Genomic DNA, 908,692 nt, shown 5'->3' on the forward strand with positions numbered 1-908,692 from the left:
TTGAGCCAGTTGGCGTACCAGCCCCGGGCGCCACCGTCCGGAATCACGGTGATCATCTGATCCGAGGCGGTCAGCGCCGGATAGTTCTGCTGGATCGGGTCGTCGGGCGAACCGTGCAGGAAGTACAGCACGGGGTAGCGCCTGGCCGGGTCGTCGTAGTAGCCGTTCGGCAGGATGATCTTGATGTGGTGTGTGCCCGCGACCTCGGGTGTGGTCACGGTGAGGTAGAAGTTGGTGGGTCCGCCGGTCGCGGTGTCCACCTGGGTCAGGCCGAACCCGTCCGCCATCGGCGGGGGCGCGGTGCGCTCGGCGGCCTGCGCCGGACCCGTCGGCGTGGTCATGGCGACGATGGCGGCCATCAGGGCCACCGCTGCCATGCGCCACCGACTCGATTTCCTCGTCACTGCGTTGCTCCTCGGTGTCGTCGTTGTGCGTCGTCGTACGTCGTCGTACGTCGTCGTGGACAGCGCGGCCGAACAGCCGCCTCAGGAAAGGACCTTGATCTCCAGGGCCGGTGAGGCCGCGATCTGCTCCTCGGTGAACCGTTCCGTCACCCACTGGCCGGAGGAGAACAGCCGGGTCTGATCCGCGTAGTGCGGCGAGTTCGGGTCGGCCGACTGCGAGTAGGCCAGGAGCGAAGAGGCCTGGGGCGGTCCGGCGGTGGTGAACTTCACCTGCTGGACGAAGCTGGTCCCGAAGGTGATGTCCAGCTTGCCGTCGACCAGGCCGGGGGTGACCACGTTCAGCACGCCCAGTTCACTGATCGAGCCGTGGATCGGGATCTGCTCGCCGCCCCGGGTGATCTTCTGTACGTCCGACAGCGGCGCGTTCAGCGCGACGCCCGCCCTGCGCAGGGCGAGGACCGCCCGGCCGAACGCGTCGCGGACGGCGGAATTCCCCGGGTCCAGCGAATTGGGCGTGTGCACCGGGTCCTTGGGGTCGAAGGGCACCCGCCACGGCAGTTTCTCGATCGCCTGCCCGCCGAGCAGGAAGGCCCAGTAGTTCTCGAACAGCCACGACCCGCGGCTGTCCGCCGTGAAGTCGTGGTCCCGCCACGCGGCCAGGATCGGGCACGCCTCGCTCACGTTGACCAGGTTGCCGTCCACCAGGATCAGCCCGAAGGGGAGGCTCCGGCACATCGACACCGTGGCGTCCAGAGCCAGATCGGCCGCCCTGCTGTTGTCGGCGAACAGCAGCTGCCGCATGTTCTCCGGTGTGAAACCACGGCCCGGCAGACCGTCGGTGCCGTTGATGCGGTTCTGTGCGGTCAGGATCAGCTCCTGGGTGCGCAGGGACCGGGGCGCCGCCGTATCGCCCATCACCCTCGGGAAGGACAGGGGCTGCTCGGGATGGGCCAGCCAGGCGCTGTCGTTGGCGTTGCCCACGAAATCCTTGCGGATCAGGCGGGGCTGCTGGTGCGGATCCATCAGTCCCGGTGCGACCGCCTTCGGGTCGTCGGGCCAGTCGCAGGCGCTGCGCTTGCCATCGAATACGGAGACCGGCGGGACGTTCGGCAGCCGCAGCTCCTGGTTGAACAGCAGCCGTCCGGTCAGCGTGAGGCAGGACTGCGCGTGCTCGTCGGTGATGTTCGGCGTGGCCTGGATGTCCGCGTACAGGGCGTTGCCCTCGCGGTCGGAGGCGACCGTGTTGAAGAAGGGGACGCCCTCCGTGGTCTCCAGCGTGTCGACCACCTCGTGGACGTCCTTGGCCTGGTCGAGGTGGAACCAGGTGTTGAGCGCCCGCAGGTTGTCCATGTTCACGTCCCGTACCGCGTGGGCGCTGACCACCCACGGCAGCGGTACGCCCAGTACGGAGGTGGCGATCGGGCCGTACCGGGTGGACCACAGCGTCCTGATGACCTTGCCGAGGGAGCCGTCCGCGTTGCGTACGTCGACGGCGACCTGCTGCGAGGTCATCGGCTGCCAGACCCCGTCGACCAGGTAGTTGGTCGGATTCAGCGGATCGACCTGTACGTCGAACAGCCCGAACGGGGCCACCGTGGCGACCGTGTGGCTCCAGGCGACGTCGTCGTTGTGGCCGATGTTCACCGCCGGGAACCCGAGCAGACTCGCCCCGGAGACGTTCACCTTCCCCGGGATCGTCAACTGGCTCTGCCACATCCGGTTCTTGCCCTGCCACGGGAAGTGCGGGTTGGCCAGCAGCATGCCGGTGCCCCCGGACACGCCCTGCGAACCGACGGCGAGCGCGTTGCTGCCCATGCTGTGGCGACGGCTGACCGCCATCGCGTCGCGGATCTTCTTCGCGGTCTCCTCGGGTGAGGACGCCGGCGGTGCGGCGGCGGCCGCCGCCCCCGGAGGCGCCGCGGTCACCTGACCGTCCAGCAGCGGCTCGGCGCTGCCCATGATGATCTCGGCGTGGGCGTGCCGGTAGACGTCCAGCTCCGTGATCGGCCGCACCCATGCCGCGCCGCGGCAGGCGGGGTCCCCGATGCCGTTCACGCCCGTCTCGGCCAGGTACCGGTTGTATCCCCGGACGTAGCCGCGAATGGCCTCTTTGACCTCCGGCTCCGGCCCGTTGGGGGCGGGCTGGTCGAGCAGCCGCTCCACCACCCGGTCGTCCTTGATCCGCTGGAAGTACAGGTCGCTGTTGAGGTTGCTGGTGGTGTCCTGCTTCTCGCCGGGGCTCGCCTTGCCCTCGGGCCCCAGATAGCGGGACCTCTGGGCGTTGACCATCAGATACGTGTCGGCGAGCGTGCAGATGTTGTCCTTGGCCGAGGCGTATCCGTACCCCGTACCCAGCCCCTCCCAGTCGGAGGCGATGATGTGCGGGATCCCGTACTCGGTGTACCTGATCGTCGGCCTGTCCGGCCCCGGTACGGCCGCCGGCGGTCCGGCGGCCGCCATCGTGCTCATCACCGCCGCCACGGCCACGGCCGCGGCCGGCAGCCTCGCGATCAATCTCCTCCGCGCCATCGAGCGGTCCCTCCCCTGTGGTCCGGGCCCCTCGCCCGAACGCGCCCACGCTAGGGAGGGGCGATGAAATCCCGATGGAGCCGCCGAGCCGCCGCGGGTTTCATCGGGATGTCATCGCCCGCTGCCACTGTCGTCCGGTGACCTCGGCCGACTGCGTTCCGCACCGGAAGGCGACCGTGTGGGCCGACTACTTGGGGAGGATCGTCATGCGAGCCAGAAGGATCGCGTCCGTGGCAGCCGGGTTCCTGCTGACCGTCGGGCTTTCGGCGGTGCAGGGGGCCGGCGCACAGGCGGCGCCGGCCAAGGCGACGGCTTCGTGCGAGGGCACGTACACGATCGTCGTCGGGGGCACCGGCAGTTCGTGGAACAACGACGGCTTCTACGGCAACATCCAGCAGCACGTCGGGTATCCCACGCAGATCCCCAACGGCGCGAGCGCCCGGGCGGGCGTGAACGAGCTGAACCGGCTGGTCCGCGACCAGCGTGCCGCCTGTCCGTGGCAGCACGTGAAGATGGGCGGGTACTCCCTGGGCGCCGCGGTGGTGCACACCTGGGTCACCGAGAACTGGCAGACGTTCGACAACGTCAACGCCGTTCTCATCGCAGACCCCAAGCGGCAGGGCCCTCCCGGCGCCAACGGCGGATCCGTGCCGTTCGGCGGCATCGTCGGCGCCCCGCTCGCCGGCGCCGACCGGTTCTTCGGCAACGTCCCCGTCAAGACCATCTGCCACTGGGACTACGTCTGCGACGAGTCCGCCGGCATCTGGACCTACCCGAACAACCACGTCCGCAACTATCCCGAAGACTTCAACATGGACCACCACAACGACAGCGCGAGCGAGCAGTGGTACAACGGCGCCTGGTACGCCTGGTAGCCACGCCGCGGATCCCTCACCGGCTGCCGGCGGCCCGGAGACCGGGCGCCGGCGGCCGGTCGCCGCGCAGGACCGTCTCGTACGTCCGCCGCAGCATCGGGCCCGGCGGTACGCCGAGGTCCTCGGCCAGGCGGCGGCGGGTGTGGTCGAAGACGGCCAAGGCCTCGCTCTGCCGGCCGCCCCGGCAGAGCGCGCGCATCAGCAGCGCGGCCACCGGCTCGTCCAGCGGGTGCGCCGCGGCGAGGGCGAACAGCTCGGCGATCGCCTCGAAGTGCCGGCCCAGGCGCAGCTGCCACTGCGCCTTCCGCCGCACGAGGGCGATCCTGCGCTCGGTGAGCCGCAGCCGCTCCGCATCGGCCAGCGGCCCGGGAAGCCCGGCCAGGGGCTCGCCGCGGAACAGCTCCAGCGCCCGCTCGCACAGGCGGATCACCTCGGCCGCGTCGCCCGCCCGGTCGGCCCTCGCGACATCGGCGAGCAGTCGCTCCACGCGGGCCACGTCCACGTCGACCGCGCCGGGGGCGAGCCGGTAGCCGCAGCGGTCGTGCTCGATCACCGCGCCCGGGCCGTCCCCGGTGCCCAGGGTTTTGCGCAGTCGGTAGACGTACACCGGCACCACGTTGGTGAGGGGCGGCTCCGTCCCCCACACCCCGTCGAGCAGTTCCTGCCGGCTGACGGTACGTCCGGCGCCCAGCGCGAGCGCAGCCAGTACTGCTTGCTGGCGCAGATGTCCCAGGTTCATCGGCCGCCCGTCCTGCCAGGCCTGGAGCGGTCCGAGCAAGGAGAGCCGTACCACGGGTCCGGCGGTCCGGGCGGATCCGGCCCCCCGCGCCCGGCCCGGTTCGCGGGTCCGGGGGCCGCTGCCGGGGACGACCAGACCGCAGTCGAAGGCGTGGACGATGGCTGCGGCCCGGTCGCGCAGCCCCAGCTCCGCGAGGATGCGCGCGACGTGTCCGGCCACCGCGTCCTCGGGGATGGCGAGGTCGGCGGCGATCTCGTCGTCCCGCAACCCGCAGCCGACCGCCTGGAGCACCCTGCGCTCTTGCTGCCTGAGCACGGCGGCAGTCGTCTGCATCACTGCTCCCTGGGCCGGTCGTACGGTTCGGACGCGCTCGCCACGGTAGGGCCGGCGGCCACAGCCGGAACATCCGGAACGTTCCGGAGTGACAGCGCCCGCGCGAAACGATCTCCGTGGGTCGGTGGAGAACGGCTCAGCCGACGCCGGGCAGACGCCGCCGGTACGGGCGCGCCTGCGCCGGCCCACGGATTCGTAGCCGCCGCGCGCTCCCCGGGAGAGGGCCCCCGGCGGAGGGGGCCCTGTGCACGGTCCCGGCGTCAGCGGGAGCCGGGGCGGGAGGTGCCGGGGTGGACGGCCTCGAAGCGGTGGAACGCCGCTTCCTGCCGCCACTCGACCTGTGCCTTCGGGCTGGAGGCCAGGAGGGCGGCGCACCGCTCGCCCGGGTGCTCGCCGCCCTGGCGCTCGTCCGCACACGGCCCGGCGGGCCGGTAGCCGCTGCTCAGGTCACGGTTCCACAGGCTGCGGCCGGGCAGGAAGGAGAACTCCAGCGAGGCCCGGGCCAGGTCCTTCAGCTCGCGGTAGCCGAGCCCGTACGTCTGCGCGGCCCAGCGGTACTCGTCGGTGATCTCGATCCGGGACACGCCGGGGTCATCGGTGGCGAGGACCACCGGCACGCCGTGGCTGCGGTAGGTGGCGAAGGGGTGCGCGTCGCCCGAGACGCGCAGGATCTGCGCGTTGCTGTGGAAGGGGACCTCGACGGCGATCCGCCGGTCGGCCATGTACCGCATCAGCGACTCCCAACGGTCCTCGTGGAGCACGGACACACCGTGTCCGATCCGCTCGGCGCGGCCGGTCTGGGCGGCGTCCCTGATGTGGAAGGTCAGGTCCTCCGGCTTGACCAGCCCGGGCACCAGCTCGCCCGCGTGCAGGGTGACGTGCGCCTTGGGGTACTGGGTCTTGAGGTAGTTCACCATCCGCATGTGCAGGCGGTAGTCGCGCAGAGCGACCGCACCGTCCTCCGGCTGGACCAGGTTGACGGCGACGAAGCGCGGATCGCGCTCGGCCAGCCGCATGCCGAGCGCCAGCTGGGTGAACACCCGCTCCGGGGTGCCGAGGCGGCCCACCTGGGAGATCCAGCGGTACGGGAGGGAGCACGCGGCGTCGGGCCGCGGGGTGTCGCAGTGGGCGGCGGTGCGGAACTCGGCGTCGGTGGTGTCGGCGTCGGCGCGTGCCTGGCCGACGACCGCGTCCAGGCCGCCGTCGGCGAGGAGCTTGTCGTGCATGGCGTCGAGGTCGGCGTCGTAGCCGACCCGGTCGGCGAGGGCACGGGCCGCCCCGGAGGCCGGCGTGATCATGGTCTCCAGGTAGAACTGGTTCTGCCGGGCGGCCGTGCCCGCGACCTCGGCCAGAATCCGTCCGGGGTGGCGCCAGGGCACCTCGCCGAACTTGTCGAAGGTCGCGAAGAAGTGGTCGTGGCCGTTGCCGTCGGCCGGGAAGTCCTGCATCGACCAGGCCTGGATGACCTGGCGGCGGAACGCGGCGTCGGTGACGGCGTCGGCGGCGGGGCGGGTTCCCGAGCCGCACGGCGGGGGCACCGCGGTGGTCGTGTCCGTGGTGATGCAGAGTCCGTCCTCGGCGGCGAGTTCGATCAGGAACTCGGTGGTGACCGCACCGGAGAGGTGGTTGTGCAGGTCACCGCCCTTGGGGAGGTCGGCGAAGAAGTCCCGCGGCCGGGCGGGGCCGGGGACGGGGGCCGCCGGGGCGGCGGAGGCGTCGTACGCGGAGGCGTCGTACGCGGAGGCGGGTACGAGCAGGGCGAGGGCGGAGAGCGCACCGATCAAGTGGGATGGGATCACGGGGCACATGGTGGTCAGGCGAGCAGCCGTACGACACCACGCCGGGCCGGGCGCGGCTCGCCGTCACCCGTGAGGCCCCCGGAGGATCGTTCCTCCCGACCGGTACACCCTGGGGTGTACCGGACGCCACCCCAGGTGTGAGGAAGCGGTCACCCCCTGGTGGTAGGGGAAATCCACTCCTGATGGGCCGACACGGGCGGCGGGCGGCGGCTACGTTGGGGGCGTCGCACAACGCCGCCCACGACGGAGGACCGCCGGTGCAGACCCGTTCGGCCGATGACTCACGCAAACGAGCGGTGTGGGGGATATCCCTCGTCCTGGTGGCGGTCACCGCGCTCCTCGGGGGCGCGCCCGGAGCCGCCACGGCGACGCCCCTCGCCGCCCCGCCCGTACCCGTCCTGTCCTGGGGCCCCTGCGACGGAGCGGACGCCGGCGACCCGGGCGACGGCTTCGAGTGCGCGACCGCCCGGGTGCCCCTGGACTACCGCCGGCCCACCGGGCGCACGATCCCGCTCGCGGTCACCCGGCGGCTCGCGGCCGACAGGCCGCACCGCACCGGTGTCCTGGTGCTGCACCCCGGCGGACCCGGAAACTCCGGCGTGGACTTCGCCCGTGACAGCTACGAGGCGCTCCCCGCCTCCCTGCGCGAGGCCTTCGACGTCGTCGGGTACGACATGCGCGGCGTGGGGCGCAGCGGGCAGGTGGAGTGCTGGAACGACAAGGAGTACTCGGCCGCCGTCGACGCCGCGCGCGGCGTCCCCGCCCCCGGAGCCCTGCGGACCGCGGTCCGGCAGGGCCTCGACTTCGCCCATGCCTGCACGGAACGCTCCGCGGACCTCGTGCCGTTCATCGGCACCGGGTCCAACGCCAAGGACCTCGACCTGCTGCGCCAGGCCCTCGGCGAGGAGACCCTCTCCTTCTACGGGCGTTCCTTCGGCAGTTACGTCGGCACCGTCTACGCCGCGCAGTTCCCCCGGCGGGTCCGCGCCATGGTCCTGGACGGGGCCTACGATCCGCGCCGCTACGCCGACGTTCCGTACGCGTACGACGCCGGGCAGTTCGTCGCCCTGGACGCGGCGGTCGGCCGCTTCCTGGACTGGTGCGCGCAGAACGCCGAGGCCTGTGGATTCGGCGAGGGCCGGCCGCGGCAGGCCTTCGAGGAACTCAAGCGGTCGCTGGACGCCGATCCCGTCATCACCGCGAGCGGACGCCCGGCCACCGGGTACACCCTGGCCTACCGCCTGATGTTCAACATCAACTCGGGCCAGGAGGTCTGGCCCTACCTGGGCGAGGCGCTGCGGGCGGCCCAGGCCCACCAGGGTTCGTTCCTGCTGTCACCCCCCTCCCCCGCATCCTTCGACTTCCTCAACGTCAACATGGCCGTCGAGTGCGCCGATCGCGTCTACCCGGCCGGCCGCGCACTCCTGGGCGCGGCCGTCAGCGCCCATGTCGCCGCCGCTCCGCTGCTGGGACCGCCGATCGGCCTCGGGCCGCCCACGTACGACCACAACCACGCGCCCACCTGCTCCCAGTGGCCGGCCGAGCGCCCCAGCCGCTACGAGGGCTCCTACCGGGCGGCCGGCTCCGCCCCGATCCTGGTACTCGGCACGACCGGGGACCCCGACACCCCGTACCAGGACGCGGTGGCCCTCGCCGGGACCCTGGACGGCGGCCGGCTGCTGACGTTCGCCGGCGAAGGGCACACCGCGTACAACCGGAGCGCCTGCGTCAGCGCCTTGGCCACGGCCTACCTCGCCACCCTGGCACTGCCCGCGCGGGGCACCGTCTGCGCGGACGAGACGCCCCCGGAGCCGCTGTCCCACCGCACCACGGGCATCGGGGTGGACGAGACCCGCGACGTGATCCCCACCCTGCACTGACCTGACCCGTCGCCCGAGCTGAGCCGCGCGCCGCCCTCAGGGGCGGCGCGCGGTGACGGTCCAGGCCCGGGAATCGAAGCGGACGCCGTCGTCACCGAGGTGCGCGGCGAGCGCCTCGCGCAGGTTCCCGACGGCGCGTGCCGCGGCCGCCGGATCCAGCCGCTCCAGGATGTCGCCCGTGCAGGTGAAGCCGCACACCCAGTCGAGGGCCGTGGCCACATCCGGACCGTAGTACACCTCCTCGTGCACATCGGTGAACGAGACGTCCGTGAAACCCGCACCCCGCAGGAGGTCCTCGACGGCCGGCGGATCGGCGAGCGAGAACGGGTCCGGTCCCCCGGACGCGTCGGCCGCGGCCCCTGCGGCCACGCCGAGGGACCGGCGGATGGTGAGGTCCCATGCGTTGAGCTCGCGGGCCCGCCAGACCATCATCACCAGGCGCCCGGCCGGACGCAGCGCCCGCCCGATGTTGGCGAAGGCGGAGCCGGGATCCGCGAAGAACATCGTGCCGAACCTGCTGATCACCAGGTCGAAGCGCTCCCGCGGGAAGGGGTGGGCCTGTGCGTCGGCGTGCTCGAACGCGATGTTGCCGATCCCCTCGGCCCGCGCCAGCTCGCGGGCGCGCGTGATCGCGGACGCCGAGACGTCGACCCCGAGCGCGCTGCCCGCTCGCGCCGTACGGGCGGCCTGGCGGGTGGTCTGCCCGGTGCCGCAGCCGATGTCGAGGACGTGGTCGTGGGGCCGGACGGCGGCCGCGCGGCGCAACACCTCGTTGTGCCGCCGCAGTTCGGCGTCGTAGCCGCTGGTGGCGGGCGGGTGGTCGCCCGTGGCGCCTGGCATCGGAGTCCCTTCGCGGCGGCCCGGAGCCGCTCCGGGCGCTGTCCGTGCCATTCCATCGCGGCCCGCCGGCCGGCGGCCGCAGAACCACCGGACAACGCGAAGCGGATACATCATCCATATCCATGCTACGGTCGACCCATCAAACGGATGAGCTATCCGAATCCTTCCGGGAGTGGTCACCATGAAGAAAACCGCTGTCGTCACGGCCGGGACCGCCGGCATCGGCCTGGAGACGGCGCTGGGACTGTCCGCCGCCGGGTACGCGGTCACCGTGGTCGGACGCGACCCCGGCCGGGGCGCCCGCGCGGTCGAACGCGTCAACGCGACGGGCCCCGCACACCCGGCCCGGTTCCTGTCCGCGGACCTGGCCTCGCTCGACGACGTACGCGCGCTCGCCGACCGCCTCGCCGCCGAGCACGCCGCCTCCGGGGAACCGCTGAACGTACTGGTCAACAACGTCGGAGCGATGTTCGCCGACCGGCAGGACCGGGCCGGTGTCGAGGCCTCGTTCGTCGTCAACCACCTCTCGCCCTACCTGCTGACCGAGCTGCTGCTGCCCACCCTCACGGCCTCCGTACCGAGCAGGGTCGTCAACGTCACCTCGGGCGCGGTCGGCGTCGCCAAGCGGGTCTTCGATGCCGTCGAGCCGCCCGGCGGCTACTACGGCTTCCACTGGTACGGCCGCGCCAAGCTCGCCAACCTCGCCTACACCTTCGACCTGGCCAGGCGGCTGGACGGCACGGGCGTAGCGGTCTTCGCCGCCGATCCCGGTGGCGCGGCCACCGACATGACCAACGGCACCCTGGCCGACCCCAAGATCGTCTCCCCCGCCCTGCGGCTCATGTGGCCCCTGGTGCGCCGGAAGTTCGAACGCTCGACCTCCGGCCCCGCCTCCGTCGCCGCCAGGCCCTCCGTCGTGGCCGCCACCGACGCGTCCCTGAGCGGGCGGACCGGGATCGTCATCGGCGCCCGGGCGACCCCGGTCGACCCCTTCCGCGCGGCGACCGACCCCCGCCTCGCCGAGGCCGTGCGCCGGCTCAGCGAACGGTACGCACCGCTCGCCGCCGTCTGACCGCACCGAGCGAGCCGGCCCGCAGGCCGGCCATCGGGGCCCACGGACGGCGTCGCCCGCGACGCGCACCGGGCAGCGATCCGTAAATCACGCGGCTGATCAGGGAAAAGCGGACCGACACCCTCGATGTGCCCTCCGCGCGGCCTTCGCGTACGCCACCATGGTCGAGGCGATCCGGCCAGCCGCACGGCCGGAACGCGGGTTCAGAGGGAGCCCCGGCGAGGAACTGTGGTGAGAGGAGCGCGCGATGTCCCTCCTCGTTTCAGCGCTCACCGCCTCCCTGGTCGCCGTCCTGTCCCTGGGCGTGGTCGCCGGCCAGGACGTGACGATCGAGGCTTCCTTCCGGGCGGCCGGCGGCCCGCCCGCCCAGCAGGCGGTCACCTTCGACACCAAGGCGGTGCCGGTGGGCAGCCAAGTGACCGTCACCGAGCGGTTCGGCGACGACACCCACGTGGAGCTGCGGCTGCGCGGCGTGGAGGCGAACCGTACCTTCGGCGCCCACGTGCACCAGGGGCCCTGCGGAAACAAGCCGAACGACTCCGGGCCCCACTACCAGGACTCCCAGGACCCCGAACAGCCCTCGACGAACCCGGCGTACGCCGATCCCCGCAACGAGGTGTGGCTCGACATCCGCACCGACCGGCACGGCGACGGCGGCTCGGCGGCCACCCAGGCCTGGCGGTTCCGCGCCGGTCAGGCCCGGTCCGTGGTCATCCACGAGCACGCCACCCACACGGAGCCCGGCGCCGCGGGCACGGCCGGGGCGCGCCTCGCCTGTGTCAACGTGCCGTTCGCCTAGGGACATCCGCCCGCGCCGGCTCCGGCTAGCGGCGCGGAGACCGCCCTGCCATGTCCCTGACCAGCTGGGATATGTTGTGCGTCCTGTTGGGGGACGACGTACGGAGCACGGGCATGACGCAGAACAGCTGGCCGGGAGCGCACGGGGGCGGTTGGGGTGGCGCCCCCCAGTGGGGAGGCCCGCCACCGGCGGCGCCCCGGCCGGGGGTGATACCCCTGCGCCCGCTGGCGCTCGGTGACATCATCACCGGGTCGTTCGCGACCGTCCGCGCCCACTGGAAGACGCTCGCCGGTGTGGTGCTGGCCGTACAGGCCGTCGTATTGCCGGTCATGGCCCTCGTGGTGGGCATCGCCTTCGCCTCGGTCCACCAGCACTTCGATCCCGTCTTCGATCCGCCGTTCGGCGAGGATCCGGCGGCCGAGCACCTCGTGCCCCTGGTGGTCGCGGCCGTCGTGGTGTTCGTACTCCTCATGGTCATCGGCGTACTGGGCGTGTCGGTCACCGCCGCGCTCTGTCCTGCGGTGCTCAGGGAAGCCGTGATGGGCCGCCCCACCAGCTTCCGCGCGCTGTGGCGGAGCTCGGTCCGGCGGGCGCCGGCGGTGGCCGGCGCCATGTTCCTCAGCGGACTGATCGCCGGCGCCCCGGTGTTCCTCGTCCTGGCGGCGTGGCTGCCGCTGGTGTTCTCCGCAGGCTCCGGAGAGGGCGCCGTCGCGCTGCTCGGCTTCCTGCCGCTGCTGATGCTGGCCGCCGCGCCGCTGGCCGTCTGGCTCGGCATCCGGTTCGGCCTGGCCCCGGCCGTCGTGGTCCTGGAAGGCGCGGGTCCGGTGACCGGACTGCGGCGCTCGGCGGCCTTGGTCCGGGGCGACTGGTGGCGGATCTTCGGCTACACCCTCGTCGCCGGAATGCTGGCGGGGGCGATCGCGTACGCGATCCAGATACCGTTCAACCTCATCGGCACGTTCGCGATGATGCCCGTCCTCCAGGGGATACCCGAACACGGAACCCCCTCCGCCGGGGCCGTCGCCGCCGCGGTGTTCGCCGTCGTCCTCCTGCTGCTCGGCGGCGCGGCCGGCCAGGTCTTCCAGATCGGGTTCAGCCACCTGGCGAGCGCCATGCTGTACGTGGACCAGCGGATGCGGCGCGAGGGCCTCGCCGAGGCGATCCTGGCCGACCTCGCCGCCCCGGCACCCGCCACACCCCCGGCTGCGGCCACCGACCCCGCCGCGCCGCGCCGGCCCGCAGGTGACGGGGGGTCCTGAGGGCCGCTCAGGCCGCGTCCGCCGCGTTGATCAGCACGTCGAGGAGGGCGAGGAGCGCGTCGCGCACATCGGTGCGGGCCCGGGCGTCGAGGAGGAGGACGGGGGTGGCCGGGTCGCGCAGGTGCAGCGCGGCGGCGATCTCCTCGGCCGTGTAGGGCTGTTCGCCGTGGAAGCAGTTCGCACCCACCACGAACGGCAGCCCGCGGCTCTCGAAGAAGTCGATGGCGGGGAAACTGCGGTCCAGGCGCCGTGTGTCGACCAGGACGAGCGCGCCGAGGGCGCCGGCCAGCAGGTCGTCCCACATGAACCAGAAGCGCTCCTGGCCCGGTGTGCCGAAGAGGTAGAGGACGACCCCCGCATCGGTGAGGGTGAGCCGGCCGAAGTCCATCGCCACGGTGGTGACCGCTTTGGACTCGATGCCGTCGAGGTCGTCGACACCCACGCCGGCCGCCGTCAGCCGCTCCTCCGTACGCAGCGGTTCGATCTCGGAGACCGTCTCGACCAGGGTCGTCTTGCCGACGCCGAAGCCTCCCGCTATGAGGATCTTGACAGGCGACACCTGTCCGGCGGGGGCGGCAGAGGGGTCGTATCCATCATATCCGGGCAAGGTTGTCCCTGATTCTCATGAGCATGTGGACGTTGGTGGTCTCCGCCCCCTGCAGGGGCGGCCGGTGGTGGATCAGGCCGCGGTCCGCGAGTTCGCCGAGCAGCAGCGTCATCGGGGTGAGCCGGATCCGCATCCGCGCCGCGACCTCGGCGACCGCCAGCCCGCCCGGCCGGGCGCACATGGAGAGGACGGCCCGCCATTCGGTGGGCAGGCCGCCTTGGGCCTCCGCGCCGGCGGCCGCCGTGATCGTGGTGTCCATGGTGAGCACCGTCTGCGGGGCGGCGGTCCGGCCGTCCGTCAGCGCGTAGAGCCGGGTACGGCGGCCGCCGCCCCGCTGCGGTGCGTCGGGCTCGGACGCCTCGGGCCGTACGGGCTCGGACGCCTCGGGCCGTACGGGCTCGGACGCCTCGGGCCGTACGGGCTCGGACGCCTCGGGCCGTACGGGCCCGGGCGTCTCGGCTCCGGAGCCTTCTTCGGGCTCCGACATCTGCGGCTCCGGCATTACGGCTTCGGCGCCTGGGGACGCTCGGGCGTGCCCAGCCATTCGCCGAGCGCCTGGGCGGTCCGTACCGCCTCGCCGCCCAGCTCGCCGAGCCGGGCCTTGCGGGAGGTGACCACGAGGAGCGTGCTGCCCTCCCCGCACCCGACGACGCACAGGTAGCGGTCGTCCATCTCCACCAGCTGGCGGATCACGCGCCCGCCGTCGACCTCACGGGATATCGCCTTCATCGTGGCGGCGATCCCGGAGGCCGCGGCCGCCATGCGCTCCGACTGGTCCCGGTCCAGGAGGTAGGCGCTGAGCGGGATCCCGTCGTTGGACAGGAGTACGGCTCCCTGGATGCCGGCGATCCGGCTGAGATGGTTGTCCAGGACGCTGAAGATCATCTCGCTGGAGGTCGCGGAGTTGGGGGTCGTCGTCATCGCTGATCCTGTTCCTGTCTGAGCTCGGCTTCCACCTTCTGCGTCCCCTCTTCGTAGTCCGCCCAGGCATCGGCGACCTCTTCGGGGGTGTCCGGGCCGGGGCCCGGCTCCGGCTCCGGCGCTCGCGGTGCGCGCAGTTGGCTGGTCATGTGCGTCTGCGGGACGCGCTCCGGGAGGGCCGGGCGGCCGGCGGCGTCGCCGGTGACGGGCCGGAGCGCGGGCGTACGCTGCGCGAGTGCCGGCGCGGGCCGCCCGGTCGTGGCCCGGTGTGCCACCGCCTCGGGCACCGCCCGTCGTACGGGGACGGGCGCTGGGGCGGGCGCGGGCACGGATGCGGGGGCAGACTCGGGTGCCGCGGACCCGGGGGTGCGGGACGGCGGGGTCACGGGCGCGGCCGGGGCGGGCGTCCGCGCCAGCAGCTCGCTCGGCAGTACGACGACCGCCGAGGTCCCCCGTACACCGAACGCCTCAGCGTGACCGTGGCCCCCAGCTGCTCGGCCAGGTGGCCGACCACGAACAGGCCCAGCCGGTGCGCGTTCTCGGCGAGTTCGGCGTAGGGCGGGGCCGAGTGCAGGCGCCGGTTCATCTCCTCGTAGCCGGACTCGCCCACGCGGGGCCCGCGGTCCTCGATCTCCACCGACAGGCCGTCCGCGACCAGTTCGGCCCGGATGACCACCTTCGACCGCGGCGGGGAGAAGCGGGTGGCGTTGTCGAGCAGTTCCGCCAGCAGGTGGCTGATCTGGCTGATGACGCTCGGTTCGACGCTCGCCTCGTCCAGCGCGTGCCGTTCGATCCGGCGGAAGTCCTCGACCTCCGCCGCGGCCTCGCGCAGCAGGTCGGCGACGCGCATCGGCTCGGTGTGCGGGTCGGGGACCTCGCCGCCGGACAGGATGAGCAGGTTCTCGATCTGCCGCCGCATGCCGACCGTGAGCTGGTCGGACCGCATCAACTCGGCGAGCAGCGCTTCGTCGTGCCCGAAGGTGTCCTGGATGTCCTCGGTGAGGCTCAGCTGGCGGCTGACCAGGTTCCCGGTGCGCGAGGCGATGCCGGAGGCGAACATGCCGAAGCCGTGCCGCTCCGCCGCGAGCTGCCGGTGGCCGTCCACGGACACCGCGACGACCCGGGCGAACGCGTCGCTGATCTGCCCCACCTCGTCCTGGTCCCCGCGTACCGCGGGCAGGGCGCCGTCGTCGACGGGCTGGCCGCGGTGCAGCCGGGCCACGACGTCCGGCAGCGTCTCCTCGGCGATGGCCACGGTGCGCTCGTGCAGCCGCCGCAACCGGCGCAGCACCGAGCGGGTGGTCACCACGACGACGGCGACGACCAGCAGCAGCGCTCCGGCGCTGCCGCCGACCAGCCAGTAGACGTCGCCCTCCAGCTCGGCGGCCTTCTCGTCGGCGTGGGCCAGCAGGTCGCGCGAGCGCTGGTTGCCCAACTCGGACAGTTGCGCCGAGAACACCGGGTACGCCGTGGACCAGTCGTTGACCTCGGCCGGCAGCTTCATCCCGGAATCGGTGATCTTGTGCTGCGCGATGACGGCGGTCTCGACGCGGAGCTTCGTCTTCCAGGCGTCCGAGGCAGTGATCCCCTCGTACGTCTGCTTCGCCGCGGGCGGCAGGTACGGCACCACCCAGGTGTCGTACAGGTGCTGGTGCGCCCCGGCGTCGTTGAGGAACTCGCCGAAGGCGGTGGGCGTCAGCTCCCGGGAAGGTCCGGCCAGCGTGAGGATCGTGTCCTGGCGGGCCAGCATCTCGGATGCGGAGAGCATGGCGATGACCGGGCGGCTCTCCTGGAGGAGGCCGGCGTCCTCGGCGTGGGAGAAGGCCCCCTGGTAGAGACCGGTGATCCCGTCGATGACGCCGTCGTAGTAGGCCATCGTCTGCGCGGCGACACCGCTGCGGGCGTCCGCGCGCGAGCGGAAGGCGCCCAGCTGTTCGAGGCGGGTCTTGACCTCCTGTACGTGCTCGGCGGCCTGTCCGGGCTCCGGCGTGGCGTCGGAGTCGGCCGACAGGCGCCGGAATTCGGCCACGGCCTTGTCGGTGGCCGCCCTGCGGTCGCGCAGGTCCCCGTCGCGGGCCGGGGCGCCCGCCCACCGTGCGGCGGTCAGCTTCCGTTCGGCCTGGAGCTCGACCATGAGCCGGAACAGCGGCTCGCCGATCCGCTTGCTGGCCGCCAGGTCTCCCCGCAGGTGGTCGGCCTGTGTGAGCAGCCGTTCGGCCGTCACCGCCACCTGTGCGCCCATGGCCACGGTGGGCACGACCGCGAGCCATATGAGCATCGTACGGAGGCGCACGGTGCGCCGTCTTCGGGCCTTCGGCGGCCCTGGGGTGCCTTCGGGTATGAGAGACATCGGTCCTCGGTATGCGGCGGGGCGGGATTGCGCGAGCGAGTGGCGCCGATCATATCCAGCCACAAAGAACACATACAGCCGCACCCGACGGAAGAGATGTCGACACAGCCCTTCACGCCGGAAGCGGATGTCACACCTTACGGGCCGTCAACGGGATCCGTCACTCATTGTTCAGGTCTGAGATGTTGTGGAGCTCGGCCTCGACCTGCTCCCGTTCGGTCTCGGTCAGCGCGATGCCCTCCAGTTCCGCGGTCCAGACGGGGACTTCGTCGCCGTGCTCGCCCAGAGCGGCCGAGGTCGAGATGAGCACCGCCAGGGCCCGCGCCCGGTCGGCCGCCGGGGCGTCCTCGCCGTACTTGCGCAGTGCGGACTTCACGGCGCGGAACGCGGCGCGGTCGTCGTCCTTGAACTCCCGCAGGACACGGGCGTTGTCGAGCGCCCTGGCCAGCCCCACCAGTTGCTTCGAGCCGCCGTATTCCAGTTCCATCGGTTCGTCGCGCTGGACGAAGACGATCGAGTTGCCGGACGGGTCGACCAGGGTGAAACGGCTGGCGCCGGGACGGTAGCGCGTGATCCGCGGCCTTCCGGTGGCGAGGACCTTGCCGTGGGTGCTGCGCATGGCCCGGACGAAGGCCGCGTGGTACGGGGCGGCCGAGTCGACCATGACCAGGCAGGCGCCGCCGTCCTCGCGGGCGGGGTCCAGTCCCTCGGGCGCCTTGCCGAAGTGCAGTTCGAAGCCGCTCCAGCGCAGTGCCAGATACACGTAGGGCCTGGTCTGCTTGTACGTGACCTCGAAGCCCAGCGATTCGTAGAACTCCAGGGTGTCCTCCACGGACAGGCACGGCAGTATCGGCACCGTGGTCTCGTTCGCCGGGGTCGTCTGCTCGGTCATGGGTGTGTACCCCCTCCGCTCGCGGCCTTCTGCGTCAGGCGGGCATTGTCGCCGCTTTCCCGGATCCGCGCCTATGAGCGCCGTTCGTCCCGCGACGCGGCGATCCCGGCCAGGATGAGGTCGATTCCGGCGAGGAACTCGGCCCGGTCGTCGTGGTCGCGCAGTTGCTCCGCGACGTCGCGGGTGAAGGCGTACTCCTCCGGATCGAGGCTCGCCCATGTGGCCGCGACGGTGTCGAGGAACTCCGTCCGGTTCTTCTCCGATTCCTGTCCGTGGGCGTTGGCCGCGTTCTGTCCGCCGACTCCGAGGATGTAGTTCAGCAGCGCGGACGCGGCGGTGAACCGGGCGGGGCGGGGTACGCCGAGCGCCTGGACCTGGCGCCCGAGCTGTTCGAAGACCTGGAGCATCGGCGACTGCCCGGGCGAGCGGGCGAGCTGGGTGCCGATCCACGGGTGCGCGTCGATCGCGTCGAACAGCCGGAGCGCGAGGGCCCGGGTCGCCTCCTGCGGGCTCGCCCCCGCATCGCCGCCGAGGACGGTGCCGGCGACGACGACCTCGGTGGCGGCGCCGAGGAGCTCGTCCTTGCCCGAGACGTGCCAGTAGATGGCGCCCGGCCCGGTGGCGAGGCGCTCGGCCAGCACGCGGAACGTGAGGCCCGCCTCGCCCACCGTGTCGAGGATCCCGATCGCCGCCTCGACGATCCGCTCCCGGGAGAGCGGCTCCTCCCGTCGCTCCGCGCGACGCGCCCTGGTTGCCATGGCGCCATCCTGACACAGGCCTGGAACCATGTTCCAGCTTGACATCTCTGGAACGCCGCTCCAGTCTGAGTCGTGGAACGGCATTCCAGAGATACGGCGGGCAGGAATCACCATGACCACTGACATCACGATCATCGGCGCCGGACTCGGCGGGCTGGCCCTCGCCCGTGTCCTGCACGTCCACGGCATCCCGGCGACGATCTACGAGGCGGAGCCCTCGCCGACCGCCCGTACGCAGGGCGGCATGCTCGACATCCACGACTACAACGGACAGCCGGCCCTGAAGGCCGCCGGCCTGTTCGACGCCTTCCTCGGCCTCGTGCACGAGGGCGGCCAGGCCTCGCGCGTGCTCGACAAGGACGCGACCGTGCTCCGCGACGAGCCGGACGACGGCACCGGCGGGCGGCCGGAGGTCCACCGCGGCGAGCTGCGCCGCATCCTGCTCGACTCGCTTCCGGCCGGCACGATCCAGTGGGGACGCAAGGCCACGGGGATCCGCCCGCTCGGCGGGGGCCGGCACGAGGTGACGTTCGCGGACGGCACGACGGTGACGACCGGCCTCCTGGTCGGCGCGGACGGGGCCTGGTCGCGGGTCCGGCCGCTGCTGTCCGACGCGCAGCCCGAGTACGTCGGCATCTCGTTCATCGAGACCTACCTGTCCGACGCCGACACCCGTCACCCGGCGAGCGCGCGGGCGGTCGGCGACGGGGCGCTCTTCGCGCTCGCGCCCGGCAAGGGGATCCTCGCCCACCGGGAGCCCGGTGCGGTCCTGCACACCTACGTGGCGCTCGCCAAGCCGCAGGAATGGCTCGCCGGCATCGACTTCGGCCGCGCGGACGAGGCCACGGCCCGCGTCGCCGCGGAGTTCGACGGCTGGGCCCCGGAGCTCACCGCGCTCATCACCGACGGCGATACCGCTCCCGTTCCGCGCGCCGTCAACGCCCTCCCGATCGGGCACCGGTGGGACCGCGTGCCCGGCGTCACCCTGCTCGGCGACGCCGCCCACCTCATGTCACCGTTCGCCGGCGAGGGCGCCAACCTCGCCCTGTACGACGGCGCCGAGCTCGGCAACGCCATCGCCGCGCACCCGGACGACATCGAGGCCGCGCTCACCGCGTACGAGGAGGCCCTCTTCCCCCGGAGTGCCGATGCCGCGGCCGAGGCGGCCCGCAACCACGAGCTGTGCTTCGACGACGACGCCCCGCACAGCTTCATCGCCCTCTTCACCGCGCATGAGCAGGCCGGCTGAGGCTAAGAGCCGCTGCCGGCGGCCCCTCGGCCCGACCGGCTCCCCGGCCGGGCGGAGTTGTCGGTGCGCCGTGCGACGATGCGAAGCATGATCGCCTCGTTGGAAACCCTGCTGCCGACCGCCGGTGCGCACACCTCGACCACGTACGCGGACTGGGTCGCCGCCCATGATCCGGGCGCGGCCGGGAGCGCGCGCGATCTGATGGAGGACATGCGCACCGAGCTCGGGCGGTCCTGGTCCAAGCCCGGCCGGTTCGTGGACACGATGACGGCGCGGGCGCGGCGGCTGCCGGCGGCGCATCTGCCCTGGTTCTGGGACACCGTGGGCCATCGGCTGATCGGTCACGGGAGCCGGCCGGGCGGGCGGGCCTACGCGGCGGCGCGGGCGGCCGAGGCCCGGCACGGGCTCCCGGTCGACGCCGGGTACCGCAGGGCCAACGCGCTGTTGTTCGCGGCCGGCGGGGCCATGCCGGCCAAGGAGTTCGGGGCGCACCAGCGGTTCCTCGCCCAGACGCTGGAGCCGTCCGCCGCGCACACCGCCCTGGAGGCGTTCCTGACCGCGTGGGCCGGTTCGGCGGCGGACCTGCCGGCGGACCTGGTGCGCCGGGTGCGGGCCTCCGCCAAGGCGGCCGGGCACGGGGAGGAGGAGGTGGCGCGGCTGGTGGGCGCGATCCTGTCGGTCACGCGGAAGAAGTCCGTGCCGGACGCGCTGCTCGACGCCGCCCGGACGGTCCTGACGGTCCATCCGCCGGCGGACGCGATCGCGGCGGGGCTGGTGGAGGTGTTCCCCGACGGGGTCACGGACGGCGGGGCCTGGCTGCGGATGCTCATCGGCTCCGGAGCGGCCGGGGCCATGGCCGCCGGGCGGGTGGTGCCCGAGGGCGGGCTGCACCACTGGGTGGGGAACTACGTACGGATGTACCAGTACGCGGCGCAGTCCGGGGGCGGGGTGGCCCGGCAGCCGCTGCCGGCGGAATTCCTCGACCTGGTGGGCCTGTTGGGGCCGCGGCTGCGGGCCGAGGGCGCCGCGGTGGAGGTGCACCACACCCGGTACCACTGCCAGGGCTTCGACGCGGACGTGCTGGACGCGTGCCTGGCGGCCGGGGCGGCGGTCGTCGACCCGGGGCCGCAGACGCGGATGCGGTTCTGGGGCGAGCGCTCCCGGCGGGACCTGTCGGCGCTGGCCGCCGACGCGGTGTTCGGCCCCCGGCTGGAGGGGACCGTGCACGCGGGCCTGCTCCCGCGGTGGGGGTCGGCGCCCGGGCGACGGGCCGGGTCGGCGGTGACGCTGCTGCCGGGCAACGAGGGCATCGCCCAGGAGGTCGCCGTACGGGTCGGCAAGCTGGTCGACACCGTGGCCGGCGGCGGCATGGCCGGCGCCGAGGAGGCCCTGGCCGAGCTGGAGAGCGTACTGGACCGGCCGACGGTGTCGGCGCTCGGCGGCATCGCCGACGCGCTCGCCGGCGCGGGAGCGGCCGGGGCGCTGCGGCGCTCCCTGGCGGCGGGGCTGCCCGAGGAACTGGCCTGGCCCGCCCTGGAGTCGGTGTACGCGGAGTTCGCGGCCGGCGCCGCCGGCGAGGAGGCGGACGCGCTGCTGCCGGGCGTGGCCGGGGTGACCACCACCTGGCCGGTGCTGACCGTCTTCGGGCGGGACCGGGCGGTGGCCGTCGGGCCGGACGGGGTGCGAGGCTCCTGCCGTTTCACGGTGCCCGACGGGGCGACGATGTACGCGGTGCACTACGTGGGCGGCTCCTTCCTGGTGAGCTGGACGCTCAAGCCGAACCCGTACTTCTGCGACACCGCCGTGTGGGCGGACCGCCCCGCGGAGGTGTTCGCTCCGGTCAAGGTCAGCGGGCTGGTGCCGTTCGGCGGCAGTCTGGACGGGGCGTACGGCTTCCAGTTCGAGAGCGCCGACGGGGGCGGGCGCCACGACGGCGGACGGGTGCTGCGCCCGGGTGGCACGGAGGGCATCGACGGGGACGAGCTCCAGCTGGGCGACGGCTCGCGGATCTGGACGAACGCCGTGTTCGGGCGCAGGCCGTGGGAGGTGGTGGACCCGGTCACCGGGGAGCCGCAGGGGGCGCTCGCGCTGCCGGAGTTCCCGGGCCGCGCGGCGAGTGGCGATCCGGCCGCGGAGCCGTCCGAGGCCGGGATGTCGTTGGCCTCGGAGGCCCTTCAACTGGCACCGCTGCCCGCCTGTCTGGACGGCTCCCCGCTGGGCAGCCGGGACGGGCTGGTCGGTACCCGGGTGCTGTTCCGCACCCGGCACCGGGACCACGCGCCGGATCACTACCTGGTGGAGAGCGTGGACGGGCGCGCGGCCCGGTTCGACATCGACCGGCCGGGACAGGAGCCCTGGGGCCTGTGGGCGCCGCCGGAGGGCGCGTCGGTGCGGGACGCGGTGCAGGACGTGGTCCTCGCCGAGGCGCAGACCCGTACGGGCGTGCGCGCGTACGCCGCCGACGGGGCCCTGCTGTGGGAGCTCGACGGGCACGCCTCGCCGCGCGATCCGCGGGTGGCTCCGGTCCGCCGGGTCACGGCGTCGCGGGGCGTGGCCCTGCCGCCCGCCTTCTGGTACCTGCTGCGGACCCGCGATGCGGCCGGGTCCAGGGCGCTGAGAGGGGTGGGCCGTCAGACCGCTGAGGTGTTGCTGGAGGCCGCCCGCTCGGACGACGCGCGGGGGCTGCGTGCCGCCGTGGCCCGGGAGTTGCCGGAGGTCGGCGACCAGGTGCTGGTCGATGCCGTGGTGGCGGTGGCCGAGCGGGCCGCCCGGGTGGAGGCGCGCAGGCGGGCGCTGCACCGGCGGGTGACCCTGCTCGCTCAGGCGCCGCCGGCCCTGCCGCGCCGGTCCGCGCCGGACACGGAGCTGATGCCGGCCCTGTTCGGTCTGGTCTCGGAGGGGGACGAAGGCCTGCGGCGGCGCAGCCGCGCCGTGAACCTGCCCGCGACGCTGGGCGCGCTGGCCTCGGACGGGGCCTGCCTGACGGGGACCGTCGTGGAGGAGGTGCGCCGGCTCGCGCCGCCGGCGCCGCCGCACGACTGGTCGCAGCTGATGGGTGCGATCGACGCCGCCGCATGGCGGGCGGTGGTGGAGCCGACACCGGACGGGGAGCGGGCCGCGCTGCTGGCGCTGCTGGACACGTGGGCCGACCAGCCGTTCGCCCGCCCGGGGGGCCGCTGGTGGGTGGGCCGCGCCCGCGCCGAGGTCCTGGACGGGCTGCGCGGGGGCGGGATCGCGGTGGCCTCGTGGCCGCGGTGTCCCGGCGGCTCGGAGCACTGGTTCGTGGCGGCCGCCGCGGAGACGGGCCGGGACCCGGTGCCGGAGGCGGTCGCGCAGGCGAGGCCGGTCCGGGTGGAGCGGGACGACGCCGCCCGGCTGCGGGCCCTGGTCGCGGCGGTCGAGGAGCACGGGCCGGTCCCGCTGCCGGAGTCGGCGGCCGCGCGCTTCGCCGAGCTGACGGGCGTGCGCCGGGCGGTGGCCCGCCTCGTGGTCGCCGGTCTGGTGGGCCGCCCCGACCGTGACGAGGACCGCGCCCTGGCGCGCAAGGCCCCGTACAAGGCGACGCCGATGACCGCCGATGCCTACGACCGGCTGCGCACCCGGCTCGGCGGCGCGGGCCGGCGCGCGGTCCTGGCGGCCGGCCTGCCCGAGGATCCGGCCGAACTGTGGCGGCCCGGCGGGATCGAGGCGGCCGCGGAGCGCATGGCCGAGGTCTGGCGGGAGCGCCTCGGGACGCTGCCCGCCCTGGACGACGACGCGGTCGACGCCCTGGAGGCCGAGCTGGGGCTGCCCGAGGTGTGGGCCCGGCGGCTCGCGGGCGGGTACGGAGCGGCCGCGGACGCGACGGTCGAGGCGGTGCGCTGGGAGCTGGCGGCTTCCGCGTACGGGTCGGGTGTGGAGGTCCGGGCCGTACCGCCGGCCGGGCCCGAGCTGCCGTACCGCACACCGGTGGGGCTCCCGCTCTGGCAGATGGCGAGCGCGCTGGTCTGGGCGTGGACCGACCGGCCCGTCGGTGATCCGGCGGTGGCGGGCGCGATGGACCTCTACGAGCGGCTGCGGGCGGAGCTGGACCGTCCGGAACTGCTGGTGGCGCTGGCCGGCGGGCAGGTCCAGGACACCCCGGAGCGGATCGCGGAGCGGTTCGGGCCCAGGCGGCTGCCGGTGTCGATGGACCGCCGCAAGGAGGCGGAGCCGGCTCCGGTGACCGCCTACGACGGGGGGCCGCTGGTCGTGTGCGTGCCCGGCGGCGCCGCGTTCCTGCGTCCCGCGGCGGTGTCCGACCCGCAGGTGTGGCGACAGGTGCGGGAGGTCACCGACCTGGCCGGGGAGCTGGACCGGGTGGCGCCGCTGCGGGCCGGCGGCGGCCTGGAGCGGATGATGCTGCGGGCCCGGTCGACAGCGGTACCGGCCGGTGCGTACGAGGCGGACCCGCGGCAGTCCTGCCCCGAGCTGCTGTCGCGGGTGGCGGAGCGGCTCGGAACGGGTGCGGACGCGGCGGCCCTGTACCTCCAGCTGGCCACGCTGGCCGCGCCCACGGACCGCAACGTGCGGCGCTGGAACTGCTGGTCCGCCAAGCAGCACGCGGCCGCCCGCGGGGAACTGCTGGCCACGGGCAGGGTGGTGGAGGCGAAACGGGCCCGGGCGGGCCGCACCCTGTTCCTGCCCGGGGAGTGGACCGAGATCAAATCGCCCCACCTGCCCCTGGAGACGGCGAAGCTGGCCGCGTACGCGGTGCTCCCGCTGTGGCGGGGCGAGATCCGCAGCCCGTTCGGCCGCGTCCTGCCGACGGCGCCGCTGCACGAGATGTTCGCCGCGGCCTGGGAGCGGGAGTCCGGCGAGGCGAGCGGGGAGGCGGACCGGACCGGCTAACCGGACACCCCTTAAACAGGGCAGGGCTTGTATTCGAGGCTGAGTTCGCGGTCGACCGCGTAGCTCGTCCGCATCGACGCGTCGATGACCTGCTGCCAGGTGCCGTACTTGGCGTACAGCTGGTCCGCGGTGGGGCCGAGCGGATTGCCGTACTTGGCGACGTTGCGCTCTTCGAGGATGCGGACCTCCTCCGGGGTCATGCCCGCACGGGTGATCGCCTTGGCCTGGTTGCGCATGTCCACCAGTTCCCTGGCGATCTCCTCGTCGGTGGCCCCGGCCGCCCGCATGTCGGCCGCGGTCCGGTGCATGTCCTCCAGCAGGTCGTGGTACTGGATGCGCGTCCTCTGGGCCTCGACCTTCTCGTCCAAGGGGAGCACGCGGATCCGGCACACGACCGGGTCCGTGCTCGGACAGGGGTCGTCGGCGGAAACGGGTGGGGCGAGGGGCGCGGTGATGATCGAACCGCACGCCTCCGCCGCGGTGGCCGAGGCGGACACGACGGTGGCCGACAGCGCGAGGGCGGCCGCGAACGGAACGAGCGCACGGCGAAGTGACGAAGATCGAAGAGACATGCCGCCATCCTCGGCAGTCGCGCCCCGTCCTCCGCGCACCGACACCGATGATCACTCGGACGGGGAAGGGACCGGGGGTGCCGCGGGGCGGGAATGCATCGTCCCCGGTCCCTGTTATGCACCCCGGATGGCATGCGCGAGTCAAACATCGCGCGAGGGCCGCCGAGAGGAGCACCACATGGCACGCAGCACCACGCGCCCCGTCGTCCGGCTGAAGTCGACGGCCGGGACGGGCACCACGTACACGACCCGCAAGAACACCCGGAACGACCCCGACCGGCTCGTCTTGCGCAAGTACGACGCCGTGGCCGGAAAGCACGTCGCGTTCCGAGAGGAACGCTGAGGCGCGCCGGGCAGCGCCCGGACCGCGCGCGAACCCGCACCCCGGACCCCGCACCCCGCACCCCACGCATGAGGCACGAGGCATGAGGAAGGACACCGCATGAAGCCCCGTATCCACCCCGAAACCCGTTCCGTCGTCTTCCGCGACCGTGCGGCCGGCACCGCGTTCCTGACCCGGTCGACCGCGCACGCGTCCAGCACCATCACGTGGGAAGACGGCAGGACCTACCCGCTGGTCGACGTCGAGATCTCGTCCGCGAGCCACCCGTTCTACACCGGGGCCGCGCGGATCGTGGACGCCGAGGGCCGGGTCGAGCGCTTCCACCGGCGCTACGACCGCTGACGCGGGAGCACCTCGGAGCCGGCCCGCCCGCGCCACGGCGCCGTCCCGCCAACAGGGAGCGATAGGCTCGCCGTTCGGACTGCCTCGGATGCCGGGTGGGCCGCCTGGTGCACATCACTGCCGATGACTCCGAGGGGAGCCGTTCATGAGCACGGCGAAAGACCTGTTCATCATCGCCATGGATCCTCAGCCGGACCGTCCCGTGGGGCAGGGCGACCTGTCGCTCGCGCTCGCCGGGGCCGAGCTGATCGATCTCCTCGGCGCGCAGATCGTCACCCTGGACGGTGACAGCATCGTTCCGGGCGGTCAGTCGGCGCCGGACGACCGCCAGTTGGAGGAGGCCTCGCAGGCGCTCACCCGGCAGGTGCCGTACGAGCGGGTCGAGGACTGGCTGTGGCGCCGGGGCCGCGATCTGGCCTCCGCGTACCAGAGCGCCCTCGAAGCCGAAGGCCAGCTAGCGCGGGGACGCAGCGGCCGCTCGCTCTTCGGGGCCGAGCGCGTGGAACTGGTGGACTCCCCCGCCCGCCGCCAGGCCCTGCACCGCTGGGAGGCGGACGAGCCCGTGCTCGCCGCCCTCGCGGCGGTGGTGGGCATCGAGAGCGCGCCTTCCGAGGAGGAGCCCGAGTTCGACGACGAGGCGGTCACGACCGTCCTCGCCATCGTCAACGACGCGGTCATGGAGCTGGAGGCGGTACGCCAGCGGCGCTCGATCGAGAAGGCCGCGTTCGCCAACGTCTGGCGAGCCCCGTGACGGTGCACGGGTGACGAGCGGAGGACGGCAAGGGAGTCCCGGCGGCGCAAAGATCCCGGCCCTGTAGTTGCTTCTGGCACAAAACTGCAGGTCAGGGGCATCATTGGATCTGAATCCACTGCGCGCCCTGGACGCCCTGCTTCAGGAGCGAGCGGATCCACACGGAGGCCCCGCACGTGGACGTGGTCTTCCTGCCGGAGGCGATGGAGGGCGGCCCGGCGCTGCGGCAGGGCGCGATCGAGAGGAAATGCAGCAGATCGCCGGACCGCCTCCCGGACGGGGGCATGAGCTTTTAGGCTGGTCACATGCGCCACACGCTCACCAGCCTCGCCAGTGCCTACGAGCTGGAGCACGTCAAGCGTGCCCCGGCCGGCGGCCGCGACTTCATGGCCCGGGCCGCCGCCTATCAGGAACGACTGGCACAGCGCCCCGACCTGCGCCACTGGTCCCTCATCGACGACGCCGATCCCGGCGACGACGGCCCCACACGGGTACTCGACGGCGACCTGGACGCGTGGACACGCCTGGGTGAGGGCCCGAACCGCGGCGCCTGGCGGATGGCGCGGTTCAACCGCCCCGGGCAGGAGGAGCAGCCCGGCGGCGCGCTGACCTGGCGGGAGCTCGCGTACCACTACGGGCCCCTCACCGAAGACGACCAGTGAGGACGCGGCATGGCGGATGAGCGGGCCCCGGTGGATGAGCCGGCCCCGGTGCGGATCGAGCGCGACGGGCCGGTGTTCACGGTGGTCCTGAGCCGCCCCGAGGTCCGTAACGCCGTGGACGGTCCCACGGCGGCGCAGCTCGCCGACGCATTCCGGCGGTTCGAGGCCGACGAGGACGCCGCCGTCGCCGTGCTCTGGGGCGAGGGCGGGACCTTCTGCGCCGGCGCCGACCTCAAGGCGATCGGTACCGAGCACGGCAATCAGGTGCTCGCCTCGGGGGACGGACCCATGGGGCCGACCCGGATGCGGCTGGGCAAACCGGTGATCGCGGCCATCGCCGGGCACGCGGTCGCCGGGGGCCTGGAGCTGGCGCTCTGGTGCGATCTGCGGGTGGCGGAGGAGGACGCGGTCTTCGGTGTGTTCTGCCGGCGCTGGGGCGTGCCCCTGATCGACGGCGGCACGGTACGGCTGCCCCGGCTCATCGGCGAGAGCCGGGCCATGGACCTGATCCTGACGGGCCGTCCGGTCGGTGCCGCCGAGGCCCACGGAATGGGGCTCGCGAACCGCGTCGTGCCGACGGGGCACTCCCGGCAGGCGGCGGAGACACTGGCGCGCGAGATCGCCGCGTTCCCCCAGCTGTGCATGCGCCACGATCGGCTGTCCGTCCTGGAACAGCACGGACTGGAGGAGGCCGAGGCGCTGGCCGGGGAGTACCGCCACGGTCTGGTCCCACTGACCGGGGGAGAGACGGCGGCCGGCGCGGGCCGCTTCGCCTCGGGAGCGGGGCGGCACGGCGCGTTCGGGGAGTGAGCACCGCGTCGGCGGCGGACGCCGCGCGTCATCCGCCCTCCGCGGGCTCCGCACCCGGCCGTGCGCCATGACCCGAGTCCCCGACGCGGACCGCGATCTTGCCGCGTACCCGGCCGTCGCGCAGGCGGCGTATCGCGTCCGGGACTTCGGCGAGCGGGTACGTACGGTCCAGGGCCGGGGTGAGGGCACCCGACTCGATGAGTTCGCCGAGGGTGCGCAGGTCGTCCGGGCGCGCAGCCGGCGGAGCGTGCGGTTGCCGCCGATGTCGAGGACGAGGTCGTACGGGTGCACCCCGTCCGTGGGGTCTTCGCGCAGGTAGTCCACGACCTCGTCGGCGCCCAGGGAGCGGACCAGGTCCGTCTTGGTGGTGCTGCACGCACCGGTGACGGACGCAGGACCTCGGGCGGTCCGTACACGTCCTGCACGATGGCCTTCACCGTTTCTCCCCTTCCTCGTCGTTCGTGCTGCCCGCCCCGCACGTGCCGTTGGCGCTGCCGCCCGCCGAGTACTGGAAGACGCTGTCCAGGGGCACCCCGAAGACCTGGGCGATCTGGAAGGCCATCTCCAGCGAGGGCGAGTAGCGGCCCTGCTCGATGGCGATGACCGTCTGACGGCTGACGCCGATGCGGCGGGCGAGCTCGGCGTGGGTCATCTCGTCGTGCGCGAAGCGCTGGGCCCGGATGGTGTTGGTGACCCTCGTCGGTTTCACCACGGGTGGAAGCCGAACCGGTACGAGATGACCTTGACCACCGAGCTGAGCACCCCCGACAGGACGAAGGCCAGGTAGATGGCGTTGGCGATCCAGAACGGCGGCGCATCGGCCATCGCGAGCAGCAGGCCCGACACGGCGCCGATGACCACGAACGACCGGCCCACGTACTCGCCGAAGCGGTGGATCTCGCGGTCGCGCTGGTCCCTGATGTTCGCCTCCTCCGGCGAGAACGCGGCGATCCCTATGTGCGCGGCGATGGACACGACGATCGACAGGCCGACCGCCGCCAGCAGGGCTCCGGCGTAGGGCGCGTGGGCCAGCCCCACTCCCGCCGAGCGCTCCAGCCAAGCAGCCGCAACACGATGTCAAGAATCCTTGACCTCGCAATGCCGGTGCCCGGAATGCCGACGCCCTGGCGCCGTGCCACGCTGAGATGGAGATCGCGACGGTCCGGCACGCGTCACCGACCGGACGGCCGCGCCTAGCAAGGAGGCCGACATGGCCAGTGACTCCACCCGGACCAGAGCGGCGGGCGCCGACCCGAGCCCGTGGCACGGGCCCACCTCCGGAACCACCGTGCTCGCGGCAGCGCTGATGATCTTCGGTGGTGCGATGGCCGTCTTCGAGGGGATCGCGGCCATCGCCAAGGACGACCTGTTCCTCACCACCCGCCACTACGTGTTCGAATTCAGCCTCACGGGCTGGGGCTGGGTCCACCTCATCCTGGGCATCGTGATCGTCCTGGCCGGGTGCTGCGTCCTCACCGGCGCCCTGTGGGCACGCTTCTTCGGCGTGTTCGTCGCGGGACTGGGCGCGATCGCCAACTTCCTCTGGATCCCGTACTACCCCGTCTGGGCAACGGTGCTCGTCGCCGTCAACCTCTTCATCGTCTGGGCCCTGTGCCACGGCATGCACCACGAGGCCGGCCCCGCCCGGGCGGTGTGACACTCCCTGCCGGCCGGGGCTGCTCCCGGCGGGACAAGGTCAGGGGAGGGCCTTCCTCAGCTCCGTGTCGAGGTCCTTGGCGAGGTCGGCATCGGAGGGGGGTGCGTCACCCTGAAGCCGGGCCAGTTGGCCGGTGAAGGTCTGGCTGAAGGCGCCGTAGAGGGGGGTGCGCGGTCGCTGGACCGCGTTCTCCAGGGCGGGCAGCAGGGTGGCGCGCGCGTAGGCCGGGCGGCCGTGCGCGTCCCGCGGCATCCGGTCGGTGCGCTCTCCCGTCGGGGACGCGGTGGCCTGCCCGGCCGGCTTCGCCACATCGCAGGTCAGGCCGTTGTCCTCGTACGCGGAGAGCCTGGTGGCCGCGAACCCCGCATCCAGCAGACAGCGTTCGCTCTCCTTCCGGGTGAGGAACCGGACGAGCTCCAGCGCGGCGCCCGTCCGCTGCGAGCCCCTGGCCACGGCCAGGTTCTGGCCGCCGAGCACGGCTTTGCCGGGCAGGGGCGCCACGCCGAGCTGCTGCTCGGACAGGGACTGGTGGAGCGTGCGGTACGCGTACGGCCAGTGGCGCAGGAAGGCGGTGCGACCGCCGGCGAAGTCGGTGAGCGTGTCCGCCTCGTCGGAGTGCGCCGCGTCCGCAAGGGTGTACGCGGCCTGGGTTCGGTTGCGCAGCTCGTCCAGCCCCGCCTGCAACTGGGCCGCGGAACCGGCGTAGCGGCCTTCCTCGTCGGTGAGGGCGAATCCTTGCGCGGCGGAGGCGAAGGCCTCGATGCCGTTGACGGTGAGGCCTTCGTACGAGGCGTCGAGCTGCGAGGTCCAGCCCTTCGCATAGGCGGCGGGCAGCTTGTTGCGGGCGGAGTCGAGCACGCCGATCAGCTGCTGGACGACGGGCCAGCCGGCGCCCTTGCCGAGATCCGGGTTGGTGACGCCGGCGCTCGTCAGGTAGTCGCGGCGGTAGAAGAGCAGCCCGACGTCGCTGTTGAAGGGGACGGCGTACACCTTGCCTCCCCAGCGGGCCGTGGCCGCCACGGACTTGATCACGTCGGAGTCCACCAGCTGGTCGGGGAGCGGCTGGACCAGACCCGCCGCCGCGAACTCCGGTACCCAGGTGACGTCGAGGTTGACCACGTCGTACTCCGCGCTGCCGGACTGCAGCGCGCCGAGCAGCTGGCTGCGCTGCTGGTCCGCCGAGCCGGGCAGTTCGACGAGACGGGCCCGGAAGGAGGCGCCCTTGGCCTCCTGCTGCCGGTTCCACTCCGCGATGAGCTGCTGGCGGATGCCGCCCTTGCCGGTCACGTCGCGGCCGCTGGCCAGCACGATCTCCCCCGGGACGTCCGCCGGGCCCGAGGCCGCCGGCGGCCCGCCGCCGTCGGCCCCGCCCGCGTCGCATCCCGCGGTGAGGAGCAGCGCCAGGAGCAGGGTCACGGTCGCCGCGCCGCGCCGTACGGGCCCGGGGGCGCGGCTCATCCCTCGCCCCCCGTTCCGGTCCTGGCCACCTCGTCGCGCAGCCGGGCGACGAGGTCACCCTTGGTGTCCAGACAGCGGCCGCCGCTCGCCTCGGACACGGCCGCGTCCGGTTTGCCCTTGTCGCACCCGCCGCTGTCCAGGGAGGCCATGACCACCGGTATCCTCCTCGCCCGCGCGGTGGCGAGCAGATCCCCGAGCCGACCGCCCTCGGTCAGCCGGTCGTTGTCCTCGTCGTCCGTGATGTAGACGATCAGCTGCGGGCGGTGGTCGTCGGTGCCGCGCTGCGCCATGTAGTCCAGCGCCGCGGCCAGAGCCCGGTAGGGGTCGGCCTCCAGGTCCTTGACCTGCGCCGAAGCGGTGATCGCATGCTGTGCCTCCTCGCGCTGGTGCTTGCCGAAGCCCAGCACCTCGCCGTACGGGCGCGGGCCGCCCGGCTCGGAGGCCACGCCCCACACCCCGTATTCGTCCTGAGGTCCCAGCCCGGCGAGGGACTGGGTGATGATGCCGGGTGCACCGCCGGGACCCTCCCACAGGCCGCCCATGGATCCGGAGGAGTCGAGCAGGAAGAGCACCCGGCCCGGCCCGTTGGCCTCCCGGTAGCGTTTGAGCGCGTCGGTCATCGCGGACGGGAAGGCGGGACCGGGGAGCTGTCCGGGGTCGGCCAGGGCCCCGAAGTCGCCGCCGCCGAGGGGCCGGTGGCCGCCCGAACCGCTGCGGAAGCCGTCCTGCCCGAACACGGCGAGTCCGCCGGGGGCGCCGGATCCGGCCTCCGTCGTGCCCCCCTTGCCGGTCAGCCACGTACGGAACCCCGCCACGGCGGTGTCCCGCGCCCCTTTGTCCCGGTCGGCGCCCTGCCAGCGCACCCGTACGAACGTCGGGCTCAGGCCGGGGACGTCGACGGGGTACTCGGCCGTCCGGCCGGTCCGCGTCGCGCTGTCGCAGCCCACCGCGGTCTTCAGCAGGAACTCCGGGACCAGGGCGGAGGTGCGCTCGTCGGCCGCGTCGTCGTCGGGCAGGGTGCACAGCAGTTCCGTGCCGGTGCGCGAGGGCGGTCCCGGCTGGGCCACGCGGCGCTCGGCGGAGGCCGGGTCCGTCTCCCCCGGTCCGCCGCCGTACAGGCCGATCGTGGCGAGGAGGCCCGCGTCGGTGTTCTCCGGGTCCGTGCGCCGCAGTTCGGCCCGCGCCTCGCGCTTCCTGACCGCCTCCGTCAGGGCGGCGAGGCTGCCGACCCGCGCGGTGGCCGGCTCCGCGAGGCTCTGCGGTACGGCGAGCACCACCGGCGAGTACGCGAACGGCTCCGGATCGGCCTCCAGGGTGACGTACGTCCGCTCGGGCGACGAGAGGCGGGCCCGGTCGGCGCTCGCGAACGAGGCCGGGATCCAGATGTCCGGCTGGGGGCCGATGTCACGCTGCGGGTTGGTCTCGTCGCCCGTCGGGCGCTGCCACGGATCGGACTGCCGGCTGAACGCGCTGACGGTGGCGGCGGCCCCGGCGCTGTAGACGGTGATGCCGCTGCGCCGGCAGCCGCCCCCGGTCCGGTTCGCGTTCGATGTCAGGTACGCCTCCGCCGCCTTGCGGAGGGTGGGTTCGAGATCGGGGTCGGTGAGCAGCCGCAGTTCGAGCGGGGGCTTGCAGGGTGCACCGCCCCCGCCGTCGAGGACGGCCAGGCCGGTGGCGACGAGACCGGCGATCGCCGCGGGCACGCCGATGACGGCCGCGAGCCTGCGGCGGCCGGTGAGGGGGACGAGCCCGCCGCGACCGACCGGTCTTCGGGCGGGGGCCCGTGATCCGTCGCGCGCCCGCGCCGGCTGCGCGGGCGGACGGCGGCCGCCGTTCCCGTACGACTCGGCGAAGAGCGCCGGCGGGGGCGTGCCCGGCGGGCGGGAGGGAGGGGCCGCGAGGAGTACGTCGGAACCCGAGGTGGCCGAGCGGCTCTGCGGTTCCCACGGCTCGGGGGGCTCGCGCAGCGTGGTGTGGTGGGCGGACATGTGGGCCCTGAGCCGGTCGGCCAGCTCCTCGAAGCCGATCTCTCCGTTCTGGAGGAGGCGTACGAGCTCGGCGGTGAACGGCGTGGGGGTGTCTGCGTCGCCCGCGTCGATGCGGTTGTTGGCCTGGACGCTCATCAGCAGCGAGGTCCGCTGCCGTTGGGCGGTGCCGAGCACGTCCCACGCCGCCGACGCGTTGCCCGCGTAGCAGCAGTCGAGGATGACGACCACCCGCTCCGCCCTCGCGCGGGACAGTACGGTGAGGACGCTCTTCCAGGGCACGGCGCCGCGGAAGACGGACTCGGTGCCGGGGACGATCGTCGCCCGCCGCATCAGCAGCCACAGTTCGTCCCCCGTGCTGGGCACGGCTCCGTGGCCGGAGAAGTACAGCAGGAGCAGCCCTTCGGCCGCCTCGACGGCGGCGTCCAGGTGCCGGTCGAACTCGTCCACGGTCCGCGGGCGGGCGACGGTGATCCCCGCCTCGGTGAAGACCCCTCCGGCGCGGAGTGCCTGTCGCAGTCCGTCGAGGTTGTGCTCCACCGCCGGGAGGTCGCCCGATACGCCGAAGGGGTGCTCGGGTCGGGTGAAGTCGTAGTCGGGGACCCCGAAGAGCAGCGCCCGGTTCGCCTTCCCGCGCGGGTCGAAGCGCGCCACGGGGCTATCTCCCGTCGCCGCCCGGCTCCACGTCGACCTCTGGCGGTTCGCCCCGTTCCACGGACCGGCGGTTCTCGCGCCACGCGCGGACCCCGCTCTTCACCTGCTCGAACACCTCGTCGAACAGTCGGGGGGCGGCCGCTCCGATCAGCACCAGCACGATGTCCATGCCGGCCCCCATCGGGCTGCCGGGCCCGTCCTGCTCCCCCGGGCGTTCCTGGATCTCCAGCCTGCCGCTGTTGCGGAGCGCTTCGAGCTTCTGCTCCCGTTCGAGCCAGGCCTTCAGTGCCCCGATGTCGCTCTCGCTCGCCCCCTGCGTGAGGCGCACGCGGATCGCGGTATTCGCCATAGCCTCCCCCTCAGCCACAACTGGACATGATGGCATGTGAGTTGGCTCGGGGGCAGCCGTTGGTCACGAACGGGGCGACTGGTGCGGCACGGCCAGCACGTGGTCGCGCGAGGCGTGCACCTCGCGGCGCAGCGCCGGCAGGTCGACGTCAAGGACCTGCCCGTTCCACTTGCGGGGTTCGCCGTTGACGAGGACGGCGCTGATGTTGCGTGCGTCGGTTCCCAGGACGACGGTCCCGATCGGGTCGTTGAGCGGCATGTTGTTGAGGTCCTCCGCCCGGATGACCAGCAGGTCGGCCTTCTTGCCGGGGGTGAGGGAGCCGGTGACGCCGGCGAGCCCGCTGGTACGGGCACCCTGGAGGGTGGCGAAGTCGAGGACGTCGTGCGTGGTGATGCGGGAGGGCTCCCGGTCCGTGCCGTACGCGGCGTTGACCGCGCGCATCCGCTGGATGGCGTGGAGGGTCCGCATCTGCGTGAACATGTCTCCGGCCAGGGCGACTTCCACATCGATGCTCAGGCCCGGGCGGATGCCGGCGGAGAGGGCCTCGTCGACGGCCGGGATCGCGGTCTCCAGACCGATCTGGGCGTCGGAGGTGGGCGCGAGCGCCACGGTGGTGCCGGTCTCCCCCATGGCCTTCCAAGCCTCGGGGGTCAGGCCGGTGGCATGGATGAGGGTGACCTCGGGGTGCAGGATCCCCTGCCCGGCCCAGCGCAGGACCGCCTCGGAGGAGGCCGTGCCGAACACCGCGTCGACGCTCACGCCGATGCCCAGGTCCTGGGCGGTGCGGGCGAGTTCCGGGCCGTAGGCCAGCGCGGGGCCGGCGATCTCGTCGGTGGCCAGGGCCGCCAGGCGCAGGGTCAGGAGCTGGTCGTCGCTGCTGAAGTAGGTGTCCTTGAGGCGGGTCAGGTCCCCCGGCCACTGCCGGTCCCAGGCGCCGAAGTGCGGCCCCATGGAGGCGTGCACGCCGCGGATCCCGGTGTCGAGGAGGGCCCGGATCGCGGCGTCGGAGTGTTCGCGGGTGCGGGAGTTGTGGGAGAAGTCCAGCATCGTGGTGATGCCGCTGTCGATCGCCGTGAGGGCGGCCAGCCGGGTGCCGACGTACATGTCCTCGGGCCGGTAGGCGGTGGCGTGCCCGGCCAGGGTGGACATGACGTAGCCGCCCAGGTCGTCGACGTCCGGCATGATCCGGCGCAGCTGGGCCTGCCAGGCGTGCCGGTGGGTGTCGACGAAGCCGGGCGTGAGGATCGTGCCGGTGGCGTCGACGACGACGGCGTCCCCGGCGGGGAGGTGGTGGCCGACGGCGGTGATCGTGTCGCCCGCGACCAGGAGGTCGCCGCGGTCGATGACGCCGAGGGCGGGATCCATGGTGACGAGGGTCGCGCCGGTGAACAGGATGCGCCGCCGGTCGGCGGGCCGGCGCCGGATCCGGGCGAGGAGGCCGTCGCCGGTGGTCGGGGGGAGGGTCATGGGAGCTCTTCTTTCCGTACGCCGCGGCGTCGGTGGTCGCCGCTGCCGGGTCATCAGCGTCGTCGCGGGGCGGAAGGGGAACCAGGCCGCCGTCCTCCCGGGCGTCGCACACCCACCCTGGTGCGGGGCCTCGTGCACGGTGAAGGCCGGGAAGTGGAACTCCAGGGCGCCGGCCTCGGGGTGCATGAGCGCCTTGGCCTGCCGGGTCTTGCCCTCCACCTCGTGGCGGGACCCCAGTCCGGCGAATCCCGGGCTCCCGGGCTCCTCGCGCAGAGCGTGTCGACCGCCTCGTTCGAGGGCGGGCACGCCCCCGCGCGGACGGGGACAACCTCCGGCCACAGGGCCTGTTTTCGGTCGTCTGGACCCGGCCGTTAGGGTGAGTTGATCAATCGTTTCAAGAAAGGCCACGCGGCTCCCAGTGTCCGAATCACGCCCCCACGCCCTCTTCTCCTTCGGCACACTGAGGGACGAACAGGTGCAGACCACCCTCTTCGGCCGAGCCGTGCCCATGTCCCCGGCGTCGCTCGCCGGCCATAGCCTTCGCCCCCTGCAGATCACCGATCCCGCCGTGATCGCCGCCAGCGGTCTCGACGTGCACCCGGTCCTGGAGCGCGAGCGGGGCTCGGCGGTCGAGGGCGCCGTCCTGCACCTCACCGACCGGGAGCTGGCCGCGGCCGACGCGTACGAGGTGGACGACTACGCCCGCCGGCGGGTCGTCCTCACCTCCGGCGAGAGCGCCTGGGCCTACCTGGACGCCGATCCGCTGCGCCCTGCCCGGCGGATCGTCGTCGTGGGCGACAGCATCGCCTACGGGCGCTGCGACCCGCGCGGAGGGTGGACGAGCCGCCTGGCGGCCGACCACATCGCGGGGAACGAGGCGGCCCACCGCGTCTTCAACCTGGCCGTGCCGGGCAGCCTCCTGTCCGATGTCAGCGAGCAGACGCCCGCCCTGCTGGCTCCCCGCCTGCCCGACACCCTCCTCGTCGCCGCCGGCGTCAACGACTGCGCCGTACGCCTCGACGCCCCGGACGCTCCCTACGACGGACCGGCGCACATCGCGCGGCACCTCGGCTCGCTCGCCGCCACGGCCCTGAGCCACCACGCGCGTCTCGTCGTGGTGGGACCGACGTGGATCGACGAGTCGCGCACCGGCGACTACGAGGGCCTTCGCTTCACCGAAGCGCGCGTGCTGGCCCTGCGGACGTCCCTGCGGGACTGGTGCGACGCGCACCACGTCGACTTCCTCGACCTGTGGGAGCCGCTGCGCGGCAGGCCCGAACTCCTCGTCGACGGTGTCCACCCCACCGCCGAAGGGCATGAGGCGCTGTACAGGCACCTCAGCGTCCGCAGCCGCTGAACCGCCTCACCATGCACGAGAACCACCACCGGCACCGACACGAACACCAGCACCGACCACAGGGCACGGCGTGAACGACTCGAACGGACTGGGCTTCTACCTGCCCGGAGCCCTGCTCCTCCTGGCAGCATGCCTCAAACTCCCCGCCCTCTGGCGCAATCCCCGCGACGAACTCCTGCGGTCCGTGCTGGCGCTCCTCCTCCTGGCCACCGCCGTGTTCGGGACCACGGCGATCCCCACGCTCGTCGCGGTCAACCGGTTCACGGGGATCCCGAACGCCGCCGCGCCGCTGGTGTTCTCGCTGATCACGGCATTCTCGGGGGCCAACATCGTGCTCATCTTCCGCTGGAGCAGCGGCCCGCAGGACGCGGAGCGCACCCGCCGCCGGTCCCGCGTGTGCAACATGGCCACCCTCTCGGTGATCGTGGCCATCAACGTGCTCTTCGCGCTCGGCGAGGCCCCCGTCGAGCGCCTGCGCGATCTCGACACGTACTACGCGGGCACGCCGTACATCCGGGAGATGATCCTCCTCTACCTCGCGGCGCACACCACGGCGGCGGTCACCATGACGCTCCTGTGCCGGCGCTGGGCGGCCGAGGTCCACGGCGCGCTGCGCGCCGGGCTGGGGCTGATCGCTTTCGGGTACGTACTGAACCTCCTCTACGACATCGCCAAGTTCACCGCGATCGGTGCCCGCTGGGCGGGCGCCGACTGGGACGTCCTCGGCACGGAGGTCGCGCCGTCCCTCGCCTCCGTGTCCGCGCTGCTGGTCGCGACCGGGTTCGTCCTGCCGCTCGTCTCCCAGCACGTCACGAGCCAGTGGGGCATGTGGCGCCAGTACGCGCAGCTGCGCCCGTTGTCCCGGGAGCTGCGGGGGGCGACGCGGCACAGCATCGCCCTGGGCGGCGGGCCCTGGACCCCCATCGAGATCCGGCTGACACAGCGCGAGTCCGACATCCACGACGGGATCCTCACGGTCAGCCCGTACCTGCGCCCGGACACGCGGGACCGGGTGCTCCGGGAGGAGCTGGAGGCGGGCCGTCCGGCCGACGAGGCCGCGGCCGTGGCCGACGCGGTCGCGCTGGTCACGGCCATCGTCCACTGGGGCCGGGCGCGGGACACGCCGCAAGGCCTGGGGTCGGAGGCCGCGAGTCCGGTGCTGACCTCGCCGAACAGCCCTTCGGGGCTGGTCCGGATGTCCCGGGCGCTGGCCAAGTCGCCCACCGTGCGTTCCTTCCGCCAGACCGTCTGACGCGTGCCGGAGGGGAACGAAGCCAGTTCCCTGCGCTGTTCGGCGCGTAGCCGTTCTGCCCGGGAGGAAGGTTTCAGGAGAAGCGGTCAGGGCGTGTCCTCTTCTCGCGGCAGCATGGAGGACATGCCGAAGACCTCAGCGCGACTGCTCTCCCTGCTCTCCCTGCTCCAGACGCGCCGGGACTGGCCCGGGCAGGTGCTGGCGGAGCGGCTGGAGGTCAGTGCGCGTACGGTGCGCCGTGACGTGGACCGCCTCCGGGAGCTCGGCTACCCCATCGCGGCGGCGAAAGGGCCCGACGGGGGCTACCGGCTGGATGCCGGTACGGAGCTCCCTCCGCTCCTGTTCGACGACGAGCAGGCCGTCGCCCTCGCCGTCGCCCTCCAGGCCGCGGCCACCACCGGCGTCGGCATCGAGGAGGACGCGGCCCGGGCGCTGGCCACGGTCCGGCAGGTGATGCCCGCGCGACTGCGCCACCGCATCGACATGCTCCGGTTCACGGCGGTCGAGCGGCCCGCCGTCCGGCCCGGGCCGCCGGTCGACGGCAAGGTGCTGATGCAGGTCAGCGCCGCCGTCCGCGCGGGCGAGGTGCTGCGCTTCGACTACGCGTCCGGGCCTCGGGCGGCGGCTTCCGGGGCCGGGCCGGCCGCCGAGCCCGTGCCCCGCCGGGTGGAGCCCCACCATCTCGTCACCTGGTGCGGCCGGTGGTACCTCGTCGCCTGGGACCTCGACCGCGGGGACTGGCGTACGTTCCGCGCCGACCGGATGACACCGCGCTCGCCGACGGGACCCCGCTTCGCGCCGCGCGACGTACCGGGAGGCGAGGTGGCCGCCTTCGTGACCCGCAGGTTCCAGGGCTACGACGAGTCCGGCGGCCGGCCCTGCCGCGGCGAGGTCATCCTCGACCTGCCGGCGTCCACGGTGTCCCCCTACACCCACGACGGGCTGGTCGAGGAGCTCGGCCCGGACCGCTGCCGGCTCGTCCTGGGCTCCTGGTCGTGGACCGGCCTGGCCACGGCCATCGGGCGGTTCGACGCCGACGTCGAGGTCGTCGGGCCGCCCGAGCTGAAGGAGGCCTTCGCGCACCTGGCCCGCCGCTACACCCGCGCCGCAGGGCCCCGCCTCCGAGCAGCGGACGAGCGGTCCGCATCGCCCACTGGAGGAACGCGTACCGAAGGCTGATCTCCTGCGAGGTCTTCCGGACCGGCGTCCTCAACCTGTTCTGCGCCCCCGCCGCGTCCGCCGGCGAGGGCTCCTACGAGGAAGCCAGAGCTCATCTGCCCCCGCACGAGTAGCGGGACCGGACCCGCCTCAGGCCCCCTGGCCGGCGCACGAGGGGCACAGCCCCCGGTAGGTGACTTCGACCTTCGACACCGTGAAGCCGAACCGCTCCTCTGCCGCGAGCCCCGTCATCAGGTCGCCCGTCGGGTGGACGTCGCGGATGGTCCCGCAGCGCGAGCACACCAGGTGGTGGTGCGGGTGGCGGGCGTTGGGGTCGTAGCGCTTGGCCCGCCCGTCCGTCGACAGCTCGACGACCTCACCGAGCGTGACCAACTCCCCCAGGGCGTTGTAGACGGTGGCCCGCGAGATCTCGGGCAGCCGCTCCACGGCACGGGCGTGCACCTCGTCGGCCGTGAGGTGCACGTGCTCCCCGTCCAGCACCTCCGCGACGACGCGCCGCTGGGAGGTCAGGCGCCAGCCGCGCTCTCGCAGTCGTCCCAGCAGGTCGCTCATAGCGGTTCACCCCATCAGGTCAGGTGGGACGCCCGGAGTTCAGGAGAGTGTCCGGATCCCTATCAGATATGCAACTGGTGCTCTTCTTGACTTGGATTGCGTCCATCGTAGGATCGGTTCGGTCGGTAGCCAACCCTCACCGCAGCCACGCCCGTACAACGCTTCCGCCGCCCCCTTTCCTTAGCAGCGTGATCCGCCCGGTTTGGAAGGATTCCCATGTCTGAGAACCATGATGCAATCGTCGTAGACGCGAAGACGGAGGCCGGAGGCGGTTGTCCCGTCGCGCACGGGCGCGCCGCGCACCCGACGCAGGGCGGCGGAAACCGCCAATGGTGGCCCGAGCGGCTCAACCTCAAGATCCTCGCGAAGAACCCGGCCGTGGCCAACCCCATGGGCGAGGAGTTCGACTACGCCGAGGCGTTCAGGTCCCTCGACCTCCCCGCGGTGAAGCGGGACATAGCCGAGGTGCTGACGACCTCGCAGGACTGGTGGCCGGCCGACTTCGGCCACTACGGCCCGTTCATGATCCGTATGGCCTGGCACAGCGCCGGCACGTACCGGATCAGCGACGGCCGCGGCGGCGCCGGCGCCGGACAGCAGCGCTTCGCCCCCCTCAACAGCTGGCCGGACAACGGGAACCTCGACAAGGCCCGCCGACTTCTGTGGCCCGTCAAGAAGAAGTACGGCCGGAGCATCTCGTGGGCCGACCTGATGATCCTCACCGGCAACGTCGCCCTGGAGTCGATGGGCTTCGAGACGTTCGGCTTCGCCGGCGGCCGCGCGGACGTCTGGGAGCCCGACGAGGACGTGTACTGGGGTCCCGAGACCACCTGGCTCGGCGATGAGCGCTACACCGGCGACCGTGAGCTGGAGAGCCCCCTCGGCGCGGTCCAGATGGGCCTCATCTACGTCAACCCGGAAGGCCCGAACGGCAACCCCGACCCGCTCTCCGCCGCCCGCGACATCCGCGAGACGTTCCGCCGGATGGCGATGAACGACGAGGAGACCGTCGCCCTCATCGCAGGCGGTCACACCTTCGGCAAGACCCACGGCGCGGGCCCGGCGGACAACGTCGGCGCCGACCCCGAGGCCGCCCCGATCGAGTCCCAGGGTCTCGGCTGGAGCAACAGCTTCGGCACCGGCAAGGGCGCCGACGCGATCACCAGCGGTCTTGAGGGCATCTGGACCGACACCCCGACCGCCTGGGACAACAGCTTCTTCCAGATCCTCTTCGGGTACGAGTGGGAGCTCTTCAAGAGCCCCGCCGGCGCCCACCAGTGGCGGCCGAAGGAGGGCGCCGGCGCGGGCACCGTCCCCGACGCCCACGACCCGTCGAAGACCCACGCCCCGACGATGCTGACGACCGACCTCTCGCTGCGCGTGGACCCCGCCTACGAGCAGATCTCGCGGCGCTTCCTGGAGAACCCCGCCGAGTTCGCGGACGCCTTCGCCCGCGCGTGGTTCAAGCTGACCCACCGCGACATGGGTCCGATCGCGCGCTACCTCGGCCCCGAGGTCCCGTCCGAGACCCTGCTGTGGCAGGACCCGCTCCCGGCCGTGACGCACGCGCTCGTCGACGCCGACGACGTCGCCTCGCTGAAGGACCAGGTCCTCGCCTCGGACCTGTCGGTCTCCGAGCTCGTCTCCGTCGCGTGGGCCTCGGCCTCCTCCTTCCGCGGCAGCGACAAGCGCGGCGGTGCCAACGGCGCGCGCATCCGCCTCCAGCCGCAGGCCGGCTGGGAGGTCAACGACCCCGACCAGCTCGCTACGGTCCTCCGTACGCTGGAGGGCATCCGGCAGACCTTCAACGCGGCGCAGAGCGACGGCAAGCAGATCTCGATCGCCGACCTGATCGTCCTCGCCGGCGCCGCTGCCGTCGAACAGGCCGCCAAGAACGCCGGCTTCGACATCGAGGTCCCCTTCACCCCGGGCCGCGCCGACGCCACGCAGGAGCAGACGGACGTGGAGTCGTTCGCCGCGCTGGAGCCGGTCGCGGACGGCTTCCGCAACTACCTCGGCAAGGGCAACCGGCTGCCGGCCGAGTACCTGCTGATCGACCGGGCGAACCTGCTGACGCTGAGCGCCCCCGAGATGACGGTCCTCGTCGGCGGGCTCCGCGTCCTGGGCGCGAACCACCAGCGCTCCTCGTACGGCGTGTTCACCACGACCCCCGAGTCGCTGACGAACGACTTCTTCGCCAACCTGCTCGACCTCGGTACGACCTGGAAGGCCACGTCCGAGGACGCGAACGTCTTCGAGGGCCGTGACGTCGCCACCGGCGAGGTGAAGTGGACCGGGACCCGGGCCGACCTCGTCTTCGGCTCGAACTCCGAGCTGCGTGCGCTGGCTGAGGTCTACGCGAGCGACGACGCGAAGGAGAAGTTCGTGAAGGACTTCGTCGCCGCGTGGGGCAAGGTCATGGACCTCGACCGGTTCGACCTCGTCTGACCCGCTCCCGTCCCGACGTCCGGGCCGTTCGGCAGCCGTCTCCGCGGCTGACCGGACGGCCCGGCCGTCTTGTGCGCGGGTACCGCGGCGGGTACGGGGACGGCTACCGGTCCCGGCGCCGTTCGTGGCGTGCACGCGCCAGGCCGTGGGCGTGACGCAGCAGTTCGCGGAGGGCGTCATCCGTCCGCGCGCCGGGGTTCACCACGGCGAGCCAGCCGGCGGAGCCGTAGACCGGGTGCGGCATGACCGTGTCGGCGAGGCCGTGGTCCTCTTCGGCGGCGGCCGCGTCCTGCGGTGCACGGCCGGTCCGGCGGACGAACTCCTCCCTCCCGGCCGCGACGTTGACGCGGAACGCGCCCGGCCGGTCGAGCCGGGAGGACGGCTCGCCCGGGTAGTCCTTCGTCACGATGGTCGCGAAGGGCTGGGCGGCGGGGGGAACGGCGCCGTCGGGCGAGTGGTAGAAGAACGTGTCCCCCAGCTGATCTCGGGCGATCCGTCGCCGGGACCCGGTCTGAGGGTCAGTACCCCGTCGAGGCCGCCCGTGAAGTCGATGATGTCGTCGATGGTCATGTCTGCAAGCGTTTCATTAAAGTGGTTGTGGAGACTTCCGGCCGCACGTCGCGCCAGACCCAGGGGGGAAACGGGTGCCAACCCTCGAATCGGCCTCGATGCGGACGGTCGATGTCGCCCGGCGCTCCGGGTACTCGGTCCAGCAGATCCGCAACCTCGAACGCGACGGCGTGCTGCCGCCCGCGGCGCGCACCGCATCGGGCTACCGGGTCTACGCACAGGTCCACCTGGACTCCGCGCGGGCCTACCGGGCCCTGGCGGCCGGTACGGGTCCGGTGGAGGCCAAGGACATCCTCCGCGCGGCCCACGAGGGCGCCGGCGCCCGGCTGCTGGCTCGGCTCGACGCGGTACACGCCCGGCTCGACCGGGAGCGTGCGGAGCTGGCGCTCGCCCGGGAGGCCGCGGCGGCGATCTCCGCCGAGCCCATCGCGGACGTACGCCCTGCCGACGCGATGGGCGTCTCCGAGCTCGCCGCGGCGCTCGGCGTCCGCGCCTCGGCCCTGCGGCACTGGGACGCGGAGGGCCTCGTGGTCCCCGACCGGCGGGGCGGAATCCGGCGCTACTCGCCCGCGCAGGTCCGGGACGCCCGGATCGTCCACCAGCTGCGCGGCGCCGGGTACCGGATCGCACCGCTGCGCGCCCTGCTGCCCGAGCTGCGGCGGGGGCACCGGTGGGACGCCGTCGAGACGGCGCTGGCCGCCCGGGAGGCGGGCATCGCGGCGCGCTCCCGGGCCCTGCTGGAGGCCTCCCCCGCCCTCCTCGCCCTCCTCGCCCCGACCGGCGCGCATGGCTGACGGTTCGTCCGCCGCCCGCAGGTCGCGCCCGGGGTGGAGGCCGGGTGGGGTCAAGATGTCGGTGTACGGCCGTGAGGCGTGGCGCAACGAGCTGGGGGATGCCCGGTGGACCTGTTCCCGGCGATGCCGCTGTCGCAGTGGCGGGACTCCAAGGAGACGCTGCACCGGTTCGCGCAGATCGTCGGCAAGATCCGGCTGGCGAGCAGCGTGCGGCGCAACCACTGGTGGAACGTGGCGTTCCATGTCACGGGGCGGGGGATCACGACCCGTCCGATGGGCGGGAGCGGGGGCGATCCGGTCTTCACGATCGACTTCGACTTCGTCGACCACTGGCTGACCGTGTCCTGTCTCGACGGCTCGACCACCTCGTTCCCGCTCCTCGGGCAGTCGGTGGCCTCGTTCTACCGCGAGACGCTCGCCGCCCTGAGCCGGATCGGCGTGTCGGTCGCCCTCCCGCACCCCCACCCGTACAAGCTGGCCGACGCCCACCGGCCGTTCGCCGAGGACACCGAGCACGCCTCCTACGACCCGGAATGGGTCAACCGGCACTGGCAGGTGCTCAGCCAGGTCAACCTGGTGCTGGAGGAGTTCGCTTCCGGTTTCTCCGGGAAGGTCAGCCCGGTGCACCTGTTCTGGCACTCGTACGACATCGCCGTCACCCGGTTCTCCGACCGCGCCGTCGCGCTCGGGCCGCAGGTCGACCCGGTGACCCGGGAGGCCTATTCGCGCGAGGTCATCAGCTGCGGCTTCTGGTTCGGCGACGAGGAGTACCCGCGGCCCGCCTTCTACGCGTACGCCGCGCCGGAGCCGGCGGCCCTCGCCCGTGAGCCGCTGCGGCCGGCGGCCGCGCACTGGGCCGAGCGGGGCACCGGCCGCCTGGCCACGCTGGACTACGACGACGTCCGCGCGGCCGCGGATCCCCGGCGGACCGTCCTCGATTTCCTCGGGTCCCTCTACCGTTCCGCGGCCGCCCTCGACGGCTGGGACGTCGAGGGCCTCGCCTGCCCGGGCGGCATCACCGATCCGCTGGCCCGGCCGGACGCGCCGGCCGGAGGCAGGTGACGTTAATTCCTTGATTTTCCGGGTGATCGCGGCGAGCATCTCAAGGCGCTCTTCCAGCGGCGGACGGCGGGTGGCGATCCAAGGGGGGACCTGCTCGTCAGCACTCCGCGGCTGTGTACTCTGAGCACTCTTTCGAACTTGTTCAAGCGTTAACCGACAATGGGGGGGCCGGTGCGCAACCGCCGACTCGTAATGTCCGCTGCCGTCGTGGCAGCCAGTGTGGGTCTCATACCGGGCGTGGCCCAGGCGGATCCGGGCAAGTCCGGCGCCGCCGGCCCGCACGGGGTCTCCGCGCCCGACGTGGACCTGAACAAGGTCGCGGCGTCGAACTTCACCACCGTGAAGAGCCCTGCCGAGCGTACGGTCCACACCGCGTCCGCGGCCAAGGGCAACGGCAAGGCCGGCGCCTCCGCGCAGGCCGAAGGCAGCGCCGCCGCGGAGCCGACGGTCTCCCTGACGGCCAAGGGCACCAGCGCCCGCGGCATCAGCCTGGACCTCGGCGTCGTGAGCGACGCGGGCACGGCGCTGTCGGTCAACGTCGACTGGGGCGACGGCACCAGCGTCACCTTCGGCGCCAACGGCCCGACCAACGCGACCCAGACGCACTCCTACGCGGAGATCGGCGCGTACACGATCAAGGTCACCCTGTCCGACGGCTCGGGCGTGCGCGGCACCAACGAGCTCAACGTCGTGACCCCGGGCTCCGACTTCACCCCGTACGCGCCCACCCGTCTGCTGGACACCCGCAACGGCACGGGCGCCCCGCAGGGCAAGGTCGCCCCGTACGCCTCCACCCGCGTCAAGATCTCCGGCAACGGTTCGATCCCCGCCGGTGTCACGGCCGTGGTCCTCAACGTCACCGCCACCAACACCACCAGCGGCGGCCACGTCACCGTCTTCCCCGAGGGCAGCGACCGCCCGACCACCTCGAACGTCAACTTCACGGCCGGCCAGACCGTCCCGAACCTGGTGATCGTCCCGGTCAACAAGAACGGCTACGTCGACCTCTACAACGGCGGCTGGGAGCCGGTCGACCTCATCGCCGACATCACCGGCTACTTCACCCACGCCTCCTCCAGCGGCTACACCCCGCTGGAGCCCAGCCGCTTCCTCGACACCCGCCAGGGCCAGGGGCAGGTCGCCGGCCAGGGCACGACCGGGGTCCAGATCACCGGCCGGAACGGCATTCCGTACAACGCCACCGCGGTCGCGCTGAACGTGACGGTCACCAACCCGCGCGAGGACGGCCACCTGACCGTCTACCCGAGCGGCGGTTCGGCTCCGACCACCTCCAACCTGAACTTCCGCGGTGGCCAGACCGTCGCCAACTCGGTCATCGTGCCGGTCGGCGCGGACGGCTCGATCAAGATCCGCAACGGCGCCTGGAAGGGCACCGACGTCATCGTCGACGTGGTCGGCTACTACAGCAAGGACAGCCAGGGCGCCTACCTGCCGTTCCTGCCGGAGCGGCTGCTCGACACCCGTGACCCGGCGGACTGGCCGTACGGCCAGCTGGAGGGCCAGGGCTACATCTACATGCCGCTGTCCAGCTCGCGCCCGCAGAACACGGCGTACGTGCTGAACACGACGGTCACCAACACGCGCGGCGACGGATACCTCACGGTGTCCCCGGACCCGAACTCGCTGAGCGCCTACGACAACGACTGGGCGACCTGGCCGACCCCGCCCAACTCCTCCAACCTGAACTGGAAGCGGGGCGACACCGTCCCCAACCTGGTCCCGGCCGGCATGGGCAACAACGGCATCGTCGACTTCTGGAACCGCGGCTGGGACAACATCGACCTGGTCGTCGACATCTTCGGCGTCTACCAGACGAACTGATCCGCCGGCAGGCGTGACCGACAGCTGCCCCGGGAAGGGCCTCTCAGCAGGCGCCCTTCCCGGGGCAGGCGCCTTCCCGGGGCAGCCGCACACCCGCCCCGGACCGCGCCGGCCGGCGCGCGGCGAGGTGGAGGACGCGGCCCGCTCGGCGACGGGCTGACGGGGCCCCGGACAGACCACGCGCCTCGCGCGCCGGCGCCGGGTGCCTGACGATGCGTACATGGCCCAGGACAGTGCCGACGGCGCGGCGGATACGGAGATCCCCGATGCGGAGCTCAAACACAACGCGATCGGGTTCCTCGACGCGCTCGTCATCGGTCTGAACTCCACCTCGCCCGCCTATTCGCTGGCCGCGGCCATCGGGCCGATCGTGGCACTGGCCGGGATCTACGCGCCGGGCGTGATGCTGGCGTCGTTCGTCCCGATGCTGCTGATCGCCGCCGCGTTCTACTACCTCAACAAGGTCGACCAGGACTGCGGGACGACGTTCTCGTGGGTGACGCGGGCCATGGGCCCGTGGGCCGGCTGGCTCGGCGGCTGGGCGATCACGATGACCGGCGTCCTGGTCATCGGCTCGCTGGCCGACGTCGCCGTGAACTTCGGCCTGCTCGCCGTCGGCCTCGACGACTGGGCCGCCCACCCCGTGATCCGGCAGACGCTCACCGTCGTGGTGATCCTGGCCATGACCGCCATCTGCGTCATCGGCACCGAGCTGTCGGCCCACCTCCAGGACGTCCTCATCCTCGCCCAGGTCCTCTTCCTGCTGCTGTTCGCGGTGGTCGCGGTCTACCGCGTCTACGCCGGCACCAGCACCCTCGACTCCGTCGAACCCTCCCTCAGCTGGCTCAACCCCTTCGGAGCCGGCGGCGCCGCCCTCACGGGCGGCCTGCTGCTCGGCGTGTTCATCTACTGGGGGTGGGAGTCCGCGGTGAACCTCACCGAGGAGATGAGGGATTCCGCCACCGCGCCCGGCAAGGCCGGCATCTGGTCGACCGTGGTGCTGCTGGTGACGTACCTGTCCGTCGGATTCGCCGTCGTCGCGTACGCCGGAACCGAGTACCTCGCCGTCCACGCGGACGACGAGGAGGCCGTGTTCGCCGCGCTCGCGCACGAGGTGATGGGCGGCTGGGACTGGATGGTTCTCCTCGCCGTCTCCACGTCCGCCCTCGCCTCCACGCAGACCACGATCATCCCCGCCTCCCGTACCGCCCTGTCCATGGCCCGCCGGCACGCGCTGCCGCATACGTTCGCCCACATCCAGCCGCGGTTCCTGACCCCGGACGTCAGTACGTGGTGGGTCGCCGGGATCGCCATCGCGTGGTACCTCGTCGTCAACCAGATCAGCGAGAACGCGCTGCTGGACTCGGTGACGGCGCTCTCCCTGCTCATCGCCTTCTACTACGCGCTCACGGGTGTGGCCTGCGCCGTGTACTACCGTCGCCACCTGCTGGAGAACCCGCACAACTTCCTGCTCATCGGCGTCGGGCCGCTGGTCGGGGCGGGGCTGCTCGGCTGGCTGCTGGTGGAGTCGATCGGCGACATGTCGCATCCGGAGAAGTCCTACAGCGGGGTCTCCTGGTTCGGTCTCGGGCCGCCGTTGGTGATCGGGATCGGGATCGCCGTGGTCGGCGTGCTGATCATGTGCTTCTGGCGGGTACAGGACGGCAGGTTCTGGCGCGAGCGGCGGACCGTGGTGGACCCGGCGCTCGTCCACGGCAGGAAGCCCGAACCCTAGGTGTCGTCGTCCCGAAGGAGTCCTGATGTCCGTGGTTCTGGGGTACGACGAGTCGCCCGGCGCGGAACGCGCCCTGCGCGTGGCGCTGGAGGTCGCCGCCGCCTTCGGCGAACCGCTCGTCCTCGTCTACGGGGCCGCCGCGCCGGGGCCCACCGGGGAGGAGTACCGGGCCCACCGGGAAGCCGTCCGCCAGGCCGGGCGCAGCGCCCTGGCCCGAGCCGTCGAGGCCGCCGACGAGGCCGGTGTCCCGTCGACGGTCGAGGTGGTCGACGAGAAACCGGCGCAGGCCCTGCTCGATGCCGCGGAGCGCCACCGTGCGCGGGTCATCATCGTCGGCAGCTGGGGCGACAGTCCGATCCGTGGCGCCCTGCTGGGCTCGACCCCGCACAAGCTGCTGCACCTGTCGCCGGTTCCGGTGCTGTGCGTACCGACGGCCGGCGCCTCCGGGCCGTAGCGCCCGGACCGGACGCCTCCTCGGCTCACTCGTACGCGGTGAGGGGCTCCAGGCCGGGTACCACGAGGTGCGGGGTGAACTCGATGACGGTGTGGTCGGCGACGCCGTTGACGACGTACGGATCGGTGGCGAGAAGGCGGCCGAGGTCCTCGACGGGCATCTGCGGCGCGAGGTACACGCCACCGGTCGGTGACTTCTGCCGCCCTGCCACCAGGAGCGTCTGGCGTGAGATCTGCTCCTTCAGCCAGTCGCCGTGGTCCGGCCGCCAGGGTTCCACGTCTTCCAGGGGTGCCGTGTAGGTAACGGTGACTACGAACATGCCCCGGACGGTACTGGATGACCGAGGACTCACGCCGCGGCTTTGAGCAGGCCCGCGTCCATCAGGCGCTCGGCCCAGGCGTGCATCGCCGTACGAACCTTGACCTCGTCGGTCTGCCAGGCGTCGGCGAGGGAGGACGCGGCCAGCTCCAGGAACCCGTCGTTGACCCGCAGGGCCACCCACATCGCCGAGCCGACCGGGCTGCAGCGGAACTCGCCGCGCTCTGCCGTCCGTACCTTCATCCGGCCGTCCGCCAGGGCCGTTCCGGTCACGCCGTCCGCTGCCACGATCCGCATGTCGTCTCCTCGTTCGAGTCGGCCTCAAGTGCTTCAAGCATCGCGGCGCGACGAGGACTCGACCATGGGGCTAGCCACCCCCTCCGGGCTGCTGCCACCCACCGTCGGCCGGTCGGGCGGCCCGGCCCCGGGGTCGGCGGACGCCCCCTGCCGCGGCTACGTCCCGGGGGGCTGGAGGACGGAGATGATGTTCCCGGCCGGGTCCTTGAACCAGGCGATCGCCGGGCCGGGCGCCTCGCGGGCGATCCCCTTGGCGTCCTGGTCGAACGCCTCGTAGCGTTCGAAGGTCACACCGCGCGCGGACAGTTCGTCGACGGCCCGGTCGATGTCGTCCACCGGGAAGTTCAGCACCGTGAAGGTGGCGGCCCGGTGGTTCTCCTTCGGGTACAGCATCACGTCGGTGTCCCCCGCCAGGTGCAGGGTCAACAGGCCGTTGTCCTCGGACACCCGCAGTCCGAGCGTCTCACCGTAGAAACCCTTGGCGCCCTCGATGTCGTCCACCGAGTAGCCACTGAATCCCTTGCTGTCTCCCAGCATGGCGGCTGGCCTCCGTTCGCGCGGCACATCCGGCATCGGCCCCCGGGTCCAGTGTCCCTCCGAACACCCCCCGTCGCCCGACGGCCGGGTCACTCCCGCGCCGCGCGCGCGGCGTCGCGCGCCCGGTCCGTGGCGCCGGCAAGGGCCCGCCGTGCCTCGGTCCGCGCGGTCCGGGCCTCGCGCAGTCGCCGCTCCAGTCCGCCGACGCGCGCGTCGGCTTCGGCCAGCTCCTGCTCGGCCGCCCGCAGCTCCGCCTCCCGTGCCGCGGCCTCGGCCCGGGCCCGCTCGGCCCGGGCCCGGCGCTGCTCCGCCTCGCGGGACGGCTTCGGCTTCGGCTTCGGTCTCTGTTCCGGCTCCGGCTCCGGCTCCGGCTGCTGCTTCGGCTTCTGCTTCTGCTTCCGCTCCTGCTTCTGCTTCGCCGGACGATCGGACTGCGGCCGTACGGGGGCCTTCTCGGGGAGGCCGGTGAAGCCGACCGGCGGACTCAGCCCGGCGGAAAGCCGTCCGCCCGACCACTGCTCGGCGGCGCCGGGATCGGCCAACGCGGCCCGGAGGGTCTGCTCCACCTCGTGCGCGACGCCCTCGCTGACCGCCCGGCCCTCCTCCTCGGCCAGCTGCCGGGCGGTACGGGCCAGGGCGGCGACCACGGCGTGCCGCTGATGGGAAAGGGCCTGGAGCCGGCTGCCGTCCAGCGACCGCTGCGCCCGGCGCAGCGCTTCGCCCAGTTCGAGGAAGGCGGCGACCTCCTCCGGGCGCCGCCGCACCAGCAGGTTCGAGGCGTACGCCGCCCGTGTCGGCCGCCGCAGCGCGGCGATGGCCTTGGCCGCACCGGACTGCCCGGCCTTCCGGGCCCGCGCCGCCCGCTCGTCCCTGGCCTCGGTGAACCGCTCCGGCGCCAGCCCGTACAGCTCGTCGGCCACCACATCCACATCGACGTCCACGCCATCCACCATGACGCGCGGTGCGCCGCCGGGCGCGGTGAGCCCGGCGGCGCGCCGACCGGACTCAGGCGAGGGTGATCTTGTCCCCCTCGACGGCTATCTTCGCCGCCGCCAGCGGGCGCGTGGCGGGTCCGCCGGCGACCGTCCCGTCCGAGATCTTGAACAGGCTCTGGTGACACGGGCAGACGATGTTCCCGTCCTTCACGGACGCCACCGAGCAGCCCTGATGGGTGCAGGTGGCCGAGAAGGCCTTGAACTGGCCCGCCATCGGCTGGGTGACCACCACCTTCTGGTCCTTGAACACCTTCCCGCCGCCGACCGGGATGTCCGCCGTCTGCGCGAGCGCCTGTCCCGTACCGGCGCCCCCGCCGGCCGCGGCGCCCGCCGAGGGTTCGCCCTGTGCGCTGCCGGGAGCGTTGCCGGGAGCGTTGTCTCCTGCCGCCTCGGTGCCGCCGTCGTTGCCGCAGCCGCTCAGGACCGTGCCCGCCAGCGTGGCGGCGCCCGCCGCGAGAACCGTGCGCCGACGCGTGGTGTCGCCCATGGCCGTATCTCCTTCTCGTACCGGAAGCGGACCGGAGCATCCCTTGCCACCCCGGTCTCAGCAGGAACACGCGGGGAGTGGGCGGGTGGTTCACGCATCCGTCACCGAAATACGGCCGAACCGCGAAGCGGGTTCCCGCGTGTGCAGGGTGTGACTACGACATCCTCCGACCTGCGCGCGCGGGCGGCCGAGTTCGCCCTCCTGCCGCTGCGCCTCTTCCTCGGCGCCACGTTCGTCTACGCCGGGCTGGACAAATTGACGGACGCCGCGTTCCTGTCGGCCGCCGGCGACGGATCGATCGGTCAGCAGATGGAGGCCGTACGGGACTCCGCCGCGCTCCCGGGCCTGGTCGAGCTCTCCTCGCAGAGTCCGGTGGCCTTCGGCATCGCGATCGCCCTCGGGGAACTGGCCGTCGGCCTGGGAGCCCTGGCCGGGCTGCTGACCCGGGTGGCCGCACTCGGCGGCGCGCTGATCTCGCTGAGCCTGTGGCTGACCGTCAGCTGGCCGACCACCCCGTACTACTACGGAAACGACCTCGTGTACCTGATGGCCTGGATCCCGCTGATCCTGGCCGGCGCCCCCGCCCTCTCCCTCGACGCGCTGCTGCACCGCCGCCGCGGGCGGCGCGCGTCCGGTGCGAGGCGGGCGGGCTCCGTCCGCCCGAACCCGGCCACGGCGACGCCGTCCTGAGCCTCCCTCACCTGTCGGCGTCGGCGCCCGCGGCCGGCGGGGACGGCCGCTCCCGCGGCGCGCGCGGCGCGGCGTCCAGCAGGGCCCACACCCGCCGCCCGTCGGGCGCGAGGTCGCTGCCGCAGCTCACCACCGTCCGCAGGGCGGCGATTTCGGTGAGTACGGCGTCCTCGCCGGGGGCGGCGTCGCCGACGTGGCTGAGCGCGACGGCGAGGATGCGCTGGTCCTGGTCGGCGAGGTGGACGCTGATCCGCTTCCCGCCGTCGGCGACCGCCGCCTGCACGAGACGCCGTACGGCGGTGTCGAGGTCCGGCTCGTCGAGCTCGGCGTACCCCCAGGCCCGCACCGTTGCCGTCGCCCGGGCGCCGGCCTTCTTCGCGGCCCACTGGTCCGCGCGGAACGTCAGCCCCGCGGTCTGCCGGTTGCGGATCTCCATCCGCGGCCGGGTCCGGTCCACGGCGTGGCCGGCTTCCACGGGCCTGCTCGGCGGGAGGGACGGCGCCGCCTCCGGCCCGCCCGCTTCAGCCGGTGTCGTAGTCATGCGACCACGCTACGCGCACGGGCCGGCCCGGCGAAAGCCCGCAGGTCCGCGGTGGCCGGTAACCGGCGGGCGCCGCCGCCCGTCCGAACTCCCCGGGCAGCCCGAGGCCGGCGTCGGCCGTCCACCCGGTCCTCAGCCCAGCGCCACGGTGACGAGCGCCGCGGTGACGGTGATCGCCGCGCAGGTCACCAGGAGGGGCCGTCCCGTGGTCAGCGCCCAGCCGATGCCGGCGCACCGGGGGGCCTCCCCCGCCGTGCCCTCCCCCGAGGCCGGGGTCTCGCCGTCCGCCTCGCGCAGGAGGACGCACTGGGCGCACTCCCCCGTGCCGTGGAGGGAGGAATCGGAGTCGATCCAGTACGCGCCGTTGAGCTCCGCGAAAGAAACGTCAGGGGACACGACTGGACGCGTAGAAGCTGCTTCCATGACCGCCAAACGCACCGTCGGCGGCGGAGGCAACGGTGATCGCCGCATCCGAGACCGGATCGTCACTTGCGCGACGCGCCGCGCCGGGCGCCGACCGGCGCGGCGGCGAGCAGGAGCGCCCACCACCCTGCTAAGACACCCTGCGACGGATACCCGCGCTGCGAGGAGTCAGGACATGGCACAGGTGCGCGCCGACGGTGTGGACCTCTTCTGCGAAAGCACCGGTACGGGCGATCCGCTCGTACTGGTCCACGGCTCGTGGACCGACCACACCGTCTGGCGGCCCGCGATCCAGGCCGATCTGAAGGCCGGCTTCACCGTGGTGGCCTACGACCGGCGGGGGCACGGCGCGAGCGGCTCCCCGCCCGGCCAGGGGACGCGCCGGCAGGACGAGGACGACCTGGCGGCCCTGATCGGGTCGCTGGGGGACGCCCCGGTGCACGTGGCCGGCAACTCGTTCGGCGCCTCAGCCGTGCTCGGCCTGGCCGCGCGCCGGCCCGAGCTGTTCCGGACCATCGCCGTCCACGAGCCGCCGCTCATCGACGTCGTCGCGAGCGATCCGGCGGTGCTGGCCAGGCTCCAGCCGACGATGACCTCCGTCGACGCCGTGCTGGACCACCTGCGCAAGGGCGAGGACGGGCCGGGCGCCCGCCTGTTCGTGGAGGAGGTAGCCCTCGGTCCCGGGATGTGGGACGCGCTGCCGCAGGAGACGCGGGAGTCGTTCACGGCGCATGCCCAGACCTGGCTGGACGAGCAGTCGGATCCGCAATGGGCCTCGCTGGACCTCGACGGACTCTCCCGGTGCACCGTGCCGGTGCTGCTCAGCCGGGGGACGCAGAGCCCGCCCTGGTTCGCGGCCGTGCTCGACCGGTTGGCCGAGGTGCTGCCGCGGACACGGCGTACCGCCTTCGACGGCGCGGGTCACATGCCGCATGTGACGCACCCCCAGGAGTACGTGGCCGCGCTGACCGGCTTCATCCGGGAGGCCTGACACCGGCTCGGGGGGCGCGTCGGGCGGACGAGCGGCGTCAGGCGGCCCGGAGGGCCGCCGCGCCGAAGGACACGTCGAAGCGGTCGCACCAGATGGTGACGCTGGAGTAGTCCGCGAGGATCACGTCGGCCGGGATCTCGTAATTCTGGTCGCCCTTGTTGCCCTTGAGCTTGCCCAGGCTGACGTACTTGCCGTCGTCGAAGACGAACCAGCCGTCCGCGCCCTCCTTCACCGGCGCGTCGGTCAGCCACACGCGCAGGTCGGGACCGCTGCTGGTGTCGAGGTTCTCCAGACGCAGGGTGCGCGAGCCGTCCGGCAGCCTGATGAGCTTGACCGTGCCGGTGGTGCTGTGCTCGTGGCTGATCAGCGAGCCCTGGGCGATGGTCTGCGGCCCCGGCGCCGGGGCGGCTCCCGGCCGCGAGGTTCCCGGGGCCGCGGGGGCGGTGGGCAGTGCCTCGTTGACCGTGGAGTTCTGCCAGAGCTTCCACGGCTCGGCCCAGTACAGCCCCACGCCCAGCACCAGCGCCGCCGCGATCAGTACCCCGGTCAGCAGCCGGCGGCGCCGGCGCCTGCCCGTCCCCGACACCGCGCCCGTGGTCGTGGTCGTGGTCGTGGTCGTGGTCGTGCCCGTCATGACTGCCCCTCTTCGTCGCTCCGTTCTGCTCCATTCAATGCGGACGGGGGATCCGGGCACCACGGTCCGCGGATGACGAAAGTCTTACGTCGCACGATCACGGGCCCGGGAATCGATGCAGGTGTACGTAGGTACACCCCATCGGGCAGCTACGTACAGCGGCGCCGGCCCGCGCGCCCGGCATCGTCGACGGCGTAACGGTTCCACCCCCGACGACGGAGGCTGACGACATGAGCAACGGCTACGGACAGGCGTCTGCGATACCGAGGCCGAGGATCGGCGCGAAGGCGGCGGTCTTCGTCGGCGTCGCCTTCGTGGCGGCCGGCGCGCTGGGCGCGGTCCAGACGGGGACGCCGGTCCCGGCCGAAGTCCTCCAACTGACCCAGTTCGGACCGGCGCTCGGCGTCGCGGCGGTCGCGCTGCTCTGGCCGCGCGCCACCCGGCACCTGCTGGGCACCACCCTGAGCACACCGGAACGCCCGCGTGGCCGGGGGGTGTTGCTGCTGGCCACCGCGCCGCTGATCGTCGCCCTCTGCGCGCTGTCGTACGCGCTCCTCACCGGGGGCGTGCGCTCCCTTCGCCCCGATGCGCCGGACAACCCCTTCGCCGTGATCGTCGTGGCGCAGTTCATCGGCGCCTGCGGCGAGGAGATCGGCTGGCGCTGCCTGTTCCAGCCCCTGCTCCGTACGCGGTGCGGCCCGCTCGCGTCGTCGGTCGTGGTGGGGCTGGTCTGGGGCGTCTGGCATGTCCCGGTCCTCGCCCAAATCCCCGCCTACGCGGCGGCGTTCCTGCTGGCGACGGTGTCCCTGTCGGTGGTGCTGGGGTCGGCCCTGGAACGGATGCGCGGGGGGTCACGGCTGCTGTTCGCCGGAGGATTTCATACACTGATCAACTTGGGTCTGTTGCTGTTCATGGACGAGGAATCAGGAGCCGTACTCCCGATGGTGTTGTTCTCGCTGGCCTGCCTGGCGGCCGCCGCCGTATGGGCTCTGGGGACCAAACCGCCCGCAGGCAGCGTGCGTTGACGGATCACGGAGTACGGACGCGCCCCTGGACCGCCCTCGTGCGGTGCCAGTTGCTCAGCCTGTACGCCTTCGCCGTGACCGCCGTCGGCGGCCTCGTGGTGCTCGCCCTGCTGCTCCTGCCCGTCGGGGCCGGCTTCCCCCTGCTCGCGCCCTCCGCCCGCGCACTGCGCTCGCTGTCCGACCGTGCCCGCCGGCGCGCCGCCGACTGGAGCGGCATCCGTATCAGCCCGCCCGAGCCGTTGGCCGTCGACGGCGCCGCGAGCCGCCGCGCGCGGGCCGCCGCGGTCCTCGGGAACGAGGGGTTCTGGCGCGACCTCGCCTGGGCCTGGCTGGAGCCGGCGACCGGCGGGCTGCTCGTGGCCGTACCCCTCGCGCTCGTCGAGTACGGGGCCTTCGGCGCGCTGGTGCAGCCGCTGGTGTGGCGCCGGCTCGGCGACGGCAACTGGTACGCGTTCGTCCTGGTGGACAGCGCCCCGGCGATGCTCGCCGCACTCGTGCTGGGGCTCGCCTTCATCGCCGCAGGAGCCTACGGGGCGCCCGCCGTACTCCGGCTCCACGCGCGCTGGGGCCGGCGCCTGCTGTCCGCGCCCGCCACCACCGAACTCAGGCGGCGCGTCTCGCGCTTGACCGAGACGCGGGCCGAGGCCCTCGACATCCAGTCGGCGGAGCTGCGCCGCATCGAGCGGGACCTGCACGACGGCGCGCAGGCCCGGCTCGTCGCCCTCGGCATGGCGCTGGACCGGGCCGCCCGGCTCGTCGACACCGATCCGGCCGCTGCCCGCGACCTGCTGTCGGAGGGCCGGGAGACCTCCGCCAGGGCGCTGCGGGACCTGCGGGAGCTGGTCCGCGGCATTCACCCGCCGGTCCTGGCCGATCGCGGTCTGGGCGACGCCGTCCGGTCGTTGGCACTCGACGCCTTCCTCGACGTCGACGTCGTGGACCGGCTGGCGGGCCGGCTCCCGGCGCCGGTGGAGTCCGCCGCGTACTTCGCCGTCAACGAGCTGCTGGCCAATGCGGCGAAGCACTCCGGCGCCCACGGCGTGAGCGTGCTCCTGGAACACGTCGGGGGCGCGCTGCTGCGGATCACGGTCGCCGACGACGGCCGCGGCGGCGCGGACGAGTCGGCGGGCGGCACCGGACTGCGTGGGGTCCGCCGCCGGTTGAGTACCTTCGACGGCATCCTCGTCCTGCGCAGTCCGCGGGGCGGCCCGACCACCGTGACGCTGGAGATCCCATGCGCGTTGTCCTCGCCGAAGACCTCTTCCTGCTGAGGGACGGGCTGGTCCGCACCCTCCAGGACCACGGCTGCGAGGTGGTCGCTGCCGTGGACAACGGACCCGCCCTGCTGCGGGCGCTGCTGGACGAGGCGCCCGACGTCGCGGTGGTCGACGTACGGCTGCCGCCGACGTTCTCCGACGAGGGCCTGCAGGCGGCGCTGGAGGCCCGGCGCAGACGCCCCGGCCTTCCCGTCCTGGTGCTGTCCCAGTACGTCGAGCAGCTCTACGCCAACGAACTGCTGGCGGACGGCGCGGGAGCCGTCGGCTATCTGCTCAAGGACCGGGTGACCGACACCGGCCAGTTCGTCGACGCCGTACGCCGTGTGGCCGGCGGCGGTACGGTCATGGATCCGCAGGTCATCGCTAGGCTGCTGGCCCGTGGTGACGCCCGGGGGCTGACGGACGGGCTGACCGCGCGGGAGCACGACGTCCTGGAGCTGATGGCCGAGGGCCGGTCGAACGCGGCGATAGCCGGCGGGCTGCACGTCAGCGAGAGCGCGGTGGCCAAGCACACCGCGAGCATCTTCGCGAAGCTCCGCATCGGCCCGTCCCCGGACGACAACCGCCGGGTCCTGGCCGTGCTCGCCTACCTGAAGCGCTGACGCGGTCGCCCTGCGTTCCGTGGTCATTAACCCTCCCCGATCCGTTCCTTAAGGCCGCCTCAAGAACTTGGGCGCGGGGCCCGAACCGCACATTCGTCCGTTTTGGCCTCGCTAGCGTGCTGCTCGATCCTCATCCCCCGAGCACGGAGGCAGGTCCTCATGGCTGGCCATTCCCATCGCCGTACGACGAGCGCCAAGACGAAGGCGGCCGCGGCCCTGGCCGTCGCGACGGCCGTCGGGGGCACCGCCCTGGCACTGACCGGTACCGCGCAGGCGGCGTCGGTCGGCGCGACCTTCACCAAGGCGAGCAGCTGGACCACCGGTTACACCGGGCAGTACGTCGTCACCAACCACAGCGGCGCGGCCCTCAAGGACTGGACCCTCGAATTCGACCTGCCCGCCGGGACCTCCCTGGCCTCCCTCTGGAACGGCGAACACACCGTCAACGGGCAGCACGTGACGGTCAAGCCCCCGAAGTGGGACACCGCGGGGCTCGCGGCCGGCTCCTCCGTCACCGTCGGGTTCGTGACGAGCGCGAGCGGCAACGCGGGCAGTCCCACGGGGTGCCTCATCAACAAGGAGAAGTGCTCCCCGGCGACCGGGCCGACGCCCAGCCCGAGCGGCCGGCCCACCACCGCCCCGACGGCCCCGGCCTCCCCCACCGCCCAGCCGACGGGCGCCCCCACGGCGACGGCCACCGCCACGCCCACGGCGAAGCCGACTCCGACTCCGACGGTTCCCCCGGGCGGCGCCACCGGTTCGGCCGGGTTCGCCCCGTACGTGGACACCTCGCTCTACCCGGCCTTCGACCTGCTGGACACGGCGGCCAAGACCGGGGTGAAGGAGTTCAACCTGGCCTTCATCACCTCCGGCGGCGGCTGCTCCCCCCTCTGGGGCGGGGTCACGGCCCTCGGGGACGACCGGGTCGCCTCGCAGATCTCCGCCCTGCGGGCCAAGGGCGGTGACGTGCGGGTGTCGTTCGGCGGCGCCGCCGGCTCCGAGCTGGGGCTGGCCTGCGGCTCCGCCGCCGACCTCGCCGCCGCGTACGGCAAGGTGGTGGACACGTACCGGCTGACCAAGGTGGACTTCGACATCGAGGGCGCGGCCCTGCCCGACACGGCCGCGAACACCCGGCGCGCGCAGGCGATCGCTCAGCTCCAGAAGTCGCACCCCGGGCTCGACGTCTCGTTCACCCTGCCCGTGATGCCGGAGGGGTTGACGCAGCCCGGAGTCGACCTGATCGCCAACGCCAAGCGCAACGGGGTGGCGGTGTCCGCCGTCAACATCATGGCGATGGACTACGGTCCGGCGTACGGCGCTGACATGGGCGGCTACGCCATCCAGGCGGCCACCGCGACGCAGGCGCAGATCAAGGGCGTACTGGGCCTGAGCGACGCGGCGGCGTGGAAGGCGGTGGCCGTGACCCCGATGATCGGCGTCAACGACGTCGCCGTCGAGGTCTTCACCCCGGAGGACGCCAAGCAGCTCGTGGACTTCGCCCGCGCGAAGGGCCTCGGCTGGCTCGCGATGTGGTCGGGCGCCCGTGACAAGCAGTGCCCGGGCGGTGCGAAGAACTCCGCGGACGCCACGTGTTCGTCCGTCGTCCAGGAGCCGCTGGCCTTCACGAAGGCCTTCGCCGCCCGCGGCTAGGGGGCGGCCACGATCGTGAAGAGGGCGCCGTCCGGATCGGCCAGGGTGATCCGGCGGCTCGCGGACGTGGTGTGGACGGGGGAGACGGTGCGGCCGCCGAGCCGCGTGGCGGTCTCGACCGCGGCTTCGAGGTCCGGCACGTCGAAGTGGACGTGCCAGCGCGGCCGGACCTGCGGGTCCGGCGCCTCCTCGACGGCTCCGCCGCTGATCACGGCGACGGTGTCGCGGCCGCGCCGGACGACCACGTGGTCCTGCTCGTACGAGACGTCGCAGCACCCGGAGCGTTCACAGGCCCAGTCGAGGACCTCGCCGTAGAACACGGCCGCGGCGAACGCGTCGCGGGTGCGCAGTTCGAGCCAGGCGGCGGCGCCGCCGGGATGGGCCGTCCAGTCCGGGATCACCTCGCCCTGCCAGAACCCGAAGACCGCCCCGTCGGGGTCGGCCGCGAGCGCCGCCCGGCCGGTCCCGAAGGCCAGCGGTCCCACCGCCATCGTGGCCCCGCGCTCGCGCACCCGGGCGGCCGTCACGTCCGCGTCGTCGACGGCGAAGTACGGGGTCCACGCCACCGGCACCCCCAGCCGCCTCGCGAGCCCGCCGATCCCGGCGACCGGAGCCCCGTCACGCATCGCGACGGAGAACCCCTCGCCGAGGCGGGTGGGGCGGAACCCCCAGCCCAGTACCGCGCCGTAGAACCGCTGGGCGGCATCGAGGTCGCCGGTCATCAGGCTGACCCAGCACGGCGCCCCGAACACCTCATGGCTTGACGTGGACACCCGCTCCGACCTCCCTCGACCTCCCCCCGACCCACCCTAAGCCGACTCCCACGGATCTCGCCTGACCCCGGCCGCCCGGGTCGCAGGACGGCGTAGGCCGTACGGGGTATCCGCCCCGGGCGAGCAGGAGCCGATGGGGACCACCTCGCGTACCGTGGTGCCGAAGTGATCAGTGTGACGCGTGGTGCCGCCGACTCCGGGAAGGCTCGCACGTATGCCCGAAGTCATCGTCACCGTACGTACCCTCGTCAGCCGCCGCCGGGAGCCCGTCGTCGTACAGGCCGTCCGGTCGACGGCGGCGGCCGTGGTGTCCTATGTCGTCGCGCTCTGGCTGAGCAGCGAGCCGGCGCCCCTCACCGCGCCCCTGACGGCGTTGCTCGTCGTCCAGGTCACCCTCTACACCACCCTCACCACCGGCATCCGGCGGGTGAACTCGGTGGTCGCGGGCGTCCTCGTCGCCATCGGGTTCAGCACCCTCGTGGGGCTCACCTGGTGGAGCCTGGGGCTGGTCATCCTCACCTCGCTCGTCGTGGGCCACCTCGTACGGGTCGACGAGTTCGTCCCCGAGGTCGCGATCAGCGCCATGCTGGTGCTCGGCGTGACGCAGGTGGCGTCCACCGCCTGGGACCGGGTCCTGGAGACGCTGATCGGCGCGGTCGTGGGGCTCCTGTTCAACGTCTTCCTCGCACCGCCCGTATGGGTGGCACCGGCGAGCGAGGCGATCACCTCGCTCGCCGGGCGCATGCGCGACCTGCTGGGCCACCTCGGTGACGAGCTGGCGGAGCACACTCCCGTGGAGAAGGCGGCGGCCCGGCTGCACGAGGCACGGCGGCTGGACAACGACATCGCGGGCGTGGACGCGGCGCTGCGGCAGGCCGAGGACAGCCTGCGGCTCAATCCCCGGGTCAAGGAGGGGCTCCTCTTCCGCCTGGTGCTCCGCACCGGACTGGACACCCTGGAGATCTGCGCCGTGGTCCTGCGCGTCTGCTGCCGCACCCTGACCGACCTGGCCAAGACGCGTACGGACGGCCCGCTGTTCCACGACCACCTCGCGGACGCGCTGCGCGAGCTGTTCACCCACATGGCGAGCGCCGTCGACAACTTCGCCGTACTCATCACGGCTCAGATCAGCGCGAGCGCCGAGGAGGCGGAGGTCCGGCTGACGCAGGAACTCGCGGCGGCCAGGGTCAGCCGCGAGCGGGCCGCGCGACTCCTGCAGGAAGAGGCGCGAGCCAGGCCCGGCACGTGGCAGCTGTACGGGGCCCTGCTCGCGGAAGCCGACCGGGTGCTGGACGAACTGGGCGTGGAGAAGCGCTCCGAACGGCTCGTGGAGGAACTCGACCGGCACTCCCGCGCACAGCGCGTCCGGCGCCCGTGGCTCAGCCGGCTGTGGCGGGAGCGCCCGCCCGCCGACCGGTAGGGCGCGGCGGTACGCCGCCCGTCAGCACCACCGGACCGGCGTGTAGTTGTGCACGAACCGGGCCGAGACCCAGCCGGGCTCCCCGTGCAGCCGGTACCAGATGTTGTTGCCCTCCACCGAGGAGCCCTTGGCCTGGCAGGACAGTTTCACCTTCTCGGACGGCTCCAGCGAGCCGAGCACCTGGGCAGAGGTCGTCGCCCTGGCCCGTACGTGGAGGGTGACGCGGCTGACCACGACGCCCTGCACGTACGAGGACCCGGCGGCCTCGGCGGAGGCCTCCTCCGGCGCTGCGGCCGAGGCCTCGCCCGGCACCGGCTGCGCCATGGCCGCGGGGGCGCCTTGGAGCAGCAGCGCCACCCCCATGGCGGCCGTCGCCCACACCGTCCGAGCCTGCTTGTTGCGCTGCCCCATGTGTTTCTCCCGTCCGTGGCCCATGCCTCGGCCCGCCGGTTCCCGGCCGGCCCGCGTTCGACATTGCCTCGGGAGACGCCGCCCGGTCCGGCGACGTGCCGCCCACTCGCCCGAATGGCGCAGCGGTTCCCCGAAAGGGTGCGGGCGCCGGCGGCCGTCAGGCGGACGCGTCGCCGGCGCCGCGGACCGACAGGGGGGTCGCGATCTGTTCCAGCGGCTTGCCCTCCGCGGCCACCGCGAAGAAGACGGCCACGATGCCCGCGGCCACCATCAGCGAGGCGCCGATGCAGAAGGCCAGCACGGTGTCGGAGACCACGCCGCTCGACGTGAGACCGGCGAAGACCAGGGGGCCCGAGATGCCGCCGGCCGCCGTTCCGATCGCGTAGAAGAAGGCGATGGCCATCGCCCGCGTCTCCATCGGGAAGATCTCGCTGACCGTGAGGTACGCCGAACTCGCCCCGGCCGAGGCGAAGAAGAGGACCACGCACCAGCACGCCGTCATCGTGACGGCGTTCAGCAGGCCGGCGCCGAACAGCCAGGCCGTACCGAAGAGCAGCAGCCCCGAGAGCACGTAGGTGCCCGCGATCATCGGGCGCCGTCCCCAGCTGTCGAACAGCCGGCCGAGGAAGAGCGGGCCGAAGAAGTTCCCGACGGCGATGACGGCGAAGTAGTAGCCCGTGACCGTGCTGGAGACGTCGAAGAAGCGGATCAGGATGCTGCCGAACCCGAAGGTGATGGCGTTGTAGAGGAAGGCCTGGCCGATGAACAGGGAAAGCCCCAGGACGGCGCGGCGGGGGTAGGAGCGGAAGACGGTCTTGGCGATCAGGCCGAATCCGATGCTGTGGCGCTGGGTGACCGTGATGGACTCCCCGGCCTCGGGGAGCGGTTCGCCCTTCTCCTCCTCCACCCGTCGTTCGATCTCGGTGACTAGCCGCTCGGCCTCCTCGGCCCTTCCGTGGATGAACATCCAGCGCGGGCTCTCCGGTACGTGGCGCCGTACGAGGAGGATCACCAGGCCCAGGACCACACCGAGGGCGAAGGTGAGCCGCCATCCGACCGAGGGCGGGAAGACGTTCACGTTCAGCGCGAGGACCGAGAGCAGCGCGCCGGCCACCGCACCGAGCCAGAAGCTGCCGTTGATGATCAGGTCGACCCGGCCGCGGTACTTGCCGGGGATGAGTTCGTCGATGGCGGAGTTGATGGCCGCGTACTCGCCTCCGATACCGAATCCGGTGAGGAAGCGGAAGAGGAAGAACCACCAGGCGGAGAACGAGACCGCGGTGAGGGCCGTCGCCGCCAGGTAGACGCCGAGCGTGACCAGGAAGAGTTTCTTGCGGCCGTACAGATCCGTCAGCCGCCCGAACACCAGCGCGCCCGAGCAGGCCCCCGCCACGTACAGCGCGGCGGCCATGCCGGTGACCTGGGCGTCGGTGATGTCGAGGCCGCTGCCCTCCTCGGACAGCCGCCCCGCGATGCTTCCGACGACCGTGACTTCGAGGCCGTCCAGGATCCATACGGTCCCCAGGCCGATCACGATCATCCAGTGCCACCGTGACCAGGGCAGCCGGTCCAGTCGTGCCGGGATCTTGGTGGTGACCGTCCGCGTGTCCCGTTCGTCCAGCTCAGACATGTCTGTGCGGCTGCCCTGGCGGCGCCGGCCCAAACGGGGCCGTTGGAGTGGGATTTACGGTTCGGAGTAGCTGAAGTCGCCCATCGTCCAGGCGCTGACGTCCTTGATGGCGATCCGGTACATCCCTCCGGTCTCGGGGATGCCCACGGTGCCCTGGAGGATGCGGGCGACGTGGAAGTGCAGGTAGGAGGGGGTCGGCGGGGCACTGGGCGCTGGATCGCCGTCGTCGGCGTCCATGAACAGGCTCGCGAACGTACCGAGCCGGTCCGAGTCCGCGAGGACCTCGGCCACCCGCCGGCGCCACGCGCTCTCGGGGGCCAGGCGGCCGGTGATGACGGCGCCGTCCACCAGGACGGTCAAGGACATCTGATTGGTCTGCTGCGCCTCCACGGCGGTGGCGATGGCAACGAGCAGGTCGTCAGGCTTCGACATGGGCAGGAATGCTACAAGCATCCGGCCCCGGCCCGGGCGTGTTCACCCGTGCGCCGGTGCGGGGAGGCCGGTTTCAGGCGGCGAAACCGACGTGTACGTGGTCGTGGTGCGTGGCGTCGGAGAAGAACTGGTTCGGCCGGGTGCCGCCCGAAAGCCGTACGGGGCCGCCGACGTTGTACGAGCCTGCGGCCGCCGCCGCGCGCATGAAGGCGGTGATGAGGCTCCGGGGAGTCGCGGGGTCGACGACGGGACGGCCGTCCACGGCCCAGACGTCGAAGGCGCGGCCGAGGGGGTGGTCGCTCGGCCGGCTGGTGCCGAACACGTCGACGGGGTGACCCGAGCGGACCACGCTCACCGAGAACCGGAAGGTGTCCGCGAGCCGGAGCATCGCGCGCAGGACGCTCTCGTGCACGGCGCCGCTGCGGATGTCCGCGGCCGAGCCGGGCGGGAGCTCGATCCGGGGCTGGGCCAGCACGGCCCGTGCCGGGGCGCCCGGCGCGGCCGCGGGCCGTCCCGGGCGGCCGGGGTGCAGCGCGGTGACGGCCCAGCCGGCGGCGGTGCGCTCCAGGCGTACGTCGATCGTGGTTCCGCCCTCGCGGACGGTGGAGCCGGTCCGGGTGGACTGGGCGCAGGGGATCAGGACGCTCGCCGTGTCGGGCAGCAGGCCGCCGTACTGGGCGTCGATCACGCGGACGACCGCCTGGTCCGCCGCGGGGGTCAGCGGGCCCGCTTCGGCCGCGAACCTGGCGGCCAGGGGCGCGGGGATGCCGAGCGCCGCCGCCCGGGCCGTCGCGTTGCGCGGGCCGCCCCGGCCCGCCGGCCAGGTCCCGAGCGCCTCGACGAGCCGTACGGCGGCGAGTTTGACCGCGGGCTCGATCTCGCCGGGCCCCGGGCGCCACGGAACCGCGGCCGGAAGCGCCCCCGAGGGCGCGGGCGCCGGTGCGGTGGCGTGCGCGGCCTCGGCCTGCGTACGTACCCCTGCGGCGGTCGGGGTCCCCGTGCTCTTCGCGCAGCCGGCCGCGGCGGCACACCAGGCAGCGGCCCCCATCAGCAGGGCACGGCGCCCCGCTCCGCCGGGCGGGCTCGGCTGCGGCGCGGGACGCGGGACCATGGCCGGCCTCCTCGGACTTCCGGGGACGTGACGCGACGACCGTCCACCGACCGCCGGTGGCAACTTCGCACCCCCGCACCGGTCTCCGGCCCCATCGCCCCGGCCGGTGACCGCCTTCTCCCCCGTACGGGTGTCCCCCGTCCGGCATCTGCGCGTTTGCCGGGGGCCATCCGGGTCAAACGCCGGGCGTCCGCAGTTCCCTTCCCCGTGGAGGACCCACCATGTCCGGTGAACAGAAGGCCAACGCCAAGCGGGAGCAGGCCAAGGGCAAGCTCAAGGAGACGGCGGGCCGGGCTGTCGGCAACGAACGGCTGACCGCCGAAGGCCGCGCCGAGAAGGCGAAGGGCGACGCCCGTCAGGCCAAGGAGAAGATCAAGGACACCTTCAAGGACTGACGCGCTCGGTCACGAGACGGGCCTCCCTCGCACCTTCACGGTGCCGGGGAGGCCGACGTGTGCGCTACCGCCCCGCCGGGGACACGTCCTCGGCGAGGAGGGCGAGCAGACCGGCAACTTCGTGGCCGGCCTCCGCCGGGTGCCGGAACATCGCCCCCTCGGCGATCTCGTAGCGGTTGCGCCTGCCGTCGCGCGAGCGGCTCAGATAGCCGTCCGCTTCGAGGTCGGCGACGATCGCCTGGACCGTGCGCTCGGTGAGTCCGCAGGTGACCGCGACATCGCGCAGGCGCACCCCGGGATCCCGGGAGATCGCCACGAGGACCCGGGCGTGATTCGTCAGGAAGGTCCAGGAGGGTCGGCTCTCTGAGCTGCTTGCCATGCCTCCATCATGCGCCGCGACATTCGTGTGAGACAAGTCGTGCAAGACGGTTCGCGCGACGCGACTCGCGTAACCCAAGACGTGTAAGGGAAAACGCGAAATACTTTTCCAGTAATTCTTGACGTATGATCTCGCACGGCGGACGATCGAGATGGCAGCGATCCGACTGGGTCAAGGGAGTCGGGAGATGTCTCCAGCTCAGGACAGCGCGGTGACGACGCGGGGGGACGACGCAGGGTCGACGGTCCGCGTGGAAGCCGATGGCACGGGCGGCGCACTCGTCGTCCTCGCCGGGGAAGTCGATCAGGACTGCGCCTCGGAGCTCTGGGACGTTCTGGCCTCCGCCCTGCGCGCGTACCCCCGCGGGCTGGTGGTCGATCTGGCCGAGGTCACCTTCTGCGACTGCGCCTGCCTGAACGTGCTGCTGCGGGCCCGCCTGGAGGCGGGCGTCGACCCCAGCCGCCGGGCCGCGCGCTTCAGGGTGGTCAACATCAGCCCCCGAGTGGCCCGGCTGCTGGAGTTGACGGGGACCGGCCACTACTTCCGGAACGGCTCCGGCCCCGGTGCGCATCCGGCCGGGGACGGCGAGGCTCTCGGCTGATACGTGGCGGGCATGTCGAACCAGACGGTCTTGCCGCCGTCGCGCGGCACCACTCCCCAGCGCCTGGCCAGCAGGTTCATCATGATCAGGCCGTAACCGCCGGGCAGCCCGCGCACCGTCGGGGTCCGCAGGCGCGGGAGCGCACGGCTGGCGTCGCTCACCTCGATCCGCAGGTCTCCCGCGCGGGTGACCGCGGCATCCGGGTCGCCCGGGCCGAGCCTCAGCACGAGTTCCGTCGGGCCTCCCCCGTGCCGGACCGCGTTGGTCACCGCCTCGGAGACCAACAGCAGAACGTCCTCGACGACTGCGTCGCGTTCCTCCTGCGCGAGCCCCCCGAGGTGTTCCGGTGCGGGCCAGGCCCAGTCCGCGAGCACGCCGCGGCAGAAGGCGCGGCACCGTCCGACCGCCGTGGCCGCGCCGTACAGGCCGAGCCTCCTCGTCCGGGCCCCTGATCCCATCAGCCCGCTCCTTTCCGGCTCCGCGTCGTCCCCGGCCCCGTGCGCCCGCCCCCGTCCCCGGCTCCCCTTGAGCCCCTACCCGCGATGCCGAGGTGAACACCGACCACTGCCCCGCGCTCCCGCGGGGCAGTGGTCCCGAACAAGAGGGAAGCCCAAAGGCGCAACCGCTACGGTTAGTGATCCGTTAGCCGCAGCGCGGTAGGGTGGCCCGCATGACCGGGACGACGGGGCGCCGCGAGCGCAAGAAGGCACAGACGCGCAAGGCGCTGGCGGACGCCGCCCTGCGGCTCTTCACCGAGCGCGGCTTCGACCACGTGGGCGTCAGGGAGGTGGCCGAGGCTGCCGACGTGGCGGTGACGACCCTGTTCAAGCACTTCCCGAGCAAGGAAGCACTGGTCTTCGACGAGGACGAGGGCAATGAGGCCGCCCTCATCGCGGCCGTGCACGACCGCGCTCCGGGCCGGCCGGTCCTGCACGCTCTGCGCGATCACCTGGCGCACACCCTCACGGCGACCCAACAGGACTCCCCCGGTTTCACCGCGTTCACGGCTCTGGTGGAGTCGACCCCGGCCCTCCAGGAGTACAGGGACCGGATGTGGCTCCGGCACGAGAAGGCTCTGGCCGCCGCCCTCACGGAGGCCACCGGCGCCCCCGAGGGCGATGTCCGCACCGCCGCGCTGGCCCGCTTCGTCATGGAGAGCCCGAGGCTGGCCCGCGGCCGGGCGGACCCGCGGAAGGCCTTGTACGAGGTGTTCGGCCTGCTGGAGGAGGGTTGGGGAAACCCCGCGTCCTGACTCCGGGGCAGGCGGCGGGCAGCCGGTGCGGGCCCCTCAGGCGAAGGGGCTCCCGTCGAGCCGGGCAAGGAGGTCGGCGGGGTCCCGGTAGACCGCGCGCGCCCCGGCCTCTTCGAGGTCGAGGCGCGGGATCCCTCCGCACAGCAGGCCCACGGCCGCGACTCCGGCCCGGGCGGCGGCCTTCATGTCCCAGACGGTGTCTCCGACGAACACGGAGGCGTGCGCGGACGCGTCGACGAGATCGAGGGCGTGGTGGACGGGGTCCGGCGACGGCTTGCCCTCCTCCACGTCGTCGGAGCTCGCGGTGGCGGCGATGGCGTCGTCGGCGTCGACGGCCCGCCTGAGCGCGTCGAGTTCAGCGCTGCCGGCAGAGGTGACGAGCACGACCCGCCAGCCGCGCCGGTCGAGCGCGCGCAGCAGCTCGTCCGCGGCCTCGATCCGGGGCAGCCGGTCGAAGAACGTGGCGTAGAGCGTGTCGTGCGCCGCGCTGAGGGCCTCGTCCTCGTCCGTGTCCCGGTCCTGTCCGTCGCCCAGCAGATGGGCGAGCAGGTCCTCGCCGGGCAGGCCGATGGCCCGGTGGACGGCGTGCATGGACACGTCGTACCCCGCCTGCCGGAGCGCCTCCCACCAGCACACGACGTGCAGGTGATTGGTGTCGGCGAGCGTTCCGTCGACGTCGAACAGCGCCGCCCGGTTCTCCCGGTCCCTGCGGTTCACGCGATGCATACGTGCTCTCCTTCGCGCCGGTCCCGCCCGCGTTCCGCCTACCCTGCGCGCTCCCCGGCATGCCCGACCCACCGGGGCGGGCCCGGAACGCGCGACCCGCCGAGCGAGGTGTGGAGCGCGGCGCGCTGGGCAGGCGCCGTTGGAGCGATCGAGCAGGACGGAGGAGCGGAACGTCATGGTCAACGTGTGGATCTACCGGGAGACATCGAAACGCCTGGCGGGGACCGACCTCACGGGCTACAAGGTCGAGGCGCTGGACGGCTCCGTCGGCAAGGTCGACAAGCATTCCGACGAGGTCGACGCCTCCTACCTGGTCGTCGACACCGGCCCGTGGATCTTCGGCAAGCAGGTGCTGCTGCCCGCGGGCACCGTCAGCCTCATCGACATGGACGAACAGAGGATCAACGTCGACCTCACCAAGGAGCAGATCAAGTCCGCGCCCGAGTTCGACAAGGAGAAGCACCTCGGGGACGCGCAGTACCAGAGTGTCCTCGGCGGCTACTACGGGGGCACGGCCCACCGGGCCTGATCCCCCCGCGGGGCGCCCCTGCGAGCCCGGCAGCGCCTACGAGCCGGTGCCGGGCTCGGCCGCGTGCCAGACCGTGGTCACGTTGCAGAACTCGCGGATGCCGTGGCCCGAGAGCTCGCGACCGTACCCCGAGCGCTTCACGCCGCCGAAGGGCAGCGCCGGGTGGGAGGCGGTCATGCCGTTGAAGAAGACGCCGCCGGCCTCGATGTCCCGTACGAAGCGCTCCTGTTCGGCCTCGTCACGGGTCCACACGTTGGAACTCAGGCCGAAGGGCGTGTCGTTGGCGAGCTCGACGGCGTGGTCGAGGTCCCGCACCCGGTACACGGTGGCCACCGGGCCGAACGCCTCCTCGCGGTGGATGCGCATCTCGGGGGTGATGCCGGTGAGGACGGTCGGCTCGTAGAACCAGCCCCGCGCCAGGCCCTGCGGCAGCCCCTTCGGCCGCTGCCCGCCGCACAGGGCCGTCGCCCCCCGGCCCAGGGCGTCCTCGACGAGACCCTCGACGTCGGCGCGCCCCTGCTCGGTGGCGAGCGGGCCGACGTCCGTGGACTCCGACAGGGGGTCGCCGACGGTCAGGGCGGCCATCCGGGCCGTGAAGGCGCGGGTGAACTCCTCGTGGACGTCGGCGTGTACGAGGAACCGCTTGGCGGCGATGCAGGACTGGCCGTTGTTCTGCACCCGGGCGGTGACGGCGACCTCGGCGGCCCGTTCGACGTCGGCCGAAGGCATCACCACGAACGGATCGCTGCCGCCCAGCTCCAGGACGGTCTTCTTCACCTCGTCGCCGGCGACCGCGGCGACGGCCCGCCCCGCGGGCTCGCTGCCGGTGAGGGTCGCCGCCGCGACCCTGGGGTCGCGCAGGATGGACTCGACGGCGCGGGAGGCCACCAGCAGCGTCTGGAACACCGCGTCGGGGAATCCGGCCCGCCGGAAGAGGTCGCCCAGGTAGAGGGCGGTCTGCGGCACGTTCGACGCGTGCTTGAGCAGCCCCGCGTTGCCCGCCATGAGAGCGGGCGCGGCGAAGCGGACCACCTGCCACAGGGGGAAGTTCCACGGCATCACGGCGAGGACCACGCCCAGCGGCCGGTAGTGCACCCGGGCGCGGGAGGCTCCGGAGTCCGCCACCTCGGCCTGCGCGGGGTGCTCGTCGGCGAGCAGTTCCTCGGCGTTGCGCGCGTACCAGCGCATGGCCTTCGCGCACTTCGCCGCCTCCGCCCGGGCGGCGGCGAGCGGCTTGCCCATCTCGATCGTCATCGTGCGGGCGATGTCGTCGCGCTCCTGGTCCAGCAGCTCGGCCGCGCGGTCGAGGAGGCGGGCGCGCTCGGCGAAGCCCGTCGTGCGGTAGTCGCGGAAGGCCGCGTGGGCCGCCGCCAGGCGCTGTTCGATCTGCCCGGCGTCCAGCTCGTCGAAGGTCTTGAGCGTCTCGCCGCTGGCGGGGTTGACGGTTGCGATGGGCACGTCCGGCCCTCCTCGTCCTCGATACGTCCAACCGGACCGAACCGGACCGTACCGGCCCCGCGCCGTCCGCCCGGCGGACCGCGGTGGCGTGTCAGCGCGGGAAACGGATTCACTCGATCGCCGCAGGACGCGGGGCTTGGGCCGCGGCCGCTATCTAAGCCGTTGCTTATATAAGCAACGGGTGGCATAGTGGGGGTGTGCACGCCTTTGACGTACTCGGAGACCCCGTACGGCGCCGGATATTGGAGCTGCTCGCAGCCGGCGAGCAGCCGTCCGGGGCCGTCAGCGAGGTCATCCGGGAGGAGTTCGGGATCTCCCAGCCCGCCGTGTCGCAGCACCTGCGGGTGTTGCGGGAGAGCGGCTTCGCCGTGGTACGGGCCGAAGGGACCCGGCGGTTGTACGCGGTCCGGGCCGACCCGTTGCGTGAGGTCGACGCCTGGCTGGACAGGTTCCGCGGCTTCTGGGAGCAGCGGTTGGACGCGTTGGGCACGGAGCTCGCGCGGGGCCGCCGCGAGCGGCGGGAACAGGAACGAGGAGAGGCGCCATGACCGACATCGTCCGGCAGATCAACGACGTCCACCGCGAGGTGGGCCGCCGCGAGGTGGGCGGCGAGGAGGCGCGAACCGTACTGCTGCGCCGTACCTACCCGGCCGGGGCCGAGGACGTGTGGGACGCCTGTACGGACCCGGACCGGATCGGGCGGTGGTTCCTCCCGGTCAGCGGCGACCTGCGGGAAGGCGGGCACTACCAGACGGAGGGGAACGCGGGCGGGAAGATCCTACGGTGCGAGCCGCCGAAGCTGCTCCGGGTGAGCTGGGTGATGGGCCAGGCGCCCGGGTTCAGCGAGGTGGAGGTACGGCTGACGCCCGAGGGGCCGGAGCGGACCGTCTTCGAGCTCGAACACGTGGCGGTGGTGGAGCCGGAGTTCTGGGACCAGTACGGGCCGGGCGCGGTCGGTGTCGGCTGGGACCTCACCGTGCTGGGGCTCGGGATGCATCTTGAGGGCAACTCCGTGCACCCCTCGGAGGCCGTCGCGTGGATGGCCTCCGACGAGGCCCGGGCCTTCATGACGGGCAGCAGCGAGGCCTGGGGCGAGGCGCACACCGCCTCCGGGGAAACTCCGGCGGCCGTGGCCCAGGCGGTGCGCGCGACGACCGGGTTCTACGTGCCCCCGAAGCCGCAGTAGCGGGGCCACTCGTCCCGGGGCTACTCGTCCCGGAAGGGGCCGGCCGCGGCCACAAGCGTGCTCAGGACGAGCAGGACCACGGCGCCCAGAGCGGCCGTCCAGGACGGACCCGTGCCCTCCGGCGCCGGTGATACCCGGTGCCGGGGGTCGTAGGCGATGCGGACCTCCCCGCCCTGCGCCGCGAGGCGTCGCTCCTCCGTGAGCTCGTCGGGGTATCCGCCGGGGCAGTTCAGCAGGTGGCGGTAAGTGGTCCGCTCCGCCGGGAGCCCCTCGCCCCCCAGGTTCACCTGCTCCTTGACCTCGCGGACCACGCACGCGGCGACCTCCGCTCGTGAGGCCGCCCGGTCCGTGGCCGTCACGGTGAGCAGCAGCCCCAGGGCCAGCAAGAGCGCCCCGAACAGGCTCCGGCTGCCCCGTACGCAGACGAAGTAGACCACCGGGGCGCCGACCACCAGGGCCGCGCCGACCACCAGCGCGACCGTGGCGGACGGTGGCGAGGCCGCGGCGTAGCACCAGCGGGCCCACCCGTAGACGGCCGCGGCCGCCACGACGGGCACCAGTGCGGCGAGCCTCCACACCTTCGGTTCGACCTCTGACATGAACACCACCCCCTCCCCCACGGGGACGCCGCGGGCTACGGGGATGGTTTCCCCGGACGCGAGGAGGATCGTCCGCCGGATCTGTCAGGGGCGGTTCAAAGCGGCGTCCAGCGCGGTCAGCAGCTGTTCGATGTCGGCGCCGGTGGTGTGCAGATGGGGGCTGATGCGGATGGCCGAACCACGGGCCCCGACGAACACGTTCGCCTCCTCCAGCGCCGTGACCACGCTCCGCTGGAGGCCGTCGGGGACCGTGATGCCGAGCATGTGCGGGCCGCGCGGCGCCGGGACGGGCAGGCCGCGTTCCCGCGCCGCCGAGGCGATACGGGCCGTGGTGGCCGCCAGGGTGACGGCGATCCGCGGGACGGTCCAGGCCGACAACTGCTCCAGGGCGGCCAGCGCCATGGGGGTGAGCTCGAAGGCGGTGCGCGCGCCCACGTCGAAGCGGCGGGCTCCGCTCTGGTACTCGGTGCGGTACTCGACGAGCCGCCCGAAGTCGTCGGAGTCCTTGCGCACGATCCAGTTCTCCTCCAGCGGCCGCCCCTCCTGACGGGCCGGGGCCACGTACAGGTAGCCGAGTCCGAAGGGGCCGAGCAGCCACTTGTAGCCGACGCTGACGAGGAAGTCGGGCTTCAGCGTGCGCACGTCGATCGGGATGGCCCCCACGGACTGGCTGGCGTCGATGACGAGGGCGGCGCCGGCGTCCCGGGCGGCCCCGGCGATCCGGTCCAGGTCGAGCAGGGCCCCGTCGGTCCAGTGGACCCGGGGCACCGACACCACGGCCACGCTCTCGTCGAGCGCGTCGAGGACGGCCTCGGTCCAGGTCTGGCCGGGCTCGCGCCGTACGGTCAGCATCGAGGCCCCCGTACGCTCGGCCAACCGCCACCAGGTGTAGATCCCGGACGGGTACTCGCCGTCGAGGACCAGGATCCGCTCGCCGGCCCGCGCCGTCAGGTTGGCCGCGGCCACCGCGAACCCGTAGCTGGTCGCGGGTACGAGGGCGATGTCACCGGCGCCGGCCCCGATGAGCTCCCCGAAGAGCTCCCGGCGCCGCTCGGCGCCACTGAACCAGTCGGGACCCAGGAGCCGCCAGGGCTGGGCGCGCTTGAGCAGGGCGGCCTCGCCCGCGACGAGGCCGGTGCGCAGGGTCGGCGCCACGCTGGCGGTGTTGAAGTAGGCGATGCCGTCGGGGATGTCGAACAGCTCGCGGGCGTTGGGGAGCGGCTCGCTGCCGACAGGCGAGGTCATCGGGTGCCTTTCGCGACGTACGGGGCCGGAGGCCACCACCCTGCCCGGCGTGCGGGGCCGCGCACGTCAGCCGCCCCGGTGGACCGGCGCACTCGCCCCGCTTGGCCGACCGTCACTGTCGGGGTACGGGACGGGCGCGCCGCGAGCGCCGTCCGGCCCGCCGGGCCGATAGTGGGGAGCTGTGAACAACGGGTCAGCGGGACATGAGGAAGAGGGCGGGGCCTGGTCCGGGCCCGCCGGGGCAGAGGCCTTCGCGGCGGTGGAAGCGGCCACGGACTGGCTGCTCGGCTATCCGTTCGTGTTCGAGGCGCTGTCCCGCCGGATCGGCGCGGACGACCTGCTCGTGGACTACGGCTGCGGCCCCGGGCGGGTGGCCGACCGGGCGGCGCGGGTCCTGGGCGCGCGCGTCGTGGGCGTGGACACCTCCGCCGAGATGCTGGCGCTGGCCCGCAGCACGGCGCCGGCGGTCGCGGAGTTCCACCTGGTCCGGGATGGGCGGGTGACGGGCCTGCCCGACGGCTGCGCGGACGCGGTGATGTGCAACCACGTGCTGGCCTCGCTGCCGACCGAGGAGGCCCTGCTCGGGGTGTTCGCCGAGGTCCGGCGCCTGCTGCGGCCCGGGGCCCCGTTCGTCGTGCTGTCGACCGACCCCGCCTGCACGGAGCGGGAATACGTCTCGCTGCGCGTGGGCGCTCCCGGGGCCTCGTACCGGCCGGGCGAGGAGATGCCGCTGCGGCTGCTGCGCACCGACGGGAGCTGGCAGGAGGTACGCAACCACGCCTGGCCCGTCGACCGGCTGCCGGCGCTCCTCGAAAGCGCCCGCTTCCGCGACGTCGGTCAGCGCAGGCCCACCGTGGAGGAGGCGCGGGCCCTCGCCGCCCCGGGTCTCGTGGAGCGCTACCCGTGGACCGCGGAGCGGGCCGCGCCGCCGCTCGTGATCACCTCCGCCTTCGCCGCCTGAGCCTCCCGGAGACCGCCGTGTTCCCCTCTCGTGTCCGTTCCGTCCGCCGGGAGGCCCGGGTCCTGGCCGTGCTCGGCCTCCTGGGCGCCCTCGTCGCCGGTGCTCCCGCCGCGGCCCCCTCCCCCCGGGCGGCGCACGTACGGGCGGTGACCGACGTCCCCGCGACGCCGGGAAGCACCACGCCCCTGTCCGCGTACGCCATCCGCTCGACGGCCGAGGTCCCGGACGCGGCGGCCCTCGTCTCCGCACCGGACTACCGGACGGCCGGCTGGCACCCGGCGGGGTCCCGCTCCACCGTGCTCGCCGCCCTGGTCGCGGACGGCACCCATCCCGACCCGTTCCACTCCACCGATCAGCAGCGCATCCCGGCCGCCGCATTCACCGTGCCGTGGTGGTTCCGCGCCGAGTTCACCGTGGCCGACACCTCCGCGCGCACGTACCTGGACTTCAGCGGGGTCGTCTCCGCGGCGGACGTGTTCGTCAACGGGGAGCAGGTCGCCACGGCGTCCACGGTCGCCGGCGCGTACACCCACCACGAGCTCGACGTCACCGCTCTGGTGCGGGCCGGTGCCAACGCGGTGGCCTTCCGGATCAAGCCCAACGACCCCCGCAAGAACCTCACCATGGGCTGGCTCGACTGGTTGCAGCCGCCGCCGGACGCGAACATGGGCATCGTCCGCGATGTCCTCGTACGGCGCGGCGGTCCCGTCGCCCTGCGCGACGCGCACGTCGTGACCGGCCTGGCGCTGCCCTCCCTCGCCTCCGCCGACCTGACCGTCAAGGCCAAGGTCCGCAACGAGACGGCCGGAGCCGTCACCGCCGCCGTCTCCGGCACCATCGGGCCGGGGATCGCCTTCCACCGGGACGTGCCCCTGGGCCCCCACGAGACGAAGACGGTGGTCTTCGCCCCGGCCGACACCCCGCAACTGCGCCTCGACCGGCCGCGGGTGTGGTGGCCCGCCGGCATGGGTGCGCAGGAGCTGTACGAGCTCGACCTGTCCGTCGCGGTCTCCGGTGCCGGCGTCTGCGACCGGGTCCGCCACGGCTTCGGGGTCCGCAGCGTGCGGGCACCTCTGAACAAGGACGGCGCCCGTCAGTACTCGGTCAACGGCCGGCCGCTGCTCGTCCGGGGCGCCGGCTGGTCCCCCGACGAGCTGCTGCGCTGGGACGCCACCTACACGGAGGACCGGCTCGCCTACGCACGGGACCTCGGTCTCAACACCCTGCGCCTGGAAGGGCACCTCGAACACGACGAGTTCTTCGACCTCGCCGACCGGTACGGGATCCTCACCCTGCCCGGCTGGCAGTGCTGCACCAAATGGGAGGGCGAGGTCAACGGCACGGAGGCCGGGGAGAGCTGGACGGCGGCCGACCACCCCGTCGCCAGGGCCTCCATGGCGGCCGAGGCCGCGCGCCTGCGCGATCACCCCAGCGTCATCTCCTTCCTCATCGGCAGCGATTTCGCCCCCGACGCGGAGATCGAGAAGGGCTACGTCGACGCCCTGGAGGCCGCCGACTGGCCGACCCCGGTGATCGCCGCCGCCTCCGCCAAGTCGGCGCCGCTGACCGGGGCCTCGGGGATGCGGATGCCCGGCCCCTACGAGTGGGTGCCGCCGGGCTACTGGTACGACAAGCGGGAGGGCGGGGCGACCGGCTTCAACTCCGAGACCAGCGCGGGCCCCGACGTCCCCACCCTCGACACGCTGCGCCGCATGATGTCGCCGGCCGAGCTGACCTCCCTCTGGAAGGACCCGGCCGCGCCGCAGTACCACCGCTCGCCGTCGCGTACGTACGCCACCCTCAAGGTGTACGACGACGCGCTGAGCGGCCGGTACGGGGCGCCCGCCGGCCTGGAGGACTACGTCGCCAAGGCACAGCTCGCCCAGTACGAGAACGTCCGCGCGCAGTTCGAGGCGTACGGACGCAACGCCACCGACGCGTCGAAGCCCTCGACGGGGCTGATCTACTGGATGTTCAACAGCGGCTGGACCTCGCTGCACTGGCAGCTCGTGGACCGCTACCTCGACCAGAACGGCGCCTACTTCGGCGCGAAGAAGGCGAACGAGCCCCTGCACATCCAGTACTCGTACGACGACCGGACGGTGGCCGTCGTCAACCGCCGTACGGCGGCGGCCTCGGGACTGACCGCGCGGGTCTCCCTCTTCAACACCGACGGGACGCGGAAGTACGACCGGACCGTGACGGGCCTCGGGGTCGGCGGGGACGGCGCGAGGACGATCGCGCTGACCGTCCCGGCGTCGGTGGAAGGCCTGTCGACCACCTACCTCGCGCGGCTGCTCCTGACGGACGCCGACGGGCGGGAGGTGAGCCGCAACGTGTACTGGCTCTCCACGCGCCCCGACGTCCTCGACTACACCGAGAGCAACTGGTACATCACGCCCACCACGGCCTACGCCGATCTCACCGGACTGCGCTCCATGGCGCAGGCTTCCGTCTCCGCCACGGCGACGACGCGCGCCGGCGACGACGCGCCGGCGACCTCCACGACGGTCGTCACCGTACGCAACACCGGTACCGGAAACACCCCGGCCCTGCTCACCGACCTCCACCTGGTCGACGGGAAGGACACCCCGGTCCTGCCCGTCCGGTGGTCCGACAACCAGATCAGCCTGTGGCCCGGCGAGTCGGCCACCCTGACGGCGACCTACCGCACCGCGGACCTGCACGGCTCCGCGCCCAGGATCCGGATCTCCGGCTGGAACACCCCGAAGGCCACGGTCCCGGCCGCCTGACACCCGCCCGCCTGCACGGGGGGCCCGGGCGATGGGGCAGGATGGCAACCCGTTCCGGAATGCGTACACGCGCCCGAACGCGGCTCCACGCACGACAAACTGACAGGTGACAAGGTGACGACACACCTCATACGACGGTCCGCGCGGCCCGTCGCCGCTCCCCCGGTCCGGCGCCGAGCGGAGGGCGTCCGTTGAACCGGGAACTCCTCGTGCACGACTGGCTAGTGGCCGGGATCGCGCTGGCCGCGGGCGCCCTGGCCGGACTGCTGCTGCGGGCCCTGATGCGCTGGCTCGGCCGGCACGCCGAGCGGACGCGGTGGACCGGGGACGACGTCATCGTCGACGCGCTGCGCACCCTGGCCCCCTGGGCGGCCGTCATCGCCGGCGTCGCGGTGGCCGCCTCCACCCTGCCGCTCACCGCGCGGGTGCTGGGGTTCGTCAACCAGTCCCTGACCGCCGTGCTCATCCTCATCGCCACGATCAGCGCGGCCCGGGTCGTCGCGGGGCTCGTGCAGTCGGTGGCGGGCGCGCGGACCGGCGTGGCCGGATCGGCGTCCATCTTCGTCAACATCACGCGGATCGTGGTCCTCGTGATGGGGGTGCTCGTCGCGCTCGAAACGGTGGGCGTGTCCATCGCGCCGCTGGTCACAGCCCTCGGCGTCGGCGGTCTGGCGGTGGCCCTGGCCTTGCAGGACACCCTCGCCAACCTCTTCGCGGGCGTCCACATCCTCGCCTCGAAGACCGTGCAGCCCGGTGACTACATCCGCCTCACCAGTGGGGAGGAGGGGTACGTCGTCGACATCAACTGGCGCAACACCGTGGTCCGCAACCTGTCGAACAACCTGGTGATCATCCCCAACAACCGGCTCGCGCGGACCAACATGACCAACTTCACCCAGCCCGAGCAGCAGTTGTCGATCCTGGTCCAGGTGGGCGTGGGCTACGAGAGCGATCTGGAACACGTGGAGCGGGTGACCCTCGACGTGGTCGACAGCGTGATGGCCGACATCAACGGCGCGGTCCCCGACCACGAGGGCAAGGTCCGCTTCCACACGTTCGCGGATTCCAGGATCAACTTCACGGTGATCCTGGGGGTCGGCGAGTTCAGCGACCAGTACCGGATCAAGCACGAGTTCATCAAGCGCCTGCACCGGCGGTTCCGGGCGGAGGGCATCTCCATCCCCGCGCCCACCCGGACCGTCGCGCTCCACCACGAGGGCGCCGACGCTCCGGTGCTCCCCCCGGTTCCGCACCAGCGCGAGGCCCCGCCGCGTTCGCCCGCCACCACCACGCACTGACCCGGTCCCTTACGGGTGGTACAGCTCCTCGGCGCGGGCCAGGTCGACGGCGCCGTCCCGCGGCAGGTGGAGGAAGTGCTCCACCTGCCACGCCTGGGCGCGGTCGGCCTGGCGGTTGGCGGTGGCCACCCAGGGCGGGTAGACACGGAAGCCCCGCTTCCCCCCGGCGCCCTCCACCGATACGACTCCGTGCCGGCGCAGGGCGTCCACCGGGAGGACGAACTGGCCGAAGCCGTGGTCGTCGTGGCAGCTGATCACGACCAGGTCGACGCCGTCCGCGGTGTCGAAGGGCCGGATCGGTCCCTGCTCCGACCGGATCCACACCGTGACGAACTGGCCGGCCTTGGTGGGCGTCGTCTTGCCCGAGCGGAAGCGCACGGCACGCCCGTCCACGGTGAACGCGTGCGCGGCGTACGCGCCGCCCTCGGCCTCGGGAACCGGTTGCGAGCAGACGAACCCGCACGGGTCGTAGACGCGTGACTTCGCCGCGAGGAGGTCGCCGGGCAGGCGGACGGCGTCCGGCCAGGGTTCGGGGCCGACGGGGCCGGGGCGGGTGTCGGCGGAGCGCTCGCGGTGGTTCTGCATACGGCAACCCTGTCACGGGTCGGTGACCTCTTACGGATCCGTGACGTGCGGCCGGGAGAGCGCCTGTCGGGGCGGCCCCGGGCATAGCGTCGGATCATGCGCGTACTTGTGACTGGAGGAGCGGGCTTCATCGGCTCGCACGTCGTCGCCGAGCTGGCCCGCCGCGGCCACGACCCGGTGGTCTTCGATCTCGCGGAGGACGGAAGGGACGTACGGGATCCCGGCCAGGTGCGGGACGCCCTGGCCGGGATCGACGCGGTCTGCCACCAGGCGGCCAAGGTCGGCCTGGGCAAGGACTTCGGCGACGCGCCGGCGTACGTGTCGGCCAACGGCCTCGGCACGGCGGTCCTGCTGGCCGAGATGGCCGGGGCGGGGGTGCGCAGGCTGCTCCTCGCCGGATCGATGGTCGTCTACGGCGAGGGGCGGTACGCGTGCGCCGCGCACGGCGTGGTCCGGCCCGGCCCGCGCGCCGAGGCCGATCTGGCGGCGGGCCGGTTCGAGCCGCGCTGCCCGCGCTGCGGCGCCGAGCTGGCGCCCGGCCTGGTCGGGGAGGACGCCCCGATGGATCCGCGGAACGTCTACGCCACCACCAAACTGGAACAGGAGCACCTCGCGGCCTCGTGGGCGCGGGCCACCGGCGGCTCCGCGATCTCGCTGCGCTACCACAACGTGTACGGGCCGGGGATGCCGCGCGACACCCCGTACGCGGGGGTCGCCGCGCTGTTCCGTTCCGCGCTGGCGCGGGGCGAGGCGCCGCGCGTCTTCGAGGACGGCGGCCAGCGGCGGGACTTCGTCCACGTACGGGACGTGGCCGTGGCCAACGCCGTGGCACTGGAGTCCCTGGCCGGCTCGCCCGACGGGTTCACCGCGTACAACGTCGGCAGCGGCGATCCGCGGACCGTCGGCGACATGGCCAAGGCGCTGGCCGCCGCCTGCGGGGGCCCGGACCCGGTGGTCACCGGCGAGTACCGGCTGGGCGACGTCCGGCACATCACCGCCGACTCCGCGCGACTGCGCCGGGACCTGGACTGGCGGCCCGCGGTGCCGTTCACCGCCGGCATGGCGGAGCTGGCCACGGGGGCGGAAGCCCGTTAGCGGGTCTCCGCCCCCGTGGCCCCGGCCGCCCGAGGCCGCGGTGACCTGCCGTCAGGCGGGCGCCGGGAGGGTCAGTTCGAAGCGGCAGCCGCCGGTGACGTTGCGGACGTGCGCGTGCCCGTCGTGCGCCTCGACGATGCCCCGGACGATCGCCAGGCCCAGGCCCGCGCCCCCCGGAGGCGTCCGGGCCTGGGTGCCGCGCCAGCCGGTGTCGAACACGCGCGTCAGGTCCTCCTCGGGGATCCCGCCGCAGGCGTCGGTGACGGACAGCACCACCGTGCCCTCGCGGGCTTCGGCGGCGATCGCGACCGTACCGTCGGCCGGAGTGTGGCGGATGGCGTTGACCAGCAGGTTCGACAGGACGCGGGTCATTTCCTTGCCGTCCACCTCGACCGGGAGGGACGCGGTCCCGTCGCCGACCAGCCGTACGCCGTGCTCGCGGGCGAGGGCGTCGGTGCCGGCCAGGGCGTCGCCGACGAGGTCGTAGAGGTTCAGCCGGGTGGGGCTGAGGCTGAGGGCGCCCGCGTGGATGCGCGAGAGCTCGAAGAGGTCCCCGACCATGGAGTTGAGGCGGTCGACCTCGGTGCGCATCTGCCGGTGGTAGCGGGCGGGGTCGGCGGCCACGCCGTCCTCCAGCGCCTCCGACATGGCGCGCAGCCCGGCGAGCGGTGTGCGCAGGTCGTGCGAGATCCAGGCGACGAGCTCGCGCCGCGAGGTCTCCAGAGCCCGCTCGCGCTCCCGGGAGGCGGTCAGGCGTTCGCCGGTCAGGGCCAGTTCCCGGCTGAGCGCGGCGAGTTCGGCGGGCGCGGGGACGCTCGGCGTGGTGAAGGTGCCCTCCTCGCCGAAGGCGCGGGCGGCCTCGACGAGCTCGCGGCAGCGCATCACGACCTGCCGGCCGAGCAGCAGGGCGGTGCCCAGCGAGACGACGGCGGCCACCGCGACGACCACCGTCACCGCCGTGAGGTCGTGGGAGGACAGGAACATCGCCCAGGCCACGGCGAGCGTCCCGGCGAGCATCGCGAGCACGGCGACGGCGGTCACGACGGCGAGGGAGACGGCGACGCTGCGCCGCCGCACCATCCGCAGGGCGACCGCGCCGAGCGCTCCGGCGCCGCCCGCGCCGAGCAGCGCGTACAGGGCGATCAGCAGCAGGTCCTGTTCAGGCATGTCCATGGCCGTCCGCCGTTCTCGTCTCCGTGGCGGGAACCGCCGGGCCGGGGTGGGTGTCGAAGCGGTAGCCGGCGCCCCAGACGGTCTGGATCAGGCGGGGGTTCGCCGCATCGTCCTCGATCTTGCCGCGGAGCCTGCGGACGTGGACGGTGACGGTGGAGAGGTCGCCGAAGTCCCAGCCCCAGACCTCGCGCATGAGCCGCTCCCGGTCGCAGACCTGCCCGGGGTGGCGCAGGAAGAACGCGAGGAGGTCGAACTCCCTGAGGGTGAGTGCGAGTTCCCTGCCGTCCTTGCTCACCCGGCGCGCGGCCGGGTCCAGGCTCAGGCCCGCCGCGGTGAGCCGGGGGCCGGCGGCCGGTGCGGCCGGCACGGCCCGGCGCAGGACCGACTGCACGCGCAGGACGAGCTCCCGCGGGCTGAAGGGCTTGGTCACGTAGTCGTCCGCGCCGACTTCCAGGCCCAGGATCCGGTCGTCCTCGTCACCGCGCGCGGTGAGCATGATGACCGGGACGGGTGCGGTGGCGCCCTGGCCGACGTACTGTCCGGCAGCGCGCTCGCGCGCCCGCAGCCTGCGGCAGACCTCCAGCCCGTCCATGCCGGGCAGCATGAGGTCGAGGACGACCAGGTCCGGGCGGCGCTCCTCGGCGGCGCGCAGGGCGGCCGGTCCGTCGGCGGCGAGGCGGACGGCGAAACCGGCCCGGTCGAGGTACTGGGCCACGACCTCCGAGACGGTCGGGTCGTCGTCCACGACCAGGATGTCGCCGCCCCCGACGGGGCCGGGCGTCCCCGTCCCGTCCGTACTGTGCGTATTGCTGACTGCCATGGCCACAGCCTGACATCCGCGCCGGCCCTCGTGTACGCCACCTCCCCCGATCAGGCACGACGTCCGCGTTTCGTAAGGAGTGAAAGGCCCTGCCGTCGGCGCCCGCTTCCTACGGTGGGGAGGTGACTGATTCTGCTGGTGTGCCGCCCCGGGCGGACCTCGTACTGCCGTGCCTCGACGAGGCGGAGGCGCTGCCCTGGGTGCTGGCGCGGGTGCCGGCCGGGTGGCGGGCCATCGTCGTGGACAACGGCTCCACCGACGGCTCCGCCGACCTCGCGCGCGGCCTGGGCGCGACCGTGGTGCGCGAACCCGTACGCGGCTTCGGCGCGGCCTGCCATGCCGGGCTGCTGGCCGCGCGCGCCGACCTCGTCTGCTTCTGCGACTGCGACGCCTCCATGGACCCCTCCCTGCTCGCCCCCATGGCGGCGCGGGTCGAGGCCGGCGAGGCCGACCTGCTGCTCGGCCGGCGCCGCCCGCAGGGACGCGGCGCCTGGCCCGCCCACGCCCGCGCCGGGAACCTCGCGCTGGCGCGCATGCTGCGCCGGCGTACGGGGCTGCGGCTGCACGACCTCGGCCCGATGCGGGTCGCGCGCCGCGAGGCACTGCTGGGCCTGGACCTGACCGACCGGCGCAGCGGCTACCCGCTGCAGATGGTCGTACGGGCCGCCGACGCGGGCTGGCGGGTGGCCGAGACGGACGTGCCGTACCTGCCGCGCGCCGGCAGGTCGAAGGTCACCGGAACGTGGCGGGGCACCTGGCAGGCGGTGCGGGACATGCGGCGGGTGCTGGCCGAGACCCCCGGCACCCGCACCGCCGCGGCGGGCGGGGTCCGCGCATGAGCACGTACCGCAGCGAGCACCCGGCCGTCCGCGGCGGTGACGCCGGCACGCTCGTCGTCGTAGCCAAGGCGCCGGTGCCGGGCCGGGTCAAGACCCGGCTGACCCCGCACTTCACCCCGCAGCAGGCCGCCGCGCTGGCCCGCGCCGCGCTCCAGGACACCCTGGACGCCGTCCTCGCCACACCGGCGGGGCGCCGCGTCCTCTATCTGGACGGGGCGCCGGGGCGCTGGCTGCCCGAGGGCGTCGAGGTGGTCCCGCAGTGCGCGGGCGGCCTCGACGTCCGGCTGGCGGCCGCGTTCACCCTGTACGAGGGTCCCGCGCTGCTGATCGGCATGGACACCCCGCAGGTCACCCCTGCACTCCTCGCCCAGGGACTCGACTTCGCCGGGACCGACTCCTGGTTCGGCCCGGCCCTCGACGGTGGCTTCTGGGCCCTGGGGCTCGCCGAGCCGGACCCCGCGCTCCTGCTGGGCGTGCCCATGTCCGTCCCGCACACCGGGGCGGTGCAGCGGCAGCGGCTGACCGCGTCGGGCCTGGCCGTACGGGACCTCCCGGCGCTGTGCGACGTCGACACCCCGGACGACGCGTCGCTGGTCGCCGGGTCGGCGCCCGGGACCCGGTTCGCCGCCCTGTACGCCGAGCTCCGCGCGGCCGTACGGTGACCGCGCGGACGACCGCGGCGCTCGCGGAACCCGCCGCCCGGGCCTGGCGGGCCGACCCGTACGCCGACGCCCTGCGCACCGGCCGGGGGCCGCTGTTCCTGCGCCGCAGCGACGGCTGGCTGCTGCCGCTGGAGGTGGAGCGCTGGTGCGCCGAGGCCGACGCGGCCGATGCCACCGTCCTGGCCCGCTGCGAGGGCCCGGTCCTGGACATAGGCTGCGGACCGGGCCGCCTCGTCGCCGCCCTCGCCCGCCTCGGGCACCCCGCGCTGGGCGTGGACGTGACCCCGGAGGCGGTGGCCCGTACGGTGCGCACCGGCGGCACTGCCCTGTGCCGGTCCGTGTTCGAACCGCTGCCCGGCGAGGGCCGCTGGGGCACGGTCCTGCTCATCGACGGGAACATCGGCATCGGCGGTGACCCCGGCGCGCTGCTGCGCCGGGCCGCCCGGCTCGCGGCCCCGGGCGGCACCCTGCTGGTCGAGGCGGTCCCGGTCGACGTCGACGAGCGGGTCGAGGTGCACGTCGAGGACGGCAGCGGGGGCCGTGGGGCCGCCTTCCCGTGGGCCCGGCTCGGTACCCGCGCGCTCCGTTCGCGGGCGGCGGACGCGGGCTGGACCCGGGCGGTGACCTGGTACGCGGCGGGCCGCGCCTTCGTACAACTGCGGCGCTGAGCGCGCGCCCCGGCACGCACGGCGAAGCGGCTGACGCGTTGCGCGTCAGCCGCTTCGCCGTACAACGACCCCGGACCCGGCCGTGATTCACGACCTAGTGCCGTATCAGGCAACGTTCGCCCCGGCGAGGCGCGAGTGATGATCTTTGTGATATTTTCGGCGTCGCCGTGCACCACTGCACATTCGAGGAGGTGAGACCGATCAACACTGTGACAGGTCGGGGCTCCCTCCTTTGCATGGTCTAGGGAGCGCCCGCACAAGGCATCCCGAAAGGCTTGAAACGCTAATGCGCTTCACCTCCCAGACGTCGTCGGACGGCGTCACCGAACAGTTCTTCACCCTTGACGAGATCCCCGGCGTGCTGTGGACGCCGGAAGGCGCCTGCGGTACTCGTCCCCTGATTCTGCTGGGCCACGGCGGCGGGCTGCACAAGACGGAGCCCGGCGCCGTGTCCCGCGCGCGCCGCTACGCCGCCGAGGGTTTCGCGGTCGTCGCGATCGACGCGCCCAACCACGGTGGTCGACCCAAGGACGAGGAGTTCGGCCGGATCGCGGCCGAGATGCGGGCCGGCATGGCCGCCGGTGAGAATCCGGGCGCGCTGGTCGCCAGCATGCACAGCTATCTGGCCCCTCAGGCTGTCGCGGACTGGCAGGCGGTCCTGACTGCGGTCCAGCGCCTCGACCGGGTCGGCGTCGGCCCGGTGGGTTATTGCGGGATGTCGATGGGGTGCGGGCTCGGCATTGCGCTCATCGCCGCAGAGCCCCGGATACGCGCTGCGGTGCTGGGCCTGCTCGGTGTGCACGGGCTGGCCGAGGACGCCGCGCGGATCACCGTGCCGGTGCAGTTCTTGGTCCAGTGGGACGACCAGATGGTTTCGCGGGTCCAGAGCCTGGCGTTGTTCGACGCCTTGGCCTCGGCTGAGAAGACGATGCATGCCAACCCCGGCAAGCACGGGGATGTGCCGTCGTTCGAAGTGGACAGCTCGCTGCGGTTCTTCGCCCGGCATCTGAACTGACACGAGATCGCAGTGCTCGGCGAGCTGGCCGGAACTCATTTCCGGCCAGCTCGTTCGGTCCAGACTGTTCGGCATGGCCGAGCGGGTGCAGGTGCGCGAGATCGATGACGAGGAAAGTGCCCGGCTGTTGCGGATCGTGCGGCGCGGCACCGGGTCGGTGGTGGCCTGGAGGCGTGCGCAGACCATACTGCTGTCCGCGCAGGGCATGCCCGTGACGAAGATCGCCGAGGTGACGTTCAACGCATAAAGACCTGGAAGACATCTCGCGACCCCGACTACGCGGCCAAGAAAGCCCGAGTCGAGCACCTCTACGCGATCGCCGACGGCGAGGTCATACCGAGGAAGGCGAGCCCGAAGTCGTCTTATGGCTCGACGAGTTCGGGCCGCTCAATCTCCAGCCCCACCCCGGCCGGCAGTGGGCCGAGCGCGACGGACGGCACAAGGATCCGGACAGGGAACCCAGACCCCGCCGACGGGCGATCTACACCCGCACGCACGGGGTCCGGCACCTGTTTGCCCCCTACGACCTCGCCAAGGATCGGCTCTACGGGCACATCAAGAAGACCAAGAACCGCTCCAAGTTCCTTGAATTCTGCCGCTACTTGCGCTCGCTGCACCCGATGGACGTGCGCATCGCGATCGTCTGCGACAACTACTCACCGCACCTGACGACGAAACGCGGCCAGCGGGTCGCAACCTGGGCGGCGGTGAACGACGTGGAGATCGCCTACACCCCGACCAACAGCTCCTGGCTCAACCGGGTCGAGGCCCAGTTCACCGCCCTGCGGTACTTCGCTCTCGACGGCACCGACCACGCCAGCCACAAAGAGCAGGGATGCATGATCCGCCGCTACATCATCTGGCGGAACAAGCACGCCCAGGACGAGCGCCTCCGTGCTGTCGTCGACAGGATGAACGTTGCCTGACACGGCGCTAGGACCTGTCGTCAAAGTGTGATCGCCTCTCGGTCCCATTCTGACGGGGCACGGTCATGATGGGCTGATGAGTCGATACACAGAGGTCATCGTCCTGGCGCGACGGGCCGAAGAGGTCATGGAACCCCTCACTCGCCCCAGCGACAGCCGGGATTGGCACCAGTGCTTCACACCGGTGGATGACCATATGTTCGCCGGGCTGCGCACGCCGTCCGAAGAGTGTTACGCGTGGGTTGTTCAGTTCATCCGCCACAACTGGCGTGGGTTGCTGAGCCACCTGGAGTCTCTGGCATGGCCGGATCCGCACTCCGTTCAAGTCCTCGTTCGTGACGAGGAGGACGACTGCTTCGGCCTATGGATGATCTATGACGGCAAACTGGTCGAAGTGCCGCTGCCGCGCACCGAACGAGAGCCGTTCTCAGCGTCCGTTACCGGAGTCCTTTCTCGGACTGACCGTCGCGCCGGAGAGCCCCTGTAAGAAGTGACTTCAACGTGTCACGCCCACATCAGGAGCGAGGCGAGGGAGACGGCTGCTTGGTGGGACTCGGCGGTCTTGTCGTATCGGGTGGCTATCCCGCGCCATTGCTTCAAGCGGTTGAAGCACCGTTCCACGACCTTGCGGTGCTTGTAGACCTCCTTGTCGAAGGCCGGAGGTGGGCCGCCGAGGCTTCCTTTCCGGGCCCGGTTGCGCACCTGGTCGGCACGCTCAGGGATGGTGTGCCTGATGCCGCGGCGCCGCAGCCAGGTGCGGATCGCCTTGGAGCTATAGCCCCTGTCGCCGATGACGCGATCGGGTCTGCTCCGGGGCCGGCCCGGTCCGAGGCGGGGCACCTGGATGGCGTCCATCACCGCGGTGAACCGGGTGCAGTCGTTGGTGTTCCCGCCCGTCAGGACGAATGCGAGCGGGCGGCCGGTCGCGTCGCAGGCGAGGTGGACCTTGCTGGTCAGGCCGCCCCGGGACCGGCCGAGGGCCGGGTTTTGGTGCCCCCTTTTCGGGCCCCGGCGGCGTGCTGGTGGGCGCGGACGATGGTGGAATCGACCGACACCAGCCAGTCGATGTCACCCGCCGCGTCCGCGTTCGCCTGCGCGGCCCGCAGCATCCGGTCGAACGTGCCGTCCGCCGCCCAGCGCCGGAAGCGGGTGTGGAGGCTGGCCCACGGGCCGTACCGCTCGGGCACGTCCCGCCAGGGGACACCGGTGCGGAACTTCCATACGATCCCGTTGAGGACCATCCGGTCGTCCTGCCGGGGCCGCCCCAGCGCAGGCCGGGGCAGCAAGGGACGTATGAGCTCCCACTCGGCATCGGACAGTTCATGGCGGCATATCATCACTCCATGATCCACAACCCAAGATCACTTTGACGACAGGCTCTAGGACCGGTGGCGTGTGCCGCGCAGCAGCGCCGCGCGCGTGGCGGCGTGCAGGGCGGTGGCCAGGGCGATGGCCGCCATCGTCAGCAGCCAGTTGCGCAGGTAGTCCAGCGGTACCACCGTCGGGTTGGCGGCCCCGCCGGGGCGCAGCAGCGGCGGGAGGGCGATCGCGGTCACGGAGCCCGCGACGATCAGGGCGGCGCGCGGGACCCCCCGCAGGCGCGGCCCGAGGGCGGCGGTGAGCGCGGCGACCGCGATCACGAGGGGCGCGATCACCCCGTCGTGCACCACGACCGCGCCCGCGAGCCACAGCGCGATCCGCCAGGGCGAGGGCTGCTGGACGAGCAGGGCGCCGCCGAGGCCCATCAGGACCAGGCCGAGTCCGGCCACCGCGTACCGGTACACCATCACGCCACCTCCAGTCGGGCGACCCACTTGGTCTGGAGTACGCCGGGCCGGTTGGGGGCGATGATCCGAGCCGGGTAGCCGTGGTCCGGGGAGAGTTCCTCGCCGCCCAGGCGCAGCGCGAGCAGGGTGAGCGGGTCCTGGGCGTACTCGCGGCCCATCTCCATCACCCGGTAGGCGCCGGCCGGCTCCAGGGATTCCACGCGGGCCCCGCCCCCCGGGCTGCCTCCCGCGCGTTCGAGCAGGTCGCGCACGCGGACCCCGGTCCACCGGGCGTTCTTGCTCCAGCCTTCGACGCAGGCGATGGGCAGCGTCACCTCGTGCTGCGGCAGCGCGCGCAGTTCGTCGAGGGTGAGGGTGTAGGGGCGCGGTCCGGCGACGCTCAGCCGCCAGTCCCGTACGGAGGCCGCGGTGATCCCGGCGGCCTTCGCCGTACGGTTCACCGGGAGCCCCTGCGGGCCGACGGCGGGATCGCGCGGGGCGAACAGGTCGAGCCGCCCGAGCGCCGTCACGGACTGCCCGGCGGTCGTCAGCGTCACCGCCCCCACCGCCGCGGCGACTCCCGCCAGCAGCGCGCGCCGGTCCGGGCCGTCGGCCTCGGGCAGCGCGAGCGTGCCCGGGGAACGGCGGGTCCAATGGCCTTGGATCTGCGGCCACTTCACGGCGACGTGCACCATGAGCGCGCCGATCAGCAGCCAGGACAGCGCGAAGTGCACGGGTACGAAGGAGAAGGGCCAGGGGTACCACTGGAAGGTGTTGAGCAGCCCGGTGAACAGTTCGAACAGGCCGGCCGCCACCAGGGCCGCCACGGAGGCCCGTTCGAGCGCGTGCCGTACGGACCGCAGCGGCGGCCATGCGAACAGCCGGGGGTAGACCGCCCACAGCTTCGCGAGCAGCAGCGGGATCGCCGCGATCCCGGAGATCACGTGGAGGCCCTGGGTGAACCGGTAGCCCCAGTACGGCCGGCTGGGCAGCAGGTCGGCGAGCCGGCCCGGCGGGTGCTGGAAGTAGTGGCTGAGCACGCCGGTCGCGAAGCAGACGGCGAAGGCGAGCCCGAGCCAGCGGCCGACGGCGGTCGCGGTGCGGGCGTCGTGCAGCCGCGCCTTGAAGGTGAGGGGCGGATCGGCGGGGAGGCGGATGGGGAAGCGCATGGACCCATGACACCCCCGGGAAGCCGCTCGGAGACGGTCCGGACACCTTACGAAACGCGGACATGGGCGGCGCGGGACCCCGTTGCGCGCCGTCGCCTGGAACGCTGCCCACGTGAACCTGCGTACCGCCACCGGCCCCCGCGTCCGCTCCGTCCCCGCCGTCCCCGTCCTCGTCGCCCCGGTCCTCGCTCTCTGCGCCCTCGTCGGCGCCCTGGTGTGGACCATCGGCTACGACGGCAATTTCACCGACCCCGCCGGACTGTCCTGGCGGTACGCGGCCTGCTGGGCGCTGTTCGCGCTCGCGCTGCTCGCGCTGCGCCGGGTCCCGGCCCGCCTGGTGGTGGCGCCGGTGCTGGCGGGGGCCTTCGCGGTGGCGGCGACGGGGCTGGTGGCGGAGCCGCGGACCAGCACCGATGCGTACCGCTACGCCTGGGACGGCCGGGTGCAGTCGGCCGGCGTCTCCCCGTACGACCACGCCCCGCAGGACCCGGCGCTGGCCCGGCTCCGCGATCCGTGGCTCTTCCCCGCGGGGGCCGCCGCCTGCTCCGGCCCGGACCGGGCCCGGATCCCGTACAGCGGGCCGGTCCCGCGCTGCACCCGGATCAACCGTCCCTCCGTGCACACCATCTACCCGCCGGTCGCCGAGGCGTACTTCCTGGCCGTGGACCGGCTCTCCCCCGGCGGCGCCCGGCACAAGCCGCTCCAGATCGGCGCCGGAGTGCTGTCCCTCGCGGTGACGGGCGCGCTGCTGCTGATCCTGCGCCGCCGGGGCGCGGACCCGCGCAGGGCCGCCTACTGGGCGTGGTGTCCCGCCGTGCCGATCGAGGCCGTGAACAACGCCCACGTCGACGTGCTGGGGGTGCTGCTGGCCGTGGCCGGTCTGGGGCTGGTGGCCGCGCGGAGCCTGCGGCGGCGGGCCTGCGGCGGGCTGGTCCTGGGCGCCGCCGTCGCCACCAAGCTGATGCCTGCCATCGTCCTCCCGGGAGCCCTGTCCGGCGTGCGCCGGGTGCGCGACGCGGTCGCCGTGCTGCTGCCGGCCGCCGCGTTCACGGCGCTCGCGTACCTGCCGTACGTCCTGCTCTCGCACGGCTCCGTCCTCGGATACCTCGGCGGCTACGTGGCGGAGGAAGGCTACGAGGATCCGTCGGCCGGTTCCCGCTACGCGCTGCTGAGGCTGGTGCTGCCGGGCGAGTGGGCGGTGCCGGTGCTGGCGGCCGCGATGGCGGGCGTGTGCGGGTACGTGCTGTGGCGCGGGGATCCCCGGCGGCCGTGGAGCGGGGCGCTCTTGGTGACGGGGTGGGCGTTCGCGCTGCTCACGCCCGGCTATTCGTGGTACGCCCTGCTGCTCGTGGGGCTCGTGGCGCTGGACGGGCGCTGGGAGTGGCTGGGGATCGCGGTCGCCGGCCCCGCGGTCTACGTCACGGGGCAAGCGTTCGGCTCGCGGGGGGCGGTGAGCGCGACGGCGTACGGGGCGGCGGTACTGCTGGTGCTCGTGGTCACGGTGGTGCGGTGGCGCCGGCGGCGCGGCGAGGGGCCCGGCGCGCGGTCGGCGTAGGCGGGCTCCCCCGGCGCCTGGGCTCAGGGCCGGTCGTACCAGGAGAAGGCGGCGATCCGCCAGCCTTCCGGGGTGCGGACGAACTGGATGGTCTTGGTCCCGCCGCCCTCGAAGGGCTCGCCGTCCAGGATCCCGGACTTGCGGTACTCGCCGAAGCGCGAGGCGATGTCGCCGGCGATGTCGGTCCGTTCGGAGGTCTCCCACTCGCGGAACCCGACCAGCCGGCCGTCGTTCAGCAGCTTCCGGCGGGGCTCGATGAACTCCTCCACGGTGTAGACCGTGAGCTCCGGGCCGGTCTTGACGATCACCCCTCCGGGCAGGACCAGCCGACGGATCCGGCCCACGTCGGCGGTCTTGCCGCCCCGGTTGTCGAACGCGCCGAAGAACTCTTCGGTCAGAGCGTCTATTTCAGCCTTGGACATGGCGCGACGGTAACACGCGGCGCGCGTCGCGGGCAGGTGCTCGATCCTGCTCGGTAGAGCTGTGTTTCGAGCAGGTATTGACATGCATCCGGCACTGCGCTGCACTTTGGCTGCACTTTGCCCGCACTGTGGCCGACCTCTGAACTCCCCTTCACCTCACACGACTTGGGGATTTGCCATGCGTCTGCTCAGATCGCTGATCGCCGCCGTCTGTACGGTGGCCGCACTTTCCTTACCCGGTGTCGCCGTGGCCGCACCCGCGCACGCGGCCGCCGGGCCGCCGCAGACCGTTCCGGCGCTGCGGCAGTGGACGGCCGCCGCCGGTGCCTACGCCTTCACCGGCTCCAGCCGGATCGTGGTCGACCCCGCCTACGCCGCCCAGCTCTCGGACGAGGCCGCCACCTTCGCCGAGGACCTGGGCGCGCTGGCCGGGCGTCCCGTCGCCGTCGTCACCGGCAGCGCCTCCCCCGGCGACATCGCGCTGAGCCTGGGCGACCCCGCGCTGCCCGCCGAGGGCTACCGGCTGACCGTCGGGCAGTCCCTCGCCGTGCGGGCCGCGACCGACACCGGCGCGTTCTACGCCACGCGTACCGTGCTCCAGCTCCTGCACCAGTCGTCCTCGGTGCCCGCCGGCACGGCCGTCGACTGGCCGGCCAAGGCGGAGCGCGGGCTCATGATCGACCAGGGCCGCAAGTTCTTCACCGTCGACTGGGTCGAGCAGCACATCAAGGAACTGGCCTACCTCAAGCTCAACTACTTCCACTTCCACCTGTCGGACACGTTCGGCTTCCGGCTGGAGAGCTCCACCCACCCGGAGATCGTCTCCGCCGACCACTACTCCAAGCAGGACATCGCCGACCTCGTCGCGCTCGGCCGGAAGTACCACGTCACGATCGTTCCGGAGATCGACACCCCGGGACACATGAACGCCGTCCTGGCGGCCCACCCGGAGCTCAGGCTCAAGAACAGCTCCGGCACGGCCAGTCCCGATTTCATCGACCTCTCGCTGCCCGCCTCGTACGCCCTGATCAAGGACCTGGTGAACGAGTACCTGCCCCTGTTCCCGGCCCCGTACTGGCACATCGGCGCGGACGAATACGTCACCGACTACGCCAAGTACCCGCAGTTGCTGAGCTACGCCCGCGCCCACTACGGGGCGGGCGCCACCGCCAAGGACACCTACTACGGGTTCGTGAACTGGGCCGACGACCTGGTCCGGGCGGCCGGCAAGACCACGCGGATGTGGAACGACGGCATCAAGGCCGGGGACGGGACCGTCAGCCCGCATGCCGGAATCCTGGTCGAGTACTGGTACAGCTACGGGCTCACCCCGCAGCAGCTGGCCGCGGCCGGCCACACCGTCGCCAACGAGTCCTGGACACCAACCTATTACGTGCTCGGGGGCGCCAAACCCGACACCAAGTGGATGTACGAGACCTGGACCCCCGACCGCTTCGAGGGCGGAGCCACCCTCTCCGACCCCTCGAAGAACCCCGGTTCGCTGCTCCACGTCTGGTGCGACAACCCCGGCGCCGAGACGCAGGACCAGATCGCCGCGGGCATCATGTACCCGCTGCGCGCCCTCGCCCAGCAGACCTGGGGCTCCCCGAAGCCGGTGGCCACGTACGACGCCTTCGTCCCGGTCGCGGCCGCGGTCGGGCACAACCCCGCCTGGCCGGGCCTCGCCCAGCCCGGCAACCTCGCCCGGAACCGGCCGACCACCGCTTCCAGCACCGAGACGGCGGCTTTCCCGGCCTCCCTGGCCACGGACGGCGACCCCGGCACCCGCTGGTCCAGCGCGTACGCGGACCCGCAGTGGCTCCAGGTCGACCTGGGATCCGGCCAGGCCGTGAGCCGTGTGGTGCTGCGCTGGGAGGCCGCGTACGGCAAGGCCTTCCAGATCCAGCTCTCCGACGACGCCACGACCTGGCGCACGGTGTACTCGACGACGACCGGCGCCGGCGGCGTCCAGGACCTCACCGGGCTGTCCGGATCGGGCCGCTACATCCGCGTGTACGGGACCAAGCGCGGCACCGCGTACGGGTATTCGCTGTACGAGTTCGAGGTGTACGGCGGCCGGCTGAGCGGAACCCGCACCCTCAGCTCGGCCGGCAAGGCCCTCGACGACCCCGGGAGTTCGAGCGCGTCCGGAACGCAGCTGATCACGTGGACCCCGCACGGCGGCCCCAACCAGCAGTGGCGCCTCGCGCTCAACGCCGACGGCTCCTACTCCATGGTCAACGGTGCGTCCGGGCTCTGTGCGGACGTCTCGGGCGGCTCGGCCGCGCCCGGCGCCGCCGTCGTCCAGGCCACCTGCACGGGCGGTGACAGCCAGCGCTGGCTGATCACCCCGCTCGGCGGGGGCGAGTACTCGGTGGCCAACAAGAAGAGCACGCTCCTGCTGACCACCGCGTCCGGGGCGGACGGGGCCCCGGCCACGCAGCAGCCGGATTCCGGTTCGACCTACCAGCGGTGGCAGATCGCCTGACCTTCCCGGCCGTCCGGCCGTCCGCGCGGGCTGCGCGCCCGTTCCGGTGCGCAGCCCGCCCCGAACTCACGGGTAACACCGTGCCGGTGAGTGGAACGCCGTGCCCACCACACGCGTTGTGCGGGAGATGGAGAACCGTTCGCACCGCCACGACCACCTCTTAGACCCCCTCTCACAGGAGTCCCGCGTGAACCAAGCATCCGCCGCCCCGCTGGTCCTCGACCCGGCCGGCGCCGACCGGCACGCGGAGCACCGGCTGCTGCGCGCCCAAGGGCCCGCGGCCCGCGTCGACGTACTCGGTGTGCACGCGTGGGCCGTCACCGACCCCGCCCTCCTCAAGGAGTTGCTCACCAGCCCGGAGGTCTCCAAGGACGCCCGGGCGCACTGGCCCGAGTTCGACGAGGTCGTCCAGACCTGGCCGCTCGCCCTCTGGGTGGCCGTGACCAACATGTTCACGGCGTACGGCGCCGACCACCGGCGGCTGCGGCGGATGGTCGCTCCCGCGTTCAGCGCCCGCCGCGTCGCCCTGCTCCGCGACACCGTCGAGGGCGTCGTCACCGACCTCCTCGACGAGCTCGCCGCCCTCCCCGAGGGCGAGGTGGCCGACCTGCGCGAGCGGCTCGCCTACCCGCTGCCCATCGCGATCATCGGACACCTCTTGGGCCTCCCCCAGGACCAGCGGGGTGAGTTCCGTTCTGTGGTGGACGGGGTCTTCGACACCACGCTCACCCCCGAGGAGGCCGCCGCGAACGGGGCACGGGCCTACGAGATGCTCGGCCGGCTCGTCGACGCCAAGCGCGCCCTGCCCGGCGACGACATGACCTCGCTCCTCATCGCCGCCCGCGACGAGGAGGGCGACGGCTCCGCCCTCTCCGACACCGAGCTGGCCGACACCCTGTTCCTGATGATCAGCGCCGGGTACGAGACGACGGTCAACGTCATCGACCAGGCGGTCACCGCACTGCTGACGCACCCCGAGCAGCTGGAGCACGTACGCGCCGGGCGCGGCAGCTGGGGTGACGTGGTCGAGGAGACCCTGCGGCACGAGTCGGCCGTCAAGCATCTGCCGATGCGTTACGCGCTGGCCGACATCCCGCTGCCCGACGGGCGGACCATCGCCAAGGGGGAGGCGATCCTCGCCTCGTACGCGGCCGCCAACCGGCACCCCGACTGGCACGGCCCGGACGCGGACGCCTTCGACGTCACGCGGGTCACGAAGGACCACCTCGCCTTCGGGCACGGGGTCCACTTCTGTCTCGGCGCCCCGCTGGCCCGGCTGGAGGTCGCGGTCGCGCTCGAAGCGCTCTTCGACCGCTTCCCGGCCGTCGAGCTGGCGGTGCCCGCGGACGAGCTGCTGCCCGTCACCTCCCTCATCAGCAACGGCCACCGGACCCTGCCCGTCCGGCTGGGCCCGTCGGCATAAGAAGTCGGCATAGGAAGTCGGCGTAGGAAGTCGGCATAGGAAGGACGCGCGAAATTCACTCTCCCGCCGCCTGACGCGGGCGGATCATCGGCCTCGGCCGCCTTAGGCTGCCGCCATGTCTGAGGTGGGGGTCACGGTCCGGGGTTGCCGGCTGTTCGGAACGCTCGGTTCGGTGCTGCTGGCCGCCGGGAGCTGGTCGGCCGGGGCCCTGCCCCTCGGGGTTCCGGACGGGGTGTGGGCGCAGCGCAGTCCCGCGCACACGGTGCTGGGGGCGGCTGCGGCGTACGCCGGGCTCGTGCTGCTCGTCGTCGCCTGGTGGCGGCTGGGCGGCCTGCTGCGGGCCGGGGAGCCCATCGGCGGCAGACGGCTGCGCTCCGTGCTCTGGTCCTGGGTCCTGCCGCTCGTACCTGCCCCGTTGATCTTCAGCAATGACGCGTACAGCTATGTCGCGCAGGGTGCGCTGGCGGTCCGGGGCTGGGATGTGTACCGGTGGGGGCCGTCGGTGCTCAGCGGCCCGATCGCGGACAACGTTCCGGAGGTGTGGCAGGACGCGCCGGCGCCGTACGGGCCGGTGGCCGTCGCGGCGACGCGGGCCGTGGTCGCCGTGACGGGCGAGCACCACACGGTGGTGGCGGTGCTGGGCATGCGGCTGCTGGCCCTGTGCGGGCTGGCGCTCATCGTCTGGGGTGTGGGGCGGCTCGCCTCCGAGTGGGGCTCCGCGCACGGCCGCGCCGGCGGTGGCGCGGAGGCAGGGGCGCTGTGGGCGGCCGTGCTCAACCCGCTGGCCCTGGTGCACCTGGTGGGCGGGGCCCACAACGAGGCGCTGATGATCGGTCTGATGGTGGCCGGACTGGTGGCGTTCCGCCGGGGGTACTGGGTGCCGGGCACCGTCGTGCTCGTCGCGGCGACGCTGGTCAAGGTCCCCGCCGCGGTGGCGCTGCTGTGCGCCGGCGCGTGGTCCGTGGGAGGGCGGCCGGACCGGCGTGCGGGATGGCTGCGGGCGGCCGGGATCACCCTGGTGGGCGGCGCCGCGCTGGTGCTCGGTGTGGCGGTGTGCGGTCAGGGCTGGGGGTGGCTGTCGACGCTTCGGGGGCCGGCGCAGGTGTACACGGTGCTCTCGCCCAGTACGGACGTGGGCCGGATCCTCGGGCTGCTGTCCGAGGGGCTCGGGCTGGGTACGGCCGCCGATGCGATCGCCGCGGCCCGGTCGGTGGGGATGGTGCTGGGCGTCTGCCTGGTGGGCTTCTGTGCCTGGCGTGCACCGCGAACGGGCCCCGAGTACGCCACCGGTACGGCCCTGCTGGCGCTGGTGGTGACCGCGCCGGTCGTACAGCCCTGGTACCTGCTGTGGGGGATGGTGCCGCTGGCGGCGGCCGCGTGGCGGCTGCTGGAGGGCACGGGGGCGCGGCTGGCGTCACTGGTACTGCTGTTCATGGTGCTGCCCTGCGGGACGTCGGCGACCTGGTCCTACGCGTTCGCCGCCCTCACGGGTGCGTCGGCGGCCATGGCGGCGCTCGTGGCATGGGGGCCGCCGGGGCTGGGGGCCGTGCCGCGTCTTCGCCTCCAGGAACGCGCCTGGGTGCGGGCGGCGGTCAGAACGCGCCGGTGATCCGGCGGGACATCCGTGTTGCGCCGGCCCGTCATGATCACTAAGGTCGGTCGTGTGACTGCCGGGTCGGCCTTGAGCCATACACGAGCAGGGTTCCCGGCCTCGGCGTGAACCCGAGGCGGGCCAGGAGCCCGCCCTTTCTCCGCGTTTCTTGCGACCGGCGCCCGCGTGCGGCGCCCTTCCACGGCAACCGAAACCGGAGACACCCCCCTGATGTCGAACACCCAGCAGTACCCGAACGCCGTCCAGCTGAACCACACCGTCGTCCATGCCCGGGACCGCCGACTGTCGGCCGAGTTCCTCGCCGCGGTCCTGGGGCTGGAGGTCGGCGCCCCCTTCGGGCCGTTCCTCCCCGTCGACCTGGGCAACGGCGTGACCCTCGACTACTACGCGATGACGGATGAGCCGATCCAGCCGCAGCACTACGCCTTCCTGGTGCCCGAGGAGCGCTTCGACGGCATGATCGCCCGCCTGGACGCGATCGGCGTCACCTACTACGCCGACCCCCACCACGGCGAACCCGGAAAGACCAACCGCCTGTTCGGCGGTCGCGGGGCGTACTTCGCAGACCCGGACGGCCACAACATGGAAATCATGACCCGCCCCTACATCCGCCCCTAGAGCGTGTCTTGTCGGGTGGCCAGATCGGATATGCCTGTCCGATGAGTGATCACTGATGCGACGTGGGACCGGATCGAGCCGCTGATGCCGGCCGATCCGGTCGACGATAGCCCGCTGGACCCGTCGTTCACCCGCCCACGACACCTGGCGGTCGCGGTGGTGGTTCACTTGCCGAACAGCTCGTGGACGGCCGGGGAGGGCGTGTGGAAGAGCCAGGATTCCGTGTGCTGCTGACAGACTCAGGAGACCGGCGAACGGAGGTAGTCCGTGCGATACGGACGGTCACCGGCCTCAGCCTCTGGAACAGCAAACTACTGCTCGCCGGCGCACCCGTAGAGATCGAGGCAGCCGGCTGGTTCGAAGACGCTGTCGAGGCGGCTCGCACTCTTGAGGACGCAGGCGCCCGCACCACGCTGCTCTGCGATTGCTGTGGCCGCACCATAAGGCGCGGAGCCTTCCCGCTCACCTCGCTGCCGTGCACGAAACCATCGCCCCTCGAAACCTGCTGGGCAAGTGGCCTGCCCTCAGCGACCTGAAGTCGCCCCAGTTCGGTCTGACAGACAGTCCCTAGCCCAGCAGGACTCGGGACACCCAGGCCCGCAGATCGTCGGCCGAGGCTTCGGGCCCGTCCCCACCGGGACCGGCCCAGGCGATGTACCCGTCGGGGCGGACCAGGTACAGACCGCGCCCGTAGGCCTCGTACGCACCCGTCCGCACGGTACGCAGGCCCGGAAGCTCCGGCAGGCGCTCCGGCAGCGGGGTGTCCACCGCGAGCAGGGTGAAGTGGGGGCCCCGGTAGAGGTCGAAGAGCCGCAGTCCCTCGCGCCTGCCGTCCGGGGCTCGGTCTCCGGCGGTGAGGGCGCCCTCCGCCAGCCCGGTGCGTATCTCACGGCTGAGCGAGGAGCCGCGCTGACCGAGGCCGAGCTGGCGCGTGGCCGCGCCGCGCTGCTCCTCGCCGCGGTGGATGCGGGTGGACAGCCCCAGCATGGCCGCTGCGTTGGGCAGGCGCTCCTCCTCGTACGTGTCCAACAGCGCCTCGGGGGCCCCGTCGCGCAGCACCGCGGCCAGCTTCCAGCCCAGGTTGTAGGCGTCCTGGACGCTGGTGTTCAGCCCCTGGCCGCCGGCCGGCGAGTGGATGTGGGCGGCGTCGCCCGCGAGGAACACCCTGCCGTCACGGAACCGGTCGGCGAGCGCGGCGTTGACGGTGAAGTCCGATGCCCACAGCACCTCGGTGACCTCGCCGGCCGGTATGTGGGTGGACTCGGCGACCAGTGCGCGCACGCCCTCGGCGGTGACCTCGGCGCCGGACGCCGCCGACCGCGCGATGAACTGGAACTCCCGCGTGTGCGGCAAGGGACAGAGGCTCGCGAAGCCCGTACCGCCCGGGGCGGGCGGGAAGATGTGCCAGTTGTCCCGGTCGAGCGTCGGTATGACCACATCGGCGACGAGCAGCGGGGCGGGGTCGACGCGCTCGCCGGTCATCTTGACGCCGAGGAGCCGGCGGACCGTGGACCGGCCGCCGTCGGCGGCGACGGCGTATCCCGCGCGGACGGCCACCGGGCTCCCGCCTCCTGCGGGTATGAGGGTGGCCGTGACGAACTCGGTATTCTGCGTGAGCCCGGTCAGCTCCGCCCCGAACACCACGTCACCGCCCAGTTCACGGAGGCGGTCGAGCAGGATCCGCTGGGTACGCCACTGGGGCAGCAGCCACGGCCCGGTGTAGGGCGCGTCCTCGGTCGGCCCGATGTCTTCGAACATGCGGTACTCCCCCGCGCGAGCGCCGTCCTGCCATGTCATGCCGACCGGCGCCGGGCCACCCCACCGCAAGACCTCCCCCACCACGCCGAGGTCGTCGAAGACCTCCAGGGTCCGCGGCTGGACACCTTTGCCGCGCGAACCGGGGAACAGCTCCGGCGCCCGCTCGACCACCAGCGCGCGCACACCGCGCCGGGCGAGGTCACAGGCCAGGACGAGGCCGGTGGGACCTGCGCCCACGATCAGGACGTCACTCGGCTCTTCTCGATACGTCCACTGGTTCATCGCTCTCCCCGTCCGATTGCTCCCACCCACTCCTTAACAACGTTAAGGAGCCTCGTCACACAAGGGTGCCCTTAACACCGTTAAGCTGTCAACGTCACGGAAGAGTGAACCGCCCCGGGAGACCGAGCAGCCGATGAACGCCAAGCCCCAGCAGACCCCGCCGCGTGTCCCGCCCCTGACGCGCCTGACCGTCGCCGAGACCGCGCTGCGGCTGCTGAACGAGGGCGGGCTCGACAAGCTCACCCTCCGCGCCATCGCGCAGGAACTGGACGTGAAGGCCCCGGCGCTGTACTGGCACTTCAAGAACAAGCAGGAACTGATCGACGAGATGGCCACGGAGATGTTCCGGCGCATGGTCGCGGACCCGGAGGCATCCGGACCCGACGCCCCCACCACGCCCTGGCGCGAGCAGATGTCCGTCGCCAACCGCGGCCTGCGCCGGGCCCTGCTCTCCTACCGCGACGGCGCCCGCGTGTTCACCGGCTCACGCTTCAACGGGACCGAGCACGCGGAACGGTCCGAGGCCCATCTGCGCGCCCTGCTGGCGCAGGGGTTCGAACTGCCGCAGGCCGTCAGGGCCATGGCGACCGCCTTCTCGTACACGCTCGGCTTCGTGATCGAGGAACAGGGCGTCCACCCCGTCCCGGGCGAGCGCCGGGAGGGCTACGACGTGACGGAACGCGGCGAGCGCCTGGCCGACTACCCGCTCGCCGCGGCCGCCGGTACGCACCTCTTCGAGGAGTACGACGAGCACTTCGAGGAGGGCCTGCAGATCGTCCTCGACGGCATCGCCGCCCACTACGGAATCCACTGACCGCCGCGGCCCGACCGGCGCCCGAAGACCGACGACCGACGACCGACGACCGAACGTCGCCGGTCGCCGATACGGATCAGAAATGGGTTACGGAAGTTACGGCACGTTCACCATCGTCTCGCAGCGGACCGCCACGTCGGCGCCGTCCGTCCCGTCACAAATGTCCTTCGCATCGTCGCCCCCGTCCAGGACGTCGTTGCCGCCCGCGACCGCGTCCGGCGCGATCGGCGTGCTCTGCGCGGGCCTGGCGGGCTGCGCGGGCTTGGCGGGCTTGGGCGCCGGGGTGGGGTTGCTCTGGCGGCCGGGGCGCGCGGGCTTGCCGGTCGCCTGGCCGTTCTCGCCCCTGCCGTGCGCGGCGTGGCCCGAGTTGCTGTCGCCGATGATGGCGTCGACACCGGGTCCGCCCAGCAGTACGTCCGCGCCGTGGCCGGTGGCGCTGCCCTCGGCGGAGGAGTCGCCGGTGATGCTGTCGTCCCCGGGGCCGCCGTCGATGAAGTCCCTGCCGCCGCCGGTCGCGTTGATGCCGCCGCGGCTGTCGCCGATCATGGCGTCGTTGCCCGCCTCGCCGAACAGGACGTCGTCGCCGCCGCCCGACGCGCTGGAGCCGAAGGCCATGCTGTCGCCGCCCATGCGGTCGTCACCCGGTCCGCCGAACAGGACGTCGTTGCCTCCGCCGTCCACGGGAGCCCGGGTGGAGAGCAGGTCTCCGCGCATGAGGTCGTCGCCCTCACCGCCGTCCAGCTGGTCGTCGCCCAGGCCGCCGGCGATCGTGTCGTTGCCGCCGAGACCGCAGATCAGGTCGTTGCCGCCGAGACCGTCGATGGTGTCCGCGGCCGCCGACCCGATGATGACGTCGTTGCCCTCCGTCCCGGTGAGGGTGCCGGATCCGGTGATGGTCGCGGGCTGCCCGAAACAGGTGGGGTCGGCCGCGTGGGCGAGGGTCGCCGGCGCCCCGAAGGAGAGCAGGGCGGCTGCGGTCAGCATCGTGAGTGACTTACGGCAAGGCATACAGACCCTCCGGTCGGAGTGTGCACGGCTGTTCCGGCTGTCCAAGGAACCAGGCTCGAATCCGTGGGGAACATATGAGGCAAATGACCTGAATGCAATGAACTGCATAGCATTTTGTATGCCTTACGCCCGATTAGCCCTGCCCCACCGGGTCACAGCACATGCGTACCGCGCGCGATCGCGTGAAGCTGGGGGTCAGGTGACACGCAACACCCCTCGGAAGGGTCTGGCCTCATGCCGCTCACGCATCGCAAGGATTTGGGTCTGCTCGCCCTGCGCCTGGGCACCGGCGGTGTTCTGCTCGCACACGGATCCCAGAAGCTCTTCGGATGGTTCGGCGGGGCCGGTATCGAGGGCACGGCCCGCGGCATGGAGCAGATGGGGTTCACCCCGGGCCGGGAGAGCGCGCTCGCGGCCGGGCTCGGCGAAGCGGGCGGCGGGCTGCTGCTCGCGCTGGGACTCGCGACTCCTGCGGCCGGCGCCGCGGCGGCCGGGGCCATGGCGGGGGCAGCTGCCGTGCACGCGCCCGCCGGGTTCTTCGCCCAGGGCGGCGGCCTGGAGTACCCCGCCTTCCTCGGGTTCGTGGCGGCCTGCCTCGGCCTGTCCGGGCCCGGCCGCTTCTCGCTCGACCACGCGAGCCGGCACCGGCTGGACCGGCCGGCCACGGTGGGAATGGCCTTCGCGCTCAGCGCGGCCGCCGCCACCGTCGTCCTCAACCGCCGGGCCGCTACGCTCGCCGCCGCCGAAGCAGAAGCCGAAGCAGAAGCCGAAGCAGAAGCCTGAGCCGAGGCCGCCGGCCCGGGCCGGGACCCCGACAGCCGGACGGCGTAGCCGCCGCCACCGGTTCGCGGGCAGGAGGCTCGGGCGCCGGCCGGGGCCGGAGGGCCGGGGCGGGTGGGGCTACCAGCCGAAGCGGCGGTCGACCTCCCGCGCGAACTCCTCGAACGTGAGCACGTTGTCGCCGTTCTTGTCCGCGGCGTCGAAGAGCGCGGACGAGGCGTCGACGTCCCCCAGGCCCCAGAACGGCAGGTCGCCGTTGGCGGCCAGGGTCGGGCCCTTCGTCCGCAGGGCGGTGATCACTTCCAGGCGGGTCAGGGTGCCGTCATGGTTGAGATCGAGCGCCTCGAACAGCTTGCGGGCCTTCGTACTCATCACGCACGTCCTTCCGGGAGGAATCGGCAGGCACTGCCTGCCGCCAGCCTACGGCGCACCCCACCAGCGCCGGCCGGGCGGGGCGCCGGGGCCGACCGGCGGGGCCACGGCGCCCTTTCGGCGGCTCCGAACCTCCCGGCCCACCAGGCCGTGCCCACCCCGAACCGGTAGCCGGAGGAACGAGGAAACAGGCGGATGAGCGAGACACCACCCCGGCACGCCACCGAGGAGCGGGCCGTCACGGTCCTGATGGCGGTGGTCCCGTGCGGCGCCGAGACGGCGCGGCGGATCCTGGCGGACGCGGCCAGGACCGCCGGCGCCGGACGGCGCGAGACGGCCGAGGCCGTACTCGTACGGGAAAGCGGCGGCAAGCCGCCCGCCCAGCTCGGCAAGGCCCTGGCGGAGGCGTTGGACGAGGCCCGCTGCGCCACCGAGCCCCTCACGCATCCGTACACGCGGCTGCTCCCCGACCCGCGGACGATCGCGGGCCTGCTGAAGCGGCACCGCGCCCTGCGCCGCCGCGCCTTGGCCGCACCCGGGGACACGGCCGTACGCGACGAGCTCGACGACGCCACGTACACCCTGTGCATCCTGATGGGCCGGCGCAACGCCTACGCGGCGCTCCGCGCGGCCGAACTCCTCACCGGCGCCGAGTGGCTCGGCACGACCACGTCCGGCGGGCCGGGTCGGCACCGAGACGGCCCGCCCCGCCTCCGCGGTGCCGGGCCGCGTCAACAGGGCGCCACGGGGCGCGACTTTCCGTAGCCGAGCTGCTACCTTTCGTGATCGCCGAGGAAGTGATCACGTGGAAAGGTGCGTCCCATGAAGACGTTCAGGAACACGACCCGCGCTCTGGCGCTCGCGGTGGTGAGCCTGGTGGCGGCCGCAGCCGTGCCGGCCGGGCAGGTCTCCGCCGCGACGGGGCGGGCGGCGCAGTGCCGCACCATCGGAACGTCGTTCACCGACAAGATGATCCCCGGGCAGTGCATCAGCAACGGTGCCAACCGCCTGGAGATGCAGTACGACGGCAACCTGGTCCTCTACTCCGGCAGCCGCGCGTGCTGGGCGAGCGGCACCGACGGAACCGACGGGGTGTGCGCCGAGTTCTCGGGCGACTGGCGGCCCGACTCCCCGTACCTGTCCCTGGAATCGCAGTTCGGACAGCTCAGGAAGTACCGCGGGAAGTACACCGGACTGCACAAGACCGGCAACGTCAGCATCAATGGCAAGGGCGAGGTCTGGATCGCGTACGGGAAGCTGGCGGGCTGCTGATCATGGCCGTCATCGGGAAGCCGGCGCGCGGTGCGGCCGCCTTCGTCCTCGCCTGCTCCGTCCTGTTCGGGGCGCCCGCGGTCGCCGGCGCCGTGCCGGCGCGGCCGGCGGACGCGTGCGTGGCGGGCGAGAACCTGGGCGAGGTCGCGAACAACTTCATCTCGCGGTGCCGCAAGGGGTCCATCCGCCAGGTGTTCCCCGGCGAGCACTTCGGGGACACGCTCGGATTCATCCGCGGCTGCGGGCTCAGGTCCTGCAACACGGCGTGGAAGCTGCTGAACGACAACCGGTTCAAGAAGTGAGGACGTACGTCGCCGTCCTCGTCCACGCGGCCGAGGTCGAGACCGGGGCCGAGGCAAAGGTCGAAACCGAGGGCGAGGCCGGAGCCCCGGCGGCGGCCGAGCGCCGAGCGCCCCTGTACCGGGAGAGCTTCGTCCTGCTGACCGCCCGGAGCGAGGACGAGGCCAGGTCCAGGGCGCGGGCCCACGGCGAGAGCCTGGAGACGAGCTACCGCAACGAGCGGGGCGAGCCGGTCACCTGGACGTTCCGGCAGCTCGTGGACGTCGCGGAGGTACCGGACGACCGCCTCGGGGACGGAGCGGAGCTCTACACGAGGCACTTCCGCGACTTCGCCGCGTACACGGCGTTCGAGCCCCTCCTCGCGGGCGAGGACCTCTGACGGGTGGGACCTCTCGAACTGCGCCCCGCGGACGTCCGCCGCCCGAGCTCGTCCCGGCGGGCGCTGCTCGCCGGGTCGGTCGGCAACCTCGTCGAGTGGTACGAGTTCGGCGTCTACGGGAGCCTGGCCACCGTCATCGCCGCGAACTTCTTCCGGTACGAGGGGAGCAGCGGCGCCGAGGCGCTGGTGGCCACGTACGCCTCCTTCGCGCTCGCGTTCTTCTTCCGGCCCGTGGGCGCCGTGGTGTTCGGGCGGCTGGGCGACCGGCTGGGGCGACGGCCCGCCCTCGTGGTGGTCGTCGGCCTCATGACGCTCGCCACCGTCCTGATCGGTCTGCTGCCGACCCGCGCCGCCATCGGCGCCGCCGCGCCCTGGCTGCTCACGCTTGCGCGGGCGCTGCAAGGGCTGTCCGCGGGCGGCGAGTTCGGCGGGGCGGTCTCCTTCATGACGGAGTACGCGCCCGTCGGCCGCCGCGGCCTCTACGGTGCCTGGCAGTCGTTCACCGTCGCGCTCGGCCTGCTCACCGGGGCCGGTACGGCGGCGGCGCTGGCGGGCGCACTGCCCGCGGGGGCCCTGTACGCGTGGGGGTGGCGGATCCCGTTCCTGCTGGCCCTTCCGCTGGGCGCGGTGGCCCTGTGGCTGCGGACCGCGCTCGACGAGCCGCCCCCGCCGTCGGCGGCCCCGGCGGCCGCCCCGGCGGGCGGCGTGCCGGTCGGCAGCGTGCCGGTCGGCCCCCGGGAGCTCGCCCGGGCCGTCGTCCTCGGTATCGGGCGGATCATGGGCTGGTCGGCGGCCGGGTACACCTTCCTCGTCGTCCTGCCGTCGTACCTCCAGACGACACCGGGGACCTCGCTGCGCGAGGCCCTGCTGGCCACCGCCCTCGCCAACGTCGGGTTCGCGGCCTCGATCCTGCCCGCCGGGGCGCTCAGCGACCGGATCGGCCGGCGTCCGGTGATGCTGGGCGGGGCCCTCGGCGTCACGCTGCTGGCCCTCCCCCTCCTCCACGTGCTCCAGTCCCCCGGCGCCTCGCCGTGGGCCAGGGCCGGGGCCGTCCTGCTCGCGGGTGCGCTGGTCGGTCTGATGGCCGGACCCGGGCCGGCCATGCTCGCCGAGATGTTCCCGCGCAGGGTGCGCTGCACCGGACTCGGACTCGCCTACGCCCTCGCGGGCGCGGTGTTCTCCGGCTGCGCCGGGCTCGTCATCACCGCCCTGATCGCCCGGACGGGAGACACCTCCGTGCCCGCGTACTACGCCGCCGGAGCCTGCGCGCTCAGCTGCTGCGCCCTGCTGGGGCTGCGCGGCCAAGGCCATCGGGAGCCGCTGGGATGAGGGTGATCGGGCTGATGTCGGGCACCTCGTACGACGCCGTCGACGCCGCGGCCGCCGACCTCGAACGCGGCGCCGAGGACGGCGTGCTGCGCCTCGTGCCGCTGGGCATGGTCAGCGAGCCCTACCCGGCCGATGTGCGCGAGGCCCTCGCCGCCGCCTTGCCGCCCGCCACGACCACCCTGGCCGAGGTCTGCCGGCTCGACACCCGGATCGGGCAGGCCTTCGCGGCGCTCGCGTCCCGGGCCGACCGGGAACTGTGCGCGGGGCGCGCCGAGTTGATCGCCTCCCACGGGCAGACGGTGTACCACTGGGCCGAGGAGGGCCGGGTCCACGGCACGCTCCAGCTCGGGGAGCCCGCGTGGATCGCCGAGCGCAGCGGCTGCCCGGTCGTCTCCGGCTTCCGCCCGCGTGACGTGGCGGCGGGCGGGCAGGGCGCTCCGCTGGTGAGTCTGATCGACCTCATGCTCCTGCGCGGGCGCCCCGGCGTCCCCGCCGCCCTGAACATCGGGGGGATCGCCAATGTCACGGTGCTGCCGGCGGGCGGCGATCCCCTGGCCTTCGACACGGGCCCCGGCAACGCCCTGATCGACGCCGCGGTCCGTGAGCTGAGCTCCGGGAAGCGGGCCTACGACGCGGAGGGTGCGCTCGCCGCCGCCGGGCGCGTGCACGAGGGGCTGCTGGAGCGGCTGCTGTCCGAGGAGCCGTACTACCGGATACCGCCTCCCCGGACCACGGGCAAGGAGCTGTTCCACGCGGGCTACCTGCGGGCTCGCCTCGCGGGCCTCGGTGAGCTCCGGCCGCAGGACCTCGTCGCGACGCTCACGCGGCTGACCGCCCGTACGGTGGCCGACGCGCTGCGCCCGCTCGCGGCCACGGAGGTGTTCGTGTCGGGTGGCGGCGTACGCAACCCCGCGCTGATGGCGATGCTCCGCGAGGAGCTGGGGAGCGCCGCCGTACGCGGTTCTCAGGAGCTCGGGCTGCCCGCCGGGGCGAAGGAGGCCTACGCCTTCGCGGTGCTCGGCTACCTCAGCCTCCACGGGCTCCCGGGCAACGACCCGGGGTGTACGGGCGCCGCGGGGCCCCGCGTACTGGGATCGCTCACTCCCGGGAGCCGCCCGCTGCGCCTTCCCGCGCCTGCGGGCCGCGCCCCGCACGCCCTGACCGTGGGCGCACCGCCCGGGGGCACACCGCCGGGCTGACCGCCGCCGCGTTCCACGGCTCCCCGACGGGGGTACGGCTCACCGGCCGGCCGGCGGGGCGAGCAGCTCGGGACCGTTGTTCCGCACGCTGTTGACCGCCGTGGACACCGCCCGTACGGCGAGGTGCCCGTCGGCCGGGGTGTGGAGCAGGGCGCGCAGGTCGTGGACGTCCTCGTGGGCCGGGTCCAGCCAGGCGTCGTGGTCCTGCGCGGCCACGGCCAGCGGCATCCGGGGGTGGATGCGGCCCGCCGCGTCGGTGGCCTCGGTCGTGATGATCGTCGTGGTGATGAGCCAGGCGGCCGGGTCGTCCTCGTCGGTCACGGCCGGGTCGCGCCAGAACTCGTACAGCCCGGCCATGGCCATCACCGAGGTGTCCTCCGGAGTGATGAAGTAGGGCTGCTTGTAGGCCTTCGCCGTGGCGGTGGCGGCCACGGACTGCCACTCGTAGAAGCCGTCCGCCGGCAGCAGGCAGCGGCGCCGGGTGAAGGCCCGGCGGTAGGCCGGCTTCTCGTGCACCGTCTCCACCCGCGCGTTGATCATCCGGGCGCCCCCGGTGGGGTCCTTCGCCCAGGAGGGGACCAAGCCCCAGCGCAGGGTGCGCAGCCTGCGCTCCACCTCCCCCGTCGTGCGGTCGGGGCGTTCCAGGACGGCCCACACCTCGTCGGTGGGGGCCACGTTCCAGCTCGGTGCCAGCGTCTCCCGGGGGTCCCAACGGGCCTCGAACAGGCCGGCCAGGTCCTCGGGGGCGCGGCTGGAGGCATATCGACCGCACATGGGTCCACTGTCCCACCGTGAGGGCCGCTGCGGCCTTCCGGCCGCCCGCCGCCGCGGCCGTGTCCACCGCGGCGCCGTGCCGGCGCCGCGGGCGCGGGATCAAGGAGGGGTACGTGCCCGCAGCCGCCGGGGCGGCCGCCCGGGCCGCTCACCGCGGACGGCCGCCGTCTCCAGCCTAGGCCGCACTGCCGCCACCCCGCTCGGCGACGGCCACCGGGCGCCTCCCCCGCTCGTACGGGCGGCCCCCGGTCGCCCGCCCCCGCTGCCCGCCGCCCCGGCGCCATGGTCCGCGACGGCAAGGTCGTGCTGCGGAGCTCGGGGTCCGGGACATCGGGCCGGCCTACTCCAACCGCACCGCCTGCTACGGGGCTACCGGCGATACGGGGCTCCCGGGCTCCCGGACTACGGCTTCATCGCCTGGCCGCCGATGTCGGCGGCTCCGTCGAGCAGTTCCCGCCACCACGACTCCACCTGGCGGTGGCCCATCGTGGCCCAGGCCGGGGTCCGCTCCACCTGGCCCCGGCCGAGGCGGCGGGCCAGGGCGACCATCTCCCGCCCGGCCGCGCCGCGCGTCGCGTGGTAGGCGTCCAGCAGCTCGGACCAGGTGCCGGCCCGGCGCCAGGCTTCCTCGAACGCGCTGGCGTCCTGGAGGGCCTTGGCCACCCCGCTCGTGTTGTGGGGGCGCACCACGGTCGCCGCGTCGCCCGCGAGCAGGAGGCGCCCGGCCGTCGTACGCGCCGCTTCGAGGTCGTAGATGGGCTGGACGTACGTGTCCGCGGCCGCGGTCAGCCCGAGCACCCGCGCCCAGTGGGGCGGGAACTCCCGCTCCAGCAACGTGCCCAGGTGCGCGGTGAGTTCCTCGGTCACCCGCCCCGGCGGGAAGCTGGTCGGGTCGTCGAACGGCAGCCGGCCGCCGCTCGGCGGCATGGCGTACAGGACCCAGTTCACCCGGGGGCCGTCCGGCCCGGGGGTCGGGTAGACCACGCAGCTCCCGCCGGGGAAGCAGACGGTGGTCACCGCGTCGGTGGGCACGCCTCCGTGGCCGAGCCCCTCCAGATGCCGGGCGTCCAGGTTCCCGCGCCAGCAGACGTACCCGGCGTACACGGGCCGGGACCCGGGGCAGACGGCCTCGCGCACCACCGAGCGGTACCCGTCGGCGCCGACGACCAGGTCGAACGGCTCGGCCCGCCCGCCGGCCGTCCGTACCTCGGCCCCCGCGCCGGTGTCGGCCACGCCCGTCACCGCCGCGCCCTGCCGGTAGACCACGGAGGCGGGCGTCGCCTCCCGCAGCCCGCGCCACAGCAGGCCCCAGTGGTACGAGTGGAACGGGAACGGCTGCTCCCAGAAGACCCGCCCGGCCGGCCCGGCCGCCGCGTCGTCCCGGACGATCCAGCGTCGCCGGGTCAGCCGGTGCGCGGCGATGCCGGCGGGCAGGGCGCCGGTGGCGGCGAGTTCGGCGGCCCGCCCGTCGTGGATGCAGAGGCCGAGGCCCCGGTCGGCCAGCCGTCCCTGGGTGCGCTCCAGCACCACCACCTCGTCGGCGCCCGCGCGGGCCGCCGCCGAGGCCAGCGCGCAACCGGCGACGCTCCCGCCCACCACCGCGACCGTACCGCCCCGCATGACTGCTCCCTCCAGACGAACTCCCGGAGCCCGTCAGCCTACTGAGGTCCGACGGGCTCGGGGGGCGGTTCGCCGGCGGCCGGGCGCCGGGGAGCGACGGACCGCGGGGAGATCAGCCGGCCAGTGCCGCCGAGACGACGGAGCGGGCCTCCTCCTGTACGCGGGCCAGGTGGTCCGCGCCGTGGAAGGACTCGGCGTAGATCTTGTAGACGTCCTCCGTGCCCGAGGGGCGGGCCGCGAACCAGGCGTGCTCCGTGGTGACCTTGATGCCGCCGATGGCGGCCCCGTTCCCGGGAGCCTCCGTCAGCACCGCCGTGACCGGCTCGCCCGCCAGGGTGTCGGCGGTGACCTGTTCGGGGGACAGCCGGCCGAGGACCGCCTTCTCCTCCCGGGTGGCCGGGGCGTCGATCCGGGCGTACGCCGGCTCGCCGAAGCGGCCCGTCAGGCCGGCGTACCGCTCGCTCGGGGTCTGCCCGGTCACGGCCAGGATCTCCGAGGCCAGCAGGGCCAGCAGGATGCCGTCCTTGTCGGTGGTCCACACGGAGCCGTCGCGGCGCAGGAAGGAGGCGCCGGCCGACTCCTCGCCGCCGAAGCCGATGGAGCCCGCGGAGAGCCCGTCCACGAACCACTTGAAACCGACGGGGACCTCGACCAGTTCGCGGCCCAGGTCCGCGGCCACCCGGTCGATCATCCCCGAGGAGACCAGGGTCTTGCCGACGCCCGCGTCCGCGGGCCACTGCTCGCGGTGGCTGTAGAGGTATTCGATCGCGGTGGCGAGGTAGTGGTTGGGGTTCATCAGCCCGCCGTCCGGCGTCACGATGCCGTGCCGGTCGGCGTCGGCGTCGTTGCCGGTGGCGATCTGGAACCGGTCCCGGCCCTCGATCAGCGAGGCCATCGCGTACGGGGAGGAGCAGTCCATCCGGATCTTGCCGTCCCAGTCCAGCGTCATGAACCGCCAGGTGGGGTCGGTGTACGGGTTGACCACGGTCAGGTCGAGCCGGTGCTCCTCGGCGATCCGGCCCCAGTACGCCACGGAGGCCCCGCCGAGCGGGTCGGCCCCGATGCGCACGCCCGCGGCGCGGACGGCGTCCAGGTCGAGCACGGACGGCAGATCGCGTACGTACGTGCCGAGGAAGTCGTAGGTACCCGTGGTCGCGGCGGCCGCGGCGCGCGCGAACGGGATGCGCCGGACCTCCTTCATCCCGCCGGTGATGATCTCGTTGGCGCGCTCCTGGATCCAGCCCGTCGCGTCCGATCCGGCGGGCCCGCCGTGCGGCGGGTTGTACTTGAAGCCGCCGTCCGCGGGCGGGTTGTGCGAGGGGGTGACCACCACGCCGTCGGCCAGGGCAGAGGTGCGGCCCCGGTTGTGGGTGAGGATCGCGTGCGAGACCGCGGGCGTGGGGGTGTACCCGTCGGCGCTGTCGACCAGGACGCTCACGCCGTTGGCGGCGAAGACCTCCAGGGCGGTCACCCGGGCGGGTTCGGACAGGGCATGGGTGTCCGCGCCGAGGAAGAGGGGGCCGTCGATGCCCTGCTGGGCCCGGTACTCGCAGATCGCCTGGCTGGTCGCGGCGATGTGGTCCTCGTTGAAGGCCGTGGCGAGGGAGGAGCCGCGGTGTCCCGAGGTGCCGAAGCTGACGCGCTGGCCGGGGTCGGCCGGATCGGGGTGCAGCGCGTAGTACGCGGTGACGAGGCGGGCCACGTCGACCAGGTCCTCCGGGCGCGCCTGCTGCCTCGCTCTGTCGTTGAGCATCCGCCCTATTCCTCCGTAAGAGATCAAAGAGAACAACCGCGCCCATTGTGTCGCCCCCTGAACGTGCCCGCACCGCCGCGTCCCCACTCGGCGCGCGCCTGTGCCCCGGGTCACGCCTCCGGGCCGGTGCTCGGCACGCCGGTGAAGGCGGTGGTGGCCGACAGGAGGAAGGCGTCGGTCCAGCCGGCAGTTCCGCGTGGTGGACGGCCACCCGGTCGCCCGGGAAGGCCTCGGCGAGCACGCGTGCCGCGGAGTCCGCACCGTGTGGTTCCGGTCCGACAACCCTTGTTGCCGTTTCCGGGACGGCCGGGGTGGAATGCCCCCATGGACACATCAGCCGGCACTCCGGCCGACCCGCCCTCGCCCGCCCCGTACCGGACCGTTCTCGACGAGGTCGGCCCCCGGCTCAAGCGGCTGCGCGCCCGGCGCGGGCTCACCCTCGCCGCGCTCTCCGAGACGACCGGCATCTCCAAGAGCACCCTGTCCCGTCTGGAGTCCGGGCAGCGCCGCCCCAGCCTGGAGCTGCTGCTGCCGCTGGCGAGTGCGTACCGCGTGCCGCTGGACGATCTGGTGGGAGCACCCGAAGTGGGCGACCCCCGGGTCCGGCTGACCCCGCAGGCGATGCCGAACGGCGACTCGTACGTCCCGCTGTCCCGGACCCCGGGCCCCCTCCAGGCGTACAAGATGATCATCACGGACCGGGGTACGGAGCCGGATCTCCGTACCCACGAGGGCTATGAGTGGATGTACGTGCTCCAGGGCCGGTTGCGGCTGGTGCTCCCGGAGCACGATCTGGTCCTCGGCCCCGGCGAGGTCGCCGAGTTCGACACCCGGCTCCCCCACTGGTTCAGCAGTGCCGACGGCCGGCCCGTCGAGGTCCTCAGCCTCTTCGGCCGCCAGGGCGAACGCATGCACGTCCGCGCGAAGCCCTCCCCGAAGCCCGCCCCGTAGGCGGCGGTGCGCCTCATGCCGGCAGGTTCAGGAGCATCAGCGGGCGGGTGGTGGGCCGGGCGGACCCGCCGGCGGGTTCGACGGTGAGCCCCACTCCGGAGGCGCCCTGGACACCTCCCTCCATGAGTGTGGCCCCGTCCCGCGTGAGGAGCCCGGCGGGCCGCATGGTGCCGTGGTCGTCGAACCAGAGCTGGTACGTCCGGTCCGCGCCGGGGTCGGGGAGCCCGGCGCCGATGAAGACCGCCCGGTCGCGCTGTTTGGAGCTGACCACGGAGGTGGTGGCTCCGCCGGTGGTGCGGCCCCGTACCGTCCGGGCGTCGGGGGCGGCCAGCACGGCGCCGACGTCCTGGAGGCGGCGTTCGGAGGCCTGTGCCTGCTGGCGGGCCTCCTCGGCGAGCCGGTTCTGCCGCACGGTGACCCCGCCGAGCACGGCCGCGGCGGCGATGCTCGCGGCGATGACCAGCGTGATGGCCTTGCGGCGCAGGATCGCGGTGAACGTCGTCGGCTGCCGTCCCACCGCCGGGAGCAGCGGGGGCAGTTGGCGGACCGAGTCGATGCCGTGGAGCACCGCGTCCTTCATGCGCGCGGGCGGCGGCGCGGTGGCGGCGCCGGCCAGGCGGGCGGCGGTGGCGGCGAACTCGGCCACTTCCTGCCGGCAGGAAGGGCAGCCGTCGAGGTGCCCGGTGAACACTTCGTGTTCCGCCGGTGTGAGTGCGTGGAGGGCGTACGCGCCGGTGAGGGTGTGCAGTTCCCCGTCGTGCTTCATGTGGTCACCCCCATGCAGTCGCGCAGCCGGATGAGTCCGTCGCGCATGCGTGTCTTGATCGTGGGCAGCGGAGCGCGCAGGGTCTCGGCGACCTCGCGGTAGGTCAGGCCCTGGTAGTAGGCCAGTGTGACGGCCTGGCGCTGGATCTCGGTCAGTCCGCGCATGCAGCGCCGTACCTGCTCGCTCTCCAGCCTGGTCTCGACCTGTTCCGCGACCTCGTCGAACGGGCGCGCCTGAAGGCGGGCCGCCTGGTCCTGTTCGCGGTTGATCGCGGCCTGCGCGGAGCGGACGCGGTCGACGGCCCTGCGATGGGCGAGGGTGGCGGCCCAGGTGTGCACGCTGCCCTGTTCGGGGCGGTAGCGGGCGGCCTGGCGCCATAGGTCGATCATCACCTCTTGTGTCACCTCTTCGGACTGGGCGCGGTCGCGTACGACGCGGACGACCAGTCCGAACACGGTCCCGGACAGGGCGTCGTACAGCGCGGAGAACGCGTCCTTGTCGCCGCGGGCCACCCGGGACATCAGGTCTTCGAGCCGGGGGCCGCGGTGTCGTGGACACCGAAGGGCAGGGGTTGCCCGGTGGTGGCGGAGGGTCCGCCGGGGTCCGTCCGTCGCATGACAGTCCTTCCGGTCGCATGGACCGGCCCGTTCACAAAGGGGGCCGACCGCTCCGGATGGTGCCAGGTTCGCGTTCTCGACCGGTCTTCGGAGCGGACATCTGTACGGATTGGTCAACCAGGTCGCCAATTCCGCGTCGATGTGCAGCAGGTACGGATGCCCTGCCCGCGCGGCCGGTTGCGCCCGCGGCAACTTCCACCAATCCGGGGGAACTCCGGCGGCGAAGCAAGGGGGAGACGCCGCCGCGACCCGGCGACGGCGCGGCGACCGGTGGGGAGTGGCGAATGGTGCGTACCCGGAGCGTGGCCGTGATCGGCGGCGGGGTGGCGGGGCTGACCGCCGCCTACGTCCTGCAGAAGGCGTGCGACGTCACGCTGTACGAGGCGGACCCCCGGCTGGGGGGTCACGCCCACACCCATGAACTGCCCGCCGGGGACGGCGGAACCGTGCGGGTGGACTCGGGGTTCATCGTCCACAACGAGCGCACCTACCCGCTGCTGACCCGGCTCTTGCGCGAACTCGCAGTGGCCACGCAGGACTCCGAGATGAGCATGTCCGTGCGGTGCGACGGATGCGGTCTGGAGTACGCCGGCGCCCGCGGGCCCGCGGGCCTGTTCACCGGGCGGGCGGCGCTGCGCGGCCGGTACCTGCGGCTGCTGGCCGAAGTGCCGCTCTTCCACCGCCGTGCCCGCCGCTTGCTGGCCGCGGGCGGCCCCGACCAGCGGCTCACCCTGCGCGCGTTCCTCGCCGAGGGCGGGTTCTCCCCGTACTTCGTCGGCCACTTCATCACGCCGTTGGTGTCGGCCGTGTGGTCCTGCCCCGGCGACACCGCGCTGGAGTACCCGGCCGCGTACCTGTTCCGCTTCCTCGACCACCACGGGCTGTTGTCCGTGACGGGGTCCCCGCGGTGGAAGACGGTCACCGGCGGCAGCGCCGCCTACGTGGAGAAGGCCGCCAAGGAGATCAGCAACGTCCGGACCGCCACCCGGGTCGACCGGGTGGACCGGATACCGAGCGGCGTGCTGGTCGGCACCGAGGACGGTACGACGGACCCCTACGACGCGGTCGTCATCGCCACCCACCCCGACCAGGCGCTGCGCCTGCTGGCCGACCCGACCCCGGACGAGCGGCGGGTCCTGGGCGCCTTCCGGTACGAGGAGAACCCGACGGTGCTGCACACCGACACCGGCCTGCTGCCCCGCTCGCCGAGGGCCCGCGCATCGTGGAACTACCACCTCCAGGACTGCCGCCCGGGGCCGGAGGGGGTCCGGGTCAGCTACGACATGACACGGCTCCAGCGGCTGCCGGGCCGTACCCGGTACGTCGTCACCCTGAACGCGGGCGGGCGGGTCGACCCCGAGCGCGTCCTGGCACGGATGGATTACGCGCACCCCGTCCACACGGCGGAGTCGGTGGCCGCGCAGCGGGCACTGCCCCGCCTCAACACGCGGGTGACCGCGTTCGCGGGGGCGTACCACGGGTGGGGGTTCCACGAGGACGGCTGCCACTCGGGAGTGCGAGCTGCCGCGGCGCTGGGGGTGCGGTGGTGAGCCGGGTGGACGCGCCCACGGTGGCGCGGCGGATGCGCCGAAGGTCCGCACCGGTTCGGGTGGCCCGGTCGGTTGCGGTGGCCCCGACTCCCCCCGCCCTGCCCTCCGTTGACGTGCCCGCCCTGTACGACTGCGTCGTCTCCCACGCGCGGACGGCCCCCGTACGGCTCTCGTTGCGGCACCTCACGTACATGTGGCTCGTGGACCTGGACGCGCTCCCCCGCCTCCCCCGGCCCCTGCGCCCGCTGGCCCGCTTCGACGCCCGGGACCACTTCGCCGCCGCGCCGACCATCCGGGCCGGCCTCGACGCGTACCTGGCCTCCCGGGGCGTGCACCTCGACGGCGGTCAGGTCCTGATGCTGGCCCACGCCCGGGTCCTGGGGTACGTGTCCAACCCGCTGACGCTGTACTGGTGCCACGACCGGGCCGGGACCCTGGTCTGCGTGGTGGCCGAGGTCCACCACCCGTACGGACAGCGCCACTGCCACCTGCTGCGGACCGACGGGGCCGGCCGGGCCGAGGCCCCGAAGGAGCTGTACGTCTCGCCGTTCTTCCCCGTCGACGGCCGCCACCTCATGCGCCTGCCGGAGCCCCGGGAGCGGCTGGGGATCACCGTCCAGCTCGTACGCGCCGGTCAGCGGCCCTTCACCGCGACCCTGCACGGCCGCCACCGCCCCGCCACCACCTTCGCCCTGCTGCGCGCGGTCGCGCGGCGGCCGTGGTCCACGGCCGCGGTCCGGGCCGGCATCCGCCGCCACGCCGTCCGCCTGCCGCTCCGGGGGCTGTCCGTACAGCCCCGCCCCGCTCGCGCACTCCAGGAAGGCAACCCCTCGTGACCCTTTCGCTGCCCCGCACCGCCGACACCGCCGAGTCCGCCTCCGGCGCCGCCGCCGACGCCGCCGCGCGGGCCTGGCCGGACGTGGCGCGGCCGCCGGCCGCCCCCTTCGGGCACGCGGCCGTCGCCCGCCGACTGGTCCGCCGCGCCGTGACCGCCCTGCCGCTACGCTGCCGCTTCGGCGCCGAACCGGCGATCGGCCTCGGCCCCTCGCTGACCGTCCACGACCCGGACGCCTTCTTCCGCCGGATCGGGGCGCAGGGCCTGATCGGCTTCGGCGAGTCCTACATGGCGGGCGAATGGGACAGCGACGACCTGCCCGGCCTGCTGACCGTCCTCGCCGCGCACGTGGACGACCTCATGCCCGTCCCGCTGCGCCGGCTGCGCGGGGCGTGGGTGCAGCGCAGGCCCGAGGCGCAGCTGAACTCGCGGGCCGGCGCCCGGGAGAACGTCCGCCGCCACTACGACCTGTCGAACGAGCTGTTCGCGCTCTTCCTCGACGAGACCATGTCGTACTCGTCCGCCGTCTTCACCTCGTTCCCCGCCCGCCACGAGAGCCTGCCCGCCGCGCAGCACCGCAAGACCGACCGGCTGCTGGACCTCTGCGGCGTCGGCGCGGGCACGCGCCTGCTGGAGATCGGCACGGGATGGGGCGAACTCGCGCTGCGCGCGGCCGCCCGCGGGGCCTACGTGACGACGGTCACCCTCTCCGCCGAGCAGCAGCGCCTCGCCCGCCGCCGGATCGCCGCCGCGGGGCTGGCCGACCGGGTGGACGTGGAACTGCGGGACTACCGTGATGTGGAGGGCCGGTACGACGCGGTGGTGAGCGTGGAGATGATCGAGGCGGTCGGCAGGGACTTCTGGCCCACGTACTTCGCCGCCCTGCGCGATGCGGTGGCGCCCGGGGGCCGGATAGCGCTCCAGTCCATCACCATGGGGCACGAGCGGATGCTGCGGACCGCCGCTACGCACACGTGGATCAGCAAGTACGTGTTCCCCGGCGGCCTGATCCCCTCGCGCGAGGCGATCGAGACGCACGCGGCCGGCGCGGGGCTGCGGATCGTCTCCGACCAGGGGTACGGGGACCACTACGCGCAGACCCTGTGCCTGTGGCGGGAGCGCTTCACGGAGCGGGCCGAGGAGGTGGCGGCGCTCGGCTTCGACGCGACGTTCCGGCGGATGTGGGAGTTCTACCTGGCCTACTCGGAAGCCGGGTTCCGCTCCCGCTACCTCGACGTCCGGCAGCTGCTCCTGACCGAGGACGCCCCGCACGGGGCGCGGCGATGACCCCCGCGCCCGGGCAGGCCCTCCCGCCCGACCCGGCCGGGGGCGCCGTCGGCGCGAAGGCCGTCCGGCGGGTGCGGCCGGCCGCTGACCCCTCCTCGTGGGGAGGCCGCTCGTGAGGGCGCCGGCGGGTGCGCTGGTGCTGCACCGGGTGCCGCGGGAGCCGGTGGCCGCGGTGCTCCTGCTGCACGGAGGGCGGGCGGAGGGGCTGGGCGCCCCGCCGCGGCCGAACCTGCCGGGGCTGCGGATGCGTCCGTTCGCCCGGGCGGTGGCGGGCAGCCGGGCGGCGCGGGACGTGGTCGTGGCGGAGGTCCGCTACGAGCACCGCGGCTGGAACGGGCACCGCGCGGACCCGGTCCACGACGTGTGGCAGGCGCTGCGCGAGCTGTGCTGCGTGGCCGGCCCGCTGCCCGTGGTGCTGGTCGGGCACTCCATGGGCGGGCGCGCCGCGCTGCGGGCCGCCGCCGATCCGCTGGTCCGCGCGGTGGTGGGGCTCGCACCGTGGTGCCCGCCGGGGGAACCGGTCCTGCACCTCGGGGACACGGCCGTGGTGCTGCTGCACGACGAGGCGGACCGGGTCACGGACGCGCAGGGGTCGTGGGACTACGTACGGCGGGCCCGCGCCCGGGGGGCCCGGGCGGCGGGCATCGCCATGCCGACCGGCGGGCACGCGATGGTCCGCGGGGCCCCGGCCTGGCATCGGATCGCGCGGGACACGGCGCTGGGTCTGCTGGAGCTGGCCCCGCTCCCGGACACCCTGTTCACCGACCCCGTCCCCACGCCGCCGGGCCCTGCGGCGCGGGGCCGGCAGCCGGTCAGCGGCCCGGGGCGGCCGTGGCGGTGAGCCGTCGGCGGTCCGCTTCTTCGACCTGGCGGCCCAGGGGCCCGAAGGCGAGGAGGAACAGCAGTCCGGCCAGCGGCAGCAGGTCCAGGCTGAGGCCCGTGGCCACGATGCCCGCGACCACCGCGAGGGGCCGCCAGGCGGCGGTCCGGCGCAGGGCGGCCAGCTGGGTCAGGAGCAGCAGCAGGCCGACGTAGAAGAGGAGGGGGCCGACAGTGTAGACGGCGGGCTCCACACCGGCGTGGCTCTTGACGCGCCGGAAGATCTCGCGCATGGCCTCGCGGTCCTCGCTGAGGAAACCGGCGACGAGGTCGATGACCGCCTGCGCGACCACGGTGGCCGCGCCGAGCAGCGCGGTCACCGCCCCGGCGGCGGCCAGCCCCCGGCCGCCCGGGCCGCGCTCCGCCGCGGCCGTCCGGCGCAGCCCCAGCACGACGGGGACGAAGCACAACACGGCGGTCAGGAAGAAGAGGTGGCCCGCGGACCAGGCCGCCCCGGGGCCGTGTTCCCCGTCGGTGAGCCGGATGAGCCCGTAGGCCGTCATGCAGAGCGGTCCGACGCTGAACGCCGCCCGCTGCCATGGTGAGTTCGACATGGATCGATCGTGTCCGCGCCGGACCCGCCGGCCCTCCGGGAAGGCCCTGACCCGCCCCTGACGGGGCGGGTCGCCGGCCCTAGGTGAGGGCCCGAGGGGGATTACTCGACGACCAGGGTGACGGGGATGTTGCCGCGGGTGGCCTTGGAGTAGGGGCAGACCTCGTGGGCCTGCTTGACCAGCAGCTCGCCCGTCTCCCCCGCGAGGGACTCCGGCAGCTCGACGCGGAGGGTGACGGCCAGGGCGAAGCCCGTGTCGTCCTTGCCGATCGAGGTCTCCGCGGTGACCGAGACCTCACCGGTGTCGACCTTCGCCTGCCGGCCGACCAGGCCGAGCGCGCTGGCGAAGCAGGCCGCGTAGCCCGCCGCGAAGAGCTGCTCGGGGTTGGTGCCCTGGCCGCTGCCGCCGAGCGCCGGGGGCATGGCGAGCGCGAGGTCGATCTGACCGTCGGAGCTGACCGTGCGGCCTTCGCGGCCGTTGGCGGTGGCGACAGCGGTGTACAGCGCGTCCATGGGGGTTCCTCTCGCGGTGGTGACCGTTCAGCCGGCGATCGGCTGACACCCAGAATTAGAGCACACAATTAAGTTGTGCACAACTAAATGCCTCGCAAGCGCTGCCCGGGTACACTGGCGTCCATGAGCGAGCAGCCGACCCGAACCCTCCGCGAGGAGGACTTCCTCCGCCTGGACGGCCAGATCTGCTTCGCGCTGAACTCGGCGAGCAGGGCCTTCAACGGCCTCTACCGCGTCGTCCTCAAGGACCTCGGCCTGACCTACCCGCAGTACCTGGTGATGCTGGTGCTGTGGGAGCACGGCACGACGCCTGTCAAGGAGATCGGAAAGCACCTCCGGCTCGACTCGGGCACCCTGTCGCCGCTGCTCAAGCGCCTTGAGGCGGCCGGACTGGTCCACCGCGAGCGCAGCACCGAGGACGAGCGGTCCGTGCGCGTCGGCCTCACCGGGGAGGGTGCGGCGCTGCGCGCACGCGCGGTGGAGGTGCCGCGCCGGATCGCGGCCGCGACCGGGTTCGAGCTCGCCGAGATCCGGGACCTCCAGATCCGCCTGCACCGCCTCACCGCGGCCCTCGACGCCGCCGTCCCCGAGGCCTGACCGGCTGCGGCTGACGCGCGCCCCGCCGGCGGGGCGTCCGCCGGGCAACGCGCTCCCTCCCGGTCTAGGTTGACCGGCATGGTCCACGTACTCGGAAGCCGCGTCCTGCTCACCCCCACCGACCCGGAGCGCTCGCGCGCGTTCTACGGAGGCACCCTGGGGCTCGCCGTCCACCGGGAGTTCGGCACCGGGCCGGACCGCGGCACGGTCTACTTCCTGGGCGGCGGCTTCCTGGAGGTCTCGGGGCGCGCCGACGGGCCGTCGGCCCCCGGGCTCCGGCTGTGGCTCCAGGTCGCCGACGCACAGGCGGCGTACGAGGAGTTGCTGGCGCGGGGCGCCGAGGTGCTGCGGCCGCCCCGGCGAGAGCCCTGGGGGCTGATCGAGATGTGGGTCGCCGACCCGGACGGGGTGCGCATCGCCGTGGTGGAGGTCCCGGAGGACCACCCCCTGCGCTACCGCCCCTGAGCCCCTGCGCCCCCGAGCCCGTCCACCCATCGGGGGGACATCGGGCCCGCTCCCTGGACACGCCGTCAACCCCTTCCGGCCCTGTGGCCAGTAGGGAAGCGGCTGCACGCCGCGCGCATACCAGAGATGAATATGCGGTGGAGGCCTTTTGTAAAGATCAACTCAGTGTGCTGGATTGATCACCGACAGTGCCCCCGGCTGCGCGGAAGGACACCGAATGCGCACGGTTCGCGAATCAGTCCTGGACGTTCTACGAGCACGTGGTATCACCACGGTCTTCGGCAACCCCGGCTCGACCGAACTCCCGATGCTCAAGCGGTTCCCCGAGGACTTCCGCTACGTACTCGGCCTCCAGGAGGCCGTGGTCGTCGGCATGGCCGACGGATTCGCCCTCGCCTCCAGAACCACCTCCCTGGTCAACCTGCACACCGGTCCCGGAACCGGCAACGCGATGGGCGCCGTCCTGAACGCCCGTGCGAACCGCACCCCGATGGTCGTCACCGCGGGCCAGCAGGTGCGCGCCATGCTCACCATGGAGGCCCTGCTCTCCAACCCGCAGGCCACGCTGCTCCCCCAGCCCGCCGTCAAGTGGGCGTACGAGCCCCCGCGCCCCGCCGACGTACCGGCCGCGCTGGCCCGCGCCGTGCAGATCGCCGAAACCCCGCCCCACGGGCCGGTGTTCCTCTCCCTGCCCATGGACGACTTCGACGCGGAGCTCAGCGAGGCCGAGGACCGGGCCGGCCGCGCCGGCGCCGCCCGCCGGATCACGCACGCCGCCGCGCCCGACGCCGCCACGGTCGGGGCGCTCGCCGACCGGATCTCCCGCGCCCGCTCCGCCGTCCTCGTCGTCGGCGACGACGTCGACGCCTCGGGCGCATGGGACGGCGTCCTCGCGCTCGCCGAGCGCACCGCACTGCCCGTCTGGGCGGCGCCCGTGTCGGCCCGCGTCTCCTTCCCCCGCAGCCACCCGCAGTTCCGCGGGGACCTGGCCCCGGCGATCGGGCCGCTCGGCCGGCAGCTCGCGGGACACGACCTGGTGGTCGTGATCGGCGCGCCCGTGTTCCGCTATTACCCCTACGTCCCCGGGGACCACCTGCCGGAGGGCGCCGAGCTGGTGCTCCTCACCCGTGACGCCGAGGAGGCCGCCCGGGCCCCCGTCGGGGACGCGGTCGTCGCGGACCTGGCCCTGACCGTACGGGCCCTCGCGGAGCGGCTCCCGGCCGCAGCCGCGCACGCGCCCGCCCCGCACGAGCCGGTGCGCTTCTCCGAGGCCGACGGGGTCCTCACCCCGCTCGCGGCCCTCACCGCCATCGCGCACGGCGCCCCCGAGAACACCCTCTGGGTCAACGAATCGCCCTCCAACGTCCCGCAGTTCCACGAGGCGACCCGCATCAGCTCCCCGGACTCCTACCTGTTCTCGGCGGGCGGCGGACTCGGCTTCGGGGCGGCGGCGGCCGTCGGCGCGCAGCTCGGCGCGCCCGCCCGGCCCGTGGTCTGCGTCATCGGCGACGGCTCGATCCACTACGCCGTGCAGGCCCTGTGGACCGCGGCCGCGTACAAGGTGCCGGTCACCTTCGTCGTCCTCAGCAACGCGAAGTACGCGATCCTCCACTGGTTCGCGCAGCTCGAACACGCCCAGGGCTCCCCCGGTCTCGACATCCCCGGTCTGGACATCACGGCCGTCGCCGACGGCTACGGGGTGCGCACCCACCGCGCCCAGGGCGCGGGTGAACTCACCAAGCTCGTACGGGACGCGGCGGCCCAGCAGGACGGCCCGGTGCTCATCGACGTGCCCGTGACCACCGAGCTCCCCTCCCTCTGAAGCCCGGCCGCCCAGCTCCCGGCCACCCGCCTCCTCCCCCCACCACCGTCAGAAGGCCGCCATGTCGCCCGACACCCCTCTCCTCTCACGCCTGCGCACCCTCCTCACCGATCACGCCGACGTCCTGCACACCGACCCGGAGACGCTCGCCGCGCACGCCCGCGACGCCGCGCCCTTCTCCGTGGCCGGGACCCCGGCCGTCGTCGCCTTCCCCCGCACCGCCGAGCAGGTCCGGCACATCATGCGGACCACGTACGAACTCGGCGTCCCCGTCGTCCCGCAGGGCGCCCGCACCGGCCTCGCGGGCGCCGCGAACGCGATCGACGGATGCGTCGTCCTCAGCACCGCCCGGATGAACCGCATCCTGGAGATCGACCCCGCCAACCGGCTCGTGCGCTGCGAGCCCGGCGTGGTCACCAAGCGGCTCAACGACGCCGTCGCCGAGCACGGCCTGTCCTACCCGCCCGACCCCGCCTCCTGGGAGCACTGCACCATCGGCGGGAACATCGCCACCGGCGCCGGCGGCATCTGCTGCGTCAAATACGGGGTCACCGCCGACTACGTCCGCGGGCTGGACCTCGTCCTCGCCGACGGCCGCCGGATGCGGACCGGCCGCGACACGGCGAAGGGGGTCGCCGGGTACGACCTGACCCGTCTGCTCGTCGGCTCCGAGGGCACGCTGGCCGTCATCGTCGGCGCCACGCTCGGGCTGTGCCCCGTACGGCCGCCCGCGCTGGCCATGCTGGCCCAGTTCCCGACCCTGACGGCGGCCGGGGACGCGGTCGCGTCGATCACCGCGGCCGGACACGTGCCCTCCGCCCTCGAACTCCTGGACCGCGCCACCTCCCAGGCCGTCGCCGACCACGGGCACCCGATGATGACCCCAGGCGCCGCGGCCACGCTGATCATCGAGAGCGATACCGCCGAGCCCGCCCGCGACCTCGCGTCGATGGCCCTGCTGTGCAAGGAGGCCGGGTCCCGGAACGTGGTCACGGCCTCCGGCGCCGAGGAGTCCCGGCAGGTCATCGAGGCCCGGCGGCTGGTGACCCCGGCCCTGGGCGCGTTCGCCGCGACCCTCGGGGGCCGGCCGACCGCCTTCATCGAGGACGTGGCCGTGCCGCGCTCCGAACTGGCCAAGTTCATGGGCACGATCGAGGAGATCGCCGTACGGAACCGGCTGCGGATCTTCACCCTCGGCCACGCCGGCGACGGCAACCTGCACCCGACCGTCGTCTTCGACGAATCGGACGCGGACGAGTTCCGCCGCGCCCAGACCGCGTACGACGACATCATGGCCGCGGGGCTCGCCCTCGGCGGCACCAGCACCGGCGAGCACGGCATCGGCACCCTCAAGCGCGAGTGGCTGACCCGCGAACTCGACCCGGTGAGCCTGGAACTCCAACGCGGGCTCAAGCGTCTGTTCGACCCGAAGAACCTGCTCAACCCCGGCAAGGTCGTGGAGGCATGACCGAGGGCGTCGCAGGTACCGAGAGCACCACCGAGGGCGCCGGGATCCCGCACCAGGACGCGGACTCCGCTCCCGGCGCCCTCCCCGTACCCCGGCCCGCCCGGGCCGGGCGCGCCGAGAGCGTGCGCTTCGCCGCCACGCACACCCTGCCCGCGTTCGTCCGCGGGGCCTTCCACCTGCGGCCCCGGGTGGTGGCGGCGCAGGCGGCCCTCGGCCAGCAGGGCTGGTCGGCGGCGACGCTGCGGGCCATGCGCGCCCGGCACGGCGGGGCGCCGGTGGAGGTGCGCGGGCTGTCCGGGACGCTGCTGGTCCTGCTCGACCAGTCCGACGTACGGCGGTTCTACGAACTGCCCGTGCGCACCCTCGCCATGGACGCGCCCGACAAGTACAAGGGGCTGTCCCTGCTGGAGCCCACGGGCGTCATCTGCTCCCACGGCGACACCCGCGAGGAGCGCCGGCGCGTCAACGACGAGGTGCTCGCGGCCGACCGGCCGGTGCACCCCTCCTGCGAGGAGTTCCGGGCGGTGATCGCCCAGGAGGTGCCCGCCCTGATCCAGGGCTCCGAGCTGGACTTCCCGCTGCTGCGCCGTACGGTGGCCAGGATCGGGCGCCGGATGGTGCTCGGTGACGCGGCCGCCGGGGACGAGGAGCTCGCGCGCTGGCTGCTCGTGCTCCGCGAGGAGGCCAACTGGATGCGGATGCGCAAGGGCCGGGCCGCGGCCGCCGAGGCGCTGTACCGCAGGGCCGCCGCCCGCGTCGAGGAGTACGCGGCCCGGGCGGAGCCCCACACCCTGACCGCGCTGGCCCGCAGCCACCCGGCGGCCTCGGGACCGCGGGCCGCGGAGCTGGACGCGGTGGGCCAGGCCCACCACTGGCTGCTCGCCCTCGACGCCGTCGCCCCCGTCCTGGCGCGCACCCTGCTGCTGCTCGCCGCACATCCGGCCGAGCAGGAGGCGCTGCGGGCCGAGGTGGACGGCGGTGGGGCTGAACTGCCGCGGCTGCGGGCCTGCGTGGAGGAGACCCTGCGGCTCTTCCCGGTCGTGCCGGACCTCGTACGGGTGACCCGGGCCGAGACGCAGTGGCGCGGGGTCCACTATCCGGCGGGGACGGCGGTGCTGGTGCCCGCCCTGTTCCACCAGCGGGACCCCGAACACGTCCCGGCGGCGCATCAGTTCGTGCCCGCCCGGTGGCTGCGGCCCGGGGCGGCCCAGGACATCCGGATGGCGCCGTTCAGCCACGGTGGCGGGCGCTGCCCGGGTGAGCACCTGGGCGTGCTGACGGCGGTCCTGCTGGCCGCGGCGGTGCTGCGGGGCCACCGGGTCACCGGCGGCAGGCCCGCGGTGGACCCCTGCCGTCCGCTGCCCGGCATCCTCTCCGCGGCCGGCATCCGGCTCACCCTCGCCGCGCGCTGAGCCCGTACGGCGGCGCGGGGGCGGCCGGCCGGCCGCCGGACCCCGCGCCGCCGTACGTACGGCCCGCGATCCGTACCCCGACCATGCCCCGGAGGGCACCTGCATGACCGATGCCACCACCACCGTCGCCGGCGCCGCCCACGAACCGGAGACCGCCTCCCTGCACCACGTGTGCCGCGAACTCGCGGAAGCCGCCGAGGCGGTGGGCGAAGCCTCCCGCCACGCCTCCGAACTGGCCCTCGGCACCCGGCTGCCGGGCGGCGCCCGCGGCGTCCGCGCCCGGCGCACCCTGCTGCGGACGATCACCGACCCGGAGGGGCTGGGCTGGGCCCCGCGCGGCCGCGGCCTCGCCCGGATCGGCTGGCTGGCCGGGGTGTTCACCAGCCGCGAGAGCCTCGCGGTCAGCCTGGCCGTGACGGGCCTGAAGGCCCGCGTCCGGGCCGCCGCCGTGCGCCACCCCGAGCTTCTCGCCGACCCCGACACCGCGCGGGTGCTGCGGGCCGTGCAGGAGGACCGGCAGCGGGAGGCGGTCCGCGTCTTCCGCTCGATCCTCGCCGCCAAGGGCGCCGAGCGCACCTTCGCCCTGCTGGCCCCCGTCTTCGCCGACCTGCTGGCGTGGAACGCCCTCACCGACGAGAACCCCTTCAACGACGGGGCGGGCTGGGAGATCGCCACCGGCCGCACCCTGACCGGCGCCGAGCCGGTCCTCGGCGTCAGCGCCCGGATCTGGGCCTTCCTGGACCGCGGGCCGGGCCGCGCCGAACCCCTCGTGCCCTCCCCCGCGCTCGCCGAACGCCTCGACACCTCCGGCACCATCGCCGGGTACGTCCGCAACATCGGCGCCGTGGGCACCGACGGAACGCTGCTGGTCCAGCAGGTCACGGGCCCCGACGGCGTCCAGCGGTACGTGGTCCAGCTCGCCGGCATGTCCGGTGTCAGCGACAAGAGCCCCCAGGACCTGCTGGGCGCCGTGCACGCCGTCGCGCGGCCGTCCACCCCGTACTCCAGGGCCGTCGCCAAGGCGCTGCGCCTGCTGGTCCCCTCGGGCTGCGAACTGGCCCTGGTGGGACACAGCCTGGGCGGGATCACCGCCATGAACCTGGCCGCCGACCGGGACTTCTGCGGGATCCACCAGGTCACGCACGTCGTCGCGATCGGCTCCCCGATCGACGGAAAACGCCCGGCGGATCCGCGGACCCGGGTGTACTCGCTCGTCAACGAGCACGACGTGGTGCCCGGCCTGGAGGGCCGCTCCTCGGTCTCGGCGTACCGGCTGCCCGAGCAGTTCACCGAGTTCACCTGGACCGACGCCACGCACGCCTTCCCGCTCTGCCATGCCGCGGAGCGCTACGCGCACAACCTCGAACACACGGTCCCCGAGGCGAGCGCGCGCGTGGACGCCGACCTCGCGCCCTTCCGGGGCCGGGTGACCGCCGCCCGCTTCTTCCGGCTCCACGACCGCTGACAGCACCACGACCCGCTGAGGAACACCATGACCGACACCACCTCCACCGGGCCGGGCGAGGCCCCGGCCCGGACGACCCCGGCCGCCCCGGAGCTTCCCGCCCAGGCCGCCGGCCCCGGCCCGGCCCCCGCGTACGGGCCGCCCGGGCTCCTCGAACGCCTCGGCTCGGCCGCTTTCGCCCGCGTCAACCGCACCCGCGAGTGGCACGAACTGCCGCTCCCGCTCGGGCTGCTGAACCTCCGGGTGCTCCGCGACGACCTGCGCCGCAAGAACCTGTACGACACCTTCGGCGCGGGCGGGGAGCGGCGCCGGCGTCCGACCCCGGCCCTCGCGCCCTTCCGCTCGTACGACGGCTCGGGCTACGACCCGTACGACGAGGACATGGGCCGCGTCGGCACCCGGCTCGACCGCAACGCCCCGCTGCACCTGGTCTTCCCGGACTCCGACGAGGAGCTGATGTCGCCGAGCCCGCGCGAGATCAGCAGGCAGCTGCTGGCCCGCAAGGGGTTCGTGCCCGCGCCCGCCCTCAACCTGCTGGCCGCCGCCTGGATCCAGTTCGAGAACCACGGCTGGGCCAACCACGGGGACAACGAGGAGGCCGAGCCCTTCACCGTCCCGCTCGCCGAGGACGACGACTGGGCCGAGCACGGCGGCACCTGCCCGATGCGCGTGAACCGCACCCGCCCCGACCCGGTCGCGCACACCGCGGCCGACGCGCCGCCCACGTACGAGAACACGGTCACCCACTGGTGGGACGGCTCGCAGATCTACGGCTCCGACGAGGCCCGCTGCCGGGCGCTGCGCACGGGCGAGCACGGACGGCTCATCGTGGAGGACGGCCGGCTGCCCGCGGACCCGCGGCCCGGCAGGTCCTGCCTGGACTGGACGGGCATGAACAGCGACTACTGGGCCGGTCTGTCGCTGCTGCACACGCTCTTCGCCAAGGAGCACAACGCGATCTGCGACTACCTGCGCGCCCACTACCCCACCTGGGACGACGAGCGCCTCTTCCACACGGCGCGGCTGGTCAACACGGCGCTGATGGCGAAGATCCACACGGTGGAGTGGACGCCGGGCATCCTCGACACCCCGGTCCTGCGGCACGCGATGGACGCCAACTGGTACGGGGTGCTGCCGCGCTGGGTCCGCCGGACGTACGGGCGCGTCGGCAAGGGCGAGATGCTCAGCGGCATCCTCGGCTCCCCCACCGATCACCACGCCGCGCCGTTCTCGATGACGGAGGAGTTCGTCTCCGCGTACCGCCTGCACCCGCTGATCCCCGACGAGCTGGCCGTACGGGACCACCGCGCGGGCGCGGTGCGCGCGACCATCGGCTTCGACGAGATGCAGGGCAGGGCCACCCGTTCGGCGGTCGACGCGTACGGCATGGTCGACCTCCTCTACAGCTTCGGCACGGCCCACCCCGGGGCCCTCGTCCTGCACAACCACCCCGACGCGCTGCGCAACCTGGCCCGGCTCACCGGCGAGCACGTCGACCTGGGCACGGTCGACATCCTGCGCGACCGCGAGCGCGGGATCCCGCGCTACAACGCGTACCGGCAGATGCTGCGCAAGCGCCCGGTCACCTCCTTCGAGGAGCTGACGGGCGGGCACCCGGGCGACACGCCGCTGCTGAAGGAGTTGTACGAGGGGCGGCTCGACCGGGTGGACACGCTGGTCGGCAATCTCGCCGAGCCGCGGCCGACCGGGTTCGGGTTCAGCGACTCCCTGTTCCGGATCTTCATCCTGATGGCGAGCAGGCGGCTGAAGAGCGACCGCTTCTTCACCACCGACTACCGGCCCGAGGTGTACACGGCGGAGGGCCTGGAGTGGGTGGACCGGGGCGGCATGGTGTCGGTGCTCCTGCGCCACCACCCCGAACTGGCCCCGGCGCTGGACGGCGTGACGAACGCCTTCGCCCCGTGGCGGGCCCTGTGACGGCCGTACCCGCGCCGCGCCCGGCGCGGGAGGAGCGGCGGTACGGGCCCGCGGAGGAGCTGCGGGCCCACTCGACGGCGCTGCTGCTGCACGCGCAGCGGCTGCGGGCCGGGGCCGCGGCGCTGGACTGGAAGGGTCCGCAGGCCGAGGCCTTCCGGTGGCGGATCGAGGCCCTGGCCGACCGCTGTGCGACGGCGGCGGCCGGCCTGGCCCGGTCCGCCGGACACGTGGACGCGGCCGTACGCCCGAGGTGACGGGCGGGGACACAATGGGCGGGTGGGCGCCGCGATCGCGCCCACCGTTCCACCCACCCGTTCCCCCCACCCGTTCCAGCACGTTCCCTTTCGTCCTCGTCGGAAGCGAGCACGCCGTGAGCCACCACCACGAGCACCACGACGGACCGCTGCGGGCGCGGCGGCGGCACCGGCTGGCGCACCGGCTGGGCCGTCTGGCGCACGCGTTCACCCCGCACGGACACGAGCCGGCGGCCAAGGTCGACGCGGCGATGGAGACCTCCCGGCAGGGCATGCGCACGCTGTGGCAGTCCCTGGGCGTCCTGGGCCTGACCACGGCCGTGCAGGCGGGCGTGGTCGCCCTGTCCGGGTCGGTGGCCCTGCTCGGCGACACCGTCCACAACGCGGCCGACGCACTGACGGCCGTGCCCCTGGGCATCGCGTTCGTCCTCGGCCGGCGCGCGGCGAACCGCCGCTACACGTACGGCTACGGCCGCGCCGAGGACCTGGCCGGCATCGTGGTCGTGCTCACCATCGCGGCCTCCTGCGCCTTCGCCGCGTACCAGGCCGTGGACCGGCTCCTGGACCCCCGCGAGATCGGGCAGCTCTGGGCGGTCGCGGGCGCCGCGGTGGCCGGCTTCCTCGGCAACGAGTGGGTGGCCCGGCAGCGGATCCGCACCGGCCGCCGGATCGGTTCCGCGGCGCTCGTCGCCGACGGACTGCACGCCCGTACGGACGGGTTCACCTCGCTGGCCGTCCTCCTCGGCGCGGGCGGCGCGGCGATCGGCTGGAGGAGCGCCGACCCGGTCGTCGGCCTGCTCATCACCGCGGCCATCCTGCTGGTGGTCCGCGACGCCGCGCGGGAGGTCTGCCGCCGGCTCATGGACTCGGTCGATCCTGCCCTCGTCGACACCGCGCACGAGGCACTGCTGGGGGTGCGGGGCGTACGGGGCACCGGGCAGGTCCGCATGCGGTGGATCGGGCACGCGCTGCGGGCGGAAGCGGACATCGTGGTCGATCCGCACCTGACGGTGGTCCAGGCGCACGCCCTCGCCGTCGAGGCCGAACACGCCCTGATCCACGCCGTCCCCCGGCTGACGGCGGCCACCGTGCACATCGACCACACCCCCGGCCACGAGGACCCGCACGCCGCCCTGGCCCACCACGGGGGCCGGGCGGGCCGACCCCTGGATCGGAGCGCGTCAGCGGCGCATATGGAGTGGGCCGTTTCCCGTCAAGGTGGCGTCAGGGACCGGCGCGAGGGTGCCGGGGACGGGGATAGCTTCTGAGTCGCGCCCCGGACTGCCTCCCCGCACTCGGGGCGCCACCAGTCGCCTCTTGCGGTTCCTCAGGGAGGGCCCCATGTGTCTGTTCCGGTACGAAGACGATCCCGAGCCCGAGGAACGGGTCCCGGCCGGGCTCCTGTACGTGCCCGTCCGGCCGGGAAGGGGAGCGGAGGCGGTGATCCGCCTGTTCCGCACTCCGCTGGGCGCCCGTACGGCCGTCGGTTTCACGCGCACGGACCTGCTGGCCGCCACCCTCGGCGAGGGCCAGGGGTACATCCGGCTGTCTCAGTCGGTGCTGCGGGAGCTGTGCGCACCGCTCGGCGCGGACCTGATCACCGTCGACCCGACCCTTTCGGCGCCGGCGGCCGCTCCGGCGGCTCCCGTCGCCGCGGCGCCGCTGCGGCCGGGCCGGCTCCCGGCCCAGGCCGCCTGAGGGAGGGGTCCCATGACCACCGTCACCGTGTCCGAGCTCACCGCGGGCGCCGCGGACGAGCTGTCCGTCTGGCCCGCTTCGACGACCCGGCTGCCGCGCGGCGGCCTCGCCGTCGGCGGGGTCCCGCTGACCGAGATCGCCGACCGCTTCGACACCCCGGCGTACGTACTGGACGAGGGCGAGGTACGGGCCCGCTGCCGCACCTACCGCGACGCCTTCCCCCACGCCGAAGTGCTCTACGCCGCCAAGGCCTTCCTCTCCCGCGCCATGGTCCACTGGGTCGCCGAGGAGGGCCTCGGGCTCGACGTCTGTTCGGCCGGCGAGCTCGAACTCGCCGTCACGGCCGGGTTCCCGCCGGAGCGCATCCTCCTGCACGGCAACGCCAAATCGCCCCGCGACATCGAAACCGCCCTGCGGCTCGGAGTCGGGCGGATCGTCATCGACGGTCCGTCCGAGATCGCCCGCCTGGCCGCGGCCGTCGGCCCGGGCGGACACCAGAAGGTCCTGGTCCGGGTCGTCCCCGGCATCTCGGCCGGCGGCCACGAGAAGATCCGTACCGGCACCGACGGACAGAAGTTCGGCCTGTCCCTCACCGACGGCTCCGCGCAGCACGCCGTCACCCGCGTCCTCGGCCAGCCGCAACTGGAACTCGTCGGCCTGCACTGCCACATCGGCTCGCAGATCACCGAAGTCAAGCCGTACCTGACGGCGGTGCGCCGCCTGGTCGGCCTGATGGCGCGGATCCGCGACGCCCACGGCGTCACGCTGCCCGAGCTCGACATGGGCGGCGGCCACGGCATCGCGTACTGCCCGGGCGAGCCCGCGCTCGACCTCACCGCCCTCGCCGGGCGGCTGCGCGCCGAGCTCGTCGAGAGCTGCGCGGCGGCGGGGCTGGCCGTGCCCCGGCTCGCCATCGAGCCGGGCCGGGCGATCGCGGGGCCCGCGGGCGTGGCCCTGTACCGGGTGCTCGCGGTGAAGCGCACCGGGGAGCGGGTGTTCGTGGCCGTGGACGGCGGTATGAGCGACAACCCCCGGCCCGCGCTGTACGGGGTGCGGTACGCGCCCCGCCTGATCGGCCGCACTTGCGCCGCCGCGCCCTGTACGGCCACGGTGGTGGGCCGGCACTGCGAGGCGGGCGACATCCTCGCCGCCGACGTCGAACTCCCGGGCGACGTCCACCCGGGAGACCTCCTGGCCGTGCCGGTGGCCGGGGCCTACCAGCTGTCCATGGCCTCCGGCTACAACCTGGTGGGCCGGCCCCCGGTCGTCGCCGTCGACCACGGCGCGGCCCGGCTCCTCGTGCGCCGGGAAACCCTGGACGACTTCCGCCGCCGCGACATCGGCGACTGAGGTCCGGCCGGGGGTAGCGACCGGCCCGCCGGCCGGCCGGTGCCCCCGGTCCGCGCGGCCGCGGCCCGGCCCGATCGCCGGGAGCGGGCGTCGGGGCCACCATGGAGGGTGATCCGATCCACGGGGATCCCGCCCGGGAGGCGCCGATGGTGCACAGCGCGGCAGCGGCCGCGGACGTCCTGGTGGCGGGCGCCGGCCCGGTGGGGCTGACCGCGGCCGCCGAACTCAGGCGGCGCGGGATCTCCTGCCGGATCGTCGACCGGCTCCCGGCGCGGCTGCCGTACGCCAAGGCCGTGGGGATCCAGCCGCGGACCCTGGAGATCTGGGACCGGATGGGCTTCGTCCGGGCCGCGCTGGAGGCGGCCGTCCCGATGCGCGGACAGCTGACGTACGTGAACGGGGTGGAACAGCCACGGCTGGACCTGGTGCTGCCGCCCGAGGTCCCGTACCGCTTCGCCGCGCTGCCCCAGTACGAGACCGAGCGGATCATCGAGGGGTTCCTGGAGGGGTTCGGGACGCAGGTCGAGCGGGGCAGCGAGCTGGTGTCGTTCGTGCAGGACGCCGACGGGGTGACCTGCCGGCTCACCACTCCCGCCGGGGACGAGGAGGTCCGTACCCGGTTCCTGGTGGGCTGCGACGGCGCGCACAGCGTGGTCCGCAAGGGGCTCGGCCTGGCTTTCGAGGGCGGCGCCTTCCCCGAGGAGTACATGCTCGCCGACGTGGAGCTCGACTGGGACCTGCCGTACGGGTACGCGGTGCGGGCCATGCACCACGATGCCGGGGGCGCCGTCGACGACGTGCTGGTCTGCATCCCGCTGCCGGGCGCCTGCCGCTACCGGGTGTCGACGGGGGTGCCTCCCGAGCTCTCCACCGCCGCCCCGACGGGCGCGGACGCGGTGGTGCACGGGCTGGAGGGCGGCCGGGCGCCGGAACTCCGTCACATCCAGGCCGTGGTGGACCGGATGTCCCCGCAGCCGGCCACGGCGTCGGCGCTGCGCTGGTCCTCCGTGTTCCGGATCAGCCACCGGCTGGTGGACCGGTACGGGCGGGGCCGGGTCTTCGTGGCCGGGGACGCGGCGCACATCCATCCGCCGACCGGGGCGCAGGGCATGAACACCGGGATCCAGGACGCCTGGAACCTGGCCTGGAAGCTGGCGCTGGCCGTGGAGGGCGCCGGCGCTCCCGGTCTGCTCGCGAGTTACGACGCCGAGCGGCGGCCGGTGGGCGAGGAGGTCGTCGGCCGTACGGTGCGGCAGGCCGCCGAGGGCGTCCAGGCCGATCCGGAGGACGCGGACACGCTGATGATGCGCCAGGCCCAGTTGCTCGTCGGCTACCGCGGCAGCCCCCTCGTCCAGGCGGCGGATCCGGAAGGCGGCGGGGCCGGGCCGCGGGCCGGGGACCGGGCGCCGGACTGCGGCGGCCTCTCCGGGCACATCGCCGCGTATCCGATGCGGCTGTACGACCTGCTGCGCGGGCGCGAGCACGTGCTGCTGCTGTACGGGCCGGGCCCGGAGCCGGACGGCCTCGCCGAGCTCGCCTCCGTCGTACGCGGCCACGCGCCGGGCCGGGTCGAGGTGTGCGCGATCCTCGCCGAGGCCGGTCCCGGGGCCGCGGCCGGCCGGGCGGCCCCGGTGCCCGTGTACCGGGACGGCCGGGGCGAGTTCGCCCGGATGTACGAGGTGCGGGAGCCGGCGGCGTTCGTGGTGCGGCCGGACGGCTACCTGGGGGCCAGGCTGTGCCCGCCGACCTTCTCGGGGCTCGCCTCCCACTTCTCCACGGTGTTCGGCTCCGGGAGCTGAGCGGGGCCGGTGAACCCCTTGGCGAGCAGCCACACCGCCAGGCCCACCTCCCAGGCGAACACCGGGAGGGCGGCGAGCGTTCCGGTGTCCGAGACCTGCTCGTAGAGGCCGAACAGCACGGCGGTCGCCGAGGCGCAGATCAGCGCGCCGCCGGCGAGGCCGAGCACGGCGAGGGGCCGCGGCACGAGCCGTGAGCGGTACATCAGGGCGGCCAGGACCAGGGTGTTCGCGCCGAGGACGAAGTTCGGCCCGAAGAGGAACGTCCAGTCGTGCACCGCCACCAGCGTGTCGGCGGCCGTGACCAGGGACGGGGTGTCTGCGCCCGGCGTCGCCGCGGAGTTCCTGCGCAGCGTCACCACCGACAGCACGCTGATGACGCCGACGAGGATGACGGCGGCCTCCAGCAGCCGCCCGCAGACGTAGCCGAGCGCCGCGCCCTCGTTCTGCCGTTTGACGACCGGGTACAGGGCGACCCCGGTGCCGATGACGGCCAGCGCGAGGACGAACTCGCACAGCGCCCCGAGGAACACCCGGGCGTCGGAGCCGGGGCCGAGGACGTATCCGGCGTCGTGCAGCACGGGGCCGTACAGCACGAGCCCGGCGATCGCGGCGACCTCGGTGACGAGGAACAACACCCCGGTGACGACCGCGGTCCTTCTGGTCGAACTCATGCGGAACCACTCCCTCTTGTGAGGTGTACGGCGTACACCTGAGCCATACGGTAGGTGTACGCCGTACACTCGTCAAGCCGGGAACCGACGACGAAGGAGCCGACCGACATGACCCGCCGACCGGAGGCGGCGCCCCGGGCGCCCCTGAGCAGGGACCGGGTGCTGCGCGCCGCCGTGGAGCTGGCCGACGGCATCGGGATCGAGGCGCTGAGCATGCGCCGGCTCGCCCAGGAGCTGGGCGTGGTGCCGATGGCGCTCTACAAGCACGTCGCCAACAAGGAGCAGCTCCTCGACGGCATGGTGGAGACCGTCGTGGGCGGCATCGGGCTCCCGGCCTCCGGGCCGGACTGGCGGGGCGCGGTCCGGCATCGGATCCTCTCCGCGCGCGCCGCGCTGCTGGGGCATCCCTGGGCGGCCCAGGTGATCCGCTCGCGCAGCGGTCCCACCCCGGCGATCCTCGCCCACCTGGACTCGGTGATCGGCCTGTTCCGCGCCGGGGGCTTCTCGGTCGACCTCACCCACCACGTGATGCACGCGCTGGGCGGGCGCGTCCTGGGGTTCACCCAGGAGGTGTTCGACGCCGCCCCGGACCCGGATCCGGCGGCGCGGCCGGCGATGCCGCCGGAGGCCGCGGCGGCCTATCCCCACGTCGCGGAGCTGGCCGGAGCCGCGGCGCACGACGGCGACTCCGTGGTGGGCGGCGGCTGCGACGACCAGTTCGAGTTCGAGTTCGCACTGGACCTGCTCCTCGACGGTTTCGAACGCCTGCGCCTGCAGGGCTGGACCTCGGGCGCCCGGCGAGCCGGGGGTGGCCTGATCGCGTAGGCTCGGCCAATGGCCAAGTACTTCGACGTGCACCCCGAGAACCCCCAGCAGCGCACCATCGGCAGTGTCGCTGAAAGCATCCGCTCCGGCGCGCTCGTCGCGTACCCGACGGACTCCTGCTACGCGTTGGGCTGCCAGCTCGGCAACCGTGACGGCCTCGCCCGGATCCGGTCCATCCGCAATCTCGACGACCGTCACCACTTCACCCTGGTGTGCCAGGACTTCGCCCAGCTGGGCCAGTTGGTGCAGGTCGACAATGACGTGTTCCGTGCGATCAAGGCGTCCACGCCCGGCAGTTACACCTTCATCCTCCCCGCGACGAAGGAAGTGCCGCGCCAGCTGCTGCACCCCAAGAAGAAGACGGTCGGCGTACGGATCCCCGACCACGCGGTGACGCAGGCCCTGCTCGCCGAGCTCGGCGAGCCGCTGCTGTCCAGCACCCTGCTCCTGCCGGACGAGCCGGAGCCGCTGACGCAGGGCTGGGAGATCAAGGAGCGCCTCGACTACCTCGTGGACATCGTGGTCGACTCGGGCGACTGCGGGACCGAGCCGACCACCGTCATCGACTTCTCCGGCGGCGAGGCCGAGATCGTGCGGCGCGGGGCCGGGGACACCACGCGGTTCGAGTGACGGGACCGCTACGGGTGCCGGCGACCGCCGGCCGCGCGGCCCGGATACGGATCCGTATCCGGGTCAGGCGGCGGGCGGGTCGGCCGGCCGGGACGGCTCGCCTCCGCGGCGGACCAGACCGTACGCCCGGCGCTCGTTCAGCCCGGCGAGGAAGCCGACGCCGCCCCGGAGGAACCAGGCCTTGATCAGGGCCTGGTGCCCGGGCTGCCGGCGGGGTGAGCAGGGTCAGGGAGTCCGCCTGGACGCGGGCCGGCTGACGCGGCTCCGCGTCCCTCGGCCGCTGCAGGCCCGGAGCTTCCTCGGCGAGGCCGAGGGCCTCGGCCAGACCCGTCCCGGCGGAACGGGCTGATCAGCAGCCGAAGTTGACCTTGCGGAACGAGGCGTAGTGGTCGGCGGTGTAGTAGTCCTCTTCCCACTGCTGTCCGGTGATGATCCGGCGCGCCCCTCGGGTGGGCGAACCCGGGGTGATGACCGTGTACTCGTGGTAGTAACCGGTGCCGTGGAGGGGCAGCAGCCGCTCGCGGTTCTGGAAGACGACGCCGTCCTGGGAGTAGGGGAACGGCCCGCCCTGGTCGATGAGGTCGAGGGTGTCGTGCGCCTGGGAGGGCAGTGCCGAGTAGCAGACGCTGCCGACCGCGGCCGCGGCGGCGGCCGCCGCGGGGACGGGCGCGGAGGCGGGCGCGGGGGTGGCCGAGGCGGCCGGTCCGCCGAGGAGGGCGCCGGCGACTGCGGCCGCGCCGACGAGGGTCAGGAAGCGTGGGGGGATTCTCATGCGGCCCATGATGACGCGCGTAGAGCGGCGGCCGTCAACGCCAACTCCGCTGTGTTTCCTGCCTGTTCACCGGCCATGGACGGCACGTGGCCCGGACGTCGGCCCCACGTAAGGCGGACGCAACCTCCGGGCCGCGCGGGGCCGGTGGCAGGATGACCGGCAGCCGATCGAGAGAGGTGCCGCACCATGGCAGTCGTCCACCGGACCACGATGACCCCCGGCAAGCTGGAGCTGCTCGCCGCCTGGCTTCCCGCCCAGCCCTGGTACCGGGCCCCCGGCGCGGGGACCTCCCCCCGGCCGGCCCGGGCCGGGGGTTTCCGGCTCGACGACCCGCAGGGCGAGGTCGGGATCGAGTTCATGGCGGTCTCCGACGGCGCGGGAGACCGGCAGGTCACGTACCTCGTGCCCCTCACGTACCGCGGCGCGCCGCTGGAGGGGGCGCAGGAGGCCCTCATCGGTACCTCCGAGCACGGGGTGCTCGGAAGCCGCTGGATCTACGACGGGACCCACGACCCGGTCCTCGTCGAGCGGTTGTACGCGCTCGTACGGGGCGAGGCGGTGCCGCAGGCGCAGAGCGAGAGCGACACCCCCGACCCGACCGTCACGGGGTGGTCCGCGGAGACGGCCCACCCGGGCCCGGCCTCGATCCTCGGCGTGTCCGGCGGGCCGGACTCGACCGACGTGCTCGTGCGGACCCCGGCCGGGAAGCTGACCCTCTCCGTACGGCGCGTCCTGCGGCCCGTACCGGACCGGGAGGACGGCGCCGAGCCGCTGCTGGGCCACGTCACGGCGGAGTGGACCCTGGCGGACGGCACCAGGGCGCGCGGCCGGTACGCGGTGGTCACGCCCTAGAGCCGCCCGGGCCGGGCGGCGGGGACCGGACGCTGCGCGCATCATGGTGGTGGGGAACGCTCCCCTACGCCCGGCAGAGGAGGGTGCGGATGAGTTCCGAGCGCTACGAGCTGGTGTTTTCCGAGGGCCCGGACACGGCCGAGGACGTGGTCGTGGTGACGGCCACCGGCCAGGCCGGGCCGGGCGGCCACCCCGTCTACGCGGACGCCTCCGGCATCGTCCGCGCGGAGATCAGCGACCAGGAAGAGGTGCGCGTCCTCGCCTCCGGCGGTGGCCAGGACCCGGCCCGCGTGGTACGCGTCCGGGCGCTGCCCTGAACCTTCCCTGAGCCCGCCTCGAACACGCCCCGCAACCCGCCCGGCACCCCCTGGGCGCTCGCCGTCCGAACGCACGGTTGCTCCGTACGAGTTCTCTTGCGTGCCCGTTCGGTCGCACGCACCGAGCGCATGATCATCATTTAGCCGCGCAATCGTTTTGATGCTCCCAACGGGCCGTGGGCGAGCTGGGAAGGCTGCGTGGCGATGTCATCGACGCACCGTGCACAAAAGGAACGACGGGCACGAAAGGCCCGGGGGGCGCCGGGGAGCAGGACGTGGAGCGTGGTGGCCGCCGTCACCGGCGCCGCCCTCGTCGTCGCCGCGGCGCCGGGCCGGGCGCCCGAGCAGGATCCCGCCGCCCGGCCGGCGGGCGGCCCGGACGCCGCCGTCACCCTGCTCGTCGGCCGCGCCCTGGACCAGGGCGACGGCGGGATCGCCGCGCGGTGCGCCCTGGAGGCATTCCGGGACGGCCTGTGCACCGGCTGGCGTCAGCAGCGCGTGCGGGCCACCTCGCGGGGAGCCGGGTCGGTCCTGCGCGGACCGGCGTCCCGCGCGGCCGGCGGGGAGGGCCGTACGGTCGTCCTCCCCACCAACTCCGGCGGTCCGCTCGACATCGCGCTGGCCGAGGCGGGTCAGCTCACCGACGTCACCGTCCACGACGGGCACGGGCGGTACGTGGGCGGCGAACTCGCCCCGCGGAGCCGCCACTGGACCAACACCGAGCCGCTGCGGGCCGGCGAGCTCTACACCGTGCGGGTCGGGGCGCAGGACGCCGGGGGCACCCCCGTCGGCGTCACCATGGCCTTCCGGACCGCGCCGCCCCCGGACGAGGGCCGGCTCACGGTGGAGTTCGGGCCGCGCCCGGGCACGTACGGCGCCGGGCAGATCGTGACGGCCGCCCTGAGCCGGCCGGTTCCCGCCGCCGACCGGACCGCCCGGGCCCGCGTGGAGCGGGCGTTGCAGGTCACCTCGGAGCCGGCCGTCGAGGGCGGCTGGCACTGGGTGGACGACTCGACGCTGCACTACCGGCCGCGCACGTACTGGCCGGCGCACGCCGAGGTGCACGTGACGAGCGGTCTCGACGGGGTGGAGGTCGGCGACCACGACTACGGCGGACCCTCCGACTCCACGCGGTTCACCATCGGGGACCGCATCGAGGCGGTCACCGACGCCGGGGCCCACGAGATGACCGTACGCCGCAACGGCAAGGTGATCCGGACGATCCCGGTCACCACCGGCAAGGCGGGGTTCCGCACCCGCAGCGGCATCAAGGTGGTGCTGCGCAAGGAGTACCAGGTCCGGATGCGCGGGGACTCCGTCGGCATCAAGCGCGGCACGAGCGAGTTCTACGACCTGCCCGTCTTCTACGCGACGCGGGTGACGTGGAGCGGCGAGTACGTGCACGCCGCGCCCTGGTCGGTCGCCTCGCAGGGCGAGGAGAACGTGAGCCACGGCTGTACCGGCATGAGCACGGCGGAGGCCGCCTGGTTCTTCGAGACCGTACGGGAGGGGGACATCGTGCAGGTGGTGAACAGCGAGGGGGAGCCGATGGCTCCGTTCGAGAACGGCTTCGGCGACTGGAACCTGGACTGGCGGGCCTGGCAGGCCGGCAGCGCCCTCGCGGGCGACGCCCCCGTACCGGCGGCCGTCCTTCCGGCGGTGTCCCGCCACGCCGCGTCCCGGCTGCGTCCTCTGACGTGACCGGCGCAGGGGGCGGTCCCGCGCCGTACCCGGCGGATCCGCCGGGTACGGCGCGGGGGCGTGGGGCGGCAGGGGCTATTTCGGGGCGGGGCAGACCTGCCAGGCGAGGTGGTAGAGCGTGCTCACGCTGGCGTCCGTGGAGTCCATGGCCATGAAGCTCGTGGCGGTCTGCGGATTGGACGTGCCCGCATTCACGCGCAGTTCCGTATTGATGTTGAAGTTGCGTTTCTCCCCGCAGGGCGCCCAGACCAGGTCGGCGTACTCGGTCTTGTCGCTCGCCTGCCAGTTGTCGTTGTGCGGCCCGTTGAACTGATGGGTGCGCTGCGTCGTCTGGGGCATTCCCTGGAAGTAGTAGTTCGCCCGTTCCTGGCCCCACGCACCGGGCTGGAGAAAAGCGAATCCGCGGTAATCCGCCTGGACGATGGCATAGGTGAATCCCGAAGGAACGTGGACGCGCAGATTGAGCTGGCAGTTCTTGCGGAATGCCGTGGGCGGCGCGCCGGGCCCCACTTGGGCGAGGTAGTCACTGTAGGTGACCGTGAAGGCGGTGTTGTCGGGGGCGACGGCCACTTCGGCGGTGCCCTCCCGGCAGCCGGACCCGTTCACGGTGGCGAGCTCGATCACGATCTTGTCGGGCGGAGCGGTGATCTGCGGGGTGTGGCCGGCCGCCCCGGCGGAGGTTGCCGCCGTGGCGATCAGCACGGCGGCCGCGCCACCGGTGAGCAGGGTACGAGACAGGGAATGAGGCATCGTTGTCACTCCTGATCATCGATCGGTGTTTCCTGCGCTCACGCCGCGTCAGGCCGCCGCCGGGCATTCCTTCCACTCGAAGTGGTAGACCGTGCTCACGCTGCCGTCCGTCGAGTCCATGCTCATGAAGCTCAGGGCCTGCGGGTTCGAGGTCCCCGCGTAGACGCGCAGTTCGCTGTTGACGTTGAGGTTGCGCTCCTCGCCGCAGGGCGCGAAGACCAGGTCCTGATAGTCGGTCTGGTCGCTCGCCTGCCAGTTGTCGGAGTACGGACCGCCGAACTGGTGGTTCGTACGGGCCGTCTGCGGCATGCCCTGGAAGTAGTAGTTCGCGCGCTGCTGGCCGTAGGCCCCGCGCTGGAGGTGGGCGAAGCCGCGGTAGTCGGCGCGGGCGATGGCGTACGTGAACCCCTGCGGAACGTGGACCTGGAGGGCGAGCTGGCAGTTCTTGCGGAACTCGGTGCCGCCCGAGCCGGCGCCGGCCTGGGCCAGGTAGTTGCTGTACGTGACGCTGAACGAGGTGTTGTCGGAGGCGGTGGTGACCCCGGCGGTCCCCTGCGGGCATCCCGATCCGTTGACGCCCACCACGTCGACGGTGATTCTGCCGGGCGGTGTCGACGGGGTGTCGGCTTGTGCGGGAACGGCCAGGGCGCATAACGCCGCGACCGCCGCGCCGACGGTGAATCTGCGGAGCAACATCGTCATTTCTCCATTCCTCGCTCGAATTTCGGCATGCACATGCCACCACAGCGCGTGGGTGCTGGGAAGGACGCGAAACGGCCAAGGCCTCCGGTTCGCACCCCCCTGGCCGAATTCGGGCCGCACGGGACCGGACGGGAAACGGCGGGTGTGCGACGGCCGCGGTGGGGCAGGCGCCGGGTATGGCACTCCAGCACCCGGCGGAACGCGCGAGCGAGGGGCGGACCGCCCGCTTCGAGAAACTGGCCGAGCTCGCCTCCAATTTCACGAGTTCCGCCGTCTTCTCCGTCCTGTGCGTGCTCCTCGTGGCCGGTTTCGTGGCCGTCCACCTGGCGGGGCTGTCCACGGAGTGGCAGCACCTCGCCGGTGACGCCATGGCCGCCGTGTCCCTGCTGCTGCTGGCCCTGCTGAAGAACTCCGAGCGCCGCGCCGAGCACGCCATCCAGCGCAAACTCGACGCGATCGCCGCCGCGCTGCTGGAGCGGCAGGAGGGCGACGAGGGCGGGCGTGACGCGGCGGCGGCCAAGGCCCGCGAGGACCTGGAATCCGCGATCCGGATGGAGGACCGTCTGTAGGGTCCACGCCCCTGGCTCTAGGTCTGGAGGGCCACCGCCAGCAGCAGGGCGGCCACGCCCACGGCCAGCCACGTCAGGTAGTCCCCGACCAACCCCGAATGCAGGCGGCGCAGCGGCAGGACCGCGGTGGCCGCCGCCCGGCGCAGCCCCGCGCCGCCCGGCCACCACAGCGCGGCACCGGCCAGCAGGCACGCCAGTGCCACCGATGCCAGGCCGAGCCCCGCGCCCACCGCGGTCCACTCCACGGGAACCTGGTGCGCGGCCTCGCCACCCGGTGTCCCGCCGCCCGCGGCAGCCGCGTATCCGGCCCGGTCGGTGAAGAGCGCCGCGCCGTGGCCGAGGCCCCGCGCGAGCGCCGGGACCACACCGACGAGCAGTCCCAGCAGGAGCAGTACGGCCGGAACCGCGACCATGGGCGGGTGCGGTGACTGCTGCGGCTCGCGTACCTCGGGCTCCTCCCCCTCCCCTGCGGTCTCGGCGTCGGCGGGCCCCGCACGCGGGGGCCGCCCGGCGCCCCTGAAGATCCGGGCGGCCGCTCGCAGCAGCGCGCCGCCGGTCACCGCCGAGGTCAGGAGGAACACCGGCAGCAGCGCGTGGCCCGCCGCCTCCTCGCCGAGGGCCTTGCCCAGCCCCGCGCCGAACGGCGGGAGTCCCGCGAGGACCAGCGCGCCGAGGGCGAAGAGCAGGCCCACCGCCCGCTGGGCGCGGGCCCTGCCGTGGAGGCCGTGCTCGTCCACCGATCCGTACTGGTCCAGGAGGACCCCGCACAGCCCGAAGAGGGCCGCCTTCGCGCAGCCGTGCCCGGCCACGTACACGGCCGTGGCTCCGGTGCCCGCCGGGGTCAGCAGGGCGATGCCGACGAGGAACAGCCCGACGTGGCTGACCGTGGAGAAGGCCAGCATCCGCTTCAGGTGCCGCTGCGGCCAGCACATGAGGGCGCCGAGCAGCGCCGTGACGACGCCCACGGCGACGAAGGTGGTCCGGAACGCGGTGTGCGGGATCCCGCCGGGCCCCGAGAACACCGTCCAGTACAGGCGGGCCGCCCCGTACACGCCCAGCTCGACCATGACCCCGGACATCAGCATGCACACCGGGGTCGGTGCGACGGTGTGGGCGTCGGGGAGCCAGAAGTGGAACGGCGCGGCCGCGGCCTTCACCAGGAAGGCCGTGGTGACGAGGACGAAGGCGACGACCGTCAGGGCGTCGGTGGGCTGCCCGGCGAGCCGTTCCCCGAGCCTGGCCATGTTGAGCTCGCCGGTACGGGCGTACAGCATGGCGATGCCGAGGAGGGAGCCGTAGGCGGCGAAAGACGTGACGATCCCGAAGGTGAGGGCGCCCTGGAGGGGCCTGGGGTCTTCGATGCGGTAGCCGGTCAGCGCGAACGCGGCGACGCTCATGAGCTCGAAGAAGACGAAGGCGTTGAACAGGTCCGCCGTGAGCGCGAAGCCGACCATGCCCGCCTCGAAGAGCAGGATCAGCGCGGGGAAGACCCCGGCCCGGTCCCCGGCCGGCTCGTCGAAGTAGCGCCAGGAGTAGACGATCACGGCGAGGACGAGGGTCGAGGCGAGCAGGGCCAGGCCCGTGCCGAGCGGGTCGGCGAGCAGCACGATCCCGATGTCGGCGGGCTGTCCGCCGATCCGTACACCCGCCCGGTCCGCGGTGTGCGGCCACAGGGCGGCCAGGCAGCCCAGGTCGGCCGCCGCCGTCGCGGTGGCGAGCAGGTCGCAGCCGAGCCGGGGCAGCCACCGGCCGGCCACGGCCAGCAGCACGGCCCCGATCAGCGGGATCGCCAGGGCCAGCGGCAGGAGCGCCTCGGCGTCCGTCATGGCCTCAGCCCTTGAGCGCGGTGAGCGCCTGGGGGTCGACGGTGCCGTGACGCTTGCGCAGTTGGATGGTGAGGGCGAGCAGGAGGGCGGTCACGGTCGCGCCGACCACGATGTCCGTGAGGGTCAGCGCCTGGACGACGGGGTCGACGACGGGCCGGCTGCCGGGTTCGAGGTCGCCGTACACGGGGGCGGTGGCCCCGCGCCGGTACCCCACGCCCAGCAGCATCAGGTACGTGGACGACTGGGCGACTGCCAGGCAGCCGATGGCGTGGATGAGGTTGCGGCTGGTCACCAGGCCGTACAGGGCGATCAGCAGCACCCATCCGGCGGCCAGGAAGGGCAGGGCGGCCGTCATGCCTCGTCCTCCGGGGTCTCGTCGTCCTCGTGGATCTCCACGGCCTGGTCGAGGAAGTGGGCCAGCAGCACGATCAGGCCCGAGCCGACCTCGACGCCGACGGCCGCGTTGAACAGCGGGACCATGCCGCCCGAGGTGATCTGGTTGAAGGCGCCGAAGGGCAGGACGTTCTCCAGGAACGCCCCGCCGGCCGCGAGGCCCACCAGGCCCAGCGCCGTGAACGACACCGCCCCGAGCGCGTCGGTGACGTCGAGGGCGGCGAGCGGCCGGACCCGCTCCAGGACCCGGTAGTCGGCGGCGAGGTAGGCGAGGTGGAGGGCGGTGGCGAGGATGACGCCCCCCTGGAAGCCGCCGCCGGGCGTGAGCTGCCCGTGGGCGATGACGTACACGCCCACGACGAGGGCGACGGGCAGCAGGACGGTCCCGAACAGCCGGGTGGTGGGCAGCGCCCGCTCGGTGCGGGGCGTGGCCTTGCGCTCGTCGCGGGCGAGGCGCAGCAGCAGGGTCGAGGCGAGGACGGTCACGAAGAGGATCGACTCCTCACCGAGGGTGTCGAGGGCCCGTAGGTCGAAGTTGATCGAGGACACCACGTTGGCGGTGTGGTGGGCCAGCGCCGCGGCCACCGCGCGGTCCCCGTACGGGTGGTGGGGGGTGCCGAAGCCGGGCAGCCGCGGGCAGGCGGCGGCGTAGAACCCGGCGATCACCGCCGCGGCGCCGGCCAGGAGGGCCAGCCGGGTCCGGTCCTTCACGGCCGCTCCCGCGGCCGGGCCCGCGGGGAGTCCGGCTCCTCGGCGGGCCTGCGGCGTACCTTGCGCGCGGTGAGCAGGATCAGCAGCGGTGTCAGCGCCGTACCGACCGCCAGCTGGGAAAGTGCCACGTCGGGCGCTTGGAGGACGAGGAACAGGAGGGTCAGCGCGAGCCCGAGCAGGGCGAGGGCCGCGGCCTGGCGTACGGGCTCCCGGCACAGGACGGCCAGGGTCGCGGCCGCCACGACGAGCAGCAGGGCGACGGCCGTCAGTGCGTCATCCATGGTGGCCCCGGTCCTCCTCGTCGGCGGTGGCCCTGGCGACGGCGATGGTGGTCACCGTCCCTCCGACGGCGAAGAGCAGCCCGATCAGCAGCGTCTTCACGGCGGCCCGCCCCGCGCCCTGTTCCAGCGCCACGGCGCAGGCGATCAGCGGTACGCCGAGCCCGTTGGCCGGGGCGAGCGCGTGCAGCCTGTCGAGGCCGCCGCGCCCGCTCAGGAGGACCATCGCCGCCGCGGCCACGAGCAGGCAGGCGACGCCCAGCCACAGCAGGACCGCCGCCGCCGTGTGCACGCCGGCCATCTCAGCCGTCCTCGCGGGACGGGCCGGCGCCGGCGCCGGCGAAGCGGGTGAAGACCAGCACGCCGGCCGGGGACAGCACCGCGAAGACGAGGGCGACGTCCTGGTAGGAAGGCCGGTCGTAGGCCATCGGCAGCAGCAGGAGGACGGCGCCGGTCACCGTGCCCGCCAGGCAGAGACCGGCCAGCCGCCGTACGACGCCGCCCCGGGAGGCCGCCCACAGTCCGACGGGCCATGCGGTGGCGAGCAGGACGAGGGCCGCCGCCGACCAGGCGTGCGCAGGGAGGGCGCTCACCGCGCCCCGCCCCGGCGGGCCACCGCGCGCTGCGGCCCGCCGCGCGGAGCGGCTCCGAAGCCGTGCAGGACGGCTTCGGCCCCCTCCTCGGGAAGGTCGGTGACGCAGGTGTCGGCGGACCACCCGAGCACGATCCCGGCCCAGCCGGGGTCGGCCCCGTCCCGCAAGCGGATCCGCCGGATCCGGCCCGCTTCCGCTTCCGGTGCCCTCACCCGTCCGGCCGCGGCGCCCGCCAGTACGGCGAGCCCCCGGAACGCGGCGAGCGGCAGCCCCGCCACCGCCCTCGGCGCCCCGGAGGCCCCGCTCACCCTCACGTCCGCCGCCCGACGCATCAGCCGTACGACCACGGCCGCACCGACCGCCGCGACCGCGGCCACCAGGAGTTCGACGGAGCCGAGCGAGCTGATGGACACCACCGTCACTGCCATCAGTACCGCCTACCACGCCAGGATCTCGACCATCGCGCCGCCCATGTGACGCCCCTTCCCGGGCCGCAGGCACATATTCTCGGCAGCCGCCCGCCGACCGGCCCCCAGGCGAGGGTCCGGCGCGGCGGACCGCACCCGTCCGGAGCAAGCACATCGCGGGTAGGCGCGTCAAGGCGCGAGGCAGCGCGAGCGCGGCCGCGATAGGCTCGTACGAGGCGCAGGAGAGGGATGATGCGGATGTGTCGCTGGCTCGCCTACTCCGGTTCGCCGATGCTGCTCGACGCGGTCCTCTACCAACCGGAACACTCGCTGATCGACCAGAGCCTCCACGCGCGGATGGGCGTGGAGTCGACGAACGGCGACGGTTTCGGAATCGGTTGGTACAGCGCCGACGGTGACGGCACACCGGCGATCTTCCGGGACATCGGACCGGCCTGGAACAACCGCAACCTGCGGGAACTGGCCGCCCACGTCCGCTCTCCGCTGTTCTTCGCGCACGTGCGCGCCTCCACCGGTTCGGCCATTCAGCAGACGAACTGCCACCCGTTCCGGCACGGCCGCTGGCTGTGGATGCACAACGGCGCCATCACCGACTTCCACCGCCTCCAGCGCGATCTGTGCATGGCCGTGGACCCCGCCCTCTTCCCGTGCATCGAGGGCTCGACGGATTCCGAGGTCATGTTCTACCTGGCCGTCACCTTCGGCCTGGACCAGGACCCGCCGGGCGCCGTCGCCCGGATGACGGGTCTGGTGGAGCGCGTCGGCAAGGAGCACGGCGTCGCCGACCCGATGCAGATGACGATCGCGGTCAGCGACGGCGAGCGGGTCTGGGCCTTCCGCTACTCCAGCGCGGGGCAGTCGCGTTCGCTGTTCTACAGCAGCAAGGCCGAGACGGTGCGCCAGCTGTACCCGGAACTGCCGTTCCTGCGGGCGGTCTCGGACGCGACGCGCCTGGTGGTCTCCGAGCCGCTCGGCGACCTCCCGGGGGTGTGGAACGAACTCCCCGAGGCCAGTTACGCGGTCCTTCCGTCGGCGGCCTCGGAGGACTACTTCCCGTTCATCCCCGAACTCCCCTGACAGCGCCGGCGCCGTCGGCGCCGCCTGGGGGCGGGGTCAGCAGATGCGGGGCAGCTGTTCCCCGATCGGGAGGTCGACCACGCGGGTGCCGCCGAGGCCGGTACGGGCCACCACGAGCCCGGGGTGGGCCTCGACCGCCTCGCCGATCACGGTCGCGCGGCGCCCCAGCGGGTGCGCGCGCATCGCGTCGAGGACGGCGTCGGCGTGTTCACGGGGTACGAAGGCGACCAGTTTGCCCTCGTTGGCCACGTAGAAGGGGTCGAGGCCGAGGATCGCGCACGCGTTGCCGACGGCCTCGGGGACCGGCACCCGGCCCTCGTGGATGACGACCCCGGCGCCCGAGGCGGCGGCGATCTCGTTGAGGGCGGCCGCCAGCCCGCCCCGCGTGGGGTCGCGCAGGACGTGCAGGTCGGGGGTGACCGCGAGCATGGCCTGGACGAGTCCGCCCAGGGGCGCGCAGTCGCTCGTGACGTCCACCCCGAATTCGAGGCCTTCGCGGACGCTCATGATGGCCACGCCGTGCAGGCCGATCTCCCCGCTGACGATGACGACGTCACCCGGCACCACCCGTTGCGGACGCAGGTCCACCCCGTCCGGGATGAGCCCGATGCCGGCGGTGTTGACGTAGATGCCGTCGCCGTGGCCCGCCTCCACGACCTTGGTGTCCCCGGTGGCCACCTCGACGCCCGCGGCGCGCGCGGCGGCACCGAGGTCCGCGGAGACCCGGGCCACCACGGAGAGCTCCACGCCCTCTTCGAGGATGAACCCGCAGGAGAGGTAGGCCGCCCGGGCTCCGCTCATGGCCAGGTCGTTGACCGTGCCGTTGACCGCGAGGTCGCCGATGCTGCCGCCGGGGAAGAACAGCGGGCGCACCACGTAGGAGTCGGTCGAGAAGGCGAGGCGGGCCCCGCCCAGCGTGACGGCGGCGGAGTCGCCGAGCTGGGCGAGCACCTCACCGCCGAACGCGGGTGCGAAGACGTGCTGGACGAGCTCGGCGGAGAGGGCGCCGCCGCCTCCGTGGCCCATGACCACCCGCGGGCGGTCGCGCAGCGGGGCCGGACAGGTCCAGCCCGTGACGTCGAGTACGGCGGCGTCGGACGGGGCTTCAGACAACGGGGCTCGCCTCCAGCGGTGCGGTCCGGGCGGCCGGCGCGAGGTCGAGGCGCCGGTAGAGGTAGTACGCCGCGCACGCGCCCTCGCTGGAGACCATGGTGGCGCCGAGCGGGGTGCGCGGGGTGCAGGTGGTGCCGAACGCCTCGCACTCGTGCGGCTTGATGAGCCCCTGGAGGACCTCGCCGCTGCGGCATTCGGCGGGCTCCTGCGTGGCGATGTCCGTCACGGAGAAGCGGTGTTCGGCGTCGTAGTCGCGGTAGCGGGCGGAGAGCCGCCAGCCGCTGTCCGGGATGACGCCGATGCCGCGCCAGGCCCGGTCGGTGACCTCGAAGACGTCCTCCAGCATGGCGAGGGCGGCCGGGTTGCCCTCGGGGCGGACGGCGCGCGCGTAGGCGTTGTCGACGGTGTGCTCGCCCCGCTCCAGCTGCCGTACGGCCCGTCGTACGCCTTCGAGGATGTCCAGCGGCTCGAAGCCGGTGACCACGATGGGGACCCGGTGGCGCGCGGCGAGCTCCGGGTACTCCGCCATGCCCATCACGCTGCACACGTGCCCGGCGGCGAGGAAGGCCTGGACCCGGCAGCTCGGGGAGGTCATGATCGCCTCGATGGCCGGGGGCACCCGGACGTGGGAGACGAGCAGGCTGAAGTTGGGGATGCCGAGCTTCTTCGCCTGATGGACCGTCATGGCGTTCGGCGGCGCGGTGGTTTCGAAGCCGATGCCGAAGAACACCACCTCGCGCGCGGGGTTCTGCCGCGCGATGCGCAGGGCGTCGAGCGGGGAGTACACCACCCGTACGTCACCGCCCTCACTGCGCACCTGGAACAGGTCGCGGCCGGACCCGGGGACGCGGAGCATGTCTCCGAAGGAGCAGAAGATGACGTCCGGGCGGGAGGCGATCTCCAGCGCCTTGTCGATGACCTCCAGCGGCGTCACGCACACCGGACAGCCCGGCCCGTGGATCAACTCGACCTGATCCGGAAGGAGTTGGTCGATCCCGTGCCGGATGATGGTGTGGGTCTGGCCTCCGCAGACCTCCATCAGCGCCCAGGGGCGGGTGACGGTGGCGTGGATGTCGTCGAGCAGGCGGCGGGCCAGCTCGGGGTCCTGGAACTCCTCGATGTACTTCACTGCTGCTGCGCCTCCTGTACGGCGTCCCCGGCGTCCCGGGCGTCCCCGGCGTGCTGCGGCTGCTCCGCGATGTCGTCGGCGAAGGGCCAGTCCGCCACTCCCGCCTCGGTCGCCGCCCGCTCCCAGGGGTCGCCGAACTCCTCCTGGAGCATGCCGAGCTGCGCGAAGAGTTCGAGGGTCTGCCGGGCCGACTCCTCGTCGAGGCGCTGGAGCGCGAAGCCGACGTGGACGATGGCGTACTCACCGACCTGGAGGTCCGGCAGGTACTCCAGGCACACCTCCTTGACCACACCGCCGAAATCGACGGTGGCCATGCGGGTGCCGTCCTTCTCCCCGATGTCAAGCACTCTGCCGGGTACCGCCAGGCACATGGCCCTCTCCTTGCTGTGGGTGTTGCGGGGCGCGGGCCGCCACCATGAGCTGGCCGAGGGCCAGGCCCCCGTCGTTCGGCGGGACGCGGTGGTGACGCAGGACGGTGAAGCCGCGCTCGCGCAGCAGGCGGGCGCAGGCGCAGGACAGCAGGGTGTTGGCGAAGACCCCGCCGGACAGGGCGACGGTGTCGAGTCCGTGGCGCTCGCGCGCGAGGACGGCCAAGGCGGCCACGAGCTCGGCTACGGCCGCGTGGAAGCGGGCGGCGATGCGCGCCCGCGGCGTACCGGCCCGTACGTCGGCCACGACGGCCGCCAGCAGGGGAGCCGGGTCGGCCGTGACCGGAACCCCGCCGCCGGGCTCTCCCGGGTGCAGGGCGAAGGCGTACCCGCCGTCCGGTCCGGCCGCGGGCACGGCGCCGGGCCCGGCCCCCGCGAGGGCCGCGCACTCCAGCTCGACGGCGGCCTGGGCCTCGTATCCGGCGTGGTGGCATACGCCCGCCAGGGAGGAGACGGCGTCGAAGAGGCGGCCCATGCTGGAGGTGGGGACGCAGTGCAGGTTCCGTTCCAACTGTCGGCGCAAAAGGCGCAGTTCCTCGGGCGGGCAGGCCTGCGTGCACGGCAGGTCCGGGTCCCAGTCGAGTCCGGCGGCGCGCAGGTGGGACAGGGCCATCCGGTAGGGCCGGTGCACGGCGGCGTCGCCGCCCGGCAGCGGGACGTAGGCGAGGTGCGCGAACCGGGTGTACCCGGCGTAGTCCGCCAACAGCACCTCCCCGCCCCACACCGCCCCGTCGTCGCCGTATCCGGTGCCGTCGAACGCGAAGCCGATCACCCGGCGCGCGCCGTCCTCGCCGTGTTCGGCCATCGCGGAGGCGATGTGGGCGTGGTGGTGCTGGACGCCGACGACCGGCCGGCCGGCGGCCCGGCCGCGGACCAGGCGGCCCGAGCGGTAGCCGGGGTGCCGGTCCACGGCGAGCAGTCCGGGGGTGACGCCGGTGATGGACTCCAGCTGCTGCTCGGCGCGTTCGAAGGCGTACTGCGTGGCCAGGTCGTCCATGTCGCCGATGTGCGCCGACAGCCAGGCCTTGCGGCCCTCGCCGAGACAGAAGGCGTTCTTGAGGTCGCCCCCGGCGGCCAGGGCGGCCGGTACGGGCAGCGGCAGGTCCAGGGGCAGCGGCGCGTGGCCGCGCGAGCGGCGCAGGGTCAGCGGCTCCCCGTCGCAGACGCGCACCACGGAGTCGTCGCAGGGGACGTGGATGGGCCGGTCGTGGGTGAGCCAGCCGTCGGCGAGCCGGGCCAGCCGGTCCAGGGCATCGGTGTCGTCGGTGACGATGGGCTCGCCGGAGAGGTTCCCGCTGGTCATGACGAGCAGCCGCGGACCGGGCGGGTCGCCGGGAAGTCCGAGCAGCAGATGGTGCACGGGGGTGTACGCCAGCATCACACCCAGGTCGGGGCTGCCGGGGGCGACCCCGTCGGCGACGAGCCCCCCGGCGGCGGCTCCGGATCGGCGGCGCAGCAGGACGATGGGCCGGACGGGCCCGCCGAGCAGATCGCGTTCGGCCGGCCCGAGGTGGACCAGCGGCTCGACGTCGGCGGGTTCGCGGGCCATCAGGGCGAACGGCTTGTCCCCGCGGGCCTTGCGGCGGCGCAGCTCGGCCACGGCTCGGGGGTGCGAGGCGTCGCACGCGAGGTGGTAGCCGCCGAGCCCCTTGACCGCGAGGATCGCCCCGTCGGCCAGCATCCGGCGGGCCTCGGCCACCGGGTCGGCGCCGGCCGTCTCGCGCGGCGGCGATCCGGTGAGCAGGCGCAGCCGGGGTCCGCAGTCGGGGCAGGCCACCGGCTGGGCGTGGAAGCGGCGGTCGGCGGGGTCGGCGTACTCGTGGGCGCAGGCGGGGCACAGGGGGAAGCGGGCCATGGTGGTGTGCGCCCGGTCGTACGGCAGCCCGGTGACGATGGTGAAGCGGGGGCCGCAGTGCGTGCAGGTGATGAAGGGGTGCCGGTGGCGCCGGTCGGCGGGATCGGCGAGCTCCGCGAGGCAGTCGGCGCAGGTGGCCACGTCCGGGGAGACGAGGGTGCGGGCGGGCCCGCCGGAGCGGGAGGCCACGATGGTGAAGCCGGCGCCGCCGGAGACGGGGACCTCGTGGTGGTCGACGGCGTCGACGACGGCCAGCGGCGGCGCGTCGGCCGCGAGGCGTTCGCAGAAGGCCGATACGGCGGCCGGTGCGCCCTCGACCTCGGCGACGACCCCTTCGGGGGTGTTGGTGACGTGCCCGGCGAGGCCGAGGCCGGTCGCGCGGGTGTAGACGTACGGGCGGAAGCCGACGCCCTGCACCACTCCGCGCACGGTGACCCGGCGGCGCTCCACGGATTCCATCAACGGGTCGGCACCACGCCGGAGTGCGGGTGCACGGCCCGCGTGGCGGAGCCGGGACCGGTGTGGCCGGGACCGCTCTCGGGACCGGGCCCGTGACCGTGCCCGGGGCCGTGACCGGCGCCCGGTGCGTGGTGGTGGCCGGGTACGTGGTCGTGGTCGTGCCCGGCGGCGTGGTCGTGGGCCGGGCCCTCGGCGTGGTGATGGTGGTGTGCGGGGGGCTGCTGGGCCATGACCGGGGCGTGTACCGCGCCGCCGGCGCCCACCGCCAGCGCCCGGTCGAGCAGGATGCCGAGGCCCTCGCCCCGGCGGGCCGAGGTCAGGACCACCTCCACCCCCGGGTTGACCTGCTGGACGTGGGCGCGGAAGGCGGCCTCGTCGAACTCCACGGCCTGCGCGATGTCCGTCTTGGTCACCACGACGAGCTGGGCCAGCCCGAACGCCGTCGGGTACTTGAGGGGCTTGTCCTCGCCCTCCGTCACCGAGGCCAGCACCACGCGCAGCGATTCCCCGAGGTCGTACGAGGCGGGGCAGACGAGGTTGCCCACGTTCTCCACGAACAGCAGCCGGGTGTCCTCGGGCATCCAGCCGTCGAGGTGGCGCCCCAGCATGCCGGCTTCGAGGTGGCAGAGCCCGTCCGTGAGCACCTGCTTCACCGGAGCGCCCGAACGCGCCAGCCGCAGCGCGTCGTTCTCGGTGGCGAGGTCGGCGGTGAGGGCGGCGACCGCCACCCCGCGCTCGCACGCCAGGCCGAGTTCGCGCTCCAGCAGGGCGGTCTTGCCGCTGCCCGGGCTGGACAGCAGGTTGACCACCGTCGTGCCGCGGGCGGTGAGTTCGGTGCGCAGGGTGTGCGCGGCCGAATCGTTCTTGGCGAGGACCGCCTGCCTCAGGTCGACCACACGGCACATGGTTCAGCGCTCCTCGGAGATCGGTTCGCGGGCGGGGGTGGGGGTGGGCGCCGGGGTGCGGACCCGGTCGCAGCCGGGGCCGGGGCCGTCCTCCCAGTGCACGCTGAGGATCTGCAGCTCGCGCCCGGCGAGGAGTTCGACGTCCGTCGCCTTCCCGCAGCCGGGGCAGACCAGCTGGGGAGGCATACCGACGGCCCAGTCGCCCGTACAGGAGCGGCACCGCGCGCGGGCGGGCACCGGCTCGGTCACGAGCTCGGCGCCCTCCAAGGCCGTTCCCGCGCAGGCCAGTTCGAAGCAGAAGGCGAGGGCGTCGGGCACCACCCCGGCCAGTTCTCCGACCTGGAGCCGGACCGAGGTGACGGCGTGCGCGCCACCGGCCCCGGCGGCTTCCTCCACCTGGGCCACCACGGCCATGGCGATCGACATCTCGTGCATGGGACTCCGTCCTGCCGGGCCTCATTAGACCGGCCGGCGCCGCGAGGGGCGGTCGGGCACGCCGACGCGCCGACGCCCCGTACGCCATTCGGGCGCCGGGGCGGTCGCACGTCAGGGATGACGGGGCGGGGACCGCCGGATCACATGCGGCGGATCTTCAGATAGCGCTGGAGGTCGGGCAGCACCATGCTCAGCGCGCAGGCGAGGACGGCGACGGCCGCGCCGCCGATGATGGCTCTCTTCATGGGTTCTCCTCGGTTCTCCTCAGTTGGCGGTGGCGTTGTGCTCGTGGTCGAGCGGTTCCCCGTCCGGGTGGCGGACCAGGTCCAGGACCATCCGTACGGCTTCCGGGACCGCCGCGGCCACCGGGGCGCTCAGGCCGATGCCCTCCTCCAGGCAGCCGGGTTCGCAGCCGACGACCCAGATCCGCCGGGGCGGCGAGGTGCCGGTACCGGCGCACAGGGTGTCCAGCAGGGCGAGCACCGCGTCGGGGGACATCTGGTGCCCGTCGAGTACGGGGCCCTGCGGGGCGAGGGAGCCGGGCTCCGCGGCCTCGATCAGGTACAGGGTGCCGGGCGCTGCGCCGCGGGCGGTGGCGTCGACGAGGACGAGGGTGTCGTAGCCGTCGAGGAGCTGGTAGGCGAGGTGGACGCCGCGCACGCCGATGTCCACCACCTCGACGTGCTCGGGCAGCCCGTGCCCGGGCCCGGTCAGCCGCCGGACGGTCTCGACGCCGAACCCGTCGTCGCCGAGGAAGACGTTGCCGATGCCGGCGACCAGGACGCGGCTGCTCACGCCTCCTCCAGGGGCGCGACCTCGTCGGGCTGGAAGTAGAGGAACCGGCCCTGTTCGCGGCGGATGTCGGCGCCCGGGTCCCCTTCGACGGTGACGGCGAGGTGCACTCCGCCGTCGACGTCGTGGAGGACGGCCTCGACCCTGGCGGCGGCGCCTTGGAGGAACAGGTCCTGGGCGTCGGTGCGCCGCAGGCCCGGGCGCAGGACCACGCGGCTGCCGGGGCCCACCGGGGTCCCGTCGATCAGGACCCGGTCGGGGGACGGACCGGCGGGGTCCGCGTGCGCCGGGTCCCACCAGGGGGTCTCCGGCCGGAACACGGGGTCCTCGTCGAAGAGTTCGGCGAACGACTCGGGGGTGGCCGCGGGTGATCCGGGGTCGGTGATCTCGCGCAGCGCGCGGACCGCGCCGTGCAGGCGTTCCAGTACCTCGGGCGGCATGCTCTCGGCCAGGTCGATGACGGCGGCCGCGCGGGAGTCGGTGCCGCGGGCCTCGCGCTTCTCCTGGTCGGTGAGGGCCGCCGTGCGCAGGGCGAGGATCTCGTCGATCTCGGTGGCGTCGTACATGGCCCCGATGCTCTCGGGGGCGATGCCGGGGTGGTCCTCCAGGATGATCGGCGAGGACAGCACCACGTCGCTGCTGCCCGGTTCTCCGGCCAGGACGGGCCAGGTGTGCCGGTTGGCGCAGGTGGCGACGGAGGCCTTGGCCCACTCGGGCGGGTCGGTCATCGAGAGGAAGGACCCGGCGCTCAGGCCCAGCAGGAGGTGGGCCGCGACCAGCGAGCGGGGCAGCGCCGCATCGCGCTCCGCTCCCCCGGCGGGGTCGGTGCCCGGGGCCCAGGCGCTCGTGTTCTCGACCACGGCGATGAGTTTGAACGCCCGGTAGGGTACGTCCAGTTGCTCGGCGCGCAGCCGCAGCACGCCGTCGGCACGCTCGGTGCGCCGGACCAGCCGGCCGACCTCCCGCCCGTCGGCGCCGAGGACGGGTTCGGTCTCCTCGCGGGCGGGCCGGGCGAAGGGCAGCGAGACCTCGCCCTCCTCCAACTCGGCCACGGCGACGGTCATTTCGACCCGCTCCTCGGTTCCCTCGTCCCACGGGACCAGCACCCGGTCGGGCCGGTGCAGCTCGGGAACGACCGCGAACGAGCCGTCCGGGCGGACCTCTTCGACCGTCCGGCGCTGCGCGTGCAGGAAGCGCAGCTCGACGGCGAGGGTGGCCGCGCCCCGGGGTTCCATGACCACTTCGGTGCGCTGGAAGGAATGCTCGCCGTGAGCGGGGCCCCACGCGGGCGGGACCAGGACGCCGAACTGCCAGCGCAGCCGGTTCTTCGCCGCGGAGGCCCGGTACGGGTAGAGGACGTACCCCTCGAAGAGGACCGCGTCGGCCACCTGCCGGGCGACGGCGAAGCGGGAGTCGGGCAGGGCCGTCGTGGTCATGGCGCGCTCCTCTCGGCGGCCCGCGGCAGTACGGCGCCCGCCCAGGCGGGGTCCGGGGGCGGCGGCTCGGCCGCCGACGCCGCGTCCAGCAGGGCCCGTACGGTCGCCTCCCAGGAGGCGAGCGCGTGGCGGGAGCGGTAGGCGAGCAGCTCCGCCATGGTGTCGCGGGGCAGCCGCAGCCAGCCGCAGCCGGGGAAGTGCTGCTCGACCATCTCCCGCCACACCTCGGCGGGCATCCGGAACGGGGCCTCGCGGTCCCAGGGGACCGGCTCGACCTGGAAGCCCCCGGCTCCGGTGAAGGCGGTTCCCGAGAACAGCATCAGCAGCGGCGCCTCACCCTCCTCCAGGGCGCTGAGGTAGCGGCCGGAGGCGATGTCCATGTCGTACGAGCACGGTACGACGACGTCGGTCTCGGTCTCCCCGGTGAAACTGGGGACCATCACCGAGACCTGGGCGAACTGGAGGGGCTGGAGGGTGTTCCCCCACCGGGCCCGCTCCCCGAACAGGTCGTGGAGCGCGGCCGCTTCGCCCGAGCCGTAGCCGCGCCGGGCCGGCTCGATGCGGATCTGGCAGCGCAGCGCCAGGGCGTGGACGCGTTTGTCCGGGGCGGTGGTGATGCGCAGCCGGAACACGAGGGTGGGGCCAGCCGCGTACGGGTCGGCGCGGACCCCGGTGCACGCGAAGGAGAAGTCGGTCACGGCCGCCCCTCCCCCGCCCCGGCCGGGACCTTGGCCCGGCGCTCCACCTGGGCGAAGAAGGCGTCGAGCGCGGCGCGGGCCTCGGCCCCGCCGTCGAAGCCCTGCCACAGCAGCCGCATCCGCCCCACCAGCTCGTAGCAGATGTCGATGGGCACGAGGTAGCACTCGGTGCGGCCGCCGGTCCGGCGCAGCAGCAGCGCCTCGACATCGGGTTCGAGCAGCGCGGCGAGCGCGCCGCCGCCGAGGACGTCCTGCCAGGTGGCCGGGTCCAGTTCGCTCTCGGTGGCTCCGGCCGGGCTGGGGTAGAGCGCGACCAGCCGGTCGAGGGCGGCGTTGCGGAAGAAGAAGGCGACGCCGACCGGGATCTGGAGCCGCTCCCAGGCGCCGTCGCCGAGCCGGTGGTCCGGGTCGGTGAGGTAGCGGTCGGGGACGGCGCGGAAGCGCCCGGTGGCGGCGCCGGGCCGGTCGAACAGGAGGGCGCAGGCGGTGCAGGCGCAGACCAGGGCCCTCTTCTCGACCTCCACCAGGTGGCGGTGGCCGTCCTCGGGGACCGCCACCGCGCACAGTTCGCAGCGCTCGACCCGGGGCGGCCGGGGCCCGGTGAACCGGCGCAGCCCGCGCGGGCCGGCCGGGGCTGCGGGCTCCGCCGCCGTCCAGGGGTGCGTCGCGCTCACCGGGCCCGCGCCGGGGCCTGCGGGCGGGTGCCGATCTGGAGCAGGGGCAGGGGCGGTTCGGCCGCTTCGAGCTCCACCGAGGTCACCTCGGGCGCGAAGCAGGCCAGCGCGTCCTCGACGCCCTGCGGTACGGCGTCCCCGCCGGAACCGCAGCCACAGCCGCCGCCCGGGGCGGAGCGCAGGCGCAGCACGCCGGTCGCCGCGTCGAAGCCGACGAGCTCCACGGGGTCCCGTACGGAGTCCAGGGCGCGGGCGATCCGGGCGTGGACGTCCTCGGGGTGCAGGTCGTGCAGGGCCAGCAGGCTCGCGACGAGCTCGTCGTCCAGCAGGCCGCCGAGGCGCTCCACGCCGAGCCGCTCCACGATGCGGGCGAGCCCGGCCCCGTAGAAGTCCATGAGCACGCGCACGAGTTCCTCGGCCGCGGCGCAGGCCGCGCGGTCGCCGGAGGCGGCCAGCCGGTCGAGGACCTCGTCCACCCGCCGGCCCGCCTCGCGGGCGTCGGTCACCGTCACGCTCATCCGCCCAGTCCGCTCAGGCCGGTGGGCACGTGCATCTGCTTGACCGTCTTGCCGCTGCCGACGTACATGTGGACGCCGCAGGGCAGGCAGGGGTCGAAGCTGCGCACGGCGCGCATGATGTCGATGCCCTTGAAGTTCTCCGGGGAGTTCTCCTCGAAGATCGGGGTGTTCTGGACGGCGTCCTCGTACGGTCCGGGGGTGCCGAAGGTGTCGCGGGTGCTGGCGTTCCACGGGGTGGGCGGGTACGGGTGGTAGTTGGCGATCTTGCCGTCCCGGATCACCATGTGGTGCGAGAGCACGCCGCGCACGGCCTCGGTGAAGCCGACTCCGATGGACTCGTCCGGAACCTCGAACTTCTCCCAGGTCTGGGTGCGTCCGGCGCGGACCTCGGCCAGGCCCTTCTCCGCGCAGTGCAGCGCGATGGCGGCCGCGTACGCCTGGAAGTACGTGCGGGCGCGGTTGCGTTCCAGCGCGTTGCTCCACTTCGGGATCTGCCACTCGAAGCGGGTCTCGGGCTTGGTCATGGTGCGGGGCAGGGTGATGACCACGCTGTGGCCGGTGGCCTGGACGTAGTCGGTGTGCACCAGCCCGGACAGGGCGGTGGACCACAGGCGGGCGATGGGGCCGCCGCCCGTGTCGAGGGCGAGGTGGTCCTTGCCGTCGAACCAGCGCGGGGACATCACCCAGCTGTACTTGTCGTCGAAGTTCCGCTTCTGCGGGGCCGGGATGGTGTGCTGGTTCCACGGGTGGCGGGCGTCGACCGGGTTGCCGAGCGGGTCGTGGGTGACGAACTTCTCCTGGCCCTGCCAGTCGTCGTAGTACGAGCTGCCGAGCAGGATGCGGATGCCGAGGTTGATCTCGGTGAGGTCGTTGGTGACCAGCTTCCCGTCCACCACCACGCCCGGGGTGACGAACATCTTCCGTCCCCAGTCGGTCATGTTGGCGTACGTGAAGTCGCAGTACTCGGGGTCGTTGAGCGCGCCCCAGCAGCCGAGCAGGACGCGCCTGCGGCCGACCTCCTCGTACCCGGGCAGGGCCTCGTAGAAGAAGTCGAAGAGGTCGTCGTGGAGCGGGACGACCTTCTTCATGAACTCGCAGTACCGCATGAGGCGGCTCATGTAGTCCGTGAAGAGCTGGACGGAGGCGATGGTGCCGACGCCGCCCGGGTAGAGGGTGGAGGGGTGCACATGGCGGCCCTCCATCAGGCAGAACATCTCGCGCGTGTACCGGCTGACCTGGAGGGCCTCGCGGTAGAACTCGCCCTCGATGGGGTTGAGCGAGCGCATGATGTCGGCGATGGTGCGGTAGCCGTGGTCCCCGGCGTGCGGGGCCTCGGTGCGCTCGGCGAGTTCGAGGACGCCGGGGTTGGTCTCGCGGACCATCTTCTCGCAGTAGTCGACCCCGACCAGGTTCTCCTGGAAGATGTTGTGGTCGAACATGTACTCCGCCGACTCGCCCAGGTTGATGATCCACTCGGCGAGGTGGGGCGGCTTCACCCCGTACGCCATGTTCTGGGCGTAGACGGAGCAGGTGGCGTGGTTGTCGCCGCAGATCCCGCAGATGCGGCTGGTGATGAAGTGCGCGTCGCGGGGGTCCTTGCCGCGCATGAAGACGCTGTAGCCGCGGAAGACGGACGAGGTGCTGTAGCACTCCGCGACCTTCTTCTGCTTGAAGTCGATCTTCGTGTGGATGCCGAGACTGCCCACGATCCGGGTGATCGGATCCCAGGCCATCTCCACCAGGCCGCTGCCGTCACCGGCCGCCTTCGTCTTCGGTGTCATCTTGTCTGCCGTGACCCTTCTTGGAGCCGGGAGCTGGAGGTACGTGGAGCCGGTGCGGTGGACGGGGTGGCGGGCGCAGCCGGGGCGGCGGGGGTCACCAGGGCTTGCGGTAGCCGGTGGTCAACTGCCGTCCGGGATGGCGCCACTTGGGCTCCTGGTCCACGGTGTGCTCGGTGATCGACCTGAGCTTGCGGATCAGCGTTCCGTACACCCCGCTCGCGGTGGCGGAGACCTTGGCGCCGGGGGGTTCGTCCATGAACGGCATGAACTTGTCGGGGAAGCCCGGCATGGTGCAGGCGATGCAGATGCCGCCGACGTTCGGGCAGCCGCCGATGCCGTTCATCCAGCCGCGCTTGGGCACGTTGCACTTGACGACGGGACCCCAGCAGCCGAGTTTGACCAGGCACTTGGGCGAGTCGTAGGTCTGCGCGAACTCACCCTGCTCGTAGTAGCCGGCCCGGTCGCAGCCCTCGTGCACGGTGGCGCCGAAGAGCCAGGTGGGACGCAGCTTGTCGTCCAGCGGGATCATCGGCGCGGAGCCGGCCGCCTGGTAGAGCAGGTAGGTGAGGGTCTCGGAGAAGTTGTCCGGCTGGATCGGGCAGCCGGGCACGCACACGATCGGGATGCCGGCCTTGGAGGTCCAGTCCCAGCCGAGGTAGTCGGGCACGCCCATGGCGCCGGTGGGGTTGCCCTCCATGGCATGGATGCCGCCGTACGTGGCGCAGGTGCCGATCGCCACCACGGCGAGGGCCTTGGGCGCGAGGCGGTCGATCCACTCGCTGGTGGTGATCGGCTGGCCGGTCTCGGGGTCGTCGCCGAAGCCGCACCAGTAGCCCTCGGGCTTGATCTTCTCGTTGGGGATCGAGCCTTCGACGACGAGCACGAAGGGGTCGATCTCCCCGCGCTCCCCCTTGAAGAACCACTCGATGAAGGTGTCGGCGCCGCCGACCGGTCCGCACTCGAAGTCGATCAGCGGCCAGTGCACGGCGATCTTGGGCAGTCCCGGGAGGACGCCCATGACGATCTCTTCGATGCTGGGCTGCATCGCTGCCGTCAGGGACACCGAGTCGCCGTCGCAGCTCAGTCCGGCGTTGATCCAGAGGATGTGGATCGGGGGGTCCTCTACCGCCGTGCTCGGCGTTGCTGCATCCATGAGGATCGCTCCTTGGAAGGGGATGCGGGGGGGGTGGGTGGGGCCGGGGGACGCGGACGGGAACGAGAACGGGGACGGCTGACGGGCAGGTGCTCCGCGCCGGCCTCACCCTTCTTGCTAGCAGTCGGCCGGGTCCGGCGCCCTGTCTTGTACGGCCGGTCCAGTGACCCGGGGCCGCCGGGAGGGCAGCGGGGCCGTACGCCGTCCGGGCACCGTGCGCACCAGGTGGGGCGGGGTGCGGTCGGCGGGTTCCTTGCGTACGAAGGCGCGGCGCAGGGCGTGGTACGGGGCCTGCGGGTCGAAGAAGGTCTCCCGCATCCGGGCCAGCTCGTCCTCCCGGTAGGCGGCCAGCGGGCGGACGCTCTCGTCGGCGTCGCGGCGGGCCTTCTTGCCGGCGATCCGGGACAGGACGGCGGGCGAGTCCGCCACGCGGACGGCGAGCCGGGACGTCTCGTCCGCGAACTCCTGCGGGGCGCAGTCGATCGTACGGTCGACCAGCCCGAGCCGGCGGGCGGCCTCGGCGCTGATCGGCAGGGCGTCGGCGGTGAGGCGCTGCGCGACGCCGGTGCCGGTCCGGCGGGGCAGGGTGTAGGTCCAGTACTCGGATCCGTACAGGCCCATCAAGCGGTAGTGCGGGTTGAGGACGACGCCGCTGCGGCACCAGACCTCGTCGGCCGCGAGGGCGAGCATGGCCCCGCCGGCGGCCGCGTTGCCGCCGAGGGCGGCCACGACGAACCGGTCGGTGGTGGTCAGGACGGCCTCGACCAGGTCGTCCATGGCGTTGATGTTGGCCCAGGACTCCTCGGCCGGGTCGGCGGCCGCCTCGATGACTCCGAGGTGGATGCCGTTGGAGAAGAAGTCGCGGCCACCGCCGAGGACGAGGACGGAGACGGGCCGGGTGCAGGCCTCCCGGTAGGCGGCGAGCAGGCGCCGGCACTGCGTGGTGCTCATCGCGCCGCCGGGGAAGGAGAACGTGAGGAAGCCGGCGCCGCCCCGTTCCCGGTAGGTGATGTCCGACCAGGTGCGCGGGGCGTCCGTGTCCGCGTCCGCGCGCGTGTCGGCGTCGTCGGCGTCGGCCCAGGTCGGCGCGGGGATCTCGGGGAGCGGCGGCAGGCGGTCGCCGAGGGCGAGGGTGGCGGGGAGCTTGACGGGGGCCGGCCCGCCCGGCTCCCCGGGCATGCGCCGCGCCCGCAGCTCGGGGATCCACACGGCTCCGTCGACGGTGGCCCGGCAGATCGCGCCCGCGCGGGTGGCGATCAGCTCGCCGGGGCGGCCGCGCAGCAGGTCCTCGGGGTGGCCGCCGTGCAGGAACCACTGGCCGCCGAGCAGCTCGTCGAGTACGCCGGGCTGGGAATCGGCGGCGCGCAGCGCGCGGACGACGCTCCGCGTGGAGTCGTTCGCCCAGTCGATGCGGCGCAGTTCCTGGCGCAGGTACGGCCGGGTGCGGCCGGAGAGCTGCCGCTGGGGGACGTAGGTACCGGAGGCGAAGCGGTCGACGGCCGTCAGGACGGCGGACAGGGCGGCGTCGGCGATCTCGCCGCGGTACGCGTCGCTCTTGCCGACGGGGGGCAGCGGGCAGTCCGCAGTGGCCCAGACGTCGCCCGCGTCCATCTCCTCGCAGGCCTGGAGGACGGTCACGCCCCAGCGGGTGGCGTCCTCGGTGACGGCCCAGTCGAGCGAGGAGGGTCCGCGGTCGCCCACGGGCCCCGGGTGGACGATCAGGCACGTGTGCGCGGACCAGACTTCCCTGGGGATGGGCGTCTTCAGCATCGGCGCGAGCACCAGGTCAGGCCGGTGGCGGTCGACGGCTTCGGCCAGGGAGACGCCGGGCAGGGCGAGCTCGACCGCCACGCTGTGCCCGCGGTCCCTCAGTTCCGCGTGCACGCGCTGGGTGAGACTGTTGAACGCGCTGGCGGCGAGCAGGATGTGCACGTGATCTCCCAAGCGTCCGGCCCCCGGCGATCTGCGGCCGCGGCAGGTACGGCCGCTGGCGATCGTCGGTCACGGGCGCCCGCGGGCCGCTGAGGCCTACGGGGGTGTCACCCGGAAGTGGCCACCCGGGACCGCCACCTGGTGGAGGGCGACGGGCACGGTCCCCCGCCGGCCGGAGCCCCGGGCGCCGCGAAGCGGTCCGGATCAGCCGAGGGGGCGCCCTCGCCGGCGCGTACGGGCAGGGCGGGGAAGGTGTTCGCGGCGTGCTCGCTGGGGTGCACCGGCATCGGCGGGGCAGCCGGCGGTGGTCTGCCGCGGGCGCGGGACCGGTCCACCGACGCCTGCCGTCAGTGGACCGGCCGGGGTCCCGGTGCCGTCAGCAGCCCGGGGCGCCCGTACCGCCGCGCTGCGGCAGGCTCAGGTTGGGGGCGGAGCCCGGCCAGGTGAGGGTGACGGTCTTCGTCGCCCCGTCCGGGCCCAGCTGGACGATGGGGGTGGGCTTGCCGACCGGGTTGCCGTCGGCGCCGAACGAGAGCCAGCCACTCGCCCCCGGGAGCATCTGCGCGCAGTAGAACTGGTGGAGGATGCCGGTCTCCAGCCCCGGGTTCCTCAGGCCCGCCTCGTCGTGCCGGGCCGCGCTGATCGCGGCGACGGCGGCGTCGTGCGAGAGCATGGCCTGGCCGCTGGCGAGGTCCGCGGGGTCGAAGGACAGCGGCTGCGCGCCGGACTGGGTGGTGGCCAGGGGCTGCTTCGTGCAGGGGTCCGGCCGGCCGGTGAACGCCGACCAGAACTGGTCGTAGTTGCGCTTGGCGTCCGATCCGGGGCATTCGGTCCCCCACTCGTCCGGACTGGCCAGGGCCGTGTACACCACCGTGACCCGGCCGGAGGCGACGCCCTTGAGGACCGCGTCGTCGCGGATGGCCTCGGACGCGTCGTCCCCGACCACGATGCGCAGCTGGGCGGTGCCGCAGGGGCTGCCCTGCACCCAGTTCTGCACGAAGGCTCCGAGGTCGCGGCCCCGACCGGCGAAGTAGACGACGGAGGGCGCGGCCTGGCACAGGTTGGCGTGCATCAGGTTGAACTGCTGGACCAGGTAGTCCTGGCGGCCGGCTCCGCTCGGCAGGCTGCGGGGCGAGGTGTACGGGAGCACCGTCACCGTGCGGTCCGGTGCCTGGAAACGGGTCTTGGCCTCCGCCGCCAGCGTGGCCGTGTAGTCGTCGCCGGCGACGCTGTCCGCCACCACCGCGAGCGAGGTCACGGCCGGGCGCAGTCCCGTCACGTACTGGGCGGCCGCGATGACGGAGTCGGAGTTGGTGGGCGAGACGCGGAACATGTCGGGGATCGGCCGCTTGCCCGCCGGGTCCGAGGGGTCCACGTTCATGGAGTTGCCGGTGACGGTCGATCCGATGACGGGGATGTGCAGTTGGGCGGAAATGGCCGCGGCGGCCTGCCGGGTCTGCTCGGTGCTCTGGCCGAGGCCCACGACCGCCGAGATGTGCTCGGCCTCCGCGTACTTGCCGATCCCGGCGACCGCCTGCTGCCAGGACCCGTACTGGCTCCCCATGTTGGCCAGGTACAGCTTGACCCCAGGTGTACTGCCGTACGCGGCCGTGTTGTTGGCGCGCCAGACCGCGGTCATGGCCCCCTCGATGTTGGGGTACAGCGACTCGTAGGTCAGCGTGTCCACGTCTTCCACGGGCGAGAAGTTCAGCATCAGCACGACGCTGGTGGTGTTTCCCTTCACCGCCTGGTTGGCGGTGCGGACCGCGTCCTCCAGCTTGCGCATGCGCTCCGGTTCGCCCTTGGTGAAGGGCGTGCTGTCGAGGTTCACGCCGACGCACGCCGCCGGTTTTCCGGCGGCGGTCATCCCGGCCCCGCACGATAGGTCCGGCGGGAACAGCACCCGGTAGCCCCATGCGCCGCCGAACACGGCACCGGCCAGGAGGAGGAGGGCTGCGGCCAGGGAGAGCACCGGGTGGCGGCGCAGCCGGCCGAGTCGGGGGTTGCGTACACCTGCGGGCATGAGGACTCCTTGCGGTGCGCCCGGCCACGCGGCGGCGTGGCGCGGAGGGGTCAGGCGAACAGCGCGCCCGCCTGCTGGAGGGCGCTGACGTCGAGCAGGCGGGAGTTGTGCGCGAGCCGTTCGAAGCCCTCTTCGATCTGGGCGTCCCAGCGCCGGCTGCGCTCGGTGAGCGGGTCGTTGTACAGCCACAGCAGGGCCAGGAGCTTGGCGGTGGCGACCGCCACGACGTCCCGGCCCGTCTCCTCGATCCCGGCGAGGAGGACCGCGTACGCCTCCTGCGCGGAGCGCTCGTGGACCAGGCGGCACGGCGCCGAAGCCAGGTAGTCGAGGAGGCGCACCCAGGCGCGGTGGTCCCGGTCGAACCGGCCCGCCAGTGCCTCGGCCACGGGGCCGAACGCGCCCAGGGCCAGGTCGTAGAAGAGCTGTTGTTCCTCGCGGGCGGCGCCGCGGCCCGAGCCGTTGCGGGTGGCGGCCAGGGAGGCGAGGGCCTGGCCCTGGCGGGTGAAGACCTCGTGCCACGGGTCGGCGGGGCGTTCCCCCTCTCCGCCGTCGGCGGCGCCTGCGGGCGCGGCGGCGGAGAGGGCGGTGAGCGCGCAGCGGCTCAGCCAGGGGTGCAGCACCGGGGGTCTGTCGGCGTCGCCCCAGCCGACCTCGCGGATCCGCGAGGGCCGGTGGAAGAAGGTGCTGACCCACAGGTTGCGGCGCAACAGCTCCAGGCTGCGCGGCAGGTCGGCTATGTCCGGCGGGACGCGGGGGTCGTCGGCGGTGCGCATGTCCGCCAGGTAGGCGGCCGCCAGGACCGCGGGCGGCGCGGTGGTGCGGCCCGGCGCGGGCGCGGCGAGCCCTTCGGGGAGACCGGCCTCCAGGGCGCGCGACCACAGGGGTCTGCCGTCGGCGTCGAGCGCGGCGGTCAGGGGTCTGTCCCGTACGGCGGCGTCCGCATCCGGCGGCGTGCTCTCGCGCTGCTCCTGGAGGGCCAGGGCCGCGCCCCAGTGGCCGCCGGTGAGGGCGTGGACGACGGACGCCGCGACGGGTGCGGCCAGGGAGGCGCTGTCGTCGGTGAGGTACGAGACCCGCTCCTCGGACATCGGGTCGAGCCACACCGGGTACCAGTAGTGCGCCGCGGAGGCGGGATCCGGTCCGGCGCCGGCCTCGTCCTGCCGGGTCCAGCCCGTACGGGTGGCACGGGTGAGGAGGGGTACGCGGCGCTGCGGGGTGTCCGGCAGCGGAGTGGTGCGCCAGGGCTCGCACCACCGGGTGGTCCACTCCGGCTGCCACTGGTCGCACGCGGCGAGGACGACGAGCGGGTCGGCCGCGGCGCCCGAGCCCGGCTCGTTCTGCTCGTTGCGTATGCGGGCGGCGACGAGCGCGGCGAGGAACCGCCGGCCGGCCGGGGTCTGCGCGCCGTCCACGAAGAGGACCCACGCGTGGTCGTGCCGGGCGGCCCGGCCGGCGTATTGCGGCGGCAGTTCGCAGGAACAGCCGGAGCGCAGCGCCGGATGCCGTTCCGCCTGGTCCTTGGCATCGGCGAGGAAAGCCGCCAGCAGGGGCCCGACCGCGGCCGACCGCGAGGCCGAGCTCAGCCTGATCAGCGCGTCCAGGGAGCCGGCGGCCTCCGCCTCCGGTATGCCGACGTGCCAGCGCAGCGCGTCGCGCAGGCCCCAGCGGGCGGTGCTCTGGAGCAGCGATCCGATCACCGGCCGGGCCCGGTCCCGTACGGCGGTGACCACTTCGCGCGCCTGGCCCTGCACCAGCGGGCTGAGCGCGCCGGTCGCCACGACGTCCATCGTGGCGTCCACCGCCTCTTCGAGCCGGGCGGCGAACCTGCCGCGGCGGGTGCCCCGCGTGTACTGCTGGATCAGCCCTTTGATCTGGTCCGTGGCGCGGGCGCGGTCCGGCTCCAGGTTCTCGTTGAGGGCCAGCAGCCCGAGGGCGAAGCGGTGGAAGACGGGGCTGCGGCGCAGCGTGTCCCAGCCCCGCATCATCTGGAAGGCCACGAGGGCGGCCGCGGACACCGGGTCCAGCGGCGTCTCGTGGAAGTCGAGGTGGGCGTGGACCACCGTGGAGCCGCATCCCTGGGACAGGGAGCGGAGCATGGTGGTCTTGCCCGACTGCCGGGGGCCGAGCAGGGCCACCACCGGCTGCCGCAGGTCCGGATACCGCCAGATCATGTGCCGTAGAAAAGCGTCGGTCCCTTCCGCATGGCCGAGCTCCGCCGTTGCGCTCACCATTCCCCCGCCCCCCAACCGAAAAGTGCGGCGCACGCGCCGACGACACGGAAGGTAACACCGCAAGGACACGCAGCAATGGGGAATGGGGCGGAAGCCTTCCACCCATTCCTGGGCCGCCGCCCGCCGGCACCGGATCTTGAACGGATATTCTTCATCCGCGCCGGCGAAGGAGCCGCCGCGCCCGGAAGCAGACGAGATGGAGCCCCGATGGACGTGCAGCACTTCGAGCGGATCACCGCATTCATCGAGGCGCGGCTGACCCCGCTGTTCGACGAGGCCACGGGCAGCGAGCGCGGTTTCTCGATGGACGACACCTCCCGGGCGCTGCGCGCCCTGCGCAATGCCGTGCTGGAGGCCTCGGCGGTCAAGGGGCTCATCGAGAAGCGGGCGGCGGCCGAGCCGGCGCTGCGCCGGGTCATCGACCAGTCGGTGGAGCACCACTGGGACGTGCTGCGCGGCATCGCCCGCCAGTGGGAGGACCACGGCGACTTCCTGCGCGAGTTCAAGCGCCACGCGTGGGAGCTCGACGAGGCCCTGGCCGCTCCGGCCGCCACGGAGGGCTGAGCCCCGCCCCGCCGGTCGCTCCGGTACGGGTCCGCCGTCCCGGAGCGACAATGGGGGTGGAAGCACACTGCCGAGCCGGCAGGAGACGAAGATGAACGGCTCGGTCCCCATCGGACGTGTCGTCGGAGTGCCGCTGCGCATGCACTGGAGCGTGCCGCTGCTCGTCGTGCTGTTCGCGTACGGCCTGGGCCGTCAGACCCTCCCCGTGTGGACTCCGGGGCGCTCGAACGCCGTGTACACCCTCGCCAGCGTCGTGGGGGCCCTGCTGCTGATGGGCAGCCTGCTCCTGCACGAGACCGCGCACGCCGCCACGGCCCGCCGCAGCAAGATCTCCGTCGAGGACGTCACCCTGTGGGCGCTGGGCGGCATGACCAGGATGGGCCGGCCCCAGACCGCGAGGGCGGCCTTCGCGGTCGCGGTGAGCGGCCCCCTCACCAGCCTGGTCATCGGCGGCGCCGCGGTCGGCGCGGGGATCGGCCTGCACGCCCTGCTCGGCTGGGCGGTGCCCGCCGCCGTCCTGGTCTGGCTGGGCTGGGCCAACCTGTTCCTCGGCGTCTTCAACCTGCTGCCGGCCTCTCCGCTGGACGGCGGCCGGGTGCTCCAGGCGCTGCTGTGGTGGCGTACGGGCGACCGGGACCGGGCCGACCGGGCGGCCTCGCGCAGCGGACAGGTCATGGGGGTGCTGCTGGCGGCCCTGGGCTGGGTCTCCTTCCTGCGCGGTTCCTCGGGCGGGCTGTGGCTCGTCGCCATCGGCCTCTTCATCACGCTCGTCGCGGGCGCGGAGCGCCAGCGCGCCGTCCTGCAGACCGGGCTGCGGGGTGTGCGCGTCACCGATGCCATGTCCAGCCCGGTGGCGACGGGCGCGGACTGGCTGAGCGTGCGCCGGTTCATCGAGGAGGTGGCCGTGCGCACGCGGCATTCCGCACTGCCGCTGCTCGATTTCGACGGCCGCCCGAGCGGGGTGGTGCACGTGCGCGGGCTGGCCCGGATCCCGCAGGCGCGGCGGGACGCGCTGCGCGTGCGGGAGGTGGCGACCCCGCTGGAGCGGTGCGCGGTGGCGGCCCCGGGCGATCTGCTGGGCGCCGCCCTGGACGCGCTGCGGCCGGGGACCGGTCTGCCGTTGCTGGTGGTGGACGCGGACCGGCTGGTGGGGATCGTCACCGCCAAGGACGTCACCCGGCTCATGGAGCGGCAGGCGCTGGGCGGGGGCCCGGATCCGCGGTGAGGCGGCCCTGCGCGCGCGGCGGGACAATGGGGGTGCGATGACGTACGTAGCCGTGAGCGCCCTGAGCCATGCCGGGCTCGTACGCGACCACAACGAGGACAGCCTCGTCGTCGGGCCGTGGACCCTGTGCGCCGGTGTGACCCGCAATCCGCAGACCTTCGTGTTCCCCCTCGGCGCGCCGCTCGTGGTGGCGGTGGCCGACGGGATCGGCGGACAGCCGGCCGGAGAGGTGGCCAGTGCGCTGGTCGTACGGCAACTGGCGGTGCTCGGGCCCTCCCTGGACAGCGAGGGGGCCGTCCGCGAGGCGCTCGCCCTGTGCAACCACGCGGTGTACGCGGCTGGTGACAGCGATCCGGAGCTGGCCACGATGGGCACCACGGTGGCGGGTGCCGTCGTGCTGGAGGATTCGCTGATCTCGTTCAACGTCGGCGACAGCAGGGTGCTCGACGCCACGGCGCAGGAGCTGCGGCAGGTCAGCGTGGACGACAACCCGCCGCTGGAACCGGGGCAGCGGACCACCTCGCTGCTGACCCAGGCGCTGGGCGGATCCCGCCGGCAAGGCGGGATCACCCCGCACGTCTCGACGCAGCCGCTGCCCGCCGGAGCCCGCTACCTGGTGTGCTCGGACGGGCTGACCGATCCGGTGCCGCCGGAGGAGCTCGACGAGCTGCTGCGGGTGCACGACGACGGCAAGGCGGCGTTCGAGCTGTGGAGGGCCGCCATCGAGGCCGGGGGCCCGGACAACATCACGCTGGCCCTGGTCAGGATCGGCTCCTGAGGGGGCCGCCGCGGCCCGCGGAGCGGTTCACCGGCCTCGCCGGGGCTTTCCGCCCTTGCCGCCCTTGGCTCCCTTGGCTCCGCCGGAGGCGCCGCGCGCGTTCTTGCCGCCGCCGGACTTCCCGGCCGCGGGCTTCCGCCCCCCGCCCGCCGCGTCGGGGCGCTTCCGCTGCTTCGGCTGCGGCGGGGTCGGGGCGCCCCGGCCGCGTGTGCTGTTGACGGTCCGGCCGCGCACGATCCCGATGAACTCCTCGACCAGGTCGGTGGGTTCACCGTCGAGTTCGGGGAAGGACAGGGCGACCCGGGACTGCGGGGCGTCCGTCACCGTGCGGTACGTGAGGTCCTTGCGGTGGTGCAGGCGGGCCAGGGACTGCGGTACGACGAGGACGCCGATCCCGGCCGCCACCAGCTCGATCGCGTCCGCCGTCGTGGCGGGTCGTTCGAACGCGGGCTTCCCGGGCAGGCTCTCCCATTCCAGGGTGTCGTCCAGCGGGTGCAGCACGATCTCGTCGGCGAGGTCCTCGGTGGAGACCTCCTCCGCGGCCGCCACGAGGTGGTCCTTGGGCACCACGACGACGGTGGTCTCGGTGTAGAGGGGGATCGCGGCCAGGCCCGTACGGTCGATCGGCAGCCGTACGAAGGCGGCGTCGGCGCCACCGTCCCGCAGCGCGCCGGGGGCTTCCGCGGCGGGCATCTGGAGGAGGGTCAGGGGGACGTCGGGCAGGCGCTCGTTCCAGATCCGCACCCACTTCCCGGGGGTCACTCCGGGCGCGTACGCGAGCCGGAACGAGGGAGCTGCCGTGGGTGATGCCGAGGGAGGTGCTTCCGAGCCTGTCACCCGCCCAGATTACCGGGCGTGGTCAGAAGTAGCGCACACGCTCGATACCCTTGACCCCATGACGTCGCACAAGACCGCCCAGACCATGAAGCCCGCCACCGCGGCGAAGAAGCTGGGTGTGTACCTCGAAGCCACCCCCGCTGAGTTCCAGGAGGGTGTCGTGACCCGCAGCGAGCTGAACGCGCTGCAGGCCGAGCCGCCCCAGTGGCTGCAGGAACTGCGACGCAACGGCCCGCACCCCCGTCCCGTGGTCGCGTCCAAGCTCGGCGTCTCGATCGCCGGCCTCGCCCGCGGCGGGGTCACCGAGGCCCTCACCACGGAGCAGATCGACGCGCTGAAGCAGGAGAACCCGGAGTGGCTCCAGAAGGAGCGCGCCACCCAGGCCGAGGTCCGCAAGGAAGCGGTCCGCATCAAGGAGAAGAACGCCGAGAAGGCGGAGCGCCTCCAGCAGTCCGGCTCCTGACCCGCGTGCGCCGCGGGGAGCCGGGGCGGCGCCCCTGACGCCTGAAGTGCCCTGAAGCGCCCCGCCCGTCCGTATTTCGACAAAGATCACCGGAATGCGGACGGCGTGTCGCGGGCAGACCTGCGGCGTGATCTCGCAACTCCTCGCCCCGTTCCGGCGCCCCCGCACCCTCGTCTTCTCCGCCGACTTCGGCTCGACCTCCCGGTGGGTGGCCGGCCGGACCTCCGCCTTTCCCGACGGCGGCCCGGTCAATCCGGGCGACAACAAACTCGACCACCTGGTCGAGGACCCCGAGTACAGCCGCAGCGGGACCTTCCGCGCGAGCCTGCGGCCCGACGGCAACTGGGACAGCGGACTGCTGACCACGGAGGGCAGCGAAGAGGGTTTCCTGCTGCGCGCGGAAGACGTCCTGGAGGCCCGGGTCCGGCTGCCCGAGGCGGTCGGCGCCTGGCCCGCGATCTGGACCTGGCGCGACGGCGGCCAGGAGGTCGACGTCTTCGAGTACCACCCCGACAACCCGGACCTGCTGGAGCTCTCCAACCACGTCCGGGGCGGTGGCTCGCACTACTTCCACGACCCCGCCATCCGCCCCGGCGCATGGGTGGACCTCAAGGTCAGGTTCGGTACGAACTCGGTGGTCTGGTGGGTCAACGGGACCCGTGCCTACGCCGATCACAGCGGGGTGGGCCGGCGCTGGCGGGCGTACCTCATCGTGAACCTCTCCGTGTGCGCGGGCCGCTACCACCCGGCGCCCGACCCCTCGGTCTCGGAGATGTCGTACGTGGTCTCGGACCTGCGGGTGTACCGCAGCTAGGGGGTGTCACCCGCCGGTGACGCGCGCGTCGGTGATCACCCCGCCGGAGACGGTGTACGTGCCTTCGTACGCCCGCACCGTGCCGTCCGTCTGCAACGCCCGGATCGTGACCCGGACCCGGCCGGCGTCCAGTGTGGCCGCCGAGTCGAGCGAGACGGCGGCCGTCGTGTCGTAGCCCGCCACCCACTTCGCGTAGGAGGTGTGGGCGATGTACTTGCCGCCGAGTTCCCAGGCGGCGGCGAAGTCCCGGTTCGCGAGGTACCGGTAGTACTCCTCCACCACGTCCCCCGGGCCCTCGGGCGGGTCCGGATCCGGCTCGACCGGAAGCTGCCCGGGCGGGGTGGCCGCCGCGGACGGGACGGCGGCGGAAGAGGATCCGCCCGGCGGCGGGGTGCTGGGCGGCTGGGTGCTGGGCGGCAGGATGGGGGACGGCGCCGCCGACGGTGGGGCCGGATCGGCGCCCGCGGTCGACGGCAGCCCGCTCACGGCCCGGTCCGCCGCCCGTTCCTCGGGGACGGGAGCCACGGCGAGGAGGACGCCCGTACTCACCCCGCCCGCCACGACCAGAGCCGCCACCAGCCACAACAGCCACCGCGGAAGCACGGTGGATCCCACGCGGACGTACCCGGGCCCGCCGGGGCGCGACGATGGCATGGTCATCTCCTCCGGGTCATCTCCTCCGGGATCCCGCCCTCACAGGCCTCGGACCGCCTCTTCGATCGGTTGCGCCAGGGACGCCAGTGCCGTGAATCCCGCCACCGCGCTCACGAGCGTGCGCGCGAGCATCCGCAGCTTGCCCATGCGCCGGTTCTCGGCGGCGAGTTCCTCGCGCGCGTCCTCCGCGATCTCGATCAGGTCGGCGCGGTCGGGGTGGTCGGAGCGGCCGAGTGCGTCGATCAGCCGGGCCACCAGCTCCCGGACCTCCTCGGGAGAGCGCTGCCGTCCGTCGCCGGCCTCGGTCGACCCGCTGCCGTGCACGGCGGCCCGGGCGTTCCTGCCGCTCGCCACCGCCGAGGAGACGACGTGCGAGCCCCCCGTGGCGATGATCCCGTCGTTGTTGTTGCGCATGCCTTTCCCGCCCCTCACCTGGTCAGTCCATCTTCACGCGCGGTATGGCACGGAGGATCTTCGACGAGACGCTGGAGTTCTCGCCGGAGGCGACGGAGCTGGCGTGGACACTCGCTCCGTGGCTCGCGATGATCCCGTGGTTGATGATCATTTCCTGCCGTTGCACCAACTCGTCCGTATGGATCCCATGGGCCTCCGCGAACTCCACGATCGCGCCCAGCACCCTCTTCTCGATCGCCTTGAGGACCATGCCGCTGTCCGCTTCCTGGAAGTAGCGCTGGTGGCTGTCGTCGGCCGCGTTGCGGCGCACCGCCTGCCGGGCCCCGTAGTCGAAACGGCGCAGCCGGGTGATCAGTTTGTCCTGGGCCCGGACCCGGAAGTACATCCAGGAATCGGGGGCGAACCCCGCGATCGCACGCCAGGGCGAGGCCATCAGCTCGAACACGGTGGGGACCAGGGTGTTCGCCGCCAGGAGGAGCACTTCGAGCGGGTGCGGTCCCGGCATCAGCGTGTCGACGACCCGGTAGCGGTCGCGCAGCGGGAAGAGCACCGTCGGGGCCGCCTCCACGACGAGGCTCGAATCCGAGCGTACGAAGCGGACGAAGAGGGAGGTCACCAGCTCGCCGCCCCAGCCGGTGGAGTGCACGCCGAGGTAGGGCCGGGCCTTCTCCTCCGGCGCCCGCTTCAGCGCGTCCATGGTCCCGGGGGTGATCGCGGTGACGGGCCGGCCCAGCGGATCGGGGAGGAAGCGCCGGTCCTCCCGGACGGCCGCGCCGTCCACGAAGACGCGCTCCTCGATTTCGAGGCAGGGCAGGCCCAGCGTGGCGAGGCGTCCGGCGACGTGGGAGTAGAGGTCCACCACGTCGAAGTCCTGCGGCTCGACGCCGGGCCGGCTCGGCGAGGTGACGTCGAAGGCCAGTGACCACGCGTCGCGATCGGTGCCGTATCCGGCGAACGGCGAATAGCCGCTGTAGGTGGTCACGTTCCCCTCGGCGTACTCGCCGATCTCGCGCAGGCGTACGGCGACGCCCAGGCTGATCGGCTCGGGTGCGGCCGCGGGGTCGAAGCGGTCCGGGCGCAGGCTCTGCATCGGGGCGCCGTACTTGGTGGCGAGCTCGAACGAGAAGACCGTCACCCAGGCCAGGACGAACAGCGACAGGGAGACGCCCGGCCTTCCCACCCACAGGTAGAAGACGAGCAGGAACAGCAGCAGGGAGGCCAGCACGATGTCGCGGCCGTGCCTGCGCATGTTCGCGTGGTACGCGTGCCTGAGCACCACCGGGACGTCGCACGCCGGGGCCGCGGCCACCCCCAGATGGGGCTCGGCCGCCACCTCCTTGACGAGGGAGCGACCGTACGCACGCTCCAGGTACGCGGCCGCGCACAGATACCTGGTCACGTCCCGGTTGCCGCCCCAGCCCGGCGCCGCGGTACGGCGCGCAGGATCCGGACCCTTCATGCCTTCCCCCGATTTCCAGCCATTGCGCCCTCGCTCGTGCACCTCGTGCGTTGCCAACCGTGGCCGGGGGCATTGCAATGCTGATGAAATTTCGATGATGTGGCCGAGGGGATACGCGTGGACGGGGAAACTCCGCAGCGGCTGAGGATCGAGCTGCTCGGGCCGGTGCTGGCCTGGCGGGGTACGGCTCCGCTGGCCCTGGGACCCGTCCGGCGCCAAGCCGTGCTGGCCGCGATGGCGCTGCGGCCGGGCAGCACCGTCAGCCACGAGGACCTCCTCGACGGGGTGTGGGGCTCCGCGCCGCCGGGCTCGGGCCACCGGGTCCTGCCGAGCTACGTCTACGCGCTGCGCAAGGCCCTCGACCCGCAGGGCACCGCGTACGAGGAATCGGTGATCCGCAGCAGCCAGGGCCGGTACGGCATGGCGGCGGACGGGATCCGCGTCGACGCGGCCGAGTTGACCGAGCGGGTCCGGGAGGCCCGCCGGGTGAAGGAGTCCGGCGACCTGGTGAGCGCGACGGCCCGGCTCGCCGATGCCCTCGCGCTGTTCCGGGGAGAGCCCCTGGCCGGGCTGCCCGGGCCGTTCGCGCAGGCCGAGCGGCGGCGCCTGTCGCAGACGCGAAGGACGCTCCGGTCAGAGCGGCTCGAATGCCTCCTGCTGCTGGGCCGGGCCACCGAGGCCCTGGAGGGGCTGTCCGCGCTGTCCGCCGCCGAGCCGTACGACGAGTCGCTGCTGGCCCTGCACATGCGCGCCCTGTACGCCAGTCAGCGCCAGGCCGAGGCGCTGAACGCCTATCAGGGCATGCGCGAGCGGCTGCGCGAGGAGCTCGGGGTCAGCCCCGGCGAGGCGCTGGGCCGCGTGTACGAGGCGGTGCTGCGCCGCGATGACGAGCTCCTCCTCGGCCCGGCGGCGGCCCGCCCTGCCGCCCAGGCCGCCGCCGCCCCGGCCACCGCTTCTCCCACCGCTGCCCTGTCGGCCGCCGGTCCGGCCGCCTTCGCCGACCCGCCGCGGCCCCGCCCCCCGGTCAACGAACTGCCGGGCGTCACCGGCGTCCTCATCGGGCGGGAGCGCGAACGGGCGCTGCTGACGGCCCCGTTCCCGCCCGATGCCGTGGGGGTCGCGGCCGTCGACGGCATCGCCGGGGTCGGCAAGAGCGCCCTCGTCGTCCGCGCGGCCCGGGAACTGCGCGACCACCATCCGGACGGTTGCCTCTTCGTCGACCTGCGCGCCCACAGTCCCGGGCGGCACAGGCTCTCGCCCCAGCGCGTACTGCGGCGGCTCCTGCGCACGATCGGCACGGCCGACAGCGAGGTACCGGCCGATCTGGACGCGCTCACCGCGGCCTGGCGTGCGGCGACCGGCTCGCTGCGGCTGCTCCTCGTACTGGACGACGCCCTGGCGAGCGCGCAGATCCGGCCACTGCTCCCGGCGGGGCCGGGCAGCATGGTGATCGTCACCAGCCGGCAGCGCCTGACCGGACTCGACGCCGACCGGCGCGTCACCCTGGAGCCCCTGGGGACGGGCGACGCACAGACGCTGCTCGGGCACCTCGTCGGGGAGGAGCGCACGGCGAAGGAGCGGGCGGCGACGCACGAGCTGGCGCGGCTCTGCGGCGGACTGCCGCTGGCCCTGCGCATCGCCGGGACGCGGCTGCAGACCCGGCCCGTCTGGACCCTCGCCCATCTGGTGGACCGCATGACGGACGACGACCACCGGCTCGGTGAGCTCCGTGCCGGGGACCGCAGCCTGGAGGCGGCCTTCCGCCTGTCGTACGACCAGCTCACCGAGGCGCAGCAGCGGGGGTTCCGCGCCCTGGGGCTGACGCCGACGAGCGAATTCGACGCCCTGGCGCCGGCGGTCATGCTGGGCCGGCCGGTCCGGGAGGCCGAACAGGTCCTGGAGGGTCTGGTCGACACGAGTCTGGTGCAGCAGCCGCGCCCCGGCCGCTACCGGCTGCACGACCTGGTACGGGTGCACGCGCGGCGGCTCGCGGAGGCCGCCCCGGCGGAGGCGCGGGCGGCGCGCACCGCCGTGCTCCGCCTCTACGTGGACGCGGGCCGGGCCGCCAGTGACTGGGGCTCCGGTGGCTTCCCCACCGGGCCGTCCGGGACGGGGGCCTTCGCCGACCGGGCTGAGGCGAGTGGCTGGCTGAACGCCGCCGACGGTGAGCTCGCCGACGTCGTCGGCCACGCGGCGGCCCTCGGCGAAGCCGATCACGCCTGCTGGATCGCGGAGGCGCTGACCGACCAGTTCGTGCGCCGGGGCCGCTACCACGAGGGCCGCACGGCCCTGGAAGTCGCGCTCCCCCTGGCGGACCGGGCCACCGACCGGCGGATGGCGCCGGCCCTGCGCAACTGTGTGGGGATCATCGACATCTACCGGGGCGACGCGGCAGGGGCGCGCGCGGCCTTCGACGAGGCGCTGCGCCTGAGCCGCCACCGCGCGGACCGGCGCGAGGAGGCCCGGGCCCTGAGCGGGATCGGGGCCGCCGAGCTCAACTCGGGCCGGCCCGAACAGGCCCTGGCTCCGCTCACCGCGGCGGTCGACCTGGCCCGGCTACTGGAGGACGAGTGGCTGGTGGCGATGGCGCTGTGCGTGCTGGGCACGGCCTACCGCGCGCTGGGGCGGCCACGGGAGGCGCTGGTGTGCCTGAACGAGTCCGCGGCGCGCGCCGAGGTGAACGGACGCCCGGCCATGATCAGCAGGGCGCTGAGCTGCGCGGCCGAGGTCCACCTCGGCCTCGGCCGGTTCACCGAGGCCAAGGAGCTGCTGAGCCGGGCGGCCCACCTGGTCCAGCGGGCCGGCGACATCCCCCTGACCGCGATCACGCTGAGCATGCTGGGCACGGCCGAGCTGGGCGGGGGGAACCTGGACGCGGCCGTGGCGCTCCACCACGAGGCGCTCTCCCGGCTCCAGTCGCTGCCCCCGCTCGACGAACCCCACCAGACGCGCATGGAGATGGACATCCGCAGCAGGCTGGGCCGCGCCTATTCGGCGGCGGGCCGGGTCCGCGAGGCGGGGCAGCAGTTCCGGACGGTCCTCGCCTTCCCGGGCGCCGGGGCCTACCCGGCCGAGCGCGCGCTCGCGATGGCCGGGCTCAGGGACTGCGGGATCGTGTAGGCGCGTTCCACGGCGCCCCGTCACGCCTCAGCCGTGGCCCACCGCCGCCTCCAGACGCTGTTCCAGGCGGTGGAAGTTGCGTTCGCCCACCGCCCGCCAGAGCACCCGGGGCGCCAGCGGCAGGTGGCCCATGATCAGGATCTGCTCGCCCGGGTCGGCGTCCTTGAGGATCATCCCGAGGACGGTGAACAGCCTGCTCTTCGGAACGGCCGCGCTCGCCGCCTCGCCGATCTCGTCCCATTCCGCCTGGGACACCACCGCCGCGACGAGCGGCAGCGCCTCGCGCTCCTCCTGGTCGAAGTGGTCCCCGGCCGCCTCCGCGACCCGGTCGAAGGCCTCGGCCAGCTCCTCCCGGTGGGTGATCCCTCCGGCCGCCGCCCATGCCGCAAGCAGGGCCCGCGCCCGGGCGACCCCGGCCGACAGGTCGTCGTGCTGACCCTGCATCCGCTTCCACAGCTCGCCCTGCGCGGGCAGGCGCGCGGCCAGCTTGGGCCACAGCAGCCGGTCCTCGCCCTCGTGGTGGTGGTGCAGGGTGTCCAGCAGCAGTTCCAGCCGGTCCGCGACCAGCCTGACCTGGGCGCGGCTGCCGTGGCGCACTCCGCGCACCCGGCCCGCCGCCTGCCCGAACTCGCGCCGGAACATCCGGTGGACCACCACCATGTCGTGCGTGGTGATCGGTTTGCCCTGGTTCTCCATCGAAGTCGACATCGACCGTGCCCCCCGCCCTGGTGGGTGTACCGGGCTCCAGCCTGGCGGGCGTCCGGCCGTCTCCGCCAGGGGCGCACGGCGGCGCTCCAGCGCCCCCCGGGGAGCCCGCTCCGCCGGACACCTAGGCCAGGGTGCGCACCCTCTGGTCGCGGAGTCCGTAGCGGGCGGCGACGACGGCCAGCCTGCCCTCGGCGATGCGCCGGGCGAGGTCGGGTTCGGCCGCGAGCAGGTCGCGGGTGCGCCGGGCGTGCGCGTCGATGGTGGCGTCGATCCGGGCCTCGCCCTGCTGGGTACGGTCGATGGACGGCCTGATCCCGTCGGCCAGGTACTGGATGTGCGCGGGCAGCGGCTCACCGGTCTCGTCGGCGTGGACGGCGGCCCCGACCGCGCCGCAGGACTGGTGGCCGAGCACCAGCACCAGCGGGATCTGCAGTTCCAGGACCCCGAACGCGACGCTGCCGAGGACGGCTTCGTCCAGTACCTCGCCGGCCGAGCGCACGGTCAGCAGATCGCCGAGGCCCTGGTCGAAGACGAGCTCCGGGGGCACCCGGGAGTCGACGCAGCCGAGGACGATCGCGAAGGGGTGCTGGCCCTTGGTCAGCCGCAGCCTCAGGAGCGCCGACTCGTGCGGGTGCTCCTGCCCGTACGTACGCCAGCGCCGGTTCCCGTCGGCCAGTCGGCGCAGCGCCTCTTCCGGGGAGACGGGGCCCGCGACGGCTTCCGCGGGCGGAGCCGGGGCCGGCGCGGCGGAGGCGGGAAAGGCGGAGGCGAAGGGGAGGACGGACCCCACGGCCGCCGTGCCGGCCGCGGCGGCGAGGAGCAGGCCGCGGCGGCTGGGCGAAGAGGTGTCCAGTGTCTGCGTGTTCGAATCCATCGCGGGAAAATATCCCCGCCGACTCGCGCCCCGCTCGGGCGCGGGGCGCAATCTCGGAAGTCGGAGATCAAGGGGTCGAGGGCCGGGGCCCGGGGCCCGGGGCCCGGGGTCAGCCGGCCCCGCCCTTGCCGTCGAGGGTCGTCCGGCCGAACTGCTCGTCCAGGACCGACAGCCGGCGCCAGTACTCGTCCTCGTCGATCTCACCGGTGGCGAACCGCCGGCCCAGGATCGCGATCGGCGAGTTCTCCCCGTACGAGCCCCGCACAGCCCACGGGCCGCGCGGGCCGCGGCCACCGCGCCACACCGTGCGGCGCAGCAGGGTGACGACGCCGAAGACGACGGCCGCCCAGACCAGCGGGACGAAGAGGATCCACGGGCCGGGCCCGTCGTACGCCAGGGTGTTCATCTCGGTTCAGCTCCTCGGAAGGGGTCCGCTTTCCTTGTCGTTTCCGAGACTCGCCCCGGGAGGGTGCCCGCGTCGTCGTACGGCCGGCGGCACCGTGCGTACGGCGGCGGGAGTACCCACGGGCAGCGGGCTTCAGCCGAGCCAGCCGGGCCTGACCAGGCCCGATTCGTACGCGATCACCACCAGCTGGGCCCGGTCCCGGGCGGCGAGTTTGATCATGGCCCGGCTGACGTGCGTCTTCGCGGTCAACGGGCTGACCACCAGCCTGCGGGCGATCTCCTCGTTGGACAGCCCGAGGCCGACCAGGGCCACCACCTCGCGCTCCCGCTCCGTCAGCCGCTCCAGCCCCGCCCCCGCCTGCGGGGCCTTGGACCGGGCCGCGAACTCCGCGATCAGGCGGCGCGTCACCCCGGGGGACAGCAGCGCGTCGCCCGCGACCACCGCCCGTACCGCGCGCAGCAGTTCCTCCGGCTCGGTGTCCTTGACCAGGAAACCGGAGGCGCCCGAGCGGAGCGCCTCGAAGACGTACTCGTCGAGCTCGAAGGTGGTCAGCATGACCACCTTCACCTCGGCCAGCGCGGGGTCCGAGGTGATCGTACGGGTGGCGGCCAGACCGTCGAGCGCCGGCATCCGGATGTCCATCAGGGCGACGTCCGGGCGCAGTTCGCGGGCCAGGCGCACCGCCTCGGCCCCGTCGGCCGCCTCCCCGGCCACCTCGATGTCGGGCTGCGCGTCGAGCAGCGCGCGGAAGCCCGCCCGTACCAGCGCCTGGTCGTCGGCGAGCAGTACGCGGATCACGAGTCCTCCACGGTTTCCAGCGGGATCCGGGCCCGGACCCGGAATCCGCCGTCCGGGCGGGGGCCGGCCTCGATGGTGCCGCCCTGCGCGGCGGCCCGCTCGCGCATCCCGATCAGGCCGGTGCCACTGCCTCCGGCTTCGCCGCCGGTGGCGGGCCCGTCGTCGTCCACCTGGAGTTCCAGCGCGCCGGGCGGGTGGCTGATACGGATCCGGGCGGTCCGCGAGCCCGAGTGGCGCACCACGTTGGTGAGCGCCTCCTGGAGGATCCGGAACGCGGCGAGGTCCGTGGCCGGTGACAGTCCCCGGGCCTCCCCCTCGCCCGTCACGGAGACGGTGAGCCCGGCCGCGGCCGCCTGGCCGACCAGTTCGGAGAGGCGGTCGAGGCCGGGGGCCGGGGCGCGGGGGGCCTCGCCGGGGGCGCGCAGGGTGTTCAGGACCTGCCGGACCTCGCCGAGCGCCTCCTTGCTGGCCGCCTTGATCGTGGTGAGCGCCGTACGGGCCTGTTCGGGGTCCGTGTCGAGCAGGGCCAGGCCGACGCCCGCCTGCACGTTGATGACGGAGATGCTGTGGGCCAGTACGTCGTGCAGCTCGCGGGCGATCCGCAGCCGTTCCTCGTCCGCCCGGCGCCGTTCGGCGGCCCGGCGCTCGGCCCGGTCCCGCGCCCACTGCTCCCGGCGTACGCGGACCACCTCGGAGGCGGCGAGCACGGCGATGGCCCAGGCGGTGGCGCCTCCCTCCGTCCCCCAGGACGCGGGGCCGTCGCCGGGCGGTGGCAGCCAGCGGTAGAGCCAGTGCGCGATGAGCAGGTGTCCGGCCCACAGGGCGCCCACCGCGCCCCAGGCGGCGTAGCGGTGGCCGGCGACGACGGCGGCGAGGCAGGCGACGGCGACGCTCAGGAAGACGGGGCCGTACGGGTATCCGCCGGCGAGGTATCCGAGCGTGAGCGCGCAGACCCCGTAGAGGACGGGCACCGGGTACCGGTGGCGCAGGAGCAGCAGGGCGGGCGCGAGGAGCAGCAGGATCCGGGCGACCGCGTCGACGGGCTCCCGTCCGGGCTGGGCGTGCTGCACCCAGCCGGTGGCCGCCTGCGTGAAGACGGCGACGAGGAGCGTTGAGCGCCACGGCAGCCGCCCGCCGCCGGTGCGCTCCGTCCAGTACTGCCACCGCCGCTGCGCCATGCGGCCACGCTAGACGGCCGGGCCCGCCGCCGTCGTCAGCCGGGCGGGCCGATCGGGCGTACTCCCCGGGGAGTACGCGCCGCGATCCGTCGGCTATCTCGCGCGCAGGGCGTCGACGGCGATGCGGGCGGCGGTGCCGATCACGGCGTCGGCGGCGGGCAGGGTGGCCGCCGGGCTGGCGGCGCGGGTGAAGACGGCGACGGCGTAGCGGCCGCCGTCGGGGTACTCGACGACTCCGACCTCGTTGCGCACCGTCGGCAGGCTGCCCGTCTTCCCGGCCACGTGCACGTCGTCGAAGGGAAATCCGGCGGCCATCCGGTGCGGCCACACCTGGAGTCCGAGCAGTCGGCGGATCGCGGCGCCGTGTTCGGGGGTGCAGGCGGCCTCGTCCCGCCAGACGGCGGTGAGCAGCCGGGTCATGTCGCGGGGTGTGCTGCGGTTGCCGCGGGCCGGGTCGAGGGCGCGGAGCCGGGCGAGGACCAGCGGATCGGCGAGGGCCCGGACGCCGGCGGGGCCCGCGTCCTCCCGGACGGTGGCGAACAGCGAGCGGAAGGTGTGGACGGCCCGGGTACGGGTCAGCCCGAGCCGGGCCGTGGCCTCGTTGACGGCGTCGAGGCCTACGCGCGCGAGGAGCAGGTCGGCGGCGGCGTTGTCGCTGACGGCCATCATCAGGTAGGCCGCGTCGCGCAGGGACATCCGTACGGGATCGAGCATGGCGGCGAGTCCGGTGGGGCCGGGGGTGCGCTCACCCGGCGGGCACTCGACCTGTTCGGTGAGGTCCAGGAGGCCTGCGGCGGCGTGCTGGTGGAGGGCGACGAGCAGGCAGAGCTTGTGCACGCTCGCGGTGACGACCGGGTGGTCGGCGCCGGCGTCGATCTCCGCGGCGGAGTCGATGTCCACGGCGTGCAGCCGGCCGCTGACGCCGGCTTCGGCGAAGGCTGCGGCGATGCGGCGGAGGGTGTCGTTCACAGCCAGTACTCCGCCGCCGGGCGCAGGTGGAGCGGCCGCTCGGGTGCGTCGGCGGTCACCGCCGCAGTGTTCCACAGGGCGCGTGCGGTCGCTTCGGCGAAGGCACCGACGGCGGCGTCCCCGCGGTCGCGCGGCCAGGCGACGCTGTGGCGCCAGGCCAGCGGGGCGCCGGCGAGGGGCCGCCAGACGATGTCCGCGTCCGGGCCCGCGTCACCGGCCGACGCGGTGTCGCGCGGGGCGAAGGCCACGGCGTTCGCGGAGAGGACCAGGCCGCGTACGAAGCCGGCGCCGCTGCCCTCGCGGACGGTCGCTGGGGTGTAGCCGCCGCGGGCGCAGGTGTTCAGGACGTCGTCGTGCAGGGCGGGCGCCTCGGCGCGCGGGAAGAGGACGAGGCCGTATCCGGTGAGGGCGGCGAGGGGTATCTCGTCGAGCGCGGCGGCCGGGGCCCCGACGGGCAGCAGCACGCCGAGCTCGCGGAGCAGGACCGGCCCGAGCTCCAGTCCGGCGATGTCGCAGGGGTGCCGGACGAGCCCGACGTCGAGCTCGCGGGAGGTGAAGCGGGCCAGCTGCTCGGCGGTGGACAGTTCGTGGAGTTCCAGTTCCACGCCGGGGTGGTGCCGGCGGAAGGCGGCCAGGATCGCGGCGATCGCCTCGGCGGCGAGGTCGGGCGGCAGCGCGGCGCGCAGGAGGCCGCTCTCGCCCTCGCGGATGCGGCGGGCCGTGGCCGTGAGGGCGTCCGCGCGGGCGAGCAGCAGGCGGGCGTCCTCCAGCAGCATCGCGCCGGCCGCGGTGATGGTCACCTGGCGGCTGGTGCGCTCGAAGAGGCGGACGCCGAGCTCGCGTTCGAGGCGCTGGATGCGCTGGGACAGGGGTGGCTGGGCCATGCCGAGCAGCTCGGCGGCGCGGCCGAAGTGTCTTTCTTCTGCAACGGCCACGAAGCACTGGAGATGCCGGATCAGGTCCACGATCAGCGACGATATCGGAAATTGATCGATTCGAGATCCATATCGGTCTTGGACTGAGGGTGGGCGGGGGTGCTCTGCTCCAGGCATGACCTCCCACCCTTCCTCCCCGTCCCCCCGCCGTGCGGCGGCCCGGCGCGCGGCGACCCGGTGCGCCTCGTACGCCGCCGCCCTGTCCCTCGGCCTCGCGCTGACCGCCGCCGGGCTCACCGGCTGCTCCACCGCGCCCCGCACGCCCGGCGCGGCCGGGGCCGGCCCCACCCCGAGCGCCTCCGCCCCCGCCGTCCCCGGGGTCGACAGCCGGGAGCGGCTGAGCGTGGACGGCGGCACGCGGGAGTACCTGATGCACCGTCCGGCCGCCGAGGGCGGCGGACCCCGGCCGCTCCTGATCGCCTTCCACGGGCGCGGGGCCGACGCCGCGCAGCTGCGCGAGCAGAGCGGCCTGGACAAGGGCGCCGAGGCGCGCGGCATGCTCCTCGTGTACCCGGAGGCCCTGGGCAAGGCCTGGGGCGCCGGCAGTGCGCCCTCCCCGCAGCGGCCGGATCCGGACGCCGACGTCCGCTTCACCGAGGCGCTGGTCGGCGAGCTCGTGCGCACCGGCCGGGCCGATGCGCACCGGGTCTACGTCGCCGGGTTCTCCAACGGCGGTTCCATGGCGCTGCGGATGGCCGCCCAGCGTCCGGACCTGGTCGCGGGCGCGGTGTCGGTCTCCGGTGAACTCCCCACCGGGGCCGCCGCGGTCAAGCCCACCGGCCCGGTTCCCGTCCTGACCGTCTACGGGGCCGAGGACCCCGTACGCCCCCTGGCCGGACTGCCCAGTCCGGGACCGGCCGCTCCCGGGGAGGAACCGGTCACGCCGACGATGTCCGCCCGGGCCGGCTCGGAGGCCTTCGCCGCGGCGGCCGGGGCCGGCGCTCCCGTCGAGGAGGGCCGGCCCGGCTACGACAGCACCACCTGGCCGCCCGGCCCGGCGGGGGCGAAGGTGCAGCTGCTCGTCATGCACGGGGCCGGTCACACCTGGCCCGGTTCGGCCATGGCACCGCCCGAGGGCTTCGGATCCGTCAGCAACGCGCTGGACGCGAGCACCGCCCTGCTCGACTTCCTCACCGCGCAGAAGCGCTGACGGCCCGCGAGGGGCGGCGGCCGCCGCACGCCGTCGCCCATGGCTCCGTGCACCACACCACCGCCCCGGAGTGTGGTGTGCGGGGCCATGGGCGCGGTCGTTCCCGCTCCCTAGGGTTCAGCCATGACGAGCCAACTTCCTTTTCTGCGGGAGCGCGTGGCGCTGGTGACCGGCGGCGGCAGCGGTATCGGCCGGGCCTGCGCGATCGCCCTGGCCGAGGCGGGCGCCGCCGTGCACGTGGTCGACATCGCGGAGGAGTCGGCCAGGTCCGTCGCCGCCCTCGTCGGCGGGCAGGCGCACTTCGTCGACCTCGCGGACCCGGCCTCGATCGAGGGGCTGCCGGCAGCGGTGGACATCCTGGTCAACAGTGCGGGCCTGCAACACGTCGCCCCCATCACCGAGTTCCCGGCCGAGCGGTTCACCCTGATCCAGCAGGTGATGGTCACCGCGCCGTTCCTGCTGCTGCGCCACGTGCTGCCGCACATGTACGCCGCAGGCTGGGGGCGGGTGGTGAACGTCTCCAGCGCCCACGGGCTGCGGGCCAGCGCCTACAAGTCCGCCTACGTGGCCGCCAAGCACGGGCTGGAGGGGCTGAGCAAGGTCGCCGCGGTCGAGGGCGCCCCGTACGGGGTGACGAGCAACTGCATCAGTCCCGGCTACGTCCGTACTCCCCTGGTCGAGGCGCAGATCGAGCAGCAGGCCGCCGCGCACGGGATCGGCCCCGGCGAGGTGGTGTCGCAGGTGCTGCTCGGTCGGTCCGCGATCAAGCGGCTGATCGAGCCGGAGGAGGTCGCGGCGGCGGCGGTGTGGCTGTGCGGGCCGCACGCCGGCTATCTCACGGGAGCCTCGCTCCCCCTCGATGGTGGCTGGACGGCCACCTGAATTTAACTACCGACCAGTAGACAAGGGGTTCGATCGTACGGATTCTGGCTCCGTACATGTCAATTTCAGCCCCTGAGGAGCGCCCCCACATGCGCAGCACCCGCGCCCGCGCCCGCCTGCTCGGCACCGCAACCGCCACGGCCGCGGCCACCGTCGTCCTGATGCTGGCCCCCGCCGCCTCCGCCGAGGCCGCACCCGCTCCCGTCCCCGCCCCGGCGGCGGCCCCGGCCGCGGCCACCGCCTCCGCTCCCGGCGGGAACGCGCTGCTGCGCGGTGTCGACTACGGCACGTGGAAGCGCGACGTGGCGGCGGTCATGGCCACGGCCCGCCCCTACGTCGAGCAGCGGATCGCCCAGTCGCCCGCGGGCGAGAAGCCCGCGATCGTCCTCGACATCGACAACTCCTCCCTGGAGACGGACTTCCACTGGTTCTGGACGTTCCCGACGCCGGCGATCTCCGAGGTCCGCGACCTGACCCGGTACGCGAACGAGCACGGCGTGGCCGTCTTCTTCGTCACCGCCCGCCCCGGGATCATCCAGTCCCTCACCGAGCACAACCTGAAGGCGGTCGGCTACCCGGTCACGGGCCTGTACGTCCGCGACCTGCCCGACCTCTTCGACGAGGTCAGCGCGTACAAGACGGGCAAGCGCGCCGAGATCGAGGGCCGCGGCTACACGATCATCGCCAACATCGGCAACAACGACAGCGACCTGGTCGGCGGCCACGCGGAGCGCACCTTCAAGCTGCCGGACTACGACGGCAAGCTCTCCTAGCCGGCTCCGGTGCCGGCCGCCCGCGCAGGACGCGGGTGCCCGGCACCGGACCATCCGCGGCCGTTCACGGGAGGACCCGGCCGCCCTCAGGCGGGGCGGACCCCGTCGCACGTGATGCGCAGATGGCGGGGGCCGCGCAGGACCGCGTTCTGCCGGTAGGGCGGCGGGTCCTCGACCAGGCGCGGGTTCTCCAGGCGCCGGACGAGCTCGGTCAGCGCGAGCTGCGCCTCCAGCCGGGCCAGCGGGGCGCCGAAGCAGCTGTGGATGCCGCTGCCGAGGCCCAGGTGCTGGATGTCCTTGCGGTACGGGTCGAAGCGGTCCGGGTTCTCGAAGCGGTGCGGGTCCCGGTTGCCGGAGGCGAGGATCAGCCACATCGAGGAGCCCTTGGGGATGGTGACCCCGCCGACCTCGATGTCCACGAGCGGGGTGCGCTGCGGCAGCAGCTGCACCGGCGGCTCGAACCGCAGCAGTTCCTCCACCAGGGGCACGGCGAGGTCGGGCGTCTCGCGCAGCTGCTGGAGGACGTCCGGGTTGCGCAGCAGGGTCAGCATCCCGTTGGTGATGAGGTTGACCGTCGTCTCGTGGCCCGCGATGAGCAGCAGGGCCGCGGTGCTCAGCAGCTCCATCGTGCTCATCGTCTCGTCCTGGCCGTGTCCGACGGCCAGTTGGGAGAGCATGTCCTCGCCGGGGTTCTTGCGGCGCTCCTCGATCAGCCCGGCCAGGTACATGCCGAGTTCCATGCGGGCGTCGTGGGTCTTCTTCTCCCGCTCCTTCGGATCGGCGTCGGGATCGGGGTCCAGGCTCGCGGCCAGGGTGTCCGCCCAGACGTGGAAGCGGGCCTCGTCCTCGCGCGGTACCCCGAGCAGCCGGCAGATCATGGTGACGGGGAACGGGTAGGCGAACTGGTCGACCAGGTCGATCCGTTCCGGGTCGCCGAGGTTGTCGATCAGTCCGGTGACGGTGGTGTGAAGGAAGCCGCGCATGTCGTCGACGCGGTGCGGGGAGTGCGGCGGCCCGAAGGGGCGGTTGGTCATCCGGCGCAGCCGGTCGTGCTCGGGCGGGTCCAGTTTGAGGAAGCTGGGCGGCAGGGCCGCGGCCCCCTCGTCCTCCGCCCCGGCCAGCGGGTCCCCTGCGTTCGCGGCGAGGTTGCGGGCGTCGGAGCTGAGCCGCGGGTCGTGCAGCAGGCTCTGGATGTGGTGGTACGTGCTGATGACGTACGGGCCGTCCCCGTCGTGGAAGACGGGGGTCTTGCGCAACTCCGCGTACAGGGGGTACGGGTTGGCGCGGTTCGCGTAGTCGAGGATGTCGCTCAGGATGCCTTGCTTCATGCCGGGTCCTCCGGGGGGCGGGCGGGTTGGGGGGGCCGGCGGATCACGGCCGGAGGCCCCCTAGTGCCCGGCGGGGGTGAACGTGAGGCGCCGGTCGGCCGGCGAGTATCCGCTGAGGGTGACGGTCGGTCCGTGCGTGGGCAGGGACGGGTCCGGGAAGTCCGCGGGGAGGGGCTTTTGACCTTCGGGGCGCCGGTCGACCGTGGGGAACGGCGGTGGGAAGGGCGCGGTGGTCTCGATCTGCTGCTGGTAGAACTGCAGCCAGCGCGAGTTGTCGAAGGTGACCGCCCCGATGACGCGGCCCTGGTAGCCGTACACGCCGGTGAAGCGGCGTTCGGCGCGCGAGCCCTGGGTGATCATGATCTCGGTGCCCATCGAGGGCACGCCGACCGATTTGATGCTCACCCCGAACTGCGAGGACCAGAAGGCCGGCACCCAGATGTGCGGGCGCCGCTCCGTGCTCTCGCTGAGCATGTTGTGGGCTGCGGTCTCCGCCTGGGAGACGGCGTTGCCCCAGTGCTCCAGCGACAGGAACTGGTAGCCGAAGAGCGGGTGCGGGGAGCGGGCGACGTCGCCCGCCACGAAGATGTCGTCGGTGACGATGCCGCGGATGTCGAAGGCCCGGCAGCCGGCGTCGCAGGCGATGCCGCGGGGTCCGGCGCCCAGCCCCGATCCGCTGAGCCAGTCCGTGTTGCGCTGGGCCCCGAGCGAGACGACCACGACGTCGCACTCCAGCGTGGTGCCGTCGGAGAAGTGCGCGGCGCGGACCCGGTTGGTGGAGTCGCCCTCCAGGGCCGTGACCATGATGCCGGTGCGCAGGTCGACGCCGTTCTCTCGGTGGAGTTCGGCGGCGACCGCGCCGATGACCCCGCCGAGGGCGCCGACGAGGGGGGCGTCGGCGCGTTCGGCGACGGTGACCTCCAGTCCGCGCTCGCGGCAGGCGGAGGCGATCTCGGAGCCGGTGAACCCGGCGCCGATGACCAGGACCCGGCGCGGGCCCTCGTCGAACCGCCGGGCCAGGGCCGCGCCGTCGTCGCGGGTCCGCAGGACGTACACCCCGTCGAGCTCCGCCTCGGCCGGGTTGGGCCAGGGCCGGGCGCGGACGCCGGTGGCGATCAGCAGCCGGTCGTAGGGCACTTCGTCCCCGTCGGCGAGCTTGACCCGCCGGGCCGCCATGTCGAGGCCGCTGGCCGCCACGCCGAGTCGCCATTCGGCCTCGATGTCGCGGCGGCGTGGCAGCTCGGTGCGCTCGGCCGTACCCATGCCCAGCAGCGCCTGCTTGGACAGGGGCGGGCGGTCGTACGGCTGGTACGGCTCGTCGCCGATCATGGTGAGCGAGCCCTTGAAACCCTTCTCGCGCAGGGTCTCGGCACCGCGCAGCCCGGCGAGGGAGGCGCCGACGACCACGATCCGGCCGTTCGCCTTGAGGTGCTCCAGGGCGGTGTCAGCCATCGGAGGCCTCCCCCGCCGAGCGCGCGGCTCCGGGCGCGGTCGCGGCCATGTCCAGCTCGTCCACGAGGATCGCCTGTACGGGGCAGGCGGCGACGGCCTGGGCCACGCGCTCGCGGTGGGCGTCCTGCGCCTGCGGATCGTAGAGCAGGCCCTCGTCTCCGTGCATCGCGAAGACGTCGGGTGCGAGGAAGGCGCACTGTGCGTACCCCTGGCACCGGTTGAGATCGACGACAAGCCTCAGCAAGGTCCGGTCCTTTCGTTGGCCCCCTCCGGCTCCCCGGCCAGCGTGCGGCCCGCGCGGCGGGTCGGCCCGTCCGGCGAGCCCATCGGAGTGACGGCCGCGGCGGAGGGTCACGCGGAGTGGCGGGCGGTGCGCAGGATGTACAGGCTGATGAGCAGCGCCCAGGCCGGGAAGACGAGCTCGCAGTACGGCACGGTGGAGCCCACGACCAGCAGGAGCAGCCCGGCCAGGGTCCCGATCACCACCAGGGGTCTGGGCAGGACCCCGAGTTTGCGCCCGAGGGTCGAGGTCGCGAGGACGAAGACGGCCGCCATCCGCATCCCGTACGTCGTGAGCAGCGTGTACGCGAAATGCCGGCCGAAGCCCGTGGGGTCCTCGGCGTCGAGCACGGTCCCGGCGGCGGCGACCGCGCCGAAGAGGCAGGCGACGAAGACCAGTCCGCTGCCCAGGAACACGGTGGCGATGAACCGGTCCTCGGCGTCCCCGGTGTGCTCGCGCAGTGCGCCCATGAACCACAGGAAGGCGATGCCCGCGAACGGGACGAGCTCGGTCGCGGTCTGCAGTGCCCCCCGCTTGCCCGGGACGATCTCCTCCTCGCCGCCGCCCCCCTCGGGCAGGGCGATCCGGGCGAGCACGATCGCCGCCGCGAGCAGGACGGCGAAGACGATCCCCGCCAGCCCCGCGGCCTTCGGGGTGCTCAGGGCCTGTTGCCGGGTCCGCCCCGGTGCTCCCTCTGTCATCCCTCCAGCAAGCCGTCCGCCGGCCCCTCGTGCCAGCGGGGCAGTGCGGCCGGGTGACGCCCGGGCCGGTCCGCGCGGGGGCCGGCCCGGGCGCCGGGGGCCCCTCAGGTGGCCGTGATCAGGACGCTGCCGGGCTCCCCCGCCCCCTCCTCCCGCTGCGGCGCCGTAGGGGAGCCGCCGGCGCCGGAACCGGTGCCGGCCACGATCAGGGCCAGCAGTACGGCCGCGGCCTCGCTCTGCAGGATCCGGGCGGCCTGCCCGAGCCGGTGCGGGTCCGGGGCCGGGATGGACAGGGCCAGGCATTCGGCGTTGGGGCCCGAGGTGATCGGGACGGCCGCGCACATCGTGCCCACGGCGTACTCCTGGAGGTCCAGCAGGGGCTCGCCCGGCCGGCGGGTGTCGAGCTGCCGGAAGAGGTCTTCCTGCCGGGTGAGGGTGTGGGCGGTGAACCGCGCCGCCCGGTGCCGGGACAGGTGGTCCTTGCGGCCTGCGGGTCCGAGCTGCGCCAGCAGGGCCTTGCCCACGGCCGAGGCGTGGGCGGCGGCCCGGAAGTCGACCCACTCGTCCACGAGCGGTGTCGCGGGGCCGTCGGCGTACTGGGTGATGCAGACCTCGCCGTCGGTGTAGCGGGCCACGTAGACGGCCGCGCCGACCGCGTCCCGGACCCAGGCGAGGGTCTCCTGCAGGTGTCCGCTCCCGTCGCCGGACGCCGCCCCGGTCAGTAAGAGCGCCCGGCCCGCGATGTACGCGCCGGGTCCGGCCGGGGCCGCCAGGTTCGCCCGTACGAGCTGCTCCATCACCCGGGCCAGCACCAGTTGGGGCAGCCGCGTCTCGCGGGCGATCTGGGCGAGGCTCACCCCGCCCGAGTACCGGCCCACGACCTCCAGGACGCGCAGCGCCCGGTGGACGGCCTCCATCGCGACCGGAGCAGGACGTCCCCCGGACGCGCCGCGCGCCCTTCCGGTCGGCTGCGGGTGCCTGAGGGCTTCGAGCGCCCAGGCGTTCGCCTCGTCCGTCAGGTGCAGGATGTCCAGCCGCGCGTGCTGGGCGATGGCCACGGCCACGTGCGGGCCGAGGAGGTACACCTCCCCCTGGTCCTGGTCCTCGCTCCAGCTCAGGGCCGTCACGGCCCGCCGGAGCCGGGCGGGCAGCCGGTACGGGGGCCGCCCGCCGTGCCCCCTCACCGCCGTGAGGGCGGTCAGGTCCTGGGTGCTGATGGGCGGCGAGGTCCAGATGACCGAGGCTCCGAGGGCCTCCTCCAGGTTCTCCGGGACCTCCGGCAGGTGCGCCAGCCCCTCGTCCGGGGGCAGGGCCTCGGCCATCGCCCTCCAGTGCCGGGCGGTGTCCACCTCGGCGCGCGCGAGGTGGTGGAGGTGCAGGAGGCGCGCGGCGGTCCGCGAACCGGCCCCGGCCGCGTACTGGAACCAGAACTGGGCGCCCTCCATCCGGTCGGCCAGGTGCAGGAGGGCGCCGAACAGCAGCGCCGGCTGCGCGCCGTGCGGCCAGTTGGAGGCGGCCAGGGCCAGCTCGGCGAAGGACCGGCTCTCGGCCAGCGACCAGGCCAGGTCGTCGAGCGCCCGCGCGGCCCGTACGTGGCAGGCCGCGTCGAGGACGAGGTCGTCGGCCGTGGTGGGCGCGAGCGCGGGCAGCTGCGCGCGGCCGGCGAGGGAGGCCGGCGCCGGGAAGCCGCGGCCGGGGGCGCCGCTCGCCGAGCGGGCCCGGTCCGCCGCGATGCGGCGGGCGATGCGACGCCGGGCGGCGTCCTCGTCGTAGCCCGCGTACTCCTCGACGAGCACCTCGGCCCCCTCCAGGGCCGCCGCCAGCTTCTCCCCCGGCACGGCGTCGGGTTCGGCCGTCATGTCGCTCACTGGCCCTTCTCCTCTCCAGGCGCCCAGTCCGCCCCGAGTTTCTGGGACAGGATTCGGCTCGCGCCTCGAATGTGCGAACGGACCGCCGCGGGCGAGATCCCCATCATCCGGCCGACGGTGCCGTTGTCGTACCCCAACAGGAAGGCCAGCAACACCACGTCGTAGTGGCGATCGGGCAGGCACGCGATCGCCGCGTACAGGCCCAGCTTGGCCTCCAGCAGTTCCATGCGGTGCCGGGAGGCGCGGCGCAGGGCGGCGAACCAGGCCGTCTCGACCATGGCGGCCGGCCGGCCGAGGAGCGCGAGGCGGCGCGCGACGTGTTCGCGCAGCACCGCCCAGGCGAAGCCGTGCAGGCTCGCTTCCTTCAGCGCCTGGCGCCACACCTTCAGCAGGAAGGTGAACACGTCGTCGACGACGTCCTCGGCGTCCTGCCGGGAGCCCAGTTGCAGGTGGGCGTAGCGCAGGTAGGCGCGGTGGTGCTGGGAGTGGAACGCGCAGAACTCGACCGGAAGCACGCCGGCCAGCTCGCTGGAGACCGCCCGGTCCCCGGACGGGTCGAACTCGCCCTCACTCATGCGCTCCTCCAGGGATGCCGGTCGTCGCCGGTACGGGCGGTCGCGGTCCGGGTCCTCGCACCCGGCAGGCGCGGGTGTCTGCGGACGGCGTCGATCGCGTCGAAAGCGCCGAGTATCGGCACGGGAGTGAAGGTCTGGACAGGTTTCACGTCGGCGGAAAGCCTTCCGGTGAAGTGAGCGGAACGGGCATGCCTGCCCCCCACATCCAGCGGCCGGTCGGACCGGCCGCTCCCCCAACACCACCCCATCGGAAAAGACGCCCGAATGTGCACGGCTGTCGACGGAAATCTTTCGGGAAATGGCGCATCTGATCCGCTGCGCGCCCCCCTGGCCGCCGCGTACGCCCCTCAGGACCCGCAGGGGACGGGGCCTACTCCACGATCAGGTCGGCCCGGCTGCGGCCGGCCGCGATCAGGCGGGCGTTCGCCTCGTCCGAGCGCGCCACCCACTCCTCGGCGTCGGCCGGCGCCTTCCCGTGCCGTACGTGGCGCTCGACCAGCCTCCGTACGCGCAGGGTGTCGTCGGGGGCGAGGAACCAGACCTCGTCGAGCAGCGCCCGCAGCCCCGCCCACTGCCCCGCCCCGTACAGCAGGTAGTTGCCCTCGGTGATCACCAGGCGTACGGCCGGGTCGACGGGGATGCTCCCGGCGATGGGCTCCTCCAGCGCCCGGTCGAACGCGGGGGCGTAGACGACGGCGGGCGCGGGCGCGCGCAGCCGGGCCAGCAGCGCCGCGTACCCGGCGACGTCGAAGGTGTCCGGGGCGCCCTTGCGGTCGGCCCGTCCCAGGCGCTCCAGTTCGGCCTGGGCCAGGTGGAACCCGTCCATCGGCACGACCACGGCCCGCTCCGGCCCGAGGGCCCTCGCAAGGCGGCCGGCGAGGGTGGACTTGCCTGCCCCGGGCGGCCCCGCGATGCCGAGGATCCGGCGGGTGTCCGTGGCCGCGAGCACCCGGGCCCGCGCCTCCAGTTCGCTGAACTCCATGCCCCCATCCTGCCCGTCAGGGAGGCGGGGGCGGGTGGGGGTCGGTGCCGACGCGGGCGATGAGCAGGGCGATGTCGTCGTCGGCCGAGGCCGGGACCAGCTGCGTGATCAGCGCGTCGCACAACTGGTCCAGCGAGCCGGAGGGTTCGGCGAGCAGCCGGGTCAGTTCGGCGAGGCGTACGTCGATGTCGCTGCCGCGCGCCTCGACCAGGCCGTCGGTGTACATGACGAGGAGGCTGCCCGGGGGCAGGTCCAGGTCGGTGGTGGAGTACGTGGTCCCCCCGACGCCCAGCGGGGTGCCGGGCGGCAGGTCGAGGAGGCGGACCGTGCCGTCGGGGCGGACGGTCGCGGGCGGCGGGTGCCCGGCGCGGGTGATGCGGCAGCGGCCGCTCGCCGGGTCGATGACGGCGTACAGGAAGGTGGCGATCATCGGATCGGCCAGGTCGTCCAGGGTCGCCTCCAGCTGGTGCATCAGCGCCTCGGGGGCCAGGTCGAGCCGGGCGAGGGCGCGCACGCTGGCGGAGAGCCGTCCCATGACCGCCGCGGCCGCGATGCCGTGGCCCATGACGTCGCCGATCAGCAGGGCGGCCTTGCCGCCCGGGAGCGGCAGGACGTCGTACCAGTCGCCGCCGATCTCGTTGACGTCGCTGGCCGGCAGGTAGCGGTGGGCGACCTCGATGCCGGGCGGCGGGGTGATGTGCTGGGGCAGCATGCTGCGCTGGAGGACGACGGCGGTCTCGTGTTCGCGGTGGTAGAGGCGCGCGTTGTCGATGCTGACGGCGGCGCGGGCGGCGAGCTCGCCGGCGAGCGTGACGTCCTCGGGCCCGAACGGGCCGACGGGGCTGGTGCGGTAGAAGGTCGCGACGCCGAGCACGAGGTCCCGCGCGATCAGCGGGGCCATCATGAACGAGTGCACGCCGACGGGCAGGAGCTGCGCCGGTTTGCTCGTGTGGCGTGCCGCGGAGGCGACGGTCTGCTCGTCCAGGTGCGCGATCAGGAAGGGCCTGCGGGCGCCCAGCGCCGTGGTGTAGGGGGCGGCCGCCGGGAAGACGAGGGTCCTGCCGAGCGGGGCGAGGATGCCGATGACGGCGGAGCCGGTCAGCGGGGCCTTGCCCAGGCGGCGCAGGGCAACGCCCCCGGCGAGCCCCGGGCCGGGCTCGTCACCGCGCGCGAGGGTGTCCAGTACGTCCACGGTGGCGGCGTCGGCGAGCTGCGGTACGGCGAGGTCGGCGAGCTCCTGCGCGGTGCGCTCCAGCTCCAGGCTGGCGCCGATGCGGGCGCTGGCCTCGCTGAGCAGCGCCAGCCTGCGGCGGCCGGCCTCGGCCTCGGTGTGGTCGCGCTGCTGCTCGGTGACGTCGAGCAGGGAGGCGATCACGCCGATCGGGCGGCCGCCGGGGTCCTCGACGCGGACGTACGAGCACGACCAGACCCGGTCCCGGGAGGGCTCGGCGGGGGTGCGCCCCGAGCGGCGGCGGTCCAGTACCGGTTCCCCGGTGAGCAGGACCTGGCGCATCGCGTCCTCCATGTCCTCCGCGTTGACCTCCGGCAGGAGCTGCGTGAGGCGCCGTCCGACGTGGGCGGACTCCGGGAGGCCGTTCATGGCTTCCAGGGCCGGGTTGACCTGGAGGAACCGCAGCTGGGTGTCGAGGATGGCGATGCCGACGGGTGAGCGGGCGAACAGCCCGTCCCACACCGCCGAGGAGCCCCGGATCCGGCGGGCCGCGTGGGCGTCGGCGGCGAAGACGAGGACCGAGGAGGAGCCGTGGCGCCGGCCGGGCACCGGACAGGCCCAGATCTCCAGCTCCAGCGGGTGCCCGTCCTGGTGCCAGGCCGTCACGGTGCCCATCACCCCGCGTCCGGTGACGGCGGTCTCCCACAGGGCGCGGCCGAGGCTGCGGTCGGCCCCCGGGTGGAGGAGCTCGGCGATGTGCCGGCCGACGATCTGCGGCGGGGCGTAGCCCAGCAGCTCCTGCGCCGCGCGGTTCCAGCGGACGATCGTCCCGTCGGCGCCGGTGGCCAGCTGCGCCACGGGCAGGGAGCCGAGCCAGCCTCCGGCGTCCTGGGCGGCCCCGCTGATCAGATCCTCGATGGGCGTCTGCTCGGTCATGGCGCACCTTCCACACCCCCATGGTCGCCCTGCCCGCCCGGGGCCGCTTCCCGGCGCGGCGAGGGGTGGGCGGGGGCGCGGGCGGACGGGCGGGGCCGACGCGGCGGTCAGGGGCGGGCGAGGACCGCCACGGCGTTGTGGCCGCCGAACCCGAAGGAATTGCTGACCGCGACCTGTCCGGCGTGCGGCCTGGCCTCCGCGCCGACCACGTCGATCTCCGTCCCGGGGTCGGCCTCGGCCAGCCCGGCCGTGGGCGGAACGATTCCCTCGGCCAGCGCCAGGACGGTCAGGGCCGCCTCGACGGCGCCCGCGGCCCCGAGGGTGTGGCCCAGGGCCCCCTTGGCGGAGGTGACCGGCGGCCGGTGGGGGAAGACGCGGCTCAGGACGGCGGCCTCGATGGCGTCGTTCTGCCGGGTCGAGGTGCCGTGCGCGTTGACGTGGCCGACCTCCGCGGGGCCGATCCCGGCGTCCGCGAGGGCGGCGCGGACGGCCTGCTCGGCTCCGCGGCCTCCGGGGTGCGGGGCCACCAGGTGGTGGGCGTCCGTGGAGGCGGCGTGGCCGATGAGACGGGCGAGGGGCCGGGCCGCCCGGGCGGCGGCGTGGGCGGGCCGCTCCAGGACCAGCGCGCCGGCGCCCTCGGCGACGACGAAGCCGTCCCGCGTGGCGTCGAAGGGACGCGATCCGGTGTCCGACACCGCTCCCAGCTGGGCGAAGCCCGTGACCATGAGCCGGGTGACGGAGGCGTCGGCGCCGCAGACGAGGGCGATGTCGCACCGGCCGGCCGCCAGCAGGTCGCGGGCGAGGCCGAGGGCGGTGGTGCCCGAGGCGCAGGCCGTGGAGGTGGCCAGGGTGGGACCGGTCACCCCGAAGCGCAGCGCGATGTTGGCACAGGTCATGTTGAGCAGGTAGCCGGGGAGGAAGTACGGGGAGACGAACTCCGGTCCCCGCTCCCCGAGGCGGGCGAGCGCCCTGTCCTGGGTGCGCAGGCCTCCGGTGCTGCCGCCCGTGACGACGGCGACCCGGTCGCCGTCCCATTCCCCCGGGTCCAGCCCGGCCTGGTCGAGCGCCTGGGCGACGGCCACCAGGCCGAACCGGTCGACGGGGTCCAGGTGGGCGGAGCCGCGCCGGCGCAGGACCGGGTGGTCCAGCTCCGGTACGCGGCAGCTGAGCGAGACGGGCAGACCGCGCAGCTCGGGGTCGGGGGCGGCGGTGGCGCGGCCGGCGCGGACCGCCGACCACGTCGTGTCCCGGTCGCACCCGGCCGCGGTGACCAGCCCGAGCCCGGTCACGACCGCCTCGGGGCGTCCGGTCAACGGTCCGTCAGCCGTGCGTCGACGGAGGCGGCGAACTCGTCGAGGGTGGCGGCGCGCAGCTCCTCCTCGTCGACCTTGACCCCGAGCGTTTCGTGAACGGCGATGGCCATTTCGACGATCATGAGCGAATCGATCAGCAGGTCGCTCATCGGCGCACTCCCCCGTACCTCTTCGGAGGGGACTTCGAACTTTTCGACGAGCAGTTCGCTGATCACGTCGAGGACGGATTCCGGTGCGGAAGTGGTCACGGCATCTCTCATTTGCGGTATCGGTGCGACGGAAGCACGGTGATGAGGACGGGCCTTCTCGTGCTCAAATAGGTACCACGGCAGGGTATTTACTCAAAACCCGTCCCTGTCCGGCTTGTTGATGATTCGGAATGCGAGAGTGGGGATCATTCGTGTCGGAAAGCATGACCGATGTGATCGAGGTGGCCGGAGCCGAGCTCAGGAATGTGAAGCGGCTGGTGGCAGATGCCGGTGAAGGCGCCTGGGACCGCTTCCTGGACTGGCTCGTGGACGACTACTTCCGGCTGGAAGTGGCCGGGTTGGAGAACATCCCGGCCGAGGGGCCCGCCGTCGTCGTCGCCAACCACTCGGGCGCATGGGGACTCGACGCCTTCGTCCTCCAGAAGGTTTTCGCCCGCGGCCTCGCACGGCCCCTGCGCGTTCCCGCGGCGCCCCTGGTCTTCCGATTCCCGGTCGTCGGCGCCTATGCCCGGAAGAAGGGCGCCATTCCGCTCGATCCGACGCTGGGAATGGAACACCTGACCGCCGGGGAACTCGTCGGAGTGTTTCCCGAGGGGATTTCCGGTCTGGAAAAGCCCTTCCGCAAGCGCTACCAACTCCGGCCGTTCAGCCCCGGGTTCGCCGTGACCGCCGTCCGTGCGGGCGCCCCCGTGGTCCCGGTGTCCGTCATCGGCGCCGAGGAGGCGTGCCCCCGGCTCGGCGAGATCCCGGCCCTGGCACGCCTCCTCGACCTCCCCTGTTTCCCGCTCACGACGGTCTTCCCGCTGCCCGCGAAGTGGCTCGTGACCGTCGGCGAGCCGATTCCCGCGCCGCCCCGGCCCGAGTCCTACACCGCCCGGGCGGCCGCGGCCCGCCGACTGTGCGCCGCCTCGCAGGCCGCCGTACAGGCCCTGGTGGACCGGGAACGGCGCAGGCGGGACACACCGTTCTGGTAGACCGCACGGAGCGCGCGGGCCGGGGCCACCTCACCCGCCCCGGCCGCACCCGGCGGCGGCCGCACCCACTCACCCGCCCTCGGCCACCGCCCGCACCTCGGGCCAGACCACGGTGGTCGAACCCCAGGCCAGGCCCGCCCCGTACGCGGTGAGCGCCACCCGCAGGCCCGGCGAGAGCGTCCCGGCGGCGGCCGCCTGGGCGAGCAGTACGGGCACCGAGGCGGCCGCCGTGTTCCCGTACTGCTCGATGTGCGACAGCACCCGCCCCGGCGCCAGGCCCAGTTCGGCGGTGAGCCCGTCCAGGATCCGCTGGTTGGCCTGATGGGCGACCACCATGTCGAGATCGCCGAGCAGCCACCCGGCCCGGTCCACGGCCCGCGTCACGGAGTCGCACATGCCGACGACGGCCTGCTTGCGCACGGCGGGCCCGTCCATCCGGAAGTACGGCGAGAACTCCTCTCCCGGAGAAGCCAGTTGGCGCTTGCGCGCCCGCGCACCTCCGCCGGGGACCTCCAGCAGGTCGGCCTGCGCCCCGTCGCTGCCCAGGTCGAAGGGGCCGAGGGAACCGGGGGCGCCGGCCTCGCCCGCGCACAGCACCACCGCTCCCGCCCCGTCGCCGAAGATGGCCGCCATCAGCCAGTCCTGGGGATCCAGGAACGCGCTGAACACGTCCGAGGCGACGAGCAGGACCCTCTCGAAGGCCCCGGAGGTGATCATCGAGGAGGCCAGGCCCAGCCCGTACAGGAACCCGCTGCAGCCCGATGCGATGTCGAACGCGGGCACCGTGCCCAGGCCGAGCCGCGCCGCCACCTCCGGGGCCCCGGCCGGGAGGAGCCGGTCCGGGGAGATGGTGGCCAGGACGACCGCGTCGACCGCGGACGCCCCGGCCGCGGTCAGCGCGTGCCGGCCGGCCCGTACCGCGAGGTCGACCGTGGCCTCCCCGTCCGCGACGCGCCGGTTCGCCACGCCGATGCGGGCCCGGATCCACTCGTCGCCGAGGGGCCGCCGCCCGCACAGTTCGGCGTTGGTCAGGACGCGCGGGGGCACGTACGCGCCGAGCCCCGCGAGGACCGCGCCGCGGCCGGACGCCGCCGCGGGCGCGGGCGGCAGTACGGGCGGGGATGCCGAGGTGTCCATGGATCCGTCCTCTCAGTCCGTCAGCCGCTTCGCCGCCCGACGTACGCCGTCGGCGGCCCTGGCACACCGTTCGGCGTGGTCCAGCAGGGCCGTGCGGTACCGCTCGCCCTCCTCGTCGGCGTTCCAGCCGCTGTTCCCGGCGCAGGCGGCGAGGCTCTGCGCGTGCCGCTCCAGCCGGTCGGCGCTGGCGTGCGCGAGGGCCCCGTACGCCGCCGGGGCGTAGCCGAACGCCGAGACGGGGACCGCCGTGGGCAGGGTGACGCCCACCCGTCCGTCGTCGGGCGGGGCGGCGCGGTCCTCCAGCGCCACCACCAGCGTGCGCGGATCGAGCGTGTCCGGGAGCCGGTCCGCGGTGAACAGCGGGGCGATCAGCAGCGGACGGACCGCCTCGGTGAGGGCGCTCACGACGTGCCCGGCGACGAGGGCGGCGAACCGCGTCGCCGCGCACCCGGTCGGCGCCCCGCACAGCGGCGGCATCCCGCAGGCCCCCTCGGCGGCGGAGGGTCCGGCCGGCGCCGGGTCCGGCAGGCCCTCGCCGTCCAGGCCGCGCAGCCAGCCGGGCACGCGCAGGATCTCGGTCCCGGCTTCGACCGCCAGGTCCTGCCAGACGAAGTCCGACCGTACGGGGTACACGGCCGCGGCCACCGGCGGCCACCGGCGCAGCGCCTCGGCCACGGCCGCCTCCGGGGAGGCGGCGGCGCCCACGGCGAGCAGGGCCAGCGCCTGGAGCACGGTGTCGGCACAGGCCTGGGAGACCAGCGCGAGCGCGTGCGCGACGGCCGGTGCGGCGGCGTCCGGATCCGCCGCCTCGCGCCCGGTCCCCCGTGCCAGGAGCCGGCCCGTCAGGGAGGCGGGGTCCGGGTCGGCCAGGTGCGGTGCCAGCCGGCGCCGCAGGGCCTCGGCGCGGCCCTCGTACGACCGGGTGCCGGCGGCCGCGGTGGCCGCGGCGAGCACCTCGCTGAGCAGCGTGTCCTGGGCGGCGGCGGAGCCCGCCACCACGCGCCGGCTCAGCCTCAGCATGCCGCGCTGCCAGTCGGACCGGTCCAGCGTGCCGTCCCCGCGCCGGGCCGCGATCACCCGGCCCACGTCCTCGGCCAGCAGGGCGCCGAGTTCGGCGGCCGGTACGGCCGCGTCGCGCGGCAGCGGTACGTGGGGCGACAGGCCGTACCGCTCCCCGCCGGCCGTGAGACCGACCGCGGGTGCGAGCGCCCCCGCCTCGTCGGACGCCGCGAGCAGGCCCGCGGCGTCGGCCGCGGCCAGCGGCAGGAGGAACGGTCCGAAGGGGGTGCGCAGTTGCACCGGGCGTCCGGACCGGGTACGTCGCAGGAAGCCCAGCAGCGCGCGCGTCGCCCCGTCCCGGGTCAGCAGGTCCAGCCCGAGGGCGCGGGCCGGGGCGTCCACCCAGGGCAGGCGCTGGGCGGCCATCGCCGCGCTGAACAGGGCGTTCTCCAGGGGCCAGGCCGTGGCGGGGCGTCGCGGCGCGGTGGCCGGGAGCGGGGCGTCGGCGGTGGTCATCGGTCGGGTCTCCCTCGTGGTCACTTGTCGCGCAGCATGTAGGGCTGGTTGCCGACGACTTCGCCGTCGTACGCGCCGATCAGCTTGTTCACCTGGTCGCGGTAGTGGGTGAACTCCCCGCGCAGCGCGTCGGAGTAGGCCTGCGGAGCGTGCGAGAGCGGGTAGTCGTACGACTCGTCCAGCCAGGCCAGTTCGACCCAGCTCTCGGGGATGTCGTGGGGCGAGGCCGGTCCGCGCCCGTCCAGTCCCGGGATCACGTCGTGCTTGTTGACGAGGCTGATGACCCGGGTGGTGTGGTCGGCGGGCCGCTTGCTGTCGATCGGGGATCCGATCGCGATCACGTGGGTGACCCGGTGGGTGGCGCACAGCTCCACGTCGGAGGCGAGGTTCATCGCGGTCATCCCGCCCAGGCTGTGCCCGACGATCATGAGCTCCGCGCCGGCGGGCACCCCGGCCCGCCGCAGCAGCTTCTTCGCGGCGCGCGTGTACGTCGTGTCGGTGCGCAGCAGTCCGTCGAACGCGCCGACCAGGTCCTGCGGGGTGCTGTTGCTGAGCAGTCCGAAGCTGGTGCCGGGCAGCAGCAGGACGTACCGTACGGCGCCGTCGGCGCACGCGACGCGGCGCAGCAGCACCAGGCCGTGGTTGCCGAGGGCCCCGATGTCGTTGACGTAGCTCACGATGTCGTTGCGGGAGGTGGCGAGCACCTTGGCGAGGATCGGGTCCGGCTCGGTGCGCTCGGCGCGGCCCGGCCCGGGGTTGAGGAACCTGAGGACGGAGCTGGGGAGTCCGAGGACGGGGTCGGTGGTCGGCACGCCGCCGGCGAGGGTCACCCAGGAGAAGTCGTCGTTGACCGGGTTCTCGTCGAGCAGGCCGAGCAGGGCCAGCAGCTCCATGATGACGGGACTGACCGTGGTCAGGGCGCGGGTCACCCCGAGCAGCTCGATCAGGGCCCGCATCGCCCGAGCCGCCTCCAGCCGGTTCCCGGCCACCATCGCCTCGGTGAGGCGGCGGGCCGCGGGAGCATCGAGGTTGGGGTGGTCGACGGCGGCCGCCTTGATCCGCAGGGCGAAGGCGTCGACGGCCATGGCCACCTTGGCGGGGCGGCGGTACGTCATGTTCCCGGCCATCCGCAGGAGTTCACCGGCCGCTCCGCCGTTGGCCCCGAACCCGAGGCCGGCGGAGTCGGTCAGCGCCCGGGCGCAGGAGACGGCGGCGGCGAGGGCCCAGCCGGGCCGCTTCAGTGCCTCCAGCCCGAACCGCCAGCTGAACATCGCGCCGGTCAGCTCCGCGCCCGACTGCTTGGCCGTGAGGGCCGCGTCGGCGAGCAGGACCGAGGCCGCGACGAGGAGTTCGGCGTCGGTCCGCTCGGGCGCCGCCGGTCCGGGGGCGGCCGGCGCGGGTACGCGCGCGGCGGCCGGGGCCGCACCCGGGGTGGCGGGGTCCGGACTCCTCCGCGCCGGCAGACGCTGAGTCGTTTCGTCGACCACCTGAGGCGCCACTTTCGTACCTCTCATCCCGGAGAACGGCTTCGCAGCCTTGCCTGCCCGTTGTGTGCGGGGGAATCGTGGCACCGAAAGTGATCCTTTCCGCGCGGCCGGGCCCCGTTCGCGCACCTCGCGCCGCGTACGGAGCCGGGTCCGGCCCCCTTCGCGGGCCCGTGCCCACGGGCCGGGGCGCGGCCGGAGGGCGCCCGGTTCACCCGCCGGGGTGGGACGGACTCCGGGAGGATGACCGGGACCGCTCGTGGTTGACACGCCCCGATCCGGCCGCCCGCTTGGCATGGACGCGGCGTAAAGTCGGCTGCCGACGCCGGGACCGGACCGAGAGCAGGGGCACATGACAGGCAGCGCACCGACTTCCACCCTCGCCGGCTGGAGCAGGGCCCCGTTCGCGGCCGGGGGGCTCACGTACGACTGCTTCGAGAAGGGCGAGGGGCCCGGCGTGGTACTCCTGCCGGAGCTGCCCGGGATCACGCCCGAGGTGCTCGGACTCGCCGAGCACCTGGTGGACGAGGGGTTCACCGTCGTGATGCCCTCGCTGTTCGGTACGCCGGGCAAGCCCCTGTCCGCCGCCCGGACGGCGGCCGTCCTGGCCCGCGTCTGCGTCTCCGCGGAGTTCCGCGCCTTCGCCACCGACGCGCGCCGGCCCGTCGCCGACTACCTCAGGGCCCTCGCCCGCGACCTCGCGGCCCGGACCCCTGCCGCGGGTGTGGGCGTCATCGGCCTCTGTTTCACGGGCGGTTTCGCCCTGGCCGCAGCGGTGGACGATGTCGTACTGGCTCCCGTGATGAGCCAGCCGTCGGCCCCGATCGCGCTCGGCGCCGCTCGGCGCGCGGACGCCGGTGTCTCCGAGGGCGAGTTGCGGCGGGTGGTCGAGCGCACGCGGAACAACGGCCTGTGCGTGATGGGGCTCCGCTTCAGCGAGGACTGGATGGCGCCGCAGGAGCGGTTCGAGACCCTGAGCTCCCGGCTCGGGGAGGCCTTCAAGGTCATCCAGCTCGGCTCGGCCCCGGGCAACGCCGACGGGTTCGGCCGGCAGGCCCACGCGGTGCTGACCCTGGAGGTCCGCGAAACCCCGGCGGACCACCCGGCCTTGAGGGCGCGCGCGGAGGTCACCACGTTCCTGCACGAGCGGCTCCGCGGCTGACCGGACAGCCTTTCGTCCAGAAAAGTGCTCCAGCCGGGTTGGCCCACCGGCAACACTTGCACCATGACCGGTCACGACCTCGACGAACTGCCCGACCCTGATGGGCAGCGGGCCGCGGAGCGGGCGGCGGGCCCTCCCCCGTCGCCCGCCGTGCAGCCCGGCTACGGCTCCGACTATCAGGCGCCGCCGCCCGGTTCCGGGCCCGTGCCCGGCAATCCGTACGCCCAGCCGCTGCCGCAGCCGCAGCCGCTGCCGCAGCCTCCGCCGCAGCAGCACGCGCCGCTGCCGCCCCCTCCGCCTCCTCCGCCGGCCGGCCCGTACGGGTATCCGGGACAACAGCAAGGGTTCGGGGGCCCGTTGCCCCCGTCGCCGGGCGAGAGGACCGGGGGTGCGTTCCGGGGCCGGACCGCCGTGCTGATCGCGGCCCTGGTCGCCGCGCTGCTGGTGATCGGCGGCGGGGTGTACGCCGTGACGGGCCCGAGCCGCGGCAAGCCCTCGGCCAAGGAGTCGGCCGCGGCCACGCCGTCCGGATCCCCCTCGGTCGACCAGGGCGACGGCAAGGGCGCGGGCGGCGGCCCGGACGAGTACGACCTCAACGCCGGGATCAAGCCGGGCGAGGCCCCGGTCTGGCTGAGCAGCAACCGGACCGAACTGCCCGGTTCGGGAGCCTCGCAGTACGGTCCGTGGCGGGTGGGCGACGTGGTGGTCAAGGCGGTGTTCAAGGAGATCACCGCCCAGGGGGTGGGCGACGGCCGGGAGAAGTGGAAGATCACGCTGGAGAGCGGGCTGTGCGGCGTACCCCGGGCACCGTCGGCCGACGGGAAGCTGGTCGTCGGCGTGAAGGCGAGCGACAGCGAGGGTGCCCACTGCACCCACCTCCAGCAGATCGACCTGGTCACGGGCAAGACGGGCTGGAAGACCGAGGTGCCGCAGGAGAACTCCTACGACAGCGCGTTCGAGTTCAACCTCGTGATCACCGGGGGTACCGTCGCGGTCGCCCGGTCGGCCGTCGTCAGCGGCTTCTCGGTCACCGACGGCAGGAAGCTCTACGGCACGTCGAAGACGGGCGGGTGCTATCCGGCGGCCGTCGGCGGGGCGGCGGCAGGCTGTTCAACGTACGCAACTGCCCCGATCCGAACGACGTGGCCGGCAAGTCCCAGGTCATGATCGAGGAGGCCGACCCGGCAACGGGCGCGCCCAAGTGGAACTACGTGTACGACAAGGGCTGGAACCTCGGCCGGATCTACTCGGTGGATCCCCTGGCCGTGGCCGCGTACCACTCCGACCGGAAGGTCTGGAACATCACGGCCTTCACCCCCGACGGCAAGGTCCGCTCGCAGACCGAGTCCACGTTCGGGGTCCAGAGCCGGTGCAACGGATGGGGCGACGGGAGCGGCGATCTGCACGGCTGCGTGGGCGCCGTCGTCGACGCCGACACGCTCTACATCGCCGCGGGCAAGCCGGGCAAGGACCTCGGCATCGACACGACGGACGAGGTCGTCGCGGTCGATCTGGGCACCGGCGCCGAGAAGTGGCACGCGGCCGCGCCCAAGGACCGCGCCATGTGGCCACTGGCGGTGGAGGACGGCAAGCTGCTCGTCTACATCCAGTCCGGCGCCGGGGCGGCGGGGGCGATCGCGGCCGTCCCCGCGGCGGGCGGAGGCGATCCCCAGGTGGTCCTGGCGAGCCCGGACGCCGCCAAGGGCGCCGAGTCCGTCTTCTACCCCGGTCTGGTGCGCATGGCCTGGGCGGGCGGGCGGTTCTTCCTGCTCAACGGCCGCGTGTACAGCCCGAAGCCGACGGAGGTGAGCCATGCCATCCTCTCCTTCGGCCGGTAGGCGTTTCGCTCTCGTGGCCGTGTGCGCGGCGACGGCCGTGACCGTCGCCGCCGCGGTCACCGCCGTCGTGGTCGTGAACGGCGACGGGGACGGCGCGGACCCGTCGGCGTCGGGCTCCGCCGGGTGGAAGACCGTGGTCAACCCCAGGCACGGGACCGCGTTCGAGGTCCCGCCCGACTGGGAGGTCAAGTCCTCCGACGTGTTCTACGGCTTCTCGGACCACGCCGACCCCGACAAGCCCGTCGTCGGGCACACCGCGCCCGCCTTCTACAAGTACAAGTGGTGCAGCGTCGACGCGGACGGGGACGGCCGGATCAGCGATTTCGCGCTCGCCGGCACCGGCACCAAGGGCGGGGACGGAGCCAAGAGCACCGACGAGGTGGCGCGGAAGACGGCGACGGCCTGGGTCTACGGCGCGTACACCCAGCCGGACAAGGACGCGGTCACCTGGGACGAGCCGGTGGAGTACACCACGAGGTCCGGGGTCAAGGGCAGCTACGTCAAGGCGCGGTCGAAGGGGGCCAAGCGGACCGGCAAGTGCGCCAGTGAGGGCCGGGCCGTCGCCTTCGGCTTCAAGAACGCCAAGGGCGATTTCGTCGCCTGGGACTTCTACGGCAAGACGGGCGTGCCCGGCGCGGTCAGCGACGAGCTGGTCATGAAGATCCTCAGCACGGTACGGCTGTCGGGAGAGCCAACAGGTTGAATTTGATCACCCGTCAGCCGCAAACGATCACCGAAGGCCACTCTCCGAGGTCATAAGTATGAAGAGATGGTCAAAGTGATCCGCGGTCGCTCTGCCCGCGAGTCTTCGTAGCAAAGGGAGACTGATGCGTCCGTGCACGCTGACGGTGTTCTGCTTCGGTGTCGCGAGCGGGCTCGTGGCTCTGGCACCCGCTGCGGCGATGGCACTCGGTGGCGCCGACGAGGGGCGCCCGCCCGAGCCGGCACCGGCCTCCGCACCGGTCTCCGCCTCGGCTTCCGCACCGGCCTCCGCGGCGCCGACGGCTCCGGAGAAGGCCTCCGAGGACGCCGGCGCGGAGTCCGCCGCCCCGGTGGGACCCTCGGTCGCCGCGGCGGAACCGGCCGCCCGGGAGGAGGGAGCCGACCTCTCCGTCTCCGGGACGCTGCGCCCGGCCGGTCCCTCGGCCCGGGGAAACGGCGAGGCCCCGGGGGCGGGCGCGGCCGTACGGGAGACCTTCGACTACGCCGTCACGGTCACCAACCACGGCCCGTCCGACGCCCGGCAGGTGACCGTCACCGACCATCTGCCGCCTTCCCTGGAGTTCGTGGCCTCCCGCGACGGGTGCACCGCCGCGGGCCGGACCGTGACCTGCGGGACGTTGGCCCTCCTACCGGTCAACCGGTCGCACACATGGGTGATCACCGTCCGGCTCGCGGCCGGCTACCGCGGTGACGGATCGGACATCGTCAACGAGGCGGTCGTGGGCGCGGAGACCTCCGACCCCGACCAGGCGAACAACAAGACCTCCCTGACGGGCCTGGACATCCCGCCCAGCGCGCGCGTCGCCGACCTGTCCCTGGAGAAGACCGCGCTGCTCGGAGCCGGCCGCACGACGGTCCGGCCGGGCGAGAAGTTCGTGTACCTGATCACCGTGCACAACCACGGACCGGCGACGGCGCGGACGGTCCGGGTCAGCGACCTGCTGCGGCCCTCGCTCACCCTGCTCTCCTCCCCCGACGACTGCGCGGTGCCCAGGGGCGAGGACCGGCTGGTGGTGTGCCCGCCGCAGGAGCGCCTGGAATCGGGTGCGAAGGCGGAGTTCCGGATCACCGTCAAAGTGAAGGACGGGGCGGCGGGCGAGGACGGAGCCGACCGGGGCGGCGGCAGCGGGCGCACGTGCCTCCCGATCGACAACGTCGCCCGCGTCACCTCGGCCACCTTCGATCCCGACCCGTCCGACAACGCCAACAGGCCCGGTACGACCGCCCCCGGCGGAGGCCCGCTGTGTGTGGAGACGGGCAAGGCGGACCACCACGGCGGCAGGCCCGACCACCGCCCGGACGGCCACGGAAACGGCGGGGACCGGGAGGAAGGCCGCGAAAGCGGTCACGGACGAGGCGACGGCCACGGCCACGGCCACGGCAGTGGAGACGGCCGCGAACACGGCTCCGAGCAGGAGCACGGCCGCGACGGCGAGGGCAGCGGCCATGGCCATGGCGGGCACCTCGCCGACTCCGGCAGCGCCGTTCCGGCCTGGCTGCTGCAGGCCCCAGGCGGCCTGGTCGCCGGCGGAGCCGCCCTGCGCGCGGCCGCCGCCCGCCGCCGCCGGCCGCGGAGCGACGGCGGTGCGGGCGAGGAGACGGAGAGCGCACCCGCATGAGAACGCACCGCACTGCCTGGTGGCGGCGGGCCGCCGTCGCGCTGTCGTGCACGGCGGGGCTGGTGCTGCCGCTCCCGTCGGCGGCGACGGCAGCGACGACGGGCACCGCCACCACCACCGCGACCGGTCCCGCGCGCGGCACCGGCATCGCGCCCCGGGCGCTCACCTTTCCCGTCGCCGAGACCTTCGACAACTCCACCACCCTCGGCACCACGATCGGCAGCGCCGCCTCCACCGGCGACGGCTGGATGCGGCTGACCTCGGCCACCTCCGGCCAGGCGGGGACCTGGAAGATGAACGACTCGTTCTCCTCCGGTCTCGGCTTCGTGGCCGAGTTCACGTACGCCACCTACGGCGGAACCGCCTTCGAGGGCAAGCGCGGCGACGGCATGTCCTTCTACCTCACCGACGGCGCCGCGGCGAACGGCGTCGGCGGCACCGGCGGCGCGCTCGGGTACGCGTGCTCGATGGTCGCGAACACCTTGTGCACCGCCAAGTCGGGCGTGCCCGGGGCCTACCTCGGCATCGGAGTGGACGAGTTCGGCAACTTCTCCTCAAGCAGCGTCGGCAACGGCGGTCCCGGCGCGGCACCGAACAAGATCGTGCTGCGCGGCGGCGGGAACGGTTCCACGGGGTACCGCTACGCCACCGCGGTCGACGGGCCGGGTTCGACCGTGGAGACGGGCAACCGGGCGAAGTTCCGCACCGTACGGGTCGCCCTGCTGCCCAGCGGGACCAAGATGCTGCTGTCGGTCTGGTCGGACAGCGGTCCCGGCACCGCCTTGACCAAGCTGATCACGGACTTCGACGTCACCACCATCACCGACCAGCCGAAACTGCCCGCGACGCTCAAGGTCGGTTTCGCCGCCGGCACCGGTGGTGCGACCAACATCCACGAGATCGGCGATCTGAAGATCAACGTGCCGGTGGACCTCGGCGTCGCCAAGACCGTGAACACCGCGAGCGTGCCGGCCGGCGGCGGCCCGGTCACGTACACCGTCACCGTCTCCAACGGAAGCGCCAACGACGTCACCGGCGCCGTCGTCCGCGACCCCGTCCCCGGCCTGACCGGCGTGACCTGGAAGTGCGCGGCCGGTACGGGCGGCACCTGCGGGCAGGCCTCGGGCAGCGGCGGCAGCCTGGACACGACGGCCGATCTGAAACGCGGCGGGTCCGTCACCTACACCCTCACCGGTACGGCCCCGGCACAGCCCACCACCCTGCGCAACACCGCGACGGTGACCGCCCCGTCCGACCGCACCGACACCAACCCGGCCGACAACAGCGCCACCTCCTCCGCGACCACGGTGACCGCCCGGGCCGACGTGGCCGCCACCAAGGAGGCGCTCGGGACCGGGCCGGTCTTCGCCGGCCGGGAGTTCTACTACCAGATCACCGCCGTCAACCGCGGCCCCTCCGACACGAGCGCGGTCGACGCCGTCGACGTACTGCCGGGGCCCCTGGAGTTCGTCTCCTCCCCCGCCGGCTGCACGGCGACCGGACAGACCGTCACCTGCCCGGCGCGGGCCGCTCTCGCCGCCGGCTCGGAGACGGCCTGGGCGATCCGGGTACGACTGGACCCCGCTTACCAGGGTGACGGGACCGACCTGCTGAACGCGGCCACCGTGCGCCATGCCGTGGCCGATCCGCAGCCCGCGAACAACACCAGCACCGGTGTCGGTCCGCCGGGCGGACTGGCGCCGCCCCAGGCCGACCTCGTCACGGTCAAGGCGCCCTCCGACACGGAGCCGGTCGCGCCCGGCGAGACGTACGGGTACACGGTGACGGTCACCAACAGGGGCCCCTCCGTCGCCCGCGAGGTCCGGGTCGCGGACCCCCTGGTCCCCGCCCTCGCCTTCGTCACCTCCCCCGACGGCTGCACCGCGAGCGCCACCGGCTCCGGCTCCGGCCGGACGGTGGGCTGCGGCCCGGTGGCCGAACTGGCTCCGGGCTCCAGCCGGACCTGGCGGTTCACCGTACGGCTGGACCCGGCCCACACCGGTGACGGCACGACCATCCGGAACACGGCGACCGCGACCGCGCTCACCTACGACCCGGACACGCGCAACAACAGTGGCACCGCCGGGGTTCCGGGCGGAACCGTCCGGCCCGCGGAGGCCGACGTGGAACTCGTCAAAGAGGCCATCGCCGGCTGACCGCTCCCCGTCTCCCACTGACCGACGACCCTCCGTACAGGGCTCTGTACGGCCGTCCCGCCGAGAAGGAAACGATGCAGGATGACAACGAGACCTGGGCGCCGGCCGGCGGCGTGGCTGCTGGCCGCGCTGCTCTGCGCGGCTCCGCTGTCCGGCGGCCCCGTGTCGGCCGCCGCCGCGGCCGCGGCCCGGCCCCCGGAGCCCGTCGAGGTGACCGTGCGCCACGTCAGGGCGCCGGGTGACCTGATCACCTACACCCTGACCGCGACCAACCGCGGCCCCTCGGTCGCCCGGAACGTCAGGGCCACGGACCGGCTGCCCGAGGGGATCACGTTCGTCGAATCGTCCGACGGCTGCACCGAGACCGACCGCACCGTCACCTGCGGACCCGAACCCCAGCTGACCGTGGGCCAGAGCAAGAGCTGGACTTTCCACGCCCGGCTCAGCGCGGCGTACGAGGGCGACGGCTCCGACCTCGGCAACAGCGCCACCGGGTCCTCCGACGCCACCGACCCCGCCCCCGACAACAACACGCCCGCTCCCGTCCTGCCGCCGGGCCCCTTCACGCCCGTCTCGGACCTGGCCACCGTGAAGACCCCCCTGGGCGCCGGACCCACCGTCCCCGGGCAGGAGTTCGAGTACGAGATCCGTACCACCAACAAGGGTCCGTCCGACGCGCGCAACGTCACGGTCACGGACACCCTGCCCGACGGGCTGAGCTACGTCGGCTCCGCCGACCCCTGCCAGGTGACCACCGGACGGACCGTCGGCTGCGGCCCGCGGGCCCGGCTGACCCCGGGCGCCTCCGTGGTGTGGACGTTCAAGGTGAAGCTCGACCCGGCGTACTCGGGCGACGGCGGCGACCTGCGCAACACCGCCACCTCGGCCTCCGCCTCCCGGGACCCCGAGCCCGCCGACAACACCTCACGGCCCGTACTGCCTCCCGGCGGGGTCACCGCGCCGCAGGCCGACGTGTGGATGGCCAAGCGCCCCGCCACCACCACCCCGATCGCGCCCGGCCAGACCTTCGACTACGTGCTGACGGCCACCAACGACGGCCCCTCCCGGGCCGTCGACACGACGGTGACCGACGCCCTGCCCGCGGCGCTCTCCTTCGTGAGCTCGGCCGACGGGTGCTCGGCCGACGGGTCCACCGTCACCTGCGGGCCGCTGGCCGTCCTCGACCAGGGCTCGCCGAAGAGCTGGCGCTTCACCGTCCGGCTGGACAGCGACTACACGGGCAACGGCTCCGACGTCCTCAACACGGCCACCGCCACGTCGAAGACGAAGGACCCCAAGCCGGAGAACAACACCAGCAGCCCGGCGGGACTGCCCGGCAGCAAGGTCAACAAGCCGACCGCCGACCTGGCCGTGACCAAGGAGGCCGTGGGCAGCAGGCCGCCGAGGCCCGGTGAGACCTTCGACTACCGCATCAAGGTCACCAACAACGGCCCCTCGGCCGACGCGTACAACGTCAAGCTCACCGACAACCTCCCCGAGGGGCTGTCGTACGTGTCCTCCTCGCCGGCGGGCTGCACCGTGTCGGGGCACATGGTCTCCTGCAAGCGCACCAGCCCCCTGAAGGTCGGCGACTTCACCGAGTACGTCCTGACGGTGCGGGTGGATCCCTCGTACAGCGGCGACGGCAGCGACCTGAAGAACACCGCGCGGGTGACCGCGGACAACATCGACCCCGCGAGCGAGAACGATTCGAGCACCGCCTCCGTCCCCGGCGGCAACGTGGCGGCCCCGTCCGCCGACCTCTCGATCACCAAGAAGCCGGTCCAGAGCGCGCCCGTGGCACCGGGCGAGACCTTCGAGTACGCCCTGACCGTCAGCAACGCCGGTCCCTCGACCGCCGAGCGGATCAACGTCAGTGACGCGCTGCCGACGGCGCTGAGCTACGTGGACGGCGACCCCTCCTGCTCCTCCGGCCGTACGGTGACCTGCGGTCCGCTGCCCACGCTCGCCCCCGGGGCGGACGTGACCTGGGTGTTCAGGGTGAAGCTGGACCCGAACTACACGGGCAACGGCTCCGACATCCGCAACACCGCGACCGTGAGCGCGCTGACGGCCGACCCGAACGGCGACAACAACACCAGCAGGGCGGCCGGCCCGCCCGGAGGCACGGTGAAGAAGCCCACCGCCGACCTGGAGGTGGGCAAGACCACCCCGTAATCCACCGCACACCGCGAAGCCCCCCGGCCCGTCGGGCCGGGGGGCTTCGGCGTCTCGTCAGGCTCTCGCGCCGCCGCCCCCGCCGCCCCCGCTGCCCTCTCCGCCCGGGCCGTCCGTGGCGCGGACGATGCCGTCGAGCTCCTTGGCGATCCACTCCCTCTCGGCCTCTTCGCACGGGCTCAGGGGTGCCGCCGCCGGCGCGGGCTCCTCGCCGGGGCGGGTGTTGTCCACGACCGCCCAGCCCTTGCCGCCGTCGGGGGCGGCGAGTTCGACGAGGCGGTGGTCGAGGTGGCCGGTGATCATCACGGCCATCAGGGACAGGTACTCGCAGTGCAGATCGGGCACGAGAGCGGCGTCGCCCGGGACTTCGAGAACGGCCTCACGGCCGTCGGCGAGCAGGGCGCAGGTGGTCTGGACGGCCCGGATGAGCACTTCGAACCGCTCGCCGGTCAGCCGCGCGCGCAGGACTTCCAGGTAGGACCCCAGAACATCGGCCTCCTGGCCCTCGCCCGAGTCCGCCGCATGGTGCTCGATCATGTCCCCGCCCTCCCCGGACGGCTGCGTCCCCCCGAAGTGTAGGGAGTGCCGCACACCTCCACGGCGCTCTTCGGCCACCGAGGGACGCACACCCCGTCCCACCGTCAACAGGCGTCACTGCCAGCCGAGTTCGCGGACGGCCGTCGCGACGGTCCCAGGAGTGGCCGGAAGACGCCCATGACGACCGATATATCCGGAGGATCCCCCTCCGAATACCGGCGACTATGCCGCCCGCATATCCGCAAGGGATATTCCCGGCGTAATAGCAGGGAGAATGCAGCATCTCCGCATTTTCTACATTGACAGTGCGCTGCGCCCTGAGGGTTAATTACTTCACGGGTGGCCTGATGTAGTCGTGCGCGGACGGGTTCTGGTCGGTTCCTGACCGGTTCTTTCCGATGGTTGCGGAGTGTGCGGCCGTGACGACGCCGTGACAGCGGGGCACTCGGAAATCGCACGTGTCATGACGATCGTACATTGAGCGGGTATTGGCGAATCCGACTCTTCCGTGGGGGGATCAATGGCCCGGCTCGACCCTTTCCCTGTTCCTGATTTCCACCTTCCGTTCGGGAACTCCAAGCACCCGCTGGCCGCGCGCGCCAACGCCGAGGCCACGTCATGGGCGTTGGGTCACGAGCTCGTCACCGACGCGGCCGAGCAGTTCACCGCGATCGGCTGCGGACACCTCGCCGGCCGCGTGAGCGGCGAGGTGCCGTACGAGACCATCGTGCTGCTCGCCGAGTGGATGGCCTGGTCGTTCGTCCTGGACGATCAGCACGACCACCTCATCAGGACGGGTGAACTTGCCGCCTGGCGGCCCGTCACCGATGCCATCACCGAGTATCTGGCCACGGGCAGGACCTCGCGGTCGTCATCGCGCCGCAATCCGCTGGTGAAGGGATTCATCGAGCTCTGCGACCGGATTCTGGACGGCATGTCCCCCGGGACGGCCGCCCGATACCGAACACATGTCCCCCAGATGCTCCACTCGCTGGACCAGGAAGCGGGCAATCGCGGTGCGACCAGGCGCCCTTCGGTCCAGGACTACGTCCTCATGCGCCGGCACAGTTCCCAACTGCTGCCGATGATGGACATGGTGGAGGCCGGACTGGGAATCGACCTGCCGCAGCGCATCCACGACCTTCCCGCTTTCCAGGCGGTGGTGGAGAGCGCCGTGGACATCATCTCGTGGGGCAACGACGTGTTCTCGCTGCCGAAGGAGCACGCCTGCGGGGACGGCAACAACCTCGTCTCGTTGATCGCCTCCTGGGAAGGACGTTCGCTTCCGGAGGCCGTCCGGTCCGTCGAGGAGCGGATCCAGGTCCGCATAGAGGACTACGTGGCGGCGGAGCGGCATCTGTTTCAAGTCATCGACGCACAAGGCGAGATGGAGCCCTCCCTGCGTGAGGCGATCACCCGCTGCGTGCGCAGTTACGAAGACTGGATGATCGGCGCCGATCTGTGGCAGCGTTACGAGTGCACACGGTACAGCGACGAACGGTTCGCGGCCGGGCTGGAGTCCGCGTACACCCGCCCGGACCTCGTTTCGGTGGCATGACTGCATGACAGGGAGTCGACCCATGGCCCATACGGAACAACTCGGCCCTGCGGTCCACGCCCCGGCGGCCCCGGGACGGATACCGCTCCTGGGGCACGCCGTCCCCCTCTGGCGCCGGCCGATCGCCTTCCTCGAATCCCTGCGCGAGCACGGCGACATCGTGCGCCTCGACATCGGCACCTGGCCCGTCCACGTGCTGACGAATCCGGAGCACGTCCACGCCGTACTGGTCCAGCAGGCGCAGAAGTTCGGGCGCGGCCGCATCTTCGACCGGCTCAAGCCGATGTTCGGCAACGGCATCGTGACCACGGACGGCGAGTTCCACCGCAAGCAGCGCCGGATGATCCAGCCGGCGTTCCACCGCAACCACATCGCCGAGTACGCCGGGGTGATGAGCCGGACGGCGCAGGAGATGACGGCGTCGTGGACGCCGGGCCGGGAGATCTCGATGGTCACCGAGGCCCGGCGGTACGCGCTGTCCTCGGTGGCGGAAATGATCTTCTCGGGGGACCTCAGCCGGCCCGCCATCGCCGAGGTCCACCGCTCGCTGCCGATCGTGCTGGAGGGCATGCTGCTGCGGGCGGTCATGCCCAAGTCCCTGGACCGGCTGCCCATCCCGCTGAACCGGCGCTTCGACGCTGCCGCCGCCCGCCTGCGGGGGATCATCGACCAGGTGATCGCCCAGTACGGCGCCGAGGACGCCGGCGAGGAGGAGCGCCACGACCTCCTGTCCCTTCTGCTGTCGAGCGTCGACCCGCAGACGGGGACGACGATGAGCCCCGAGCAGGTGCGGGACGAGGTCATCGCCATCCTGTTCTCCGGGACCGAGACCTCGGCGACGACCCTGTCCTGGGTCTTCCACGAGGTCGGCCGGCACCCGGAGGTGGAGGAGCGCCTGCACGCGGAGGTCGACGCGGTGGTGGGCACCCGTCCCGTCCGCCCGACCGACATCGCGCAACTCACTTACGCCAACCACGTGTTCCAGGAGGCACTGCGCCTGCATTCGCCGCTGCTCTTCACTCGGCGGGCGCTGGTCCCGCTCACCCTGGGGGGCGTCTCGATCCCGGCCGGCGCCGAGCTGGCCTACAGCCCGTACGCGTTGCACCGCGATCCCGCGCTGTTCCGCGATCCCACGGTGTTCGATCCGGACCGGTGGGAGGAGAAGGGGGACGAGCAGCCGCGCGCACACCGGTACATCCCCTTCAGCGCGGGCCAGCACAAGTGCATCGGGGACACGTTCGCGGTGGCGGAGATCCTGACCGCCGTCGCGACGGTCAGCGCGCGGTGGCGACTGGTGCCGGCTCCGGGGGTGACCGTACGGGAACTCCCGGCGGGGATGCCCCAGCCGAGCGAGCTTCCCATGATCCCCGTTTTGCGCCATTGACAGAATCTGATCGATTCCACTCGTTTCAAGCCGAGTTCAGCCATCGCGCGCCGTCACGACCCGCGTAAAGTCAGCCGAGGATACAGCGTTGTCCCCTTACGGGTGACGTGATCCCGCAATAATGTGCTTAAGCAGCAACTACTCGTCCCCGGGGTCGTACACTCGGCCGCACGCGCTGGTGGTGGTCCAGGTCGCCGCGTGCGGGCTGTGCGGGACCGATCTCCACATCCTCCAGGGCGGGTTCGCGCCCGGCCTGCCGATCGTGCCGGGCCACGAGTTCGCCGGCACCGTCGTGGCCTACGGGCCCGGGGTGACCGATCTGGCCATCGGCGACCGGGTCGCCGTCGACCCCTCGCTGTACTGCAACGCCTGCCACTACTGCCGCATCGGCCGCAACAACCTCTGCGAGCGCTACGCGGCGATCGGCGTCACCGCCCCGGGTGCCGCGGCCGAGTTCGCCGTCGCGCCCGCCGCCAACTGCGTCCGCCTCCCCGACCACGTACGCGTCGAGGACGCCGCCCTGATCGAGCCGCTCTCCTGCGCGGTACGGGGATACGACGTGCTGCGCGCCCAACTCGCCAGCAGCGTACTGATCTACGGGTCCGGCACGATGGGCCTGATGATGCTGGAGCTCGCCAAGCGCACCGGCGCCGTCGCCGTCGACATGGTCGACATCAACCCGGCGCGCCTGACGGCCGCCCGCACCCTCGGGTGCACCCACGCCGTCGGCTCCCCGGACGAGATCGACCGGCCACGCGGCTGGGACCTGGTCATCGACGCCACCGGCAGCGAACGGGCCATCCAGGACGCCATCGGCAGGGTGGGCCGGGGCGGTACGTACCTCCAGTTCGGAGTGGCCGACCACGCGGCCCGCGCCACGATCGAGCCGTACCGCATCTACCACCAGGAGATCACCATCACCGGGTCGATGGCGGTCCTGCACAGCTACGAGCGGGCCGCCGAGCTCTTCGCCGCGGGCGCCCTGGACCCGGACGTCTTCATCAGCGACCGGCTGCCCCTCACCGACTACGCGGCCGCGATGGACCGGTTCCGGGCGGGGCGGGGCCGCAAGATCCTGGTCACGCCGTGACGGCGGAACCAGGTCCGGGTCCGGGTCCGGGTCCGGGTCCGGTGTCCTCCGCCACCACCCCGACCCTGGTGATCGGCGAGGCGATCACCGACGTCCTGACCGGCGAGGACGGCGTACAGCGGGCCCGCCCCGGCGGCAGCCCGGCCAACGTGGCCCTCGGCCTGGCCCGGCTGGGCCACCCGGTACGGCTCGCCACCCGGATCGGCCGCGACGGCCCGGGCCGCGAACTCCACGCCCACCTGCGGAGCAGCGGCGTGGTCCTCACCCCGGATCACACACCGACGGCCCGACCTCCACGGCCACCGCCCGGCTGGACGCGGCGGGCACCGCGCACTACGGCTTCGACATCACCTGGGACCTGCCGCCCGGCGCGCTCGACGGCCCGGCGCCGGCCCACGTCCACACCGGATCGCTCGCGACGGTCCTCGCCCCGGGCGCGGAGCGGGTGTTCGCGGCCGTCGAGGCCGCCCGGGCCGGTGCCACGGTCTCGTACGACCCGAACATCCGGCCCGCACTGCTCGCCGATCCCGAGCGGGAGCGGCAGCGCGCCGAGCGCTTCGTCGCGCTGAGCGACGTGGTGAAGGCCAGCGAGGAGGACCTCGGCCTGCTCCGTCCCGGGCGCTCCCCCGACGAGACGGCCCGGCGCTGGGTGGAGGGCAGCCGGGAGGGCAGGGGCCCGGCGCTCGTCGTCGTGACCATGGGCGGGGCGGGGGCACGGGTCTTCTGGCCGGGCGGCCGGTGCGAGGTGCCGGCGACCGCGGTCGGGGTCGCCGACACCGTGGGGGCCGGTGACGCCTTCATGGCGGGCCTGCTCAGCGGGCTCCTGCGCACCGGGCTGCTGGCGTCCGCCGGGCCGCCCGGAGCCCCCGGAGCCCCCGGCGCGGCCCGGGCCCGTACGGCACTGCGCGAGGCCACGGCCCGCGCCCTGCTGGACCCCCGCGTGGGCTCCGCCCTCTCGCTGGCGGCCCGCGCGGCGGCGCTGACCTGCACCCGCGAGGGCGCCGACCCGCCGACGCACACCGAGCTCGCCCGCTGGGCGGCCGGCCGGTAGCCGTCCGGGCGTCCCCCGGCGCCGGGCGCCGCCGGGCCAGCCCCTCGATAATGGGACACATGGGTACAGATGCCGGGCCCGGGCGCTACGGCGAGGCGGCCTTCCGGCCCGAGCAGGCCGGCGAGGACGAGCGCATCGACCTCGGGGCGCTCGCGTACGACGACGTGACGAGGGACCGCCTACGGGCCCTGGGGGCCGGGCCGGGCTGGCACTGCCTGGACGTGGGGGCCGGGACCGGCACCATCGCGCGGTGGCTGATCGAGGAGGCCGGGGTGGCCAGCGTGCTCGCCGTCGACCGCGACGTCCGCTTCCTGGCCGCCCGTCCGCTGCCCGGGCTCGATCTCCTGGAGGCGGACGTCGGCGCGCCGGACTTCGACCCCGGCCGGCGGTTCCAGCTCGTCCACGCCCGGTTCGTCCTGATGCACCTGCCCTCGTGGCGGAGCATGATCCCCCGGCTCTGCGGCCTGCTGGCCGAGGGCGGGGTGCTGGTCCTCGGCGATGCCGTCGACCTGACCACCCGTACCGCGCCGCCGGATCCGTACACCCAGGTCATGCAGGCGATGTGGCAGGGGCTGCGGGACACCATCGGCACCGACGTCTCGTGGGTCGCCGGGTACCCGCGGCACCTGCGCGATGCGGGGCTCGTGTCGGTGGCCGCCGAGATCCGGGTGCCTCCGCTGATCCCGGGCAGCCCCATCAGCCGGTTCTGGGTCGACACCTGGGACCGGGCCCGCGAGTCGATCGTGGCCACCGGACTGGTGGACGACACCACGATCGAGGAGGCGGTCCGCTACCTCGACTCCCCCGGCTGCGCCGCGCTCTCACCGGGACTGATCACCGCCTGGGGACGACGGCCGCTGCCCTCGTGACGGAGGAGCGGCGCCGGTCGCTGCGACACCAGATGCGGTAGGCGCTGAAGCAGCAGGCCAGGGCGACCGAGACAGCACACCAGAGGCCGGCGACGACGAGGATCGTGGCGAGCAGGGACATGTGGCTCACTCCTGTCCGGCTGGGTGCTGTCCGGGCCGTCCGGGCCGGCCGAACTCCGCTCCCGGGCCCGGCTCTCGTCATCAACATACGGAGGAACGCGGGCCACGGGATCAGTGAGGGAGCCGATCGGGCGGACATGTCGAATACCTCGTCACGTACCCGCGCCGGGGCGTCCTACAACACGCGGCTTCCGGTCGGCCGTCGGATTCCGCACACGCCGCCGCCGCACGCCGGGCGGGACTGCGCTCGGGCGTGCGGCGGCGGCGAGACGGGGCGGGGGCGTGGTAGGCGGAGGGCCTGCGCGGGCGGTCAGCGCAGCAGCCGCTCCGGGAGGTACTCCGGGTAGGGGGAGAGGGCGTGGGCGGCGGCCTCGTCGATCAGGTCCTGGAACGGATCGGACGCGGGCTCCGTCAGCGAGGTGCCCAGGCGGGCGGCGACCTGCTTGCGCAGGGACGGGAGCAGCGCGTAGAGGCGGTCGCCCGGGCAGGACGTGGAGTTGAAGTCCCGGTGACCGTAGATCTCGGAGGCGGACAGGCCGTACTGGTCGCAGATGTACGCGCACAGGTCCGCCAGCTTCGCGAACTGCGCCGCCGGCGGCTCCTCCGTCATGTACGTGCCCTCGTTCTCGATGCCGATCGAGACGGTGTTCTGCCCGACGCAGTGCGCGGCGCGCACCTGGCGCTTGCCGGTGCGCAGTTCGGCGAGGCTGCTGTGCCGGCCTTCCATGACGTACGCCCCGCGGCTGACCGTGAAGTGCTGCCCGGTGTCGATCCACCCCTGGGCGTCCATGTGGTACGTCTGGATCGCCCGGGCCAGGGCGTACGCGCGCTGCTGCGAGTAGTCGGTCACGTTGAGGGTCGCCGTGTGGTGGACGATGATCCGCTCCGGGCGGTTGGAGAGGACCACGACGGACTCGGACGCGGCGCGCGCCCCCCAGCCGGCGCAGCTCACGATCTCCGGTCCGGCCGCGGCGGCCGGAGCGGCCGCGCGTGCCCGTCCCGCCGGGAGGAGGGAGAGCGCGGATCCGGCGGCCAGGGCGAACGCGCCCGTGACGACCGCTCGGCGGGTGTGCTGCGCGGGGGAGGTCATACCGTGCCCTTTCGGTCGGAGGCTGCCCATTGAAGGGGCCCCGTCCGCCGGAGCACGCAGGACACACCGGTGATCGGCTTCCAGGCGGCGCCACGGGGTGAGCGGGGGCCGCCATCCGGGTGCGGCCCGGGCCGCGTCCCGCGCCCCGGCCGGGCCGTCTCTCACATCCTGGGCCGGGAACACGCCTCCCGCCCAGCCAGCCAGTCCGCCGCCCAAGGAGTACGGGATGTCCTTCGACGCCGTCGACCGCTTTCTGACCGCCCTCGACCCGGACCACCGCGGGACCGTCGAAGGCCTGCCGCGCGACGAGCAGGAACGGCTCGCCGCGGCCTGGGAGGAGGAGCTGGAGCGGGACACCGACATCGACACCCTGGACGAGCTGTCGCCGCCGGCCGCCGAGAGCGAGGTGGCGCGGCGGGTGATGGAGCGCCGTTCCCGGTAGCCGGGCCCGCGGTCCGCGGGCCCCGCCACGCGCTCAGACGCGGTCGGCCGCGATCAGCACGTACTGGAACGAGCCGTCCTTGTACGAGTTGATGAACGCCTCCTCGATGCCGGTGACGAGGGAGGAGGTGGCCCGCAGCTCCCAGTACGGCAGGGTCGCGGGGGTCAGGTCGATGACGGCCTGCGGTACGAGGCGGTTGTCGGCCATGGCCCGCATGTACTCCCGGCGGGAGTGGATGTTGCATTCGAAGTGCGCGTTGATCTGGGAGACCCACTTCGAGGGCTGGCCGTAACGCGGGTTCCAGCAGCCGGTGATGGTCACGTACCGGCCGCCGACGGCCAGCACGCGGGCGTGCTCGGCGAACAGGTCGTGCAGGTCGACGTACATGCTCGACTCGTTGTTCCACGAGCCCGCGGCCTGTCCGGTCTCGAACGGCATGTCGAGCATGTTGCAGACGCGTGCGCGGACCGAGTCCTCGATGCCGAGTTCGCGGGCGCGCTGGTTCGCGAACTCGGCCTGCTTGGCCGACAGGGTGACGCCCTCGACCTTGCATCCGAACCGCTGGTGGGCCATGACGGAGGAGCCGCCTCGGCCGCAGCCGGCGTCCACGAGCGTGTCGCCGCGGCCGATGGCGCCCAGGTGGTCCAGGAGGACGTCGGTCTGCGCCGACTCCAGCCGGTGCAGCTCGGCGATCAGCTTCTTCTCGTAGGCGCTGTCATCGGTGCTCCCGAGGGCGGCGTGGTCGACGTCACCGATGCCGTAGTGGTGGTGGTACAGGCCGTCCACGTCGCCGAGGCGGAGGTTCACCGGCCGGGCCTCGTGATCCCAGTAGCGGGCGATGTCGCCCTGGTAGGGCGTCGCCGGGGCCGGGATGAACGCCGTGGTCGCGGAAGCGGCGGCGGGGGCAACGGTGAGATCGGTGTCGGTCACTTATAAATCCGTCCTTACCAGAAGTCGGGCAGGCTGTAGCGGTAGGTGTTGGTCATGTGCCAGTAGTGGTTGCCGTCGACCCACGCGGCCACGCCGCGCAGGAAGCGCGCCACGTTCGGGGCGGGGCAGGTGGCGGCCAGGTCGGCGGCCGCGGCCTCGAAGGCGTGCATGAGGTCGTTGTGGACCTCGACCGCCTTCAGGTAGGCCTCCTTGACGGAGACGCCCTCGCGTTCGGCGATCACCACGGGCAGGTTCAGGTGCCGGCCGGGGCTGGCGAGTTCCTTGGTGTACGAGTAAAGGTCGTTGACGATGGTCGTGGCGTTCCCGGCGAGCGCGATGACCCGTTGCATGGCGGGCTGGGCGTGCAAATCGGCGGGCAGTTCGTAGCCGCCGACGGTGTCCGTGATGGTGGGGCAGGGACGGAAGTTGTTGAACTGGCGCATCGCCAGGTACTCCCACACCTGCGGTACGTACTCCGTCTCGGCCCAGGCCGCCTCGGCGAGGTAGCCCATGTGCAGGCGGGCCATGTCGTGCCGGAACCGGTCGGCCTGGGAGGGGCTGGCTCCCTGGAGGAGGTGCTCCATGGCCGAGCGGTACGCGCGCCGCGGGGCGTCCGAACGGAGCGACTCCGTCCACTCCGGCTGGTACTCGGCCGTGGTGTGAAGGGGGTCGAGCGCGGTGTGGGCCAGCAGCAGGCGTCCGCCGAGGCCGACAGGCGAGCCCCCGTGGTCCTCGCAGTAGCAGTCGTCGACCACGTTCTCGGCGACCATCAGCCGCGTGGCGAGCATCAGGTGGTCGGTGCTGGGGGCGTCCGGGTGGCAGGCGACCATGTAGCGGCCCACGGAGAAGCCGTCGAACTGGTCCTCCCACTCCGGCGGGTAGAGGTCGACCTCGTCGGCCCACTCCTTGATCCGGCGGCTGACCTCCTCCACCCGTACGGGGTCGGGTTCCGGTACGGGGTGGTAGTAGAGGCCGGGGATCGGCCGGCCGGCCGCCGGCCCGGCCGGCTCCGGAGCCGCCGGCGGCGGCTCCTCGTGCCGGGCCAGGTGGAGCCCCACCGTGCCCAGGCCGCTCGGGCCGCGCAGCAGCCGCTTTAGGGCGGGGTGCGGCAGGCCGGCGGGGCCTGGCGGCTCGGCGGGGGCCGGCGGCTCGGCGGGAGCGGGGACGGCGAGCTGCTCGGGCCGGATGCAGCCGACGGCTTCGACGCCGCGGCCGTGACCGTACGTCCCGAAGGCGGCCGCGGCGGCCGGAAGGCTCGACCGCACGGGGGAAGGCCCGGGATCGGGCATCCGTAACTCCTTGGTGAGGTAATGGGGCCGTCCCGGTTCCCGGGCGCGGTCCCGGGCGGCCCGGCCTGTCAGTCGTGCCTGCGGGCGATCTGCACGTTCTCCAGCACGCCGAGCGCGTCGGGCACGAGGATGGCGGCGGAGTAGTAGGTGGACACCAGGTAGGAGATGATCGACCGCTCGTCGATGCCCATGAACCGCACCGAAAGGCCGGGCTGGTACTCCTCCGGCAGTCCGGTCTGGCGCAGGCCGATGACGCCCTGGTTGTCCTCGCCGGTACGCATGGCGAGGATCGAGCTGGTGTTCTCCTTGCTGATGGGGATCTTGTTGCAGGGCAGGATCGGGACCCCGCGCCAGGCCGGGACCTGCTGTCCGCCGAGGTCGACGTGGTCCGGGTAGAGACCGCGGGCGTTGAACTCGCGCCCGATCGCCGCGATCGTCTTGGGGTGGGCGAGGAAGAGCTTGGTGCCGCGGCGGCGGCAGAGCAGCTCGTCGAGGTCGTCCGGGGTGGGCGGGCCGGAGTGGGTCTGGATCCGCTGCTTGAAGGCGGCGTTGTGGAGGAGGCCGAACTCCCGGTTGTTGATGAGCTCGTGCTCCTGGCGCTCGCGCAGCGCCTCGATGGTGAGCCTGAGCTGCTCCTCGGTCTGGTTCATCGGCTCGTTGTAGAGGTCGGCGACCCTGGTGTGCACCCGCAGGACGGTCTGCGCGATGGAGAGCTCGTACTCGCGCGGGTTGAGCTCGTAGTCGACGAAGGTGCCGGGCAGTTCGGGCTCGCCGGTGTGGCCGGCGGACATGGCGATCTCGGCCTCGCCGTGCTTGTTCTGCCGCTGGTGCGGCAGCGAGCCGAACTGCTCGATGTGGAGCTGGAGATGCGGCGCCGAGGACAGTACGGCGGCGAAGTCGGAGCGGGAGAGGGTGAGCAGCGTGCCCGGGGTGGCGGCGGTCGCGGTGTAGTCCCAGCCGCCGGCGCCGTCGAGCAGGGCGTGCTCGCCGAAGCGGTCGCCGTCCGCCAGTACGGCGACCGCGACCTCGTCTCCGTATTTGCCGACGGAGGTCTGGTTGATCCGGCCGTGGGCGATCAGGTGGATGTCGGTGGCGGGGGTGCCCCGCTCGACGAGGACCTCTCCGGCGCGGAAGTCGCGCTGGACGCACCGGGCGGCGAGCGCGGTCAGCACCTCCAGGTCGTCGAAGCCGCGCAGCATGGCGAGTTCGCCGAGTTCACGGGGGATGACGCGGACGTGGGCGCCGTCCTGGACGAACTCGATGCGGCCGTCGCCGACGGTGTAGGTCAGGCGGCGGTTCACCCGGTAGGTGCCGCCCTTGGTCTCCACCCAGGGAAGCATCTTGAGCAGCCAGCGGGAGGTGATCTCCTGCATCTGCGGGGCGGACTTGGTGGTGGTGGCGAGGTTGCGGGCAGCCGCCGTACCCAGGCTGGTCTGCCGGGGAGGCTCAAGCTGCGCCTCCGGGCTGGTGTCCACGGTCATCGGGCAGGCGCTCCTTCGTCGGGGCGGTGACCGGCGACGCGCACGCGCCACCGGTGAAAGAAGAAGAAAGGGGGTCGGAATTCCGGGCATTCCGTCCAGATCCGGGAGCACACTAACCGTCAGCACGCCCCGTCAGTCCCCCCGGTCGATTCCATTACCTCATTACGGCGATCTTGTGCCGCGCGGCGTTTGCGAGCGGGTACGGCGACATTCAAGCCAGGTCGAACACCCGTCCACCCCAACGGACTTGCCGGGTTCCCTCACCGGTCGACGAGGAACATCGCCGCGTCGTCCGCGAGGCGGTGCCCGGTGTGGCGCAGGAGCAGGCGGTGCAGCCGGTCCAGGAACTCCTGCGCGCCGGGCGCCCCCTCCACGGCTTCCATCGCCTCGGGCAGGGCGAAGAACTCACCGTCGCCGTCGCGCGCCTCGATGACTCCGTCGGTGTACAGGAGCAGCCGGTCCCCGGGCGCGAAGGAGTAGCCGTCGGCGGCGCCGGGTGGCCCGGTGATGAACTCCGCCAGGCCGAGCGGGGGCAGCGGACGACCCGGCTCCAGGGCGCGGACCGCGCCGTCGCGGAGCAGCAGCGGAGGCGGATGGCCGCGGTTGACCACCTCGACCACGGGCCCGTCCGGCACCTGCGCCACCAGCACGGTGACGAATCCTTCGACGAGTGCCTCCGGGTCGATCACTCCCGGCACGGCGGCGTCCCGCAGCAGCGCCGCCTCGCAGCGGCCGACGACGCCCGCCAGTTCGTCCTCGTAGTACGCGGCCTCCCGGAACGCGCCCAGCACGGCCGCTGCGGCCCGGACGGCCGGCAGCCCCTTGCCCCGGACGTCCCCCACGATCACGCGGACCCCGTACCGCGTCTGCACGGCCTCGTACAGATCGCCGCCGATCTGCGCCCCCGTCTCGGCCGCCAGGTACATACCGGCCACCCGGAGGGGGCCCAGTCCGACCGGCACGGGCCGCAGCACGGCCTCCTGCGCCGCCACGGCGATCCGGCGGACCTGGTCGAGCTCGTCCTCCCGCCGCCTGCGGACGGTACTGCTCGTCGCGAGGCTCGCCAGCGACACCAGGAACAGGGCCAGGAAGTTGGTGTAGACCTGCTGGCTTCCCCAGGCCCCGTTGTAGGTGGCGGTGGTCACGCTCACGGCCACGGCCAGCGCCACCGCCACCAGGGTGCCCTTCGGGCCCATCGCCACCGCGGCCAGCGCGGGCGTGGCGACCAGCAGGGGGCCGGTGTAGACCACGTGCGCGGGCGTGAATTCGATGATCAGCACCGAGAGCGCGATCACGAAGGGCAGACACTCCGCGAGTACGAAGAGGACCTGGTGGTGGCCGCCGGCCCCCGGGCGGGCAGGCAAGCGGAAGGGCGTCCGCATGGGTCCAGCCTGCGCCGCCGAAGCCGTCCGCCGCCACCGTTCGCCCGTGCGGGGCCCCTCAGGCATGGCGCGCGCCGCCGAAGGGCATGTGACGCGGTGCGGGCGTCGGGGCGCCCGTTTCCCGGCCCCGTCCTCCTGCGGAGCCGGGCTCCTGCGAGCCTTGGAGCGGTGGATCCGGATGAGCAGCAGCCCCGAGCCGCGGGTCTCCCGCCGGGAGTTCGACGCGATCTTCGCCGAGGTCCGCACGTGGGGGCGCTGGACCCCGGCCGACCGGGGCGCCTGGAATCGGGTCACCCCGGAGCACGTACGGCGGGCCGCCTCCCTGGTCCGGTCGGGAACGGCGGTGGCGCTGGGCCTGCCCTGGGACACCCGCGGCGGACCGGACAACCGCAGGCCCGCCCTGCACCACATGACCGACCTCGGCGACGTGGAAGCGCCGGAGCCCGCCACGTACAAGGACTTCCTCGCGGTCGACTACCACGGCAAGGCCGTGAGCCATCTGGACGCGCTCTCCCACGTCGCGTACGGGGGACGGCTCTACGACGGCCGCCCGGCCCGCGAGGTCATCGGCGCCGGGGGCGCCCGGTTCGGCTCGGTGGCGGCGCTCGGCCCCCTCGTCACGAAGGGTGTGCTCCTCGACCTGCCGGCCGTCCTCGGGACGGACTGGCTGGAGCCCGGGCGGGCCGTCCACGCGCGGGACGTCCTCGCGGCGGAGCGGGCTCTGGGGGTGACGATCGACGAGGGCTGCGCGGTGCTGCTGCGCTCCGGCCGCTTCCGCCGCAGCCGGGAGCTCGGGCCCTGGGACTCCGGCGCCGCGAGCGCGGGCTTCCACGTGGACGCGCTGCCGCTGCTGGCCGAGCGGGGGGTCGCCCTGCTCGGCGCCGACGGGGACAGCGATCTGCGCCCCTCGCCGGTCGAGGGGGTCCACTCCCCCGTCCACGCCCTCGCCGTGGCCGCCATGGGGGTGCCGCTGCTGGACAACCTGGACCTGGAGTCGGTCTCGGCCGCTTGCGCGGAGGCGGGCCGCCACGAGTTCATGATCGTCGTGGCACCGCTGAACGTGCCGGGAGGGACCGGTTCCCCCGTGGATCCCGTCGCGGTCCTCTGATGCGGCCGCATGCGGATCCCGGCAGATCCACATGCGGACAAATGGGTGGGAATATACTCGGAAAGCACTTGCTCGGTGTCAGCGCTGCGCTGTGGCGCCCCGCCGCGACCGAGCGCTCGGTAAGGGGAAGTGATGCGTATGGGGGCCACGGGAGAGCAGATAGGCCCCGCACGCTCCCGTGAGCGGTTCCTGGTGGGCGACCCCGTCGCGGACGGGGTACGGAGCCCGATCCTGAACTCGTGGCAGCGCTGCCAGTCCCTCGGACTCTCGCCGGACCAGACGGACCTCCCCTACCGGGACGACTTCGACCCGGACAGCCGGCTCGTGCACGCGGCGCAGCCCGTGCTCGACCGCCTGGCGTCCCGCTTCGCGGGCAGCCAGATGAACGTCTCCCTCGCCGACGGGAACGGAACGGTGCTCCAGCGGCGCTTCGGCGAACCCGCGCTGGCCCGCACCCTGCCGCCCATCCAGACCGTCCCCGGCTTCGTCTTCGCCGAGCGGTTCGCGGGGACGAACGGCATCGGCCTCGCACTCGCCGAGCGCCATCTCGTGCAGGTCTACGGGGCCGAGCACTTCGCCGAGCGCTCCCAGTCGAACGCCTGTTCCGCGATCCCGATCCGCGACCGGCTGAGCGGGCACATCGTCGGCGTGCTCTGCTTCGGGTACCCGCACGGCTACGAGCACCCGCAGCTGCCCGCCCTGGTCCGCAGGGCCGCGGAATCCATCGAGCGGCGGCTGATGGAGGAGCGTTCGGAGCGGGAGCGCGCGCTGCTGCGCGCGTACCTGGACGCCGGCCATGCGGCCCGGCCCGGCGCGGGTCCGGGCGAGGGGCCGGCCATCGGGCTGGAGGAGCTCGGCGACAGCGGTCTGGACCTGAGCGATCAGATGATCCTCAAGGAGAAGGCCACCGAGCTCATGACCGGGACGCAGCGGGCCGCGGTGGAGGTGCTCCTGCCCCACGGACGGGGGGTCACGCTGCTGAGCAGTCCGGTCACGAGCCTGTCGGGGGTGGAGGGCGTCGTGGTCGAGGCCGTGTTCAGCGGCGAGCCGCCCCCGGCGCACCACTTCTCCCCCGCGACCGGCCGCGCAGCGCGGCCTTCGGCGCCTGCTCCCGGTCCCTCCGCCCCCGGCGGGGTCAGGGGCCTGGTGCTGGTGGGCGAGCCGGAGGTCGGGAAGTACGCCGTGGCCGCGCGACGCCGCCTGGAGCTGCTGGCCGAGGCCAGCACCCGGATCGGCACCACGCTGGACGTGACCCGCACCGCGCGGGAGCTGGCCGAGATGGCGGTCCCGCGCCTGGCCGACTACGTCACCGTGGACGTGCCGGAGGCCGTGCTCCGCGGCGAGGAGTCCGCCGATCCGCGGAGCGAGCTGCACCGCACGGTGGTCCACGGCATCACCGAGGACTGTCCCTTCTACCCCGCCGGCCGCCGGGTGGAGCTGCGCTCCGGCACCCCCCACATGCGCTGCCTGGACAGCGGGCAGGCGGTCCTGGAGGCCGACCTCCGCGAGGCGGTCGGCTGGATCGACCAGGAGCCCGAGCACGCGCGGCGGATCCTCGACCGCGACGTGCACTCCCTCATCTCCGTTCCCCTCCTCGCCCGCGGCGTCCTGCTGGGCATCGCCAGCTTCTACCGCTCGCAGGACCCCGCCCCCTTCGGGGAGGACGACAGCTGGCTGGCGCAGGAACTCGCGGCCCGCGCCGCCCTCTGCATCGACAACGCCCGCCGCTACACCCGCGAGCACACGCTCGCCCTCGCCCTGCAGGAGAGCCTCCTTCCGCGCGGCGTGCCCGAGCAGGGGGCCGTCGAGGTCGCCCACCACTACCTGCCCGCCGAGTCGGGGGTGGGCGGTGACTGGTTCGACGTCATCCCGCTCTCCGGCACCCGCGTCGCCCTCCTCGTGGGCGACGTCGTCGGCCACGGACTGCACGCCGCCGCCACCATGGGCCGCCTCAGGACGGCCGCCCGCAACTTCGCCGAGCTGGAGCTCGCCCCCGACGAGCTCCTCACCCACCTGGACAACCTCCTGGTTCGCCTGGATCGGGAGGAGGGCGGTGCCGAGGACTGCGGCAGCACCGGCATCGTCGGCGCCACGTGCCTCTACGCCGTCTACGACCCCACGTCGCGGGTGTGCACCATGGCGCGCGCCGGGCACCCCCCGCCCGCGCTCGTCCACCCCGGCGGCCGGGTCACCTTTCCCGAGCTGCCCGCCGGACCGCCGCTGGGCCTGGGCGGCCTGCCCTTCGAGACGGCGGAGATCGAGCTTCCCGAGGGCAGCACGCTCGTCCTCTACACCGACGGGCTCGTCGAGGACCGCGAACGCGACATCGACGTCGCCCTCGACCAGCTGAGCCACACCCTGGCCGAGCCGGACCGCTCTCCCGAGGAGACCTGCCGGGCGGTCATCGACGCCATGGCGCCCGAGCACCCCGAGGACGACATCGCGCTGCTCGTGGCCCGCACCCGTACCGTCCCCGCCGAGCGCATCGCGACGTGGAACGTGTCCGCGGACCCCTCCCTGGTGGCCGGGGTCCGTGCCGCCGCGACCCGCCAGCTCGCCGACTGGGGGCTCGACGAGCTCGCGTTCGCCGCCGAGCTGATGCTGAGCGAGCTGGTCACCAACGCGGTCCGCTACGGCACCGAGCCCATCCAGGTACGCCTGGTCCACGACAGCGCGCTGATCTGCGAGGTCTCCGACGGCAGCAGCACCGCCCCGCACCTGCGGCGGGCGGCCAGCACGGAGGAGGGCGGCCGCGGCCTCTTCCTCGTCGCACAGCTCGCCCGCGCCTGGGGCACCCGGTACACACCGCACGGCAAGGTCATCTGGGCCGAATGCGCCCTGGACGCGGCCTGACGGCCGACATGTCGCTCATATCCGTATAACCACCAGTAGCATCACCGGTGTCCTCACCGGCCTCGTCCCCACCTCTTCAGGCTGTACCTGCTGCACCTGCTGCACCTCCCCCCAGCACCACCTCCCCAGGCGGCCCCGGAGAAGTCCGTGCATGACACTCCCGCCACTCCCGACACCCCGACGCCACCACCCCCACCCCCGCGCCCGGGCGGAGCACCCCTGGTCCGGATCCGCGGCCTCGCGAAGCGCTTCGGCGGCACCGTCGCCCTGGACTCGGTCGGCCTCGACGTCCACGGAGGCAGCGTCCTGGCGCTCCTCGGTCCCAACGGCGCCGGGAAGTCCACCCTCATCAAGGTGCTCGCCGGGGTCCACCGCGCCGACGAGGGCGAGGTGACCGTCGCCGGGCACCCGCTCGGCTCCGACGCCGCCTCGCGCGCCATGTCCTTCATCCACCAGGACCTCGGCCTGGTCGCCTGGATGACCGTCGCCGAGAACATCGCCCTGGGCACCGGGTACGCGCGGCGCCGCGGCCTGATCTCCTGGCGCCGGACCCGGGAGCGCTGCGCCGAGGCCCTGGACGTGGTCGCCGGGCACCTGGACGCCGACGCGCCGGTGGCCGGCCTCGCGCCCGCCGAGCGCTCGCTGGTCGCGATCGCCCGCGGCCTGGCGAGGCGGGCGGAGCTCTTCGTCCTGGACGAGCCGACCGCCACCCTTCCGGCCGCGGACTGCGCGCGCCTCTTCGACGTGCTGCACGCCCTGCGCGACCGGGGGCACGGAATCCTCTACGTCAGCCACCGGCTCGACGAGGTGTACGAGGTCGCCGACGCGTTCGCCGTCCTGCGCGACGGCCGCGTCGTCAGTCAGGGACCGCTCGCGACCTACGGCCCGGCCCGGCTCGTGCGCGACATCGTGGGCCACGAACCGGCCGGCCGGCCGCCGCCGGCCGCCGTTCCCGCGCCCTCCGGGCACCCGCCGGTGCTGTGTCTCGACGGTGTGCGGACCGAACGCACCGGGCCCGTCAGTCTGGAGCTGCGCGAGGGCGAGATCCTCGGCATGGTCGGTCTGACCGGCGCCGGACACATGCACCTCGGCCGCGCCCTCGCCGGCGCGCTGCCGCTGCTCGGCGGGCGGGCGCTGCTCGACGGCCGTCCGTACCGCCCCCGTACGATCGCCGCCGCCCTCGGCGCCGGGGTCGGTTTCGTGGCCGGCGACCGGCAGGAGGAGGGCTGCGCCGCGGAACTGACGGTACGGGAGAACTTCCTGGCCAATCCGCGGGCCGCCGGGGCGCCGGCCCGGCACTGGCTCGCCCCGCGGCGCGAGCGCGCGGAGGCGGCCGCCCTCATCGAGCGGTTCTCCGTACTCCCGCGCGACAGCGAGGTCCCGATCGCCACCCTGTCGGGCGGCAACCAGCAGAAGGTCATGGTCGGGCGCCCGCTGCGGGGGCGGCCGCGCCTGCTGATCCTGGAAGAGCCGACGGCCGGCGTGGACGTGGGCGCCAAGGCCTCCATCCACCGGCTCCTCGACGAGGCGCTGGCCGGCGGGCTGGCGGTGCTGCTCATCTCCACCGATTTCGAGGAGGTCGCCGACGTGTGCCACCGCGCGCTGGTGTTCGGACGCGGGAGGGTGGTGGCCGAGCTCGCGGGCGGGGCCCTGAGCGTCTCCGAGCTCACCCGCACCGCCTCGGCGATGCCGGCGATCACCGGAAGCGCGGGCCGCCGGTGAGCCCCTGGTCGTCCCGACCCGCGCGGCCGGGCCATCGGCACGGGCACGGGTACGGGCCTGCGCACGGGCACGGGCACTTCGTCGGAACGTACGGCCTGCTGGCCCTCACCGCCTTGCTGTTCCTGCTCTTCTCCGTCCTCCTGCCGGACACCTTCCCCACGCTGGACAACGTCTCCTCGATCCTCTCCGGCCAGTCGATCCCGGCCATCATGGCGCTCGGCGTGACGATCCCCATCGCGAGCGGCAAGTTCGACCTGTCCATCGGCTACGCGCTGGGCCTCGCGCACGTCATGGTGCTGTTTCTCATCGTCGAGAAGGGCTGGCCCTGGCCGCTCGCCTGCCTGACGGTCGTCGCCGGAGGCACCCTGGTCGGCGCCGTGAACGGGGTCATCGTCGAGTTCGCCCGCATCGACGCGTTCATCGCCACGCTCGGCACCGGCAGCATGATGTACGCCGTCACCGGCTGGATCACCGACGGCGGCCGGATCGTCCCCGGCCCCGACGGCCTCCCGGCCGCCTTCACCGACCTGTACGACGCGCGGTTCCTCGGCCTGCCGCTCCCCGCGTTCTACGTCCTCGGGCTGGTCGTCCTCTTCTGGCTGGTGCTGGAGCGGCTGCCGTTCGGCCGTTACCTGTACGTCATCGGCTCCAACCCCCGCGCCGCCGAGATCCTCGGCATCCCCACCCGCCGGTACTGCGTCTACGCCTTCGCCTGCTCGGGCACCGTCGTCGGCTTCGCCGGGGTGCTGCTCGCCGCGCAGCAGCAGATCGGCAACCCGAGCGTCGGCCTGGACTACCTGCTTCCCGCGTTCGTCGGCGCCCTGCTCGGATCCACCGCGATCAGGCCGGGGCGGGCCAACGCCATCGGAACGCTGGTGGCCGTGACCGTACTGGCGGTCGGCCTGGCCGGGATCGGCCAGCTCGGCGCCCAGTTCTGGGCCACCCCGCTGTTCAACGGCGCCACCCTGCTCGTCGCGGTCGGGCTGGCCGGCTACGCGGCTCGGCGGCGGCTGCGCAGCGACGCCGGGGCGGCGACGGACGACGGCGCCGCCGGGACGGGCACCGGAACGCGCACCGGGCCGAGCACCGGGCAAGGCCACGGCACCGGCACCGGCACCGCCGACGGCACCCTCTGAAACAAGGTCAGGAGCACCGTGTACCCGAAGTACCCGCACCGCAGGACCGTCCTCGCGGCCATCGCCCTGCTGGCGGCGGCCGTGCCCGCCGTCGCCGGCTGCGGGGGCGGCGGTTCGCCGGACGCCGGCGGCACATCGGCCGCGGGCTGCCCGGCCGTCCTCCAGGAGGCCGAGGCCGCCGTGCGGCGGGCCGAGAGCACCGACACCTCGTGGAACGGCCCGACCACGGGTCCCCGGGCGGTTCCCGGCAAGACCCTCGTGTACGTGGCCCAGACCATGACCAACCCGGGGGTGGCCGCGGTCGCGAAGGGCGTGCGGGAGGCCGCGCGGACCATCGGGTGGAGCGTCCGGGTGATCGACGGGGAGGGCACCCCCGCCGGCATCCAGGCGGCCCTCGGCCAGGCCGTCACCCTCAAGCCCTCGGGCATCGTGATCGGCGGCTTCGATCCCCGGCCCACCTCCCAGCAGGTGGCGCGGGCCGAGGCCGCGGGCATCCCGCTCGTCGGCTGGCACGCGGTCAGCGCCCCCGGCCCGAGCACCAGCCCCCCGCTGTTCACCAACGTCACCACGAAGGTGGAGGAGGTGGCGAAGGCCAGCGCGGACTGGGTCATCGCGCGCTCCCACGGGGCCGCCGGGGTCGTCGTCTTCACCGACGACTCGATCCCCTTCGCCGGTACGAAGTCCGAGCTCATCGAGCGTCGGCTCGCCGCCTGCCCGGGGGTCGATCTCCTGGCGCACAAGAACATCCCGATCCCGGACGCGAGCCGGCGCACCCCCCAGGAGGTCGCCTCGCTGCTGCCCCGGCTCGGCAAGAAGTGGACGTACTCGGTCGCCATCAACGACCTCTACTTCGACGACGCCGCGCCCGCCTTCCGCGCCGCCGGCAGGCCCGGCGCCGGGCCGCCCTTCAACATCGGCGCCGGGGACGGGGATCCGTCCGCGTTCCGGCGCATCAACAGCGAGCAGTACCAGGCCGCCACCGTCCCGGAGCCGCTCTCCCAGCAGGGCTGGCAGATCGTCGACGAGTTCAACCGCGCCTTCGCCGGCCGGCCCGCCAGCGGCTACGTGGCCCCCGTCCACATCGCGACGGCAGAGAACAGCGCCGGGGCCACCTCCTGGGACCCCAAGGGCTACCGGGAGGCGTACGAGAAGATCTGGCACGGCTGACCCGGCCGTGGTTGCGTGGATGGGCGATGCGCGCCTCACGGCCGGTGGGCGCGCCCGCGCAGCCGCTTGTAACCCCGGGGCGGCGCCGCCCGTCACATGCGCGCAACAGGGGCTTTCTACGTTGGGTGCCACGGGATCGACCTGCACACGGCCGCGGCGCCCGGGTGCCCGGGGGTCGGCCGGTGTTCTCCCAGGAGGTCTCCAGTGTCCGAAGCGGAAGCATCGAGCCGACGCGGACGGGAAGCGTCGGCAGGCCCCGCAGGGGACTCGGCGACCGGATCCGTCCGGACGGTCTGCTCCTACTGCGGTGTCGGCTGCGGGATCGTGCTGGACGTCACCCGGGGCGCAGACGGCCGCCGTACGGTGGCCAAGGCGGTCGGTGACAAGCGGCACCCGGCCAACGCCGGGCGGCTGTGCACGAAGGGCGCCACGCACGCCGACCTGCTGGCCGCCCCCGGGCGGCTCGGGACCGCGCTGGTCCGCGAGGAGCGGGGCGCAGGGACCGCCGCCGTGGACGTCGACACGGCCATCACCCGGACGGCCCAGCGGCTGCGGGCCGTCCTGGACACCCACGGCCCTGACGCGCTGAGCCTCTACGTCTCCGGCCAGATGTCCCTGGAGGCCCAGTACCTGGCCAACAAGCTGGCCAAGGGGTTCCTGCGCACGAACCGGATCGAGTCGAACTCCCGGCTGTGCATGGCCAGCGCGGGCAGCGGCTACAAGCTCTCGCTGGGCGCCGACGGCCCGCCCGGATCGTACGAGGACTTCGACCGCGCCGACGCCTTCTTCGTCATCGGCGCCAACATGGCCGACTGCCACCCCGTCCTCTTCCTGCGGATGATGGACCGGGTCAAGGCCGCCGGCGCCAAGCTGATCGTCGTCGACCCGCGCCGCAACGCCACCGCCGACAAGGCGGACCTGTTCCTGCAGATACGGCCCGGCACCGACCTGGCCCTCCTCAACGGGCTGCTCCACCTGCTGGTCGAGGGCGGCTGGACCGACCCGGCCTTCATCGCCGAGCACACCGAGGGCTGGGAGGACATGCCCGCCTTCCTGCGCGACTACCCGCCCGCGAAGGTGGCCGAGACCACCGGCATACCGGAGGCCGACCTCCGGCTGGCCGCCCGCTGGATCGGCGAGGCGGGCGACTGGATGAGCTGCTGGACCATGGGGCTCAACCAGTCCACCCACGGAACCTGGAACACCAACGCCCTGGTCAACCTGCACCTGGCCACCGGGGCGATCTGCCGCCCCGGCAGCGGCCCCTTCTCCCTGACCGGCCAGCCCAACGCCATGGGCGGCCGCGAGATGGGCTACATGGGCCCGGGCCTGCCCGGACAGCGCTCGGTCCTCGTCGAGGAGGACCGGCGCTTCACCGAGGAGCTGTGGGGTCTGCCGGAGGGCACGCTGCGCACCGACGCCGGGCGCGGCACGGTCGAGATGTTCGAGCGGATGGCGGCCGGGGAGATACGGGCGTGCTGGATCATCTGCACGAACCCGGTCGCCTCCGTCGCCAACCGCAGTACGGTCATCAAGGCCCTGGAGACGGCCGAACTGGTCATCACCCAGGACGTGTTCGCCGAGACGGAGACCAACGCCTACGCCGACATCGTGCTCCCGGCCACGCTCTGGGCCGAGGCCGACGGCGTGATGGTCAACTCCGAGCGCGACCTCACGCTGGTGCAGGGGGTCCTCGACCCTCCCGGACAGGCCCTGCCCGACTGGCAGTTGATCGCCCGGGTCGCCTGCGAGATGGGATTCGCGCAGGCCTTCACGTACGGCAGCGCCGAGGAGGTCTTCGAGGAGCTGCGCCAGGCCTGGAACCCCACGACCGGCTGGGACCTGCGCGGCGTCACGTACGAGCGGCTGCGCGGCGGACCGGTGCAGTGGCCGGCCGCTCCGGGCGGACCGGACCGCAATCCGGTGCGGTACGTCAACGACGGCGTCAGCCAGACCCTGGCCGAGCGTCCGGACGGCAGCCGTCCGCGACTGCTCTTCCCCACCGCCTCCGGGCGGGCCCGCTTCTTCGCCCGGCCGCACCTTCCCGCCGCCGAACTCCCCGATGAAGACTATCCGTTCGTCCTGAACACCGGGCGCCTCCAGCACCAGTGGCACACCCTGACCAAGACGGGCAAGGTCGCCAAACTGAACAAGCTCGCCCCCGGCCCGTTCGTGGAGATCCACCCGCAGGACGCGGCGGCCCTCGCAATCGCGGAGGGCGACGGGGTGGAGGTGGCCTCGCGCCGCGGCCGGGCGGTGCTGCCGGCCGTGGTCACCGACCGGGTGCGGCCCGGTACCTGTTTCGCCCCGTTCCACTGGAACGACCTGTTCGGCGAGTACCTCAGTGTCAACGCCGTCACCAACGACGCCGTCGATCCGCTGTCGTTCCAGCCCGAGTTCAAGGTCTGCGCGGTGACCTTGGCCAGGAGGCGCGCGCCGGTCCCCGTCACCACCCCGGACGGCGACGCGGGCGTCCCGGGCGGCTCCGGTGGCGCGCGCGGCGGGGAGACCGGTCCGGGCCGCACCACGACGACGCTGATGCACCACGTCACCGTCCGGCCGACGACCGCCCTCCCCGCCCTCACCTCGCTGTTCGGGCTGGACGGGCATGCGCCGCCCGCCCTCTCGGACCGGGAACGCCAGTACCTCGCCGGGTTCCTGGCAGGGCTCGCCTCCTCCCCGCCCGGTACGGACGTACCGCGGCTTCCCCCCGGCGCCCCCTTCGAGGAGGGACACTCGCTCTGGGTGGACGGGGTGCTCGCCGGCACGTACTCCCGTACGGCCGGCACCCTCGCCGCGCTGCCCCCGGGTGCCCCCGCGGCCACACCGCCCTCCGCTCCCGCGCCGGACCCGGTGGCTCCCGGGACGCCGGCGCGCCGGACCGTGGTCCTGTGGGCCTCCCAGACGGGGAACGCCGAGGAACTCGCCGCCACCGTCGGCGCCGCCCTGGCCCGGTACGGCTTCCCGGCCGGGGTGCACGCCATGGCCGACCGGCTCCCCGCCTCGCTCACGCCCGGCACGGACCTGCTGGTCGTCACGAGCACCTTCGGCGACGGCGAGGCCCCGGACAACGGAGCCGCGTTCTGGGAGGCGCTGAGCGCGGCCGACGCGCCCCGGCTCGAAGGCGTCCGGTACGCGGTGCTCGCCCTCGGCGACTCCTCGTACGCCTCCTTCTGCGGGCACGGCCGCCGGCTCGATGGGCGCCTCCAAGAGCTCGGAGCCCGGCGTCTGGTGCCCCGCGTGGAGTGCGAGCCGGAGTACGAGGAGCCCGCCGGGAGCTGGCTGGAGCAGGTACGCGCGGCCCTGGCCGCCCCGGCACCGGGGGCGGTGGCCCCTGCGGCGCCGGCGGGCGCGGAGCCTGCGCGGACCGGTGCCGCTCAGGGCAGGGCGGCCGCCGCCCCCGCCGGTGCCGCCGCCCGGCACTCGGCACGCCACACCGCCCGGCTGACCGGCAACCGGCTGCTGAGCCTGGACGGGGCCGCCAAGGAGGTCCGGCGGTTCACCTTCGACCTCGGCGAGGAGGGCCCGTCCTACGAGGCGGGCGACGCCCTGGGCGTCCAGCCGGTCAACTGCCCGGAGCTGGTGGCGGAATGGCTGGCCGTCACCGGGCTGGCCGCGGACGCCGAGGTCGCCGTACCCGGACACGACCGGCCCGTGCCCTTCGCCCAGGCGCTGCACCGGCACCTGGACATCACCCGCGTCACGCCCGACCTGCTGCGCTTCGTCGCCGAGCACACCGGCGACCGCAAGCTGCGCCGGCTGACGCGCCCGGACAACAAGGACGGCCTCGCCCGCTGGATCTGGGGACGCCAGCCCGTGGACGTCCTGGCCGAGTTCCCGGTCCGGCTCAGCGCCCAGGAGTGGGCCGAGCGCCTCAAACGGCTCCAGCCTCGCCTGTACTCCATATCCTCCAGCCCCCTCGTCGACCCGCGCGAGGTGAGCCTCACCGTCTCGGTCCTGCGCTACGAGGGTCCGCGCCGCCACCCCCGCAAGGGCGTGGCCTCCGCCTTCCTCGCGGACGCCGGACCGGGCAGTCCCGTACCGCTGTTCGTCCAGCGTTCGGCCCACTTCCGGCCGCCCGCGGATCCCGGGACGGCCGCCGTGATGGTGGGCCCGGGCACCGGGATCGCCCCCTTCATGGGCTTCCTGGACCACCGCCGCGCGCTGGGCCACCACGGCGGGAACTGGCTGTTCTTCGGCGAACAGCGCCGGGCCACCGATTTCTACTACCGCGAGGAGCTGGAGGAACTGCACCGGCACGGCACGCTCAGCCGTCTGGACCTCGCCTTCTCCCGTGACCAGCGGTCCAAGGTCTACGTGCAGGACCGGATGCGCGAACAGGGCGCCCAGCTCTGGTCCTGGCTCCAGGACGGCGCCCACTTCTACGTGTGCGGCGACGCGAGCCGGATGGCCAGGGACGTGGACCGGGCGCTGCGGGACGTCGCCGTGGCCCACGGCGGCCTGACCGAGGACGAGGCCGCCGCGCACCTGAAGCAGCTCTCCGCCGAGAAGAGGTACGCCCGGGACGTGTACTGACGGGCGTCGGCTCCGGGCGGGACCGTCTCAGAACCAGTTGATGGTGAGGGGGAAGGTGGTGGTGGCGGTGGTGGGGGTGGTGTCGGTGGCGGTGGCGGTGATCTGGAGGGTTCCGGTGGCCCAGGGTTTGCCGGTGATGCGGCCGGTGTTGGTGTCGATGGTGAGTCCGAGGGGGAGTCCGGTGGCGGTGTAGCGGATGGCGGGTTTGCCTCCGGTGGTGGTGAGTTGGATGGTGCAGGTCTGGTTGAACTTACAGGTCCGGGGTCCGGGATCGGTGAGTTTCAGATCACCGGGTGTGGGTGTCTGGGTCGGGGTGGGAGTGGGTGTCGGGGTCGGGGTGGGGGTCGGGGTGGGGGTTCCTCCTCCGCAGCCCGGGGTGGCCTCCGGCGGCAGCGGGACCCGCCAGATCTGGGTGTCGTTCTCCGAGCCGACGAGCAGGCTCGTGCAGTCGAAGTAGGTCACCGTCTCGCCCTGCGACTGGGCCGGCAGCGCGACGTCCGCCAGCTTGGTCCCCGCGGAGTCGTACACGGAGGCCGTGTTCGCGCCCAGCGGCCCGCCGCTGCGCAGGGTGTACGAAGCCCCCGAGGGCGAGAACGCGCCGTCGGTGGTGAAGACCGGCCCGGGCCGGACCGCGGTGAGCGTGTTGACCTGTCCGGTCTGCGGGGGCAGCGGGGCCTTGTACAACTGCCCAGCCGCTCCGATCAGTTTGCTCGCGATGTACAGCTGACCGGTGCCGGGGTCGGCGAGCAGGGATTCGGCGTCGTGCCGGCCGTCTGCGTAGGCGAACTTGTAGGTCACGGGGGTCACCGTGGCGTTGGCGAGCTGGTCGGGCTCGGCGAAGGAGTGCACGAGGATCTCGGCGCGGCCGCCGAAGTTGTCCCCGATGTCGCCGACCAGGACCACGGGGAGCCCGGCCGCGTCCTTGCCGATCGCGAGCCCTTCCCAGTCGGTGTTGCCGACGCCGGACAGGGTGTAGGTGGCCTTGAGTTGGCCCGTTGCGCCCGTGCAGTCGACGGCGAAGACCTGGTTGGTGTTGCCGCTGTCGTTGACGGCGTAGAAGATTCCGGGGTGCTTGCGGCTCATGGCGAGCCCGCTGAGTTCGGCCATGCCGGCGGGCAGCGTGCACCTGCGCTCCGGGGTGGGCGCGGCGGCAGCGGCCCCGAATCCCGGCGCTCCGGGAACGGCGGCTCGGCCGGTCGCGGCGCCGGCGGGGCCGGCCGTGAGCCATGCGGCGGCCGGCAGCACCGTGGCGAGGACCGCGGTCGCGAGGGCGGCGGCCCTGGGGGGTGTGAGGAGTCGAGACATGCGCACCATGTGATGGCACATCAGATGGTGCACGCCAGGCCCGGCGACCCCCCGTTTGAGCATCGTTCAATGCCGGGGCGGCATGCCTGGCCGAAACGCGGTGGGTTCCGGGGGAGTTCCGGTGGCCCACGGGGCCCTCCGCCGGCTTCCGGTCAGCGCGCCGGCTCCCGGACGGGGGCGTTGTGCCGGGCGTGCGCGATGAACGCCCGGGCGGCGCGGGTCAGCGGCCGGCGGGCGTGGGCGATGCCCACCGGGCGCAGCAGGGGCGGGGTGAAGGAGCGGATCTCGGCGCGGCTGCCGAAGGCCCTCAGCACCACGTCCCGGTACCAGATGAGGGAGCCGCGGCCGTCGGTCACGCCGGTCACCCAGGCCAGCCTCTCGTCGACCTCGAACGCGGGCACGGGACGGACCCCGAGGCAGCTGAACATGGCCTCCATCTCGGTACGCCGCCCGGTGCCCGGGGTCGGCAGCACCATCGGCAGGCCGTCGAGCATCCGGAACGGCACCGGGTCGGGCAGCCGGGAGCCGGCGGGCGAGACCAGCACCACCTCGCGCTCCTGGATGTGGTGCGTGGACAGCTCCTTGTCGACGGGCAGGTCGACGAGGGCCAACTCCGACGTCCCGTCCAGGAGTTCCTGCACCAGCGACTCGCGCCCGTCGTGCTGGTGGAGCCGTACGTGCACGCCGGGGTGGCGCGCGGTGTACGCCGGGACCAGCTCGGAGGCCAGGTCGAGGGCCAGCGTAGGCGTGGTGACGAGGGTGAGGGTGGTGGCCCGTCCACCCTTGCCGTTCGGGGTCCCGATGTCGTCGATGGCGTCCACCGCGTCGAGGACGGTGCGGGCCAGCCGGACCACCCGGGTGCCTTCGGGGGTCAGGTCCACCCCTCTGCCCCGGCGGGCGAGGAGCTCGATGCCGAGGTCGCGCTCCATGGCCTGGACGGCCCGCGACAGGGCGGACTGGGCAACGAAGACCGAGGCGGCCGCGCCGGTGATGGAACCGCAGTCCGCGACGGCGACGAGATAACGAAGCTGCGCGAGTGTGGGGGTCATGACCGGACGGTAACCGCGCGAGGTCGACCCTGTAAGGGGCGTCATGGTGAACAACTGCCCGAATGTGACGGGGTGCGCATGCCCGGGGGGCGCCGAGGCATACCGGCCGGGCATGAGCCCCGGCTCCCGCCGCGCGCCGGCCCGCGCTCCGGCGGCGCCCGCCCGACCGGGGAACACCGCAGGTCGGCGGCCCGGAGAAGCCCCTCGCACGGTGCCGTCGAAGCGGCAGGGGAGCCTCCGATAACACTCCGGTACGTGAAGGACCTTACTCCGCATGGCCGTTGACAGTGCACGGCGACCACCGCACGATGCATCCCGGCGTCAGGGGAATTGACCAACGTTCAAGCCCGTCCCACCCAGACGGGTCGCCCGGCCACCTGTACCGGTGGGAACTGCCTGCGCGCGTTCCCCGCCGCCCCCGCACGGCCCGCTCGCCCCTGCGCCGCCGCTCCCCCCCTGCTCACCCTTGCGCCCCCGCTCACCCTCGCACCGCCGTCCGTCCCCCTCCGTCCCCCGCTCACCCTGTGCCCCGTGCAGCCCCGCACCCGCTCACCCCGGCGCCCCGGCCTGCCGGGGGTGCGCCGCCACGCCCTGCCCAGCGCTTGCGCATCCGGCGACATGTGACACAGCACTCGATGAGGAGCGCCCGTGACCCCCCAGCCCATGCCGTCCCCCCAGTCAGGCGAGCCGTCCCCGCGGCCCGCCGGCACCCGGCCCGCCGACGCCCGGCGCGCCCACCCGCAGCCGTCCGACCCGCTCTCCCCGGACCCGCGTGACACCGTGGTCGCGCTCAGCCCCTTCGAGGAGCCGCAGCCCCGGATCGTGATCGCCGCCGAGCGGGCGGGCAGCCTCGGGCTGCTCGACCTCGGCCGGGATCCCGATGCCGCGCGGGCCGCCCTCGCGGAGCTGGCCCGGCGGCTCGGCCCCGGGCGGCGCCACGGGGTGCGGGTGCCCGCCGGCTGCCCGCTCGGGCCGCAGGAGCTGCCCGCCGAGGTGGACACGGTGCTGCTCGCCGACCCGGCCGAGCACACGGCGGAGCGGGTGGCAGCCTGGGCCGCGGCGCCCGGGCGGCCGCGGATCTGGGCCGAGGCCACCGGCCTCGCGCAGGCGCGGGCAGCGGTGGCCGCCGGGGCGGGGGCGGTCGTCGCCAAGGGGCACGAGGGCGGCGGACGCGTGGGCGGGGCCACCACCTTCGTCCTGCTCCAGCAGCTGCTCGCCGGCCCCGGCCTCGGCGTGCCCGTCATCGCCTGCGGCGGGATCGGCCCGCATACGGCGGCCGCGGCCGTCGCGGGCGGAGCCGCGGGGGTGCTGGTCGACGTACAACTAGCCCTGACGTCCGAGGGCGTGGCGGGGCTGCCGGCGGAAGTGGCGGCGGCCGTACGGGCGATGGACGGGTCCGAGACCCGGCTGGTGGACGGGTACCGGGTGTACGCGCGGCCCGACCTTCCCTCGCCCGAGGGGCCGGTCGCCGCTCTGCTCGGGGCCCGGGACCTGCGTACGCAACTGCTGCCCGTCGGCCAGGACGCGGCCGCCGCGGCCCGGCTGGCCGCCCGCCACCGCACCACCGGTGGGGTGCTCCAGGCCCTCCGGGCGGCCGTCACCGGGCACCTGGCGGCCGTGGCGCGGTCCCGGCCGCTCATGGCGGCCCGGCCCGTCGCCCAGGGCCCGATGACCCGGGTCAGCGACCAGGCGGCGTTCGCGGAGGCGGTGGCCGCCGCGGGCGGGGTCCCTTACCTGGCGCTCGCGGTGATGGAGGGCCAGGACGTACGGCGCCTGCTGGCCGAGACCGCCGAGCGGCTCGGCGACCGGCCCTGGGGCGTGGGCCTGCTCGGTTTCGCCCCCGCCGAGCTGCGCCGGGAGCAGCTGGCGGCCGTGGCCGGGACCCGGCCCCCGTACGCGATCATCGCCGGCGGCACCCCCGCCCAGGCGGCCCCGCTGGAGGCCGCCGGGACCCTGACCCATCTGCACGTACCCTCGCCGGGCCTCCTGGAGCGGTATCTCGCCGAGGGGGCCCGGCGGTTCGTGTTCGAGGGGCTGGAGTGCGGCGGCCACGTGGGGCCGCGCGCCTCGTTCCCGCTGTGGGAGGAGCAGATCGAGCGGCTGCTCGCCTGCCCCGAACCCGAAGCCCTGGACGTGCTGTTCGCGGGCGGGATCCACGACGAGCGGTCCGCGGCGATGGCGGTCGCGGCCGCCGCGCCGCTGGCCGAGCGGGGCGCCCGGATCGGCGTGCTGATGGGCACGGCCTACCTGTTCACCGAGGAGGCCGTGGCGGCGGGCGCGGTCACGCCCCGGTTCCAGCGCGCGGCGCTGGAATGCACGGACACCGTGCTGCTGCACACCGCGCCCGGCCATGCCACGCGCTGCGCGGACACCCCGTACGCCCACACCTTCGAGGAGACCCGGCAGCGGCTCGCGCAGGGCGGGACCGAGCCGCGCGAGATGTGGGAGGAGCTGGAGCGGCTGAACCTGGGGCGGCTGCGGATCGCCAGCAAGGGGCTGCGCCGTGGCGAGAGGGACCGGCTGGAGCCCGTGGACGAGGAACGGCAGTACGCGGAGGGGCTGTTCATGCTGGGGCAGGCCGCCACGCTGCGCGGCGGGACCACCACGGTCGCCGCCCTGCACGCCCAGGTGACCGAGGGGGCGACGCGATTGCTGGAGCGGCGGGCCCGGGAACTCGCCGGCGCCGGGGAGCAGGCCGGCGGCGGGGCCGGCGACCCGCTCGACATCGCCATCGTCGGGATGGCCTGCGCCTATCCGGGCGCTCCCGATCTCGCCGGGTTCTGGGCGCAGGTCCTGAGCGGCCGGGACGCGGTGACCGAGGTGCCGGCCGAGCGCTGGGACCCGGCGCTCTACTACGACACCGACCCGGCGCGGGCCGGCGAGCGCACCCCCTCGCGCTGGGGCGGATTCCTGGACCCGGTGCCCTTCGACGCCCTCGCGCACGGGATACCGCCGTCCTCGCTGGCCGGGATCGAGCCGGTGCAGCTGCTGGCCCTGGAGATCTCGGGGCGGGCCCTCGTGGACGCCGGCTACGGCAAGGACCGGGCGTTCGACCGCTCGCGGACCTCGGTGGTCTTCGGCGCGGAGGCGGGGACCGAGCTGGCGGGCGCGTACGGACTGCGGGCGCTGCACCCCGCCTACCTCGGCGATCTCCCGCCCGCCCTGGACGAGCAGCTCCCCCGGCTGACCGAGGACTCCTTCCCCGGGATCCTCGCCAACGTGATCGCGGGCCGGGTGGCCAACCGGCTCGACCTCGGCGGCGCGAACTGCACGGTCGACGCCGCGTGCGCCTCCTCACTGGCCGCACTGGACCTGGCCTGCCGCCAACTGCGCGACGGGGACAGCGACATGGTGCTGTGCGGGGGCGCCGACGTCCACAACGGGATCAACGACTACCTGCTGTTCGCCTCGGTGCGCGCCCTGTCGCCGGGCGGGCGGTGCCGGCCCTTCGACTCCGCGGCCGACGGCATCGCGCTCGGCGAGGGCGTGGGCGCGCTGGTGCTGAAGCGGCTCGCGGACGCGGAACGGGACGGCGACCGGGTGTACGCGGTGATCAAGGCGGTCGGGGCGTCGAGCGACGGCCGCTCCCTCGGGCTGACCGCGCCCCGGCCGGAAGGGCAGCGGCGGGCCCTGGAGCGGGCCTACGCGCGGGCGGGCGTCTCACCGCGCGAGGTGGGGCTGGTCGAGGCGCACGGTACGGGCACGGTGGTCGGTGACAGCACCGAACTGGGTGTGCTGAGCGAGGTGTTCACCGCGGCCGGGGCCGGGGTGGGCACGTGTGCGCTGGGCTCGGTGAAATCGCAGCTCGGGCACACCAAGTGTGCGGCGGGCCTGGCCGGGCTGATCAAGGCGGCCCGGGCGGTGCACGCGGGGGTCCGGCCGCCGACCCTGCACATCGAGCGGCCGAATCCCGCCTGGCGGGCCGAGACCAGCCCCTTCGTCTTCGACACCGAGGCCCGGCCGTGGGCGGTGCCGGTGGAGCGGCGGATCGCGGGCGTGAGCGCGTTCGGGTTCGGCGGCACCAACTACCACGCCGTGCTGGCCGGTTACGCGGGCGCGCAGGAGCCGGAGCAGTGCCGGGAGGACTGGCCGGCCGAGCTGTTCTGCTTCCGCGGCGAGGACCGGCGGGCGGCGGGGCGGGCGATGGCCCGGCTGGCGGCGCGGCTGGAGGAGAACGACGCCGCCGGGCGGCCGTGGGCGCTGCGGGACCTGGCCTCGGAGGCCTGCGCCGCGGGCTCGGGGCCGGTGCGGGTGGCGGTCGTGGCCGCCGGCCTGGACGAGCTGGCGGCCCGGCTGGAGCGGGCCCGGGGATTCACGGCGGGCGAGGGGGTCCACGTACGGGAGGAGTCGGCCGAGCCGGGACAGGTGGCGTTCCTGTTCCCCGGGCAGGGCAGTCAACGGGTGGGCATGCTGGGCGATCTGTACATGGCGTTCCCGGGGCTGCGCGGCCTGCTGGACGAGGCCCCGGAGCCGGTCGTCTCGGCCATGTTCCCGCCGGCGGTGTTCACGGCCGAGGAGCGGACCGCGCAGCGGGAGGCGGTCACGGACACCCGCGTCGCTCAGCCGGCCCTCGGGCTGGCGGGCGCGGCGGCGCACCTGCTGCTGGGGCGGCTCGGCGTACGGCCGGACTGCGTGGCGGGGCATTCGTACGGGGAGCTCACCGCGCTGTGGGCGGCCGGGGCGTACGACACGGAGAGCCTGCTGCGGCTGAGCGCGCGCCGGGCCGAGGCGATCCGGGCGGCCGCCGGGGAGGACCCGGGGGCCATGGCGGCGGTATCGGCCGCGCCGGAGGAGGTACGGGAGGTCGCGGAGCGGGCCGGGTGCGTGGTGGCGAACCACAACGCGCCGCGGCAGTGCGCGATATCGGGTCCGGCGGCGGCGGTCGCCGCGGCGGTGGAGTCGCTGCGCGCGGCGGGCGTCCCGGCGCAGCTGCTTCCGGTGGCGTGTGCGTTCCACAGCCCGGTGGTCGCGGAGGCGGCCGCCGCTCTGACGGCCGAGCTGGCCGGGACGGTGGTCGCCGACGCCGCCGTCCCGGTCTGGTCGAACACGACAGCGTCGCCCTACCCGGCCGACGCGGAGGGGGTACGGGCCCTCCTCTCGCGGCAGGTCGCGGAGCCGGTCCGGTTCGTGGACGAGGTGGAGGCCATGTACGCGGCCGGGGTCCGGACGTTCGTGGAGGTGGGGCCGGGCCGGGTCCTGTCGGGCCTGGTGGGCCGGATCCTCGCCGACCGGCCGCATACGGTGGTCCCGCTGGACGTCCCGGGCGAGCACGGGCTGACCCGGCTGGTCACGGCCCTGGCCGAACTGGCCGCCGCCGGAGTCCCGATCACCCCGGAGCCCCTGTTCCGCGGCCGTACCAGCGCCCTCCCGGACCGTGCCCCGCGCCGCCCGGGCTGGCTGGTCGACGGCCATCTGACCCGCACGGCCGCGGGCGCCCCGGTCCCGGGGGGCCTGCGGCCCCCGCGCCGCGTGGACGCCCCCGCCCCGCCCGCGGCCCCTGCGGCGGCGGGAGCAGCCGTACCGGCGCCCGCGGCGGCGGCCGGCTTCACCTGGGAAACGGCGCCCGACGCCACACCGGCGCCGGACGCGGCCGCGGTCGGGACGCCCGGGCCGGCATGGCAGGCGGAACCCGCGCCCCATGCCGCTTCCGGTCCCGTACCGGGGCCGGCGGGCGACCGGGCACCGTACCCGGCGGCTCCGTCGCCCGCCGCACACGCGTGGCCTCCCGCTTCCGGCGCCGCGTCCGGGCCGTCGGCCGCGCCCGGCTCCGTACGGCACGGCGCGGCGGCGTCCGGGCAGGTGCCCGCTCCCGCTCCCGCCGGGTACGCGGCGCCCGACGCCCGCCATGAGGTGCTTCTGGAGTACCTGCGGGGGTCCCGTGAGCTGATCGAGGCCCAACGGGCCGTCCTGCTCGGCTATCTGGGGACCGCGCCGGCTCCGGGCGGAGGGCCGACCCACCCCGGTGGCCCGGCCGATACGGTCGGTGCACGGGCCCGGCCCGGTGCGCGGGCGGCCGGCGCCGACGGCCGCGGGCCGACGGGCTACCCGGACGCCCTGGCTCGGCCGGCGGATGCGCAGGCGTGGCCCGGGGACGACCCCGGTGGTGCACAGGCCTGGCCACCCGGCACCTGGGAACTCGCGAACGGACAGGTACCGACCGCCCCGGCGCACGCCCAGGCCTGGAGCGCCGGCGGGGAAACCGGCGTGAACGGGTACGGGGCGGCCCACCCGGCGGGCGCCGAGGCCGTCGGCGGCGCGGATTCGGCGGAGTACGCCGGGGCTCCGGCCAGTGCCGACGCCCCCGGTTCGGGGGAGCCGGTGGGTGCGGGGTCCGCCGAGGAGGTCATGGAGGCCGTTCTGGAGATCGTGCACACCCGGACCGGGTACCCGCGCGACATGCTCGACCCCGAGCTGGACCTGGAAGCCGACCTCTCCATCGACTCCATCAAGCGCGTCGAGATCATCGGCGCCCTCGCCGACCGGATCGGACTGCCCACCGACCCCGGCAGCGGCTCCGGCGAGTCGGCCGTGGAGGAGCTCTCCCGGATCAAGACCCTGCGCGGCGTCGTCGACTGGATCACCTCTCACACCCCCGCGCCGGCAGCTCCCGCGCGGGGAACCACCCCGGCCGCGAGCGCGGCGCCGAGCGGGGCAGCTCCTGCCGCGCCGGCACCCGCGCCCGCGGCTCCTGCCCCGGCGGCTTCCAGGGCGGCAGCCACACCGGCAGCCGTACCGGCATCCCCTCCGGCTCCGGCCCCGGCACCAGCCGGGCCCGCGGCGGCCACGGTGCTGCGGCGGATGCGGGTGGAGGAGGTGCCGGTCGCCGCGGCCGACGGGGATCCCGGCGTGCTGCGGGGGCTGCGGATCGCAGTCGTCGACGACGGGCAGGGCGTGGCGCTCGCGCTCTGCGGGGCCCTGGAAGCACACGGGGCCCGGGGGGAGGTGGTGGCCCGGGCCGACGCCGGATTCGACGCCCTCGTCGACCTGTCCGCGCTCCGGGCCGGCCAGGAGCCCGTGCTCCCGGCCGCCTTCGCGGGGTACAAGCGAGCCCTCACCGGCGGTGTCCGCCGGCTGCTCCTCGGCTCCACCCCCGGGAGCGGCCTGCACGGCTTCGCCCGCAGCGCCGCCCTGGAGTTCCCCGGCACCCTGGTCCGGGCCGTGGACCTCCACCCCAAGGAGGACCCGGCGCGCACGGCCGCCCAGTTGCTCGCCGAGCTGTGCGACCAGGGCGACGGGCTCACCTCGGTCGGATACACCGCCCAGGGGCTGCGGATCACCCAGCGCCCGGTCCCGGCGCCCCTCCGTTCCTCCGGCGAAGCTCCGGGCGTCACGCTCGGCGGAAGTGCGCTCGGGCCCGGGTCCGTCGTCTTGCTGACCGGTGGCGGCCGGGGGATCACGGCCCGGACCGCGGTCGCTCTGGCCCGGGCCACCGGCTGCCACGTCGAGCTGGTGGGGCGCACGCCCGAACCCGTCGGCCGGGACGACGAGTTCGTGCACGCCGGTGACCGGGTGGCGCTGCGAGCCGCCCTCATCGGGAGCGGGCTGCGCACCCCCGCCGAGATCGAGGCCGCGGCCTCGCGGATCCTGGCCGAGCGGGAGGTGCGGGCCACGCTGGCCGCCCTCGCCGGGGCCGCCGCGTCCGTCCGGTACCACTGCGCCGACGTCACCGACGCGCAGGCCGTACGGGCCGTCGTGGCCGACGTACGGGCCCGGCACGGCCGGCTCGACGGCATCGTCCACGGCGCCGGGACCCTGCGCGACGGACTGCTCGCCGACAAGGAACCGGCGGTGTTCGCGGAGGTGTTCACCACCAAGGTGGCCGGCGCCCGGAACCTGGCGGCCGCGGCGGCCGAGCACGGCGACGCCCCCGCCCCGGCCTTCCTGGCCCTCTTCGGCAGCGTCGCCGGGGTGTACGGGAACCGCGGCCAGAGCGACTACGCCGCCGCCAACGACGCCCTCGACGGGCTCGCGCTCACCTGGGCCGACTCCTTCCCGGGCCGGGTCCTCTCCGTCGACTGGGGCCCCTGGGCTGCCGAGGCGGGCGGGATGGTCACCCCGGAGCTGGAGCGGGCGTACGCCCGGCGCGGCATCCCCCTCATCTCCCCGAGGCCGGGACCGCCGCCTTCCTCGCGGAGCTCGCGTACGGAGGCGACGTACAGGTGGTCCTCATGGCGGAGGAGGGCGCCGGCCATGAGTGAGCGACAGCGGCGCGGCCCCCGACCGGGCGACGCGGCCATCGTCGGTATGGGCGCCGTCTTCCCCGGCGCCGCCGACCTCGCGGCCTACCGGCGCAATCTGCTCGCCGGTACGGACTCCATCTCCGAGGTGCCGCCGGGTCGTTGGGATCCGGAGGTCTACTACGCACCGGAGGGGGCCGCCGGGCCGGTGCGCGGGGACCGGTTCTACTGCCGGCGCGGCGGCTTCGTCGACGGGCTCGCGGCCTTCGACCCGACCCGGTTCGGGATCATGCCGGCCGCCGTGGAGGGGGCCGAGCCGGACCAGATGCTGGCCCTGCACGCGACGGCCGAGGCGATCGCGGACGCGGGCGGCGAGGACCGGCTGCCGGCCGACCGCTCCCGGATCGGGGTGGTGCTGGGGCGCGGCGGGTTCATGGGGGTGGCGACGGCCCGGCTCGACCAACGGGTGCGTACGGCGCACCAGTTGGCGCAGACCCTGCGCGAGCTCGCGCCCGAGCTCGGTGAGCGCAGGATCTCCGAGGTGCGGTCCGCCTTCCAGGAGGCGCTCGGCCCGGAGCGGCCGGACGCCTCGATCGGTCTGGTGCCGAGTTTCACCGCGGCCCGGACGGCCAACCGGCTGGACTTCCGCGGCCCCGCCTACACCCTCGACGCGGCCTGTGCCTCCTCCCTCCTGGCCGTGGACCAGGCGGTGGGGCTGCTGGCGGGCGGGCGGTGCGACGCGGTGGTCGCGGGAGCGGTCCACCACTGCCACATCGCCACGCTGTGGAGCGTGTTCACGCAGCTCCGGGCGCTGAGCCCGAGCGAGCTGATCCGGCCCTTCGACCGGCGGGCGGACGGAACCCTGCTCTCCGAGGGCACGGGCGTGGTGCTGCTGAAGCGGCTGGCCGACGCGGAACGCGACGGCGACCGGATCTACGCGGTGATCCGCGGCACCGGAGTGGCCGGGGACGGCCGGGCGGCCAGTCTGATGAGCCCACTGGTCGCCGGCCAGGTGCGGGCGCTGGAGCGGGCGTGGCGGGAGGCCGGCCTGGACCCGCGGGCCCCGGGCGCGCTGGGGCTGCTGGAGGCGCACGGCACCGGCACACCCGTGGGCGATGCGGCGGAACTGGACACGCTGGCCCAGGTGTTCGGCCCGTACGAGAGCGCGCGAGGCCCCCGAATCGGCTTCGGCTCGGTGAAGTCGATGGTGGGGCACACCATGCAGGCCTCGGGTATGGCCGGTCTGATCAAGGCGGCGCTCGCCGTGTACGAGGGGGTGCTGCCGCCGACGCTGCACCTGGAGGAACCGCACGCGGACCTGGCCCGGACGCGGATGCGGCCCGTGACGGCGGCGGAGCCGTGGGAGCGGGGGGCGCAGCCGCGCCGGGCGGGGGTCAACGCGTTCGGGTTCGGCGGGATCAACGCCCATGCGGTGCTGGAGGAGGCCCCGGGATCCACCGCGGCCGCGCCGCCCGTACGCCGCTTCCTGCCCCTGGGCTCCGCGGGCGGGCCGGTGGCGGGGGCCGGGGCGCGGGAGGACGTACTGCTGCTCGGCGCGGACGGGCCGGCGGAGCTGGCGGAGCTGCTGGCCGCCGGCTCGGGGTCGGCGGGCGACGGGCCGTGCCGGCTGGCCGTGCTCGGGCCGACCCCGCAGCGCCTCGCGCTCGCCGCCAAGGCGGTGGCGCGCGGCAGGGCCTGGCGCGGCCGGGGGGACGTGTGGTTCACCCCGGAGCCACTGGGCGGGGCCACGGCCTTCCTGTTCCCGGGTCTGGAGCCGGAGTTCGCGCCGGTTCTGGACGACGTCGCGGACCGGATGGGGCTGGAGCGGCCCCGCCTCGGCCGGGGCTCCGAGCTGATGGAACGGGCGCTGGACGCCCTCGCCACCGGCCGGTTCTACGCCCGGATCCTGCCCGGACTCGGCGTCACGGCCGATGTGCTGGCCGGGCACAGTCTCGGCGAGTGGGCGGCGATGGTGGCCGGCGGGATGTACCCGCAGGACGCGGCCGACTCCTTCCTGGACTCGCTGCGGCCGGGTTCGCTGAAGGTTCCGGACCTCGTGTACGCGGCGCTGGGCTGCGGGGCGCGCCGGGCGGAGGGTGCGCTGCACGGCGTGGACGGGGTGGTGGTCAGCCACGACAACTGCCCGCACCAGTCGGTGGTGTGCGGGGACCCCCAAGGGGTCGGGCAGGTCCTGGAGCGGCTGCGCCGGGAGAGGGTCCTGGGCCAGGAGCTGCCGTTCCGTTCGGGTTTCCACACGCCGATGTGGGAGCCGTACCTGGGGCAGGTCCGGGCGGCGTTCGCGCGGCTGCCGCTGCGCCGGGGTGATCTGCCGGTGTGGTCGGCGACGACGTGCGCGCCGTTCCCGGTGGAGCCTTCGGCGGTACGGGAGCTGGTGGTGCGGCACCTGCTGGAGCCGGTGCGCTTCCGGGAGTTGACGCTCCGCCTGTACGAGGAGGCGGGGGTCAGGACGTTCGTGACGATGGGTCCGGGCAGTCTGCCGGGGTTCGTGGAGGACACGCTGCGCGACCGCCCGCACCTTTCGGTGGCCACGTCCTCCCCGCGCCTGTCGGGGCTGGCCGCCCTGCGGCGCACCTGCGCCGCCCTGTGGGCCGAGGGCCACGCCCCGCGCTGGGACCGCCTCGGCGACCCGGCCCCCGCCGACGCCGCCGTCCTCGCCCCCGCCGCCCGCAAGGCCGTACGGGGGCGGCCCGTTCCCCTGGACCTCGGCTCCCCGCTGGTCCGTCTCGGCGCGGCGGCCCGCGCCCGGCTGGGCGGCCTGTCGGCCGGTCCCCGCCCGATGCCGCGGCAGGAGCCGGGCAGGCCGGTGCGGGCCGCCGCGCCGGAGGCGGACCGGGCCGCGGCCGCCGATCCGGCGTCGCGTCCCGCCCCGTCTCCCGCCCCGCGTACGGCCCCGACTGCCGCCCGGCGTCCGGGGCCGGTTCCCGGCGCCGGTGCGCCGGAGGGGGCCGGGGCGCTGCGGCTGAGGGTGTCGCTCGACGCGCTGCCCTACGTACGCGATCACTGCGTGTACCTGCAGCCCGACGGGTGGGCGGAGGACTCCGACCGGTTCCCGGTCGTGCCCATGACGACCATGCTGGAGCTGGCCGCCGACGCGGCGCGCCGGTACGCCCCGCCGGGCGCGGTCCTCCTCGGCTACGAGGACGTACGGGCCGTGCGGTGGCTGCCCGCCGCGCCCGCCCTCGACGTCGGGGTCGGTGTCCGCGCCGAGGGGCCCGGACGGATCCGGGTCGGGATCGGGCCGTACGCCTCCGTCGTCGTCCTGCTGGGCCCCGCCCACGGGCAGCCGCCCGCACCCGATCCCGCGCCGCTGCGCGATCCGGGCCCCGCGCCCGTCAGTGCCGAGGCCCTGTACCGGGACCGGTGGATGTTCCACGGGCCCCGCTTCGCCGGGGTCCACGAGGTCCGGGCCGTCGGATCGGACGGCATCCACGGGGTCCTGCGCGCCCTCCCCGACCCGGGCGCGCTGCTCGACGCCGCCGGGCAGCTCTTCGGGCACTGGATGCAACTACGGCTTCCCGTCGACCGGTTGGTGTTCCCCGCCACCGTCGACCGGATCCGGTTCTACGGACCCCCGCCCCCGCCGCACGCGCTGGTCACCGCCACCGCACGGATCCGGGAGGTCGGCGAGGTCACCGTCCGCGGCGACCTCGAACTCCTCGACTCCGCAGGCCGGTTGTGGTCCCGGATCGAGGGCTGGACGTACCGCCGCTTCGGGGCGGACGAGCGGGTGTGGCCCATGAAGTTCACCCCGGAGGTGTGCGGCATCGGCGAACCCCAGCCCGCCGGCTGGTGCCTGGCCCGCCGGCGGTGGACAGACCCCGCCTCGCAGGAGCTGGTGATGCGCCGCTACCTCGGCGCCGCCGAGCGGGCGGCGTACGAGCGGCTGGCGCCGCGCGCCCGCGCGCCGTGGCTGCTGGGCCGCATCGCCGCCAAGGACGCGCTGCGGCAACTGCTCTGGGACGGCGGCGCCGGTCCGGTGTTCCCCGTGGAGGTCCCGGTCGGCAACGATCCGGCCGGGCGGCCCGTCCCCGGGGGCGCCTTGGCCCGCGGGTTCCGGCTGTCGATCGCGCACAAGGACCGGGTGGCCGTGGCCCTCGCCCATCCCTCGCACCCCGTCGGCATCGACGTGGAGCCGGTGACCACCGATCCCGAGGCGCTGATCCGGATCGCGTTCACGCCGGCCGAGCTGCTCCTCGCCGAGGAGCGGGCCGCCCGCGAGGGGTCCGGGCTGGCGGCCGCCCTCACCGCCCTGTGGTGCGCGAAGGAGGCAGCCGCCAAGGCCGGCGGCGCCGGGATCGGCGGCCGGCCGCGGGACTGGCGGGTCGCCGAGGACCCCGGGTCCGGTGGGCTGCTGGTGTCCTCGCCCGAGGGGCTGCCGTATCCGGTTCGTATCGCCGCACTGCCCCCTGCCGGGACCGAGAGCGCGACCGGCTCCGGCTCCGGCGAGTACCTCGTCGCCTGGACCGCCCACCCCGCGGTCCCCTCCCCCGTCCCCTTCCACCTCACGGAGACCAGCCATGGCCACCACCACTGACGTCCTCGCCGAGATCACCGGCATGCTCGTGGAGATCCTCGGCGACGAGTTCCTCATCGCGGACGAGGTCACCATGAGTACGAGCTTCAACGAGGATCTCGCCCTGGAGAGCATCGAGTTCGTCGCCCTCGCCGAGCTGCTGTACGAGCGCTACGGCTCCGAGGTGGACCTGATGGGCTTCCTCGCAGAGAAGGACATGGACGCGATCCTGGCCATGTCGGTCGGTGACCTCGTCACCCACATCACCCTCGTCACCCACGCCTCCCTGGCCCGCACGTCCTCAGCGGCGGCCGGTTCCACGGCGAGGGCGACGGCGACGGCCTCCGCGACGCCCACGGCCGGCTGAGCCCCCCATGGCCTTCGTCCCCGCGAACTCCCTCCGCTTCCACGTCCAGCGGCTCCCGGCCACCGCCGGGGCCGCCGGCCCCGGCCGTCCCGTCGTCGTGTTCCTGCACGGGCTGGTCGTGGACAACCTGTCCTCCTTCTACTGCCCCCTGGCCGTCCCGGTGGCCAGGGCGGGCCACGAGGCCGTCCTCTACGACCTCCGCGGCCACGGCCGCACCGAGCGCCCGGCCACCGGCTACGACAGCCGGACCGCCGTCCGGGACCTGGTCTCCCTGCTCGGCGCGCTGGACCTCGGGCACCGCCCGGTGCACCTGGTCGGCAACAGCTACGGCGGCACCCTGGCCCTGCACGCCGCCCTCGACCGCCCGGACCTCGTCGCCGGGCTGACCCTGCTCGAACCACCCCTCGGCGGGGCCTGGGTGGAGAACATGGTGGACACCCTGTCGGCGGCGGCGCTCAGCCTGGAGGACAGTCCGGTCCCCGCGGAGCTGCTCACCCTGCGGCTGCGCAAGGCGGCCAACCTGACCTCCATCGCCGACGCCCTGCTGAACCGGACCAGCCTGATCGACGACATCGCGGCGAGCCGCACCTTCACGGCGGCCGACTTCGCCCGGCTGGACGTCCCCACCCAGATCGTCTGCGGCGAGCACTCCGAACTCGTGCCGGGCGCACTGGAACTGGTCCGCCACGCGCCCCGCGCCACGATCGAGATCCTGCCGGGCCTGGGCCACGACGTACTGAAGGAGAGCAGCGGGGTCCTACGGGAGACCGTGCTCGCCCATCTCGAAGCGACGGCGGCGGACGCGGCCCGGACGGCGCGCGCCCCGCGGGCGGGAGCTCTGGTCCGATGAGGGTGCTGTTCACGGTCCCGCCGCTGGCGGGGCACGTCAACCCGACGGTGGCGGTCGGCGCCGAACTGGCGGCGCGGGGGCACGAGGTGGCCTGGACGGGGCCGGCCGGGGCGCTGGCCCGGCTGCTGCCGGCGCACGCCCGCGTCCTGCCCGCCGGGGACGAGGCGGGCGGCGGGTACGCGGCCCTGCACGACCGCTGGCGCGATCTGCGCGGGGTCGGGGCGCTGCGCTTCCTGTGGGAGGAGGCGCTGGTCCCGCTCGGCCTGGCGATGGTGGCCGGGGTGACGGAGGCGGTGCGCTCCTTCGAGCCGGATCTGCTGGTCGCCGACCAGCAGGCCCTGGCGGGCCCGGTGGTCGCCCGGCGCCTCGGGATCCCCTGGGCCACCTCGGCCAGCACATCGGCCGAACTGACCCGGCCCTTCGCCGATTTCCCGAAGGTCGGGGAGTGGGTGTCCGGACAGATCTCCGGATTCCTGGCCGCGTGCGGGATGCCGGACGCGGACTGGGATCCGCGGTTCTCCGAGCGGCTGGTGATCGTCTTCTCGACTCCCGAACTCGTCGGCATCGGCGCGGAGTTCCCGGCCAGCCACGCCTTCGTCGGCCCCGCTTTCGGGGCCCGACCGGCCGCCGCCCACTTCCCGTGGCGGCGGCTGGATCCGGAGCGGCGGCGGGTGCTCGTCTCGCTGGGCACCCTCAACCAGGAGGCCGGCGGCCGGTTCTACGCCACCGTCCTCCAGGCGGCCGAACGACTGGCCGAGGACGTCCAGCTGGTGCTCGTCGCCCCCGCTTCGCTGGTCGGGCCGGTGCCGGGGAACGTACTCCTCCAGGAGCGGGTGCCGCAGCTGGAGCTGCTGCCGCACCTGGACGCCGTGGTCAGCCACGCCGGGCACAACACCGTCTGCGAGGCGCTCGCGTACGGGCTGCCGCTGGTGGTGGCGCCGATCCGCGACGACCAGCCGATCGTGGCCCGGCAGGTCGTCGAGGCGGGGGCGGGGGTGCGGGTGCGGTTCGGCCGGACCCGCACCGAGGAACTGTGTGACGCGCTCACGGCCGTGCTGGACGATCCCGGCCATCGCCGGGCCGCCCGGCGGATCCAGGCCTCCTTCGCCGCGGCCGGCGGAGCCGCCGCCGCAGCCGACCGGTTGGAGAAGCTGTCATGACGCCTCCCCCCTTCCACCGGGTCCGGTGGACCTCCGCGCTGACCGTGGCGGCGCTCGGCGCGGGAACGGTGCGCGCCCGCCGTCGGCTGCGGGCGGTCCCCGTCCTGCCCGCGCCGCCGACCGCGGCGGACGGGCTGCCGCGCGCCGCCGGGTGGCGACTGCTGACCTCGCGCGGGGTCGAGGTGGATCCGGCCACGTTCCTGGCCGCCTGCGCGCACGCCGACCGCGTCGGCCTGCGGGTGCTGGACCTGCTGCCCGCCGACCTCGGCGCCGAGCGGGCGCTCGGGCTCCTGCGGCTGGTCGACCCGGCCGGATACCTCCGGGACCGGCTCGCCGAGGGGCGCGGCGCCGGGTACGCGGTGCTCGTCGCCGAGGAGGTGCTGGCGAGGGCCGGGGCGGACCCGGGCGGGACGGGCCTGGAGGGCGCCGGTGGCCGCGAGCCCGCCGATCTGCTGGCTCTGGTGCGCCGGTTGAAGGAGTACGCCGCCGACTCCACGGGCCTGGCCATCGCCCCCGCGCTGTCCGTCGGGCGGGCGGGGGACCCGGCGGGCCCGGTCCGCGCGGCCGAATTGCGGGCCCAGGGGCTGCCGCCGGGGGTGCTCGCCGGTGCTCAGCTCGCCGGGCTGGCGCTGCTGGCCGGGCTCGCCGGACGCCAGGGCCGCTGGGGCGTCGCCGCGGCCGGGCTGTACTGGCTCCAGCCGTACCTGGTGCTCGGCGGGCCCGGCGCCCCGCTGCGCCCCGCCGACCTGCCCGCGGCCACCGCGGCCCGGCCGGCGCGCTCGCTGGCCGCCGCCGTACGCACGGCCGCCGCGGTCCTGCGTACGCCCGACGGCGCGGAGGCGGACACCGACGCCGACACCGCACGCGCGGCTGCGTACCGGGCCGAACTGACCTTCGGCACCGACCGGTTCCTGGAACCGCGGCGGACCGACTGCCCCTGGTGCGGCTCCCGGCAGCTCTTCGTGCGCGTCCGGGTGCCCGATCTCCTCCAGGGCAAGCCCGGCCGGTTCACCCTGGAGCAGTGCGCGGACTGCGGCCACGTCTTCCAGAACCCCCGGCTGACCCTGGACGGACTGGAGTTCTACTACCGGGACTTCTACGACGGACGCGGCGGGGAGGGCGCCGGGACGGTGTTCGGCCGGCTCGGCGACTCCTACCGGCGGCGCGCCGAGATGCTCCGCCCGCACACCGTGGACGCCCCGGCCTCGTGGCTCGACGTCGGCACCGGGCACGGCCACTTCTGCAACGCGGCGCGGGCGGTCTGGCCGGACACCCGCTTCGACGGCCTGGACATGGGCGACGGGGTCGGCGAGGCCGAGCGGCGCGGCTGGGTGGAGACCGGGTTCCAGGGCCAGTTCCCGGAGTTCGCGCAGAAGCTGGCGGGCCGGTACGAGGTGGTCAGCATGTACCACTACCTGGAGCACACCCGTGATCCGCTCACCGAGCTGGACACGGCGGCCGCCGTCCTGGCCCCCGGCGGGTTCCTGGCGATCGAGCTCCCCGACCCCGAATCGCGGATGGCCCGGCTGCTGGGACCGGCGTGGCTGCCCTGGTTCCAGCCGCAGCACCAGCACCTGATGCCGGCGTCGAACCTGCGCGAGGCTCTGGCCGACCGCGGGTTCACCGTCCTGGCCGAGGAGCACGGCCGCGCCCACCAGGGCAACGACTTCTTCGGCGCGGTGGCCCTGACCACCACCCGGCTGGCGCCGGACCCGGGCCGCCCGTGGGCTCCCCCGGCCACGCGCCGCGGGCGGGCGCTGGCCCATGCCGTACGGACGGCGGCACTGCCCTGCTTCGCCGGAGCGGCGGCGCTCGACGCGCTGCGGACGGCCGTGGCCCGGCGCACGGACGGCGGGAACGCCTACCGGCTGCTGGCCCGCCTGGACGAGCGGCGGCCGGCGGCGCCCGGGGAGGACTGGTGACGGCGGCCCGGGGCGGCGCCACGCCCGCCCGGCCCGGTCCCGACACCGCGCCGCGCGCCGCCGCCCCCACCACCCCTACCGCCGCTGCCGGCACGGCTGCTGCCCGCCGGGCTCCCGTCGGCATCCCGCCCGTCGGTCCCGTGCCGCCCGGGCTGGCCCGGCGGGCCACCGCCGACCCGCTGTTCCGGCTCGTCGCCTACGCGCTGGAGGCCGCGCACGGGCGGCCCCCGGCCGCGGTGTGGAGTGCCCCGTACGCCTTCCACCTCGACTCGCCCGGGCTCGTCGCCGCGGCCGGCTGGCCGGTGGCGGCCGCCGCCGCGCCCCGTACGGACGGGCTGGTGCGGCTGAGCTCGCTGGGGCACCCCGCCGACAGCTGCGATCTGCCGCTGACCCCGGACGGGCCGCCGCCCGACGCCCCCGCCTGGGCCGTGCGCCCGTACGCCCTGCTGCGGGCGCTGGCCCGCGCCGGGTACGGCCGGGGCGGGACCGACCTGCACCTCCAGGGCTCGCTCACGGAGTCCGCGGGGCTGGCCACGGCCGAGCCCGCCGACTGCGCGCTGGCGCTCGCGGTGGCCGACGTACACGGGCCGGCGGACGCGGAGCCGGACCGGGAGGAGCTGGCCCGGCTGCTGGCACGGGCGCTGCCGGACGGCGACGAGGCGCTGCGCCGGGCGGTGCTGTTCGCCCGGCCCGGCAAGGCCCTGCTGCCGGACGCCGGGGCCGGGCGGCGCCACGCCGGCTTCGACCCGGCCGCCTCGGGGAGGCGGCTGGTGCTGCTCGCGGTCCGCGGCGATCGAGCGGACCGGGCGGCCGAGCTGTCCCGGGCGGTGGCCTGCGCCCGCCGGGCGGGGGCGCTGAGCGCCTGGTCGCCCGGGCGGGGGCCGGGGCGGAGCGTACTGGCGCTGCTGCCCGCGTCGCGCCTGACGGAGGTGCGGGCCGCGGTGGCGGAGGACTTCCGCGGCCGGGGCCGGCCGGTGCCCCGCTTCCTGAACATCGCCGTGGCCGGTGCGGCCCGGCGGGAGGAATGACCCACCCGCGAGGAACGAACACCCACACCCACACCCACCCAGGAGGAACCGCTCATGCCCTCACCCATGGCCGCCACGAGACGCAGGGCCCGCCGGTCCGCGCTGGTGGCCGCGCTCGGCTCGCTCTGCCTGCTGGGCGCGTTCACCGTGGCCCGTTCGCAGGCGGCCGAGACGGATCCGGCGAGCGCGCGGACGGCCGCGGCCGCCGCGTTGCCCACGTACGACCACGTGGTGGTCGTCGTCTACGAGAACAAGCAGTACGGCGAGATCATCGGCAGCGCGAACGCCCCGTACGTCAACCAGCTCGCGAACGGCGGCGCGAGCCTGACCGGCATGAAGGCGCTGACCCACCCCAGCCAGCCGAACTACTTCAACCTCTTCTCCGGCGCCACCCAGGGCATCACCGGCGACGGCTGCTACACCCCGCAGTCGATGAGCGCGGCCAACCTCGGCCAGGAGCTGATCGCGGCCGGGAAGACCTTCGCGACGTACAACGAGGACCTGCCGGCCGAGGGGTCCACGGCCTGCACCAACGGCCAGTACGCGCAGAAGCACAACTCGTGGTTCGCCTTCAAGAACGTACCGCTGAACACCGGGAAGACCTGGGCCCAGTTCCCCCGGAACGACTTCGCGGCGCTGCCGAACCTGTCCTTCGTCGTACCGAACCAGTGCAACGACATGCACTCGTGCTCGGTGAACACGGGGGACACGTGGACGAAGAACAACCTGGACGCCTACGCGCAGTGGGCGAAGGCCAACAACAGCCTGCTGGTGCTCACCTGGGACGAGGACAACTACCTCGGCTCCAACCAGATCGCCACGGTGTTCTACGGGGCGAAGGTGAAGACCGGCAAGTACGCCACCGCCTTCAACCACCACCACCTGCTGCGCACCTTCGAGGACCTGTTCGGCACGGCGACGCACGCGGGCAACGCGGCGAACGTCCAGCCGATCACCGAGGTCTTCGACGGCTCCCCGACCCCGACACCTACCCCGACACCCACACCCACACCCACACCCACACCCGGTGATCTGAAACTCACCGACCCCGGACCCCGGACCTGCAAGTTCAACCAGACCTGCACCATCCAACTCACCACCACCGGAGGCAAACCCGCCATCCGCTACACCGCCACCGGACTCCCCCTCGGACTCACCATCGACACCAACACCGGCCGCATCACCGGCAAACCCTGGGCCACCGGAACCGTCCAGATCACCGCCACCGCCACCGACACCACCCCCACCACCGCCACCACCACCTTCCCCCTCACCATCAACTGGTTCTGATCGGCGGCAGGGGGCGGGCGCACACCGCCCGCCCCCACGGCCCCGCTTGGTTCCACGCGAAACAGTGACATGCATCACCACGCCACAACTGATCACGGAAGCATTACGTCCGCTCCCCTCTCGCCGACATGTCGATATTTGTCCCACTCGAATCGACATTCTCCTCTTCGCCCGACATGGGCGTGTCAAGGACGAGTGCCGTCTGCGGCAACTGGCCACGTCACAGCGGTGTCTGAGGGAGGGTCCCGATCTCACGCGGTCGGCCGACCACCCGGTCAGCACGACTGTCCGCCCTTTTCAAGCCCGGTGCCCGGCTCTGCCCCGCCGCCCGGCGGCGAGACTTGCCAGCCCGTTCCGGGGCTTCTAAGAATGGCGGCCCGGCCCCCGCGCTCCAGCAGCTCAGGCGCAGGACGCATCGCAGAAACCACGTGAGGTCACGCATGCACAAGCACCGCAAGAAGACGCGCTACAAGAAAATAACCATCGCCGCCGTCACCCTGGGCCTCGTGGGCATACCCACGGCCGCCATGGCATGCCTGCACACGAACGAGGCGGGCGGGGTGAAGGCCGGCGGCAGGCACGGCATGCGCCCCTCCCACACCGCACCCTCCCCCACCGAGTCGATCCAGACGGTGGCGGACCCGGCGCAGGTCCCGCTCCCCGCCGAGACCGCGACGGCCACGCCCGCCGCGCCGACCTCGCAGGCCCCGGAGCCGACCGAGCCGGCCGCCGAGCCGACGCGGCAGCCGACCGCGACGAAGCCGGTGCGCCCGGCCCCGGCCAAGCCGAAGGCTCCGCCCACCGCGCAGCAGCCGACCGCCCCGACCGGTGGGGCCTCCGGCCCCGCGGCCGAGGTCGTGGCCCTCGTGAACCAGGAGCGGGCCAAGGTCGGCTGCTCGGCGCTCACCGTCAATCCGAACCTGACGGCCGCCGCGCTGAACCACAGCCAGGACATGGCCGCCCACTCCACCATGTCGCACACCGGCTCCGACGGTTCGGACCCGGGCGAGCGCATCACCCGCAGCGGCTTCAGCTGGACGACGTACGGCGAGAACGTCGCGTACGGCTACAGCACGCCCGAGCAGGTCATGACGGGCTGGATGAACAGCCCCGGGCACCGCGAGAACATCCTCAACTGTGCCTTCAAGGAGATCGGCGTCGGCCTCGCGCAGCCGAACTCCTACTGGACCCAGGACTTCGGTACGGCCCGCTAGCGGGAGGTGTCGAACACCTCGTCCCGCGTCGTGGCCAGGGCACATTCCAGTGCACCGCGCAGGACGGGGTGTTCGTGGATGTCGCCGAGGACCAGCGGCGGCTGGCAGGCGGAGAGTTCGGCGAGCTCCGCCTCGACCAGGGCCCGCAGGGGCTCGCCGCCCGCGAGGAACACCCCGCCGGCGAGGACCACCAGCTCGGGGTCGAGGACGCCGGCGATCGAGGACAGGCCGGTGGCGACCCTGGTCGCGAACTCCCGCAGCACCTCGCGGTACGGGCCCTCGGCTTCGGTCGACGCCCGCCGGAGGATGGCCGTGGCCTCCTCCAGCACGGGATCGGCCGCACCGCGGCGTGCCGCGCCCGCGCGGGACCCGGCGCCGTCCGCGACGCGGTCGATCCCCAGCCTGCGCGCCATCTCGGGCACCGTCTGGCAGCCCGCGAGGTCCTGGTACCCGCCGGTCTGGGCCACTTCGGGGTTGCGTACCAGCGGTGTGCCGGGCACGGGCATGAACCCGACCTCGCCGGCCCCGCCCGTGCGCCCGCGGTACAGGCGGCCGCCGAACATCATGGCGCCGCCGATGCCCTCCTCGTTCCAGAGCAGGAAGAAGTCCTCGTACCCGCGGGCCGCTCCGGTGCGCCCCTCGGCGATGGCGACGAGGTTGACGTCGTTCTCGCAGTCGACGGGCATCGGGAGCCCGGCCGCGAGCTCCCGCAGCAGGGTCGGCGACTGCCAGCCCGGCAGATGGCTGGGATAGCGCAGCCGGCCCTCGCGGTGGTCGAAGGCCAGCGGGGCTCCGACGACGACCCGGTGGATGTCGTCGGAGGTGAGCCGGGCCGCCCGCGCGGCCCCGTCGACGGCCGCGATCACCTGGTCGGCCTCGTCGCCGCGCAGCTCGGGGTCGGTGAGTTCGTACGTGCCGATGGTCCGCCCGGAGAGGTCCGCGACCGCCGTCCGGATCAGCCCGGGTGTCACGTCGAGCCCGGCCACGTACGCGGCCGCCGGGTTGAGGGTGTACAGCAGACCGGCCGGTCCGGGGTGCCCGGCGGAGGTGCCCGCGGCCACGACGAGGCCGGACTCCTCCAGACGGGCCAGCATCTGGGAGGCCGTCGGCTTGGACAGGCCGGACAGCCGGGAGATCTGGGCGCGCGACAGCGGTCCCCGCTCCAGCAGGAGCTCCAGGGCGGCCCGGTCGTTCAAGGTGCGCAGGACCCGGGGTACGCCGGGCACTCGGTTGATCACACGTACCCCTGGTCGTATGTCAGAAGATCTTGCCGGCCATAGTACCGGGGGCGAGCTGCGTGAACGGGCGGTCGGCCGACCCGGCGGCCGTCCCGCGTCAGCGTGCGGCCCCCGTGCCGGCGGCCGGGACTGCGAGGTCGCGCCGGCGCAGCGGCATGGCGGCGCGCTCGATGCGCCGCGCCATCAGATAGTCGTACGGCGACTGCCCGTACGCGAGCCGGAACTGGCGGCTGAGCTGCCTGGCCGCCATGCCCGCGTCGCGCGCGAGCGCCTCGACGTCCAGCGGCTGCGCGTACTCCCGGTCGATCCGGTCGCGGACGCGGCGCAGCCGGGCGAAGTCCTTCAAGCGCTGCGCCTCGGTGCGTGCGCGGCCCCACGCGGGATTGCACATACGAGCCCCCCTCTGCTCGGCGTGACGTCTCAGCGGAGTTCTTGGATGCGGATCAGGTTGCCCGCGGGGTCGCGGAAGGCGCAGTCGCGGATGCCGTACGGCTGCTCGGTCGGCTCCTGGACGACCTCGGCGTCGCCGGCCCGGACCTTCTCGAAGGTGGCGTCGAGGTTCCGGGTGGCCAGCAGGATCCAGCCGTACGTGCCCTTGGCCATCATCTCGGCGATGGTGCGGCGCTCGTCCTCGGTGATGCCGGGATCGGCGGCGGGGGGCGCGAGGAGGATGGACGTGCCGGGCTGGCCGACGGGGCCGACCGTGATCCAGCGCATCTTGCCCTGGCCGACGTCGCTGCGGACCTCGAACCCGAGGACGTCGCGGTAGAAGGCCAGCGCGGCCTCCGGATCGTCATGCGGAAGGGAGGCCGTGTGAATGGTGATGTCCATGAACACACGGTAGTTGGGGTGGTTGCCCCGCGCTTCTCCATTCCTGATGGCGCGACGGTCACTGTCCGACGGTGTTCATCAGGATGATCGCCGCGAGGTCGGCCAGGATGACGAAGAGGATGCCGAAGATCATCATCCAGGCCCGGCGCGATTCGTCCACGCGTTCCAGTCAAGCCCCACGGCCCCGGAGCGGCAACCAGAGCGCCCGCGGAACGGGGTTTGTATCCGTCGCGTATCAGGGGGCGCTTGGTCTTCCATCGAAGCGGGCGGCCGGGCCGGCGGCGCCCCCGCCGCGCCCGCCACCTGCCGTATCGTTCCTTTTCGGATCCTTTCCGGTTCCTTTTCGGGCCGCCCGTCGCCCCTCTCCGTCCGCCCTCCAGGAGTCGTCCCCGTGTCCTCGTCCACCCCCGCCCCGGCCTCCGTGCGCCCCGTGCGCGTGCTGCTGGTGGAGGACGACGAGCTGATGCGCCGGTCCTTCACCGTGGCCCTCGAACGCTACGGCTACCGGGTGAAAGCCGCGGCCGACGGCCTCACCGGGCTGGAGCTCTTCCGTGACGGGGGCGGGAACGACGGGGGCGGGAACGGGGGCGGGATCGGGGACAGGAACGGGCACGGGGACGAGCACGCCCCGGGCGACGAGGGCTTCGACCTGCTGATCCTGGACGTGATGCTGCCCGGCCTGGACGGCATCGGCCTGTGCCGCAGGGTCCGGGAGACCAGCCTGGTCCCGATCCTGATGATGTCCGCCCGCGGTGACGGGCTCGACATCGTCGCCGGTCTGGAGGCGGGGGCCGACGACTACGTCGTCAAGCCCGTGGACACCTACGTCCTCGTCGCCCGCATCCGCTCGCTGCTGCGCCGCGCGACGTACGCGCCCTCGGCAGGGGGAGCCGGGCCCGCCGCCGAGGAGGGGCCGACCCCTTCCGGGGGCGACCTGCTGGTCTTCGGGGACCTGACCCTCGACACCGGCGGCCTGGAGGTCTTCGTCTCCGGAAGCCCGGTGGCTCTGACCCCGACCGAGCTGAAGCTGCTGCTGGAGTTCGCCGCCCACCCGGGCGTCGTACTGGAGCGGCACACCCTGTTGCGCAACGTCTGGGACTACGGCTGGGACGGCGACAGCCGGGTCGTCGACCTGTGCGTGCAGCGACTGCGCCGCAAGCTCGGCCGGGACCGGATCGAGACCGTCCGCGGCTTCGGCTACAAGCTCAGGCGCTGAGTCCGGTGCGCCCCTGCCACCGCCTGCCCTGGCCGGACCGCGTCTCCCTGCGCTGGAAGATCGCCGCGCTGGCCGCGGCCACCGCCTGCCTGGTCGCGGCGGCCGTCGGCGTGCTCGTCCACCTGTGGACCGCGAGCGACATCCGCAGCCGCGCCCAGATGCGCGCCTTCAACGGCGTCTACTCGGCCGTGGACACCTACCGGCGCACCGGGGCGCTGGCGGACGGCGCCGCACTCGATCCCGCCGGCCTGCCCGGCGTACTGCGCGAGCCGGCCGACGAGAAGCGGCACACGGCCTACGACGGGCGGATCGAGGACAACGTCGGACCGAGCGTCTGGGGTGTCCAGCGGGTCGCCGGGCCGGGCAGCCCGGTGCTCGCGGTCCAGATCAACATGAGCCCGGAGCTCCACGATCTGCGCCGGCTCGACATGAGCATGGCCGTCGCCTCGCTGGTCTCGCTCGCCGCGGCCGTACCGCTGGCGGCCTACGGGGCCGGGCTGCTGGGCCGCCGACTGCGGCGGGTCTCCGAGACCGCGGGCCGGATCTCCGCCGGCGACCTGGACGCCCGTACCGGGCCCACCAAGGGAGGCGACGAGGTGGCCGAGATCGCCGCCACCGTCGACCTCATGGCGGACAGCCTCGGCCGGCGGCTGCGGACCGAGCGCCGGTTCACCGCGGACGTGGCCCACGAGCTGCGCACCCCGGTCGGCGGGCTGCTGGCCGCCACCGATCTGCTGCCGGCCGGCGAGACGGAGGACCTGGTCCGCGCCCGCGTACGCGATCTGCGCGGCCTGGTGGAGGACCTGCTGGAGATCTCCCGGCTGGACGCGGGCGCGGAGCATCCGGTCCGGGCGCACGTGCCGCTCGGCGCGGTCGTCCGCGAGGCCGTGGCGCGCACCGGATTCGACGCGTCGGTCACCGTGGCCGGTGCCCGGGACACGGCGGCGGCCCGGCGGGCCGAAGCCGGCGAGAGCGCCGAACCCACCGAACCCGGCGAGACCGTCGAGACCGATCCGCGCCGCCTCGAACGGATCGTCGGCAACCTCGTGGTCAACGCCCACCGGCACGGGGACGCTCCCGTCGAGGTCACCGTCGAGGGCCGTACCGTCGTCGTACGCGACCACGGCCCCGGCTTCCCCCCGGACCTGCTGCTCGAAGGCCCGCGCCGCTTCCACACCGGCGCGGCGGAGCGCGGCTCGGGCCACGGCCTGGGCCTGACCATCGCCCTGGGCCAGGCCCGGGTCCTGGGCGCCGAGCTGCGCCTGGACAACGCCCCGGACGGCGGCGCGGTCGCCACCCTGCGCCTGCCCCCGTCCTGACGGGGCCGGCCCGCACGACCGATACGAAACGACGCGGCGGCCGATACACGGCGGCCCCGGACCCGATACACGTCCCGGACACCCTTCGAAGTGCATCCACCCGCACCCGAAGAGGAGTCCCCCGTGACCGCCGCCCCCTTTGACCCCCTCGCGCCGCGCCCCATGACCGGGTTCGCGGCCTCCACCAGCGAACTGTCGAAGGTCTACGGCAGCGGCGACACCCGCGTCGTCGCCCTGGACCGGGTCAGCGTCTCCTTCCGGGAGGGCGAGTTCACCGCGATCATGGGACCTTCCGGCTGCGGCAAGTCCACGCTGATGCACTGCGCCGCCGGGCTGGACCCGGTCAGCTCCGGTTCCGTACGGATCGGTACGACCGAACTCAGCACCCTCGACGACCGGCAGCTCACGGAACTGCGCCGCGACCGGATCGGCTTCATCTTCCAGGCGTTCAACCTGCTGCCGACGCTGACCGCGCTGGAGAACATCACGCTGCCGCTGAGCATCGCCGGCCGCTGGCCCGACCAGCAGTGGCTGGACCGCGTGGTCTCCATGGTCGGTCTCTCCCAGCGCCTCGGCCACCGGCCCGGACAGCTGTCCGGCGGGCAGCAGCAGCGCGTGGCGGTGGCCCGCGCCCTGGCCTCCCGGCCCGCGATCATCTTCGGCGACGAGCCCACCGGCAACCTCGACTCCCGCGCCGGGGCGGAGGTCCTCGGCTTCCTGCGCGACTCGGTGCGCGAGCTCGGTCAGACGGTGGTCATGGTGACCCACGACCCCGTCGCCGCGGGCTACGCGGACCGCGTGGTCTTCCTCTCCGACGGCCGGCTGGTCGACGAGATGTCCCGTCCCACCCCGGACCGGGTGCTGGACCGGATGAAGGCGTTCGACGCCCGCGCCCGCACCAGCTGACCCCGGCCGGCTTCCCCGGAACCCCGGGATCCCCCCGGGCTCCCCGGGCTCCCCGGGCTCCCGCCTCCCTCCCCCTCGTACGCCCACGTCCCCGAAAGCTGCCCATGCTGAGAACAGCCCTCCGCAACGTCCTGGCGAACAAGGCCCGTCTGGCCATGACCGTCCTCGCGGTCTGCCTGGGTGTCGCGTTCGTCTGCGGCACCCTCGTCTTCGCGGAGTCCTCCGCGGCGGCCTACCGCGCCGCCGCGTCGAAGGACTTCGCGGGCATCGCGGTCACCGTCACCCCGAAGTCCGCCCCGCCCGGTGCCCCCGGGGAGGAGGCCGCAGTCCTCGACGACGCGCTCGTACGGAAGCTGGCCGGGGTACCCGGCGTCGCCGCCGCGCGGCCCGCGGCCGACGGCTCGGCCACCTTGAACGGCGCGGACGGTCGTCCGCTGCGGGCCGGCAAGGCATGGGCGAACCTCGGCGCCGCCTACGTACCGGGCCAGGACGGCGCGGACGCCCGGTATCCGCTGGCCGAGGGCCGCGCCCCGCGCGGCGCCGACGAACTCGCCGTGGACAGCGGCACCGCCGCGGCCGGCCGGTTCAAGATCGGCGACACGGTCACGCTGGCCACCGACGGCCCCGTGCTGAAGAAGCGACTCGTGGGCATCGTCAGGACCGCGGACTCGCGGGTCACCGCCGGCGGCACCCTCGCCGTGTTCGACAGGGCGACCGCCCAGGCGCTGTACGCGTCACCCGGCCGGTACACGTCGATCGACGTGTCCGCCGAGCCCGGTACCGACGCGTTCGAGCTGGCCGGACGGATCACGGCCCTGCTCCCGGCCGACCGGGCCGAGGCCGTCACGGGCACCGCGCAGGCGACCCAGCAGGCCATTTACACCGACACGCTGACCCGCGGTTACCAGAAGATGCCGATGGTCTTCGCCGGGGTCTCGCTGTTCATCGGCTCCTTCCTCATCGTCAACACCTTCACCATGCTCGTCGCCCGGCGCACCCGGGAGATCGCGCTGCTGCGCGCCATCGGCGCCTCGCGCCGCCAGGTGGTCCGCTCCGTCCTCTGGGAGGCGGTCGTCATCGGACTGGTCTCGTCGGCGGCCGGCTTCGTGCTCGGCCTCGGCATCGCGTCCGTCCTGCCCGGCCTGCTGAGCACCGCTCAGGACCGACTGCCCGACGGTCCCCTGGTGATCGGCCCGGTCCCCGTCATGGCGGCGCTCGGCGTGGGCGTCGGCATCACGGTGCTCTCCGCCTGGCTGCCCTCCCGCAGGGCGGCGAAGGTCGCGCCCATCGAGGCGCTGCGCGCCTGCGAGCAGCCTCCCACCGCGACCGCTTCACGGGTGCGCGGGCTCGTGGGGCTGGTCCTGCTCGCCGCAGGCGGGGGGCTGCTGGTCTCGCTCACGGGGGCGAAGGACGCCTCGGAGGAGAACCTGCAGAACGCGATGTTCGGCTGCGCCCTCCTCGTCGTCGCCCTGATCGTGCTGGCGCCCCTGCTCGCCGTCCCCGTGATCCGGCTGACCGGCCGGCTGACCGGCCGCTTCGGGATCACCGGGCGCCTCGCCCGGGAGAACGCCCTGCGCGACCCGCGGCGCACCGCTGCCACCGCCTCCGCCCTGATCGTCAGTACAGCCCTGGTCGCCGGGCTCGCCGTCATCGGCAACTCCACCGGGCAGGCCCTGGACCGGCAGGCCGCGGCCGGTCTCGCCGCCGATTACGTGATCGGCAGCCGCAGCACCATGACCGCCCTCGACCCGGGCACGGAGAAGCGGGTGGCCGCCACGGTCGGGGTGCGGACGGCGGCCGGTGTGGCCGACTCCACCGTCTTCACCGGCGGCGGTGTCCGCGCGATCGCCGGCGTCGACCCCGCCACGGTCGGCGAGGTCATGAAGCTCGATTTCGTCAGCGGCTCCCTGAAGGACCTGGGGCCGGGCCGGATCGCCCTCTCCGCCGGCGCCGCGCGGGAGCAGGGCGTGAGGGCGGGCAGCCAGGTCAAGGCCCGCATCGGCCGGAACCAGGAGTTCACGCAGTACACCGTCGTCGGCGTCTACGCGGACAATCCCACCGCCGGGGACGTGCTGGGCTCGCGTGCCGACGTACAGCGGGACGCCTTCCTGCCCGGCTCCGTCCAGCGGATCCTCGTACGGGCCGACGGCGCCGCGGTCTCGAAGACCACCGAGGACCGGCTGCGCGCCGCCGCGGGCAACAGTCCGCTGGTGCGGGTGAAGGACCGGCAGGCCCTGGTCGACGAGGCCGCGGGCTCCCTGGCCGGCCTGCTGACCCTGATGTACGGTCTGCTCGCCATCGGTACGGTGATCTCGCTGCTCGGCATCGTCAACACCCTGGCCATGTCGGTCGCGGACCGCACCCGGGAGATCGGCGTCCTGCGCGCCGTCGGCATGGACCGGGCCGGGATCCGGCGGATGATCCGCCTGGAGTCGGTGACGGTCGCGGCCTTCGGCACGCTGCTGGGGCTGGTGGGCGGGCTGTCCGGTGCCTGGGGCGTCGGCTCGCTGACCAACGGCGCCATGAAGGAGTACTCCCTGTCGCCGCCCTGGGGGACGCTGCTCCTCGTGTGCCTGGTCTCCCTGACGATCGGCGTGCTCGCGGCCGCCGTACCCGCCCGCCGCGCGGCCGCCCTGAGCCCTTTGGAGGCCGTGGCGCAGAGGTGACGCAGGGACGCGGACGCCGCTGAGGGCCGGGTTGGTCGGACCCGGCCCTCAGCGTCTCGTACTCATTCCCCCTGCGGCCTCACCAGAGCACGGGCAGGCGCTCCGGGATCCGCTTCATGAACCCCGTGCGCCAGACGAGTTGCTCGATCGGCACGGCCAGGTCCAGGCCGGGCAGCCGTTCCAGGAGCACCTCGATGGCGATCTGTGCGTGCCGCTTGCCGAGGGCGGTGGCCGGGCAGTAGTGGCCGCCGCCGCCGAACGACAGGTGCGCGTTCGGGTTCGGCCGGTCGAGACGTACGGTGTGCGGGTCCTCGAACTCGGCGGGGTCGTGGTTCGCCGCCTCGACCAGGACGAGGACCAGCTCCCCCTTCTGCACGGTGACGTCGCCGAGCTGCATGGTCTCGGTGGCGATACGGGGCAGTCCGTCGGCGATCGACAGGTTGATGCGCAGCAACTCGTCGACGGCGGCGGGGATGAGCGCCGGGTCGGCGATCAACCGCGCCTTGAGCTCCGGGTGCTGGATCAGCGAGACGAGGGCCATGGTCAGGAACCCCATGACGCTGATGACGCCCGCGCCGAACATGGTGACGCCCACGGTGGCGAGCATCTCGTCGGTCAGGTGCGCGTAGTCGAAGTCCTCGCGCAGGGCGGCGAGTTCGGCCATGAGACCGGTGGTCTCCTGGTCGTTGAGCCGGTCGATCATGTGGGCCATGTCGCGGTCCCAGTTGATGCCCGCCGCGGGGATGGTGCGCGGGCTGTTCATGAACGCGACGTGCAGCGAGCGGTAGAGGTCGGGGCCGTCGCTCTGGGGGATGCCGAGGATGTGACAGTGGAGCCCGGTGGAGTACGGGACGGTGAACTCGCGGCGCAGGTCGCCCGGTATCCCGGTGGTGACGAGCTGGTCGACGAGGGCGTGTGCGTGGCCGGTCAGCCACGCCTCCAGCCCGGGGGCCTTCGGGTTGAGGGCCTTCATCACGGCCTTGCGGAGTCCTGCGCCCGTGATGTTCCCCATGTTGTTGACCACCTCCGGGGGGATGGTCAGCGCGTACTGACGGGGAGCGCCCTCGGCGGAGGTGTCCTTGAGGGAGAACCGGGGGTCGTCGAGCACCTGCCTGCACAGTGGATAGGAGGACACCAGCCAGGCCGGTGCCCCGGCAATGGTGCGGACCTTCTTGACCGGCTCGTGGGTGAGGAGGTGGGCGAGCTCGTCGGGCAGCCGCGTGCCGTTGGCGTCGAACGGGAACCGGGTGAGCTCGTCGGCCATGGCCGCCGTGGTGGGTTCGATGGTGCTGGTCATGCGCGGCGGTCCTGTTCTTCGCGTTCTTCGGCGGGGGTGATGACGGCGTGACCCTGATTGCGCGAGGCGCGCAGTCCCCAGCCCCGTGCGTACAGCAGCTCGGCCAACGGCAGTGCCTGGTGGTAGCAGTTGAGCGAGGAGGAGACCCCGAGGATGGCCGGGGTGTCGAGGAACAGCGGCACTTCGGCGCACACGTACTTGATGCACACCTCGCGCTGCAGCTCGGTCGGCGGTTGTCCGCCCAGCTTGTCGGTGAGGAACCGGGCCGCGAGCTGGTCGCAGACCTCGCGGAACTCGGGGTCGTCGGCCATGAGGACGTCGAGCCCGGAGCGGATGCGCTGGTAGGCGGGGAGCTCCAGGAGTGCGGACATGGGGCGGCCGCGCAGCCGCTCCCCCTCGGGGTCGAGGGCGGCGACGGCGGAGGTGACCTTGGCGCGGACGCCGCGGAGGTTCTTCACCGCCTTGCGCTGCGCTTCGACTTCGGGGTAGCCGAGTGCCACGAACATCTCGGCGACGTGCATGTCGGTCCAGATGAGGTCGACCTGCCGGAAGTGGTCGAGCCCCCACCGGGCCAGTTCGAGCACCCGGTCGTGGGTGAAGTAGGAGTTGCCGGACGAGATGCCGATGACGGCATGGTCTCCCTCGTCGTGGATGACCTGGCAGTGAGGCGTATAGGGACGGACGGCGAAGATGCCTTGAATGGCAGTCGTCAACGTGAGTAATTCCCCTGCGCCACGAGTCCCGCAGGGCCGTGTGCCCTGGGTGTGGCGGCGCGGAGCTGACGCTACCGAGAACGGAGCTGATGATCCAGAGCTACCGACCGGTTACTCTACGGATTTATGCCGCACAACCTGTGTGATCGTACGATCTAGACCCTCGGAAGAGTCGCCAAGGGCCCGGACCCACCCCGCGGCAAGGAGTACTCACCCGTGCTCCCGACACCCGGGCCTGCCCAAGATGTCCGCCGGCTGTCACGTACCGGGGATCTCGCGGACCGGTCCCGGGCCCTTCTTCGGCGCCCCTCCCACCCGGTCGAGGCGGCTGGCCTCGTCCGTGTCCGCCGCCCGGATCGCGTGCGGATCCTTGTCGGCCCCGGTCTTGTCGGCCCGGGTCCTGTCCGTCCTGCTCTTGTCGGCCCCGGTGCGTTCGGCGTGCGGGGCGCGACGCCGTTCCTTGTCGTCGTGACCGTGCAGGGGAACGCCTCCTGCGCCGCCTTGGTCTTCCATGGCGTGTCCCTCCTTGATGACGGGTGGGAAATGTGGTCCTTCCCCCACCCGCCGGGCGCCTGCCCGGCCGCGGACGGGGAAAACCCGCCTGCCCGGCACTTCAGCCGTCCTTGGCTTTCCCGCGCAGGAGCATGGTCGGCATGATCAGCCAGCAGACCACGAACCAGGCCGTGACGCATGCCGTCACCGGCCAGGCGATCCAGTGCGAGGTGGCGACCCTCAGCAGGAGCAGCACCGAGAAGGTGACCGTCAGTGCGAGCAGCACGATGCCGATGGAGACGAGGTGGCCCGCCGCCCGGACCAGTTGCGGTTTGAGGTGGTGCCCGGCCAGCAGCTGGTGGTAGGCCACCGGGGCGATCATGGTCCCGGTCGCCAGGGCGCCGAGCGCCACCGTCACGACGTACAGGCCCCGGTCGAAGGGGCCCAGCTGGGCGAAGCGGGGCGTGAAGGCGACGCTGAGCAGGAATCCGAAGAGGATCTGGGCACCCGTCTGGGCGACGCGGACCTCTTGGAGCGTCTCGTTCCAGCGGCGGTCGGCCCGTTCGTCCGGGGTCTCGTCCCGATCGTCCGGCATGGGCGCGGACCTCCTCCGCATGGGGACACGGTCCGGTGCGGATACCCGCGACCGGGTGGGTCAATCTCGGTTCCGTTCCGTCCGCCGCACGACGTCCGTTCCCCGACCCTACGGCGGCGCCGGGCCCACCGCGCGGCGGCGGCGGGGCCATTCGGCCCCGTCCCCGCCCGCCCGGGCAGGAGGGCGCGGCGCTGATTGAGACGCCCCCGTCCGGGCAGGCGCCGTTGGTACCCGAACCACCGACCCACACACCCGACCGAAGGAGGGGGCACCCGATGCGCATCGCCTTCCTCACGGCGTCCGAGGGCGTCGAGGAGATCGAACTGACCCGGCCCTGGCAGGCCGTGCTCGACGCCGGATGGAATCCGCGGCTCGTGTCCACCGAGCCCGGCCGCGTCCGCGCGTTCCGGCACTTCGACAAGGGTGACACCTTTGCCGTGGACCACGTCCTGGCGGGTGACACCGCGGAGGCCTTCGACGCGCTCGTACTGCCCGGCGGCGTCGCCAACCCCGACGCCCTGCGCATGAACGAGCTGGCCGTCGGCTTCGCCGGCGACTTCTTCGCGGCGGGCAAACCCGTCGCCGCGATCTGCCACGCCCCCTGGACGCTGGTCGAGGCGGACGTCGTGCGCGGCCGGACCCTCACCTCCTGGCCCAGCCTCAAGACCGACATCCGCAACGCGGGCGGCACGTGGGTGGACGAGGAGGTGCGGGTCTGCCACGCGGAGCCCGCCACGCTGATCACGAGCCGCAAGCCGGACGACCTCGACGCCTTCTGCGGCGCGTTCGTCCGGGAGTTCGCCGCCTCCGGCGCCCGAGCCGGCTCCGGTCGAGGCTGACGCACCCGCGAGTGGGCACCCGCCCACCACACCGACGAGCCCCCGGGCAGGAGGCCCACCATGTCAACAGGGACACTGATCGCCATCATCGTGCCCGTGGCGATCGTACTCATCGCACTCGCGGTCGGACTGGGGATGATGGCGCGACGGCGGCGCTTGCAGGACCGCTTCGGACCCGAGTACGACCGCGCCGTCGAGCAGGAGGGCGGCCGGCTGGCCGCCGAACGGGAGCTGCGCGCCCGCGAGGAGCACCACGCCGAGCTCGACATCAAGGAGCTCCCGGAGGATCGGCGCCGCGCGTACGCCCAGGACTGGAGCGAGGTGCAGGAGCGCTTCGTGGACCGCCCCGAAGGGTCGGTGACGCAGGCCGACGAGCTGGTGTCGCGGCTGATGAAGGAGCGGGGCTACCCCACAGCGGCGTTCGACGAGAACGTCCGCGACCTCTCGGTGAGCCACGCGGACACGCTCCAGCACTACCGCGCGGCGCACTCGGTGAAGGTGCGCAGTACCGACGGACAAGCGACGACGGAGGAGCTCCGGGGGGCGATGGTGCACTACCGCGCCCTGTTCGACGAACTGCTGAGCGACCGAGGAGGTCGATGACATGAGCGACGCCATGCGCCGCAACGGCGAATTCGATGACCGCGCCGGGGGCGAGGAGCGCCCGGGCGACAGCGCACTGAGCACGCAGGACCTGGCGGACCCGGGCCGGGGGCAGGACACGGCGGTCTACCCCGGCGAGGCCACGGCCGACATGACGGCGGCGGGGGACGGGGACCGCTCCGCCCGGGACGAGGGCGGGGGAGACGGCAAGGCCGCGGAGCGGGACGCACTCGACGAGGGCGGGGACCAGTCCCTGCTCGACAGCAAGGAGGCGGAGGAGTACCGCACGACGTGGCGCGAGATCCAGGGCCGGTTCGTGGACGACCCGCAGGAGGCGGTGCGCTCCGCGGACACCCTGGTCGCCGAGGTGATGCAGACGCTCGCCCGTTCGTTCGCCGACCACAAGCAGACGCTGGTGGACCAGTGGGGCCGCGGCGAGGAGGTGGCGACGGAGGATCTGAGGCTCGCGCTCCAGCGCTACCGCTCGTTCTTCAACCGTCTGCTGAAGACCTGACCCCGTCAGCTCTTGGCACGGCCCGGCCGGACGCCGCTTACCCGGCCGGGCCGTGGGCAGGCGTGTGAGTATGGCCGACTCCCGCACACGTTCCGCACGGAAACAGGACAGCGAGACCCGCCTCACGGTGTGGGTGGCCCTCGCGGCCAATCTCGTCATCTGCGTCGCCAAGGGCTTCGGCGGCATCATCGCCGGCTCCCCCGCGCTGCTGTCCGAGGCGGCCCACTCCGTGGCCGACAGCATGAACGAGGTGTTCCTGCTGGCCTCGGTCAAACGGAGCCGTCGTCCGGCCGACCGGCGCCACCCCTTCGGGTACGGCAAGGAGCGCTTCTTCTGGTCCCTGCTCGCAGCCGTCGGCATCTTCGTCACCGGAGGCTGCTTCTCGGTGTTCCAGGGCATCGAGGCGTTCCGTGAGGGCGGTTCCGAGTCCCACGAGGGGTACCTGATCGGCTTCGTCGTGCTCTTCGTGGCGCTGCTCGCCGAGGGCGCCTCGCTGCTCCGCGCCGTCCGCCAGGTCCGCGGGGCGGCCGCCGCCGCCGACCACGGCATGGCCGAGGAGATCCGGGCGGGCCGGGACCCGGCCCTGCGGACGGTCCTCGCGGAGGACGCCACGGCCTGCGCGGGCGTACTGCTGGCCATGGCGGGGATGGGCCTGCACCTGGCGACCGGGCAGGTGGCGTACGAGGCGTCCGCCTCCGTCCTGATCGGCGTCCTGCTCGTCTACGTGGCGTACACGCTGGGCAAGGGGGCGCGGGCGCAGCTGATCGGCGAGGCGGCAGATCCCGGGATGCAGCAGGCGGTGCGCGAGCTCCTGCGGCAGCAGCCGGAGATCGATTCGGTCACCTCGCTGCTGACGATGCGCCTGAGCCCGGACTCGTCGCTGCTGGCCGCGAGCATCGACCTGACGCCCGGGTACGACAGCGAGACCGTCGAGGACGCCATGGTCCGCATCAAGAAGGAGCTGCAGAGGCGCTGGCCCGAACTGGACCGGGTGTTCCTCGACGTCACGGACGCCGCGGCGGCGCGCCGCGCGAGCGCCCAGGGCCAGGGTGCGGCGGGCGCCTGACCGCCTGCAGACCTGAACCCGCTGCCGGCGGCCGGCCCGGTCCCGGCCCGCGGGCCCGTCACCCGATGCGGCGGGCCCGGGGCGGGGAGGTGTACGGAGGCGGGTTCAGGTCTGCAGGCGGCAGTTGGCGCCGTCGTGGCCGTCGGCGGCCTCGTCGTTGAACCAGTAGTCGCCCGCCGCGAGGTAGCGGAAGGAGTGGGTGACCTTCGCGGGGAGCGCGACCGTCACCGCGCGCGTGCCGTCGGGGCGGGGTTCGAGGACGTGGGAGCCGGGCTGCCAGTCGTTGAACGTCCCCACCACGCTGACCGGTCCGGGCGGGTCCCCGTCGGGCAGGACGAACGTGACCTCGGTGGCGTTCTTTCGACGCTGTCTTTCGAGCACGGACAACAGCTCCTTCTCAGGGTCGGGAGGGGGCCATCCTGGCGGTCCGGCCCGCCGCCGCACCGCGACCCGCCGCAGCGCGCGGAGCATCACCCGTCCGGGCCGATCGCGTTGATCCGAAAAACCGCCTTTTCCCGAATTCGGCAGAGGCCGGGAGAGTTCTGCGTGTTCTCGTGGCAGCGTGCTCCGCGGTGCGCGACCATACGGACGCCCCGCAGTCAGCCGAGGAATCCACACGAGACAGGAAGAAGGGCGCACGTGTCCGGAAGCGAAAGCGAGAACCCAGCAATCCCCTCCCCGACCCCCGCGCCGAATCGCCCCCGGACGAATCGGGACTGGTGGCCGAATCAGCTGGACCTCCAGGTCCTCCACCAGCACTCGCCCCTGGCGAATCCGATGGGTGAGGACTTCGACTACGCGAAGGAATTCGCGACCCTCGACGTGGAAGCCCTGAAGCGGGACGTCTTCGAGCTGATGACGGCCTCCCAGGACTGGTGGCCCGCCGACTACGGCCACTACGGGCCGCTCTTCATCCGGATGAGCTGGCACGCGGCGGGCACGTACCGCATCGCGGACGGCCGGGGTGGCGGCGGCGCCGGCGCCCAGCGCTTCGCCCCGCTCAACAGCTGGCCGGACAACGCGAGTCTGGACAAGGCGCGCCGTCTGCTCTGGCCGGTCAAGCAGAAGTACGGATCGAAGATCTCCTGGGCCGATCTGCTGATTTTCACGGGTAACTGCGCCATCGAATCCATGGGGCTCAAGACCTTCGGATTCGGTTTCGGCCGCCAGGACATCTGGGAACCGGAGGAGATCTTCTGGGGATCCGAGGACACCTGGCTCGGAGACGAGCGCTACAGCGGCGACCGGAACCTGGCCAATCCTCTGGGCGCCGTCCAGATGGGGCTCATCTACGTCAATCCGGAGGGCCCGAACGGAAATCCGGATCCGGTGGCGGCGGCCCGGGACATTCGCGACACGTTCGCGCGCATGGCGATGAACGACGAGGAGACGCTCGCACTCATCATCGGCGGCCACACCTTCGGGAAATGCCACGGCGCGGTCGATCCCTCCTACATCGGCCCGGAACCCGAGGCTGCCCCCATCGAGCAGCAGGGGCTCGGCTGGAAGAACGCGTACGGCAGCGGATCGGGCGTCCACGCGCTCACCAGCGGGCTCGAAGGCGCGTGGACCACCAAGCCGACGACGTGGGACAACGGGTACCTCGACAACCTGTTCGGGTACGAGTGGGAGCTGACGACGAGCCCCGCCGGGGCCAAGCAGTGGACCCCCACGGACCCCGCGGCCCGGGACACGGTGCCCGACGCCCACGACCCGTCCAAGCGGCACGCCCCGATGATGCTGACGACGGACCTCGCGCTGAAGATGGACCCGGTCTACGCCCCCATCGCGAAGAGCTTCCACGAGAACCCGGACAAGCTCGCGACGGCTTTCGCGAAGGCCTGGTACAAGCTGCTGCACCGCGATATGGGGCCCTTGTCGCGCTACCTCGGCCCGTGGGTCGCGGAACCGCAGCTGTGGCAGGACCCGGTTCCGGCGGTCGATCACCCCTTGGTCTCGGACGCGGACGTCGCCTCCCTCAAGGAACGGATCCTGGCCTCCGGGCTGTCCGTCCCCCAGCTGGTCACCACCGCCTGGGCCGCGGCGGCCAGCTTCCGCGGCACCGACAAGCGCGGTGGGGCGAACGGGGCGCGGATCCGGCTCGCGCCGCAGCGGGACTGGGAGAGCAACGCCCTGCCCGAGGTGACCGGGACGGTGGAGGCGCTCGACCGGATCCGGCAGGAGTTCAACGAATCGGCGGCCGGCGGCGCGAAGGTCTCGCTCGCCGACCTGATCGTCCTGGGCGGCTGCGCCGCCGTCGAGCGGGCCGCGAAGAACGCGGGGCGCGACATCACGGTCCCGTTCTCACCGGGTCGTACGGACGCCTCGCAGGAGCAGACCGACGCGGACTCGTTCGCCGTGCTCGAACCCCGGGCCGACGCGTTCCGCAACTACCTCCAGGAGGGCGAGAAGCTGGCCCCGGAGACCCTCATGCTGGACCGCGCCAACATGCTGACCCTCACCGCCCCCGAGATGACCGTCCTGATCGGCGGCATGCGGGCCCTGGGCACCGGATTCGGCGGATCCCGGCACGGTGAGTTCACGGACCGGCCCCAGACGCTGACGAACGACTTCTTCGTCAACCTGCTCGACATGGGCACGGAGTGGAAGGCCTCGGTCTCGGACGAGAACGTCTTCGAGGGCCGCGATCACTCCTCGGGTGAGGTCAAGTGGACGGCCACCGCCGTCGACCTCGTCTTCGGCTCGCACTCGCAGCTGCGCGCCCTCGCGGAGGTCTACGCGGCCCAGGACGCACAGGAGAAGTTCGTGCGCGACTTCGTCTCCGCGTGGGACAAGGTGATGAACCTGGACCGGTTCGACCTCCGCTGAGTCCGGGCCCGGCCCCGCCCCCGGCCGCCGGGGGCGGGGCCGTCAGCACTGCGGTACGCGGATGTCCAGGACGCACACGTCGTCCCGCCCGGCGGGCCGCAGTTCGGCCAGGAGCCGCGCGAGCGGCTCCTGGCTCCCCCCGCCCATGGCCTCGGCGGCGGCCTCGGCGAGCCGCCCGAGTCCGCGGTCCATGCTCTCCTCCGGCACCTCGATCAGCCCGTCCGTGTACAGGAGCAGGTGATCGCCGGGCTCCAGCTCCAGCGTCTCCTGCGCGTACCTGGAGTCGGCGGACGCTCCGAGCAGGATTCCCTCCGGCTGGGGCAGGAAGCGCGCCTCGCCGCCGCGGACCAGCAGGGGCGGCGGGTGTCCCGCCCGCACCCAGGCCAGACGCCGCTCCGCCGGCCAGTAGCGGGCCATGATCATGGTGGCCGTGGCGGCGGACGAGACGCCGGCGGCGGTGTGCAGGAGCAGCGTGTTGAGGCGGGCCATGGCGTCCGGCAGCGCCGAGCCGGTGATGATCATGCCCTTGGCGGTGAACCGCAGCTGGGCCATGGTCCCGACGGCGTCCAGCCCATGGCCCGCGACGTCTCCGACGACGAACAGGGCGCTGCCGTCGGGGAGTTCGATGGCGCTGTACCAGTCGCCTCCGACGTTCACCCCGCTGTCGGAGGGCATGTACGCGATGTCGACGCGCAGCCCCACCAGTTCGATCGACTGCTCGGGGACCGGCAGCAGCGCGTGCTGGAGCCGGGCGGCGATGGCCCGTTCGGCCTTGAGCACGCCCCGCTGGACGAGGACGGCCCGCTCGCTCTCCCGCAGGGCGAGCTCCGCGTCCCGCTGCTGCGAGAGGTCCTGGAAGAAGCCGTGCACCTCCACGGGGGTGCCGAAGGCGTCCGTCTCGGCTTCCGCGACGATGCGCAGGTGGCGCACGCCGCCGGCGGTGGTGATGCGGAAGGGCTGGTCGATCGGGGCCCCCTCGCCGAGCAGCCGCCGCACGGCCTCGGCGAGCGCCGGCAGGTCGTCCGGTACGAGGTGGCGCGGGAGCTCCTCCAGGGTCATGGGACCCTGCTCGGGCGGCCGGTCGAAGATCGCGTACACCTGTTCGGACCAGTTGATCGTGTCCGTGATCAGGTTCCAGTCCGCCCAGCCGAGGTTGCCCAGGCGCTGCACCGCGGCGAGGCGGCTCGCCTCGCGCACCCCGGCGTCGTGGCGGATCCAGGAGACGACCAGCCGCCCGGCCAGCCGTGTCGCCCGTACGGAGTAGCGGGAGGTCTCGGGGACGCCTGCCACCACTTCGCGGTACGAGAACGGCTCGCCCTCGTAGGCGCTCCCGGTCTCCAGGGCGTCGAGGTAGCCGTGCCACAGGGGCGTGCCCGCGACGGTGGGATAGGTCTCCAGGACGCGCCGGCCCACGAGTTCCTTGCCGCGGCGGCCCGCCACGTCCACCGACTCCGGAGCGGCGGCCTCGATCCGGTAGTCCTCCACCTCGCCCGTCGGCGAGCGCAGCGGCGAGAGGAGGATCGCCGCGCCGGACAGGACGTCGAAGATCTTCTGGACCGCGGCCACCTGCTCGTCCGCGGGACCGTCCGCGTGGCGCTCCAGGACGCGCAGGGACCCCCCGCACAGCCGTACGGCCTGGACCAGCAGCGCCCGGTGGGCCGCGTCGAAGGGGTCGGGGACGCTCCGGAGGAACCCGATGGCCCCGCTGACGCGTTCCTCGCCGGGGACGGGGAGCCAGGCGCGGGTGGGCCAGCGGTGGGGCGGTCCGATGAGCCGGTAGTCCTCCGCGTCCCGCTCCGGGTCCTGAAGCCAGCGCGGCTCGCCCGAGGCGATCACCTCCACGGCGGCGACGCCGCTCATCGGGGGGACGTCCTGCCACTGCGCGGCGAGCACCGCGTCGATCCCGGCGTGCCCGATGAGCCCCAGCCGCCCCGCCTCGTCCAGCCTGTAGATCATCACGCCTTCCACCCCGAGCGGGACGCGGAGCGCCGCGCGCAGGATCCCGGCGGTGTCCTGCGGGCTCCGGGCGCCCGCCAGGGAAGCCGCCAGGCCGGCCAGGAGCCCGTGCCAGGGGGCGTCACCGCGGGTGGCGGCAGGGCGGCCGGGTCCGGAGACCGGTCCGGCGCCCGGGGGCGGGTCGCCGCCCACCGTCGGGGGCGGGGCGGGCGCCGCCTTCGCGGGGCGGGGCCGGGACCGCATACCGCCCAGGACGATCCAGCACTCCTCCATGAGGGTCCGGCCCCGCAGGTCGGCCGCCGCGGCCAGGGCCTCGTGGGCCTCGTCCGCGGTCAGGCCGTCCCGCGCCATCAGCACGCCCTTGGCGCGCTCCACCACCGCGGTCGTCGCGGCGAGACCTTCCAGCTCCGCCAGCTCGGCCCGCAGCCGCGCCACGACCTTGGCCAGGGCCAGTACCTCGGGCGAGGCGTCGTCCGCGCCGGCCATTGGATCCGTCTTCACGCTTCGAGCATGGCATGGAGCGGCCACCCCGGGCTGCCCCGTGCACAGAACGCCCTCATCCCGGGCCCGGCCGGCACGGGCCGGCCGGCGCCGGGGCGCGGTTCCAGTGCATCCGGGACCACGGGAGGGCCAGCTCGCGCTGGTCGCGGACCTCACGGGGCCGCGAGGTCCGCGAGGTAGCCGGCGCCGGTGGAGAGCCCCGCGAAGACCGCGTGGCGGCGCAACAGGTCGACGCTGCCGGCCGGCGCCGCGTCGTGGTACTGCCGCATCCAGTGGTACTCGGGGTGTTCGGCGAGGACCTCGTGGACCCGCTCCACCCGGCGCCTCTGGTCCAGCTTGAGGTCGCTCCACGGCTCCATGTGCTCCATCGTCGCCCCGAGCACGGCGAGCCGGGTGCGCGGCGTGCGGGCCACCGTCGCCGAGCCGACGATGTGGCAGCGCGTCCCGTACCGGTGTGACAGGCCGGGGCCGGGACGTACGCGCAGACAGGCGCGTATGCGGTGGCGCAGGCCCGGTGCGGCCGGGTCGAAGAGCACGCCCGGCGGCGAGCAGCGGAGAGGCGACCGCCGCCGCGAGGGCGGACCGGAGCACGACGGCGCGGCGCGCGTGCCGGTCGGCCAGTACGCCTCCCACGGCGACGGCGGCGAGGAAGCCGAGGGTCCGGGCGGCGAGGACCAGGCCGAGGCCGGCCTGGCCCGCGTCTCCTCGCTGGACTTCCTGGTGTCGTACGGCCTGGCACCCGTCGGGCTCGCGCTGATCGCCCCCGCCATCGAGGCGTTCGGGGTCACGGCCGTGCTCGGGGCCTGCGCCGGGGCCTGCTTCCTCGTACCGGCAGCGGCGGCGCTGGTGCCGACCGGCCGCCACTTCGGGCGTACGCCCACGCCGGCGACCCACTGACCTACGCCGGTCACGCGCGCCCCGGCCGGCCGGTCCGTCCCCGCCCCGGCCGGGGGGCCGCGTCTGGCAAGCTGCGGTCCATGACCGCGCAACAGGCCCCCGATTTCACGCAGATCACCCGCCCCCGGGAACTCTCCCCCGAACTACGCGAGCAGCTCGTCGACTGCTGGGCACGAGTGATCAACAGCGGGGGCGCCGTCATCCCTCCGGGGCTCCCCCTGCCGCCGGTGGACACCGGTCACACCGACCCGGCCCTGGGGCGCCTCGTCGGTGCGCTCGATCCGCGGCGGACCCGGATCCTGATCGCCACCCTCGGGGGCGCTCTCGCGGGGTGGCTGGTTCTGCGCCGTGACCCCCATCCGCTCGTCGCGCACTGGGGAGCCGTCAACCACGTCATGACCCACCCCGACTTCCGCGGCCGGGGCATCGGCAGGGCGCTGATGAGCCGGGTCCGCGAGCTGGCCCGGCAGGAAATGGGGCTGGAGCAGCTGCACATCGCCGTCCGGTCCGGGCTGGGACTGGAAGAGTTCTACGGCCGCCTGGGCTGGCACGAGATCGGCCGCTGGCCCGGCAGCCTGCGGGTCGCGCCCGACGACGACCGCGACGAGATCCTCATGTACCTGGCCCTGTGAACGGCCACCGCCCACGCCATCGCATTTCGGCCATCTCCCCGCGCCATGCGTCCAAACCGTGCCAGCAGGGCATGAACAGGACCGCGAAGAATATCGTCGCACGATCGGCGCGCGGGAGGAGCAGCTGGTATGGACACCGGCCCCCTGTACCTGGAACCGCGACTGGCGCCGCGGCTCGCCTCGCTGCTCGGCTCGGCCGCCTTCCTGCACACGCTCGTGGACGCCCTCGGCTCGCCCCTCAACCTCCTCGTACCGGACCAGATGGCGCAGAACGCCGAGGACTTCCGAGCCGTCTACCGCCGCCACCGGCTCGGCGGGCAGGTCTTCTTCGCCCACAAGGCCAACCGTTCCCGCTCCCTCGTCCGACGGCTCACCACGGCGGACGCCGCCGTGGACGTGGCGTCCGTCGGCGAGCTCCAGCACGCCCTCGGCTCCGGCCTGACGGCCGACCGCGTCATGGCGACCGGCCCCAAGGACCCGGCGTTCCTCTGGCTCGCCGCGCGCTCGGGCGCCACCGTGAACGCCGACGGCCCCGGTGAGCTGGAGTCCTTGGCGCACCTCGTACGCCGCCACGACCTGCCCCGCCCCAAGGTCCTGGTCCGACTGTCCGAGTTCGAGACGTCGGGACCCCGCATGCTCTCCCGCAGGAGCCGGTTCGGTACGTCCGTGAAGGCCCTCGCACCCCTGCTGGACCTGCTCGAACGCCACCGCGAGTTCCTGGACCCGATCGGCGTCGCGTACCACCTCGACACCACGAGCCCGGACGAGAAGGCCATCGCCCTCGAAGGCTGCCTGCGCGCCATGGACGACCTGCGCCTGCGGGGATTCCTGCCCCGCGTGGTCGACATCGGCGGCGGCTTCGGCGTCAGCTACCTCGCGCACGCCGCCCAGTGGGACCGCTACACGAGCGAGCTCGCCGCCGCGGTGATGGGCCGGCGCCCGCCGCTGACCTGGGGCGGCCACGGGTACGGTCTGCACGCCGAAGGGGGTACGCTGCGCGGCGCCCTGAGCCTGTACCCGGCCCACCGGCCGGTGGCCGGCGCCGGTTACCTCGACGCCCTCCTCTCGCAGCCCGCCCCGACCCTGGGCCGGGCCCTCGGGACCTTGCTGCTGGAGAGCCTGTACGACCTGTACACGGAGCCGGGCAGGGCCCTGGCCGACCAGTGCGGGCTGTCCCTGGCCCGGGTGCTGGAGGTACGCCGTACGGACACCGGCCCCGCGCTCGTACGCCTCGCCATGAACGCGAACGACGTGGCCCTGGAGGACCACGGGATCCTGATGGACCCCGTGCTCGTCCCCCGCGGGGGCGAATCGGCAGGCCCCCGGGAGCCGGCCGGCGTCCACCTCATGGGGAACCTCTGCCTGGAGGCGGATCTGGTCACCCGCAGAACGGTGTTCCTGCCGCGGCTGCCGCGCCCGGGCGATCTGCTCGGCTTCGCCAACACCGCGGGCTACTGCATGGACTTCGGTGCCACGCACGCCCAACAGCATCCGGTGGCGCGGAAGGTGGCCGTCCGCCGGTCGCAGGACGGCGACTGGCGCTGGTGTCTGGACGAGGAGTACTGGCCGGTCGAGGAGTACGGGCCGGTCGAGGAGTACGGGCCGATCACCGATTCGGGGGGACGGGCATGAGGTACGACAGCATCACCGAGGTCATCGGCAACACCCCGCTGGTCCGCATCGATCCGGCCGTGCACGGCCTGCGCCACATCGACCTCTACGCGAAGCTGGAGATGCTCAACCCCTTCGGCTCGGTCAAGGACCGGGCCGCGTGGAACATGGCCCGCTCCCGCCTGCCCGGCGCGCGGGAGCGCGGCGAGACGGTCGTCGAACTCTCCAGCGGCAACACGGCCAAGGCCCTCGCCGTGATCGCGGGCATGCACGGGCTGTCGTTCAAGAGCGTCACCAACCGCATGCGCATCCCGGAAGTCAAGGACCTGCTCCTGCTGCTGGGCGCCGAGATCGAGGAGCTGCCGGGGCGCAGCGAGTGCCTGGACCCGACGGACACCGAGGACCCGCTGACCCTCTTCCACCAGCGGCTGAACGAGTCCGGCACCGCCCATCTGCACACCGACCAGTACTTCAACGCGCTCAACACCGCGGCGCACGAGGCGGGTACGGGCCCGGAGATCGTGGCGGACCTGGACGGCCGGGCCCCTGACTGGTTCCTCGCCTGCGTCGGCACCGCCGGTTCCTCCACGGGCGTGGCCCGGGCCCTGCGCGCGCACGACCCGGCCGTACGGGTGATCGGGCTGGTGGGAGAGAAGTCGGACTTCATCCCCGGCATCCGCAACATAGACGAGGTCCACGAGGTGGGCCTCTTCGACCCGGCCACGTACGACACGATCGAGTCGGTCGGCGCCGACGACGCGCTCGACGGCATGCTCACGCTGGTCCGGCGCTGCGGCATCCTCGCCGGCCCCACCGGCGGCGCCGCGTACCACGGCGCCGTACGCCATCTGCGGTCCTTCGACGCGGAGTTGCGCGAGCGCAGGACCGCGGTCTTCATCGTCTGCGACCGGGTCGAGAGCTACCTCGGCTACGTCAAGCAGCGCCGCCCCGAGCTGCTGGGCCGACCGCCCGCCCGCAACTCCGTGTCCGCGCTCTCCGGTGCCGAGGTCCGGGCGGCGCAGGTCATCGAGGTGGCCGACGCGCAGAAGTGGATCGCGGCGGAGCGGCCGCTGGTGATCGACCTGCGCAGCTCCTTCGCGTACGCGGCCCTGCACATCGACGGATCGGTCAACATCGTCGACGAGCTCTTCGACGAACTCGTGCGGGGAGGGCTGCCGTTCGGCAAGCGGCAGCCCGTGCTGCTGGCCTGCCCGGTCGGCGAGCAGTCGGCGCGCTACGCCGCGCTGCTCACCCGGATGGGGCATCCCGACGTACGCAGCCTCGCGGGCGGGATCATCGCGTGGCGGGACGCGGGTGCCCCGCTGGTGCGTGACTGACATGACCGAGACGGCCGATGTCCTGGAGGAGCTGGGCCCGTGGCAGCGTCCGCTGCGCGCCCAGTTCCCGATCATCGTGGCCCATCCGGAGCTGGCGTACCTGGACAGCGCGGCCACCGCGCAGAAGCCCCAGGCCGTACTGGACGCCGTACAGCACTACCTCGCCACCTCCAACGCCAACGCGGGCCGCGGGTCGTACCCCTGGGCCAACGCGACGACCGCGGCGGTGGAGCGGGCCGGCGACCGGGTGAAGGAGTTCCTGGGCGATCCGGCGCCGGACCGCTCGTCCGTGCACTTCACGAGCGGGACCTCCGAGGGGCTGCGGACCGTCGCCCGGGACTGGCTGGCGGATCTGCTCACCGACGGGGACGAGATCGTCGTCCCGTTCGCCGACCACGAGGCGAATCTGGCGCCGTGGCTGGAGGTGCGGGAGCTGCTGGAGCGGCAGGGCGTCAAGGTCCGCGTCCGCGAGCTGCCGTACCAGGACAGCTCCGGCGACTACGATCCGGCGGCGCTCGCGGCCTCGGTGGGCCCGCGTACCCGCTTCGTGGCGGCCACCCATGTGCACCACGTGTACGGCGTCGACATGAACGTGCACCGGATACGCCGGGTGGTCGGGCCGGACGTCCCGATCTGCCTCGACGCCGCGCAGAGCGTCGGGCACGTGCCGTTCTCCGTGGCCGGGCTCGACGTGGACTTCGTGGTGTTCTCCGGGCACAAGGCCATGGCGCTGCCCGGTACGGGCGCGGTCTGGGCCCGCGGCCGGCGGGGGCCGCGGCTGCGCCCGGGCGGGTGGGCCGGTACCCCGAACACCGTCGGCATCGTGAGCCTCGCGGCCGCCCTGGACTGGCTCGACGCGGCCGGTACGGACCGGATCGAGGCGTGGACGGTGGCGCTGGCGGCCCGGCTGACGGACGGCCTGAGCCGGCTGGGCGCGTACGAGGTGCTCGGCTGCCGCTCCAGTCTGGCGGCCGGCTCCGACGTGCAGCGGCGGCGGAGCATCGTGACGTTCCGCCATCGCGGGATCCCCTCGCGCGACCTCGGGTTCATCCTGTACAGCCACGGGTTCATGGTGCGCTCCGACGGTCACTGCCAGGCGGGAGCCGGGGATGCGGACGGCTCGGTGCGGGTCAGCCTGCACGTCCACAACACTTCGGAGGAGATCGAGAAGTTGGTCGCCACCCTCAGCAGTCTGCAATGATTTTCATGTGGGGTTCAGGGCCGTGAGAACGGCGGAGCACGAGCGGACAGCGACATGAACGTGGGCAGTGCGAGCGGCGTGGGCGGCGTGGGCACGGTGGCGGCGGCGAGTCGGTGGGTGGAGCGCTGGGAGCGGCAGCAGCAGCGCTACGCGATCGACCGCGAGGAGCGGTTCACCGTCATCTCGGACGTGGTCGAGCGCGTCACGGAGGGCGGCGGCCGGCCCGCCCCGCTCCTCCTGGACCTGGGCTGCGGGCCGGGGTCGCTGGCCGCGCGCCTGGCCGCCCGGATGCCCGCCGCCGAGGTCGTGGGCGTCGACGCCGATCCCCTCCTGCTGGAGCTGGGGCGGGCCCACCACGGAGCGGCCCTGCGCTTCGCGGAGGCCCGCATCGGGGAGCCGGGCTGGCTCGACGCCCTCCTGCTGGAGCGCCCGGTGGACGCCGCCGTCTCGACGACGGCCCTGCACTACCTCGGCGAGGCCACCCTGCGGCGCACGTACCGGGAGCTGGCCGAGCGGATCCGGCCCGGCGGGGTCCTCGTCAACGGAGACCACCTCGGCCCGGACTCCCCCAAGGTGCACGAGCTCGCCGTGGACATCGGCCGGCGGCGGGCCGAGCGCCAGCAGGCCCTGGCGCACGAGGACTGGGACGCGTGGTGGTCGGGCGTACGGGCCGACCCGGAGCTCTCGCCGCTCCTCGCCTCCCGCGACCGCCGCACCCACCCGCACTGCGAGGGCAACGAGCTGACCCTCACCGACCACCTCGCACTGCTGCGCGAGTCGGGCTTCGAGCACGTCGGCACGGTCTGGCAGTTCGGCAACAGCCACGTGGTGGTGGCGGTCCGCTGACCCGGGCATGAGCCCCTGCGGAGCACTCCGCGTTGACCGGGAGCGACCGGGTGGATACCCGCAGCGCACGATCACGGCGTTCCGGAGCGGTCCCGGGCCATCGAACATACGATGGGCGGGAAACCGGCGCGGGCGGCTCGCCATGCGGTCCGCCCAGAGCACTCGGGGTGGAGACGTATGGCACAGGCCGCCGAAACGGCGCGGACCGTCATCTTGACGGTGGACGACGACCCGGGAGTATCCCGTGCGATCGCCCGGGACCTGCGGCGCCACTACGGCGCCGACCACCGGATCGTGCGCGCCGAGTCCGGGGAGTCCGCCCTGGAGGCGCTGCGCGAGCTGAAGCTGCGGGGCGACCTCGTGGCGGTGATCCTCGCCGACTACCGGATGCCGCAGATGAACGGCATCGAGTTCCTGGAGCAGGCCCTCGGGATCTACCCGGGTGCACGGCGCATCCTCCTGACGGCGTACGCCGACACCAACGCCGCGATCGACGCGATCAACGTCGTCGACCTCGACCACTACCTGCTCAAGCCGTGGGACCCGCCGGAGGAGAAGCTCTATCCGGTGGTGGACGACCTGCTCTCGGCGTGGCGCTCCAGCGACTACCGGCCCGTACCCGCCACCAAGGTGGTCGGGCACCGCTGGTCGGCGGGCTCCTCGCGCGTACGGGAGTTCCTGGCCCGCAACCAGGTGCCGTACCGCTGGTACTCCTCCGACGAGCCGGAGGGGCGGCGGCTGCTGGAGGCCGCCGGGGCGCAGGGGCAGCGGCTGCCGCTGGTGGTGACGCCGGACGGCACCGCGCTGATCGAGCCCGAGCCGGCCGAGCTGGCCGCGCACGTGGGGCTCGCGACGACCCCGGCCGCCGACTTCTACGACCTCGTGGTCATCGGCGGCGGTCCGGCCGGGCTCGGCGCGGCGGTGTACGGGGCCTCCGAGGGGCTGCGTACCGTGCTGGTCGAGCGGTCGGCGACCGGCGGACAGGCCGGGCAGAGTTCCCGCATCGAGAACTACCTCGGCTTCCCCGACGGCGTCTCGGGCGCGCAGCTCACCGACCGCGCCCGCCGCCAGGCCGGCCGGTTCGGCGCCGAGATCCTGACGGCGCGCGAGGTCACGGGGCTGGAGGTCAACGGCGCGGCGCGCGTCGTGCGCTTCTCCGACGGCTCGGCGGTGGCCGCGCACAGCGTCATCCTGGCGACGGGCGTCTCCTACCGCCAGCTGCGCGCCCCGGGCTGCGACTCGCTGACCGGCTGCGGGGTGTACTACGGCTCCTCCCTGACCGAGGCCGCCGCCTGCCAGGGGCAGGACGTCTACATCGTGGGCGGCGCCAACTCCGCCGGGCAGGCGGCGATGTACCTGGCGCGCGGCGCGAAGTCGGTGACGCTGCTGGTGCGCGGGGAGTCCCTGCGGGCGTCGATGTCGTACTACCTGATCCAGCAGATCGAGGAGACGCCGAACATCTCGGTGCGGACCCGGACCGTCGTCGAGGAGGCCCACGGCGACGGGCACCTGGAGCAGCTGACGCTGAAGGGCGTGGACGGCGGGCCCACCGAACTCGTCGACTGCCAGTGGATGTTCGTGTTCATCGGCGCGGCCCCGCTGACCGACTGGCTGGACGGTACGGTGCTGCGCGACGAGCACGGTTTCATCCTGGCCGGACCCGACCTCACCGCGGACGGCCGGCCGCCGGCGGAGTGGGCACTGGACCGGCCGCCCTACCACCTGGAGACCAACGTGCCCGGCGTGTTCGTGGCGGGCGACGCGCGCGCCCAGTCGGCGAAGCGCGTGGCGTCCGCCGTCGGAGAGGGAGCCATGGCCGTCATGCTCGTACACCGGTACCTGGAGCAGTCATGAGCGAGCAGGCCATGCCGTGCAGCCCGCAGGAGATCGCCTCGCTGTTCCTGTTCGAGAAGCTCACGCCGGAGCAGCTCGGGCGGCTGTGCTCGGAGGGACGGGTGGAACGGTTCGAGCCCGGCCCGGTCTACACCGAGGGCGCTCCGGCCACCTGCTTCTACGTGATGATCGAGGGCACCGTCGTCCTGTCCCGCCGGGTCGGCGGCGACGACGTCGAGGTGAGCCGGACCTCGCAGCGCGGCGTGTACGCGGGCGCCATGCAGGCGTACCTGGGCGACCAGGTACCGCAGACGTACACCAACTCCATGCGGGTGACGGAGCCGACGCGGTTCTTCGTGCTGCCCGCCGAGTCGTTCGCGGCCGTCATGCGGGACTGGTTCCCGATGGCCGCACACCTGCTGGAAGGGCTGTTCTTCGGTTCCAGGAACACGCAGCGGGCCATCGGCCAGCGGGAACGGCTGCTGGCACTGGGATCGCTGTCGGCCGGTCTCACGCACGAGCTCAACAACCCGGCCGCGGCGGCCGTACGGGCCACCGCGACGCTGCGGGAACGGGTGGGCAAGATGCGGCACAAGCTGGCGGTCATCGCCCAGGGGCCCTACTCGCGCGAGGCGCTCGCCGAGCTCATCGAGATCCAGGAGCGCACCGCGGAACGGGTCGCCAAGGCGCCGGTGCTGAGCCCGCTGGAGGCGGCCGACCGGGAGGACGAGCTCGCAGACTGGCTCGACGACCACGGCATCCAGGAGGGGTGGCGGATCGCGCCGACCTTCGTACAGGCCGGGCTGGACACGGACTGGCTGGAGCAGGTCGCGGCGACCGTGGCCGAGGACATCCTCCCCGGGGCCATCGGCTGGCTCAACTACACGGTCGAGACCGAGCTGTTGATGGACGAGATCAACGACTCCACCACCCGCATCTCCCACCTCGTGGACGCGGCGAAGCAGTACTCGCAGCTCGACCGCGCCCCGCACCGGGTGGTCGACGTCCACGAACTCCTCGACAGCACCCTGCTGATGCTGTCCGGCAAGATGGGCCGGGGGGTGCGGGTGGTCAAGGACTACGACCGCTCGCTGCCGGAGGTGCCCGCGTACCCGGCGGAGCTCAACCAGGTGTGGACGAACATCATCGACAACGCCGTCTTCGCCATCGGGAGCACCGGCGGCGAGGGCACGCTGACGGTCCGCACGGCGCGCGAGGGCGACCGGCTGCTGGTGGAGTTCCGCGATACCGGTCCCGGCATCCCGGCGGACATCCGCACCCGTATCTTCGACCCCTTCTTCACCACCAAGCCGGTCGGCGAGGGGACGGGGCTCGGCCTCGACATCTCCTGGCGGATCGTCGTCAACAAGCACCACGGCAGCCTCCAGGTCGAGTCCGCTCCGGGCGACACCCGGTTCCAGGTGCTGCTGCCGCTGACCGACCCCGAATCCGAGAGTTCCGAGACGTCCGCGAGTTCCGAGGAGCCGGCATGACCGAAGACATCAAGGGAATCGACCCGAGCGTCCCGCCCGCCGGAACGGGCTGCGTCGACTGCGACGCCGTGGGCGGCTGGTGGTTCCACCTGCGCCGCTGCGCCCAGTGCGGCCACATCGGCTGCTGCGACTCCTCACCGGCGCAGCACGCCACCGCCCACTGGAAGTCCGCGGGCCATCCGCTCGTACAGAGCTTCGAGCCGGGCGAGGAGTGGTTCTGGAACTACGACAGCGACGTCCTGTACGAGTCCGGGCCCGTCCTCGCCCCGCCCTCCGCCCACCCGGCGGACCAGCCGGCCCCCGGCCCGGCCGGACGGGTCCCCGCGGACTGGACGAGGTACCTGCACTCCTGACCGTCCCATGGCGCACCCCGCAAGGGCGGCCACGACCCCGAGGTCCTGCTGGAAGCCCTGCACACACCATGCACCGCCATTGAGTCCCGGACCCGGACTGGGTCCTGCTTGGACTTTCCGCCGAGCCGACGCGGCGGCGATGGTGGGGACCGCGCATTGCCCGTGCGCGTGGCGGGGGATTGGCTTGCCAGGTCACGATCCGCTGGGCTCCGGTTGCGCAAACCGGTACTGAAGGAAACGAATTGGCACCCATGCTCGCCGGCTGCACGCCCTGGCCCGAGGAGTTCGTCGACCGCTACTGGGCGGCCGGGCACTGGAGGGGCAACACGCTGGACAACCTGCTGCGCGGCTGGGCCCTGCAGTACGGGCCGCGGACCGCGCTCGTGCACGGCGCCACCCGCGTCACCTACGCGAACCTCAACCGGCGCGTGGACCGTATGGCCGCCGGGTTCCGGCTGCGCGGCCTGCGGCCGGGACAGCGGGTCGTCGTCCAGCTGCCGAACGTCCCCGAGTTCGTCACCACCGTGTTCGCGCTGATGCGCATCGGCGCGGTCCCGGTGCTCTGCACGCTCTCCCTGGGCGCGGCCGAGGTGTCCCACATCGTGCGCGTCACGGAGTCCGTGGGCTACGTCGGCCCCTCGACGTACCGGGGCTTCGACCACACGGCGATGGCCGCGGACATCGCGGCCCAGGGGCCGTTCCTGCGCAGGGTGTTCACCTTCGAGGCGCCCGGCGAGTCCTCCCCGTACGGCGGCTTCTCGACCGACCCGGCGGGCTGCCACTACTTCCCGCTGGGCTCCCTGGACTCCCCGCCCGGCCCGACGCTCGCGCAGCGCGCCGACCAGGTGGCGTTCCTCCTGCTCTCCGGGGAGGCCACCGACGCACCCCTGCTCGTGCCGCGCACGCACAACGACTACGCCTACCAGGCGCGCGCCGCCGCCGAACTGGTGTCGCTCGGCGAGGACGACGTGTACCTGGCCGCGCTGCCCGCCGGGTCCCCCCTCGCCTTCGGCGGCCCCGGCATCATCGGCACCCTCTCCGTCGGCGCCACCGTCGTCCTGGTGGAGGACCCGGAACCCGCCGCATGCCTCGCGGCCATCGCACGGGAGCGGGTCACGATCACGTCGGTGGCGCCCGACACCGCCCGGCTGTGGCTCGACGCACTTCCCACGGCCGGGGCCGACGTGAGCGGTCTGCGTCTCGTGCAGGTCGGCGGAGCCCCGCTGGCCCCGGAGACCGCGGAGCGGCTGGGCGCCGAATGGGGCTGTCGCCTCCAGCAGTTCTTCGGCCTGGCCGAGGGGCTGCTCACGCTCACCCGGCCCGCCGATCCGGTCGATACCGTACTCACCACGCAGGGCCGCCCGCTCTCGCCCGACGACGAGATCCGCATCGTCGACGCGGAGGGCGAGGACGTGCCCGACGGGGAGCCCGGCGAACTCCTGGCCCGCGGCCCGTACACCCCGCGCGGCTACTACCGGGCCCCCGACCACAACGCCCGCTCCTTCACCGCCGACGGCTACTTCCGCACCGGTGCACGCGCCCGCCGCGCCCCGGACGGCAGCCTGGTCATGACCGGCCGCGCCCGGGACTGAGCCTTCTGCAACACCCTTCAGGGGAAGCGCGGCGGGTCCTGGCAGGTCACGTCCGCGGCGGGCAGCCGCCCCGTGCCGAGGTACGCGTTGACCGTGGCGTCGGCGCAGGAGGCCGGATCGGACAGGTACACGCCGTGCTTCTCGCCGTTCAGCGCGAGCACCATCCGCGAGCCCTTGAGCGCCTTGTGCAAGCCTTGGCCGCTGGCCAGCGGAGTGATCGGGTCCCACTCGTTCTGCACGGTCAGCACATCGGCCCGGGTCTTCATGGGCGTCGGCGCCTCCATCGGCCGCTGCCAGAAGGCGCACGGCTTTATGTTCGACGCGAAGTCCCCGTAGACCGGGTACTTCACCTTGTCCCGCGCCGCGTCCCGCGCGTACTGCTCGGGGTCGCGCGGCCAGGCGTCCGTGTCCCCGCACAGGACGGACCAGTAGACGGGGGTGGCTCCGCCCTCGGCGTCGGAGGGCTCTGCCGGGCCGGGCGCCCAGGCGCCCGGCGCCGCGGAGGCGTTCGCCCCGCCGGCCCGGGGGCCCGTCCGCAGCTGGTTCAGGGCCTGCGGTTCGCCGCCGGCCGGCGGCCGTCCGGTCTCGGCCAGGGACTTCAGGTACCTGATGGCGGCCGAGGCCCCGTACGGGGAGAAGAACAGCGAGGGGTCGGCCCTGAGATCGTCGCCCGTGTACTTCTGCCCGTTGCCGACGATGGGGTCCCGGTCGGCCCGCTCCACCAGACGCCAGAAGGTGGCGGACACCTCCTCGGGCGTGGCGCCGAGCCCGTAGTGCTCCGAGCGCTCCGCCGCCCACCGGGTCCACCGGGCGAACGCGGGCTCCGCCTCGGTGGCCCAGACCTGGATCATGCCCCGCCAGATGCGCTGCGGGTCCACCCCACTGTCCAGCACGAAGCGGTCGGCGCGCTGCGGGAACATCTGCGAGTACACCGCGCCGAGGTAGGTCCCGTACGAGTAGCCCAGGTACGAGATCTTCCGCTCGCCGAGCGCCGCGCGGATCACGTCCAGGTCACGGGCCGTGTTGCGGGTGGTGATGTACGGGATGACATCGCCGGACTTCTCCCGGCACTTGTCGGCGATGCCGCGCGCCCAGGCCACGTCCGAGGCGAAGGTCTCCGGCCGGTACGCGCCGCCGACGCCCTCTTCCGCCGGGCTCAGCGGGCCGCAGGTGATCGGGCTGCTCCGGCCGACCCCGCGCGGGTCGAAGCCGATGAGGTCGTACTGGTCCCGTACGTCCTTGGGCATCTGCTCGTCCAGCGCCAGCGGCCTGTGCAGCGCGGGGGTGCCGGGACCGCCCGGGTTGAAGAGCAGCACCCCGCGCCGCTTGGCCGGGTTCCCGCTCTTGATCCGGGAGATCGCGAGGTCGAGCGTGCGTCCTTCGGGGTGCTGGTAGTCGAGCGGCACTTTGAGGGTCGCGCACTCGTACGTGGCCGGCTGGTCCGGGCTGCACCGGTGCCAGTCCGGTTTCTGGCGCATGTGCGCGGGGGTCGGGGCGGCGGCCGCCTGGGGCGCCGTCAGAAGGGGCAGGGAGGTGGCGACGAGTCCGACGGTGGCGAGCAGCGGTGCGAGGCGTTTCATGGCGGGTGCCGTTCTTTCGTGCGGTGAAATCGCTGGTGTGGCCACTGTGTTGCATCGGGGGGTACGCGCGAATCCCCTGGAAGAGCCGTCCCCGGTCCCTCTCCCGTACCAGGTGGCATTCGGGCAGTTGGCTGGAATCCCGCCCCGGGGATCCCCCGTCTCCCCCGCGCCGGCCGCCACGGCGCCCCGTAGTCCCCTCCCTCTCAAGTACGACCCCGGAGCCGCGGGGAGGGTGCCCCGCGGCTCCGGCGGATCCTTGCTCCGTGGTCAGTCCGTGAGGCCGTCCAGGGCGCTGTCGGGCACCCAGGAGCCGTGGACTCCGGCCGTCACCCGGCGGGGCAGGTGGACGGTGGCGACCCGGTCGAGGCCGGAGGCGTCGAGGACCAGCAGCTGGGAAGAGTCCTGCTTCAGGTCGGAGACGACCGTCAGCAGATAGCCGTCGTCCTCGCTCGTGGCATGGTCCGCCGGGACGAAGACGGCTTCGCCGGGCATCCGCGCGTCGCCCACCTGGTGGATGCGGCGGGCGCCGGTGGTCCGGTCGTACTTGACGACGCCGTAACCGCCGAAACCCTTCTCGTCGGGGAAGCAGATGGCGTACTGGTAGCGGTTCTCGGCGCCCAGGTAGTCCTCGTTGAGCGTCGGGAACTCCACCGGCAGGTCGTCGATGATCTGCTCGCCGACCGTGCCGTCGGTCATGTCGACCACCCAGCGGCGGGTGTACGAGCGGGAGCCGGGCTCGCTGCCGCGGCCGGGCGCGCCGATCCACCAGTTCCAGGAGAGTTCGAAGCCCTCGCGGTCCACGGTGGGGCCTTCCAGGACGATGCGGCCCTGGCCGTCCTCGTAGGCGTTGGAGACGTGGAGCATGTTGCCCGGTTCGACGGAGAACCAGCGGATGTGCCGGGCGCCGTCCTCCCCCCGGGGCATGATCCCGATGCGGGCGGGCTGCTGGTCGCTCCAGCTGTAGGGGATGCCGGAGTGTTCGGTGGGGTCGAAGGTGACGTTGCCCTCGACGAACACCACGTGCCGGCGGGTGATGGTGAAGTCGTGCTTGAGCGAGGCGGTCGCCCCCGGGATCTCGGCGCTGTGGACGATCGCTCCCTTGGCGTCGCACACGTAGTAGGTCAGGAACGGCGGGAACGGCGAGGAGCCGAAGAAGTGGAGTTCCCCGGTCACCGGGTCCTCCTTGGGGTGCGCCGTCATCGCGCCGCGCAGCTTGCCGTCGAAGTCGTGGGCGCCGATCGTCTCCAGCTCCCGGGTGAGCTCGAAGGGGAGGTTCGACTCGCACAGCGCGAGGAGGCGTCCGGCGTGTTCGATGATGTGGGTGCCGGCGGTGCTGGCGGTGAAGTCGGGTCCGTGCTCGGTCATGTAGGGAGCGCCGTCGAGGGCGGGGGTGTGCACCCAGCGGTTGCGGTACCACTCGGCGCGGCCCTCGCGCAGGCGGATGCCGTGGACCATTCCGCTGCCCTTGAACCAGTGGGTGGGGGTGACGCCGGGCTTGGGGTTGTGTCCGTTGCGCAGCAGCCGGCCGCTCAGCTCGGGGGGCAGGGTGCCCTCGACCGTCAGGGCGGTGGCGGTGATCTCGTCGGCCACGGGGGTGTAGTGGCCGGTCAGGTACGGCTTGGCAGCGGTCATGGCTCATATCTCTTTCGTGGGAGTGACGGGTCATCAGACGGAGTGTGGGACGGGGGACTTAGGGGGGAGGGACGGGGTCGGCTCGGCCGGAACGGCCCGGTCGGTCGGGTCGGTCAGGTCGGTCAGGTCGGTCAGGTCGGTCAGGTCGGTCAGGGTGCGTGCCCTCGCGCAGCGGGCGAGGAGCAGCGCGAGGAGGGCCGTTGCGGCCAGGACCGCGGCCGAGACCGTGAAGGCGGCGCGGTAGCCGGCCGTGAGGGCCTCCGGCGCAGGCGTACCGGCGGAGGCGTGGGCGGTGACGGAGCCTGCCAGGGTGGCCAGGGCGGCGAGGCCGATCGCTCCGCCGACCTGCCGGGTGGTGTTGACCAGTCCGCCGGCGAGGCCCGCGTCCTGTCTCGGGACGCCCTCGACGGCGAGTGCGGTGAGCTGGACGAAGGCGATGCTGAGGCCCAGGCCGACCAGGATGCTCGGGCCCAGGACGTCCACGGCGTAGCTTCCGTCGGCGCTCATCCTCGACAGCCACAGCAGTCCGGCGGCCTCGGTCAGCAGGGCGGCCGTCACGGTCGCGGTGGCTCCCAGGCGCCGGGCGATCCGGGGGGCGAGGGAGGATCCGAGCATATGGGCGACGGCGAGGGGAAGTTGTCCGACGCCGGTGGCCAAGGGGCCAGAGCCGAGGACCTGCTGCTGGTAGAGGGGCAGGAAGAAGAACAGGGCGATCCACACGGACCCCAGCAGGGCCATCAGCACGTTGCCCGCGGCGACCCGGCCGGTGGCGAACAGGCGTGCCGGGACCAGGGCATCGGGCCGGCGGAACTCGATCACGGCGAAACCCGCGAGCAGCACGGTGGCGGCGCCGAGGGCGCCCAGTACCCGGGCGTCGGCCCAGCCCGCCCCGCGCGCGGTGGTCAGGGCCCAGACCAGGCCGGTCAGGGCGAGGGTCACGGTGGCGGTGCCCAGCAGATCGAACCGCCCGGCCCTGCGTCCGGCATCCGGCGGTACGAACACGGCCACCGCGGCCAGGACCAGCGCCGCTCCGAGCGCGACCGAGTGGAAGATCCAGGGCCAGCCCCATGCCTGGGTGAGCGCGCCTCCCAGCAGGACGCCGCCCGCCGCTCCCCCGCCGGAGACCGCACCCCACACGCCCAGCGCCCTGCCGCGCTCGGGGCCCGACCGGAACCGGTCCATCGCCAGGGCGAGGGCGGCCGGGGCGATGGCGGCGGCCCCGAGACCCTGCACCGTGCGCGCCGCGATCAGCACGCCGGCGGAGGTGGACAGCCCCGCCGCCAGTGAAGCCAGCGCGAACAGGGCCAACCCGGCGATCAGCATCCGGCGCCGGCCGAGGAGGTCGGCGACCCGGCCGCCCGCCAGGAGCAGCGCCCCGAACGCCAGGCCGTAGGCGTTGACCACCCAGGTGGTCCCGCTGTCCGTGAGCCCGGTGCCGGCTCTGATCTGTGGGAGCGCCACGTTCACGATCGAGGTGGCGAGCATGACCGTGAACTGGGCGGCGGCGAGCGCCGCGAGGACGGCGCCCGGGCCGTGGGGCCGACGTACTGCCTGGTCCGTCCGCGTGCGTGGGGGGTTCATGGCGCACAGACTCGGCGCGGACGGTGTCCACTATCCAGGCCCCGCGGGCCCGGGCGCTGTCCACTCCTGTCCGCGCCTGTCCACTCCCGTCGGCGCGGCGTCGCCGGGAGGGGGCGCGACAGCCGCTACCGGGGGTCGTGCAGCTCCTGCTGCCACAGGGACGCGCAGAGCAGGTCCAGGCCCTGCCGCAGGTGGCGGCGGTAGGTCCCGTACGGGAGGCCCAGGCGGCGGGCGGCGGCCTCCTGGGTGGGAGCACCGGAGAAGTAGCCCGCCGTCAGGGCCTCGCGGGCGCGTGCTCCGCGCGGGTCCTGGGCGAGGTCGTCGACGGCCTGGCGCAGCAGGGCGCGCAACTCCCCCACCGGGTTGCCGAGATCGGCGGCGAGACGGGCCCGCATCAGGGCGCAGGCCGCGAAGGCCCCCGTGTCACGCCAGTGCGCCAGTGCCTCGCGCACGGCCTGGTCGAACGCCGTGCGCGACACGGGCGAGGGTCCGGACCGCACCGGCTCCTCGCTGGGCGCGATGAAGCGCATGAGCCACGCCTCCACGGGCACCTGACGCCAGTCGACGCCGAAGACCCCGTACGTGTGCTCGCCGACGCGCGGGCGCGCCCCGATGTCGGCGAGCGTGCCCTTGACGCGTTCCGCCCAGCTCTCGGCGTCCCGGTAGACGGCGAACCCGTACGCCCGCCCGCGCGCCCGGGCCGCCTCCGCCTGGGCCCGGGAACTGCTCAAGTCGGTGACTCGGGAGGGAACCTGGTACTGGTCGGGGTAGATCGAGAAGCGGCTGACACCGATGTGCTCGCCGGGGCTCACCGCCTCGGTGGCCTCGGTGTACCGCCACACGGCGGCGATGACGGGGTCGGTCTCCAGATCCTGGGGATCGGCAGGCGCCGGCAGGACCAGCCGGGCCGTGAACGCCACGATCCGGCCCGTGCTCACGAGCCGGTAGACGCTGAAGGCCTGCGGCTGGCGCCCGGCCCAGTAGCGGACCAGCTCGGCGGAGGCGGCCCCTTCCGTCTCCTCGGTCATGCGCAGTACGGCGTCGAGGTCGTCGGGGTGCAGGGGCCGGTCGTGCACCTCGTCCTCCCGGGACCAGGACCGCAGCCGGGCCAGGGTCGCGCCCTCCCGGAAGAGGTAGAAGAGCTCGTCGGTGACGGTCCACACCCGTTCCTCGGGTGCTTCGCGCAGGAGGCGCAGGTATTCGTCCGCGAGGCGTCGGCGCATCGTCTCGAAGGCGTTGGGCGCCCGCCAGCGCAGGTCGGCGGCCAGGGTCTCACGGGCGGCGTCGTGCGGGTGGAGCCCCTGGTGGGTGGATTCCATGAAGGGGAGCTCCCGCAGCCAGGAGAAGAGCAGATGGGTGTCCTCCCCGGGCAGGACCGTGGTCAGCAGTTCCTCGGACGTGGAGTGGGCCTGCGCGGCCACCTCCAGGGCGCGGCGGTGGGCGGCCGTGGGCACCTCGCCGATCAGTCCCGCCAGCAGGGTGCGCAGGACGTCCGCCGTGGGGGACCAGATCTCCTCCCGGCCGCAGCCCGCCGATCCCGCCGCGGCGGCGAGGGAGAGGGCCAGCGGGTTGCCTCCGGCGAAGCGCAGTACGCGGTCGCGCAGTTCGGGCCGGATGTGAGCCGACACCAGTACGCTGCGGGCCTGTTCCTCGGAGAACGGCTCCAGTTCGGTGACGAGCAGGAGCCGCGACCAGGCGGGGTCGGCGGTCCACTGCGGCTGGGGGGCGCGCCGCCCGGCCAGTACCACGAGGGTGTCGTCCGCGGCGCGGGGCAGGAAGTGGTGCCACAGCCAGCTCTCCAGCCACTGGCAGTGCTCGAAGGAGTCCACGAACAGGACCGTTCCCGGAACGTCCAGGAAGGGACCGGCGGCGCGCTCGAAATCGGCCGGGTCCCGGCTGACGAAGCGGCCGTCGAGTTCGACGAGCAGCCGGCCGGCCGCGCGGGCGTGGTCCGCCATGCGCCGGAGCAGCGTGGACTTCCCGATGCCGCCCGGCCCGCACACGTAGAACGCGAACGGTGCCTGCGGTTCGCCGGCCAACGCCTCCTCGAAACGTGCGAGTTCCTCGTCGCGGCCGACGAAGGCACGGACCCGCGCCCTGCTCAGTCTTTCCCCCACGGACACCATGGCGGCTCCCTACTTCCTTGTGCACGACCCGGCTTCGGCGGGTCGACGGACATCCCGACAGAGGCGTCAGACGGCGGGCCCGGCGGGCCCGCCGTCGAGGTGGACGGGGGTGAAGACCAGCGGCATGGAGACGGGGCCCCGCGTGTAGAGGCCGGCCTCCCGGTAGCGGAAGCCGGGACTGAGGCGGACCTCGTCGAGCAGCGGCAGGAGCATCGCGGAGACGGTCTCGATCTCGGCGCGCGCGAAGGCCGCGCCGACGCACTGGTGGAGTCCGGTACCGAAGGACAGGTGCTGGGCGGCCGCCGTGAAGGAGCGCGCGGTACCGAGGTCGGCGCGGTGGATGTCGAAGGAGTCCGGGTCCGTGAAGGCGCCGGGGTCCCGGTTGGCCGCGCCGATCATGCAGTAGACGGTGGCGCCGGCCGGGACGGTGGTGCCCGCGAGCACGGTGTCCCGCTCCGCCTGGCGGGGAATGAGCTGGACCGGCGGCGTGAGGCGCAGGGTCTCGGCGATCGCCGCGCCCAGCAGGCCGGGGTCCCGGCGGACCTCCGCCAGCTGCCCGGGGTGGTCGATCAGGTGCTTGAAGAGCAGGGCCAGGGTCTTGTCCGCGGGTTCGGCGGCGGCGACCAGGACGTTGATGATCAGTGCGGTCACATCGCGGTCACTCATCCCGATGCCGTCGAACTCGGCGGTGCAGAGCTTCGATATGAGGTCCTCGCCGGGGTGGTGGCGGCGCCGTTCGATGACCGGGAGGAGGTACGCCTCCAGCTGCTCGGCGCAGTCCAGGCAGTGGCGGCGGCGCTCGGGGGTCAGGGTCATGCTGGTGATGAACTCGGCGATGCCGCCGTGCCAGGCGGCCACCTGCCGCCAGTCCCGTCTCTCCAGGCCGAGGACGTCGAGCGTCACGTGGATGGCGAGGGGTTTGCCGAAGTCGCCGACGAGGTCCATCCGGCCGCGGGCGAGGAAGGGGGCGAGGAGCGCGGCGGCGTTGGCCCGGACGGCGCCCATCTGCTCCTGAAGGGCCGGGCCGGTGAAGGCCCGTACGACGATCTTCCGCTTGGCGGTGTGCTCAGCCCCGGTCATCTGGGCGAGGACCGGCCCCCGCATCACGGGCTCGGCGCGCACCTGGAGCGTCTGCGTGGTGAACGCCTCGTGGTCGGTCAGCACCCGCTTCACGTCCTCGTGTCGCGAGAGGAAGTAGCTGTCGAGCGCCGGCTCGTAGTGCACCGGCGTCCGCTCCCGCAACTGCTCGAACCACGGGTAGGGGTCTGCTGCGAACTCCTCGGACAGGACGCTGAAACGGGTGGGGGCGACGGGCACGGTACGGACGACCTCTCGAAACACGCGGCGCGCGGAAACATCACAAGACGCGCTGCAAGACGAGGGATTGGTGGTACAGGTTGCGCCCGTCGGGGCACAACCGCAGCCGGTGCGGCGGTGCCCCGGCAGGCAGATCCGCCGGGACACCGCTGTGTCCGGAAATGACCCCTCAGGAGAGCGGGAGGGCTCGGGGGTCGGCCGGGCGGGGGACGAAGACCGGGGAGTCCGACTGGTAGAAGAGGTCGATGTCGGCCTCCTCGCCGCCGACGATCAGGGTGTCCCAGGCACCGCTCTCCCGCAGGGTGCGCAGGGTCAGGGGGGAGATCGGGGCGAGGTGGGAGCGGAGTTCCTCGTCCGTCGGCAGGCCGGGCAGTCGCGAGTCCAACCGGTCGCGGATTGCGGCCATCCGCTCCAGCAGCGCGTCCAGGTCGCTCCCGTCCGCGGCGCGGGACGCCTCTCCGGACACCGGAGCGGAGACGGCGGCCGCACCCGACCCCGGACCGGACACGGCCGCGCCGGCACCGAGGCCGGCACCCACGCCCGCGCCCACCCCCACGGCCGCGCCCACGCCCGCGCCCGCGTCCGTCTGCGCACTGCGCGCGATGATGTCCTTGATGGCCCGGGTCACGCCCTGCTCGTCCGTGGTCACCATCGCGTTCCAGGCCCGGCTCTTGTGCCGGTACTGGAGCATGGACATCGCCGCCTCGTGCCGGATGAAGTCGGCGTCCCGCAGCGGCTTCCCCCGCCAGGCGCGGCTGAGCGAGCGGGCCAGCGAAGTGGCGGAGGCGAGACCGCTGTTGAGTCCTCGGCCCGGCCAGAAGTGGATGGCGTTGGCCGCGTCGCCCAGCAGGAAGCCGTACGTACCGGGGCTGCTCGCGGTCGGGCGGCGCAGCTGCGCGGTGAACCGCGGGCGCTGGACCATGTCCAGCCGGAACGAGGTGATCGCGGACAGGTCGTCCTCGGCCACCCCGAACAGGCTCAGGCCCTGCCGGATCTCCTTCCACAGCGGGGAGCTGCGCAGCAGGGCGGGCAGGAAGAGGGTGCCGTGGGTGGGGCAGCGGAACTCGTTGTCCTCCTCCTGGCGGCTCATCAGGCAGGGGCGGGTGGCGATGCACTCCTCGAAGACCTGGCGCACCGGGTCGATGCCGATGACGTTCTTGGCCTCTTCCCGCGTGAGCCGCATGTTCAGGAAGCCCTCGCCGCGCAGCGAGTTGAGCAGGAACCGGTTCTGCGACACGGTGAGCAGCACGCTCATCGGGTCCGGCAGCTTCGACTTGACGCGCAGCCCCAGCACGACGTCCTGGAGGTGCTCGCCGTCGAGGGAGTAGATGGAGGCGTCGGCCGCGCCGAAGCGGTCGGCGTAGTGCTCGCGGGTGCGGGAGCGGCCGCCCTCGGCGACCACCAGGACGTGTTCCTGGGTGAGCCTGTTCTGCTGCTCCTCCACGTCGAAGCGCTTGGGGACGAGGCGGATCGCCGATCGCCGGTTCGCCAGGGCCAGCAGCCGGTCCTCGATGTGGGCGATGCGGATGTTGCGCGGCGGGCGGCCGTCGACGGAGTCCGGGCCGACGGGCCACATCTCGGAGTAGGCGCCGTCTTCGTCGAACAGCGCGGAGAGCACCTCCGCGGACAGGGCGAGGTACTGGCGGCTCTGTACGGTCACCACCTGCTGGCGGCGGAAGTTCCCCTGGGTCTCGTCCTTCCAGACGATCTCGGGGCCCTTCCTGGTCCAGCGGCCGTCGTAGAGGGTGATGGAGGTCCGGCCGGGCAGCATCTCGTCGAGCGCCAGGGCGAAGGCGAGGCCCACCGGTCCGCCGCCGGTGACGGTGACCCGCAGCGTGCCGGGGTCCGCCGCGCTCGGCCGGGGGACGTCCAGGAGGGACAGGTCGATGACCGTCTCCATGGCGTCCTGCGCCTCGTAGAGGAAGGTCTCGTCGCCGATGCGGATGCAGTCGTTCGGACGCAGGAGGTGGCGGGTGACGCGCTGTTCGTTGACGAACGTGCCGTTGCGGCTGTCCCGGTCGTGGAGGACGAACCCGGCGTCCTCCGCGACGATCTCGGCGTGCAGGCGGGAGGCGCTGGGGCTGACGATCACGACGCCGTTGTCGCTCTTGCGCCCGAAACTGAGGGGTTCACTGCTCAGAACCACGCTCTGTCCGGTGAAGGGACCCGTGCGCCCGACGATGACCGATGGCACTGCAACTCCTTGGGAGCGACGCTGCTACTGACTGTTCTTACGTCTGCAACACGCGATCGGTAACCCCTTCGGTTCGATCAACTTCGAAAATTTCCTCTCACTCCGCTGAACCCGGGGCACGGTCCGTACGTGATGCTCACGTCGGCCGCTTCACGAGGGAGAACCGCCCCCATGCACAACGAGGACACCGAGACCGAGACCGTGACGGGGACCGCGCTCGCGGCCGCCACCACGGCCGTGCCGGGTACGCCCGGCACGCCGGACGGGGAGCGGCTGGTCGCGGGCCGCTACCGGTTGCTGTCCCGGCTGGGCGAAGGCGGCATGGGCGTCGTGTGGCGGGCCCGCGACGAGACCCTCCAGCGCGAGGTCGCCGTCAAGGAGGTACGGGCCCCGGCAGGACTCCGGGCCGGCGACCTCGCGCGGATGTACAGCCGACTGGAGCGGGAGGCCTGGGCGGCGGCGCGGATCCCCGACCGCACCGTGGTGACCGTCCACGACGTGGTCACGGAGGACGACCGGCCCTGGATCGTGATGGAACTGATCCGCGGGCAGTCGCTGGCCGACCTGCTGCGTGCCGAGGGGCCGCTCACACCGCGACACGCCGCGCACATCGGCGCCGAGGTACTGACCGCGCTGCGCGCCGCGCACGCCGTCGGCGTGGAGCACCGGGACGTGAAACCGGCGAACGTGCTGCTCGCCGCGGACGGACGGGTGGTGCTCAGCGACTTCGGCATCGCGATGGTCGAGGGCAGCACGGCCCTGACCATGACCGGCGAGGTCGTCGGCTCCCCCGAGTACCTGCCGCCGGAGCGCGCGCTGGGCCGTCCCTCGGCCCCCGAGTCGGACCTGTGGTCGCTCGGGGTGATGCTGTACGCGGCCGTGGAGGGGATCTCCCCGTTCCGGCAGGAGAGCGCGCTCGGCACCCTGCGGGCCGTCGTGGACGAGCAACCGCCGGCGCCGACCCGGGCCGGACCGCTCGCCCCGGTCATCGCCGGTCTGCTCCGCAAGGAGCCTGCCGAGCGGACCCCCGCCGCCGAAGTCGCCGAGGCCTTGCGGAACATCGCCCACGGACCGGACGCCGCCACCACTTCCACCGCGGGCACCCTGCGGACACCGGCGCCGACACCCGTGCGCGTCTCCGAGCCGGAGCCCGCCCCCGCGCCGTCCGCCGCCCTCCCCCGCAAGCGCCGTACGGCGGCCTTCGTCGCGGCCGGCGCGGCTACCTGCGTGCTGGCCGCCGGCGGGCTGGCCTACGCCCTCACCGGGAACGGCGACGCAGGGGGCGCCGCTTCCGGTCCGGGCGTACGGATGTCGGTGGCGGGCGTGAACACCGTCTACACCGGCGGCTGCCCGATCCCCACCGACCGGGCCCCGGCGTTCACCGCGACGTTCACCGCCTCCGAGCCCACCCTGATCTCCTACCGCTGGGTGTCCGGGGACGGCTCGGTCGTGGACCCGCACTGGCGCACGATGTCCATCGGGAACAAGGCCGACCCCACAGGACACGACACCGTACGGCTGACCGCCTACGCGAAGGGCGGCACGCTGACCACCGGCATGGCCGTGGAACTCCAAAGCCCCATCCGCACCACGTCCAACCCTGTCCCCTTCTCGATCACCTGTACCGGCTGAGCCCGGCGGGTCAGGCGCCGTACAGGGCGGTGCGCAGGGTGCGGGCGGCCAGGCCGATCGCGGTCTCGGCGGCGTGGGTCTCGCGCAGGGCGTCGAGCATGACGAAGTCGTGGATGGCCCCCTGGAAGCGGACCGCGGTGACCGGGACGCCGGCCGCGCGCAGCTTGTTCGCGTACGCCTCGCCCTCGTCGCGCAGTACGTCGGCCTCGCCGGTGATGACGAGGGCGGGCGGCAGACCCGTGAGCTGCTCGGTGGTGGCGCGCAGCGGGGAGGCGGTGATCTGGGCGCGCTGGGCCTCGTCGGTCGTGTACTGGTCCCAGAACCATTGCATGCCGTCGCGGCGCAGGTAGTAGCCGGTCGCGAACTGGCGGTAGGAGCCGGTGTCGAAGGCGGCGTCGGTCACCGGGTAGAACAGGACCTGCTGGAGCAGCGGGACGCCGCCGCGCTCCTTGGCCATGAGGGTGAGTGCGGCAGTCATGTTCCCGCCGACGGAGTCTCCCGCCACGGCGATGCGGGTGGCGTCCAGGCCCTGGGTGGCGCCCTGCGCCACCACCCACTGCGCGACGGCGAAATTCTGTTCGATGGCGACCGGGTAGTGCACCTCGGGGGAGAGGTCGTACTCGGGGAAGACGATCGCGGCGTCGGCGCCGACGGCCAGTTCGCGCACCAGGCGGTCGTGGGTGTGGGCGTTGCCGAACACCCAGCCGGCGCCGTGGATGTAGACGACGACCGGGAGCGCGCCGGTGGCGCCGGCCGGCTTGACGATGCGGGCCCGTACGCTGCCCGTGGGGCCTCCCGGAACGGTGATCCACTCCTCGTCGACCGCGGGCTTCGCGATGTCTCCGGACTGCAGGTCGTCGACCGCCTTGCGGCCTTCGGCCGGGGGCAGCTCGAAGAGGTAGGGCGGCTTGTCGGTCGCTTTCGCGAGGGCCGCGGCCGCGGGCTCCAGTACCGGCGCGGCCGGCTCGGCGGCGTTGGACATGTGCGTCTCCTGACGTGCTGGGGGGCTGCTGTTGTCGTTCCTGCACAGTGCACGGCACGCCCGCGACGCGCCGGGACCGGCGCGGCACCCGGACCCGCGCACCGCGTCGCACCCCACTTTCGGGTGATGGGCGCGGCTGCGCCGGTCAGCCTTCCCCGCAGAGGTCGCTGAGCGTGGCCACGAGGGTCTCGCGCACCAGCGCAACCTTGTACGCGTTGGCGCGAAGGGGGCGGGCGGCCGCGAGCTCCTCCTGGGCGGCCGCCACGAACCGGTCGGCGGTGGCCGGGGCGCCGCGCAGGACGGCCTCCGCACGTCGCGCCCGCCACGGCGTGGTCGCGATGCCGCCGAGGGCGATGCGCGCGTCCCTGATCGTCTCGCCCTGATGGTCGACCGCCACGGCGACCGACACCAGCGCGAAGGAGAACGAGGCCCGATCCCCGATCTTGCGGTATCCCGAGCGGGCCGCCATCGCCGGCGCGGGCAGTTCCACCGCCGTGATGAGTTCACCGTGTTCGAGGACGGTGTCGAGCTCGGGCCGGTGCCCGGGCGGCCGGTACAGGGAGGTGACGGGAAGGCGGCGGGTGCCCCCGCCTCCCCGTACGCAGACCACCGCGTCCAGCGCGCACAGGGCGACCGCCAGGTCGGAGGGGTGCACGGCCGCGCAGCTCTCCGAGGAGCCGAGTACGGCGGTGTGCTCCCCGTCCGTCTCCATGGCCGAACAGCCGGATCCGGGCAGCCTCTTGTTGCACCGGGTCTCGGGATTCAGGAAGTACGGGCACCGCGTGCGCTGCATCAGGTTCCCCGCCAGGGTCGCCATGTTGCGCACCTGGGGCGAAGCACCGGCCAGCAGGGCCTGCGGAACGAGCGGACAGCGCTCACGCACCGCGGGATGGGCCGCGAGGTCGGCGTTGCGGACGGTGGCCCCGACGCGGACGCCGCCGTCGGGGAGCGCCTCGATCCCGTCCAGGGGCAGACCGGTGACGTCCACCAGCAGCCTCGGACGGATGATCCCCAGCTTGAGGTGGTCGACCAGGTTCGTGCCGCCCGCCACGAACACGGCCCCGGGGTCCCCCGCGACCAGCGCCACGGCCTCCCCCACGGTGTCGGGGCGCTCGTAGCGGAAGGGTTTCATGTCCCGTGGCCCGCCGCCGGCGTCTCCCGTACGCGGCGCACGTCGAGCGGCAGGCCGCGGATGCGGCGGCCGGTCGCGTGATGGACGGCGTTGGCGATGGCCGCCGCCGTCCCGACGATGCCGATCTCGCCGGCGCCCTTGGCCCCCATGGGGCTGGTGTGGAAGTCCTCCTCGTCGATGCAGACGGCCTCGATCTCGGGGGCGTCGGCGAAGGTCGCCACGTGGTAGGCGGACAGGTCGCGGCTCCGGAAGTGTCCGTACGTCCGGTCGATGACCCCCTCCTCGCACAGGGCCATGGACAGGCCCATGACCATGCCCCCGACCAGCTGCGACCGGACCGTGACGGGATTGACCACGCGGCCCACGGCGAAGACGCCGAGCATGCGCGGTACCCGGATCTCCCCGGTCGAGGTGTCCACGGTCACCCGGGCGAACTGGGCGCCGAACGCGTGCTGGGAGTGGGCGCGCGGTACGGAGAGTTCCTCCAGGGTGTCGGCGGTGGCTTCGAGGCCGCCTTCCGGCACCGGGCCGCCGCTCCGCCCGACGGCGGCCCGCAAGGCCTCGCAGGCCCGGACCACCGCCGTCCCCAGGAGGTCGTTCCGCTGGACCGGCCCGCCCAACTGGCCGACGGGTACGCGCTGTCGCCGATCTCGACCCCGACCTGGTCCACGCCGACGTGCAGGGCGTCGGCGGCGATCTGGGCCAGCGCCGTTCGGGCCCCGGTGCCGATGTCCACGGCCGCGATGCGCACGGTGTAGTGGCCGTGGCCATCGGTGCGCACGGCGGCCCGGGAGGGGAACCGGTACTGCGGAACGGTCGACGCGGCGACGCCCATGCCCACGCGCAGGCGCCCGCCCGCGTGCTGCGCGCGGACACGGTCGCGTTCGGCCCAGCCGAAGCGCTCCGCGCCCAGCCGCAGGCAGGTGGCGAGGTTCCGCGTGCTGAAGGGGCGGCCGCTGTGCGGGTCGTACGCGGTGTCGTTGCGCAGCCGCAGCTCGACCGGGTCGAGGGAACACGCGCAGGCGAGCTCGTCCATGGCCGATTCCAGCGCGAACATCCCGGGGCATTCACCGGGTGCGCGCATCCAGGTCGGCGACGGAACGTGCAGCCGTACCCTCCAGTGCCTGGTCTCGCGGTTCGGCGCCGCGTACATGATGCGCGTGGGGGCGGCGGGGTACTCGCAGTGATCGCTCGTCAGGGACGTCTGCTCGAAGGACACGTGGGACACGGCGAGCAGCCGGCCGTCGGCCCCGGCCCCGAGCCGGATCCGCTGGACGGTCGGCGTCCGGTATCCGGCGACGACGCTGAGCTGCTCCCGGGTGAGGACGGTCTTGACCGGCCGGCCGACGGCGAGGGCCGCCACGGCGGCGATGACCGACTGGGCTCGTGGCGCCGCCTTGGACCCGAAGCCTCCGCCCACGTGCCGGGCGATGACGCGCACCCGGGCGGGGTCGATGCCGAAGAGGTGGGCGAGGATGTCGCGCGTCCCCGACGGCCCTTGCGTGGTGTCGTAGACGGTCAGCGCGCCGTCGTGCCAGTACGCGATGGTCGCGTGGGGTTCGAGGGCGTGGTGGTGGTACGGAGGGGTCGTGTACATGGCCGCGATCCGTACCGGGGCGTGCGACAGCGCAGCCTCCACATCGCCGTGCGAGCAGTCGGTCGGGAAGAAGGGCCCGTGGTCCGGCGGCTGGTGGAATCCGTCGCAGGCGAGGTCGAGGCTGACCCGGTGCGGGTCAGCGGCGTACTCGACGCCGACCGTCCGCGCCGCCTCATGGGCGATCTGCGGGGACTCGGCGACGACCGCGGCCACGAACTGGCCCCGATAGCCGACCGAAGGGGACTGGAAGACGGCGAGGTCGGCAGTGCCGGTCCGGTTCAGGTGCGGGCAGTTGCCGCCGTGGATCACGGCCAGCACCCCGCTACGGGCGAGGGCCTCCTCGGGACGGACCGCCGTGACCCGCCCGCGGGCGATCTCCGCCGGTACCACCGCCGCGTAAGCGAGGCGGGGCAGGATCACGTCGCCGGTGTAGTGGGCGGCGCCCGTGACCTTCTCCCGGGCCTCGCGCCGGTGGAGGGCCGCCCCGACGGACGTGCGCGTCACCGCGCCACGTCCATGATCGCGGCCACGATGTTCTGGTACGCGCCGCAACGGCACAGGTTCCCGCTCATGCGTTCTCGGACGTCCGCCCGTGTCAGGGGCGCCGGCCCGCAGGGGGATCGTCCGCGGGAGACCTCGTCGAGCATCCCGATCGCGGAGCACAGCTGTCCGGGCGTGCAGAATCCGCACTGGAAGGCGTCCCGGGCGATGAACGCTTCCTGCAGGGGGTGGAGATCGGTGCCGCCCGGGGCGCCGCCCAGGCCCTCCACCGTCACGACGCGCACGCCGGCACAGGCCACCGCCAGTGTCAGACAGCTGTAGACGCGCCGGCCGTCGACGAGCACGGTGCAGCAACCGCAATGGCCCCGGTCGCAGCCGGCCTTCGCGCCGGTCAGGCCGAGGCGGTCACGCAGGAGGTCGAGGAGGGACATCCTGGTATCGATCGTCAGACGGCGCTCCTGCCCGTTGACGTCCAGTGCGATGTCGGCGCGGACGGCCGGGTCGTCCTCGACCACCTCGGGTGACGGTGCACCGCGCATGGGGCACGACCCCCGTTCTCGCCCGCTGCGGGGCCGGGCCCGCACCTGGGCGCATGCTGTCGTACGTCTCCGTCCTCAACCCTACGCCCGCGCCTCGACCCGCGCCCGCGGTGGCGCCGCAGAACTCCGCTTCGATGACGTCGAGGTAGAGCGAATCGCCCCGGAGCCAGTCGCCGTTGGCGTTGAACGTCAGCTGGTGGCGCCCGTCCCGCGTGCCGAACATCCCGGACAGCGAGCCGTTCGTACGTCCGCTCTTGCCCACCACCTGCACGCCGCAGGACAGCGCCGCGAACTCCACGCCGAGACCGTAGCCGAACCCGCCCCCGGCCGGCACCTCGTCGAGCATCTGCTTCATCTGAGCCGGGGGGAGGAGCTCCCCGCCCAGGAGGGCCCGGTGGAAGCGGTTCAGATCGTCGCCGGTGGAGATGACCTCACCGGCCGCGCCCAGCCAGGTCATGTTCTGCTGCGTGGCGTCGTGGATCTGGGCGTCGGGCTCGCTCCGGTGCAATCGGGAATAGCCGACGGGGTGCGGGGCCGGCAGCCGCGGTACGGCCCCGGGGAACGACGTGCCCCGCAGCTTCAGCGGCCGGATGACCCGGCGCGTGACCTCGTCGGCGTACGAACGCCCCGTCGCCCTCTCGATCACCATGCCCGCGATCACGAAGTTGGTGTTCGAGTACGAGGGCTGCCCCTGCGGGTCGGGCCGCGGGGGGTGGGTGAGGGCGATCGCGACGAGTTCCCGGGGCGTGTGGGAGTCGTAGCGGTGCTCCGGGAAGCCGGGGCCGACGGCGTCGTGCGCGAACGCGGGGTCGTCGGTGTAGTCGGCGATGCCGCTGGTGTGGTTCAGCAGTCGGCGCAGGGTGACGGCGGAGCCGTCGTAGCCGTTGCCGCGCAGCAGGCCGGGCAGCCACCTCTCGACCGTGTCGTCCATGCGCAGCCTTCCCTCGGCCTCCGGCTGGAGGAGGGTGGTGGCGATGAACGCCTTGGTGATGCTGGCCGCCCGGAAGTGCTCACCGGCCGAACGCCCGCGCCCCGTGGCCGTGTCGGCGTGGCCGGCCGAGGCGAACCACCGGGCGCTGCCGTCCTGGGTGTGTGCGACCGCTCCGGGCAGTCCGCCCGACGCGACGAGGGCCCGCACGGCCGCGCGCGTCGCGTCGTGCCCGCTTTCCCCCCGCCCGGTGTCCGCGGCGTTCGCGGCCTTCGGGGGCGGGGCGAGTACGGCCGCGCCGAGGACCGCGGCCGACACCAAAGCGAGCCGGGCGGTGCGCGAGGACCCCTGCTTCATGGACGGAACCTCCGGAGCGTCGTCGCGGGAGCACCGGTGTCGCCCCCGTCCCGGACGGACTCCGGACGGGCGGCGGAGGTTGTCGTAGGGCCGCATCGGGATCGAATTCGAGCCAAACCCGACCAGAGTGATCGTTTCCTTTGCGCAATCCTGTTCTGATCGTGGCCGAAGACAACCGCACAGGGTTGCAGATCGGTCGCGGTGGGAAGGGTTGGTGCGCCAAATGGCGGGAACTAGTCCACGTCCGTCCCCGTAGTGGATCGTCACACCCCGGCACCGAACCGGCCGGTCCGACCATTCCCGAGTGTGCAGCGCGTGCACGTCCTCACCTGACGCAGTGCGTCTCCGACAGATCGGTCACGCGCATGACCTGGGGCTTCCTTCCGAGGCGGCCCGCTCGTGCTCGTGGTCCGCACACCGATGTGCGCCAAAAGGGAGGCAGGGATCCCATGAAAGTGCAGGACATCGAACTTCCCGTACTGCGGATGCCGTACCAGGTACGGCTGAATCCGTACCTGCCGCTCCTGCGCAAGGAGACCGAGACGTGGGCGCGTGAGATGGGCATGCTGGCCGGCGACGACGCGCAGCAGGCCCGGCCGATCTGGACCCGGTCCCAGTTCCATGCGATGGCCGTCGACCAGCTGACCGCGTGGACCCTGCCCGACGCCTCGCTCGTCGGCCTCCGGCTCAACCACCGGTTCAACCTCTGGGCCCTGGCGTGGGACGACTACTTCGCCTCCGCGTTCAAGCAGACGGGCGACCTCGCGGGCGCCCAGGCCTTCACCGCCCGGCTCCACGCCTTCCTGCCCCCGGAGCCGGGCGTCCGCCTGCCGGAGCCGGCCAACGCGGTCGAGAAGGCGATGGCCGACCTCCAGCAGCGCCTGTTCCCGCCGGGCCTCGCGCACTGGCGGCAGGGGCTCAACCGGGCGCTGGCACGTTACGTCGACGCCGGGGTCCAGGAACTGGTCAACAGCCGTGCCGGGCGCGTGCCCGACCTCATCGAGTACGCCCAGTTCCGCCGCGAGAGCTTCGCCGCGTACACCGCGCCGTACTCCGTCGAACTCGCCACCGGCGCGCGGATCCCCGAGCGGATCCGGCACAGCCGCACCGTCGGCGCCCTTCTCGACGCGTTCATGGACTACATGGGCCTGGCGAACGACATAGCCTCCTACCAGCGGGAGGTCCACGACGAGTACGACGTCAACAACCTCGTCGTCGTCCTGGAGACGTCTTTGGGCCTCACCGTCGAAGAGGCCATGCACGCCGCAGCGGATCTGGTCACCGCACGGCTGAGCCACTTCGAACACCTCATACGGAACGAACTGCCCCCGCTCGTGAGCCGAGCCGGACTGGACCAGGACGAGCGGACCGAGCTGGAGGTCTGGCTCCGCGGCGCCCGGAGTTTCCTGTCCGGGCTCCACGCCTGGTACACCGGGGCTCCCCGCTACGCCGCGGGGAGCGGTACGCACTGAAGGGCTGCCGGACCGCGCCGGTCCGGCAGCCCCCCGACCCCGGCCCCGGCCCCGATGCGCCGGAGCCGGGCCCGTCACATGCCCAGGAAGCGCCTCAGCCGCGCCCGCCACGACAGACGGGGCACGGAATCAGGCATGCGCGGCGCCACGGGCACGCCCACGGCCGGCGGCGGCGGCGCCGGGAGCGGCGCGGTCAGCAGCTCACGGGATTCCCGGGGGCGGGCGGCGAACTTCACCGGGAGCGCCGTCAGATGGCGGGCCCAGGTGGAGGAACGCCAGGTGAGATCGGACGCCGGGACGGCCAGGCTGATGTCGGGCAGCCGCGTGAGCAGGATGTCGATGCCGGTGTCGGCGATGACCCGGCCGATGTCCTGGCCCGGGCATTCGTGGGCGCCTGCGCTGAAGGACAGGTGCGCGCGGTTGTGGTGCACCCGGGTCGAGGGGTCCTGGCGGACCGCCTGGTCGACGTTGCCGGCGGCGAGGCCGAGCAGCAGCATGTCCCCCGCCTTGATCTCCTTCCCGCCGAGCGTGGTGTCGCCGGTGGCCCAGCGGCCCGGGCACACCATCAACGGGGGCTCGTCCCACAGCACTTGCTCCACCGCCTCCGGCAGGGTCATCTGGCCGCCGGCCAGCGACCCGCGGAACCGCGGGTCGGTGACCGACATCCGCAGCACGTTGGCCATGAGGTTGGCGGTGGTCTCGTAGCCGGCGAGCAGGATGAGGCGCAAGTGGTGCTGCACCTCCTCGTCGCTGAGACCGGCCGGGTGGGACATGAGTACGGAGGCGATGTCCTGCCCGGGCCGCACCCGCTTGGCGGCGACGAGCTCCTTCAGGGTCTCCAGCACGTAGGCGTTGCTCGCGAGCGAGGTCTCGGTCGCCTTGAAGAGGTCCCGGGCGGCGTGGACCAGCTTGGGCGCGTCCTCGTCCGCCATGCCGAGCAGGCGGGTGAGGACGAGCATCGGCAGGGGCTCGGCGAACTCGCCCACCAGCTCCGTCCTGCCGTTCTCACAGAACTCGTCGATCAACTGGTGTGCGAAGCGGGTGATGTGACGGCGGATCCCCCGCTGGTCGAACTGGTTGAGTCCGGCGGTGACGGCCCCCCGCAGGCGCTGGTGCTCCTCGCCGTCCGCGCACACGCAGTCGGGACGCCAGCCGATCATCGGCACGAGCGGCGAGGTCTCGGGGTCGATCTCGCCGCTCCTCCAGCCGTGCCAGGTGCGGGGGTCACGGGAGAACTGGGTGGAGCGGGTGGCGACGTCGCGGTTTTCGAGGTACCCCAGGACGAGCCAGGCGCGTACGTCCCCTTCGAGCAGGACGGGCGCCACCGGCCCGTGTTCGGCTCTCAGCTTCTCGTACAGGCCCATGGGGTCGGTCTCGGCGGCGACGCCGTGGAGCCGGGTCGCTCCCCCTGGTCCCGTGGCGGAGTGACCGGCGTGGGCCGGGCAGCCCGGGGGCGGGACGAGCCCCGGTTCGGTCGTGGTGCGGTCGGCGGGCGGGACGGTCATACGGACTCCTGGGCGGCGGCGAGGGTGCACAGGTAGCCCATCAGCGAGAGCAGGGCGTCACGGCAGGACGACCGGTCGCGCGCGTCACAGGTGACGATGGGCACGGATTCGTTGAGGTCCAGAGCGGTCCGCAGGACGTCCAGCGGATGCTGCGGGGCCTCGGGGAAGGAGTTGACGGCCACGACGAAGGGGACGCGGCGGTCCTCCAGGCGGGTGATGATCTCGAAGCAGACTTCGATCCTGCGGGTGTCGACGAGGACCACGGCACCGAGCGCGCCTTCGAAGATGCCGTTCCACAGGAACCAGAAGCGCTCCTGGCCCGGCGTTCCGAAGAGGTAGAGGATCAGCTCCTCGTTGATGCTGATGCGGCCGAAGTCCATGGCGACGGTGGTGGTGTTCTTGCCCGCGGCACCGGGGTTCTGGTCGATGCCGACGCCGGCCTGCGTCATGGTCTCTTCGGTCGTCAGGGGCGAGATCTCGCTCACCGCCCCGACCATCGTCGTCTTGCCGACCCCGAAGCCGCCGACGATCACCACCTTGACCCCCCTGGCGCCGTACGGCAGCAGCATGTCGGTGCCGCGGGGGCCGACGGCGGGTACGTCAGAGATTGCGTAGTCCATGGATCACCGCCTCCAGAAGGCCGAGTTCGGGGACCGCGGAGACGGGAACCGGGGCGATCGCCTCGACCCTCCCGTCCTCGACGAGCTGCGAGAGCAGCGCCGTGAGCACGCTGAACGGCAGGGTGAGATACGCGGATATCTCGGCCACCGACAGCGGGTACTGGCACATGGCGAGGATCGCCGCCTGCTCGGGCTGCATCGCGGGTTCGGGTGCGGACCTCGATGTGATGAGGGTGACCAGGTCGAAGGCCTTGGCCGAGGAACCGGGACCACCGGAGATGACATAAAGCGGCACGGGGCTTCCTTCGTCCCATGCGCCGTGGTGCTCTGACGTCACATCGCCTGCCCGACGTCATCACGAGGGGGGCTGGTCAGGTGCTGGCCGATGCGGAACACGAGCGTGCGCATGCGGTCGCCGAGCAGCCCCGCGTCCACCTCCTCATCGGCCAGTACCGCGAGGTAGGCCCCGGGGCCGGCCGCCATCAGGGAGAAGTACCCCCCGTCGACCTCGATCCCGACCATGCGCGTCGAACCGTCGCCGTGCGGGAACTTCTGCGCGATGGCCCTCGCCAGGCTCTGCATCCCCGAGCAGGCTGCGGCGATCGCGTCGGCGGTGTCGGTCTCCGTGTTCGCTTGACCGATGCACAGACCGTCCGACGAGAGCGCGACGACGTGTCGCACGTAAGGGACGCTGGACGCCAGTTCCTTGAGCATCCAGTCCATGTTGGGCAGTGGCGTCACGGTTACTCATCCTCATCTGATGACTCGGGCTGGACGGAAGGGCCGGTACCCGATCTCTTCTCACCGTTGAACGCCTCCCACATCAGGCCCGGCTGCCGGGCCGCGCCGGCCCTTCCGGGGGAGACGGTCGGGACAACGGGGGACTGGGGGGCCGTGCGGACGACCGGCGTCGGGACGGGCGACTCCCGGCGGCGCTGGGGCAGTCCGTTCGTGGTCTGCTTGACCTCGGCGGGCTCCCGTACGGCCGCCGGCCTCGGGGCCACCGTCGGCCTCGGACCGAGGGGAGCGCCCGTGCGCCTCGGCACGAACGGCTGGACCTTCTGGGGCTGTTGCTCGACGGTGGTGATCAGGCGTCGCGGTACGAGCACGACGGCCCGTACTCCTCCGTAGGCGGACAGACGCAGATCGACTTCGAGGCCGTTCTCGCGGGCCAGCCTGCTGACGACGGGCAGGCCGAGCTGGGTCGCCTCACCGAGGTCGGCCAGGTCCAGGGTGGATCCCCCCTGGGCCATCACGCGGTCGATGCGCCGGCGGACCTCTTCGGTGAGCCCGACCCCGCGGTCCTCGATCTCGATCGCGATGCCGGACGGCACCTCGCTGGCGCTCACCTCGACCGGCGTGTGCGGCGGGGAGAAGGTCGTGGCGTTGTCGAGCAGTTCGGCGAGCAGGTGGATCAGGGGCTCGGCCCCCGGGCCGATGACGGCGACCTCCGTCACCGATTGGAGCTTCACGCGCGGATAGTCCACGATGCGTGACATGGCGCCCCGCAGGACGTCATAGAGCGGGATCGCCTTCGACCACTGGCGGCCGGGCCGGGCGTCGCCCAGGACGGCGACGCTGGCCGCGAGGCGCCCGATGAGGGCGTTGCGGTGGTCGATGGCCTGCAGGCCGTGCGAGACGACGATGTCCGTACCGTGCAGGATCTGCATGTCACGCAGGTCCTTGGCGAGCTGGTGCACGATCGCCTGGACCCGGCGCGCGATCGCCACCAGGGCCCGCTGGGAGGAGTCGCGCGTCTGCTCCTCGGCCTCCACCGCTTCCAGGAGCGTGCGGAGCGCGGCCCGGAGGGCTTCGGCGAATTCGCCGTCGAGGTGTTCCCCGAACCTGACGGCCTGCAGGATCTCCGTGGCGGGGTCGCCCTTCTGCATACGGGCGACGGCGGCGGGGAGCAGCTCCTCGGCGAGCCACACCACGGTGGCCCGCTGATCGGACAGCCGCCCGAACAGCGCCGCTTCACGGTGCGCGTAGTACTGCTGTACGTCGGCGGTCACCCGCGCGTGCCGGGACTGTTCCGCCGCGTGCGCCCGGCGCGCCGTCTCGGCCGAGGTGACGGCCGTCAGGACGACCGCGACGAGACCGCACCAGGCAACCGGTAGGCGTATGTGCGCGGGGACGAAGATCAGCGCTATGCCGCAGGCCCCGGCCAGCAGGCCGGGCGGGATGAGCCACGCCGGAGCCCATGCGCGTGGCAGGCCTCCAGGGGTTGAACCGGTACGAACCATCGAGGGGTCCCTAAACAGTCTGGAATGAGTGGACTGGGGGTGGTGCGGTACGGCGGCGGGAGCCGTCGGGGCGTCGCCCGGCCGAGCGCGAGTGATGTCATGGGGTCCCCCGACGGGTCGGTTCGAGATCGCATCGGTGGTCATGCCTCCCTGCGGCCAGGCTCCCGTCCGCGTGCGGCACGGCACTCGGTCACTCGCTGTGAGTGCAGTGCAACACGCAGGGGAGAATAGTCAGTTCGGGTACACCATGTGACCTGGCCGGAGCGGGAACCGCCGCGTTGTCCGACCTGGAACCGCAATTGATCGATACTTGTCACGACGTACGCCGCAGACGCATGGAATCGACCACATCTGGCGGCCTGACGGCCGTGGCACCCCGCCCCGAGGCCCGCCGCCCCTCACTGTGGACCGTCCGCTTCCGGGTCCGCCGGTACGGGGCCGGCCCGGGCATGTGCTCTCGTCACCGGGCGGTCGCGCGTGACCGGCCGCACCGGCCGGACGGCGCGACGCGCTGCGCGACACCGGCGGGAGCCGGGCGGCAGCGGTCAACGACCGGCCCGCCCGCTCCCCCCGTTCGAGCGACGGCCGGGAACTGCCGTTGACGGGCCGTCCCCGTCGAGGGCTGCGGGCCGGGGCGGGGAAGCGTTGGTAACGTACCCGCGAGGGCACGGGGTGACGGCGAGCGCCGTCCGTCGACCGCGCACCGGACAGGAAGGCGCGCCACCGGAGCATGACCGAGGACCCCCTGCGCGACCCGCACTTCTTCGCCGACCCCTACCCCACCTACGAACGGCTGCGCCAGGACTGCCCGGTGCGGCGGATCCCCACCGGCTCCGGCGGACACCCCGCGTACCTGATCACCGGCCATCCCGAGGCCCGCGAGGCGTTCACCGACCCGCGCCTGTCCAAGGACACGGCCCGGTTCTTCGCCGGCCGGCCCTCGAACCGCGACCTGCACCCGGCGATCGCCCGCAACATGCTGGCGAGCGACCCGCCGGCACACACCCGCCACCGGCGGGTGGCGACGCCCCTGTTCACCACCGGACGCGTCCGGGAGCTGCGCCCGTTCATCACCCGGGTCGTCGACGACCTCATGGCCGCGTGGCGACCGGGCTCGGAGGTCGACCTCGTGGCCGACCTGGCGGTACCCCTGCCGGTCACCGTCGTCTGCGAGCTGCTGGGGGTGCCGGAATCCGACCGCGCCGCGCTCGCCGGCTGGTCCCGCGACCTCTTCGACGCGACCGACACCGAGCGCGTCGACGCCGCCTCGCACCGGATCGGCGACCACCTGACCCACCTCGTCGACACGGCACGTGCCGCCCCCGGCGAGGGCCCCTTGCACTCCCTCGTGCGCGACTGCGACGAGGGCGGTCTCGACCGCGACGAGACCGTCTCCCTGGCCGCCCTCCTCCTGATCGCCGGGCACGAGACCACCACCCACTTCATCGGCAACGCCGTCCTGGCCCTGCTCCGGCACCCGGAGGCCTTCGACCGCCTGCGCCGGGACCCGGACCTGGTCCCCGGCGCCCTGGACGAACTGCTGCGCTTCGACTCCCCCGTGAGCGTGGCCACCTTCCGCCACAGCACGCAGGACCTGCGCGTCGGCGGGGTCGACATCCCGGCGGGCTTCCCGGTGCTCATCGCCCCCGGGGCCGCGAACCGCGACCCGGCGGCGTTCCCCGGCCCGGACCGCCTCGACCTCGACCGCGACGCCGGCGGCCACCTCTCCTTCGGCCACGGCATCCACCGCTGCCCGGGGGCGCCCCTGGCCCGCGCCGAGGCGGAAATCGCCCTCCGCGCCCTGGTGACCCGCTTCCCGGACGTCCGCGCGGCCGTCCCCCCGGATTCCCTGACCTGGCGGCGGACCCGCCTCACCCGCGGCCTCGCCGCCCTCCCCCTGGCCCTGTGACCGACGCCCCGTGACCCGCCCGCCGGCGCCGCCCGGACGCGGCGGCGCGGCTCCCGGTCGACACCCCGCGGTGATCGGGGCAGCATGGAATGGGCGGTACGGGCGATGCGCCCCGCCCTTCCTTCCCTCGACATCCGATGGGAGCACCCTCATGTACCGACGCACCCGACGCGCCGTGGTCACGTCCCTGCTCGTCTCCTCGGTCGTATGCGGTGGCGCCGTCGTCCTCGCACCCGCCGCCGGCGCGGCCGTACCGGCCGCCAGCTGTACGGTGACGCCCGGGCCGAACGACACGTACGTCACGATCTCGGGCGAGGGGTTCACGGGACCGCGCAAGCTCAACGACGGCGAGTCCACCGTGGACCTGGCGATAGGCCCGGACGGCACGTTCCTCGTGAAGCGGTTCCAGAAGAACGTCGATTACACCGTCCTCGCGGTGAACGAGGACCAGAACTTCATCTTCGTGAACTGCAAGAAGGTGGGCACGGCGGCGACCCCGAAGCCGGAGAACCCGCAGAACACCGCCCCGGCCCAGCCCGGTTCCCGGCGCGACATCGCCCAGGGCCGCGCGGCCGGCAACCAGGCGGGCACCGCCGCGGCCGCCAAGAGCTGCACGACCAAGCCGGTAGCGGACAAGAGCGGCCAGCAGCACAGCGACGCCTACTGGCAGGCGTGGACCCAGGCCGCCAACCGCTCCTTCAACAGGGCCTGCCACACCAACTGAGCACCCAGCACCCCCAACCGACCGGCGCCCCGCCGGCGAGCGGTACGGCACCGCTCGCCGGAGGGCGCCGGTCCGTCTGTGCATGCACCGAGGTCACGACATGTGGTTTCCTGTTCCCCGTCTCGCACCGTGACGGGACAACCACGTAACGTAAGGGGATGTGTCGTGAGCGTTCTGGACATCAAGCTGGAGCGGGCGTTCGACGTCTTCGACTCGGACCGCGACGGGCGGCTCCAGAAGTCGGACGTCATCGGTCTCTCGGACAGGCTCGCCGAGTCGCGCGGTTACGCCCCGGACGCCGTGGACGCGCTCCGGAACTCGCTCGCGGACCTGTGGGACACGGTCTTCCACCAGATGGACAAGAACGACGACGGAGCGGTCGACCGGCAGGAGTTCAGGGCGGCGTTCCGGGCGCGGATCGTCACGGACCAGAACCGCATCTGGGAGCGGATCAGGAACATGAGCAACGCCTGGACGGAGCTCGGTGACCGCGACGGCGACGGCATGCTCAGCCGCGAGGAGTACACCGACCTGCTCCACGGCATGTTCCGCCTGCCGCGGGAGACCTTCGACGAGGCGTTCAACCAGCTGGACCTCGACGGCGACGGGCAGTTGAGCCGCGACGAGATCAGCTCCGCCATGAAGGAGTACTACACGAGCGAGAACTACGCGGCGCGCGGGAACCAGTTCTTCGGCCGCCTCTGAGCGGCGCCGGGGCACGGGGAGGCAACCCCGCACCCCCGTGCCCCGCCCGCTCGCCCGTGCGTCCGCTCCCCCGCCGTGCCGCTTCTCGGAGCGGACCCGGCCGCCCACCGAACCGAATCGATGTGTCTCGCGTCCCCGCTCGCCGACCCGAGACGTACCTGGAGGACCCCTGATGGTCAATGCCGCACTGCCGGTGATCGTTCTCTCCGACCCCGACCCGCTCCGCCGGCACGAGACGGCGGGGCTGGTACAGGGCTGGTACCGGACCTCGTTCCGTGTGCTGCAGGTCGGAGGGCCGGCAGAAGTGGTCCGGGCGCTGACGGCGCTGGCCGACCGGAAGGTACCGGTCGCCGCCGTCCTCGCGGACGAGGCCCCCGACCCCGGTGCCGCGTATCCCGGCGTGCGCTGGCTGCCGCTGACCGCGCACTCCGGCGCCGTGCCCGGCTCCCGCACCGAAGGGGCACCGGGCGGCGAGAGCCCGGCCGAGCGCCTCCGGGGCGCGCTCGACGACTCCCTCTGCACGTGGAGCGCCGACTGCCAGGGCGGCCTGCCCACCGCCGAGGTGCGCGGCAGCCGCTTCTCCCCGGCGGCGTACGCGGTACGGGACTTCCTCGGGCGCAGCGGCGTCCTCTTCCGGTGGCTGCCCGAAGAGGACGTGCGCGAGGCCCCGGTGACCGTCCGGCTCGGCGACGGAACCGAGTTGGTGGATCCCTCGATCAGCGCGCTGGCCGAGCGGCTCGGGCTCATCAGGCCGGCCGAGCAGGACCACTACGACGTCGCGGTGATCGGCGGTGGTCCCGGCGGCCTGTCCGCGGCGGTGTACGCCGCCGCCGAGGGCATGAGCGTGGTGGTGATCGAGGACGACGCGCCCGGCGGGCAGGCGGGGACGACGTCGCGGATCGAGAACTACCTCGGGTTCCCCGTCGGGCTCACCGGCGGCGACCTGGCCCAGCGCGCCTTGCAGCAGGCGCAGCGGGCCCGTGTCGAGTGGCAGCCGACCCGGGTGGCCAGCAGGGTGACCCCGACCGGCACGGGCGCTCACGCCATCGATTTCGTCAAGGCCGGCACCGACGAGTCGGCCTCGGTGACCGCGGCCGCCGTGGTGGTGGCCACCGGCGTGGACTGGAACCGCCTGACGGCCCCCGGTGTCGACCGTCTCCTCAACTCCGGGGTGTACTACGGGTCGTGCCTGTCCGACGCGCCCGCGACCGTCGGAGAGGACGTGTACATGGTGGGGGCGGGCAACTCCGCCGGCCAGGCCGCCCTCTACTTCGCGCGGTACGCCCGGTCCGTCACCCTGCTCGTCCGCGGCGCCGGCCTCGGCGCTTCCATGTCGAACTACCTGGTACAGCGGATCGAGCGGACCCCGGGACTGAAGGTCCTGCTGGGCACCGAAGTGACCGAGTGCCTCGGCGAGTCGACGCTCACCGGACTCAAGCTGCGGGGCCCCGGGGGCGAGGAGCGCACCGTCGCCGCGCAGTGCCTGTACGTCCTGATCGGCGGCCGCCCGTCGACGGCGTGGCTCGGCGGCACGCTGAAGCTGGACGACCGCGGGTACGTGCTGACCGGCAGCGGCGGCGCCGCCCCGGACGCGCTGCCCATGGAGACCAGCCTGCCCGGCGTGTTCGCCGTGGGCGACGTACGCTCCGGTTCCGTCAAGCGGGTCGGCGCCGCGGTGGGCGAAGGTGCCGCGGTGGCCCAGTCGTTGGTCGAGTACCGGCGCCGGCACCCGGAGCGGTTCCAGGACGCACGCGTGTCCTGCGGCTTCTAGACCCGCACCCGCACGCCCGGCTCGTCCGCCACCGCCCCGGGTGGGCTCCGGCCCACCCGGGGCGGTCGCTCAGATGGTGGCGGTGTCGATGACGAAGCGGTAGCGGACGTCGCTGGCGAGGACCCGCTCGTAGGCCTCGTTGATCTGGTCCGCCCGGATCAGTTCGATCTCCGCCGCCACCCCGTGCTCGGCGCAGAAGTCCAGCATCTCCTGGGTCTCGGCGATGCCGCCGATGCCCGAACTGCTCATGCTGCGCCGGTTGCCGAACAGCGACTGGAGTTCGATCGCCACCGTCTCCTCCGGGAGGCCGAGGTTGACCATGGCCCCGTCCGTGCGCAGCAGCGAGAAGTACGCTCCGAAGTCGAGCGGCGCGGAGACGGTGTTGAGGATGAGGTCGAGGCTTCCGGCGAGGTCCGTGAACGTGGCCGGATCGCTGGTGGCGTGGTAGCGGTCGGCGCCCAGCCGCATGCCGTCGTCCTTCTTGCGCAGGCTCTGGGAGAGCACGGTGACCTCGGCACCCAGGGCGTGGGCGATCTTCACGCCCATGTGGCCGAGGCCGCCGAGGCCGACGACGGCTACCGACGTGCCGGGGCCGGCGTTCCAGTGCCGCAGCGGCGAGTAGGTGGTGATGCCCGCGCAGAGCAGCGGGGCGGCGGCGTCCAGCGGCAGCGCCTCGGGGACGCGGACCACGTAGTTCTCGTCGACGACGACCTTCTGCGAGTAACCGCCGTACGTGGGGAGGCCGTCCTTGCCGACGGCGCTGTACGTCCAGACCGGCCCGTCGGTGCAGTACTGCTCCAGACCTGCCCGGCAGTTCACGCACACGCGGCAGGAGTCGACCATGCAGCCGATGCCGACCCGGTCACCGACCGCGTACTTCGTCACGCCGGAACCGGTTTCGGCCACGACGCCCGCGATCTCGTGCCCGGGCACCATCGGGAAGATCGCCTTGCCCCAGCCCTCGCGGACCTGGTGGATGTCGGAGTGGCAGATGCCGACGAAGGCGATGTCGATCAGTACGTCGTTCTCGCCGACGGCGCGGCGATCGACGGTCGTGCGCTCCAGCGGGGCCTTGGCGGCGGGTGCGGCATAAGCGGCAACGGTGGTCATGGGCGTGCATCCCCTTCCCAGGGCTCTCCAGGGTCTGATCCAGGGTGTGGTCCAGGGCGATCCGCCCTCCTCCTCATTGTCGGCGCCCGGCCCGTCGATGTCGTCCGCACGGCCACCGCGGCGCATCCCGCCGCGGGCGTTCCCGCAGTTCAGACCCCACCCAGGCCGGGGGCGGGGGCCTGCGGCGGGTGGCGGGGAAGGAGTGCGGCGGCGGTGAGGCCGATGAGCCCCACCGCCGCCAAGGTGATCATGGCGGCGGCGTAGGCGTGGCTGGTGAGGCCGGCGACGAGGATGGTGCCGGCGACCGCGGTGCCCAGGGAGGAGCCGAGGTTGGAGACGCTGCGGGAGAGGCCGGAGATCTCGCCCTGCTGGTCCTCGGTGAAGCTGGACTGGACGATGTTGACGGAGGGGGTCAGCATGACGCCGAGGCCGAGGCCGATGAGGAGCAGTCCCGGTGCGAACGCCCAGGGGCTGGGCGAGCCGCCGACCACGAGCACGAGCACGACGATGCCGGCGATGGTGGTGACGAACCCCGTGATGATGAGGGTGCGTTGGGCTCGGCGCTTGGCGAGGCGTTCGGCCGCGAGGGAGGAGACGAGGATTCCGAGGGTGGCCGCGGTGAAGATCACGCCGGTCTGGATCGCGTCGTACCCGCGGACGACCTGGAGGTAGGAGGCGACGGTGAAGGACACTCCCATCAGGAGCAGCCACTGGGCGTTCTGGGTCACGAGCCCGAGGTTGGAGGTGCGGCTGCGGAACAGGCTGGTGGACAGCAGCGCCTCCTTGCCGGCCCGTTCCCTGGCGCGGACCCATGCGAAGAAGCCGGTCAGGAAGAGCGCACCGAGGACGAGCAGGGCCAGCATGAGCCAGAGGTTGTCGTCGGCGGCGAGGATGCCGGTGACGACGAGGATGAGCCCGGCGGCGGACAGCAGGGTGCCCACGGTGTCGAAGGGGCGGCTCGGGTCGGGCGGCAGGGGGTCCTCGATGCGCCGGCTGAGGAAGACGATCACGACGATGACCAGGGCCTGGAAGACGAACGCGGCGCGCCAGCTGAGGGCCGAGGTGATGAGCCCGCCGATCAGCGGGCCGGCCGCGGCTCCGATTCCTCCGAGCGCCATGATCGTCCCGAACGCGCGGGCGCGTGAGGCCGTGTCGGTGAAGAGCAGCGTCGTGAGGATGTAGACGGGCGGGATGAGCAGGGCGGTGCCGACGCCTTCGAGGATCGAGTTGCCGAGGATGAGAACGCCCAGGCCCGGGGCCACGGCGCTCAGCAGCGCGCCGACGCCGTACACGACGAGGCCGGCGAGCAGGCACCGCTTGCGGCCGTAGCGGTCGGTCAGCTTGCCGCCGGGGATCATCAGCGCGGCCATCACCAGCAGGAAGATGGTGATCGCGACCTGAACGCCCTGCACCGTGGTGTCGAGGTCCTCGCTGATGTCATTGATCATCACGTTCATGTTGGAGCCGGCGAAGCTGCAGATGAACTGGGCGAGGGCCAGCGGCGCGATGACCCGGCGCAGACCGCCGGGCGCCCGCGCGGGGGTCGCGTCACTCACCGGCGCCGCCGCGTGCGCGCGGGGATCGCCGGAGGTCTCCGGCCATCCCGTGACCGGTGATCGCCGGGTGGGCGCTCATGGGAATCTCCCCTCGTCCGTTGCAGCCGTGGCAGTGTCCGACGTCTGGACGGGAGCATCGAGATGGGACTCGGACTGCGTCCCGCACCAGGACGCGGCTCGTCATGCCCTCAGGCGCATTGTGCCGCGCGAGGTCCGGCGCGGTCGGACGGCGCGCGGGAGCGCCGGGGTGACGGCGGGCCCGGGTTCCCCCGCGGCAGGCGTCTGGAGGGCGATCTTGCCGGGTCGAGCAGAGAATGACCACGTGGGCCGTCGTCACGCGATGCGGCACCGTGCCCGGACCGGGACCGGAGAAGGGGTGAGGGGTGTTGTCGGACAAGCGAGCCGAGCGCATCGCGGACTTCATCGAGCCGCTGCGGGTACGACCGGGTGCGAAGGTACACCTGGAGCGCGACTTCGATCCCCGCTTCAAGGCCGGTCTGAAGAAGCGGGACGGGCCCGAGCTGTTGCGCACGGGCGTGTCCCTGCTCGCCGAGTACCAGGAGCGGCTGGCCGCGCAGGACACGTACGGCGTGGTGCTCTGCCTGCAGGCGCTCGACGCCGGGGGCAAGGACGGGACGATCCGCCACGTGATGAGCGGGGTCAACCCGCAGGGCGTACGCGTCAACAGCTTCAAGGTGCCGTCCGCCGAGGAACTCGATCACGACTACCTGTGGCGTTACGCCAAGCGCCTGCCCGCACGCGGCGAGATCGCCATCTTCAACCGCTCGCACTACGAGGAGGTCCTCGTCGTACGGGTCCACCCCGAGAACCTGATCCGGCAGAAGCTGCCGGAGGGCTCGTTCGGGCCGGACATCTGGGACCGTCGCTACCGGGAGATCAACCGCTGGGAGCGGTACCTCACGGACAACGGGTTCAAGGTGGTCAAGATCTTCCTGAACCTGTCCAAGGAGGAGCAGCGCACCCGCTTCCTGAAGCGGATCGACCTGCCCGAGAAGAACTGGAAGTTCTCCGCCGCCGACGTCCGGGAGCGGCGCCGGTGGGACGACTACCAGCAGGCGTTCTCCGAGATGCTGTCCGCCACGAGCACGCGCTGGGCGCCGTGGTACGTCGTACCGGCGGACCGGAAGTGGTTCGCTCGCATCTGCGCGGCGGCGGTGCTCGCGCACACCCTGATGGAGATCGACCCGCAGTACCCCGAGGTGGGGGAAGAGGCGCGCAAGGACCTCCTCGTCACCAGACGGGCGCTGGAACGCGAGGCCCCCGCCGGGGCCCACGCCGATCCGTACACCGCCCGGCACAGCCCTTAGCCGATGCTCCTCGGAGAGGAGGTCTGCCCGTGACCGGCCGGCACGACGGCCACCGGATCCTCTCCCTGTTCCGGTCGGTGCCCGGGATCCGCGCCGCCGCCTCCTACCGGCGCGCGTGGCTGGTCAAGGACCTGGTCGCGGGCGTCGTGCTGACCACCCTGCTCGTACCGCAGGGCATGGCCTACGCCGAGCTGGCGGGCCTGCCGGCCATCACCGGCCTGTACACGACGATCCTCTGCATGCTCGGGTACGCGGCGTTCGGCCCGTCCCGGATCCTCGTGCTGGGCCCCGATTCCTCGCTGGGGCCGATGATCGCCGCCACCGTGCTTCCGCTGGTCGCCGCGGGCGGGGAGCCCGCCCGGGCCGTCGCGCTCGCCTCGATGCTCGCGGTCATGGTGGCGGCGATCATGATCCTGGCCTCGGTGGCCAAGCTGGGCTTCATCGCCGACCTGATCTCCAAGCCGACGATGATCGGCTACATGAACGGCCTCGCCCTGACCATCCTGATCGGCCAGCTGCCCAAGCTGCTGGGCTTCAAGGTCGAGGCGGACAGCCTGGTCGGCGAGTGCGCGGGCCTCGTCCGGAAGATCGCCGAGGGGGCGACGGTGCCCGCGGCCGCCGCGGTGGGCCTCGGCGGAATCGCCCTGGTCCTGGTCCTGCAGCGCTTCCTGCCCAAGGTCCCCGCGGTGCTCGTGATGGTGGTCCTGGCGATCATCGCGGCCACCGCCTTCGACCTGGGCGGGCGCGGCGTCGGCCTGGTCGGGGTGCTGCCCGAGGGCTTCCCGCCCTTCACCGTCCCCGACGTACGGCTCGCGGACCTCGCGCCGCTGCTGGGCGGTGCGCTGGGCATCGCCCTGGTGTCCCTCGCCGACACGATCTCCAACGCCTCCGCCTTCGCGGCCCGCAGCGGGCAGGAGGTGCGCGGCAACCAGGAGATGGCGGGCGTCGGCGCCGCCAACCTGGCGGCCGCCCTCTTCCAGGGGTTCCCCGTCAGCACCAGCGGGTCCCGGACCGCGGTGGCGGAACGCGCCGGGGCCCGGAGCCAGCTCACCGGGGTGGTCGGGGCGGCGCTCATCATCCTCATGCTCGTGCTGGCCCCGGGCCTGTTCCGCAACCTCCCCCAGCCGGCCCTGGCCGCCGTCGTCATCACCGCGTCGCTGTCCCTGGCCGACGTACCGGGGGCCGTACGGCTGTGGCGGCAGGGCCGGGCGGAGTTCCTGCTGTGCTTCGCCGCATTCGCCGGCGTGGCCCTGCTCGGCGTGCTGCCCGGGATCGCCATCGCCGTGGGCCTGTCCGTCCTGAACGTCTTCCGGCGCGCCTGGTGGCCGTACGAGACCGTGCTCGGGCGGGTGCCGGGCCTGGAGGGCTACCACGACATCCGCTCGTACCCGCAGGCCGAGCAGTTGCCGGGCCTGGTGATCTACCGTTTCGACGCCCCGCTCTTCTTCGCCAACGCCAGGGCCTTCAGGGACGAGGTCAGACGGATGGCCGGGGCGGATCCGCGGCCGAGCTGGATCGTGGTCGCGGCCGAGCCCATGACCGATGTGGACACGACCGCCGCGGACGTCCTGGAAGAGCTCGACGAGGCGCTCAACGCGGAGGGGATCCACCTCGTGTTCGCCGAGATGAAGGACCCTGTGCGGCGGAAGGTCGAGCGGTACGAACTCACCCGGACGATCGACCCCGAGCACTTCTTCCCCACCGTGGAGTCCGCCGTCGCCGCCTTCCGCCTGCGCACCGGCGCGCGGTGGACGCCGCCGGACGCCGCGGGACCGCCCCTCGGCGGGGAGTGACCGGAAGGCTCCGACGGCCGCCGTTCAGGCGGCGCCGCGCCCCGTCGCGGCCCGTCCCATGGTCAGCGCCAGCTTCCGCACCCGGCGCCAGTCCATCGGAGCCGCCGCGCGCGGCACGCCGGGGCGGTGCCGTGGCACGCGCACGCGCAGGGCGCCCGGCGCGATACGGCAGCGCACCGGAGTGGACAGCACCAGGGCCTCGCCGTCGACACCGACCGGGATGGAGGGGGCGTCCGCGTCGACGACGACCTCACGGGCGGTGGCGGCGGTCAGGCCGCGGCCCTGCCTGCCGTGGAGCAGCAGCCCCGCTGCTTCGGCGGCGCTGGAGACCTCGACGCCGAGGATCCCCAGGGCACCGGAGTCCAGTCGCTCCCGGCGCCCGAGCCCCGCCGAATCGCCCTTCTGATAGGGGTTGTTGCTCACCAGCACGGCTTGGGGGCCGTCCAGGGCCAGCTCGTCCGCCTGGACCGTCAGCCGCGAGCCGGCGGCGTGGGTCAGCAGGGCCGGCAGCATCTCCAGGATGGTGCCGGCCTTGTCGTCCCGGTAGGCCGGACTCTGCACGACTTCCGCGTACACGCCGAACGAGGCGCTGTTGACGAAGACCCTCCCGGTATTCCCGGTGTTCCCCGTGTTCCCGTCGTTCTTCGTGTTCCCCTCCCCCGGTTCTCCCTCGTGGACGTAGCCGAGGTCGACGCGCAGTTCGACGGCGTCGGTCAGGGCCTCCAGACACCGGGAGGGGTCCTGCCGGTCCAGACCCAGATCCATGGCGAAGTGATTGCGCGTGCCGGCGCTGATCACCATGAACGGAATATCGTGCTCCACGGCCACGGCGGCGACCAGGGCCTGCGTACCGTCGCCGCCCGCCACGCCGAGCAGGTCGGCCCCGTCCGCGACGGCCCGCCGCGCCAGCTCGGCCACGTCCTGGGGCCGTTCCGGATCCAGGACCACGACCTCGGCGCCCAGCTCCCTGGCCCGCGCCGCCAGGCCGAACTTCTCGACCTTTCCGCCACCCGAGCGCGGATTCATGATCAGGAAGGGCTTCTCGATCCGTTCGGCGGAGCGCTCGGGCATGCCGGGGCCGTCCTCGGCGAGGGCGGCGCTGCCCGCGGCGACAGCCAGCGCCCACAGGGCGAGCGAGGCCAGCACGACCCACAGCAGCCCGGCGGCCGAGTACAGGAGCAGCACCGCGAGCGGTGCGAGGACCACCAGCATCCCGGCGAGCACCCTGATCCAGCCGGTGTGGGTGAGCATCCACCACACGCCCGCCGCCGTGAGGACCAGTCCCGCCCAGCCCACCGCCATCAGCAGGAGGCTCGCGAGGCCGCCGAACAGCACCAGCACCACGAGCGCCGCCAGGCCCGTCACCAGGGCCAGCCGCGCGGTCCAGCGTCTGCTCATGGGACCACCTCCCGCCGCTCCACCGGCCGCCGGACACACACCGGGGCCCCCACCCCAGGCTACGAGCGCCGACTCCGCGCGGCCTGCCGGCCGCGCCCCGTCCGCGCCGCGCGCGCTCTCGCGTGCGTCAGGTCAGGAAGCGTTCCACCGCCGTACGGGCACGGGCGTTCGAGGCGGCGGCCCGGGACAGTTCCTGTGCCAGGGCGGCGAGCCATTCGTCCAGACCCACCGGGCGCCGGGAGAGAACGACGTCCCGCACCTCGTGGCAGATCTCCGCCGTCAGCCGGCCCTCGTGCGTGAACAGCGTGAACCTCCTGTCCCCCAGCAGGACACCCACCTCGGCGACCGCCCCCGGGCGGCCGGCCAGCCGCTGCCCGAGAGAGCGCCGACGCGTGACCCGTACGGCGCCCGGCGGCAGCGCGTCCGTCAGTTTCGCCGTCAGCACGGCCCCGTAGAGGTCCAGGTCGGCGCTGTCGCGGCGCAGCGCCGCGGCGAGCAGTTCGACTTCCGGGTCAGCCATCGACGCCCAGCACCAGGGTCGGCCGTTCGATCACGTGGTCATCGCGCAGGGGGCGCACCGCCGTGCCGACGGCGAGGAACTCGGTGGTGTGGCCGCCCCACCGGTGCGCGTGCTGTCGCAGGTCGACCGCCACGATGCCCTCGGCGTCCAGGGCCTGCCCCTCCGCCTTCATGCGGCTCATGGCCAGTCCGCGCGCGTCGTACAGGGCCTGGGTGAACGGCTCGATCTCGATGTTGCGGCCGGCGTTGCCCAGCGCCTGCGTGAACCGCTGGTGCGCCACGTGGTAGACGCACGACCCCATGACGAGGTCCACGGGTGCGTACCCGGCGCGGACCAGCGTCCAGAAGTCCTGGCCGGAGAGGTTGGAGGTGAACGGCCGGCCCTTGTTGTTCAGCCAGGTCCCGGCGGGTCCCGGGTCCGCGCCGTCCGCCTTGACGGCCGTGCCGACGGCGACGAACTCGGCGACGTCCGAACCGAATTCCCTGAACTCGATGTCCAGTCGTACGCCGACGATCCCGTCCGCGCCCAGCGCGCTCGCCTCCGCCTCCATCCGGCTCATGGCGAGTTCGCGCGCGTGGTACATGGCCTGCGACAGCTTGGTCAGTTCCTGGTTCTTCGTCCAGCGGCCCAGTTGGATCCCCACGTGGTAGACGGAGGAGCCGAGGACCAGGCCCAGCGGCCGGAAGCCCGCCTCGCGCACGAGGAGGAACTCGTTCACCGTGAGGTCCGAGGTGAAGAAGGCGCCCTGCTCCGCGCCGGACGGGGGCCGCGCGAGCCGTCGCATCGCCTCCTGCGCGGCCTCTTCGGCGGCGGCCGGGTCCGGGCCTGATCGCTCGGTCATCTCAGTGCTCCCGATCCAGTCTCATGATGGTCAACGGCCCGGGCCCGGCCGGCCGCGCGGAGCGGCCGAACCGGGCGATGGCGGTGCCGACGAACGCCGCTTCCGCGCTGAAGTCGTACGCATAGCCGAGGGTGCCGTTGCGGCACTCCTCCTTTTCCACTTTCAGCTCCGTCTCGTCGACCACGACCCCCTCGCCGCCGGCCGCGGCCGCGTCGCGCTTCAGCCGGGTACGGGCCTCTTCGCGGACGCGGTTCACCAGCAGGGTGTAGCCCTCGACCTCCTCATTGGGGGCGGTCCAGCGGGTCCTGCGCGTGGTGCGCCAGTCGTCGTGGCGACCGGCGAAGGCGATGCCGAAGGCGAGTTGGGTGGGCACCCAGCCAGAGTGGATCAGCCGGGCGAAGTCCTGGCCGCCGAGGTGCGAAGTGAAGGGCTGGTGGGGCCGGATCCGCGAGCGGGCTCGGACTGCGGTGCCCCGTACGGTGCATTCCAGGCCCCCGAGCGGCGTGGGTTCGATGTCCACGCTCACCCCGACGACCCCGTCGCCGCCGAGGGCACGGCACTCGTCCACGGCACGGGTCAGCGCCCGTTTGCGGGCGGTGTGCAGCGCCTGCACCAGGGGCTCGTAGGAAGGGACCCAGCGGGAGGGCTTGGGGTAGCCGCCGGCGGACAGGGCCGACCAGGCACCCGGGCAGCCCCAGGCTCCGGTGTAGGGGGTGGTGAAGACGGTGATGCCGAGGACGTGCCCGAGCGGGTCGAACCCGGCGGAGGTGACGGCGGCGAGCTCCGGGGCCGACAGGAACGAGTCCCAGGTACGGGCACCGGTCTCCGACGGACCGGCGGTGCGCGGGTGTGTCATCGGCCCTTCCGCCATCGCCGTGCGTGCGCGTTCTGGCTGACGGCGCTGCGCGAACTGCGCTGCGCCGTCAGGGAGTTTATACGGACGATCACCCGAAAGGATGAAGATCGCGAACCTGGGCCGGGCGGACCGGGCCGCACCGTCGGCCCACTGAGGTGCGTGTGCGTGGGGCCCGGCCCGGTCGCTACGCGCGCCGCGGCGAGCCCTCGACCGGCGAGCCCGCGCGCAGTTCCAGCCGCGGGCCGGTGAAGGCCGAGCGGAAGCGGTGGTCGTGCGAGACGGCGACCACGGCGCCCGTGAACGCGGCCAGTGCTTCTTCCAGTTCCTCGACCAGCGCCGGCGACACGTGGTTGGTCGGCTCGTCCAGGACGAGCAGGCCCGCCGGCCGCGTCACGAGCCGGGCCAGCTCCAGCCGGCGGCGCTGGCCCACCGACAGGGCGGCGACGGGCACGTGCAGGTCCTGCGCGCGGAACAGACCGAGGGAGAGGAGTTCCTCCGCGTACTCCTCGGGGTCTCCGGGGCGGCCGGCCGCGAAGCCGTGCAGCAGCGGGTGCCGGGCCGGGTCGGAGGCGATCTCCTGAGGGAGGTAGCCCACCTCGGTGTGGCGCAGTACCGTGCCCCGGTCCGGCGCGATGTCGCCGGCCAGGACCCTCAACAGGGTCGATTTACCGGCCCCGTTCGGGCCCGACACCAGGAGCCGCGCACCCGGTCCGATGGCGAGTTCCGGCAGCGACAACCGTCCCTCGACCGCGACCTGGGCCAGTTCGGCCACGTACGGGGTGTCCTCGGGCAGGGCGGCGGTGTCCTCGTCGATCCGCGCGGCGAACCGCAGGGGCTCCGGCGGCGCCGCGACCGGCTCGCGCAGCAGCTGGTCCAGATGCCGCCGTGCCGCCCTGACCTGCCCGGACAGTTTGGCGTCGTGCGAGCGCCGGTGCTTGCCGAAGCCCTCGCGCGGGTCCTTGCCCGTGGCCGCCAGTCGTTGCCCGGCGGTCTCGACCAGGCGCTGGGTACGGGCGAGCGCGTCGAGGTACTCCTGGTGGCGCTGCTCCCGGCCCCGGCGGGCAGCGGCCCGGGCGGCGCGGTAGCCGGCCCAGCCGTCCCCGTACCGGGTGACCGTCCGCAGGTCGCGGTCCACTTCGAGCACCGTCGTGGCCACGGCCTCCAGGAACGCCCGGTCGTGGGTGACGACGACCAGCGTGCCCCGGTGCGCGCGCAGCCGCTCCGCCAGCCAGGTCACGGCGGGCTCGTCGAGGTGGTTGGTCGGCTCGTCCAGCAGCAGCAGTTCCGGGGCCGCGCCCAGGACGCAGGCGAGGGCGAGCCGGGACTGTTCTCCCCCGGAGAGCGATCCGAGGGGCCGCTCCATGCCGATGTGTCCGATGCCGAGGGCGTGCCGGGCCGCGTCCGTGCGGGCGTCGGCCGTGTAGCCGTCGCGGGCCTCGAAGGCGGTGAGCAGGTCGCCGTACGCGTCGAGTTCCGCGGGTCCGGCGCCCGCGAGCGCAACCTCGGCGGCCCGGATGCGGGCCTCCAGCGTGCGCAGCTCGTGCAGGGCGGCGTCGACGGCGTCCTGGACCGTACGCTCCGGCCCGAGGTCGAGGGTCTGCGCGAGGTGGCCGACGCCGCCGGGGAAGGAGAGGGTGACCTGGCCGTGGTCGGGCTGCTCGGCTCCGGCGATCAGGCGCAGCAGGGTCGACTTGCCGGAGCCGTTCTCGCCGATCACGGCGGCCTTCTCGCCCGGTCGCAGGGTGAGGGAGACCTGGTCGAGGACGACGCGGTCGCCGTAGGCCTTGCCGACGCCGCTGAGGGCCAGCTGGGAGACGGCGGAAACGATGGGGCGCATGGGGTTCCTAGGGGTACGTGGGCCTTCTTCCTGACGCAGGGCTGCGCGGACGGGCGGCGCGACGAGGGCCGCGTCCGTCCGGCGCACCGGGGGCCGTCAGAGGAAGAAGTAGTGCACGTACATGCGAACAGCCTACTGCGGACCGAACCGTCTCGTCTTCCGATTAAGCCGGGGCGGCGGGACGGCGACGGCGACGGCGAGACCGAACTCGCCGTCACCGAGGTGGCCGCGTCGGGGCGGTGGCCCTTCTTGCAAAACGGACCATCGGTCCGTATCTTCTCACCCATACGGACCGCCAGTCCGTTTCATCCGGCGCCCTCGCCGCGGGGACCGCCCGTACGGGCGACCCCGCAGAACGGAACCCTCGATCATGACAACGCCCACGACACCCGCCGAGCTGTACCGCCACGGTCTGCGGCTGCTGCTGCAGAAGGACATCCCCGCCTGGGTGGACCTGTGGGACGACAACGGCGTCCTGGAGTTCCCCTTCGCCCCCGACGGATGGCCCGAGCGCCTCGAAGGCAAGACCGCGGTCGCCGACTACATGCGCCATTACCCGGACCACATCGACCTCCACGACTTCCCCGACGTGAAGATCCACCAGACCACCGCCGCCGAAACGATCGTGGTGGAGATGCGGGGTGTCGGCCGCCTGGTGGAGACCGACACCCCCTACGACATGACCTACATCGCCGTCGTCACGGTCGAAGACGGGCTCATCACCTCGTACCGCGACTACTGGAACCCGCTCGCCGTTCAGCAGCCCGGTGCCGACTTCGCAGGAGCAAACCGATGAACGCCCCCGGCGCCACCCTCGTCATCGGGGCCACCGGCACCACCGGCCGCCGGGTCACCGCCCGGCTGGTCTCCGAGGGCCACCGCGCCAAAGCCGCCGGCCGGCGCGCCACCCCGGTGGCGGGCGCGGACGGCGTCCGCTTCGACTGGAACGAGCCCGCGACCTGGAGCGAGGCCGTCGAGGACGTCGACCGCGTCTACCTCGTCCCGCCCATCGGCTCTCCGGACCCGGCCGCGGTCATGCTGCCCTTCCTCCGCCAGGCCCGCGCGGCGGGCGTGCGCCGCGCCGTGCTGCTCAGCTCTTCCGCGATCCCGGCAGGTGGTCCCGCGGTGGGCCAGGTCCACCGGGCCCTGCCCGGAATGTTCGAACAGTGGGCGGTGCTGCGGCCTTCCTGGTTCATGCAGAACTTCGCCGGCTCCACCCCCCACGCGCGCAGCATCCGCGACGAGGGCGCCATCATGTCGGCCTCGGGGGACGGCCGCGTCGGGTTCGTCGATGCGGAGGACATCGCCGCCGTCGCCGTACGCGCCCTCACCGACGACCGGGCCCCCGACACCGACCTCATCCTGACCGGGCCCCAGACACTGAGCTACGCCGATGTCGCCGCGATCATCGCCGAGTCCACCGGGCGACCCGTGGTGCACCGGCAGCTGACCTTCGAGCAACTGCGCGACCGCTGGGCGGCCGAGATACCGCTGGAGTTCGCTTCCCTGCTGGCCGGCATGGACCGCGCCATCGCCGAGGGCGCGGAGGACCGTACGTCGGACACCGTCGAGCGCCTCACCGGACGCCCGCCGGGCACGTTCCGCGCCTTCGTCGAACGGGAGGTGGCGTGAGGTGGTGACGCGGCGGTCAGCCGGCGTGGACGTGCGGGCGGCGGTCCCGGTCGGGCTCGGCCGCGCGGATGACCTCGCGGGTGACGGGGGCGACCTCGCCCTGGCCGAAGAGGAAGAAGCGGAAGAAGTTGGCCATCGGGTTGCCCTCGGTCCACTCGAAGTAGATGTGGGGGCGTTGCCCGGTCTCGTCCCGTACGTGGAGCAGGAGGGCGGCCAGCGCGTTGGGGATGCTGGAGCTCTCCAGGGTCAGGACGCGGTAGCGGCCGTGCAGGACCTCGCCGCGCACCCGCATGCCGGATTCGAACTCCGACGCGTCCAGGACGGTGACCTCGACGAACATGACGTCGTCGCCGGCCGGGATGTCGTTGTCGGCGCGGATCTGCTGCACCTTGTCGCGGTACTCGGCCTTGTCGCGGCTGTCGGGCTCGTTGGCGATGAACCGGATCGTGCGGTTGGCGGTGTCGCGGACGAACCGCTGCGCCATGTCGTCGAACTCGATGTGCGTGACGCGCAGCTCGAAGACGCGGGCGAGGCGGGAGAGGAGGGAGAGGGCCATGATGCCGCCGATGAAACAGGCACCGATCTTCACGCCGTCCGGCCGTTCCACCACGTTGATGGCCGTCGTGTAGATGAAGACGGCCGAGATGATGCCGAAGCCGATCGTCCAGCCGCGCTCCCCGGCCCGGCGGGCCGCGATGGTCACGGCGACGGCCGCGGAGGTGATCAGGACGAGGACGCCGGTGGCGTACGCGCCGCCCTGCGCGTCCACGTCCGCGTCGAAGATCCAGGTCACCAGGAACGCGATCAGGGTGAACACGATGACCATCGGCCGCAGGGCCCGCGCCCAGTGCGGGGCCATGCCGTAGCGGGGCAGGTAGCGGGGCATCAGGTTCAGCAGACCCGCCATCGCGGAGGCCCCGGCGAACCACAGGATCAGGATCGTCGAGATGTCGTAGACCGTGCCGAACGCGGAGCCCAGGTACTCGTGCGCCAGGTACGCGAGGGCGCGGCCGTTCGCCTCGCCGCCGGGCTGGAAGGCGGCGGCGGGGATCAGCAGGGTCGTGATGAGGCTGGAGCAGATCAGGAAGACGCTCATGATCACGGCGGCCGTGGTCAGCAGCTTCTTGGCGCCGCGGATTCGGCCGGCAGGCCTGGCCTCGGTGTCGTCGGGCTCGCCTTGGACGTGCGGCATGACCGCGACACCGGTCTCGAAGCCGGACAGGCCGAGGGCGAGCTTCGGGAACACGACGAGCGCGATGGCGATCATCATGAACGGATTGCCGTGCTCGGCGGTCAACGCGGTCGTCCAGTCGGTGATGACCTGGGGTTCGGTGAACACGTTCCACAGCCCGACGGCCACGACGACGACGTTCAGGCTGAGATAGGTGGCCACCAGGACCACGGCGACGCCGATGGCCTCGCTGAACCCCTTCAGGAACACCCCGCCCAGGAGGGCGATCAGGACCAGGGTGATCAGTACTTCGTGGCCGTGCAGGGTGCTGGTGAGGTGCGGGTTCTCCACCATGTGCGCGGTCGCGTCGGCCGCGGAGAGCGTGATGGTGATGAGGAAGTCGGTCGCCGCGAACCCGAGCAGCGTCAGGACGAACAGTTTCCCCTTCCAGAAGGTGAGCAGCCGCTCCAGCATGGCGATGGAGCCCTCGCCGTGCGGGCTCTCCTCCGCCACTCTGCGGTAGACGGGGAGCGCACCGAACAGCGTCAGCAGCACGAGCACGATGGTCGCCAGCGGCGACAGCAGTCCGGCCGCGAGGAACGCGATGCCGGGCTGGTAGCCGAGGGTGGAGAAGTAGTCGAGACCGGTCAGGCACATGACGCGCCACCACGGCCGGCCGTGCGGCTGGGCCGCCGCCTCCTTGGCGGCGGGCGAACTCGTCTGGGCGGTCAGGCCTTCCAGCATCCATGCACGCAGGCGCGAGGAGCGGGCAGGGGTGGCCATCGTGGGGGTGCTCCTGTCGTACGCGAAGAACCAGCCGCCGACAGCGACGGCTGAGCCAGCGTACGCAGCCTGATCAGTCATGCACGGGAGCGAGCGATTCCTGACGCGTCCTTAGCGCGAACGGAGCCACCTGTGGCGTAGTGGCGGCCGCGTTCAGCCGAGGCCGGGGATGGTGGACACCAGCAGGTCGATGAGCTTGATGCCGACGAACGGCAGGATCAGGCCGCCGAGACCGTAGACGCCCAGGTTGCGGCGCAGCAGGTCGTGCGCGGAGGCGGGGCGGTACCGGACGCCGCGCAGGGCGAGCGGGATGAGGGCGACGATGATCATGGCGTTGAAGATGATCGCCGAGGTGATGGCGGAGGTCGGGCTGCTCAGGCCCATGATGTTGAGGGCTTCGAGTCCCGGATAGGCCGAGGCGAACATGGCCGGGATGATCGCGAAGTACTTGGCCACGTCGTTGGTGATCGAGAACGTGGTGAGCGCGCCTCGGGTGATGAGGAGTTGTTTGCCGATCTCGACGATGTCGATGAGTTTGGTGGGGTTGGAGTCCAGGTCCACCATGTTCCCGGCCTCCTTGGCGGCCGAGGTGCCCGTGTTCATCGCCACGCCGACGTCGGCCTGCGCGAGCGCCGGGGCGTCGTTCGTACCGTCGCCGGTCATGGCGACGAGCTTGCCGCCGGCCTGCTCCCGCTTGATGAGGGCCATCTTGTCCTCGGGGTCGCCTCCGCCAGGTATTCGTCGACGCCGGCCTCCTCCGCGATGGCGCGGGCCGTCAGCTCGTTGTCGCCGGTCACCATGACGGTACGGATCCCCATGCTGCGCAGCTCCGCGAAGCGCTCCCGGATCCCTTCCTTGACCACGTCCTTGAGGTGGATGATCCCCAGCACCCTCGGGCCGTCCCAGTCGTGGACCGCCACCAGGAGGGGTGTGCCCCCGGACTCGGACACGGTGGCCGACCACGCTGCCGCTTCCGACGGTACGGTCCCGCCGCGCGCCGCCACCCAGTCGCAGACCTGCGGCACCGCGCCCTTGCGGATGGCGCAGCCTGCGCCGTTGTCCCAGCTCAGGTTCACGCCGCTCATCCGGGTCCGGGCGCTGAACTCGGTGAAGCGGGGGTTGCTGAGGTCCTCGGGGGCGGCCGGCTGGAGTCCGTACTGCTGGGAGAGGGCGACGACGGAGCGGCCCTCGGGCGTCTGGTCGGCGAGCGAGGACAGCTGTGCGGCGTCCGCCAGCTTGATGTGGTCGCCGCCGGGCAGCGGGATGAAGGCCGCGGCCTCGCGGTTGCCGAGGGTGATGGTCCCGGTCTTGTCGAGGAGCAGGGTGTTCACGTCTCCGGCCGCCTCGACGGCGCGTCCGCTCATCGCGATGACGTTGCGCTGCACGAGGCGGTCCATGCCCGCGATGCCGATCGCCGACAGGAGGGCGCCGATCGTGGTGGGGATGAGGGTGACGAGGAGGGCGACCAGGACGGTCGTGGACTGCGCGGCGTGCGCGTAGGCCGCCATCGGCTGGATGGCGAGGACCACCAGGACGAAGATGACGGTGAGCGCGGCCAGCAGGATGTTCAGCGCGATCTCGTTCGGGGTCTTCTGCCGGGTGGCGCCCTCGACCAGGGCGATCATCCGGTCGATGAAGCTGTGTCCCGGGCGCGAGGTGACCCGTACGACGATCGAGTCGGACAGCACCGATGTGCCGCCGGTGACCCCGGACCGGTCGCCGCCCGACTCGCGCAGCACGGGCGCCGATTCGCCGGTGACGGCGGACTCGTCCACCATCGCGGCCCCGTCGACCACGTCGCCGTCGGCCGGGATCAGCTCGCCCGCTTCGACGAGCACGAAGTCGAAGGGCTGGAGCTCGGCGGGCGTGACCACCTCGGTCTCGGCCCGGTTCGGGTTCGCCCCGTACGTCCAGTGGTCCAGCCGTACCGCGACCGTGTCCGTACGCGCCTTGCGCAGCGATTCCGCCTGGGCCCGGCCCCGGCCTTCGGCGACGGCCTCGGCGAGGTTGGCGAACAGGACCGTCAGCCAGAGCCAGACGCTGATCACCCAGGTGAAGACGGACGGGTGGACGAGCGCCGAGAGCGTGGTCAGCACGGACCCGACGGCTACGACGAACAGCACCGGCTTCTTGACCAGTTCGCGCGGGTGGAGCTTGCCGACGGCCTCCCGTGCGGAGGCGGCGAGGAGCTCGGGGTCCACCACGCTCACCTGCCCGGAGCGTTTCCGGGACGGTCGGCCGGTCGGAGTCCGCGGCGGTGTCCCGAGACCCGGAGGAACGTGCTGCGCGGTGGCGGGAGGCATCAAGCGACCTTCTGGATGGGTTCGAGGCGTGGCAGCCCAGGCAGCTCGCGGCCAGGGCGCGGAAGAGGGCGTCGCCGCCGGGGACCGTCCCCCATGGACCCCCTCGGCCGTCATGTGAGTATGCGAGGCCCCGGCGGCGCAACAGGCAGGAAACTACTGCCTGCTCCGAGGTAAATACCCTTGTGTGCCCGTGAATTGGCGCCTTCTTGACGGCGGCGCACGCGTGTCAAGCCGCCGTCAGAGGTGCGTCAACGCACGTCGACGCACGTCAGCGCGCGTCTGCCGTGATGCGGAAGCGCAGTCGGCAGATCACGGCGTCGGTGTCGCGGCGGAGCGCGTGGGCCACGACGGAGCCGCGCTGGTTCTGGAGCAACCGCTGCCACAGGTGGGCCGGTTCGGTCTCCGGGATCAGGACGGTCACCTGGGCGTCCGGGTGGGACTGGGCGAGCTTGCGTACGTATGCCGCCAGGGGGCGGCCGAGCGAACGGGTTTCCGAGGAGAGCTCGATCAGCTCGACGCCGGGTTTCCACAACTCCCAGTCCCGCCTGAGGGCTTCAGCCGTCTCGCGGTCCTCGGGGGCCGGGTGGGTGACGGTCACGGCGAGGACGTCGTCGCCGAGTGAGCCGGCCGCGGTGAGGGCCTGGCTGGTCAGGCGGGACAGACCGGAGACGGGAACCACGACCACGGAGCGGGAGCGATGCGGGGCCTGGGGAATCCGGCCGAGCTCCAGACGTTCGCCGATCTCGGTGTACGCGCGGTGGACCTTCTCGAAGCCGAGAACGAGCAGCGGCAGCGCGACGACGATCAGCCAGGCACCCTCGGTGAACTTGGTGGCGGTGACGACGACGGCCGAGACCCCGGTCAGCAGGGCCCCGAAGCCGTTGAGCGCCGCCTTCGCCGGCCATCCCCGCGGCCTCTCCCCGTACCAGTGCCGGACCATGCCGATCTGGCAGATGGTGAAGCCGATGAAGACGCCGATCGCGAAGAGCGGGACGAGGGTGTTGGTGTCGCCGCCGGAGAAGACGAGCAGCAGGGCGGAGACGAGGGCCAGCCAGACCACGCCGTGGCGGTGGACCTGGCGGTCGGCCTTGAGCGCGAAGACGTGCGGCAGGTGGTTGTCGCGGGCCAGCAGGCTCATCAGGACCGGCAGACCACCGAAGGAGGTGTTCGCTGCCAGCGCGAGCAGCACCATCGTGGCGAACTGGACCACGTAGAAGGCCGCGTTGTGCCCGAAGGAGGCGTCCGCGAGCTGGGCGAGCACGGTCACGCCCTCGACCGGCTGGAGGTGGAAGCGCCCGATCAGGATCGACAGGCCGATCAGCATCACACCGAGCAGGGCGCCGAGGGCGACCTCGGTGCGCTGGGCCCGGCGGGCGGCCGGGGCGCGGAAGGACGGCACGGCGTTGGCGACGGCCTCGACGCCCGTCAGGGCGGAACAGCCGGCGGCGAAGGCCTTCAGCAGCAGGAGCGCGCCGACGGTGGTGGCGCCCTCGCCGAGCGCGGAGGCGTGCCCGGCGGCGGAGGCGGTGCTGACGGGACCGTCACGGAAGAGCCCCACGACGACCATCGCGAGGATCGACCCGACGAAGACGGCCGTGGGAACGAGGAAGGCCTTGGCGGATTCCACGACCCCCCGCAGGTTCACCGCGGTGACCAGCACCAGCACGCCCAGGCAGATCCACACCCGCTCCCCGTACAGCTCGGGGAAGGCCGAGGTCAGGGCGGCGACTCCGGCCGTGACCGAGACGGCGACGTTGAGTACGTAGTCCAGGATCAGCGAGGCGGCGGCCACCAGACTCGTACGCCGGCCGAGGTGCTTCTTGGCGACGGCGTACGAGCCGCCGCCGTCCGGGAAGGCGGCGATGACCTGCCGGTACGAGGCCACCAGCACCGCCAGCAGTGCGGCGATCGCCAGGGTGACGGGGAGGGTGAAGCCCATGCCGTACGCACCGGCCGCGGCCAGGACGAGCACGATCGACTCCGGCCCGTACGCCACGGACGCCATCGCGTCCAGCGACAGCGCGGCCAGGCCCTGGAGGGCGGTCAGCCGGTGGCGGTCGCCCGCCGCGGGCGCCCGTACGCCGGTATCAGGGGGCTCCTCCGTGCCCGGGGCCCGTCCTGCCGTGCTCGGCTTTCCCATGTCTATGGACATCTCTCGCTGTTCCTCCGTTGGACAAAGTGAGGACAGCGTCGGAATGCCGTGGCTTGATGACCAGTGTTCTTGGCGTCATCCATACGGCCGCCGCTCCAGTATTCACGCGCCTTTGATGCCGGGGCGGGGCGACCGTATGAGGTGCGTCAAGACCTGGCCGCGGTGTGTGGCTGTCCCTCCGGCAAGGGGCAGTGTTCTTACAGGCGGCTGCCCCGGCTGCCCCGGCTGCCTCTGTGAAATCGCGCTCGCGCTGCTGGGCTATCTCGTGGTCGCTCTGATCAGGCCCGAGAAGTTCTGATTCCCGAACCCCTCGCGTCCGGACAGGAGGCATCACATGTCCGGGTATCGACTTCACGACACGGCCGCCGCGCTCGCGGCCCTCGTGGTCCCCTTCCTCCTGGCGCTCGCGCTGGTGCCCTTCCGCACGGAACTCTCGGCGACGAACGCGGCGCTGATCCTCGTCGTCGCGGTGGTCGCGGTGGCCGCGCTCGGCACCCGGGCGGCCGGGGTTCTCGCCGCGCTGTCGGCGGCCTCCTGGTTCGACTTCTTCCTGACCGAGCCCTATCAACGGTTCTTGATCGCCGGCCGCGACGACGTCGAGACGGCGCTCCTGCTGCTCGTCGTCGGCCTCGTCGTCTCGCAGCTGGCGGTACGCGCACGGCGACTCCAAAGGACCGTGATCACTGACGCGGCCCATCTGTCGAGCCTCCAGGGAACGGCCCGGCTGACCGAGGACGGCCGCTCCCCCGAGGCCGTCGTCGAGTACGTGCGCCGGGAACTCGTCGGCCTGTTGGGATTGCGCGGCTGCCGCTTCGAGTACGGCAACCTGACGGGAAACCTGCCGCGCCTCGCACACGACGGCAGTCTGTGGCTGCACCGCCCGGGCAGGGTGACGGAGTACGCCGGCTGGCCGGACGGGGAGACCGAGCTGCGCGTCGTCGGCGGCGGGCACTACTACGGCCGCTTCCTGCTGGATCCCCTCCCCGGCCCGCTCCCCCCGGAACAGGACCGCCTGGTGGCCGTCGCCCTGGCCGCCCAGGCCGGCTCCGCCCTGGACACGGCCGGCCTGTCCCACCAGGGCTGACCAGGCCTTCTCCGGCGCTTCACGTCAGGGTGGCGTTAAGAGTTCCCGTGCGTCCGTATGGACCCCGTCAAGGTGTCTTAACGCCGGGATGAAGACACGGTTGTCTCGTCTTCGGCCATCTGGCCGATTCATTTCGTCCCTCTTCATCCAGGAGCTCGCGGTGTCAAGGGCGTTCAGCACAAACCGACCAGCGCCGACAAAATGCTCCGCCGCAACCTCGGCCTCTACGGACTGGGCGGCATCGACGTCATCAAGCGCGTCCGCGGCTGGAGCCGGGTCCCGGTCCACGGGGGCGAACGCACGGTGCGGCTGACCCCGACGGAATGGCACCTGCTGGAGATCCTCATCGCCCACCCGGGCCGGCTGATCACCCAGAGCAGGCTCCTGCTGGAAGTCTGGGTCCCGAGCTACGGGGAGAACACCAACTACCTGCGCGTATACATGGCCCAGCTCCGGCGCAAGCTGGAGGCGGACCCCTCGCACCCCCGGTACCTGATCACCGAACCGGGCAGGGGCTACCGCTTCGAACCGTGACCACCGACCCGCCCACCCGATCGTCACCAGAGAAGAAGAGTCTGCACATGGGACGCGGCAAGCTCCGCATCTACCTCGGCGCGGCACCGGGCGTCGGCAAGACGTACGCGATGCTCTCCGAGGCACACCGCCGCGTCGAGCGGGGCACCGACTGCGTCGTGGGCTTCGTCGAGCACCACAGCCGCCCGCGGACGGAGGTCATGCTGCACGGCCTCGAACTCATCGAGCGGCGCGAGATCGAGTACCGCGGCTCCACGTTCACCGAGATGGACGTCGACGCCGTCCTCGCCCGCCGCCCCGCCGTGGCCCTCGTGGACGAGCTCGCGCACACGAACGTGCCGGGCTCGCGCAACGCCAAGCGCTGGCAAGACGTGGAAGAGCTGCTCCAGGCCGGCATCGACGTCGTCTCGACCGTCAACATCCAGCATCTCGAATCACTGGGTGACGTGGTCGAGACGATCACCGGCGTCCGCCAGCGGGAGACGGTTCCGGACGAGGTCGCGCGCCGCGCCGACCAGATCGAGCTCGTCGACATGTCGCCGCAGGCGCTGCGCCGACGGATGGCGCACGGCAACGTCTACAAGCCCGACAAGGTGGACGCCGCCCTCTCCAACTACTTCCGCCCCGGGAACCTGACCGCGCTGCGCGAGCTGGCGCTGCTGTGGGTCGCCGACCGGGTCGACGAGTACCTCCAGGAGTACCGGGGCGAACACGACATCCGCTCCACCTGGCAGGCACGTGAGCGCATCGTCGTGGGTCTGACCGGCGGACCGGAGGGACGTACGCTCATCCGGCGCGCGGCCCGGCTCGCCGAGAAGGGCGCGGGCGGCGAGGTCCTGGCCGTCTACATCGCCGCCAGCGACGGGCTCACCTCCGCCTCCCCCAAGGAACTGGCCGTCCAGCGCACCCTGGTCGAGGACCTCGGCGGCACCTTCCACCACGTCATAGGCGACAGCGTCCCCGACGCGCTGCTGGAGTTCGCCCGCGGGTGCAACGCCACCCAGATCGTGCTGGGCGTCAGCCGACGGCGCTCCTGGCAGTCCGTGTTCCGCCCGGGTGTCAGCGCCACCGTCGCCCGCGAATCGGGCCCGGACCTCGACGTCCACATCGTCACCCACGACGAGGCCGCCAAGGGTCGCAGCGGCCTGCCCGTCGCACGCGGCGCGCGGCTGGGCCGCTCCCGCATCATCTGGGGCTGGCTCACCGGCATCGCCGGCCCCGCACTGCTCACCGTGCTGCTCAGCCGGCTCGTCCCCGAGCTCGGTCTCGCCAACGACATGCTGCTCTTCCTCACGTTCACGGTGGCGGCGGCCCTGCTCGGCGGGCTGCTGCCCGCGCTCGCCTCGGCGGCGTTCGGGTCGCTGCTGCTGAACTACTACTTCACACCGCCGCTGCACGAGTTCACGATCTCCGACCCGAAGAACATCGTCGCCATCGCGATCTTCGTCGGTGTCGCGGTGTCGGTGGCCTCCGTGGTCGACCTGGCGGCGCGGCGCACGCACCAGGCCGCCCGTCTGCGCGCCGAATCCGAGATCCTCTCCTTCCTCGCCGGCAGCGTCCTGCGCGGTGAGAACTCCCTCGACGCGCTGCTGGAGCGGCTTCGCGAGACCTTCGCCATGCAGTCGGTGGTCCTCCTGGAACGCAGCAGCGAGGTGGACCCCTGGACGACGGCGGCGTCCGTCGGCGCCAGTCCCGTCAGCCGGCCCGAGGACGCGGATGTCGACCTCCCCATGGGCGACACCATGGCCCTCGCCCTCACGGGCCGGGTCCTTCCCGCCGAGGACCGCCGCGTCCTGGGCGCCTTCGCCGCCCAGGCCGCCGTCGTACTCGACCGCCAGCGCCTCGTCGACGAGGCCGAGAGGTCCCGCGAACTCGCCGAGGCCAACCGCATCCGCACCGCGCTCCTGGCCGCCGTCAGCCACGACCTGCGCACCCCGCTCGCCGGGATCAAGGCCTCCGTCACCTCCCTGCGCTCCGACGACGTCGAATGGTCCGAGGACGACAAGGCCGAACTCCTCGAAGGCATCGAGGACGGCGCCGACCGCCTCGCCGCCCTGATCGGCAACCTCCTCGACATGTCCCGCCTCAACACCGGCACCGTCGTCCCGCTGATCCGCGAAACGGATCTCGACGAGGTCGTCCCCATGGCCCTGGGCGGCGTGCCCGAGCACAGCGTCGCGCTCGACATCCCCGAGACCCTGCCGATGGTCGCCGTCGACCGGGGCCTCCTGGAGCGGGCCGTCGCCAACATCGTCGAGAACGCCGTCAAGTACAGCCCCGACGGCCAGCCCGTCCACGTCTCCGCCAGCGCGCTCGCCAGCCGCGTCGAGCTGCGCGTCGTCGACCGGGGCCCCGGCGTCCCGGACGAGGCCAAGAACCGCATCTTCGAACCCTTCCAGCGCCACGGCGACGCCCCGCGCGGCGCCGGCGTCGGCCTCGGCCTGGCCGTGGCCCGCGGCTTCACCGAGGCCATCGGAGGCACCCTCACCGCCGAGGACACCCCGGGCGGCGGCCTCACCATGGTCATCACGCTCCCCATAGCAGGAGACGCCGCTCCGGTAGCGCCGGAGCTCCCGACGTCTGCGGTCACCTGACGACGGGGCGACCGGCAGACCGACTCAAGCCGATGATCGCGGCCAGTGGCACCAGGGCCCGAGCAGAGGCTGACGACGGGAACACGCGAGCCGTCCGGCTCTGGTGTCCCCACACCGGAGAGCCGGACGGCTCATGTGCTGTGCGACGGGTGACCGGCACGCGGTCGCATCGGCCCGTACCCCCACGGTGGGACCGTGCGCCCTCGGGCGGTGTTCAGGTCACCGCCCCCCGGCCGCGTGCCGCCGGTCCGTCGTCCGGCTCCATCGCCACACCAGTCTGCTCCGGGCGGACGACTCCGGCAGTACTCCTTGACGGGTTCCTTCCGCACGGAAGTCGATCTTTGATGCGGCTCTGACGAAGGTCATCAGAAGGCCGTCAAGAAGCCTTCGAGCGCTTGCCCCCGGGTCCCCGATGCGCTGGGATTGCGCCATGAACAGCGGTCCGCGCCACGACGATCGGCCACCGTCACGGCCGAGCCGTGCCGGGGTCACGTCGGTGCGGCCGACGGCGCCCGCTGTCCGCCCGGCCCTCTGACCTCGGCCGCGCGTCCTCCCCGTACCTGCCGTCAGCCCCTTGGGCGCTGACCGAGGCCGCGTACGCATCCTCACCTCCACCGCATGGACCGAGCCCACGCCCCGGCCTCTCGCCCGGGCGCCGGGCGCTTCGGCCATGCCCGCTTCCAGGGAATCGCCATGTCTTCATCTCTCTCCGGACGTACCGTCCTCGTCACCGGCGCCACCTCCGGCATCGGCTACGAGACCGCCCGCCGGCTCGCCGAGCGCGGCGCCACCGTCCTCCTCCACGGCCGTACGCCCGAGGAGGCCCAGGCCGCAACCGACCGGCTCGTGGCCACCGCCGGGGTGGACGGCGCCCGTCTCCGGCCGCTCGCGGCCGACTTCGTGCGCCTGGAGGAGGTCGAGAGCCTCGCCCACGCCGTCGTACGGGAGCACCCGCGCCTGGACGTACTCGTCAACAACGCGGCCATCGCCGCACCCGAACGACACACGCTCACGGCCGACGGCAACGAGATCTCCTTCCAGGTCAACTTCCTGGCCCACTACCTCCTCACGACGATGCTGGAGCCCGCGCTGACCAGCGACCCCGGCGGGCGCGTGGTCAACGTCTCCTCCGCGCTCCACCGAACGGGCGCCATCCAGTGGAACGACCCGCAGCGCGTGCGGCGTTACTCGCGGCTCGCCGCGTACGCCCAGTCGCAGCTCGCGCTGACCGTCTTCGCCGCCGACCCGCGCGTCACCGCCGTCTCCGTCGACCCCGGCGTGTGCGAGACCGGCCTTCTCCCGCTGTACGGGCACGAAGGTGCGCCGGCCGCCGAGGGTGCGGGGCACGTCGTACGGCTCTGCGACCCGGCCACCGAGATCGTCAACGGCGCCTACTACGACCGCTCCGCGCGCGTCGCCCCGGCGATCGCCGCCACCGAGGAGCGCACCGTCAAGCGCCTCAACAAGCTCGCCGACCTCCTCGTCGGCCACACCGCCTGAAGGGATCCACGGACATGTCCAAGCGCGCACGCAAGAAGAGGGCCCGCCGCAAGAAGGGCTCCCACCAAGGCAGCAAACCCAACTGCTAGACATCGACCCACCGCTACGGTCCGCGGGCCCGGTTCTGGACGAACGCCCAGGACGCGGCCTCGGACCCCGCTCGGGACTTCGTCCAGGCCGGCGTCGACGGGACGAGAGTCCACGGGTTCATCACGGGCGAGTACGTCAACGGCCTCGACCCGTTCGAAGAACTGCACCCGCCGGTCATGCGGTATCAGAGCCGTGTCAAGGACTGGCCGACTGCCTTGAGGCGTGCCCCGCAAGGCAGTTGGATGAGTGATGTGAACAGCGGTCTGCGCCACGACGACCGGCCACCGCATACGGTGCGCCTGGTCTCGCGCGCCGCTCACCTGCCGGTGCGCTGACGCACCGTTCCCGGACCGCGGCCGCCCGCCCCCGCCCGTATCGCGTGCGGCCGCCTCCACCCGGTGCCTGTCCCGTCGGGCAGGCACCGGGCCCCGAGGCGAACCCACCCCGGGACGACGGCCGCCCGTCAGCGGGCACCCCGCTCCCCCTGCATCACAGCCCGCGCACCACAAGGGAGAGTTGATGATCGAAATCTCGCCGCGGCGACTGCCCGCCCTGAGCCGGTGGTTTCCCACCGGCTCCCCCGGTCTCGGGGCACTCGCCGAGCACGTACTGACCACGGGCGCCGGCTGCTGGTGGGCCGATCGCCTCGACCGGCCCCGCGTCCTCGCCGTCACCTGCACGGACCACGTGTTGCTGCGCGGCGACCCGAGCGCGCTCGACCCGGATGCCCTGGCCCCGTTCGCGGACCGGTACGTCGAGGGGCCTCCACCCTTCTGGCCCGCCCTCGGGACCGCTTTCGAGCGCGTCATCTCCTGGGAACGGATGCTGTACGTCCACCAGGCTCGGGCAGCGGTGCCCCTCCCCCGTGTGCCGCGTGGCGTGACGGTACGGCGGCTGACACCCGAGGACGGTCCGGCACTGGCCGAGCTGCACTCCGATAACGCCTGGATCCACGCCAGTTGGGGTGGCCCCTCCCGGCTGGCCGCCTCGGGCCATGCCTGGGCCGCCTTCGCCAAGGGCCGGCTCCTCTCCGTCGCCTGCACCTACTTCCTCGGCAGCGCCTACGAGGACATCGCGGTCGTCACCGTGCCCGATCGCCGCCGTGAACGCCTCGCCCTGGCCTGCCTCGCCGGCTTGACCGCCGATGTCCAGGCACGCGGACGTACCGCGAGCTGGTGCTGCTCGCGCGACAACCGACCCAGTCGGCTGCTGGCCTGGACGGCCGGGTTCCGGCTCACCCGTGAGTACGTTCACCACGCCACCGGCCGCGCCCTGGCCCGCACGGTGACGGCGATCCCGGCGCACGCTTGAGCGAGGCGCCGGCGCCGCCTCACCGGTGTGCTGCGCACTCGTCACAGCCCGCCCCGACGGGCCACCGCCCACTCGGCCAGACCCGTCACCGCCGCCGCCCCCAGCGTCCCCGCGGCCCACAGGGTCACGGAGCCGGCCTGCCGCCAGTCCGCGTGGTCCAGGTTCGCCCTCACAACGGACGCCTGCGCGCCGACGAGGAGCACACCCCCGGAGATCAACCCCGGCACGGATCGCCCGCGCGTCTCCGGATCCGAGGTCACCCTCCCGCGCCAACGCCCCAGGGCGACGATCAGAAGCGCGAGGACCACCCAGATCAAGGCCGGGAAGAACGCCGCTGCCCACAGGGGCATCGAGCCGTCCGGTCCGCCGTCGCCGGCGGACCAGTGGGTCGCCAGCCGCTCCGGCAGCCGGCTGCTCGTGACCCACGGAAGTCCGACGAGAACGGCGGTGACCATCGCGCACCACACCGCGATGCCCCACCACGCCCCTCCGCGCTTCCGCTCCGTACCCTCACTCATGCCATCCCCTTGATCGTTTCCATGGAATCGGTCTTGTCGTAGAGCGCACGTGCGACACCTCACGAACCGGTCCGCGCACGGCGTACGGCGCACAGCGCGCGGCTCAGCTCGCCAGGCACAGCCGTGCCTCCTCCAGGTCCAGAGAGCGCTGGAGGTTCCTGCGGGTGGTGTCGCTGATGTGGTGTTCGTCGTAGAGCCGCTGGAGTTCGGCCTCCTCCAGGCGGTCGTGAGCGTGTTCGAGTCGGGGCCTGCAGACCGCGCCGAAGGCGGTCCGCCACCACGTCCGGCACCGCTTCGAGGTCGGACGAAGCCCTGGGCGACGAGGGTGAGGACCACCACGGACGTCGTGAGCCCGAGTACGAGCGGCCGCTGGTCCAGGGGGCTTCCGTCGTCCGCCAGGACCGGGATCGACAGCGCCGCGGCCAGCGGGACGACGGCCGAGAGCGGCTGGACCCACTGCAGGCGCGCGGTGACGAGGGTCGCGGCGACCGCCAGCACGCCCGAAGCGTGCACCGCCTCCGCCAGCACGTAGGTGGCGTACGGGGTCGCTAGGGCGATCACGGTCTCCAGTGCCGGGTCCTCGGTTCTGCGTCGGATCAGCGCCACCATTGCGGCGACGGCTCCCCCGATGAGGGTGCGGAGTGATCAGCGACGCGGTCACCCCGACCGCGGCAGCCGAGGCCAGCACCAGGCCGACGGCGAGCACGCTGACCGGCTTCCACACCAGGCGCAGCTCGCGCCAGGACAGTTCCTCCGCGCCGGCGTGGAGCAGGGGCGGCAGCACGACGAGTCCGATGACTTCGGGACTGACCCGGATCTCGGGGGTGCCCGGTGGCAGCGCGACGACGAGGCCGCCTACAACGAGCAGCGAGGGAGCGGGGATTCGCCAGCGACGGGCACCCGTGGCCACGAGCGTGGCCAGCACCACGAGGAACAAGACCGTACCGACGCTGCGCATGCCGCCCCCACCCGAGTCGACGCGGACCATGCGGTCACGCGACGCCGACCAGGCTTCCCGGCACACCGCCTTCACCCTATCGGTGTATCGGCCGTCAATGCACCGTCAAAGTCCCACTCCCGTGCCGTCAGGAGCGCATCAGGGACGGCACGGGAGTGGGACCGCTGGTGTTCGCTGGTGAGGTTGAGGGCGTCCGGAGGAGTCGGGTACGGGTGAGTACGGAGAATGTCGTCGGCGCCATCATCGCGGTCTGCCTGGTCGGGTATCTGATCCTGGCGTTCTTCTTTCCCGAGAAGTTCTGAGCATGACGACGACGGACCCGGCCGGCTCGACTGCGGGGGCGGCGCAGCCGGTCGTCCGGCCCGGAAGGCTCAAGGTCTTCCTGGGCGCGGCGCCCGGGGTCGGCAAGACGTACCGCATGCTCGACGAGGCCCACCGCCGGGTGGCGCGCGGGGCGGATGTGGTGGCCGGTCTCGTGGAATGCCACCGGCGCCCGCACACCGAGGCGAAGCTCGACGGCCTGGAGATACTGCCGGGAGCGAGTGACGGCCACCGTGGCGGCCGGTACGCGGAGTTGGACAGGGAAGCTCTGCTGTACCGACGTCCGCAGGTGGCGCTGATCGACGAACTCGCCCACACCAACGTCCCGGGAGGCGGCCGGTATCCGAAGCGCTGGCAGGACGTCGAGGACATCCTGGCCGCCGGGATCGACGTCGTCACCACCCTCGACATCCAGCACCTGGAGTCGCTGAGCGACGTGGTCGAGAAGATCACCGGAGTGCCGCAACGCGAGACGGTGCCCGACGAGTTCGTACGCCGGGCCGACGAGATCGAGCTGGTCGACATACCCCCCGAGGGACTCCGGCGCCGGATGGCCCACGGCGACATCTGTCCCCCCGAACGGATCAACGCCTCCCTCGCCAACCACTTCCGCCCGGGCAACCTCATTGCGCTGGGGGAGCCGGCCCTGCTGTGGCTGGCCGGGCGGGTGGACGAGGCCCTCCACACGTACCGCATCGAGCACGGCATCGGGGAGGTCTGGGAGACCCGGGAGCGGGTGGTGGTGGCGCTCACGGGCGGCCCCGAGGGCGAGACCCTGATCCGTCGCGCCGCCCGCATCGCCGGCCGCTCCGCGGGGGGCGAACTGCACGCCGTGCACATCGCACGCAGCGACGCGCTCACCGCCGGGGTCTCGCACGCGGCGCTCGCCGCGCAGCGGGCCCTCGTCGAGGACCTGGGCGGCAGCTACCACTCCGTCGTCGGCGACGAAGTACCCACCGCCCTGGTGGACTTCGCCATGGCGGAGAACGCCACCCAGCTCGTCCTGGGTACGAGCCGCCGCAGGCTGGAACGTTTCCTCACCGGCCGGGGAATCGGCGAGACCGTCGTCGGGCTCTCCGAGGACATCGATGTCCACATGGTCACGCACGAGCGGGCCGGCCACGGCCGGCTGCTGCCGTCCCGCCGCCGCACGCTGCCCACCTCCCGCCTCATCGCCGGGCCGGTGGCGGGGGTCGTCCTCCCGGTACTGCTCACCCTCGCCCTGGACCGGATGCGCGGCACGCTGAACCTGACCAGCGAGGCGCTGCTGTTCCTCGTGGCCGTCGTGGGGTGGCCTGCATCGGAGGCGTCGCGTCCGCCGTGATCGCGGCACTGACCGCCGCCCTGCTCCTCAACTACTGGTTCATGCCGCCCATAGGCGAGTTCACCATGAGCGACCCGGACAGCGTGCTGGCGCTCGTGGTCTTCGCCGTCGTCGCCGCCACCGTGGCCGCCGCCGCGGACAGGTCCCTGCGGCTCTCCCGACGCGCGGCCCGGGCCACGGCCGAGGCGGAGACGATGTCCTCCCTCGCGGGCAGCATCGTCCGCGGCGACCAGACGATACCGGCCCTGCTGGAACGCACCCGGGAGACCTTCGGCATGGACACCGTCGAGCTGGCTCCGGAGGCCCCCGACGCCGGTTCCGGTACGGAGGGCGGGCACCGCGTCCGTGGCGGCACGGGCCCCGACCTGGTGGTCGCGGCCGGGCCCGGGGACTTCCTCGTCCTGCGATCGGCTCGCTGCGCGCCCCGGACGTGGACTTCTCCGAGGAGGACCGGGCGGAGCTGCTCGAATCCGCCGAGATGTCGCTGAACCGGCTGAACCGCCTGGTGGAGAACCTGCTCGACCTCAGCCGTCTGCAGGCCGGCGCCCTCCACCTCGAACTGCGGGCCACCACCCTCGAAGAGGTCCTGCCCGCCGCTCTGGAGTCGCTGGACCTGCCCTCGGCGGACACGCCCGCCATCGACGTGCAGAACCTGGAGACCGTGCCGGCGCTGCGGGCCGACCCCCCGCTGCTCGAACGGGTGCTGGCGAACCTGGTCGGCAACGCGGTCCGCCATGCCCCGGGGGACCGTCCGGTGTTGGTGACGGCGAGCGCCCTGGCCGGCCGGGTCGAGGTGAGGATCGCCGACCGGGGCCCCGGAATCGCCGCCGACGACCGTGAGCGCGCCTTCGAGCCCTTCCAACGCCTCGGCGACCGCGACAACACCGCCGGACTCGGCCTCGGCCTCGCCCTGGCCCGGGGACTGACGGAGGCGATGAACGGCACCCTCACCCCCGAGGACACCCCCGGCGGCGGTCTGACCACGGTCCTGTCCCTGCCCGTCGCCCCCGCACCGTGGAGCCCGCCACCGGGTCCCGTCAAGAGGACGTAGCCATCACATCAGCGGTGCGTCAGGGGCCGCCTCCGTAGCCGCCACCAGCCTTAACGTGGCACTCATGGGACGACGTTTCACTCAGGCCCCGACCGGTGCGCAAGGCACTGGAGCGGCGCCGCCCGGACCCCTCGCACAGGACGTCCACTGGGTCGGGGAGATGCGCTCGGCGATCGGTGTCGCGTTGCTCCTGCTCACGGCACTGTTGGCCATGGACGCGGGCTTCGGAGAGCTCAGCGTGCCCCGCGGAGCCCTCTGGACGGGTCTGGCCGGCCTGCTCCTCGTGGTCCTGCACCCGCCCCGGATCTCCGTACGCCCCGGTCTGCTGATCGCCCGCGGGCTGCTGGTGACGAGCACCGTCCGAACCGACTCCCTCGTCTCGGTCCGGTGGTCCGACGGGGTGGCCCAGCGGCTGGTCCTCCGGGACACGGAGGGCAGCCGGGTCGAGATCGACCCGACCGTCATGATCCGCAACCCGGCGATGTGGCACCGCCTCGACACCGACACCCGCGCATCGGTGCGGAGCGGCACTCTGCTGCACGGCACGACCGCCCTGCGACGGCTGGCGCAGCGCATCGACCGCGAAACGGCCCACACGGTCTTCAAGGCCTCCGGCCTGCAATAACCTTGATGTGCCTGACGGCCCGGCCGGTGGAACCGACGAGCCGGTCGATGACCGACCCGGCGAACCCGATGGGGCACGTCGTGATCAGGCCTTTCGAGCAGTCCCCCCAGCCCCAGCGGAACCCCTGACGGAAACCGCGGAACCGGCAGACCCCATACTCGGTCATCGTTGCCGGCCCATTGAGCCGGTGGGCTTGGCGCGTGGGAAGGATTGATGGGGGACATGACGGACGTGAACGATCTGGCCGTGCCGGAAGTGGTGGAGAGTCCCGCTCTGCAGGCACCGCCGAGCGGCGGCCTGGCCCAGTGGTTGCTGCGCCATCGGGTGCAGCCCGTGGGGCCGGCATCCGGCGAGGGGCACAGCGAGCCGCACGCCTGGTGGAAGGTGATGTGCCTGACCGGGGTGGACTACTTCTCCAGCCTCGCCTACGTCCCGGCGATCGCCGCGCTCGCGGCCGGCGCCGTGTCGCCGCTGGCGACCCTGCTGATCGTGGCGCTGACGCTGCTGGGGATGCTGCCGATGTACCGGCGGGTCGCGCGCGAGAGTCCCCACGGAGCCGGTTCCGTCGCGATGCTGGAAGACCTGCTGCCGTTCTGGCGGGGCAAGCTGTTCGTCCTGGTCCTGCTCGGGTTCGTGGCCACCTCGTGGATCATCACCATCACCCTGTCCGCGGCGGACGCCTCCGTGCACGTGGTGGAGAACCCGTTCTTCCCCGAAGCCCTGCACGGCCACGAGGTCGCCATCACGGTGGCGCTCCTGCTGCTCCTCGGCGGGGTGTTCCTGCTCGGGTTCAGCGAAGCGGTCAGCGTCGCGATCCCTCTCGTCGCCGTCTTCCTGCTGCTCAACGCGGTGACCATCGCCTTCGGTGCGGTCGAGGTCGTCACCTCGCCGGGCGCCTGGTCTGCGTGGACCGACGCGCTCGTGGACGGCGGAGGCGGACTGGGCGGCCTGGCCGGGCCGGCCCTGCTGGCCTTCCCGCTGCTGGTGCTCGGGTTGTCCGGCTTCGAGACCGGGGTGAGCATGATGCCGCTCATCGCCGCCGAGGGCGAGGACACGGAGCAGCGGCTGCAGTCCCGCATCCGCAACTCCCGGAAGCTGCTGACCACCGCGGCGGCCGTCATGAGCGTCTACCTGCTCGCAGCCAGCTTCGTCACCACGATCCTGATTCCGCACAAAGAGTTCGAAGCAGGTGGTGCGGCCAACGGTCGCGCGCTGGCCTACCTGGCTCATGAACAGGTGGGGGAAGCCTTCGGCACCGTCTACGACATCAGCACCATCCTGATCCTGTGGTTCGCGGGCGCCTCCGCGATGGCGGGACTGGTCAACATCGTCCCGCGCTACCTGCCCGACTACGGCATGGCCCCCGAGTGGGGTCGCGCCGTTCGCCCGGTCGTCCTGGTGTACACGGCTCTCTGCGTCATCATCACCATCGCCTTCGACGCCGACGTCAACGCCCAGGCCGGCGCCTACGCCACCGGCATCCTCGCCATGATGGTCTCCGGCGCCTTCGCCGTCACCGTGTCGGCGCTGCGCCGCCGCCAGCGCGCGACGACCGCCGGCTTCACCGTGCTCACCGCGGTGCTGCTCTACGCGCTGGTGGCCAACATCATCGACAAGCCGGACGGCATCACCATCTCCGGCCTCTTCATCGCCGGAATCGTCGCCGTGTCCCTGATCTCCCGGGTGTCCCGCACCACCGAACTGCGTGCCGACCGCATCGTGTTCGACCCGGCGGCCCGGCAGTTCATCACGGACACCCTCGCCTACGACAACGCGATCAACATCATCGCCAACCGCCGCCAGGCGGGTGACGGCGCCGAGTACGCCGACAAGGAACGCGAGCAGCGCGGCGACAACCCGGTACCCGGTCCGGCCGATGTGATGTTCGTGGAGATCGACGTCGTCGACCCCTCGGACTTCAGCGAAACCCTCACCGTCCACGGGGTGGAGGTCGACGGATTCCGGATCCTGCGCGCCGAAGCTCCCGCCGCCCCGAACGCAATCGCCGCGATCCTCCTCGCCCTGCGCGACACCACCGGAGTCAAGCCGCACTGCTACTTCGCCTGGGCCGAGGGCAGTCCGCTGACCCACATGTTCCGCTACTTCCTCCTCGGCCGCGGCGACACCGCCCCCGTGACCCGCGAGATCATCCGCAAGCACGAACCCGACCCGGCCCGCCGCCCCGGCATCCACGTCGGAGGCTGACCCCTCCGCTCACACCACTTGGCACCGAGCGCCCCCGGGCAGCGGCAGTGGCGAGCCGCCGCCCGGGGGGCGAAAGCCGTTTTACGGGCCTCTACGGGCTTGGCGCAGCCGAATCCGGGCCCGGCCGCTCTGGTGAAGGCCGCGAACGCGTCGCGCGGAGCGGGCGCGCCGGCGCCCGGGGACTCGGTGTAGCGGGGGCCGGGCTCCGCCGACCACCATCACGCCCCCGGTGTACTCACTGCCGGCTGAGTCCACGGCCGCACCGGCGAATGATTCCGCGGTGCAGAAACCAACCGAAGCTGCCCATAAGGGACTTCTGAACTCGACCCCCCGCGTCGACGACTTCGTGACCTGCGCCGCTGTCCCGCCTGTCCGCGCGCCCCGCACTGCGACCACGCAACCGTTGAGGACAGGCGTGCGACGCGCCTGCCGCACTCACACTGCGTCACTCATGCGGCCCCTCTTTTCCGATTTATGGTCTATTACTCTGAAATATGCGTCAATACTGCCGGGTGACGTCGCATCACAACCTCTGGCGGGGAGTCGTCGCTCTGTGGCCCCCGCTCAAGGTGAGCCGCGTACCGGCGCACGCCGGATCGGATCGACGTAACAAGAAAGGTCCTGCTATGGCATCGGATGTCATCCTGTCCGCTCCACCCGGCACGAGCCCTCCACGCGGTCTACTCAAACGGGGAGCCTTCGTCCTGCTCCCCGCGGCGCTCTTGGCCTCGGCCGCCCTGGTCCCGACCCTCGCGCACGCCGCAGAGGCCCCCGTGTTGCTGGGGACCACCGCCAGTTACGGGGTCCTGGCCGGTTCGACGGTCACCAACACGAACCCCACCGTCATCAACGGCGACCTGGGCCTCTATCCGGGCACGTCGGTGACCGGCTTCCCGCCCGGCATCGTCAACGGAGTGACACGCGTAGCCCCCAACGCCGCCGCCGCTCAGGCGAAGTCCGATCTCGTCGTCGCCTACGACGACGCGGCAGGCCGGGGGCTCGGAACCATTCTCGCTTCGGACGAGATCGGCGGACTGACGCTGGCGCCCGGCGTCTACACGGCCCCGGCATCCCCTCCGTCCCTGCAACTCACCGGGACGGTCACCCTCGACGGCCAGAACGACCCCAACTCCGTCTTCATCTTCCGAATCCCCTCGACCCTGACCACGGCTTCGTCGAGTTCCGTGGCCTTCATCAACGGAGCAAATGCCTGCAATGTGTTCTGGCAGGTGGGCAGCTCTGCCACCCTCGGCACGACCACCCAGTTCAAGGGCACCATCCTGGCCATGCAGTCGATCACGCTGAACAACAGCGCCGTGATCGAAGGGCGCGCCCTGGCGCGTGAGGCCGCGGTCACGATGAACAACAACACCATTACGAGGCCGGCCTGCGCCGCCGGCCCGCCCGGGCCGCCCGGACCGAGCGGACCTCCCGGACCGAGCGGACCTCCCGGACCTACTGGTTCCCCCGGCCCGACCGGCAGCCCCGGCCCGACCGGTGCTCCTGGCCCGACCGGCAGCCCCGGCAGCCCCGGCAGCCCCGGCCCGACCGGTGCACCCGGACCGACCGGCAGCCCCGGCGCACCCGGCGCTCCCGGCTCCCCCGGTGCACCCGGACCGACCGGTCCCGCAGGCCCCGCAGGACCTGTCGGGCCCACCGGACCCGCCGGACCCGCCGGACCCAAGGGGCCTCGTGGCGACAAGGGCGGGAAGGACCACCACGGCAACGGCCACGACAAGGACAAGGACAAGGACAAGGGCGAGAACGGTCGCCACGACCACGACCACGACAAAGACGAGGACGACGACCACGACAAGGGCGAGAACGGTCGCCACGACAAGGGCGAGAACGGCCGCCACGACAAGGACGACGACGGCAACCACGACAAGGGCGAGAACGGTCAGGACGACCACGACTTCGGCAAGCCGCCGTGGGCCGACCTCAAGCCGAACGGCCAAGCCGACGACCTCGGCCACGAGGGTCCCGGCCACGCGGCCAGGAGCGTCAACTTCGCGCACGTGAGCGCCGCCACCGGTCAGCAGCCTGAGGGGACCGGCTCAAGCGGCGGGACCGGCATCATGGCCGCTTCTGCAGCAGTGCTGGCATTCGTCGGAGGTTCTGTCCTCTTCACCCGGAAGAAGATCCGGCGAGGTACAGCGACTCGACAGGACTAGCCCGTCCCAGGCGTGACCGCCTCGCGGCCCTGACCCTTCGGTGACGAGTACTCGGCCGGATCGCCCCACGCTCGTCCCTCCCGCCGCCGTCAAGCGGGCAGGAACACGCGTCCGCCGTTCGGCGGCTGAGCCCCTGGACAGGTCGTCCAGGGGCTCAGTGGTACTCGCGAGCGATCAGATCCGAGACCGGCCCTCACATCACCCCGGGTCGGCGTACGCCCCGATGACTTCGTTGACGAGATACCGGGTGTCGTCCGGGCTCAGCGCCTGAGCCTGCAAGTGCGCGTACATGTCGCGGTAAAGCCGTACGTCGGATCGTTTCTCCAAATAGAGGTCGCTGGTGAACCTTTCCAAATACACCACGCTCACATCGCCGGCTTCGGCGAACTCCAGCAGCGAGAACTGTCCCGAGACTCCCGGGTGCGCACCCACGTCGTGGGGGAGGACCTGCACGGTGATGTGCGGCTGGGCGCTGAGGTGCGTCAGATGGTCGAGCTGCTCGCGCATGACCTCGCGGCTACCCACGACGCGCCGCAATACCGACTCGTCCAATACGACCCACAACCGCAGCGGGTTTCCCGGGGTGCGCAACCGGTCCTGACGCCGTAGCCGAACCTGGAGGCGCGCGGCGGCCTTTTCGGGCGTGATAAGAGGGATCGTTCCTGCAATGACCGCCCTGGCATAGGCCGGGGTCTGCAGCAGGCCGGGGACCACAAGGGGCTCGTAGAGCCGGATTGCGGCCGCCTCGGCCTCCAGACCGATATAGGCGCCATAGGGAATGTCGCCGTAGGAGTTCCACCAGCCCTGCTGACCCGATTCCCCGGCCAGTTGCATCAGATGCTCGACCCGCCGCTGATCCTGGACTCCGTACAGCCCGCAGAGATCGCGCACGTCGCGCGGCTTGACGACGCGGCGGCCGTTCTCCAACAGGCTGATCTTGGGCTGGGAGATCAACAGGCGCTCCGCCACCTGCTGTGTCGTCATGCCGCTGATTTCCCTGAGCCGGCGCAGCTCCGACCCCAGCCGGCGCCTGCTGACGGTGGGATTGACATCGATGCCCACAGGGCGCGAACCTCCACTCGAAAATGTTGTACAGGCGAGCAGATTGCCACGCCCCGATCGGCTTGATCTGCTTTTTCGCCGTGTCGTGGACGGTGGTGGAACTCGGCTAGGAGCGGCCTCGGCTCGCATCGATTTCCGACCGGCCATATTTTCCGATTCGAAGAACAAGAAGCGAAAAACACTTATACCGATACCCCGTCCACGCAAGTGAAAGAATGCGCAGAAATAGTCCGGACCGACCACAATCCGATGCAGATTTCCGCGCAATATGCCGGGCGTCGCATGCCCGCGGCCCGGCGGGGCCTCAGTGGCTCCGGGATCAGCCTGCCGCGTCGGCGGGGCTCTCCCCGGGGTCGGGGGTGACGGCGACGAGGAGCTGGGCGGCCTGCGTGATGTTGTCGGCGCGTACGGCGCGGGCCATCGCCTGGCGGGCGGCGTCCGGGGTGGTGTCCGGGGGGACGACCAGCAGGGCGAAGTGGTCGTTGTGGCCGCGCGTGATGAGGACGGTGTCGTCTCCGATCGGGTCGGAGACGAGGTGTACGACCTGGCCGTCGATGACCAGTCGGGTCGGGAGCCCGTTCCAGGCGGACGCGTCCAGGCCCACCCGGGTGATCGGCCCGAGATGCCCGGTCAACACGCTGATCAGCGCCGGAAGTTCGATTTCGATGTCGCGGGTGCGCGGCCACCACGCGCCGTCCAGGAGCCCCTCCCTGGACTGCGTGGTCTCCAGGCGTAGCAGGGCCGTGCCCGGCTGGATCGCCTGGTGGATCGCATCCGGCAGGAGCAGTGGGGGCGTGGAGGGGGTGTCGGAGTCAGCCATTCGGGTTCGCCCATCTACGGGTGCGACCGTACGGCGTCGCAGGTGGGCACCGGTGCCGGTGCCGGGCGACGTGCGCGGGCCTGTCGTCCTTTCACAGTACTCCGGCCGCCCGCTCCACGGCCTGCCGGAGAAATACCTGGTCAGATCGGCCATGGCCGACCGCGTACAGTCGAAGCAGCGGGAGCACTTCGCGCACCGGCTGTCACGCAGGGTCATGTCCGGCGATCGCTTGGAAGCCGGGCTGGTCATCAGGTGACAGCCGATCGGACGGTGCCGGGGCACGCCGGCCACCGCGAGCCGGCCCCGCGCCGGCACCGGCTCGCCGAAACGGGCGCAAGACCGTCGAATTCCCAGACTGTCAGTCCAGGTGGAACACCTCCGTCAGCGGTGCCATCGCCTGGTCGGCCGGCTTGCCGTCCAGGTGCTGGAAGTAGCGGGACATCTCGGCCTGCCAGCGGGCGTTGACCTCGGTGGCGGACATCGCCTCGCGGGCGCGGTCGAAGTCCTCGGTCTCCACGTAGCCGACGAGCAGGCCGTCCGGGCGCAGGAACAGGGAGTAGTTCGTCCAGCCGGCGGCCCGGAGGGCATCGAGCATCTCCGGCCACACCTGGGCGTGGCGCTCGCGGTACTCCTCGCACAGTTCGGCCTTCACCTGGAGCAGGAAGCAGATCCGGCGCTTCGTCATGAGACACCGATCCCCGCCAGCTGCATGTAGTACACGCCGAACTGGTCGGCGGTGAGCGTGGTGCCGGTGACCTTCACGTACCGGGCGGTGGTGGCGGCGAAGGCGAAGGAAAGGCCACCGGCCCCGGGGCGCGGGTACGAGCTCCTCGACACCACCGTGGTCCAGTTCGTGCCGTCGGTCGAGAGCTGGACGGTGAAGGCCGACGGGAAGCCGCGCCCGGTGTTCGGGATGTCGTCGCGGGGGTACAACGTGACCTGGCTGACCCGTGACGGGCCGCCGAGGTCCACCCGCGCCCACTGCGTGGTGTTCGGGGATGCGGTCCCGGCGCTGCTCCAGCCCGAGGAGTTCCACAGGTCGGTGTGATGGGTCCCGTTGGTGAGGTTGGCGGTCAGCCAGCCCTCGCTGGGATACTCGACCGAGCTGGAGGTGGTCGCCGTGGCGCCCGCTGCCAGATCTCCGCCGACAGCCTCGATCTCCGCGAACTGCATCCGGAAATCACCGAACTGATCTGTGCTCAGGTTGGTCCCCGTCACCTTCACGTAGCGCGCGTCCACCGTCGCGAACGGGAAGGTCTGGGCCGTGGCGCCGGGCCTCGCGTACCCGGTCCGGGTGCTGACCGTGGTCCAGTTCGTGCCGTCGGTGGAGGTCTGGATGGTGAAGTCGACCGGGAAGCCCTGACCGGCGTTGGCCCCGTCGCTGCGCGGGTAGAGGTCCACCCGGCTCACCGGCCGGGTCGAGCCCAGGTCCAGCCGCACCCACTCGGTGTGGTTGGTGGCGGTACTGCCGGAACTGCTCCACCCCGCAGCGTTCGGCGCCGACGGCCGCTGCCCGTCGACCGCCGAGCGGATACCCCAGCCGTCGGCCTCGTACGAGCTGGAGGCGGCGGCGGCGGCACTCTCGGCCGGGGCGAGCGAGGTCGGCATGATCCGGGCGTTCCAGAAGTTCGCGCTGGCGCCGCCGGTGACCAGACCCACGTCGCCTGCGGTGAACGCCGCGTCGGTGACGGTCAGTACCGGCGCCTGCCCGGTCCCGGCGTACACCGTCAGTGCGTTCCCGCGCGCCACTACGCGCAGCCGGGTGCGCTGCCCCGACACGTAGCCGGGCACGGACGCCGAGCCGATCCTGGTGCCGCTGCGGTAGACGAACACCTCGCCGTTGTCCCGCTGGGCGATCAGGTAGCCGGAGTCCAGGTCCGTGCCGTTGGCCGAACGCACCATCACACCGGCCCAGTTGGTGCTTCCGCCGTACGAGCTCACTCCGGTGATCTGAAGGTCCACGCCGACCGAGACGTCGGTGTAGCCCCGGCCGCGCAGGTAGGAGACGTCCCCCCAGTTCGCCGACGCGTCGGACTGCGTGTACCGGGCGCCGCTGGTCGACCAGGTCCCCCGGGTGTGGGTCCAGAAGTGGTCGCCGCCGCTGAAGTCGTCCGTGAACGGCAGCGCCAGGTCATTGGAGGCCGCGGCCAGTTCGTCGAGGAGCTGCTTGTGCCGGCCCTCGACGTTCCACCCGGAGGTGTCGTACGCCGTCGGGTTGGTGATCAGCGTCTCGGCCAGGGTGCGCGCCGCCTGCGGCTTGACCGCGGCCAGCTGCTGAAGCAGTTCGAAGTCCTGCAGGCCCGCGGTCTGGGCTTCGCTGCGGAGGCTGTCGTAGATGCCGTAGGCGCTCTTGTTCGGATAGACCAGCCAATGGTCACCGTTCTGCGCGGTGTTGAAGGTGTCGGCGGCCGGGTACGGCTCGCTGAAGCCGTCGTGCCAGTAGTTCCAGCCCCAGTGCAGATAGCCGTCGCCACCGATCTTCCAGGTCAGCCACGGGAGGAGCCTGGTCCCGCTGAGGTAGTTGCTGGTGAAGCGGTTCATGTACGGGCCCTGCGGGACGATGCAGCTGTACAGCCACAGGTCCTTCCCGCTGATCCGGTAGCTCTGGTAGAGCGCGACGTTCGCGTCGTAGTTCGACGAGAGGGGGGTCTGCGTCGACAAATGGGCCGCGTCGCCGGTGAACGTGGTCAGCTGCGCCTCGTTGGTACGCGGGTTCGGGAAGTACTGCTCGTAGCGGGTGTAGAGCCAGTTGGCAGCGGTGGCCTGTTGCGTGGAGGTGGGCTCGTCCAGGGCGCTCATGTAGAAGTTGTTCGTCCAGCCCTTGGCATCGAGGTGCGCCTTCAGCGCCGGGAAGAACTGGTTCAACCAGTTGTTGGTGTCCGGGCAGCCATTGGCCGGAGCAGAGTCGGGCCGGCAGAGCGCGTGTTTGACGGCACCGCTGACGCCGTTGGCCGGCACCAGCGTGTCGAGGTACGGATCGGAGGCGGGGGGCTCCAGCAGGGTCGGGGTGTAGAGGTACTGCATGGCCCCGGCGCTGACGAAGAGGTTGACGAACCGGTCGAAGGTGGACCAGCCGAAGGTGAAGTGGCCGGCGGCGTCGACGGTGGTGTCCGGGATCAGCAGGGCCACCGGGTCGGCGTAGATCACGTTGTTCCGGTGCCGCGCCATGTTCGCCGCGATGTTGGCCTCGACGGTCCACCAGTTGGCGTCGTACATCCGCACGCCGTACTCGTTCGGGATCGACGCCTCCGTGCCCGCGTAGTCCCAGCCCGCCGAGGAGAACCAGTTGTTCATCTTGAACGTGGACTGCGAGGTCGGCGGGATCGTGGCGCCGTACACGGTCACCGACACCGGCACCGTGACGGCGCCCAGGCTGCTGTTCACCCTGGCGCTGCCGATGTAGACGCCCGGCGCCTGACCGGCCGGCACGTAGACCTGGTAGTAGGCGGCGTACGTGGTGTTCGCCGCCACCGACTGCGGACCGGTGTCCATCAGCGCGTCGTAGTAGGCGATCCCGCCGTCGGGCGGGTTCTGGACGTTGCCGACCTTCTGGATGTTCGGATGGTTGTACTCGTAGCGCGTGGTGATGTTCGCAGCGGGAATGAGCGCGCCGCCGGGGCCGGTCAGCGCCCCGGATGTGACGGACACCCCGGTCTGCGCCGAACCGGACCGCACCAGGATCTGCGCCCCCTCGTAGGCGTTGCGGGCCGCGTACAGCTCGATCCCGGTCGGCGCCCAGCCCGGCGGGGTGGTCGAGGTGAAGGGCCGGTCGGTGGCGTCCAGGACCCACACGCTCGGCCCCTCGGCAGCGCCGGCCTGAGGCGCGGCGAGGACGGCCAGCGGCACTGCGGACAGTGACAGTGCCAGGCACATCAGGAGGCGCAGGGATCTGCGGCGAGGCGTGCGCATGGAAACCCTCCGAACTCTGAGAAATGACTTCGAGAGCCGAACAGGCTTTATTTCCAAACCTGTTCGGGACGCCCGCAATTGTTTTGCGGCGCGACTTTCGGTCGACGCGGGGACCCGCCGTTCGGAGTCCTGGTGAGGGCGTGCGGGCAGCTCACAGCGATGACGGCGAGGTCGGGATGACACGGAGGGCAGCCGCTGGCCGTGCGATCACATCGGGAATATGCACACCCGGCCATCTGACGGCCAGCACGCAGCCCTTCGGTAAATGGAGTATTTCCAAAATGACGCTCCGCAACCATGCGAGCTTGAGCAACATTTGACCGACCGTCACGGAACGCACGCGGAGACGTGACACCGCGTCGGTGCCGTGCGACTCAGGTCAGGCGAGCCCCACACGGGCGGCGGCGGCGTCCCACGCGCGGATGTCTCCGGCGGGCTCGTAGCGCCGCAGGCACTGGGTGCGGGCGATCAGGCGACGCATGGCGCCGCGGTCTTCGACCAGGCCGTGGGCGCGGGCCTGGACGAGGATGTTGCCGATGGCGGTGGCCTCTGCGGGGCCGGCGATGACGGGCAGGCCGGTGGCGTCGGCGGTGAGCCGGCACAGCAGGGCGTTGCGGCTGCCGCCGCCGACGAGGTGCACGGCGCGGATCGCGCGGCCGGTCAGATGGGCGGCCTGAAACAGGGTGTGGCGGTGCGCCAGGGCCAGGCTCTCCAGGATGCAGCGGACGACGGCGCCCTGGTCCTCGGGTAGGTGCTGCCCGGTACGGGCGCAGTGCTCGGCGAGGCGGGCCGGCAGGTCGCCGGGGGCGAGGAACTCGGGGGCGCCGGGGTCGACGAGCGCCGCGAACGGGCGGGCGGCGGCCGCGCGTTCGAGCAGCTCGGGCAGGTGGTGCCGCTCGCCCCGGGCGCGCCAGGTGCGCTGGCTCTCGCTGAGCAGCCAGAGGCCCATGACGTTGCGCAGGTAGCGGACGGTGCCGTCGATGCCGAGTTCGTTGGTGAAGTTGGCGGCGCGCGAGGCGTCGGTGAGGACGGGCGCGTCGAGTTCGAGGCCGGCGAGCGACCAGGTGCCGCAGGAGATGTAGGCGAAGTCCTCGGTGTCGGCGGGGACGGCGGCGACCGCGGAGGCGGTGTCGTGGGAGGCGACCGCTACTACCGGCGTGTCGGGGCGCAGGCCGGTGGCGGCGGCGACGTGCGGGAGGACGGTGCCGGCGTGGTCGCCGGGGCGGCGCAGTGCGGGCAGGAGGGCCGGGTCCAGGTTGAGCGCGGCGAGGACCGGAGCGGACCAGGAGCCGGTGCGGGCGTCGTACAGGCCCGTGGTGGAGGCGTTGGTGACCTCTGCGCCGACGGTGCCGGTGAGCCAGTGGGTGATCAGGTCGGGCAGCAGGAGCAGGGTGCGGGCGCGGTCGAGGTGCTTCTCGGCGGCGAGCTGGAAGATCGTGTTGAACGGCAGGTGCTGAAGCCCGGTGATCCGGTACAGCTCACGGGCCGGCAGGCGGCGCCGGACCGCCTGGACGGCGGCGGCACCCCGCGGGTCGCGGTAGTGGAACGGATTGCCCAGGAGCGCGCCGTCGGCGTCGAGGAGCCCGTAGTCCACGGCCCAGCTGTCGATGCCGACGGAGGCGAGGTCCCAGCGCGCGGCGGCCTCGCGAAGGCCGTCCAGGACGCCTTGGTACAGGCCGAGGGCGTTCCAGTGCAACCCGTCCGGGAGTTGGACGGGAGTGTTGGCGAAGCGGTGGGTCTCGGTGAGGTCGAGGCGGTCACGGCCGACCCGGCCGACGAGCACCCGCCCGCTGGTGGCGCCGAGGTCCGCCGCGGCGAAGGCGGCCGGGGTGTGTGGGGTGCGGGGCGTCACGGCCGCCTCAGCGCAGGAAGGCCGCGGCGACGCCGGCGTCGACGGGGATGTGGAGGCCGGTGGTGTGGGTGAGGTCGCCGCCGGTGAGGGCGAAGACGGCGGCGGCGACGTGCTCGGGTAGCACCTCGCGCTTGAGGAGGGTGCGCTGGGCGTAGAACGCGCCGAGCTGCTCCTCCGCGATGCCGTAGGTGGCGGCGCGCTGGGCGCCCCAGCCGCCGGCGAAGATGCCCGAGCCGCGGACCACGCCGTCCGGGTTGACGCCGTTGACGCGGATTCCGTGTGCACCCAACTCGGCCGCGAGCAGCCGGACTTGATGGGCCTGGTCGGCCTTGGTGGCGGAGTACGCGATGTTGTTGGGGCCGGCGAAGACCGCGTTCTTCGAGGCGATGTAGACGAGGTCGCCGCCCAGGCCCTGCCGGATCATGGTGCGGGCCGCCTCCCGGGAGACGAGGAAGGAGCCGCGGGCCATGATGGCGTGCTGCCGGTCCCAGTCCTCGGCGGTGGTCTCCAGCAGCGGCTTGGAGATGGAGATGCCCGCGTTGTTGACCACCAGGTCGACTCCGCCGAAGGCGAGGACCGCGGTGCGGAACGCCTCGGCGATCTGCTCCTCGGAGGTGACGTCGACGGTGACGGCCACGGCCCGGTCCGGGCCGCCGAGTTCGTCGGCAACGGCCCGCGCGGTGGCGGTGTTGACGTCGGCCACGACGACGCAGGCGCCCTCGGCGGCCAGGCGGTGCGCGATGGCCTTGCCGATGCCGGAGCCGGCGCCGGTGACCAGGGCGACGCGGGCGTGCAGCGGTTTGGGTGCGGGCATCCGGCGCAGCTTCGCCTCTTCCAGTGCCCAGTACTCGATGGCGAACTTCTCGCTCTCCTCGATCGGGGCGTAGCCGGAGACCGCCTCCGCACCGCGCATCACGTTGATCGCATTGAGGTAGAACTCGCCGGCCACGCGGGCGGTCTGCTTGTCCCTGCCGAAGGAGAACATGCCGACGCCCGGGACCAGGACGATCGCCGGGTCGGCCCCGCGCATGGGGGGCGAGTCCGCGGTGGCGTACCGCTCGTAGTAGGCCCGGTAGCCGGCCCGGTAGTCGGTGTGCAGCTCCCGCAGGCGGGCGATCGTCTCGTCCAGGGGCGCGGTGGGGGGCAGGTCGAGGACCAGCGGGGCGACCTTGGTGCGCAGGAAGTGGTCGGGGCAGGAGGTGCCGAGGGCGGCCAGGCGGGGATGCTCGGCGCGGGCGAGGAAGTCCAACACGGGCGCGGCGTCGGTGAAGTGGCCGACCTGCGGGAGGTCGGTGGAGGCCAGACCGCGGATGACGGGGGCGAGCGCGGCGGCGCGCCGGCGGCGTTCGGCCTCCGGCAGGGCTTGGTGGCCCTCAAGCCGAGGACCGAACGGCTCGGCCTTGCCGTGCCGGGCCAGGAAGGCCTCGGCGGTGCGGATGATGTACAGGGCGTTGGCCTCGCACTCCTCGCTGGTGGCGCCCCAGGCGGTGATGCCGTGACCGCCGAGGACGCAGCCGACGGCCTGCGGCCGGGTCCGCTTGATCTCGGCGATGTCCAGGCCGAGTTGGAAGCCGGGACGGCGCCAGGGCAGCCACGCCACCGCGTCGCCGAAACAGGCGGCGGTGAGCCTTTCGCCGTCGGCGGCGGTGGCGAACGCGATGCCGGAGTCGGGGTGCAGGTGGTCGACGTGCGCGGCCTCGACCAGAGCGTGCATGGCGGTGTCGATGGACGGAGCCGCGCCGCCGTTGCCGTGCAGGCAGTACTCGAACGCGGTGACCATCTCGTCCTCCCGTGCCACGCCCGGGTAGGTGTCGGCGAGGGCGCGCAGGCGGTCCAGTCGCAGCACGGCCAGGCCCGCCTCGGCGAGGGTGCCGAGGTCGCCGCCGGAGCCCTTCACCCACATCAGCTCGACGGGCTGCCCGGTGACGGGGTCGGTGGCCACGCCCTTGGCGGAGGTGTTGCCGCCGGCGTAGTTGGTGTTGCGCGGGTCCGAGCCGAGCCGGTGGGAGCGGGCGAGGAGGGTGGCGACGACGGGGTGCTGGGCCATGGCGGGAGCAGCTTCCTGGTCGGGTGGCGGTGGCGGCGCTCTCGTAGGGATGCGCGAGGAGGGCGGGGGCCGGCCCGTGGGTACGAGGTGGTCCGGGCCGCCTCGCGTGCCGGGCGGGTCAGGCCCCCCATCCGGCCTGGGCGCCGCCGACCCGCTCCGCGACGATCTTCTCGGCCCAGCCGCCGGCCCGGTAGGCCGCGACCGGGTTCGGGTCCCGCCCGGTCTCGGCGCGGACCTCGGCCAGCAGCGGGCGGACGTCGGTGGCGTAGGCGTCCATCAGCACCTCGTTGGCGCCGAGTACGTCGCCCGCGTTCTGAGCGGCCGCCAGGGCCGAGCGGTCGACCAGCAGGGCCTTGGCCGTGGCCTCCTGGACGTTCATCACCGAGCGGATGATCGCGGGGATCTTCGCCTCGATGTTGTGACACTGGTCGAGCATGAACGCGACGCCGGCCTCGGGGGCGAAGCCGCCGTTCCCGTTGACCTCGTGCAGGATCCGGAACAGCTGGAACGGATCGGCGGCGCCGACCATCAGGTCGTCGTCCGCGTAGAAACGGGAGTTGAAGTCGAAGCCGCCGAGCTTCCCCTCGCGCAGCAGGAACGCGACGATGAACTCGATGTTGGTACCGGGGGCGTGGTGCCCGGTGTCGACGACGACCGCGGCCTTGGGCCCGAGCCGCAGGCAGTGCGCGTACGCGGTGCCCCAGTCCGGGACGTCCATGGTGTAGAACGCGGGCTCGAACAGCTTGTACTCCAGCAGGATCCGCTGGTCGTCGCCGAGCCGTCCGTACACCTCTGACAGGGCGTCGGACAGGCGTTGCTGGCGGCCCGAAATATCGTCCTGGCCGGGGTAGTTCGTGCCGTCCGAGAACCATAGCTTGAGGTCGCGCGAGCCGGTGGCGTCCATGATGTCGACGCATTCCAGCAGGTGGTCGAGAGCCTTGCGGCGCACCCGCGGGTCCGGATGGGTGACGGAGCCGAGCGTGTAGTCGTCGTCCTGGAAGACGTTCGCGTTGATCGCGCCGATCTCCAGCCCGAGCTCGCGGGCGTGCGCGGCCAGCGCGCCGTAGTCCTCGACCCGGTCCCAGGGAATGTGCAGGGAGACCTTCGGGGCGACGCCGGTGGCGGCGTGCACCTGGGCGGCGTCGGCGAGCTTCTCGAACGGGTCGCGCGGAACGCCGGGTTGGGCGAAGACTTTGAACCGGGTTCCCGAGTTCCCGTAGCCCCACGAGGGCGTCTCGATGCGCTGGGCCCGAAGGGCGTCCTTGACGGCGGATCGGTCGGCCACCGGAGCACCTCCCACGATTTGAATCGTTTCAACTCGACGGTAGGTGGGCCCGCAGGAAGCGTCAAGGCACCCGCGAGGAGCGGTTGGCGTGATGCCGTAACCTGCTCTCCGGGTCGGCCGTCGGGGCCGGTGAAACTTTTCAACGGTGGGACATGGGCGGCGCGGCGAGCATCAAGGACGTGGCACGGGCGGCAGGTGTGTCCGTCGGCACGGTCTCGAACGTGATCAACCGGCCGGAGAGGGTCGGCGAGGAGACCAGGGCCAGGGTCCGGGCCGCGATCGACCGGCTCGGCTACGTACGCAGCGAGTCGGCGCGCCAGCTGCGCTCCGGCAGCAGCCGGATCATCGGTCTGCTCGTCCTCGACCTGGGCAACCCGTTCTTCGTCTCCGTGGCGCGCGGGGCCGAACGGGCGGCGCGCGCGGCGGGCCTGGGCGTGATGGTCTGCAACAGCGCTCAACGGCTCGCCGACGAGGCGGACTACCTCGCCCTCTTCGCGCAGCAGCGGGTGCGCGGGGTGCTGCTGACCCCCGCCGACGCGGAGGGGTCGGGAGCGGCGGCGCTGCGTCGCGGCGGCGTGCCCTTCGTACTGGTGGACCGGCTCGCCCCGGGGCTGGACGCCTGCTCGGTGTCGGTGGACGACGTCGGGGGCGGCGCCCTTGCGGCCGGGCACCTGCTGGCGAGCGGCCACCGACGGATCGCGTTCGCGGGCGGCCGCCACCGGCTGCAGCAGGTCGCCGACCGTCGCAGCGGCGCGCTGCGGGCGCTGGCCGGCCGCGACGCCGTCCTGCTGGACCTGGAGGTGGACGGGCTGGACGTGGCCGCGGGCCGCGACGCCGGCGCCCGCCTGCTGGGGATGCTGCCGAGACCGACCGCGGTGTTCTGCGCGAACGATCTGCTGGCCCTCGGGATGCTGCAGGCCGCGTTCGCCGCGGGCCTGCGGGTACCCGAGGACCTCGCGATCGTCGGCTACGACGACATCGAGTTCGCCGCGGCGGCCGCGGTGCCGCTGACCTCGGTGCGCCAGCCCGCGGAGGCGATGGGGCGGACGGCGGCCGAGATGCTCGCCGAGGAGACCGGGCCGGGCGGCGCGGCCCACCGCCACCGACAAGTCGTGTTCGAGCCGGAGCTGGTGGTACGGCGTTCGACGCTGGCCGCGCCGCCGCCCGGCTGAGCCTGGCGTTGCCGTACCGGCGCGACTGTCTTGACGGTGGCTTCGGAGTGTGCCGAAAGGCCCGATCGTTCGACGGCTGCCGCGCGGCACTCGAAACAGGAGCAACTCTGCAATTCCGGCAGGGGCTTCCACCCGCTTCCGGAGGGGCCCGGGGGATCGGTTGCGGCCCTGTGGTGGCGGGGCACACTCGGGCAGGGTTGATTGTGACGACGCGCCACATATCCCGGCGACCCGCGGACTTCTACGTTGTGGCCACACCCGACGTCCCCGCAGACACCCTGGAAGTGGTGCACATGGCCTCCACCGCAGCCGACCCGCAGGCTCCATCCGGAATCCGGCGCATCGTTGCCGCCAGTCTCGTCGGGACCACCATCGAGTGGTACGACTTCTTCCTCTACGGCACCGCCGCCGCGCTGGTGTTCAACAAGCTGTTCTTTCCGACCGGCGATCCGCTCACCGGGACCCTGATCGCGTTCATCACCTACGCCATCGGATTTCTGGCGCGGCCGCTCGGCGGAGTGGTGTTCGGGCACTTCGGGGACAAGGTCGGGCGCAAGAAGCTCCTGGTGCTCAGCCTGCTCATGATGGGCGGAGCCACCTTCGCCATGGGGCTGCTGCCCACGTACGCGAGCATCGGCGCCGGGGCTCCCGTGCTGCTCACCGCCCTGCGCCTGGTGCAGGGCTTCGCGCTCGGCGGGGAGTGGGGCGGGGCCGTCCTGATCGTCTCCGAGCACGGCGGGGCCGAGCACCGGGGGTTCTGGGCGTCGTGGCCGCAGTCCGGTGCGCCGGGCGGGAACCTGCTGGCCACCGGGGTACTCGCCCTGCTCGCCGGGGTGCAGTCCGACGCGGCGTTCCTGGCCTGGGGCTGGCGCGTGCCCTTCCTCCTCTCCGGTGTCCTGGTGGTCGTCGGGCTGTGGATCCGGCTGTCCGTCTCCGAGTCCCCCGTGTTCCTCGCCGCGCAGGCCGCCCGGCAGGGGCGCGAGGAGGACGCCCCCGTGGTCCAGGTGTTCCGCCGCAGCTGGCGCCAGGTGCTGACCGCCATCGGCACCCGGTTCGGCGAGAACATCTCGTACTACGTGCTGACCTCCTTCCTCCTCGTGTACGTCACCGTGCACCTGGGGCTCGCCAAGAGCACGGCGCTGAACGCCGTCCTCATCGGCTCTGCCGTCCATTTCGTCACCATCCCCGCCTGGGGGGCGCTCTCCGACCGGATCGGGCGGCGGCCGGTCACGCTGATCGGGTCGGCCGGCATGGCCCTGTGGGCGTTCGCGTTCTTCGCCCTCGTCGACTCCAAGTCCTTCACCGTCATCACCCTCGCCGTCACCGCCGGACTGCTCCTGCACGGCGCGATGTACGGGCCCCAGGCCGCCTTCATCTCCGAGATGTTCGACACCGACGTCCGCTACTCCGGCGCCTCGATGGGTTCGCAGCTGGCCTCGATCGTCGCCGGAGCGCTGGCTCCGCTGCTCGCCGTCGAGCTCCTGAAGGACTACGGCTCCTCCGTACCCGTCTCCCTCTACCTGTGCGCGGCCGCCGTGGTGACCACCCTCACCGTCGCCTTCGCCCGCGAGACCCGCGGCCGGGACCTCGCACGGGCCCGCGTCGAGGCCCCCTCCGGCGGGCGGGCGGCCCCGCTCCCGGCCGCGGCCGACCACCCCGCCTGATCCGGGCCCGCCGGCCACGGGAGAATGCCGCCATGACCTCCTCGGGGCGATCCCCCCTGCTCGAACTGCTCGAACTGCTGCGCCGCGGCGCCCCGGTCGAGCAGTTCGACCGGCCCGCCGCCGACGCACGCCGCGCGGGAGCGGGTCCCGCCGAGCAGGCCCTCGTGGAGGAGGCCACGCGGGTGGCTCTGGACATCCGCCGTACGCTCGACCAGCACCGGCGGCGCGAGGCCGAGCTCACCGCCCTCTTCGACACGGCCGGCGACCTCGCCGCCCTCCGGGATCTCGACGCCGTACTGCGGGCCATCGTCCACCGCGCCCGCACGCTGCTCGGCACCGATGTCGCGTACCTGACCCTCAACGACCCGGCCGTCGGCGATACGTTCATGCGCGTCACCGACGGCTCCGTGTCGGCCGCCTTCCAGCAGCTGCGCCTCGGCATGGGCGAAGGGCTCGGCGGTCTGGTCGCCCAGACCGCCCGCCCGTACGCGAGCTGCGACTACCGCACCGACGACCGCTTCCGCCATACGGACACCATCGACAACGGGGTCCGCGAGGAAGGCCTGCGCGGCATCCTCGGCGTCCCGCTGCGCGTCGGCACCCGGGTGATCGGGGTCCTGTACGCCGCCGACCGGGCGGTCCGCGACTTCGCGCCCGAGGCGGTCGCGCTGCTCTCCTCCCTCGCCGACCATGCCGCCGTGGCCATCGACAGCGCCCGGCTGCTCGAAGAGACGCGTACCGCCCTCGTGGAACTCGGGGTCGCCACCGAGACCGCCCGCGCGCAGAGCGAAGCGGTGCGGCTCGCCGCGGAGACTCACGACCGGCTCACCCGCCTCGTCCTGCGCGGCGGCGACGTCGGCGACGTGGCCCGGGAGGTCGCCGCGCTGCTGGGCGGCAGCCTGGCCGTGCACGACGCGGACGGCGCCGAGCTCGCGCGGGTCGGTACGGATCCGGCGGGGCCCGCGTCGGGGCCGCCGGCCCACGCGCTCGCGGCCTCGCGCTCCGGCGGCCGGGCCGTCGCCGTGGACGGCGTGTGGGTCTGCGCGGTCCTCGCCGGGCCGGAGCTGCTGGGCAGCATCACCCTCGGCGGGCGCGGCGACCTGCCCGACACGGAGCGGCGGCTGTTCGAGCGGGCCGGGCTGGTCACGGCGCTGCTGCTCCTGCTGCGGCGCTCCATCGCCCACGCCGAGGACCGGGTCCGCGGCGAACTGCTCGGCGACCTGCTGGCTCCGGTGGCCCCCGGCCACGTCCGCGACACCGGCAGCCGGGCGATCCGGGCGCGCAAGCTCGGCGTCGACCTCGCCCGCCCGCACGCCCTGGTGGTGCTCCACTGCGACCCCGCGCTGCGCTCCCGGCTGGCGGCGGAGGCCGCGCGCCACGCACGTGCCCGCGACGGGCTGGCCGGGGTGCACGAGGGCCGCGTCGTCCTGCTCGCCCCCACGGACGCCCCGGGCCCGCTCGCCCGGTCGCTCGCCGCCGAGCTCGGCCAGGCCCTGGGCACCCCGGTCACCGCGGGCTCCGCCGGTCCGGCCGCCGGCCCCGAGGGCCTGCCGGGGGTGTACGCCGAGGCACTGCGCTGCCTGGAGGCCCTGCACGCCCTCGGCCACACCGGCGCGGGGGCCGGCCTGCCCGACCTCGGGTTCCTCGGGGTGCTCCTCGGTGACGGGGCGGACCTGGGCGCGTACGTGGACCGGGTGCTGGGGCCGGTCGTCGCGTACGACGCGCAGCGCGGGACGGAACTGGTCCGCACCCTGGAGGCGTACTTCGCGCACGGATCCAGCCTGGCCCGCACCAAGGACGCCCTCCACGTGCACGTGAACACGGTGGTGCAGCGCCTCGACCGGGTCAGGCAGATCCTGGGCGAGGACTGGAACGCACCGGCCGGGGCGCTGGAGATCCAACTCGCCCTGCGGATCCTGCGGGTGGCGCCGCAGCGGCCGCCGTCCGCCCCCGTACCGCCCTCCTGCGCTCCCGCTAGCCGGCGTCGCGGGGAGAGGCCCACGCCCCGAGGGTGAAGTCCTGCCCCTGACGACGGACTTCGACGGCTCCCGTGCCGCCGAAGTGCCCGGGGACGAGCAATTCGTTCCGGTCCGCGGCGCGTTCGAGGATGCGAAGGCGGCTGGCGGCCGCCTGCTCCTGGTCCAGGCAGAAGCAGCTGTTGCAGGCGGGGTGCAGGATCTGCACGGGGCTGTGCAGCAGGTCGCCGACGAAGACGGCCCGGTCGCTGCCGGAGGCCAGCCGCACCACGGAGGATCCGGGGGTGTGCCCGGGTGCGGACTCCAGGGTGAGGTACTCGTCGATGCGGTGGGAGCCCTCCCAGAGCACCACCTGACCGGCGCGGTGCACGGGCGCGATGCTGTCCTCGTAGATCAGCCGGTCGTCCTCCCGGACGCCGCCGCCGTAGGCGTTGCCCGGCCCGAAGTGGTGGTCGTCCGCGGCCGGGACGAGGTACTGGGCGTTCGGGAAGGCGGGCACCCAACCATCGCCCTCCGCGACGGTGTTCCAGCCGACGTGGTCACCGTGGACATGGGTGTTGACGACGATGTCCACGTCCTGCGGCCGGACTCCGGCCGCCCGTTCCAGCTCCCCGAGGAAATCGCCCTCCCGGTGGTGGAAGAGCGCAGAGCCCGGCCGCTCCCGCCCGTTGCCCACGCCCGTGTCGACCAGGACGACCTTCCCGGCACTGCGCAGGACCCAGGTCTGGAGGGCGAGCACCGCCCGGTCGCTGTCGGCCTCCCAGTGGTCCGGTGCCAGCCAGTCCTCGTTCTCCTTCCACACCTCCCCGCCGACCGCCGGTACGAGGTTGCGCGCGGGCCCGAGCGGCCCCTGCCACTCGACCGCCCGGGTGATCTCGACATCGCCCAGCACGATGCTCCGCCTGCCGCGGCCGTCCTGGCCGTTCTCACTGCTCTCGCTGTTCATGAAGCCGAGTCTATGAAGGCCGGTTGAGCGCCTCAATGCCCGTCCGGCTCATGTGGATACGCAGCCGTCTCACTCCTGGCGTTCGCGGGTACTGTGGCCCCATGGATGTGGTGAGCGACGCCATCGCGGCCGTACGGATCGGGCAGCCCTCCTCCAACCGGGTCAGGGTGAGCGGAAGCTGGTGCGCGCGCTTCGCGCCGTACGAGGGCGCCGGTTTCCACGTGGTCCTGGAGGGCGGCTGCTGGCTGCTGCCCGACGGCGGCGGCGCACCGGTCTCCCTCGGCGCCGGCGACGCGGTGTTGCTGCCGCACGGGACGGGGCACGTGATCGCCGACTCCCCCGCCGACGCGGCGACCGTGGCACGGGCCGTGCCGTTCGATCCGGCGCCCGGGGGACCGCTGTCGGGCCGGGCCGAGGACGCCTCCGGCGCCGCGGTGGAGATGCTGTGCGGCAAGTACCGGCTCGACCGCAGTCGTGTCCACCCGCTGATGCTGGACCTGCCCAAGGTGGTCCACCTGCCGAACCGGGTCGGCTCCCACCCCGAACTGCGCTCGGCCATCTCCCTCTTGGGCGGCGAGCTGGGCACGCAGCGGCCGGGGGCCTGTGTGGCGGTGCCGAGCCTGCTCGATCTCCTGCTCGTCTACATGATCCGCTCGTGGATGGCCGAGGGGCCGGGCGGGGCGTGGTCCGCCGTACTGGGCGATCCGGTCGCCTCGGCCGCCCTGCGGGCACTGCACTCGGATCCGGCCTCGCCCTGGACGAACGAGCGGCTCGCCGCCGAGGCGGGCGTCTCCCGGCCCACGCTGGCGCGCCGGTTCACCGCCCTGGTCGGCCGCCCGCCGATGGCGTACCTGACGTGGTGGCGGCTGACGTACGCGGCCACTCTGCTGCGGGACACCCAGGACCCGCTGGCCTCGATCGCGCGCCGGGTGGGCTACGGCACGCCGTACGCCTTCTCCCACGCCTTCAACCGGGAGTTCGGGACGACGCCGGGCCGCTACCGGGCCGGGGCCGCGAAGGCCTCGTGAGCGCAAGACCCCGGGAAACGGGCGGGCCGCCCGCGGGAGGCAGGGGCCGATCCGCACCCTCGCCACCCGGGGCGACCCGGGACCCGCCGCCGGCTCAGCGGCGGACCGGGCACTGCTTCCAGGAGAAGTGGTACACGGAGCTGATGCTGCCGTCCGTGGAGTCGACGGTCATGTAGCTCGTCTTGTTCTTGTCGGAGGTGCCGACCTCCGCGCGCAGCTCGGTGTTGATGTTGAAGTTGCGCTGTTCGCCGCAGGGGGCGAAGACGAGGGCTTCGATGCCGGTGGTGTCGGTCACCTGCCAGTTGTCGTCGAGCGCACCATGGAACTGGTGCGTCCGGTTGGCGGTCTGGCTCATGCCCTGGAAGTAGTAGCTGGCCTTCTGGGTGCCGATCGCCCCGGGCTCCAGCTTCCCGTAGCCCCGGTAGTCCACGTGGGACACCGCGTACGTGTACCCCTGCGGCACGTGCACGAGGAGGGAGAGCAGGCAGTTCTTGCGGCCTTCGGTGGCGGCGGCGCCTCCACCGGCCGAGGCCAGGTACTCGCTGTAGGTGACGGTGAAGGCCGAGTTGTCCGGGGCGACGGCGACGGTGGCGCTGCCGGGGCGGCAGCCCGAGCCGTTGACGGAGGCCACGTCGACGGCCACCCGCCCCGGGGGCGCGGCGGCGGCGGTGGCGGTGGCCCCGGCCGACGGGGAGAGCGTGACGAGGCATCCGGTCACGGCCGCGGCGGCCAGTGCGGCGCGAGCCTTGCGGGTGGTGCGAAGTGGCTTGATCACGTGGCCATGGATAGCCGCCACGGGAGCCCGTACGGCCGCTCCGGGTACGCCGTCTCACCCGGTCGGACGGGCCGGTTCACCGGAGAAACGATTCATCACACCGGACCCGGCGGCCGAATGGCCCATACCGCACTCCATCCAGCCATCCCACTCGCGTCATTCCGTAACAAAAGTCTCATTTTTCATATGATGGGCATCCCGTCGACGGAGGAGAGCCCATGCCCGGCCCGCCCGGTCTGCCCGGCCCGCCCGGCCCGCCCCGACCGCACGTTCCGCCCGTTCCGCCCGTTCCGCCCGTTCCGCCCGTTCCGCTCGTTCCGCTCGTTCCGCTCGTTCCGCTCGTACGGCGGTCCGCCGCGCTGTCCGTCTGCGTGGCCCTGGCCGTTTCCGCCGCCCTCGCGACGCTCACCGCGTCCGCCCCACCCGTCTTCGCGGCGGCAGCCCCCGCGCACGAATCCCCGCCCGGGCACCACCACACCGACGACAGCGCGATCGCCGCGGCGGCCGATCCCGGCGAAGCCGCCGTCATCGGCGAAGAGCACGCCCGCGCCCACGCCCAGCGGCGGAGTGCGGTCCAAGGCCCCAAGGCATACCCGCAGTCGAAGCGCACCGCGAGCCTCGCCGCCCTGGGGGCCTCGCAGAAGAAGACCAACGCCCCTTTCGACGCGGCCCGGTTCGGCCGCTTCACGGAGTTCTTCCCCTCCCCCGACTTCGGCGTCCACACCGCACTGCTGCCGACGGGCAAGGTGCTCCTCTTCTCCTTCGAACGCGTCGAGACCAACCCCACCAAGGAGACCGGGCCCACCGACCGGATCGGCCCGACGAACGCCGGCCGCGCGTTCCTGTGGGACCCGGCCCAGGGCACCGGGGCCCGGGCCTTCAAGAAGGTGGAGCCCCCGACCGTCCTGATGCCCGACGGTACGTACGCCCCTCGCCCCGCCCCCTTCTTCTGCGCGGGGCACGCCTTCCTGCCCAACGGCATGGTCGGGGTCTTCGGCGGGAACACCGGCGGCAAGGGCGGCAGCGGCGCCAAGCTGTCCTTCGTGTTCGATCCGTGGACCGAGACCTGGTTCCGCAACAAGGACATGGCCGTAGGCCGCTGGTACCCCTCGGTCGTGACGGGGGCGGACGGGCGCCAGATCATCATGTCCGGCCAGTCCGAGCGGGGTACGGGCACCCCCACCCCGGTCGTGGAACGCTTCCCCGCGCTGCGCCATCCCGTGCCCTGGCGGACGTACGACATCCCGGTCGGCCTCGCGGCGGAGCGGCTGCGCGCGGACGCCCCATTCCGCAACGACTACCCCCACCTGTTCTCGCTGCGCGACGGGATGGTCTACGGGCTCGGCCGCGACGCCGACCAGCAGTGGCTGTTCGACCCGGTCAAGGAGACCCGGACCGATCTGCCGCGCCGGCCGGCCGACTTCAGGGGCTACGGCTCGGCCGTACCGCTGCCGGCCGGGTTCCGCGGACCGGACTCCGTGCTCGTCCTCGGGGGAGATCCGCACGACCCGAACACCTACCGGCTGTCGGGTGGACGGTGGACCACCGAGGAGCCGCGGGCCTTCGGCCGTACGCAGGACGACACGCTGATCCTGCCGGACAGCACGCTGCTCACGGTCAACGGCGCCCTGGACACGCGGGATTACGGGCACGGACCGTTCAACCCGCAGGCCGACCTCTCGTACCGGCAGATCGAGCTGCGCGACGCCGAGGGCCACTGGACACTGGGGCCGGCGCAGCGGCTGCCGCGCGGCTACCACTCCAACGCCCTGGTACTGCCGGACGGCCGGGTGATGGTGACCGGCGACGAGCTCCAGCAGATCGCCAACGACCCGGACATCAACGACGCGATGGACGGAAGCATCGAGCTCTACGAGCCCGCGTACCTGCACCGGGGTGGTAGCCGGCCCGCCCTGGACCGGGTGCCCGGGGGCGAGTTGGGCTACGGGGCCGGGTTCGAGGTGCGCAGCTCCACCGCCTCCGAGGTCTCCCGGGCCGTGCTCCTCGCGCCGACCACCGTCACGCACGCCGTGAACACCAGCCAGCGCCACCTGGAGCTCCCCATCACCGGCGTACGCGGCTCTGCGATCGGACTCCGGACGCCGCCGGGCGCGGCGGACGCCCCGCCCGGGTACTACATGTTGTTCCTGCTCGACGCGGAGGGGGTGCCGAGCACGGCGAAGTGGGTCAAGCTCGGCGGCCGCCGGTAGCAGCCGCCATCGCGAGAGGCGCCGGCGGCGGGGGCGGCCTCCGGTCGAGGCGCCGCCGGCGGACCTCTCGTCCGTCAGGACGCGGGCGGCGGTTCGATCCGGGCCAGCCAGGCGGTGAGCAGCGCCTCCAGCTCGGCGGCCTGCTGCGCGGTGAGGCCTTCGAGCAGGCTCCGCTCGTTCTCCATGTGCTCTGCGAACGCCCGGTCGATCAGCTCGCGCCCCGCCGGGGTGAGGGCGACCACGCGCCCGCGGCCGTCGGTGGCCGCGCGGCGGCGCGCGACGAGGCCGTCCCGTTCGAGCCGGTCGATGCGCTTGGTCATCGCGCCCGTCGTGACCATCGTGTGCACCGCCAGTTCACCGGGGGCCCGTTCGTACGGAGCCCCCGCGCGGCGCAGGGCCGCCAGTACGTCGAACTCTCCCTCGCTCAGGCCGTAGCGGCGGTAGACGAGGCAGAGCCGGTCGGTCAGGAGCAGCCCGAGCCGATGCAGCCGCCCGATCACGCCCTGCGGGGACACGTCGAGGTCCGGGCGCTCGCGGGCCCACTCGGCCTGGATGCGGGCGACATGGTCGGCGGGCGCTGGCGAGGGCGCCCCCGCCTGCGTTGCGTATGGTTCCTGCTTCACCCGAACAGTATAGCTTCCGTGGAAGGTATTATGTCTTCCATGGAAGCCAATCTCCGGTGGTCGCTGGTCACGGCGATAGCGCCGATCGCGTGGGGTACGAACTACTACGTCACGCGGCAGTTCCTTCCCGCCGGCCACGCGCTCTACGGTGCGGCGCTGCGGGCGCTGCCCGCCGGCCTGCTGCTGCTGGCGGTATGCCGTCGGCTGCCCCGCGGCTCCTGGTGGTGGAAGTCGCTGGTGCTCGGCTTCCTCAACATGAGCGCGTTCTTCGCCCTGATCTACGTGGCCGCGCAGCGGCTGCCGACCAGCGCGGCCTCGACCGTCATGGCGACCGCGCCGCTCGTGATGATGCTGTTCGCCTGGGCGCTGATCGCCGAGCGGCCGGGGCCGCGGCAGCTGACCGGGGCCGTCCTCGGGGTGTCCGGGGTGTCACTGATGCTGCTCACCGGGGCCGTACCGGTGGACGCGGCCGGCGTGGTGGCCTCCGTGGCCGCGATGGCGATGTCCTCGTTCGGCTACGTCCTGGCCAAGCGGTGGAGCACGGAGGTCGACGTGCTCGCGTCGACGGCATGGCAGCTGCTGGGCGGAGGGATCCTGCTGGTGCCGTTCGCCGTCGCCGTGGAGGGATCACCGCCGGTCCTCGACGCTCCCGCGCTGCTCGGATTCGCCTATGTCGCGGTCGTCGCGACGGCTTTGGCGTTCGCCGCCTGGTTCACGGGGCTTCGGCGGCTGCCGGCCGCGACCGTCGGCCTGCTCGGGTTGCTGAACCCGGTCACGGGCGTACTGCTGGGCACGGCGATCGCCGGAGAAACGCTCACACTCCGACAGATCTGCGGCCTCCTACTGACCCTGACGGGCATCCTCCTGGGGCGGAGGGGAGGATTCCTCACCGCTCGTGACGGGAGGAATTCGGCAGGTAGTAATTAGGTGAATCCCCGACTGAATTACCGTCAATAAGGGTTGAGCTCATATCTCGATTTGATAACGAGATCCTTGAAATGGCCTGGACCAATAACGCCCTACGCGCGTAACTTACCTATTTTTAAAGCAAGTTGACGGTTCATCAAATCCGACCAGCAGGTAACAGTCTGATATCTCGGGCCCCATTCCCGTTTGTCCGAATTCTCCACCGCGCAGGTCTGGCAGGCTTCCGCGCACCCACTCCTCCGACCAAGGATTTGAGGTGCGCATGACTAGACATCGCAGGAAGCCGCGCGAACACCGGCGCAAACCGCGCCGGTTGATACTCATCACCGCCGCCATGGCCACGGCGGCGGTGATAGCGGGCGGCATCGCCTACTCCGGGCTGGGCGACAACGCCCAGGCGGGCACCGCCCTGGCCGACGCGGCCGCGGAGAACCTGACCCCGGCCGCCGCACCGGCCCGTGACGCGGAGCCGGCGCCCATCGTGGGCGAGCCCGCCAACGAGACCGCCAAGGGCATGGTCTTCGACGGCCTCAAGGCCGCCCCGAAGGGCGACCGTTGCGTCGGCGTGTACCGCACGGAGGCCGGGCTGTGCACGCACGGCCCCGACGCCCCGCCCAAGGACGTGAACATCAAGGCCGACGTGGCCCCCGTCGTCAAGACGAAGGCCCCGGCCGCCGACCCGGCCAAGCCCGATTCCGGCGAAGCCGCGGCGGCCGAAGGCAGCGGGCGTCCTCAGGACGCGCCCGCCGCCGACGCCGCCGGCGCCAAGTCCGCGCCCGCCGCGGCCCCCTCCCCCGCAGCGGCCGGTGGCAGCAGCCAGGCCGTCGCGGCCGGTCCCGCCGGCCAGACCGTCCAGTGCGACGGCGACGGCAGCACCGGCAACCGCGTCCAGGTCGTGTACGTCCACGGCTCCGACCGCGACCGGTACTCCGAGTACCTCGCCTCGTTCCGCAAGTGGGCCGCCGACGCCGACCTCATCTACTCGACGAGCGCCCAGGAGACCGGCGGCATCCGCCACATCCGCTTCGTCACGGCCGCGGACTGCACGCCGACCGTGCTCAACATCGAGCTCCCGGCCTCCGCGCTCTCCGAGTTCAGCGCGACCAACAACGCGCTCGCCGGCAAGGGCCTCGACCGCCGCGACCGCAAGTACATGATCTTCGCGGACACCCAGGTCTACTGCGGCATCGGCACCTTCGCGGGCGACGAGCGGCCCGGCCAGGACAACCAGAGCAACTTCGGCCCCTCGTACGGCCGTACGGACTCCGGCTGCTGGGGCGGCCACACCGCGGCCCACGAACTCGGCCACAACCTCGGCGCGGTCAACAACAGCGCCCCCAACACCAGCCGCGGTGCCCACTGCACGGACGAGTGGGACGTCATGTGCTACTCGGACACCCCGTACTACCCGCAGATGCGCAACGTGTGCACGAACCAGGCGGCCGAGAACATCCTGGACTGCAACCACGACGACTACTTCCACACCAATCCCAAGGCGGGCAGCTACCTCGCCACGCACTGGAACATCGCGAACAACCAGTTCCTGATGAAGGCCAACGGCGGCGGCGGTGGTACGAACCCCGATCCCGACCCGAAGCCCACGCCGAGCCCCACGAAGAAGCCCACCCCGACGCCGACCAAGAAGCCCACGGGCGGCCCGAAGGCGACGGCGGCCCAGATCCAGTCCAACTCCGTCGTGGTGAGCTGGCCGAAGGTCGACGGCGCCGCGTGGTACCAGGTCCTGCTGAACGGCAAGCACCTGACCTGGGTGCAGTCCCAGGCCCTGCGCATCTACAACCTCCAGCCCGGCACGGAGTACAAGGTCGCCGTATCGGTCCGCGACACCTCCGGCCGTGACAGCGGAGCCGGCCCCACCACGGTCTTCCGTACGACGGGTGCGGGCGGCGGCACCACCACCCCCGGTGCCCGCTACACCCTCGGCAACGGCAGCACCGGCATGAACGCCGAGCTCTGGGGCGGCCGCAGCGCCGACGGCACGGTGCTCGTCGGTGGCCGCGCCAACGGCTACGCCCAGCAGCAGTGGCTCTTCGAGGACGCGGGCGGCGGGCTCGTCCGCATCAAGTCCGCCGTCTCCGGCAAGTGCCTGCAAGCGGGCGGCGCCCCGGCCGCCGGGATGTGGATCGCCCAGCAGCCCTGCGGCGGCAACTCCGCGCAGCAGTGGAAGCTGTCCTCCCGCGGCGGCGGTGTGACCGTCACCGACGCGAGCGGCGGTTACGCCCTGACCGTCAGCAGCCGCCCGTACTACGGCGCCTGGCTGCTCGACCTCCAGCGCACGGACGGCCGCGCGTCCCAGGTGTGGACGGTCCAGAAGGCCGGCTGAGCCTGCGGAACCCGTTCCCGCCCGCCGCCGGTGGACGGCCGCCCCCACGCGGCCGTCCACCGGCCCCCTCATCTCCCGCACCGCGGCTCATCCCCGCAGCGCAGCACCTCGCATCCCACCGCACCAGGAGCACCCAACGATGCGTACACGTCCCGCTTTCCCGGTCCGCAGCGGACTCGGCTTCCTGTTCCTGTTCCTCGCACAGGCCCTGGCCGTGGCCGTCCCCATCGAGGCCCAGGCCCACGGCGACACCGTCAAGGTCGTGGTCACCGGGCAGCGGGAAGGCCACGTCACCACCGAGATCACCTGGGAGAACGACGGGGACGCCATCGACGAGGCGGTCGCCGCGACGGTGAACTCGACCAGCCCCGACGGCTCCCGCACCATGGGGCCCTGGCGGCTGGTGCGCGACGCCGGGTCGCGTACCGGCTGGAGCACCGCCGAGGTGCTGCCGCCCGGCACGTGGAAGGTGAGCGTCGACGTGGGTTTCCCGTCGCTCGGGCACGGTGAGAAGGAGATCGCCGTCCCGGTGGTCGACCCGGCGCCGTCCGCGGCCACGCCGAGCGCGGCTGCCCCGTCCGCCTCCGCCTCACCCGCCCCGTCCGGCGCTTCGGCCCCTCCGGTGTCCTCCGGGTCGCCGGGCCCTGCCGGTGAGAGCGGGGGCACGGACCGTACCGTCTGGTGGACCACGGCGGGTGTGGCCGTGATCGCGCTGGCCGGCGCCGGCGGCGGCGTACTGCTGCGCCGTGCCCGGGCGCGCAAGCGCTGAGCCCGCGGGCGGCGCGCGGGAGCGGTGGCCGAAGCCGGCGGTACGACCTGACAGCCGAACGGGTCCGCGTTGACAGCGGAATCGGCCGTGCCGTTCATTCGGCGCATGCACCTCACCACCGCCGCCGTACGCTCCACCCTCCGCGTCGTCCGCCCCTTCCACACCTTCGAGGGTGAAGGCTTCCCGGTCCGCCGGCCTTTCCCGCAGCCGGAACTGCCCCTGGTCGACCCGTTCCTGATGGTCGACCAGGTCGGCCCGCACGTACTGGGTCCGGGTGAGGCCAAGGGTGCGCCGCCGCACCCGCACCGCGGGTTCGAGACCATCCAGTACGTCATCGAAGGCGCGATGGAGGACATCGACTCGGCGGGGCACCGGCGCGTCATGCATCCCGGCGAGGTGCAGTGGCTGACGGCCGGGTCGGGGCTGGTCCACCTCGCCCGTCCCACCCCCGGACTGCTCGCCGACGGCGGCCCGCAGCACCTGCTCCAGATCTGGGTGAACCTGCCGGCCCGCCTCAAGTCGACGCCGCCGCGCGTCCAGTACGGCTCCGCCCCCGGTGACATCCCGCGGGTGGTCACCGAGGACGGCGGCGCCGAGCTCACCGTGATCGCCGGCAGCACCCACGGGGTGCGGGGCCCCTTCGAGACCCACACCCCGGTGCTCGTCGTACACGCCCGCCTCGCGGCCGGCGGGCGCGCCGGGTTCACCGTCCCGGCCGGGCACAGCGCCATGCTGTACGTACTGTCCGGGACGGCCGCCACTCCCGATGCCCGGCTCCCCGACGGGCACCTGGCCATCCTCGGCCGGGACGCGGAGCACTTCACGGTCGAGGCGCCTGACGACGCGGCGGAGGTGCTGGTGCTGGCCGGGGAGCCGCTGGGGGAACCCGTGGCGCGCACCGGCCCGTTCGTCATGAACACCGCAGCCGAGATCCGGCAGGCCCAGATGGACTACCAGCACGGCCTGATGGGCCACATCGACGTCTGAGCGGCGGCCCGCGCCCGGCGGGCGGTCCTCGGAAAACCCCGGTGCGCGGGGCCGCCCCGGCTGCCTACCCTGCCGGGATGAGTACTCGCACCTTCCGGATCACCGTCCGCGGCTCTTTCGACGCTCTCCGTGAGGAACAGCGCGCGGAACTCCTCGCGGCCGCGGCGGAGCACGACGTCATGCACTCGGCCTACACCGCCGAGGGCCACCTCTCGTACGACATCGCCGTCGGCCCGTTCTTCACGTTCCGCTTCCTCGACTCGGGCGAGGCCGAGGAGGACATCCTGGACGCGACGGCCCGCGCCGAGCTCGCCGCCGAGAGCTGGCTCACCGAGCGGGGCTACGGTTTCAAGCGCCTCACGTCCCGCGCGCAGGACCTCTCGCTGGCCCCGCTGAGCAAGCGCCAGCGCCAGGCGGCCGCGCGCGGCGAAGCCTGAGCCGCGGTCGGCCGGGACTCCGTCGCACCGCCTGGGGCCGATCCCGGTCGCCCGGCGCGCGCGGGCGTTAGTCCTTCATTCCCGGGAAGCCGTAGTTGTGCACCGGGAACACCTCGGGGCGGCCGCCCGTGCTCTGCCAGCCCTGGGCTTCCGCCACGGGCATCAGCTTCTCCGCGAACACGTTCGCGTGCAGCTCGCTCTCCCACACGTCGTAGATGTCCAGGCCCTCGGGGCTCACGACGCAGACGTGGGAGAGGCAGCCGTCGAACATCCCGGGGACCGACAGGAGCTCCGCGTGGAGGGCGTCGTACTGCTCCGCCGTGATGCCCGGGACAGTGGCGTGCATCAGGATCGCCATGGCAGGTCACTCCTCGCGTGCCGGGTCAGACCCCTCCCCGCCGCCCCGTGGCGGCCCCTGTCCACGGGGACAGGACAGCACGCAAACGAGGGGACGGCATCCGCGAACGGCGCCGTCCCCTCGAAGGGCCAGGTCAGACGGTATCGGCCGGCACCGGCTCGGCCACCTTCGCGGGGGCCTCGGCGGGGGTGCCCGACTCGACGGTGCGCGGTCCGTGCGCCCCGCGCAGGCCGATCCAGCTGATCACCGCGACCAGGGCGAAGGCGACGGCCCCGATCCAGAAGGTGAGGGTGAACCCGGACTCGGCGGGCAGGGCCGGGACGCCCGCGGGCAGGTGCTCGATGGTCTTCGACGCCAGGATCGTGGTGACGATGGCGCTGCCGATCGCGCTGCCGGTGGAGCGGGAGATCGAGTTGATGCCGTTGGCGATGCCGCTCTGGTGGTGCGGGACGCTCGCCATGATGACGGCGGGCATGGCCGCGTAGCCGAAGCTGACGGCCGCGCCGACGATCAGGCCGGCGCCGATCACGGAGAAGCTGTGGCCGTGGTCGAGCGCGAGCCAGCCGAAGCCGACGGCGCCGAGCCCGGCGGCGAGGCCGAGGGCCACGCGCGGTCCGCGGTGGCGGACCAGCTGGCCGCCGATGGGCGAGGCGAGCAGGGAAACGATCGCGCCGGGCAGCAGGAACTGGACGGAGGCGCGCAGGATGGAGGCGTCGAAGCCGTAGCCGGTGAGCTTCTCAGGCATCTGGACGAGGTACGAGACGCCCAGGAAGTTCGCGAACATGCCGAAGCCGACGAGGATGCCGGCCAGGTTGGCCATGAGCACCGGGCGGTGGACGAACATCCGCATGTCGACGAGCGGCTCGCTGACCTTGAGCTCCGTGAGGACCCAGACGGCGGTCATGACGGCGGCGCCGGCGAAGCTGCCCAGCGTGCGGCCGGAGGTCCAGCCCCACTCGTGGCCCTGCGAGATGGGCAGCAGGAGCAGCAGGAGGGTGATGCCGAGGGTCAGGGCGCCGAGGAAGTCGGTACGGCCGCCGGTCTTGTGCCGGGTGGCGGGGACCAGGAAGGCGACGGCGAGCAGGGCGAGGGTCGCGAAGCCGGTCGCCATCCAGAAGGCGTTGCGGTAGTCGGCGTCGGAACCCGAGGTGAGCAGGCCGGTGGCGACGAGCGCGAGGCCGCTGCCGAAGGCGAGGGTGCCGCTGACCAGGGCCATCGCGCCGGGCAGCTTCTGCGGGCGGACCTCCTCGCGCAGCACCGAGAGGGCCAGCGGGAAGATCGCGGTGGCGGCGCCCTGCAGGACGCGGCCCAGGATCAGCAGCGGGAGCGAGGTCGCGACGGCGGCGATGACGGAGCCGACGACCATGACGCCGAGGACCGCCACCAGCGTGGGCTTCTTGCCGTGCTGGTCGCCGAAGCGGCCGAGCAGGGGGGTGAAGACGGCGGCGGACAGCAGCGTGGCGGTGGTCACCCAGCTCACGTTGGCGGTCGAGGTGCCGAGGTCGGTGCGGATGAGGCCCAGGATCGGGACCGGCAGGGTCTGCATCATCGACACGACCATGGCGGCAAGGCTCAGGGCGAAGACGATGATCGTCTCGTTCCTGTTCTTGGCCTCGGCGGGGGCGGGGGCGGCGGTGCTCATGACTGGCAGGACCTTCTTAGTGCTTCAGATCGCAGATGTTTGATGTCATCAAGTAACTCGGTCGACGGTAGACGTCGATAGTTAAAGTGGTCAAGTAAACAATTGACAATGTCAACCACCTGAGTACGCTCGACGTCATGAGCGCCAGCACCCGACCCGCCCCCACCAAGCTCGAACTCCTTGAGCTGCTCGCCGCCATCGGAACCGCCCAGTGGCGCGATTTCGCGGCCGCAGCGGCCCACTACGGCCTCACCTCCACCCAGGCCCGGGTCCTCGCCCAGCTCAACGGCCCGCTGCCGATGCGCGGCCTGGCCACCCTCCTGGTGTGTGACGCATCGAACGTCACCGGCATCGTGGACCGCCTGGAGGCCAGGGAGCTGGTGCGCCGCGAGGCCGACCCCTCCGACCGCCGCGTCAAGAACGTCGTCGCCACGGACGCCGGCCGCGAGATCATCCGCCGCGTGCGCGAGGAGATGCAGGCGACGCACGGAGCGCTGGACACGCTCGACGAGACCGAGAGCGCGACGCTCTACGCCCTGCTGGAGCGGCTGCGCCCGACCATGGAGAAGGACACGCCGTAGGTCGTGTCGTCAGGACGGCGGTGGTGGCCGTTCACCCGTTGAACTCGGGCCGCCCATACGCGCGTTGGTGGTGCCAAGTCTTGACGGCAGTGGGAGCCGGGAGCACAGTGGCGAGCGGCGCCGCTTGAGAGCGCTCTCATACAGCGGGCCGCCTCCCCCCAAGAGAGGGCACACCCATGCGTCTTCCCACCGGCAGAAAAAGGCCGTCCGTCCGGCGCGCCGTCACCGCCGCGTTCGCCTCGATGGCCGTGGCCGCGGCGGCCGCGGCCGTGGTCACCCTGCCCGCCAGCGCCGCCGCTCCCCCGCCCCCCGCGGGCTGGACCCAGGTGTTCCTGGACGATTTCAACGGGGCCGCGGGCTCCGGCGTGAACACCGCCGACTGGCAGTACACCACCGGCACGAGCTACCCCGGCGGCCCCGCCAACTTCGGTACGGGCGAGGTCGAGACGATGACCGCGAGCACGTCCAACGTCTCCCTCGACGGCGCCGGGAACCTGCGGATCACCCCGCGCCGGGACGCCGCCGGCAACTGGACCTCCGGCCGCGTCGAGACCCGGCGCTCCGACTTCCAGCCTCCGGCCGGCGGCACCCTGCGCACCGAGGCCCGGATCCAGATGCCGGACGTCACGGGCACGGCGGCGAAGGGGTACTGGCCCGCGTTCTGGATGCTCGGCGCGCCGTACCGGGGCAACTGGTGGAACTGGCCGGGCATCGGCGAGATCGACATCATGGAGAACGTCCAGGGCATCAACAACGAGTGGGCCACCGTGCACTGCGGTACGAGCCCGGGCGGCCCGTGCAACGAGACCTCCGGCATCGGCGGCCAGCGCGTCTGCACCGGCACCACCTGCCAGGGCGGCTTCCACACCTACGCCGTCGAGTGGGACCGGTCCACGGCCGTGGAGGAGATGCGCTTCTACCTCGACGGGGTCAACTTCCACACCGTGCGCGCCAACCAGGTGGACGCCGCCACCTGGACCAACGCCACGAACCACGGCTACTTCATCATCCTGAACGTGGCCATGGGCGGCGGCTTCCCGGACGCCTTCGGCGGCGGACCCGACGCGGGCACCCAGCCCGGCCACTCGATGGTGGTCGACTACGTGTCCGTACTCCGCTCGACGGGCGGTACGACCCCGCCGACCACGCCCCCGACCACACCGCCGACGACCCCGCCCACCACCCCGCCGTCCGGCAACCGCGACGCGTACCGGGCCATCGAGGCCGAGTCGTACGACGGCCAGGCCGGGCTCGGCACCGAAACCACCACCGACTCCGGCGGCGGCCGGAACCTGAGCGCGATCGCGAACGGCGACTGGGCCCTGTACAGGGGGGTGAACTTCGGTTCCGCCCCGGCGACGCAGTTCCACGGGCGGGTCGCGAGCGGGGCGCCCGGCGGGGTCAGCGGACTGGTCGAGGTCCGGCTGGACAGCCGTACGAACCCGCCGATCGGCTCCTTCTCCGTCGCGAACACCGGGGGCTGGCAGAGCTGGCGGACCGTCCCGGCGAACATCGGCCCCGTCACCGGCACGCACGACGTGTACCTGACCTTCACGAGCGGACAGGGCGCCGACTACGTCAACGTCAACTGGTTCGACTTCGGCCACTGACCGCCCGGACCCAGGAGATGCCGATGAACCCGCGCAGAACGCTCCCGCCGACCGCATTACCGGCCCTGCTGGCCGCCCTGATCGCCCTGGTGCCGGCCCTGCTCTGGGCCCCGGCCCGGGCAGCTGCCGGTCCCGTACAGGCCCGTCCCGTACAGGCCGCGTCCGTACAGGCCGGCACCGTACAGGCCGCTCCCGGCGGCTTCCCCATCACCTTCCAGAACAACACCCGCGGGGCCTACGCCGACACCCGGGTCTTCGTCACGGTGCTCGGCCAGGTCACTCCCGGTCAGTGGTCGTACATGAAGCCCGACGGCTCCATGGCGCACATCGACCACCGCGACGCCGCCGCCCCCGGGCACCTGGTCAAGAACGGCGTGAACTACCCCAACATGTCCTTCACGCTCGCCCAGGTGGGCGGGACGATCCCCTCACCGGCGTCGATCCGCGGGGGCCGGATCTACGTCTCCCTCGGCTCCCCCGTCTACTTCCCGGTCTCCCCGGACGACCAGGGCTGGGGCGGTCCCGACCCGCGCAACCCCAACGACCCGAACAGGGACGTGTACTACGACTGGTACGAGTACACGTTCGTGCGGGGCCAGGTCGCCTTCGGCGGGAACACCACCCAGGTCGACCAGTTCGGCTTCCCCATGACCTCGCGACTGCGCCAGACCTCCAGCGGCTACGACACCACCCGGGGCATCACCCGGACCCGGGCCGAGGTGATGCAGCAGTACGCGGCCTCCGTCGGGGCGGCCTTCAGGCCGCTGCAGAGCACCTACCGGATCGTGGCACCGCGCTCCTCGGAGCTGTTCCTCGCGGGCGGCGCGCAGCAGAACCACCTCACGGCCGCCATCGACCAGGCCTGGGCGTTCTACGCCGCCCACCCGTTCACCCTGACCCGGCTCGGTGAGACCTTCTCGGGGCGGGTCTCCGGCTCCACCCTGACCTTCACCAAGAACGGCGCGGGCCCCTTCACCCTCCGCAAACCCACCTCCCCCGACGTCATGGCCTGTGCGGGAGCACTGGCTTCCGGCAACGACACCGAGAAGCAGCTGGGCGCCGAGTTCTGCGCCGCGTTCAACCGGGGCGTCGCCCTGGACACCACCGCCTGGCACACCCCTGCGGCGTACTACGGCGGGGCGGCCAAGAACGACTACGCCGGCTTCTTCCACACCGTCGCCCTCGACGAGCGGGCCTACGGCTTCCCCTACGACGACGTGGGCGACCAGTCCTCGGTCCAGATCCTCGGCAACCCCGAGCCGCCGACCGGGCTGACGCTCGGCATCGGCTGGTGAGCTCCGCCCGTTCGCCGGGAGCGCTCTCAGGCTCCCGGCGGTACGGGTTACCCTGCTGTTCGTCGCCCCAACGGCCCCCGGACACGCAGGAGGAGCGCCCGTGCCCGAACAGCTTCCCGGTCACCGCCCCACGCTGGAGGCCGTTGCGGAGCGCGCCGGGGTCTCCCGGGCGACCGCGTCCCGCGTCGTCAACGGCGGCGACGGCGTCCGCGCGCACCTGGTGGAGAAGGTCCGCGAGGCGGTACAGGAGCTCGGGTACGTGCCGAATCCGGCGGCGCGGACCCTGGTCACCCGGCGCACCGGGGCCGTCGCCGTGATCATCGCCGAGCCGGAGATCCGGATCTTCTCCGATCCCTTCTTCTCCCGCCAGATCCGCGGCATCAGCAAGGAACTCACTGCACACGACACGCAGTTGGTGCTGCTGCTGGTGGAGGACCGGGGGGACTACGACCGCATCGAGCGCTATCTGGCCGGCGGTCACGTCGACGGGGCGCTCGCCTTCTCGCTGCACACCGACGACCCGCTGCCCGCGATCACCCGCCGTGTGGGCATGCCCACGGTGTACGGCGGGCGGCCCGGCTGGACCGCCGGTTCCGGGGAGCACGGCGGGATCGCGTACGTGGACGCCGACAACCGCGGGGGTGCCCGCGAGGCCGTACGGCACCTGCTGGACCGGGGCCGGCGCCGGATCGCGCACATCGCCGGGCCCCTGGACCAGACCTCGGCGGTGGACCGGCTGGACGGCTACCGGGACGTACTGCTCGACGCCGATCCCGCGCTGATCGCGGAGGGGGACTTCACCGCGGCGGGCGGGGCCGAGGCGATGGCCGGGCTGCTGGAGCGCTGCCCGGACCTCGACGCGGTGTTCGCCGCGAACGACCTGATGGCGACGGGCGCCCTGCGGGTGCTGCGGGAGCGGGGGCTCGACGTGCCAGGCGACGTGGCGCTGGTGGGCTTCGACGACGCCGAGCTGGTGGCGGAGACCGCCGAACCGCCGCTGACGACCGTTCGCCAGGACATCGAGGGCATGGGGCGCCTGATGGCGCAGCTGCTGCTGCGCACCCTGAACAGGGCGCACGGCGACCCGGCCGTGCCCGCCTCGGTCGTGACCCCCACGTCGCTGGTGCGGCGCGACTCGGCCTGATGCCGGAGCGGTCGGCGGCAGCGGCGTGAACTCGCCGTGCCACAGGGGTGATTGTGGACGAATGGGCCTCGGCTCGGGTACGACTCTTGACGGGGCCCGGGCTGCGGGTGCACGCTCCAGTCGCGCTCTGAGAGCGCTCTCAATGCTGGCGCACTCCCACCCCCGCACCCTGCCCGTCCAGGCCAAGGAGGCCGCCCCATGCCGATCCCCCGAACCGTCGAGAGAGCCGTGGTCCGCCTCGGCGCCGTCGCGCTCACCGGAGTACTGCTGGCCGCCTGCGGATCAGGGTCGGGCGGCGGCTCCTCCGATTCCGCGGGCGGCGACGTCACGCTCACCGTCGACCTGTTCGGCTCCTTCGGCTACCAGGAGTCCGGCCTGTACGCCGAGTACGAACGGCTGCACCCCGGCACGAAGATCAAGCAGACCGACACCGAGGACGAGCAGGACTACTGGAAGTCGCTGCAGACCCGCCTCGCGGGCGGCGGCGGCCTGGCCGACGTCCAGGGCGTCGAGGTCGGCCGCATCGCCTCCGTCACCCAGCAGCAGGCCGCCAAGTTCGTGGACCTCAACCAGTACGGGGCCGGGGCGCTCAAGGAGGAGTTCGCCCCCGCCAAGTGGTCCGCCGCGACGACCAAGGACGGCAAGGTGCTGGGCCTGGGCACCGATGTCGGCCCCGAGGCCATGTGCTACCGCAGCGACCTGCTCCAGGCCGCCGGCCTGCCCACCGACCGCACCGAACTGGCCGCGCGGTGGGCCACGTGGGACGGCTACCTCGAACTCGGCCGCCAGTACAAGGCGAAGGCTCCGGCCGGCAGCGCCTGGCTCGACAGCGTGGGCAGCCTGAACGGGATCATGGTCGGGCAGGAGAAGGAGCGGTACTACGACGCGTCGGGCGCCCTGATCTACGAGAACAGCCCCGCCGTGAAGGCCGCCTGGGAGGCCTCGGTCAAGGCCGCGGGCGAAGGGCTCAGCGCCAAGCTGGACCAGTGGTCGCCGCCGTGGAACCAGGCGTTCTCCTCGGGCTCCTTCGCCACCCTGCCCTGCCCCGCCTGGATGCTCGGCTACATCAAGGGCCAGGCGGGCGACGCCGGCAAGGGCAAGTGGGACGTCGCGAAGCTGCCCGGCGGCGCGGGCAACTGGGGCGGCTCGTACCTGGCGGTGCCGGCCGCGGCCGCCCACAAGAAGGAGGCGTACGAGCTGATCAAGTGGCTCACCGCGCCCGAGCAGCAGACCAAGGTGTTCCGCGGGCAGGGCAACTTCCCCTCCGCCACCAAGTCGATCGGCGAGATCGCCGACGCCAAGGATCCCTACTTCTCGGACGCGCCGATCGGCAAGATCTTCGGCGAGGCCGCCGAACAGGCCCCCGTCCAGGTGCTCGGCCTGCACGACAAGGACATCGCCGACCAGATCAACAACGCGCTGAGCGAGGTGGAGCGCAAGGGCACGGCGCCCGAAACGGCCTGGTCGAACGCGAAGAAGGCCGTCAAGAATGCCCTCGGCTGAGCCCCTGGCACTGACGGCGCCGAAGGCTCCGGAGGCCCCGAAGGCACCCAAGGCACCGCTGTCCCCGTACGCCTTCCTCGCCCCCTTCTTCACCCTGTTCGCCGCGTTCGGGATCTTCCCGCTGCTCTACACGGCGTACGTCTCCCTCTACCGCGCCGAACTCCAGACCCCGGGCGAACTGGAGTGGCGCGGGCTCGGCAACTACACGGCCCTGTTCACCGATCCGTTCTTCTGGACGGCGCTGCGCAACACCTTCACCATCGGCGTGCTGTCCACGGTGCCCCAGCTCCTGATGGCGCTGGGCCTGGCCCACCTGCTCAACTACCGCCTGCGCGCCCGTACGTTCTTCCGTACCGCCCTGCTGCTGCCGTACGCGACCTCGGTCGCCGCCGCCTCGCTGATCTTCGCCCAGCTCTTCGGGCACGATTTCGGGCTGGTCAACCGTCTGCTGGACCTGGTGGGCATCCGCCCGGTCGACTGGCAGAACGGCACGGCCGCCTCCCAGATCGCCGTCTCGTCCATCGTCGTCTGGCGCTGGACGGGCTACAACGCGCTGATCTACCTGGCCGGCATGCAGACGATCCCGGCCGAGCTGTACGAGGCGGCCGAGGTCGACGGCGCCTCCCGGTGGCGGCAGTTCCTCCACGTCACCGTGCCCGGTCTGCGCCCCACGATCGTCTTCACCTCGGTCGTCTCGACGATCGGCGCCACCCAGCTGTTCGGCGAACCCCTGCTGTTCGAGGGCTCGGTGTCCGGGGGCATCTCGCACCAGTACCAGACCCTCGGGCTCTACATGTACGAGCAGGGCTGGGGCTTCTTGCACCTGGGCCGGGCCGCGGCGATCGCCTGGGTGATGTTCCTGCTGATCGTGGTGGTGGTTGGAGCCAACGCCTGGGCCGGGCGCCGCCGTTCCCTGAAGGAGGCCGGCCGATGAGCGCGACCGCCGGCGGCCGGCGGGGCGGTCGGATCACGTACGCGGTCCTGATCTGCGCGGTGCTGGTCTCCGCCTTCCCGCTGTACTGGACCCTCGTCGCCGCGAGCCGCTCCAACGCCGAACTGGCGCGCCCGCTCCCGGCCCTGCTGCCCGGTCCGCGGCTTCCCGACAACCTCCGGTCCGTCCTGGACGAGGCGGCGATCGGCAAGGCGCTGCTCAACTCCCTCATCGTCTCCGGGGCGATCACCGTCGGCACGGTGCTGTGCTCCACGCTGGCCGGGTTCGCCTTCGCCAAACTCCGCTTCCGCGGCCGCGGGGCGCTGCTCGGGGCCGTCGTCGCGTCGATGATGATCCCGCCGCAGCTCGGGGTGATCCCGCTCTTCATGCTGATCGTCGAACTGCACTGGGTGAACCAGCTCCAGGCCGTCATCCTGCCCGGACTCGTCTCCGCCTTCGGGGTGTTCTTCATGCGGCAGTTCCTGGTGCAGTCACTGCCCGACGAGCTGATCGAGGCCGCCCGCGTGGACGGGGCCTCGTACGCCCGGATCTTCCGGTCCATCGTCGTGCCGGTCGCCCGCCCCGCCATGGCGGTCCTGGGCCTGCTGACCTTCATGACCGCCTGGAACGACTTCTTCTGGCCGATCGTCGCGCTGTCCTCGCAGGAGCCGACCGTCCAGGTCGCGCTCCGTCAGCTGGGCGGCGGCTACGTCCACGACCAGTCCGTGATCATGGCGGGCACGCTCCTCGGCACCCTGCCCGTACTGCTGGTCTTCGGACTCCTCGGCCGCCAGATCGTCGGCGGCATCATGCAGGGCGCGGTCAAAGGCTGACGCAGCAGCTCCCGCCCCTCCCCTCACCCTCTTTGGAGCCTTTCCATGACCACGCTCGACTCGTCTCCCCTCACGAGGACGGGGCTCGCCTTCCCTGCCGGGTTCCGCTGGGGCACGGCCACCGCCGCGTACCAGATCGAGGGCGCTGCCGCCCTGTACGGCCGGACCCCCTCCATCTGGGACACCTTCAGCCACGCCCCCGGCAAGGTCCTGCACGGCGACACCGGGGACACCGCCGCCGACCACTACCACCGCATGGACGAGGACGTGGAGCTGCTCCGGCGCCTCGGCGTGAGCGACTACCGCTTCTCGGTGGCCTGGCCGCGGGTCCAGCCCACCGGCCGGGGACCCGCTTCCCGCAGCGGCCTGGACTTCTACCGGCGGCTCGTCGACGCGCTGCTGGCCGCCGGGATCCGGCCGGTGGCCACCCTCTACCACTGGGACCTGCCGCAGGAGCTCGAAGACCTGGGCGGCTGGCCCGTCCGGCAGACCGCCGAGCGGTTCGCCGAGTACGCGGGGCTCGTCGCCGGGGCGCTCGGCGACCGGGTGGCCAGCTGGACCACCTTCAACGAGCCCTGGTGCTCGGCCTTCCTCGGCTACGCCTCCGGGGTGCACGCCCCGGGCCGCACCGAGCCCGAGGCCGCGCTGCGGGCCGCGCACCACTTCAACCTGGCCCACGGCCTGGGCACCGCGGCCCTGCGCGCGGTCCTTCCCCCGTCGGCCGAGGTCTCCCTGACGCTGAACCTGCACGCGCTGCGGCCGCTGACGCACTCCGCCGCCGACCTGGACGCGGTGCGCCGGATCGACGCGGTGGGCAACAGGATCTTCCTCGACCCGGTCTTCCACGGGCGCCTGCCGCAGGACCTGGTCCGGGACACGGCCGGGGTGACGGACTGGTCCTTCGTCCGGGACGGCGACCTGGCGGCGGCCGGGGAGCCGATCGACTGGCTGGGCATCAACTACTACTCCCCGACGGTGGTCGCGGCCGCCGAGCCGGGGCTCGCCGTCGCGCCCGCCGGTCCCTCGCCGTGGGTGGGCGCCGAGGAGCACGTACGTTTCCTGCCCGCGCCCGGACCCCGGACGGCCATGGACTGGCCGGTGGACGCGGGCGGCCTGCACGAGCTGCTGGTCCGGCTGCGCGACGAACTGCCGGGCGTACCGCTGATGATCACGGAGAACGGGGCGGCGTACGGGGACTACGCCGACCCGGAGGGCGATGTGCACGATCCCGACCGGATCGGCTATCTGCACGGCCACCTGGCCTCGGTGCACCGGGCGATCGGGGACGGGGCGGACGTACGCGGGTACTTCGTGTGGTCGCTGCTGGACAACTTCGAGTGGGCGTACGGCTACAGCAAGCGGTTCGGCCTGGTCCACGTGGACTTCGCGACGCAGCGGCGCACGCCGAAGGACAGCGCCCGCTGGTACGCCGACGTCATCGCCCGGGGCGGGCTGCCAGCCTGACCACCGCGGCGCGGCCCCGGGTACGCAGGAGGCAGGTGGCGGGGCCGGAGATCCGGGCCGCGTCGTACGGGCCGAGGGCCACCGGGCCGGCGGCCGCGCCGGCCCGGGGGGCGGTCCCGGCTCGGGCTACCGCTCCAGCTCCGGCTCCGGTTTCGGCTCCGGTTTCGAGTTCCGCCGGGCCGCCGAGGGCGACGACCAGCAGGGTCTCCCCCTCGGCGGCGGCGAGCGCGAGGGTGCCCCGTACGACCGCGGTCTGCGCCCGCACCCGGTCCCTGCGGTACATCACGTTGAAGTTCACGACGGGGCCGCCGAGGAGCCGGCAGTCGGTGGGGGCGTCGCCGGGGAACTCCTGCGGGGCGTAGCGCTCGTCGACGAGGCGGCGCGCGCCGGCCACCGTGAGGTCCATGCCCGCGCCCTCGGCCAGGGTCAGCGTACGGTCGACCCCGGGGAAGGCCGAGAACGGCCCGTCGGCGGCGACCTCCGCGAGACTGGCCCGCCAGCCGAAATCGGCCATCGAGGCGCCCTCCGGCCAGGCCGCGATCTCCCGGGTCACCCCGCCGCCGTTCTTCCAGGCGACCGCCGCGCGGTCGCCCGCGGGCAGGATCCGGACCTCGTTGCCGCCGGTCATGGCGCTGTTCCTTCCGTCGGGTACGCACCGCCCCGTGCGGGCGGTGCGTACCCCGGCGGCCGTCGCCGAGCCTATCGACCCGGCGGGACCCCCCGACCGGGCTATCCGACCGAGAGGTCGTCCCCGTAGACCGCGCCCTGTCCGTACCAGCCGTGCAGGTAGACGGTGACCGTGCCGGAGGCGCCCGTCGTGAAGGGGACCGCCAGCCTCGACCAGCCGGCCGAGCTGGTCCAGGCGCTGGCGCTCGCGCCGCCGCGGACGCCCAGGTAGGCGTAGCTGCCCTGTACCCAGCCGGCCAGCGTGTACTTCGTGTTCGGGGCGAGGGTCAGGGTCTGGGCGCACTCCCCCGTCTGCGAGGAGGTGGGCGCGGTCTTCAGCGCGTACGAGCCCCCGTGCGCGGGGGTGCCCACCACCGAGCCGCCGCTCTCACAGGTCCAGGGTGCGAGGGCGCCGCTCTCGAAGCCGCCGTTGACCAGGGCGCCGCTTCCGCCGCCGGGGCCGGAGACCGTGAGGGTGAGGACGGCGGTGTGGGTGAGGCCGCCGGCGGTGCCGGTGACGGTGATCGGGTACGTCCCCGGGGCGGCCGAGGCGGAGGCGGTCACCGTGAGCCGGGCCGAGCCGCCGGCCGTCACCGTGGCCGGGTCGACGGAGGCCGTGACCCCGGCGGGTGCGCCGGAGGCGGTCAGGGCGACGGCGTGCGCGGCGCCGGAGACGACCGCCGTGTTCACCGCGGCGGAGGTGGAGCCGCCGGGTGCCACGGAGGCCGATCCGGGCGCGACGGCGAGCGAGAAGTCGTCGGCGACGGGACCGCCACCGCCGGTGAAGGGGGCGAAGGTGTGGCTGAAGTACCAGGGGTCCTGGACGATGCCCGAGCAGGAGTCGGAACCGCCGGTGCCGGGGCAGCCGCCGTTGTCGCGCTGGAGCGCCCAGAAGGACAGAGTGTTGATGCCCTTGCCGGAGGCCCAGTCGTAGACGGCGGTGGCATCGGCGGTGGTGAAGGTCTCGGCGGGGCCGTAGTCGTCGATGCCCGGCATCTCGGTGACGCCGATCATGCCCCAGAGCTGGGCGGGGGTCTTGGCCGGGTACAGGGCGGCGAGCTGGTCGTGCAGCCCGGTGGCGGCCGTCTGGGTGTCGGTCGCCATGTGGTGGGTGGCGCCGTCGTAGTAGTCGAAGGTCATCAGGTTCACGACGTCCACCTGGGCGCCCGCTGCCTTGGCGCTCTTGAGGACGGCGAGTCCGCTGCTCGCGAGGCCGCTCGTGGTGGTGGGCAGGGTGTACGAGACCTGGAGCGGGCGGCCGTTCGCCGCGGCCCAGTCCTGGACCTTCTTGATCGCCTGGTTGCGCCGGTCGATGCCCGCCTTGTTGGTCAGCGAGTTGTCCTCGATGTCCATGTCGAGCCGGGAGACCTCGTAGGTGGTGATCACCTTCTCGTAGGCGGCGGCGATCGCGTCCACGCTGGTGCAGCTGTCGGCGATCTCGGTGCCGCCGTTGTCGGCCGCGTAGCCGCCGAAGGAGGGGATCACGTCGCCGCCGCGCGAGCGGATCGTGGCGAAGTCGGCGCCGAAGACGGAGGCGGAGACGGGCTGTCCTTTGTCCCCGTTCCAGTACGGGGTGCAGGAGCCCTTCGCCTCGGTCTGTACGAACGCCATGGTCAGGTACTTGGCGCCGGATTTCTGGGCCAGGTCGGCGGGGCTGTCGCCGTTGTAGGCCTCGAAGTACGGGGCGAAGACGTGCGCGGGCAGTGGGGTCGCGGCGTGGGCCGCGCCGCCGGCCCCGAGGACGAGGCCGGCGGAGGCGAGGACCGTGGTCAGCGCCGCGGATAAGGCATGGGGGGGCCTGGGACGTCTCATCGATGCTCCCGGTGGGGCGCGAGCGAACGGGCGGACGCCTCATGATTGGTCTGGACCAGGTGTGGGTCAAGGGTCCGGACCCCTCCGATTGCCGCGGCGGGAGCGGGAGTTACAGGATGCGCCGCGTGGTGAGGGGCAGCGAGACGTGTCCGGGGTGCTCGAAGTCGGCCCGTGTGCCCTCCGCCGCGTCCGCGTCGATCGCGTACACCAGGAGCGGGCTGCTGCCGGTGGGGCCCGTTGCGGTGGCGCGCAGCCGGTAGCGCTCGGTGCGGACGGCGTCGCGAGCCAGGGCGGTGCCGCCCGTGTAGAGGTGGGCGGGCTTGGCATCGGTCGCGATGCGCAGGTCCGCGGCGCGCCAGGTGCCGGTGGCGGGGTCGCGGCGTTCCAGGACGAAGGGGGTGGCGGGTCCGGGGAGGTCGCCGGGTTCGCCGGTCAGGGGCTCCATCTGGAAGGCGATGAGCAGGTGCCCGTACGCCTGGGAGTTGCCGTTGTGAACGGTGACCGTGAACTCCTGGGCGGGGCCGCCGCGGACGAGTTTCAGCCCGCCGCCGCTCGCGGCGGCCGCGGTCAGGGACAGCCGGGTCACGACGGCCGGGGCCGCGGCCGGCGTCTTCCCGGGCGCCGCCGGGGAGGCGGGGGCGGAAGCGGAGGCCGGGGTGGGGGTGACGGCCGACGCGGAGGGGGTCGCCGTGGCCGGTGCGGTCGCGGACGGGGAGGCGGAGCCCGAGGGCGGGGCGCTCGCGGACCGGGCGGGCGCGGCCGGCCGGTCCGGGTGGCCGGAGCAGGCCGTCAGGGCGGCCGCGAGCGCCACCAGTACCGCCGGGGCGATCAGCGGACGGGGTCTGACGTGCATGGTGGGCCCTCCTACGGCTCCCGTGAGGGCAGGACCGTAACAAGCCCGGGGCATCGGTGCGGGGGCGCGGAGGATGACGCTTCGGTATCGGTTCCGGGCGGGGGCGAGCTCGGGGGGGGCGCGAGCTCCGGGGGGCGGGGGCGCGGCGCAGGCGCCGGGCCGGCGCGGGAGGCCCCGACTCCCGCGCCCGCCCCGGGCGGTCAGCCCTTGAAGGCGTCCTGGCGGACCGGCGAGGCCTCGGCGAGGGCCTTGACCACCGCGTCGGTGCCCGCCCGGAGTCCGTATACGGGAGTGCCGGGTTGCTGGCGCCAGGAGTCCTCGATTCCGCCCGCGTCGACGGTGTCGAAACCGAGCTCGTCGATGAGCGCCCGGACGGTCTCCTTGGCCGCGGCGTCGTCGCCGGCCACCGGGAGGGCCACCCGGTCCGGGGCCCCTGCCGGGCGGTGCAGGGCCAGGATGTCCTCGGCGTACGTCCCGTTGAAGGCCTTGACCACCGGGTGTCCGAGGCGGCGCTGGCTCCAGCCGCTCTCGGTCAGGCCCTCGTCCTCGATCTCGGCGATGCGGCCGTCGCGCTGCTGGGGGTAGTAGTTGCCGGTCTCGATCAGGACGAAGTCCTTCGCCGCTCCGTCGAGCAGGCCGGCGGGCAGGTCCGCCACGTTCTTCAACGGGACGGTGACCACGACGACCTCGGCGCCCCGCGCGGCCTCCGTGACGGCGACGGGCGTGGCGCCGGTCTCCTTCGCGAGGTCGGCCAGGGTCTCGGGGCCACGGGAGTTGGCCACGGACACCTCGTGCCCGAGGGCGGTGAGGCGACGTGTGAGGTTGCCGCCGATGTTGCCGGCGCCGATGATGCCGATCTTCATGAGCTCTCCAGTGCGTGCGGGGTGGTCGGGTGCTGCGTGGAGTCCGAACCACCGGCCGCCGCCGCGCATTCCGCGTACGGCCCTGCCGTCCGACGGATCCCCCGGACGAGTGGCCCGTCCCGGCCGTACGGAATCGGCCAGGGGAACTCCGGCGGCGCATGAGCGGAAATCGACTCCGGCCGTGCTGCCCGCCGACCACGCGCCGGATTTCGCGCCGGACGTGCGCACGGCGCTGCCGGCGGGGGTACGGGCGCTGCGGACGGCGGCGCCGAGCTGTCTGGGTTCGCCCCGATAGGCGGCTGTACGCCATCCGCGTCGCTTTCAGGCCATTTCACACGATCCGAGAACCGTCCCCCGGGGTGGCGGCGTCGGTGGGTTCAGTTACTCGGCTTCCGAACGGCGAAAGGTCCGAACGATGTCCCAGTCTCCGGCCAAGGCCAAGGTCAAGGCCCGGCCCATGCGCACCGCCTCCCTCGCCCTCGCGGCGACCGCCGCGACGGCCGCCCTGACCCTGGCCCTCGTCACCAGCGCCTCCGCCACCGCCGGCACGGACGCGCCGCAGGACGGCCGGGCGGCCGCCGCGGCCCCGTCCGCGTCCGGCAGCCCGGAGGGCGCGTTCTCGCGGATCACCGTCTTCTACGGCGCGTACATCGACGCGGTGTACGACGGCGACGGCACGCGCGCCAAGCAGCTGCGGGCCGCCTACCTCTCCGCACCGCTCCAGCGCGAGCTGGCGAAGTGGGAGGAGACCAACCACGCGGACGGCGTCCTGCGCGCGCAGAACGTACCGCTGGAATGGAAGGTCACCTACGTCGACAGCGGCATGGGCAAGACCAACGCCACCGTCACGCTGACGTGGAGCGGCTCCGACACCACCCAGCTCCACGTGCAGGCCGATCTGAAGACCCGGAAGATCCTGTCCATCACGGGCTGAGGACGCCGCGGACATGCGGCTGGGGGGCCACCGCCGGTGACCCCCCACCCGGTCGGGAGAGCGTGACGGTCAGGCCCCGCTCGCCTTCAGCATGTCCTCGCGCTCGACGATCTTCACGCGCTCGCGGCCCTGCGGCTCGCCCAGCGCCTTCTCGGCGGCGTCGAGCGCGTACCAGCCCTGCCACGTCGTGAAGCGGACGCCCCGCTCGCCCAGGAAGGCCTCGACGGCCTCGGGCTCAGGCGCGGCGGGCGTCCGCAGACGGCCGCCCGCGTGGTCCTCCAGCAGGTTCGCGACCGTCTCGTTCGCGTCGCCCTTGGTGTGGCCGATGAGGCCGATCGGGCCGCGCCGGATCCAGCCGGTGACGTACGTGGACTTCAGGTGCTCGCCGGCTTCGATGACGCGGCCGCCCTCGTCCGGGACCGTGCCGCTGTCGACGTCCCACGGCAGCTTGGGCAGTTCGTCGGAGAGGTAGCCCACGGCGCGGTAGACGGACTGGACGTCCCAGTCGGTGAAGCGGCCGGTGCCCTTGACGTTGCCCGTGCCGTCGAGCTCGGTGCGCTCGGTGCGCAGGCCGACGACCTTGCCGTCCTCGCCGAGGATCTCGGCGGGCGACTCGAAGAAGTGCAGGAAGAGCTTGTGCGGGCGCTCGCCGATGTCGCGGATCGCCCAGTTCTCCAGGGTCTTGGCGACCATGTCGGTCTGCTTGTTCTTGCGGCGCTCGGCGATCGAGCCCTCGTCGTAGTCGATGTCCTCGGGGTTGACGATGACCTCGATGGTGGGCGAGTGGTCGAGCTCGCGCAGCTCCATCGGGCTGAACTTGGCCTGGGCCGGGCCGCGGCGGCCGAAGACGTGGACTTCGAGCGCCTTGTTGGCCTTGAGGCCTTCGTGGACGTTCGCGGGGATCTCGGTGGGCAGCAGCTCCTCGGCGGTCTTCGCGAGGATGCGCGCCACGTCGAGGGCGACGTTGCCGACGCCGAGCACGGCGACCTTCTCGGCCTCCAGCGGCCAGGTGCGCGGGACGTCGGGGTGGCCGTCGTACCAGGAGACGAAGTCGGCGGCGCCGTAGGAGCCGTCGAGCTCGACGCCGGGTATGGCGAGCGCGCGGTCGGCGGTGGCACCGGTGGAGAAGATCACGGCGTCGTAGAACGAGTGGAGTTCGTCGAGGCTGATGTCGTTCGGGTAGTCCACGTTGCCGAACAGGCGGACCTGCGGCTTGTCCAGCACCTGGTGGAGGGCGGTGATGATGCCCTTGATCCGCGGGTGGTCGGGGGCGACCCCGTACCGGATCAGGCCGAAGGGGGCGGGCATCCGCTCGAACAGGTCGATGGAAACACCCGGCTCGACGGCCGCCTCGGACTTCAGCAGTGCGTCGGCGGCGTAGATTCCGGCGGGGCCGGCACCGACGATTGCTACCCGGAGGGGGCGAGGCATGACTGGTTCCCTTCGACCGAAAAACACTGGATCAAGGGGAACCCTAAACTAAGGACACCCTAACCCAGCACCCGCCCCCCGTTTATGGCCCTATAAACAGAGCTTATGACCTTCCCAAGACATCCTTGGGGGTGCCGGTCACACTGGAGTTCCGGAGGCACTCAGGAGGTACTCCATGGACCCGGTCGCGGCGCTGGAACGGATCGCCTTCCTGCTGGAGCGGGCACAGGCCCCGACCTACCGGGTGCAGGCCTTCCGGAAGGCGGCCGCCGCGCTGGTGCGCATGGGCGAGCCGGAGGTGCGCGAGCGCGTCGGGGCCGGGACCCTCGAAGCCGTCAAGGGCATCGGTCCGAAGACCGCCCAGGTGGTGCGGGAGGCGGTCGGCGGAGCGATCCCCGCGTACCTGCAGAAACTGGAGGACGAGATCGCGGCGCACCCCGAGGGCCCGCCGGCGAGCCCCGCCGCCCGCGCGCTGCGCGCGGCCCTGCGCGGGGACTGCCATCTGCACTCCGAGTGGTCCGACGGCGGCAGCCCGATCGAGGCCATGGGCCGGGCGGCGGCCGAGCTGGGCCACGAGTGGGCCGTGCTCACCGATCACTCCCCGAGCCTCACCGTCGCCCGGGGGCTCTCGCCGGAGCGGCTGCGCGAGCAGCTCGACGTGGTGGCGGAGCTGAACGAGGGGTGGGCCCCCTTCCGGCTGCTGACCGGCATCGAGTGCGACATCCTGCTCGACGGCTCCCTCGACCAGGAGCCGGAGCTGCTGGACCGGCTGGACCTCGTCGTCGGATCCGTCCATTCGAAGCTGCGGATGGAGTCGCCCGCGATGACGCGCCGGCTGCTGGCCGCCGTCCGCAATCCCCTGATGGACATCCTGGGCCACTGCACGGGACGGCTGGTGACGGGCCGGGGGCGGCCCGAGTCGCGGTTCGACGCGGAGGCGGTCTTCGCGGCCTGCGCGGAGTCCGGGACCGCCGTGGAGATCAACAGCCGGCCCGAGCGGCTGGACCCCCCGCGCCGGCTGCTGCGGCTGGCCGTGGAGTGCGGGGCGCTCTTCGCGATCGACACGGACGCGCACGCCCCGGGCCAGCTGGACTGGCAGCCGACCGGATGCGAACGGGCCGTGGAGTGCGGGGTGCCGGCCGAGCGGGTCGTGAACACCTGGCCGCGGGAACAGCTGCTGGAGTGGACCCGGACCCGCCGCCCTCCGGCGAAGGCGGCGGCCTGAGCCGACGGCCGCCTCAGGCCCGCCCCGCGAGCCCGGCCCCGCGCACCACCAGCAGCACGACATCGGCGCCGGCGACCGCCATCGTCGCCAGGAAGGGGATCCGGCTCCGGCCGGTCGGCCGCGCGGCCCCGAGGAGTACCGCCACGGCCGTCGCCGCGAGCAGCCCCCAGCCGTACGGCGGCACCCGCCCCGGCGCTCCCGCGACCAAGGCCACCGCCGAGCCGAGCACCAGGAGCCCGCCCACCGCCGCCGCACCGCGCGCGCCGATCCGGTGCGGCAGGCCCGAAACCCCCGTGGCCAGGTCCTCGTCGATGTCGGGAAGCACGTTGGCGAAGTGCGCGCCCGCGCCCAGCAGGGCCGCCGCGGCCGTCAGCCACCACGGCGGCCACGGCGCACCGGGCAGGCCGAGGGTGACGAAGGCGGGGAGCAGCCCGAAGGCGAGGGCGTACGGCAGCCAGGAGACGGCGGTGCTCTTCAGCCGCAGGTTGTACGCCCAGGCGGCGGCCACCCCGCACAGGTGCGCGGAGCCCGCGAGCAGGCCACCGGCCAGGGACAGCGGTACGCAGAGCGCCAGGGCCGTCAGCGCCGCGGCCGTCACCACGGCGGGCCGTACGGCGCCGGAGACCAGGGGTTTGTCACGGCGGCCGGTCGCCAGGTCCCGGGCGAGGTCCACCCGGTCGTTGCACCAGCCCACCGACAGCTGGCCCGTGCCCACGGCGGCCGCGACGAGCGCCGCGCCGGGCAGGCCGCGCCCCGCGGCCGCGGCCAGGGCGGCGGCCAGCAGCGTCACGGCGGCCGCGGGCACCGGATGACAGGACCTGAGCAGGCCCGGCAGCGGACCGGGCACCGGACCCGGTGCCGGGCCGACGGCGGCCGTCGCGGCGGGCATGGGCGGGATTCTGTCCGTGGCTTCGGCTCTGGCGCGGGGCACACGCCCACGCTAAGCCGCGCCGCGCCCGGTGTGCGGGATTCATCACGAAGTGTCAGTTGTTACCTATGTTGAGGCAATGACGCGTGTCCTGGCCGTGAGCAGTGTCTTCCCGCCCCACCGCTATCGACAGTCCGAGATCGCGACGGCGCTCGCCCGCTTCCTTCCCCCGGGGGCCGACACCGCCCTCCTCCACCGACTGCACCAGGCCGTGGGAGTCGACTCCCGCCACCTCGCGCTCCCGCTGGAACGCTACGGTCCGTCGAACGACTTCGGCGCCACGAACGCGCTCTTCGTGGAGTGCGCCGAGGAGCTCGGCGCCCGAGCCGTCGAAGCCGCCCTCGCCGCGGCCCACCTGACGGCGCGCGAGGTCGACCTGGTCATGTCGACCACGGTGACCGGGCTCGCGACGCCCTCGCTGGAAGCCCGTATCGCCAACCGGGCGGGCCTGCGACCCGACGTACGGCGACTGCCGCTCTTCGGCCTGGGCTGCGCGGCGGGCGCCGCCGGACTGGGCCACCTCCACGACCATCTGACGGGCCGCCCCGACCACGCGGCCCTGCTGCTGTCCACGGAGCTCTGCTCACTCACCCTCCAGCCCTCGGACACCTCGGTGGCGAACCTGGTGGCCGGGGCCCTCTTCGGCGACGGGGCCGGAGCCCTGCTCGCGGTGGGCCGCGGCCACCCGCTGCACGGCACGCGGCCGGGGCCGTCGGTGGTGGCCGCGTGCAGCCGCCTCTACCCCGGCACCGAGGGGCTCCTCGGCTGGGACATCGGCCACTGGGGCTTCCGGATGGTGCTGGGCCGGGAACTGCCCGCCCTGGTCCGGCTGCACGTGGCCGAGGAGGTCGAGTCCTTCCTCGCCCGGCACGACCTCAAGCCGCCGGACGTCGACGCGTGGATCGTCCACCCCGGCGGACCGAAGGTGCTCGACGCGCTCGCGGACGCGCTGGCGCTGCCCGACTCCGCCTTCGCGGCGAGCCGTCGCTCGCTCGCCCAGGCGGGCAACCTGTCCTCGGCCTCGGTCCTGCACATCCTGAACTCGATCCAGGCCGCGGGGCCGCCCCCGCCCGGCTCGGTCGGCCTGATGATCGCCTTCGGGCCGGGCTTCGCCTCCGAACTCGTCCTCCTGCGCTGGTGAACCCCATGACCGTGACCCCGCTGCCCTCCACGGACCCGTACGCGATGGGCCCCTACCTGCTCCTCATCGGCCTCGTCGCGGTTGAGCGGCTCGCCGAACTCGCCACGGCCCGCCGCAACACGCGCTGGAGCCTGTCCCGTGGCGCCGTCGAATACGGACGCGGCCACTACCCCGCCATGGTCGCCCTGCACACCGCGCTGCTCGTCGGCTGCGTGGCGGAACCGCTCCTGGCCGACCGGCCGTTCCTGCCCGCACTGGGCTGGACCGCCCTCGCCCTCGTGATCGCCGCCCAGGGCCTGCGCTGGTGGTGCATCGCCACCCTCGGCCGGCGCTGGAACACCCGCGTGCTGGTCGTCCCCGGGCTGCCGCTGGTGGCGGCCGGTCCGTACCGGCTGCTGCGCCACCCGAACTACGTCGCGGTCGTGGTCGAGGGCGCGGCGCTGCCGCTGGTGCACACCGCCTGGGTGACGGCGGCCGCCTTCACCCTGCTGAACCTCCTGCTGCTCGGCGTCCGCATCCGCTGCGAGGAGGACGCCCTGGCGCATGCCGCGCCGGTCTACCGCAGCGCCGTCCCGGCCGAGGGCCCGGCCCGGTGATCGACCTGCTCGTCGCGGGCGGTGGCCCGGCCGGGCTGGCCACCGCGATCCACGGGGCGCTGGCCGGGATGGAGGTCGTGGTCCTGGAGCCGCGCCCCACGCCGATCGACAAGGCCTGCGGCGAGGGCCTGATGCCGGGAGCCGTACGGGGCCTTCGGGAACTCGGCGTGTCCGTGCCGGGCCACCCCTTCCACGGGATCCGCTACCTGGACGGGGCGAGCGGTCTTCACGCGGAAGGGCGGTTCCGCGCGGGGCCGGGTCTCGGAGCCCGCCGTCCGGTCCTCCAAGCGGCGCTGGCCCAGCGGGCCGAGCAGCTGGGCGTACGGGTGCTCGCGCGGCGCGTCGGCGAGGTCCGCCAGGACGCCGACCGGGTCGGCGCGGCCGGTCTGACGGCGCGCCACCTCGTGGCGGCGGACGGGCTGCACTCCCCGGTCCGGCGGGGCCTGGGCCTGGCGGCGCCGCCCGCCCCCGGCCGCCAGCCGCGCTACGGGCTGCGCCGCCACTACGCCGTGGAGCCCTGGAGCGATCTGGTCGAGGTGCACTGGGCGGCGCACTGCGAGGCGTACGTGACCCCGCTGGGGCCCGGCCGGGTGGGCGTGGCCGTGCTCACCGCCGAGCGCGCCCCGTTCGACGTACAGCTGGCCCGGTTCCCGCTGCTGCGCGAGCGGCTGGCCGGGGCGGCCGGCTCCCCGGTGCTCGGCGCCGGTCCGCTGCGTCAGCGGGCGCGGGTGCGGGTCGCGGGGCGGGTGCTGTTCGTCGGGGACGCGGCGGGGTACGTGGACGCGCTGACCGGCGAGGGCCTGACCCTGGCCGTGACGGCGGCCGGCGAACTGGTGCGCTGCGTACGGGAGGGCCGGCCGCAGGCGTACGAGCGGGCCTGGCGGGAACTGTCGCGTAGCTACCGCGCGCTGACCGCGTCCTTGCTGTGGGCCCGCCAACAGCCCCGGCTCGCGGGGCGGATCGTCCCCTGCGCCGCCCGGCTGCCCCGGGTGTTCGCGCACGCGGTCAACCTGCTGGCGTAGAGGCGGCTCGGCGTGTCCGCGCGCCGGGCATGCCACGGGGGCGGGAGCGGTGGCACCTGCCACCGCTCCCGCCCCCGTCGCGGGGTCAGCCGCCGGCGCCCGCCCGGGCCCGCGGCGGCCGGTTCACCAGCGCCAGACCGGCCAGCAGGGCCGCGGCCGCGGCGCACAGCACCGCGGTGACGCCCGCCCAGGCCTGGGTGGCGCTCACCGCACCCTCCAGCGGGTCGAACTCCGCGAGTCCGCCGGCCACGTGCAGGGCGACGACGGCGACGGCGCCGACGGCACCGGCCCGCCATGCCCCGGCGGTGTCGCGCACCGCGATCAGCGTGCCGAGCCCGAGGCACAGCACGGTGGTGAGGAGCGCGGCGATCGCGGTCGGGGGCTGCGACGACAGGGCCGTCACATCGCTCGGCAGGTGCAGGGCACCGCAGAGCAGCAGCGCCGCGGCCACGGGCCAGCGCAGCAGGTGGCGCAGCGGGCCGGAGGGAGCGGGGGCCGCGCCCCGGCCGCCGTTCGGGCCGCGCCCGTACGTGCGGCGGTACTCCTCCGGGGACGGGTACCGCTCGTCCTCGTACGGGTCGTCGAACGGCTCCTCGTCCGGAGGCTCGGGCCTGCGCGCGGGCCGTGCCGAGGGCCGTCGGGCGTGCCAGGCCGGTGCTCCGTCGCGCTCCGCGCCGGGCCGGGCGGCCCGGTCGGTCCGTGGCGGCCCTGCCGGGTGCACGGACGGGACGGCCGGGACTGCCGCGCCTGACGGGATCTCGGGGGCCGCCGGGACGGCCGTGGCCGGGAGCCCGGGCTCGCCGGTCGGGACGGGCCGCGGGGACCGGAAGACCCGGCCGGGGGGCTCGGGATCGGGGCTGCCGGGGGCAGGCTCGGGATCCGAGGGTGCTGTGCGCTCCTCGTCCGTCCCGAGGATGCCGACCAGCAGGGCCACGTCCTGGACCGGGCGCCCGACGGCGGCCGCCCGCAGCGTCTGGTGGCCGTGGCCGGGGCTCTGGCCGGTCTCCTCCAGGAGGGTCACCAGTTCGGCCACTTCTTCCAGGGGCCGGCAGGTGCCCGCCGTCTCCAGCAGGGTGCGTATCGGCTCGGTGCTCGTCAGGGTCGCCGGGGTCGTCGTACCGGTGGGGTCGGGGTCGGGGAGCTCGCGGTGGCCGTCGTCCTGCGTCGCCGCGAGCGTGATGGGGTCGTTCATGGAAAGCTCCGTTCGCCGACGCGCGGGTCTACACATCGCACGCCGGTCAACGTGCGTCATGGGATGCGCACGCTCGGTCACCATTGACCGGCACCCGGCGCCGCTGCGCCATTCGGGGCGGGCAAACGGGGGAGCCGCCGCGCCGGCCGGTCACCGCGCGGGGCAGTTCGAGATGCGCACCCGCGGCCCTGCTGTTTCGCTGAATCGGGTCTCCTTACCCCCACACCCGAGGAGTGATCATGAGCGCAGGTGAATCCCGCGGCCGGGTCCGGCAGTTGCGCGACAAGGCGCAGGAACTGAACACGGCGGCCGAACGCTCCACCGACCCGGAGGAGCGCCGCCGCCTCCACGAGAAGGCCCGCCGGCTCCAGGAGCAGAGTGAGAAGGAAGACAAGATCGACGACCGGGGTATGGATCCCATGTAGCTCCGCGCCGGTCCACCCATCGGCCGGTCGCCCCGGGCACCGGCCGATGTCGTACGCCGGGCGGTACGACACCACGTCAGGAGGCGGCACATGAAGGCTACGGAGGCACTGGCCGATGCGTACGGGCGCATCCACGAGGTGGTGCACGAGGTGGTCGGGGGGCTCTCGGCCGAGGAGTTGAACGCGCGGATCGACCCGGAGGCGAACTCGATCGCCTGGCTGGTGTGGCACCTGACCCGGGTGCAGGACGACCACATGGCGGACGCCTCGGGCCTGGAGCAGGTCTGGACGGAGCAGGAATGGTTCGCCCGCTTCGCCCTGCCGCTGCCCGCCGAGGCCACCGGCTACGGGCACACGGCCAAACAGGTGGGCACGGTCCTGGTCGAGTCCGACGAGCTGCTGCTGGGGTACTTCGACGCCGTCCACGAGCGGACCACCGAGTTCGTCCGGGGGCTCTCCGCCACCGATCTGGACCGCGTGGTGGACACGGGCTGGGATCCGCCGGTCACCTTGGGGGTACGGCTGATCAGCATCCTCTCCGACGACCTCCAGCACGCCGGCCAGGCCGCGTACGTACGGGGCCTGGTACAGCGCCGCTAGCGACATCGCGGGTACGCCGAGCAGCGGGCGGGGAGGGGGCGGCGACGGAGGGGGAACAGACGACGAAAGGCGGTCGCCGGTGTCCCCTGAACGCTTCGCACGACACGGGAGCGCCCTGTGGTGCGTGCTCCTGCTGCTCGCCGCCGGGGCCGGACCCGCCTCTGCGACGGGCGCGGCTCCCGATGCGCGGCCCGTGGTGGACACCGACCGGGGACCGGTACGGGGCACGTCGCACGGCGATCACCGCACCTTCGAGGGGATCCCGTACGCGGCGCCGCCGACCGGCCCGCTGCGCTGGCGGCTTCCGCAGCCCGCCGCGCGCTGGACGGGCGTACGCGACGCCGGGGCGCCGGGCGCGCGCTGCGTCCAGCTGCCCGCGGTGGGGCCGGGCGGGCCGAGCGGCTCCGAGGACTGCCTGTACCTGAACGTCACCACGCCCCCGCCGGCCCCCGCCACGCGCAAACGCCCCGTCATGGTCTGGTTCCACGGGGGCGGCTTCGTCAACGGCGCCGGTGACCTCTACCGCCCGGACCGGCTGGCCGCGCGGGGCGGCGCCGTGGTCGTCACCGTCAACTACCGGCTGGGCGTCTTCGGCCTCTTCGGGCACCCCTCGCTCGGCGGGGCCCCCGACTTCGCGATCGCCGACCAGCAGGCGGCCCTGCGCTGGGTGCGGTCCAACGCCGCCCGCTTCGGCGGCGATCCCTCCGACGTGACCCTGTTCGGCGAATCGGCGGGCGGCCTCAGCATCTGCGCGCACCTGACCTCGCCCGCCTCGGCCGGCCTGTTCCAGCGGGCGGTCCTGCAGAGCGGCTCCTGCTCGACCACGATGCCGCCCCGCTCGGTCCTGCCCACGCTGGGCCGGTACGAGCCCTTCGTGCCCGAGCGGCGCACCGTCGCGGCCGGGGTCTCGGCGGCGGCCGGCCTGGGCTGCGACCGGCCGGAGCCGGACGCGGTACTGGACTGCCTGCGCGGGAAGGACGCGGCGACGCTCGCGACGCCGGAACTGATGACGGGGTTCTCGCTCGTCTCCTACGGCGACGGCAACCGCGTACTGCCCGAGGAGCCCCGGCGGGCCTTGGAGGGCGGCCGCTTCCACCGGGTGCCGGTGGTCGAGGGCGCCAACCGGGACGAGATGCGGATCTTCCTGGCGCAGAGCCTGACGGCGTTCCCGATCCCCGACGCGGGCGCCTACCGGGCCCGGGTGGAGCAGGCGTTCGGCGCCGGGGCCGTCCCGGCCGTCGAGGCGCGGTACCCGGTGGCGGCGTACCCGACCCCGGCGCTGGCCTTCGCCGCCGCGCTCTCCGACGCCTCGTTCATCTGCCCGGCGCTGCGGGACGGCCGGGCGATGGCCCGGTATACGCCGGTGTACGCGTACCGGTTCAGCGACCGGGACGCGCCGAACTTCACGGGCCTTCCCGAGGTGCCGGGCTTCCCGTACGGCGCCTCGCACGGCCTCGAACTGCCGTACCTGTTCACGATGGACGCCGCTCTGACGGCTCCGCAGCGGGCGCTGTCGCAGCGGATGACGGCCGACTGGACGGCGTTCGCCCGCACGGGGAGGCTTCCGGCGTGGCCGCGGTTCGGCACGGCCGGATCGGTGCTGTCGCTGGCTCCGGGCCCGGGCGGGGTCCACGCGGTGGACGGGGTGGCGGAACACCACTGTGCGTTCTGGGACGCGCAGTGGCCGTGAGGGCTGCGCCCGCGCCTCACCAGGCCGAGGTGGCGATGGCCTCCCCCGCGCCGGTGCGGACGGTGACGGTGCCGTGGTCCTGGTACACCTGGCGCCGCCACGACACGAACACGTCCGCGACCCGGCGGCCGTCCTCCGCCAGGCCCTTGCCGACGGCCCGGGTGGAGAAGGTGACGACCGCCTCCCCGGCGTCCCGGCCCTTGCGCACCCGGGCCTCCTGGACGGCCCGCTCGGGCAGGAACTGGTCGGCCCGGGTGCGCCGCTGGGCGTAGTAGGCGTTGAAGTCCCGGGTCATGTCGAACCACCCGGCCCCGCCGCAAGGTCCGGCGCCGTTGGTGATGTCCCCGTCGGTGGGCGGGCCTGGGTCCCCGCCGGTCTCCTGATCGGTGGGAGGCCCCGCGTACCCCCCGGTCTCCTCGTCGGTCGGCGGGCCGGCGTACCCGCTCCCGGTCTCCTCGTCGGTCGGCGGGCCGGCGTAGCCGCTCCCGGTCTCCTGGTCGGTCGGCGGGCCGGCGTAGGCGCCCGTCTCCTCCTCCGTGGGCGGATCGGGGAGGCCGGTACCGGCGCCGCCCGTCGTGCGGTCGAGGCCGCAGGTCTCCTTCGCAGGGGCAGCCTGTGCGGGCGCCGGCGCGGCGGCTTCCGCGCCGGCATGCCGCGTACCGCAGGCCGCCAGCACGGCGCACAGCAGCCCCACCCCCACCGCTCGCCCGGCCGCGACGGACACGGACGTCCTCGTCATGATCATGCTCATGCTCATCCCCCTCTTGCCGTGGAAGAGGGGATCGCAGGGCCCGCGGTTCCACGCGGGGGTTACGGTGCCGCCATGACCAGTCCGGCGCGGCGCCCCCAGCCCCTTCCCCGCCCCCGCCCCCTCCCCCTCCTCTTCCTCGACGTCGACGGACCGCTCCTCCCCTTCGGGGCCACCTCCGAGGAACTCCTCGACGGCTACCCGACGTACGGGACCCGCCCCGACGCGAATCCGCTCCTCGCGCGGCTCGATCCCGCCCTCGGACCCCGGCTCCTGGCGCTGCCGTGCGAACTGGTCTGGGCCACGACCTGGGTGGCCGACGCGAACGCGTGGGTCGCACCACGCATCGGGCTGCCGGAGCTGCCGGTGGTGACCTGGCCGGACCTCTCCGAGGAGGACGCCCTGTCGGGGACCCACTGGAAGACCCGTACCCTCGTCGCGTACGCCGCCGGGCGGCCCTTCGCCTGGGTGGACGACGAGATCGGGCCGACCGACCGCGCCTGGGTCCGCACACACCACCCCGGCCGGGCCCTCCTCCACCGCGTGGACCCCCGCTTCGGCCTCACCGCGGCGGACTTCACCGCGCTCGCCGCATGGCTGCGCGGCCTCAAGCTCCCGCAGGAGGTCACCCCGTGACGCCCGGGCCCCGCCCCCTCCCCGCCCTGCCCGCGAGGGCCACCTGGCACGACACGGGTACGAGCGTGTTCTGCTGGGCGGCCCGGGCCGACGGACGCTGGTGGGTCCTACGCCTCAACCACTTTCCCGAACACCCCCTCTACACCCTGTTCGTCGACGCCCGGGCCCTCGGTGACATCGATGACGTCCCGGACACCTGGCGCCTGTCGGACCGTGCCGCACACCCCGTACTGACCGCCTCGGAACGTGCCGAGGTGCTCGGCCTCATGGCCGGCCTCGGTCCGTACGGAGCCGAGGCCGGCGCCCCGTGCGACGGCGACTGGTGCACCTGCGACATGCTCACCGACGAGTACGCCGCGGCGCCGCGGCCGGCCGGGAACACGGACGGCGCGCCGGGGTGAGCGGGTCATCGGGTCCGGTCCTCTCCCGAGACCCGGGCCTCTCCCCAGGCCCAGGACGCCGCCACCAGGGAGCGTTCCGCCGCGGCCAGATGCGTAGAGGCGGCCAGCCAGGCCCGGGCGTAGCCATCGGGTGAGGGGTCCGTCAGGCGGCCGAAGACATCGCGGGGCCGGCGGTCCGCCTCCGCGGCGAGGGCCGTGGCGAGTTCCGCCGCCGTGCCGAAGCCGGCCCGGCGCAACGGGCCGAACGCGGTGCGGGGTTCGGCGGTGCGGGCCGCCTCCGCGACGGCGCGGCGGCCGCCCGCGACCCCGCTTTCGAGCAGTCGGCGTACCCGCCACAGCGGGGAGTCGGCCAGGACGTCCGGGCCTTCGGCCGCGGCGGGCGCGGCGGCCGTACCGGGCGGGAAGTGGCCGCCCTGGAGCACGTCGTACCCCAGGTCGGCGCGGCCCAGCCACTCCTCGGGCAGGCGCAGCGTGTGCTGCGCGCCGGGGACCGGGCCGACCGCCAGCGGGCGCAGGGTGGCGGCGCGGTCCAGGTCGGGGCGGCCCAGGACGCGGAGCAGCAGCCCGGGGTGGGCGGCGATGCGGCGCAGGTTGGCCGTGTGCGGCAGCTCGGGGTGGGGGTGGGCGGCGCGCAGCCGCAGCAGGGGCGCGTCCGCCCGTACCTCCCGGACCAGGAGGTCCTCCCCGGCCGCGCCGACGACGGTGACCTCGCAGCCCATCAGGGCGGGGTCGGCCCCCTCGGGATCGGCGTCCCGGTCGGCGAGCCGGGCGGCCACGGATTCGGCCGCCGGCCGGGCGAAGAGCGAGGCGGCCGGCTCTTCGGTCCACGGGACTCCGCGCAGCGGGGTCGCCTGGACCCCGCGTCCGGCGCCGAGGCGGCCGTCGGCGGAGACCGTGGCCCCGGCGATACGGAGTCCCCGCGCGCGAGGCCCGCGTGGTCCAGGGCGGCTCCGCCGAGCGCCACGGAGGCGGAACCGGCGCCGCGGGCGCGGGCCAGGCCGCCCGGGCGGACGTCGGAGACGGAGTAGCGGGCTCCGTCCGCCGCGAGCAGGTGGGTGACGACTCCCCCGTACCCGGTGGCGGACAGGACCGGCTCCCGGCACAGGCCGTACACCCGCAGGCTGCCGCCGGGCTGGTAGGCGCGGCGGACGGTGCCGGTGAGGGCCGGACCGGCGGCCGTGCCGGAGGCCAGCAGGCCGGCGGTGTGGAGCAGTTCGCGGAAGGCCGCGGTGAGGTCGGCGAGCCGGTGGCCGCCGCTGCGCTCCCGGGCGGCGCGCAGGCCGCGTACGACGCGCAGGGTGGCGGCCTCGGCGCGGGGCAGCCCGGCCAGGCGGGCGGTGTGGGCGGCCCGCAGCAACTCGGCCTGGACCACCGCCCCGCCGGCCGTGACCCCGGCGGCGAGGGCCTCGGCGGCGGCCCGCCAGAGCGCGGCGGCGGCCCGCAGCTGCGCAGCGGTGAGAACCTCGGCAGCAGGCCCGGGCACGGAACCGGCACCGAGCACGGAGACCGGTCCGGACGCGGACACGGTGCCGGACGCGGAGCCGGACGCCCCGGACCCGGACCGGGGGCCCGGCACGGTTCCCGACGCGGGACCGGCCGCGGCCCTCGTCCCGGAGCCTGACCCGGGAGCGGTCCCGGCTACGGCCCCGGACACCGGCCCGGGTACGGCCCCGACCGCCGTCCCCGACCCGAACCCGACCGCCGTCCCCGACCCGGCTGCCGCCGCCGTCCCCGACCCGGCGGCGGCCGAAACGCCAGCGCCCGAATCGTCGGCACCCGGCCCGCCGGCACCCGGCCCGGCGGCGGCCGGATCGGCGGCCCGGTCCGGTGCGGGCAGGTCCGCCCGATCCGGTGCGGGCACGTCCGCCCCGTCCGGCGCGGACAGGTCCGCCCGGTCGGCCAGGGGGGCCGCGCCCAGGACTGCCGCCCTGTGCAGGCAGCGCGGGGCCAACAGGCAGGTGCAGGTGGCCTGTTCGGCTGTGGCCACCGCCCCGCCCGGGCCCGGCCGCAGCGTGACGAGCGCGTCCTCGCCGAAGCGGACCGTCACACCCCCGTCCTCCCCCGGGCGCGCACCCGCCGCGCAGCCCTCGATGGCCGCGTCCAGCTTCTTGCGCAGCCGGGCCGTGAGGTTCTCGACGGCCTCGGCGAGGACCTCGGGGGCCACCGGCGGCAGGTTCGACTCGGTACTCGGTTCACTGCTCATCGGGGTTCTCCACAGAGGCGGTCGCCCACCCAGCGGGCGAGGGCGAGCGGACTGAGGGCGGCCACCGGCATGCCGGCCGCGACGAGCTGCCGGGCGACCGGGACGGAGTAGCGCGGCGCGCCCGCGTCGTCGAGCGCGGCGCAGCCCAGCAGATGGGCGCCGGACGCGGCCAGCGCGCGGACCTCCCCGAGGAGTCCGCCGATCGGCGCGCCCTCCTCGAAGTCGCTGACCACGACGACGAGCGTGCGACTGGGCACTGTGATCAGGGACCGGGCGTGGGCCAGGCCCGCGGCGATGTGCGTACCGCCTCCGACGCGGACCTCCAGCAGCAGCGACAGCGGGTCCTCCACCCGGTCGGTGAGGTCGACGACCTGCGTGGAGAAGGCCAGGAAGTGGGTGGACAGGGTCGGCACACCGCCCAAGACGGCGGCGGTGAGCGCCGACCAGATGACCGAGGCCTCCATGGAGCCGGAGACGTCGACGACCAGGATCAGCCGCCAGTCCGCTTCACGGCTGACGCGGGTGCTGAACACCGGCCGTTCCGGTACGACCACCACCCGGCCGTCGCCGAGGCGGCGGGTGTGCGCGAGGTTGGCGCGCAGGGTCCGGGCCAGGTCGAGCCTGCCGCCGGGGCGGCGGGTGGGGCGCGGGGTGGCGAGGCCGGAGAGCGCCGGGCGCAGCCGGGTGGCGAGCTCCTTGGCGAGCTCGTCGACAAGCCGCTTGACCAGGGGCCGCAGCCGGTCGAGCCGGGCCTCCGGCATACCGCCGGCCAGCGACAGCACGGAGCTCAGCAGTTCCACGGAGGGGCGTACGGCGGCCGGGTCGAGCTGGGCCAGCACGTCGGCCCGGCCCGTGTCCGCCGCGTCGGCGAGTACCTCCTCGCGCAGGTCGGCGCCGAAGAGCGCTTCGAGCTCCTGCGACCATTCGCGGGCCGTGGGGAAGGAGGCCTCCTGCCCGCCGCCGCTGCCCCGGCCGCCTTCGAGGTCGGCGGAGCCTTCGCCGCGGCCGTGGCCGTACAGCTCGTCGAGGGCGTGGGCGTAGCGCCGGGCGCCGGCGGGGAGCCGGTCGCGCTCGCGGCCGAGCAGCAGGCGCCAGCGGTCGGCGGGGGCCAGCCGGTGTTGCTCCCGTCGCAGGGGCGCGGGTACGGGCGCGGGTACGGGCGGTACGGGTGTCCCCGGCTCGGGGCCGGCCCCCGGCCCGGGAGCCGTGGCGCCGCCCGCCGGCAGCGCTTCCAGGGCCCTGAGCGCGGCGGCGCCCGCCGCGTCCGCCGCGGCCCACAGGGCGAGCAGCGCGGGCGGCGCGTCGAGGGACAGGTCCAAGCGGTCGCCGAGCCGCTCGGTGACGCTGTCCAGCAGCCGGTCGCGGGCGGCCGGGGCCAGTACGTCGAACCCCGCGCGCAGGGCCGGGAGCCGGTCCAGGAACTCCTGGTCGGCGAGGCCGTCGACGCGGTCCAGGACCGGGCCGAGGGCGGCGGCGGAGGACTGGAGGAGCGGTCCGGCGGCGGCCAGGACCCCGCCGAGGCGGCGGGCGAGGGAGCGCCGGCCGTCGGGGGTCGTCGCGCCGTCGATCCACCCGGCGGCCCGGTCGCCCAGGCCTGCGGCCGGATCGAGATCGAGCAGGACCCGTACGGCCAGTGCGGCGCCCTGCATCAACGGGGAGGCGGCGGCGGCCAGTTCCGCGAGGGCGGAGTCCATCCGCAGGCCCAGGTGGAGGCCGGCGGCCCGGTCGGCGAGGGCCACGAGGGCGCGCGCGTCGGCGGGGTCCTCGCTGCCGCCGAGCCCGGGCAGGGACCGTACGGCGGCTTCGACCAGCCGGGCGGTCAGCGCGGTGGCGGCGGCTCGCGAGTCCTCGGAGGCACTGGGGAAATGCCCCCGGGCGAGGCCCTCCAACAGGTCCAGTGACGCCAGGAGTTCGGGCAGGGTGGCGGTCTGCGGCAGGACCTCGGCGGCCTCCTCCAGCCGTACGTCCACCAGCTCGGGCAGATCGCACCGCGCGGCCGCGGCCAGACCGGTGAGGATCTGGGCCGGGGTCGGACCGCCTTCGGCGGCTGCCCGCCGGGCGGTCTCGCGCAGGGTCCCGGCGGCCGCCTGCGCGGCGGTCACCCCGCGGACCCCGGCCAGGTCGAGGCGGGCCGGGACGGAAGGTGTCCAGGTCAGCCGCCACTTGGTGCCGAGGGCGGTGCCGTCGCCGGTGGCGGCCACGTCGAGGGGCTCCCCGTACGCCGCCCCGCAGACGGCCAGCCGCTGGAGGAGGACCTCGCGGCGGCCGTCGAGCGGGGAGCGCAGCGGGTCGAGGCGGACCTCGCGGGAGGCGGGGTCCTCGGGGCCGGGCAGCCGCAGCTCCGCCAGCTCGGCCTCGACGGAGGGGCCGAGTCCGGAGCGCGGGGCGTGCGGGGTGATCCGGCCGCGGCCGGTGCCGACGAGCACGGCCTCCAGCGCCCGGGCCAACGCCCGGCCCCGACCCAGGGGTTCGCCCTGGCCGAGCACGGTGGTGACGGCTTCGAGGAGCTCGCCCCGGCCGGGCGCGGGCAGCCCGCGCAGCACGGCCAGGTCGCAGGCCAGCCGCAGCGTCTCGGCCGCCTCGCCGGTACCGGCGGTGTGGCCGGCCCGGCGCAGTTCGCGGCAGATGCCGGTGAGGGCGACGGAGGCGGCGTCCCGCACGCGCGTGGCGTCCCCGCCGGCCCGGAAGACGGCCTGCTGCCACAGGGGGTCCCGGATTCCGGCCGGGTAACCGGAGCGGGAGTCCAGCAGGTCGAAGGAGTAGGGCACGAGGGAGGTGACGGCCCCGCCGCCCCCACCCGTGGCCTTGGCCGCGGCGGCGGAGGCGAGCGCCCGCGCGGCCGGGACGGCGGCGCCGGATGCCGCCGGGACGGCCCCGGATCCCGCACGGGCCGCGGGCACTGCGGCCCGGGCCGCGGCCCCGGCGCGGACGCCGGGGGCCGCAGCGGCCGTCGGGTCCGCGGCGGCGGTCCCGGGCGCGGCCGCGGCGCGTACGACGGCACCCGCGGGGCGGTGGGCCGCCGGGTCCTGCGCGTCCGCCGCGGCCGACGTCTGCGGGGCGGCGGACTCTGACTCGCCGAGCAGGGCCGGGGCGTGGAAGGCGCCGATGAGGGCGGCGACCCTGCGGCCGCCCGAGGCGGCGGCGTGGAGGACCGCGCGCATGTGCGCCTCACGGGCCAGGTCGGTCGCGGGGACCGGGCCGTCCTGGCGCAGGGCCCAGCCCACGCCCAGCGCGGCCCGCCGGACGGCTTCCGGAGTGCAGCCGGGGGCCAGGACCTCCACGGCCCGGTCCCACAGGTCGTCGCCGTCGCGCCCGGTGCCGGACGCGGTCAGCGCGTCCGCGTACGCGCTGCCGCTGACCGGGGACGGGTCCCCGGAGCGGGCCGCGGCCCAGCCGGGGTCGGCCAGCGGGAGGTCGCAGCAACGGACCTCCACCCCGCGCGTCCGCGCCCAGCGGATCGCGGCCAGCTCCGGGGAGAAGTCCGCGAACGGGTAGAACGCGAGACCGCCCTCCCTGCCCGTGCCCGCCAGGGCGACCGGCGCGAGGGTCTCGGGGTCGGCCAAGTGCTCCAGCCACGGCTGGAAGTCGGCCGGCAGCTCCACGCACACCACCTCCGCCTCCGCGGCGTCGAGCAGCGCCGGCACCACCGCCGCGAGCGCGGGGCTGTGGTGCCGTACGCCCAGTAGGTAGGGCGCCCGCGAAGCGGCGAGCGCGTCCACGGCGCTCCGCGGCTCGGCCTGCGCCGTCGGCCGGGCGGGCACGGCCGCAGCCACGGCATCCGGTGCCCCGGCCGACGCGCTGCCCTCGGCGTGGTCGTCAGGAGCCTTCATCGGAGGTTCCCGCGCAGGTCCCACAGGCGGCGCCACATCGCCGAGCCGTCCTCGGCGCGGCGGCGGACCGGCCCGTCCCAGTAGCCCAGCAGACGGCCGTGGTCGGCCGGGTCGTCCTTGCGGACCACGCCCAGCAGGTGACCCGGCAGCAGGTCCAGTACGTCACCGCCCGGCAGGTACGCCGCGGCCACGCCCAGCGAGGCCGCCACCTGGACCGCCTCGGCGGTGGACATGACCGTGCCCGGCCGCTCCACGTCCCAGCCCTCCGCCGAACGCCCCGACCGCAGGTCCCGGAAGACCGTGACCAGCGCGTCGAGCACCGCGTCGTCCACCCCGAACGCCGCGCCCGCGCGCTGCACCGCCGCCACCGCCTGCCGGCGGATCAGCGTGGCCTCCGCGTCCGCGTCCGCGATCGGCGCGACCGTCTCGAAGTTGAAGCGCCGCTTGAGGGCGGCGGACATCTCGGAGACCCCGCGGTCGCGCAGGTTGGCGGTGGCGATGACCGTGAACCCGGGGGCCGCGGCGACCACCGCGTCCTCCGTGGCGGTCAGTTCCGGCACGCTCACCCGCCGGTCGGACAGGATCGACACCAGCGCGTCCTGCACCTCGGGGAGGCACCGGGTGATCTCCTCCACCCGGACCACCCGCCCGGTCCGCATGGCGGAGAGCACCGGGGAGTCGACGAGGGCCTGCGAGGTCGGGCCCTGGGCGAGCAGCAGGGCGTAGTTCCAGCCGTACCGGAAGGCGTCCTCCGTCGTACCGGCCGTGCCCTGCACGGTGAGCGCGCTGGTTCCGCAGACGGCCGCGGCCAGCAGCTCGGACAGCATCGACTTGGCGGTGCCGGGTTCGCCGGTGAGCAGCAGTCCGCGCTCCCCGGCGAGGGTGACGACGCAGCGTTCGACCAGCGCGCGTTCGCCGACGAACTTGGGGGCGATCGCCAGCTTGGCCGGGAGACCGGCGCGGCGCCGGCCCGGGAGGGTCAGTTCCGCGCCCTCGCTGCCGCACACGAAGGTGACGACGGCGCGCGGGGTGAGCGCCCAGCCGGGCGGGCGGGGGCCGGTGTCCTGGGCGGCGAGGAAGGCGAGTTCGTCGGCGTACCGCTCCTCGGCGGGCGACGACTGCCGGGCCGCGGCGGTCCGGGCGGGCTCGGTGGCGGGTGTGTCGGTCACGGTCATGACGTGGTGTTTCCTTCGCGGGATGCGGCGTACAGGGGTACGGGCGTGCGGGCGGACGGGGTGCGGAACCCCCGCGGCACCCCCCACAGGCAGGGGGCGCGCCGCGGGGTCCGGGCGTCAGCGGCGGCGGGGGCGCGTCCGCTTGACCTTCAGGGCTTCGAAGCGCGGTACGTCGCCCTGGCGGACCCGCTGCCAGGCCCGCCGGTAGAGGTCCGCGGCCGGCGCGTCCGGCACGAGCACCCCCAGCACCGGCCGGCCGCCCGGGGCCAGCCCGTACATCGGCAGCTTCCACAGCTCCACCGGCAGCACGGGCGAGGACATCTCGGCCCAGCCGCCCGGCAGGAACAGGGAGCGCCCGGCCCGGGTGCGCGAGGCGGTGACCACCAGCTCGGTGGCGGCCAGTTCGGCGCGGGCGGCCTTCAGCCGGGCCGGCTTCCAGCCCGTCCAGCGGGCCACGTTGCGGTCGGTGGGGTCGGGCATCGCGAGCAGCGCGAGGTACACGGCGGCCGCGTCCGCGCCCAACCCGCAGGCCTCGGACACCTCCGCCACCAGCTCGGGCACCGAGCGGCTCGGGTCCTGCGGCCACCACGTGCCGTCCTTGTCGACGGTGCCCGCCGCCGGCGCTCCCGGATCCGCCAGCAGCGCCGCGAACCGCGGGTCGTGCACGGCCCGCAGCGCCGTCTCCACCGACGAGGGCTGCTGGTCGTCACCGCGCAGCGCCGGCAGGTACGGGTCGGAGCCGGTCGAGTCGAGCAGGGCCGTCCGCAGGGCGGGCCTGGGCCGGTCGTCGTAGGTGGCCATGACCACCGCGCCGTACCGTTCGTACCCCTCGCCCGTCTCGGTCGGCGTGCCCGCCGCCTTGCGGAAATCGGGCAAATGGGTGAAGTGGCCGATGCTGAGCATCAGTTCGGGCGCGGCCAGCCGCTGCCGCACGGCCGTCAGAGCCGGCGGCAGCGCGGCGCGCAGCGGGTCCCCGGCGGGCAGCCGGTGCGCCATCCAGGCCGTCAGGGTGAGGGCGCCGGTCAGGACGGTCGAGGTGAACGGCTCGGTGGCCGGCTCAGCGGGCTCGACGTGGTCCCCCTTGACCTCCCAGGCGACGTCGGCGCTCAGCGCGGGCGACTGGGCCGGGTCGAGGACCGCGGCCAGGGCCCGGTGCGTGGACCAGCCGGTCTTCGCGGCGCGGGTGGCCTCGGCGAGCAGCCACTCGGGTACGGGCGTACGGCGGCCCACGCGGGCGTTCCACACCTGCGCGGCGGCGGCCACGTCCGGGCCTTCGGTCCACAGCCGTGCCGGGTCGGCGGGGAGCAGCGCGGCGACGACCTCGCGCCGCACCTCGATCTGGAGGCTCTTGAGTTCGGACCGGGCGTGCTTGGCGTCGGCCGCCTTGACGCCGAGGGCGGTGCGCAGCTCGGCCGGCAGGAAGTGGTGCTCGTAGCTGTCGATGTTGGGCAGGCCGGCCAGCAGCAGCCGCGCGAGGGTACTGGAGACGCCGGTGAGCCGGGCGAACTCCTCGGCGGCTTCGGGGAAGAACGGCGCCGGACCGCGCTCGGCGGCCTCGGTCAGGAAGAGCGCCAGCCAGCCGGGGTCGCGCTCCCGGTCGCCGAGCGGGGCCGCGCCGCGCACGGTGTAGGGGCCGGGCACGGTGAAGCGGCCGGCCGGGTCGTACAGCAGCGCCCCGAACTCGTGCCCGTCGGATACGGACACGTCGTGCTCGGTGAGGCCGAGGACGGCTCCGCCGCCCAGCGGGAGCAGGCTGCGGTGCGAGGTGTTGCGCTCGATGCCGTCGGGGCTGCGCAGGTGGCGCTGGTCGAGGTGGACCAGGACCCGGCGCCAGCGGTCCGCGGAGCCCTTCGCCGAGTCCAGCCCGAGCGCGTCCACCCGGCCGAGCAGGGTGGACAGGGCGGCCCGCTGCTCCTCGGTGGTGCCGACGGCGACGGCCCGGTAGGCGATCGCCGCGGGCTGGTCCAGCAGCGGCGTGAACGGCAGCGCGGAGTAGGGCAGGGCGGGCAGGTCGAAGTGGAGCCGGCCGGGCACGGCGGCGCTTGCGGTGTCGGCGGCCGCCCGGACCAGCCCGTCCAGGTAGCGGTGGGCGACGTCGCTCTGGGCGCCCCAGCGGTAGTACCCGGTGCCGACGAGGCCGTGCAGCGCCTCGGCGACCAGTTCGTCGGTGGGGCCTTCCGGCTCCCGGTCGCCGGCCGGGGAGTCGGGGTCCAGCCGGGCGGCGACCCCGTCCAGCGCCTCCTGCTGGGTGAGGGCGAAGCGCAGCACCTCGACGATGCCCCCGATCAGCTGGGGGGCGGTGACCTGGGGCAGGGCCGCGCGGACCAGGCCGGGCAGATCGGTGGCCGTCTCGGCGGCGGCCGCCGCCTTGAGCAGGACGCCGATGGAGGCGCCGTCGGCGGCGCGCAGGGCGGCCGAGGCCTCCGGGTCGCGCGGGCGCAGGGCGTACCAGAAGGGCAGCGGCGGGAGTTCGACGCTGCCGGTGGCGAAGGCGGCGGTGCGGTAGTCGCCGCGCGACTGGGTGGTGACCACGCCTTCCGGGTCGCTGATGCTGAGCTCGCGCCAGCGGTGGGTGAGCGCGCGCGGCCGCTCGTCGCCGGGGAAGGTGAGGGCGGCGACGGGCATTTCGGAGCCCTCGGGCACGGCGATCCTGCGGCCGCCGGTGTCGGAGGCCTCCCAGCCCTGCCCGGGGACGCGTACGGCCCGCCAGCCGAGCAGGCCCTCCGCGGGCGCGCCGAGCACCGAGCCCTCGACGGCGGGCGCGGGCCGCAGCCAGCAGGACTGGGCGGGCACCGTGTTGCCGTTGCCGGGGTGCGCGCTCAGCGCGTCCGCGAGGAAGGCGGGTGCCGAGTACCGGCCGAGGGCTCCGTCGGCGGGGTCGTACTCGCGCCAGCCGCCCTCGTGTTCCTGGTCGCGGCGCTGCCACACCCAGTACGAGGTCCCGTCGGACAGCAGTCGCCGCTCGGCCGGCACCTTGGTGTCCCCCGCGTGCAGGACCCCGCCGCCGGTGACGCGGCCGCCGCCCGGCAGGGGCAGGGTGATGTCGTCGGAGCGCAGGTTCCAGTAGCCGCCGTCGATGTCGACGGTGAAGACGTTGCCGGGGTCGGTGTGCCAGTAGCCCTCGACGCCGCCGTTGCCGTAGTGGGCCCAGAAGACGAGCAGTTCGCCGTCGACGTAGTGGAATCCGTAGCGGCGCGCGTTGCTGCTCGCGGCCCGCAGGTCGTGGGTGAGGACGGTGGATTCGGCGTCGATGACGCGGACCTGCTGGGAGTTGGCGACGATCAGGTGGGGCCAGGCCTCGACGACGGTCAGATCGTGCCCGCCCCGGCCGGCGGGGGTCATCTCGGCGACGGCGCTCTCCCAGGCGGGCCAGGAGAGTTCCTCGAAGAGCCCGGCGCGCAGGGTGCGGGCGAGGGTCTCGCCGAGGTCTGCGGCGGCGGCGAGGGCCACTTCCTCACGGGCGAGTTCGAGGGCCTCGGCGGGCAGCCAGGTCAGCCGGCGGATGGCGTCGGGCAGTCCGGGCAGACCGGCGGCGGTGGAAGCGGCGGCCACCTCGTGCATCCACTCGGTGAGCATCGGGCGGCCGCCGGGCGAGGCCGCCAGCAGCCGCATGACCTCCACCGCGTGGTCGTCGCCGCCCTGGCCGTAGGCGGCGCGCCGGAACGCGGGCCGGAAGCGCGGGTCGGCGGCGATGGCGAGGAGGTCGCGCCGCTCGTCGCGGCGCGCCCAGTCGGCCAGGTTCAGCTGGTCGTGGCGCCGGCGGGAGCCCGGGTCGGGCTCGGGGTCGGTGACCGGGACGTCCAGGGAGAGCAGCAGGTCGAGCAGGTCGGCGTCCTCGACGCCCACCTTCAGGCCCGTTTCGCGGCCGGGTCCGGCGAGTTCGGCCCGCTCGGCGAGTTCGGCGCGCAGCCGCCCGGCGGCGCGGGTGACGAGGTCGAGCAGGGCGGGCAGGGTGGGGCGCGAGCCCCAGCCGCTGTGGCGGGCGGCGTGGAAGCGTTCGAGCCAGCCGGCGGCGCCGTCGGAGCAGCGCTGGTCGGCGGGCAGGTCGGCGCTGACGAGCCCGGCGGTGGCGCCGGATTCCTCCAGCAGGCCCAGCCACAGCTCGGGGAGCTCTCCGTCGCCGCCGCCGGGCGGCATCAGGCCGAGCAGGGTGCCCCGTACGGAGGGCACCCGGCGGGCCAGCGCAACGAGCGCGCTGCGGTGGGTCTTCCACCAGCCGTACGCGGCGCGCAGCGTGGCGGGCAGCGGGAGCAGCTCGGCGAGGTAGTCCTGCTCGGCCTCGGTGCCGGTCAGGCCGGCCGCGCGGGCGAGGCGGCGCAGTTCGGTGGCGGCCTGCGCGGAGGGCGGCAGCCCGCCCGCGGTACGGCGCACGCACAGCCGGCGGAAACGCTCGTACGCCTCGGCGGGGCTGACGCGGGCCGACAGTTCCTTGGCATAGCCGGTGAGCACCTTCACGGGGAGGGCGCCGACGAGGGCGAATTCGAGGAACACCCCGTCGAGGCGGTCCTCGTCGACGGCCAGGCCGTGCTGTGCCTCGCTGGTGCGGGCGCGGCCGAACAGCTGGGCGGCGTACGTGGTGTTCTCGACGGCGAGGAAGACGCGGGCGGCCTGCTCGTAGAAGACGGGCAGGAAGTGCGGGACGGCGGCGCCGAGCCGGCCGGCCAGTTCGTGGCAGGCGTCGAGGGCGGCCTTGGGCTTGGTCTTGGCCGTACGGGCGAGCCGGTCGAGCTCGGGGACCACGGCGAGGGCGTGGTGTCCGTCCTCCGGGTGGTGGACGAGGACCCATTCGGGGAAGCCGAGGGCCTGGCGCTGACCGAGGCCGACCACGGGCGGCGGGCCCCCGGCCTCGTCGGGCACGAGCCCGAGGAACCCGGCGGCGAGGTCCTCCGCCGGGCCCAGTTCGGCGGCGGCGAGCCGGACGACGACGCGGTCGTCGGGCAGGGCGGGGTGGCGGTAGGTGCGTGCGGTCAGGTCGACCGCGGAGGGGCCGGCGCCCTCGGTGCCGCTGGGCAGCACGGCGCCGGCCTTGAGCAGCACCTCGGCGGTCTCCGCCGTGATGTCCTTCGTGTCGCTGGTGGTGCTCATCGCGCGTCCCCGCCCTCTTCGATCTTGCGCCCGGCGTACAGCGCCGCGGCCATCCGCATTCCCTCGGACCAGGCGACCGGTCCGACCTCCGTCAGCCGCACCGCCCGGCCGTTCTCGTCGTGCCAGCTCAGGGCGCCGGTGCTCGTCTCGTCCTCGTAGTACGGCTCCCCGATCCAGACGGCCGCCTCGGTGCCCCGGCCGGTGTCGCGGACCTTGCAGGTCGCGTAGCCGCCGGAGACCCGGTACCCGAGGCCGGTCGCCCGCGCGGCCAGGCCGAAGCGGCTGGCGAAGACCCCGCCCGCGTAGTCCCGTACCTCGGTGGCGGTGGCGGCGAGCCCCTCGGGCTTCTCCCAGGTCGGCCGGTGGATCTGCTCGACGCGCTGCACGATGCCGAGTTCGGCCGCGAAGTCCCGTACGTCGTCCAGGTCGGGCAGCAGCACCGGGTGCGGCAGGGTCACCGTGCGCGGGGAGAGCCGTACGGTCTCGCCGTCGAGGTTGACCACCTTCAGCTCACCGGAGGCGGTGGCGTCCCGCAGGAACCCCACCTCGTCCGGGTCCTCGCCGACCACGGCCATGTCGCGCAGCGCGCTCTGCCACGCCTCGTCCGGCCAGACCCGGGCGAGCAGCGCCGTCGGCACGGGCAGCGAGGACACCATCCAGGTGTCCACCTGGGCGATGCAGGCGGCCTCGTGCCGCTCCAGCCATTCGGCGAGCCGGCGCAGCCGGTCCACCTCGGGGTGGTCGCGCAGGGCCTTGGGCAGTGTCTTCAACTGCCGCCCCGCCGCGCGCCCGGTGGTGGAACGCGCCGCCACCCTGCCTTCCACCAGGGCGATCTCGTACCCCTCGCCCGCCGCCAGCCATGCCATCAGTACGTGCCCCTCCGCCTGCCCGAGTCCCGGATGCGCGCAGCGTCGACCAGGGGGCGAATCCCCCCTGAGCTGCGGTATGTCGGGAGACTAGCGAGGGCCTCTGACAACGCCCGTCGAGGGGCCCCGCTCGGCTGCCGCCCGGGCGTCCCGCGAAGGGCACGGCCGGGGGGTGGCGCGGGCGCACCGGGTGGGATGTCCGGTTGATTGTCCGGTTCTGGGTAGTCTTCCCGGGACAGTGTGCGGGGCGGAGCCGGCTCGGGGTGGGTTCATGGGACGTCAGATACGGGTACGGGGCGCGGCCTTGGCGGTGACGGTGCTGCTGGCCGTGGCCGGCTGCTCGGGCACCGGCGCCGCGCCGGGCAAGGACGCGAAGCCGTCGGCGGGCGGTGCGTCGTCCTCGGCGCCGGGCGGCTCGGACGCCAAACCGGCCTCGGGGGACGTGCTGCCGGGCATGGTCGGCGTGGAGGTCGCCCGTACGCAGCTGGCCGCGCTGAAGGTGGCACCGCCCGGGACCATGGCCGGCTACAGCCGGGCCAAGTTCACCCACTGGGCGGAGCAGGGCAACAAGTGCGACACCCGCGAGGTCGTCCTCAAGCGCGACGGCACGGACGTCAAGCAGGACTCCGAGTGCAAGGCCGTCTCCGGCACCTGGAAGAGCCTGTACGACGGGGCCGTGGTCACCGAGGCCTCGAAGATGGACATCGACCACATCGTGCCGCTCGCCGAGGGCTGGCGCTCGGGCGCGGCCGGCTGGGACGCGGCGCGGCGCAAGGCCTTCGCCAACGATCTCACCCACCCCCAGCTGCTGTCGGTGACGGCGGCCACGAACCGCTCGAAGGGCGACCAGAGCCCCGACCTGTGGCAGCCGCCGGACAAGTCGAGCTGGTGCCAGTACGGGCGGGCGTGGACCACCGTGAAGTCGACGTACGGCCTGACCGTGACGGAAGCGGAGAAGAAGATGCTCACCGCGATGCTGGACAGCTGCGCGGCCTGACAGGACGACGGGACGACAGGACGACAGGACATGACCGGACGACAGCAGTGGTGCGACGCGGTCCTGGCCGGACCGGGCGGGGCGATGACGGACGAGGTCGGGGTCATCACGGGCCCGCTGACCCTGAGGACGACGGTGCTCCCGGACGGCGGCCGGGTGCGGATCGAGGTCCAGTACGAGGACGCGGAGGAGTGGTACACCCTGACGGGCAGCCCGGTCCCCCACCGCGGCGACCCGGCGGCCGTCCACTCGGCCGCCCTCGCCGCGGTCCGCGCCGGCCACGCCGCCGAAGCCCCCCGCCAGGCCCGTTCCTGACCCGCCGCGGCACACCCGGCCGGGCCCCGGACCGACCCGGCGCGGCGGACCCGGGCCGTGTTCAGCATCATGATCCCCATGACACCGATATCCGCACCGACACCGATCACCGGCATGGACCTGACCGGCTTCACCGAGCGCGAGCAGGGGGTCTGGACCGACGAGACGGGCCTGGTCCTGTCGGTCCACTTCTTCCCCCTGGTCCCGGACCTGCCGGCGCCGCTGCACGAGGTCGACCGGCTCCGCCACGGCCTGGCGCGGTCCGCGGCCCGGGCCGGCGGAGGGCTGATCGAGGCCGTACCCGGCGCGGTGGACTCCGTCCCGGCCGTACGGCAACTGGTCAAGGTCCCGCGGCCGGGCACCGAGCACGGGCTGGCTTTCCTCGCCTCCTGGACCCTCCCGAAGGCGGCATGCAGCACGGTGGTCAAGGTGCAGGCGGCCGAGCGGGGCACGAGCGGGATGCGGGAGGCCCTCGTCGGCGCCCGGGTGGGCCACGAGAACTACTTCCGCCCGCATCCGTACGGGCCGGACGTATCGGGCGGCCTGCCGTACCACGTCGCCGACCTGGAGGAGTGGGACGCCCAGTTCCCCGAGCACCCGCTGACGCTGGTCCGCGGGGCGCTGCGGCGGATCGCCCCCACCGTGGTCCTGGAGGAGGGCTTCAAGTCCCTCCCGCCGTTCGGCCCGCCGGCCGCCCCGCGTCGCCCCTGGTTCCGCCGGGCCTGACCCAGCGGCCGGGCGGGCGCCTTCCGGGTCAGGCCTCGTACTCGGTCAGGTCGATGCTGTGGACCTGGAGGAGATGGCCGTGCTCCGGGTCCGTGGTGTCGAGGTCGGCCACCATGCCCAGCTTCCGGATCACGTTCTCGGACTCCTCGTGGCCCGACCGGTTGACCGCGATCACCTGGTCGAGGCCGCGGTCCTGGAGGGCGAACTCCAGCGTGGCCTGCGCGGCCTCCGAGGCGTAGCCCTGGCCCCAGTAGGGCCGGCCGAGCCGCCAGCTGATCGCCACGAAGTCGCGCACCTCGGCCGGGGAGTGCGCCACGGTCAGGCCGACCGCGCCGATCAGCTCGCCCGAGGCCAGCAGCTCGACGGCGAAGAGGCCGAAGCCCTCCTCGTCCCACTCCTCCTCCCAGCGCTCGATCTCCTCGGCGGTCTCGTCCAGGTCGAGGGTGGAGCCGTCGCCGATCCAGCGCATCACATCGGGGTCGGCGTTGATCTCCGACAGGGGGACGAGGTCGTCGTCGGTCCAGCGGCGCAGGAGCAGGCGGGGGGTGCGGATCTCGGTCATGCCCCCATCCTGCCGAACACCGCCGACCAGCGGTAATCGGGTCCGCCCGGGCGGCCCGCGCGGACCCGGCCGGCGCCCCCGGCCGCAGGTCACGGGGCGTGGAAGCGGACCTCCGCAGCCTGCGGGCCCGGGCCGTCGAGCAGGCCCACCAGGTGCAGGGTCTGCTGGCCGACCGTGAAGCTGCCGGTGGGGAAGGGAGGTTCGGGCCGCACCACGCGGACGTCCGAGGAGGCGGAAGCGGAAGCGGCCGGCGGCCCGGCCGCCACCGCCGTGCCCGCCGCCGAGAGGGGCAGCGGCAGCGGCAGCAGGAAGACGAGTAACGCGAGGGCTGCGGCGGTTCGGCGTCGATTCATGACGCCGAACCTATGCGGTGCCCGGTGCCCGATCGTCACCTCGCGGAAGGAGCGCGGCTCCCCCCTGCGGGGGAACGCCGGCTCCCCCTCCCGGAGGAGGCGTCAGGCCACCGTGATCGCGTCCAGCTTCGCCCGCAGGTACGTGTGGGAGTCCACGGGCTCGTGCACCACCCGGCCCACCGGCGGCGGCAGCGACTCGACCCGGGTGTGCGGATCGCACTCGTAGAAGTAGACCAGCGAAACCAGCTCTTCGGCCGGGGCGTCCGCGGGCGGTGGCAGCACCCGGTGGCGGCCGGCGCGCCAGCGGTCGCCCGTCCAGCGGGCCATCAGGTCGCCGATGTTCACGGTGAGCGCGGCCGGGTCGTACGGGGCGTCCTGCCAGCCGTCGGCGTCGGTGTGGATCTGGAGGCCGCCCGAGCCCGGCTCGCGGTCGAGGACCGTGACCGTCCCGAAGTCCGTGTGGGCCCCGATGCGGAACTGACCGGGCAGCGGATCGCCGAGCACCTCCGTGCCCGGGTACCAGTTGAGGTTGAACCCCCAGGTGGGGTGGCCGGTGTGGCGGGTGAAGCGGTCGGCTTCGAGGCCGAGTGCGGTGGCGAGGAGCTCCAGCAGCTCGTCGGACAGTGCACGCATCCGGGCGGTGTACTCGATGACCAGCGGCCGCAGCGCCGGCACCTCGGCCGGCCAGGCGTTCGGCCGGAACCACTCGGCGTCCACGGACGGGTCCCCGGTGGGCTCGTCGGCCGCGAAGGACCAGGACTCCTTGAGGTCGGGCGGCGAGGCGGCGCCCTCCGCGTAGCTGTTGGCCTCGGCGCCCGGGCCGAGCCAGCCGCGCCCGCCGACCGCGACCGCGTACGGCTCCTTCGCGGCGGCGGGCAGCCGGAAGAACTCCCTGGCCGCCTCCCGGATCCGCGCCGGCAGCCGCGGATCCACCCCGTGCCCGGTGATCAGCAGGAACCCGGCGGCCTGGAGGGCCTCGTCCACGCGGGCGGCAATCCGCTCCCGCGCCCCGGCCTCGCCGGACCGCCACGGCCCGAGGTCGATCACGGGAACCCGGGAACGAGCGTTGGCGGAGGAACCCGCGGAACTCGCCATCAGGACCTGCCTTCCGAACCGGAATCCGACGTCCGCCCCGAGGCTATCGCCCCGCTCAGCCGCCCGGATCCGAAAGACACCCCCCTAGGTCGTGTCGTCAAAGTCCCGTCTGGTCGGCGGGGTCTGGCACGCACGCTCGCCGCGTTGTCGTCGGTCACCGACGTCCCCCAGCTACCGCTGGGAGGTGCCCCCACCGCGTCGATTCCCTCCTCCGCCTTGCGATCGCACGCACCAGACCCCGCCGACCACCGCCCTGCCGGGGCGGCCGACGCCACTTTGACGACACTCCCTAGCGACGCTCCTCCAGCCCGCTGCAGGGCGGGGAGTAGTCGACGTACGGGAGGTGCGCGGACCACTGGGCGCGGGTGATGCGCGGTCCGGCGTGCGCGCACGCGCCGGCGATGACGCGCGCCTCGTCGGTCCCCGCGAGCCGGACGGTGGCGTCGAAGCCGCCGGAGGCCAGTACCGCGCCGTCGGGACTGAACGCGACCGAGCTGACGGCGGTGACGTGGCCGGTGAGCGTGCTCAGCAGTCCGGGGTGGGCGGGGCGGGCCACGCTCCACACGCGCACCGTGCGGTCGTCGCTCGCGCTGGCCAGGGTCCGCCCGTCGGGGCTGAACACCACCGAGCCGACGACGTCGGTGTGGCCCGCCAGCACGGCGAGCGGGGCAGGATGCCGCAGGTCGCTGAGGTTCCACAGGCGGATCGACGTACGTCCGCCGCTGGCGGCCGCCAGCGTGTGCCCGTCGGGGCCGAAGGCCACGGAGAACACGGCGCTGTCGTGGCCCTCCAGGACGGCCAGCGGCTCCGGCCGCCGCGGGTCGCTCACGTCGGTGAGCCGTACGGTGCGGTCCTCGCCCGCGCTGGCGAGCGTACGTCCGTCCGGGCCGAAGGCGACGGAGCGGACGGCGTCCCGGTGCCCGGCGAGCCGCGCGAGCAGGGTGGGGCGGGCGGTGTCGGCCACGTCCCAGAGCCCCACGCTGCCGTCGCTGCCGGAGGTGGCGAGCGTACGGCCGTCGGGGCTGTAGGCCAGGGAGCGTACGTCGCCCCCTTGGCCGGTGAACGAGGCCAGCAGGGCCGGCCGGGACGCGTCGGCCGTGTCCCACAGCCGGACGCTCCCGTCGGCGGACCCGGTGGCGAGCGCGCGGCCGTCCGGCCGGTACGACACGCAGCGCACGTCGTCGCCGTGACCGCTGAGCGTGGCCACGGCCACGGGGGCGTCGGTGCCGTGCATCCGCCACAGCCGGGCGGTGTGGTCGCCGCTCGCGGTCGCCAGCTGCTCGCCGTCGGGGCGGTAGGCGAGCCCGAGGACCTCCTTGGCGTGCACGGGCGTGGCGGTCATCAGGGTGCTGGCCAGGCCGTCGCGCGTCTTGGCGGTGGGCGCGAGGCGGTACGCGGTCAGGCCCAGCTGTACGGCCAGCCCCGGCTCGGTGTTGGCGAGGTCGGTGGCGCTGTCGGCGAGGTTCTGGGCGACGGCGTCGTTGCGCTGGCGGGTGACCTCGTCCTCGGCCCGTACGGCGTTGGCGGTGGCGACCCCGGCCACCACGACGAGGGCGGCGAGCAGTGCGACGAGGGTGCGCAGACGGCGGGCGCGGCGGCGGGCCGTGTTCCCCGCGGCGGCCTCGGCCGCCGTGCTCGCTTCGAGGAAGGCCCGCTCGCCGGCGGTGAGTCCGACGGCCGCGGTGTCGGCGAGGTCGCGGGCGAGGTCCAGCCGGGTGCCGCGATAGAGGGCGCCGGAGTCCCGGCCGAGCGCCTCCCAGGCGCCCGCGGCCTCGGTGAGGCGCCGGTGGAGGCGTAAGCGCTCGCGGTCGTCGGTGAGCCAGCCGCGCAGCCGGGGCCAGGCGCGGATGAGGGCCTCGTGGGTGAGTTCGACCCGGCCGTCGTCGAGGGTGAGCAGGCGCAGGCCCGCGGCGCGGGCGAGGACGGTCGCCGTGTCGGCGTCCTGGTTCAGCTCCTCGCGGGCCACGGGGCGTTTGGTGTCCTCCGTGCCCTCGCCGAGGGCGATGAGGTGGACGAAGATCTGCTGGGCCAGCCGCTGCTGGCGGGCGGAGAGGGAGGCGTGGAGGGTCTCCGCGGACTGGGCGAGCGCGCCTTCGAAGCCGCCCGCCGCGTGGAATCCGTCCAGGGTCAGGGCGGCGCCGCGGCGGCGCCGCCAGGTCTCCAGGAGCGCGTGGGAGAGCAGGGGCAGGACGCCGACCTGTCCGTGGGCGTGGGCGACGAGCGTGGCCTGGAGGGCGCCTTCCACGGTGAGTCCGGCCCGGCGGGCCGGTTCGACGACGGCGCGGCGCAGTTCGGCCGCGCTCATCGGTCCGACGAGGACCTGGGCGTCGCGCAGGACCTCGACGAGGGCGGCGTGCCGGGTGCAGTGGGCGTAGAAGTCGGCGCGTACGCCGAGGACGACACGGCAGCGCGATGCGGGGTGCCGGGCCGCCTCGACGAGGGCGTCGATGCAGTCGGCGCGCTCGTCGGGGTCGGCGCAGACCGTGAACACCTCCTCGAACTGGTCGACGACCACCACGAGTTCGCCGCCGTCGGCCGCGTGTGCGTCCAGGGCCCGCCGTACGCGCCGGAGGGGGTGCGGCCCGGGGGTGAGGACGTGGACCGCGGCGGGCGGGGTCTGCGCGCTCAGCCGGGGCAGCAGTCCGGCGTGCAGGAGGGAGGACTTGCCGGCGCCCGAGGCGCCGACGAGGGCCACCACGCGTTGCCGGGCGAGGCCGGCGAGGAGGTCCTCGACCAGCCGCTCGCGGCCGAAGAACAGGTCGGCGTCCTCGGTGCGGAAGGCGGCGAGACCGACGTAGGGGCTCCCGTGCGCCCTGCTCCCGCCCGGTTCCTCCCCGGGCTCCGGCGGTTCGGCCTCCGACAGTTGCGCGGCGACGGCGTGCCAGCGGCGCTCCCACTCCCGCGCGTCGCCACCGCAGGCGCGGACGTACGACAGCGTCACGTCGAGGCTCGGCAGCCGCCGGCCGGACGCGGCGCCGGACAAGGTGGCCACGGAGTAGTGCGCGCGGGACGCCAGGTCCCGGTACGGCGGGGATCCGGCCTCGTGGCGCAGACGGCGCAGGGCTGCGGCGAACCGCCTCAGCGGTCCGTCCTCCCCCTCCAGCGGACGCTCCTTGCGGGCCATGTCCTCCCCTTTCCCACCTGGTGAGTTTTCTGCCCTCTGGGGTGGATTGTTCAGCAATTGTTTGTTCACTGCCACCACGCCGACGCCGAACAACGGATCGCCGCTAGACCTGAGTTCGCCGCACCACCGGCGCCCCGCCACCCGGCCGTCGCAGCGAGAGGAAGGAGCACACCGATGCGAGGACAGCACCCCGCCCGGGCCGCGGCCGCGGCCGTGGCGGCCTTCCTGTTCCTGGGAGGCTGCGGTCCGCTCGCCCGGACCGCGGCCGAACCGTCGCCCGAGGCCGCGGCCGGCCGGGCCGGGCGGGCCGCCCCGCTCGCCCCCGCCCGCGAGCCGAGCGCCGCCGAGACCCGGCTGCTGGAGCGGGCCGAGCAGATCCTGATCAGCCGGTGCATGGACGGGCGGGGCTTCCCGTACGCGGTCACCGAGGCCCCGGAGGCCGCGCGGTCCTTCCCGTACGGGGTGGACGACGTCGAGTGGGCGCGGGCCCACGGCTACGGCGGCCGGGACGAGCGCGCCGCGGCGCGGGCCCGGGAGGCCGACCCCAACCAGCGGTACTTCCGCGGGCTGTCGGCGTCCGGGCGCGCGGCCGCCCGTACCGCGCTCATGGGTTCCGCCCCCGTGGGGCTCTCCGCCACCGCGCCCACCGGGATGACCATCACCGCCTCCCCCGAGGGCTGCATCGCGGACGCCGAACGCACCTTGTACGGGGACCTGGCGACCTGGTTCCGCGTCAAGGTCGTCACGATGAACCTGCGGCCGGTGCGCGAGACGCGCGTGCACGAGGACCGGCAGTACGCGCAGGCCGTCGGGGAGTGGGCCGCGTGCATGCGGGCGGCCGGCCGCCCGTACGCGAGCCCCGACGCCTCCCGCCAGGCCGCGGCGCACTTCGGCGAGAGCATGCCGCCGGCCGAGGCCGACGCGGCGGAGGCCGAACTGGCCGTCATCGAGGCGACCTGCGCGTCCGGCACCGCGCTGGCCCGGGTCTCCAAAGCTCTGGACCACACCTACGGCGAACGACTCCGTGCCCAGCACCAGGAGGAGATCGCGCTCAGGTGGCGGCTCCAGGACGGCGCGCTGCCGATGGCGCGCCAGGTATGTGAAGAACACGGCTCCGAGGAACACGGCAAGACACCGAACCCTCGAACTTCCGGAGGATCCCATGCGTAAGTTCCGCACCCTGCTGCTCGCCGGCGCGCTCGCCGTACCGCTGCTCGCCGTCCCCGCGACCATGGCCTCCGCCGGGGCCGCCCCCGCCGCCGCCTCCACCACGGCCGAGCCCTCCGGCGCGGCCGCCGACGGCAACTACTGGGTCTGGGAGGACACCAACCGCGGCGGCCACTCGTGCGGTTGGAGCGGCAACGACTCCGACTGGCGCACCTGTGGGGCCGGCGGCAACTTCAACATGAACGACCGGGCCTCGTCCTGGTGGAACAACGGGTACGCCGGCTCCTTCGGAGACGTGCGCGTCTACGAGAACATCGGCTACGGCGGTGCCTCCACCTGTGCCCCGAACGGCGGGTCCGGCAACATCCCGTGGGAGTGGAACGACCGCATCTCCTCCCACAAGTGGGTCACCAACTGCGGTTTCTGACCGGCGCTTCCCGACCGGCGGCTACTGAGCGGCCGCGCGCAGGCTGTAGCGGGCTCCACCGTCCTCGGTGGAGCCCGTCCGCTCGAACCCCGCCCGCAGGAGCACGGCGTGGGAAGGGGCGTTGTCCGCGTCGACCCGGGCGTGCAGCGCGGTCACGCCGGGCTGGGCGAAGGCCCAGGAGACCAGGCCCTTCAGCGCCTCGGTGACGTACCCGTTGCCGCGGGCCGAGGGGACGAGGTCGTAGCCGACCTCCGCGTTCCCCTCTGCGTCGGGGGCGCCGTGGAAGCCGATGCCGCCGATCGCGCGCCGGTCCTGCGTACGGACGATGGCGTACGCGCCCCAGCCCGGACGGAACGTACCCTCCTCCCGCGCCTTGGCCACCATCCCGGAGGCGAACCGGGTGCCCTCACCGGGGCCGTCCTCGGCCCAGGCGAAACCACCGGTGCCGTCGCCCTGGAGGTCGCCCGCGACCAGCGGGGAGATCTCGCAGAGCACGACGCGTTCGGCGGTGACGGGTTCGGCGTACCAGCGCCAGGCCGTGCGGCGGGGCAGACCGGGGAGCGCGCCGCGGCCGGTCGCCCACAGAAGGGTGGGCCACGGGGCGGCGAGGTCGCGCGGCACCTGCGGGAAGAGCCGGTCGAGGACCTGCTCGCACAGGTCCGCGTCGGGCTCCCAGCCCGTCACGCCGAGACCGCCCAGGATGTCGTGGGTGTGCAGCAGCGTCTCGACGACGCCCATCGCGGCGAAGCCGTCGGGGCCCGCGAAACCGTACGGGTGCCAGGCCCGCACCGCGGGGTCGGTCACGGCCACCGCCGCGGACAGCAGCCCCCCGGTGGCCTCTATGACCTGGATCAGGCCGTCAGGGGTGGTGCCCGGGTCGGCGCTGATGTCGAAGGGGGCGTACCCGCTGGTGGAGCGCCCGGTGAGCTGGGTGGCGTACCCGGTGAAATCGCTGGCCACGTGCACGGCGGTGTCGTAACAGCTCCACTCCAGGCCGGCGGCGGGCACGGACCAGTCGAGGTGCGCCACCTCCCGGAGGGCCTGCGCGGTGAGGGAAACGGATCGGTCCACGGCTTCGGAGCTCATGATCGTCATGGCCCGCACCTTAGGACCGTCTTCCGGGCCCGGGCCACCGGATATCGGTACCGCATGTCCCGTCCTTCCTACACCGGTACCCGTATCCCTCCCCCGATACGTGGCCCGCACACCTGACGGAGGGGGTCGTGGCCGGTCCGCGCCGGCCGCGGCGCGGACCGTGCCGCTCGTCCTGACCGGGTACGCCGCCCCGCGCATCCGGCGCAGGGCACCGCGCCACCCCGCCTCCTGGTGGTGACCCGGCCGGTCCTGCCGCGCGTCCGACCGATGAATGCGGGGCGCTGCGGGAGTCTGTGGGAGGAGGCATCCGCAGCGGGATCGGGAGAGGTGGAGTGATGAGCGACCTGCGCGACATCCTGGAACGGCACGTGAGGAGCGGATCGCTGCCCGGGGCGGTGGGCCTGGTGGCCCGCGGCGACCGGGTGGAGGTGGCGGCCGTCGGCTCGACCGACGTCGAGGGCACCGCTCCGATGGTCCGGGATTCGATCTTCCGGATCGCCTCGATGACCAAACCGGTGACGGCCGTGGCCGTGATGACGCTGGTCGAGGAGGGGCTGCTGGCCCTGGAGGACGAGATCGCGCCGTGGCTGCCGGAGCTGGCCTCGCCGCTGGTCGCCCGTACGCCCGCCAGCCCGCTCGACGACCTGGTGCCCGCCGAGCGCCCGATCACCGTGTTCGACCTGCTCACGTCCCGCGCCGGGTACGGGTTCCCGTCGGACTTCTCGCTGCCCGCGGTGGGCCCGCTGGTCAGCGAGGTGAAGCAGGGGCCGCCGCAGCCGCAGCACCTCCCGGGGCCGGACGAGTGGCTGAAGACGCTGTCGGGTGTTCCGATGCTGTACCAGCCGGGCGAGGCCTTCCTCTACAACACGTGCTCCGACATCCTGGGGGTGCTGATCGCCCGGGTCTCCGGGCAGTCCCTGCCCGAGTTCATGGCCGAGCGGATCTTCGAGCCGCTGGGCATGGCCGATACCGGGTTCAGCGTTCCGGCCGGCGACCTGGGGCGGTTCACGAGCTTGTACCGCGGCGGCGACGGCGGCCTCGCCCTGGCCGACGCCCCGCACGGGCAGTGGAGCAGCCTTCCGGCCTTCCCCTCCGGTGCGGGCGGGCTCGTCTCGACCGCCGACGACTGGTGGGCGTTCGCCCGGATGCTGCTCGCGCAGGGGGCTCTGGACGGGGACCGGGGGCGGCTCCTGTCGGCCGTGTCGGTACGGAAGGTCACCACCGACTGGCTGACCCCGGCCCAGCGGGCCGCCGGCGAGCTGTTCCTGGAGGGCCAGGGCTGGGGGTTCGGCGGCTCGGTGGACGTCGTGGCCCGCGAACCGTGGAACGTGCCGGGCCGGTACGGCTGGATCGGCGGCACCGGTACCGCGGGGCACGTCACCCCGGCCACCGGCGCGGTGTCCATCCTGCTCACGCAGGTGGAGATGGACAACCCGACGCCGCCCGCCCCGATGCGCGACGTCTGGACGTACGCGGCCACCGCCTGAGCGGCGACGGCCGTGCGCACCCGCCTCCCGGCATGGTCCAGACTTGGGCGGCATGATCCGTCCCACGAGCGACCGTCCCGTCCCGTACCACTCCCAGTGGGAGTCCGCCGACCTCGTCCCCGAGTTCATCGCCGGCAGGAGCGCGGTCACCGATCCGCTGTGGCAGGAGTCGGGGGCCGACACCGCCGAGGAGTACGCCTTCTGGGCGCCCCGCATGTGCGGGGTCGCCTGCCTGCGGATGGCCCTCGACCACTGGGGCCTGCCCGTCCCGCCCTCGCTGCCCCTCCTGCGGGAGCTGTGCGACGCCGGGGCGTACGTCCGCGAAGGGGACAGCGTGCACGGCCTGATCCACCGCCCCTTCGCCGCGTACGCGGGCATCCGGTACGGCATCCGCGCCGAGGCCGTCGCCGACCTGCCGCCCGACCGGATCCGGGCCACGCTGGCCGTCGGCGGCCTGGCGATGCTCTCGGTCCACAAGACCATCCGCACCCTCGACCCCGAACCGGAGGCCAAGGGCGGCCACCTGGTCCTGGCCGTCGCGGCCGACGACGAGCACGTCATGATCAACAACCCGTCCGGCTTCCCCGGCCACTCCCAGCAGCACGCCCCGGTGCCCTGGGCGGCGCTCCCCCGCTTCTACGCCGCCCGCGGGATCCTCCTCGAACCCCCCACCCCCACCTGACGCACCGTCCGGCAGAAGTCCGGGGCTCCGGCCGGGTGGCTCGTCCGTTACAGGCGGACCGTCCAGTCGACCGTGGACTTCAGGGTGCGGGCGATCTTCGGGTCGCGGACCGAGGGCGTGCGGTCCTCGGCGGTGACCGACAGCCTGTGCGTGCGCAGGTCGAGGAGCCACAGCTCGGCGACCGCGACCTCGGTGCGGCCCGCGAACCGCCTCAGCTCCCGGCCGTCGAGGTACCAGCGGACGTCGAGCTGCCGGCCGTCCGCGCCGGCCAGGCGGGGCACGGAGACCTTCGCCGTGTTGCGCAGCCGCAGCGTGCGGCCGGTCGGGGTGAGCGGGGTGACGGGCTTCGCGTGCTGGTAGAAGCCGGCGATCATCGCCTCGGTGCCGGGCAGGTTGAAGGGCTTGCCCAGTACGCGCATGATCGAGTTGTCGGTGGGCCGGTAGAGGCCGGTGACGTAGTAGCCGCCGCCCTCGTACGCCCCGACCGTGCCGCCGTCGGGTGACGCGGCGCCGAGCCAGCGGTACCACTTGGCCCGTTCGGCGGCCATCCGGTCGGCGGGCAGGGTGGAGGTGTTGGAGTCGGCGGGCTCGGGGCCCTCGTACTTCTCGTAGCCGGGGGTGTCGGGGTAGAAGTATTCGTCGGCCAGCTTGCCCAGCGAGTGGCCGGTCTCGTGGATGGCGACCTGCCCGGATTTCGCGTTGCCCGCGGAGGCGGTCGATATCCCCTCGTAGCCGAGGGCGGCGCTGGGCTCGTTGTACCCGGCCCCGCCGTACTTGGCGCTGTTGGAGAGGACCAGGACCAGGTCGGCCGCGGGCGCCTTCGCCACGTAGGCGTCCACCTTCGGCTGGTCGATGCAGAGCAGCCGCTCGATGTCCTCGCACCAGAAGTACGAGCCGAGGGCGGTGTCGCGGACGGTGGCCGGGGTGGGGTCGCCGGAGACGCCGGAGTCGTGCGAGACGGCGTCGACCGTCCAGACGTTGAAGAGGTTCCGGTACGTGGAGTACGGCTCCACGGCGGTGATCTCGGCCCACTTGGCCCGGGCGTCGGCGTGGAAGCGGTCCTGCTCGGCGGCGGTGTACCCGTCGCCGACGACGACGATGTCGAGGCGGTCGGAGGTCGGGCCGTTGTCGACCAGCTCGGCGACCTCGCCGTCGGCCGCCCGCTCGGCCTCGGACAGCTGCGGGGCCTTCTTCGCCTTCCCGGCGGCGGGGACGCGGATGTGGCCGGATCCGGCGACCGTGCCGTCCTGCGGCCCGGGAACCTCCACCTCGGTCCCGGTCCCGGAGCCTGTCCCGGCCTTCGCCGGTATCGGGGGCGGCGCCGCGGCCGCCGTGCCGAGCGGGCCCGCGGCCAGCAGCAGGGCCGTCGTACAGGCCGCGGCGAGGGCGGCGCGCAGCGTCAGGCGGAGGGACGCGTCCATGGAGTTCTCCCCGGGAAGCCGGAAGTCACCGGAAGTTAAACGGCGCGATAAGTGCGCTGAACCGATTGCTTAAACTAGAGGGCGCACGGGAGGTGCGCAATGGCCGACCGCTCCTGCACCATGGGGAGTTGGCGCTACCAGAGGGGTCTACATGGACGAACCGGCCGAGATCGGCCGCAGGGTTCAGCGCATGCGCGCCGAACGCGGGCTTACACAGCGGGCGTTGGCGGAGCCCTCGTACACCTCCGCCTACATCTCGACCCTGGAGTCGGGCAAGGTCCGCCCCTCCGAGACGGCGCTGCGCTTCCTCGCCGAGCGGCTCGGCACCTCGTACGAGGAGCTGGCCACCGGACGCCCCGCCCATCTGGCCACCGAGCTGCGCCTGGCCCTCACCGACGCCCAGCGGACGCTGGCCACGGGGGACGCCGCCGAGGCGGCCGTACGGTACCGGCAGCTGCTGGCCGAGGCGGAACGGCTCGGCCTCGACGCCGAGCGGGCCGAGGCCCTGCTGGGCCTCGGCGACTGCGCGCTGGAGGCAGGGGAACTGCCGCAGGCCATCGGGCACTTCGAAGCGGCCGAGCTGCTGCTGGCGCAGGAGCCGCTGCCGCGCCGGGCCCGCCCGATCCGCGGCCGGGCCGTCGCGCACCTGCTCGCCGGGGAGCTGCGCTACGCCTGCTACCTGCTCGAATCGGCCATCGACGAGCTGAACGCGAGCGGGTTGGCCGATCCGGAGGCGCTGGTCTTGCTGTACGCCGCCGTGATCGGCCCGTACATCGACATGGGCGCCCACGCCCGGGCCGCGCACGCCGCCGAGCTGGCCCTGTCGCTGGCTCCGCAGGTGGCCGACCCGGCGCTGGTGGCGGGGATGCACCGGCAGGTGGCGCGTACGTTCCTGACCGCGGGGCGGCCGGCGGACGCGGACGCCTCCCTCGCCAAGGCCCAGGCGATCTACCGGCAGCTGCGGCTGCGGACCGATCTGGCGCACTGCCATTGGATGCGCGGCTACGTACAGGCGCAGAACGGCGATCTGGTGGCGGCGGAGGTGGAGTTGCGCACGGCCCGGGACATCCTGGCGGCCCGGCGGGCCGCCCTGTACACCGCGCAGGTCGAGGTGGAACTCGCCGATGTGCTGCGCCGGCTGGGCCGCTGCGAGGAGGCCGCCGAGCTGCTGTCCGGGCTGCTGGAGCTGGGCGACAGCCACGGCGCCGTGCACGCGGGCGGAGCGCACCGGCTGCTCGGGCTGATGGCCGAGGAGCGCGGGGAGAACAAGTGCGCCGAGGAGCACTACGTGCAGGCGCTGACCCTGCTGGAGCGCAGCGGGGCCAGTGGGGATCTGGCCGATCTGTGCCGGCTGCTGGGCGATCTGCTGCGGCGTACGGGCCGGATCGAGGCCGCCCTGGACGCGTACCGCACGGGGCTGGGCCACCGCGCGGCGCCGGGCACCACCACGCTGGGCCCGGCGCCGGCGTCACCACCGCGGCGGTGACGCGGGCGGCCGGGCCCGGGCCGTGTCAGTGGTTCTCGGTGGGCCGCAGGTCGCGCGGGATCATCGTCCAGGTGGTGGCCGCGGCGGCGATCGCGAGGAGGCCCGCGATCAGGAAGGCCGGGGTGATGGCGAGGGTGTAGGCCTGCGAGGCCGCCTCGATCAGGCCCTTGCCCACCGTGCCGCCCAGTCGTTCGGCGATGTGGGCGGCTTCGCCCACGGACTCGCGGACCGCCGCCGCGGTGGCGCCGTCCAGATCGAGGACCGGCAGGTTGCCCCGGTACAGCACGGCCGCGGTGCTGCCGAGGATGGCGACGCCCATGGCCGAGCCGAGTTCGTAGCAGGTTTCCTCAATGGCGGCCGCGCTGGAGACCTCGTCCGCGGGCGCGGTCGAGATCAGCGTCACCGAGGCGACGGTGGTGGCGGTGCCCGCGCCCAGGCCCATGACGGTGAGGGCCACGGCGAACGCCGGGTAGCCGAGCTCGGCGAACTGCTGGAAGGTCCAGGGCAGGGCCATGCCGGCGGCCAGGAGCACCAGTCCGGCGCTCAGCACGTGCCGGATCGCGAAGCGCTGCATGAGGGTGGGGGCCACCATCGAGGCGCAGATCAGGGCGAGCGGGGCGGGCAGCAGGCGCAGGCCCGCTTCGAGCGGGGTGTAGCCCTGGCCGTACTGGAACCACTGGGTGACGAGGAAGAGGATCGCGCCCATGCCCACCATGGGCAGGAAGATCGCGGTGGCGGCGACGCTGAAGGCGGGCTTCGCGAACAGCCGGACCTGGAGCAGCGGGTCGTCCAGGCGCAGCTGACGGCGTACGAAGACGGTCAGGGCGACGGCGGCCAGGGCCAGCAGGGCCCACGGGAGCGGATCGGCGATCCCGCTCTTGCCGAGCTGCTTGATGCCGCCCGCGAGGGCGAGCATGCCGACGATCGACTGCCCGACGCCCCACCAGTCCCAGCGGCCGCTGCCGCGCGGGGAGCGGGATTCGGGGAGGTAGCGCAGGCCGGCCGCGACGATGACGGCGGCGACGGGGAGGTTCAGGAGGAAGGCGGAGTGCCAGCCGTGGTGCTGGACGAGGAGTCCGCCGACGACCGGGCCGAAAGCCATGCCGCCGCCGAAGACGGCGGCCCAGACGGCGAGCGCGAAGGCCCGCTCCTTGGCGTCGGTGAACACGCCGCGCAGGATCGACAGGGTGGAGGGCATGATCGCCGCGCCGCCGACGCCGAGGAGGGCGCGGGCCGCGATCACGTGCCAGGCCTCGGTTGACAGCACGGCGATGAGGGAGGCGACGGAGAAGATCGCGAAACCGGCCATGAGCAGCCGCTTGCGGCCCCACCGGTCACCGAGGGCTCCGGCGGTGACGAGCAGGCCGGAGAGGGCGAGCGCGTAGACGTCGATGATCCACAGCTGCTGTACGGCGCCGGGCTGGAGGTCGCCGACGAGGGAGGGGAAGGCCACGTTGAGGATCGTGGTGTCCATCGAGATCAGCAGCAGGCTGCCGGACAGGATCGCGAGGACGATCCAGCGGCGGGGATCGAGTGGAGCGGTGTCGAGTGGGGCGGTGGGGCGGCGGGCGGGCATGGGGTTCCGTTCGGGTGAGCGGGCGGGGAGGCCCGCCGCGCGCACCGCGATGAGCCTCCTTCAACCCAAATGATACATCAGCGTCTCATTCGAGGCGAAGGAGGCTCACATTCAGAGCACGCGCCTGCGCTGCCCCCTATCCACTGATCCCCACCCCGGCCCCCACCCCAGCCCCCACCCCGGCCCCCGCGCCGTACCGCCCGCGCCGCCGCTCAGCAGTCGCCCGGCTGCCGCTCACCGCCGCTCAGCCACCGTCCAGCCGCGTTCAGCCGTCGCCGCTCCGGGCACGGGCGCCCGACCGGGTCCGGCCCGGCGTCTGCGCGCGCTGCGGGTGCCGGCGTACGTACTCGTGCTCCAGCTCGTTCATCCGCTGCGTATGGGTGACCAGCGCCTCGTCGGACCCGTAGAGCAGGGTCTCGTGGCGGGTCCGGTGGATGGCTTCCAGCTCCTTGAGCAACTTGCCGTCTTCCAGGTTCGCCGCCGAGGGACCGCCGTCGTGCTCCGCCATGGCCCGTACACCTCCTCCCCTCCATCATCCCCTCGGATGCCCCTTTCGTCCCGGCCGCACTTGATTCAGCCACCGTTCCCGCGCACTTTGCGCCGTGGCGCTGCGGCTACCCTTGCGCCATGACGATGCGTGCGGTTGTCCATGTGAGTGTGGACGCGATGATCGAGGACCTCAGGACACTCGTCGAGATCGAGTCCCCCTCGCGGGACCTCGACGCCCTGGCGGTATCGGCCAAAACCGTCGCCTCCGTCATCGAGAACCGCCTCGGCGGCCAGGCCGTCCTCATCGAGAGCGAGACCGGACCGCACGTCCACTGGTCGGGCGGCGGCGAGCCGCAGGTGCTGATCCTCGGCCACCACGACACCGTGTTCCCGCTCGGCACCCTCGAACGCCGCCCGTTCGCGGTCGAGGACGGGCGGGTGACCGGCCCCGGGGTCTTCGACATGCTCGGCGGGCTGGTCCAGGCCGTCCACGGACTCGCCCTGCTCGACGACCTGTCGGGGGTCGAGATCCTGGTGACGGCCGACGAGGAGATCGGCTCCCCTTCCTCCCGGGCCCTCATCGAGGAACGCGCCCTGGCCTGCGGCGCGGTCCTGGTGTTCGAAGGCGCTGCCGACGGCGGCGCCCTCAAGACCGGCCGCAAGGGCTGCGGCTCCTTCCACGTCTCCGTCGCGGGCCGCGCCTCGCACGCGGGTCTGGAGCCCGAGGCCGGGGTCAACGCCCTCATCGAGGCGGCCCACCTCGTCCTGGACATCGCCGCTTTCGGCCGGCCCGAGATCGGCACGACCGTGACCCCGACCGTCGCGTCCGCGGGAGGCGTGGACAACGTCGTGCCCGCCGAGGCGACCGTCACCGCCGACGTCCGGGTCGAATCGGCCCGTGAGCAGGCGCGCATCGAGTCGGCCTTCGCGGCGCTCGCCCCGCACCTCGAAGACGCGGAGATCTCGGTCCAGGGGTCCATCGGCCGGCCTCCGATGCCGGAGTCGGCCTCGGCCGACCTCTTCGCGGTCGCCCAGCAGTTGCTCCCCGGCCTGGAAGGGCGTTCCGTCGGCGGCGGCAGTGACGGCAACTTCACGGCGGCGGTGGGGGTGCCGACCCTCGACGGCCTGGGTGCGGTCGGCGGCGGCGCGCACGCCGACCACGAGTACGTGCTCGTCGAGGCGATGGCCGAGCGGGCGAACCTCGTCGCCGGACTGGTACGGGCCATCCGGGACATGAACGCGGGCGCGTAGCGACCACGGCCCGAGCGGCGCCCGGCGCCGAGCGGCGGTTCCGTGCGGCCAGCGAGTAGACAGTGTCTACGCATCCTGGTAGACACGGTCCATGGACCCGCACAGCCCGCTCCGGGAACGCCTGATCGACGTCGGCGTGGACCTCGTACTCAGCGAGGGCACCGCCGCCCTCGGCCTGCGTGAGATCGCCCGCCGCGCGGGGGTGTCGCACGGCGCGCCCCGCCGCCACTTCCCCACCCACCACTCCCTCCTCTCCGCCATCGCGCGGCGCGGATTCGCCGACCTCGGCGCCCGGTTCGCGGCGGCGAGCGCCCGTACCGGCTCCCCGCGCGAGCAGGTACGGGCGCTCGGGTGCGCGTACGTGGGCTACGCGCTGGAGCACCGCGGGATGTTCGAGCTGATGTTCCGCCACGACCTGCTCGACAGCGAGCGGGCGGAGAACACCGGGGAGGAAGTCACCGAGGAGGAGGGCGCCGGGCAACAGCGGCCGAGACTGCGCGAGTCCACGGTCCCGCTCTTCCGCCTCCTCGTCGGTCTCGTCTCCCGCTGCCGCACCGACGCAGACCCCGAGGTCATCGCCGCCGCCCTGTGGGCCAACCTGCACGGCGTGGCCCAGCTGTGGGCCTGGGGCAGCCTGCCCCTGGTGCTCGAAGCCCACGGCCCCGTCCCCGTCGAACGGCTCGTCGACGCCGCCCTCGACGCCCACCTCGGGCCGGACCGCTCATGACCCGCGCGAGGCAGCGGATCGCCCTGCTCGTCAGCGTGGGCGGCGCGATGCTCGTCGCCCTCGACGGCACCGTCCTGAGCGTGGCGCAGCCCAGCCTGCGCCGCGACCTCGGGGCGAGCGTGGCCCAGGTCCAGTGGACCAGCACCGCCTACCTCCTCGCCGTGGCCGCCCTCCTCGTCACCGCCGGCCGCCTCGGCGACCGGTACGGGCATCCCCGGCTGCTGCTGGTCGGCGTGCTCGGCTTCGCCGCGGCCTCCGCCGGGATCGCGCTCGCGCCCGGGGTCGGCTGGGTCATCGCCCTGCGCGCCGCGCAGGGGGTGTTCGGGGCCCTGTTGCAGCCGGCGACGCTGGCGCTGCTGCGCCTCGCGTACCCGGCCGACCGGCTCTCCGCCCCGGTGGCGGTGCGGACCAGCGCCATCGGCGCGGCCGCCGCGGCCGGTCCGCTGCTCGGGGGCGTGCTGGTCGCGCACGCGGGGTGGCGTTCCGTGTTCGTGCTGAACGTGCCGATCGCCCTCGTGATCGCCGCGCTCGTCCTCGCCGTACGGGTGCCCGCGCCGGACCGGCCGCCGCAGGCCGGCCCGGGCCCGGACCGGCCCGCGCTGACCGGCGCGGCGCTGCTGGCCGCGGCGCTCGCCGTGCTGGTGCACGCGCTGGCCGGCGTACCCGCCCACGGCTGGACCGCACCGCCGACGCTGCTGGGGCTCGGCGGGGCCGTCGCCCTCGCGGCCGTGCTCGTACGGCATGAACGGCGCGCGGCGCAGCCCCTCGTACCGGCCGCGGTGGCGCGGTCGCGGCCGGTCGCGGCCTCGATGGCGCTGCTGCTGGCCGTCTCCGCCGGCATGTTCGGGGCGCTGTTCGCGGCGACCTTCCTGCTCCAGGACGTACGGGGGCTCGGCCCGCTCGCCACCGGCCTGCTGGTGCTCCCGCTGACCGGCTGCATGGTCGCGGGGGCGCCGCTGGCGGGCCTGGCGCTGCGCCGGTACGGGCCGCGCCGGACCGCGCTGGCCGGTACGGGGCTGGTCGTCCTCGGGGTGGCCGGGCTGGGCGCGGGAGTGGGACCGGCGGTCATGGCGGCCTTCGCGGTGCTCGGCGCCGGCTTCGCCGCGGTCATGGTGACCGCCACCGGCACGGTGGTCGGGGATGCGCCGGCCGGGTACGCGGGGGTGGTCGGCGGGCTCAAGCAGACGGCGATGAACGTCGGTCCGACGCTCGGCATCGCCGTCGCGGCGGGCGGCGGCGCGGGATCCGGGGCCGCGCCGACCGCGCTCTTCGCCCTGGCGGCGCTGGCGGCGGTGGGATTGCTGCCGGCGTCACTGCTGCCGCGCGGCGCGGGCCGTACAGCTGCGGGCGACGTCGTCGGCGAAGACGCGGGCCAGCGGGGACAGGGCCGCCCAGCGGCGGACGGCCCAGCCGACCGCGAGCGGTGGCAGGGCCGGGATCGGGACGAGGCGCAGCGGGCCCTCTGAGCCGGGGACCCGCCAGCCGGGCAGGGCGGGTACGACGGCGTGGCCCAGGCCCAGTTCGGCCAGGAGCAGGGCGGTGTCCCAGTCGGCCACGCTGGTGTCGGACCGTATCCGGATGCCGGATTCCGCGAAGGCGGCGTCGAGGTGGGCGCGGGAGGCGGAGTTCTCCGGGAGCCGGATGTGGCGGATGCCGGTGAGGTCGGCCGGCTCGATGCGGGGCCGGACGGCAAAAGGGTCGTCGGCGCAGACGGCGAGCACCCAGGGCAGCTCCATCACCGGGCGCTGCTCGATCCCGCGCACGGGCCGGCCGATGGTGATCCAGGCGAGGTCCAGGTCGTCGGCGGCGAGGGCGTCGAAGCAGCTGCGGCTGGAATTCTCGGTCTGGAACTCCAGGCTGACCCGCGGGTGGCGGCGCCGGAAGCCGACGACGGCCTCGGACATGAAGTGCCGTACGGTCGTGGCGCCCGTGGTGATGCGTACCGATCCGCTGTCCCCGCGGACGAGTTCGTCGAGGCGGCGCAGGGCGCCGTCGAGCCCGGCGATGCCGTCCGCGGCGGCCGCCTGGAGGATGCGCCCGGCCTCGGTGGGGAGCACGCCGCGGGCGTGCCGCTCCAGCAGCTCCGTGCCCGTCTGCTTTTCGAGGCGGCGGACGTGCTGGCTGACCGCGGACTGCGTACAGCCGAGATCGCGGGCGACGGCGCTGAGGCTGCCGGCCCTGCAGACGGCGACGAAGACGCGGAGATCGTCGAGGGTCACGGGAGGCAGGCTACTCCAAGCCGGAGCTTGGGTCTTGATAGGGAATCAGAGGATTGACTTGGGTCTTCGGGTGGACAACGATCAAAGCAGGGCCCCAGGGCGGCAACCCGTCCCCGCCCGCGCCACGGTCCGGACACCGGCGCGGGCGGCGACGGGTGCCGACCCACCATCTCGGTCAGGGACGCGGAGAGGACCACACCCATGCCGCCACCGGCACACTTCGCGCGCCGGGAGGCGCACGCCCTCGCGCTGCTGCGGGAACTCGGCGCCGGGGACCTGGACCACCCCGGCGGCAGCCTGCTCGCGCATCTGGAACGGGTGCACGCGCGGCTCGGGGTGTGGGGAGCCCGTCCCGCACTGCGGCTCGCGGGCCTGTGCCACGCGTTCTACGGGACGGACGGCTTCGCCACCGCCCTGCTGCCGGTCGGCCGGCGGGCCGAGCTGGCGGCGGTGATCGGGGCGGAGGCCGAGGAGATCGTCTACTTCTACGCCAGTTGCGACCGCGCTGCCTCGTATCCGACGCTCGCCTCCGACGTCCCCTGCGGGGCCGGAGCCCACACCGAGGCCGCCGCCGCCGAGGCTGACGCCGACGCCGACGCCGCCGACGACGAGGCGGTGTCGTCGGGGGCGCCGGCGTTCCGCGACCGGTTCACCGGTCACGTCCACTGCCCCGGCCGGCAGCCCCGGCGGGACTTCGCGGAGCTGACCGCGGCGAACGAGCTGGACCTCGCCCGGATCGACCCGGCGTTCCGCGCGGCCCACGGACCGGGCCTGCTGGCCCTGTTCACGCGGCTGCGGGGGCTGCTCACCGAGCCGGCCTGGCGGGAGTGCCGGGCCGTGCTCGGCGAGGGCGTGTCCGCGCCCTGAGGAGCGGCTCCCTCAGGGCGTGAAGGTCCAGCGCTGCGCGGAGCCGCCGTCGCAGGCCGCGCGGGTGAGTTTCGTGCCGTTCGCGGTGGCCGCGCCGACCGGGGCCAGGCACTGGCCGAGCGTACGGAGGCTGCCGTCCGGGCCCTGTTCCCAGCGCTGCCCGGCGGCCGCGCCGCACGTCTGGACGGTGACCGAGGTGGCGCTCGTACCGTCGAGGCAGACCCCGCCCAGGCCGGTGACCCGGCCGTCGGCCGTCAGGCTCCAACGCTGGTTGGGGCCGCCGTGGCAGGTGTAGAGGGTGGGCTCGGTGCCGGGCGTGGTCGCGCTGTACGGCAGGTCCGCGCAGCGGGCGGAAGCCGCTTGGACGAGGGTGGCGTCGGCCGGGAGCGGGGCGGCGCGCCCGGTCAGGCCGATCTCGGCGGCGCTGCTCCAGGGCCCCCGGCCACCGGCTTCGGTCAAGGCTCGCAGGCGCAGGTAACGGCCCGTCTTCGGGGCCAGGGAGACGGACTTGGCGGCGGCGGTGTCGGCGAAGGTACCGGTCGCCACGGGTGAGCCCCAGTCGGTGGTGCTGTCGGAGACGTACACCTCGTAGCCGCCGATCCGGCCGTTGACGCCGCCGTCCTGGCGGGGCAGGTAGCCGAGGCCGTCGACCGCGTAGCGGGCGCCGAGGTCGATGCGGATCTCGTGCGGAAGCGCGGCCGGGGTCCCCGACGACCAGGCGGTGTGCCAGAGCGTGGCCGGGTTGCCGTCGAAGGCGTTCTTGGCCGCGCCGTCCTCGGCGGCGGTCTCCTGGCTGTCGGCGGAGAGCAGGGTCCACGCCGACTGCGGGACGGGGGCCGAGGTCGCCGGGATCGGGTCGGCCGCCGGGACCGAGGTGCCGGTGACCGTGATGCCGAACGCCCCGCCTCGGGTACCGGACTTGACCCACAGGATGCCGCCGCGGTCTGCGGGGTCGAAGAACCAGCCGGACGCCGCCGCGTCGTAGGCGGCCTTGGAGGTCTGGCGGGCCAGGGCTGCGCCGTCCGCGGCGACCGCGCCCGGCGCGGAGGCCACGTGGAGGGTGAACTCGTAGCCCCGGGCGGCCGGTTTGCCGGTGTAGCTGCCGGTGGGGGCGCCGACGGAGACGGTGACCGTACCGGAGCCGGAGGCCGGGGCCTGGACGTCCACCTGCTGGCGGGCGTACGCGCCGGACTGGTAGGCGCGGGTGGTCCCGTCGTCCTCGTACAGGCTGAAGGAGGAGTTGCCGCGGGGGTGGATGTCGTAGGTGAGGGTCGAGACGGGCTTCTCGCCGGTGTAGTTCATCTGCGGCCACATCGGCACGATCGCGCCGCCCTTGACGAACAGCGGCAGGGTGTCGAGCGGCGCCTGGTAGCCGTTCAGCCAGCCCGGTCCCGCGTACGTCTTCCCGCTCCAGTAGTCCGTCCACGTCCCGGCGGGCAGGTAGATGCCGTCGCGCACGGAGGTGTCGGAGACGACCGGGGCGACGAGGAAGGAATCGCCGGCCATGAACTGGCCGCTGGTGAGGTTGCCGCGGGCCACCGGGTCGTCCGGGTACTCCAGGACCATGGCACGGGTGCTCGGCACTCCGCTCTCGTGCGCGGTGCGGCTCATCGTGTACAGGTACGGCATCAGCCGCATCTTGAGCTGGAGGTACTTGCGGTTGACGGACAGGTAGGGCTCGGCGAAGCGCCAGGGCTGCTTGTCCTGGTAGCCGGCGGCCGGGTTGGTCGCGCCCCAGCCCGACATGGTCATGAAGGCGGGGGTGAAGGCCTTCCACTGGAGGTCGCGGGTGTAGGTCTTGGGGCTGCCGCCGAAGATGCCGTCGACGTCGCCCGAGGCGTAGTTGAGGGCGGAGAGGCCGGCCCCGGCGATGGCGGGGACGTGCCAGCGCATGTCGTCCCAGGTGCCGTTGGTGTCCCCGGTCCAGACGACGGCGTTGCGCTGGGTGCCGGCCCAGCCGTCGACGGTCCAGACGTAGCGCCGGGCGTCGGAGTTCTTCTCGATGCCGTCGACGGCCTGCTGGACTCCGTTGAAGGCGCTCTTGTAGCCGCCGCCGATCCAGGCCACGTCCGTCTTCACGCCGCGGGTACCGGCCGTTCCCACCTCGTCGGCGATGGAGCCGAGCCCGGTGGATGTCCACAGTCCGGTCTGGAAGCCCTTGGCCTTCAGGGCGTCGACCGTCGATTTGAGGGGCGCGGTGTAGCCGCAGCCGTAGCCGTCGTTGGGCAGGAACCAGCCGGAGGGCATGTCGGCGGCGCGGGCGTCGGTGGCGTATCCGACCACGTCGGGGGTGGTCTGGTGGCGCAGTCGGTTGTGGTCGCCCTGGTATGCCGGGTTGGAGGCGTTGAAACAATCGGCGTTGCCCAGTTCCATGCCCCACATGGGCGCCATGAAGGGTTTGCCGCTCACATCGGTGTACGCGTCGAGTACGGACTTCAGCGAATCGCCGGTGAAGTACCAGGCGTCGAAGCGCTTCTCGTCGTGGGTGAGGGTGGTGGGGGCGTTGAATCCGTAGGAGCCGGGGGCCCAGGTGTTGCGCATGACGCCGTAGCCGTTGGTGGACATGTAGAAGGGGGCCGGGCTGGCGTTGTCGTTCTCGCGCCACTTGTTGTCGACGGCGACGGGGACCGTCTTGCCGCGCAGCGCCCATTCGCCGAGGCGCAGGCCGGTCCCGTAGAACTGCTCCTCGGCGCCGCGGGCCAGGTACTGGGTGGTCTGGGCCGCGGTCCAGGAGGTGGGCCGGGTCTCCTGCCAGACGAGGGTGGCGTTGTCCGCGCGGTAGACGGAGAACTGCAAGGGGGTCTTGTTGACGCGGATGTTCAGGGCGCCGGTGGTGATGCGGTAGTACGCGCCCGCGTCGGTGAAGGCGGCGTCGACGGGACCGAAGTCGGTGGTCGGGGCGAGGTCGGAGCCGGCCGGGTCGTTGGTGAAGGCCCCGTCGGGCGAGAGCCAGAGCCGGAAGATGTCGGCGCGGGCGATGACGACGCGGGCCTTCGCGCCGCCGGAGGTGCTGACCGTGAAGGTGTTCCCGGACCGGGTGAGGCCGGTGGCGTTGCCCGCCGTGGCGGGGGCCGGAGCCGCGGCGGCCGCTTGGGTCATCGGCCCTGCGGCGGCCAGCCCGGCGACGGCGAGGGCCCCGGCGAGCAGCGCGGCGAGGGACGCCCGCCGCTGTTTGGCCTTCTTGCGCGCGTGCGTGGGGATGCGACTGTGCGTGCGCCTGGGGATGCGGATGAGTCTCATGGGGCAGCTCCTCGTGCGGTCCGGATTGCGGACACACCGCTTTGGCATGCGCCTGGCAAGATAGCGGCCTACGGAGATCACTTGAAGGATGCTGCTCGAAATCGTCTTCAATCAAGCAGCTTTGAGCATGCGTCAGCCGGATCGCACGTGAACAGGAACTCCTCGAAGTGCGCAGATCCACCAGTGGAGCTGCCGCAACCAGGACGACAACAGCCGGCAGTGGCGGTTCTTCACCGCCACCCAGGGGGGAGGGCGTTGTCAGACCCCTGCGCGACGATCGGGGCATGACGATCACCACCGCCGCTCCGGCCGGTTCCGCCCTCACCACCCGCGACGAGTACGCCGACGCGATCGGCACGGCCATCCGGGCCGCCGCCGCGTACTACGGCTCCGGCGACTCCCCGCTGGACGACGCCTCGTTCGACCTGCTCCTCTCGCTGATCCAGGCGTACGAGGAGCGCTACCCGGAGCACACCGACCCGGCCTCGCCGACCGGGAAGGTGGCGGGGGGCGCGGTGCCGGCCGGGGAGGTGGCCCACACGGCGCCGATGCTCTCGCTGGCCAACGCCTTCGGGCCGCAGGACCTGCTCGACTGGGAGGCCTCGGTGGTGCGCCGGCTGGGCGGGCCGGTGACCGGCGGCTTCGTGGTCGAGCCGAAGCTGGACGGGGCCTCGCTGGCGGCCCGGTACCAGGACGGCCGGCTGGTCCGGCTCGTCACCAGGGGCAACGGGACGAGCGGCGAGGACGTGTCCCATGCCATCGGGACCATCGTCGGGCTGCCGGAGCGGCTGGCTTCGGACGCCTCCTTCGAAGTCCGCGGCGAGGTCCTGCTCACCACGGCCCAGTTCGAGCGGGCCAACGAGGTGCGCGCCGCGCACGGCGCGGGGCCGTTCTCCCACGCGCGGGGCGGCGCGGCCGGAACGCTGCGGGCCAAGGGCCGCCCGTACACGGTGGAGATGACGTTCTGGGCCTTCGGCGCGGTCGAGCGGGGCGGCTCCGCGGTGCTGCCCGCCACCTCCCAGGCGGAGGTGATGGCCTTCGTCGCGGCCGCGGGCGTCCAGACGGCGGCGGCCACGCCCGCGGGGCTGACGGTGGTGGCCACGGCCGCCGAGGCCCAGGAGCAGGTCGACCGGATCGCGGCGCTGCGCCCCCTGCTGCCGTTCGGGATCGACGGGGTCGTCGTGAAACTGGACTCGCTGGCCGAGCAGAGCGCCGCCGGGACGGGCTCGCGCCACCCGCACTGGGCGACCGCGTACAAGCTGGCGGCCGTCGAGCGGCGCACCCGGCTCCTCGACGTGACCTGGGCGGTGGGCCGCACCGGGGTGCTCGCGCCGACCGCCGTGCTGGAGCCGGTGGAGATAGACGGCTCCGTGGTGCGGCACGCCACGCTGCACAACCCCGCCGACATCGAGCGCCGCGGCCTGCGGATCGGCGACACCGTGACCGTCCGCAAGGCGGGCGACGTCATCCCGCGCATCGAGGCCCCGGTGGTGGAGCTGCGCACCGGCGAGGAGCGGCCGATCGCGCTGCCGGCCGTCTGCCCCGGCTGCCAGGGGGAGATAGACCGCAGCCAGGAGCGGTGGCGCTGCGCCCAGCCGGCGGACTGCGGACGGATCGCCGCGATCCTCTACGCCGCCGGGCGCGACCAGCTGGACATCGACGGCCTGGGCGAGAGGTACGTACGGGCGCTGGTCGAGGCCGGCCGGGTCCAGGACGTGGCCGACCTGTTCGCACTGGACCACGCGGCGCTCGCGCAGGCCGCGGGGAGCGAGCGGCGGGCCGTGAAGCTGCTGGAGCAGATCGAGGCGGCGAAGGGCAGGCCGCTGTCCCGGGTGTTCTGCGCGCTCGGGGTCCTGGGCACGGGCCGGGGCATGTCCCGGCGGATCGCCCGCCACTTCGGGACGATGGAGGCGATCCGGACCGCCGACGCGGCCGCCATGACGGAGGTCGAACTGGTCGGGGAGACCAAGGCGACCGCGATCGTCGCCCAGGTCGCATCGCTGGGACCGGTCATCGACAAGCTGGCGGCGGCCGGGGTCAACCTGACGGAGCCGCAGGCGGAGCGCCCCGCCGACGCCGGCGCCGAGGGCATCGGCGCCGGGGGTGTGCAGGGGCCGCTCGCCGGTCAGACCGTGGTGGTGACGGGGAAGATGACGGGCGCGCTGGCGGCGTACGACACGCGCGACAAGGTGCGCGAGCTGATCGAGCGGGCGGGCGGGAAGTCCGCGAGCGGCATATCGGGGCGCACGACGCTGCTCGTGGCGGGGGCCAAGGCCGGTGGCAAGGTGGCCAAGGCCGAGGAGGCGGGCATCGAGATCCTCGGCGAGGAGGCGTTCGCCGACCGGATCGCCGCCTTCCTCGGCTGCTGAGCCGTGCGCGCCGCCGCGGCGGCGGGGGCCGGCCGGCCCGGCCGCACGGTCCGTACGGGCTGCCCCGGCGGTACGGCCTAAGCCGGCGGCGGGGTGACGGCCAGGACGGGCGGGGTAGGGGAGGCGTACCGGTGGCCGCAGGGGTCGAAGGCCAGCACCACGGGCCGGCCCGCGCACTGACGCCAGGAGATCCGCTCCGGTGCGCTCCCGCACACGGGGCAGCGCGGCAGCGGGCCCGGCTCCGCCGGAGCCTCGGCGGCGGCCACGAGCAGGGGCGCGGGGTGCGGATCGCGCATGGAGCCTCCCGGGTCCGGCGGTGGTGTGTTCCCGCACTGTGTCACGCGGCGCCGCCGGAGGGTAAGGGCGGATCATCCAGGATTCCGGCTGGTCAGAGGTGCGTTCCCGGGAGGGACCCGCCGATCGCGTCGGCGACGCGGCTCCGGCCACGGGACACCGGGACGCCGACGGCCGGTGGAGGCGTACGCTCCACCGGCCGTCGGCGTCTTCACCACCGCGCCGTGATCAGGCGGCCCCGGCGACCTCGGGGTGCTCCTTGAGCCAGGTGCGGACGGCCTGCTGCTCCTTGCCCTTGCCCGCGTCCTGGATCTTCGCCTCCAGGCCGGTCAGCTGGGCCTCGGTCAGCTTGAACGAGCGCAGCCAGGAGGCCACTTCCGGCTCGTCCGCGGTGAAGCCCTTGCGGGCCAGGGTGTGGATGCCGTCGCCCTTGCCCCAGGCCCCCTTGGGGTCCTGCAGCTTCTTCAGGTCGTACGAGGCGTACGCCCAGTGCGGCGACCAGAGCACGACCGCGACCGGCTCCTGCTTCTCGTAGGCCCGCTTCAACTCGGCGAGCATGCCGGGGGTCGACCCGTCGACGACCTGGTACTCGCCGTCGAGGCCGTACTCCTTGAGCAGTTTGCCCTTCAGGATCCCCATCGCGCCCGCACTGGGCTCGATGCCGATGATCCGGCCCTTGAACCGGCTGCCCTTGCCCTTGAGGTCGGCGAGGGAGGTGACGTCCTTCATGTACGAGGGGACGGTCAGCTCGATGGACGTCGGGCCGTACCACGCGCCCAGGTCGTCCAGCTTGTTCCCGTACTTCTCCCAGTACTGGGCCTGCGTGACCGGCAGCCAGGCGTCGGTCTGGAAGTCGACCTGGCCGCCCGCGAGCCCGGTGAACAGGGCGCCGAGCTCCAGCTGCTTCGCCTCCACCTGGAAGCCGCGGCGCTCCAGGAGCTCCTTCCACAGGTAGGTCGAGGCGATGCCCTCGTCCCACGGGATGTAGCCGATGGAGATCTTGCGCCCCTTGCCGATCGCGTCGGCCCCGGAGGCGGCCGGCTGTCCGGAGCCGCCGAAGGTGTTCAGGCCGCCCGCGACGAGGGCGAGGACCACGGCGCCGGTGACGGCGTAGGCGGGCTGGGGGCGGTGGTTCCACACCTTGGCGGCGCCGCTCGCGGCGGCCCGCGCCTTGGCGAGCGTGCGCCGGCCGAGCGGGGAGACCTGACGGCCCAGCGCCCCGGTCATCCGGTCCAGGTACATGGCGAGGATGACGATGGAGATGCCCGCCTCGAAGCCGAGGCCGATGTCGACGTTGCCGATGGCCCGGTAGACGGCGCCGCCGAGACCGCCGCCGCCGACCATGCCGGCGATGACGACCATGGACAGGCCCAGCATGATGACCTGGTTGATGCCCGCCATGATGGTGGGCAGCGCCAGCGGCAGCTGGACGCGTACGAGGGTGTCGCGCGGGGTGGTCCCGAAGGCGTCGGCGGCCTCGACCAGTTCCGCGTCGACCTGGCGGATGCCGAGCTCGGTCATCCGTACGCCCGGCGGCAGCGCGAAGATGATGGTCGCGATGATGCCCGGCACGACGCCCACGCCGAAGAAGATGATGCCGGGGATCAGGTAGACCATGGCCGGCATGGTCTGCATGAAGTCCAGCACGGGGCGCAGGACGGCGCTGACCCGGTCGGAGCGGGAGGCCCAGATGCCGAGCGGGACCGCGATCGCCAGGGTGACGAGGGTCGCGACGAGGACCAGGGAGAGCGTGGACATCGCGTCGCCCCACAGGTCGACGGAGTCGACGAGCGCGAAACCGGCGAAGGCGAGGAGGCCCGCGAGCAGTCCGCGCAGCCACCAGGCACCGACGGCGAGGATGCCGGCGAAGAGCAGCGGGGCGGGCGCGTCGAGCACGGCGTGGATGGCGTCGTAGAGGCCGGTGACGAGCGTGCTGATGGCGTCGAAGAGCCAGGACAGGTGGCGCTGGAGGAAGTCGACACCGCTGTCGACCCAGGCGCCGAGGTGCAGGCGGGGCATCAGGAGGCCACCTCCGCGCAGCGCACCGGGGCGCGGTCCTCGTCGCCGATGAAGGCGACGAGGCGGTCCTGCGGTACGGAGCCGACGACGGCGCCGGCCCCGTCGGTGACGGTGACGGCGTGCGGGACGCGGGCGCTGACCGCGCACAGGTCCGCGATCGGGGTGTCGGCGGTGACGCTGGGGCAGCCGCAGGCGCATTCCCCGGCGACGGGGTCGGTCATGACGGCGTCGGCCGTGAGCACGCGCGAGCGGTCGACGTCCTGGATGAAGGAGGCGACGTAGTCGTCGGCCGGGCGGGTGAGGATGTCCTCGGCGGTGCCCTGCTGGACGATGCGGCCGTCGCGCATGACGGCGATGCCGTCGCCCAGGCGCATGGCCTCGTTGAGGTCGTGCGTGATGAACACGATGGTCTTCTTGAGCCGCTGCTGGAGCTCCAGCAGCTGGTCCTGCATGTCGCGGCGGATCAGCGGGTCCAGCGCGCTGAAGGACTCGTCCATCAGGAGCAGGTCGGCGTCGGTGGCCAGGGCGCGGGCCAGGCCCACGCGCTGCTGCATGCCGCCGGAGAGCTCGTCGGGCCAGGAGGACTCCCAGCCGGCGAGCCCGCACAGCTCCAGCGCCTCGGCGGCGCGGTGCAGCCGCTCCTCGCGGGCGACGCCCTGCACCTCCAGCCCGTAGGCGGCGTTCTCCAGCACGCTGCGGTGCGGGAAGAGGGCGAAGTGCTGGAAGACCATGCTGATCTTGGTGGAGCGGACGTGGCGCAGCTCACGCCGGGAGAGGGTCGTGAGGTCCTGGCCGTCGAAGAGGATGCGCCCCTCGGTGGGTTCGAGCAGTCCGTTCAGCATGCGCAGCAGCGTGGACTTGCCGGATCCCGACAGACCCATGACGACGAATATCTCGCCGGGCTCGACGCGGAACGAGGCGTCGATCACAGCGGCCGTCGTGCCGTCGGCGCGCAGCTCGTCGCGGCCCGCGCCGGATCGGAGCGCGCGGACCGCGGCCGCGGCGTCGGAGGGTCGCCTTCCGAACACCTTGTAGACGTGCTCGGCCTGGAGCGTGGACACATACACCTCGCGGGTCGTACCGGGAACGGCCTGCGCCCGGCCACGGGGGCCGGGCGCAGGCCGTGGAGCGGTACGGGATCCGCCCGCACCCGCGCCGGCCGTGGTGACGGCAGGCGGAAGGGTCCGCTCCGGATCCGCGGGTGCCCAGGCTGCCCCGGGGTAAACGCCGAGGTGATCCACCTCACGTCCGGAGGTCTGGTGCAGACGGGCGCCGGGGCTTATGCCCCGGGTCCCGGGTCCTCCAGCATGGAGGCCCGCAGGTGGGCGAGGACGCGGCCCAGTACGCGCGAGACCTGCATCTGCGAGATGCCGAGCGCGGCGCCGATCTGGGCCTGGGTGAGCTCCTCGCCGAAGCGCATCCGCAGCATCCGGCGCTCGCGCTCCGAGAGCTGTTCGAGCAGCGGCGCGAGGGTCTGGATGTCCTCGACGCGCTCCAGGGCCGGTTCCTCCTCGCCCATGACGTCGGCGAGGGTGTGGCCGTCGGCCGAGCCGTCGGCGCCCTCGGCGTGCCCGGAGTGCGGGGCGTCCAGGGAGCCGGTGGTGTGGCCGTTGGCGGCGACGAGACCCTCTATGACGTCCTCCTCCGTGATACCGAGGTGGCCCGCGAGATCGGCGACGGTGGGCGAGCGGTCGAGCGTGGTGGTCAGCTCCTCCTTCGCCTTGGCGATGTCGAGGCGGAGCTCCTGGAGGCGGCGCGGGACGCGCACGGCCCAGGAGGTGTCACGGAAGTGCCGTTTGATCTCGCCTGTGATGTACGGCATGGCGAGGGTGGCGAACTCGTTCTCGCGGGCCGGGTCGAACCGGTCGATCGCCTTGATCAGGCCGATGGTGCCGACCTGGACGATGTCCTCGATGTCGCCCCCGTCACCCCGGCCGCGGAAACGGCGGACGGCGTACTGGACGAGTGAGGCGTTCATCTCTATGAGCGCGTTGCGTACGTACTGGTGTTCCGGCGTACCCGTGGGCAGTTCGCTCAGCCGCCGGAAGAACACCCTCGACAGCTCCCTCGCATCCGAGGGGGCCACCTCCCTGGGCTCCTCGATCCGCGGCAGGTCCGCGATCCGGGCGGCCTGGACGCGGCGGCGCGGATGGGGGACGACTGCGTCGGTTTGGGAACTGGAGGTTGGGGCAGGGGCGGGCATGGGGTTCGCTCCTTGGGCTTGTCGGCTTGCGGCGCGGGACCTTGACTGCCGTCGATGGTGGTCTCTTTCAGCTTGAACGTCAAGAATTGCCGGAAATGCGGCCGTCCGCTTACGCGCGCGCATTCCACGCGTGCACGCGCGCGACCGGCGGCCCGGATTCCTTTCTGTGCGCGCGGTCTTGTGCCGGCCCTTGCGGCGCCCCAGTCTGAGCGGACGACTTGAGGGGGGTTCGGTCCGGATGTTCAGGACATGGCACGGATCACACGTATAACGCAGGTCACGCCCATTGCGCAGATCACATGCATTACATGGGTCACACGGAATGCCTGCGTCGCACGGATCGCGGGGATTACGGCAGTTCGGATGGCGGCGGTACGGGGCCGTCCTCGCCCTCGCCTCGGCGCTCGCGCTCGGCGCGCACACCGGGGCCTCGGCCGCGAGCCCGCCCGAGGGGAGCGTCCGGTACGCCGGAGCGCCCGGAGCCGTCGCCGGCAGCTATCTCGTCGTACTGGACCCGGCCCGCGCGGGCGCCCGTACCGAGCGGGGCCGGTCCGTGGTCACCCGCTACGGCGCCACGATCCGGCGCACCTACGACGCGGCCCTGAACGGCTACTCCGTCCGGCTGTCCGAGCGCGGGGCCCGCCGGCTCGCCGCCGATCCCGCCGTCGCCGAGGTCGCGCAGAACCGCACGCTGCGGCTCGACTCCACCCAGCCCGGTCCGCCCTCCTGGGGCGTCGACCGGATCGACCGGCGCAGGCTCCCGCTCGACCAGAGCTACGCGTACCCCGATTCGGCCGGGCAGGGGGTGACCGCGTACGTCATCGACACCGGCGTCAACATCAGCCACCAGGACTTCGGCGGGCGCGCCTCGTACGGGTACGACGCCATCGACGAGGACTACGAGGCGGACGACCTGCACGGGCACGGGACACACGTCGCCGGGACTCTCGCGGGGGCCACGTTCGGGGTCGCGAAGAAGGCGAAGGTCGTCTCCGTCCGGGTGCTCGACTGGTCGGGCGAGGGCACCACGGAGCAGGTGGTCGCCGGGATCGACTGGGTCACGCGGAACGCCGTGAAGCCCGCCGTCGCCAACATGAGCCTGGGCGGCGACCCGGACGACGTGCTGGACGCCGCCGTCCGGGGCTCCATCGCCTCCGGCATCACGTACGCGGTGGCCGCGGGCAACCAGGGCGCGGACGCCTCCACCCACTCCCCCGCCCGGGTGCCCGCGGCGCTCACCGTCGGTGCGACCAACGACCGGGACGCGCGCGCCTCGTACTCCAACCACGGCCCTCTGGTGGACCTGTTCGCCCCGGGCGACTCGATCACCTCGGCGGTCTTCTGGGGCGACGACTGGAGCACCACCATGTCCGGCACCTCGATGGCCTCCCCGCACGTGGCCGGCGCGGCGGCGCTCTACCTCGCCGACCACCGCACGGCCACGCCCGCCCAGGTGGCGGGCGCCCTGACCGCCGCGGCCACGACGGGCTCGGTGGTCGACGCCGGACCGGGCTCGCCGGACCGGCTCCTGTACGTGGGGACGGCGCCGAACCGGGCGCCCGGACCGCGCTTCGCGAACACCGCCGACTATCCGATCGAGGACCTGCAACCCATCGAATCCCCGGTCACCGTCAGCGGGATCCCCGGTCGGGCCCCCGCGCAGCTGGACGTGGAACTCGACATCAGGCACCCGGACTCCGGCACCCTCCAGGTCGACGTGATCGCCCCCGACGGCACGGTGTACCCGATCAAGGACAGCTACACGGGCTGGGGCGACGCCGACCTCAGAGGGGTGTTCGGGATCGACGCCTCGTCGGAGACCGCCAACGGCGTGTGGAGGCTACGGGTGTACGACGCCTTCGCCGGCTACACGGGATCCATCGACGGGTGGGCCCTGCGCTTCTGAGGGGGCCGGCAGGAAGGCCGGCCGGAGGGCTCAGGTGACGCGGAAAGCGGCCACCTCCTGGTCCCGGTGGAACGTCAGCCGGTTCCAGGTGGGGAAGGCGAGGTCGGTGACGGCGAGCAGCCGGCCCCGGTCGTCGTGCAGGGTACGGCGTACGGTCAGGCCGGAGCCCGGGCCGGCGGCCGACGGGTGGCTGCTGCGCGTCATCGTCAGGGTCTCGGCGACCCGGCCCTGTTCGGCGGCCCGGTCCAGCCAGCGGTGCAGCGGCCCGAGGTCCTCGTCCCGGACGACCGCCGGGCGGTCGCGGTAGCGGGCGAGTTCGGGCGCCTCGGCGATCACGCGCGGGCAGAGGTACGTGACCGCGTCCCGCCGGGTCTCCCCCGACGGGCCGCGCTCGCGGCGGTGGTGGACCAGGGTCCGCTCCCCGCCGCGCATGCCGAGCAGCCCGGCGAGCGAGGGCGGCACGCTGACCAGGGTGAGCCAGCTCTGCTCCGGGGCGGGAACGGGGGCGGGAGCGGGGGCGGGGCGCAGGGGCCCGGCGCCGCCCGCCGCGGTCGCGGCCCCGGCGGTCGTGGACCCGGCGGCCCCAGCGGTCGTGGCCGCGGCGGTTCCGGCGGCCGCCGAGCGGGTGCCGCGCCGGCCGGTGACGATCAGGCCGTCCTCCCGCAGGTGCTGGAGTGCGGCCCTGATGGTCTGCCGGTTGACCTGGTACCGGGCGGCCAGCGTGCGCTCGGAGGGCAGTCTGCCCCCGGCGGCGTGCGCGGCGCCTTCGAGCTCGCTCCGCAGCGCCGCGGCGATTCGCTGGTACTTGGGCATGGCGGCGGCCGGGCCGCCGCCCCGCGTAAGGGAGGGCATGGCTTCTCCTCTGACGGGCGGTCAAGGACTGCGGTACGCAACCTAGCATTGGTCTATACCTGTGGGTGAGGGGGCGCCCCCGATCCCGCCCCACCTTGGCCGAATCCCGCCGCTGCAACGGTCCCTCCCGATCGATCCCTTCAGATCGATCCCTTCAGATCGATCCCTTCAGATGGACACGGGTCTGCGTGACGCGGGACGCGGCCGCGGAGAACGCGATCGAGCGGGTCTCACCGGTGACCGACACCTTCAGGCGGTCGGCCGTCCCGCCGCCGTCGCCACCGCCCTCGATCCGTACCGCACGCTCCGCGTCCGCCAGAAGCCCCGCCACCCGCAGGTCGGCCACCCCGCTGAACTCGATCCAGAAGCGCAGGGTGTTGTACGCCGCTTCCGTCCACTGCGGCTTCGGGTGCGCCGGCAGCCGCGAAGTCTCCAGGGCGAAAGTCACCGACGTGCCGCGCTCGTCAACATGGACATGAAAGAAATCGCAGGTGTCCAGGTCCGGCAGCGGGTCGGCGCCGTACAGCTCCCGCAGTTCCGGCCAGTCGTTCGGAACAGTCATCTCACACACGCTCGTAGAAGGAATTCACATGGACCGGGGGAAGCGTGGGATAGAGGCGGTTTTCAAGTGCCCGGGCGAAAGAACGCGCGCCGCCGTCACCGCCGTCCGCGTCCTGCGTGAAAACGCTGATTTTCCCTGCCATGACAGAAGCGTTCGCCGTGAAGGACACGACGAGACCGGGCGCCGCGACCTCCACAGCCAGCCTGTGTTCCGGCAGCGCGCGCAGGAGGACGTCCGCGGTGACGGGCGGCCGCCACCCCTCCATGAGGAATTCCCGCACCATCATGAACTGGATCTGGCACTGCACGGTGTCGCCCGGCGCGCCTTCCCAGCGGTCGGGGTACCTCGGCAGGTCGAGGCGCAGCGTGACGGTCGGATCCCAGCCGTCCAGGTGCACCGACCGCAGCCGGACACCCGCGAGATCGGGAATTTCGTCGTAGTACGCGGTGAAATCCGCGTTCACCACGAAATCATTCCACGTCATCGTAGTAATGCCCCTCTGCCCCAGGGATCTGTCCGTTCCGGGGATCGTCACCGGGCCGGACATGGACGTGGGGCGCCTTCACCCCATCACCACGATCGCCGGCTCCAGGCCCTCGGGGACTCCCGCGTCGACAGCGGGTTCGGGAGCGGGATGTAGCGGGCGTCGGCCCCGTCGGCGCGCGTCCAGCGCAGCAGCAGGTTGGTCTTGCCCGGGAGGGAGGGGGCCGAGAGCAGTTCCGCGATCTCGGGCAGGCCGTGTTCCGCGTCGTAGCGCAAGAACTCCTCGCGCACCGCGGGCCACACCGCGGCGGCCGCGTCCGGGTGCGCCTCGGCGAGGGCCCCGGCCACCTCCGTGAGGTGGTTGACCACCAGGCAGTAGACCAGCCGCTGCCAGCCGGCGGCCCGCTCCGTCTCCGGCAGCAGCTTGACCCCCTCCGCGTCCCGGAACAGGGCCTGTACCGGCATGCCCCGCTCATCCACCGCCACCAGGCTGTTCTGGAGGTGCGCCTCCAGGACGACGCCGTGCCGGGCGAACACGTCCAGTACGGGCGGCACCACATGGCGCAGGTACGCCCGCCACCAGCCGGCCGGATCGGCCGTCGCGGCGAGCGGGCTGCCCGCGAACCCCTCCGCGAGGGCGGCGGACGCGAGCGCGGTGGCCCCGGGCTCCAGCCGCGCGTGGAGACCGTCCCGGACCAGGACGGCGAGTTCCTCGAAGGCGAAGGACGCGGTGCGGTAGCCCCGGTCGGCGAGCCAGACCGCGTTCGACCCTCGGCGGCGCAGCCCGTCGAACGCGGCCTCGACCGCCGCGTCCGTACGGCGCAGTTTCACCAGGTCGTGGCACCACAGCCGGCGCACGTCGTTGGTGATCCGAACGTCCAGGCTGAATTTGACGAAGAGGTCCGCCTCGCCCGGCACGTACAGCGTGCGGATCGACGCCGTGGGCCGGACCGGCCGGCGGGAAGGACCCAGGTGCAGCAGCCGGCCGTCGGCGAACGCCGTGCGCACGGCCGGGGAGCCGCCGACCAGCTCCAGCTGCCAGGGGTGCGCGGGCAGCAGCCGGTATCCGGAGGGCGGGCGCGGGCCGTCGAGCAGCCCGGCCAGCGCGTCGATCGCGTCGGCGGCGGCCTCGCCGCCCTCCTCGGCCACCTGGTCCTCGCGCAGCCCCAGGAAGACCAGCGGGTGGCGGGCGTACGCCTCCGGTGCGTACGGCAGCCAGCTCGCCGCGGGCGCGCCGCCCCGCGCCTTGGGGGCGGGGTGGTACGGGTGCCCCATGACCAGGGACTGCTCCGAGCGGACGTACGGGTCCCGCGGGGGCTCGGCGGCGGCCCGGGCGCCCAGCAGCGCGGCGACGGCCTCCCGGCTGTCGGCGATCTCGACGGGCAGCTCGTCGTTGGGGACGCCGGTGTACCGGCGCAGCTCGTCGGCGGTCAGCTTGACGAGCTCGGCGTGGCTGAGCGGACGCCAGCCGTCCGCCGTACGCAGCTCGGGATGCAGCGGCCTGCGCCCGACCCGTACGCGCAGGAGCCGGCCGCTGCCGCGCAACCGGTGGACGGCGCCGCCGCGGTCGGCTGCGGCGGCGTCCGGAACCCACTCGGCGGGATCGGCCGCTTCCCGCAGCAGGCAGTTCAGCAGGGGGGTGGCGGCGTACGCGTCGGCTGCGGCGTTGAGGTCCACGGATTCCATTCGGTCCATCCCAGGTGCCGGGTCGCGGGGCGTCCGCCCGGCCGTGATCTTCAGTATCCGCGATGATGAAGTGATCATCACGTCACCCGTGAGAGACCCGTGAGAGGAACAGGGCCCTGCACCCCAGCATGAACCTCCCCGCCTCCCCGGCCGAAGAGGCCGTGTCCGCCGAACTGGCCGAGGCGCGTCCCGCCCTCGGTCCCGCTTACGGCCGCGCGCTCGACGGCGCCCGGGCCGCCGTGCTGACCCGGCTGTGGCGGGCTCTGGCCTTCGAACCGCTGCCGTGGGTGGAGCGCCGCGAGCGCGGGCCCGGCGGCCTGGTGCTCCGGCTGTCCGGCGGCCGCCGGCTGGAGGGCCCGCTCCCGGATCCGTACGCGACCGACCCGTACGTCCGGGAGGTACTGCTCGACGGCGCCCCGTACCGGCAGGCCGGACGGCTCATGACGGCGCTGGGGGTACCCCACGGGGAGGCCTTCGCCGCCGAGCTCGACGACAGCACGGCCTCGCTGGCGCTGTCGCGGGCCGGGCAGCCGGCGGCGGCGGAGGACGCCGCTCCGCAGAGCGCCTGGGAGTGGGAGCAGCGGGTGGTCGACGGCCATCCCTACCACCCCAACTGCCGCTCCCGGCCGGGGTTCTCGGTGGCCGAGCAGCTGGCGTACGCGCCGGAGCACCGGCCGCTGGTCGAGCTGGGGCTGGTCTCCGTACGGGCCGAGGAGTGCCTGGTCACGGGCGCGTGGCCGGCCGAGCTGCGCGACGGTGGCCGGCTCCTGCTGCCGGTGCACCCGTGGCAGGCGCAGCACGTCCTGAAACAGACGGGCCGGGGGGCGGGCGGGGTGCTGCGTCCCGGTTTCGCGGCGCATCCCCTGATGGCGCTGCGCACCCTGGCTCCCGCGGCGGGCGGGGCACACGTCAAGACGGCGCTGAGTACCCGGCTGACCTCCTCCGTGCGGGACATCTCGGAGTACTCCATCGAGACGGCGGCGGCGGTCTCCGCGTTCGCGCAGGCCCTGTCCCAGCGGCTCGACGGGCGTCTGCACATCACCCGCACCCTGGGCGCGGCGACGGCGCACAGCCCGGACCTGGCGGCGGTACTGCGCGAGCCGCCCGAGCTGTACGCGGACGCGGCGGCGGGCGAGCGGGTGGTACCGGTGGCGGCCCTGGGCGGGGCGGCGTTCGCGCGGTCCGCGGCCTGGCGCGCCGAGTTCGCCCGCCTCGCGCTGTCGGTGTGCCTGCGGGTGCTCGACCTCGGGGTGGCCCTGGAGGCACACGGCCAGAACCTGTTGGTCGTGCTGTCCGCGACGGGGGCCCCGCTGCGGCTGGTCTACCGCGATCTCGCCGACATCCGGATCAGTCCGCGGCGGCTGGTGCGGCACGGCCTGCCGGTGCCCCCGCTCTCGGGCCGCCTCGTCTCCGACGACGTGACCCTGCTGCGGCGCAAACTGTTCGGCTCCCTGCTGACCGGCGCGCTGGGGGCCACGGCGGGCTCGGAAGCGGCGTTCGGCGAGGCGCTGGCCGAGGCCGCCGGCCTCCCCGCCACCGCGGACACCGATGCCCTGCTGACGGCTCCGCTGCCGACCAAGGCCCTGACGCTGATGCGGCTGAGCCCCGGGATCCCGGGCGACCAGTGGGCGGAGCTGGACAATCCGCTGACCGGGCCCGGCGGGCGGGGCCGGGCGGTCTGATGTCACAGGGCATGAAGGAGACCGGGCAGACCGCGGACCTGAATTCCGTACGGGCGGCGTACGACGCCGTCGCCGTCGACTACGCCCGGCTCCTCGGCACGGAGCTGGCACGGAGGCCGCTGGACCGGGCGATGCTGGCCGCCTTCGCCGAGTACGTGCGCGGCGACGGGAGCGGCGCGGCCCGGGCGGTCGCGGACCTGGGCTGCGGTCCGGGGCACGTGACGGCCCATCTGGGCGGGCTCGGCGTACGGGCCTTCGGTGTCGACCTGTCCCCGGCGATGGTCGCGGTGGCCCGGCGGACGTATCCGGGGCTGCGCTTCGAGGTGGGCTCCATGGCGGCGCTGGACGTGGCGGACGCGGTGCTCGGCGGGGTCCTCGCCTGGTACGCGACCGCGCACACCCCGCCGGGGGAACTGCCCGCGCTGTTCGCGGAGTTCGCCCGCGTCCTGGCGCCGGGCGGCCACCTGCTCATCGCCTTCGAGGCGGGTGACGAGAGGGCCCGGCTGGAGCACGCGTACGGGCGTCCCGTCGGGCTGGACGTGTACCGGACCCCGCCGGAGCTGGTCGCGGGCCTCCTGGCCGGCGCGGGGCTGGAGGAGATCGCCCGTCAGGTGCGGCGGCCCGAGGGGGACGAGGGGTCCCCCCGGGCCTTCCTCCTGGCCCGCAGGCGTTCCTAGCCGTGTCTTTCGGATCATGGCGGGCCCGGGGCGCCCTGATCCGAAAGACACGGCCTAGCCGACGCTGCCGACCGTTCCGACGCTCCCCTCCAGCACCTCCAGACGCTGCTGCGTCAGCCGCAGGAGCCGCGGTTCGAGGCCGGGCAGGGCGCGCAGCAGGCGGACGAGCTCGGGGCCGGAATCCCGGGCCGCCTCCTGGTCCTTGAGCTGGGTCCAGCAGTACAGGGCGCCCGCCGCGGCGGCGAGGACCTCGGGGGCGTCCGGCGGCTGGTGCTCCAGGCGGTGGTGTCCGGCGTTGATCCAGAGCCGGGTCGCCGAACCGTAGTTCCCGGCCATCCGGGCGAGATCGGCCCGGATCTCGGCCCAGTGGGTGGCCTCCGGGGAGCTGTGGCCGTGGGTCTGGAGGACGTGCTGCTCCCAGGCCTGGGCGAGGCTCGCGGCCTCCTGGTGCCGGCCGCCAGTGGCGAGGGCGTGGATGTGCGGCCGCGGGTCGGGAGCAGGCTCCTGGGGTTCCTGGGGCCGGTGAGGCTCCTGGGGTGCCTGAGACGCGTACGGCGCGTGCTGGGCGGCGGTGGCGCCGAGTTCGCGCGTGGCGGGCAGGACGAGGGTGCCGGGCGGCAGGGCGGCGGCTCCGACGGCGAAGGCGTGCAGGTGCAGGTTGGCGGGGCGGGTGGGGCTGCGGCGCAGCTGGTCGATCCAGTGCCGGGTGTACGCGCTGACCTGGTGGGGCCCGCCGGCGAAGGCGGGCGGTACGACCACCCCGTACACCTCTGCGGAGGGTGAGGCGGGCAGGCTCCCGTACTCCTGGAGCACCGGCCAGGCGGTCTTGTCCGCGACGAGGTCGAGCACCACCGTGGTCGGGCCGGTGGGGCGGGCGGCGAGCTCGGTCCCCAGCCAGTCCCACGGCAGGGCCGTGTAGCGGACGGTGGAGGCCGTGGTCCCGGCGAGCGCGAGGTGCAGGCCGTGGCCGCGGCGGTCGAGCGTGAGCCGGCCGGAGAGGTAGACGAGCAGCGGCCCCGGGGTCGCCGCGGCGGCGCGCAGCCGCATCAGCACGGTGTTGGGATCACGGGCGCCGTCGAGGTACGTGGTGTCACTGGGAACGTGGCTGTTCAACAGGGCCGACGCGGGCAGCACTCCGAGCGCGGCCAGGTTCGCACTGGGCGCGACTTGGACGGCCCGCCGCCGTACCGCGGCGTCGCCCGCTATGAGAAGAACATGCCCTCGCTGCTGCCTGCCGGCTCCGTCGATCTGCATGGGCAGACCGTACTCATCTCGCGCCCCCGTCGCAGCCCAGGGGTTCGAACCGTTCCCTCGCGCCCCCGCCGGCCGGCCCGGACGGGCACCGCGCCGGCGGCCGGCGGCGAGCGCCGGGAAGGCGGCCGTGGGCCGTTCGGGGGGCAGCGGCCGGGGCGTGGGCCCGCCTTCGACGCGATCGGGCCGGGCGATGGCAGGAAGGAGGGATGAGCCTCCATCGCCGCCGGTTGCTGGGCGGCGCACCCGCACTCGTCCTGGCCGCCCTCGGGGTCACCGGGGCGCACGCCCGCGCTCCCGACTGGGCGGCGCTCGCGCGCGGGACCGACGGGCGGGTGGTGCTGCCGGGCGACCCCGAATACCCGGAGGCCCGGCAGCTGTTCCAGCCCCGCTACGACACCGTCGCGCCGGGCGCGGTGGCCTACCCCGCGCACGCCGCCGACGTGGCCGTCTGCCTGGACTTCGCCCGCCGCTCCGCCGTCCCCGTCGTACCGCGCGCCGGCGGCCACAGCTACGCCGGCTGGTCCACCCGGGCCGGCGGGCTCGTCGTGGACGTCGGCGCGATGGCCGCCGTGACCGTCGAGGGGCCCGGCGTGCGCGTCGGCGCCGGGGCCCGGCTCGGCGACGTCAACCGGACCCTGGCCGCGCGGCGGCTCACCCTGCCGACCGGTCTGTGCCCCACCGTCGGCATCGCCGGGCTCACCCTGGGCGGCGGACTGGGTCTCGCCTCCCGCGCCCACGGGACCACCTCCGACGCCCTGACCGGCGCCACCGTCGTCACCCCCGACGGCGTCGTGCGCGAGGTCGACGCCACCCGTGACCCGGACCTGTTCTGGGCCCTGCGCGGCGGCGGGGGCGGCAACTTCGGCGTGGTCACCGAGCTCCGCTTCCGCACCCACCCGGCCACCGACTGCGCCTACGCCGAACTGCACTGGCCCGAGGCCGACTCCGCCGCCCTGCTGCGCGGCTGGCAGCGCTGGCTGGCCGCCCTCCCGGACCCCTTCTGGAGCCAGGTCGAGTTCCTGATCGAAAGCGGCCCGGCCACGGCCCCCGCCGTGCGCGTCCTGTGCCTCGACGGCCGCGCCGAGCTGGAGCGGCAGCTGACCCGGCTGTCCGGCCTCGTCGGCCGCCCGCTGCGGGACAGCTGGACCGTCGTACGCACCTACGAGGACACCCTGCGCGCCATGTCGGGCTGCGCGGAGCAGAGCGCCGCGCAGTGCCACCTGCCCGGCACGCTGCCCGGCCGGACCCCCGAGGGACGGATCGGCCGGGACTCGTACGCCGGGCGCTCCGACTTCTGGGGCGCCGCCGGGCTGCCCGACGCGGGCGTCGCCGCCGTGCTGGCCGCCGTACGGCGCTACGGGCAGGCCGTACCGGCCGGCGGCCTCGGGGTCGTGCAGTTCACCGGGGAGACCGGCGGCGCCGTGAACCGGACGGCGGCGGCCGGCACCGCGTTCGTGCACCGCGACAGCGCCTTCCTCACCCAGTACCTCGCCTACTGGCCGGCGTCCGCGACGCCCTCGCAGGTGTCCGCGCACCAGGGCTGGCTCGACGGGCTGTGGCAGGACCTGCGCCCCTGGGCGAGCGGTCGCGCCTACCAGAACTACATCGATCCGAAGCTGCCCGCCTGGCGCGAGGCGTACTACGGGCCGAACCTCGCCCGCCTCGAAGAGGTCCGGCGCACCTACGACCCCGACACGCTGTTCCGCTTCCCGCAGGCCATCTAGAGGAGCCCGACATGCGACGTACGTTGACCGTGGCGGCGGCGACGGCCGCCCTGCTGCTGCCCGCCGGGCCGCTGCCGGTGGCCGAGGCCGGGAGCGCCATGCCACCGCCCGGACGGTGGTCCGCCCGCGAGGCGCAGACCTTCTGGACGGCCGACCGGATGGCGTCCGCGGCCCCCATGACCCCCGCGTCGGCGACCGCGGCCACCGACCCGGGCACCGGGCAGGACTTCGACGGGATCCCGGTCGTCGGCCGGATGTTCGTGATGAAGGGCGGCGGCGCCTACTTCTGCACCGCGAGCGTGGTCTCCTCCCCCGGCCGTGACCTGGTGCTCAGCGCGGCGCACTGCCTGCTCGGCACCGACGCCCGCCAGGTGGCCTTCGTACCGCTGTACACGGCGGCCAACCCGCAGCCGTACGGAATGTTCCCGGTGCTGCGGGCCGCCGACGGGAAGTCCAAGGTGTGGATCGACCCGCTCTACAAGAGCCTGGGGGCGGACAAGGGGGCCACGCTCGACGTGGCCTTCGCGCAGGTCGGGCCGGACGCCGACGGGTTCCCGGTGGAGGAGGTGGTCGGCGGGAACCGCCTGGTCACCGGCGCCGGTTACGAGCACGCGAAGGTGTCCCTGATCGGCTATCCGGCCTCGGCCGCGCGCCCGCGGCTGTGCGTGAACCGCACGACCAAGTTCACCAGCAAGGATCCCGGGATCCCCGGATCGTTCCTGCGGATCGACTGCACGGGATACCCGGGCGGGACCAGCGGCGGGCCCTTCCTGAAGAACTACGACACGGTGACCGAGACCGGGGACGTCGTCGGGGTCATCGGCGGCTGGAAGACCGGCGGGGACACCGCCGACACCTCGTACAGCTCGTACTTCGGTCCGGAGGTCAAGAAGTTGTACGAGCAGGCGGTTGCCGGGGCGAAGGCGGGGTGAGCACCCGCACCCAGCGGGTGCGCCGAGGGTTGCCCACCGTGCGCGGGGTCGCGGGGATCCCCTCGGCGGTCAGCGGGTCGGCGGGCGGCAGCCCGAGCTGGCGGCGCAGGTCGGCGAGGGCGGCGTGGACCGGAGCCAGGAGCACCTCGGCCCGGGGGTGGGCGTGCGCGAGGGCGTGGGCGGTGGTCTCGATGGTCTCGGCGGCGTCCTCGGCGGCCGTACGGCTCCACCCGCCGGGCTCGGCGGAGCTCCAAGGGGCGACGGCGTCGTAGAGGTGGCAGGCGGCATCGGCCGCGGCGTCGGCCCGTTCACCGACGCCCGGCGCCGCGATGGTCGGCAGCAACTCCATGCCCGGTCAACGACCGAAGCCGCCGGGGGGAACGTAGGGCGGGCCGCCGGTTCGGCTCCCTCAGCCGGCCACCGTCTGCAGCCAGAGCGGGAGCAGCAGCAGCGAGACCACCGAACTCTTGATCACCAGCGAGGCGGAGAGGTCCACGCCGACGTCGTAGCGCTGGGCGAAGACGAACAGGTTCTGGGGGGTGGGCATGGCGGCGATCAGGACGAGGTACGTGAGCCACTCGCCCCGCACCCCGAGCAGTGGTCCGCACACCGCCCAGGCCAGCAGCGGGAAGCCCAGGCACTTGAAGGCGATGATGGCCATCTCCTCGCGGGAGGTGCCCCGGACGTCCAGCCCCACCCCGCCGAGGTGCAGTCCGAGGGCGAACAGGGCGATCGGCGAGGCGCTGTCGCCGACGAAGGAGGCCCCGTCCAGCACCACCTTCGGGAGGTGCACGGAGGAGAGGTTGAGCACGATGCCGGCATTGCAGGCCAGGACCACCGGGGTCGCGAGCGAGGCGCCGACGGCCCGCGGGAGGCGTTGGCCGGGACCGCCGGAGGTCTCGCCGGCGCGGCCCAGCTCCATGATGGAGATGACGACGAGGGAGAGCACGCAGACCTGGAAGAGCAGGACCGGGAAGATCGGCGCGGCCGTCCCGAAGAAGGTGATGAACACGGGGACGGCGAAGTAGGCCGTGTTCACCTGGACTCCGGCCATGACGCGCAGGGCCACGTCGCGGGGATCGCGCACGCCACGGGCGGCCGAGGCGAAGGCCAGGAGGAGCACGGCGAGGGCGGCGGCCGCGGCGTAGGCGCCGATCGCGTGCCAGTCGAAGAGGGCGCCGAGGTCGCTGGCGTAGATGTTGCCGAAGAGGTAACAGGGGACGGCGAAGAGGAAGGCGTAGTCGGCGAAGGCCTTGGATGCCTCGGCCGGGACGGTCTTGCGGCGGGCGAGCAGGACACCCCCGCCGAAGGCCAGCAGCACCGGTACGAGCTTTTCGAGTGCTGCCGCCGTGCCCATGCGTACGGTTCCCCCTGTGATCGACAGCGAGCAGCGTACTCCTGCCTCGCCGGAGGGAGTCCGGAGCATAGGCTGGGCCGATCATGAGCGATCGCGACGAAGCCCGCCCCCGTGACCCCCGTACGACGCCTCCCGCGCGGGCGGCCCGGGCGCCGATGCGGTTCACGGTGGTGCTGCGTACGCCCGCGAGGGCGGCCGAGCCGCTGTTCGCGCGGGCGCCGAAGGCGTGGCAGCGGGCGCTGCCGTACGTCGTCGCCGGCATCTGCGTGCTGTCGCTGCTGCCGGCGACCATCGCCGTGCTGACCAACGACTACAAGGCGGGCGGCGGCTGGGCGGGGGCCCTGGGCGTGGCCCAGACCGTGCCGTTGCTGCTGGCGGTGACGCGGCCGCTGCCCGCGTGGGGGCTGGTCCTGGTGGCGGACACGGTCGGGGCGGTGGTGCTGACCCACGCCGACGCGGTGGCCGGGCACGCCTGGCCGTGGACCCCGATGTCCGTCGTGGGCTACCTGGCGCTGATGGTCTGTCTGGGGCTGCGCGAATCGATCCGGACCCTGATCGGGGTCTGGCTGGTGACGGGCGCCGTCGGGGTGGTGCTCGGCTTCTTCGAGCCCGACGGGGTGACCACCACGGCCGCGCTGCTCTTCGTGCTGAGCGGCAGCTTCCTCGCCGTGACGGGCGCGCTGCGCGGGGTCGGCGACGCGCAGCAGCGGACCGCGGAGCAGGAGAGCATCAGCGAGGCCGAGCGGGCCCGGCGGACCCTGCTGGAGGAACGGGCGCGGATCGCCCGGGAACTGCACGACGTGGTCGCGCACCACATGTCGGTGATCACCGTGCAGGCGGACTCCGCGCCGTACCGGCTGCCCGGCATGGCGGAGCCGGTGCGCGAGGAGTTCGCGGCGATCGCGGCCAGCGCGCGCGAATCGCTGAGCGAGATGCGGCGGCTGCTGACGGTGCTGCGCAGCGACGGCAACGGGAGCGGGGACGGAGCCGCCGCGACAGGTCCCGGGGGCGCGTCCGAGCTGGCCCCCCAGCCGGGGATCGGCAGGATCCAGCAGCTGGTGGAGGCGACCGTACGGGCCGGACAGCCGGTGGAGTTGTCGCTCGCGGCCGGGGCCGGGCGGGCGGCGACGCCGGCCGTGGACCTGTCGGCGTACCGGATCGTGCAGGAGGCCCTGGCGAACGTGGTGCGGCACGCGCCGGGAGCCGAGACCCGGGTCTCGGTGACGCACGACGCCGAGAACGTCCTCGTGCTCGTCGTCAACGGTCCGGCGGCCCGCGACGCGGCGGTGGAGCCCGGGGGTTCGGGCACCGGGCACGGTCTGGTCGGCATGCAGGAGCGCGTACGGTTGACGGGCGGGACCCTGGACACCGGGCCGCTGCCCGACGGCGGCTTCCGGGTCGCGGCCCGCCTGCCCCTGAACGACGCCAGCGAGGAAGCCAGTTGACCATCCGTGTGATCATCGTCGACGACCAGGCCATGGTGCGGGCGGGGTTCGCCGCCCTGCTGTCGGCGCAGGCCGACATCGACGTGGTGGGTGAGGCCCCCGACGGGCGGCAGGGGGTCCAGGTCTCGCGGACCGTGCATCCCGACGTGGTCCTGATGGACGTGCGCATGCCGGAGATGGACGGGCTCGCGGCGGCCCGGGAGCTGCTCAGCCCGCCGCCGGGGGTGGTCCACCGGCCGAAGGTGCTGATGCTGACCACCTTCGACATCGACGACTACGTGTACGAGGCGCTGCGCGCGGGCGCCTCGGGGTTCCTGCTGAAGGACGCGCCGCCGGCCGATCTGATCGCGGCGGTCCGGGTGGTCGCCTCGGGCGAGGCCCTGCTGGCGCCCTCGGTGACCCGGCGGCTGATCGCGGACTTCGTCCAGCAGCGGCCGGCCCCGCGCAAGGACCCGGCGCTGCGGCTGAAGGGGCTGACCCCGCGCGAGACCGAGGTGCTGGAGCTCATCGCGCGGGGGCTGTCGAACCAGGAGATCGCCGGGCACCTGGTGCTGGCCGAGCAGACCGTGAAGACGCACATCGGGCGGGTGCTGGCCAAGCTGGACCTGCGGGACCGGGCCCAGGCGGTGATCTTCGCGTACGAGGCGGGGCTGGTACGGCCGGGCGACGGCGACTGACGTCCCGCCCCACGGACCGGCTTCTCCTCCACCCCCTACCGGGGTATGACATCCGACTTGGCTCCACGGTCCGACGTCTGCCGCGACACCTTCTTCCTACCTTCCCTCTCGTCACGAGGAGAGGAGAAGGGGCATGCGCCGCTTCGGAAGGACCCTGGTCACGGCCGCACTGGCCGTGACGGTGGTCGGGGGGACCGCGGGATGGGCCTCCGGCGACAGCCAGCGGGCGGTCACCGGACCGCCGCCCGGCACCGCCGCCTGGCGGGCCGACACCGCGTCCGGCCGGCCGCTGCCCGACCCCGCGAGCGCCTCACCGCGCGACGTCGCCCGGTTCTTCGCCGGGCTGGACGAGGCCGGGAGCCGCGAGCTCGTACGCGAACACCCGCTGGTGGTCGGCAACCTCGACGGCGCACCGGTCGCCCTCCGGTACGAGGCGAACCGGCTGGCGGTCCTGGCGAGCGGCGAGGCGCGCTACGCCTCGCTCGCCTCGCCGGGCCGGCAGATCCTCGCCTTCGATCCCCGCGGGCGCGGTCAGGTCGTCGAGGTGTTCGGGGACCTGGGGCGCGCCGCGCACGTCTCGGTGGTGGTGCCGGGTTCGGACAGCGACGCCACCACGTACGACGCGAAGCGCGCGCCCCACACCGGACCGGCCGGGATGGCCCGCTCCCTGCGCGCCGCGGCCGGCGAGGACACGGCGGTGGTGGCCTGGACCGGCTACACCACCCCCGTCGGCGTCGGTCTGGACGCGGCCTCGGGGCGGCTCGCCGAGGCGGGCGCGGACCGGCTGGTCCGGTTCACGGAGGGGCTCGACGCGATCGGCGCACCCGACCCGGTGCTGTTCTGCCACAGCTACGGCTCGGTGGTCGGGGGCCTGGCGGCCGGGCGCACGGACGCCGGCGACATCGTCGTGTTCGGCTCCCCCGGCATGCGCGCCGCCACCGCCGCCGACTTGCACACCCGCGCCCGCGTCTGGGCGGCCCGGGGGCCCTCCGACTGGATCGGCGACGTGCCGAACGTGGAGTTCGCCGGGATCGGCCACGGCCCCGATCCGACCTCCGCCGCCTTCGGCGCCCGCACGGTGCCCGCCGCAGACGTGCACGGCCACACCGGCTACCTCGTCCCCGGCACCCGGTCCCTGGCGGCCTTCGCCGCGATCGCGAGGGGAGAGCTCCGGTGAGCGCCCTGACCACCCTCGTGCGGGCCGCCGACCGGATCGAGCGGCAGACCCCCGCCCACCGCGACCGGGCCGTGGACGGGCTGCGCGCGCTCGCCCTGCTGGCCGTGCCGACGGGGCACTGGCTGCTCGGCGGGTTCACCCTCGACGCGGAGGGCGGCCTGCACAACGCCAGCCCGCTCTCCGCGTTGGGCGCTCTGGCCCCGGCCAGCTGGGTGCTCCAGATGCTCGGGATCTTCTTCCTGGTCGGCGGCTACGCCTCGGTGCTCTCCTACCACCGCCGCAGGGGGTCGGCCGGGGCGTGGCTGAGGGGCAGGATCGCCCGGCTGGGGCGGCCGGTGCTCGGGGTCACGGCGGTATGGGCGCTGGCCGCGCCGGTGCTGTACGCGGCGGGCGTGCCGGAGGCCACGCTGCGGACCGGGGCCACGCTGGTGATCCAGCCGCTGTGGTTCGTCGGGGTGTACGTGGTGGTGACCGCGCTGACCCCGTACTGCGTCCGCGCGGCGCGCCGGCTCGGCGGCTGGGCGGCGGCCCCCCTGCTCGCCTCGGTCGCGGTGGTGGACTTCCTGCGGTACGGGCCGCTCGCCGGTTCCGTGCCCTCGTGGCTGGCGGTGGTGAACATCGCGCCGGGCTGGCTGTTCGCGTACCAGCTGGGCGTGTCATGGGGCGAGGGGCGGATCGGCAGGCGCGGGGCCTGGCTGCTGCTGGCCGGCGGGACCCTGCTGTTCGCCGCGCTGCTCGCGGTGTTCCACTACCCGGCGTCGATGGTGGGCGTGCCGGGCGAGGCGCGCACGAACTCGCACCCGCCGTCGCTGCTGGTGCTGGCCCTGGCCTCGGCGCAGTCGGGGGCGGCGATGCTGCTGCGCGGCCGGCTGGCGCGGCTGCTGGCCCGGCCGGCGCTCTGGGCCCCGGTGGTCGTGATCAACCTGTGTGCGATGACGATCCTGTGCTGGCACCAGACGGCGATGCTGGCGGCGGCCGTGCCCGGTTCGTTCGCGGGCCCGCTGGCCGGTCTGACGACGGCGCCGGACGGTCTCGGCTGGATCGCGGCGCGGGTGGCGTGGATGCCGGTGTTCGCTTTGCTGCTGGTGGGCATCGCCCGGTACGCCCGGCGGTTCGAGGAGCCGTGGACCCGGGCGACGGCGGTGCGGCGCATGCTGGCGGGGGTGCTGGCGGCCGGTTTCGCGGTGTTCGCGCTGGGGCTGGCGTAGTGCGGGCGGGTGCACGCCGATACGACGAGAGCGCCGCTCCGCGGAGGGAGCGGCGCTCTCGTCGGATGCGCGCGGCGGACGGTTCCGGCCGCTCAGGCGATCGAGGCGGCGACGATGGCGGCGACCGCCAGGTTGCAGGAGGCCGTGACCCAGACCGCCGGGTGCGGCTCGGGGTCGACCACGATCGCGCCCAGCTTGCCGGGGGTCACCCAGTCCAGCACCAGGAAGGCGAGGCCCATCAGGACCAGGCCGAGCACCCCGAAGGCGGCCGTGGACAGCAGCCCCTTGCCGAAGTCGTCGTACGTGGTCCAGATCGAGGTGAAGACGATCCCGCCGACGCCGAGCAGCGCGGAGCTCAGCATGACGGCCGCGTTCCGGTTGCGCTCTTCCCAGATCTGCTTCGGCAGCTTCCCGGGCGTCAGCACGTCCACCAGGACGATGCCGAGGATCAGCAGGACCAGGCCGAGGGCGCCGTAGGCGCTCGTGCGGCCAAGTCCGTTGATGATGTCGCTCATTGAGAAGCCGTTCTCCGCGGGGGTAGGAAGGACCTGCCGTACGTGACGGGACACCTCCCGTCAGGGGGGCTCAGGGTGGCCGAATCTATCGCACGGTCTCCCGGCAGGCCATGGGGAGGTCAGGGAATGGTAAAGCTGAGAGCGGGGCGGCCCGGTGAGGCGGAGGAGCTCACCGCTCTGGTCCTGCGCTCCAAGGCCCACTGGGGCTACGACGCCGCTTTCCTGGCCGCCTGTGCCCCGGAACTGCGCATACCGGCCGGGGAGGTGGCGCGGCGCCGGATCGTCGTGGCCGAAGACGCCTCTGACGGGCGGGTGCTGGGGCTCGCCTCCCTGGAGGGCGGGCCGCCGGTGGCCCGGCTGGGGCTGCTGTTCGTGGAGCCCGGGGCCATCGGGCGGGGCGTGGGGCGGCGGTTGTACCGGGACGCGCTGCGCCGGGCCGCCGCCCTGGGCTTGCGCAGGCTCCTGATCGACGCCGATCCGCACGCCGCCGGGTTCTACCGGGCGATGGGCGCGCTCGGCCCACCGGAACACGGAGCGGCCGGTGGCGCGCCGGAACCGCCCGCCGGTCTGGTGCGGTTCGAGGCGGTGCCCGCGCCGCTCGCCGCCTGGGCACAGGCCTGGACGGGCGGCGGGCCCGCGGTGCACGTGGGCAATGTCGCCGAGTACAACGCCCAGTTCGCCGACGCCTCGCTCGACCGCGAGCAGCGGGCCGCGCCGCACTACGCCTGTCTGGCCGCCTTCTACAGCCCGTGGCCGAGCGCGCTGGTGCTGCCCGGGGCGGTGCCGCCGGGCTGGATCCGGCGGGTCGGTCGCCTCCTGGAGTGGGAGGGGGTGGAGGTGTACGACGGCCTGGCGGAGGGGGGTCCGGGGCTGCCCGCGCGATCCGGGCTGCCGGTTGCCGGGTTGTCGGATGCCGTACGGGCCCGGCCGGCGCTGGCCGGGCGGCTGGGCGGGACCGGGCTGCCCCTCGTACCGTGGGGGCTGACGGCGGGCTTCGCGCGGCTGACCGGCCGGCCGTGGCGGCCCCGCGAGCTGCGGTACGAGTCGAAGTCGGCGGCGCACGGCCTGTTCGGGCGGATCCTGGCGGGCGGCGGCCATCCCGCGATCCTGCTGCCCGGGCAGTGGCCGGCCCCCACCCGGTGGACGGCCGCCCGGCTGCTGGCCGCCCGGGCCCGGGCGGGCGAGAGCACGGTGCTGAAGTCGGAGCACGGCGTGGGCGGTTCGGGCACCACCGTGGTGAGCGCCGAGCGGGTCCGGGCCGCGGGCGGCGCCCGCGCGGTGCTGCGCGCCCTGCCGCGCGGGCCGCTGCTGGTGGAGGAGTACGTGGCCGGGCCGGCGGATCCGCGGGAGCCGCGCGACCTGACGTACGACGGGTTCGTGGACGGGGCGGGCCGGGTGCACGAGGTGGGCGGCGCGGTGATGGACGTCGCGGGCGGCGGGTACCGCGGGGCGACGGTGGGCCCCGGGGTGGTGCCCGCCTGGGCGCGGAAGCCGCTCCTCGCGTTCGGTGGGGCGGTGGGCCGGGAGCTGTCGGCCGCCGGCTACCGGGGCTGGTTCGACGTGGACTTCGTCGCCGACGGGGCGGGGCGGCTGGCGCCCACCGAGACGAACCTGCGGCTCACCGGGCCGTCGATCGCCTTCATGGTGGCGGCCCGGCTCGACGAGCTGCGGGGCGCGGGGCACTTCGTACGGATCGCGGACCGGGTGGAGTTGGGGGCACGGCTGCCCGAGGCCGCGCTCGACGAGCTGTGCGAGGTGCTGGAGCGGGGGTGTGCGCGGCTCGGGGCGGTGTTCCTGCCCGCGATCCCGACGGGCGCCTTCGACCCGGCGCCCTGGCTGGGCGTGCTGGTGGCCGCGTACAGCGTGCAGGCGCTGGACGCGGCCGAGGCGCTGGTGCGGGCGGAGGCGCTCGCCGTGGGGGCGGCGTTCGCCGAAGGTCAGCGGGCGGACGGGCCGCCGCGGTCGTCGGCCTCTTCGAAGTCGAACGGGGAGGGCGGTTTCCGGGTGACGTAGAAGGCGAGGACGGCGGCCGCGAGCATCAGTGGAATGTTGAACGCGTAGACGAGGGCGGCCTGGAGCGGCCAGTCGTGCTTGGCCGCGAGCCGGTAGAAGTTGTCCTGCGGCCACCAGGCGATCAGCAGGTACACCACCGCCAGGTGCGCGGCCCTGGTGAAGCCGGGGCTCTGGCCGGGGCCGTGGCGCAGCATCATCGCGCGGCCGCCGACGAGGAAGACCAGCCCGGCGGCGAAAGAGGCTCCTTCGAACAGGTACAGCACGAAGAAGAGGAACGCCCAGGGGTTGGGCACGCCGTCCAGCTCGGTCGATCCGGGCCAGAGGATCTTCGCGAGGATGAAGAAGATCAGGCCGGTGCCGATCAGGAACGGAATGCCGCAGCCGACGAGCGGGAACGGTGTCGGAGCGCCGCTGCCCGTGGGCGTGTATTTTCCGGAGCCCCCCGCGCCGCCCCGGCCCGGCTTCCCCGCGGCCACCGGCCGGGGCAGGGCCTCGCGGTTCTCCTGGCCCCCGCGGTTGCGGGGCAGGGTGCGCAGCCGGACGACGACCTGCGGCAGCTGCACCCGGGCCACCTTCCCGGCGAGGTGTTCGCGCAGCTGAGCGCCGTCGGGCAGATCGGCGGCCGGGGGCCAGGACCGGGCGCCGGCGGGCGGTGCCAGGTGGGCGACCAGTCGGCGCGTGCCGCTCTCGTCCTCCGGGAGCTCGGCCACCAGCGCGGCGCCGATGTCCGGGTGGCTCCGGATGACGGCTTCGAGCGCGTGCGGGTCCACCGCGCCGTCGGCCATGACGATCCGGTCCCGCCGCCGGCCCCGGAACTCCAGCAGCCCGTCCGGGCGGAGCTCCACGAGGTCGCCGGTGGGGATGGCCTCGCCGCCGTCGGGCGGGGTGAGGTGGAGCTGCCCGGTGCGGGCGTCCGCGGCGCAGCCGGGGAAGGGGGAGCCGATCAGGCAGAGCTGCTCCGCGTGGTCCAACGGGCGTGGCAGCTGGGCCAGTTCGAACCAGGTACCGATGCCCGCCGCCTCGGTGAGCCCGTACACGTTGAGCAGCCGGGCTCCGGTGCGCAGGCCGGACTGCAAGGCCTCCTGCTCGTCGAGGAAGAGCCGGTCGCCGGTGACCGTGACCAGGCGCAGCCACCTCAGGGCCGGGTCGAGGTCGCGTCGGCCGCGCGCGCCGCCGCCCGAGGAGCCCGCATCGGGTGCGGCGGCGGCCCCGGCGCCTGGGACGAGCAGCCGGGTCGCACCCGCCGGATCGGTGTGCAGGACGCTGACCTGCTCCGTCTCGATCGCCCGGCGGATCCCCTCGGGCGTCCAGGGCGTGCGCTCGGACACGACGAGGGCGCCGCCCGTGCACAGGGCCCTGGTCCAGCCCGCGGCGAAGGCGGTGAGGTCCGGACTCTGGGTGATCAGGTGGCGGTCCTCGGGGACCGGCCGGATGACCTTCGTCCAGGCCTCGTGAGCGGCGAGCAGCCGCGCGTGCCCGACGGGGACGGCGCGCGCGAACGCCGCGCCGGTGAACAGGACGGCGGCCGCCGCACCGTGCTGCGGCCGCTGCGGCGCCTGCGCGGGCTGGGCGGATATCTCGGCCGCCTCCGCGCCGAGACGGACCACCCGACGCCCGCCGCCGTCGTCCAGCCGGGCGTGGTGCGCGGCGTCGGTGAGCAGGACGTACGGGGTGAGGGCGGCGAGCTGCCGCTGTCCGGTGAGGGGGACTTCGACGTCGATGACGGCGTAGGCCCCGCCGGCCTTGAGGGCCGCCAGGAGGGCGACGACGATCTCGGTCCGGCGGGCGGTCCCGATCGCCACGACGGCGCCGGGCGGCAGTCCGCCGGCTATGAGGTGGTGCGCCAACCGGTTGGCGCGGACGTCCAGTTGCGCGTACGTGAGGCTGTCGGCGCCGGCGATGACGGCATAGCCCCGCGGGGTGTCCCGCGCCTGCTGCTCGAACAGGTGGAGGACGGTGTCGGCGGTCGTGCGACCGGGGCGGTCGGGCCCCGGTCCGTGCGTCGATCCCTGCGTCGTTCCCTGGGTCATACCCCGATGATGGCACCCCCCTCCGACCGTGCGCAGGATGCCGAACACCCCTCGTTCGAGCGGTGGTTCGGGCCGGTCCGGCCGTTTCATTGACCTCAAGTTTGGTTGAGGTCTTAGCGTTCCCCGTATGGACATGGAAGTCACCGCCTGGACCTCGCTCCACAGCGCGATGAACGCCCGGCAGGACCGGCGCCCGCTCTCCCGGGAGAGCCTGCGCCGGGTCGCCGCATTCGCCCGCCCGCACCGGCGCGGGCTCACCCTCTTCCTGCTGCTCAGCATCGTCACCGCGCTGCTCGCGGTGGCCACCCCCGTCCTCGCCAGCCGGGTGGTCACCGCCATCGTGGACGGCGAGGACAGCGGCACGGTCACCCGGCTCGCCCTGCTCATCGCGGTCATCGCGGTGGCGGAGGCGGGGCTCGGGCTGCTCACCCGCAAGCTGTCGGCCACCCTCGGGGAAGGGCTGATCCTGGACCTGCGGACGGCCGTCTTCGACCACGTGCAGCGGATGCCGGTCGCCTTCTTCACCCGTACCCGCACGGGCGCGCTGGTCAGCCGGCTCAACAACGACGTGATCGGCGCCCAGCGGGCGTTCAGCAACACCCTCTCCGGGGTGGTCGCCAATACGGTGACCCTGGTGCTGACGCTCGCCGTGATGCTCGGCATCTCCTGGCAGATCACCCTGCTGGCCCTGGTCCTGCTGCCGGTGTTCGTGCTGCCCGCCCGCCGGATGGGCGTGCGGATGGCCGCCCTGCAGCGCGAGGCCTCGACCCTGAACGCGGCGATGGGCACCCAGATGACGGAGCGCTTCTCCGCCCCCGGCGCCACCCTCGTCAAGCTCTTCGGGCGGCCCGCCGACGAATCGGCGGAATTCGCGGCCCGGGCGGCGCGCGTACGGGACATCGGGATCCGTACGGCGATGGCCCAGTCGGCGTTCATCACCGCGCTCACCCTGGTCTCGGCGCTCGCGCTCGCACTCGTCTACGGACTCGGCGGCCACTACGCCCTGCGCGGCACCCTGGACGCCGGGAACGTCGTCGCGCTCGCCCTGCTGCTGACCCGGCTGTACGCCCCACTGACCTCGCTGGCCGGGGCCCGCGTCGAGGTGATGAGCGCCCTGGTGAGCTTCGAGCGGGTCTTCGAGATCCTCGACCTGAAGCCGCTGATCACCCAGAAGCCGGACGCCGGCCGGGTACCGGAGGGGCCGGTCGCCGTGGAGTTCGACCGGGTCTCCTTCGGCTACCCCTCCCCCGACAAGGTCTCGCTCGCCTCGCTGGAGGAGGTCGCGGTCCTCGACGCCCGCGGCGGTACACAGGTCCTGCACGAGGTGTCGTTCCGCGCCGAACCCGGGCAGATGATCGCCCTCGTCGGCTCCTCCGGGGCCGGGAAGTCGACCATCGCGCAGCTGCTGCCGCGTCTGTACGACGCCGACGCGGGCGCCGTCCGCCTGGGCGGGGTGGACGTACGGGATCTCAGCGCCGACTCCATCCGCGAGACGCTCGGCATGGTCACCCAGGACGGGCACCTGTTCCACGAGTCGGTGCGCTCCAACCTGCTGCTGGCCCGGCCGGAGGCGGGCGAGGAGGAGATCTGGGAGGCCCTGCGGCGCTCCCGACTGGACGGGCTGGTCGCCTCGCTGCCCGACGGGCTGGACACGGTGGTCGGTGAACGCGGCTACCGCCTCTCGGGCGGCGAGCGCCAGCGGCTGACCATCGCACGGCTGCTGCTGGCCCGGCAGCGGGTGGTGATCCTGGACGAGGCGACGGCGCACCTGGACTCCACCTCGGAGGCGGCGGTGCAGGAGGCCCTCGGCGAGGCCTTGGCGGGCCGGACCGCCGTGGTGATCGCGCACCGGCTGTCGACCGTACAGGCGGCCGACCTGATCCTCGTGGTCGAGGACGGGCGGATCGTGGAGCGCGGTACGCACCCGGAGCTGCTGGCCGCGGGCGGGCGGTACGAGGAGCTGTACCGCACCCAGTTCGCCGCGGCGGACACGGCGCGGGAAGCCGCTCCGGACGGCGCCGTACCGGCTCCGGGAGCATGATGCCGGGAGGCCCGCGCGCCGCGGGCCGCGCCGAGCACCGACCGTGGAGCACGTGGAGCACCGATGGACATCAAGCTGGAACTGGTCGCCGTCCCCGTCACCGACGTCGACCGGGCCAAGGCCTTCTACGAGCGGGTCGGCTTCCACGCCGACCACGACGTCACCGTGAGCGAGGACATCCGCTTCGTGCAGCTGACCCCGCCGGGCTCGGCCTGCTCGATCGCCCTGGGCAAGGGGCTCACCCGGATGGCCCCGGGCTCGCTGGACAACATGCAGGTCGTCGTCACCGACATCGAGGAGGCGTACGAGGACCTGCGAGGCCGGGGCATCGAGGTGACGGAGATCCAGGACATGCCGTGGGGCTCGTTCGTCTACTTCTCCGACCCGGACGGCAACGGCTGGGCGGTCCAGCAGACGACCCCGCGCACGGCGCCGGCGGAGGGCTAGGGAGTGTCGTCAAAGTGGCGTCGGCCGCCCGTCAGGGCGGTGGTCGGCGGGGTCTGGTGCGTGCGATCGCAAGGCGGAGGAGGGAATCGACGCGGTGGGGGCACCTCCCAGCGGTAGCTGGGGGACGTCGGTGACCGACGACAACGCGGCGAGCGTGCGTGCCAGACCCCGCCGACCAGACGGGACTTTGACGACACGACCTAGGCCGGAGTCACGACGGGCCGCGCCCGGAGCGCCGGGCGTGGGATGCCCCGTCGGGAGGGGTGCGGCACCGAGACTGGACGGACTGTACGTATCCGGAAGGGAAGTGACGCCGTGAACACTGTCGCGCTGCTGGGCACCGGGATCATGGGTTCGGGAATGGGCCGGAACCTGCTGCGGGCCGGGCTGGGGCTGCGGGTGTGGAACCGGACCCGGGACAAGGCCGAACCGCTCGCCGCGGAAGGGGCGGTGGTCGTGGACACCCCGGCCGAGGCGGTCGCCGGGGCCGACGTGGTACTGACCATGCTGACGGACGGTGCGGCCGTGGCGCAGGCGATGGCCGCCGCCGCGCCGGGGCTCCGCGCGGGCCAGGTGTGGGCGCAGATGAGCACCGTCGGCGTGAACGCGCTCGACGAACTGGCCGGCTTCGCCCGCGAGCACGGCCTGGTGTTCGTCGACGCCCCGGTGCAGGGCACCCGGCAGCCCGCCGAGGCCGGGACGCTGGTCGTACTGGCCTCGGGGCCGGCGGATCCGCGGCTGGACCCGGTGTTCGACGCGGTGGGCGCCAAGACGCTGTGGGCCGGGGCGGAGGCGGGGGCCGCGACCCGGCTGAAGCTGACCACGGTCGGGTACGCGATCACCCTGACGGCGGCGGTGGGCGAGGCCCTCGCGCTGGCGGAGGGGCTCGGGGTGGACCCGGCCCTGTTCGCGCAGGCGCTGACCGGCGGCCCGATGGACAACCCGTACCTCCAGGCCAAGATGAAGGCCGTCCTGGAACGGGATTTCGCACCCAGTTTCACGGTGTACGGGGCCGAGAAGGACACCGGTCTGATCGCGGAGGCGGCGGACCGGGCGGGCGTCGCCGTCGACCTGGCCCGGGCCACCGGAGCGCGCATGCAGCGCGCGGCGGCGGGGGGCCACGCCGACGAGGACATGGCCGCCGCCTACTACGCGGGCTTCGAGACCGCGCCGGTGGGTACCGCGTCCTGAACGACGCGCGGGTGAGCGGCCCCCGGTGAAGAGCCGGGCGGGCGCGGGTCGCTGAACCCGCTTCAGGGGCCGGTCACGGAAGCGGTGGGCGCCGGGGCGAGGACGTCGAGTTCCTCCAGGGCGCCCACCGCGATCTGCCGGGTCAGGGACTCGGCGCGGGCCGCGTCGCCCTCCCGTACGGCCTCGGCGACCTGGACGTGGAGGGTGACGGCGGCCGGATCGGGGTCGGGGAACATCACCGCGTGCTGCGTACGGCCGGTCAGGACCTCGGCGACGACGTCGCCGAGCCGGGCGAACATCTCGTTGCCGGAGGCGTTCAGCACGATCCGGTGGAAGTCGATGTCGTGGCGCAGGTACGCGTCGAGCTGGTGGCCGCGCGAGGTGCTGACCATGCCGAGGGCCGCACCGGTGAGCGCGGCGCACTGGTCGGGGGTGGCGCGGAGGGCGGCGAGGCCGGCCGCGACCGGCTCGATCGCGGAGCGCAGCACGGTCAGAGAGCGCAGCTGGCGGGGGCGGTCCGCACCGGCGAGGCGCCAGCGGATGACGCGCGGGTCGTAGACGTTCCACTCCTCGGCGGGGCGCACGGTGACGCCGACGCGGCGGCGGGATGCGACCAGCTGCATGGACTCCAGCACGCGCACGACCTCGCGGACGACGGTGCGCGAGGCGTCGAAGCGCTCCGCGATCTCATCCGTGCGCAGCACGCTGCCGGGCGGGTGCTCGCCGGCGGTGATCGCGAGGCCGAGGGTGTCCAGCACGTGGGAGTGGAGTCCCTGGCCTTCGGTGGTCATGGCGTAAGCGTACGGTGACCTCCCGGTGGACAAAAGATGTGATGTTTTGCCGAGAGACTCTTGAATAAGTACTACTTAATGGGCTTCAGTGAGGGCGCACGAACCGATGTCGACGAAGACAGCGAGGTACGACGTGAGCGGCACCCAGCGCGTGCTGGTGGTGATGGGCGTGGCCGGCACGGGCAAGACGACCGTGGGCAGGCTGCTCGCGGACGCGCTCGGCCTCCCCTACGTGGAGGGCGACGCGTTCCATCCGGCGGCCAATGTCGCCAAGATGTCCGCCGGCATTCCGCTGGACGACGCGGACCGGTGGCCCTGGCTCGACGCCATCGGCGCCCGGCTCCGCGCCCGCCCGGCCGGAGAGGGCGCCGTCCTGGCATCGTCGGCGCTCAAGCGCGCGTACCGCGACCGGCTGCGCAGCGCCGCGCCGGACGCCGTGTTCGTACACCTGGCCGGCGATCGCGCGCTGATCGAGCGCCGCATGGCGGAGCGTACGGGCCACTTCATGCCGGCCGCACTGCTGGACTCGCAGTTCGCCGCGCTGGAGCCGCTCCAGCGGGACGAGGCCGGCGTCGTCGTCGACGTGTCCGGATCACCCGAGGAGATCACCGAACGGGCCCTGGCCGCGCTGTCCGCGCTGCCCGGTGCGGGCCCGCACGCCGCTCCCTCCCGAGAAAGCTAAGGAACCCCCACCGTGACAGGTCTCAGCGTCGAGATACTGGCGGCGGCCGCGCCCGCCCCGATCACCTCGGCCGGGAACGCCCAGCTGGGCGTGGCCGTCCTCGCGGGCATCGCCGTCATCGTCCTGCTCATCACCCGCCTCAAGCTGCACGCCTTCCTGGCCCTGACGGTGGGCTCGCTCGTCCTCGGGGTGCTCGCGGGCGCCCCGCTGGACAAGACGATCGTGAGTTTCACGGCCGGGCTCGGCGCCACGGTCGCGGGGGTCGGCGTACTGATCGCGCTCGGTGCGATCCTCGGCCGGCTGCTCGCCGACTCGGGCGGCGCGGACGAGATCGTCGACACCATCCTCGCCAAGGCCAAGGGCCGGGCGATGCCCTGGGCGATGGTACTGATCGCCTCGGTGATCGGGCTGCCGCTCTTCTTCGAGGTCGGCATCGTGCTGCTGATCCCGGTGGTGCTGCTCGTGGCCAAGCGCGGCAACTACTCGCTGATGCGGATCGGCATTCCGGCCCTGGCCGGCCTGTCCGTGATGCACGGGCTGATCCCGCCGCACCCCGGCCCCCTCGTCGCCATCGACGCGCTGCACGCCAACCTCGGCGTGACGCTCGCGCTCGGCGTGGTGGTCGCGATCCCGACCGTGATCATCGCCGGGCCGCTCTTCTCCCGCTACGCGGCCCGCTGGGTGGACATCCCGGCGCCCGAGCACATGGTCCCGCAGCGGCCCTCGGCGGAGCTGGAGCACCGCCCCCGGTTCGGGGCCACGGTGTTCACGGTGCTGCTGCCGGTGGGGCTGATGCTGGTCAAGGCGCTGGTCGACATCGTTGTCGACGATCCGAAGAACGGACTGCAACGGGTCACCGACGTCGTGGGATCCCCGCTGATCGCACTGCTCGCGGCGGTGTTCGTGGGCATGTTCACCCTCGGCCGGGCGGCCGGGTTCACGAGGGCGCGGCTGTCGACGACGGTGGAGAAGTCGCTTGCGCCGATCGCGGGCATCCTGCTCATCGTGGGCGCGGGCGGGGGGTTCAAGCAGACCCTGATCGACGTGGGTGTCGGTCAAATGATCATGGAGCTGTCGCAGAACTGGTCCGTCCCCGCACTGCTGCTGGCCTGGCTGATCGCCGTGGCCATCCGGCTCGCGACGGGCTCGGCCACGGTCGCCACGATCTCGGCGGCCGGGCTGGTGGCCCCGCTGGCCGCGGGCATGTCGACCACCGAGACGGCCCTGCTGGTACTGGCGATCGGATCGGGCTCACTGTTCTTCAGCCACGTCAACGACGCCGGGTTCTGGCTGGTCAAGGAGTACTTCGGGATGACGGTCGGCCAGACCGTCAAGACCTGGTCGGTGATGGAGACCATCATCTCGGTGACCGGGCTGGCCTTCGTCATGCTGCTGTCGCTCGTGCTGTAGCCGCGGCCCGCCGAGCGCGCCGGTCGGCCGCGGAAGCCCGGGTCGGAGCTCCGTACGTCGGTCAACCAGGCCGCCCCTTGCGCCGGACGACGCGGGCTTGACCGGCAAGGGCCGAAAAAGGCTACCTAGTGCGCCAGTTGGGCGGCCGCCACGGCGAGGCCGTTCGCGGCGGTGGCACAGCGGTCGGCCAGGGCGGCCACCTCGGCGCGGAACGCGTCCGCCTGCGGGCCCCGCCGGTCCAGCGCTTCGGCTGCCGTGCGCAGCCGGAGCGCGTGGGCGCGCAAGGCGGCGGAGTGCTCGCGCAGACCGTCGGCGGGGTCCGGCGCGGCGGGCCGGAGCCGGCGGAGGGCGGGGCTCACCGGCTGCGCCAGGGCTGGACGAGGAGGATTCCGCCGGTGCCGATGAGCCCGATGGTGTGGACGCAGCCTTTGTGCGGGGCCGTCGGGGCGGGGCCCTGCCCCTCGTCCCGGGCGTGGTCGCGGTCCCGGTCGAAGAACGCCCGGACGGCGGCGCCGAGTCCGAGCAGCGGCTCGGCGGGCACGGCCCGGCCGGTGGCCACCTGCCAGCCCGCGTGGTCGTTGAAGGGGTTCGCGTCGGTCAGGGCGTTCCAGGCGAACAGGTCGGCGAAGGACGGGGACAGCAGGGCGAACGCCCGCTCCGCCCCCCGGTCCCGCATGAGCCGGCGGAACACCCGTACGGCCGCCGCCTGCCGGTCCTCGGCCACGGCCCGCATGAGGGCCGCGCAGTCGGGGTCGTCCAGCAGATCGGGCCGCTCCGCGCTCGCCGCGCGGATCCGGGCCTTGAGACCGCAGACGGCGAGGCTGACGGCGAGGCTCTCGCGGCCGGTGAGGATCCCGGCGAACCAGCCCGCCCGTGCCACGCCGCGGCCGCGCGGGGCCCAGCCCAGGCCCTTCGGGTCGGTGAGGGTGCGCAGCAGGGTGCGCCAGCCGCGGCGGGAGCGGGAGCGGCGGCGCCCGAGGGCGGCGGCCGGGAGCCGGGCGCCGAGGGCCAGTTCGGAGGCGTGCCGGGCGGCTTCGCCGACGGCGTCGGCGGCCTCGGCGAGCTCGCGGCACAGGGCGTCGAGCAGCTCGGCGTCCGGGTCGGTGGGCGCGGAGGTCGCGGCGTCGGACATGGGATCCTCGCGGGAGGTCGGTGGGGAGGGTGGCGTCGGCGTGGTCGGCGTGCTCGTCGCAGGCGCGTCAGCGGCGGGTGAGGGCGAGGCGGATGCCCCGCGGATCCAGCGCCACGGGCAGTGGTCCGGGCGGGTCGAGTACCGGCCGGGTGGCCGTGACGCGGCGGCGGCGCAGGACCTCGGCGCACAGGGCGGTCGTGATCAGCAGGCCCATCCGGTCGCCCGGGCAGCGGCCCGGGCCGTGGCCGAAGGGGGCCATCCGGATGTCCCCGTCCGCGCCGGGGGTCTTCCAGCGGCCCGGTACGAAGACGTGCGCGGCGGGCACGTGCTCCGGGTCGCGCTGGTGGAAGTGGGCCGGCAGCAGGACGGTGGTGCCGGCGGGGTGGCGTACGCCCCGCCACTCGGTCTCGGCACGGGTGACGCGGACCAGGTCGGGCACCGCCGGGTAGAGGCGCAGGCACTCGCGTACGCAGGCCTCCAGCCGGGGCAGGTCCTCGGCGGAGCCGGATCCGGCGGCTTCGGCGGCCGCCGCGTCCTGCTCGGCGGGATGGGCGGCGAGCAGGAGCAGGGTGCGGAGCAGCGTGGCGGGGACGGCGTCCATGGCCCGCAGGACCTGTTCCTCCCGGCCGGCGTACGCGGCGGAGCGGCCGAGCGGGGTGTGCCCCTCGGGTGCGCCGCGGCGGCGGAGCCGGGCGAACAGACCGGGGGCGTGCTCCGCGCCCGCCCCGCCGCCACCGCCACCGCCGTCGCCGTCGCCGAGCACGATCCGGCGGGCGGCGCGGGCCACGGCGTGCCGGGCGCGGACGAGGTCGAGGGTGGCGGCGGCGGTCAGGTGCCGGGCTTCCTCGGCGATCACGGCGCGGACGGCGGCGCGGGAGGGGACGGCGCCGGGGGCGGGTGGCGGGGGCGCGGCGGGCCCGGCCTCGTAGAACTGCCGCAGTTCCTGGCGGTCGAGCAGGACGAGAACGGCTCCGGAGAGCCCGCGCACCACAACGGGGGCCCCGCCGTGGCGGGCGCGCAGGGCGCGCAGCGCGTCGGCGGAGAAGGCCGGTCGTGCGCCGCCGGAGCCGCGGCCGCGCACGAAGAGCGGAAGGGCGCGGCCGGCGGCGAACCGGACGGACCCGGAGCGGCCGGCCCGCGCCTGCTGCCCGCGCGAGACGGCGGACTGCGTCGTACCGGGACCGGTCATGGCCGCACCACCTCCCTGGGATCGGGCCGCCGGGGCGAGGTCCTCCGGCAGGACGTCCGGGACGGCCTCGTGAAGCGTGCGCATCCGGGTACCTCCGCGCGCGGCCGGAAACCAACGGTCGGTGACATCGCCCTCACCGTACGTCCCTCCAGCCCCGCCCGCGCCCCGAGCACTACCCGAGCGCGACGGCCTCGGTGGCCGGCAGCCCGCGTTCGATCAGCATCCGGGCGACGACGGGCCCCGACCGGTTGTGCCCGGAACGGGCAGAGCACGACCTGACCGGGCGGCGCGCACGCCATGGGTCAATGTCCGCTCAGGGAGAGGGAGTCGGTGCGAAGGCCGCTTCGCGGAAGGTGGTGCGGAGGGGGCCCGGGGGGTGGGTGGGAAGGAGGAAGGCCCAGCGCGGGAGGCGGGGGGCGAGCCAGACCGTCGGGGTTTCGCCGTAGGACCAGGTGCCGTACGGGGCCGGGTGCCACAGGAGGCCCCGGGCCGGGGTCAGCTCGCCGGTGCGGATGCGGAGGGATTCGGCGATCCAGGCGCGGGTGAGGGGGTGCTCCGCCGGGGAGAGGAGGTGGCTCAGGAAGCGGACGAGGTCGGCGGGGGGCGCGTACAGGGTGCCGTCGGCGAAGCCGGTGCCGGTCATCCCGAGGGGGTGCCAGACGCGGGTGGCCGCGAGTTCGGCGAGCGGGGTGCCGGTGAGGTACTCGGCGAGGCGGGTGAGGGCGGTGTGGGCCGCGGGGCCGGTGGAGTGGCTCAGCAGATGGTGTGCGGTGGTCCCGGCGGCGGCTTCCACCCCGTACGCCGTGAGGGGGGTGTGCAGCCGCAGCGCCTCTTCGGCCACCAGAGCGCCGATCACCGGCCACAGGGCGAGCACGGGCATCAGGGCGCCGACGTCGAGGAGCGGGGTCTCGTCCGCCGATCCGGCGTGCGGCCCGTCCGGCCCGCCGACCGCCCACACCGCGTCGGGATCCGCGCCCTGGAGCACTCCCCTGATCCGGACTTCCACGCCGGCTGCATCGGCCGCGTCCGCGCGGTCGCTTTGGAGCGTCATGGGCTCCACGCTAGCCACCGCCCGGCGGGGCCCGCCGGTCCGGCGCCCCGTCGTGGCCCGGATTCGCCCCGGGCCACCCGAATGCCAGCCGCGCCCCCGGCGCCCCCCGTCTCACCCGTACCGGCCCCGCCGCCCCGCCCCGCCCCGCCCCGCCCCGAAAACCGCGTGCCCTGCGCCGTGGCGCCTGGCAGGGTCGGCCCGGTGACCTTGATCCTGCCGCCCCGCATCACCGACTCCGCCGCCCGGCTCCGCGACGCCGCCCGCGCGCGCGGGCTGGACACCGTACAGCTGGCGACCTTCGCCGTGCCGGACGGGCTGCGGGCCCGGCATCTGCACGCGGGTCCGGCTTTCGCCGACGCGGTGGCCCCGCGGCTCGGGATCGGGCTGCTGGAGGCCCCGGCGGACTGGCTGGCGCGGCTGCCCCGGGAGTTCACCGGCCGGGAGGTCCGTCTGGTCCCGATCCGCGAGGCCTACGCACTGCGTCGGCCCGTCTTCGTGAAGTCGCCCAACGACAAGTCGATCCCGGCCCTCGTCTACGCCGACGGCTCGCGCCTGCCCGGCCCGGACGCCGTGGACCCCGAGGCGGAGGTGCTGGTCAGCGACGTCACGCGGTTCACGGCCGAGTACCGGACGTACCTCCTCGACGGCGCCGTGCACACCGCGAGCCGCTACGCGGAGAACGGCACGCTGAGCCTCGGCCCCGCGTCCGCCGAAGCGGTCGCCTTCGCAGGGCGGCTCCCCTTCGCCACCCTCCCGTCGGCCATCGTCGTCGACGTCGGTGTCGCGGACGGCCGCTGGTCGGTGATAGAGGCCAACGCCGCGTGGGCCAGCGGCACGTACGCCTGCGATCCGCAGCGCGCCCTCGACGTCGTGCTGCGCGCCGCCGCGCCTCCGGACTCCTTCGCCCCGCGCGACGAACCGTTCCTCCGGTAGGTGGCAGGCGGCAGGACGCAGGACGCGGAAGGGGCGGGCCGCCCTCCGGCGACCCGCCCCCGATCCACTGCCCCGGTGCCCGTCAGCCCTTGTCGGGGCGGTCCGTCACCCGAAGGGAGTTCAGCAGCGGCTTGCCGTACCCCCCGTGCGCGACGAAGCGGACGTTGAGCACGCCGTCCGTGACCGTGACCGTGTACGTCCGGGTCAGGGCCGTGTACGAGCCCGCCTCCAGCGCGATGTCCAGCGAGGGCAGCACCTGCGTGCCCTCCGCCATCACGTCGAAGACCCGCTTGTTCGGCTTCGTCGACGACAGCTCCGCGAAGCCGAGCTCCACGGTGTACGTGCCGTTCGGGACGTTGTCGAAGCGGTACTCGTACATGCCCTCACGCGCGCTTCGGAACAGCTTCTGGTCCGCGGTACCGGCGATCGTGCGCCCGGTGGAGTGCACCTGGGAGCTGCCCTGGTAGCCGTAGGAGCCGGCGGTGTACTTGCGGTCCGGGGACCAGCTGTCCCCGAGCGTGTCCGTGGCCGCCGAGTCCGAGCCCGCGTCCAGGGCCACCTGGTAGCGCGGGACCACGACCTTGACCGGGACCGTGAGGACCGGGGACCGTCCGCTCGCCGAGGCGATCTTCAGGTCGGCCGTCAGGACCGTCCCGGCGGCCAGGCCCTTGGTGTCCACGGCCAGGGCGATTGAGGTCTTGCCGCCCGTCGGGAGGTTCCCGGTCCCCGGGGTGGCCGTCAGCCAGGCCGCGTCCTCGGTCACCGTGAAGTCCGTGCCGAGGCCCGGGTTGGTGAGGTCGAGGGTGCGGGTCCGCTTCTGGTCCGCGGGGAGGACGACCTCGACCGCCGCCGCGGCGGCGGTGACCCGGCCCGTGCGCAGGGACTGCGTCACGGTCGTGACGTCGGCCGCCTTCACGTCCACCGTCGCCGCCGCTGATTCGTACGCGGGTGCGGTGAGGGAGACCGCGCGCGCACCGGAGGGGCTCTGGACGACGTACCCGCCGTCCGCCGCCGTGGTCGCCGACACCGCCGCGTCGCCCGTGCCGACGGTCACGGTGGCTCCCGCGACGCCCTTGCCGTCGTTCGCGTCGAGCACCCGGCCCGCGACCACGCCGCTCTTGGTGGTCCTGAAGGCGATGGCGAGTCCGTCGGTGATCCCGGCCTGGTTGAAGGAGTACTTGAAGGCGTCGGTGCCCGTCGCGTTCTCCACGCCGACCGTGGCCGTGGAGCCGCCCTTGATGCCGGTGCCGCCCGTCCCCTTGTACGTGTAGACGACGGTGCCGTCCTCGCCGATCGCCGCCGAGAACGAGAACTTGTCGGTCTGCGCCGACCAGTGGGACACCTCGCGCCACTCGATCACGTACGTCCGGTGCGGGGCGGTCCCGGTGACGCCGGTGAAGACGCCCGAGCCGCTGCCGGCCGCGCCGACGACCAGGTCGTCCCAGAACGGGTACAGCGCCGCGTTGGGCGTGGCCGTGCTCGGGAGGTCCCCGTTGATGTCACCGGTGTTGTTGCCGCCGAAGCTGACCGTGCCGTTCGTCCCGATCCAGGCCTGGCCGTACGTCTTTCCGTACAGCGGCACCGGGAACGGGAGGTCGACGCGCTCGGTGGTGTTGTCGCCGGTCAGCGCGAGCTGCCGGTCCCCGGCCGCGTACGGGCGGCCGCCCGGGGTGGAGCAGGCGTAGCCGTATCCGTCGGTGCGCTCGGGCAGCGTGACCGCGACCGCGGTGTCGCCCGCGACGGTGGCCTGGGCGCTGCCGCCGGTGACGCAGCGGGAGGAGTGCGTGGCCCGTACCTCGTAGGTGCCGTGCGGCAGGGTGACCTCGAAGCGGCCCTGCTCGTCGGCGGTCGCGGTGACGGGGGTGTCCGTGACGGTGACGGTGGCGCCCGCGGCGGGTCCGGCGGCCGAGGTGACGGTACCGGTGAGCTTGCCGGAGGGGGCCTGGGTGAGGGTGAAGTCGCCGGTGGCGGTGGCGTTCTCGGTCACCGTGGCCGTCGAGGTCTGCTGGCCGTAGCCGAACTTGGAGACGGTCAGCGTGTACTCGCCGACCGACAGGGAGCGGAAGGTGTAGGTGCCGTCGGCCGCGGTGGTCGTCGTACGGCCGATCGGGCCGGCGGCGGTGACCTTGGCTCCCGCGACCGGCGCGCCGGCGGAGCGGACGGTGCCGGAGACGGCGCCGATGGCCCCGCGCGGGGCGCCCGAGACGGCGGCGAACGCGTCGAGCTTGCCCTCGCCGAACACGTTGTTGTCGGCGGCGTTGCCTCCGCACTGGCCGTTGTCGGTGTCCTGGGCCGTGCCGTTCAGCAGCGCCTCGGTCTGCGCGACGTCGCCTTCGAGGGCGGGGGCGGCGGACCAGAGCAGGGCCACGGTGGCCGCGGTGTGCGGTGAGGCCATGGAGGTGCCGGAGAAGGCCTCGTACGCGCCGCCGGGGACGGAGGAGCGGACGTTCACGCCGGGGGCCGCGATGTTCGGCTTGACGATGCCGCCGGGGCCGGCGCCGCGCGAGGAGAACGAGGCGATGGCGCCGTTGATGTCGAAGGCGCCGGAGCTGTAGGAGTTCGCGTAGTCGCCGGGCGAGCCGCTGGTGGCGCAGCCGGGGCCGGAGTTCCCGTTGGAGAAGGCGGGGAAGATGCCGGCGGCGCGCCAGGTGTCGACGATCTGCTGGTACCAGTCGTCGTGCGTCGCGCTGCCCCAGGAGTTGTTGACGACGTGCGGGGCGAGGTCGGGGCGCGGGTTCTGGCCGCTCAGGTCGGTCGGGGCGACGATCCACTGGCCGGCGGCGAGGAGGGAGGCCTCGGAACAGGAGTTGGTCTCGCAGCCCTTGGCGGCGATCCACTTGGCGCCGGGGGCCACGCCGATCTTGTTGGCGCCGCCGTCGTCACCGACCATGGTGCCCATGGTGTGGGTGCCGTGGTCGTTGTTGTCGCAGGGGGCCGCGGTGGGGCAGACGCCGGCCGGGTCGAACCAGTTGTGGTTGTGGTCGTAGGTTCCGTCCGCGTTCTTGCCGCGGTACTGGCCGTTCACGGCCGGGTGCGTGTAGTCGACGCCGCTGTCGATGTTGGCGACGACGATGCCCTCGCCGCGCACGCCGAGCTGGTCCCAGACCTGCGGGGCCTTGATGCGGTCGATGTTCCACTCGACGGCGTCGGCGCCGGCCTTCTCCCGTTCGCCCTCGGCGGGCTTGGGGAGGGTGACCTTGTCGTCGGCGTCGATCCGGGCGACCTCGGGGCGCTGGGCGAGGGTGCCGGCGAGTTTCTGGCTGCCGACGACGCGGACGGCGTTCACGATCCAGTAGGAGGTGTACTCGGCCTTGGCGCCGTCGAGGGCTTTGATCACCTCGGCCTGGCTGCGCGCGGCATGCTCCTGCTTGGCGTGCAGAACCGTTTCTGCTTTGGCGGCGCGGGTCTTCTGCCGCCCCGCCGCCGTGAGGTCGGCGGCGCTGTCCAGGTACACCCAGAAGACGGCCTTGCCGGATTCGTCGAGCTGGGTGCGGAGCTTCGGCTCGATCTTGCGCTCGGCCGTCGCCGCGGGGTGGGGGCCGGGTTCCGGCGCGGCCGCCGCCACGCCCGCCCCTACGGGCAGGAGCAGGGCCGTGGTGAGGGCGGCGAGCGCCGCGCGTAATGATCGTCGCCTGTTGCGTTGGGCCACGTGTGGTCCTCCTCGGACGCCGTGTGCAGGTTGTGCGGGAAGGGCGTGCGCGACGTGCGCGGTCATGGTGAAGGAGGGGTCATGAACATTACAAGAGGGCCTAATGAGCCGTCTGCGGCGCGCCTGGGGTGGCCATCGCGGCCCCGGCGGGCCAGCCTGAAGACATGAGCGATCCAGCGTCGGGTACGCAAGAGCGCCTTCCGGCCGGGCCCGGTGTACCGCTGGCGTCCGCCCGGGGCCGCTGGATCGTGCTGGCCACCGTGCTCGGGTCGACGATGGCCCTGCTGGACTCGACCGTCGTCAACGTCGCCCTCCCGACCATCGGGGTGGATCTGGGCGCCGACCTGGCCGTTCTCCAGTGGACGGTCAACGCGTACATGCTCACCCTGGCCGGGCTGATCCTGGTCGGCGGAGCGCTCGGGGACCGCTTCGGGCGGCGCCGGGTCTTCGTCCTCGGGGTGGTGTGGTTCGCGGGCGCCTCACTGCTGTGCGGGATCGCGCCCAACGCCGGGGTCCTGGTGGCCGCTCGGGCCCTCCAGGGCGTGGGCGGTGCACTGCTGGCCCCCGGTTCGCTCGCGCTGATCCAGGGCTCGATCGCCGCCGGGGACCGGGCCCGGGCCGTCGGGCTGTGGTCGGGGTTCGGCGGGGTGGGCGCGGCCGTGGGGCCGTTCCTCGGCGGCTGGCTCGTGGACGGGCCCGGCTGGCGCTGGGTGTTCCTGCTGAACGTGCCGGTGGCCGCGGTGTGCGTGCCGATCGCCCTGCGGCACGTACCGGAGTCGCGTGACCCGCACGCGCACGGACGGTTCGACGTGCTCGGCGCCGCCCTGGGGGCCGCCGCCCTCGCCCTGGTGACGTACGCGCTGATCGAGGCCCGTTCCGGGTCCCCGCTGGTGATCGCCTCGGCCGCCGGGGGCGTGCTGCTGGGCGCCGCGTTCCTCTACGTCGAGCGGCACCGGGCCGATCCGATGCTGCCGCCCGACATCTTCGCCTCCCGGCAGTTCACCGCCGTCAACGTGGTCACCCTCTTCGTGTACGCGGCCTTCAGCGGGTTCTTCTTCCTCGTCGTGCTCCAGCTCCAGGTGGTCTCCGGCTACTCGGCGCTGGCCGCGGGGGCGGCGCTGCTGCCGACGACCTTGCTGATGCTGCTGCTTTCGGCCCGGTCGGGGGCGCTCGGAGAGAAGATCGGGCCGCGGATCCCGCTCACGGTGGGGCCGCTGCTGTGCGCGGCCGCGCTGCTGCTGATGCTGCGGGTCGGTCCGGACGCCTCGTACCTCCGGGACGTGCTGCCGGCGCTGATCGTGATGGGCATGGGCATGGTGGCCCTGGTGGCTCCGCTGACGGCGACCGTGCTGTCCTCGGTGGACCCCGGGCGGGCGGGCCTGGCCAGCGGCATCAACAACGCGGCCGCCCGGGCGGCCGGGCTGCTGGCGGTCGCGGCGCTGCCGCTGCTGGCCGGCATGGCGCCGGACGCCTACCGCTCGGCGTCCGAGTTCGACGCCGCGTTCGGGCGGGCCATGCTGTGGTGCGCGGGGCTGCTGGTGGCGGGCGCCGTCGTGGCCTGGACCACCGTACGCAAGCCCGTGCCGGGAGCGGGGTGCCACCCGGAGTGCCACACCTTCTGCGCGACGACCTCCCCGCCGCTCGAACCCCCGAGGGCCGCGAAGCCGTAACCCGCGCGCCATGTGCTGGAACGCCACGGCCGATCTGACGGCGGGTGCGGTCGTCACCGCCGTCGGGATCGTGTGCGTGGCGCGCGTACGGCGGCCCCGCGATCTGCCCGTCGCCGCGCTGCCGCTGCTGCTGGGCGCCCACCAGCTGGTGGAGGCGGCCGTATGGCACGCGGGCGGCGGCTGCGGTCCGGCCACCACGGCCTGGGTGGCGATCGCCCTGCCGGTGCTGCCGGTCTGGGTGTCGTTCGGGGTCCTGCTCGCGGCCGCTCCGGCGGACCGGCTCCGCCTGTGCGCTCCGGCGGCCGTCGGGCTCGCCACCGCCGCCGTGCTCTCGTACCGCCTCGCGACCCGGCCCGCCGTCGCCGAGATCCGGGGCCACACCCTGGGCTACGGCGTGAAGGTTCCGTGGATGCCGCTCACCTTGGCGGGCTACCTCTTCGCCACGCTGGGCGCCCTGCTGCTCTCCGGCGACCGGCGGCTGCGGCTCCTCGGCGCGGTGCTCGCCGTCGGGGCATTGGCCTGCTCAGCGCTGTGGCGGCTGGAATTCGCCTCCACCTGGTGCGCCTTCGCGGCGGTCGCTTCGCTGCTGGTCCTGGGGTGGGTCAGGCGCCCCGGGTCCGGCAGCCCTGTGACGTGACAGGCCGAAAGTTACCTAGACGTATGTAGTGACTTCCCATGCGCCCGGCAGTAGAACTCGTTCCCATTCCGCCGAGAGTGAGGAAGGTCACATGAACGATAAAGGCCTGCACAAATCCGGCTCCAAGGGAATCTCACGTCGTGGGTTCATAGCGAGAACGAGTTCTATTCTGGGGGCCGCCGCCCTCGCCGGTCAGATCACCCCGGCCCAGGCGCGCACCGCGGCCTCCGCGGCAGCGGCCGCCGGCCCCATCGGCAACGGCGCGCACGTACCGGCGCTGGTGATCGGCACCGGTTACGGGGGCTCCGTCGCCGCCCTGCGCCTCGCCCAGGCCGGCGTCGACGTCCACATGATCGAGATGGGCATGGCCTGGGACACCCCGGGCTCCGACGGCAAGATCTTCTGCAACACGACCGCGCCCGACCAGCGTTCCTTCTGGCTGCGGACCAAGACCAAGCAGCCCCTGAGCAACTTCCTCGGCTTCCCGATCGACAAGGACATCCCCCGCTACACCGGCATCCTGGACGCCGAGGAGATGGGCGGCATCATCGTCTACCAGGGCCGCGGGGTCGGCGGCGGCTCGCTGGTCAACGGCGGTATGGCGGTCACGCCGAAGCGCGCCAACTTCGGCGCCATCCTCCCGTCGGTGGACGCGGAGGAGATGTACAGCACCTACTACCCCCGGGCCAACGCGGGGCTGGGCGTCGGCCTGGTCGACCCGGCCTGGTTCGACACCGTCGACTGCTACCAGTTCGCCCGCGTCGGCCGCAAGCACGCCCAGCGCTCCGGCTTCCCCTTCGTCTTCGTACCGGACGTCTACGACTGGGACTACATGAAGCAGGAGGCGGCCGGCACCGTCCCCAAGTCCGCGGTGGCCGGGGAGATCCTCTACGGCAACAACTACGGCAAGAAGTCGCTGCAGAAGACCTACCTCGCGCAGGCCAGGGCCACCGGCAAGGTCACCATCTCCCCGCTGCACAAGGTCACTTCCGTCTCCCCCGCGCCGGGCGGCGGCTACACCGTCGCCATCGACCAGATCGACACCACCGGCGCGACGACCGCCACCAAGACCGTGGTCGCCGACAAGGTGTTCTTCGCGGCCGGCAGCGTGGGCACCAGCAAGCTGCTCGTCCGGCTCAAGGCCACCGGAGCGCTCCCCGCCCTCAACGGCGAGATCGGCAAGGGCTGGGGCGACAACGGCAACGTCATGTGCGGCCGGGCCAACCACCTGTGGGACCCCACCGGCAAGGTCCAGGCGTCGATCCCCTGCGGCGGCATCGACAACTGGGACGCGGGCGGGGCGTTCGCCGAGGTGGCACCGCTGCCGACGGGGATCGAGACGTACGCCTCCTTCTACCTGTCGATCACCAAGAACCCCCACCGCGCCGAGTTCACCTACAACGCGGCATCGGGCAACGTGGAACTGAACTGGCAGACGGCGTGGAAGCAGCCGTCCATCGACATGGCCAAGACCATCTTCGACAAGATCAACTCGAAGGAGGGGACGATCTACCGGACGGACCTGTTCGGCCTCAACAAGATCTGGGGCGACCACCTCACCTACCACCCCCTCGGCGGCGCGGTGCTGAACAAGGCCACAGACAACTACGGCCGCCTGCACGGCTACACCGGCCTGTACGTGATCGACGGCGCGCTGATCCCCGGCAACACCAGCGTCAACCCGTTCGTCACCATCACGGCTCTCGCCGAACGCAACATCGAGAAGATCATCGCCACCGACCTGTAGGCGATCCGTACGCAGACCCGGGGCCGTCGGACACACCGGCCGGCCCCGGACCCATGGCCCGCGCGGGGCGTCAGTGCCCCGGCAGCACGCACACGCTGTCGAGGCCGAGCACGTGGTTGAGCCGGCCGAAGGCCAGCCAGGACCCGATGCTCATCGTGAGTTCCACGATCTCCAGCTGGCTGTAGTGCGCGGTCATCCGCTCCCAGAACTCCTCGTCGAGGTTGTGGTGGTCGAGCGTGTAGCGCTCCGCGTACTCCGCGGCCAGCCGGGTCCGTTCGTCGAACCGGTCCGTGGTGCGCCACTCGGTGACGGCGCCGGAGAACTCCTCCTCGACCTTCTCGCCGTCCCGCTCGGTCCGCCAGTCGAGGCAGAACACACAGCCGTTGATCTGTGCGACGCGCAGCCGCGCGGCCTCGAACTCGCGCAGCCCCAGGGTGGTGTGGGCGTACACCGACAGGGAGAAGTTCGCGGCGGCCATCCCGATCCCGGGGACCATGTCGCCCCACACGTACTCGATCGGGTGCTGGCCTTCGGGTATGTCGATCCTCATGGCTTTTTCCTTCCGAGCTTGCCGATGGCGGGGCGCAGGGGGACGTCGAGGGCGTCGTAGAGGCCCGGTCCGGCCTCCACCAGCCAGTCGATGGCGCCGACCAGGCGGCCGACGGCGGTGGCGTTGCCGCCCGCCGAGCGGTTCTCTCCCTCGTCGGTGGCCTCGACGGTGACCTCGATGTGCGGGCGGCCCTCGATGATCACGCGGTGGGCGCCGTCGCCGCCGTCGGGCGGGGACGGCCAGTCGGGGGCGCAGGAGGCGTGGATGCGGGTGACGTGCTCGATGACGAGGCGGGGTTCGCCCTCGACGATGCCCTGCACCTCGAAGCGGATGGCGCCCTGGGTGCCGGCCGCGAACTCGCCCATGGTGCGCGTGGTCACGGTGGTGTCGAGGGCGCGGCGGTCCACGCTCTCGCGTATCTCGTCGAGTTCGACGCCGAGGGCCCGGGCCATCATGCGGATCTGCCCGCCCCAGACCATCGTGGGGACGGACGGCATGAGCATCATCGGCTCGAAGTCCATGGGCTGGCCCATGCCGACGAGGTAGCGGACCGAGTCGGGCTGGTCGTAGGTGGAGTAGTCGAATATCTCCTGGCAGCGGATGGCGTCGATGGTGCCGCCGACTCCGCTGAGCAGGAGCGGGAGCACGTCGTTGCCCCAGCCGGGGTCGACCCCGGAGGCGAACAGCGAGCCGCCGCCCTCCGCGACGGCGGCGGCCACCGGATCGCGGAACTCGGGCGGGGCGTTGCGGTGGTCGTAGAGCGGGTAGAGGGCGGGGCTGACGACGACCGCGCCGGACCGGATGGCCCGGGTGATGTCGGCGAGCGCGTCGTCGGGCCGGGTGTCGCCGGAGGCCGCGTAGACGACGGCCTGCGGCCGGGCGGCGAGGACCGCTTCGATGTCGTCGGTGGCCAGGACCCCGGTGTCGTGGTCGAGTTCGCCGAGCCGGCCGGCGTCGCGGCCGATTTTGTCGGGATGGTGGACGATGACGGCGGCCAGTTTCAGCGCCGGATGGGCCTCTACGGCACGGATGGCCAAACGGCCGACGTTGCCGGTACCCCAGACAACCGTGGAAATCATGCGCGGAGGGTAGCGACAGGACCTGCACGTTTCCAGAGTCGCGGACCCCGGCGTTCGGTTACTGGTTCTGGCCGCCCAGGACGAAGAGGAGGTAGACGAAGAAGGCGAAGAGGTGGCCGACGAACAAGTAGGCGATCAGCCGAATCACCAGACCGCGCGGGAACTTGCCTTGGATGTTCATGGTGGGGCTCCTGGGCTGGGAGTTGTCAGTGGTGTGCGGGTGCGCCGGCGCCGCCGCCGAGGCACAGCCCGGCGAGGCTGCTCTGCAGCAGGGTGTGGACGAACAGCAGGTCTGCGCCGCTCTGCGTGGCCGCGCCGATCCGGTGCGGGGTGAGCGAGTCGAAGTGCGCGCTGTCCCCGGGTTCCAGCAGGTGCTCGGCCTCGCCCAGGTGCAGCCGCAGCCGCCCCTTGAGGACGTACAGCCACTCCTCGCCGGGATGTACGCGAACCAGCTCGCCCTGGCTGCGGCCGTGCGGGACGTGCACCCGCAGCGCCTGCATCCCGCGCCCGGAGCCGCCGGCCTGCCAGTACGTCCAGCCGTCGGCCTCGCGGGCGCCCGGGCCGCCCGCCCGTACGATGGGATCGGCGACGGCGGGGGTCTCGCCGAGCAGCTCCGAGACCGTCGTACCGTAGGTGCGGGCGAGTCCGAGGAGCAGCGGCAGCGAGGGCTGGCGCCGCCCGGTCTCCAGCCGGGACAGGTGCGCGGGCGAGAGCCGGGCCCGCGCGGCGGCGGCCTCCAGGGTGAGGCCGGCACGGCGGCGCAGGTCACGCAGTTGCGGGGCCACGGAGGGCAGCTCGTCGGCTTCGGCGCCGGCGTCGAAGCCCTCGGGGCCGGGGGCAGGACCGGTTGTCATGCCCCGATTGAGCCAGAAACCTGCCTCTCTGGCAATTTCCCTTGCCTCTGAGGCAAACCGGTCCCGGTTGGCGGTAACCGCCCCGTCCCGTCGTGCCCCGCTCCGTCATCCTCCCCCGAGCACCGTCTCCACCGTGTCCGCCTCGTCCGCCCGCTTGTCCGGGCGGTGCCGCAGCACCCGCGCGAAGCGCAGCGCGACCCCGGCGGGGTAGCGGGAGGAGCGCTGGAGGCCGTCGTAGGCGATCTCCACGACCAGTTCGGGGCGGACCCGCACGGTGAAACCGTCGTCCTCCACCGCCAGCTCGCTCAGCCGCTCGGTCTGCCAGCGCAGCATCTCGTCGGTGAGCCCCTTGAAGGTCTTGCCGAGCATGGCGTACGTGCCGTCGGCGGCCCGGGCCCCGAGGTGCAGGTTCGACAGCAGTCCGGTGCGCCGTCCGTGGCCCCGTTCGACGGCGAGGACCACCAGGTCGAGCGTGTGCACCGGTTTCACCTTGAGCCAGTGTTTGCCGCGCCGCCCGGCCGCGTAGGTGGAGCCGAGGCCCTTGACCACGACCCCCTCGTGCCCGCGGCGCAGGGTCTCGGCCCAGAACTCCTCGGCGGCCGCCGCCTGCTCCCCCGGATCCTCGACGACGAGCCGGCGGACCCGGTACTCCTGCGGCACGAGGGCGGCGAGCGCGGCGTACCGCTCGCGCACGGGGAGGTCGAGGAGCACCTCGTCCCCGGACGCCAGCACGTCGAAGAAGTACGGGGCGACGGGCAGGGTCCGGCGGGCGGCGTCGACGTCGATCCGCGATCCGACCCGGCTCGCGACCTCCTGGAAGGGCACGGGCCGACCGTCCGGCCCCTGCCCGATCACCTCCCCGTCGAGGATGAACCGCTCCCCGGGCAGTGCCCGCGCCAGCTCCGCCACCTCCGGCAGCCGGTCGGTGATGTCGTCCAGGGAGCGGGTGTAGACCCGTACCTCGTCCCGGTCGCGGTGCACCTGCACCCGGATCCCGTCGAGCTTCTCCTCCACCGCGCAGGGCCCGAGCGCCGCCAGGGCCCCGGCCACCGACTTGGCGGTGTTGGCCAGCATCGGCTGTACGGGCTGCCCGACGCGCAGGGTGGCCTCGCGCAGGGCCGCCGCGCCGTCGGCCAGTACGGCGGCGGCCACCCGGGCCAGCGAGCCGTCGAGCATCGCGGCGCGGCGCAGCTCGGCGGCGGGTACCCCGGCGGCCGCGGCGACCCCCTCCAGGGCGACCGCGTCGAGGGCGCCCTGGCGGACCTCGCCGGACAGCAGGCTGCGCAGGAACCGCTGCTCGGGGGCGGTGGCGGCGCCGAGCAGGGCGTCGAGGATCCGGCGCCGCCCGGCCTGGGCGCCCGTTCCGGCGACGGAGGCGTACTCGGTCACCGCCGCGTCGACGGCGGTGACGGTGAGGGTGGGCGCCGCGGCGGGTTCGACCTCCCGGGCGAGCGCACGCCAGCCGATGCCGGGCCGGCCCTGCGGCAGGCGCCCGGAGAGGTACGAGATGACCAGACCGGCCTCTTCGGGCGGCGCGGCGGAGAAGAGCTCCGCGAGCAGCGCCGTCTTGCGGGAGCGGGCGGAGGTCTCGGCGACCTCCCGGGACACGCGCGCGACCTCGGCGAGCAGCATGCCGACATCCTCCCGCCGCTCGGCGCCGCCCGCAGGTCGGGAACCGGTACGGGGCGGGAGGGGCACGGATCCGGGAACGGGAACGGGAACGGAGCCGGAGACGGGGCCGGGGCCGGGTACCGCAGGTGCGGTATGCCGGGCCGTCCGGGTACTCCTGGAGGAGGTGGGAGGTTCCGCCCGGGGGCGCTCAGGGCGCGGCGGCCCGGCGTCTAGGGTTTCGGTATGAAGCTCCGACTGCCGCAGCCCCGGCTGCCACGGCGCCGCCGCTCCCGCCTGCTCGCGGGGGCCGCCGCGCTCGCCGTCGTCGCGGGGGCCGGCACCTGGACCGCCGCCGCGTCCGGGGAGGCGCCCGCCGTGCACCGCCAGGACCGCATGGTGGAGATGCCCGGCGCGGCCATCGACACCTCCTACTTCACGGCCGGGGGCGGGCAGAAGCGGCCCGCGGTGCTGCTCGGGCACGGTTTCGGCGGCAGCAAGGACGACGTCCGCGCGCAGGCCGAGCGGCTGGCCCGCGACGGGTACGCCGTCCTGACCTGGTCGGCGCGCGGTTTCGGCCGCTCCGGCGGCCGGATCGGCCTGAACGACCCCGAGCACGAGGTCAAGGACGTGTCGCGGCTCGTCGACTGGCTCGCGCGCCAGCCCGAGGTGCGGCTCGACGGGGAAGGCGATCCGCGCGTCGGCGTCGCCGGGGCCTCGTACGGCGGGGCGATCTCGCTGCTCGCGGCCGGATACGACCGGCGGGTCGACGCGATCGCCCCGCAGATCACGTACTGGAACCTCGCCGACGCCCTCTTCCCGCAGGGCGTCTTCAAGAAGCTGTGGGCGGGGCTGTTCTTCACCACCGGCTCGGCCGACGGGATGCAGCCCGGGGGCGTGCCGGGCACGGCGACCGCCCCCGCCCCCGCCGCAAGCCCCGGTTCCGCCCCCGCCGCGGAGGGCGGCGCCGCCTGCGGGCGGTTCCAGCCCGAGCTGTGCGCCATGTACGAGCGGGTCGCGGTGGCCGGGAAACCCGACGCCGAGGCCCGCGCGCTGCTGGAGGCGCGCAGTCCGTCGGCCGTTGGGGACCGGATCAAGGTGCCCACGCTGATCGTGCAGGGCCAGGAGGACTCCCTGTTCCCGCTGGACCAGGCCGACGCGATGGCGAAGGCGATCGCGGCGAACGGCGCCCCCGTCTCGGTGGACTGGGCGGCCGGCGGGCACGACGGCGGGATGCGCGAGTCGGGCCGGGTCGAGGACCGGGTGGCCGCCTGGTTCGGGCGCTACCTGAAGGACGAGAAGGGTACGGACACCGGTCCGGCCTTCCGCGTCTCGCGCTCCGGGGGCATCGACTCCACCGACGGCGCGGTGCAGCTGCGCGGCGCGAGCGGCGAGCACTACCCGGGGCTGACGGCCGGTCCCCGGGAGTACGCCCTGGGCGGCCGGGAGCAGAGCTTCGCCAATCCGGCGGGCGGCGCCCCGCCCGCGCTGTCCTCCCTGCCCGGGATCGGCGGGCAGCTCGCCGCCGTGGGGGCCGGGCTGTCGCTGGACTTCCCCGGGCAGCACGCCCGGTTCGAGTCGCAGCCGCTGGCCGAGGAGGTACGGATCACCGGGACCCCGACCGTGACCCTGAACGTGAGGTCGACGGCCGCGGACGGTTCGGCCGTCCTGTTCGGCAAGGTGTACGACGTCGGGCCCGACGGGCGGCAGCAGGTGCTGCCCAGCCAGCTGGTCGCCCCGGTGCGGGTGGAGAACGCGCAGCAGGGGGCCGCGGTGGAGCTGCGGCTCCCCGCCGTCGACCACGCCGTCGAGGCGGGGCACCGGCTGCGGCTGGTCGTCGCCGCCACCGACCTCGGCTACGCCTCTCCGGCCGCGCCGGCCACGTACACGGTCTCGGTGCGGGGCTCCCTGGCCGTGCCGGTGGCCGACGGGGTGCGGACGGCCTCGGCGGGGCTGCCGGCGTGGACCTGGGGGCTGCCGCTGGGCGCCGCGCTGCTGGCCGCGGCGCTGCTGGGGATCCGGAGGACCGGTCGGGAGGGTGCGGGGGTGCGGGCCGGCGTACCGCAGCCCGACCCGGCGCTGGCCGACGTACCCCTTCACATCTCCGGGCTGACGAAGAAATACGCGAAGGCACAGGACCGGTACGCGGTGCGGGACCTGTCGTTCCGGGTCGAGAAGGGGCAGGTCCTGGGCCTGCTCGGGCCCAACGGCGCCGGCAAGACGACCACCCTTCGGATGCTGATGGGGCTGATCTCGCCCGACGCGGGCGAGATCCGGGTGTTCGGCCACGCGGTACGGGCGGGTGCGCCGGTGCTGTCGCGGGTCGGGGCCTTCGTCGAGGGGGCCGGCTTCCTGCCGCACCTGTCGGGGCGGGCCAACCTGGAGCTGTACTGGCAGGCCACCGGTCGCCCGGCCGAAGACGCGCACCTGACGGAGGCCCTGGAGATCGCCGGCCTCGGCGACGCGCTGGAGCGCGCGGTGCGCACGTACTCCCAGGGCATGCGGCAGCGCCTCGCGATCGCGCAGGCCATGCTCGGGATGCCGGACCTGCTGATCCTCGACGAGCCCACGAACGGTCTGGACCCGCCGCAGATCCGGGAGATGCGCGACGTGATGATCCGGTACGCGGCGGGCGGGCGGACGGTCATCGTCTCCAGCCACCTGCTGTCGGAGGTCGAGCAGACGTGCACGCACCTCGTGGTCATGGACCGCGGGCGGCTGGTACGGGCGGGCGAGGTCGCGGAGATCACGGGCGGCGGGGACACGCTGCTCGTGGCGCTGGCCGGGCCGGTGGACGAAGGGACCGTGGCGAAGGTGGCCGCGCTGGAGGGAGTGGGTGCGGTGACCGCCGCCGATGACGGGCTGCTCGTGCGGCTGGAGGGCGCGACGTCCGCGGAGCTGATCGCCGAGCTGGTACGGCTGGAGGTGCCGGTGAGCGCCGTGGGTCCGCACCGCCGGCTGGAGGACGCGTTCCTCACCCTGATCGGAGGTGCGGCTTGAGCGCCGTGACGGAGGTGGCCCCCGGGTACCGGGCGGGCCGTACGCTGCCGCTGCGCGTGGAGGCGCTGCGGCAGTGGCGCCGGCGGCGGACGCTGGTGATGGGCGGGGTGCTGGCCGCGCTGCCGTTCATCATGATCATCGCGTTCGCGGTGGGCGGCGGCCAGGACGGCGCGGGCGGCAGGGACGGGCGGATCACGCTCATCGACACGGCGACGGCCTCGGGGGCGAACTTCGCCGCCACCTGCCTGTTCGTGTCGGCCGGGTTCCTGCTGGTGGTGCCGGTGGCGCTGTTCTGCGGGGACACGGTGGCCTCGGAGGCGAGCTGGTCCTCGCTGCGCTACCTGCTGGCCTCGCCGGTCCCCAGGGCCCGGCTGCTGTGGAGCAAGCTGGTGGTGGCGCTGGGCTTCAGTCTGGCGGCGATGGTGCTGCTGCCGGTGGTGGCGCTGGCGGCGGGCACGGCGGCGTACGGCTGGGGCCCGCTGAAGCTGCCCACGGGCGGCTCGCTGACGGCGGCGCAGAGCGTGCCGCGGCTCGCGCTGGTGGTGGCGTTCGTCTTCGTGTCGCAGCTGGTCACGGCGGGGCTGGCGTTCTGGCTGTCGACGCGGACGGACGCGCCGCTGGGCGCGGTGGGCGGCGCGGTCGGCCTGACGATCGTCGGCAACGTGCTGGACGCCGTGACGGCGCTCGGCTCCTGGCGGGAGTTCCTGCCCGCGCACTGGCAGTTCGCGTGGGCGGACGCGCTCCAGCCGCACCTGGAATGGGGCGGGATGATCAAGGGGGCGGCGGTGTCGGTGTCGTACGCGCTGGTGCTGTTCGCGCTCGCGTTCCGCGGGTTCTCGCGCAAGGACATCGTGTCCTGAGCGTGGCCGGCGGGGGCGGGCGCGGCACCGGGGTCGTGGGCCGTCCGTGGCAATCGGGGGCGGCGGGCGCGTGCGCCTGCCGCCCCGCCGCCCCCGCCCGCTGAACAATCGCCGTCGTCGCGACGTACGGACGCGTCTGCGCGGCACCGAGGGGTACGACCGATGCGCACAGCAGGACTTCCGGCTCGCAGGACCGTACTGACCGCGGGCCTCGCGGCCGCCGCCGGCGCCCTCTCGGGGTGCTCGGCCGCGCCTCCCCCGAAGGTGGCGACCGCGGCCCCGCAGCCGCGGCCGGCCACCCCGCAGGCCGCGTTCGCCCGCCTGATGGAGGGCAACAGGCGCTGGGTGAGCGGCAACCTCGACCATCCCGACCGGGATCCGGAGCGGCGCGAGCTGGTCGCCGAGGCGCAGGACCCCTTCGGGGTGGTCCTGTCGTGCATCGACTCCCGGGTCGCGCCCGAGCTGATCTTCGACACGGGGCTCGGGGACCTGTACGTCCTGCGCACGGGCGGGCAGGCGATCGGGCCGGTGGTGACGGGCTCCGTCGAGTACGGGCCCATGACGGGCGGGACCCCGCTGGTCGTCGTGCTCGGCCACCAGCGGTGCGGGGCGGTCGAGGCCGCGTACAAGTCGCTGAAGGCCGGAAAGCCGCTGCCCGGCAATCTGGAGGCGCTCGCGAAGGCGATGGTGCCGGCGTACGAGCTGACGGCGAAGGACCCCGGCGCCGATCCCGTCGACACCATGACCCACCACCAGATCAAGGTGACCGCGGACGGTCTGCGGTCCAACGCCGACCTGGGGCCCCTCGTGGAGAAGGGCACCCTGGGCGTCGTCGGCGCGTACTACTCCCTGGACACGGGCAAGGTCGAGGTCCTGACGGGCGCGCCCGCCTGAGCCCCGGTCAGGCCGCCGGACCCGCGATCGCGTCGATCTCCGCGAGGAGTTCGGGCTCCAGCGGGCGGTCGGCGACCGCCGCGTTGGCCCTCACCTGCTCGGGCGAGGTGGCGCCGGCGATGACGGAGGAGCAGCCGGGCTGCGCGGAGAGCCAGCCGATGGCGAGTTCGAGGATGCTGCGGCCGTACTTGTCGGCGACCGCGGCCAGGGCCTCGACGGTGTCGAGGCGCTCCTCGGTGACGTAGCCGTCGCGGCCCTCCAGCCGGGAGCCGGCCGGGACGGCCGCGCCGCGGCGGATCTTGCCGGTCAGCAGGCCGTTGGCGAGCGGGAAGTACGGGAGCACCCCGAGGCCGTAGTGCACGGCGGCCGGGACCAGCTCCCGCTCCGCGGACCGCTGGAGCAGCGACCATTCGTTCTGCGCCGATACGAAGGGCACCGCACCGGTCTCGCGGGCGACGTGGGCGGCTTCGGCGAGCTGCCAGCCGCTGAAGTTGGAGTGGCCGATGTAGCGGATCTTGCCCTCGGCGACGAGCTCGGTCAGCGCGGCGAGCGTCTCGGCGACGGGGGTCGCCGGGTCGGGGCTGTGCAACTGGTAGAGGTCGATGTGGTCGGTGTCCAGGCGGCGCAGTGACTCCTCGACGGCCCGCCGGACGTACGCGCGGCCGCCGGGGGATCCGGCGGCGGGCCCGTACTCCATGGACATGCCCGCGTAGCCGAACTTGGTGGCGAGCACGACCTGGTCGCGGCGCCCCTTGAGGGCCTGCCCGAGGTGGCGCTCGGACCCGCCGCGCCCGCCGTAGATGTCGGCGGTGTCGAGCAGGGTGATCCCGGCGTCGAGGGCGGCGTCGACGACGGCGCGGGTGGCCTGCGCGTCGAGGCGGCCGCCGAAGTTGTTGCAACCGAGGCCGACGGCGGAGACCTGGAGACCTGAACTGCCCAGCGGGATGTAGCGCATGCGTTTCGTTCCTCCGAACGTCAGAAGGGATCGTCGAGAGTCTTCCCGATGGGTGCAGCCCTCGTCCACCGCGCAGGACCCGGCCCCGCCCGGCTCACAGGACGCGTTCGGCCCCGGCGGCCGGGGCCGCCGGCGTCACGCGCGGCGGCTTGAAGCCGGCCGCGGCGAAGGCCTCCGTGACCGCCCGGGCCACGGCCGCCTCCGCGTCCGCGTCGATCAGGGCCAGCGCCGAACCGCCGAAGCCGCCGCCGGTCATCCGGGCCCCGTAGGCGCCCGCCGCCTCGGCGGTGGAGACGGCCAGGTCCAGCTCGGGGCAGGACACCTCGTAGTCGTCGCGCAGCGAGGCGTGGCCCTCGCTCAGCAGCGGGCCGGTCTCGCGCAGCCGGCCGGCGCGCAGCAGTTCCTCCACTCGGAATACCCGTTCGTTCTCGGTGACGACGTGCCGCACGCGCCGGCGCCGGACCGGATCGTCGAGGCGGGCCAGCGCCGGCTCCAGCTCCTCGTACGGGAGGTCGCGCAGCGCGGGCAGCCCGAGTGCGGCGGCCGCGCCGTGGCAGGAGGCGAGGCGCTCGGCGTACGCCCCGTCACCGAGGGCGTGCTGGACACGGGTGTCGATGACCAGCAGGCGCAGCCCGGCCGCGGCGCAGTCGAAGGGGATGTGCCGCCGTTCGAGCGTGCGGGTGTCGAGGTGGAGGGCGTGGCCCGCGGTGGCGCAGGCGGAGGCCATCTGGTCCATCACCCCGCAGGGCACGCCGACGTACGCGTTCTCGGCGCGGCGGGCGAGCGCGGCCAGGTCGGGCCGGGCGAGCGGTACCGCGTACAGATCGGTGAGCGCGAGGGCGGTGGCCACCTCCAGGGCGGCGGACGAGGAGAGTCCGGCTCCGGTGGGGACGTCGGAGCGGATGTGGAGGTCGGCGCCGCCGAGGGGCAGGCCTGCGTCGAGCAGCGCCCAGGCGACCGCGGCGGGGTAGGCGGCCCAGCTGTGCGGGCCCCGGGGCGGGCGGGCCGGGTCGAGGCCGCCCGCGCCGTCGAGGTCGAGGGTGACCACGCCCGACGGGAAGCCGTCGGAGTGGATCCGCAGCGTGCGGTCGGGGCGGCGGGCCGCCGCCACCTCGGTGCGGTGCGGGAGCGCGAAGGGCAGGGCGAAGCCGTCGTTGTAGTCGGTGTGTTCGCCGATCAGGTTGACCCGGCCCGGAGCGGCCCAGACCCCCTCGGGCGGGGATCCGTACAGGCGGTGGAATCCGTCCGCGGCCGTGCTCATCGGCTCGCCACCTCCCGCAGCCGCGCGGCCGCGTCCTCGGGCCGCACGTCGTTCATGTAGGCCTCCATCCCGGATTCGGTGCCCGCCAGGTACTTGAGCTTGTCCGCGGTGCGGCGGACCGTGAAGAGCTCCAGGTGGAGCGCGAAGTCGGCCCGGCCCTCGCCGGCGACCGGGGCCTGGTGCCAGGCGGAGACGTACGGGGTGGGGGCGGCCGCGGCGAAGAGCCGGTCGAAGCGGCGCAGCAGCTCCAGGTAGAGGCCGGGGAACTCGGCTCGGGCCGCGTCGTCCAGGGTGGTCAGGTCTGCGGTGCGGCGGTGCGGATAGAGGTGGACCTCGTACGGCCAGCGCGCGGCGTACGGCACGAAGGCGCTCCAGTGCTCCCCTTCGAGGACGATCCGGGTGCCCTCGGCGCGTTCGGCGGCGAGCACCTCGTCGAAGAGGTTGGCGCCGGTCCGGGCCCGGTGGGCGGCGACGGTGGCGAGCATGCGGGTGGTGCGCGGGGTGATGAAGGGGAAGGCGTAGATCTGGCCGTGCGGGTGCGCGAGGGTCACGCCGATCTCGGCGCCGCGGTTCTCGAAGCAGTAGACCTGCCGGACCCCGGCGCGGGCGCCCAGTTCGGCGGTGCGGTCGGTCCACGCGGCCAGGACGAGCGCGGCACGCTCCTCGTCGAGCTCGGCGAAGGAGGTCCGGTGGTCGGGGGTGAAGCAGATGACCTCGCAGCGGCCGTTGTCGCCGGCGAGGGAGGGGAAACGGTTCTCGAAGACGACCACGTCGTAGTCGGGAGCCGGGACCTCGCTCGCGCGCCCCTCGGTGGAGGGGCACAGCGGGCAGGCGTCGACGGGCGGGTGGTAGGTGCGGCCCTGGCGGTGGGAGGCGATGACGACGGCGTCGCCGAGCAGCGGATCGCGGCGTACCTCGCAGGAGTCGGCCGACGCGTCGAGCGGGCGGGGGTCGGGGACCACGGCTCGGGCCGCGCCGTCGTCGGCATCGAAGTACAGGATCTCGCGGCCGTCGGCCAGTCGGGTGCTCGTTCGCTTCACGGGAAGAGTTTCTCTCAGTCGAGGGTGACGACGGTCGGGCGGCCGAGGTCGGGGCGGTCGCGCAGCGGCAGGTCGGCTCCCGGTCGCTCCAGTTCGAGGAGGACGATCTCGTTGCGGCCGGTCCGCCAGAGGGGGGCGGGCGCGTAGAGGGTGCGCTGCGGGCCGCGCGGGGTGTCGTAGTGGCCGAGGAGGAAGCCGTTGAGCCAGACGAGGCCGGTGCTCCAGCCGGAGACGTCCACGAATCCGTCGGCGGGGGCGCCCGGGAGGGCGTGGGTGAAGCGGTGGAAGGACGGCCGGTGCGCGTCCTCCTGGGCTTCCCCGGGTCCGGGCGACCAGTCGAGGCCGGCGAGGTCGGTGAGCGGGAGGGGCCGGATCTCCCATTCGAACAGCTGCTGGTGGCCGTGGCGGACGCCGCGCCAGATGCCCTTGCGGTCGTCGAGGAGCGGCCCGTAGTTGACCCGGCCCTGGGCCCGTACGAGTACGTCGAGCAGCACCCCGGCCTCGCCGACGGCGAGGTCCAGTCCCTCGTCGGGCCGGTTGCGGTCGAGGACGCCGAGGGGCTCGCCGTCCGCGAAGAGGTACGCGCGGTCGCCGAGGCCGTCGATCCGGACGGGCATCGCGGGGCGCGGTCCGGTGACGGTGGTGCGGTAGTGGATCATGCCGTGGGCCTGGCCCAGCTTCTCCATGGGCTCGGGCGCGGGGCGCGGGGTGGGGGCGCCGCCGAGCGCGTCGAGGTGGTCCAGGAGGGCTGCGGTTCCGGCGGGGACGGCGAGGGCGGGCGTGATGCGGGGCGGCGGCTCGGGCAGCGGGCCGTCGGGCAGGGGCACGTACTTGCCGATGACCTCGCGGAACGCGTGGAACTTGGGGGTGAGTTCGCCGGCCTCGCCGATGGGGGCGTCGTAGTCGTAGCTGGTGACGGTCGGCTGGTAGCCGGGGTCCGCGGGGCGGGAACCGGTGTGGTTGGCGCCGGCCCAGAAGCCGAAGTTGGTACCGCCGTGGGCCATGTAGAGGTTGACGGAGGCGCCGGAGGCGAGGAGTTCGTCGAGGGAGCGCGCCGCGTCGTCGACGGCGCGGACGTGGTGGTCCTCGCCCCAGTGGTCGAACCAGCCGATCCAGAACTCCATGGCGGCGAGCGGGCCGGTCCGCTGGTAGCGGCGCAGGTGGGCGAGGCGTTCGGCGGGGCGCGCGCCGAAGGTGGCGGTGGCGAGCCGGCCGGGGACCATACCGCCTTGCAGCATGGCGTCCTCGGGCCCGTCGGCGGTGAACAGCAGGCAGTCCACGCCGCGTTCGATCAGCGCCCGTTCCACGTGCGCGCGGTAGCGGGTGTCGTTGCCGTACGAGCCGTACTCGTTCTCGATCTGGACGGCGGCGACCGGACCGCCGCGACTCGCGAGCAGGGGCAGCAGCTCGGGGACGACGAGGTCGAACCAGCCGTCGACCTCGGCCTCGAAGCGCGGGTCGGAGCAGCGCAGGTGGAGCCCGTCGACGGCGAGGAGCCGGGCGGGCAGGCCGCCGAAGTCCCATTCGGCGCAGATGTACGGGCCGGGGCGGACGATGGCGTCGAGGCCGAGGTCCTGGGCGGTGCACAGGAAGCGGCCGAGGTCGCGCGGGCCGGTGAAGTCGGCTTTGCCCGGGGCGCTCTCGTGGAAGTTCCACGGGACGTACGTGTCGACCGTGTTGGCACCGAGCGCGCGCAGCCGCCGCAGCCGGTCCTCCCACAGGTCCGGATGGACCCGGAAGTAGTGCAGGGCCCCCGAGACGATGCGGTGGGGGCGCCCTGCGCGCCGGAATCCGTCCTGGTCGTACGTGAGCATGCGCTGACTCCCGGGAGAGGGTCGTGATGCCGTGAGGTGCGGGACGCCGCCGAATATATGAACGCGGCGCGCACCCCGTCAATGACCGGTTGATCGGAAACGATCGAATCGATCGGTCGCGTTCTCTATGATGGCGGGGACAGCCGCGGCTCGGACAGGGATGCCGTCGGAAGACCGCAGGGGGTAGGGCAACCGTGAGACCACATGTGGACCAGCGCCAGGCGCAGGTGCTCGCGCTCGTCCGGGCGCGGGGCAGTGTGCGCGTGGCGGACCTGGCGCAGGAGCTGGGCGTCTCGCCTGTCACCCTGCGGCGCGACATCGAGGCGATGGCGGCGCGGGGCGAGATCCGGCGGATGCACGGGGTGATCAGCCGCGTGGAGGGCGGGCGGGCGGCCGGCGCGGCGGCGGCGGCCCGGGAATCGGCGTCGGTGCCGGCGGGGGCGGGGGCGGGGGCCTCGGCCGAGGACCGGGCGGGGGCCGCGGGGCTGGTGGTCGGGATGGTCGTGCCGACCACGGAGTACTACTACGCCGACGTCGTGCGCGGCGCCCGCGAGGTGGTCGAGGCGCGGGGCGCGCGGCTGACCGTGGGCCTGACCCGGTACCTGCCGGGCGAGGACCGGACCCAGGCCGACCGGCTGCTGTCCACCGGGGCGGACGGGCTGCTGCTCACCCCGAACTGGGACGCCGGATCGCCCGGCCCCGGCGAGGGGGCGTGGACGGCGGAGCTGCCGGTTCCGACGGTGCTCGTGGAGCGGTGGGCCCCGCCCGGGCATCCGGCGGCGGCCCTGGACCGGGTGGCCTCCGACCACGCGCACGGCGCGGCGACGGCGGTGCAGCACCTGGTGGAGCGGGGGCACCGGCGAATCGCGCTGGCCAGCCGGGCGACGCCGACGACGCCGCGGTTGCGGGCCGGGTACGAGGCGGCGGTGGCCGCGCTCGGCCTGGAGCCGGCGCCGCCGTGGCCGGCGGCCGGTGCGGACCCGCTCTCGGACGCCGAGCTGTTCGCGCGGACGCTGGATTACCTGTGCGAGGCGGTGACGGCGGGCGGGGTGAGCGCCGCGCTGATCCACAGCGACACCGACGCGATCATGCTCATCCCCCGGCTCCAGGCGCGCGGGGTGCGGGTGCCGGAGGACCTCGCGGTGATCACGTACGACGACGAGGTGGCCGGACTGGCCGACGTACCGCTCTCGGCGGTGGCACCGGCCAAGCGCGAGGTGGGGGCGCGGGCGGCGGGGCTGCTGCTGGACCGGCTGACGTCGGCGGGCGGGGAGCCCGCCGACGGCCAGGGTGGGGGGCAGGGCCGCGGGGAGGGTCCGCGGCAGCATGTGGAGCTGCTCCCGCGCTTGACGATCCGCTCATAAGGAACGGGAGGGGAGCAGCCGGGGCGATCATTTCGATCGAGTTGCGCATTCGCTCTTGACGGTGTGCCCGTTCGCACAAAAGATGGGCCGCGTTCTCCCATCCGCCGCCGTTCTGCGGTCGTCCGTAGGAGCCACTCCATGTCGCGCACCTTCCCTCCCTCCCGCATGCCCTCCCGCATGCCCTTCCGCCCCTCCTCCCGCCTGCCCCTACTCGTCCTGACCGCCTCGATCGCCTCCCTGGCCCTGCTCGCCACCGCCTGTGGCGGGCAGGCGGAGCCGGGCGGGGCCGGGGCGGCCGGCGGCTCGCCGGATCAGCCGGTCACCCTCACCTACTGGTCCTCGTCCGCGGGGGCCCAGCAGACGGCGGACGCGTTCAACACGACGCACCCGAACGTCCAGGTGAGGTTCTCGGCGGTGCCGGGCGGGCCGGACGGCGCGGCGAAGCTCGCCAACGCGGTCAAGGGCGGCAACGCGCCGGACGTCGCGACGATGGACTACTCCGCACTCCCGGAGTTCGCGAGCGGCGGCAATCTGGAGGACCTGAGCGGGACCTCGGGGAAGCTGGTCTCGGAGAAGTTCCCGGAGGCGGTCCAGTCCCTGGTGAAGCTGGGCGGGCGGACGTGGGCCGTGCCGTTCGACGTCACCCCGCTCGAACTCTTCTACCGGAAGGACATCTTCGAGAAGCACGGGGTGGCCGTGCCGAGGACGTGGGACGAGTACAAGGCGGCCGCGGAGAAGATCCACCAGGCCGACCCGTCGGTGAGGATCACGAACTTCGGCGGCGGTGACCCGGCGGTACTGGCGGGCCTGTCCTGGCAGGCGGGCGCGCGGTGGTACGGGACCGAGGGCGACAAGTGGAAGGTCGCGATCGACGACCCGGCCTCGAAGAAGGTGGCCGAGTACTGGAACGGACTGATGGCCTCGGGGCTGGCGTCGAAGACGCCGCTGTGGGGCGAGGGCGAGGCGAAGGAACGTTCATCCGGGCAGGTCGCGACCGTCATCGGCGCCGCCTGGACGGCGGGGACGTTCCTCGCGAACTACCCCGACCTCAAGGGGAAGTGGGGCATCGCCCCGCTGCCGACCTGGGACGGCAGGCCCGCCACCGGCATGTACGGGGGCACTTCGTACATCGTGCCGAAGGGGAGCAAGCAGACGAAGGCCGCGGTGGAGTTCATCACGTGGGTGACCACCGATCCGGAGGCGATCAAGGCGCGGCTGAGCTCGCTGAAGTCGCCGAGCAGCGCCTTGCCGGCCAATGCCGAGATGCGGGCCGAGGCCGCGAAGCTGTTCGACACGGCGTACTTCGAGGGGCAGGACCCGTACGGGCTGGCCGGCGAGGCGGCCGCGACCATCGTGCCGGGCTGGACCTGGGGCCCGGTCCAGCTCCAGGTCAACTCGGCGCAGAACGCGACCGGCGCGGACCTGGTGAAGGCCCTGAGCGAGGGCCAGTCGGCCGCAGAGAAGGCCATCGGGGACCGCGGCCTGGGCTTGGCGCACTGATGCCGTCCCCCGAACCCCCCGCCCACGCCACCGAACCCTCCGCCCACGCCCCCGCACGCGTACGGCCCACGTCCCCCGCCCGGGGCCCAGGCGAGGGCCAGACCGCAGGCGCCAACCGGATCACGGCCGGCAGCCAGACCGCAGGCCCCCATCCGGCCACAGACACCAACGCGGACCACAGCCCGGGCCCGCAGACCGGCCCCCTGGCCGCGGGCACCGGCCCCGCCCCGGGCCCCGCCCCGGGCCCCGCCCGGCCCGCAGCCCCCCGCGAGGCCGCACGCCCGGCCGGGACCGCCGGCCCCAGCGCGGTCGCGGAACCCGAGGCCACCCGCACCGCCGCCGCGAACACCTCCCCGGGTCCGGGGACCGGCCCAGGCGCGGACTCCGGCTCATTCCCGGGCTCTGGGACGGGCACGGGGGACGCCGGCCCGGCCGGTGGTACCGGGGCACGAGCCCACGGCTCCCCCGCGCCCGCACCAGCGGCTTCGGCCCCCTCGGCCGCCCCCTCGGCGCAGCCGGCCGGCGTCTCCCGAGCCCCCGCAGGTACCGGCGTCGGCCGACCCGCGCAAGCACCCCGGCCGGCCGGCCCCTCCCGCCCGGCGCAGCCACCCGCTGCGGACCCACCCACGCCGGCCGGCGCGGCGCAGTCGCCCCGCCCCGGCCGAACCGTCGGCCCGCCCGGGCGAGCAACCCCGAAGGCACGCGCATCCCACCCGGCGCAGCCACCCGCCACCGGGCGGCCCGCACGGGCGCCGCAGCCGACCGGACCGGCCCTGGCACCCGGTGGCGGCCGCGACGCCCGAGGCGCCGGAACCGGTCCGCCCGGCCCGGCGGCTCGGCCGGGTCGCCGGGCCACGGGCGGGACCGGGGCTGCGGCCGCCGGCTTCATGGCCCCCTTCTTCCTCCTCTTCGCGCTCGTGACCGTCGCCCCCATCGGGTACGCCGCCTGGCTCAGCCTCTTCCGCGAGGAGCGGTCCGGCCTCGGATTCGGCGGAGCCCGGCAGGTCTTCAGCGGAATCGGGAACTACACCAAGGCCCTGTCCGATCCCCTCTTCCTCGCCTCGTTCCGCCACGTCGCCGTCTACTGCCTGCTCTACATCCCCGTCATGGTCGGCGGCGCCCTGGTGCTCGCCCTGCTCCTGGACTCCGCGCTCGCCCGCGCCCGACGCTTCTTCCAGATCGCCTTCTACCTGCCGCACGCCGTCCCCGGCCTGATCGCGGCCATGGTCTGGCTCTACCTCTACACACCCGGTCTCAGCCCCGTCCTCGACGTCCTCGACTCGGCCGGGATCTCCTGGAACTTCTTCGGCCGCGACGAGGCCCTGCTCTCCGTGGTCAACATCTCGGCCTGGCAGTGGATGGGCTACAACATGATCATCTTCTTCGCCGGGCTCCAGGCCATCCCCCGCGAAACCCTTGAGGCCGCCACCATGGACGGCGCCGGAGCGGTGCGCACCGCCTTCCAGGTCAAGGTCCCGAGCATCCGGCCCACGCTCGTCCTGACCGTGCTGTTCACCTGCGTCGGCGCCGTGCAGCTCTTCGACGCCCCGCAGTTGCTCCAGCTCCGGGCCACCGAGATGGGCGAGTCCTGGTCCCCGACCATGTACGTCTTCAGCGCCGCGTTCAAGGGCCACGACTACGGGCTGGCGGCCGCGAGCGCGCTGCTCCTCGCCCTGGTCGCCGGCGCCGCCTCGTACGTCGTCACCAAGCTCGGCAACCGCTGGAGGTCCGCATGACCGCCTCACCCGCCGCCGCCGAGGCAGCGACCGCAGCCACGGGCCCGGGCCCGGCCCCCTCCCCCGCGACCCCGCGCCGGACCGCCCCCGCGACCCCGGCCCGCACACCACGCGGCGGCGCCCTGCTCTCCCGTACCGCCGTCAACGCCGCCCTCCTCCTGGTGACCGCCTACACCCTGATGCCCCTCGCCTGGCTGGTGCTGGCGGCCACCAAGAACCGCCGGGACCTCTTCGCCACCGGCCCCTACGCCCCGGGCGACTTCAGCCTGCTCGCCAACCTCGGCGAGGTCTTCACGTACGACGACGGCATCTTCGGCCGCTGGCTCGCCAACAGCCTCCTCTACACCGTCGTCGGCTCCACCCTCTCCGCCCTCACCAGCGTGGCCTGCGGTTACGCCTTCCACGCCTACGAGTTCCGGCACAAGGAGAAGCTCTTCGGCGTCGTCCTCGCCGGCATCCTCGTCCCCGCCACCGTGCTCCAGCTGCCGCTGTACCTGATGGCCTCGGCCGCCGGCGCCGTGAACACGTACGGGGCCTACCTGGTGCCCGCCCTGGTCAACCCCTTCGGCGTCTACCTCGCCCGGGTGTTCGCCGAGGGCTACCTGCCCGACGAGGTGCTGGCCGCCGCCCGCGTGGACGGCGCGGGTGAACTGCGGCTCTTCGCGCACGTGTCGTTCCCGATGCTGTGGCCGGGGTTTGTGACCATCTTCCTGTTCACCTTCACGGCGATCTGGAACAACTTCTACGGCGCGCTGACCATGCTGAACGACGAGCGGCTCTACCCCGTCAGTCTGGGCCTGTTCATGTGGAACCGCAGCGTCTACCAGCAGCCCGAGCTCTACCCCCTGGTGATCACCGGTTCACTCGTCGCCGTCGTCCCGCTCGTCCTGGCCTTCCTCGGCCTGCAGCGGTTCTGGCGTTCGGGTCTCACCGCAGGAGCCGTCAAGTGACCCACCGCCTCGTCCCCTCCGGGGCCGGCCCCCGCCGCCGGCCCGCCACCGTGCTCGCCATGAGCCCCGGCACCCGGGCCGCCGTCCTCAGCGGCCGCATGCTGCCCGAGCTGGTCCGGGTGGCCGACGTGGACACCGATCTGCTGCTGACCGGCTTCGAGCACGAAGAGCCCGAGCTCGGCCGCCGCCTCGCGGACGCCGAGGTGCTGCTGACCGGCTGGGGCTGCCCGCCGCTCGATGCCCCGGCGCTGGAGCGGATGCCGCGGCTGCGCGCCGTGGTGCACGCCGCCGGCAGCGTCAAACACCATGTCACGGAGGCCTGCTGGGAACGCGGGCTGCTGGTCTCCAGCGCGGCCGCCGCCAATGCCGTACCGGTCGCCGAGTACACGCTCGCCGCGATCCTCTTCGCCAACAAGCGGGTCCTGGAGTCCGCCCACGCCTACCGGGCGGCGCGCGGCCCGATCGACCTGCTGCGCCGGTACCCGGCCGTCGGCAACTACCGCCGCACCGTCGGCATCGTCGGTGCCTCGCTCATCGGCCGGCGCGTCATGGAGCTGCTGCGCCCGTTCGACCTGCGGGTCCTCGTCCACGATCCGTACGCCGACCCCGGCGAGCTCGCCGCGCTGGGCGGCGAGACCTGCGCGCTCGACGAACTGCTGCGCCGCAGCGACGTGGTGAGCCTGCACGCTCCCGCGCTGCCGCAGACCCACCACCTGCTGGACGCGTCCCGGCTGGCGCTGATGCCGGACGGAGCCACGCTCGTCAACACGGCGCGGGGGTCGCTCGTCGACACCGCGGCGCTGACCGAGGAACTGGTCGCGGGCCGGCTGCACGCCGTGCTCGACCACACCGAGCCCGAGGTGCTGCCCGCCGGATCCCCTCTGTACAACCTGCCGAACGTGCTGCTCACCCCACATGTGGCGGGTTCGCTGGGCGGTGAGCTGGACCGGCTGGCGGCGACGGCCGTCGAGGAGCTGGAGCGGTACGCGCTGGGGCTGGACTTCCGCTACGCCGTCGACCGGGGCCGGCTCGCCTACTCGGCCTGAGCCCCCGTTTCCGCTCCCCTCGCCACCAGTTCCTCCAGGTACTCCCGGCCCCGCGCGAGCAGCCCCGGCAACGCGGCGGCGCCGGGGTACCAGCGTTTCTCGTACTCCCAGCAGAGCCAGCCCTCCCGTGGTGCGGCGGCCACGGCTTCGGCGAGCGGCAGCACCCCGACGCCGAGGCCGAGGGGCGTGAGCTGCCGCGCCGACGCCACGTCCTTCACCTGTACGTAGCCCAGGTGCCGGTCCAGCGCCCGCCGGGACTCGGCCGGGGACTCGCCTGCGAGCCAGGTGTGCAGTACGTCCCACAGCGCGCCGGCGCCATGCTGCCCGACCCGGTCCAGCACGCGCGCGGCGGCGGCTCCGGTCCGGTGCGAATCGTGCGTCTCCAGCAGGATCCGCACCCCGTGCCGCTCGGCGAACGGCGCCGCGGCGGCGAGGCGGCGGACGGCGTGGGCGTCGGCGGCGGGCTCCGGCTGCTCGGCTCCGCCCGGGAACACCCGGACGTAGGGGGCTTCCAGATCCGCGGCGAGCCGGACCAGGGCGTGCAGTTCCGCGAGGACCGGCTCGTCCTCGCCGGGGGCGGCGACCCGGGCGTAGCCCGCGACACCGAGGACCGCGACGTTGGCGGCGGTCAGGGTGCGCAGGCCCGCCGCCCGGTCCGCCGTCGGGCTGCCGGGGTGCAGGGGCTCCTCGGGGTGGGCCCGCAGTTCGAGGCCCTCGTAGCCGTGGGCGGCGGCGAGGGCGGCGCTGAGGTCGAGCGGCGCCCCGGGCAGGCCGAGGGTGGAGAAGGCGTACCTCACGGACGGCTCCCCCCGGACGGGGGCGGCGCGGTGGAGCCGCGCACCATGAGTTCGGTGGGCAGGGTGGTGATGCCGCCGGGGGGCAGCGGTCTGCGGCCGGTGACCAGCTGGGCGGCGAGTACGCCGGCTTCGCGCAGCGGCACACGGACGGTGGTGAGCGCGGGGGCGGTGTCCACGCAGACGGGCAGGTCGTCGAAGCCGGCGACGGAGACGTCCCCGGGGATGCGCAGTCCGGCCTCGCGCAGGGCCGCGGCCACTCCGGTGGCGACGGTGTCGTTGGCCGCGGCGACGGCGGTGAAGGGGGCTCCGCGGCGCAGCAGCTCGCGGGCGGCGTCGTAGCCGGCGGCGCGCTCGAACCCGGCGTGCACGGTGAGCGGCGCGCAGGCTTCGGGCAGGGCGGGATCGTGCCGCCCCAGCGCCTCACGGTGGCCGCCGAGCCGCTCCCGCGTGGTGCTCAGCCCTGGCGGGCCGGCGATGTACGCGATGTGCCGGTGGCCCAGGGACAGCAGGTGCTCGGCGAGGCGGAAGGCGCCGCCGCGGTCGTCGAACATCACGGTGGCGACGGGCAGTGCGGGGGGAACGGGCAGCGGAGGCCGTCCGCACAGGACGACGGGGGCGCCGGCGGCCGCCATCCGGGTGACGCGGGCGGTGAGGGCGGCGGTGTGTCCGGGCTCCTCCACCGCGCCGCCGGTCAGGACGACCCCGCCGGCGCGCTGGCCCTCCAGCAGGGTGAGGTAGGCGAGTTCGGCCTCGGGAGCGCCCTCGGTGTTGCAGACCACGGCGAGGCGGCGGGACTCGCCGGATCCTGTCGGGGCGAGGGCGCTCTGCAGGGATCCGGCGAGGATGCCGAAGAAGCTGTCCGCGACGTCGTGGACGAGGACGCCGACCAGGTCGGAGGTGGCGGCCGCGAGGGCGCGGGCGGGTCCGTTGGCCACGTAGCCGAGCTCTTCGACGGCCTGTTCCACGCGGGTCCTGGTGCCGCCGGCCACCGGGTATCCGCCGTTGAGCACGCGCGAGACCGTCGCGGGCGACACCCCCGCGTGCGCCGCGACCTCGGCGAGAGTCACCGCCATCTTTCACCCCTCCTGCTCGTTCCGGGTCATCGTCTCATCCGGGTAGGGATCTCCATTCTCGCAGAGGAAGAAAGCGCTTTCTGTCACTCGAACGAGTGTTGCGCGGCAGCTGTTCCCCGCCCTAGCCTGATGAGAGTGAAAGCGCTTTCTATCCTGCTTTCACTGTCATCCGACGACGGGCACGAAGGAGGGGACACCGTGGAGCGCAGGACGATCAAGATCGCGATGAACGGCGTGACCGGGCGCATGGGATACCGCCAGCACCTGGTCCGCTCGCTGCTCGCCCTGCGCGAGCAGGGCGGGCTCGACCTGGGCGACGGCCGGGTGCTGTGGCCCGAGCCGGTGCTGGTCGGGCGCCGGGAGCCGGCCCTGCGGGCCATCGCGGAAGAACACGGGCTGGAGCACGTCAGCACGGACCTGGCGGCCGTGCTGGCCGACCCCGAGGTCGAGATCTACTTCGACGCGCAGGTCACCGGGGCCCGCGAGGCGGCGGTCCGGCAGGCCGTGGCGGCGGGCAAGCACGTCTACTGCGAGAAACCGACGGCTCTGAGCCTGGCTTCCGCGCTGGAGCTGGCCCGCCTGGCGGCGCAGGCCGGGGTCAAGCACGGGGTGGTCCAGGACAAGCTGTTCCTGCCGGGGCTGCTGAAGCTGAGACGGCTGATCGAAGGCGGCTTCTTCGGCGAGATCCTCTCCGTACGCGGAGAGTTCGGGTACTGGGTGTTCGAGGGTGACTGGCAGCCGGCCCAGCGGCCGTCCTGGAACTACCGGGCGCAGGACGGCGGGGGCATCGTCGCCGACATGTTCCCGCACTGGGAGTACCTGCTCCACGAGCTCTTCGGCCGGGTCCGCACGGTCCAGGCGCTGGCCCGTACGCACATCGGCCGCCGCTGGGACGAGGAGGGCAAACCGTACGAGGCGACGGCGGACGACGCCGCCTACGGGGTCTTCGAGCTCGACGGCGGCGCGATCGCGCAGATCAACTCCTCCTGGGCGGTCCGGGTCCACCGGGACGAACTGGTGGAGTTCCAGGTGGACGGGACGCAGGGGTCGGCGGTCGCCGGGTTGCGCGGCTGCCGCATCCAGCACCGCGGGGCGACCCCGAAGCCGGTGTGGAATCCCGATCTGCCGCAGACGGAGGCGTTCCGCGCCCAGTGGCAGGAGGTCCCGGACAACGGCCCGTTCGACAACGGGTTCAAGGCCCAGTGGGAGCTGTTCCTGCGCCATGTCGTGCTCGACGAGCCCTGGCAGTGGGACCTGCTGGCCGGTGCGCGCGGGGTGCAGCTCGCCGAGCTCGGTCTTCGGTCCTCGGCGGAGGGCCGGCGGCTGCCGGTGCCGGAGGTGGTCCTGTGAGCATCCGGCTTCCGGCGCAGGACGGCGGATACCGTCTGCACCGGCCGTGCACCGATCCGCTCGCGCCCCTGGTCTGCGGTCCGGCGCGCAGCCGCCGGTTCTATGCGGCCGCGCACGTGGTCGCCGATCCGCTCGCCGCCTGCGCCGCAGGCCCGGCCGGTCCGGCGGTGGACTGGGAGGCGACGCTGGCCTTCCGGCACCGGCTGTGGGCCCAGGGCCTGGGGGTGGCGGAGGCCATGGACACGGCGCAGCGCGGCATGGGGCTGGACTGGCCGGCCGCGGCGGAGCTGATCCGCCGCTCGGCCGCCGAGGCCCGGGCCGTTGGCGGGCGGATCGTCTGTGGCGCGGGCACCGACCAGCTCGCCCCGGGCGGCGGCCACGCGCTGCCCGAGATCACCGCCGCGTACGAGGAACAGCTCGCGCACGTCGAGGACTGCGGGGCGGGGGCGGTTCTGATGGCCTCGCGCGCCCTGGCGGCCGCGGCGCGTGGCCCGGAGGACTATCTGGAGGTGTACGGGAGGCTGTTGCGGCAGAGCGCCGGGCCGGTCGTCCTGCACTGGCTCGGCCCCGTGTTCGACCCGGAGCTCGCCGGTTACTGGGGGAACACCGATCTCGACGCGGCGACCGAGGTGTTCTTGAAGGTGATCGCCGACTGTCCGGAGAAGGTCGACGGGATCAAGGTCTCGCTGCTGGACGCCGAGCGCGAGAAGGACATCCGGCGCAGACTCCCGCCGGGCGTGCGGTGCTACACGGGCGACGACCACCACTACCCGGAGCTGATCGCCGGGGAGGGGGCGGGGGAGCCGGGAAGCGATGCGCTGCTGGGCGTCTTCGATCCGCTCGCCCCGCTGGCCGCCCGGGCGGGGCTCGCCCTGGACCGGGACGACCCGTCCGGATTCCGGGAGTTGCTGGATCCGACGGTGGCGCTGGCGCGGCACCTGTTCGCCCCGCCGACCCGCTACTACAAGACGGGGGTGGTGCTGCTGGCCTGGCTGGCGGGGTACCAGGAGCACTTCACGATGCTGGGCGGGCTCCAGTCGGCCCGGCCGCTGCCCCATCTGGCCTCCGCGTACGAACAGGCCGACCTGCTGGGCCTGTTCCCCGATCCGGAGCTCGCCGAGGATCGGATGCGCCGGCTCCTCGCGGTGTACGGGGTGGCGTCATGAGCCCGGGCGGCGTCGTGAACCCCGGCGCGGCCCCGGCTCGGTTCAGCCTCAACCAGGAGACCGTACGGCAGTGGTCGATGCCCGAGCTGGTCGACGGGTGCCTCGCGGCCGGAGTGGGCGCGGTCGGACTGTGGCGGGATCCGGTGCGGGAGTTCGGGCTGCGCGAGACGGCGAAGCTGGTGGCCGGGGCCGGATTGCGGGTCAGCTCGCTGTGTCGCGGCGGGTTCTTCACCGCCGCCGATCCGGCGGGGCGGGCGACGGCCCTCGAAGACAACCGCCGGGCCGTGGCGGAGGCCGCCGAGCTGGGTGCCGAGGCGCTGGTCCTGGTCTCGGGGGGCCTGCCCGCCGGCGACCGGGACCTGGTGGGGGCGCGGCGGCGGATCGTCGACGTCCTGGGTGAGCTCGTGCCGTGGGCGGCCGCGCACGGGATACGGCTGGGGATCGAGCCCCTGCACCCGATGTTCGCCTCGGACCGCTGCGTGGTCTCCACGCTGGGCCAGGCCCTGGACATCGCGGAGCAGTTCCCGGCGCGGCAGGTGGGGGTGGTCGCGGACTCCTACCACCTGTGGTGGGACGAGCGGCTGCCGGCCGACCTGCGCCGGGCGGGTGCGGGCGGGCGGATCGTGTCGGTCCAGGTGGCCGACTGGGTGACCCCGCTGCCCGCCGGGGTGCTGCTGGGGCGGGGGCAGTTGGGCGACGGCTGCATCGATCTCCGGGCGTTCCGGGAGCTGGCCGACTCGGCGGGCTACCGGGGCCCGGTGGAGGTGGAGATCTTCGATCCGGGGCTGTGGGCGCGAGACGGCGGCGAGGTGCTGCGGGAGGTGATCGACCGCTACCGGGAGCACGTGGCCTGAGGCACTGCGGGCGGGGCGAGGACAGGCCGGCGGGGGCCGGTACGGGATCGGACAAGGAGCATGCGATGACGGACGTTTGGAGTCGGCGCGCCTTCCTCTCCGCCGCGGGCGGGGGTGCGCTCCTCCTGGGAGCGCCCGCCGCGCGGGCGGGGGCCGCGCCGCACGAGGAGGTCCACGACGCCCTGCGGGCGGTGTGGCGCGGCCTCTGCCTGGGCGGTGACATCCCGGCCGCGGCCGAGCCGTTCCGCTCGCGGCTCGCCGATCTCGGCGCCCTGTCCGGCGGATGGCGCTCCACCATGGCTCCGGCGGCGGGCTCGCTCTGGCCCGACCTGGGGTACGGCGGCGACCCCGAGATGATGATGCAGAGCTACTACCGGTTGCGGACGATGGCCGAGGCCTACGTCCGGCCGGGGACCGGGCTCACCGGGGACGCCGGGCTGCTTTCGGCCCTCCTGACCGGGCTGGACCATCTGCACGCGGACGTCTACCACGCCGGGCAGGTGCGGTACGGGAACTGGTACTGCTGGCAGATCGGCGCCCCGCAGGCCCTGCTGGACCTGTGCGTGCTGCTGTACGAGGAGCTGCCGGCCTCCCGGCCGGCAGATTTCTGCGCGGCCGTCGACCATTTCGTCCCGGATTCGGTCGTCGGCTCGTACACGGGGACCAGTACGGGGGCGAACCGGGTGGACCTGTGCCGGGTGCTGGCGCTGCGCGGAGTGGTCGGCGGGGACTCGGCGAAGATCGCCCTGGCCAGGGACGCGCTCACACCGGTGTTCCCCTACGTCACCGCGGGCGACGGGCTCTACCGGGACGGGTCGTTCGTCCAGCACACCTGGGTGCCGTACACGGGGACGTACGGGGCGGTGCTGCTCGGCGGGCTGGGGATGCTGTTCGCCCTGCTGAAGGGCACCGCCTGGCAGGTCACGGACCCCGGGGCGCAGATCGTGTTCGACGCGGTGGAGCGGGCCTGGGCGCCGTTCCTGTTCAACGGGCTGGTCATGGACGCCGTGTCGGGGCGTGCGGTGAGCCGGGGGCTGATGGTCGCCGATCCGCGGCAGGTCCAGCAGGACGACCATGGGCGGGGGCATGCGCTGCTCGCAGCGATCCTGCTCCTCGCGGAGGGCGCGAGCGGCCCCGAGCGGACGCGCTGGCGGGGCCTGGTGAAGGGCTGGATGGCCCGGGACTACTACAGCCGGCCCCTGGCCGACACGGCGCTGGCCCTGTCCTCGCTCGCCCGGCTGGCCGAGGTCGAGTCCGACCCGTCGGTCACGGCGCTGCCCGAGCCGGTCGGGCACCGGCTGTTCGCTTCCATGGACCGGGCCACGCACCGGCGGCCCGGATGGGCGGCCTCGCTGTCCATGGCCTCGAAGCGGATCGCCCACTACGAGACGGGCAACGGGGAGAACCTGCGCGGCTGGCACACCGGGAGCGGGATGCTCTCCTGGTGGGGGGACTCGTTCGGCAACGGCCAGTACTCGGACGCCTTCTGGCCCACTGTGGACCCCTACCGGCTGCCGGGGACCACGGTGTCGCGGAAGGTGCTGGCCGACGGGGCGGGCGGTGACTGGGGGGCGTCCCGGCCGGACGCGGCCTGGGTGGGCGGGACGACCGACGGGGAGTTCGCCTCCCTGGGCCAGCACCTGCGGGGGCTGGGCAGCACGCTCACGGCCCGCAAGTCCTGGTTCCTCCTCGACGACACGATCGTCTGCCTGGGGGCCGGGATCCGCTGCTCGGACGGGACCGCGGTGGAGACGGTGGTCGACAACCGCAATCTGGGCGCCGCCGGCACCCATGCCCTGACCGTCGGCGGCGCACTCCAGCCGGCCGCCCTGGGCTGGTCGGCGGCCTTCCCCTCCCCCGGCTGGGCCCATCTGGCGGGCTTCGGGGGGTACGTGATGGCGGGCTCGGGCTCGTTCAAGGTGCTGCGGGAGGCGCGGACCGGCCGGTGGAGCGAGATCAACCGGGGCGGATCCGCCACGGCCCTGACCCGGCGGTATCTGACGCTCTGGTACGACCACGGCACGGACCCGGCCGGCGCCGCATACGTCCACCAGATGATGCCGGGGGCAACGGCGGCCCGGACGGCCGCGAGAGCCGCCGCCACGGGGTGGCTCTCCGTCCTGGCCAACTCGGAGACGGCGCAAGGAGTCTCGGTCCCTTCGCTGGGCTTCACCGGGGTCAACTTCTGGCAGGCCGGATCGGCCGGTCCGCTGGAGGCGGGAGCACCCTGCTCGGTGACCGTGCGGGAGAGACCGGACGGCACGGCCGCGGTCTGCGTCGCGGACCCGGCCCGGGTCCTGACCTCCCTGACGCTGGTGTGGAACCGGCCCGTGGCCGCGGTGCTGTCCCGGCCGCCGAGCCTGGTCTCGGAGGCCACGGGAGCACGGCTGCGCCTCCAGTTCGGGAGCCTCACGACGGCGGCGGGAGCCGGTCAGGAGGTGGTGGTCCGGCTGGGGTGAGGGGAGACCCGCGCGGGCGGCCGGGCCGGTGGGAGAAGGGCGTCAAGCGTGACATAACGTGCCCTCCATGGATCAGGAGCACATACCCGGGGACGGCGAAGGCGCGGGCAGGCGGCGGTTCCTCGCGATCGCGACGGGAGCGGCCACCGCCGCCGGGCTCGGAGCCGTGGCCGGCTGCGCGGGCGGCACCCCCGACGGGGCGGCGGGAACGACCGCGGGCAAGGGGCCGACGCCCGGCGCGACGGCGGGCCAGGGCGGACCGGCCGGCTTCGACGTCAAGGCGGAGAACGCCAAGCCGGGGCATGCCGATTGGCACGTGACCAAGGCCGGCCCGGCGCGGGCCATCGAGGGCTTCGCCGACAAGGTCAGCGTCCTGCCCGGCGAGTCCTTCGGCCTGCACGTGTCCACCACCGCGCCCCGGTTCACCGTCTCCGCCTACCGGATGGGCTGGTACGGCGGCGCCCGCGCCCGTCTCGTGTGGCGGTCCGAGGCGCTGCCCGGCGTGCGCCAGCCGGAGCACACGGTGGATTCCGCGACCCGGATGGTCCGCGCCCGGTGGCCCCGTACGACCACCGTCGACACCAAGGACTGGCCCGAGGGCTGCTACTTGCTGCGCCTCGACGCGCAGGGAGGCGAGGGCCAGCGTTTCGTCCCGGTCACCGTCCGCTCGGCGGCGGGCGCCGGCCGTACGGTCGTGGTGAACGCGGTGGCGACCTGGCAGGCGTACAACCGGTGGGGCGGCTACGGCAGCTACGACGGCCCCACCGGCGGCTACGCCACGCGCTCCCTCGCCGTCACGTTCGACCGGCCCTACGAGTACGACGACGGCGCGGGCCTGTTCCTCGTGTACGAAGCCCCTCTGCTCGCCCTCGCCGAGCGGCTCGGCATCCCCTTGGCCTACGCCACCACCACCGACGTGGCACGGGAGAAGCGGCTGCTGGAAGGGGCCGCGGCCGTCCTCTCCCTCGGCCACGACGAGTACTGGTCGCCCGAGCAGCGGGCCCACTTCACCGCCGCCCGCGACGCCGGGACGAACATCGCGATCCTCGGCGCGAACTGCTGCTTCCGCCGGATCCGGCTGGAGCCCTCCGATCTCGGGCCCGACCGTACGGTGGTCTGCTACAAGTCCGCCTACGACCAGGACCCCGGGTTCAAGCGCGGCCAGCCGGCCACCGTGGACTTCCGCTCGGCGCCGGGAGCCGATCCGGAGAGCTCGCTGCTCGGCGTGATCTACGACGGCTACCCGGTGGACGCCCCGTACGTGGTGACCCACCCGGACCACTGGCTGTTCGAGGGCACCGGCGTGAAGGCCGGCGACCGCTTCGCCCACCTGGTGGGGGTGGAGTACGACAAGGTCGACACCGGGTTCCCGACGCCCCGGCCGATCGAGATACTGGCCCACTCCCCCGTGGTGTGCGAGGGCCGGCCCAGCCACCAGGACACGGCGTACTACACGACCCCGAGCGGGGCGGGCGTGTTCGCGACCGGAACCATGCGGTGGGTGGAGGCCCTGGACGCGAGCGGCGACGGCCGCAGCGGCTCCCGCCACGGCCTCGACGCGAAGGCGGGCGCGCTGACCACCCGGGTCACCGAGAACCTGCTGCGCGCCTTCGCGGCGGGCCCGGCGGGCCGCACGCACCCCGCGCAGGACAACGTGAAGGCGGTGTACGGAGGATAGTCGGACGGCCTAGGATCGTGATCACGGCATCGCGTGTCGGTCACCGACCGGGTGAGGCATGGAGGTGCCCGTGATGTGCCTTGCGGAGGCATTCACTCATGTCAGTACAGCTGAACCACACGATCATCCACTCCCTGGACAACCGGGAGGCCGCCGCATTCCTGGCGGACGTCCTCGGCCTTGAGGTCGGGACCGAGTGGGGACCGTTCGTCCCCGTCGGCACCGCCAACGGCGTCACCCTCGACTTCGCGACCGTCCCGGCCGGCTCCCTCACCGTCCAGCACTATGCGTTCCTCGTCTCCGAGGAGGAATTCGACGTGTCCTTCGGGAAGATCCGGGCGGCCGGGATCCCGTACTTCGCCGATCCCCGCATGAAGCGTCCCGGCGAGATCAACCACAACGACGGCGGCCGCGGCGTCTACTTCCTGGACCCGTCGGGCCACGGGATGGAGATCATCACCCGCCCGTACGGCTACCAGGAGCCCGCCGCCGGCTAGCCGGCCAGGCCGGTCGGCCGGCTCGGCGGGCCCGACCGGTCGGGCCCGCCGAGCCGTATGCGTCAGCCTCCCGCCCGACGCCCCTCGGGCGGGAGGTAGACGATGTTCGGGGCACCGGTCGCCGGATGGGTGACGATGCGGGTGCGGACCCCGTACACCTCGGCCAGCAGCTCCTCGGTCAGCACCTGCGAAGGCGTTCCCGACGCCGCCACCCGGCCGCCCGCCAGGACGTACAGGCGGTCGCAGTACGCGGCCGCCAGGTTGAGGTCGTGCAGCACGAGCAGCGCGGTCGCGGCCAGGGAGCGGACCAGGCCGAGGACCTCCAGCTGGTAGCGGATGTCCAGGTGGTTCGTGGGCTCGTCGAGGGCGAGCAGGCCCGGATCCTGGACCAGGGCGCGGGCCACCAGGGCCCGCTGCCGCTCCCCGCCGGAGAGCCCGTCGTACGGGCGGTCCGCGAAGCCGCCCGCGCCCACGGTCTCCAGGGCCTCGGCGACGCGGCGCACGTCGTCCGGGCCGTCCTGCTCCCAGAACCGCTTGTGCGGGCTGCGCCCCATGGCGACCACCTCGCGGACGGTCAGTCCGAAGGTGCCCGCCGCGTCCTGCGGGACCACGGCCACCCGCCGCGCCCGCTCCTTCGCGCCCAGTGCGGCCGCGTCGGCGCCGTCCAGCAGCACCCGGCCGGCCGTGGGCACCAAGGTGCCGTAGACGCACCGCAGCAGGGTGGTCTTGCCGCTGCCGTTGGGGCCGACCACGCCGACCGTCTCGCCGGGCCGGGCGGCCAGGTCGACCCCGCGCAGCAGCGTGTGCCCTCCGGTCTCGTAGCGCACGCCCTCCACGGTGAGTTCCACGGGCTCCACGGTGCGTTCCACGGGCCTGTGACCGCTCATCCGGCCACCCCCTCGATGCGCGCGGAGCGCCGCAGCATCCACAGGAAGAACGGTCCGCCGACGAGCGCGGTGACCACACCGACCGGTATCTCCTCGGGCGCCGCGGCCGTACGGGCGACCAGGTCGGCCAGGGTCAGGAACACGGCCCCGCCGAGCGCGGCCACGGGCAGCAACGCCCGGTGTCCGGCGCCGACCACCATCCGGGCGGCGTGCGGGACCATCAGCCCGACGAAGCCGATGGCGCCGCTGCAGGCGACGAGCACGCCGATGACGAGCGAGGTGAGGACGAAGACCGCGGCGCGGAAGCGTCCGGTGTCCAGGCCCAGGGTCCGCGCGCCCTCCTCCCCCGCGAGGAGCAGGTCGAGCGGCCGGGCGAGCGCGATCAGCAGGGCGGTGCCGGCGAGCAGCGCGGCGGCGGGCAGGGGCAGTTCGTCCCAGCGGGCACCGCCGAGGCCGCCCAGGGTCCAGAACAGGACGGACCGCATCTGGTCGGGATGCGCGGCGAGCACCAGCACCAGACTGGTGAGCGCGGACAGGACGTACTGGACGGCGACCCCGGCGAGGATCAGCCGCCCGGTGGTCATGGTGCCGCCGCGCCGGGCCATGGCGTAGACCGCGACGAGCGCGCCCATCGATCCGGCGAACGCGGCGGCCGGTACGCCCAGGGCGCCGATCGCACCGAGCACGCCGAGCGCTCCCGCCGTTCCCGCCGCCCCCGCGCCGAGGACGATGACGAGGACGGCTCCCAGCGAGGCCCCGGAGGAGGCCCCGAGCAGGAACGGATCGGCGAGCGGGTTGCGTACGAGGGCCTGCAGGACGGTCCCGGCGACGGCGAGCCCGGCTCCGACGACCGCCCCGAGCAGCACGCGGGGCATCCGCACGTCCCAGACGATGGAGGCGAACGCCCCGCCGCGCCGCCCCGGTCCGCCGAGCACGATGTCGAGGACCCGGCCGGGGGCGATCCGTACCGGTCCCAGCGCCAGGCCCGCGACGGCGGACGCGAGGAGCGCCGCGACGAGGAGCACCACCACGGCGGCCGTACGGGGGCGGCTCACGCGGTGTCGGGGTGGAGCTGGCGGCCCAGGGACTCCACGGCGTCGGCGACGCGCACGCCGAGGACGGCGGAGGACAGGGGCAGCACCACGAACCGCTTGTTCTTGACGGCCGGAACCTCCGCGAGCGCCGGGTCGTTCAACAGGCGCTGCTTCTTGGCTTCGACGGTGGTGCCGCCGTAGTCGTAGATGAGGACGACCTCGGGCCGCCGCTCGATGACCTTCTCCCACGACACGTCGCCGAAGGTGTCCTTGAGGTCGGCGAAGGTGTTCGTCCCGCCCGCCAGCGAGACGATCTCGTTGCCGATGCCGCCTCCTCCGGAGGTGAAGGCGGTCCCCTCGCCGGAGTCGTAGACGAAGACGGTCGGCCTGGCCTTGTCCTTGACCCGTGCGGTGACGGCGTCGATGCGGCGCTGCTCGTCCTCGATGAGGCGCGCCCCGCGTTCGGGCACGCCGAAGGTGCGCGCGACTTCGGTGATCTCGGTCTTCAGCTGTTCGAGGCCGACCGGGCCGGTGCCGCAGTACTCCACGCTGAGCCGGGAGTTGATGCCGGCCTTGGCGAGTCCTTCGCGGTCGCGCCCCTGCGCCTTGTCGAAGGCGCTCGCGTACCCGCCGTAGACGAAGTCCGGGTCGGCGCCGAGGAGGACCTCCTTGGAGGGATACTGCTCGGCCAGCACCTTGATCTTGTCGTAGGCGGGCCGGTAGGCCGGCAGGACGGAGTCGTCGAGGTAGGCCGTCGCGGCCATCCGGTCCTGCAGGCCCAGGGCCAGCAGCATCTCGGTGGCGTGCTGGTTCATGGTGACGGCACGCTCGGGCGGGGCCTGGTAGGTGCTGCTGACACCGCAGTTGGTGACGGTGTACGGGAAGCCCGGCGCGGGGGCCGCCTCGGCGGCCCGGTCCCCCGCCGGGGGCGAGCCGCCGCAGGCGGCCAGGGGTATCAGGAGCGCGAGGGGAACGAGCGCGCGCAGAACGGCGCGGGGACGCGGCATGGCGAAGCCTCTCCGGGGGATCCTCGTCCCCTGGTCGACGTGAAGAGGCGATGCGTCAGTGTCTGACTCCCGGTGCCCGCGGGGGCCCGGTCACAGTGGCGGGACCGCACCGGATTCGCACCGGTTTCCTGTCCTGCACCGCCTGGGGTGGTTCGCCCCAGTCTGCCAGACCGTCACGCAACGCCGTCGGGCCCGCCCCCTGGTGGGGACGGGCCCGACGCCGCGTACTGCTCGCAGGGGCGGCAGGATTCGAACCTGCGGCATCTGGTTTTGGAGACCAGCGCTCTGACCAGCTGAGCTACACCCCTTCGGTGAGGGAAACTCTGGCATGGAGCGCCGTCGGGATCCAAATGGATTAGTGGGTCGAGCGGGTGGGAGTTCGGCCCGCGCACGGGCTCGGGGGGTTCGCCGCCATGCGATCAGGTCCTCGTTCTCGCTGGTCAGGGCGGCGTCGAGCGGGGTCGCGGCCCCGTACCCGATCCGGTCGACGTCCACCCGATCGGACAGGAGGTACCGGGCGGTGGACAGTTGACCTCCGTGGCAGGCGGCCCGGATGGCGGCGGTGGGTCATACGGCCGGCCGCGAGACCGGGGTGGGCGCCACCGGAGTCTCTCCTGACCGTCGGGGCCCGGGCGAGTTGCGCACGCCCCCTTGACCCAGCTGGTCCAGACCAATAGTTTCCGGCATGCACCGCGCACGCGTCCCCGCACCGCTCCCGCCTCCGCAAAGGAAGCCCATGCGCCGCAGCATGCCCGGCAGGCTGGCCGTCGCCGCCTGTTCCCTCTCCCTGCTCACCGCCCTCGCTCCCGCCGCAGCCGCGCAGGGCGACGGCGGACACGACCGCTCGTACAAGCGGGTCGGGTACTTCACCCAATGGGGCGTCTACGGACGGGACTTCCAGGTCCAGGACCTTGAGACGAGCGGGGCCGCCGGCAAGCTCACGCACGTCAACTACGCTTTCGGCAACATCAGCGCGGAGGGCAAGTGCTTCACCGGGAACGTGCCGGGCGAGGCCGACGCCTGGGCCGACTACGTCCGCCCGCTCGACGCCGCGAACTCCGTCGACGGGGTGGCCGACAGCGCCGAGCAGCCGCTCGCCGGGAACTTCAACCAGCTGCGCGAGCTCAAGGCCAAGCACCCCGGACTCAAGGTCCTCCTCTCGCTGGGCGGCTGGAGCTGGTCCACGCACTTCTCGGACGCCGCCCTCACCCCCGCCTCCCGCAAGGCCCTCGTCCAGTCCTGCATCGACCTCTACATCAAGGGCGACCTGCCGCAGGACGGCGCCCGCGGCGGCGCCGGCGCGGCGGCCGGGCTCTTCGACGGGATCGACCTCGACTGGGAGTGGCCGGGCTCGGCCGGTGACACGGACACCACGTACCGCCCCGAGGACAAGCAGAACTTCGCCGCGCTGGTCAAGGAGTTCCGCACGCAGCTCGACGCGTACGCGCGCAGCCAGAAGCGGAAGGACGCGTACGAGCTGACGGCGTTCGTCCCGACCGCCCCTGCCAAGATCGACGCGGGCTTCGACGTCCAGCGCATCATGCGCGACCTCGACTTCGTGAACCTCCAGGGCTACGACTTCCACGTCTCCGGCGAGCCGGTCACCGCCCAGCAGTCCGCGCTCCGCGCCCGCGGCGACTTCAGCGTGGACGGCACGGTGGAGGCGTGGCGCCACCGCGGGGCGCCGGCGCACAAGCTGGTCGTGGGCATGCCGTTCTACGGACAGGGCTGGACCGGCGTCAGCGGCGGCGGGGACGGTATGGGCCAGCCGGCGGCGGGCCCGGCGCCGGCGACCTGGGCGGCCGGGTACGAGGACTACAAGGCGCTGAAGAACCTGGCCGGTTCGGGCGCGTACAAGGTCTACCGCGACCGCCGGGGCGGCCACGCCTGGCTGTTCGACGGCAGCACCCTGTGGACGTACGACGACCCGCAGGTGCTGCGGGCCAAGACGGAGTACGTCCGCGAGAACGGCCTGGGCGGGGCGATGTTCTGGTCCCTGGACGCCGACACCGCCGACGGCGAGCTGATGACGGCCGTCGACCGGGGCCTGCACGGCCGCTGACCGGGCACGAGACCGGCGCCGCCGGGCCGCGGAAGACGACCCGGCCCGGCGGCGTCCCACCACGTACACCCCGCCCGGTGCTCGCCGCGGGACGGGTCGCCGGGGCGGTTACCCTCGCTCCATGACCTCCGAAACGATCACCGCGGCAGCATCCGGCACCTGGCGGCTCGGCGATCTCGCCGTCCGCCGGATCGGTTTCGGCGCCATGCGCCTGACCCACCTCGCCGACGGCTCCCCCACCGACCGCGAGCGGGTCGTCTCCGTGCTGCGGCGGGCCGTCGAGCTCGGCGTGAACCACATCGACACCGCCTCCTTCTACTTCTCCCCCACGCGCTCCGCCAACGAGCTCATCAACACCGCGCTGGCCCCGTACGCCGACGACCTCGTCATCACCACCAAGGTGGGGCCGGGCCGGGACTTCGCCGGCGAGTGGTGGTGGGCCACGCCCGGGCAGCTGCGCGGGCAGGTCGAGGAGAACCTGCGTCAGCTCGGCCGGGACCACCTCGACGTGGTCAACCTGCGGGTCCCGCGCCGGGAGACCTCGGGGTCGATCGCCGAGCACTTCGGCGCGCTCGCCGACCTGCGCACGGCGGGGCTGATCCGCCACCTCGGCGTGTCCAACGTACGGCCCGACCACCTGGCCGAGGCCCTGGCCATCGCTCCCGTCGTCTGCGTGCAGAACCCGTACGGGATCGGCTCCCCGGCCGAGGACCACGCCTTCCTCGACGCGTGCGGCCGCCAGGGCATCGCCTTCGTGCCGTTCTTCGCCATCGCCGGCGCGGGCAAGGAGGCCGGAGCGGTCGCGGAGGAGACCGTCCAGGTGCGGGCCGTGGCCGAGGCCCACGGGGTGACGGCGGCGCAGGTGCGGCTCGCGTGGACGCTGAACCGCGGCCCGCACGTCCTGGCCATCCCGGGTACCGGAAACCCCGGTCACCTCGTCGAGAACATCGCCACCGGGGCGCTGCGGCTGTCCCCGGAGGAGATCGCGCTACTCGAAGCCGCCTAGGCCGGCGAAGAGACCGGCGGCCAGGGCCGCCGTCTCGGCGAACGCCGGGACGCGGCCCGTGCCGCCGCGCCCGGAGACCGAGAGCGAGGCCGCCGCCATGCCGTACGCGACGGCGTCGGCGAGGCGGTCGCCGAGGGCGAGCCGGGCGGTGGTGGTGCCGGTGAAGCAGTCCCCGGCGCCGGTCGCGTCCACCGGATCGGGGTTGACCGGTACGCGGTGGTACTCCGCCCGCGTGCCGTCGTCGAGCAGCAGCCGGCCGGCCCCCGCCGTGACCACGACCGTACGGGCGCCCAGCGCGCGGTAGCGGGCGGCGGCCGCCCGCGGATCGGCGGTGGCGACCAGGGCCTGTGCGTCGGCCGGGCAGGAGGTTTTGAGCAGCCCGGTCAGCGGGGCGATCCGGGCCAGCAGCTCGCGGGCCTCGGCCCGCCCGGTCAGCCGGGGGCGGAAGTTGGGGTCGTAGGAGACGTGCCCGCCGGCGCCCCGCACGGTCTCGGCGGCGGCCACCACCGCCTCGCGGCTGCTCGGTGACAGGGCGCCGGTGATTCCGCTGGTGACGAGGGCCTTCGTGCCGGTCAGCAGCTCCCGCCAGGACTCGACGTGCCGGGTGGAGAGGGTGGAACCGGCGCTGTGGGTGCGCCAGTAGACGAACTCCCGGTCGCCCTCGGTGTCGGAGGCCAGCAGGTACGCACCGTTGGGGCGCGGGGCGCGGCGTACGTGGGAGACGTCCACGCCGAGCGCGGCCGCGCGGCGGAGCAGCGGGACGCTGAGCTCGTCGTCGCCGACGACGGTGAGCAGGGCGGTGCGGGCCCCGGCGGCGGCCGCGGCGGCCGCCGCGTTGAGGGCGTCGCCGGAGTAGGAGATGCGGGCCGGGGTGCCGTCGGCGGCCTCCCGCAGAGCGGTGCCGGCGTGGATCTCGACGAGGACCTCACCGAGGACGAGGACGTCGTAGCCGCTCTCGTGGGCGGTACGGAGCGCGTGGGCCATCCTCAGCGCCCCGCCGCGGCGCAGCCGGTGCAGCAGGGCCCGGCCAGATCGGCGAAGACGGCGGCCAGTTCGGCCGGATCCTCGGGCAGGCCGCTGCCGATGCCGACGGCGGTCGCCCCCGCGGCCAGCCACTCCCGGATCTCGGCGGGCCGGATGCCACCGGTCGGTATGAACAGTCCCTCGGGCAGGACCGCCTTGAGGGAGCGGATGAACCGCGGACCGCCGACGTGCGCCGGGAACACCTTGGCGGCGCCCGCCGCCCGCACGGCCGAAGCGATCTCGGCCGGGGTAAAGCCGCCCTCGACGAAGACCGCCCCGCGCCGGCCGGCGACGGCGCGCACCTCGGGGGCCGGGTACGGGGAGATCAGGAAGGCCGCGCCCGCGTCGAGGGCGGTCTCGGCCTGGTCCGCCGTGGTGACGGTGCCGAGGCCGATCAGGGCGGGCCGGCCGTGCGCGTCGGCGAGCGGTGCGGTTCGGGCGACCGCCTCGGCCCAGCCGGGGGTGGAGGTGGTCAGCTCGACCACGCGGCAGCCGGCGGCCAGCAGGGCGGTGGTCCGGCGGGCGGCTCGGTCCGCGTCGGCGTCGCGCAGGACCGGCAGCAGGCGCTGGGCGGCCATCGCCTCGTACGGGTGACAGGACAAAAGGACCCCTCCCTCTCCCTCTGTTCCACGGCGCCGCGCACCCCTTTGTTCCACGTAGTGGAACGAAGTACCGTGTAGCGGAACCACTTTCGCAGACCCTACCCCCACCCGCCCCTGCACTGGGAGAGCGCATGCCCGACGACGGACCCACCAAGGAATCGGCCGCGGGCCCCACGCGCGGCGGCCGCACCTCGGCCGCCGGCACGGCGCTGGAGAAGTCGATGCGGATCCTGGAGGCGGTGGCCGCGCCGGGCGGACCGCACCGGCTCACCGATGTGGCGGAGGCCGCGGCCGTGCCGAAGTCGAGCGCCTTCCGGATCCTCGCCTCGCTGACCGAGCAGGGCTTCGTACGCCCGGAGAGCGGAGCGCGGTACGGGGTGGGTCCCCGGCTGCGCGGGCTGTCCGCCCTGGTCGGCGGCGGCGAGCCGCAGAGCATCGGGCGGATCCTCGGCGAGCTGCGCGAGAGCGTCGGCCAGACGGTCCACCTGGCCCTGCGCAGCGGGGAGGCGCTCACCTACATCCGGAAGCTGGAGAGCGACCAGCCGTTCCGGACGGCCTCCCGCGTCGGGATGCGCATGCCGCTGCACAGCACCGCGATCGGCAAGAGCATCCTGGCGCACCTGCCCGAGGAGGAGGTACGGGCGCTGATCGCGAGCGCGGGGCTGCCGCGCCGCACACCGAGGACGCTGACCGACCCGCAGGCGCTGCTGGCGGAGCTGGAGGCGGTCCGGGCCCGGGGCTTCGCGGTGGACGACGAGGAGAACGAGCCGACCATCCGGTGCATCGGCGCCGCCGTCCCGGGCCCGGACGGCCGCCCGATCGGCGGGGTCAGCGTCACCACGGTCACCTTCCTCGTCTCCCGCGAGGAGATCGAGGCGTACGCGCCGGCCCTGCGCGCGGCCACGGAGGCGCTCGTTCCGCTGCTGTGAAACAGTGGCGCGAAGCCTCCCTCCAGGCCTCCGGAAAAACTTCTTCGCGTTCTTCTTCCGGATAACCGTTATCCGAACCCCGCTCGACGGTCTCCCAGGTATCGGGCATCATCGACCGCCGGTACGGACAGGGAACCTCACATGACTGAACAGCACACGGCAGCGCTGGTGGCAGCGGCCCGCGCGGGTGATCCCCGCGCGCAGGACGAGCTGGTCGGCACCTATCTGCCGCTCGTCTACAACATCGTCGGACGCGCTCTGAACGGCTCCGTCGACGTGGACGACGTGGTGCAGGACACGATGCTGCGGGCGCTCGACGGGCTGGGCACGCTGCGGTCGGACGACAGCTTCCGGTCCTGGCTGGTCGCGATCGCGATGAACCGGGTGCGGGCGCACTGGCAGGCCCGGCACAGCGCCCCCGGCGAGAGCGGGCTCGAAGCCGCGTGGGAACTGGCCGACCCGGGAGCCGACTTCGTGGACCTCACCGTCCTGCGGCTCCAGCTCGAAGGCCAGCAGCGGGAGACGGCCCGCGCCACCCGCTGGCTGGAGACCGACGACCGGGCCCTGCTGTCGCTGTGGTGGCTGGAGTGCGCCGGGGAGCTGACCCGCGCCGAGGTGGCCATGGCCCTCGAACTGTCCCCGCAGCACACGGCGGTGCGCGTGCAGCGGATGAAGGCGCAGCTGGAGTCGGCCCGGGTGGTGGAACGGGCGCTGGCCACCCAGCCCCTGTGCGAGGAGCTGCGGGCGGTGACGGCCGGCTGGGACGGCGTGCCGTCGACGCTGTGGCGCAAGCGAATAGCCCGGCACGCGCGTGAGTGCGTACGGTGCGCGGGTCTGTGGAGCGGACTGCTCCCGGCGGAGGGGCTGCTGGCGGGCCTGGCCCTGGTGCCGGTCTCGATGGCGCTGCTGGCGGGCATACGGTCGGCCGCGGCCGCCGGCTACGTCCCGACGGGTGCGGGCTTCGCCCCGGCCGACGCGGCGTACGCGTACGACGGCGGCGGCGCGGGCGCCGGCTTCGACGGCGCGGACTTCTCCGACGCGGCGACGCAGCTCACCCCCGCGGTCTCCGGCCACGACGGCATACCGGACGCGGGCCCCGGCGGCGGCCGCAGCGCCCTGCGCAAGCGCCGCCAGGGCCGCCGCCGCGCGATCGGCGGCGCGGTGCTCGCCGCCTGCGTCGCGGGCGGCGGGCTCGCCTACCTCGGCGGGTTCCCCGGCTCGGACGCCAAGGACACCGGCGCCGCGCCCGCCGCCCCGGTGGCGGCGCTGACGGCGTCCGACTCGCCCCTCGCCTCCCCCTCGGAACCGGCCTCGCCCTCCGCTTCGGCCTCGTCCTCCCCGTCCCCCTCGGCCTCCGCCTCGCCCAGCCCGTCCGCCGCGAGCCCGACCCCGAGCCCCGAGCCGACCAAGTCCAAGGCCCCGGCCCCGCGTCCGTCGGCGCCCGCGCCGGGACCCGCCCCGGCGGGAGTCGCGGGCCAGGTCATCGCGCTGGTCAACTCCGAGCGGGCGGCGGCCGGCTGCGGCCCCCTCAAGGAGGACCCGCAGCTGCGCAACGCCGCCCAGGGTCACTCCGACGACATGGCCGCCCGCGGCTTCTTCGATCACACCAACCCCGACGGCGCCGACCCGGGGAAGCGGACGACGGCCGCCGGGTACCGCTGGTCGACGTACGGGGAGAACATAGCCCGGGGCCAGCAGACCGCGGAATCGGTCATGGACTCGTGGATGAAGAGCCCGGGGCACCGCGCCAACATCCTCAACTGCTCCTTCAAGGACATCGGCGTCGGCATCCACTCGGGGCCGGGCGGCCCCTGGTGGACGCAGAACTTCGGCGCCAAGATGTGATCCGCGCGCTCCGCCCCCGCCGCAGGCCCTGACCGCTTCACCTCTCGTGCAGGATGGGTCCCGAGCCGAAAAGGCCGATCAGGGCGGAGCTGCGGACGGAGCGGGGTCATGGCGAGGAAAGAACTCCGTCCGCACCAGCGCGAGGCCGTCGACGCCGTGCTGCGGGCCCTCGAACTGCCCGCCGGCGGCCGGGTGCCCGGGAGCGGACTGCGGACCCAGGTGATCATGGCCACCGGTTCCGGCAAGTCCCTGGTCGCCGTCCGCTCGGCCGAGGAGCTGCGGGCCGGGCGGGTACTGGTCCTCGTGCCCTCGCTGGACCTCCTCGTACAGACGGCGGCGGCCTGGCGGGAGGGCGGCCGGACCGGACCCGCCCTCGCGGTGTGCTCCCTGCGCCCCGCGGACGCGGGGATGGCGGCCACGACCGATCCGGCCGAACTGGCACGCCGCGCGGGCCCGTCGGCCACCCGGGTGACGGTGTACGCCACGTACGCCTCGCTGGGCCTCGGCACGATCGAACAGGCCCACCTCGCCGGGATGCCGGGCTGGGACCTGATCGTCGTCGACGAGGCGCACCGTACGTCGGGACGGACCGGGAAACCGTGGGCCGTGGTGCACGACAACACCCGGATCCCCTCCGTCCGCCGGCTCTACATGACGGCCACGCCCCGGGTCTGGCAGGACGGGGCGGAGGATGAGGAGGGCGAGGAGATCGGCCCGGGGCGCGGTGAGCTCGTCGCGTCGATGGAGGACGACCCCGACGGCCCCTTCGGCGCGCGCTGCCACACCCTGACCCTCGCGGAGGCCATCGACCGCGGCATCTGCGCCCCGTACCGGGTGGTGTGCGTGGACGTCAGCGATCCGGGGTTCCAGGCGGCCGTGCTGCTGGGTGCGGACGCGCGCTCCGACGCGGTGCGCGGATCGCGGCTGGCGGCCCTCCAGGCGGCGCTGGTGAAGGCCGCCGCCGACCAGGGGTTCCGGCGGACCCTCGTCTTCCACCACCTGACCCGGGAGGCCGAGGCCTTCGCGGCCGGGCTGCCTGCGGTGGCACGGCGGCTGCGGGCCGCGGGCGGGGCCGGGGAGCCGGTGTACCCCCGTACGGTCTGGGCGGACTGGCTGTGCGGGCAGCACACGGCGGTGCACCGGCGGCGGGTGCTGGCGCGGTTCGCGGCGGGCGGTGAGGCCGACAAGGCCTTCCTCGGCAGTGTCCGGGTGCTGGGCGAGGGCGTGGACACCAAGGAGTGCGATTCCGTCTTCTGGGCCGACGTACGCGGGTCCATGCCGGACCTGGTCCAGGCCGTCGGGCGGGCGCTGCGCATCCGGCCCGGCGAGGGCAAGGTCGCCTCGCTGGTCGTGCCCGTGCTGCTGGGGCCGGGTGAGACGGCCGAGTCGATGCTGACCTCGCGCGCGTACGGGGACCTGGCGCGGCTGCTGGAGGCATTGCGGGCGCACGACACCCGGCTGGTCGAATCGCTGGCGCAGCCGCAGGCGCCGAGCCGCGCGCGGCCGGAGTCCGGCGGCGAGGCGGTGGCCGGGGCCGGGACGCGGGCCGGGGCGCGGGCCCTGCTGAGCTTCTCCAGCCCGCGCGATCCGGCGCTGCTGGCGGCGTTCGTCCGGCTGCGGGTGCTGCATCCGGAGCACGAGAACTGGCGGCGCGGGGTGGAGGCGGCCCGGATCTACGCGGCCCGGGCGGGGGACCTGCGGGTGCCGTTCGCGTTCAAGGTGCCGGCGGGGCGGGCCCGCGCCGGTGCGGAGCCCGCCGCCGAGGCCTGGCCGCCGGGGCTGGCCCGGTTCCCGCTCGGCCAGTGGATCGCGGACGTACGGCGCACCCACCGTCGGGGCGCCCTCGACGGGGAACGGGTCGCGCAGCTCGACGAACTCGGGATGGTGTGGAGCCACTTCGACGTGGCGTACGAGGAAGGGCTCGCGGCGGCGCGCGGCTGGGCCGCGGAACACGGCCACCTGCTGCCGCCGGCGGAGGCCACCTGGCGCGGGGCGCCGGTCGGGGTGTGGGTCAAGAACCAGCGCGCCGCGGCCCGGCGCGAGGGGCCCGGCGCCCTGCCGGAGGAGCGCCGGGAGGCCCTGGAGGCCATCGACGCGTCCTGGTGCCCGGCCTGGGAGATCTCCTGGCAGCGCGCTTTCCACCTGACCCGCGTCCACCTCGACGCGGGCGGGCGGCTGCCGCTCGCCCCCGGCGAGGTGGTCGTCCAGGGCGAGGACCTGGGCCGGTGGGTGCGCAGCCAGCGGCTGGCGTGGGAGCAGCTGACCTGGGCGCAGCGCTGGCTGCTGGAGCACACGCTGGGCGTGACCGCGGCGAGCGCGGCCGAGCGGCCGCGCCCGCGGCGGACGCAGGCCGAGAAGTGGGCGGAACACCTGGCCGCGGCCCGGCAGTTCCACACCCGCGAGCAGCACCTGCGGGTTCCGCGCACCCACGTGGAGCGGGTCGGTGACCGGGAGGTGCGCCTGGGGGTGTGGATCGCCAACCAGCGCTCGCGTGCGTCGGCCCTCGCCCCGGACCGCCGCGCCGCCCTGGACGCCCTCGGCATGCGCTGGTCGGCGCCCGCCTGATCCGGCCCGATCCGGCCTCTTTAGTGGTGGAACCCCGAGCGGGGCGCCGCCGCCGGGGCCGGCGGGGGCGACGCCGTCAGGTGTTCCACGGCGTTGCGCAGGTCGGAGACGAGCAGGGCGATCTGGTCGCGGGTGACCCCGTGCCGGATCAGCACGCGCTGGATGACGGTGTCGTCGCGGTCGGCCGGCAGCGGGTACGAGGGGACCTGCCAGCCGCGCATCCTGAGCCGGTCGGAGAGGTCGTACAGGCTGAACCCGGCCGCGTCGCGGTCGGTGAGCCGGTAGGAGACGGCGGGGAGGCCGCCGAGGCCGTCGTAGAGCAGGGTGAAGGGGCCCATGGCGGCGATCTCCCCGGCCAGGTACTGGGCGGTGGCGACGCAGGCTTCGTGGACCCGCCGGTAGCCGGCCCGGCCGAGCCGCAGGAACAGGTAGTACTGGGCGATGACCTCGCCGCCGGGGCGGGAGAAGTTGAGGGCGAAGGTCGGCATGTCGCCGCCGAGGTAGGCCACGTCGAAGACGAGCTCCTTGGGCAGCAGGTCGGCGGTGCGCCAGACGATCCAGCCGACCCCGAGCGGCGCGAGTCCGTACTTGTGCCCGGAGGTGTTGACGGAGGCCACGCGCGGCAGCCGGAAGTCCCACACCACGTCGGGGTGGAGGAACGGCGCGACGAAGCCGCCGCTGGCCCCGTCCACGTGGATCGGGATGTCCCAGCCGTGCTCGGCCTGGATCCGGTCGAGTTCGGCGGCGAGCTCGGCGACGGGCTCGTAGTCGCAGGTGTAGGTGACCCCGAGGATGGCGACCACGCCGATGGTGTTCTCGTCGACGTACTGGGCGAGCTGGTGCGGCCGCAGACCGGTGGCGTCGGCCTCCACCGGGACCTGGCGCAGTTCGACGTCGAAGTAGCGGGCGAACTTCTCCCAGCAGACCTGGACCGGCCCGCACACCAGGTTGGGCCGGTCGGCGGGCAGGCCCTGGGCCTGGCGGCGGGCGCGCCAGCGGAACTTCAGGGCGAGGCCGCCGAGCATGGCGGCCTCGCTGGATCCGGTGGTGGAGCAGCCGGTGGCCGCTCCGCCCGCCGGCGCGTTCCAGAGGTCGGCCAGGATGTTGACGCAGCGGGCCTCGATCTCCGCGGTCTGCGGGTACTCGTCCTTGTCGATCATGTTCTTGTCGAGGCACTGGTTCATCAGGCGGTGCACGCCGTCGTCGGACCAGGTGGTGCAGAAGGTGGCCAGGTTCTGGGCCGCGTTGCCGTCGAGGAGGAGCTCGTTGCTGAGCAGCTCGTAGACCACCTCGGTGGGCGCGTGGTCGTCGGGCATCCGGTACTTGGGGAGGACCTCGCCGCTGAGCGCGGTCGTGAACACGTCCTCGCCGGCGTCGGTGGCGCCCACGTCTTTCGTCTCATGAAGAGCCATATTCGGACTATAAGTGACTGATCGTTACGAGAGGGGGACCGCACGCGACCGGATAACTTACTGTCCAGTAGACTTTTGCTCGAAGATCTTCCCGTTCGGGCCGACGGAGCCGGTTCGAACGGGAAGATCGATCAAGTGGTTCTATGCGCAACTTATCCGCCGATGTCCGGATATCGGTCAGCAACTCGCGCCGCCCTGATAGTTCTTCGGCCCATGAACAAGATCACCCGCCGGCAAGCCCTGGGCACCGCAGCCGGCGCACTCTCCGCCCTCGGCATAGCGGGCGCCACCGCGCACGCTGCCGCCGCCGACTCCCGCGCCTCCATACCCGCCGGCACGGTCGACGAGGTGTACCAGGGCCGCCGCATACAGATCACCCCGGCCACGAGCGGAGCCGGACACCACGGCGGCCACCACGGCGGCGGCCACGACGGCCTGCCCACGGTCCGGATAGACGGCCGCGAACTGCACGTCATGCGCAACGCCGACGGCACCTGGATCAGCGTGGTCAACCACTACGAGACCTTCGCCGATCCGACCTCGCTCGCCCGCGCCGCCGTGCGTGAGCTCCAGGGCGCCGTGCTCGCCCCCTTCGCGCCCATGGGAGGCACGGCATGACCGTCCGCAAGAACCAGGCCGCGCTCACCCCCGAGGAGAAGCGCGCCTTCACCAACGCGCTGCTCGAACTGAAGCGCACCGGTGTCTACGACCGGTTCGTGACCACCCACAACGGGTTCATCATGGCCGACACCGACTCGGGCGACCGGGTGGGCCACCGCTCCCCCTCCTTCCTGCCCTGGCACCGCCGCTTCCTGCTGGAGTTCGAGGCCGCGCTGCAGAAAGTGGACCCGAAGGTCTCCCTCCCGTACTGGGACTGGACCGCGGACCGCACCTCCCGCTCCTCCCTCTGGGCCGCCGACTTCCTCGGCGGCACCGGCCGGGCCCGCGACGGGCAGGTCATGGACGGACCGTTCGCGTACGCCGCCGGGAAGTTCAACGTGAACGTACGGGTGGACGGGCGCGCCTACCTGCGCCGCGCGCTGGGCGAGGGCGTGGCCGAACTGCCGACCAAGGCCGAGGTGGAGGCCGTCCTCTCCATGCCGGTGTACGACATGGCCCCCTGGAACAGCTCCTCGAACGGCTTCCGCAACCACCTCGAAGGCTGGCGGGGCGCCAACCTGCACAACCGGGTGCACGTCTGGGTCGGCGGCCAGATGGCCACCGGGGTGTCCCCCAACGACCCGGTGTTCTGGATGCACCACGCCTACGTCGACAAGCTGTGGGCCGAGTGGCAGGCCCGCCACCCGAAGTCCACGTACCTGCCGGCCGCGGGCACCACGAACGTCGTCGACCTGAACGACACGATGCGGCCGTGGAACGACGTGACGCCGGCCGATCTGCTCGACCACCGCAAGTTCTACACCTTCGACGCGGAGCCGGTCCCGGCCGCCGCGGCCAGCCAGCGGTAGTGCAGTTCGGGGCGGCCGACCTGCCCGTAGCGGGGGGTGCGGTCCGCCCGGCCGGTGTCCACCAGGTGCTCCAGGTAGCGGCGGGCGGTGATCCGCGAGATCCCGGCCGCCTCGGCCGTCCCCGCGGCGGTCAGCCCCTCGGGCGCCGCCCGCAGCAGCGCGCCGACCCGGTCCAGGGTCGGCGCGCTCAGGCCTTTCGGGAGCTCGGCGGGGCTCGGGGCGCGCAGGGCGGCGAGCGCCCGGTCCACGTCGTCCTGGCCTGAGGCCTCCCCCGCGGTGGCGCGGAACTCGGCGTAGCGCAGCAGCCGTTCGCGCAGGGTCGGGAAGGCGAACGGCTTCAGCACGTACTGGACCACACCGAGCGAGACGCTGTCGCGCACCACGGCCAGGTCCCGCGCCGAGGTCACGACGATCACGTCCACGGGGTGCCCGGAGGCCCGCAGCCGGCGGGCGAAGCGCAGCCCGTGCCCGTCCGGCAGGGTGAGGTCGAGCAGCAGCAGGTCGACCCGGGTGCGTTCGAGGACGCGGGTGGCCTCGGCGAGCGAGTGGACGGCGCCGACGGCGGTGAAGCCGGGCACCCGGCCGACGTAGAGGGCGTGCGCGTCGGCGGCGACGGGGTCGTCCTCGACCACCAGCACCCGCACCGCGGACCCCGCGGGCCCCCCGTGTGCGTCGCTCATGGCGCCGGCTCCCTTCGCATCGGCAGTCGTACGGTGAACTCGGCTCCCCCGCCCGGCCCTTCGGCGACCACCGCGCTCCCGCCGTGCCGGTGGGCCACCTGGCGGACCAGGGCGAGGCCGAGGCCGCGCCCTTCACCCTTGCCCGACCAGCCGCGCAGGAACACGTCGGCGGCGGCGCCCGTGGGCAGTCCGGGGCCGTTGTCGGCGACGCGGAGCACCAGTGCGTCCTTGTCGGGCCGTACGGTGACCGCGATCCGGGCCCCGGGGACGCCGGTCAGGGCGTCGACGGCGTTGTCCAGGAGGTTGCCGAGGACGGTGACGAGGTCCCGGGCCGGGAGGTTCCCGGTACCGGCGCCGACGGCGCGGCTGTCGGGGGTGACGACCAGCTCGACCCCGCGTTCGTGCGCCTGGGCGGCCTTGCCCAGCAGCAGCGCCACCAGGACGGGTTCCCCGACTCCGGTGACCACCTCGTCGGTGAGGGCCTGGGCCAGTTGGAGTTCGGCGGTGGCGAATTCCACCGCCTCGTCCGCGCGGCCGAGTTCGATGAGGGAGACCACGGTGTGCAGCCGGTTGGCGGCCTCGTGGGCCTGGGAGCGCAGGGCCTCGGTGAACCCGCGTTGCTGGTCCAGTTCGCCGGTGAGCGACTGGAGTTCGGTGTGGTCGCGGAGGGTGACCACGGTGCCGCGGCGGCCGCCGCCCGCGACGGGCGAGCTGTTGAGGACGAGCACCCGGTCCGCCGTCAGGTGCACCTCGTCCACACGGGGCCGGTCGGCGAGCAGGGCTCCGGTGAGCGGGGCGGGCAGTCCGAGGTCGGCGGCGCCGGCGCCCCGGACGTCCCCGTGCAGGCCCAGCAGCTCGCGTCCGGCGTCGTTGATGAGGGTGATGCGGCGCTGGCCGTCGAGCATGAGCAGACCTTCGCGGACCCCGTGCAGGGCCGCTTGGTGGTAGTCGTACATGCGGCTGAGCTCGGCCGCGTTCATGCCGTGGGTGTGGCGGCGCAGGCGGGCGTTGACGACGTACGTGCCGGCCCCGCCGAGGGCGAGGGCGCCGGCCGCGACCCAGGCGAGGGCGGTGAGCTGCTCGGCGAGGCGCGCGCTGATCGCGCGGACGGTGATGCCGGCGCTGACCATGCCGGCGACCCGGCCGTCGTCCATGAGCGGGGTGACCACGCGGATGGAGGGGCCGAGGGTGCCGGTGTAGGTCTCGCTGAAGGTCTCGCCGCGCAGGGCGGGGGCGGTGTTCCCCAGGAAGGGCTCGCCGATGCGGTGGGGGTCGGGGTGGGTCCAGCGCCGGCCGTCCGGGGCCATGATCGTCACGAAGTCCACCCCGGAGTCCACGCGGACCCGCTCGGCGTAGGGCTGGAGGGCGGCCGAGGGGTCCCGGCCGGCGGCGGCCCCGCGTACGGCCTCGCGTACGGACGGGGAGTCGGCGACCGCCCGGGCCACGGCCCCCGCCTGGCGCCGGGCGGCTTCCTCGGCCTGCCCGCGGGCGGTGGCGTACGCGAAGACCGCGCAGCCGGCCACGACCACGGCGACCAGCAGCACCTGCATGGCGAAGAGCTGGCCGGCGAGGCTGCGCGGCGGACGGGGGAAACGGAACATGACGCTCAGTGTGCACCGGGCCGTGAACTCAATGAACGCAAGGGTGACCGGGGTCACAGGCTCGGGCGATGGTCCTCCCGGGACGTATTCACCACCAGGAGGCGAGCCGTGGCCGGCAGACGCGACAAGACCCACTACCTGTACATCGCGGTGATCGCCGCGGTGCTCCTCGGCATCGCCGTCGGCTTCGCCGCACCCGGCACGGCCGTGGAGCTCAAGCCGCTGGGCACCGGCTTCGTGAACCTCATCAAGATGATGATCTCGCCCGTGATCTTCTGCACGATCGTGCTGGGCATCGGGTCGGTGCGCAAGGCCGCCAAGGTCGGGGCCGTGGGCGGCCTCGCCCTCGGCTACTTCATGATCATGTCCACGGTGGCCCTGGCGATCGGGCTCCTCGTCGGGAACCTGCTGGAGCCCGGCTCCGGACTGCACCTGACCGAGGCCGTCAAGCACGCCGGCGAGGCCCAGGCCAAGGCGGGCGGGGCGCAGAGCACGCCCGAGTTCCTGCTCGGGATCATCCCGACCACCCTGGTCTCCGCCTTCACCGGCGGGCAGGTGCTCCAGACGCTGCTCGTGGCGCTGCTGTGCGGGTTCGCGCTCCAGGCGATGGGCACCGCGGGCGAGCCGCTGCTGCGCGGGATCGGACACGTACAGAAGCTGGTCTTCCGGATCCTCGCCATGATCATGTGGGCGGCGCCGGTGGGCGCGTTCGGCGCGATGGCGGCGGTGGTCGGCGCGACGGGCATCGACGCGCTGAAGTCACTGGCCGTCATCATGATCGGCTTCTACACGACCTGCCTGCTGTTCGTGTTCGTGGTGCTCGGCGCCCTGCTGCGGGTGTGCACCGGGCTCAACGTGTTCTCGCTGCTGCGCTACCTGGGCCGCGAGTTCCTGCTGATCCTCTCCACCTCCTCCTCGGAGTCGGCGCTGCCCCGGCTGATCGCGAAGATGGAGCACCTGGGCGTCTCCAAGCCGGTGGTCGGCATCACGGTACCGACGGGCTACTCGTTCAACCTGGACGGGACCGCGATCTACCTGACGATGTCCTCGCTGTTCATCGCGGAGGCCATGGGCAAGCCGCTGGCCATCGGCGAGCAGATCTCGCTGCTGCTGTTCATGATCATCGCTTCGAAGGGTGCGGCGGGCGTGACCGGCGCCGGGCTCGCGACCCTGGCGGGCGGGCTCCAGTCGCACCGGCCGGAACTCGTCGACGGCGTCGGGCTGATCGTGGGCATCGACCGGTTCATGAGCGAGGCCCGGGCGCTGACGAACTTCGCGGGCAACGCGGTGGCGACGGTGCTCATCGGCACCTGGACCAAGGAGTTCGACCGCGAGCGCGCCACCGAAGTCCTCGCGGGGCGCCTGGAGTTCGACGAGACCACGCTGATCGACGACGGCCACGGCACGGATCTTCCCACCGTGCCCGCCCCCTCGCCGGCCGGCGCCAAGGACGGCGTACCGGTCTGACCGGAGCGCCCGTCACGGGCCGGCCGGGCCGGGCTCGCCCCCACGGTGCCCGGGCCGGCCGGCCCGCACACCGCCTTCACGCGGCCCCCACACGGCCCTGTGGTCGATTTTCGGCCACGGGGCCGTTAAGTGTCGTGCGGTAAAAGGTACTTCCATAGCGGGGCACGCGTCTGACATCTTGCGTCCACCACTCGTTTCGTACGGCCCGGTAGGTGTCATGAGCACCTCCGGGCCGTCTTCGGAGGACGCATTGATACCCCACATATCCAGCCGACCTCGACGTACGCTCGTGCTCGCCGCCACGCTCGGCGCGGCTCTCGCCTTCGGGGCCCCGGCGGCGCTCGCCGGCACCGCCCCCGTCTCCCCCTCCGGCCAGGTCCTCCCGGCCGCCCCCGCCAAGGCAGCGGGCCAGGCCGCCGCGGCGCCGACCTCCCAGAGTGCGACCTGGGTTGCCGGCACCCGCGCCTACCTCGTGATCACCGCCCCCGGTGACAGCTCGGCGGTGCGCTCCGCCATCGCCGCCAACGGCGGCACCGTCTTCTCCAACTTCGACTCCATCGGCGTGATCGTCGCCCACTCCGCCTCGGCCGGCTTCGCCGCGACGATGCGCGGGGTCAGCGGGGTCCAGCAGGTCGGGGCCACCCGCACCTCGGACGTCCCGGCCGACGCCTACAACCCGGCGCTGCCCGCCAACCCGGCCCAGTCGACGACCCCGGCCGGCGAGCCCGTCCGCGCCGACATGAGCCAGATCAAGGCCGACCAGGCCTGGGCCGTCACCACCGGCTCGCCCTCCGTCAAGGTCGGCATCCTGGACACCGGTGTGGACGACCAGCACCAGGATCTGGCACCCAACTTCAACGCGGCCGACTCCGTCTCCTGCGCGTACGGCAAGCCGGACACCCGTGCGGGCGCCTGGCGCGACGTGGACAGCCACGGCACGCACGTCGCGGGCACCATCGCGGCCGCCAAGAACGGCAAGGGCGTCGTCGGCGTGGCCCCCGGCGTGAAGATCTCCGCGGTCCGCGTCGCCGAACCGGGCAACTCGTTCTTCTTCGCCGAGAACACCATCTGCGGCTTCGTGTGGGCCGGTGACCACGGCTTCAAGGTCACCAACAACAGCTACTACACGGACCCGTGGCAGTTCAACTGCCCGGACAACATCGACCAGGCCGCCATCATCGAGGGCGTCAAGCGCGCCCAGGAGTACGCCGAGGGCAAGGGCTCCCTCCAGGTCGCCGCGGCGGGCAACGAGAACTACGACCTCGCCCACAAGACGACCGACTCGGCGAGCCCGAACGACTCGACGCCGGTCACCCGCACCATCACCAACGCCTGCCTCGACATCCCGACCGAGCTCCCGGGCGTGGTCACGGTCGCGGCGAACGGCACGGGCACCACGAAGGCCTCGTTCTCGAACTTCGGCTCGGGCGTCATCGACGTGGCGGCCCCGGGCAGCGACGTCTACTCCACCGTCCCGGGCGGCAAGTACGGCACCAAGAGCGGCACGTCGATGGCCACCCCGCACGTGGTCGGCGTCGCGGCGCTGCTCGCCAGCACCAACCCGGGCATCACCCCGGCGCAGCTGCGGGACAAGCTGGCCACCCAGGCCAACGACATCGCCTGCCCCTCGGACAGCCGCTGCACCGGCACCGCGGCCAACAACTCGTTCTTCGGCGAGGGCCAGGTCGACGCGCTGAAGGCGGTGGGGTCCACCCCGCCGCCCGGCAAGTACTTCGAGAACCTCGGCGACTTCGCGATCAACGACAACGCGACCGTGGAGAGCCCGATCACCGTCAGCGGGGTGACCGGCAACGCTCCGGCCACCCTCAAGGTGGGCGTGGACATCAAGCACACCTACATCGGTGACCTCAAGGTCGACCTGGTGGCCCCGGACGGCACCGTCTACACCCTGAGCAACCGGGCCGGCGGCGGTACGGACAACATCGTCCAGACCTTCACCGTCAACGCCTCCTCCGAGGTGGCGAACGGCCTCTGGAAGCTGCGCGTGAACGACAACGCCAGCGCGGACACCGGCAAGATCGACGCCTGGAACCTCACGTTCTAGCAGGTTCGCAGAGCGCGTACGGGGCCACCGGGGAGCAGGGCGACCGCTCCCCGGTGGCCTCCTGCGTGCCGTCGGGCTACCTGGTGCGCAGTACGCAGTCCCCGCAGAGGCCGCCGCCCGGAACCTGGTAGTAGAGGCAGCAGCTGCGGCGTACGAAGGCCACCCCGAGCCCCTCTTCGTGGAGGAAGGTGCCGGTGCCGCCGAGCGCTCCCCCCTCGGCCAGGAGGGAGGCGGCCAGGGCCACCGCCGGGCCGCCCGGGACCCGGTCGAGCAGCACCCGTACCGCGCCGACCAGCCCCGACGCGGCGTTGCCGCGCAGCACCTTGGGCGAGACCCCGTACCGCTCGCGCAGCCGTGCGTCCAGGTCCGCGAGGTTGCCGAGCACCGTCTCCCCGAGCGCCTCGGCGGGCCGGTCGCCCCGGCCGGGCTCGGGCAGCCACAGCTCCAGCGATCCCGCCGCGGGCAGGCGCCACCACACGCGGTCGGCGCCCAGGTCCGGCACCCGCCCGCCCAGCGCGGCGCAGCCGAGTCCGACCGACCACAGGCGCGAGGCGATCCCGAACTGCGCGGTCGAGGCCGCGACGCGCCCCGGCCCGCTGCCGAGCCGCCGTCCGACCTCGGCCACGTACGGCTCCAGCCCGGGTCCGTACAGCTCGCTCAGCAGGCGGAAGCCCTCCCCGGGAGGTTCCTTCCCGTACGGGACGGTGAAGAACGGCCCGACGGCGGCGAGCCGGCGCAGTACCAAGTCCATGTGCGGATGATCTCAGGTGGTCCGGAGAGCTTTCAGGCCGCGGCGCCGGCGCGGATCACGGCGAGGGTGCGGGCGGCCGTCTCGGCCATGGCCGTACGCATCGCCGCGAGCCGGGACGCACCGAACTCGCGTTCGAACTCGCCGCTGAACGTCAGGACCAGGGCGCCGGTCGCGTCCTCGTCGATGACGTTGTCGATCGTCCACACCTCCCTTTCGTCCGCCCGGCGGAAGCTCACGCGGTGGCCGATGTCGAAGACCACCACCTCGCGGAAGCGGTCTCCGGCCCGGGCTATCTCGCGCACCAGGCCCTGCGGGCCCTCCGAGACGACCGTGCACTCGGTGATCGCCGGTACGTAGGGGCGCGGGTCGGCGGCCTTGGCCACCAGGCCCGTCCACAGGTCGTCGCGGCTGAGCTGGACCTGGTCCTCGGCCACGGGGTCGTTCACGGGCAGGGTGTACTCGATGCGGGTGACGGTCGCGGTCATGCCGGGCTCCCCTGGATTTCGATCTTGTGACGGGGCAACCAGCGTCGCAGACCGGGCATTCCCCGCAGCACCCCTGAGTTCCGACCGTGGCGAAATCAGGGGCTCGGGGCCCTTGCCGCGTCGCTCGCCGACGCGTAGGCGGCCAGCGAGAGACCGGCCCGGCCGAGGCCGCCCAGTTTGGTGTCGTCGTGCGCGAAGACGGACGACCCGGTCGGCACGCCGCGCTCGGCGCCGAGCTGCGCGGCCAGTTCCTGGAGCGCCACCGCCTCCAGCACCGCCCGGACGGCGTCCGGGACCTCCGGGAGGCGGATCACTAACAGGCTGTCCGAGGGCTGCGCCGGGGTCGTGGTCAGGAGCAGCGTGAGGTGCCCGGCGGCCGCCAGCGAGCGGGCCAGCTCGATCTCGCGGCCGTCGCCGAGGACGAGGTGCAGGGTGTTGCCCGCCGACTCCATCGCCCCGTGCAGGTAGTTGCGGGTCGCGCAGGCTGCCGCGGGCATCCGGGCCACCTCGCGCAGCAGCAGCGCGCCCTCCTCGGCCGAGGCCCGCGAGGCGCCGGCCGCCACCGCGTCGGCGGCGGCGCAGCGGGCTCCGCGCCCACGCAGGCCCGCGACCACCTCGGCGGCGTGCCGGTGGACCGCGGTGGCCTGCTCGGCGATGTCGCCCCAGGGGTCCCGATCGCGGCCCGCGACGGCCCCGGCGACCAGGTCGAGGGCGACGACCGTCCCGGTGTAGCCGACGGTCGAGGCGTGCGAGTCGGGCTCGCCGCCGAGGTCCACGGTCAGGTCGGCGAGTGCGCCGAGCGGCGAGGCCACGACGTTGAGCACCGCGGTCCTGGTGAGGCCGGGGGCCGCGCGGCGGAAGGCGGCGATGGTCTCGCAGCTGCGGCCGCCCTGGGAGACGGCGATCAGGCAGTCGGTGTCGAAGCCGGCGGTGCCGGCCTCGATCTCGCTGGACAGCACGCGCTGGGCGACGACCCCGGCCGTGCGCAGCTGCTGCACGGGGACGGCGAGGGCGGCGTACGAGGCCCCGATGCCGGTGAACAGGGGGCGCCGGGCGGTGCGCAGGGCGGCGCAGTCCGGGGAGGCGAGCCGGGAGCGGACGCGGTCGGCGATCCGGGCGAGGGCGGCGCCCTGGCCGGCCTGGCCTTCGAGGAAGGTGATGCGGGGTGCGGACATGGTCGGGGTCTCTCGGCTTTCCGTGAGCGGTGTGAAGATCCGCGCGGGAAGGGCGCGTTGGAGGGACGGTAGGGGGCGCGGGGCGGGATCGGGGGCCGACCCGCGCATCCTCCTGGTGTTCGCGGACCGGGGCCGCCGGGACGAACGTCACGATGGCCCGGCGGAAGGGCACGTGGGAGTGCGCGGCGAAGGCGGCGGCGGTCGGGATGAGCGGCCGGGGGCTGCTCGCGATGCCGAGGTTGACGGCGCCGTCGACCACGCCGCGGGAGAGGCCGGAGGGGACCCCGGAGCCACTGCCGCCGCCGACGGGGGGAGACGGCGCTGGACACATCACCGACGGCCACCTGTTCGATGCCCCCCGTGGTCGTGGCGGAGCCCGGGAAACAGCCGTCGGTACGGAGCTGGGGGCCGTCCCGGCACACGCGTGGGTTTCCTCACATCGATGCAGGTCAGATGGTGTCTGTACGCCGATCGGAGGGCGTCGGGGCGGCCGTCCGGGGGGCCTGTGCGGCGCGCCGGAAGGGATGTCCGCGGATCAGGATTACGGACGCTCCGGAGCGGGGACCAAAGTCATCGAAAAACATGGCCGCGGCGTTGCCAATTTGGGGGTTCATGAGAGCACATTTAGGGGCTACATTGAGCCACTCGCGTTCACCTGACAGCCCGTTGCCTTTCACCCGTGTTTTGCGCGGGGGGTGACGTCAGGGACGCACACTGTGCAACCACCCCACCGCCCAGAAGGACCGAAGGCTCCGTGCCCGTACCCGTACTCCTCGCCGGCCGCAGCGTGCGGCTCGAGCCCCTCGCCCCCCGCCACACCGAGGCCTTGGCCGTGGCCGGGGCCGAGGATCGTACGACTTACGCCTTCACCCCCGTACCCCATGGGGTGCAGGCGTCCCACGAGTACATCGACCGCGCCCTCGCAGATCAGGCGGCGGGTCGATCGCTCCCCTTCGCGGTGGTCAGAGCCACCGACGGCCGGGTCGTCGGTTCGACCCGGTTCCTGGACCTCGACTACTGGCAGGGACCACTGGTGTGGCCCGCCGTGCCGGGCGTCCCGTTCGGTGATCCGGCGACCGCGGTCCCCGATGCCGCCGAGATCGGCAATACCTGGCTGTCCCCGGGCGCCCAGGGGACGGGCATCAACACGGAGGCGAAGCTGCTCATGCTCCGCCATGCCTTCGAGACCTGGGGCGTGCGCCGCATCTCGCTGCGCGCCGACGCCCGCAACGTGCGCTCGCGGGCCGCGATGGAGCGGCTCGGGTTCACCTGCGAGGGGGTCCGCCGGGCCCATTCGCGGGGGCTCGACGGCGCCGTGCGCAGTACCGCCTTCTACTCGATCCTCGACGAGGAGTGGCCGGCCGTACGGTCGATCATTGAGCTGAAGCTGTCGGCGGGCGCCCAGCGCAAGCGGCGCCGCAAGACCCTGGTCCCGGCGTAACGGTCCTGCATTCGGCGTAGCGGTCCCGACGGCCCTCGCCCCGCCCTCCCCCGGCGTCAGCCGAGGAAGGCCGGGGCGAGGGCCGACGCCATCAGCGGGGCCGGTGCGCCGCTGCCGTCGGCGGGCAGGGCGTACAGGTCGGCGCCGAAGTCGCCGGGCAGGGAGTAGACGACGCTCTTGTCGTCCCTCCACACGACCTGGTCGTCCACGCTGCGCTCCTCGGCGAGCGGGGCCTCCCGCATCGAGGCCAGGTCCAGGACGTACAGCCGCCACGGGGCGTCCGGGGACAGGCCCGCCACCCGCTTCTTGAACACCAGCCGGGTCCCGTCAGGTGACAGCGAGGGGCATTCCAGGTTCTCGCGCAGCGTGGTCACGGTGCGCTCGGCGAGGTCGCCGCGGACCAGGTAGGTCTGGCCGCCGGTGGCGAGCGTCGCGTAGAAGGTCCGCTCGTCGGCGGCGAAGGTCACGCCCCAGAAGTTGACGTCGGCGTTGCGGTACGCCTTGCCGTCCTTGCGGATCTCGAAGTCCTCCAGCGAGGCGTCGAACCTGCCCGTGCGCAGGTCGAGCAGCGAGGTCCGGGTGGAGAAGTTCGTACCGGCGTACGAGTCCCCGCCGACGAAGACCGTCCAGGCGACGAGGTGCCCGCCGGGCGAGACCCGGGCGCGGGTGGGGATGCCGGCCAGCGGGTGCGCGGAGACCTCCTTGAGGTGGGCGTCGAGGACGACGGCCCGGTAGCTCTCCTGGACCCCGCCCTTGTCGGCCTGGAGGCAGATCCCGGTGCCGGCGGCCGAGTGGAAACGCAGGCAGCTCACGCCCGAGGCGGTACGGGGGCCCTGGGGCGCGTCGGCGGGGACGGTGGCCAGCTCGTCGCGGTGCGGGCCCCACGCCATGTTCCGGAACACGATCCGCCGCCCGGCCGCGTCCGGTGCCAGGGACACCTCGCCACGGGTGATCTGCGGCCCGCCGGCCTGCGTCTGGTTCTTCTCGTCGGCCCGCGAGGAGGCCCGCACGACGGCGAGCACCCCCACCGCGGCGAGCAGCACGACGGCGCAGACGAGGATCAGGATCCGGCGTTGGAGGGTCATGGGGGCCTTTCGGGGGTGTGGGGGAACGTCGGGGGCGGCGGGCGGCGGACGGCGGACGGCGGACGGCTCAGTCGGCGCGCGCCCCGGCGGACTCGGCGGACTCCGGGGACTCGGCTTCCATCGCGTCGGCGGGCCGCAGCAGGGCACAGGCCGCCGCGGCGGCGGCCAGCAGTACGGCCGCGACCGCGAGGGCCGGGCGGGGGCCCCAGACCGTCCAGGCGGCGCCGAAGCCCAGCGAGGCGGCGAAGCGGGCGAGGGCCTGGCCGGTCTGGACGAGGGCGAGGCCGCCGCCGCGGTGCTCCTCGGGCACGGCTCCGGCCGCGGCTGCCATCAGCACGCCGTCGGTGGCGGCGTAGAAGCCGCCGTGCAGCAGGAGGACGGCGTACGGCAGGACGGTGCCGTGGCCGTTGCCCGCCCCGCCGGCCAGCAGCAGCCCGTACGCGAGGAGCAGCGCGAGGTGGCCGCCGAGGAAGACGCGCCAGCGGCCGATCCGGTCGGCGAGGCGGCCGAGCGGGAGCGCGAGCAGGAAGAACGCGGCGGCGGTGCCCAGCGGCAGCAGGGCGAACCACCGGTCGGCGATCCCGGTGGCCCGTTGGAGGAGCAGGAAGACGAAGGCGTCGCTGACGGTGCACAGCCCGAGCAGCAGGGCGCACAGGCTGGTCCGGCGCAGGTCGCGCAGGCCCAGCAGTCCGAAGGCGGCGCGCAGCGAGACGGGCTCGGCTCCGGGCGCGGGCTCGGTGCGCCGGCCGGGTACGAACAGCACCAGCACGAGCACGCCGAGGGCGGCGACACAGGCGCTGACGGTGAAGACGGCGTCGTAGCCGTCGGCGGCGCCGCGCAGGATCAGGAAGGCCAGGAGCGGCCCGATCAGGGCGCCGGCGGTGTCCATGGCGCGGTGGACGCCGAAGGCCCGGCCGCGGTCCTCGGGGGCTGCGGCCAGGGAGATGAGCGCGTCGCGCGGGGCGGTGCGCAGGCCCTTGCCGGTGCGGTCGAGGGCGAGCACCGCGCCGATGGCCGGGAGGGTGTGGGCGAGCAGCAGCAGCGGCTTGCACAGGGCCGAGAGGCCGTAGCCGAGGCCCGCGAGGGCCTTGTGGCGGCCGAGGCGGTCGCCGAGGTGGCCTCCGGTGAGCCGGACCAGGGCGCTGATGCCGTTGTAGATCCCGTCGAGCAGCCCGAAGCCGAGCGGGGACAGGCCGAGGCCCGCGACGAGGTAGAGCGGGAGCACGGCCGTGACCATCTCGGAGGAGACGTCGGTGATCAGGCTGACCGTGCCGAGGGCGAGGACCGTGGGGGCGAGCGCGGCGCGCCGCCCCGGGCTGATGCCCGGGACGGCGGCCTGCGGCTCGGGGGTCACGGCGGGCGCGGGGGTACCGCGGCTGTCCGCAACGTACATGGTCAGGAAGCCCAGATCCCCGTGATGTCCGTGGCGGACGCCGCGTTCCCCGCGTGGGTGGTCAGCCCGGCCAGGCCCTCCAGGGTGCGCAGCATGTCGTAGTGGTTGTACGTGGTGGACGACGTGCTGCCGGGGGTGACGGGCTGTCCGTAGAGGACGGTGGGGATCTTGTTGCCCGCGAGCCGGTTGTCCTCGTCGAAGGTGACGACGAGGAGGCTGTTGTGGGTCTTGGCCCAGTCCGCGTAGGCCTTGAGGTTGTTCTTGAGCCAGGTGTCGCCGGTGCCGACGGAGCAGTCGTGCATGTCGCTGCACAGGTTCGGGACGACGAAGGACACCTTGGGCAGGGTGGTGTAGTCCGTCGGGAACTGGGTCATGGTCTTCGCGGTGCTGGTGGGCACGTTGGAGAAGGCGAACCAGGGGTTGTGCTTGCGGGCGTAGTTCCCGCTGCTGCAGGTGGTGGAGCCCTGGCTGGGGAGGGTCTCGTTGTAGCTGGCCCAGCTCTTGCCCGCGGCGATGAGCTCGGAGGCCAGGTTGGGGGCGGAGCTGAAGCCGGGCGTGTAGCAGCTGTCGCCGGTGACGCCCTGGTTGGAGCCCGAGAAGAGCTGGAGGTAGTTGGGCTGGCTGGGGTGGGTGATGCCGTAGGACTGCGTGAGGTTGGCACCCCCGCTCTTGAGGGAGTTGATGTACGGGGCGCTGGAGCTGCCGATGACCTGGTTGTAGGCGTGGTTCTCGAAGACCACGACGACGACGTGGTCGGGGGCCGGGAGGCCGGCCGCGTGCGCGGGCTGGGCGGCGCCGAGGCCGGCCCACAGGGCCGTGCCGGCGGCGGTGAGGCCGAAGGCGGTGGCAAGGGCGGTCTTTCGGGCGGACCGTGACGAGGTCATGCCAAACACGGAAAATACCTCCGGGCAGGGGGTTCGGGTGGCGGCGCGCAGGCACCATACCCACGGGCATGTGCATGGGCCAGGGACAGGCGGCTAACAGCCCGGGAACTCCGGTTGCCCTGCCGGTGTTCGGCAACGCCGTGACCTACGGAAGCCCAAGAGCTGGAAAAAACGGGAACCGGGCAGCACGTAGGCTCATCCTTCGAACAGAAGAGACCACCCCCAGGCGGGGACGAGACCATCCCCCCACGGGGCAGCACCAGCCGGAGAGCAACCGCACATGTCGTACTCACCCGACGGACAGCACCAGCCGTACCGATCGGAAGGGCAGTACCAGCAGCAGCCCTACGGCGCTTCGTACACGCAGCAGTACGAACCCCAGTACCGGCCCGACCCGTACGGGCCGCCGCAGCCGCCCTACGGCGAGCCGGAGGAACCGCAGTACGAGGAGCGGCGGCCGCGCCGGGGCAGGCGCTGGCTGATCGCGGGCGTCACGGCCTTGGCCCTCGCGGGCATCGCGGCCGGGGTGATGTACCACTTCGAGATACCCCCGTTCACGGACAAGGGCAAGGACGTCTCCTTCGGCCAGCCGGCCGCGGGCGGCGGCCAGGCGGCGGGCGGCACGGGCGGCGCGGCCAAGCAGGCGCCCAACTCGAAGGCCCTGATGCCCACCGGCCCGCAGGCGGAGTTCAAGAACTCCATGACCCTGGGCGACGGCACCCACGTGGCCGTGACCACGCTGGACGGCAAGAAGTCCGGCTTCAAGGGCAAGGTGTGGGTCTGGGCGCCCAAGGAGTACAACGACCCGAAGTTCGCCAAGAGCGGCTTCCCGGTCATGATCGCCCTGCCCGGCGGCGCCGGCTACCCGAACAACTACTGGATGGGCACCGACCTGGGGCTCCAGACCAGCATCAGCAAGTGGTACGCCGAGGGCAAGAGCAAGCCCTTCATCCTCGCCATGCCCGTGCTGAACCCGGGCCCGGACGACAAGGGCGTCTACTGGGACGGCTCCGACATCCCCGACCAGCCCAAGATGGGAACCTGGCTGACCGAGGACGTCCCGGACCTGATGAAGGCGAACTTCCGCACCATCAAGTCGCGCGACGGCTGGGCCTACATGGGCTCCTCCACCGGCGGCTTCGCGAGCCTGAAGGCCGTGCTCAAGTACCCGGAGAAGTTCAAGGCCGCGATCTGCTCCGGACCGGACATCGTGCCCGACTCCTCGCTGTGGAAGGGCCACGACAAGGAGAAGGCCGAGAACAACCCGGAGCTGCTGGCGAAGGCCCTGATCGACAAGAAGGGCGCGCCGGACGTCTACCTCGCCTTCCAGGTCGGCGACAACGAGAGCAACAAGAAGACGCTGCCCGACGTGCAGAAGTTCGTCGCGACGTACGGCAAGGGACCGATCCACACCAGCCTGAGGGTCATCCCCGGCGGCCAGCACAACGCCAAGACCTACGTCCCGAACATGGGCGAGGGCCCGATCCAGTTCATCAGCAAGGTCATGGAAGGACCGGTGGAGTAACCACCGCCGCGACCGATCGCGCAGACGGCCCGCCGAACACCATCGGCGGGCCGTCGCCGTCCCAGGGCGCCCAGCCCGGGCTGCCCGTCGCGGCGAAGCGCACCCAGGCCGCGTGCATCCGGTCGGCCAGCTCCTGCGGGGCCTCCCGCCCGGCCAGCCACGAGGCCTCGGGCACGTCGAGGGTGTCGAAGACGAAGCCCAGCTCCAGGGCGTGGCAGGCGCCGAGCCCCGGTACGCCCGAGGGCCAGCCGAACTCGTACAGGAAGCTGGGAGCGGAGCGCGGCGCCCCGGCGAGGCGGCGCAGCGGATCGCGCAGCAGCCGGTCGGTGAGCAGCTGCCCCGCGAGCTCCGCCGGGCCCGCCCCGGGCCGTGCGGCGCGCAGCGCCCGTACGGCGGCCCGGTCCTTGCCGCTGCGGGCACGGGCCAGGGCCAGGGTGAGCGGACCGAGCCGGTCCATCACCGGCAGCGCGCCGGTGGGGGCGAGCCAGAGCCGGTACTCCTCGGTGGTCCAGCCCATGAGCAGGGGTACGTCCGTCGCCGCCGCGGCCTCCAGCGGCTCGCCGGGGAGCGTGTCGGGGTCGGTGACGAGGCCGAAGGCGGGACCTCCGGCGAGGGGGCTGGAACGGCGCAGGACGGCGGCCTGGGCGGCGAGCAGGTCGGGCAGGGCGATGGCGGCGAAGGCCTCCGCGGTCGCGTCCACCTTGAGCAGGGAGGCCATCCGCCGGACCATGGCGCGCACCTTCTCGCGCGCCAGCGCCTCCGGGGCGCCGCTCTGCAGGGCGGCCCGGGCGAAGAGCCCGGCGGCGCGCGGAGCGCCGAGCAGGGCGCCGACGCTGATGGCTCCGGCGGACTCGCCGAAGAGGGTGACGCGGGCGGGGTCCCCGCCGAAGGCTTCGATGTTGTCCCGGACCCAGGTCAGGGCGGCGATCTGGTCGAGCAGCCCGCGGTTGGCGGGGGCGTCGGGGAAGAGCCCGTAGCCGAGGACGCCCAGTCGGTAGTTGACGGAGACGAGCACCACCCCGTCCCGGGCGAACGCCGAGCCGTCGTAGACGGGGACGGCCGAGGAGCCCCGGGTGAGCGCCCCGCCGTGCAGCCACACCATCACGGGCAGCCGGGCCGCGGGCGCCGGGTCCGGGGTCCACACGTTGAGGTTCAGGCAGTCGTCCCCGGGGATCTCCGGGTCGGGCAGCAGGGCGGCGAACTTCGGCGGGTAGGGCACCTTGGGGGCCGTGGGCCCGAAGGCGCCGGCGTCGCGCACGCCCGCCCAGGCAGCCGGGGGCACGGGCGCGGCGAAACGCAGGGGTCCCACGGGTGGGGCGGCGTACGGGATGCCCCGGAAGGAGGCGGTCCCGCCCGGGCCCGTCCGTCCCTCGACGACGCCGTACCCGGTCCTGACCCGGGGCCGGCCGCTGCCGCCCGCTGCGCTCATCGCTTCCTCCCTCGGACCGCCCTCGCGGCGAGGGCCGAATGCGGTGTTCCGCCTCTCCGGCACGGTCGCACAGGCCTGCGAGGGGTGACAACCCGTGACCCGGCGCGGGGCGGCCCGGGTTGGACCGGCATGCGATCCATGCGTATCCACCCCGGCGTCCGCGGCTCCGGCCGGGCGGCCGGCCCGGTCCCCCCGCTCGCGCCCGTGCTGCTGCCGCTGCTCCTGCTCCTGGCGGCGGGCCCGGCGCGGGCCGCGGCGGGGCCCGACTTCCAGTACCTCGGCCAGGACGACAAGGTCCACGGCATCACCGCCCCGCAGGGCTGTGTGGCGGCGCAGGGCGGCGGCTCCCGGGCCGTCACCAATTCCACCCGGGGGACGGCGACCTTCTACCGGGAGCCGGGCTGCGCGGGCAGCCCGGCGGCGGTGCTGGAGCCGGGCGCCGCGGGTCAGATCACGCCGTATTTCGCCTCCGTGCGATTTTCCTTCACCAGCAAGGCCCAGCGGCCGTGACCGCTGGGCCCCGGCCGCGTTGTACGCCATGTCACATGCCACAGACCCCTGTGGCACCCCACGTCTCACGAGGAGATCTTGATGTCGCGTATCGCGAAGGCAGTCGCCGTCACCGCTGTTGCCGGTAGCGCCCTGGCCGCCGGTGCCGGTCTGGCCGTCGCCGATGCCGGAGCGCACGGTGCGGCGGTCGGCTCCCCCGGTGTCCTCTCGGGCAACCTGGTCCAGGTTCCGGTGCACGTCCCGGTCAACGTCTGCGGCAACACCGTGAACGTGATCGCCCTCCTGAACCCGGCGTTCGGCAACACCTGCGTCAACGCTTCGGGTGGCGGCGAGCACCACACCGAGGGCTACGGCGGCTGACGGCCGGATCGAGGACCGGGCCCCCGCCGCACGGCGGGGGCCCTTCTCGCGTCCGCCCCCGGACCCGGTTCCCGGACTCCGTCGCCCTTCCGGGCGGGGGCTCATTCGTAGCGGTAGAGGCCCTGGTGGCTGAGCATGTCGCGCGGGGTGAGGTCCCACGGGGGCATCGGCTCGTCGAGGGCGATCACCCTGCCGCGCTGGAGGTCGCCCAGTTCCAGCGGGGCGGCGGGCAGGTAGCCGGAGCCGGGGTGCCTCTGCTGCCAGCGGTCCCAGAGCAGGTCCACGAAGGCGTGGTGCAGCCAGAACGCCGGGTCGTTGGGGGCCGTGCCGCCCGTCATGTGGCCGCCGATCCACTGGTGCACCTTGTTGTGGTTGCGCCAGCGCTCGCTCTTCGGCGCCGCCCAGCCCTCCAGTTTGTTGCGGAACCCGCCGCCCTGCGCCGTGGAGTCCCAGGGCGAGGTGTCGTACGTCGGGTCGTCGAGCGCCCACTGGAGCTCGGCCGCGGTGGGCAGGGCGATCGGGTTCTGCGGCCGGCCGAGGTTGCGGGTCAGGAAGCGGGCCTCCGTGATGCCCACCGTGATCTCCCAGTTGCCCTTCTCGTAGGCGAACGGGCCCGTCGTCACCCGGCGGTCGCCCTCGCGGCCGGTGCCGCCGAGGAAGTCCTCGGCCCAGAGGGAGGAGGCCGGGCTGTTGTCCGCGGTCCAGTCCCAGTACGGGACCGAGACGCCCGGATCGACGGCCTGGAGCAGCCGCTCGAACTGGAGCAGGTAGCGCCGGTGCCAGGGGAAGAAGGACGGGGACATGTGCCCGACGCGCAGTTTGCTGTCGCGGTCGGGCACGAAGTACTTGTCGTGGGTGCGCACCAGGTCGTCGTACGCGCCGGTGCGCTTGACCTCCAGCACCGCCGCCGTGAACCGCTTCTTCTGGGCGCTGGTCAGGTTCTTCTGGTTCTGCCGGGTGTACATGCGGGGCTCCTCAGCCGTGGTGCGGGGCCGCGAACGCCAGCTGGGTGGTGCCGAGTTCGTCGACGGCGGCGCGGGCGAGTTCCAGCGGCGTCGCGAAGGACTGGAAGTGGTTGATCCCGCTCAGGTAGCTGCCGTCCGCGCGGCGCATGACGTGCAGGGGGCGGCCGTCGATGCGGACCCCGGCGGGGTCGACGGCGATGTGCCGGCCCCGGTACGTCTCCTCGGCGAGGGGGGCGGGGGTCAGGGTCTGCCGGGGGCCGCGGGCGCGCAGTACCGGGGCCAGGGCCGCGGCCGTGCCGGCGAGCACCGCCGCCGTGAAGGCCGTACGAAGGACCGTGCGGCGGCTGAGTGCTGCGGAGGCGGGTGTGGCGTACATACGGTCTCCCTCGCTCGGTGGTCCGCGCCACGGGGTCTAACGCGGCGCGGCGGGCGAGGTCACCTCGGCAGCTCAAGGCGCTTGTAGAAGAGGGTGGTGGGGTGCAGCCGGCCGGCCGGGTCGGTGGCGTAGTCGGGGATGGTGCCGGCCTCGGTCCAGCCCGCGCCGTGGTAGACGTGCTCGGCGCCGCTGCCGGTCTCGGTGTCGAGGACGAGCAGCAGCACCCCGGCGCGGGCGGCGGCGTGTTCGGCCTCGCGGAGGAGGGCGCGGGCGGTGCCGCGGCCGCGGGCCCCGGGATGCACCATGAGCTTGCGCAGCTCGGCGCGGTGACGGCCGTTGGGCTTGGATTCGCGGTACCAGCTGACGGTGCCGTCGAGCCGGCCCCCGGCCGGGCGGGAGACCCAGAGGGCGAGGGAGCCCTCCTCGACGGCGGGGGCGAGCGAATCCCACCAGGCCGCGGCCGCGGTGTGGTCGAGGTCGCCGAGGAAGCCGAGGGAGGAGCCGGCGCGGACCACGGCGAGCAGCAGGTCGGCGAGTTCGTCGCGGTGGGCGGCCAGCCGGGCGGCGTCGAGCCGGGTGATCACGGAGGTCATGCGGCGAGGATAGGGATCAGGCCGCGGTCCGCCGCAGGCGGGGCAGGTGCAGGTCCCGGAAGACGGTGGCCGGCGGCGTCGACGACGGCCAGGGCGCGCAGCGGGAGCGTGCGGCGGCGCAGGCAGACCGTGGTGGCGGCGGCCACGGAGGCGAGGACGACGAGCAGGAGCCAGTCGCGGGTCCAGTCGAGCGGGTGGCGGTCGAGGATGAGGTCGCGGAGGGTGCCGCCGGAGAGGGCGGCGGCCGCTGCCGCCGCACGGGGCCGGGCGGACGGCCCCGTGCGGCGGGACCGGGTTTACGGCGAGGGGAGTTCGGCGAAGTCCGCCACCAGGGCGTGGTGGTGGCCCGTGGTCCCGAGGGTGAGGGCCGCGGTCTTGGCGCGCTTCAGGTAGAGGTGGGCCGGGTGCTCCCAGGTCATGCCGATGCCGCCGTGCAGCTGGACGCACTCCTCGGCCGCCCGCACCGCGACGCCGGAGCAGTACGCCTGGGCGACCGCCACCGTGAGCGGGGCGTCGGGCGCCCCGGTGGCCAGGGCGTCCGCCGCGGCGCGGGCCGCCGCACGCGCCGAGGCCACGTCCAGCCACAGCCGCGCCAGCCGGTGCTTGAGCGCCTGGAAGGAGCCGACCGGCCGGTTGAACTGGTGGCGGCCGCGCACGTGCCGCACCGTCTCCGTCAGGCACCACTGCGCGAGCCCGAGCTGCTCGGAGGCCAGCAGCCCGGCCCCCGAGAGCAGCGCTCCGGCGACCGCGGCCCGCGCCGTCGCCGGGTCCGCGAGCCGGGTTCCCGCGCCCCCGGCCAGCGTCACCGTGGCGAGCGGGCGGGTCAGGTCCAGCGGGACCGGCTCCGTCAGCGAGACCGCGCCCGCCGGGACCGCGTACAGCCCCGTGTCGGCGAGGACCAGCAGGACGTCGGCGGCCACCGCGTCCGCCACCGAGGTGACGGTGCCCGTCAGGATCCCGCCGCCGGTGTCCCGTACGGCGGCCGGCAGCGGCGCGCCCGGGGCCTGCGTCAGCGGCAGCGCCGGTACGCACACCAGCCGGCCCGAGGCCAGTTCCCGCAGCAGCTCGGCGGCCTCCGGGGTGTCGCAGCCCAGCAGGATCTCCGTCGCGAGCACCGCGCTCGTCAGGTACGGAACCGGCGCCACCGCCCGCCCCAGCTCCTCCAGGACCACGGCCGCCTCCCGGTGGCCCGCGCCCTGGCCGCCGAGCTTCTCCGGTACGAGCAGCCCGGCCGTGCCGATCTCCGCCGCGAGCGTGTGCCACAGGCCGGGATCGTGCGGCCGGCCGGTCTCCGCCCGGGCGAGTACGTCGGCCGGTGCGCACCGGTCCGCGAGCAGGGCCCGTACGGCGGAGCGGAGCTCCTCCTCCGTCTCGGAGTAGAGCAGGTCGAACGCGGTGCTCATCGGGCCAGGTCCTTCCAGGCGAGGTCCTTGTCGTCGCGCGGCTCGGCGGGCAGGCCGAGGACGCGTTCGGCGACGATGTTGAGGAGGATTTCGCTGGTGCCGCCCTCGATGCTGTTGCCCTTGGCGCGCAGGTAGCGGTAGCCGGCGTCGCGGCCGGTGAAGTCGACGAGTTCGGGCCGGCGCATCGTCCAGTCCTCGTACAGCAGGCCCTCCTCGCCGAGGAGTTCCACCTCCAGGCCGCTGATCTCCTGGTTGAGGCGGGCGAAGGTGAGCTTCATCCCGGAGCCCTCGGGGCCGGGCTGGCCGGCGGCGAGCTGCTGGCGCAGCCGCTCGCCGGTGAGCCGGGCCACCTCGGCCTCCACCCACAGTTCGAGCAGGCGCTGGTGCAGGGCGTGGGTACGCAGCCCGGGCCGCTCGCGCCAGGCCACGGCGACGGGCGCGATCATGCCGCCCTCGCGCGGGATGCGCATGCCGCCGATGGAGACGCGTTCGTTCATCAGGGTGGTGCGGGCGACCTCCCAGCCCTGGCCGACCGCGCCGAGGCGGTGGCTGTCGGGGATGCGGACGCCGGTCAGGAAGACCTCGTTGAACTCGGCCTCGCCGGTGATCTGGCGCAGTGGCCTGACGTCGACGCCGGGGGCGTGCATGTCGCAGAGGAAGTACGTGATGCCCTGGTGCTTGGGCAGCGTGGGATCGGTGCGGGCGATCAGGATGGCCCAGCGGGCGGTGTGGGCGCTGGAGGTCCACACCTTCTGCCCGTCGACGATCCAGTCGCCGCTCCCGGCCTCGCGGACCGCGCGGGTGCCGAGCGCGGCGAGGTCGGAGCCGGCGCCGGGCTCGCTGAAGAGCTGGCACCAGACCTCCTCCCCCACCCACAGCGGGCGCAGGAAGCGCCGTTTCTGCTCGTCGGTGCCGTACGCGAGGATCGTGGGCGCGGCCATGCCGAGGCCGATGCCGATCCGGCGCGGGTCGTTGTCGGGGGCGCCGGCGGCTTCGAGTTCGGTGTCGACGAGGGCCTGGAGGGTGCGGGGTGCGGCGAGTCCGCCGAGGCCCTCGGGGTAGTGGACCCAGGCGAGGCCGGCGTCGAAGCGGGCCCGCAGGAAGTCGGCGCGGTCGGTGTCGGCGGGCGGGTGCGCGGCGAGCAGTTCCCGGACGCGCGTGAGCAGGTGGTCGGCGGTGATCGCGGTCATCGGGACGCTCCGGGCTGCCGGGGCATGGACAGGACGACCCGGCCGGTGGTGGCGCCGTCGGCGAGGCGCTGTACGGCGTCCGCGACGTCGGGCAGCGCGATGAGTTCGCTGATCAGAGGCTTGATCGCGCCTTCGCCGGCGAGGCGGGTGAGTTCGGTGTGGCAGGCGAGGATGGCGGCCGGGTCCTTGGCCGCGTACAGGCCCCAGTGGAGGCCGAGGATCGAGTAGTTCTTGACGAGGGCGTGGTTCAGGGCGGGCGTGGGGATGGTGCCGCTCGCGAAGCCGACGACGACGATCCGGCCCTCGAAGGCCACGCATTTGGCGGAGGCGGTGTACGAGGCGCCGCCGACGGGGTCGTAGACCACGTCGGCCCCGCGGCCGCCGGTGAACTCCTTGACGCGGGAGACGACGTCCTCGCCCGTACGGTCGATCACCAGGTCGCAGCCGAGTTCTTCGGCGGTGCGCACCTTGGACTTGCCCCCGACGACCCCGATGACGGTGGCCCCGGCGGCCTTGCCGAGCTGGACGGCGGCGCTGCCCACCCCGCCGGCGGCGGCGTGCACGAGCAGGGTCTCGCCGGCTTCGAGGCGCGCGCGGCGGTGCAGGCCGAACCATCCGGTCTGGTAGCCGATGTGCAGGGCCGCGGCCTCGGCGTCGTCCAGGCTCTCGGGCGCCGGGAGCAGGGCCCGCTCGGACGCGGTGACGTACTCGGCGAAGCCCCCGTGGGGCAGGGTCGGGTTGGCGATGACGCGGCGGCCGTCGTCGGTGAGGCCGCAGATCTCGACGCCGGGGGTGAAGGGCAGGGGCGGGCGGATCTGGTACTGGCCGCGGACGAGCAGCGCGTCGGGGAAGTTGAGGTTCGCCGCGAGGACCCGCAGCCGCACCTCGCCCTCCCCGGGGACCGGTTCGGGAATCTCCTCCAGGCGCAGGGCCTCTCGGGGTTCGCCGGGGGTATGTACTCGCCATGCCTGCATCCGGGGCCTCCAGCCGCCGTCGAGGAACCACGCTCCGCGGGCATACTAAGCGGTCGCTTGCCGCTCTGGGAACCGTCGGCGGAACGGATTCCGGGCCGGACCGAAACACCACGCGTCAATCCGGCCACTTCAGCCCCCCGGTCAGGCAGCATGTGGCGTGCACTCGTCATGACTTGAGTCCAGGGGGGACCACCACATGGGAAGAAGCATGTCCGCGGCCGCTGCCGCCGTCGTTCTGGCCGGTCTGATCACGGCCGCCGCCCCCGCCTCGGCGGCGGGGACCGCGTGCGCGCCGGACATCCTCCGGCTGCCGGCCCTCGCTCAGGGCCCCTCGCCCGCCTACGGATCCGTACGGGCCTTCGGGGCCGGCGGCCTGGTGGCCGGCGAAAGCGTCGGACTGCCCGCGTACTGGACGGCCGACCACGCGGTGCACGCCCTCCCGCTGCCCGAGGGCTTCGTGTCCGGCCAGGTCCTCGCGGTGAACGCGAAGGGCCTGATGGTCGGCACCCTCCGGCGGGCCGGCGCCCCCGACACGCCGTACGGGTTCACCTATCAGCAGGGGGCGGCGGCGATCCGGCTGATCGGCGGCGGAACCACCGCCGGCGCGGTGACGGACGTCAACGACGCGGGCCGCTCCGTCGGGATGGAGGGCGGCGTCGCCAAGGAATGGCTGAACGGCGCGGTGGTGCGCGAGCTGCCCGTGCCCGCGGACGCCCGCCCGGGCACCAGGATCGTCTCGGTGAACGGGATCAACGCGCGCGGGGACGTCGTCGGCACGGCGCAGACGTCCTACGAGGAGGACGACCAGCTCCGGGGCAAGACCTTCCCGGTCGTCTGGCCCGCCGGGGGCGGGTACCCGCCGTACAGCCTGCAGGTGTGGACCGAGGACGACCGGACGGTGTGGACGACCGCGGCCGGTATCGACGACCGCGGCCGGGTCGTCGGCCACGAGGACCGCAGCTACCGCGACTGGCAGGAGCGCAAGCCGGCCGTCTGGAAGAAGCCGTACGACGCCCTGCCGAACGACCCCGGCCGGGTCAAGGGCTACGAACAGCTGACCTTCGACGGGCTCAGCCCGGCCACGAACGTCGCCGTCGGCTCGGCCGTCACCTTCGTCGACGGATACCCCAACTTCCTGCACGCCGCGTACTGGCCGGGCACCGGGGCCCCACTGGCACTCCCCCACCCCGCCGGCACCGGTCCCGACTCGCGCAGCTCGGCGTACGCGGCCTCGGACGACGACCGGGTGGGCGGCACGTTCTACGACTGGGACACGATGAAGGGCACCGCCGTGGTGTGGACCTGCGCGAGCAAGCAGGCGTACGCACCGCAGGGTTGACCCCTTCGCGGGCCTGGTGATCTCGGCGCCCGCGCGCTATCGATGCCCCATGACGGACGAGATCCCGCGCGGGCTGCCCGCGCCCCCGCCGCTCGGCGCGGCCGCCCTGCCCCCCGGCACGTACCGGGGGCAGGTGGTCCTCGTGACGGGCGGCGGGACCGGGCTGGGCAAGGCCATCGCCGCCGAGTTCGCGCGGCTCGGCGCGGATCTGGTGATCGCGGGCCGGCGCGCCGGGCAGCTGGAGGCGGCGCGGCAGGAGCTGGCGGCCGTCCCCGGCGCGGGCCGGGTGACGGCCGCCGTCTGCGACATCCGGGATCCCGAGCGGATCGCGGAGGTCTTCGACGCGGCGCAGGACGCGCTCGGACTGCCGGACGTCCTCGTCAACAACGCGGCCGCCAACTTCCCCTCCCCGGCGGAGGAGCTGTCCCCGGGCGCCTGGCGCGCGGTCGTCGACACCACCCTCACCGGCACCTGGTTCATGACCCGCGAGTTCGGCCGCCGCCACCTCGGCGCCGCCACCCCCGGATCCATCGTGAACATCGGCGCCTCCTACGCCTGGACCGGCGGGCCGGGCTTCGCCCACAGCGCGGCCGCCAAGGCCGGGGTGAAGAACCTGGTGGAGACGCTCGCCGTCGAGTGGGGCCCGTACGGCATCCAGGTCAACGGGCTCGTCCCCGGCCTGTTCCCGCACGAGGACATGACCGAGGACATCCGCGGCGGACTGGAGCGCACCGCACCCGGGGCGAAGGACACGCGCCAGCCCGCCCTGCGCGTCGGGGCCCCGCGCGAACTCGGCTGGGCGGCCACCTTCCTGGCCTCTCCGTACGCCCGGTTCGTCACCGGGCACACGCTGGTGGTCGACGGGGCGAACTGGCAGCGCCGCTCGCTGGTCAACCCGGAGGTGGTCCCGGTCCGCACGCAGCTGGGCCGCGGCCCGTTCACCCCCTGAGCGCCGGTTGTCGGTGCCCGGTGCGAAGATCCGTTCATGTCTCTCGCCGATCTGACCTTCACCCGCTGGCGTTCACTCGACCGGGCCGCCGCCGGGCGCATCGCGCAGGAGGCCGCCGAGCAGGCGGGCGGCCGCGTGGTGCTGCTCGACACCGTCGACCACCTCGGCGGGCCGCTGCACCGCGTCCGTATCGAGCGCGGTGGGCGGGAGTTCGCCCTCGTACCCGGCGGCCCGGTGCGGCTCGGGTTCGACCTGGACGCCTGGACGCCGACGCCCGCGCAGGTCGCCGACTTCGAGGAGAGCCGGGCGGAAGGGTACGGGTACGAGCTCCCGCTGAAGGAGTACCTCGCCGAGGTGCTCAGCCCGGTCCGCACCGCCACGCCGGCCACGGTGCTCATGGCGGTGGAGGACGAGACGCTGACCGAGCCCGCGGACGCGATGGCGCAGGTGCTCGCGGCGCGCGGGCTGCGGATGCCGAGCGCCGACGAATGGGAGCACGCCTGCGGGGCCGGGGCGGGCACCCTGTTCCGGTGGGGGAACGAGTGCCCCCTGGACGAGCCCTCGTACGGGGTCGGCGGCGGTGTGCGGCACGAACCGAACGCCTTCGGGCTGCACATCGCGTACGACAGCTACGCCACGGAGCTGAGCGCCGACCGGACCGCGGTGCACGGCGGCGACGGCGGCGAGGCCGTCTGCGGCGGATACGGCGCCCTGCTCGCCTGGCTGCCGCTGGCCACGGCCCAGCGCAACCCGTCCACGGCGGAGTTCGTGTACGGGCCGGACGGCGCGGGCATGGGCGAGGAGTTCTCGACCCGGCCGGTGTTCAGCCTCCGCTGAAGTGCGGCGGGCGGCGGGCCGCCTTGGCGGTGTAGCCCTCGCGGCAGTCCTCGGAGGTGAGGGTCAGGGCCGCCGTCATGGCCACGCGGTCGAGCGCTGGGGCGAGGGCGGCGTCCGCGTAGGCGTCGATCGCGCGCTTGACGCCCTGTACGGCGAGGGGGGCGTTGGCCGCGATCTCGGCCGCCACCGCACGGGCGGTGCGGTCCAGCTCGGCCGGGGCCACGAGCAGTTGGACCAGGTTCAGCCGGTGCGCCGTCCCCGCGTCGATGCGGCGGCCGGTCAGCGCCAGGAACTTGGCCCAGCCCGCGCCCGCCTCGCGGGCGATCCGCAGATCACCGCCCGCGTCCACCGCCACGCCCAGCTGCGCCTCGGGCAGGGCGAAGACGGCGTCCTCGGCGGCGATGCGGAGGTCGGCCATCAGGGCCAGTTCGAAGCCGAAGCCGAGGCAGTAGCCCTGGACGGCGGCCACCACCGGCTGCGGCAGCCGCGAGAGCACGGCGAAGCGTTCGTGCACCCAGCGGATGCCCTCGTAGTAGTTGCGGGTGCGCTCGGCGGGCGTGGCGCCCGTGATGGCGCCGCCGGGGGCCTTCACGTCGATGCCCGCGCAGAAGGCGCGGCCCTCGGCCCGCAGCAGGACCACCCGTACGTCGGGGTCGAAGCGGATCCGGTCCGCGAGCAGCCCCAGCTGCCGGGTGGACTCCCAGCTCCAGCCGTTGAGCCGGTCGGGGCGGCAGAGGGTGAGGACCGCGATGCCGTCCTCGGTTTCGAGGCGGATGCGCTCCTCACCCTCCGCGACCCCGGTGCCGATGGTGTCGATCACGGAACCCTCCTTCTGACGATGCGTCAGAATAGGGGTTCCGGGCTCAGCGGGTGAAGACCTCGAACGTCACCGCCGGGCGGCCGCCGAAGCGCGGCGCCGCCTGCTGGGCGTAACCGGTGAGGAAGCCGCGGACGTATTCCTCGGGGTCCTGGTCGGTGAGGACCTCGATGTACGCCTTGTGCTCCATCAGCGACTTGATCGAACGCTCCAGTCCGGGAGCGGCGTCCACGGCGTGCGTGGGCGTCGAGGACCCGGCCACGGCGACCCAGCGCACCCCGTTCCAGGGCTCCAGGCCCTGCTCGGAGATGAGTTCGGGGAAGATCCACCGGTTGCCGGCGTCGGCGGCGGCGTCCAGGGCGGCCCGGCCGACGGCCTTGTGGTCGGGGGTGTTCCAGTTGCCCCCGCCGCCCTGGCCGCCCCAGGTGTCGCGGTGGTTGAGGGTGATGAGCAGTTCGGGGCGGTGCCGGCGGATGGCCGCCGCGATGTCCCGGCGCAGGTCCAGGCCGTACTCGACGACGCCGTCGCGGTAGTCGAGGAACTCCACCGTGGAGACCCCGACGACCGCGGCGCTCGCGCGCTGTTCGGCCTCGCGCAGCGGGGCGCACTCCTCGGGCGGGATCGTGTCGATGCCGGCCTCGCCGCGGGTGGCCAGGAGGTAGACGACCTCGCGGCCGCCGTCCGTCCAGTGGGCGATGGCCCCGGCCCCGCCGTACTCCAGATCGTCGGGGTGGGCGACCACCGCGAGGGCGCGCTGCCAGTCGGCGGGCATCGGCTCCAAGGGCGCGGGCTGATCCAGTTGTTCGGTCATGCCCGCACCATAGACGCCCGCCCCCGGACGCCCGAGTTCCGGGAGACGAGTCCTAGACGTCGTCGCGTACGAGGGCCAGCAGCCGGTCCAGGACCCGGGGGCCGCCGGCGCGCACGCCGTCGTGTTCGAACTCGTCCGTCACCCAGGTCCGCAGACCCCGGATCCGCGACGCCGTGTCCAGCGAGTGCGCGGTGTCCACGTAGAGGTCGTCGTGGTAGACTGCGGCGGCCACCGGCACCTCGTTGGCGGCGAGCCGGGCCGGGTCGTACAGGGGTGCCCAGCCGGTACGGGCGGCCAGCAGCTCGGCGGTCTGGCGCAGCGGGGCCAGGGCCGGGTCCGCGGTGAAGTGCCACGGGTGGACGGTCTCGCCGGTAAACAGCAGCGGCCCGTCGCCCGCGAGGGTCCTCCGGGCGTCGAAGCCGGGGTGTGCGGCGCGGACCCGTTCGGCCGCCCAGGCGGTGGGCGCGGCGGGGTCCTGGGCGTAGATGGGCTCGTGGAGCAGGGCGTACAGGGGGTGCGCGGCGAAGGAGAGCAGGCCCCGTACCTGTTCCAGGAAGGCGTCGGAGAGCGCCGGACCCGCCGGGGTCGGGACGAAGGCGTCCTCCAGGAGGTGGTGCAGCTGGTGGCTGCCGTCGCCGGTGCCGAGCAGGATGCCGAGGGACTGGAAGGCCTCGGCGGTGAGGCGGTGGCCGCCGGGGAGTTCGGCCGGGCGCTCCACCAGGTGGGCGGCGATGCGGCGGGCCCGCTCGACGTCCATCGGGTAGCGGGCGTAGTGGGCCAGGTTCTTGCGCTCCATGCGGGGGTACGCGGCCTCGTACACCTCGTCGGCGGTGGCGGTCAGGGAGGGGAGACCGCCGGTGATCAGGGCGGCGGTCAGGCCCTCGGGTGCGGTGGAGAGGTAATGGGTGGTGCAGAAGCCGCCGAAGCTCTGCCCGAGCACGGTCCAGGGCGCTCCGCCGGTCAGGCCGGGACGGATGGCCTCGGCGTCGCGCACGATGGAGTCGGCGCGGAAGTGGGCGAGGTAGTCGGCCTGTTGCGCGGGCGTGCCGCGCAGGGGCAGGGTCTGGCGGTTGGCGGGGGTGGAGCGGCCGGTGCCGCGCTGGTCGAGCAGGAGGACGCGGTACTCGGTGAGGGCGCGCTCCAGCCAGGCCTGCCGGCCGGTGAAGCGGCGGGCGCCGAAGCCGGGGCCGCCCTCCAGGTACAGCAGCCAGGGCAGGGTCTCGGGGTCCTTGCCGGTGGCGACGGCCTCGCGGGCGTACAGCTCGATGTGCTCCCCGTCCGGGCGCGCGTGGTCGAGCGGGACGCTGAAGCGGTGGTCGGTGAGGACGACGCCGGGCTGGCGGTAGGTGTGGTCGACGGTCACGGACGGCCCCTGGGTGTGCGGCAGCCCGGGCCGGGTCGCGGCCGGGGCACGGGTGTGGCGGCCCGGCCGAGTCTAGTACGGGCCCGCCGCGCACCCCGGCCCCCACCTGCGCGTACGTCAGGAAGGGGCCGGGCCGGGAGGGGCAGGGAGTGTCGTCGAAGTGGCGTCGGACGCCCGTCAGGGCCGACCAGACGGGACTTTGACGACACGACCTAGAACTCGACGACCGAGCGCAGGACCTCGCCGCGGTGCATGCGGGTGAAGGCGTCTTCGACGGCGTCGAGCGGGATGGTCTCGGAGACGAAGGCGTCCAGGTCGAGGCGGCCCTGGAGGTAGAGGTCGATGAGGAGGGGGAAGTCCCGCTCGGGCAGGCAGTCCCCGTACCAGGAGGACTTGAGGGCGCCGCCGCGCCCGAAGACGTCGAGCAGGGGGAGTTCGAGCTTCATGTCCGGGGTCGGCACGCCGACCAGGACCACCGTGCCGGCGAGGTCGCGGGCGTAGAAGGCCTGCTGGTAGGTCTCGGGGCGGCCCACGGCGTCGATGACCACGTCGGCGCCGTTTCCGCCGGTGAGGGCCTGGACGGCCTTGACCACGTCCTCCGTACGGCCGTTGACGGTGTGGGTGGCCCCGAGGCCGCGCGCCCACTCCAGCTTGCGGTCGTCGAGGTCGACGGCGATGATCCGGCCCGCGCCGGCCAGGCGGGCACCGGCCACGGCCGCGTTGCCCACTCCCCCGCAACCGATGACGGCGACGGAGTCGCCGCGTCCGACGTTGCCGGTGTTCAGGGCGGCGCCGAGGCCGGCCATCACCCCGCAGCCGAGCAGTCCGGCGGCGGCCGGGGAGGCCGCCGGGTCGACCTTGGTGCACTGGCCGGCCGCGACCAGGGTCTTCTCGGCGAACGCGCCGATGCCGAGCGCCGGGGAGAGCGGGGTGCCGTCCTCCAGGGTCATGGGCTGCGTGGCGTTGTGGGTGTTGAAGCAGTACCAGGGGCGGCCGCGCTTGCAGGCCCGGCAGGTACCGCACACGGCGCGCCAGTTGAGGACGACGAAATCGCCGGGCGCGACGGAGGTGACGTCAGGGCCGACGGATTCGACGATTCCGGCGGCCTCGTGGCCCAGCAGGAAGGGGAACTCGTCGTTGATTCCGCCCTCGCGGTAGTGGAGGTCGGTGTGGCAGACCCCGCAGGCCTGGACCTTGACCAGGGCCTCGCCGGGTCCCGGGTCGGGCACGAGGATCGTCGTCGTCTCCACCGGTGCGCCCTTGCTCCGGGCGATGACCCCTCGTACGCGATGCGTCACGTCGTACCCCGCTCTGGTCGGTTCTGTCTGGATCAACGAACGTACACGGGCGCGGCGGTGGAGGGGAGCCGTGTCACTCCGGGGAATCGGGAGTGGCGAGTTCCGGCGGTACGGCGGCGCGAAGTGCCGCCGCGAACGCGGCCACGGCCGGGTGGGCGGCGGCGCCGCTGCGGAAGGCGACCTTGGTGCGGCGCTCCATGGGGAGCCGGGTGAGGGAGACGGCCGGATCGGCGGGGCCCACGACCCCCAGCTGCGGGACGACCGCCACGCCCTGACCGGCCGCCACCAGGGCCAGCACGGTGGCGAACTCGTCGACCCGGTGGCGGATCCGCGGGGTGAACCCGGCGGCCTGGCAGGCCCGGACGGCCATCGCGTGGCAGAGGGTGCCGTGCGTGGCGGTGATCCAGGGGTCGTCGGCGTGCGCCCGCAAGGCCGCGCCCTGGTCGTCGGGGGCGGGGACGGGGCCGGGGACGGGTTCACGGACCGGCTCGGGGACCGGGGTCCGCGCCGGGGCGGCCAGGTACATCGGCTCCCGGTACAGGGGCCGCGTGGCGAGCCCCGGTTCCCGCGGCGCGGGCACGAAGTCGTACTCGTGGACCAGGGCCACGTCCAGGTCCCCGGCGCGCAGCGCGTGCGCGACCGCCGCCGGGTCGGTCTCGGACACCATCGGCTCCAGCCCCGGATGGCGCCGTGCCAGGGCGACCAGGGCGGCGGGGACGATGGCCCGGGTGGCGGTGGGGAAGGCCCCGATGCGCAGGGCCCCGGCCAGGCCGCTGCGCGCTTCGGCGAGATCGGCGGCGGCCTCCTCCAGCCGCTCCAGCACGGCGTCGGCGTGCCGGACCAGGTTCTGCCCGGCGGGGGTGAGCCGCACGCGGCGGCCCGTGCGTTCGAGCAGCGGCAGGCCCGCCTCGCGTTCGAGGACGGAGAGCTGCTGGGACACCGCCGAAGGACTGAAGGCGAGGGCCTCGGCCACGGCGGCGATGGTCCCGCGGCGGGCGAGTTCGCGCAGCAGGCGCAGGCGTCGTACGTCGAGCATCGGCTCAGCTTACGGGTTGGGCAAGAAACGCGAACTGGATTCGACGCTCGGGGCGGATCAAGCTCGACGGCATGACACAGGACCTCTCCCTGCACGGGATTCACGTACCGCTCGTCACCCCCTTCACGCGCACCGGGGACATCGCCTCCGAGGCCCTGGAGGCGCTCGCTCACCACGTGCTCGACGAGGGCGCCACCGGGATCGTCGCCCTCGGCACCACCGGCGAGACCGCCGCCCTCGACGAGGCCGAGCGCGACCTCGTGACCGACGTCTGCGCCCGGGTCTGCCGGGAGCGCGGCGCGATGCTGACCGTGGGCGCCGGGGCGAGCGGCACCCGGGCCACCGGGGAGGCGCTCGGCCGGCTGGCGCAGTGGCCCGAGGTCCGGGCCGCGCTGGTGACCCCGCCCCCGTTCGTCCGGCCCGGGGCCGCGGGGGTGCTGGCGCACTTCTCACGGCTGACCGAGGTGAGCCCCGTACCGCTGGTCGTCTACCACATCCCGTACCGGACCGGTCAGCCGCTGGACGCGGCCGCGCTGCGGGCGCTCGGCGAGCTGCCGGGGGTGGCCGGCATGAAGTACGCGGGCGGCGGCGTCGGAGAGGAGGCGGTGACGCTGCTCGGCGACCTCCCGGACGGGTTCGCGGTCCTGGCGGGCGACGACCTGTACCTGTCCGCGCTGCTGGCGCTGGGCGCGACCGGCGGGGTACTGGCCTCGGCGCACCTGGCGACGGCCCGGTTCGCGGAGCTGGCGGCGGCCTGGCGGGACGGGGACGTGGCGCGGGCGCGGTCCCTGGGGCACGGCCTGGCCCGGCTCTCGGCGGCCCTTTTCGCCGAGCCGAATCCGGCGGTGGTCAAGGGCGTGCTGTACGCCCGGGGCCGGATCCCGACGCCGGACGTACGGCTCCCGCTGCTGCCGGCGGGCGGGGCGGCGGTGTCGGTGGCGTTGGAACGGCTAGCGGAGGTCGGGCAACCGGGCTGACCCCTCCAGCACGTCCGGCACGGCGGCGGATGTGCCGGGAAGCACCCCCTGTGGGCGGTTCGCAAATAACGGGCGAGATGCCCGAATCAGGCAGGTGTACGGGCGACTTGTCCGTTTCCTGGAAAGGGCTCCGGAGCCCGTGATGTGAGTCACTCAAACCGGAGCAACATCATTAATTCGGCAACGGGCGATTCCCTTTTCCCGGAAAGGAATTTCGCCATTCCCGGGAAGGCGGCTCCAAGGTCGTCTCCCACCCGGAAACCGGCAAGTCGATCATCCGGGGGAATTCGTGCCTTGTTCCCGCCCGGCGCACTCGCTTACCTTCACGTCATTCCCAGCGGGCAGCTGCCGAAACCGGCGGCCGCCAGGGATCCCCCGCACCCCCACGTGAGGAATTCCGCCATGCCCGGACCCGGTAAGCACCGTCGGCCGAAGCAGCGCCCGATCGCCCGCAAGCTGGCCTTCGCCGGTACCGGCGGCGCCGCCCTCGCCCTGCCGCTGATCAGCGCGACCACGGCCGGCGCGGCCGTCACGCAGCCGGCCGCGGCGCCCGCCGCGAAGACCGTCACCCTGGCCGCCGCGAAGCCGGCCGTGGAAAAGGCGGCGCTGCCGCTGACCTATTCCGTGACCGTGGGCGACACCCTTTCGAAGATCGCCGCCGAGCACGCGGTGAACGGTGGCTGGCAGGCCCTCTACGAGGCCAACCGGAGCGCCATCGGGTCCGATCCCTCGATCATCCGGCCCGGGCTCAAGCTGAGCATCGGCGCGGCGGCGAAGGCTGCCGCGGCGAAGGCGACCGGGGTGAAGGCGGCCGCCGCGGCGGTCAAGCCCGCCACCACCTACGCGAACAACCTCGACGGCTGGATCCGGCAGTCCCTGGACATCATGGCCCGGCACGGAATCCCCGGCAGCTACAACGGAATTCACCGCAATGTGATGCGGGAGTCCTCGGGCAACCCGCTGGCCATCAACAACTGGGACTCCAACGCCGCGGCGGGCATTCCCTCCAAGGGCCTGCTCCAGGTCATCGACCCGACCTTCCGCGCGTACCACGTGCCGGGCACCTCCCTCGACTCGTACGACCCGGTCGCCAACATCACGGCCGCCTGCAACTACGCGGCGGCCCGCTACGGCTCGATCGACAACGTCAACGGCGCCTACTAGGAACCCCGCAGGGCCGGCCCACGGCCGGCCCCGGACACTCCCTAGAGCCAGCCCTGTCGGCGGGCCGCGCGGACGGCTTCCATGCGGTTGCGGGTGCCCGTCTTGCCGATGGCCGAGGACAGGTAGTTCCGTACCGTCGACTCCGACAGATGGACCCGGGCCGCGATGTCGGCCACGGTCGCCCCGTCGACCGCCGCGTTCAGCACGTCCGTCTCGCGCGCGGTCAGCGGACTCGGTCCGGCGCTGAGCGCGGCCGCGGCGAGCGCGGGGTCGATCACGGTCTCCCCCGCGAGCACCCGGCGGATCGCGGCGGCCAGCTCCTCCACCGGCCCGTCCTTGACCAGGAACCCGGCGGCCCCCGCCTCCATCGCCCGGCGCAGGTAGCCGGGGCGGCCGAAGGTGGTCAGGATCAGCACCCGGCAGTCCGGAACGCGGGTGCGCAGCTCGGCGGCCGCGTCGAGGCCGCTGCGGCCCGGGAGTTCGATGTCGAGCAGGGCCACGTCCGGCCGCGCCAGGGTCGCGGCGGGCACGATCTCGTCCCCGGCGCCGACCTGCGCCACGACCTCGATGTCCTCCTCCAGCCCGAGCAGCAGGGCCAGCGCGCCGCGCATCATGCCCTGGTCCTCCGCGAGCAGGACCTTGATCATCAACTCTCCTCGTTCTCCGCGGTCTCCGGGTTCTCCACCGGGAGCTCGGCCGTGACCCGGAACCCCCGCCCCGGCCCGGGGACCGGACCGCCGGCCAGGGTGCCGCCCGCCGCGGCGAGCCGTTCCGTGAGGCCGGTCAGTCCGCTGCCGGGCAGGGTCGAGCCTACGCCGCCCCCGTTGTCGGTGATCACCAGTCGGACCCGCTCCCTCGTGCTCCGCACCTCGATCTCGCAGCTGGTCGCGCCGCTGTGCCGGATGGCGTTGGTGGCGGCCTCGCGCACCACCCAGCCCAGCAGCGCCGCCGCCTGCGGGGCCAGCGGGGGCCCGGACTGCCGTACGACGGGCTCGATCCCGGCGGCGGTCAGCGCCCCGCGGGCCCGGTCGAGCTCGGCGGCGAGGCTCGTTTCGCGGTAGCCGGTGACGGCCTCCCGGATCTCGGTGAGCGCCTGCCGGCCGACCGCCTCGATGTCGGCGATCTGTCCGAGGGCCGCGTCCATGTCGCGGGGGGCGATCCGGCGGGCCGCCTCCGATTTCACGACGATCACCGACAGGGTGTGGCCGAGCAGGTCGTGCAGATCGCGGGAGAAGCGCAGCCGCTCCTGGTCCACGGCGGCCCGGGCGAGCTCCTGCCGCGTCTCGCGCAGCTCCTTGACCGTCTCGGACAGGGCGAGGATGGCCGCGGTGACCATGCCGGACACGAGGGTCCCGTAGGCGATGCCGAGGGTGTCCCAGCCCTCGTCCAGTCCCGCGATCGCCCCGGCGAGGCCGGTGACCACGAACATCACCGGGCCCAGCGTGCGGCCCCGGACCACCGCGCCGGTGGCCAGGCCCCACAGCGGGAAGAACAGCAGCCAGTTGCCCCCGTATGCGAGGGCGAGGGCGCAGGTGACCGCACCGAGGGCGGCCAGGCACCAGCGGGTGCTCGCGGCCTCGCGGGCCCGCCGGTCGAAGGCGCGGAACACCAGGGTGATGTAGAGGGAGTTGAAGACCAGCAGGCCGAGCGCGCCGATCCAGGGGTTGGGGGTCTCCCCCTTGATGACGTTGGAGATGGCCCCCATGCCCAGCAGCAGCCACGGCAGCAGGGTGAAGGCGTTCGGGGGCCCCATCGGGCCGCGTCCGTAGTCGGGCGACTCGCCGCAGGCCTTGCGCCGCTTCTCCCGCGCCCGCCATTCGGCCTTGCGGACCGCCCAGTCGGCCTTCCACGCCTCCTTCTGCCTGCGCCTGTCCCGCATCTTCATGCCCGTTCCCCGCTCCACGCGTTACACCGTCCTCGCGGACCGACGGTACGAGAGCACCGCGTACGTGCCGAACAGCAGGGCCCATACGGCGAGCACGGCGACCGCGGCCGGCCCGGGGGCGGAGCCCGCCGCGAGGGACTGGCCGATCTCCGCGAAGCGGCGCGTCGGGGTGAGATCGGACAGGGAGCGCAGCCAGTGCGGGAACAGCTCGGTCGGGAACCACAGCCCGCCGACGATGGAGAGCGCGAGGCTGCACCCGACGTTGACCACACCGGTGGTCTGGGCGGTGAGCCGGTAGCCGTTGCCGATGCCGAGCAGGGTGAACGGGAGCGCGCCGAACCACAGGACGAGGGCGATCGCGGCCCACTGCCAGGCCTCCAGCCGGATCCCGTTGACGAACGCGCCGGCCGCCAGCACGGCGGCGACGGCGGGCAGCACGGTCACCGACCCGGTCAGCGCCCGGCCGATCACGACCTGGCGCGGGGTCATCGGTGTGACCCGCAGCTGTCGCAGCCAGCCGATGCCCTTGTCCTCGGCGACGCCGGTCCCGGTCCCCAGGGCCGCGCCGAGTGCCCCGTAGGCGGCCATCGCCACCATGGAGGCGGTCTTCCAGCCGCCGGTGTCGGCGTCGCCGCCGATGTTGGTGAAGAGCAGGTACATCAGCACCGGCATGCCGATGCCGAAGACGACGAAGGAGGTGTCGCGCAGGGTCCGGCGGACTTCCAGACGGACGTAGGCGGTGATCATCGGGCGCTCCCCGCGGAGAGGGTGTCGGCGTGGGTGTCAGTGTCGGTGCCGGCGCCGATGTGGCTGCCGGTGTCGACGTGGCTGCCGGTGCCGGTGCGGCTGCCGGTGAGGGCGAGGAACGCGTCGTCCAGCGAGGGCGCGGTGACCTCGATCCCGCGGACCGCGCCGAGGCCGGCCAGGGCGACGACGGTCGCGTCCGGGTCCTCCGTACGCAGCCGCGCGCGGTCCCCCCGTACCTCCACGCAGACCACACCGGGCAGTTCACCGAGCCCCTCGGTGGGGCGCCCGGCCAGGTCCACGGAGACCAGCGAGCCGCCGGCGGCCCGGCGCAGCTGCTCCCCGGTGCCGTCGGCGACGATCCGGCCGGCGTCGAGGACGACGATGCGGTCGGCGTGGGCGTCGGCCTCCTCCAGGTAGTGCGTGGAGAACAGGACGGTGTTGCCGCGCCGGGCGTAGCCGCGCATGGACTCCCAGAAGGCGCGGCGGGCCTCCACGTCGAGGGCCGCGGTGGGTTCGTCGAGCACGATGAGCTCCGGGTTCCCGGCGAGGGCGACGGCGAAGCGCACGCGCTGGGCCTGGCCGCCGGAGAGCCGGTCGATACGGCGGCCGGCGAGCTCGGTGAGCCCGGCGAGCTCCAGCGCCTCGGCGACGGGCATCGGGGCGGGGTAGGTGCGGGCCACGAATCCGATGAGCTCGCGCACGGTGATCCGCGGTACGGCGCGCCCCTCCTGGAGCATGGCGCCGATCCGGCCGGCCCGGACCGCCCGGTCGGGACTCTCGCCGAAGAGCCGTACGCTGCCCGCGTCGGGCTCGTCCAGGCCGAGCAGCAGGCTGATGGCGGTGGACTTGCCGGCGCCGTTGCGGCCGAGCAGGGCGACCGTCTCGCCGCGCCTGACGTCGAGGTCGATCCCGGCGACGGCGCGGACGGCTCCGAAGGACTTGGCCGCGTGCCGGAAGCGGATCGCGGGCTCTTCGTGCGGTGGCTGCGCGGCCCGTGTCGCCGGGGCCGTCCGTGTCGTCTGCGTCATGCCCACCACGCTACGAACCGGGGCCGCTCCCCCGGCAGATCCGCATGTACGGACCCCGCCGGTACAAATGTCCCGGCCCGCGGCGCGGAGCGGGCCGCTACCCGACCGGCCGGAGCCGGGACCGGCCCGCGCGGGCGCGCAGCAGGGTCCGTACGGGGGCCGCCAGGCCGTAGCCGACGTCCTTGCGCAGCGCCTGGACCCCGGCCCGCTCCACGGCGGCGAGTTGGTGTCCCATCAGCTCCGTCATCGCCTCGATCACGGGGCGCAACCCCGGCTCGACGAGGTCGAGGATGCCTTCGGTCGCCTCCAGGGCGCCGCGGGCGCGCCGTGTCTCGTCGGCGAGGAGCGCGCGTACGGCCGGGGTGTCGCGGGCCTGTTCGAGGTCGGCCCGGGTGACGCCGTGCCCGGCGAGGCGGGCGCGCGGCAGGCACAGCCGGCCGTCGGCGAGGTCTCCGGCGAGGTCGGCGAGGAAGTCGACCCGCTGGGCGGCGTCCACGAACCGCCGCCATCCGGCGGCCTGTTCTTCGTCGGGGCCTCCTTGGTACTGGAGGCCGGTGAAGACGAGCACCCCGGGCCAGGCGTAGGCGTCGAGGTAGCCCTGGAAGTCCTCCTCGGTGGCGAAGCCGTCGAAGCCCGCCTCGGCGGTGGCGGCGCCCTCCAGGAACCGCGAGATCCAGTGCGCGGGCAGTGCGCGGGCGGCGACGGCATGGGCGTACGCGCGGATCAGCGGGTCGGGGCCGTCGCCGGTCCGCAGGGCCGTCTCCACCTGCCCGGTGAGCGCGGCCAGACCGGCGGAGCGTTCCTGCGCGGTGCCGGTCTCGGCCACGTCGTCGACGAGGTTCATGAAGGCCACCCCCGCCGTCATCCAGGGCACCAGCGGCGGCGCGGCGAGCAGGCGCAGCGTCACGTACGGGGCCGGCTCGCGGCGCAGCACCCGGCGGGCGACGTGCGTGTAGTCCTCGCGCAGCCGGGGGTCGGTGATTCCGGCCGCCGTGAGGGTGGTGCGCCAGCTGGGCATGGTGGGGTCGCTCCTCGAACAGAACCGTGAAGGCCGTACGGACACACGATGTCAGGAGCGGTAGACCTTCTTCACCTTGCCCTGGGTGTCGGCGTAGACGTACCCGCCCTGCCCGTACTCGTCGGTGAGGTAGGGCCGCATGGACGGGGTGCCGTCGAGGAGCCAGGGCTCGACGATGACGTAGCGGGAGGTGGGGTTGGCCACGCCGAGTTCCTGCTTGGCCGTGTCGAGGAGGCCGGGCAGGGCGTCCCAGTTGACGGTCGCCATGTCGATCAGCGGTTCGTCGGCCTTGATGGTGCTGCCGGGGCCGGTGCGCTTCGCCTCGCCGTCGCGGTACTGGTAGCGGTCGTAGGTCTTGGCGCCGGGGGCGGTGGGGATGGACGCGAGGACGTACTCCTCGTAGATGTTCATCTCCACGAACTGGGTGGTGCCCGTCTTCTGCTTCAGGGCCTCGATCGCGGTCCGCACGTTGGCGGGGGTGAGCAGGCTGCCCTTGGGGGCGGTGACCTGGCTGCCGACCGACTTGGGCGGGCTCTGCTGCGGGCGGGGGGTGGAGGCGCCGGTGCTCGCGGCGGCGCCCGAGCCCTTGGCCTCGCCGCCGCCCTGGTCGCCGAAGTCGCCGGGGAACCACTTGACGAAGCCGATCACGCCGACGGCCAGGACCAGCGCGACGAGGGCGGCGAGCAGCGCCGGGCGGCGGCGCGGGGTCCGCGTCGCCGGGACGGGAGCGGTGACCGAGTACGGGGAGCCGCCCCCGGGGGTGAACGGCGCCGACGGCGCGTAGGGCTGCGGGATCTGCGACTGCGCGGGCCGGCTCTGGCCGGGGCCGGCGCCGGTCCCCGGCTGCGGGCTCGGCGGGCCGTACTGGCCGAGGACCGTCGGCGCGGGGGCCGCGCCCGGGGCCGACGGGGCGCCGCCGGCCAGGGCGGCGCTCGCGTCCCGGAGCAGTTGTTCCAGCTGCGCCGCGTCGGGCCGTACGGACAGGTCCCGTACGAGCAGCCGTTCCAGTACGGGCCCCAGCGGGCCGGAGCGCACCGGGGCGGGGATCGGCTCGTCGAGGACGGCGACGACGGTGGCCAGGGTGGTGGCCCGGCGCAGCGGATGGACCCCCTCCGCGGCCACGTAGAGCAGCATGCCGAGCGACCACAGGTCGGAGGCGGCCAGCCCCTCCTCGCCGCGGGCCCGCTCCGGGGCGATGTACTCCGGCGAGCCGATGAGCACGCCGGTGGAGGTGAGGGCGGTCGAGTCGTGCAGGGCCGCGATGCCGAAGTCCGTGAGGACGGCCGAGCCGTCGGGGCGCAGCAGCACGTTGGCCGGCTTCACGTCACGGTGGAGGACCCCTTCGGCGTGGGCGGCGCGCAGCGCGGACAGCACGTCGAGGCCGAGCCGCAGCGCGTCGGCGACGGGCATCGGCCCCGACTCCAGCCTGTCGTGCAGGGAGCCGCCCTTGACCAGCTCCATGACGATCCACGGATGCCCGTCCGTGCCGGCGGCGGGCTCGACGATGTGGTGGATCGTCACCACGTGGGGGTGCGCCAGCCGGGCGAGCGCGCGGGCCTCGCGGATGGCGCGCTCGCGCAGCTGTTCGGTGAGTCCGGGCTGGGCGGCGGCGGTCGCCGGGTCCGGCGGGCGCACCTCTTTCAGCGCGACGTCGCGGTGGAGTGCGATGTCGCGGGCGCGCCACACCGTGCCCATGCCGCCTGCGCCCAACGGCGCGATCAGTTCGAATCGGCCGTCGACCAGCTGTCTCGCGGCCTCACTCATGTCCATGGCCGGTCATCGTAAGGGCAGGCGGTGTCAGCAGCGTCGGCGGTCCGCCGTCACCGTTCCCTGCGCGGTGGTCAGCGTGCGGTCGTAGCAGCCGCGTCCGGTCTGCGACCCGTACACCTGGTAGCGCTCGGTGCTGGTGCCGACCGCGTGCCGCTGCTCGCGCGGGACGTTCGCCGTGTAGCTCGCGTCGCCCGTGTACCGGTCGTCGAGCCAGGTCCGGTCCACGGTGCGGCCGCCGCGCCGGGTGCTCGTCTCGGCTCGGTCGCCGAGCGAGATGACGGTGCGCAGCCGGTCCCCGGCGCCGAGGGTGGTCTCGCCGTCCATCGTGTACGTGCGCGCGGTGCGGACGGTGGCGGGGCCGCGGGTGACGCTCTCCTCGTCGGTCCAGGTGGCGGTCAGCGCGTCCTGGTTCTCGCCCTCCGTCCAGCGGTGCGCGGACGTGTGGTGGACGGCGCGGGTGACGGTGGTGGTGACCCGGCCGTGGGAGGTGTCGAGCCGGCCCGCGACGGTGAGCCGGTGGCCGCCCTCGGTGTCGAGGCGGTGCTGCCCGCCCGGGGTGGCGGGCGTCCAGCGGCTGGAGTTGGCCGGATCGCCCTCCTCGTGGCGGGTGAGGGAGCCGGTGACGACGGCGCGGCCCTCGTCCTGCCACAGGAGGAGGTTGGCCGGGGTGCTCCAGCCGCTCTGCCCGGCCGGGACGCCGGCGACCGCGACCTCGATCCGGTGCGGGCGGCCGTCGTTGAGCAGTGCGGCGTACGGGGTGAGGTCGTAGACGATCGGCTGGACGTCGAAGGCGCGGGGCGCGGGGGTGACGTACCAGAGGAAGGGGTTGGACCAGCCGCCGGTCCACACGGTCGGGAAGGGGGCGGCGATGCCGGCGAGCTGTCCGTCGACGGAGATCCGGACCTCGCGGTAGGGGCCGTCGGAGGCCTTGCAGGAGTACGGGGCGGCGTCGGGGGTGGTCATGTACCAGTACTCCTCGCAGCCGCCGCCGGAGCCGGTGGCGTACACCTCGGCGAGGAGCCGCTCGGTGTTGCGCGGGGTGGTGACGGTGGGGGTGGTGAGCGGGAGGACGCGGTCGGGGGTGTCGGGGGCGGGGTCGTGCCGGTCCCGGTCGGCGGCGTAGAAGGTGAGGGTGGCCTTGACGTCGATGACGCCGGTGTAGGTGTCGTCGACGAAGTTGCCGATCAGCATCTCGACGGGCTGCGGCCTGCTCAGCGTGTCCCGGTAGCGGGTGACGTCCTTCTCGACGGACCAGGTGATGCCGTCCGGGGAGGGCTCGGGGGTGGAGGTGCGCAGGATCTCGACGCCGCCGAGGGAGAGGTGGCCGAGGCGGTCGTACTGGCGGCCCTTGACCTTGCCGTCGAGGCGCAGGACGACCTTGGCCCAGGTCCCGCCGCACGCGGCCGGGGGTGCGTAGGTCCCGGTGTACGGGGTGTAGTCGCGGAACCGGGCCTCGGCGACGGTCACCTCGCAGGACCGGGTCGCGGGGCGCGTGACGGGCGGGGCGGCGGTGAGGGGGTCGTGCCAGTCCGTTCCGAACTCGGCGGGCGGTTCGGCCGAGGGCCCGGCGGCAAAGGCGTGGACCCCGCTGTCGTCCGCGGCCGGGCGGGCGGCGGCCGCGGGTTGCGCGGCGCCGGCCAGGGTGGCCGCCGCGAGCGCGAGCGCGCCGAGCAGGCCCGTGATCCTGTGTCGTGTCATGGGCCCGCAGTGAATCCCGCCCCGCGGCGGCGGCACCAGAGGCTGTGGCCCGCCCCTGGCCGGATCTCGCCCCCGGCCGGGTCAGGCGGCGGGGAGTACGACGGTGCCGTCGTCGTCCGCGTGGACCGTGTCCCCCGGGCGGAACGTCACGCCACCGATGGTGACCGGATCGTCCACCGTGCCCGCGCCCGTCTTGCCGCTCTTGCGCGGGACGGTGCCCAGTGCCTTGATGCCGAGGTCGAGTCCGCCGAGGGCCACGCTGTCGCGGACGGCGCCGCTGATGATCAGGCCCGCCCAGCCGTTGCGCTGCGCCGCTCCGGCGATGAGGTCGCCGGTGAGCGCGGTGCGCAGGGAGCCGCCGCCGTCCACGACGAGGACGGCGCCCCCGCCCGGCGTGTTGACCAGCTCGCGCAGCAGTGCGTTGTCCTCGTGGCAGCTGAGGGTCCGCACCGGGCCCGCGAACAGCCGGCGGCCGCCGAACTGGCGGAAGGGCGTGGTGCAGATGGCCAGCGCCTCGCCGTGCTCGTCGTACAGATCGCTGGTGGGAACGGGGGTGACGGGAGTGACAGGGGTGACGCTCATGGGACTCGGAACTCCTCGCAGCTCGTACGTCGCGCCGTGGGGCCCGAGCCTAACCGGTGGCCTTGGCGGCGCTCAGTCGCGGGAGTTGCCGAACAGGATGCGGTAGCCGATGAGCAGCACCAGCGAGCCCGCGATGGCGGATCCCCAGGTGGCGGGGTCGTAGAAGTCGTGGCCGATCGGCTTGTCCAGGAACTTCGCGGAGAGCCAGCCGCCGATGAAGGCTCCGGCGATGCCGATGAACGTGGTGCCGATCAGCCCGCCGGGGTCACGGCCGGGAAGCAGGACCTTGGCTATGATCCCGGCCAGCAGCCCCAGGACGATCCAGCTGACGATCCCCATGGTCGTTCACTCCGCTTCGTTCGTACGTCGGTGTTCGCGTTCTCGACAGGGAGGACGCGCACACCGGTGAAACGGTTCTCTGTCCCCTCACACCGCGACCCGGCCGGCCGGCACGGCGGCCGGCGCTGCGGGGGTCGCAGGTGCGGGGGTCGCCGGTGCGGGGCTGACAGGCGCGGGCGCGGGCGCGGTCACGGGTACGGACACCGCGGCGCCGGCGGCCGGGGCGGGCGCCGCGCTCGGTGCCGTCCGCGTGAGCAGCAGCACCCCGCGCGCCGCCGCGAGCGCGCCGGCCACGGCGAGCAGGAGTCCCACCGCTCCGCCCTGGAGGCGTTCGCCGAGCAGGATCATGCCGATGGCGGCCGCGGCCAGCGGGTTGGCCAGGTTCACCACGGCGAGCGGCGCCCCGAGGCCGCCCCGGTAGGCCCGCTGCGACAGCAGCATCCCGCCGACCGCGAACACCACCACGAGCAGGGCGACGGCGACGACCCGCACGCTCAGCAGGGCCCCTCCGCGCCCGCCCGCGACGGCCACCGTCTGGGTGAGGGCGGAGGCCACGGCCGAGGCCAGCCCGGAGGCCGTGGCGTGCCGCAGCCCGGAGCGCACGTCCCGGCGTACGGTCAGCAGCGTGATCACGGCGAGCGTGGCCCCGGACACCGCCAGCGCCTCCGCCAGGGTGAGCGTGTCGTCGGGGGCCGGTCCCGAGGCCGGAAGCAGCAGGAGGCCGAGCCCGACGACGGTGGCCAGGGTGCCCCGCCATTCGGTGGCCGCGACCCGGCGGCCGGCCCCGTGGGCGCCCAGCGGGACGGCCGCGACGAGGGTGAGGGCGCCGAGCGGCTGGACCAGGGTCAGCGGCCCGTAGCGCAGGGCGGCCGCGTGCAGCAGCGCGGCGCCGGCGTTGAGACCGGCCGACCACCACCAGGCGCCGTTGCCGAGCAGGGCTCCGGCACTGCGGGCCACGGCGGCGCGGGCGAGCCGCTCCTGGGCCACGGCGGCGGCCGCGTACGCGACGGCCGAGGCGAGGCAGAGCAGGACCGCGAGGAGCGTGGCGTTCACCGGCCGGCCCCCACGCTCTCTGCCGAGGGCTCCCGAACCGCCGCCGGCGTCAGGGGCCCGGCGGCCCGCTGCGGGCGCGGCAGGTGCCGTACGACGGCCAGCGACCCGGCGCGGACCCGCGGACGCGGCACCACCAGCAGGGCCCCGCCGAGCAGCACGGTGGCGACGATCGCGTCGAGCCAGTAGTGGTTGGCGGTCCCGACGACGACGAGCAGCGTCACCAGCGGGTGCAGCAGCCACAGCACGCGCCACCGGGACCGGGTGGCGGCGATCATGCCGAGCGCCAGCATCAGCGCCCAGCCGAAGTGCAGTGAGGGCATCGCGGCGAACTGGTTGGCCATGGTGTCGGTGGCGGGGGCGGCCCGGTACACGGAGGGCCCGTAGACCTGTGCGGTGTCCACGAGGTGCGCGGCGCCGAGCATCCGCGGCGGCGCGAGCGGGAAGGTGAGGTGCAGCACGAGGGCGGCGCCGGTCAGCACGGCCAGTACCCGCCGGGCCCACAGGTAGTGGCCCGGCCTGCGCACGTACAGCCAGACCAGGAAGAGGACGGTCGCCGGGAAGTGCACGGCCGCGTAGTAGGTGTTCGCCGTGTGCACGAGGGCGTCCCCGTGCAGGAGCAGCCGCTGGATCGCGCCCTCGCCCGGCAGGTGCAGGGTGCGCTCGGCGTCCCAGATCCGGCCGGCGTTGCGCAGCGCCTCGTCGGTGCGGTCCGTGGAGAGCATCCGGCCGGCCTTGTAGACGGCGAACAGGCCCGCGACGAGCAGCAGCTCGCGTATGAGTCGGCGCCTCGGCCCGGCTGCCGGGCCGCCGGCCGGCCCGTCCGGTGTGGTGTGGGAGCTCATTTCCCCCGCTTCCTTCTCTGTGCTCGCGCGCCGCCCTGTACGCGGACATCGACACGCCAGTGTATCGATACATTCGCGTATCGATACGCGGGTGTACCGATACGCTCGCGTTCCCGTACACTTTCCTCACGGATACATCAGCTGCGGAGCCCCCGAGGAGAGCCGCTCACCATGACGTCGACAGCGCCCGCCGCGCGCCGCTCCAAGATCACCCCGGAACGGGTGCAGGAGTTCTACGACGCCGTCCTGGACCAGCTGCGCGAGCACGGGTACGAGGCGCTGACCATGGAGGGCGTCGCCGCCCGGGCCTGCTGCGGGAAGTCCACGCTCTACCGGCAGTGGAAGACCAAGCCCCAGCTGGTCGCGGCGGCCCTGCGCGCGAACCGGCAGGGCACGCTGGCCGCGGTGGACACGGGCACGCTCGCCGGGGACCTGCGCGAGGCGGCCCGGATCGCGGCCGGCAGCTCGGGACGCGACACCCGGCTCACCCAGGCCCTCGGGCACGCCGTGCTCAGCGACGAGGAGTTGCAGGCGGCGCTGCGCGAGGCGCTGGTCGAGCCGGAACTGGCCGCGTTCGACGCGATGGTGGCCCGGGCCGTGGCCCGCGGCGAGATCGCGGCGGGCCATCCGGCCACGGAGTTCCTTCCGGCGCAGCTGATGGGTGTCATGCGCATCCGGCCGGTACTGGAGGGGCGGTACGCGGACGCCGACTACCTGGTCCGGTTCGTCGACGCGGCCCTGCTGCCCGCCCTGGGCCTGGCACCGGCCCCCGCGCCCGCACCGGACCGGGACCCCGACCGGACCCCCTGAACCGGTGGGCCGCCGTCACCGATGACCGACTGGCGACCCGCCCGCGCTGCCTCGTGGGGACGGCGGCAGCGCGCCACCCGGACAGGGCGGTGGTCACTCACTCGAGGGAGTGACCACCGCCCGGTCTGTGCGGCTCCATAAAACCCAGGGCCACGCGTTCAGGATCGCGGCGCGCCCATCGCCCGGGCGAACTCCTCCGGATCGGCGTCGAAGCCGCGTACGGCGGCGTCCAGCGACCAGGCCCCCGCACCGTCCCGCGTGAACTCCGCGATCGTGGCCGCCGTGGCGGCCGGGACCGCCGCGAAGTCGGTCACCGCGAGGTCGGTGTAACCCTCCCGGATCCGGACCCCCGTACCCCCTATGGCCGCGAAGGTCTTCGTACGGGCGCCCCGCTGTCCGGTGTCCTGGATGACCACTCCCACCACGACCCGGCCCAACGCGGTTGCCATCCGGTCGAGTTCGAGGGTCATCACCTCGTCGAAGCCGAAGCCCTGACCGGTGTGGCTGTCGCGGTTCAAGGTGATGGTGCCGTCGGGGGAACGGCTGCCGAAGTGCACGAGGTAGACGGGCTCCCCGTGGGGGTCCGCGGCGCCGAACACCGCCGCGATGATGTCCAGGTCGTGGGCGGGCGTGCCGGCGGGGCTCGGATCCCACCGCAGTGCGATCTCCACCTTGGCCAGGCCCTTGCGTACTCCGGTCGTGGACGTGCTCACCGAACTCCCCCTCCGCTCAACGGGTGTTGCCCGGCCATGCTGTCATGCGCCGTTCCCTGCGGTCCGGACTACCATGCGTTTTCGGCCAGTTGAGCCGGATACGGGCCTCTTTAGGACTTCGGCGCCACGCGTACGGTCTCCACCCAGCCCGGCGGCTGCGGCGCCTCGGGCCCGATCAGCGCGGCGATCAGCCGGCAGGAGGGGACCTCGCCCGGCCACGGCGTGTACCCGTCGGTCAGGACGACGACGATGTTCGGCCGCTCCGCGGCCGCCAGCGCGGCGCGGATGCCGACGCGCATGTCCGTGCCGCCGCCCCCGGCCAGGGTCACCTGCTCCGCGCTGGTCACCCGGGACACCGCGTGGACGTCCGCGTCGCAGGCCAGTACGGCCACCCGGTTGCCCCGGACCCCCACTTCCCGCAGCACGCCGGTGACCTCGCCGAGCGCGGCGGCGAGGTCGTCCTCGCCCATCGACCCCGAGGTGTCGACGACGATCGCCACGCGCGGCAGCGGCCGTCGCAGGCTGGGCAGCACCACCCGGCCGCCGAGGGCCGGAGTACGGCGCGACGGGCGGCGGTAGGTGTAGTCCAGGGCCCCGCCCGCCCACGCGGCGGCCTCCCGGACCGCCCCGGACAGCGCGCGGCGCCAGTCGACGGTGGGTTCCAGCAGCTCCTGCGCCCAGCGCTGCCAGCCGGCCGGGAGCCGGCCGCGGGTGCGCTGGTGGGAGCGCATGGCCTGGGCGGTCTGCCGGCGCAGCGCCTCCGCCTCGACCGGGCCGATCCGGGCGGGCCCGGCGCCCTCCCCCAGCTCCCACGGCATCGGTGTGCCGTGGGCACCCGAGCCGCAGTCCGGGGCGTGCGGCGGGGTGGCCGGGATCGCGGGCAGGTACGTCTCGAACATCCCGCCCGTGGTGAGGCCGAAGAGCCGGGGCTCCATCCGGCCCTCGGGCAGCGCGAGCCCGTCGGCGATCAGGTCGTCGTTGATCTCGCAGTCCTGGGCGGTATTGACGCGGACCCGGTCGCGCTGGTCGGCGGCCGGGAGCCGGTCGGCGCGGGCGTGGTGGTCGCGCAGCAGGTGGGCCACCTCGTGGATCCACACCCCGGCCAGTTCCGCGACGGGCGTCGCGTCGACGAAGGCGGGCGAGACGTAGCACCGCCAGTGCCGGTCCACGCCCATCGTGGGGACCCCGGCCGAGGGGACCACGGTGAGCGCGTACAGCGCCGAGGCGAGGTACGGCCGGGTCTCGGCCGCCTTGTACCGGGCGGCCAGCAGCTTGGCCCGGTCCAGGCGCCCACTGTCCGCCGGCGGGCCGTCGGCGGACGCGTGGTCCGCGGGCAGCGCCACGGGCCCGTCAGCCGCCGCCCGGCAGGGCGCCGGAGAGCTGGAGCAGTTCGACGAACGCGTCGATCCCGGCGGGCACCGGCCAGTCCAGGTCGCGCATGGCGGCCAGGTCGGTGGCAGCCCTCGCGGCCACGTCCGGCACGCCCGCGTCGACCGCCTTGGCCAGGACCGCCCAGCCCGCCTCCCAGCGGGGCCGGGTGAGCTCGCCCTGGACGGCTGCGACCACCGCGATGAGGAAGGCCAGCTGCCGGTCGCCGCGTTCGGGCAGCGCGAAGGCGTCCGGATCGGCGAGCACCCGGTCCGGGTCGGGCAGGTCGAGGTGTTCCACGTACGAGAGCAGCTCGATCCCGGCGGCGTCCCCGACGGCCCCGGTGAGGGCCGCGGCCAGGGCCTCCCGGCCGGCGCCGCAGGCGTACCCGGTGGCCAGCAGCCGCAGCGCCATCTCCCAGGTGCGCGGGGAGGGCCAGGCGCGGCCGCGCCCCTCGGCCTCGTTCGGCATGTGGTGGACCAGGCCCGGCCGGGCGGTCAGGAAGCCGGAGATCACACCGCGGGCCCGGGCGACGGCCCCGGAGGCGCGGGCCGGGTCCACGGCCGGGATGGCCACCTCGGGCCAGGTGCCGGCCAGGCCGCGGGCCACGGTGCGGGGGCTGTGGGTCCAGTCGAGGTGGACGAAGCGGTTGGCCAGCGGCGGGCTGAGGTGCCAGCCGTCGGCCGCGCTGGAGGGCGGATTGGCCGCGGCGACGATGCGTACGGACTCGGGGAGGACGAGGCTGCCGATCCGGCGCTCCAGGACCACGCGCAGCAGGGCCGCCTGCACGGCGGGCGGGGCGGAGGACAGTTCGTCGAAGAACAGCAGTCCGTGGCCGGTGCGGGCGAGGCGGACCGCCCAGTCGGGCGGGGCCATCGGCACGCCGGTGGTGGCGGGGTCGTCGCCGACGATGGGCAGCCCGGCGAAGTCGGAGGGCTCGTGGACGCTGGCGATGACGGTCTCCAGCTCGACGCCGAGGGCGGTGGCGAGCTGCTGCATGCCGGCGGATTTGCCGATGCCCGGCTCGCCCCACAGCAGCACGGGCTGATTGGCCGTCACAGCCAGCGCCAGAGCTTCGAGTTGGGGGTTGGTCGCGGGTTCGGTGCGGGTGGCGCGGAGCCGGGCGCCCAGGGCGTCGGCGGCCGCGAGGGCCCGCGAGGGCTGTGGCCGCGCCCCGCGCTGCGGCTGGGTGCTCATGCTTCCCCGTCCTCTTCTTCGGCCTCGCGCTCTTCCATGTGCTCGTCGAACCACTCGGACCCGATGCCGGGGAACTCCCCCTCCACCCGGTCCCGCAGGAAGGCGAGGTCGGTGCGCCGGTAACGGCGCACGACCTGGGCGAGCGACAGCTCCGCGTCGTCGACGACGTCGATCCGGCTGCCGGCCTCCAGGTACGCCCGGACCAGCTCGGCCGAGCCCCCGCACTGGACCGCGACCTGGAGCGGGGTGAGCCCCGCCTTGCTCCGGGCCTCCAGGTCGAGGCCGGCACCCAGCAGCCGGGGCAGCAGTTCCTCGTGGTCGAGCAGGTGCAGTTCGTGCAGCAGCGTCCGCCCGCGGGCGTCGCGGACGCGGGGGTCCGTGCCGGCGTCGAGCAGCGCGAGCACCCCCGGGGTGTCCCCGTGCTGGGCGCGCAGGAACAGCTCCCGCCGCTGCGCCCGCAGGGCGCGGGGCAGCCGGCCCTCGCCGGTGGTCCAGATCTGCTGGACGGCGAAGCAGCCCTGGACCGCGCCGCCGAACGCCCTCATGGCGCGCTCCCGTTGCTGCTCCTCGCGGCTGTGCGGGAGCAGGTCCAGCACGCCGCCCCGCGAGCGGACCAGGTGCCATTCACCGCGGCAGCGCACCCGTACGGGCTTCGCCTCGGCGGGGCCGGGCGGGCCGTCGGCGGGACCGGCACCGGGGAACAGGGCGGCGCTGACCAGCGGGTGCAGCTCGCGCGGGGTGATGCGGCCGGTGCGGACGAGTTCGAGGTCGGGCTGCCGCTTCCAGACGAACCGCGGCAGCCGGGGCACGCCCTTCGCCTCGTCGCGCTCGACGACGCGGACCCGGATGCGGCCGGCCGGATCCGGACCGGCCGGCTCCAGCAGGGCGTGGCGGTAGGACGAGCCGATCAGCCACCGCTCGCCCGCCCCCGTCGCCGCGAGGCGTCGCAGTTCGGAGGCCAGCCGGGTCAGGTCGATGTCGGCCGCGCGCAGGAAGGCCTCCGGGTCGAACGGCCGCCCGCGGCGGAGCGGCCGCGGGGTCGTCCCGTCTCGTTCGAGTCCCGCGGCTTCGTACGCCGCCGCGCTCTCGTCGCGGACGTCCAGGAGGGTGATCCACTCGGCCTGTCCGGCCGGGTCGGCGGCGCCGGGATCGCGGGTGGGCAGCCGGTCCGGGGGGAGCGGGGTCCCGTCCGGGGCGAGGAAGGGCAGCCGGCCCGCACCGCCGCCGAGGCGCTCGCGCAGTTCAGTAGTGTGCCGCGCGTCCCAGAGGGCGCGGGCCGCCGTCCAGTCCTCGGGGCGCGGCCGCGGGACGAAGGAGTACGTGCGCCCGAGCGGGGGGAGCGGCGCGCAGTCCAGCCGCAGCCGCTGCGGTCCCTCGATCATTGGCCCGGTGGTGACGGAGAGCACGGGCGCCCCGGCGCCGGAACCGTAACGGGCGAGCAGGACCCGTATGTCGGGTTCGAGGGTCGTACGGCCGCCCAGGACCCGGGGCAGGTGCCAGCGCACCAGGTCCGGCGCCAGGTGGCGCAGGTCCTCCTCCACCGCCTCCGCGACGGGGGCTCCGTGGCGGGCGGCGAGGCCGGGCAGGTCGAAGGCGACGTCCACCGCGGCGACGGCACAGGCCTCCTGCCAGTCGCCCGCCAGCCGGTGCGCGGTGGCGCGCTCGATCATCCAGCCGGGTACGGCGTAGCGGCGGATCCGCTGCCAGGCCGGTCCGTCCTCCGTCCGGAAGCCTCCGGGCAGCTTGCCGAGTTCGGGGCGCGGGCTCACCGGTACACGCTCGTGATGGCCGCGAGGTCGGGATGGGCGGCCCGGGCGGGCCGCAGCCGGGCGGTGAAGGACCGCTTCACCTTGCGGGGCAGTCCGGGGCCCAGGCCCACGTACTCCAGCGGGGAGTCCTCGGGCACCGCGGCCAGCAGGCACTTGGCACCGCGCCCGGTGAGCCCGGTGTGGCGCAGTTCGAGGCGGCGCAGCGGGCTGCCGGGGAGCGCGGCGGCCAGCGCGTACGCACCCTCGTCGCCGGTGTCGTTGCCGGCGGAGCCGAGGCTGCGCTCGGACATGGCGCGGCCGAGGTCGAGGGCTTCGATCCCGCCGAGGGCGTCGGCGAGGGCGCGGGCTCCGGCGGCTCCGATGCCGTTGCCGCCGAGGCCGAGGCGGACCGGCCGGGCGGGGTCGGCGGCCGCTGCTGCGGCGGCCAGGATCGCGGTGCCCTCGTCGCCGAGGTGGTTGGCCGGGAGGTACAGCTCGCGCACTCCGGCTTCCCGGACGAGGGCGGCGAGCAGCGGCGCGGCCTCGGCGGTGAGGCCGTTGCCGCCGAGGAAGAGGCGTTCGAGCGGGGTCTCGCGGGTGTGCAGGGCGTCGAGGAGGAGGCGTACGCCCTCGATGCCGATGCCGGTGTTGACCAGGTCGAGGGTGCGCAGGGTCCGGTTGCGGCGCAGCAGGGCGGCGAGGGTGCGTGCGCCGTCCTCGAAGACCGGATTGCGCTTGAGCCACAGGGCCTTGACGCCGGTGTCGTCCGCGAGGGCTTCGGCGAGTGCGGCCACGCCGTCCGGGCCGATGCGGTTGCACCCGAGGTAGAGGGTGTGCAGTCCGTGTCCGCCGGTGAGGGCGCCGGCCAGCGTACGGGCTCCTTCGTCGCCGATGGAGTTGGTGCCGAGGAGCAGGTGGCGGGCGTGGGCGGAGCCGGCGGCCACGGCGGCCACCCGGGCGGCGCCGGCCGGTCCGAGGCCCTGCTTGCACAGGTCGACGCGGCCGTCGGCGCGCAGGGTGCCGACCGGGAAGGCCTCGTCGGACTCGACGGCCGCCTCGGCGGCGAGCCGCGCGAGGAGCGGGGCGAGCCCGGCCGGGTCGGCGAGCGGCACGTCGGGGTGCTCGATCGCGGGGCACCGTACGGGTGTCGGCTGTGTCATCACCACTCCACCGGTCCTTCGCCGGTGCCCGGCGTCCACAACGGCATGGAAAAAGCATGGAAGAAGACGCAAGACCGGTCGGATTCGAACCGACGTCCTCCAGCTCGATGCGTGGGCGCGACGACCTCTGCGCTACGGCCTTGCTGCCGGAGATCATACCCACCGGCAGGCCTGAACTCGATCACCAGTTTGAACGGCTGCGAGCAAGCACAATGTACGGATTGGGGTGTTTCGAGCCTCTTCGTTGAGTAGCGGCCGAATTCGCCGTCGGGGCCGCGGCCCCCTTTATCCCGTTCGCCACACAATTCGACGGAGAAACGTCGGCCGCGCCGGATCGTTACCTCAAGTTTCGCTCAATTGCAGTGACACCGCGCCGGACGTCTTCCTAGCTTCCCTGGTACACGCGTCTCGAATCTTCTTGACGCTTCGTACCAAATCCGCGGTTCCCCCCGCTGCCGGCGATCCCCGCAGTGCATCCCGCGGCCCCTAGGAAAGAGTGCAGCATGAAGGTTCCCAAGGCCGGTGCTTTGGTCGCAGTGGTCGGCCTCGCCCTGACCGCCTCCGGGTGTGGCGGTGACAGCGGCCCCCAGGGGAACCTCGCGATCGGCATCAAATTCGACCAGCCGGGCGTGGGACTGCGCGAGCAGGGCGGGATCTTCTCCGGTTTCGACGTGGACGTCTCGACGTACATCGCCAAGGAGCTGGGCTACAAGCCGGAGCAGATCGAGTTCAAGAAGGTCGACAGCTCCGACCGCGAACTGCTGCTCCAGTACAACGAGGTCAAGTTCGTCGCGGCCAGCTACTCGATCAACGAGAAGCGCAAGGAGAAGGTCGACTTCGCCGGGCCGTACTTCCTCGCGCACCAGGACCTGCTGGTCCGCGCCGACGACACCACCATCACCAAGGCCGAGGACCTCAACAACAAGAAGCTCTGCTCGGTCACCGGCTCCACCTCGGCCCAGAACGTCAAGGAGAAGCTCGCCCCCAAGGCGAGCGTCCTGGAGCTCGACGGGTACTCGGAGTGCGTCGTCGCGCTGCAGGACGGCCTGGTCGACGCCCTCACCACGGACAACTCCATCCTGGCCGGGTACGCCGCCCAGAAGGCCAACACCGGCAAGTTCAAGCTGGTCGGGCTGAGCCTGTCCAACGAGAACTACGGCATCGGCGTCAAGAAGGGCAACAAGGACCTTCAGAGCAAGATCAACGCCGCTCTGAAGAAGATGGTCCAGGACGGCTCCTGGGAGGCGGCGGTGAAGAAGAACTTCGGCCCGGCCAACTACAGGAACGAGCCGGCCCCGCAGATCACGACGGGCAGCTGACGACCGCCGGGGCCGCCTCCGGCTGACGGTCGCCGGGGCGGTCTCCGGCTCCGACCGGTCGGAGCCGGAGACCGCCCCGGCCGGGTAGGGCCGCCCCGTACGTCAGGCCAGCGGGGCCTTGGCGCGCAGCACCTTCAGGAACTCCCGCATCCAGGCGGAGTGGTCGGGCCAGGCGCGCGCCGAGACCAGGGTGCCGTCGACCACCGCCTCGGAGTCCTCGTACGCGGCCCCCGCGGCCTTCATGTCGGGTTCCAGCGCCGGGTACGCGGTCACCCGGCGGCCGTCCAGCCCGCCGCTCGCCGCCGTGATCAGCGGGCCGTGGCAGATCTGGGCGACCGGCTTGTCGGCGCCGGTGAAGGCGGCCAGGATCCGCCGCACCTCGGGGTCGTTGCGCAGGTACTCGGGCGCCCGGCCGCCCGGGACGACCACGGCCGCGTACTCCTCGGTCACCACATCGGCGAACGCCAGGTCGGCGGGCCAGGTGTAGCCGGGCTTCTCGGTGTAGGTGTCGAAGCCCTCCTCGAAGTCGTGCACCACGAACCGCAGTTTCTTCACCGCCGGCGCCGCGATGTGCACCTCGTACCCCTCCTCGCGCAGGCGCTGGTACGGATAGAGGACCTCCAGCGATTCCGCCGCGTCGCCGGTCACGATGAGGATCTTCACTGCCATGGGCTGCTCCCGGTGGGGGTGTTCACGGTGTGCGCGTCCGAGCGGCCCCGTCCGGGGCCACCGCCACCGTGCCCGCGCCGCGGCGATCTGCCAAGAGGACCTCACCCGTTCGGCCCCGTCGGCGCAGGGGGCAGAATCCGGCCTTCCGACACATGGATTTTACCTGTAAGGCACATGACAATGTAAACCTCTGCTCTGCCACCTGATGCCCCGCCAACTGCCATGGCGGGGGCGGTGCCTGCGAAGAGGTATCCCCCACATCATGAGAATCTCCCCACGCGCCCCCTGGGTCGCCGGCCTCGCCGTCGCGGCCCTGGCCCTGGTTCCGGCCACCGCCTCGGCCGGCTCGCAGCGGACGGCGGCTCCCCACGCCGACGCGGCCGCCGCCACCGCCTCCGTGGACGCGTACTACGCGCCCGCCGAGGGCAAGACCGGAGCCGCGCTGAAGACCGCGCTCCACAACATCATCAAGACCCAGTCCAAGGTGACCTACGACGGTGTGTGGAACGCGCTGAAGGTCACCGACCAGGACCCGGCGAACCCGAACAACGTCATCCTCGTCTACTCGGGCCGCTCCCAGTCCAAGTCCAGCAACGGCGGCGGCGCCAACGACTGGAACCGCGAGCACGTCTGGGCCAAGAGCCACGGCGACTTCGGCACCGCCACCGGCCCGGGCACGGACCTGCACCACCTGCGCCCCGAGGACGTCACGGTCAACAGCACCCGCGGCAACAAGGACTTCGACATGGGCGGCAGCCCCGTCGCCGAGGCCCCCGGCAGCTTCACCGACGCCAACTCCTTCGAGCCGCGCGACGCGGTCAAGGGAGATGTCGCGCGCATGCTCCTCTACATGGCCGTGCGCTACGACGGCGGCGACGGCTTCGCGGACCTGGAAGTCAACGACAAGGTCGACAACGGCAGCGCGCCCGCCATCGGCCGGATCAGCGTCCTCAAGCAGTGGAACCAGCAGGACCCGCCGGACGCCTTCGAGCAGCGCCGCAACCAGGTCATATTCGACCAGTTCCAGCACAACCGGAACCCGTTCATCGACCACCCGGAGTGGGTCAACTCCATCTGGTGACCCTCCCCCGGCGGGCTGGGGCGGTCCCTGAGGGTTGGGCCGCCCCTGGTCGGGTATTCGCAGGCCAGAGGCTGTGGAGCGCGCCGCCCGGCGACACCGGCCGATGGAGGTCGTCATGGACGGAGCCGGACTGTCCGACCACGAGCGGCGCGCGCTGTCGGCGATCGAGGCCGATCTGGAGGCGGACCGCTCCCTGCGGCGGATCCTGCGCGCCGCGCACGCCGGTCCGCGTCGGCGCGTCCTGGCCGCCTGCCTGCTCGGCGCGGTGACGCTGGGCCTGCTGGTGGCGGCCGCGGTCACCGTGTCGCCCCCGCTGATCTGGGGCTTCGCCGCGGCCTGGACGCTGACCGTGCTCCTGACCCTGCCGCTGGCCGGCCAGTGGATCCGCCGCCGCTGGCAACGCCGCGAGCACGCCGAACGGCTCTAGGCGGCTCGCCGCCGCTTCTGTACCGCTCGCCGCGCTCCGCTACCGCTCGCCGCCGCTCCCTACTGCTCGCCGAACAGCATCCACTTCTCCCGGTCCGCCAGGGGCTCGTAGCCGACCTTGGCGTACACGGCGTGCGCGTCGGCCGTCGCGAGCATCACCCGGCGCAGTCCGTAGGGGGCCAGGTGGTCGCGGATCGCGGCGACGAGGCTCGTACCCAGGCCCTTGCCGCGGGCGGCCCGGTCGATGTAGACGTCGCAGAGCCAGGCGAAGGTGGCCCGGTCGGTCACGACGCGGGCGTAGCCGGCCTGGGCGCCCGAGGCCGTGTCGTAGACGCCGAAGTTCAGGGATCCCGCGACGGCCCGGTCGTGCTTCTCCCGGCTGCGTCCCAGGGCCCAGTACGCGTCCTCCGACAGCCAGCGGTGGACCAGCTCGGCGTCGAGGCGGGCGGGGTCGGTGGACAGCTCGTAGCCGTCCGGAAGCTCACTGTTCATCCCCGCATCCAAGCAACGCGCGAGCCGGTCCGGCCAGCGAATATACGGCGGGACCCGGGCCCGGGTCAGCCCGGAGGCTGGAGCCGGTCGGCCAGCGCCTTGAACTGCGCCCAGGCGGGCTGCGGCGGGCGGGCGTCCCAGACCTTCTGGGCGAGCGCCGCGAGCGGCAGCCGTATCCCCTCGGCGACCTGGGCCTGGGTCTGCGCGCCGGCCAGATCGCACCACACGGCGAGCCGGGCGCCCAGTATCTGCGCCGCGTACCGGTCGGGCACGGGGGTCGTGCCGCGCAGGACGAGCGGGGTCCACTGCTCGTAGATCCGCTTGCCGGTGGGATAGGTGAACTGGTTGGGCTGGCCGAGCACGTAGTAGAGGTACTCGTCGTTCAGGTTGACCAGCTTGCGGCCCTCGCGCAGGTACTCCAGCGGCGGCCGGGCGCCGTTCTCCTTGCCCGTCCAGTACTCGACCTGGATGTCCTTGGCCGCCTGGACCACGCCGCCGGTGAAGAAGCCGTCGTTCCACGCCTTGGGCACCTTGCCCGCCGGTCGCACCACGTCCGCCCGGTCGTTCAGCCAGCCCTCCGCCAGATCCTGGATGCGCGCCGAGGGCCCGTACTTCTGCTGCGCCGCCCGGGCGAGCTGTGGGAAGGAGGCCTGCGGGTCGCGGTAGACCAGCGCCTGGTATTCGTCGGCGCCCAGGTGCCACAGCGCCCCGGGGAACAACGGCAGGTACTCGCGCAGCAGTTCGTCGACGAGCTTGGCCGAGGCGGGGTTCGATATGTCCACGGCGCCCTTCACGGCCCTGCCCTGGACGTCGCGCAGTTGGAGCGCCGGGTAGGCGCGCAGCACGGCTCCGAGGTGGCCCGGGGAGTCGAGTTCGGGGACGACCGTGATGTGCAGGCCGGCGGCGAGGGCGTTGATCCGCCGGACGTCGGCCTTGCTGAGGTGGGGGGTGGAGACGATCTCGGGGTGGGTGTCGGACTGGATCCGGAAGGCCTGGTCGTCGGAGAAGTGCAGGCCGAGCTGGTTGAGCTTGAGGTCGGCCATGCGGCGCAGCTCGTCCTCGATCCAGCCGACGGTGAAGTTCTTGCGGGCTATGTCGAGGTTCAGTCCGCGCTGGGGCTTGGCCGGGGCGTCGCGCACGGTGCCCTCGGGGGCCGAACCCGCGGACTTCACGGCCTGTTTGAGGGTGCGGGTGCCGTAGAAGACCCCGGCCTCGTCCGGGCCGGTGATCCGGACCCGGCCGCCCTGGACGGTGAGCGTGTACGACTCGGGCGATCCGGAGTTCTTGGCGCCCAGGGCCAGTTCCACGTCTCCGGGGCGCGGGTCGGCGGTCTCGGCGAAGCCCATGCGCAGTTCGCCGGCGAGCAGCTTGCCCTCGTCGGCGAGGGCCGCGGCGTTCCCCGGCGGTACGACGACCCGCGCACCGGCGGCCGGCTTCCAGCCGGGGCCGCGGGCCGGGGTGTGCTCCCGTACGGCGGGGATGGTGCGCGGGGCGCTGGACAGCGCGTACGAGGGGGTGGGCGAGGGCGGCGGGGCGGCGGAGGCGGTGGCGGCGGGGGCGGATCCGGTGGTGCTCGCCTCCGCGGGGCCGCGGGGCTCGTCGGAGGCGGCCGTGCACCCCGGTACGGCGAGGGTGACCAGCGCGGCGGCGACCGCCGTCGCCACGGCGTGGCTCCGCCTGGGCTTCCCGGACCTGACCCGCATGGACCTGACCTGCCTGGACTCTCGCATCATGCACCCCTGTCCCCCGTACCAACCTGGCACGGGGGACCCCGGCGCGCGACCCGGAGACCGGGCCGGGAGCGTCAGACCAGCGCGTCGAGGGCGGCCGCGGCGAAGCCGTGGTCCTGGTCGGGGGCGCCGCCGCCGACACCGATGGCGCCGATGAGGCGGCCGTCCCGGTGGACGGGCAGACCGCCCGCGATGAACAGCAGCGGCCGGTCGAGGGCGGTGGGCAGGGTGTGGAAGAGCCCGCCGGGCCGGACGGCGTCGACGAGGTCGGCGGTCGGTGCGTCGAGCTGGAGGGCCGTGAAGGCCTTGCGGGTGCTGGTCTCGCCGGAGATCAGCACGGCCCGGTCGTCGCGGCGGAAGGCCAGCAGGTGGCCGCCGGCGTCGAGGACGGTGACGCTGACCGCGACCCCGGCGCGCTCGGCGGCGCCACGGGCGGCGGAGACGAGGAGCTCGGCGTCCCCGGTGGTCAGCGGGGCGACGGCGGTGCGGGCGGGGACGGCGGTGGCGGGCGTGGCGGCGGACATGCGGGTTCTCCTGGAACGTGGTGCGGGGGTGTGCGGGGGGGCGTACGGAGGGTCGTGGATCAGCGGTGGACGGGTACGGGGGCGGCGGCCGCCGCTCCGCCCGCCACGACCCGGCCCGGGCCGCCCGCGCGGGCGGCCGTACGGCGCTCCAGCGCGCCGGAGACGAGGGCGAGCACCAGGGCGGAGGCGGCGAGCGCGGCGCCGACCCAGTTCGGGGCGGTCCAGCCGAGCCCGGCGGCGATGACGAGCCCGCCCAGCCAGGCGGCGAGCGCGTTGCCGAGGTTGAAGGCGCCGATGTTGACGGCGGAGGCCAGGGTGGGGGCGCCGGCGGCCTGGTCGAGGACCCGCTTCTGCAGCGGCGGCACGGTGGCGAAGCCCAGGGCTCCGATCAGCGCGATCGTGGCGGCGGCGGCGATCTTGTGGTGGGCGGTGAGGGCGAACACGGCCAGGACGACCGCGAGGGCGCCCAGGGACACGTACAGCATCGGCATCAGGGCGCGGTCGGCGAACCGGCCTCCAATGAGGTTCCCGGCGACCATGCCGAGGCCGAAGAGGACGAGCAGCCAGGTCACGGAGGTGTCGGCGAAGCCGGCCACGTTGGTCATCATCGGCGTGATGTAGGTGATCGCGGCGAAGACGCCGCCGAAGCCGAGGACGGTCATCGCCATCGCGAGCAGGACCTGGACGTTGCGGAAGGCGGCCAGCTCGTGGCGGATCCGCACGCCCTCGGGCCGCGGCAGCTCGGGGACCAGCCTGGCGATGCCGAGGAGGCCGAGGACACCGAGGGCGGCGACGATCAGGAAGGTGACGCGCCAGCCGAGGGTCTGGCCGACCAGGGTGCCGAGCGGGACGCCGACGACGTTGGCGACGGTCAGACCCGTGAACATCATCGCGATCGCGCCGGCCTTCTTCTCGGGGGCGACGAGCCCGGCGGCGACCACCGAGCCGATGCCGAAGAAGGCACCGTGGGCGAGGGAGGCGACGACGCGCCCCGCGAGCATGACGCCGAAGGCGGGGGCGAGGGCGGAGAGCACGTTGCCCGCGATGAACAGCCCCATGAGCAGCATCAGCATCCGCTTGCGCGGGATACGGGTGCCGAGGACGGTCATGAGCGGGGCGCCGAGGACGACGCCGAGGGCGTATCCGGTCACCAGGAAGCCGGCGGTGGGGATCGAGGTGCCGTAGTCGGCGGCGACCTCGGGGAGCAGGCCCATGATCACGAATTCGGTGGTGCCGATCCCGAAGGCCCCGATGGCCAGGGCGAGGAGTGCGAGAGGCATGAGGGGTGCCCTTCAGAGGTGGTGGTGCGGTTTCGCAGCACTTGCCCGCGCTGCTTACGTGCGTCCACATTAATTGCAGACGCGGGATAATTGCAAACGCGGGCTATTGCGTGAGTGGCCTATCCTGGGAGGGAACCCCTGGGGACAAGGGGAACGGGAACACCGGAAGCGGTGTGAAGGAGCAGGGAGCAGCCATGACGGCCACCGACAGCGCACTCACCGGCCTCGCCCAGGGCTGGTGCGCCCTGTCCCTGCTGCACGGGCGGATCGAGGCCCACATCGAGCGGGCCCTGCAGGCGGGGCACGGGCTGAGCGTGCGCGAGTACTCGCTGCTGGACGTCCTGAGCCGCCAGCACAGCGGTCCGGGCGGCCACCTGCGGATGCACCAGGTGGCCGACTCGGTGGTGCTCAGCCAGAGCGCCACCACCCGGCTCGTCAGCCGGCTGGAGGACCGCGGGCTGCTCAACCGCTACATCTGCGACACCGACCGCCGGGGCATCTACACCGACGTGAGCGAGGCCGGCCTGACCCTGCTGGCCGCCGCCCGGCCGACCAACGACACCGCGCTGCGCGAGGCCCTGGCCGAGGCCGCCCGCAACCCCGAACTCGCCCCGCTGGTCGCGGCGGTGGAGAACACCCGGGGCTAGGCCGTGTCTTTCGGATCACGGCGGGGTCGCGGCCATCCGCGGCCTGTGAACCCCCTAGCCCTTGGAGGGTCCGGCGCTCGGGGGTGGTGAGGAGCGCAGCGGAGAGGACGACGGGGTGGCGGACGCGGCCGGGGACCTCGACGGCGGGACCGGGGAGTGCGCGCCGGACGGGGTCGGCGTCGCCCCGGGCGGGCGCGCCGTGCGGGCCCCGGGGCCCGGGGAGGTGACCGGGGACGGCGTCACCGACGGGTCGGGGGTGCCGGTCCCCGTACCGGGATCCGGCGACGGCCCGGGCCCGGGGATCTCGGGCGGCGCGGCCGGTGGCACCGGCCGGACCGGGGAAGTGGACGGGCCCAGTACGAGGTACCCCGCTACGGCGGCGGCGGCCGCGGCCAGTCCCGCGAGCGGCAGCGCGTACCGCCGCAGGCCCATCCGCAGTCGCGCGGCGGGCAGCCGCCGGACGTGCAGACCCGGCGGCTGCGCGGGGCGCAGCTCGCGGACGGTGATCCCGGCCGCGCGGGCGTCGAGGGCCTGGCGCAGCCTGCGTTCGACGGTGCGTTCGCCGGGCGTCATATCCGTCCCTCCAAAATCCGTTCCAGCGCGTCCAGGGCGCGGCTCGCGTTCGACTTCACGGCGCCCCGGCTGATTCCGAGGGTGGTCGCTATCTCCGCCTCGCTGAGCTCGGCCCAGTAGCGCAGTACGAGGACCTGGCGGCGGCGCGGGGTCAGCCGGCCGAGCGCGGCGAGCACCTCGCGGTGCGCCTCGTCGAGGACCACGTGGTCCTCGGCGGACGGCACCTCGGCCGCCGCGGGCGGGGTCCAGGCGCGGGCCGTGCGGCGGCGGCGCAGCACGGACCGGGAGGTGTTGACGACGGCGGTCCGCAGGTAGCCGAGCGCGTTGTCGACCTCGCTGATCTGTTCCCCGTGGCGCCGGTACAGGGCCGTGAAGGCGTCCTGGACCACGTCCTCGGCGGTGGCCAGGTCGTCGACGAGCAGCACCGCCAGCCGGACCATGCGCAGCCGGTGCGCGTGGTACAGCTCGGTGACGGTGGGCTGGGGCGCGTCGGCCCGCGGGTCGCCGGCGTACCCGGAGCCCGCCCCCGCCCCGTACGCGGTGGCGGTCGCCGGTCCGTACGGCTGCGCCGACCGCGCCGGGGTCGTGCGCCCGCGGCGCAACACCGCCGGCCACAGGTCCCGCAACGACCACGAGCCCCACCACGCCCGGCCGAAGCCGAGCGTGAGGGGGCGTGCGGAGGGTGCTGGTGGTACGAGATGGAGCACGGGAGTCCTGGGTTCCTAACCGTTGGCGCGGCGCCGGACGGCGTAGAGCGTGCCGGCTCCGGCGGCTATGAGCGCGGCGGCCCCGCCCCCGATGGCGGCGGTGGTCGCGGAGGACCCGGTCTTCGCGAGCTCGTCGCCGGCCTGCGAGGGCGTCGCGGTGGGCGCCGTGCCCGGCCGGTCGGTCGGCTGGACGCTCGGCGCCGCCGTGGGCGGGAGGCTGCGCGAGGGCGTGGGCTGGGCGCTGGGCACCGCGGTCGGCGGGACGCTGCGCGAGGGGGTGGGCGTCGCGCTCGACGGGGTGCTGGGGGCGGCCGAGGGGGCGGCCGAGGCGCCCTGTGCGGCGAAGGCGGGACCGGCGAGCGCGAGGACCGCCCCGGCGGCGGCAGCGGTGACGGCTGCCCGGCGGACGGTCGAGGGGACGCGCTTCAGGTTCATCACAGTGGTTCTCCACGGTCGGGTCACGATCGGTGCAGGGCTCGGAATGCCGCCCTTCACCCCGCACGACGCGCGACCCCCGGGGAGGTTGCCGCCGATTCCGAAGAATTTTTCTCAGGCTGTGGGCAGCGGGAGCCTGCGGACCACCTCGAAGCTCAGATTTCCGTACGTGGTGAAGAAGGCCGCGGCCGTGAGCTCCGTGGCGTCCCCCGGGTCGCGGGCCAGCACCTTGGACCGGCGGGCCGTGCGGTCCAGCTCCGGTGCGTGCCGGCGGCCGAGCCGGACGGTACGCACGACACCGTCCGCCCGTACGTTCAGGAAGCAGTCCCAGGTGCCCGGTGCCAGCGGCCCGCCGCCGGCCAGCGTGGCCAGGTCGAGCTCCGCCAGGAAGCCGGCCATCATCAGTTCCGGGTTCTGCTCGGTGAGCTCGGGGGCGGGCCGGGCCAGGAGCGGTACGAGGTGCTCCTCGCCCGTCTCCCGCGCCCGCAGCAGGAGTTCGCTCTGCATGCGGCCGGTCCCGAGGGACTGGATGTAGGCGTGGCCGGTCAGCCGTATCCGGCCGGCGCCCTGCCAGGTCAGCGACGAGAGCCGGTGCTGCGTCCTGAGCCTGTCGGTCACGTCGAAGAGCACGTCCGGCAGGCCCGCCGCGGGGTCCCGGAAGAGCGGGTAGCAGCGGTACACGCGGCCGTTGTCGACGATCTCCCGCGGCGCCGGCTCCAGGGCCGGGTCGTACTCCATCAGTTGCTCGAAGGCGGGCAGCGGGCCGCAGGCGAAGGCGTACAGCCGGATCCAGTCGATGGGCGGCAGCTCGCCGCCCATGTCCGGGCGCCAGTACGTCTGCACCAGCGCCCGCGCCCGGTCGTAGACCTCGGCGCTGAAGGGCGGGTTCTCGTGGCGGGCCTCGACGGCCGGGCGCAGTGCCGTGCGCAGCAGGCTGCGGAAGTGCCGGCCGAGCATCCGGCGCCGCCCGACCGGGTCCCGCACCCGGTCGGCCACCAGGGCCATGACGCGCTCGATGTGCGCCACCGTCTCGCCGGCGGTCCGTGGGCGGGAGGTGATGTTCTGGCCGTCTTCGCGTCGGCGCAGGAAGTAGCAGTCGTAGTCGCCGACGACCGAGATCTTCCCGGCGGCCAGGTACACCTCGGTCACGAAGATCTGGTCCTCGCCGTACCAGAGCTCCTCCGGATAGCGCAGTCCGGCGTCCTCGATGACCTGGCGGCGCATCAGCTTGGCCGAGTGCAGCGAGCGGTAGACCTCGGAGGTGTGCAGGTCCGCCTCCTCGGCGTGCCGGTGGGCCTTGTCCGAGACCGTCCGGCCGAGGCCGACCTGCTTGGCGAGCACGACGTCGCTGCCCTGGGCCTCGGCCATGTCCAGGAGCCGTTCCAGGGCCTCGGGGCCGAGGTGGTCGTCGGCGTCGAGGAAAAAGACGTACCGCCCGCGGGCCAGGTCCAGGGCCCGGTTGCGGGGGCCGCCCGGCCCTCCGGAGTTCGGCTGGTGCACGACGCGGAGCTGCGGATACCGGGCGGCGTAGCGCTCCAGCTCGGCGCCGCTGCCGTCCGTGGAGCCGTCGTCGACCGCGATGACCTCCAGCCGCTCGGCCCCCAGGCTCTGCCCGAGCGCGGAGTCGAGGCACTCGGTCAGGTAGGGCATCGCGTTGTAGACGGCGATGATCACGGTGATCTCGGGGACGGGCGCGTGGTGCATGCACCTGAGCATAAAGTTCCGCTTCCGCGCCTCCGGAGGGGGTCGGTCCGAACCGGCGCGCGGTGCCCCCGCGCCCTTGAGGGGCCCCGGCCGTGTGGATCACAATCCGCAGATGGCGACGCCCCCGTACAGCAGCCCCCCGTACAGCAGTTGGATGCGGTACTTCTCCCCCACCGCCAACCACCGGCGCCTCGGGCTGGTCTGCCTCGGCGTCGGCGTGCAGCAGGGCCTGCTGCCGGTGGTGGGTCCCCGGGCCCTCGACCACCACGTGGCCGTGGTCGTCACCCGGGGCCGCGGCTGGTTCAGCCACGGCGGGCGCCCGCCGCAGCCGGTGGCCGCGCCCGTCCTGCTGTGGCTGGTGCCGGGCGTGGAGCACCACTACGGCCCGGACCCGGACACCGGCTGGGACGAGTGCTTCGTGGACTTCGCCGGCCGCAGCGTGGAGGCCTACACCGACCTGGGCTACGTCACCCCGGACCGTCCGGTGGTGCCGCTGAGCGGGACGGAGGGCGTGCGGCACCTGGTCGACGGGATCGTACGGGCGGCCCGGCGCGGCGGGCCGCTGCTGGAGGTGGAGGCCGCCGCGGCCGTCCACGGACTGCTCGTGGCGCTGCGCCACGCCCGCGCCGGGGTGTCCCGGAACGGGGACGCGGTGATGGACGCCCTGGCCCGGGACGCGCTGCTGCCCATCTCGGTGGCCGAGCACGCGGCCCGGCTGGGGATCCCCCTGCCCGAGCTGCGCGGGGCCGTGCGCCGCAGCACCGGGGAGGGGGTCAAGGAGTACCTCCTCGGGATCAGACTCAGCCGGGCGAAGGAGTTGCTGGCGCGCACCGACCTGCCGGTCGCGGGGGTCGCCCGGCGGGTCGGGTACGAGGATCCGGCGTATTTCAGCCGGCTGTTCAGCCGCAGGGTGGGCATGGCGCCCGTCCGGTTCCGCCGGCAGCAGTCGACGCTGCCCCGGCCTCAGGGCAGATAGCCGATGTTGAGCTCCGCGACCGAGGTCCAGGGGTTGCCGCCCACCTCCCGGGTGGCCTTGAGCTTGACGTAGCGGGCGGTCCTGGCCGTGAACGACACGTCCTGCTGGGCAGCGGTGTTCGCGAAGGTGCCCGTGGCGGCGGCCGTGCCCCAGTTCACCCCGTCCGCCGAGGTGAACACCTGGTAGTCGGCGATGCGGCCGTTGCTCTGTGTCCGGCGGGGCAGGCAGTGCAGCGCCGAGACGTTGTAGGAGGCCCCGAGGTCGAGGGTGATCTCGTGCGGCATCGGCGCGGTGGCCGCGTACCACTCGGTGTGCCAGATGGTGGCGGCGTCGCCGTCCAGGACGTTGACGGCGCGGCCGTTCTCGCCGGCGCTCTCCTGGCTGTCGACGGCCTTCACGCTCATCTGTCCCTGGGGTACCAGCAGTTCTCCGCCGCCCACCGGCCCGAGGTCGTCGACCGCGAGGTCGTCGAGGACGAAGTCGGCCTCGTCGTGGGAGCCTTCGGCGGTGACCTTGCGGATGCCGATCCAGGCGTCGGCGCCCGCGGTGAAGGTCTTGGTGAAGGTGGTCGCCGTCCGTGCCTGGTTCAGCGCGGTGGCCGTCTCGGTGCTGCCGGCCCCGGTGATGAACTGGTAGTCGCCCGAGAAGCCGTTCTCGTAGCCGAAGGTGACCTTGTACGAGCGGCCGGGCGTGAGCCGCAGTGTCTGCGGAAGGGTGCGGTAGACCAGCCCCTGGCGCTCCTCGTGCGATTTGAGCGAGTTCTGCCCGGAGATCACGTCGTCGACCAGCTTTCCGTTCCAGCCCGCCTGGGTGTAGGGGGCGTTGCGCTGGGCGATGTGCGTGCGCGGGTCGGTGGCCGAGCCGCCGGCGCCGCCGAAGGCGAAGGGGCCCCAGCCGGCGTCCACGTTCTCGAAGTCCTCGGTGAACCAGTGGCCGGCGAGCGGGGTGCGGGCCGATCGGACCACCCGTACGTCGTCCAGGTGGACGGTGCCGGAGCCGGCGGCCGCGGACAGCTTGAGGGTGGCGGTGGACCGTCCGGCCGGTACGTCGAAGAGCACCTTCATGCGCTGCATCCTGGTGCCGTTCTTCTCGCTGCCGCCCAGGGTGTTCGTGAGCGTGGAGGAATCGGCGTACACGGAGGCGGGGGCGCCGCCCGCCGGGGTGACGGCGAGGGTGGTCGCCCGGCCCGCGGGTGTGGAGACCCAGACGGAGGCGGCGTAGGTGCCGGGGACCAGGCCCGTCAGCTGCTGGGAGACGGCCGGGGCGGTCCCGGCGGCGAAGGTGAGCTCGCTCTGGCCCTGGGCGTTGCGGGTGACGGCGGCGCCGGTCCCGGTCACCGTCCACGCGTTCAGGTCTCCCGCGTAGAAGGAGGGGTCCTTGACCGGGGTCCCCTCACCCCACTTCGGGTCGGCCTGGGCGGGTGCGGCCCCGTCGGTGAGGACGTACGCGGTCCTCGCGGTGGCGTTGATCGTGACCTGGCCGCCGCTGACGGTGAGGCCGCCGGCCGGCTGCCGGCCGGTGTCGGTCAGCTCGTACAGCGTGGGCGCGGACCAGCCGGCGGGCAGGGTCCATGTGGTGGGGCCGCCCTTGTCGTTCCAGTGGTAGAGCTTCCCGTCGCGCGGGAGGAGGTAGCTGCCCCCGCTGAGGACGGTGCGCCCGGCCGTGGTGATCTTCCGGGTGCCGCCGGCGGTGGTGGCGGTGGTGCCGTTCGCGAGGGTGACCGTGCCGGGGGTCCACTTCACGATCGGGGATTCCTGGAGGTACTTGGTCGGCAGGTTGACGGCGAAGGTGGTGTTCAGGAAGGCGGTGTAGTCGTTCTTGCCCTGCCAGCCCTCGTACGCGGTGAGTTCGGCGCCGCCGAGGAGCGGGTCGGCGGCGATCCAGTCGTCCTTGGTGTGGTTGGCGATGAAGCGGGCGATGGTGGAGTTGATCCCCTTCAGATCGCTGCCGCCGTAGCCGACGTCGGCGGCCCAGTGGTGCCAGAGGGACTGCTCGGTCAGCGTGTTGGGGAATTCGGTGGCGAGCTGGAATCCGAGGCCGCCGATCTCGCGCTGGAGTTTGCGGGAGACGTACCCGTCCCCGTACCAGACGTCCACGTACAGGAAGTCGAGGCCGGGCGCGGCCGCCTTGAGGTCCTGGAGCCGCTTCAGGCGCTCGCCGGACTGGCCGTCCTTGCGCGTGTCCACGTAGTACGACTGGTCGAGCCAGTCCCAGCCCTGTCCGCCGCTCTGGTGGGCCGGGTCGAAGGTGGCGGAGACCGGGTACTCCTCGGTCGCGTTGATGTGGACGCCGAAGTCGGCGTTGTAGGCGTGTCCGGCGGTGGTGAGGGCGTTGAGGCCCGCGGCGCCGCCCGGTTTGGATCCGATGTTCTTGTAGTCCATGTGCGCCGAGTCGTGGCCCTCGGAGGCGTATCCCTTGAGGAGGACGAACTGGCCGAGGCCGTCGGTGGCGAGGCTGACGCGTTTGGTCTCGTCGAGGGTCTCGGCGAAGGGGTGGGTGGCCTGGGAGGCGAAGTTGAAGGGGATGCGCTGCACGACCCGGTCGGCGGTCCGCTGCCAGCCGGTGGGCGGGGTCCAGATGTCGCGGTAGGCGACTGCGGCGTCCTGCCAGTCGACGGCGCCGTCGCCGTTGCGGTCCCCGGTGATCGCGACCCGGGCGTACGGGAGCGGCTCGGTGTCGGTGTCGGAGGCGCCCGCCGCCCGGTAGAGCCAGGCTCCGCTCCACAGTCCGGCGCGCCGGTGGCTCCCCTTGTCGGTGACCCGCTTGCTGATGCGGCCGTTCTCCCGGGCCGTGCCGCCGGAGGGGGTGTCGTACAGGGAGTTGGAGTCGACGGCCGCGGCCAGCTTCGCGGTGTTGGCCAGCCCGTACATGACCGTCGTGGGGGCGGGGTCGACCGGGGTGCTCGCGGTGACGGGGGTGAAGGTGTCCCCGGTACCGGTGGTCGCGGTGTACATGTTCGCCGTGGCCAGCGCGGCCCCGGGCTGGTCGCTGCGGACGCTGACCAGGGTGTGGTCGGGGATCGCGAGACTTCGTACGCGCAGGGCGGCGGTGTCCTCGATGGCCGTGACCTTGAACTCCACGACCGAACCGGTCACCGACAGCCGGGACCTGATGGTCACTCCGGAGAAGGACAGCGCGTAGTCCACGGCGGAGGCGGAGGGCGTCGAGGTCACGGTGGGGGTGTAGGCGGTGCCGTTGACGAGTACGGTGCTCAGCGCGTCCTCGTTGCCGTCCAGGACGTCGCCGGTGGCCCGCCGGGTGTAGCTGACGACGCGGGGGAAGCCGCTGTCGACGCTGACGGAGAGTTCGGGCGAGCTGATCGTGACGGGTGCGCCGGCGGCTCCGGCGGGATCGGCCGCCGAGGCCGCGGGCACGGAGACGACCAGGCTGGTGAGGAGACCGGCGACCGCGGCTGCGGTCGGCCAGAGGGGGGTGCGCATCGGGCCTCCGGGAGTCGGTGCTTCCTGGGTGGAAGACCGCACGGCACGGAGGCCCGCGGTCCGCTCACTGACCTGTCAGCTTGCGGACCGCGCCCGCGCACGCCCATGGACAAAGCGGAGCCCCGTCCTGGACTTACGGAAGTGGATGAGGTTCAGGAGGCGGCCGGGGTGATCACGACGGCCGTCCCGTACGCGCACACCTCGGTCCCGACGTCGGCCGCTTCCGTGACGTCGAAACGCATCATCAGGACGGCGTTCCCGCCGCGGGCCTTCGACGCCTCGATGAGCCGCTCCATCGCCTGGTTGCGGGTCTCCACCAACGTCTTGGTCAGGCCCTTCAGCTCGCCGCCGATCATCGACTTCAGGCCCGCGCCGATCTGGCTGCCGAGGTGGCGGGAGCGGACGGTGAGGCCGAAGACCTCGCCGATGACCCGCTCGACCCGGTACCCGGGAACGTCGTTCGTCGTCACGACCAGGACGCCGGTCTGCTGGGCCCCGGGGCCGCCGCTGTAATCTTCGATTCCCATGGCCACCACTCTGGCCGCGGGCGCGGGCACGCGCATCCGGAGGGGGGCCGTTCCGGCCGCCTCCGGCGGACACCGCCTACGCCGGCGCGAGCACGGGCTCCGCCGTCAGGAGAGCCGGGCGACGAGCCCCGACTCGTGGGCCAGGACCACGGCCTGGGCGCGGCTGGAGACCCCGAGCTTGCTCATGCAGCGGTGCACGTGCGTCTTGATGGTGGCGGCGCTGAGCACGAGCCGCCCGGCGATGTCGGCGTTCGACAGACCGGCGCCGACCAGGCCGAGCACCTCGCGTTCGCGCGGGGTCAGGGCCGCCAGGCCCGGGTGCGGGTCGCGGGCGACGGGGCCGGCGTACGCGGCGATGATCCCCTGGAGCGCCCGGGGGCTGAACAGCATCTCGCCGGCGTGCACGGTGGCGATGGCGGCGAGCAGCCGGTCGGGTGGGGTGTCCTTCAGCAGGAACCCGCTCGCGCCGACGCGCAGGGCCCGGAACACGTACTCGTCGGAGTCGAAGGTCGTCAGGACGAGCACCTTGGGGCGGGCCTGCCCGGCGGCGCCGTCGGCCTCGGCCTCGGCGAGGATCCGCTCGGTGGCGGTGATCCCGTCGGTGCCCGGCATGCGGATGTCCATCAGGACGACGTCGGGGCGGGTCTGGGCGGCGAGGCGGACGGCCTCCTCGCCGTCCGCCGCCTCGGCGACGACCTCGATACCGGGCGCGGCGCCCAGGAGCGCGGTCAGCCCGGACCGGATCAGGAACTGGTCGTCGACGACGAGCACGCGCAGCATGGCGCCTCCTCTACTCTCCATGTGCCCGGGCCCCGGTGGCGGTCCGGGGCACGGGGACCCGGAGGCTGACTTCGAAGCCACCGTCGGGAGCCGGTGCGGCCGTCACCGTGCCGTGGTAGATCGTGGCCCGCTCGCGCATGCCGATCAAGCCCTGACCAGTGCTTCCGGGGGCGGCGGCCGAAACCCCTACCCCCGCGGGGGCCGGCGCGCGGCCGCCTCCGTCGTCCCTGACCCTTACGCGGAGCTCGCCCTCGCCGTAGTGGACCTCGACGGTGGTGCGCGCCGCCGGGGCGTGCTTGATCACATTGGTCAGCGCTTCCTGGACGACGCGGTACGCGCACAGGTCGATCCCGGGCGGCAGCGGGTACGCCGTCCCCGTGACCGACACCTCGACGGGAACGCCGGCCTCGCCGACGCGTTCGACCAGTTCGTCCAGGCGCCCGAGCCCGGACTCCCGGGCCCGCTGCGGGTCCTCGGGGGCCCGGTCGTCGTCCCGGAGCACGACCAGCATCCGGCGCATCTCCGCCAGGGCCTGGTGGGCGCTGCCCCCGATGGTGTCCAGGGCCCGGCGGGCGGTCGGCGGGTCGGAGGAGAACACGTACCCGGCGAGGCCGGTCTGGACGGAGATCACCGAGACGTGGTGGGCGATGACGTCGTGCAGTTCGCGGGCGATCTGGATGCGCTCCTCCATGACGGCGCGCCGGGCCTTCTCCTCCTGTTCCCGGCGCAGTTGCCGGGTGAGTTCGCGCAGCCGCCGGGAGCCGTCGCCGGTCACCCAGCAGACGATGGTGGTGACGGTGACGAAGCCGACGCTGAGCGGCCCGATGCCCGGTTCGGCGAGCCGGGTGCCCCAGAGCAGGACGAGCAGGGCGCCTGCCGCACATCTGGCCGAAACTCGACGGTCGCGGAGCGAGGCCACGGTGTACAGCGCGAGCGCCAGCCCGCATACGGCGACGACGTGGTAGTAGCCGAGGGTGAAGTAGCAGGCGACGCAGAGGGCGGTGCTGACCAGTACGGCGACCGGGAACCGCCGGCGGAGCACGAGCGGCAGGTAGATCGCGGCGAGCAGGGCGTACGCCCCTGCGTCGGTGTCCCGCCAGTAGCCGTGGGGGTCGGGCCAGTTGCGGAGCATGGTGGCCGAGATCCACAGCGAGCCGATGGCGTACACGATCTCGCCGACGGCCGGCAGCACGGCGCGGAGCCGGACCGCCGCCGGATGTGCGGACAGCTGCACGTCACCCCCCTTGGGTACACCCCTGGTTGTACAGGGTGACTTCCCTGGGGGGTAGGCGGATTTCACCCCCTGGATGGGCGAGTCCGCCGGGCGGCGCCGCGTAGATTCCCTTCAGCCGGCCCGAGCCGGCACCGGCCCTGCCCCCCGGGGCCCCGCCGCGCGGCCGTGCCCGTTCGGGGGCGGGCACGGCCCGCGTACGACCGCCGGCCACCTGGAGTCCCGGGGGTTGGCCGTCCCCTCGATCCCGCCCCGGCCTCAGCCCACCCGGAGTTCTCCGGCGTTGAACTGGCGCTGCGCCGCGAGGATCAGGCGGACGCTCTCGTCCTCGCCGGCCGCCGCGTGGCGCAGGTTGGCCAGGGCGTTGCGGTAGTCGTCCAGGGCCCGGGGCCGGGTCACGTAGTTCGCCCCGTTGATGTGCTCCACGTACGCCAGCTCGGTGTGCTGCCCGTCACGGAAGCGCAGGTGGGTGATCGGATAGGGCGGCGTGGCCCCGTACGCGCGGGCCATCGGGAGGACGCGCAGGCTCACCTTGCCGCAGTGCGCGGCCCGCAGCAGGTGGGTCAGCTGCTCGTCCATCACGGCCGCGTTCCCGCAGCGGCGGTGCAGTACGCCTTCCTCCAGCAGGGCGGTCACCTTGGGCAGCGGGCGGTTCATCAGCCGCAGTTGGCGTTCCGCGCGCAGCTCGACGACCCGGTCGACCTCCTCGCGGCCGGCGCCGGGCAGGACCGCCCGGACCATGTGCCGGGCGTAGGCGCGGGTCTGGAGGATGCCGGGGACGACGAGGTTCTCGTACACGCAGATCTCCTCGGCGTCGCCCTCCAGTTGGATCAGCCGCTTGAGGAAATCGGGGGTGACGTCGCTGAACTGCTCGTACCACGCGCAGTCCCGCGCGTGTTCGAGGAGCCGCTCTATCGCGCGCATCTCGTCGGCGTCGACTCCGTAGTACCGGGCGAGGTCGCGCACGTCGCGCGGTCTGGGCGGGCTCTCCCCGCGCTCCAGTCTGCTGACCTTCGACACCGAGCCGCGGATGACCGGTGCCACCTGCCGCAGGGTGAGGCCCCGGGCCTCGCGGCACTTGCGCAGTTCCCTCCCCAGCAGGCGGTCGGCCGCCGCCCGGACCCGATCGCTGTCCATCGGTGGACCCCCTCGTGCTCTGGACTCGCGGCGAGCGGTCGTCATCGGGTCAGGTGGTCGAATTCCGCGTCTTTGGCGCCGCGCAGGAAGGCCTCGATCTCGGCCGCGGTGAACACCAGTGCCGGCCCGTCGGGGAAGCGCGAGTTGCGCAGCGCCACGCCGCCGCTCGCCAGGGAGGCGACTTCCACGCAGTTGCCGTTGCCCACGCTGGCACTGCTCTTGATCCACACCATGCCGGGAGTGGCGCCTGAAATCGCGCCGGCCATCACACCGTTGCTGATCTGCATGACGGAAATGCTAGCCAGATGTACGGGGCACCGGAGTCCCTCGAATGGGTGCCTCGCCCCTCCCGATATCCCGATGATCCGACCCACGGAGCCGGAGCGTGGTCATTGGGCATTTCGGGCTAAGCGGCGGTGAGCCACCGGAGCTGCCCGACCCGCCCTCGCCATAGTCGACCGTGGCAGCCGACTGGCCGCCACCCCGGGCCGCGGTCCACCGCGGCCGGGCGGATGTCTTCGCAGAGGAGCCTGCACATGCGGAAGCCCACCAGGACCGTCCTCGCCCTCGCCGCCGCAAGCCTGGTGCTCGGCGGGGTCGGGGCGGGCGCCGCCGTCGCGGACGAGGGCCCGATGGCCGACGGCCCTGCGCAGGAGCTCGTCGTTCTCGAACCGGACGGCGACCAGGCCGGCACCTACCAGGGCAGGGAGTACTCCGTCGGCAGGGTCGTCTCGCGCGGACCGCTGAAGCTGCGCTCCAAGCCGACCAGCCGCTCGAAGTCCGTGGGGCACGTCAAGCCGGACCACAAGGTCGCGATCCTGTGCAAGGTGCGCGGCGAGAAGGTGGACGGCAACGACATCTGGTACCTCCTCCACGTCAAGGAGAAGGACGGCCAGGAGCCGGTGGGCCGGCCTGCGGTCTCGGACACGGAGGACGCGGCGGACGGCATGGACGCGGCGGACGACACGGAGGGGAAGGACCGCATGGACCTGATGAACGACGGGGACCGCAAGCACGCCTGGGTCACCGCCCGTTACGTGAAGAACCTCGACCACGTGAAGTGGTGCGACTGACCTTCCGGTCGCCGCACCGGCAGGTCAGTCCGCCGGGCGTACGGTACGCGGCCCCACGCACCGCGCCCCGTACGCCCGGACCCGCTCGCGCAGTTCCCGGTCCGCCGTGACCACGACGCAGCCGCCCTCCGCGTAGGCGGCGGCCAGTTCCACGATCCGGTCGTCACCGCTGCCGGGGGCCGGGTCCACCCGTACTCCGGGTACGGACTCGACGCCCCGGGCCGCGCCCTCGACGACGAGGACGATCTCCTCGACCGCCCCGACCCCCTCGAACTCCCCGCCCGCGGCCGGGTCCCGCTCCGCGAGGCGGTCGCGCAGCCGCTCGGCCGCGCCCCGCCGGTCCCGCCACCAGCCGTCCGGTACGGAACCGACGACGTTCGCGGCGTCCACGATCAACACGCTCATGGCCCCAGTATGGGCAGGTCGCCCCCCGGCTCCCTAGAAGTCGCCGTAGTTGACCTGCCAGGTCGGCAGGCCCATCCGGCGCCAGACCGCGACCACCCGGTCCCGGTCGTCGAGCGAGACCCGTACCGCGTACCGGTGGCGCACGTGGGCGTCGAACAGCTCCGCCTTCACCACGTCGTCGCGGCGCGTGTCGCCGAGCGGCCGCATCCACAGCTCGTCGTACGGCACCTCGTGCCGGCGCAGCCAGGCCTCCGTCTGCGGCCGGTGCTCCTCACCGCGCCCGGACAGCAGGACGATCGTGTCACCGTCGGCGCGCCGGAAGGCGTCCAGCGCGTACCGAACGGGCTCGTTGAGCGCGTCGATCTCGCAGCGCGAGAAGTCGTACGGGCTGCGGTCGCCGGTCAGGGCGAGCGTGCCGTCGATGTCGCACATCACGGCGGAGGGCAGTGCGGGGTCGGGCACGTAGGGCTCGACCACGGGCTGGTCGTTCAGCCACTGCGCGGTGAGCCGCCAGCCGCCCTTCCTGGCGCTCAGGTGCTTGTCGTTCAGTATGCGGATGATCTCCTGGCCGACCGGCCGTTCCCGCGCGGCGTCCCGGCGCAGGCACTCCTCCAGCGGCACGTCGGTGAAGTCGTGCACGACGAAGGTGGCGAGCCCGGCGACCGCCGCCTTGAGCCGCTTGGGGATGTTCGAGGTCAGGTGCGTGTTGTCCACGACCACGTCGAACCCGCCCTCGACGGCGGCCCGGACGGCCGCGTCCTGGACCGCCAGGACGGTCTGCTCGTGCCGGTACGAGCGGCCGCGCCCGGGGTCGGGCAGGTCGAGCATGGCCCGCAGGTCGTCCAGGTTGACGCGGCGCATCCGGCCCTCGGCCTCGGCCTGCAGGGCGCGCGCGGCCGTCGTCTTCCCCGAGGCCGGCAGCCCCGTCATGACGTGGACGACGGGGCGTGCGGGTTCTTCGGACACGGGTCAGTTCTCCTCATCGGTGGTGAAGGGGTCGGACGCTTCCGGCCGCACGTGCCGCCATACGACGAGCTCGGTGGACCGGCCGTCCAGGCGCAGGAACACCGCGGCGCGGATCAGACGGTCCGGCAGGGCCTTGGCCGTGCGCGCGAACGCGCCCCGGTCTCCCGCCAGATGGGCGAGCCGCGCGTACGCCTCGTCGATGGCGCGCTCGCGCTCGGCCGCCGCGTCCTCCAGGCGGGCGACCACCGCGCGCACCCAGGCGTCGAACTCGTCGGGCACCTGCTGCAGCAGCGCTTCGAGCGGCTTGCCGCCCGAGGCCTCGATGTCGGCGGCGGTGCAGTTCAGGCCCTGCGCCAGCTCCTTGGCGGGCAGGCCGGCGAAGCGCTCGATGCCGTAGGTGCGCCAGACGTCCCGCTCGCTGACTCCGGTGACCAGCTTGTGCAGGCGTACGTACTCGGACAGCTTGGCCTTCGCGCGCACGCCGGAGGCGAACCGCAGCACGAAGCCCTCGGCGTCGGTGCCGGCCGCGCTCTCGCCACCGGGCAGCCTGTTCGACTCGGCCAGCGCCAGCAGTTCGGCGAGCGGCATGGCGGGCCACACCGTGACGACGGAGCCGATCGGCCGCCAGTGGACCGCGGCCTCGGAGAGCGGGACCTCGGTTCCGTCCCGCTCGAACGCGGCGAGGAGCACCAGGTCGCGGCGGTCGCCGTAGTCGACGACGATACGGTTCTGCGGGTACAGGATCTCGGCGAGGTAGGTGACGCCGGGGACGAGGGCCGAGGTGTCGCGGCCGTCGAGGTGGCGCTGGCCCCAGGTGGCCTGGGTGCTGATGAAGGAGCCCTTGGAGGCGACGCGCCAGCTGCCCGCGTAGTGGAAGACCACCGCGAGGCTGCCGTCGACCTTGTCGTACACCTCGAACGGCTCGTCGGGCAGGGCCGGTGCGTACGGCTGACCGGCCTGGTGCTCGCCGACGTTGAAGAACTTCGGCAGCGGCAGGGCGACGATCGCACCGGTGGCGTCATCGGCGACGAGTCCGCGGCAGCGTGTGGTGACCCGGTTCCAGACCCGCTCGTACTGCGCCGTCCGCGTGTACGTGTAGATGGACAGCGGCAGTTCGGGGTGCGACTTGCGGGTCACGTACCCGGCGTCGATGGCGGCGGCCAGCTCCTGCCGGGGCAGCAGGTCGTGCAGGGTCGGGTAGGCCTGGTTCTGGCCCATGGGTTCCTCCCGGTTCGAGATGGTTCATTCTCAGGTGCGGGAGGGGTGGCCCGGTACCGAATTATCGCAGGTCCGCAGGGCTCCGGCCGAGCCGGCCGATGTCCTGGGCAGGACGCGGGGCCGGTCGAGGAGACGCTCCCTGGGGGTGTCTCGTCGACCGGCCCGGCCTGATCGGCAAGACCCCCTACTGGGAGATGCAGAGTTCATTGCCCTCGGGATCGGCGAGCGTGGTCCAGGTGTACGGGCCCTGGCTGCTGTCGTGGAGGTGGCGGGCGCCCTTGGCGATCAGGCGCTCGACGACCTGCTTCGGATCGTCGGAGCCGGTGCGGACGTCCAGGTGGACCCGGTTCTTGACGGTCTTCGCCTCGGGAACCAGCTGGAAGAGGACCCGGGGCGCGCGCTCGATCCCCTCGGGGTGGCGGATGGCCGCGCCGGCCTTCCAGACGAGGGCTCCGCGGTGGGTGGTGGTGTCCTCCTCGGAGGCCTGGCCTCCGGCGACCATCTTGCGGATGAACTCCTCGTCGGTCGGCTCCACTTCCCAGCCGAGGGCGTCGGCCCACCAGTCGGCCAGGGGGTGCGGGTCCGCGGAATCGATCGTCACCTGGAATGTGTATGCCATGCGAGGGACCTTACTGAGGACCACTGACAACGGGCCCCGGACAGGGTCCCGGGATGCCGGGTCGCTCGGCCCATGCCGCTCGTTCGGCGGGTACGGTTTGCCCGGGAAGTCCCTTTCGGAACGGGGTTGGCGCATGGAATTCGCCCGGCGCGGGGCCCTGCGGCGGCTGGCCGCCCTGCTCTTCCCGCCGGGCCCCGGGGGCGGGCACGGACCGCACGGCGTGCTGCCGGCGCTGCTGGTCGCGCTGACCTTCGTGAGCGGGGTGGTCGACGCGGTGAGCTACCTCGGGCTCGACCACACCTTCGTGGCGAACATGACGGGCAACGTGGCCTTCCTCGGATTCGCTCTCGCCGGGGACCGCCAGCTGTCGGCCACGGCCTCCCTGCTGGCGCTCGGTGCGTTCCTCGCCGGTGCGACCGCCGCCGGGCGGCTGCGCCGCGGCCGGGAGCCGGCGCGGACGTTCGCGCCGCTGGTCGCGGCGCAGGCGGTCCTGGTGGCCGGGGCGCTCGCCCTGTCGGCGGCCGGGGCGGGGGCGCTGCCGGTCGTGGGCTTGCTGGCGCTCGGCATGGGCCTGCAGAACGCCGTCGTGCTCCGGCTGGGCGTACCCGATCTGACCACCACGGTGGTCACCCGGACGCTGACGGGTCTGGCCGCCGATCCGTGGGACAGGGCCGCGCTGCGCAGGGTGGTCTCCGTGGCGGTCCTGTTCTGCGGGGCGCTGGCGGGCGGGCTGCTGACGATCCACCACGGCTCCCGCTGGGCCATGGCGCTGGCGGTGGTGCTGCTCCTGTGGATCGCCCTGGCGGGCGCCGTGCGGGCGGCCGAACGGCACGCCCCCTGAGGCGCCCGCCTGCGCGGACCGGCCTCCCCTACGGGGTGTCCTCCCCCTGGACCGCGTCGAGCAGTTCGTCGGCCCAGGCGGTGCTGTACCCGTCCAGTCGCGGGAGGCCGCCCTCGTAGGGCGAGCCCGTCCACGTGAACGTGGCGCCGGGGTTGTGCGCGGCGTAGTCGCCCTCGGCGAACAGGTGCGGGCTGCCCTGGATCTGCGGCCCTTCGGCGGTCCGCCACTGCGCGTAGACCTCGGCGCGGCCGCTGCCCCGGGCCAGTGCCTGCGCCAGCGCCTTGGCGTCGACGTGTTCGCACTGCTCGGCGATGTCCAGGATCACCGCGTGCACGCTGATGCACTTGCTGTCGTTGTAGAACGCCCGGCGCAGCGCCTCGTCCAGCTCGTCGCTGCCCCGCAACCCGCCCACCTCGGGGTCCTTCGCGGCCTGGATCGCTTCGAGGGCCGGCAGGGTGGTCACCGGGTAGGTGTGCGCCGGGCCGTCCCACATCCGCCAGCCGAGCTCGGGCAGCCGGGCGGCGATCGCCATGATCTCCGGGTCCACGATGAACTTGGGGGTGGGCTCGCGGTTGAACAGCTCCAGCGGGAAGGCCCGGTGGTCGATGAGCAGCGGTAGGGAACGGCGCCGGGCCGCGGCGCGCAAGGTGTGCAGGGCGAGGGTCGCCCAGGGGCAGCCGATGTCCGACCATACGGTCACGGTCGGGCTGTCGGTTCGTGTCACCATGTCAGATCCTCCTGCGGTGGGACTCGTGTGCCCGGCCGCCGGTGCGGCGGCCGGGCACACATCGGTCAGAGCTCGACTCGGACGTCGTACTCGGTGACCCAGGTGTTGAACTCGATGAGCCGCTCCAGCACGGCGCGTGCGCTCCAGGGGCCGCCGACGGCGTAGGAGCCGACCGGCCGGTCGAGCAGCTTGCGGACGTCCGCCTCCGAGACCAGCTGGAACACGGGGGCGCCCGCGACGAGGATGGCCTCGACCTTCTCGCGCAGGGCGATCTCGTACTTGCGGTCCTGCGTGGAGGGGTACGGGTTCTTCTTGCGGTCGAGCACCCCGTCGGGCAGGACGCCGCGCATCGCCGCGCGCAGCAGGCTCTTCTCCCGGCCGTCGAAGCTCTTCATCGCCCACGGGGTGTTGTAGACGTACTCGACGAGGCGGTGGTCGGTGAAGGGAACGCGCACCTCCAGGCTGGCCGCCATGCTCATGCGGTCCTTGCGGTCCAGCAGGAAGTTCTCCCAGCGGGTGAGGTTGAGGTACGTCCGCTCCCGCATCCGCTCCTCGAAGCCGCTCTCCCCCTCCAGCCGGGGCACTTCCTCCAAGGCCTGGGTGTAGCGGTCCTTCACGTACTCGGTGAGCCCGAGCCGGTCCCACAGTCCGACGTCGCGCAGCGCGCCGATGCCGCCGAGCTTCTCGAAGGGGTGGTGCCAGGGGAAGCTGTCCAGTTCGACGGCTTCCTTGTCGTGGAACCAGGTGTAGCCGCCGAAGAGTTCGTCCGCCGCCTCGCCGGAGAGCGCGACGGTCATCCGCTCCTTCAGCGCACGGCACAGGATGAGCAGCGAGAACTCCATGTCGCCCGTGGAGACCGGCAGGTCCTGGGCGCGCAGCACGGTGGCGCGCACCTCGGGGTCGAGGATGTCCTCGTTGTCGAGCTCGACGATGATGTGCTCGGCGCCGACGCGCTCGGCGACCTCGACCGCGAACGGGGTGTCCGGGTCGGCCCACTGCATGTTGGTCTCGAAGCGGTTGTCGTGGCCGGTGAAGTCCACGGAGAAGGCGCGCAGGGGCTGTTCGACACCCTGTTTGGCGAGGGCCTTGGCGGCGAGCGCGGTCACGGCGCTGGAGTCGAGGCCTCCGGAGAGCAGCGTGCCGACGGTGACGTCGGCGACGAGCTGGCGCTCCACGATGTCTTCGAGCAGATCGCGGACGTGGGCGATCGTCGTGTCGAGGTCGTCGGTGTGCGGCGCGGCCTTGAGCTCCCAGTACTTCTCGGTGCTGCGCCCCTCGCGGGTGAAGCGCACGGTCGTGGCGGGGACGACCTCGTACATTCCGCGGAAGACCCCGTGCCCGGGCGTCTTGACGATGCTGAAGATCTCCTTCAGCCCCTCGGCGTCGACCACGGCCTCGGCGTCGGGGTGGGCCAGGATCGCCTTCGGCTCGGAGCCGAAGAGCACGCCGTCGGGGGTCGGGTAGTAGTAGAGCGGCTTGACGCCCATCCGGTCGCGGACGAGGAGGAGTTCCTCGGTGCGCGGGTCCCAGATCGCGAAGGCGTAGATGCCGTTGAGGCGCTCCGCGAAGCCGGCGCCCCACTCCAGGTAGGAGCGCAGGACGACCTCGGTGTCGCTGGACGTGCGGAACGCGTGGCCGAGTGCGCGCAGTTCCTTGCGCAGCTCCCGGAAGTTGTAGACCTCGCCGGTGTACGTGATGACCGGCTGCGCGGCGTCGTCCTCGGCGGCGGCCATGGGCTGCCGGCCGCCCTCCAGGTCGATGATCGCCAGGCGGCGGTGGCCGAGGATCGCGCGGGGCGAGGTCCACAGCCCACCCGCATCCGGGCCGCGGCACTCCATGGTGCACGTCATGGCCGACGCGATGTCCGTGTGCGCCGTCAGATCGCGCTGGTAGCTGACCCATCCGGCAAGGCCGCACATAGGTGATCGGTTCCTCTCGATGAAGGGGGATGAGCAGGTGACCGGGGGACCGGGTGCACGGGGTGGCCTCGATCGACTCCGCAGAGTGTCGAGCGGCCGGAGTCCCCCGTCCACCGGTGCCGGGTCAGTTCGTCAGGTGCCGCGCACGGGGCCGCCGGTCCCGCCGACCTGACACGGGGCTCCCCCGCCCATTGCCGCGGCCCGTGTGCGGACGCACATTCCATGGAGTGACACAGACGTCTCCCGACACCGAGTCCGCTGCCGCAAGGCATTCCGTACGCGCGCACAGGCGCCCGCCTCCCCTCGCGGTGACCGCGTGCTTCGAGTTCGCTCTCACCACCGCCATGCTGTTCACGGTGGTCACCGCCGCCCGCTGGATGGCCGGACCCGGCTCTCCGTTCGCGGAGCTGCTGGCGACACCGCAGAGCCGGCTGGTGGTGATGGGGCTGCTGGTCGGCTCCGTCGTCACCGCCGTCCTGGGCCCTTCCATGCGCCGGGAGACCGCCGGCCATCTCAATCCCGCGGTCAGCATCGGGCTGTGGCTGCTGCGCGTATTCCCCGGCAAGGCGGTGCTCCCTTTCGTCGTGGCGCAGCTGGCGGGCTCCGTCTGCGGGGTCACGCTGGCGCGGCTCGTGTGGGGCGACGCGGCCGCCGCGGTCGGTGACGCCGCGCTGGCCCCCGGGCCGGGCTGGGGCGCCGGGGAGGTGTTCCTGGCCGAGGCCGGGTCCATGGCCGTGATCATGCTGGTGGTGGCCTGGTTCGGGACCCGCCCGGCGCTGCTGCGCCGGCTGCCGCCCGTCATCGGCGGCTGCGTCGCCGCCGTCATCGTCTTCCTCGGGCCGCTGTCCGGCGGTGGCGGGAACCCGGCCCGGCAGCTCGGGCCGGCCCTGGTCTCCGGTACGACCGGCCTGCTCTGGGTCTACCTGCTCGCCCCCGTCGCCGGATCGCTCCTCGCGGGCGCGGTGTGGGCGCTGGTGCGCCGGCGCGGGTGAACCGCTCGGGGCGCCGGCGGCGCGTCCACAAAGGCGGCCCCCGGTCCTGGACCGGGGGGCGCCTTCGTGCCGTGTCCGCTCAGCCGAGGTCCGCCCCGTGGAGCCAGGCGACCTTGTCGTACATGTCGTCGGCGGACAGACCCCTCAGCATCGTGTTGCGCTCGCGCGCCGCGGCGCCCACCGGGTGGTACAGCCGGCGGCCGATCTCACGGGCGACCAGCTGGGTGCGGGCCGTACGCTCCCGGCGGGCCGCGCCGTACTTCTCCAGCCGCTGCACGACGGCGTCCTCGCAGCAGTCGAGCGACTCGGCGAGGACCACCGCGTCCTCCAGCGCCTGACAGGCGCCCTGGGCCGCGTACTGCAGCATCGGGTGCGCCGCGTCGCCCAGCAGCGCCACCCGCCCGTCGGTCCACGCCTCGACCGGATCCCGGTCGCACAGCACCCACTTCTTCCAGTCCCGGCCGAGCTCCAGCAGCCGCCGGGGCGTCGCGCCCAGCTCCGGGAACTCCTCCAGCACGTGGTCGCGGCCGGCCGGCTGCCCGACGACGGCCTCGCGCGCGCCGTTGTCCCGGGTCGCGGCCAGGTTCAGCAGCGCGCCGCCGCCGATCGGATAGTGGACGAAGTGCCATTTGGGGCCCGCCCACAGGGTCACGGTGTTCCAGCGCAGCTCTTCGGGGACCTGCTCCACCGGGACCACCGAGCGGTAGATCGTGTGCCCGGAGACCCTCGGGTCCCCGTCACCGACCAGTTGGCGCCGGATCTCCGAGCGAATCCCGTCGGCTCCGATCAGTGCCGCGCCGCTGAGCCGCTCGCCGTCGCCGAGGACGGCGACCACCTCACCCGAGCCCTGGCCGCGCTGCTCGTACGCCACCACCGGTCTCCCGCCGCGCAGTTCGATCAGCGGATGGCTGCGACAGGCTTCGAGCAGCGGCTGGTACACGTCGGAGCGCTGGACGACCGCGTACGGGTTCCCGAAGCGCGCGCGGTAGTGGCCGGTCAGCGGCATCGAGGCGATCGTCTCGTCCGTGGTGCCGTCCATGAGCCGCAGTTCTTCGATGTAGACCGCCCGGTCGCGGACCTGCGCGCCCACGCCGAGCAGGTCGAGCGCGTGGAAGGCGTTGGGGCCGAGCTGGATGCCCGCGCCGAGTTCGGTGAACGTCTCCCTGCGCTCCAGAACGGTCACCCGGTGGCCGCGGCCCGCGAGGCCGAGCGCCGCGGCGAGTCCGCCGATGCCTCCGCCGGCGATGAGTATGTTCGCCATCTGTGGTTCACATCCCTTGTGTTGTCGTGTGGTGGGGAAGGGCCGCAGGGGTGTGCCGGGGAGGGCGGAGCGGCGGCGAGCCGGTGGCCGCGGGGGCGGGCGGACCCGGCGGCGCCGGGCGCGCGGGGCGGCGGACGGGGCTCCCGTCCCGCTCTTCCCCGGCGCGTTTCCCGGCCGGCGGCGTACGGCGTGCCGGTGCTGCCGGCGTCCCGGCGCACGACGCGGTGGAGGGGTCCGCTCCGATCGTCAGGTCCGCCGCCGGGTACCCGCCGGGCAGCGCCCCGACGCTGCGGGCCCTGAGCCGGTCGCCGCCGCCGAGGGGGCGCGTCCCACGGCCGGGGCGCGGGCGTGGTCCGCGGCGCAGCGGTCCGGCCCGCTCCGTTCGACGCGACCGGTCGCACTCCTCGGTGGGGTCCTCACGGTTCTGCTCAGGGCTCCTTGACTGATGTCCGCAACGGTGCAGGCTCGCGCGGCCACCCTGCAATGACCTGAGCGGGCGGGCGCAGGATGCCGGGTGTACTTCGTCAGGTGCCGCGGACCGCGTCGTGGGGCCGGCGCCGCGCGCGGCTCCTCACCGGCCCGTCAGGGGGTGACGGAGCTCCTGCCCGAAGTGGTGGCCACGAATGCCGCGAAGGTCAGCAACCAGGCGCCCACCGCGATCCACAGCAGCACCTCGCCCAGCGGCCGCAGCCATCCGACCCCGGTGGGGCCGGCCGCCGAGAGGCAGGCGGTGGCCGTCATCCCGAGGGGGAAGACGGTCGCCCAGCGCCGGATGTCGTAGTGCGGCCGCCACCTGCGCAGTTCGGCGCAGAGCAGGAGCACGTACCAGCAGAGGGACAGGGCGAGCGTCACCAGCGTGGCGGTACGCAGCGCGGTGTGCGCCGAACCGGTCCATACGGGTGACGCCGTGAGCTTCGACGCGGCCAGCGCCGAGATGGCCAGCGCACCGCCGGCCACCCAGTGGTCCCCCGCACCCCGCAGCACCTCGCGGAAGTCGAAACGTACGAGGGCGACCGCGTACAGCAGCAGGCCCAGGCAGAAGGCGCCCAGCGCCGCCCGGGCGAGCCGGTCGTGGTGGAGGGCGGCGGCGAGGGTCGCCGCCAGGACGGCGAGCCCCTGGGTGGCCACGCAGACGAGGAACGCGGCGCCGGGCATCCGCCGTTTCCAGTGCCGGACGACGGCGATCAGCAGTCCGGGCCAGAGCACGGCGGCCAGCACGAGCAACGCGACGGCCAAGCCCTGCCACCCCAGCTGGGAGATGCGGGTGCCGAGCACGGTCGTCGCGGCGACGGCCGTCAGGGCGGCCGGGGTGTCGGCCTCGGCCTCGAAGCGGCCCCGGTCGCTCACGAGCCGGGTGGTGAAATCGGCGGCGAGGACCAGCCACAGCCCGGTCGCGAAGAGCAGGGCGGCCAGCGACAGCACGTCGAAGCCGGTCAGGTACAGGCCGACGGAGAGGATGCCGGGGGCCATCACGGCGGCGCCCGCGGCCGGGGGGAGCCCCGTCCACCACCGGCGGCCGGGCAGGGGGAACGCCTGCTTCACCCTGCCAGCGGACACCGCCGCGCCGCGGCACGCGAGCGCGGTGGGCCACCCGGCCCACACCGTGTGCCCGGCGCCCGTGCCTTGACTTCCCCGGGGCGCTGCCCGACCCTCTGCGCTCATGGGACAGCTCGACGGCAAGGTCGCGGTGATCACGGGCGGGTCGGCCGGCATCGGTCTGGCGACGGCGCACCGGTTCGTGCGGGAGGGCGCCCGGGTGTTCGTCACGGGGCGCCGCGAGGCCGAACTGGCCGCCGCGGTGGACGCCTTGGGGAGCGGTGCGGTGGGGGTGCCGGGCGATGTCACCCGCTCGGCGGACCTGGAGCGGCTGTACGCGGCGGTCGAGGCCGAAGGCAGGCCGATCGACGTCCTCGTGACCAACGCGGGCGGCGGGAAGGCGGGCGGGGTCGCCGAGTTCACCGAGGAGCAGTTCGACCTCGTCTCGGACCTGAACTTCCGCGCGACCTTCTTCACGGTGCAGCGGGCGCTGCCGCTGTTCGCGGAGCGCGGCTCGGTCATCCTGGTCGGCTCGACCGCCGGCTCCTCGGGGTCCACCCGGTTCGGGGTCTACGGCGCCACGAAGGCGGCCGTACGGTCGATGGCGCGGAGCATGGCGCTGGAGCTGGCGGGGCGCGGGATCCGGGTGAACGCGCTCAGCCCGGGTCCGATCGACACCCCCGCGCTGTCCCGGGCGCCCGCCGCGATCCTGGAGGAGGTCACCTCCGGGGTGCCGATGGGCCGGACGGGCCGTCCCGAGGAGGTGGCCGCGGCGGCGCTGTTCCTCGCCTCGGAGGAGAGCAGCTACGTCACGGGCATCGAACTGTTCGTGGACGGCGGCGCCGCCCAGGTCTGATCCGGCGACGCGCTCAGGCCCCGGGCTCCGCGCGGGCCGTGGTGAGGGTGAACATCGCGCCCTCGGGGTCGCGGAGGTTGACCCAGCGGTCGGTGGCGCTCGACATGATGGTCGACAGGGTGGTCCCGCCCGAGGCGGCGGCGGCCTCGATGGCCTCGTCGAGGTCCGGGACGCGGAAGTAGACGTGCCAGCGCGGCCTGGTCTCCGGAGCGTGCGCCGCCGCCTCGGTGATCCCGCCGTTCAGGCGGGCCACGGGCTCGCCCCCCTGCCGCAGGACGACCTGGTCGTCCTCGTACGAGACCTCGCAGCATCCGGCGCGGCCGGTGGCCCACTCCAGCACCTCGCCGTAGAAGATCGCCGACTCGAAGGCGTCCCTGGTTCGCAGTTCCAGCCAGGCCGGCGCCGGGCCGTGGCCCACCCGCCAGTCGGCGGACACCCCACCGGCCCAGATCCCGAAGACCGCGCCGTCCCGGTCGGCGACCAGGGCGCCGCGGCCGCCGGAGGGGAAGGAGACCGGGCCGACCGCGACGGTTCCGCTGCGTTCGCGGATCCGGTCCGCGGCCTCGTCGGCGTCGTCGACGGCGAAGTACGGGGTCCACGCGGCGGCGACCGGCAGATCGGAGGTCAGCGTGCCGATCCCGGCCACCGGCACCCCGTCCAGCTTGGCTACGGTCCAGCCGTCACCCAGCCGGGCGGGCCGGAACTTCCAGCCGAGGACCGCGCCGTAGAACTGCTGGGTTCCCTGGAGGTCGCGGGCCATCAGGGAGACCCAGCACGGCGCCCCGAAGACCTCCCTCGTAGAAATCTCCACCGCACGTCCTCCGTCCCTCGTCCAGCCCATCGTGCCCTCGGGGCCGTCGGCCCGCGCGCCGGTCCGCGCGCCGTCCTGGTCCGCTCAGCGGCCGCTCCCCGCGCCCTGCCCGGTGATCAGATCGGTGAGGGCCTGCATGCCGCCCTCCGCGAGGGCCCGGCGCTGCCGGTCCGCGGGCGTGCCCTCCTGGAGGAGCCGGTGCAGCAGGGCGCCCACCTCGCGCTGGTCGCCGGCCTCCTCCAGGGCGGGGGTGATGTGCTTCATCAGCAGCCACAGCACGTCACCGGCGCTGCGCCGGCGGCCCTGCGGGTCCACCAGGGCGCCGTCCAGGCCGTGCCGGGCCGCGTGCCACATGGCCCCGTGCAGCAGCTCCGGCGTGCACTCGACGGGCGGGGCCCCCGCCTTCTCCTCGGCGATGGCGGTGCTGACCAGGGCGCGGATGATCCCGGTGAGCAGCACGGCGTCGGTGGCGTCCAGCTGTACGTCGAGGCAGCGCACCTCCAGGGTGGGATAGCGGTCGGACAGTCTGGCCTGCCAGTAGAGCTGGCCGCGGTCGGCGATCACCCCCGCCTCCAGGAGCGCCGCGATGCGCGCCTCGTAGTCGGCGAGCGTACGGAAGCACGGCGTGGGGCCGCTGACCGGCCAGCGGCCGAAGACGATCGTGCGCCAGCTGGCGAAGCCGGTGTCGCGCCCGTCCCACAGGGGCGAGTTCGCCGACATGGCCAGCAGGGTCGGCAGCCAGACGCGCAGCCGGTTGAGGACGGCGACGCCCATCTCCCGGTCGGGTACGCCGATGTGCACGTGCATGCCGTTGATCAGCTGCTCGTCGACCAGCTGGCCCGCTTCCTCCCGCATTTTGAGGTACCGCAGGTTCTGGGTGATCGGGGGCGGTACGGCGTCCCGCAGCGGCGCCGTGGCGGAGGTGGCCAGGAGGCAGCCGTACTCCTCGGCGGCGGAGCCGACCGCGTGCCGCAGCCGCAGCAGGTGGCCGGCAACCTCGTCCAGGTCCGTACAGACGGGTGTGGCGACCTCGATCTGGGCCTGGAGCAGCTCGTTCTGCACCTCGCCGGCGTCCACGAACGGCCCGAGGCCGGCCGCTGCCCGCACCTCCTCCGCCCGCGATACGGGCAGATGGGTGACCGGGTCCAGCAGGACGTACTCCTCCTCAACCCCGACCGTGATCATGTCGTGTGGGACTCCTGCCTAGAGTTCTGAAGGCCCCCGCCGTCCCCGGCGCGGTGCGTCGGCGGTCCGCGGGCCCTGCGTATGCCCGGCCCGGAGCCGCCTCATGCAGCGGCCGGCGGAACCGCTCGGGCGCGGGGCATTCGGCGGTTCCTTCGGGCGAATCTGCCTCCGGGTGCGTGGGGTGTCGATTCCAGCGTGGCAGTTCACAGGGAAATGCACCCATCGGGCCATCGGGCAGAGGCGGTACATGACCAGGCGATCCGCAGGCCGGCCGGCATCCGGCCCGGACGGGGCACGTCCGCGGGCCTCGCGCTCCCGGGTGGCCGTCCGGCGCGCCCGGGCGCTGGGCCGGCGCCCGGGCGGACGGCCGGTGGAGGGGTCGTACGCGTCCGTGTCCCCCCTGCTGCGGACGGCGGCGGCGTACTGCTGGCGGCTGCTGGTGATCGGCGCGGTCGTGTACACGGTGTTCATGGTGCTGGGGCGCTTCCACCAGATCGGTGTCGCCGTCTTCCTGGGTCTGGTCGCGTGCGCGCTGCTGCGGCCGGTGACCGATCTGCTGGACCGGTGGATCCCGCGCTCCCTCGCGGTGGCCTGTTCGCTGCTGGGCAGCATCGTGCTCGCGCTGGGCGCGCTCGCGTTCGTCGGGGAGACCATCGCGGCGGAGTGGAACTCGCTGGTGTCCGAGTTCCGCATGGGGCTGGACCGGCTGGAGCCCTTGCTGGAGCGGCCGCCGCTGCGGCTGAGCCCGCACGCGCTGACCGACCTGCGGGACCGGATCGGCGCCTACCTCTCCAGTCACCGCGCGAGCCTGCTCAGCACGGCCGTGAGTGGTGCGGGGCGCCTGGTCGAGGCCCTCACGGTGGTGGCGCTGTCGCTGTTCTGCTCGGTGTTCTTCATCTACTCCGGTGACCGGCAGTGGCGCTGGGTGTGCGCCCAGTTCCCGACGGGGGCCCAGCAGCGCATCTCGGTCGCGGGGCGGGCCGCGTGGCGGACGTTCACCGGGTACACCCACGGGATCGTGCTGGTCGCGGTGACCAACGCCATCCTGGTCGGGTTGGCGCTGTTCGCCTTGGGCGTCCCGCTGGCGGTGCCGCTCGCGCTGCTGGAGTTCTTCGCCGCGTTCATCCCGCTGATCGGCTCCCCCGTCGCCCTCGCGGTGGCCGTGGTCGTCGCGCTGGCGGCCAAGGGGCCGCTGGTCGCCGCGCTCGTGGTCGCCCTGATCGTGATCATCGGGCAGATCGAGGGGCATGTGCTGCACCCGCTGCTGATGAGCTGGGCGGTGCGGCTGCACCCGGTGGTGGTGGCGCTGTCGGTCGTCGCGGGAGCGGTTGCCGCGGGTGTGCTGGGGGCGGTGGTCGCCGTACCGCTGGTCTCGGTCGTGTGGGCGGTCCGCCAGTCGTTGCGCGCTCCGCAGGCAAGGCTCTGAGCTGCGCTTCTGCGATCGAGCGGCTTCAGCCGGGCGGGAGCGGGTATACCCATGGGAGGACAGCTCACGAGACGGCCGTGCCGCGAGCCCGCGGCGCGACCACCCGTCGGAGGAGCCGAGAGATGCCGTACACGGACGTCACCGAAAGCATTCCGCAGGACACGCTGAGCGTGAGCACAGGCGAGGCCCGGACGCTGTCGGGGGCCCTGTTCCGCCGCCTGCGCAGCCTCGACGAGGGGACCGCGGCGTACTCCTACGTGCGCAACACGCTCGTCGAGCTCAACCTGAGCCTGGTCAAGTACGCCGCCCGCCGCTTCCGCGGCCGCAGCGAGCCGATGGAGGACATCGTCCAGGTCGGGACGATCGGCCTGATCAAGGCGATCAACCGGTTCGACCCGGGGCGCGGGGTGGAGTTCACCACCTTCGCCATGCCCACCATCGTGGGCGAGATCAAGCGCTTCTTCCGCGACACCAGCTGGGCCGTGAAGGTGCCCAGACGGCTCCAGGAACTTCGGATCGACTCCGCCAAGGCGCACGACGCGCTGGAGCAGGACCTGGGGCGCGAGCCCACGGACGCCGAGCTGGCGGAGCGGCTGCACGTCACGCCCGAGGAGCTCGCGGAGGGGCAGAAGGCGGCGCACGCGTACTCCGCGCGCTCCCTGGACGCACCGGCGCAGGAGGACGGCGATCACAACGCGTACGCCGACCGGCCCTCGCTGGGCGCGGAGGAGGCCGCGTACGACACGATCGAGTGCCTGGAGTCGCTCAAGCCGCTCCTGGCCGAGCTGCCCGAGCGGGAGCGCACGCTGCTGTCGCTGCGCTTCGGCGACGGCCTGACCCAGTCCGAGATCGGCGAGCGGCTGGGGCTGTCCCAGATGCACGTGTCGCGGCTGCTCAACCGGACGCTGGCCGCCCTGCGGACGAGCCTCCTGGAGGATCCTCCGCAGACCTCCGCGGGGTCGTGAGCGGCAGCGGAACCTCCGCCCACACCGTTTTCCCGTTCCGTCCGTCGGCGTAGGGCTCCCAGCCCCAGCTCCGGGCGAGCCGCTCCAGGATGAGCAGGCCGTGGCCGCCGGGAAGGGCGGCTCCGGCGGTCCACAGGCGACGGGGGTGCTCGGGGCTCCCGTCGCCGACCTCGATCCGGAGCCGCCCGGGACCGCGGCGCAGCACGAGGTCCCGGACGCCGCCCGCGTGCAGGCAGGCGTTGCCGACGAGCTCGGAGACCAGGAGGAGGACGTCTTCGGCCGCCTCGTACCGGTCCGCGTCGTACGGGCGGTACCCGGCGGCTCCTTCGGCCCCTTGAGTGCCGTACGCCCCGTCCGCCGGCTGGGTGGTCCAGTGCCAGTCGGCGAGGGCGCGCCGGGTGAAGTCCCGGCAGCGGGTGACGGCCCCCCGGGTCCCGTCCGGTCCCCCGCCGAGGTGCAGCGTGCGGGTCTCCTCGCTCATGTCGGCCGCCTACCCAGGCCGGGGGATAAAACACGGAAAACGCCCTGCGGCCATGATCCGGTGGAGGTGGTCCCGGGGGAACGCGCGGTCAGGACACCGTCGCGGGACCCCCACCCGTCGCGGTGGGGGCTCCGGCCGGGGCGCTGCCCGCGGCCTCCGCGCTCCGCAGGCCTTGCCACCGGCGCAGCGCGTAATGCCGCTGGGCGACGGAGACTCCCGCCACGGCCGCCCCGAGCAGGAGCCAGCCCGTCGGCCCCGCCACCATCACCGCGCCGGTCAGCAGCACCGGCCCGGCCGATTTCTGGACGGACTGGGACATGCCCGCCACCCCCAGGTACGAGGCCCTGGCCTCCGGGGGCGCGAGGGCGACGGCCAGCTCCCAGGAGCTCACCGAACGCAGCAGCTCCGCGGCCGTGGCCAGTACGGCGGCGGCCAGCAGCGCGGCCGAGGCCGCCCAGGCCCCGCGTTCGGGGGTGACGGCCAGGAGCACGCAGCAGCCGAGCAGGGTCAGCCCGTACAGCCGGGCCGCCCCGGCGGCCTGGACGGTGCTGCGGACCCGCGCCGACACGGTCATCTGCAGGGCCACGACGAGCACGGTGTTGATGATGAGGAAGGCCGGCACCACGGCGTGCGGCGCGTCGGTGTGTTCGATCAGCCACAGCGGCAGCCCGACCCCCAGGATCGAGTCGTCCAGGCAGAGCGGGACGTCCAGCAGGACGAAGCGGAGGTAGCCGCGGTCCCGCCACGGGCTCGCGGCGCCCGGCCGGACCGCCCCGGGCGTCCGGGTCCCCCTCTCCCCGCCCCCGGGCTCCTGCCGCTGCTCCCTGGTGCGCCACACCAGCGCCGCGGCGAGCACGAACGACAGCGCGTCGCCCAGGATCAGCACCTGGTAGGCCTCGCGCGTGCCCACGGCGAGTCCGATGGCGGCCAGTCCCGCGCCGACCGCGTACCCGGCGTTCGCCACGCTGCGCGACAGCGCCTGGTACGTACCCCGCCGCTCGCCCGCCGCCCGCGTGGCGAAGAGCATCTCCAGCATCTTGGCCGCCCGGTCGCCGAGCGAGGTGAGGGCGACCAGGAGCAGCAGCACCTCGAACCGGGTGGTCACGAGCAGCGCACCGATCGAGGCGAGCCGCAGCAGATGACAGCCGATCAGCAGCGCGCGGGCGGGGAGACGGGCGGCCAGGTGGCCGGCCAGCGGCGAGCCGGCGATGCCCGCCACACCCGCCGCGCCCAGCAGCAGGCCCAGCTGCCGCCCGTCCAGGCCGGCGACGAAGGTGAAGAAGAGGACGCAGGACGCGCCCCACACCCCCGTACCGGTGCGGTCCAGGAACTGGGCCAGGAGCATGATCCGGGCGTCGCGCCCGCCGGGCGGCCGCCGCAACTGCGCCAGCAGCCCGGTCCCGTCCTTCCGGGGCCCCGGCTCCCCCCGGTCCCCCCGCTTCCCCGTCCCGCGCCGCCGGATCATTCCGGGTCCTCCGCATCCCCCGCCGAAGTATCTCGATGTCGAGATACTTCGCGGTAGCCTGCCGGAAATCAATCTTGACGTCAAGATAAATTCGCTGCCGGCGCCACCCACCCCGGCGATAGGCTGGGCGGACGGACGAGAGGAGCAGTCGTGACCGACCGCAAGCCACCGGGCGTCAGCTTCGAGTCCTGGGTGGACCGGCAGATCAGGGAGGCCGCCGAGCGCGGCGAGTTCGAGCGGCTGCCGGGCTACGGCAAACCCCTGGCCGCGATCGACGCCCCGTACGACGAGCTGTGGTGGATCAGGGAGAAGATGCACCGCGAGGGATTCGCCGCCCTGCCGCCCGCCCTCGCCCTGCGCAAAGAGGCCGAGGACGCCCTGGAGGCGGCCCAGGCGGCCCCCTCGGAGCGCCAGGCTCGGGCCATCCTGACCGAGATCAACGAGAAGATCCGCGCCGCCCTGCGCAGGCCGCCGCCGGGCCCGCCCCTGCGCCTCACCGCATTCGACGTGGACGCCGTCCTCAGGACCCGGCGCGAGCGCCGGGCCGGCTGACGGCGCGCCCGGACGCGGCGTTCGCGGCTCTCCCGGCCGCAGACCATCGACAGTGCTACAAATGGTTCGTGACCCATCCTTGCAACCCGTGCCGGGGACGTCGGTGCGGTCACTGATCACGAGGCGCCCGCGCAGCGTCGCCCGACAGGTATTCGTCCTTCAGGTGGCGGTCGTGGTGCTGCTCGCCGCCGGGGCGGTCCTGGCCCTCGTACTCCAGTCCCGGCACGACGTGGACCGGGAGGCCCGGACGCGTTCGGTGGCGGTCGCGCAGACCTTCGCCCATTCGCTCGGACTGCGCCAGGCGCTGCTGGCCCCCGATCCCTCGAAGATCCTCCAGCCGCTCACCGAGGTGACCCGCAAGGACGCCGGGGTGGACTTCATCGTCGTGATGAACGACCAGGGGATCCGCTACACCCATCCGCTCCCCGACCGCATCGGCAAGAAGTTCGTGGGCACCATCGCGCCCTCACTGGCCGGCCACGTCTACACGGAGAGCGTGAAGGGACCCCTGGGCCAGGAGATCCAGGCCGTGGTCCCCGTGTTCGCCGACCCCTACAAGGACGGCGGACCGGTCGTGGCCCTGGTGTCCGCCGGCCTCACGGTGAAGAACGTCACCGGGGTGTTCCAGCGGCAACTGCCCGTCATCCTCGGCACCACCGCGGCCGGCCTCGCCCTCGCCACGGTCGGCGCGGGACTCATCAGCCAGCGTCTGCGCCGCCAGACCCGCGGGCTCGGGCCGGCCGAGATGACCCGGATGTACGAACACCACGACGCGGTGCTGCACTCCGTACGCGAGGGCGTGCTGATCACCGACGGCGGCGGCCGGCTCCTCCTCGCCAACGACGAGGCGAAACGTCTGCTCAGGCTCCCGCCGGACGCCGAGGGCCAGCACATCCGTGAGCTGTCGGGGCTCGACCCGCAGATGGCCGACCTCCTGCTGTCCGGCCGGGAAACCACGGACGAGGTGCACGAGGCCGGGGACCGGCTGCTCGTCGTCAACCAGCGCGCGACCCGCCCCCGCGGCAGGCCCGAGGGCACGGCCGTCACCATCCGGGACTCCACCGAGATGCAGGTGCTCAGCACCCGCGCCGAGGCGGCCCGCAAACGGCTCAGGCTGCTGTACGACGCGGGGGTCGGCGTGGGCACCACCCTCGACGTGGAGCGGACGGCCCAGGAGCTCGCGGACGTCGCCGTACCGCGCTTCGCGGACTTCGTCACCGTCGACCTGGCGGAACCCGTGCTCCTCGGCGACGAGCCCACCGCGGTCAAAGCCGACCTGCGGCGCACCGGGGTCAGCGGGATCCGGGACGACGTCCCGCTCTACCCGCGCGGCCGGCTGATCGACTTCGTGCCCTCCACTCCCCAGGCGCGCGGGCTGAGCAGCGGCCACGCCGAGATGGTGTGCGATCTGGCCGACGCGCCGGGATGGCACGCCCAGGACCCGCCCCGGGCCCGGGCCATCGTGGAGTTCGGGGTCCACTCCCTGATCACCGCGCCGCTCAAGGCCCGCGGCGTCGTCCTCGGCCTGGTCAACTTCTGGCGCTCCGAGAAGGAACCCTTCGACGAGGAGGACCTGTCGCTGGCGGAGGAGCTGGTCGCCCGCGCCGGGGTCAGCATCGACAACGCGCGCCGCTACACCCGCGAGCACGCGCTGGCCGTGACCCTCCAGCGCAGCCTGCTGCCGCGCGATCTGCCCGAGCAGAGCGCGGTGGAGGTCGCCCACTACTACCTGCCCGCGCAGTCGGGCGTGGGCGGCGACTGGTTCGACGTGATCCCCCTCCCCGGCGCCCGCGTGGCCCTCGTCGTGGGCGATGTCGTCGGGCACGGCCTGCACGCCGCCGCGGCCATGGGCCGGCTGCGTACGGCCGTACTGAACTTCTCCTCCCTGGACCTGCCCCCCGACGAGCTGCTCGCCCGCCTCGACGATCTCGTCCAGTACATCGACCAGAGCGTGGCGGGCGGCGACGGCGCCGAGGGCGGACTGATCGGCGCGACCTGCCTGTACGCCGTGTACGACGCGGTCACCCAGCGCTGCACGGTGGCGCGGGCGGGCCACATGCCGCCGGCCGTCGTCCGCCCGGACGGCACCGTGGAGATCCCGGAGCTGCCCGCGGGCGCGCCGCTGGGGCTGGGCGGGTTCCCGTTCGAGTCCGCGGAGCTGGACCTGAGCGAGGGCACCCAGCTGGTGCTGTACACCGACGGGCTGATCGAGGACCGCGCCCGCGACATCGACGAGGGGCTCGCCCTGCTCCGCTCGGCCCTGGCGCACGCGGACCGCAGCCCCGAGGACACCTGCCGGGAGGTGCTGGCGGAGCTGCTGCCGGTGCGCCCGCGCGACGACGTGGCCCTGCTGGTCGCACGGACGTCGGCGCTGCCGGCCGAGCGCATCGCCGAGTGGGAGGTCCCGTTCGAGCCGAGCGCGGTCGCCGCCATGCGGGCCCTCGCGATGGAGAAGCTGGAGGAGTGGGGCCTGTCGGAGCTCACGTTCGGTACGGAGCTGGTGCTGAGCGAGCTCATCACGAACGCGATCCGGCACGGCTCCGAACCGGTGCGCGTACGGCTCCTGCACGACCGGGTGCTGACCTGCGAGGTCTTCGACGGCAGCAGCAGCTCACCGCGGCTGCACTACGCCAAGACCACGGACGAGGGGGGCCGCGGACTCTTCCTGGTGGCGCAGCTCAGCCGCCGCTGGGGGGCCCGGTACACCCCGGAGGGCAAGGTCATCTGGTCGGAGCAGCCGCTGCCGGACCCCGAGCAGGCCGACCCGGCCGACCCGGTCTGACGGGGCCGGTGGTGGGGGCTGCTCAGCGGATCCGGTGCACGCGCTGGCTGGTGAGTTCGTACCGCGCTCCGACCACGGCCAGCTTCCCGGCCGCGACCCGGGCGGCGAGATCGGGTTCGGCCGCCAGCCGGGAGCGGACCAGCCGGACGTTCTGGGTGACCGCGGCGTCGACGCGCGCGTCCCTGCCGAGCGAGCGGTCGACGGCCGGACGGATCTGCTCCGCCAGGTAGCGCAGGTGGCCGGGCAGCTGCTCCAGCCCCTCGGCGGCGCGGACCGCGGCGGTCACCGCCCCGCAGGACTGGTGCCCGAGGACCACCACCAGCGGAATGGCCAGTTCCACGACCCCGAACGCGATGCTTCCGAGCACCGCGTCGTCCAGCACCTCACCGGCCGACCGTACCGTCATCAGATCGCCGAGCCCCTGGTCGAAGACCAGCTCCGGCGGGACGCGGGAGTCCACGCAGCCCAGGATGACGGCGAACGGGTGCTGTCCCCCGACCAGCGCCTGCCGTACGGTCCGGGTGGCGTCGGGATGCCGCTGGTGGTATGTCCGCCAGCGGGCGTTGCCCGCCGACAGCTCGCGCAGCGCCGCCTCGGGCGTACGGGGCCGCGCGCCGTGCAGGCCGGTACGGGAGCCGCCGCCGGTGGGGCCGCCGGCCGCCGCCAGGGCGGCGCCGAGACCCACGGTGAGGGCGCCCCGTACCAGGCGACGCCGCCCAGGAGTCCCGTCGGCCCGGTGATGCTCGGCAAGGACGCTCATGCGGGCCCAAGCTAGGCCCCGTGCGGCCGGGGCGGCGGAGGCGGGCCCGCCCTTGGGGAACTCTTGGGCAAACGCCGGGGCCGGCGTGGCGTTCAGTGGCCTCCCGGCCCGGCCTGGCCCCGGTCGAAGTACGCGGCCAGGGCCGGATCGGGCGGCGGTACCCGCCGGGGCGTGCCCCCGTCGCGCAGGGACTCCGTCGCCAGGCAGCCCACCGCGACCGCCATCCGGGCGGCGACCGGCGAGGTGTCCGTCGCACCCCCGTGCCGTACGAAGCGCAGGAACTCGTCGATGAGCAGCGGGTCGGCGCCGCCGTGCCCGCCCGCGGGGTCCGCGCCGGGGACGGTGCGGACGGCGTCGGGCTCGGCCCGGTATCCGGAGCGGCGGGCGTTCCAGACCCGGACCTCGGCGCCCGGCCCGTCACCGAAGTTCTCCAGGCGGCCGGCGTCGCCGATGACCGTGTAGTTGCGCCAGTAGTCGGGGGTGAAGTGGCACTGCTGGTAGGCGGCGAGCACCCCGCCCGCGAGGCGCAGGTTGAGCAGCGAGACGTCCTCGACGTCGATGACGGGGTTGAGGCCGCGCTGGGTGTGCGGGGGCCAGTGGCCGTCCTCGGTGTACCAGTCCTCGGTCTTGGGCTCGCCGGGGGCCCGGCGGTGCGGGTTCTCCCCGTAGACCATCAGGTCGCCCATCGCCTGCACGTCCTCGGTGTAGGAGCCGGCCAGCCAGTGCAGTACGTCGATGTCGTGCGCGGCCTTCTGGAGCAGCAGACCGGTGGTGTGGCGCCGCTCGGCGTGCCAGTCCTTGAAGTACCAGTCGCCGCCGTAGCCGACGAAGTGCCGGATCCAGACCGTCCGGACCCGGCCGATCGCACCGGCCCCGATCAGCTCGCGCATCGTCCGTACGACGGGCATGTGCCGCATGTTGTGCCCGACGTACAGGCGGGTGCCCGTCGCGCGGGCGGTGCGCAGGATCTCGTCGCATCCTTCGACGGTGGTGGCGAGCGGCTTCTCGACGAAGGCGGGCTTGCGGGCCAGGAGCGTCCGGCAGGCCAGGTCGGCGTGGGTGTGGTCGGGGGTCAGGACGAGGACGGCGTCGACGTCCGGGTCCTCGGTCACGGCCACGGGATCAGGGGTGGTGCGTGCGCCCGGGAAGGCCGCGGCGGCGTCCGCCCTGGCCCGCGGATCGGGGTCGGCGACGGCGGTGACGGCCGCGCCGCGGCCGGGCCGGTGTGCCGTGCGCGCGATGCTGCCGCGCAGCCCGTATCCGAGGACGCCGATGCGAAGGTCGGTGGTCATGGGCGAGTCCCTTCCCGGCGCGCCCGCGTTCATCCGCCCGGCCGAGTACCGGATGCCGCCCGCGCCCGGCCGGGGCAGTCTGTGGGCAAGGCAGTCACCACCGCACAGACGAGGACCGCGCCATGTCCCACAGCCGGCGTATCGGCGTCATCACCGCGGCCGCAGCACTGCTGCTGACCGCCACCGCCTGCTCGGGCCTGGGCCGGAGCACCGTCGGCATGCTGACCTTCCGCGGCCACGACTCGCCGGTGGAGCTGAGCTACTCGAACACCTCGGTGAAGGGGTGTCACAAGATCGGCCTCCCGAGGGGCGCCACCCACGTGGAGAACAACACCCTCGTCGATGTCGTGCTGTACCGGACGCAGGACTGCACCACGCCCGCGGGGAACGAGGGCATCTACGTCGCCACCACGCTCTCGAACGTCACGGCCCCGGTCAGCCTGCCCTGGCGCAGCTTCAGCGTCATCCACTGACGAGGAGCCGCCGGCCGCCCGGTGCGGGAGGGCCCCCGGACCATCCCCCGTGGTGGTCCGGGGGCCCTCCCGCGCCGGCGGGGGTCAGGCCGGGAGGGAATCGACCGTGAGGGCCACCGGCGCGAAGAGGTCGGCGATCGTCGTGAGGCTCGCCGACTGGAGGACGGCGGCCGGGACCAGGGTGCCGTCGGGCGCCGTGAGCGTGCGCGTCGCGGTGGCCTCGGCGACGACGGCCGGGCGGTAGCCCAGGTTGAAGGCGCCCTGGGCGGTGAAGGTGATGCACATGTGCGTCATGAACCCGGCGATCACCAGGTCCGGTCCGGCGCCCAGCTGCTGAAGGGTCTTCTCCAGCTCGGTGGCGTGGAAGGCGTTCGGAACCTGCTTGACCACGACCGGCTCCCCTTCGATCGGGGCGACCTCGGGGCTGATGGCGCCGATCTCGGCCCGGATGTCGTACGGGGTTCCCTCGCCGCCGTCGTTGACGACGTGGACGACGGGGATGCCGGCGGCCCGGGCCGCGGCGAGCAAGCGGGCGCCCGCCGCCAGGGCCTGCTCGGCGCCCTCCAGGGCCATCACGCCGGAGCGGTAGGTGTTCTGGAAGTCGATCATGATCAGGGTGGACTCGGCCAGGCGGGGCAGCGAGCCGGGCAGGCCGGACACCTCGCGCAGGGTGGCGGAGGGGGTCGGTGCGGGGGCGGAGGCGGACATGTCGGATCTTCCTTCTCGGTGGAAACGGGCACGGCGAAGCCGCGGCCCGGCGCGCGGTCGCGCCGGCGTTCGGTGGGTGGGAAAGGTCGGCGGGGCGGCACGGCCGATGGGCCGTGGGGTCAGTGGGACGTACGGAAGCGGCGGCGGTAGGCGGCCGGGGTCGTGGCGATCTGCTTGCGGAAGGCCCGGTGCAGGGTCTCCACCGAGCCCAGGCCCGCCGCCGCGGCCACCTGCTCCAGCGGCTGGTCGGTGGTCTCCAGCAGCCGCCGGGCGGCTTCCACCCGCACCGCCTCCACATAGGCGGCGGGGCTGGTGCCCAGCTCCTTGCGGAACGTACGGGCGAAATGACGCTCGCTCAGACTCATCCGCGCCGCGAGCGCGGCCGCCGACAGGTCCGCGCCGAGGTGTTCGGTGATGTAGGCGCGCAGGGCGTCGATGTCCCGGCGCGAGGCCGCCGGACGGCTGAGCGGCACGCTGAACTGGCTCTGTCCGCCCTGCCGTTTGAGGTACATGACCAGTTGCCGGGCGACCGCGAGGGCCAGTTCCTCCCCGTGGTCCTCGGCCACCAGCGCCAGCGTCAGGTCCATGCAGGCGCTGATCCCGGCGCCGGTCCACACCCGGCCCGACCGGACGAAGATCGGGTCCGGGTCGACCTCGACCCGCGGGTGCTCGGCCGCCAACTGGCCGGCCGTGGACCAGTGGGTGGTGGCCCGGCGCCCGTCCAGCAGACCGGCCGCCGCCAGCAGGTGCGCGCCGACGCACACCGAGGCCACGCGCCCGGCGTGCGGGGCGGTGGCGCCGATCCAGCGCACCACCTCCTCGTCGACCCGGGCCAGCGGACCGTCCGGGGTCAGCTCGACGGCGCCGGGCACCACGAGGGTGTCCACGGCGGCCCCGACCTGGGCGAACGAGAGGTCGGTGACCAGCCGGACGCCGGCCGAGGTGGTGACCTGGCCCCCGTCCGGCCCCGCCAGGCGTACGTCGTACAGCCTGCGCCCGGCCTCCCGGCCGGCGAGGGCGAAGACCTCGGCGGGGCCGGTGACGTCGAGCAGGTCGACATCGGGGAAGACCGCGATCACGACGCGGTGGGGCGTGGACATGCGTCCATCCTGGCCGGACGGACGGGTGGCCGCAATGACGGTTGTCTGTCACATCCGGACGCCCCCTGGCCCCCCGGAAACCTGGGAACCAGGACGGCCCCGCGTGCGACCACCTCCGCGTGCCGGGAACCACCCGGCACCGGACGACGGGAGGGCGACGGATGGGCGGGATGGACGTACGCATGCGGGGGGTCGCCTGCCTCCACGGCCGCATCGAGGCGGTCGCCGACGTGGACCTGGAGATCGGGGCGGGCGAGCGCGTCGCGCTGACCGGGACCAACGGCTCGGGCAAGACCACACTGCTGCGCGCGGTCCTCGGACTGCACCGCCAGGTGTCCGGGAGCATCCTGGTCGGCGGCCGCGGCACCGCCTCGGCCGCCGAATGGGCCTGGCGGCGGCGCTCCTGCGCCTGGATCCCGCAGAAGCCGGCGGCCGGCCGGTTCCCGCTGCTCGGGGACGAACTGCTGGCGAGCGGCGGCGCCCCCGCCGAGGCCGCCGAAGCGGCCCGGAAGCTGGGCGTCGGCGCACTGCTCGGCCGGCCGCTGCACACGCTCTCCGGCGGGCAGTTGCAGCGGATGTACCTGGCCCGGGCGATCGGCGCGGTGGCGGCGGGGGCCGAGGTGCTGCTGGCCGACGAGCCGACCGCGGCGCTGGACTTCGGCGGTCAGGAGGAGGCGGCCGACGTACTGGCCGCCCTGCCGGTGACCCTGGTCGTGGTGACGCACGACCGGGCGCTCGCTCAGCGCTGCGACCGCGTACTGGAGATGGCCGCGGGCCGGCTGCGGGAGGTCGCGTGATCCTCGCGGACGCCCTCGCAAGCGCCGATCTCGGTGAACTGCTCCAGCTGCTCCCCGTCCAGCGGGCGGGCTCCGCCCTGTTGCTGGCGGCGGTCGGCCTGCCGGTGATCGGCGTGGTCATCGTCGGGCTCGACATCATGCCGGTGCGCTTCGCGATGATGCACGTCGCCCTGCTCGGCATCGCGATCGGACTGCTGACCGGGCTCGATCCGATGCTGTGCGCACTGGTCGCCTGCGCGCTGGCCGGGGCGGGGGTGGCGCCGCTCGCCCGTACCCCGGACGGGCTGTCGGGGGCGATGGGCCTGCTGATGAGCCTGGCCATCGCGGCCGCACTGCTCGTGCTGGCCGTGTCGGGGGTCAACGCCTCCGGCGCCTTCGCCCTGCTGTGGGGCTCGATCCTGTCCGTGGGCACCGCCGATCTCGTGGTGCTCGGCGTGCTGGCGGTCCTCGTACCGGGGCTGTTCTGGTGGCGGCGGCGCGATGTGGCCCTGCTGCTGTACGACCGTGAGCTGGCCCAGTGTTCGGGGGTCCCGGTGCGGGCGCTGACCGTCCTCCTCCTGGTCCTGGTCGCGGTGGCGGTCGCCGGGGCGATCAAGCTCACCGGCGCGCTGCTCGTCGACGCCCTCACCCTGCTGCCCGCGCTCGCGGCACGGCGCCTCGGCACCTCCCTGCGTTCCATCACCCTGTGGGCGGTCTGTATCGGGGTGGCCGTGAACCTGACCGGGTTCCTGCTCGCCCTGCGGCTCGACTGGCCTCCGGGCCCGGTCCTCGTCCTCACCGCGGGGGCACTCGTCCTCGCGGTCCACCTCATCCCCGAACGGAGCATCCGCACATGGCGCGCACCCGCGTCCGACTCGCTTCCCTCCTCGCACTGACCGCGGCGCTGACGGCGCTCGTCACCGGCTGCGGCAGCGGCGACAGTTCCACCCCGAAGGACGGCGCCACCGCTCACCGCGGCGGGAAACCGGTCGTCGTCACCACCACCACCTGGGAGGGCGCCTTCGCCAAGGCCGCCGGCGCCGAGGACGTCAAGGTGATCGTGCCCCAGTCGGTGCACCACGCCCCGGACTACGACCCCAAGCCCTCCGACCTCGCCGCCGTGGGCAAGGCCGACTTCGTCCTCTACGCCCCCTTCGAACCGTACGCGGCCAAGATCAAGGAGGCGGCGGGCTCGAAGGCGGAACTGGTCGAGGTGAACCTGGACAACGACGCCGACAAGGTCAAGGCCGAAGTGGCCAAGCTGGGAGCGCTGTTCGGCACCGAGGAGAGCGCGGCGAAGTGGGCGGCGTCCTTCGACGCCGAGTACGCGAAGCTGTCCAAGGACGTACAGGGGTCCTGGCCGGGCGGGAAGAGCCCGGCCGTCGTCAGCCAGGTGTTCACCGCGTGGTCCGCCAAGCTGGCCGGTGCCGCGCCGGTCGGCACGTACGGCCCCGAGGCGGTCACTCCCGCGCAGCTCGCCGAACTGTCCTCCAAGAAGCCGTCCTTGGTCCTGGACAACGCCCACATGTCCACCGGGACCGTACTGCCCGACTCGGGCGCCCGCCAGATCGAGATCGTCAACTACCCGGGCGCAGACCTGGACTTGCTGCCGGTCTACCGCAATGCCGCGGCCGAGCTGAAGAAGGCCATGGGCGGTTCCTGATCCCCGGACGCCCGAAGGGCGGGAGGGCGACCGCAGTCCCCCTCCCGCCCTTCGGGCCGTCCGCGACCGCCCTGCCGTGCGGCTTCGTCAGCCCGCGTGGGCGAGCGGCGGGGCGGGGGCCGGCGCGGCGGCGGAGGGCGCGGCGGCGGAGGGCGCGGACTCCGTCAGTCGCGCGCGCAGGGCGGCGCGGTCGGGTTTGCCGGCCGGCGTGAGCGGGAGCTCCGCGATCACCAGCAGGCGCTCGGGGTGCTTGCGCTGTTCGAGTCCTCGGCGCGTGAGGTGCGCGCCGAGCGAGGCGAGCGTGGGTGCCTCGGGGCCGCGCGGTACGACGCAGGCCGCGAGGCGCTCGCCCATCAGCCGGTCCGGGATGCCGACGCAGACCACGTCCCGTACCCGCGGGTGCGAGGCCAGCTCCCGCTCCACCTCGGCGGGGCTGATGTTGGCCCCGCCGCGGATCACGATGTCCTTGAGGCGGCCGACGAGGCGCAGCACCCCGTCCTCGCCGATCATCCCGAGGTCCCCGGTGCGGACCCAGCCCTCGGGGGTGCGGTAGCGGGCGTCCAGCTCCGGGGCGGCGACGTAGCACATCGGGGTCATGGGACCGCGGGCGATGATCTCGCCGGTCTCCCCGTCCGGGAGCTGTTCGTGCGTCTCGGGGTCGGCGATGCGGATGTCCGCGACGCGGGGGTCGGGGCGTCCGGCCACGATCCCGTCGGAGCCGGCCTCCGGGGCCCCTTTCCCGAGGCCCGTGTGGCAGTTGACCCCGTCGGCCGAGCCGTACAGGTTGACGACCGGGCAGCCGAAGGCGCGGGCGGCGTCCTCGGCCGTGGTCTCGTCCAGAGCCGCGCCGCCGAGGACCAGGGCGGTGGGCGCGGGGAGTTCGCCCTCGCGTTCGCCCGCACCGGATGCGGGCCCTGCCAGCCGCTCCAGCATCATGCGGACCATCGTCGGGACACCCAGGACATGGGTCGGCCGGTGCTCGCGTACGGCGGCGAGGGCGGACTCCGGGGTGAAGTGGTCGAGCAGGACCAGCGTCCCGCCGTGCCGGGCGAGCGTGACGGCGGTGCCGTTGGACCCGAACGCCGATCCCAGCGGTACGAGGAACAGGCAGCGCGGCGGGGTCCCGTCGGGCATCAGCGAGGCCAGGAAGTTGCCCCGGCCCCCGGCGAGCGCGTTGTGGGAGTACGCGACCATCTTCGGCTCCGCCTCCGAGCCGGAGGAGACGAGGATGCGGGCCGCGCTGTCGGGGTCGGGGCGGGCGGGTACGAAGGCGGCCGGGTCGGAGCGCAGCAGCCCGGTCAGCGCAATCGTTCCTTCAGGGGCGCTGCCGACCGGCCCGGCGGCGATGACGTGGCGCAGCTCCGGCAGGGCCGGGACCAGGGCCCGCAGTTCGGCGGCAGGGTGGCCGCCCCGGTGTTCGACGGAGGCGATGACGGCGACGGCCTCCGCCTTGCGCAGCAGCACCTCGGCCTCCAGGCTCCCCCGGCCCACCGGGAAGGGCAGCGCCACCGCGCCCAGGGCGGCCAGGGCCAGCTCGGCGATGACCGCGCCCCGCCCATTGGGGAGCTGGACGCCGACCACCTCCCCGGCCCGTATGCCGAGGCCGGCGAGGCCGGCGGCCAGACATCGCACCTTGCGGTCCAGCGCGGTGCGGCAGAGCTCGCCCTTGGCGTCGATGACGGCGGTGGCGTGCGGGTCGGCGATCTGCCGGGCCCGGAAGAGGCTGTAGAGGTCGAGGTCGGGACAGGTCCCTTCGGCCGCCCAGCCGCGGCGCAGGCCCGCGGGCAGCAGATCGTGCAGGGCGACGGTCACAGGAAGCTCCAGGGGTCGGGAACGGCGGGGGCACCGTGCGCGTCACGGCTGATCGAGCCGGGCAGGCGCGGGTCGTGGTGCAGGTCGGCCAGGTCGGCGGTGACGGAGGTCGCGGACAGTCCGTGGGCACGCAGCTGCGCCAGGGCCGCGCTGGTGGGCAGTTCACTCAGGTCGTAGGCGGCGGCCGCGGGGGCGCAGGTGTCGGTGGGGGCGATCCAGCCGTCCGCGGTGCGCAGCGGGCGGCGGAAGCCGGCCGGCCGGCGCGGGTCCTCCCCGCGCAGCGCCCGGCGCAGCGCGGGGGCGGTGAGCGCGTCGGCAGCTGCCAGCAGTGAGGAGTCGACGCGGACGCCCGCTCCGCCGGTCCGCTCGCGCAGGAGCAGCCCCGCCAGCACGGCCTCGGCGCCGAGGAGTCCGCCCAGTACGTCGAGCAGGGTCATGAGGGAGGGCGCGGGCGCCTCGTCCCGCGGTCGGGCGGCCGCACCGACGCCGGTGCGGGCCTGGACCATGAAGTCCGTACCCATCGGGGCGTCGGGGATCCGGCCGGCCCAGCCTCCCGTGTACGCGTAGACGAGCCCCGGGTTCACGGCGGCCAGGTGGGCGGAGTCGAGCCCCAGGGCGGCCGCCTTGCCGGGGGCCCAGTTGTGCAGGAAGACGTCCGCCCCGGTGGCCATCTCGCGCAGCCGGCGCCGGTCGGCGGCCGATTTGATGTCCACCTCCACGGCCCTCTTGCCGCGGTTCAGCGCGAGCCAGCGGGCGGAGGTCCCGGAGCAGGCGGGCGGCATGCCGCGCAACGGGTCGCCGCCCGGGGGCTCGATCCGCACGACCTCGGCGCCGAGGAGGCCCAGCAGGTGGGCGGCGAGCGGGGCCTGGATCCGGCGGCCGGCTTCGAGCACGGTCAGCCCGGCCAGCGGCCGCGCGGGCGGCGGCGCCGCGGGGGCGCGGTGCGCGGGCCGGGGCCGGGGTCCGGGGCCGTGCGGGGTCAGGGACCAGGGCGCGGCCCCGTCGTGTTCGGCGGCGCGCTCGTCGAGGGTGCGCAGGCGGCAGACCTCGGCGCCCGAGGAGGAGGCGGCCGCCTCGATCCGCCACCAGGTGTGCGCACGGGCCGTGGTGTGCAGGGCCGCCGGGAAGGGGGCGCAGGCGGTGGCGTAGCGGAACTGGAAGGGTCGCCAGCCGGCCCGTACGGCCCCCGAGGGGGCCTCCAGGGCCCGCCAGAACGCGGCCCAGGCACCCGGGTCGAGGGTCTCCAGTTCGAAGAGGACTCCGTCGGCGGAGGTGAACGGAGGTCCGCCGGGAGCCAGTTCCGCGGCTTCGCCCTCGTCGGCGCCGGCCGCGGCGAGGTACTGGGAGACCGCCAGCAGTCCGGCCCGGTCGGCGCTCGTGGTCACTCTGGCCGCGCGACCGCCGCGTGCCTGGGCCAGCAGTCCCGCGAGCAGCCCCTGTGCGGCCAGTACCCCCGTGGCGGTTGCGGCGTAGTCCACGGCCAGTCCGCGGGGGGCGCCGTCGCGCCGCCCGTGGACGGCCATGACGCCGGTGGCGGCCTGGACGGTCGCCTCGTCGGTCATACCGCTCGACGGGTGCGCCGACCAGCGGACGAGCGCGTCCTGCCGGTCGAAGTCGGCGCCGGACAGGGCGATGCGCGCGGCGGCGCGGTCGCGGGGTTCGGGCGGTTCGGGTCTCGCTTCCGGATCCGCTCCCACCACGGCGCCGAGGAGGCCCAGGTGTTCCAGGGCCGGGCCGGTCAGCTCGGGCGGCCCCGAGGCGGTGAGGTGCAGTCCGTCGAGCGGCCGGACCGTGCGGGTGACGGCTGGTGAAGCCATGCCTCTCCTCTTCTCGGATGTGCGCGACGCGCGGAACCAAGTCGGCTGCGCAACCGACCAGTTCCTCGGGAAGTCAGTCGGACTGGCGTTCCCACGGGTTCCCGGCACATTGGAGGAAAGTGGTGCAGAGCCAGGAAGACGCGTTGCGGGACCGGGTCTCGGACTTCGTCCGGAGCCGGGTCATGCCCTGCGAGCCGGTACTGGACGCGGGGGGCCCGCAAGCAGCCGCTACGCTGCGGGAGTTGCAGGACCAGGCGCGGCAGGAGGGCCTCTGGGCGCTGCCGCTGCCCGCCGAACTCGGCGGGCAGGGACTTCCCTTCGACCGGTACGCCCGGCTCGCCGAGGCCGAGGGGACCAGCGACCACGGACCGGCGGCCCTCGGCTCGGCGGCCCTGCTCGACGCGACGATGCTGTGGAAGCACGGCTCCGACCGGATCCGCGACCGCTACCCCGCGCGGCTGGCCGCCGGGGAGCTGCGCGCCTGTTACGCCATGACCGAACCCGACACCCCGGGCACCGACCCGGCGGGCACCGCGACCCGCGCCGAGGAGCGGCCCGACGGGAGTTGGCGCGTGAGCGGCCGCAAATGGTTCGTGTCGGGGGCGGCCGGGGCCGATCTGGTGACCGTCCTCGCCCGGACCGACGGAGAACCGGGAGATCGCGGGGGACTGTCCCTGCTGCTCGTCCCCACGGACTCCCCCGGCTTCCGCGTCGTACGCGAACTGCCCGTGTTCGGAGCCTGCGGCCAATGGGAGATCGACTTCGACGGGGTCGGCGTGGACGCGGACCACCTGGTCGGCGGGCGCGGACAGGCCCTGGCCGTCGCCGCCGAACGGCTCCAGCTGGGCCGGACCCTGCGCTGCCTGCGCTGGCTCGGCCAGGCGCAGCGCGCCTTCGACCTGATGTGCGTACGCGCCAACTCCCGTACGGGATCGCGCGGTCCACTGGCCGGCCACCAGCTCGTACAGAGCCATGTCTTCGAGGCACTGCTCGCCCTGCGCACCACCCGCCCGTTGGTCCACGAGGCGGCGGCGAAGATCGCCGCGGGCCTGGACGCGCACGTGGAGGTAGGGCTGGCCAAGGTGGCGGCGGCCCGCTTGCTCCAGCAGGCCGCGGATGCGGCCGTCCAGGTCCACGGCGCGGCCGGGCTCGGCCCCGACACCCCGCTCCCGGCGCTGCTGCGGACCGGCCGCGCGGCCCGCATCCTCGACGGCCCCGACGAACTCCACATCACCTCGGTGGCCCGCCGGGTCCTGCGCACGTACGAGAGGGCCTAGATGTATTGACCCGCGGGGTCGGTCCGCCCCGGGCCCGGCCGTGATCCGCCGGACACCCCCTAGGCCGTGTCTTTCGGATCATGGCGGGCCCGGGGCGCCTGGCACCGCGCCTCGCGGCGTTCTCGTCGGTCGCCGACACACCACGTCGACTCCCTCCTCGGCCTTGCGATGCACGGCACCAGACGCCCCGGGCCGATCCGCCCTGATCCGAAAGACACGGCCTAGACGTCCTCGATGCCGACCAGTCCGGTCAGCGCGGCCAGGCCCAGGGCGAGGAAGAAGTCGCCCCACACCAGCTCGTGCCGTACCGCGAGGCCCTTCCCTGCGTCGTAGCAGCCGTCCAGCAGCATGCCCCGGGTCAGGTGCTCGCCCACCAGGCGCTCCAGGATCGCGGCCGCCCGGTACGCGTACTGCGACGCGGCCCGGCAGCCCGGAACGCGGGCGAGCTTCAGCAGGGCCACGGCCGCGATGGCGGCGGCCGAGGTGTCCAGCGGCCCGGCCGGCCGGCCCTCGTCCGCCAGCGGGACGAGCGGGGCGCACGGGCGCGTCCACGCGTCGGCCAGCCGCTGGGCCACGGCCTCCAGCCGGTCGGGGGCGATCCGGGCGACCTCGGGGCGGTGCAGGGCGTCGGCCACCGCCAGCAGCAGCCAGGCGTCGCCCCGGCTCCAGCCGGCCGGCGGTTCCGCGTACGCCCGCCAGCCCGCCCCGGCGTCGAACTCCCAGGCCGGTACGGTCCGTGCGCCGGCGCCGAGGCACAGGTCGAGATGCCGGTGCAGGTGGGAGGCGGCGGCCCTCGCGCCGTCCGGGCCCGCGGCGGCGAGCAGCGCCACCATGCCGGGTACGCCGTCGACCCGGGCCAGCAGCCGGGGACCGCCGAAGGCGGACCCCCAGGGCACCAGGCCGAGCCCGGGATCCACTGCGGCCAGCGCGGCCTTCGCCGCCCGGTCCCGCAACTCCCGCGCCCCGGGGTCCCGGTCGGCGAGCGCCGTGCCGTACCAGAGGATGAGCCCGCGCGTCGCGGTGTCGGCCTCCACCCAGGTGGCCAGCCGCGCCGTACACGCGGCGGCGGCCGCCCGGTCGGCCGCCTCCCCGGTGTGCCGGGCCCGCAGCCACAGCAGCCCGGCCCAGAACCCGCCGGTCCAGGCACCGCGGCCGGTGGTGGTCCAGTTCCCGGTCTCCGGGTCGGCGTACAGCGGGAACCTCCCGCCGGTCCCGGCACGGGTGACGGCGGCCCGGTCGAGTACGTCGGCCAGCGCCCGCCCGGCCCAGTCCGCGGAGGTCATGCGGCTGCCTCCGTACGCGGGCCGCGCCGGCGTTCCCGTACGGCCCAGGCCGTCGCGACGGCTGCGGCCGCGGCGAACTCGGCGGCCACCAGCAGCCAGCCCGGCCCGTACCGGCCCGCCTCCGCCAGCCGTCCGAACAGCGGCGGACCGACCGCGAAACCGGCGAAGAACCCGGCCGCGACGAGGGCGGAGTCCTGGCCGGCCCGGCCGGGGGCGGCCCGCTGCATCACCAGCACCATCGAGACGGCATTGCCGGAGACGGCGAAGACCCCGACTGCCACGGCCGCGACCCAGACCAGCGGCCGCACGTACAGCGCGGCGGCCAGCAGGCAGGCGGCCGCTACGGCGCCCGCGGCCAGAGCGCCCGGCAGCCACTCGGCCCGCCCCGGGGTGGCCGCCTTCGACCAGCCCACCCGGCCGGCGATGCCCGCCACGCCGAGGACCGCCACCAGGGCCGCGGCGGCCGTCGGCCCCATGCCCAGCTCCTGGGACCCGAAGAGGGCCACGTACGTGTTGACCGAGGCGATCCCGCAGCCCAGGAAGAGGGAGAAGACCGCCAGCCAGGCGATGGCGCCGCGCGGGACGAGCGGGGCGCGCGGCGGCGCGGACTCGGCCCGCGGATCGGCGGGCAGGGAGCGGTACGCCCAGAGAGCGGTCAGCGCGGCCGCGGCGGCGGCCGTCCACACGGCCCCGCGCCAGCCGATCCCGCCGGCGAGTGCCGCCAGCGGCAACCCGGCCGCGAACGCGCCGAGTTGGACCCCGGACTGCTTCAGGCCCGTCACCGGGCCGCGCCGGGCGGGCGGGACGGCGGCGAGGATCGCCTTGTTGGTCGCGGGGTTGGCGAGCGCCTGCGGCAGTCCGCCCAGCGCCACGGCGGCAAGGAGGAAACCCGGGCCGGGCGCCGCGCCGATGAGTGCGAGCGCGGCCGCGGACACCAGCAGCAGGAGGACGAGGGAGCGGCGCGGGCCCGTCCGGTCCACCAGGCGCCCGCCCACGGGCGAGAGGAGGGCGGCCGTTCCGAAGCCGATCGTGGTCGTCAGGCCGAGGACGGTCGGCGAGACGCCCAGCGCGTCCACCAGGCGCGGGCCGAAGGCGCCGAGCAGGAACAGCTGGAGCATCGAGAAGGCCATGGCGCTGGTGAGCAGCGCCGTCAGCCGGCCGCCCACCGCCTCGTCGGCGGTCTTCGCCGATCCCGTCCGCTCCGCCACCACCGACTCCTCTCCCCTGGCCGCCATTTCGGTCCACGGCAGGAGTCGGAGCGGCGAACTAACCGGTTCCCAGACCCTGTTGTGGCGTAGGACACATATGGTTTTGTCCGGTCGTGCCAATTCCCGGCGCCCCTCTGTGGCCGTCCGGAGAGGGGTGCGACGATGAGCCCGCCATGACTCCCGGTCGATGTTGCCGCGCGTTCAGGGCCGCGTTGTTCGCGGCCGTCTGCGTGCTGCTCGCGTCCCTCGGCCACCTCCTGATGTCGGGGACGGCCGTCCCCTGGTGGGCGATGGGGGTGGCGGGGGTGGCCACCGGAGGGGTCGCCTGGATCCTCGCCGGCCGCGAACGCGGTCTCCTGGCCGTCACCTGCGCCACCGTCGCCGTCCAGGCCGCCCTGCACACGGGGTTCGCCCTGGCCCAGGCGTCGGCCCGCCCGTCGACGGGCGCGGCTACGCCGGCCGGCGCGGGCGGCCACGCCCACCACGCGGCGCACGCGATGGCCGACGGCGGCATGGCCGTGCCCCCGCAGACCCCGATGCCGGTGCCCTTGCAGACGCTGATGCCGATGCCGATGCCCGCCGGGCACGACTTCGGCTCCGCCTCACCGACCGGCATGCTCGCCGCGCACCTGCTCGCCGCCCTCCTCTGCGGGCTCTGGCTCGCGTACGGGGAGCGGGGCGCGTTCCGCGCGCTGCGGGCCCTGGCCGGTCTGCTGCTCGTACCGCTGCGGTGGGTCTTCCGGCTCCCCGCCCCCGCCGACCGGCCGCGCCGCCGCGTCCGCCCCGATCTGCGCGCACGCCCGCTGCGCGCACTGCTGCTCGTCCACGCGATCACCTCGCGGGGTCCGCCTCCCGGGACCGCTGTCAGCTGACAGCCGGCTCACCGACGCGCGACGCCGCTCCGCTGCGCGCCTCGGTCATCGGCCCCGCCGTCCGGCGGGCCGTACCGCTCACCGGCCCGCCCCGCCCTCGGCGCGCGGGCGGCGCCGGACCCGGATCCGGGATTTCCAGAAGGACCTCAGGCGATGACCCCTGCCCTGCTTCCCCGTCCGACCGCCACCGGGACGGCGCCCCTGCGCCACCGCGGCGGCCCCGACGAGCCGACGACCCTGCTGGCGCTCGCCGCACGTGAGGGCGACCCCGACGCGGTGGACCGTTTCGTACGCGCCCTGCACCACGACGTCCGGCGCTACGTGGCCTACCTCAGCGCCGATCCGCAGTCGGCGGACGACCTGACCCAGGAGACGTTCCTGCGCGCCCTCGGCAGCCTGCACCGCTTCGAGGGCCGTTCCTCCGCCCGTACGTGGCTGCTCTCGATCGCCCGGCGCACCGTCATCGACAGCCTCCGCCACAAGGCGGCGCGCCCCAGGATCTCGGACCGGGACGACTGGCAGAGCGCCGCCGAACGGGCCCAGCCCCGGGGCCTGCCCGGCTTCGAGGACGGGATCGCCCTCGCGGAGCTGCTGGGAACGATCCCCGCCGAACGCCGCGACGTGTTCGTCCTCACCCAGGTCCTGGGACTGCCGTACGCGGAGGCGGCGAGCGCGCTCGGCTGTCCGATCGGCACGGTCCGCTCCCGCGTGGCCCGGGCCCGCACCTCGCTCCTGGAGCTGCTCACGGACGCCGACGCGGACGCCGGTGGGCCGGAGCTCGCGGCCACGGCCGCCGCCTGAGCGACGGCCGGCCGGGGCGGGACTCCCGCCCCGGCCCTATCCCCCGCCCTTCAGCCGGCGGACGACCTCGTCGGACACCCGCCTCTGGAGGTCGGCGAGTTGCTCGGGGGTGTAGGCGGTGAGGTCGCCGGGGTCCTTGGCGCCGCCCGGGGCCGGGCCCGCCTGCTCCTGTTTCTTCTTCTCCTCTTCCCGGCGCTGGAGTTCCTGCTCCTCGGGCGAACCGGGCGCCGCGTAGGCGCATTTGATGAGGGCGCCGTCGGCGGCCTTCAGGCAGGTCGCCTCGCGGCCGCCCACCTGGCCCCGGCCCTCCACCCGGTAGCGGATGTTCTGCGCGCTGCCGACCGTGGCGGTCCAGGTGGAGCCACCGGTCGGCACCACCTCGAACACCTGGTCGTCGTTGTAACAGCAGACGTCCCGGTACTCGGCCTTGATCAGCGCCACCAGCGCCTGCGGCGAGGACCAGGTCGGATCGAGCCGGTGGACGGTCATCGGGGCCAGTCCGCCGCCCTGGTGGCTGGTCGGCACGGTCGAGACGGCCACCACCGAGCTGGCCTCCCCCTGCGGGGTGAGGGGGGTGACGTACGCGCTGCGCCCGCTCGTGTCGCGGTACTTGAGGGTGAACTCCGACTCGTTGCCCGCGTTGGCCCCGTCCTCGGAGGCGTCCCAGCCGCTGCGCTCGAACCACCAGTCGCTGAAGCTGCCGACGGCGGCGGTCCCCTCCCGCTGCCGGGCCGCGAGGCTGAGCGGATAGGACGGTCCGGGCACCTTCGCCGTATCGGTCGTGAGCGTGAGCTCACCGGTGCGCCCGTTGTACAGCGCGACCCCGGCGGGCCGTTCGGTCACCACCAGGATCCCGGTCTGGCGTTTGAGGGGCACGACCACGGTCGGGGTGTCGCCCTGGCAGGTCACGTACGCGTCGTCGGCGTCGAAGCGCACCCAGCGCCGCTGCGCCGAGATCTTGCGGCCGAGGTTGTGGCCGAACCAGCCGCCGATCCGCGCGTCGGCCCTGTCGATGTCGAAGGAACAGCGCTGCTGGCTGCGGCTGTTGCCGCCGAGCGGGATGTCCTGCTCCAGGCCGACCTCGTACCCGGAGAGCCAGCCGCGCCGCTCGACGAGGGTCGCGAACCGGTCCGAGTCGGGCAGGTAGGTGATGTCGGAGATCTCGCCGGTGACATCGCCGAGGTGCGGGGCGGCCTGCGCCTTCCCGACCACGTAGGGCGCGCGGGCCGCCAGTTCGGGCACCGGCTCGCTCACGATCTGCACGTTCTGCATGTACGCGCGGTCCTGGAGGTACGACCCGTACACCAGCCACCAGATTCCGAGGCCCAGCCCGAGGACGGCGCCCAGCCACCCGAGGACCACCGCGGTGCTCCCGCCGCCCCCACCACCGTCCCGCCTGCCGCGGGCGAGCTTCAGCGCCAGCCCCACCAGCAGGAGGAACGCCAGGAGCAGCAGCGGCGCGGCCAGCCAGGACAGGAGCTTGCGGCCCTCCCAGACGATGATCGTGGTGGCGTACGAGGCCCACCAGAAGAACAGCCCCGCCACGAGAACGGGTATCCCCACCCACCACGCCCGCGAGACCTGTGCCGCCCGCGCTGTCCGCCCCATGATCGCCCCCCGCCGTCGGTCCGCCCAATTCTGTACCGGCGACGGTGAGTTGTCAGCCACTCGATCAGTACGGGCGGGCCGTCGGCGGGCCGGTCACCTGGCCGGCGCCGGGGCGGGGCACCTCGGGAGCGGGGGGCGGTCCTTCGTCCGTACGGCCGGCAGCCAGGCGACGGCGTCCGGGGCCGCGGCCGGGTCCGCGCCCGGCAGGCGGACGCGGAACCAGTGCGTGGAGCGCGTGTCCGATTCGTCGATGACCACTTCACCGCGCAGGAGCTGGCAGTCGGCGTCGAGGACGTCGGCGTGCCAGACCCGGGTCGGCACGACGTTCCCGGCGACGTACGGCCGCATGGGGTCGACGGCCAGGCCCAGACTGCACTGCGGAGCCCGGTCCGTACGGTCCTGACAGGCGTGCTCGGCGTTGAACACCCGTACCTGGAGAGGGGGTTGCGCCGTGCCGACGCGCGCGGCGGAACCGCCCTCCCCGGCGGGGAGCCCCGCGTACGACCAGATGGCGGAACCGACCGCCCCGCACGCCGCGAGGGCGAGGAGCGCGGTCCGCGCCGTCCGCCGGAGGCGGCCCGTACGGCTCCGCGGACCGCCGCCGTCCGCCTGACGGGCGGCGATCCGCTCCAGCAGGCTCTCCGCGGTGTGCGCCGCGCGGGCGGCGTGCGTCGGGGCGAGGCAGTCGGTGGCCAGCGCACGCCAGAACTCCGGGACCCCGCCCGCCATCCGCAGGGGCGCGCGCCCCGCCGCGTACTCCTGGACGGCGGCTCCCCGCGCCACCGGCGTGGCGCCGGGGAACAGCGGGGCACCCGAGGCGAACACCTCGTGGATCACGAGCCCCAGGGCCCAGATGTCGGCGCTCGGGCGGATCTCCACCCCCAGCTCCCCCAGCGGGGCCCTCCAGCGCTCGGGCGGTAGGTAGTCGAGGGTCCCCATCGGCGGCCCGTGCCCGTGGGTACCGGTGGTCAGTTCGGCGGCGAGCCCGAAGTCCGAGAGCCTGACCGCACCGTCCTCGCCGATGAGGACGTTCTCGGGCTTGAGGTCGGCGTGCACCCACCCGCAGCGGTGCAGGTGGGCCAGCCCCTCGCAGATCCCGGCGATCAGCCGGGCGCCGTCGGCCTCGGCGATCCCGGCGCCGAGCAGGTCGCGCAGGCTGCCCCGGGCCCGTTCCATGACCAGGACGATCGCTCCGTCCAGCTCCGGGTGGTCCGGTGCGCTGAGGACGGTGCTGTCCAGCAGCCGGACGAGCCGCGGATGGCCCGCCCGTACGCCGATCTCGACCTCGCGCCGGGCCGCCTCGGAGACGGCCCGGGCCTGGCGCGGTGCGAGCCCGGAGGTCGGCATGATCTTGAGGGCGACCTCGTGGAGCTCCGCGCCCGCCCCCGGCCCGTCCGCTGCCGCCCGCCGTCCCGCGTACACCGTGGCCCAGCCCCCGGCCCCGATCGGCTCGGTGACCACCCAGTCGCCCACCCGGTGGCCCGGGGGCAGCAGTTCGGTGTGGCCGCTGTCCCACGAGGCGCCCGGACCCTGCACCCGCATCACGTCGCCTACCGCCCCCGTACGCCCGCTTCGGCCCGGGGCGGCAGCAGCGCGAGGTGCTCCTCCCGTACGACGGCGAACTTCAGGGCGAGTCCGACGACGGCGTCCCGCTTCCCGTTGCGGCGGTCCGCGGCGCCCGCGCCGTTGCCGCCACCCGTGCCGGCTTCGGGCGGGCCGGCCGCGACGCCGATCCGCAGCTTCTCGTCGGCCAGGTAGTCGATGTGCGAGCTGACCGCGCGCGCCGTCAGCCGGCCGCCGGTGGCGTGGCCGCGCAGTCGCTCGACGACCTGCGGGGTGGTGGGCACCGCGACCGGCGACTGGTCGCGCAGCCAGGGTTCGCAGAGGGCGACGAGCACCAGGAAGTACGTGGCCGTCTCGTCCAGGGAGTACGCCGTGACGGTACGGCTCGTCCAGGAGCCGCCCGCGCCGGGCGGGTCCAGGTAGACGTGGTCGGGCGCGAACACCTGGAAGGAGACGGTGGTGCCGCGCCGGGTGGGCAGCACCACCCGGGAGAACTCGAACGGGATCGGCGCCCCGGCCCGCCGCGGCGACACCCGCAGGTACTCTCCGGCCCCCTCCGGGTTCTCCACCAGGTAGGTCTGCGTGGTGCTGTGGTTGGTCAGCTGCCAGTGGTCTTCGGTGACCCGGATCTCCCCGGCCAGCCGGGAGACCGCCTCGTCGGCGAGCCGCAGTTCGACCGGGGTCGTCGACGAGCCGCGGCCGAACCGCGCGACCTCGCCCGGTCCCAGCCGTAACGTCACCGCCTCGCCGCCCGGCTCCCCGTCGGCGCCGCCGCTCCCCTGCGGCAGATGGACGACTATGCCGCTCACCACTCCCCCTGTACGACGTGTTGACAAGACGTCGTACAGGGAACGGTACCGGCTGGAAGCCTGGCAACAGGGGGGTTCACCGGCCATTTCCGGCGCCCCTCGGGCGTGGCCTCAGTAGACGGGAGAGCCCGCCGGGAGCGGTGCGACCAGGCGCTCCCCGAAGGCCTTCCACGGCCCCCAGCCGCCGCTGGGCCGCTCCTGGACGCGGGTGCGGATCCGGCCATCGGCGGTGACGGCGAAGACGTGGATCCGCCCGGTGGCGTCGGCCGCGGCCGTGGGCGTGGCGGCGAGCGGGGCCTCGGATTCGCCGAACTCCTCGGCCGCGGCCCAGGCCCCGCCGGGGTCCGCGTGCCAGCGGTGGTCGAGCCGGGCCCCGCCGGGCGACAGGGCGAAGGCCTCCAGCCGCCCGTCGGCGCTGGGGGCGAGCGCCGGGGCCGCGGCCGACCAGCCGAACAGGTGCTGCCAGTCGCCCCAGCCTCCGCTCGGTACGGTCTGGCGCCGGTGGAAGACGGCCGGACCGGAGGGGGCGAGGGCGGCGACGGTGAGCCGGCCGGTACCGTCCCGGGCCACGCGCGGCGCGCCGCCGGCCGCCGTACCGAACACCTGCCAGGCCGCGGCCCAGGCCCCGCCCGGGGCGGTCTGCCAGCGGTGGTGGATGGCGGCGCCGCCGGGCGCGAGGGCGAACACCTCCAGCCGGCCGTCGGCGTTGGCGGCGACGGCCGGGGGCGCTCCGACCGGCCCGCCGAACGCCCCGTCCCACCCGTCCCAGGCCGGGGAGCCGGGCGACCGCTGCCGGCGCCGGGCGAGACCGGCGCCCGCGGGGGCGGGTGCGAAGACCTCCAGCCGGCCGTCGCCGCCCCGGGCCACGGCGGGGGCGGCTCCCGCGGGGCCGCCGAACTCCTCCCAGTCGTACCAGCCGCCGTCGGGCCGCTGCGCGCGGTGGTGGAGGCCGGCTCCGCCCGGGGCGAGCGAGAACACCTCCAGTCGGCCGTCGGCGTTGCGGCCGAGGGTGGGGACCGCCCCGGCCGACCCCCCGAAGGACTCCCACGTGGACCAGGTGTCGGTTTCCGGGTCGAGCTGGACGCGCCGGAGCACCGACCGGTCGCCGGCGTCGAGTGCGAACACCGTCAGCCGGCCCTCCAGGTCCGCTCCGGCGACCGGGTTGTCCACGCTCTGCCAGGGCGGCGGTCCGTCGTCGCGCCACTGCAGGGGCCCCACGTACAGGCCCTGGCGGAACCAGCCCGCGGCGCTCGCGTACCAGTCCTGCCCGTCGCGGACCACCTCGACGGCGTGGCCGGGGACGTGGCCCGCGTAGCCGTCCGGGCCGAAGTGGAACGGGTCCCTGGACGCGAACACGTCCGTGCCCTCGTAGCCGCCCCGGGGCCCGATGAACAGGTGGTACCAGCCGTCCCGTTCGACCACGCACGGGGACTCGGTGACCGACAGCGTCGCGTCGGTGGTCGCGTCGGTGAAGGCGGTCTCCGGCGCGCTCCAGTGCAGCAGGTCGGCGGAGCGCCGTACGGCCACGATGTGCCGGCCTCCCCGCGGGGCGGACAGCTCGGTGTAGTACATCACCCACTCCCCGTCGATCCACAGCACCATCGGATCGCGCGCCGCGATCCCCCGGAAGAGGGGGCCGGACGGAACGCGGGTCCAGGTGAACAGATCGGTGGAGGTCGCGAGGTTGATCGCGGCGCCGTTGCGGCCGCCGGCGGCGTAGAACATCAGGAACGAGCCGTCCGCCTCGACGACGTACGGGGCCCACAGGTGCTCCTCGCCGAAGTAGGACCGGTCGACGGTCAGGGCGTCGGCGTGCGGGGTCCAGGGCCCGTACGGGCCGGGGGCCGAGGCGTGGGTGAAGGCGACCTCCGCCTCGCTGTCCGGGGACTCGCCGGGTCGGGCGCTGTCGCCGACGATGCCGAACAGGTGCCACCGGCCGGCCGCCTTGATCAGCGTGTGGTCGTTGAGGTAGCGCGGCCGGCCGGGGAGGGAGGGGTCGTGGACGTGGGTGAACGGCCCGGCGCCGATCCACCGGTGCGGAGGAGCGGCCGCGGCCGCGCTGCCCGTCACCGGGAGCGTTCCCGGCAGCGCGAGCGCGCCCGCGGCGGCGGTGGCACCCCGCAACACCTGCCGCCTGCTGATCGGTTGCACGGGTCCCTCCGGGTCAGTTGACGGCGGGGCCGGAGGTGCCGCTCACCCAGGCCCACTCGGACCAGGTGGTGAAGCCCGTCTGCCATTTGTGGTGGACGCCGGCGCCACTGGTCCCGAAGACCTCGATACGGCCGTCGGCGTTGGTGGCGGCGCCGATCTCGGTTCCCCCGCCGCCGAATTCGGACCACTGGCCGTACGGGGCGTTGACCCCGCTCTGCCAGAGGTGCTGGGCGGTGGTCCCGTTGATGGCGAAGACCTCGACGCGGCCGTCCGGGGAGCGTTCGCTGGTGAGCTGGGAGTCGGCCGGGCCGCCGGTGGACTCCCAGCCGGACCAACCCGACGCCCCGGTCTGGTACTTGTGGAACACGCCGACCTGTCCGGAGGCGAAGACCTCCAGGCGGCCGTCCTGGTTGTGGTCCACGGTCAGGTCGCGACCGCCGCCGCCGAAGTCCTCCCAGGCCGACCAGCCGCCGTTGACCGCCGTCTGGTACAGGTGCTGGAAGGTGTCGCCGTTCAGGGCGAAGACCTCCAGCCGCCCGTCGAGGGACTTCTCCATCTCGATCCTGCTGCCGGCCGGACCGCCACCGGCGGACTCCCATTCCGACCAGCCGCCGCTCGGCGCGTTCTGGTACCGGTGGAAGACGCCGACCGGACCGGAGGCGAACACCTCCAGCCGCCCGTCGCCGTTCGCGCCGACCGCGATGTCCTTGCCACCGCCGCCGAAGGACTCCCAGCCGGACCAGCCGCCCGAGGGCTGGACCTGGTAGCGGTGGGAGAAGGTGTCGCCGTTGATGGCGAACAGCTCCAGCCGGCCGTCGGCGTTGGAGCCGATCGCCAGCTCCGCCGCGCCCGGGCCCCCAGGGCCTCCCACTCGGACCACGCGCCGTTCACCGTGTTCTGCCAGGCGTGGTGGACACCGTCGGCCCCGGCCGCGAAGACCTCCAGCCGGCCGTCGGCGTTGGAGCCGATCGCCAGCTCCGCCGCGCCCGGGCCCCCAGGGCCTCCCACTCGGACCACGCGCCGTTCACCGTGTTCTGCCAGGCGTGGTGGACACCGTCGGCCCCGGCCGCGAAGACCTCCAGCCGGCCGTCCGCCGACCGGGCCGAGACCACCCGTCCCGACTCCGCCGGATACGTCAGCGGGCCCGGTCCGGGTTCGTGGTGGCCGAGCCGGTCCACCGCGGCCCGGGCCTCGTCCATGTGCCGCCAGTGCACGCCCGCGGTGTAGGTGGACCAGGGCTCCCAGTTCGTGCCCCCGGCGGAGATCCTGAAGGCGGCGTTCGCGTTGCACTGGGCGTCGTACGCACAGGCGTCGTCGACCTCGGAGTGCCAGTAGTCGTTGATCTGCCACAGGCCGCGGTCCCTGGACGGGGGCCTGTTGTTCGTGACGTTGGTCGCCGAGGGGTTGCAGCTGGACTCCGCCAGGGCGACGGCGACGGCGGTCACCAGGCCGTCGCCGCGGAAGCCGGCGTCGTAGCCGGTCTGCGCGCACAGATCGCTCGACGCGGCGGACGCGGGCGAGGCCCCGGTGAGCGTTGCCGCCGCGCCGAGCAGCACGGCCAACGCCGGTGCGGCCAGGCGGCGGGCGGTGCGCCGCCGCGGTGACGACTTCGTGGCGGTGGGTAAGGAGCGCTGGGTTCTGGACAACTGCTTCCCCCTTGGGCGTGGAGTGGGCCGGGCCGGAACGGGGCCGGATCAGTTGACGGCGGGGCCTGCGGTGTTGGTCACCCACGCCCACTGGGACCAGGTGGAAAAGCCGGTCTGCCATTTGTGGAACACGCCGGAGCCGCTCGTACCGAAGACCTCGATGCGCCCGTCGGCGTTGGTGGCGGCGGTGACCTCGCTGCCGCCGCCGCCGAACTCGGCCCACTGGCTGTACGGGGCGTTGAGTCCGGTCTGCCAGGTCTGCATGGCCACGGTGTTGTTGATGGCGAAGACCTCGACCCGGCCGTCGGCGGTGCGTTCGCTCGTCAGCTGCGAGTCGGCCGGACCGCCGGAGGGCTCCCACTGCGACCAACTTGCTGGGCCGGTCTGGTATTTGTGGAAGACCCCCACGGGCCCGGAGGCGAAGACCTCCAGCCTGCCGTCGGCGTTGTGGTCGACGGTCAGGTCGCGTCCGCCCCCGCCGAACTCCTCCCAGGAGGACCAGCCGCCGTTGACGGCGGTCTGGTACTGGTGCTGGAACGTGTCCCCGTTGACAGAGAACACCTCCAGCCGTCCGTCCGGGGACTTCTCCATCTCGATCCGGCCCTGCGCCGGGCCGCCACCGGTGGGTTCCCACCCGGACCAGCCGCCGCTGGGCGCGTTCTGGTACCGGTGGAAGATCCCCGCCGGTCCGGAGGCGAACACCTCGATCCGCCCGTCGGCGTTCGTGCCGGCGGCGATGTCGCGACCGCCGCCGCCGAAGGGCTCCCAGCCCGACCAGCCCCCGGACGGGGCGCTCTGGTAGCGGTGCTGGAAGGTGTCGCCATTGATGGCGAGCAGTTCGAGCCGGCCGTCCGCGTTGGGGGCGAGGGCCAGTTCGGCGTTGCCGGGGCCGCCGAGGGCCTCCCAGGGGGACCAGCCGCCGTTGACGGCCGTCTGCCAGGCGTGGTGGACGCCGTCGGCGGCGGCCGCGAACACCTCCAGCCGGCCGTCCGCCGACCGGGCCGAGACCACCCGGCCCGACTCCACCGGGTGCACCACCGGGGCTGGCCCGGGGCCGGGGCCCTGGCCCGGCACGCAGGGGAAGGTCACCCCGCGTTCCGCGAGGTACGGCTCGGGGTCAGTGCGGACGCTCGCGTTCGGGTCGCCCCAGATCCGCAGGTGGAGGTGGGGTCCCTCGGACTGGCCCTCGCTGCCCACGAGCGCGATCTGCTGCCCGGCCCTGACGTGGTCACCGGTGGCGACGTCCCGGCGCTGCATGTGCCCGTACTCGGATATCGTCCCGTCGCCGTGCAGGATGCGGATCCACTGGCCGTAGCCGTCCGCGGGACCCGAGACGAGGACCTCGCCGTCGCCCACGGCGTAGATCGGGGTGCCGTAGTCGCTCGCGATGTCGATGCCGTTGTGCTCTTGGCTGTAGTGCTGGATTATCCAACCGGAATTCGGGCACGAGGCGGCGAACCCGGCGCTGCGGGCAGCAGCCGTGGACGGGGCCACGAGCGCCGGCACCACGGCGGCCGTCGCCGCCAGGACCAGCCCCCACGCGCGTCGCGAAATGCCGAGAACCACGTGACGTTCCTCCCCCTGGGTCGTCGAGCCGGGACGTACGCGAACGTAGCAACGGCCCGCGACCAGGGGATCCGGAACATTCCGGAATGACACGCGGGCGCGGTTCGGGTAGGACGCGAAGGCCCGCCGGCGCTCGGGGCGTCAGCGCATCAGGCCGTCCACCTCGGCCGCGTAGAGCCGGGCCGGGTCGAGGCCCATGCCCGTGAAGTGGCCCGCCAGTTCCAGGGACAGCGCGCCGTGCAGGCGGCTCCAGAAGGCCAGCGCCAGGCGCAGGGCGGACGGCGGTGCGTCGGGGTGGCTTCCGGCCCACTCCCGGTGGCCGGCCAGGTGCTGCTCGAAGTCCCCGGCCCCCTCCTCCTGTCCGGCCGCCGTACAGGCGTCGAGCAGGACGGACATCATCTCGGCGGTGATCGCTGTGGTGTCCTGCGGGGCGTGGTAGCCGGGTACGGGGGTGCCGTAGACGAGGAAGTAGCGGTGCGGGTCGGCCAGGGCCCAGCGGCGCAGCGCCTGCGCCAGCGCGTCGAGGCCGGGCGGGCCCGCCGCCGCGTCGCGGACGGCGGTGAACGCGTCGGCGAGGCTGCGGTACGCGTCCCGGATGAGCTCGGTGATCAGCTCGTCGCGGTTGGCGAAGTACCGGTACAGCGCGGGGCCGCTCATGCCCATCTGCTTGGCGATGGCGTTGAGGGAGAGTGCGGAGGCGCCGGAGCCGGCGATCTGCTGCCAGGCCTTGTCCTTGACCTCCTCGCGCACCTGCTGCCGGTACCGCTCGCGCGGGGTCTCCGTACGTCCGGTCGTTCCCATACCGCCGCCTCTCCTGGCCGCCCCGAATTGGTTAGAGGCTATCACCATCGACAGGGGCAATCACGAAAGAGCGAGCCACCGCTTGACATCGCCGGTACAGCCACTCATTCTCGTTATAGCTTCTAACGAAGATGAAGAGCCAAAACAACGGAGGTCATGGTGAGCACCGTCGAGCGCGTGGAGATCGTTCTGCCGGGCAAGGTCGAGCCCGAGGGCCTGGAGCTCCACCGGGGCCCGGTCCCGGCGCCCGCGGCCGGGCAGGTGGTCGTCGCGATGGAGGCGACGGGCGTCTCCTTCGCCGAGCAGCAGATGCGCCGCGGCCGGTACTACGACCAGCCCCCGTTCCCCTTCGTCCCCGGATACGACCTGGTCGGCACGGTGCTGGCGGTCGGCGAAGGCGTCGGCTCCGGCCTGCTGGGCCGGCGGGTGGCCGCCCTGACCAAGACCGGCGGCTGGGCGAGCCACATCGCGCTCGACGCCGCCGACGTGGTGGAGGTACCGGACGGCGTCGGCGCGGTGGCCGCCGAGACGGCGGTCGTCAACGGCATCACCGCCTGGCAGATGCTCCACCGCAAGGCCCGCGTCCGCGCGGGCCAGACCGTACTGGTCCACGGGGCCAACGGCGGAGTCGGCTCGATCCTGGTCCAGCTGGCGCTGGCCGCCGGGGCCACGGTGATCGGCACGGCCTCCACCCGCCACCACGACGGGCTGCGCGCCCTCGGGGTCACCCCGATCGACTACCGCTCCGGGAACGTCGCCGCACGCGTACGGGCCCTCGCACCCGGCGGGGTGGACGCGGTCTTCGACCACGTCGGCGGCGAGGGCATCGTCGCGTCCTGGCGGCTGCTGGCCCCCGGCGGCACCCTCGTCTCGTACGGCACCGCCGCCACCCGCGACGACCAGGGCTCCGGCTCGTGGCCGGTGCTCAAGCTGCTGGGCCGGGTCTGGCTGTGGAACGCGCTGCCGAACGGCCGGCGCGCGTACTTCTTCAACGTGTGGGCCGGTCGCGCGTACGCCAAGAACCGCTTCCGGGCGCGCCTGCGCTCCGACCTGACCCAGGTGTTCACGGCCCTGCAGCGCGGCGAGATCACGGCCAAGGTCGCCGCCGAGATCCCGCTGGCCCGCGTCGCCGAGGCGATGCGCCTGGCCGAGTCGGGCACGGTCGCCGGAAAGGTGGTCCTGGTCCCCTGACCGGGCGGGGCCGCCTCAAGGCCGGACCGCCTCAAGGCCGGGCCGCCTCAAGGCCGGGGCCCGGAGACGGTCCTGAGGTGCGCACGGCCCGCGGCCGACCCCGAGGGGCCGGCCTGGCGGGCCCGGGACTCAGCTGACCGGCGCGGTCCTCCTGCGGCCGGCGCGGTGCTGGCGCGGCGGCTGGATGGGCACCGTCGAGGGCTGCACGGTCGTCGGGTACATCACGGCGGCCTGCCGGGCCACGTACACGCGGGCGATGAGCTCGTCGCGGTCGGTGGGCGGGATCTCCATCCCGAACAGGTCGCGCAGCAGGCCCGGGATCTCCTCCGGGGTGTACGTGTGCGAGCCGGCCGTGCCGTCGGGCTGCGTCCGGGTCAGGACGGTGCCGTCGAGGAAGACGTGCTCGCGCTCGTGCATCTGCTGGACCAGGAGCCGGCCCGCGAACGGTGAACGCGCGTGCGTGGAAAGGAAGTGGTTGGCCACCATCCAGTCCTGCGGGTACCGCTGGTCGAGGGTGAAGGCGTGCAGGTCGTACCAGCCGTCGGCGCCGCGCGTGCGCATCGCGTACAGCCGGTCCCCGGTCTCGGTGGTGGAGGCCTCCAGCCGGAAGCCCCAGCCGCTGAGCGAGGTCTCCGCGCCGTCCGCGAGCTCGATGGGCTCGATGGGGTTGCGGCCGAATCCGGGGTCGCACACCCACACCTTGCCGGTCTCGGGCGTCTCGGCCGTCTCCACGCGCAGCATCGCGTGCGTGGCCGCCCGTACGACCCCCTCGGAACCGATGCGGACGCGCGAGGCCAGACCGGTCACCCGGAAGCCGACGCGTTCCAGCACCGCCGCGAGGAGCACGGTGTGTTCGTAGCAGTAGCCGCCGCGGTGTCCGTGGACCAGCTTGTCCTGGATGTCCTGCAGGTCGAGGGAGATCGGCCGGCCGAGCACGATCTCGACGGTCTCGAAGGGGATCGAGGTGATGTGCGTACGCGTGAGCGCCCGCAGAACGTCGAGGGTGGGCGCGAGCTCCCCTTCGTAGCCGGTACGCCGGAGGTACGCATCCAGGTCGAGGCTGCCGCCCTGCCAGGCCGTGGCATCGTCGTTCGTCGTCATGGAGACATGGTGCATAGGAAATCGGTCATGGCCGGAGAGCCCGGGGAAAATCCGTCACGTCCCCGGGAAACCCCCTGGCGGCGCGTCAGCCCCAGGTGCGGGAGCAGAGCACGAGCCGGTAGCCGTCCGGGTCGGCGACGGTGACCCCGTGCTCGTCCCAGTAGGGGTTGTGCGCGGTGACGCGCGTGCCGCCGTGCTCGACGAGCCGCCGCACGAGGGCCTCGTCGGGCGCCTCGCCCAGGTAGACCACGAAGAGGTCGTCCACGGTGGGGGCCGGCGTGATCGGGTGGTCGGGGTCGTGGGTGAGTTCGAAGTGCCAACCGCCCCCGGCCGGCCCGACCATGAGCAGGTCGTGCTCGCCGGGCACGCGCTCGGCGCTGCGCCACTGCACTTCGAGGCCGAGCCCGTCGACGTAGAACCGCTCGGCGGCCTTCAGGTCGAGGGAGGGGCGGGCCACGCGGACATGGGTACGTGAATCGATCATGGGCAGAGGGTACGGGCGCGCCTGAGCCCGGACCAGAGGGCCCGGGCAGGGTATGGCAGGTCGGGGCCGGCGGGCGGGCCGGCCGGGGTCCGGTGTCAGCTCAGGGTCATGGAGACGTGGTGGGCGTCGATGCGGAAGCCGTTGCGCAGGTAGGTCCGGTGCGCGGCGTGGCGCTGGTGGCCGGTGTCGAGGTGGAACTCCTCGCAGCCCTCGTCCGTGGCGATGGCCTTCAGCTCGGTGAGCATCCGGCTGCCCAGGCCCCGGCCGCGGGCGGCCTCGTCGGCGACGAGGTCGTCCAGGTAGAGGATGCGGCCCGAGATCATCGTGTGCATGACGCGGAAGCCCGCGACGACGCACACCTCGCCGTCCTCCTCCAGGTAGACGATCCGGTAGCCCTCCGCGGACTGCGTCCGCCAGCGCTCGGCGAAGGCGTCCTCGTCCAGGTGCGGCCGCAGTTGTGAGAAGACCGGCCAGCAGCGGCGTACGGCGCCTTCGTCGTCGGCGTAGATCACATCCATGCCCGAAGCCTCGCACGCCGCCGCGCCCTGCCCGTACCCGCGGGGTCGATCCGGCCCCTTTGCCGTCAGGTCCCGTACGCCGGCGGGGAGGTGGGCCGGGGGACGAGCAGGCGGTCAGGGTGACGGCCTCGCCGTCCGGGCTGCCGGAACCGCCGGGGCACCGGGACCAGGACGGGCCGGAGTGGCTGCTCCAGCCGAAGCCGTCGACCAGGGCGCTGCCGTCGGGTCGCGGCCGGCGCCGTACGTCCGCGGACCGCTCACGGGGAGAGAGCCGGGGCCGCTCTCGGTGACCGCTGGTTTGAGGGCCGTCAGGCTGGTCAGACGCCAAGGGGTACTCCCCCGCGGGTGTGCGCGGCGCGCGCCGCGGGGTGGCCGAGACGTCCAAGCGATCGGAACAGCGCCATGGAAACCCACGCGCACAGCACGGAAGCCCCCTCCTCCCCCGGGCGGCAACGCCTCCTCACGATCTATCTGAACGACCACCTCGCGGGCGCCGGCAGCGGTGTCTCCCTCATCCGCCGCATGGCACGGACGCAGCGCGGCACCCCGGCGGGTCCGGCCCTGGCCGAGCTGGCCGGGGAGATCGCCGAGGACCGGGACAGCCTGCGCGAGATCATGACGGCCCTCGACGTGCCCGCCCGATGGCCCGGCGTCATCATGGGCCGTCTGGCGGAGAAGGCGGCCAGGGCCAAGCCCAACGGCCGGCTCGCGGGGCGCTCGCCGCTCAGCGACGTCCTCGAACTCGAGGCCATGCGGCTCGGCGTCGAGGGCAAAGCCTCCCTGTGGCGGTCGCTGCGGACCCTCGCCGGCAACGGCACCCCCCTCGACCCGGCCGCCGTCGGCCGGCTCCTGGACCGCGCCGAGCGGCAGGCGGCCGTACTGGAGCGGCTACGGGTGGACGCCGTCGCCCGGACCTTCGCCGGCGGCGCCGAGGCTCCCGCCCGGGCCGGCCGGGGAAGGGGCCGGAGCCGGAGCCGGGGCATCGCACGCCATCCGCTGTCCCGAAGGGCCGGGTGGACGTCATGAGGGGCGCCCCCGCCGCGCCGGCCAGGCCCGTACGGACGACCCCCTGAACCGAGGAGTGCACATGGACGGCAAGAGCGGGCCGAACGAGCGGGTCCGGCAGCTGCGCGACCAGGCCGAGGAGCTGGAGCGGGCGGCGCAGCACGCCGCGGATCCCGAGGAGCGGCAGCGGCTGAAGGACAGGGCGCTGCGCATCCGCGAGAAGAGCGAGCGGGAGTACGGCAGGGGCAGCGGGACCATGGACCCCATGTAGCCGCTCAGGCGGGGTGGCCGGGGTCGATGTCCTTGACGTCGCCGTACCGCAGCAGGGTGGGCGGGGTCGGGACCGGTGGGGAGACCTCCGTGGGTGCCAGGACGAAACCCACGTGGTCCCCCGCGTCCACCCGCGTCTCGACCCGGCCGACGAACCAGGCCCGCGCGCCCGCCAGCAAGGGGGTGCCGTCGGTGCTCGGCCGCCAGTCGACGCGGGCGAACTTGTCCACCCGGTCGCCCGTCTCGCCGCCGAACAGCTCCGCCAGCGGGCCCTCGCCGTGGTCCAGTACGTGCACCGCCAGGTGGGAGGCATCCTGGGCCACACGGAAGGTGTGGTTGAGCTTGGAGAGCCACACCGCGAAGCGCGGCGGCCGGATCGAGCACTGCGAGGCGAAGCCCACGAGGCAGCCCGACCGTTCGCCCGCTGCCGCCACCGTGACCACGTACACGGGGCCGTCCAGGATGTCGGCGAACGGGTCCAGCTCGGTCTCGGCCACCCTTGCTCCCTCGGTCGGTGCCTCTCGCGCCGTCAGGCGCCTACCCCTGTCATCGGCGGCGGAGCCCGACGGCATGAGCGGCGTGGGCCGCGTGATCGGTGGGGTCGGCGGGTTCGGTGGGATCGGCGTGAGCGCCGAGCCGGCTCGGGGCCGTGGGGTCCTCGCGGACGACGGCCAGGGCGAACGCGTGGCCGGCCGGGTCGGCGTAGCGCCGCAGGGTGGTCCGGCTGCCCGGCAGGCCGGCGTCGTCCTCCGCGGCCACCGGGCGCGCCCCGAGGGCCACGGCCTCGCGCTCGGCCTCGTCGAGGCTCCGCTCCTCCACGAGGATGCACACGTGGGCCTGCTGGGAGCCCTCCGGGAGCGGCCAGCTCGGCGGTACGTGGTCGGGGTCCCGGCGGACTCCGAGGACCACTCCGGAGTGGCCGGTGACGAGGAGGAGCTCCCCGTCGTCCGGGGCCGGTCCTGCGGTGGCGCCGAGCAGTTCGGCGTAGAAGTGCGCCAGCCGCTCGGGCTCGGCGCTGTCCAGGACGAGAACGGCTGTCTTGGGTACGGTCATGCACCCCGTGTGCCCTGGGTCCGCGCCCGTACACGGTGCGTGCGCGGCCGGGCTGCCGCCCCGGCCCCTCAGGAGCGGATGCGCAGCCCGATCTCCCGCTCCTGGTCGCCCGACACGGCTCCCATGTCCTCCACCGTGAAATTGCCGACGAGCGCGGCCTGCACCCGCTCCACCGCGCGGGGGCCGCCCTGGAGGGTGACGCTGACCGTGTCCTTGAGCCGTACGGGTGCCCCCTGGAGCTCGGCCGGTTCGGCCGGCTTCGCCGCGTCGAGGACCGCGCTCCACACGGTCGCGGCCCGGCCGCCTTCCGCCGCGCCGCCCGTCGCTGGTTCCGCGGGGAAGGAGCGCTCCAGCAGGTCCAGGACGGTGCGCGCGTCCTCCGCGGAGCAGTCGCCGACCGCCACGACCACTTCGGCCACCGGGATGTCCTTGTCGTGTCCGTCCATCGGGGGACCTCTCTCGTGTGCGTGCGGCATGGGTGCGCGGGACGTGGGGGCGGGGGTGCGGCAGCCGGGGCGCAGGAGCCGGGGCGTCCCGGCGGGTTTCCGGAGCCTCCCCGCTCCGAACGTGCCACAGGGGGTGGGGCCGCGCATCATTTGCCCGCGCCTCACGCCTCGCGCCCCGCGCCCCGCGCCCCGGACGTGACGCGGCCCCGCGACGCCGGAGCGCCGGGGGGCCGCGTCTGGGTCACCCGCGAGCCGCGAGGGGCTCGCCGGGCGGCGTCAGGTCCTGTCGCGCTTGTCGCGCAGGGAGTCCTGGACGCCGCGGGCGCGCTCCTCGGTCTTGCTCATGGCTTCCTTGGCCTTGCCCTTGGTCTGGTCCATCTTGCCTTCGGCCTTCATCCGGTCGTTGCCGGTGATCTTGCCTGCGGCCTCCTTGGCCTTGCCCTTGGCCTGGTCCATCTTTCCCTTGTCAGCCATCGTGAACTCCTTGGTGCGTGTGGGGGGGTCTCAACGGGCCCCAAACTAGGCGAAACCGGACCATCGCGCACGGCGGGGCCACCGTCTGCCGCGCATACGGGCACGGCGCACGAGGCGTCCTCGGAGACCGCCGGCCCGTCCGAAGGAGGCACCGGCGGGCCGGAGGCAGCCGCCGGGGTCTTGGGCGCCGCGTTCTCCCGCCGTCGGCCGAACGGGTACGGGCGGCCCCACGGGTCAGCGGCCGAGGGCCCGCCTGAGTTCGGCCTTGTCCATCTTCGAGCGGCCGTCGATGCCCCGCTGCTTCGCCTCGTTGTACAGCTGTTCCTTCGTCGGCCCCTGAGAGCCGCTGTGGGAGCGCTGTCCGCCGCGCTTGGACGACGACATGTCTTGGACGGAGGAACGGCTCGCCGTCTTCGACTCCCCGGAGCGGGCCCGCTCCTTGTTGACCGTGCGCGCGGCGATCTCCTTCGCGCGCTCGGCGCTCTGGCCGCGCTGCTGGGCGCTCTCCTTGATGTGCTCGTACTGACGTTCACGCTTGGGGCTTGAACCGCGAGGCATGGCGACTCCTTCACTCGGGTTCGAATGGGGCATCCGTCGCGGATCCACCGGATCCGTACCGCGCCTGCCCGGTGTGGAGGACGTCATTCCCCCTCGGACCCGACACGGCGGGACACGAGCGGCCCGCCCGAGGAGGAGGGTCGGCGCGGTCTGGGTAGACGCAGGGCATGGACGAGGAACAGCGCAGGTCACAGCATGAGTCGCAGCACGAGAGGACGCTGCTCGCAGGTCTGAGCGTGGACGCGACCCGGCCCGAACAGCCGGTACTCCTGGACGGATCAGGCGCGCCCATCCGGACCTGGCGGGAGAACTACCCGTACGACCGGAAGGTCCCCCGGGCGCAGTACGAGCGGTCGAAGAGGATCCTGCAGATCGAGCTGCTGAAGCTGCAGCACTGGGTCAAGGACACCGGGGCCCGGGTGGTGGTGATCTGCGAGGGCCGGGACGCGGCCGGCAAGGGCGGCACCATCCAGCGCTTCACCGAGCGGCTCAACCCCCGCGGCGCACGCATCGTTGCCCTGGACAAGCCGACCGAGCGGGAGGCCGGCCAGTGGTACTTCCAGCGCTACGTCGCGCACCTGCCCGACCGCGGGGAGATCGTCTTCTTCGACCGCTCCTGGTACAACCGCGCGGGTGTGGAGAAGGTCATGGGCTTCTGCACCGAGGCGGAGCACGAGCGGTTCCTCCTCCAGTGCCCCGCCTTCGAGGCGATGCTCGTCGAGGACGGCATCCTGTTGATCAAGTTCTGGTTCTCGGTCTCCCGCGCCGAGCAGCGCACCCGCTTCGCGATACGCCAGGTCGACCCGGTACGCCAGTGGAAGCTCTCGGCCACCGATGTGGCGTCCCTGGACCTGTGGGACGCGTACACCACTGCCAAGGTCGAGATGTTCCGGGCCACCGATACCGACCACGCGCCGTGGACCGTGGTCAAGAGCAACGACAAGCGACGCGGGCGGCTGGAGGCGATGCGCAGCCTGCTGTGGCGCCTGGACTACGCCAGCAAGGACGAAGAAGCCGTGGGGCGGCCCGATCCGCTCATCGTCGGCGCCGCCGACACCCTCCTCGAATCGGGCGAGGAGCCGTCGGAGCTCTCACCGACACCGCTGGGAGGCCCGCCCGACGGCCCCGGCCACCACCCCGGCCCGCGGACACCCCCACGCCGGTGACCCGGCGCCCGTGCGGCGGCGGCCACTTTCGGACATCTCCGGCCGATGCCGTGCGCGCAGGCGCATGGGGAGCTTTCGGGGGCAGGCGAGGGAGTGTGTCCAGACCGTGCGCCGCTCGCGGCGCCCGACTCAAGGAGGATTCACCATGCTGATCACCGTCACCCGTACCGGCGGGTTCGCGGGCAGGGAACGGACCGCTTCCCTCGACACGGAGTACCGCAGCGACGGCGCCGAGCTGGAGCAGCTGGCGGAGCGAGCCCTGAGCGGGGAGTGTCCGGCGGACCGGGAGCCCGTCCCGGACGGGTTCGCCTACGTCCTCCACATCGACGGCAAGCTGGTGGAGTTACGGGATCCGTACCTCACCGACGAACAACGGCAGCTGATCGCCACCGTGTTGGGCGAAGGCGCCTGACCGGCCCGGCCGCCGGGTGCCGTACCGGGCCCGGGTCCGCCCGGGCCCGGTACGGCACCACCGCACCCGCCACCGGCGCGCGCCGGGCCGCGGCCGCCCCTCAGGTCCTCAGGCAGCCGCCCCCGAGCCCTCCGCGTCGACGAGCCAGGCGGCGGCCATCCGCTCGCGGGCCGCGGCCAGCGCCGCATCGATGTCGCGCGTCCCGGTCGACACGCACAGCGTGTAGACGAGGTCCTCCAGCCGCTGCCGCACCGGTTCCTGACGGCCTCCGGCCCCGGTCCGCGACACCATCTCGTACTCCTCCACCAGACGCGCCAGTACCGCAGGGTGAGCCATCAGCACGATCTCGCTCCTTCACACGTCGACCTTCACGGGGCCGGAACGCCACCTGCGCACCGTGTGCCCCCGGCCCGGCGTCCCATGCGCCCCACGCGTCGTACTGGCCTGTAGGGCGCGGTGGTTCGTGCCGCGGCCGCCGCAGCCTCCGCACAGGACCCGGTCCGGGCTCAGGCCGGCCAGGTACCCGACACGCGCCGTACGGCCACGGCCCCGGACCGCTGGACGGCCGCCTTGACGAGGGCGAAGATCGCGCCCTGGATCGCCGCGGCGATCAGGATCTCGCGCCACTGCCGCTCCTCGTCCGTGGCGTTCGGGGCGTCGCCTTGGTGCCCGGCGAGTTTCCAGACCTCCTTGAAGAGCGCCCCGGCCAGCAGTCCGGCGCCCGCTCCGAGGGCCAACCCGACCGGCTTGTAGGCGAGTTTCGATGCCTTCATCGCCCGTACACCTCCTCATTTCCGTCACTGCCCGCCGTCACTGCCCGCCGTCACGGTCCCTCCGTCACGGCAGGCCGACGCGGCTCCCCGGCGCTCGGCCTTCGAGCGTCGAGAAGCCGCACCCGCGGGCCTGCCGCCGCCGGGGTCAGTCCCCGGAGCGGTCCTGCTCACCTCCGGCGCTGGGCTCCGGCGTTCGGTGTGAGTGCGTCCGCCGCCTCGCGGTCGTGACCGCCCGGCATGACGGCCTCTTCGGCCTCCTTGCGCGCTTCGCGGTCACCGCTCTCGCCCGGCGCCTTCGAGGGCGGGGTCGTCGGCCTGTGCTTCTCGTGTTCCGTCACCGTGCACGCTCCTCGCGTCGTGGGCTGCGCCGTCGCCACGACGGCGCGCCGGGTTCAGATGATGCGGCCGCCGAAGGGGCCGCCGATGCCGTAATACGTACCGACCTCCGCGCGGTAGGCCTCGTCCTGCAGGTGCTTGTCGCGGTGGAACTCGGGGGCGTTCTTGATCTGTTCCTTCGTCCGGTCGACGTAGACCTTCTCCTCGTCCGCGTCGATGCGGGACACGGTGCCGGCCGGGAGGAGGACCTCCTTGCCGAAGATCCACGGCCCCGTGTCCACCACGATGTACGCGGAGCCGGCCTCGTCGGAGTGCTTGTCCACCTTGCCGATGCCGCCGTCGACGGCCTCGACCTTGAATCCCGTGAGGTCGAGGCCCTCCAGGCGGCCCGAGGTCTCGCGATAGCCCCACACGTTGTCCGTCATGAAAATGCCCTCCGTGGTGGTCGTCGTCGATGATGGGTCGGACTCTCGTCACGGCGCGCCTGCCCCTCGTCCGCGCTCCCACACCCGGCGATCCGGATTCCGTGACTCCGCGAGCCGAAGGCCGTCTTCGCCCTCCGCGCGGCGCGGCCGACGCCGGGCACCCGCCCTCTACCCTCGGCGTCCAGGGGGGTACGCGATCACGGGCGAGGTGCATGCGGTGTGGAACGGGACCTGCCCGGAGGCGTCGTGAGGGCCGACCGGTGACCGCCGCCCGGGAGCCGCTGTCGGGGCTGCTCGCGCAGGCTCACGCCCTCCTGCCCGACACCGTGGCCCTGCGCCGCGCCATCCACCGCGACCCGGAGCTCGGGACGCATCTGCCCCGCACCCAGCAGGCGGTCCTGGACGCGCTGGCCGGGCTGCGGCTGCACCTCGCCACCGGCTCGGGCCTCAGCTCCGTCACCGCCACCCTCGAAGGCGCCCTGCCCGGCCCGACGGTCCTGCTGCGCGCCGACATGGACGCCCTGCCCCTGGAGGAGGAGAGCGGCCTGGACTTCGCCTCCCGGGTACCGGGCGCCATGCACGCCTGCGGACACGACGCGCACACCGCCATGCTGGTGACGGCCGCCCGGCTGCTGTCGGCCCGGCGCTCGGAGCTGGCGGGGCGCGTCGTGTTCATGTTCCAGCCCGCGGAGGAGTCGGGCGGCGGCGCCCTGCGCATGATCGAGGAAGGGGTGCTGGAGACCGCGGCCGGGGGGAGGGTCGACTGCGCCTTCGCCCTGCACCTCACCACCCGCTTCGACAGTGGCACCCTCCGCCTGCGCCCCGGGCCGACGTTCGCGGCCTCCGACCGGTTCCGGGTGACCGTCCGCGGTCGCGGCGGCCACGCCGGCGCCCCGCACCTCGGGCTGGACCCGGTGCCCGTCGCCTGCGAGATCGTCCAGGCCCTGCAGAGCATGGTCACCCGTACCGTCGACGTCCACGATCCGGCGGTGGTCACCGTCGCCTCGGTCCACGCGGGTACGGCGGGCAACGTCATCCCCGACACGGCGGAGATCGCCGGGACCTTCCGCACCCTCTCCCCCGCTACGCGGCAGCTCGTACGGGAGAGCATCACCCGCGTCGCCCACCACGTGGCCGCCGCCCACGCGGCCCGCGCCGAGACCACTCTGACCGAGGGTTACCCGCCCGTCGTCAACGACCCGGCGCGCACCGCCGCCCTGCACGACGCCGCGGCCGCGCTCCTCGGTCCCGGCCGGGTCCACCGCCTTCCCCGGCCGTTCATGTGGGCCGAGGACTTCTCGTACGTGCTGGAACGGGTGCCCGGGGCGATGGCCTTCCTCGGGGCCCGGCCGCCCGGACTCGCCCCCGAGGGGGCCGCAGACCTGCACTCCGCCCGGGTCGTCTTCGACGAGGAGGCACTGGCCGCCGGGGCGGCCCTGCACGCGGCCGCGGCCCTGCGGGCCGGCGACGCGTCCGCGCCGCGGCGCGGCTGACCCGCCGCGCCTCCCGCACCCGCCGCCGAAGGGCCCGAACGGCGCTATCCGGTCAGCCTGGGTGGCCGTTCGGTGAACCACGCGCGGCCGACAGCAGGTCAACGGCCTGCAATGTGGCCCTCAGACCCGCTGTCACGCTCCGTCCGCGCTTGATCGCGAAGGGCTCACACCAGGGGTGAGCTGGCAGAACGACCGTTCGGTCGCCGGTAATCGAACGCCGTGTCCGTAAATCGGTCATCGATGTGCGCACGACCTTCGCACCAGCAAGACTCATCCACGTCCAGCCGATACACCGCAGCCAAATGCTGCATCCTCCCTTCGAATCGAAAGAGAGTACTGTCGTGCGTCACCGCATCGCCGCTGTCACCGCCGCCGCCCTCCTCCCCCTCGCCGGGGCCACCGGGATCGCCGAGGCGCAGCCCGCGAGCCTGTACGCCCCCTCCGCCGTGGTCCTCGCGGTCGCCCCCGGCGACGGCGACGCCGCCGTCTCGCGTGCGGTCGCCCTCAGCTGCGCGCCGTCCGCCCAGGGCACGCACCCCGACCCCCAGGCAGCCTGCGCGGCCCTCGCCGCCACCGGCGGCAGCCTGAACCAGCTGCTGGCGGCCCCCGACCGGAACCGGGCCTGTCCGATGCACTACGACCCCGTCACCGTCACCGCGGACGGCGTCTGGAAGGGCAGCCGCATCGCTTGGAAGCACACCTTCGCCAACGCGTGCACGATGTCGGCGACCCTCAACGGGAACGCCACCTTCGCGTTCTGACCCCATCCGCCGCGCGTGCGCAACGCGTTCAGCTCCGCTCCCCGTCGAAGAGGACTCCGGGGTTGAGGATCCCCGCCGGGTCGAGCGCGTGCTTCGCGGCCCGCAGCGCCCGGGCGAACGGCTCCGGGCGCTGCCGGTCGTATCCGGGCCGGTGGTCGCGGCCGACGGCGTGGTGGTGGGTGACGGTGGCCCCGTGCGCACCGAGCACCTCCATGGCGGCGGACTTGATCTCGTCCCACATCTCGGCCTCCGCGCCGCGCCGCGCGGGGGCTATGACGGTGAAGTAGGGGGCGGGGCCGTCGGGGTAGACGTGGGTGAAACGGCAGTTGATCATCCCCTCGGCGCCGGTGACCTCGCGCACGACGGCGCCCAGCTCCCGGTGCACGGCCTCGTACAGGCCCTCGGCACGGTCCCAGGTGCAGGCCGTCTCGAAGGTTTCACTGATCACGCTCATCCGCGCGAGCGCGTCGCGCAGGTAGGGCATGCGCAGGAACGCGGAGCGCCACGAACCGGCCGCGGAGTCGTCTCCCGGGGCGTCGCCCGTGCCCCCGGCGGGCGAACCGCCGTGGTCCCGTACCAGGGCGCCCAGTTCGGCGAGGCGGCCGGCGACGGGGAAGTGCGCGGACTCCACCCCGAGGACGAGTACGCTCCGCCCGCCGCCGGCCACGCCCGCGAGCGCCGCCTCGCCCGGATCGAGCAGCCGGCAGTTGGCCGGGTGCAGCCCCGACTGCGCGACGGCGCGCACCGCCGCGGTCGCGGCCTTGACGTCGTCGAACAGGTACGAGGCGGACGCCTTGTGGCGGGGCCGGTCCTGGAGCCGCATCCACGCCTCGGTGATCACGCCGAGCGTGCCCTCCGATCCCAGGAAGAGTCGGTCGGGGGAGGGTCCCGCGCCCGAACCGGGCACGCGCAGCGACTCGTTGACCCCGGCCGGGGTGACCACGCGCAGGGACTCGGTCAGATCGTCGATGTGGGTGAGGAGCGTGGCGTAGTGGCCTCCGGCGCGCGTCGCCAGCCAACCGCCGAGGGTGGAGAACTCGAAGCTCTGCGGAAAGTGGCGCAGGGTCAGGCCGTGCGGCCGCAACCGGGCTTCGAGGTCGGGTCCGAGCACACCGGCCTGGATCCGCGCCGCCCTGCTGATGGTGTCGATGTCGAGTACGCGGTCCAGACCGGCGAGGTCCAGCGAGACCACGCCGCCCCTCCGGTCCCCGCGGTACTCCACTCCCCCGACCACGGAACTGCCCGCTCCGTACGGCACGACGACCACGTCCGCGCCCGCGGCCCAGTCCAGTACGTCCACCACGTCCTGCTCGCTGCGGGGGAAGGCGACCCGGTCCGGAGCCGTCCCGAGTTCGCCGCGCAGCGCCCGTACGACGTCGCGGTAGGCCTTGCCGTAGGTGTGCGAGGCCCGGTCGGGCGGGGTGTCGGACATCAGGTGGGCCAGGGAGGAGGGCGGGGTGACCCGGGGCTTCGGCAGCTCGACGGACCGGACGTCGGGCACCGGCAGCGGGGTGGCCGCCGCGCCGGGGACCAGTGCGCCGAGGGCCGCGCACTCGCCGTCGGACAGGGCCTTGTCCTCGGTGCCCCAGCCCCACCAGGACCGGCGGGGCCGGGGCGGGGGCGGGACGGCGGACCCGGCGGGGGCGGTGGGCGCGGTCTCGGGCATGACGATATAACCCTTCGGTAATTTACCGCTTGGTAATTTACTTCACCGTATAGTTCGCCTCATGGACTCCACAAGCACCGGGACCGCACCCGGCACCCCGCCGGCCGGGCGCCGGGGCAGACCCGCGGGGACGAAGGGCGTACCGCGCGCCGAGCGCGAGGAGCAGATCCTCGCCGCCGCGCTGGAGGAGTTCGGCCGGCACGGACACGCCTCCGCGTCGATGGCCGAGATCGCCCGGCGCGTGGGCGTGACGAAGCCGATGCTCTACGCCTACTTCGACTCGAAGGACGGGCTCTACCTCGCCTGCCTCGAACACATCGCGGCCCGCGTCATCGAGGCCATCGACGCGGCGATGGCCGGCGGACCGGCCGCCACCGCCGGGGAGCGGCTCCCCCACACCGTTCTCAGCGGACTCTTCACGGCCCTCCAAGAACGGCGTCACGCCTGGTTCGTCCTCTACGACCGGACCTTGCCGCCGGGATCCGAGCTGCGCCTCGCCGCCCAGCGGCACCGCGGGGCCATCGACGAACTCGCCGCGGCGGGCACCGCGGCCCTGCTCAGCGGCCACGGCAACGAGGACCCCCTGGACGCCGACGCCCTCAAGCACGTGTGGACGGGCACGGTCAGCGCCCTCATGGGCTGGTGGATCGCCCATCCCGACCAGTCCGCCCAGGAGATGAGTGCCCGCTGCGCCCGCCTGCTGACGGCCGTGCGCACTCCCTGACCCCGTCGCCGGAGGTCACCGCGAGGGGAAGGCCGGGGGGTTGAGGCGGGCGAAGCCCGGCTGACGGTGGTAGGGGAAGTAGGGGTACGGGGCCGGGCGGGCGCTGGCCCGGTCGAGCCTCGCCATCTGCTCCGGGGTGAGCGTCCAGCCCACGGCCCCGAGGTTCTGGCGCAGTTGCTCCTCGTTGCGCGCCCCGATGATGACCGAGGACACGGTCGGCCGCTGCAACAGCCAGCGCAGGGCGATCTGCGGGACCGCCCTGCCGGTTTCCCCGGCGATCTCGTCCAGGGCGTCGACCACGCGGAAGAGGTGCTCCTCCTCCACCGGCGGCGCGAACTCGGCGGTGTCGTGCAGCCTGCTGCCGGCGGGCAGCGCCCGGCCCCGGCGGATCTTGCCGGTGAGCCGCCCCCAGCCGAGGGGGCTCCAGACGATCGCGCCGAGCCCCTGGTCGAGCCCGAGCGGCATCAGCTCCCATTCGTAGTCGCGGCCGACGAGGGAGTAGTAGACCTGGTGGGCGACGTAGCGCTCCCGGCCGCGGCGGTCGGCGGTGGCGAGGGACTTCATCGCCTGCCAGCCGGAGAAGTTGGACACGCCGAGGTGGCGGATCTTCCCGGCCCGTACTAGGTCGTCGAGGGTGGAGACCACCTCCTCCACGGGGGCTCCGGCGTCGAAGGCGTGCAGCTGGAAGAGGTCGATGCGGTCCGTGCCGAGGCGCCGCAGCGCCTTGTCGACGGAAGCGATCAGGCGGGAGCGCGAGGTGCCCGCGTCGCCGGGAGCCCCACCGGTGGGCAGGCCGGCCTTGGTGGAGATGAGCACCTGGTCGCGGCGGCCCTTGAGGGCGGCTCCCAGCACCTCCTCCGAGGCGCCGTCGGAGTAGACGTCGGCGGTGTCGAACATCGTGACGCCGGCGTCGATGCAGATGTCCACGAGACGGCGCGCCTCCGCCACGCCCGTGTTGCCCCAGGCCCCGAAGAGCGGTCCCCGTCCGCCGAAGGTCCCGGCGCCGAAGCTGAGCGCCGGAACCTGAAGCCCCGAGGCACCCAGTCGCCTGTACTCCATGACGAATCCCCTCTCACACACCCCAGCTAATGGGGCTGGGGTTCCGTTAAGATGCCTTGAGCGTAGCAACGCGAGACGACTAATAGAACTGGAGTCCCGTTATGGAGTTCACCGAGGCCGCGGCCGAGCCGGGCACCGCCCGGCCCGGAGGGCGTACGGCGCGGGTGCGCGCAGCCGTACTGGAAGCCACCGCGGACGTCCTGGCCGGACAGGGCTTCGCCCATCTCGACCTCGCCGACGTCGCGCGCCGCGCGGAAGTGGGGAAGACGACCGTCTACCGCCGCTGGGGCACGGTCACCGGTCTCGTGACCGACCTGCTGCTGGACATGGCACAGCAGTCCCTCCCGCGCACGGAGACGGGTTCGCTCCTCGGGGACCTGACGGCCAACGCCCGGCTGGTGCGGCGGACGCTGGCCGATCCCCGGCAGGGAGCCCTGTTCAAGGCCGTGATCGCGGCGGCCGGCTCCGATCCGAAGGCCGCGGAGGCGCTGTACGGCTTCTACTCGGCCCGGGTCGACGCATGGGCGCCCTGCGTGGAACAGGCCGCCGCCCGCGGCGAGGTACCCGAGGGCACCGACGCGCACGAGGTGATCCGCGCGACGTCCGCCCCCCTCTACTACCGCCTCCTGACCACGCCCTTCCCGCTCGACGAGGCGGATGCGGACCGCGCCGCGCAGGCCGCGGCGGCGGCGGCGCGAGCGGGGGCGTACGTACGGCGGCCCCCGGTCTGACCTGCCCTACGGAGTGGTGCGGGCCGGGAAGGTGAAGCCGTAGCCCTGCCGGGCGAGCCAGGGCAGGTACTGCTTGAGCGCGGCGACGGTCTCGCTGCGGTCGCCGCCGCCGTCGTGGAAGAGCACGGTCGGCTGCGCGGGCAGCTTGCCCTCCAGGGCGGCGACGATCGCCGGCAGACCCGGACGGCTCCAGTCCTTGGGGTCCACGCTCCAGCCCAGCGGCCGCATCCCGCTCGCGGCGGCGATCGCACGGCTGTCGGGGGTGAAGGCACCGCCCGGTGCGCGGTAGTAGTTCACGGCGACGCCGGGGACGGCCTTCTCGATCATGGCCTTGCCGTCGAGTATCTGCCGCCGCTGGTAGTCCACGGGCTTGTGGTCCATCGTCACGTCGTGGTCGACGGAGTGGTCGCACAGCTGATGCCCCTCGGCGGCGACCTCGCGCACCAGCTCCGGGTACTTCTGCGCCCTGGTGCCGATCATGCAGAACGTGGCCTTGACGTGGTTCTCCCTCAGCACCTTGAGGACCTGCGGGGTCCAGCGGGGGTCCGGACCGTCGTCGATGGTGATGGCGACGTCGCGGCCCGGGCCCTGGGCCAGCCGGGAGATCCCCAGCGGGATCCCGGTGGCGCCGTGGGCCGGCTCGGAGCCGGCCCCGGAACGCCCGGCGGAGCCGTCCGTGGCCGCGAGGGCCGGCGTGCCGGCCGCCGCCAGCAGAAGGGCGAGGAGGCTCCCCGCGACGGCGGATCGCGCACGCCGACGACGCACGGAACTGCTGGTGATGCCCATGGACGCGCTCTTCCTTTGCGCTCGACCCCCGGAACCCGTGATTCCGATCCAGGGTAGGCCACGCGCCGGAGAGCAGGTCTGCGCCGATCGGCCCCTGCGCCGCGCCCCGGGCCGGAGGATGGTCCGACCGGCCCGGGGAAGCCCGTTCGGGGCGCCCGCGGCACGGGCCGGTCAGGCGCCGGCCGGGACCGGAGTGTTTTCCGTCTCCTTCTCCGCCGCCGACCCGGCCGTCCCGTCGGCGGCCGCCGGGGTGGCGTCCGCCTCCCCGTGGCGCGGGAGGGCCGTGTAGTAGACCGTCGCACCCTGCTTGACGCGCTCCGCCAGGCTGCGGGCCACCAGTCGCTCGGTGGTCGTGCGCACCAGGTTGTCGCTGACGCTGCGGCCCGGGTCCGCGGCCTTCAGCGCCTGGGCGATCTCGCGGGCCGTCTTCGGCTCCGCCTGCCCGCTCAGGTGCCGGTGGATCAGCTCGGTCAGCGGGACCTGCTTCTCCTCGGAGGCGACGGCCTTCGCCTTCGCGGGCTCCTTCACGGCGGCCTTCGCGGGCTCCTTCGCCGCTGCCTTCGCGGCGGTCGCCTTCGCGGCCGCCGTCTGCTTGGCCGCCGGCTTCTTGACGGTCGCCTTCTTGGCGGTTTCCTTCGTGGCCGTTTCCTTCTTGGCGGGCGTCCTCTTCGCGGGGGCGGTCGTCACGGCGGTGGCCGTCGCGCTCTTGCGGCCGGCGCGCGGGGCGGGCACCGGCGTCACGACGTCGCCGAGGGCCGCCCGCATCCCCACGAGGAGTGCGTGGTCCTGCTCCAGACCGGCCAGGCGCTCCTGGAGGGAGGCGATCTCCTGCCGAATGCGTTCCTGCTCACCGGTGTTCAGGTCGAGGTCGGCGGCGACCTTCTCTGCGTACTGGGACTTGAGGGTGGGAATCTCCCGAGCGGACATGAGTGCTCCTCCGATGGACGGTGTTGCGCGCGGACTCTACCCAGGTGACCTGTGAGGTGTGTGAGTTTGTGCGGTACACGACCCGAAGGAAGCCGCCCGCGGTCACAGTTGCCCGGCGATACGGACCAACACGTCCGTGATGTGTGTCCGCCGGCCGCTTCCCATGATCTTCCAAGCCATCATCCGCAGATCGTCATCCGGTTCGAAGGCGAGGACTTCCGCCGCCGTGGTACCGGGGAAGCCGGTGTGGAGCCGGGGCGCACGGGGCCGACGCGGCGAACCCGTCGTTGCGGGCGGTCTACGGGCGGGTGGCGGTGACCAGGTAGTAGTCCAGGATCCGCTGCTCCCACGCGGCGTGGAAGTTCCGGGGCCAGGTGCCCGGCTCCCACAGGCGCGCGAGCCAGCGGTCCCAGCCGGGCCAGACCTGCGGACCGATCGAGGCGGTCCGTACGTCGGCGAAACCGGCGTCCGCCAGGGCTTCGTCGAGCCGGGAGACGGACCGGGCGATGTCCAGGCCGCTGGCGAACGAGTCGAGCATCCCCGCGAGCCGCTCCGCCGCAGCGGACGCGCCCTCGACGCTGAAGAAGCTGGCGACCGCCACCCGCCCGCCGGGGCGCAGGACCCGGGCCGCCTCGCGGGCGAACGCGGACAGGTCCGGGAAGTGCTGGGCCGCCTCGACGCTGTACAGGCAGTCGAACTCGGCGTCCCCGAGCGGCAGGCTCTCCGCCGCCCCGAGCACGAAGCGCAGCCGCGGCGGCCGGGCTTCGAGGAGGCGGGAGTTCGCCTCGCGGGCGCGCCGGAGCTGCTGGGGGTGGATGTCCACCCCGGTCATCTCCGTGGGCCCGTACTCCTCCAGGGCGAGGGCGCAGCCGAGGCCGAGGCCGCAGCCGACCTCCACGGCCCGGCCGCCCGCGGGACCGACCGCGTCGAGCACGTGCCGGTACAGGTCCTGCTCGCTGCGGATCCGGTCCCCCTGGGACAGCGGCCGTTCGAGATCGACCGCCTGCCAGTAGCCGAAGTTGATGAACCCGCCGGCGAAGACCGGAACGGCGCTGAGGTCGGCCGGCCCGTACGTCTCCCACACCTCGGGCCGCACCTCCGGAGCGGGCTGCTCTTCAGGGGTCCCCGGCACCGTGCCACCACCTCCTCGCGACGGGGCGCCGCGCCCCGAAGCCCCCAGTGTGGCCCGTGGATCCCCCTCGCGACAGGGGACCCGCCCGGCCCCGGGCCCGGTTCGGGACCGTCACCGGCACACCCGCGGGGCGCTTCCGTCGTACGGTTCGGCGAGGATGACGGGGTCACCCGTCCGCAACACGTGAGGAGTCCACGCAGATGCCCGCGTCCGGTCCCGGCCCCAAGCCTCCTACGATCGCCGATGTCGCGCGGGTCGCCGGGGTGTCGCGCACGACGGTCTCGCACGCCCTCAACGGGCTCGGCAAGGTCGACCCCCGCACCCGGGAGCGGATCAAGCAGGTCGCCGCAGAGCTCGGATACCGGCCCAACCTCAGGGCCCAGCGGCTGCGGCACGGACAGGCCAAGGCCATCGCTCTCGCCTCCTCGATGCCGTTCGCGGTGGCGGGCGGGGCCTCGCGGCTCGGGTTCTACATGGAGATCGCCGCCGCGGCGGCCGAGAGCGCCCTGCTGCACGAGTACGCCCTCGTCCTCGTGCCGCCCGTCCGGTCCGGTTCCGGGCTGCACTCCGTCGACATCGACGGGGCGATCGTCGTCGAGCCGGACGTGGACGACCCCGCGACGGCCCGCCTGCGCGAGCGCGGACTGCCGTACGTGGCGCTCGGCCGGCCCGTCTCCCCGGACGAGCAGGCTCCGTACGTGGACCTGCGCGGCGGGCTCGTCACCGAGATGCTCCTCACCCACCTGCGCGAACAGGGCGCCGAGCGTCCGGCGCTGATCATCGGGTCCGGCGAACGGCACTCCTCCGTCGACGCGCGCGAGGCCTACGGGCGCATGGCGGCCGAGCACGGCTGGCCCCCGGTCGTGGCCACCGCCCCCGAGGCGGGCGGCGAGCAGGCCGGATACGAGCGCTGCGCGGCCCTGCTCGCCGAGCACCCCGGGACCGACGCCGTCTGCGCGCTGGTGGACGCCTTCGCGGTGGGTGCGGTCCGGGCGGTCCGGGACAGCGGGCGGACCGTACCGGACGACGTCATGGTCGTCACCCGGTACGACGGACTGCGCGCCCGTACCTGCGATCCGCTCCTCACCGCCGTCGACCTGCACCTGGACCGGGCGGCGGCCGGCGCGGTGGATCTCCTGCTGGGCCGGCTGCGGGGCGCGGACGGCGTGCCGATGGTGGTGGCGCCGCCCGCGCCGCGGCTGGTCGTACGGGCGTCCTCGCTGCGGGTCAGGCCCCCAGCATGAGGACCACCCCCGAGACCAGGGCGAACAGCAGGACGAACACCCGCGTCCTGCGCGCGTCCAGGCGGTGGTGCACCGAGCGGCTCAGCCACGCCCCGGCGGCGATCACCGGGAGCAGCAGGGCCGCCCAGCCCAGGTCCTGGACGCGGCCCCGTCCGGTGGCGAACAGCAGGACCAGCGAGGCCACTTCACCGACGAGGAAGCAGACGGCGACGGTGGCGCGCAGCTCGGCGGGCGGCCGGTGCTGGTACACCAGCGCGAGCGGCGGACCGCCGACACCGGTGGCGGTCTCCGTCAGCCCCGTCACCACACCCGCCCCGACGTAGGCGGCCCTGCCGGGGGTGAACGCGGGAGCGGCGAGACTCACCACCGCCGCCAGGGCGGTGGCGATGCCCACGAACAGGCCGATGCTGCGGTCCGGGATCAGCCACAGCAGTGCCAGCCCGCCGGGGGTCGCGGCCAGCCGGGCGGCGGTGATCCAGCCGGCGCCCCGCAGGTCCAGCGCGGCCCGCTCGCGCCAGGCGACGTACAGGTTCAGCGGGATCATCGACGCCAGGACGAACACCGGCAGCAGACCGGGATCGAGGATCCCCGCCACGGGGGCGACGATCAGGGCGAAGCCGAGCCCGCTGCTGCCCTGGACGAAGGCGGCGAGGGCCACGGTGAGGGCGAGCGCCGTCAGTGTCCCGGCGCTCATCGGGTGGTGTCCCGCGCCCGGGCGGCCGTGGAAGTGGGGTGGACCCGGGTGATGGGCGCCCCTTCCACGGCGGCCTGCGCCAGTTCGGCCGCCCGCCGTACGAGCGCGGGGCCGTCCCATCCGGTGGGCAGGCCGCGCCACAGGCGCATCCGGCCCGCGACGAACACGGCGGTGATCTGGTCGCGGTTGCCACGTCGTACCAGCTCCCACGGCAGGTCCCAGGAGAGCGCGAGTTCGGGGTTGGTGACGTCGACGAGGAGGAAGTCGGCGGCCAGGCCCGCCGCGACGGTGCCGGTCCGGGCGCCGAGGCCGACGGCGTCGGCGCCGCCGCGCGTGGCGTGTTCGAGCCAGGTCCACCCGGCGCCGCACGAGGAGTCGCCGGTGGCGAGGCCGTACGCGATGCGCTGGGCGAACTCGGCCGCGTCGGCGAGCCGGAACCCGTCGCCCCGGGTGCCGTCGGTGCCGAGGCCGAAGCGGATGCCGCGCTCGGCCATGGCGGTGGCCGGGGCGACCGCGTTGCCCTTCCAGGCGCTGGCGACGGGGTTGTAGCTGACGGCGGCCCCCGTGTCGGCGAGCAGGGTCAGCTCGCGGGGGGTGAGCAGGGTGGCGTGGGCGGCGAGCAGTTGAGGGCCGAGCGCGCCGATGCGGTGCAGGTGTTCGAGGGGGCGCGAGCCGTGGCGCACCAGGGAGCGCTCGACGCCGGCCAGGTGCTCGTTGACGTGGATCTGGACGGTGGCCCCGGCTTCGGCGGCGAGCCGGGCCGTGCCCCGGAGGGTGGCCTCGGTGGCCGCCTCGGGGATGGACACGGCGAGGGAAGCGTGGACGAGCGGGTCGCCCTCGTACCGCGCCAGGTGCCCGGCCGCTTCGTCGAGTACGGAGCGGTCCTGGTTCGCGGCGCCGTCGTCGCAGACCAGTCCGAGGACGCAGCGGATCCCGGCGTCGCGGGCGGCCGAGGCGACGACGTCGACGTCCACACCGGTGCGGTTGCCGGCGTCCGCGACGGTGGTGAACCCGCCGCGCAGCGCTTCGAGCGCCGCCAGTTTCGCCGCCGTGTACGCCGACTCCTCGTCCAGGGCGCCCTCCAGCGGCACCCAGACCCTGCGGAAGATCTCCGACGGCTCCCCGTAGGCGAGGGCGGAGCCGAAGCTCTGCGTGAGGTGGTGGTGGGCGTCGACGAAACCGGGCATGAGGAGGTGGCCGGGCAGCCGCAGGGGGTCGAGCCGCGGATGGGTGCGCTCCAGCTCCTCGGCGGGGCCCACGGCCCGGAAGGCGCCGTCGGCGACGACGACGGCCGTGCCGGCGGCGGGGCCTTCGGGCAGCAGCACGGCGTCGGGCACGAGGAGCAGCGGGCCGCACGCGCCGAGGGGTTCGCGGCGCAGGTCGTGGATGAGCTGGTTCATCGGTCGGTTCATCGGTCGCTTTCCGTACGGGCCCCGGCGACGCGGGCGGCGATGCCGGGCCTGACGTGGTCGAAGAGGAAGTGGAGCAGGGCGGCCGTGAACGCGCCGACGGCGACGCCGCTCTCCAGGAGGATGCGGAGGTTCGGGGGGAAGCCCGCGTACACGCCGGGGACGAGGACGGGGAGCAGGCCGAGCGCGAGGGCGACGGCGCAGACGAAGGTGTTGGTGTGCCGGTCGAGGTCCGAGCGGCCGAGCATCTGGATGCCGAGCACCGTGATGACGGCGAAGACGACCATGGCCGTGCCGCCGATGACGGCGGACGGGATCAGGCTGATGGCGCGGGTCACGGGCGCGAGGAAGCCGATGGCGATGAGGACGAGACCGGCAGCGGCGGTGACGAAGCGGCTGCGGACGCCGGTGACGCGGACGATCCCGATGTTCTCCCCGCTCGTCACCATCAGCGGCAGTCCGAGGAAGCCGCCGGCGAGGGAGGTGAGCGCGTCACCCCGGATGGTCCTGGGGACGGCGGTGCGCCGGTCGATCTCCTTGCCCACGGCCTCGGCGTTGATGACGGTCTGCCCGGTGGCCTCCGCCATGGAGGCGAGGCTGTAGAGCATCAGCGGCAGCGCGGCGACGAGGTCGAACCGCGGTGAGCCGAAGGGCAGCGGCTGCGGGGCGTTGAACAGGCCGCCCTCGGCCGCGCGCCCGAAGTCGACGGAGCCGAGCAGCGCCGCGAAGGCGGTGCCGGCGAGCAGCCCCAGCATGACGGCGAGTTGGCGAAGGACGCCGGTGGACAGCAGGTAGCAGACGACGGTGAAGCCGATCGTGGCCATGCCGAGCCCGAGGTTCACGGGGTCGGCGAAGCCGGGCTGGCCGGGACGGCCCGTGACGAGGACGGCTCCGACCTTCACCAGGTTGACGCCGACGATGACGATCATCGTGCCGATGACGAGGGCCGGGAAGAGGGCCAGCAGCCGCGAGAAGACGGGGAGGACGACGAAGGAGAAGAGCGCGGTGAGGATGACCGCCCCGGTGGCCGTGCGCAGGCCGTGCTGCTCGGCGATGGCGAGGAAGAGGACGAGGGGCGCGCCGCCCGGCAGCATCACGAACGGGAGCCGGGGGCCGAACTTCCAGGGCCCGAGCGACTGGATGAGGGAGCCGGCGCCGGACAGCACGAAGGCCGCGGAGAGGAGGTCGACGGTCAGGTGCGGGTCGAGGCGGAGGGTGGCGCTCATCAGGAAGATCGCCGAGATCGGCGTGGCCGCCATGACGAGGACGTGCTGGATGCCGAAGAGGAGGATCCGGCCGAGGGGGCGGGACTCGTCGACGGGGTGGACTCCGCCGGGGCGGCCCTCGGGACGGACCCCGTGGGGGCGGGCGTCGTCGGGGCCGGTGTGTTCGGCGCCGGTGTGTTCGGCGCCGGTGTGTTCGGCGCCGGCGTGTTCGGCGCCGGCGTGTTCGGCGCCGGCGTGTTCGGCGCGGGCGTGTTCGGCGCGGGCGTCGTCGGCGTCGTCGGCGCGGGGCGGCTGCGACTGCTGCGTCGGGGGCTGGTGGGTACCGGGGCGGGTGGGACGGGGACTTGACACGTTCGAGCTCCGATCGGCGTTCGACACGTATGGGTTCAGCCGCGATCCGGCCCCGGACGGAGAGCCAAAACGAGGTGGCCAAATCGATTTGGCCGCCAGTATCCGAGGGCTCCGGACGGCCGTCAAGGGTTCCGGCGACGGGCGGGCGCTCACGGGCGTAGGCTTCGCTGAGCACGAGCGCGACGGGGGCGGGCACATGGCGAACAAGACGGCACGGACATGGGGTTCGACCCTCGACTCGGTCGTGGTGTACGCGCAGGGGGCGGTCTGCCGCCGCCTGGTCCGCGGCAGCATGCCGGCGGACGGCAGGGTGCGGGTGACCGGACTCCCCCGGTCGCTGGATCCGGGCTCCCTGCGGGTCCGCGCGCTGAACGCCCCCGGAGTCCGCGTCACCGAGGCCCGGGTGGAGACCGAGGCCGAACCCCTCGGCGCGGGCGTACCCGACGCGTTGCGCCGTGAGGTCGTACGGCTGCGCGAGGAGTGCGCGGCGGCGCAGGGTCGCCGGGACCGGCAGCTGGGCCTGATCGAGGAGGTCAGGGCGCTGCACCCGGTGCCGCCTGAGCGCAGGCGCGGCGACCCGCACCGCCGCACCCCGGTCGACGCGTGGCTGGAGCTCGCGGAGTTCGTGGACGCCCGGCTGGTACGGCTGCACGCGCGCCTCGCCGAACTGGAGGAGGCACGGCGGCACGTCGAGCACGAGCTCTCCGTCGCCGCGGACCGGCTCGCCCGCGCTTCCAGCGACGCACCGTCGGCGCACGTGCGGACCACGGTCTGCGCGGTGCTGACGCTCGACCGCCGCACGGCCGACGCGCAGGAGGCGCAAGCGCCACCGGAGGCGGAGCCGGGGGTCGAGCCGGAGGTCGAGCTGGAGCTGGAGTACGCGGTGCCCGGCGCCGTCTGGGTACCGGCCTACCGGCTCACCCACCGGCAGGGCGAGGAGGCCGGCCGGCTGCTCCTGCGCGCCTCGGTCGCCCAGCGCACCGGCGAGGACTGGACCGGCGTGCGCATCGCCCTGGCCACCGCGGACCTCCGGCGCCGCACCGACCTGCCGAAGCTGGGCTCGATCCGGATCGGACGCCGCCAGGCCGCGCCCGCGCCGTCCGGCTGGCGCGAGCCTCCGGCGGGGCTCGCGGACCTGTTCGCCGGCTACGAGGCGGCGGGCCCCCGGCCGGCCGGCCCGGCCCCCGTACCCCCCGCACGCCCGGGTGTCGGGGCCGGGTCCGCGCCCGGTTCCGTACCGCCACCACCGCCTGCCGTGCCCGTACCGGTTCCGCCGGCGCCCCAGGGGTACGGAGCTCCGCCGGCCCCGTTCCCGGCGCCCGGCGCCACGGACGGCCTGGGACTCCAGACCTTCGGCGCCGCCCTGCCCACACCCGCCCCCGCGGCACCGGCCCGGTCACGGGCCGCAGGACGCCCGGCCGGGGGCGGCGGGGCCTTCGCCGCGCCCGCCGCCGCCCCGATGGCAGCCGCCCCGATGGGCGCCGCCCCGGTGGCCCCCGCGGCTCCCGGCGGGGCCGCACCGCCCCCTCCGGCGCCGCCGGCCGGTCCGCCGCGGCCCAGCGGTGCCGAGCTCGACTACGCCGGCCTCGTCATGTCCGGCCCCGGTGAACCGGGCGGCCGCCAGGGCCGGCTGTTCCCGGAAGCCCCCGCCGACCCGGTCGCGGCCGAACACCGGCGCCGCGCCGAGGCGGTGGCCGCGCTGCCCCTGCCCGGACACGCCGCGCGTCCCCGCGCTTCGGCCGGCTCCTTCGACCACCGCTTCGACGCCGCCGCCCGCGCCGACGTCCCCTCGGACGGCACCTGGCACACCGTCACCGTCGGCGAGATACCGGTCGGCCTGCGCACCGAGTACCTCTGCGTGCCGTCCGTGGAGCAGACCGTGTACGCGACGCTGGTGCTCTCCAACGCCACCGACCAGGCCCTGCTCGCCGGTCCGGTGGAGGTCACCGTCGACGACGAGTTCCTGCTGACCGCCGCCCTGCCCACGCTCGCCCCCGGCGGGACCCGCCGGGTGGGGCTCGGTCCGGCCGAGGGCATCGCGGTCAGCCGCCGTTCGAGCATGCACGAGTCGACCGCGGGCCTGCGGAACAACACCACCGTGCTCGACCACCGCGTCCACGTGGAGCTCGCCAACCGGCTCGCCGGGCCCGTCACCGTCGAGGTCCGCGAGCGGGTCCCGGTCACCGCCGAACCCGATGTCCGGATCGAGGAACGGGCCGACTGGACGGTGCCCGAGGAGGGCACGGGACCCGAGCACCACGCACCGGGGACCCGCGTCTGGCGGGTGGCCCTGCCCGCCGGCGCCACCACCGCCCTCGACGGCGGCTACGAGATCCGCATCCCGGCCGGCAAGGGCCTGGTCGGCGGCAACCGCAGGAGCTGACACAGCCATGTCCACGGCCCTCACGCCGATAGCCCTCCCCGTCACCGCGGTGACCTGCCTGGAGGACCGGGCCCACGTCGAGCGCACCGCCGTGCTCGACCTGGAGGCCGGAGTCCAGCGGCTGCGTCTCGGCCCGGTCAGCGCGCTGGCCGTCGACCGCACCCTCCACGCCGAGCTGTCCGCCGATCACCCGGCGACGGTGCTGGACGTACGGCTGGTACGCACCTGGACGCCCAGCGGACCACTGCCCTCCCCCGACGATTCCGCCCTGCGCCACCGCGTACACGAGCTGGAGGGCGAGCGGCACGCCGTGGAGCAGCGGCGCGAGCGGCTGGGCGCCCGCCTCGGCGTGCTCGGCCGCCTCGCCGCCGATCTGCTGCGGGACATCGCCGAAGGGGCCGGCTCCGGAGAGGGCGACGGGCCCCGCTGGGCCCGCGAACTGGACCGGGTGGACCGCGAGCGCGAGGAGTTCGGCGAACAGCTCTGGTCCGCCGAAGCCGAGTTGATGGAACTGGACGGCGAACTCGCCGAGGTCCGGCAGGCCATGGCCCGGTCCGAGACGCCGGCCGCCGAGCTGGTCGGCCACGTCGAGCTGACCGTGGACGCCGCGGCCGCCGGGCCGGTCCGGCTGCGCCTGGGCCACCTCACCCCCTGCGCCCTGTGGCGGCCCGCCTACCGCGCCGTCCTCGACGGGGACTCCCTCACGCTGGAGACCGACGCGATGGTCTGGCAGCGCACCGGCGAGGACTGGTCCGGCGTACGGCTGACGCTCTCGACGGCCCGGTCGGCGCTGGCCACCGATCCGCCGCGGCTCGGCGAGGACCGGCTGACGCTGGGCGAGCGCACTGCCGCCGAACGCCGCACGGTGGACGTGGAGTTGCGCGAGGAGGCGATCGGGGACATCGGCCCGGCCCCCGTGCTCGGCCTGCCGGGGGTCGACGACGGCGGTGAGGCGCGGGTGCTGGCCGCGCCCGCGCCGGTCTCCGTACCCGGGGACGGCCGTGCCCACCGGGTGCCACTGTCCGCGTTCACCGCGCCCGCGCGCAGTGAGTACGCCTGCTCGCCCGAGCTGTCCCCGCTGGTCACCCGGGTGGTGCGGTTCGACAACGGGTCGGGCCACGCGTTGCTCGCCGGTCCCGTGGACCTGGTCCGTACGGGCGGGTTCGGCGGGCGCGGCACCCTGGACTTCACCGCGCCCGGCGCCCCGGTCGCGCTGGCCTTCGGCAGCTGCGACGACCACAGCGTGGTCCGGGAGACCGAGGAGTCCCGGACCACCGCCGGGATCACCCAGCGGACGGTGGTCACCCGTACGGTCCGCGTGCACCTGTCCCGGTTCTCCGCGCCGGCGGAGGAGGGTGAACGGGTGGTCGTCGTACGGGAACGGATCCCGGTCTCGGAGGTCTCGGCGGTGGAGGTGCGCATGCTGAAGGAGGCCTGCTCCCCCCGGCCCGCCGGTCTCGACGCCGACGGCATCGCGCACTGGGAGGTCGCGCTCCCGCCCGGCGGCCGCCGCACGCTGACCCTGGTCTACGAGCTGTCGGCGAGTGCCAAGGTCGCGGGGATCTGACGCACCGCACCGGACGCGGGCCGCACGCCTGCGGGAAGGCCCGGGCGCCGGCGCGCGCATGACCCGGCGCTGCCGGGTAACACGCCGTCAATGACGAACGCCCACGACGTGGACACGAGACCCGGCCGGCTTCTCCTCCTGCTGCCCTTGCAGGCGGGGTTGGTCGCGGCCCTCGGACTGTTGGTGACAGGCCCCCTGGCGGGCCGGTGGCCCCTGTCCGCCGAGGACGGCGTCAACCGCGCGCTGGCGGCCCGGCGCAGTGTTCCCGCCTCCGTGTTCTCGGAGGCGATGTCGCTGCTGGCCGGGACCGGGAGCGTGATCGCGCTGACGCTCGTGGCCTGCGTCGTACTGCTGTGCGTTCCGCGCGTGCCCCGGTGGCGGGAGGTGGCGTTCCTGGCGGGTTCCGTCGCCGCGCAGTCCGCCGTGTTCCTGCTCGTCACGCTCGTGGTGGAGCGGCCCCGGCCCGATGTGCCGCACCTCGACGCGGCCCCGCCGACGTCCAGTTTCCCCTCCGGGCACGTCGGAGCCTCCATGGCGCTCTTCGGGGGCCTGGCCGTGCTCGCCGCCAGGCGGCTGAGGGGTCTGCGGCGGTACCTGGTGGTGGCGGCGCTCCTGCTGATCCCCCTGGCCGTGGCCGGCTCCCGGGTCTACCGGGGCATGCACCATCCCTCGGACGTGCTGGCGGGGCTGCTCAACGGCGCCTGCACGCTCCTCGTCGTGGCCGGCGCGCTGCTGTTGCCGGGCACCGGGGCCGCGCCCGAACGGGCGGCCGGTGACGGGCCGACCGAGCCACGCCCCGGACCGGCGGGCGGCCGGACCTCGTCCGGGGCGCGGGGCCGGGTCGTGGTGGTCCGCCATCCGCACGGGTGCGACGGTGAAACGGCCGCCCGGGTGCGGGACGTACTGCGCGGCCGCGGATGGACGGACCAGGTGTGGGTGCTCACCTCGGCCGAGGAGCCGTGCGGTGCGCTGGCCGCGCGCACGGCCGGGGCCGACACCGCTCTGGTCGTCGTCTGCGGTGGGGACGGCACGGTACGGGCCTGCGCCGACGTGCTGGCCGGCACCGGGATCCCGATGGCGATCGTGCCCTGCGGCACGGGGAACCTCCTTGCCCGCAACCTGCGGCTGCCCTCCGACGCGGCGGCCGCCCTGCGGGAGGCACTGTCCGGGGAAGCCGTCGGTGTCGACGTGGGCCGGATCAGCGGTGACGGCCTCGCGCCGACCCGGTTCGTGGTCATGGCGGGTGCCGGTTTCGACGCGGCCATGGTGCGGGACGCCTCACCGCGGCTCAAGGAGCACCTGGGCTGGGCCGCCTACGTCCTCTCGGCCCTGCGCCATCTGCGCGACCCCCGGATGCGGCTGTCGATCCGGCTGGACGGGGGCGCTCCGCTGGAGCGGCGGGCCCGCATGGTCGTCATCGGCAACGTCGGCACGCTGCAGGGCGGGCTGCCGCTGCTCCCGGACGCGCGGCCCGACAGCGGCCGGCTGGACGTGGTGCTGCTCGACCCCCGCGGGCCCGGAGGGTGGTTCGCGGCGGCCCGGCACCTCGCCTCCCGCGGGACCGGACGGGGATCGGCGGACGGGCGTCCCCGGCCGGCTCCCGGCGGGCCCGGGCGCCTCGCGGCGCACGGCGCGCTGGAGTACTTCAGCGCGGCCCGCATCGACCTGCGCCTCGCCCGCGCCCAGCCGCGCGAGCTCGACGGTGACGCGTTCGCGGCCGGTACGCGGGTGACCGCCGAGGTCGAGCCGGGGGCGCTGCGGGTGTGCCTGCCCGTGCCGGTGCGGACCGGTGCGCCCGGCGCGCCCGGTGCGCCGGACGAGCAGGTCACGGACGGCGCGGAGGGGGCGGCCGCCCTCTCCGCCGGGAACTGAACCCGCGCGCCCGCGCGGAACATCCGGACACGGCCCGGGGGACGGAAGGAACGGTCATGGGCACCGCCACACGCGTACCGCCGCTCGGCGAGGTCGAGGCTGCGGAGGCCGCATCACGCGCGGAGGGCGACGGGCTCTCCGGCGAGGAGGCCTGGGCCGCGCTGCGCCGCCACGGCGGCTGGAACCTCGTACGGGACTCCTTCGTCCGGTTCCGGTACGCCGACGGGTTCAGCCACTCCCGGGCCCTGGCCCTCCAGACGGTCCTGGCGATCCTGCCGCTCGCCATCGCACTCATCGGGCTGTCCGGAGTGCTCCACACCGAAGACGTCGGGCACATGGCCGAGCTGACGATCCGCCGGCTCGTCGCGGGTCCCAGCCAGGAAGTCGTGGACGACGCCCTGCGCGAGAGCCACCGCCGGGCCGGGGAGGGCGGCGAGGCGGCCCTCTGGATCGGTCTGCTGTTCTCGGTCGCCAACGTCACCACCGGCATGTGCCAGGTGGAGCGCGGCGCCAACCGCATCTACGGCGTGGAGCGCGACCGCCCGTTCCTGCAGAAGTACACCCGCGGGCTGGTCATGGCACTGCTGGCCGGGCTGCCCCTCGGGCTCGCCTTCTCGGTCACCGTACTCGGTTCGGATCTGGGCGTGGCCATGACGGAGACCTACCGTCTCGGCCCGGCCGCCCACCGGGTGTGGGAGGTCCTGCGCTGGCCCGCCGGGACCCTGCTGGCCGTGGCCGCCACCAGCGCCGTCTTCCGCCTCTCCCCCCGGCGCACGCAGCCGGGGTACACCTGGCTGGCCTTCGGCGCCGGCGTCTACCTGGTGCTGTGGCTCGGCGCGACGTGGGGACTGAGCCTGTACGTGGCGGCGAGCGGTTCCTTCACCACCGTGTACGGTCCGCTCAGCGCGTTCATGTCGCTGCTGTTGTGGTCGTACCTGACCTCGCTCGCCCTCTTCCTGGGGCTGTCGTTCGCCGCGCAGTTGGAGGCCGTACGGGCGGGGGTGGCCCACCCGGTCACGAAGGACCCCGGCGTATGACCCGCCGGAGCGGGTCCGACGCGCGGTTCGGGGCGCGGCTGGCGGTCACCTCCGCCGCCACCGCCCTCGCGGCCGTGCCCTTCTCCCTCGCGCTGGTGCTGGTGGAGTCGCAGTGGGCCCCGCTGCACCGCCTCGACCAGGGCGCCGCCGAGCGGCTGCACCGCTTCGTACTCGGCCACCCCGCCTGGCTGCGGGTGCTGGAGTTCCTCACGCAGGTCGTCTGGGGTCCGCTGACCATGCGTCTGCTGGTCGCCGCGGTGGTGGTGTGGCTGCTGTGGCGGCGGGCACTGCGGCTGGCCGTGTGGGCCGCCTGCACCGCGACCGTCGGTGGGCTCGTGGGCCTGCTGGTGAAGAACGCGGTCGAGCGCGCCCGGCCGCACCTGCCCGAACCCGTCGCCCACGCGCCCGGGTTCTCCTTTCCCTCCGGGCACGCCATGACGGCCACCACGTCCTGCGCGGTGCTGCTGCTGGTGCTGCTCCCGTTGGTCCCCAGGGCCTGGCGGCCGCTGCCGTGGGCCCTCGCGGCGGTCTCGGTGGTCGGCGTCGGCTGCACGCGGGTCGCGCTCGGCGTGCACTGGGTCAGCGACGTGGTCGGGGGCTGGCTGCTCGGCCTCGCGGTGGTCACCGCCACCGCCTTCGCCTTCGAGGCGTGGCGCGCCGATATCGGCCGGCCCCGCACCACGCCCGCCCAGGGCCTGGAGCCCGAGATCGTGAAGGCCGGTCCCGAACCCCCGGCGGACGTGACGCGGCGCTGACGCCCGCCGGGGTGCGGGGCCGCCGGGTCAGCCGACCTGGATCCCGATGACGCAGGTGTCGTCGTCCGTGTCGGAGCGGCTCTCGGCGAGGAGGCGGTCCAGGCGGTGGTCCAGGTCGCCGGCCCCGGTGGCCGCCGCGCGCACGAGGTGGGCCAGGGAGTCCTCCACCGCGGCGTCCCGCCGCTCCACGAGTCCGTCCGTGAACATCAGCAGGGTGTCGTCCGGTTCCAGCCGGACCTCCCGTTCGACGTACGTGACGTCGGGCAGCGCTCCGAGGAGCAGGCCCTCGATGAGCGGGAAGGCCTCGGGTTCGCCGCCGCGGACCAGCACGGGCGGCAGGTGCCCGGCCCGCGCCCAGCGCATCACCCGGGTACGGGGGTCGAAGAGCCCGCAGACCGCGGTGGCCGTCACGTGCTTCGCCAGGTGGTGGGTGACCGTGTTGAGCCAGGACAGCAGTTGGGCGGGGCCCGCGCCGGTCACGGCCAGGCCGCGCAGGGCGTTGCGCAGGACGACCATGCCGGTGGCGGCCTCGATGCCGTGCCCGGCGACGTCCCCCACGGAGAGCATGATCAGCCCGGAGGGCAGGACCACGGTGTCGTACCAGTCGCCGCCGACCAGCGACTCGGACTCCGCGGGCCGGTAGCGGACCGCCACGCGCAGGCCGGGGGCTTCTACGGCGGGCGGGGTGGGGGGCATGATGGCGTGCTGGAGCTGGAGGGCGAGGCGGTTGCGTTCGGCGGACTCGGCCGCGGTGTGGGCGAGCTGGTCCCGGGTCGCGGCCAGGGCGACCTCGGTCCAGTGCTGGGCGGAGACGTCCTGGTAGGCGCCGCGTACGGCGTGCAGGCGCCGGTCGGCGTCGAGGACGGGCTCGGCGACGACGCGGATGTGGCGGGTGATCCCGTCGGACCTGCGCAGGCGCAGGTGGACCGAGGCGGGGCGGCGGTAGCGCAGCACGGCCCGCAGGAAGCGGCCCAGGGTCTCGGAGTCGTCGGGGTGGGCGTAGTCGGGCAGTTCGCGCAGCGGTACGGGCGGGGCGCCGACCGGCAGACCGTGCAGCGCGTACAGCTGGGCGTTCCAGGTGATCTCGCCGGTGAGGAGGTTCTCCTCGAATCCGCCGATCCGGCCCAGGCGCTGGGCGTGCTGGAGGAGGTCGGCCAGTCGTGCCGTCTCGTCCTCGACCCGCCAGATGAGCAGGACGGCCGCGCCGTGCCGGCTGACGCTGATGTCCGCGACCGAGGTCAGGGGGATCTGGTCGACGAGCGCGGTCAGGCTCATGCGTTCGGCCCTGAAGGGTTCACCCGTGGCGTGCACGCGCTCGACGATGTCGAAGAGCCCGCTCTCGCCGGCGGCCATGGGATAGGCCTCCAGGAGCAGGGCGCCGTTCACGTCGGCGCGCTGTCGTCCGGCGGGGTCGACGAAGCGGCTGCTGACGTGGCGGATGCGGAAGTCGGTCAGCCGTCCCTCGGGATCGAGCACGGGGGTGAGGATGACGGCGGGGTCGTGCAGTCCCTCGGCGAGGTCGGTCAGCTCCGAGACGTCCGGCAGCACCGCTTCGGGGAGGTCGGGGTCGACGGGCGGTGAGGCGTCCATGGCGCGGGCGCAGAGTTCGGCGAGGGCCTCGACCTGGCGCTCGATCTGCGGGGGCTGTGGCGCGAGGGGCCCGGGCCAGCAGATTTCGAGGACGCCGTGGATGCGGCCGCCGGTCCCGGCCGGCGCGGCCATCCGTCCGCCGTCGGGCCAGTGCAGGTGCGCGATCGAGGGCAGGCCTTCGCGTTGCAGGCGGGCCAGGGTGACCAGGCGGCGCTCGCGCAGCGCGAGGCGGGCGACGGTGGAGACGCCCGGGGGTACGTGGCGCCAGCGCGCGGCCTCGCCGGGCGGGAACCCGGCGTACCCGGCGAGGGTCAGGGAGCCGTCGGGCGCCGCGGTCCACAGGGCGACGGCGACCGCTCCCAGGGGTTCGAGGGCGTTGGTCAGGAGGGATTCGGCCATGGCCTGGGTGTCGTCGGCGGCGGCCAGCATCCCGCTCTCGGCGGTGCGCAGCCGCACCGCCACCCTGGTGGACGGCTCGGCCGGGCCGAGCGTGCCGGTGCGCTCGACGAACTCGGCGGCTACCTCGCTGACGTGGTCGCGGGCGGCCTGGTTGACGATGTCCGCGGCCAGGTCGAGCGTGGGGAGCCCGGTCTCGCGCGACAGTTCCTCCAGTTGCCGGGCCGCCGCGGCCGGGGTGCAGCTCAGCTGTCCGATGAGGATGCCCTTGGCCAGTTCGACCAGGGCCCTGCCGTCCGCGGCCGCGTGCGCCGCCCGCACCTCGCCGCGCAGGCGTTCGACGGTGGCGACGAGGCGTCCCAGGGGGGTGGTGGCCTGGTGCGGGATCGCCGTGGGGCAGGGGTCCGCGGGGAGCGCTTCCGGAGCCCGCGCATCGCCGTGCCACTGGGTGTCGGAGGCGTTCACGGTGTTTTCCGGCTCCTTGCTGGGACGGATCCTGGTCTGCGGGGCGGAGGTCATCTCGTGAGCCAGTGGCGGACGCGGGCGATGAGGTCGTCGGCGTCCACCGGCTTGGTGACGTAGTCGCTGGCCCCCGCCGCGAGGCTCTTCTCCCGGTCGCCGGGCATCGCCTTGGCGGTGACGGCGATGATCGGCAGGTCGGCGTGGGCCGGCATCCGCCGGATCTCCGCGGTCGCCGCGTACCCGTCCAGTTCCGGCATCATCACGTCCATCAGGATGAGGTCGACGCCCTCGTTGCGGGTGAGCGTTTCGATGCCCTTGCGCCCGTCCTCCGCGTGGAGCACGCGGATGCCGTGCAGTTCGAGCACCCCGCTGAGGGCGTACAGGTTGCGCGCGTCGTCGTCGACGACGAGGACGGTGCGTCCGGCCAGGCCGTCGTCGAGCACGTGGGCGGGGGCGTGCGCCCGTTCGGTGCCCGCGTGGACGAAGGGCAGTACGTCCCCCGGCTGGTCCGCGGTCAGGTGCAGCACGATGCGTTCGCGGAGCTCGTCCAGGCTGGACAGCAGCTCCAGACGGCGCGAGGCGGCCCGTTCCCGCAGCGCCGTCTCCTGGCCCGTGTTCAGGCGGGGGTTGTTGTGAGCGAGGACGGGGAGCGAGGCGAGCGCGGGGTCTCCGTCGAGGGCGTCGAGGAAGCGCAGGGCCTCGCCGTCGGGCATGTCGAGTTCGAGGACGACGCAGTGGAAGGAGTCCGACGCGAGGGCGGCCGCGGCCTCCCGCGAGCTGGTGACGCCGACGACCTGGATGCCGCCGAGTTCCCCGGCCGGCCGGTGGCGGGGGGCGAAGTCCCGGTCGGCGCTCTCGGCGACGAGGGAGAGCAGGCCGCCCTGGCGTTCCTCGATCACCAGCAGCCGGCGGGCCTGGCGCTGCGCGGGAATGACCGGCGTACCCGGGTGGCCCGCTTCGGCGGCTCCTGCCGCGCCGTGGGGGGCGGGCGCCGGTACCTCGGGGAGCGGGTCCTTCTCGTACTCCGCCCACCTGACCGGCAGGTAGAGGGTGAAGGTGCTGCCCTGTCCCGGTGTGCTCTCCGCGGTGACGGCGCCCCCGAGGAGCTGGGCGATCTCGCGGCTGATGGAGAGGCCGAGGCCGGTGCCGCCGTACTTGCGGCTGGTGGTGCCGTCGGCCTGCTGGAAGGCGCCGAAGACGGAGGCCAGCTGCCGCTCGGGGATGCCGATGCCCGTGTCCCGTACCCGGAAGGCCACCACGGGTCCGCGGCCGGGCACCCCGGCGGGTACCTCGGTCGCCGCCGCCGGTTCGATCCGGAGCTCGACGCCGCCGCGCTCGGTGAACTTGACCGCGTTGGACAGCAGGTTGCGCAGGACCTGCCGCAGCCGTGAGTCGTCGGTGTGCAGGGCGTGCGGGGCGTCGGGGGCGGTGGTGACGGTGAAGTCGAGGCTCTTCTGCGTGGTCATCGGCCGGAAGGTGGCGTCGACGTACTCCAGCAGCTGCGGCAGCGACACCGCCTCGGGGTTGATGTCCATCTTGCCGGCCTCGACCTTCGACAGGTCGAGGATGTCGTTGATCAGCTGGAGCAGGTCGGAACCCGCCGAGTGGATGACGCCCGCGTACTCGACCTGCTTCGGGGAGAGGTTGCGGGTGGGGTTCTGGGCGAGCAGCTGGGCGAGGATGAGGAGGCTGTTGAGCGGGGTGCGCAGCTCGTGGCTCATGTTGGCGAGGAACTCGGACTTGTACTTGGAGGCCAGCGACAACTGCTGCGCCCTGTCCTCCAGTTCCTGCCGCGCCTGCTCGATCTCCAGGTTCTTGGCCTCGATGTCGCGGTTCTGGCTGGCGAGGAGGGCCGCCTTCTCCTCCAGCTCCGCGTTGGAGCGCTGGAGTTCCTCCTGCTGGACCTGGAGTTCCGCCGATCGCGCCTGCAGTTCGCCGGTGAGCCGCTGGGACTCGCCGAGGAGCTCGTCGGTGCGGGCGTTGGCGACGATCGTGTTGACGTTGACGCCGATGGTCTCCAGCAACTGGCCCAGGAAGTCCCGGTGTACGGGGGTGAAGGCGGTGAAGGAGGCGAGCTCGATCACGCCGAGGACCTGGTCGTCCACCACGATCGGCAGGATGATCAGGCTGCCCGGGGTGGTGCGGCCCAGCCCCGAGGAGATGACGTAGTCGCCGGGCACCTGGTCCGTGGCGATGATGCGGTGGCTGCGCGCGGCCTGTCCGACGAGGGACTCGCCGAGGGCGAAGCGGACGCCCTCGCCGGTGCCGGCGGGGCGGCCGTAGGAGCCGACCAGGGTGAGCACGGTGCCGCTCGGGCCGTCCTCGGCGAGGTAGAAGGCGCCGTACTGGGCGGCGACCAGCGGTGTCAGCTCGTCCATGACGAGGGCGGCGACGACGGACAGGTCGCGGTGGCCCTGCATCAGGCCCGAGATCCGGGCCAGGTTGGACTTGAGCCAGTCCTGTTCCTGGTTGGCCCGGGTGGTCTCGCGCAGCGAGCCGACCATCGAGTTGATGTTGTCCTTGAGTTCGGCGACCTCGCCGGAGGCGTCGACGGTGATCGAGCGGGTCAGGTCGCCCTCGGCGACCGCGCTGGCGACCTCGGCGATGGCCCGTACCTGGCGGGTGAGGTTCCCGGCCAGTTCGTTGACGTTCTGGGTCAGGCGCTTCCAGGTGCCGGAGACGCCCTCCACCTCGGCCTGGCCGCCGAGCCGGCCCTCGCTGCCCACCTCGCGGGCCACGCGCGTGACCTCGGCGGCGAAGGCGGAGAGCTGGTCGACCATCGTGTTGATGGTCTCCTTCAGCTCAAGGATCTCCCCCCGCGCGTCCACCCGGATCTTCTGCGTCAGGTCGCCCTGGGCCACCGCGGTGGTGACCTGGGCGATCGAGCGGACCTGTGCGGTCAGGTTGTCGGCCATGACGTTGACCGATTCGGTGAGGTCCTTCCACGTACCGGAGACGCCCTTGACGTCCGCCTGGCCGCCGAGCCGGCCCTCGGTGCCCACCTCGCGGGCCACCCGCGTGACCTCCCCGGCGAAGGCGGAGAGCTGGTCGACCATCGTGTTGATGGTCTCCTTCAGCTCAAGGATCTCCCCGCGCGCGGTGACGGTGATCTTCTGCGAGAGGTCGCCCTCGGCCACCGCGGTCGCGACCTGGGCGATGGAGCGCACCTGGTCGGTGAGGTTTCCGGCCATGAAGTTGACCGAATCCGTGAGGTCCAGCCAGGCACCGCCGACTCCGGGTACGTCGGCCTGGCCGCCCAGGGTCCCTTCGGTTCCCACCTCGCGGGCCACGCGCGTCACCTCGGAGGTCACCAGCGACAACTGGTCGGCCATCCCGTTGAAGACCGTGGCGATCTCACCGAGGAGCCCGTCCGAGGTGTCGGGCAGCCGGGTACGGAAATCCCCGTCCCGTACGGCCGTCAGGCCGGCCAGCAGCCTGCGCAGTTCCGCCTCGCCGATCCCGGTTCCGTCCGCGGTATCCGGTGAACCGCCCAGTGGCTCCGGGCCCGTCCGCTCAGCCATCCGTCAACCCCTCGCCAAACGACCCGGTCGACGAAGGTTAACGCCGACCGGAAGGACCTTATGGCACGACGGATCACTCTGAAGCAGCGCTTCCGCACACTGCCGCGGCAGGCCGCGGGTGCGGCGGCGGGTGGCGGGTAGACGAATCGGTGACGAAGGACACTACAGAAGAAATGGGGTGACGGCGTTGTCGGTCAAGGTCGTGGGATGGGCAGGCTCGTTTCCGGTGTCCAGGGGCGTACGGGCGGCGCGGCAGTGGACCGCCGCGCACCTGGCGTCGCTGTCGTGGGACGACTCGGCCGCGGACACGGTGGACTCCGTCCTGCTCAGCGTCTCCGAACTCGTCACCAACGCCCATCTGCACGCGGCCGCCACCGCCCACCTCGTGCTCACCTGGGACGGCCGGTGCCTCCACGTGAGCGTCGCCGACGCCGATCCGCGGCTGCCCGGCCCGCGGCGGGCGGACGCCGACGCCGGCGCCACCTCCGGCCGGGGACTGGGCATCGTCACCGCTCTGGCGGACTCGTGGGACATCCACGCGTGCCACGGCGGCAAGGCGATCACGGCCTGCTTCCGCCCCTACGCCGGATCCGGTCCGCCCGGCGGCCGGGCCGGGCCGTGCCGGTCATGACCCGGCGACGGCGTCCTCGACGGCGGGGAACACGGACAGCACCGTATCGGCGCCCGTCAGGGCGAACAGGCGCTGGAGCTGCTCCCCCGGCGCGGCGATCCGCAGGGTGGTCAGCTGGTGCGTCCGCAGCAGCAGGTTCAGGAACGACGAGTCGCCGAACGTGACGGCGCTCGCGTCCAGCACCACCAGCGGGTGCTGCTCGGCGGCGGCGGCCAGGGCCTCCTCCAGAGGGGCCAGCGTGTCCTGGTCGAGCTCGCCGTGAGCGGCCACCACCCATCCGGCCCCGGCCGGGTAACCGTCCCCGACCACGCCTTCGCGGTGCGTGTCTCCTGCTCCGGTCATGTCCGCCTCCCCGGATCGCTGCCTGTACGGTCTCCGCAAGGGAGTATGCCTGCCCGTCGTCCGTACGGAAGCGCCGGGGACCGCGGCACACCGCGGCAGGCGGCCGATACGGCCGCTCGGGCGGGCATCCGGAAAAAGATTTCGCGCAGGCTGTGTAGGAACGAAAAGCCGGGGCATGAGCGCCCGGGCAGCCGTCAGTCAATCGGGAGGGAACGGCCACATGTCTCGCTCGGCCACCGTCGCAGGCCCCATTCGTGCAACAGACGTGCAGATCGCGCCCTCTGTACCCGTCGACAGGCCCGCGGGAGCACCCGCGCGGGAGGCGGCACTGCCCGAGGTGAAGAACCCCCGGGAAATGGCACCCTCCGACGCACGCGAACTCTCGCGGCTCTTCTTCGGGCAGCTCCGCTCCCTGGAAGAGGGCACGCGCGAGTACCAGTACGCCCGCAACACCCTGATCGAGATGAACCTCTCCCTCGTGCAGTTCGCCGCGCGGCGCTTCCGCGCCCGGGTGCAGGGCGGGGGCCTGGACATCGAGGACATCATCCAGGTGGGCACGATCGGCCTGATCAAGGCCATCGACCGCTACGACCCCGAGCGCGAGGTCGAGTTCTCCACGCTCGCCCTCCCGTACATCACCGGTGAGATCAAGCGCTTCTTCCGCGACACCACCTGGGCCGTGCACGTACCGCGCCGCCTCCAGGAGCTGCGTACGGAGCTCGCCAAGGCACAGGAGTCCCTGACCGACGTCCTGGGTCGCGCGCCCACGGTCAAGGAGGTCGCCCACCACCTCGAACTGACCGAGGAAGAGGTCATCGACGGTCTGGTCGCCGCGAACGGCTACACCAGCGGCTCCCTGGACACCGCCGGAGCCGACGGGGACGAGCCGGCGGGCTCGGCGAGCCGCACCACGCGCCCCCTGGCGGAGCGTCTCGGTGACGTCGACCCCGCCATGGAACTCTTCGAGGACTTCCACACCCTCGCCCCGCTGCTGGAGGAGCTGGACGAACGCGATCGCCTGATCCTGCAGATGCGCTTCGGTCAGGAGAAGACCCAGGCCGAGATCGGCGCCGAGCTGGGCATCTCGCAGATGCAGGTCTCGCGCCTGCTCTCGCGGACGCTGGCCCGGCTGCGCGCCGGAATGCTCTCGGTGTAGGCAGCGCCATGCCGCTCACGGCGCAGCCGCTGCGTGACCGTCCCGGCGCCCTGCTGCGCGGCAGCTGCGACCTCGACACCCGGCCCTTCCTGTCCGCGGCGCTCGGCGTCGTCGTCCGGATCCCCGGACCGGTCGTCCACCTCGACCTGTCCGGGGTGGCCTTCCTCGATGCCGCCGCCGTCGCCGCCCTGGTGCAGGCGAACGCCACCGTGACGGGACAGGGCCGTCGTCTCCTGCTCCACCACCCGCCATACTCGCTCCGCAAGGTAGTGGAGATGTTCCCGGACGAATGTGCCGCGCTGGAGGTCGCAGCATGATGAACGTATCTGCGTCGACCGCGCCCGGGGACTTCGTCCACCCCGCCCTCTTCTACCAGGGCGAGGCGGAGTACCTGGAGGGTGTGGGCGGGTTCGTACGCGCCGCCCTCGCGGCCGACGAGCCGGTGCTCGTCGCCGTCCCCGGCGCACGGCTGGACGCCCTGCGCGAGAGCCTCGACGCCCCGGAGGCCGAGGTCACGTGGACCGACATGACGCGCCTGGGCCGCAACCCCGGGCGCATCCTGGCCGCCCTGCAGGAGTTCGCCGACCGGCACGCGGGCCGCCGCCCGGCCCGGATCGTGGGCGAGCCGATCTGGCCCGGCCGCTCGCGGGCGGAGGTCCTGGAAGCCACGCGGCACGAGGCCCTCATCAACACCGCCTTCGCGGGACGGCCCGCCACCATCCTGTGCCCGTACGACGTGCTGGGCCTGCCGGCCGCGGTGGTCTCCGACGCCCGGCGCACCCATCCGACCGTGATCGCGGAGGGCAAGACCCTGCTCAGCCCGGAGTACACCGACGCCGCGGTGGTCTGCGCGGACTGCGACGACCCGCTGCCCGAGCCCGAGGGCGGTGTGCCCCCTTTCGCGTACGCCTCCGGGGAGCTGGGCGAGGTACGGGCGCACACCGAGGCCTGGGCCCGGGGCACGGCGCTGGGCACGGCCCGGCGCGGCGATCTGGTCCTCGCGGTCAGCGAGGCCGCGGCCAACTCCCTCGCCCACGGCGGCGGGAGCGGCTCCCTGCGGCTGTGGAACACCCCGGGCGGCGGTGTCGTCGCCGAGGTCCGCGACGGCGGCCACCTGGCCGACCCGCTCCAGGGGCGCCGCCGGCCCTCCCTGGTCTCGGTCGACGGAGGCCGCGGCCTGTGGATGATCCATCAGCTCTGCGACCTGGTCGAGATCCGTTCCTCGGAAAGCGGCCTCATCCTGCGGATGCACATGGCATGTTCCTGAGACCGCAGCTTCCCCTAAACTGTCACGGGCCTGCCCGGGGGACCGGCGCGGGGACCGATCGGTGCCACAGGGGTTCCGACGGGCAAAGAGACCAGTGTCGACGGTGGGGGTGAGGTAGCACAGTGGAAACCATCGGACCGGGTACCGGCGATCCGCTGCCCGCCGGGCCCTCCGCCGTGGTGCAGCGCCGCCGCCTCGCCCTGTCCGGCGTCCGCGGCCACGTCGCCAAGGGCCGCGACTTCGCCCGCCAGGCCCTGCGGGACTGGGGCTGGGACGGCACCGAGACCTCCGAGGACGCCCTGCTCCTCGTCTCCGAGCTGCTGACCAACGCGTCCCTGCACGCCGGTGGCTGCGTCGAGCTCGTCGTCTGCGCCGGTGACGTCCTGCGGATCGAGGTGTTCGACGGCTCGACGTCGCTCCCCCGCCGCAACCCGTCCCCGCAGCGCGGGGTCCCCGGCGGACACGGCCTCAACATCGTGGAGCGCCTCTCCGATCGCTGGGGCACCCACACCCACGAGCACGGCAAGGCCGTCTGGGTGGAGATCGAGACCTCGCGGCTGACCTCGGGCAGGCCGACCGGCCGCTGACCCGGCCGGTTCGGCCCCGTGTCGGCGTACGAGGCGTCGTTCCGGGAGACCGGGGCAAGCGCGCGGTATGACATCGAATGCGCTCACCTCCCTGGCCCTGACGCCCGCGCCCGGTCCCGCCTGGGTCCACCTGATCGTCATCGCCTTCGCCCTCCTGGTCCTCGTCCGCACCCTCGCCCGCCACCGGTAGGCCCTCCCGCTTCCGGGCTGGCCGGGCCTCCACGGGGTAAGCGCGGAGCATGGAAACCTCTTCGGATCGGCCGGGCGGCACGCGGCGCCCGTGGTGGGGACGGATCGCGGCCTCCGTGGCCGTGGTCGCGGTGCTGATCGCGCTCGTGGCGCGCTTCGGCCTGGTACCGGGATTCGACGGCCTCTTCGGTGAGCAGACCCGGGACCGCTCCGGCCCCGCTCTGCTCAAGTCCATCCAGGACATGGACCGTTACGAGGCCGCCGTGGGCAACTTCCAGGTGGTCGTGGACCTGGAGAAGGACGCGGCGTTCCTGCCGGACGCCATCCGCGGAACGCGCACCCTGTACGTGGGGGCCGGCACAGTCGGCGGCTACGTGGAGCTGGGCGGACTCGGCGAAGGCAGCGTCTCCGTGAACGACGACCGCACCAAGGCCTCGCTCCGGCTGCCGCACGCGGTGCTCGGCTCGGCCGCCCTCGACCCCGACCGCTCGTACGCGGTGTCCAAGCAGCGGGGCCTGCTCGACCGGATCGGCGATCTGTTCTCCGACAACCCGGCCGGCGAGCAGGCCGTGCAGAAGCTGGCCGCGCAGCACATCGGCGAGGCCGCCCGCGACAGCGGTCTCGCCGAACGCGCCGAGAAGAACACCACGGCGATGCTGGAGGGGCTGCTGCGTTCCCTCGGCTTCCGTGAGGTGACCGTCTCCTACGGGTGAGGGGTGCGGCCCGGCCCGTCGTGCGGGGAGGGCCCCAGCAGCAGACGGGGCAGGGCGCCGGGGTGCTTCTCCGAGAGCCAGGCGACGAGCTGTTCCCGTACGGCGCAGCGCACCGTCCACAGGTCGTCGGCGTCCTTGGCCGTGACGATCGCGCGGACGACCATGGTGGAGGGCGTCGTCTCCGTGACGGCGACGTCCCAGCCGCGGCCGTCCCACTGCGGGCACTGGTGCAGGATCTCGTGCACCTTGTCGCGGATGAGGTCCACGGGAGCGCTGTGGTCGCAGTGGAGGAAGACGGTGCCGGTCATCTGGACTCCGCCGCGGGACCAGTTCTCGAACGGGCGGGTGGTGAAGTACGAGACCGGCATCGTGATGCGGCGCTCGTCCCAGGTCCGTACGGCGAGGAAGGTGAGGGTGATCTCCTCCACCACTCCCCACTCGCCGGCGACGACGACCGTGTCGCCGATGCGCACCATGTCACCGAAGGCGATCTGGAACCCGGCGAACAGGTTTCCGAGCGTGGACTGGGCCGCGACGCCGGCCACGATGCCGATGATCCCGGCGGAGGCCAGCACGGAGGTGCCGAGGGCGCGGAAGCCGGGGAAGGTCAGGAGCATCGCCGCGGCCGCGACGACGGTGACGACCGCGGTCAGGACCCGCGTGATCAAGGTGACCTGGGTACGGACCCGGCGGAGCCTGGCGGGGTCGCGGGTGCCGGCCGCGTAGCGGGCGTATCCGGACTCCACGGCGGCCGAGGCCACGAGCACCGTCAGCCAGGCTCCGGCGCCGATCAGCACGAGCGAGAGGGTCCGGCCGACGGCCACCTCGTGCTCCCGCAGCGGCCGCCAGGCGGTCTGCCGGTACGCCGCCCTGAGCAGGGCGGCGAACAGCACGATCTGCAGGGCGTGGCGGCAGCGGCGCAGCGCGTTCCACAGGGGCGTTTCCGGGTGGCGCGCGTCGGCTCGGCGCAGCAGCAGGTCGGTGGCCCATCCGGCCGCGAGGGTGAGGAGGGCCGAGCCTCCCAGGACGATCAGCAAACGCAGGGCGTGGTTCATGTCTCCTCGACGGGTGTAGGCGGCATGGACTTCTCCGCGCATGCCCGGACGAGGAGCGCCGACACGGCGAACCTGCGGCGCGGCCCGGATCGTCCGGTGTCCGCGGCCCGGATCGTCCGGTCGCCGCGGCCCGGATCGTCTAGTGGCCGCGGCCGGTGAGGAAGTCCCGTGCGCGGTCGACCAGTCCCGTGCCGGCGGAGAGCAGCCTGTGGTGCGGCTGCGCCGGGAGGGCGCCCGGGTGGGGGCGGGTCGGGGCGAACTTCTTGGCCCGGCGCACCCGGGCACCCAGCACATCGAGCTCCTGCGGGGTGCACGCCTGGCGCAGCCGGGGGAACAGGTTCTCCTCCTCGTCGTACACGTGGGCGGTGACCTCGGCCTTCAGGACGGCGAGCAGCTGGTCGAACTCGGGCGCCGAGGCGTCCAGCCCCTCCAGGTCCTTCAGCAGCTTCTCGACGCGCGCGTGGTCGGCGAGTTCCTTGTCCGCGATGAGGTCGCCGTCCGGGAAGTACTCCCGGATCGCCGGGTAGAGGTGTTCCTCCTCCGCCACCGAGTGACGGACCAGTTCGATGGTGAGCTGCTCGGCGGCCTTCTGCCGTTCGCCCGCCGGGGTGGTGTGCTCGATCCGGTCGAACAGCCCGTCCACCTCGCGGTGGTCGACGGTCAGTTCGGTGATGATGTCCCCTGCGTGTCCCATGCTGTTGCTCCTTTCCGGTCGCCGCGCGCGTACCCGCGATCACGCGGCGCTAACGGGAGCACGGGCGGCCCGCGGCGGCCGGCGCATGGTGCGCCCGGGGGCGGGTAGCCGGGCCCTGAACGGTACGCAGGCGGCGACCGGCACCGTGCGGTGCCGGGCCGCCGACGCCACGGAAGGGGTGCATGTGTCACACGTCGAGGAGTACGTAGAGGTCAACGTCCCCGTGCGGACGGCATACAACCAGTGGACGCAGTTCGAGGACTTCCCCGCCTTCATGGAAGGGGTCGAGCGCATCGACCAGCGCACGGACACACTGACCCACTGGGTCACGAACGTCAACGGCGTGCAGCGCGAGTTCGACGCGCAGATCACCGAGCAGCTCCCGGACCGGCGCGTCGCGTGGATGACGGTGGACGGGGAGGCGCGCCAGGCCGGTCTGGTCACTTTCCAGCCGATCGACGCGACCACCACCAAGGTCGTCCTGCACATGAACTGGGTGCCCGACGGCCTGGCGGAGACGGCCGCCGACAAGCTGGGCTTCGTCAAGCGCCAGGTGGCCGGCGATCTGAAGCGGTTCAAACTGTTCATCGAGTCGCGCGGCGTGGAAACGGGCGCCTGGCGGGGCGAGGTCTGAGCGCGATGAGACGCGGGGGCGGTGGCAGGGGTGTCCGGGCCGCGTCGCGCGGCGGCGGGTTGCGGGAGGTCACGGCGCGTTGCGGGCTGGTGACGCGCGGGGTGCTGTACGCGCTGGTCGGGTTGCTGGCCCTGCGCGTGGCCTTCGGTGACAACGGGGGTGAGGAGGCCGACCGCGAGGGCGCCCTCCGGGAACTGGTCGGCAAGCCCTACGGCGGCGTCCTGGTCTGGGCCGTCGGCGTCGGGCTCGTCTGCATGATGCTGTGGCGCCTGTCGGAGTCGGTGTTCGGCGCGGCCGGGCCGGACGGCCGCAAGCCCGGAAAACGGCTGGCCTCGGCCGGCCGCGCGGTCTTCTACGCCGTGGCCGCCTTCTCCGTCCTGTCCTTCGCCGCGGGCGGCGGCGGGCACTCCGGGGACCAGCAGTCCCGCGAGGTGACCGCCAGGGCGCTGGGGCTGCCGGCCGGCCAGTGGCTGGTGGGTGCGGCAGGGCTGGGGATCGCCGTCGCGGGCGTGGTCATCGCGGTGCAGGCGGCGCGGCGGTCCTTCCGCAAGCACCTGGCGATGGGCGGGGTGCCGGACTGGGGGCGCAGGGGCGTCGACTTCCTCGGGGTCGTCGGCGGCCTGGCCCGGGGCGCCGTGTTCGCGGCGGCCGGCTCGTTCGCCGTGTACGCCGCGGTGCGCTACGACCCGGCGCAGGCGAAGGGCGTCGACGACACCCTGAGGTCGTTCGCCGGGACCGCGGCGGGGCCGTGGCTGCTGGTCGCCGTGGCCGTCGGCCTGATGCTCTTCGGCGTGTTCTCGTGGGCGATGGCCCGGTGGCGAGAGGTCTGAGACGGCGACCGTGGCATCTCGGCCAACTTGCCCGTACGCCCCTGCACGCCCCCCGCAGTGACGTTCCATCAGCCCTGTATGGGGGCACCCGTGGTGCCGTTGGTACGTCTACCGAGGAGCGCACACGATGACGAAGGTCCTCGTCCTGCACAGCGTCAGCCTGGTCAGGTCGGCCCTGGCCGCACTTCTGAGATCCGAGGGGCCGTTCGACGTCACGTCGGCGGGGTGGCGGTCCGCGGCCCGCCAGAGCGAGTCGTTACGACCAGACGTGACGGTCGTCGACCTCGACTGTCCGGGGGCGACGGCCGTCTTCTCCTGCGACAAGCGCGCGGACCACCAGGTCCTCGCACCCCCGGCCCCGGTCCTGGTGCTCGCCTCGACCGGCGCGCCCGGGCTGCTGCACCGCGCGTTCCGCGCCGAGGCGCGCGGCTACGTCGACAAGGACGGCTCGCCGGGGCGGCTCGTACGGGCGGTCCGGAAGGTCGCCGCGGGGGAACGCTTCATCGACGCCTCGCTGGCCTCCGCGTTCATGGAGGCCGACCCCGTGCCCCTGAGCCCGCGGGAGCTGAGCGTGCTGACCCGGGCTGCGGAAGGCGATTCGATCGCCGAGATCGCCCGTACGCTGCACCTGGCGAGCGGGACGGTACGCAACTACATGGCCGCGGCGACCCGTAAGACCGGTGCGCGCAACCTCATCGACGCGATCCGGATATCCCGGCGGGCCGGCTGGGTCTGATCCGCGGGCGGCGCGCGGTCACTCGTCGGGCGCCCGGTGCCACCTCCCCACCAGATCGCGGTACAAGGCTGACCTGGCGGGGAGTTCTTCATGTGTGCCGCAGACGGCGCGGGTCCCGTCGAGGACGAGGACCCGGTCCGCCCGGGCCGCGGACGAGACGCGGTGGGCCACGACGACGAGGGTGCCGCCGCGCTCCGCGAGGGCCCGTTCCGCACGCTCCTCGGCCGCCGGGTCCAGGTGGCAGGTCGCCTCGTCGAGCAGCAGCAGCGGAGCGGGCGAGAGGTAGGCGGCGGCGAGCGCGAGCTGCTGGCTCTCGCCCCGGGACAGCAGCCGGGGTGACACCTCGGCGTCCAGGCCGCCGAGCTTCGCCACCAGATCGTCCAGCCCGAGGGCGCCGACGGCTCGCCGTACGTCCGCGTCGCCCGGCCCGGGGGCGCCCGGGGCCGCGGCGAGGTGGGTCAGGTTCTCCCGTACGGTGCCGGTGAACACGTAGGCCTGCTGCGGCAGCAGGGTCCGCCGGGGGTCCGGGCCGGCGGCGCCCCTCGGCGGCTCACGGCGGGCGGCCTCCCCGGCGACGAGGACCGATCCGGCGTCGGGCGCCAGCATTCCGGCGAGCAGCGCGGTGAGCGTGGACTTGCCGATTCCGCTCGGTCCGACCACCGCCAGGTGCTCCCCCGGGCGCACCACCAGGTCGAGGTCGTCGAGTACGGGAGCCGCGCCGGGGCCGTAGGCGAAGGTGACGCCCCGGAGCTCGGCGGCGGCGCCGGTCCGCGGCCGGAGCGGCGGGGGCCGGTCCGGTGTCACGGGGCCGTGGCCGGCCGGGTCCGGCGCCACCGGAGCGGCGAAGCGTTCGAGGACCACGAGCAGCCGGGTTCCGGCGGAACCCAGCGCGGTCATCAGGGAGTTGAGGGCGGGCAGCAGGGACTGCACCAGGTACGTGAGGCCGCCGGCCAGCGTTCCGGCGGTGATCCCGCGGCCCAGCAGCCAGGGCGTCGCCGCGAGCAGTGCGACGACGGGCAGCCGGCCGGCCGTGCCCAGGGCCAGGGTGCGCAGGGCCGCCCAGCCCGCGAGGGTGCGTGCCAGCCGCTCCTGGGCGGCGATCAGGGGCTCCACCCGGGCTTGAGCTGCGGCCCGTCCGCCGCAGGCCGCGATGTCGCGCAGGCCCCCGGCCAGCGTCCCCACCCGGTCGGCCAGCGCCTCGTCGGTGTCCAGGGACCGGCGCTGTACGGCGGCCAGGGGGCGCAGCGTGGCCAGGAAGGCCGCCAGGCCCAGCAGCAGGGGCGGCAGGACGACCAGCAGCAGCACGGGCGCGAGGGCGGCCATCCCGGCGAGGGCCCCCACGGCGGTGAACACGAACGAACGCGCCGTCAGGACCAGCCCCGCGAAGGAGTCCCGGGCCATCTCCGTCTGCTGGGTCAGCCGGGACACGGCGCCGGTGTCGCCGGCGGCCGCGGGGTCGGCGACCGCCCGGTCCAGCGCCTGCCGCACCGCCCGCCGGACCAGTCCGTCCCGCAGCGGTTCCACGAGGTCCGCGAGGGCGGCGAACACACCGCGCAGTGCGAACCCGCCGAGCAGCGCTCCGGCTCCGGCCGCGGCCAGCCAGCCGAGACCGGCGGCGGTGCGGCCGGCGAGGAACCCGTCGTCGAGGGCGCGGGCCACGCCGTAGCCGCCGAGGAAGGTGTGCGCGGACTCCAGGAGCGACCATGCCGCGAGCCGGCCGACGGCCCCTTTGCGGCCGCGCAGGAACCGCCGGCCCTCGGGGCCACCCGGGCCCAGGCCCCTCCCCCGGTCACCGCGCCGCCTCCCGCTCGGCGTCCAGCTCCGCGTCCGGTTCCCCGCCCCGATCCGCGTCCCGGTGCGTGTCGGCGGCGCCGAACACCGCCCGGTAGGCGGGCTCGTGCCGCCACAGCTCTTCGTGGGTTCCGGTCGCCCGTACCCGCCCGTCCTCCAGCCATACGACGAGATCGGCGCGGGCCGCGGACGAGAGGCGGTGCGCGACCACGATCCGGGTGCCCGGCCGGATCTCGCGGGCGAGGGCCCGCTCCACCTCCCGGGCCGTGACGGTGTCGAGGCTGGAGGTGGCGTCGTCCAGCACCAGGAGCCGGCCCGCGTGGGCGAACGCCCGCGCCAGCCCGAGCCGTTGCACCTCTCCTCCCGACATCGGGGCGTCGGCGAGGTGGGTGCCGTACGCGTGCGGCAGGCGCCGTACGAACAGGTCGGCCCCCGCCGCGCGGGCGGCGGCGCGCACCGCTTCCGGCCCGGGATCCGGCTCCGCGCCGAACGCGATCGCCTCGCCGACCGTCTCCCCGAGCAGCACGGGCCGGTCGAAGGCGTACCCGACCTCGCGGCGCAGTGCCTCGGCGGTCAGCTCCGGCAGGGGCACCCCGTCCAGCAGCACCCGGCCCGCGTCGGGGTCGGTGAGCCGGCCGGCCACGGCGGCGAACAGGGTCTTGCCGGCGCCCGAGCGGCCCACCACGGCCACGGTGGCGCCTCCGGGGATCACCAGGCTGATGTCGTGCAGGACCGTCGCCCCCTCGCGCACGACCCGTACGCCCTCCAGTTCCAGGGTGCCGGGGCCGTCCTCCGGCAGCCCCGCCCGGCCGTGGCCCAGCTCGGGCAGGGCCAGGAGGGCGGCGGTCCGCCGGGCCGCGGACCGGCCCCGGACCACGGCCGCGAGGCCGCCGGTCACGGCGCCGATGCCGGCCGCGAGGCCCGCGTACCGTACGGCGGCGAGGAGCTCGCCGACGCCGATGGCCCCGGCCGACAGGCGGATGCCGCCGACGGCCAGGACCGCGTACAGGAGCAGCGGCATGAGGACGGACGAGCGGGCCGTGGTGGCGCCGTACACCTGCCACATCCGCCGGCCCTCGGTGCCCAGCTCGGGCAACCGGGCCAGGATCCGGGCGCGTTCGCGCTCCGCGGTGCCGGCTGCGGCGATCGTACGGGCCCCGGCCAGCGCCTCGGTCAGCCGGCCGGCGGTCTCCAGCTGGACCTGCTGGTAGCGGGCGACGCTCATGTGGGTGTCGCGGGCGAAGGCGCGCAGCAGGAGCACCAGGAACGGGATGCCGACGAGGAAGGCGAGCGCCGTCCACACGTCGATGAGGAAGAGGGCGGTCACCGCGCCGAGCGGCGGCAGCAGCGCCGCGACGGCGTGCGCGACGGCGGCCGGGACCTTGCCGGCCTCGGTGGCGTGTGCGGTCAGCCGGGCCGCCGTCTCGCCGGGTGTGTGGCGGGCCGCGTGGTGCGGGGCCGTCCGCAGCAGCCGGGCGAGCGCGAGGCGGCGCAGGCGGGCGGTCGAGCGGCCGTCGACCTCGCCGCTCAAGCGGGCGGCGGCCGCGTCCAGGAGCACCTCGGCCGCGATGACCGCGGCGCACAGCAGGGTCCAGGCGGGGCCCGCCGGGGCGCGGCGCAGCAGCAGGTCGAGGGCGTGGCCGAGGACGGCGGGTTCGGCGAGCGCCGCCGCGGCGGCGCCCAGCGTGCATCCGAGGACGGCGGCGGTCCGCCCGGCGCTGTGCCGGGCCGCCGCCACGAGGGCCCGGTCGGCGGTGCGTGCCATGGCCGCGGCCTGCGCCGTACCGGCCTCCGCGTCGGGGGGGCTCATCGGCGGGTCCTCCAGTCGCGGGTACGTGGTGCGGGCCCGGGCGGCGAACCGCCCGGGCCCGACATGGCCTGCGTCAGTTACAGGTCGTGACGCTCAGGCTGCTGTCCCCGCACAGGAGCAGGCTGGCGCGGCTGCCGCCGCCGGTCATCGCGACCTCGGTGGCCTCTTCCTTCGGGGTCTCCATCGACTGCAGGTCAAGAAGGGTCATGTCGGTTCCTCTTCTTCTCTCGAGTGGTGCGATGGGTCACGGCCCCGGACGGGGCCGGCTCTGGGGCCGCCGCGGTGCGCCGCAGCGGCGGAAGGAACGGCAGGTGCGCGCGCCCGCCGGGCGCGGCGCTGCCGAGGGCGAGGAGAGCGCCGGCGGTGCCCGTGGCGAGATCCATGGACAGGCGCATCATCTGCTCGCCGGGGAAGGCCAGATGGCCCTGGTACGGCACGGCGTGCCGGGCCAGCGCGTCGATCTGGCGGGCGATGTCCGCGGGGCCCGTGCCCGGGCCGGGGGTGGTGGTCCGGGCCAGGTGGAGGACCATCCCGGCGGCGCCGCGCAGCAGGCCGGGCTGGGCGTAGAAGGTCGCCTGCGCCGCCCGTACGATCTCGCGCCGGGCCTTCTCGAACCGCTCGTCGGGAGCGTGCTCCAGCCAGTCGTCGAGGACCATGCCGATGCCGACGCTGCCCTCGCCGAGGTACGGCATGGTGCGCCAGCCCTCGTTCACCTGGAGGGTGCCGTACGCGCTGGTGACGCAGCGGTCGAGGTCGCGGTGGAGCGCCCGGGCGGACTGGAGCAGCAGTTCCTTGTCGCCGGTGCGTTCGTACAGCCGCAGGAAGAGCAGGGCGGGGCCGGTGTTCCCGTACATCAGTCCGGCGCGGGCCGGCCGGTGTTCGGGCCGGGCGAGCAGGTCGGCGCAGCGCAGGGCCGCGGTGTGCAGTTCGCCCTCGCCGCTCGCGGTGCCGAGGGCGTCCAGGGCCAGCCCGATGCCGGCGAGTCCGCCGTGCAGGTCCGGGCCGGCGCTCTGCCAGGGCTGGTGCAGCAGCCGCTCGGCGAGGGCGAGGGCGCGCTCCGCGTGGCCGAGCCGGTCCAGCGTCCAGGCCGTGCCGGCGAGGCCGTCGTAGAAGCCGAGCGGGGTGCCTGAGGCCGGTTCGGCGGTCCGCTCCAGCAGCCATTGCTCGGCCTCGGGCCAGGGTGCGGCGCCGGTCTCGGCGAGGGCGTGGAGGACCCCGGCGATGCCGTTGCCGAAGCAGGTGCCGCCTCCGGCGTTCGCGAACTGGGCGATGTCACCCGGTACGAAGCGGTCCTCGCGCTCCGGGGTGGCGCTCGCGCGGATCGCCGCGGTCATCGAGGTACGGGCGGCCGGCCACTCCCCCGGCTCGACGGGCAGGTACGGGCGGCGCGGGGCGGGAAGGCGGCCACCCGGTTCGCCCTGCGGGGCGCCGGACAGGATCTCCTCGACGGCTTCGTCGAGGAAGCGCCCCGGTACGGGGAACTGCGCGGCGGCGACGGCGGCCAGATGGGCGGCCTTGGCCCGGTCCAGGACGAGCAGGCTGGTCAGGGGGAGGAACAGGGCGAGGCGCAGGCAGGCGAGGGCGTAGCGGTCGACGGAGAACCCGCGTCGCTCGGCGGGGGCGACGAAGGCGGGGTTGGCCACGGTCTGCCGCAGTCCCTCGTCGATGTGCGCGGCGGCCTCGAAGTCCAGGAGGGCGACGGAGGGTTCCCCGCTCTCGTCCTCCTCCACCATGATGTTGAAGAGGTGGAGGTCGTTGAAGACCACGCCGCGGGCGTGCACGGCCTCGACCGCCTCGGTGACCCCGCGGTGGATCTTCAGGGCCCACTCGGTGTACGAGGCGAGCTCCGCCGGGTCGGGGTCCGCCTCGATCAGCGGGTGGCGGCGGGCGAAGTAGGTGTTGAGCGGTTTGCCGGGAAGGTGTTGCAGCACCAGGAAGTGGTGGTCGCCGACGGTGAACGTGCCGCGCACCGCCGGTACGCAGTCCAGGCCCGACAGCCTTTCCAGCGCGGCCTGTTCGCGGCGGAGCCGGGTCACGGCGTCGGCGCCGTCGGCGGCGAGTCCGGCGTACGGGCGGGCCTCCTTGAGGACCACGGACTCGCCGGTGCGGCTGTCCTTGCCGACGTAGACCCCGCCGCCGTTGGAGAAGTGCAGTGCCCGCTCCACCGTGAAGGGGATGCCGGTGAGGGTGGTCGCGGAGCGCGCCGCGAGGTGCGGCTCCAGGAAGGCGGGCAGTTCCAGCCACTCGGGCGGCTGGAACACCGGTCCGCGCGGGTCCGGTACGAGGCGCCCGTCGGGGGTCTCGATCGCCGGGACCAGCTCGCCGTGCTCGTCGTAGCAGTGCCGCAGGGTGAAACTGCCGTAGCGCAGGTGGACCGGGCCGGCGCCCCAGCGCAGGTCGCTGAGGATGTACGGGCCGGCCGCCCCGGCGAGCGCCGCGTCGAGGTCCTCCGCGATCCGGCGGCACTGCTCCTCGTCGGCCGGGTACACCGTGATGAACTTCCCGCTCGCCGCGCGGTCGGCGTACTTGGCGTTGCGCAGGTGCAACAGGTACCGGCTCGGTATGAACTTGAAGGCGATGCTCCGGGCGGTGCAGTACGCGTACACCGTCGCCAGCAGCGATTCTGCGTTGTCGAGCGTGGCCGAGACGTGGATCTTCCAGCCCTGTGCGGGCAGTTCGGCGTCGGCGGGGCGCAGGGCGAGCCAGTCGCCGCTGCGGTGCGAGCGCCACCCCGGCGGGACGGGGGCGAGCGCGGCCGGGTAGCTCTCGCCGGCGCGCCGGTACGGCGCGTCGTAGAACCATCGGTCGGCGTCGCAGAAGGCGGCGTACCCCTTGTTCACACCTGCTCCCTCGTTCGGCGGCAGACCCGAAGGTGTCACGCCGGGAGGATGCGGCGACAGTCACGTCTGTCATCGATGGGGTGTGCAGTACTCACGAGTCACCAGTCGGATGCCACGGGTCAGGTGTCACGGGGCTCGGCGGCCCGTCGGGTCCACCAGTGCTGGCGGCGCGGGTGGACGGCCCGCCCGAGACGGCGGCCGATCAGCAGGTATCCGAGGAGCGCGCCGGCCGTGTTGAGGATGACGTCGTCGATGTCGAAGACGCGCCCCGTGACGAGGGCGCCCTGGACGAGCTCCACCAGGGTCATCAGGCAGACCGTCACGGCCCCGACCCGCAGCAGCCCCCGTGCCGGGGGCAGCAGGACGGGCAGGAGCACCCCGAACGGCACGCCGAGCAGGACGTTCCCGCCCAGCTGGCGCACCGCCTCGATCGTCGAGGTCCCGTCCAGATAGGCCTTGACGGAGTGGCCGGGCCGGACGTTGGCGTGCACGAGGGCCGCCGAGGCGGCGGACGGTTCCAGCGTCAGCCGGGCCAGGACCACGCCGAACAGCACGGTCCCGGCGAAGGCGGTCACCATGGCCGAGGCCCGGACCACCGGATGGGCCGGGCCCCGTCGCCGCTCCGGACGGTCCGGGCGTCGTCGCTCCACCGGGCCGTCCGGGCCCGGTCGCTCCACCGGACGGTCCGGGCCCTGCCGCTGGGCCCGCTTCTCGCTCATGCGCCGTACGTAGCTCCACGTCATGCAGGCGCGTGTACCCGGCGGCCCGCCCGGTACGCGGCCACGCCACGCCGGTGCGGCGCATGCGGGCGGGCCGCATCGGGCACCTGCGCAGCGTGACCGACATCCCCCGCACCGCCTCCCGCCCGAGCGGCCCGCCCGTGGCCGCCCTCGCCGCGCGAACCCGCGCCGAGCTGCGGCGTACGGCCGTCCGCGTCTGGACCGACAACCTCGCCGACCACGCGGCCGCACTCACCTACTACGCCGTCCTGGCGCTCCTGCCCGCACTCGTCATCGCGGTCTCCCTCGTGGGCCTGCTGGGCGGGGCCACGAGGGACCGGCTGATCACCGAGCTCACCTCGTACGCGCCGCCCCAGTCGGCGCAGGTGCTGCGCGACGCGCTCGGCGGACTCGCGGCGGAGCAGTCGTCGATGTGGGCCCTGCTGATCAGCGGCGTACTCAGCGCCCTGTGGTCGGCGTGCAGCTATCTGGCGGTGTTCCGCCGCGCCCTGCACACGATGCACGGGGTGCCCGACCGGCGGCCCCCGCTGCGCGCGGCCCACACCCTGCTCCTCAACGCGGCGCTGCTGCTGGTCCTGCTCGTGGTCGCCGCCGCGGTACTGGTGGTGTCCGGGCCGGCGGCCCGCTGGGTGGCGCGGACCGCCGGGGGGAGCGGCCCGGAGGCCATCGCGCTCCTGCGCTGGCCCGTACTGCTCGCGGCCGTCACCTTCCTGGTGCTGATCCTCTTCCGTACCGGGCCGGACCGCGGCCGCGGCACCCGCCGGGGCCTGCCCGGCGGCGTACTGGCCGCCGTGCTCTGGCTGGCCGCTTCGGTGCTGTTCACGCTGTACACGGGGCTGGACACCTACGGCCGGCTCTACGGTTCGCTGGCCGGCATCGTGGTCTTCCTGGTGTGGCTCTGGATCGCCAACCTGGCCCTGCTCACCGGGGCCCAGTTCAACGCCGAGCGGGCCCGGTGAACATGCGGGCGGGCGGGCCCCGTGTGAGGGACCCGCCCGTGCCGTGCCGGACCGCGCGGTGCGGTCACCAGTAGTGGCGCCGACCACCGACCGCGTGCCCGACCGAGCCCAGGACCCACAGCACCGCGCCCACCACCAGCAGGATGACGCCGATGGTCCACAGGATGGAGATCCCGGTCAGAAAGCCGATGACCAGGAGGATCAGACCGATGAGAATCATGATGCCCTCGTTCTCACTTGGTGGATCGGCGATCGTGGCGGGAGCCGCCGCGATCGCCTCGAACGGCGTGTACCCCCGAATCTCGTCCCTACCGGTATCGGCCCGTCTTCGTGACAGCGGTTCGGATCCGGCGAGGATGGGGGCATGACCGACACGTTCACGACACGAACCCTCGACGTGACGACGGGCTCCTCCGAGACCGTCCACGATCTGACTGCGCAGTGCGCGCAGTTCCTGCGGGAGGCCGCCCGGGGCCGGGACGGGCTGCTCAACGTGTTCACCCCGCACGCCACGGCCGGCCTCGCCGTCATCGAGACGGGGGCCGGCAGTGACGGCGACCTGCTGGACGCCCTGCGCACCCTGCTGCCGGCCGACGACCGCTGGCGCCACCGGCACGGTTCGCCCGGTCACGGCCGCGACCACGTGCTGCCCGCCCTCGTACCGCCCCACGCCACCCTTCCGGTGGTGGGGGGAGAGCTGGCGCTCGGCACGTGGCAGTCGGTGGTGCTGGTGGACACCAACCGGGACAACCCCCGGCGCACGGTACGCCTGTCCTTCCTGGGCTGAGCCGGCCACCGGCCCGGTCCGGGGAGTCAGCCGCCCAGGGTGCGGCGGGCGCAGCGGAGCACCAGGGAGGCCAGGTCGCCCTCCGTGCGCAGCAGTTCGCGCTGCACGCGGGCGCCGTTGCCGCAGGCCTGCAGCCCGGCCAGGCCCTCCTTGACGAAGCCGGCGTCCCCGTTGTCCTCCAGGGCTTCGCCCACATGGCCGTAGAGTGCCCTGACCACGGCTTCGGCGGAGTCCTCGCGCAGGGTGGCCGGGTGGACCAGGGGTCCGTCGAGCCCGGACCGGGCCGCCCGCCAGGCGGCGAGCCGGAGCAGGCTCGTGTCGACCGCGGGGGCCGGTTCCCCGGCGCGCCAGTCCCGGGCCGCGGTGTCCACGAGCCCGCGGACCAGGGCCGCCAGCAGCACGGCGGTCGACGCGTCGAGGCAGACGTCCGCCACGCGGACCTCCACGGTCGGGTACGAGGCGGCCAGCCGCGCGTCGAAGTAGATCATCCCCTCGTCCCGGATGGCCCCGGTGGCGACCATGGCCCGTACCCGCTCGTGGTAGCGCTCGGGCGTGCCGAAGAGGTCCACCGGGCCGGCCGAGGGCCAGCGGTTCCAGACCCTGCTGCGGTAGCTGCCGTACGCGGTGTCCTCGCCCTGCCAGAACGGCGAGTTCGCGCTCAGGGCGGTGAGCACGGACAGCCAGGGCCGGATACGGTCGAGCACCGCCACGCCCTCCTCGTCGGAGTCCACCATCACGTGCACGTGGCAGCCGCAGGTCAGCTGTTCCTGGGCGGGCAGGCCGAACTGGCGGGCGATCCACTGGTAGCGCTCCCCCACGCTCAGCGACGGCTCCACCGGCAGCGGGCAGGTGGCGAGGGCCGCCACCAGGACGCCGGCGGCTTCGGCGTGGCGCGCGGCCTCGGCCCGCCAGCGGCGGATCTCCTGGTGGAGTTCGTCCATCCGGGTCACCGGGCGGGTCGCGAACTCCACCTGTTCCTTGTGCAGTTCCTTCTCCAGCGGGATCTCTCCCCCGGCGCCCGCCGCCCGGCCGCCGGACCGCAGGGCCGATGCCAGCACGGCGCCGGCGGAGGCCGCGGGCCGGCCGGTCCGCGGATCGACCAGCAACAGTTCCTCTTCGACGCCGACGCTGCGCATACGGGGCCTTTCGCTTGCTCTCCGTGCCGTTTCCCGGGGCGTATGCCCGCTCCCGCGGGGGCCCATCCGCGGCCTCACCCGGATGAGCGGCTCCCGCCGGGCGGCCGCCGGCGCCGCGGACCTGCAGAACTGTCAGTGGCGGCGGTTACGTTCGAGGTGTTGCACGAGCCGTTTTCCGACAGGAGTGGACGATGACCGAGAGCAGTGCTCCGCCGGTGCTCAGGGTGGTGCTGACAGACGTCAACGAGCGCGTGGTGGAGGCGTGGCGGGCCGCTTTCGCGGACACCCCCGGCATCGAGATCCGCCGGGGCTCGATCCTCGACGAGGACGTCGACGCCTGGGTCACGCCCACGAACTCCCGGGGCCGGATGGACGGTGGCGTCGACGCCGCCGTCAAGCGGCACCTCGGACCGGGCATACAGCTGCGGGTGCAGCGGGCGATCCGCGACCGCTTCGCCGGCGCCATGCCGCTGGGCAGCGCGGTCTGCGTCCCGTCGGGGGCGGCCGTACCCCGGTTCCTGATATCGACGCCGACCATGGTCGAGTCCTCGCAGAACGTGAGTGCCACGCTGAACGTGGCCCTCGCCTGCGCCGCCGCGTTCCAGGCCGTCCACCGGCAGAACCGGAAGGCGCCGGGGAGCATCCGCTCCGTGGCGCTGGTCGGGATGGGCGCCCGGACCGGTCGGGTGCCCGCCAGGCTGTGCGCCAACCTGATGTGGACCGGTTACACGCTCTTCCACGACCACTGGTTCGAGGACGACGACGAGCTGCGCGCCACGATCACCGCGCAGCTGGGCGGCATCGAGAAGCGCCCGGTCGAGGAGCGCGTACGCATCGTGCCGCCGAAGGCCTCAGCCGATCCCCTGGCCCTCGCCGAGCTCTTCGACGGCGGTGGCGAGCCCTGGCTTCCGCTCCTGAAGCCCGTCATCGAGGCGCAGCCGGACGCCGCCCGGTTCATCGGGAAGGGCCGCGGCCCCGAGGTGGTCCCGGTCCGTGAGCTGACGTTCCAGGCGCTCAAGCCCCACCCCCCGCACCGATGGAAGGTGGTCGTCTTCGGCCAGAACCCGTACCCCCGCCCGGAGAGCGCGACGGGCATCGCCATGTTCGACAACACCTTCAACGACTGGAAGGACAGCCAGTTCGGCAGGGTCGTCAGCATCCGCTGCATCATCAAGGCGGCGGCGATGTGGAAGTACGGAATGGCGAAGAAGACCCCGATCGCCGACGTCCGGGCGCTGTTGCGGGAGCGGGAGACGGTCCGGCCGCCGGAGTGGTTCCAGGCGATGCTGACCCAGGGCGTCCTGCTGCTGAACGCCTCGCTCACCGCCAGCGGCGACGGGGCGATGGGGGCCGACCGGCACACGGCGTTCTGGCGGCCCGTCGCCGAGCGGATCCTCGAGGAGATCCTCAAGGCCAAGCAGGACGCCGAGGAGGAGGACCGCGGGGTCGTGTTCGCCTGGTGGGGGGCGCACGCCCGCGCCCTGAAGAAGGTCGTCCTGCGGCTCCAGGAGAAGTACCCGGACGTCGAGGTCCGGCACATCGACCACGCCAACCCGGCGGCGCAGGGCGACGTCTTCTGCGAGGGCGACCACTTCGCCAGGGTGAACGAGGCCTTGGCCTCGCTGGGTGCCGAGGGGATCGACTGGCTGCCGAGCAAGGGATGGGACGAGGGGGCGGCAGCGGCCGGTGCGGGTGGTGCGGACGGGGGTGTCGCGGCCCGGATGGGCGCCTTCATCGAGTCGACCATGAACTTGCACCAGCTGTACCTGGAGCGGCTCAGCAGCGTCAAGGACGAGGGCCTGGTCCTCCCCTCGATCACCGGCGTCTTCGCCACCCCGCTGATGGACTTCCAGGACGCCGTCGCGCCGGTCGCCCGGACGCTGTCCGGCCTCACCGGACACATCGACCGCTCACGGGAGTTCGGCAAGCGGCGCGCGGACGGGGCGTCCGGCGGCGGCCTGTCCGCCGACGCCATCGCCGCGCTCCACCTCTACACCTGCGAGTCCGCGTTCTACCGCGAGATCAACGCCGTCCTGCGTTCCCCGGACCGCACGAGGGTCACGCCCTACCTGCCGTACCTGCGGCTGCTGTTCTCGGCGGTCTCGGGGCTGCCCGCCCGCACCGAGCCGCTGTGGCGCGGGGTCTCGCTGGACCTGCGGGCGCAGTACCCGGTGGGTCGGACGGTGACCTGGTGGGGCGTGTCCTCGTGCACCTCCGAGCTGCACGTGGCCCGGTCCTTCCTGGGCAGCCGCGGCAAGCGGACGCTCTTCGAGGTGACGCCCGCCAAGGCCGTGGGCATCAGGAGCTTCTCGGCCTTCACCGGGGAGGAGGAGTACATCCTCGCGCCGGGCACGCAGCTCAAGGTGACGGACGTGAAGAGCGAGCGCGGCGGGCTGTGCACGGTCAGGCTGACGGAAGCGGACGCCGATCCCGTGGTGTCCTGACCCGCGGCGCGCCGGGCCCGGCGGCCTGCTGGTCCACCAGGGCGTACAGGCCGGACACCCGGGCGCCGCGGCGGCGTTTGGCCTCGACGGTCGTCATGCCCGCGTGCAGGGCGGTCGTGCCGTGGGCGTAGGCGTCCTCGACGGGCAGGTAGTACATGAGGTTGAAGTACAGGTGGGGTGTCGGGTGGTCGCGGTCGAGGGCGACCGCCCGGATCCAGGTCGTGGTCCCGTAGTGGTAGTAGAGGCAGAAGCCGGTCATCCGGGACCCGTCGTAGGCGGCCACCACCCGGGCTTCGCTGCCCATCGCCGCCGCCTGCCGTTTCAGCAGGCCGGTCATCGCGCCGACGCCGTCCCGGTCGTGCCCGTGGTCCTGCTGGTGTCCGGCGAGGAGGACCGCGGCTTCCTCGAAGCAGTCCGCGAGTACCTGTCGTCGTACGACGGGGCCGGCCGCGGCGAAGAGGCGGCGTTCGCGCCGTACGCCGACGCGGCGCTGCGAGGGCAGGGAGGAGATGTAGTCGTCGATGCCCGTGCCGGGGAGGGGGATGAGGGCGTCGTCCTCCAGGTGGAGGGCGGGGTCCGGGTAGAGGGGGGCGAGCCGGGTGGCGGCCGTGGTGGTGAGGTAGGGCCACCAGTGCGTCGTTCCGTGCCGGTCGGCGAAGGCCCGTACGGCGCCTTGGAGGAGGGCGAGGCAGGCGTCCCGCCGGCCGGAGTCCAGGCCGGGGGCGGTGAGCGGGGTGTTGTGGTAGCCGCGCCGGGCGCCGGCGATCACACGGGGCCGCAGGTGCGGGGGCAGTACGGCCTCGGGCCGGTAGCCGTCGTTCGGCTCGTCCCGCACCAGGTAGAGGGGGGCGGCGGCGAGCAGGACGCCGTCCGGATCCCGTACGAGCGCGTACGCGCAGGTGGCGGTGGGGTCTTCCTCTTCGCCGGCGAGCCACCGGTGGGAGAGGTAGAGGCCCGCCGGCCGGGCGAGGTGCTCCCACTCGGCGGCGGGGACCTCATGGACGGACTCGATGACGCTCGTGATCAACGGGGATTCCTCCGGCGGTGGCGGTTGGGGGCTCTGAGGGCGGGCGCGGCGAGTACGCCGAGCAGGCAGGCGGCGGCTTCGACACCCCACGGCAGGAGCGGACCGGCTTCCAGCAGCGCGGTGAACAGGGCGGGAGCCGCGACCATGCCGACGGCCCACGAGAACTGGTACAGGCCCTGCGTGAAGCCTCCGGCCGCCTGGGGAGTGAGGCTCACGGACAGCTCGCTCAGCGCCGGGCCGAGGAGGATCTCCGCCACGCTGAACAGGGCGATCGCCACGATGAGGGCCGCCCAGGCGGTGGCGGCGAGGGCACCGGGCAGCGCGGGGAGCGCGAACGCCACCATCCCGACGGCCATGATCAGGTATCCGACGGCCACGGCGCGCCGGGGCGCCTTGGGCGCCAGGTGCGCGGTGACGGCCGTCGAACACGCCGAGACGATCACGGTGTTGACGACGAACAGCAGGCTCGCCGCCGACGCGGGCAGGCCCAGCGCGCGGGTGGTGTAGACGGCGACGAGGATGGCGAGGGCGGCCTGCGCGAGGACGTAGGGGAGGTTGACGGCCACGAGCAGGAGGTAGCGGCGGGTGTGGTCGGCCCGGGTCACGAGGGCGCTCGGAGGCGCGCCGTCCGGCTGCGGCGCGAGGGTGGTCAGGGCGGCGAAGCAGGCGGCGGCCAGGAGGTAGGTGGCGGCGTCGAGGGCGATCATCCAGCGCAGCGAGCCGTTCCCGAACACGGTCAGGGCGCCGGCCGCGGCGGCGGACCCGGCGGCGAGCCCGACGTTGCGCAGCGAGCCGGTGAAGGCGAACCACGAGCGGCGTTCGTCGGCCTGGGTGACGTGCGTGATCAGGGTGCGCTGCGCGGTGAAGTACATGTTGATGCCGGCCTGGACGAGGACGTACACGCCGGCGACGTGCCACGGCTCGCGGGCGAGCAGGAACAGGGCGAACCCGGCGGCGGAGAGGACGTTCGCCCACACCACGACGCGTCGGGGCCCGACTCGGTCCATGAGCCGCCCGGCGAGGAACGTGACGGGCAGGGCCAGGGCCTGACCGGCCGTCATCGCCGCGCCCACCCGGGCCAGGGGCAGACCCCGGACGTCGGTGAAGTAGAGCAGTCCGAGCGGCAGCAGCATGCCGTTGCCGACGGAGTCGATCAGGTTGCCGGTGATGAACAGGCCGTGCCCGCGCAGTGGCGGCAGCCCGAGGCGGTCGGCCGCGGTGCGGCGCGGGCGGCGGGTGTCGGTGGCCGCGCTCACCGGTTCAGCAGGGAGGTGATCTTGCCCAGGACGCCGGCGGCGGGGAAGCCGGTCGTCTCGTGCAGCTCCGTCAGGGTTTTCACGGTCCGCTCCTCCTCGCCCTCGGCGAGGGTGATCACGACGATGTCCCCGCGGGAGGCGCCCTCGATGACCAGCTCGTGCGCGGTGACCACGCTGACGCTCCGGCGCAGTTGCGCGACCACCTCCGGTGGGACGCCGTCCCCGGCGAGGAACTCGATCGCCCAGCCCGCGCGTTGCGCCGTGCCCCCGGTGACGGGGAGGCCGCGGGCCATACGGGCGAGGGAGGTGAAGGTGTTGGTGCCGGACGCGGCGCACGAGAGGGTGGTGGCACCGCCGATGCGCGGGTTGACCTCCAGGATCACGAACCGGCCGCCGGTGTGGACCATGTCGACGTTCACCGATCCGTACACTCCCAGGCTTTCGCACAGGTCCACGAGCGTGCGGGCCACCTCGCCGAACGCGGCGTCCGCCTCCGCACGCGGGCCGCACCAGCGCAGGTCGGCGAAGGTGAACACCGGCTCCGCCCCGGCGCGTCCGGTCCAGCACAGGGGAAGGACCCGGTAGGCCCCGGGGCGCCCCACGATGTCCACGCTGCACAGGTCGCCTTCGACCACCTGCTCCACCACCGCCGACACCCCTGCCGGGCCAGGCGGAAGGTGGGCGTCGAGGCGAGGGTCGAGGCGGGCGTCGAGGCGGAGGTCGAGGCCGGTGACGTGGGCATCGAGGTACGCGTCGAGGTCCGCCGGCGAGCGCAGCGCGCGGATGCCCATGCTGGTCGAGTCCCATACGGGCTTCGCCATCAGCGGATAGCCGGTCTGTGCGGCCCGCACGCGCAGGGCGTCCCGGTACCCGGGCACGGCAAGGCCCCTCCCCGCCAGCAGATCGGAGTCGACGCGGAACCCCTCGGGCACCGTCAGGCCGGCCCGCTCGCAGAGCCGCTTGGTCTCCCACTTGTCCACCAGCAGCATCGTCGCCGCGAGCGGGGTCATCACCGTCGGGATGCCCGCGGCGTCCAGGAAGGCCTTGGCCGCCGCGTCGCGCAGCGCGTTCTCGCAGGGCAGCGAGATCGACACCGCCGCGTCCGCCCCCCAGGCGGCGACCGCGTCCGCGAGCTCCCGCGGCGTCACGGCGCGGTCGAGCCGTTGCCGGTGGCCGGGGAAGTCCTCGTCACCGGCGGCGCCACCGGTGTGGAAGAGCCCGGCCTCGATCCCCTCGGCCGCGAGGGCCCGTACGGCCCGCTGGACGTAGGGGTCGGCGCGCCGGATGCCCACCGACCGTAAGAACGCGATCTTCCGCACGTGCTTCAGCCCACTTCCACTCGGGACCGGGCGGCCGCCCGGTCGGCCAGCCCGCGCGCCTGATCGGCCGTTTCCGCACGGGCCACCACGTGCCCGATCCGGCAGGCCGAGTCCGCCGGCTCCGGCACCACGTCCCCGGGCCCGAGATGCACTTCGCCGTGGGTTCCGGGCAGGTCCGCGATGACCACCTCCCGCAGTACGCCGCCGTGCTCCGGCAGCAGGAACCGGATCGACGCCGCGTCGGTGCGGGAGGGGACGGTGTCGGGTACCAGGCCGAGCACGGCCTGGAGCTGGGCCACGGCCTCGCTCACGCCCGTCGCGGCCTCGACGATCTCGCACAGGTTGTCCCCCGGCAGCCGGGCGCCGGTCTCGATCACGTACGGCGTCTGCGTGCCCGGCGGGATCTTCACCTCCGTATGCGCGATCCCGTTGCGGACGCCGACGGCGAGCGCCGCCCGAGCAGCCGTGTGCTGCACCTTCCTGACCAGCGGGGCGGGCAGCCCGGAGGGGCAGGTGTGGCCGGTCTCGATGCGGTACCGGCCCTCGGTGGTGTCCTTCGCGACGACGGGCAGGGGGTAGGCCACCCCGTCCGCGACCACGGTGTCGCAGGAGTACTCCTCGCCCGGGATGTACTCCTGCAGCAGGGCCCGCGCGTCGAGCTCCAGGCCGTGCGGGTGGGCGTACGTGTACTGCCGGGCCGCGCCGACCGCCTCGGCGAGGCGGTCCGGGCCGTCGACCACGGACACGCCCCACGAGCCGCCCTGTTCCGCGGGCTTCACCACGAGCGGCCACCCCAGTGCATGCTCGCGTGCCGCCCGGAACGCCTCGTCGGCGTCGTGGGCGAGCGCCCAGCGGGGGGCGGGGATCCCGGCGGCCGCGAACGCCTCGCCCATCAGGATCTTGTTCCTGGCCGCGCGCGCGAGCCCGGGAGCGTTGCCCGGCAGGCCGAGCCGCTCGGCGAGCAGCGCGGCGAGCGGGGTGAACAGCTCGAAGCAGGGGGCGACACCGGCGATGGCGTGCCTCCGGCAGAAGGCGTCCATGTCCTCCAGCGCCCTCGGGGTGTCGGTCAGGTCCGTCGCGCACACCCCCGCGAGGGCGGCCCGCAGCCGGTCCGGATAGCCGTCGTGCACGTCCTGGTGGGTGGCCGCGTACAGGCGCACGCCCAGCCGGTCGGCCGCCTCGACGAGGAAACGCCCCGCGTTCCCCATCGGCTCGACCACCAGCACTCCCGGCCCGCGCGGGCCCGCCCCGATTGTCATTCCTCCAGCAAAGCCGTGGCGCGGGCGCGGCGGCTATGGGCCTGACCGACGAAAACAACGCGCCGCACGGCAGCACCCTTTGGAGTATTCACCAACGAACTGGCCACTAGGTGCGGGGGATTTGGTGCGCCTACCCGATGGAACCGGCCAAGCGTCCCGTGATCGGATCGCCAGGGTAGGGAAGTCCGCGCTTGCAAACCCGTACGGGAAGGCAACACCGTGACCAGCAGTCTGCACCAGCAGCTCGCCGACCACATCGTCCAGGGAGTCATTCCGCCCTACCAGTACTCGTACCCGCCCCGCTCCACCTACCGCCCCCTCCCGGAGGGCAAGTGGAGCATCCCCGAGGTGTGGGCGAGGGATCTCGCCAACCACCAGGTCCCCGAGCTCAACCTCTACCTGCACGTCCCCTTCTGCGACCGCAAATGCGGCTTCTGCAACCTCTACACGATCATCAGTACCGACGAGGACGTCTACGACGCCTACACCGACGCGCTCTGTACCCAGATCCGCGATCACGCGGAGATCATCCAGGCCCGTCGGTTACGCACGATCTACATCGGCGGCGGCACGCCCGCTCTGCTGAGGCCCCGCCACTTCGAGCAGATCTTCGCCACCATCGGCGAGATCTACCCCAACTGGCGCTCCACGGCCGAGGAAGTCGCCGTGGAGGCAACCCCCTCGTCGATCGCCGACGCGCCGGAGGAGTTCAAGGCCCTCATCGAGATGGGCCTCACGCGCGCCAACGTCGGCATCCAGTCCCTCGTCCCGCGCGAGATCCGCGAAGCCGGCCGCGGCGGCGAGGACGAGGACGTCATCCGGCGCGCCGTCCGCACCGCGCACGAGCTCGGCCTGCCGGACCTGTCCACCGACCTGATCATGGGCTTCGCGGGACAGACCCCCCGGACCTGGCGCCAGAGCGTGGACGAGCTGGCCGCGCTGCGCCCCACCACCATCAGCACCTACTTCCTCACGGTGCGGCCCGACGCCTGGTTCTCCAAGACCGGCGCCTACCAGTACATGTGGCAGCCCGAGCTCTACGAGCGCTACGACTACGCCCGTCAGGTCTTCCTCGACCACGGCTACGTCCAGGAGGGCTCCGTCCGCTACAAGAAGCCCGGCCGCGGCGGCTACGTGCAGAAGGTGCTCACCTTCCACGGCGTGCCCCTGCTCGGCCTCGGTGTCGGCGCCCGCTCGTACACCAGCGTGCTCGACTACATGTGCGGCAGCGTGAAGCCCTCGGCGGCCGAGGTCGCCGACTACATCAGGAGGGCCAAGAACCACGAGCTCGCGCCCGTCACCGGCTTCGAACTCACCGATGAGGAGATCGTGCGCAAGCGCCTCGTCCTCGACACGTTCGACCTCGACCTGAGCGAGCTCGACCGCTTCGGGTACCAGAAGCACGCCGCGGAGTTCGAGCCCGTCCTCGAAGCGGCCGAGTCCAACGGGCTGGTCCACCGCCTTGGCCGGCGCGTCCAGTTGACGCCCAAGGGCTTCAAGTACCGCGACGTGCTGTCCTGGATGTTCTACTCCGGGTCCGTCAAGGAGCTCGACCGCGAGTACTACGAGGACCTCCACGCCGCGAACAAGCGCGCCCGCAAGAACATGGGGGCGACGCCGGTCCGGATCACCGGCGTCGACCTGCGCGAGCGCGAGGGAGCCGCGTGAGCGATCTGTACATCGCGGCGGGCGGCGGAGGGGATCCCCTCGGGACCCTCATCGCCGCCCGCGCCCTCGCGGCGGACCCGGCCTGTCCGGCCGGTCCGCCGCTGATCGCCACGTACGCGTGGGAGCGCCCCGAGGTCGACCCGACCGCCCGCCCCCTCGGGACCCGGCACTTCGACGGGCTGGTCCACGAGCGGGGCGGCTTCGCCGCCTTCACCCCTGCCACCCGCGCCCGTCCGCCGGCCGGGTCCACCATGCCCGGCCTGGCCGGGGACCTGCCGGCCCGGCTGCTGCTCCTCGACCCCTCCGGGGGACTCCCCTCCCTCGCCCGGCAGATCGCGGCCATGGCCGAAGCCGCGGAGGGCGGCCGGATCCGTATCGTCGACATCGGCGGCGACGTCCTCACCCACGGCGACGAGCCCGGCCTGTGCAGCCCGTTCGGGGACGCCCTCACCCTCGCCGCGTGCCACCTGACCGGCATGGCGACCACCGTCCACGTCGCGGGGCCCGGCCTCGACGGAGAGATCGGCGAACACGTCCTGCTCGAACGCCTCGCGGGGAGCCTCCCCCTCGTCCCCGGCCGGGACGCGGTGGCGGCGGCCGCCCGCGCACTGGCCTGGCACCCCTCCGAGGCGTCGGCGCTGTGGGCCGCCGCCATCCAGGGCGCGCGCGGCACGGTCCGCACCGTCAACAGCGTCATCACCCTCACCGCCGCCTCCCCGCGGCTGTACCCGCTACCGCTCCAGGAGGCCATCGGCCACAACCCGGTCGCCCGGGCCCTCGTGGCCGAGCGCCCGGCGCACCTGGAGGCCGCGGCCGAGGTCTCGCGCCGGCTCACCGGCATCCCGGGCCTGGAGAGCGAGCGCACCCGTACGCCTCCACGGCCGCGCCCCGTCCCCCTGGACCGGGACGAGAACATGAAGGCGCTGCGCGAAGCGGCCGACGGCGCCTACCACATGACGTTCCGTCACGCGGCGCGCGTCCTGGGCCTCACATGGAGGGACATCCCTGCCCTCCGGGCCACCCTCGGCACGAACGCCCCCCTGCTCCACCTCACCTCCCTATCGGACCGGGCCGTGTCTTTTCGGGGGCGGGTCCCGGCTGCCGAAGGGGTAGATACCGAGGGCATCCGCACGGGCCGGGCGTCGGGCGAGCTCCACAACTAGTCACCCTCTGTGTTTAGATGCCGGAGAACCGGTAACAAGGAGTAGTGGAAGCACGTCAATACCCGGCGAAAGGCAGGAACATGAACCTCAGCGCAGTGCTCATCCTCGTCGTGGCCCTCGTCCTCGTCGGCCTCCTGGTCGCGGCCCCCAGCGCCACGGTCCGGAAGAACCCCTTCCCGGGCCGCCGAGCGCGGGCCGGCCATCGCCGCCCGGGCGCTCCCCGGTCGACCCGGGTGCCCGGTCAGCGGGACGTCCGCCACCACGCGCGCTGACCCCGGGCCCACGCGCCCGTACGACCCGCCGTCAGGCCTGCGGCGGGGCCGGCGGCGCGGGCAGGGGCGGGCCCTGCGCGAGGATCCGCGCCGCGGCGAACTCCTCTCGGTCGGCCTGCTCGGCCAGGTCCAGGTAGCCGTACGCGTCGTCGCCGACCGGGATCCGCAGCGGTGTCGGACCCTGGGCCGCGACGATGTCGAGGACCCGCGCGGCGAAGTCCTCGGGGCGTCCCGTCCCGGGGTTCTCCGCCAGACCCCGGGCACCTTCGAGCATCTCGCGGTTGGTCACGTCGTAGACCGGGATCCGGCGCCGCGCCTGCGCCATGGACGTGCCGTACCGCGTGGCGAACATGCCCGGTTCCACCACCGTGACGCGGATGTTGTGCGGGGCGGCCTCGATCGCCAGGGCCTGGCTCATGCCCTCCAGCGCGTGCTTCCCGGCGACGTAGGCGCCCATTCCGGGGAACGCGATCCGGCCGACCACGGAGGAGATGTTGACGACGTGGCCGTGTCCCTGGGCCCGCATGAGCGGCAGGACGAGCCGAGTGAGCCGCCACGGCCCCACGACCAGGGTCTCCAGCTGATCGCGCAACTCGGCGTCCGACACCTCCTCGACCGCACCGAACAGCCCGATGCCCGCGTTGTTGACGAGGACGTCGATGCCGCCGAGGCGGTCGACGGCTCTACGGACGGCTTCCTCGCAGGAGGCGGCGTCCCGCAGTTCGAGCGGTATCGGGACGATACGGCCCGGCCAGGCGGCGGCGAGGCCCTCCAGGTCGGCGGTCTTGCGGGCGGTGACGGCCAGTTCGTCCCCGGCGCGGGCCGCGGCCGAGGCCAGCGCGTGTCCGAGGCCGGAGGAGCATCCCGTGAGCAGCCAGCGTCGTCCCATCGTTACCCCCGTGACGAGCGAGTGGTGCGGACCGTGGTGCTGACGGTCATGGTCGGGGGGCGGCGGCTTTCGGTCATCCCCTCCCGCGGGGGCGTGCGGAGGCGCGCGGGCGCACGTACGGGCGCACGCGGCGCCGTCGGCCCGGGCCGCCGGTCACACCGATTCGGTCGCGAAGAGCTCCAGGTGGGCGCAGTGCGGGCAGCGGTACGCCTCTATGCGCCGCCGCGGCCTGCCCAGCCGTCTGGCGCCGCCGAAGAGGCCCCGTTCCAGCGGTCCGGCGATCCAGCGCGCGTACCCCCGGGCCCCCTCCCCCGCGTCCTCGACGAAACCCGGCTCCAGGCCGACGCCACCGCAGTACGTACATCTCATGCCGTCCACGGGCCGAGTGTACGAACCGGCGCGGCGGCGGGTGAGGAAGTTCACCGCGGGTGACGCCCCGGGCGGCGCATCGCGTTGCTAGATTATCCGGCGGCCGGTCCACGGCCCCGGACGAGATGCGCCGTACCCGGTTACGCACGACGACGCGCGAGGTGCCGCACGAGCGGCGCCGCCCCGCTGTCCGCGCCCGGGCAGCGTCCTCGTCGAGCAAGATGGGCCGTACGCCATGACCGTGCCACTCACCCGCAGCCTGTACCGGACGACCGCCCACGCCGCCGGGGGACGCACCGGATCCGTCCGCACGGACGACAAGCGCCTGGACCTCCGCCTCGCCCCGCCGCGCAAGAAGGTCCCCGGCGCCACCAACCCCGAGCAGCTGTTCGCGGCCGGTTTCGCCGCCTGCTTCACCTCGGCGCTCGCCGAGGTCGCCGCCGAGTTCGGGGCGGACGCCTCCGCCGCAGAGGTGGCCTGCGAGGTGCAGCTCGGGACCACGGACACGCCCGCGGGCTACGGCCTCGCGGTGGCGCTCACCGTCAGCCTGCCCGGGTGGCGGGCGGCGGACCTCCAGCCCCTGCTGCACCGGGCGGACGCGGTCTGCCCGTACGCGCAGGCCGTGCGCGGCAACGTACCGCTGACGCTCTTGGCCGTGGACGGGGCCGCGGCCGATGACCGCGCCTGAGCCCGGGCCCGGGGTCCCGGTGCCCCCGTACGGCGCCTGGCTGCGGCGCGGCATCAGCCGCGACGGCGGACCCCTCGTCGAGGACCGCGAGGTGGTGTGGCTGCAGGCCGGGCCGTACTACGCCGACAGCCGGGGCTTCGCCGGTACGACCTCCTTCGACGGCACCCGGGTGCGCTTCCACCACCTCACGGGCGAGCCGGGCGAGGACACCGGCACGTTCCACCGGGACGGCGCGAACCTCGTCGAGCAGGGCACCAACCCCGACGGCGGCACCTTCCTGGAGGTCTGGACCCCCCTCCCGGAAGCCGAGGAACCCTACGGCTCCTGGTCGGGCCCGGACCACCACGTGGTCCGCGTGGGCCCCCACGTGGTGCACGTGGACGCACACACCGGCACGTACTGGCACCTGTGACCCACCCGCCCGCGGCGGCCGCTGCCGTGCGCAGGGCTCCGCCAGGAGGGAGGAGTTGCCCAGGCCGGCCAAGGGCACCGCACATGTTTTCGACATATGCGCCGGGGAGATAACCATCCCGATACTGCGCGCACGCCAGCTGGGGGTGTCATGAGGTACGACCTGTCCGGTCGCTTGGTGGTGGGGATCGCCTCCAGTGCCCTGTTCGACCTCACCGACTGCGACGCGGTGTTCCGGGAGCGGGGAGAGGACGCCTACCGGGCCCACCAAGAGGCCCACGTGGACGACGTGCTGGCCAAGGGGGTCGCCTTCCCTTTCGTCCGGCGCCTGTTGTCGTTGAACGACCTCGCGGAGCCGCCCGAATCGCTGGTCGAGGTCATCATCCTGTCGCGAAACGACCCGGACACCGGCCTACGGGTCATGCGTTCGATCCAAGCGCACGGACTGCCCATCAGCCGAGCCGTCTTCCGGCAGGGGCGTTCGTCGCACAGGCTCATGCCGGCGCTTCACATGTCGCTGTTCCTGTCGGCCCACGGGGCCGACGTTCGCGAGGCGGTGGCGGAGGGGATGCCTGCGGGTCACGTGCTGGAGACGGCGCGGGTCGATGACGAGGCCGATCCTGAACTGCGCATCTCCTTCGACTTCGACGGCGTACTGGCTGATGACTCCGCCGAGCGGGTCTTCCAGAGCGCCGGCATCGAAGAATTCCGTGCGCACGAGGTCCGCAATGCGACCACACCGCACGATCCAGGGCCGCTCAGCGAGTTCCTCGCCGGCATCAACCGCATCCAGCGCCGCGAGGAGGACGAGCGCCGCAAGAATCCGGGGTACCAGCCGCGCCTGCGCGTATCCCTGGTCACCGCTCGGGACGCCCCCGCGCATGAGCGCGCCCTGCTGAGCCTCAAGCGGTGGGGGCTACGGGTCAATGACGCCTGCTTCCTGGGCGGCGTCGACAAGGCCCCCGTGATCACTGCCCTGGACCCGCACATCTTCTTCGACGACCAGGTCTCCCACCTGCACGGCACCGCACCCGCCACACCCAGCGTCCACATACCGTTCGGCATCGTCAACGCCCCCTCATGAGCACGCTCCGCGGTCGTCGTCGGCGTCCGGTGGGCCTCGTACGACGGACCAGTGCGGGCCACCGGGATCGGGCGAGCGCTGGATGATCGACCGGTGATGCCGCGCAGGCGGCCGCTGTTAGGTTCGGCTCCGTGCTCTGGGCTCCTCCCTTCGCGCCGGTCGATCACCACTCCCGCCACGGGCCCGCTACGGCGCGCCGCGGTCGGTTCGGGTGGTGGCCCGGGCGCGGGCGGGCCCGGCAGCAAGGGGCGCGAGTACGGCTGACAGCAAGGACACACGATGGCGACGTTGGACCGGATGGACGTGGGGCTGCGCGCCCTGCACCTGCTGGAAGGCCAGCGCATGGCGCAGCGCCTTTTCGCGCACGTGATCGCCACGCAGGTGATCAAGCCCGGGCGCAGCGAGGAAGAGGTCGACAACCGGATCGCCCTGATCGCCCGGGAGGTGTTCGGCGTACGAGCGGGCCGGGTCGGCCGCCGGTTCGTGCGGTCGGGGTCCACGGGGACGCACCCGCGGGGAGCCGGAGGTGCCGGCATGCGGGTGCGGGCGTGCGGCCGTTACGACCAGAGCCGGAAGCGTTCCCAGCCGGCCCGGGTGCGTTCGTAGCGCAGCCGGGTGTGGATGCTGCTCTTGGCCGCCTGCCAGAACTCCACCTCGGCGGGGGCCAGGGTGTAGAGCGTCCAGGCCGAATCGACGAGCGAGGGCTCCTGCTCGATCAGGGCCAGGGCCTTCTCCAGGGCCCGGTCGCGATCAACGGTGTCGGTCAGGTGCTGGCTTTGGCGACCCAGCAGCGTCTCCGCGCGGGCGGTGGGTGAGCGGTCCAGGAAGTCGGCGGTGTTCTCCTCGGCCGCGCCCGGCGTCACGCTGCCCCGGATCCTGATCTGCCGGCCGTGTTCGGGCCAGTAGAAGGTGAGGGCGGCCCTCGGGTGGTGGGCGAGCTGGCCGCCCTTGGGGCTGAAGGCGTGCCCGGCGAACCGCCAGCCCGAGGCATCGACACCCTTGAGGATCAGCACCCGGGCGTCCGGATCACCGGCCGGGTCGACCGTGGACAGAGTCATCGCGTGCGGATCGCGCACACCGTCGGCTACGGCTTCCACGAGCCAGGAGAGGAAGAGCCGCACCGGATCGGCCGGGGCCTGCTCCGGATCGAAGTCCGGCAGCGGGCCGGCGAACACCTCCAGACCGCGCAGCCACTGACGCGTGCCACCCGCCTGCTCCGAACCCGCGGTCATCATCAGCTCCTCGGCTTACGGCAACCCCACACGAGCATCTTGCATCCGCGAGGCCATGTTCGTAAATCAGCTGGCAAATGCTTGTCACATCGACCAGAGGGGCCACAGATGCGGTTCTGTGTGATGCGCCCTGCCGAGCGGGCCCGGGCGGAGTCGGCACAGCCTGGCCCGCACGCGAAAAGCCCGGCCGGCACACGCGTGCCGACCGGGCTTTCTCACGACAGCGGCACCACGGGTGGGGCCGCTGCCGTCACAGGGGGGTGAAGGATCAGGCGGGGGTGATGTTCTCCGCCTGGGGGCCCTTCTGGCCCTGGGTGACGTCGAAGTTGACCTTCTGGCCTTCCTGCAGCTCACGGAAGCCCTGGGCGGCGATGTTCGAGTAGTGGGCGAAGACGTCCGGGCCGCCGCCGTCCTGCTCGATGAAGCCGAAGCCCTTTTCCGAGTTGAACCACTTCACGGTTCCGCTGGCCATGTGTCCTCCAAGGGACTCTGGACCGGTCCCGCACCTTGCGGGAGCCGGAGGTGATCGCCCTGGTCCTCAGAGACTGCGAACAGCAAAATCGCCCGTGAACGTGCACTCACGGGCAACCGGTACTTCGGAACCATGACAGCTGGTGCTGACGCTACACGGACAGCCCCGCTCGCACCACGAGAACACCCACCCGGCATGCTGCGAACGTCAGACCGGTCCCGGCCGAGCAGACCCACCGTCAGCACGCCGGCCCGCCCGCGCACCCGGTGCGCCAGGTGTCAGACCACCACGAGCCGTAGGGTTCTCCTCCCCGATTGAAGATCATGTTGTAGGTCTACCTCCTGTCCCTCCTCAGCGACGAGCGTGGGGTCAGGGGCGAGCGTGAGGCTGACGGCGGGACCGCGGGGGGCGTGCGCGGGGGCGGTTGCGCCGCTTGGGGGTGGGACCTGGCCCAGTAGGTCGCGGTGACGGTGGAGGAAGGTGCGGTCGACGCCGGCGCGGCGGGCGATCGCGGCGACGCGGCGAAGGCGATGTGGACTATCCCGCCTGGCAGTTGGGCCGCGGCCACCCGGCCGCCGTGACGGAAGAGACGTACACGCTCTTGCCGTCCGGGTCGACGGCTACCTGCGCGGTACGCGGCAGCCGCTTCTCCTCGACGGTGGTGGCCAGGGTGGTGCCGTCCAGGCGGAGCAGCAGTTCTCCGGCGGTGGCGTAGTCGGCGCTGGAGTCGGGGTGAACGGCGAAGGAGCGGTAGGCCAGCCGGGGAAGGTGGCGAGGAGTTCTCCGGTTACGGCGTCGAAGCGCCTGACGGTGTCGCGCTCGCGGACGTAGAGGGCCGTCGACGGACGGGACGATCTCCTCGATGTGGTGCAGGGGCGCCTGCATGAGGACGGGGTCCTTCCCCGCCTCGGCGGCCACGATCATCTGAGAAGTCGCCGTGTTCAGGCGCCTCTTGTCCGGAATGCTGTGCAGCGGCGTTCAGGGTGGCCCTCGTTGTGGGCCAGGGAGGGCGGGGTCACCGATCCCGGCGATAGGTGGCCGCGACTTGGCCGGTGTCCGGGTCGACCACGCTGATCCGGTTCGCGCCTGGCTCGCCGCTCCGGTGCGCGACGTACACGAGGCCCCATGGCCGCCCCCTTGACAGGGTGGCTGCGGTTCATCTTGGCGGTCGCCGGTGGCGCCCACCAGCGGGTGGCTGCGGAATCGGCCGGATACGGCCCTCGCCTTGGCGCGTCCCTGCCGTCTTGGCTCCCGCGCCGGGGGGGGCGGCGGTGTGACCGGGGTGGGGTGGGGCGGGACCGCAGCGGTCGGGCCGCCTTCGGGGAGAGGACCTGGCATGTCCTACTTCTTCTACGCCGCCCACCGGGGGTCGGGGCCGTTGGGCAACGGGGGTCCGCGATCGACCCGGCGACGGGGAGGTCAGCCGCCGACGCCATCCGCACCTGGGACTGTGACCACCGTGGCCGGCAGGCCGACTTCGAGCTCCAGCCCTTGAAAACCCCTGCCCCCGAGGTGTCCCGCCAGTTCAGCATCGACGCCCCGCTGAACCGGATCGTCATCAGTTGGAACTGACCATGCGCGCCAGACCGTGTAGTGCCCGCCGGCCCGCCGCAGCAAGACGTGAACGCCCCGCGAGCAGAGGCTGGCCTGAACCCGGAACACACCCCCACGCACCCCCGCACCCACTCGCGCGCCGGCGCACCCGACCGCAGCGCTCCGCGGCCCGCCGATTCGAAACGTACATCCGGGTTCGCGACCCCAGGTGACGAGTCGCGTGAAGGCGACTAGCATGGCCAGAAGACGGTCGCAACTGCGAAATCCGTTCTCTGGCCTCCCCTGACGCAAACAGGCTTGGGAATTGTCCAGAGGGTCCGTGGCCCACGAGGTCACGTTGACGACGGATTCGCACACAACACATTCACCTGGCGACCGAAAGCCTCCGCACACGATATGCGAGAGGAGGCCAAGCGAACTCGTGCCTCAATGAATGGAACAACTTTGAGAAGGGTTCTTTAATCATGCAGGCAATTAGAGTGAAGCGGCTCTTCGCCGTATCCGCCGTCGGTGTCCTGATGGCCGGTGGCGCCGCGCTCGGCGCCGCGGGCACTGCCTCTGCGGCTGTGCCGACGCACCCCGCCACCTCCGTCACCTCCGTCATCCACGGCGGCGGTTGGGACGACGACGACGGCGGCTACGGACACAACCACGGCGGGTACGACAACGACGACGACTGGGGCGGAGGATACGACGACGGCTGCTGACGCGCCGAAATCTCCACTGTGTGGTCCGCCGATCCGGCGGTCCGCACAGCGCCGCGTCCAAACGGCTCCCGTCTATTCGTAGACCCGGGTGACCGTCACCGAGACGGAGTACGAGCAGCGATTCGGGTGCCCGGTGAGCATCCCTTACGGCGCGTCGCATCTCGGCGGTAGGCCCGCCAAGCCGGTCCGCCGTTCCGGCGGTTCAGCTACAGCCTGCCGAGCGCGCTTCGGCCGACTCTCGGTTTACGCTCGACTTTATGCCAGCCGACGTCGGCGCTGCCGGGCGTACCCCTTACGCCGAGCGCCATATCGTCTGGGATCGGGGTTCATTTGCACGCCACCCCAGCTGCGTGCCCAGCATCCGGACTGGGTATTCCGCCCCAGAGGCACCCCCTCCGGGCTCGACGACATCGGCCACCTTGGTTTCCGGTACGGGCCGGCCGACGACCAGCCACCGATGGTCAGCGGCATGGACATCGCTCGCAGGCGCCCCCACGCCCCTCGGTCAGCAGGGCCGGGAGTAGTCGGGATCGGCGTAGAGGAAGACGCCGGCGGACGCTCAGGGAGGACTCCGGCATCCTCACCGGAGACGAGGCGCAGCACCGCTGCGAGCGGGCCTGTCGGCTCTCACTCAGCGGGTGGAACGGGAACGGGGCTGACCGGTCTCAGAGCGGAACTTCTCGTGGAACGTCTCGCGGTAGACGCTGGGTGCCACTCCGACATGGGCCTTGAACAGCGTCCGGAAGTTGGCCGGGGTACCCAGGCCGCAGTGCCGCGCCACGGCTTCCACCGTCAGGTCGCCTGCCTCCAGGAGTTCCCTCGACCGGGCCAGTCTGGCGTCGAGAAGCCATCGCATGGGCGGCCGGCCGGTCTCGGCGTGGAAGCGGCGGATGAGGGTCCGACGGGACGTGCCGGCCCGGTGGGCCAGCTGGTCGACGGTGAGCGGCTGGTGCAGGTTGCACAAGGCCCACTCGTACACCCGTGTCAGTCCGTCGGAGCGGTCCGGGCGCACCGGCAGGTCGATGTACTGGGCCTGGCCGCCGGTGCGGTGCGGGGCGGCGACCAGCAGTCGCGCCTGCTGGTTGGCCATGCGGGCGCCGTGGTCCCGGCGGATCAGGTGCAGGCACAGGTCCAGACCCGCGGCGACCCCGGCCGAGGTCAGGACCTGCCCCTCGTCGACGTACAGCACTTCCGGCCGCACCGACACCCGGGGGAACCGCTCGGCCAGAGCCGCCGCGTACTGCCAGTGCGTGGTGGCCCGGTGCCCGTCGAGCACCCCGGCGGCGGCGAGGGCGAACGCGCCGGTACAGATGGACACCATGCGGGCCCCGCGGGCAGCCGCCCTCGCCAGCGCCGCCGTGACCGCGTCCGACGGGTTCTCCGGTTCCACGTACCCCGGGACGATGACGGTGTCCGCGGACGCCAGGCAGTCCAGCCCGTGCACGACGGACAGCGCCGGGCCGCCGTGCATCGGCACGGTTCCGGGCCGCTCCGCGCACACGGTGAGCCGGTACGGCCCGTCACGCCAGCTGCCGAAGACCTGCAGGGGGATCCCGATGTCCAGGGCGAGGACGTTCTCCAGCGCCACCACGACCACATGGTGCGCGGCACCGGCCCCCTGACCGGCCCCCTGATCTTCCTGCATGGCACGATCCTATCGCCGCATGGCACCCGTGCCACTCACGCCCGCGCCCAGCCCGCGCCTACGGTCGTGCCATGAAGGATTCCCTCCCCGTGCCGGCGCTGCCGGACACCCCGGTGGCCCGCAGCGCCGTCGCGTACGTCCGGTCCTGCGAGAGCGAGCCCGTCGCCAACCACAGCATCCGCAGCTACGTGTTCGCCGCTCTGCTGGCCGAACACGAAGGGCTGGAGCCCGGCGCCGACTTCGACCCCGACCTCCTCTTCCACGCCTGCGTGCTGCACGACCTCGGCACCTCGCCCGCGGCCCCCGGCGCAGAGCGCTTCGAGGTCGAAGGCGCGGACATGGCCGCCCGGTTCCTCACCGAGCACGGCTACGGCGCACAGCTGGTAGACCCGGTCTGGGAGGCGATCGCGTTGCACGCCACGCCCGGCATCGCCGAACGCCGCGGGGCGCTGGCGTACCTCACCCGCCGCGGCATCGGGGCGGACTTCGGAATAGGGGCCGACTTCGTTACGGACGCTCAGGGCGCGGCCGTCCACGGCAGCCACCCGAGGCTGAACATGGTCACCGCGCTGGTGGACGACATCGTCCGGCACGCCACCCGCTCCCCTCAGGCGGGCGCCCGCTACACCCTCGGGGGCGAGGTTCTCCGCGAGCGCGCCGAACCCGGGGCCACGACCTTCCTCGAACGCGCGGCACCGACCTCCCGCTGGGGGAGGTGAACGGCGCTCCTTGACCGTGCGGCGACGTCACGGTCTGCACGGGGCGGCATCGGGCCGGGAGCGGTCACCTCGCCCGCCCGGCGCCCCCGCAGAGGACGCCCGCACGACCATCCCGGCGGAAGGAACATCGCCAACGTGCCGGGAACGATGAGTTCCGGACCGGGCCTGCGCGCCTCCTTGCCGGCCCTGTGCACGCCGGATGGCTGGGCCAGCAGGCCCAGGGGCTCGTCGCCGGCGCCGTCAGCCGCCCCGGTGGGCGGGTCCTGATCCGTCACCTTCCGCCGCCGCGGCCGCCCGTACCCGTTGCTCCTCGCGAGCGGAGCCGACGTCCCGTTCCAGGGGTGTACGGCTCACGGCCGTCGCGAGGTCCTCCAAGGCCCGCTTCTGCATTTCCGCCCCGCGCCGCGCCACCGGGCTCCCGTCCCCGGCGGCGCCCTTCCACGCCTGGAGCGCCTCCGCCACGCGCGCCCAGTCCGGATTCCTGTGCTCGCGCACGTCGAGCGCCGCCTGCGCGGTGTCCGCCTCCAGGGCCTCGGCGAACCGCTCCGCCTCGGGGACGGGACGATGGTCGGACCGCGGGACGTGGCTCTCCATGAGCATCGCCGCCCGGTCGAACCCCTTGAGCGCCTCCTGCGCCTCCTGCGCCTCACGTGCCGTCAGGCCCCTGGGGCGGACCGGTTCCTGCCTCGCCCGGTCGTACGTCTCCTGCCAGGCGGCGCGTGCCTGCCTGCTCGCCAGCAGTGCCCTGCGCAGGTCGGCGCGGTGTTCCCGGGTCGGTTCGGCGTAGCTGCGGAGCACCGCGGCCGCGTAACGGCCGTCGGCGGCGAGCCAGTCCGCAAGCCGGCCCGGCAGCCGGGGTGTCTCCCATGCGGGGAACACCAGGTACGCCAGCATGGCCAGGGCCCCGCCGAGCAGGGTGAGCACCACCCTCTCCGGGACCGTCTGCTCCCATGCCTGGCCGCCCATGCCGAGCAGGAAGACGACGTACGCGGCGGTGAAGCACTGGGAGTAGGCGTAGCCGGTGCGGTTCAGCGTGAACGACAGGCCCGCCGAGACCACCGCCAGCAGGCCGAACACGTGGGCGGCCGGGCCCAGGGCCCGCACCATCGCGGTGGCGAGCGCGACCCCTGCCAGGGTCCCGGCGAGGCGGGCCACCGCCCGCGCGTACGTCCGGTGGAAGTCCGGCCGCATCACCATCACCGAGGTGATGGGCGCCCAGTAGCCGTGGCCCACCGGTAGCCGGGCGGCGATCAGGTAGCCCAGGGTGGCGACCGCCGCCAGGCGGACGGCGTGCCGGAACACGGGCGAGTCCCCGTGGAGCTCACGGCGGACCGCCCGGACTACGACCGGGACCAGCCGGAACATGGTCGGGCGCACCAGGAACTGGGGGTCCGCGGGGCCGGGCGGCGTAGGCGTCCTCCCGCGCCCGCGGCCGCTCCCGGCGATCTCCAGGGCCTCGCCGAGCAGTTCCACGAGCCGCTCGGCGGCCTGCCGCGCGGGGCCTTCCAGTACCTCGTGCTCCTCGTCGACGCGCAGGGCGTCCGTGCTTGCGGGCGACACCTCGGCGGGAGTGCCCCGGCGGATCGCGCGGGCGGCCGCGTCCAGGACGTCGGCGGCCGCGTCGAGCAACTGCCGCGCGCGGTCCCGCCCGGGTCCCTCCGCGGGGGCGCCGAAGTCCGGGTCGGCGAGTGCGGCGACGACCGGCCGAATGCGCTCGGCGAGTCCCCGGGGGCCGTGCAGGACGGGGGGACGGGTGCGGGCCTGCGAGGGCGTCACGGCGGCCGCGTCCCGGGCCGTCATCAACGGTTCCGGGTCGAACGGGGCGGTCGGGTCGTGCCGCAGCCGGCGGGCGTAGTCCGCCACGGCGGCCAGGGCGTCGGCGAGCGCGTCGCGATGCGCCCCCCAACGGCGGATCGGGAACAGCAGGATCAGCAGGGCCTGCGCCACTCCCCCGAGCGCGATGATCCCGGCGTGCTCCAGGGCCCGCCCGACGCTCGTGGGCAGGGTGACGGTCACCAGCATGCTGCCGACCGTCGTCGCTGCGACGATCCCGGCGGTCGATCCGACGGCCCACGCCATCCCTGCGGCAAAAGCCCACACGGCCAGCAGTGGGAGGAACGTCGCGAGTCGCCCCGCGGCCAGATAGCCCAGGAAGGTGCTGAGTGCCAGACCTACGCCCGCGCCGAGCGCGATCACTTTGCGGGGACGCCAGGTGCGCTGGAACGTGGCTGCGCCCGCGGAGTAGGCGCCGAGGGCGGCGGACGCGGCGTACGCCGGGGAGGCCAGCCACAGCGCCGGCCCGATGACGATCGCCACCCCCACCGCGGTGCGCAGCGCGAGCAGGGGCTCCAGCCGCGTCTCCTCGATCGTGAGTCCGGATCGCACGACCTCCCGGAGGGCCCGCAGCCACGTCACTCGGGCCACCAGCTAGTCACCGTGGTCACCTTCGAGCATGTGGCGACGTTCCTTCTCGCGCGTGGAGTAGGCGGCTGCGCGGATCGCCTCGTCGCTCTCCAAGCCTGACCCCAGCGCGCCGGCCACCGTGGCGACCGAAGCGACGAACCAGGACAACGTCACGTACTCCGTGGCGTGCAGCGGGGTTCCCGTCATGGAAGCGAACACTCGGCCGTTGAGGATGAACAGCGCCCACACCAAGTTGACGACCATCAAACCCACGTAGCAGACGAGCACCCCGAGACCGACGGTGAGGACCGTCGAGGTGTTGTAGAGCCGCGCCCTCTGCCTCGCCTCCGGAGAGCCCTCTGTCGATCGGTGCCAGAGCTCCCCGTCCACGATCAGCCAGCCGATCATGAGTCCGACGGACCCGACCATGGCGATCACGAGGCGTGGCGCGCTCAGGGCCCCGGAGAGGCTCCAGGTCGTGGAGTCCAGGGTGGCGACGGCCCCCGTGGCGAGTGCGGCCGCCAGGGCTTTCGACAGGCCCGATACCAACCGCCAGGGCCGGTTGGCGCGGACCATACCGAGGAGCACCCGCAGGTCGCCGCGCGGCCCGCTGACGACGTATCGAAGATCTGCGGTCTCCTCCTCTCCCACCGGGCCCGGATGGACAGGCGCGAGTCGACCGGCAAAAGGGCCCGGAAGCGGCTGACTCCGCGCAGGCCCCTCGGCCTCAGTGGCCTGCGGACCCGCCAAGCCGAGCACGGCCTCTTCCACGGCCCGCCGGGCCCTCGTCTGCAGCCGCAAGCCCCCCAGGGAAGGAAGGGACAGCAGCGCCAAGCCGTGTTCGTGACTCAGATCCACCACGATCTTGCGCCCGTGTGAGTGCAGCGGAAGGTCGGTGAGGGCCACGACGATGTCCCAGTCCTCCGCACTTCCGCGGTCCATGATCCGGCGCATCAAGGTGGGCGGGTCCTCGGTCCCCGAGGTGAAGGGCTCACTGACCACCGTGACGTCGAACCGTCGCCCCCGGCCCGCCTTTTCGGCGAGCCGCTCAGGAAGGATCCGGGCCATGCGCTGCGCGATGTCCGTGGGCGCATCCGGATCCGCGAGGAGAGCCACGACCGTAACGCCCTGCGACGACACCCGCACGACCGGACCATCCTCCTCGGCTGCCCTCCGCGAGGGCAAGGGTTCACAGGATGCCCCGGGGTCGGGGCGAAGCCGTGGTGACACGCTGTTCTTGCGGTTCGAGCCACCTGCGGGTCCGTCAGGCGGGTTCAGCGCGAGGACACGGACCCGCCCGCCACCGGCCCGCGTCCTTCGGAGTCGGCGGTGACCAGGTTTCCCCGCCGTTCCCGGTGCTCGTGTACGAGACGGATCGCCATGGCGCCTTCACCGGTCGCCGAGGCCACCCGTTTCACCGAGCCGCTTCTGACGTCGCCGGCGGCGAAGACCCCGGGAAGGGTGGTCTCCAGCAGCATCGGTTCGCGGCCCAGCGAGTCCCACCGGTTCGCGTCGGCCACCGCCCGGGCGTCGGCGCCGGTGAGGACGAAGCCCTTCTCGTCCAGGGCCAGCACGCCCTGGAGCCATTCCGTGCGCGGCCGGGCCCCGATGAACACGAACAGCGCCGCGGCCCGCAGCTCACGGCGCTCATTGCGTGCGTTGTCCTGCACCACCAGCGACTCCAGCTGCTCCTCCCCGGTGACGCCCCGGACTTCGGTGTGGAGCGACACCTCGATCTTGGGGTGCTGTTCCACCTGGTCCACCAGATAGCGCGACATGTCCGCGTTGAGGTCACCGCCCCGGACGAGGAGGTGGACCCTGGACGCATGCTGGGCGAGGAACAGCGCGGCTTGCCCGGCGGAGTTCCCGCCTCCGACCACGGCGACCGGGTCCGCGCGGCAGAGGCCGGCCTCGTGGACCGTCGCCGCGTAGTAGACGCCGATGCCTTCCAGGCGGTCGATGCCGGGCACTTCGAGCCTGCGGTACCGCACGCCCGAGGCGAGCACCACGGCGCCGGCCCGGGCCCGGGACCCGTCCGTGAACGTGACGACGTACTCGTCGTCCTGCGGGATGAGCGCGCTGACCTCCGCCGGCACCATGAGGCGGGCGCCGAACTTGTGGGCCTGGAGCACCGCGCGTTCGATGAGTTCGCCCCCGGAGATGCCGGACGGGAAGCCGAGGTAGTTCTCGATGCGGGACGAGGTCGCGGCCTGGCCTCCGGTGGCCACGGCGTCGACGGTGACCGTGGTGAGGCCGTCGGAGGCACCGTACACGGAGGCGGCGAGTCCTGCCGGCCCCGCTCCGACCACCATGACGTCGCACCGTCCGTTCTCGGGCGAGGGGGCGGGCAGCCCGATGAGGCGGGCGAGTTCGGCGTTGCTCGGATTGCGCAGGAGCCGCTCGCCCTGCCACAGGACGACCGGAGTCTCCTCGGGGCGGATGGCGAACCGGCGCAGCAGCGCCTCGGCCTCCTTGTCCCTCTCCAGATCCACCCAGCGGTGGGGCAGCCGGTTGCGGGCAGCGAACTCGCGCAGCCGCAGCGTGTCCCGTGAATAGCACGACCCAAGGATCCGGAAACCGGCGCCGAGACCGATGAGCAGGTACCTGCGGCCCAGGTAGGCGCGGAGGATCAGGTCGCCGAGGACGGGGTCGCTGCCGACCAGGGCGCGTTGCCGCTCCACCGGTACGGCCAGGATCTCGCCGGCCTCGCGCACCACGGCGGTGTCGAACGCCGCATGGCCCTCCAGCAGTCCGAGTTCGCCCAGGAACCTGCCGGGTCCGTGGACCGCCACCGTCCGCTCGTCGGGACCGCCCTGGTCGTGGAGGATCTCGACGGTCCCGCTGAGGATCGCGAGGAACTCCCGGAACGGCTCGCCCTCGCGGTACAGCACCTCGCCCTCGGTGGTCCTACGGCGCTCACCGTGCGCGGCCAGGTCATCCAGCTGCTCCGGCGTGAGGCGCGGGAACGCCCCGTACCGGTCAGGTGTCTCGCGGACCGCGCCCTTCTCGTTCTCGGCCGTGTTCATCAGACCGGGACCTCGTGTACGTGGCACCAGCGCCGGTCGGGAATCGTGGCCATGAGGGTTTTCCTTCCGTGCGTGGGCCTGATCGGCCGCGGGCCGGCGATGGTCTTCCTCGTCACTGTCGTGTTCACCCTCCAGCAGTCGTCTGCCGGCCCGCCATCGCCTGCTCGACCCACGAGCGCAGGACGTGCGCGGGTGCCGCGCCGGCCTGCCGGGCTACCGTCTCGCCCTGGTCCAGGACGAGCAGCGTCGGCACCGCCTGCACCTCGAACCGCCGACTGAGCCGTGGGTTCCGGTCGATGTCGACCTTGACGAGCTTGATCCGTCCTGCGAGGTCCCGGGCGACCTGTTCGAGGGCTGGGCTGACCATGCGGCAGGGGCCGCACCAGGTGGCCCAGAGGTCGACGACGACGGGCACCGTGGCGTGGTCGGCGACCTCGGCGAAGTCGTCGTCGCCCGCGTCGACGACCCAGGGCAGGGGCTGCTTGCAGTGGCCGCATCGGGGCCGTCCCTCGGCGGCCACGGGAATCCGGTTGCCGCGCCCGCAGTTCGGGCAGGTGACCGTCGTCGTCCGGGTGGTGTTCACGCCGCCCTCGCCTCCCGGTCGCCCTCCTGCTGGTCGTAGGTGACCACCAGCTCTCCGTGCTCGGCGTCGACGCGCACCGTAGCTCCGTCCTGGACGTCGCCGCGCAGCAGGGCGCGCCCGACCAGCGTCTCGACCTCGTGGGAGATGTAGCGCCGCAGCGGCCGGGCCCCGTACACCGGGTCGTAGCCCTGGTGGGCGATCACCTCCCGCGCGGTGTCGGTGAGTTCGACGGTGATGCGGCGTTCGGCGAGCCGTCGCCGCAGCTCGTCGAACTGCAGCTCCACGATCCGCTCGATCTGCCGCTCACCGAGCGGCTTGAACAGCACGATGTCGTCGACGCGGTTGAGGAACTCCGGGCGGAAGTGCCCGCGCAGCTCGCCCATCACCAGGGCGCGGGCGTCGGGTTTGATCTCACCCTCGGCGGTGGCGCCGTCGAGGAGGTGCTCGGAGCCGATGTTGGACGTCATGATGATCACGGTGTTGCGGAAGTCGACGGTGCGGCCCTGGGCGTCGGTGATGCGGCCGTCATCGAGGATCTGCAGCAGCGTGTTGAAGACATCGGTGTGCGCCTTCTCGATCTCGTCGAACAGGACGACCGAGTACGGCTTGCGGCGTACGGCCTCGGTGAGCTGACCGCCCTCCTCGTAGCCGACGTACCCGGGCGGTGCGCCCATGAGCCGGCTGACGGTGTGCCGCTCCTGGTACTCGCTCATGTCGAGGCGGACCATGTTCTCCTCGGAGTCGAACAGGGTCCGGGCGAGGGTCTTGGCCAACTCGGTCTTCCCGACGCCGGTGGGGCCGAGGAAGATGAACGAGCCGATGGGGCGGCGAGGGTCGCGGATGCCGGAGCGGGCACGGATGATGGCGTCGGTGACGAGCTTGACCGCCTCGTCCTGGCCGATGACGCGCTCGCGAAGGATCTCGTCGAGGCGCAGCAGCTTCTCGCGTTCGCCCTCCTGGAGGCGGGCGACGGGGACACCGGTCCAGGCGGCGACGATCTCGGCGATCTCCTCCTCGGTGACGACCTCGCGCAGCAGCCGGTTCTGACCTTGTTTGGCGGCCAGTTGCTCCTCCTCCGCGGCGAGCCGGCGCTCCAGGTCCTGGACGCGGCCGTAGCGCAGTTCGGCGGCGCGGTTGAGGTCGTAGGCGCGTTCGGCCTCCTCTGCCTCGTGGCGGACCTGTTCCAGTTCCTGGCGCAGTTCCTGCACGCGGCGGATCGCCTGCCGTTCGGCCTCCCACTGGGCGCGTTTGGCGTCGGCTTCACCGCGCAGGTCGCCCAGTTCCCTGCGCAGCTCCTCCAGGCGCGTCTTGCTGGCGGGGTCGGTCTCCTTGGACAGGGCGGCGTCCTCGATCTCCAGCCGCGTGACCCGGCGGGTGATCTCGTCGAGTTCGGCGGGCATCGAGTCGATCTCGGTACGCAGCCTGGCGCACGCCTCGTCGACGAGGTCGATGGCCTTGTCGGGCAGGAACCGGTCGGTGATGTAACGGTGGCTGAGGGTGGCCGCGGAGACCAGCGCGGTGTCCTGGATCTTCACGCCGTGGAAGACCTCCAGGCGTTCGCGCAGTCCGCGCAGGATGGAGATGGTGTCCTCCACGCTGGGCTCCTCGACCAGGACCTGCTGGAAGCGGCGTTCGAGGGCGGCGTCCTTCTCGATGTGCTGGCGGTACTCGTCGAGGGTGGTGGCGCCGATCATGTGGAGTTCGCCGCGGGCCAGCATCGGCTTGAGCATGTTGCCGGCGTCCATGGCTCCTTCGGCGGCTCCTGCGCCGACGACGGTGTGGAGTTCGTCGACGAAGAGCAGGATGCGCCCTTGGGCGGCCTTCACCTCGGACAGTACGGCCTTCAGGCGTTCCTCGAACTCGCCGCGGTACTTGGCACCGGCGACCAGGGAGCCCATGTCCAGGGCGAACACCGTCCTGTCGCGCAGGCCCTCGGGGACATCCCCGCGGACGATGCGCTGGGCCAGGCCCTCGACGATGGCGGTCTTGCCCACGCCGGGATCACCGATGAGGACGGGGTTGTTCTTGGTCTTGCGGCTGAGGATCTGGGTGACGCGGCGGATCTCCGCGTCACGGCCGATGACCGGGTCCAGCCGCCCGGACCGGGCCTCAAGGACCAGGTCGCGGCCGTACTTCTCCAGAGCCTCGTAGGCCACTTCGGGGTTGGCGGAGGTGACGCGCTGGTTGCCGCGGACCTCGGTGAGCGCGTTCAGGAACGAGTCCCGGGTGATGCCGGCCTGTTTGAGCAGTCGCCCGGCGGCGGTCGAAGAGCTCTCCTCGGCGAGGGCGAGCAGCAGGTGTTCCACGGATACGTACTCGTCCTTGAGGCGTTTGGCCTCCCGCTCGGCGGCGTCGAGCAGGTGGGCGAGGCGCTGGGTGACGAAGACCTGGCCGGGTGCCGCCCCGGGGCCGGTGACCTTCGGGCGACGGGAGAGTTCCTCGCGCACGGCCTCGCGCAGTCGCTGCGGCTCCTTGCCCGCCTGCTCCAGCAACCGCGGGATCAGACCGTCCTCCTGATCGAGAAGTGCGAGCAGCAGGTGTTCCCCGTCGACCTCGGTGTGCCCCATGCGGCCGGCCGCGGTCTGGGCCTCCTGAAGTGCTTCCTGGGACTTCTGGGTGAGACGGTTCATGTCCATGGGGGTGTTTCACTCCTCGTGCCGCGGCCGCGCAGGGCGGCTTCGAGCAGGCTGATGCGGTCGAGCAGGTCGAGCACCAGGCCGATGGATGCGTAGTTGAGGCAGAGTCCGGTGCGCAGCCGCTGGATGCGGGCGAGGACCGCCGGGGCCGTGGGGTCGAACACCAGGTGCCCCGCGGCGTCGCGTCCGGCGTCGATCAGGCCGAGCGCGACGAACCGTCGGATCAGGTCGGGGTGGAGGCCCGAGCGACGGGCCACGGCGTCGAGGGAGAGCCTGGGGGCGGGCACGAGCGCGTACCGGACGGCCGTCGAGGCGGTGAGATCGGCTCCCGTTCGTACCGGAGGGTTGCCCACGCCGGGCCGGCCGATGCCTGCCGCTCCTCCCGCGGGTGGTTCGTTCATCACGTCCTCCTGGGGTCGTACGAGGAGGCGGCGGCGAGCTCCTCGAACAGTTCGCGCTCCCGGTCGCCGAGGGTGGGTGGCACCACGATGCGGAGTTCGGCGTACAGGTCGCCGTTCGCGCCGCGCGGGTTCGGCATGCCCTCGCCGCGCAGCCGCAGCCGCCGGCCGCTGGACGAGCCGGCGGGCACCGTGACTTTGGCCGTGCCGCCGCCGGGGGTGGGCACCGGCACGGTTGCGCCCAGGGCCGCCTCCCAGGGGGCGACCGGGACCTGGACGTGCACGTCGCGGCCGTCCAGCCGGAACCTGGGGTGGGGTTGGATGCGCACGCGCAGGTACAGGTCGCCCGCGGCGGCGTCACCACTGCCCCGGCCGCCCTCGCCCGCCAGCCGGATGCGCTGCCCGTCGGTGACGCCCGGCGGCACGTCGACCTCGTACCGCCGCGGCTGCCCGGTGGGACCGGCGAGCGTGACGGTGCGACGGCCGCCTCGGTACGCCTCCTCGACGGTGAGCGGCAGTTCGGCCTCCTGGTCCGCTCCGGGGACGCTCCCTCGGGCGGCGCCGGCTCCGAACATGGAGCCGAACAGGTCCTCGATGTCGATGCCCTCCGCTCCGAAGTCGTCGCCGAAGCCGGTGTACCGGACACGAGGACCGCCGCCGCCCGCGGTCGTGCGACCGCGGAAGCCGCCGCCCGCTCCGGCCGCGACCCGTTCGCGCTCGTCGAAGTCTTCCGGGATCTTGCGGAAATCCTCGCCGAAGCGGTCGTAGCGGGCCCGGGTCTTGGGATCGGACAGGACGCTGTACGCCTCGTTGAGGTCCTTGAAACGCTCTTCCGCCCCAGGGTCCTTGTTGACGTCGGGGTGGTGCCTGCGGGCGAGTTTGCGGTACGCCTGCTGGATCTCGTCCTGGCTCGCGGACCGCGACACGCCGAGCACCTCGTAGTAGTCCCGCGCCATGACCGGTCACTCCCGCTTCGCGACGGTCACGGCGGCGGGCCTGAGCTGCCGCTCGCCGTCCCCGTAGCCGGGGCGCAGTACCTCGACGACCGTGCCCGGTGGGGCGTCGGGGTCCTGGACGACGCCGACCACCTCGTGCCGGGCCGGGTCGAAGGGGACCCCGGTCTCCGCGTGCCGCGGGTAGCCGAGCAGTTCGAGGACGTTCACCGCTTGGTCGCGTACGGCCCTCACGCCCTCCACGATCGCGCCCGGATCGGCGCCCGCGTGGGTCAGGGCGAGTTCGAGGTTGTCGATGACGGGCAGGAAGGCGGCCGCCGTGCGGGACCGCTCCACCGCCCGTTCGCGCTCCAGTTCCCTGGCGTGGCGCTTGCGAAGGTTGTCGAGGTCGGCGAGTGCGCGCCGCCAACGGTCCTCCAGCTCCCGGACCGCGGTCGTGTACTCGTCCTCGGCAGGCGCGGGGCCGGCGGCATCGGGTCCCGGTTCTCCGTTCGCCGCTCCGGACCGGGGCGGGCCCGGCTGGGGCAGATCCCCGCGAGGAGGGCCTCCGGCGCCTTCCGGGACCGGTTCGACCGGATCCGGCGCGGCCCGGTCGGGTTCCTGGGGGTAGGTGGGCATGACGCGCCTCAGCCCTTGTCGAACTCGGCGTCGATGACGTCATCGTCACCGCCGCTGCCATGGGCGGGACCGCCGGGGGCGGCGTCCTGGCCGGGACCTGCGCCCGTGGCGGCGGCGCCCTGATGGGCCGCCAGCCCGGCGAGCACCTGCTGCAGTTCGGAGGTCAGGGGCCGCACGCGCTCCACGCCCGCCTCTTCCTTGACCGCCGCCCGGGCGTCGGACACGAGCATCTCGCCGCGTGCCTTCTCGTGCGCCGGCGCCGCGTCGCCCAGTTCGGCGAGACGCTTCTCGACCTGGTACGCGACGGCGTCGAGTTCGTTGCGGGCGTCGACGGCCTCGCGCAGAGCCTTGTCCTGGCCCTGGTTGGTTTCGGCTTCCTGGACCATGCGTTCGACCTCGCCGCGGTCCAGGTTGGAGCTCTCGCTGATGGTGATGCCCTGTTCCTTGCCGGTGTCCCGGTCACGGGCCTTGACGTCGAGGATGCCGTTGGCGTCGATGTCGAAGGTGACCTCGATCTGTGCTTCGCCCCGCGGCGCCGGCCGGATGTCGGTGAGCTGGAAGCGGCCCAGCACCCGGTTGTCGGCGGCGCGCTCGCGTTCGCCCTGGAGGACCACCACGTCGACGGCCGGCTGGTTGTCCTCGGCGGTGGAGAAGGTCTCGCTGCGGCGCACCGGGATGGTGGTGTTCCGCTCGATGATCTTCGTCATCACTCCGCCGCGTGTCTCCACGCCCAGCGACAAGGGGGTGACGTCGAGCAGCAGGACGTCCTTGACCTCTCCCTTGAGCACCCCTGCCTGGATCGCGGCACCCAGGGCCACGACCTCATCGGGGTTGACGCTCATGTTGGGTTCCTTGCCGCCGGTCAGCCGGCGGACCAGAGTCTGGACGGCGGGGATGCGGGTGGATCCGCCGACGAGGATGACCTCGTCGATGTCGCTCTCGCCGACCTTGGCGTCGGCGATGGCCTGCTGGACCGGTCCCAGGCAGCGCTCCACCAGGTCGCCGGTGATCTGCTCGAACGTGGACCGCATGATCGAGTCGGTGAGGTGCTTGGGCCCGGAGGCGTCGGCGGTGATGAACGGCAGGCTGACCTGCGTCTGCGTCACCGAGCTCAGCTCGGTCTTGGCCTTCTCCGCCGCCTCGAACAAGCGTTGCAGCGCCTGCGCGTCCTGGCGCAGGTCGATGCCGTTCTCCTTCTGGAAGTCGTCCGCGAGGTGATCCACCAGACGCCTGTCGAAGTCGTCGCCGCCCAGGTGGCTGTCGCCGGCGGTGGAGCGCACCTCCACCACGCCGTCGCCGACGTCGAGGATGCTCACGTCGAAGGTGCCGCCGCCCAGGTCGAAGACGAGGACGGTCTCATGCTCCTTCTTGTCCACGCCGTACGCGAGGGCGGCCGCCGTCGGCTCGTTGATGATCCGCAGCACCTCCAGTCCCGCGATCCGTCCGGCGTCCTTGGTGGCGGTGCGCTGGGCGTCGTTGAAGTAGGCGGGCACCGTGATGACCGCCTCCGTGACCCGCTCCCCGAGCTGCTTGGAGGCGTCGTCCGTGAGTTTGCGCAGCACCTGCGCACTGATCTCCTCAGGGGCGTACAGCTTGTCGCGCACCTTGAAGCGGGCCGCCCCGCCGTCGCCCTCGACGACGTCGTACGCCACCGCCCTGGCCTCGTCGGAGATCTCGTCGAAATGCCGGCCGATGAACCGCTTGGCCGAGTAGATGGTGCCCTTGGGGTTGAGGATCGCCTGGCGCCTGGCCAGCTGGCCCACCAGACGTTCCCCGGTGTCGGTGAAGGCCACCACGGAGGGTGTCGTGCGGTTGCCCTCGCTGTTGGGCACGACGGACGGCTCTCCGCCCTCCCACACGGCGATCACCGAGTTGGTGGTGCCCAGGTCGATGCCCACTGCCTTGGCCATGAGGAACTCCTCCCGGTACGGCGCCAGCGCCGACTGTCCGGATCACGTTCGTTCGGGTACGGGTGGGACCCCTGTCGGTGGTCCCCAGCCCGCCGATCAGCCCTGCGGCGGGAAAACCCGTGGCCGGAGGGGTGGTCAACGGCGCGTGCGGCCTCCCGGTGCGCCTTGTACGAGGCAACCGGCCTGCGGAGCTGCTCGGTCACCGCCCGGCCCTACCTGCCGGCGCGTGCGCACGGACGGTCCGGCCCGTGCGCACGGACGGTTTCGAACACTTCCCAGGGTGGCGGGCCGAGTGGCTCCACGCTTGCGACTGGCGAGTCACAAAGGCACGGGGCCGGTCGCCCCACGAGTACGAGAGGCCGCTCGGCTGTACGCTCGAAGGGAACGGAGTGATCCCATGGCCGGCAGCCGGGCGCACAACTTGTACCGCCGCCGCTGCGACCGGGAGAACGGCCTTCCACGGGGCGGCGGCGCACGGCTCCCCCTGGCCGCGAGGAGAGGGCCTCTCCCACCCCGCGGCATGACGCGGCACCTCACGGTCGCACGCCGGGGGCCCCGCCCACCGGCCCCGCCCCGGGCCGACCGTGCCCCCCACGAACTGATGGTGTTCTCCGGCGCCCTGTTCGACACCCTGGACGAAGGCGAGATCCTGAGCCTGGCCATGGACCACATAGCCGTCGCGGGGCCGTACAGCGCCGAGGCCGGATACCTCACGGTGGACGGGGACCTGGTCCCCAGCCCGAGGAACGGGCCGGTCCATGCCGTGGCCGTGGACCGGAGGGTACGGGAGCTGGCCGGGGAGGACGGGCCTGTGCTCGTGCCCGGCCGGCCCTGGGGCCGGGCCCTGGGGCTGCGCGGGCTTGAGGGGCTCCACGGCTACCTCGTGGTGACGTCCCGCTCCCGGCCCACCGACGCCGAGCGCTCCCTGCTCGCCGCGCTCGTCCGGCACACCGCCGCCGCACTGTCGGTCGCCTTCGCGCACCGCCGCCAACGCGAGGACGCGCTGGAGCTGCACCGGCTGAGGGAGGAGCGGACGGCCCTCCAGGGGCGGCTGATCTCCGTCGTGGCCGAGCTGGGGTACCAGCGGGCGGTTCACACGCTCATGGCCGATGTCGCCGCCTCGGGCGGAGGCGAGGAAGCCATCACCGGCGCACTGCACGCTCTCACCGGACTCCCCGCGCTGGTCGAGGACCGCTTCGGTCGGCTGAGGTCCTGGACAGGTCCCGATCGCCCCGACCCCTATCCCCCACCGGACCCCGTGCGCCGGGACGAAATGCTGCACGCCGTCGCCCGTCGGGCCGGGCCGGTGCGTATGGAGGACCGGCTGGTCACCCTGGTCCGCCCGCAGGGCGAGATCCTGGGCGTGCTGGCCCTGGTCGATGCCCGGGGCGAGGCCGACGAGCACACCGTGCTCGCGCTGGAACACGCCGCCGCGTCGCTCGCCCTGGAGCTGGCGCACCTGCGCAATCTGGCCGAAGTGGAGCTGAGGCTGCACCGCGAGCTGGCCGACGACCTCCTGGCAGGTACGGACGGGGCGAGCGCCTACGCCCGGTCCGAGGCAGTCGGACACGACCTGCACCGCAGCCACTACGTCGTAGTGGTGCAGTGGTCGAACCGGACGGCGGACGATTCCTTCGCGCAGACCGTGGGCCGGGCGGCCTCAGCCGTGGGCATGCACTCTCTGCTGACCCGGCGGTCCGACCACGTGGTCCTGGTCGCCGACGACCGCCCGCACGCCCGCGCGCTGTACGAGGCGCTCTCCCGGGAGACCGGGACACGTTCGGGGACCATCGGCGTGAGCTCCCCCTGCGACACCCTGGACGACATCCCCCACCGCTACGAAGAGGCGCAGCGCGCCCTGGAAGTGCGCCGCAACTCCCGCGAGCACTACGGCACGACGTTCTACGACGAGCTGGGCCTCTACCGCATCCTGGGACCCGGCAACGATTACCGGGAACTGGAGGCGTTCGTCCACGAGTGGCTCGGGCAGCTGATCGACTACGACTCCCGGCACCACACGGCCATGGTGGAGACGCTGTGCCGGTACTTCGACTGCGGCGGCAACTACGACGAGACCGCCGAATCCCTCGCGATCCACCGCAGCACGCTGCGCTACCGGCTCCAGCGCATCCGCAACATCAGCGGCAACGACCTCGCGAACGTCGAGGACCGGCTCAACCTCCAGGTGGCGACCCGAGTGTGGAAGATCGTGCTGCGCGAACAGGCAGGAGACCCGCATCGTTGACGCGATACAGCAGATCCACTCCGGCCCCGAACCCGGCTGACCGGTGCGCAGCCCCTCGCGCCGTCGTCAGGAGCGCGCGAGCCGGGCCGCGAGGTAGGGCGCGGTGGCGCTGCGGCGGGCTCTCGCCACCTTGGCCGGCGGGCCCGCCGCGACCACCCGCCCGCCCGCGTCGCCGCCGCCCGGCCCCAGGTCGATGACCCAGTCGGCGGTGGCGATCGTGTCCAGGTCGTGCTCGACGAGGACGACCGTGTTGCCGGCGTCGACGAGCCGGTGCAGCTGTCGCAGCAGCAGCGCGACGTCCGAGGGGTGCAGCCCCGCCGTCGGTTCGTCGAGCAGGTAGAGCGCGTGGCCGCGGCGGGCCCGCTGCAGTTCGGTGGCCAGTTTGATGCGTTGCGCCTCACCACCGCTGAGCTCCGTCGCGGGCTGCCCCAGCCGCAGGTACCCCAGTCCCACCTCGCGCAACGTCTCCAGACTGCGGGAGGCGGCCGGGAGGGCGGACAGGAACGCGGCGGCGGCGTCGACGGACAACCCCAGCACTTCCGCGATGTTCTTGCCGCGGTAGGTGACTTCCAGCGTTTCGGCGTTGTACCGGGCACCGTGGCAGGTCGGGCAGGGTGCGTAGGTGCCGGGCAGGAAGAGCAGTTCCACCGCGACGAATCCCTCGCCCTGGCAGGTCTCGCACCGGCCTTCGGGCACGTTGAAGGAGAACCGTCCGGCCGAGTAGCCGCGCGCCCTGGCCTCGTCCGTCGCCGCGTACAACTTGCGCACCGCGTCGAACATCCCCGTGTACGTCGCCAGGTTGGAACGGGGGGTTCGGCCGATGGGCCGTTGGTCGACCCGGACCAGCCGGTCGAACGACTCGACCCCCGACGCGTCCTGGACGTCGACGACCAGCTGCGCCTCGTCGGGCTCCTCGGGTACGAGTCCGAGGTGGCCGCCGACGACCTCGGCGAGCACCTGCGTCACCAGTGTCGACTTCCCGGAACCGGACACGCCCGTCACCGCCGTCAGCACGCACAGCGGTACGTCGACGGACACGTCGTGCAGGTTGTGGCGGGAGACGCCGCTCAGGTGCAGCCAGCCTTGCGGTGTGCGCGGGCGGTGATCGAGCGGCTGGGCGCGCCCGAACAGGTACTGGCTCGTGGCCGACTCCGCCACCCGCTCCAGACCGGCGACCGGGCCGCTGTACAGCACCCGTCCGCCGCCCTCGCCCGCGCCGGGGCCGATGTCGACCACCCAGTCCGCCCGCCGTACGACGTCCATGTCGTGCTCCACGACGAACAGCGAGTTGCCCGCCGCCTTCAGGCGCTCCAGCACGTCCAGCAGCGGTTCCGCGTCAGCCGGGTGCAGGCCCGCGGAGGGTTCGTCGAGGACGTAGACGACGCCGAACAGCCCCGAGCGCAGCTGGGTGGCGATCCGCAGGCGCTGGGCCTCGCCGGGCGACAGGGTCGTCGAGCGGCGACCGAGGCCGAGATACCCGAGGCCCAGGTCGAGCAGTACGTCGACCCGCGCGACCAGATCGCCGCAGATGCGGACAGCGACCTCGGTCGTCTCCCCGGATCGGGCGGTCGACGTGGTGGCGTCGGCCTCGGACCGCCCCGCGACGGGCCGCAGCAGCCTCACGACCTCGGTGAGCGGCATCGCGTTGATCTCGGCGATGGAACGTCCGGCGAAGGTCACGGCGAGCGCCTCGGGCCGCAGTCCGCTGCCCTGACACTCGGGGCAGGGCACGCTCCTGACGAACCGGAGCGCCCGTTCGCGCATCTTCTCGCTCTTGGAGTCGGCGAGGACGTGCATGACGTGCTTGCGGGCGCTCCAGAACGTGCCCTGGTAGCCGTAGTCGACGCGGTCTTCCTCCGGCTCGATGTACACGGAGGGCTGCTCGTCGGTGTACAGCAGCCAGTCCCGGTCCTTCTTCTTGAGCCTGCGCCACGGCCGGTCGATGTCGATCCCCAGGCCGTTCACGACACTGCGCAGATTGGCGCCCTGCCAGGCGCCCGGCCAGGCGGCGATCGCCCCCTCGCGGATGCTCAGCGAGGGATCCGGGACGAGCAGGTCCTCGGCGACGTCGTGCACGACGCCCAGCCCGTGGCATTCGGGGCAGGCACCGGCCGTGGTGTTGGGTGAGAACGACTCGGCTTCCAGCCGTGCCGCCCCGGGGGGATAGGTGCCGGCCCGGGAGTACAGCATGCGCAGCAGATTGGACAGCGTGGTGAGGGTGCCGACCGTCGAGCGCGAGCTGGGCGACCCGCGCCGCTGCTGCAGGGCCACGGCCGGTGGCAGTCCGGTGATTTCCTGCACGTGCGGTGCACCGACCTGCTGCAACAGTCTTCGGGCGTACGGTGCCACGGACTCGAAATAGCGCCGCTGGGCCTCCGCGTAGAGCGTGCCGAACGCGAGCGAGGACTTGCCCGAACCGGAGATGCCGGTGAAGGCGACCATCGCGTCCCGCGGCACGTCGACGTCGATGTTCCGCAGGTTGTTCTCACTGGCGCCCCGGACATGCACGAACGGGTCGGTCGCGTCCTTGCTCACCGTTCCTGATTACCTGATCTCGCCGGGAACCGCGCGCCAGGCGCCGTCACCGGGCCTCGCTCACACGAGCGTCCGACCGCGCGACCCGAGGCCGGCGTCCACGTGAGTGAGGCTCGGCGGCAGCGGTCAGCGCACCCGGCCGCGTGCCTTCAGCGGCACCGGCGGGAGGGCGGGGGCGGGGATCGGGGGGCCGTCGTAGCCCTTTACCTCGCCGTATCGGGTGCCCTCCATCCAGTCCTTGCGGAACTGGACGATCTCCTCGTTGGAGCGGCCGATCCAGTTCCAGAACATCACGATCTCCTCCTCGAAGGGCTCGCCGCCCAGGAGCATCAAGCCGGCGTCCGAGGTGGCGCGGAGGGGGAGTTCCGTGCGGCCGCAGCCCAGGTAGAGCATCGAGCCCGGGAGGACCGGGACGTCGTCCACGTGGGCCTCGCCCGACATCGACAGCACCGCGTACTCGAAGTCCGGGTCCAGGGGGAGGCGGGTTTCCGTGCCCGCCGCCAGTGCCAGGTCCGCGCCCACGATCGGGGTGTACGCCGTGCCCGGCGAGGTCGCGCCGTCCAGGGTGCCCAGGATCACCGTCGCCGTCAGACCGGGGGCCGTGACGTGCGGGAGCTCCGCGTGGTGCTGGAAGTGCGGTTCCACGTTGCGGTGGGCGTCCGGCAGGGCCACCCACAGCTGGGCGCCGTGCAGGAAGCGGGCGTGCGGGCGCGGGCTCTCCTCGGAGTGGCTGATGCCGCGGCCCGAGGTCATCAGGCCCAGCTCGCGCGGGCGGATCGTCTCCAGGCTGCCCACGCTGTCCCGGTGCAGCACCTCGCCCTCGTGCAGCCAGCTCACGGTCTGCAGACCCGAGTGGGGGTGGGGGGCGACCTGCATGCCGGGCTCGTCGGCGATGTCGTCGGGGCCGTAGTGGTCGACGAAGCACCAGGCGCCCACCATGCGGCGGCCCAGGTTCGGCAGGAGTCGGCGGACCTCGGTGGATTCCCCGAGCTTGACCGTGCGCGGGCTGAGGAGCTCGCGTACGGGTTCGGCCACGACGAAACCGCGGCCGCCGCAGGCGGAGAGAGCGGGCTGGCGATCGAGATTGCTCATACGGCACAACCTAGTACCGTCGCCCGCGCCGCGTTCGGTGGAATGTCCGGCCGCCCTCACGTGTTGGGGGGTGCGGAGACCTCACCTGAACGGCGGAAGGGATGCCATGGAGGCCATGGACGCGACCACGGGCTACCTCGGGCACGGCACGGCGGCCGAGCGCTGGGAGCGCGCCCGGCTCTTCTTCGACGCGAAGGAGTACGCGCCGGCCGCGCAGATCCTGCACGCGCTGGCACAGGAGGCCCCCGAGCAGCTCGCGCCCCGGCTGCTGCTGGCCCGCGCCTACTACCACTCCGCGCAGCTCTCGCGCGCCGAGCACGAGCTCCGCGCCATCCTGGAGCGCTGGCCGGTGGAGGACTACGCGCGGCTGATGCTCGGCCGGACGCTGGAGCGCAGCGGCCGGGCCGACGAAGCCCGCCCCCACCTGCGGATGGCCGCCGCGATGGCGGGCGAGTTCCCCGAGCGGTGAGCCGGCACAGCGCGGGGAGCGGGCCGGCGAGGAGCGGACGAGTGGGCGAGTAGTGCGGGGCCCGGGCGCCGCCTCGGTTAGCCTGGGGTCACGATGAACCGTCTGACCACGCCTTACGGCTCCTACGAGCTCACCCGCTTCCCCGAAGACCCGCGCGACCAGCTCCGCGCCTGGGACGCCGCCGACGAGTACCTGCTGCGCCACCTCGCCTCGGGTACGGGCGATCACGGCCCCGTGGACCTGGCCGGCGCGGGGCAGGTCACCATCCTCGGGGACCGCTGGGGGGCACTGACGACGGCGCTGGCCGCGTTCCACCCGGCGCAGATCACCGACTCCTACCTCGCCCGGGCCGGCACCGCCGCCAACCTGGACCGTGCCGGGATCGGCACCGCCAAGTCCACCGTGCGGCTGCTGACCACGCAGGACGCGCCGCCCGAGCGGATCGACGTACTCCTCGTACGCGTGCCCAAGAGCCTGGCGCTGCTGGAGGACCAGCTCTACCGGCTGGCCCCGCACGTGCACGCCGGCACGGTCGTCGTGGGCACGGGCATGGTCAAGGAGATCCACACCTCCACGCTGAAGCTCTTCGAGAAGATCCTCGGCCCGACGAAGACCTCGCTGGCCGAGAAGAAGGCCCGGCTGATCTTCTGCACGCCGAGCGCCACCTCGACGCGTGCCGTCGACCCGTGGCCGGTGACGTACACGCTGGACGAGGACGCGGGCTCGGGCGCCGGCCTCACCGCCGTCAACCACGCCGGCATCTTCTGCGCGGACCGGCTCGACGTCGGCACCCGCTTCTTCCTCCAGAGCATCCCGAACAACACGAACGGCGCCCGCGTCGTGGACCTGGGCTGCGGCAACGGCATCGTCGGCACGGCGGTCGCGGTCGCGGACCCCAAGGCCGAGATCGTCTTCACCGACGAGTCGTACCAGGCCGTCGCCTCGGCCAAGGCCACCTTCCGCGCCAACGTCGAGCGCGAGCGCGAACGGGCCGACTTCCTCGTCGGCGACGGCGTGGCCATGCTGGACCCGGGCTCGGTCGACCTGGTGCTCTGCAACCCGCCGTTCCACTCCCACCAGGCGACGACGGACGCGACGGCGCTGCGCATGTTCGCGCAGTCGCGCAAGGTACTGCGCCCGGGCGGTGAGCTGTGGGTGGTCGCCAATCGCCACATGGGCTACCACACCCATCTGCGCCGCCTGTTCGGCAACAGCGAAGTCGCCGCGAGCGAACCGAAGTTCGTCGTACTGCGCGCGGTCAAGCAGGAGGAGCGCCGGCGACCCGTGTGACCTGCCGGTACACCCGCCGGTAGCTCCCCCGGTTCGCCCTACACTCGGCCGCGTGAGCAGCCAGGTACGAGAAGACGACGGTACGGACGGCAGTGCACGGAGCCGGAGCCGTACGGGCGGCGCCGGCCAGGACGAAGCGCGCTACCGCCGCGAGGACCTGGCCCGCGCGGCCGGCGTCAAGGTGCGCAACCTGCGCTACTACCAAGAGCGCGGGCTGCTCCCGCCGCCGCGCCGCGAGGGCCGGATCGCCTGGTACTCCGCGGACCACCTGACCCGGCTGCGGCTCATCAGCGACCTCCTCGGGCGCGGGTACACCGTGAACGGGATCGCGGAGCTGCTGCACGCCTGGGAGGCCGGCGGCGGCTTGTCCCAACTCCTCGGCCTGGAGCGGGCGATGACCCGCGACTGGGTCAACGAGGAGCCGGTCACCATGACCCTGGCCGAGCTGCGCGAGCTGTTCGGCCCGGCGGGGACGGCAGATGACACCCGGCGCGCCGCGGAGCTGGGGTACGTACGGATCGACGGCGACCTGGTCACGCACCGGAGCCGGCGGCTGCTGGAGGCCACGCTCACGCTCGTGCGGCAGGGGGTGCCGCTCGCGGAGATCCTCGACGCGGGGGACTTCGTACAGGCGCAGGCGGCCGCGGTCGCCGACCGGTTCGTCGGACTGTTCCGGCGGCATGTGATCGGACCGGACGGGCTGGAGCGGCTTTCGGCCACCCAACTGGATCACGTCTCGGACGCGGTGTCCGCGCTCCGTCCGGTGGCGGGCGAGGTCGTGGCTTCGGAGTTCGCCCGGGCGATGTCCCGGCGCATGGAGGCGGAGGTCGCCGAACTGCTCCGCAAGGACGCGTAAGGCCGCCCGGCAAGCGGTGACCGACGGGTAGGAGTCGGCCGAAAAGGCACGGTCGCACAACCTTGCCAACCCCCATTGGCACTCTTACATTCAACTCGTCGGTAACAACGGTGCACAGCCGGAATAAGGGACGATCTCATGGCAGATTCCCCCAACTTATCGGATACCTCCGCCCCGCCCGGCAGAGACGGCGGCGGCGAAGACGCCGGAGGCGGACGCGTCCGCTGGCGCCGCTTCGCCGTCCTGACCGTCCCCGCCATCGCCGTGACCGCGGGTCTCGGCATCGCCCTCGCGCAGGGCGCCCTCGCCGCCTCCTTCGCGGTATCGGGCCAGCAGTTCAAGGTGTCGGCGACGAGCCTGGAGGGCGAGGGCTTCGCCCAGTACGGCAGTGTCGACGTCAACGCCCGCGAGGAGCTCATCCCCGTGGCGGTCACCGCCATCAAGGAGGCCAAGCTCCACAGCCTCTGCCAGTCGGTCGTCACCACGCTCCCGGTCGTCGGCGACATCTCCCTCAACCTCACCGCGGGCAAGAAGGCCCCCGTCGAGGCCAGCAACCTGTTCGTCGACGCAACCCAGCTCGCCGGCGACGCCGTGTTCAGCAACATCGAGATCGGCCGCGACGCCTCCACCCTCGACAAGGGGCCGGCGGACGCCGTGGGCATGCAGGACCTGTTCGCCCAGCAGGCGGACTCGGTCAGCATCACCGATCTGCAGCAGACGGCCTGGGCCACGAACGCGGGCACCTTCAAGCTCTCCGGGCTCAGCATGAACGTCAGCAAGGGCAAGAAGGAATGCTTCTGAGCCTGTGGCAGCGGTGGCGGCGGTGGCGTCGTAGCAGGCCGTTCTGGGGCGGGCTCCTCGCCGTCCTCGCCGGGGCCGAGATCTGCGCCCTGCCGCTCGCGCCGCTGAAGGTGATGCTCCAGCAGGGCATCGCGGGCATCCCGTCCGTCCTGATGGGCGTCGTCATGATCGTGCTCGGCCTCACCGCCTGGTTCTCGCCCGCCCAGCGCGGCCTCGCCGGTGTCCTCACCACGCTCATCGCCACCGCCGCGCTGGTCATGTCGAACCTCGGCGGGTTCCTGATCGGCACCCTGCTCGGGATCCTCGGCGGCGGGCTGATGTTCGCCTGGCAGCCGAACGCCACCGCCCGGCGCCCCGAGCCGCACTCCCCCACCCCCACGGGAACCACCCCAACCGGCACCACCGCGCACCCCGATCCCCAAGGAGCACAGCCATGAGCCGCACGCGTACCGCGCTCGCCCTCGGGTTGGCCGCCGCCGGAGCGCTGTCGGTGGCCTCGGTCACCGCCACTGCCGCGCCCGCGCCGCTGGCCGGATCGACCACCGTCACCCCGGCAGGGCATTCGTTCAAGGCCACCCTCAGCGGCAAGGCCACCCTCAAGGCCGGTTCGGTGACGGTGACCTGTACGGTCTCCGTCTCCACCGGCACCGTCCCGGCGGCCCCCGGCAACCAGAACGCCTCCGGGCCCGTCTCCTCGCCGATCTCCCCGCCGACGTACAGCTCGTGCACCTCCAGCATGCCGGGTGTGACCCCGACGGTCACCACCAGCGGTTCCTGGTCGGTGTCGATGCAGAACGGCTCCCCGATCACCGCCACCATGACGGTCCCGGTCGGCGGCCTCGTCGTGCACACCACCGGCCTGGCCACCTGTACGGTCACCGCGGCCCCGACGGCCCCGGCGAACGTCGCCGGGGCCTGGGCGAACGGCGCCCCGCCGAGCCTGACCTTCACGAACGCCTCCGTGCCGGTCACGGTCACCGGCGGGTTCGGCTGCCCGACCAGCGCGACCTCGTCCGTCTTCAACGCCGTGTACAAGGTCACCGACACGACCGACCCGGCGCAGCAGATCACCGTCGGCCCCTGACGGGCCGCTGCGGCCCCGTACGCACGGGGCCGCAGTCGGGACGGCCCGCCGGCCCCGGAGCGATCCGGGGCCGGCGGGCCTTGCCGCGCCTGCGGCCGGGTCCCTCAGCGGTGCGCCGGGAACTCCACCACCTGCTGGTACGTCGGCCGGTTCTGCCAGTTGATCTGCGGGTGGCTCAGCCCGCCCACCGGACGCTGCACGATCGAGTCCGCGCACCACTGGTCGCCCGCCGCGCACGTCCCGTCGGCCGGGTACACCGTCGCCGCGTTCGCGGCGGCGGCCTGCTTCAGCGAAGCCGCCATCACGTCACGGCACGCGGACAGCGAGCCGCCGCCGCAGTACGCCTCGGCCAGCGGCCCGGCGACCGGGCGCCCGAGCACCGTCCGCAGGTCCTTGTCCGCGTAGCTCCACCAGCCGTACTGGAAAGCCGACCCGGCATGCGCACCGGTGGGTCCGTGACCTGCGTTGGGCGCCTCGTCGACGGTGAGCGAGGCCTTCAGGGCGTCGTAGAGCGGCGCCCCGAGACCCGGCTTGAACTCGGCCTCGATCAGCAGCGGCCACCAGGCGTCCATGATCCGGACGGCATCGGCGTGCGCGTACGTCTTCGAGCCCTGTGCGGTCTCCTTGCGCTCGGTCCCCGCCGCCTGCCACGCGGCCAGTTTGTCGACCGCGGCGGCCACCGCCGGATCGGTGACCGGCGCGCTGCGCAGCACCGCGAGCAGTTCGGGCAGCAGGTTCTCGGCCCGCAGGTCGGTGACGGCCGCGTCCGCCATGGCCTGGGTGAGCTGCGCCCGGGTGACCCCGCCCGCGGCGACGAGCGGCTTGACCCGCCGGTCGAGGAGGTCCCCGCGGTGCACGGAGCCCATGCCGAAGCCGGCCGCGGCGTAGTCCTCGGCCTGCTTGTTGTTCCAGCTGATGTAGTAGTCCTGCCCGATGGACTGCGGGTGCTCGGCGGGCGGGGTGTAGGCGGCGGTGTTGGCCACCGGGTCGAAGCCCTGCCACTCGTACTGCTGCCTGCCCGCGATCGGCAGCGCGGCGTCGACCCCGGCGGGCCGGACCGGGTTGAGCCCGCTGTTGTAGTACGCGGCTTCGCGCGAGTCGGCGTAGAACCAGTTGAAGGCGTAGCCGATGTGCTGGGCGGCCTGCTGGAAGGTCCGCGCGTCCGTGACGTACGAGGGGTCGTTGAGCATCTGGAAGCCGATGATGGAGTCGGCCTCGTGGCGGTACGTGGAGCGCAGCGCGGTGTAGGCCACGGGCTTGCCCGAGGCGGTGGCGCGGTGGGTGACGATCCCGTAGTTCGTCCGCCAGACCTGCATCCGGTACGAGCCGTTCGGCGTCGGGTCGGCCACCGAGGACTTCCAGGCGTTGGTGCGTTCCAGCTTCTCCATGGGGGTGCAGGTGCCCCGGTAGAGGTACGAGCTGCTCGCGGTGGTCGGGGTCCCGCCGCCGGGCTCGCACAGCTCGACGGCGAAGGTGTCGGTGATGTCCTGCCCGGCGGAGGTGGCGCTCCAGGCGTAGTCCTGGCCGCGGCCGAGCTGGACGTACATGCTCACGCCGGCGAAGGAGGCGCCGCGGGCGCTGATGCCGGGGCCCTGGATCTCCTGGAGCATGAGGAGCTGGGGCGCCAGGTAGCCGGTCTGCGGGCCGAACACGGCGACGGGGTGGCCGCTCGCGGTCTTCGCCCCCGACACGAGCAGGGCGTTGGACATGCTCTGCTTGACGGGTCGCGGCGGGTTCGCGGCGGCGGCCGTGGCCGCGGCGCCCGTACGGTCGTGGACCAGCTGTTCGGCGGTGACCGAGCCGGGGTCCGGGAGCACGGTGCCCTGCGGGTTCTCGGGCTTCTGCGCGTACGGGAAGCTGCTGCCGTCGTGGACGGTGAGCACGGCCTCGGGGTCGTTGCGCTCGCGGAAGGACTCCCAGACCCGGGTGCCCTCCTCCAGGCCGTACTTCTGCTGCGCGGAGAGCAGCGAGAGCGCGGCCTGTACCTCGCCGCCGCCTCCGCCGCCGAACAGCCCGCCGACGACGGAGGCCAGCGCGATCAGGTCGGTGATCTTGAACGGCTGGATCTCGCCGGCGTTGGTGATCGAGTCGATGTGGCCGGTGAGCACGTACTCACCGGGGAAATAGCGGCCGTTCTTGGACTGGACGCGGTAGGCGTTGATCCCGTCGACGTACGCCTGCGCGTCCTCCATCGCCAGCCGGCCCCGGTCGCCCTCGGTGGTGCGGATCCGGTCCACCTGGGCCTGGAGATCCGCCTCGGTGTACGGGGCCTGCGGCCAGAACTGCTGCTCCAGGCCCTGGTTGGCGAGGGCGCCGCCCGCGAACGGGGTCAGGTCGCCGCGGCCGACGTGGCGGAAGAGGTCCATCTGCCAGAGCCGGTCCTGGGCGGCGGCGAAGCCCGCGCCGTAGGAAGTCCCGTAGCGGGTGGTTCCCTTGATGTGGGGGACGCCGGTCTTCTTGTCACGGGTGATGGTGACGTCGGAGCGCGGGCTGGTGGTCGACTCGACCTGCCCGGCCGGGACGCCGAAGGACGCGTCGTTGAAGAAGTCGTTGACCTTGGCGTCGGTGAGCCCGGGGTATCCGGCCACCAGTGAGTCATAGCGCGCCAGTTGGTCCGAGGCGTGGGCGGGCATCGTGCCCAACGCCTTGTGCAGGAGGATCTGGGCGAGGGTCGCGTTGCCGTTCTGGCCGGGCGGCAGGATGTCCGCGCACCGGCCCCCGCAGTAGTCGGCGACGGGAAGCGGTACGGGATCGGCGGCCGCGGCGGGCGCGAGGGGGGAGAGCAGGGCCGCGGCCAGGGCGATCACCCCGGCGGCTACGGCAGTTCTCAGGCGAGCGGTGGGACGTCGCATACGTGCTCCTCCGTGGGGCGGGAAGCGGTCACGGGGGAGGGTACTGGCGGGTCTACCACTCAGTAAGATGAACGACCGTCACTTTTCCGGGGAGTTGGCGGCGGGCACCGCCGCGGGCGGGAAAATCCCTTGCCGGCCGTGCGGGGTGTCGGAGAGGGTCGCTGTCATGTCACAGAATGAACGCCACGTCGCCGACCTGTTCTCCGGCGGACGCCTCATCGCCGTCCCGCGCAGGGCCGCCCGCCGCGAGCAGCTGCTCGCCCACCTCGCCGAGACCCTCTTCGAGGAGGGCCGGGCGTACACGGAGCCCGAGGTGAACGACGCGCTGCGCACCGTGCACGACGACTGCTCGGCGCTGCGGCGGTACCTGATCACCTCGGGCCTGCTGACGCGGACCCGGGACGGCAGCAGCTACCGCCGGCCCGACACGGGGGAATCCGCTATCCCCGGTACGACTCCAGCAGCCTGAGCCAGATCTCGCTGATCGTCGGGAACGCCGGGACCGCGTGCCACAGCCGCTCGATCGGGACCTCCCCCGCGACCGCGACCGTCGCCGCGTGCAGCAGCTCGGCCACGCCCGGGCCGACGAAGGTGGCCCCGAGGAGCACCTCCCGGTCGAGGTCGACGACCATCCGGGCCCGCCCCCGGTACCCGTCGGCGTAGAGCCCTGCGCCCGAGACCTTGCCGAGGTCGTAGTCGACGGCGCGGACCCGGTGGCCCGCCCGCTCGGCCTCGGCCAGGGTCAGGCCCACCGCGGCCGCCTCCGGGTCGGTGAACACCACCTGCGGCATGGCCCGCGTGTCGGCGGTCGCCACGTGCGCGCCCCAGCGGCCGGTGTCGAGCGCGCCGGTGCCCGCCGCGCGGGCGGCGATGGCGGCCCCCGCGATCCGGGCCTGGTACTTGGCCTGGTGGGTCAGCAGCGCGCGGTGGTTCACGTCGCCGACGGCGTACAGCCAGTCGTGGCCCTCGACCCGGCAGCTGTCGTCGACCGGGATCCAGCCCCCGGGCGTGAGCCCGACGGTCTCCAGCCCGATGTCCTCGGTGTGCGGGGAGCGGCCGGTCGCCATCAGCAGCTCGTCGCCCTCCAGGGTCTCGCCGCCCTCCAGTACGACCTGGACCGGCCCGGTCGAGCCGTCCCGTACGACCGCCTCGACCGAGACGTCCGTACGGACCACCGCGCCGGCCTCGCGCAGCGCCTCGGCGACCAGCTCGCCCGCGAAGTCCTCCATGCGCGGCAGCAGCCCGGAGCCGCGCACGAGCATCGTGACCTGGGAGCCGAGGGCCTGCCAGGCCGTGGCCATCTCGGCGGCCACCACCGAGCCGCCCACGATGAGCAGGCGGCCCGGCGCGTGCTGGGCGGAGGTGGCCTCGCGGCTGGTCCACGGCCGCGCCGCGGCGAGCCCGGGGACGTCCGGGATCACGGCCCGGGTGCCGGTGGCGACGACGACGGCGTGCCGGGCCGCGAGGACGTGGTGCTCGCCCTCGGGGCTGGTGACGGCGACCTTGCGGGCGCCGTAGAGGCGACCGTGGCCGCGGTAGAGGTGGGCGCCGGTCGAGTCGATCCAGTCGACCTGGCCGTCGTCCTTCCAGTGGGAGGTCCAGTAGTCGCGGTGCGCCAGCACGGCGGCCGTGTCCAGCGGGCCCTCCACGGAGCCGGCGAGCCCGGGCACCCGGCGGGCGTCGGCCCTGGCCAGCCCCGGGCGCAGCAGCGCCTTGCTCGGGACGCAGGCCCAGTAGGAGCACTCTCCGCCGATGAGCTCGGCCTCCACCAGGGCCGTGGTCAGCCCGGCGGCGCGGGTCCGGTCCACGATGTTCTCGCCGGCCGGTCCCCCGCCGAGCACCACGACGTCGTACTCCACCGCTTCGGACACAGTCACCATCCGTGGTTCCAGGGGCTCTTGTTTCCCTGTCACCTTACGGGGGGACCCTGGCGCACCGGGGAGAGGCGCGGCGGCGGCGTCCGCACGTCGGCGGGGCCGCGGCGGCGAGGCCCTCCGGGCCGGCTCAGGCCTCCGCCGTGCCCGCCTGTCCGTCCTCCTGCGAGGCGGCGATCTTCGCCCGCACCTCTTCCATGTCCAGCGCCCGCGCCTGCCCGATCAGGTCGGTCAGCGCGGCCTCCGGCAGCGCGCCGGGCTGCGAGAAGATCGCCACCTGGTCCCGGACGATCATCAGCGTCGGGATCGAGGTGATCTGGAAGGCCGCGGCCAGCTCCTGCTGCGCCTCCGTGTCCACCTTGGCGAACACCAGGTCCGGGTTGGCCTCCGCGGCCTTCTCGTAGACCGGGGCGAACTGCAGGCAGGGCCTGCACCAGCCCGCCCAGAAATCGATCAGCACGAACGGGTTCTCGCTGACCGTCTGGTCGAAGTTCTCCTTGGTGAGCTCGACAGTAGCCACGGTTCCAGACCTCCTGATTGCCTTGTATGCACCTTGAACGATCTGCTCGCCCCGCGCATTCCGCCACGGCGTGCCGTCTCAGAAGGGGTGCCGCGCCGGGGTCGAGCGGACCGTCGTCCAGCGCAGCTCCGTGAAAGCGTCCAGGTTCGCCTCGCCGCCGAACCGGGCCCCGGTGCCGGAGGCGCCGACCCCGCCGAAGGGGGCCACGGCCTCGTCGTTCACCGTCTGGTCGTTGACGTGCGCGATGCCGGTCGGGATCCGTTCGGCCAGGTCCATCCCGCGCGCCGCGTCACGGGTCACGATCCCGAGGGAGAGGCCGTACGGGCCGGCCGAGGCCAGGGCCACCGCCTCCTCCTCCGTCGCGAAGGACCGTACCGGCGCCACCGGGCCGAAGACCTCCTCCGCGTAGGCGGGGGTGTCGTCGGCGACGCCCGCCAGCACGGTCGGCCGGTAGAAGAGTTCCTCGTACGTGCCGCCGACGACGAGCTTGGCTCCCCGCTCCGTGCTCGCCTCGACCAGCCCGTGCACCCGCTCCAGCTGGCCGCGGTCGATCAGCGGTCCCAGGTGGACCGGCTCCCGGTACGGGTCCCCCACCGCCAGCGCCTCGGCCCGCGCGGCGAGCCGCTCGACGTACTCGTCGTACAGCGAGGCGTGCACGAGGTGCCGGCCGGCCGTCATGCATATCTGCCCCTGGTGGAAGAACGTGCCCCAGGAGGCCTGTGCGACGGCGGCCTCCACATCGGCGTCCTTGAGGACGACGAGGGCCGAGTTGCCGCCCAACTCCAGGTGGGCGCGCTTGAGATGACGTCCCGCCAGTTCGCCCACGATCCGCCCGGCGGCCGTGGACCCGGTGAACGACACCACGCGGACCAGCGGATCGGCGACCACCGCCGCGCCGGTCTCCGCGCCTCCGGGCAGCACGTGCAGCAGCCCGGCCGGCAGTCCGGCGGCCGCGAACACGGCGGCGAGCGCGAGGCCGCCGCAGACGGCGGTCCGCCGGTCCGGCTTGAGCAGCACCGCGTTGCCGAGGGCGAGGGCGGGGGCGACCGAGCGGATCGAGAGGATCAGCGGCGCGTTGAAGGGGGCCACCACCCCCACCACCCCGGCCGGGACCCGGCGGGTGAAGGAGAGCCGCGGTGCCTCGCTCGGCAGCACCTGCCCGGCCGGGCGGGAGGCCAGCGCGGCGGCCTCGTAGCACTCCTGGGCGGCGACGTGCAGCTCGAAGTCGGCCTTGCCGGGTATGGAGCCCGACTCGCGCACGAGCCACTCCCGCAGTTCCCCGGCGTGGGCGGCGAACAGGTCTCCGGCGCGGCGCAGGACGGCGGCCCGCTCCATGTGGCCGGCCCGCGCCCAGTCCTCCTGGGCGGCCCGGGCCCGTACCGCGGACTCCGCGACATCGGCGGGCGCGGCCAGCGCGAGGGTGGCCAGGGTGCGGCCGGTGGCGGGTTCGACGACCGGGGCGGCGCCTCCGGTGAGGGTCGGTCCGTCCTGCCAGAGCGTCGGTTCGAGGAGCGGCATGGCGCGGGGCCTCCGGTGGGGATGGGTGGGGCGGGGGGGCGGCAGCACGCGCCATCGTGCCAGACCGGAGGCACCACATCTGTTCAGTTATTGGGCAGTTGACGCGCCGTCGTGACCGGAAACGATCGACGGCGGGGTCCGTGCCCGCGCGGCGTTCAGCGCTCCAGGACCAGCGCGATGCCCTGCCCGACACCGATGCACAGCGTCGCCATGCCCGTGCCCGAGCCGGCCGCGGCCAGCTGGTGCGCCACCGAACCGGCCAGCCGGGCCCCGGAGGCGCCCAGCGGGTGGCCGATGGCGATGGCGCCGCCGCGCGGGTTGAGCACGGCCGGGTCCAGCTCCGGCCAGGCCGCGACACAGCCCAACGCCTGCGCCGCGAAGGCCTCGTTGAGCTCGACGGTCGTCAGGTCGGCCAGGCTCCTGCCCGCCTTCGCGAGCGCCCGCCGCACGGCGTCGACCGGGCCCAGGCCGAAGAGCTGCGGCTCGATGCCGGTGACCGCGGAGGCGCTGATCCGGGCCAGCGGCTCCCTGCCGGTGGCGGCCAGCCCCTCCTCGTCGGTCAGCAGCAGCGCCGCGGCGCCGTCGTTGAGCGGGGAGGCGTTCGCGGCCGTGACCGTACCCGTGCCGTCCGAGCGGAAGGCGGGCTTCAGGCGGGCCAGGGCCTCGGGGGTGGAGCCCTCGCGGATGCATTCGTCGCGTACGAGGTCCACCCCGGGGTAGGCGACGACCTCGTCGGCGTACTGTCCGGCGGCCCAGGCAGCCGCGGCCTTGCGGTGGCTCTCCAGGGCGAAGAGGTCCTGGGCCTCGCGGGTGATCCCGTGCTTCTCCGCGATGAGCTCGGCGCCCTCGCCGAGCGAGCCCGTCCACTCCGCGGGCATGCGCGGGTTGGTCATCCGCCACCCCAGGGTGGTGGACCACATCTGCTGGTGGCCGGCGGGAAAGGGCCGCTCGGGCTTCTGCACCACCCAGGGCGCGCGGCTCATCGACTCCACGCCGCCCGCGATGGCGACGGAGGCGTCGCCCAGCGCGATCGCCCGGGCGGCCTGGACGACCGCTTCGAGGCCCGAGCCGCAGAGCCGGTTGACGGTGACCCCGGGCACGGACACCGGGAGCCCGGCGAGCAGGACGGCCATCCGGGCCACGTCCCGGTTGTCCTCGCCCGCGCCGTTGGCGTCACCGAAGACCACGTCGTCGATGCGGGCGGGGTCGAGGTCGGGCGTCCGGTCCACCAGCGCGCGGACGACGTGCGCGGCGAGGTCGTCGGGGCGGACCCCGGCGTAGGCTCCGCCGAACTTGCCGATCGGGGTGCGGACGGCGTCGACGACGTAGACGTCGCGGACGGTGCGTCCGTCGCGGGCGGTGCGGATGCTCATGCAGGCTCTCCTGGGCGGATCCGTACGGGCGGCGCCGGGGTGGTGCCGGGGTCGGCACCCGGTCGGGCGCCGGGCGCGCCCGGTGGGGCGCGCCCGCAGTCTCCGTCCGCAGGTCACCGGCTGTCAACGGCCCTCTGCCGGCCACGCCCACGCCGCCCCGGACCGGTCCGCGCGGACGCGGCGCCGCCCGTCCGGCCTCCCGGGGCGGGCCTCAGGTCGACTCCCGCCTGACGGCCACGGCCGAGATCAGGTCCTGCCGCTGCGTGATCTCGCCCGGCTCGCGCACCGCCCGGTCCACCAGCTCGGCCAGGTGGTCCCCGGTCGGCAGCTCGATCTGCACGGTGCTCAGCCGGGGCCGCAGCAGCCTGCCGATGAGCAGATCGTCGGCGCCGACGACGGCGACGTCCTCGGGGACCCGCAGCCCCTCGTCCATCAGCGCACGCATCAGCAGCATCGCGTACTCGTCGTTGTACGCGAACACCGCGTCCAGGCCCAGGGAGCGCCAGCGGGCGGCGAGGGCGGCGGCCGACTCCTCCGAGTACGCCATCGGCAGTGCATCGATCTCGGCGCCCGCCACCGAGCGGGCGCCCTCCAGCCGGGGCGTGGAGAAGAGCTCCAGCCCCTCCTCCTGCGGGACGACCACGCCGATCCGCCGGTGGCCGAGGTCGACGAGGTGGGCGGCGGCGCGGGCGCCGACCTCGCTCTGGTCCATGACCAGGGCATGGGCCCCGGCGACGCCGACCGGGCCCATCGTTATCACCGCGCGGGCCCCGGCCCTCTTCAGGGTGGCCACGTTGTGCGCGGAGAGGGTGATCTCGCCGAGCGAGATCACCGCGACCGGGCGCAGCTCCGCCCAGGCGCGGGCCGCCTCGTCGCCGCTGAGGCCGAGGCTGCCGTACTGGACCACGGTGTAGTCGAGGCGGCGCAGCGACCACTGGAGCTCGTTGAGGAAGGCACTGTAGAGGGGCCCGATGGGCACGTGCGAGGTGGGCAGCAGCACGATCCGGGTGTGCCCGGCGCGCAGGCTGCGGGCGGCGGCGTGCGGGACGTACCCGAGCTCCTCGGCGGCCCGGCGGACCTTGCGGCGGGTCGGCTCGCTGATGCGTACGGCTTCCGCGTTGTTGAGGACGTAACTGACGGTCGCGCGCGACACGCCGGCGAGACGGGCCACGTCGGCGCTGGTCGGCACGGGGGCCGGCTGCGGCGGTTTCGATGACTGTGACATTGCCGTGGCATCTTTCCAGACCGGTTGCGTCCGAGGGCTAGCGGTTGGCCGGAAACGGATGCTACACAGTGGTTACACGATTCATTGACACGTGTAACCCGGGCGTCGCATCCCGTTCCCCGGGGTTGCTCCCGCACGTGTCCGACCGTGCCCAGCCGTGCCGCCGCCCTGTCGTGATCCGACGCGCCCCCGCCGCAGCCCCTCCCGTCATCCCGCACCCCGGCTCCACCCCACCCTCATCCGCACGAAGAACCCGCCCAGGAGGGCACCGTGGCCCTTTCCTCCTCCGGCACCGGAACCACCGGAGCCACCCCCGACGACGCCTCCGTCGCACCGGCCGCCACCAGCGCCGGGCGCGCTCCGGGGCGCGGTCTGCTGCCCTTGCTGCTCATCGGGAACAGCGCGATGTACACGCTCTACATCGGCGTCGGCGGCGTCCTGCTCGCCCTCCAGGTCGAGGACGTGGACCCGGCGAACAAGGTCTCCAACTTCGGCCTGATCGCAGGGGTCTCGGCGATCTTCGCCACGATCTTCAACCCGGTCGCCGGCGCCCTGTCCGACCGCAGCGGACGGCGCAATCCCTGGATCCTGGGCGGCGGACTCGCCGCCGTGCCGGCGATGTTCCTGCTCGGCTCTGCCGACACGATCCTGCTGATCACGATCGCCTGGTGCCTCGGCCAGGCCGTCATGAACGTCTACCAGGCGGCCCTGACCTCCGTGGTCCCCGACCGGGTCCCGATCTCCGCGCGCGGCAAGGCCTCCGCGGCCGTCGGGCTCGGCCTGCCGTTCGGCTCCACCCTCGGGGCGCTCATCGGCGCCGCGTTCTCGGACGACTACCGCACCGGGTACCTCCTCTTCGGCGCGATCGTGGCGGGCGCCGCGGTCCTGTTCACCGCCCGCACCCGTGAGGAGCGCCTCCCGGCGCGCGCCCCGCTGCCGGTCAAGCAGCAACTGGCCGCGTTCACCGGCGCCCTGCGCGACCACGACTTCCGCTGGGCTTTCATCGGGCGGGCGCTGCTCGTCCTCGGGTACTTCGCGGTCAGCGGGTACCAGCTGTACATCCTCCAGGACCACACCGTGCTCCCCGGCGGCATGGAGCCGGAGGAGGCGGTGGCGGTGCTGATGCCGCTGACCAGCGTCGCCATGGTGGTCTCCACGGTCCTCGGCGGGTACCTGTCCGACCGGCTCGACCGGCGCAAGCTCTTCGTCGGCGCCTCCGCCCTGCTGTCGGCCCTCGCGCTCGTGATCCCGGCCGTGTCGGACAGCTGGACGGCGATGCTGGCCTTCGCGGCCGTCAACGGGCTCGCGTTCGGCTCGTACATGGCCGTGGACACGGCGCTCGTGACGATGGTGCTCCCGAAGGCGCAGGACGCGGCCCGCGACATGGGCGTGCTCAACATCGCCAACGCGGGGCCGCAGATCATCGCGCCGTTCATCGCCTCGGTGATCGTGTCGGTGAGCGGCGGCTACACCGCGCTGTTCATCGTCGCGGCGGCCTTGGCGGTGGCGGGCGCCCTTGCGGTGAAGCCGATCCGCAGCGTGCGCTGAGTTCCCGGGGACTCCCCCGCGACCGCAGGGAACGCGCCCGAGATCCGTCCGGGAACCGATCCTCCGAGAACCCTCCCAGAAAGGCTTTACCGTGCAGCTGCACACCCACACCTGGGGCGACGGCGACCGCGTCGCGCTCCTGATCCACGGCATGATGGCCGACCACCGGACCTGGCGCCGGGTCGGTCCCGCCCTCGCCGAGCGGGGCTACCGCGTGATCGCCGTGGACCTGCGCGGCCACGGCGCCAGCGGGCGGGGCGAGTACGGCCCGGAGCTCTTCGCCGAGGACGTGGTCGAGACCCTGCCGGCCGGGGCCGACCTCGCCATCGGCCACTCGCTGGGCGGCCTGACCCTCTCGCTGGCCGTGGACCGGCTGAAGCCTCGGCGGGCGGTGTTCTCCGACCCGGCCTGGCATATGGCGAGCCCGGCCGAGGGCATGGGCCCGGAATTGTTCGCGCAGTTCAAGTCGGCGCCCCGGGAGCAGATCCGGGCGATGAACCCGCGCTGGGACGAGGCGGACGTCGACATCGAGCTGGAGACCCTGGCCGTGTGGGACGAGGCAACGGCGCTCGGCCTGGGCCCGCTGTTCGGTGCGGACCTGCTGCCGACGGCGCCGGTGGTCCCCTCGCTCGTCCAGCTCGCCGACCCCAGCTTCCTGATCTCCCCGGAGCGGGCGGCGCTGCTGGAGGAGCGCGGTTTCGAGGTGCGGTCGGTCGCCGGCGCCGGACACACCATCCACCGGGACGACTTCGACGGGTTCATGGCCTCGCTGGAGGGGTGGATACGGCCGCTCCAGTGACCCTCGGGGCCTCCCCGTTACCTTCGGACCCACCGAGCGGTAGCGGGGAGGTTCCGATGTCGGTGACGCCGTCAGGCACGAAGGCTCCGGCCGTCTCTTCCGGGCTGGTGGAAACGGCGCGGGCGCTCGCCGAAGGAGCTGTCGGCGCACGCCGGTTGACCGAGGAGGCGCTGGAGCGGATCGCGGCCGCGCAGCCCGTGCTCAACGCCTTCCGGATCGTACGCACCGAGGCCGCGCTCGCCGAGGCGGACGCGGCCGACCGGCGCCTGGCCGCCGGCGAGCGGCTGCCGCTGCTCGGCGTACCGGTCGCCGTGAAGGACGACATGGACGTGGCCGGGGAACCGACCGCCTTCGGCTGCGCCGGGGAGTTCCCGCCGAAGACCGCCGACAGCGAGGCCGTACGCAGACTGCGCGCGGCCGGTGCGATCGTCATCGGCAAGACCCAGACGCCCGAGCTGGGGCAGTGGCCGTGCACCGAGGGCCCCGCGTTCGGCGACACCCGCAATCCGTGGAACCCGGCCCATACGCCCGGCGGTTCCTCCGGCGGCTCGGCGGCCGCCGTGGCCGCGGGGCTGGTCCCGGCGGCGCTCGGCTCCGACGGGGCGGGTTCCGTACGGATCCCCGCCGCCTGGACCCACCTGGTGGGCGTCAAACCGCAGCGCGGGCGCGTCTCCACCTGGCCCGAGCCCGAATCGTTCCACGGACTGACGGTCAACGGCGTGCTGGCCCGCAGCGTCGCCGACGCGGCGCTCCTGCTGGACGCCGCGAGCGGCCAGCACCCCCAGGACCGGCACCGCCCGGCGGCCCCCGTGTCGGCGGTGGAGGCGGTCCGCCGCCCACCGGGACGGCTGCGCATCGCCCTGTCGTTCGGGATGGCCTTCACGGCGACGCCCAAGTCCCTCGATCCGGAGGTCCGTTCCGCGGTGGAGCGGCTCGCCGGGCGGCTGGAGTCACTGGGGCACGAGGTGGTACCGGAGGATCCGCGCTACGGCCGGATCGGCCTGGCCTTCGTCCCGCGCGCGACGGGGGGCGTACGGGACTGGGCGTCCCGGGTGCCGGATCCCGGGCTGCTGGACCCGCGCACGCACGGGGCGGTGCGTACCGGCCGGATCCTCGGCGGCCTGCCGCTGCGGGCCTCGCGGCGGGCGGAAACCCTGCTGCGGCGGCGGATCGGGGAGATCTTCGGCCGGTTCGACGTGGTCCTGACCCCCACGACCGCCACTCCCCCGCTGCGGATCGGCGCCCTGGCGGGCCTCGGGGCGATGGCCACGGACCGGGCGATGATCGCGGCGTGCCCGTACGCCTGGACGTGGAACGTCCTGGGCTGGCCGGGGGTGAACATCCCGGCGGGCTTCACCTCGGCGGGCCTGCCCCTCGGCGCCCAGCTCCTGGGCCCGGCCGACTCGGAGCCCCTCCTCCTCTCCCTGGCCGCCCAGGCGGAAGCGGCGGAAGCCTGGACGAGCCACTGGCCGACGTGATGCCGGTGCTCCGGCTCGGGCGCGCGTGCCGGGCGTACGTGCCGGGCGTACACACCGGGCGGCGACGGGGCCGGGCGTCGCGGCGCAGCGGTCACCACGCGGGTCGGCGTACGTGCTTCGCTTCGCGGTGGATGGCCCAGGCGTCCGCCACCGGGCCCAGGTGCCCCAGCTTTTCGGGGTTGATCACGGATCGGATGGCCTGGATCCGCCCGTCGAGCACGTCGAGGGCCAGGGTCTGGAGCACCCTGCCGTCCCGGTCGCGGACGACGGCGCCCGGCTGGCCGTTGATCTCCTGCGGTTCGAACGTGAGCCCCAGCCCCGTCAGGCGGGGGTAGACGGCGGCGAGCAGCCGGGCCACGTTCTGGGCTCCCACGACGGCCCTGGCCAGCTGCGGGGCCTTGCCTCCGCCGTCACCGACCATCGACACGTCGGCGGCGAGCAGTTCCCGCAGGCCGCCGACGTCGCCTTCGCGGAGGGCCTCGAAGAACCGCGCCGCGAGTTCCTCCCGCTCCGCGCGGGCGGTCTCGAAGCGCGGCCGCCCCGCCTGCATGTGCCGCCGCGCCCGTACGAGCAGCTGGCGGCAGGCCGCCTCGGAGCGCCCCACCGCGGCGGCGATCTCGTCGAAGCCGAAGGCGAACACGTCCCGGAGCACGAACACGGCCCGTTCCAGCGGGCTGAGCCGCTCCAGGAGCAGCAGCACCGCCATCGAGACGGAATCGGCGAGTTCCACCGCCCGCGCGGGGTCCTCGTACGGATCGCTCAGCAGCGGTTCGGGGAACCACGGGCCGACGTACTCCTCGCGCCGCACCCGGGCGGAGCGCAGTACGTCGATCGCGATCCGCGTCACCGCGGCCGAGAGGAAGGCCTTGGTCGAGGTGGGCCGGGTCGAGGAGCCGTCGAAGCGCAGCCACGTCTCCTGCACCGCGTCCTCGGCCTCGCCCACACTGCCCAGAATCCGATAGGCGATCGAGAACAGCAGCGGGCGCAGCTCCTCGAACTCCTCGACCTTGCTCACGCCGATCTCCCTGTCGTCCCGTCGTCCGGTCGCCCCGTCGTGGTTCAGTGGAACTGCCCGGCCACGTAATTCCCGGCCGGCTGCCGGGTGATGACGTTGAGCCGGTTCACCATGTTCATGAAGGAGACGAAGAGCACCAGGGCTTTGAGCTGCTCCTGGTCGTAGTGGCGCGCGGCCCGCGCCCACACCTCGTCGCCGACCCCGCCGGCCGCGTCCGCGACCCGGGTCCCCTCCTCGGCCAGCTCCAGTGCGGCCCGCTCCGCCTCGGTGAAGACGGTGGCCTCCCGCCACGCCGCCACCAAGTGCAGCCTCGTCGCGCTCTCGCCGGCCGCGGCGGCCTCCTTCGTGTGCATGTCGACGCATACCGCGCAGCCGTTGATCTGGCTCACGCGCAGCGCCAGGAGCTCCTGCGTCGCGGCCGGCAACGGCAGTTCCTTGATGGCCCTGCCCGCCGACATCAGGTGGGTGAAGGCCTTGCCGGGCTTCGCGTCGGTGAAGAAGTCCAGTCGCGCGTCCATGGGGTTCTCCTTGGTGATCGTCGGTGCCTGCACCCCTGAAGACGAGGCAGCCCGCCCCCCTGTGACACGCCTCCGTGTGACCCGGAACACGCCCCTCTCCTCCCGCGGCCCGGACTACGCGCGGCCGGTCGCGGAGGCGAAGCCGAGCCAGGTGTGGCGATTGCCCCACCAGCACCAGCCGACCTTCGGCGCGGCGCGCCGCTCGCGGCCGTCCCGGCCCGTGCCGTTGCTGATCCAGATCGCCGGGGTACGGGCGTCCAGGGCGCCGTTCGCCTTGCGCAGCCGGGAGCCGATGGTCATGAAGCAGCGGTTGCGCTCCAGGGCCGCCGGCTGCTGGAGCACCCAGTGGACCCCCTCGGTGAGCAGCAGCGGGGTGCGCTGCTCCCCGGCGAGGGCGGGCAGCGCCTCTTCCGGGCTCCAGTTGGACAGGTGGTCGCCCCGGTCGACGCCCGTGACCACGTACAGCGGGGCGCCGGGCAGCTCGATGGCGTCGAGCGGGCCGAATCCGTCCACGTCGGCCATGTCGGTGACGACGAAACCCGGCTTGTCCTCGCGGCGGAGCAGCGGGGCGAGGGCGGAGGCGGGGGCCCGGTCCGGGTGGACGGCGAGCAGGACGTCACCGCCGTGCCCGGGCGCGCCGTCCTGCGCGGAGGCGAAGGCGCGCAGTTCACCGGCGGGGATCCGGGCGAGCTCGTGCACTCCGAGCGCGATCAGGCGCTCTGCCTGGGCGGAGAGCGGCGGGAGAGGGGGCACGGCGGGGCTGGAAGAGGTCTCGGGCACGTCACTCCTGCGGCTGGCGGTTCAGAGCGGTGGACCCCGGACCAACGAGGCGCCCCGCCGCAATGTTCCCCCGCCGCCTCCCCCTGCCCGGGCCACGCGCCCGTCGGGGCGGGAGCAGTCCGGCGCGCCCCGGCCCACCGCGCGCCGGACTGCTTCGACCACCGCCTCGATTTCGGCCTGGCCTCGGTCCTGACCGGGCGCTGAAACGAAGAAGGGCAAGGAGGTAACCCACTCCTTGCCCTTCTCAACGTATAGCGCAGTGGGGGGCTTGCCACAAGGCCCCCGGCGTGGCGCACAATCGTCGGCCGAGGCCAGAAACCTTCCGAAATATTCGGTTCGCGTGATATCTGCGCCTTTGTGACGTAACCGGGGGTCTTCTTGATGGACGTGATCGTGGTCGGCGGCGGGCCGACCGGACTGATGCTGGCCTGCGAGCTGCGCCTGCACGGCGTGCGGGTGCTCGTGCTGGAGAAGGAGGCGCAGCCGACCGGTCAGTCGCGCGCCCAGGGCCTGCACGTGCGCAGCATCGAGGTGATGGACCAGCGCGGCCTGCTGGAGCGGTTCCTCCCGCTCGGTCGGCAGTTCACGGTCGGCGGCTTCTTCGCCGGCCTCGGCACCTCCTGGCCCCAGCGCCTGGACACGGCGCACTCGTACGTCCTCCACATCCCGCAGGAGATCACCGAGCGGCTGCTGACCGAGCACGCCACCGAGGTCGGCGTGGAGATCCGGCGCGGCTGCGAGCTGGTCGGACTGGTCCAGGACGACGAGGGGGTGACCGCCGAGCTGGCCGACGGCACCCGGCTGCGCGCCCGCTACGCCGTCGGCTGCGACGGGGGCCGCAGTACGGTCCGCAGACTGCTCGGCGTCGGCTTCCCCGGGGAGCCTTCCCGGGTCGAGACGCTGCTGGGCGTGATGGAGTTGGCCGAGCCGGCCGAGGCGGTGGCCGCCGCAGTGGCCGAAGTCCGCAAGACCCAGCTGCGTTTCGGCGCCATGCCGCTGGGGGACGGGGTCTACCGCGTGGTCACTCCCGCCGAGGGCGTGGCCGAGGACCGTGCCGCGGCGCCCACCCTCGACGAGTTCCGGCAGCAGCTGCGCGCCTACGCCGGCACCGACTTCGGCGCGCACTCCCCGCGCTGGCTCTCCCGCTTCGGCGACGCGACACGGCTGGCCGAGCGCTACCGGGTCGGCCGCGTGCTGCTGGCGGGCGACGCGGCGCACATCCACCCCCCGACCGGCGGGCAGGGGCTCAACCTCGGCATCCAGGACGCGTTCAACCTCGGCTGGAAGCTGGCCGCCGAGATCGCCGGCTGGGCGCCCGAGGGGCTCCTGGACAGCTACCACGCGGAACGCCGTCCGGTGGCCGCCGACGTACTGGACAACACCCGCGCGCAGATCCAGCTGATGTCGACGGAGCCGGGCGCCCTGGCGGTACGCCGACTGCTCGCGGAACTGGTCGACTTCGAGGAGGTCAACCGGTACCTGATCGAGAAGATCACCGCGATCTCCGTCCGCTACGACATCGGCGAGGACCAAGGCCAAGGCCAAGGCCAGGGCCATGGCCAGGAGCAAGGCCGTGAACTGCTCGGCCGGCGGATGCGGGACGTGGCGCTGGGGCGCGGCCGCCTCTACGAGCTGATGCGCGGCGGCCGCGGCCTGCTGCTCGACCAGACCGGCCGGCTCTCGGCGGCGGGCTGGTCGGACCGCGTCGACCACGTCGTCGAGGTCAGTGCGGAACTGGCGGTGCCCGCGGTGCTGCTGCGCCCCGACGGCCATGTCGCGTGGGTGGGTGAGGACCAGGGGGATCTGCTCCGCCACCTGCCCAAGTGGTTCGGCGCCACCGCCGGCTGAGCACGGCCCGCCCCGGCGATCACCCCGCGCGCGCTCCCCCGCCGGGGTGGTTCCCCGGGCCCAACGGGCGCAGTGCGGCACGGCTCACGGGGCGCGGGCGGGCTCCCGTACGAAGCTGTGCGCTGCTCCCTGCACCCCGCGAGGCCGGAGGTTCGTACGCCCATGACCCACGCAGACCTGAGACCCGCGCGGCGGCGCCGCGGACCCGGCGGGAGGACGGGCGTACTGGCCACCGCGCTCGGCTTGGCCCTGGTACTGGCGCTGCCCGGCTCCGCGCTGGCCGCGCCCGGCGATCCGGATCCGTCCTTCGGGCCGGACGGCCGGGTGGTCACCCCGTTCCCCGGCTACGCGGAGGGCCACGACATCGCGCGGCAGGCCGACGGCAAGCTGGTCGTGGTCGGCCTGAGCGAGGCCGGCTTCGCGCTCGCCCGGTACGACGCGGCCGGCGGCCTCGACCCCGGCTTCGCCGGGGACGGCACCGTGACGAGCGACTTCGGCGGCGGCGCCCATACGGCGAACGCGGTGGCGATCCAGCCCTCGGACGGGAAGATCGTCGTGGCGGGCACCACCGAGGTCGCGGAGGAGGGCGGCGGCTGCTGCTTCTTCTCCGTGGCCCGCTACAACACCGACGGCAGCCTGGACCCGGGCTTCGGCGACGGTGGTCTGGTACGGGTCGACGAGTTCGGCGGGTCCGCGGACGGCGCGGACGTGGCGGTACAGCCCGACGGGAAGATCATCGCGGCGGGCAAGGGCGCCGGCGGGGGCTTCGCCCTGGTCCGCCTCGACAGCGCCGGGAACCTGGACCCGAGTCTCGGCGGCGACGGCGCGGTCGTCGCCGGCTTCACCCCCACCTCACCGCAGGACGCCGGGGGCACCGCCCGCCGCATCGCCCTCCAGCCGGACGGCAAGATCGTCTCGGTCGGGTACGTCGGCAACACGAACTTCGACATCGGCGTGGTCCGCTACCTGCCGGGCGGCAGCCTCGACCCCACTTTCAGCGGAGACGGCATGGTGACCGCGGACTTCGGCGGCACCGAGTTCGGAAACGACGTGGCGGTGCAGCCGGACGGCAAGATCGTCGCCGCGGGCTCCGGCGCGGTCGGGGTGGCCCTGCTGCGCTACAACGCCGACGGCAGCCCCGACAACGGCTTCGGCAGCGGCGGGCGCACCTCGGTCCACTTCCCCGGTGATGGCGGGGGCGCCAACGCCCTGGCGCTCCAGCCGAACGGAAAGATCGTCATCGCGGGGCAGGCCGACGACCCCAACAGCGAAGAGGCCAACGACTTCGGCGTGGCCCGTTTCAACGCCAACGGCACGGTGGACACCGGCTTCGGCGGCGACGGGTTCGTGGTCACGGGCTTCCAGGACCGGGACGAGGCCCGCGGGGTGCTCGTACAGCCGGACGGCAAGATCGTCGCGGCGGGCTTCGGTGCGGGCTTCGCCTTCGCCCTCGCCCGCTACCAGGGCGGCGACGGCACCGCGCCGCCCCCGCCGCCGAGCGCGGACCTGTCGGTGACGCAGACCCCGGCGGCCACGGTGAGCATCGGCGACCGCGCCGCCTACACGGTGACGGTCACCAACTCCGCGGCCTCCACCGCCACCGCGACCGGCGTCACACTGACGGACACCCTCACCGGCGCCGCGGTGGCGCTCACTTCGGCCGCCGCCTCGCAGGGTACGTGTACGACCACGGCGACGGGCGCCGGCTGCGCCCTCGGCTCGCTGGCCCCGGGCGCGAGCGCGACGGTCACGGTGACGGCGGAGCCGCGGTCCACCGGCACGGTCACGAACACGGCGGTCGTGAGCGCGACGCAGCAGGACCCCTCGACCGCGAACAACACGAGGGCGGCGACGACCTCGGTGAACAACGCCCACGGCTGCACGGTCGTCGGCACCGTCGGCGCGGACACCCTGACCGGCGGCTACTTCACCGACGTGATCTGCGGTCTCGGCGGCAATGACACCGTCCGCGCGAGCTACGGGAACGACACCGTCTACGGCGGTTACGGGAACGACAACATCGACGGCGGCTACGGCGACGACACCCTGAACGGCGGCCCGGGCAACGACACCTTGACCGGCGACTACGGCAACGACCGCCTGACCACCACCGACGGAGTCTTTGCCAACGACAGCGCGAACGGCGGTCCCGGCACCGACACCTGCACCACGGACCCGGGCGACACCCGCACCAACTGCCCCTGACCCCCTCGCCGGAGAGCCGTCGCGACGAACGCCGCGACGGCTCTTCCCACTCCCGGGGCGCTCAGAACGTCCAGCGGGTGTGCGTGTAGATCCCGTTGTCACGGCCGAAGCCGTAGGCCGTGGACGGGGGCAGCGCGAAGACCACCGCGCCGCCCTTGCGGATCGCGTCCCCCATGCCGTGGAAGGTGCCCTCGGTGGAGGTCATGTGGGGGCCGTACTTCGTCTCGTACGCCGTGATCACCTCCTCCAGCGCCGCCGGATCGGCCACCTGCCGGGCCGTCCCCTCGATCACGAGGTCGAATCCTGCCGTGAGGGAGTTCCCCCCGGTGGTCAGTGCGCAGTGACCGTCGTGGGCGAGGTTCTTCGCCTTCTGCTCGTCCGGTCCGGTCGAGAAGTACAGCGCCCCGTCGTGCCAGGCCGCGATCACGGGTGTGACGTGCAGCCGGCCGTCGGCCCGCACCGTGGACGCCCAGAAGATCTCGGCGTCCGCCAACTGCCGCAGGGCCTCGGCCCAGTCGGTGGCGGTGACGTCCGCGGCGCCCGGGCGGGGGTTGAGCGCGGAGCTGTAGCGGGCGTCGAGCTCGGTGGTCGTGGGGTGCTTCTCGGGTCCGTGTGCGGGCATGGCGGACCTCCCTTCCTGGTCCCGTAACGACCGGCGGCCCGTACGGAAACCCTCGCCGTGTCCGTTTCGCCCGTCTGCCCGCGGGGGCCGGGGCGGGATCAGCCCGCGTGCTGGTACGCCGAGTAGGTGAGGTAGCCCGCGTCGCCGCCCTGGTAGAGCGTGGCCTCGTCCACGGGCGCGACGGGCAGCCCCAGGCGCAACCGCTCCACCAGGTCGGGGTTGGCGATGTAGGCGCGGCCGAAGCTGATGAGGTCGGCGCCGAGCCCGAGCCAGTGGTCCGCGTCGGCCCGGCCGGTCTGCTTGGAGCCCATCGGGAGGGTCGGGTTCACGACGAGGGTGCCCGGCCAGGCCCGGCGCAGACCGAGGAGCACGGGCTCGTCGGCGGTCGCTTCGAGGTGGACGTACGCCAGGTCGAGGCGGGCGAGCTCGGCCAGCAGCGCCGCGTAGAGCTCGGGGACTTCGGTTTCCGCGACGCCCCAGAACGTGCCGCCCGGGGAGAGGCGGATCCCGGTCCTGGTCCCGCCGATGGCGTCGACGGTGGCGGCCGCGGCCTCGACGGCGAACCGGATCCGGCCCGCCACCGAGCCTCCGTAGCGGTCCGTGCGCAGGTTGGCGTTGGAGGAGAGGAACTGCGAGATCAGGTAGCCGTTGGCGCCGTGCAGCTCGACGCCGTCGAAGCCGGCGTCGACGGCGCGCCGGGCGGCCTCGGCGTACGAGCGGGCGTGCCCGGGCACCTCGGAGGTGGCCAGGGCGCGCGGTACGGGAGCGGGGCGCGGCCCGGCCGCGGTGAACACCTCGCCGACGGCGGCGACGGCCGAGGGACCGACCGGCCGGGTGCCGGTGGTGTCGGGGTGCGAGACGCGGCCGCCGTGCATGATCTGGGCGAAGATCCGTCCGCCGTTGGAGCGGACCGCGGCGGTCACCGGGCGCCACGCCTCGACCTGCTCGTCGGTGTGCAGTCCCGGGGTCCCCGGATTGGACTGGCCGATCAGGCTCGGCTGCACCCCCTCGCTCACGATCAGCCCGGCCGTGGCGCGCTGGGCGTAGTACGTCGCCATCGAGGGTGTCGCCAGACCGCCGGCGGCGGCCCGGACCCGCGACATGGGGGCCATCACCACCCGGTTCGGCAGGGTCAGGTCACCGAGTCGATGGCTGTCGAAAAGGGTGGTCACCGCAAGCTCCTTGCTGTCCGCGGCGCCCGGGTGTCGGGCACTGCGGCTACGCTAAAACCTGACGTCGACGTCAGAGGCAAGCTGTGTGCCGCAACTCACAGCCGGGGAGGGCGAGATGCGCATCGGGGAGCTCGCGGGGCGGGCCGGGGTCAGCGTCCGCTCGGTGCGCTACTACGAGGAGCAGGGCCTGCTCGCCAGCACGCGCAGCGCGAGTGGGCAGCGGCACTACACCGACGAGGAGGTGGAGCGGGTCGTGTTCCTCCAGCGCCTGTACGCCGCGGGGCTGTCCAGCAGGACCATCGCCGAACTGCTGCCGTGCGTGGATGCGCCCAGTGAGGAGGCCTCCGACGCCGCGCTGACGCGGATGGCGCAGGAGCGCGCGCGGCTGTCGGACCACATCGCCGACCTCGTCCGCACGCGCGACGCCCTCGACGGGCTGATGGCCACCGCCCGGGAACACCGGGAGCGCCTGCGCGCGAACGCGGACTCCTCCGCGACGACCTGTTGAGAGACGAGACCTGTCGAGAGGGGCGCGATCTCATGTAAGTTCCCTTTGGGAACTCATAAACGGGTCAAGGAGATCGGGAGAGCTCATGGCGCAGCGGACCTGGACGGCCGTCGACGACTACTTCGACGGACTGCTCGTGGAGGAGGACGAGGCGCTGGTCGCCGCGAACGCGGACGCCGAGGCCGCGGGGCTGCCCGCGCACCAGGTGGCCCCGAACCAGGGCAAGCTGCTGCACCTCCTCGCCCGCATCCGCGGCGCGCGCACCGTCCTCGAAATCGGCACCCTCGGCGGGTACAGCACCATCTGGCTCGCCCGGGCCCTGCCGGCCGGCGGGCGGCTGGTCACCCTGGAGGTCGACCCGCACTGCGCGGACGTCGCCGAGGCGAACGTCGCCCGGGCCGGGCTCGCGGACGTGGTCGACATCCGACGCGGGCCGGCCCTCGAACTGCTGCCCCACCTCACGGACCTCGCCCCGTTCGACCTTGTCTTCATCGACGCCGACAAGCCGTCCAACCCGGACTACCTGAAATGGGCCCTCGAACTGACCGGGCCCGGCAGCGTCATCATCGGCGACAACGTCGTCCGCGACGGGGCCGTCGTCGACCCGGACAGCACCGACCCCCGCGTCCAGGGAGTCCGCCGGTTCACCGAACTCATCGCCGAGCACCCGAACTTGACCGCCACGGCTCTCCAGACCGTCGGCAGCAAGGGCTACGACGGGCTCGTCATGGCCCTCGTCACGGGCTGAACCGCGCCCGCGGCGGCCGCCCGAACCACTAATCTCGGCCGCATGACGGCACTTTCCCACCACAGCTCCGACCCCATCGAGCAGCCCGGCCGCGGCGGGGCCACCGCCACCACCGAGGCCGATCCGCACGCCATCGGGCCCGTGCGCACCGAGTACGCGCCCGACAAGGACGGCGATCCGGACCCCGGCGAGATCGTGTGGACCTGGGTCCCGTACGAGGAGAACGACGGCCGCGGCAAGGACCGCCCGGTTCTGGTCGTCGCCCGGGAGGCGGGCGGGCGCACCCTGCTGGCCGTACAGCTGTCGAGCAAGCGGCACGACAACGACCGGGAGTGGGTGCCGATCGGCACCGGCCCCTGGGACGGCGCCGGGCGCGAGTCCTGGGTCGACGTGGACCGGGTGCTGCGCGTGCACGAGGACGGCATGCGGCGCGAGGCGTGCGCCCTGGACCGGGGCAGGTTCCAGCTGGTGGTGAACCGGCTCCGCGAGCGCTACGGCTGGCGGTAGCGGCCGCGCCCCTCAGCCGCCGAGGACGTCCAGGGCCCGCTCCGCGTACCGGCCCCAGCGCCCGGCCCGGTCCGCGGGCAGGGCGACCCAGTCCCGGGCGCGGCGCCCGCCCCCGGCCCCGCCCGGGCCGCTACGTGCCGAATCCTGCGAAAGCCCGTTCGAATGCCTCCCGTGGTCCCGGATCGCGGTCCAGCACCCCGAACACCACCCGCTCGAAGACCCCCGCGAAACGCCCGGCCAGCAGGGCCCGGAAGGCCTCGGCGACCTCCGCCGGGTCGTTGCGGAACACGCCGCACCCCCAGGCCCCCAGCACCAGCCGCGGGTACCCGTGAAGCGCCGCCGTCTCCAGGACGCGCTCCGCGCGCCGCGCCAGCGCCGCCGGGATCTCGGCGGCGCGCTCCGGCTCCTGGCGGCGGATGGTCCCCGCGTTGGGGGCCGGGGAGGTCAGGAAACCCACCCTGAACGGGGCCTCCAGCAGCTCGCCCCGGTCGTCGCGGAAGACGGGCACCCCGGGCGAGTGAATCACCCGGTCGGTGTAGAACGTGCTGCTTCCCGCGCGGTGGACCTCGTAGTACTCCGGGGCCTCCAGCAAGGTCTCGTACAGGGCCGAGGCGCGGCACAGCGCCTCCTCCTGGGCCTTGGCCCCGCGGACGTATCCGCCCCCGGGATTACGGGCCGAGGCGAAGTTCAAGACGGCCACCGACGCCCCGCGGACCGGGCCCGGGGCGTCCGCGGCGAGCCTGCGGGCGGCGACCGTGCTGCTCTCCCCCGTGACCTCGACGGCCGTCTCGTACCGCCTGACGGAGGGCTCCCCGTCTGGAATGACCTGGTTTGGCCCATATATCCTGGTTCCGGCCCTGGACTCCGCCAGGGCGGCGGCCAGGGAGACCTGCCGCCCGGACCGCGTCCGGTACCCGCCGGCCGCCACGATGGTCGCGTTGTCCCGCGCGATCTCACGCAATCTGCTGCTCACGTCGCCATCATCGACAGCAGGAACCACCCGCGGCCAGACATTTTCCGCGCGGTGGCCCGCTCCCCCCTTTTCGGGCCGACAAGGACGGGTAGGTAGGCATGGTCAGGTCACACCCGCGGACAGGAGACCCTGCCATGCCACAGGACTCGTACGCGCCACCAGACCCCCAGGCCCCGGGCGACTCAGCCGCCCTCGGCGAAACCGCCGCCGAGGACCTCGTCCACGGCATTTGTTTCAAGACGGGCCCGCCCCGCATCCTCGGCGCCGAGCTCGAATGGCTCGTACTGGACGCCGAACGGCCCGGCGAGACCCTGCCGCCCGACCGGCTGACCGCCGCGCACGACGCGGCCCGCGCCCTGCCCCTGCACTCCCGGCTCACCATCGAACCCGGCGGCCAGCTGGAGCTCAGCTCCGCGCCCGCCCCCTCCCTCTCCGGCTGCGTGGACGGCCTCCAGGCCGATCTGACCGCCGTACGGGCCGCCCTGCGCTCCCGGGGCCTGGTCCTGCACGGCACCGGCCGCGATCCGCGCCGGCCGCTGCGCCGCCTGCTGCACAGCCCGCGCTACGACGCGATGGAGAGCTACTTCGACCGCACCGGCCCGGCCGGGCGCGCCATGATGTGCTCCTCCGCCTCCGTCCAGGTCTGCGTGGACGCCGGGTACGAGGAACCGGGGCCGCTCGGGTACGGCCGGCGCTGGCGGCTGGCGCACCTGCTGGGCGCCGTGTTCGTGGCGGCCTTCGCCAACTCCCCCGCGCACGAGGGCCCGTACGCCGGATGGCGGTGCTCCCGGCAGGGGATCTGGAACGACATCGACGCCCGGCGCTCGCTGGCCCCGCCGGCGGACGCCGAGCCGCGGGCCGGCTGGACCCGGCACGCGCTGGACACCGAGGTGATGTGCGTGCGCTCGGAAGGCGAGGGGCCGTGGCCGGTCCCGCGCGGCATGACCTTCCGCGACTGGCTGCGCGCCGCCGAAGCCACCGGCGCCGGCGCCCCGGGCCCGGACGGCCTGCGGCCGCCCACCGCCGCGGACCTGGAGTACCACCTCACCACACTGTTCCCGCCGGTGCGCCCGCGCGGACACCTGGAGTTCCGGATGATCGACGCCCAGCCCGGCGAGGACGGCTGGCTGGTCCCGGTGGCCGTCGTCCACGCGCTGTTCGACGACCCCGAGGCCGCCGAGAGCGCCTACCGGGCCGCGAAGGCCCTGGCCGACACCCACGGCCCCCGGCCCTCGCCGCGCAATCCCCTGTGGCAGTCCGCCGCCCGGCACGGTCTGGCCGATCCGGAGCTGCGCACGGCGGCGGCCACCTGCTTCCGGGCCGCCGTGGAGGCGCTGCCGCGGCTCGGCGCGAGCCGGCACGTCCAGGACGTGGTCGGCGCCTTCACCGAACGTTTCCCACTGCGCGGCCGCTGCCCGGCCGACGACGGATACCTGCAGCTCACCGGGACGGGGGCCCGCTCATGACCGCATCGCCTTCAGCCGACTCCGCCCGCCCGGCCCCCGCGGCCCTGCGCGAGCGGGCCCACGCGGCCCTGACCGCGGCCCGCGCCCGTACGGCCCTGCTCACCGATGCCGTGAGCGACCGCGACCTCGTCGCCCAGCACTCCCCGCTGATGTCGCCGCTGGTCTGGGACCTCGCCCACATCGGGAACCAGGAGGAGCTCTGGCTGCTGCGCAACGTGGCCGGGCACGACTCCCTCCACCCCGAGATCGACCCGCTCTACGACGCGTTCCAGCACCCTCGCGCCGACCGGCCGAAGCTGCCCCTGCTGGGGCCGGCGGAGGCCCGCCGCTACACCGCCGAGGTGCGCGGCCGGGTCTTCGACCTGCTGGAGCGCACCGCGCTGGAAGGCTCCGCGCTGCTGGACGACGGTTTCGCGTTCGGGATGATCGCCCAGCACGAACAGCAGCACGATGAAACCATGCTGATCACCCACCAGCTGCGCCGGGGCGAGCCGGTACTGACCGCGCCCGAACCGGATCCTCCGCAGGGGCCGCCCCCCGCGGCCGCCGAAGTCCTGGTTCCCGGTGGCCCGTTCACGATGGGAACCTCGGCCGAGCCGTGGTCCCTGGACAATGAGCGGCCCGCGCACACCCGGGAGGTCGGGGCCTTCCTCATCGACACGGCGCCGGTGACCAACTCCGCCTATCAGGCGTTCATCGCCGACGGCGGCTACACCGACGAACGCTGGTGGGCCCCCGAGGGCTGGGACCAGATCCACCGTCACGGGATCGGGGCCCCGCTGTTCTGGCACCGCGAGGCCGGCCAGTGGCTGCGGCGCCGCTTCGGCGTGACCGAGCCGGTGCCCGCCGACGAGCCCGTACTGCACGTCAGCTGGTACGAGGCGGACGCGTACGCCCGCTGGGCGGGACGCCGGCTGCCCACGGAGGCGGAGTGGGAGAAGGCGGCCCGGCACGACCCGGCCACCGGCCGCTCCACCCGCTACCCCTGGGGCGACGAGGACCCGACCCCGGACCGCGCCAACCTCGGCCAGCGCCACCTGCGCCCGGCCCCGGCGGGCAGCTACCCGGCCGGGGCCTCCCCGCTCGGGGTGCGCCAGCTGATCGGCGACGTGTGGGAGTGGACCGCCTCCGACTTCCTGCCGTACCCGGGGTTCCGGGCCTTCCCGTACCGCGAGTACTCGGAGGTGTTCTTCGGCCCCGAGCACAAGGTGCTGCGCGGCGGCTCGTTCGCCGTGGACCCGGTGGCCTGCCGGGGCACCTTCCGCAACTGGGACCTGCCGGTGCGCCGGCAGATCTTCTCCGGGTTCCGGACCGCGAGGGATGCCTGATGTGCCGTCACATCGCCTTCGTCGGGCCGGAGATACCCCTGGCCCGGCTGCTGACCGAGCCCGAGCACGGTCTCGTGCGGCAGTCCTGGGAGCCGCGCCGGCAGCGCCACGGCACGGTCAACGCCGACGGGTTCGGTGTCGGCTGGTACGCGGAGGGCGATCCGGTCCCCGCGCGCTACCGGCGGGCCGGGCCCGTCTGGGGAGACCCCAACTTCGCCGATCTGGCCCGGGTGGTCCGTACGCGGGCCGCACTGGCCGCCGTACGGGACGCCACCGTGTTCGGGGCGGACGGGGAGGCCGCGGCGGCGCCGTTCGCCGCCGGGCCGTGGCTGTTCAGCCACAACGGCGCGGTACGGGACTGGCCGGACGCGGTGGCGCCGCTCGCCGCCTCCCTGCCCCCCGCGCAGCTGCTGTCCCTGGCCGCGAGCACGGACTCCGCGCTGGTCTGGGCGCTGGTGCAGCACCGGCTGCACCGGGGGGACGACCTCGGCACCGCGCTCGCCGAGCCGGTGCGGGAGCTCGCGGCGGCGGCGCCCGGCTCCCGCCTGAACCTGCTGCTCACCGACGGCGCCGGCATCGCCGCAACGGCCTGGGGCGATTCGCTCTGGTACCTGGCCGACGCGCGGGCGCAGCGCACGGTGGTGGCCTCGGAGCCGTACGACGACGACTCCCGCTGGTGCGAAGTACCCGACCGGACCCTGCTGACCGCCCGTGCCACACGGGTCGACCTGACCCCGCTGAAGGAGACCGCCCCGTGAGCGACTTCCAGCTGACCCGCACCCTCGACGAGCACTCCGCCGACACCGCGCTGCGCGCCGACGTCCTCCACGGGCTGACGGCGTCGCCCAAGGTGCTGCCGCCCAAGTGGTTCTACGACGCCCGGGGCAGTGAACTCTTCGAGGAGATCACGCGGTTGCCCGAGTACTACCCGACGCGCGCCGAGCGGGAGATCCTGCTGGCGCGGGCCGGTGAGATCGCCTCCGCGAGCGGGGCGCGCACGCTGGTGGAGCTGGGTTCCGGCTCCTCCGAGAAGACCCGGCACCTGATCGAGGCCATGCCGGCGCTCGACACGTACATCCCGGTGGACGTGAGCGCGAGCGCTCTGGAAGGCGCCGCGCGGACGCTGCTGACCGAGCACCCGGGGCTGCGGGTGCACGCGCTGGTGGCCGACTTCACGAAGCCGCTGCGGCTGCCGGAGACCCCCGGGCCCCGGCTGGTGGTGTTCCTCGGCGGCACGGTCGGCAACCTGCTGCCGCCGGAGCGCGCCGCGTTCCTGGCCTCCGTACGGGCGATGCTGTCGCCCGGGGACGCCCTGCTGATGGGGACGGACCTGGTGAAGGACGAGGGCGTGCTGGTGGCCGCGTACGACGACGCGCAGGGGGTGACCGCCGCCTTCAACAAGAACGTACTGGCCGTGGTCAACCGGGAGCTGGGCGCGGACTTCCACACCGACGACTTCACGCACGTCGCGGTGTGGAACCGGGAGCACGAGTGGATCGAGATGCGGCTGCGGGCCCGGTCGGAGCTGGTGGTGAAGGTCCGGGCGCTGGATCTGGTGGTGCCGTTCGCGGCGGGTGAGGAGATCCTGACGGAGGTGTCCGCGAAGTTCCGTCAGGAAGGCGTACGGAAGGAACTCGCCGAGGCCGGTCTTGAGTTGACTCAGTGGTGGACGGATGCGGAGGGGCGCTTCGCGCTGTCCCTGGCGGTGGCCGACGGCGAGCTCGGCTGGGCCGGCACGCCCGCGAGTAGCGTGGCGGCCGGGACGGAGGAGACGGGAGAGGAGACGGGCATGACGGGGACGCAGGCGACGGCGGCCTGAGCCGCGGCGGCGAGCTCCCGCCGGTCCGCGTGCCGGCCCGGCGGGATCCGCGGCAGCAGACGCACCTCGGCGCGCACCCCGCGGGCCCGGGCGATCCGCCACAGGGAAGCGGTCAGCGGATCGTCCCCGACGAAGGCGGTCGCCCCGGCGGGGCTCCCGTCGGGCAGCAGATAGGCGAGCCGCACGGGCTGTACGGGCACCCGTGCGTCCAGGGCGGACTGGAAGGCGGCCCGCCGGAAGGTCCCCCGGGCGCGCCCGCACCAGGTGCTGCCCTCGGGGAAGACGGTGACGCGGTCGCCGGCCAGCAGGGCCCGGGTCATGGTCTCGACGGTGGCGGGGAGGGCGCGGATCCGGTCGCGTTCGATGAACAGGGTGCCGTTCTGCCGGGAGAGCGGGCCGAGTACCGGCCAGGTGCCGATGTCGCTCTTGGCCAGCATCCGGCAGGGCACGGCGGCGGCGACGAGCGGGATGTCCAGCCAGGAGACGTGGTTGGCGACGATCAGGCGGCCGCCGTCCGGGCCGGGGCTCCCCTGCACGGTGAGCCGGATGCCGAAGGCCCGGACCAGGGCCGTGGCCCAGGCCCGCACCAGCGCCTGGCGGGGGCGGGTGGGGAGCAGCCGTACGGGCTGGAAGCCCAGGATCCCGAGCAGGATCAGGGCCGCGGCGGCGGTGAGCCGGAGCACCGCGCGGGCGAGGCCCGCCCGGGCCCCCTCGTGGCCGGCGCAGGCCTCGGGGGTGCAGGGCGAGGTGGGCAGCCAGACGCTCATGCGGCCGGGACGAGCGAGAGGAAGTGCTTGAGGTAGCGCGGGTTGGTGCGCCGCAGGGAGAGCAGGACGTACAGGTCGGCGCAGCCGAACCCGGCGTCGAGGGCGGGCTCGCCGCAGACCCAGGCGCCCAGGCGCAGGTAGCCGCGCAGCAGCGGGGGCAGCTCGACGCGCGGCGGGAAGGTGATGCCCTCGGGGTTCCAGGGCAGGTGCGGGGTGACCCGGTACTCCTCGGGGGCGAGGTTGCGGGTGAGGACGCTCTCGCGGGTGGCGGCGGCCAGCACCCCGCCGTCGGCGAGCGGTATCGAGCAGCAGCCGGCGAGCCAGTTGTGGCCGGAGCGGTCCATGTAGCGGGCGAGGCCGGCCCAGATCAGCGCGATCACGGCGCCGTTGCGGTGGTCGGGGTGGACGCAGGAGCGGCCGACCTCGACGAGGTCGGGGCGGATCGGGGCGAGGGCGGAGAGGTCGAACTCGCCCTCGGAGTAGAGGCGGCCGGCGACGGCGGCGCGCTCCGGGGGCAGCAGCCGGTAGGTGCCGACGACCTGGCCGCTCTCCTCCTCGATGACGAGGAGGTGGTCGCAGTACGCGTCGAAGGCGTCGGAGTCGAGGCCCGGCTCGGGTCCGTCGAGGCGGGCGCCGAGCTCGCCGGCGAAGACCAGGTGGCGCAGGCGCTGGGCGGCGCGCACCTCGTCCTCGTCGCGGGCGAGGCGGACGGTGTAGTGGGGGGTGGCGGGAAGGTCCGCGGGGGCCGTGACGGGTGCGGCCGCGGGGACGGCAGCGGTGGTGAGGAGGGGGGTGACGGGCGAGGTCACGGTGGGGGGAAGGGTGGACGGGGACAGGGGTGCGATGGTCATGGCGGCTCCTGATCCGGGCACGGGAGCCAGGCCGGCAGGTGGTGTGGCCTGGCTCCTTTACTTCTTCCGTGACCGGCTGGATTCGACATGACCGCTCAGCGGCACTTGGATGTGCGAACGCTGAACTCGGCGGGCGCGGCCGCCCCCGGCATGCGCCCGAAGGGCGCCGAAGACGCGGTCAGCGGTCGGAGCTGAGGACCTTGCTGATCATGTCGGAGGCCTCCTTGGCGGCCCGGCGCGGATCCTCCCCGGTGAGTACGGCCGTCATGTAGGGCTTGATCGGGTTCTTGCCCTCGACCTCGGCCCAGCGGGCGGACTTCGGGGTGGCGCGGCCCTGGGCGGCTCCGGGGGCCATGCTCGCGGCCCCCTCGTTGCCGTCGACCACGTGGGCGAGGGAGGCCTTGTTCGGCACGTAGCTCATCGTGCGGGCGAGCTCGGTCTGCCAGGTCTCGCTGACCAGCGCGGTGATCACGTCCACGGCCTCGCGGCGGTGCTTGGTCCGTTCGGGGATGATCAGGTCGGAGCCGCCGGTGAAGACGGCGCCGGGCTTGTCGGAGGTCTTGCCGGGGACGGGGAAGAACCCCAGCTTGCCCTTGAGGGCCGGGTTGGCGGCCTCGATGGCGGCGGCCTGGCCGGGCGGGGCGATGATCTGGGCGACCGCGCCGCTCGCGAAGACCTCGGACTGCGGGGGCGTCTCCTCGTCGGCGTTCCTGGGGCCGTCGCCGAGGGCCTGGAGCAGCTTGTAGAACTCCATGCCGGCCAGGGCCTTGTCGTCGTCGAGGGTGCCGACCCACTCGCCGCCCGTCTCGACGGCGAGCTCGCCGCCCTCGTCCCAGATGAACCCGGAGAGGACGTACCAGTTCTGACCGGGGAGGTAGATGCCCTGTCTGCCGCCCTTGTCCAGCTTCTGGGTGGCCTGGATCCACTCCTGCCGGTTCTTGGGCGGGGCCTTGATGCCCGCGTCCGCGAAGAGGTCCTTGTTGTAGATCACCACGCGGTTGGCGGCGTACCACGGGACGCCGTACTGCGCGCCGTCGACGCTTCCCGGGTCGGAGAGGCCCTTGAGCCAGTCCTTGCTGCCCCATTCGCGCAGGCCCTCCAGGGTGAGCTCGGACAGGCCTCCGGTCTCGATGTACTGGGCGACCTGGGTGTTGCCGACCTCGATGACGTCGGCGCTCTCGGCGCTCTTGCCCTTGAGCACGGCGTTGACCTTCTCGCCGATGCCCGTCCACTCCTGGATCCTGACGTCGAGGTCGACGCCGGGGTGCTCCTTCTCGAACGAGGAGGTGAACTTCGCGATGAAGTCCTCCGAGGCACTGCCCTTCATCAGCCAGAGCGTCACCTTCTGCGCCCCTGCGGCCGATCCCGCCAGCTGACTGCAGCCGGTGAGGGCGGTCGCGGCCGCGAGGGCCGTGCACACGGCGAGGAAGCGCATCTTCACGAAGGTCACCTTCTGGAGTCCGGTCTCGGAGATGGCTTGAAATTGGCATAGACCAATGGGCGGGTCAAGGCCCTTTCACTCGGGACTGTTCACGCAAAGTTCGCGGAGACGGACTTACTGGGGCACCGTGGAACGAGGCAAAAGCCCCCCCACCGTCGGGAGAACCCATGTCCAACCACACCTACCGGGTGACCGAGATCGTCGGCACCTCCCCCGAGGGCATCGATCAGGCCATCCGCAACGGCGTCACACGGGCCGGCCAGACCCTGCGCAACCTGGACTGGTTCGAGGTCACGCAGGTGCGCGGGCACATCGAGAACGGCACCGTGGCGCACTACCAGGTGGGCCTCAAGGTCGGGTTCCGCCTGGACGGCGAGGACTGATCAGGTGCGGCCCTCACCCTCCTGGGCGGACTTGAGCTCCGGCGCGTCGGCCGCCCAGTCCGCCAGCACCACCGTGAAGCCGGCGGCGCGCGCCGCCCGGCAGACGAGCTCGTCGTCGTCCACGAGCATCCGCACCTCCCGGCCCCGGGAGATCCGCCGGAGCACCTCCAGCTTGGTGGTCCGGGCCGGCCTGCGGTCCTGGTTCCCGCGCATCCACACCCGGCCCTCCGGCAGCCCGTGCCGGGTCAGCCACTCCTGCGTGTCCGCACGGCACCGCTCCGGGCGACCGGTCAGGTAGACGACCTCGCAGTCGGCCGCCTGCTCCACCGCCAGCGCCACCCCGCGCGCCAGCGGCGGGTCGGCGGGCGCCGCGCCGAAGAAGCCGTCCCAGTCCCGGGGCCGGCCCTCCAGGAAGTGCTGGCGGTGGTCGGTGTCGGCCAGCGTGTTGTCGATGTCGAAGACGGCCAGCGGCCGGCGGTCGTTGCTGTCACTCATGCGGGTCAGAGTAGGCAGGGAATCCTTTCGGCGCGTGTGCGTTACAGGCTTGTGTGATGCGGAGAATCTCCATCCTCGACCGGTCCCGGACCCGCGAGGGGCACCCGGCCCCGCAGGCCCTGCGGGACACCGTGGAGCTCGCCCGCGCGGCGGAGCGGCTCGGCTACCACCGCTTCTGGGTGTCCGAGCACCACAGCGTCCCCGGTGTCGCGGGCTCCGCGCCCGCGGTGCTGGCCGCGGCCGTGGCCGGGGCCACGCGGCGGATCCGGGTCGGGACGGGCGGGGTGATGCTGCCCAACCACCAACCGCTGGTGGTCGCCGAGCAGTTCGGGGTGCTGGAGTCGCTGTTCCCCGGCCGGATCGACATGGGCCTCGGCCGCTCGGTCGGCTTCACCGGAGGGATCCGGCGGGCTCTGGGCCGCGACGCACAGGACGCCGACCGCTTCGAGGAACAGCTGGCGGAGCTGCTGGGCTGGCTGGACGGCACCCAGCGGGAGTACCCCGAGGTGCACGCCCGCCCCGCGGAGGGGCTGCGGATCCCCGCGTACGTCCTGGCCACCGGCGAGGGTGCCGGAGTCGCGGCCCGGGCCGGACTGCCGCTCGTGGTGGGCGACCTGCGCTCCCGTAGCCGGGTCGTGGAGGTCGTCGAGCGCTACCGCGCCCAGTTCCGCCCCTCGCCCGCCGGCTCGGAGCCGTACGTGATGGTCTCCGGGACGGTGGCCGTAGCGGGGACTCCCGAGGCGGCCCGGCGCATCCTGGTCCCCGAGGCCTGGTCCCTCGCGCACTCCCGCACCCGGGGCAGCTTCCCGCCCCTGCGCCCGGCCGAGGAGGTGGAGGCCCTGGCCATGACCGCGAAGGAGCGGGAGCTGTACGAGGGCGGGCTCGCCGGGCACGTCCACGGCACCGAGGAGCAGGTCGCGGCGCAGCTCGCCGAGGTGGCGGAGCTGACGCGCGCGGACGAGCTGCTGGTCACCACCTCCACGTACGACCGCACGGCGCTGCTGGACTCCTTCGAGCGGCTGGCGGGGCTGGCCGGGGCCTGACCGTGAGCGGGCCGGGGCGGGCCGGGAGCGGCCCCGGGTAGCGGCCCGTAAACTGGGGCGAATGCACCACTCCACCGCATCCGAAGTCCAGCACGACCCCTTCGTACGGGTCAGGGGTGCCCGGGAGCACAATCTGCGCGGTGTCGACGTGGACATCCCGCGCGACGCCCTGACCGTGTTCACCGGGGTCTCCGGCTCAGGGAAGAGCTCGCTGGCCTTCGGCACGCTCTACGCCGAGGCCCAGCGCCGGTACTTCGAGTCGGTGGCCCCGTACGCCCGCCGCCTGATCCACCAGATCGGCGCCCCGAAGGTGGACTCCGTCACCGGGCTGCCGCCCGCGGTCTCGCTGGAGCAGCGGCGCTCCTCCCCCGGCACGCGGTCCTCGGTGGGGACGGTGACCCTGCTGTCCAACTCCCTGCGCATGCTGTACTCGCGCGCCGGGACCTACCCGCCGGGCGCCGAACGGCTGGACTCCGACGCCTTCTCCCCCAACACCGCCGCCGGAGCCTGCCCTTCCTGCCACGGGCTGGGCAGCATCCACCGCACCAGCGAGGAACTCCTCGTACCGGACCCGGACCTGTCGATCCGTCAGGGCGCCATCGCCGCCTGGCCGGGGGCCTGGCAGGGCAAGAACCTCCGGGACGTCCTGGAGGCGCTCGGTCACGACGTGGACGCGCCCTGGCGGGAGCTGGCGGCGAAGGACCGCGAGTGGATCCTGTTCACCGAGGAGCAGCCGGTGGTCACGGTGCATCCGGTGCGGGACGCGGACCGGATCCAACGGCCCTACCAGGGAACGTACATGAGCGCCCACCGCTACGTCATGCGGACCTTCTCGGACAGCAAGAGCGCGACGCTGCGGGCGCGCGCGGAGCGGTTCCTGACCGATTCCCCGTGCCCGGTGTGCGAGGGACGGCGGCTGCGGCCCGAGGCGCTGGCCGTGACCTTCGCGGGCCGTACGATCGCGGAGCTGGCGGCGCTGCCGCTGACCGCCCTGGACTCCGTACTGGCCTCCGCGTCCCTGGACGGGGAGGCGGCGCGGGTGCTCGCCGAGGACCTGCGGGCCCGGATCGGGCCGGTCGTGGAGCTCGGGCTGGGCTACCTGAGCCTGGACCGCACCGCACCGACCCTGTCGGCGGGTGAACTGCAACGGCTGAGGCTGGCGACGCAGCTGCGGTCCGGGCTGTTCGGGGTGGTGTACGTGCTGGACGAGCCGTCGGCCGGGCTGCATCCGGCCGACACCGAGGCGCTGCTCGGCGTACTGGACCGCCTCAAGGCGGCGGGGAACACCGTGTTCGTGGTCGAGCACGCCCTGGACGTGGTGCGGCACGCGGACTGGCTGGTGGACGTGGGTCCGCTGGCCGGGGAACACGGCGGACGGGTCCTGTACAGCGGTCCGCCGCGGGAGCTGGCGGGCGTGGCGGAGTCGGCGACGGCGCGGCACCTGTTCGGGCCGGGCGGCGCGGAGCCGGGGCCGGGGCGGCGGCCGGTGCGGGCAGCGGGCGGATCGGTCCGCCTCACCGGCGTCGAGCGGCACAATCTGCGGGGCGTGGACGCCGATTTCCCGCTCGGGGTGTTCACGGCCGTCACGGGCGTGTCGGGGTCGGGCAAGTCCACGCTGGTGGGCCAGGTGCTCGCCCGCGAGGTCGGGGAGCGGATCGCGGATCCGGCGTTCCCGGTGCGGCGGCTGGTGGAGGTGGACCAGAAGCCGATCGGCCGCACCCCGCGCTCCAACCTGGCCACGTACACGGGACTGTTCGACGTGGTGCGCAAGCTGTTCACGCAGGCTCCGCAGGCGCGGGCGCGCGGCTGGAAGGCGGGCCGGTTCTCCTTCAACGTGCCGGGCGGCCGCTGCGAGAACTGCCAGGGCGAGGGGTTCGTCTCGGTGGAGCTGCTGTTCCTGCCGAGCACGTACGCCCCGTGCCCGGAGTGTGCCGGGGCCCGGTACAACACCGAGACCCTGGAGGTGCGGTACGAGGGGCTGAACATCGCGGAGGTGCTGGGCCTGACGGTGGAGTCCGCGGCGGCCTTCTTCGCGGCGGTCCCGGCGGCGGCGCGCAGCCTGCGGGCGCTGGAGGAGATCGGGCTGGGCTACCTGCGGCTGGGACAGCCGGCCACGGAGCTGTCGGGCGGCGAGGCCCAGCGCATCAAGCTGGCGACGGAGCTCCAGCGCCGGCGCCGCGACCACACCCTGTACGTGCTGGACGAGCCGACGACCGGGCTGCACCCGGCGGATGTGCGGGTGCTGCTGCGGCAGTTGCACGGCCTGGTGGACGCCGGGCACTCGGTGGTGGTCGTGGAGCACGACATGGAGGTGGTGGCGGGCGCGGACTGGGTCATCGACTTGGGCCCGGGCGGCGGTACGGACGGGGGCAGGATCGTCGCGGCGGGCACCCCGGCGGAGGTCGCGGCCACGGGGGTGGGCCGGACGGCGGGCTACCTCGCGCGGGCGCTGGGGGCCGTGCGGCCGTGACTCCTCAGGGCCGTCCCGTCATCCCCGGCGGGCGCGCGGCGGATTACGGGACGGCCCTCAGGCGTCGCCCGGGAGCAGGTGCTGGGCGAGTTCGCGAAAGCTCCACCTGCCCTGGCGCCGGGTGAACTCCCAGACCAGGTCGTAGCGGTCGGGCCAGCTCGCGGGGACGCCGAGGACCTGGTGGGCGCCGAGCGCGTGGATCAGGCGGGGGACGCCGGTGTGCTCCCAGCAGACGAGTACGGGCATCTTGGCGGCCAGCACGGCCCGCCCCAGGGCCTCTTCGGCGCCGACGCCGAACTCGGAGCGCAGGGGGATGTGCAGGGCGGTGGTCAGCGGCTCGACGGTCTGGCGGCAGCGGGCGGGGGGCCGCCCTCCGGCTCCGGACGGGCCGCCGGCGGCGAAGACGACGGTGGGACGCGGCAGCGTCGAGCCGCCGGCCGGCGGGAAGAGGCGGTGCAGCTCCTCGGCCCTGCGGCGGCCGCGCCCGGCGAGGGAGCCGGGGTCCTCGTTGCCGTCCTCGTCCTCGCCCAGGTCCCCGGCGTACGGCTTCTCCGCGTGCCGGACCAGCATCACCAGGGCGTCCTTGGGCACGCCGTGCGGGCCGTGGGCGGCGCTCCCGGACGGGTCCGGGGAGGAGCAGCCGGCCAGCGCGAGCGGGGTGAGGGCGGCGGCCGCCAGGAGGGTGCGGCGGCGCGGTCCGGACCCGGCGGGGGCTTGTGGCATGGGGCCCACTGTCCCCCACCGGCCGGACCGCTCCGTGGCGCGGCGCGGCGTACGGCCGCCACGAGCGCCCGGTCGGCCGATCGGATCGGCCGATCGGCCGAGGTCCCGCGCGGCGTTGTCACCTCTCGTAGGGCGAGGGCACCGGGAAGTAGGCCTCCAGGAAGGCGGTCACCGCGCGCTGCTGCTCCTGCGGCGTCAGTCCGGGGGCGGTGTCGTCGTCGGCGAGGCAGAACGCGTCGGCCCGGCGGTCGGCCGCCAGGGCGGGCAGCCGGTCGATCTCCTCGGCGCGGCCGGTGCTGACGTAGGCGTGGTGCAGTTCGCCCTCCACGGCGCGGCCGTCGGCGAGGGCCAGGTGGGAGGCGAGGGTGACGGGGGCGAGGTCGTCGGCGCTGCGGAAGACCGAGCGGCCGATGGCGGCCAGCCGGCCGGGCAGCCGCTCCTCGACGTGGGTGAAGAGGGTGCGGCTGAGCGGGTACGGGGTGTGGGCCAGGATGTGCGGGTAGGTCCGGCCGACGGCTTGTTCCACCGCGTGGCGGGTCGCCTTCTGGGAGGCGGTGAAGACGTCGTCGCCGTCTCCGGGGGCGGCGGGGTCCACGGCCCGCCGGTCGTGGAAGACCTTGGGCAGACCGGAGGAGAGGAAGTAGTTCTGGGGGCGCTGCGGGCGGCCGAGGAAGATGTCGTCGTTGAAGTAGAGGAAGTGCTCGGCGAGGCCGGGGATGCGGTGGAGCTGGCTCTCGATGGCGTGGGAGTTGAAGACGGGCAGGCAGGCGGGGTCGGCGAACAGCTCGCGGTGGTCGACGACGGTGACCTGGGGGTGGTCGCCGGCCAGCCAGGGCGGGGTCTGGTCGTCGGTGACGATGAAGACGCGGCGGATCCAGGGCGCGTGGGCGGCGATGGAGCGCAGGCAGTAGCGCAGTTCCCCGCGGTCGCGGTAGCGGTTCTCCGCGTGGTCGACGGGGGCGCTCCCGGTGACACCGGCGGCGGCGCGGTCCCTGCGGCGGCGCCAGGCGGGGTCGGAGGCGTCGACCCAGGTGATCACGGCGTCGACGGGGAAGTCGATGTCGTCGGGGAAGCGGCCCGCGAAGGCGTCGACGACGGGGTGGTCGCGATCGCCCACGCGGCGGGTGGAGGTGGCTTCGAGGGTGGGCACCCACCAGCCGTAAGGGGTCTCGCGCAGTCCGGCGACGGCGCCGGTGCCGGAGTCGGCTGCCTCCCAGAACTCCAGGTCACAGCCGGTTTCAGGGCCGTAGGCCACGGTCCGGCCGGAGGTGACGACCGGCTGGAAGAGCCGGATGCCCTTGATCTTGGGGTGGGGGGTGTCGGGGGTGTCGGGGGTGTCGGGGGTGCGGGAAGTGCCGGATGTTTCGGCGGGCGAGCCTTCCTGGGCCGCGACCGCCTCGGGAAGCAGTTCGGCGAGGACCTCCGGGAACGCTCCGGCCCCGCTGCCGTCGCCGCCCGCACCCGCGCCCTCGCCGAGGAGGCGCGCGTACACCGGGAGACCGGTGAAGGCCGCGGCACACGCCTTCAGGGCGGCCGCGCGGTCGCCCGGGGCGATGGCCACCCGGTGCCGGAGCTCCCCGTCGGGGACCAGCCCGTACGGGACGGCGGCCGCGTCCAGTGCGTCCGCGACCGCGCTCAGGTTGGCGTCCCGGGCTCCGGCGGGCAGCAGGTCGTCGCGGACCCGCGAGAGCCGGCCGCGGTGGCGCACCAGGCCCGGCACCCGCGCCAGGAGCTCGTCCTCACGGGCCCGGCCGGGCGGGGGCGCCACCCGGCCGCCGCTCCCGGTGCGCTCCCGCTGGGCGGCGTCCGGCTGTCTCGGTACGCCGGCGGGGCGGCGCAGCGTCCGTACGATCCGGCGCAGGCCGTCGGGGAGGGGGAGACGGGACAGGCCCTGCATATACGACCTCGCGAGACGGCGCCGGTGTGCGGCACCCGAGGATGCGGACGGCACCCGGCGTGCGGGGGTGCGGCGCCGTCCGGCAGGCAGGGGCGGATGCCTCGTTCACCTTCACCTTTCACTTCGTTCATCTTTCACGCAAGGGTCTGAGGTCCGTTATCCCCGTCTCACAGCCACTTCTCAGCTTCCTCCGTGCTTGCGGACCGCCCGCAGCCATTCGCGGTTCATGGCGGCGATGGAGGGCAGCGGGATGCCCTTGGGGCAGGCCGTGGCGCATTCGCCGGTGAGGGTGCAGCCGCCGAAGCCCTCGTCGTCCATGGTGGCCACCATGTCGAGCACGCGGGTCTCCCGCTCCGGCGAACCCTGGGGCAGCACGTTCAGGTGGTTGACCTTGGCGGAGGTGAAGAGCATCGCGGAGCCGTTGGGGCAGGCCGCCACGCAGGCCCCGCAGCCGATGCACTCGGCGTGCTCGAAGGCGGAGTCGGCGTCGGCCTTGGGCACGGCGGTGGCGTGCGCCTCGGGGGCGGATCCGGTCGGGGCCGTGATGTAGCCGCCGGCCTGGATGATCCGGTCGAAGGCACCGCGGTCCACGACGAGGTCCTTGACCACCGGGAAGGCCGCGGCCCGCCAGGGTTCGACGTCGATGGTGTCGCCGTCGGCGAAGGACCGCATGTGCAGCTGGCAGGTGGTGGTGCGCTCGGGGCCGTGGGCGTCGCCGTTGATCACGAGGCTGCACGCGCCGCAGATGCCCTCGCGGCAGTCGTGGTCGAAGGCGACCGGGTCCTCGCCGCGCAGGATGAGGTCCTCGTTGAGGGTGTCGAGCATCTCCAGGAAGGACATGTCGCGGGAGATGCCGTCGACCTCGTACGTGACCATGGCGCCGGGGGTGTCGGGGTTCTGCTGGCGCCAGACGCGCAGGTTGAGCCTCATGCGTAGCTCCGCTGGGTGGGGTGGACGTACTCGAAGACGAGGTCTTCCTTGTGCAGGACGGGGGCCGCGCCGGTGCCCTGGTACTCCCAGGCCGCGGCGTAGCCGAACTCCTCGTCGCGGCGGGCGGCCTCGCCGTCCGGGGTCTGGGACTCCTCGCGGAAGTGGCCGCCGCAGGACTCGGCCCGGTGGAGGGCGTCGAGGCACATCAGCTCGGCGAGCTCCAGGTAGTCGACGATGCGGTTGGCCTTCTCCAGCGACTGGTTGAACTCCTCGCCCGTGCCCGGGACCTTGATGCGCCGCCAGAACTCCTCCCGGATCTCCGGGATCCGGGCGAGGGCCTTGCGCAGGCCCGCCTCGGTGCGGGACATGCCGCAGTACTCCCACATGAGCTCGCCGATCTCGCGGTGGAAGGAGTCCGGGGTGCGGTCGCCGTCCACGGCGAGCAGCTTGGCGAGGCAGTCGCGGACCTCCCGTACGGCGGCCGCGGCCTCGGGGTGCGTGTCGTCGACGGCGTCCTGGTGCGGATGGCGGGCCAGGTAGTCGTTGATGGTGGAGGGGAGCACGAAGTAGCCGTCGCCGAGGCCCTGCATCAGGGCGGAGGCACCGAGGCGGTTGGCGCCGTGGTCGGAGAAATTGGCCTCGCCGATCGCGAAGAGGCCGGGGACGGTGGTCTGGAGGTCGTAGTCGACCCACAGGCCGCCCATCGTGTAGTGCACGGCGGGGTAGATCCGCATGGGGACCTCGTACGGGTTCTCCGCGGTGATCCGCTCGTACATGTCGAAGAGGTTCCCGTACTTCTCCGCGACCTTGTCCCGGCCCATGCGGCGGATGGCGTCCGCGAAGTCGAGGTAGACGCCCTGGCCGCCGGGGCCGACGCCGCGGCCCTCGTCGCAGACGTTCTTGGCGGCGCGGGAGGCGATGTCGCGGGGTACGAGGTTGCCGAAGGAGGGGTAGATCCGCTCCAGGTAGTAGTCGCGCTCGTCCTCGGGGATCTCGGCGGCGGGGCGGGTGTCGCCCTGGGCCTTGGGGACCCAGATGCGGCCGTCGTTGCGCAGGGACTCGCTCATCAGGGTGAGCTTGGACTGGTGGTCGCCGGTGCGCGGGATGCAGGTGGGGTGGATCTGGGTGAAGCAGGGGTTGGCGAAGTACGCGCCGCGCCGGTGCGCCCGCCAGACGGCGGTCGCGTTGGAGTTCATGGCGTTGGTGGAGAGGTAGAAGACGTTGCCGTAGCCGCCGGAGGCGAGGACGACGGCGTCCGCGTAGTAGGTGGAGATCTTCCCGGTGACGAGGTCGCGGGCGACGATGCCGCGGGCCACGCCGTCGACGGTGATCAGGTCGAGCATTTCGGTGCGGGCGTGCATCTCCACGTTTCCGGCGGCGATCTGCCGGGACAGCGCCTGGTAGGCGCCGAGGAGGAGCTGCTGGCCCGTCTGGCCGCGGGCGTAGAAGGTGCGGGAGACCTGGACGCCGCCGAAGGAGCGGGTGTCGAGGAGGCCGCCGTACTCGCGGGCGAAGGGCACGCCCTGGGCCACGCACTGGTCGATGATCTCGACCGATATCTGGGCGAGGCGGTGGACGTTGGACTCGCGGGCGCGGAAGTCCCCGCCCTTGACGGTGTCGTAGAAGAGGCGGTGCACCGAGTCGCCGTCGTTGCGGTAGTTCTTGGCGGCGTTGATGCCGCCCTGCGCGGCGATGGAGTGGGCCCGGCGCGGGGAGTCGGAGAAGCAGAACTGGACGACGTGGTAGCCCTGTTCGGCGAGGGTGGCGCCGGCCGCTCCGCCGGCCAGGCCGGTGCCGACGACGATGACGGTGTGCTTGCGGCGGTTGGCCGGGTTGACGAGCTTGGCCTCGAAGCGGCGGCGGTCCCAGCGTTCGGCGATGGGGCCTTCGGGGGCCTTGGTGTCGGAGATCGGCTCGCCGGTGGCGTAGTGGGTGTAGTCGGTGTGGGTGTGGTCGGTGTGTGCGGGGTCGTTGCTCATGTCAGCTCACCACTCCGGTCATGACGGCGACGGGGACGGAGACGAAGCCCGCGAAGAGGACGAGGGCGAGGGCGTTGGCGAGGAACTTCAGAGCCCGGTCGCGGCGGGCGTTGCCCGCGCCGAGGGTCTGGGCGGCGCTCCAGAAGCCGTGCCGGACGTGCAGGCCGACGGCGGCCATCGCCACGATGTAGATCGTGTTTCCGTACCAGGTGGAGAAGGTGGCGAGGACGTTCTCGTACGGGTGGCCGGCCCACGCGCGCTCGTTGACGGTGAGCGTGGTGAGGTCGAGCAGGTGCCAGACGATGAACAGGGCCAGGATGATGCCGCCCCAGCGCATGGTGCGGGTGGCGTAGCTCGCGCGGCGGCGCTTGTGGGCGTACTTCACCGGGCGGGCCTTGATGTCGCGGCGGCTGAGCTGGTACGCGGACACGGCGTGGCCGACGACCGCGGCGAGGAGCACCACGCGCACGATCCACAGGGCCCACTCGTGATGGAGGAAGGGGGAGCCGAGGGTGCGCAGCCAGTGGGCGTAGCCGTTGAACTCGCCGGCCCCGAAGAAGATCTTGAGGTTGCCGAGCATGTGGACGACCAGGTAGCCGAGCATGATCAGCCCGGAGACCGCCATCACGGACTTCTTGCCGACGGTGGAGTCCCAGAGCGTGCGCGTGGTGGACGGCCGTCGGCCCGTCCGCGTTGCCAGAGCCATGCCATCGAAGGTAAGGACCAAAGTCCCGAGAGGTCCAAGACATGATGGCGCTTATGTCAATAGGGGCTTCCTATGGGCGGCGTATCCTGGGGCGATGCAGTTCCAGCAGCTCCTGTACTTCGTGGCCGTCGCCGAAACCCGCCACTTCAGCCGGGCCGCGGAGCGGGTGCACGTCGCCCAGCCGTCGCTGTCGCAGCAGATCAAGTCGCTGGAACGGGAGCTGGGGGCGGAACTGTTCAGCCGGGCGCGCGGGAACATCGCGCTGACGGACGCGGGCGAGGTGCTGCTGCCGCTGGCCCGGCGAATCTTGGCGGACGCGGACACGGCACGGCTGGAGGTACAGGAGCTGGCGCAGCTGCGGCGGGGGCGGGTCCGGCTGGGGGCGACGCCGAGCGTGTGCACGGGGCTGCTGCCCGGCGTGCTGCGCGCCTTCCACACCGCGCATCCGGGGATCGAGCTGCTGATCGAGGAGAGCGGTTCGCTGGACCTCGTACGGGAACTGGCGCGCGGGGCCCTGGACCTGGCGCTCATCGCGCTCCCGCTGCCGCCCTCGGCCCCGGCGCTGACCACGGTGGAGCTGCTGACGGAGGACCTGGTGGTGGTCTCCTCGGCGGAGCTGCCGCCACCGGCGGGCGGCGGGCCGCTGACGGTGTCCGCGCTGCGCGACGAGCCGATGGTGATGTTCCGCCACGGCTACGACCTGCGGGACCTGACGGTGGCCGCCTGCCGGGCGGAGGGCTTCGAGCCGGTGTTCACGGTGGAGGGCGGGGAGATGGACGCCGTACTGGGCTTCGTGCGCGCGGGGCTCGGCGTGGCGGTGGTCCCGGCGATGGTCGTGGAGCACGGCGGCCCGGGGCTGCGCGCCACCGCGCTGGCGGGCTCTCCGCTGCGCCGCACCATCGCCCTGGCGCACCGTACGGACGTCGCTCCCCCGCGCGCCGCCCGCGAGCTCAGGCGCATCCTGCTGGGCTGAGGCCGCAGAGCCCTGTGCGGTGCGCCCCGCCGGCCGTCAGGCGCCGGGAGCGGCCTCGGCGCCGGGTTCGGCCTCGGGTCTGGGTTCGGCCTCGGCTCTGGGAAGTGTCCTGTCGAGGCCGTCGGCCAGCATGGCGAAGGCCTCTTCGGCATCGGCCACGGCGGCCGGGTGCGCCGCGTCGGCGCTCTGGCCGGCATCCATGCGGAGGTAGTTCTCCCGGCCCAGCGCATGGCGGACCGCCACCAGATGCGTCGCCGCGAGCCGGGCGGCGAGCGGCCGTACCGATTCGGCCTCCAGCACGGCGGCGAGCAGCTCCACCTCGCGGTCGGTGTAGTGGGACATCCGGCTCTCCAGGCTGGCGGTGGAGTAGAGCAGCCGCTGGAACGCCAGCACCCCGGGGTGGTCGCAGAGTCCCGTGATCGGATCCCGTTCGGCCAGGGCCCCCAGGAAGTGCGTGCGCACCGCGCCCACGGGCGTCTGCCCGGCGGGCCGGTCGCGCACGATGCGCGCCGCCTCGTCCTGGTGGTCGGCGAACCGGTCGAGCACGAGGTCCTCCTTGCTCGGGAAGTACCGGAACAGGGTCGGTTTGGAGACCTCCGCCGCGGCGGCGACATCGGCCACCGACACGGCGTCGAAGCCCCGCTCCAGGAAGAGTTCGAGCGCCGTGGCCGCCAGCTGGCGGCGCGTACGGAGCTTCTTGTTCTCGCGCAGACCCGTCGTCTTCTCCATGCCGCAAAGGATAGCACGGTTCGTGACTCGGTTAATTTCTTGACCGGGTTGCTTTTTCTGGCGGAAGCCGCTTTCCTTGAGACATCGACGGGAGCGGGACCGACCTGAGAGGACATCCGATGACTGACGTACTGATCGCGGGCTCCGGCCCTACTGGGCTGACCCTGGCCTGCGACCTCGCCCTGCGCGGAGCCGCCGTCCGCGTCATCGACCGGCGCACCGGACCGCATCACGAGTCCCGCGGCAAGGGGCTCCGGCCGAGCAGCCTGGAGGTTTTCGAGCGGCTCGGCGTGGCCGGATCCCTGACCGCCGTCGGCGACGAGCGGGTGGTCCTGCGCAAGTACTTCGACGGGGCCCACGTGAAGGACACTCCCGTGGTCGACGGCGGGCTGCTGATAGGGCAGTGGCAGATCGAGGGGGCGCTGCGCGAACGGCTCGCCGGCCTGGGCGTGCAGGTTGAATACGGGTGCCGGCTGACAGGGATCACCCAGGACGCGGCCGGGGTCCGGGCCGAGCTGGCGGACGGCACGGTGATAGCGGCCCGGTATCTCGCCGGGTGCGACGGCGGGCGCAGCACCACCCGCACGCTCCTCGGCATCCCGCTCGAGGGAAGTACGCAGGAGGAGCCGGCGATGGTCGTCGGGGACGTCCGGGCCGAGGGCCTCAGCCGGGACTTCTGGCACCAGTGGTTCACCTCGGACGGCGCCGGGATCATGCTCTGCCCGATGCCGGGGACGGACTCCTTCCAGTTGCAGGCCTCACCCGAGCAGGACGGCCGGGGCGAGCCGCTGGAGCCCTCGCCGGAGGGTTTCCAACGGCTTTTCGAGCGCCGTGCGCGGATACCGGGGATCCGGCTCACGGATGCCACCTGGGTCTCCACCTGGCGGGTCAATGTGCGCGTGGCCGCCCGCATGCGCGAGGGCCGGGTCTTCCTCGCCGGGGACGCCGCGCACGTCCACCCCATAGCCGGCGGGCTGGGCATGAACACCGGCATCGACGACGCGGCCGCCCTGGGCCGGACCCTGGCCGCCGCCCTCACCGGGCCCGGCGGAGACGAGGTGCTCGACGCCTATCAGGCCGAGCGGCTGCCGGTGGCCGCCGAGGTCGTGGCCGACACGGCGCGGCGGTACGAGCGGGTCCTGGCCGCCGTCCGCACCCCCGGCCGAGGCACGGAGGCCGGCCTGGAATGACCGGCCACGCCGGGCGGGCCCGTCCCCGGGGCGGTCCGGGCGGGGCTGTCCGGGCGGGGCCGGCGGGTCGGGCCGGCGGTGGGGGTCGGCCCGGGCGCTCGGGGCCGGGGCCCGGGGCTGGGGCCCGGGGCTGGGTCCTGATCCGGGTGGGGTGTCAGGAAGCGGTGGGCACGGCGTCCGAGAGCGAGAGCGTGTGGATGCGGTCGGGGGCGCCGGGGCGGGCGTAGTACCAGCCCTGGGCGGTGTCGCAGCCGAGGTCGCGGAGCTGGGCTGCCTGGGCGCCGGTCTCCACGCCCTCGACCGTGACCGCGAGTTCGAGGCTGTGGGCCAGGGCGACGATGCCTTCCACGATCTTGACGTCGACCGGGTTGGCGGGCTGCTGCTGCATCCCCTTGGTGAAGGAGCGGTCCAGCTTCAGGACGCTGACCGGCAGACGGCGCAGGTTGGCCAGGTTCGAGTAGCCCGTGCCGAAGTCGTCGAGCGCGATGTCCACACCGAGGGCCGCGAGCCGGCGCAGCGGTTCCAGGAGTTCGTCGTCGGCGCCGATCAGGGCCGATTCGGTGACCTCCAGGCACAGGGCGCCCGGGGCGAGGCCCGAGTTCTCCAGTACCGCGACGGTGTCGGCGACCAGACCGGGGTGGTGCAGCTGGGTCGGCGAGAGGTTGACGTTGATGCGCAGGGACGACCCGCCGTGCTGGCGCTGCCAGTTGCGGGCCTGGCGGACGGCCTCCTCCAGGACCCAGCGGCCGAGGGGCACGATCAGCCCGGTCCGTTCTGCGAGCGGGATGAAGCGGTCCGGGCCGAGTACCCCGTACTGCGGGTGCGACCAGCGGACGAGGGCCTCGGCGCCGTGGACGCTGCCGTCGTGGAGGTGGACCAGCGGCTGGTACTCGATGAAGAACTCACCGCGTTCCAGCGCCGCCGGAAGGGCGTTGGTGAGGCCGTGCCGGGTGATGGCGCGCGCGTCGGCCTCGGCGTCGGCGAACTCGAAGCGGTTGCCGCCGGCCGCCTTGGCCCGGTACATGGTGATGTCGGCGCTGCGCAGCACTTCCGCCGCGGTGCGTTCGCGGGCCGGGCCCTCCACGATGCCGATGCTGCCGCGGACCGACAGCTCGCGGCCCTCGATGCGGATGGGCACCGACAAGGCGGACAGGATCCGGACGGCGAGTTCGGTCACCTTCTCCTCGGTGTCCGAGCCGGTGGTCAGGGCCACGAACTCGTCGCCGCCGAGGCGTGCGACGACCTCGCCGGGGCCGGTCGCGCAGCTCTGCAGCCGGTCGGCGACCTCCACCAGGAGCCGGTCGCCCGCCGAGTGGCCGAGGCTGTCGTTGACCGCCTTGAACCCGTCCAGGTCCAGGTAGCACAGGCCGAAACGGCTTCCGCCGGCCCCGCTCAGGGCCTTCTCCAGGCGTTCGAAGAACAGTGTCCGGTTCGGCAGGCCGGTCAGGGCGTCATGGGTGGCCTCGTAGCGCAGGCGCAGGTTCAGCAGCCGGCGCTCGGTGGTGTCCTCCATCAGCGCCAGCTGGTACTGGGGCACGCCCTCGGCGTCGCGCAGCAGCGACACCGTCAGGTTGGTCCACAGTACGGTCCCGTCGTGGCGGTAGTACGGCTTCTCCACCCGGTAGCTCTCGCGTTCGCCGCGGACGAGTTCGCCGTACATCCGCCAGACGTGCGGGGCGTCGTCGGGGTGGCCCCACTCGCTGACGTTGCGCCCCTGCATGTGCCCGCCCATGCCGCCGAACATCTGCAGCAGCGCGTCGTTGACCTCCAGGATGTTGCCTTGGAGGTCGGCGATGCCGATGCCGACGGCCGCGCCCTCGAAGACCGCCTTGAAGCGTTCCTCGCTCGCGTGCAGGGCCTGCTGGGCGTCGATGCGGGCGGTCAGCGCGGAGCGGGCGATGGCCTCCTGCTCCTTGAGGGTGCGCTCGCGCAGGGCGCGGGCGAATCCGGCCGCGATCCCGTGCTGGAGCCGGGCGCAGCGCGAGCGGTACTCCTCGGTGCCCTCCACGCCGACGCCGTCGGGGCCGCAGTAGAGCACGAGGTACGACTCGACCACGCCGAGCGTGCCGGCGAGCGCCTCCGGGTCGGTGCAGTGCACGGCGACGAGTTCGGCCCCGACCCGCTGGGCCACGCCCGCGTCGAAGGGCCGCGCGTGCAGGGCCTCGGCGAGGGTCCGGGCGAGCGGTATGAGGTGCTGTTCGAACTCGACGCGGGTCAGCGAGGTCGCGGTGACGGGGAAGATCGCCCGTCCCCAGATGGTCGCGAAGCGCCCGATCCGGTCCTCCAGCCCGGTCCGCAGTGCGGCCGGGCCCGCGCCCGCCGACAGGCCCGCCGGTGTCGGCGGGCCTGTCGGCGCAGCGGTGGGCTCCGCCGCCTGGGCGGGCCCCTCGTTCTTCGGGGTCGGTGTGCCGGAGGGCACCGCGGCCGTGGATCTCACGCCTTGCGTCCCACTCCGCCGAAGCCCGAGAACGCGTACGGGTCCTCGGGCGTCCCCCCGTCCTCCGGGTCCTCGGTGCCCTCGGGCTGCCACAGCGGCATGAACACGACGCCGGGTTCGACGAGCTCGAAGCCGTCGAAGAAGCGGCCGATCTGCTCGCCGCTGCGCATGACGAGCGGGTTGCGGATGTCCCGGTAGACGCCGACGGTGCCGCTCGCGACCTCCTGCGACAGCGGGATCCCCTCGTACGAGGCGTGCGTGAGCACGAGGAGGCTGCCGGGGGCCAGTGCGTCGCGCAGCTCGGCGACGGCGGCGTACGGGTCGTCCGAGTCCTCCAGGAAGTGCAGGACGGCGACGAGCAGCAGGGCGACCGGGCGTTCGAGGTCGAGCAGCTGCGTGACCTCGGGGGCGGCGAGGATGTCCTGCGGCTTGCGCAGGTCGGCGGCGACGATGTCGGTGTGCTCGTTCCCGGCGAGGACGGCCCGGCTGTGCGCGACGGCCACCGGGTCGTGGTCCACGTAGACGACGCGGGCCTCGGGGCTGGCGGCCCGGGCGATCTCGTGGACGTTGCCGAAGGTCGGGATGCCGGAGCCGATGTCGAGGAACTGGGTGACGCCCTGGGCCACGGCGTAGCGGACGGCGCGGCGCATGAACGCCCGGTTGGCCTGCATGATCTTGGGCAGGCCCGGCAGGAACTCCATGGCGCGGCGGGCGGCCTGGCGATCGACCTCGAAGTTGTGGGAGCCGCCCAGGTAGTAGTCGTAGATGCGGGACACGCTCGGCACCGATATGTCGATACCTGGCGGGGCCCAGGCGGGGCGCTCCATCGGGGTCTCCAAGCCGTAGTCCTGCGCGGTCGTCCGGGATCGGACGCCTGTCCGAGCCGAATGTACTGATCATTGCCCAACGGAGCGAGCAAAAGCGGAAATTGGTGATCCGTTCTTCATCACACACCAAAGGCCTCCACGGCCCCTCCCGCAGCGAATGACCGAAACCGACAAGTCGCTTTTGGGAATACGCAGGAAGATGATCGGAATTCGTCATTCCGTGGCTTAAACCTCTACGGTCTCCGCGCCACCCGTTCAGGCGAACCACGGCTGACCTCCGCGTGCGCGGGCGCACGTGAGCCCATGCTCCCCGGGTGAACAGAGCCTGTACCAGACGCCTGCTGGTGGTCCCGGTCCTGCTGTGGGCGGCGCTGTCCGCCACACCGGCCGTGGCTGATAGCAGCGCCTACGCGACGATCGACGCCGGGGACGGCGCGAGCGCCCTCGCGCTGGTCGCGACCACCGGAAGCGGCGCGGCCGCGAGCGTCCGGGGTGGCGGACATCACGGCGCCGGGCCGTCCGACGACCGGGGCGACGGCCACGGGAACGGCCACGGCCCGGGGAACGGGCACGAGCACGGCCACGGGCACGGAGGACACCACGGACACGGCGGACACCACTGCCCGCCGCCGCCTCCCCCGCCGTGTCCGCCGAAGCCGACCCCGACCCCCACCCCCACCCCGACGCCCACGCCGCCTCCGCCGCCGCCGCCGAAGCCACCGGTGCCCGCCCCGAAGCCCACGCCGCCGCCCCCGCCACCTCCGCAGGCCAAGCCGCAGCCGAAGCCGCCGGTGCCGGCCCCGCCGAAGCCGGTGCCGCCGCCCCCGCTCCAGGTGAAGGCGCCCGACCCCGTGGTGACGCCCCCGCCCCCGCCCCCGAAGAAGCCGGTGGCCAGGCCCGCCTACCACACGGCGGCCGTGAAGCGGCCCGAGCACCACATCTCACCGGTGACCTTCACCCTGATGACCGCGGCTCCCGCGGTGCTCGCGATCGTCGCGCTGCGCCCGCGCTAGACCCGCCCCGCACACCAGACTTCGTGACCGATTGGGAGTCATCTTGTCGGAATGGCTCGTCCTGACCCTCGCGATGGCGGCGGCCTGCGCCGTGGTGCTGTCCATCGCCTTCATCAACCAACGGCGGATCGGCGACGACGACGATCCCAGCGAGACCCCGGACGTCATCGAGTACATGACGATGATGATCGGCGTGATCTACGCGATCGTGCTGGGCCTGGCGATCGCGGGTGTCTGGGAGGGCCGCGGGGCCGCCCAGGAGTACGTGCGCCAGGAGGCCCAGGCCCTGCACGAGATCAGCGTCCGCTCCGAGGTCTACCCGGCCGACGTGCGCAAGAAGATCCGGTCCGACGTCGACGCGTACGTGACGTACGTGGTGGACACGGAGTGGAAGGAGATGGCCGACCACGGCGATCTCACCGACCGCAGCGGGGAGCTGCTGGAACGTATCCGCCGGGACGTCACGGACTACGAACCGCAGACCGACCACGAGGGACAGGCGTACCAGCCGCTCGTGGACCAGGTCGCGATCGCGGACGACGCGCGCAACGCACGCGGCCAGAGCGCCGGGGCGACGATGCCGGGGGTGGTGTGGTTCGGGCTGATCGCAGGGGCACTGGTGACGGTGGGCCTGGTCTTCACCCTGCAGATCCGCCGCTCGTTCCGGGAACTGCTGCTGGCGGGCCTGTTCAGTGCCCTGATCGCCTTCCTGCTGTTCCTGATCTGGGACTTCGACGCACCGTTCGGACGCGGTATCGCCGCGACCGCCGAACCCTTCCTCGCCCAGTTCCCGCACCTGCCGCTCGGCGGCTGAGGCGCGGGGCCGGGCCCCGGGCGCACGCACCCGCGCCCCACCCAAACCGGGGACGGGCCTCCCGTCCCCGGTTCGGCCTACGTCCGTGCCCCATTCGCCCGTTCCTGATCGCGGGTCACCACGCCCGGACCTAGCGTGTCGGACATCGAGGCGCACGACCTCCCACGTGCGGAAACCGTTCCGCGGCTGCTCCTCGGAGATCCGGAGATCAACCATGGGTGCGATACGCAGCAACGCCACAGCCCTGCTGAGCGCCGGCGCCACGTGCGCCGTACTCGCGCTCGGCGCCCTCGGCGCGCCCTCCGCGACCGCGGCCGAGCCCGTCACCCCCTTCGCCGTCGCCATCACTCCATCGCAGGTCGCCCCGGGCGGCCAGACGGTGGTCTCCGCCCCCGGCTGCAACGTCGCCGAAGCCACCGTCTCGTCCGGAGTCTTCGACACGGTCGTCATCGGACGCGGGAAGACCGCCCGGGTGACCGTGGACAGCGACGCCCGGCGCGGAGCCGTCTACTCCGTCACCTTCACCTGCAACGGGGTGAACCGTTCGGCGGACCTCACCATCACCGGCGGCACAACCAAGCCCACCACCAGCTCCACCTCCACGTCGACGGCCGCCTCCGCGGCCTCCCGGGGTGCCTCCCTCGGCGTACGCGGCGGTCTGGGCGGCAGCGTGGCCGGGATGGATCCCCGGGAGCTCGGCGCGGGCGCCGCGCTCTTCCTCGCGGCCGCCGGCGGTACGGCGTACGTACTGCGCCGCCGCGCCGCCACCCGCGGCCACTGAGCACACCACACCCCCCACCTCACACTCCACGCCCCGGAGCACCGACCGCCGGTCGCCCCGAGTCCTGGGAAGGAATCGGGGCGACCGGCGGTTCCCGGGTCACTGCGGACGGCGAAGGGCTCGGCCGGGCGGGCCCGGCCGTCAGGCCCGCCCGCGCAGCGGACGACGGCGGCGCATCACGTGCACGCCCGCGCCCAGGGCCGCGGCGCCGACCAGGCCCGACCCGATGGCGGTTTCGGCGGTGGACGGGCCGAACGAGCCGCCGATACCGCCCTGTGCGCCGTTGCCCCGCAGGATCGTGAAGCGGTGCGTGGCGACCAGGCTGTTGTCGTGGCACTTGACGGACAGCGTGTGGTTGCCCGGTGAGGCGTGGTTGAAGATCCGGACGGTGGCGAACCCGATGGAGCCGGCCGACAGGTTCGTCTGGGGAAAGTTGCCGGCCGACCAGACGGTGCCGCCGTGACGGCAGCCGGCCGCGCTGACCTGCATCGTCGAGCCCTGGTGCACGGAGTACGGATTGACGGTGACATTGCTCGGCCCGTTGCCGCCATTGCCGCCGTTACCGCCATTGCCCCCGTTGCCGCCGTTGCCGCCCTGGCCCGACGGCGATCCGCCCAAGGGGGCTCCGCCCAACGGGTCCGACGGGTTCGCGGTGGCGAACGGGGTACTGAGCCCGACGGCGACGACGGCCGCCGCGGCCACGGTGAGGGCGCGGAGAACACGCATGGTGGAACCTCCAGCGGGAAGCGCCCCGGAGCGGTCGCCCGGGAAGATCGACGAGAACGCCTCCCACGTCGAACCCTCGGGGCGGGTCGCAACCAGCGCATTTCCGGCTTTGGGCCGCAAGGTTGAGCGACACGCCGACAGCCGCGCGGCTCAGCTGACGGATCCGCAGGTCACGACCCGTCAGGCATTTATGTGACGAATACCTGGATGGGCGCACCCCTTCCGGCCGTGCCACCACCCGTTCGCCCTTCACCGATCGCCGTCTTGCGCACGCAGCCTTAGCGTGCGTGAGGAAGGGCGTACAGGGGTGGGACAGGAACGCGGGTCGGGACCCCCGCGTCGGGAAGGGAGAGCCATGACCGAGGACGAGAGCGAGCAGCCACCGAGAAGACGATCCCCCTGGGGCGTGCTCGCACTGGTCATGCTCAGCGGCCTCGCCATGATGCGCAACGGAGCGGACGTCGGCGACGGGCCGCCGCAGCCGACCGCCGCGGCGGCGGTCGGGGTACCGGCCGAGCGGCTGCCGGCAGATCCGCCGGCACAGGGTGAGCAGCCGATGCGGCAGCAGGGCGAGGCGCGCCCGGAGGTGGCGCCGCTGGAGCACTCTTCGGTCCAGCGCATCCGCATCCCCAACATCAAGGTGGACGCGCCGGTGATGACGGTCGGGCTGGACGCGCAGGGCTGGATCGAGGCCCCGCCCCCGCAGGACCCGAATCTGGCCGGCTGGTACCTCAACGGCATCTCGCCGGGCCAGCGCGGCTCGGCGGTGATCGTCGGCCACGTCGACAACGCGAACGGCCCGGCGGTCTTCTACGGCCTCGGTTCGCTGCGCAAGGGCAACCACATCGAGGTGGAGCGGTACGACGGGCATACGGCGGTGTTCGAGGTGTACGGGGTGGAGGTCTTCTCGAAGGAGACCTTCCCCGGAGCCCGGGTGTACGGGGACAACGGGCACGCGGAGCTGCGGGTGATCACCTGCGGCGGGGGCTACTCCAAGGCCCGGGGCTACGACGGCAACGTCGTCGTCTTCGCCCGGATGGTGGAGGCGCGCTGAGCGGCGGCGGACCGCCGCCGCACCGCGCGGGCGCACACCCTGCCGCCCCGCCGGGGAGGACCCTCCTCAGCGGGGCGGCAGCTTCGGCGTCGTCATCCGGTACCCGCGCGCGAGGAGCTGGGGCAGGTAGGTGCTCACCGCCTGCACGCTCTGCGAGCGGTCGCCGCCCGCGTCGTGGTTCAGCACGATCACGCCGGGCGCCGCGCCCTTGAGGGCGTTCGAGACGATCGTCGCGGTTCCCGGCTCCTTCCAGTCCAGGGTGTCCACCGTCCAGGCCAGCGGTTCCATGCCCAGCTCGGCCCCGATCTCGAACGCCGCCCGGTTCCACGCCCCGTACGGCGCCCGGAACCACTGCGGCGCCTCTCCCACCGCCTGCTGGACGACCTCGCTGGTGCGGGCGATCTCGGAGGCGAGGGCGGGCCGGCTCAGTGTGGGGATGAGCGGATGGGTCCAGGTGTGGTTGCCGATGACGTGGCCCTCGGCGGCCATCCTGCGCAGCAGGTCCCGGTTGTCGGTGGCCATCTCCCCGCAGACGAAGAACATGGCGCGGACGCCGTACCGGGCGAGGGTGTCGAGGATGGCGGGCGTGTAGCGGGGGTCGGGCCCGTCGTCGAAGGTGAGCACCATGGAGCTCGCCGTGCTCGCGTCGGGCGGCAGTTCGAGGATGGGCCGGGTCCGTACGGCGGGCCGTGCGGCGGGCGGCCGCAGCGGGGCCTCGGCGGTCATGGGGCTCAGCCGGTACGCGGCCTGCCCGGGCGCCTGCGGGCGCAGGGCGCGGACTCCGCCCGGTCCGGCGGCGCCCCCGGGTCCCGGCAGGCCTCCGCCCGCCGTACCGGCGCCGAGGCCCGCGCCCGGGGTGCCGCCCGCCGCGCTCTGGCCGGGCGCGCCGGTCTCGCCGCCGGTGAGCAGTCCGGCGGCCGCGGCGACTCCGAGGAAGACGGCGGAGCGCAGGAGCACGCGTCGCCCTACTGTCGGCTCGTCATTTTTCATTATTACTACGTATCAACGACATCCCCGCAGAGGTCGGGAGGCACGAAGGCGTGCGCTCCCCCTCACCCGTTCAGCCGCGCCGCACCAGCGGGAACGGCAGCGTCTCGCGGATGGTGAGGCCCGTGAGGAACATGACCAGCCGGTCGACGCCGATGCCCAGGCCGCCGGTCGGCGGCATCGCGTACTCCAGCGCGTCCAGGAAGTCGTTGTCGAGCTCCATCGCCTCGGGATCGCCGCCCGCGGCGAGCAGCGACTGGGCGGTGAGCCGGCGCCGCTGCTCCACCGGATCGGTCAGCTCCGAGTACGCGGTGCCCAGCTCGGTCCCGAAGGCGACCAGGTCCCAGCGCTCGGCCAGGCGCGGGTCCACCCGGTGCTGCCGGGTCAGCGGGGAGACGTCGGTGGGGAAGTCCTTGTAGAAGGTGGGCAGCTCGGTCCTCTCCTCCACCAGCCGCTCGTACATCTCCAGCACCACGTCCCCGCGGGTGTCCTCGGGCGTGTGGGGGACGTCGGCCCGGTCGCAGAGCCGGCGCAGCACGTGCTCCTCGGTGTCGGCGTCGACCTCCTCCCCGAGCGCCTCGCTGATGGCCCCGTACACCGTCTTGACCGGCCAGATCCCGGAGATGTCGTGCACGACCAGCTTTCCGTCCGGCCCCGCCTTGTGGGCGACGGGCGAGCCGAAGGCGGCGGTCGCGGCGCCCTGGATCAGCTCGCGCGTGAGGTCGAGCATCACGTCGTAGTCGGCGAAGGCCTGGTAGGCCTCCAGCATCGTGAACTCGGGGTTGTGCTTGTAGGAGACGCCCTCGTTGCGGAAGGTGCGGCCCATCTCGAAGACCTTCTCCAGGCCGCCGACGCACAGCCGCTTCAGGTAGAGCTCGGGCGCGATGCGCAGGTACAGGTCGAGGTCGTAGGCGTTGATGTGGGTCCGGAAGGGCCTCGCGTTGGCCCCGCCGTGGATCTGCTGGAGCATCGGGGTCTCGACCTCCAGGTACCCGCGGTCCAGCAGCCCCTGGCGCAGCGCCTGAACGGCCGAGGAGCGGGCCCGTACGACGTCCCGCGCCTCGGGGCTCGCGACCAGGTCGAGGTAGCGGCGCCGCACGCGCGCCTCGGGGTCGGCGAGACCCTTGCGCTTGTCCGGCAGCGGGCGCAGGCATTTGCCGGTGAGCTGCCAGGAGGAGACCACGAGGGAGGGCTCGCCGCTGCGGCTGGCGCCGATCTCCCCGCTCGCGACCACGTGGTCGCCGAAGTCGACCTGGGAGGTGAAGGAGTCGAGTACGCCGGCGCCGCTCTCGTCCCGGGTGAGGATCAGCTGCATGTCCCCGGACCAGTCGCGCAGGACGGCGAAGACCACCCCGCCGAGGTCGCGTACGAGCATCACCCGGCCGGCGAGCGTGGCCTGTTCCCCGGAGCGGGCGCCGGGCGGGTGTACGGGAAGGGCCGCCCGCAGCTCGGCCACGGTGTGGGTGCGCTGCCGGATGCCGACCGGGTACGGGTCGGTGCCGGCGGCCCGGATCCGCTCCATCTTGTCGTGGCGTACGCGGACCTGTTCGGGCAGGCGCTCGGCCCGCGAGGCCGTTTCCGCCTCCACGCCCACGAGGTCCAGGGCGAGGGAGTCGAGGGAGGGCAGCCCCTCGGTGCTGGTGGGTGCGGTGAGCCCCTTGGGGTGCGCGTTGCCCCAGAGCTTGCGCAGGCTGGGTACGGAGACGAAGCCCTCGGCGATGCCGGAGGCGAGGCTGACCCGAGCGAGCGAGCCGGCGTCCTGGTAGCAGAGGAACCTCGGGTACCACTCGGGCCCGTACTTCACGTTCGAGCGGTACAGGGCCTCCAGCTGCCACCAGCGGGAGAAGAAGAGCAGCAGCTTGCGCCAGAGCTTGAGCACCGGCCCGGCGCCGATGCGCCCTCCCTCCTCGAAGGCGGAGCGGAAGACGGCGAAGTTCAGGGAGATCCGGCGCACGCCCAGGCCGGGCGCCGCGGCGCACAGCTCGGCGACCATGAACTCCATGACCCCGTTGGGGGCGGTGCGGTCGCGGCGCATCAGGTCCAGGGAGATGCCGTCCTTCCCCCAGGGGACGAAGGAGAGCAGGGCGATCAGCTCCCCTTGGGCGTCGAAGGCCTCGACGAGCAGGCAGTCCCCGTCGGCGGGGTCTCCGAGCCGGTCCAGCGCCATGGAGAACCCGCGCTCGGTCTCGGTGTCGCGCCAGGTGTCGGCGCGCTCGATGATCCGCTGCATCTCCTCCTCGCTGAGGGCGGAGTGGCGGCGGATGAGGGTGGTGGCGCCGGTGCGCTTGACGCGGTTGACGGCCTGGCGCGTGACGCGCATGTCGCGGCCGTCGAGGTCGAAGTGGGCGACGTGCAGGATGGCCTCGTCGCCGAGCTGGAGGGCGCCGAGCCCGGAGCGGGCGTACGCGGTGGCCCCCTCCTCGGAGGCGCCCATGACGGCGGGCTGCCAGCCGTGGCGGCGGGCGACGGTCAGCCAGGCGTCGACGGCGGCGCTCCAGGCGGCGGGGTCGCCGACCGGGTCGCCGCTGGCGAGGCAGACGCCGGCCTCGACGCGGTAGGTGACGCCGGCCCTGCCGTTGGGGGCGAAGACGACGGCCTTGTCGCGGCGGGTGGCGAAGTAGCCGAGGGAGTCGCCCCGGCCGTAGGCGCCGAGCAGGGCGCGGATACGGGGCTCCTCGTCCCCGTGCAGGGCGGCGGTCAGCCGCTGGGAGCGGAACAGGGTCGAGGCGGCGTTCAGCAGGGCGAGGGCGCCGAACAGGCCGAGGAAGAAGTACAGGGGGCGGGGCGGCTGGCCGTCGAACTGGCGGGGCGAGACGAGGCCGCCGAAGACCTGCCGGGCCGCCCAGTCCAGCCACTGCCCCTTGGGCAGGGTGCCGGGGAACAGCGCGACCAGCCCCCAGCCGACGAGCACGGCGACGAGCAGCCCGAGGCCCAGGACGAGCATCGCGCGCCAGAAGGCGCCGGGCCGCGAGGCGGCGTAGAACTCCTTGCGGGCGGCGATCAGCACGCCGAGGGCGGCGACGGCGATGGCCATCGAGGGCCCGCCGATCCAGTAGTACTCGTCGGCGATGATCAGGACGTCGACCAGGATGAGCAGGGCCAGATAGGTGACGACGATCCACCAGGCGACCTTCTTGCGGGTGCCCAGCGCGGCGGCGAGGAGGAAGAGGAAGACGGCGTAGGCCAGGTTGGCGCTGACCGGTACCACGATCTCGTCCAGGAAGCGCACGACCTGCCGCAGCAGGTGCCTCAGCGTCGGGGAGAGCGCCAGCACGGCGCACAGCAGTCCGAGCGTTCCGAAGAACGCGGCGAACGCGTCGGGCACCCGGTTCAGGAAGCGGTTCCGGGTGCCCCGGGTCTCCTCCACGGTGGCACTCATGGTTCGCACTGTAGGGAGGCCCGCGCCGCGGCGCGCGGCGAAGCGCATAACCTCGATGACGTGACTGAGCACGTGAACACGGGATTCGAACGCGGTACGGACGGTCCGAAGGTGATCCTCGCCGGGGTGGACGGGTCGGAGTCCTCGCTGCGGGCGGCGGCGTACGCGGCGGGGCTGGCCCGGCGCCAGCACGCGCTGCTGGCGCTGGTGTACGTCCAGCCGGTGATGCCGGCCGGGGCCTCGCTGGGCGCGCCGGTGGCCGACACCACCGGGGAGATCGCCGAGGGGCTGGTGGCAGAGATCCGGGAGGCGGCGGAGCGGGTCAGGGGCGTCTACGACGTGCGCTGGCAGTTCCACACCTTCCGCGGGGACCCGTACGCGGGGCTGGTGGGCGCGGCGGACGAGCTGAAGGCGGACGCGGTGGTGGTCGGCGCCTCGGAGCAGGCCGGGCACCGGATCGTCGGCTCGGTGGCGGTGCGCCTGGTCAAGGCGGGCCGCTGGCCGGTCACGGTGGTTCCGTGACCGGTGGCGGCCGGGGCGGACCGCGCCCTACCTGGCCATCGTCAGGCCGTCCTTGGCCGCGCCGCGGCCGAGGACGGCCTCGCGGATCTCGCTCTGGGCGCTCTCGTACTCCTCGTCGCCCGGGTCCTGGGCGAGGGCGGCCGGCAGGTTGACGACCTTCCCGGCCGACAGGTCCATCATCTGCGGGACGAACTCGGCCTTGGTGACCTGCCAGCGGCCGCCCGCGGCGGCCGGCGGGGCGAAGGTGAAGCGGCCGATCGAGCCGTAGTTGCCGCGCATGTCCCGGGCGCCGGAGTAGTTGAACATCTCGCCGGCGACCTGGTCACCCATGCCGTAGACGATCCAGGTCCCGTTGACCTTCTCGTACGCCTGCGGGATGTGCGCGTGGGTGCCCAGGATCATGTCGATGTCGGGGCGTCCGCCGGTCTGCGAGGCGGTCAGCTCCTTGCCGAGCGAGAGCTGCTTCTCGTCCGGTTCGGTCTGCCATTCGGTGCCCCAGTGCACGCTGACGAGGACCACGTCCGCGCCCGCCTTCCGGGCCGCCCGCGCATCCGCGACGATCTTGTCCTTCTCCATCAGGTTGACGGCCCACGGCTGGCCCTCGGGCATCGGGTAGCCGTTCGTGTCGTACGTGTACGCCAGGTGCGCGACCTTCGCCGAGCCTGCCGTGTACATGGTCGGTGTGGCCGCCTCGGCCGCCGTACGGGCCGAGCCGGCGTGCTTCAGCCCGGCCTCGTCGAACTTGTCCAGGGTGCGCTTCAGCCCCTCGGAACCGGCGTCCAGGGTGTGGTTCGAGGCCGTGGAGCAGCCGTCGTACCCGGCGTCCTTGAGTCCGTCGGCCACCTCCGGCGGGGACTGGAAGGCCGGGTAGCCGGTGAACGGGCCGCCGTCCTCGCCGTACACGGTCTCCATGTGGCACAGGGCCAGGTCGGCGGCCGAGACCACCGGCTTGACCAGGGAGAACATCGGCCTGAAGTCGTGGCCGTCGCCTCCCGCGTCCGCCGCCGCCCGCTTGATGACCGATTCGTGGGGCAGTACGTCGCCGGAGGCGACCAGCGTGAAGCCCTTGGCGGCGGTGGCGGCCGGGGGCGAGTTGCCCCCGGAGCCGGTGGACGGGGCGGGGGCGCGGGAGTTGCCGAGGCGGGCGGGCGCGGGGTCCTTGCCGGAGGAACAGGCCGCAGCGGCCACGGCCAGCAAGGCAGCCGACAGGAGCGCGAGGGCCTGCCGGGTGTGCTTGGTCATCTGAGCCAGCTCTCATTAGTCGGACTATCTGACCATCTGTAATTCATAGAGGGGGACGTCACCAGTCGGCCGTCGGCTCCACGGGGCGCCCTCGCGGCACCGGCCCTCACCCGGGTGGCCGTTCGCCGCGCCGCTCGACCGTTCACCGCCGGGCGCGGCCGCCCACCGGATGACCTGGGCGCTTGGGCGCAACGGCCGGACCGGACGGTTCCCGGGGCGCTCCGTGCAGGTGAGGGTGGGTGCGTCGGAGCCGAACGGACCCAGGAAGGAGCCACTCGTGCCCCTCTCCCCCACCCTCCCGCGCACGGACCCCGAGGCGCTGGCCGAACTCCAGCGCGACCACGGGCGGGCCCTGTTCGGCTTCCTCCTCGGGCTCACGGCCGGGGACGCGCAGCGCGCCGAGGACCTCGTACAGGAGACGCTGGTGCGCGCGTGGCAGCACCCCGAGGTCCTTGAGAGCGCTCACGAATCCATGCGGCCCTGGCTGTTCACGGTGGCGCGCCGGCTCGCGATCGACGCCCGCCGGGCGCGGCTGTCGCGCCCCCAGGAGGTGGACCCGCAGGGGCTGGAGCAGGCGCCCGCGCCCGAGGACGCGGTGGCCGGTTCGGTCACGGCGATCGACGTCCGGCGGGCGGTGGGCTCGCTCGGTCCGGAGCACCGCGAGGTGCTCATGCAGGTCTACTTCCAGGACCGCTCGGTGGCCGAAGCCGCGGCGGAGCTCGGAATTCCGGCCGGAACCGTCAAATCCCGTACGTACTACGCCCTGCGCGCCCTGAGGAAGGGGCTCCAGGGATACGGGTACGGCCTCGGCGCCTGAACGAACCGAATGCACGCGGATCGGACACAAAACGCATCGAAATCGGCCTCAGAGCGTTCAAGTTGGGTAAACATTCCCCGTTCCGCGCGTCGCTCGGTGAAGGCTCATGGCTGACGACGGGAAGCTCGACGCGCGGGAGAAGGTGGAACGGTGCAGCCCGAGGGTACGAACGGCACCAGTGACGGCGGGCTCGCGGTGCCCATGGCATGGCTCTACGCCGAGTACATCGCCGACGAACTGCTGCGCACGGGCCGGCTGATCCCGGTCAGTACCCTGGAATTCCGCGCCGGGCGGGACACGCTCGCGCTGACGATCTACCTCTCCGACGCGGCCGGCGAACTCTCCGGGATCCGGGTGGTGTCGCAGCTCGACGAATGGCTGTCGCTGACGGCGTACGGGCACCCCTGGCGCGACTGGGTGGACACCCGGTTCCTGGCGCTGGGCGAGGAGGCCAGGGAGCGCGGCGGCGGCGAGGCCCCGGACCTGGAACTGGCCCGGGCGGCCTGGCGCTGGCTGGACCGCACCGAACTGTTCGCCACCAACCTGGACCCGGCCCGGCCCGGCTACGCCGACACCCCGCCGGCGCTCGACGAGAACGCGCGGGTGTGGACGCCGGCCTGGCAACTCGGCCTGCCCCTGGGCCATTTGGCCATGCACCTCTTCTGAGGGAACCCCCCGGGAAGGATCAGCCGGGCGGCCGGTAGGGGCCCGGCGCCTCGGCCGGATCCATCACCAGCCCGGTGAAATCGGCCTCGTTGCGCTCGGCCCGGGTGACGTACCACCGGGCGATCAGCCACATCACCGGGTACGCGACCAGGCCGAGCGTCACCCAGACCAGCGGACCCGAAGCCGAGCGCGACAGCCTGAACAGCACCGGCAGCGTCCCGACGAGCAGCGCGAGGACACCCAGCGCGCCCAGCCCCGCCCGGAGCTGGCTGCGCATCAGGGCCCGGACGTACGTGGCGCCCAGAGTGGTCTGCTCGGAGATCTCCGAGCGGGCCGGGGTGTGCGCGGGCGGGCGGCGGCGGGCGGCGCGGGGCACCCCCGTGACGACCTCGCGCCGGGGCGGCGGCAGGGGGTGCGGCTGCTGCGGGTGCGGCTGCTGCGGGTCGGCCATGGGGCCGGAGTCTACGCAGGCGCGGGTCATTTGAGGAGGCGGGAGAGCCTGCGGTCGGCGAGCGGCTTTCCCCCCGTCTGGCAGGTCGGGCAGTACTGGAGCGAGGAGTCGGCGAACGACACCGAGCGGACGGTGTCCCCGCACACCGGGCAGGGCTCCCCGTCCCGGCCGTGCACGCGCAGCCCGCTCTTCTTCTCGGCCTTGAGGTTCCCGGCGGCCACCCCGTGCGCCCGCTCGACGGCCTCGGCCAGGGTCCGCCGGACAGCCTCGTACAGGTGGGTGACCTGCTCCTCGTCGAAGGAGGCGGCCAGTTTGAAGGGAGAGACCTTCGCGGCGTGCAGGATCTCGTCGCTGTACGCGTTCCCGATGCCCGCGACGACGCTCTGGTCGCGCAGCACCCCCTTGATCTGCCGCCGCTCCCCCGCGAGCAGCGCGGCGAACGCGTCCCGGTCGAAGGCGTCGGCGAGCGGGTCGGGGCCGAGGCGCGCGATGCCGGGCACCTCCAGGGGGTCGCGCACCACGTACACGGCCAGGCGCTTTTGCGTCCCGGCCTCGGTGAGGTCGAAGCCGCCGCCGCCCTCCAGGGCGACGCGGAGGGCGAGCGGCCCCTTGCCCGGGCGCGGAGGCTTGTCGGGCAGGGCGTCCTGCCAGCGCAGCCAGCCGGCCCGGGCCAGGTGGGTGACGAGGTGGAGCTCGCCGATCCGGATCGCCAGGAACTTCCCGTGGCGGGCGGTGGCCCCGGCCTGCTGCCCTTCGAGGGCGCCGAGCGGCGGATCGTACGTCTTGAGCACGCTGACGGCGAGCGGGAGGACGCGCTCCACCACCCGCCCGGCGAGGTGTTCGTCGAGGAACTCCCGCAGGGCCTCGACCTCGGGCAACTCGGGCATACCCCCACCCTCTCCCGCCGGGCGCGCCCCGGCTACCCGGGCGCGGGCTCAGGGCATCACGAACTCGCACCAGACGCATTTGCCGCCGCCCCGGGGTTCCACGCCCCAGACGTCCGCCAGGCGGTCCACCAGCATCAGGCCGCGGCCCGAGACTCCGGATTCGCCCGCCTCGCGGCGGCGCGGGAGGGCGCTGGAACGGTCCTCGACCTCGACGCGAAGGCGGCGTTCGTGGCCCGCGAGGACCCGGAGGGTCACGATGGCCGGGCCCTCCGTGTGCATCAGGGCGTTCACGATGAGCTCGTCCGCGACGAGTTCTATCTCGTCGGCCCGCTCCCGCGCGCCCCACGCCCGCACCGCCGCGCCGATCATGTGGCGGGCCGCGACCAGGGCTTCCGGGTCCCCGGGGGCCACGTGCTGCTGGAGGCGGCCGCCGCCCTGCGGGGCCTCCTTCGCCTGGCGGCGCAGCAGGAGCAGCGCCATGTCGTCGTCGCCGCCGCGCTCGTCGACCACTCCGCACAGCCGGTCGGCCAGCCGCGCGAGGTCGGCCGGACCGCTGCGGATCAGCGCGGTGAGGAGCTGGATCCCGTCGTCGAGGTCCGCGCCGGGGTGTTCCACGAGGCCGTCGGTGCACAGCACGAGGGTCTCCCCCGGGTCCAGTTCCACGGTGGTCACCGGGTACTCCAGGCGGCCGAACTCCGCCGACAGGCCCAGCGGCATCCCGCCCTCCACCGTGAGGCGCCGGCAGTCCCCGTCCCGGGTGCGCAGCAGCGGGTCGATGTGCCCGGCGCGGACCACTTGCAGGACGCCCGTCGAGAGGTCGGCCTCGACGTAGGTGCAGGTCGCGAAGCGGTCGGTGTCCAGCTCGTGCAGGAAGACGGAGGCCCGGGCCATGACCGTGCCCGGCGCGTGCCCTTCGGCCGCGTACGCGCGCAGCACGATCCGCAGCTGGCCCATGACCGCCGCCGCGTGCGTGTCGTGGCCCTGGACGTCGCCGATGACGGCCCCGACCCGGCCGCCGGGCAGCGGGACGACGTCGTACCAGTCGCCGCCGATGTCCTGGCCCATCCGGGCGGAGCGGTACCGTACGGCGATCTCCGCGCCCGGCACGGACGGGATCCGGCGCGGGAGCATCGCCTGCTGGAGGCCTTCCGCCAGGTCGTGCTCCTGCTCCAGCAGCATCGCCCGCTGCAGGCTCTGCGCGATGCTGCTGCCCAGGGCGATCAGCAGGTTCCGCTCGTCCTGGGTGAAGCCGTCCTTGTCCTGGTAGAGCAGGCCGATGGCGCCGATCGGGCGGGCCTGGGCGATCAGCGGCAGGTAGGCGGCCGCCGAGATCTCCATGTACGAGATCTTCGCCCAGAGGTCGGGGTAGCCCTCGGCGAACTCCTGCGCGGAGTCGAGGAACCGCGGCTGGAGCGAGCGCACGACCTCGCTCATCGGGTACTGCTCGTCGATCCGGGTGTAGCGGGTGCCGGGGACGAAACTGTCCTCCGGCCCCTCGGCCACGAGGTGGATCCGCCCGGCCTCGACCAGACCCATCACCATGCCCATCGAGCCGAGCCGCTCCAGGCCGTGCGCGTCGCCGATGACGTCGATGACGTCCCGAACGGTGCGGGCGTGCGCGAGGGCGGCGGTGGTGCTCTCGACCACCGAGGTCTGGCGGCGCCGCTCCTCGTCGAGACCGAGGCGCTCCGCCGAGTGGCTGAGCTCCTCGGTCGCGTCGCGGACGATGCCGATGACGCGGAACGGGCGGCCGTCGGCGCCGCGCATGACGCGGCCCTGGGTGTGGGTCCAGCGCAGCCGCCCGTCCTGGGTGCGGATCCGGAAGTACGCGCCGTAGCTGTCCTCGCCGCTCTTGAGGACGCTGGAGACGAGCGCGTCCAGCCGGGTCGCCTCGGCGGGCGGGACGCGCGGGCCCAGGGACTCGGGCCGGCCGTCGTACTCCCCGGGCATCATGTCGTACACGTCGAGGGCCGCTGCGTCCATGTGCAGGAGACCGGTCTCCAGGTCCCAGTCGAAACTGCCCATGCGGTTCAGCGAGAGCGACCGGTCCGGGTGTGCGGGCCAGTCGTCCGGCAGCGATACGGTGGTCGGCACCGATCCACCATGACACACGGGCCGGTCAGGCGCTCCCCAAGGAACGGGCCGGGTTCGCGGGCGGTTGCTGCCGGTCGGGGCCGCCGAAGGGGTCGTACGGGGCGTCCTGGCCGGACGGGGCGAAGGGGTCGTCGCCACGGCCGAAGGGGTCGCCCTGGGTGAAGGGGTCCCCCTGCGCGAACGGGTCCCCCTGGTCGGGCTGGAGCGGCCGGGAGCCGTCGGCCTCCTGCGGGAGCCCCTGGTCCCCGAGGGCGTCCGGGGGTACGTCGCCCTGCTGGTTCGCGGGTGCGTCGGGCCGCGGGGCGGCCGGGGGCTGCCCGGGGCGCTGCTGCTGCGGGGCCGCCGGGGAAGGCTGGGCGGGCCGGTCCGGCCGCGCCTGCTGGTCCGGGGCTGCCTGCTGGTCCGGCCCGGCCTGCTCGCCGTGGGCCGGTACGCAGTCCGTGGCCTCGGGGGCCGGGAGCGCGCCGGGACCCGCCGGCGGCTTGGGCGGGGCCGGCGGGGCCGTTCTGGTCAGGCCGTTCGTCCCGGCGCCGGCGTCCGTCTCGGGCGGGGCGCACGGTTCGGGCGCGGCCGCCGCGGGCGGGGTCACGGGGCCGGTGGGGATGCCGTTCGCCGGGTCGAACGCGGGGACCTGCTGCGGGGTGGCGTCCTGGGCCCCGTCGTCGCCGGTCTTGCGCTCCATCCACGTGTTGTCGGCGATGTTGACGAGGACCAGGCTCTTGATCGGGTGCGGGGTCGGTTCGATGACGATGACCTGCTGGGCCTGGTAGCCGCTCCACTGCTCGCCCTTGAGCGCCGGGGAGCCCTTGGGAGCGCGCGGCGCCTGGAGCGGGTTTCCGCAGGCGCAGCGGACCCGGGGCATGCCGTGGTCGTCGACGAGGACGGCGGTGCCGGCCTGGAGGACGGACTGGAAGGCCTCGCCGCGACCCCCGCGGAAGGCGTGGTTGGTGACCCGGGTGTCGGCGCGGAGCACGACGGGGGTCAGGCCGCGCAGGAACTCGGGGAGCTTCGCCGTCTCGACGGAGACGGCCTCGGCGAAGGCCTTGGCCTTGGCGTCGTCCTCGGTGAGGGCGCGCAGCTGCTGTTCCACGTCGCAGCTGCCGAGCCGCTTGGTGCCGGCGTAGAGGCCGGGGGTGGCCGCGCCCACGGTCCGGATGCCCTGGCCGGCCGGGTTGGGCAGCGGAGGCTGCGCGGGGGCGGACTCGGCGGTCGCCGAGGAGGCGGTGAAGGGGTCGGGACCGGCCGTGCCCACGGGCTGGAGCAGGACCTCCTGGCTCTCCGGGCCAGCCGCGCTCTGCGGTTCCTCGGGAGCGCCGCACGCCGCGGCGAGCAGACCGAGGAGCGTGAAGAGGGCGGCGCGGACCGGTGTATGACGGCGTGGAGCCTGACGAGGTGTCGGTACGTGCACGTGAATCTCCCTTTCGCCCCGGTTGCTCCCTCCTGTCTGCCGCATCCCCGGGAGCACCGCAACCGGAGCGGCGCGCACGGGCGGGGGCGGAGCCGGCGGAATGCGGGGGGTGCGTCTTGAACATGTTCAAGGAATCTCGTAAGGTCACGACCGTGAGTTGAACGCGTTCAAAGCGTTCGGCCGCGCGCGGAGGGGAGTCCACGGTGACGGTACTGGTGCATCTGATCGTCACCCTGGGCATGCTCTACGTGATCCCCGCGGGCCTGCGCCTGATCGACCCGGTGGCCCTGCGCGGCACCGCCCGGATCTGGCCGCTGCTCGCGGCCCCCGGGGCCGTGTGCCTCTGGCTGCCGCGCGGCGCGATGGCCACGGTGCTCGCCGCGCTCTACGCCGCCGCCACCCTCTCCCTCGTGGCGCGGGCCGCGGTCCGGCTGCTGCGCACCGTGCGGAGTCCGGCCGCCGGAGCCGGTCCCCTCGCCCCGGCCGAGGCCGCGGTGCTCACGGCGCTGCTCGCGCCCTCGGTCGCCGGGACCGCCCTCGTCGCCGAACGCGCCGGGTACCGGCTGTTCGGCTTCGACCTGGACGTCCTGGCCCTGACCGTGCCGCACTTCCACTTCGCCGGGTTCACCGCCGCCCTGGTCGCCGGGCTCGTCTGCCGGGCCACCAGGGCGGTACCCGGCTCCGGCGCCCTGGCGCGCTGGGCCGCGTACAGCGTCCCCGGCGGGACCCTGCTGGTCCTGCTCGGCTACTTCGTGGACGACTGGGCGGAGCTGGCCGGCGCGGTGGTGCTGACCGGCGGGATGTGGGCCGTGGCGCTGCTGACCTGGCGGGATGTACGGCCGGGCGCCCGCGACCGCACCACCGGGGCGCTGCTGGCGACCTCGGCCGCCGCACTGGTGGCCACCATGCTGCTCGCCCTGTGGTGGGCGCTCGGAGAGGCCACCGGCCTCGTGCACCCCACCTTGACCTGGATGGCCGCGACCCACGGTCTCGGCAACGCGCTCGGCTTCGCCCTGTGCTCACTGCTGGCCTGGCGCCGGCTGACCCTCGACCGAACGGAGACCACGCCGTGACCCGCCTCCTCAGCACCGGCCGTGACAGCGTCAACTACCCCGACCGCGGCGCGACGCGGCGCCGGGAACTGCCCGCCGGGTACCACCACCTGCACCACCGCGCGCGGATCGGCCACGGGCAGGCCGCCTTCGAGGCCGCCGGGACCGCCGTCACCACCTTCGGCGCCCACCGGGCCTCGGGCATGCTCGTCCGGGCCGGCCACGGCGCCGTCCGGCCCGGGAGCCGGGTGGTGGTCGGGATCGGCCTCGGGCCGCTGCGGATCAGCGCCCCGTGCGAGGTGATCTGGACGGCGTACGAGCCCGCGCGCACGGGTTTCGCGTACGGGACGCTCGCCGGGCACCCGGCGTGCGGGGAGGAGTCCTTCATGGTGCTCCGGGACCCGGACGGCACGGTGTGGTTCGAGGTGACCGCCTTCAGCCGCCCGGCCGCCTGGTACACCCGGCTCGCGGGCCCGGTGATCCCCTTCCTCCAGCGGTGCTACGCCCGCCGGCTCGGCCGTACCGTGCGCAAGCTGGCCGCCGCGGCCTGATCCGCCCGATACTGGAGGGGATGGACTGGTTCACGGCGCCCGGCTACTGGCTCGGCCGGCTGGTCTTCCAGCGGGCCCTCGCCGGCGTCTACCTCTTCGCCTTCGTCGCGGCCGCCCTTCAGTTCCGGGCGCTGATCGGGGCGCACGGCATGCTGCCCGTGCCGCGCTACGTGCGGTACGTGCCGCTGCGGCGCGCCCCGAGCCTGTTCCAACTGCGCTATTCGGACCGCCTCTTCGCCGGCTGTGCCTGGGTGGGCGCGGCGGTGGCCGCGGCCCTGGCCGCGGGGGCGGGGGACCTCGTTCCGCTGGGCGCCGCCATGGGGATGTGGGCGCTGCTGTGGCTGCTGTACCTGTCGATCGTGAACGTGGGCCAGACCTGGTACTCGTTCGGCTGGGAGTCACTGCTGCTGGAGGTGGGCTTCCTCGCCGTCTTCCTCGGCAACGCCCGGACCGGGCCCCCGGTGCTGGTGCTGTGGCTGCTGCGCTGGGTGGCCTTCCGGGTGGAGTTCGGCGCGGGGCTGATCAAGATGCGCGGGGACCCCTGCTGGCGCCGGCTGACCTGCCTCTACTACCACCACGAGACGCAGCCGATGCCGGGGCCGCTGAGCTGGTTCTTCCACCATCTGCCGAAGCCCGTGCACCGGGTGGAGTGCGCCGCCAACCACGTGACGCAACTGGTGGTCCCGGTCTTGCTGTTCACCCCGCAGCCGGTCGCCTCGTACGCGGCGGGGATCATCGTGGCGACCCAGCTGTGGCTGGTCCTGTCGGGCAACTTCGCCTGGCTGAACTGGATCACCATCACGGTGGCGCTCCCGGCGATCGACTTCACCGGGCTCGCGGGCCCGCCGCCGGCCGCCGCCTCGCGGGCGGCGCCGCTCTGGTTCGCCGCTCTCGTGTGCGCGGTGACCGTGCTGGTGCTGGTGCTGAGCCGGCATCCGGTGCTCAACATGGTCTCCCGGCGCCAGGTGATGAACCGCTCCTTCGACTCCCTGCACCTGGTCAACACGTACGGGGCCTTCGGCACGGTGGGCCGGATCCGCGACGAGGTGGTGGTCGAGGGGACGGCGGAGCCGGTACCGCGGGAGGACGGGCAGTGGCGGGAGTACGGGTTCAAGGGCAAACCGGGTGATCTGCGCAGCATTCCGCGCCAGTTCGCCCCGTACCACCTGCGCCTGGACTGGCTGATGTGGTTCGCGGCCCTCTCCCCCGGCTACGCGCGGGACTGGTTCGGGCCGTTCGTGGAGCGGCTGCTGGCGGGCGACCGGGACACCCTGCGGCTGCTGCGCCACAACCCGTTCCCGGACGCCCCGCCGCTCTACGTACGGGCCCGCCTGTACCGCTACCGCTTCACCACCTGGCGGGAGCTGCGCGAGACGGGCGCCTGGTGGCACCGCACGCTGCTGCGCGAGTACCTGCCGCCCACCCGCCTCGCCGAGGCCGCCTCCTCAGAGCCCGAGTAGCGCCGCCTCCCGCTCGGGCGCGAGCCCCTTGGCCGAGCGGTCCGGGCGCTGGGGGGCCTCGCCGCCGATCGAGGTCAGCCAGGCCCAGGTGTCGGCCACGGTCTCCTCGACGGGGCGGCACACCAGACCCGCCGCCAGGGCCTTGCCGACGTCCGCGCGGAACATGTGGTCATGCGCCTCGCCCTCCGGGATCCACACCGGCAGTTCGGTCCAGGGCTCGATGCCGGCCGCCTGGATGGCGGCGGCGTCCGTCCAGCGGGGTTCGGCGACGCCGCCGGTCGCGGCGACGCAGGCGTCGAGGAAGCCGCCCATCGTGGCGTGGCCGGGCGGGGAGACCAGGTTGTAGGCACCGCCGAGGCCGGCCCCGGCGGCGTCGAGGGTCCAGCGCGCGAGGTCGCGTACGTCGACGTACTGGATCGGCAGGTCGCGCGGGCCGGGGGCGAGGAAGGGGCCGCGGCGCGCGACGCGGTTGAGCCACCAAGGCAGCCGGCCGACGTTCTCGTACGGACCGAGGATCAGGCCCGCGCGCACCAGCAGGGCGCGCTCCCCGAAGGCCGCCTCGGCCGCGAGCTCACCGCCCCGCTTGTCCTGCGCGTAGCCGACGGGGCCGGCGTCGGGCGAGCCCTCCACGAGGGGGCTCTCCTCGTCGAGCCCGGCGGGGGCGGGGTAGGCGTAGACGGAACGGGTGGAGACGTACGCGTACCGTCCCACCCGGTCGGCGAGCAGCCGGGCGGTGTCGCGTACGGCGGTGGGGGCGCCGCTCCAGGTGTCGACGACCAGGTCCCACTCCCCCGCGGCGAGGGAGTCCAGGCCGCCGGGCGTGGTGCGGTCGCCGTGCAGGGCGCGGGCGCCCGGGGGCGGGGCGTGGTGGCCGCGGTGGAAAGCGGTGACGTCCCAGCCCCGGGCCAGGGCGTCCTCGGTGATCGCGCGTCCGACGAATTCGGTGCCGCCCAGCATCAGCAGTTTCATGCGGGCCAGCGTGCCGGGGCCGGGGGGCCGGCCGGAAGCCTTGATCGCCGACAGCGATGACGCTCACGGCGTACGGCGGCCGGGAACTCCGCGCCGTCCGCGCGCGGTCGGCGCGCACCGCGGCACCGCGGCACCGCGCCCCCGGTCGCCGGTCGGCTCGGGGGCGCGCGTGTCGGTGGGGCCAGGCCGGGTCTAGTCGATGCCCGGCAGGATGTGGGGCTCCGCCAGGTCGTCCTCGTAGCCGGCCAGTCGGATCGGGGCTGACCGGGCCCAGACTTCGAGGCTCCCGAGTTCGTCGACGCGGGTGCGGAACCGCGCCCCCTGGTACGTCCTCGGCTTCTCCTCGGACTTCGTCGTCGTGTCTGTCACCGCGCACTCCTTTGTGTCGCGTAACCCGGCTCGCGAGCCGCGCGCCGGGCACAAGGGATAAAGGGTTTCCGGACGCGGTGGCGCCGTGGTGGAGCGTGGCCTGGATACGGCCGATGTGTGCCACTCAGAGTACACATATGAGCGCGCCCCCGCTCGATGGATTGGCAAAATCCGCTCGACGGCTTGATTTCGCCGCGAATTCAGGAAGTCGTACGCCGACGGGACCGTGTCGGATGGTCTGCTCGACGCCGGCAGCACGAGCGGAGTACGGGCGGCGGAGGGAGCGACGGTGGCGGCGAGGTCCGGAGTGCCGGAGGTGCCGGGGGTCGACGGCGTCGAGGAGCTGATGGAGCTCCTGCTCGCGTGCCGCGGCGCGTGGGACACGCCCGACCGCAGCGGGGATCCGGTCGATCTGCACGATCATGGGCTCCAGACTGCGGCACTGCTGCGCCGCTCGCATCCGTTCGACAAAGAGCTCCAAGTCGCAGGCCTCGTGCACGACCTGGGCCATCTGCTCTTCCCCGGGGACGACGCGGGACACGCCGACCACGCGGCGGAAGCGGTCCGTCCGCTGCTCGGCGACCGGGTGGCCCGGCTGGTACGGCTGCACGTGCCGGCCAAGCGCTACCTGGCGGCCGTGGAGCCCGACCGGGCCCTGTCCCCGCAGAGCGCGCTGACCCTGCGGGCCCAGGGCGGGGTCATGGACGAGGCGGAGGTCAGGGCCTTCGCCGCCGACCCCGACGCGGAAGCGGCGGTGACATTGCGCCAAGCGGATGACGCGGGCAAGGTCGTCGGGCTCGACGCGGGCGTGATGGAGGACTGGCGTCCGGTGCTGGAACTGGTGGCGGCGCGGGCGTACGGGCGCACGCCGTGAGACGACCGCGCCCCGGCCCCCTCGAAGGGGACCGGGGCACGGACGCGCGCGGGGGACGGGCCTACCAGTTGGCGGGCGCGTAGTCCTTGAGGAAGACTCCGTACAGGTCCTCGCCGGCCTCGCCGCGCACGACGGGGTCGTAGACGCGGGCCGCGCCGTCGACCAGGTCGAGCGGGGCGTGGAAGCCCTCCTCGGCCAAGCGCAGCTTGTCGAAGTGCGGGCGCTCGTCGGTGATCCATCCGGTGTCGACCGAGGTCATCAGGATGCCGTCGGCCTGGAACATCTCCTGGCCGCTGGTCCGCGTCACCATGTTCATCGCGGCCTTGGCGGCATTGGTGTTCGGGTGCCCCGCGCCCTTGTAGCCGCGGCTGAACACGCCCTCCATCGCCGAGACGTTGACGACGTACGCACGTCCGCTGGAGGCCTTGCGGGCGGCCTCGGCCATCGCCGGCCGCAGCGCGCTGATCAGGATGAACGGCGAGGTGTAGTTGCACAGCTGGGTCTCCAGCAGCTCGACCGGGGAGATCTGGTCGATGGTCTGGACCCAGGTGTTGCTCTCGACCACGTCGGGCAGCAGGCCGCCCGCGTCGATGGCGGTGCCGTCGAGGTGCCGTTCGATGCTCGCGTTGCCGGCGACGAGGGCGAGGTCGGCGACCTTCTGCGCGTCGAGTCCGCTCACGCCGACGGGCAGGGCGGCCAGGCCGTCGACCGCGCCGGAGTTGAACGCGCCGATGACGTGGTGGGCGGGGAGCTCGCCGGCCGGCAGCGGGGCGCTCTCGCCCTCGACCAGCGCGGCGTACGCGGTCGGCAGGCGGCGCACGGTCTGCGTCGCGTTGTTGATCAGGATGTCGAGCGGACCGGCCGCGGCGACCTGCTCGGCGAGTGCCACGGCCTGGCCCGGGTCGCGCAGGTCGATCCCGACGACCTCCAGGCGGTGCATCCACTGCGCCGAGTCCTCCATCGCCTTGAAGCGGCGGATGGCGTCCTTGGGGAAGCGGGTGGTGATCGTCGTGTGGGCACCGTCGCGCAGCAGCCGCAGCGCGATGTACATGCCGATCTTGGCCCGGCCGCCGGTGAGCAGCGCGCGCTTGCCGCTGAGGTCGGCACGGGCCTCGCGCTTGGCGCGGTTGTGGCCGGCGCACGGCTGGCAGAGCTGGTGGTAGAAGTAGTCGACCTCGACGTACCGCGTCTTGCAGATGTAGCAGGAGCGCGGGCGCTGGAGTATCCCGGCGATCCGGCCGGCCTCCGTGACCGAGGAGGGCAGGATGCCCTCGGTCTCGTCGTCGATGCGCTCGGCGGAGCCGGTCGCGGTCGCCTCGGTGACGGCCTTGTCGTTGGCGGTCTTGGCGGCGCGGCGCTCCTGGCGGCGGCGCTGCTTGACCGTGCGGTAGAGGCCGGCGGTCGCGCGGCGTACGGTGATGGCGTCGGGGTGGTCGACGTCGATCTTGTCGAGTTCCTCCAGGACGCTGAGGCAGAGCGCCAGCCGCTCGGGGTCGATGCCCGGCCCGTAGGCGTGGTCGTCCGCGCTCACGTGGTTGTCTTCGGTCACCGTCATGGCCGCTGCCGTTCCTTGCTCACTCGTCCGCGTCCGCCTGCTGCGGAAGTCCTCAAAACCGCCACTGTACGGATGCGACGCGCCCGGAACCAAACCCGTTGCCCGGCTTCTCACGCACCGCGACGGGAGCGTCACCGTGGGCAGGGTCCGGCCGGTGCCGCGGCCGTGCCTGTACTCCTCCCGGAGTATGCCTGGGGTATGACTGGTGACCACCTGTAGGGGGAGGAATAGGCCGCTGGGGTGGGGCATTGTGGAAATCATGAGTGCCCTTGCGCTGTCGGTCCTGCTCTGCCTGGTGTCCGCCCTCGCGTACGCGGGCGGCGCGATCGTCCAGGAGCAGGTCGCGGCGACCACCCCCGACCGGCCGTCCGCGCCGCTGCGCCGGGCCGGCTGGTGGTGTGCGGTCGGGCTGAACGGCCTGGGCGCCCTGCTGCACGTGGTGGCCCTCGCGTACGGCCCGCTGAGCCTGGTCCAGCCGCTCGGCGCGCTGACGATCGTGTTCGCCCTGCCGATGGCGGCCCTCTTCGTGCACCGCCGGGCGGGTGCCGCGGCCTGGCGCGGCGCGGTGATCGCCACGGTGGGGCTGGCCGGGCTGCTGGCGCTGACCGGTGGGGAGGGCGCCGCGGACCAGCCGCTGTCGGGCGGGGAGCGGAGCCTGCTGCTGATCGTGACCGGGGCCGGGGTGGCAGCGCTGGCCCTGGCGGCGCACCGGATGCACCGGGCGCACCGGCCGGTGCTGCGCAGCGTGCTGCTGGCCGTCGCGGCCGGTACGGCCTTCGGCATGGCCTCCGTCTTCACGAAGTCGGTGGCCGAGAGCGCCGAGGACCTCGCCTTCTCCGCGGGCCCGCTCGGCTCGATGTGGCCCGATCTGGCGGCGATCGCCGTGCTGGCCGCGGGCGGGCTGCTGCTCTCCCAGGCCGCCTACCGGGGCGCGGGGCTGGCCGCGCCGCTGGCCACGCTGACCGTGGTCAATCCCGTGGTCGCGGCGGCCGTCGGCATCTCGCTGTTCGACGAGGGCTTCCGGTTCGGGGCGGCGGGCACGGCGGCGGCCCTGGCCAGCGCCCTGCTGGCGGCGGCCGGCCTGATCCTGCTCGCGGTCGTGCCGCCGCACGTACGGGGGTCAGATGCTGACGCCGCGGCCCCGGAGGTACTTCAGGGGGTCGATGTCGGAGCCGTAGCCGGGGGACGTGCGCATCTCGAAGTGCAGGTGCGGTCCGGTGGTGTTGCCGGTGGAGCCGGAGCGGCCGATGCGCTGCCCGCCGGAGACCTGCTGCCCGGCCTTGACCCCGAGCGCCGAGAGGTGGGCGTACTGGGAGTACCGGCCGTCGGCGTGCCGGATGACGACCTGGTAGCCGTACGCGCCCGCCCAGCCGGCGGAGACGACGGAGCCGGGGCCGACGGCCTTGACGGAGGTTCCGGTGGCGACCGGGAAGTCGACGCCGGTGTGGTAGCCGCTGGACCAGGACGAACCGGCCACGTGGTAGGCGGTGCCGAGGGAGGCGTCCACGGGGGCGACGAAGCCGCCCGAGGCCGGCTGCTGCTGCGCTGAGGCGGGTGCGGGGGCAGGCTTCTGCGCGGGCTTCGCGGCGGGCTTCTGCTCCGCCTTCCCTGCGGTCTTCTGCTCCGGCTTCTGCGCGTTCGGCTCCACGGGCTTGACCGGCTCGGCGGTCCGCGGCGGCTTCTGCGGGTTCTGCGCGGGCGGCGGGGCCGGTGCGGTGGTGACGCGCAGGGTGAGCCGCTGACCGGGGAAGATCAGGTTGGGATCGCTGCCCACGGTGGCCCGGTTGGTCTCGTACAGCGCCTGCCAGCCGCCCTCGACGTGCTGGTCGGTGGCGATCGCCGAGAGGGAGTCGCCGGGCGCGACCACGTACGGGTTGGGCAGGACCGAGGTGCCGGTCGGGCGGGGCGTGGTGGCCGGCGCGGCGGGCGCCGCCTCCTTGACCGTGACCTGGACCTTCACCCCCTGTCCCTGGCCCTGGCCGCCCTGCGCGGAGACGGCCGGCGCGGGGCCGCTGCGCGAGAGCCCGGCCTGCTTCCCGCACACCGGCCAGGCCTGCGGGCCCTGCCCCTTGAGGACCTTCTCGGCGACCGCGATCTGCTGGTCCTTGGTGGCCTGGTCGGCGCGGGCGGCGTACGCGGTGCCGCCGAAGGCGCGCCAGGTGCTCTGGCTGAACTGGAGCCCGCCGTAGTAGCCGTTCCCGGTGTTGACGTGCCAGTTGTTGGTGGACTCGCAGTCCGCGACCTTGTTCCAGGTGTCCACCGAGGCGGCCTGGGCGGTTCCGGCGCCGATCAGAGGGAGCGCGAGCCCTGCGCCACCGGCGGTGACGACGAGCGAGGCGCGGTTGATGCTGCTCGGCACGTACCGGCGGTGCCGGCCCCGTACACCCATGGGAGCCCCCATTGAAGACATCAGGAACCGCACAACCTAACGGCGGGATCAGGGCATGACAAGGGGCGCAACAGGGCGCACGCCGGGGGAAGTTGACATTCTTTCGCATGGCGGGACGGCTTCGGCGGTTCCGGTCCCTGTAGCGTCGTTCCCACCCGCACATCGAAGCACTCAGGAGCGCATGCATGAGCAGCACCGCCCAGATCGGCGTCACCGGGCTCGCGGTGATGGGGAGCAACCTCGCCCGGAACTTCGCCCGCAACGGCTACACGGTCGCGGTCCACAACCGCACGGCCGCGAAGACCACCGCCCTGGTGGAGGAGTTCGGGCACGAGGGTGACTTCGTCGCCACCGGGTCGGCGAAGGAGTTCGTGGACGCGCTGGAGCGGCCGCGCCGTCTGATCATCATGGTGAAGGCCGGTGAGCCGACCGATGCCGTGATCCACGAGTTCGCCCCGCTGCTGGAGCCGGGCGACGTCATCATCGACGGCGGCAACGCCCATTTCGAGGACACCCGGCGGCGCGAGAAGGAGCTGCGCGAGCAGGGCATCCACTTCGTGGGCGCGGGCATCTCGGGCGGCGAGGAGGGGGCGCTGCTCGGCCCGAGCATCATGCCGGGCGGCTCCGCCGAGTCGTACGAATCCCTCGGCCCGATGCTGGAGAAGATCGCGGCGAAGGCCAAGGACGGGACCCCGTGCGTCTCGCACGTCGGCCCCGACGGCGCCGGACACTTCGTCAAGATGGTGCACAACGGCATCGAGTACGCCGACATGCAGCTGATCGCCGAGGCCTATCACCTGCTGCGCGACGTCGCCGGCTACTCCCCCGCGCGGATCGCGGAGACCTTCCGCGAGTGGAACCGGGGCCGGCTGGACTCGTACCTGATCGAGATCACGGCGGAGGTCCTCGCCCACACGGACGCCGAGACCGGGCTCCCGTTCGTCGACGTGGTGGCCGACGCGGCCGAGCAGAAGGGCACCGGCCGCTGGACGGTGCAGATCGCGCTGGACCTGGGCGTTCCGGTGTCGGGGATCGCCGAGGCGGTCTTCGCCCGTGCGGTCTCGGGCCACGCGGACCTGCGCGAGGCCGCCCGGGGGCTCGCGGGCCCGGCGGCCGCGCCGCTGCCGGCGGAGGCGGCCGACGCCTTCGCCGCGCAGGTGGAGCAGGCCCTGTACGCCTCGAAGATCGTCTCGTACACGCAGGGCTTCCACCAGATCCAGGCGGGCAGCGAGGAGTACGGCTGGGGCGTGGACCTGGGCGCGGTGTCCTCGCTGTGGCGCGGCGGCTGCATCATCCGGGCGGCGTTCCTGGACCGGATCCGTACGGCGTACGACGCGCAGCCGGATCTGCCGAGCCTGCTGGCGGACCCCGGCTTCGCGCAGGAGATCGGCGAGGCCCAGGAGGACTGGCGGGCCGTCGTGGTGGCGGCGGTGTCGCACGGCATCCCGGTGCCGGCCTTCTCCGCCTCGCTCGCGTACTACGACGCGCTGCGCGCGGAGCGGCTCCCGGCGGCCCTCACCCAGGGCCAGCGGGACTTCTTCGGGGCCCACACCTACCGGCGCACCGACCGCGAGGGCACGTTCCACACCCTCTGGAGCGGCGACCGCTCGGAGGTCCGTACGGCCTAGGGGGTGCCGCTCAGCGGCCCGGGCTGCGGGATCGGCGCGGGCCCGGGCGGCGGCGGGATCGGGTCCGGCTCGGGCACCGGCCCCGGCACGGGCGGTACGGGCCGCGGGATCGGCTCGGGATCCGGGAAGGGCCGGGGACCGGGCCCGGGCGGCACGGGGTCCGGCTCGGGCACGGGCGGTTCCGTCATCTCTACGTTTCGCACCATGCCCCCCACCTTCCCCGCATCCGCCCCGCTACGCCCCCCGTACGCCCGGCGAGGACGGCGCCCCCGGCAGCTCTTCGCTGCCGGGGGCGCCGTCGTACGCGTCGGGGATCAGCGCCCGGAGACCGGGATCCCGTCGAGGCCCGCGGCGCCGCCGCGGAAGGCGACGGCCCTCCCGTCGGCCGTGACGGCCCACAGGTCCGCCGCGCCGTCGCCGGTGAGGTCACCGCTCGACCCGAGGACCGGGTAGGCCGCCCGGGCGATGCCCGAGCCGATCTTCACCCGGTTCGCGGTCACTCCCCAGGCGGCGGGGTCCGGCTTTCCGTCCGCGCCCTTGACCCCGTATACGGCGAACACGTCGCCCGAGGCGTTGTCGCGCAGCCACAGGTCGGCGAGGCCGTCACCGTTCGTGTCGCCCGGGACGACCACCGTGTGGGCGTCCCAGTCGGCGCCGCCGACGAGGACCGGCGCCGTGGCGTCGAGCAGGCTCATGCCGTTGCCGTAGTACGCCCAGAGCTCCTTGCCCCGCTTCACGAGCAGGTCGGGGACGCCGTCCCCGTTGAGGTCGCCCGCGTCGACGATGTCCTCGGCGTCGTGCCAGTGGTCGTCGCCGCTCTCGCAGCCGAGGTCGGGATCCGCGACCGGGCAGGTGACGGTCAGTTCGGTGCGCTCGTCCCGGACGACACCGGTGCCGGGGTTCGGGTAGACCCAGAGCGTGTTCTTGCGCGCGACCTCGTTGTACTCCATCACCACGAGGTCGTTGTGGCCGCGGCCGGACCAGTCGCCGCTCGCGACGGCCTTCGCGCCTGCGGGCAGGGTGATCCCGCCGTCGACGGCCGGCGCGAAGGTGCCGTCGCCGCGGCCGGCGGAGAACCGCAGCCGCCCGTCGGCGCCGAGGCTCCACACGTCGCGCAGGCCGTCGCCGTTGAGGTCGCCGGCCCGGTCGGGACCGCCTGGGCGCTTGTTCACGTAGAACAGGTAGGTCGCGGTGTCGGAGCGGAGGCCGGCCTTGTCGACGCTGTACGCGTAGACGGAGTGCGGGCCTTCGGAGGGCGGTGTGAGGGAGACGGCCGCGCCGGGCGCCGCCGTGGCCTGCGCGGGCGCGAAGTCCGTCCAGTAGACGACCTTCTCGATGTTCGCGGAAGCGCCCGTGCCGAAGGTGAACGTGCCCGCGGTGCCGGCCGTGCCGGTCTGCGCGGGCCATCCGTCCTTGCCGTCCGGGTACTCGGCGGAGGCGATGACCGGCGGCGCCGGCCGGGCCACGTCCGCGTCGAGCTTCACGCTCGTCGGCGCGAAACGCTTCCAGGCACCGGTGTCGGACTCGTCGGCCGCGAAGAGGCCGACCGTGACGGTGGCGAGGTTCTTCGCCGCCGCCTCCTTGATCAGCGCGGTCGCGTCGAACGCGAGCTCGCCGGCCGCGCAGTTCGTACGGCCCTTCGCGGCGCTCACGGTGGACAGCTTGACGCCCTTGGCGGGCTGCTTGTTCCAGGTGGTCGTGGCGGACACGGCGCCCGTGCTCCACAGCTCGACCGGCTTCGCCGTGCAGGACGGCGCGCCCGTGTTGGCGATCCGGAAGGTCGCGGAGTTCACCGTCGCGCCCTTGAGGCGGGAGGTGTCCAGCTGGACGTACGAGCGGGTCAGCCCCTGGGCGGCGGAGCCCTCGTTGCCGGCCCGGAGCTCCTCGGCCGCGTTCCAGTACGAGCGGGTGGGGTTCTTCTTCGACACGTGGGTCCAGGCCTGCGCGGCGACGGGCGCCTCCCCCGCACCCGCGACGCGCACGGCCGGCCCGGCGGCCAGGGCTGTTGGCGCCGATATGGCGGCACCGGTCACGGTCAGGCCGCTGACCAGCGCCAACGAGATCGCGCCGGACTTCTTCTTGTACATGTAGGGCTCCAGATGTCGATCAGTCCGGCGCGATCCTAGCCGCGTGATCGACATCTTCGTGTGGATTAACGGCCCCTTGACGGGCCGCGTGCGCGGCGGCGGCCAGGCCGGGGGCCGGGCTGGCCAGGATCGGGGTGGACGTCCTGGTCAGGAGCGTGGCGTCGGCCATCGAGGCCTGGGCCAGGACCAGGGCGTCCGCCTCGGTGACGCCGTCCGCCGCCCGGGCCACGAGGGCGAGGTAGCCCGCGGTGTCGCCGGCCTCGAAGCGGGACCAGGCGTGCGCGACCAGGTGCGTGGTGACCGACACCGGGCGGCCGGCCCGCTCGGCCTCCTCCGCCAGCAGGGCGACCGTCGGGGCCAGCGTCGACTCCACGGTGGCCAGCACCGTGATGCGCGCGCCCGTACGGACGGCCCGCGCGGCCATCGGACGGTCGACGCGCAGGACCGGGACACCGAGCTCCGGCGCCAGGGACTCCGCGACGGCGCCGATGGTCGAGCAGGTGACGAGGACGGGGCCGGCGGAGCCGGTCAGCAGGGCCCGGAGGGCCGCAGCCACCGAGTCCGGGCCGTCCGTACGGGCCCGGTCCAGCAGCTCCGGCGCCACCAGGTGGCGCAGTACGGTCCCGGGGTGGTCCCGGTCCCGCAGGGCGTCGAAGACCGGCACGTGGACCGGCGAGGTGTGCAGCAGCGTCAGGCGCGTCACCACAGGTCGGGGCTGGCGTCCAGCTGCTGCTTCGCCGCCGCGACCACCTCGGCCGGCGCCTCGGGAGCCTGGTCGGGGTGGCGGCCGGCCCAGCTCGCCGCGTACGGGCAGAGCGGGACCACGGGCACCCCCTCGGCGGCGGCGATCCCGTAGAACGCCTTCACCAGGTCCCCGGCGATGCCCCGCCCCTCGTGCCCGGGCTCGACGATCGTGTGCACCGCCACGAGGGCGTGGGGCCGCGCGTCGAGCACGAAGTACGCGATGAGGCCGACCACCTCGCCGTCCTCGACGGCCAGCAGCCGCCCCGCGTCACGGTCGTCCTTGAACTCGATGGCCCCGGCCTCGGTCTTCGACATGGTCCCCGACTCCCCTCAGACAGCCACCGCGTGGGGGCTGCGCTCCTGGTCCGTTCCCGGTACCGGGGCGGACGGATCCGCACCCAGTTCGATGATGCGATTGTCCGCGTCCACGTGGACGACGCGCGGCTTCAACACCCTTGCCTCGGCGTCCTCGACCTGTGCGTAGCTGATGAGGATGACGAGGTCCCCGGGGTGCACGAGGTGTGCGGCGGCGCCGTTGATCCCGATGACCCCGGAACCGCGCTCGCCCTCGATGACGTACGTCTCCAGCCGCGCCCCGTTGGTGATGTCCACGATGTGGACGAGCTCCCCGGGCAGCAGATCCGCCGCGTCGAGCAGATCGGCGTCGATCGTCACGGAGCCGACGTAGTGCAGGTCGGCCTGGGTGACGGTGGCCCGATGGATCTTGGACTTGAACATGGTGCGCAGCATGGAGCAACTCCCGGTGTGTCTGCTCCCCGCCTGCGGTGTGCAGGTCGAGGGCCGCCTCGCAAGGGCGGGGCCAGCCTACGCAGCCGGGGGCCGCTCGGCCAGACCGGGCCGGGCCCGGCCCGGCGGGGCGGGGGGCGGCTCCGGCGGGGCTCGACCCAGGCTGCACAAGCGGTGACGCAGAGCGATAATCGGAGCAGTACGCAGTGAGTCGTTCCGCGGATCGGGAAGTGGGGCGCAGTGATGCACGACCCGGTGTTCCACGATGCCTCCGGCGTGGTTGCGGAACCGGGTGAGGAGACGTACGCCCTGCTCGACGCCCACGGAGTGGTCATCGGGTGGGGGCCGGGGGCGGAGCGGCTGCTGGGCTACACCCCGCGCGAGGTGCACGGGCTGCGCGGGGCCGATCTGCTGCTCTCGCGCTCCGAGCCGGGGCACGCGGTGCTGAGGCACCGCAGCGGGCGCGAGGTCGAGGTGGCGCTCCACGCGCGGCCCATGATGTCCACGGCCGGAGAACGGCAGTGGCTGATCCAGGCGACCGACACCGACGCCACGCGGCGGCGCGAGCTCAGCGAGGCCCTGATCAGGGGGTTGTTCACCGAGTCCCCTTTCCTCATCGACGTCTTCGACACCCAGCTGCGCTTCATCGCGCAGAACGACGCCCTGCGGCGCGGCGCGGGCTTCGCCAACGAGGAGTTCGTCGGGCGCACGATGTCCGAGGTGGCGCCGCCCGATCTGCTGGACATGGCGGCCCTCGAAGCACGCCAGCGCCATGTCCTGGAGACGGGCGAGGCCTTGGTGCAGACCGAGGTACGGGGCCTGCTGCGCGGCGATCCCGACCGGCAGCACGTCTGGTCCGAGACCATCCTCCCGCTGCGCAGCAGCTCCGGCGAGCTGATCGCGCTCGCGCACACCGTGGCCGACGTCACCGAACGGGCCCGGGCGCGCGAGCGGTTGGCGCTGGTCAACGACGCGAGTACGCGCATCGGCACCACGCTGGACGTGCTGCGCACGGCGCAGGAGCTGGTCGAGGTGGCGGTGCCGGAGTTCGCCGACCACGCCTACGTCGACCTGCCCGCCCCGGTCCTCGGCGGCGAGGAGCCGCTCGTCGGCACGGTGGGCGAGGCCGTGACCCTGCTGCGTGCGGCGACCTCCTCCGCGCCGGGGATCCCGGTCAAGGCGGCGGTCGCGACGGGCGATCCCGACCCCTTCACCACCGGGCCGGGTTCCCTGTTCACCCGGGCCATGGCCGGGGGCGAACCTCTGCTGCTGACCGGCGAGCAGCTGATCGCGGAGCTCGCCCCGGTCGACCCGGCGCAGGCCGAGCGGGTCCGTACGTACGGGGTGCACTCCTGGCTGCTCGTACCGATGTCCGCCCGCGGGGCGGTGCTCGGCGCCGCCGTGTTCGTACGCCAGGCCCGCGCCCACGGGTTCGAGCCGGACGACGTCCTGCTGGCCGAGGAGATCTCGGCGCGGGCCGCAGTGTGCATCGACAACGCGAGCCGGTACACGCGCGAGCGGACGGCCGCGCTGGCCCTGCGGCGCAGTCTGCTGCCCCAGCGGCTGCCGGTCCTCGGCGCGCTGGAGGCGGTGACCCGCTACCTGCCCGCGCACGGTCAGGCGGAGCTGGGCGGGGCCTGGTACGACGTGATCCCGCTGTCGGGGGCGCGGGTGGCGCTGGTGGTGGGCGACGCGCAGGGGCGCGGTCTGACCGCCGCCGTGACCATGGGCCGGCTGCGGACGGCGGTGCGGACCCTCGCGGACCTCGACCTGTCCCCCGACGAACTGCTCTCGTACATGGACGACCAGATCCACCGCTTCGTGGACGAGCACGGCGACGAGGAGGCCGGCGGGCGGCGGCGGGGCGGCGCCGCCGGGACGACCTGCGCGTACGCCGTCTTCGACCCGATCACGCGGCAGTTGGCCGTGGCGTGCGCGGGCCATCCGCCGCCCGTGCTCGCCCCGGTCGGCGGGACTCCCGCCATCGTGGCCCTGCCGGCGGGTCCGCCGCTCGGCCTCGGCGGATCGCCGTTCGAGGGGGCGGAGTTGACGCTGGACGACGGGGACGTCCTGGTGCTGTACAGCCACGGCCTGGTCGCGGCCCCCGACCGGGAGGTGGACCTCGGCCTCGACCGGCTCCCGGAGGCGCTCTCGGGCATCGCGCTCACCCCGCCGAACGGGCTCGACCAGGCCTGCGACGCGGTGATCGGCCGGCTGCTCCCGGTGCTGCCGCAGAACGACGTGGCGGTGCTGATGGTGCGCCTGCACGAGCTCCCGGCCGAGCACCACGTCACATGGGACCTGCCGGCGGAGCCGGAGGTCGTGGCCCGCGCCCGTACGCTCGCGACGCGGCAGCTGGCCGTATGGGGCCTGCAGGAGCTGGAGTTCACCACGGAACTGGTGGTCAGCGAGCTGGTCACCAACGCGATCCGGTACGGCAGCGAGCCGATCCAGCTGCGGATGATCCGCGACCGCGAGCTGATCTGCGAGGTCTCGGACGGCAGCAGCACCACCCCGCACGTGCGGCGCGCGGAGGAGACGGACGAGGGAGGGCGCGGGTTGTTCATGGTGGCGCAGCTGGCCCAGCTGTGGGGGACCCGCTACCACGCCCGCGGCAAGACCATCTGGACCGAACAGCCCTTCCCCGAGGGGTTCCTGGAGGAGGCCGGGGCCTCCTCCAGGAAGGGCTGAGCGCGGTGCCCGCTAGCCGGCCAGGGCCTGCCGGTACGCCGCCTCCGGTACGGGGGCGTAGCCCGCGGGCCGGGCGGTGAACGTGCCCCGCCCCTGGGTGCGGCCGCGCAGCCGGGACGCGTAGCCGAACAGCTCGGCCAGCGGCACGGTGGCGGTGACCGCGGTGGTCCCGGCCCGCGCGGCCGAGCCCGAGACCCGTCCGCGCCGGGCGGCCAGATCGCCCAGCACCCCGCCGACGGCGTCGTCGGGCACGCTCACCACGACCTCGGCCACCGGCTCCAGCAGCTCCATCGCGGCGGCGCGCAGGGCCTCGCGCAGCGCGAACCTGCCCGCCGCCCGGAACGCCATCTCCGAGGAGTCCTTGGAGTGGGTGGCCCCGTCGGTCAGCGTGACCCGCAGGCCGGTCACCGGATGGCCGCCGAGGGGACCCTCGGCGAGCGCGTCCCGGCAGCCCGCCTCGACGGCGCGGACGTACTCCTGGGGCACCCGCCCGCCCACGACGGTCGACCGGAACGCGAAGCCCCCTTCGCCCGACTGTTCCGCATCCGGCGCCAACGGCTCGACGTCGAGGACCACATGGGCGAACTGGCCCGCGCCGCCCTCCTGTTTGACGTGCCGGTACACCAGCCCCGACACCCCGCGCACGACGGTCTCCCGGTACGCCACCCGGGGGCGGCCCACCGCGATCCGCAGCCCGTGGCTGCGGCGGATCTTCTCCACCGCCACCTCCAGGTGCAGCTCGCCCATTCCCGACAGGACGGTCTGGCCCGTCTCGGGGTCAGTCCGCACCACCAGCGAGGGGTCCTCCTCGACCAGCCTGGCCAGCGCCGCGGACAGGCGGCCCGTCTCGGCGCTGCCGCCCGCCTCGACCGCCACGGACACCACTGGGGCGGCGGCCCTGGGCGGTTCGAGGACGAGCGGCGCCCCGGGGGCGCAGAGCGTGGACCCGGCCCGGGTGCCCTTGAGCCCGACGACGGCGACGATGTCCCCGGCCACGGCCTGTTCCACCTCGGCGTGCCGGTCGGCCTGGACGCGCAGGATCCGGCCGATCCGCTCGGTCCTGCCGGTGCCCGCGTCCAGCACGGTCTCCCCCTTCCTCATCGTTCCCGAATAGACCCGCAGGCAGGTCAGCCTGCCGGTCGCCGTCGCGTTCACCTTGAAGGCGAGCGCGGCGAACGGCGCCGCCGGGTCGGCGGCCCTCTCCTCCACCGCCGCGCCCCGGGTTCCCCGTACCGGCGGCATGTCCGCCGGCGAGGGGAGGTACGAGACCACCGCGTCCAGCAGCGGCTCGATCCCGCGGTTGCGGTAGGCCGAGCCGCAGAGCACGACGACCCCCTCGCCGCTGCGCGTCAGGTCGCGCAGTGCGGCGGTCAGCGTGGCGGCGGAGAGCGCCGAGGTGGCGCAGTACTCCTCCAGGGCGGCCGGGTGGAGTTCCGCCACCCGCTCCTCCAGCAGTCGTCGGCGGACGCCCGCCTCCTCCCGCAGCTCGTCGGGTACCGGACCCACCGCGAAGGAGTCCGGCTCGTCGCCCCAGAGCAGCGCGCGCATGTGGACGAGGTCCACAGCCCCGCGGAACGCGTCCTCCTGCCCGATGGGCAGCTGGACGACCAGCGCGGCCACGTGCAGCCGCTCCTGCACGGACGCGATGGCCCGGTCGAGGTCGGCTCCGACGCGGTCCATCTTGTTGACGAACACCAGGCGCGGCACGCCGTGGCGGTCGGCCTGCCGCCAGACCGATTCGCTCTGCGGTTCGACGCCCGCGACGGCGTCGAACACCGCGACCGCTCCGTCGAGTACGCGCAGCGAGCGCTCCACCTCGTCGGAGAAGTCGACGTGTCCCGGGGTGTCGATCAGGTTGACGTGGTGGCCGTCCCACCTACAGCTGACGGCGGCGGCGAAGATGGTGATGCCGCGGTCGCGCTCCTGGGGGTCGTAGTCGGTGACGGTCGTGCCGTCGTGGACCTCGCCGCGTTTGTGGGTGGCACCGGTGGCGTAGAGGATCCGCTCGGTGACGGTGGTCTTGCCGGCGTCGACGTGCGCGAGGATGCCGAGATTGCGGACGGTGGTCGAAGTGTGCGGGTGGGTGCGCATGGCCCCTGGTCTTTCCGGGAGTTCGGGAAGGGCAGCGCGATTTCCGGACGGGGGACGAGCCGGGGCGTACCGGTGGAGCCGGGCGTACCCGGGCAGGCCGGTGCGCACCGGTGGAACCGGTGAAGGGCGTGTCAGTCGTCGCGGGCATCCGATGGCGGCCGCGCAGCCGTCATCGGACGGACGGGGACACCAGGATCACGTCGTACCGGGACCGGGGAGCGAACACGGCGATGCGGTGACACACGGCCCGGCTCCCCTCACGTCGACGAAGTGCGCACCACGTCCGGTGGCGGCATGGGAACGAGTGTAGGGACACGACGGCGGCCCGGCACCGCATTTGATCGCGGTACCGGGCCGGGCGCCCCCTCAGGACGCGGCGGGACTCGGGGAGTCGTGCCCGCCGTCGTGGGAGGCGTCGTGCGCGGGGTCGTGCGACGGATCGTGCGCGAGGTCGTGCGAAGGGTCGTGGGACGCGTCATGCGGCGCGTCATGCGGGGAGGAGCCGTGGCCGGAGACGGTCTCGATGGTTCCGCCGAGCCGGGTGTGGGCACCGGCCAGGGCCTCGGCGGAGGCCGCCGTGATGACCCAGGTGGGACCGACGAGGTACGTACCGCCGTACATCTGGGCCTCGTTCAGCCAGGTCCGGCGGCCCTGCTCGCTCGTGAAGGTGGCCATCCGGAAGCCCTGCTGGCCCGACCCGCACGCCCCTTCCCGGAGTTCTTCCGCGTCGACCGTGGTCTCGGGCGCACAGCCGAGGGCGGCGGCGATCTCCTGGAGCGGGGCGGGGCGGGCGGTCGAGGCCGGGGCCGGGGCGGACGAGCCCTCGGCCGGTTCCTGACCGGCCGCCACCCGGGCGGCGCAGCCGCCGCACAGCAGCGTCGCGAGCAGCACGGCGGCAGCGGCGGCGGAAGCGGCGGGGCGCGGTGATCGGGGCATGGCTGACTGCCTCACAGGGTCGGGAAGGTCGGGATCGGGGGCCTGCGGCGTGCGCTACGCGGTCGGCGGGACCTTCTTGCCCTCGGCGGTGACCGCGAACCAGAGACCCTGCTTGTTGTGCCCGTTGGCCTGGCCGGGTTCGGTGTCCCCGGTGAAGGTGTAGACCGGCCAGCAGTCGATCGTGAGCTGCTCGCTGCCGTCGGGCCGCTTCACCGAACCGACCAGCTTGCCGTTGATCCCCTCGGCCTTCGCCTTGTCGATGGCCGCGGCGGGCTTCCACGTGTCCAGGCAGGCCCCGAGGCAGCCGAACTTCATCGGCCACGCACTGTCCTTGTCGAATCGGTAGAGCGTACGCCACTGCCCGTCCACCAGGATCTTGCCGAGCTTTTCATTGTCGGCGACGGAGAGTTCCGCCCCCGACTTCATGTTCATCCCTCCCGCTCCCGCCCCCATTTCCATTCCAGTTCCGTTTCCGGTATTTCCGGCCTCCTTCTGTTTCTTGTCGACGGCCTTCTTGCCGTCCGGCGCCAGTGCGTGCCAGGTGCCGCCGACGCCCTCGCCCTTCGCCTCGCCCGCCTTCGTGTCCTTCGCGTAGCGGTACACGGGCCAGCCGCCGAGGGTCAGCTGCTTGCTGCCGTCGGTCCGGTCGACCGAACCGATCAGGGCCGCGTCGATGCCGGCGGCGGCCGTGGCGTCGTCGGCCGGGACGGCCGGCCACACCGTGGCGCAGTCCCCGTCACAGTTGGACTTGGGCGGCTGCGGCGTGTCCTTGTCGAAGCGGTAGAGGGCCATCCCGGCGCTGTCGGTGACCACGCTGCCCACGCTCGCGATGTCGCGTACGGACAGCTGCCCGGCCGATCCGGCCTTGCCGGAGCCCGATCCGACGTCCGAGCCCGAACCGGAGCCGGCGGCGGCGCCCGCCCCGTAACCGCCCGCTCCGTAGCCCGTGTCGTACGCGCCTCCGAGGGCCTTGCCGGCGCCTGCCGGCTGTACGGAATTCGTATTGCGCGCGGCGCCATTGTCGCTGCTTCCGCATCCTGCCGCCAGCAGCAGAACCGCGGCCACCGATCCGACCGTTGAGATACGACGCGTCTTGTTCACGATCACTCCTTCGGGTTGAACCCGGGGGGTTCGTCTACTGCCTTATTCATAAGGCCTGGCGGGTTCACCGAATTCGAATGAGCGGGAATTTATCAGATCGCGCTAACCCTTGAACTCCCGTCGCCGGCGGCCGTTTACCGCCGGCTCATTCCTGAATGCGCAGCGCGAGCGCGGGGCAGCGCCGTACCGCGCGCAGCGCCATCGGCCGCAGCCTTCCGGGCACGGACATGACGGCCTCCGCCGGATAGCCGTCCCGGTCCAGCCGTACGACGTCGGGCAGCACGTCCACGCAGAGCCCGTGCCCCTTGCACAGCGTCCAGTCCACGACGAGCCGTTCGGGGTTCTCGTCCTCGGGCAGGGGCAGCGCCCCGAGCACACGGCGTCCGCAGCCGCTGCCCAGGGCGTGGTCGCGCATCTCGTCGGGGAAGACGGCGAGCGCGGAGGCCATGAAGGCCGAGGTGCCGTCGGGATGGCTGCACGCGCCGCGCCGCAGCACCCCCCGCATCCGCGCCTCGACCGCCTCCAGGGCGGAGCGGCCTCCCCCGGCCACGAGAGCCTCCACGGCATCGGCGAGCGAGGGCAGGCCCCTGACGCACGGGCCGCACTGGCCGGCGGTCTCGTCCGCCATCCAGCGCATCACGCGGGCCACTTCGCCCGCCGGACAGGTGTCCTCGGGCAGCGGCAGGACCGCGCCCGCACCCAGCGTGGCCTTGAGCGAGGACAGCGATTCCCGGGAGAGCAGGGCGGTCCGCGCGGCCGCGGCCGTCAGCCATTTGCCGTGGTACCCGCCGACCAGGACGCCCTGGCCCGGGGAGGAGCCGCACAGCTCCAGGACGTACGCCAGTGACGTCCCGAGCGGCGCCTCGACGACCGTCGAACCGCTGATCGTGAGCATGACGGTGCCCGGCTCGCTCTCCAGGCCGACCGAGCGGAATCCCGTTACCCCGATCCTGGCCGCGACGGCGAGCTGCGCGTACGTCTCGGTGTTGGACAGCAGGGTCGGCAGACCGCTCAGGCCCCGCTCGCTGGTACGGACCTTCTGCCCGTTGGGGACGGCCGCGCCCCCGTTGAGTCCGTTCACGAGGGAGGTCCCCTCCCCGGAGACGAACCGCTCGGGGAGCCGACCGACGCGGACGCGGCCGGCCGACACGCCGCGCTCGGCGACGGCGGCCCGCAGGGACTGCTCCACGTCGTCCCGGGTCACCCCGATGGCGACCTCCTCGGCGCCGATCGCGTCGGCTGCCAGCAGCGCTCCGTCGAGCACCAGGTGCGGGGAGTGCAGCAGCATGGCCGCGTCCTTGAGGCAGCTCGGCTCCCCCTCGGTGCCGTTCACCACGACGGCGGTCCGCCCCTCCTTGGTCCGGGCGGACCGGACGACCGCTTTGAGCTTGCGGGCGAACGGGAATCCCGCTCCCCCGCGGCCCCGCAGGTCGATGCCCTCGGCGAGCTCCACGAGATCGCCCGCGGTGTACTGCGGTATCGGGCCGTGCACCACCGCGTGGTTGGCCCGGTCGAGCCGCGGCAGCACGTCGAGGCCGGCCAGCAGCCTGGGCTGGCCGACGCATCCGAGGGCGGGATCGACGATCGACGTCACTGACGGCCCCGCATCCCGTCGAACGAGCCCCCGGGCCGGTCCGTTCCGGGCCAGGCCCCGATGCTGCTGGGGATGACCACCGTGTCGTACGTGTCGGTGCCGTACGCGTCGGTGCCGTACGCGTCACTGCCGTACGGCGGCGCGTACGCCGTCGTGGCGTACGGCGGGAGGACCTCGGTCGTGGGCTCCAGGGCCTGCCGGGGCGAGGGTACGAAGGCGCCCCCCGCCGGCGCGGCCGCGGGACCGGGCTGCGGCGCGACGGAGCGCCGGTCCGACTGCCGGGCCAGGCGCGCCGTCAGCCGCTCGGCCGCCCACTCCGCGGGCTGCCGCACGAACCGCTGCGGAGGCTTCCCGGGCCGGGGCGGCGCACCCTGGGGAGTGGCCGCCGAGACGGCGACCGGCCGTACGGGCGCGGCGCGCAGCCTCGCCCGGAGCCGGACGGCGAGCACGCCGGCCACCCCGAGCAGGCAAAGGGCGTACGAGACGGTCACCCAGGCGCTGGCCGGGCGGCCGGCCTTGAGCCCGTGCACCAGGGACGCGCCCCACGCGGGGTACGCGCCGAAGTGCAGGGCCCGCCACCACAGGGAGCGGCCCTTGGTGGCGAAGGCGCTGCGGACCGCGCCGGAAACCGCCGTGGAGACGAAGACGTATCCGGCCAGGGTGCCGAGGCCGATCAGCACCGGCTGGTCCTGATCGGTGAACGGCAGGAACGCGGAGGCGATCCCGGTCTGCGATTCGGCGACCTTGACCCATATGTGCAGGAGCAGGAAGCCCAGCCCCGCGACGGCGAGGCCGCGGTGCGCCGCCTGGGCGACCAGCCGGTGCCCGGAGGTGAGCACCGTACGGTCCGTGGCCGCGAGGCCCCACAGGACGGCGGAGGTGAGCGAGACGAGCGAGAGGACGCCCGCACCGAAGTCGAGGAAGTCCCAGAAGTGGCTCAGGGCGCCCGCCCGGGCCGCCACGGACAGGGCGAGCAGGCCCGTGAGGGCGGCGACGACGAGCGTGGCGGGGCGCACGCCTCCGGCCGGGGACAGCAAGGGGGGCCTGCGCACGGCCCGCCGGCCGGCGGCGGCCGCAGCGGCCGCGCCGGCATGGCGTCTGGCGCTGCGGGCCCGGTGTGAGCGGGGCGTACGGGCTGGGGACAGGGGCATGTAGTTCTCCCATACGCCCAGGCCCGAGGCACTCCACCGCGCACTCGGCGCCCGGGGTAGTCGACGGAACTGCTCCGCGGCGGGCGGGAGATGAGGTCCCGCCGACCGGGAGCTGGGGCCGGAGTGCAGAAGCATCGTGGACCTTCGCAACGCCTCCACAGTATTTATCTAATCGTGACAAGTTCTGGCGCGCGTGGCATCGTCACGCCTGGCGTCCCCGGAAGATTCCCTTCCAACGGTGCGGTGGCAACGGGAGTGACGTCTTGTCCGCCACCACACCTCCCCGACGGCAAAACTCAGGCAAAGCCGCGGGACTGCAAGTGGATGGCACTCTCCTGGAGGGTGTACGAGGTGCTCAACTCCCCCGTCCGCACTGGCGCAGAGGGGGGACGGAGGCTGCCTCGACAGGCTTGTCACCCTCCCACGGGGCAGGCCGTACCCCGGCATGAACGAGGTAACAATGTGCGAACTTCTGAACCGCATCTGGGCCCGTCCCCGAGGCGAATGGACCCGGGTCCTGCGCAGGGAACTCCCCGCGCTGACCGCCGGGATGGTGGAGGAGCTGAGGGAGGAGCTCCCCGGGTTCTCCGCCCTCGTCGACGACCTTGACGAGGAGGTGGTCAGACAGCGGCTCGAAGTGGCCCTGCTCACCGCCCTCGGGTACCGCGAACCCGCGCCTCGGCAGCAGAACAAGGTGACGGAACACGCCCACCCCGACGAGGAAGAGGAAGAGGAGGACTACGCGGCCGAGCACGAACACCCGGACCAGGAAGAGGAGGAGGACGACGAGGAGGAGCACCGCGGCCCGCCGGCCGCTCTCCAGGACCCCGGCCGGCGAAGGCAGTTGGCCCCTTTGACGGTCGTCCCCCGCGACGGTCTCGGGACCCGCTCCGAACGGGCACGGCGGGAGCTCTTTTCCGCCCTTACCAGTGACATGCCCATGGCTGAAATTGCGCTCTCCGAGCTGGCCGCCGCGGCCGACTGGCCGCTCCCGGCCGAGATACGCGCCATCGCCCTCGCCACCCCGGGCGAGACCCAGCAGCTCGCGGCCGTACTGGACGACGGACTCGCCGGCATGGTCGGCGGCCAGCCCTGCCTGCTGGTCCCGAGCCCCGACCCGGAGACCCGGGCCTCCCTGGAGGCCCTGCTGCGCGGTCGCTTCGCCGCCGTGGGCCACCCCGTCGCCCCCCGCGACACCGCTTCCTCCCTGCGGTGGGCCCTGCGACTGCTGGCCCTGACCCCCAACCGCCCCGGCATGGAGGCGCGGGCCCTCTTCGTCGACGACCACCTCTCCACCCTCCTGCTGCTCCAGGACGAGCCGCTGGCGCACGCACTGGCCGCACGCTGGCTGCGGCCGCTGGCCAGCCTGACCCCGCGCCAGAGCGAACGGCTCGAAGTGACCCTGCTGGCCTGGCTGGAGGGCGGCGGCGCCCCCGAGGCCGCGAAGGCGCTGAGCGTCCACCCCCAGACCGTGCGCTACCGCATGCGGCAGCTCGAAAAGCTCTTCGGACCCGGCCTGCGCGATCCGCGGACCCGGTTCGAGCTCGAAATGGCCCTGCGCAGCCGGCGCCTCATGGCGCAGGTACGCCGCCAGAACTCGCGGATCGGCCGCAAGGTGCGCGTCGCCACCACCGACTTCCGGCCGCTGGGCGTCGGGCGCATGGCCCGCGTCAACGGCCTGTAGCCCCGCTCCCCGGCCCCGACCCCCGAACCCCCGAAACCCCCCAGACCCCCGACCCTCGCCGTAGACACGGATTCGGCCCCGGTCCCCTCCCCCGCCCCGCGGAGCGGAGGGGGGCCGGGGCCGCCGTGTGCCACCGGCCTACAGGGCGACCAGTACCGCGGACTCCGCTCCGGCGCGCAGCGCGGCATTGAGGTCCAGCAGCTCGGCGTACGCACGCGAGCAGGACCGGCAGGAGGCCAGGTGCCGGGCGAGCCCGCGGCCGCGCGGCGTGTTCCCGCGCCGCCGCATCACCGCACCGAGCAGGCTGCCGTAGTGGCGGCACCGGTCGTCGTCGGCCGTGTCCAGGTGGGCCCGCAGGTACGCCTCGCGCAGCCCCTCGCGGGCCCGGAAGGCCAGTGAGCTCACCGCGCTCGGGGTGATGCCGAGCAGCAGGGGGACGGGGTGCGGGCAGTCGTCCTCGACGAGGGTGTGCCAGAGGACGGCCTTCCAGCGCTCGGGCAGGGCCTGGAAGGAGCGGGTGACGAGCCGGCGGTCCTCACCGTCCAGGAGCCGGCGCTGCGGGTCGTCCCCGTCGGGACCGGGCCGGCACCATGCCTCGATGTCCGCCGTCAGGACGGTCCTCCCGGCGTAGGCCCGCCACTCGACGGCCGTGCGGCGGACCACCGACAGGAGGTACGGGCGCCAGTCCTCGCGCGGCCCGGCTCCCGAGCGGACCGCCTGGAGGGTGCGGATGAACGCCTCCGACACGAGGTCCTCGGCGTCCTGCGGGGACCGGGAGCAGCGGCGCGCACATGCGAAAGCGGCGGCACGGTGCCGCCGGTACAGGAGCTCGCAGACGGCCGGATCTCCGTCGCCGGCGGCGTAGGCCGCCCTGAGCCGCCGTACGAGGTGCCCGTCCGCGTCCCGGTCCGCGGTCCCGGGATCGGGTTCGGGGTCGGGATCGGGTTCGGATTCGGGGTCGGGTACCGGACGGGGTTCGGAGGGGGTGGTGTGACGAGAGCCGGACATGGCACTCCTCGTGGGTGTCGCAGGGACCGTACGCGGGCCCCTTCGGTCGGTGGCACACACGCGTACGCGGTGCCGGCCCGAAGTCGGCTTCGGACCGGCACCGCTCTCTCGGGGCGACGCGGGGGAGGTGGGAGGGGGGCGCCGTCCCGAGGGTTCTCAGCGGCAGGCGCGCCCGTCGTTGATGCAGCGCACCGCGCCGGCCATCAGGCCGTTCGACATGACGTTGATGAAGTCTCCGTGGTCGGTCACCGGCTTGTGGAGCTGCTCGGGGAAGCTGTCCACGGCGAAGCGGGAGCCGGGGGGCACGCTGTAGACGATCCGCTGGACCAGCTGCGGAATGGCCTTGAAGCCCTTCTTGCAGTTGCCGTTGTTGTCGGCGAAGGCCACGTGCGTGCGGTGGTTGGCGCTGTCGATGTTCTTGCCGTCCCAGCAGCTCTGGAAGTTGAACGTCCGCACGACGTCACTGCCCTTCGGGCACACCGGGTACTTGTCCTTCAGCTGGCGGTTCTCGAAGCCGGTGCAGCTCCACGAGGCGTTCGCGTTGGCGTTGCCGTTGGTGAGGGCCTTGGCGTCACCGGTGATGATCCGCATGAAGCGGGGCATGGCCGCGACCTTGCTGACGGGGCTGCCCTTGAACTCGATGGTCACCTGCTTCGGCTTCAGGATCGTGCCGATGTTGGCGTCCTGGCCGCCGCCGGGCGCCTTCGCGTCCTTCTCCGCCTTGCCGTCGCGCAGTCGCAGCACGGGCCAGTAGTAGGTCGACTGGTCGCCGTTGGTGCAGGTGGTGCCGGACTGGGCGAGGCTGTTGTTCGTGGAGAAGGCGTCGGTGGTCTTGTTGCCGACGTAGTCGTGCATGTGGTGGGCGCCGTTGCTCACGCCGGGCGCGACGATGACGTTGTCGGGGTTGAAGTGGCCGTTCTCGTTGCGCCCGCACTGCACGGCGAACGATCCGGTGGAGGCGCCGCCGCGCGCCGCCGGCTTGCGCACGTTGGGCTTGACGGTGTTGATGGCCACGAAGTCGCTGCGCGCCGGGCCGCCCTTGGCCTGCTGCTGTTGCTGCTGTTGCTGGGGCGCGCCCTGCTTCGCGGCCGCGTCGGCGCCGTTCGCGAGGGCCGGCTCGTCCGCCGGGTCGGCGGCCGCCGCCTCCTTCATCACGCAGGCACTGAGCCCCTGCAGCCCGGCGGGCTTCTGGCCCGCCTTCCCCAGCGCGTCGGAGAGGCTGGTGATGGTCTTGTCACGCTGCTGCTTCAGCCCGCCCAGCAGGGCCTTGCCCTGGGCCCGGCCGGAGGAGAGCTGCTGGTAGGCGTCGGCGACCTGGGTGTCGAGCTTCGCGAGGTTCGCGTCCACCTCGCCGCGGGCCTGGTCCGGGACGTTCTCCAGCTTGTCGCCGACGTCCGGGCAGTCGATGGTGGCGGTCACGGGGGCGTTGCGGGAGTCCTGCCCAGCGAAGGCGCCCTGGGCGACGATCACGACACCGCCGCCGCCCAGGACGAGGGCGGACATCGCGGCGAGGAGCTTGTGCTTCGGCCGTAGCCGGCGTTTGTGGCCCTTTTGGCTCATGCGATCACTTCACTTCGTCGGTCGGGATACGGGGGAGGAAGCGGGGGCGGTGGCGGGCCCGGAGGGGGTGCCGGGCGGGGTGTCCGTGAGGCCGTCGAAGTCGACCAGCCCGCTGGCCTCAAGGACCGAGATGTGGTCCAGGACCGTGTTGTTGGCGTCCGTGGCCAGGGCACGGACCTGTGAGTTGCGGGTCTGCGCGCGGATCTGGGCGACCAGTTGGAACACCTTGCCGTGCGCCCTGCGCAGCAGCTGGATGAACAGCTGCTCGTACTGGGGGCCTTGGGCCTTGTCCATTTGGTCGAGCCAGCCCTGCTGCTGCGCACTGGGCTGGCTGGGGAGCTCCATGCCGAGGGCCTGCCCCACCTCCAGGACCCTGCGGTCCAGTTCGGTGTGGCCTTCGACGAGGTGCATCCCCGCGGTGCGGATCGCGGGACGGGAGCTGCGCTGCATGGCCTGCCGGCCCGCGGGCAGCTCCCACAGGCCGGCGAGCCGCACCTTGCGGACGAAGTCCCGGTCCTGGGGGGTGAGCGGCCCGAAGGCCGTGCTCAGGGTCCCAGCACCGTCGTCGTCGGCCGCCGGAGCGGTGGCGGCGGAGGCGTTGCTCCCGCCGAACTTCTGTACGGGGATCAGCAACGCGATCAGGGTGAACGCGAGGGCGCCGATGACGACACCGGTCGCCATCACGTGTCTCGATGCCACCGACATGCTGCCGACGGCCGACCGACGGAAAGACAGCACTGTGCCTCCTTGCTGCGTGGACCGGGAGGGGGCGCGCCGGCTCGGGCTCCGGCAGTTGCCCGTGGCCAATGCACCCGCGCTCCCCGGGTGCCACGGGACGCTAGTGCCAGTTGTGGTGCCTGTTTGGAAGGACCATCACGAATGGACAAACATCCGGGCAACGCCCCGAAAGGCTGGTACCGTGCGCGAGCGCTAGCTCTGGGGAGCCTCGGCGACGGGTCGGGTGCGGGCCACGAGCAGGGCCACGTCGTCGCGGCCGTCCGGCTGGCGCAGCTCGGCCAGGAGCAGGTCGCAGGTCTCCTCAAGGGGACGGGACGGGTCGTGGAGCAGCTCGGTGAGCGCCTGCAGCCGGATGTCGATGTCCTGGTCCCGGGTTTCGACGAGGCCGTCGGTGTAGAGGACGAGCTGATCGCCGACGTCCAGGTCCAGGGCGGTGGCCTCGAAGGGCACGCCGCCGACCCCCAGGGGTGCGCCGGTCGGCAGGTCGAGCAGCTCGGGCGGGCGCCCGGGGCTCGTCCGTACGGGCGGCAGATGGCCCGCGGTCGCGATGCGGCACCGACCCCGGTGCGGGTCGTACACCGCGATCACGCAGGTGGCCATGGTGTGTCCGAGCCCGGTGGCGGTGTGGTCGAGCCGGGTCAGGACGGTGGCGGGGTCGAGGTCGAGCTCCGCCAGGGTGCGGGCGGCGGTGCGCAGTTGGCCCATGGTGGCGGCGGCGTTGATGCCGCTGCCCATGACGTCGCCGACCACCAGGGCGGTCTTGTCCTCGGGCAGCGGGATGACGTCGAACCAGTCACCGCCGACCTCGCCGGCCGCCTCGGCGGGCTGGTAGCGGTAGGCGATCTCCAGGCCCGGGGTGGGCGTGGGGTGGTGGGGCAGCAGGTGGCGCTGGAGGGTGAGGGCGGCCCGGCGCTGCTGCTGGTACCAGCGGGCGTTGTCGATGCAGACGGCGGCGCGGGCCGCGAGTTCGCTGGCGAGCAGGACGTCGTCCTGGTCGAACGGCAGCGGGTTGTCGGTGCGTTGGAGCCCGAGGGCGCCGATGACCTCGCCGCGGGCGATGAGCGGTACGGCGAGGTACGAGTGCAGCCCGGCCGCGGCGAGCAGGGCGGCGGCATCGGCGTCGCGGGCGACGCTGGGCAGATCACCCTCCTCGACCTCCGCCACCAGCACCGGCCGGGCGGCCCGTACGCACTGGGTGACCACCCGCGTGGTGTCGTAGCGGGCGATCGAGCCGACCGGGTCGACCGCGAGGGTGGCGGGGGTCGGACGGGCCGCCTTGACGGCGAGGGCCCGGAAGCGCACGGTCTCGTCGGTCGGGGCCCCGGGCTGGTGGTCGCCGGTCAGGACGGCGTCCAGGACGTCGACCGTGGCGAGGTCGGCGAGCTGCGGCACGGCGATGTCACCGAGCTCCCGCGCGGTGACCCAGAGGTCGAGGGTGGTGCCGATGCGTACGGAGGCGTCGGCGATCAGGGCGAGCCGCTGGCGGGCCAGGGCGACGGCCCTCGACGTCTTGTGCTGCTCGGTGACGTCGACGATGGACGCGGCGATCCCGAGCGCCCGCCCCGCCGGGTCGTCGAGCCGGTAGAGGGAGAGCGACCAGGCGTGGTCCTGGTCGGGGTCGGCGGGCGTACGGCCGGTGGTGAACCGGTTCAGCTGCGGCCGGCCGGTGGACAGGACCTCGTACATGGCCGCCTCGATGGACTCCGTGTCCACATGCGGCAGGGCCTCGTGGACGCGCCGTCCCAGGTGCTCGGCGGCGGGCAGTCCGTTGATCCGTTCCAGGGCGGGGTTGACCAGCACGTAGCGCAGCTCGGTGTCCAGGACGGCCAGTCCGATCGGGGACTGCGCGACCAGCCGCATGGACAGGGCCAGGTCGCGTTCCACGCGCCGGACGGTGGCCTGGTCGGAGATGATGCCGAGGGCGTAGCGCCGCCCCTCGCTGTCCTCCAGCCGCATGTTGCGGAATTCCGCCAGGCGGGTGGAGCCGTCCTTGTGCCGTACGGGGAAGGCGCCCGCCCAGGAGCCGGTGCCGGTCATCACCTCCTCGAAGAGGCCGAGGACCAGGGGCAGGTTCTGCTCGTCGACGAGGAGCTGCGCCGCGAACCGTCCGAGCGCGTCGCTGGCGGTGTAGCCGAACAGCTCCTCGGCCTGGGGGCTCCAGAGCGCGATCCGCCCCGCCGCGTCGAGGACCACCCCCGCGACGCCGAGCACGTCGAGGAGGCCGGGCCCGGTGGCGGGGTCGACGGACAGGTCGTCGGGGGGGCCGTCGGAGGGATGCGGGGCCGCGGGCCGGGCCGCGGGGCCCTGGCGCGCCGGTTCCGGGCCGTCCGGGGAGGCGTCCGCCGTACTCATGCCGGGCGCTCCTTCCCGTCCACTGCCGCTGGGGCGGTGCATCGGCCTGCTCGGCCCATGCCCCGGGCCCGCGCCCGGGGTGCTCCCATCCTCCCTCCACTCCCCCGGACCGGCAGCGCAGCCGCCCGCCGATACGGCCGTACGACGGAGCGCGGCCGGTGCGCGGCAGGTGCGCGGCCGGTGCGCGGGAACAATACGCGCGGTGTATTCAGGAGTCATGGACCATCGGCCGCCGCATCCGAGCCACCGCCAGGTCGGCGAACCGCGCCTGCCCCTGCTGGCGGTTCCCTTCGCGTTGATCGCGGCCGTCACGGTGGTCGACGTCCTGGCTCCGCCCGATGTCCACCTGGGTCCGTTCCTGGTGGCGGCCCCGGCCCTCACCGCCTCCTTCGCCGGCCCCTGGATGACGGGGTTCGTCGGGGCGGTGGCCGTCGCGGCCCAGGTGAGCGTCGCCGTGGTGCGGACCACCGCCACCGACCTGAACCACACCTTCCAGATCATCGCGCTGGTCCTGATCTCGATCTTCGTCACGCTCTTCGCGCACCTGCGGGAGGTCCACGAGAAACAGCTGACGCAACTGCGCTCGGTCGCCGAGGCGGCGCAGGAGGTGGTCCTGCGGCCGCTGAGGGACCGGATGGGCCCGCTGCGCCTGGCCTCCGTGTACCTGGCCGCGGAGGCCGAGGCGCAGATCGGCGGGGACCTGTACGCCGCCACCCGCACCCCGCACGGCACCCGGCTGATCGTCGGCGACGTCCGCGGCAAGGGCCTGGAGGCCGTCGGGGACGCCGCCCTGGTGCTCGGCGCGTTCCGGGCCGCCGCCCACCAGGAGGCGGACCTGCCGACGCTGGTCGCCTACCTGGAGGCCGCCGTGGCCGCGGACCCGGACGGCGCGGACGAGCCGGCCGACGACCCCGGCGAGGCGTTCACCACGGCGACGGTACTGGACATCCCGGATCGGGAGATGACCCTACGGCTCATCAGCTGCGGGCACCCGCCGCCCCTGCTGCTGCGGGGAGGACGGGTCATCCCCCTTGAGGTGGACCACCCGGCGCCGCCGCTGGGCCTGACCCGGTACGTGGACACCGGCTTCGCCCCCCAGTCCTTCCCCTTCGAGCCGGGCGACATGGTCCTGCTCTACACGGACGGCGTCATCGAGGCCCGCGACGCCCAGGGCACCTTCTACCCGCTGCCGGAGCGGGCCGCCGACTGGCCGGGGGACGGCCCGGACGCCCTGCTGCGCCACCTCTGCGCGGACCTGCTGGCGCACTCGCCGGGCGGCAGTCTGGGCGACGACGCGGCGATGGTCGCCATCGAGCGCGTCACCGGCGCCTGACGGATGTCCCGTCCTCCGGGCTCCGATTCCTTCCGCGTGTCGGCCAGTTGTCCGGATGTGAGCTCGTTCGTGAGACGCATGCCGACCGGCCCTTCGGGATGATTCGCCCGGGGGCCCTCGTACAACAAGGTGGTGAGGCCATCGCATTCACGGAAGGAAACGGCTCTTCGTGAACATGAAACGCCTCGCACCCATGCTCGCCGCCGCCGGTCTCATCGCGACCACCGTGCCCCTGCTCTCCGCTACGCAGGCCGGCGCCGCGCCGGCCGCGCAGTACACCCCGCAGAAGCCGGCGTGGCAGCGCTGCAGCACCGATCAGCCCGCCTCGTACGAGTGCGCGACGATCAAGGTTCCGCTCGACTACCGGCGCCCGCAGGGCCGCACGATCGACCTCGCGATATCACGGATCAAGAGCGAGAACCCGGCCAAGCGGCACGGCGCCATGCTGCTCAACCCGGGCGGACCGGGGGGCACCGGACTCGATCTGCCGCTGATGATGAACGAGTTGATGCCGAAGGACGTGCGCGACCAGTACGACCTGATCGGCTTCGACCCGCGCGGAGTCGGCGCCTCCACCCCCATCACCTGCGGGATGACCGACACCGAGCAGAACATCGACCGTCCGTACAAGGAGGAGACGTTCCCGGCGGACGTGGCCTGGGCGCGTACGGTCGCGGACAAGTGCCGCGAGAAGTCGGGCTCGGTCCTGCCGTTCATCACCACCCGCAACACCGCGCGCGACATGGACGCGATCCGCGCCGCGCTGGGCGAGAAGAAGATCAGTTACGTCGGTTACTCGTACGGCACCTACCTGGGCGCGGTGTACACCCAGATGTTCCCGGAGCGCAGCGACCGCTTCGTGCTCGACAGCGGCGTGGACCCGCAGCGCATCTGGCGGGGCATGATCCAGGTGTGGGCGACCGAGGCGGAGCCCGCCTTCAAGCGGTGGGCGCAGTGGACGGCCGAGCACTCGGCCGACTACGGGCTCGGCGACACCCCGGACGCGGTCTCCAAGACCTTCTGGGACCTCGTGGCGCGGGCGAACGAGCAGCCGATCGAGTTCGAGGGCACGAAGCTCACGGGCGATGACATCCGCACCGCGCGCGGCCTCTTCTTCTACCCCTCGCAGGCGGCTCCCCTGGTCAAGATGCTGAAGGACGCGGCCGACGGAAAGCCGGTCCGGCCGACCGAGCCCCAGCGCAGGCTGCTGAAGCCGACCTCCGGGGCCGGGCCGGCCTCGGACAACGGAACCGCCGTCTTCTGGTCCGTGGTGTGCGGGGACACGGAATGGCCCCGCTATCCGGAGCAGTACGAGCGGGAAGCCGTGAAGGACAAGGCCAGGTACCCGCTGTACGGGGACTTCGCGTCCAACATCAAGCCGTGCGCGTACTGGCAGCGGCCGGTCGAACCGCCCACGGCGATGAAGACGAAGACGAACGTCCTGACCGTGCAGAACGAGTGGGACTCCCAGACCCCGCTGGTCAGCGGCCAGGGTCTGCACAAGGCCCTGAAGGGCTCGCGGATGGTCCTCGCGCTGGGCGGTGAGGGCCACGGCGTGTACCTCGCGGACCCGAACTCCTGCGCCAACGCCACGGTCAACTCCTACCTGGCGACGGGCGAACTGCCCGCCCGGGACGTGACCTGCCGCACGACCCCGGGCGCGCAGGAGCGCCGCTCCGAGATCGCCCCGCAGTCGCCGCAGCGCTTCCCGGTCCTGGCGGACGGGAGGTTCTGACACCACGGGTGCCGACCACCACGGGGTACTGACCCCACGGGCTTCGGCCGCCGGTCAGGCCGCCTCCGCGGCGGCCTTGATCCGGCGGCCGAAGTCGGGCGCGTCCTTGCGGGCCGCGCTCACCGCCAGGCCCACCAGCAGCTTGCCGAACCCGTGTCCTTCAAGGGTGTTGAAGACGCGGACGCGGGTACGGCCGCCGGGGAGGGCTTCGAAGTCGTATCCGCCCTCGGCCGTGACCAGGTTCTTGCTCTGCTCGGTCCAGCGGATCAGCTTCTCCGGCTCGAAGCCGGTGATGCGGAACTCACGGCCGGTCTTCATCCCGGCGTCCTTGACCGTGCTGCGGAAGACCGTTCCCACTCCGGTCGGGGCATCGGGCGTCCTGCTGATCTCCTGCACCCTCGGGCTGAACTGCGGGTCGTTGCGGCCGTCGGCCAGATAGGCGAAGACCTCCCCGACGGGCCGGTCGATCTCGACGGTCGACTCGAACTGTCCGGACATGACTGCTCCTCCGTACACTCCCCTACGATCCACGATCGCAGACCCGCACCCCGGGCGCGCGCCGCACGGCTCCGCGGGCCCGCCACCGGGCCGGGGCGGCACACCTCACCGGCGTGACGAGCGCCGGATCCCGCCGAGCGGACCCGGCACCGCCGGGCCCTGCGCCGGGGCGGCCCCGGTCCGGCTCCCCCGCAGCGGTGTCAGCAGCCCCGCCCCGACGATGAGCAGGCAGAACACCCCGGCGCCCACGCTGACGGCGGGCACCCCGTGCCGGCCGGCCAGCACGGTCAGGGCGGCCGCCCCCACCGGTCCGGAGGCGCCGTGCACGGTCCAGAAGGCGGAGGTGACCCGCCCGAGCAGGGCGTCCGGGGTCACCTCCTGGCGCAGGGTCAGGGAGCAGACCGCGCCGAGGGTCAGCCCGAACATGAACACCGCGGCCGCGGCGGTGATCACCGGCAGGCTCCGGCTCACGCCGGTCACCGCCACCGCCGCGCCGATCAGCGCGGTCGAGCCCAGCCAGCAGACTCCGAAGCCGAAGGTGCGGCGCAGCGGCGCGGCGGCGAAGGCCGCGAGGACGACGCCCAGTCCGCTCAGGGCGATGACGAGGCCGAGTGTGGCCTCGCTCCGGCCGAGTTCCTCCTGGACCCGGAAGATCAGCAAGTCGGTCGCGCCCAGGGTGACGAAGGTCAGCAGCGTGAGCAGCACGGTCAGCGCCCGCAGCACGGGGTGGGCCCAGAGGAAGCGGAACCCCTCGGTGAACATCTCGCGCAGCTTCCCCGGCTCCGGCCCGGCGGTCCGCGACGCGTCGGCCCCCTCCCGCCGGAAGGCCACCCACCGCAGGCTCAGGGCCGAGACCAGGAAGGTCGCCCCGTCCACCCCGAGCGCCCAGTCCGCGCCCACGGCGGCGGCGATGAACCCGGCCGCCGCCGGACCGCACAGGGTCCCGAAGGCGAAGGCCGCCGTCAGCCGTCCGTTGGCGGCGGTCAGGTGCTCGACGGCCACCAGGTTCGGCACCGCCGTCACGTACGCCACGTCGAACAGCGTCTTCAGGACGGTGACCAGCGCCGTCACCACGTACAGCAGCCAGATCCGCGGGCCGGCCACCAGCCAGACGAGCGGTACCGAGCCCATCAGCAGCGCCCGCAGGAGATCGCAGGCGATCATCAGGCGGCGCCGGTCGGTACGGTCCACCACGTACCCGGCGAACAGGCCGGTCGCGATGGCGGCGACCCCCGAGATGACCGTGATCAGGCCCATCTGGACCACGGATCCGGTGGCGTCGAGGACCAGGACGGGCAGTGCGAGCAGCGAGATCGACCCGCCGAGGACCGACAGCGCCTGGCCGAGCCAGAAGACGTTGAAATCGCGGTTGCGCCAGAGCGAGGGGTGGCGGACCGGGGCCGTCACCCGGTTCAGCCCAGGAGGGCGTAGACCGTCGACGCCGTCGCGGACGGCTCGTCGGCGCCCTCGGGCGTCATGGTGATGTCGGCGAAGGCCATGCGCTTGCCCAGCTTGGTCACCCGGACGCCGATCAGCACGTCGGCGCCGACCACCGGCCGCTGGAAGCTGGTCGACTGCTGGACGGTGGTCATCGGGCCGTACGCCCCGCGCGCGGCGGAGATCGCGATGACGGTGGCGGTGTCGGCGGCCGCCATCAGCGCCTGCCCGCAGAGGCCGCCGCCGTCCCGGGCCAGCGACTCGGACCAGGGCAGCCGCAGTACGGCGTGCCGCTCGCCCGTCTCCTGGACGGTCAGCCCGAGGGCGAGCACCCACGGGGCGAAGTGGTCGGCGAGGATCTTGTCTGCGTCTGCGGGTGTCAAGGTCACCCGGAGATTGTGGCGGCCGGGGCCCGGCCGCCACAACACCCTTTGGCGCAGTGCGCGTTCCGCAGGCGGATCAGAGGCTCGCCGCCAGTTCCGTGCCCTGGCGGATCGCCCGCTTGGCGTCGAGCTCGGCGGCCACGTCCGCGCCGCCGATCAGGTGCGGCCGGGCCCCGGCCGCGAGCAGGGCCTCGTACAGGTCCCGGCGCGGCTCCTGGCCGGTGCACAGGACGACCGTGTCGGCGGGGACGAGCCGCTCCTCGCCGCCGACGGTGATGTGCAGGCCCTCGTCGTCGATCCGGTCGTACGTGGCACCCGCGACCGAGACGACTCCGCGGTGCTTGAGCTCGGCGCGGTGGATCCAGCCGGTGGTGGTGCCGAGGCCGGCGCCGACCTTGGTGGTCTTGCGCTGGAGGAGGTGGACCTGGCGCGGGGGCGCGGGCCGCTCGGGGGCGGTGAGCCCGCCGGGGCCGGCGTAGGCGGTGTCGACGCCCCAGTGGCGGAAGTACGTCTCGGGGTCCTGGGAGGCGCCCTCGCCGCTGTCGGTGAGGAACTCGGCGACGTCGAAGCCGATGCCGCCCGCGCCGACGACGGCGACGCGCTCTCCGACGGGGGCGCCGTCGCGCAGTACGTCGAGGTAGCTGACGACATCGGCGCGCTCCACGCCCTCGATGTCGGGGGTGCGGGGGGTGACGCCGGTGGCGACGACGATCTCGTCGTAGCCCTGGAGGGTCTCCACGTCGGCGCGGGTGTTCAGCCGGACGTCGACGGCGCGGGCGGCGAGCTGGGTGCCGAAGTAGCGGATGGTCTCCTCGAACTCCTCCTTGCCCGGGATGCGGCGGGCGATGTCGAGCTGCCCGCCGATGTGGCCGGAGGCCTCGAAGAGGGTGACGGCGTGTCCGCGTTCGGCGGCGGAGACGGCGCAGGCGAGGCCGGCCGGGCCGGCGCCGACGACGGCGACGCGCTTCTTCAGCTGCGTGGGCGAGAGCACGAGTTCGGTCTCGTGGCAGGCGCGCGGGTTGACCAGACAGCTGGTGATCTTGCCGCTGAAGGTGTGGTCGAGGCAGGCCTGGTTGCAGCCGATGCAGGTGTTGATGGTCTCGGAGCGGCCGGCGGCGGCCTTGGCGACGAACTCGGCGTCGGCCAGGAAGGGGCGGGCCAGCGAGACCAGGTCGGCGCGGCCGTCGGCGAGGATCTCCTCGGCCTTCTCCGGGGTGTTGATGCGGTTGCTGGTGACGAGGGGGACGGAGACCGCGCCCATCAGCCGCTTGGTGACCCAGGTGTAGGCGCCGCGCGGGACGGAGGTGGCGATGGTGGGGATGCGGGCCTCGTGCCAGCCGATGCCGGTGTTGATGATGGTGGCGCCGGCCGCCTCGATCTCCTTGGCGAGGCGGACGACCTCGTCGAGGGTGGAGCCGCCGGGGATCAGGTCGAGCATGGAGAGGCGGTAGATGAGGATGAAGTCCTCGCCGACGGCCGCGCGGGTGCGCCGGACGATCTCCAGCGGGAAGCGCATGCGGTTCTCGTACGCGCCGCCCCAGCGGTCGGTGCGCTTGTTGGTGGCGGCGGCGATGAACTCGTTGATCAGGTAGCCCTCGGAGCCCATGATCTCGACGCCGTCGTAGCCGGCGAGCTTGGCGAGGCGGGCGGCGCGGACGAAGTCCTCGACGGTGCGCTCGACCTCGATGTCGCTGAGCTCGTTCGGGACGAAGGGGCTGATGGGGGCCTGGAGGGCGCTGGGGGCGACCAGGTCCTTGTGGTAGGCGTAGCGGCCGAAGTGGAGGATCTGCATCGCGATCTTCCCGCCCTCGGCGTGCACGGCCTCGGTGATCACCCGGTGCTCGGCCGCCTCCTCCTCGGTGGTGAGGCGGGATCCGCCCTCGAAGGGGCGGCCGGCGTCGTTCGGGGCGATGCCGCCGGTGACGATCAGGCCGGCGCCGCCGCGGGCGCGCTCGGCGTAGAAGGCGGCGAGCCGCTCGAAGCCGCCCTGGTGCTCTTCGAGGCCGGTGTGCATCGACCCCATGATCACGCGGTTCGGCAGCGTGGTGAAGCCGAGGTCCAGGGGGCTCAGCAGGTGCGGGTACCGGCTCTGGGAACTCTGCGGGCTCATCGGGGGGTGCCTCCTCGCACGGGGGTGATGAACCTGTTCTAGGCGAGGAGCACCCGATTGTGCAACTAGGTGCATAACCAAGTGGCGGAGTTCACGCCCGCCGGATCCCGCCCCCCGGCCGCCCGGGGGGGGGGGCGGGGGGGCGGGCGCAGCCGCAGGGCGATCAGGGGCGGCGCAGGCGGACCGTGAGGATCTGGAAGGGGCGCAGGGTCAGGGCGACCGCGCCGTCCGCGGCCGGGGCGGAGACCGCCTGGCCCGGCAGGGGGCGTTCCAGGAGGTCGCTCTCCGTCGCCTCCGCGATGCGGAAATCCGCCTTCAGGCAGGCCCTCGCGCGGCCGCCGCGGGATTCGTAGAGGCGGACGACCACGTCACCGCTGCGGTCCTCGGCCAGTTTGACCGCCTCGACCACCACCGCGTCGTCGTCCACGGACAGCAGCGGGGCCACCGGGGCCGCCCCGCGGAGCACCCGCTCCGGCAGGTTCAGCGCGTGGCCCTCGCGGACCGCGTCCGCGATCTCGGCCCCCGGCGCCAGCGAGAACCGCAGGGTGTGGGCGCCCTGGTCGGTCTCCGGGTCCGGATAGCGCGGGGCCCGCAGCAGCGAGAGGCGGACCGTGGTGGTCTGGCCCCCGTCCGGACGCACGTCCCGGGTCACGTCGTGGCCGTAAGTGGAGTCGTTGAGGATCGCCGTCCCCCACCCCGGCTCCTCCACGTGGATCCACCGGTGGGCGCAGATCTCGAACTTGGCCGCCTCCCACGAGGTGTTGGTGTGCGTCGCCCGGTACACGTGCCCGAACTGGGTCTCCGAGGCGGACCGTTCGGCCTTCACGTCGAGCGGGAAGGCGGCCTTCAGGAACTTCTCGCTCTCGTGCCAGTCCACCTCCGTGACCAGGTCCACGGTCTTGGCCCCGGCCCGCAGCGTGATCGACTGGACGGCCGCCGAGCGGCCGAAGGAGCGCGCGACGCGGACCGTCACCGCGTCGGGGCCGGCCTCGGCCACCTCCAGCGCGTCCAGCTCCACCAGGTCGGTGACGCTGTTGCGGTAGAACGCGTCGATGTCCCAGGCGTCCCACATGTTCGGGAAGTCGGGGTGGATCTGGAGCAGGTTCGCGGCCCGCCCCGGGGCCAGCGCCTCCCGGCGCGCCTCCAGGTCGTACGCCGAGACGATCAGCCCGCGGCCGTCGATCTCCACCAGGAGCCGCCCGTTGGCGAGGACGTGCCCGCCGCCGTGCCGCTCCTCCACGGTGACCCGATGTTGCCCGGCCGGTGCCTGCGCCGGGCCCGCGCCGCCGGCCGGGACACCGCGCCGGGTGTGCGGGGCGCAGTTGAAGACCAGTTCGACGGCGCCCTCTCCGGCCAGGGCGCTCTGGGCGGCCAGCGTGATCCCGCGCAGTTCCTCCCGTACCTCCGCGTACGTCGCGCGGGCCTCGCGGTGCACCCAGGCGATCGACGATCCGGGGAGGATGTCGTGGAACTGGTGGAGCAGTACGGTCTTCCAGATCCGCTCCAGGTCCTCGTACGGATACGCGTACCCCGGCACCCGGACGGCGGCGGTGGCCGCCCACAACTCGGCCTCGCGCAACAGCGATTCGCTGTGCCGGTTGCCCTGCTTGGTCTTGGCCTGCGAGGTGTACGTCCCGCGGTGCAGCTCCAGGTACAGCTCGCCGGCCCAGACGGGCGCGTCCGCGTACTCGGCGTGCGCCTTCTCGAAGAAGGCGTCGGGCCGCTCGATCTCCACGCGCGGGGAGCCTTCGAGGTCGCGCTGGCGCCGGGCGCGGGCCAGGTGCTCGCGGGTGGGACCGCCGCCTCCGTCGCCCCAGCCGAAGGGCACGAGGGAGCGTGAACCCCGCCCCTTCTCACGGTAGTTGGATGCCGCGTGGGCCAGCTGCGCACCGCCGAGGTCGCTGTTGTAGGTGTCGACGGGCGGGAAGTGGGTGAAGACGCGGGTGCCGTCGATGCCCTCCCACCAGAAGGTGTGGTGCGGGAACGCGTTCACCTGCGACCAGCAGATCTTCTGCGTCAGGAACCACTTCGAGCCGGACAGCTTCACGATCTGCGGCATCGCGGCGGTGTACCCGAAGGAGTCGGGCAGCCAAACGTTGTGGGTCTCGATGCCGAATTCGTCCAGGAAGAACTTCTTGCCGTAGAGGAACTGACGGGCCATCGCCTCGCCGCCGACCATGTTGGTGTCGGACTCCACCCACATGCCGCCGACCGGTACGAACTGCCCGTCCGCGATCTTCTTCTTGATCCGCTCGAAGAGCTCGGGCCGGTGGGTCTTGATCCACTCCAGTTGCTGGGCCTGCGACATGGCGAAGACGAACTCGGGGTGCGCGTCCATCAGGCTGACCACGTTGGACGTGGTGCGGGAGACCTTGCGGACCGTCTCGCGCAGCGGCCACAGCCAGGCGGAGTCGATGTGGGCGTGCCCGACCGCGCTGATCCGGTGCGCGGAGGCGTGGGCGGGGGCGGCCAGCACGGCGGTCAGGCACGTACGGGCGGCGCCGGCCGTCCCGGGGACGTCCCCGAGGTCCACCGCGTCCAGGGCCGCGTCGATCGCGCGCAGGATCTCGTACCGCCGGGCGTCGGCCTCGCCGAGCTGCGTCATGAGGTCGTGGAGGACTTCGAGGTCCTGTACGAGCTCCCAGACCTCGGTCTCGAAGACGGCGAGGTCCATCCGGGCGAGCCGGTAGAGGGGCTGTTCGCCGCTGGTCTGCCGGTCCCCCTCGTACGTGGCCGAGTGGTCGACCAGGACGGGGTTGGAGGCGGCTTCGACGTACCATTCGACCTGCTCGCCGCCGGCCGCCGGGTCGGCGACACGCACCCAGTCGTTGTACGGGTTCAGCGCCTTGACCTCGCTGCCGTCGGCCCGGTGGACCAGCCCCTCGCACTGGAAGCCGGGCATCATCCGGTCGAAGCCGAGGTCGAGGACGGCCTCGACCGTACGCCCCGCCCACTCGGCCGGGACGGTTCCGGTGACCTTGAACCAGGTGGTGCCCCAGGCCGGGCCCCAGCTGTCGCCGATCGCGCAGGGTCCGTACGGGGCGGCGAGCCCCTCGGCGACCGGCACGGGCTCGCCCGGCGCCTCCCAGCGCTCGACCGCCAGCGGGAGCGGACGGGAGTGGACGGCGGGCTTGATGCGCTCCTTGAGGACCCGGCGCAGGCGGTGTTCGGTGATGCTGCGGTCGTCGTGCATGACGGCTGCTCCAAAGGAGGGAGGGGTCACAAACGGCAGGCGGGGGCGGCGGGGCTCAGATCTTGACGGCTCCCTCGCCCACCCCCTTGAAGAAGTAACGCTGGAGTGCGAAGAAGAGCAGCATCATCGGCAGGAGCGCCGCCATCGCGCCGGCGGCGATGATCCGCTGGTCGTTGGTGGTGGTGGCGCCGGCCAGGCTCTTCAGGCCGAGCTGGAGGGTGTAGTGGTCGCTGTCGGTGAGGACCAGCAGGGGCCAGAGGAAGTCGTCCCAGGCGCCCATGAAGCTGGTGATGCAGACGACGGCCAGGGCTCCCTTGGCGGCGGGGAGGAAGAGCCGGGTGAACCGGGTCCACTCGTTCGCCCCGTCCAGGACCGCGGACTCCTCCACCTCCTTGGGCACGGCGAGGAAGGCCGAGCGCATGACCATGATGTTGAGGACGGAGACCGCGCCGGGGAGCCACACCCCGATGAGGGTGTCGACCAGGCCCATCTCGCGGACGGTCAGGAACATCGAGATCATCACGGACTCGAACGGGAACATGAGGGTGGCCACCAGGACCGTGAAGACGGACTTGCGGCCCTTCCAGCCCGCCCGGGAGAGGGCGTACCCGCCCATCGCCGCGAAGAGCAGGTTCGAGGTGATCGCGAGGGCGGCCACGATCAGCGTGTTGCCGACGTACTGCAGGAGCGGGAAGGACTCGGCGACCAGGACGTAGTTGTCGAGGGTGGGCCGCGCGGGCAGTACGCCGTCGTACACGTTCTCGGTGCGACCGCGGATCGAGGTCAGGAACTGCCAGACGATCGGCCCGAGCATGACGACGAGCATCAAGGCCAGCGTGGCGTAGCGGGCGGCGAGCCCGAGCCGTCCGCGGGGCGTGGCGGTCACGTCTCGTCCCCCTTCGACAGGCGCCGGCCCAGCAGGCTGAAGACCAGGGTCAGCAGGAACAGCAGGATCGAGAGGGCGCAGGCGTAGCCGGTCTCGCCGGAGAAGCCGAGCCCGACCTGCCGGATGAGGAAGGGCAGCGTACGGGCGCCGCCGCCGGGGCCGCCGCTCTCGCCGCCCAGGATGTAGATCTCGGTGAAGACCCGCAGGGCGGAGATGGCCGACAAGGTGCCCACCAGCAGCATCATCGGCTTCACCTGGGGGACGGTGATGCTGAAGAAGCGGCGGACGGGACCGGCTCCGTCCAGCGCGGCCGCTTCGTGGAGCGAGGGCGAGACGTTCCCGAGCGCGGCCAGGTAGAACACCATGTAGTAGCCGAGGCCCTTCCACACGGTCACGATCATGGCGGAGACCAGCAGCATCGTGCTGTCCGTCAGGAACGGGACCGGCTCCGAGACGATGCTCAGCCTGCGGAAGACGGTGTTGACGAGTCCGTCGCTGCGCAGCACCCACTGCCAGATCAGGCCGACGACCACGGCGGACGCGATCACGGGGGTGTAGAAGGCCGAGCGGAAGAACCCGATGCCGGGGACCTTCGCCTGGACGAGCACGGCGAGGGCGAGCGGCAGCAGGACCAGGCAGGGGACGCACACCACGAGGTACAGCACGCTGTTGCCGGCCGCGGTCCAGAAGTCGGGGTCGGCGAAGGCCCGGGTGTAGTTGTCGAGGCCGACGAAGGTGCCGCCGCGCAGGATCTGGGCGTCGGTGAGGGACAGGACGACGGTGTTGACGAACGGCCACAGGCTGAACAGGGCCACCATCACCAGGCCGGGTGCGAGGAAGAGGTACGGGGTCCACCACCTGCGGTGCACCAGCCCGGTCTCGGCCTCCATGGCCGCGAGGGCCTTGCGGCGCGCTCTGGCGGGGCGGGCGGGGCCGTCGGGGCGGGCGGGGCCCGGCGTCATTTGCGGGCCGACTTGGCGAGCAGCTGGTTCGCCTCCTCCTGGGCCTTGCGTACGGCGGTCCGCGGGTCCTGCTCGCCCTGGATCGCCTTCTGCATCTCCCGGACGACGGCGTCGCCGACCTGATTGGTCCACTGGACCGGGGTGTTGGCGTCCAGCGCGGCGCTCCGCAGCTGCTCGGCGCCGACCGCGCGGGCGACCGTCTCGGCGTCCTTGCCGTCGCCCCGGTCCGCGAAGCGCGGATCGGCCAGGCCTTGGGCGTTGGACGGGTAGATGGTCGCGTTCTTGGAGAATTCCACCTGGTTGGGACCGTTGGTCACCCACTTCGCGAACTCGGTCGCGGCGTCGAGGTGCTTGGTGTCCTTCTTGACGCCGAGCGACTGGGCGTAGATCCCGATGTGGCCGAGTGTGCCGGTGACGGCCCCCGCGACCTGGGTGCCGGCGTAGATCTGCGGGGCGTTCTGCCTGATGTCCTTGACGAAGCCCGGGGAGCCGGGACCGAAGACCAGCTTGCCGCCGCCGTACAGCTGGTTGATGTCGTCGGACTTGAGGAGGGACTCCTTGGGCATCGCGCCCTTGGCGTACAGGTCCTTCATCCGCTCGACCCACTCGACGGCCTTGGGGGTGTCGAAGACGAAACGATCCTGCGCCTGGCTGAGGATCGGTACGCCCATCTTCTGCCAGTCCCCCGGCAGGCGGCCCTTGGGGTCGGCCATGAAGGCGGAGTACCGGCCACCGGAGGAGGCGGCGATCTTGTCGGCGTAGTCGAAGAACTGCTCGACGCTGGTCGGCGGCCGCGCCGGGTCCAGCCCGGACTTCTCGAAGAGCTCCTTGTTGTAGGTGAGGATCTCCGGGGTCACGTACCAGGGGTACGCGTACACACCGTCCCCCTTCCCCGGGAGCTTGAACTGCTCCCAGGCGCCGGGGACGTACTCCTTCGCCACCTCGGGATCGAGCGCGGCGACGTCGGCGAGCAGGCCCCTGTCGCCGAGGAGCTGGAAGGAGTCGGTGGAGAGGTTGACCACGTCCGGGAGGGCGCCGGCCTGGGCGTCGGCGACGAGCTTCTCGTTGTAGCCGTCGCCGGGGACGTCCTCCCATCTGACCTTCGCCCCCGGGTACTTCTTCTCGAACGCGTCGATGACGCCCTGGACGTACCCCGTGAACTTGGGCTTGAGCTGGAGGGTGCGGAAGGTGATCTCGCCGGAGACCTCGCCCGTCTTCCTGCCCTCCCGCACGTCCTCGGCGCCGCCGACCCCGCAGGCGGAGACCGCGAGGAACGTGCCGGCCACGAGCGTGGCGACGGCGGTACGGGTCGCGTTCGAACGGGTCATCGTCGCCACCTTCGGGGGGAGTTCCGGCCTCTCTGCCGGAGCGCGCAGCCCACGCTGACCCCAAATCCAGATCGCGTCAATGTGGCCGAAGTACGGATGGGCGGGTACCGGTGGGTCCCGAAAGGCGGCAACGTCCTTACAGGCAGAGGGAACTCGTGAAGTCAACACCACGGCGACCAGGACTGATGCGCTTTAGTTCCGACCCGCTCCGAGGCGATATCGATTCGATAACGACGCCTGCCCGGACACCGGATGTTGACTCCTTATCGGCGGTCGGAGCGCCTGCACACTAATGCGCTTTACCTGCAACTCCCCCGCAAACTGAGCTACTTCATCCGGTACTCGACCTTCTCGGCGAGTTTTCCGTCCTTGAAGCAGAAGCGGTACACCGTGTCCCCGCCGCTGTCCTCGGCGGAGACGTACCAGGAGCACACGCTGCCCTCGGGTTCGGCCGGACCGCCCGACTTCAGGGCGCCCTTGATGAAGCTCTCACCGGACGGCATCTTCGCGCGGACCGCATCCTCCGGGTCACCGACGTTCACCGACCGGTAGACGCCGGGTTCGAGCATGGTCTCGCCCGCGGCGTCCACCACCTTCCCGACGCCGAAGACGAGCGCCCCGACGGCCGCGATGCCGAGCACCAACGCCACCCCGCAGCCGATCAGACAGCCCTTGCGCTGTGCCACGTCCGTTCCTCCGTACCTTCGTGTCCTGCCGGTCCTGCCGGTCTCGCCGACACTCAGACCTTCGCAAGCCACGGGTACCGCGCGCTGTCCTCCAAAGTCTTCGGCGCCCGCAACGATCGTCGCCGTTCGAGGTCGGCCCCCCTCGCCGGCGGCCGGGTGCACGCCGTCATGAGCTGGGAGTGGAACACCAATCCGTTCGCCGCCCGGCGTCCCCGTCTTCCGCCGAGCCGGCAGGTCGTGCAGTACGCGGCGAGCACGGTGGTCGTCGTCCGCGCCCTCGCGGACGACGAGGACCAGGACCCGACCTGATCGGCAAGACGCCCCCTGGGCCCGTTGCGCAGGGGACCGACTGTCGGACCCGCCTGGGATGCTCCGGGCATGGAGATGACAGTGCAGCTGACGATCGACTGCTCCGATCCGCCGAGGATGGTGGCCTTCTGGGCCCAGGCCCTGGGCTACGTGCCCGAGCCTCCGCCGGGCGGCCACGCCACGTGGCGCGCCCACTGGGCGGCGATGGGGGTACCCGAAGCGGAGTTGCCAGCCGGTGCCGGGGACGTGCCGGAGTCGATCATCGATCCCGCGGGACGTGGGCCGAGGGTCTGGTTCCAGCAGGTCCCGGAGGCGAAGGTCGCCAAGAACCGTTGGCACTTCGACCTGAAGGTCGGTGGGGGCCGTGACGTCCCGCTGGAGGTCCGCGCACAGCGGGTCAAGGCCACGGTGGAACGGCTGGTCGAAGCCGGCGCCACCGTGCTGCGGATCAAGGACGAGCCGGAGGCGGGCTTCTACGCCGCCGCCCTGCAGGACCCCGAGGGCAACGAATTCGACGTCGTCTGAGGGTCGTTGCGGCGGTGCCGGTCGCAGCCGCTCGTTCTCGGCCGCGACCGGTACCGTCGCCCCGCGCCAGGCGGAGTCCGGGAGGCGCGGGGTCAAGCCGTCAGGTCCGCCGTCAGGTCCGCCGGGTCGGTGTTCGCGCCGCACAGGACGACGGCCACCCGCTCGCCCAGCGGCTCCGGGGCGCTCCGTACGGCCGCCAGGGCCGTGGCCGCCCCCGCCTCCACCACGATCCGGTGCTCCTCCCACAGCGCGCGCCGGGCCTCCGCGATCGCCGGGTCCGGGACCAGGACGGACCGTACGCCCTCCCGCTGCGCGGCGGCCAGAGCGGTCGCCGAGACCCGGGTGGCACCCAGCGAGTCGGCGGCGATCGAGTCCACGGCCACGTCGACGGGCCGTCCCGCCTCCAGGGCGGCGTTCAGGGCCCGGCAGTTCTCCGGCTCGGCCGCGACGACCCGTACCCCGTGCTCGCGGGCCGCGGCCGCGACACCCGCGAAGAGCCCGCCGCCGCCCACCGCGACGACCACGGTGTCCAGCCCCGGCAGCCCGGCCCGGATCTCGTCCAGCACCGTACCCGCGCCCGCCGCGATGAGCGGGTGGTCGTACGCGTGGCTGCTCAGCGCGCCGCTCTGCGCCGCGAACTCCTCGCACGCGGCGAGCGCTTCGGCGTACCGGTCCCCGACGAGCCGTACGTCCGCCCCGTACCCGCGCAGCCGCTCCACCTTCACCCGCGGGGCAGTGGCGGGCAGGAACACCGTCGCGGGGACGGACTGCGCGCGGGCGGCCCAGGCGCAGGCCAGGCCCGCGTTGCCACCCGAGGCGATGGTGACGCCCGCGTCCGGCAGGGTCCCCGCATCGCGGTGGGCGGCCAGGAAGTTGCGGGCGCCGCGGGCCTTGAAGGACCCGGTGTGCTGGAGGTACTCCAGGGCGAACCAGAGGCCCTCGGCGGCGGGCACGACGGCGACGGGACGGACCGACCCGGCTATCCGGTCGGCGGCGGCGCGTACGGCGGCGTGGTCGAGCTGCTGTTCCACGATGGGATTCCCTTCAGACGGCGGGCCGGTTGGCCTCGATCAGCTGGCGCAGCGCGCCGTGGTACACCTCGTGGTCGGTCAGGGCGGGCAGTACGTCGGCCAGCCCGCCCGCGAGCACGGGGAACTCCTGCGGATCCAGCGCGGCCAGCGCCGCCCGCGAGGCAGCCGTGGCACCGGCCGGATCGCGGTGGTCCACGAAGGCGGCGCAGCCGAGGGTCAGCAGGTACATGCGGCGGTACGCGGTCATCGCCTCGGCGGCCGTCATCCCGGCGGCCACGCTGTCGGCGAGCGCGGGCTCGACCAGCCGGGCCAGCAGCTGGCGGCCCAGCCAGGGCCGGCCGCCGCGGAGCACGAGCAGGCCGGGGTGGGCGACGAGCAGCCGGTACAGGGCGGTGAACCGCAGCTCGGCGGCCTCCGCCCAGCCGGTCCCGGCCGGGATCTCGGGCAGCTGCCCGGCGAGGTGCTCGGTACAGAGGTCGAGGAGTCCGGCGAGGTCGGTGCAGCGGCGCTGGACGGTGGCGTGCGAGACCTCCAGCCGGTCGGCCAGGGCGCGGAAGCTCAGGGCGTGCGGCCCCTCGTCGTCGATGAGGCGCAGGGCGGCGACGGCGATCGCCTCGGGCGTGGCGCGGTCCAGGGCTGCTGATCTCCTCGGCATGAGATACACCGTATCAGCCAGTGGCACATACGGCGTATCGCATTCCCTCCTCCTCGATCGTGTGACGCCGACTACGGCCATATTGCTGGTCATTGAGCCATAACCATCGACTTATGTTGACAGAGGGTAGTCGCACCGCTGCACTGAGCGCACTGCAGCTCCACCGGTACGCCCACCCCAAGGAGTCTCCGTGCCGCCTCGCCTGCGTGCGTCGCTCCCCTGCCTGACCGCGGCCGCCCTGCTCGCCTTCTGCCTCGCCCCCACCCCGGAGGCGACGGCCGAGCCGTACGCCACCTCGGACGCCCCGCTCGCGCTCACCCCGCCCATGGGCTGGAACAACTGGGCGCACTACATGTGCGACATCGACGAGGCCAAGGTGGTCGCGAACGCCGACGCGCTCGTCGCCCGCGGCCTCGCGGCCAAGGGCTACGACACGGTGACCGTCGACGACTGCTGGATGACCAAGAGCCGGGACGCGGACGGCAACCTGGTCGTCGACACGCAGAAGTTCCCGCGCGGCATGGCCTGGCTCGGCGAGTACCTGCACGCCAAGGGACTGAAGTTCGGCATCTACGAGGACGCCGGCTCCCTCACCTGCGAGCGCTACCCCGGCAGCGGCTCCCCCGACGGCGGCGGCCCCGACCACTACGCCCAGGACGCCCGGCTGTTCGCGTCGTGGAAGGTCGACTACGTCAAGATGGACGGCTGCAACCTGTGGGTGCCGCCGGGCAGGACGAAGGAGCAGGCGTACCGCGACGCCTACAACGCCGTCTCCGCGGGGCTGCGCGCGAGCGGCCGGGACATGGTGCTCTCGGCCTCGGCCCCCGCCTACTTCCAGCAGGGCGAGTGGGGCGGCTCCGACTGGCACAAGGTGCTCGGCTGGGTGGGCGAGACCGGCCAGCTGTGGCGCGAGGGCAAGGACATCAAGGTCTACAACCCCGCCGCGCCCGCGACCTCCCGGTGGAGCTCGGTGCTCGGCAACTACGGCTACAACCGCTGGCTGGGCCGGTACGCGGGCCCCGGCAACTGGAACGACCCCGACTTCCTGATCGCGGGCTCCCCCGGGCTCACCGAGGCCGAGAGCCGCAGCCAGGTGGGGCTGTGGGCGATGATGGCCGCCCCCTTCATCCTGTCCTCCGACGTCTCCCGGCTCACCCCGGCCGGGCTGGCCGCCCTGGGCAACACCGACCTGATCGCGCTGGACCAGGACCCGATGGGCCGCCAGGGCGCCGTGCTCTCCGCCAACGCCACCTTCGAGGTGCTGGCCCGCCCGCTGGCGAACGGCGACCGCGCCGTCGCCGTGCTCAACCGGTCCGGCAGTGCGCGCGACATCTCCGTACCGCTCACCGACATCGGGCTGTACTCCTGCACGGTCGACGCCAAGGACCTGTGGACCGGCGGGAGCACCGAGGTGTCGACCTCCCTGACGGGGAAGGTGGCCGCGCACGACACGGCGGTCTTCCGGCTCACCCCGCACGAGGGCTGCGGCGCGGCCGTGCCGACCGGGCAGATCACCGGAAACGGCGCCCAGTGCGCCGACGGGGTCAACACCGCCGGCGTGGGCGCGGTGGTCCTCGCGCCCTGCACAGCGGCCGGCGACCAGCGCTGGGTGCTGGGGCCGCAGGACAGCGTACGGCTGACCGGCAAGTGCCTCTCGGCGGGCGGGGAAGGGCTCGTGGAGCTGGCCGCGTGCGCACCCGGTGAGCCGGGCCAGCGCTGGACGCACCGCCGGGACGGGGCACTGGTCGAGGAGGCCGGCGGGCTCTGCCTGACGGCCCCCGCGGCCGCCGCCACCCCGGATGCCCCGGCCGGGCGGCTGCGCCTGAGCGACTGCGGCGACCACCGCGTCGACCAGGCCTGGTCCCTGCCCGTCTGATGCCCCCACGGGGTCGCCGTCCTGCCACCGCCCCGGACGGCGCCCCCGACCCGAGCCCGGGACCCACCTCAGACACGGATCGGTGATTCGACGGATGACGATCTCCCCACCCCGGCGCCGGCGGCACGCGCAGCTGCGCCGCCGGGTCGCCCTCGCCGCCCTGGTGGTCGCACTCGGCGCCGGCTCCCCCGCACTGGCCGACGTGACCGGCGTGACCGGCGTGACCGACGTGACCGGCGTGGCCGGCGTGCGAGGCCCCGCGCCCGCGCCCCGGGCCTTCGACACGGGGCCCGCGCGCGAGGCGTTGCGGCGCCTGCTGCCGCACCATGCCGACCAGTTCACCCTCGTGCCAGACCCGGCCGCCGGCGCCGACCGCTTCACCGTGTCCGGGTCGGCCGGCGCGATCACCGTGCGCGGCTCCACCGGGGCCACCCTGCTCACCGGCGTCGGCTGGTACCTCCAGCACGTCGCCGGGGCCGACATCGGCTGGCCGGGCGACAGCATCGGGATGCTGCCGGCGCGGCTGCCCGCCGTACCCGCGCCGGTCACCCGCAGCGCGCTCGTCCCGCACCGGTACGCCCTCAACGACACCGACGACGGCTACTCGGGCGCGTACCGCACCTTCGAGCAGCACCAGCGGCAGATCGACCTGCTCGCCCTGCACGGCATCAACGAGGTGTTCGTGCAGGCGGGCGCCGAGTACCCCTACTACCGGGCGCTCCAGGGCTTCGGCTACTCCGCCGCCGAGCTGCGCGAGTGGATCCCCGGCCCCGGGCACCAGAGCTGGTGGCTGCTGCAGAACCTCAGCGGCTTCGGCGGCCCGGTCTCCGAGCGGCTGATGCGCGAGCGCGCCGAGCTCGGCGGGCGGATCGCCGAGCAGCTGCGCGGGCTCGGCATGACCCCCGTACTGCCCGGCTACTTCGGTACGGTGCCGCCGGGGTTCGCCGCCCGCAACACGGGCGCGAAGACGGTGGCGCAGGGCGACTGGGCGGGCTTCGACCGGCCCGACTGGCTGGATCCGACCTCCCCGGTGTTCGGGAAGCTGGCCGCCGCTTACTACGCGGAGCAGCGCGCCGTGTTCGGGGACAGCGGCATGTACCGTATGAGCCCGCTGCACGAGGGCGGGACGGTGGGCACCGTCGATGTGAAGGCGGCTGCCACCGCCGTCCAGAAGGCGCTGCACGCCGCGCACCCGGGCGCGATGTGGGCCGTGCTGGGCTGGCAGGACAGCCCGAAGGCGGAGCTGCTCGCCGGGGTGGACACCTCGAAGCTGCTGATCCTGGACGGGCTGTCCGACCGGTACAACCGCCTGGACCGCGAGACCCGCTGGGGCGGGGTCCCGTACGCGATGGGCACGATCTACAACTTCGGCGGGCACACCACGATCGGCGCGAACACCTCCGTGTGGATCGAGCGGTTCGGTCCCTGGCGGGCCAAGGCCGGCAGCGCGCTGAAGGGCATCGCGTACCTGCCGGAGGCCACCGGCACCAACCCGGCGGCCTTCGACCTGTTCACCGATCTCGCCTGGGAACCCGGGACCATCGACCAGCGCAAGTGGTTCGCCGATTTCGCGGGCCGCCGCTACGGGCGGCCCGACAAGGAGGCGGCCGCCGCCTGGGAGGAGCTGCGCGCGGGCCCGTACAGCACCTCCTCGGGCCTGTGGTCGGAGTCCCAGGACAGCCTGTTCACCGCCCGGCCGAGCCTGAGCGCGGTGGGGGCGGCCTACTGGAGCCCCAAGTCGATGCGCTACCCGGCCGATGCGGTGCGCAGGGCCCTGGACCACCTGCTCAAGGTGGATCCGAAGCTGCGCGGCTCCAGCGCGTACCGCTTCGACCTCGTGGACACGGCCCGGCAGGCCCTGGCCAACCACTCGCGGGTGCTGCTGCCGCAGATCAAGGCGGCGTACGAGGCCAAGGACCTGGCCAGGCTGCGCGCACTGACCGCGCAGTGGGCGGACGGGGAGCGGCAGTTGGACGCCGTCACGGGCTCGGATCCGAACTTCCTGCTCGGCGACTGGCTGGCGGCGGCCCGCTCCTGGGGCGCGGACGCGGCCGAGCAGGACCGGTACGAGTACGACGCCCGCTCGATCCTCAGCGTGTGGGGCCGGCGCAGCACCAGCGAGGGCGGCTTCCTGCACGACTACGCGAACCGCGAATGGAGCGGCCTGATCGGGGAGTTGTACGCACCCCGCTGGGCCGCCTACTTCGAGACGCTGGAGGAGTCCCTCGTACGGCGGGCGGCCCCCCGGGAGATCGACTGGCACGCCTTCGAGGAGGAGTGGGCCCGGCGCACCACCCGGCATCCGAGCGGGGCGGACGGCCCCAGCGGGGATCCGTACGCCCTGGCGAAGGGCATCGCTGCGGACCTGAACTCCTGGGAGGGCGGAGTCCGCTGAACGCTCCTACACCACCTCGGGCGGTGGCGATCGGATGATGCGCTGATCATCACCCGCCCGTGGTAATCCCGTTACCCCTGCGGGGGAGAACCTGTCGAGGGGTTCGACGCGCGGGACGCGCACTCGGTTGACTGGCCCGGAACGACCACCAGGGGCGGCCGTCGGAACATCCGGCGGCCGCCCCTTCCGACGCCGTCCGCGGCCCGACGCCAGCAGGAGTGCACCGAGCATGTCCCAGACCGGACACGAACGGCCCGGACAGCCCGGGCAGCACGAAGAGCCCGGACAGCCCGGCCGGCACGAACAGCCCGGACAGCCCGGACAGCCGGGGCGCCCCCAGCAGTCCGTTCCGCCCCCGCCGTCCGCGCCGGAGCAGGGCCCCGCGCCCGAGGCCCCGCCCGTGACCCTGGAGCTGCTGGCGCTGCTCGCCGCCGGGGTCGCCGACCTGGCCCTCGACCAGTTACGGCAGTCCGCCGACCGGGCCCAGGAGGTACTGCGCCGCTCCGACCTGCGCGAGCTTCTCACCGACGGGGTCGTGGAACTGCGCAAGCGCGGCGAGCTGGCCACCCGCCGCTCGGGCGCGGCCACGGAGAACCACCTGGAGACCATGGCCCGGCGGGCCGCCGAGCGGGTCGCCTCCGAGGGCCACCCGCGTGCATGACCACACCGGCTTCAAGGAGCGCATCGACCGGGTGCTGCTTCGGCTGGCCGACGAGGAGGAGCGGGAGCTGCTCGCACTGCACGCCGAACTCTCGCCCCTGTCCGGCCAGTTGCGCCGCGCGCTGGCCGGCGGGAAGCGGCTGCGGGCCGCGTACCTGTACTGGGGCTGGCGGGCGGCCGGACAGCCCGACTGCGAGGGCGTGATCCGGGCCGCGGCCGCCATGGAGCTCGTACACGCGGCCGCGTGCACGCACGACGACATCATCGACGACAGCCGGATGCGGCACGGCCGGCCCACCGCGCACGCCGCCTTCGCCGCCCCCGGCGCCCGCGGCGGCGCCGGACAGCGCTCCACCGCCCTCGCGATGATCCTCGGCGACCTGCTGATGGGCTACGCCGGGTACGTCTTCAGCTCCTGCGGGCTGCCCGGGGCCTACCTGGCCCGGACCGTCCCGCTCTGGGCCACGCTGCTGCGCGAGACGATGGCGGGCGAGTTCCTGGAGGTGCTCCGCACCCGGTCCGGGCAGGTCCCGCAGGTGGCGGAGTCGCTGGAGGTGGCCCGCTTCAAGACGGCCAAGTACACCGTCGAGCGGCCGCTGCACCTCGGCGCCACCCTGGGCGGGGGCTCGCGCGTCCTGCTCGACGCCTTCACCGCGTACGGACTGCCGCTCGGCGAGGCCTTCCAGCTGCGCGACGACCTGCTCGGCACCTTCGGCGACCCGGCCAGGACCGGCAAGTCGAACGTGGACGACCTGCGGGACGGCAAACCGACCGCGCTGCTCGCCCTGACCACCGCCGCGGCCCGCGGCGCCGACCGGCGGCTGCTCACGGAGCTGGTCGGCCGCCCCGGCCTGGACGGCGAAGAGGCGGCCGCCGTACGCGCGCTGATGGAGCGCTGCGGGGCCCGGCAGCAGGTCGAGGACATGATCCGCGAGCGCATCGCCCGGGCCGCCGGCGCGCTGGACCGCGTACCGATGCCCGCACAGGCGCGGTCCGCGCTGCGCGAGCTCGCCGGCACCGCCGCCGAGCGCTCGCTGTAACCCGCTCCCCGTACACACGAGAAGGACGAGTCAAGTGACCACCGCCGAGACCGCCTCCGTCCCCCCGCTCCCCCGCTACGACGACGCCGCCCTCGACGCGCTGTCCACCCAGGGCGATCCGCTCGCCGACGAGACCGTCGCCGCTCTGCTGCGCCGCGGCGAGGTGGGCGACCTCAACACGCTCATGCGGTTCTTCACCACCGCCGGGGACCCGCTGCCCGAGCGGCTCCCGGCCTCCGCGCGCGGCTACTTCGAGGCCACCGCCCTGCCCCCCGCCTGGATCGACTGGGACGTCATGGAGCGGGCCCGGCTCTTCTTCGCGGACAACGCCGCCCACATCAACACCGGCCTGTCCTTCGCCGCGATGCCCGTCAGCTACGCCGTCCCCCGGATGGCCCGGCTGCTGTCCTGCACGCACTCGCTCGCGTACCCCTCCCGCCGGATGGCCAACACCGGCCAGTTCGTCACGTACCTCATGCGGAGCGACTCCTTCGCCGAGGGCAGCACGTTCCTCCCGGCCGCGCAGAAGGTACGGCTGCTGCACGCCGCGGTCCGCCACCACCTGCGCCACGGCGGCCACTGGGACGTGGAGCGGGACGGGCTGCCCATCTGCCAGGAGGACCTGATCGCCGGGCAGACCTTCTTCTCGCTGCTGGTGCTCGACGCCATGCACCGGCTCGGCATCCACATGACCGAGGAGGGCGCGGAGGCCTACTACTACGCCTGGCGGGTGGTGGCGGCGCTGCTGGGCTGCGACATGGCGGCCGTACCGGAGGACCTCGCCGAGGCGCGCGCCTACTGCGACCTCTACCTGGAGCGCCATCTCGGCCCCTCGCCCGAGGGCGTGGTCCTCTACGCCCAGCTGCTGCGGCTGTACGAGGACGTGGTACCCGGCACGCTCTTCGACCCGATGGTCCCGGCCACCGTCCGCTACCTGGTCGGCGACACCATCGGCGACTGGCTGGAGGTCCCGCGCGGCCCCTGGGACGCGGCGGCCAAGGCGGTCCCGGTGGTGCTGGGGCTGCTGGAGACCATCGAGGACAGCAGCCCGTTCGCGGAGTGGGCGCTCGACAAGGCGGGTTCGCTGCTCGCCGGCTTCGAGCTGTCCGCGCTGACCCGGGGGCGGGTCATGCACCACGCCATCCCCGCCGAGCTGAAGCCGGAGTACGGGGTGAAGGCGCCGCGCACCGGGCGCTGGGTGCCACCGGCTCCGGCGCGGGCGCGCTGAGCCGCCGGTGTGCTGAGCCGCCTGTGTGCCAGGGCGTACGGGCGCTGAGCCGAACGGGCGTGGGCGGGCGCGGGTCCGCCCCGGCCGGAGTCACACTGGAAGCCCACATTCCGGGCATACGGCGACGCGGACGGTGACTCCCCATGACGACCGGTGTGAAGGCTGACCCGGGGCGGCGCCGCCGCGTCCTGGGCGGCGCCGTCTGCGGGCTGGTCGCCGCCTGCGCCGGGCTGGCCGTGGCCGAGCTGGCCTCGGCGGCGGTCCGGCCCGAGGCCTCCCCGGTCACCGCGGTCGGCGGAGCCGTCGTCGACCGTACGCCGGTGGGCGTCAAGGAGTGGGCGATCCGGGAGTTCGGCACCGCCGACAAGCTGCTGCTGGCCCTCGGGATCGTCCTCGCCCTGGCCGCGGTGGCGGCCCTGGCCGGGGTGCTCGCCGTACGGCACCTGCCCGCCGGTATCGCGCTCGCCGGCTGTTTCGGGCTGGTCGGGGCGGCGGCCGCGCTCAGCCGGCCCGGGGCGACCTGGCACGACGCGCTGCCTTCGCTGGGCGGCGGACTGGCGGCGGCCGGGGTGCTGTACGTCCTGGTCAGCGTCTTGACCAGGCCCCGTCCGGTGGGCGCGCCGCCGGGCGGCGCCTGGTCGCTGGACCGGCGCGGCTTCGGCCGGCTGGTCGGCGCGGCCCTCGTGGCCTCGGCCGGGATCGGGTACGCGGGGCGGCGGCTCGGCGCGTACGGCTCGGCCGGGGCGACGGCCTCGCGGGCGGACCTGGTCCTGCCGGAACCGGCCGTGCCCGCGCCGCCGGTGCCTCCCGGCGCGCAGCTGCCGGTCCCCGGGATCTCCCCCTTCATCACCCCCAACGGGGATTTCTACCGCGTGGACACCGCCCTGGTCGTCCCCCGGGTGGACGCGGACACCTGGCGGCTGCGCATCCACGGCGAGGGCGTCTCGAACCCGCTCGAACTCGGGTTCCGCGAGCTGCTGGCCCGCCCGCTCGTCGAGCACGACATCACCCTGTGCTGCGTGTCGAACGAGGTCGGGGGCCCGTACGCGGGCAATGCCCGCTGGCTCGGCGTGCGCCTGGCCGACCTGCTGCGCGAGGCGGGGGTGCGGCCTCCCTCGCGGGGCGGGCCGGCGGACCAGCTGGTGGCCCGCTCGGTGGACGGGATGACGATCGGGACGCCGGTCGAGACGGTGATGGACGGCCGGGACGCGCTGCTGGCCGTCGGGATGAACGGCGAGCCGCTGCCCTTCGCGCACGGCTTCCCGGTACGGATGGTCGTACCGGGCCTGTACGGGTACGTCTCGGCCTGCAAGTGGCTGACCGAGCTGCGGCTGACGACCTTCGCGGCGTACGACGCGTACTGGGTGCGCCGGTCCTGGGCGCAGCAGGGCCCGGTCAAGACGCAGTCCCGCATCGACACCCCGCGCCCGTCCGCCGAGCCCGCGGAGGGACGGGTGGCGGTGGCCGGGGTGGCGTGGGCACAGCACCGGGGCATCGCCCGGGTGGAGGTACGGGTGGACGCGGGGCCGTGGCAGGAGGCCCGGCTCGGGGCGGCGGACGGCAACGACACCTGGCGGGAGTGGGTGTGGGAGTGGGAGGCGACCGCGGGGCCGCACACGCTGGAAGTCCGCGCGACCGACGGTACGGGGGCCGTCCAGACGGGTGTGCGCACGGGAACCGTCCCCGACGGGGCGACCGGGTGGCACTCGGTGCCGGTGCGTGTCCGGCCGGGGCCCGGGAGGAAGGCATGATGCGGACATCCTGGGAAACCGACTGGGAAACCGACCCGCACGTCAGGAGCCGGCCCTCGTGGAGCTGACCAGTACGTCGTTCCTCGTCACGCTGATCACCGTCACCGTACTCGCCATGCTCGCCGCACTGCTGCTGTGGAACCGGATCCCGGGGCCGGGGTGGGTGCGCTGGCCCGTGCGGGTCCTGATGATCGCGCTGTGCCAGCTGACCTCGATCGCGGTGATCGCGACCTGGATCAACGGCAGCTACGGGCTCTACTCCTCGTGGAACGACCTGCTGGGCACGGAGAACGTGCAGAACTCCTCGGCGATGACGGGTCCGCCGCTGGGCCGGGCCAGGTTCACCCAGGGCGGGGACGGGACGCAGAGCACCTATTTCCGCGGCTCCCATTCGAAACTCGCCGGACAGGTGATCGTGTGGACCCCGCCCGAGTACCGGGCGCCGGGAGCGGAGAAGACCCGGTTCCCGGTGCTGATGCTGCTGCACGGGTATCCGGGTTCGCCGCGCACCTGGATCGACCTCGGCGGCATGCCGGGGACGCTGGACCAGCTGATCCGGCTGGGCGCGGCGCACCCGTTCATCGTGGTGATCCCGGACGTGTACCCCGGCGGGGTCAACACCGACTGCAGCAACACGCCGGCGCGGAAGGTGGCCAGCTGGCTCGCGGAGGACGTGACGGACCTGGTCGCGAAGAACTTCCGTACCCTGCCCGAGCCCGGGGGCTGGGGGGTGATGGGGGTCTCGACGGGGGCGTTCTGCGCGGCCAAGCTGCCGCTCCAGTACCCCAAGGTGTTCCGGGCGGGGGCGGCCCTCGACCCGGATCCGCTGACCGGGGACCCGCAGGTGCTGTCCGATCCGGTGCTGCGCGAGCGCAACAGCCCGCTCTGGCTGGTCCGGCAGGCCAAGCGGGCCGACGTCGGGCTGTTCCTGGCGACGTCGGCGCAGGACAAGGACAGCCCGCCGGCGCAGCTGGAGGCCTTCAGCCGGGCCGCGGCGGGCAGCGGGGTCCGGGTGAAGACCCTGGTCCGCCCGTCCGGCGGCCACAACTTCCAGACGTGGACCGCGATGTACCCGGACGCGCTGGGCTGGCTGAGCACGGAGCTCTCCCCGCCCGGCGACGGCCGCGGCTGATCCGCCGATCCGCTGATTCCCCGATCCGCTGACTTCCCGATCCGCTACCCGAGCCGGACCGGGAGGGATTCGACGCCGTTGCCGATGAAGCTGTGCAGGTACGGGAGTTCGGGCTCGGGGACCGCGAGGTCGAGGTCGGGGAAGCGGGTGAACAGCCGCTCCAGGGCGATGGTGGCCTCCAGGCGGGCGAGCGGGGCGCCCACGCAGTAGTGGGCGCCGTGCCCGAAGGAGAGGTGGCGGGAGGCGGCGGGGCGCGTGACGTCGAAGCGGTCGGCGTCGGGGCCGTGGAAGGCCTCGTCGCGGCCGGCCGAGCTGTAGGCGGCGAGGACCGGGGTGCCCCGCGGGATCACGCTCCCGTCGACGGTCAGGTCACGGGCGGCGTAGCGGAAGGGGAACCAGCTGACCGGCGCGTCCCAGCGCAGGGTCTCGTCCACCACGTCGGACCAGCCGGCCTTGCCCTCCTGGACCAGGGCGAGCTGGTCGCGGTGGGCGCACAGGGCCCGGACGGCGTTGCCGATCAGGTTCAGGGTGGTCTCGTGGCCGGCGACGAGCATCAGCCGCATGGTGCCGATGAGTTCGGCCTCGCTGAGCCGGTCGCCGTCGCCCTCGCGGGCCGCGATCAACGCGCTGGTCAGGTCCTCGCCGGGGCTCGCACGGCGGGCGGCGGCGATCGTGCCCATCAGCTCCACGAGCTCCCGTACGGCGGCCACCACCTCCGCGGGAGTGGTGTCGGTGGCGATGATCACGGTGTGGGACAGGTGGTGCAGCCGCCCCCGGTGCTCGGGGTCCACGCCGAGCAGCTCGCAGATGACGCCCATCGGCAGGGGCAGCGCGAAACGGCTGCGCAGGTCCACGACCCCGTCGGGGGCCTCGGCGGCCGCCCGGGCGAGGTCGTCGAGGAGTTCCGCGGTCAGCTCCTCGACGCGCGGCCGCAGGCGCTCCACCTGGCGGGCGGTGAAGGCGTTGCCGACCAGGGCGCGCAGCCGACGGTGGTCGGCGCCGTCGGCGGTGTGCATCCCCTGGGCGTTGGCGAAGACCCGCAGCGGCCAGTCGGGCGCGATGGTGCCGTCGTGCAGGGCGGAGAAGTGCCGGGCGTCCTTGGCCGCGTCGGGGTGGCCGAGGAACTCCTTCAGCGCTTCGTGTCCGAGGACGACCGCTGCGGGCACCCCGCCGGGCAGGACCACGTCCGCCACGGCGCCCCGGGCGCGCAGCCGGGCGTTGAGGGCGTGCGGGCAGCCGCCGGTGGGGTCGATGACGTACGCGGGTGCGGGTGCGGGTGCGGGTGCGCTGTCGGGTGACAAGCCGGGTCTCCTGACCGTCTGGACGGGTGGGCGGATCTCGGGCAACAGTGCGGCCTGGAGGGCGGGTTGGACAAGACCGGTCCGGTAGCCCGCTCGGACGCCGGGCGCCGGGAGGGGTCAGCGAGCCCAGGGAGGGGTCAGCGGGCTGGGAGGGGTCAGCGGGCCGGGGAGGGGTCAGCGGGCCAGGTGCAGCCGGGTGTGGAAGTACCCCTCCGATTCCTTGCCCGCCGGGTCCTCGCCGAGCGCGGTGACCGCGGCCACCGCGCGCCGCTGCTCGCCGGGGTCGGTGAAGCGGCGCTGCGGCCGCGTGGCTCCGGCCCGCTCGACGGCGAGTCCGTACGACTCCAGACAGCGTGAGATCGGCCCGTAGTCGTGGGTGCGCAGGACGAAGGCGGCCACGGGCAGGGGCCGGCCGGCGGCGGCGAACAGGCGGGCGAAGGTGCGTCCGGTGAGGAAGCTGGTGCCGCCGGTGATCGTGACCAGGCCGGCTGCGGCCGCGGAGCGCCGCAGCCCCTCCCCCGGCTCCTCGCTCTCCAGGTCCACGCGGTGCCCCTCGTCGAGCAGCCCTACGGCCACCGCGTACTCCAGGGCGGGACCCGATACGTCGATGCCGACGGCCCGTACGGCGTCGGGGCGGCGCCGGGACGCGTAGAAATCCCGGTCACGGGCGGCGAGTTCGGCGGTGGTCAGGCCGGATGCCTGCGGCGAGGTGTAGTGCGCGTACAGCTCGTCGAGGGTCACGTCGTGGTTGAGGAGAGCGGTGTTGATCCCGTACGAGCAGCAGATGTCGATGACCGTCCTCCGCCCCGGGGCGAGTTCGCCGGCCAGGGCGCGGAACACCGGCTGAGCGTGGCCCGGGGTCTGGTAGGCGTACGGGCCGAGCCGGGCGAAGTAGCCCCGCGGGTCGGGCAGTCCGTAGATCTCGTCGAAGCTGGTCATGCCGAAAGCGGTCATCGGGGTGCGCCTCCGCGGGTCACGGGCGGATGGGGCCCCAGTCGTACCCGCCCGTGCACCGGCGTCGAAAGGCCGCCGATCCGGCCACCGTACGACCTCGCCAAGTCGGCGGTGCTGCGCATGGTGTTCGCGCTCGGGCACGAGCTCGGGCCGCCGGGCGACCGCGGTGGCGCTGGCGCCGGGCTGGCTGCGCTCGGAGATGATGCTGGACAACTTCGGGGTGGGCGAGGAGAACTGGCGCGACGCGCTGGCGCAGATGCCGCACTTCGCCCTCTCCGAGACCCCGTCGTACGTCGGGCGGGGCCTCGCCGCGCTCGCCGCGGACCCCGGGGTGGCGCGCCGGAACGGGCAGTCGCTCTCCAGCGCGCAGCCGGCCCGGGAGTACGGGTTCACGGACCTCGACGGCAGCCGGCCGGACGCCTGGCGGTACCTGGTCGAGGTCCGGGACGCGGGGCTGCCGGCCGACGTGACCGGCTACCGCTGACCGGCCGGCCCGCCATGCGCCCCGGCACCCCGGCGGCCCGGCGCCTTCGGGTCAGGGCAGCCGCAGCTCGCGGGCCGCGCCGAGCGGGGCGAAGAACCGCTCCACGTCCGCGTCGGTGACCTCGGCGAGCGCGGACGGGGACCAGCGGGGGTCGCGGTCCTTGTCGACGACCTGCGCCCGTACACCCTCCACCAGGTCGGGGGCGCGCAGGGCGTGGCACGAGACGCGGAACTCCTGCTCCAGCACCCGCTCCAGGGACCCGAGTCCGCGGGCCCGGCGGACGGCGGCCAGGGTGACCTTGAGGGAGGTGGGGGACTTCGACAGGATCGTCCCGGCGGCCTCCTTGGCGGCCGGATCGCCCTCGGCCGACAGCCGCTCGACGATCTCCTCGACGGTGTCGGCGGCGTAGCAGCGGTCGATCCAGTCGCGCCACCCGGCCAGTTCACCCGGCGCGGGCGGCCGGGCGAAGCGCGCCGTCACCTCGTGCGCCGGGGCGACGGCCAGGGCCGCGGTCAGCTCCGGCAGCCGGGCGGCGGGCACGAAGTGGTCGGCGAGCCCGCACAGCAGCGCGTCGGCCGCGCCCACGGCGGCCCCGGTCAGGGCCAGGTGGGTGCCGAGTTCGCCCGGGGCGCGGGCGAGGAGGTGCGTACCGCCCACGTCGGGGACGAAGCCGATGCCGGTCTCGGGCATGGCGACGCGGGAGCGTTCGGTGACGACGCGCACGCCGCCGTGGGCGGAGAGGCCGACTCCGCCGCCCATGACGATCCCGTCCATGAGGGCCACGTACGGCTTCGGGTAGCGGGCGATCCGCGCGTTCAGCCGGTACTCGTCACGCCAGAAGGCCTCGGAGGCGTCGCCGCCGGCCTTCGCGTCGTCGTGGATGGCCCGGATGTCCCCGCCGGCGCACAGCCCCCGCTCGCCGGCGCCGCGCAGGAGGACCTGGACGACGGCGGGGTCCTGCTCCCAGGAGGCGAGGGCCTCGGTGATCCGCAACACCATGGTGTGGGTGAGGGCGTTGAGGGCCCTGGGGCGGTTGAGGGTGATCACCCCCGTGTGGCCCTCGGTGCTGAACAGGACCGGGTCGTCTGCGCCGTCTTCCGTCTTCACACCGGCCAGTATGACCGGCCGCGGTACGCCCGCCCCGGGGGTGCCCCGGTCCGCGCGCTCACCGCAGCCGGCCGGGGTGGGACCCGGGGGTGTGTCCGAAGGCCCGCCGGAAGACGTCGATGAAGGCGCTCGCGGAGGACCAGCCGCAGCGGTGCGCGACGGCGGTGACCGGGGTGCCGACGGCCAGCAGCCGCAGCGCCTGGTGGAGGCGCAGCTGGGTGCGCCACTGCGGGAAGGTCATGCCGAGTTCGGAGCGGAAGAGACGGCTCAGCGTCCGCTCGCTCGCCCCGGCGCCGGCGGCCGCGCCCAGGGCCGCGAGCCCCCGGGAGTCCGCCGGATCGGCGCGCAGCAGGGCGCAGACCGCCGCCAGCCGCGGGTCGGCGGGCGCGGGCAGGTGCAGGGGTTGCAGGGGGGCGGCGCGCAGCTGGTCGAGCAGGACGGCGAGCAGCCGGCGCCGCTCGGGGCCTTCGTCCTCGGGGTCCCGCGTGTAGGCCAGGATCAGCTCGCGCAGCAGGGGTCCCACGGCGATCACGGCGGGGGTGTCCAGGGAGAGCGGGTTGAGCCGGGTCGGCAGCCCCACGGAGTGCAGGTCGGTGCGCCCGTACGCCCGGTGCTCGTGCACCGTCCCGGCCGGGATCCACAGGGCGCGGGTGGTGGGGGCCACCCAGGTGCCGGCGTCGGTGGTGACGGACAGCACCCCCGAGCCGGCGTAGGCGATCTGGTGGTCGTCGTGCCGGTGCGGGTCGATCCCGACGTGGGTGTCGAGCGCGCGGATGCTGGTCGCGGCCCGGGGAGTGTGGCGGATTTCCTGCATCACCGGGCAATTTATCGGAAGCGGGCCGCACGCGGTACGGGTGATCCTCGACCGGTGAACCCCTCGAAGACCGCTTCCGAACCGCCCGCCGCCACGGGGACGCGCCCCCTGCGGCGGCGCCGCATCGCCGGCTACGCGGCCGGCCATTCCTGCGTGGACGTCTACCAGGGCGCCGTGGCCGCGCTCGTCCCCTTCCTGGTGTCGGAGCGCGCGTACGGCTACGCGGCCGCCTCCGGGATCGTGCTCGCCGCCTCCCTGCTGTCCTCGGTGGTCCAGCCGCTGTTCGGTGCGCTGGCCGACCGCCGGGCGGTGCCGTGGCTGATCCCGCTGAGCACGGCCGCCGCCGGGCTGGGCATCGCGCTCGTCGGCGCGGACGCCGGGTATCCCGCCACCCTCGCCGCCGTGGCCCTCTCCGGGCTGGGGGTGGCCGCCTATCATCCGGCGGCCGCCCGGCTGGTGCGCACCGCCGCGGGCGGCCCCGGGCACACGGCGATGAGCTGGTTCGCGCTCGGCGGCAACATCGGCTTCGCCTGCGCGCCGCTGCTCGTCGTGGGGGCGCTGTCGGTGTCCGGTCCGGCGGGCTGGTGGCTGCTGGCCGTTCCGGCCGCGGTGGGTGTCGTACTGAACCTGCCCCGGCCCGGGCGGGACCGGGCGGGCCGGGCTCGGACGGCGGCGCCCGCCGGCGCGGCCGGCGCCCAGGACCGCAGGGCGTTCCGGCAGCTCTCCCTCGTGGTGGTCGTCCGCTCCGTCGCGTTCATCGGGCTGAGCACGTTCATCGCCCTGTACGTGCGCGAACGCGGCGGCAGCGGGACCGCCGGGGCGCTGGCCCTGTTCGCCCTGTTCGCGGGCAGCGCCGGCGGCACGCTGCTCGGCGGCCGGCTGGCCTCCCGGTGGGGCCGGGTCGCCACCGTGCGCCGGGCGTACGCGGCGGCCGCGCCCGCCGTCGTGGGCCTGCTGTGCCTGCCCCTCCCCCTGGTGTACGTCTGCGCGGCGCTCGCGGCCGCCGCGCTCTACGTGCCGTTCTCGCTCCAGGTGACGCTCGGCCAGGACTATCTGCCGGCCCGCATGGGGACGGCGAGCGGGGTCACCCTCGGCCTGACGGTCAGCGTCGGCGGCGTGGCCGGCCCCTTCATCGGGGCCCTCGCGGACGCCACCTCCGTACGGACGGCGCTGCTCCCCCTGGCCGTCTTGCCGCTGCTGGCCTGGGCCCTGGCCCGGCGGCTGCCGGAGCCCGCACCGGCCGCGTGAGGGGTCGGGCCCGCGCTCCTGCGGTTACATGGGCGCGATCGTGACACCCATGACAACCGCAACGACCGCAACGACCGCAACCACCGCAACGACCGCAACGACCGCAACGACCGCAACGACCGCAACGACCGCAGGAGACCGGATGACCGCCGCAGCCGACCGCACCGACCGTTCGCCGCTGACCCTGGACGACGGCACCGCCCTGGTCCTCATCGACCTCCAGCAGGGCATCCTGGCCCTGCCGACCACCCGGCCCGCCGCCGAGGTGCTCGCCAACGGCATCCTGCTCGCCGAGGCCTTCCGCGCCCGCAAGCTGCCCGTGGTGCTGGTCCGGGTCGCCTGGTCGCCCGACGGCGGCGACCTGCCCACGACCGACGTGGACCGCCCGGGCCCGGCCGCGGCCCCGCCCGCCGCGTTCGCGCAGATCCCGGCCGAGCTGGCGGCCCTCGGCGACGTGGTGGTCACCAAGCGGCACTGGGGCGCCTTCACCGGCACCGAGCTCGACCTCCAGCTGCGCCGGCGCGGCATCCACCGCATCGTCCTGGCGGGCATCTCCACCAGCGTCGGGGTCGAGTCCACCGCACGTACGGCCTGGGAACACAGCTATTCGCTGGTCTTCGCCGAGGACGCCACCGCCGACACCGACCCCGCGTCCCACGCCCACGCGTTCGGCAAGATCTTCCCCCGCATCGGCAAGGTCAGTACGACCGCGGAGATCGCCGCCGCCCTCGGCGCCTGATCCGCCTCGGCGCCTGATCCGCGTGCCGCCTGACGCCGTGACCGGAAGGTCCCCATGGACGAGCACGGGGCCGCCACGCCCGCTCGGCGCGCGGTTTCCCGTGCAGGCCCATGGGGTCGGTCTCGGCCCCGGCGTCTCAGAGCCGGTGGGCGGGACCGGCGCTCACGATGCCTCCGGGGCCGCGGCGAGGGAGTGCAGATAGCGCATCAGCGTCATCAGGACGTCGCGGCTGGAGTCACGTCGGCGCGCGTCGCAGAAGACGAGCGGTACGGACGCGGGCAGGTCGAGGGCGGAGCGCAGCTCCTCCAGGGGGTGCTCGGGCGCGTCGGGGAAGGAGTTGACGGCGACCACGAACGGCACCCCGCGCTCCTCCAGCCGGCCGATCACGTCGAAGCTGACCTCCAGGCGGCGGGTGTCGACCAGGACCACCGCGCCGAGCGCGCCCTCGAACAGGCCGCGCCACAGGAACCAGAACCGCTCCTGGCCCGGGGTGCCGAACAGGTAGAGCACCAGCTCCTCGTTGATGCTGATGCGGCCGAAGTCCATGGCCACGGTGGTGGAGGTCTTGCGCTCCACGCCCGCGGTGTCGTCGACGCCGACCCCGGCCTGGGTCATCGTCTCCTCGGTGGTGAGCGGCCGGATCTCGCTGACCGAGCCGACGAGGGTCGTCTTGCCGACCCCGAAGCCGCCCACGATCACCACCTTGACTGCGGCGGCGGCCGTGGCCGGCAGCGCGTCCTCGCGCCGGGGCGCGGTGGCCCGGTCAGAGCTTTCGAAGTCCATCGATGACTGCCTCAATCAGTGCCAGGTCCGGGAGTTTGGCGGGGGCGACGGGTGGGCGGGAGAGCACGTGGCCCGCGGCGATCAGGTCGCCGAGGAGTACGGTGACCACGCTCACCGGCAGGCCGAGGTACGCGGAGATCTCGGCCAGCGAGAGCGGCGTCTGGCACAGCCGCATGATCGCCGCGTGCTCCGGCTGCATCCCGGGCTTGGGCCCCGACTTGGCGATGATCAGGGTGACGAGGTCCAGGTGGCTCGGTTCTAAATCGCCACTGCGACCGCCGGTGATCACGTACAGCCGCTCGGGAGTGCCGTCCTCCCAGTCCCCGCCCGGGTTGCTCACGCCGGCTGCCCGTCGCGGCGCGGCGGGCTGCTCAGGTGTTCTCCGATCCGGGCGACGAGGTCGCGCATCCGCTGGCCCATCAGGCCGGCGTCCACGCCTTCGTCGGCCAGTACGGCGAGGAAAGCGCCGGCCCCGGCCGCCATCAGGTAGAAGAAACCGCCGTCCATCTCGATGACGACCAGCCTCATCCGCCCGCTGCTGCCCGGGAGTTCGGAGGCGACGGCGCCGGCGAGGCTCTGCAGCCCGGCGCAGGCGGCGGCGAGCCGGTCCGCGGTGTCGGTCTCGGCCCCGTACTGCGCCATGCGCAGGCCGTCGGCGGACAGGACGATGACGTGGCGGGTCTGCGGGACGCCCTCGGCCAGGTCCTTGAGCATCCAGTCCATATTGGTCTGCTGCTGGCTCATGGCTGTTCCCCCTTGCTCGCCGAGGCCGGCGAGGCATCCGTGTTCTGGCTTGCTGCGCCGCTCCGGGTCGCGGCGGCGCTCTGGCTGTCCCCCGACAGGCCGCCCTGGAAGGCGGCCAGCCACATCCCGGGCTGGACCTCGGGCTGCGGTTCCGGCGCGGGATCGGGCGCGTGCGCCGATCCGTACGCGTACCCGGTCTCCTCGGCGTACCCGTGTCCGGCGCGCTCCGCGGCCGCCTCGGCCGCCGCCACGATCCGGTCGCCGGTGCCCGCGGCCGCGGGTGCCTCGGGTGCCACGGCGCGGGTCTTGCGGCGGCGCTGCGGCAGGCCGCCCGGGGTCCGCTCGGTCACGAGGGGCGCCTCGTCGGGCGCGGCCGGCATCCGGGGTCCGGTGACCGGGCGGGCCGGCTCCTGCCGTACGTCCGGGGCCCCGGCGCGCGCGGCGGCCGTGCCGGCGGACTGCGGCAGGGCGGCCCGGGGGCCGGAGGCGGTGCCGATGCCGTGGGCGACGCCGGTCGCGGAGGCGGTCGTGGTGATGAGCGCCTGGGGGATGACGAGTACGGCCCGTACGCCGCCGTACGCCGACGAGCGCAGCGAGACCTGGAAGTCGTACGCCTGCGAGAGGCGGCCGACGACGGCGAGGCCCAGGCGCGGGGTCTCCCCGAGGTCGGTGAGGTCGATGCCCTGCTGGGCCTGGCGGAGCATGCGCTCGGCCCGCTTGCGGGCCTCCTCGCTCATGCTCACGCCGCCGTCCTCGATCTCGACGGCGATGCCCGAGTTCACGTCGACCGCGGTCAGGTGGACCCTGGTCTGGGGCGGGGAGTAGCGGGTCGCGTTGTCCAGCAGCTCGGCGAGCGCGTGGATGAGCGGTTCGACGGCGGGGCCGACGACGGCGACCTGCGAGACGGAGTGCAGCTCCACGCGCTGGTAGTCGATGATCCGCGACATGGCGCCGCGCAGCACGCTGTACAGCGGGACGGCCTTGCTCCACTGGCGGCCGGGCCGGGCCCCGCCGAGCACGGCGATGGAGTCGGCGAGGCGGCCGATGAGGGCCGTGCCGTGGTCGAGCCGCAGCAGGTCGCCGAAGACCTTGGGACTGCGGCCGTGCCGGTCCTCCATCTCCCTCAGTTCCTGGGCCTGTTGGTGCACGATGGCCTGGACGCGGCGGGCGATGTTGACGAAGGCGCGCTGGGCGGAGTCGCGCAGGTCCTCCTCGGCGACGACGGCGTCGAGCACCGAGCGCAGCACGGCCTGGTGGGCCGCTCTGAACTCCGGTGCCAGGCCGGGCCCGTGGGTGTCGAGCTCCTCCAGGGAAGCGAGCACTTCCTCCGGGAACTCCCCCTTGCGCAGCCGTTCCACGACGTCGGGCAGCAGTTCCTGCGCCAGCCGTACGGTCTCGGTCTGCTGCCGGAGCAGGGCCGACTCCTGCGCGGCGACGACCGCTCGCAGCGCGACGACCGCTTTGCCGCGCCGGGCGGCCTCACCGCAGGACAGCGCGACGGCCACGAAGGCGACGGCTCCCATCCAGGCGACGGGGGTGCGGGCAGGTGCGGACACCTGGACCACGGCGATCGCCGCGACGGCGGCGGTCAGCAGGGCGGGCAGCGCCCAAACGACGGGTGAGGTGGGCCCTGGACTTCCGGGCGACGATCCCACGCGAACCATCAGAACCCTCAAACGATCGAAAGTGAATGATCATATGACAACGGCCCGGAATCTTAGCGTCTATGTGCACGGCTCTTGACATCAGGTCATGATCCGGACTGGACAAGGGGGTTGACGCCCCCGGATATGGCCGAAACCCATAGGCCCCAGCCCCACCCCGAGCCGCCGGGGGTCCCACTCCGACCTAGGGGGCACACGGATTCCCGGCCCGACGACCGCCCCTCGCCCCCACCGACGGAACGGCCGGATCCCGACCTACGGCCGGTTTCACCTACGTCGGTGACCCGCCGCGGGCATGCCGGGGCACACCAGGTGAATCCCGGAAGGACTGCGGGAAACGGAAAAGGCCGCCCCCGCATTGCTGCGAAGACGGCCTGAAACCTTACGACCTGCGAAAACGCTGGTCGGGACGACAGGATTTGAACCTGCGACCCCTTGACCCCCAGTCAAGTGCGCTACCAAGCTGCGCCACGTCCCGTTGTGCCGTTGAGCTGGGGTTTCCCCCGTCCCGGCGGCACATGCAGAACATTACCCCACGTAGAGGGGTGCGCATGCACGGGTTTCCGGCGGCGGGCAGGATGGCGGGGTGAACGGACGGGATCGGGACGCGGAAGGGCGGGCGCGCAGCGCGCGGCCACGGGACGGGCTGGGGCGGCCACTGGCGTACGGGGAGGCGGGCGTGGAGCGGCAGCCCGAGGGGGTCGTACGGACGCCCGCCGAGACGGTGGAGCAGGCGCAGCGGCTGCTGGACGCCGGGATGCCGTTCCACGCGCACGAGGTGTTCGAGGACGCCTGGAAGTCCGGGCCGGCGGCCGAGGCGGCGCTGTGGCGGGCCCTCGCGCAGCTGGCGGTCGGGCTCACGCACGCCGCGCGCGGCAACGCCGTCGGCGGGGCCCGCCTGCTGCGCCGCGGGGCCGCCGCCCTGGCCGGGCCCGGGGAGGGGGGAACCGCCGGGCGCGGGACTCCGTACGGGATCGACGTGCCGGGGCTGGTCCGCTGGGCCCGGGAGTTGGCCGGGCGGGTGGAGGCCGGAGCGGCGGTCGACGCCGCCGCCGAGGCGCCGCGGCTCGGCCTGCCACGGGACCGGCCGGAGCCCCTCTGAGCGCACGCGGCCCGGATCGCCCGGCCGGAGCCACCGGCCGGAAGCCGCCGGCCCGGATCGCCGGCGCGGGTCGCTGGCCGCGTCGCCCGGCCCGAGTCACCGGCCGAAGCCGCCGGCCCGGGTAGCCGACCCGAAGCGGCCGGCCCTCGTCGCCGACCCGAAGGGGTCGGCCCGAAGGTGTCGGCCCGAAGGTGTCGGCCCGAAGGTGTCGGCCCGAAGGTGTCGGCCCGGGGTCGCCGGCTCGAAGGCACCGATCCCGAGCCACCGACCCGAAGGCGCCCCTGGGGTCGCCGGTCCGGGGGCGGTTCCCCGGTCGCCGGTCCGGGGCCGGTCCCCCGGTCGCCGGGCCCGGTCGCACGGCTACGCCGGTTCGAGGAGGTCCCAGCGGTTTCCGTAGAGGTCCTCGAAGACCGCCACCGAGCCGTACGCCTCGTGGCGCGGCTCCTCCAGGAAGCGGACGCCCTCCGCCGTCATCCGGGTGTGGTCCCGCTTGAAGTCGTCGGTGTACAGGAAGAAGCCGACCCGGCCGCCCGTCTGGTCCCCGACCCGGGAGCGCTGCTCGTCGTCCTTGGCGAGGGCCAGCAGCAGGGCCGCCTCGGTGGCGCCGTCCGGGCGGACCACCACCCAGCGGGAACCCCCAGGGCGCGCGGTGTCCTCGACGAGGGTGAAGCCGAGGGCGCGGGTGTAGAAGTCGATGGCCTCGTCGTAGTCGCGGACGAGGAGAGTGGTGAGCGCGATGTATGCGGACATGGCACTCATTGTGCTCGTCCGGCCAGCAGGACCACCTCCAGGGTGCGCGGGCCGTGCACGCCCTCCACCCGGTCGAGCTCGATGTCGCTGGTCGCGGAGGGTCCGGAGATCCAGGTCAGCGGCCGCGCGGGGTCCAGCAGGGGCAGGGCCTGCGGGACCGAGTCCACCACCTGGTCCGGGACCCGGACCACGCAGACGTGGTGGTCCGGGATCAGCGTGATGCGGCGCCGCCCCTGACCGGGGCCGGCGTCGAGGACGATCGTGCCGGTCTCGGCGATGGCCAGGGCGCACCCGGTCACCACACTGTCCACCGCGTCCAGTTCGTACGGATCCGACCCCGGCCGGTCCTCGACACGGGTGGCCCGCGCCTCCGCGAGCCAGTACGGGGGCAGCCCGGGCGGGACGAGGACCGTACGGGCGCCGCGCTCGGCCAGCAGCCGGGCGAGCAGCGCGGCGATGCCGTCGCCGTCCGTACGGTGGACCCGCGCCCGGTACTCCGCGAGGTGCGCGGCGAGGAGGTCGGCCGTCCCGGCCGGGGTGCGGACGCCGTGGACGCGGAGGTAGTCGCGGGGGACGGCCGGCTCGGGGGCGGCCCCGTACCCCGCCGTCGCCCGCCGGATCCGGCCCAGGACGCGGTCCCTGCTGCTCATGCCCGGTCCCCCCGCTCCCGCGCCCACCAGTCGCGGAACGACTGCGCCGGGAGCTGCGGCAGCTCGCGGCTGTCCGTCCACGCCCGTCCGGGCCCCGGCAGCCGGCGCGGCCGCAGCCGCCGGGCCCGGGCCAGCAGCCGCTCCCCCGCGCGCAGCGCGCCGGGCCGGTCCAGGAGCAGCCGGGCGGCCCGCATCGCGGCCCGTTCGGCGGTGTGGCCCCGGGCGGGGCGGATCCGTACGCGGATGCCTTCCCGGGTCACCGGACCGCCCTGGGCCACCCGCTCGCGCAGGTGGACCAGGACCTCCGGGATGTCGATGGCGACGGGGCAGACCTCGTAGCAGGCCCCGCACAGGGTGGACGCGTACGGCAGCGAGGCGTCGATCGCGCTCCCGGTGCCCCGCAGTTGGGGGCTGAGGACGGCGCCGATCGGCCCCGGGTAGACGGAGCCGTACGCGTGGCCGCCGGCGCGCTCGTACACCGGGCAGACGTTCAGGCAGGCGGAGCAGCGGATGCAGCGCAGGGCCTGGCGGCCGACCTCGTCGGCGAGGGTGTCGGTGCGGCCGTTGTCGAGCAGGACGAGGTGGAAGGCGGAGGGGCCGTCGTCGTCCGCCCCTCTCGAAGGACCCAGTCCGGTCCACATCGTCGTGTACGGGTTCATCCGCTCGGCGGTGGACGAGCGCGGCAGCGTCTGGAGGAAGACCTCCAGGTCCCGGAAGGTCGGCACCACCTTCTCGATGCCGACCACCGAGATGAGTGTCTCGGGCAGCGTGAGGCACATCCGGCCGTTGCCCTCGGACTCGAAGACGACCATCGTGCCCGTCTCGGCGACCATGAAGTTGGCGCCGGAGACCGCGACCTTCGCCCGCAGGAACTTCTCGCGCAGGTGGAGGCGGGCGGCCTCGGCGAGCTCGCGCGGGTCGTCGCCGAGACCTTCGGGCGCGGGGCGGCCCCGGCGGCCCATCTCCGCCGCGAAGATCTCCCGGATCTCGGCCCGGTTGCGATGGATGGCCGGGACCAGGATGTGCGAGGGCCGGTCGTGGCCGAGCTGGACGATGAGCTCGGCCAGGTCCGTCTCGTACGCGGCGATCCCGGCCGCTTCGAGGGCCTCGTTGAGGCCGATCTCCTGGGTGGCCATGGACTTGACCTTGACCACCTCCCGGTGGCCCGTCGCCAGCACCAGCCCGGTGACGATCCGGTTGGCCTCGTCGGCGTCGGCCGCCCAGTGGACGGTGCCGCCCGCGGCCGTGACCGCCTCCTCCAGCTGGACGAGGTACCGGTCGAGGTGGCGGAGCGTGTGGTCCTTGATCGCCTTGCCCGCCGCGCGCAGCCGGTCCCAGTCGGCCAGCTCGGCGACGGCCCGGGCCCGTTTGTCGCGGATGGTGTGGGTGGCGCGGCGGAGGTTGGCGCGGAGCACCGGGTCCCCCACGGCCTGCCGGGCCGCATCCGGGAAAGCCGGAAAGTCTGGAAGGGCTGGAGTGGCTGGAAGCTCTGGAGCGTCTGGACGGTCTGAACGCTCCGGCATGCCCGGCATGCCCGGCATGCCCGGCATGCCCATGAACGTGCCGCTCATGTCAGCGGTTCCTCCTCCGTCGAGGCCAGGATCTCGGCGAGGTGCAGCGTCCGCGTGTCCGCTCCCCGGCGGCGCAGGATCCCGTCGAGGTGGGCCAGGCAGGAGTTGTCGGCCCCGCAGAGCACCTCCGCGCCCGTCCCCACCGCACTGGCCGCCTTGTCGGTGCCCATGGCCGCGGACACGTCCGGGTTCTTCACCGCGAAGGTGCCGCCGAAACCGCAGCACTCCTGCGCCCCCGGCAGTTCGACGAGGTCCAGCCCCCTGACGGCGGAGAGCAGCCGCCGGGGGCGCTCGCCCAGCCCCAGGCCCCGCAGGCCGTGGCAGGAGGGGTGGTAGGTGACGGTGTGGGGGAAGTACGCGCCCACGTCGGTCACCCCGAGGACGTCCACCAGGAACTCGGTCAGCTCGTACACGCGCGGTACGAGTTCCTCGGCCAGGGCCGACAGCCCGGGACCGCGCCCCTCGCGCTCCGCCGCGCGGCCGATGCGCGGGTAATGGCAGCGGACCATCGCGGCGCAGGAACCCGACGGGGTGACCACGTACGGATAACCGGCGAAGGCCTCGGCGGTGCGCCGCAGCAGCGGCTCGCTCTCGCGCCGGTAGCCGGAGTTGTACTGCGGCTGGCCGCAGCAGCTCTGGGCCGCCGGGAAGTCCACGGCCACGCCGAGCCGCTCCAGCAGCCGTACGACGGCGATGCCGGTGCGGGGGTACAGCGCGTCGTTGACGCAGGTGACGAACAAGGCGGCACGCATGACGGGCAGAATAGCGGCGTGAAGAAGTTCTCAGTGATCGGCATAGGCGCGGGCGACCCGGACCACCTGACCCTCCAGGCGGTCAAGGCGATCGGCGCGGCGGACGCATTCCTCATCCTGGAGAAGGGCGAGGAGAAGGCGGATCTGACCGGGCTGCGGCGCGCGATGCTCGACGCGCACGCCCGCCCCGGCCACCGGCTGGTGGAGGGCCGCGACCCGGATCGCGACCGGACCCCGGCCGACTACGCCCCGACCGTGGACGGCTGGCGCAGCGCGCGGGCCGAGATCTTCGAGCGGTTCGTCGCCGAGGACCTGGCGGACGGCGAGACCGGCGCGTTCCTGGTGTGGGGCGACCCCTCGCTGTACGACTCCACCCTCGCCATCCTCGACGAGGTGCTGGAACGGGGCCGGGTGGCGTTCGAGCACGAGGTGGTACCCGGCATCAGCAGCGTCTCCGCGCTGCTGGCCCGGCACCGGACCAACCTGAACCGGGTCGGCCGGCCCGTCCAGATCACCACCGGCCGGCGCCTCGCCGAGGGCTGGCCGCAGGACGTGGACGACGTCGTGGTGATGCTGGACGCGCGGCACGCGTTCACGGCCCACCTCGACCAGGACCTCTTCATCTACTGGGGGGCCTACGTGGGCACCCCGGACGAGATCCTGGTCTCGGGGAAGCTGGCGGAGGTCGCCGGCCGGATCGAGGAGCTGCGCACCGAGGCCCGCGCCCGCAAGGGCTGGATCATGGACACGTACCTGCTCCGCCGCGGCTGAACCCGGCTGGACCGGGCCGGACCTACAGGTGGGCCGGGAGCGCGGCGGCGAGACGTTCGTACTCCTCGGGCCGGTTGTAGATCTGCCCGCAGACGCGGATGCCGCCGCCGCCCGGCCAGGCCCAGATCAGCACCCGGATGCCCAGCTCCGCCGCGATCCGCTCGCGCAGGGCGCTCGCCTGCGGCTGGGTCTCGGCGGTGCCGGGCGGCAGCCGCAGGGCGCGCATGGCGAGCCCCTCGGTGTGCGGGAGCGGGGTCAGTCCCGGGACCTCGGCGAGCAGGGCCGCGCCGTAGGCGGCGAGGGCGGCGTTGTGGGCCCGTACCTTGGCGGCGTCGAGCCGGTCGAGGAGGTCCAGGCCCTCGGGGGCGGCGAGCCAGCCGGTGTAGTCGGCGGTGGCCCGGTTCTCGACGGAGCGGGGGAACCCGTGGGCGTCCTCCCAGGAGGGGACCAGTGCCCGGACCCGGCCGCGGTGCGCGGGGGCGACGGCGAGGACGGCGCTGCCGGAGGGGGCGTACCCCCATTTGTGCAGGTTGCCGAACCAGAAGTCGGCGCCTCCGGCGAGCGGGTCCGCGATCATGCCGGGGGCGTGCGCCCCGTCGACCAGGGTGGTGATCCCGCGTGCGGCGAGCTCGGCGAGCAGCCGCGGCGAGGCGATGAGCCGGGCGGTGGGCGAGCTGATGTGGTCGAGCACCACGGCCCGGGTACGGGGCGTCAGCCCGGCCAGCACCCTCTCGCGTACGGCGTCCTCGTCGGGCAGGTGCGGGTCGAGGGCGACGGTGGTGATCGGGGCGCGGCGGGCGGCGGCCGCCACGACCGTGCCGTAGCCGTGGTCGGTGACCAGGATCTCGTCGCCGTCGGCGAAGGGGACGGCGTCGAGGGCGAGATTGGCGCCCTCGGTGGCGTTGGCGATGAAGGCGATGCCGTCGGGGTCGGCGCCCAGATGCCGGGCCACGCGGGCGCGGGCGGCGGCGATGCGGTCGGGGGCGTCGATGAAGAAGGCGTCGGGATCGGCGTGCGCCTCCTCGCGCAGGGCGGCCTGGGCCTCCTGCACGGGGACCGGCACGGCGCCGAACGACCCGTGGTTGAGGTGGGAGACGGCGGGATCGAGCCGGAACAGGGCGCGCCCGCCGGGGAACTCGGCGGGCGGCCCGGCGGGGCGTATCGGCTTGGGCTGGGTCATGGGACCTCCGGGGTGCGGCGCGGCAGTCCCCCGCATCATCGCCTGCCGCACCGCGCCCGCCCAGTGCGCCCCCGGCCGAACGGGCCGCGCCGGCCGGGTCCTCCGCTCGGCGCTCGGTGCCCGGCGGTCGGCGCTCGGTGCCCGGCGGTCGGCGGTCGGCGGTCGGCGGTCGGCGTTCGGCGTTCGGCGTTCGGCGCGGTCAGGGTCCGGTCTCGAACCGCGGTGCCTTGAGGCTCTTGAGGCATGCGGTCCCGGGGGCGGCCGGATCGTCGAAGAACGAGACGGCGATCTCCTGGGCGCACTTCGAGGTGGCGAACACCACGTGCGGCTCGTAGGGGACCGTGACGACCTTGGCCTTGCTCAGCGTCCGGGCGACGTACGGCCCGTTGTCCGCGCCGGTCTGGGAGTCGAAGCCGCCCGAGAGGGCGAGGGTGGGGATGTCGCCGCGGGTGGCGTCCCGGATCGAGCGCGCCGCCGCGGGGACGTTCCAGACGTCGCAGTCGGGACGGAGGAAGGCCAGCTGCGGGGCGTGCTCCTGGATCGAGCGGGGGAAGGAGGGGAAGGCTTCCTGCCCGCCCTTGAGCGCCTCGGCCCGGCTCTCGTACGGGATCCACTCGCTGCAGAAGACTCCGTAGACGAGACCGTGCGCGACCCGGCCCATGGCGGCCGGGCTGAGCTTGCCGCCGGCGTACTGCTGCGCGATCCGCTGGGGCTTTCCGTGGGCCAGTTCATCGAGGGCGACGGGTACTTGGGGGGCCACGTGCGTGGCGGAGGTCATCCAGTTCACCAGGGCCGCGCCGTCCAGTACGACCTTGACCGGCTTGTCGCTGCCGGGGACCGTGACGGTGGTGGTGACCGGCTTGGCCTGGAGTTCGCGCACGAGCTTGTCGAAGGTGGCCGAAAGGTTCGGATAGCGCTTGTTGCAGGCCGGCTGGTCCGCGCAGGCTTTGAAGAGGCCGTCGAAACCCTGCCGGGCGCTGCTCCAGGTCGCGGCGGACCCGGCCTTGGAGGGCGCCAGGATGCCGTCGAGGCCCACCGAGCGCAGGCCTTCGGGGTGCAGGCGCATGTAGACCAGCGCCAGCTGGGTGCCGTAGGAGATCCCGTACAGGTTCCACTGCTCGACGCCCAGGGCGGCGCGCAGGGCCTCGTAGTCGGCGGCGCTCTCGGTGTCGTTGTAGGCGGCGAGGTCGATCCCGCGGGCCGCCAGCTTGTCGCGGCAGGCCTTGGTGGCCTCGACGTGCAGGCGTTCGGTGGCCGGGGAGTCCTGGGCGAGGCCGAGGGCGCGTGCGTTGAACTCGTCGATGCCCGGGCACAGGACGTTCGGCTCGGCCGAGTACGTACCGCGCTGGGACATGAAGATCACGTCGCGGTCGCGGTTGAGGCCGCCGTCGATCGCCATCTTCGCCTCCCCGACGGCATCGTCCCCGGGCCCGCCCGCGAGCCACACGATGGGGTCGGGCTTCGGGTGGGCGGTGGCGGCGGGCACGATCGCGACACCGAGCCGGATCCTCCTGCCGCCGGGACGCGCGCGGTTCTCGGGCACGGTGAGCGTTCCGCAGCGGGCTCCCTCCAGCGCCTCGACCGGTTCCGGCGTCCTGGGGCAGGGGCCCGGCTCGTAGCGGGCGTCACCCACCGTCCGGGCGGTCGTGCCGAGCGGCGCGCCGGGGGTGGGGCCGGTGTCGGTGCGCCACTGCGCCCGGGCGGGGGCGGCGAGCAGCCCGGTGACGAGGAGCCCGGTCGCCACCGCGGCCGAGGGGGCGAGCAACCGCCGTACGGTGCGGCGGTGTCGGGGCGCGTGGGGGAAAGTCATCTGCCCTCCCGGTCATTTCGGGACGATCGTGAACGGTGCGGGCTCAAGACCCGCCACGCACGAGGTGTCGGGAGCGGTCGGACGGGCGAAGAACGAGGCCAGCACGCGCTGCGCGCACGGCGACTGCGGGACCACCCAGTGGCCGATTCCGGGGACCACGACGGAGGTCGAGCGGGACAGGTTGCGGGCCACGCCCTTCGCCCAGCTCGCCCCGGTCTTGACGTCGAACGTCCCGGAGACGACGAGGGCCGGCACCGCGCTGACCGTGGCCACGCGCTGGACCTCCGCGCGGTCCGCGACGTTCCAGACCCCGCACACCGGGTACTGGAAGGGCAGCTGCGGGGCCTGGGCCAGGACCGTGTCCGGCCATGCCGGGTAGGCCTTCCGGCCCGCCTTCAGCACGTCGGACTCCGAGTATCCGGGAGCCCACTCGGCGCACGCGATCGAGTTCGTCAGGCCGTGGGCGAACTCGCCGACCTTCTGGACCGAGCCGGCCGCGCGGGCCTGGGCGAAGCGCTGCGGATTTCCGCGGCTGAGTTCGTCGAGGGCGGCCGGAAGGTCCTTGGGCCGGGGGGTGAAGGCGACGATCAGGTTCAGCAGGGCGCCCCCGTCGAGGACCGTCTTGACCGGCTTCCCGCCGCCCTGCGGGGTCACGTCCAGGGTCAGCGGGTGCGCCTCCAGTTTGCGCACCTGCTCCGTCAGCATGCCGGGGAGGTCCGGGTAGCGGTCCTTGCAGGCGGGCTGCGCGGCGCAGGCCGCGAAGATGGTGCGGATGCCCTCGGCGGTGCTCCCCCACGTCCACGGCAGGGTCACGAACTGGGAGGGGGCGACCGAGTCGATCGCGACCGCGCGGATTCCCTCGGGGTGCAGGCGCAGGTACGTGAGGGCCAGGTTGGTGCCGTAGGAGTAGCCGTACACGTTCCAGCGGGGGAGGTGCAGCGCCGTGCGCAGATCGGCGAAGTCGGCGGCGTTCTCGGTGCTGTTGTAGGCGTCCAGGTCGATGCCCTGGGCCACGAGGCGGGCCCGGCAGTCGGTCACCGCCTTCAGCATGATCTGCTTCGCCCGCTGTGCGTCGTAGCCCAGGCCCACGGCCCGCGCGTTGAACCGGTCGACCTCCGGGCAGGCCAGGTTCGGCCGGTCGTAGAGGTTGCCGCGCTGGGCCATGACGATCAGGTCGCGCTCCTTGTTCAGGCCGGATGCGACGAGGAACGGGATGTCGTCGAAGGTGTCGGCTCCGGGGCCGCCGGCCATGAACACCACGGGGTCCCGCGGGGGCTTCGCGGGCTTGACCGCGGGGATGACCGCCACCGCGAGCTCGATGGTCCTGCCGCCCGGGCGGGAGCGGTTCTCGGGGACCTGGAGGTAGCCGCACCGTGCCGTGCTCAGCGCCTCGATCGGCTCGGGCGTCTTGGGGCAGGGGCCGGGCTCGAACCGCGCCGCGGCGCTGCCCGGTGTCCCGCCGAACGCCGCGAGACAGACCAGGCCGGCGGCGGCCGCCGCGCTGAAACGGTGCAAACGGTGCTTCGCCATACGGCCCCGTTCCTGTACCGCCCCCTTTCGACCCCTTCGACGGTACCGGCCGGTGCGCGGCCGCGCACACGGGGGAAGAGGGCGGCTGCCGCCCGGGGCGCGGGCCCCTAGTCCCGCCCGCTGGTGACGGCGTAGTACTGGAGGTCTTGGACCTGCACCGTACGGTCCGCCGCGTAGGGAAGTTCCACCTCCGTGCCGGCCTTCCCGCCGCGTACCACCGCCGCCGAGCTGGTGCCCGGGCGCAGCGGGAGCAGTTCGGAGTGGATGCCGGCCGGGGCCTCGTGCGCGTCCCGGGCCCCGCCGACCTGGGTGCGGACCGTCGCCGGGGCCGTGAGGAAGCTGAGCACCTCCACGGTGTCGCGGGGCGCGGCGCTGCCCTTGCGCAGGGACATCACCAGCGACTGGGGCCCGGTGGGATCGGCGGAGGCGAACTGGGTGCGGGCGCAGACGTAGAGCGTGTCGCGGACGATCTTCGGCCAGCTGCCCGTCTTGAACTTGGTCAGGTAGTACGAGGAGAGGTCCAGGTAGGTGTACCCGTTGTGCAGCGAGGGCGCGAACTGGCTGCCCTCCGAGTAGTCGTTCCACGTGGTGAGCTGCACCCAGTCGGCGCCGTCGTCGATGGCGTGCGTCCAGGTGGAGCGCAGGGTGGCGGTGTTGCCGGCCTCGTCGTAGACGCCCTGGTTGGGGCGGGCGTCCTGGACCGAGACGGGCTGCATCCAGATCTTGCCCATGCCATGGGCCCGCTGTACGTCGCGGGTGGCGCTCTCCTGGCCGACGTAACTGCGGCTGCCCCACTCGGAGAAGCCGTGGCTGATCGGCGCGAACCGCGCGCTGTTGGCGTCGTAGTCGAGGAACGTCGGGACGAAGGCGGTGCGGATCCCGTGCCGGGTCCTGAGGAGGTCGAGGACCTGCGTCCACCAGGCGACGCTCTTCGCCTCGGCCTTGAACGGGGAGACGACCAGCCGGCCGTCGCCGAGGCGGTGCGCGGCCGGGGTCTTGCCCAGGGCCGCGACGGCGTCGGCGAGCACACCGGGGTCGTCGGTGTTCAGGGAGGTCATGTCCGGCATCAGCATGATCTTGAAGGCGGGGTCGACGGCGTGGGCGGCCTCCATCAGGAGCTGGGCGCGGTCCCGGTTCGGCCCCGACAGGGAGAGCATGTCGAGGGTGAACCCGTCCAGGCCCGCGGCGCGGGCGGTGCGCACCTCCTGCTCCAGGTTGGCGCGTTCCCAGTTTCCGGGCTTGGGCGGGACGGGCAGCGGCCGGTCGCGCAGCAGGCCGCCGTACCGCTCGTGCTTGCCGTTCTCCCCGGCCGGGTTCAGGTAGTTGCGGGCGTAGTAGTCGGCGTCGGCGCTCTCGTTGTCCAGCGAGAGGGGGTACGGGGTGAAGTAGTGCGCGAACACCAGCTTCCTGCCCGCTTCGCCGGTGCGCAGGGCGGCCGGCCCGGGCAGGTCGAACGGCAGGGCTCCGGGGGACCGGCCCGAGCCGGAGTCCCCCGGGTCGCCCGCGCCCCGGACGGTACCGCCCGGGCTCGGGCCGGGTGCGGTCGGGGCCCCTTCGCCGGCGCCGGGCGACGGGCTTCCCGTACCCGTGCCGGGCCCGGCGGCCCAGGGCGTGCCGATGACGGGGGCGGACGCGGCGCCCTGGCGGGCGTCGGCCGTGAACGGGTTCCAGGCGAGGCCCGCGGCGGCGCAGGCGCCGGCGAGCAGGAAGGCGGCGGCCAGGAGGGTCAGCAGCGGCCGGCTCCGCAAGCCCGGACGGCGGCGTCGGTGTGAACTCATCGTGGGTGCCCTCCCCTGCACGGCGCCCCGGGTACGGGACTGCAGAGCAGTACAGCCGATCGGCGGCCACCGGACAACCGTCAGGTGCGCGGCGCCGCGATGTCCACGTTCTCCAGGATCCCGAGGGCGTCGGGGACCAGGACGGCCGCCGAGTAGTAGACGCTGACCAGGTACGACATGATCGAGCGCTGGTCGATCCCCATGTAGCGGACGTTCAGGCCGGGTTCGTACTCCTCGGGGATCGCGCTCGGGCGCAGGCCGATGACCCCCTCCTGCTCCTCCCCGGTGCGCAGCGCGAGGATCGAGCTGGTGTGGCCGCCGACGACCGGGATCTTGCCGCAGGGCAGCAGTGGGATCCCGCGCCAGGCGGGCACGGACTTCCCCTGCACCTCGGCGGTGTCGGGCACGAGGCCGCGCTTGTTGCATTCGCGGAAGAAGGCGGCGATGGCCTTGGGGTGGGCGAGCAGCACCTTCGTACCGCGGCGCATGGTGACCAGTTCGTCGAGGTCGTCGGGGGTCGGGGGCCCGGACCAGGTGTTGACGCGCTGGTCGTACGCGGCGTTGTGGAGCAGCCCGAACTCCCGGTTGTTGACCAGCTCCCACTCCTGGCGTTCGCGCAATGCCTCGACGGTGAGCCGTAGTTGCTGCTCGAACTGGTTCATGGGGTCGTTGTACAGGTCGGCGACGCGGGTGTGGATCTGCAGGACGGTCTGGGCGAGGGAGAGTTCGTACTCGCGCGGGCGGAGGTCGTAGTCGACGAAGGTGCCGGGCAGCAGCGCTTCGCCGGCGTGGCCGGAGGCGAGCTCGATGTCGGCCTCGCCGCGCCGGTTGACGGGGCGGCGGCCGTTGTCCACGTACCGTTCCAGGTGCGCGCGCAGGGCCGCGGAGCGCTCCAGGACCTCCTGGAAGGCGCGCCAGCGCAGCACCATCACGGTGCCGGCGGTGGCGGCCCGTACGGTGTAGCCCCAGCGCGGTTCGGGGCGGCCGAGGGCGTCGTCGCCCAGCTGGTCCCCGTCGGCGACGACGCCGAGGACTTCCGTCGCCCCGTACTTGCCCAGGGCCCGCTTCTCCAGGCGGCCGTGGGCGATGACGAACACCTCCTCCACGGGCGCGCCCTCCTCGACCAGGGTGTCGCCTGCGCGCAGGTCGCGTGGGACGAAGCGCGCGGCGAGGTCCTCGAAGACCTCCGGGTCCGGGAAGCCCTTGAGGGTGGGGAGTTCGCCGAGGGTGGGCGCGAGGATCCGCACGTCGTCGGCGCCGCTCTGGACGAAGGAGACCCTGCCCCGGCCCACGGCGTGGCTCAGGCGCCGGTTGACGCGGTAGGTGCCGGCGCTGACGTCGACCCAGGGCAGGACGCGGGTCAGCCAGCGGGAGCTGATGCCCTGCATCTGCGGGACGGACTTGGTGGTGGTCGCGAGATTGCGGGCGGCCGCGGTGCTGAGGGCGGCCTGCCGGGCCGCGGCCCCGTCCTCGGGGGTGGTGGCTTCGGGGGTGGTCATGCCGGGATCCCTCCGTGCGTCGGGGTGCCGTCCGGGGCCGGGGCCCGCCCCGCCGGGTGGTAGCGGGCGGTGGTGCGGTGCCATTCGAGGTTTCCGCCGAGCCAGGCCCATACGTCGGCCAGGAAGCGGACCAGCGGCGGGAACCCGGCCGCGGCGAGGAGGGCCGACTCCTCTTCGAAGGCGTGGACGAGCTCGTCGTGGAGGTCGGCCGAGCGGCGCACGGCCTCGGCGCGCGAGCAGCCTTCCTCGGCCTCGATCAGGGCGGGCAGGTTGTAGTTGACGGCGGCGCTCTCGTCCTCGCGGTGCATGGAGTAGAGGTCGTTGACGATGACGCTGGCGGAGGCGGCCTTGAGGACCGCGCCCCGCACGCGCGGGTCGGCGTACGCCTCGACCGGGAGCTCGTAGCCGCCCGCCGGGTCGAGCATCACCATGGCCGGGATGAAGCTGTTGTCCTGGCGGACGGCGAGGAACTCCCAGACGGGCGGGGTGCGTCCGGCGACCCGCCAGCCCGCCTCGGCGGTGTAGCCGGAGAACAGCGCGGCCATCTCGTGCCGGTAGCGGGTGAGCTGGGAGCCGGTGGCGTACCGGGAGAGGTGCTCGGTGCTGGAGCGCAGCGCGA

Annotated in this window: 795 protein-coding genes, 2 tRNA genes, 17 pseudogenes and 2 riboswitches (2 of these 816 only partly in view); of the genes and pseudogenes, 368 read left to right on the forward strand and 446 right to left on the reverse strand. The window is 73.5% G+C overall.

Going from position 1 to position 908,692, the window contains the following annotated elements; all coding sequences use genetic code 11:
* A protein-coding gene (locus CP980_RS01570) for an alpha/beta hydrolase (RefSeq protein WP_373313020.1) crosses the window boundary here: on the reverse strand, positions 1–377 show its start. It extends 682 nt beyond the left edge of the window; only the first 377 of its 1,059 coding nucleotides appear in the window; the start codon lies at positions 375–377; its stop codon lies beyond the left edge, outside the window.
* Between the two features lie 108 nt (positions 378–485).
* Positions 486–2,933 carry a penicillin acylase family protein gene (locus tag CP980_RS01575; protein WP_150492371.1) on the reverse strand — a complete coding sequence of 816 codons (2,448 nt, stop codon included), beginning with the start codon at positions 2,931–2,933 and terminating at the stop codon, positions 486–488.
* 206 nt (positions 2,934–3,139) lie between these two features.
* Here CP980_RS01575 and CP980_RS01580 point away from each other — a divergent pair, with 206 nt between their 5' ends.
* Positions 3,140–3,808, forward strand: a complete 669-nt coding sequence (locus tag CP980_RS01580; protein ID WP_099896155.1) for a cutinase family protein — start codon at positions 3,140–3,142, stop codon at positions 3,806–3,808.
* A 16-nt stretch (positions 3,809–3,824) separates the two neighbouring features.
* On the opposite strand, the gene CP980_RS01585 is transcribed toward CP980_RS01580, so the two are convergent.
* Complete coding sequence (locus CP980_RS01585) at positions 3,825–4,880, reverse strand: AfsR/SARP family transcriptional regulator (protein ID WP_150492372.1); 1,056 nt, start codon at positions 4,878–4,880, stop codon at positions 3,825–3,827.
* Positions 4,881–5,140: 260 nt separating this feature from the next.
* Positions 5,141–6,688, reverse strand: coding sequence for an adenosine deaminase family protein (locus tag CP980_RS01590; protein ID WP_150492373.1), 1,548 nt, complete (start codon positions 6,686–6,688; stop codon positions 5,141–5,143).
* A 248-nt stretch (positions 6,689–6,936) separates the two neighbouring features.
* On the opposite strand from CP980_RS01590, the gene CP980_RS01595 reads away from it, so the two are divergent.
* Entirely contained in the window at positions 6,937–8,559 is a 1,623-nt protein-coding gene (locus tag CP980_RS01595) for an alpha/beta hydrolase (protein WP_229907487.1), read from the forward strand.
* Positions 8,560–8,595: 36 nt separating this feature from the next.
* Here the strand turns inward: CP980_RS01595 and CP980_RS01600 are convergent, their stop codons facing one another.
* Positions 8,596–9,399, reverse strand: coding sequence for a class I SAM-dependent methyltransferase (locus CP980_RS01600; RefSeq protein WP_150492374.1), 804 nt, complete (start codon positions 9,397–9,399; stop codon positions 8,596–8,598).
* 181 nt (positions 9,400–9,580) lie between these two features.
* Here CP980_RS01600 and CP980_RS01605 point away from each other — a divergent pair, with 181 nt between their 5' ends.
* From CP980_RS01605 to CP980_RS01615, 3 genes are all read left to right on the forward strand, one after another.
* A complete protein-coding gene (locus CP980_RS01605) occupies positions 9,581–10,471 on the forward strand; it encodes an SDR family NAD(P)-dependent oxidoreductase (RefSeq protein WP_150492375.1) in 891 nt (296 codons plus the stop codon).
* A gap of 247 nt (positions 10,472–10,718) precedes the next feature.
* Positions 10,719–11,270 (forward strand): HPr family phosphocarrier protein, encoded by a 552-nt coding sequence (locus CP980_RS01610; protein WP_150492376.1) that lies wholly within the window; start codon positions 10,719–10,721, stop codon positions 11,268–11,270.
* 113 nt (positions 11,271–11,383) lie between these two features.
* Positions 11,384–12,529, forward strand: a complete 1,146-nt coding sequence (locus CP980_RS01615; protein WP_150492377.1) for a DUF7847 domain-containing protein — start codon at positions 11,384–11,386, stop codon at positions 12,527–12,529.
* A 7-nt stretch (positions 12,530–12,536) separates the two neighbouring features.
* Here the strand turns inward: CP980_RS01615 and CP980_RS01620 are convergent, their stop codons facing one another.
* The 7 genes from CP980_RS01620 to CP980_RS01645 all read right to left on the reverse strand — a co-directional run bounded on the left by CP980_RS01620 (position 12,537) and on the right by CP980_RS01645 (position 18,057).
* Positions 12,537–13,088 carry a GTP-binding protein gene (locus tag CP980_RS01620; protein ID WP_132753299.1) on the reverse strand — a complete coding sequence of 184 codons (552 nt, stop codon included), beginning with the start codon at positions 13,086–13,088 and terminating at the stop codon, positions 12,537–12,539.
* 34 nt (positions 13,089–13,122) lie between these two features.
* A complete protein-coding gene (locus tag CP980_RS35485; RefSeq protein WP_189999279.1) occupies positions 13,123–13,623 on the reverse strand; it encodes a DUF742 domain-containing protein in 501 nt (166 codons plus the stop codon).
* A gap of 14 nt (positions 13,624–13,637) precedes the next feature.
* On the reverse strand, positions 13,638–14,057 hold the full coding sequence (locus CP980_RS01630) for a roadblock/LC7 domain-containing protein (RefSeq protein WP_132753303.1): 420 nt from the start codon (positions 14,055–14,057) through the stop codon (positions 13,638–13,640).
* The gene (locus CP980_RS35730; RefSeq protein ID WP_244328226.1) at positions 14,054–14,332 is read right to left on the reverse strand and encodes a hypothetical protein; all 279 of its coding nucleotides are present in this window, start codon (positions 14,330–14,332) and stop codon (positions 14,054–14,056) included. The genes CP980_RS01630 and CP980_RS35730 overlap by 4 nt, the downstream gene beginning before the upstream one ends.
* A gap of 107 nt (positions 14,333–14,439) precedes the next feature.
* Positions 14,440–16,350 (reverse strand): sensor histidine kinase, encoded by a 1,911-nt coding sequence (locus CP980_RS01635; protein ID WP_244328227.1) that lies wholly within the window; start codon positions 16,348–16,350, stop codon positions 14,440–14,442.
* A 217-nt stretch (positions 16,351–16,567) separates the two neighbouring features.
* Positions 16,568–17,299 carry a VOC family protein gene (locus CP980_RS01640; protein ID WP_150492378.1) on the reverse strand — a complete coding sequence of 244 codons (732 nt, stop codon included), beginning with the start codon at positions 17,297–17,299 and terminating at the stop codon, positions 16,568–16,570.
* Positions 17,300–17,370: 71 nt separating this feature from the next.
* Positions 17,371–18,057 (reverse strand): TetR/AcrR family transcriptional regulator, encoded by a 687-nt coding sequence (locus CP980_RS01645; protein ID WP_150492379.1) that lies wholly within the window; start codon positions 18,055–18,057, stop codon positions 17,371–17,373.
* Positions 18,058–18,169: 112 nt separating this feature from the next.
* Between CP980_RS01645 and CP980_RS01650 the strand changes: the two genes are divergently transcribed.
* Positions 18,170–19,306 (forward strand): FAD-dependent oxidoreductase, encoded by a 1,137-nt coding sequence (locus CP980_RS01650; protein WP_150492380.1) that lies wholly within the window; start codon positions 18,170–18,172, stop codon positions 19,304–19,306.
* Between the two features lie 87 nt (positions 19,307–19,393).
* On the forward strand, positions 19,394–24,175 hold the full coding sequence (locus CP980_RS01655) for a hypothetical protein (protein ID WP_150492381.1): 4,782 nt from the start codon (positions 19,394–19,396) through the stop codon (positions 24,173–24,175).
* A gap of 11 nt (positions 24,176–24,186) precedes the next feature.
* Here CP980_RS01655 and CP980_RS01660 read toward each other — a convergent pair whose 3' ends face one another.
* On the reverse strand, positions 24,187–24,747 hold the full coding sequence (locus CP980_RS01660) for a hypothetical protein (RefSeq protein ID WP_150492382.1): 561 nt from the start codon (positions 24,745–24,747) through the stop codon (positions 24,187–24,189).
* A 178-nt stretch (positions 24,748–24,925) separates the two neighbouring features.
* On the opposite strand from CP980_RS01660, the gene rpmG reads away from it, so the two are divergent.
* The 5 genes from rpmG (at position 24,926) to CP980_RS01690 (ending at position 27,655) form a co-directional block, all read left to right on the forward strand.
* Positions 24,926–25,090, forward strand: a complete 165-nt coding sequence (gene rpmG, locus CP980_RS01665; RefSeq protein ID WP_099894676.1) for a 50S ribosomal protein L33 — start codon at positions 24,926–24,928, stop codon at positions 25,088–25,090.
* A 99-nt stretch (positions 25,091–25,189) separates the two neighbouring features.
* Entirely contained in the window at positions 25,190–25,432 is a 243-nt protein-coding gene (locus CP980_RS01670) for a type B 50S ribosomal protein L31 (protein ID WP_132753317.1), read from the forward strand.
* Positions 25,433–25,577: 145 nt separating this feature from the next.
* A complete protein-coding gene (locus tag CP980_RS01675) occupies positions 25,578–26,183 on the forward strand; it encodes a GOLPH3/VPS74 family protein (RefSeq protein WP_150492383.1) in 606 nt (201 codons plus the stop codon).
* A gap of 305 nt (positions 26,184–26,488) precedes the next feature.
* Complete coding sequence (locus CP980_RS01685; RefSeq protein ID WP_132753321.1) at positions 26,489–26,845, forward strand: hypothetical protein; 357 nt, start codon at positions 26,489–26,491, stop codon at positions 26,843–26,845.
* 9 nt (positions 26,846–26,854) lie between these two features.
* The gene (locus tag CP980_RS01690) at positions 26,855–27,655 is read left to right on the forward strand and encodes a crotonase/enoyl-CoA hydratase family protein (protein WP_150492384.1); all 801 of its coding nucleotides are present in this window, start codon (positions 26,855–26,857) and stop codon (positions 27,653–27,655) included.
* Positions 27,656–27,683: 28 nt separating this feature from the next.
* Here CP980_RS01690 and CP980_RS36510 read toward each other — a convergent pair whose 3' ends face one another.
* Genes CP980_RS36510 through CP980_RS35490 form a run of 3 tightly spaced genes read right to left on the reverse strand, consistent with a single transcriptional unit; the run spans position 27,684 to position 28,693 of the window.
* Positions 27,684–28,031 carry a zinc-binding dehydrogenase gene (locus CP980_RS36510; protein WP_208834758.1) on the reverse strand — a complete coding sequence of 116 codons (348 nt, stop codon included), beginning with the start codon at positions 28,029–28,031 and terminating at the stop codon, positions 27,684–27,686.
* 57 nt (positions 28,032–28,088) lie between these two features.
* The gene (locus CP980_RS01700) at positions 28,089–28,367 is read right to left on the reverse strand and encodes a helix-turn-helix transcriptional regulator (RefSeq protein ID WP_150492385.1); all 279 of its coding nucleotides are present in this window, start codon (positions 28,365–28,367) and stop codon (positions 28,089–28,091) included.
* Entirely contained in the window at positions 28,361–28,693 is a 333-nt protein-coding gene (locus CP980_RS35490; RefSeq protein WP_189999285.1) for a hypothetical protein, read from the reverse strand. The genes CP980_RS01700 and CP980_RS35490 overlap by 7 nt, the downstream gene beginning before the upstream one ends.
* A gap of 172 nt (positions 28,694–28,865) precedes the next feature.
* Between CP980_RS35490 and CP980_RS01710 the strand changes: the two genes are divergently transcribed.
* Positions 28,866–29,312: a DUF7144 family membrane protein gene (locus CP980_RS01710; protein WP_150492386.1), complete on the forward strand. Its 447-nt coding sequence runs from the start codon at positions 28,866–28,868 to the stop codon at positions 29,310–29,312.
* A 39-nt stretch (positions 29,313–29,351) separates the two neighbouring features.
* Here the strand turns inward: CP980_RS01710 and CP980_RS01715 are convergent, their stop codons facing one another.
* From CP980_RS01715 to CP980_RS01730, 4 genes are all read right to left on the reverse strand, one after another.
* Entirely contained in the window at positions 29,352–30,770 is a 1,419-nt protein-coding gene (locus tag CP980_RS01715; protein ID WP_150492387.1) for an extracellular solute-binding protein, read from the reverse strand.
* Positions 30,767–33,409: a vWA domain-containing protein gene (locus CP980_RS01720; RefSeq protein ID WP_150492388.1), complete on the reverse strand. Its 2,643-nt coding sequence runs from the start codon at positions 33,407–33,409 to the stop codon at positions 30,767–30,769. The genes CP980_RS01715 and CP980_RS01720 overlap by 4 nt, the downstream gene beginning before the upstream one ends.
* 4 nt (positions 33,410–33,413) lie before the next feature.
* A complete protein-coding gene (locus CP980_RS01725; RefSeq protein WP_132753332.1) occupies positions 33,414–33,758 on the reverse strand; it encodes a hypothetical protein in 345 nt (114 codons plus the stop codon).
* 63 nt (positions 33,759–33,821) lie between these two features.
* Positions 33,822–35,225: an amidohydrolase family protein gene (locus CP980_RS01730; protein WP_150492389.1), complete on the reverse strand. Its 1,404-nt coding sequence runs from the start codon at positions 35,223–35,225 to the stop codon at positions 33,822–33,824.
* Between the two features lie 418 nt (positions 35,226–35,643).
* On the opposite strand from CP980_RS01730, the gene CP980_RS01735 reads away from it, so the two are divergent.
* The 3 genes from CP980_RS01735 to CP980_RS01745 all read left to right on the forward strand — a co-directional run bounded on the left by CP980_RS01735 (position 35,644) and on the right by CP980_RS01745 (position 39,013).
* A complete protein-coding gene (locus CP980_RS01735) occupies positions 35,644–36,582 on the forward strand; it encodes a GDSL-type esterase/lipase family protein (protein WP_150492390.1) in 939 nt (312 codons plus the stop codon).
* 70 nt (positions 36,583–36,652) lie between these two features.
* Positions 36,653–37,834, forward strand: a complete 1,182-nt coding sequence (locus CP980_RS01740) for an MAB_1171c family putative transporter (protein WP_150492391.1) — start codon at positions 36,653–36,655, stop codon at positions 37,832–37,834.
* Between the two features lie 123 nt (positions 37,835–37,957).
* Positions 37,958–39,013, forward strand: coding sequence for a helix-turn-helix transcriptional regulator (locus tag CP980_RS01745; protein WP_132753339.1), 1,056 nt, complete (start codon positions 37,958–37,960; stop codon positions 39,011–39,013).
* 129 nt (positions 39,014–39,142) lie between these two features.
* Here the strand turns inward: CP980_RS01745 and CP980_RS01750 are convergent, their stop codons facing one another.
* The gene (locus CP980_RS01750) at positions 39,143–39,565 is read right to left on the reverse strand and encodes a Fur family transcriptional regulator (RefSeq protein WP_099894659.1); all 423 of its coding nucleotides are present in this window, start codon (positions 39,563–39,565) and stop codon (positions 39,143–39,145) included.
* 216 nt (positions 39,566–39,781) lie between these two features.
* Between CP980_RS01750 and katG (CP980_RS01755) the strand changes: the two genes are divergently transcribed.
* Positions 39,782–42,013 carry a catalase/peroxidase HPI gene (gene katG, locus CP980_RS01755; protein WP_150492392.1) on the forward strand — a complete coding sequence of 744 codons (2,232 nt, stop codon included), beginning with the start codon at positions 39,782–39,784 and terminating at the stop codon, positions 42,011–42,013.
* A gap of 103 nt (positions 42,014–42,116) precedes the next feature.
* On the opposite strand, the gene CP980_RS01760 is transcribed toward katG (CP980_RS01755), so the two are convergent.
* Entirely contained in the window at positions 42,117–42,506 is a 390-nt protein-coding gene (locus CP980_RS01760; protein ID WP_341874215.1) for a DUF6194 family protein, read from the reverse strand.
* A 151-nt stretch (positions 42,507–42,657) separates the two neighbouring features.
* Between CP980_RS01760 and CP980_RS01765 the strand changes: the two genes are divergently transcribed.
* The 5 genes from CP980_RS01765 (at position 42,658) to CP980_RS01785 (ending at position 48,470) form a co-directional block, all read left to right on the forward strand.
* Entirely contained in the window at positions 42,658–43,377 is a 720-nt protein-coding gene (locus CP980_RS01765) for a MerR family transcriptional regulator (RefSeq protein ID WP_229907489.1), read from the forward strand.
* 105 nt (positions 43,378–43,482) lie between these two features.
* Entirely contained in the window at positions 43,483–44,439 is a 957-nt protein-coding gene (locus CP980_RS01770; protein ID WP_150492393.1) for a DUF5996 family protein, read from the forward strand.
* A gap of 207 nt (positions 44,440–44,646) precedes the next feature.
* Positions 44,647–46,281 (forward strand): PKD domain-containing protein, encoded by a 1,635-nt coding sequence (locus CP980_RS01775; protein WP_150492394.1) that lies wholly within the window; start codon positions 44,647–44,649, stop codon positions 46,279–46,281.
* 220 nt (positions 46,282–46,501) lie between these two features.
* Entirely contained in the window at positions 46,502–48,016 is a 1,515-nt protein-coding gene (locus tag CP980_RS01780; protein ID WP_150492395.1) for an APC family permease, read from the forward strand.
* Between the two features lie 25 nt (positions 48,017–48,041).
* A complete protein-coding gene (locus CP980_RS01785) occupies positions 48,042–48,470 on the forward strand; it encodes a universal stress protein (RefSeq protein ID WP_132753351.1) in 429 nt (142 codons plus the stop codon).
* A gap of 25 nt (positions 48,471–48,495) precedes the next feature.
* Here CP980_RS01785 and CP980_RS01790 read toward each other — a convergent pair whose 3' ends face one another.
* From CP980_RS01790 to CP980_RS01810, 5 genes are all read right to left on the reverse strand, one after another.
* Positions 48,496–48,789 (reverse strand): YciI family protein, encoded by a 294-nt coding sequence (locus CP980_RS01790; protein ID WP_132753353.1) that lies wholly within the window; start codon positions 48,787–48,789, stop codon positions 48,496–48,498.
* Between the two features lie 29 nt (positions 48,790–48,818).
* Positions 48,819–49,085, reverse strand: coding sequence for a PqqD family protein (locus tag CP980_RS01795; RefSeq protein ID WP_123516401.1), 267 nt, complete (start codon positions 49,083–49,085; stop codon positions 48,819–48,821).
* 156 nt (positions 49,086–49,241) lie between these two features.
* On the reverse strand, positions 49,242–49,622 hold the full coding sequence (locus CP980_RS01800) for a VOC family protein (protein WP_132753355.1): 381 nt from the start codon (positions 49,620–49,622) through the stop codon (positions 49,242–49,244).
* Positions 49,623–49,711: 89 nt separating this feature from the next.
* Entirely contained in the window at positions 49,712–50,563 is an 852-nt protein-coding gene (locus tag CP980_RS01805) for a hypothetical protein (RefSeq protein ID WP_150492396.1), read from the reverse strand.
* Positions 50,564–50,627: 64 nt separating this feature from the next.
* Entirely contained in the window at positions 50,628–51,104 is a 477-nt protein-coding gene (locus CP980_RS01810) for a Rieske (2Fe-2S) protein (protein ID WP_150492397.1), read from the reverse strand.
* Positions 51,105–51,254: 150 nt separating this feature from the next.
* Between CP980_RS01810 and CP980_RS01815 the strand changes: the two genes are divergently transcribed.
* Positions 51,255–51,794, forward strand: a complete 540-nt coding sequence (locus tag CP980_RS01815; RefSeq protein WP_229907490.1) for a DoxX family protein — start codon at positions 51,255–51,257, stop codon at positions 51,792–51,794.
* Positions 51,795–51,801: 7 nt separating this feature from the next.
* Here CP980_RS01815 and CP980_RS35495 read toward each other — a convergent pair whose 3' ends face one another.
* Together CP980_RS35495 and CP980_RS01825 are read right to left on the reverse strand one after the other, a co-directional pair.
* Positions 51,802–52,335 (reverse strand): hypothetical protein, encoded by a 534-nt coding sequence (locus tag CP980_RS35495; protein WP_189999286.1) that lies wholly within the window; start codon positions 52,333–52,335, stop codon positions 51,802–51,804.
* 132 nt (positions 52,336–52,467) lie between these two features.
* The gene (locus CP980_RS01825; RefSeq protein WP_132753363.1) at positions 52,468–52,731 is read right to left on the reverse strand and encodes a hypothetical protein; all 264 of its coding nucleotides are present in this window, start codon (positions 52,729–52,731) and stop codon (positions 52,468–52,470) included.
* Positions 52,732–52,933: 202 nt separating this feature from the next.
* On the opposite strand from CP980_RS01825, the gene CP980_RS01830 reads away from it, so the two are divergent.
* Positions 52,934–53,749: an alpha/beta fold hydrolase gene (locus CP980_RS01830; protein WP_150492398.1), complete on the forward strand. Its 816-nt coding sequence runs from the start codon at positions 52,934–52,936 to the stop codon at positions 53,747–53,749.
* Positions 53,750–53,786: 37 nt separating this feature from the next.
* Here CP980_RS01830 and CP980_RS01835 read toward each other — a convergent pair whose 3' ends face one another.
* Entirely contained in the window at positions 53,787–54,383 is a 597-nt protein-coding gene (locus tag CP980_RS01835) for a DM13 domain-containing protein (protein WP_150492399.1), read from the reverse strand.
* Between the two features lie 230 nt (positions 54,384–54,613).
* Between CP980_RS01835 and CP980_RS01840 the strand changes: the two genes are divergently transcribed.
* The 4 genes from CP980_RS01840 (at position 54,614) to CP980_RS01855 (ending at position 58,937) form a co-directional block, all read left to right on the forward strand.
* Positions 54,614–55,408, forward strand: coding sequence for a CPBP family intramembrane glutamic endopeptidase (locus CP980_RS01840; RefSeq protein WP_150492400.1), 795 nt, complete (start codon positions 54,614–54,616; stop codon positions 55,406–55,408).
* Positions 55,405–56,679, forward strand: a complete 1,275-nt coding sequence (locus CP980_RS01845; RefSeq protein WP_229907491.1) for a sensor histidine kinase — start codon at positions 55,405–55,407, stop codon at positions 56,677–56,679. The genes CP980_RS01840 and CP980_RS01845 overlap by 4 nt, the downstream gene beginning before the upstream one ends.
* Positions 56,643–57,287 carry a response regulator transcription factor gene (locus CP980_RS01850; RefSeq protein ID WP_132753373.1) on the forward strand — a complete coding sequence of 215 codons (645 nt, stop codon included), beginning with the start codon at positions 56,643–56,645 and terminating at the stop codon, positions 57,285–57,287. The genes CP980_RS01845 and CP980_RS01850 overlap by 37 nt, the downstream gene beginning before the upstream one ends.
* Before the next feature lie 159 nt (positions 57,288–57,446).
* Complete coding sequence (locus tag CP980_RS01855) at positions 57,447–58,937, forward strand: cellulose binding domain-containing protein (protein WP_150492402.1); 1,491 nt, start codon at positions 57,447–57,449, stop codon at positions 58,935–58,937.
* Here the strand turns inward: CP980_RS01855 and CP980_RS01860 are convergent.
* Entirely contained in the window at positions 58,934–59,659 is a 726-nt protein-coding gene (locus tag CP980_RS01860; protein WP_099896147.1) for a VOC family protein, read from the reverse strand. The two genes, CP980_RS01855 and CP980_RS01860, sit on opposite strands and share 4 nt — an antisense overlap.
* Before the next feature lie 265 nt (positions 59,660–59,924).
* Here CP980_RS01860 and CP980_RS01865 point away from each other — a divergent pair, with 265 nt between their 5' ends.
* Complete coding sequence (locus CP980_RS01865) at positions 59,925–61,130, forward strand: FUSC family protein (RefSeq protein WP_150492403.1); 1,206 nt, start codon at positions 59,925–59,927, stop codon at positions 61,128–61,130.
* Positions 61,131–61,151: 21 nt separating this feature from the next.
* Here CP980_RS01865 and CP980_RS01870 read toward each other — a convergent pair whose 3' ends face one another.
* The 4 genes from CP980_RS01870 to CP980_RS01885 form a co-directional block, all read right to left on the reverse strand.
* Positions 61,152–61,541: an SH3 domain-containing protein gene (locus tag CP980_RS01870; protein WP_132753379.1), complete on the reverse strand. Its 390-nt coding sequence runs from the start codon at positions 61,539–61,541 to the stop codon at positions 61,152–61,154.
* Positions 61,542–61,698: 157 nt separating this feature from the next.
* A complete protein-coding gene (locus tag CP980_RS01875; RefSeq protein ID WP_132753381.1) occupies positions 61,699–63,171 on the reverse strand; it encodes an MFS transporter in 1,473 nt (490 codons plus the stop codon).
* Between the two features lie 54 nt (positions 63,172–63,225).
* The gene (locus CP980_RS01880; RefSeq protein ID WP_132753383.1) at positions 63,226–63,603 is read right to left on the reverse strand and encodes a hypothetical protein; all 378 of its coding nucleotides are present in this window, start codon (positions 63,601–63,603) and stop codon (positions 63,226–63,228) included.
* A gap of 73 nt (positions 63,604–63,676) precedes the next feature.
* A complete protein-coding gene (locus CP980_RS01885; protein ID WP_150492406.1) occupies positions 63,677–64,714 on the reverse strand; it encodes a hypothetical protein in 1,038 nt (345 codons plus the stop codon).
* Positions 64,715–64,935: 221 nt separating this feature from the next.
* Here CP980_RS01885 and CP980_RS01890 point away from each other — a divergent pair, with 221 nt between their 5' ends.
* Positions 64,936–65,109: a CsbD family protein gene (locus CP980_RS01890; protein WP_150492407.1), complete on the forward strand. Its 174-nt coding sequence runs from the start codon at positions 64,936–64,938 to the stop codon at positions 65,107–65,109.
* Positions 65,110–65,173: 64 nt separating this feature from the next.
* On the opposite strand, the gene CP980_RS01895 is transcribed toward CP980_RS01890, so the two are convergent.
* Positions 65,174–65,488, reverse strand: coding sequence for a helix-turn-helix transcriptional regulator (locus CP980_RS01895; RefSeq protein ID WP_132753387.1), 315 nt, complete (start codon positions 65,486–65,488; stop codon positions 65,174–65,176).
* Between the two features lie 187 nt (positions 65,489–65,675).
* Here CP980_RS01895 and CP980_RS01900 point away from each other — a divergent pair, with 187 nt between their 5' ends.
* On the forward strand, positions 65,676–66,089 hold the full coding sequence (locus tag CP980_RS01900; protein ID WP_165937184.1) for an STAS domain-containing protein: 414 nt from the start codon (positions 65,676–65,678) through the stop codon (positions 66,087–66,089).
* Here the strand turns inward: CP980_RS01900 and CP980_RS01905 are convergent.
* Positions 66,026–66,547, reverse strand: coding sequence for an ATP-binding protein (locus CP980_RS01905; RefSeq protein WP_132753391.1), 522 nt, complete (start codon positions 66,545–66,547; stop codon positions 66,026–66,028). The genes CP980_RS01900 and CP980_RS01905 overlap by 64 nt on opposite strands.
* A 212-nt stretch (positions 66,548–66,759) precedes the next feature.
* Here CP980_RS01905 and CP980_RS01910 point away from each other — a divergent pair, with 212 nt between their 5' ends.
* On the forward strand, positions 66,760–67,341 hold the full coding sequence (locus CP980_RS01910; RefSeq protein WP_150492408.1) for a TetR/AcrR family transcriptional regulator: 582 nt from the start codon (positions 66,760–66,762) through the stop codon (positions 67,339–67,341).
* Positions 67,342–67,377: 36 nt separating this feature from the next.
* Here the strand turns inward: CP980_RS01910 and CP980_RS01915 are convergent, their stop codons facing one another.
* On the reverse strand, positions 67,378–68,067 hold the full coding sequence (locus CP980_RS01915) for an HAD family hydrolase (RefSeq protein WP_132753395.1): 690 nt from the start codon (positions 68,065–68,067) through the stop codon (positions 67,378–67,380).
* A gap of 175 nt (positions 68,068–68,242) precedes the next feature.
* Between CP980_RS01915 and CP980_RS01920 the strand changes: the two genes are divergently transcribed.
* Positions 68,243–68,596, forward strand: coding sequence for a PRC-barrel domain containing protein (locus CP980_RS01920; RefSeq protein WP_132753397.1), 354 nt, complete (start codon positions 68,243–68,245; stop codon positions 68,594–68,596).
* A 36-nt stretch (positions 68,597–68,632) separates the two neighbouring features.
* Here CP980_RS01920 and CP980_RS01925 read toward each other — a convergent pair whose 3' ends face one another.
* Positions 68,633–70,054, reverse strand: coding sequence for an NADP-dependent succinic semialdehyde dehydrogenase (locus CP980_RS01925; protein WP_150492409.1), 1,422 nt, complete (start codon positions 70,052–70,054; stop codon positions 68,633–68,635).
* 197 nt (positions 70,055–70,251) lie between these two features.
* Between CP980_RS01925 and CP980_RS01930 the strand changes: the two genes are divergently transcribed.
* A complete protein-coding gene (locus CP980_RS01930) occupies positions 70,252–70,602 on the forward strand; it encodes an ArsR/SmtB family transcription factor (protein ID WP_132753401.1) in 351 nt (116 codons plus the stop codon).
* Positions 70,599–71,240, forward strand: coding sequence for an SRPBCC family protein (locus tag CP980_RS01935; protein WP_150492410.1), 642 nt, complete (start codon positions 70,599–70,601; stop codon positions 71,238–71,240). The genes CP980_RS01930 and CP980_RS01935 overlap by 4 nt, the downstream gene beginning before the upstream one ends.
* Positions 71,241–71,260: 20 nt before the next feature.
* Here CP980_RS01935 and CP980_RS01940 read toward each other — a convergent pair whose 3' ends face one another.
* Both CP980_RS01940 and CP980_RS01945 read right to left on the reverse strand, forming a co-directional pair.
* Positions 71,261–71,839: a hypothetical protein gene (locus tag CP980_RS01940; protein ID WP_150492411.1), complete on the reverse strand. Its 579-nt coding sequence runs from the start codon at positions 71,837–71,839 to the stop codon at positions 71,261–71,263.
* Positions 71,840–71,923: 84 nt separating this feature from the next.
* On the reverse strand, positions 71,924–73,084 hold the full coding sequence (locus CP980_RS01945) for an aminotransferase class V-fold PLP-dependent enzyme (protein WP_150492412.1): 1,161 nt from the start codon (positions 73,082–73,084) through the stop codon (positions 71,924–71,926).
* Positions 73,085–73,265: 181 nt separating this feature from the next.
* Between CP980_RS01945 and CP980_RS01950 the strand changes: the two genes are divergently transcribed.
* The 3 genes from CP980_RS01950 to CP980_RS01960 all read left to right on the forward strand — a co-directional run bounded on the left by CP980_RS01950 (position 73,266) and on the right by CP980_RS01960 (position 78,096).
* Positions 73,266–74,045: a class I SAM-dependent methyltransferase gene (locus tag CP980_RS01950; protein ID WP_132753409.1), complete on the forward strand. Its 780-nt coding sequence runs from the start codon at positions 73,266–73,268 to the stop codon at positions 74,043–74,045.
* Between the two features lie 17 nt (positions 74,046–74,062).
* Complete coding sequence (locus tag CP980_RS01955) at positions 74,063–76,798, forward strand: glycoside hydrolase family 2 protein (RefSeq protein ID WP_229907492.1); 2,736 nt, start codon at positions 74,063–74,065, stop codon at positions 76,796–76,798.
* Positions 76,799–76,989: 191 nt separating this feature from the next.
* Positions 76,990–78,096, forward strand: coding sequence for a mechanosensitive ion channel family protein (locus CP980_RS01960; protein WP_132753411.1), 1,107 nt, complete (start codon positions 76,990–76,992; stop codon positions 78,094–78,096).
* Between the two features lie 9 nt (positions 78,097–78,105).
* Here CP980_RS01960 and CP980_RS01965 read toward each other — a convergent pair whose 3' ends face one another.
* Complete coding sequence (locus CP980_RS01965; protein ID WP_150492413.1) at positions 78,106–78,681, reverse strand: MepB family protein; 576 nt, start codon at positions 78,679–78,681, stop codon at positions 78,106–78,108.
* 96 nt (positions 78,682–78,777) lie between these two features.
* Between CP980_RS01965 and CP980_RS01970 the strand changes: the two genes are divergently transcribed.
* Positions 78,778–79,776, forward strand: coding sequence for an NAD-dependent epimerase/dehydratase family protein (locus CP980_RS01970; protein ID WP_132753415.1), 999 nt, complete (start codon positions 78,778–78,780; stop codon positions 79,774–79,776).
* Between the two features lie 51 nt (positions 79,777–79,827).
* On the opposite strand, the gene CP980_RS01975 is transcribed toward CP980_RS01970, so the two are convergent.
* Entirely contained in the window at positions 79,828–80,943 is a 1,116-nt protein-coding gene (locus CP980_RS01975) for a sensor histidine kinase (RefSeq protein WP_150492414.1), read from the reverse strand.
* Positions 80,936–81,703, reverse strand: a complete 768-nt coding sequence (locus CP980_RS01980) for a response regulator transcription factor (protein WP_229907496.1) — start codon at positions 81,701–81,703, stop codon at positions 80,936–80,938. Before CP980_RS01980 ends, CP980_RS01975 begins: the two co-directional genes overlap by 8 nt.
* A gap of 188 nt (positions 81,704–81,891) precedes the next feature.
* On the opposite strand from CP980_RS01980, the gene CP980_RS01985 reads away from it, so the two are divergent.
* The 6 genes and pseudogenes from CP980_RS01985 to CP980_RS02010 all read left to right on the forward strand — a co-directional run bounded on the left by CP980_RS01985 (position 81,892) and on the right by CP980_RS02010 (position 86,366).
* A complete protein-coding gene (locus CP980_RS01985; protein WP_150492416.1) occupies positions 81,892–82,608 on the forward strand; it encodes a glycosyltransferase family 2 protein in 717 nt (238 codons plus the stop codon).
* Positions 82,605–83,270 (forward strand): TIGR04282 family arsenosugar biosynthesis glycosyltransferase, encoded by a 666-nt coding sequence (locus CP980_RS35735; protein WP_150492417.1) that lies wholly within the window; start codon positions 82,605–82,607, stop codon positions 83,268–83,270. The genes CP980_RS01985 and CP980_RS35735 overlap by 4 nt, the downstream gene beginning before the upstream one ends.
* Positions 83,267–83,938 carry a class I SAM-dependent methyltransferase gene (locus CP980_RS01995; protein ID WP_229907493.1) on the forward strand — a complete coding sequence of 224 codons (672 nt, stop codon included), beginning with the start codon at positions 83,267–83,269 and terminating at the stop codon, positions 83,936–83,938. Before CP980_RS35735 ends, CP980_RS01995 begins: the two co-directional genes overlap by 4 nt.
* 286 nt (positions 83,939–84,224) lie before the next feature.
* On the forward strand, positions 84,225–84,953 hold the full coding sequence (locus tag CP980_RS02000; protein WP_150492418.1) for a dienelactone hydrolase family protein: 729 nt from the start codon (positions 84,225–84,227) through the stop codon (positions 84,951–84,953).
* Between the two features lie 73 nt (positions 84,954–85,026).
* Positions 85,027–85,879 (forward strand): annotated as a pseudogene (locus CP980_RS02005) (transposase).
* A 76-nt stretch (positions 85,880–85,955) separates the two neighbouring features.
* Complete coding sequence (locus CP980_RS02010) at positions 85,956–86,366, forward strand: hypothetical protein (protein WP_150492357.1); 411 nt, start codon at positions 85,956–85,958, stop codon at positions 86,364–86,366.
* A 17-nt stretch (positions 86,367–86,383) separates the two neighbouring features.
* Here CP980_RS02010 and CP980_RS02015 read toward each other — a convergent pair.
* From CP980_RS02015 to CP980_RS02025, 3 genes are all read right to left on the reverse strand, one after another.
* Positions 86,384–87,216 (reverse strand): IS5 family transposase gene (locus CP980_RS02015; RefSeq protein ID WP_425281765.1). Its coding sequence is split into 2 segments (ribosomal slippage): positions 86,384–86,877 and positions 86,877–87,216, totalling 834 coding nucleotides; the frame shifts between segments, so codons are not numbered across the junction.
* A gap of 42 nt (positions 87,217–87,258) precedes the next feature.
* Positions 87,259–87,666, reverse strand: a complete 408-nt coding sequence (locus CP980_RS02020; protein WP_150492419.1) for a hypothetical protein — start codon at positions 87,664–87,666, stop codon at positions 87,259–87,261.
* On the reverse strand, positions 87,666–88,814 hold the full coding sequence (locus tag CP980_RS02025) for a molybdopterin-dependent oxidoreductase (protein ID WP_150492420.1): 1,149 nt from the start codon (positions 88,812–88,814) through the stop codon (positions 87,666–87,668). Before CP980_RS02025 ends, CP980_RS02020 begins: the two co-directional genes overlap by 1 nt.
* A gap of 112 nt (positions 88,815–88,926) precedes the next feature.
* Between CP980_RS02025 and CP980_RS02030 the strand changes: the two genes are divergently transcribed.
* Positions 88,927–90,369: a glycosyltransferase 87 family protein gene (locus CP980_RS02030; protein ID WP_308439427.1), complete on the forward strand. Its 1,443-nt coding sequence runs from the start codon at positions 88,927–88,929 to the stop codon at positions 90,367–90,369.
* Between the two features lie 23 nt (positions 90,370–90,392).
* On the opposite strand, the gene CP980_RS02035 is transcribed toward CP980_RS02030, so the two are convergent.
* A complete protein-coding gene (locus tag CP980_RS02035; protein ID WP_132753431.1) occupies positions 90,393–90,791 on the reverse strand; it encodes a Cif family virulence factor in 399 nt (132 codons plus the stop codon).
* 178 nt (positions 90,792–90,969) lie between these two features.
* On the opposite strand from CP980_RS02035, the gene CP980_RS02040 reads away from it, so the two are divergent.
* From CP980_RS02040 to CP980_RS02065, 6 genes are all read left to right on the forward strand, one after another.
* Entirely contained in the window at positions 90,970–93,279 is a 2,310-nt protein-coding gene (locus CP980_RS02040; protein ID WP_150492421.1) for a family 20 glycosylhydrolase, read from the forward strand.
* Positions 93,280–93,466: 187 nt separating this feature from the next.
* Positions 93,467–94,702, forward strand: coding sequence for a cytochrome P450 family protein (locus CP980_RS02045; protein WP_229907443.1), 1,236 nt, complete (start codon positions 93,467–93,469; stop codon positions 94,700–94,702).
* 115 nt (positions 94,703–94,817) lie between these two features.
* Entirely contained in the window at positions 94,818–96,311 is a 1,494-nt protein-coding gene (gene mptB, locus CP980_RS02050) for a polyprenol phosphomannose-dependent alpha 1,6 mannosyltransferase MptB (protein ID WP_150492423.1), read from the forward strand.
* Between the two features lie 213 nt (positions 96,312–96,524).
* Positions 96,525–96,932 (forward strand): VOC family protein, encoded by a 408-nt coding sequence (locus CP980_RS02055; RefSeq protein WP_132753437.1) that lies wholly within the window; start codon positions 96,525–96,527, stop codon positions 96,930–96,932.
* A gap of 45 nt (positions 96,933–96,977) precedes the next feature.
* The gene (locus CP980_RS02060) at positions 96,978–97,166 is read left to right on the forward strand and encodes a hypothetical protein (protein WP_150492424.1); all 189 of its coding nucleotides are present in this window, start codon (positions 96,978–96,980) and stop codon (positions 97,164–97,166) included.
* On the forward strand, positions 97,157–97,468 hold the full coding sequence (locus tag CP980_RS02065; protein WP_132753443.1) for a ribosomal protein L7/L12: 312 nt from the start codon (positions 97,157–97,159) through the stop codon (positions 97,466–97,468). Before CP980_RS02060 ends, CP980_RS02065 begins: the two co-directional genes overlap by 10 nt.
* Positions 97,469–97,499: 31 nt before the next feature.
* On the opposite strand, the gene CP980_RS02070 is transcribed toward CP980_RS02065, so the two are convergent.
* Positions 97,500–99,002 (reverse strand): FAD-dependent monooxygenase, encoded by a 1,503-nt coding sequence (locus tag CP980_RS02070; protein ID WP_268257480.1) that lies wholly within the window; start codon positions 99,000–99,002, stop codon positions 97,500–97,502.
* A 103-nt stretch (positions 99,003–99,105) separates the two neighbouring features.
* On the opposite strand from CP980_RS02070, the gene CP980_RS02075 reads away from it, so the two are divergent.
* The gene (locus CP980_RS02075; RefSeq protein ID WP_132753447.1) at positions 99,106–99,786 is read left to right on the forward strand and encodes a TetR/AcrR family transcriptional regulator; all 681 of its coding nucleotides are present in this window, start codon (positions 99,106–99,108) and stop codon (positions 99,784–99,786) included.
* A 96-nt stretch (positions 99,787–99,882) separates the two neighbouring features.
* Here CP980_RS02075 and CP980_RS02080 read toward each other — a convergent pair whose 3' ends face one another.
* Positions 99,883–100,770, reverse strand: a complete 888-nt coding sequence (locus CP980_RS02080) for a calcium-binding protein (RefSeq protein ID WP_167535771.1) — start codon at positions 100,768–100,770, stop codon at positions 99,883–99,885.
* Positions 100,771–101,028: 258 nt separating this feature from the next.
* Between CP980_RS02080 and CP980_RS02085 the strand changes: the two genes are divergently transcribed.
* Positions 101,029–101,577, forward strand: coding sequence for a DoxX family protein (locus CP980_RS02085; RefSeq protein WP_150492427.1), 549 nt, complete (start codon positions 101,029–101,031; stop codon positions 101,575–101,577).
* 117 nt (positions 101,578–101,694) lie between these two features.
* Here the strand turns inward: CP980_RS02085 and CP980_RS02090 are convergent, their stop codons facing one another.
* Positions 101,695–101,946 (reverse strand): EF-hand domain-containing protein, encoded by a 252-nt coding sequence (locus CP980_RS02090; RefSeq protein WP_132753453.1) that lies wholly within the window; start codon positions 101,944–101,946, stop codon positions 101,695–101,697.
* Between the two features lie 195 nt (positions 101,947–102,141).
* Between CP980_RS02090 and CP980_RS02095 the strand changes: the two genes are divergently transcribed.
* The 6 genes from CP980_RS02095 to CP980_RS02115 are packed head-to-tail and all read left to right on the forward strand — an operon-like array spanning position 102,142 to position 106,425.
* Positions 102,142–102,711, forward strand: coding sequence for a DUF5133 domain-containing protein (locus tag CP980_RS02095; protein ID WP_229907442.1), 570 nt, complete (start codon positions 102,142–102,144; stop codon positions 102,709–102,711).
* 57 nt (positions 102,712–102,768) lie between these two features.
* A complete protein-coding gene (locus tag CP980_RS02100) occupies positions 102,769–103,218 on the forward strand; it encodes a hypothetical protein (RefSeq protein ID WP_150492428.1) in 450 nt (149 codons plus the stop codon).
* Positions 103,219–103,220: 2 nt separating this feature from the next.
* Positions 103,221–103,520, forward strand: a complete 300-nt coding sequence (locus tag CP980_RS34955) for a hypothetical protein (protein WP_165937187.1) — start codon at positions 103,221–103,223, stop codon at positions 103,518–103,520.
* On the forward strand, positions 103,517–103,897 hold the full coding sequence (locus CP980_RS34960; RefSeq protein ID WP_167535772.1) for a DUF4288 domain-containing protein: 381 nt from the start codon (positions 103,517–103,519) through the stop codon (positions 103,895–103,897). Before CP980_RS34955 ends, CP980_RS34960 begins: the two co-directional genes overlap by 4 nt.
* Positions 103,898–103,900: 3 nt before the next feature.
* Positions 103,901–105,226, forward strand: coding sequence for an MFS transporter (locus tag CP980_RS02110; RefSeq protein WP_150492430.1), 1,326 nt, complete (start codon positions 103,901–103,903; stop codon positions 105,224–105,226).
* Positions 105,223–106,425, forward strand: coding sequence for an anhydro-N-acetylmuramic acid kinase (locus CP980_RS02115; RefSeq protein WP_150492431.1), 1,203 nt, complete (start codon positions 105,223–105,225; stop codon positions 106,423–106,425). The genes CP980_RS02110 and CP980_RS02115 overlap by 4 nt, the downstream gene beginning before the upstream one ends.
* A gap of 39 nt (positions 106,426–106,464) precedes the next feature.
* On the opposite strand, the gene CP980_RS02120 is transcribed toward CP980_RS02115, so the two are convergent.
* The 3 genes from CP980_RS02120 to pgm all read right to left on the reverse strand — a co-directional run bounded on the left by CP980_RS02120 (position 106,465) and on the right by pgm (position 110,572).
* Positions 106,465–107,199 (reverse strand): SOS response-associated peptidase, encoded by a 735-nt coding sequence (locus CP980_RS02120; RefSeq protein ID WP_150492432.1) that lies wholly within the window; start codon positions 107,197–107,199, stop codon positions 106,465–106,467.
* A gap of 402 nt (positions 107,200–107,601) precedes the next feature.
* Entirely contained in the window at positions 107,602–108,819 is a 1,218-nt protein-coding gene (locus CP980_RS02125; protein ID WP_150492433.1) for an FAD-dependent monooxygenase, read from the reverse strand.
* A gap of 112 nt (positions 108,820–108,931) precedes the next feature.
* A complete protein-coding gene (pgm, locus tag CP980_RS02130; protein WP_150492434.1) occupies positions 108,932–110,572 on the reverse strand; it encodes a phosphoglucomutase (alpha-D-glucose-1,6-bisphosphate-dependent) in 1,641 nt (546 codons plus the stop codon).
* Between the two features lie 324 nt (positions 110,573–110,896).
* Between pgm and CP980_RS02135 the strand changes: the two genes are divergently transcribed.
* Complete coding sequence (locus CP980_RS02135; protein ID WP_150492435.1) at positions 110,897–111,523, forward strand: helix-turn-helix domain-containing protein; 627 nt, start codon at positions 110,897–110,899, stop codon at positions 111,521–111,523.
* A 13-nt stretch (positions 111,524–111,536) separates the two neighbouring features.
* On the opposite strand, the gene CP980_RS02140 is transcribed toward CP980_RS02135, so the two are convergent.
* Positions 111,537–112,289 carry an anti-sigma factor gene (locus tag CP980_RS02140; protein WP_132753467.1) on the reverse strand — a complete coding sequence of 251 codons (753 nt, stop codon included), beginning with the start codon at positions 112,287–112,289 and terminating at the stop codon, positions 111,537–111,539.
* On the reverse strand, positions 112,286–112,810 hold the full coding sequence (gene sigK / locus CP980_RS02145; protein ID WP_150492436.1) for an ECF RNA polymerase sigma factor SigK: 525 nt from the start codon (positions 112,808–112,810) through the stop codon (positions 112,286–112,288). Before sigK ends, CP980_RS02140 begins: the two co-directional genes overlap by 4 nt.
* A 380-nt stretch (positions 112,811–113,190) precedes the next feature.
* On the opposite strand from sigK, the gene CP980_RS02150 reads away from it, so the two are divergent.
* From CP980_RS02150 to CP980_RS02165, 4 genes are all read left to right on the forward strand, one after another.
* Entirely contained in the window at positions 113,191–114,456 is a 1,266-nt protein-coding gene (locus tag CP980_RS02150) for an NAD(P)/FAD-dependent oxidoreductase (protein ID WP_150492437.1), read from the forward strand.
* Between the two features lie 77 nt (positions 114,457–114,533).
* On the forward strand, positions 114,534–115,292 hold the full coding sequence (locus CP980_RS02155) for a DUF1365 domain-containing protein (RefSeq protein WP_229907441.1): 759 nt from the start codon (positions 114,534–114,536) through the stop codon (positions 115,290–115,292).
* The gene (locus CP980_RS02160) at positions 115,289–116,578 is read left to right on the forward strand and encodes an SAM-dependent methyltransferase (protein ID WP_229907440.1); all 1,290 of its coding nucleotides are present in this window, start codon (positions 115,289–115,291) and stop codon (positions 116,576–116,578) included. Before CP980_RS02155 ends, CP980_RS02160 begins: the two co-directional genes overlap by 4 nt.
* A gap of 112 nt (positions 116,579–116,690) precedes the next feature.
* Positions 116,691–117,419 carry an alpha/beta fold hydrolase gene (locus CP980_RS02165; protein ID WP_229907439.1) on the forward strand — a complete coding sequence of 243 codons (729 nt, stop codon included), beginning with the start codon at positions 116,691–116,693 and terminating at the stop codon, positions 117,417–117,419.
* Here CP980_RS02165 and CP980_RS02170 read toward each other — a convergent pair.
* Both CP980_RS02170 and CP980_RS02175 read right to left on the reverse strand, forming a co-directional pair.
* Positions 117,391–118,011 carry a hypothetical protein gene (locus CP980_RS02170; RefSeq protein WP_132753475.1) on the reverse strand — a complete coding sequence of 207 codons (621 nt, stop codon included), beginning with the start codon at positions 118,009–118,011 and terminating at the stop codon, positions 117,391–117,393. The genes CP980_RS02165 and CP980_RS02170 overlap by 29 nt on opposite strands.
* 101 nt (positions 118,012–118,112) lie before the next feature.
* Positions 118,113–118,523 carry an organic hydroperoxide resistance protein gene (locus tag CP980_RS02175; RefSeq protein ID WP_048479056.1) on the reverse strand — a complete coding sequence of 137 codons (411 nt, stop codon included), beginning with the start codon at positions 118,521–118,523 and terminating at the stop codon, positions 118,113–118,115.
* A gap of 123 nt (positions 118,524–118,646) precedes the next feature.
* Between CP980_RS02175 and CP980_RS02180 the strand changes: the two genes are divergently transcribed.
* The 12 genes from CP980_RS02180 (at position 118,647) to CP980_RS02235 (ending at position 132,791) form a co-directional block, all read left to right on the forward strand.
* Positions 118,647–119,120: a MarR family winged helix-turn-helix transcriptional regulator gene (locus tag CP980_RS02180; RefSeq protein WP_099894592.1), complete on the forward strand. Its 474-nt coding sequence runs from the start codon at positions 118,647–118,649 to the stop codon at positions 119,118–119,120.
* 78 nt (positions 119,121–119,198) lie between these two features.
* Positions 119,199–119,585 (forward strand): VOC family protein, encoded by a 387-nt coding sequence (locus CP980_RS02185; protein WP_150492439.1) that lies wholly within the window; start codon positions 119,199–119,201, stop codon positions 119,583–119,585.
* 217 nt (positions 119,586–119,802) lie between these two features.
* The gene (mdlC, locus tag CP980_RS02190) at positions 119,803–121,407 is read left to right on the forward strand and encodes a benzoylformate decarboxylase (protein ID WP_150492440.1); all 1,605 of its coding nucleotides are present in this window, start codon (positions 119,803–119,805) and stop codon (positions 121,405–121,407) included.
* A gap of 61 nt (positions 121,408–121,468) precedes the next feature.
* Positions 121,469–122,875 (forward strand): FAD-binding oxidoreductase, encoded by a 1,407-nt coding sequence (locus CP980_RS02195; protein WP_132753481.1) that lies wholly within the window; start codon positions 121,469–121,471, stop codon positions 122,873–122,875.
* The gene (locus CP980_RS02200; protein ID WP_132753483.1) at positions 122,872–124,287 is read left to right on the forward strand and encodes a cytochrome P450; all 1,416 of its coding nucleotides are present in this window, start codon (positions 122,872–122,874) and stop codon (positions 124,285–124,287) included. Before CP980_RS02195 ends, CP980_RS02200 begins: the two co-directional genes overlap by 4 nt.
* Before the next feature lie 103 nt (positions 124,288–124,390).
* Complete coding sequence (locus CP980_RS02205; protein WP_132753485.1) at positions 124,391–125,752, forward strand: alpha/beta hydrolase family protein; 1,362 nt, start codon at positions 124,391–124,393, stop codon at positions 125,750–125,752.
* A 27-nt stretch (positions 125,753–125,779) separates the two neighbouring features.
* Positions 125,780–127,690, forward strand: a complete 1,911-nt coding sequence (locus CP980_RS02210) for a peroxidase family protein (RefSeq protein WP_150492441.1) — start codon at positions 125,780–125,782, stop codon at positions 127,688–127,690.
* A complete protein-coding gene (locus tag CP980_RS02215) occupies positions 127,687–127,944 on the forward strand; it encodes a hypothetical protein (protein WP_099894585.1) in 258 nt (85 codons plus the stop codon). The genes CP980_RS02210 and CP980_RS02215 overlap by 4 nt, the downstream gene beginning before the upstream one ends.
* A 14-nt stretch (positions 127,945–127,958) precedes the next feature.
* Positions 127,959–129,212: a cation diffusion facilitator family transporter gene (locus CP980_RS02220; protein WP_150492442.1), complete on the forward strand. Its 1,254-nt coding sequence runs from the start codon at positions 127,959–127,961 to the stop codon at positions 129,210–129,212.
* A 73-nt stretch (positions 129,213–129,285) separates the two neighbouring features.
* The gene (locus CP980_RS02225) at positions 129,286–129,642 is read left to right on the forward strand and encodes an SAV_915 family protein (protein WP_150492443.1); all 357 of its coding nucleotides are present in this window, start codon (positions 129,286–129,288) and stop codon (positions 129,640–129,642) included.
* A gap of 12 nt (positions 129,643–129,654) precedes the next feature.
* Positions 129,655–130,992 (forward strand): diaminopimelate decarboxylase, encoded by a 1,338-nt coding sequence (lysA, locus tag CP980_RS02230; protein WP_132753493.1) that lies wholly within the window; start codon positions 129,655–129,657, stop codon positions 130,990–130,992.
* 146 nt (positions 130,993–131,138) lie between these two features.
* Complete coding sequence (locus tag CP980_RS02235) at positions 131,139–132,791, forward strand: FAD-dependent monooxygenase (protein ID WP_150492444.1); 1,653 nt, start codon at positions 131,139–131,141, stop codon at positions 132,789–132,791.
* Here CP980_RS02235 and CP980_RS02240 read toward each other — a convergent pair.
* A complete protein-coding gene (locus CP980_RS02240; RefSeq protein ID WP_150492445.1) occupies positions 132,710–133,462 on the reverse strand; it encodes a DUF4386 domain-containing protein in 753 nt (250 codons plus the stop codon). The two genes, CP980_RS02235 and CP980_RS02240, sit on opposite strands and share 82 nt — an antisense overlap.
* A gap of 108 nt (positions 133,463–133,570) precedes the next feature.
* On the opposite strand from CP980_RS02240, the gene CP980_RS02245 reads away from it, so the two are divergent.
* Positions 133,571–134,287 carry a TetR/AcrR family transcriptional regulator C-terminal domain-containing protein gene (locus CP980_RS02245; protein WP_150492446.1) on the forward strand — a complete coding sequence of 239 codons (717 nt, stop codon included), beginning with the start codon at positions 133,571–133,573 and terminating at the stop codon, positions 134,285–134,287.
* Positions 134,288–134,296: 9 nt separating this feature from the next.
* Positions 134,297–134,917 carry an L-threonylcarbamoyladenylate synthase gene (locus CP980_RS02250; RefSeq protein WP_132753501.1) on the forward strand — a complete coding sequence of 207 codons (621 nt, stop codon included), beginning with the start codon at positions 134,297–134,299 and terminating at the stop codon, positions 134,915–134,917.
* 349 nt (positions 134,918–135,266) lie between these two features.
* Here the strand turns inward: CP980_RS02250 and CP980_RS02255 are convergent, their stop codons facing one another.
* Positions 135,267–135,689: a guanyl-specific ribonuclease gene (locus CP980_RS02255; protein WP_150492447.1), complete on the reverse strand. Its 423-nt coding sequence runs from the start codon at positions 135,687–135,689 to the stop codon at positions 135,267–135,269.
* Between the two features lie 186 nt (positions 135,690–135,875).
* On the opposite strand from CP980_RS02255, the gene CP980_RS02260 reads away from it, so the two are divergent.
* From CP980_RS02260 to CP980_RS02270, 3 genes are all read left to right on the forward strand, one after another.
* Positions 135,876–136,541, forward strand: a complete 666-nt coding sequence (locus CP980_RS02260) for a maltokinase N-terminal cap-like domain-containing protein (protein WP_150492448.1) — start codon at positions 135,876–135,878, stop codon at positions 136,539–136,541.
* An 89-nt stretch (positions 136,542–136,630) separates the two neighbouring features.
* A complete protein-coding gene (locus CP980_RS02265; protein WP_099894575.1) occupies positions 136,631–136,858 on the forward strand; it encodes a DUF6296 family protein in 228 nt (75 codons plus the stop codon).
* A 282-nt stretch (positions 136,859–137,140) separates the two neighbouring features.
* Positions 137,141–138,559: a L,D-transpeptidase gene (locus CP980_RS02270; protein WP_229907438.1), complete on the forward strand. Its 1,419-nt coding sequence runs from the start codon at positions 137,141–137,143 to the stop codon at positions 138,557–138,559.
* 75 nt (positions 138,560–138,634) lie between these two features.
* Here the strand turns inward: CP980_RS02270 and CP980_RS02275 are convergent, their stop codons facing one another.
* On the reverse strand, positions 138,635–139,309 hold the full coding sequence (locus CP980_RS02275) for a DUF4360 domain-containing protein (protein WP_123516289.1): 675 nt from the start codon (positions 139,307–139,309) through the stop codon (positions 138,635–138,637).
* 48 nt (positions 139,310–139,357) lie between these two features.
* Positions 139,358–140,005: a DUF4360 domain-containing protein gene (locus tag CP980_RS02280; protein WP_123516287.1), complete on the reverse strand. Its 648-nt coding sequence runs from the start codon at positions 140,003–140,005 to the stop codon at positions 139,358–139,360.
* A gap of 182 nt (positions 140,006–140,187) precedes the next feature.
* On the opposite strand from CP980_RS02280, the gene CP980_RS02285 reads away from it, so the two are divergent.
* Positions 140,188–140,580, forward strand: a complete 393-nt coding sequence (locus CP980_RS02285; protein ID WP_132753509.1) for a hypothetical protein — start codon at positions 140,188–140,190, stop codon at positions 140,578–140,580.
* A 17-nt stretch (positions 140,581–140,597) separates the two neighbouring features.
* Here the strand turns inward: CP980_RS02285 and CP980_RS02290 are convergent, their stop codons facing one another.
* Genes CP980_RS02290 through CP980_RS35750 form a run of 7 tightly spaced genes read right to left on the reverse strand, consistent with a single transcriptional unit; the run spans position 140,598 to position 144,809 of the window.
* Positions 140,598–142,406 (reverse strand): complex I subunit 5 family protein, encoded by a 1,809-nt coding sequence (locus CP980_RS02290; protein ID WP_132753511.1) that lies wholly within the window; start codon positions 142,404–142,406, stop codon positions 140,598–140,600.
* 4 nt (positions 142,407–142,410) lie between these two features.
* Complete coding sequence (locus tag CP980_RS02295; RefSeq protein ID WP_132753513.1) at positions 142,411–142,761, reverse strand: sodium:proton antiporter; 351 nt, start codon at positions 142,759–142,761, stop codon at positions 142,411–142,413.
* Positions 142,758–143,510: an MnhB domain-containing protein gene (locus tag CP980_RS02300; protein ID WP_132753515.1), complete on the reverse strand. Its 753-nt coding sequence runs from the start codon at positions 143,508–143,510 to the stop codon at positions 142,758–142,760. The genes CP980_RS02295 and CP980_RS02300 overlap by 4 nt, the downstream gene beginning before the upstream one ends.
* Positions 143,507–143,791 carry a Na(+)/H(+) antiporter subunit B gene (locus CP980_RS02305; RefSeq protein ID WP_132753517.1) on the reverse strand — a complete coding sequence of 95 codons (285 nt, stop codon included), beginning with the start codon at positions 143,789–143,791 and terminating at the stop codon, positions 143,507–143,509. The genes CP980_RS02300 and CP980_RS02305 overlap by 4 nt, the downstream gene beginning before the upstream one ends.
* Positions 143,784–144,089 carry a monovalent cation/H(+) antiporter subunit G gene (locus tag CP980_RS02310; RefSeq protein ID WP_132753519.1) on the reverse strand — a complete coding sequence of 102 codons (306 nt, stop codon included), beginning with the start codon at positions 144,087–144,089 and terminating at the stop codon, positions 143,784–143,786. Before CP980_RS02310 ends, CP980_RS02305 begins: the two co-directional genes overlap by 8 nt.
* A 1-nt stretch (position 144,090) precedes the next feature.
* Entirely contained in the window at positions 144,091–144,381 is a 291-nt protein-coding gene (locus CP980_RS35745) for a monovalent cation/H+ antiporter complex subunit F (RefSeq protein ID WP_229907437.1), read from the reverse strand.
* The gene (locus CP980_RS35750) at positions 144,378–144,809 is read right to left on the reverse strand and encodes a hypothetical protein (protein ID WP_229907436.1); all 432 of its coding nucleotides are present in this window, start codon (positions 144,807–144,809) and stop codon (positions 144,378–144,380) included. Before CP980_RS35750 ends, CP980_RS35745 begins: the two co-directional genes overlap by 4 nt.
* Positions 144,810–145,046: 237 nt before the next feature.
* On the opposite strand from CP980_RS35750, the gene CP980_RS02320 reads away from it, so the two are divergent.
* A complete protein-coding gene (locus CP980_RS02320; RefSeq protein ID WP_132754621.1) occupies positions 145,047–145,886 on the forward strand; it encodes a class II glutamine amidotransferase in 840 nt (279 codons plus the stop codon).
* 36 nt (positions 145,887–145,922) lie between these two features.
* Here CP980_RS02320 and hypE read toward each other — a convergent pair whose 3' ends face one another.
* The 17 genes from hypE to CP980_RS02400 form a co-directional block, all read right to left on the reverse strand.
* Positions 145,923–146,912: a hydrogenase expression/formation protein HypE gene (gene hypE / locus CP980_RS02325; RefSeq protein ID WP_229907444.1), complete on the reverse strand. Its 990-nt coding sequence runs from the start codon at positions 146,910–146,912 to the stop codon at positions 145,923–145,925.
* A gap of 79 nt (positions 146,913–146,991) precedes the next feature.
* Entirely contained in the window at positions 146,992–148,128 is a 1,137-nt protein-coding gene (hypD, locus tag CP980_RS02330) for a hydrogenase formation protein HypD (protein WP_150492451.1), read from the reverse strand.
* Positions 148,125–148,499, reverse strand: coding sequence for a HypC/HybG/HupF family hydrogenase formation chaperone (locus CP980_RS02335; RefSeq protein WP_150492452.1), 375 nt, complete (start codon positions 148,497–148,499; stop codon positions 148,125–148,127). Before CP980_RS02335 ends, hypD begins: the two co-directional genes overlap by 4 nt.
* Complete coding sequence (gene hypF, locus CP980_RS02340) at positions 148,468–150,870, reverse strand: carbamoyltransferase HypF (RefSeq protein WP_132753529.1); 2,403 nt, start codon at positions 150,868–150,870, stop codon at positions 148,468–148,470. The genes CP980_RS02335 and hypF overlap by 32 nt, the downstream gene beginning before the upstream one ends.
* Positions 150,870–151,775 (reverse strand): hydrogenase nickel incorporation protein HypB, encoded by a 906-nt coding sequence (gene hypB / locus CP980_RS02345; RefSeq protein WP_150492453.1) that lies wholly within the window; start codon positions 151,773–151,775, stop codon positions 150,870–150,872. The genes hypF and hypB overlap by 1 nt, the downstream gene beginning before the upstream one ends.
* A gap of 3 nt (positions 151,776–151,778) precedes the next feature.
* Positions 151,779–152,210 carry a hydrogenase maturation nickel metallochaperone HypA/HybF gene (locus tag CP980_RS02350; RefSeq protein WP_132753533.1) on the reverse strand — a complete coding sequence of 144 codons (432 nt, stop codon included), beginning with the start codon at positions 152,208–152,210 and terminating at the stop codon, positions 151,779–151,781.
* A gap of 140 nt (positions 152,211–152,350) precedes the next feature.
* Positions 152,351–152,455, reverse strand: a complete 105-nt coding sequence (locus CP980_RS36660; protein WP_373313010.1) for a DUF6893 family small protein — start codon at positions 152,453–152,455, stop codon at positions 152,351–152,353.
* A 19-nt stretch (positions 152,456–152,474) separates the two neighbouring features.
* On the reverse strand, positions 152,475–153,005 hold the full coding sequence (locus CP980_RS02355; protein WP_132753535.1) for a hydrogenase maturation protease: 531 nt from the start codon (positions 153,003–153,005) through the stop codon (positions 152,475–152,477).
* On the reverse strand, positions 153,002–154,438 hold the full coding sequence (locus CP980_RS02360) for a hypothetical protein (protein WP_150492454.1): 1,437 nt from the start codon (positions 154,436–154,438) through the stop codon (positions 153,002–153,004). Before CP980_RS02360 ends, CP980_RS02355 begins: the two co-directional genes overlap by 4 nt.
* Complete coding sequence (locus tag CP980_RS02365) at positions 154,435–155,136, reverse strand: DUF6084 family protein (RefSeq protein ID WP_132753539.1); 702 nt, start codon at positions 155,134–155,136, stop codon at positions 154,435–154,437. The genes CP980_RS02360 and CP980_RS02365 overlap by 4 nt, the downstream gene beginning before the upstream one ends.
* Positions 155,133–155,810, reverse strand: a complete 678-nt coding sequence (locus tag CP980_RS02370) for a DUF5947 family protein (RefSeq protein ID WP_132753541.1) — start codon at positions 155,808–155,810, stop codon at positions 155,133–155,135. Before CP980_RS02370 ends, CP980_RS02365 begins: the two co-directional genes overlap by 4 nt.
* The gene (locus CP980_RS02375) at positions 155,807–156,328 is read right to left on the reverse strand and encodes a hypothetical protein (protein WP_099894563.1); all 522 of its coding nucleotides are present in this window, start codon (positions 156,326–156,328) and stop codon (positions 155,807–155,809) included. Before CP980_RS02375 ends, CP980_RS02370 begins: the two co-directional genes overlap by 4 nt.
* On the reverse strand, positions 156,325–158,109 hold the full coding sequence (locus CP980_RS02380; protein ID WP_132753543.1) for a nickel-dependent hydrogenase large subunit: 1,785 nt from the start codon (positions 158,107–158,109) through the stop codon (positions 156,325–156,327). Before CP980_RS02380 ends, CP980_RS02375 begins: the two co-directional genes overlap by 4 nt.
* Positions 158,110–158,203: 94 nt before the next feature.
* On the reverse strand, positions 158,204–159,262 hold the full coding sequence (locus CP980_RS02385) for an NADH-quinone oxidoreductase subunit B family protein (RefSeq protein ID WP_053693570.1): 1,059 nt from the start codon (positions 159,260–159,262) through the stop codon (positions 158,204–158,206).
* Positions 159,263–159,379: 117 nt separating this feature from the next.
* Entirely contained in the window at positions 159,380–161,194 is a 1,815-nt protein-coding gene (locus CP980_RS02390) for an enoyl-CoA hydratase-related protein (protein WP_132753545.1), read from the reverse strand.
* A 376-nt stretch (positions 161,195–161,570) separates the two neighbouring features.
* The gene (locus CP980_RS02395; RefSeq protein WP_132753547.1) at positions 161,571–163,217 is read right to left on the reverse strand and encodes an ABC transporter substrate-binding protein; all 1,647 of its coding nucleotides are present in this window, start codon (positions 163,215–163,217) and stop codon (positions 161,571–161,573) included.
* A gap of 50 nt (positions 163,218–163,267) precedes the next feature.
* Positions 163,268–165,388, reverse strand: a complete 2,121-nt coding sequence (locus CP980_RS02400) for a hypothetical protein (RefSeq protein WP_132753549.1) — start codon at positions 165,386–165,388, stop codon at positions 163,268–163,270.
* A 267-nt stretch (positions 165,389–165,655) separates the two neighbouring features.
* On the opposite strand from CP980_RS02400, the gene CP980_RS02405 reads away from it, so the two are divergent.
* The 3 genes from CP980_RS02405 (at position 165,656) to CP980_RS02415 (ending at position 168,015) form a co-directional block, all read left to right on the forward strand.
* Positions 165,656–166,012 carry a hypothetical protein gene (locus CP980_RS02405; protein WP_132753551.1) on the forward strand — a complete coding sequence of 119 codons (357 nt, stop codon included), beginning with the start codon at positions 165,656–165,658 and terminating at the stop codon, positions 166,010–166,012.
* A gap of 91 nt (positions 166,013–166,103) precedes the next feature.
* Complete coding sequence (locus tag CP980_RS02410) at positions 166,104–167,237, forward strand: site-2 protease family protein (RefSeq protein ID WP_150492455.1); 1,134 nt, start codon at positions 166,104–166,106, stop codon at positions 167,235–167,237.
* A 37-nt stretch (positions 167,238–167,274) separates the two neighbouring features.
* Positions 167,275–168,015: a PP2C family protein-serine/threonine phosphatase gene (locus CP980_RS02415; protein ID WP_150492456.1), complete on the forward strand. Its 741-nt coding sequence runs from the start codon at positions 167,275–167,277 to the stop codon at positions 168,013–168,015.
* Positions 168,016–168,042: 27 nt separating this feature from the next.
* On the opposite strand, the gene CP980_RS02420 is transcribed toward CP980_RS02415, so the two are convergent.
* Positions 168,043–168,852 (reverse strand): LysR family transcriptional regulator substrate-binding protein, encoded by an 810-nt coding sequence (locus CP980_RS02420; protein ID WP_132753557.1) that lies wholly within the window; start codon positions 168,850–168,852, stop codon positions 168,043–168,045.
* Positions 168,853–168,910: 58 nt separating this feature from the next.
* Between CP980_RS02420 and CP980_RS02425 the strand changes: the two genes are divergently transcribed.
* A complete protein-coding gene (locus CP980_RS02425; RefSeq protein WP_099894553.1) occupies positions 168,911–169,315 on the forward strand; it encodes a DUF5997 family protein in 405 nt (134 codons plus the stop codon).
* A 127-nt stretch (positions 169,316–169,442) separates the two neighbouring features.
* Positions 169,443–170,129, forward strand: a complete 687-nt coding sequence (locus CP980_RS02430) for a LamG domain-containing protein (RefSeq protein WP_229907435.1) — start codon at positions 169,443–169,445, stop codon at positions 170,127–170,129.
* Positions 170,130–170,135: 6 nt separating this feature from the next.
* Here the strand turns inward: CP980_RS02430 and CP980_RS02435 are convergent, their stop codons facing one another.
* Genes CP980_RS02435 through CP980_RS02445 form a run of 3 tightly spaced genes read right to left on the reverse strand, consistent with a single transcriptional unit; the run spans position 170,136 to position 172,596 of the window.
* Positions 170,136–170,783, reverse strand: coding sequence for a hypothetical protein (locus CP980_RS02435; RefSeq protein ID WP_150492458.1), 648 nt, complete (start codon positions 170,781–170,783; stop codon positions 170,136–170,138).
* A gap of 39 nt (positions 170,784–170,822) precedes the next feature.
* On the reverse strand, positions 170,823–171,197 hold the full coding sequence (locus CP980_RS02440) for a hypothetical protein (protein ID WP_150492459.1): 375 nt from the start codon (positions 171,195–171,197) through the stop codon (positions 170,823–170,825).
* 22 nt (positions 171,198–171,219) lie between these two features.
* Complete coding sequence (locus CP980_RS02445; protein WP_132753565.1) at positions 171,220–172,596, reverse strand: zinc ribbon domain-containing protein; 1,377 nt, start codon at positions 172,594–172,596, stop codon at positions 171,220–171,222.
* Between the two features lie 177 nt (positions 172,597–172,773).
* Between CP980_RS02445 and CP980_RS02450 the strand changes: the two genes are divergently transcribed.
* The gene (locus tag CP980_RS02450; RefSeq protein ID WP_244328228.1) at positions 172,774–175,776 is read left to right on the forward strand and encodes an AfsR/SARP family transcriptional regulator; all 3,003 of its coding nucleotides are present in this window, start codon (positions 172,774–172,776) and stop codon (positions 175,774–175,776) included.
* A 27-nt stretch (positions 175,777–175,803) separates the two neighbouring features.
* On the opposite strand, the gene CP980_RS02455 is transcribed toward CP980_RS02450, so the two are convergent.
* From CP980_RS02455 to CP980_RS02485, 7 genes are all read right to left on the reverse strand, one after another.
* A complete protein-coding gene (locus CP980_RS02455; RefSeq protein ID WP_150492460.1) occupies positions 175,804–176,484 on the reverse strand; it encodes a hemerythrin domain-containing protein in 681 nt (226 codons plus the stop codon).
* A 121-nt stretch (positions 176,485–176,605) separates the two neighbouring features.
* On the reverse strand, positions 176,606–177,358 hold the full coding sequence (locus CP980_RS02460) for a carbonic anhydrase (RefSeq protein WP_150492461.1): 753 nt from the start codon (positions 177,356–177,358) through the stop codon (positions 176,606–176,608).
* Between the two features lie 109 nt (positions 177,359–177,467).
* Entirely contained in the window at positions 177,468–177,764 is a 297-nt protein-coding gene (locus tag CP980_RS02465) for an SHOCT domain-containing protein (protein WP_150492462.1), read from the reverse strand.
* Positions 177,765–177,896: 132 nt separating this feature from the next.
* The gene (locus CP980_RS02470; protein WP_150492463.1) at positions 177,897–178,562 is read right to left on the reverse strand and encodes a response regulator; all 666 of its coding nucleotides are present in this window, start codon (positions 178,560–178,562) and stop codon (positions 177,897–177,899) included.
* Positions 178,559–179,740 (reverse strand): sensor histidine kinase, encoded by a 1,182-nt coding sequence (locus CP980_RS02475; RefSeq protein ID WP_150492464.1) that lies wholly within the window; start codon positions 179,738–179,740, stop codon positions 178,559–178,561. The genes CP980_RS02470 and CP980_RS02475 overlap by 4 nt, the downstream gene beginning before the upstream one ends.
* Positions 179,741–179,833: 93 nt before the next feature.
* Positions 179,834–180,709: a serine hydrolase gene (locus CP980_RS02480; protein ID WP_150492465.1), complete on the reverse strand. Its 876-nt coding sequence runs from the start codon at positions 180,707–180,709 to the stop codon at positions 179,834–179,836.
* Positions 180,706–181,674: a LysR substrate-binding domain-containing protein gene (locus CP980_RS02485; protein WP_229907433.1), complete on the reverse strand. Its 969-nt coding sequence runs from the start codon at positions 181,672–181,674 to the stop codon at positions 180,706–180,708. Before CP980_RS02485 ends, CP980_RS02480 begins: the two co-directional genes overlap by 4 nt.
* An 85-nt stretch (positions 181,675–181,759) precedes the next feature.
* Between CP980_RS02485 and CP980_RS02490 the strand changes: the two genes are divergently transcribed.
* The 3 genes from CP980_RS02490 to CP980_RS02500 all read left to right on the forward strand — a co-directional run bounded on the left by CP980_RS02490 (position 181,760) and on the right by CP980_RS02500 (position 184,449).
* Positions 181,760–182,794 carry a CE1 family esterase gene (locus CP980_RS02490; protein WP_150492467.1) on the forward strand — a complete coding sequence of 345 codons (1,035 nt, stop codon included), beginning with the start codon at positions 181,760–181,762 and terminating at the stop codon, positions 182,792–182,794.
* A gap of 123 nt (positions 182,795–182,917) precedes the next feature.
* Entirely contained in the window at positions 182,918–183,676 is a 759-nt protein-coding gene (locus tag CP980_RS02495; RefSeq protein WP_150492468.1) for a 3-hydroxybutyrate dehydrogenase, read from the forward strand.
* A gap of 89 nt (positions 183,677–183,765) precedes the next feature.
* Positions 183,766–184,449, forward strand: a complete 684-nt coding sequence (locus CP980_RS02500) for an HAD family acid phosphatase (protein ID WP_229907432.1) — start codon at positions 183,766–183,768, stop codon at positions 184,447–184,449.
* An 86-nt stretch (positions 184,450–184,535) separates the two neighbouring features.
* Here CP980_RS02500 and CP980_RS02505 read toward each other — a convergent pair whose 3' ends face one another.
* The 10 genes and pseudogenes from CP980_RS02505 to CP980_RS02550 form a co-directional block, all read right to left on the reverse strand.
* Complete coding sequence (locus CP980_RS02505; protein ID WP_150492469.1) at positions 184,536–185,777, reverse strand: cytochrome P450; 1,242 nt, start codon at positions 185,775–185,777, stop codon at positions 184,536–184,538.
* A 60-nt stretch (positions 185,778–185,837) separates the two neighbouring features.
* The gene (locus CP980_RS02510; RefSeq protein WP_150492470.1) at positions 185,838–187,229 is read right to left on the reverse strand and encodes an NAD(P)/FAD-dependent oxidoreductase; all 1,392 of its coding nucleotides are present in this window, start codon (positions 187,227–187,229) and stop codon (positions 185,838–185,840) included.
* Positions 187,222–187,470 carry a ferredoxin gene (locus CP980_RS02515; protein ID WP_150530085.1) on the reverse strand — a complete coding sequence of 83 codons (249 nt, stop codon included), beginning with the start codon at positions 187,468–187,470 and terminating at the stop codon, positions 187,222–187,224. Before CP980_RS02515 ends, CP980_RS02510 begins: the two co-directional genes overlap by 8 nt.
* A gap of 110 nt (positions 187,471–187,580) precedes the next feature.
* Entirely contained in the window at positions 187,581–188,210 is a 630-nt protein-coding gene (locus CP980_RS02520; protein WP_150492471.1) for a hypothetical protein, read from the reverse strand.
* A 200-nt stretch (positions 188,211–188,410) separates the two neighbouring features.
* Positions 188,411–189,127: pseudogene (locus tag CP980_RS35755) on the reverse strand (IclR family transcriptional regulator); the annotation flags it as partial.
* 947 nt (positions 189,128–190,074) lie between these two features.
* A complete protein-coding gene (locus CP980_RS02530; protein WP_229907431.1) occupies positions 190,075–190,653 on the reverse strand; it encodes an RNA polymerase sigma factor in 579 nt (192 codons plus the stop codon).
* Between the two features lie 370 nt (positions 190,654–191,023).
* Positions 191,024–191,635 carry a nucleoside/nucleotide kinase family protein gene (locus CP980_RS02535; RefSeq protein WP_150492472.1) on the reverse strand — a complete coding sequence of 204 codons (612 nt, stop codon included), beginning with the start codon at positions 191,633–191,635 and terminating at the stop codon, positions 191,024–191,026.
* A gap of 16 nt (positions 191,636–191,651) precedes the next feature.
* Positions 191,652–193,742, reverse strand: coding sequence for a SpoIIE family protein phosphatase (locus CP980_RS02540; protein ID WP_132753593.1), 2,091 nt, complete (start codon positions 193,740–193,742; stop codon positions 191,652–191,654).
* Between the two features lie 107 nt (positions 193,743–193,849).
* The gene (locus CP980_RS02545; RefSeq protein WP_189999153.1) at positions 193,850–195,055 is read right to left on the reverse strand and encodes a beta-ketoacyl-[acyl-carrier-protein] synthase family protein; all 1,206 of its coding nucleotides are present in this window, start codon (positions 195,053–195,055) and stop codon (positions 193,850–193,852) included.
* Entirely contained in the window at positions 195,052–195,303 is a 252-nt protein-coding gene (locus CP980_RS02550) for an acyl carrier protein (protein ID WP_167535773.1), read from the reverse strand. The genes CP980_RS02545 and CP980_RS02550 overlap by 4 nt, the downstream gene beginning before the upstream one ends.
* A 152-nt stretch (positions 195,304–195,455) precedes the next feature.
* Here CP980_RS02550 and CP980_RS36310 point away from each other — a divergent pair, with 152 nt between their 5' ends.
* Positions 195,456–196,238 carry a lysophospholipid acyltransferase family protein gene (locus tag CP980_RS36310; RefSeq protein WP_167535774.1) on the forward strand — a complete coding sequence of 261 codons (783 nt, stop codon included), beginning with the start codon at positions 195,456–195,458 and terminating at the stop codon, positions 196,236–196,238.
* 69 nt (positions 196,239–196,307) lie between these two features.
* On the opposite strand, the gene CP980_RS02560 is transcribed toward CP980_RS36310, so the two are convergent.
* Genes CP980_RS02560 through CP980_RS02570 form a run of 3 tightly spaced genes read right to left on the reverse strand, consistent with a single transcriptional unit; the run spans position 196,308 to position 200,377 of the window.
* Positions 196,308–197,375 carry a beta-ketoacyl-ACP synthase 3 gene (locus CP980_RS02560; RefSeq protein ID WP_150492475.1) on the reverse strand — a complete coding sequence of 356 codons (1,068 nt, stop codon included), beginning with the start codon at positions 197,373–197,375 and terminating at the stop codon, positions 196,308–196,310.
* A gap of 12 nt (positions 197,376–197,387) precedes the next feature.
* Positions 197,388–198,890 carry a cytochrome P450 family protein gene (locus tag CP980_RS02565; protein ID WP_150492476.1) on the reverse strand — a complete coding sequence of 501 codons (1,503 nt, stop codon included), beginning with the start codon at positions 198,888–198,890 and terminating at the stop codon, positions 197,388–197,390.
* A 20-nt stretch (positions 198,891–198,910) separates the two neighbouring features.
* Positions 198,911–200,377, reverse strand: coding sequence for a lipase family protein (locus CP980_RS02570; RefSeq protein ID WP_150492477.1), 1,467 nt, complete (start codon positions 200,375–200,377; stop codon positions 198,911–198,913).
* Between the two features lie 349 nt (positions 200,378–200,726).
* Here CP980_RS02570 and CP980_RS02575 point away from each other — a divergent pair, with 349 nt between their 5' ends.
* The 7 genes from CP980_RS02575 (at position 200,727) to CP980_RS02605 (ending at position 210,050) form a co-directional block, all read left to right on the forward strand.
* Positions 200,727–201,536 (forward strand): dienelactone hydrolase family protein, encoded by an 810-nt coding sequence (locus CP980_RS02575; RefSeq protein WP_150492478.1) that lies wholly within the window; start codon positions 200,727–200,729, stop codon positions 201,534–201,536.
* 63 nt (positions 201,537–201,599) lie between these two features.
* A complete protein-coding gene (locus tag CP980_RS02580; protein WP_150492479.1) occupies positions 201,600–202,703 on the forward strand; it encodes a PQQ-binding-like beta-propeller repeat protein in 1,104 nt (367 codons plus the stop codon).
* The gene (locus CP980_RS02585; RefSeq protein WP_150492480.1) at positions 202,679–203,374 is read left to right on the forward strand and encodes a hypothetical protein; all 696 of its coding nucleotides are present in this window, start codon (positions 202,679–202,681) and stop codon (positions 203,372–203,374) included. The genes CP980_RS02580 and CP980_RS02585 overlap by 25 nt, the downstream gene beginning before the upstream one ends.
* Complete coding sequence (locus tag CP980_RS02590; RefSeq protein WP_150492481.1) at positions 203,349–204,077, forward strand: DUF8017 domain-containing protein; 729 nt, start codon at positions 203,349–203,351, stop codon at positions 204,075–204,077. Before CP980_RS02585 ends, CP980_RS02590 begins: the two co-directional genes overlap by 26 nt.
* 124 nt (positions 204,078–204,201) lie before the next feature.
* Complete coding sequence (locus CP980_RS02595; protein ID WP_150492482.1) at positions 204,202–205,716, forward strand: DUF11 domain-containing protein; 1,515 nt, start codon at positions 204,202–204,204, stop codon at positions 205,714–205,716.
* Positions 205,713–207,872 (forward strand): DUF11 domain-containing protein, encoded by a 2,160-nt coding sequence (locus CP980_RS02600; RefSeq protein ID WP_150492483.1) that lies wholly within the window; start codon positions 205,713–205,715, stop codon positions 207,870–207,872. The genes CP980_RS02595 and CP980_RS02600 overlap by 4 nt, the downstream gene beginning before the upstream one ends.
* 81 nt (positions 207,873–207,953) lie before the next feature.
* Positions 207,954–210,050, forward strand: a complete 2,097-nt coding sequence (locus CP980_RS02605) for a DUF11 domain-containing protein (RefSeq protein WP_132753615.1) — start codon at positions 207,954–207,956, stop codon at positions 210,048–210,050.
* Positions 210,051–210,107: 57 nt separating this feature from the next.
* Here CP980_RS02605 and CP980_RS02610 read toward each other — a convergent pair whose 3' ends face one another.
* Positions 210,108–210,587: a hypothetical protein gene (locus CP980_RS02610; RefSeq protein WP_150492484.1), complete on the reverse strand. Its 480-nt coding sequence runs from the start codon at positions 210,585–210,587 to the stop codon at positions 210,108–210,110.
* A gap of 520 nt (positions 210,588–211,107) precedes the next feature.
* Here CP980_RS02610 and CP980_RS02615 point away from each other — a divergent pair.
* From CP980_RS02615 to CP980_RS02635, 6 genes and pseudogenes are all read left to right on the forward strand, one after another.
* Entirely contained in the window at positions 211,108–212,145 is a 1,038-nt protein-coding gene (locus CP980_RS02615) for a terpene synthase family protein (protein ID WP_132753619.1), read from the forward strand.
* 22 nt (positions 212,146–212,167) lie between these two features.
* A complete protein-coding gene (locus CP980_RS02620) occupies positions 212,168–213,529 on the forward strand; it encodes a cytochrome P450 (protein WP_132753621.1) in 1,362 nt (453 codons plus the stop codon).
* Positions 213,530–213,650: 121 nt separating this feature from the next.
* The gene (locus tag CP980_RS02625; RefSeq protein ID WP_150492485.1) at positions 213,651–214,619 is read left to right on the forward strand and encodes a zinc-dependent alcohol dehydrogenase family protein; all 969 of its coding nucleotides are present in this window, start codon (positions 213,651–213,653) and stop codon (positions 214,617–214,619) included.
* A 149-nt stretch (positions 214,620–214,768) separates the two neighbouring features.
* A pseudogene (locus CP980_RS35765) lies at positions 214,769–214,819 on the forward strand (hypothetical protein); the annotation flags it as partial.
* Positions 214,820–215,064: 245 nt separating this feature from the next.
* Positions 215,065–215,670: a PfkB family carbohydrate kinase gene (locus CP980_RS35770; protein WP_244328229.1), complete on the forward strand. Its 606-nt coding sequence runs from the start codon at positions 215,065–215,067 to the stop codon at positions 215,668–215,670.
* 59 nt (positions 215,671–215,729) lie between these two features.
* Positions 215,730–216,539, forward strand: a complete 810-nt coding sequence (locus tag CP980_RS02635) for a class I SAM-dependent methyltransferase (RefSeq protein ID WP_229906886.1) — start codon at positions 215,730–215,732, stop codon at positions 216,537–216,539.
* Here the strand turns inward: CP980_RS02635 and CP980_RS34965 are convergent.
* Together CP980_RS34965 and CP980_RS02640 are read right to left on the reverse strand one after the other, a co-directional pair.
* Complete coding sequence (locus CP980_RS34965) at positions 216,505–216,660, reverse strand: hypothetical protein (RefSeq protein WP_165937192.1); 156 nt, start codon at positions 216,658–216,660, stop codon at positions 216,505–216,507. The two genes, CP980_RS02635 and CP980_RS34965, sit on opposite strands and share 35 nt — an antisense overlap.
* Before the next feature lie 309 nt (positions 216,661–216,969).
* A complete protein-coding gene (locus tag CP980_RS02640) occupies positions 216,970–217,749 on the reverse strand; it encodes a peptidoglycan recognition protein family protein (protein ID WP_132753639.1) in 780 nt (259 codons plus the stop codon).
* 226 nt (positions 217,750–217,975) lie between these two features.
* Between CP980_RS02640 and CP980_RS02645 the strand changes: the two genes are divergently transcribed.
* Positions 217,976–218,191 carry a hypothetical protein gene (locus tag CP980_RS02645; RefSeq protein ID WP_150492487.1) on the forward strand — a complete coding sequence of 72 codons (216 nt, stop codon included), beginning with the start codon at positions 217,976–217,978 and terminating at the stop codon, positions 218,189–218,191.
* Between the two features lie 33 nt (positions 218,192–218,224).
* On the opposite strand, the gene CP980_RS02650 is transcribed toward CP980_RS02645, so the two are convergent.
* The 4 genes from CP980_RS02650 to CP980_RS02665 all read right to left on the reverse strand — a co-directional run bounded on the left by CP980_RS02650 (position 218,225) and on the right by CP980_RS02665 (position 223,273).
* Positions 218,225–219,121, reverse strand: coding sequence for a geranyl diphosphate 2-C-methyltransferase (locus CP980_RS02650; RefSeq protein ID WP_132753643.1), 897 nt, complete (start codon positions 219,119–219,121; stop codon positions 218,225–218,227).
* Positions 219,122–219,135: 14 nt separating this feature from the next.
* Positions 219,136–220,410, reverse strand: a complete 1,275-nt coding sequence (locus CP980_RS02655; RefSeq protein ID WP_150492488.1) for a family 2 encapsulin nanocompartment cargo protein terpene cyclase — start codon at positions 220,408–220,410, stop codon at positions 219,136–219,138.
* Between the two features lie 68 nt (positions 220,411–220,478).
* Positions 220,479–221,891 (reverse strand): family 2B encapsulin nanocompartment shell protein, encoded by a 1,413-nt coding sequence (locus CP980_RS02660; RefSeq protein WP_132753647.1) that lies wholly within the window; start codon positions 221,889–221,891, stop codon positions 220,479–220,481.
* 260 nt (positions 221,892–222,151) lie between these two features.
* Positions 222,152–223,273, reverse strand: a complete 1,122-nt coding sequence (locus CP980_RS02665) for a PP2C family protein-serine/threonine phosphatase (RefSeq protein ID WP_150492489.1) — start codon at positions 223,271–223,273, stop codon at positions 222,152–222,154.
* A 178-nt stretch (positions 223,274–223,451) separates the two neighbouring features.
* Here CP980_RS02665 and CP980_RS02670 point away from each other — a divergent pair, with 178 nt between their 5' ends.
* The 6 genes from CP980_RS02670 to CP980_RS02695 all read left to right on the forward strand — a co-directional run bounded on the left by CP980_RS02670 (position 223,452) and on the right by CP980_RS02695 (position 235,795).
* Positions 223,452–224,381 (forward strand): cyclase family protein, encoded by a 930-nt coding sequence (locus CP980_RS02670; RefSeq protein ID WP_132753651.1) that lies wholly within the window; start codon positions 223,452–223,454, stop codon positions 224,379–224,381.
* Positions 224,382–224,519: 138 nt separating this feature from the next.
* A complete protein-coding gene (locus tag CP980_RS02675) occupies positions 224,520–227,234 on the forward strand; it encodes a SpoIIE family protein phosphatase (protein ID WP_150492490.1) in 2,715 nt (904 codons plus the stop codon).
* Positions 227,235–227,381: 147 nt separating this feature from the next.
* Positions 227,382–228,956: a sugar ABC transporter ATP-binding protein gene (locus CP980_RS02680; RefSeq protein WP_150492491.1), complete on the forward strand. Its 1,575-nt coding sequence runs from the start codon at positions 227,382–227,384 to the stop codon at positions 228,954–228,956.
* Positions 228,953–230,092 carry an ABC transporter permease gene (locus CP980_RS02685; protein ID WP_150492492.1) on the forward strand — a complete coding sequence of 380 codons (1,140 nt, stop codon included), beginning with the start codon at positions 228,953–228,955 and terminating at the stop codon, positions 230,090–230,092. Before CP980_RS02680 ends, CP980_RS02685 begins: the two co-directional genes overlap by 4 nt.
* Positions 230,093–230,173: 81 nt before the next feature.
* Positions 230,174–231,259, forward strand: coding sequence for a substrate-binding domain-containing protein (locus CP980_RS02690; RefSeq protein WP_229906903.1), 1,086 nt, complete (start codon positions 230,174–230,176; stop codon positions 231,257–231,259).
* A gap of 96 nt (positions 231,260–231,355) precedes the next feature.
* Positions 231,356–235,795, forward strand: coding sequence for a bifunctional nitrate reductase/sulfite reductase flavoprotein subunit alpha (locus tag CP980_RS02695; protein WP_150492494.1), 4,440 nt, complete (start codon positions 231,356–231,358; stop codon positions 235,793–235,795).
* Positions 235,796–235,822: 27 nt separating this feature from the next.
* Here CP980_RS02695 and CP980_RS02700 read toward each other — a convergent pair whose 3' ends face one another.
* The gene (locus CP980_RS02700; protein ID WP_229906884.1) at positions 235,823–237,100 is read right to left on the reverse strand and encodes a putative Ig domain-containing protein; all 1,278 of its coding nucleotides are present in this window, start codon (positions 237,098–237,100) and stop codon (positions 235,823–235,825) included.
* 152 nt (positions 237,101–237,252) lie between these two features.
* Positions 237,253–238,149: a LysR family transcriptional regulator gene (locus CP980_RS02710; protein ID WP_167535775.1), complete on the reverse strand. Its 897-nt coding sequence runs from the start codon at positions 238,147–238,149 to the stop codon at positions 237,253–237,255.
* A gap of 648 nt (positions 238,150–238,797) precedes the next feature.
* Between CP980_RS02710 and CP980_RS35500 the strand changes: the two genes are divergently transcribed.
* The 8 genes from CP980_RS35500 (at position 238,798) to CP980_RS02755 (ending at position 258,691) form a co-directional block, all read left to right on the forward strand.
* The gene (locus CP980_RS35500; protein WP_208834760.1) at positions 238,798–250,881 is read left to right on the forward strand and encodes a type I polyketide synthase; all 12,084 of its coding nucleotides are present in this window, start codon (positions 238,798–238,800) and stop codon (positions 250,879–250,881) included.
* Positions 250,865–251,227, forward strand: coding sequence for an acyl carrier protein (locus tag CP980_RS02725; protein WP_150492498.1), 363 nt, complete (start codon positions 250,865–250,867; stop codon positions 251,225–251,227). Before CP980_RS35500 ends, CP980_RS02725 begins: the two co-directional genes overlap by 17 nt.
* A 7-nt stretch (positions 251,228–251,234) precedes the next feature.
* Positions 251,235–252,077: an alpha/beta fold hydrolase gene (locus CP980_RS02730; protein ID WP_132753667.1), complete on the forward strand. Its 843-nt coding sequence runs from the start codon at positions 251,235–251,237 to the stop codon at positions 252,075–252,077.
* A complete protein-coding gene (locus CP980_RS02735) occupies positions 252,074–253,237 on the forward strand; it encodes a glycosyltransferase (RefSeq protein WP_132753669.1) in 1,164 nt (387 codons plus the stop codon). Before CP980_RS02730 ends, CP980_RS02735 begins: the two co-directional genes overlap by 4 nt.
* The gene (locus tag CP980_RS02740; RefSeq protein ID WP_150492499.1) at positions 253,234–255,159 is read left to right on the forward strand and encodes a class I SAM-dependent methyltransferase; all 1,926 of its coding nucleotides are present in this window, start codon (positions 253,234–253,236) and stop codon (positions 255,157–255,159) included. Before CP980_RS02735 ends, CP980_RS02740 begins: the two co-directional genes overlap by 4 nt.
* Positions 255,156–256,187: a galactokinase gene (locus CP980_RS02745; RefSeq protein WP_229906883.1), complete on the forward strand. Its 1,032-nt coding sequence runs from the start codon at positions 255,156–255,158 to the stop codon at positions 256,185–256,187. The genes CP980_RS02740 and CP980_RS02745 overlap by 4 nt, the downstream gene beginning before the upstream one ends.
* A gap of 54 nt (positions 256,188–256,241) precedes the next feature.
* Positions 256,242–257,477, forward strand: a complete 1,236-nt coding sequence (locus CP980_RS02750; RefSeq protein WP_150492500.1) for an alkaline phosphatase family protein — start codon at positions 256,242–256,244, stop codon at positions 257,475–257,477.
* Between the two features lie 440 nt (positions 257,478–257,917).
* A complete protein-coding gene (locus tag CP980_RS02755) occupies positions 257,918–258,691 on the forward strand; it encodes a CAP domain-containing protein (RefSeq protein ID WP_132753675.1) in 774 nt (257 codons plus the stop codon).
* Here CP980_RS02755 and CP980_RS02760 read toward each other — a convergent pair.
* From CP980_RS02760 to CP980_RS02770, 3 genes and pseudogenes are all read right to left on the reverse strand, one after another.
* Entirely contained in the window at positions 258,688–259,929 is a 1,242-nt protein-coding gene (locus tag CP980_RS02760; RefSeq protein ID WP_150492501.1) for an ROK family transcriptional regulator, read from the reverse strand. The genes CP980_RS02755 and CP980_RS02760 overlap by 4 nt on opposite strands.
* A gap of 127 nt (positions 259,930–260,056) precedes the next feature.
* A pseudogene (locus CP980_RS02765) lies at positions 260,057–260,320 on the reverse strand (AraC family transcriptional regulator); the annotation flags it as partial.
* A gap of 29 nt (positions 260,321–260,349) precedes the next feature.
* Positions 260,350–260,760 (reverse strand): VOC family protein, encoded by a 411-nt coding sequence (locus CP980_RS02770; RefSeq protein ID WP_099896091.1) that lies wholly within the window; start codon positions 260,758–260,760, stop codon positions 260,350–260,352.
* Between the two features lie 391 nt (positions 260,761–261,151).
* Here CP980_RS02770 and CP980_RS02775 point away from each other — a divergent pair, with 391 nt between their 5' ends.
* The 4 genes from CP980_RS02775 to CP980_RS02790 all read left to right on the forward strand — a co-directional run bounded on the left by CP980_RS02775 (position 261,152) and on the right by CP980_RS02790 (position 266,867).
* Positions 261,152–261,976, forward strand: a complete 825-nt coding sequence (locus tag CP980_RS02775; protein WP_373312796.1) for a response regulator transcription factor — start codon at positions 261,152–261,154, stop codon at positions 261,974–261,976.
* 5 nt (positions 261,977–261,981) lie between these two features.
* Positions 261,982–263,295, forward strand: a complete 1,314-nt coding sequence (locus tag CP980_RS02780; protein WP_229906882.1) for a sensor histidine kinase — start codon at positions 261,982–261,984, stop codon at positions 263,293–263,295.
* A gap of 162 nt (positions 263,296–263,457) precedes the next feature.
* On the forward strand, positions 263,458–264,201 hold the full coding sequence (locus CP980_RS02785; protein ID WP_150530092.1) for an ABC transporter ATP-binding protein: 744 nt from the start codon (positions 263,458–263,460) through the stop codon (positions 264,199–264,201).
* A gap of 104 nt (positions 264,202–264,305) precedes the next feature.
* Positions 264,306–266,867, forward strand: coding sequence for an ABC transporter permease (locus CP980_RS02790; RefSeq protein ID WP_150492502.1), 2,562 nt, complete (start codon positions 264,306–264,308; stop codon positions 266,865–266,867).
* 79 nt (positions 266,868–266,946) lie between these two features.
* Here CP980_RS02790 and CP980_RS02795 read toward each other — a convergent pair whose 3' ends face one another.
* The 4 genes from CP980_RS02795 to CP980_RS02810 form a co-directional block, all read right to left on the reverse strand.
* Positions 266,947–268,164, reverse strand: coding sequence for a cytochrome P450 (locus tag CP980_RS02795; RefSeq protein WP_280116471.1), 1,218 nt, complete (start codon positions 268,162–268,164; stop codon positions 266,947–266,949).
* Positions 268,161–268,877 carry a cyclodityrosine synthase gene (locus CP980_RS02800; protein WP_150492503.1) on the reverse strand — a complete coding sequence of 239 codons (717 nt, stop codon included), beginning with the start codon at positions 268,875–268,877 and terminating at the stop codon, positions 268,161–268,163. The genes CP980_RS02795 and CP980_RS02800 overlap by 4 nt, the downstream gene beginning before the upstream one ends.
* A 258-nt stretch (positions 268,878–269,135) precedes the next feature.
* Complete coding sequence (locus CP980_RS02805) at positions 269,136–269,390, reverse strand: hypothetical protein (protein ID WP_150492504.1); 255 nt, start codon at positions 269,388–269,390, stop codon at positions 269,136–269,138.
* Between the two features lie 100 nt (positions 269,391–269,490).
* Positions 269,491–269,964, reverse strand: a complete 474-nt coding sequence (locus CP980_RS02810; protein ID WP_132753686.1) for a DUF6328 family protein — start codon at positions 269,962–269,964, stop codon at positions 269,491–269,493.
* Between the two features lie 275 nt (positions 269,965–270,239).
* On the opposite strand from CP980_RS02810, the gene CP980_RS02815 reads away from it, so the two are divergent.
* The 4 genes from CP980_RS02815 to CP980_RS02830 all read left to right on the forward strand — a co-directional run bounded on the left by CP980_RS02815 (position 270,240) and on the right by CP980_RS02830 (position 272,986).
* Positions 270,240–270,803 (forward strand): type 1 glutamine amidotransferase domain-containing protein, encoded by a 564-nt coding sequence (locus tag CP980_RS02815; RefSeq protein WP_150492505.1) that lies wholly within the window; start codon positions 270,240–270,242, stop codon positions 270,801–270,803.
* Between the two features lie 60 nt (positions 270,804–270,863).
* A complete protein-coding gene (locus CP980_RS02820; RefSeq protein WP_150492506.1) occupies positions 270,864–271,406 on the forward strand; it encodes a hypothetical protein in 543 nt (180 codons plus the stop codon).
* 1 nt (position 271,407) lies between these two features.
* The gene (locus tag CP980_RS02825) at positions 271,408–271,920 is read left to right on the forward strand and encodes a hypothetical protein (protein ID WP_229906880.1); all 513 of its coding nucleotides are present in this window, start codon (positions 271,408–271,410) and stop codon (positions 271,918–271,920) included.
* A gap of 70 nt (positions 271,921–271,990) precedes the next feature.
* A complete protein-coding gene (locus CP980_RS02830) occupies positions 271,991–272,986 on the forward strand; it encodes a cation diffusion facilitator family transporter (RefSeq protein WP_150492507.1) in 996 nt (331 codons plus the stop codon).
* 105 nt (positions 272,987–273,091) lie between these two features.
* On the opposite strand, the gene CP980_RS02835 is transcribed toward CP980_RS02830, so the two are convergent.
* Complete coding sequence (locus tag CP980_RS02835; RefSeq protein WP_132753694.1) at positions 273,092–273,367, reverse strand: isoamylase early set domain-containing protein; 276 nt, start codon at positions 273,365–273,367, stop codon at positions 273,092–273,094.
* A 258-nt stretch (positions 273,368–273,625) separates the two neighbouring features.
* On the opposite strand from CP980_RS02835, the gene katG (CP980_RS02840) reads away from it, so the two are divergent.
* Positions 273,626–275,815: a catalase/peroxidase HPI gene (gene katG, locus CP980_RS02840; RefSeq protein WP_150492508.1), complete on the forward strand. Its 2,190-nt coding sequence runs from the start codon at positions 273,626–273,628 to the stop codon at positions 275,813–275,815.
* Between the two features lie 42 nt (positions 275,816–275,857).
* On the opposite strand, the gene CP980_RS02845 is transcribed toward katG (CP980_RS02840), so the two are convergent.
* Together CP980_RS02845 and CP980_RS35780 are read right to left on the reverse strand one after the other, a co-directional pair.
* Positions 275,858–278,272 carry a SpoIIE family protein phosphatase gene (locus CP980_RS02845; protein WP_308439326.1) on the reverse strand — a complete coding sequence of 805 codons (2,415 nt, stop codon included), beginning with the start codon at positions 278,270–278,272 and terminating at the stop codon, positions 275,858–275,860.
* Between the two features lie 152 nt (positions 278,273–278,424).
* A complete protein-coding gene (locus tag CP980_RS35780; protein WP_229906879.1) occupies positions 278,425–278,685 on the reverse strand; it encodes a PALP domain-containing protein in 261 nt (86 codons plus the stop codon).
* Positions 278,686–278,962: 277 nt separating this feature from the next.
* Here CP980_RS35780 and CP980_RS02855 point away from each other — a divergent pair.
* The 10 genes and pseudogenes from CP980_RS02855 to CP980_RS02900 form a co-directional block, all read left to right on the forward strand.
* Positions 278,963–279,169, forward strand: a pseudogene (locus tag CP980_RS02855) (MFS transporter); the annotation flags it as partial.
* Positions 279,170–279,249: 80 nt separating this feature from the next.
* The gene (locus CP980_RS02860; RefSeq protein WP_132753708.1) at positions 279,250–279,801 is read left to right on the forward strand and encodes a GNAT family N-acetyltransferase; all 552 of its coding nucleotides are present in this window, start codon (positions 279,250–279,252) and stop codon (positions 279,799–279,801) included.
* A gap of 129 nt (positions 279,802–279,930) precedes the next feature.
* Complete coding sequence (locus CP980_RS02865) at positions 279,931–281,433, forward strand: Y4yA family PLP-dependent enzyme (RefSeq protein WP_150492509.1); 1,503 nt, start codon at positions 279,931–279,933, stop codon at positions 281,431–281,433.
* Entirely contained in the window at positions 281,430–282,749 is a 1,320-nt protein-coding gene (locus CP980_RS02870) for a pyridoxal-phosphate dependent enzyme (protein ID WP_150492510.1), read from the forward strand. Before CP980_RS02865 ends, CP980_RS02870 begins: the two co-directional genes overlap by 4 nt.
* A 1-nt stretch (position 282,750) precedes the next feature.
* A complete protein-coding gene (locus tag CP980_RS02875) occupies positions 282,751–283,950 on the forward strand; it encodes an aminotransferase class V-fold PLP-dependent enzyme (protein WP_150530096.1) in 1,200 nt (399 codons plus the stop codon).
* A 54-nt stretch (positions 283,951–284,004) separates the two neighbouring features.
* Positions 284,005–284,796 carry a class I SAM-dependent methyltransferase gene (locus CP980_RS02880; RefSeq protein ID WP_150492511.1) on the forward strand — a complete coding sequence of 264 codons (792 nt, stop codon included), beginning with the start codon at positions 284,005–284,007 and terminating at the stop codon, positions 284,794–284,796.
* 177 nt (positions 284,797–284,973) lie between these two features.
* A complete protein-coding gene (locus tag CP980_RS02885; protein ID WP_150492512.1) occupies positions 284,974–286,650 on the forward strand; it encodes an NAD(P)/FAD-dependent oxidoreductase in 1,677 nt (558 codons plus the stop codon).
* Positions 286,647–288,122 (forward strand): ATP-binding protein, encoded by a 1,476-nt coding sequence (locus CP980_RS02890; protein ID WP_132753718.1) that lies wholly within the window; start codon positions 286,647–286,649, stop codon positions 288,120–288,122. The genes CP980_RS02885 and CP980_RS02890 overlap by 4 nt, the downstream gene beginning before the upstream one ends.
* Positions 288,119–288,475, forward strand: coding sequence for a UBP-type zinc finger domain-containing protein (locus tag CP980_RS02895; RefSeq protein ID WP_132753720.1), 357 nt, complete (start codon positions 288,119–288,121; stop codon positions 288,473–288,475). The genes CP980_RS02890 and CP980_RS02895 overlap by 4 nt, the downstream gene beginning before the upstream one ends.
* A gap of 251 nt (positions 288,476–288,726) precedes the next feature.
* The gene (locus CP980_RS02900) at positions 288,727–290,067 is read left to right on the forward strand and encodes a (2,3-dihydroxybenzoyl)adenylate synthase (protein WP_150530097.1); all 1,341 of its coding nucleotides are present in this window, start codon (positions 288,727–288,729) and stop codon (positions 290,065–290,067) included.
* 17 nt (positions 290,068–290,084) lie between these two features.
* Here the strand turns inward: CP980_RS02900 and CP980_RS02905 are convergent, their stop codons facing one another.
* From CP980_RS02905 to CP980_RS02930, 6 genes are all read right to left on the reverse strand, one after another.
* Positions 290,085–291,647 (reverse strand): alpha/beta hydrolase, encoded by a 1,563-nt coding sequence (locus tag CP980_RS02905; RefSeq protein WP_150492513.1) that lies wholly within the window; start codon positions 291,645–291,647, stop codon positions 290,085–290,087.
* Positions 291,648–291,914: 267 nt separating this feature from the next.
* On the reverse strand, positions 291,915–293,279 hold the full coding sequence (locus CP980_RS02910; RefSeq protein WP_150492514.1) for a carotenoid oxygenase family protein: 1,365 nt from the start codon (positions 293,277–293,279) through the stop codon (positions 291,915–291,917).
* A 33-nt stretch (positions 293,280–293,312) separates the two neighbouring features.
* Positions 293,313–294,860, reverse strand: coding sequence for an MFS transporter (locus CP980_RS02915; protein ID WP_150492515.1), 1,548 nt, complete (start codon positions 294,858–294,860; stop codon positions 293,313–293,315).
* Between the two features lie 125 nt (positions 294,861–294,985).
* The gene (locus CP980_RS02920) at positions 294,986–296,986 is read right to left on the reverse strand and encodes a DnaA/Hda family protein (protein ID WP_150492516.1); all 2,001 of its coding nucleotides are present in this window, start codon (positions 296,984–296,986) and stop codon (positions 294,986–294,988) included.
* A gap of 66 nt (positions 296,987–297,052) precedes the next feature.
* Positions 297,053–298,303, reverse strand: coding sequence for a cytochrome P450, cyclodipeptide synthase-associated (locus CP980_RS02925; RefSeq protein WP_150492517.1), 1,251 nt, complete (start codon positions 298,301–298,303; stop codon positions 297,053–297,055).
* Between the two features lie 169 nt (positions 298,304–298,472).
* Complete coding sequence (locus tag CP980_RS02930; protein ID WP_150492518.1) at positions 298,473–300,497, reverse strand: FHA domain-containing protein; 2,025 nt, start codon at positions 300,495–300,497, stop codon at positions 298,473–298,475.
* A gap of 171 nt (positions 300,498–300,668) precedes the next feature.
* On the opposite strand from CP980_RS02930, the gene CP980_RS02935 reads away from it, so the two are divergent.
* Positions 300,669–302,129, forward strand: coding sequence for a serine/threonine-protein kinase (locus CP980_RS02935; protein WP_150492519.1), 1,461 nt, complete (start codon positions 300,669–300,671; stop codon positions 302,127–302,129).
* Positions 302,130–302,139: 10 nt separating this feature from the next.
* Here CP980_RS02935 and CP980_RS02940 read toward each other — a convergent pair whose 3' ends face one another.
* The 6 genes and pseudogenes from CP980_RS02940 to CP980_RS02960 form a co-directional block, all read right to left on the reverse strand.
* Positions 302,140–303,111, reverse strand: a complete 972-nt coding sequence (locus tag CP980_RS02940) for an alpha/beta hydrolase (protein ID WP_132753730.1) — start codon at positions 303,109–303,111, stop codon at positions 302,140–302,142.
* A 145-nt stretch (positions 303,112–303,256) separates the two neighbouring features.
* Positions 303,257–304,243: an FAD binding domain-containing protein gene (locus CP980_RS02945; protein ID WP_150492520.1), complete on the reverse strand. Its 987-nt coding sequence runs from the start codon at positions 304,241–304,243 to the stop codon at positions 303,257–303,259.
* Positions 304,240–304,767 (reverse strand): molybdopterin cofactor-binding domain-containing protein, encoded by a 528-nt coding sequence (locus tag CP980_RS36515; RefSeq protein ID WP_341874183.1) that lies wholly within the window; start codon positions 304,765–304,767, stop codon positions 304,240–304,242. The genes CP980_RS02945 and CP980_RS36515 overlap by 4 nt, the downstream gene beginning before the upstream one ends.
* Positions 304,665–306,344, reverse strand: coding sequence for a xanthine dehydrogenase family protein molybdopterin-binding subunit (locus CP980_RS02950; RefSeq protein ID WP_341874184.1), 1,680 nt, complete (start codon positions 306,342–306,344; stop codon positions 304,665–304,667). The genes CP980_RS36515 and CP980_RS02950 overlap by 103 nt, the downstream gene beginning before the upstream one ends.
* Positions 306,341–306,880, reverse strand: a complete 540-nt coding sequence (locus CP980_RS02955; RefSeq protein ID WP_150492521.1) for a (2Fe-2S)-binding protein — start codon at positions 306,878–306,880, stop codon at positions 306,341–306,343. Before CP980_RS02955 ends, CP980_RS02950 begins: the two co-directional genes overlap by 4 nt.
* 115 nt (positions 306,881–306,995) lie before the next feature.
* Positions 306,996–308,165 (reverse strand): annotated as a pseudogene (locus CP980_RS02960) (serine hydrolase domain-containing protein); the annotation flags it as partial.
* Between the two features lie 449 nt (positions 308,166–308,614).
* On the opposite strand from CP980_RS02960, the gene CP980_RS02965 reads away from it, so the two are divergent.
* The gene (locus CP980_RS02965) at positions 308,615–309,637 is read left to right on the forward strand and encodes a terpene synthase family protein (protein ID WP_165937194.1); all 1,023 of its coding nucleotides are present in this window, start codon (positions 308,615–308,617) and stop codon (positions 309,635–309,637) included.
* Between the two features lie 74 nt (positions 309,638–309,711).
* On the opposite strand, the gene CP980_RS02970 is transcribed toward CP980_RS02965, so the two are convergent.
* The 5 genes from CP980_RS02970 to CP980_RS02990 are packed head-to-tail and all read right to left on the reverse strand — an operon-like array spanning position 309,712 to position 314,005.
* Positions 309,712–311,142 (reverse strand): cytochrome P450, encoded by a 1,431-nt coding sequence (locus CP980_RS02970; RefSeq protein WP_132753736.1) that lies wholly within the window; start codon positions 311,140–311,142, stop codon positions 309,712–309,714.
* Complete coding sequence (locus tag CP980_RS02975) at positions 311,139–311,762, reverse strand: GTP-binding protein (protein WP_132753737.1); 624 nt, start codon at positions 311,760–311,762, stop codon at positions 311,139–311,141. Before CP980_RS02975 ends, CP980_RS02970 begins: the two co-directional genes overlap by 4 nt.
* The gene (locus CP980_RS02980; RefSeq protein WP_229906875.1) at positions 311,743–312,057 is read right to left on the reverse strand and encodes a DUF742 domain-containing protein; all 315 of its coding nucleotides are present in this window, start codon (positions 312,055–312,057) and stop codon (positions 311,743–311,745) included. Before CP980_RS02980 ends, CP980_RS02975 begins: the two co-directional genes overlap by 20 nt.
* A gap of 38 nt (positions 312,058–312,095) precedes the next feature.
* Entirely contained in the window at positions 312,096–312,485 is a 390-nt protein-coding gene (locus CP980_RS02985; RefSeq protein WP_048478946.1) for a roadblock/LC7 domain-containing protein, read from the reverse strand.
* Positions 312,486–312,505: 20 nt separating this feature from the next.
* Positions 312,506–314,005 carry a sensor histidine kinase gene (locus CP980_RS02990; RefSeq protein ID WP_150492522.1) on the reverse strand — a complete coding sequence of 500 codons (1,500 nt, stop codon included), beginning with the start codon at positions 314,003–314,005 and terminating at the stop codon, positions 312,506–312,508.
* A gap of 730 nt (positions 314,006–314,735) precedes the next feature.
* Here CP980_RS02990 and CP980_RS02995 point away from each other — a divergent pair.
* The 4 genes from CP980_RS02995 to CP980_RS03010 all read left to right on the forward strand — a co-directional run bounded on the left by CP980_RS02995 (position 314,736) and on the right by CP980_RS03010 (position 319,114).
* Positions 314,736–315,914: a cytochrome P450 family protein gene (locus CP980_RS02995; RefSeq protein WP_132753740.1), complete on the forward strand. Its 1,179-nt coding sequence runs from the start codon at positions 314,736–314,738 to the stop codon at positions 315,912–315,914.
* Positions 315,915–316,065: 151 nt separating this feature from the next.
* Complete coding sequence (locus CP980_RS03000) at positions 316,066–316,638, forward strand: hypothetical protein (protein WP_150492523.1); 573 nt, start codon at positions 316,066–316,068, stop codon at positions 316,636–316,638.
* Positions 316,639–316,803: 165 nt separating this feature from the next.
* The gene (locus CP980_RS03005) at positions 316,804–317,343 is read left to right on the forward strand and encodes an EF-hand domain-containing protein (RefSeq protein WP_099894450.1); all 540 of its coding nucleotides are present in this window, start codon (positions 316,804–316,806) and stop codon (positions 317,341–317,343) included.
* Between the two features lie 172 nt (positions 317,344–317,515).
* On the forward strand, positions 317,516–319,114 hold the full coding sequence (locus CP980_RS03010) for an NAD(P)/FAD-dependent oxidoreductase (protein WP_150492525.1): 1,599 nt from the start codon (positions 317,516–317,518) through the stop codon (positions 319,112–319,114).
* A 69-nt stretch (positions 319,115–319,183) separates the two neighbouring features.
* Here the strand turns inward: CP980_RS03010 and CP980_RS03015 are convergent, their stop codons facing one another.
* On the reverse strand, positions 319,184–320,224 hold the full coding sequence (locus CP980_RS03015; protein ID WP_150492526.1) for an NAD(P)-dependent alcohol dehydrogenase: 1,041 nt from the start codon (positions 320,222–320,224) through the stop codon (positions 319,184–319,186).
* A gap of 149 nt (positions 320,225–320,373) precedes the next feature.
* Positions 320,374–321,780: an MFS transporter gene (locus tag CP980_RS03020; protein WP_167535776.1), complete on the reverse strand. Its 1,407-nt coding sequence runs from the start codon at positions 321,778–321,780 to the stop codon at positions 320,374–320,376.
* A gap of 386 nt (positions 321,781–322,166) precedes the next feature.
* Here CP980_RS03020 and CP980_RS03025 point away from each other — a divergent pair, with 386 nt between their 5' ends.
* Positions 322,167–323,108: a polyphosphate kinase 2 family protein gene (locus CP980_RS03025; protein ID WP_150492527.1), complete on the forward strand. Its 942-nt coding sequence runs from the start codon at positions 322,167–322,169 to the stop codon at positions 323,106–323,108.
* Positions 323,109–323,137: 29 nt separating this feature from the next.
* Complete coding sequence (locus tag CP980_RS03030) at positions 323,138–324,901, forward strand: SulP family inorganic anion transporter (RefSeq protein ID WP_150492528.1); 1,764 nt, start codon at positions 323,138–323,140, stop codon at positions 324,899–324,901.
* A 24-nt stretch (positions 324,902–324,925) separates the two neighbouring features.
* On the opposite strand, the gene CP980_RS03035 is transcribed toward CP980_RS03030, so the two are convergent.
* The 5 genes from CP980_RS03035 to CP980_RS03055 form a co-directional block, all read right to left on the reverse strand.
* Complete coding sequence (locus CP980_RS03035; RefSeq protein WP_150492529.1) at positions 324,926–326,299, reverse strand: diacylglycerol/lipid kinase family protein; 1,374 nt, start codon at positions 326,297–326,299, stop codon at positions 324,926–324,928.
* Positions 326,300–326,426: 127 nt separating this feature from the next.
* Positions 326,427–326,819: a hypothetical protein gene (locus CP980_RS03040; RefSeq protein ID WP_132753747.1), complete on the reverse strand. Its 393-nt coding sequence runs from the start codon at positions 326,817–326,819 to the stop codon at positions 326,427–326,429.
* Entirely contained in the window at positions 326,812–327,660 is an 849-nt protein-coding gene (locus CP980_RS03045; RefSeq protein WP_167535777.1) for a heavy metal-binding domain-containing protein, read from the reverse strand. The genes CP980_RS03040 and CP980_RS03045 overlap by 8 nt, the downstream gene beginning before the upstream one ends.
* Position 327,661: 1 nt before the next feature.
* On the reverse strand, positions 327,662–328,516 hold the full coding sequence (locus CP980_RS03050) for a heavy metal-binding domain-containing protein (protein WP_167535778.1): 855 nt from the start codon (positions 328,514–328,516) through the stop codon (positions 327,662–327,664).
* A 184-nt stretch (positions 328,517–328,700) separates the two neighbouring features.
* Positions 328,701–330,353 (reverse strand): ABC-F family ATP-binding cassette domain-containing protein, encoded by a 1,653-nt coding sequence (locus CP980_RS03055; protein WP_150492531.1) that lies wholly within the window; start codon positions 330,351–330,353, stop codon positions 328,701–328,703.
* Positions 330,354–330,723: 370 nt separating this feature from the next.
* On the opposite strand from CP980_RS03055, the gene CP980_RS03060 reads away from it, so the two are divergent.
* Together CP980_RS03060 and CP980_RS03065 are read left to right on the forward strand one after the other, a co-directional pair.
* Complete coding sequence (locus CP980_RS03060; protein WP_150492532.1) at positions 330,724–331,149, forward strand: nuclear transport factor 2 family protein; 426 nt, start codon at positions 330,724–330,726, stop codon at positions 331,147–331,149.
* A complete protein-coding gene (locus CP980_RS03065) occupies positions 331,146–331,985 on the forward strand; it encodes an NmrA family NAD(P)-binding protein (RefSeq protein WP_150492533.1) in 840 nt (279 codons plus the stop codon). The genes CP980_RS03060 and CP980_RS03065 overlap by 4 nt, the downstream gene beginning before the upstream one ends.
* 16 nt (positions 331,986–332,001) lie before the next feature.
* Here the strand turns inward: CP980_RS03065 and CP980_RS03070 are convergent, their stop codons facing one another.
* The 3 genes and pseudogenes from CP980_RS03070 to CP980_RS03080 all read right to left on the reverse strand — a co-directional run bounded on the left by CP980_RS03070 (position 332,002) and on the right by CP980_RS03080 (position 338,394).
* The gene (locus tag CP980_RS03070; protein ID WP_150530100.1) at positions 332,002–333,939 is read right to left on the reverse strand and encodes an APC family permease; all 1,938 of its coding nucleotides are present in this window, start codon (positions 333,937–333,939) and stop codon (positions 332,002–332,004) included.
* A gap of 153 nt (positions 333,940–334,092) precedes the next feature.
* Positions 334,093–336,242 (reverse strand): annotated as a pseudogene (gene kdpB / locus CP980_RS03075) (potassium-transporting ATPase subunit KdpB).
* A gap of 268 nt (positions 336,243–336,510) precedes the next feature.
* Positions 336,511–338,394, reverse strand: coding sequence for an APC family permease (locus CP980_RS03080; protein WP_150492534.1), 1,884 nt, complete (start codon positions 338,392–338,394; stop codon positions 336,511–336,513).
* A 136-nt stretch (positions 338,395–338,530) separates the two neighbouring features.
* Here CP980_RS03080 and kdpF (CP980_RS36665) point away from each other — a divergent pair, with 136 nt between their 5' ends.
* The 6 genes and pseudogenes from kdpF (CP980_RS36665) (at position 338,531) to CP980_RS03115 (ending at position 345,507) form a co-directional block, all read left to right on the forward strand.
* Positions 338,531–338,692: a K(+)-transporting ATPase subunit F gene (kdpF, locus tag CP980_RS36665; protein WP_425281766.1), complete on the forward strand. Its 162-nt coding sequence runs from the start codon at positions 338,531–338,533 to the stop codon at positions 338,690–338,692.
* Positions 338,693–338,728: 36 nt separating this feature from the next.
* Positions 338,729–339,478: a DUF4118 domain-containing protein gene (locus CP980_RS03090; protein WP_150492535.1), complete on the forward strand. Its 750-nt coding sequence runs from the start codon at positions 338,729–338,731 to the stop codon at positions 339,476–339,478.
* Between the two features lie 285 nt (positions 339,479–339,763).
* A pseudogene (locus CP980_RS03100) lies at positions 339,764–340,012 on the forward strand (winged helix-turn-helix domain-containing protein); the annotation flags it as partial.
* Positions 340,013–340,059: 47 nt separating this feature from the next.
* Positions 340,060–342,606, forward strand: coding sequence for a sensor histidine kinase (locus CP980_RS03105; protein ID WP_150492536.1), 2,547 nt, complete (start codon positions 340,060–340,062; stop codon positions 342,604–342,606).
* A gap of 693 nt (positions 342,607–343,299) precedes the next feature.
* The gene (locus CP980_RS03110; RefSeq protein WP_150492537.1) at positions 343,300–344,106 is read left to right on the forward strand and encodes an SDR family NAD(P)-dependent oxidoreductase; all 807 of its coding nucleotides are present in this window, start codon (positions 343,300–343,302) and stop codon (positions 344,104–344,106) included.
* Between the two features lie 609 nt (positions 344,107–344,715).
* Entirely contained in the window at positions 344,716–345,507 is a 792-nt protein-coding gene (locus CP980_RS03115) for a GNAT family N-acetyltransferase (RefSeq protein WP_150492538.1), read from the forward strand.
* A gap of 41 nt (positions 345,508–345,548) precedes the next feature.
* Here the strand turns inward: CP980_RS03115 and CP980_RS03120 are convergent, their stop codons facing one another.
* Positions 345,549–346,025: an SdpI family protein gene (locus CP980_RS03120; protein WP_150492539.1), complete on the reverse strand. Its 477-nt coding sequence runs from the start codon at positions 346,023–346,025 to the stop codon at positions 345,549–345,551.
* 103 nt (positions 346,026–346,128) lie between these two features.
* Positions 346,129–346,983, reverse strand: a pseudogene (locus CP980_RS03125) (cation:proton antiporter domain-containing protein).
* Between the two features lie 212 nt (positions 346,984–347,195).
* Here CP980_RS03125 and kdpF (CP980_RS03130) point away from each other — a divergent pair.
* From kdpF (CP980_RS03130) to CP980_RS03150, 5 genes and pseudogenes are all read left to right on the forward strand, one after another.
* Entirely contained in the window at positions 347,196–347,285 is a 90-nt protein-coding gene (kdpF, locus tag CP980_RS03130; RefSeq protein ID WP_150492540.1) for a K(+)-transporting ATPase subunit F, read from the forward strand.
* Positions 347,286–347,287: 2 nt separating this feature from the next.
* Positions 347,288–349,679, forward strand: a pseudogene (locus CP980_RS36670) (sensor histidine kinase).
* 64 nt (positions 349,680–349,743) lie between these two features.
* Positions 349,744–350,304: a hypothetical protein gene (locus tag CP980_RS03140; protein WP_150492541.1), complete on the forward strand. Its 561-nt coding sequence runs from the start codon at positions 349,744–349,746 to the stop codon at positions 350,302–350,304.
* A 222-nt stretch (positions 350,305–350,526) separates the two neighbouring features.
* Positions 350,527–352,509 (forward strand): APC family permease, encoded by a 1,983-nt coding sequence (locus CP980_RS03145; RefSeq protein WP_150492542.1) that lies wholly within the window; start codon positions 350,527–350,529, stop codon positions 352,507–352,509.
* 626 nt (positions 352,510–353,135) lie between these two features.
* Positions 353,136–354,683: an ice-binding family protein gene (locus tag CP980_RS03150; RefSeq protein WP_150492543.1), complete on the forward strand. Its 1,548-nt coding sequence runs from the start codon at positions 353,136–353,138 to the stop codon at positions 354,681–354,683.
* A 198-nt stretch (positions 354,684–354,881) separates the two neighbouring features.
* Here CP980_RS03150 and CP980_RS03155 read toward each other — a convergent pair whose 3' ends face one another.
* The 7 genes from CP980_RS03155 to rhaI form a co-directional block, all read right to left on the reverse strand.
* Positions 354,882–355,745 carry a helix-turn-helix domain-containing protein gene (locus CP980_RS03155; RefSeq protein ID WP_150492544.1) on the reverse strand — a complete coding sequence of 288 codons (864 nt, stop codon included), beginning with the start codon at positions 355,743–355,745 and terminating at the stop codon, positions 354,882–354,884.
* Between the two features lie 319 nt (positions 355,746–356,064).
* Positions 356,065–356,565: a DUF5994 family protein gene (locus tag CP980_RS03160; protein WP_150492545.1), complete on the reverse strand. Its 501-nt coding sequence runs from the start codon at positions 356,563–356,565 to the stop codon at positions 356,065–356,067.
* Between the two features lie 358 nt (positions 356,566–356,923).
* A complete protein-coding gene (locus tag CP980_RS03165; RefSeq protein WP_150492546.1) occupies positions 356,924–357,250 on the reverse strand; it encodes an L-rhamnose mutarotase in 327 nt (108 codons plus the stop codon).
* Positions 357,247–360,474 (reverse strand): discoidin domain-containing protein, encoded by a 3,228-nt coding sequence (locus CP980_RS03170; protein ID WP_150492547.1) that lies wholly within the window; start codon positions 360,472–360,474, stop codon positions 357,247–357,249. The genes CP980_RS03165 and CP980_RS03170 overlap by 4 nt, the downstream gene beginning before the upstream one ends.
* Before the next feature lie 379 nt (positions 360,475–360,853).
* Positions 360,854–362,326: a rhamnulokinase gene (locus CP980_RS03175; RefSeq protein WP_150492548.1), complete on the reverse strand. Its 1,473-nt coding sequence runs from the start codon at positions 362,324–362,326 to the stop codon at positions 360,854–360,856.
* A gap of 7 nt (positions 362,327–362,333) precedes the next feature.
* A complete protein-coding gene (locus tag CP980_RS03180) occupies positions 362,334–364,373 on the reverse strand; it encodes a bifunctional aldolase/short-chain dehydrogenase (RefSeq protein WP_150492549.1) in 2,040 nt (679 codons plus the stop codon).
* A 118-nt stretch (positions 364,374–364,491) separates the two neighbouring features.
* Positions 364,492–365,658 carry an L-rhamnose isomerase gene (gene rhaI / locus CP980_RS03185; protein ID WP_150492550.1) on the reverse strand — a complete coding sequence of 389 codons (1,167 nt, stop codon included), beginning with the start codon at positions 365,656–365,658 and terminating at the stop codon, positions 364,492–364,494.
* A 152-nt stretch (positions 365,659–365,810) separates the two neighbouring features.
* On the opposite strand from rhaI, the gene CP980_RS03190 reads away from it, so the two are divergent.
* The 3 genes from CP980_RS03190 (at position 365,811) to CP980_RS03200 (ending at position 370,509) form a co-directional block, all read left to right on the forward strand.
* Positions 365,811–366,830, forward strand: a complete 1,020-nt coding sequence (locus tag CP980_RS03190) for a LacI family DNA-binding transcriptional regulator (protein ID WP_132753792.1) — start codon at positions 365,811–365,813, stop codon at positions 366,828–366,830.
* A gap of 293 nt (positions 366,831–367,123) precedes the next feature.
* The gene (locus CP980_RS03195) at positions 367,124–368,494 is read left to right on the forward strand and encodes an MFS transporter (protein WP_150492551.1); all 1,371 of its coding nucleotides are present in this window, start codon (positions 367,124–367,126) and stop codon (positions 368,492–368,494) included.
* A 32-nt stretch (positions 368,495–368,526) separates the two neighbouring features.
* The gene (locus CP980_RS03200) at positions 368,527–370,509 is read left to right on the forward strand and encodes a helix-turn-helix domain-containing protein (protein ID WP_150492552.1); all 1,983 of its coding nucleotides are present in this window, start codon (positions 368,527–368,529) and stop codon (positions 370,507–370,509) included.
* On the opposite strand, the gene CP980_RS03205 is transcribed toward CP980_RS03200, so the two are convergent.
* Positions 370,469–371,416, reverse strand: coding sequence for an MBL fold metallo-hydrolase (locus tag CP980_RS03205; RefSeq protein WP_150492553.1), 948 nt, complete (start codon positions 371,414–371,416; stop codon positions 370,469–370,471). The genes CP980_RS03200 and CP980_RS03205 overlap by 41 nt on opposite strands.
* Positions 371,417–371,517: 101 nt before the next feature.
* On the opposite strand from CP980_RS03205, the gene CP980_RS03210 reads away from it, so the two are divergent.
* Positions 371,518–372,444, forward strand: coding sequence for an AraC family transcriptional regulator (locus tag CP980_RS03210; protein WP_150492554.1), 927 nt, complete (start codon positions 371,518–371,520; stop codon positions 372,442–372,444).
* Positions 372,445–372,538: 94 nt separating this feature from the next.
* Here CP980_RS03210 and CP980_RS03215 read toward each other — a convergent pair whose 3' ends face one another.
* Positions 372,539–373,219: a DUF4360 domain-containing protein gene (locus CP980_RS03215; RefSeq protein ID WP_229906874.1), complete on the reverse strand. Its 681-nt coding sequence runs from the start codon at positions 373,217–373,219 to the stop codon at positions 372,539–372,541.
* 218 nt (positions 373,220–373,437) lie between these two features.
* Between CP980_RS03215 and CP980_RS03220 the strand changes: the two genes are divergently transcribed.
* Positions 373,438–375,429, forward strand: a complete 1,992-nt coding sequence (locus tag CP980_RS03220) for a galactose oxidase early set domain-containing protein (RefSeq protein WP_150492555.1) — start codon at positions 373,438–373,440, stop codon at positions 375,427–375,429.
* A gap of 74 nt (positions 375,430–375,503) precedes the next feature.
* On the opposite strand, the gene CP980_RS03225 is transcribed toward CP980_RS03220, so the two are convergent.
* On the reverse strand, positions 375,504–376,052 hold the full coding sequence (locus CP980_RS03225; protein ID WP_150492556.1) for a MarR family winged helix-turn-helix transcriptional regulator: 549 nt from the start codon (positions 376,050–376,052) through the stop codon (positions 375,504–375,506).
* A gap of 39 nt (positions 376,053–376,091) precedes the next feature.
* On the opposite strand from CP980_RS03225, the gene CP980_RS03230 reads away from it, so the two are divergent.
* From CP980_RS03230 to CP980_RS03250, 5 genes are all read left to right on the forward strand, one after another.
* Positions 376,092–376,979, forward strand: coding sequence for an EamA family transporter (locus CP980_RS03230; protein WP_150492557.1), 888 nt, complete (start codon positions 376,092–376,094; stop codon positions 376,977–376,979).
* 262 nt (positions 376,980–377,241) lie between these two features.
* Positions 377,242–379,320 (forward strand): RICIN domain-containing protein, encoded by a 2,079-nt coding sequence (locus tag CP980_RS03235; RefSeq protein WP_229906873.1) that lies wholly within the window; start codon positions 377,242–377,244, stop codon positions 379,318–379,320.
* Between the two features lie 139 nt (positions 379,321–379,459).
* Entirely contained in the window at positions 379,460–380,089 is a 630-nt protein-coding gene (locus tag CP980_RS03240; protein WP_150492558.1) for a hypothetical protein, read from the forward strand.
* Positions 380,090–380,194: 105 nt separating this feature from the next.
* Positions 380,195–381,076 carry a pirin family protein gene (locus CP980_RS03245; RefSeq protein ID WP_150492559.1) on the forward strand — a complete coding sequence of 294 codons (882 nt, stop codon included), beginning with the start codon at positions 380,195–380,197 and terminating at the stop codon, positions 381,074–381,076.
* A gap of 77 nt (positions 381,077–381,153) precedes the next feature.
* The gene (locus tag CP980_RS03250) at positions 381,154–381,513 is read left to right on the forward strand and encodes a DUF6204 family protein (RefSeq protein WP_132753812.1); all 360 of its coding nucleotides are present in this window, start codon (positions 381,154–381,156) and stop codon (positions 381,511–381,513) included.
* A 67-nt stretch (positions 381,514–381,580) separates the two neighbouring features.
* Here CP980_RS03250 and CP980_RS03255 read toward each other — a convergent pair whose 3' ends face one another.
* The gene (locus tag CP980_RS03255; RefSeq protein ID WP_150492560.1) at positions 381,581–381,871 is read right to left on the reverse strand and encodes a hypothetical protein; all 291 of its coding nucleotides are present in this window, start codon (positions 381,869–381,871) and stop codon (positions 381,581–381,583) included.
* A gap of 133 nt (positions 381,872–382,004) precedes the next feature.
* Positions 382,005–383,513, reverse strand: coding sequence for an MFS transporter (locus CP980_RS03260; protein ID WP_150492561.1), 1,509 nt, complete (start codon positions 383,511–383,513; stop codon positions 382,005–382,007).
* Positions 383,514–383,650: 137 nt separating this feature from the next.
* On the opposite strand from CP980_RS03260, the gene CP980_RS03265 reads away from it, so the two are divergent.
* The 8 genes from CP980_RS03265 to CP980_RS03300 all read left to right on the forward strand — a co-directional run bounded on the left by CP980_RS03265 (position 383,651) and on the right by CP980_RS03300 (position 392,874).
* The gene (locus CP980_RS03265; RefSeq protein ID WP_099888262.1) at positions 383,651–384,094 is read left to right on the forward strand and encodes a MarR family winged helix-turn-helix transcriptional regulator; all 444 of its coding nucleotides are present in this window, start codon (positions 383,651–383,653) and stop codon (positions 384,092–384,094) included.
* Between the two features lie 176 nt (positions 384,095–384,270).
* Entirely contained in the window at positions 384,271–385,704 is a 1,434-nt protein-coding gene (locus tag CP980_RS03270) for a glycoside hydrolase family 16 protein (RefSeq protein WP_150492562.1), read from the forward strand.
* A gap of 23 nt (positions 385,705–385,727) precedes the next feature.
* Positions 385,728–386,999 carry a glycoside hydrolase family 64 protein gene (locus tag CP980_RS03275; protein WP_167535779.1) on the forward strand — a complete coding sequence of 424 codons (1,272 nt, stop codon included), beginning with the start codon at positions 385,728–385,730 and terminating at the stop codon, positions 386,997–386,999.
* 100 nt (positions 387,000–387,099) lie between these two features.
* Positions 387,100–388,143 carry a LacI family DNA-binding transcriptional regulator gene (locus tag CP980_RS03280; RefSeq protein ID WP_099888265.1) on the forward strand — a complete coding sequence of 348 codons (1,044 nt, stop codon included), beginning with the start codon at positions 387,100–387,102 and terminating at the stop codon, positions 388,141–388,143.
* Between the two features lie 198 nt (positions 388,144–388,341).
* Positions 388,342–389,646: an ABC transporter substrate-binding protein gene (locus CP980_RS03285; protein ID WP_150492564.1), complete on the forward strand. Its 1,305-nt coding sequence runs from the start codon at positions 388,342–388,344 to the stop codon at positions 389,644–389,646.
* Positions 389,633–390,580: a carbohydrate ABC transporter permease gene (locus CP980_RS03290; RefSeq protein WP_150492565.1), complete on the forward strand. Its 948-nt coding sequence runs from the start codon at positions 389,633–389,635 to the stop codon at positions 390,578–390,580. Before CP980_RS03285 ends, CP980_RS03290 begins: the two co-directional genes overlap by 14 nt.
* Positions 390,577–391,410, forward strand: coding sequence for a carbohydrate ABC transporter permease (locus tag CP980_RS03295; protein ID WP_132753826.1), 834 nt, complete (start codon positions 390,577–390,579; stop codon positions 391,408–391,410). Before CP980_RS03290 ends, CP980_RS03295 begins: the two co-directional genes overlap by 4 nt.
* A gap of 45 nt (positions 391,411–391,455) precedes the next feature.
* Positions 391,456–392,874 (forward strand): GH1 family beta-glucosidase, encoded by a 1,419-nt coding sequence (locus CP980_RS03300; RefSeq protein WP_150492566.1) that lies wholly within the window; start codon positions 391,456–391,458, stop codon positions 392,872–392,874.
* Here CP980_RS03300 and CP980_RS03305 read toward each other — a convergent pair.
* From CP980_RS03305 to CP980_RS03320, 4 genes are all read right to left on the reverse strand, one after another.
* Entirely contained in the window at positions 392,846–393,502 is a 657-nt protein-coding gene (locus tag CP980_RS03305; RefSeq protein WP_150492567.1) for a HutD/Ves family protein, read from the reverse strand. The two genes, CP980_RS03300 and CP980_RS03305, sit on opposite strands and share 29 nt — an antisense overlap.
* A gap of 101 nt (positions 393,503–393,603) precedes the next feature.
* Positions 393,604–395,352, reverse strand: coding sequence for a glycosyl hydrolase family 18 protein (locus CP980_RS03310; RefSeq protein WP_167535780.1), 1,749 nt, complete (start codon positions 395,350–395,352; stop codon positions 393,604–393,606).
* Between the two features lie 109 nt (positions 395,353–395,461).
* Entirely contained in the window at positions 395,462–396,205 is a 744-nt protein-coding gene (locus CP980_RS03315) for a hypothetical protein (protein WP_150492568.1), read from the reverse strand.
* A 200-nt stretch (positions 396,206–396,405) separates the two neighbouring features.
* Positions 396,406–397,137, reverse strand: coding sequence for an NADPH-dependent F420 reductase (locus tag CP980_RS03320; RefSeq protein ID WP_132753834.1), 732 nt, complete (start codon positions 397,135–397,137; stop codon positions 396,406–396,408).
* Between the two features lie 346 nt (positions 397,138–397,483).
* On the opposite strand from CP980_RS03320, the gene CP980_RS03325 reads away from it, so the two are divergent.
* Entirely contained in the window at positions 397,484–398,002 is a 519-nt protein-coding gene (locus CP980_RS03325; protein WP_229906871.1) for a hypothetical protein, read from the forward strand.
* Between the two features lie 69 nt (positions 398,003–398,071).
* Here CP980_RS03325 and CP980_RS03330 read toward each other — a convergent pair whose 3' ends face one another.
* Positions 398,072–399,433: an FAD-dependent oxidoreductase gene (locus tag CP980_RS03330; protein ID WP_132753836.1), complete on the reverse strand. Its 1,362-nt coding sequence runs from the start codon at positions 399,431–399,433 to the stop codon at positions 398,072–398,074.
* Positions 399,434–399,608: 175 nt separating this feature from the next.
* On the opposite strand from CP980_RS03330, the gene CP980_RS03335 reads away from it, so the two are divergent.
* The gene (locus CP980_RS03335) at positions 399,609–400,658 is read left to right on the forward strand and encodes a PHP domain-containing protein (RefSeq protein ID WP_150492569.1); all 1,050 of its coding nucleotides are present in this window, start codon (positions 399,609–399,611) and stop codon (positions 400,656–400,658) included.
* A gap of 13 nt (positions 400,659–400,671) precedes the next feature.
* Here CP980_RS03335 and CP980_RS03340 read toward each other — a convergent pair whose 3' ends face one another.
* Positions 400,672–401,547 (reverse strand): UbiA family prenyltransferase, encoded by an 876-nt coding sequence (locus tag CP980_RS03340; protein ID WP_150492570.1) that lies wholly within the window; start codon positions 401,545–401,547, stop codon positions 400,672–400,674.
* A gap of 118 nt (positions 401,548–401,665) precedes the next feature.
* On the opposite strand from CP980_RS03340, the gene CP980_RS03345 reads away from it, so the two are divergent.
* From CP980_RS03345 to CP980_RS03355, 3 genes are read left to right on the forward strand one after another with little or no spacing between them, the layout of a single operon-like run.
* On the forward strand, positions 401,666–402,727 hold the full coding sequence (locus CP980_RS03345; protein WP_150492571.1) for a type III polyketide synthase: 1,062 nt from the start codon (positions 401,666–401,668) through the stop codon (positions 402,725–402,727).
* A 44-nt stretch (positions 402,728–402,771) separates the two neighbouring features.
* Positions 402,772–403,323: an isoprenylcysteine carboxyl methyltransferase family protein gene (locus CP980_RS03350; RefSeq protein ID WP_132754671.1), complete on the forward strand. Its 552-nt coding sequence runs from the start codon at positions 402,772–402,774 to the stop codon at positions 403,321–403,323.
* Positions 403,320–404,345, forward strand: a complete 1,026-nt coding sequence (locus CP980_RS03355) for an NAD(P)/FAD-dependent oxidoreductase (protein ID WP_150492572.1) — start codon at positions 403,320–403,322, stop codon at positions 404,343–404,345. Before CP980_RS03350 ends, CP980_RS03355 begins: the two co-directional genes overlap by 4 nt.
* Positions 404,346–404,430: 85 nt before the next feature.
* On the opposite strand, the gene CP980_RS03360 is transcribed toward CP980_RS03355, so the two are convergent.
* On the reverse strand, positions 404,431–405,537 hold the full coding sequence (locus tag CP980_RS03360) for a hypothetical protein (protein ID WP_150492573.1): 1,107 nt from the start codon (positions 405,535–405,537) through the stop codon (positions 404,431–404,433).
* A gap of 236 nt (positions 405,538–405,773) precedes the next feature.
* Between CP980_RS03360 and CP980_RS03365 the strand changes: the two genes are divergently transcribed.
* The 3 genes from CP980_RS03365 to CP980_RS03375 all read left to right on the forward strand — a co-directional run bounded on the left by CP980_RS03365 (position 405,774) and on the right by CP980_RS03375 (position 408,252).
* Positions 405,774–405,962 carry a DUF6381 family protein gene (locus CP980_RS03365; RefSeq protein ID WP_373312816.1) on the forward strand — a complete coding sequence of 63 codons (189 nt, stop codon included), beginning with the start codon at positions 405,774–405,776 and terminating at the stop codon, positions 405,960–405,962.
* 90 nt (positions 405,963–406,052) lie between these two features.
* The gene (locus CP980_RS03370) at positions 406,053–406,562 is read left to right on the forward strand and encodes a mycothiol transferase (RefSeq protein WP_132753846.1); all 510 of its coding nucleotides are present in this window, start codon (positions 406,053–406,055) and stop codon (positions 406,560–406,562) included.
* 79 nt (positions 406,563–406,641) lie between these two features.
* A complete protein-coding gene (locus CP980_RS03375; protein ID WP_229906870.1) occupies positions 406,642–408,252 on the forward strand; it encodes a carboxylesterase/lipase family protein in 1,611 nt (536 codons plus the stop codon).
* Between the two features lie 16 nt (positions 408,253–408,268).
* Here the strand turns inward: CP980_RS03375 and CP980_RS03380 are convergent, their stop codons facing one another.
* The gene (locus CP980_RS03380; RefSeq protein WP_150492574.1) at positions 408,269–409,003 is read right to left on the reverse strand and encodes a hypothetical protein; all 735 of its coding nucleotides are present in this window, start codon (positions 409,001–409,003) and stop codon (positions 408,269–408,271) included.
* A 72-nt stretch (positions 409,004–409,075) separates the two neighbouring features.
* Between CP980_RS03380 and CP980_RS03385 the strand changes: the two genes are divergently transcribed.
* Together CP980_RS03385 and CP980_RS03390 are read left to right on the forward strand one after the other, a co-directional pair.
* Complete coding sequence (locus tag CP980_RS03385) at positions 409,076–409,636, forward strand: HAD domain-containing protein (RefSeq protein ID WP_150492575.1); 561 nt, start codon at positions 409,076–409,078, stop codon at positions 409,634–409,636.
* Positions 409,633–410,037, forward strand: a complete 405-nt coding sequence (locus CP980_RS03390) for a hypothetical protein (RefSeq protein ID WP_189998398.1) — start codon at positions 409,633–409,635, stop codon at positions 410,035–410,037. The genes CP980_RS03385 and CP980_RS03390 overlap by 4 nt, the downstream gene beginning before the upstream one ends.
* 5 nt (positions 410,038–410,042) lie before the next feature.
* On the opposite strand, the gene CP980_RS36535 is transcribed toward CP980_RS03390, so the two are convergent.
* The 6 genes from CP980_RS36535 to CP980_RS03415 form a co-directional block, all read right to left on the reverse strand.
* On the reverse strand, positions 410,043–410,813 hold the full coding sequence (locus tag CP980_RS36535; RefSeq protein WP_341874186.1) for a hypothetical protein: 771 nt from the start codon (positions 410,811–410,813) through the stop codon (positions 410,043–410,045).
* A complete protein-coding gene (locus CP980_RS03395) occupies positions 410,756–412,240 on the reverse strand; it encodes a hypothetical protein (protein WP_341874187.1) in 1,485 nt (494 codons plus the stop codon). Before CP980_RS03395 ends, CP980_RS36535 begins: the two co-directional genes overlap by 58 nt.
* Positions 412,237–416,070 carry a DUF5682 family protein gene (locus tag CP980_RS03400; RefSeq protein WP_150492576.1) on the reverse strand — a complete coding sequence of 1,278 codons (3,834 nt, stop codon included), beginning with the start codon at positions 416,068–416,070 and terminating at the stop codon, positions 412,237–412,239. Before CP980_RS03400 ends, CP980_RS03395 begins: the two co-directional genes overlap by 4 nt.
* Positions 416,067–417,245 carry an ATP-binding protein gene (locus tag CP980_RS03405; RefSeq protein WP_150492577.1) on the reverse strand — a complete coding sequence of 393 codons (1,179 nt, stop codon included), beginning with the start codon at positions 417,243–417,245 and terminating at the stop codon, positions 416,067–416,069. The genes CP980_RS03400 and CP980_RS03405 overlap by 4 nt, the downstream gene beginning before the upstream one ends.
* 117 nt (positions 417,246–417,362) lie before the next feature.
* Positions 417,363–422,330, reverse strand: a complete 4,968-nt coding sequence (locus tag CP980_RS03410) for a DNA-binding protein (protein WP_150492578.1) — start codon at positions 422,328–422,330, stop codon at positions 417,363–417,365.
* Positions 422,327–423,196, reverse strand: coding sequence for a DUF4132 domain-containing protein (locus CP980_RS03415; RefSeq protein ID WP_132753862.1), 870 nt, complete (start codon positions 423,194–423,196; stop codon positions 422,327–422,329). The genes CP980_RS03410 and CP980_RS03415 overlap by 4 nt, the downstream gene beginning before the upstream one ends.
* Positions 423,197–423,467: 271 nt before the next feature.
* On the opposite strand from CP980_RS03415, the gene CP980_RS03420 reads away from it, so the two are divergent.
* The 3 genes from CP980_RS03420 (at position 423,468) to CP980_RS03430 (ending at position 425,234) form a co-directional block, all read left to right on the forward strand.
* Positions 423,468–424,193, forward strand: coding sequence for an HNH endonuclease family protein (locus CP980_RS03420; protein ID WP_165937201.1), 726 nt, complete (start codon positions 423,468–423,470; stop codon positions 424,191–424,193).
* Positions 424,194–424,223: 30 nt separating this feature from the next.
* Complete coding sequence (locus tag CP980_RS03425; RefSeq protein WP_150492579.1) at positions 424,224–424,508, forward strand: hypothetical protein; 285 nt, start codon at positions 424,224–424,226, stop codon at positions 424,506–424,508.
* A gap of 78 nt (positions 424,509–424,586) precedes the next feature.
* Complete coding sequence (locus tag CP980_RS03430; protein WP_229906869.1) at positions 424,587–425,234, forward strand: hypothetical protein; 648 nt, start codon at positions 424,587–424,589, stop codon at positions 425,232–425,234.
* A 28-nt stretch (positions 425,235–425,262) separates the two neighbouring features.
* Here the strand turns inward: CP980_RS03430 and CP980_RS03435 are convergent, their stop codons facing one another.
* The 4 genes from CP980_RS03435 to CP980_RS03450 all read right to left on the reverse strand — a co-directional run bounded on the left by CP980_RS03435 (position 425,263) and on the right by CP980_RS03450 (position 430,368).
* Entirely contained in the window at positions 425,263–425,796 is a 534-nt protein-coding gene (locus tag CP980_RS03435) for a GNAT family N-acetyltransferase (protein ID WP_132753866.1), read from the reverse strand.
* A gap of 89 nt (positions 425,797–425,885) precedes the next feature.
* A complete protein-coding gene (locus tag CP980_RS03440; protein WP_150492580.1) occupies positions 425,886–426,149 on the reverse strand; it encodes a hypothetical protein in 264 nt (87 codons plus the stop codon).
* Between the two features lie 102 nt (positions 426,150–426,251).
* The gene (locus CP980_RS03445) at positions 426,252–427,244 is read right to left on the reverse strand and encodes an isopenicillin N synthase family dioxygenase (protein WP_150492581.1); all 993 of its coding nucleotides are present in this window, start codon (positions 427,242–427,244) and stop codon (positions 426,252–426,254) included.
* 289 nt (positions 427,245–427,533) lie between these two features.
* Positions 427,534–430,368, reverse strand: a complete 2,835-nt coding sequence (locus CP980_RS03450) for an nSTAND1 domain-containing NTPase (RefSeq protein ID WP_132753872.1) — start codon at positions 430,366–430,368, stop codon at positions 427,534–427,536.
* A 174-nt stretch (positions 430,369–430,542) separates the two neighbouring features.
* On the opposite strand from CP980_RS03450, the gene CP980_RS03455 reads away from it, so the two are divergent.
* Positions 430,543–431,538 (forward strand): hypothetical protein, encoded by a 996-nt coding sequence (locus CP980_RS03455; RefSeq protein WP_150492582.1) that lies wholly within the window; start codon positions 430,543–430,545, stop codon positions 431,536–431,538.
* Positions 431,531–431,962: a peptidase inhibitor family I36 protein gene (locus CP980_RS03460; protein ID WP_132753876.1), complete on the forward strand. Its 432-nt coding sequence runs from the start codon at positions 431,531–431,533 to the stop codon at positions 431,960–431,962. Before CP980_RS03455 ends, CP980_RS03460 begins: the two co-directional genes overlap by 8 nt.
* A gap of 21 nt (positions 431,963–431,983) precedes the next feature.
* On the opposite strand, the gene CP980_RS03465 is transcribed toward CP980_RS03460, so the two are convergent.
* Positions 431,984–433,057: a GNAT family N-acetyltransferase gene (locus CP980_RS03465; protein WP_229906868.1), complete on the reverse strand. Its 1,074-nt coding sequence runs from the start codon at positions 433,055–433,057 to the stop codon at positions 431,984–431,986.
* A gap of 335 nt (positions 433,058–433,392) precedes the next feature.
* Between CP980_RS03465 and CP980_RS03470 the strand changes: the two genes are divergently transcribed.
* On the forward strand, positions 433,393–434,544 hold the full coding sequence (locus tag CP980_RS03470; protein ID WP_150492583.1) for a serine hydrolase domain-containing protein: 1,152 nt from the start codon (positions 433,393–433,395) through the stop codon (positions 434,542–434,544).
* 52 nt (positions 434,545–434,596) lie between these two features.
* On the forward strand, positions 434,597–435,226 hold the full coding sequence (locus CP980_RS03475) for a C39 family peptidase (protein ID WP_150492584.1): 630 nt from the start codon (positions 434,597–434,599) through the stop codon (positions 435,224–435,226).
* 47 nt (positions 435,227–435,273) lie between these two features.
* Here the strand turns inward: CP980_RS03475 and CP980_RS03480 are convergent, their stop codons facing one another.
* Positions 435,274–436,647, reverse strand: a complete 1,374-nt coding sequence (locus tag CP980_RS03480) for a M64 family metallopeptidase (RefSeq protein WP_150492585.1) — start codon at positions 436,645–436,647, stop codon at positions 435,274–435,276.
* Positions 436,648–436,798: 151 nt separating this feature from the next.
* On the opposite strand from CP980_RS03480, the gene CP980_RS03485 reads away from it, so the two are divergent.
* Positions 436,799–438,133, forward strand: a complete 1,335-nt coding sequence (locus CP980_RS03485) for a helix-turn-helix domain-containing protein (RefSeq protein WP_150492586.1) — start codon at positions 436,799–436,801, stop codon at positions 438,131–438,133.
* A 25-nt stretch (positions 438,134–438,158) separates the two neighbouring features.
* Here CP980_RS03485 and CP980_RS03490 read toward each other — a convergent pair whose 3' ends face one another.
* A complete protein-coding gene (locus tag CP980_RS03490) occupies positions 438,159–439,709 on the reverse strand; it encodes an MFS transporter (RefSeq protein WP_150492587.1) in 1,551 nt (516 codons plus the stop codon).
* Between the two features lie 265 nt (positions 439,710–439,974).
* A complete protein-coding gene (locus CP980_RS03495; RefSeq protein ID WP_099888302.1) occupies positions 439,975–440,217 on the reverse strand; it encodes a DUF6158 family protein in 243 nt (80 codons plus the stop codon).
* 119 nt (positions 440,218–440,336) lie between these two features.
* Here CP980_RS03495 and CP980_RS03500 point away from each other — a divergent pair, with 119 nt between their 5' ends.
* From CP980_RS03500 to CP980_RS03510, 3 genes and pseudogenes are all read left to right on the forward strand, one after another.
* Complete coding sequence (locus CP980_RS03500; RefSeq protein WP_132753890.1) at positions 440,337–441,449, forward strand: M20 family metallopeptidase; 1,113 nt, start codon at positions 440,337–440,339, stop codon at positions 441,447–441,449.
* Between the two features lie 91 nt (positions 441,450–441,540).
* Positions 441,541–442,176, forward strand: a complete 636-nt coding sequence (locus CP980_RS03505; RefSeq protein ID WP_150492588.1) for a TetR/AcrR family transcriptional regulator — start codon at positions 441,541–441,543, stop codon at positions 442,174–442,176.
* A pseudogene (locus CP980_RS03510) lies at positions 442,173–443,552 on the forward strand (MFS transporter); the annotation flags it as partial. The gene CP980_RS03505 and the pseudogene CP980_RS03510, both read left to right, overlap by 4 nt.
* Here the strand turns inward: CP980_RS03510 and CP980_RS03515 are convergent.
* Complete coding sequence (locus CP980_RS03515; protein WP_308439322.1) at positions 443,487–444,395, reverse strand: LysR family transcriptional regulator; 909 nt, start codon at positions 444,393–444,395, stop codon at positions 443,487–443,489. The pseudogene CP980_RS03510 and the gene CP980_RS03515 sit on opposite strands and share 66 nt — an antisense overlap.
* Before the next feature lie 201 nt (positions 444,396–444,596).
* On the opposite strand from CP980_RS03515, the gene CP980_RS03520 reads away from it, so the two are divergent.
* Entirely contained in the window at positions 444,597–445,262 is a 666-nt protein-coding gene (locus tag CP980_RS03520; RefSeq protein ID WP_150492590.1) for a DUF6817 domain-containing protein, read from the forward strand.
* A 12-nt stretch (positions 445,263–445,274) separates the two neighbouring features.
* On the opposite strand, the gene CP980_RS03525 is transcribed toward CP980_RS03520, so the two are convergent.
* Positions 445,275–448,502, reverse strand: coding sequence for a TIM-barrel domain-containing protein (locus tag CP980_RS03525; RefSeq protein WP_208834761.1), 3,228 nt, complete (start codon positions 448,500–448,502; stop codon positions 445,275–445,277).
* A 284-nt stretch (positions 448,503–448,786) separates the two neighbouring features.
* Between CP980_RS03525 and ligA the strand changes: the two genes are divergently transcribed.
* Entirely contained in the window at positions 448,787–450,871 is a 2,085-nt protein-coding gene (gene ligA / locus CP980_RS03530; protein ID WP_150492591.1) for an NAD-dependent DNA ligase LigA, read from the forward strand.
* Positions 450,872–450,948: 77 nt separating this feature from the next.
* Here the strand turns inward: ligA and CP980_RS03535 are convergent, their stop codons facing one another.
* The 4 genes from CP980_RS03535 to CP980_RS03550 form a co-directional block, all read right to left on the reverse strand.
* On the reverse strand, positions 450,949–451,167 hold the full coding sequence (locus CP980_RS03535; protein WP_132753902.1) for a hypothetical protein: 219 nt from the start codon (positions 451,165–451,167) through the stop codon (positions 450,949–450,951).
* Positions 451,168–451,393: 226 nt separating this feature from the next.
* Positions 451,394–453,184 carry an ABC transporter permease/substrate binding protein gene (locus CP980_RS03540; RefSeq protein WP_150492592.1) on the reverse strand — a complete coding sequence of 597 codons (1,791 nt, stop codon included), beginning with the start codon at positions 453,182–453,184 and terminating at the stop codon, positions 451,394–451,396.
* Positions 453,184–454,245: a quaternary amine ABC transporter ATP-binding protein gene (locus CP980_RS03545; protein ID WP_150530108.1), complete on the reverse strand. Its 1,062-nt coding sequence runs from the start codon at positions 454,243–454,245 to the stop codon at positions 453,184–453,186. The genes CP980_RS03540 and CP980_RS03545 overlap by 1 nt, the downstream gene beginning before the upstream one ends.
* Positions 454,246–454,463: 218 nt before the next feature.
* A complete protein-coding gene (locus tag CP980_RS03550) occupies positions 454,464–455,387 on the reverse strand; it encodes a SigB/SigF/SigG family RNA polymerase sigma factor (protein ID WP_150492593.1) in 924 nt (307 codons plus the stop codon).
* Positions 455,388–455,709: 322 nt separating this feature from the next.
* Between CP980_RS03550 and CP980_RS03555 the strand changes: the two genes are divergently transcribed.
* On the forward strand, positions 455,710–457,293 hold the full coding sequence (locus tag CP980_RS03555; protein ID WP_132753910.1) for a S8 family peptidase: 1,584 nt from the start codon (positions 455,710–455,712) through the stop codon (positions 457,291–457,293).
* A 30-nt stretch (positions 457,294–457,323) separates the two neighbouring features.
* Here CP980_RS03555 and CP980_RS03560 read toward each other — a convergent pair whose 3' ends face one another.
* The 5 genes from CP980_RS03560 to CP980_RS03575 all read right to left on the reverse strand — a co-directional run bounded on the left by CP980_RS03560 (position 457,324) and on the right by CP980_RS03575 (position 460,885).
* Positions 457,324–458,145: a GntR family transcriptional regulator gene (locus CP980_RS03560; RefSeq protein WP_150492594.1), complete on the reverse strand. Its 822-nt coding sequence runs from the start codon at positions 458,143–458,145 to the stop codon at positions 457,324–457,326.
* 154 nt (positions 458,146–458,299) lie between these two features.
* The gene (locus CP980_RS03565; RefSeq protein WP_150492595.1) at positions 458,300–458,707 is read right to left on the reverse strand and encodes an Imm50 family immunity protein; all 408 of its coding nucleotides are present in this window, start codon (positions 458,705–458,707) and stop codon (positions 458,300–458,302) included.
* Position 458,708: 1 nt separating this feature from the next.
* Complete coding sequence (locus CP980_RS03570) at positions 458,709–459,191, reverse strand: Imm50 family immunity protein (RefSeq protein WP_167535781.1); 483 nt, start codon at positions 459,189–459,191, stop codon at positions 458,709–458,711.
* The gene (locus CP980_RS36675) at positions 459,178–459,273 is read right to left on the reverse strand and encodes an HNH/endonuclease VII fold putative polymorphic toxin (RefSeq protein ID WP_373312787.1); all 96 of its coding nucleotides are present in this window, start codon (positions 459,271–459,273) and stop codon (positions 459,178–459,180) included. Before CP980_RS36675 ends, CP980_RS03570 begins: the two co-directional genes overlap by 14 nt.
* A 4-nt stretch (positions 459,274–459,277) precedes the next feature.
* Positions 459,278–460,885, reverse strand: a complete 1,608-nt coding sequence (locus CP980_RS03575; protein ID WP_150492597.1) for an IucA/IucC family protein — start codon at positions 460,883–460,885, stop codon at positions 459,278–459,280.
* Between the two features lie 119 nt (positions 460,886–461,004).
* Between CP980_RS03575 and CP980_RS03580 the strand changes: the two genes are divergently transcribed.
* Both CP980_RS03580 and CP980_RS03585 read left to right on the forward strand, forming a co-directional pair.
* Positions 461,005–462,558: an IucA/IucC family protein gene (locus tag CP980_RS03580; protein ID WP_150492598.1), complete on the forward strand. Its 1,554-nt coding sequence runs from the start codon at positions 461,005–461,007 to the stop codon at positions 462,556–462,558.
* A gap of 11 nt (positions 462,559–462,569) precedes the next feature.
* Positions 462,570–463,235, forward strand: a complete 666-nt coding sequence (locus CP980_RS03585) for a class I SAM-dependent DNA methyltransferase (RefSeq protein ID WP_229906867.1) — start codon at positions 462,570–462,572, stop codon at positions 463,233–463,235.
* 54 nt (positions 463,236–463,289) lie between these two features.
* On the opposite strand, the gene CP980_RS03590 is transcribed toward CP980_RS03585, so the two are convergent.
* Positions 463,290–464,489 carry a hypothetical protein gene (locus CP980_RS03590; RefSeq protein ID WP_150492600.1) on the reverse strand — a complete coding sequence of 400 codons (1,200 nt, stop codon included), beginning with the start codon at positions 464,487–464,489 and terminating at the stop codon, positions 463,290–463,292.
* 206 nt (positions 464,490–464,695) lie between these two features.
* Between CP980_RS03590 and CP980_RS03595 the strand changes: the two genes are divergently transcribed.
* Together CP980_RS03595 and CP980_RS03600 are read left to right on the forward strand one after the other, a co-directional pair.
* Positions 464,696–466,213 (forward strand): FAD-binding oxidoreductase, encoded by a 1,518-nt coding sequence (locus CP980_RS03595; protein ID WP_150492601.1) that lies wholly within the window; start codon positions 464,696–464,698, stop codon positions 466,211–466,213.
* Positions 466,214–466,224: 11 nt separating this feature from the next.
* Positions 466,225–467,145 carry a S1 family peptidase gene (locus CP980_RS03600; RefSeq protein WP_132753928.1) on the forward strand — a complete coding sequence of 307 codons (921 nt, stop codon included), beginning with the start codon at positions 466,225–466,227 and terminating at the stop codon, positions 467,143–467,145.
* Here CP980_RS03600 and CP980_RS03605 read toward each other — a convergent pair.
* Both CP980_RS03605 and CP980_RS03610 read right to left on the reverse strand, forming a co-directional pair.
* Positions 467,099–467,494, reverse strand: coding sequence for a hypothetical protein (locus CP980_RS03605; protein ID WP_132753930.1), 396 nt, complete (start codon positions 467,492–467,494; stop codon positions 467,099–467,101). The genes CP980_RS03600 and CP980_RS03605 overlap by 47 nt on opposite strands.
* 60 nt (positions 467,495–467,554) lie before the next feature.
* Positions 467,555–468,502: an AEC family transporter gene (locus CP980_RS03610; protein ID WP_150492602.1), complete on the reverse strand. Its 948-nt coding sequence runs from the start codon at positions 468,500–468,502 to the stop codon at positions 467,555–467,557.
* Positions 468,503–468,585: 83 nt separating this feature from the next.
* On the opposite strand from CP980_RS03610, the gene CP980_RS03615 reads away from it, so the two are divergent.
* The 4 genes from CP980_RS03615 to CP980_RS03630 all read left to right on the forward strand — a co-directional run bounded on the left by CP980_RS03615 (position 468,586) and on the right by CP980_RS03630 (position 473,009).
* Complete coding sequence (locus tag CP980_RS03615) at positions 468,586–469,947, forward strand: sensor histidine kinase (RefSeq protein ID WP_150492603.1); 1,362 nt, start codon at positions 468,586–468,588, stop codon at positions 469,945–469,947.
* Positions 469,944–470,624 carry a response regulator gene (locus CP980_RS03620; protein ID WP_099888327.1) on the forward strand — a complete coding sequence of 227 codons (681 nt, stop codon included), beginning with the start codon at positions 469,944–469,946 and terminating at the stop codon, positions 470,622–470,624. Before CP980_RS03615 ends, CP980_RS03620 begins: the two co-directional genes overlap by 4 nt.
* Before the next feature lie 133 nt (positions 470,625–470,757).
* A complete protein-coding gene (locus CP980_RS03625) occupies positions 470,758–471,801 on the forward strand; it encodes an alpha/beta hydrolase (protein WP_132753936.1) in 1,044 nt (347 codons plus the stop codon).
* Positions 471,798–473,009 carry an acyltransferase family protein gene (locus tag CP980_RS03630; RefSeq protein WP_150492604.1) on the forward strand — a complete coding sequence of 404 codons (1,212 nt, stop codon included), beginning with the start codon at positions 471,798–471,800 and terminating at the stop codon, positions 473,007–473,009. The genes CP980_RS03625 and CP980_RS03630 overlap by 4 nt, the downstream gene beginning before the upstream one ends.
* A 92-nt stretch (positions 473,010–473,101) precedes the next feature.
* Here CP980_RS03630 and CP980_RS03635 read toward each other — a convergent pair whose 3' ends face one another.
* Positions 473,102–473,524 carry a DUF350 domain-containing protein gene (locus CP980_RS03635; protein WP_030154005.1) on the reverse strand — a complete coding sequence of 141 codons (423 nt, stop codon included), beginning with the start codon at positions 473,522–473,524 and terminating at the stop codon, positions 473,102–473,104.
* Between the two features lie 126 nt (positions 473,525–473,650).
* Between CP980_RS03635 and CP980_RS35790 the strand changes: the two genes are divergently transcribed.
* Positions 473,651–475,537 carry a GNAT family N-acetyltransferase gene (locus CP980_RS35790; RefSeq protein WP_229906866.1) on the forward strand — a complete coding sequence of 629 codons (1,887 nt, stop codon included), beginning with the start codon at positions 473,651–473,653 and terminating at the stop codon, positions 475,535–475,537.
* On the opposite strand, the gene CP980_RS03645 is transcribed toward CP980_RS35790, so the two are convergent.
* Positions 475,462–477,567, reverse strand: coding sequence for an AMP-binding protein (locus CP980_RS03645; RefSeq protein ID WP_167535782.1), 2,106 nt, complete (start codon positions 477,565–477,567; stop codon positions 475,462–475,464). The genes CP980_RS35790 and CP980_RS03645 overlap by 76 nt on opposite strands.
* A 127-nt stretch (positions 477,568–477,694) precedes the next feature.
* Here CP980_RS03645 and CP980_RS03650 point away from each other — a divergent pair, with 127 nt between their 5' ends.
* The 3 genes from CP980_RS03650 (at position 477,695) to CP980_RS03660 (ending at position 481,246) form a co-directional block, all read left to right on the forward strand.
* Entirely contained in the window at positions 477,695–479,608 is a 1,914-nt protein-coding gene (locus CP980_RS03650) for an ABC transporter ATP-binding protein (protein WP_132753942.1), read from the forward strand.
* Positions 479,609–479,671: 63 nt separating this feature from the next.
* On the forward strand, positions 479,672–480,055 hold the full coding sequence (locus CP980_RS03655) for a VOC family protein (protein ID WP_132753944.1): 384 nt from the start codon (positions 479,672–479,674) through the stop codon (positions 480,053–480,055).
* Positions 480,056–480,370: 315 nt separating this feature from the next.
* Entirely contained in the window at positions 480,371–481,246 is an 876-nt protein-coding gene (locus CP980_RS03660; protein ID WP_268257405.1) for an NAD(P)-dependent oxidoreductase, read from the forward strand.
* 62 nt (positions 481,247–481,308) lie between these two features.
* Here the strand turns inward: CP980_RS03660 and CP980_RS03665 are convergent, their stop codons facing one another.
* The gene (locus CP980_RS03665; protein WP_132753948.1) at positions 481,309–482,037 is read right to left on the reverse strand and encodes a FadR/GntR family transcriptional regulator; all 729 of its coding nucleotides are present in this window, start codon (positions 482,035–482,037) and stop codon (positions 481,309–481,311) included.
* Between the two features lie 106 nt (positions 482,038–482,143).
* On the opposite strand from CP980_RS03665, the gene CP980_RS03670 reads away from it, so the two are divergent.
* Both CP980_RS03670 and CP980_RS03675 read left to right on the forward strand, forming a co-directional pair.
* Positions 482,144–482,719 (forward strand): gluconokinase, encoded by a 576-nt coding sequence (locus CP980_RS03670; protein WP_150492606.1) that lies wholly within the window; start codon positions 482,144–482,146, stop codon positions 482,717–482,719.
* 12 nt (positions 482,720–482,731) lie between these two features.
* A complete protein-coding gene (locus CP980_RS03675; protein WP_132753952.1) occupies positions 482,732–484,129 on the forward strand; it encodes a GntT/GntP/DsdX family permease in 1,398 nt (465 codons plus the stop codon).
* Positions 484,130–484,254: 125 nt separating this feature from the next.
* Here CP980_RS03675 and CP980_RS03680 read toward each other — a convergent pair whose 3' ends face one another.
* The 4 genes from CP980_RS03680 to CP980_RS03695 all read right to left on the reverse strand — a co-directional run bounded on the left by CP980_RS03680 (position 484,255) and on the right by CP980_RS03695 (position 487,501).
* Positions 484,255–484,488 carry a hypothetical protein gene (locus CP980_RS03680; protein ID WP_150492607.1) on the reverse strand — a complete coding sequence of 78 codons (234 nt, stop codon included), beginning with the start codon at positions 484,486–484,488 and terminating at the stop codon, positions 484,255–484,257.
* On the reverse strand, positions 484,485–485,261 hold the full coding sequence (locus CP980_RS03685) for a serine/threonine-protein kinase (RefSeq protein ID WP_150492608.1): 777 nt from the start codon (positions 485,259–485,261) through the stop codon (positions 484,485–484,487). Before CP980_RS03685 ends, CP980_RS03680 begins: the two co-directional genes overlap by 4 nt.
* 67 nt (positions 485,262–485,328) lie before the next feature.
* Positions 485,329–486,534, reverse strand: coding sequence for a cytochrome P450 (locus CP980_RS03690; RefSeq protein ID WP_150492609.1), 1,206 nt, complete (start codon positions 486,532–486,534; stop codon positions 485,329–485,331).
* 229 nt (positions 486,535–486,763) lie between these two features.
* The gene (locus CP980_RS03695; RefSeq protein ID WP_150492610.1) at positions 486,764–487,501 is read right to left on the reverse strand and encodes a serine hydrolase domain-containing protein; all 738 of its coding nucleotides are present in this window, start codon (positions 487,499–487,501) and stop codon (positions 486,764–486,766) included.
* 201 nt (positions 487,502–487,702) lie between these two features.
* Between CP980_RS03695 and CP980_RS03700 the strand changes: the two genes are divergently transcribed.
* Positions 487,703–488,434: an ATP-grasp domain-containing protein gene (locus tag CP980_RS03700; RefSeq protein WP_150492611.1), complete on the forward strand. Its 732-nt coding sequence runs from the start codon at positions 487,703–487,705 to the stop codon at positions 488,432–488,434.
* Between the two features lie 82 nt (positions 488,435–488,516).
* Here CP980_RS03700 and CP980_RS36320 read toward each other — a convergent pair whose 3' ends face one another.
* A complete protein-coding gene (locus tag CP980_RS36320) occupies positions 488,517–492,083 on the reverse strand; it encodes a S8 family serine peptidase (RefSeq protein WP_268257404.1) in 3,567 nt (1,188 codons plus the stop codon).
* Positions 492,084–492,247: 164 nt separating this feature from the next.
* Here CP980_RS36320 and CP980_RS03710 point away from each other — a divergent pair, with 164 nt between their 5' ends.
* The 3 genes from CP980_RS03710 to CP980_RS03720 all read left to right on the forward strand — a co-directional run bounded on the left by CP980_RS03710 (position 492,248) and on the right by CP980_RS03720 (position 496,137).
* Positions 492,248–493,753, forward strand: a complete 1,506-nt coding sequence (locus CP980_RS03710; protein ID WP_132753966.1) for an MFS transporter — start codon at positions 492,248–492,250, stop codon at positions 493,751–493,753.
* Positions 493,754–493,763: 10 nt separating this feature from the next.
* Positions 493,764–494,390, forward strand: a complete 627-nt coding sequence (locus CP980_RS03715) for a DUF6629 family protein (protein ID WP_150492613.1) — start codon at positions 493,764–493,766, stop codon at positions 494,388–494,390.
* Between the two features lie 91 nt (positions 494,391–494,481).
* Positions 494,482–496,137, forward strand: a complete 1,656-nt coding sequence (locus CP980_RS03720) for a GMC oxidoreductase (RefSeq protein ID WP_150492614.1) — start codon at positions 494,482–494,484, stop codon at positions 496,135–496,137.
* A gap of 70 nt (positions 496,138–496,207) precedes the next feature.
* On the opposite strand, the gene CP980_RS03725 is transcribed toward CP980_RS03720, so the two are convergent.
* The 5 genes from CP980_RS03725 to CP980_RS03745 form a co-directional block, all read right to left on the reverse strand.
* Entirely contained in the window at positions 496,208–496,687 is a 480-nt protein-coding gene (locus CP980_RS03725; RefSeq protein ID WP_132753972.1) for a carboxymuconolactone decarboxylase family protein, read from the reverse strand.
* Positions 496,684–497,766 carry an NAD(P)H-dependent amine dehydrogenase family protein gene (locus tag CP980_RS03730; protein WP_132753974.1) on the reverse strand — a complete coding sequence of 361 codons (1,083 nt, stop codon included), beginning with the start codon at positions 497,764–497,766 and terminating at the stop codon, positions 496,684–496,686. Before CP980_RS03730 ends, CP980_RS03725 begins: the two co-directional genes overlap by 4 nt.
* Positions 497,767–497,824: 58 nt before the next feature.
* A complete protein-coding gene (locus CP980_RS03735; RefSeq protein ID WP_099888354.1) occupies positions 497,825–497,947 on the reverse strand; it encodes a DUF6126 family protein in 123 nt (40 codons plus the stop codon).
* A gap of 25 nt (positions 497,948–497,972) precedes the next feature.
* Positions 497,973–498,620 carry a helix-turn-helix domain-containing protein gene (locus CP980_RS03740; RefSeq protein ID WP_150492615.1) on the reverse strand — a complete coding sequence of 216 codons (648 nt, stop codon included), beginning with the start codon at positions 498,618–498,620 and terminating at the stop codon, positions 497,973–497,975.
* A 105-nt stretch (positions 498,621–498,725) separates the two neighbouring features.
* Positions 498,726–500,252, reverse strand: coding sequence for an ATP-dependent DNA ligase (locus CP980_RS03745; RefSeq protein WP_150492616.1), 1,527 nt, complete (start codon positions 500,250–500,252; stop codon positions 498,726–498,728).
* A 222-nt stretch (positions 500,253–500,474) separates the two neighbouring features.
* Between CP980_RS03745 and CP980_RS03750 the strand changes: the two genes are divergently transcribed.
* From CP980_RS03750 to CP980_RS03760, 3 genes are all read left to right on the forward strand, one after another.
* Positions 500,475–503,228, forward strand: a complete 2,754-nt coding sequence (locus CP980_RS03750) for an alpha/beta fold hydrolase (protein ID WP_150492617.1) — start codon at positions 500,475–500,477, stop codon at positions 503,226–503,228.
* Positions 503,225–504,088 carry an ABC transporter permease gene (locus CP980_RS03755; protein WP_132753980.1) on the forward strand — a complete coding sequence of 288 codons (864 nt, stop codon included), beginning with the start codon at positions 503,225–503,227 and terminating at the stop codon, positions 504,086–504,088. Before CP980_RS03750 ends, CP980_RS03755 begins: the two co-directional genes overlap by 4 nt.
* Before the next feature lie 162 nt (positions 504,089–504,250).
* Complete coding sequence (locus CP980_RS03760; RefSeq protein WP_189998392.1) at positions 504,251–504,982, forward strand: carbonic anhydrase; 732 nt, start codon at positions 504,251–504,253, stop codon at positions 504,980–504,982.
* Between the two features lie 7 nt (positions 504,983–504,989).
* Here CP980_RS03760 and CP980_RS03765 read toward each other — a convergent pair whose 3' ends face one another.
* The 4 genes from CP980_RS03765 to CP980_RS03780 all read right to left on the reverse strand — a co-directional run bounded on the left by CP980_RS03765 (position 504,990) and on the right by CP980_RS03780 (position 510,052).
* Entirely contained in the window at positions 504,990–505,937 is a 948-nt protein-coding gene (locus CP980_RS03765; protein WP_150492618.1) for an aldo/keto reductase, read from the reverse strand.
* A gap of 94 nt (positions 505,938–506,031) precedes the next feature.
* A complete protein-coding gene (galK, locus tag CP980_RS03770) occupies positions 506,032–507,198 on the reverse strand; it encodes a galactokinase (protein ID WP_150492619.1) in 1,167 nt (388 codons plus the stop codon).
* Entirely contained in the window at positions 507,195–508,238 is a 1,044-nt protein-coding gene (gene galT / locus CP980_RS03775; RefSeq protein WP_150492620.1) for a galactose-1-phosphate uridylyltransferase, read from the reverse strand. Before galT ends, galK begins: the two co-directional genes overlap by 4 nt.
* Before the next feature lie 14 nt (positions 508,239–508,252).
* Entirely contained in the window at positions 508,253–510,052 is a 1,800-nt protein-coding gene (locus CP980_RS03780; RefSeq protein ID WP_150492621.1) for a glycoside hydrolase family 35 protein, read from the reverse strand.
* A 194-nt stretch (positions 510,053–510,246) separates the two neighbouring features.
* Between CP980_RS03780 and CP980_RS03785 the strand changes: the two genes are divergently transcribed.
* From CP980_RS03785 to CP980_RS03805, 5 genes are all read left to right on the forward strand, one after another.
* Positions 510,247–511,416 (forward strand): LacI family DNA-binding transcriptional regulator, encoded by a 1,170-nt coding sequence (locus CP980_RS03785; protein WP_150492622.1) that lies wholly within the window; start codon positions 510,247–510,249, stop codon positions 511,414–511,416.
* A gap of 177 nt (positions 511,417–511,593) precedes the next feature.
* Complete coding sequence (locus CP980_RS03790; RefSeq protein WP_150530109.1) at positions 511,594–512,916, forward strand: ABC transporter substrate-binding protein; 1,323 nt, start codon at positions 511,594–511,596, stop codon at positions 512,914–512,916.
* Between the two features lie 887 nt (positions 512,917–513,803).
* Positions 513,804–514,652: a carbohydrate ABC transporter permease gene (locus CP980_RS03795; protein WP_150492623.1), complete on the forward strand. Its 849-nt coding sequence runs from the start codon at positions 513,804–513,806 to the stop codon at positions 514,650–514,652.
* Positions 514,649–515,602, forward strand: coding sequence for a carbohydrate ABC transporter permease (locus CP980_RS03800; RefSeq protein ID WP_150492624.1), 954 nt, complete (start codon positions 514,649–514,651; stop codon positions 515,600–515,602). The genes CP980_RS03795 and CP980_RS03800 overlap by 4 nt, the downstream gene beginning before the upstream one ends.
* The gene (locus CP980_RS03805) at positions 515,599–516,648 is read left to right on the forward strand and encodes a hydroxyacid dehydrogenase (protein ID WP_373312786.1); all 1,050 of its coding nucleotides are present in this window, start codon (positions 515,599–515,601) and stop codon (positions 516,646–516,648) included. The genes CP980_RS03800 and CP980_RS03805 overlap by 4 nt, the downstream gene beginning before the upstream one ends.
* On the opposite strand, the gene CP980_RS03810 is transcribed toward CP980_RS03805, so the two are convergent.
* The gene (locus CP980_RS03810; protein WP_150492625.1) at positions 516,636–517,445 is read right to left on the reverse strand and encodes a sugar phosphate isomerase/epimerase family protein; all 810 of its coding nucleotides are present in this window, start codon (positions 517,443–517,445) and stop codon (positions 516,636–516,638) included. The two genes, CP980_RS03805 and CP980_RS03810, sit on opposite strands and share 13 nt — an antisense overlap.
* Positions 517,442–518,518, reverse strand: coding sequence for a LacI family DNA-binding transcriptional regulator (locus tag CP980_RS03815; RefSeq protein WP_150492626.1), 1,077 nt, complete (start codon positions 518,516–518,518; stop codon positions 517,442–517,444). The genes CP980_RS03810 and CP980_RS03815 overlap by 4 nt, the downstream gene beginning before the upstream one ends.
* Positions 518,519–518,743: 225 nt before the next feature.
* On the opposite strand from CP980_RS03815, the gene CP980_RS03820 reads away from it, so the two are divergent.
* From CP980_RS03820 to CP980_RS03845, 6 genes are all read left to right on the forward strand, one after another.
* Positions 518,744–519,868: a Gfo/Idh/MocA family protein gene (locus CP980_RS03820; RefSeq protein ID WP_373312814.1), complete on the forward strand. Its 1,125-nt coding sequence runs from the start codon at positions 518,744–518,746 to the stop codon at positions 519,866–519,868.
* A complete protein-coding gene (locus CP980_RS03825) occupies positions 519,865–521,034 on the forward strand; it encodes a dihydrodipicolinate synthase family protein (protein ID WP_132754000.1) in 1,170 nt (389 codons plus the stop codon). Before CP980_RS03820 ends, CP980_RS03825 begins: the two co-directional genes overlap by 4 nt.
* Complete coding sequence (locus CP980_RS03830) at positions 521,031–521,888, forward strand: sugar phosphate isomerase/epimerase family protein (protein ID WP_150492627.1); 858 nt, start codon at positions 521,031–521,033, stop codon at positions 521,886–521,888. Before CP980_RS03825 ends, CP980_RS03830 begins: the two co-directional genes overlap by 4 nt.
* Positions 521,889–521,953: 65 nt before the next feature.
* Positions 521,954–524,347, forward strand: coding sequence for a polysaccharide lyase 8 family protein (locus CP980_RS03835; protein ID WP_150492628.1), 2,394 nt, complete (start codon positions 521,954–521,956; stop codon positions 524,345–524,347).
* 67 nt (positions 524,348–524,414) lie between these two features.
* Positions 524,415–526,025 (forward strand): N,N-dimethylformamidase beta subunit family domain-containing protein, encoded by a 1,611-nt coding sequence (locus CP980_RS03840; RefSeq protein ID WP_132754006.1) that lies wholly within the window; start codon positions 524,415–524,417, stop codon positions 526,023–526,025.
* Between the two features lie 98 nt (positions 526,026–526,123).
* Entirely contained in the window at positions 526,124–526,522 is a 399-nt protein-coding gene (locus CP980_RS03845) for a VOC family protein (RefSeq protein WP_132754008.1), read from the forward strand.
* A gap of 62 nt (positions 526,523–526,584) precedes the next feature.
* Here the strand turns inward: CP980_RS03845 and CP980_RS03850 are convergent, their stop codons facing one another.
* From CP980_RS03850 to CP980_RS03865, 4 genes are all read right to left on the reverse strand, one after another.
* The gene (locus CP980_RS03850) at positions 526,585–527,409 is read right to left on the reverse strand and encodes an ABC transporter ATP-binding protein (RefSeq protein WP_150492629.1); all 825 of its coding nucleotides are present in this window, start codon (positions 527,407–527,409) and stop codon (positions 526,585–526,587) included.
* On the reverse strand, positions 527,406–528,464 hold the full coding sequence (locus CP980_RS03855) for a FecCD family ABC transporter permease (RefSeq protein ID WP_132754012.1): 1,059 nt from the start codon (positions 528,462–528,464) through the stop codon (positions 527,406–527,408). The genes CP980_RS03850 and CP980_RS03855 overlap by 4 nt, the downstream gene beginning before the upstream one ends.
* On the reverse strand, positions 528,461–529,450 hold the full coding sequence (locus CP980_RS03860) for an ABC transporter substrate-binding protein (protein ID WP_150492630.1): 990 nt from the start codon (positions 529,448–529,450) through the stop codon (positions 528,461–528,463). The genes CP980_RS03855 and CP980_RS03860 overlap by 4 nt, the downstream gene beginning before the upstream one ends.
* Before the next feature lie 56 nt (positions 529,451–529,506).
* Positions 529,507–529,581, reverse strand: a riboswitch (cobalamin riboswitch).
* Positions 529,582–529,684: 103 nt separating this feature from the next.
* A tRNA-Trp gene (locus CP980_RS03865) sits at positions 529,685–529,758 on the reverse strand.
* Between the two features lie 428 nt (positions 529,759–530,186).
* Between CP980_RS03865 and CP980_RS03870 the strand changes: the two genes are divergently transcribed.
* Positions 530,187–531,512 (forward strand): glycoside hydrolase family 18 protein, encoded by a 1,326-nt coding sequence (locus CP980_RS03870; protein WP_150492631.1) that lies wholly within the window; start codon positions 530,187–530,189, stop codon positions 531,510–531,512.
* 121 nt (positions 531,513–531,633) lie between these two features.
* The gene (locus tag CP980_RS03875; protein ID WP_132754018.1) at positions 531,634–532,518 is read left to right on the forward strand and encodes an aldo/keto reductase; all 885 of its coding nucleotides are present in this window, start codon (positions 531,634–531,636) and stop codon (positions 532,516–532,518) included.
* Here the strand turns inward: CP980_RS03875 and CP980_RS03880 are convergent.
* Both CP980_RS03880 and CP980_RS03885 read right to left on the reverse strand, forming a co-directional pair.
* Positions 532,501–533,502, reverse strand: coding sequence for a PfkB family carbohydrate kinase (locus CP980_RS03880; protein ID WP_150492632.1), 1,002 nt, complete (start codon positions 533,500–533,502; stop codon positions 532,501–532,503). The two genes, CP980_RS03875 and CP980_RS03880, sit on opposite strands and share 18 nt — an antisense overlap.
* A 2-nt stretch (positions 533,503–533,504) precedes the next feature.
* Entirely contained in the window at positions 533,505–534,143 is a 639-nt protein-coding gene (locus tag CP980_RS03885; RefSeq protein ID WP_229906865.1) for a bifunctional 4-hydroxy-2-oxoglutarate aldolase/2-dehydro-3-deoxy-phosphogluconate aldolase, read from the reverse strand.
* A 131-nt stretch (positions 534,144–534,274) separates the two neighbouring features.
* On the opposite strand from CP980_RS03885, the gene CP980_RS03890 reads away from it, so the two are divergent.
* From CP980_RS03890 to CP980_RS03900, 3 genes are all read left to right on the forward strand, one after another.
* Entirely contained in the window at positions 534,275–535,072 is a 798-nt protein-coding gene (locus CP980_RS03890) for an IclR family transcriptional regulator (protein ID WP_132754022.1), read from the forward strand.
* A 141-nt stretch (positions 535,073–535,213) separates the two neighbouring features.
* The gene (locus CP980_RS03895; protein WP_150492633.1) at positions 535,214–536,917 is read left to right on the forward strand and encodes a sigma-70 family RNA polymerase sigma factor; all 1,704 of its coding nucleotides are present in this window, start codon (positions 535,214–535,216) and stop codon (positions 536,915–536,917) included.
* A gap of 108 nt (positions 536,918–537,025) precedes the next feature.
* Positions 537,026–539,482: a DEAD/DEAH box helicase gene (locus tag CP980_RS03900; RefSeq protein WP_150492634.1), complete on the forward strand. Its 2,457-nt coding sequence runs from the start codon at positions 537,026–537,028 to the stop codon at positions 539,480–539,482.
* A gap of 20 nt (positions 539,483–539,502) precedes the next feature.
* Here CP980_RS03900 and gad read toward each other — a convergent pair whose 3' ends face one another.
* Positions 539,503–540,894 carry a glutamate decarboxylase gene (gene gad, locus CP980_RS03905; RefSeq protein WP_150492635.1) on the reverse strand — a complete coding sequence of 464 codons (1,392 nt, stop codon included), beginning with the start codon at positions 540,892–540,894 and terminating at the stop codon, positions 539,503–539,505.
* Between the two features lie 213 nt (positions 540,895–541,107).
* Here gad and melC1 point away from each other — a divergent pair, with 213 nt between their 5' ends.
* Both melC1 and melC2 read left to right on the forward strand, forming a co-directional pair.
* Positions 541,108–541,512 carry an apotyrosinase chaperone MelC1 gene (gene melC1 / locus CP980_RS03910; RefSeq protein ID WP_132754030.1) on the forward strand — a complete coding sequence of 135 codons (405 nt, stop codon included), beginning with the start codon at positions 541,108–541,110 and terminating at the stop codon, positions 541,510–541,512.
* Positions 541,509–542,363 (forward strand): tyrosinase MelC2, encoded by an 855-nt coding sequence (melC2, locus tag CP980_RS03915; protein WP_132754032.1) that lies wholly within the window; start codon positions 541,509–541,511, stop codon positions 542,361–542,363. Before melC1 ends, melC2 begins: the two co-directional genes overlap by 4 nt.
* Here the strand turns inward: melC2 and CP980_RS03920 are convergent.
* Positions 542,312–543,043: a response regulator gene (locus CP980_RS03920; RefSeq protein WP_150492636.1), complete on the reverse strand. Its 732-nt coding sequence runs from the start codon at positions 543,041–543,043 to the stop codon at positions 542,312–542,314. The two genes, melC2 and CP980_RS03920, sit on opposite strands and share 52 nt — an antisense overlap.
* Complete coding sequence (locus CP980_RS03925) at positions 543,040–544,644, reverse strand: sensor histidine kinase (RefSeq protein ID WP_150492637.1); 1,605 nt, start codon at positions 544,642–544,644, stop codon at positions 543,040–543,042. The genes CP980_RS03920 and CP980_RS03925 overlap by 4 nt, the downstream gene beginning before the upstream one ends.
* Before the next feature lie 108 nt (positions 544,645–544,752).
* Here CP980_RS03925 and CP980_RS03930 point away from each other — a divergent pair, with 108 nt between their 5' ends.
* Both CP980_RS03930 and CP980_RS03935 read left to right on the forward strand, forming a co-directional pair.
* Positions 544,753–546,111 carry a cation:dicarboxylate symporter family transporter gene (locus CP980_RS03930; protein ID WP_132754038.1) on the forward strand — a complete coding sequence of 453 codons (1,359 nt, stop codon included), beginning with the start codon at positions 544,753–544,755 and terminating at the stop codon, positions 546,109–546,111.
* A 289-nt stretch (positions 546,112–546,400) separates the two neighbouring features.
* A complete protein-coding gene (locus tag CP980_RS03935; protein ID WP_150492638.1) occupies positions 546,401–548,176 on the forward strand; it encodes a S8 family peptidase in 1,776 nt (591 codons plus the stop codon).
* 76 nt (positions 548,177–548,252) lie between these two features.
* On the opposite strand, the gene CP980_RS03940 is transcribed toward CP980_RS03935, so the two are convergent.
* The 3 genes from CP980_RS03940 to CP980_RS03950 all read right to left on the reverse strand — a co-directional run bounded on the left by CP980_RS03940 (position 548,253) and on the right by CP980_RS03950 (position 550,587).
* The gene (locus CP980_RS03940) at positions 548,253–548,927 is read right to left on the reverse strand and encodes a (2Fe-2S)-binding protein (protein ID WP_150492639.1); all 675 of its coding nucleotides are present in this window, start codon (positions 548,925–548,927) and stop codon (positions 548,253–548,255) included.
* A gap of 32 nt (positions 548,928–548,959) precedes the next feature.
* The gene (locus CP980_RS03945) at positions 548,960–549,412 is read right to left on the reverse strand and encodes an SRPBCC family protein (protein ID WP_099895234.1); all 453 of its coding nucleotides are present in this window, start codon (positions 549,410–549,412) and stop codon (positions 548,960–548,962) included.
* 95 nt (positions 549,413–549,507) lie between these two features.
* Complete coding sequence (locus tag CP980_RS03950) at positions 549,508–550,587, reverse strand: SIS domain-containing protein (RefSeq protein WP_189998388.1); 1,080 nt, start codon at positions 550,585–550,587, stop codon at positions 549,508–549,510.
* A 754-nt stretch (positions 550,588–551,341) separates the two neighbouring features.
* Here CP980_RS03950 and CP980_RS03955 point away from each other — a divergent pair.
* Positions 551,342–552,028, forward strand: a complete 687-nt coding sequence (locus CP980_RS03955; protein ID WP_132754048.1) for a GNAT family N-acetyltransferase — start codon at positions 551,342–551,344, stop codon at positions 552,026–552,028.
* A 56-nt stretch (positions 552,029–552,084) separates the two neighbouring features.
* On the opposite strand, the gene CP980_RS03960 is transcribed toward CP980_RS03955, so the two are convergent.
* From CP980_RS03960 to CP980_RS03970, 3 genes are all read right to left on the reverse strand, one after another.
* Entirely contained in the window at positions 552,085–553,113 is a 1,029-nt protein-coding gene (locus tag CP980_RS03960) for a TolB-like translocation protein (protein WP_150492640.1), read from the reverse strand.
* Positions 553,114–553,180: 67 nt separating this feature from the next.
* Positions 553,181–554,506, reverse strand: a complete 1,326-nt coding sequence (locus CP980_RS03965; protein WP_150492641.1) for an MFS transporter — start codon at positions 554,504–554,506, stop codon at positions 553,181–553,183.
* Positions 554,507–554,508: 2 nt separating this feature from the next.
* Positions 554,509–555,390, reverse strand: a complete 882-nt coding sequence (locus CP980_RS03970) for an alkaline phosphatase family protein (protein WP_132754054.1) — start codon at positions 555,388–555,390, stop codon at positions 554,509–554,511.
* A gap of 280 nt (positions 555,391–555,670) precedes the next feature.
* Here CP980_RS03970 and CP980_RS03975 point away from each other — a divergent pair, with 280 nt between their 5' ends.
* Positions 555,671–556,915 carry an alpha/beta hydrolase gene (locus CP980_RS03975; RefSeq protein WP_229906864.1) on the forward strand — a complete coding sequence of 415 codons (1,245 nt, stop codon included), beginning with the start codon at positions 555,671–555,673 and terminating at the stop codon, positions 556,913–556,915.
* Here the strand turns inward: CP980_RS03975 and CP980_RS03980 are convergent.
* Positions 556,893–558,344, reverse strand: a complete 1,452-nt coding sequence (locus CP980_RS03980; RefSeq protein ID WP_150492642.1) for a carboxylesterase/lipase family protein — start codon at positions 558,342–558,344, stop codon at positions 556,893–556,895. The genes CP980_RS03975 and CP980_RS03980 overlap by 23 nt on opposite strands.
* A 129-nt stretch (positions 558,345–558,473) precedes the next feature.
* On the opposite strand from CP980_RS03980, the gene CP980_RS03985 reads away from it, so the two are divergent.
* A complete protein-coding gene (locus CP980_RS03985) occupies positions 558,474–558,854 on the forward strand; it encodes a hypothetical protein (protein WP_132754058.1) in 381 nt (126 codons plus the stop codon).
* Between the two features lie 81 nt (positions 558,855–558,935).
* Positions 558,936–559,214, forward strand: a complete 279-nt coding sequence (locus tag CP980_RS03990) for a chaplin (protein WP_030868780.1) — start codon at positions 558,936–558,938, stop codon at positions 559,212–559,214.
* A gap of 101 nt (positions 559,215–559,315) precedes the next feature.
* On the opposite strand, the gene CP980_RS03995 is transcribed toward CP980_RS03990, so the two are convergent.
* The 7 genes and pseudogenes from CP980_RS03995 to CP980_RS04025 form a co-directional block, all read right to left on the reverse strand.
* On the reverse strand, positions 559,316–560,179 hold the full coding sequence (locus tag CP980_RS03995) for a tyrosinase family protein (protein ID WP_132754060.1): 864 nt from the start codon (positions 560,177–560,179) through the stop codon (positions 559,316–559,318).
* Positions 560,180–560,189: 10 nt separating this feature from the next.
* Positions 560,190–560,555, reverse strand: a complete 366-nt coding sequence (locus CP980_RS04000; RefSeq protein WP_132754062.1) for a tyrosinase family oxidase copper chaperone — start codon at positions 560,553–560,555, stop codon at positions 560,190–560,192.
* A 59-nt stretch (positions 560,556–560,614) separates the two neighbouring features.
* Positions 560,615–561,148 (reverse strand): GNAT family N-acetyltransferase, encoded by a 534-nt coding sequence (locus tag CP980_RS04005; protein ID WP_150492643.1) that lies wholly within the window; start codon positions 561,146–561,148, stop codon positions 560,615–560,617.
* Positions 561,145–561,387 (reverse strand): annotated as a pseudogene (locus CP980_RS04010) (TRIC cation channel family protein); the annotation flags it as partial. The pseudogene CP980_RS04010 and the gene CP980_RS04005, both read right to left, overlap by 4 nt.
* A gap of 57 nt (positions 561,388–561,444) precedes the next feature.
* Positions 561,445–562,551 (reverse strand): acyl-CoA dehydrogenase family protein, encoded by a 1,107-nt coding sequence (locus tag CP980_RS04015; protein ID WP_150492644.1) that lies wholly within the window; start codon positions 562,549–562,551, stop codon positions 561,445–561,447.
* Complete coding sequence (locus CP980_RS04020) at positions 562,548–563,741, reverse strand: acyl-CoA dehydrogenase family protein (protein ID WP_150492645.1); 1,194 nt, start codon at positions 563,739–563,741, stop codon at positions 562,548–562,550. Before CP980_RS04020 ends, CP980_RS04015 begins: the two co-directional genes overlap by 4 nt.
* Complete coding sequence (locus CP980_RS04025) at positions 563,738–564,715, reverse strand: NADPH:quinone oxidoreductase family protein (protein ID WP_132754070.1); 978 nt, start codon at positions 564,713–564,715, stop codon at positions 563,738–563,740. Before CP980_RS04025 ends, CP980_RS04020 begins: the two co-directional genes overlap by 4 nt.
* A 208-nt stretch (positions 564,716–564,923) precedes the next feature.
* Between CP980_RS04025 and CP980_RS04030 the strand changes: the two genes are divergently transcribed.
* Genes CP980_RS04030 through CP980_RS04040 form a run of 3 tightly spaced genes read left to right on the forward strand, consistent with a single transcriptional unit; the run spans position 564,924 to position 567,840 of the window.
* On the forward strand, positions 564,924–566,054 hold the full coding sequence (locus CP980_RS04030) for a hypothetical protein (protein ID WP_132754072.1): 1,131 nt from the start codon (positions 564,924–564,926) through the stop codon (positions 566,052–566,054).
* 49 nt (positions 566,055–566,103) lie between these two features.
* A complete protein-coding gene (locus CP980_RS04035) occupies positions 566,104–567,003 on the forward strand; it encodes an SDR family oxidoreductase (RefSeq protein WP_150492646.1) in 900 nt (299 codons plus the stop codon).
* Between the two features lie 36 nt (positions 567,004–567,039).
* On the forward strand, positions 567,040–567,840 hold the full coding sequence (locus CP980_RS04040) for a hypothetical protein (protein ID WP_150492647.1): 801 nt from the start codon (positions 567,040–567,042) through the stop codon (positions 567,838–567,840).
* On the opposite strand, the gene CP980_RS04045 is transcribed toward CP980_RS04040, so the two are convergent.
* From CP980_RS04045 to CP980_RS04065, 5 genes are all read right to left on the reverse strand, one after another.
* Positions 567,827–568,660 (reverse strand): enoyl-CoA hydratase/isomerase family protein, encoded by an 834-nt coding sequence (locus CP980_RS04045; protein ID WP_150492648.1) that lies wholly within the window; start codon positions 568,658–568,660, stop codon positions 567,827–567,829. The two genes, CP980_RS04040 and CP980_RS04045, sit on opposite strands and share 14 nt — an antisense overlap.
* 43 nt (positions 568,661–568,703) lie before the next feature.
* A complete protein-coding gene (locus tag CP980_RS04050) occupies positions 568,704–569,468 on the reverse strand; it encodes a PIG-L deacetylase family protein (RefSeq protein WP_099888408.1) in 765 nt (254 codons plus the stop codon).
* Positions 569,469–569,520: 52 nt separating this feature from the next.
* Positions 569,521–570,831, reverse strand: coding sequence for an alpha/beta fold hydrolase (locus CP980_RS04055; RefSeq protein ID WP_150492649.1), 1,311 nt, complete (start codon positions 570,829–570,831; stop codon positions 569,521–569,523).
* A gap of 212 nt (positions 570,832–571,043) precedes the next feature.
* On the reverse strand, positions 571,044–572,129 hold the full coding sequence (locus tag CP980_RS04060) for an S-(hydroxymethyl)mycothiol dehydrogenase (protein WP_099888410.1): 1,086 nt from the start codon (positions 572,127–572,129) through the stop codon (positions 571,044–571,046).
* Between the two features lie 73 nt (positions 572,130–572,202).
* Entirely contained in the window at positions 572,203–573,165 is a 963-nt protein-coding gene (locus CP980_RS04065; protein ID WP_150492650.1) for a LysR family transcriptional regulator, read from the reverse strand.
* A 71-nt stretch (positions 573,166–573,236) separates the two neighbouring features.
* Between CP980_RS04065 and CP980_RS04070 the strand changes: the two genes are divergently transcribed.
* Both CP980_RS04070 and CP980_RS04075 read left to right on the forward strand, forming a co-directional pair.
* Entirely contained in the window at positions 573,237–574,142 is a 906-nt protein-coding gene (locus tag CP980_RS04070; protein ID WP_150492651.1) for a dihydrodipicolinate synthase family protein, read from the forward strand.
* A 402-nt stretch (positions 574,143–574,544) separates the two neighbouring features.
* Positions 574,545–575,306 (forward strand): transglycosylase SLT domain-containing protein, encoded by a 762-nt coding sequence (locus CP980_RS04075; RefSeq protein WP_132754086.1) that lies wholly within the window; start codon positions 574,545–574,547, stop codon positions 575,304–575,306.
* A gap of 41 nt (positions 575,307–575,347) precedes the next feature.
* Here CP980_RS04075 and CP980_RS04080 read toward each other — a convergent pair whose 3' ends face one another.
* The 11 genes from CP980_RS04080 to CP980_RS04130 all read right to left on the reverse strand — a co-directional run bounded on the left by CP980_RS04080 (position 575,348) and on the right by CP980_RS04130 (position 586,268).
* Positions 575,348–575,953: a response regulator transcription factor gene (locus CP980_RS04080; RefSeq protein WP_150492652.1), complete on the reverse strand. Its 606-nt coding sequence runs from the start codon at positions 575,951–575,953 to the stop codon at positions 575,348–575,350.
* Positions 575,953–577,185, reverse strand: a complete 1,233-nt coding sequence (locus CP980_RS04085; RefSeq protein ID WP_132754697.1) for a sensor histidine kinase — start codon at positions 577,183–577,185, stop codon at positions 575,953–575,955. The genes CP980_RS04080 and CP980_RS04085 overlap by 1 nt, the downstream gene beginning before the upstream one ends.
* A gap of 27 nt (positions 577,186–577,212) precedes the next feature.
* Complete coding sequence (locus CP980_RS04090; protein ID WP_132754699.1) at positions 577,213–577,935, reverse strand: ABC transporter permease; 723 nt, start codon at positions 577,933–577,935, stop codon at positions 577,213–577,215.
* Positions 577,935–578,966: an ABC transporter ATP-binding protein gene (locus CP980_RS04095; protein ID WP_132754088.1), complete on the reverse strand. Its 1,032-nt coding sequence runs from the start codon at positions 578,964–578,966 to the stop codon at positions 577,935–577,937. The genes CP980_RS04090 and CP980_RS04095 overlap by 1 nt, the downstream gene beginning before the upstream one ends.
* A 97-nt stretch (positions 578,967–579,063) precedes the next feature.
* Entirely contained in the window at positions 579,064–579,984 is a 921-nt protein-coding gene (locus CP980_RS04100; RefSeq protein ID WP_150492653.1) for a squalene/phytoene synthase family protein, read from the reverse strand.
* Between the two features lie 51 nt (positions 579,985–580,035).
* The gene (locus CP980_RS04105) at positions 580,036–581,754 is read right to left on the reverse strand and encodes a serine/threonine-protein kinase (protein WP_229906863.1); all 1,719 of its coding nucleotides are present in this window, start codon (positions 581,752–581,754) and stop codon (positions 580,036–580,038) included.
* Between the two features lie 27 nt (positions 581,755–581,781).
* Positions 581,782–583,452, reverse strand: coding sequence for a peptide-N4-asparagine amidase (locus tag CP980_RS04110; RefSeq protein ID WP_150492654.1), 1,671 nt, complete (start codon positions 583,450–583,452; stop codon positions 581,782–581,784).
* 81 nt (positions 583,453–583,533) lie between these two features.
* Complete coding sequence (rraA, locus tag CP980_RS04115) at positions 583,534–584,034, reverse strand: ribonuclease E activity regulator RraA (protein ID WP_132754094.1); 501 nt, start codon at positions 584,032–584,034, stop codon at positions 583,534–583,536.
* A 72-nt stretch (positions 584,035–584,106) separates the two neighbouring features.
* A complete protein-coding gene (locus tag CP980_RS04120; RefSeq protein ID WP_048478695.1) occupies positions 584,107–584,373 on the reverse strand; it encodes a GlsB/YeaQ/YmgE family stress response membrane protein in 267 nt (88 codons plus the stop codon).
* Between the two features lie 87 nt (positions 584,374–584,460).
* A complete protein-coding gene (locus CP980_RS04125; protein ID WP_150492655.1) occupies positions 584,461–585,426 on the reverse strand; it encodes a hypothetical protein in 966 nt (321 codons plus the stop codon).
* Positions 585,423–586,268: a phosphatase PAP2 family protein gene (locus CP980_RS04130; protein ID WP_150492656.1), complete on the reverse strand. Its 846-nt coding sequence runs from the start codon at positions 586,266–586,268 to the stop codon at positions 585,423–585,425. The genes CP980_RS04125 and CP980_RS04130 overlap by 4 nt, the downstream gene beginning before the upstream one ends.
* A gap of 171 nt (positions 586,269–586,439) precedes the next feature.
* Between CP980_RS04130 and CP980_RS04135 the strand changes: the two genes are divergently transcribed.
* Positions 586,440–587,078 carry a TetR/AcrR family transcriptional regulator gene (locus tag CP980_RS04135; RefSeq protein ID WP_132754100.1) on the forward strand — a complete coding sequence of 213 codons (639 nt, stop codon included), beginning with the start codon at positions 586,440–586,442 and terminating at the stop codon, positions 587,076–587,078.
* 158 nt (positions 587,079–587,236) lie between these two features.
* Here the strand turns inward: CP980_RS04135 and CP980_RS04140 are convergent, their stop codons facing one another.
* The 6 genes and pseudogenes from CP980_RS04140 to CP980_RS04165 form a co-directional block, all read right to left on the reverse strand.
* Positions 587,237–587,791 carry a TerD family protein gene (locus CP980_RS04140; protein WP_132754102.1) on the reverse strand — a complete coding sequence of 185 codons (555 nt, stop codon included), beginning with the start codon at positions 587,789–587,791 and terminating at the stop codon, positions 587,237–587,239.
* A 110-nt stretch (positions 587,792–587,901) separates the two neighbouring features.
* Positions 587,902–589,134, reverse strand: coding sequence for a vWA domain-containing protein (locus CP980_RS04145; protein WP_229906862.1), 1,233 nt, complete (start codon positions 589,132–589,134; stop codon positions 587,902–587,904).
* A 7-nt stretch (positions 589,135–589,141) separates the two neighbouring features.
* On the reverse strand, positions 589,142–590,356 hold the full coding sequence (locus tag CP980_RS04150; protein ID WP_150492657.1) for an AAA family ATPase: 1,215 nt from the start codon (positions 590,354–590,356) through the stop codon (positions 589,142–589,144).
* Complete coding sequence (locus tag CP980_RS04155; protein ID WP_229906861.1) at positions 590,353–592,125, reverse strand: ankyrin repeat domain-containing protein; 1,773 nt, start codon at positions 592,123–592,125, stop codon at positions 590,353–590,355. Before CP980_RS04155 ends, CP980_RS04150 begins: the two co-directional genes overlap by 4 nt.
* Positions 592,122–593,264 carry a leucine-rich repeat domain-containing protein gene (locus tag CP980_RS04160; RefSeq protein ID WP_150492658.1) on the reverse strand — a complete coding sequence of 381 codons (1,143 nt, stop codon included), beginning with the start codon at positions 593,262–593,264 and terminating at the stop codon, positions 592,122–592,124. The genes CP980_RS04155 and CP980_RS04160 overlap by 4 nt, the downstream gene beginning before the upstream one ends.
* 69 nt (positions 593,265–593,333) lie before the next feature.
* Positions 593,334–593,406: pseudogene (locus tag CP980_RS04165) on the reverse strand.
* Positions 593,407–593,767: 361 nt separating this feature from the next.
* On the opposite strand from CP980_RS04165, the gene CP980_RS04170 reads away from it, so the two are divergent.
* On the forward strand, positions 593,768–594,583 hold the full coding sequence (locus tag CP980_RS04170; protein WP_132754108.1) for a glutamate ABC transporter substrate-binding protein: 816 nt from the start codon (positions 593,768–593,770) through the stop codon (positions 594,581–594,583).
* A 102-nt stretch (positions 594,584–594,685) separates the two neighbouring features.
* Here the strand turns inward: CP980_RS04170 and CP980_RS04175 are convergent, their stop codons facing one another.
* On the reverse strand, positions 594,686–595,252 hold the full coding sequence (locus CP980_RS04175) for a DJ-1/PfpI family protein (protein ID WP_132754110.1): 567 nt from the start codon (positions 595,250–595,252) through the stop codon (positions 594,686–594,688).
* A 262-nt stretch (positions 595,253–595,514) separates the two neighbouring features.
* Between CP980_RS04175 and CP980_RS04180 the strand changes: the two genes are divergently transcribed.
* Positions 595,515–596,333, forward strand: coding sequence for an endonuclease I family protein (locus CP980_RS04180; protein WP_150492659.1), 819 nt, complete (start codon positions 595,515–595,517; stop codon positions 596,331–596,333).
* 115 nt (positions 596,334–596,448) lie between these two features.
* The gene (locus tag CP980_RS04185; protein WP_167535784.1) at positions 596,449–596,760 is read left to right on the forward strand and encodes a DUF3040 domain-containing protein; all 312 of its coding nucleotides are present in this window, start codon (positions 596,449–596,451) and stop codon (positions 596,758–596,760) included.
* A gap of 59 nt (positions 596,761–596,819) precedes the next feature.
* Here CP980_RS04185 and CP980_RS04190 read toward each other — a convergent pair whose 3' ends face one another.
* The 4 genes from CP980_RS04190 to CP980_RS04205 form a co-directional block, all read right to left on the reverse strand.
* Positions 596,820–597,251: a GNAT family N-acetyltransferase gene (locus CP980_RS04190; RefSeq protein ID WP_132754116.1), complete on the reverse strand. Its 432-nt coding sequence runs from the start codon at positions 597,249–597,251 to the stop codon at positions 596,820–596,822.
* 65 nt (positions 597,252–597,316) lie between these two features.
* A complete protein-coding gene (locus tag CP980_RS04195) occupies positions 597,317–598,954 on the reverse strand; it encodes a beta-N-acetylhexosaminidase (protein ID WP_150492661.1) in 1,638 nt (545 codons plus the stop codon).
* A 101-nt stretch (positions 598,955–599,055) separates the two neighbouring features.
* Positions 599,056–599,505, reverse strand: coding sequence for a GlcG/HbpS family heme-binding protein (locus tag CP980_RS04200; protein WP_150492662.1), 450 nt, complete (start codon positions 599,503–599,505; stop codon positions 599,056–599,058).
* 59 nt (positions 599,506–599,564) lie between these two features.
* Positions 599,565–600,785: an MFS transporter gene (locus CP980_RS04205; protein WP_150492663.1), complete on the reverse strand. Its 1,221-nt coding sequence runs from the start codon at positions 600,783–600,785 to the stop codon at positions 599,565–599,567.
* Between the two features lie 194 nt (positions 600,786–600,979).
* Here CP980_RS04205 and CP980_RS04210 point away from each other — a divergent pair, with 194 nt between their 5' ends.
* The gene (locus tag CP980_RS04210; protein ID WP_132754121.1) at positions 600,980–601,432 is read left to right on the forward strand and encodes a MarR family winged helix-turn-helix transcriptional regulator; all 453 of its coding nucleotides are present in this window, start codon (positions 600,980–600,982) and stop codon (positions 601,430–601,432) included.
* Positions 601,433–601,486: 54 nt separating this feature from the next.
* On the opposite strand, the gene CP980_RS04215 is transcribed toward CP980_RS04210, so the two are convergent.
* From CP980_RS04215 to CP980_RS04230, 4 genes are all read right to left on the reverse strand, one after another.
* Positions 601,487–602,005 carry a hypothetical protein gene (locus CP980_RS04215; protein WP_132754122.1) on the reverse strand — a complete coding sequence of 173 codons (519 nt, stop codon included), beginning with the start codon at positions 602,003–602,005 and terminating at the stop codon, positions 601,487–601,489.
* Positions 602,002–602,712, reverse strand: coding sequence for an RNA polymerase sigma factor (locus CP980_RS04220; RefSeq protein ID WP_229906860.1), 711 nt, complete (start codon positions 602,710–602,712; stop codon positions 602,002–602,004). Before CP980_RS04220 ends, CP980_RS04215 begins: the two co-directional genes overlap by 4 nt.
* Before the next feature lie 15 nt (positions 602,713–602,727).
* Positions 602,728–603,147 carry an LAETG motif-containing sortase-dependent surface protein gene (locus CP980_RS04225; protein ID WP_150492664.1) on the reverse strand — a complete coding sequence of 140 codons (420 nt, stop codon included), beginning with the start codon at positions 603,145–603,147 and terminating at the stop codon, positions 602,728–602,730.
* A 114-nt stretch (positions 603,148–603,261) separates the two neighbouring features.
* The gene (locus tag CP980_RS04230) at positions 603,262–604,851 is read right to left on the reverse strand and encodes a glycosyltransferase family 2 protein (RefSeq protein WP_167535785.1); all 1,590 of its coding nucleotides are present in this window, start codon (positions 604,849–604,851) and stop codon (positions 603,262–603,264) included.
* A 112-nt stretch (positions 604,852–604,963) separates the two neighbouring features.
* Between CP980_RS04230 and CP980_RS04235 the strand changes: the two genes are divergently transcribed.
* A complete protein-coding gene (locus tag CP980_RS04235; protein WP_229906859.1) occupies positions 604,964–605,827 on the forward strand; it encodes a helix-turn-helix domain-containing protein in 864 nt (287 codons plus the stop codon).
* Here CP980_RS04235 and CP980_RS04240 read toward each other — a convergent pair.
* The 6 genes from CP980_RS04240 to CP980_RS04265 all read right to left on the reverse strand — a co-directional run bounded on the left by CP980_RS04240 (position 605,815) and on the right by CP980_RS04265 (position 613,229).
* Entirely contained in the window at positions 605,815–609,267 is a 3,453-nt protein-coding gene (locus CP980_RS04240) for an endo-alpha-N-acetylgalactosaminidase family protein (RefSeq protein WP_150492666.1), read from the reverse strand. The two genes, CP980_RS04235 and CP980_RS04240, sit on opposite strands and share 13 nt — an antisense overlap.
* A gap of 152 nt (positions 609,268–609,419) precedes the next feature.
* The gene (locus CP980_RS04245; protein WP_132754127.1) at positions 609,420–609,794 is read right to left on the reverse strand and encodes a YbjQ family protein; all 375 of its coding nucleotides are present in this window, start codon (positions 609,792–609,794) and stop codon (positions 609,420–609,422) included.
* Between the two features lie 105 nt (positions 609,795–609,899).
* Positions 609,900–610,574, reverse strand: a complete 675-nt coding sequence (locus tag CP980_RS04250; RefSeq protein WP_150492667.1) for a response regulator — start codon at positions 610,572–610,574, stop codon at positions 609,900–609,902.
* Positions 610,575–610,584: 10 nt separating this feature from the next.
* Positions 610,585–611,808 (reverse strand): sensor histidine kinase, encoded by a 1,224-nt coding sequence (locus CP980_RS04255; protein ID WP_229906858.1) that lies wholly within the window; start codon positions 611,806–611,808, stop codon positions 610,585–610,587.
* A 255-nt stretch (positions 611,809–612,063) separates the two neighbouring features.
* Positions 612,064–612,942, reverse strand: coding sequence for a helix-turn-helix domain-containing protein (locus tag CP980_RS04260; protein WP_167535786.1), 879 nt, complete (start codon positions 612,940–612,942; stop codon positions 612,064–612,066).
* A 41-nt stretch (positions 612,943–612,983) separates the two neighbouring features.
* Positions 612,984–613,229 carry a DUF397 domain-containing protein gene (locus CP980_RS04265; protein ID WP_150492669.1) on the reverse strand — a complete coding sequence of 82 codons (246 nt, stop codon included), beginning with the start codon at positions 613,227–613,229 and terminating at the stop codon, positions 612,984–612,986.
* 249 nt (positions 613,230–613,478) lie between these two features.
* Here CP980_RS04265 and CP980_RS04270 point away from each other — a divergent pair, with 249 nt between their 5' ends.
* Positions 613,479–614,015, forward strand: coding sequence for an SH3 domain-containing protein (locus tag CP980_RS04270; protein ID WP_150492670.1), 537 nt, complete (start codon positions 613,479–613,481; stop codon positions 614,013–614,015).
* Positions 614,016–614,039: 24 nt separating this feature from the next.
* On the opposite strand, the gene CP980_RS04275 is transcribed toward CP980_RS04270, so the two are convergent.
* The 4 genes from CP980_RS04275 to CP980_RS04290 form a co-directional block, all read right to left on the reverse strand.
* Entirely contained in the window at positions 614,040–614,420 is a 381-nt protein-coding gene (locus CP980_RS04275) for an NTP pyrophosphohydrolase (RefSeq protein ID WP_150492671.1), read from the reverse strand.
* Between the two features lie 33 nt (positions 614,421–614,453).
* Positions 614,454–615,386: a phosphatase domain-containing protein gene (locus tag CP980_RS04280; RefSeq protein ID WP_229906857.1), complete on the reverse strand. Its 933-nt coding sequence runs from the start codon at positions 615,384–615,386 to the stop codon at positions 614,454–614,456.
* 3 nt (positions 615,387–615,389) lie between these two features.
* Entirely contained in the window at positions 615,390–616,604 is a 1,215-nt protein-coding gene (locus CP980_RS04285; protein WP_150492672.1) for an RNA ligase, read from the reverse strand.
* Between the two features lie 184 nt (positions 616,605–616,788).
* Positions 616,789–617,223: a VOC family protein gene (locus CP980_RS04290; protein ID WP_132754139.1), complete on the reverse strand. Its 435-nt coding sequence runs from the start codon at positions 617,221–617,223 to the stop codon at positions 616,789–616,791.
* 133 nt (positions 617,224–617,356) lie between these two features.
* On the opposite strand from CP980_RS04290, the gene CP980_RS04295 reads away from it, so the two are divergent.
* Entirely contained in the window at positions 617,357–618,064 is a 708-nt protein-coding gene (locus tag CP980_RS04295; RefSeq protein WP_132754141.1) for a YoaK family protein, read from the forward strand.
* Positions 618,065–618,092: 28 nt separating this feature from the next.
* On the opposite strand, the gene CP980_RS04300 is transcribed toward CP980_RS04295, so the two are convergent.
* Positions 618,093–618,791: a DsbA family oxidoreductase gene (locus tag CP980_RS04300; RefSeq protein WP_150492673.1), complete on the reverse strand. Its 699-nt coding sequence runs from the start codon at positions 618,789–618,791 to the stop codon at positions 618,093–618,095.
* A gap of 65 nt (positions 618,792–618,856) precedes the next feature.
* On the reverse strand, positions 618,857–620,710 hold the full coding sequence (asnB, locus tag CP980_RS04305) for an asparagine synthase (glutamine-hydrolyzing) (protein WP_150492674.1): 1,854 nt from the start codon (positions 620,708–620,710) through the stop codon (positions 618,857–618,859).
* A 308-nt stretch (positions 620,711–621,018) separates the two neighbouring features.
* Between asnB and CP980_RS04310 the strand changes: the two genes are divergently transcribed.
* On the forward strand, positions 621,019–621,702 hold the full coding sequence (locus tag CP980_RS04310) for an MIP/aquaporin family protein (RefSeq protein ID WP_150492675.1): 684 nt from the start codon (positions 621,019–621,021) through the stop codon (positions 621,700–621,702).
* A gap of 79 nt (positions 621,703–621,781) precedes the next feature.
* On the opposite strand, the gene CP980_RS04315 is transcribed toward CP980_RS04310, so the two are convergent.
* Both CP980_RS04315 and CP980_RS04320 read right to left on the reverse strand, forming a co-directional pair.
* Positions 621,782–622,963, reverse strand: coding sequence for a 3-hydroxybenzoate 6-monooxygenase (locus CP980_RS04315; protein WP_150492676.1), 1,182 nt, complete (start codon positions 622,961–622,963; stop codon positions 621,782–621,784).
* Between the two features lie 582 nt (positions 622,964–623,545).
* Positions 623,546–624,505, reverse strand: coding sequence for a tellurite resistance/C4-dicarboxylate transporter family protein (locus tag CP980_RS04320; RefSeq protein ID WP_268257403.1), 960 nt, complete (start codon positions 624,503–624,505; stop codon positions 623,546–623,548).
* Positions 624,506–624,623: 118 nt separating this feature from the next.
* Between CP980_RS04320 and CP980_RS04325 the strand changes: the two genes are divergently transcribed.
* A complete protein-coding gene (locus CP980_RS04325) occupies positions 624,624–625,355 on the forward strand; it encodes an SDR family NAD(P)-dependent oxidoreductase (protein WP_132754153.1) in 732 nt (243 codons plus the stop codon).
* 13 nt (positions 625,356–625,368) lie between these two features.
* Here CP980_RS04325 and CP980_RS04330 read toward each other — a convergent pair whose 3' ends face one another.
* The gene (locus CP980_RS04330; protein WP_150530120.1) at positions 625,369–626,115 is read right to left on the reverse strand and encodes a VOC family protein; all 747 of its coding nucleotides are present in this window, start codon (positions 626,113–626,115) and stop codon (positions 625,369–625,371) included.
* A 135-nt stretch (positions 626,116–626,250) separates the two neighbouring features.
* On the reverse strand, positions 626,251–627,351 hold the full coding sequence (locus tag CP980_RS04335) for a carboxylate-amine ligase (protein ID WP_132754155.1): 1,101 nt from the start codon (positions 627,349–627,351) through the stop codon (positions 626,251–626,253).
* Between the two features lie 247 nt (positions 627,352–627,598).
* Between CP980_RS04335 and CP980_RS04340 the strand changes: the two genes are divergently transcribed.
* On the forward strand, positions 627,599–628,777 hold the full coding sequence (locus tag CP980_RS04340) for an AI-2E family transporter (RefSeq protein ID WP_132754157.1): 1,179 nt from the start codon (positions 627,599–627,601) through the stop codon (positions 628,775–628,777).
* 122 nt (positions 628,778–628,899) lie between these two features.
* Positions 628,900–629,742: an RNA polymerase sigma factor SigF gene (locus CP980_RS04345; protein WP_150492678.1), complete on the forward strand. Its 843-nt coding sequence runs from the start codon at positions 628,900–628,902 to the stop codon at positions 629,740–629,742.
* Here CP980_RS04345 and CP980_RS04350 read toward each other — a convergent pair.
* Positions 629,672–630,223, reverse strand: coding sequence for an ATP-binding protein (locus CP980_RS04350; RefSeq protein ID WP_229906855.1), 552 nt, complete (start codon positions 630,221–630,223; stop codon positions 629,672–629,674). The genes CP980_RS04345 and CP980_RS04350 overlap by 71 nt on opposite strands.
* An 88-nt stretch (positions 630,224–630,311) precedes the next feature.
* A complete protein-coding gene (locus CP980_RS04355; RefSeq protein ID WP_150492679.1) occupies positions 630,312–631,688 on the reverse strand; it encodes an MFS transporter in 1,377 nt (458 codons plus the stop codon).
* Between the two features lie 150 nt (positions 631,689–631,838).
* Between CP980_RS04355 and CP980_RS04360 the strand changes: the two genes are divergently transcribed.
* Both CP980_RS04360 and CP980_RS04365 read left to right on the forward strand, forming a co-directional pair.
* On the forward strand, positions 631,839–632,240 hold the full coding sequence (locus CP980_RS04360) for a DnaJ family domain-containing protein (protein WP_150492680.1): 402 nt from the start codon (positions 631,839–631,841) through the stop codon (positions 632,238–632,240).
* A gap of 61 nt (positions 632,241–632,301) precedes the next feature.
* Complete coding sequence (locus CP980_RS04365) at positions 632,302–635,022, forward strand: SpoIIE family protein phosphatase (RefSeq protein WP_132754164.1); 2,721 nt, start codon at positions 632,302–632,304, stop codon at positions 635,020–635,022.
* Positions 635,023–635,044: 22 nt separating this feature from the next.
* Here the strand turns inward: CP980_RS04365 and CP980_RS04370 are convergent, their stop codons facing one another.
* Together CP980_RS04370 and CP980_RS04375 are read right to left on the reverse strand one after the other, a co-directional pair.
* Positions 635,045–635,782, reverse strand: a complete 738-nt coding sequence (locus CP980_RS04370; protein WP_132754166.1) for a carbonic anhydrase — start codon at positions 635,780–635,782, stop codon at positions 635,045–635,047.
* A gap of 92 nt (positions 635,783–635,874) precedes the next feature.
* Complete coding sequence (locus tag CP980_RS04375; RefSeq protein ID WP_150492681.1) at positions 635,875–637,074, reverse strand: Gfo/Idh/MocA family protein; 1,200 nt, start codon at positions 637,072–637,074, stop codon at positions 635,875–635,877.
* A gap of 122 nt (positions 637,075–637,196) precedes the next feature.
* Between CP980_RS04375 and CP980_RS04380 the strand changes: the two genes are divergently transcribed.
* Positions 637,197–637,547 (forward strand): hypothetical protein, encoded by a 351-nt coding sequence (locus CP980_RS04380; RefSeq protein WP_099888460.1) that lies wholly within the window; start codon positions 637,197–637,199, stop codon positions 637,545–637,547.
* A gap of 84 nt (positions 637,548–637,631) precedes the next feature.
* On the opposite strand, the gene CP980_RS04385 is transcribed toward CP980_RS04380, so the two are convergent.
* Together CP980_RS04385 and CP980_RS04390 are read right to left on the reverse strand one after the other, a co-directional pair.
* The gene (locus CP980_RS04385) at positions 637,632–638,255 is read right to left on the reverse strand and encodes an isochorismatase family protein (protein ID WP_150492682.1); all 624 of its coding nucleotides are present in this window, start codon (positions 638,253–638,255) and stop codon (positions 637,632–637,634) included.
* Positions 638,256–638,374: 119 nt separating this feature from the next.
* Positions 638,375–639,355 (reverse strand): GlxA family transcriptional regulator, encoded by a 981-nt coding sequence (locus CP980_RS04390; protein ID WP_150492683.1) that lies wholly within the window; start codon positions 639,353–639,355, stop codon positions 638,375–638,377.
* A 161-nt stretch (positions 639,356–639,516) separates the two neighbouring features.
* Here CP980_RS04390 and CP980_RS04395 point away from each other — a divergent pair, with 161 nt between their 5' ends.
* From CP980_RS04395 to CP980_RS04405, 3 genes are read left to right on the forward strand one after another with little or no spacing between them, the layout of a single operon-like run.
* The gene (locus CP980_RS04395) at positions 639,517–640,152 is read left to right on the forward strand and encodes an ATP-binding cassette domain-containing protein (RefSeq protein ID WP_132754174.1); all 636 of its coding nucleotides are present in this window, start codon (positions 639,517–639,519) and stop codon (positions 640,150–640,152) included.
* The gene (locus CP980_RS04400) at positions 640,149–641,027 is read left to right on the forward strand and encodes a metal ABC transporter permease (protein WP_229906854.1); all 879 of its coding nucleotides are present in this window, start codon (positions 640,149–640,151) and stop codon (positions 641,025–641,027) included. The genes CP980_RS04395 and CP980_RS04400 overlap by 4 nt, the downstream gene beginning before the upstream one ends.
* Positions 640,985–641,794, forward strand: coding sequence for a metal ABC transporter solute-binding protein, Zn/Mn family (locus CP980_RS04405; protein WP_150492684.1), 810 nt, complete (start codon positions 640,985–640,987; stop codon positions 641,792–641,794). The genes CP980_RS04400 and CP980_RS04405 overlap by 43 nt, the downstream gene beginning before the upstream one ends.
* An 87-nt stretch (positions 641,795–641,881) precedes the next feature.
* Here CP980_RS04405 and CP980_RS04410 read toward each other — a convergent pair whose 3' ends face one another.
* Positions 641,882–643,606, reverse strand: coding sequence for a class I adenylate-forming enzyme family protein (locus CP980_RS04410; protein ID WP_150492685.1), 1,725 nt, complete (start codon positions 643,604–643,606; stop codon positions 641,882–641,884).
* Positions 643,603–645,423, reverse strand: coding sequence for a CoA transferase (locus tag CP980_RS04415; protein WP_150492686.1), 1,821 nt, complete (start codon positions 645,421–645,423; stop codon positions 643,603–643,605). The genes CP980_RS04410 and CP980_RS04415 overlap by 4 nt, the downstream gene beginning before the upstream one ends.
* A 122-nt stretch (positions 645,424–645,545) precedes the next feature.
* Between CP980_RS04415 and CP980_RS04420 the strand changes: the two genes are divergently transcribed.
* Entirely contained in the window at positions 645,546–646,700 is a 1,155-nt protein-coding gene (locus tag CP980_RS04420) for an acyl-CoA dehydrogenase family protein (protein WP_268257402.1), read from the forward strand.
* Between the two features lie 221 nt (positions 646,701–646,921).
* Here the strand turns inward: CP980_RS04420 and CP980_RS04425 are convergent, their stop codons facing one another.
* Both CP980_RS04425 and CP980_RS04430 read right to left on the reverse strand, forming a co-directional pair.
* Positions 646,922–647,983 carry a sugar ABC transporter permease gene (locus tag CP980_RS04425; protein WP_150492688.1) on the reverse strand — a complete coding sequence of 354 codons (1,062 nt, stop codon included), beginning with the start codon at positions 647,981–647,983 and terminating at the stop codon, positions 646,922–646,924.
* The gene (locus tag CP980_RS04430) at positions 647,980–649,113 is read right to left on the reverse strand and encodes an MFS transporter (protein WP_150530122.1); all 1,134 of its coding nucleotides are present in this window, start codon (positions 649,111–649,113) and stop codon (positions 647,980–647,982) included. The genes CP980_RS04425 and CP980_RS04430 overlap by 4 nt, the downstream gene beginning before the upstream one ends.
* Positions 649,114–649,364: 251 nt before the next feature.
* Here CP980_RS04430 and CP980_RS04435 point away from each other — a divergent pair, with 251 nt between their 5' ends.
* Positions 649,365–650,063, forward strand: a complete 699-nt coding sequence (locus CP980_RS04435) for a hypothetical protein (protein ID WP_132754186.1) — start codon at positions 649,365–649,367, stop codon at positions 650,061–650,063.
* A gap of 153 nt (positions 650,064–650,216) precedes the next feature.
* Positions 650,217–650,864 (forward strand): sigma-70 family RNA polymerase sigma factor, encoded by a 648-nt coding sequence (locus tag CP980_RS04440; RefSeq protein ID WP_132754188.1) that lies wholly within the window; start codon positions 650,217–650,219, stop codon positions 650,862–650,864.
* A 36-nt stretch (positions 650,865–650,900) separates the two neighbouring features.
* Here CP980_RS04440 and CP980_RS04445 read toward each other — a convergent pair whose 3' ends face one another.
* The 8 genes and pseudogenes from CP980_RS04445 to CP980_RS04480 all read right to left on the reverse strand — a co-directional run bounded on the left by CP980_RS04445 (position 650,901) and on the right by CP980_RS04480 (position 661,008).
* Positions 650,901–652,472 carry a hypothetical protein gene (locus CP980_RS04445; RefSeq protein ID WP_132754190.1) on the reverse strand — a complete coding sequence of 524 codons (1,572 nt, stop codon included), beginning with the start codon at positions 652,470–652,472 and terminating at the stop codon, positions 650,901–650,903.
* 93 nt (positions 652,473–652,565) lie between these two features.
* Positions 652,566–654,014, reverse strand: coding sequence for a serine/threonine-protein kinase (locus tag CP980_RS04450; protein WP_150492689.1), 1,449 nt, complete (start codon positions 654,012–654,014; stop codon positions 652,566–652,568).
* A gap of 8 nt (positions 654,015–654,022) precedes the next feature.
* The gene (locus CP980_RS04455) at positions 654,023–654,844 is read right to left on the reverse strand and encodes an FHA domain-containing protein (protein WP_189998386.1); all 822 of its coding nucleotides are present in this window, start codon (positions 654,842–654,844) and stop codon (positions 654,023–654,025) included.
* Between the two features lie 111 nt (positions 654,845–654,955).
* Positions 654,956–656,995, reverse strand: coding sequence for a DUF8189 domain-containing protein (locus tag CP980_RS04460; RefSeq protein WP_150492690.1), 2,040 nt, complete (start codon positions 656,993–656,995; stop codon positions 654,956–654,958).
* Between the two features lie 13 nt (positions 656,996–657,008).
* Positions 657,009–657,955, reverse strand: a pseudogene (locus CP980_RS36680) (PLL family lectin); the annotation flags it as partial.
* On the reverse strand, positions 657,883–658,551 hold the full coding sequence (locus tag CP980_RS36685; RefSeq protein ID WP_425281778.1) for a DUF8189 domain-containing protein: 669 nt from the start codon (positions 658,549–658,551) through the stop codon (positions 657,883–657,885). The gene CP980_RS36685 and the pseudogene CP980_RS36680, both read right to left, overlap by 73 nt.
* Positions 658,552–658,689: 138 nt before the next feature.
* The gene (locus CP980_RS04475) at positions 658,690–660,207 is read right to left on the reverse strand and encodes a DUF8189 domain-containing protein (protein WP_150492691.1); all 1,518 of its coding nucleotides are present in this window, start codon (positions 660,205–660,207) and stop codon (positions 658,690–658,692) included.
* Between the two features lie 141 nt (positions 660,208–660,348).
* Positions 660,349–661,008: a TetR/AcrR family transcriptional regulator gene (locus tag CP980_RS04480; protein WP_150492692.1), complete on the reverse strand. Its 660-nt coding sequence runs from the start codon at positions 661,006–661,008 to the stop codon at positions 660,349–660,351.
* A 156-nt stretch (positions 661,009–661,164) separates the two neighbouring features.
* Between CP980_RS04480 and CP980_RS04485 the strand changes: the two genes are divergently transcribed.
* Complete coding sequence (locus tag CP980_RS04485; protein ID WP_132754200.1) at positions 661,165–662,199, forward strand: medium chain dehydrogenase/reductase family protein; 1,035 nt, start codon at positions 661,165–661,167, stop codon at positions 662,197–662,199.
* A 129-nt stretch (positions 662,200–662,328) separates the two neighbouring features.
* Here CP980_RS04485 and CP980_RS04490 read toward each other — a convergent pair whose 3' ends face one another.
* The 3 genes from CP980_RS04490 to CP980_RS04500 form a co-directional block, all read right to left on the reverse strand.
* Positions 662,329–663,300 (reverse strand): arylamine N-acetyltransferase family protein, encoded by a 972-nt coding sequence (locus CP980_RS04490; protein WP_132754202.1) that lies wholly within the window; start codon positions 663,298–663,300, stop codon positions 662,329–662,331.
* Positions 663,301–663,385: 85 nt separating this feature from the next.
* Positions 663,386–663,784, reverse strand: a complete 399-nt coding sequence (locus CP980_RS04495; RefSeq protein ID WP_107489807.1) for a VOC family protein — start codon at positions 663,782–663,784, stop codon at positions 663,386–663,388.
* Between the two features lie 95 nt (positions 663,785–663,879).
* Positions 663,880–664,302: a GNAT family N-acetyltransferase gene (locus tag CP980_RS04500; protein WP_150492693.1), complete on the reverse strand. Its 423-nt coding sequence runs from the start codon at positions 664,300–664,302 to the stop codon at positions 663,880–663,882.
* Between the two features lie 402 nt (positions 664,303–664,704).
* Here CP980_RS04500 and CP980_RS04505 point away from each other — a divergent pair, with 402 nt between their 5' ends.
* A complete protein-coding gene (locus CP980_RS04505; protein ID WP_150492694.1) occupies positions 664,705–665,328 on the forward strand; it encodes a hypothetical protein in 624 nt (207 codons plus the stop codon).
* A 61-nt stretch (positions 665,329–665,389) separates the two neighbouring features.
* The gene (locus tag CP980_RS04510) at positions 665,390–665,578 is read left to right on the forward strand and encodes a DUF6381 family protein (protein ID WP_229906852.1); all 189 of its coding nucleotides are present in this window, start codon (positions 665,390–665,392) and stop codon (positions 665,576–665,578) included.
* Positions 665,579–665,582: 4 nt separating this feature from the next.
* Here CP980_RS04510 and CP980_RS04515 read toward each other — a convergent pair whose 3' ends face one another.
* The 5 genes from CP980_RS04515 to CP980_RS04535 form a co-directional block, all read right to left on the reverse strand.
* A complete protein-coding gene (locus CP980_RS04515; protein WP_229906851.1) occupies positions 665,583–666,074 on the reverse strand; it encodes a flavin reductase family protein in 492 nt (163 codons plus the stop codon).
* Between the two features lie 49 nt (positions 666,075–666,123).
* On the reverse strand, positions 666,124–666,630 hold the full coding sequence (locus CP980_RS04520) for a VOC family protein (protein WP_167535787.1): 507 nt from the start codon (positions 666,628–666,630) through the stop codon (positions 666,124–666,126).
* Positions 666,631–666,698: 68 nt separating this feature from the next.
* A complete protein-coding gene (locus tag CP980_RS04525; RefSeq protein WP_150492696.1) occupies positions 666,699–667,076 on the reverse strand; it encodes a hypothetical protein in 378 nt (125 codons plus the stop codon).
* Between the two features lie 276 nt (positions 667,077–667,352).
* Positions 667,353–667,550: a CsbD family protein gene (locus tag CP980_RS04530; protein WP_132754214.1), complete on the reverse strand. Its 198-nt coding sequence runs from the start codon at positions 667,548–667,550 to the stop codon at positions 667,353–667,355.
* Positions 667,551–667,784: 234 nt separating this feature from the next.
* Positions 667,785–668,108 (reverse strand): plasmid stabilization protein, encoded by a 324-nt coding sequence (locus CP980_RS04535; RefSeq protein ID WP_150492697.1) that lies wholly within the window; start codon positions 668,106–668,108, stop codon positions 667,785–667,787.
* A 167-nt stretch (positions 668,109–668,275) separates the two neighbouring features.
* Between CP980_RS04535 and ppk2 the strand changes: the two genes are divergently transcribed.
* Positions 668,276–669,274, forward strand: coding sequence for a polyphosphate kinase 2 (gene ppk2 / locus CP980_RS04540; RefSeq protein ID WP_150492698.1), 999 nt, complete (start codon positions 668,276–668,278; stop codon positions 669,272–669,274).
* A gap of 145 nt (positions 669,275–669,419) precedes the next feature.
* A complete protein-coding gene (locus tag CP980_RS04545) occupies positions 669,420–669,686 on the forward strand; it encodes a protealysin inhibitor emfourin (RefSeq protein WP_132754220.1) in 267 nt (88 codons plus the stop codon).
* Positions 669,687–669,794: 108 nt separating this feature from the next.
* Here the strand turns inward: CP980_RS04545 and CP980_RS04550 are convergent, their stop codons facing one another.
* The 4 genes from CP980_RS04550 to CP980_RS04560 form a co-directional block, all read right to left on the reverse strand.
* Positions 669,795–670,022, reverse strand: coding sequence for a DUF5133 domain-containing protein (locus CP980_RS04550; protein ID WP_308439328.1), 228 nt, complete (start codon positions 670,020–670,022; stop codon positions 669,795–669,797).
* Between the two features lie 170 nt (positions 670,023–670,192).
* A complete protein-coding gene (locus CP980_RS04555) occupies positions 670,193–670,459 on the reverse strand; it encodes a DUF4235 domain-containing protein (protein ID WP_132754224.1) in 267 nt (88 codons plus the stop codon).
* Between the two features lie 167 nt (positions 670,460–670,626).
* Complete coding sequence (locus CP980_RS34980) at positions 670,627–670,797, reverse strand: hypothetical protein (RefSeq protein ID WP_167535788.1); 171 nt, start codon at positions 670,795–670,797, stop codon at positions 670,627–670,629.
* 54 nt (positions 670,798–670,851) lie between these two features.
* On the reverse strand, positions 670,852–671,220 hold the full coding sequence (locus CP980_RS04560; protein WP_150492699.1) for a PRC-barrel domain-containing protein: 369 nt from the start codon (positions 671,218–671,220) through the stop codon (positions 670,852–670,854).
* 260 nt (positions 671,221–671,480) lie between these two features.
* On the opposite strand from CP980_RS04560, the gene CP980_RS04565 reads away from it, so the two are divergent.
* Together CP980_RS04565 and CP980_RS04570 are read left to right on the forward strand one after the other, a co-directional pair.
* Positions 671,481–672,713 (forward strand): M20 metallopeptidase family protein, encoded by a 1,233-nt coding sequence (locus CP980_RS04565; protein ID WP_229906850.1) that lies wholly within the window; start codon positions 671,481–671,483, stop codon positions 672,711–672,713.
* A 302-nt stretch (positions 672,714–673,015) separates the two neighbouring features.
* Positions 673,016–673,474 (forward strand): SSI family serine proteinase inhibitor, encoded by a 459-nt coding sequence (locus tag CP980_RS04570; protein ID WP_150492701.1) that lies wholly within the window; start codon positions 673,016–673,018, stop codon positions 673,472–673,474.
* Between the two features lie 28 nt (positions 673,475–673,502).
* On the opposite strand, the gene CP980_RS04575 is transcribed toward CP980_RS04570, so the two are convergent.
* On the reverse strand, positions 673,503–675,140 hold the full coding sequence (locus CP980_RS04575; RefSeq protein WP_150492702.1) for an FAD-binding oxidoreductase: 1,638 nt from the start codon (positions 675,138–675,140) through the stop codon (positions 673,503–673,505).
* 61 nt (positions 675,141–675,201) lie between these two features.
* Between CP980_RS04575 and CP980_RS04580 the strand changes: the two genes are divergently transcribed.
* Positions 675,202–675,864 (forward strand): TetR/AcrR family transcriptional regulator, encoded by a 663-nt coding sequence (locus CP980_RS04580; RefSeq protein ID WP_150492703.1) that lies wholly within the window; start codon positions 675,202–675,204, stop codon positions 675,862–675,864.
* 15 nt (positions 675,865–675,879) lie between these two features.
* Here the strand turns inward: CP980_RS04580 and CP980_RS04585 are convergent, their stop codons facing one another.
* On the reverse strand, positions 675,880–676,923 hold the full coding sequence (locus CP980_RS04585) for an aldo/keto reductase (RefSeq protein ID WP_132754238.1): 1,044 nt from the start codon (positions 676,921–676,923) through the stop codon (positions 675,880–675,882).
* Positions 676,924–677,024: 101 nt separating this feature from the next.
* On the opposite strand from CP980_RS04585, the gene CP980_RS04590 reads away from it, so the two are divergent.
* Entirely contained in the window at positions 677,025–677,654 is a 630-nt protein-coding gene (locus CP980_RS04590) for a TetR/AcrR family transcriptional regulator (RefSeq protein ID WP_150492704.1), read from the forward strand.
* Between the two features lie 6 nt (positions 677,655–677,660).
* Here CP980_RS04590 and CP980_RS04595 read toward each other — a convergent pair whose 3' ends face one another.
* From CP980_RS04595 to CP980_RS04605, 3 genes are all read right to left on the reverse strand, one after another.
* Positions 677,661–678,440 (reverse strand): polysaccharide deacetylase family protein, encoded by a 780-nt coding sequence (locus tag CP980_RS04595; protein WP_132754242.1) that lies wholly within the window; start codon positions 678,438–678,440, stop codon positions 677,661–677,663.
* Between the two features lie 171 nt (positions 678,441–678,611).
* On the reverse strand, positions 678,612–679,367 hold the full coding sequence (locus tag CP980_RS34985; RefSeq protein WP_167535789.1) for a hypothetical protein: 756 nt from the start codon (positions 679,365–679,367) through the stop codon (positions 678,612–678,614).
* Between the two features lie 298 nt (positions 679,368–679,665).
* Complete coding sequence (locus CP980_RS04605; protein ID WP_229906848.1) at positions 679,666–680,499, reverse strand: class I SAM-dependent methyltransferase; 834 nt, start codon at positions 680,497–680,499, stop codon at positions 679,666–679,668.
* Between the two features lie 200 nt (positions 680,500–680,699).
* Here CP980_RS04605 and CP980_RS04610 point away from each other — a divergent pair, with 200 nt between their 5' ends.
* Complete coding sequence (locus tag CP980_RS04610) at positions 680,700–681,743, forward strand: LacI family DNA-binding transcriptional regulator (RefSeq protein ID WP_132754248.1); 1,044 nt, start codon at positions 680,700–680,702, stop codon at positions 681,741–681,743.
* Here CP980_RS04610 and CP980_RS04615 read toward each other — a convergent pair.
* From CP980_RS04615 to CP980_RS04625, 3 genes are read right to left on the reverse strand one after another with little or no spacing between them, the layout of a single operon-like run.
* A complete protein-coding gene (locus tag CP980_RS04615) occupies positions 681,727–682,437 on the reverse strand; it encodes a sulfite exporter TauE/SafE family protein (RefSeq protein ID WP_150492705.1) in 711 nt (236 codons plus the stop codon). The genes CP980_RS04610 and CP980_RS04615 overlap by 17 nt on opposite strands.
* Entirely contained in the window at positions 682,434–683,837 is a 1,404-nt protein-coding gene (locus CP980_RS04620; RefSeq protein WP_150530124.1) for an amidohydrolase family protein, read from the reverse strand. Before CP980_RS04620 ends, CP980_RS04615 begins: the two co-directional genes overlap by 4 nt.
* Positions 683,838–683,845: 8 nt before the next feature.
* The gene (locus CP980_RS04625; RefSeq protein ID WP_373312812.1) at positions 683,846–685,105 is read right to left on the reverse strand and encodes a uracil-xanthine permease family protein; all 1,260 of its coding nucleotides are present in this window, start codon (positions 685,103–685,105) and stop codon (positions 683,846–683,848) included.
* 514 nt (positions 685,106–685,619) lie between these two features.
* Here CP980_RS04625 and CP980_RS04630 point away from each other — a divergent pair.
* From CP980_RS04630 to CP980_RS04650, 5 genes are all read left to right on the forward strand, one after another.
* Entirely contained in the window at positions 685,620–687,806 is a 2,187-nt protein-coding gene (locus CP980_RS04630) for a DUF4139 domain-containing protein (protein WP_150492706.1), read from the forward strand.
* 7 nt (positions 687,807–687,813) lie between these two features.
* Entirely contained in the window at positions 687,814–689,373 is a 1,560-nt protein-coding gene (locus CP980_RS04635) for a mucoidy inhibitor MuiA family protein (RefSeq protein WP_150492707.1), read from the forward strand.
* 90 nt (positions 689,374–689,463) lie between these two features.
* Positions 689,464–691,245, forward strand: coding sequence for a bifunctional phosphatase PAP2/diacylglycerol kinase family protein (locus CP980_RS04640; protein ID WP_150492708.1), 1,782 nt, complete (start codon positions 689,464–689,466; stop codon positions 691,243–691,245).
* A gap of 56 nt (positions 691,246–691,301) precedes the next feature.
* On the forward strand, positions 691,302–692,282 hold the full coding sequence (locus CP980_RS04645; RefSeq protein ID WP_132754254.1) for a YihY/virulence factor BrkB family protein: 981 nt from the start codon (positions 691,302–691,304) through the stop codon (positions 692,280–692,282).
* Entirely contained in the window at positions 692,279–693,037 is a 759-nt protein-coding gene (locus tag CP980_RS04650; RefSeq protein ID WP_132754256.1) for a phosphatase PAP2 family protein, read from the forward strand. The genes CP980_RS04645 and CP980_RS04650 overlap by 4 nt, the downstream gene beginning before the upstream one ends.
* A 27-nt stretch (positions 693,038–693,064) precedes the next feature.
* Here CP980_RS04650 and CP980_RS04655 read toward each other — a convergent pair whose 3' ends face one another.
* Both CP980_RS04655 and CP980_RS04660 read right to left on the reverse strand, forming a co-directional pair.
* Complete coding sequence (locus CP980_RS04655; protein WP_150492709.1) at positions 693,065–695,542, reverse strand: SpoIIE family protein phosphatase; 2,478 nt, start codon at positions 695,540–695,542, stop codon at positions 693,065–693,067.
* Positions 695,539–699,006 carry a HAMP domain-containing protein gene (locus CP980_RS04660; RefSeq protein WP_150492710.1) on the reverse strand — a complete coding sequence of 1,156 codons (3,468 nt, stop codon included), beginning with the start codon at positions 699,004–699,006 and terminating at the stop codon, positions 695,539–695,541. Before CP980_RS04660 ends, CP980_RS04655 begins: the two co-directional genes overlap by 4 nt.
* 226 nt (positions 699,007–699,232) lie before the next feature.
* Between CP980_RS04660 and CP980_RS04665 the strand changes: the two genes are divergently transcribed.
* Positions 699,233–699,637: an ATP-binding protein gene (locus tag CP980_RS04665; protein ID WP_229906844.1), complete on the forward strand. Its 405-nt coding sequence runs from the start codon at positions 699,233–699,235 to the stop codon at positions 699,635–699,637.
* Here the strand turns inward: CP980_RS04665 and CP980_RS04670 are convergent.
* Entirely contained in the window at positions 699,632–699,979 is a 348-nt protein-coding gene (locus tag CP980_RS04670; protein ID WP_150492711.1) for an STAS domain-containing protein, read from the reverse strand. The genes CP980_RS04665 and CP980_RS04670 overlap by 6 nt on opposite strands.
* Before the next feature lie 355 nt (positions 699,980–700,334).
* Here CP980_RS04670 and CP980_RS04675 point away from each other — a divergent pair, with 355 nt between their 5' ends.
* The 6 genes from CP980_RS04675 to CP980_RS04695 all read left to right on the forward strand — a co-directional run bounded on the left by CP980_RS04675 (position 700,335) and on the right by CP980_RS04695 (position 703,891).
* Positions 700,335–701,135: a SigB/SigF/SigG family RNA polymerase sigma factor gene (locus tag CP980_RS04675; RefSeq protein WP_373312781.1), complete on the forward strand. Its 801-nt coding sequence runs from the start codon at positions 700,335–700,337 to the stop codon at positions 701,133–701,135.
* 8 nt (positions 701,136–701,143) lie between these two features.
* Positions 701,144–701,452 carry an STAS domain-containing protein gene (locus CP980_RS04680; protein WP_132754268.1) on the forward strand — a complete coding sequence of 103 codons (309 nt, stop codon included), beginning with the start codon at positions 701,144–701,146 and terminating at the stop codon, positions 701,450–701,452.
* Positions 701,449–702,402 (forward strand): sensor histidine kinase, encoded by a 954-nt coding sequence (locus CP980_RS04685; RefSeq protein WP_229906843.1) that lies wholly within the window; start codon positions 701,449–701,451, stop codon positions 702,400–702,402. Before CP980_RS04680 ends, CP980_RS04685 begins: the two co-directional genes overlap by 4 nt.
* Positions 702,403–702,524: 122 nt before the next feature.
* Positions 702,525–702,989 carry an ATP-binding protein gene (locus tag CP980_RS04690; protein ID WP_132754270.1) on the forward strand — a complete coding sequence of 155 codons (465 nt, stop codon included), beginning with the start codon at positions 702,525–702,527 and terminating at the stop codon, positions 702,987–702,989.
* A 67-nt stretch (positions 702,990–703,056) separates the two neighbouring features.
* The gene (locus tag CP980_RS36330) at positions 703,057–703,179 is read left to right on the forward strand and encodes a hypothetical protein (protein ID WP_260145957.1); all 123 of its coding nucleotides are present in this window, start codon (positions 703,057–703,059) and stop codon (positions 703,177–703,179) included.
* Positions 703,180–703,228: 49 nt separating this feature from the next.
* The gene (locus CP980_RS04695) at positions 703,229–703,891 is read left to right on the forward strand and encodes a DUF4230 domain-containing protein (protein WP_132754272.1); all 663 of its coding nucleotides are present in this window, start codon (positions 703,229–703,231) and stop codon (positions 703,889–703,891) included.
* Here CP980_RS04695 and CP980_RS04700 read toward each other — a convergent pair.
* Both CP980_RS04700 and CP980_RS04705 read right to left on the reverse strand, forming a co-directional pair.
* Positions 703,882–704,946, reverse strand: a complete 1,065-nt coding sequence (locus tag CP980_RS04700; protein WP_132754274.1) for a mechanosensitive ion channel family protein — start codon at positions 704,944–704,946, stop codon at positions 703,882–703,884. The two genes, CP980_RS04695 and CP980_RS04700, sit on opposite strands and share 10 nt — an antisense overlap.
* Before the next feature lie 139 nt (positions 704,947–705,085).
* On the reverse strand, positions 705,086–705,640 hold the full coding sequence (locus tag CP980_RS04705) for a hemerythrin domain-containing protein (RefSeq protein WP_150492713.1): 555 nt from the start codon (positions 705,638–705,640) through the stop codon (positions 705,086–705,088).
* 184 nt (positions 705,641–705,824) lie between these two features.
* On the opposite strand from CP980_RS04705, the gene CP980_RS04710 reads away from it, so the two are divergent.
* From CP980_RS04710 to CP980_RS04720, 3 genes are all read left to right on the forward strand, one after another.
* Complete coding sequence (locus CP980_RS04710) at positions 705,825–706,274, forward strand: SRPBCC family protein (RefSeq protein ID WP_099895251.1); 450 nt, start codon at positions 705,825–705,827, stop codon at positions 706,272–706,274.
* Positions 706,275–706,279: 5 nt separating this feature from the next.
* Positions 706,280–707,104 carry a DUF1206 domain-containing protein gene (locus CP980_RS04715; RefSeq protein ID WP_132754278.1) on the forward strand — a complete coding sequence of 275 codons (825 nt, stop codon included), beginning with the start codon at positions 706,280–706,282 and terminating at the stop codon, positions 707,102–707,104.
* A 127-nt stretch (positions 707,105–707,231) separates the two neighbouring features.
* Positions 707,232–707,840, forward strand: a complete 609-nt coding sequence (locus CP980_RS04720) for a response regulator transcription factor (RefSeq protein WP_099888523.1) — start codon at positions 707,232–707,234, stop codon at positions 707,838–707,840.
* Positions 707,841–707,858: 18 nt separating this feature from the next.
* On the opposite strand, the gene CP980_RS04725 is transcribed toward CP980_RS04720, so the two are convergent.
* The 5 genes from CP980_RS04725 to CP980_RS04745 form a co-directional block, all read right to left on the reverse strand.
* Positions 707,859–709,616 (reverse strand): ATP-binding cassette domain-containing protein, encoded by a 1,758-nt coding sequence (locus tag CP980_RS04725; RefSeq protein WP_150492714.1) that lies wholly within the window; start codon positions 709,614–709,616, stop codon positions 707,859–707,861.
* Positions 709,617–709,629: 13 nt separating this feature from the next.
* The gene (locus CP980_RS04730; RefSeq protein WP_150492715.1) at positions 709,630–711,441 is read right to left on the reverse strand and encodes an ABC transporter ATP-binding protein; all 1,812 of its coding nucleotides are present in this window, start codon (positions 711,439–711,441) and stop codon (positions 709,630–709,632) included.
* A 73-nt stretch (positions 711,442–711,514) separates the two neighbouring features.
* A complete protein-coding gene (locus CP980_RS04735; RefSeq protein WP_048478819.1) occupies positions 711,515–711,649 on the reverse strand; it encodes a SapB/AmfS family lanthipeptide in 135 nt (44 codons plus the stop codon).
* Entirely contained in the window at positions 711,636–714,281 is a 2,646-nt protein-coding gene (gene lanKC, locus CP980_RS04740; RefSeq protein ID WP_150492716.1) for a class III lanthionine synthetase LanKC, read from the reverse strand. Before lanKC ends, CP980_RS04735 begins: the two co-directional genes overlap by 14 nt.
* Before the next feature lie 119 nt (positions 714,282–714,400).
* Complete coding sequence (locus CP980_RS04745; protein ID WP_229906841.1) at positions 714,401–715,000, reverse strand: VanZ family protein; 600 nt, start codon at positions 714,998–715,000, stop codon at positions 714,401–714,403.
* Between the two features lie 83 nt (positions 715,001–715,083).
* On the opposite strand from CP980_RS04745, the gene CP980_RS04750 reads away from it, so the two are divergent.
* Positions 715,084–715,980: a YihY/virulence factor BrkB family protein gene (locus CP980_RS04750; protein WP_150530125.1), complete on the forward strand. Its 897-nt coding sequence runs from the start codon at positions 715,084–715,086 to the stop codon at positions 715,978–715,980.
* Positions 715,981–716,044: 64 nt separating this feature from the next.
* Here the strand turns inward: CP980_RS04750 and CP980_RS34990 are convergent, their stop codons facing one another.
* The gene (locus tag CP980_RS34990; protein WP_099895254.1) at positions 716,045–716,200 is read right to left on the reverse strand and encodes a DUF6131 family protein; all 156 of its coding nucleotides are present in this window, start codon (positions 716,198–716,200) and stop codon (positions 716,045–716,047) included.
* Between the two features lie 144 nt (positions 716,201–716,344).
* Between CP980_RS34990 and CP980_RS04755 the strand changes: the two genes are divergently transcribed.
* Complete coding sequence (locus tag CP980_RS04755) at positions 716,345–716,767, forward strand: secondary thiamine-phosphate synthase enzyme YjbQ (protein WP_132754282.1); 423 nt, start codon at positions 716,345–716,347, stop codon at positions 716,765–716,767.
* 26 nt (positions 716,768–716,793) lie between these two features.
* Here the strand turns inward: CP980_RS04755 and CP980_RS04760 are convergent, their stop codons facing one another.
* Entirely contained in the window at positions 716,794–717,903 is a 1,110-nt protein-coding gene (locus CP980_RS04760; protein WP_150492717.1) for a glutamate--cysteine ligase, read from the reverse strand.
* Between the two features lie 191 nt (positions 717,904–718,094).
* Between CP980_RS04760 and CP980_RS04765 the strand changes: the two genes are divergently transcribed.
* On the forward strand, positions 718,095–720,347 hold the full coding sequence (locus tag CP980_RS04765) for an ADP-ribosyltransferase domain-containing protein (RefSeq protein ID WP_150492718.1): 2,253 nt from the start codon (positions 718,095–718,097) through the stop codon (positions 720,345–720,347).
* On the opposite strand, the gene CP980_RS04770 is transcribed toward CP980_RS04765, so the two are convergent.
* From CP980_RS04770 to CP980_RS04785, 4 genes are read right to left on the reverse strand one after another with little or no spacing between them, the layout of a single operon-like run.
* Positions 720,307–721,374 carry a peptidogalycan biosysnthesis protein gene (locus CP980_RS04770; RefSeq protein ID WP_167535791.1) on the reverse strand — a complete coding sequence of 356 codons (1,068 nt, stop codon included), beginning with the start codon at positions 721,372–721,374 and terminating at the stop codon, positions 720,307–720,309. The genes CP980_RS04765 and CP980_RS04770 overlap by 41 nt on opposite strands.
* On the reverse strand, positions 721,371–722,630 hold the full coding sequence (locus CP980_RS04775; RefSeq protein WP_150492720.1) for an MFS transporter: 1,260 nt from the start codon (positions 722,628–722,630) through the stop codon (positions 721,371–721,373). The genes CP980_RS04770 and CP980_RS04775 overlap by 4 nt, the downstream gene beginning before the upstream one ends.
* Positions 722,627–723,949, reverse strand: coding sequence for an ATP-grasp domain-containing protein (locus CP980_RS04780; RefSeq protein WP_150492721.1), 1,323 nt, complete (start codon positions 723,947–723,949; stop codon positions 722,627–722,629). Before CP980_RS04780 ends, CP980_RS04775 begins: the two co-directional genes overlap by 4 nt.
* A gap of 5 nt (positions 723,950–723,954) precedes the next feature.
* A complete protein-coding gene (locus CP980_RS04785) occupies positions 723,955–725,208 on the reverse strand; it encodes an ATP-grasp domain-containing protein (RefSeq protein WP_150492722.1) in 1,254 nt (417 codons plus the stop codon).
* A 219-nt stretch (positions 725,209–725,427) separates the two neighbouring features.
* On the opposite strand from CP980_RS04785, the gene CP980_RS04790 reads away from it, so the two are divergent.
* From CP980_RS04790 to CP980_RS04800, 3 genes are all read left to right on the forward strand, one after another.
* Positions 725,428–726,876, forward strand: coding sequence for a coproporphyrinogen-III oxidase family protein (locus CP980_RS04790; protein ID WP_150492723.1), 1,449 nt, complete (start codon positions 725,428–725,430; stop codon positions 726,874–726,876).
* The gene (locus tag CP980_RS04795; RefSeq protein ID WP_167535792.1) at positions 726,873–728,039 is read left to right on the forward strand and encodes a DUF1152 domain-containing protein; all 1,167 of its coding nucleotides are present in this window, start codon (positions 726,873–726,875) and stop codon (positions 728,037–728,039) included. The genes CP980_RS04790 and CP980_RS04795 overlap by 4 nt, the downstream gene beginning before the upstream one ends.
* Before the next feature lie 80 nt (positions 728,040–728,119).
* Positions 728,120–728,311 carry a hypothetical protein gene (locus CP980_RS04800; protein ID WP_099888536.1) on the forward strand — a complete coding sequence of 64 codons (192 nt, stop codon included), beginning with the start codon at positions 728,120–728,122 and terminating at the stop codon, positions 728,309–728,311.
* A 31-nt stretch (positions 728,312–728,342) separates the two neighbouring features.
* On the opposite strand, the gene CP980_RS04805 is transcribed toward CP980_RS04800, so the two are convergent.
* Both CP980_RS04805 and CP980_RS04810 read right to left on the reverse strand, forming a co-directional pair.
* Positions 728,343–729,200 carry an SDR family oxidoreductase gene (locus tag CP980_RS04805; RefSeq protein ID WP_150492725.1) on the reverse strand — a complete coding sequence of 286 codons (858 nt, stop codon included), beginning with the start codon at positions 729,198–729,200 and terminating at the stop codon, positions 728,343–728,345.
* Between the two features lie 153 nt (positions 729,201–729,353).
* Positions 729,354–729,569, reverse strand: a complete 216-nt coding sequence (locus tag CP980_RS04810; RefSeq protein ID WP_132754741.1) for a hypothetical protein — start codon at positions 729,567–729,569, stop codon at positions 729,354–729,356.
* A 96-nt stretch (positions 729,570–729,665) separates the two neighbouring features.
* Positions 729,666–729,728: riboswitch (guanidine-III (ykkC-III) riboswitch) on the forward strand.
* Between the two features lie 76 nt (positions 729,729–729,804).
* On the opposite strand from CP980_RS04810, the gene CP980_RS04815 reads away from it, so the two are divergent.
* The 4 genes from CP980_RS04815 (at position 729,805) to CP980_RS04830 (ending at position 732,358) form a co-directional block, all read left to right on the forward strand.
* The gene (locus tag CP980_RS04815) at positions 729,805–730,257 is read left to right on the forward strand and encodes an Ohr family peroxiredoxin (protein WP_150492726.1); all 453 of its coding nucleotides are present in this window, start codon (positions 729,805–729,807) and stop codon (positions 730,255–730,257) included.
* Entirely contained in the window at positions 730,244–730,669 is a 426-nt protein-coding gene (locus CP980_RS04820; protein ID WP_150492727.1) for a hypothetical protein, read from the forward strand. Before CP980_RS04815 ends, CP980_RS04820 begins: the two co-directional genes overlap by 14 nt.
* 150 nt (positions 730,670–730,819) lie before the next feature.
* Positions 730,820–731,752 carry a 5'-nucleotidase gene (locus CP980_RS04825; RefSeq protein ID WP_150492728.1) on the forward strand — a complete coding sequence of 311 codons (933 nt, stop codon included), beginning with the start codon at positions 730,820–730,822 and terminating at the stop codon, positions 731,750–731,752.
* A gap of 279 nt (positions 731,753–732,031) precedes the next feature.
* Entirely contained in the window at positions 732,032–732,358 is a 327-nt protein-coding gene (locus CP980_RS04830) for a hypothetical protein (protein ID WP_132754308.1), read from the forward strand.
* On the opposite strand, the gene CP980_RS04835 is transcribed toward CP980_RS04830, so the two are convergent.
* The 3 genes from CP980_RS04835 to CP980_RS04845 form a co-directional block, all read right to left on the reverse strand.
* A complete protein-coding gene (locus tag CP980_RS04835) occupies positions 732,310–732,984 on the reverse strand; it encodes a pyridoxine/pyridoxamine 5'-phosphate oxidase (protein ID WP_189998380.1) in 675 nt (224 codons plus the stop codon). The two genes, CP980_RS04830 and CP980_RS04835, sit on opposite strands and share 49 nt — an antisense overlap.
* A gap of 268 nt (positions 732,985–733,252) precedes the next feature.
* Positions 733,253–733,456 carry a cold-shock protein gene (locus tag CP980_RS04840; protein WP_030861277.1) on the reverse strand — a complete coding sequence of 68 codons (204 nt, stop codon included), beginning with the start codon at positions 733,454–733,456 and terminating at the stop codon, positions 733,253–733,255.
* A gap of 537 nt (positions 733,457–733,993) precedes the next feature.
* Entirely contained in the window at positions 733,994–734,380 is a 387-nt protein-coding gene (locus tag CP980_RS04845) for a hypothetical protein (RefSeq protein WP_150492729.1), read from the reverse strand.
* A gap of 1,094 nt (positions 734,381–735,474) precedes the next feature.
* On the opposite strand from CP980_RS04845, the gene CP980_RS04850 reads away from it, so the two are divergent.
* A complete protein-coding gene (locus tag CP980_RS04850; protein ID WP_132754312.1) occupies positions 735,475–735,717 on the forward strand; it encodes a hypothetical protein in 243 nt (80 codons plus the stop codon).
* Between the two features lie 631 nt (positions 735,718–736,348).
* On the opposite strand, the gene CP980_RS04855 is transcribed toward CP980_RS04850, so the two are convergent.
* A complete protein-coding gene (locus CP980_RS04855; protein ID WP_150492730.1) occupies positions 736,349–737,362 on the reverse strand; it encodes a GlxA family transcriptional regulator in 1,014 nt (337 codons plus the stop codon).
* 71 nt (positions 737,363–737,433) lie between these two features.
* On the opposite strand from CP980_RS04855, the gene CP980_RS04860 reads away from it, so the two are divergent.
* The gene (locus CP980_RS04860; protein WP_132754316.1) at positions 737,434–738,081 is read left to right on the forward strand and encodes an HD domain-containing protein; all 648 of its coding nucleotides are present in this window, start codon (positions 737,434–737,436) and stop codon (positions 738,079–738,081) included.
* A 240-nt stretch (positions 738,082–738,321) separates the two neighbouring features.
* On the opposite strand, the gene CP980_RS04865 is transcribed toward CP980_RS04860, so the two are convergent.
* The 9 genes from CP980_RS04865 to dnaK form a co-directional block, all read right to left on the reverse strand.
* A complete protein-coding gene (locus tag CP980_RS04865; protein WP_150530127.1) occupies positions 738,322–740,496 on the reverse strand; it encodes an FUSC family protein in 2,175 nt (724 codons plus the stop codon).
* Positions 740,497–740,508: 12 nt separating this feature from the next.
* Entirely contained in the window at positions 740,509–741,630 is a 1,122-nt protein-coding gene (locus CP980_RS04870) for a hypothetical protein (RefSeq protein WP_189998378.1), read from the reverse strand.
* Positions 741,631–741,758: 128 nt separating this feature from the next.
* Entirely contained in the window at positions 741,759–743,510 is a 1,752-nt protein-coding gene (locus CP980_RS04875) for an FAD-dependent oxidoreductase (RefSeq protein WP_150492732.1), read from the reverse strand.
* A gap of 124 nt (positions 743,511–743,634) precedes the next feature.
* The gene (gene trxA, locus CP980_RS04880; protein ID WP_132754322.1) at positions 743,635–744,093 is read right to left on the reverse strand and encodes a thioredoxin; all 459 of its coding nucleotides are present in this window, start codon (positions 744,091–744,093) and stop codon (positions 743,635–743,637) included.
* Complete coding sequence (clpB, locus tag CP980_RS04885) at positions 744,090–746,729, reverse strand: ATP-dependent chaperone ClpB (RefSeq protein WP_150492733.1); 2,640 nt, start codon at positions 746,727–746,729, stop codon at positions 744,090–744,092. Before clpB ends, trxA begins: the two co-directional genes overlap by 4 nt.
* The gene (locus CP980_RS04890; RefSeq protein ID WP_132754326.1) at positions 746,720–747,130 is read right to left on the reverse strand and encodes a chaperone modulator CbpM; all 411 of its coding nucleotides are present in this window, start codon (positions 747,128–747,130) and stop codon (positions 746,720–746,722) included. The genes clpB and CP980_RS04890 overlap by 10 nt, the downstream gene beginning before the upstream one ends.
* The gene (locus CP980_RS04895) at positions 747,130–748,083 is read right to left on the reverse strand and encodes a DnaJ C-terminal domain-containing protein (protein ID WP_150492734.1); all 954 of its coding nucleotides are present in this window, start codon (positions 748,081–748,083) and stop codon (positions 747,130–747,132) included. Before CP980_RS04895 ends, CP980_RS04890 begins: the two co-directional genes overlap by 1 nt.
* Positions 748,084–748,089: 6 nt before the next feature.
* On the reverse strand, positions 748,090–748,698 hold the full coding sequence (locus CP980_RS04900; protein ID WP_150492735.1) for a nucleotide exchange factor GrpE: 609 nt from the start codon (positions 748,696–748,698) through the stop codon (positions 748,090–748,092).
* A gap of 8 nt (positions 748,699–748,706) precedes the next feature.
* Positions 748,707–750,608 carry a molecular chaperone DnaK gene (dnaK, locus tag CP980_RS04905; protein WP_132754332.1) on the reverse strand — a complete coding sequence of 634 codons (1,902 nt, stop codon included), beginning with the start codon at positions 750,606–750,608 and terminating at the stop codon, positions 748,707–748,709.
* 601 nt (positions 750,609–751,209) lie between these two features.
* Here dnaK and CP980_RS04910 point away from each other — a divergent pair.
* Positions 751,210–752,853, forward strand: coding sequence for a PucR family transcriptional regulator (locus tag CP980_RS04910; RefSeq protein WP_229906840.1), 1,644 nt, complete (start codon positions 751,210–751,212; stop codon positions 752,851–752,853).
* Positions 752,854–752,919: 66 nt separating this feature from the next.
* Here CP980_RS04910 and uvrA read toward each other — a convergent pair whose 3' ends face one another.
* Complete coding sequence (gene uvrA, locus CP980_RS04915; RefSeq protein ID WP_150492737.1) at positions 752,920–755,388, reverse strand: excinuclease ABC subunit UvrA; 2,469 nt, start codon at positions 755,386–755,388, stop codon at positions 752,920–752,922.
* Between the two features lie 126 nt (positions 755,389–755,514).
* Positions 755,515–756,480, reverse strand: coding sequence for a pirin family protein (locus tag CP980_RS04920; protein WP_132754338.1), 966 nt, complete (start codon positions 756,478–756,480; stop codon positions 755,515–755,517).
* Positions 756,481–756,595: 115 nt separating this feature from the next.
* On the opposite strand from CP980_RS04920, the gene CP980_RS04925 reads away from it, so the two are divergent.
* The 6 genes from CP980_RS04925 to CP980_RS04950 all read left to right on the forward strand — a co-directional run bounded on the left by CP980_RS04925 (position 756,596) and on the right by CP980_RS04950 (position 760,980).
* Positions 756,596–756,949, forward strand: coding sequence for a tetratricopeptide repeat protein (locus tag CP980_RS04925; protein WP_132754340.1), 354 nt, complete (start codon positions 756,596–756,598; stop codon positions 756,947–756,949).
* 102 nt (positions 756,950–757,051) lie between these two features.
* Positions 757,052–758,239: a methyltransferase gene (locus CP980_RS04930; protein WP_150530128.1), complete on the forward strand. Its 1,188-nt coding sequence runs from the start codon at positions 757,052–757,054 to the stop codon at positions 758,237–758,239.
* A 52-nt stretch (positions 758,240–758,291) separates the two neighbouring features.
* Entirely contained in the window at positions 758,292–759,095 is an 804-nt protein-coding gene (locus CP980_RS04935; RefSeq protein WP_229906839.1) for a MerR family transcriptional regulator, read from the forward strand.
* 138 nt (positions 759,096–759,233) lie between these two features.
* Positions 759,234–759,896: a DUF6230 family protein gene (locus CP980_RS04940; protein ID WP_373312780.1), complete on the forward strand. Its 663-nt coding sequence runs from the start codon at positions 759,234–759,236 to the stop codon at positions 759,894–759,896.
* Positions 759,887–760,333 (forward strand): DUF6114 domain-containing protein, encoded by a 447-nt coding sequence (locus CP980_RS04945; RefSeq protein ID WP_229906838.1) that lies wholly within the window; start codon positions 759,887–759,889, stop codon positions 760,331–760,333. The genes CP980_RS04940 and CP980_RS04945 overlap by 10 nt, the downstream gene beginning before the upstream one ends.
* On the forward strand, positions 760,330–760,980 hold the full coding sequence (locus CP980_RS04950) for a hypothetical protein (RefSeq protein ID WP_132754342.1): 651 nt from the start codon (positions 760,330–760,332) through the stop codon (positions 760,978–760,980). Before CP980_RS04945 ends, CP980_RS04950 begins: the two co-directional genes overlap by 4 nt.
* A gap of 104 nt (positions 760,981–761,084) precedes the next feature.
* Here CP980_RS04950 and CP980_RS04955 read toward each other — a convergent pair whose 3' ends face one another.
* Entirely contained in the window at positions 761,085–763,832 is a 2,748-nt protein-coding gene (locus CP980_RS04955) for a penicillin acylase family protein (RefSeq protein ID WP_150492738.1), read from the reverse strand.
* A 166-nt stretch (positions 763,833–763,998) separates the two neighbouring features.
* Here CP980_RS04955 and CP980_RS04960 point away from each other — a divergent pair, with 166 nt between their 5' ends.
* Entirely contained in the window at positions 763,999–764,301 is a 303-nt protein-coding gene (locus CP980_RS04960) for a DUF2087 domain-containing protein (RefSeq protein ID WP_132754346.1), read from the forward strand.
* Here the strand turns inward: CP980_RS04960 and CP980_RS04965 are convergent.
* From CP980_RS04965 to CP980_RS04985, 5 genes are all read right to left on the reverse strand, one after another.
* Positions 764,273–765,712: a dihydrolipoyl dehydrogenase family protein gene (locus CP980_RS04965; RefSeq protein ID WP_132754348.1), complete on the reverse strand. Its 1,440-nt coding sequence runs from the start codon at positions 765,710–765,712 to the stop codon at positions 764,273–764,275. The genes CP980_RS04960 and CP980_RS04965 overlap by 29 nt on opposite strands.
* Before the next feature lie 124 nt (positions 765,713–765,836).
* A complete protein-coding gene (locus CP980_RS04970; protein WP_132754350.1) occupies positions 765,837–766,226 on the reverse strand; it encodes a thioredoxin family protein in 390 nt (129 codons plus the stop codon).
* 78 nt (positions 766,227–766,304) lie between these two features.
* Complete coding sequence (locus CP980_RS04975; protein WP_150492739.1) at positions 766,305–767,744, reverse strand: aldehyde dehydrogenase family protein; 1,440 nt, start codon at positions 767,742–767,744, stop codon at positions 766,305–766,307.
* Positions 767,745–767,899: 155 nt separating this feature from the next.
* Positions 767,900–769,117, reverse strand: a complete 1,218-nt coding sequence (locus CP980_RS04980; protein ID WP_150492740.1) for a thiolase family protein — start codon at positions 769,115–769,117, stop codon at positions 767,900–767,902.
* Between the two features lie 211 nt (positions 769,118–769,328).
* Positions 769,329–770,342 carry a LacI family DNA-binding transcriptional regulator gene (locus CP980_RS04985; protein ID WP_150492741.1) on the reverse strand — a complete coding sequence of 338 codons (1,014 nt, stop codon included), beginning with the start codon at positions 770,340–770,342 and terminating at the stop codon, positions 769,329–769,331.
* 270 nt (positions 770,343–770,612) lie between these two features.
* Here CP980_RS04985 and CP980_RS04990 point away from each other — a divergent pair, with 270 nt between their 5' ends.
* The 3 genes from CP980_RS04990 to CP980_RS05000 all read left to right on the forward strand — a co-directional run bounded on the left by CP980_RS04990 (position 770,613) and on the right by CP980_RS05000 (position 774,167).
* Positions 770,613–771,890 carry an MFS transporter gene (locus CP980_RS04990; protein ID WP_150492742.1) on the forward strand — a complete coding sequence of 426 codons (1,278 nt, stop codon included), beginning with the start codon at positions 770,613–770,615 and terminating at the stop codon, positions 771,888–771,890.
* Positions 771,891–771,981: 91 nt separating this feature from the next.
* Complete coding sequence (locus CP980_RS04995) at positions 771,982–772,689, forward strand: alpha/beta fold hydrolase (RefSeq protein WP_150492743.1); 708 nt, start codon at positions 771,982–771,984, stop codon at positions 772,687–772,689.
* A 56-nt stretch (positions 772,690–772,745) separates the two neighbouring features.
* Entirely contained in the window at positions 772,746–774,167 is a 1,422-nt protein-coding gene (locus tag CP980_RS05000; protein ID WP_150492744.1) for an amidase, read from the forward strand.
* Positions 774,168–774,258: 91 nt separating this feature from the next.
* On the opposite strand, the gene CP980_RS05005 is transcribed toward CP980_RS05000, so the two are convergent.
* From CP980_RS05005 to CP980_RS05015, 3 genes are all read right to left on the reverse strand, one after another.
* Positions 774,259–775,182, reverse strand: coding sequence for an RNA polymerase sigma-70 factor (locus CP980_RS05005; protein ID WP_150492745.1), 924 nt, complete (start codon positions 775,180–775,182; stop codon positions 774,259–774,261).
* A 44-nt stretch (positions 775,183–775,226) separates the two neighbouring features.
* Positions 775,227–775,700, reverse strand: coding sequence for a carboxymuconolactone decarboxylase family protein (locus tag CP980_RS05010; protein ID WP_099895259.1), 474 nt, complete (start codon positions 775,698–775,700; stop codon positions 775,227–775,229).
* Between the two features lie 114 nt (positions 775,701–775,814).
* Entirely contained in the window at positions 775,815–776,480 is a 666-nt protein-coding gene (locus CP980_RS05015; RefSeq protein WP_150492746.1) for a DUF5701 family protein, read from the reverse strand.
* A gap of 378 nt (positions 776,481–776,858) precedes the next feature.
* Between CP980_RS05015 and rox the strand changes: the two genes are divergently transcribed.
* Complete coding sequence (gene rox, locus CP980_RS05020) at positions 776,859–778,328, forward strand: rifampin monooxygenase (protein WP_150492747.1); 1,470 nt, start codon at positions 776,859–776,861, stop codon at positions 778,326–778,328.
* 162 nt (positions 778,329–778,490) lie between these two features.
* The gene (locus CP980_RS05025; protein WP_150492748.1) at positions 778,491–780,533 is read left to right on the forward strand and encodes a DUF11 domain-containing protein; all 2,043 of its coding nucleotides are present in this window, start codon (positions 778,491–778,493) and stop codon (positions 780,531–780,533) included.
* Positions 780,534–780,594: 61 nt separating this feature from the next.
* On the opposite strand, the gene CP980_RS05030 is transcribed toward CP980_RS05025, so the two are convergent.
* Positions 780,595–781,155, reverse strand: a complete 561-nt coding sequence (locus CP980_RS05030; protein WP_150492749.1) for a pyridoxamine 5'-phosphate oxidase family protein — start codon at positions 781,153–781,155, stop codon at positions 780,595–780,597.
* A gap of 98 nt (positions 781,156–781,253) precedes the next feature.
* Positions 781,254–782,327 carry an alkene reductase gene (locus CP980_RS05035; protein WP_150492750.1) on the reverse strand — a complete coding sequence of 358 codons (1,074 nt, stop codon included), beginning with the start codon at positions 782,325–782,327 and terminating at the stop codon, positions 781,254–781,256.
* Between the two features lie 115 nt (positions 782,328–782,442).
* Here CP980_RS05035 and CP980_RS05040 point away from each other — a divergent pair, with 115 nt between their 5' ends.
* From CP980_RS05040 to CP980_RS05050, 3 genes are all read left to right on the forward strand, one after another.
* Positions 782,443–782,835, forward strand: a complete 393-nt coding sequence (locus CP980_RS05040; protein ID WP_132754753.1) for a MerR family transcriptional regulator — start codon at positions 782,443–782,445, stop codon at positions 782,833–782,835.
* Positions 782,836–782,920: 85 nt separating this feature from the next.
* Positions 782,921–783,583 (forward strand): O-methyltransferase, encoded by a 663-nt coding sequence (locus CP980_RS05045; RefSeq protein WP_132754395.1) that lies wholly within the window; start codon positions 782,921–782,923, stop codon positions 783,581–783,583.
* A gap of 42 nt (positions 783,584–783,625) precedes the next feature.
* On the forward strand, positions 783,626–784,090 hold the full coding sequence (locus tag CP980_RS05050) for a type II toxin-antitoxin system PemK/MazF family toxin (RefSeq protein WP_030159966.1): 465 nt from the start codon (positions 783,626–783,628) through the stop codon (positions 784,088–784,090).
* A 130-nt stretch (positions 784,091–784,220) separates the two neighbouring features.
* Here CP980_RS05050 and CP980_RS05055 read toward each other — a convergent pair whose 3' ends face one another.
* On the reverse strand, positions 784,221–785,063 hold the full coding sequence (locus CP980_RS05055; RefSeq protein ID WP_150492751.1) for a TIGR02452 family protein: 843 nt from the start codon (positions 785,061–785,063) through the stop codon (positions 784,221–784,223).
* A 134-nt stretch (positions 785,064–785,197) separates the two neighbouring features.
* Here CP980_RS05055 and egtA point away from each other — a divergent pair, with 134 nt between their 5' ends.
* The 4 genes from egtA to egtD are packed head-to-tail and all read left to right on the forward strand — an operon-like array spanning position 785,198 to position 789,676.
* Complete coding sequence (gene egtA / locus CP980_RS05060) at positions 785,198–786,529, forward strand: ergothioneine biosynthesis glutamate--cysteine ligase EgtA (protein WP_132754399.1); 1,332 nt, start codon at positions 785,198–785,200, stop codon at positions 786,527–786,529.
* A complete protein-coding gene (egtB, locus tag CP980_RS05065) occupies positions 786,526–787,857 on the forward strand; it encodes an ergothioneine biosynthesis protein EgtB (protein WP_150492752.1) in 1,332 nt (443 codons plus the stop codon). The genes egtA and egtB overlap by 4 nt, the downstream gene beginning before the upstream one ends.
* A complete protein-coding gene (gene egtC / locus CP980_RS05070) occupies positions 787,857–788,615 on the forward strand; it encodes an ergothioneine biosynthesis protein EgtC (protein WP_132754403.1) in 759 nt (252 codons plus the stop codon). The genes egtB and egtC overlap by 1 nt, the downstream gene beginning before the upstream one ends.
* Positions 788,612–789,676, forward strand: a complete 1,065-nt coding sequence (gene egtD, locus CP980_RS05075; RefSeq protein WP_150492753.1) for an L-histidine N(alpha)-methyltransferase — start codon at positions 788,612–788,614, stop codon at positions 789,674–789,676. The genes egtC and egtD overlap by 4 nt, the downstream gene beginning before the upstream one ends.
* A 239-nt stretch (positions 789,677–789,915) precedes the next feature.
* Here egtD and CP980_RS36540 read toward each other — a convergent pair.
* From CP980_RS36540 to CP980_RS05090, 3 genes and pseudogenes are all read right to left on the reverse strand, one after another.
* A pseudogene (locus CP980_RS36540) lies at positions 789,916–790,443 on the reverse strand (lysophospholipid acyltransferase family protein); the annotation flags it as partial.
* Entirely contained in the window at positions 790,440–791,294 is an 855-nt protein-coding gene (locus CP980_RS05085) for a GNAT family N-acetyltransferase (RefSeq protein WP_189998374.1), read from the reverse strand. The gene CP980_RS05085 and the pseudogene CP980_RS36540, both read right to left, overlap by 4 nt.
* Before the next feature lie 178 nt (positions 791,295–791,472).
* Positions 791,473–792,735: an extracellular solute-binding protein gene (locus CP980_RS05090; RefSeq protein ID WP_373312779.1), complete on the reverse strand. Its 1,263-nt coding sequence runs from the start codon at positions 792,733–792,735 to the stop codon at positions 791,473–791,475.
* 167 nt (positions 792,736–792,902) lie between these two features.
* Here CP980_RS05090 and CP980_RS05095 point away from each other — a divergent pair, with 167 nt between their 5' ends.
* Positions 792,903–793,118, forward strand: coding sequence for a dodecin (locus tag CP980_RS05095; protein WP_099888579.1), 216 nt, complete (start codon positions 792,903–792,905; stop codon positions 793,116–793,118).
* Here the strand turns inward: CP980_RS05095 and CP980_RS05100 are convergent, their stop codons facing one another.
* Positions 793,119–793,613: a phosphatase domain-containing protein gene (locus tag CP980_RS05100; RefSeq protein WP_132754409.1), complete on the reverse strand. Its 495-nt coding sequence runs from the start codon at positions 793,611–793,613 to the stop codon at positions 793,119–793,121.
* Positions 793,614–793,669: 56 nt separating this feature from the next.
* Between CP980_RS05100 and CP980_RS05105 the strand changes: the two genes are divergently transcribed.
* Both CP980_RS05105 and CP980_RS05110 read left to right on the forward strand, forming a co-directional pair.
* Entirely contained in the window at positions 793,670–794,656 is a 987-nt protein-coding gene (locus tag CP980_RS05105; RefSeq protein WP_150492754.1) for an LLM class flavin-dependent oxidoreductase, read from the forward strand.
* 61 nt (positions 794,657–794,717) lie between these two features.
* Entirely contained in the window at positions 794,718–797,126 is a 2,409-nt protein-coding gene (locus tag CP980_RS05110; RefSeq protein WP_150492755.1) for an excinuclease ABC subunit UvrA, read from the forward strand.
* Positions 797,127–797,183: 57 nt separating this feature from the next.
* Here the strand turns inward: CP980_RS05110 and CP980_RS05115 are convergent, their stop codons facing one another.
* The 5 genes from CP980_RS05115 to CP980_RS05135 all read right to left on the reverse strand — a co-directional run bounded on the left by CP980_RS05115 (position 797,184) and on the right by CP980_RS05135 (position 803,361).
* Positions 797,184–797,849: a hypothetical protein gene (locus CP980_RS05115; protein WP_229906836.1), complete on the reverse strand. Its 666-nt coding sequence runs from the start codon at positions 797,847–797,849 to the stop codon at positions 797,184–797,186.
* 118 nt (positions 797,850–797,967) lie between these two features.
* Positions 797,968–799,746 (reverse strand): Stealth CR1 domain-containing protein, encoded by a 1,779-nt coding sequence (locus CP980_RS05120; RefSeq protein WP_150492756.1) that lies wholly within the window; start codon positions 799,744–799,746, stop codon positions 797,968–797,970.
* A gap of 180 nt (positions 799,747–799,926) precedes the next feature.
* Positions 799,927–800,676: a succinate dehydrogenase/fumarate reductase iron-sulfur subunit gene (locus tag CP980_RS05125; protein ID WP_132754417.1), complete on the reverse strand. Its 750-nt coding sequence runs from the start codon at positions 800,674–800,676 to the stop codon at positions 799,927–799,929.
* A complete protein-coding gene (locus CP980_RS05130; protein WP_132754419.1) occupies positions 800,673–802,655 on the reverse strand; it encodes a fumarate reductase/succinate dehydrogenase flavoprotein subunit in 1,983 nt (660 codons plus the stop codon). The genes CP980_RS05125 and CP980_RS05130 overlap by 4 nt, the downstream gene beginning before the upstream one ends.
* A gap of 1 nt (position 802,656) precedes the next feature.
* Positions 802,657–803,361: a succinate dehydrogenase gene (locus CP980_RS05135; protein ID WP_123511528.1), complete on the reverse strand. Its 705-nt coding sequence runs from the start codon at positions 803,359–803,361 to the stop codon at positions 802,657–802,659.
* A gap of 94 nt (positions 803,362–803,455) precedes the next feature.
* On the opposite strand from CP980_RS05135, the gene CP980_RS05140 reads away from it, so the two are divergent.
* The gene (locus tag CP980_RS05140) at positions 803,456–804,334 is read left to right on the forward strand and encodes a LysR family transcriptional regulator (RefSeq protein WP_099888586.1); all 879 of its coding nucleotides are present in this window, start codon (positions 803,456–803,458) and stop codon (positions 804,332–804,334) included.
* Between the two features lie 36 nt (positions 804,335–804,370).
* On the opposite strand, the gene CP980_RS05145 is transcribed toward CP980_RS05140, so the two are convergent.
* Complete coding sequence (locus CP980_RS05145; RefSeq protein ID WP_150492757.1) at positions 804,371–805,063, reverse strand: TetR/AcrR family transcriptional regulator; 693 nt, start codon at positions 805,061–805,063, stop codon at positions 804,371–804,373.
* A gap of 119 nt (positions 805,064–805,182) precedes the next feature.
* On the opposite strand from CP980_RS05145, the gene CP980_RS05150 reads away from it, so the two are divergent.
* Entirely contained in the window at positions 805,183–806,253 is a 1,071-nt protein-coding gene (locus CP980_RS05150; protein ID WP_150492758.1) for an FAD-dependent monooxygenase, read from the forward strand.
* Positions 806,254–806,407: 154 nt separating this feature from the next.
* Here the strand turns inward: CP980_RS05150 and CP980_RS05155 are convergent, their stop codons facing one another.
* Positions 806,408–808,579, reverse strand: coding sequence for a putative bifunctional diguanylate cyclase/phosphodiesterase (locus tag CP980_RS05155; RefSeq protein ID WP_132754759.1), 2,172 nt, complete (start codon positions 808,577–808,579; stop codon positions 806,408–806,410).
* Positions 808,580–808,686: 107 nt separating this feature from the next.
* On the reverse strand, positions 808,687–809,517 hold the full coding sequence (locus CP980_RS05160) for an SAM-dependent methyltransferase (RefSeq protein ID WP_132754761.1): 831 nt from the start codon (positions 809,515–809,517) through the stop codon (positions 808,687–808,689).
* A 314-nt stretch (positions 809,518–809,831) separates the two neighbouring features.
* On the opposite strand from CP980_RS05160, the gene CP980_RS34995 reads away from it, so the two are divergent.
* The 3 genes from CP980_RS34995 (at position 809,832) to CP980_RS05175 (ending at position 812,125) form a co-directional block, all read left to right on the forward strand.
* Complete coding sequence (locus CP980_RS34995; RefSeq protein WP_167535745.1) at positions 809,832–810,530, forward strand: hypothetical protein; 699 nt, start codon at positions 809,832–809,834, stop codon at positions 810,528–810,530.
* A gap of 43 nt (positions 810,531–810,573) precedes the next feature.
* Positions 810,574–811,344: a bestrophin-like domain gene (locus CP980_RS05170; RefSeq protein WP_150492759.1), complete on the forward strand. Its 771-nt coding sequence runs from the start codon at positions 810,574–810,576 to the stop codon at positions 811,342–811,344.
* 214 nt (positions 811,345–811,558) lie between these two features.
* On the forward strand, positions 811,559–812,125 hold the full coding sequence (locus CP980_RS05175) for a hypothetical protein (RefSeq protein WP_150492760.1): 567 nt from the start codon (positions 811,559–811,561) through the stop codon (positions 812,123–812,125).
* Positions 812,126–812,266: 141 nt separating this feature from the next.
* Here the strand turns inward: CP980_RS05175 and CP980_RS05180 are convergent, their stop codons facing one another.
* Positions 812,267–812,851 (reverse strand): hypothetical protein, encoded by a 585-nt coding sequence (locus CP980_RS05180; RefSeq protein ID WP_132754431.1) that lies wholly within the window; start codon positions 812,849–812,851, stop codon positions 812,267–812,269.
* A 355-nt stretch (positions 812,852–813,206) separates the two neighbouring features.
* Here CP980_RS05180 and CP980_RS05185 point away from each other — a divergent pair, with 355 nt between their 5' ends.
* Complete coding sequence (locus tag CP980_RS05185) at positions 813,207–813,905, forward strand: class F sortase (RefSeq protein ID WP_132754433.1); 699 nt, start codon at positions 813,207–813,209, stop codon at positions 813,903–813,905.
* A 66-nt stretch (positions 813,906–813,971) separates the two neighbouring features.
* Here CP980_RS05185 and CP980_RS05190 read toward each other — a convergent pair whose 3' ends face one another.
* Together CP980_RS05190 and lysX are read right to left on the reverse strand one after the other, a co-directional pair.
* Complete coding sequence (locus CP980_RS05190) at positions 813,972–814,895, reverse strand: polysaccharide deacetylase family protein (protein WP_150492761.1); 924 nt, start codon at positions 814,893–814,895, stop codon at positions 813,972–813,974.
* A 70-nt stretch (positions 814,896–814,965) separates the two neighbouring features.
* Positions 814,966–818,271: a bifunctional lysylphosphatidylglycerol synthetase/lysine--tRNA ligase LysX gene (lysX, locus tag CP980_RS05195; RefSeq protein WP_150492762.1), complete on the reverse strand. Its 3,306-nt coding sequence runs from the start codon at positions 818,269–818,271 to the stop codon at positions 814,966–814,968.
* Positions 818,272–818,331: 60 nt separating this feature from the next.
* Here lysX and CP980_RS05200 point away from each other — a divergent pair, with 60 nt between their 5' ends.
* A complete protein-coding gene (locus CP980_RS05200) occupies positions 818,332–818,793 on the forward strand; it encodes a universal stress protein (protein ID WP_150492763.1) in 462 nt (153 codons plus the stop codon).
* Positions 818,794–818,820: 27 nt separating this feature from the next.
* On the opposite strand, the gene CP980_RS05205 is transcribed toward CP980_RS05200, so the two are convergent.
* Positions 818,821–820,035: a CapA family protein gene (locus CP980_RS05205; RefSeq protein ID WP_150492764.1), complete on the reverse strand. Its 1,215-nt coding sequence runs from the start codon at positions 820,033–820,035 to the stop codon at positions 818,821–818,823.
* A 277-nt stretch (positions 820,036–820,312) separates the two neighbouring features.
* On the opposite strand from CP980_RS05205, the gene CP980_RS05210 reads away from it, so the two are divergent.
* Entirely contained in the window at positions 820,313–820,852 is a 540-nt protein-coding gene (locus CP980_RS05210) for a sigma-70 family RNA polymerase sigma factor (protein WP_132754443.1), read from the forward strand.
* 201 nt (positions 820,853–821,053) lie between these two features.
* The gene (locus CP980_RS05215) at positions 821,054–821,518 is read left to right on the forward strand and encodes a hypothetical protein (RefSeq protein ID WP_132754763.1); all 465 of its coding nucleotides are present in this window, start codon (positions 821,054–821,056) and stop codon (positions 821,516–821,518) included.
* A gap of 19 nt (positions 821,519–821,537) precedes the next feature.
* On the opposite strand, the gene CP980_RS05220 is transcribed toward CP980_RS05215, so the two are convergent.
* Genes CP980_RS05220 through CP980_RS36335 form a run of 4 tightly spaced genes read right to left on the reverse strand, consistent with a single transcriptional unit; the run spans position 821,538 to position 826,358 of the window.
* Entirely contained in the window at positions 821,538–821,969 is a 432-nt protein-coding gene (locus tag CP980_RS05220; RefSeq protein WP_150492765.1) for a hypothetical protein, read from the reverse strand.
* Positions 821,970–821,995: 26 nt separating this feature from the next.
* Positions 821,996–822,856: an Fpg/Nei family DNA glycosylase gene (locus CP980_RS05225; protein ID WP_150492766.1), complete on the reverse strand. Its 861-nt coding sequence runs from the start codon at positions 822,854–822,856 to the stop codon at positions 821,996–821,998.
* Between the two features lie 48 nt (positions 822,857–822,904).
* Positions 822,905–824,968, reverse strand: coding sequence for a SpoIIE family protein phosphatase (locus CP980_RS05230; protein ID WP_150492767.1), 2,064 nt, complete (start codon positions 824,966–824,968; stop codon positions 822,905–822,907).
* A gap of 7 nt (positions 824,969–824,975) precedes the next feature.
* On the reverse strand, positions 824,976–826,358 hold the full coding sequence (locus tag CP980_RS36335) for a DUF6777 domain-containing protein (RefSeq protein WP_150492768.1): 1,383 nt from the start codon (positions 826,356–826,358) through the stop codon (positions 824,976–824,978).
* A 203-nt stretch (positions 826,359–826,561) separates the two neighbouring features.
* On the opposite strand from CP980_RS36335, the gene CP980_RS05240 reads away from it, so the two are divergent.
* The 3 genes from CP980_RS05240 to CP980_RS05250 are packed head-to-tail and all read left to right on the forward strand — an operon-like array spanning position 826,562 to position 829,421.
* Positions 826,562–827,431, forward strand: coding sequence for a YndJ family protein (locus CP980_RS05240; protein ID WP_150492769.1), 870 nt, complete (start codon positions 826,562–826,564; stop codon positions 827,429–827,431).
* Entirely contained in the window at positions 827,428–827,961 is a 534-nt protein-coding gene (locus CP980_RS05245; RefSeq protein ID WP_132754455.1) for a DUF1990 family protein, read from the forward strand. The genes CP980_RS05240 and CP980_RS05245 overlap by 4 nt, the downstream gene beginning before the upstream one ends.
* A 20-nt stretch (positions 827,962–827,981) precedes the next feature.
* Positions 827,982–829,421 carry a lipase maturation factor family protein gene (locus tag CP980_RS05250; RefSeq protein WP_150492770.1) on the forward strand — a complete coding sequence of 480 codons (1,440 nt, stop codon included), beginning with the start codon at positions 827,982–827,984 and terminating at the stop codon, positions 829,419–829,421.
* On the opposite strand, the gene CP980_RS05255 is transcribed toward CP980_RS05250, so the two are convergent.
* Positions 829,407–830,390: an NAD-dependent epimerase/dehydratase family protein gene (locus tag CP980_RS05255; protein WP_150492771.1), complete on the reverse strand. Its 984-nt coding sequence runs from the start codon at positions 830,388–830,390 to the stop codon at positions 829,407–829,409. The genes CP980_RS05250 and CP980_RS05255 overlap by 15 nt on opposite strands.
* A gap of 192 nt (positions 830,391–830,582) precedes the next feature.
* Positions 830,583–830,759 carry a hypothetical protein gene (locus tag CP980_RS35000; protein WP_165937214.1) on the reverse strand — a complete coding sequence of 59 codons (177 nt, stop codon included), beginning with the start codon at positions 830,757–830,759 and terminating at the stop codon, positions 830,583–830,585.
* Positions 830,760–831,105: 346 nt separating this feature from the next.
* Between CP980_RS35000 and CP980_RS05260 the strand changes: the two genes are divergently transcribed.
* Positions 831,106–831,633 carry an HD domain-containing protein gene (locus CP980_RS05260; protein ID WP_150530134.1) on the forward strand — a complete coding sequence of 176 codons (528 nt, stop codon included), beginning with the start codon at positions 831,106–831,108 and terminating at the stop codon, positions 831,631–831,633.
* 61 nt (positions 831,634–831,694) lie between these two features.
* On the opposite strand, the gene CP980_RS05265 is transcribed toward CP980_RS05260, so the two are convergent.
* Positions 831,695–833,188 (reverse strand): SDR family NAD(P)-dependent oxidoreductase, encoded by a 1,494-nt coding sequence (locus tag CP980_RS05265; RefSeq protein ID WP_132754461.1) that lies wholly within the window; start codon positions 833,186–833,188, stop codon positions 831,695–831,697.
* Between the two features lie 259 nt (positions 833,189–833,447).
* Between CP980_RS05265 and CP980_RS05270 the strand changes: the two are divergent.
* Positions 833,448–834,365: pseudogene (locus tag CP980_RS05270) on the forward strand (DMT family transporter); the annotation flags it as partial.
* Here the strand turns inward: CP980_RS05270 and CP980_RS05275 are convergent.
* Entirely contained in the window at positions 834,309–835,577 is a 1,269-nt protein-coding gene (locus CP980_RS05275) for a transglycosylase family protein (RefSeq protein ID WP_132754463.1), read from the reverse strand. The pseudogene CP980_RS05270 and the gene CP980_RS05275 overlap by 57 nt on opposite strands.
* Positions 835,578–835,762: 185 nt before the next feature.
* Between CP980_RS05275 and gndA the strand changes: the two genes are divergently transcribed.
* On the forward strand, positions 835,763–837,205 hold the full coding sequence (gene gndA, locus CP980_RS05280; RefSeq protein WP_132754465.1) for an NADP-dependent phosphogluconate dehydrogenase: 1,443 nt from the start codon (positions 835,763–835,765) through the stop codon (positions 837,203–837,205).
* On the opposite strand, the gene CP980_RS35005 is transcribed toward gndA, so the two are convergent.
* From CP980_RS35005 to panD, 5 genes are all read right to left on the reverse strand, one after another.
* Positions 837,202–837,411, reverse strand: a complete 210-nt coding sequence (locus CP980_RS35005; RefSeq protein WP_167535793.1) for a hypothetical protein — start codon at positions 837,409–837,411, stop codon at positions 837,202–837,204. The genes gndA and CP980_RS35005 overlap by 4 nt on opposite strands.
* 108 nt (positions 837,412–837,519) lie before the next feature.
* Positions 837,520–839,292: an FG-GAP-like repeat-containing protein gene (locus tag CP980_RS05290; RefSeq protein ID WP_167535794.1), complete on the reverse strand. Its 1,773-nt coding sequence runs from the start codon at positions 839,290–839,292 to the stop codon at positions 837,520–837,522.
* A gap of 19 nt (positions 839,293–839,311) precedes the next feature.
* Positions 839,312–839,998 (reverse strand): aspartate/glutamate racemase family protein, encoded by a 687-nt coding sequence (locus tag CP980_RS05295; RefSeq protein WP_150492773.1) that lies wholly within the window; start codon positions 839,996–839,998, stop codon positions 839,312–839,314.
* Positions 839,992–840,351: a GNAT family N-acetyltransferase gene (locus CP980_RS05300; RefSeq protein ID WP_150492774.1), complete on the reverse strand. Its 360-nt coding sequence runs from the start codon at positions 840,349–840,351 to the stop codon at positions 839,992–839,994. The genes CP980_RS05295 and CP980_RS05300 overlap by 7 nt, the downstream gene beginning before the upstream one ends.
* 15 nt (positions 840,352–840,366) lie before the next feature.
* Positions 840,367–840,786, reverse strand: coding sequence for an aspartate 1-decarboxylase (gene panD / locus CP980_RS05305; RefSeq protein ID WP_053788764.1), 420 nt, complete (start codon positions 840,784–840,786; stop codon positions 840,367–840,369).
* A 273-nt stretch (positions 840,787–841,059) separates the two neighbouring features.
* Here panD and CP980_RS05310 point away from each other — a divergent pair, with 273 nt between their 5' ends.
* The gene (locus tag CP980_RS05310) at positions 841,060–843,474 is read left to right on the forward strand and encodes a SpoIIE family protein phosphatase (protein ID WP_167535795.1); all 2,415 of its coding nucleotides are present in this window, start codon (positions 841,060–841,062) and stop codon (positions 843,472–843,474) included.
* Between the two features lie 12 nt (positions 843,475–843,486).
* On the opposite strand, the gene fusA is transcribed toward CP980_RS05310, so the two are convergent.
* From fusA to CP980_RS35505, 5 genes are all read right to left on the reverse strand, one after another.
* Positions 843,487–845,565: an elongation factor G gene (fusA, locus tag CP980_RS05315; protein ID WP_150492776.1), complete on the reverse strand. Its 2,079-nt coding sequence runs from the start codon at positions 845,563–845,565 to the stop codon at positions 843,487–843,489.
* 366 nt (positions 845,566–845,931) lie between these two features.
* Positions 845,932–846,501, reverse strand: a complete 570-nt coding sequence (locus CP980_RS05320) for a hypothetical protein (protein ID WP_150492777.1) — start codon at positions 846,499–846,501, stop codon at positions 845,932–845,934.
* Between the two features lie 54 nt (positions 846,502–846,555).
* On the reverse strand, positions 846,556–847,602 hold the full coding sequence (locus CP980_RS05325; protein ID WP_229906835.1) for an SCO0930 family lipoprotein: 1,047 nt from the start codon (positions 847,600–847,602) through the stop codon (positions 846,556–846,558).
* A gap of 145 nt (positions 847,603–847,747) precedes the next feature.
* Positions 847,748–849,196, reverse strand: coding sequence for an NADH-quinone oxidoreductase subunit NuoF family protein (locus CP980_RS05330; protein WP_150492778.1), 1,449 nt, complete (start codon positions 849,194–849,196; stop codon positions 847,748–847,750).
* Positions 849,193–850,347 carry a hypothetical protein gene (locus CP980_RS35505; RefSeq protein ID WP_189998372.1) on the reverse strand — a complete coding sequence of 385 codons (1,155 nt, stop codon included), beginning with the start codon at positions 850,345–850,347 and terminating at the stop codon, positions 849,193–849,195. The genes CP980_RS05330 and CP980_RS35505 overlap by 4 nt, the downstream gene beginning before the upstream one ends.
* Positions 850,348–850,807: 460 nt before the next feature.
* Here CP980_RS35505 and CP980_RS05340 point away from each other — a divergent pair, with 460 nt between their 5' ends.
* Positions 850,808–852,031 (forward strand): PucR family transcriptional regulator, encoded by a 1,224-nt coding sequence (locus CP980_RS05340; protein ID WP_132754488.1) that lies wholly within the window; start codon positions 850,808–850,810, stop codon positions 852,029–852,031.
* Positions 852,032–852,169: 138 nt separating this feature from the next.
* Here CP980_RS05340 and CP980_RS05345 read toward each other — a convergent pair whose 3' ends face one another.
* The 4 genes from CP980_RS05345 to CP980_RS05360 form a co-directional block, all read right to left on the reverse strand.
* Positions 852,170–853,039, reverse strand: a complete 870-nt coding sequence (locus CP980_RS05345; protein WP_150492779.1) for an RNA polymerase sigma factor — start codon at positions 853,037–853,039, stop codon at positions 852,170–852,172.
* 156 nt (positions 853,040–853,195) lie between these two features.
* Complete coding sequence (locus tag CP980_RS05350; RefSeq protein WP_150492780.1) at positions 853,196–854,599, reverse strand: DUF1996 domain-containing protein; 1,404 nt, start codon at positions 854,597–854,599, stop codon at positions 853,196–853,198.
* Positions 854,600–854,608: 9 nt separating this feature from the next.
* On the reverse strand, positions 854,609–855,304 hold the full coding sequence (locus CP980_RS05355; protein WP_132754773.1) for a DUF4142 domain-containing protein: 696 nt from the start codon (positions 855,302–855,304) through the stop codon (positions 854,609–854,611).
* Positions 855,305–855,529: 225 nt separating this feature from the next.
* Entirely contained in the window at positions 855,530–857,689 is a 2,160-nt protein-coding gene (locus tag CP980_RS05360; RefSeq protein WP_150492781.1) for a SpoIIE family protein phosphatase, read from the reverse strand.
* Positions 857,690–857,906: 217 nt separating this feature from the next.
* Here CP980_RS05360 and CP980_RS05365 point away from each other — a divergent pair, with 217 nt between their 5' ends.
* Positions 857,907–859,022, forward strand: a complete 1,116-nt coding sequence (locus CP980_RS05365; protein ID WP_150492782.1) for a PP2C family protein-serine/threonine phosphatase — start codon at positions 857,907–857,909, stop codon at positions 859,020–859,022.
* Positions 859,023–859,197: 175 nt separating this feature from the next.
* The gene (locus tag CP980_RS05370) at positions 859,198–860,757 is read left to right on the forward strand and encodes an alpha/beta hydrolase (RefSeq protein WP_167535941.1); all 1,560 of its coding nucleotides are present in this window, start codon (positions 859,198–859,200) and stop codon (positions 860,755–860,757) included.
* A 54-nt stretch (positions 860,758–860,811) separates the two neighbouring features.
* On the opposite strand, the gene CP980_RS05375 is transcribed toward CP980_RS05370, so the two are convergent.
* The 9 genes from CP980_RS05375 to CP980_RS05415 all read right to left on the reverse strand — a co-directional run bounded on the left by CP980_RS05375 (position 860,812) and on the right by CP980_RS05415 (position 872,240).
* Positions 860,812–861,255: an SRPBCC family protein gene (locus tag CP980_RS05375; RefSeq protein ID WP_132754500.1), complete on the reverse strand. Its 444-nt coding sequence runs from the start codon at positions 861,253–861,255 to the stop codon at positions 860,812–860,814.
* Between the two features lie 105 nt (positions 861,256–861,360).
* Complete coding sequence (locus CP980_RS05380; RefSeq protein WP_229906834.1) at positions 861,361–862,662, reverse strand: MFS transporter; 1,302 nt, start codon at positions 862,660–862,662, stop codon at positions 861,361–861,363.
* A 5-nt stretch (positions 862,663–862,667) separates the two neighbouring features.
* The gene (locus CP980_RS05385; RefSeq protein WP_132754502.1) at positions 862,668–863,081 is read right to left on the reverse strand and encodes a PaaI family thioesterase; all 414 of its coding nucleotides are present in this window, start codon (positions 863,079–863,081) and stop codon (positions 862,668–862,670) included.
* A 70-nt stretch (positions 863,082–863,151) separates the two neighbouring features.
* Entirely contained in the window at positions 863,152–865,185 is a 2,034-nt protein-coding gene (locus CP980_RS05390) for an NADPH-dependent 2,4-dienoyl-CoA reductase (protein ID WP_150492784.1), read from the reverse strand.
* Positions 865,186–865,348: 163 nt separating this feature from the next.
* Positions 865,349–868,378, reverse strand: a complete 3,030-nt coding sequence (locus CP980_RS05395) for an alpha-mannosidase (RefSeq protein ID WP_150492785.1) — start codon at positions 868,376–868,378, stop codon at positions 865,349–865,351.
* 55 nt (positions 868,379–868,433) lie between these two features.
* Entirely contained in the window at positions 868,434–869,264 is an 831-nt protein-coding gene (locus tag CP980_RS05400) for a carbohydrate ABC transporter permease (RefSeq protein ID WP_150492786.1), read from the reverse strand.
* Positions 869,261–870,226 carry a carbohydrate ABC transporter permease gene (locus CP980_RS05405; RefSeq protein ID WP_373312778.1) on the reverse strand — a complete coding sequence of 322 codons (966 nt, stop codon included), beginning with the start codon at positions 870,224–870,226 and terminating at the stop codon, positions 869,261–869,263. Before CP980_RS05405 ends, CP980_RS05400 begins: the two co-directional genes overlap by 4 nt.
* Positions 870,223–871,554 carry an ABC transporter substrate-binding protein gene (locus CP980_RS05410; RefSeq protein WP_150492787.1) on the reverse strand — a complete coding sequence of 444 codons (1,332 nt, stop codon included), beginning with the start codon at positions 871,552–871,554 and terminating at the stop codon, positions 870,223–870,225. Before CP980_RS05410 ends, CP980_RS05405 begins: the two co-directional genes overlap by 4 nt.
* A 326-nt stretch (positions 871,555–871,880) precedes the next feature.
* Positions 871,881–872,240 carry a hypothetical protein gene (locus tag CP980_RS05415; RefSeq protein WP_132754513.1) on the reverse strand — a complete coding sequence of 120 codons (360 nt, stop codon included), beginning with the start codon at positions 872,238–872,240 and terminating at the stop codon, positions 871,881–871,883.
* Positions 872,241–872,408: 168 nt separating this feature from the next.
* On the opposite strand from CP980_RS05415, the gene CP980_RS35010 reads away from it, so the two are divergent.
* The gene (locus tag CP980_RS35010) at positions 872,409–872,549 is read left to right on the forward strand and encodes a hypothetical protein (RefSeq protein ID WP_167535796.1); all 141 of its coding nucleotides are present in this window, start codon (positions 872,409–872,411) and stop codon (positions 872,547–872,549) included.
* Positions 872,550–872,618: 69 nt separating this feature from the next.
* Complete coding sequence (locus tag CP980_RS05420; RefSeq protein ID WP_150492788.1) at positions 872,619–873,074, forward strand: VOC family protein; 456 nt, start codon at positions 872,619–872,621, stop codon at positions 873,072–873,074.
* Between the two features lie 92 nt (positions 873,075–873,166).
* On the opposite strand, the gene CP980_RS05425 is transcribed toward CP980_RS05420, so the two are convergent.
* Both CP980_RS05425 and CP980_RS05430 read right to left on the reverse strand, forming a co-directional pair.
* The gene (locus CP980_RS05425) at positions 873,167–874,105 is read right to left on the reverse strand and encodes a serine/threonine dehydratase (RefSeq protein WP_132754517.1); all 939 of its coding nucleotides are present in this window, start codon (positions 874,103–874,105) and stop codon (positions 873,167–873,169) included.
* A 13-nt stretch (positions 874,106–874,118) separates the two neighbouring features.
* Positions 874,119–874,760 (reverse strand): TetR/AcrR family transcriptional regulator, encoded by a 642-nt coding sequence (locus CP980_RS05430; protein WP_123511597.1) that lies wholly within the window; start codon positions 874,758–874,760, stop codon positions 874,119–874,121.
* Between the two features lie 190 nt (positions 874,761–874,950).
* Between CP980_RS05430 and CP980_RS05435 the strand changes: the two genes are divergently transcribed.
* From CP980_RS05435 to CP980_RS05465, 7 genes are all read left to right on the forward strand, one after another.
* Positions 874,951–876,636, forward strand: a complete 1,686-nt coding sequence (locus CP980_RS05435) for a ricin-type beta-trefoil lectin domain protein (protein WP_229906833.1) — start codon at positions 874,951–874,953, stop codon at positions 876,634–876,636.
* Positions 876,637–876,730: 94 nt separating this feature from the next.
* Positions 876,731–879,031 (forward strand): alpha-N-acetylglucosaminidase, encoded by a 2,301-nt coding sequence (locus CP980_RS05440; RefSeq protein WP_150492789.1) that lies wholly within the window; start codon positions 876,731–876,733, stop codon positions 879,029–879,031.
* 229 nt (positions 879,032–879,260) lie between these two features.
* Entirely contained in the window at positions 879,261–879,692 is a 432-nt protein-coding gene (locus CP980_RS35510; protein WP_208834765.1) for a hypothetical protein, read from the forward strand.
* Positions 879,685–880,731: a polyprenyl synthetase family protein gene (locus CP980_RS05450; RefSeq protein ID WP_150492790.1), complete on the forward strand. Its 1,047-nt coding sequence runs from the start codon at positions 879,685–879,687 to the stop codon at positions 880,729–880,731. The genes CP980_RS35510 and CP980_RS05450 overlap by 8 nt, the downstream gene beginning before the upstream one ends.
* A gap of 34 nt (positions 880,732–880,765) precedes the next feature.
* Positions 880,766–881,959 carry an oxygenase MpaB family protein gene (locus tag CP980_RS05455; RefSeq protein ID WP_150492791.1) on the forward strand — a complete coding sequence of 398 codons (1,194 nt, stop codon included), beginning with the start codon at positions 880,766–880,768 and terminating at the stop codon, positions 881,957–881,959.
* 143 nt (positions 881,960–882,102) lie between these two features.
* On the forward strand, positions 882,103–883,710 hold the full coding sequence (locus tag CP980_RS05460; protein WP_150492792.1) for a molybdopterin-dependent oxidoreductase: 1,608 nt from the start codon (positions 882,103–882,105) through the stop codon (positions 883,708–883,710).
* Between the two features lie 58 nt (positions 883,711–883,768).
* Entirely contained in the window at positions 883,769–884,842 is a 1,074-nt protein-coding gene (locus CP980_RS05465) for an alpha/beta hydrolase (protein WP_150492793.1), read from the forward strand.
* A gap of 44 nt (positions 884,843–884,886) precedes the next feature.
* Here CP980_RS05465 and CP980_RS05470 read toward each other — a convergent pair whose 3' ends face one another.
* Both CP980_RS05470 and CP980_RS05475 read right to left on the reverse strand, forming a co-directional pair.
* Entirely contained in the window at positions 884,887–886,143 is a 1,257-nt protein-coding gene (locus CP980_RS05470) for a cytochrome P450 family protein (protein ID WP_150492794.1), read from the reverse strand.
* 174 nt (positions 886,144–886,317) lie between these two features.
* On the reverse strand, positions 886,318–887,097 hold the full coding sequence (locus tag CP980_RS05475) for a hypothetical protein (RefSeq protein WP_229906832.1): 780 nt from the start codon (positions 887,095–887,097) through the stop codon (positions 886,318–886,320).
* Between the two features lie 90 nt (positions 887,098–887,187).
* On the opposite strand from CP980_RS05475, the pseudogene CP980_RS05480 reads away from it, so the two are divergent.
* A pseudogene (locus CP980_RS05480) lies at positions 887,188–887,581 on the forward strand (SDR family oxidoreductase); the annotation flags it as partial.
* 51 nt (positions 887,582–887,632) lie between these two features.
* Here CP980_RS05480 and CP980_RS05485 read toward each other — a convergent pair.
* Positions 887,633–888,688 carry an enoyl-CoA hydratase/isomerase family protein gene (locus tag CP980_RS05485; protein WP_229906831.1) on the reverse strand — a complete coding sequence of 352 codons (1,056 nt, stop codon included), beginning with the start codon at positions 888,686–888,688 and terminating at the stop codon, positions 887,633–887,635.
* A 58-nt stretch (positions 888,689–888,746) separates the two neighbouring features.
* The gene (locus CP980_RS05490) at positions 888,747–889,502 is read right to left on the reverse strand and encodes an AraC family transcriptional regulator (RefSeq protein WP_150492797.1); all 756 of its coding nucleotides are present in this window, start codon (positions 889,500–889,502) and stop codon (positions 888,747–888,749) included.
* 54 nt (positions 889,503–889,556) lie between these two features.
* Between CP980_RS05490 and CP980_RS05495 the strand changes: the two genes are divergently transcribed.
* Positions 889,557–890,750 carry an MFS transporter gene (locus tag CP980_RS05495; protein WP_373312776.1) on the forward strand — a complete coding sequence of 398 codons (1,194 nt, stop codon included), beginning with the start codon at positions 889,557–889,559 and terminating at the stop codon, positions 890,748–890,750.
* Positions 890,751–890,892: 142 nt separating this feature from the next.
* Positions 890,893–891,489: a hydrolase gene (locus CP980_RS05500; protein ID WP_150492798.1), complete on the forward strand. Its 597-nt coding sequence runs from the start codon at positions 890,893–890,895 to the stop codon at positions 891,487–891,489.
* A gap of 162 nt (positions 891,490–891,651) precedes the next feature.
* On the opposite strand, the gene CP980_RS05505 is transcribed toward CP980_RS05500, so the two are convergent.
* The 5 genes from CP980_RS05505 to CP980_RS05525 all read right to left on the reverse strand — a co-directional run bounded on the left by CP980_RS05505 (position 891,652) and on the right by CP980_RS05525 (position 895,158).
* Positions 891,652–892,272, reverse strand: a complete 621-nt coding sequence (locus tag CP980_RS05505; RefSeq protein ID WP_099888643.1) for a GTP-binding protein — start codon at positions 892,270–892,272, stop codon at positions 891,652–891,654.
* Positions 892,253–892,612 carry a DUF742 domain-containing protein gene (locus CP980_RS05510; RefSeq protein ID WP_099888644.1) on the reverse strand — a complete coding sequence of 120 codons (360 nt, stop codon included), beginning with the start codon at positions 892,610–892,612 and terminating at the stop codon, positions 892,253–892,255. The genes CP980_RS05505 and CP980_RS05510 overlap by 20 nt, the downstream gene beginning before the upstream one ends.
* Positions 892,609–893,016, reverse strand: a complete 408-nt coding sequence (locus tag CP980_RS05515) for a roadblock/LC7 domain-containing protein (protein ID WP_054223664.1) — start codon at positions 893,014–893,016, stop codon at positions 892,609–892,611. Before CP980_RS05515 ends, CP980_RS05510 begins: the two co-directional genes overlap by 4 nt.
* Positions 893,013–894,680: a sensor histidine kinase gene (locus tag CP980_RS05520; protein ID WP_150492799.1), complete on the reverse strand. Its 1,668-nt coding sequence runs from the start codon at positions 894,678–894,680 to the stop codon at positions 893,013–893,015. The genes CP980_RS05515 and CP980_RS05520 overlap by 4 nt, the downstream gene beginning before the upstream one ends.
* 401 nt (positions 894,681–895,081) lie before the next feature.
* Positions 895,082–895,158, reverse strand: a tRNA-Pro gene (locus CP980_RS05525).
* Positions 895,159–895,266: 108 nt separating this feature from the next.
* Here CP980_RS05525 and CP980_RS05530 point away from each other — a divergent pair.
* Positions 895,267–895,782, forward strand: coding sequence for a DUF309 domain-containing protein (locus CP980_RS05530; RefSeq protein WP_150492800.1), 516 nt, complete (start codon positions 895,267–895,269; stop codon positions 895,780–895,782).
* 360 nt (positions 895,783–896,142) lie between these two features.
* Here the strand turns inward: CP980_RS05530 and CP980_RS05535 are convergent, their stop codons facing one another.
* Genes CP980_RS05535 through CP980_RS05550 form a run of 4 tightly spaced genes read right to left on the reverse strand, consistent with a single transcriptional unit; the run spans position 896,143 to position 899,505 of the window.
* On the reverse strand, positions 896,143–896,532 hold the full coding sequence (locus CP980_RS05535; RefSeq protein WP_150492801.1) for a VOC family protein: 390 nt from the start codon (positions 896,530–896,532) through the stop codon (positions 896,143–896,145).
* A gap of 5 nt (positions 896,533–896,537) precedes the next feature.
* Positions 896,538–897,182: a LutC/YkgG family protein gene (locus tag CP980_RS05540; protein ID WP_150492803.1), complete on the reverse strand. Its 645-nt coding sequence runs from the start codon at positions 897,180–897,182 to the stop codon at positions 896,538–896,540.
* Positions 897,179–898,753, reverse strand: a complete 1,575-nt coding sequence (locus CP980_RS05545) for a lactate utilization protein B (protein WP_189998370.1) — start codon at positions 898,751–898,753, stop codon at positions 897,179–897,181. The genes CP980_RS05540 and CP980_RS05545 overlap by 4 nt, the downstream gene beginning before the upstream one ends.
* Positions 898,750–899,505, reverse strand: a complete 756-nt coding sequence (locus CP980_RS05550; RefSeq protein WP_150492805.1) for a (Fe-S)-binding protein — start codon at positions 899,503–899,505, stop codon at positions 898,750–898,752. The genes CP980_RS05545 and CP980_RS05550 overlap by 4 nt, the downstream gene beginning before the upstream one ends.
* Positions 899,506–899,523: 18 nt before the next feature.
* Between CP980_RS05550 and cobF the strand changes: the two genes are divergently transcribed.
* Positions 899,524–900,276, forward strand: coding sequence for a precorrin-6A synthase (deacetylating) (gene cobF / locus CP980_RS05555; RefSeq protein WP_099888650.1), 753 nt, complete (start codon positions 899,524–899,526; stop codon positions 900,274–900,276).
* 22 nt (positions 900,277–900,298) lie between these two features.
* Here cobF and CP980_RS05560 read toward each other — a convergent pair whose 3' ends face one another.
* The 6 genes from CP980_RS05560 to CP980_RS05590 all read right to left on the reverse strand — a co-directional run.
* Complete coding sequence (locus CP980_RS05560) at positions 900,299–901,456, reverse strand: aminotransferase class V-fold PLP-dependent enzyme (protein WP_150492807.1); 1,158 nt, start codon at positions 901,454–901,456, stop codon at positions 900,299–900,301.
* A 199-nt stretch (positions 901,457–901,655) separates the two neighbouring features.
* The gene (locus tag CP980_RS05570) at positions 901,656–903,266 is read right to left on the reverse strand and encodes an alpha/beta fold hydrolase (protein WP_150492809.1); all 1,611 of its coding nucleotides are present in this window, start codon (positions 903,264–903,266) and stop codon (positions 901,656–901,658) included.
* A 12-nt stretch (positions 903,267–903,278) separates the two neighbouring features.
* On the reverse strand, positions 903,279–904,796 hold the full coding sequence (locus CP980_RS05575; RefSeq protein ID WP_150492811.1) for an alpha/beta fold hydrolase: 1,518 nt from the start codon (positions 904,794–904,796) through the stop codon (positions 903,279–903,281).
* Positions 904,797–904,903: 107 nt separating this feature from the next.
* Entirely contained in the window at positions 904,904–906,574 is a 1,671-nt protein-coding gene (locus tag CP980_RS05580; protein ID WP_189998369.1) for a glycoside hydrolase family 71 protein, read from the reverse strand.
* Between the two features lie 80 nt (positions 906,575–906,654).
* On the reverse strand, positions 906,655–908,073 hold the full coding sequence (locus tag CP980_RS05585; RefSeq protein WP_150492813.1) for a family 2B encapsulin nanocompartment shell protein: 1,419 nt from the start codon (positions 908,071–908,073) through the stop codon (positions 906,655–906,657).
* On the reverse strand, positions 908,070–908,692 hold the 3' portion of the coding sequence (locus CP980_RS05590; RefSeq protein WP_189998367.1) for a family 2 encapsulin nanocompartment cargo protein terpene cyclase. The gene runs 595 nt beyond the window's last position; 623 of the gene's 1,218 nt are visible here — the last part of the coding sequence; its start codon lies off the right edge, out of view; it ends in the stop codon at positions 908,070–908,072. Before CP980_RS05590 ends, CP980_RS05585 begins: the two co-directional genes overlap by 4 nt.

The organism is Streptomyces vinaceus (assembly GCF_008704935.1).
GTDB lineage: Bacteria > Actinomycetota > Actinomycetes > Streptomycetales > Streptomycetaceae > Streptomyces > Streptomyces vinaceus.

Bases quoted from the DNA above. Each gene is read 5' to 3' on its own strand.
- CP980_RS35790 (WP_229906866.1), top strand. From the start codon at position 473,651: ATGGTAAAGCTGAGAGCGGGGCGGCCCGGTGAGGCGGAGGAGCTCACC.
- CP980_RS02380 (WP_132753543.1), bottom strand. From the start codon at position 158,109: ATGACACCGAAGACGAAGGCGGCCGGTGACGGCAGCGGCCTGGTGGAG.
- CP980_RS02405 (WP_132753551.1), top strand. From the start codon at position 165,656: ATGGACGTGCAGCACTTCGAGCGGATCACCGCATTCATCGAGGCGCGG.
- CP980_RS36660 (WP_373313010.1), bottom strand. From the start codon at position 152,455: ATGAAGAGAGCCATCATCGGCGGCGCGGCCGTCGCCGTCCTCGCCTGC.
- CP980_RS04135 (WP_132754100.1), top strand. From the start codon at position 586,440: ATGACGTCGACAGCGCCCGCCGCGCGCCGCTCCAAGATCACCCCGGAA.
- CP980_RS03970 (WP_132754054.1), bottom strand. From the start codon at position 555,390: ATGACCTCGTCACGGTCCGCCCGAAAGACCGCCCTTGCCACCGCCTTC.
- CP980_RS02945 (WP_150492520.1), bottom strand. From the start codon at position 304,243: ATGAAACCCTTCCGCTACGAGCGCCCCGACACCGTGGGGGAGGCCGTG.
- CP980_RS02395 (WP_132753547.1), bottom strand. From the start codon at position 163,217: ATGCCCGCAGGTGTACGCAACCCCCGACTCGGCCGGCTGCGCCGCCAC.
- CP980_RS04630 (WP_150492706.1), top strand. From the start codon at position 685,620: ATGGCGAACAAGACGGCACGGACATGGGGTTCGACCCTCGACTCGGTC.
- CP980_RS04505 (WP_150492694.1), top strand. From the start codon at position 664,705: ATGGAAACCCACGCGCACAGCACGGAAGCCCCCTCCTCCCCCGGGCGG.
- CP980_RS03285 (WP_150492564.1), top strand. From the start codon at position 388,342: ATGCCGATCCCCCGAACCGTCGAGAGAGCCGTGGTCCGCCTCGGCGCC.
- CP980_RS02770 (WP_099896091.1), bottom strand. From the start codon at position 260,760: ATGGACATCACCATTCACACGGCCTCCCTTCCGCATGACGATCCGGAG.
- CP980_RS03205 (WP_150492553.1), bottom strand. From the start codon at position 371,416: ATGAACAGCGAGAGCAGTGAGAACGGCCAGGACGGCCGCGGCAGGCGG.
- CP980_RS02890 (WP_132753718.1), top strand. From the start codon at position 286,647: ATGAGCGAGCAGGCCATGCCGTGCAGCCCGCAGGAGATCGCCTCGCTG.
- CP980_RS04085 (WP_132754697.1), bottom strand. From the start codon at position 577,185: ATGCGGGACAGGCGCAGGCAGAAGGAGGCGTGGAAGGCCGACTGGGCG.
- CP980_RS05320 (WP_150492777.1), bottom strand. From the start codon at position 846,501: ATGCCCCGATCACCGCGCCCCGCCGCTTCCGCCGCCGCTGCCGCCGTG.
- CP980_RS04390 (WP_150492683.1), bottom strand. From the start codon at position 639,355: ATGTCCACGCCCCACCGCGTCGTGATCGCGGTCTTCCCCGATGTCGAC.
- hypB (WP_150492453.1), bottom strand. From the start codon at position 151,775: ATGTGCCGTGTGGTCGACCTGAGGCAGGCGGTCCTCGCCAAGAACGAT.
- CP980_RS02985 (WP_048478946.1), bottom strand. From the start codon at position 312,485: ATGGACTGGATGCTCAAGGAACTGGCGTCCAGCGTCCCTTACGTGCGA.
- CP980_RS03520 (WP_150492590.1), top strand. From the start codon at position 444,597: ATGCCGCCACCGGCACACTTCGCGCGCCGGGAGGCGCACGCCCTCGCG.
- CP980_RS03735 (WP_099888354.1), bottom strand. From the start codon at position 497,947: ATGAACATCCAAGGCAAGTTCCCGCGCGGTCTGGTGATTCGGCTGATC.
- CP980_RS03820 (WP_373312814.1), top strand. From the start codon at position 518,744: ATGAACGGCGTGACCGGGCGCATGGGATACCGCCAGCACCTGGTCCGC.
- CP980_RS02660 (WP_132753647.1), bottom strand. From the start codon at position 221,891: ATGACCGTGGACACCAGCCCGGAGGCGCAGCTTGAGCCTCCCCGGCAG.
- CP980_RS02335 (WP_150492452.1), bottom strand. From the start codon at position 148,499: ATGTGCCTGGCGGTACCCGGCAGAGTGCTTGACATCGGGGAGAAGGAC.
- CP980_RS05540 (WP_150492803.1), bottom strand. From the start codon at position 897,182: ATGAGCAGCAGGGACCGCGTCCTGGGCCGGATCCGGCGGGCGACGGCG.
- CP980_RS05340 (WP_132754488.1), top strand. From the start codon at position 850,808: ATGTGCGAACTTCTGAACCGCATCTGGGCCCGTCCCCGAGGCGAATGG.
- CP980_RS05475 (WP_229906832.1), bottom strand. From the start codon at position 887,097: ATGACCGCTTTCGGCATGACCAGCTTCGACGAGATCTACGGACTGCCC.
- CP980_RS05160 (WP_132754761.1), bottom strand. From the start codon at position 809,517: ATGGAGCGCCCCGCCTGGGCCCCGCCAGGTATCGACATATCGGTGCCG.
- CP980_RS01745 (WP_132753339.1), top strand. From the start codon at position 37,958: ATGCCGAAGACCTCAGCGCGACTGCTCTCCCTGCTCTCCCTGCTCCAG.
- CP980_RS04445 (WP_132754190.1), bottom strand. From the start codon at position 652,472: ATGGGGCGGACAGCGCGGGCGGCACAGGTCTCGCGGGCGTGGTGGGTG.
- CP980_RS02965 (WP_165937194.1), top strand. From the start codon at position 308,615: ATGAAAGTGCAGGACATCGAACTTCCCGTACTGCGGATGCCGTACCAG.
- CP980_RS01885 (WP_150492406.1), bottom strand. From the start codon at position 64,714: ATGGTCCCGCGTCCCGCGCCGCAGCCGAGCCCGCCCGGCGGAGCGGGG.
- CP980_RS05570 (WP_150492809.1), bottom strand. From the start codon at position 903,266: ATGACTTTCCCCCACGCGCCCCGACACCGCCGCACCGTACGGCGGTTG.
- CP980_RS04285 (WP_150492672.1), bottom strand. From the start codon at position 616,604: ATGGGCCAGAACCAGGCCTACCCGACCCTGCACGACCTGCTGCCCCGG.
- CP980_RS05115 (WP_229906836.1), bottom strand. From the start codon at position 797,849: ATGCCACAAGCCCCCGCCGGGTCCGGACCGCGCCGCCGCACCCTCCTG.
- CP980_RS03195 (WP_150492551.1), top strand. From the start codon at position 367,124: ATGGCCTCCACCGCAGCCGACCCGCAGGCTCCATCCGGAATCCGGCGC.
- CP980_RS01880 (WP_132753383.1), bottom strand. From the start codon at position 63,603: ATGTCGAAGCCTGACGACCTGCTCGTTGCCATCGCCACCGCCGTGGAG.
- CP980_RS03730 (WP_132753974.1), bottom strand. From the start codon at position 497,766: ATGATTTCCACGGTTGTCTGGGGTACCGGCAACGTCGGCCGTTTGGCC.
- CP980_RS01905 (WP_132753391.1), bottom strand. From the start codon at position 66,547: ATGGGATCAGGGGCCCGGACGAGGAGGCTCGGCCTGTACGGCGCGGCC.
- CP980_RS03815 (WP_150492626.1), bottom strand. From the start codon at position 518,518: ATGGCGGTGACTCTCGCCGAGGTCGCGGCGCACGCGGGGGTGTCGCCC.
- CP980_RS04615 (WP_150492705.1), bottom strand. From the start codon at position 682,437: ATGAGCGCCGGGACACTGACGGCGCTCGCCCTCACCGTGGCCCTCGCC.
- CP980_RS05050 (WP_030159966.1), top strand. From the start codon at position 783,626: ATGACGGCACTTTCCCACCACAGCTCCGACCCCATCGAGCAGCCCGGC.
- CP980_RS04005 (WP_150492643.1), bottom strand. From the start codon at position 561,148: ATGACCTCCGTGATCACCCGGCTCGACGCCGCCCGGCTGGCCGCCCAC.
- CP980_RS03240 (WP_150492558.1), top strand. From the start codon at position 379,460: ATGCGTACACGTCCCGCTTTCCCGGTCCGCAGCGGACTCGGCTTCCTG.
- CP980_RS04705 (WP_150492713.1), bottom strand. From the start codon at position 705,640: ATGGGACACGCAGGGGACATCATCACCGAACTGACCGTCGACCACCGC.
- CP980_RS01630 (WP_132753303.1), bottom strand. From the start codon at position 14,057: ATGACGACGACCCCCAACTCCGCGACCTCCAGCGAGATGATCTTCAGC.
- CP980_RS03295 (WP_132753826.1), top strand. From the start codon at position 390,577: ATGAGCGCGACCGCCGGCGGCCGGCGGGGCGGTCGGATCACGTACGCG.
- CP980_RS05365 (WP_150492782.1), top strand. From the start codon at position 857,907: ATGGACCATCGGCCGCCGCATCCGAGCCACCGCCAGGTCGGCGAACCG.
- CP980_RS02320 (WP_132754621.1), top strand. From the start codon at position 145,047: ATGTGTCGCTGGCTCGCCTACTCCGGTTCGCCGATGCTGCTCGACGCG.
- CP980_RS01835 (WP_150492399.1), bottom strand. From the start codon at position 54,383: ATGACGGGCACGACCACGACCACGACCACGACCACGACCACGGGCGCG.
- CP980_RS04830 (WP_132754308.1), top strand. From the start codon at position 732,032: ATGGCGACGTTGGACCGGATGGACGTGGGGCTGCGCGCCCTGCACCTG.
- CP980_RS02290 (WP_132753511.1), bottom strand. From the start codon at position 142,406: ATGACGGACGCCGAGGCGCTCCTGCCGCTGGCCCTGGCGATCCCGCTG.
- CP980_RS04340 (WP_132754157.1), top strand. From the start codon at position 627,599: ATGACCAGGCGATCCGCAGGCCGGCCGGCATCCGGCCCGGACGGGGCA.
- CP980_RS05460 (WP_150492792.1), top strand. From the start codon at position 882,103: ATGACGACCGGTGTGAAGGCTGACCCGGGGCGGCGCCGCCGCGTCCTG.
- CP980_RS03585 (WP_229906867.1), top strand. From the start codon at position 462,570: ATGAAGGAGACCGGGCAGACCGCGGACCTGAATTCCGTACGGGCGGCG.
- CP980_RS05410 (WP_150492787.1), bottom strand. From the start codon at position 871,554: ATGACCCGTTCGAACGCGACCCGTACCGCCGTCGCCACGCTCGTGGCC.
- CP980_RS35735 (WP_150492417.1), top strand. From the start codon at position 82,605: ATGAGCACGTACCGCAGCGAGCACCCGGCCGTCCGCGGCGGTGACGCC.
- CP980_RS02505 (WP_150492469.1), bottom strand. From the start codon at position 185,777: ATGAAGCAAGGCATCCTGAGCGACATCCTCGACTACGCGAACCGCGCC.
- CP980_RS02075 (WP_132753447.1), top strand. From the start codon at position 99,106: ATGAACGCCAAGCCCCAGCAGACCCCGCCGCGTGTCCCGCCCCTGACG.
- CP980_RS04800 (WP_099888536.1), top strand. From the start codon at position 728,120: ATGAACCTCAGCGCAGTGCTCATCCTCGTCGTGGCCCTCGTCCTCGTC.
- CP980_RS04095 (WP_132754088.1), bottom strand. From the start codon at position 578,966: ATGACGCAGACGACACGGACGGCCCCGGCGACACGGGCCGCGCAGCCA.
- CP980_RS03740 (WP_150492615.1), bottom strand. From the start codon at position 498,620: ATGACAACCGGTCCTGCCCCCGGCCCCGAGGGCTTCGACGCCGGCGCC.
- CP980_RS02785 (WP_150530092.1), top strand. From the start codon at position 263,458: ATGACCGGGTTCGCGGCCTCCACCAGCGAACTGTCGAAGGTCTACGGC.
- CP980_RS02440 (WP_150492459.1), bottom strand. From the start codon at position 171,197: ATGCGCAACAACAACGACGGGATCATCGCCACGGGGGGCTCGCACGTC.
- CP980_RS01605 (WP_150492375.1), top strand. From the start codon at position 9,581: ATGAAGAAAACCGCTGTCGTCACGGCCGGGACCGCCGGCATCGGCCTG.
- CP980_RS05180 (WP_132754431.1), bottom strand. From the start codon at position 812,851: ATGCGTGTTCTCCGCGCCCTCACCGTGGCCGCGGCGGCCGTCGTCGCC.
- CP980_RS03055 (WP_150492531.1), bottom strand. From the start codon at position 330,353: ATGCGCCCCATCGTTTCCGCCGTCTCCCAGCTGGCCCTCAGCGGCGTC.
- CP980_RS03145 (WP_150492542.1), top strand. From the start codon at position 350,527: ATGACGGACGTGAACGATCTGGCCGTGCCGGAAGTGGTGGAGAGTCCC.
- CP980_RS02575 (WP_150492478.1), top strand. From the start codon at position 200,727: ATGACAGGCAGCGCACCGACTTCCACCCTCGCCGGCTGGAGCAGGGCC.
- CP980_RS01940 (WP_150492411.1), bottom strand. From the start codon at position 71,839: ATGTCAGAGGTCGAACCGAAGGTGTGGAGGCTCGCCGCACTGGTGCCC.
- CP980_RS35005 (WP_167535793.1), bottom strand. From the start codon at position 837,411: ATGGTGCGAAACGTAGAGATGACGGAACCGCCCGTGCCCGAGCCGGAC.
- CP980_RS04490 (WP_132754202.1), bottom strand. From the start codon at position 663,300: ATGACGACGAACGACGATGCCACGGCCTGGCAGGGCGGCAGCCTCGAC.
- CP980_RS35505 (WP_189998372.1), bottom strand. From the start codon at position 850,347: ATGCCCCTGTCCCCAGCCCGTACGCCCCGCTCACACCGGGCCCGCAGC.
- CP980_RS03220 (WP_150492555.1), top strand. From the start codon at position 373,438: ATGCCCGGCCCGCCCGGTCTGCCCGGCCCGCCCGGCCCGCCCCGACCG.
- CP980_RS05040 (WP_132754753.1), top strand. From the start codon at position 782,443: ATGCGCATCGGGGAGCTCGCGGGGCGGGCCGGGGTCAGCGTCCGCTCG.
- CP980_RS03165 (WP_150492546.1), bottom strand. From the start codon at position 357,250: ATGACGAAGCGCCGGATCTGCTTCCTGCTCCAGGTGAAGGCCGAACTG.
- CP980_RS04065 (WP_150492650.1), bottom strand. From the start codon at position 573,165: ATGCTCGACGTACGACGCCTGCGCCTGCTGCGCGAACTCGCCCGCCGC.
- CP980_RS02255 (WP_150492447.1), bottom strand. From the start codon at position 135,689: ATGAGAATCCCCCCACGCTTCCTGACCCTCGTCGGCGCGGCCGCAGTC.
- egtA (WP_132754399.1), top strand. From the start codon at position 785,198: ATGCCACAGGACTCGTACGCGCCACCAGACCCCCAGGCCCCGGGCGAC.
- CP980_RS02695 (WP_150492494.1), top strand. From the start codon at position 231,356: ATGCGCGCAACAGGGGCTTTCTACGTTGGGTGCCACGGGATCGACCTG.
- CP980_RS04330 (WP_150530120.1), bottom strand. From the start codon at position 626,115: ATGGCCCGCGACCTCCAGGGAACCCAGCAGTTCTACGGCGCGGTCCTC.
- CP980_RS03685 (WP_150492608.1), bottom strand. From the start codon at position 485,261: ATGTCCGACGCCGCGACCTCCGCGCCCACCGACCCGGACGCCGAGCTG.
- CP980_RS04430 (WP_150530122.1), bottom strand. From the start codon at position 649,113: ATGGCCTTCTCGATGCTCCAGCTGTTCCTGCTCGGCGCCTTCGGCCCG.
- CP980_RS01615 (WP_150492377.1), top strand. From the start codon at position 11,384: ATGACGCAGAACAGCTGGCCGGGAGCGCACGGGGGCGGTTGGGGTGGC.
- CP980_RS34985 (WP_167535789.1), bottom strand. From the start codon at position 679,367: ATGTCCGCTCGGGAGATTCCCACCCTCAAGTCCCAGTACGCAGAGAAG.
- CP980_RS04525 (WP_150492696.1), bottom strand. From the start codon at position 667,076: ATGGACGGACACGACAAGGACATCCCGGTGGCCGAAGTGGTCGTGGCG.
- CP980_RS04000 (WP_132754062.1), bottom strand. From the start codon at position 560,555: ATGTACGCCACACCCGCCTCCGCAGCACTCAGCCGCCGCACGGTCCTT.
- CP980_RS04855 (WP_150492730.1), bottom strand. From the start codon at position 737,362: ATGCAGGAAGATCAGGGGGCCGGTCAGGGGGCCGGTGCCGCGCACCAT.
- CP980_RS05255 (WP_150492771.1), bottom strand. From the start codon at position 830,390: ATGAAACTGCTGATGCTGGGCGGCACCGAATTCGTCGGACGCGCGATC.
- CP980_RS03415 (WP_132753862.1), bottom strand. From the start codon at position 423,196: ATGGCATGGCTGGCGGCGGGCGAGGGGTACGAGATCGCCCTGGTGGAA.
- CP980_RS04955 (WP_150492738.1), bottom strand. From the start codon at position 763,832: ATGCGACGTCCCACCGCTCGCCTGAGAACTGCCGTAGCCGCCGGGGTG.
- CP980_RS05150 (WP_150492758.1), top strand. From the start codon at position 805,183: ATGACTGACGTACTGATCGCGGGCTCCGGCCCTACTGGGCTGACCCTG.
- CP980_RS01855 (WP_150492402.1), top strand. From the start codon at position 57,447: ATGGCTGGCCATTCCCATCGCCGTACGACGAGCGCCAAGACGAAGGCG.
- CP980_RS03590 (WP_150492600.1), bottom strand. From the start codon at position 464,489: ATGCAGATCGACGGAGCCGGCAGGCAGCAGCGAGGGCATGTTCTTCTC.
- CP980_RS03990 (WP_030868780.1), top strand. From the start codon at position 558,936: ATGTCGCGTATCGCGAAGGCAGTCGCCGTCACCGCTGTTGCCGGTAGC.
- CP980_RS04395 (WP_132754174.1), top strand. From the start codon at position 639,517: ATGGGCGGGATGGACGTACGCATGCGGGGGGTCGCCTGCCTCCACGGC.
- CP980_RS03080 (WP_150492534.1), bottom strand. From the start codon at position 338,394: ATGTCCATAGACATGGGAAAGCCGAGCACGGCAGGACGGGCCCCGGGC.
- CP980_RS04425 (WP_150492688.1), bottom strand. From the start codon at position 647,983: ATGACCTCCGCGGACTGGGCCGGGCGGGCGCTGGCCGACGTACTCGAC.
- CP980_RS03110 (WP_150492537.1), top strand. From the start codon at position 343,300: ATGTCTTCATCTCTCTCCGGACGTACCGTCCTCGTCACCGGCGCCACC.
- CP980_RS04815 (WP_150492726.1), top strand. From the start codon at position 729,805: ATGACCGTGCCACTCACCCGCAGCCTGTACCGGACGACCGCCCACGCC.
- CP980_RS04895 (WP_150492734.1), bottom strand. From the start codon at position 748,083: ATGGCGCGGGACTACTACGAGGTGCTCGGCGTGTCGCGGTCCGCGAGC.
- CP980_RS03325 (WP_229906871.1), top strand. From the start codon at position 397,484: ATGTCCCAGTCTCCGGCCAAGGCCAAGGTCAAGGCCCGGCCCATGCGC.
- CP980_RS04510 (WP_229906852.1), top strand. From the start codon at position 665,390: ATGGACGGCAAGAGCGGGCCGAACGAGCGGGTCCGGCAGCTGCGCGAC.
- CP980_RS02670 (WP_132753651.1), top strand. From the start codon at position 223,452: ATGAGCAGCAGCCCCGAGCCGCGGGTCTCCCGCCGGGAGTTCGACGCG.
- CP980_RS04175 (WP_132754110.1), bottom strand. From the start codon at position 595,252: ATGGCAGTGAAGATCCTCATCGTGACCGGCGACGCGGCGGAATCGCTG.
- CP980_RS01850 (WP_132753373.1), top strand. From the start codon at position 56,643: ATGCGCGTTGTCCTCGCCGAAGACCTCTTCCTGCTGAGGGACGGGCTG.
- CP980_RS02820 (WP_150492506.1), top strand. From the start codon at position 270,864: ATGTCAACAGGGACACTGATCGCCATCATCGTGCCCGTGGCGATCGTA.
- CP980_RS04900 (WP_150492735.1), bottom strand. From the start codon at position 748,698: ATGCCCACCTACCCCCAGGAACCCGACCGGGCCGCGCCGGATCCGGTC.
- CP980_RS02815 (WP_150492505.1), top strand. From the start codon at position 270,240: ATGCGCATCGCCTTCCTCACGGCGTCCGAGGGCGTCGAGGAGATCGAA.
- mptB (WP_150492423.1), top strand. From the start codon at position 94,818: ATGTCTGAGGTGGGGGTCACGGTCCGGGGTTGCCGGCTGTTCGGAACG.
- CP980_RS04875 (WP_150492732.1), bottom strand. From the start codon at position 743,510: ATGAACACGGCCGAGAACGAGAAGGGCGCGGTCCGCGAGACACCTGAC.
- CP980_RS02080 (WP_167535771.1), bottom strand. From the start codon at position 100,770: ATGCTGACCGCAGCCGCCCTGCTCTCCTTCGGGGCGCCGGCGACCCTC.
- CP980_RS02285 (WP_132753509.1), top strand. From the start codon at position 140,188: ATGGCACTCCAGCACCCGGCGGAACGCGCGAGCGAGGGGCGGACCGCC.
- CP980_RS02665 (WP_150492489.1), bottom strand. From the start codon at position 223,273: ATGCGGACGCCCTTCCGCTTGCCTGCCCGCCCGGGGGCCGGCGGCCAC.
- CP980_RS03435 (WP_132753866.1), bottom strand. From the start codon at position 425,796: ATGACCGAGATCCGCACCCCCCGCCTGCTCCTGCGCCGCTGGACCGAC.
- CP980_RS03275 (WP_167535779.1), top strand. From the start codon at position 385,728: ATGAACCCGCGCAGAACGCTCCCGCCGACCGCATTACCGGCCCTGCTG.
- CP980_RS04385 (WP_150492682.1), bottom strand. From the start codon at position 638,255: ATGTCCGCCTCCGCCCCCGCACCGACCCCCTCCGCCACCCTGCGCGAG.
- CP980_RS01920 (WP_132753397.1), top strand. From the start codon at position 68,243: ATGGTCAACGTGTGGATCTACCGGGAGACATCGAAACGCCTGGCGGGG.
- CP980_RS02210 (WP_150492441.1), top strand. From the start codon at position 125,780: ATGACCGACACCACCTCCACCGGGCCGGGCGAGGCCCCGGCCCGGACG.
- CP980_RS02055 (WP_132753437.1), top strand. From the start codon at position 96,525: ATGTCGAACACCCAGCAGTACCCGAACGCCGTCCAGCTGAACCACACC.
- CP980_RS04765 (WP_150492718.1), top strand. From the start codon at position 718,095: ATGACCGAGAGCAGTGCTCCGCCGGTGCTCAGGGTGGTGCTGACAGAC.
- rpmG (WP_099894676.1), top strand. From the start codon at position 24,926: ATGGCACGCAGCACCACGCGCCCCGTCGTCCGGCTGAAGTCGACGGCC.
- CP980_RS03665 (WP_132753948.1), bottom strand. From the start codon at position 482,037: ATGACCACCGAAGGCCAGGGACTCCACTCCCACGTGCTGGACACCCTC.
- CP980_RS03310 (WP_167535780.1), bottom strand. From the start codon at position 395,352: ATGAGACGTCCCAGGCCCCCCCATGCCTTATCCGCGGCGCTGACCACG.
- CP980_RS05550 (WP_150492805.1), bottom strand. From the start codon at position 899,505: ATGCGTGCCGCCTTGTTCGTCACCTGCGTCAACGACGCGCTGTACCCC.
- CP980_RS03835 (WP_150492628.1), top strand. From the start codon at position 521,954: ATGACGGACGTTTGGAGTCGGCGCGCCTTCCTCTCCGCCGCGGGCGGG.
- CP980_RS03395 (WP_341874187.1), bottom strand. From the start codon at position 412,240: ATGAGCAGTGAACCGAGTACCGAGTCGAACCTGCCGCCGGTGGCCCCC.
- CP980_RS03715 (WP_150492613.1), top strand. From the start codon at position 493,764: ATGTGCTGGAACGCCACGGCCGATCTGACGGCGGGTGCGGTCGTCACC.
- CP980_RS02280 (WP_123516287.1), bottom strand. From the start codon at position 140,005: ATGTTGCTCCGCAGATTCACCGTCGGCGCGGCGGTCGCGGCGTTATGC.
- CP980_RS03400 (WP_150492576.1), bottom strand. From the start codon at position 416,070: ATGAAGGCTCCTGACGACCACGCCGAGGGCAGCGCGTCGGCCGGGGCA.
- CP980_RS04520 (WP_167535787.1), bottom strand. From the start codon at position 666,630: ATGACCGTACCCAAGACAGCCGTTCTCGTCCTGGACAGCGCCGAGCCC.
- CP980_RS04230 (WP_167535785.1), bottom strand. From the start codon at position 604,851: ATGCACCACGCGCCCGTCCCCGAGATCACCGTGATCATCGCCGTCTAC.
- CP980_RS05500 (WP_150492798.1), top strand. From the start codon at position 890,893: ATGACCGCCGCAGCCGACCGCACCGACCGTTCGCCGCTGACCCTGGAC.
- CP980_RS04975 (WP_150492739.1), bottom strand. From the start codon at position 767,744: ATGCCGCTCCTCGAACCGACGCTCTGGCAGGACGGACCGACCCTCACC.
- CP980_RS01795 (WP_123516401.1), bottom strand. From the start codon at position 49,085: ATGCGGATCGTGGCAGCGGACGGCGTGACCGGAACGGCCCTGGCGGAC.
- CP980_RS04130 (WP_150492656.1), bottom strand. From the start codon at position 586,268: ATGAGCTCCCACACCACACCGGACGGGCCGGCCGGCGGCCCGGCAGCC.
- CP980_RS03335 (WP_150492569.1), top strand. From the start codon at position 399,609: ATGGACCCGGTCGCGGCGCTGGAACGGATCGCCTTCCTGCTGGAGCGG.
- CP980_RS05420 (WP_150492788.1), top strand. From the start codon at position 872,619: ATGGAGATGACAGTGCAGCTGACGATCGACTGCTCCGATCCGCCGAGG.
- CP980_RS02085 (WP_150492427.1), top strand. From the start codon at position 101,029: ATGCCGCTCACGCATCGCAAGGATTTGGGTCTGCTCGCCCTGCGCCTG.
- CP980_RS03425 (WP_150492579.1), top strand. From the start codon at position 424,224: ATGACCGGACGACAGCAGTGGTGCGACGCGGTCCTGGCCGGACCGGGC.
- dnaK (WP_132754332.1), bottom strand. From the start codon at position 750,608: ATGGCCAAGGCAGTGGGCATCGACCTGGGCACCACCAACTCGGTGATC.
- CP980_RS05140 (WP_099888586.1), top strand. From the start codon at position 803,456: ATGCAGTTCCAGCAGCTCCTGTACTTCGTGGCCGTCGCCGAAACCCGC.
- CP980_RS04345 (WP_150492678.1), top strand. From the start codon at position 628,900: ATGCCGTACACGGACGTCACCGAAAGCATTCCGCAGGACACGCTGAGC.
- CP980_RS01575 (WP_150492371.1), bottom strand. From the start codon at position 2,933: ATGGCGCGGAGGAGATTGATCGCGAGGCTGCCGGCCGCGGCCGTGGCC.
- CP980_RS03315 (WP_150492568.1), bottom strand. From the start codon at position 396,205: ATGCACGTCAGACCCCGTCCGCTGATCGCCCCGGCGGTACTGGTGGCG.
- CP980_RS02905 (WP_150492513.1), bottom strand. From the start codon at position 291,647: ATGAAACGCCTCGCACCGCTGCTCGCCACCGTCGGACTCGTCGCCACC.
- CP980_RS03330 (WP_132753836.1), bottom strand. From the start codon at position 399,433: ATGCCTCGCCCCCTCCGGGTAGCAATCGTCGGTGCCGGCCCCGCCGGA.
- CP980_RS02995 (WP_132753740.1), top strand. From the start codon at position 314,736: ATGACCGAGGACCCCCTGCGCGACCCGCACTTCTTCGCCGACCCCTAC.
- CP980_RS04405 (WP_150492684.1), top strand. From the start codon at position 640,985: ATGGCGCGCACCCGCGTCCGACTCGCTTCCCTCCTCGCACTGACCGCG.
- CP980_RS04650 (WP_132754256.1), top strand. From the start codon at position 692,279: ATGACCCGCCGGAGCGGGTCCGACGCGCGGTTCGGGGCGCGGCTGGCG.
- panD (WP_053788764.1), bottom strand. From the start codon at position 840,786: ATGCTGCGCACCATGTTCAAGTCCAAGATCCATCGGGCCACCGTCACC.
- CP980_RS03975 (WP_229906864.1), top strand. From the start codon at position 555,671: ATGTCGTACTCACCCGACGGACAGCACCAGCCGTACCGATCGGAAGGG.
- CP980_RS03525 (WP_208834761.1), bottom strand. From the start codon at position 448,502: ATGAGACTCATCCGCATCCCCAGGCGCACGCACAGTCGCATCCCCACG.
- CP980_RS03870 (WP_150492631.1), top strand. From the start codon at position 530,187: ATGCGCCGCAGCATGCCCGGCAGGCTGGCCGTCGCCGCCTGTTCCCTC.
- CP980_RS04275 (WP_150492671.1), bottom strand. From the start codon at position 614,420: ATGAGCGTGTTGATCGTGGACGCCGCGAACGTCGTCGGTTCCGTACCG.
- CP980_RS03650 (WP_132753942.1), top strand. From the start codon at position 477,695: ATGGACATGGAAGTCACCGCCTGGACCTCGCTCCACAGCGCGATGAAC.
- CP980_RS05505 (WP_099888643.1), bottom strand. From the start codon at position 892,272: ATGGACTTCGAAAGCTCTGACCGGGCCACCGCGCCCCGGCGCGAGGAC.
- CP980_RS03610 (WP_150492602.1), bottom strand. From the start codon at position 468,502: ATGGGCACGGCGGCAGCACTCGAAAAGCTCGTACCGGTGCTGCTGGCC.
- CP980_RS01970 (WP_132753415.1), top strand. From the start codon at position 78,778: ATGCGCGTACTTGTGACTGGAGGAGCGGGCTTCATCGGCTCGCACGTC.
- CP980_RS03405 (WP_150492577.1), bottom strand. From the start codon at position 417,245: ATGACCGTGACCGACACACCCGCCACCGAGCCCGCCCGGACCGCCGCG.
- CP980_RS03345 (WP_150492571.1), top strand. From the start codon at position 401,666: ATGACGCGTGTCCTGGCCGTGAGCAGTGTCTTCCCGCCCCACCGCTAT.
- CP980_RS03580 (WP_150492598.1), top strand. From the start codon at position 461,005: ATGAACCTCCCCGCCTCCCCGGCCGAAGAGGCCGTGTCCGCCGAACTG.
- CP980_RS03380 (WP_150492574.1), bottom strand. From the start codon at position 409,003: ATGAGCATGATCATGACGAGGACGTCCGTGTCCGTCGCGGCCGGGCGA.
- CP980_RS05220 (WP_150492765.1), bottom strand. From the start codon at position 821,969: ATGGCCGACCCGCAGCAGCCGCACCCGCAGCAGCCGCACCCCCTGCCG.
- CP980_RS02615 (WP_132753619.1), top strand. From the start codon at position 211,108: ATGGCCCGGCTCGACCCTTTCCCTGTTCCTGATTTCCACCTTCCGTTC.
- CP980_RS02725 (WP_150492498.1), top strand. From the start codon at position 250,865: ATGGCCACCACCACTGACGTCCTCGCCGAGATCACCGGCATGCTCGTG.
- CP980_RS02465 (WP_150492462.1), bottom strand. From the start codon at position 177,764: ATGAACACCCTGGCGTACGACGGGCCCGGCCCGTGGATCCTCTTCGTC.
- CP980_RS01645 (WP_150492379.1), bottom strand. From the start codon at position 18,057: ATGGCAACCAGGGCGCGTCGCGCGGAGCGACGGGAGGAGCCGCTCTCC.
- CP980_RS03470 (WP_150492583.1), top strand. From the start codon at position 433,393: ATGAGCGACCTGCGCGACATCCTGGAACGGCACGTGAGGAGCGGATCG.
- CP980_RS02560 (WP_150492475.1), bottom strand. From the start codon at position 197,375: ATGGACACCTCGGCATCCCCGCCCGTACTGCCGCCCGCGCCCGCGGCG.
- CP980_RS02940 (WP_132753730.1), bottom strand. From the start codon at position 303,111: ATGTCCAACGCCGCCGAGCCGGCCGCGCCGGTACTGGAGCCCGCGGCC.
- CP980_RS03385 (WP_150492575.1), top strand. From the start codon at position 409,076: ATGACCAGTCCGGCGCGGCGCCCCCAGCCCCTTCCCCGCCCCCGCCCC.
- CP980_RS02600 (WP_150492483.1), top strand. From the start codon at position 205,713: ATGAGAACGCACCGCACTGCCTGGTGGCGGCGGGCCGCCGTCGCGCTG.
- CP980_RS05045 (WP_132754395.1), top strand. From the start codon at position 782,921: ATGGCGCAGCGGACCTGGACGGCCGTCGACGACTACTTCGACGGACTG.
- CP980_RS04720 (WP_099888523.1), top strand. From the start codon at position 707,232: ATGACGAAGGTCCTCGTCCTGCACAGCGTCAGCCTGGTCAGGTCGGCC.
- CP980_RS04335 (WP_132754155.1), bottom strand. From the start codon at position 627,351: ATGATCACGGTCGGGGTTGAGGAGGAGTACGTCCTGCTGGACCCGGTC.
- CP980_RS03695 (WP_150492610.1), bottom strand. From the start codon at position 487,501: ATGACGCTCCAAAGCGACCGCGCGGACGCGGCCGATGCAGCCGGCGTG.
- CP980_RS03260 (WP_150492561.1), bottom strand. From the start codon at position 383,513: ATGAGCACCGCCGCCCCCGCCCCCGCCGAGGCCAAGAACAGGAACGAG.
- CP980_RS03645 (WP_167535782.1), bottom strand. From the start codon at position 477,567: ATGACCCAGGGAACGACGCAGGGATCGACGCACGGACCGGGGCCCGAC.
- CP980_RS04350 (WP_229906855.1), bottom strand. From the start codon at position 630,223: ATGAGCGAGGAGACCCGCACGCTGCACCTCGGCGGGGGACCGGACGGG.
- CP980_RS03565 (WP_150492595.1), bottom strand. From the start codon at position 458,707: ATGACTGTTCCGAACGACTGGCCGGAACTGCGGGAGCTGTACGGCGCC.
- CP980_RS05085 (WP_189998374.1), bottom strand. From the start codon at position 791,294: ATGACCATCGCACCCCTGTCCCCGTCCACCCTTCCCCCCACCGTGACC.
- CP980_RS02790 (WP_150492502.1), top strand. From the start codon at position 264,306: ATGCTGAGAACAGCCCTCCGCAACGTCCTGGCGAACAAGGCCCGTCTG.
- CP980_RS02620 (WP_132753621.1), top strand. From the start codon at position 212,168: ATGGCCCATACGGAACAACTCGGCCCTGCGGTCCACGCCCCGGCGGCC.
- CP980_RS04745 (WP_229906841.1), bottom strand. From the start codon at position 715,000: ATGAGCGAGAAGCGGGCCCAGCGGCAGGGCCCGGACCGTCCGGTGGAG.
- CP980_RS04950 (WP_132754342.1), top strand. From the start codon at position 760,330: ATGAGCCGCACGCGTACCGCGCTCGCCCTCGGGTTGGCCGCCGCCGGA.
- CP980_RS04910 (WP_229906840.1), top strand. From the start codon at position 751,210: ATGGTGTTCTCCGGCGCCCTGTTCGACACCCTGGACGAAGGCGAGATC.
- CP980_RS05440 (WP_150492789.1), top strand. From the start codon at position 876,731: ATGACGATCTCCCCACCCCGGCGCCGGCGGCACGCGCAGCTGCGCCGC.
- CP980_RS04555 (WP_132754224.1), bottom strand. From the start codon at position 670,459: ATGAAGGCATCGAAACTCGCCTACAAGCCGGTCGGGTTGGCCCTCGGA.
- CP980_RS04850 (WP_132754312.1), top strand. From the start codon at position 735,475: ATGCAGGCAATTAGAGTGAAGCGGCTCTTCGCCGTATCCGCCGTCGGT.
- CP980_RS04750 (WP_150530125.1), top strand. From the start codon at position 715,084: ATGCGGGCGGGCCGCATCGGGCACCTGCGCAGCGTGACCGACATCCCC.
- CP980_RS02040 (WP_150492421.1), top strand. From the start codon at position 90,970: ATGCGTCTGCTCAGATCGCTGATCGCCGCCGTCTGTACGGTGGCCGCA.
- CP980_RS03090 (WP_150492535.1), top strand. From the start codon at position 338,729: ATGTCCGGGTATCGACTTCACGACACGGCCGCCGCGCTCGCGGCCCTC.
- CP980_RS02025 (WP_150492420.1), bottom strand. From the start codon at position 88,814: ATGCGCTTCCCCATCCGCCTCCCCGCCGATCCGCCCCTCACCTTCAAG.
- CP980_RS03750 (WP_150492617.1), top strand. From the start codon at position 500,475: ATGAAGCTCCGACTGCCGCAGCCCCGGCTGCCACGGCGCCGCCGCTCC.
- CP980_RS04205 (WP_150492663.1), bottom strand. From the start codon at position 600,785: ATGCCTCTCGCACTCCTCGCCCTGGCCATCGGGGCCTTCGGGATCGGC.
- CP980_RS04590 (WP_150492704.1), top strand. From the start codon at position 677,025: ATGGAGTTCACCGAGGCCGCGGCCGAGCCGGGCACCGCCCGGCCCGGA.
- CP980_RS03050 (WP_167535778.1), bottom strand. From the start codon at position 328,516: ATGACACACCCGCGCACCGCCGGTCCGTCGGAGACCGGTGCCCGTACC.
- CP980_RS05535 (WP_150492801.1), bottom strand. From the start codon at position 896,532: ATGTCCGCATACATCGCGCTCACCACTCTCCTCGTCCGCGACTACGAC.
- CP980_RS02250 (WP_132753501.1), top strand. From the start codon at position 134,297: ATGGCCAAGTACTTCGACGTGCACCCCGAGAACCCCCAGCAGCGCACC.
- CP980_RS04700 (WP_132754274.1), bottom strand. From the start codon at position 704,946: ATGAACCACGCCCTGCGTTTGCTGATCGTCCTGGGAGGCTCGGCCCTC.
- CP980_RS02260 (WP_150492448.1), top strand. From the start codon at position 135,876: ATGGCAGTCGTCCACCGGACCACGATGACCCCCGGCAAGCTGGAGCTG.
- CP980_RS02700 (WP_229906884.1), bottom strand. From the start codon at position 237,100: ATGTCTCGACTCCTCACACCCCCCAGGGCCGCCGCCCTCGCGACCGCG.
- CP980_RS01875 (WP_132753381.1), bottom strand. From the start codon at position 63,171: ATGTCTGAGCTGGACGAACGGGACACGCGGACGGTCACCACCAAGATC.
- CP980_RS03725 (WP_132753972.1), bottom strand. From the start codon at position 496,687: ATGAGGATCGACATACCCGAAGGCCAGCACCCGATCGAGTACGTGTGG.
- CP980_RS02115 (WP_150492431.1), top strand. From the start codon at position 105,223: ATGAGGGTGATCGGGCTGATGTCGGGCACCTCGTACGACGCCGTCGAC.
- melC1 (WP_132754030.1), top strand. From the start codon at position 541,108: ATGAACAAGATCACCCGCCGGCAAGCCCTGGGCACCGCAGCCGGCGCA.
- CP980_RS02495 (WP_150492468.1), top strand. From the start codon at position 182,918: ATGACGAGCCAACTTCCTTTTCTGCGGGAGCGCGTGGCGCTGGTGACC.
- CP980_RS01640 (WP_150492378.1), bottom strand. From the start codon at position 17,299: ATGACCGAGCAGACGACCCCGGCGAACGAGACCACGGTGCCGATACTG.
- CP980_RS04120 (WP_048478695.1), bottom strand. From the start codon at position 584,373: ATGGGGATCGTCAGCTGGATCGTCCTGGGGCTGCTGGCCGGGATCATA.
- lysA (WP_132753493.1), top strand. From the start codon at position 129,655: ATGACCACCGTCACCGTGTCCGAGCTCACCGCGGGCGCCGCGGACGAG.
- pgm (WP_150492434.1), bottom strand. From the start codon at position 110,572: ATGCTCAACGACAGAGCGAGGCAGCAGGCGCGCCCGGAGGACCTGGTC.
- CP980_RS05030 (WP_150492749.1), bottom strand. From the start codon at position 781,155: ATGCCCGCACACGGACCCGAGAAGCACCCCACGACCACCGAGCTCGAC.
- CP980_RS03550 (WP_150492593.1), bottom strand. From the start codon at position 455,387: ATGCCCGCCCCTGCCCCAACCTCCAGTTCCCAAACCGACGCAGTCGTC.
- lysX (WP_150492762.1), bottom strand. From the start codon at position 818,271: ATGAGTGCCACCGTGGAGGAGACCCGGGGCACCCGGAACCGCTTCCTG.
- CP980_RS04380 (WP_099888460.1), top strand. From the start codon at position 637,197: ATGTCCCACAGCCGGCGTATCGGCGTCATCACCGCGGCCGCAGCACTG.
- CP980_RS04730 (WP_150492715.1), bottom strand. From the start codon at position 711,441: ATGAGCCCCCCCGACGCGGAGGCCGGTACGGCGCAGGCCGCGGCCATG.
- CP980_RS02870 (WP_150492510.1), top strand. From the start codon at position 281,430: ATGAGGTACGACAGCATCACCGAGGTCATCGGCAACACCCCGCTGGTC.
- CP980_RS04625 (WP_373312812.1), bottom strand. From the start codon at position 685,105: ATGGCGGCCACGCCGATCTCGGCGATCTTCCTGATGAGCGCCACCCTC.
- CP980_RS04195 (WP_150492661.1), bottom strand. From the start codon at position 598,954: ATGCGGGTCAGGTCCGGGAAGCCCAGGCGGAGCCACGCCGTGGCGACG.
- hypE (WP_229907444.1), bottom strand. From the start codon at position 146,912: ATGGGCCACGGAGGCGGCGGCGCCCTCTCCGCCGAGCTCGTCCAGCAC.
- CP980_RS03180 (WP_150492549.1), bottom strand. From the start codon at position 364,373: ATGGCCCAGCACCCCGTCGTCGCCACCCTCCTCGCCCGCTCCCACCGG.
- CP980_RS02305 (WP_132753517.1), bottom strand. From the start codon at position 143,791: ATGGATGACGCACTGACGGCCGTCGCCCTGCTGCTCGTCGTGGCGGCC.
- CP980_RS02360 (WP_150492454.1), bottom strand. From the start codon at position 154,438: ATGACCACGACGGCCCTGCCCGACTCCCGCTTCGCCGTCGCCCGGCAG.
- CP980_RS05025 (WP_150492748.1), top strand. From the start codon at position 778,491: ATGACCCACGCAGACCTGAGACCCGCGCGGCGGCGCCGCGGACCCGGC.
- CP980_RS05125 (WP_132754417.1), bottom strand. From the start codon at position 800,676: ATGAGGCTCAACCTGCGCGTCTGGCGCCAGCAGAACCCCGACACCCCC.
- CP980_RS04370 (WP_132754166.1), bottom strand. From the start codon at position 635,782: ATGAGCGTCCTTGCCGAGCATCACCGGGCCGACGGGACTCCTGGGCGG.
- CP980_RS02710 (WP_167535775.1), bottom strand. From the start codon at position 238,149: ATGACCCCCACACTCGCGCAGCTTCGTTATCTCGTCGCCGTCGCGGAC.
- CP980_RS01590 (WP_150492373.1), bottom strand. From the start codon at position 6,688: ATGTGCCCCGTGATCCCATCCCACTTGATCGGTGCGCTCTCCGCCCTC.
- CP980_RS04265 (WP_150492669.1), bottom strand. From the start codon at position 613,229: ATGCAGATCAGCAACGGTGTGATGGCCGGCGCGATTTCAGGCGCCACT.
- CP980_RS02825 (WP_229906880.1), top strand. From the start codon at position 271,408: ATGAGCGACGCCATGCGCCGCAACGGCGAATTCGATGACCGCGCCGGG.
- CP980_RS04820 (WP_150492727.1), top strand. From the start codon at position 730,244: ATGACCGCGCCTGAGCCCGGGCCCGGGGTCCCGGTGCCCCCGTACGGC.
- CP980_RS02730 (WP_132753667.1), top strand. From the start codon at position 251,235: ATGGCCTTCGTCCCCGCGAACTCCCTCCGCTTCCACGTCCAGCGGCTC.
- CP980_RS03465 (WP_229906868.1), bottom strand. From the start codon at position 433,057: ATGACGATCATGAGCTCCGAAGCCGTGGACCGATCCGTTTCCCTCACC.
- CP980_RS02400 (WP_132753549.1), bottom strand. From the start codon at position 165,388: ATGATCTGGCGGTATCCGGACCTGCGGCAGCCGGTGGTGGCCCTGCTC.
- CP980_RS04645 (WP_132754254.1), top strand. From the start codon at position 691,302: ATGGGCACCGCCACACGCGTACCGCCGCTCGGCGAGGTCGAGGCTGCG.
- CP980_RS04890 (WP_132754326.1), bottom strand. From the start codon at position 747,130: ATGAACGAACCACCCGCGGGAGGAGCGGCAGGCATCGGCCGGCCCGGC.
- CP980_RS02265 (WP_099894575.1), top strand. From the start codon at position 136,631: ATGAGTTCCGAGCGCTACGAGCTGGTGTTTTCCGAGGGCCCGGACACG.
- CP980_RS02625 (WP_150492485.1), top strand. From the start codon at position 213,651: ATGTGCTTAAGCAGCAACTACTCGTCCCCGGGGTCGTACACTCGGCCG.
- CP980_RS03635 (WP_030154005.1), bottom strand. From the start codon at position 473,524: ATGAGCGACATCATCAACGGACTTGGCCGCACGAGCGCCTACGGCGCC.
- CP980_RS04985 (WP_150492741.1), bottom strand. From the start codon at position 770,342: ATGTCACAGTCATCGAAACCGCCGCAGCCGGCCCCCGTGCCGACCAGC.
- CP980_RS04315 (WP_150492676.1), bottom strand. From the start codon at position 622,963: ATGGCGAACATACTCATCGCCGGCGGAGGCATCGGCGGACTCGCCGCG.
- CP980_RS03490 (WP_150492587.1), bottom strand. From the start codon at position 439,709: ATGCCCGCCCGCCGCCCCACCGCCCCACTCGACACCGCTCCACTCGAT.
- CP980_RS03455 (WP_150492582.1), top strand. From the start codon at position 430,543: ATGCGAGGACAGCACCCCGCCCGGGCCGCGGCCGCGGCCGTGGCGGCC.
- CP980_RS05275 (WP_132754463.1), bottom strand. From the start codon at position 835,577: ATGGGTGTACGGGGCCGGCACCGCCGGTACGTGCCGAGCAGCATCAAC.
- CP980_RS02235 (WP_150492444.1), top strand. From the start codon at position 131,139: ATGGTGCACAGCGCGGCAGCGGCCGCGGACGTCCTGGTGGCGGGCGCC.
- CP980_RS04240 (WP_150492666.1), bottom strand. From the start codon at position 609,267: ATGCGCACCCCCCTCTGGCCGACCGCAGCCGCGGTCGCCGGTCTCCTC.
- CP980_RS05585 (WP_150492813.1), bottom strand. From the start codon at position 908,073: ATGACCACCCCCGAAGCCACCACCCCCGAGGACGGGGCCGCGGCCCGG.
- CP980_RS02830 (WP_150492507.1), top strand. From the start codon at position 271,991: ATGGCCGACTCCCGCACACGTTCCGCACGGAAACAGGACAGCGAGACC.
- CP980_RS03500 (WP_132753890.1), top strand. From the start codon at position 440,337: ATGACGATGCGTGCGGTTGTCCATGTGAGTGTGGACGCGATGATCGAG.
- CP980_RS03170 (WP_150492547.1), bottom strand. From the start codon at position 360,474: ATGCGCACGCCTCGCCGCAGATCCCTGCGCCTCCTGATGTGCCTGGCA.
- CP980_RS04685 (WP_229906843.1), top strand. From the start codon at position 701,449: ATGATGAACGTATCTGCGTCGACCGCGCCCGGGGACTTCGTCCACCCC.
- CP980_RS02595 (WP_150492482.1), top strand. From the start codon at position 204,202: ATGCGTCCGTGCACGCTGACGGTGTTCTGCTTCGGTGTCGCGAGCGGG.
- CP980_RS04635 (WP_150492707.1), top strand. From the start codon at position 687,814: ATGTCCACGGCCCTCACGCCGATAGCCCTCCCCGTCACCGCGGTGACC.
- CP980_RS04825 (WP_150492728.1), top strand. From the start codon at position 730,820: ATGAGGTACGACCTGTCCGGTCGCTTGGTGGTGGGGATCGCCTCCAGT.
- CP980_RS04920 (WP_132754338.1), bottom strand. From the start codon at position 756,480: ATGAGCAATCTCGATCGCCAGCCCGCTCTCTCCGCCTGCGGCGGCCGC.
- CP980_RS03890 (WP_132754022.1), top strand. From the start codon at position 534,275: ATGCCCGACGACGGACCCACCAAGGAATCGGCCGCGGGCCCCACGCGC.
- CP980_RS04100 (WP_150492653.1), bottom strand. From the start codon at position 579,984: ATGCCCAGCTGGCGCACCACCCTCACGGCGGCCGGAATCACCGACCCC.
- CP980_RS04215 (WP_132754122.1), bottom strand. From the start codon at position 602,005: ATGACGCCCGGCGAACGCACCGTCGAACGCAGGCTGCGCCAGGCCCTC.
- CP980_RS04110 (WP_150492654.1), bottom strand. From the start codon at position 583,452: ATGACACGACACAGGATCACGGGCCTGCTCGGCGCGCTCGCGCTCGCG.
- CP980_RS34990 (WP_099895254.1), bottom strand. From the start codon at position 716,200: ATGATTCTCATCGGTCTGATCCTCCTGGTCATCGGCTTTCTGACCGGG.
- CP980_RS03995 (WP_132754060.1), bottom strand. From the start codon at position 560,179: ATGTACACCCGGCAGAACCAGAAGAACCTGACCAGCGCCCAGAAGAAG.
- CP980_RS03560 (WP_150492594.1), bottom strand. From the start codon at position 458,145: ATGCCCTCCCTTACGCGGGGCGGCGGCCCGGCCGCCGCCATGCCCAAG.
- CP980_RS05175 (WP_150492760.1), top strand. From the start codon at position 811,559: ATGGGTGCGATACGCAGCAACGCCACAGCCCTGCTGAGCGCCGGCGCC.
- CP980_RS04570 (WP_150492701.1), top strand. From the start codon at position 673,016: ATGCTGCATCCTCCCTTCGAATCGAAAGAGAGTACTGTCGTGCGTCAC.
- CP980_RS03540 (WP_150492592.1), bottom strand. From the start codon at position 453,184: ATGCCCCGCCTGCACCTCGGCGCCTGGGTCGACAGCGGTGTCGACTTC.
- CP980_RS03830 (WP_150492627.1), top strand. From the start codon at position 521,031: ATGAGCCCGGGCGGCGTCGTGAACCCCGGCGCGGCCCCGGCTCGGTTC.
- kdpF (WP_425281766.1), top strand. From the start codon at position 338,531: ATGAGGTGCGTCAAGACCTGGCCGCGGTGTGTGGCTGTCCCTCCGGCA.
- CP980_RS35510 (WP_208834765.1), top strand. From the start codon at position 879,261: ATGTCCCAGACCGGACACGAACGGCCCGGACAGCCCGGGCAGCACGAA.
- CP980_RS02520 (WP_150492471.1), bottom strand. From the start codon at position 188,210: ATGACAGAGGGAGCACCGGGGCGGACCCGGCAACAGGCCCTGAGCACC.
- CP980_RS02385 (WP_053693570.1), bottom strand. From the start codon at position 159,262: ATGGATGCAGCAACGCCGAGCACGGCGGTAGAGGACCCCCCGATCCAC.
- CP980_RS02150 (WP_150492437.1), top strand. From the start codon at position 113,191: ATGGTGCGTACCCGGAGCGTGGCCGTGATCGGCGGCGGGGTGGCGGGG.
- CP980_RS02920 (WP_150492516.1), bottom strand. From the start codon at position 296,986: ATGGTGTCCGTGGGGGAAAGACTGAGCAGGGCGCGGGTCCGTGCCTTC.
- CP980_RS02970 (WP_132753736.1), bottom strand. From the start codon at position 311,142: ATGACCGTCCCGCCCGCCGACCGCACCACGACCGAACCGGGGCTCGTC.
- CP980_RS02805 (WP_150492504.1), bottom strand. From the start codon at position 269,390: ATGGAAGACCAAGGCGGCGCAGGAGGCGTTCCCCTGCACGGTCACGAC.
- CP980_RS02935 (WP_150492519.1), top strand. From the start codon at position 300,669: ATGCACAACGAGGACACCGAGACCGAGACCGTGACGGGGACCGCGCTC.
- CP980_RS35010 (WP_167535796.1), top strand. From the start codon at position 872,409: ATGAGCTGGGAGTGGAACACCAATCCGTTCGCCGCCCGGCGTCCCCGT.
- CP980_RS02375 (WP_099894563.1), bottom strand. From the start codon at position 156,328: ATGAGCGTGACGGTGACCGACGCCCGCGAGGCGGGCCGGCGGGTGGAC.
- CP980_RS02180 (WP_099894592.1), top strand. From the start codon at position 118,647: ATGAGCGAGCAGCCGACCCGAACCCTCCGCGAGGAGGACTTCCTCCGC.
- CP980_RS03945 (WP_099895234.1), bottom strand. From the start codon at position 549,412: ATGACCGCGACCGTCACCCGCATCGAGTACACCCTGCCCGTGAACGAC.
- CP980_RS01585 (WP_150492372.1), bottom strand. From the start codon at position 4,880: ATGCAGACGACTGCCGCCGTGCTCAGGCAGCAAGAGCGCAGGGTGCTC.
- CP980_RS01675 (WP_150492383.1), top strand. From the start codon at position 25,578: ATGAGCACGGCGAAAGACCTGTTCATCATCGCCATGGATCCTCAGCCG.
- CP980_RS03235 (WP_229906873.1), top strand. From the start codon at position 377,242: ATGACTAGACATCGCAGGAAGCCGCGCGAACACCGGCGCAAACCGCGC.
- CP980_RS02455 (WP_150492460.1), bottom strand. From the start codon at position 176,484: ATGTCGACTTCGATGGAGAACCAGGGCAAACCGATCACCACGCACGAC.
- CP980_RS01900 (WP_165937184.1), top strand. From the start codon at position 65,676: ATGTCTCCAGCTCAGGACAGCGCGGTGACGACGCGGGGGGACGACGCA.
- CP980_RS02880 (WP_150492511.1), top strand. From the start codon at position 284,005: ATGAACGTGGGCAGTGCGAGCGGCGTGGGCGGCGTGGGCACGGTGGCG.
- CP980_RS04620 (WP_150530124.1), bottom strand. From the start codon at position 683,837: ATGAACCAGCTCATCCACGACCTGCGCCGCGAACCCCTCGGCGCGTGC.
- CP980_RS04660 (WP_150492710.1), bottom strand. From the start codon at position 699,006: ATGGCTGAGCGGACGGGCCCGGAGCCACTGGGCGGTTCACCGGATACC.
- CP980_RS04300 (WP_150492673.1), bottom strand. From the start codon at position 618,791: ATGGTGACACGAACCGACAGCCCGACCGTGACCGTATGGTCGGACATC.
- CP980_RS03745 (WP_150492616.1), bottom strand. From the start codon at position 500,252: ATGCTGCTCGCCGAGGTCGCGCGCGTGTCCCGGGAGGTCGCCGAGACC.
- CP980_RS05345 (WP_150492779.1), bottom strand. From the start codon at position 853,039: ATGTCCGGCTCTCGTCACACCACCCCCTCCGAACCCCGTCCGGTACCC.
- CP980_RS02170 (WP_132753475.1), bottom strand. From the start codon at position 118,011: ATGTCGAACTCACCATGGCAGCGGGCGGCGTTCAGCGTCGGACCGCTC.
- CP980_RS04150 (WP_150492657.1), bottom strand. From the start codon at position 590,356: ATGAGCACCCAGCCGCAGCGCGGGGCGCGGCCACAGCCCTCGCGGGCC.
- galK (WP_150492619.1), bottom strand. From the start codon at position 507,198: ATGAGCACGGCCGCGGACGGATTCCACCGCCTGTACGGATCCCCGCCC.
- CP980_RS03720 (WP_150492614.1), top strand. From the start codon at position 494,482: ATGAACGATAAAGGCCTGCACAAATCCGGCTCCAAGGGAATCTCACGT.
- CP980_RS01690 (WP_150492384.1), top strand. From the start codon at position 26,855: ATGGCGGATGAGCGGGCCCCGGTGGATGAGCCGGCCCCGGTGCGGATC.
- CP980_RS04185 (WP_167535784.1), top strand. From the start codon at position 596,449: ATGGACGGAGCCGGACTGTCCGACCACGAGCGGCGCGCGCTGTCGGCG.
- CP980_RS04440 (WP_132754188.1), top strand. From the start codon at position 650,217: ATGACCCCTGCCCTGCTTCCCCGTCCGACCGCCACCGGGACGGCGCCC.
- CP980_RS03595 (WP_150492601.1), top strand. From the start codon at position 464,696: ATGAGCCTCCATCGCCGCCGGTTGCTGGGCGGCGCACCCGCACTCGTC.
- CP980_RS05105 (WP_150492754.1), top strand. From the start codon at position 793,670: ATGCGGAGAATCTCCATCCTCGACCGGTCCCGGACCCGCGAGGGGCAC.
- CP980_RS01715 (WP_150492387.1), bottom strand. From the start codon at position 30,770: ATGAGCCGCGCCCCCGGGCCCGTACGGCGCGGCGCGGCGACCGTGACC.
- CP980_RS04965 (WP_132754348.1), bottom strand. From the start codon at position 765,712: ATGGTGACTGTGTCCGAAGCGGTGGAGTACGACGTCGTGGTGCTCGGC.
- CP980_RS34965 (WP_165937192.1), bottom strand. From the start codon at position 216,660: ATGTCCCTGCTCGCCACGATCCTCGTCGTCGCCGGCCTCTGGTGTGCT.
- CP980_RS02095 (WP_229907442.1), top strand. From the start codon at position 102,142: ATGAGCGAGACACCACCCCGGCACGCCACCGAGGAGCGGGCCGTCACG.
- CP980_RS02645 (WP_150492487.1), top strand. From the start codon at position 217,976: ATGTCCTTCGACGCCGTCGACCGCTTTCTGACCGCCCTCGACCCGGAC.
- CP980_RS04200 (WP_150492662.1), bottom strand. From the start codon at position 599,505: ATGTCCGCCGCCACGCCCGCCACCGCCGTCCCCGCCCGCACCGCCGTC.
- CP980_RS04835 (WP_189998380.1), bottom strand. From the start codon at position 732,984: ATGACCGCGGGTTCGGAGCAGGCGGGTGGCACGCGTCAGTGGCTGCGC.
- CP980_RS05370 (WP_167535941.1), top strand. From the start codon at position 859,198: ATGAAACGCCTCGCACCCATGCTCGCCGCCGCCGGTCTCATCGCGACC.
- melC2 (WP_132754032.1), top strand. From the start codon at position 541,509: ATGACCGTCCGCAAGAACCAGGCCGCGCTCACCCCCGAGGAGAAGCGC.
- CP980_RS05405 (WP_373312778.1), bottom strand. From the start codon at position 870,226: ATGACGCCGGGCCCCGCCCGCCCCGACGGCCCCGCCCGCCCCGCCAGA.
- CP980_RS03420 (WP_165937201.1), top strand. From the start codon at position 423,468: ATGGGACGTCAGATACGGGTACGGGGCGCGGCCTTGGCGGTGACGGTG.
- CP980_RS02900 (WP_150530097.1), top strand. From the start codon at position 288,727: ATGCTCGCCGGCTGCACGCCCTGGCCCGAGGAGTTCGTCGACCGCTAC.
- CP980_RS03370 (WP_132753846.1), top strand. From the start codon at position 406,053: ATGAAGGCTACGGAGGCACTGGCCGATGCGTACGGGCGCATCCACGAG.
- CP980_RS04575 (WP_150492702.1), bottom strand. From the start codon at position 675,140: ATGCCCGAGACCGCGCCCACCGCCCCCGCCGGGTCCGCCGTCCCGCCC.
- CP980_RS01860 (WP_099896147.1), bottom strand. From the start codon at position 59,659: ATGACCGGCGACCTCGATGCCGCCCAGCGGTTCTACGGCGCGGTACTG.
- CP980_RS05360 (WP_150492781.1), bottom strand. From the start codon at position 857,689: ATGAGTACGGCGGACGCCTCCCCGGACGGCCCGGAACCGGCGCGCCAG.
- CP980_RS01750 (WP_099894659.1), bottom strand. From the start codon at position 39,565: ATGAGCGACCTGCTGGGACGACTGCGAGAGCGCGGCTGGCGCCTGACC.
- CP980_RS04545 (WP_132754220.1), top strand. From the start codon at position 669,420: ATGCTGATCACCGTCACCCGTACCGGCGGGTTCGCGGGCAGGGAACGG.
- CP980_RS02020 (WP_150492419.1), bottom strand. From the start codon at position 87,666: ATGGTGTACCGGTACGCGGTGGCCGGACTCGGCCTGGTCCTGATGGGC.
- CP980_RS01660 (WP_150492382.1), bottom strand. From the start codon at position 24,747: ATGTCTCTTCGATCTTCGTCACTTCGCCGTGCGCTCGTTCCGTTCGCG.
- CP980_RS03535 (WP_132753902.1), bottom strand. From the start codon at position 451,167: ATGCGCGATCCGCACCCCGCGCCCCTGCTCGTGGCCGCCGCCGAGGCT.
- CP980_RS05515 (WP_054223664.1), bottom strand. From the start codon at position 893,016: ATGAGCCAGCAGCAGACCAATATGGACTGGATGCTCAAGGACCTGGCC.
- CP980_RS03940 (WP_150492639.1), bottom strand. From the start codon at position 548,927: ATGGACTTGGTACTGCGCCGGCTCGCCGCCGTCGGGCCGTTCTTCACC.
- CP980_RS04960 (WP_132754346.1), top strand. From the start codon at position 763,999: ATGTCACAGAATGAACGCCACGTCGCCGACCTGTTCTCCGGCGGACGC.
- CP980_RS03410 (WP_150492578.1), bottom strand. From the start codon at position 422,330: ATGAGCACCACCAGCGACACGAAGGACATCACGGCGGAGACCGCCGAG.
- CP980_RS05430 (WP_123511597.1), bottom strand. From the start codon at position 874,760: ATGCCGAGGAGATCAGCAGCCCTGGACCGCGCCACGCCCGAGGCGATC.
- CP980_RS03980 (WP_150492642.1), bottom strand. From the start codon at position 558,344: ATGAGCGCAGCGGGCGGCAGCGGCCGGCCCCGGGTCAGGACCGGGTAC.
- CP980_RS03845 (WP_132754008.1), top strand. From the start codon at position 526,124: ATGTCAGTACAGCTGAACCACACGATCATCCACTCCCTGGACAACCGG.
- CP980_RS01710 (WP_150492386.1), top strand. From the start codon at position 28,866: ATGGCCAGTGACTCCACCCGGACCAGAGCGGCGGGCGCCGACCCGAGC.
- CP980_RS01730 (WP_150492389.1), bottom strand. From the start codon at position 35,225: ATGACCCTCCCCCCGACCACCGGCGACGGCCTCCTCGCCCGGATCCGG.
- CP980_RS03860 (WP_150492630.1), bottom strand. From the start codon at position 529,450: ATGCCGCGTCCCCGCGCCGTTCTGCGCGCGCTCGTTCCCCTCGCGCTC.
- CP980_RS05355 (WP_132754773.1), bottom strand. From the start codon at position 855,304: ATGTCGGTGGCATCGAGACACGTGATGGCGACCGGTGTCGTCATCGGC.
- CP980_RS02245 (WP_150492446.1), top strand. From the start codon at position 133,571: ATGACCCGCCGACCGGAGGCGGCGCCCCGGGCGCCCCTGAGCAGGGAC.
- CP980_RS02195 (WP_132753481.1), top strand. From the start codon at position 121,469: ATGTCGCCCGACACCCCTCTCCTCTCACGCCTGCGCACCCTCCTCACC.
- CP980_RS01800 (WP_132753355.1), bottom strand. From the start codon at position 49,622: ATGCTGGGAGACAGCAAGGGATTCAGTGGCTACTCGGTGGACGACATC.
- sigK (WP_150492436.1), bottom strand. From the start codon at position 112,810: ATGTCCCGGGTGGCCCGCGGCGACAAGGACGCGTTCTCCGCGCTGTAC.
- CP980_RS03790 (WP_150530109.1), top strand. From the start codon at position 511,594: ATGCCCTTCCGCCCCTCCTCCCGCCTGCCCCTACTCGTCCTGACCGCC.
- CP980_RS05260 (WP_150530134.1), top strand. From the start codon at position 831,106: ATGGAGCTCCTGCTCGCGTGCCGCGGCGCGTGGGACACGCCCGACCGC.
- CP980_RS03985 (WP_132754058.1), top strand. From the start codon at position 558,474: ATGCGATCCATGCGTATCCACCCCGGCGTCCGCGGCTCCGGCCGGGCG.
- CP980_RS04785 (WP_150492722.1), bottom strand. From the start codon at position 725,208: ATGACAATCGGGGCGGGCCCGCGCGGGCCGGGAGTGCTGGTGGTCGAG.
- CP980_RS02310 (WP_132753519.1), bottom strand. From the start codon at position 144,089: ATGGCCGGCGTGCACACGGCGGCGGCGGTCCTGCTGTGGCTGGGCGTC.
- CP980_RS03000 (WP_150492523.1), top strand. From the start codon at position 316,066: ATGTACCGACGCACCCGACGCGCCGTGGTCACGTCCCTGCTCGTCTCC.
- CP980_RS01810 (WP_150492397.1), bottom strand. From the start codon at position 51,104: ATGGGCGACACCACGCGTCGGCGCACGGTTCTCGCGGCGGGCGCCGCC.
- CP980_RS01725 (WP_132753332.1), bottom strand. From the start codon at position 33,758: ATGGCGAATACCGCGATCCGCGTGCGCCTCACGCAGGGGGCGAGCGAG.
- CP980_RS05095 (WP_099888579.1), top strand. From the start codon at position 792,903: ATGTCCAACCACACCTACCGGGTGACCGAGATCGTCGGCACCTCCCCC.
- gad (WP_150492635.1), bottom strand. From the start codon at position 540,894: ATGGCTCTTCATGAGACGAAAGACGTGGGCGCCACCGACGCCGGCGAG.
- CP980_RS04415 (WP_150492686.1), bottom strand. From the start codon at position 645,423: ATGGCTTCACCAGCCGTCACCCGCACGGTCCGGCCGCTCGACGGACTG.
- CP980_RS02740 (WP_150492499.1), top strand. From the start codon at position 253,234: ATGACGCCTCCCCCCTTCCACCGGGTCCGGTGGACCTCCGCGCTGACC.
- CP980_RS03360 (WP_150492573.1), bottom strand. From the start codon at position 405,537: ATGAACGACCCCATCACGCTCGCGGCGACGCAGGACGACGGCCACCGC.
- CP980_RS02910 (WP_150492514.1), bottom strand. From the start codon at position 293,279: ATGACCGCTGCCAAGCCGTACCTGACCGGCCACTACACCCCCGTGGCC.
- CP980_RS05390 (WP_150492784.1), bottom strand. From the start codon at position 865,185: ATGAGCCCGCAGAGTTCCCAGAGCCGGTACCCGCACCTGCTGAGCCCC.
- CP980_RS04035 (WP_150492646.1), top strand. From the start codon at position 566,104: ATGACGGACGAGATCCCGCGCGGGCTGCCCGCGCCCCCGCCGCTCGGC.
- CP980_RS03140 (WP_150492541.1), top strand. From the start codon at position 349,744: ATGGGACGACGTTTCACTCAGGCCCCGACCGGTGCGCAAGGCACTGGA.
- CP980_RS03290 (WP_150492565.1), top strand. From the start codon at position 389,633: ATGCCCTCGGCTGAGCCCCTGGCACTGACGGCGCCGAAGGCTCCGGAG.
- CP980_RS01655 (WP_150492381.1), top strand. From the start codon at position 19,394: ATGATCGCCTCGTTGGAAACCCTGCTGCCGACCGCCGGTGCGCACACC.
- asnB (WP_150492674.1), bottom strand. From the start codon at position 620,710: ATGTGCGGCCTTGCCGGATGGGTCAGCTACCAGCGCGATCTGACGGCG.
- CP980_RS03440 (WP_150492580.1), bottom strand. From the start codon at position 426,149: ATGAATCGACGCCGAACCGCCGCAGCCCTCGCGTTACTCGTCTTCCTG.
- CP980_RS03900 (WP_150492634.1), top strand. From the start codon at position 537,026: ATGGCGAGGAAAGAACTCCGTCCGCACCAGCGCGAGGCCGTCGACGCC.
- CP980_RS04450 (WP_150492689.1), bottom strand. From the start codon at position 654,014: ATGCGGGTGCAGGGTCCGGGCGCCTCGTGGGACAGCGGCCACACCGAA.
- CP980_RS02610 (WP_150492484.1), bottom strand. From the start codon at position 210,587: ATGATCGAGCACCATGCGGCGGACTCGGGCGAGGGCCAGGAGGCCGAT.
- CP980_RS01945 (WP_150492412.1), bottom strand. From the start codon at position 73,084: ATGACCTCGCCTGTCGGCAGCGAGCCGCTCCCCAACGCCCGCGAGCTG.
- CP980_RS04235 (WP_229906859.1), top strand. From the start codon at position 604,964: ATGGCGACGCCCCCGTACAGCAGCCCCCCGTACAGCAGTTGGATGCGG.
- CP980_RS04560 (WP_150492699.1), bottom strand. From the start codon at position 671,220: ATGACGGACAACGTGTGGGGCTATCGCGAGACCTCGGGCCGCCTGGAG.
- CP980_RS04160 (WP_150492658.1), bottom strand. From the start codon at position 593,264: ATGACACAGCCGACACCCGTACGGTGCCCCGCGATCGAGCACCCCGAC.
- CP980_RS04860 (WP_132754316.1), top strand. From the start codon at position 737,434: ATGAAGGATTCCCTCCCCGTGCCGGCGCTGCCGGACACCCCGGTGGCC.
- CP980_RS02580 (WP_150492479.1), top strand. From the start codon at position 201,600: ATGACCGGTCACGACCTCGACGAACTGCCCGACCCTGATGGGCAGCGG.
- CP980_RS04675 (WP_373312781.1), top strand. From the start codon at position 700,335: ATGGCACCCTCCGACGCACGCGAACTCTCGCGGCTCTTCTTCGGGCAG.
- CP980_RS03210 (WP_150492554.1), top strand. From the start codon at position 371,518: ATGGATGTGGTGAGCGACGCCATCGCGGCCGTACGGATCGGGCAGCCC.
- CP980_RS02860 (WP_132753708.1), top strand. From the start codon at position 279,250: ATGACCGCGCAACAGGCCCCCGATTTCACGCAGATCACCCGCCCCCGG.
- CP980_RS03035 (WP_150492529.1), bottom strand. From the start codon at position 326,299: ATGAGCAGACGCTGGACCGCGCGGCTGGCCCTGGTGACGGGCCTGGCG.
- gndA (WP_132754465.1), top strand. From the start codon at position 835,763: ATGAGCAGCACCGCCCAGATCGGCGTCACCGGGCTCGCGGTGATGGGG.
- CP980_RS03605 (WP_132753930.1), bottom strand. From the start codon at position 467,494: ATGGAGTTGCTGCCGACCATCGCGGCGCCGGGCGTCGGTGAACGGGCC.
- CP980_RS03690 (WP_150492609.1), bottom strand. From the start codon at position 486,534: ATGCGCACGCTTCACGAGGCCGTCCCGGACGTCCTGCCGGAGGACCTC.
- CP980_RS03960 (WP_150492640.1), bottom strand. From the start codon at position 553,113: ATGACCCTCCAACGCCGGATCCTGATCCTCGTCTGCGCCGTCGTGCTG.
- CP980_RS04015 (WP_150492644.1), bottom strand. From the start codon at position 562,551: ATGAGCACCGCGTTCGACCTGCTCTACTCCGAGACGGAGGAGGAGCTC.
- CP980_RS04435 (WP_132754186.1), top strand. From the start codon at position 649,365: ATGACTCCCGGTCGATGTTGCCGCGCGTTCAGGGCCGCGTTGTTCGCG.
- CP980_RS05395 (WP_150492785.1), bottom strand. From the start codon at position 868,378: ATGCACGACGACCGCAGCATCACCGAACACCGCCTGCGCCGGGTCCTC.
- CP980_RS01935 (WP_150492410.1), top strand. From the start codon at position 70,599: ATGACCGACATCGTCCGGCAGATCAACGACGTCCACCGCGAGGTGGGC.
- CP980_RS02425 (WP_099894553.1), top strand. From the start codon at position 168,911: ATGACGTCGCACAAGACCGCCCAGACCATGAAGCCCGCCACCGCGGCG.
- CP980_RS05185 (WP_132754433.1), top strand. From the start codon at position 813,207: ATGACCGAGGACGAGAGCGAGCAGCCACCGAGAAGACGATCCCCCTGG.
- CP980_RS05375 (WP_132754500.1), bottom strand. From the start codon at position 861,255: ATGTCCGGACAGTTCGAGTCGACCGTCGAGATCGACCGGCCCGTCGGG.
- CP980_RS04030 (WP_132754072.1), top strand. From the start codon at position 564,924: ATGTCCGCGGCCGCTGCCGCCGTCGTTCTGGCCGGTCTGATCACGGCC.
- CP980_RS03880 (WP_150492632.1), bottom strand. From the start codon at position 533,502: ATGGCCCACGCGCTCCGTACCGCCCACGAGAGCGGCTACGACGTCCTC.
- CP980_RS02810 (WP_132753686.1), bottom strand. From the start codon at position 269,964: ATGCCGGACGATCGGGACGAGACCCCGGACGAACGGGCCGACCGCCGC.
- CP980_RS02295 (WP_132753513.1), bottom strand. From the start codon at position 142,761: ATGACGGCCGCCCTGCCCTTCCTGGCCGCCGGATGGGTGCTGCTGATC.
- CP980_RS02415 (WP_150492456.1), top strand. From the start codon at position 167,275: ATGACGTACGTAGCCGTGAGCGCCCTGAGCCATGCCGGGCTCGTACGC.
- CP980_RS03840 (WP_132754006.1), top strand. From the start codon at position 524,415: ATGGATCAGGAGCACATACCCGGGGACGGCGAAGGCGCGGGCAGGCGG.
- CP980_RS04050 (WP_099888408.1), bottom strand. From the start codon at position 569,468: ATGACCGAACAACTGGATCAGCCCGCGCCCTTGGAGCCGATGCCCGCC.
- CP980_RS04640 (WP_150492708.1), top strand. From the start codon at position 689,464: ATGACGAACGCCCACGACGTGGACACGAGACCCGGCCGGCTTCTCCTC.
- CP980_RS02220 (WP_150492442.1), top strand. From the start codon at position 127,959: ATGGGCGGGTGGGCGCCGCGATCGCGCCCACCGTTCCACCCACCCGTT.
- CP980_RS03305 (WP_150492567.1), bottom strand. From the start codon at position 393,502: ATGACCGGCGGCAACGAGGTCCGGATCCTGCCCGCGGGCGACCGCGCG.
- CP980_RS03475 (WP_150492584.1), top strand. From the start codon at position 434,597: ATGATCCGTCCCACGAGCGACCGTCCCGTCCCGTACCACTCCCAGTGG.
- CP980_RS02605 (WP_132753615.1), top strand. From the start codon at position 207,954: ATGACAACGAGACCTGGGCGCCGGCCGGCGGCGTGGCTGCTGGCCGCG.
- CP980_RS03105 (WP_150492536.1), top strand. From the start codon at position 340,060: ATGGGACGCGGCAAGCTCCGCATCTACCTCGGCGCGGCACCGGGCGTC.
- CP980_RS01580 (WP_099896155.1), top strand. From the start codon at position 3,140: ATGCGAGCCAGAAGGATCGCGTCCGTGGCAGCCGGGTTCCTGCTGACC.
- CP980_RS04325 (WP_132754153.1), top strand. From the start codon at position 624,624: ATGGGACAGCTCGACGGCAAGGTCGCGGTGATCACGGGCGGGTCGGCC.
- CP980_RS03045 (WP_167535777.1), bottom strand. From the start codon at position 327,660: ATGACCGAGCGATCAGGCCCGGACCCGGCCGCCGCCGAAGAGGCCGCG.
- CP980_RS02735 (WP_132753669.1), top strand. From the start codon at position 252,074: ATGAGGGTGCTGTTCACGGTCCCGCCGCTGGCGGGGCACGTCAACCCG.
- CP980_RS04530 (WP_132754214.1), bottom strand. From the start codon at position 667,550: ATGGCTGACAAGGGAAAGATGGACCAGGCCAAGGGCAAGGCCAAGGAG.
- CP980_RS04945 (WP_229906838.1), top strand. From the start codon at position 759,887: ATGCTTCTGAGCCTGTGGCAGCGGTGGCGGCGGTGGCGTCGTAGCAGG.
- CP980_RS01895 (WP_132753387.1), bottom strand. From the start codon at position 65,488: ATGGCAAGCAGCTCAGAGAGCCGACCCTCCTGGACCTTCCTGACGAAT.
- CP980_RS03245 (WP_150492559.1), top strand. From the start codon at position 380,195: ATGCACCTCACCACCGCCGCCGTACGCTCCACCCTCCGCGTCGTCCGC.
- CP980_RS05215 (WP_132754763.1), top strand. From the start codon at position 821,054: ATGGCATGGCTCTACGCCGAGTACATCGCCGACGAACTGCTGCGCACG.
- CP980_RS02530 (WP_229907431.1), bottom strand. From the start codon at position 190,653: ATGAGTGAGGGCGAGTTCGACCCGTCCGGGGACCGGGCGGTCTCCAGC.
- CP980_RS02895 (WP_132753720.1), top strand. From the start codon at position 288,119: ATGACCGAAGACATCAAGGGAATCGACCCGAGCGTCCCGCCCGCCGGA.
- CP980_RS02865 (WP_150492509.1), top strand. From the start codon at position 279,931: ATGGACACCGGCCCCCTGTACCTGGAACCGCGACTGGCGCCGCGGCTC.
- CP980_RS02100 (WP_150492428.1), top strand. From the start codon at position 102,769: ATGAAGACGTTCAGGAACACGACCCGCGCTCTGGCGCTCGCGGTGGTG.
- CP980_RS02205 (WP_132753485.1), top strand. From the start codon at position 124,391: ATGACCGATGCCACCACCACCGTCGCCGGCGCCGCCCACGAACCGGAG.
- CP980_RS03710 (WP_132753966.1), top strand. From the start codon at position 492,248: ATGAGCGATCCAGCGTCGGGTACGCAAGAGCGCCTTCCGGCCGGGCCC.
- CP980_RS01865 (WP_150492403.1), top strand. From the start codon at position 59,925: ATGCCCGAAGTCATCGTCACCGTACGTACCCTCGTCAGCCGCCGCCGG.
- CP980_RS02225 (WP_150492443.1), top strand. From the start codon at position 129,286: ATGTGTCTGTTCCGGTACGAAGACGATCCCGAGCCCGAGGAACGGGTC.
- CP980_RS02915 (WP_150492515.1), bottom strand. From the start codon at position 294,860: ATGAACCCCCCACGCACGCGGACGGACCAGGCAGTACGTCGGCCCCAC.
- CP980_RS04210 (WP_132754121.1), top strand. From the start codon at position 600,980: ATGACGGCCACCGACAGCGCACTCACCGGCCTCGCCCAGGGCTGGTGC.
- CP980_RS02565 (WP_150492476.1), bottom strand. From the start codon at position 198,890: ATGACCACCGCCGACGCCCCGCTCCCGGCCACCGCGCCGCGACGCCCC.
- CP980_RS02975 (WP_132753737.1), bottom strand. From the start codon at position 311,762: ATGGACTACGCAATCTCTGACGTACCCGCCGTCGGCCCCCGCGGCACC.
- CP980_RS04735 (WP_048478819.1), bottom strand. From the start codon at position 711,649: ATGACCCTTCTTGACCTGCAGTCGATGGAGACCCCGAAGGAAGAGGCC.
- CP980_RS03480 (WP_150492585.1), bottom strand. From the start codon at position 436,647: ATGGACGCGTCCCTCCGCCTGACGCTGCGCGCCGCCCTCGCCGCGGCC.
- CP980_RS04225 (WP_150492664.1), bottom strand. From the start codon at position 603,147: ATGAACCTGAAGCGCGTCCCCTCGACCGTCCGCCGGGCAGCCGTCACC.
- CP980_RS02990 (WP_150492522.1), bottom strand. From the start codon at position 314,005: ATGGTTCGTACCGGTTCAACCCCTGGAGGCCTGCCACGCGCATGGGCT.
- CP980_RS34955 (WP_165937187.1), top strand. From the start codon at position 103,221: ATGGCCGTCATCGGGAAGCCGGCGCGCGGTGCGGCCGCCTTCGTCCTC.
- CP980_RS03065 (WP_150492533.1), top strand. From the start codon at position 331,146: ATGAACGCCCCCGGCGCCACCCTCGTCATCGGGGCCACCGGCACCACC.
- CP980_RS03200 (WP_150492552.1), top strand. From the start codon at position 368,527: ATGACCTCCTCGGGGCGATCCCCCCTGCTCGAACTGCTCGAACTGCTG.
- CP980_RS01670 (WP_132753317.1), top strand. From the start codon at position 25,190: ATGAAGCCCCGTATCCACCCCGAAACCCGTTCCGTCGTCTTCCGCGAC.
- rraA (WP_132754094.1), bottom strand. From the start codon at position 584,034: ATGAGCGTCACCCCTGTCACTCCCGTCACCCCCGTTCCCACCAGCGAT.
- CP980_RS03160 (WP_150492545.1), bottom strand. From the start codon at position 356,565: ATGGCTGACTCCGACACCCCCTCCACGCCCCCACTGCTCCTGCCGGAT.
- CP980_RS03320 (WP_132753834.1), bottom strand. From the start codon at position 397,137: ATGCGCGGCGGCGGCCGGTGGTTCGGACTCCACGCAGCACCCGACCAC.
- CP980_RS02885 (WP_150492512.1), top strand. From the start codon at position 284,974: ATGGCACAGGCCGCCGAAACGGCGCGGACCGTCATCTTGACGGTGGAC.
- CP980_RS04550 (WP_308439328.1), bottom strand. From the start codon at position 670,022: ATGGCTCACCCTGCGGTACTGGCGCGTCTGGTGGAGGAGTACGAGATG.
- CP980_RS03300 (WP_150492566.1), top strand. From the start codon at position 391,456: ATGACCACGCTCGACTCGTCTCCCCTCACGAGGACGGGGCTCGCCTTC.
- CP980_RS01910 (WP_150492408.1), top strand. From the start codon at position 66,760: ATGACCGGGACGACGGGGCGCCGCGAGCGCAAGAAGGCACAGACGCGC.
- CP980_RS03060 (WP_150492532.1), top strand. From the start codon at position 330,724: ATGACAACGCCCACGACACCCGCCGAGCTGTACCGCCACGGTCTGCGG.
- CP980_RS05490 (WP_150492797.1), bottom strand. From the start codon at position 889,502: ATGCAGGAAATCCGCCACACTCCCCGGGCCGCGACCAGCATCCGCGCG.
- CP980_RS02955 (WP_150492521.1), bottom strand. From the start codon at position 306,880: ATGCGCGGTGCACCGTCACCCGAGGTGGTCGAGGACGACCCGGCCGTC.
- CP980_RS03190 (WP_132753792.1), top strand. From the start codon at position 365,811: ATGGGCGGCGCGGCGAGCATCAAGGACGTGGCACGGGCGGCAGGTGTG.
- CP980_RS04845 (WP_150492729.1), bottom strand. From the start codon at position 734,380: ATGATCGTGGCCGCCGAGGCGGGGAAGGACCCCGTCCTCATGCAGGCG.
- CP980_RS02200 (WP_132753483.1), top strand. From the start codon at position 122,872: ATGACCGAGGGCGTCGCAGGTACCGAGAGCACCACCGAGGGCGCCGGG.
- CP980_RS01600 (WP_150492374.1), bottom strand. From the start codon at position 9,399: ATGCCAGGCGCCACGGGCGACCACCCGCCCGCCACCAGCGGCTACGAC.
- CP980_RS03010 (WP_150492525.1), top strand. From the start codon at position 317,516: ATGGTCAATGCCGCACTGCCGGTGATCGTTCTCTCCGACCCCGACCCG.
- CP980_RS02475 (WP_150492464.1), bottom strand. From the start codon at position 179,740: ATGGCGCAGCGGCGGTGGCAGTACTGGACGGAGCGCACCGGCGGCGGG.
- CP980_RS04270 (WP_150492670.1), top strand. From the start codon at position 613,479: ATGCGGAAGCCCACCAGGACCGTCCTCGCCCTCGCCGCCGCAAGCCTG.
- CP980_RS04980 (WP_150492740.1), bottom strand. From the start codon at position 769,117: ATGAGCATCCGCACCGCCCGCGACGGACGCACCGTCCGCGACGTCTAC.
- CP980_RS04670 (WP_150492711.1), bottom strand. From the start codon at position 699,979: ATGACCGGAGCAGGAGACACGCACCGCGAAGGCGTGGTCGGGGACGGT.
- CP980_RS03850 (WP_150492629.1), bottom strand. From the start codon at position 527,409: ATGAGCGGTCACAGGCCCGTGGAACGCACCGTGGAGCCCGTGGAACTC.
- CP980_RS03895 (WP_150492633.1), top strand. From the start codon at position 535,214: ATGACTGAACAGCACACGGCAGCGCTGGTGGCAGCGGCCCGCGCGGGT.
- CP980_RS02540 (WP_132753593.1), bottom strand. From the start codon at position 193,742: ATGACCGAGCAGACGCCCATCGAGGATCTGATCAGCGGGGCCGCCCAG.
- CP980_RS02590 (WP_150492481.1), top strand. From the start codon at position 203,349: ATGCCATCCTCTCCTTCGGCCGGTAGGCGTTTCGCTCTCGTGGCCGTG.
- CP980_RS05575 (WP_150492811.1), bottom strand. From the start codon at position 904,796: ATGGCGAAGCACCGTTTGCACCGTTTCAGCGCGGCGGCCGCCGCCGGC.
- CP980_RS04020 (WP_150492645.1), bottom strand. From the start codon at position 563,741: ATGACCGCGATCACCGCCGACCACCTGCTCACGCGCGTCCGGGAACTG.
- CP980_RS02655 (WP_150492488.1), bottom strand. From the start codon at position 220,410: ATGCCCGATCCCGGGCCTTCCCCCGTGCGGTCGAGCCTTCCGGCCGCC.
- CP980_RS02140 (WP_132753467.1), bottom strand. From the start codon at position 112,289: ATGAAGCACGACGGGGAACTGCACACCCTCACCGGCGCGTACGCCCTC.
- CP980_RS03655 (WP_132753944.1), top strand. From the start codon at position 479,672: ATGGACATCAAGCTGGAACTGGTCGCCGTCCCCGTCACCGACGTCGAC.
- CP980_RS04250 (WP_150492667.1), bottom strand. From the start codon at position 610,574: ATGCTGCGCGTGCTCGTCGTCGACGACCAGTTCCTGATCCGGTCCGGG.
- CP980_RS02435 (WP_150492458.1), bottom strand. From the start codon at position 170,783: ATGCCATCGTCGCGCCCCGGCGGGCCCGGGTACGTCCGCGTGGGATCC.
- CP980_RS01890 (WP_150492407.1), top strand. From the start codon at position 64,936: ATGTCCGGTGAACAGAAGGCCAACGCCAAGCGGGAGCAGGCCAAGGGC.
- CP980_RS02175 (WP_048479056.1), bottom strand. From the start codon at position 118,523: ATGGACGCGCTGTACACCGCTGTCGCCACCGCCAACGGCCGCGAAGGC.
- CP980_RS02120 (WP_150492432.1), bottom strand. From the start codon at position 107,199: ATGTGCGGTCGATATGCCTCCAGCCGCGCCCCCGAGGACCTGGCCGGC.
- CP980_RS02125 (WP_150492433.1), bottom strand. From the start codon at position 108,819: ATGCGGGGCGGTACGGTCGCGGTGGTGGGCGGGAGCGTCGCCGGTTGC.
- CP980_RS05290 (WP_167535794.1), bottom strand. From the start codon at position 839,292: ATGTACAAGAAGAAGTCCGGCGCGATCTCGTTGGCGCTGGTCAGCGGC.
- CP980_RS03460 (WP_132753876.1), top strand. From the start codon at position 431,531: ATGCGTAAGTTCCGCACCCTGCTGCTCGCCGGCGCGCTCGCCGTACCG.
- CP980_RS05205 (WP_150492764.1), bottom strand. From the start codon at position 820,035: ATGACCAAGCACACCCGGCAGGCCCTCGCGCTCCTGTCGGCTGCCTTG.
- CP980_RS05130 (WP_132754419.1), bottom strand. From the start codon at position 802,655: ATGAGCAACGACCCCGCACACACCGACCACACCCACACCGACTACACC.
- CP980_RS05010 (WP_099895259.1), bottom strand. From the start codon at position 775,700: ATGGACGCGCGACTGGACTTCTTCACCGACGCGAAGCCCGGCAAGGCC.
- CP980_RS03575 (WP_150492597.1), bottom strand. From the start codon at position 460,885: ATGGACCGAATGGAATCCGTGGACCTCAACGCCGCAGCCGACGCGTAC.
- CP980_RS04695 (WP_132754272.1), top strand. From the start codon at position 703,229: ATGGAAACCTCTTCGGATCGGCCGGGCGGCACGCGGCGCCCGTGGTGG.
- CP980_RS03670 (WP_150492606.1), top strand. From the start codon at position 482,144: ATGTCGACGAAGACAGCGAGGTACGACGTGAGCGGCACCCAGCGCGTG.
- CP980_RS02500 (WP_229907432.1), top strand. From the start codon at position 183,766: ATGCGCAGCACCCGCGCCCGCGCCCGCCTGCTCGGCACCGCAACCGCC.
- CP980_RS05190 (WP_150492761.1), bottom strand. From the start codon at position 814,895: ATGAAAAATGACGAGCCGACAGTAGGGCGACGCGTGCTCCTGCGCTCC.
- CP980_RS05300 (WP_150492774.1), bottom strand. From the start codon at position 840,351: ATGTCGAAGACCGAGGCCGGGGCCATCGAGTTCAAGGACGACCGTGAC.
- CP980_RS02010 (WP_150492357.1), top strand. From the start codon at position 85,956: ATGAGTCGATACACAGAGGTCATCGTCCTGGCGCGACGGGCCGAAGAG.
- CP980_RS03625 (WP_132753936.1), top strand. From the start codon at position 470,758: ATGCGCCGCTTCGGAAGGACCCTGGTCACGGCCGCACTGGCCGTGACG.
- CP980_RS01785 (WP_132753351.1), top strand. From the start codon at position 48,042: ATGTCCGTGGTTCTGGGGTACGACGAGTCGCCCGGCGCGGAACGCGCC.
- CP980_RS03255 (WP_150492560.1), bottom strand. From the start codon at position 381,871: ATGGCGATCCTGATGCACGCCACTGTCCCGGGCATCACGGCGGAGCAG.
- CP980_RS04260 (WP_167535786.1), bottom strand. From the start codon at position 612,942: ATGGACAGCGATCGGGTCCGGGCGGCGGCCGACCGCCTGCTGGGGAGG.
- katG (WP_150492392.1), top strand. From the start codon at position 39,782: ATGTCTGAGAACCATGATGCAATCGTCGTAGACGCGAAGACGGAGGCC.
- CP980_RS01650 (WP_150492380.1), top strand. From the start codon at position 18,170: ATGACCACTGACATCACGATCATCGGCGCCGGACTCGGCGGGCTGGCC.
- CP980_RS05000 (WP_150492744.1), top strand. From the start codon at position 772,746: ATGTCGGTGACGCCGTCAGGCACGAAGGCTCCGGCCGTCTCTTCCGGG.
- CP980_RS02000 (WP_150492418.1), top strand. From the start codon at position 84,225: ATGCGCTTCACCTCCCAGACGTCGTCGGACGGCGTCACCGAACAGTTC.
- CP980_RS02675 (WP_150492490.1), top strand. From the start codon at position 224,520: ATGGGGGCCACGGGAGAGCAGATAGGCCCCGCACGCTCCCGTGAGCGG.
- egtC (WP_132754403.1), top strand. From the start codon at position 787,857: ATGTGCCGTCACATCGCCTTCGTCGGGCCGGAGATACCCCTGGCCCGG.
- CP980_RS04480 (WP_150492692.1), bottom strand. From the start codon at position 661,008: ATGGGAACGACCGGACGTACGGAGACCCCGCGCGAGCGGTACCGGCAG.
- CP980_RS02410 (WP_150492455.1), top strand. From the start codon at position 166,104: ATGAACGGCTCGGTCCCCATCGGACGTGTCGTCGGAGTGCCGCTGCGC.
- CP980_RS04810 (WP_132754741.1), bottom strand. From the start codon at position 729,569: ATGAGATGTACGTACTGCGGTGGCGTCGGCCTGGAGCCGGGTTTCGTC.
- CP980_RS01790 (WP_132753353.1), bottom strand. From the start codon at position 48,789: ATGTTCGTAGTCACCGTTACCTACACGGCACCCCTGGAAGACGTGGAA.
- CP980_RS02640 (WP_132753639.1), bottom strand. From the start codon at position 217,749: ATGACCTCCCCCGCGCAGCACACCCGCCGAGCGGTCGTCACGGGCGCG.
- CP980_RS01840 (WP_150492400.1), top strand. From the start codon at position 54,614: ATGAGCAACGGCTACGGACAGGCGTCTGCGATACCGAGGCCGAGGATC.
- CP980_RS02275 (WP_123516289.1), bottom strand. From the start codon at position 139,309: ATGCCTCATTCCCTGTCTCGTACCCTGCTCACCGGTGGCGCGGCCGCC.
- CP980_RS01870 (WP_132753379.1), bottom strand. From the start codon at position 61,541: ATGGGGCAGCGCAACAAGCAGGCTCGGACGGTGTGGGCGACGGCCGCC.
- CP980_RS01830 (WP_150492398.1), top strand. From the start codon at position 52,934: ATGGCACAGGTGCGCGCCGACGGTGTGGACCTCTTCTGCGAAAGCACC.
- CP980_RS04245 (WP_132754127.1), bottom strand. From the start codon at position 609,794: ATGGGAATCGAAGATTACAGCGGCGGCCCCGGGGCCCAGCAGACCGGC.
- CP980_RS05110 (WP_150492755.1), top strand. From the start codon at position 794,718: ATGCACCACTCCACCGCATCCGAAGTCCAGCACGACCCCTTCGTACGG.
- CP980_RS03570 (WP_167535781.1), bottom strand. From the start codon at position 459,191: ATGACGTGGAATGATTTCGTGGTGAACGCGGATTTCACCGCGTACTAC.
- CP980_RS04805 (WP_150492725.1), bottom strand. From the start codon at position 729,200: ATGGGACGACGCTGGCTGCTCACGGGATGCTCCTCCGGCCTCGGACAC.
- CP980_RS01915 (WP_132753395.1), bottom strand. From the start codon at position 68,067: ATGCATCGCGTGAACCGCAGGGACCGGGAGAACCGGGCGGCGCTGTTC.
- CP980_RS03350 (WP_132754671.1), top strand. From the start codon at position 402,772: ATGGGCCCCTACCTGCTCCTCATCGGCCTCGTCGCGGTTGAGCGGCTC.
- CP980_RS03765 (WP_150492618.1), bottom strand. From the start codon at position 505,937: ATGCGCTACATCCCGCTGGGCAGTTCAGGTCTCCAGGTCTCCGCCGTC.
- CP980_RS03925 (WP_150492637.1), bottom strand. From the start codon at position 544,644: ATGTTCCGTTTCCCCCGTCCGCCGCGCAGCCTCGCCGGCCAGCTCTTC.
- CP980_RS03270 (WP_150492562.1), top strand. From the start codon at position 384,271: ATGCGTCTTCCCACCGGCAGAAAAAGGCCGTCCGTCCGGCGCGCCGTC.
- CP980_RS03250 (WP_132753812.1), top strand. From the start codon at position 381,154: ATGAGTACTCGCACCTTCCGGATCACCGTCCGCGGCTCTTTCGACGCT.
- CP980_RS05560 (WP_150492807.1), bottom strand. From the start codon at position 901,456: ATGACCCAGCCCAAGCCGATACGCCCCGCCGGGCCGCCCGCCGAGTTC.
- CP980_RS03950 (WP_189998388.1), bottom strand. From the start codon at position 550,587: ATGTCCGCACCCCGCATCACCTTCCTCGAAGGCCAGGCCGGCCAGGGC.
- CP980_RS02750 (WP_150492500.1), top strand. From the start codon at position 256,242: ATGCCCTCACCCATGGCCGCCACGAGACGCAGGGCCCGCCGGTCCGCG.
- CP980_RS05135 (WP_123511528.1), bottom strand. From the start codon at position 803,361: ATGGCTCTGGCAACGCGGACGGGCCGACGGCCGTCCACCACGCGCACG.
- CP980_RS05100 (WP_132754409.1), bottom strand. From the start codon at position 793,613: ATGAGTGACAGCAACGACCGCCGGCCGCTGGCCGTCTTCGACATCGAC.
- CP980_RS04500 (WP_150492693.1), bottom strand. From the start codon at position 664,302: ATGGATGTGATCTACGCCGACGACGAAGGCGCCGTACGCCGCTGCTGG.
- mdlC (WP_150492440.1), top strand. From the start codon at position 119,803: ATGCGCACGGTTCGCGAATCAGTCCTGGACGTTCTACGAGCACGTGGT.
- CP980_RS03875 (WP_132754018.1), top strand. From the start codon at position 531,634: ATGACCTCCGAAACGATCACCGCGGCAGCATCCGGCACCTGGCGGCTC.
- CP980_RS02635 (WP_229906886.1), top strand. From the start codon at position 215,730: ATGGGTACAGATGCCGGGCCCGGGCGCTACGGCGAGGCGGCCTTCCGG.
- CP980_RS03265 (WP_099888262.1), top strand. From the start codon at position 383,651: ATGAGCGCCAGCACCCGACCCGCCCCCACCAAGCTCGAACTCCTTGAG.
- CP980_RS04290 (WP_132754139.1), bottom strand. From the start codon at position 617,223: ATGGCATACACATTCCAGGTGACGATCGATTCCGCGGACCCGCACCCC.
- CP980_RS05545 (WP_189998370.1), bottom strand. From the start codon at position 898,753: ATGAGCGGCACGTTCATGGGCATGCCGGGCATGCCGGGCATGCCGGGC.
- CP980_RS03115 (WP_150492538.1), top strand. From the start codon at position 344,716: ATGATCGAAATCTCGCCGCGGCGACTGCCCGCCCTGAGCCGGTGGTTT.
- CP980_RS03800 (WP_150492624.1), top strand. From the start codon at position 514,649: ATGACCGCCTCACCCGCCGCCGCCGAGGCAGCGACCGCAGCCACGGGC.
- CP980_RS03015 (WP_150492526.1), bottom strand. From the start codon at position 320,224: ATGACCACCGTTGCCGCTTATGCCGCACCCGCCGCCAAGGCCCCGCTG.
- CP980_RS02795 (WP_280116471.1), bottom strand. From the start codon at position 268,164: ATGACCAGCACCATCGAACCCACCACGGCGGCCATGGCCGACGAGCTC.
- CP980_RS04925 (WP_132754340.1), top strand. From the start codon at position 756,596: ATGGACGCGACCACGGGCTACCTCGGGCACGGCACGGCGGCCGAGCGC.
- CP980_RS02240 (WP_150492445.1), bottom strand. From the start codon at position 133,462: ATGAGTTCGACCAGAAGGACCGCGGTCGTCACCGGGGTGTTGTTCCTC.
- CP980_RS03600 (WP_132753928.1), top strand. From the start codon at position 466,225: ATGCGACGTACGTTGACCGTGGCGGCGGCGACGGCCGCCCTGCTGCTG.
- CP980_RS03760 (WP_189998392.1), top strand. From the start codon at position 504,251: ATGCGCACAGCAGGACTTCCGGCTCGCAGGACCGTACTGACCGCGGGC.
- CP980_RS04610 (WP_132754248.1), top strand. From the start codon at position 680,700: ATGCCCGCGTCCGGTCCCGGCCCCAAGCCTCCTACGATCGCCGATGTC.
- CP980_RS01685 (WP_132753321.1), top strand. From the start codon at position 26,489: ATGCGCCACACGCTCACCAGCCTCGCCAGTGCCTACGAGCTGGAGCAC.
- CP980_RS04025 (WP_132754070.1), bottom strand. From the start codon at position 564,715: ATGCAGGCATGGCGAGTACATACCCCCGGCGAACCCCGAGAGGCCCTG.
- CP980_RS04355 (WP_150492679.1), bottom strand. From the start codon at position 631,688: ATGATCCGGCGGCGCGGGACGGGGAAGCGGGGGGACCGGGGGGAGCCG.
- CP980_RS04580 (WP_150492703.1), top strand. From the start codon at position 675,202: ATGGACTCCACAAGCACCGGGACCGCACCCGGCACCCCGCCGGCCGGG.
- egtB (WP_150492752.1), top strand. From the start codon at position 786,526: ATGACCGCATCGCCTTCAGCCGACTCCGCCCGCCCGGCCCCCGCGGCC.
- CP980_RS04655 (WP_150492709.1), bottom strand. From the start codon at position 695,542: ATGACCTCCGCCCCGCAGACCAGGATCCGTCCCAGCAAGGAGCCGGAA.
- CP980_RS01965 (WP_150492413.1), bottom strand. From the start codon at position 78,681: ATGCAGAACCACCGCGAGCGCTCCGCCGACACCCGCCCCGGCCCCGTC.
- CP980_RS04075 (WP_132754086.1), top strand. From the start codon at position 574,545: ATGCCCGGACCCGGTAAGCACCGTCGGCCGAAGCAGCGCCCGATCGCC.
- CP980_RS04485 (WP_132754200.1), top strand. From the start codon at position 661,165: ATGGTGAGCACCGTCGAGCGCGTGGAGATCGTTCTGCCGGGCAAGGTC.
- ppk2 (WP_150492698.1), top strand. From the start codon at position 668,276: ATGGACGAGGAACAGCGCAGGTCACAGCATGAGTCGCAGCACGAGAGG.
- CP980_RS04170 (WP_132754108.1), top strand. From the start codon at position 593,768: ATGAAGGTTCCCAAGGCCGGTGCTTTGGTCGCAGTGGTCGGCCTCGCC.
- CP980_RS02875 (WP_150530096.1), top strand. From the start codon at position 282,751: ATGACCGAGACGGCCGATGTCCTGGAGGAGCTGGGCCCGTGGCAGCGT.
- CP980_RS03920 (WP_150492636.1), bottom strand. From the start codon at position 543,043: ATGAGCGACGCACACGGGGGGCCCGCGGGGTCCGCGGTGCGGGTGCTG.
- CP980_RS05145 (WP_150492757.1), bottom strand. From the start codon at position 805,063: ATGGAGAAGACGACGGGTCTGCGCGAGAACAAGAAGCTCCGTACGCGC.
- CP980_RS03795 (WP_150492623.1), top strand. From the start codon at position 513,804: ATGGCCCCCTTCTTCCTCCTCTTCGCGCTCGTGACCGTCGCCCCCATC.
- CP980_RS03965 (WP_150492641.1), bottom strand. From the start codon at position 554,506: ATGTACGTTGCGGACAGCCGCGGTACCCCCGCGCCCGCCGTGACCCCC.
- clpB (WP_150492733.1), bottom strand. From the start codon at position 746,729: ATGGACATGAACCGTCTCACCCAGAAGTCCCAGGAAGCACTTCAGGAG.
- CP980_RS04105 (WP_229906863.1), bottom strand. From the start codon at position 581,754: ATGGACATGAGTGAGGCCGCGAGACAGCTGGTCGACGGCCGATTCGAA.
- CP980_RS35485 (WP_189999279.1), bottom strand. From the start codon at position 13,623: ATGTCGGAGCCCGAAGAAGGCTCCGGAGCCGAGACGCCCGGGCCCGTA.
- CP980_RS05265 (WP_132754461.1), bottom strand. From the start codon at position 833,188: ATGACGGTGACCGAAGACAACCACGTGAGCGCGGACGACCACGCCTAC.
- CP980_RS01975 (WP_150492414.1), bottom strand. From the start codon at position 80,943: ATGCCTGAACAGGACCTGCTGCTGATCGCCCTGTACGCGCTGCTCGGC.
- CP980_RS04840 (WP_030861277.1), bottom strand. From the start codon at position 733,456: ATGGCCAGCGGAACCGTGAAGTGGTTCAACTCGGAAAAGGGCTTCGGC.
- CP980_RS04375 (WP_150492681.1), bottom strand. From the start codon at position 637,074: ATGACCACCGACCTTCGCATCGGCGTCCTCGGATACGGGCTGCGCGGC.
- CP980_RS04495 (WP_107489807.1), bottom strand. From the start codon at position 663,784: ATGATCGATTCACGTACCCATGTCCGCGTGGCCCGCCCCTCCCTCGAC.
- CP980_RS05350 (WP_150492780.1), bottom strand. From the start codon at position 854,599: ATGAGCCAAAAGGGCCACAAACGCCGGCTACGGCCGAAGCACAAGCTC.
- CP980_RS36330 (WP_260145957.1), top strand. From the start codon at position 703,057: ATGACATCGAATGCGCTCACCTCCCTGGCCCTGACGCCCGCGCCCGGT.
- hypF (WP_132753529.1), bottom strand. From the start codon at position 150,870: ATGGAATCCGTGGAGCGCCGCCGGGTCACCGTGCGCGGAGTGGTGCAG.
- CP980_RS04715 (WP_132754278.1), top strand. From the start codon at position 706,280: ATGAGACGCGGGGGCGGTGGCAGGGGTGTCCGGGCCGCGTCGCGCGGC.
- CP980_RS02490 (WP_150492467.1), top strand. From the start codon at position 181,760: ATGACCTCCCACCCTTCCTCCCCGTCCCCCCGCCGTGCGGCGGCCCGG.
- CP980_RS04365 (WP_132754164.1), top strand. From the start codon at position 632,302: ATGGTTCGTGACCCATCCTTGCAACCCGTGCCGGGGACGTCGGTGCGG.
- CP980_RS03615 (WP_150492603.1), top strand. From the start codon at position 468,586: ATGAGCGATCGCGACGAAGCCCGCCCCCGTGACCCCCGTACGACGCCT.
- CP980_RS03430 (WP_229906869.1), top strand. From the start codon at position 424,587: ATGACACCGATATCCGCACCGACACCGATCACCGGCATGGACCTGACC.
- CP980_RS04080 (WP_150492652.1), bottom strand. From the start codon at position 575,953: ATGATCAAGGTCCTGCTCGCGGAGGACCAGGGCATGATGCGCGGCGCG.
- CP980_RS03495 (WP_099888302.1), bottom strand. From the start codon at position 440,217: ATGGCGGAGCACGACGGCGGTCCCTCGGCGGCGAACCTGGAAGACGGC.
- CP980_RS04585 (WP_132754238.1), bottom strand. From the start codon at position 676,923: ATGGAGTACAGGCGACTGGGTGCCTCGGGGCTTCAGGTTCCGGCGCTC.
- CP980_RS05120 (WP_150492756.1), bottom strand. From the start codon at position 799,746: ATGCAGGGCCTGTCCCGTCTCCCCCTCCCCGACGGCCTGCGCCGGATC.
- CP980_RS04040 (WP_150492647.1), top strand. From the start codon at position 567,040: ATGTCTCTCGCCGATCTGACCTTCACCCGCTGGCGTTCACTCGACCGG.
- CP980_RS05250 (WP_150492770.1), top strand. From the start codon at position 827,982: ATGGACTGGTTCACGGCGCCCGGCTACTGGCTCGGCCGGCTGGTCTTC.
- CP980_RS03450 (WP_132753872.1), bottom strand. From the start codon at position 430,368: ATGGCCCGCAAGGAGCGTCCGCTGGAGGGGGAGGACGGACCGCTGAGG.
- CP980_RS02090 (WP_132753453.1), bottom strand. From the start codon at position 101,946: ATGAGTACGAAGGCCCGCAAGCTGTTCGAGGCGCTCGATCTCAACCAT.
- CP980_RS02185 (WP_150492439.1), top strand. From the start codon at position 119,199: ATGGTCCACGTACTCGGAAGCCGCGTCCTGCTCACCCCCACCGACCCG.
- CP980_RS05520 (WP_150492799.1), bottom strand. From the start codon at position 894,680: ATGGTTCGCGTGGGATCGTCGCCCGGAAGTCCAGGGCCCACCTCACCC.
- CP980_RS02460 (WP_150492461.1), bottom strand. From the start codon at position 177,358: ATGGATTCGAACACGCAGACACTGGACACCTCTTCGCCCAGCCGCCGC.
- CP980_RS04680 (WP_132754268.1), top strand. From the start codon at position 701,144: ATGCCGCTCACGGCGCAGCCGCTGCGTGACCGTCCCGGCGCCCTGCTG.
- CP980_RS04180 (WP_150492659.1), top strand. From the start codon at position 595,515: ATGAGAATCTCCCCACGCGCCCCCTGGGTCGCCGGCCTCGCCGTCGCG.
- ligA (WP_150492591.1), top strand. From the start codon at position 448,787: ATGACGATCACCACCGCCGCTCCGGCCGGTTCCGCCCTCACCACCCGC.
- CP980_RS04755 (WP_132754282.1), top strand. From the start codon at position 716,345: ATGACCGACACGTTCACGACACGAACCCTCGACGTGACGACGGGCTCC.
- CP980_RS02535 (WP_150492472.1), bottom strand. From the start codon at position 191,635: ATGGAGTTCAGCGAACTGGAGGCGCGGGCCCGGGTGCTCGCGGCCACG.
- CP980_RS04940 (WP_373312780.1), top strand. From the start codon at position 759,234: ATGGCAGATTCCCCCAACTTATCGGATACCTCCGCCCCGCCCGGCAGA.
- CP980_RS03150 (WP_150492543.1), top strand. From the start codon at position 353,136: ATGGCATCGGATGTCATCCTGTCCGCTCCACCCGGCACGAGCCCTCCA.
- CP980_RS04760 (WP_150492717.1), bottom strand. From the start codon at position 717,903: ATGCGCAGCGTCGGCGTCGAAGAGGAACTGTTGCTGGTCGATCCGCGG.
- CP980_RS03555 (WP_132753910.1), top strand. From the start codon at position 455,710: ATGCCTGCGTCGCACGGATCGCGGGGATTACGGCAGTTCGGATGGCGG.
- fusA (WP_150492776.1), bottom strand. From the start codon at position 845,565: ATGCGCACCCACCCGCACACTTCGACCACCGTCCGCAATCTCGGCATC.
- CP980_RS02135 (WP_150492435.1), top strand. From the start codon at position 110,897: ATGGACACATCAGCCGGCACTCCGGCCGACCCGCCCTCGCCCGCCCCG.
- CP980_RS03120 (WP_150492539.1), bottom strand. From the start codon at position 346,025: ATGAGTGAGGGTACGGAGCGGAAGCGCGGAGGGGCGTGGTGGGGCATC.
- CP980_RS01780 (WP_150492395.1), top strand. From the start codon at position 46,502: ATGGCCCAGGACAGTGCCGACGGCGCGGCGGATACGGAGATCCCCGAT.
- CP980_RS03340 (WP_150492570.1), bottom strand. From the start codon at position 401,547: ATGCCCGCCGCGACGGCCGCCGTCGGCCCGGCACCGGGTCCGGTGCCC.
- CP980_RS04070 (WP_150492651.1), top strand. From the start codon at position 573,237: ATGACACAGGACCTCTCCCTGCACGGGATTCACGTACCGCTCGTCACC.
- CP980_RS03445 (WP_150492581.1), bottom strand. From the start codon at position 427,244: ATGGCGAGTTCCGCGGGTTCCTCCGCCAACGCTCGTTCCCGGGTTCCC.
- CP980_RS03505 (WP_150492588.1), top strand. From the start codon at position 441,541: ATGGACCCGCACAGCCCGCTCCGGGAACGCCTGATCGACGTCGGCGTG.
- CP980_RS04595 (WP_132754242.1), bottom strand. From the start codon at position 678,440: ATGGGCATCACCAGCAGTTCCGTGCGTCGTCGGCGTGCGCGATCCGCC.
- CP980_RS35750 (WP_229907436.1), bottom strand. From the start codon at position 144,809: ATGGCAGTGACGGTGGTGTCCATCAGCTCGCTCGGCTCCGTCGAACTC.
- CP980_RS03230 (WP_150492557.1), top strand. From the start codon at position 376,092: ATGGAAGCCAATCTCCGGTGGTCGCTGGTCACGGCGATAGCGCCGATC.
- CP980_RS05225 (WP_150492766.1), bottom strand. From the start codon at position 822,856: ATGCCCGAGTTGCCCGAGGTCGAGGCCCTGCGGGAGTTCCTCGACGAA.
- CP980_RS04295 (WP_132754141.1), top strand. From the start codon at position 617,357: ATGGAATTCGCCCGGCGCGGGGCCCTGCGGCGGCTGGCCGCCCTGCTC.
- CP980_RS04535 (WP_150492697.1), bottom strand. From the start codon at position 668,108: ATGCCTCGCGGTTCAAGCCCCAAGCGTGAACGTCAGTACGAGCACATC.
- CP980_RS01610 (WP_150492376.1), top strand. From the start codon at position 10,719: ATGTCCCTCCTCGTTTCAGCGCTCACCGCCTCCCTGGTCGCCGTCCTG.
- CP980_RS02510 (WP_150492470.1), bottom strand. From the start codon at position 187,229: ATGGCTGACACCGCCCTGGAGCACCTCAAGGCGAACGGCCGGATCGTG.
- CP980_RS02755 (WP_132753675.1), top strand. From the start codon at position 257,918: ATGCACAAGCACCGCAAGAAGACGCGCTACAAGAAAATAACCATCGCC.
- CP980_RS05580 (WP_189998369.1), bottom strand. From the start codon at position 906,574: ATGAGTTCACACCGACGCCGCCGTCCGGGCTTGCGGAGCCGGCCGCTG.
- CP980_RS03780 (WP_150492621.1), bottom strand. From the start codon at position 510,052: ATGCTCACGTACGACCAGGACGGATTCCGGCGCGCAGGGCGCCCCCAC.
- CP980_RS04190 (WP_132754116.1), bottom strand. From the start codon at position 597,251: ATGAACAGTGAGCTTCCGGACGGCTACGAGCTGTCCACCGACCCCGCC.
- CP980_RS03070 (WP_150530100.1), bottom strand. From the start codon at position 333,939: ATGGCCACCCCTGCCCGCTCCTCGCGCCTGCGTGCATGGATGCTGGAA.
- CP980_RS02350 (WP_132753533.1), bottom strand. From the start codon at position 152,210: ATGCACGAGATGTCGATCGCCATGGCCGTGGTGGCCCAGGTGGAGGAA.
- CP980_RS02035 (WP_132753431.1), bottom strand. From the start codon at position 90,791: ATGTCCAAGGCTGAAATAGACGCTCTGACCGAAGAGTTCTTCGGCGCG.
- CP980_RS03485 (WP_150492586.1), top strand. From the start codon at position 436,799: ATGGACGAACCGGCCGAGATCGGCCGCAGGGTTCAGCGCATGCGCGCC.
- CP980_RS03040 (WP_132753747.1), bottom strand. From the start codon at position 326,819: ATGGCTGACCCGGAAGTCGAACTGCTCGCCGCGGCGCTGCGCCGCGAC.
- CP980_RS35495 (WP_189999286.1), bottom strand. From the start codon at position 52,335: ATGACTACGACACCGGCTGAAGCGGGCGGGCCGGAGGCGGCGCCGTCC.